Genomic DNA, 922,746 nt, shown 5'->3' with positions numbered 1-922,746 from the left:
TAAAAATAGAGTCTGATGCTAAATGATTTAACGATTTAATAGAGGCCGTTGACACATTAAATCGTTTTGCTATAAGAGATAAGCTATCACCGGATTGTACGGTGTACACATCAAATTGATTTCCTTGTGTAAGCTGGGTGGAACTATTTGCTTCTGCACCTGCACTTTTTGCTGATCCTGTTAGATATAAAGTTGTAATGATTAAAGATCCAGCCATTACCTTCGCAGCTTTAATAGGAACATGCGGAAATCTCTCTTTGATTAGAGATCGAATATACTTATTGAGATCATCTTTCTTTAGTCGAGTTTCTCCTAATTCTGTTGAAAATTCAGTCAACAGAGGATCAAGATAAATGATAAGTGTGTAATAATTATTTAAATCACGTTTTAATTCATACCTACTAATGTCCATTCATAACACCTCTACATATTAACTATTCTTTGTAGTGTCTCTATATGTAGAATTCTTCATGCATTAAGGCTTAAAGAAAATGAGATGGATGATAGAGATTGTGGAGAGAAGTCAAACTGTTACATTTAAGAGTTGGCGATAAAGACAAGCAAAGTTGACAGTGACGGTTAATTTACTTTTATATGAAAACGAAAGAGATTTTTGGGTTAAAAACTAGTAATCTACCTTTTACATTAAATAAAGTTGGTGGTATTCTTTAATAAAGTACAATAAATTGGAAATGTTTTAGACTTGATGAGAAAGTTTAGAGTTAACGGTTATGAAAACGTTATCAACACGGTTTTTAATATAATAATTGGAGGAAGTAGAAATGACGACTAAATCAACTGTAAAAATAGCTAAAAAAATAGAAGTGCCCACTGTAATGAAAGCTGCAGTTATGAATAAACCTTTTGATATCGAAATCCAAGAAATCGCTGTTCCACAGGTTCATGATGATGAGGTGTTAGTGAAAGTCATGGCTGTAGGAGTTTGTGGCTCAGATATTCATTATTACGAACACGGCAAAATTGGCCGTTATGTCGTTGAAAAACCAATTATTTTAGGGCATGAATGTGCAGGTATTGTTGCTAAGGTTGGTGAAAATGTTACGAAAGTAAAAGTTGGAGATCGTGTTGCCATTGAACCAGGTATTACGTGTGGTCGTTGTGAATACTGTAAAGAGGGAAGATATAATCTTTGTCCAGACGTTCAGTTTTTAGCAACACCACCTGTTAATGGTGCATTTGTGCAATACATAAAGCATCGTGAAGATTTTTTATTTCCTATTCCTGATGAACTATCATTTGAGGAGGCAGCACTTGTTGAACCTTTTTCTGTTGGAATTCATGCAGCAAAGCGTTCAAATCTCAAACCAGGCTCAACGGTCGCAATTATGGGAATGGGGCCGGTAGGATTAACTGCAATTGCAGCAGTCAAAGCGTTTGGTGCTACAAATATAATTGTAACAGATTTGGAAAATAATCGCTTAGAAGCAGCTAAAAAACTTGGAGCAACCCACGTGATTAATGTAATAGAACAAGATCCAAATGAAGAAATACTGAAGATAACTAATGGTAAAGGTGTCGATGTTGCATTTGAAACAGCTGGAAATCCAAAAGCGTTACAATCTGCGTTGAAGGCTGTCAAACGTGGGGGGAAAATGGCAATCGTTGGTCTACCTCCTCAAGATGAAATAGGTCTAAATGTTCCATTAATAGCAGATAATGAATTAGATATTTTCGGGATATTCCGATACTCAAATACATACCCTCAAGGAATTGAATTTTTGCAAGGTCAAAATATTGAATTAAAAAGCTTAATTACCGATCGCTTTATGTTAGAAGAAACGAAAGAAGCGATGGAACGTGCAAGACTTAATAAAAAAGCGAGTTTAAAGGTTATGGTCTATCCGAATGGAATGATTAAAGAATAAGCTTTGGTCATAAATGATTCAAAGACATAAAGTATGACTTTAAGGGGGGGCTATGAACAATTTCAGTCTTTATCAAGATGAATTGGTAGCAGGTCATTACCACCCAAAGGTAAATGCCTATTATTTTAAACAATGGCAAAGCCATCAAATGCCTTTTCATTCACACAAGGAAGTAGAAATAATGTATGTAATCGATGGGAAATGTACGGTGGAGACAGAAGATAAAAGGATTTCAATGAAAAAGGGAGATTTTATTTTATTAGATGCAAATGTACCCCATCGATTAACAGTAGAGAAAGGCAATCCATGCAGAATGCTAAATATTGAGTTTTCCTTCGTGCAAAAAGAGGGGAGATTTCCGGCGTTTAAAGAGTTAGTAGCGGAAAATGAAAGCCTGACGCAATTATTAGCATTAAGTTACTCATATATTGTGTTAAAGGACCCAAATGAAATCTACCATACTCTTAAAAATCTGGTATTAGAAATGGATAAAAAAGGCTCTGAAAACGAAATGATGGTTCAGATCCTTTTGGCTCAGTTACTAATTCAAATAGCTAGAATGGTTGTTGAAGAAAATGAGAAAGATTGTGAGTTCAATCAGGTGAATATCTATGTGAAAAAGGCAATTGAATTCCTACATCAAAACTACGACTGTGATATACAAATAAAAGATGTTGGTTTTGCCGTAAATTTACATCCTGGATATCTTCACCGTATATTTAAAAATCAAATGGACTGTACAATTATGGAATATTTGACTTCTCACCGAATGGAAAAGGCAAAAATGCTCTTAGCTGATACAGATATACCAATAATCGATATCTCTCATTATGTCGGTATTAATAGCAGACAATACTTTAGTCTTCTTTTTAAAAAGTATACAAATAAAACACCACTCGAGTTTAGAAAATTAGCTCTTAAAAACATCGTGAAATATAGTAGTTAAAAAGCAACGGTTTTATGACCGTTGCTTTTTCTGGATGCTCAAAATTCATACCAAATGATACGGGAATAAGCGTAACTAGAATTATATTTTTTTAAAAAGTTAAGATTTTTTACATCATAAAGTTACAAAATTGAAAACGTATTTAAGGGGTAGTTGATAAAATAAACATAGGTTTTTTACTACTGAACTGGGAAAAGGAGAGCTGTCCAATGTCATTTAAAATTGCATTTATTGGTGCAGGAAGCATTGGTTTTACAAGAGGGTTATTAAGAGATCTATTAGCTATTCCGGAATTTAATCAAATAGAAGTATCCTTTACAGATATTAATTCACAAAATCTTGATATGGTCACTCAGCTTTGTCAGCGTGATATTGACGATAATGGTTTAGATATAAAGATATTTTCAACAACAAATCGTAGAGAAGCATTAAGAGATGCCAGATACATCTTTTCTGTGGTGAGAATTGGCGGGCTTGAGGCATTTCAAACCGATGTAGATATCCCGTTGAAATATGGAATTGATCAATGTGTTGGTGATACGCTTTGTGCTGGAGGGATCATGTACGGTCAACGCGGTATTGCTGAAATGATGGAAATTTGTAAAGATATCCGTGAAGTAGCTGAAAAAAATTGTTTATTGCTTAACTATGCAAACCCAATGGCTATGTTAACGTGGGCTTGTAATACTTATGGTGGTGTTCGAACAATTGGTCTATGTCATGGAGTACAAGGTGGTCATAGACAAATTGCAAATGCACTTGGATTGAAAAAGGAAGAAGTAGACATCATTTGTGCAGGTATCAATCACCAAACATGGTATATAAGTGTGAAGCACAATGGTGAGGATATGACAGGGGAAATATTAGAGGCATTCGAGAATCATCCAGAGTTTAGTAAGACAGAAAAGGTCCGAATCGATATGCTGAGACGTTTTGGTTTCTATTCAACAGAATCAAACGGCCATTTAAGTGAATATGTTCCATGGTATCGTAAGCGTGCAGAAGAAATCAATGATTGGATTGATTTAGGTACATGGATTAATGGAGAAACTGGCGGTTATTTACGTGTATGTACAGAGGGAAGAAATTGGTTTGAAACAGACTTTCCAAATTGGTTAAAAGAACCAGCAATGGAATATAAACAAGAAAACCGCGGAGAAGAGCATGGTTCATATATTATTGAAGCTCTTGAAACAGGCCGTGTTTACAGAGGTCACTTCAACGTAGTAAACAATGGCGTTATTTCAAATCTACCAGACGATGCTATCATAGAAGCACCTGGATATGTTGATCGTAATGGGATAAGTATGCCACATGTTGGAGATCTCCCATTGGGCTGCGCCGCTGTTTGTAATGTGAGTATTTCAGTACAAAGATTAGCAGTTGAAGCTGCAATTAATGGCGATGATTTCCTACTTCGTCAAGCAATGATGATGGACCCTTTAGTTGGAGCAGTATGTAATCCAAAAGAGATTTGGCAAATGACTGACGAAATGCTAGTTGCACAAGAGCGATGGCTGCCACAATATTCAGATGCAATAGCTGAAGCGAAGAAACGGTTAGCTTCCGGAAATCTTTTACCAACAAAAAATTATGAAGGTGCAGCTCGTTTAAAAGTGAAAACAGTTGAAGAAATGGCTCAAAATCGGGACGAAGCAACTAAAAATGCTGGGGAATCGGATAAAGCGAAGGAACGTCCCTCTGTTGTGAAATAATATCGTAGTCTTCTAGAAGGATATTATTAGAAAAGTAAGGGAAAACTAGAATTTGAATCTATGTAAAATAAGCGTTTTATGGTAAAATTAAATTATCAGTAAATTAAAAAAACTGAAGAAAATTATCAAGTAAATTTAAGACTAATTTAAGGGGATGGATGCAAATTCATCCTATCATTACACCATCATAGCCATACTAGTATGGTAGAATTGAGGAGGTAAAGATGAAAAAGATAACAAATCCAATTTTACGTGGTTTTAACCCGGATCCTTCGTTTTTAAGAGTGGAGGATGATTATTATATTGCAACATCTACTTTTGAGTGGTTTCCTGGAGTACAAATTCACCATTCAAAGGATCTAGTAAACTGGAGATTATTAACACATGCTTTAACACGTAAATCACAGGTGAATATGGAAGGTAATATTAATTCTGGAGGAGTTTGGGCACCTTGTTTGACCTATTCAGAGGGCACCTTTTATTTGATTTATACTGATGTAAAAAGTAGAAAAGGAGCATATAAGGATACTCATAATTATTTGGTGACAGCTCAAGATATTATGGGGCCGTGGTCTGAACCCATTTATCTAAATAGCAGTGGATTCGATCCTTCACTGTTTCATGATGACGATGGCAAGAAGTGGTTAGTAAACATGCTTTGGGATGGTCGAAAAGGGAAAAACTCGTTTGCTGGTATTGTAATTCAAGAATACTCGATAGAAGAAAAAAAACTAATTGGACCAGTGAAAAATATCTTTAAGGGAACAGACCTTAAGCTAACGGAAGGGCCACATCTTTATAAACGAAATGGTTATTACTATTTGATGACAGCAGAAGGTGGTACAGAATATAAACATGCCGTTATAATGGCTAGGTCTAAATCGCTTTTTGGACCTTTTGAAGTTGATCCTATAAATCCAATTCTAACATCTGCTAACCATCCAGAACTAGCCTTACAGAAAGCGGGACATGGTAGTCTTGTGCAAACACACACTGATGAGTGGTATCTAGCACATCTTTGTGGACGACCTTTAAAGGATAACTATTGTAATTTAGGAAGAGAGACAGCGATCCAACGCTGTTATTGGACTGAAGATGGTTGGCTGAGAATCTTTGGTGGTGGAAATACACCGTCCTTACATGTTGAGGCACCTAAAATTGATCCCCATCCATTTGATCCAATTTTGATAAAAGATGATTTTCAATCAGACTCTTTACAGCTTGATTGGAGTACATTACGGATTCCAACAGATCCTTCATGGATATCTTTAACAGAACGAAAAGGTTTTTTAAGATTGAAAGGAATGGAATCGCTATCATCCACACATAAACAAAGTTTAGTAGCAAGAAGGCAACAAAGTTTTAATTGTGAAGTTGAAACAGCAATTGAATTCAATCCAGAAAATTTTCAACAAATGGCAGGGCTAGTTGTTTATTACGACACAAATGATTATGTATATTTACGGATATCCAATGATGAGGAGCTAGGTAAGTGTTTGAACATCATCCAAACAAAGAATGGGCAATATGATGAATTGTTAGAAAAAGATATCCCTCTTCAGGAAGGAAAAACTTGTAAGTTAAAAGCTGTTATCGAAAGGGAGAACTTGCAATTTTATTATACCTATTCGCAAAATGATGATAAATGGAACAAGATTGGTTCAGTAATCGATATTTGTCATTTATCAGATGAATACGGTGATTACATACGCTTTACAGGAACATTTATCGGTCTGTGTGTTCAAGATTTAAGCGGTTCAAAAAAGCAAGCTGATTTTGAATACTTTATTTATAAAGAGTTCCTTGAAGAGGAAAGTGAAATTGGAACTAATTCAGATCAGGTTTTTAGATTTTCTTAATATCATATTAAATAGCTGGGGGAACTTAAAATGAATATAATACGGTATAAAAACGAATTAAATGAAAGCGTTTTAGCTGTGTTGACTGTAGAAAATAAAATATATGTTCTACCTCAGTCAGATTTTTTATCTTTAGTTAGGGAAGCGGAAAATAAGGGGAAAACTCCATTGTTACTTATTGAAGAAGTCATTGAAAATTCTCTTCCAATGAAATTGACCTTAAATGATCTAGATTTGTTAAAACCAGTCGATGCCCCTGAAGTTTGGGCTGCAGGCGTGACTTATGAAAATAGCAAGCTTGCAAGAAATTACGAGGCTTCCCAAGGGTATGAGGAAAAAGAAGAAACGTTCTATGATAAGGTATACAACGCAGCACGTCCTGAAATCTTTTTCAAATCAACAAGTGCTCGGACGGTTGCACCTAGAGGTGAAGTTTATTTAAGAAGTGACTCAAATTGGCAAATTCCTGAGCCCGAGCTAGGGTTGGTTATAAATAAGGTAGGAAAAATCATTGGTTATACAATTGGAAACGATATGAGCTGTCGAGATATTGAAGGAGAAAATCCCTTGTATCTACCACAAGCAAAAGTCTGGAAAAATTCTTGTTCGATTGGTCCTTCAATTCGTTTAGCAGAAACGGTGGAAGATCCATATAACTTTGATATTACATGTAGAATATTCCGAAAAGAGGAAAAGGTATTTGAAGGTAGTGCAAATACAGAGCAATTAAAACGTAGCTATACAGAGCTAGTTTCCTATTTATTAAAAGATAACGAAATATTTGATGGTACTGTTTTACTAACAGGAACATGTATTGTACCTCCAAATGAATTTACATTGGATCATAATGATCGTATTGAAATTGAAATAGAGGGAATAGGTATTTTGGAGAACACGGTAAAAAAACAGATTTCTCAAACACTTCCAACCTTGTAATTAAACGAATATTTTTAGTAAATCTAAGAAGCCTGCAATTGTTAAATTCGCAGGCTTTGTAAATTAAAACCTAGTTCTTATTGACCATCAGCACCACTTATTGTTACCTTACGAATGTGGTCATCTTCATAATTGTTTTCCCGTAACTTTTCAACCTTGTCGTTGACTAGTTGTTTTTGATCAACCTCTGGTGAAGGTGTTTGTTTTTTCTTTGACACTTTGAAAACCTCCTTTATTAAGATACTTTGATCCTGCTTAGTTTTCCTATTTACATTAAAATTATTTCAACTTAAAGGGTGTCAATTGTAATGAATGTATTTCTAATGATTATTTAATAAAAAATTCGCATATAAAATTGGTTGGGTATGGATTTGTTTCCATAGGTAGTAAAGATTTTCTTTGCTTTTTAGCATGTTATATTGTGACCTGAAATTACATTCTATAAAATAAACTTTTCCCTCATTTGTTACACCAAAATCAAAACCCAAATCACCTAGTAGAAAGCAGTGTTCTTCTAATTTAAAAGCGATAAGCTTAGACAATTGTTCTAATTGAACCATAATGCTTGATGAGGATAATGAAGGATGATTTCTTAAATAGGACTCTAATAAATCAAACTCCCCTCTATGTCCAACATTCGTAACAAATTCACCTTTTGCGGCAAGTTTTCCTAACATCTCTGTGACATTCCAATCTCCTTGATCGTTCTTTTGAAGAATAACTCGAATATCAAAGGGGCGATCATCTATCGTTGTTAGTTTAATTTTTTCTTGTGTTATATATTTTTTCTCGTTGATTTTATTCATAATTAGCTTCACAATCTCCTGTTTGTCCGCGATTTCATTCTTATTCCCATTTTTGGTCTGATAAATAAGCAACCATTCATTCTGGTTAATTTCTTCAAGAGACATGATTCCTTTTCCTTTACTACCATGGCATGGCTTTAGAATAAGCATCGAATATTTTTTCATCATTTTGAACAGCGAAGTTTCTGAGGTCATAGCTGTTTTCGGAAGGTGTTTATTTATCATGTCATAACCTTGTAAAATGTTGTTTATCTTATGCTTTCCGTTTCTAAAAGGGATGGCATTAAAAACAACAATATTAGTTTGTGTGAGCGTACTCACTTTTTTTATGGACTTACTATTATTGAAGTTTGAACGATTATAAAAAATGGAAGGGAGTGGGCATGATTTTTCATGAAATGTTTTTAAATTCGCATCATAAGCTAAGCCAGTCTCTACATAATTTTCATTTATTTGCGAAGGGCAGGTATAAACGATTGATAACTTATTTAAACTAGCAACCTCTTCGTAAAATGTAATTGAACGGGGAGGAGTTCCTTTTTTTATGGACTGGTATGTTCTTTCTGTCAGTAAAACCCCAATTGTCCTCACAACTAAAACCTCCTACTACCATATATATTTATTAGATGTTGGATTTTTTCGAAACATACTAAAAAAAATGACACATTGAAATTAACATGAATAAATTATGATTAAAGCCATTTCCTGACCTTTTAGAAGTCTCACTTTACGTTTTTGGAGTTGAAGAGAATATGAACACGATTGTATTTATCGGTACGAATAAATCTGGATCAAGCAGGGATGCAATAAGAGCAGCAGAAGAACTCGGATATTTCACTGTATTATTCACTGATAGAGAAAATTTTTTCCGCCAACGTGAAGAGTTCCCAGATGTCCATTTGATGATTTATTTAAAAAAATTATCATTTAGTGAAGAACTAATAAGAGAGATTGATAGATTGTCTGAGTTGGGTAACTCGATAAAGGGTTGTATTAGTTTCATTGATCCTTTTGTGTATGTAGCAGCAAGACTATCTGAATATTTAGGTCTAGCTCATTTTTCTACAAAAGCACTTTATAGGATGGAAGATAAAACAAGAATTCGTGATCATTTAGTCACTCACCCTACAACGCCAACATATACAATTCTTCCCTTTGATGCACCTCTAAAGCTTTGTATTGAAAAGATAAAGGAACAATTCCCACTTGTACTTAAAATCCCAGTATCAAATGGCTCAAAAGATGTAATTTTAGCAAAAAATATTGAAGAATTTACAGAAGGTTTATTGTTTTTAAGAAAGAAAGATCCAAGAAGCTCAATTCTGGTTGAGGAATTTTTAAATGGAATCCAATACATTATAGAAGTTGTTGTATGTAATGGGAAAATAAAGTTTGCTGGAGTAGTTGAACAGAAAATTGATCATAAATATCGTTTTATTGTAACAGGATATGAATATCCTGCAACTTTATCTGAAGAAACCCATACAAATTTAATGGACTCGGTAACAAGCATACTAAAATATATAGAATTTACGGATGGTAGCTGTCACTTAGAAATGAGGTTGGTAAATGACGAATGGAAATTAATCGAAATAAATCCACGAATTTCTGGTGGTGCAATGAATGAAATCATTATGGAAAGTACAGGGATAAATTTAGCAAAAGAAATTATAAAGTTAACCTTAGGTTTAAAATCTTTTCAAACTATTAATGAACAAAAATATGTTTACGTACATTATATAACAGTTAATTCAACAGGAAGATTGTTAAAAATAACAGGGAAGAATCGAGCTTCGGCCATAAATGGAGTTAGAAAAGTTTATGTTAAACCGAGGAAAGGAACAATTTTAACAATTCCATTGTCAATGGGTGACAGATACGCATATGTACTTGCAGCATCTGACACACCTGAAGAAGCTAAAAGGATTGCAATGAAAGCCGCTAAAGAAATAAAGTTTTATTTAGTTCCACTATAAGGATGATCGAACATGACTTTAATTGGTATGCTCCATTATCGAAAAAATCCGGAAAAGGTAAAAAAGGCATATGCTTTTGCAGCAGTTGCAAAAATGGAAGGTGTAGATTTTATTTATTTTTCCTATAGCAGTATTGATTTTAATCGAAGAAAAATTAACAGCTGGCAATATAAAGATGGAGAATGGCTTCAATCAGAAACAGAATTTCCAGATGTTGTAATAAACAGTAGTGGTCCAAAATCAGCGGAACAAGTGGTGGTTTATAGGAGATTGAAACAAGACATTCCATTTACTAGTCATTCAGTAGGAAATAAATTACAGGTATATAAAAAAGTAAAAACAGAAAATGCATTTGCAGACTACTTAATACCGACAAAAAGAATCCTGCGTGAAAAACAGGTTATATCCTATTTAAAAAAACATTCCAAAATCGTAATGAAGCCAATGTCGGGTAATAAGGGAATAGACATCTATTTTATTGAACAACTAGAGGAAGATAAACTTTCAATTTTGCATGGTAAAGAACTGAAACGAATAACAAGGCAAGAGCTAGAAGATCATTTGAAGGGAAAACTAAAGAACAAATATATTATGCAGCCCTTTATTGAGTGTAAAACAAAATCAGGATTAGCGTATGACTTTCGGTTACATGTTCAAAAAAATGAAAATAAAAAGTGGGTGATAGCTCTTATCTACCCAAGAATTAATGGGGATGGAAAATTAACAAGTAATATTAGCAGTGGGGGATTTAGAGGGGAATTAACTTCTTTCTTAGATCAGGAATTTGGTCAAGAGAGTCCACAGGTAGTTCAATTATTACAAAACTTTGCCTTATCGTTTTCTGAACATCTTGATCAAATTTACAACTGTTCCTTTGATGAACTTGGAATTGATGTAGGAATCGATGTAAATAGGAAGCTTTGGATTTATGAAGTTAATTGGAGACCAGGCTCTAAACATAGGGAATTTGAAGTTGCTAAACAAATGATTCCTTATGCAATGAGTCTACATGCAAACTAATTTTAGGCAACCTTATTTACAGAGTATAATCACAATTTGTTTAATAAACTTATACTATATAGGGAGAAAACGGAGAATGGGGTAGGAGGATGGATGATTGATTCCCGTAAGGAAATGAGGAACTTATGCATTTTAGAGCCATTGAAAACAATTAAATTCCATCAAGACTTTAAAATAGATCCATCATTAAATAGTTTCAAAGATCGATGTGAACATGTAAAAGTAGTAGATACGATTCCTTTTATATTATGGAATGATAGCGGATTGTTCGAGTTAACAGGATATTTTTCTGATCAATTTGAAGATAAAAAAGTGGACTCATTTTGTACTAGTTTTTTTCGAGTAGAAAATATAGATGAAAAGCAAAAGTGTGCAACTCTTTCTTTGTTAAAACCATTTGACATAGATGGATGTTTGTCAAAAGAGATTTGTGAAATTGTAAGATTAGAAAGAACTCCGATTTGTTACGCCGTTGATCTATCCTGTTTTTGTGCAATTCACTGCCTTAATGTTAAGTTACTAACTAGAAAAATTATTATCGAGCCAAGATGAGTGGAGTAAAAACCTGGAGAATAATCTTTCAGGTTTTTAGTATATAACCTATCAAAATATTCTAACAGAAAGAGAGGTGAGTTATGGAACATCTCAGACTTGTAAGTATTCTTCCTGTGTTAAAAGGTGAAATCATAAAGGGGCAAGAAAACCCCTTAATAAAAAGTGTAGCAAAAGGTAAGAAATACCCAATCACAAATCATTCAATTTATTTTCATATGAAAAAGCAAAAGATTCAAATTCCTAGTGATGTAGATGAATGTGTACTTGTAGTAAGTAACATATCATATGTTAAAAGTATTAAGGATGAGGGAATTACTATTGTCTATGTTCAGAATGTAAAAAATGCTTATTATAGATTTATAAGCTATTATCGAAGTTTGTTTTCGCTTCCAATAATTGGTGTTACAGGAACTTGTGGTAAAACAACAACAAAAGAAATGATTGCATGGATTTTATCGAAAGATTTAAATGTAGTCAAAACTAGGTTAAGTGAAAATGGATTATCACGAAATCTTAAATATCTCATGCAAATTGATAATAAGACAGACGTAGCTGTCATAGAAATGGGAGTAGACAGCCCTGATAACATGCTTTACACAGCACATTACTTTAAGCCAGAGATTGGCGTTATCACAAACATTGGTGTGGATCATCTTGAAGGATTTCACGAGCATGATAAATACATCGAGGAAAAAGCGAAAATGCTAACAGCAATACAAAATAAGGGTGTACTCGTATTAAATGCAGATGATGAATATACAAAAAGAATAAATTTAAATGATTTTAAAGGGAAAATTGTTTATGTAAGCTTAAAGAAGGATACGATGTTTACAGCTAGTAATATTAGATATGGGAAAAAGGGAATGCGATTTAATTTAACATATAATGGCACGGTCTATCCATGTTATGTACCAGGTTTTGGGGAACATAATGTTTATAACGCATTGTACGCAATTGCTGTTTGTATGGAATTAAATATCGGTATAATCGAAGCAATCGAACGTTTAAAATCATTCAAGCATGTTCGACGCCATACCCAATTTAAAAAAGGGATAAACGAATGTGAAATTATCGATGATACATGGAGTACAAATCCTACATCAATAAAAGCTGCATTGGATGTACTACAACATGCTAGTAAAGCGAATAAAAAAATTGTCGTTCTAGGTGATATTGAGGAACTAGGACAATCTTTTGTAAATGAATATATGAAAGTAGCTGATCTTGTTGTAAACAGTAAAGTAGATTTCTTTGTTACAATCGGAGAAAAATCAAAGATAATGAGTGATCGAGCAATTGAACTCGGAATGGATACAAATAAAGTTTTCCATGCTTATGATCAACAAGCTGCATTTGATATAATACAAGCAACTTCTGATCGTGATACATGTATACTAGTAAAAACGTCTATGAATCTCTCATACAGTGGGCTAATAAAAAAATTAACACAATTTTAAACAAGATATATGAGATGGTGCTAAAAAAGTGTCAGACCCTTAGTTTTAAACGGGTCTGACCCATTTTTTGTTTTGGGAAATAATAAATTTTAATAGAACGGATAAATGAAATAATTTCAAGAAAACACTATAAATCGAATTTCGGATATATTCCAATAGAATGAAAAAAGGTAAGATGTAAGGAGAAGATACGAATAAAATAGTACCTTTTCTACTATTTTTTAAGAGCCATTCATAGATTAAGTACAACTGAAATCAACATTGAGGTGCACATAAATGAAACGTAATATAAAAATAAAAGGTATCGGCACATATTTACCAAAACGATTGATCAAATCGGAAGAAATCGATCAATTACTTTCAACAAAAAGTGGGTGGTCTGAAAGAAAATCAGGTGTGAAGGAACGGTATTTTGTTGGAGATGAAACAGCTTCTTATATGGGTGCAGAGGCTGCTAAAAAAGCAGTTCAAGATGCTGGTCTAACTTTAACAGATATTGATTGTTTGATTAGTGGGAGTGGTACGATTGAGCAAGCAATCCCTTGTAATGCCGCATTGCTTCAGGAACAACTAGGTCTTCAGTATTCTGGTATTCCTGCATTTGATATTAACTCAACTTGTTTAAGCTTTGTTACCGCTCTAGATATGATCTCCTATGCAATTGTTTGTGGTAGGTATAAGAATGTATTAATAATATCTTCTGAGATTTCATCAATAGGACTAAACTGGGATCAAGACGAGAGCTCAATTTTGTTTGGGGATGGTGCTGTTGCGGTTGTTTTATCCAAATCAACGGATGGTTCAGGAATAATATGCTCACATATGGAAACATATAGTGCTGGTGCTCATTTATCTGAAATTAGAGGTGGAGGCACTAAAATCCATCCTAGAGAATATAACGAACAAACAAAAGATGATTTTTTATTTGATATGGATGGGAGGGCCATCTTTAAATTATCCTTTAAACTTCTGCCACGGTTTATTGAAACACTCTTTTCAACTACAAATCTTACAATGGAAGATATCGATATGGTGATCCCTCACCAAGCAAGCGCATCTGCGATGAAGATAATCCGGAAAAAGCTAGGAGTAGAAGAGTCGAGGTTTATGAATATTATTGAAAACTATGGAAATATGATTGCGGCATCGATTCCAATGGCGTTATTTGAAGCTATTCAACAAGGAAGAGTGAAAAGAGGAGATAAAGTTTTACTATTAGGAACTTCAGCTGGATTATCCATTGGAGGCATCGTACTTGAATATTAAGAGAAAGCGAGTTTTGATAACAGGAGCTAGAGCACCCGTTACACTTCACTTATGCAGAGTGTTAGAAAATGGAGGAATGGATGTTTATACTGCCGATAGTGTCCCATATGCGCTTGCAAAAACCACTAATCGGATAAAAGAATTCTTTTTATACCCTTCTCCAAAATATGAAACGAAAGAATTTATTAACTGCTTAATACAGGTTATTAAAAAAAGACGAATAGATATACTAATGCCTACTTGTGAAGAGACCTTCTATGTTTCAATGTATAAAGAGCAATTATCAACTTATTGTGATGTAATAGTCGATGATCTTGAAAAAATGAGACTACTTCATCATAAAGAAAGGTTCATCCGATTTGTTGAGGAACTTGGGCTTAATACACCAAAAACAAAATTACTAGTATCACAAGTAAATCTACCAGTTCTTATGAAGGAATTTCATAGTGATCTAGTATTGAAAAAAGTCTATTCTAGGTTTTCTGATTCGGTAATTTTTCTAAAAGAAGGAGAAGAATTTCCGGTACAAGTATTTGAAGATTCTCTTTGGATAGTGCAGGAGCGAATATATGGAAACCAATACTGTTCTTATGGATTCGCTAGAAATGGGAAATTACTAGCACATTCTGTATATAAATCCGAATTCACAGCTGGCTTAGGTGCAACACTCTCGTATCAATATACAGAAAAACCAGAAATTGAGCAATTTGTTAAATCAATCGTTGCGAAGCTATCATTTACAGGACAAATATCATTTGATTTTATCGTCACTCATGCTGGTGTAGCTATCCCAATAGAATGCAATCCAAGGGCAACAAGTGGATTGCATTTATTTGGGAAAGAAATCGCCAAAGTAATAAGCGGTGAACAGAAAGATCTCCTTTATCCTAAAAATGAAACAAAAGAAGCTATTAAGTTAGGTGTTCTTCTTTTTGGCAGAAACAATTTTAAATCGATGAAGCAAGTAAAAAGATGGTTTCAAATACTTGCAACATATAAAGATATTACATTTCGAAAAAATGATATAAAGCCTTTTTTCTATCAATTTGTGAGTATGTACTTTTTGTGGAGGGCAAGTCGTATTAATAAACTGACTATGCTAGAGCAGTCAACGTATGATATTAGTTGGGATGGTGAACATTCTTGAACATATTAGTAACCGGTGCAACAGGATTTTTAGGTAAGAAATTAGCTTTTCGACTTGTTTCACTTGGATACAATGTTACTGGCATTGGACGAAATAAAGAGGTGGGGGAGAGGTTAAAAAAGGTAGGGATTCGATTTGAAGAAGCGAACTTAGAGGACAGCGAGAGAATCATTGAACTTTGTAAAGATAAAGATTATGTATTTCATTGTGGTGCACTATCTTCTCCCTGGGGAAAATATCAGGAATTTTATGCAGCAAATGTTCTAGGGACTAAAAACATCATTGAAGGCTGTAAGAAATGGTATGTGAAACGGCTCATACATGTATCGACACCTAGCCTTTATTTTTACTATGATGAGCGTATAAATGTAAAAGAATCTGATCCATTACCTAAAAAGTTCGTTAACCATTATGCGAAAACGAAATATATAGCAGAATTAGAGATTGATAAAGCGTTTCATGAAGGCCTGCCAACAATTACAATCCGTCCAAGAGCTATTTTTGGTCCGGGTGACAATGCAATTTTACCTAGGTTAATTAAAGTATGTGAAAAGGGCATGTTTCCAAAGATCGGAAAGGGCTATGTCGAAGTCGATATTACATATGTAGAAAATGTTGTTGATGCATTATTGCTTTGTCTAACATCAAGGGAAGAAACACTAGGTAGAAAATATAATATTACAAATGGTGTACGAGTAAATCTATATGAAATGCTTGAAGAAGTGATGGGTCAACTAGGTAAGACTGTATCTTATAAGGAACTTTCTTATAACAAGGCTTTTTTTATAGCTAGGACACTTGAATACATATCAACCATTTTCTTAGGTGGAAAAGAACCATTACTAACTCGGTATACTGTTAGTATTCTTTCGAAATCACAAACATTATCACTGGAAAAGGCTCAACAAGAATTGGGCTATATTCCTGCTGTTTCAATAGAACAGGGGACAAAGGAGTTCGTAGCATGGTGGAAAAAACATGAAAATTAGTACGTTAAAGCTTTACGAATGCGGTTATTGTACACACCCGGAAAAGATAGTTTTACCAAATGAAACACTAAAGTCAATAGAGTTCCCTGCAACGGTTGCTTTAATAAAGCATCCAATAAAGGGGTATATCCTTTTCGATACGGGCTATACAACACATTTTAGCGAAGCAACTAAAAAATTCCCCTATTCACTATATGCAAAGTTAACACCGGTTTTCTTTACAGAAGAAAAGTCGATAAAGAAACAATTGGAAAAAGACGGGATTAAGGCTGAGGATATAAATACGATCATACTTTCTCATTTTCATGGCGACCATACTGGTGGGTTGAAGGATTTCCCAGATGCGAAAATTTTAACATTTAGAAAAGGCTATGAACCTATTAAATCAATGAGTAAATTGCACGCTTTAACAAAAGGATGCTTACTAGATTTGATTCCAGAGGACATTGATACGCGTATTTCTTTCATTGATCAAGCTGAAATTAAGCTAGACAATGGCTATGGGAAATTTACTACTGGATTTGATGTGTTCGGAGATAATTCGATAATCGCAGTAGATTTAACAGGACATGCGATTGGACAATTTGGTATTTTTGTGAATCTTCAGAGTGGAAAAAGGGTTTTACTATGTGCTGATGCGGTATGGTTAAGCCAAGCCTATGAAAAACTCATTTTCCCTCATAAAGTTGCAAATTTATTAATTGAAGATATCAAAGCGTATAAGAAAAATGTAATAAAACTTCATCAATTATCAAGAACAAATTCTGAAATAGATATTTTACCAACACATTGTCAAAAAACGTGGGAGCTTGTGAAAAAGGGGTTTGTTTATGAATAAGCTTAATTTAGTGAAACAATATGTGTTAACCAAATACGGTAGAAGATTTTCATCCAAGGAGGAATTGCAACGCTTTCAGCAACAGAAAATTAAAAAGCAATTATCATTTGTGTTAAGGCATTCGGCTTTTTACCGAGAATTCTATGAAGATTTTCAAAATGAATTACAAGAAAATCATTGGGAATCGCTACCGATTATTGATAAATCAATTATGATGAACCATTTCGATGACTTTAATACCGTTGGAATCAAAATGAAAAGAGCTCTTGAAATAGCGTTTGAAGCAGAGAGAACGAGAGATTTCACAGCGAAAATAGCTGATATTTCAATAGGCCTATCGTCAGGTACAAGCGGAAACCGAGGAGTATTTTTAGTTAGTGATAAAGAAGCTGAAATGTGGGCTGGAGCTGTTTTAGCAAAATTATTACCAGGTAGCCTAATTGAGAAGCAGAAAATTGCTTTTTTCCTTAGGGCAAACAACAATTTGTATAGCACAACCGAAAATGGTCGAATAACCTTCCAGTTCTTTGACCTTTTGGATGATTTTTCAACACATATTCACCGTTTAAATGAATTAAAGCCGACCATCATAATAGCTCCTCCGTCAATGTTAAGAAAACTAGCAGAATGGCAGATTGAAGATAAAATACTGATACGACCAATAAAAATCGTCTCAGTTGCTGAAGTGTTAGAGGACCTTGATAAAAGGTTTATTGAAAAAGTCTTTCAGCAAACACTTCACCAAGTTTATCAATGTACAGAAGGATTTTTAGCAGCTACATGCTCACATGGAACGCTGCATATGAATGAAGATTTAGTAGCTGTTCAAAAGGAATATTTAGACGAAGAAAAAGGAATTTTTGTGCCAATCTTAACTGATTTTACAAGAACAACCCAGCCAATTATTCGTTATAGACTAAATGACATCCTTATCGAACGGAAAGCTCCTTGTCCCTGTGGATCACACTTTTTAGCATTAGAACGCATTGATGGACGTTGTGATGATTTATTTTATGGTTTCAAAAAAGTTGGAGGAGATGTAGGTGTTCTGTTTCCTGATTTTATTCGAAGAGCTATTATGCTAGCATCAGATCATATTCTTGAATACAAGGTAACTCAAAAGGATCTGAAAACTATTGAAGTAAAACTAAAGGTAAATGCAAGTTCAGAAACAGTGAAAGAAGCAGTCATATCAGAGATAACAAAGCTATGGAATCAAAATCGATTAGTCGTACCAGATATCCACTTTCTACCTTACGATTTAATTCCATCAGATAAAAAAAGGAAGCGAATCGAAAACGCGATGAGAGGACACTTCGATGGTAAAATTGTATGATGCAAAAAACATCGATTCCATTGAGTGGTCAACAAAAAAAGATGGTCATTTGATAAGGAATTATTTTGAGATATTAATGAAGGATGGTATAAACAAATATATAGAGAATATTGAAACTGAAATATATTTACTGGAGATTGATGATATTCTTCTACCAATTTCACTAAATCAAAAAGAATTCACTAATTCGTATGTCGTTTCTCCTTATACTCATTATATTAGCTATGCAAAGGAAGAGTTATGGGAACTAGGAAATAAACGCTTAGAGGCTTTTCTTTCGTATATTATTGAAGGCATTGGATTTTTGCTTCGTAAAAGCAATATAAATAAAGTTGTTGTTGTAAATAATTGGCTTTTGTCTACAAATCTGTATCCTAGTTTAACAAGTGATCAGATTAAAAAAATGACAGATTTTCTTACCAATCAATTTCCACAGCATACGATCCTCATGCGTTCGATAAATGAAACTCTTCATAACCAAATGATTAGTAGTTTTAATAGTGAAGGCTACAAACGAATCATGTCCCGCTCGATTTATCTATTTGATCCCAGTATACCACTGACAAAAAAACAACGAAAAGCACTTAATCAAGATAAAAAGCTTTTGGAGAAATTTAATTATCAAATAAGAGATATACAATCAGGCGATTTTCAGAAAGTTGAGGAATTATACAACCAGTTATATATTGATAAATACTCCATTAACAACCCTCAATTTACAGAACACTTTTTTAAAAATGCTGCGATACATAATACATTACAATTTAAACTTGTATTGAAAGAGGCAAAAGTAATTGGTGTGATTGGTTATTTTGTGAGAGGTGGGGTTTTAACAACACCAATATTAGGGTATGAAATTAAGAGGGAAAAAGAGGCAGGGCTTTATCGAGTATTGTCTATGCTTATTACGAAGGAAATAATCGATAAAAACTATATGGGACATCGAAGTGCAGGAGCAGGTTCATTTAAGAGGAAACGAGGATCAGTGCAAGGGATAGAATATACATACTATTACAATAAGCATTTATCATTTAAATCAATGCTTGCTTGGAATAGTCTAAAAATGATAATGGATAATGTTATTGAGCCACTTGCTAGGAAAATGAGATTCTAAGCTGATGCAAGAATAAATAATCAAAGTGCTTTGTATAATGGTATTTTATTTTATTTCATAGTGTATAATTATATATTGAGATTATATATTATGATAATGATCTAATTAAAAGCAGCATCCATTTTAATGTTGCTTTTTTCTCGTGTTTTTATATGAAATTGTTATTTTTTCGGCTGGAGGATACTAGAATTGCTAAAAGATTTATTTGTTCATTTGTGTATAATGATTGCTTTTTTGTTCGTTGGTGGCTCTATTTTTAAAAATAATCCGTATGAGATTAGTCTGATAAATAAAATGATATTTGGTGTTTTTACTGGAATTTTAGGCTCTCTATTAATGATTTTTAGCATCCAGGTAGAGTCAGAAACGATCATTGATTTACGTCATATTGTAATGATTGTTTCTGCTATCTTTGGTGGATTTGTATCAAGTATCATCACGTCAACTCTTATTGCTATAAGTAGGTTATTATTTTTAGATATCAGTACTGAGGTAATAATCGTGTCGATTGCAATTATTTTTGTCGGAGCAATAATAGGCTTCATTAGTAGCCTAAAGATCTCTAAAAGTAAACAGTGGATTTTTATGGTTGTTATTAGCACATTTATCTTTTCAATCATCTTATATTTCCGCATCAGACATTTAGACTATTTCAATATTATTCTCTTTAATTATTGGGGTTTGTCCATTTTTGGTGGAATTATTACCTACATTCTTGTTAACTATATAAGCCGATCAAATTATTTGAATTATGAATACAAAAAACAAGCTACTGTTGACTTCTTAACAGGCTTAAAAAATGCTCGTCAATTTGATTTAATCTTATCTAATTTGATGGCAGATGCAAAAATTCAACGTAAAAACATAGGACTACTTTATATAGATATTGATTATTTTAAACAAATAAATGATAGCTACGGACATCAAGCAGGTGATTCTATCTTACATGAAGTAGGATCAATTTTAATAGCTTCGATACGTGAACATGATAATGTATTTCGAAATGGAGGAGAGGAATTTTCAGTAATACTTCTCGATATGAATCTTGAAAAGTCGATAGAAATAGCAGAAAATATCCGCACCAAAATTGAAAAGCATCCATTCCTTTTACCTAATAACTTGACAATACACATTACTTTTTCTATAGGTGTCACTACTAGTCAAGCGGTTGGGGATACTCCACAAGATATAGTGAAACGTGCGGATGATGCATTATATAGTGCCAAATCAAAAGGAAGAAATCAAGTTTGTTGGAGTCTAGCTAAAGAAGAACGAGATCATCCGAACCGATATAATCTTTCTGCTAAGGATCGCTATAAAAAGCATAAAAAATTCATAACCACTCGATGATTAATCTTTTAGTAAAACTATACTAAAGGCTTTTTTTTTGAAATAATCAGTTGATTTATCCGAGGTAATCATTTGACGCCTTTTGGAATACAGATAAATCTAGCGACAATGATGTTAAAGAGTCAACAAAAATAATTAGAATTAACTTTGAGGTTATTTTTCCAAACTTGATTCATTTAATAGCGTTTTTATTTATAGTAAAATAATCCAATTAAGAATAACTAAGTTTTACAGTGTATTATTAAATTTAAATGACTAAACTTAAGGTTTATATTACCATCCCTATTCCTCATTCTTTTTTGTTACTATTTTAAAAGACTATAGGAATGTGAAAGGGATGTAGAACATGAAAAAAAGCTACTTACTACTTGCACTAGTATCCATCCTAATTTTCACAGGTGGATTCTTTTCAGGAATGTTATATTCTAGTAATAGTACAGATCAAGCGAAGAAAAATACACAAATGGCCCCTAAATCCGCAAAAAAATTAAAACAAAAACAAATACCTAAAATAGAACAAAAAAGTTCTAAGGTATTGATTGGATATGTTCAAGATTTTCGGGATCCTAATACAATTAATTATTCTAAATTAACACATACTATTTTCTCCTTTGCTCATCCTACAAAAGATGGAAGTCTTTTAATGAATGGCGATAGCGCTTTGTCAAATTTGCGCACAATGGTTCAACAAGCACATAAACGGGATACAAAGGTAATGCTTGCAGTTGGTGGCTGGTACCATATTAAGGGAGGAGAGTCATACGAGTATTTTAGAGCAGCGATCTCCAATCCCGCATCCCGTACTAAGCTAATCAATGAACTTGTTGGAATTACTGAGCGAGAAAATTTAGATGGTATTGACATTGATTTTGAACACCCTCGCTCTAAAGAGGATGCAAAAAATCTTGCTACTTTTATGAAAATGTTAAGTGATAATCTTCATCCTAAAAATAAGGAGTTATCAATCGCTGTTTATTCTAAGATTCATAGTGTCACAGGAACAGAAATTGCTTCTGTTATCTACGAACCAACAATGTTTAACTATGTTGATCATGTCAATATTATGGCATATGATGGTCAATGGGATGGTGAGTATGATGCAGCTAACTTATCTCCATATCCTTTTGTAGAAAATATCGTTAGCTACTGGACAACTCTTTTTGATAAACACGGTATTAATAAAGAAAAACTTGTATTAGGTGTTCCGTTTTATGCGCAGCCTGAAGACGTGTCAATTAAACAGGTTTCATATGAAGCAATTATTAATAGCAATCCCACAAATGCAAAGCGTGATACCGTTAATATGAACGGTACGACCTATCATTACAATGGGGTGGAAACCATTCAAAAGAAAACAAATCTTGCATTAGACAACGGCTTTGGCGGAATGATGTTGTGGGAACTAGGACATGATGCAAAAGGGTCACATAGTTTGACAAATGTTATCTCACAGGTACTTGATAAGGAAAATGCAGAACAAAAACAAGTAACCATTTATTCAAAAGATGAGGAAAGTAAATGAACGAAAAACTGTTGGGGATCTCAACAGTTTTTTTGTTCCGTATATTGTTAAGTAGAATTACTATGTCTGTAGTGTTTATACAAATTCACAACTAATTGTCATAAAATAGACATAAGTTAAAACCCTTTTTCGACATGTAGTTATAATGACCTTATCATATACTAGGCTTGTTCTTAATTATGTAATAAAAGGTGACATTGGATTGTTGGACTATAAGAGTATGTTTTTGTTCTTCTTAATTTGGGTAATTTTAAAAAGAGAGATCAATTTACAGGGAGAATCCTTACTATTCAATGTGACTTAAATAAAAGTGAAAGGAGAAGGTATCTTGTCAAATTTGACTATAAAACATTACTTTTTAGAAGTAACCGAGAGAATCAAAATCGAAGAGGTATTGTTTCAGCACTTATCAGAAAATGTAGATGAAGTATTATGTTTAGATGACCATACACTTTTGGAATTATACAACAGTAGAATAGTTGAAAAATCAATTTCCTAATGAAAAAAATTAAAATACATATACAAGCTGTTGTTGTTTTTTTAACAGCTTGTTTTTTTTTTGCAGGATATCTCACCTTTGTTAAGAACTATTATAGTAAAGTTGTATTGAACTATAAACAATTTAAATAGAGTAATGCAACTTATAAAGGAGGATAAAAATGATAAGAAAAATGCCATTACAAAAACGTGAGATTACAACAAGTCGCCTTGTATTAGGTTGTATGGGGTTTGGTGGAGGCTGGGATAATAATCCGATTACGAAAGAGGACAATCTTATCGCAGAAAAAGCTGTTGATGCCGCGTTATCAAGTGGGATTACGATGTTCGATCATGCAGATATTTATAAGATGGGAAAAGCAGAGACGATCTTTGGTGGCATTTTAAAAAATCGCCCAGAATTAAGGGAAAACATAGTTATTCAATCAAAATGTGGAATACGTTTTCCGGAAGGGAATACACCACATCGATTTGATTTTTCAAAAAGTCATATTTTATCTTCTGTAGATGGAATATTAAAGAGATTGAATACCGAATACATAGATATTTTATTATTACACCGCCCAGATCCTTTAGTTGAACCTGAGGAAGTTGCAGAGGCATTTGAGGCGTTAAAAGCATCTGGAAAAGTGAAAAATTTTGGAGTATCAAACATGAGTGCAGCTCAAATCAAATTGCTAAGTGCATTTTGTTCAGATCCACTTATCGTAAATCAACTAGAGTTAAGCCTTAAACGTATTGATTGGTTGGAGCAGGGTGTATTGGTAAATCAAAAAGCGGGAACGGATATTAATTTTGTTGATGGAATTATTGAGCATTGCCGCTTAGAGGATATCCAGATCCAAGCATGGGCTCCTTTGGCTTATGGAATGTATTCAGGGCGTGAAATGGAAAATGTAACAGAAGCTGACTTGCAAACTAAAAACCTCGTTCAAAAAATGGCAAATGAGAAGGGGACTTCAACAGAAGCAATTGTTCTAGGTTGGTTAATGCGCCATCCTGCTCTAATTCAGCCAGTGATTGGCTCAACAAATCCAGAACGAATCAAAAACTGCCAAGATTCAGTGCGCCAAGCTGAAATGATGACTCGTGAAGAGTGGTATTCATTGTACACAGCATCACGTGGGAAAAAAATGCCTTAATCTATTGAGATAGGAAAGAGACTGAATGAGAGTAACTTCAGAGACAATTGATCAGATATTAGAACTTTACTTTTCCGCTAATAAAACATGTCTTGTTTATCAGGGGAAAAGTGGATATAACAATACCACCAGATATATTGTATATGATAATAAAAAATATATCCTTCGTATTTATGAAACACATAAAGACAAAGAAAAAGTAATGCTAGAGCATGAAGTTTTAATAAGGCTTAATGAAATTGAGGGTTTACCTTTTAAAGTTCCTGTTCCGATTTATACAAATGAAGGAAAAACATACCTTCGACTACATGATGGGTCAAACAAGCTTGGTTGTATCTATACATATATAGAAGGAGAGAATCCTGTCTTTGATTATTCCAGAGTATTGTATTCTTTTGGCAAAAGCACCGGAGATGTATTACGTGCTTTACAGGGACTCCAAGTTCATCAGCCGTTTATTTATCGACCCTATTATGAAATTGAACATACACATCCAAATTGTGGGATCAATCAGGTCGTTCAATGGTGTACAAATCCTCCGAAGGAGTTTACAGAATTTAAGTCAAAGTTATCGTGGATCGCAAAACAAATGCTCCAATTTCAATCGTTCGTTCCACGACTTAAGACTCTACCACATCAAGTAATTCATGGTGATCTAAACGAATCAAATGTCTTAGTTGGTCAAAATGGAACGATAGAGGCTATATTAGATTTTGAATTTGTAACATATGATCTTCGCGTAATGGAAGTGGCTGTTTGTATATCAGAAATAATTGTAAAAGAACCAAATGAATCAATATTATGGGAAAAGCTCACAACGTTTTTCAGAGGATTTTCGTCTGTTCTGACTTTAACAAAACCTGAAATTGATGCTTTACCAATCTTGGTTCAGTTAAGACGATTAGATGTTTTTGTTCATTTTCTAGGACGATATTTAGATGGAATCGATAAACAGGATGTTCTGAAAGAGCAAATCATTAAAACGGTTACAAATAAGGATTGGTTATGTGATGGTGGGAATAAGCTTACTAGGTTATGGAGTGGTAAACAGTTATAACTAAACTAAAAAGATAATGAAAACGGTGCTCATTATCTTTTTAATTTTAGGCTCTGTTAAATCTAATTGTTGTTTTAATAGCCGGGAGAAAACTTTTTCGCTTATTTATTAACAGTATTGTTTAACAGCGCCTTGTTTTTAAAAAAGGACTATATATCATTACCTTTCAATTCTTCTTTCATCCGTTCTTCTTCTTCTTTCACACAAATTCGAGTTATTTGTTCATTTAGCATATGGTGTAAATAGTCTGATTCCTCACAAATGATTTCATTTTTATCTTTCATATTAAAAGATCACTCCTTAAAGTGTTTCATAAATTATTCTTAATTGAAATCTCGATCTATTTTTATTTTTACATTGAAGCCACTAATATATACAATAAAGTAAATAAGCCAATATCAGGATTTAAAATCATGATATTGGCTTATAAAAGGTTAGTGGTTAAAAAAAGTCTATACGGAACATAGATTTTCTGTTCTCGTTTGAGAATAAAGAACATGTTCTAATTCTTTTTCGGATGCTTCATAAAATTGACGACCATCGGGCATTTTGTATAGATTTCTATGTAGTAGGGCATCAATGATTTCACCCTTGTTATTTATCGATTGTTTCTTGTGTTCAGACATGAAAAAACACTCCTTATTTGTAAGCGTTTACATTTATTATTCTAAACAATTATGATATAAATGTCAATCGATTAATTTACTTAATATTAAATAACTAGAACAATGTGTACCTTTCCAATTAAAAAGCATTGTGAATTTAATTTTTATTGATTTTTTTAAAATAAAGGTTTTTACATGTCCGAAGAAGAAAATCAGTGATGTATAATAAAGAAATGATAGCGTTAACAAAGGAGCTGGAGATGATGAATTCGATCCACAAGAAATTAAAACCAATGTTAAAAGATTTTGTAGAAAAAGGTCCTGCAGGCTGTGCTTGTTCAGTCACTCATCAAGGAAAAACGGTATTTGAAGACTATGTTGGAATGGCAGACATCGAATCGCAAAAACCAATAACAGAAGATACAATCTATCGAATATATTCAATGACAAAAGTCGTTACTTGTACAGCAGCCCTTATGTTATATGAGAGAGGCCATTATTTACTTAATGATCCTCTTGAAGATTATTTACCGGAGTTTATAAATCCCCAAGTTTACCGGGAAAATGATAAGGGGGAGCTATACACTACTCCTGCGGCAAGGTCGATTACAGTTAAAGATCTATTCACGATGACATCGGGGTTAACTTATCCAGGTGATGCAAATGAAACGGAGCGCCAACTTACAAAGGCCATGCATGTTTTAGAACAGCAGGAGAACCTTGGCGAAATAGTCAATGCACGGACTATTTCAAAAAAATTAGCATCGATACCATTAGCATTCGATCCAGGGACCAGGTGGCATTACAGCTTTAGTCATGATGTCTTGGGAGCATTTATTGAAGTAGTATCTGGAAAAACGTTTGGGCAATTTTTAAAAGATGAAATTTTTGATCCATTAACAATGAACGATACATTCTTTAGAATTCCCGATGATAAGAAAGCCAGACTTTGTAGCCTGTATAATCGGGATGAAAATGGAAATTTATCGAAAAATATAGAGATGGATGCACATATTCAACCAGATGCAACATTTGAAAGTGGTGGAGGTGGTCTGCTTTCGACACTTAGTGATTATAGTCGTTTTGCACATATGCTCGCAAATGGAGGAGAATTAGATGGAGAACGCATTATAGGACAAAAAACTATTAATCTTATGGCTACTAATCAATTAACAACAGAAAATTCATCTAATTATAACTGGAATTATCTTAAAGGCTACGGTTACGGACTTGGAGTTAGAGTCATGGTTGATCCAGCTTTAGGTGGAAGCAACAGCTCTATAGGTGAATTTGGTTGGTCAGGATTATTAGGGACGTGGGTGTTAATTGATCCAAAAGAAAAGCTATCTGCAGTTTATATGCAGCAAATGATGCCTAATTTAGAGGCTTATCACCAACCAAGACTAAGATCTGTGATATACGGGGGAATTTGAGGAGATTTCTTTTTATAAATTATTAAATTGATGAAACTAAAAAACTCCACTAAATAATAAGTAGAGGTAGTGTCATTACCTCTACTTATTTTCTTTAAAATTTTTCTAAAAATTCCATTGACCAAATCCAAAGAGTTAACTATAATCAAAAAGAAAAGGAAAAAACCAAACAAAAAAGATATAAAAAAAACAGAACATCAAAAAAATATAAACAAAAAGAGAATTTATTAAACCTTAAAGGGAAAATAGTGAACAAAACAGAAGCTTGTAAAGGAAATATGGAGGGATTAAAAGCAAAAGAAGTAGAAAGTGAATGGATAATTGTAACCGTTTTAATCTTTCGTGAAAATTACTTTGCAAGCTTAAATGTTTAGAACTCATATGGAGGGAAATGTAATGGTTCAAAATGAAGTTTTTATCGAAAGAAGAGAAGTAATTCATCAAATTGATTTACTAATGGATAATCTTACACAAATAAAAGATAATACTGGTGAATTTTTATTAAACTTCGATGGTTTAGTTGTAGATGATAAGAGCTGGAATGTTTGGAATTGGCCGCAAGGTGTTGGATTATATGGAATCTTTAAATATTGGAAACTAACAAATAGTCAAAAGGCTTTAACGATAGTAACAGATTGGTTTAAAGCAAGATTTGAAGAAGGTGTCCCACCTAAAAATGTTAATACAATGGCTCCGTTTTTAACATTAGCCTTTTTGTATGAAGAAACGAAGGATCAAACATTTGTACCATACTTAGAAGATTGGGCAGAGTGGGTAATGTATGATATGCCGCGTACGAATGAAGATGGACTTCAGCATATGACATATGGTCCAGAAAACAAAAATCAGCTTTGGGATGATACATTGATGATGACTGTTTTGCCATTAGCTAAGATTGGTAAGCTTTTTAATAAACCTGAATATATCGAAGAAGCAAAGAAGCAATTTTTAATTCATATAAAATATTTAAGTGATCGAAAGACAGGATTATGGTTCCATGGTTGGACATTTGAAGAAAATCACAATTATGCTGAAGCGCTATGGGGAAGAGGTAATTGTTGGATTACAATTGCTATTCCGGAAATTATTGAAATTTTAGAGTTAAAAGAAGGAGATTTCTTAAGGGAATTCCTACTCGATACATTAAATAGACAGATTGAAGCATTGGCTAGCTTCCAAGATGAGAGCGGTTTATGGCATACATTAATTAATGATAAAACGTCTTACCTTGAAGCATCAGCAACAGCAGGTTTTGCTTATGGGATCTTAAAATCAGTTCATAAACGTTATATTAGTCAAGAATATAAGGAAGTTGCATACAAAGCGATCCAAGGAATTTTAAAAGAAATTAACGATGAGGGCGCCCTGCAAAAAGTGTCAGTTGGAACAGGTATGGGGGATAGCTTAGACTTTTATAAAGAAATTAAAATTACGACGATGCCATATGGGCAATCATTAGCAGTTCTTTGCTTGTCGGAATTTCTACATTATTATATCTAAAATTATTCTATTTTAGAAATAATCTCTTCAGAATAATAGACTTGGGTATAATGCAATCTTAAGTTAGTTTTGCATTATACCAAGTCATTAGAGAAAGGTGCACGAAATTATTTCGCAGGGGGAAACTGAGATGAAAAAGATCATACCTATTATACTTATAGGCTTGTTATCTGTTATTTTGTTTACTGGCTATAGCAAAAATGAGAACGATTCCATAGTTTTGCGATTTGCCTATGCAAGTAATAGTCAACCAGTAAAAGATGCGATGGCTGAGTTTGGAAAATTACTTACAGAAAAAACAAATGGTGAAGTTACTGTTGAATATTTTCCAGATAGTCAACTAGGTGGAGAAAGAGAGTTAATCGAATTAACACAAACAGGTGCTGTTGATATCACAAAAGTAAGTGGATCTGCACTTGAAAGTTTTTCAGAAAAGTATTCTATTTTCGGTCTTCCATATTTATTCGAGGATGAAACACATTTTTATAAAGTAATGGACAGTGAAATTGTAAAACCAATTTATGATTCAACAGAAGCGTTAGGCTTTGTAGGCTTAACCTATTATGATTCAGGGCAAAGAAGCTTTTATATGACAGAAAAGCCAATAGAAAAACCGAGTGATTTAAATGGAAAAAAAATAAGGGTTATGCAAAGTCAAACAGCGATAAAAATGGTGCAATTATTAGGTGGTTCACCAACACCTATGGATAGTGGTGAAGTATATACTTCGTTGCAACAAGGAATCCTTGATGGTGCTGAAAATAATGAGTTTGCTATCACAGAAGCTGGACATGGTGAGGTAGCAAAGTATTATTCATATGATGAACATACAAGAGTGCCTGATATCATGGTTATGAATAAAGAAACATTAGACAAATTAACTGAATCACAAAGACAAGCAGTATATGAAGCGGCTAAAGAATCAACAGCATTTGAAAAAGTTGTTTGGAAAGAAGCGGTTGAACAAGCAAAAGAAAGAGCTGCAAATGATTTTGGTGTTGTTTTTAATGAAGTAGATAAAAAGTCGTTCCAAGAAGCAGTACAGCCGTTGCATGATGAGTTTGCAAATAAAGAAGGTTTCAAACAATTATATGAAGATATCATCAATATGAAAGAAAATAAATGACAGAGGTTGATACGATGAGAAATTTAAAGAAAAGTGTTGATAGAATAATTGAATTTCTTACTTGTACTTTATTCGTTGTAATGGTAGCGGTTGCAAGTTGGCAAGTCTTGAGCCGCTTTATCTTAAAGAGTCCAAGTACATTTACAGAAGAGCTATTAAGGTATAGTTTGATCTGGCTTGCCATGTTAGCTGCTGCCTATGTTGTCGGGAAAAATCAGCATATTGCGATTACCTTTTTAAGAGATCGTTTGGTTGAAAATTCTAAAATCACCTTAGATATTGTGATTCAATCAATTTTCCTATTATTCGCTGCAATTATTATGATCTATGGTGGTGGTAGAGCGGTTTCTCTAACAATGGCACAAATTTCTCCAGCTTTACATTTACCAATGGGCTTTGTTTATTTGGCATTACCGTTATCTGGAGTATTTATTCTTTTTTATAGCACAACAAATATTATTGAGTTAATGAACAAGAAGAAAAAAATATCCTATATTAATGAGGAAAAAAAAGCAAGTTAATCGTTCATACAAGAAGTTAGATCAAAAAATAAGAGCAGGTGATTCAAATGGTGTTACAAGCTAGTTTAATTTTAATAATAGTATTTGCATTATTAATGGTAATAGGAATCCCTATTGCTATTAGTATCGCAACAGCGTCCCTGGCAACGGTATTAATCGTTTTACCTTTCGATGTATCTGTATTCACTTCAGCCCAAAAGATGATAACAAGTTTAGATAGTTTTTCACTATTAGCAGTACCATTTTTCATATTATCAGGAATTATTATGAACAATGGTGGAATCGCTATCAAACTAGTGAACTTAGCAAAATTAATAGGTGGTAGAATTCCAGGTTCATTGGCCCATACAAATATTATAGGAAATATGTTTTTTGGATCTATCTCTGGTTCTGCGATTGCAGCATCAACAGCTATTGGTGGTACATTGAGTCCACTCCAAGAAAAAGAAGGGTATAGTAAGACATTCTCTGCAGCTGTTAATATTGCTTCAGCTCCAACAGGGATGTTAATACCCCCAAGTTCAGCATTTATCATTTTCTCATTAATAAGCGGAGGAACTTCTATTGCCGCTTTGTTTATGGGAGGCTATGTTGTTGGAATATTATGGGGATTATCTGTAATGGTTGTTGCCTATATTATAGCTAGAAAGAAAAAATATTCAATTACAGCAAACGTTTCCTTTAATGAAGCAAAAAAAATCATCATCGAAGCAATTCCTAGTTTGTTATTGATTATTATCATCATTGGAGGAATTCTTACTGGTGTCTTTACAGCAATTGAGGCATCTGCAGTTTGTGTGGTCTATTCATTATTCTTAGCGCTTGTTTTTTATAGATCATTATCTCTTAAACAATTACCAAGTGTTTTGGTGCAAGCAGTTGAAATGACTGGTGTTATTATGTTTTTAATAGCAGCATCATCTGGCATGGCTTTTGTAATGGCGCTAACAGGTATACCAGAAGCACTAAGTAATCTTATTTTGGGTATTTCAGACAATAAATTCGTTATCCTTGCATGTATTACGATAATTTTATTAATTATTGGTACGTTTATGGATATTGCACCAGCGATCTTAATCTTTACCCCAATCTTTTTACCAATCGCAACAAGCTTAGGAATTGACCCAGTACATTTCGGAATCTTTTTTATCTTTAATTTATGTATTGGAACAATAACACCTCCAGTTGGTACAGGCTTATTTGTTGGAGCAAGCGTTGGGAAAGTGAAGATAGAGAAAGTACTTAAACCACTTATTCCGTTTTATGTAGCGATCATTGTTGTTTTGCTGTTAGTTACTTATATACCACAAATAAGTTTATTCCTGCCAAATGCATTTGGTTTATAAACTTTATGATAATGTTACCTCCTTGTGATGTATATGCGAGGGGGTTAATTTATTTTAAAGTTTTGATTAATTTTTAAAATTTGATACAAACTATTTAAAAGGGTAGAGGGGGTAGGATGTGATGAAAAAAGAAGCTATTGAAAAAATTGAAAACCAAATAGTTACCATCATTCTTGCTGTCATAATAGTATATTTTATTTGTGTAACTTTTTTTGGGTATGATTTACCAGCTGGGATATTATCTTCATTATTCAATTAATAAATACTAAAAATTTAAAATAAAATCGATGCAAACGATTGCACTATTTAAGTAAATATGATATTTTAATTTAAGACAAAAGAAAAGAATTATTTTCTTCCTTATACCCACTTGTGCAATCGGTTGTCCAAATGAATAGAAAATTAAATTATATTGGAGGTCCACAATGAAATTAACATCATTTGATTTTTGGCAAAAGTTTGGAAAGGCTTTATTAGTAGTCGTTGCAGTTATGCCTGCAGCTGGAATTATGATTTCTCTTGGTAAGTTAGTCGGAATGATTGGAGTAGATATATCTTTTGTGCAAACGATTGCATTAGTAATGGAAGAGATCGGTTGGGCTATTATTGGTAATCTTCATGTTTTGTTTGCAGTTGCTATTGGTGGCTCATGGGCTAAGGAACGTGCTGGAGGGGCATTTGCAGCTCTAATTGCTTTTGTCTTAATCAATAGAATTACCGGTGCTTTATTTGGTATAAATAACGAAATGTTGAGTGATCCTTCAGCTACTGTCAATTCATTATTTGGAAGTGAGCTAATTGTTAAAGATTATTTTACATCTATTCTAGGTGCGCCAGCTTTAAATATGGGTGTATTTGTAGGGATTATTTCTGGGTTCTTAGGAGCCAATATATTCAATAAATACTATAACTATAGTAAACTACCACAGTCGCTAGCTTTTTTTAATGGGAAACGCTTCGTACCATTCGTTGTGATTGGTGGATCAATAATCACAGCCATAATCTTAGCTATCGTTTGGCCGTTTGTTCAAGGACTTTTAAACGATTTTGGAAAATGGATTGCGACATCCCGAGATACTGCTCCAATATTGGCGCCATTTATCTTTGGTGCATTAGAGCGTCTATTACTTCCTTTTGGTTTACATCATATGCTAACGGTTCCAATGAACTATACAGAACTTGGTGGAACATATACGATCCTAACGGGTTCAAGTGCTGGACAAACAGTAGCAGGGCAAGATCCTTTATGGCTTGCATGGATTGCTGACTTAAATAACTTCCTTGCAGCAGGTGATACAGATAGCTATAAGGCACTATTAAATGATGTTACACCTGCACGTTTTAAGGTAGGTCAGATGCTTCTTTCTTGCGCAGCTTTAATAGGGATAGCATTGGCAATGTACAGAAATGTTGATAAAGAAAAACGTACGAAATATAAATCTATGTTTTTATCAGCAGGTTTAGCGGTATTTTTAACAGGTGTAACTGAACCGATTGAATTTATGTTCATGTTTGCAGCGCCAGTACTATACGTTGCCTATGCGATTATGACTGGATTGGCGTTTGCGATTGTTGACCTTATCGACATCCGTGTGCACTCTTTTGGAATAATTGAACTTTTCACTAGAACTCCGATGATTATTAAAGCCGGTTTATGGCTTGATCTAGTTAATTTCATCATTGCTTGTCTCGTATTTTTCGGCTTAAACTTTACGGTAGCCAATTTTATGATAAAAAAATTCAAATTACCTACACCAGGTCGTTTGGGTAATTATATTGATGAAGAAAACGGAGAGAATGCACAAGATAATCAAAGTAATGATAAAAATCAAAATGATGATTCCCTAGCAACTACAATTATTGGTTTATTAGGAGGAAAAGAAAATATCGAGGATGTCGATGCTTGTATGACTCGTCTTCGTGTAACAATTAAAGATGTAGATGCTGTCGCTTCCGAACAACAATGGAAGAAAAACGGTGCTTTAGGTTTAATTATTAAAGATAAAGGTGTACAAGCTATCTATGGACCAAAAGCTGATGTGTTAAAATCAGATATCCAAGATCGTTTAGGAGCATAAAAGATGAAGCTATTAACTTTAAATTGTCATTCATGGCAGGAAGAGAATCAGCTTGATAAGATTAAATATCTAGCAAAAACGATAAAAGAAAAGTCCTATGATGTAATTGCCCTGCAAGAAGTAAGTCAGCTTATTGCGGGGGATAAGATAGCTGGGACAATAAAAAAAGACAATTATTTAACTATTTTATTGAACGAACTAAAAGTGCTTGGTGTTACGAATTACAATTATATGTGGGACTTTTCACATATAGGATTTGATAAATATGAAGAGGGACTAGCTATATTAACAAAGCATCGAATAGAAGAAAAATCTTCCTTCTATATTTCTCTTTCAGATGATCCAGCCAATTGGAAAACGAGAAAAATTGTTGGAGTGAAAATTCGATATAATAATGAGTACATTTCTTTTTATTCCTGTCATTTAGGTTGGTGGGGAGATGAAGAGGAACCCTTTCGAAAACAAGTTGATAATCTTCTCGCAAATGTAACTAGGGATGAAACGTTCTATTTAATGGGCGATTTTAACAATAGTGCTTCAGTTAAAGGAGAAGGATATGACTATTTGCTTAGTAAAGGGCTTTATGATACGTATGAATTAGCAATAGATAAGGATTGTGGAACAACCGTCGAAGGCAAAATTACTGGTTGGGATACAAATAAACAAGATTTACGAATTGATTATATTTTTACAAATAAACAAATTTTAGTGAATAAATCTAATGTCATTTTTAACAATGTTAATAAGTCGATTATATCTGATCATTTTGGCATAGACGTTGAGTCGATAGAATGATTTAACTTACATTGATGTTTACCATTACGAAAGGGTGGTATGCTTTGGTTCTAGTTGTCAAAGCTCTTATCCACATTACAAGAATTTTATCGTTTAAATAACAAGAAAGAAACCGCTTAGGTAAGTTTAGTTGCCCAAGCGGTTTTTTACGGTGTTGATGTTTACACCACTTATTTTCCAGTCTTGAAATTAGAAATAATATATCCAATTATAGCACCGATAATCGCGGGAACTAACCATCCCATACCTATATTGAAAAGAGGGATATAGGAAAGCCAGTCATTTATGACCGATAGATTTAGATTAGTTGCATTTAGGCCATCGACAATACTAAATATAACTGTAGCAGATAAACTAATAATATAGACAATTGATTTTATTCCAAAAGCAATGTCAAAGAAAGACAATATAATTAGAACAATCGCTAGGGGATAAATCGTAACTAATAGTGGAACTGAAAATGAAATAAGTTGCGATAATCCAAAATTTGCAATACAAGTGCTAAAAATGGTAATAATCAAAATTATTTTTTTATATGAGATGGTAGGAAAAACCTTTGATAAGTAATTCCCGCATGCTGAAACTAAACCAACGCTTGTTGTTAAGCAAGCAAAAGTTATCGCTAATCCTAGAACAACATTTCCTAAAGACCCAAATAGAATATTAGCAGCACCTGATAATATTACACCACCATTTTCTGAGTAGCCTAGAGAAGAGACACTTGTTGCCCCAATATATGAGAGTGAAATATAGACAAAAATTAAACCAATTGCTGCAATGATACCTGCTTTTAATGAGACTATTGTTATTTCTTTTCGTTTTACGATACCACGTTCTTTTACTGCAGAAATAATGACAATCCCAAATACTAATGCACTTAACGTATCCATTGTTAAGTACCCTTCTAAAAATCCTTTGAAAAATGCTCCTTCCAAATACACACCTGTAGGAACTTCTAATCCTCCCATTGGTGTAAGAAGTGCTTTTCCTGTCAATAAGATAAGAATTAGAATTAAAGCAGGAGTAAGAATTTTTCCAATTCGATCAATAAGCTTGCTTGGGTTTAAAGCTAACCAAAATGTGATTCCAAAAAAGAGAAGCGTATAAACAAGTAAAGAAACCCAACTATTTTCAAATGAACTTGGTAAAAAGGGTGTAATTCCAATTTCATAGGCAACTGTTCCAGTTCGAGGAATTCCAAATAGCGGTCCAATTGTTAAATATAAAACAATAGAAAAGATGATACCGAATTTTGGATGGACCTTTTCACCTAATGTTTGGACATCACTGCCAGTTAAAGCAATTGCTAGTATACCTAAAAAAGGAAGACCAACACCTGTAATTAAAAATCCGCAAATAGCACTCCATACATTTTCACCTGCTTGTTGACCTAATGCAGGTGGGAAAATCATATTACCTGCTCCGAAAAATAGTGCAAAAAGCATTAAGCCGATAACGACTGTCTCCTTACCGGACATTTTTTTATTCATAATATCCTCCTATAAAGCAAAACTTCTTACCAGCAAATTCCTGCCGGTTATGTAATTAAAAAGATCACAGATAATTATCCTAACATAGAAATTAAAATATTGTCCAAAGTCGAAAAAATTTTAATATTAAATATTTTCATACTATTGAGTTCCTAATTGATATGTGAAAGATTATCTTCTAGATAAAATGGATTATTCTTTAATCATAGGATTATGATTGCCGAAAAAACGTTAAAACATATATATAAACAGTAATATGCCCACAAGGAAAAACCTTGTCAGATTCAACAAGGTTTTTCCTTAATTTTTCCAATATTCGAATTACCATAAAGTAGGCTTCACGACCATAAACCAAAGCATGGCCATTAAAAGAATAATATAAGTCCAAATCGTGCGGTTTAGTTTAGCGGCAAGCTCTTCTTTACTATGCTCTTCTTCATGAAACCTTTGTAGTGTCGGTGAAAAAGCACGAGCTAGAAAGAATAATGAACAAAAAAGGATAATTAGCGTCATGACGATCCAAGGTGTTCCCCAAGTCCAAGGACCAGACAAAACAAGCAAAGCTCCTGAACCAACTAATACATGACCTGAATGCTTTGATAGTCGGACAACAAAACGAAATGTATCTAAGTAAATAGTTAATTCAGTTTCTCTTGCCGCCCTCAATTTTTTAACAAGCGGCAAAAGAATAAAAAATGGACCGATAGAAGCGATGACACTAATAACATGAATATAAATAACAATTTTGTATAGTATGTAATTCATTCCTTCTGGGTGTTACTCACTAACTGGGCTAAACTCATGAACCCAAACTCTCATTTGCGGAAGCCAAGGCATTCCTGGATGATAAGATAAAATAGATTGCTTATATTCTTCTACAGTATCAAATCCTTCCTGTTTTGCATGCTCATCAGTTAATTCGCCTAAAGATTGAGAATACACGCGAACTACCTTGAATTTCTTATCCTTTAGTACCATAATTTCTCCAACGTCGGCATATCTACCATTACGGCGAGTCGCTGTTTTCTTACCTTCAAGTACTTTGTTAACATCTTCCTCCATAGTTACAAGTCGCTCAACCGAGCATGTCTTTGGTGGTAATGTATTATGTACATCATGATTAGTCACTTAATAAAACTCCCTTCATTCTTGTAATCCTTTTTACTATATCATATGTCCAACAAGACAAGTAACCAGATAGTGAAGAATATTAATTTGCCTATTTCGTAAGCTGATAAAAAACGTGATATGATAGTATAAATGGTAGAGTATAGGATGTATAGAAAGAGGAAAGTAAAAATGATCATAAGAATAAAAAATTATAGCTATATCTTCTTTGGATTTATTTTCTTAGGTTTAGGAATCTTAGGAATTATCTTACCATTATTGCCGACTACACCATTATTGCTTTTAGCTTCGGTATGTTTTGTCAGAGGGTCTAAGAAGTTCGAAGTTTGGTTTAAAAGCACGAAACTATATAAGAAGCATTTGGAAGAGTTTGTTAAAAATAAGGCAATGACAATAAGGCAAAAAGTGACTATTTTGTTATCTGCTGATTGTATGATTGCGATCCCTTTTATTTTATTAGATAGCTTTCTGATAAGAATGCTATTAATTTTAATCGTTGGTTATAAATATTATTATTTCATCTGTAAAATAAATACGATAAAAGCATCATAGTATTAAAGATATTCAAATGACTTTAGAAAAATAAAAAACATCCGATATACTTTGTAGATAAGTGAAAAGGAGAATCTATCGGATGAAAATGTTATACAACATGAAAATTAGCACAAAATTATTAGTATTAATTATCATTTCCACATTATCACTTGGTATTGTCGGATCAGTAGGCTACAAATATATGAAAGAAATGGCACTGGGCTCAGAAATTATCTATCATGAGAATTTATTACCAATCGAATGGTTAGGTCACATCAGAACAAACAATCGAGCGATTGATTCTTATACGTTAGAATCGATGTTAACGAAGGATGCAAATAAATACGAAGAGTTAATGAATCAAATGAAGAAAGCAAGTACTGAAAGTTACCTACATTTATTAATTCGAAAGTTTACAGTTTAAGATATTTGAAAGCGGTGTATGGAGAGAATCCCTATTTCGCTTTGTTATTTTTGGAAATGGAAAGTTATTGTCACATGTCGGTTTCATTAGTTCCGATAAGTTTGATTTAAGTAAATAGTTGGCGAAACTCCTGTAACTTTTTTAAACACTCGACTGAAATAAAATGGATTAGAAAAACCTAAGGCATTACTTACTTCAGAAATATTGATCGTTTCCTTTTTTAACATCGTAATGGCTTTTTCGATTAGGAGCTCATCCTGGAATTGGGTAATGCTTTTACCAGTTTCTTTTTTAAACAAATAAGATAAGTATGCGTAGTTCATTCCGAGCCTGTTTGCAATTTCCTTACTAGACAATTTTTTGGAGGCTGTATTACTAAAAAGCTCAATCATTTTACCGACAATTCGATGTTGTTTGGTCTTTTTGGACTCTTCTAGTCTATTTGCATATAAATCGATGAAGAATTGATAGGTTATCACACTTAAATAAAGTGGACGAATCGGATGAGGTGACATGTAATCCTCATTAAGCTTCTTCAGATGTAGTTCTGTATACTCAGGATTTAAAACCTTTCCTTGCTTTGGTAAGTTAATATGAGAATGATAGGTTTCCTCCAAGATCAATGAAGATTGCTGGTAATGTGAATATTCTGAGGTTTCATCCATGTTGTCCTGTTGGTGTGAATCATAAAAATGAATATAATACCATTCCGTACCTGGAGAGTATAAAGTTTTACCCCAATGAGGTACATTTTTTCTGAGAAAAAGATATGATCCTCCATTTAATTGATACTCAACTCCATCTTCTATAACTTGAATCGTCCCTTTTTTAACATAAACAAAAACATGTATGTTTTCCATAAGTCGATCTGGATGACCGCTTGTTCCCTCATCATCCCACATATGACCAATTTCTCTAATAAGAGGCAGGCAGTTTGAAAACAAAGAAACTTCATGCATCGTTTTATCTCCTCGCCCTTTTTCTTTATTTTATCACAGAAAATCCAAAAATAAGATATGCATTTTGTTGTATAGTGAATTCCGTTTTACCTCTACCATAATTCATAATAGAACTATCACAACCTGTTTAGTACAAGGAGGAAATGTACATGAAAAATGTAAACTTGTTAGACGGTATTTTCAAAGATTCACAGGAAAAGGAAGCAATATATCACTCGTGGTGAACAAAGTACAATCATTAAGGTTGGTGATAAGTATTATCGGGCATCTGGTGATGGTCAGATTACGATTGAAACAAATGAACGTTTGATGGGGGAATGGAAGGTCATCTCGACACTTCAATCCTTAGGGCTTGAACTGACAGGGAAAGATGTGGAAGGGCCGGAGTTTTTTAAGTTCAACGGAGAAGATAAATAAGGACTGCTTGTTGACCAATACGCGACTAGTGGTGGATATTTGCCAATCATCACCACTGATATTGGCGATACAACAGGGGCTTGCTGGTGAAAACCAACTACGGAGCAATATTCGTTTGGTCTGTTGAAAAAACGACATGGCACGATTTTACCTATTACTAAAAGTGAATACGATTCCATCTTATCTAAATGGGGAAAGTGAGTGACAAGGGTCCCTTTCTATTTTTCTCGTAAGTTCGTTTAATTTAATTTAATTGAAAGGTGAGATATAACTATGAAATCTCCTCATCAGCTAAATATGAAGAGCTCCAAATTCCTATTACTGTTCGGCTATTGGGAAGAACGAGTCAATGGTTGGCTGGTTATACTCGGGAACCAAATGAAAATACGAATATCTATGGTGAATTTATAGCTAATAGTCTACATCTAGCCTTAAGTATAGATGGAGCTAGATTTGAACCTTTAAATCATAATTAGGGTGTTTTATTCCCTAAAGCTGACTATAGCAAATCGCTACAAGTTGAGAGCGGATTACTACAAAAGCCTTAGATGTTTGGGTTAGCAGATAAGGGCTTTGGAATTCTGGCTATGCCGATTAACAATGAAGGGCATATGGATGGTCCAGGCGAATTGTTGTATTTTGAAACAAATAAATTTGTCCACTTTGAAGAAAAAGCAAGGATGAAGCTGTCAGAAGTGACAATGGTGGATTATTCCTGTGTACTTGACGCGGAGACTTTGCTCTATCGGGTAGGATGGAAGGAAGAAAATGGGACTACGTGCTTTTGTACCAAAAGGGACTTTATTGATTTTGATCGTTCCCAGTTAGGAGAGATGTTTTCAGTCAGACATAATACTTTGCCATGAAAGATGCCAAAGAAGGACAGTTGATCGCCTTGACACCTTCAGAATCTACCTATTTACGGAATAAACTAGGGAGGATCCATAATGTTTCAGTAGATAGCCCAGTTATTACTTTGAATGAAGGAGCTTCACTTAACATAGATAGAGTACGGGTGAAAGCCCATTATTCAGATGGAACCGTTGCCTACAAGAGATTTGAAGCGAACCAAAAAGACCTTTCAACGTTAAATTTGTCGCAGCCAAGCACATATCAGATAAAAGGGAAGGTGGTTCAGCATCAGTTTACTTATCCAATGATGAAAACCAGACCAGATCCTTATATCTTGCTTTAAAGGAACGTTATTACTTTATTGCTACTGATGACTATGGCCAAAGAAAAATTCACATCAGATCTGCGACGACTCTAGAAGTGCTTGCTGATGAAAATGCAAATGAGGTTTTATTGTGGGATGGTAATATTCCTGTTGGTGAGCGTCATGGTCAGCATTGGGCACCAGAGTTATATGTGATTGGAGGTAGACTTTATTGATTTCTCGAAATTAGTGTCAATAACAATTGGCATGGTGTTCAGGCAAATGTGGTACCATTTAAAGGAGACGATCCTATGAATCCAGCTGATGGAGAGTGTAGTATCTCATTAGATATGACCTATTTTGAACATAATGGAAAAGCCTATGTATGTTGGTCACAGCCCAAGTGGTTTGGTGAGGAGCGGGAAAATGCTTCTCTGTATATAGCAACCGTCAATTCGAACGTGCCATGGCGACTTACTTGTGAATCAGTGCGAATTTGTCGAAATGAATATGGATGGGAACGAAATGGTAAGCTACAGACGGAGTGGCAGAAGGTCCCTTTGTGATAAAGCAGGGTGATCAGCTATATATGGTTTATTCGAGTTCAGGTGTAGGTCCAACATATGCTGTTGGCTTGTTAGAAATGAATGCTTCTAATGACCCAATGGATCCTGATTATTGGAGAAAATTAAATTATCCTGTGATGCATTTATTAGGTCAAGTGGGTCAATATGGTCCAGGGCATAACGCTTTGTTTCAAGATCAGTTTGGAGATTGGTTAAATGTGTACCATGCATGTAGTGTGAATGGTGGATTCCGCCATGCGAGCATTAGACCCGTTCATTTTCGATTTGATGGATCACCTATTCTGGATATGACAGATGAAGAAAATCTATTACCAGAGTATCAAAACGTAACATTGACTGTTATCGTTGTATGATCATAATAAACATGAGGAAGGTAGATTTAGATGAAATCAATTCAAACAAATCTTATAACAATTACTGATTCATATGTTAAAAGAGCTCAGGATCTTCTTGTACAGTATCTACTAAGTTTGAAATCTGAGAAATTTTTATTTGAAGTATATAAGATTGCTGGGCTTCAACCGTTAACAAATGAAGGGTATCAAGGTTGGGAAAGAAGCAACGAGATTAATTTCCGCGGACATTTCTTTGGACATTATATGTCAGCGCTAGCCTTAGCCTATCATGCTGAGAAAAGGAGTCCCTTAAAAGATCAATTAATAAAAGAAATGCAGGTGGCTGTAGCTGGATTGGCACAAGCCCAAGAAAACTATGCTCTCAATCATCCAGAAAGTGCAGGTTATATTTCTGCGTTTCGAGAGTCAGCGCTTGATGAGGTCGAAGGAAAGAGCGTATTGCCTGAAGATAAAGAGAATGTACTCGTACCTTGGTATAATTTGCATAAAATTCTAGCGGGCCTATTAGATATTTATAAATCGTTAAAAGGGATTAAAGAGGATACCAGTCAATTGGCGCTAGAGGTTGCTAGTCAATTTGGAGATTACATTTATCACCGGATGATGCAATTACCTGATAAGAAAAGAATGCTGCAAATCGAATATGGTGGAATGAACGATGCATTATATCACTTATTTGAATTAACAAAAAAGAAGGAGCATATGATTGCAGCGACCTACTTTGATGAGGATGAGCTATTTGAGAAATTAGCAAATAATGAAAATATCTTACCAGGAAGACATGCGAATACGACAATTCCTAAATTAATAGGTGCATCAAAGAAGTATCAAGTCTTTCAAGACAGTGAACTTCATTCGTTCCTTTCTGATGAAGAAAAAGAAAAACGTCAAACCTATTTCGAGGCTGCAAAGAATTTCTGGGAGATTGTCGTTAATGAACATACATATTGTACAGGGGGTAATAGTCAAAGTGAGCACTTCCAAGAACCTAATTCACTATATTACGATGCAGAAGTCCGTAAGGGTGATTGTACATGTGAAACCTGTAATACCCATAATATGCTGAAATTAACACGCAACTTATATTTTCTCACCAAAGACCCGAAATATTTGGATTACTATGAAAGAACGTATATTAACGCCATTCTAGCTTCGCAAAATCCTGAAAATGGGATGATGATGTACTTTCAACCAATGGGAGCGGGGTATAACAAAGTCTATAACCGTCCATATGACGAATTTTGGTGTTGTACAGGTACGGGGGTTGAAAGCTTTGCTAAGCTAGCTGATACTTATTATTTTCAAGAGAATGATTATGTGTTTGTGAACCTTTATTTTTCAAATGAGGTAAGCCTACCTGATCATAATATTCACCTTGTTCAGGATACTGATCGTAAAAAGAGTATCGCCACATTTACGACAAGTACAATGAGTGAAGAACCAAGTAAGCCACTCTATCTAGCATTAAAGATTCCGACATGGACGGATGAATTTGAACTGCTACATAATGGTGTGCTGGCTGATTATGAATTAAAGGATGGATTTGCATATCTCAAGAGGGCTGTTGGAAAAAATGAAACCGTTGTTATTAAGTTTGCGCCTTATTTGAAGCTGGTGTCGACAAAAGATAACCCGAATTATGTGGCATTTGAATATGGTCCATATGTATTGGCCGGTGGACTAGGAACTCAACATATCGAAACAGATAATCCAAACGGCATTCTGGTTCGAGTAGGGACGAAGGAACGTCTATTACCTGATACGTTAATGACAACAACCGATGATTGGCCGGTTCATTTTAAAGATCAAATGCAGCCTATTGAACGTGAAGATAAGCTGATCGCTTTTCAAGTGAAAAATGTGAAAGATAACATTATTTTTAGCCCATATTATGAAATGCATGGGGAACGCTACGGAATCTATTTCAATCTATTGGAAGCAGATTCTAAAGAAGCTCAGGATGCAATTAGTCAGAAAGAAGAATGGTTACGAGAGAAAGAGCGGATTTTAGTTGAATTGCATAATTTTGATGATAATAATAGTGAGCATGCTAAAAAAGTAGATTACCAGGTTTCCAAGGTTGATGCATTCTGGGGAAGACGCTATCGCAAAGCTTTTAAGGATGGTTGGTTTAGCTATGAGTTTCGTTTTCAGACGAATGATGATTTTTACTTGCAGCTGGATTTTCATCAGAAGGATGTAGGAAAAAGCATGGAGTTACTCTTGAATGATCAAGAGATACGTACTATCACAGTGCAGGAAGGTCCAGATGGAGAATTCATTTCTCAAAAATTCTTGTTGGATAACACTTATTTATCGTATGAGGGAAGCATGAAATTGACTTTTAAATCAATTGAGAATGAAACACCGAGAGTATTTGGAATTACATTCTTAAAAAGTTAACGACAAAAAGGAGCTGGAAGTATGATTAAATATCAACAAGGACCTGTAATTAAAGGTGAATGGGCAGATCCATTGGTTGGTTGAAATCCATGATAGAAAAAAGAGACGTCCTTTTATCAGGATACAATCTAATCTTTGTTGCTAGGACAAATGTCCCTTCACCTTTCAATGTGTATTGGAAAGTAAAAAATAGGGGATATAAAGCAAAACAAGAAGATATGATTCACGGTGAAATTGTGCGAACAGACAACTTGAGTCATTCGGAAGTGACGACATTCAAAGGAAATCATTATGTAGAATGCTATATCGTTAAAAATGGAGTATGTGTTGCCAAACAATTAATGTCGAAATTAAAGTGTCTTAACCAAAAAGGGGCGTAATAGATACCCCTTTTTTTATTGAACTAAACCAGCTTATAGAAGCTATATTGCTCTTCAACAATATGGCCTTTATCTACAGTTATACCGACAAAAAGGTTGATAGAATGCACCCTTTGTCATTGTGTACATATATGCCAAGATAAGTAGTAAAGTCCTATGTTTGTGTACGTTGAATACGGTGGGAAAATATACTGTAGATAAGGGCGCTTTAATGGGTGCGAAATGTTCCTGACTCAAATGAGATGTGGTCACACAATTTCGGTAAAGGATTGATCAATCGGGAAGCAATATACCAAGTGGACTTGTGTCTTCAATGATATCTTGTAGTTGATAACTCCCTATAGGAAACATTGGAAATCCATCATAACCTGGTGTGATCTGATACATATCAAAATAAATAATGAGGGCTTTGTCAGCAATATAGTATTTTTGATTAGGGCGAATGCCTGTATAGGAGTTTAAAAGTGGGATGTCACGTTCTTTTATTTGTATCTCGATCAATTTGTTAATTCGATCTCTATAAGGACTGTTTTCTTTAAACAGATCTTTTAACTGATAAATTTTCCCGGTGCGAACATCCGTTGTGAGAGAATCCAAATAGGTGACAGGATGTGCAAGTGTTGGCATATTGGCAAAATTACTTAATGTGATACTGAAAATCCCGCGTTGATTATTTTTAACTCCATAATTACCAAAGCATTCAGGAAGAAAGCCAGTAAGTTTTGTGTGGCATCTGCATGATGAAATACCACTTGTTTCGATGGCGAATAAGAATATACTTTTTCATTGCATTATATATGAAACATTTATGACGTTTCATACATAATTAAAGTAATATGTAGAAAAATAGAAAAAAGTTATAAAGGAGGCACTTAGAATGGAAAAGTTTGAGGATTCGGAATTACACCTAAAAAGTAAGGAAGATGTATTAGAAATTAGCTCAACTGGATATGGGTTAGAATCTGTTTCAATAGATAATATAGAAAAACAGAAATTACAGGAATCGAATAGAACAAACTCTTCAGGGAGTGGAGAGCAATAGCATATTAAACTACTATCAATTTCTTGTGCTTAAGGAAAAGTAGTTGTTACTAAAAGTTAGACTACTTTTCCTTCATTAATTGTTCCACAGCTGGAATATCCGCAGGAGCCCACTTTAGGGAACATAGATTTTCTTTTTTCAACCAAATCAATTTTGAATGTTCATTTGGAATTGGATCTCCATTTGTAATCCTACATTTCATGCAAATCAAATGAATGCTAAATGATTCGTATTCATGAGTGTTTTCATGAAAGATATTTTGTGCTTCAATTTTACAGTCTAGCTCTTCATTGATTTCTCTCTCAATAGCTATATAAAAATCCTCACCTTTTTCCATCTTACCTCCAGGAAATTCCCACATGTTCGGTAATGACATGCTCGGTGATCTTAATGCGCAAAGGATTTCATTTTGGTCATTTTCAATAATTGCAGCGACTACTTTTATTTTTATTTTCATCCGAATTCTCCCAGGTTAAATATCAAAAATTACTTTTATCTATCATATCATTTTATTCAATTACATCTGTTAATAATTACATTACCTTTAAATGAAAGTAAATTTTTTTACATAATAATAAAAATTGAAAATTTTAATAGGATAAACTTCACCTGAAAATTTACTTGAATTCAAAATTCCCTCCTACAATTTTCATGTTTTTAAGTGTTAAATACTTGGTATATTTGAATTTATCCTACTAGAAAAAAGCTTAATGAATAATCAATATATCTTATATAAAGGGTTTACATATTATCGTTATGATTTGTTTGTATTATATAACTAGGAGGGAATTGAAATGAAAAAGTGGTTAAATCCTTATTTTTTAGTAGCAATTATCATGATGTTGTTAGGTACAGTCTTTTCAGGAACATCAAATGTGTTAGCTTCAGAAAACAATGAACAAACATCTGAAGTGAATTTGAAGGTAATGACGTATAACTTAAGGTATTTGAATAACAATGACCCTTCACCACATACTTGGGCAGAAAGGTTACCAGCAATAAAAAAATTGATCCGAATGGAACGACCAGATATTATTGGAACTCAGGAAGTATTGTATCAACAACTTAAGGATCTTAATGATAGTTTACCTGATTATGAATGGATTGGTTTAGGGCGTGAGGGAGGCAATAAAGGAGAATATTCAGCTATTTTTTATAACGAAAACCGCTACTCTCCTTTAGAGTATGATCATTTTTGGTTATCAGATACACCCAATGTCATTGGATCAAAGTCGTGGGGGAACTCAATTCCACGTATGGTCACTTGGGCGAAATTTCTTGATAAGCAGAGCGATCAACAATTTTATGTTGTGAACACTCATTTTGATCACCAATCTGCAGAGGCAAGAGAGAAAAGTGCTGAATTAATAATAGAAGAGATTAAAGCATTTGATTCTGAATTACCGGTTGTATTAACAGGGGACTTTAATACAAGCCCAAATAGTCTGCCACATCAAACATTAACAAGTGATGGAGCATTTTCCGATACATGGGATACAGCAAAGGTAAGAATGAATGAAAACCTAGGTACCTTTAATGGATTCCGAGATCCAACTGGTGGAGGACCGGAAAGACGAATTGATTGGGTTCTTGCTAAAGGTAATGTTGTAGCAAATTCTTTTGAAATTCTAGACTATTATAAAAATGGTCAATTTCCAAGTGATCATTATCCTGTAATCGTAGATTTAGCTTTTCCTTACTAATAAATAAAAAAGTCTTAACCCTTTTTTGAAAAGGGGTTAAGACTTTTCTATTGTTTTCGGTAAGATCTAAATAATTTTTTTATTCTTACTATCATCCATTAAAACTTTTACATCAACGGAAACCTCTAATTGTTGTTCACCTAAACCCTGGTAAACCCCTTTTACTGGAACAATATCTCTGTAATTACGGCCATGCCCAATTTTTACATAACGCCAATTAATTTTCCCATTATTAGTCGGATCGAAGCCGATCCAACCTACGATTGGAACATAGGCTTCGATCCATGCGTGAGAGGCGTGCTGGACTTCTTCTGTTTGATCATCATGAATATCACCAATAAACTGATATCCACTAACATATCTTGTCGGTATGTTATAAAGACGGCAAATTGCAATCATTAAATGGGCATAATCTTGACAAACACCTCTTTTAAGACGCAATGTTTCTTCAACTGTTGTATGGACATGTGTGGCACCTGTATCATATGTCAGATTAGAGTAGAGCAAATTTGAAATTTGCTCTAGCAAATGATATATACTTTTTACTTTGTATGTATGAATCTTTTCAGCACAAAATATTCGTAATTCAGGTGTAATTCGGGTAAAATCTGTTTCCATTAAGTACTCTGCATACTGATTTTGAAATGTATCACTAGCTAGAATATCGGTTTCTGTTTCATAGGGTATAGGGTGCACCATATCTTTGAAAGTCTCAACTGTATCTACGATTGAACGTGATTCAATTGTAAGTTCTTGATGTGGTGATGGTATTGTAAAATGATGGACAGTATTCCCGAAATAATCTGTGTAAGAAAATAGGGGTACTTCTGGTTTAACTAAGATCCTATGTTCGCTGCATTCTTGATGATCATCAGATCTAGGTGTGAGCCGAACCTCATTAATGCTGTCCATTACTGGTTCTTGATAAGTGTATCTTGTAAGATGGGTAATTTGCAATTTCACGCTCCGACGAACTCCTCCTGAAAAAATGTTTTTGAGATTGTATCACCTAGTTGATCACATGAAACAAGCATTTGATAAAGCAAATCTAAACCATATAGTTCTCCCTGAACTCCAGCAAGAATCTCTCTAACTTTTACAGTTAAATCAAGCGCTTGGTCTGATAAAAGGACAAAATTATAATCTTGTTGTTTAATAGATTGTAAATTAGACTCTAACGAGGTTAAAGCAAAATTTACTGAACGTGGAAAAGTAGGGTTAAGCATCATATACTCTACTACTTTTTCAAACGTAACATTATTTGCATGAAATTTTCTGAAGCCTTCATATCCACCGACAGACTTTAACAACACGATCATACGATTGTAATTATGTTTGTCTTTTAGTAAAGAGCCATCCTCCATAAAATTAAGATAGATTGAGTAGAGAATCCTGAGAATATTCTCGGCCCGCTCTAAATGCTTCCCAGCTTGAATGAAATTCCACTCTTGATTACGAACCATTATAGAATCGGCTGTGCCGTTAAAGATTGACAACCACTCTCTGATACGTTGATAGAAAAGATAAGGTGATTGTTCCATTGCAGAGTCTATATCTTGTTCTTTTAACCAAAGGTAAAAAGTATTCGTAATATCCCACATTTCATTAGGAAGCAATTGTCTCAATGCTCGCATATTTGTTCTAGTTTGGTGAACACATGAAAAAATTGAATTTGTGTTTGTTTTATCAAATGTTAAAAATTGAATAACAGTTTTCTCATTAATTGTTTCAAATTTATTGTTGAAAGCATTTACACTTCCAATTGATGAAACTAAACGTTCCCACATATAGTCTTCTTCATCTGCATTTCTTTTTAATTCATGTCGCATATGATAGTTGACATCGATTAACCTCGTATGATTCTCAATTCTTTCGAAATAACGACCTACCCAAAATAGTAATTCCGCACAACGGTTCATCATATTTTCTTCACCTCATCATAAGTTTTTTCTAGAATATAGATAATTAAAGAACCCAAGTATCTTTTGTGCCGCCACCCTGGGATGAATTGACGACTAATGATCCTTCTTTTAATGCGACTCTCGTAAGACCACCCGGAGCGAGTTGCACATTTTTCCCTAAAAATACAAATGCACGTAAATCAATATGTCGAGGAGCTGGCTCTCCGTGATCAGTTAAAGAAGGTGAACAGGACAGCTTTATTGTTGGTTGAGCTATATAACGGTCTGGATGTTTAATAATCTTTTTTGCAAACTCATTGATTTCTGTTTCAGAAGCAGTTGGTCCAATTAACATGCCATATCCACCAGATAGTGTCCTTTCTTTTACAACCATCTTTGATAGATTAGCGATAACGTATTCTTTTTCTTCCTGTTTTGAAAGAATATATGTAGGTACATTTTTTAAAATTGGTTCTTCCTTTAAGTAATACCGAATCATGTCTGGTACGTAAGCATAAACAGCTTTATCATCAGCCATTCCAGTTCCAGGTGCATTGGCAAGTGCAACATTACCAGCACGATATGCATTCATAAGACCAGGTACACCGAGTAGGGAATCTGCTCGAAATGCAAGTGGATCAAGGAAATCATCATCTATACGACGGTAAATGACATCAACCTGTCGAAGACCTTGAATGCTTTTTAAATAAACTTTTTGATCAATAACTGTTAAATCTCGTCCTTCGACAAGCTCTATTCCCATCTCTTGAGCAAGAAATGAGTGGTCATAATAAGCGGCATTATGAACCCCAGGAGTCAGCAAGACAACTAGAGGATCCTGTTTATGTTCGGGAGCTAGACTCCGTAAGCTACCAAGTAAATCATTTAACCCTTGATTAATATCCCTTACTTGATATTCAAAAAATAATTCAGGGAATAAATGCATCATTAAGGAACGATTTTTATAGACATAAGACAAACCTGATGGATTTCGTAAATTATCTTCTAAAACATAATACTCTCCTGTATCACTGCGTATTAAATCAATTCCAGAAAGAGGGATATAATTATCGTTTGGAATATCTAATCCAACCATTTCTGGAAGGAAATAGGGGTTGGAAATTATCATCTTTCTTGGAATGATTTCATCTCTAAGAATGTTTTGCTCATGATAAACATCTTTAATAAACATATTTAACGCAAGAACCCTTTGTTTCAAACCACGTTCGAGGAACTCCCACTCTTCTGACGTAATAACTCTTGGGATGATATCAAAAGGGATCGTTCGTTCAGAATGTGATTCATCTTGGTTCCCGTCGTAGAGTGTAAATGTGATTCCCTGCTTAATCATTTGCGACTGCATGGAAGAGTTTCGGTTTGTTAATTTTTTTACCCCCATTTTTGAAAACTGTTGATAGAGTTTGTCGTAAGAATTCCTAACCTTTCCATTTGAATCAAACATCTCATCATAAAATGAATGTTTAGGATATTCAGAAAATACTTGTTTGTTTTTCATTGTCAGCACCGTCACTTTTTTACTCCTCCATATTGGCATATTCCAAATTTTCATATACTGTCACCCTGATCAATGTTATTTTTGTTTACATCAGAAACGATATTGCAAGTATAAGTCAGTCAAACCACATCTGTATGTCGAAAAGAAGGGGGGATTATGTGTCTATTTTGTGTCAATGTTTTGTATTTCACTGCAAATCCATATGAAACAAGGATTGTTTCGATTTAATAGTTTGTGAAATAGAGTGAAATTATGTTAGATATTCTCACAAAAGTTGTTATAAAAATCAAATTAATAGTTTATAATCTATTTAAAGATACTGAATTTATACAATAATTAAATAACGTCAAATTTAATAAAGGATAGAGGGGAGTTAATTGGTGGGTGAGATTTACAATAAGTAAAAAGTTAATCCTAGGTTTTCTGTCTGTAACTCTATTTTTCGGTGCAACTAGTGGGATTTTTTATTATTACATCAATAAAATTAATAATTCGTATTCATCAATAATAAATGTACGTGTCAATATCTTAAGTAATGTAAAAGATATTGAAATTTTAGCAACTCAGCAAACCAATAGTTTACGTGGATATTTGTTAACCAAAAGCCCAGATTTTGAAAAGGATCTACAACGAGCAAATATTGAATTAGATTTGTTAATACACGAAACAAGTAGCCTTGTTACCCATACTGAAAGTAGAAAAGTTGTTACAGAACTGAGTGAACTTAATAACCAGTTTACTAAAAAGTATGAAGAACTATTGAGGCAATTTGAAGAAGATTCGAATCAAGAAGAGGCATTAGAATATTTTATTTCGGAAGTGCTTCCTATAGGAGTAGAGTTTGCTCCATTAACTAAATACCTTACTGACCGAAACAAAGAATTAATGAGTGATGCAAGAGCAGAGAACACGGCACTAGTTGATGATATTAAACAAACCACAATCTTAATAAGCTTTGTTGTACTTATAATTAATCTATTAATTGGGTTATTTATTTCTAAAAATATTACTAATAATCTATCAAAAATAACTAAAGTGATTACCACATTAACATCAACTTCCAGTACAAGAGAACGTTACATACCTATTGAAGTAAAAACGAATGATGAAATAGGTGATATTGCAAATGCTTTTAATAAGATGACGTTAGCTCTTCAGGAAAAAAGCTGGCTTGAAACAAGCATTACAGATATAGCCACAATGTATCAAGGGATTCATGATCTTCCAACATTAGCCGAGAAATTTATTACTAAAATCACACCGATGGTTGGTGCAAATTACGGTGTGTTTTATATCAAGCAAGGATCTGAAGAACCAAGATTTCAAAGTCTTGCAACTTATGCATTTCAAAATCAGAAAATGAGTGTTCCTAGCTTTAGTTACGGGGAAGGAATTATCGGACAAGCAGCACTTGAAAAGCGAGCAATTCATCTTGTAGAGCTCCCGGAAAACTATATTCAAATATCTTCAGGTGTAGGTACTGCTTCACCAGCTAGCCTATTCATTATACCGGTTGAATTTGAAGGGGAAATTACAGTCATTATTGAATTAGCTTCGTTTAAAAAATTTGAACCTATTCAAGAAAGATTATTAAAACAAATTGCCAACCATATTGGTATTACTGTAAATAGTGTGAGAGGTCGTATGCAGGTTGAAAATTTATTAAGAGAATCAAAGCAATTAACAGAAGAATTACAAAGTCAGTCTGAGGAGTTGCAGCTTCAGCATGAAGAACTAATAAGTATGAATGAAAAACTTGAAGAACAGTATAAAAGCTCGGAACAAAAAACAAAAGATTTAAACAATACCAAAATGGAACTTGAGGAAAAAGCTGTCCAATTAGAACTTAATTCAAAATATAAGTCAGAATTTTTAGCTAATATGTCACATGAGTTACGTTCACCGTTAAACAGCTTGCTTATTCTAGCACATCTGCTTACTGAAAATGAAGAAGGAAATCTTACGATTCAACAAGTTGAGTTTGCAGACACCATTTATAAGTCGGGAAATGACCTACTACACTTAATTAATGAAATATTAGATTTGGCTAAAATTGAGTCAGGAAATATTGAGATCATACCTAGCGAAGTTATTCTTAATGATGTATGTCGTTTTATCGAACGTCAATTTCAGCCACTTGCAGATCAAAAAGGGTTAAAGTTTTCAATTCAAATTGATGACAAATTACCAAAAGTTATATGGACAGATGAACAACGATTACAACAAGTTATCAAAAATTTACTAACAAATGCCTTTAAATTTACCGAATATGGTGAAGTTGAGATGAAACTTTATAAAGCGAATTTAGCAAATCATCCTACTTTAAAAAATGACGAAACGATTCTAGCATTTTCGATTAAAGATACTGGAATTGGAATACCGATTGATAAACAACAGTTAATATTCAAGGCCTTTCAACAAGGAGATGGAACAACCAGTCGTAAATATGGGGGGACAGGATTAGGTCTTTCAATTAGTCGAGAAATTGCACAATTGTTAGGCGGGGGTATTGATGTTGAAAGCTCTCCAAGTAAAGGGAGTACATTTACGTTTTATTTACCCGTTTATGATAAAAGTAGTTTAACAGAAGTAAATCCATTAAATGATGAAGTGGCAACTACACTTGAGATTATTAATGATAACAAACAGAATTCTCAACTAGAACAAGATGGAGACGAATTGTTAAAGGGGAAAAAAATACTTATTGTTGATGATGATATGCGGAACATATTTGCAATTACAACAGCCCTAGAAAAGAAGCAAATGGAAATTGTCTTTGCTGAAAATGGCAAGAGTGGACTTATTGTTTTACAGGAAAATCCAGATATTGATTTAATTCTTATGGATATCATGATGCCTGAAATGGATGGATATGAGACAATCCGAATAATTCGTAAGAAGTCAGAATACGAAGACATTCCAATCATTGCCTTGACCGCGAAAGCGATGAAAATTGATAAAGATAAATGCATAGAAGCTGGTGCGTCAGACTATATTAGTAAGCCTGTATTTTTAGATCAACTCTTTTCTTTAATGAAGGTATGGTTGTACAGATAGGTGGTTACTCAATGGAAAAGATTGTGATGCATGAAAAGGATCCTGAAGATCTTGAAAAAATAGAAATTGATTTATTACTAGAAGGTATTTATCGGCATTATGGATTTGATTTTCGAAACTATGTATTCTCATCGATTCGTCGTCGTATATGGCATCGAATCTATTCTGAGAAATTATCGTCAGTTTCAGGATTACAAGAATTGGTTCTACATGATCCAAAAATTATGAGAAGTCTATTAGAGGATTTCTCGATCACGGTAACTGAAATGTTCCGTGATCCCAGTTTTTATTCAGCTTTTCGTAAGAAAATCATTCCTATATTAAAAGAATATCCTACTATTCGGATATGGCATGCAGGGTGTTCTACGGGTGAAGAAGTCTACTCAATGGCAATTCTGTTATACGATGAAGGATTACATAAAAAAGCAACATTATACGCAACAGATATTAATGAATCTGCGTTAGAAACAGCGAAGTTAGGTATTTTTCCATTAAAGAAGATGCAATTGTATACAAAAAATTACCTACATTCAGGTGGTAGAAAAGCATTTACTGAATATTACACAGTTAAAGACAATCAAGCAATTTTTCATGCCTTCCTACGAGAAAATGTAGTTTTTGCTCAACATAATCTAGCGGTGGATCATTCTTTTAATGAGTTTCATGTCATTCTCTGTAGAAATGTCATGATTTATTTTAACTCGAATTTACAAAACCGTGTGCACGAATTATTTTATAATAGTCTAGTTTCATCCGGAATATTGGGGATTGGAAAAAGAGAGGATCTTGCTTTTACTAGCCATAGTACGTGTTATGAGGAGATGGATTCTGATGAAAAGCTATATCGAAAAATGGAACACTAATGCAAATAAAGTAAATATATTATTAGTAGATGATCGTCCAGAGAATCTATTAGCACTTGAAAGTGTCCTATCCTCACCTGAATACAATTTAATTAGTGTCAATTCAGGTGAAGCAGCGTTAAAGCATGTACTTATAGATAACATTGCTGTAATTTTGCTAGATGTACAAATGCCAGGGATTGATGGATTTGAAACAGCTAGAATGATAAAGTCTCGTGAGAAATCTAAGCAAATTCCAATTATTTTTATTACAGCCATTAGTCAGGCTTTAGAGCATGTGACAGAGGGGTATCACTCAGGTGCTATTGATTATATCTTTAAACCTTTTCACCCTGAAACTTTGAGGATGAAAATTGATGCTTTTATAAAAATTCATCGATACCAAGAACAAATTATGTTTCAGAATGAAGTATTAAGAGTAACCGGAGAAACATTGGCAGATACCCTTGTTACTTTTGATGAAACTGGTAAGGTGATAACGACAAATCCCGCAATAGACAATATGTTTGGATATATGGTTGAAGAAATAATAAATGAACACATCAATCTGATTGTTCCTGATTTGACAAAGTATTTTGGAGATCATATCCATATAGGTACAATTATTGAAACTACGGCACTCCGAAAGAATTCATCTGTTTTTCCAGCTGATATCCAAATTGGAGAGGCTAGTATAGGAGGTCAGCAGGTTTATGTTTGTTCAATTCGTGATGTTACAGAAAGAAAGTTGATTGAGGAAGAACGTTTTCGTAAAATATTTGAAGCAACACCATGCCTCGTATCATTGCGATCGCTAAAAGATTGGCACTTTATCAACGTAAATAAGAGTTGGTTAACTTACTCTGGATTTAATCACTATGAAGAAATACTCAATCAATCAGCCGATCCTCTAACATATATCTCTTATGAAGATATTGGTGAAACCGTTGTTGAAATGGCTGATTTAACACATCCTGTATACAATAGCAGAATAAAGTACTTAAACAAAACAGGTGAGTTACGCGAAGGTTTATTATCGACTGAATTGATGGAATTACATGGAGAGAACTGTCTTCTTTCAGTAATCACTGACATTACAGAGAGAGTTTTAGTCGAGAAAGAAATGGCACGGTTGGACCGTCTAAACATTGTAGGGGAAATGGCGTCTGGAATTGTCCACGAAGTTCGTAATCCGATGACAACAATCCGTGGGTTTTTACAAATGTCTAAAGATTTTCCTTCATCTGAATTTATTGACATTATGATTGAAGAGCTTGATCGGGCGCATAATATCATTACTGAATTTCTATCAGTCTCAAAAAATAATAATTCAAAACGAGAATGGAAGAATTTAAACGGAGTTATTGAAACATTGTTCCCGCTTATTCAAGCGAAAGCGATGTACACGGATCATCATGTTGATCTAGATCTAGCTGTCTGCCCTTCTATACAAATCCATGAACGTGAAATTCGGCAATTGATTTTAAACCTTTCACTTAATGGTCTTGAGGCAATGTCTTCAAGCGGAACCTTAACCATTAAAACATATCATCAAGATGACCAGGTTGTTTTAGCAATTCAGGATCAAGGTTGTGGGATTAAGGATGAAGTTATTGATAAAATTGGTACACCTTTCTTCAGTACAAAGAAAAATGGTACTGGTCTTGGTTTGTCCATTTGTCATAAAGTTGTTTCTGAACATAACGGCAAAATTAAGATTGATTCAAATGACAAAGGTACTACATTTTTAGTTTATTTTCCTTGTGAAGACAATCAGTTATTAGGTGAAGATTCTCATCATATGCTCAATCTTTAAGTGATAAGGCTGTGGATTTACGAGAAATAATAAAAAAGTTTAAAATGTAAATAATATGTCCCCTAAAATCATTTTAACCAGTGATTTTAGGGGTTTTTGTTAAAAAATGTAATAGTATCTTTGAAATATATTCTTTTTTAAAGAAAAGGTTGATTAAAAGTAAAATGTCATTACAATAGAAGTAGTAAAGCGCTTTCAGTTTAGTGAAAATAAAATTGGTGACAAAAAAAATTTATCGTATACTTCATACATGTTACATAGTGAACTAGACTTGTAGAAAGTAGCAAAGGTTAGTATTCCCTTTATGTTAAATGACTTTTTACTTACACATTAGGATTACTGAAGGAAAGTGGGAACTAAAAGTGAAAATTACGATCTATGATGTTGCAGAAAAAGCAGGTGTTTCAATTTCTACCGTATCTAAGGTCTTGAATAATCAGCAGGTTGGAAAAAAATCAAAGGAAAAAGTTTTAAGTGCAATGAACGAGCTAAAATACAAGCCAAGTGTCCTTGCATCTGCTTTAACTGGTAAGCGAACTTCCACAATAGGTTTTTTGTTACCCGATATCGCAAATCCTTTTATTGCTGAGATGGCACGTCAAGTTGAAGACCGTGCCCATGAACGGGGATATAACCTTGTTATCTGCAGTACTGATTTTAGATCGGAAAAAGAAGAGCACTACGTTTCATTGCTACGACAGAAAAGCGTCGATGGTTTTATTTTTGCTGGTGGTTTTAAAAATAGGAATGTTGTTATGGAGTTGCTAAAGGAAAATGTTCCAGTGATTCTACTAGCTGCTGAACCTCACCCTAACCTGACTGTGAATACTGTAACCGTGGATAATTTTGTTGGAGGTTATGAAATAGCTAATTACTTAATTTCTCAAGGGCATAAAAATATAGCAGTAATTGCTGAGGATGCCACAAGCAGTCAGGAGCGAATTCGCGGCTACAAACAGGCTATGCAAGATCATAGCTTATTTGTACAAGATGAGCATATAATGATCTGTAACTCTAGTGTCGAACATGCACAGAAGCTAACAGAAGCAATACTGGATACACCTAATCCACCAACAGCAATTATTGGCGCCAATGATTTGCTAGCGATTGGGATTTTGATTGGTGCACGTGAAAAAAACTTAGTTATTCCTCAAGATCTATCAATTACAGGATTTGATAACACACTATTATCGAAATGCTGTGATCCAACATTAACAACGGTTGATCAACCAATTCAGAGCATGTGCTCTCAAGCAGTGAATATTTTATTAGCTGAGATAGAAGGTAAACATAATACAAGACAAAAGATACTGGTACTGCCGAAGTTAATTATAAGAAACTCAACTTGTGAGGTATACTAACATCGTTAGGGTTATCGATAACCTTTAATATTGCATGTTAAAAGAGTCAAATCAAGATATGATTTGACTCTTTTTTTATATAACAGTGTGAGGTGTAACAACTAAATATTTTAGTGGATATGATATAATTAAAGGTATCGATTAATGAAAAATAGAATGTTTGAAAGAGTGTGGAAAGATGAAACCTACCATTTATGATATCGCTAGAGAAGCAGGGGTTTCTGCTACTACTGTTAGCAAAGTTATAAATAATAAGGGACGCATAAGTGAAAAGACAAAAGCTAAAATAATGAAAATTATGGAAGATCTTCATTATCAACCGAATGTATTGGCCTCGGCAATGAAAGGGAAAAATACATTCACAATCGGAATTATCATTCCAGATATGAACAATCCTGTTTATTCTGAGTACTTGAAATTAATTGAAGCATACGGGCGTGAATTGGGATTTAGTATTTTAATTTGTAATACGAATAATGACCCAGAAAAAGAAGAAGAACAAGTAACGTTATTCCGTCAGAGACAGGTTGATGGCTTCATTATTGCTTCAAAATTTAAAAATGATGAGGTTCTTAAAGAGCTTATTAATGAGAATTTTCCATTAGTGCTTTTTGCACTTGAACGTCCTGAACTTAGTATTGATTGTGTAACTATTGATGATTTTTTAGGAGGATATAAGGTTACGGAATATTTACTATCATTAGGGCATCGACAAATTGGCGTAATGACTGAGGATGCAGTAAGCAGTTTAGAGCGTGTTAAGGGTTATAAGCAAGCGTTATCAAATGCTGATATAGAATATAGCGAAAAATTAATTTACCAAAGTGAAACAACAATCGAGAGGGCGGTTGAACAAGCAGGAAAACTTCTAGATAACCAAGATAGACCTACTGCAATCTTTGGTTGTAATGATGTTTTAGCTGTTGGTACAATAATGGCGGCAAAACAACGTGGAATAAAGATTCCAAACGAATTATCTGTTATCGGTTTTGACAATACGTTTATGTGCAAAATAGTAGAACCACAATTATCTTCAGTTGCGGCTCCTTTAGGTGAAATGGGGAGAAAAGCAATGGATCTGCTTATTAGTAAAATTGATAAAACAAATAAATTAAAGCAACGAATAAAGATGCTTCCTGATCTAGTGATTCGTGAGACAACAGCTCGAGTTTATGGAAAAGACGGTCAATAGTAGGGTGTCGTAGATTTACCTATTATCAATAGTTTTATTTCACAAACCCTTTAAAAAATATACACACCCAATCTAAAATAATACTCCTATTATACATTAAGTAGATAGGGGTATTTTTGTGTTCATATTAGTGAATGGCAGATTAAACTGTAGGTTATTTAGTTACGCGAAGAATTGGAATAGTTAAGAAACCTTTTGCAGTTGTTAACAATAAAAAAATTTTAAGGTGAACAAAATTCAAAAAATTTCAAAAAAAGTGTTGAAAAGTAATTTATCATAAGATAATATACAAATAGGGGTTATCGATTACCCGATAATGAATTTTGAAATCGATTACAACGCTCATATCAGACGATAATTCCAAAATCACAAAGGGGTAAGGGGGATCACTTTCCGGATATCTATTGGTTTAAATCGGTCAATTCTTAAGTTAACATCATAGAATAACTCTTACATATTTAAAAGGTAAAGCGCTTTCGTAATAATTGTTAACCTGTTATGAATAATGTATGTTTTATTTGTTAATTAAGTAGTAGTTTGCAATTGTTTATTTTGTAAAATGTAAGCGTTTCACTAAAAGTTATTATAGGGGGTTTACTTATGAAACTAAAAAAAATAATGAGTATGTTAATGATTACTATTCTTACATTAGGATTGTTAGCTGCATGTGCATCAGGTGAAACAGGTGGAAGTGATTCAGGAAAAGATGGAATTGTAATCGGAGCTGCTATGCCTGTGTTTGATGATAAGTGGCTTTCCTACTTATACGATGGAATTAAAGAATATGATGAAGCTCATGATGATGTTGAAGTAAGCATGGTAGATGCGAAAAATGATGCAGGTAAACAATTTTCACAAGTTGAAACTTTTATTGTTCAGCAGGTAGATGCAATTTTAATTAATCCTGTTGAAACAGATGCTGTAGGTCCGATGGTTGATGCGGCAAATGAGGCTGGAATACCTGTTGTTGTCGTTAATAGAATGCCAGATGGAGAGACGATGGAAAAGATTTATGCTTATGTAGGTTCCGAATCTGTTGAAGCAGGTACAATTCAAATGGAAAAAGTCACAGAGTTACTTGGTGGTAAAGGAAATATCGGAATTATGAACGGGACGTTAGGCCAAGAATCAGTTGTTAATAGAACAAAAGGAAATAAAGATGTCTTAGAGAAAAATCCAGATATGAAACTAGTTCGTGAACAGACTGCTGATTATCAAAGATCGCAAGGCATGACCGTAATGGAAAACTGGATTCAAGCTGGAGATGAATTCGATGCAATTGTAGCGAATAATGATGAAATGGCAATTGGTGCAATCATGGCCCTTGAGGCCGCTGGTAAGCGCGGAGATATTATTATTGCAGGGATTGATGGAACAATTGACGCATTAGAATATGTAAAAGATGGAAAGTTGAATGTAACTGCCTTCCAGGATGCTTATGGCCAAGGGAAGGGTGCAATTGAAACAGCTATTAAGGCTGTTAAAGGAGAAAAGCTAGAAAGTAATTTCATAAATATTCCATTTGAATTAGTTACTCAAGAGAATGTTGATGAGTATATCGCGAAGTGGGAGAAATAATATAGAAGAATTTTAAGGTGATTCAAAACCAAAGAGTCTGATCTTCTTCCACAAAAATTCATTTAATGAGTTGAAAGATATAAATACAATTCATGCATGGATGGATCAGACTCTTTTGAGTCAACCTGTAAACTACTAATTACAAGGTGGTGTAAAGGTGAGTGAACAATATATTTTAGAAATGCAAAATATTACAAAGGAATTCCCTGGGGTAAAAGCGCTAGATAATATTCAATTGAAGGTAAAGAAAGGGACCGTTCATGCATTAATGGGTGAAAATGGAGCTGGGAAATCTACACTCATGAAAATTATTTTTGGAATTTATACGCCTAACCATGGAACGATTAAATATAAAGGGAAAGAATTGAACGTTTCGAGCACAAAGGAAGCATTAATGAATGGGATATCGATGATTCACCAAGAATTAAGTCCGGTTCCTCATATGACGGTTGCCGAAAATATCTTCTTAGGCAGAGAACCTATAAAAGGTAAATTTGGCTGGGTAAATGATAAGAAAATGGTGGAGGACGCTAGGGAGTTATTTGAAAAACTCGATATGAAGATTGATCCAAGTTCAAAAATGAAAGACTTAAGCATTGCAAATATGCAAATGGTTGAAATCGCAACAGCTGTGTCATATCATGCTGATTTAATTATTATGGATGAACCAACATCTGCCATTACAGAAAAAGAAGTAGAGCAATTATTTAATATTATTCATTCGTTAAAAGCAAAAGGTGTTTCGATCATATATATATCACATAAAATGGATGAGATTTTTAAAATTTGTGATGAAATTACTGTCTTTAGAGATGGGCAATATATCGGGACAAAGGGTGCACATGAATTAAATCAAGATACATTAATTCAAATGATGGTAGGAAGAGAAATAAAACAAGTCTTTCATAAAGAAGTTGCAGAAATTAAGGAGGTCGTTCTTGAAGTTAACAATCTCTCAAAAGAGGGGAAATTCAAAAACATAAGTTTTGAAGTAAGAAAAGGTGAGATATTAGGGATTGCAGGGTTAATGGGCTCTGGTAGAACAGAGGTAATCGAAAGTATTTTCGGCATTGATCCACCTGACTCAGGCGAGATTTTTATCCATGGAGAAAAGGTGAAAATAAAATCACCTCAAGATGCAATTAAACTCAAGCTCTCATTATTAACAGAAGATCGAAAATTAACAGGAGCATTTCTTCCGATTTCAATTAGGGAAAATATGATTATTTCGAATATCGATCATTTTTCACAGCTAGGATATGTAAATAAAAAATTAGTTGATGAAACATGTAAGGAACAGGTAGAACGGTTAAATATAAAAACACCTAGTATTGATCAACTTATTATGAACCTAAGCGGTGGAAATCAACAGAAGGTCCTGCTAGCGAGATGGTTGTTAAATGATCCCGATATTCTTATTTTAGATGAGCCAACTAGAGGTGTTGATGTTGGAGCAAAATCAGAAATACACAAATTGATGTCTAAGTTAGCGCAGGAAGGTAAAGCCATTATTATGATTTCTTCTGAATTGCCTGAAGTATTAGGAATGAGTGATCGTGTCATTGTCATGCATGAAGGTAGCAAAAAAGGAGAATTAAGTAGGGAAGAAGCAAATCAAGAGAAAATTTTAGAGGTTGCTTATAGTTGAAACAAGAGGAGGGTTTAAGATGAATAATCCAGTTGGCAGCACAGTTACGAGTGTTAGTAAGACTAAGTTTGCTTGGAAAGAGAAAGGGGCACAACTAACTAGTAAGTATGGGATATTACTAGTTTTACTCGCAATGATGGTGACAATGTCATTACTTTCAGAAGCCTTTCTAACAGCACAAAACTTATTAAATGTTGTTCGTCAAATTTCATTTATCGGAATTGTTGCAATGGGTGTTACGATGGTTATTATTACAACAGGAATTGATTTGTCATCAGGGTCAGTTATTGCGTTAGTTTCAGTTGCATCAGCAAGTTTTGCTCATCCAGGTGAATTTCCAATCATTGTCCCTTTAGCAATTGGACTTGGTATTGGTGCGCTTGCTGGATTAATTAACGGAACAATTACAGCAAAAGGAAAAATTCCTGCTTTTATCGCTACACTAGGAATGATGATTGCTGCAAGAGGTTTAGCTTTATTATATAGTGATGGAAGACCAATTCCTGATTTATCGCCATCATTTTTGTTTATTGGTAAAGGTGAAATCATAGGGATCCCATTTCCAATTGTTGTATTTATTGTTATGGGGATTATCTCACATTTGATGTTAAGTAAAACAAAGTTCGGTAAATATACGTATGCAATTGGTGGGAATGAACAAGCTGCACGAATTTGCGGGATTAATGTAGACCGATATAAAATCATGATTTATACTTACGCTGGTTTTCTTTCTGCCATTGCTGGGATGATGTTAACAGCGAGAATCAGTGTAGGTCAACCAAGTATGGGAAATATGTTTGAGTTAGATGCTATTGCAGCTGCAGTAATTGGTGGAACAAGTCTAGCTGGGGGCGTTGGAACAATTGCGGGAACAATGATTGGTGCACTAATTATCGGTGTACTGAACAATGGCCTTGATTTATTAGGGGTTTCATCTTACTGGCAACAAATTTTAAAGGGTATCATCATTGTAAGCGCTGTATTAATTGATGCTCGTAAAAATAAAAAAGCGTAATCAAAAAATATAAGGAATCGAACGGCAGTAAAAAGCTAGACTTTATTGGTCTAGCTTTTAATTATTCTAAAAAAACTAATGGATAATTGAGTGTTCCTATAAAATACATGGAAGTATAATAAAATAATACAAGGAATAAAAAATTAGCTCAAACTTGATGGCAACATAATGAGATGTTCTAGTATGATGAATTAAACATATAAAGTTATTATCATGCTATAAATGAGCAAAAATGTTAAAGATCAAATTAGTTATTTCGAGAAATGAAATTATGGAGGGAGCTCATAATGAGAGAAGAAGTAGGGAAATGTTCTATTTGTGAGAAGATTATTTATTGTTTGGATGGGTTTTTAGATGGAATGATAACGGATAATAAGATCCTGTATTGTTTTTCGTGTGTAAAACAGAAGGATAAGTAATGGAAATTGGTTATTTATTGAATGTTTGTTAAAATAAAAGATGTATTTGAAATATTCTTTTATTTTTGTGAATGGGGGAAATAGAATGGAATTTAACCATGTGGTGAGTAGCAGACGGGAAATTACTAGTTTTTTAGACCAACCGGTACCTTCTGAAAAAATCGAAGGGATTTTAGAATCAGCATGGCTTGCACCTACAGGGAATAATCTGCCTTCGAGAGAGTTTATCGTTGTAAAAGATCGAGGAATGCTTGATCATCTGTCAAAAACAACCCCATATGTACCATGGTTAAAAGAAGCAAACTATGCGATCGTTATTACAGGTCGTCCAACAATTAGTAAGTATTGGATTCAGGACTCGTCAATTGCAAGTGGGTATATTTGGTTAGCTGCAGTGGACGCTGGATTAGGGTGTGCTTTTGGAGCAGTCTTTAATGCGACAGATGAGGATGAATCCGAACAAAGGGAAATGTATGTAAGAGATGCATTAAATATACCGAATGACCGAAGAGTGCTTGCTATTTTGGGATTAGGATATGGGAAAGAAAAGCCAAAAAAGAAAGATCTACCAAATAAAAAAGAAATAATTCATCATGGATTATTTGATCAAGATCATTAACTAATATTAAGATGTACATAATTCGAGTAGAAAAACGTGAAGATGCTGTTTAAAAACAATTTCTTTACGTTTTTATATTTAGATAAAAAAATGTTTCGCTTGTAGACTCAATTGTTTGCTAATTTAGCTCAGCACTTAGATTTAACAATTGTTGCTGAAGGATTTGAGATAGAAAATCAGCATCAAGTCTTAAACTAAAATGGTTGTGATTTTGGTCAAGGCTATTACTTCAATAAACCATTAATTGGAAACAGTTTACAACGAGCTTTCTTAGAAATCGTTAAGTAAATTAGTAATATCTTTGTTCTCTAGGTGTTTATTTATTAATATTGTATTATAATTGATTGGAAAGCATCCGTTAAAGCTTATAAATGATTTCTAACGATAAAGGAGATATATTAATGTCAAATCATGAAAATAATAATGACCAAAATACACAACCAACAGAAAAAAAGAAGGTTAGCTTACAGGATTTAATGAAACAACAGCTTGCAAATAAAAAACAAGCTCAGGCAAATGGAAAACAGGCAAATAAAGGATTGGGTCAAAATCAAAAGATGAAAAGTCAGCAATCAAAAAAAACTAGTACTACACGTAGGAAAATGGGAAGCTAATAAAGATATATTGTATCAAGAACACCATGTAGATAGTTGTTTACAATCTACATGGTGTTTTTTTATTCTTTTAGAGATTAAATAAGGTGAAATTTTTTTACTATTCTTTATTTTGAAATTGAAAAAGGAATTTTATGAAATTAGTAGAAATATCATATAATCTGCTTTGATCTTTAAAACTAAAAATGTAATCGCTTTCTATATGTGAGGGGGAGAAATGAAAATGTATTTAACGATTGGTAAGTTATTTGAACAAACCGTTGCTAAATTTGGAAAAAAGGAAGCGTTGGTAGATCGACCAAGAGGAATTCGCTGGACATATCAGGAGTGGAACAACGAAGTAAACAAGCTTGCAAATACATTACTTGCTACAGGTGTTCGCAAAGGGGATCGAGTATCTACATTTCTATTCAATTCATATGAATTAGGAACAGTTTATTTTGCTGCAGCAAAGATCGGGGCAATTATAAATCCAATAAATTTTCGTTTGAAAGCAGATGAAGTATCATATATTTTGCATGATGCTGAGCCGAAAATTGTCTTGTTCGAACATGCTTTGGAACCCCAAATTACAAAGATACATGATCAGTTCCCATCTGTTTCCTTTTGGTCTATTGATGAATCACCCCCAGCCTTTGCTTCTTCTTATCACGAGAACGTTAAATCAGCTTCAACAACACAACCAATGACAGAAGTATTTGAATCAGATACTTACGCAATAATGTATACAAGTGGAACTACAGGTCGACCAAAAGGGGTAATGCACCGTCATCGTGATATGATTGAGCATAGCTTAATTTGTATTAGCTCTTTAACAATGTCTACGAGTGATATTGGACTTGTAACTGCCCCAATGTTCCATTGTGCAGAACTTCATTGTTGTTTTCTGCCTCGAGTGCATGTCGGAGCAAAAAATGTGATTATCCATCACTTTGATGCAAAGGAAGTGTTACATACAATAAAAGATGAAGGGATAACAAGTTTTTTTGCTGCCCCAACGATGTGGAATATGCTATTACAAGAAAATTTAGAACTCTATGATTTAACATCACTTCAGCTTGGTCTCTATGGTGCAGCACCAATGGCGCCTGTATTAGTCAATGCATGTAAGGAGAAACTGGGGATCGAACTTGTGCAAGCATATGGAATGACGGAAATGGGTCCAGCTATCACATTTCTAGGGAAAGATGAACAGCTTTCAAAAGCAGGTTCAGCTGGAAGAGCTTGCTTTAATCACGAAGTAAGAGTTGTTAAACCAAATGAAAACGGACCATCTGAGCCTGAAGATATATTACCACCTGGTGAGGTAGGAGAAATAATCGTGAAAGGTCCAGCTATGATGATTGGGTATTTTAATAGAAAAGAGGCCAGTGAAGAAGCACTTTATAAAGGTTGGTATCACTCTGGTGATCTCGGATATTTAGATAAGGATGGTTTCTTATTTGTTGCAGATCGAGTGGATGATATGGTCATAAGTGGTGGAGAAAATGTCTACCCAAGAGAGGTAGAAGATGCTCTTTATGAGCATGAAGGAATACTAGATGTAGCTGTTCTTGGAGAACCTGATGAATTATGGGGAGAGAAGGTAATCGCAGTTGTCGTGAAAAAAGATCAAAATGTGACTGCCGAAGATTTAGAAAACTTCTGTAAGCATTCTGAAAAGCTAGCACCTTATAAGCGTCCAAGAAGATATGTTTTCGTTGATCAATTACCTAGAAATGCAAGTGGGAAGATTCAAAAGTTTTTATTACGTGAGGATTTAAAAAATCAGGAGGTTAAATGAGGTTAGTAACTAAAAGCTGAGTATCTGTACTAGATCTCAGCTTCTTATAAAATTATGTAAAGTTATTGTTAAAATCACCTAGTTCTGATGTACTACTTTAAGATCAATACTTGATAAAGCGGTAGGTAAATCTGCAAAGGTTGTAACTCCTTTAAAATTAACCCCAATTGAAACGATGGTTTGCGCAATTTCAGGTCTTATACCTGTAATAATTGTTTCCACTCCTAAAAGTTTCAAAGCGTAAATCACTTTAAATAAATTGTCAGCAACCATTGTATCGATTACTGGCACTCCTGTGACATCTAAAATTAGATATTCGAGTTTGAGTTTAGAAGATTCTTCCATTGTCACTTCTAATATTAGTTGAGATCTATGTGTATCAATTTCACCAATAAGTGGAACAACAGCAACATTTTTGTTAATAGGAACAACAGGTACCGAAAGCTCTTCTAATGCAGTATAAGCTATTTTCATTAATTTATTGCTGTGGTCTTGAAAAACTTCCCCAAATACGGCACTTATTTCATCTAATAATGGGTCAATAATTTTACTAACATCTAACATTGTAAGTGCGGCAAATTGTTGTTGTTCTAACTCCTCTGTGAAAACATCCCATATAACGGTTCGATAAAAAGCCAAAGACCTTAGAGCTTGCGTTAACGAAATAGTATCTACGAGATAACTAGCCTCTGTTTTTGCCCAATCAACTATATCTTTAGATAATTGTTGTTTATCTATTAATGATTTTCCTAAAAGTTCAATAAGATGTGATGCGCGATTATTATCAGTATCCTCGTACCAATTGAGATTGTTTTGGCTTAAATCATATAAATTTTTCTGTAAATCAGTGACACTGTTAGCTAAAATTTTCCTGTTGTTAATAATTTTTTGTCCAATGTAATTTAATTCTTCTTTCATTGCCATCGCTCCCAAATTTTAGTCAACAATTTAATAATACCATATTTGACTTTTAAATCGTTTAAAAGTTAAGGCTGTTTTCACAAACTTTGTTGCTTTTAAAATAGTATTGGATTGGTTGATTGCAGCGAGAGGATGCCCGCTTTCCGTGGGGCGGGCGATGAGCCTCCTCAGCGCGAAGCGCCTGTGGGGTCTCATCTGTCCCGCTACTCCCACAGGAGTCTCGCATATCCGTTCCAATCACCCTAATCAGTTTTGTTCAAAAACAACAATCTTTTAGAAAAGAGCCAAAGTTAAACAAACCTAGCTAGCAATTTTGAAACGAACAAACCTATTTACTTATTTTTTTATTCGTCTATATCAATGTTTGCGACGCTTTATTAACTGATTTTAGTTATTTAATTAATCGTTTGTTTAAAATGTATTAGCGGATGTAGGTATAGTTAGGAAATAAAAAAAGTTATAATTAAATTCTCACTGTAAAATACTATTCAATATGCTATAGTAAATAAGCCTTTATTCGATCAAATGTGCAAGCGCCCGTTTAGCTACTTATGAATTGAAGATTGATGTCAACGAGTATATCCAAGATAAAATAACAATAAAAGCATTAATTTAAGAAAAGAGACGTGATTACCTTGCCTGACTTTTTACAACTAGGAATTCGAAAAGAAATTAACCATACATTAAAATCATTAGGACTTGTTACACCTACACCTATCCAAGAAAAAACAATTCCTTCTATATTAGCGGGAAAGGATGTTATTGCCCAAGCGCAAACTGGAACTGGTAAAACATTAGCTTTTGTTCTTCCAATTTTAGAAAAGATTGATAGTAGTAAGTCTGATATACAGTCTTTGATATTAACACCAACACGTGAACTAGCACAGCAAATATCAAAAGAAATAAAAAAAATGATTGAGAACCTAGAAGATATCAATGTACTTGCTGTTTACGGGGGACAGGATGTTGAGCACCAGTTGAAAAAGTTAAAAGGTGCACAGCATATTGTTGTGGCAACCCCAGGTCGATTGTTGGATCATATTCGACGTAAAACAATTGATCTATCAACTGTTGAGATGCTTGTATTAGATGAAGCTGATCAAATGTTACATATGGGCTTTCTTCCAGAGGTAGATGACATTATCTATGAGACACTTTCAACACGTCAAACGATGCTTTTTTCAGCTACAATGCCAAATGAAATTCGGTCTCTCGCTAAAAAATACATGCAGGAACCAGAAAGCATTCAAGTAAAAGCGAAAAGAATAACTGTTGATGAGATCAGACAAATTGTTATTGAAACAACGGATCGTCGAAAGCAGGGGACATTGTTACATTTATTAGAAGAGCATCGTCCTTTTTTGGGAATTATCTTTTGTCGAACAAAAATTCGAGCGAAAAAGCTTCAAGAAGCTCTTATCGCCAATGGCTATGAATCTGACGAACTCCACGGTGATTTAACTCAAGCAAAGCGTGAAAAAGCGATGAAGCGATTTCGTGAAGCGAAAATTCAATTTTTGGTTGCTACAGATGTCGCTGCAAGGGGATTAGATGTAGAAGGTGTAACACATGTATTTAACTATGATATTCCACATGATGTTGAAAGCTATGTTCATCGGATTGGCCGTACAGGACGAGCAGGTGGAGATGGTGTTGCCTTTACATTAGTTGCTCCCAAGGACATTGATTTCTTACGTATGATAGAAAAAGGGATTGGTCAAACACTAGAAAAGCAAGTGATAAAAGGGATAAGTATTCCTGATCGTGATGATTATGAGCAGGAACGAAACTCACAAATAAAAAAGGCACGCCGTCCAATCGGAAAAGACAAAGCAGGCAGAGCATCTGAAGCTCCATCTAGAAATAGAACAAATGACAGTAGGAGAAAGAGTAAAACAAGTACTTCTTCGCGGTCTAAAAGGACTCGATAATATCTTGGGAAATGAGAAGAGAGAGGACTTCAACCGTCTTTAGTTGAAATCCACTCTCTTTTTTACTTTTGTAAATCCTGCTTCGTTTTTTCACTTCTAATATTTATATCCTTCGAGAATTCTGTATCCTGCTTTTTGTTATTGGGGTATTTGTTTTTTCGTTCGCGGTTATCATTGCGGTTTGTCATTTTTGTACCTCCTCTCCTTGGTGATCATAACTATTATGTGCAATAGAAATATTTTTATTTTCTATCTAATTTTCATTTTTTACATACTCCATGATGATTAGAGAATAATAATGTCGACAAAAAAATTAGGAGTTATTTTTATGGATCAGAGGCTATTTAAATGGATAAATGACTTAGCAGGAAAAAATACTTTCTTAGATAATATCATGATCTTTGCCTCAAATCAGATGCGCTATATTTTCGGATTTGTTTTATTTTTACTGTGGCTACGAAAAGGTCAAAAAAGGAAAGTATTTTATCGTTCATTGATTTCGCTCATGATTAACTTATGTATTAATGTTCTAATAAAGCAATATAAATTTAGACCAAGACCGTTTATAACCCGTAAAGCCAATCTTTTAATTCCTTCAAAACTTGATTCAACTTTTACAAGTAAACACACTTTGCTGGCCTTTTCTGTTTCAACGATGATCTATCTTTCCAACAAAATTGTAGGCTGCATTATGTTGGGGTTATCAGTACTAATTGGTGTTTCACGAATATGGACGGGGGCTCATTATCCGTTTGATATTATTAGAAGTGCTTTTATAGGTTGTATAGTAAGTAATATTATTAATATGTCTTCGCTTATAAGAAAATAAATGTCAAAAACAAGGATGATAGGAGGATATAATTCTTTTATCATCCTTGTTTTTATTCATAAAGAACGAATTAATTAAAAACCGCCTTCACCTGGTGTAAATGGTATATCTAATTTATTTTCTACTGCACGGAGTCGTTGGTTTAAACGGTTTAATCTACGAGTATGTTGTTCAACTCTATCATTAACTTGTGTTACTTGCTGGTTTACTCGGTTGAATTCGCGATTTAATCGATTGAATTCCTGGTTTAATCTTTTGTGCTCTTCGTTTTGTCTTTTTAATTCGTTGTTAAGTCTTGCCAATTCCCGTGTTTGTCGTTCATTTTGTCGTTCTAGTGCAGCTACTCTTCTTTCAAGAGCTGGTTGTCTAGTATCCTCAAATTGTTCCTGATGTTGAACGAATGGAGGATAGTCATTTGGACTATAAAAATTAGGTTGCTGTGGGATAAACTCATGATAATATCCGTATCCGTATGGGTTCATGAAGGAAACGCTCCTTTTTTTATATGGTTGAAATCCTTATAAGTTTATGTGGGTTTTAGCGGACTGTCACGGCTCATGCCTATTTGTATGGGCCATATCTTCCTAGTTATTTCTCGGGAAAGCGCAGAAACCAACAAGATGTTACATGTTATTCGATTTTTAAATGAAATTTGTAGAGAGATTCTGGTTAGTATGAATCGTGATGGAAATCAATTTAATTACATAATAATGTTATGTAAACAAGAGTGTAATTATATACAACCTAGCATAGTAAGAAACGATATTTAGAAAAAAAACTTGCTAAATAACGAAAAATGATATAATCTAAGTCACATGTTTTAAATATATTTTAAAATTTAATAATGTTCAGTCAATGGGTGTTAAAAGATAATAAAGACTTTTAACTTAAAAGGGAAGTTCGGTGTAAATCCGACACGGTCGCGCCACTGTTATGGGGAGCTTCATATCGCAATCCACTGTTTCAAGCATGAAATGGGAAGGGATATGAAGTGAGGAACCTAAGTCAGGAGACCTGCCTATTGTGTGCACTTATTACCTACGCGAAATAGGGAGGAGTGGTGGTCATATGTTGAACCCTTTTATTCATTTCAACTCTAGTTAACTATGTCTATCAATCGTCTCTCTATTAATCCATTAGAGAGGCTTTTTTATTTGAAAAATAAACTACATAGAAGGAGTTAATAAAATGAGTATAAAAAGTTCAAATATCGGTTATCCAAGAATTGGTGAGAATCGTGAGTGGAAAAAGATTTTAGAATTATTTTGGTCAAACGAAATATCTGAGGAACAGTTTTATAGCGAAATGGAACAAATTCGCTTATCACATCTTAGAAAACAGAAAGAAAAAGGAATTGATCTTATTCCTATTGGTGATTTTAGTTATTATGATCAAGTGTTAGATACGGCTGCAATGTTTGGACTTATACCTGAGCGCTTTAAAACCGGTGAAAAAAAGATTTCCCTTAAAACCTATTTCGAGATTGCTAGAGGAAGCAGCGGGAAAATTGCGTCAGAAATGACGAAGTGGTTTAATACAAATTACCATTATATCGTGCCAGAGTTAAAGGACGCAAAGCCTACTTTATTAGAAAATCGTTTACTTAACTTGTATTTGGAAGCTAAGAATAAGTTAGGAATACATGGTAAACCGGTTATCCTTGGTCCAATCACATTACTTTCTTTATCTAAAGGATTTGATGAGCAAGAAAGAGCTGAGTTATTAAATTCACTAATAACCTTATATATAGAAGTATTTAAACAACTAAAAGAAGCTGGAGCAGAATGGATTCAGATTGATGAACCAATCTTGGTTAAGAATGTAGAGAAAGAGATAATTAATGAGCTTAAAGAAGTATATACAGCTTTCCAAGGTGGAGTTCCAGATGTAAAGTTCATCCTTCAAACCTATTTTGAAAGCATTGAATTTTATGAAGAGATAACTCAACTACCAGTACAAGGTATTGGTCTTGATTTTGTCCACGATGAAGGTGTGAATTTTGAAAATATAAAAAAATATGGTTTTCCAAATGACAAGGTGCTTTTTGCAGGTGTCGTTGACGGCCGTAATATTTGGAAATCAAGCTTAACTGAAAAAGCTTCTCTATTGAAAGAATTAACTAGCTTCGTTGATGAAAATCAACTTATTGTTCAGCCATCGTGTAGTTTGCTTCATGTTCCAGTAACGGTAAAAAGTGAGCAACAATTAGACACGCAAATAAAAGATGCATTAGCATTTGCTGATGAAAAGCTTGAAGAAATTGTCTACCTAACAAAGTTTGTTAACGATGAATTAGGTATTGCTGAACTAGAAAGCTATGATCAAGCAGTTCATTCGTTGAAAAATTCTGCACATCGTAATGTTCAAATAGTTCATGACGCGATGAAAAATAGGAAACATGACTCTTCATCACGGATTGATTCGAAAATTCGTAAGGAATTACAAGCAGAACAATTTCAATTACCAATCCTTCCTACTACAACAATTGGTAGCTTCCCTCAAACAAAGGAAGTACGTAAACAACGATTGAAATGGAGAAAAGGTGAGCTATCTGCTGCGAAATATGAGCAATATATTCAAAGTGAGATAAAGAAATGGATTGATATTCAAGAAGAGCTTGGATTAGATGTTCTTGTTCATGGTGAGTTTGAGCGTACAGATATGGTTGAGTTTTTTGGAGAAAAACTAGAAGGTGTCGCGATAACGAAATTTGGTTGGGTTCAATCGTATGGCTCCCGTTGTGTTAAGCCTCCTGTTATTTTTGGTGATGTTTATGCAATAGAAAACATGACCGTTAAGGAAACCGTATATGCCCAATCTCTAACAAAAAAACCAGTGAAAGGAATGCTAACTGGACCGGTAACGATCATAAATTGGTCATTTGTCCGTGATGATATTAGCCGTACTGACGTGTTAAATCATGTAGCCTTAGCGATTCGCGCGGAAGTTAAAGCACTTGAGGCAAGTGGAATTAAGATGATTCAAGTAGATGAAGCTGCTTTACGTGAAGGGTTACCATTAAAAGAAGAAAAAACAGAAAACTACTTAAACGCAGCAGTTTATGCATTCAAATTAGCTACATCATCTGTGGAAGATAATACACAAATTCATACACATATGTGTTACTCGAATTTTGATGATATTATTCATGCAATCGATGAACTTGATGCAGATGTAATCTCAATTGAGACATCTAGAAGTCACGGTGAATTAATCGCTTCCTTTGAACAACATCATTACAATAAAGGAATTGGTTTAGGTGTTTATGATATTCATAGTCCACGTGTTCCAACAATTGACGAATTATCACAAAATATTAAACGTGCACTTGAAGTATTGGATTACCATGCTTTTTGGGTCAACCCGGACTGTGGCTTGAAAACAAGAGGGGAAGCTGAAACGATTGCAGCATTAAAGGTAATGGTTGATGCGGCTCTCAATTATCGAGAAAAACTTCATACTGTTGAGACTGTTAAAATAAGTATTTTAGAATGATAAAAAGACTTAATTAGATAGAAGAAAGAGGGAAGGCACTACTACTGTTTTGGTATGTAGTGCTTTTTTGTCTAGAAAAACAATACTTTAGTATTATGTAACATTAGTTTTAAATATTGTGCTTATTAGTTTTGTCTTGTATTAATGCTTTATTATGATTTAAGCTTACATTAACAGTTTCACTGAGAAATCTATGTAATCCATGAAAATAATGGATTACATAGATTTCTATGAACTATGAAGTTATTTTTCTTTGATCAACAAGATAAAATTCAGAAAAAATTAATAAGTATCACTTATAAGGAAAAAAGCTAAAGGAGGTACATAATGGAACATTATCAAATGTATATTAACGGAGAGTGGAGAGGGGAAGATTTACCAACGATCGAGGTTATGAATCCGGCTACAAACGATTTTTTTGCGACTGTTCCAAATGGAGGAAGAGTGGAAGCTGCGCAGGCTGTTGAAGCGGCAAATAATGCCTATAATAGTTGGTCAGCATATTCTGCCTATGAACGTGCAGACCTAATTCACAAATGGCATGATTTAATCAAAGAACAATTAATAGATTTAGCGAAAACAATGACGATGGAGCAAGGAAAGCCATTAAAAGAAGCGATTGGTGAAGTTAACTATGCAAATGGATTTTTATCATGGTATGCAGAAGAAGCAAAGCGGATATATGGCGAAACAATCCCTGCTACTCAACGAAATAAACGTCTTTTTGTGCAAAAGCAACCAGTTGGAGTAGTCGCAGTTATCACCCCATGGAATTTTCCTGCTGCAATGATTACAAGGAAGGTAGCCCCTGCACTAGCAGCTGGATGTACAGTTGTGATTAAACCTGCAGAACAAACGCCGATTACAGCATTAAAATTAGCAAAGTTAGCAGAAGAGGCAGGAATTCCTAAGGGTGTAATTAATGTTGTCACAGGGAGTGCTAAGGAAATTGGTGAGGTCTGGCTCCAGGATGACAGAGTACGAAAATTAACGTTTACCGGATCAACAGAAGTTGGAAAGCTCTTGATGCAGCAATCAGCACAAACTGTTAAAAAGCTATCATTAGAATTAGGTGGGCATGCACCTTTCATAATATTAGAGGATGCAAATATAGATAAAGCAGTTGATGGCGTGATCGCAGCAAAATATCGAAATGCAGGGCAAACTTGTATTTGCGCAAATCGCATTTATGTACACGAATCAATTTACCAAGCTTTTATTGAAAAACTAGTTCCAAAAGTAAACGAATTAACAATAGGCAATGGACTTGATGAAGGGATCGATATTGGACCACTTATTGATCAAGCTGCGGTTGAAAAAGTAATTCTACACATCGAGGATGCAGTATCAAATGGGGCCAAAGTCGAACTTGGTGGTACAAGAAAAGCAGGTTTATTTATAGAACCTACAATTCTTTCCAATATAAATGATCATATGTTGTGTATGAAAGATGAAACATTTGGACCAGTTGCTCCTATTACCACATTCAAAACAGAAGAAGAAGTGATCAAACGAGCGAACAACTCTATCTTTGGTTTGGCAGCATATGTGTTTACAGAAAATATCTCTAGGGGAATAAAAGTAACAGAAGCCCTTGAATATGGAATAATCGGCTTAAACGATGGACTTCCTTCAACACCTCAAGCTCCATTTGGGGGCTTCAAGCAAAGTGGAATAGGTCGTGAGGGTGGCCATCATGGCATTGAAGAATACTTAGAAATAAAATATATTTCACTTGGATTATAGTATCTATGAGAGCTTAGCTAAAATTAGCTAAGCTTTTTTTAATGTCTGGAAATTATAAAATTCTAGTACTGTGGCTAAGCCATAGGCATCCAGCTCCAGCGCCTAGACCTTCTAGGGTCCTTCTATTCATGAGCGTCTTATTTGCCCGAGGCTGTTCCAGGAGCTTGCGCTATTGTTCGTTATTCATGTAAATAATTCAGGATTTGTGAGTAGTGTGATAGTGAAAAATTGGTTCAAACCAAGTTAGAAAGAGCTACGAAATAGTGGGGTGATTCAATAAACGAGGAAATTGATTCAAAAAATCAGAGTAGTGGTTAAATAAATGAGATGAGGGATTCAATAAAATGAAAAAGTGGTTCAATACAAGTGAGAAAAGAGCTCGAATAGTTTGTTGATTCAAAAAAAGTGTCGTGGTTAAAACTCGTCCACATTGATTGTTCTTACTAACAAAAAACAATTTTAATAGTAATAGATTCATAATCAATAACATAGTAATAAAAGTGTCGTGATATTAACAGTGATAAAGAGAACCCAATACTATGACACTCACACACACAAACTAACTATTTTTAGAGTTATTAAATAATAATTTTAAATATTAAATTATAATTATTATAAAAAAGTATTGATTTTTAACTGAGAGATGTTATTATAATATCATGTTCAAATAATTGATGAGGTGATTCTTAAATGACTAATAACAGACTTACTACAAGCTGGGGTGCTCCAGTAGGGGACAACCAGAATTCAATCACAGCAGGAGATCGCGGACCAACATTATTACAAGATGTACACCTTTTAGAAAAGCTTGCACATTTTAATAGAGAACGAGTTCCAGAGCGTGTAGTACATGCAAAAGGTGCAGGTGCTCACGGTTACTTTGAAGTAACAAATGATGTGTCAAAATATACGAAAGCTAACTTTTTATCTGAAGTAGGGAAACGTACACCTTTATTTATTCGTTTTTCTACGGTTGCTGGTGAACTTGGATCAGCTGATACAGTTCGTGATCCACGCGGATTTGCAGTTAAATTTTATACAGAAGAAGGTAACTACGATATCGTTGGGAATAATACACCGGTATTCTTTATCCGTGATGCAATCAAATTCCCTGATTTCATCCATACACAAAAAAGAGATCCACAAACACACTTGAAAAATCCTAATGCAATATGGGATTTCTGGTCATTGTCACCAGAAGCTCTACACCAAGTAACAATCCTTATGTCTGATCGTGGCATACCAGCAACATTACGCCACATGCATGGTTTTGGTAGCCATACATTCAAATGGACAAATGCAGAAGGTGATGGAGTTTGGATCAAATATCATTTTAAAACAGAGCAAGGTGTTAAAAACATCAGCCCTGAAGTTGCGGCTAAAATAGCAGGTGAAAATCCTGATTATCATACAGAAGATTTATTCAATGCGATTGAAAAAGGTGATTTTCCAGCTTGGAAATTATATGTACAAATCATGCCTTTAGAAGACGCAGATACTTACCGTTTTGATCCATTTGATGTAACAAAGGTATGGTCACAAAAAGACTATCCACTAATCGAGGTTGGTCGTATGGTATTAGACAGAAATCCTGAAAACTACTTTGCTGAGGTAGAACAAGCAACATTCTCACCTGGTACACTTGTTCCTGGAGTAGATGTATCACCTGATAAAATGCTACAAGGTCGTTTGTTCGCATACCATGATGCACACCGTTACCGTGTTGGCGCTAACCATCAAGCACTACCGATTAACCGTGCAAGAAATGAAGTGAAAAATTATCAGCGTGATGGGCAAATGCGCTTTGATGATAATGGTGGTAAGTCTGTATACTATGAGCCAAACAGCTTTGGTGGTCCATCTGAAACACCTGAGCATAAGCAAGCAGCATTCCCTGTTTCAGGTGTAGCAGATAGTGTTGGATATGATCATAATGATCACTATACACAAGCAGGTGACCTTTATCGCTTAATGAATGAAGAACAACGTGCACATCTAGTTTCTAACATTGTTGGAGCTATGAAACCCGTTGAAAGAGACGATATTAAGTTACGTCAAATTCAGCACTTCTATAAAGCAGATCCTGAATATGGAACTCGTATCGCTGAAGGTTTAGGGTTAGCAGTTCCAGAATCAGTGAAATAATCGCTTAGCTGATAGATTCGTAAATTTCGTTTTTAAAAAATAAACACATTCTCAATAGATTCTTAATTATTCTCATTTAGAGCACCCGTTTCTCGGGTGCTTTATTTTCGTTAAGGAAATTATAAAATTCTTGAACTGTGGATAAGCGCACGACATCCAGCTCCAGCGCCTAGCCCCTCTAGGGTCTAGCTAATTTAGAATTGAAGGCAAAAAACGCCTTCTATTCTAAATCATCTTATGCTTGTCGGGGCTGATCAAGGCGCTTGCGCTTTTGTTCCTTATAGGTTTGATTGGATAGTTTTCAAAAAGTATAATGGAAAGAGAAAGTATGTTTATTTTATTTGGAGGTTCAGATGGAAAAGCTCTTTGTTGATGAATCAATAGTAATCAATGCAACAAGCGCAAAAGTTTGGGAGGCGCTTACAAACCGTATTTATTCAGATAAGTGGGCAACTGAGTTCTCAAGTGGAGGCCCGCAATTTTCCATAGAATCAGACTGGAACCTTGGTAGTCCAGTTCTTTGGAAAGGTCAAGACGGAACAGTCATTGTTGAAGGCAATGTCACGGCTCTTAAACCACATAAAATTTTGCGCTTTACTGTATTTGATGTTCGTAGTTCAGAAAGACCTGCTGTTACTGAGGAAGACGGTATTACCTTCAAACTGTCTGAGCAAGATGGAAAGACGACACTCCATATCTTACAGGGGGATTTTTCTGTAATGAATGATGGAGAGAAATACCGTGATTTAAGCACTGAGATTTGGGAAAAAGTACTTCCTAAAGTTAAGAGCATGGCAGAACAAATAAATAATAGTATTACATGAGAAAACGAGGCATTATGATAGCCTCGTTTTTGTTAGAGTCAATTCAAAGTGTTACAACATTTGCAAATGCTTCACTATGCTCTCGACGTTCTTTTCGTACATTTATCCGTTGGCCTGCAGTATTATTAAGCATAACTTCTTCATCAGATTCAGGAATCACTTTTGGAACTTGGACAGGTTTCCCTTGATCATCTAAAGCTACAAATGTTAAAAAGGAAGTCGCAGCAAGCTTCCGTTCACCTGTTCTTAAATCCTCAGCTATCACTTTCACAAATACCTCCATAGAGGAGCGTCCTACAGATGAAACATATGATTTTAAACTAACGGAATCGCTCTGACGTATAGGGACTAAAAAATCAACAGAATCTGTTGACGCTGTTACAACCTCACATCGAGAATGCTTCGCTGCAGAGATCGATGCTACATCATCAATATAACTCATTAATTTTCCACCAAATAATGTATTGTGGTTATTTGTATCCAATGGGAAAACTCTGCTCGTTTTAATGACAAGTGATTCACTGCATTTTTTTTCGGCTCTTCCTACCATTAACATTCTCTCCTGACTTTCTGAAATGATATCCTTGTTTACATTATTCTTTTTTCAATCAACAGCGTCAATTTATTTGTATTAAATCATAACAACATTTTATGATATTGTTTACGAAAACTGGAAAATATACTCATTCTTTATTCCTTTAAGCGTATTTTACCTTTTCAATAAGAAAAAAGCATTTTTACAAAAAGTGATGTTAAATATCGCTAACCATATTATAATGAACATAATCGCACAAATTAAAACTAATTTGAACGAATGTTTTAAAGAATCAGTAAGTAATTTATCTAGGAGGAGATTTGTTTGAATAAAAAAAAGGGTGAAACACATTGGATCATTCCAGATGGATATATTCCACCACTAAGTTCTGGGGAACTTACAAGTCATGAATCTATTTGTATACTAAATTGCAATGAAAACGAGGCGAATATATTTATTTCAATATACTTTGAGGATCGTAACCCAATTGAAAGAATACCAGTAATCGTACAAGGTAAAAGAAGTAATCATCTTCGCACCTCAACTTTAGAGCTTGATGGAGAAACGATACCATTTGGTGTTCCATATTCAATTGAAGTTGAAAGTGATCTTCCAATTATTGTTCAATATAGCCGACTAGACTCTACTCAACCAGGACTAGCGCTTATGTCGACAATGGGATATCCACTAAAATAATTACCAAAAGTATTTAATAATGGAAAGAATAAATTGGTTAGTTAAAATGAAAACGTTTGCGAATCGCTACAAATTGATTCATAATACAGTACATAATATATAAGCAATGTTTAGTAGGTAGTTTGGGAGTGGTGAAGGATTTTACAATACCGTTACTACTCCTTTTCACTATATTCATATTTTTATCTTTACTATGATTTCTCGTTTTTGGGTATTAGGTAAATTAAAGGGGTTCAAAAGGGCTATGAAGCATCTAATCTCATATCTTTCAACCAGGTATAGAAACTTAAAAATTAAGTATAAGTTAATCGTTTTTATTTCGATTATCATGGTTGTTTGTTTAGCATTTATCGTAGTCGGATTTAAATATGCTTTTTCTAGTTATGATGAACAAATTTACCGCAAATCATCACAAGTCTTAATCATGTCATCTAATCGGATTGAAGACGAATTAAAAAATATTGAGGAAGTAACATATAAGATTCTAACTGACAATGTTATTCAAAATGCATTAATCAAAACGAAAGACGAAGTATCTAAATACGAGCAATATCAAATTGAAAGAGAGATTTGGGAAAAGTTAACAAGTTATGTTGGAGCAGAGAAGTATATTCAATCCATTCACCTATTCGATGTAAATGGAACAGAATATCGTGCAGGTGGCACACCATCGTCTCTATTATATAAGCATAATGAAGAAATGATCACAAAAGCTAAAGCTGGCGATGGGAGTAATGTATGGGTATCGCTTAAAGATTCGAAAGATTCAATTTTTTCAACAAGACAGTTAAAATCATCTCGGAATTTAAGTCTTGAGGAATTAGGAACCTTAGTAATTGAAATTAAATTAGATGAAATTGTTAAAGAACTCCCTAGAGAGTGGGAAGGGCAAGAAGGTATTATTATTATCTCAAAGGGTGAGGATATCTTTTTTACGGAAAAGCCTTTTACCCATCTAGATAAGCTGAATTTTTCAGGGAATACTAATCAAGGCTATCAATTCCAAAAAGTGTATGGCAGAAGTTTCTTCGTGACACATTCAAAATCCCCGTATGCAAATTGGACATATTGGAATGTGATACCATTCGGAACGATGTTTGCCAAGGTAACGGCTATAAAATTTGTGGTGATTTTTTTATTCCTTTCACTCTTTTTAAGTGCGATTTATTTAGTTATTCAGTTTTCGAAACGAATCACAAATCCGATTGAAAATTTAGTATCCGCCATGAAATATGTCCAAAATGGAGATTTTAAAGTTGCTGATACCTTTAAGCCCTCACAGGTTCATGATGAGGTTGGAATTCTCCATCGGAATTTTTTCGTCATGATCGAGCGAATTAATGAGCTTATTAAAGAAAATTATGAAAAGCAGCTTTTAGTTAAAGATACTGAATTTAAAGCTTTACAGTCTCAAATAAATCCACATTTTTTATATAATACTCTCGAATCAATCAATTGGTTAGCAAAGATTAATAAACAACAGCAAATATCTAAAATGGTAGAATCTCTTGGCTATTTATTACGGAATGCTATTAGTTTAAAAGATGATGTCATTACAGTGCAAGAAGAGATCGAAATGGTCGAACATTATGTAACTATTCAACGATTCCGTTTTGAAGAACGTTTGGATTTTCATTTATCAATTCATGAAGATGTTAAGGAATGTGTGCTGCCTAAGCTTATTGTTCAACCATTGGTTGAAAATGCGATTCATTATGCATTGGAAATGATGATTGAGCCGTGTATGATAAGTGTTTCAGCATATAAAAACGGTGATTTGCTTCACCTCCTTGTTGAAGATAATGGCATTGGTATGGACGAGCAGCAGCTTGAAAGCGTGAGAAAAGGTGAAATCAATACGAGAGGTAATGGAATAGGATTACGTAATATCGACTCTAGAATTAAGTTCGTCTTTGGCAATCAATATGGTTTACAGATTGATAGTAAGATCAATAAAGGAACAAAGGTACTCATTGTCATACCATATCAAACGAGGTGGGACTATGCATAAAGTATTATTAGTTGATGATGAGAGAATTATATTAGAAGGGATTTCAAACATCATAGACTGGGAGGAAATAGGGACTGAATTAATCGGAACAGCAAGAAATGGTCTTGAAGCCTATGACATCATTATAAAAGAGCTCCCAGACATTGTCATTTGTGATATTAAGATGCCTGGATTAAACGGACTTGAATTAGTTAAGAGAGTATCAAAAGAACACCCTTTTATTAAATTTATCATTCTATCGGGCTTTAGTGAATTCGACTATGCTAAACAAGCAATGGAATATGGTGTGAAACATTATCTGTTAAAGCCGTGTAATGAGAATATCATTATTGATGCAATGAAAAATGTAATCAATGAATTAACGAGTGAAGAAAATAGAGAACGGTTTTTATTGGATATGAAAAGCCGTCTTGAACAAATACAGCCTTATGTTAAAAAACAATTGCTAAAAGAATTTATAACAAGTAAAACTGATGGTAACAGGGGTATTCAATTTTATGAAAAGCTTTTTCATATTAATTTTCAAGAAGAGGAAATTAGGTTGATTGTGTTTCGACTAGAGGGAGACTATCATTATGAACATATGTTTGTTATTGAAAACCTAGGAGAAGATCTTTTTGCCCCATCGATTTTATCAACAAATATAGGAGAATATGTTTTGTTTCTTGTAAATGATGACAACTTTTCAAGCCTGCAGGAAAAGATCGAACAACTAAGAACTCATTTCTATGAAATCTATGAAATGGATATGACTGTTGCAATTAGTGAGGTTGATTCTATCTCACAGGCAAGAAGACTCTATTTAGAAGCACTTGAATGCTTGAATCATCGCTTTTATTTAGGTGAAGGAAGTATTATAACTAAAAGTGATATTCGCCATGAAAAACAACTTTATAATTTTGATTACGATGGACAAAGTCTTTGTCTGTTAATAAAGTCAGGGAATTGGGAAAAGGTAGAGTGTGAAATTTCTGGTTTTTTTCATGATTTAACCGAAAGAATGCTTTCTACAAGTTTAACCCGTTCCTATGTCATGCAGCTATTTTTACTAGTGATACAAAGCTCAGATTCAAAAGGAATTCAAAATTATATGGAAAAAATGTCTTCATTAATGGATATGGATACAATTCAGCAAATGAAAGAATTTTTTGTTATGATTGCACATGAGATTACTCAGGTTCATTATGAAAGGCACAAATCCAACCACTCAGCAGTCATTCATAGCATGATGGACCTTGTTCATAAGCATCTTGGGGATACTGAGCTTTCACTTAAATGGGTAGCAAACAAAGTATACATGAATGCTGATTATTTAGGTAAGTTGTTTAAACAGGAAACCGGAGAGAAATTTTCAAGCTATGTTACACAGGTTCGAATTAATAAAGCAATTGAACAGATCGAGCTGATGGATGATGTGAAGGTGTTCACACTAGCTGAAATGATTGGATTTGGTGATAATCCACAATATTTTAGTCAGGTGTTTAAGAAATATACTGGATATTCTCCATCAGAATATCGAAAAGCATATTTACAATAATTTAAACTCATTATCTAATTTCGCTTATTTAGATAATGAGTTTTTTTGTTTTGGAAACTATATAATTCTAGTAAAGTGGCTAAACACTCTAAAATCCTGCTCCAAAGTCTATGAATAGGATTAAAGAACAATGTTTCAATGGTAAGAATACTCTGTTTTTTAAACATAGATAACTGATTTTTAAATTCAAATCGTGTGAAAAAGCCTATAAAATATACCTTGTAAGCGTTAACAGGATAATGAAAAGGGGGATATAGAAATGAAGAAGTTTCTGTTTTTGTTGCTATCAGTTGTAATGGTATTTTCTTTAGCGGCATGTAGTGGAAGTAGTTCATCTGGTGGATCTAGTTCTGGTTCTGATAGTGGTAAAGGTGATGGTGAAGACGAAAAAGTTACACTCCGCATTGCTTGGTGGGGTTCTCAACCAAGACATGACTATACACTTGAGGTAATAAAAATGTATGAGGAGCAAAATCCGAATGTGAAAATCCAAGCTGAATATGCAAGCTGGGATGATTATTGGAAAAAGCTAGCTCCACAAGCATCAGCTCAACAATTACCAGATATTATTCAAATGGATCTTTCTTACTTCTCCCAATATGCTGAAAATGGACAGTTAGCAGACTTAACACCATTTTTAGATAAACAAATTGATGTAACAAATTTCAGTGATAATATCATTGATGGTGGGAAACTCGGTGATAAATTATATGGATTTAACGCTGGGGTAAATGTTGTTGGCTTCCATTATGATCCTGAGTTGTTGAAAAAAGTAGGGGTAGATTCCCTAGATGAGAATTGGACATGGGATGATTATAAGGAATTGGCTAAAAAAGCAAAAGATGCAGGCGTATTTGTTGATACAGGTATGAAAGCAGATGTATTTTTTAACTATTATTTAAGAACATTAGGAAAATCACTTTATAGTAAAGACGGTACTACTTTAGGTTATGATGATGATCAGTTATTTGTAGATTTCTTTGAAATGACTTCAAATATGGTAAAAGATGGTGTTGTACCAACTCCAGATTATTTAGCTCAATTAAAAGGGATTGAAGATGATCCAGTTGTTACGAAAGATGCACTTGGAATTTGGCAATGGTCCAACCAATTTGTAGGTTTACAACAAGTTGCAAATAGACCATTAGGCATTCATCCTATGCCAGGGCCAGGAACAAAAGAAGGCTTATACTTAAAACCTAGTATGTTCTGGTCGGTTGCAAATAATTCTAAGCACCAAGAAGAAGCTGCGAAATTCATTGATTTCTTTGTAAATGATATTGAGGCTAATAAACTGATTTTGGGTGAGCGTGGTATTCCTGGTTCATCTGCAGTCAAAGAGGCGCTTAAACCTGAACTATCTCCTGAACAAGTTCAAGTATTTGATAGTGTAGAATGGGCTGAACAAAATAGTTCAGAATTCGATGGTCCAGACCCAATTGGTGCTGGAGAAGTAATCGAACTTCTTGATAGTTTGTCAGAGCAAATGAATTATGGTCAGCTTGAGGTTAAAGATGCTGCAAAACAGTTTAGACAACAGGCAGAAAGCATTTTGTCTCAAAATAAATAATTGTAGATTCATACGATAGCTGATCATCATTCGATCAGCTATCGTACTTTAAATGACAAGTGATTTTCTTAAGAAAGGAAATGATAGTATGAGTGCCCGTGCTATAAAGCAAAATTTGGGAGGATACTTGTTTATAGGTCCCTTTGTTATTGGATTCCTAGCATTTACGTTTATCCCAATTATAACCTCACTGTATTTATCGTTTACTAGTTATAATATGTTTTCAACTCCATCATGGATAGGGCTGGAAAATTATAAAAAAATGTTTACTGCTGATCCAAGATACTGGCAATCACTTAAAGTTACACTTATTTATGTACTTGCAGGAGTCCCTTTAAGACTCGGATTTGCTCTTTTAGTTGCAATGATTTTAAATACTACGTCTAGAGCAGTAGGCCTATACAGATCATTATTTTATTTACCCTCATTAATAGGAGGTAGTGTGGCAGTTGCGATCATGTGGCGTAATATCTTCGGTGACGAAGGAATTGTTAACATTCTTTTAGGTTTATTAGGAATTCCGGACGTACGCTGGTTTGGTGACCCGACAGCTGCACTGTGGATGCTTATCTTTTTATCTGTTTGGCAATTTGGATCTTCAATGTTAATTTTCTTAGCAGGCTTAAAAAGTATTCCTATGAGCTACTATGAAGCAGCAAGTGTTGATGGAGCTAACTATTGGCAAAAATTCACAAAGATTACATTACCGATGTTAAGTCCAGTTATCTTATTTAATACAATTATGCAAACAATTGCTGCATTTATGACCTTTGTTCCTGCGTTTATCATTTCAAAAGGTACTGGTGGTCCTTTAGATGGTACACTTCTTTATTCGCTTTATCTCTTTATTCAAGGTTTTGAATTCTTTAATATGGGATATGCCTCTGCAATGGCATGGATTATGTTGATTATCGTCGGGATCTTAACCGCAATTATCTTTTTTACATCCAAGTACTGGGTTCACTATGAATCTGAAGGGGGGAAATAACAGATGAAGACAAATGCAAATCTTAAAACAATAACCAATCCTCAAAGAATTAGTGTTCCGCGAATAAAATCTGCAAAGTGGTGGGTTTATCATTTACTCGTTGGGGGCTTTGCATTATTAATGCTTTATCCTGTTATATGGCTCTTAATGAGTTCATTCAAACCTAGTGAAATGATCTTTGTTACAGCTAAGTCCCTTATTCCTGATCCATGGATTTTAGATAACTTTTCCAAAGGATGGGAAGGGATTGGGGGCAACTCATTCGGTGTCTTCATTAAAAATACAGTCGTTCTTGTTATTTTCACAATGATTGGCCAAGTCATTTCCTCCGCATTTATTGCTTTCGGCTTTGCAAGAATGAATTTCTTTGGAAAAGGCTTTTGGTTTGCTATTATGATGGTTACATTGATGCTTCCTTATGAGGTTGTAATGATTCCTCAGTATATTATTTTCTCAAAACTAGGTTGGCTCGATTCAATTAAACCAATTGTTATTCCAGCGTACTTTGGACATCCGTTCTTTATTTTCTTATTGGTACAATTTATCCGTACAATTCCTAGAGAACTAGATGAGGCGGCAACAATTGATGGATGTAACACATTTAAGATTTTTTATAAAATTATCCTACCATTAATTAGACCAGCATTAGCAACTGCTGCTATCTTTTCTTTTTACTGGACATGGGATAATTTGCTCGGACCTGTGCTTTATTTAAACAGTCCTGATAAATACACTGTATCAATGGCATTAAATATGTTTTTAAGTAATGAAACCGTTTCTAACTGGGGTGCAATGTTTGCGATGTCGATCGTTACGTTAATTCCTGTATTTGTTGTCTTCTTCTTATTCCAACGACATGTTGTTGAAGGGATTAGCACAAGCGGTTTAAAAGGTTAAGGGTAAAAAAGGGTGAGAATAAAAGGGATTGATCACACATTCTTCACCCGATTATTCATGATACAGCTTAAGTCATGCCATGTGTTGAACCATGAATAAGAAGAATGAGGAGGATTAGGATGGAAACAACAGGATTTATGGGTGGGTTAAACAGTATTCTGGAATGGATTTCAAGGTTAGCTCTTTTGAATCTTTTATGGATATTCTTTTCACTGCTTGGATTCATTATTTTTGGCTTCTTTCCTGCAACGGCAGCAATGTTTGCTGTCGTTCGTAAATGGGCATTAGGTGAAATGGAAATTCCCGTTTTTAAAACATTTTGGAGTTCATATAAAAAGGAGTTTATAAAAGGCAATATTCTCGGGTCAATCATTATGTTAATGGGTGTTGTATTACTGATTGATTTTCTATTCCTACAACAAGCTGCACAGTCAATCCAGAATCTTTTATTAGTTCCATTTTACATTATTTCAATTATATTTGTTTGTATGCTATTTTATATTTTTCCTATGTTTGTTCATTATGAGATGAAGACCTTTGATATAATAAAAAATTCATTTTTTGTTATGATTTACAATCCATTTTCTACTCTTTTGATTCTAGTAGGTAGTGTTGGATTATTATTATTACTTTCATACGCTCCCCCTCTACTTATAATCTGTAGTGGTAATGTTTTAGCATTAGCAATCACGAAGCCTGCAAACAACGCCTTCAATAAAATGAATCGAAAGCACCAAACAATATTGGAAAATAGTAAATCGAACGTAATTAGCGAAAGAGGATTTTGATCTTTCGCTTTGTGCTTTTTTGGACTTATCTTTCTAGAAAGGAGCCCATGCTTAACATCCAAGGGTGTAGACCTATAGGAAATAAATGATTAAAATAATACTAGGTTAATAGATTTTTTTGCTGATAGTATAATAAAGGATTCCTCTGTTTTTTAAACAATATTATCTAGTTATTATATTAAAAATAATTCTTTGACCTATTAAACTTTTATGTGTAAGCACTTACATATAAATGAGGGGGATGTATGTGAAAAAAGCTTTGCTTTTAGCCCTAATTTTTGTGTTTTTGTTTACTTTCACTGCATGTAGTTCAGAGAGTAAAACAAAGACAGGTGATGGTGGAGGAAGTGGAGAAGAGAGCATAACATTAAGAGTTGCATGGTGGGGAAGTCAAACTCGGCATGAGTATACAACAAAGGTTATCGAAATGTATGAAAAGGAAAATCCAAATGTTAATATCAAAGCAGAATTTGCATACTGGGATGATTATTGGAGAAAGCTTGCTCCAATGGCTGCTGCAAATGAACTTCCTGATGTTTTTCAAATGGATATGGCGTATTTATCTCAATATGGTGAAATCGGATTGTTAGAAAATTTAACACCATATATAGAGGACGAAACGATTGATGTTTCATCAATTGATGAAAGTGTTTTAACCAGTGGAAAAATCGGTGACAAAATGTACGGTTTTACACTTGGTATTAATGTTTTATCTGTAATTACAAATGATGATATATTGCAGAAGTCTGGAATCAATTTCGATGGAAATAGTTGGACTTGGAGTGATATGGAACAAGTTGCACTAGATATTAGGAAAAAAGCAAATGTATACGGATCAAATGGGATGAGTCCACCAGATATTTTTTTCCCTTACTATTTAAGAACAAAAGGTGAAAAATTCTATAAAGAAGATGGAAAAGGTCTTGCTTATACTGATGATCAATTATTTGTCGATTATTTCGAAAGACAAGTAAGGCTTATTGATGGACATGCATTTCCAACCCCTGATGAAGGGGCAGCAGTTCGAGGTGTAGAGGATGACTTTATTGTAAAAGGGACTTCTGCGATTACTTGGAATTATTCAAACCAGTATGCAGCTTTTGATCAATTAACAGATGCACCATTAACACTGCATCTACCACCTGAGCATCTTGAAAATAAAGCGTTATTTTTAAAACCAAGTATGCTTTTCTCTGTTCCTAAGAGCTCAAAGCATAAGGATGAAGCCGCTAAATTTATTAACTTCTTCGTAAATAATGTTGCCGCAAATAAATTAATTAAAGGTGAACGCGGTGTACCTGTTTCCGCAAAAGTATCTGAAGCTATTAAACCAGAGCTTACAGAGGGTGAATCAAAAATTGTTAAATATGTAGAAGATGCAAAAAAAATAACGAGTGAATATTATCCACCAGATCCAATTGGAAGTGGAGAAGTTATGAAAGCGCTAAAAGATATTTCAGACCAAATTTTATTTAAAAAAATTACGCCTGAAGAAGGTGCAAAAAAATTCAGAGCCCAGGCAGATAATATTTTACAAGGTAAGTAGAGACTTAGGATAGTAGGATTAAGTAATGGGGGGATAATAGTATGCCAAAACTTCAATTTGATGAAGCGGAAATTCGTCAACTAATCGATCTTGTAGTGGAACGTACATTTCAAATGGATTTTAACTGGGATTGGCCTGGTGGTGTTGCTTTTTATGGAGTTGCAGAAGCATATGAAGCAACAGAAAAACAAGAATATATCGATCTATTAAAATCATGGGTGGATGAATGGCTTGAAGATGGATTACCAAAGTTATCAATTAATGGTGTATCGATCGGACATGCACTTATTACACTTTTTAACGTTACAGAAGATGAGAAATATTTAATTGTAATAAAAGATATGGCAGATTACCTTCAAAATGATGCTCCAAGATTTGCTGATGGAGTATTTCAACATACTGTTAACTCAGTGAAGGATGTTTTTCCAGAACAGGCTTGGGTCGATACGATGATGATGGCAGGGCTATTTTTATTACGTGTTGGAAAACTCCTAAATCGAGAGGATTATGTTGAAGACGGACTTAAGCAATATCATGGCCATGAAGACTTCCTTCAAGAGCCAATGACAAATCTTTATTACCATGGATGGGACAATATTGCCAAAAATCATATGTCATCAATTTACTGGGCTCGTGGAAATGGTTGGGCTGCATTAACAATGGCAAAAGCATTGGAGTTAGTTGAGGTTCAGCATCCGTCTTATATGATCATCGATTGCTCATTAAGAGATCAATTAAGTACACTTGTTAGACTCCAGGCTGAATCAGGTTTATGGCACACCATTGTTGATGATCCAACATCATATCTTGAAGTATCAGGTTCATCAGCTATTGCAGCTGCCATTCTTACTAGAGGTACCCTATATAATAAATACACCCAAAAAGCAATCAGTGGAATATTAAATGAAATTGAAGAAGATGGAAAAGTGTCTAAAGTTTCAGCTGGTACGGCTGTAATGAAGGATGCGGTTGGATATAAAAATGTACCGTATAAACGTATTCAAGGATGGGGTCAAGGGTTAGCACTCGTTTTTTTAGCAGAATTATTAAAGACTAGTAAACTTGTTTACAGGTAATCTGTTAAATTATCAATGATCTGCAAGAAGGAGGAGATTCTAAATGGATATGAAGAGACAAGCGATCTATTTAGCAGGTGATTCAACTGTGGCAAACTGTCCAAAGCATGAAGCTCCAATGGCTGGATGGGGTCAAGTTTTTCAAACCTTTTTTAATGAAAAAATTATTGTGTTTAACGAAGCTCTTGGTGGAAGAAGCTCAAATAGTTTCATAGAGGAAGGAAGACTCAGGACAATACTAGAACACATTCAGCCAAACGATTACTTATTCATTCAATTCGGACATAATGATCAAAAATTTTATGGGACAGAGCCGTATAGCACATATCAATACTATTTAAGTCAATATATAACTGGTGCTCGTGAAAAAGGAGCACATCCAATCCTGCTTACATCCGTACATCGTCGTAAGTTTGATAAAAATGGAAAACTCGAAAATACATTAGGAGAATATCCTTTAGCCATGATCCAATTAGCTGAAAGGAAGGATGTACCATTAATTGATTTATGGTCAAAAACAAAAAGCCTTTATGAAGCTTTGGGAGAAGAAGAATCACGGAAATTATTTACGATGTTCCTGCCAAATAAACATCCAAACTATCCTGATGGGATTGAGGATAATACCCATTTTTGCGAAGCTGGAGCCTATGAAATAGCAAAGCTCGTCATTGAAGGAATAAAAGAATTAGAATTATCGATTGGATCATATATAACTGACTAATCAAGATTCGTATTTTTCACTAAATAGATTGAGGAGGGCAGACAATATGAGCAATAAACTATACCATGGAGCTGCGTACTATCCCGAATTATGGAATGAAGAAGCAATAGAAAACGATATAAACTTAATGATTGAAGCTGGTATAAATGTTATCAGAATGGGTGAATTTGCTTGGTCAATCATTGAAAAGGAAGAAGGGAAGATTGATGTTAGTTTCTTCGAAAACATGATTAATAAATTGAGTAATCATGGAATTGAAACAATCATGTGTACACCAACACCTACCCCGCCAATTTGGTTAACCCACAATCACCCAGAAAGAATGTATGTTGATGCAGACGGACGGGTGATGGGACACGGTTCTCGTCAGCATGTTTGTACGAATAATGCTTATTTTCGTGAAAGAGCTGCGATTATTACTGAGGAAATTGCAAAGTCAGTTGGAAATCTTCCTGGAGTAATAGGTTGGCAAATCGACAATGAATTTAAATGTCATGTAAGTGAATGTATGTGTACAAAATGTAAGACACTTTGGCATGAATGGTTAGAAAAACGCTATGGAACAATTGATGAATTAAATGAAGCATGGGGAACCCATATTTGGAGCCAACATTATCATCAATTTGACCAAGTTCCACAACCTCATCCGGCACCTTTTCTACATAATTCATCGTTAAAGACAATGTATCAGCTATTTTCATATGAAAAAATTGCTGAATTTTCAGAAGAACAAGCAGCAATTATCCGTAAACATTCTCAAGCACCGATCACACATAATAGTACAACCTTTTTTCATGTTGATAATGAGCGACTTTACGAAAACCTGGATTTCGCGTCATTTGATACGTATGCAGAACAAACTAATTTTGCTTCCTATTTATTTAACTGTGATTTGTGGCGGAATTTTAAGAAGGGCAAAGATTTTTGGATTATGGAAACCAGCCCATCTTATAGTGCTTCACTAGAAAGCTATGCTGTTCCACATCCAAATGGCTATCTTAAAGCAGAGGCTGTTGCGGCTTATGCATTAGGAGCAGAGGCCTTTTGTTATTGGCTTTGGAGACAGCAACGCACTGGATGTGAACAACCACATGGATCTGTTATTAGTGCATGGGGAAAACCTACAGTTGGCTTTGAGAATGTAATGGAAGTAGAGAAGGCAAGAAAAGAAATAGAGTCTGTTATCCTGTCTACAAAACCCATTCAAGCTGAAGTAGCAATTACCTATTCAGATATCGCGAAGGCTTTTATAAAAACAGAGCCACATAAAGGCTTAGATTATCGATCACTTATGATTGATTATTATGAGAAAATTTTATCAATTGGTTACCATCGTGACCTTATTCCTGAACGAGCGAATTTAAATGGGTATAAATTACTGTTCACTCCATTTGTTCATTATTTATCGCCAAATTATATTTCGCAAGCAGAAAAATTTGTTGAGGAAGGAGGAATATGGATTGTTGGACCGCTTTCAGGTGGTAGCACGATAAATCATACGATTCATACAGATGCTGCATTAGGGGAGTTAGATCAACTTGCCGGTGTAGAAACACTATTTACGTATCCTATGGATGGTACTGAATCAATTGGAGAGTTTATGGAAACCAGCGCAACTTTAGGAATATGGAGTTCGGTATTTCAACCAAAAGAAGGAAAGTCAGTAGGCATCATTAAGAATGGACTCTCTGCAGGAAAAGCATTCTTAACAGAAAATAGGCGTGGAAAAGGCAAAATTGTTATGTTAGGATCTTTACCAATAGGTGAGCAAGGAGACTTTTTATTGAAGAAATGTTTCAATCATTATGCTGAAGAAGCAAATGTTACTTTGAAGACAGATGTATCAAAAGGGACAATCGTAGCGCCAAGACAAGGAAATGGATATCTAGTATGGATTATTGTCAATATGGATGGTATGGGCGGAACAGTTACTCTCCCATATGTTGGAATTGATGAATTATCAAATGAATATATTTCGAATAGGGAATGTGAAATCGAACCATTTCAATATAAGATAATTCGGTTTACAAATGATTGAGTAGAAATAGGAAGTTTATATATGGAAGAATGAACCGCAATTACCTATTCGTGATAAAACCAAAATTCGTTTTCTTGAAAGGATGTTTTCGCAAACTTTGTTGCTTTTAAAATAGTATTGGGTTGGTTGATTGGCGCTTCAGGATGCTCGCTTTCCGTGGGGCGGGCGATGAGCCTCCTCAGCGCGAAGCGCCTGCGGGGTCTCATCTGTCCCGCTACTCCCACAGGAGTCTCGCACCTTCCGCACCAATCAACCTAATCATTTTTGTTCAAAAACAACAATCTTTTAGAAAAGAGCCTCTTGAAAAAAGACAAAGCATCTATGCGTAGAGTGCTTTGTCTTTTTCAATTTTATGATCCGATATTCAATTAATCGACCGTCATGTTACCAACAACTGCTCGAATTGCATTAAGAGTTTGTCCTTTGAATGAATCTGAAACTGTTTCACCGGACGGGTTTTGATAGTAATAGGCTGCCTTTTCAATATCAAAGCGAAACCCGAGATTTAGTAAGGCATTTTGAAGTTCTTGAGGTAATTCAGTTAGTCCAGTTTGTTTAATGTAATATGGAGTAGGATACACTTTTACATCTATATCACCTTTTCCTGTGTAGACGACAAATAAATTTGTATCTTTTTGTAGCAACCATTGATTTTTAGAAAATAGAGAAATCCGTGAATCCTCTAGTGATGAAATCCCTGGTAGGTTTATGCCATAGATTAAATTAACGATCCTTATTATTTCTTCGTATGTATGAAGATTATATGTCTTAAGGTATAGGTCCATCACTTCCGCTTTTTTTAATGACATGATGGTTTTATTAGATTCAGTTGAAGGGTTTTTGATATTTAGAGCTTCTCTCAACCCTTCCATAATTTCGTCAGAATAGACTAAGAGTTTTGCTCCTTCACCTTCGTCTGAAATTTTGTTTAAATTTAAACAAAAAACATCGTTGACAGCTTTACGGAATAACATACCAGTAATCGGTATTTCAACTTGCTTGATGTATTGCTTTAAAACATCAATTTTAGACATCCCACTGATAATATGATCAAATTCTCCTGAAGAAGAGGAAACACCAAGACTTTTTCTTATAACAGTCATAATCGGAATTGGATATTTTGAAGTCTCTAATTGAGAAGAGATTTTTTTCTTGTCCTTAACAACAAATGCTGCAATTGAAAGAAAAAGGAATGAAATCAAAGCCAAAAGAGGTAGTCTAAGTAGAAAGTGTTTGTTGTTTTTCATTTATTTCCAACCTTTTCTTGTTTTTTAGATCAAAAGTCATTATTTCATTACTTCTAGTTTATTAAAAAAATGATAAATTTACCATAAAAAAATATTGATACTATATTTCTAACTATCTTTCAAAACTATTACAATAGATGATAATAAAATGTTTTTTTATATTGTTCGAAAATATTGAATATTTTTCCCTAACAGCATATAATAAAGTTAAATGTTCACGTGTGCAAAAATTGAATAGTTTAAAATAAGTTAAATAAATGTTTTGATTTTTACAATTATGTTCACGTGTGCAAGAATTTAAAACCTAAAGGGGTTGAATAAGTTGCAAACATTCATGGGAGAAAATTTTTTATTAACAAATGATGTGGCTGTTACTTTATATCACCAATATGCTAAGGACTTACCAATTATTGATTATCACTGTCATTTAAGTCCTCAAGAAATTTATGAAAATAAACAGTTTAAAAATATAACTGAGGCCTGGTTATATGGGGACCATTATAAGTGGAGAGCAATGAGAGCGAATGGAATTGAAGAAAAATTTATCACGGGGAATGCGAGTGATTATGATAAATTCCTAGCATGGGCAAAAACGATACCAATGACTATTGGGAATCCTCTTTATAATTGGACACATTTAGAGCTGCAACGATTTTTCGGTATTTACGACATTTTAAATGAAAAAAGTGCACCGATGATATGGGAAAAGGTAAATCAATTATTGAACAGTGAAGAATTTACCGTAAGAGAGCTTATTAAAAAGTCTGGTGTCGAAGTCATTTGCACTACAGATGACCCTGTTGATTCACTAGAATATCATCAGAAGTTAAATGCAACAGACGATTTCCAAGTTCGTGTTTTACCAAGCTTTAGACCTGATAAAGGCTTAGAAATAAACCGAGATCAATTTGTTGCATGGGTTGAAAGCCTTTCTATGATTTCGAATACAACAATTAACAATTATGATGATTTTTTAACCGCACTAGAATCAAGAGTAGACTTTTTCCATGAACTTGGAGGAAGAGTATCAGATCATGCGATTGACACGATGATGTTTGCTGATGCAGACAAAATTGAAGTTGATAGAATCTTTAAACAAGCTTTAGCGGGTGAAAAGGTAAGTCTTGAGGATGAAAAGAAATATAAGTCTTATACATTAGTATTCTTAGGAAAGAAATATTCTAGCCTAGGCTGGGCGATGCAATTACATATTAACGCTCTGCGAAATAATAATAGTAGAATGTTAAGGGAGCTAGGGCCAGATACTGGATATGATGGTATGAATGATGATCTTGTTGCAAAGCCTTTATGCCAATTCCTTGATCGATTGGAAAGTGAGAATGCACTACCAAAAACGATTGTTTATTCACTTAACCCAAGAGATAACAATGTGCTTGCAAGCTTGATTGGTAGCTTCCAAGGTGGAGGAATTCGAGGTAAAATGCAGTTTGGAACTGCATGGTGGTACAATGATCAGAAGGACGGTATGTTAGATCAAATGAAGACGCTTGCGAATATTGGGCTATTTAGTCAATTTATTGGTATGCTTACAGATTCTAGAAGTTTTCTTTCTTATACAAGACATGAATATTTTAGAAGACTTATCTGTCAATTAATTGGTGAATGGGTGGCAAATGGTGAAGTACCGAATGATCCTGACATGCTAGGTGAAATTGTGCAAGGTATTTCATATTACAATGCGAAAGAATACTTTCAATTTAACGGTGTCTTGGAACTAGAAAAAGGATAATATGTTTGGTTAAAGGAATTGAAAGAAGGTATTTAGGTGGCAGTTACAATTAAAGATATTGCTAAGTTAGCAAATGTTTCACATACAACAGTTTCTAGAGCACTTAACAATAGTCCATTAATTAAAGATAAGACAAAACAAAAAATCGTTGAGATAGCAAACCAACTTAACTATTCACCTGATGTGCATGCTCGAAGTCTTGTCCTGCAAAAGTCGTATACAATTGGATTATTTTTAACTAGCTTAGTTAATGGTACATCTTCAAGTTTTCTAGCTGAAACCATCAAAGGTGTCCATACGGTTATTGACGAAAATTATAATTTATTTGTGAGAGGAATCCAGGATTTTCAATCTTTTTCATCTATCACTCGAAAAAGATTTGATGGAATTATCTTGATGAGCCAAAGTGATGTGGATAACGCGTTTATCTATCATGTTTTAGAGCAAAAAATCCCACTTGTGATTTTAAATCGCAAGGTTGAGGATCGATCAATTATCAATATTTTATCTAATGATTGTGAAGGAGCTTATGAAGCCGTTAGTTTGTTCATTAAGAATGGCCATCAGAATATTGCTATTATTGAAGGCACATCAGAATTTCGCTCATCACAAGAACGAAAAGAAGGTTATTTAAATGCTCTGATTGATCATAATGTACCTATTCTTCAGCAGTATATGGTGAAAGGGAATTATGATATGGAAAGCGGCTATGAGGCGATGAAAAAATTATTATCACTAAATAGTCCACCTACTGCGGTGTTTTGTTCAAATGATGATATGGCAATTGGAGCAATGAAAGCAATCAACGAAGCAGGACTTGTCGTACCAACGCAAATGTCCATTATTGGCTTCGATGATATTGGCTTTTCTGAATATACGACACCAGCTCTAACTACAGTTAAAAGACCGATTGAACAAATTAGTATGGTTGGTGCAAAAAAGCTATTAGAATTAATGGATGAAGATGTTGGAGAAGCTGCTCCAATATACTTAACAACTAACTTAGTCAATCGTCAAACTGTCGCTGGACCTCGCGTAGTACAATAATTGAAAGGGTCTGAACATAGATGTTGAAATTATGGTTCAGACACTTTCATTATTATTTACAAAAATGTTCACGTGTGCAAAATTTCTTTTCTGAGGAGGCAATAAATTGCAAAATTTAACTAAAGCGTTAGTGGACAATGATCAATTATATCCAGAAAAAGTGCTGCAATTTGGTACTGGCAATTTTCTAAGAGCTTTTACAGATTGGCAAATTCACGAAATGAATAAGCAGAATTTATTTAATGGTCGTGTTGTCGTTGTGCAGTCAACATCGAACGGAACTGTTAATACGATAAACGAACAAGATGGACTATATACCTTATATTTGCAAGGCATTAAAGATCAAAAACCGGTTAGTGAACATGAAGTAATTAGTAGTGTGAGCAGAGGGATAAATTTAGTCAATAATTATGGTGAATATTTAGCAATGGCAAAAAATCCAGAACTACGTTTTATTATCTCAAATACGACTGAGGCTGGTATTACATTTCAAGTGGAGGATCAACTTCATGATCGACCACAAAAAAGCTTTCCCGGTAAGTTAACAGCATTTTTGTATGAAAGGTTTCAAGTTTTTAAAGGTGACCCTTCCAAAGGATTTATCATTTTTCCATGTGAGTTGATTGAGGAAAATGGAAAGGAATTAAAAAGAATCGTTTTGCAATATGCTCACACTTGGAACTTAGAAACTGAATTTATTGATTGGATCGTAGATGCGAATACCTTTTGCAATACATTAGTCGATCGAATCGTACCAGGATTTCCTAAGGATACAATTAAAGAAAAAACAGAAGAACTTGGTTATATAGATAAGCTAGTTGTTGTTGGCGAGCAGTTTCACTTGTTTGTTATTGAAGGCCCAGAGTTTGTTAAAGATGAATTTCCAGCTGAAAAAGCAGGATTAAATGTCCATGTAGTCGACGACTTAAGCTCCTACAGATTGAAGAAGGTAAAAATATTGAATGGTGCACATACTTTGATGACACCTGTTGCCTATTTATATGGTTTAAACACAGTAAGTGAAGCAGTTACGACAGGCATTATGAAGGAATATGTCGAGGACGCAATCTTAAACGAAATTCTTCCGACATTATCCTTTTCCAAAGAAGAGCTTACCCAATTTACGGAGGATGTCTTAAATCGATTTAAAAATCCTTTTATTCATCATTATTTATCAAGTATTGCATTAAATTCCATCTCAAAATTTAAAGCTAGGATCTTACCGACACTACTCGATTTTGTAGATCAGTTTGGTAAGCTGCCAAAAGGTATCGTTTTTTCATTAAGTGCTCTGATCTATTTCTACAAGGGAAAACGTGGAACTGAAGAAATTGACCTAGTTGATGATGAAGTGACATTAACTTTATTTAAAGAATTATGGAGCAACTGTGATGAAAGTGAAATGAAAATTGGAGATCTTGTTTCAAATATTTTGGCTGATGAAAGACTTTGGGGATTAAATTTAAATGAGATACCCAACTTAACCGAATCGGTAACACGAAATGTAGTAACAATTGCTGAATTGGGTATGACTGAGGCTCTTAAACAATTACCACACTTAAAGGGTGAATATAATGAAAGCGTTTATTAAAATAAATGAGCTTGATAATGTTGCGGTTGCTATACGCCATCTAGAAGAAAATGAAAAACTTGAAGTAGATGGCGAAACAATTCAATTAAAAGAGGCTGTTGCTAAAGGACATAAGTTCTCATTGAAGTTCATAAAAACTGGCGAAAATATTCTAAAGTATGGTTTTCCAATCGGTCATGCTACAGATGATATAGATGTTGGTACCTGGGTGCATTCGCATAATACGAAGACAAATTTGTCTGGTGTGGAAGAATATGAATATCATCCTAACATTCAACATATAATCGGACAGCGAAAAAATATGACCTTTAAAGGGTATAAGCGAGACGATGGGCAGGTAGGAATTCGTAATGAGCTTTGGATCGTACCAACGGTAGGATGTGTGAACGGGATTGCAGATCAAATCATCCGAGAATTTAAAGAAAGGGTTGGAGACATTTCTCCCTTCGAACATATACAAGTTCTTAAACACAATTATGGCTGTTCACAGCTTGGTGATGACCATGTGAATACCCGAACGATTTTAGGGAATGCAGTGAAACACCCAAATGCAGGTGGTGTCTTAGTTTTAGGTCTTGGCTGTGAAAATAATGATATTCATGAGTTTAAGGACTCACTAGGTGAATTCAATGAGAATCGAGTTAAGTTTCTCCGTTCACAAGAGGTTTCAAATGAAATTGAAGAGGGTGTAGATCTGCTAGTTGAGATTTACGAGAATGCTAGAGCTGATAAAAGAGTGGATATTCCTTTGTCTGAATTAAAAATCGGTTTAAAATGTGGTGGTTCGGATGGCTTTTCAGGCATTACAGCTAACCCTTTACTTGGAAGACTCTCCGATTATTTAGTTGCACAAGGAGCGACAACTGTATTAACTGAAGTTCCAGAAATGTTTGGTGCAGAGAAAATATTGATGGAAAGAGCGGAAAATGAAGAAGTATTTCATGAAATTGTTGAGTTAATTAATGATTTTAAACGGTATTTTCAAAAACATGATCAGCCTGTTTATGAAAATCCATCACCAGGTAATAAAGCAGGGGGAATTACAACACTTGAAGATAAATCTCTAGGCTGTACTCAAAAAGCGGGAACAGCTCCAATAGTAGATGTTCTAAAATATGGTGAAAGATTACACTCAAAAGGATTGAATCTTCTAAGTGCACCTGGAAATGATTTGGTTGCATCTACCGCATTAGCAGCATCAGGCTGTCAGCTCGTTTTGTTTACTACAGGGAGAGGGACTCCGTTTGGGACATTTGTCCCGACGATGAAAATATCAACGAACACACAAATCTTTGAAACAAAGCGTCATTGGATTGATTTTAATGCTGGGACACTTATTGAAGGTCAATCCTCAGAAGAGCTTTTAGAGGATTTTATTACTTATATTATAAAGGTTGCAAGTGGTGAGCTTTTGAATCACGAAAAGAATAACTTTAGAGAGATTGCTATTTTTAAAACAGGTGTTACGTTATAATTTTAATGAAGGGGCAGAATTATTCTGTCCTTTCATTTTCCTGTTAACATAATAAATTTATAGTTAATAAAAAATGAGCGGATATGCTTTATATAGAAAAAAAGACCCCCGATATTATAGAATATCGGGGGGGACAAAATACATTCTTATTTCCACCACGCATCAAACATAGAAGCTGGAAGTTCACGCTTATGCTGAGAAACGACATAGCGTTTTTCAATTTTTTTAGCAATTTCTTGATCAACTTGTTTTCCTTCTAAATAGTCATCTAGTTGATCATACGTAATGCCAAGCTCAGTTTCGTCAGCTTGTAGAGGAGTGTTATCAAGTAAATCCGCAGTTGGTGTTTTGAGATATAGTCGTTCTGGTGCATCTAATTCTTGTAATAAGCTTTTACCTTGACGTTTTGTTAATCCAGTGAGGGGTAGAAGGTCTGCTCCACCGTCCCCATATTTTGTGAAAAATCCAGTTACAGCTTCAGCAGCATGGTCAGTGCCAATGACTAATAAGCCTTTTTGTCCGCCAACCGCATATTGTGTAACCATGCGTGCTCGCGCTTTTACATTTCCTTTATTAAAGTCAGTGAGAGGTTCACCTGTTGTATCTTGATAATTTTGGGCAAATGTATCAACTGTACTAGAAATATCAAAAGCGATGCTTTCATCAGGCTGAATAAATGATAATGCTAGCTGTGCATCATCTTCGTCTTTTTGAACCCCATAAGGAAGACGAACAGCGATAAATTTAGCCTCATAGCCTTCATTTCGTAGTTCTTCTACTGCAAGCTGTGCAAGGCGTCCAGATAGGGAAGAGTCTTGGCCACCACTAATTCCAAGTACAAAGCCTTTTGCCCCTGTTTTCTTAACGTAATCTTTTAAAAATGTAATACGAGCTTGAATTTCTTCCTTTGGATTGATTGTTTCTTTTACATGTAATTCACTCATAATTTGCTTTTGTATACTCATTTTTTCATTCCTCCTACCGATATAATGAATGTTCATTAATATATTTGTAACATACTTCAGGTAAAAGATAACGCGGATCTCCACCTAGGGAAAACTCTTCCCTAATATAGGTAGAGCTAATTTCCATAGCAAGACCTTTATCGATTAAATGAAATGTTTCACCATCATCATGATTTCTTAATATAGGTGAACTGCTAATCGCTTTTAACATGTTTATACCATCTCTTGCCATTACGATAAACTTGTTTTCTTGTACAAGATTACTTGAGTTTCCCCATTTTCCTTTTCCGATATCGATTAATAGATCTGCACCCATAATAAAATATATCGTATCATTTTTATATTTGGTTTTAAAATACTTTAATGTTTCGTAAGTTGAGATGTTCCAAGCATTTTGAGTCATTTCGTAATCATCAGCTATGAATGTATCATTATTTTCGATTGCCAGCTGAAGCATATTCATACGGTGACTGTCGTCTGTTTGCATCTGTTTATCCTTCCGCTTACTAGAACAAGGTAAGAAGATGACCTTATCAAGCTTGCAGCGATGTCGAATTGTATTTGCAGTCCAAAGATGTACATTAGTAATAGGATCAAAGGATGATCCGTAAATCCCGATTTTTCCCATCGTTATCCTCCAAATATTCATAATGAAAACTGGTAGACCAAACAACTAGAACGACTAAGGGTATTATCGTGTCCACCTAATTTAACTGAGTAAGAGGGGACCTATTATGAATTTGAACTACCTGTTATCATTACTGAGACCTTTTGTTTAACCTCTTCAATATTTTTCATTTTGTTTTCCCAACAAGCTTGGCTTAAGTCAACTGGATATTCTTCAGGATGTAATGCACGTTTATATTCATCCCACAATAAGTGTAGATTTTCCATTGTATACGTCTGCATTTGTATCAAAGTTGGTGTATCGTATATTAGCTTTCCATCTGTAAAAATTTTCTGGTGAAGTTCTTTTGCTTCAAAGTTCGTAACAAATTTGCTAATGAATGTGTGAATAGGATGGAACATTTTTATCTTTTCTTCCTTTTCAGGTTGTTCATTATGAAGGGTAATATAATCTCCTTCAGATTTATTGTTTAAACGATTAATGATTCTATAGACTTTCTTTAAACCAGGGGTTGAAACCTTTTCTGGGTTGCCGCTAATTTTGATTGTATCAATCATTTCTCCATCTTCATCTTCAATTGACACTAGTTTATAGACCGCACCTAATGCTGGTTGGTCAAAAGCAGTGATAAGTTTAGTTCCAATTCCCCAAATATCAATTTTTGCGCCTTGAGATTTTAGGTTCATAATTGTTTCTTCATCCAAATCATTAGATGCAACTATTTTTGTATCATGAAACCCTGCTTGATCAAGCATTTTTCTTGCTTCCTTGGATAAGTAAGCTAAATCTCCGCTATCAAGACGAATTCCTTTAAATGAAATTTTGTCGCCTAATTCCTTTGCAACTTTAATTGCATTTGGTACACCAGATTTTAAAGTATCGTAAGTATCAACAAGAAAAACGCAATCCTTATGACGACGTGCATATTTATGAAAGGCAATATATTCATCTTTATAAGCTTGTATGAAAGAATGTGCGTGGGTCCCAGATACAGGAATTCCAAACAATTTTCCTGCTCTAACATTTGAAGTGGCATCAAATCCACCTATAAATGCAGCTCTCGTTCCCCAGATCGCAGCGTCCAATTCATGGGCACGTCTCGTTCCGAATTCCATCACTGTATCATCACCAGCAACGTGTTTAATTCGAGCTGCTTTTGTCGCAATTAAAGTTTGGTAATTTACAATGTTTAGGATAGCAGTTTCAATTAATTGCGCCTCTGCTAAAGGAGCTTCGATTCGAACAATTGGTTCATTCCCAAATACCATCTCACCTTCAACAACTGAGTAAACATTACCAGTGAAGCGAAGATCCTTCAAATATGTCAAATAGTCATCCTCGTACTTTAATTCATCACGTAAATAGGCAATATCAGATTCGCTGAAGTGAAAATCTTCTAGATATTGAATAATTCTTTCAAGTCCTGCAAAAACGGCATAGCCATTACCAAAGGGAAGCTTACGAAAATATACTTCAAATACAGCCTTTCGATTGTGGATATTATCTTCCCAATAAGATTCAGTCATATTTATTTGATAAAGATCTGTGTGAAGAGCTAAACTATCATCACTAAAGTTGTTATTCATCGTCATATCCTCCAGTAAAAAGATCTATTTTCATGTAAAGATCATTGTATTCCTAGATAACTTTAGCATTAATACATGCTTTAAAGTGATCTAAAGCCCAGTTATGACCTTGTTCGTTAAAGCTTGCTACTGCTTTTTTGTGAACTATAATGTTAAATCCTTTGTTAAAAGCGTCAATTGCTGTATGCAATACACAAATATCTGTGCAAACACCCACTAGATGAAGGTCTGTAATTCCGCGTTCCCTAAGTTTAAGCTCAAGATCTGTGCCTGCAAAAGCACTGTACCTTGTTTTATCCATCCAATATACATGTTCCTTCTGTTTATGTGTTTGATAGACATTTTCTAATTCACCAAAAAGGTTTCGACCGTTCGTTCCTATTATGTTGTGCGGAGGAAATAACTTTGTCTCTGGATGGTAGGCGTCTTTTTCATTATGCATATCAATCGCAAAAACGACAAAATCACCATTTTCTATAAAATCATTTGTTATTTGAACAATATCTTTTTCAATTTCTTGACCTGGCTTTCCGCATGTTAATGCACCATGATCTGCAACAAAATCAATTGTGTAGTCAATATTAATTAATGCTTTTTTCATTTAATTTTCCTCCTGAAAAATATAGTATTTCTACAAGCATTTTCAATTAATATCTTGCTGAATAAATCGGTCTTACGATGTTCATTTCATCTGCAAATCGATAAAGTTGAGTGGGGGTTTTTGATGTTCGTTGCGTTTTTTGTCCAGAAACTTCCTCAATAAAAGGAAGAGTCTTAATTTTTCTTGAAAATGCTTGATCACTTGTAATAGCTGGATCATTTGTAACAGTTTTTAAAACAGCTTGTAATTCAGAATACGTGAAATGATCTTGTAAAAAGCTTTTTGCTACTGGTGTTTGTAATAAATCATGTTTAATCACAGCTATTGCGGCTTCTATAATTTCGCGATGATCAAACGCCAAGTCAAGCTGCAGCACTTCATCAACCGAAAATAATCTTACATCTGCGGCATCATCATTTGCTTTACGTTTCGAAAGCTCATGCTCGGGAACAATAGCATAATGTGCATTTGAGATAATCCAACCACGAGGGTCTCTGCCGGGTTTGTCGTAAACACCAAAATGTTTAATGTGAATGCTATTTACACTTGTTTCTTCTTCAAGCTCTCTTTTTGCAGCTTCATAAGCAGATTCATCTGGCTGAACAAAACCACCAGGTAATGCCCATTTACCAGCTTCAATGTTAGGTTGGCCCTCAGCATTTAATTGAGCTCTTTTAATAAGCATCAACATTAAAGTCATATGAGGCGGCTTAAATTCCCCGATCTTAGTAGAGAGAATGGTGAAAACTGCAATATCAGAAGTGTACCCATCTGGTGTGCGAAATTGTTTATGATCATAGTGTTCTAATGCTTCCTTATTAGACATGGTACTGCACTCCTATTATCATTCTTATTTTAATTAACAAGGTGTTAATTGTTAATTGTATTATATGTTAAGTTCTGAACATTGTCTACAACTTTTGTTGAAAATAGGGAAAAAGTTACAGGGGATGGATGAATTGGGAATGGGGCATGAAAAAAATAGAGAATTGAAACAGGTAAGTGTGAGGCGGTCTTATTAGTTTGTAATAAAGTGCCATTAATTATTAGTCACTAAAAAACCAGTTTCGCATTAAAGGGAAACTGGTTAGTCATTATATTAAGGATTTGTTGACCAGAGGCCAGCTGACTTAATAAAAATACGTGGATGTAATTTTAATTGAGCAACGATGAATTCTGCTAAATCTTCTGGTTGCATGACTTTTTCAGGATTGCCATCTGTTAAATTTTCCTTATAAGCTAATTCTGTTGCTACTGTACTTGGTGTTAAGGCAGTTACACGAATATTATGCTTACGAACTTCAAGTGCTAATGATTCTGTTAATCCAAGAACTCCAAACTTAGAAGCACTGTATGCACTTGTAACAGGTGCACCTTTTTGACCAGCTGTTGAGGAGATCATAATGATGTCACCACCATTTTTATCAATTAGCTGGGGAAGAACTGCACGAGTTACATAATAAACACCCATTAAGTTTGTATCAATGATTTGTTTCCATTCATCTGGTTCAAGTTCAAGAAATTTCCCGAACTTCCCAGTTCCAGCATTATTGATGAGAATATCTACTGTACCAAGTGTACTATTAATTGTCGCAACAGCCTGATCTACTTGTTCTATCGAGGAGACATCTGCAGTTGCATAGGCTACTTTCACACCATAAGCTTCAATTTCCTTAGCCACATTCATTAAATCTGTTTCAGTCCGAGCAATAAGTCCAACATTTACACCTTCTTGTGCTAATGCAAGTGCTGTAGAGCGTCCAATGCCTTTTCCAGCTCCTGTTACAAGCGCAACTTTTCCTTGTAATGATTGTGCCATTTTATTTTGGCTCCTTTCAGTATGTAAGATATGGTTTCATCTTACATAATCTGCAAAATATATGTCAAAGATCTTGATTTATCACTTAGGATTTATAGTCACAAATCCTTGCTTTTAAATGGCTAGAAGGATCACATTTTTGGATGGATCAAACGTCGAGATATGGTTTTCTTTTTGTGTAAATTCAGTACCTAATGTTTTTAGATTCTTAATTGCCAAATTTCGTGCTTCTTCATTCGGAAACTTTACAGTGAAAGTTTTTAAGCCAACCTCATTTTCTGATGGGGCACTAGCCCCCGCGCTATTCCATGTATTTAAGCCAATATGATGATGATAACCTCCTGTAGAAATAAATAACGCTTGAAGACCATATCGATTTACTGCATGAAAGCCAAGTGCCTGATAAAACTCTTCAGATTCTTTAATAGAAGAAACTTGTAAATGAATATGCCCCATAATTGTTTCAGGTGGTAAGCTGACAAATGATTCGGTGTCTCTTTGTGCTAATAAATCTTCTGCATTTAGAGGATTAGTAGCCATCTCGATTGTACCATCATATTTTTTCCAAGTTTCTTCTGGACGATCGGCATAGATCTCGATCCCATTTCCATCTGGATCAGCTAAATAGATGGCTTCACTGACAAGATGATCTGAGGCACCTTGAAGTGGATAACGAGTCTCAAGTAAATGATAAAGTGTATTAGCTAACTGTGGGCGATTTGGTAGAAGGAGAGCAATATGATATAACCCGGTGTTTCTTCCTGTATTAACAATGGCGTTGTCGATCTCTTCAAGAACAACTAAAGTATTCACACCATCAGCAGTAAGACTTGCCTTATCATCTGATCTACTTAGAATTTGTAAGCCAATAATATCAGTGTAAAATTGGACTGACTTTGTTAAGTTGCTAATTTTAAGATGTACTTCACTAACAAATGTATTAGGTTGACCATGAAAGCTCATAAAAGTTACCTCCAAATAGAATATTTTACTTACTTTTTGATAGTAAGTATATAATTGTAAAATGGTTACGTCAAGTATTTATATCATAATGAAAAAGAAAGAATGAAGACATGTGTTACTGTACAATCATATATAGATGTCATAAAACAGAATTGAAAATCAAAATGTAAGGAATGTTTAATTTGTTACACATTTTTTTCTTATTGAAACGAGGTGCGTTACTATAAGAAATAGTGGAGAAGTATTAATTTTTTATCAGCAATCGGTTTCCCTTCTTTAGAAATTAGAAATAGTACTTATGGGGTAATTTGGATAAATGCGTTAAGATTATAAAGAGGCAAAAGAGATTTATGTAAAGCTTAGATTCTTCGGAATTATTGATTCTATTCAAAAAAAAACACTTTAAAGAAATTAGTCCATATCAAAACATTGCCAGCATCATCAAATCCCTGAAAGTAAATATTAGATGAAGAAAGGGAATAGTTTTGCTTTACTAATTTTTAAAAGAGGAAGTGCTTGAAAATGAATAACTGGATAACTGCTCTTTTGAATACAGGGAGAAGACAAAATATTTTAAAGATGTTTGGCAGTAAAAGAAACAATAGAGGCATGATGTTGGCCTCTTTAATAGGTCTAGGAGTTAGTGCAGCTGCTTATGGAATAAGGAGTAATCGAAACAGAAATATGCTGCGACCTGTTCAAAATGTAATGAATAATTATCAAACACGAACAGCTGGCCAAATGCCAAACGCTGCTGGTATAACAGAGTTTTCAAAAGAATTAGTACCTGACAAAAATCCTTTAACAAACAAATAAATTTGAGTACACATAAAAATGCCTACTTCAATGTTGCCATTTTTATGTGTAGAAATTGGAATCAGTAAAATCCGAATCAAAATTTTCTTTTGGTAATAGATAGTATCAGCGATTTAATAGGAAAATCACTTTTTACCTCTACTAAGATAGAATTTTCTCATGTTAGAATGAGGGAGTTCCAACAAAATTTAGATCCACTAGCGAGTACTAGATTTATTGTTAATCTTCTTAGTCAACCGAGTGTTCAACACTCGAGCAAATATATGGAGAACAATATATAAGGTCAATAGATCTAAAAAGGTTTTGGAATGGACAATTTTTAAACAATGAAAAATAGCAACCTTTTTGGAAAAACGGGTTGCTATTTTTATTTTTCGAGGAAAAAATTTTCTCTGTATAAAACGGATATTAAATCTCATTTTAAGATATCCAATATCCATTCTTTCAAATCAACAATACGCAAATGATCTATGCTTTTATCGGTTCCTGTAACAATAATAGGTGTAAGAGAATCATTTTTATGCATAGACCCATGGGCACCCCCACCTGTATGTTCAGGAGAACTTTCTCCGATAAATTCGTAACCAGGTTTAGCATCCAATATAAGAAAATCTCCTTTTTGTGAATGTAATGCACCATACAATCTTGCTAATCCATCTGGATAATCCCCATATTTAATTTGATTGTTATTATCTATAGCCAGATCAAGTACTGAGCTATTTCCTTTTATGGACCAAGTTTGATTATAAACATCTCTAAAAACTCCACCAGGTTTGAAACGAAATTCTTGATTTTCTGATTTCACTTGAATCATGTCGTTTTCCTTCCATGCAATCCATGCTATACGCTCATCAGTTTGTAATCTACTTATAATATCTTGCAGGGGAATATCCTCATTGATCTTATAAACATATGCCATTCGTTCATTTGCCGTAATGACAAGTTCATCTTTATTCTGAACAGGCTCATCAAGCTTTAGAATATTGTAGTTGGAAAGAGCGTCTCGTAAATCAATTAATGCTTCCTTTTTGTTCTTTTTAACTGATGATTGATTGCTGTCTCCAATAATAATCCAAATCATATTATCAAGGGCATTTTTCCAATTTGGAAATACATTTAATACTTCCTGTAGTTGTTTATCAAGTTTCTCTATGCCTTCAGTCGTCATAGGTCCCTTTCTATGTACGACATGGTCATTTACCGGAAAGTACATAATCGAAAATTCAGGAAGTATATTCTTCTCTATAAGATATTTTAATTCTTGAGCTGCAAATGCATCATTGAGCCCTATCCGATTTACTAAATGTTTATTTTTTTCGTCTTGACGAATAAATGCACCCACTGACAGTATCTTTGGCCCGGAGGTATTGTAATGATCTGGCAAAGCAGTAGTTTTCGCTAAGACCTTTGGAATTTTAAGAGTGTGTTCATAATTTCCACGGTAAATGATAGAGTTAATAGAAGCAGTTGGTTTCCCTCTTTTATCTAATACTTCATGAATGGTTTCCACCTTATGGCTGAGATCTACATTATTAAATTGGTATAGGGAATCTTCAGCGAACTGAGAAACCCCAATTTTAACCATTTCGAAAAAACCATTTCCGTAATTGATAATTCGCTGTTCATCTTCGTCATACCATACGAGACCGGGAATTTTATGTTTATCGGGGTAAGTGCCCGTTATTAAAGAGCTGTCAATTGTAACAGACATTGTTGGATAGGAGCTGACTAAGTTTTTATTATAACGGCCATGATTTAAAAAAAATGCCAGGGCAGGAGCTTTATTCTCTTGAATCGCTTGCTTTAATGGTTTATCCATCAATGAATCAATGATAAGAAGGACAACTTTAGGGGGATTTTTATTATTATTTGTTTGAATGGCAATAGGTAAATCTTGCTCTTCGTTATTTTTATGAACAGAGCAGCCAATTAATAGGATGGAAAGGAATAAAATAAAAATCGAACGAAATCCCATCTTCATTCCACCTTCGTGTTTAATAATTTTCATTCGTGCTTTATTCTTAACAATTTCTTCAATTTCTATGAATTATTATTTATGGGGAATAAGGTTTATAGATAACAAATATTAGGAAATCGCGATTCAGCGGGTTTATATTGAATATAGTCAAAAAATCCCTAAATTTTTTAAAATAGGTTTTTTAGTCCTGAAAATTTAATCTTTATGGTATTCCAAGTTTACCCTTTTAGATTGTCCTAAGATCAAATATTGGAGGGGGGTGGTGTGGTTGTTATGTTGTATAAAAATACATCAGATTTAATTTTTATGTTATCGTACATTTTTTTATGAGATAATCTACCATATATAGTAGTTACTAACATAAAGACTTGTAATGAAACCGTTTTCTACGAAAATATTATAAAAATACAGATAATTTAATAGAAAACCCCTTGTCAAATTTACAAACTTTAAATATAATAAACCCATGTTATAAAAATAGACATTGAATGAGAGGTTATCTTACATGGCTGAAGCGGTTATTTCAAAAGCGAAAAATGATACGGAAATTCTTGCACAAATTAAAGAGATTGTTAAATCAAAAAGCGTAGAGCTTATTCATCTACAATTCGTAGATATAGAGGGTATTTTAAAAAGTATTACAGTTACTGTTGATCAATTTGATGATGTAGTAGCAGGGAAGCAAATGTTTGACGGTTCATCTGTTAAAGGTTTTTCCCCAATCAATAAATCTGATTTATACTTAATTCCCGATTATTCGACGTTTGCAGTATTACCTTGGACTGTTGAAGAAGGATATTCAGAGGCTCGTTTCCTTTGTTCAGCAGCTAACCCGGACGGAACTCTTTTTGAAGGTGATACACGTAACGTATTAAAAAAGACTGTTGAACGTGCAGCTGATAAAGGATATTCCATTTCAGTTGGACCAGAATTAGAATTCTTCTTGTTTAAAGCAGATGAAAACGGCAACCCAACAATGGAATTAGGTGACAATGGCGGTTACTTTGAACCTTCTCCAAAGGATCTTGGTGAAAGAGTTCGTTTAGAAATCTATCGTGCATTAAAAGCAATGGGCTTTACAATCGAAGCTTCTCACCATGAGGTAGCAGAAGGTCAGCATGAAATTAACTTCAAATATGCAGATGCTCTTGGTGCTGCAGATATGTCTACAACTTACAAATGGGTCGTTAAAACAATTGCACAAAAATTTGGTTTACACGCTACATTCATGCCGAAACCTGTTTTCGGAATTAACGGTTCAGGAATGCACGTAAATATGTCATTCTTTAAAGATGGCGAAAATGCATTCTACGATCAAGCTGATGAATTACAATTATCACAAGAAGCATATCAATTTATTGCTGGTTTAATTGAAAATGTAAAAAGCTTTACTGCGATTACAAATCCATTAGTAAACTCTTATAAACGATTAGTACCTGGATATGAAGCACCTTGCTATATTGCTTGGTCAGCATCAAACCGTTCAGCATTAATTCGTATTCCAGCTAAAAAGGGCATGGCTACTCGCGTTGAGCTTCGTTGTCCAGACCCATCAGCAAATCCATACTTAACATTTGCTGTTATTGCTTCAGCAGGTTTAAATGGAATTGAACAAGGATTACAAGCTCCAGCTTCTATTAATGAAGATATTTTCCATATGACTGAAGAGCGTCGTGAGGAATTAGGAATTGATAATCTTCCTGGTAGTCTTGAAGCAGCTGTATCCGAATTAGAAAACGGTGAAATTGGTCTTAAAACTTTAGGTGAGCACGTATTTGGTGAATATGTTGTAGCTAAAAAAGCAGAGTGGGATAGCTATCGTACAGCTGTTCATACTTGGGAATTAACAAACTATCAAGCGAAATTTTAATTTATGGAAAACAAGCAGGTGATGTCATTCACCTGCTTGTTTTTTGTGTCTAGATTTAGTTGTTTGGAGTAGGTTTAGAAACTAACATTTAACCAAAAAACTTAGTTTAAACGATACACAAAGATTATTTTAGGTGATATAATAAGTTTTGAGAATTCTGTAAGCGCTTTAAGGTTTTATATAAGGAAACGTAACATAAAGTCATAGTGTCTATTTATTAGTTGACAATCAATATTTTGACTATATGTCGGGTATCATTTCAACTTAATATGTTGAGATTTACATAGAAACATAAATTGAGAAAGGTTGGATAAGATGTTACCAAAATATGAGAGTTTGCATGGGAAAGTAGCGGTAGTTACAGGTGGAGGTGGCGTTTTATGTAGCTGTATGGCAATAGAGCTCGCTAGACAGGGAGCGAAGGTAGCTATATTAAATCGTACATATGAAAAAGCTTTTACTGTTGCTGAAGATATTAAACGTCAAGGTGGGGAAGCATTAGCAATTGAATGTAATGTATTAGATCGTGAGAGTGTGAAAAAGGCAGAAGAAATCGTGAATGAGACGTATGGAGCTTGCGATATTTTAATTAATGGTGCAGGAGGTAATCACCCTAAAGGTGTAACTACTAACGAAATCTTTGATTTATCTGATTTACAAAACAAGGAAATTACAACCTTTTTTGATCTAACAACTGAAGGATTTCAGTTTGTCTTTAACTTAAATATCGTCGGGACATTAATACCAACACAGGTTTTTTCCGAGAGAATGGTAGGTAAGAAGGGCTCGATCATAAATATATCATCCATGAGTGCACCAAGTCCAATGACTAAAGTACCGGCATATAGTGCAGCAAAAGCTGGGATTGAGAATTTCACAAAATGGCTGTCAGTCCATTTGGCTGAGACAGGTATTCGGGTAAACGCAATTGCACCTGGATTTTTCTTAACAAAACAAAACGAAAAACTACTTAAACATGAAGATGGTACTAATACCGAAAGAACGGAAAAAATACTTTCCCATACACCAATGAGAAGACTCGGGGATCCAACTGATTTACTAGGGACATTACTGTGGTTAGTAGATAATGAATCTAGTGGGTTTGTTACTGGTATCAGTGTTCCAGTAGATGGTGGGTTTATGGCTTATTCAGGGGTTTGAGGATGTGAAATTGTTTATATATTGTCAGTATGCTCGCATTATGTGAAGACTATAATATCTGGATGCCTATAAAAAACAATTTATTTAATGTAAAAAAAAAATACAAAAAACTTAGTTTATCGGATAGACAAACTAAGTATCTAATGGTAATATAACAATAAGAAATAAAAATAATAAACTACTTGGTTATCATTAGCTTTACAAGTTTTCTTTTTAATAGGAAATGTAAGCGATAACAGTAGAGTGTTTCATACTTATTTTAGATCAGGAGGAATAAAAAATGTCTTATTTCGAAAATGTTAATAAAATCCAATATGAGGGTGCAGGTTCTAAAAATCCACTATCATTTAAGTACTACAATCCTGAGGAAGTAGTTAATGGAAAAACAATGGAAGAAATTCTACGCTTTTCTGTAGCATATTGGCATACATTTACTGCAGATGGATCAGATCCATTCGGAGTAGGAACAGCTATCCGTCCTTGGAATCATTTACAAGGCTTGGACTTAGCGAAAGCTCGTGTAGAGGCTGCATTTGAATTATTTGAAAAATTAAATGTTCCATTCTTCTGTTTCCATGATGTTGACATCGCACCAGAAGGAGCAACATTAAAAGAAACATATCAAAACTTAGATACTATCGTTGCGATGATTAAAGAATATATGAGCACTAGCAAAACTAAGCTTTTATGGAATACAGCAAATATGTTCACACATCCTAGATATGTACACGGTGCAGCTACGTCAAATAATGCTGATGTATTTGCTTATTCCGCTGCAAAAGTTAAAAAAGGTTTAGAGGTTGGTAAAGAGCTTGGTGCAGAGAACTATGTATTCTGGGGCGGCCGTGAAGGATATGAAACGCTTTTAAATACAAATATGAAACTTGAGCAAGATAATTTAGCACGCTTCTTCCATATGGCAGTTGATTATGCGAAGGAAATTGGCTTTGATGCACCATTCTTAATCGAACCAAAACCAAAAGAGCCAACGAAGCATCAATATGATTTCGATGTGGCAACAGGATTAGCATTCCTACAAAAATATGATTTAACAGATTACTTTAAGTTTAATATCGAAGCAAACCATGCAACTCTTGCAGGACATACGTTTGAGCATGAATTACGCACTGCGCGTATTAACAATATGTTAGGTTCAGTTGATGCGAACCAAGGAGATACGTTACTTGGCTGGGATACGGATGAATTCCCAACAGACTTGTATTCTACAACTCTTGCAATGTATGAAATTTTGAAAAATGGTGGTTTAGGCAAAGGTGGACTTAACTTTGATGCGAAAGTAAGAAGAGGTTCATTTGATGCTGAGGATCTTTTCCACGCACACATTGCAGGTATGGACAGCTTTGCAATTGGCTTAAAGGTTGCGAATAAGTTGATCGAAGACAAAGTTTTAGACGATTTTGTAGACCAACGTTATAGCAGCTATTCAGAGGGCATTGGTCTTGATATTGTTGAAGGTAAAACAAACTTCCATCAATTAGAAGCATATGCACTGCAATTAAATGAAATTAAAAACGAATCTGGTAGACAAGAACGTCTAAAAGGACTAGTTAACCAATACTTATTAGAAACATTAGCAAATGTAACTGTTTAATGACAATTGTCTAAAACTCTTATATGCTGGAAATCATCATTTCCAGCATATTTTTATTAGTAACATTGTTTAACGAAAAACAGTCAAGAAAGGGGTAAGTGCTTGTGGCAGCTTTGACAAATGTTAAGTTAGAAGAATCAGTATGGAAAAGTGCTTATAATTGCTGGTTACAATACAGCGACATTAAAGATCATTCTCGCGTTCAAGAATATAAAAAAGTTTGTAGCAATTTAGTTATTTTAGATCAATCAGCAATCATTGATTCAGCTAAAGAGGAACTCGAAAAAGGTTTGTTTTCAATGCTGGGTGAAACACCAACGATCTCTTATGAACCACAAAAGAAAGCTTCGATTGTTTTGGCAACTTATGATCAACGGACGATTAAGGAATATGGAGTCGATTATGAAGATTGCAATATACTAAATGATGATGGCTATATGATTCAATCCTTTGATTACCAGGGAGATAAAGCGGTTTTACTACTTGGTAAAACGGATAAAGGTATATTATACGCTGCATTTCATTTACTAAGATTGATTCAAATGAGCAAAGACATTAATAACCTGACTATTTTTGAAAATCCCAAAAATCAAATTCGAATGATTAACCATTGGGACAATATGTTAGGAGATATTGAACGTGGTTATTCAGGAAATTCAATCTTTTACGATCAAAACGAGTTTACTCATGATGTAGATCGAATAAAAGACTATGCTAGATATCTTTCATCTGTTGGTATTAACAGTTTATCAATTAATAATGTCAATGTTCATCAAGTTGAATCAAAACTAATTACGAAAGAGCTATTGCCTCATGTTGCAGAAATTGCAGATATTTTTAGATCCTATGGTATTAATACCTATTTAAGTGTTAATTATGCTAGCCCTATTGAAATAGGAGATTTAAATACTGCAGATCCACTTGATTCTGAAGTTCAAGCATGGTGGAGTGAAAAAGTTGCGGAAATTTACGAATATATCCCTGACTTTGGTGGGTTTATTGTGAAGGCTGATTCTGAACATCGTCCAGGTCCTTTTACATATGGTAGAAACCATGCAGATGGTGCAAATCTTCTTGGTCGTGCATTGGAACCATTCGGTGGCATAGTTTTTTGGAGATGTTTTGTTTACGATTGTCTACAAGACTGGCGGGATCGAAAGACTGATCGTGCAAAAGCGGCGTATGATCATTTTAAACAATTAGATGGAGAATTTCTTGATAATGTCATCCTTCAAATAAAAAATGGTCCAATGGACTTTCAGGTTCGTGAGCCTGTATCCCCATTATTTGGTAGTTTGAAGCAAACAAATCAAGTATTGGAATTTCAAGTTGCGCAAGAATATACAGGTCAGCAAAAGGATTTATGCTTCTTAGTTCCACAATGGAAGGAAGTATTAGATTTTGATACGTATTCAGAGGGAAAAGGTTCTACAGTGAAATCTATCGTAAATGGTTCAAAGTATCCATTTCAATATAGTGGAATAACAGCAGTATCCAATATAGGGAATGATTTAAACTGGACAGGCAATACACTAGCTCAAGCTAACTTTTATGGGTATGGTCGTCTGATTTGGGATACTGAGCTCTCCGCTGAAGAAATTTCAGATGAATGGGTGCGTTTAACCTTCGGACATGATGAGCAAGTTGTTGAAGAAGTTAATCAAATGCTTTTAAATTCCTGGCAAATCTATGAAAATTATACATCACCGCTTGGTGTAGGCTGGATGATTAATCCAGGACATCACTATGGGCCTAATATTGAAGGCTATGAATATTCTAAATGGGGCACATATCATTTTTCTGACTGCCTTGGAACAGGTGTAAACAGAACTGTTAAAAATGGTACGGGTTATAGTGGTCAATATTACCCTGAAAATGCAGAAATTTACGAATCTCTTGAAACATGCCCTGATGAATTGTTACTGTTTTTCCACCATGTGTCATATACACATAGATTAAAGTCGGGTGAAACGGTGATTCAGCATATTTACAATACACACTTTTTAGGTGTAGAGCAGGTAGAAAATATGAAGGCACGCTGGGAACAATTAAAGGATAAAATCGATACTTACAGATATGAAAATGTGTTAGATCGTTTTACGATGCAGCTTGAAAATGCAATCGAATGGAGAGATCGAATTAATACATATTTTTATCGTCATTCCGGAATACCTGATGAAAAGAAAAGAACGATTTATTAAGTCCTAAGTATAAAAAGAATACAATTATAAACACCATCTAATGAATAGTGATTGATTTGAAAAGTATCACTTTCAAAGGGGTGTTTCTTTTTAAAGTTGTTATAATAAAAGTTAATTTGATTGGTGAGGAATCTTCAAATTAAGGTGAAATAATCATATCCACACTACCATACTAGTATGATTACTATAGGTTGAATAAATTTAGATTGAGAGGAAAGATGGCATGATTAATATTGCAATAATAGGTACTGGTTCAATTTCAATTGCGCATATAAAAGCTTATTGTCAATTCCGTGATAGATGTAAAATTGTAGCATTTGCAGATATTTATCCAGAAAAAGCAGAATCATATGTGAAGAAATATCAATTGGAAGCAAAAGTTGTGAGCGACTATAAAGAACTACTTGATGATCCTACAATCGATGCAGTTTCAATTTGTACACCACCCTTTACCCATGCACAGCTTTCAATCGACTTTCTTCGTGCGGGTAAACATGTTTTAGTTGAAAAGCCAATGGCTTCATCATTAAAAGAATGTGATGAAATGATACAGGCTGCACAAGAAAGTAATAAGTTGTTATCAGTTGTTGCTCAAAATCGATTTATTAATCCAATCATGAAATTAAAACATGTACTAGAACAAAACTTAATAGGGAAAATTTCACATGTTCAAGTCGATTCCTATTGGTGGCGTGGTTATAGCTATTATGATTTATGGTGGCGTGGGACATGGGAAAAAGAGGGGGGTGGATGTACACTTAATCATGCTGTTCACCATATTGATATGCTCCAATGGACGATGGGAATGCCAAAAGAGATTGTAGCTGTTGCATCAAATACATTGCATGACAATGCCGAGGTAGAAGATCTATCCGTTGCGATTTTAAAATATGAAAATAATGCTCTAGCACAAGTGACAAGCTCAGTTGTACATCATGGGGAAGAACAGCAATTAATATTCCAGGGTGAAAAGGCAAGAGTTTCTGTACCATGGAAGGTTAAGGCCCAAAAAGCGCGTGAAAATGGATTTCCATACCCCGAAAGTGATGCAGATGTAGAATCTAAAATAACGGAATGCTGGGAACAATATCCTGAATTGAAATATGAAGGACATACAGGACAGATCGATCATTTCTTATCAGCAATTGCTGAAGATATGACATTGTTAATTGACGGCATCCAAGGTAGAAATACAATAGAGCTAATTTCAGCAATCTACAAATCTGCTAATTTAGGAATCAAGGTACAGCTTCCACTTGATAGTGATGACCCGTTTTATACGAGAGATGGAATACTTTCTAATGTAAAGCATTTTAATGAGAAGAAAACGAGTGTAGATGGGTTTTCAGATGCAACAATTACAACAGGTGGAAAGTACGAATAGTAAATAAGCTTTTGCAATTCCAGAAGATTTTATTAATCTTTCTGAAGGATCGGATCGTTAAGTTCGGTTTGTAGGTGTTGGTACTAGATGTCAAAATACGAATCTACGATAAAAATATTGTTAAGATTTACTCATTCACATGGCAACTCATTGAGTTGCCTTTTTATATTGAATCGTTCGAATACTTAATCTATAATAATTGTTAAATTACCATACTAGTATGATACATTTAGTATCATTAGATTTAAATCGAATGGGGGGTGAATTGGTGTTTATTGCTAATGATAACCGAAATAATGGTTCAACAAGAAATTATATCTATCATACATTAAAAGAACAAATAATTACATTAACATTAGAACCAGGAACGAAAATATCTGAAAAAGAAGTGGCAGAGCAATTAAAGGTTAGTAGAACGCCTGTAAGAGAATCCTTCTTACAATTATCTCAAGAAGAGCTATTAGAAATTTACCCACAAAGAGGTACTTTTGTTTCACGAATAGATCTAGAACATGTTGAAGAATCGCGGTTTGTAAGAGAAAACATCGAAAAAGTGATTGTGAAATTAGCATGTGAAAAATTAACTGATGATGATTTATTTCAATTACAAACCAATATTGCCATGCAAGAAACGTGTGAAAAAAAGAACAATCATGAAAAGTTATTTGAATTAGATGATGACTTTCATAAAATTTTGTTTTCTGCATGTGGAAAAAATCGAACATGGAATATGCTTCAACTAATGAGTAGTCATTTTAAACGACTTCGATTGCTACGCTTATCTTCCTATTTAGATTGGAGTATTATCATTTCCCAGCATAAACAAATATTTGAATTAATTACTAAGAATGAACCAGATAAAGCTGAAGAAGTTATGTCCGAACATTTGCGTTTAGTCGTATTTGAAAAGGAACTTTTAAAAGACCGTTATCCAACTTATTTTAAGTAATATTAGAGATGTGTTAAGGAAAAAAATATCAATTTATGATTGGAATTGTCTAGTTGAAGGACTTCCTGTTTATGGGAGTCTTTTTTACGCTACCAAAAAAATAACTAAGTCTATAGTCATAATTTTTAGTGGAAATTATTAGTCTTTATGAACTATATACTGTTTGAATAGTTGCTTAAATTATCCAATTTATTAAATATTTTCCCCCTTAAAAAATGGTTATTTCAACAGAAAATTGTTATAGTAAGGTTACTGCTATTTGTTACATAATTTGTAAAACGAAGGTCGGGGGCAATATGATTATTGATTCATCAATTTATGAACAAGTGTTTATGCAATCGAGAATTCCACAAATTATTTTTGAGGATGGTTTTCATCATATCATTATTAATAAAGCGTTTTATGAGTTTCTCGGATATACAAAAGAAGAGTGGCAAGAGCTATCAATAAAAGATATTTCTCATCCTGATGATTATGAGTTAGATTTGGATCTTTTTCATGAAATGGTTACAGGACAACGACAATACTATCAAATGGAAAAAAGGTATTTTCATAAATCTGGGGAAGTTGTTTGGGGCTCGTTAAATGTTTCATGTATAAATGATCCTACACAAAAACAACAATGTTTTTTGGCTCAAGTATTAGATATAACGGAACAAAAAAATCTTGAAAAGTTTCTGTCTAAAAAAGAACAAAAATATAGACTGCTTGCTGAAAATTCATCAGATGTCATTAATCTTCATTCGATGAATGGAAACTTTGTATATATATCGCCATCGATTAAGCAAATACTTGGTTATGATCCTGAGGAGTTAATTGATAAAACCCCATATACTATTATCCATCCAGAAGATATATCTGAAGTTAAAAAGAAGCATTCCGAGGTATTAACAAATACAGATCCAGTACTTACTACTTATCGTGCACGTAAAAAAGATGGAATGTACATATGGATCGAATCAAATATGCGTTCTGTCTTAAATGAACAAACAGGTGAATCAGAAGGAATAATATCGGTTTCACGTGATATTGGTAAAAGGCTAGAAACGGATAATTTATTACGAAAATCTGATAAGCTAGCTGTTGTTGGTCAACTTGCTGCAGCAGTTGCTCATGAGATACGAAATCCGTTAACATCTGTAAAGGGATTTATGCAGCTTTTCTCTAATACAAAAGAATGTAACGAGGATTTTATAAAGATTGTGCTTGATGAATTAGATCGAGTCGAAGCGATTATCTCAGAGTTTTTAACAATGTCTCGTCCACATCAAGATAAATTTGAGCTAATAAAAGTGGATGAATTACTGAGGCAAGTGATTCAGTTAAGTCAAACTCAGGCATTATTAATCAACAAAGAAATCAACTATACAGTAATTACAGAAATTCCTGTTATAAACGGTGATGCAAACTCATTAAAGCAAGTATTTATTAATATAATTCAGAATGCTTTAGATGCGCTTGATGAAAAAGGGAGTGTAACTGTTGAATTATCAGCTAGTGAATCTACTCTTTTCATTCACATCATTGATAACGGTTGTGGTATTCCTGAAGAACGGTTAACTAATATTGGTGAACCATTTTATTCAACAAAAGAAAAAGGGACTGGACTTGGCTTGATGACAAGCTTTAAAATTATTGAAAATCATAAGGGGAAGCTTAAAATTGAGTCAACAGTAGGTGAGGGAACGAGAGTCTCTATATCTTTACCTTTATAAATGCTAGTGATTCATTCTGTTAGTATAAGCCTTTTTAAACGTGATATAGTATTGTCTAAAAGAGGTGTTAAGATTGTATTATGTTGTTTTAGATCTTGGGTGTGCAGAGTGTGGAGAAAGCTCAAATATACTGGGCATCTTTACCTCGATTGAGCAAGCTAAAAACGCTGTCAATGAATACAAGGAAAAAAATCGATTAGATGAATATTCAGACCACGAATTCTTCATATACAAAATAGATCAATTGGATAAAATTTATCATAACAGTTTTGAACATCTTGTAGAATAAATGAAACAATCAACCTTTTTGATCATATATTGATTGAAAAAGGGGTTTCGCTTAATGGAAAAATACTATTGCTCAAAATGTATGATTCTTAATGATGAAAATAATTCTTGTGTACAATGCGGAAATCAAGAATTAAAACGTATTTCAATAAGTGTGCAGCAGCAACATTCGAAATATATAGTGGAAGAATAAAATGACAGCATAAATCGCTGTCATTTTTTATTTGGAGAAGTGATTCACGAGGAATTGTGTAGTTGAGATACTAGCTTAAGAAGGGTTAATGGCTGACTGGAGAAGCAAGCGGTTACTTTTTTGTCAGCCAACTATATGAATTGTAGTTCTTTTTTGAGCACAACTACAATTTTTAGCTATTTTTATTTCTAAAATTCCATGGCTGAATGATGCAAAAATCTCTTTATCTTCTATTGAATAAGGTAGTGTAATTGTCCTTGCGATTTCCTCATTGTTTTTCTCTTCCTCATTTTGATTACATACATTAGATTGAATGGAAATCTTTATTTTTTCTATACATGTAGTAATTTGAATATCTTCTTTTTTCTTTGTTTCTCCAAGCTCAGCTTCAATTATAAACTCCTCGCTTGTTTCAAATAAGTCGACTCGAAATGTGTGCTCATCCAGTAAGCTAGTAAACGGGTCTGTAAAAAACTGTGTCATCCATTCTTCAATCCCATTAATATTCATTGGATTTGAACACTTTCTAATATTCATGAAAATTGACCTCCATAGAACTGAAACTTCCTTCACTTATGAATGTTTTTAACCCCTTTAACCAATAAGGTATTCAAGATTATTTTTTTTGTGAAAGTTTTTGTCCTATGGAAAGGTAATTAAATGGAAAATTGTATAATTAATAAACAATAAAAAAAGAAATGGGGCTAGCCCATTCCTTACATATCGTGCCCTTGGTTATGCTTTTGACGAGTATGGTTCGCATTTTTAACTTTCTTAGAACCATCTAAAGGTTCTGGTTGTCCGGGATTATTCCCTTTAGGTGCGTTTTTTCGCATATCTTTACCTGTGTTTTTATTAGTCATTGTCATCCCTCCTATCATTAGAATGAGTTAAATTCTTAAAAACATTCTTATATTATAATGAATATTTTTAGAAATAAAAGGCATACTAACAGATGGTTTTATACATGAATTGAAGGAGTGTGTTGATTTATGCCATATAATAAGGACGAGCAACAAGCTTTTCAAGCAGCACAGCAAGGGGCGACTGAAGCTTTTGATTCGTATGAGAGTATCGTAAAAGATAGTGCTGACTACGGGGCACAGCTTAAACATTTAACAGAAGAAGTAAATGAAGCTTATCAACAAATTAATAATGCACTTGAAAATGCATCTGAAACACAAAGACAACGTCTTGAACAATATCAACAGGATCTTCAAAAAATAGTTAATGATGTGAATCAAACAGACATATAAGCACAACAACAATTTAAAAACGACGGAGGATCCGTCGTTTTTTGTCGTAAAGAAATAAACATTATATCTTATTGATTTTTTTTGCGTTTTTTATTATTCTGTCTTTGCTTAGCTGTTAATGGTTCATTTTGAAGCTCTTCATTGTAGCCTGCACCAACACCTTGAGCACTTGCATCATTCATACCCATTCTCACGTGATTTGCTTTACGTTTAGCCATAAGATTACTTCACCCCCTATAACAGATATCTTGTCTCAAAAAACAATGAACCATTAAACCAAATTAAGTAAAAAATAATAAAAAATTTTAAAGTTTTTATGTTATTTCGTTCAAAATTTGATATAGTAAAAAAGTAAAACTAGTACGCTTTCATAAGAAAAACTTATACATATCAATAACATCATTGTTATTTACTTATGTTACTAGTTGTATTAAGATTGAATTGTGAGAAAGTTTAAAAATGGGGTACCATCCTTCGACAAGAGTCGATCTTGATCTTAATTAGGGGGAAATTGTTAATGACTAATCAAGTAACAACAAGCAAAGATGCTTTCCAATCGCGTAAAAGCTTTACGGTCAATGGAAAGACGTACAACTACTATTCTTTACAAGCATTAGAAGATGCAGGAATTGGTAACGTTTCACGCTTGCCATATTCAGTTAAAGTTCTTTTAGAATCTGTTTTACGTCAAGTAGACGGCAGAGTTATCACAAAAGAACATGTTGAAAACTTAGCGAAATGGGGAACTTCTGAGCAAAAAGATATCGACGTTCCATTCAAACCATCTCGTGTAATTTTACAAGACTTTACAGGTGTACCAGCTGTTGTTGATTTAGCTTCTTTACGAAAAGCAATGGCAGATTTAGGTGGAGACCCTGATAAAATTAATCCTGAAATTCCAGTTGACTTAGTAATTGACCACTCTGTACAGGTTGACAAAGCTGGAACAATGGATTCATTACAGTTCAATATGGAGCTTGAATTTGAACGTAATGCAGAACGTTATAAATTCCTAAGCTGGGCTAAAAAATCATTTGATAACTACCGTGCTGTACCACCTGCAACTGGTATTGTTCACCAAGTTAACTTAGAGTATTTAGCAAATGTAGTTCATGCAGTAGAAAATGAAAATGGAGAATTTGAAGCATTCCCAGATTCTTTAGTTGGTACTGACTCACATACAACGATGATCAATGGTATTGGTGTTCTTGGTTGGGGTGTTGGTGGTATCGAAGCTGAAGCAGGTATGCTAGGGCAACCTTCATATTTCCCAGTTCCTGAAGTTATCGGTGTGAAATTAACAGGAGAACTTCCAAATGGTACAACTGCAACTGACTTAGCATTAAAAGTTACTCAAGTTTTACGTCAACAAGGTGTTGTTGGTAAATTTGTTGAGTTCTTTGGCCCTGGTGTAGCGCAACTTCCACTTGCAGATAGAGCTACTATTGCAAACATGGCTCCTGAATACGGAGCAACTTGTGGATTCTTCCCTGTGGATGAAGAAGCTTTAAATTACATGCGTCTTACAGGTCGTACTGAAGAGCAAATTAAAATCGTTGGAGATTATTGCAAAGCTAACGGCTTATTCTTCACGCCAGAAAATGAAGATCCAGATTTCACGAAAGTAGTAGAAATTGACCTTTCTGAAATTGAAGCAAATCTTTCTGGACCAAAACGTCCACAAGATTTAATTCCTTTATCAATGATGAAAGATACATTCCATAAACATTTAGTTGCTCCAGCTGGAAACCAAGGTTTTGGTTTAGAAGCAACTGAAATTAACAAAGAAATCACTGTGAAATTTAATAACGGTGAAGAAACAAACATGAAAACTGGTGCGATTGCGATTGCTGCGATTACTAGCTGTACGAATACATCAAACCCATACGTTTTAGTAGCTGCAGGTTTAGTTGCGAAAAAAGCAACTGAATTAGGAATGGAAGTGCCTAAATATGTAAAAACATCATTAGCTCCTGGTTCTAAAGTTGTTACAGGATACTTAGAAAATTCAGGTCTTCTGCCACATTTAGAAAAACTAGGATTTAATCTTGTTGGTTATGGTTGTACAACATGTATCGGTAACTCTGGTCCACTTGCTGATGAAATCGAAGAAGCTGTTGCAGCAAACGATTTATTAGTAACATCTGTTTTATCAGGTAACCGTAACTTTGAAGGACGTATTCATCCACTAGTCAAAGGAAACTACCTTGCATCACCACCACTTGTTGTGGCATATGCTCTAGCTGGTACAGTTGATATAGACTTACAAAGTGATTCTTTAGGTAAAGACAAAAATGGAAATGACGTATTCTTTAAAGATATCTGGCCAGAAACAGATGAAATTAACGAAGTTGTTAATAAAACTGTTACACCTGAGTTATTCAGAAAAGAATATGAGCAAGTATTTGATGATAACGCTCGTTGGAACGAAATTGAAACAACTGATGAAGCGTTATATGTATGGGATGATTCATCAACATACATTCAAAACCCGCCATTCTTTGAAGGCTTAGAAGCTGAGCCTGGTAAAGTGGAAACTCTAAAGGATTTACGAATTGTTGCAAAATTCGGTGACTCTGTAACAACTGACCACATTTCACCTGCTGGTTCAATTGGTAAAGATACACCTGCTGGCCGTTACCTTCAAGATAATGGGGTAACACCTAGAGAATTTAACTCTTATGGTTCTCGTCGTGGTAACCATGAAGTTATGATGAGAGGTACGTTTGCAAATATTCGTATCAAAAACCAAATTGCCCCTGGTACAGAAGGTGGTTACACAACTTACTGGCCAACAGGTGAAGTGAAATCAATTTATGATGCATGTATGGATTACAAGCAAGATGGTACAGGACTTGTTGTATTGGCTGGTAAGGATTACGGAATGGGAAGTTCTCGTGACTGGGCAGCGAAAGGTACAAACCTTCTTGGAATTAAAACAGTTATTGCTGAAAGCTTTGAGCGTATTCACCGTAGTAACCTAGTGTTAATGGGTGTGCTTCCTCTTCAATTTAAAAATGGAGAAAATGCAGAAGTACTAGGACTTACTGGTAAAGAAGCGATTGAAGTAACAATTGATGAAACTGTAAGACCACGTGATTTCGTTAAAGTTACCGCAACTGATGAAGCTGGTAACAAAAAAGAATTTGAAGTATTAGTTCGTTTTGACAGTGAAGTTGAAATTGATTACTACCGCCATGGTGGAATCCTTCAAATGGTATTACGTGACAAGTTAAAAGGCTAAGCTTTATTTAAGGAACGGGTTTCCCGTTCCTTTTTTGTGTCTAAAAAAAGAAACGAAGGCTAAATACGTTGTTCTTTCTAAGTTTACATGATTAAATAGATGTAGAGAAAAATGGCATTATGGGAGGTCCGTATATGTATGATGCTTTTCAAATAGGACCTTTTACATTACAGTACTATCTTATAGTTGTCCTATTTTCATTTTTAGTTACATATTATCTAATTGAAAGTTTGATAAAAGCATCTTTTGTAAAACAATTTATTCTCAAGCACTTTTGGACAGCTGCTTTACTAATTGTTATGACTTACAAATTTAGTATTGTGTTGTTTCGACCTGATCTTTTATTAACGTTTAGTTGGTTATATCTTTCAGGAGGCCAAGATGGTTTTTATTTAGGTCTTGTTCTTAGTATCATTTATTTATATTGGGTTGGGAAAAAAGAGAAAATCTCAGTTAAAGTCTTTATCTACTCAATTATGATCATGATTTTTAGTTATTTAGTTGTTTATCAACTGATAAAAATCATTGTTTTGTCTTTTGTTTAGGAGGTTTATTTAATCAAATGAAGAAAATATTAGCTATTTCAATTTTAGTTTTTTTAATTGGTTATGCGGTTTATAATGCTATAAATCCGAATGATGCTAAAGTGGGTGTTTCAGAAGGGAATGCAGCACCAGACTTTGAACTAACGACCCTAGATGGGGAAAAAGTGAGTTTATCAAATCTACAAGGTAAGAAGGTTATTCTTAATTTTTGGGCAACATGGTGCCCTCCTTGTCGCTCTGAAATGCCTGATATGCAGAAAATACAAGAAGATTATAATGACGAAGTTGTTATTGCAGCTGTAAACCTGACCAGTTCAGAAAAAAACGTGGAAACTGTAAAGAATTTTGTTGAAGAACTGGAATTATCGTTCCCAGTATTATTAGATGAAAAAGGGAAAATAAATAACCAATATGAAGTAATGTCTTACCCGACATCCTATATTATTGATGAAAATGGAATCATTGGAACAAAATTTGTAGGTGCGATGACATATGAACAAATGGAGGATTTTCTTAAATCTAACTAAGATCGAGATATTTATCTCGGTCTTTTTTTACATTTACACTTTTATCACAATTATCTATATCGTGCCACTTTCGTTTATTTTCTAAAAATTGTACTAAATGATTTAATAATTGGACATCCTTTTCTTAAACATAAAGAGAGGTGATCATGATGAGAAAGAGTAGAAAGAGATCATTTGAAGAATTAGTCTTAGAAAATAAAGAGCAACTTTTAAAGGACCAAGAAGCCCTTGAGAGAATTGAGGAGCGCTGGGAGCAAAGAATGCTAAAGAAATTAGATTAACAAGCTTTTCTAGTCATTTATTGTCTTATATAGGGACAACCTATTCTTTGAGGAGGCGATAACTATGACAAATTCAGATATGAAGCAATCCCATTATGCTCCAAGTCACATCGGAACAAAATCAAAAGGATTTGGAAATAATAAAGGTAAAAAAATGCAAGATACATCCGGCAAGCATGCTCAGGTTATGCAAACTAAAGGAGAGTAATCTCTACTATATTTAACATAAAATTCGTGTTTAAAAACTCCTTTTATATAGCAGACTAAAGTTGTTATTTTGTAAGCTAACCATGAAAGGATATGATAACGATGGCAAAACAAAATCGACCAAACCCGGACGATCGTACAGACAATGTAGAAAAGTTACAAAGCATGGTTCAAAACACAATTGAAAACATTGAGGAAGCACAAGACACACTACAATTTGCTTCTGCTGAAGAACGTGAAAGAATAGAAGCGAAAAACCTTCGTCGTGAGGAAAGTATTAATGCTTTGCGTGAAGAAATTAAAGATGAAGCTCAAGCACGTGAAAACGGATATCGTCACGATCAATAAATCAGGCATTTTGCCTGGTTTTTTTTATAGTAAAAATAACAAAAAACTTTGCAAGATTTTTTAACAGACCTAATAAGTCTTTTTCATTCAATATCAAAATTGTGTATGATATGATGGTTAGAAGAATTACTAAGAGCTACAATTGTGCAACAAGGAGAGAATAACATGCTTGTATCAAAGAAAGAAATTGAAATACGTTATGCTGAAACAGATCAAATGGGTGTAGTTTATCATGCGAATTATTTAATTTGGATGGAATTAGGTAGAACAAAATTGATTCAAGACCTTGGGTTTTCCTATGCTGGAATGGAAGAGGAAGGGATCATATCACCGGTAATCGATCTTGAAATATCCTACAAAAAGCCACTTCGGTATGGTGATACTGCGATTATCCATACTTGGATAGAACAATATAATGGGATGAAAAGTGTTTATGGGTATGAAATTTTCACTCCTTCAGGAGATTTAGCAGTACAAGCTAAGTCAAGTCATGTGTGTGTTCAAAAGGATACGTTCAGACCTGTGAAATTTCGTAAGCTCTTCCCTGAATGGCATGAAGCATACGAGAAGGCGAAGAAATAAAATGGCCTTTGGAATTTCACGAAAGGAATTAGAACAGTGGAAGGAAGAAGTAACCCGTGGAGAAATTTCATTTTTAACACATTTCTGGCTAGATAACCGATTTCCAGATTCGCATTGTGTAACAAAAGCAGGTTGTAAGGACTTAGAAAAATTAGCTAACTGGGGAGAGCAATTCGATTTGAAAAAAGAATGGATACATCATAATGAGCAATACCCACATTTTGATTTATTAGGAAAGACACAAGTAAAAGTCTTAAAACATTATGGGTTAGATGCTCATATAAAACGATTTAAATTACATATTTGACAGATTACAAAGAATAGAAGCATTACTAACAAAACCTTACAAATCATTTATCACTATTGATTAGAGGAGTTACCCTTTTGAGTAACCCTCTTTTTTTTGTGTGAAATAGTATTTATTGTCATAAGTCAAAGCAAAAGCTCAGATGTATAGGTCTGAGCAAGGCGCCATAAGCATTAGTTGTATTACTGTTTTATTGTTCAATGTAGTTAAATGTCGGCTCATCTACTTCTTCATCAAGCTCTACACGAAGGTTATGATTATCAAAATACCATAAGTCGCGATTCTCAACAAAAAAAGTGATACCTTTGCTTTCTGCACTAGAACCAATATCTTCAGGCTTTTGCTTTACTACACCTAATGAAAAGCCTTTTTGTACGTTGCTACATCCTCCATAGCGTACAAAAAATTGTACCATATCACCTTTTTGAAGTTGTAATTCATCTATATACCAGCCTGCAGCCTTTTCATCAACGATTATTTCCATAATTAACACTCCTTCTATAAACGACTAATTAAACTTAAACTCAAATAAATTATCTAATCATACGTTTTTCCCTATAACAGAAAAATAAAACAAATTAGTAGTTCTTCTCTTTATTATAATATAGAACTTCAGATAGAACCATTTTTGTATTCGGTTGCATATGTTAAATATTTGTAAAAAAATAAAAACCACAGTAATAGTGGTTTTTATTTTAGGATGACTCCCAAACTTAGTTGTTATCTTTAAGTAATGCGGTGTGGTTATTGCAGTAAGAGGAGTCCAGTATCCCGCTGGGCGGGCGGTTGAGCCACCCCGACTTAAGTACCCTATGGAGTGGTCTCGCCTGACTCCACTGCTCCCATAGGAGTCTCGTAATCCGCTTCCATCAAGCTAAATAGTTTATGTTTAAAAACAACAATCTCTTAGAAAAGAGACTTATTTACTAAAGCCATTTTACTTTTGGCTCAGTTTTATTTATGATTCTTTTAATATTTGCTCGATGTCGATAGATGACAAAAATTGTTAATAGTGAAATCACTATAATTAAAGGGATTTCTTTTGTAAACAAGCTGTAAATGATTCCATAAACACCAGCAAGCATTGAGGATAAAGACACATATTTTGTAATGTAAAGAACGATGAAAAAGAACGCTAAAATGGTTATAAACATAACTGGTGCACTATAGAGCAGTAACCCTGCTGAAGTTGCAACGGCTTTTCCACCTTTAAATTTAGCGAAAATCGGATATGTATGGCCAATAACAGCAAATACGCCTACTAAAAGCGGATTTAATTCACTGTTTAAAAATAGTGTTGGTAATGCAGAAGCTAGTGTACCTTTTAGTATATCTGCACTCGTAACAATAAGTCCAGCTTTTACTCCAAGTGTACGGAATGTATTCGTACCACCTAAGTTTCCACTTCCATGCTCACGAATATCAATTCCATAGCCTAGTTTCCCAACAATTAATCCTGAAGGAATAGATCCTAATAAATACGCTAAAATAAAGATAATTGCTTCAATCATATAAGTACTCCTTTGTATAATCTTCTTATATTCTACCATGAGAAGATAGAAAAACTCTAATATAGAATTAAAAAAACATTAAACTCAGTAAAAAATTCAGCGTTGCTCTCTACGTTTTGGCGAACTGATATCAGGATAAAATCAACACACCAAGAATAAACTTTAACAGGACTTAAAAATTGTTTATATCGGTCATAGTTGCTACACTTGAGAAAAGGAGCTGGATGTTAATGGCGATTGAATATCCGACAAGACAAGAAATTGGCGAGATTTTAAAAAATAGTAAAACGATTGCAGTTGTCGGTTTATCCGATAATTCATCACGTACATCTTACATGGTGAGTAAAGCAATGCAGGATGCCGGTTATGAAATTATACCAGTCAATCCAACTGTGAATGAAGTGCTAGGTCAGAAAGCTGTAGCATCCTTAAAAGATATTAAAGGACACGTAGACATCGTCAATGTATTCCGACGCTCTGAGCATTTACTTGATGTCGCCAAGGAATTTTTAGAAATTGATGCAGATGTTTATTGGGCACAATTAGGCCTTGAGAACGAAGAAGCATATGATCTGTTAAAAAGGAATAATAAAACTGTTGTGATGAACCGATGTATTAAGGTTGAACATGCAATGACAAAGTAAATTGAGACTTCACTTATGCTGGTGTTTATTACTACCCGTGATAAGAATGGAGTTAAAATATTGTGATCAACTATTGGAAAAATCCTTGTGAAAAACAAGGATTTTTTTATCTTTTACACGAATTAGGTTTGCTAAAAGCAATTTACCATATACAATAAAGCATGGATATTACGTAATTTGCACTATACTAAATAACAAATTATTAAAGAAAAATAAGCATTTCTTTAAAAGTGTGGGTTGTCGATAAACGAAATATTGTATAAAATACTAAAACATGCGTTCTTAATTAGAGAGATGATTTGATTGTGTGTCAATTGAAAGGGGTTTAGTCTTTTGGTTAAAAAGCAACAATTTGAATATAATGATGATGCTATACAAGTACTTGAAGGACTAGAAGCCGTTAGAAAACGTCCAGGTATGTATATTGGAAGTACTGATAGTAGAGGCTTACATCATCTTGTATATGAGATCGTCGATAATTCAGTTGACGAGGCCTTAGCGGGTCATGGTGACCATATAATTGTAAAAATACATAAAGATAATAGTATTTCTGTTCAAGATAAAGGACGTGGGATGCCAACAGGGATGCATAAGCTAGGGTTACCGACACCTGAAGTTATTTTGACTATCCTTCATGCTGGAGGTAAATTTGGTCAAGGTGGCTATAAAACAAGTGGTGGTCTCCATGGTGTTGGTGCATCTGTTGTAAATGCTCTTTCTGAATGGTTAGTGGTTACGATTCAACGAGATGGTTCAATTTATGAGCAACGGTTTGAAAATGGTGGAAAACCTGTAACGACCCTTGAAAAGAAAGGGAAGACAACGAAAACTGGTACTAAAATTCATTTTAAACCAGATCCAGTTATTTTTAGTACAACAACATACAATTTCGAAACGCTAAGTGAACGCTTACGTGAATCAGCATTCCTGTTAAAAGGATTTAAAATTGAACTTATTGATGAACGTAATGATCAAAATGAGGTCTATCATTATGAGACTGGTATTGAAGCATTTGTCACCTATTTAAACGAAGAAAAAGACGCGCTTCATCCTGTCGTTTCTTTTGAAGGTGAACAAAATGGAATAGAAGTAGATTTTGCTTTTCAATTTAATGACGGCTATTCAGAAAACATCTTATCTTTCGTAAATAATGTTCGAACGAAAGATGGTGGCACACATGAAGCTGGTTCAAAAACAGCTATGACAAGAGCTTTTAATGAATATGCCAGAAAAACCGGTTTGTTGAAGGAAAAGGATAAAAACCTAGAGGGCTCTGATATTCGAGAAGGACTTTCAGCAATTATATCTGTGCGAATACCTGAAGAACTTCTACAGTTTGAAGGTCAAACGAAGGGTAAGCTGGGTACAAGTGAAGCAAGATCTGCTGTCGATGCAGTTCTTTCGGAAAACCTATCTTATTTCTTAGAGGAAAATCCTGATTCTGGAACACTACTCGTTAAAAAGTCGATAAAAGCATTCCAAGCTAGAGAAGCGGCACGTAAAGCTCGTGAAGAGGCGAGAAGTGGGAAAAAACGCAAACGTTCTGAGACAACGTTAAGCGGAAAACTAACACCTGCACAATCGCGTAACCCTTTAAAAAATGAATTATACCTAGTTGAGGGTGACTCAGCAGGTGGTTCAGCTAAACAAGGGAGAGACCGTCGATTTCAAGCTGTACTACCACTACGAGGTAAAGTTATTAACACTGAAAAGGCGAAGCTTGCTGACATTTTTAAAAACGAAGAGATCAACACGATCATTCATGCAATCGGAGCAGGTGTCGGAGCAGAGTTTTTAATTGAAGATATAAATTATGATAAGGTTATTATTATGACCGATGCTGATACTGATGGTGCTCATATCCAAGTACTACTACTAACCTTTTTTTACCGCTATATGAAACCACTCATTGAAAATGGCAAAGTATTTATTGCTTTACCTCCTTTGTATAAAGTAAGTAAAGGTTCGGGGAAAAAAGAAGTTGTGGAATACGCTTGGTCTGATGATGAATTACAAGGTGCTATTTCCAAGGTTGGAAAAGGTTATATGATTCAGCGATATAAAGGTTTAGGTGAGATGAACGCTGATCAGCTATGGGAAACAACAATGAATCCAGAAACTAGAACGCTAATTCGCGTTAAAATAGATGATGCTGCTCGTGCTGAGCGTCGTGTAACAACATTAATGGGTGATAAGGTTGAACCACGTCGTAAGTGGATTGAAAATAACGTAGCATTTGGTCTTGATGAAGAAACAAATATATTAGAAAACGAACACTTATCGGTCGCAGAGGAGGTATAGGTCTTGGCAGATTCAGTAGAAATATTTCGTGATTTACCTCTTGAGGATGTACTAGGTGACCGTTTTGGACGTTATAGTAAGTACATTATTCAAGATCGTGCACTTCCAGATGCACGTGACGGCTTAAAGCCTGTACAACGACGAATTTTATATGCCATGCACGTAGATGGCAATACAAATGATAAAAATTATCGAAAGTCCGCAAAAACAGTAGGAAATGTTATTGGTAACTACCACCCTCACGGTGATTCATCTGTATACGAAGCAATGGTTCGTATGAGTCAGGATTGGAAGGTACGCAATCTTCTTATTCAGATGCATGGAAATAACGGTAGTATTGACGGGGATCCTCCAGCTGCAATGCGTTATACGGAAGCAAGATTATCCGCTATTGCCACGGAACTCCTTCGTGATATTGAAAAAGAAACGGTGGAATTTGTACCAAACTTCGATGACACTAGTAAGGAACCATTGGTTTTACCGGCAATGTTCCCTAATCTATTAGTGAACGGTTCAACAGGAATTTCTGCAGGTTATGCAACAGATATACCTCCACATCATTTAGGTGAGGTCATCGATGCGGTTATTAAGCGTATGGACAAACCGAACTGTACTGTTGATGAATTAATGACGGTAATAAAAGGCCCAGATTTCCCTACAGGCGGAATTATTCAAGGTCTTGAGGGAATAAAAAAGGCGTATGAAACAGGTAAAGGTAAAATAATTATACGTGGGAAAGCAAGTATAGAAGAAATTCGTGGTGGAAAACAACAAATTGTCATTACGGAAATTCCTTTTGAAGTAAACAAAGCAAATCTTGTGAAACGTATGGATGAATTCCGCATTGAACGTAAGGTTGAGGGAATCGCTGAAGTACGTGATGACACTGATCGAACTGGTTTACGAATCGTTATTGAACTGAAAAAGGAAGCAAATGCTGAAGGTGTATTAAATTATTTATACAAAAATAGCGACCTGCAAATTACTTACAATTTTAATATGGTTGCAATTCATAACCGTAGACCAATGTTAATGAGCTTGCCTTCCATTCTTGATGCGTACATTGGTCATCAAAAGGAAGTTGTATCAAATCGTTCAAAATATGAACTTCGTAAAGCACGTGAGCGGGAGCATATTGTTGAAGGATTAATAAAGGCATTATCTATTTTAGATGAAGTGATCGCAACCATCCGTGCTTCAAAAGACAAGCGTGATGCAAAGGATAACTTAATTCAAAAATTTGTATTTACTGAGCCACAAGCTGAAGCAATCGTATCCTTACAGCTTTATCGTTTAACAAATACAGATATTACCGCATTAACAAATGAAGCAGAAGAACTTGCAAAGAAAATCGAAGAACTTACAAGTATTCTTAATGATGAAAATGTCTTACTGAAAGTGATAAAAAATGATCTTAAAAAGGTGAAAAAGACCTATGCAGATGATCGTCGTTCCGTCATTGAAGCTGAGATTGAAGAAATAAAAATCAATCTTGAAGTTATGATCGCATCTGAGGATGTTATTGTAACAGTCACAAAGGACGGATATGTGAAACGTACGAGTCTCAGGTCATATGCTGCATCTAACGGACAGGACTTCGGGATGAAGGATAGTGACAGATTGCTTTCTCAAATCGAAATAAATACAACAGAAGTCGTCTTGTTATTTACTAATAAAGGGAATTACTTATATTGCCCAGTACATGAATTACCTGATATACGATGGAAAGACCTTGGTCAGCATATAGCAAACATCATACCGATTGACAGAGATGAAGTGATTCTAAAGGCAATACCTGTCAAAGATTTTGCTGAAAATCATTTCTTAACTTTTATTACGAGATCAGGTATGGTGAAAAAGACTGAGTTAAGTCAATACAAAGCTCAGAGGTATTCAAAACCACTTGTTGCTTTAAATTTAAAAGGTGATGATACATTAATTGATGTCCATTTAACTTCAGGACAAAATGATTTATTCTTAGTGACACAGTTAGGGTATGGTTTGTGGTTTGAAGAAGAAGAAGTAAGTGTTGTTGGTCCTAGAGCTGCTGGTGTAAAAGGAATTAACCTAAAACCAGATGATTTTGTGGTTAGCGGAAAAGTAATCGAACGTAATAAAAAAGCATTTTTAGTTATTGCCACCCAAAGAGGTGCAGTAAAGAAGATGAATGTTTCTGATTTTGAAAAATCATCACGTGCTAAACGTGGTTTAGTTATGCTTAGAGAATTAAAAAATAATCCACATAGAGTTGTTGGAGCAGAAATAGCGCAAGACAAGGGCGAATTTTATCTCGAAACAGAAAAAGGAGTAATCGAAAGTATCAATCTTGCAACATTAAGACCGAATGACCGATATAGTAACGGTTCCTTCGTTATTGATGAACAAGATGCTGGCTCCGTCATAAAAGTGTGGTTAACACTTACTGATGAACAAAAAGATAATCAATCATAAAAATAGGGCTGATCCGTCAAAGGATCAGCCCTATTTTTTATTCCACATGATCAATTTTCAATACTAATAAATGAATCTTTACTTTTTTTGAAAATAATCTGAGAATGCGTGTATGATTTCTATCCCCTGATACGTGAATAGACTAAGTGCAGTAATTGAAAAAGCTACAACTGGAATCATTCTTAACCAAAACATCATTTATAAAACCTCCTATTTATAATTATTATTAGGCAGTAAATAAATGATTTCTAGAAAAGTAGGATGATTGATAATAAACTGAGTAAAGGAAATGTCTTATTTTCTGATTAAATCTTATTGATGAAAAGATAAATAGTGTTATGATCACTACTTGTAAGATTAAAGGATCCTTTACTTGAATGCTGTCTAGGTGATTAAAATGCTTTTGATCATCCTCTTGGAGATTAATTGTTGTGAAAGATGATTCCGTTTCAACGGCTAACACTTTTGCTTGATTAGTAGGGTGATTTAAGTGAGACATTGAAACAATATGAAACCCTACAAACACTAACAGAAGCATCAAAATCGATTTAACCAGCAACCGAAGTTTCAATGATGTCACCCCTTTGCCGTGTAATAGATCTATCATAATCCTTTTTTCCAAATTTGAATAGTATTTTAATTGTCTAAGATAACCTTTTTTTGTCGTATTAAAAGTGTAAGGGTTTCCTTTTTTCTGAGGTTCGGTTAAGAAAGAAGTCCTATCTTTTATTCAATAAATGGGTTGCTTCGGTAGCCCTTTATTCTTATTCGACTTATAATGCAAGTTAGATTGAATAGGTTATGCTACAATCTAAATAAAACATGTAAAATTTATTCTGGACTATAGAAAAAGCTATTAGCTGGTAAGGAGTAAGCTTTGGATAAAAAAGTTAAGCAACTATTGAGGGATTTACAGCAATCAACATGCTATCATATATTTTACAGTTTTAACGATTTAGAACGCTATCTAGAAAATGCAATTTCCTACATTCTTTCTGGAATTGAGCAAGGGGATTATGTTTTTGTTATCGAAAACGAAAGGATATTTCCATTACTATATAAAAAAATAGAACCTTTATTAACTAAGGTACAACTGGACAAAATAAAGCATGTAAATAACTTTGATTTTTATTGTTCAAATGGAGATTTTCATCCACCTACTATTGTAGCTTACTTTTCAAACATGTTAGAGACTTACATAGAAAAAAACGCTTCCATCAGGACGTGGGCTCATGTAGAATGGGGAGATTTACAAGAAATAACATGTAAAATAGAAGAATTTGAACAAGCAGCTAATAAAGCAGTACAATCGATGAAGATCATTTCGGTCTGTGCTTATGATGAAGACAGACTAACTGAATCACTTAAAGCTTCATTAATTAGTTCTCATGAATATACATTAACAGACAGTGAAATCGTTCGTATTAATAATTGACCAATAAAATATCATTATATTATCTAATATAAATTGAATTATAGTGTCTTAAGGGATTAATAACATAAAGGAGTAGTTTTATGAATTTTAATATGAAAGAAGCTATTGAAGTTCTTGAACGTACACCACATACACTTGAGTGTTTTTTATCTGGTTTAGCTGATAGTTGGTTGCAATGCAATGAAGGAAAAGGAACCTGGAATGTCTTTGAAGTGATTGAACACCTTATTGAAGCAGAGAAATTTAATTGGATACCAAGACTAGAAATAATTCTTCAGGAAGGTGAAAGTAAACCGTTTCCACCATTTGATCGTCATTCTCACTTAAATCAACGGTCTGAAAGTTCGATTGAACAAAAGTTGCTTGAATTTAAAACGATTAGATTACTAAATATAACTAAACTAAAGGGTCTTATTGAAGTTGAATCACAACTTGAACTAGCAGGTACACATCCTGCATTTGGTTTAGTTAAGGTAAGAGAGTTGCTTTCCACGTGGGTACTTCATGATTTAACCCACATTGCTCAAATCGTAAGGGTCATGGCAGAGAGATACAGGGAGGACGTAGGGCCTTGGAAGGAATATTTAGGTATATTGAAAAGGTAATCTTATTAAAGTTAATCGGTCCCCCTTTGGTAAAAGAGAGGGGGGGCCAATTGGAATTTAAAGAGTTTACACTTGTAATTCAAACTGCTTAGAATACAGATGTGCATACGCTCCATCGTGTGCAAGTAATGCGCTGTGTGTACCTTGTTCCACAATACCGCCCTCCGTTAAAACGATAATCCGCTCAGCATTGCGAATAGTGGAAAGGCGATGGGCAATGACGATCGTTGTCCGTCCTTTTGCTAACGATTCTAGTGATTCCTTGACGATGCTTTCACTCTCATTATCAAGTGCGCTGGTTGCCTCATCAAATATGAGAACTGATGGATTCTTCAAGAATACGCGAGCGATACTTAATCGTTGTTTTTGACCACCAGACAGTTTAACCCCTCGTTGCCCAATCTCGGAGTTGTAGCCATTTGGCAAGTTCATAATAAAGTCATGGGCATTGGCGTGCTTAGCTGCCGCGATAATTTCTTCATCATTTGCAGCTGGATTTCCGTAGCGGATATTTTCTTTCACCGTTCCTGTGAAGAGGTAAACATCTTGCTGGACAACTCCTATTGTTTTTCTTAAGGACTGTAAGTCGATATCACAGACATTTATCCCGTCTAGTAACACATCCCCCTCTGTTACATCATAAAAGCGAGGAATGAGCGAGCATAATGTCGTTTTTCCCGCACCAGACGGACCAACTAATGCTACATATTCTCCTGGCTGTATACGAAGTGACAGGTTTACTAAGACATTATCTAAATGTTCTTCGTAACGGAAGGAAGCTTGCTTGAATTCAATTTCACCATGTACATCATTAAGGGTAATGGCATTCGCTTTGTTCTCGATTGCGGGCTTTAGATTGATGATTTCCATAAAGCGCTGGAAGCCAGTTATTCCTTCTTGGAACTGCATGCTCATATGAGTCAGTCGTTGAATTGGCTCAATCATAAAGTTGATATACAGTAAAAAAGTAATCAAATCTGCTAAATCTAACGTGTTCCCTGCAATTAGAGCGCTACCAAAGATGATCACTGTAATTGTAATCAGTTGGATAAACGTTTCAACACCATTGAAAAAGTACGCTTCAGCCTTGTACGTTTTTTTTCGACTTTCAAGAAAACGATTATTTTCTCTGTTAAACTTCTCGATCTCGACAAACTCGTTGGCAAACGATTTTACTACACGGATTCCAGATAGACTATCCTCAACCTGTGCGTTTATGTCACCGATTCGCTCTTTGTTTCTTTTTAATGCTTTGTTCAAAAGCTTATTAAAATACAAGACAAAGACACTTAAAAATGGTAAAAAACAGAAAACGGCGATCGTTAATGGTGCATTAATAAAGAACAAAATAACAAATGCTCCAATAAAGCGAACGAGATATTTAACATAGTCTTCAGGACCGTGATGGTAAAGCTCGGAAAGTAGCAGCAGGTCATTTGTTATACGAGACATGAGCTGACCAGTCTTTTCCTTATCATAAAAGCTAAAGGAAAGCTTTTGCATATGTTCAAACAGCTCGCTACGCATATCACTTTCCATACGAGCACCAACTTCATGACCTTTGTAGTCCACAAAGAAGTTCCCGATATTCTGGATTGCGACTAAAACAAGCATTAGCCCACCAATCCAATACACTTTACTTAGCGCGGTGGACATGTCACCTGCCAGAACATCTTTTGTAATATACCGGACGAGCAGTGGAAAAACCAAAGTCACAGCCGAAACGATAAAGGCGCACACCAATATCGAAAGAAACAACGTTAAATAAGGTTTGTAATATGAGAAAAATTTTTTTAATGGAAAATGCATGATTTACCCCTTTTTGTGTTATTTAAATAAAACACATATAAGGGAGTACACCGTTAACAATTTAAGAAAGTGTTCCACCCTTATATGTTTGTACGGTTTGTTTTGTCATGTTTTTCATGTTAAATTCCTCCTTTTCGTTGATGTTATTATTGTAAGCGATTTCTTATGCTGGTGAACAGTGTTTTTCTTTTTTTTAATTTCATTTTTTATTCCTTTAACGGAGAAATTCGAAAAAACAAAAAAACCGAACGATCAACCACGATTATTTCGTGTGATCGTTCGGTTTTTTTGGAATGAAATCAAAGATTTCGTGTGTTTCAAAGCTATCAACTAAGCGATTTAGCCAGCCATAGTATTCCAATGATTGATGAAGTTTTTCAATATCACTTTTTATTTCATTTATAAAGTCTTCGGTGAGTTCTGGTTTTTCAAGGAGTAAATTAAGTTCTCGTAATGATTTCTCAATTGCAGAAACATTAATTTGTACACCATTTCTCCACTTTATCGTAAAAAAATCTATAAAGGTTTGATACCAATCTTCCTCAGCTACGTATAAATCCTTGCGATTACCTTTTTTCCAAACCTTGTCCACCATATGTAAATCCATTAGGTTCCTAACAGAAGTACTCATACTTGTTTTACTCATACCTAATTCATTTTTCATTTCATCTAAGGTCATAGGCTGATTTTGAAAGTAAAGTAGCCCCCACAATCTTCCTACTGAAGGTGTTACACCATATAAGTTCATATTTTGAGAGATTGCTTCAATTACACGTTCTCGAGCTTTCTCAAGTTCTTCTTTACTTTGCAAACCCTGTCACATCCTATTAGCTAGTATATATATACAGACTACATTTATATGATTTGATTGTAAAGGCAATGAAGCAAAAGGAAAATGGAGGAATTGTAAGTATATAGACCGTAAAGTACGTACAGTATTTTCTGTATGTACTTTACGGAGTTAAATGAGCTTATTTGCGCTTTGTAATCATTTTGTACTATTTCTATAATTAATAAGGCATAGTGTTCGTGACAATAAATCATTGAAGGGAAGGATTAATTAATAATAGATGGTTAGTCGCGCTTTATATGAGTCAATAGGTAGAGGTGGAAAAATGAATAGTAATGAACGTACGGTAAAAATCACTGTTCGAGAAGTATCGAAAATTTTTGGGAAAAACACCAAAAAAGCTGCTCAGCTTCTCAAACAAGGAAAAACAAAACAAGAAATCTTAAAAGAAACAGGTTCTACTGTAGGTGTTAATCGTGCAAACTTTGAAGTCTATCCAGGCGAAATATTCGTTATTATGGGACTTTCCGGTAGTGGTAAATCAACTTTAGTTCGGATGTTTAACCGATTAATAGAACCGACAAGTGGTCAAGTACTAATTGATGGGGAAGATATTGTTTCAATGAGTAAGGAAGAATTACGAAATGTGCGTCGTAAAAAGCTTAGTATGGTCTTTCAACGTTTTGCCCTTTTCCCACATCGAACAGTTTTGGCTAATGCAGAATACGGACTAGAGATTCAAGGTGTTAGCAAGGAAAATCGTAAGGAACGTGCATTAGAGGCACTTAAGCTTGTTGGTCTGGAAGGATATGAACATCAAATCCCTAGTCAATTAAGTGGCGGTATGCAGCAAAGGGTTGGACTTGCTCGCGCATTAGCAAATGATCCTGACATTTTATTAATGGATGAGGCATTTAGTGCCCTTGATCCACTAATTAGAAAAGATATGCAGGACGAATTATTAGAGCTTCAGTCAACTATGGAAAAAACAATCATCTTTATCACACATGATCTTGATGAGGCACTACGAATTGGTGACCGAATCGCTTTAATGAAGGATGGAAATATTGTTCAAATTGGTACACCAGAAGAAATCCTGATGAATCCATCAAATGACTACGTAGAGCGATTTGTTGAGGATGTGGATTTATCCAAAGTATTGACTGCTGGTCATGTTATGAAGCGACCAGAAACGATTCAACTTGAAAAAGGAGCTAGGGTTGCTCTTAAGGTGATGAAAGATAACGGAATCTCTACTGTTTATATTGTTGATAAACAAAAGAGATTAATAGGAGCTGTAACTGCTGCTGATGCAAGAGATGCGGTTGAAAAAAATCTGCCTTTAGCAGAAGTGATAAATAAAGATGTAACGACCGTTCAGCAAGATACACTTCTTATAGAACTATTTGATGATGTATCTACTGCAACGATACCTGTCGCTGTTATTGATCAGGACAAGCGACTTAAAGGTATTGTCATTAGAGGAGCTGTTATTGGAGCACTGGCAGGTAATGAGACGTACATAAATGACATTGAAGATAAAGAGCTCCCTGCGCAAGTAGAAAGGGAGGTACTCTAAGATGGATGAATTATTACCAAAATTACCTATAGCCAATTGGATTGACATAATTATCGAATGGCTTGTTGATCATTTTGAACCTTTTTTTGAAAGTATTGCTTCTGGGTTAGAGTTCTTCGTAGATGGGATCGTTCTAGGTTTAGGTATTATTCCAACGATTATTTTGGCTGTTATTGTCAGTTTACTAGCATGGAAGGTTTGTAATTGGCGGATCGCACTATTTTCATTAGTAGGATTACTATTAATTGATAATCTAGGATATTGGGAAAACATGCTAGACACAATCGCTTTAGTCATTACATCGGTAGGTATATCTATAATTCTTGGTATTCCGATTGGAATATGGGCATCACAAAGTGAGACGGTCGGGAAAATAGTGACACCAATCCTTGACTTTATGCAAACAATGCCTGCATTTGTTTATTTACTTCCAGCAATCTTTTTCTTTAATATTGGCGTTGTACCAGGAGTGGTCGCATCCGTTATTTTCGCAATGCCTCCAACTATTCGCTTAACAATTTTAGGGATTAAGCAAGTACCTGAAGATTTAATAGAAGCAACTCAAGCATTTGGATCAACAACAGGTCAAAAATTACTGAAGGTACAATTACCATTGGCATTACCAACAATTATGGCTGGTATAAACCAAAGCATCATGCTTGCTTTATCGATGGTAGTGATTGCCTCAATGGTTGGTGCACCAGGCTTAGGAGCGGACGTATATCGTGCCGTTACACAATTACAAACTGGAACTGGTTTTGAAGCTGGTTTAGCAATCGTAATTATTGCGATTATATTAGACCGGATTACTCAAAATATAGGAAAAACAAAAAAAGGGGGAACAGCTTAATGTTTACAAAATTTTCAAAAGTAACATTAGCATTCGGATTATCATTGGGTTTAGCTGCTTGTAGTGGCGGAGAGGAAAGTAGTGGGACTACTGACTCAGGTAGCAACAAAGCATCTCTTGGAGAGAGTGTAGAATACAAAATTACGGGAATTGATCCAGGCGCTGGAATTATGAAAGCAACTGCAGCAGCGCTTGAAGAGTATGAGTTAACAGATTGGGAGCTAATTGAAGGTTCAGGAGCAGCGATGACTGCATCTCTAAAAAAAGCTTATGACGATGAAGAACCGATTATCATAACAGGTTGGACTCCACATTGGATGTTTTCAAAATTTGATTTGAAATACCTAGAAGATCCTAAGGGTGTATATGGTGAAGCAGAAAATATTAATTCTATTGCACGTAACGGTTTAGCTGAAGATCTACCGGGCGTTCACAAGGTATTAGATCAATTCCACTGGACACCAGACGAAATGGGCGTAGTTATGAGCAGTATTCAAGATGGAACCTCACCCGAAGATGCAGCAGCTGCATGGGTAGAAGAAAATACTGACAAAGTAGCAGAATGGACGAAAGATGCACAAGAAGGTAATGGAGAAGAAGTGAAATTAGCTTATGTTGCATGGGATAGTGAAATCGCTAGTACAAATGTTGTTGCAAAAGTACTTCAGGATCTAGGATATGAAGTAACACTTAGTCAAGTTGAAGCAGGTCCTATGTGGGCTGGTGTAGCTGATGGAAGTATTGATGCACATATCGCAGGTTGGTTACCACTAACTCATGCTGATCAATACGAAAAATACGAAGGTGACTTTGAGGATCTTGGTGCAAACCTTGAAGGTGCAAAAACTGGATTAGTTGTTCCTGAATACATGGACATCGATTCAATTGAAGATTTAAAAGAATAATCTAAAAGTAACACCCACGTACATCATAATACGTGGGTGTTTTTCATATTGTTTAAGCATTTATATTTACAAACTTATATACATGGAGCAATATAAAAATAGACTAATATAAAGAGGTAAACAAATGTTTATAATTGAGGATTTAATTTATAAAGACATCTTATTTATAGACCGGATGGAAATCCCATCCAATAAGATTACTTGCCTTGTTGGTGAAAGTGGAGCGGGTAAATCAACATTATTAAAAATGTTAAATATCATGTTATCACCAGATGAAGGGGAAATTTATTTTAAGGATAAAAATTTAAAAGTTGTTGATCCAATACTACATAGAAGAAAAGTTGTCATGCTAGCACAGCAACCTACCATTTTTGATGGAACCATTCGCGATAACTTAAACATAGGGTTGAATTTTTCCGAGAAAAAGCTAAAAGAGGATGATGAATTGAACAAAGCTTTAGAAATTGTTCATTTAAATAAAGCATTAAATGAAGATGCTAACACTTTATCAGGTGGAGAAAAACAACGACTCGCTTTAGCAAGAGTGTATCTGATGGAACCAGAAGTATATCTGTTAGATGAACCAACAGCAGCTCTTGATGAAGACACTGAATCTGTAGTAATGGACAGCTTTATTACTCAGGTTAAGCTGAAAGGCCAATCGGTTATTATGATCACACATTCACAAAAAATCGCAACAAAATATGGAGAAAAGATAATAACACTAGAGAAAAGAGCAGGGGAAAGAGGATGAATAATGTTATAAGAGATATTGAATTTTGGCGATTAGTTGCCGGATACATCTTCATTTTATTACTAATCGTATTTGTAAAATGGCGTGGCCTAAAACGTGAAAAACGAATTATCATCTCCACAGCAAGAATGACAATTCAATTGATTTTAGTAGGATATATTCTTACATATATATTTAAACAACCAAATCCTTTTCTTATTACATTAATCGTTTTATTAATGCTTTGTTTTGCTGTCTATAATACATATAAACAAGTAGCATTACCAATTAACAAAAAACTAAAGAAAATTATTGCTATTTCCATGATATCTGGTTCATTGGTTACACTCATTTACTTTAATTTTGTTGTTATCCATTTTCAACCTTGGTATGAGCCACAGTATCTAATACCAATTGCAGGGATGATTATTGGCAATTCAATGACAGGAATTACTCTAGGTGTTAAGAACTTAGTTGAAGGGATCCAAAGAGAAAAACAGCTAATAGAAAGTGCTTTAATGCTAGGTGCAAAACCAGAGGCAGCAACAAAGACAGTTGTGAATTCTGCATTCGATTCAGCCATATTACCAACTATAAATAATTTAGTGGGTATGGGAATTGTTTTTTTACCTGGTATGATGACTGGGCAAATATTAGCAGGGATTAGTCCTTTAATTGCAATTGAATATCAGATTGCGGTTCTTTTAGGAATTACCGGGAGCGTTTCGTTAACAGTGATGATCTTTACGCATTTCGGGTATAGGACGTTTTTTAATGAAAAGGCACAGTTTATGGATTACTAATAAAATCCTCTCAGGATATTTTTATTAATTACATCCTTACTCTGTTATAGTAAAAGTAAGAATGTTTATTATAAGGTTTTGTTAAAGAGAAGACGAGCAAGTAAACTAATAATAGATCTAACAGAAAAATAGGATGAAATGCTAAATTAGATTTTACCTGACAACAAAAGGACGTGTTTAACTATGATTACTGAGAAAAAAGTCACCCTTTATTTTGTTAGACATGGGGAAACTCAATATAATGTTGAAAAGCGAATGCAAGGTTTTTGTGATTCTCCGCTTACTGAAAAAGGTATTTCACAAGCAAAATCAGTTGGAAAAGGTTTATCAGATATCAACTTTATAGCTGCTTACTCTAGTGACAGTCAGAGAGTTATTGATACAGCCAAATATGCTATTGGAAAACGGGATATTCCGTTAACTATTGATAAACGACTCAAAGAAATGAATTTTGGTGTTTTGGAAGCGTTAGTAGAAGAGGAAATTCCAGCTTTATACGGCAATGTACTTGAAACTTTATTCAGCTTAGATTTAGATGCGTGTGCTCCAGAAGGCGAGACTTATGCACAACTTTTTGCAAGAACTGAAAATGCAATTGATGAAATTGTTAAAATGCATGCTTCCGAGGGAGGAAATATACTCATCTTTTCTCATGGAGTAACAATTGGCAATTATATCGTACAAATAACAAAAAGCAGCGAATTTGCGGTACATGAAAATTGCAGTGTTTCTATTGTCAGATACATGAATGGTCAGCCTCAAATTGAAATTATTGCTGATACTTCTTTTAGAGAAAAAGGTGGTCAGTGCTTAACTAATGGTTAAGTCAGTTTCTTAGTAGTTTACATGATATAAAAGGAGAGAGGGTAACAGTTTGAGGAGTGCGATTGTTCAATAAGAGCAGTCGTTTTTTTTATTAAAATAATGTTTAGTAGAAGAACAGGGATATAAATATAAATTATTTTATTTGATTTAAATTTTGAAGGATTAAGGAGTGGTTGCCATTGGCTAATAAATTTTGTCCTATATGTGATGAAGAAAACGGGTGTATGATAGGTGCTAGTGAAGACGGTAACTGCTGGTGTAACCTAGAAAAATTTCCAAATGAAATCTTTGAATTGGTTCCTATGGAAAGTAAAAGAAAACATTGTATATGTAAAAAATGTTTAAATAAATTTAAAGAAGAGCAGAAAATGAACAAAAATTAGGAGAGAACTCTACAAGGATCATAGTAATATACCTCCTGACTGCCTGGATGTAGGACATATCCTCAACAATTAAAGCATCGAGATAGGCTAACTTAAACAAAAAGGAGCAATTTTAGAAAATATAGTAACAATGATCAATCTTTTGGTGCAGTAAACCAATTTGATACTGAGTTCCAGCTTAACAAAATCTATTGCTATAAATGGCTTTGTCGCAACCTTTTTAAGAAATTATATTTTATTTCAAAATCTAAATTAAGGGATAAAGGAGAATGATTCTAATTTGGAATCAATCATTTTACCATTTTGTTAAGGGTTATCAATTAGACGTGTAAAGAAATAAAAAATGATATTGATTGAAGGGATACCAATTAGTTTATTGTCGATGGTATCCTTTTTTACTTTGATTTTTTGTGTTTTTAATGTTGCTATAACTAAATGAACAAAAAATTATTTTATGTTGATTAGAGGGTAAATGGGAACTCCTTTATTGAGGGAGTTTAGTTGAAGAAAGAGCAACAGACAATTCTGTGAATATAAAGAATGAATATTATTTATTTAGAGTAGAAAGTGAACATTCAATAAAGGGAGAAACCTGTAATTGTCTATATATCTCTTTTGTATTTGCAGTACAAAGATAATACTTAAAATGACGTCTAAATAGAGCTGGATCCCAAACGGACGAATTTCGGGTTTTCCACTTTCTGCAGTTGCTAAAAATCCGTTTCTTGTCATAAAGGCACCTAGTCTAGGGTGTGTTCAAACTTGACCCTCCTTATAGTTGCATATCCTTATGCCTTCAATTTTCCTTTATCTACAATATCCTTTACTACATCTTCAATCGTAACATTTTCAAGAGCCTTCTCTAGTGCAGTTTGAGCAATCGAAAAATGTATACTAATTGAATCTTGAATATTTCGCCCAACCGGACAATCTGGGTTTGGGTTTTCATGTATGCTAAATAGTTCTTTTTCCTTTACAACATCAACTGCCTTATAAACGTCCAGTAATGTAATATCAGATAAATCTTTAGCTAGTTCCGCCCCTGCAATACCAGGACGTACATTTACCAATCCTGCTTTTTTAAGCATTCCCATAATCTTTCTAATTACGGCTGGATTCGTGTTTACACTCCCCGCTAAAAATTCAGATGTGCTTACTCCAGTTTTATTTATTTCAATAAGAGATAATATATGAATTCCAACAGCAAAACGACTACTTACAGACATTTATTCAACCTCCTTATTAAAAGACTATCGTGTAATTAATTTGATTACAAGTTTATTATATATTAAAAGAGGCTTTTTTAAAAGTTGTTGACAAATCGTTTACATGTAACTACAATAGATACATGTAATAATATTAGTTACATTTAAAAGATTGGAGGAATATACAATGAAATTATTAGTTACAGGAGCAACGGGGAAATTAGGTTCGAAAGTTGTAGAAGCTTTATTAAAAACTCTAGCAGCAGAACAACTGGCTGTAAGTGTTCGCAACCCTGAGAAAGCGGAAGGATTAAGGGCTCGTGGTGTGGATGTTCGTCTGGGAGATTTTGACCGTCCAGAAACATTGGATACTGCTTTTGCAGGTATCGACCGCTTATTAATAATTTCTGCCGATGGGGACAATAAAACAAGAATTCGTCAACATGCCAATGCTGTTGGAGCAGCTGAACGTGCGGGAGTTAAATTTATTGCTTATACAAGTTTAGCAAATGCAACAGAAAGCACAAATATAATGGCCCCTCCTCATGTTGCAACAGAAGCAGCAATAGTTAAAACAGGAATTCCATATTCGTTTTTGCGTAACAATTGGTACTTGGAAAACGAAATTGGTAGCATTCAAGGTGCAATAGCAGGTGCACCATGGGTAACATCTGCCGGAGTAGGTAAAGTAGGATGGGCACTACAACAAGATTACGCGGAAGCTGCAGCAGCAGTTCTTACAGGTAAAGGGCATGAAAATACGGTGTATGAACTTTCTGGTCCTCTTTTAACTCAAGAAGAATTAGTATCTGTTCTTGGTGTTGTATTGAGTAAAGAAATACCTGTACAACAAGTCGATGATGAGAAATATGCCGAAATCATGAAAGGTTTGGGTTTATCTGATTTTGTAATTCCGATTGTAGTTGGTATTCAAGAGAGCATTCGAAACCGATCATTAGAAGTTGAAAGGAATGATTTCGAGAAAATTCTCGGTCGTCCTGTTACGCCGATTAGCGAAGCATTAACCCAAATTCTTAACGGAATTTCTTAAATAAAATAAAATTAGCTCAATTAAAAACCGTCCTTTTCGGGAATTTAACAAGGAACAGAATTTCCACAATGAAGAAACTAACTCGCCAATATACTGGCGAGTTTTGTTTTTATGACAAAACATTTGTAATTCCGTCTTAAAATATTAGAGATAGTATCTCAGAAAGGACTCTTTACCAAAAAGATAATTATTCCGGGGTTTTCATTCATTAAGTTACTTACTCTTTAGAACTAGACAAAGAATAGCAATGGTTAGCGTCTACAAAAAGTACTCAGCAATTCAATTATGAGGGATCAAACTAGATTGAGTGTTGTTTCTAAAAACACTTTTAATTAAGTAATTGGTTGATGTAATGTGATAATTTAATTACGGTATAAATTTGTATCGCACTTTTTTATTGAATTAATGAGGGCGTATCTACAATAAGAAGATACGCTATTTCATAAATAAAGCACTATTAATTTTTATCCATCTTAATTTAAGATAATACTTTCTTTCTTATTATTAATTCTGAAAAAAGTAGGTTAATAATCCAACATAACCAGACTGCTACCATGTAGGAATTTTCATAGGGGAAATTCAGAAGATTATGTGTAATGGCGACAATTATATAAATCGTCATATTTGCAAGTGAAAGAAAGAAACTTCTAATCATCCATTGGCTATGTAAAATCATCTTTCGTCTCTTGATATACAGATAACTAAGGATGGTAGTTACAAGCCATAATGTATCTAAAATAAGAAAACCTATTGTACTAAACCATCCCCCTGTTGCAAAGAGAGAGACGTAAACCCCAGGAATGAAATTTAATACGATTGATAGGACATATATACGGCCATTCCAACGGTGAAAGTTAATAGATTTTACTCGAATTGCTTTAATAAAACCTAGGGAACCAGTTATAAGAGAAACAATGGCCAGTGAGATATGAATACGAATCATAAACACCCATAGGGATTCATTCGTTAGAATTTGATCCTTTCTAGAAATAAACGTTTCAAAAGCTGGATCTACCAAAAAATTCTTTGAAAATGTATGAAATACCCACATGATAGATATGAACACTATGGATATTTTAATAATCCTTTTCATGACATCTTTCCTTCGTTAATTTTTATAAAAATAAATACCGACTATTCATAATAAAGGCAGTAACTACCATTAAAATAAATATTATCCACCAATACCATTTTAACTTTGACATGTTGTCTAATAAAGTTTTTTCTGGGCTTCTGCACAATAATGGATTAATATTTTTAAAAAGGAGCGGCTTGTAGTGAACTTTTTCACATTTACAAAGACTGAATACATGGAAATAGAATGAAGCCAAAACAAAGTTGACCTTGCACATATACTAAAAATTCTATAGAAAACTCAACCCGCAAGCTCAACAGAAGCATATCTCTATAAAAGAAGACTGTTTTGCAGTTCACATTGCCCCCAAATAAAGTGCATTTCTTCAATTAGAGGCAAGGAACAATGAAGAAGCATCCGATAATAGCTTCCTTACCTTAATCAAAAGCGACTCTTCAAAAAGGAAGGATCGCTTTTTTCTACAACTATCGGAGTATTTAGAAGGAAAATTGGTAACATGATAGATATTATAAGGATATCAAAAGGAGATTAATTATGGAATTTAGGAAACTTAACGTAGGTGAAAAACCTCCAATGGAATTGTTGTTATTAGCTGACCCGTCTCAAGATATTGTCGAGGAATATGTCAATAGGGGAGAGTGTTTTGTTGCTGAAAGTGAAATGTAAATTGTTGGAGTATATGTATTACTTCCAACAAGACCTGAGACCGTGGAGTTAGTGAATGTCGCAGTAACAAAAGAGAAACAAGGTAGAGGTATAGGTAAACAATTAGTGTTAGATGCAATACAGGTATCTAGGTCAAAAGGCTATAAAACAATTGAAATTGGTACTGGAAATTCAGGTGTAGGTCAACTTGCTCTTTATCAAAAATGTGGCTTTAGAATTATTGGAGTAGATATGGACTTTTTTATTAAGCATTACACAGAACCAATTTTTGAGAACGGTATTCAGTGCAGAGATATGATACGCTTATCTCAGGATTTATAGCAAAACAAGAATAATCAATTGTTGTGGTAGTATATGTGGTCTATAAAGGAAATCAATTATCGTTAATAGGTTTGTCTTTCACTGATATCCGACTCTAACAAATGTTATATCTGTAGATAAGCCTGGGAATATTGGTTTTTTTACTTTCCACCATTTACGTCTTTTGGACAATTCACTTATTAAAGATATTAACAATGAACTAAAAGTAGCAGGCTGTAGCATTTTGTGATAAGTCTTCAAAAATACAAAAATTGGTAGATGAAACGAGTTGAGTTGACTCGTGCTAAAAGCAGTGTGATTTCTTATTCAGAAACACACTGCTTTTATATTTGCTTTTTGCTATGCAAGTACCTCAAAAGAGAGCGGAATATATACCAATAACGATGTTAAATCGTCTTATGTAGCGGAATTTGACTCAGCAGTTGTATATTCAACAGTTCTTCGACAGCGGTAGGTATTGAATTCAAAACAACTCTCTCAAATAAGATCACAAATTGATCCCATTTAAAAATAATCCAATTCTATATTTTCGTTAGGGGATGATTCCTTTGATCAAAATTGGCATTTGGCATGATGATAGAGGGTACTCCAAAAATACTAGGCCATACATAATCTGGTAGGGATCCGCCAAGACTTGGTTGAATGAGCGGCTTCTTTTATTAAGATTGATGAATAGCTCCGTGACCACTTCTACGATTTTCAAATCAGCAGACGTTCCAGAAGGTTTCACCGAACCGATAAATACTACTTCGACACTAGAATCATATTGTTTAATTTTCTCAAAGATGTCCATAGGATCCTGGTAATCGACAAGGCGAATATCAATTCTAACAGAAGCATCGGGTAAATATAATGAATTTAATAATTCAGAATTTTTTTATGAGGTGAAGAAATGACTGGGGATAAGAATATAAATAAGATTGAATTTGCTAAAAATAAAGATGCTGTGGATCCTTTAGCTCAATACAGAAATGAATTTTATATCGGTGATAAAATTTACTTAGATGGGAATTCACTTGGCCTATTATCAAAGCGAGCAGAACAATCTTTAATGAAAGTTTTTCATTCATGGAAGGAATATGGAATTGATGGATGGATGAAAGGAGATTATCCTTGGTTTGATCTATCACAACAGTTAGGAAAGCAGTTAGCACCATTGGTTGGAGCATATGAAAGCGAGGTAATCGTAACAGGTTCAACAACAGTTAATATCCATCAGCTCATTTCTACATTCTATAAACCTACTACCTCCCGCAACAAAATATTAGCGGATGATGCAACATTTCCATCCGATATTTACGCATTAAAAAGCCAAATTCAACTCAAGAGCTATCATCCAAAAGATGCACTCATTCAGGTGAAAAGCAAAGATGGAATTCTATATGAAGATGAAATTATCGAACATATGACAGATGATATTTCGTTGATCTTTTTACCAAGTGTGCTTTATCGCAGTGGTCAAATTTTAGATATAGAACGCTTGACACAGGAAGCACATAAACGTGGTATTCAAATTGGCTTTGATTTATGCCATTCAATAGGTGCAGTGCCTCATGACTTACATAAATGGGATGTAGACTTTGCAGTATGGTGCAATTATAAGCATATTAATGGAGGACCTGGCGCTGTTGCTGGTTTGTATGTAAACCAAAAATACTTTGGGAAAACACCTGGTATTGCAGGTTGGTTTAGTTCAAGGAAAGAAATACAGTTTGATATGAATCACAACCTTGAAGCAGCTGTTGATGCTGGTGCATATGAGATTGGAACGCCACATGTTTTAAGTATGGCTCCATTAATAGGGGCTTTAGAAATCTTCAATGAAGTTGGAATCAACAACATCCGTAAGAAATCACTTGAAATGACGAATTACTTTATTGAATTAATCGAACTTGAATTAAGTCAATACAAATTTAAGATTGTAAGTCCAATTGAAGAAGAAAAACGAGGTGCCCATATTTTACTAGAACACGCGCAATCAGCTAGTATTTGTAAAGCATTGAAAAGTCATGGAATTATACCAGATTTTAGAGCTCCTAATTTTATTAGACTAGGACCTGTTGCTCTATATAATTCTTTTTACGATATATGGAAAACGGTTAATGTGTTAAAGAAGATTATGGAAGAGGAGCAGTACAAAAATTTTGATAATACAAGAGAAATTATTGCGTAATGAGGTGAAAGGATGACTTCTGAAAAATGGATTGATATTTCTCAGCCACTTAGGGAAGATATAGCTCATTGGCCAGGCGACACGCCTTTTTCATACGAGGTTGTTTTTCGTAAAAGTGAAACGGGATCAGTTAATATTGGGAAAATGGTAACGAGTTTACATACTGGTACACATATTGATGCACCTTTTCACTTTTTGGAAAATGGAACACGTGTAACAGATTTAGACATTAATATTTTTATTGGTCCATGTCTAGTTATTGATGTTTCTCAACATGAACTGATCGATGTTGAGGTATTAAAAAAGTTTGAAATAAAAGGATCAAAACGAATATTGTTAAGAACGTCAGCAAGAAGGGATTTAACTGTGTTTCCCAAAAAAATTCCACTTCTTACTCTAGAAGCAATTGATTATTTGAAAAATCAGGACATTACATTAATTGGAATTGATTTACCTTCCGTCGATCAAATTGACAGTAAGGAACTACCAATCCATCATCGCATCTATAAACATGGGATATATATCCTTGAAAATGTTTTGCTTGATCATATTAAACCAGGTAAGTACGAGTTATCTGCCCTACCTCTTCCAATTGAACATGCGGACGGAAGCCTAGTTAGAGCAGCTGTTAGACCAATATCGAACAAGAATGGAGTGGGAGTATGAAAAAACCAACTGACGACGAAAAAAATATTGAAACGAATTTTAGGGATAAAATGACATATGGTGAATATCTGCAACTTGATTCCATTCTTTCCAGTCAAAAAAGATTATCAGATCATCATGATGAAATGTTATTTATCGTGATTCATCAAGTGAGCGAACTATGGATGAAGTTAATTCTTCATGAAATAACCGCAGCAAAACAAGCCATTTCTGATGGAGACTTACAAGTAAGTTTTAAAAAACTTGCACGTGTGTCACAAATTCAATCACAGATTATCAGAGCATGGGATGTTTTATCAACATTAACTCCATCAGAATATCTTGAGTTCAGAGGTGAACTGGGTAACTCCTCAGGATTTCAATCTTTTCAATATCGTTTAATCGAATTTGCTCTAGGCAACAAAACAGACTATATTTTAAAAATTTATGAGAAAGATTCAAAGCTATCAAAAGAACTTAATGAGGCTTACCAAGAACCAAGTTTGTATGATATTTCGATAAAAGCATTACAACGGGGTGGATTTGAAATCTCAGAGGTTGTACTAAATCGTGATGTTACTCAACCATATCAACATGATCAAAGTGTGCAAGATGCTTGGACAACTGTTTATAAAAATATTGACAAGTACTGGGATTTATATCAACTTGCTGAAAAGCTTGTCGATATTGAAGACAGTTTACAACAATGGCGCTTCCGCCATATGAAGACCGTTGAAAGAATTATTGGATTCAAGATTGGAACAGGTGGCTCTTCTGGTGTCAATTACTTAAAACAAGTTCTTGATCAAAGATTTTTCCCAGAGCTATGGAATTTACGAACAGAATTGTAGGCTAATACAGAAAAGCCTTTAAAAGAGAAGATGAATAAGGTGAATAACATTAGAAGAAGCTCTAGAGGATGTTCCTTCGGTTGTCTAATGACATATAAATGCGCTGCTTCAGATGTTGATTTTGATGGAGGAAAAGTTGTTATCATTGGAGATCCCGCAAAAGATAACATAGCCGTGTAGTTTTTGTTGTTGAATAAAGTGGCAAACAAGGGAGGGGGTTAGATCATCAAATCTGTTGACCGCTTATGATTCAGCAAGGTACAGTAAAAATCTCCTAAAGCTTGTTGAAATACAATTATTCATGACGTCCAAATAGTTGATTATTTGGACGTACCAAGAGATTATATCTCACATACCCAAAACGTATCGAACTGTACCAGAGAGTTAACAGGATGGTGCAGAACATTATCGTCAAGTTGACAATAGCAACTTGACAATAATGATTATTAAAGGAACTAGCCAAAATTCAGTAAATTTTAATTCTGTCTCAATTCCTTGAGTAAACTTAAGATTTGAGATGAAATTTGATTATAATTTTTAACTTCCTAGAATATATATTATGTAGGGGGCGTTGTAATAAACAGAAAAAACCATTACTCTATTCGATGTTTATAGCTGCTATTTTTAATGTTTTCAAAATTAATAAAATCAACACTATATTCAATGACATCATTAATAAATAAATTATGTATCTTAGCAAATTCCTTCACACGAACTAACAATTCATTATCATAAGTAGTTTTAAATTGAACACGGTCCTTAGGTCTTAATTCTTTTCTAAAAGTTATAACTCCTTGTGATAATACAGTTTGTAAACCACTTTCAAGTAAGTAGTTAGGGTGAGTATCATATTCAGAAGCTAAGGTATTTAATTTTTCAATGATGGTTTTACTAATATTTGTTCTGAATTTTACCCTTGTTGGATCTGTAGTTTGAATTAACTTACCATTAACTAATTTCCACATAAATATCCTCCTAATTTAATAAATTACTAATCCGTTAAACGTTGGCTCATAGAATCTTTTTTATATGAATCATATGGTTTAATGGAATCATTATATATAATCTTTGCTAATTCAGGAAGTGTAAATTTCCCTTTAACCCAAACACGGTAAATTGGATTGCCTGCTTGGGTAAATTCTGTAGTAATTTCCGAGCGTAAGTTCCAAGTTTGAAAAACTGATAAAAGTCCTTCAGCAAACTGAATACTACCAGTGGTAATGTTCATCACGTATCCTCTTTTTTGAACCCATCCATCTCCTTCGACTACACCCGCTATAAATGAAGGTAGAAATTCATGAGGGACACTTGGAAAGGGGACTGTTAATGATTTATTTGCATTTATTCCTAGTTTTTCTAGATCAGATTTGATTTCTTTGGAATTAATAATTAATGTTGGTGTTGATCTTGTTTTATAGGTTAATGCTAATACATAATCAGCTTGCATGTAATTTGCAATTAATCGAAGGATATCCTCATTTTTTTGAGAAATAGTAATACTATTAAGTTGTTTGTGAACACAGCCATCTGTAATGAACAAACCCAATACCCAAGCCATCTCATGTGTCCAAACCTTAAAAAAATCTTCGTTTACCTTATGCTTCCGTGGCTGACCCGATGATTGTTCTCTATTCATTTCAACACCATGCTTATAAAGTACATTACGAATAGCTCGATCGGAAAGTCCAATAATTGCTATCATTTCTTTGAATTTCATCCCACTTTTATACATTTGAATTATATTCTCATCCGTAACACCTGGTTTTCTTGGCACTCTATTACCCTCCATTTAGAAATATCCTTTTCTTCTATTGTAAGAACAAATGTTCTGTAAATCAAGAAGAAGAGGGTAATAGAATGAAAGTAATTTTATTTTTACATTAGTCTTTAGGAAAATCCATTCTGTCTACAGCACTCCTTAAATCATCATTCCTAATATGTGTATAGATCATCGTTGTTTGTATCGATGAATGTCCTAATTGTCTTCTTAGTTTAGGTACATCATTAATCTCTGAATGATATCTTGTTGCAAAAGAATGTCTTAATTTATGTACTGATAAGGCCGGTTTCCCGAAAGCAATCGCATATTTTTCGATAAGCTTTTCAATTGAGCGTCCGGTTAGTCGTCTTGATTTTCCTTTAGGTCCCATGGGTGCTGCAACAAATAAAGATTTGTTATTTTTCTCAACACCATACCGATTTCCTCTAATTTTAAGGTATTGTTGTAGGTCATCCATAGCAATTTTACTAAAGAATACATATTGTTCTTTATTTCCTTTTCTTATTACTCGTGCAGAATATTTGCTGAAATCAATATCATCGATATCAAGGTTTACGACCTCTGAAAGTCGAAGACCTGACCCTAAAATTAAAGATACGATCGCTGTATCACGTTCTTGATTTAATTTATAAAAGTTAAGTAATTTCTTATTATCTTTAATGATTTCTCCGTAATCATGTGCAACAAAACGGCGAAATTTTTCATATTCATCACCAAGTAAAATTTTACCTTCCATTTTGTTGGCAGTTGTCTCCATATTTTCATTAAGTTCATTAAATTCAATTTTCGCCATGACATTTCGCTGGATATAAGGCTTTAAATCTCTAGTTTCTGCGATGTTTTGTAGATAATTAAACAGTGATTTTAAGGCTGATAGCTTACGATTAACGGTGATTTCTTTGTTGTTTAATTCGTACTGAAGAGCATACAAAAATCCTTCCACTTGTTGCACAGTCAATTTTTCTAATCTTTCTAATGGAATATCCTTAACTGCACCTGAAAAAAGTTGCTCTGAAATCATCCAGTTAAAAAAGATTTTATAATCATGACAATAATTTAGTAATGAAGCTGCAGAAAGTTTTCTTCGTTTATGATCGATATACTCTTCAACATACCATGGCAATTCCTTGAGCATAGTTTGTAGTTTTTTATAATGTTGTTGCTGAGACTCATTAGCGATAAAATTTCACCTCGAATTCATTTATTCTATGTTTCTATTTTAAATTCTTTAGATTATTACGTCAAATTTATATTTTACGTAATAATCTTTAACATTAATAAACATTACCCTTTTACTAACCTGCTTCGTTAGTACAAAAAAAGTGCATTTATCCATTTTGGATCAACGCACTCATTACTTAGTTTTTAGTATACAACTATTCCTAAAGCTTATTTCTACTGATTGATCCCTTTATTATAAAACTCTTTTATTTCTGTTTCTGAAAGAACCGAGTTATTGTAGATTTTTAATTCGTCTATTAATCCCTTAAAAGGAAGATCCCAGTAATTTACACCTAAACTGAAGACTGCATCCGAATTGGTGAAAACATTCGGAAAGTTTGATCCTGAAAACTTCTTTTCTCCGTTGAGGTAAACGAGAATGTCGCCATTGTTGACAGTGAAAGCAACATGGGTCCATTGATTTGGTTGGATCAACATTCCAGTATTGGCATCATACCATCTGCTATTACCTGACCATACCAATGTATTATTTCCTCCTCCCATTGGAACTAGACTTAACCAGTTGCTCATGTCTCTTGCTCCGAAGAACGTCGTTGTAAATTGTGTTAATTGTTCCGGATTTAACCAAAGAGACACACTATAAGTATGAGTATCAATGAGCCCAATTGGTAAACGGATGCCAGAAGAACCATCGAAAAAGGCAGCCTGACCATCTATCCCCTCACTAAAAGTAATATTCCCGCCCTCGTTGTTTATTCTATTTCCTGTAAAGGTCCCAGTACCAAAATTATCTGTTTGATCACTTACGTTATTATTAAAATTGTAATGTGCCGTTAACTCCCCTAATTTGTTAAAACTTGTCAGAAAATATTCTCCTAAATCTTTTTCAAAAATTTCCACCTTGTATTCTCCGCTGCTAACATTGTTTGAAATAAAATCAAATGTGAATTTCCCATTTTTTTCAGTCGAAGTTTGGGCAATAAATTCTGTTTTATCATTTGGATCTACTATTTTTGTGGTTACCATTCGATCCTTTTGTTTCTTTAAAAACCCTTCTATCGTTACTTCACGAGTTGCCGGGTTAAAGTTAATTTTTACATCTTTTAGTTTAGTAGATTTTTTATCGTTTTGCTTTACTTCCAGCTTAATTGTAGTTGCGATATGTCCGTCTTCTGTAATAGCTGTAATTTCTGAAGTCCCTTTCGATTTAGCATTTATAATGGTCCGAACTTCACCATCTGGTGAAATGTATGGTGAATCTGAAACACTGATTACATTTGGATTAGAAGAGTAGAACTTGACACCTTTAATCAGTGCATGATTAGGAAGTACATTTGCACTTAACATGGTGGTAGATCCCACCTCAAGAATTTTTGATTCAATATCAAGTGTTACACCCGTAACATCGGCTTTTTTCAAACTGAATGTTGCCTTACCTTTCTCCTCTATTAAATCAAGTGAAGATAATCCTAATGAATGGTTTGCCTGTTGAACAATATATAATTTTTCATCATTATAAGCTTGGAAGGATAACCATTTATTATTTCCAATACCTGAAACGGCCTTAAATGTAGCCAGCCCCTTAAAATCCTCAGTACCATTGTTCTTTGCAAGAATCAAATTAGTTCCATCTCTCTTTAAATAATATCCTGGCCTATTTTCAGCCTGAAATGATAAATAACCTTCTCCATTATCAGCCAAGCCTGGAACTATAGACCATTGGAAATTAGTTTGATTATTTACAAGAGAGTTAATGTTGATATTCTGATTGGAATGATATACAAAAGCCTTATCGCTTTCTACTTGTAATAAGTGAGGAATGCCACTTATCCCTGAAGCAGTAGGCTTCATTTTCTTAATTGTACCGTCAGGATTATAATACAATTTTTCAATTGATACGGAGCGACGATAATCTCCCCCAGTAGGCAAGCCAGCTGTATGATAAATGAAATACCATTGTCCTTCATATTCAATAATTGCTGAATGATTGGTTCCCGTTCCTTCTGTTGCATCCATTAACTTTCCTGCAAATGTCCATGGACCCGAAGGACTGTCGCTAATGGCATAACCTATATCCTCTGGCCAATTCATGGCATATGATAGATAATACTTATCATTATATTTGTGTATAAAAGGAGCTTCTGTAAAGGATCCCTGCATATCATTGATCTGAACTTGATGGATTTCACCATCTAGTTCAACCATATTATCTTTTAGCTTTGCATAGTATAAATGCGTGTTTCCCCAGTACAAATATGCTTGTCCATCATCATCTATAAATACAGTTGGATCGATATTATCCCACGGTTCAGTTCCCATTCCCGGTGGGTTATCAGTCATGCTATTGCTAACTAACGGCTTCCCTATTGCATCCTTCCAACCCTTTACAGGATCATCAGAGACAGCTACTCCTATTGAATAACCTCTTTCCCCTTGAGCTGGATTAAATACAGTTGTGTACCAGTAAAACTTACCATCTTTTTCTATGGCTTGTGATGCCCATGCAGTATTTCCGCTCGCCCAATCAAATATGGTTCTGGGTACAGCTCCTTCTAGTGTCCATTTCTTCATATCGGTTGAAGAATAAATATTCCATTCTGGTAAATCATAAAAATTGCTGGTTACTTCTGCATTATCATGACCTACATATAAATACACTTTACTATCGTGTACCAATGCTGCAGGATCGGCACTAAATCTTTCTTTAATTATTGGATTCCCAGTGAATTCTGTAAGTGCTCCAATAGAATCTGAATTACTTTCTTGATTGATGTTACCCTGTCCATTTACTAGGCTGGGTATGTTGAGTAAAAAAACAAAGAAGACTGCTATTAACTTCCTCCACATTTCTTTTCCCCCTCTTCTTTCATTTATTTTATTGGCTTGTCCTCCTTTGATGTTAAAGCGTTTACATGAAAGGGTAAATGGATTAATTTTTGAATGTATTGTAATATTTTTCAAATCCTTCTTATTTATCAAAATTAAGTAACTAGAGCTTAATTACAATTTATCCAATATAAAAAACGTCACTTTAAGGTGACGCTCATACACTACATAACAGAACAGCTTAGAAAGGGGAATTTTATGAAAAGCGCTAGATTGGTATATCCGCTTACTGATTATGCTAAATCCTCTGTTACTACGAAAGAACGTTTTTGGAGGTTATCGGAACGCAGTCGATATGCGACTACTTTCTTCTTGTATGTCTTGACTACATCAACACGATCATTGTAAATGTACACGAATAACCTAACATTGTTTTTGCCTCTCGTAGTGTCAATGATCAATGGAGTTACACTGTTTTCTAAAGATGTGTAATATCGCTCTAAATATAATGCTTCGTTAAAATAATTAATAACTTGAATTTTGTCTGCACCTACCAAGTGTTTTCCATCGATGGTTACGGTGACAGTCTCGTTACTAAGTTTTTGATGCAATTCATACTTGCTGATTAGCCATTCCACAACACCGGTTGGAAGACAGGTCACTACTATTTTAAGTAAACCAGCTAGAATCAACAAAATTACAAAAGGCCAGGTCATTATTCTATCATCTCCGTTATAATTTAAATCAATTTTATAAGGTAATTCATATTAAGGATTCATTATCATAATAAAGAGTTTTATAAAGTAAGATCTTTCAGCTACCTCTCTCCACTCTAAGTGCCCCTCTATTTTTAATCATTAATTAACGGTCTTGTTTTAAATGATTAAGTGATTCAGCAAACCTTACGATCCCTTTACGAATCAAATCTAATTGTCCCCGTCCATATGTAAATCGTATAAAGCCTTTATTAGAACCTAAGATGCTTCCAGGGACAAAAGCAACTCCATTTTTGATCGATTCTTCAAGTAATTTATGCTCATTTATCGTTGGATCTACCTTACACCATAAGTGGATGCCTCCTTCTGGTGTTAGGAAATTCACCTGTTCCCCCATAATCTCCTTGAGACTTAAAACAAGCTCGTCTCTACGAAGTTTAAGTTGCTTTCGGATCATATTTATATGGGAATTGAAATATTCTGAACCCAAAAATTCATTTGCAATCCACTGCGGAAATACACTATGTCCAAAGTCTACCTGCTGTTTAGCATCCGCTAGACGTTGGATCACCTGTGGAGGGCCAATAATCCATCCAATTCTTAATCCCGAAGCAACAATTTTTGATAATGAACTTATATATAGGACATTTCCATTTTCATCAAGCGATTTAAGAGTCGGATTGACTTCGTTATTGTAGGAAGTCAAACTGTAAGGATCATCTTCAATGATAGGAATACCGTATTCAGTAGATATCTCCAAAAATTTCTTGCGTCTTGAAAGGCTGAGAATAGTTCCTGTTGGATTTTGATAATCTGGATTCAAAAAGACCATCCGAATGCGATGCTTTTTATACAATAAGAGCAAATCTTCAGGATTAGCACCGTTTTTATCAACTGGTAAAAGAAAAGTTCTTAATCCAGCAGATTGAAATAAAGGTAAAGAATACGTATATGATGGATCCTCGATTGCAACGGCATCCCCTGGTTTAAGCAAGCACTCTACAATTAAGTGAAGCGCTTGTTGTGCACCAGAAGTAATAAGAATGGAAGAAGTATCCGTTTCTATGTGTTTATTTTCTTTAACATGAGATACTAATGTTTTTCTAAGGTCATCATTTCCTTGTGGATGATCATAACCGAGGCTCCCTATGAAAGATTGAGTTGCCAAGATATTTTTAAAATGATTATCAGGCATTAACTCAGGTGCTAATTCTCCACTTGCTAAATTCACTAAATCATTTTTTTGAATTTCTGATCGAATTCTCTGTACTAGTGGAAGGTTTGGTAAAAATGAGCCATCCTCCACATAGCGACCCCAGTTTGGGATACGTTTATGGGAAATGCCCCAAATATCTGTACTTACCCTCGTTCCGCTGCCCTTCTTTCGCTCTACTATGCCAAGTGACTGTAATTCCTCATATGCAGACACAATTGTGCTGCGGTTTACATTCAACTCTTTTGCTAATGTTCGTTCAGAAGGTAAAACACTATCTGGAGAAAAATGACCAGAGGAAATCTCATGTTCGATATATTCAGCAATTTGTTTGTAGATAGGTTTTTTTTCTGTTCTGTCAGGTTTCCAATCCATTGTTTCCACCCTTGTCATTTTATCTATGTATAATTGCTAACCTTAAAAAAAGACAAATTAAAAATAAATATATAAAACCTTACACATTGTTTATTAGAAAGTGTAAGGTTTAATTTATCTCGTATTTTATCTAACAGTAATATAAACACCAACAGCGATTATTGATAAAAAGATCACAATAGCATAAATAGAAGTTAATCTTGTTACATTTCCTTTTGTTTTTTTATTATAATCTTTATCATTATCTTTTGCTGCAAGTATGGTACCTATTAATGCAGTAATAGCAAGAATAACAATTAATATAATAGCAATTGTCATTATTATATCCCCTTTATATATTAAGATAATCCATCGTAATTAAAAAAGACTATAGTTTAGTATAAATCTTAATCTAAATTGATTAACCATCCAATTGATAATTATCTATACCATCCACTTCGTATTATTTACTAGTATAATAATATGAACTCCCTCTTTAACTGATCAATTTCTTGATTGGAAGCACCGCTAAACATGTCCTTTCAAAATCAAAATGTTTATAAAAATACCAGGACAAAACAAAAAACTTCGAGGATTATCATCACATAATCCTCGAAGTTTTTTTGTTAACATATAAAAACGATAATGCATTAGAAAGCAATCATTGTTATTCGGTGGTGCCAAAATATTTCGGACATTATTGAACTAGTTCATCCACTGATTGTTTTTCATGGATACGTTTGATTGCTTCACTAATTAACGGAGCAACTGAAAGCTCAACTAACTTATCAATACGCTTCTCTTCAGGGAGTGTTATTGAGTCTGTTACAACTAGTTCTTTAATTTTAGAGTTCTGAATCCGCTCAATTGCTGGTCCTGATAAAACTGGATGTGTACAGCAAGCATATACTTCTTTTGCACCATTTTCTACAAGAGCGTTTGCTGCTAATGTAATTGTACCTGCTGTGTCAATGATATCATCAATTAGAATTGCTGTTTTTCCTTCTATATTCCCAACAATATTCATCACTTCAACAACATTCGGTCTTGGGCGTCTTTTGTCAATAATTGCAATAGGTGCTTTTAGCCTATCTGCTAATTTACGAGCACGAGTTACGCCGCCGTGATCTGGTGAAACGATGACAATATCATCTAATTGCTTATTTAGGAAATACTCTCCCAAAATAGGAACACCCATAAGATGGTCAATTGGTATATCAAAGAATCCTTGAATTTGTGGTGCATGCAGGTCAAGTGCAATAACACGAGTTGACCCAGCAGTTTCAAGTAGATTTGCGATAAGTTTTGCTGTGATTGGCTCTCTTGCTCTTGCTTTACGATCTTGTCTAGCATAGCCATAGTATGGAATAACCAGGTTGATTGTTTTTGCTGAAGCACGCTTTAAAGCATCTACCATTATTAAAAGCTCCATTAAATGTTCATTTACTGGGGAGCTAATTGATTGAATAATATAAACCTCACAACCGCGAATACTTTCTTCAATATTAATTTGAATTTCTCCATCACTGAAGCGAGTAACAGAACACTTCCCTAAATCAACTCCAAGAATTTCGCCGATTTTTTTTGATAAAGCTGGGTCTGAGTTTAAGGAGAATATTTTTAAATTCGAATCTTCATAGTGCTTAGACATAATAAGGTGAAAACCTCCATAAGGTATTTTATATTTTAGCGATTTGCCTAATACTATTTTACACTATTAGCAAAACGTTCAATAGCTAGATCTTAATAAATATTACTATAAATATTATAAAAAGGAATTTTTTTATCTATATCAGATCTCCATATCCAAAATCTGAGGGTTATATATAAATGTTTTATGACTGCGGTCTAAATCTATGTATTACCCAATATTTTATAAAGAGATGAAAAATGTCTTACCAACCTCATCCTCTTTTTTAAATATAAATATTAATGGAATGGAGTGATCTAAAGGTGTATGTAATTCATTTTATTGAAAATAATTCAGTGCAATTAGTTCAGTTAGTCAACAATATTCCTTCTGTGGATGAAAATATAAAAATTAAAGGTCGCAAAGGGAAGGTTTTAAGTGTTAAGACAATTGAAGAAAACAAAGTTCATGTTAACGTCTTGTTTGAAAAGGTGAATAAAAACCAACCAAATATAAAAGATACGAAGAAAAAGCGATAACTAATCTTATTATGTTACGATCCTTAAAAATACTCCCTTTCCATCATTAAATTATAAACCACTCCCAATCTGGGAAATTCTTTAGATAATTGATAGCGAAAATTTTCAAGCTTTTAAGGAAATAAGAGATGACCGAAGTAGCGGGTGAAAGTCATCTCTTATTTTGTCATTTGAGAAAATGAGTTGCATTGATAAAACGTTAATTGTTACACTTTTTTACCAGGATTCAAACTTGGTTAATGCTTGTTTTCCGAGTAAATAGCCGCCTATTGCGTATGCCTCTCCTCGCTCCTGAATGGCTTCAAGAGTCTTTTGGTGTTCATATATTTGTAAGTCATATGGGGTGTATGCAATCTCTTCACTAAACGCTTTATTCAAATAAATGGCTGCCTCTTGTAACGCATGATTTCCCCGATCCATGACCTCATAAAAAGACACAAATCCATGCATAACACCATTATAGCGGATAGATTTAACTGGTACACCGTATTCTGATAACCTTTTACCGTAGGCTTCTCCTTCATCACGTAATGGATCAAACTCGGCTGTAATAATAAGTGCGGGAGGAAGGTTAGAAAGATTGTCTGCTTGTAAAGGGGATGTATATGGGTTAGACCACATTTCCTTGTTTGGCGTATAATACTTTCGTGCTTTTAACATAACGTTTCTTGAGATTAAATAATAACCACTGTCGTACATTTCTCTAGAATTAAACGCAACATCTTTGAATGTCGTAAGTGGATAAAAGAGTGCTTGAGCAGTTATGGCAGGCCCTTTACGATCACGTGCCATCATGGCAACTACAGTGGCTATATTACCTCCTGCACTGTCCCCTACAATAGCAACCTTGTTTGGATTGCCATTATACGTCTTGGCATTTTCTACAGCCCAAAGTAAGGCTTCATAACTATCCTCTGTGGCTGTCGGAAATGGATGTTCTGGTGCAAGACGATAACCAACAGAAATGACAACACTACCTGTTTTATTGGCAAGAGCTCGAACAATATTATCATGGGTATTGATATCCCCATACCCTTCTAAAAATGCACCACCGTGGTAATAGATGATAATTGGATGTGGTCCAGAAATCTTTGGTTCATATATACGAATTGGTATTTCTGCTCCATCTGACATGGGGATGTACTTTGTCTCTCGGTTATAACTTGAGGTTCCTGATGCCGTTAAAAATTTTGGTGGCTTCATACCAGATGTAACAAGGTTTTTATCCACTGCATGTAACAACACAGCTGTTTTTGCTGGTACTTTTCCAGCTTCTGTATGACTCCATTGTTCAACAACAACAATTATCATCATACAACATAATATCACCACTGCAATAAACGTGAGGATGAAGCTTTTTATTTGTTTTTTCATGTCTTTAGCTGTTAAAAGCCATACCCTCCTTTATATAATTATGTTTTTAATAGTTTGGATGGATAATGAATAGAATGAATGACTAGCACTTTCATGTCTAATTTAGACTCTATTCCTTTAACCAGTTTGAAAAAGGGAGATTCGTATCGTGTTCTCTTCCTTAAAAACCTTAAACATGCGTCTGTTCATATTATACTAGAATCCTCAATTTCCGTGGCCTCTTTTAGACTATCACCATATATTACCTTGATTGGTTATCTCCTTTATCTCTTATTAGTTAAGACGATGATGAAACTATATATTCATATTTTCAAAATGATAAAAGCCTGACTTGATGTTTAATCACATGCAAGTCAGGCTTAACTCCCTTTAGGACTATTAATATAAAATTTAATCTTTCTTTATTGATTTCAAAAGTAATGAAACCTCCTCAAGTTCGTGCAAACTTAAGTCCTGTTTCCCATATCTTGCTTTACCATAGGATTTTAATAAGATTTTTAGCTCATTTTGATTTTGATTTTTATTTACTTCACTTATAATCTCGTATGGTGTATGTGACACTTTTAAGATAAATCCTTGCTTAACTTTATTTTCAACCAATAGCCGATAAACATAGCGGACTTTCTCGCGGTCGGATAAATCTTCCCACTTTGGTTTACGATTGAATAAGTGAAAAATCAATTCCTTTGTTTGATTTTTCTTATCATGACCCCATTTTTTTATATTAATAAGACTTTCCTTTTCGTCAAAATATTGGATTCCATCCTCTTGTTCGCGGTGACCTAAATGAAAGATTTGGTTTAAGAAATTTAAAACCCATTTCAAACCCTTTTTAAGAAAATAACCTAATTTCTTCCCAGCAAAAATGATGAGAGCGACACTAACAATGAGTGCTAATGAATAAAATGTAAACTGCATAATTTTATCCAAAATGACAGCAATTGTGGAAGGCTCTCCTCCCTCTAGAACCGGCGTGGCTGATTCAGCAGGTGGAGGTGCGCTTTCAATAGGCTCATTATTTTCAAAGATGGATAGGATTGAGAGAATCGTAGATATAATTGCTACAGTAGCTTTGTAAAGGAATAATTGGATAAGCTTAAAGTTGGTTATGACAGCAATTATACTAATGAAAATTAAAATATAGGCTTGGTTTTTACGTTTAATTGAGCCATTCACAAACGGTTTTTTTTGTTTTGATAAGGTTGAAGATGTTAATGAATTACTATTAGAAGTGAATAAAGTGATTACGACCAGTAGAAGGCCAGTCCATGTGATGAATTTAAGATATGGAGATAAGTGATCTATAAATCGATACACAAAGTAAGCTAAAAAGTATATAGGAAACCCAATCATCCATAGTTTAGGAAAAGAAAATAATTTATCTATTTCCCGTTCTGCATATAGGATACTACGGTAAAAAATGATGCAATTACAAATAAAAACAACTAAATAAGATAACAGATTATCATAAAAGAGAATAGCAGAACATGCACTTATGAGAATAGTAAATACAAGATAGAACATTCGTTTTTTATCTTGGACAAATACCCTAAATAAGTAACCGAAAATAAATAGAATCGGCAAATGTGCAATCCAAAGTAGAGGTCTGGGAACAAAATATATGCCAAGTAATAGAACTAGTGGGAAGATAAGAATGAATTCACTCATTCCTAATATCCATTTCTCTAAAATTGCTCGGGCTTTATTGGGCATAATATTCACCCTCCCCCTGAATGTCTTTATTATCATTAGGCTGGTCAGTTAGCATTAATATTTCAATTTTGTTACCTTGAGTTTCAAGTATTCGGATATTATCTTGGATATTTGCTGTTAATAGTGAAGTAATTATTAGAATATCTGCATTTTTACGGTTTATCATATCTTCCATTAAAAATCGATTAAAGCTCATACTTCTATCCATGCTTAGTTTGGCCATTGTATCGTATAACTGTGTTAGTTGATGTTTCCCATTCTTCGGCTCAATGCGTACAGATTCCTTTATATTATTTTCTAATGCTTGCCCAAATGGTTCAACAAAATAGGAGTTACATCCAAATCCTGTGTTTATTCCTTTCGATATTGAATGTTGTGCGATGGAAGCAGCATAAGATAAACCCTTTTCAATTAATGTTGTGTTTTGAATAGGCATCCAAATATCCTCTGTTTCATCAAAGTTTAGATAAATCATTAGGTGGTGGTCAGCCGTGTAATCCCTTTTACTAACTTGTAAGCTTCCTGTCCGAGCTGTTGCTTTCCAATTTACAGAATTCATTGAGTCACCATATGAATATTCTCGTACGCCAGCAATAACAAAAGGATCGTCAATAATCCACCTTCTCACCATAATATCGCCAAGCCAACTATGAGAAGGTAAAGGTATGTCTTCGATTGGAATGATTTCAGGATACACCGTTACGGTTGCTTTAGCGTTAAAGTTATCAAAGCTCTCACTGAAACCAAGTACATCTCCAAGTGTCAAAGATATTGTTTTAAGTTCATAATATCCCCGTTTCATACAGCATACTTTATGTCTTCTTGTTATTTTTTGATAGGGCAACAGGCTAAATAATGTTCTATGAAATTCTTCCCTTAGTTCCCCAGTTGATTGATCTTGTTTTCCTAAAAATTTTAAATTTTGATCAATTTTTGATTCTAATCGTAACCATGGAATTGGAAGAAGTTTATTATTTGAGATTTCATCGATCATTTCTATCTCTTCCCCAGCGAACACTGTATCTTTATTAAAAAAACGTTTGTATTGTAAACGAACTAAGCCCCATTTATTAAAAATAAAGCTTTGAATCAAACTAATTAGGCATGTAATAAAAATAAACCAGGCAATACTCATCTATGAATGATCCCTTTCAAAAGTTCTTCCTCTGCAGGAACTGGTACCGCTTCCAATATTTCATCTAATATCATATCAACTTGATCAATCTTTGATCTCAGCATAGAATTTAATAGAATTCTGTGACCTAAAACCGGTTTAACCATTGCCTTTACATCATCAGGACTTACATAATCACGGTCTTTAAGAATTGCATAAACTTGGACAGCTTTTAACAATGCTTGGCTCCCACGAGGACTAATTCCTAATTCAATCGCTTGATGGTTTCTAGTTTTTTCTACTATATTCATGATGTATTGGAGAATATCTTCATTTACATAAATTTTAGAATATAGGTCTTGAGCAGCAACAATATCCTCCCTATTTATGACAGGGTTCATCTCTTCAAGCGGATTATTTTCTTTAAAACGCTTTAAAATATTTATTCCTTCTTGCTTGGATGGATAGCCTAACTTTACCTTTATTAAAAAGCGATCGAGTTGTGCTTCGGGTAATGGGAAGGTTCCTTGGTTTTCAACAGGATTTTGCGTAGCAATCACCATAAATGGACGATCTAATACATGTGTTTTACCGTCAATTGTTGCCTGTCTTTCCTCCATACACTCCAGTAAACTAGATTGTGTTCTTGGGGTTGCCCGATTTATTTCGTCTGCTAGGACAATATTCGAAAAAATCGGTCCTGATCGAAATTCAAATTCCCCCTTCTTTTGATTGTAAAAATTAATACCTGTCACATCGGTAGGTAATAAATCTGGTGTGAATTGAATCCGTTTAAATGAGCAATCCAAGGATTTAGCCATCGTTTTTGCTAATAAAGTCTTTCCTGTTCCTGGGACATCCTCCAATAGAACATGTCCAGATGAGATTAAGGCAACAAGAAGCTGGTCGATCTGCTCCTCTTTCCCGATTACAACTTTTTGGATGTTCTCTTTTACTTTGGATGCTATTCCTTGTATATAATTTAGGTTCATTTCGCTTTTCCCCTTTTCTTTTAACATGGTGTCCCTCACGAATGTAATCATAATAAGCACACTTATTGAATTTGACGTAATCTTCTGATTTCCTTTCGGTAATGGGATATTCTTTCGGAAAATTGTAAATAAAGATCGTGAACGAGTGGGAATAAATACTGAAGAACAGATAATATGTAAGCTGCTCCGTTACTCTGTTGATTTATTAATGCAAACCTTTCATTCAATTTATAAAAAAACGATAAATATTTTCATGAAAATAACCAATCCTATTTATGATAAATAGGAAAAGGAGAATGATAAAATGGGTAACCAAAGTGATGGTCGTCAAATTCGTTCAAGAAGTGAAAAAAGAGCAATTGAAAACGGACAAGATGTTGAAGTGAAGGAATTTTCCAGAGGAAACGGAAGTCAAAACAACAGAATTCCGAATAAAAATAAAAATTCTTAAAGCTATTGTATCCTATGGCAAAAGACTGAACCCTGTATTTATTCAGAGTTCAGTCTTTTTAGGCATATTTCAGTCTTTCTTCTAGTTACCCAGTTAAAATGTTTGGCGCCAACTCAACCTATTTACCTATTTTACTTATATCTCCTATAAGCGAAATGTTAGAAAAAGTGGCTGTATTATAATTTGCAATTTGACTCGTATTTTTAGCACCATCTACCGCAAATCCTATATACACATCTTCACCCATTTTGATTTCTTTTCGACCAACTTCTGTCCAATTTTCTCCATCTTCTGAAGCATACCCTATTAATAGATCACCATTTCTTATAATTTTTAACCAGTAAGGCAGTGTTGTCCCATTAAGGGATGGTAAGCCAATTTCCTCAGGTCGATCGTTTTCACCTGGTGCAAGAATTGGCTCGCCGTTATTAGTTCGCGTAGAAAAATGGACTGAATAAGGTGTATCCTGTTTATCAGCTTTCACTACCGACGTACTGATGATCGCTGTAGCTGCATCTTTTTCAAGACTATCACGTATCATTAGGCCCGAAATAGCATTGTTGTCAACCTTTGTTAGTGAATCTATTCTTGCTACCAGTTCTGCGTCTCCTGTTACTTCCTTAAAGGCAAAATGAAAGGCGTCAACTCTTTGATCAATGCGACCTGAGCCTTTGACTGTAAGTCCTTCATTCGTCTTAGTTGTGATACCTTTTATTTGTACTTTTCCAATATCTTTTGCGGTCCAATCTCTTGATTGATTTACTGTATTAATATGAATTGGCATAGAGGTTGTCTGTGTAGCATTTCCGTTTTTGTCAATTGCTTTTGCTGTTATATACCATGTACCATCAGGGGCATTTTTCCAGTAAAAATCAAATGTACCATTTGAAGATTCTCCAATCTTTTCATCATTACGATAATATTCGACTTTGGAAATAGTTCGTTTATCCTTTAGCTTAACTTTCATTCTCACGGTAGAACCTGCTTTATAAATACCGTTCATTTTAGGTGATAGAAGGTCTATCTCTGGATTATCAGCTTGCTTATCTATTAAAACAAGTGAGTTTAAATATAATTCTAAATTCGAATAACCTGATGCTGTAATGTCCTTCCCATCAGCAATATCGTTAGGATTTAATCCTTTGGCTTCTTCCCATAAATTCGGTATCCCATCATGGTCTGTATCAATTGGTGCTTTGGCCGATTTCAATTCAGGATAACCGCCTACTTCCCATTCATTATTAATTAATCTACCGGTGCCGTTTTTAACATCATTAACAATACGCGCATCCACGGCATCTCTACGCGGATATGTTGCACCTGATTTTTTAAGTACCTCTTCATAGGCTTTCTCAGCAGGCTTTTTGTTTAATGTATCGTGCCCAAGCACTTCATAAGGAGAGTCGGAAAAAACGGTACCATCTTTGATTTCTTCCATTCCTAACGTATTATCTTCTGTTACAGCCTTATTTCCATACATATAGTTACCTTTCACATAAAACCAGCTAGACCTGCCGTTTTGACCAGGGCTAACCACACGCTTAATTACTTTTTCGTGAGTAGCTGGTCCTGGCTTATAATAATTATTGATCATATTATTCTCCTGATCATTCCCACCATAGGTAGAGTTAAATCCCCAATTATAAATGACATTGTTGACCATATCTGTACTAGAAATCGGATGTAGTTTATTTCCTGAATTCCCTAGTGCAGGAAGGCGACTTGTATGGCTAGCAATTAAGTTATTGGCAAAAGTGGCATTCTCACCGCCCCATATTCCACCATAACCATGTCTTCCTTTCACATGACCTGAGATATACAAACTCTCACTAATTATGCTCCATTGTAGTGTTGTATTTTCATTTCGATAAAAAGACAGTGTTTCATCAACAGACCAGCTAGTTGAAATATGATCCACCATCGCATTCTTGACATCACGTCCACCAAACGCATCAGGCTCTGACTCAATATTTGTGCTACCAGGTCTAAATCTCATATAGCGGACTATTATATTTTCAGAACCAGAGATATCGGTTCCAAAACCTGCAACAGCAATTCCATCACCTGGAGCTGTTTGACCAGCGATTGTTAAGTTTTTTTGTTTAATCTTCAAGCTTTGCTTAAGATGAATTGTACCAGATACTCGAAAGACGATAGTTCGATTTCCTTGACTAACTGCATCTCTTAATGTTCCTTTAATAGGAAGATCACCCTCACCGTAATCCTCTAAGGTCGTCACTTCATAAACGTCGTAGCCACGTCCACCACTTGTATACATTCCCCCTCCTTCAGCTCCTGGGAATGCTAGAACCTTGTTAGCTTCCGCTTGGCCTTCTTGAGGAATAAATGAAATTTCTAATAACCCAAATAATAATACTACCGTTGTTACCATGAGAGTAAACCTTTTCACTATTTATCCTCCTTAAGCAGACTGCCAGGTGGCAGCTCTGCTTTTTTTACAACAATCTATTTGTAAATTTGCATATGAAGGTCATAATGCCAACCTGAGAAAAAACTTTGTCATTCCTGTGCTGAAAAGCCATCTTCTACTTTAAATAAACTTCCTATTTTCAAAGATTCACCCGCCGCATTTTGCGAACGATCATCAACGACTTTCACATATACACGGTTTTCGTAATAACCTGTTGTATTTGTAACATCTAGTAATTTTTGTGGCCATTCTCCTGCCCAGCGGTAACCGTCTCTTCTTTCTTGTTCAATTTCTAGTATATTGTGTTTGATTAAACCATCTCTACCTGAAAAGATTGGACGATTGGTGCCGATCTCATAAAATCGATACCAAGTGTTGCTTGCTGAATCAGGATAAAAGTATTGTCCTGCAGGATCCCCTGAAACATACTTCATCTCTTCAATTTTCGCTTCTTCAAACCAGTTTATTGCACCATCGATTGCAGACTGAATTTCTATTGAAGGGTTTGGAAGTGACATCAAATACTGGACTACCCCAACTGATTCGGAACCTGAAAGAGATGGATGTTCATAGGAACGTGCTTCTTTTGGTTCGTACGTAACTGGATCATGTTGTGCACACCATGCTGTTAATTCACCATTCACCTTGATTTGGGATTTTAAAATATAATCCACTCCATGGTTTAATGAAAGGTTGGTCTGTTCTGAAAGCTCCTTATTAACAATGTCTGAATTAAATGGAAACTTCTTTTGCGAGACCATTGTTAGTACATTCATAACACGAACCATCGCATTATCGTTATACGTAACATAGTCCGAGTAGTTGCCTCTTGCAGGATATACTTGCGGCCATCCACCGCTATCATATTGAGCCTCAAGTAAATAATGGATACCTTTTAAAACAGAGTCTTTATATCGAATATCACCTGTTTCCTTATACATTAAAGCTAAGAAGAGTATCTCATTTGTTGTTGCATTATTATCAATGACACCCAATTCACCATGTTCAGGAGTATACATTTCGGATTTAGGTTCTTGACCATCCCAAGGTCGATTGTATTTATCCTCCATGTTTTTATACCATCCGCCATGATCCATTTGCCAGGATAATAGAGCATCAGCCTGTTTACGATCATTTTCTTTATTTCCGGTATAATAGGCAGCATTGAGGTACGGTATATCGTATGGATCTTCATTGAGTTGCTTCGTGATTGTACCATCCGTGTTAAATACTTCCTTGGTTTTAATAACAGCTACTGTTTGCTTGTCTTTATTAACTCTAGTGGAAATACTTTCCACTGTCATATTTGGTTTAAGATTGGGATCAAGATCAGCCCAATCGTTGGTTGCAGTCTGCAGTTCGATATCACTAGAATTGAAGTTTTTCAGTTTACTATTAAATGTTACTTCAACGGTATTCGGGCTTGTTGCTTCACTTTTAATGATGTTTATTGGTCCGTCTGGTACAGCATTCCCTTTCGGAACAATTTTGAAAACGACAGGTTCGGACTCATTTCCCGCAAGATCAACAGCAGTCAGCGTTATGGTATTTAATCCAGGTTCAAGATCTACATTTGAGTTAAAAGTATAATCCGCAGAGGCTTGTATTGCCTTCTTATTAACAAGTATAGTGCCAGCTTCACTTAACTTACCTGTTAGTGGAAACGGATTGTAAATCGTATTATAGTGATTTCCATTTTTCTCAAGCTTATGTTCATCTACTGTAATAACAGGTTTGACATGATCATAAACAACTTTTACGACAGATGGGATACTGCGATTTCCATCAGTATCACGCGCTTGAACGGTGATTATGTTCAATCCCTCATTTAATTGAACAGTTGTGTTAAATTTGAAGTCTTCTTGTAGTGAAATTTCCTTCTCATTAACTGAAACGATTGCTTCTTTGTTTACTATTCCTGTAATTGTAAATTCAGCTTTATTGACAAAAGCATCTTTCTGATCGATCGTAATAGTCGGTGGTGCTATATCTGATAATGGAATAATACCTATTCGAGTAGGGTCCCATCCATCCGTTCCTTTCAATATATTTTGAACAGTATATTGATTAGCTTCCTCTGGTGTTAATTGCTTTGTCCAAGGATCACGTTCTTTTGGGTTAGCCCCCACTCCTTTGCTATTATATTCTGAATACCTCGCTGTTTTTTCATTTCCTTCATTTCCCCAATTATCCCAACCATCAGATGCAATTGATGCATCGATCTCTGAATTGATAAAAGTAACAGATGAATATGGGCGCCAAGGTCTTCCGAAACGAACTCCTTCTACACCTTCGTCAGCAGTAATAGTAGAATTCAAAAAGACATATCCAAATTTACTGTCCTGAGGGGTGCTAGCCGCTGTTAGCATTCCACCATCACGTTTACTATGGATTTGGCAATCCTCAAATACTGCTGTTGCTGGACCGAAGATGAAATCGACATCACCTTCAATATAGCAGCCTTGATAATATTGTCTTGAGAGATGTGTATACAATGTATCTTGAAAACCTAAAAATTTTACGTTTTCAAAGTAGGCGCGATCACCCTGAACATACGCTGCAACCGCCTGACCTGTACCTTGTCCAGAATCATTCTGGATGGTTAAATTTTTAGCAATAAAATCATTTGAATAAATAAAAATACTTGAACTTTTCGAGGTGCCTAATGGATTGCCATCAGGACCTAGTGTGTTTGCATTATCACTATAAACAAGAACAGTACCTTCTTTACTTTCACCTACTAAACTAAGGTTTGTTTTACTCTTTGGTATCGTTATTTTTTCACGATATTCACCATCCTTTAGGTAAATCACATGCCGTTTAGAACTGTTATCAGGTGCAGCATCAATGGCTTCTTGAACGGTTTTAAAATCTCCACCCTCTTTTGCTACAATTGTTACCTTCGCAGGAGTAACGGCTATAGGAGAGGATTCGAAGCTTTCTCCCTTCTCATTTACAGCTGATATGACATAGTCATAGGTTTCACCATTTGTAACGTTGACATCTTGAAAACTAGTAAGATGAACATTAGTTGCAACTACTTCATATTCCCTGCTATCAAACGAACCACGTTTAATGTTATATGTGTCAGCCCCACTTATAGTAGACCATGTTAATATAACCTGGTTATCACCTGCAGTTGCTTCAATTCCACTTGGAATGGCTGGTACTCCATTCCCTGGCATACCAACTGCGCTTATAGGATTGGAATTTGTACTAGTAGTTGTTTCGTTTTTTGCAGCTACAACATAGTAATACCTCTCCCCATTTGATATTTCAGTATCAGTATAGTTCGTTTCCGTTACCCCACTTTTAATCATTTCATAGGACATTCCCTTTTCCTTACTGCGTAAGATTTGGTAGGATGTTGCCCCTTTAACTGATGCCCAATTGATTGTTACCTCTCCATGGCCATTACTTGCTGACAATCCGGTTGGAGCTTGAAGTGGAGTCACAGGTGACGCACTTACTTCTTTAGAATTCGTGCTCTCTCCTCCAATATTTTCTGCCGTTACAACATAATAATAATTCGTCCCATTTTCTAAACCAGTATCACGAAAGTTAGTTCCCTCAATATTGTCAGCAATTGTCTGATATGGTCCTTCTTTTTCTGTACTTCGTTTAATAGTATACGTTTCTTTTGGACCGGCATTATTTTCATCGATGCCAAGTGCCCATTTGACTGACTCATCAATCAACTTCCAACCGTTTTCTGTCACGAAACCTTCCTGGCCCGCAAATAAAAATGTAGCTACTTGACGTGCTGGTACTGGATCACCCTTCATATTTTTAGAACCCTTTTCATACGCAAAAATCGTTGCTTTGCTGTCATCATCTGCTGCAGTTGCAATCACGATCGCTTCATCAGAAGGTGCACCAAAATTGACTTTACCAGGTTGAGTGTAAACATCGATCATGCCACTTAGACCAGCAGCAAGTGGATGGTTACTCAATTTAATATTAAATGAGGTTTGGTTATCAAAGCTTCCAAATGCTCCAGAAGTAGATGCACTCAAACTGACATCATCTAAGACATAAGGTTCTGCATATATAACTGGTACAGGGGAATTCATGAATTTTTTCCCAATATAGCTTGAGCCTGAGGATTCTCCAATAAATACTAAATCATAAATAGGTGCATCTTCAGTTTTTACTTCGTTATCCTTTTTAAAAGAGACAGTGTATCCAAGTGATTCTAAATGATCAATCGTTTTTTCATCAGCAGTAGTCCCTGTACCCACAAATAAAATCGACTTTGTTTGACCAGATGTTTTCCAGCTCAAATCAATCTGACTATCTCTAGGGAGAACCGTTAGATCGATTGGAGGTAAAGGTGGATTTGGTATTTCAGTTGGTGTAACACTAACCTGGTTTGAAAGTTTACTTTCTCCGACTGAATTTACAGCAGAGACAACATAATAATAGGTTTTATTATTTACTAGCTTACTATCGACAAAGCGTGTCTCTGTTATGTTTGTAGCAATAACTTCATAGGGTCCGCCATTATTCGTACTTCTCTTGATATTATACGAAGAAGCACCTTTGGCAGGGATCCAATTTAGTTCAGCTACTTGATCACCGAATATTGCTGATAAGCCCTTTGGTGAATCAGTAGGTTCAACAAATACTTGTAGATTGTCCCAATACAAATCCCCAACAGATGATCCAGCCGTTTGCGCTTCAATTGCATCTAAACGATCAACTGCTTGGTAAAAGGGAATGTTACCTGTATATTTGCCATTAATATAGATGTCTGCTGAATCATTCACTACATCGACTAATAGTTTTAAGTGATACCATACATTTGATTCTAATGGAATATTATTCTCACCATCATAAGAGAGTTGTTTAAAAGCTCCATCACTCCCCTTATAACCAAGGTTTCCGCCTGAAACCTCAAGAATTATGCCTGATTTTCCATGTTCTTTATCTTCTAGTCGTAAGGGATATGAATTCCCTACTGCTTTTGGTTCCATCATAGTTAATTCAATTACAAAACTCCCAGCTTGTTGATCAAATGTTTTTGTAACAATTGTTCTAGCTCGTTTAGACGAACCACTATCATTATCAAATACTCGTAACCCTCTAGCAGAAGTGTTGCCTATAGAATCAACGGGTACATCGTCAACAAATACAGCGCTTGTTTCTTCAGTAACTCCCTCTTGTGAGGCACTATGAATATACCCAGCTGGTAAACTTCCAACTGTTTCATTCTCGAAATCATCACTAATAATAGAATTTACAGCTGGTTGATCAACTGTTGCTGCGAAGCTTACTCCACTCTGAAAAATTGGAAATAGTAGTATTAAGCATAAAAATACACACATAAATTTTTTCATTCATTTCCTCCCTTATTCATACCGTTCGACTTTTTACTTCTGATTTAATTCGTTAGCACGTCATCTATTCATATTTATAAGTGACGAGTTTGGAATTTACCCCCTTCCTTCATCATAAAGCCTTCTGTTATATTTCCTGGCTTCTTCCTACAATACCAAGTTAAGTTATTCTCTAGCATTACGTATACAATCATGCTGTAAGAAACATACTATTAAGTTATTTGGAAAACGCTTACAAAAACATATCTGATATAAAGATTACTTTTTCATATAAATGATTATTGTACATTCTTCTTGTTGTCTAGAATGCTTGTTACACTCGAACCTTTCTACGATATTTGTAATTCACAAAATAGGAGCCTAGGCAGACGGGCAGAGGATGGGCACACAAAAAGATTTTTGTCCTTAGCTATCAGTATGTTGCTGTAGGTAACCTAGGAGACTCGACAATAATCCCTGGTAGGTATTAATAAAATACTACAAGAAAGAAACCCCTTGTCTCATCATCTAAAGACAAAGGGTTTCTTGTGATCTATTTAACTATTTTTTGATTTAAATCACCAGAAAGTCTAACAAGTCTTTCATTTGTTTCAAAACAACATCTCCAGGCTTATTCCAGATTTCTTCATTACAGATTTCAACCTCAATAGGCCATGTATAGCCTGCTTGTTCAACTGCCTGTCTAATTCGTTTTTATAAATCACTCCATCCCCCATCATGCCACGGCCCATTAGTAAATCTGGTGTGGGCACTACCAATCAGAGCATGGAATCAGGATACGTCCACTTGTAGTAGCAATCTGATGATCAAAACCGGAACAAGCAGAATGACGTCACCGTTCGCAAGTGATACACCACCATGTTCACGGATGGCAAGAATTGATCGAATTAAATGCTGATTAGTTCCCATTCGACCTGTAACACCGTTCATAATAATACCTACATTAAGTTTAGATTTTGAAAAAACCCTTCAAATTTATATTATAGGGCTATCTTCATTCTATTAGATAAGAAAATGGAGGTCTTAGTGATATAAGAAATAGATGGTCGATATCTGAAATGAAAAAGCTTTTTCTTAGACTCTTTTCTAAAGATTGTGTTAGGATCCACCTTTGTATAATTTCAATAGAATACTACTAAATTAAAAAGCAAAAAGAGTACGAAATAGGCTGTATTGGGAGATAAAGCGGTTTACGAAAAACTTCCTTTTCAAATTGCTTATTAGTACGGAACTTATTTGAAGACATACCTCATATGCTTATTTTCATAGTGTAGTAATCCGGTATTTGAAAGTTTTAGATTCCGAAGTTTCAATTGATCTTCCATTAGCATATTATTTTTTATTTTAGTCCTATGAAACAATATTAATTTCATCACAATACAGACATTCATTTGAATGTCTGTATTGTGAATGGCGAATTATTTTTTTATGTAATTAGTTTGGTCATTAAAAGATAAAGTAGAAAAATCCCTTATATTGCAATATTTTTTGCGATACTCTAACGGCGTAAATCCTACTTTTTCAAGAAAATATCTGCTAAAATGGGAGCCATGCTTAAAGCCGGATTCTAATGCTACATCTAATACAGATAAATTAGGCTCTGTTTCTAGCAATCTTTTCGAGTGATTAAGACGGCAGCTCATTAAAAATTTCATGATCGTTCCACCCGTTACTTCCTTAAATATATGTGACATATAATACTTACTAACATTAAGACTTTTAGAAATATGATCTAATGATATGTCTTCTTGGTAATGCTTATCAATCCATGCCGTAATTCTTCTAACATGCAATTCTTTTTCAGTTTCCACATGTATGTGCTTATTTTGATGTGTTTGACTTAGCTCATAAATTTGAAACAAAAGCTGAATCACTAAGGTCTGCATTTTGGCTATATAAAAACGACAATTAAGTGTGGAGTCCTCACATTTATTGGCTTTAATTCCTTCACCTTGCGAAAGTTCAGATATTGCTTGAATTGATTGCTCTATTTGCTTCAATAATTTCTGGTCAATATCACGGAATAAGCAATTATTGAACATTGAAAATGGCTTTAATAACTCTGGAAAATTCAAGATCGTGATAATTGGTCCCATTACCTCTGATGATAAATGAACAACACTTCTTTCATACATTTCTGTCGGAATTGGGTTTGCTCTGTGAAGGGTTAAACCGTTTAATAAAATTAAATCATTTGGTTGTAAATGATAAACCTTGTTTTTAATTAAATAATGACAATTACCACTATGAAAAAGATAAATTTCAAACTCATTATGTGTATGGAATTCGTGCATGTCCCAATCCAATTCAGGATCACAATTCTTCCGATAAATCGAATATTTACAGATGTTCACGAGTCCACCCCTATCGATATGATATGTTTGGTGTTGAGCCTTCTTAAGTAAAGCCCTGATATGTAACATACTCAGGGCTTTTAAGAAGAACCAGCAATTCTATTTTGCTCTATTTAATCCCTGTTGTGGCAACACCTTCAACAAGATGCTTTTGAAAGAAGAGAAAAATAAGAAATGTTGGTATCAATGAAGCAATCGACATGGCAAACAAAGGCCCCCATGCTGTTACAGCTGACGGATCAGAAAACAATCTTAACCCAAGTGAAACTGTGAATAGCTTAGTATCATTTAAATAAATTAATGGTGTCATAAAATCATCCCATGTCCAGTAGAATGAGAAAATCGCAACAGTCGCTAGTGCAGGCTTTGTTAAAGGAAGAATAATATTCCAGAAAATCCCGAATGTGCTACAACCATCAATAATAGCTGCTTCATCTAATTCTCGAGGAATCCCCCTTATAAATTGAACCATTAAAAAGATAAAAAATGGCACTCCTCCTATGAATGCAGGAACAACTAACGGATAAAATGTATTTACCCAGCCTATTTTGTGAAACATGATATATTGTGGAATTAGGGTAACTTGATGTGGCAGCATGATAGTTGCAAGTAGACAAACAAATAATACACGTTTAAATTTAAAGTGGAGTCGCGCAAATCCAAAAGCGACTAATGTTGATGAAATCAGGGTCCCGATAACAACTAATACTGTGACAATACTTGAATTTAAAAAGAAGGTTCCAAATGTAATATCACCAAATCCTGCCCAGCCTAGTGCATAGTTGTCCCATTTAAATTCCGAGGGAAACAAGGATGCAGCATTTTTAAAGATATCAGATTCAGGCTTAAGCGAACTTGCTAATGTCCAAAATATCGGATAAATCATCAGTAACCCAAATCCTATTACAAAAACATGAAAAAAAATGTCACTTTTTGTTTGCTTCATTTTATTTCCCTCCCTCTGATTCGTAATAGACCCATGCAGATGAAGATTTAAAAATTAGTGCTGTAAAAACGGCTACGATAATCAATAAAATCCATGCCATTGCGGATGCATATCCCATTTGAAAATGAGTAAATCCCTTTTCGTATAAATAAACGGCATAAAATAATGTACGATCTAGTGGTCCACCTGCTGTAATGAGAAAACTTTGTGTAAACGTCATAAAGCCACTTATCATCTGCATGACTAAATTAAAAAAGATAACTGGTGTTAACATAGGAATCGTAATCTTAAAAAACTGACTAAACTTTGAAGCACCATCAACTGCTGCTGCTTCGTATAATTCAGCTGGTATTTGTTTTAAGCCTGCTAAGAATATTAACATAGGGGAACCGAACTGCCATACAACTAAAATGATGAGCGTTGATAATGCATAATCAGGACTTGCAATCCAGTTTTGTCCTTCAATCCCAAAATAGCTTAGGATTCCATTAATAGCACCTTCTCTTCCAAACAGTTGCTTCCACATGACAGCTACCGCAACGCTTCCACCAACAATAGATGGTATGTAGTACACCGAACGATATAAACCAACACCACGTCGAGCTTTTACAAAAAGCATAGCAACAAATAATGCAAAAGCTAGCTTAAAAGGGACAGATATAAATACAAATGTAAATGTTACCTTTAAAGACGTCCAAAAACGAGGATCATCTGTAAACATGGTGATATAATTTTGTAACCCAACCCATGAGGGGCTTGATAACATGTCATAATCTGTAAAAGATAAATATAAAGATACAATCATTGGGCCAATAATAAATCCAAGAAATCCTATTAACCACGGAGAAATAAAAGCATAGGCGATTAATTCCTTTTTCCAGCCCTTATGAAGTGCTTTACTTCGTTTTGTGACCTTTTTGTCCGTTAACACACTTGTTTCTGATTGCATTTGGCACCTCCACTGTAAATAAGATTGACCTAATAGGGTTACCCCTCTAACCATTTCTATATAATGTCTGTTTTTAAGACTAAGCCATATAAAAATAATTTGAGGGGTTTACCCTTTGGTTATGTTTAAATCTTTATTAGTAAATTCACTTATTTTTCGCTAAAATTTTGTTTGCTTCAGCTCGGAATGTTTTTGCCATTTCATCTGTAGTAAATTCTCCGAAATTCAATTGTTCTGCAAGCCTTGTAAATAATGCGTCTAATTCACCTGCACCTGATGGCTCTGGGGGATAAATTGGACTTGAATGTTGTTCTGCAAGTTCAACATAGTCAAACATTTCCCTTGCCGCATCATCTACATTAGGTTTCAAGTGGTCACGAACTTTTGTAGCAATTGGAACTCCTCGCTCTGCCGCTAGAATCTCATTAGCTTCAAGATCGTTTGTAATAAAATCAATGAACTTTGCAGCTGCCTCTTTATGTTTTGATTCCTTTGAGACTGAGAAGAACTGTGATGGTTTTAAATAAAGTCCTTCTTTCCCTTCAGGAAGTGATGGTAAAAGGGCTAGCTTTAATTCACGTCCTGCTGCACCTTGTAGAGCAACAATTTGGTTACTGTTAAACCATAATGTAGGTGCTTTTTCATGGACAATTAGCTCTTCTTCCAATCTACCTTGAACGGCAGCTGTTACATCTGGTGGTGCTGCTACATCATCCTTTAGTAATTCATCCCAATAGTTAAGGAACTCAACTAATAGCTTATCATCTTTATATCCAAGTGCTGTTCCATCCTCGTTATACAATTCAATATCATGTTGCCTTAAATAATATTGAAAATTCACTAAAGAGTTTTTAGCACCTTCGACTCCATACACACCGTCACCGAATTGGTCCTTTAGTTTCTTTGCTGCCTCAGCATACTCTTCCCATGTATAACCAGGTTCAAAAGGTTCAACACCTGCTTTTTTAAACATGGCAGGGTCATATGCCATCGCTAAAGCATTCGTTCCTAAATTAACAGCGTAAAGCTTGTCGTCTACATATCCCCCTTCAATATACGCTTCACCAACATCATCAAGATTTAGAGCACCAGAGTCCACAAAAGAATTTAAATCTTCAATAAGTCCACGATCTACATATTCCATTAAATATCGGTAATCCATTTGGATCACATCAGCTAAATTCTTTCCAGCTGCAGCTGTTGCTAGTTTCTCCCAGTATCCATCCCAACCTGTAAATTCAGGTGTTATTTTTATATTTGGATTTTTTTCCTCAAATAACTTGATTACTTTTTTTGTTTTATCATGACGATCCTGAGAACCCCACCAAGCAACACGTAAAGTGATTTTATCACCATCTTCACCTTCTGCTGTTTTTTCTGAACTACACCCAGCTGCTATTCCTAACAGTAAAACGAGAATTATCATAAATGAAATAAATTTAGAAAATGATTTCATCTTTAGAAAACCTCCCTTATTTAGTAAAACTTGTCCTTCTTAAAACTAGAGCACACCCTCAGTTGTAATTAGTAAATGAATTAATCATCAAATAAAGCGCTTTCAAATTTTGTTAGGATTTTTTTACAATATATGTAGAAACTAGCATAATGGCTATCCTTTCTCCTCCTATCTTTTATATTTAGCCTAATTATATTTAAATTCAAGATCCTCTTCTTTTCTGTTCTTGCGGAATTTATAGTGAAAAATTAACTTTAATTGCTGTCTTTTTTTTCATCAACTTGCTTGCAATCCTATAATCTATCATATTAGAAGGATGTGATTCTAACAATTAACCTTTAGTACCAGTACTTTTACAGTAGGCTAAATCTAGACTTTTATTGACATTTGATTATATTGTTATTTTGGGACAGCAATAAGTACTAATTATTTAACTATTCGGAAAGATTACTAGTATACAATTATTAGGAAGTGAACACTTTTCAAGTCTTCCCACTTACCGCATTGAGAATTAATTAGCGTATGTTAACAATCTGGTCTCATTAAAAAAGGACGCCTTTTATTTAGGAAAGGCGCCAGATTATGGGAACAAGTAATTTTTCAGTTGCAAATCAAATTTTTCTTTTCTAAATCGAGCTACTTCTTCAGCACATAAACGTTACTTGAAAGTATTATTTATAAATTTATTTAGGTATTCTAAGGGTTATGTGTTATGCTTTATGTAACCATTTTAACACTTGTAGCATGTTGTCTTTAGAGGCTGACTAAAAGTTAAATGTCACTCCATAAATCTAGAAATTATGTCTTTTACAGTCATATTTATTCGGATATTTAAGGATCAGGCATTAATTAGTCAGCCTCTTTTTAACGTTATTTTTAAGCAAACAAAAAAGGACTCTAGAATAGAGTCCTTTAATAATTATGCTTTGTTTACGTTAGTAGCTTGAAGTCCACGTTGACCTTGTTCTGTGTCAAAAGTCACTTTTTGGCCTTCGTCTAAAGATTTAAATCCTTCGCCTTGGATAGCTGAGAAATGTACGAATACATCTTCTCCACCTTCGATTTCGATGAAACCGAAACCTTTTTCTGCGTTAAACCATTTTACTGTACCTTGTTGCATGTTTGTTTCCTCCTGGGTGGATTTAATCCACAATTATTACTATAGTTGCTCAATTAGATATCAAAGGCGAAAGTTTTAAAAACTTATTCTTTCCTTACATACCGAACAAAAATAATTCTTCTTTATCTTAACAGATAAATTTTGGAATTGCAAATGGTATTTAACAAGTTCTACAGTAAAGTAGAACTTGTCACTGTTTTTCCTTTCTAGTTAAGACTTCTACTGACAATTATCTGTTTTAGATCATTGATAAACTCATCTAGTTTCACTTCACTCGAATCCTCTTTCCCATATTGCCTAACATTAACAGTCTGGAAATCTCGTTCCCGGTCTCCTACAACTAGAATATATGGAACCTTTTTCATTTGAGCCTCTCTCATTTTAAGCCCAAGCTTCTCATCACGTAAATCAAGTTCAACACGTATTTCTGCTTGTTTTAATTGTTGTGTAACTTTTTCTACATACTCTTTATGCACTTCAGTTGATACAGGTATTACCTTAACTTGGACTGGTGCAAGCCAAACGGGGAATGCTCCAGCAAAGTGTTCAATTAAAATACCGAGAAAACGATCGATAGAGCCAAAGACAGCCCGATGAATAACAACTGGGCGCACTTTTTTATTTTCTTCATTGATATAAGTTAAATCAAATTTTTCTGGCATTTGAAAATCGAGTTGAACTGTCGCACATTGATGACTTCGTTTGAGCGCATCTTTAATATGGATATCAATTTTAGGTCCATAAAAGGCTCCGTCACCCTCGTTTATATGAAATTCATAGCTTAATTTGTTTAAAACATTTTTTAATGCAGCTTCCGCTTTATCCCATAAAGCTTCATCACCCATATAATCATCTGGTCTTGTTGAGAGTTCGATTTCATATTTAAAACCAAATGTACTGTAAACATAATCAATTAACTTTAATACGGATGTAATTTCATCCTCAATTTGAGCAGGTGTTACAAAGATATGAGCATCGTCCTGGCAAAATGTGCGAACTCTAAGCATGCCATTTAAGGCACCACTAAATTCATGACGGTGAACCTGCCCAAACTCTGCCATCCGAATTGGAAGATCACGATAGGAATGAAGTTTATCTTTAAAAATAAGCATATGCCCAGGGCAATTCATTGGTTTTAATGCAAAACTCTGATCATCCACCTCAGAAAAGTACATATTTTCTTTATAATGATCCCAATGACCAGAGCGTTCCCATAGCCGTTGGTTCATCATAATCGGTGTACGGACTTCCTTATAATCATATGAATATTGCAGCTTCCTTAAAAACACTTCTAATTCATTTCGGATTAGCTGCCCATTTGCTAAATAAAAGGGCATACCAGGTGCTTCCTCAGAAAACATAAATAACTCTAATTCATTTCCTAATTTCCGGTGATTTCGTTTTTGAGCTTCTTCAATAAAATGAAAATAATCAGCTAAAGCTTCTTTTGAAGCAAAAGCAACACCGTATATACGCTGAAGCACTTTATTACTGCTGTCTCCACGCCAATATGCTCCAGATACATGTGTTAGTTTAAATGCTTTAATATACCGAGTTGCTGGTAAATGTGGACCACGGCATAAATCAACAAACCCACCTTGTCGATAGACTGTTATAACGGCTCCTAGTGGAATATCCTCTAACAGTTCTAGCTTTAAAGGATCATTTGCAAAAATCTCCTTAGCCTTGTCACGTGATATTTCTTCACGTTTAATTTCCAGATTTTCAGAGATGATTTTATTCATCTCTTTCTCAACCTTAGCTAGGTCATTAACAGTTAGGTTATTTTCTAAATCAAGATCATAATAAAAACCATTTTCAATAACTGGTCCAATTCCTAATTGTACAACATCTCCATAAAGACGTTTGATGGCTTGTGCTAATACATGTGCAGTTGTGTGTCTCATAATTTCAATACCAGTTAACGAATTAAGATCATATAACTCAATATTTGCATTCTCATTGATGCTACGCTTTAAGTCATACAATGATCCATTTACCAATCCAGCCACAGATTTCTTTTTTAAACTAGAACTAATTGACTGTGCGATTTCCTCTAAGGATATACCTTTAACATACTTTTTTTCATCTCCATTTGGAAACTTAATAATAACCTCATTTTGACTCATGATTAACCACTCCTAATATTAAATTTCAAATAAAAAAACACACCCATCCCTCAAAAAAGGGACGAGTGTGTCTATACCCGTGGTTCCACCCAACTTTCCATCTAATTACCTTACATCATGATGGCTTCGTTTAAGCTGTATCGTAGCTTTCACGGTATTGATTACTAGTATTTCACCAATACTGCTCAAAGGTGGTAAGCAATTCTATCGAATTAGGAAGTTCCCAGCCTAGCCTTCCCTCTCTGTAAACCGTTTAGAAATACTCATGTCCTTATCATTGCTTTTAGTATTTAATTAAACATAAAAAAACACACTCAAATCCCTATATAAAAGGGACGAGTGTGTTTGATCTCGTGGTTCCACCCAACTTCCCACCACTTTTGTAATAAGTGATGGCTCGTTTTGCTGTATCGTAGCAGCTACGGTATTAATTACTATTGGTTCATCAATACTGCTCAAAGGTGGTAAGTAATTCTCTTGTATTAGGAAGTTCCCAGCCTAGCCTTCCCTCTCTGTAAACCGTCAAGAAATACTCATGTCCTTATCATTGCATCGGCTAATTTTAAATTATTAATTAATATATAGAAATATTTACTAATAGTCAATACCTAAATAGAAAATTTTATGCAAGGTTGTGTCGTAGTAAAACAATATTAACATATTAGCCGCACCTAAATTAATTTTATTTATAATATACTTTATCTACATTGTATTTCGCTTGAAGTTTATTAATAATGTATGTTTCGTAAATGTCTCTCTCCATTGGATCTTCGACCACACATACATCAATTTTGAATACTTCATTTCTATGATTTTTGATAGGTGACACTGTGTCTTCTAGATGCTTTTTGACCCTCTGCCTTAGTTTTCTTGCCTTACCTACAAAAAGCAGTTCATCTTTTTTGTTATAAAATAAGATAATTCCGCCCTTATCTCTTGGAATCTCATGAAGATCAATGAAGCCTTCGATCGATTTTATGACCGGCTCATTATCATTCCGTGATTGTATTCGCTCTGTGATTGAGATGTCTGCTTTAGGAATTTCGATATTTATCATAAATTAGCACGTCCTTTTTCTTCTAATATGTAAATGGTGTTATATGTGAAAAATAAATCATTAACTTCTACTTATTATAATTTACAATAATTAGTGATTTATTTGAAAAATAGTAAGATTCGATACTTCATTATATTAGAAAATCTTTTTGGTTGTCATAACCCGGTATTTTTATCATTATTGTCGAATCTTACTATAATAGAATAATTAATACTATGTGATTAAGTACCCCTAGGAAAAATCATATCATTAAAATGCATTTTTTGCTGAGTTTCATATTGTACCATATAATTTAAAACATGTCTTTTTGTTTGAGTTTTACATGTTATATATTCGAGAAGAAACTTACATTTGTTTAACTTGAAAGATATTAGTTGGAAAGAATAAAAAAAGACCTACCAATTAGGTAAGTCAAAACTTTGTTAGTATTATAGAAATTACGAACCATTGTGTCAGTAGCTGTTAACAATTCATATGTGGTGAAGTTGGTTCTAATTGCATAAATTCAATTCGGTTTCCGTCTGGGTCTTTAATCCAACATTGATAATTATTGTCTTTCCCTTTCGTTGGTTCGACATCTAAGGTAAGCCCTTTCATCTTTATGTGATTGGCTACTTCGTTAATATCGTTCACCTCTAAGCAAATATGATTAAAGCCAATTTGGTTTCTTTCCTCTTGCTGTTTAGTTAATCCGCCATAAAATAATTCGATAAATTGTCCAGGAGCCACTTTAATATATTCAATCCAAGGCTGATTCTCATTGTCACGGATTTCGAATGCCCTTTCAAAACCTAAAATGTCACAGTAGAATTCAAGTGATTTATCCATGTTTTCTACAGTTAATGCTAAATGTCCAATCCCTTTAATCAAGTAGTATCACCCCTTACTTCATTTAGTTTTATCGTTTTTTAGCTTTATGATAAAATCGTTTCAATTCTATTTTGTATCTCAGAAGGAAGAATGACTTCAATTGCTTTGACATTTTGTTCTACTTGACTTGGTTTACTCGCTCCGATTAAAGCGCTTGATACGTTTGGTTGCCTTAAAATCCAAGCTAATGCTAGTTCTGGTAATGTAACATCGATCTCTTTTGCAACTGCTTCTAATTGCTCAACTTTATTAAAGACATCCTCATTTAGCATCCCTTTTATAAAATTATTAATCGATTGATTTGATGCACGACTATTATCTGGGACCTGACCATTTTTGTATTTTCCAGTTAGAACGCCTTGGGCTAATGGAGAAAATACTACCTGTCCGATTCCATATTTTTCACTTACAGGAATCACTTCATTTTCAATATAGCGGTTAAACATGTTATAGATCGGCTGATTAACCACAATTCGATCTAACAGGAATTTATCAGCAGTTGCAACTGCTTCTTCAATTTGTGCTGCACTCCACTCACTTACGCCAGCATACAAAATTTTCCCTTGACGAATTAAATCATCAATTGTTTTCAGTGTTTCTTCAACAGGTGTTTCGGGGTCATAACGATGGCAATAAAAAATGTCTACATAATCTAGGTTCATTCTTTTTAAACTCGCGTGCACTTGCTCCATCACATGTTTACGAGATAAACCACGATCATTCGGCCCGTCGCCCATAGGCCAAAAAGCTTTTGTCGTAATAACATAAGATTCTCGAGGGTATTCCTTTAATGCTCCAGCGAGTACACGCTCACCTTCACCTTGCTCGTAAACGTTTGCAGAATCAAAGAAATTAATCCCTAGCTCATATGCCTTATGTATTGTCTTTTCTGCCACATTATCTTCTACTGATTTTCCATAGGTTAACCAGCTTCCTAAACTAATCTCACTTACTTTTAATCCTGTTCTCCCTAGATTTCTATATTTCATATTAAAATAGCCTCCCAAATAGTTTTTTAGATTCTAGCTGTATTGTACTGGAAGTGATCAAGCATTTAAAGTACTGAAATTATTTAAAGATACTTACATTAAGGTTACTTACTAACCTATTTTAAGTAGATGATAATAATAAATAAGTTATAGTTCCTCTCAGATTTAATTCCCGGTTTCATATAAATATTCAGGGGTATTGAACTAAAGAATACAACAAAAAACTGAAGGAGGAATGATCGTGAATATAACTGAAGTTATGACTATTAATGCCGAAAGTTGCACTCCTGAAAGTACTTGTAAAGAAGTGGCTGTGAAAATGAAAGATCTTGATGTAGGAGTCATACCAATATGTGACAATCAAAAATTAGTAGGAATAATAACTGATCGTGATTTAGTTTTACAGGGATTGGCGAATAATCTATCAAGTGAATCTACCATTGCTGGATTGATGTCAAAAGATGTAGTGACTGGAACCAAAGATATGTCAATTAAGGAAGCAGCAAATGTTATGTCTCAGGAGAAAATTCGTCGATTACCTATTGTAGAAAAAGGTAATTTGGTTGGAATTGTCTCTCTTGGTGATTTAGCTATAAATAATCAATCTAACCAAAAAGCTGGAAATGTGCTTGAAGAAATTTCTATGCCAGCAGAACCTAAAAGATAACTATATAATCATTTAGTCTACTAATCATATGACATGAGATCTCATTAAGACTACAATTAGAGACTTAAACACTTTAATTCAATTAGTTTTTAAATTTCTCTAAACCAATCATATATGTTTTTGTAGTTACAATAACAAAGGAGTGAAAAAGAATGCCCTTATTAGAAATTAGCATTATTCCGATTGGAAAAGATTCTACTAGTTTTAGTTCAGATGTCACCAAAGTTGTTCGTAAAATAAAGGAAAAAGAATTAAAATATGAGTTGACCCCTACTTCTACAGTCGTGGAAGGAGATATTGATCAATTGTGGGAAGTTGCCAAAGAAATGCATGATGAAGCAATTTCTTCTACAGGGTCGGAAAGGATTGTTACCAATATTAGTATTGATCATCGAACAGATAAACAAATGGATATGGATCATCAAATAAACACCGTCCAAAACTCGTTAAAATAGTATTGTAGCCCAGAATTAATATTGCCTCGTGGTAATTTGATTGATCCTTTAGTTATTAAATTAAGGATGATCATTTCACCATGAGGCTTTTATGCTCAAACCACATATTTACCTTACAAACATCTCAAAACCAATATGTATTTTACCCCATTTAATACTCGCACATATTAAAATTCAAATCACCTAAAATTGCACTTATTATGCGTTTAATAGCCTATTTTCAAATAAATAATCACCTACCTATTACAAAAGTGAATATACTGTATGTGCCATTAGGAGGTGATTAACATAAACGGATTATTTAAAGATGATCCCTCATATCGGTACCAAATTCAACAATGGAAAAGAACAGCTTTAGAAAAATTCGAAGAGAAAATGAAAGATAAGGAACGACCATTTCCATGTATTCCAGCTACAATAGGATTCACTACAAACCAACTGCGCTATGGATTTGTAGGTGATCCAAGGGCTTCTTCAACAATCGATGAAGTTGTAGTGCTGTTAAGTGAATACACTCAACGATCAAAACAATTTGGCAAATTCACTTCACTTATTGTTTTCTATGAAACACCACAAGATTTGATAGAAACATATTGTGTTGAAAAATATGAACAGCTATTCTGGGAACATTTAAGTGGCATAAGTCGAAAAGACAGTCAGGAATGGCCGAAACATATTCCAGATGATCCGCATAATGCCATTTGGGAGTTTTGCTTTAATGGAGAGCAATATTTTATATATTGTGCCACCCCATCACATCGAAATAGACAAAGCAGATATTTTGACTATCTTCTGCTAGCGATTACTCCAAGATGGGTTCTACAAGAATTTAATACGTCTAAAATCTATGCGGAAAATATAAAATCGCAAGTGCGAAAAAGGTTGAAAAATTATGATTCCATTGATATTCATCGTGATCTAAACAGCTATGGAGAGAATGATAATTACGAGTGGAGGCAATACTTTTTACGAGATGATGAAACAACTTTATCAAAGTGTCCTTTTCAGCAGTTTTTAAGAAAGATCGTTGAATAGTAATCATAATTCTTATACAAAAGCGCAAGGACCAATGCTACTTGCGCTTTATAAATAGTTCAATAACTAATAAGCTACTTAAATTAATGGAAATATATTATTTACCTCTCTTAATCCAATGTTCAGGAATGGTTAACGCAGGTGATAGCTTCGTATTAATATCGCCCTTAGCCGAGTTAATCTGTGCTTGAGTGAGAAAAATACTTCCTGTTAGATTAGCCCCACTTAAATTAGCGTCTCTAAGGTCTGCTCCGATAAGGTCAGACACTCTCAAGTCAGCTTCTCTGAGGTCAGATGCTATAAGCAGAGCTCCTCTTAGGTCCTCGCCTCTAAGGTCAGCCCCTCTTAAATTTGCACCGATAAAGTCACTACCCCTTCTACTTTTGATCTGTTGCTTTTGATTTTTATTTTTCTTATGTGAAACTTTTGCACGAACTAGTTCACTAGTTTGCAGAAGTAAGTCATTAACTTTTTTTCTATGAGCTGGTACATTAAGGTCTATGATCGACTTTGGACTTAGACTAGTAAGGTTTTTCGTATCCTCTAAGGCAATCTTCAATTCGTTATAAATGGGTTGAGCAGCTTCTAAACTCAGAGCTTCATTTAAATAACAAAGCATTTCATGAAGTTGTTGCATAATAGGAAATACATCAAACATTTCCTTCGCTAACTCAGGGTTATCTCTCCAGTCATTTCCATCATAGGTGACTTGAGATACCTTTTGACCTGCTCCAAAGCATTCATATACAGCACAGCCACGAAACCCTTTTGTTCTGAGTTTTTTATGAATACCACAGCGATAATTTGACTGCAAGTTTTGACAAGGCGTACCTCCATCTTTATCAAATGCAAAATCAGCCGATTTTGCATAAGGTAAAGCGACACAGCACAATCCAAAGCAATTTTCACAATCAGCACTTAATGGATTATTTATGTATTCGTTATTCATTAATTGACTAGACAATCCTTACACTTCCTTAATTGAGAAATACCTTTTATCGTTTTTCATAGGATTAAAGAATGATAACATTTCAAAATTAATCAACTGGTTGAGTTAGAATTCCACGTTTCGTTAGTTCTTACTAAGATGCTTTGATTGATTCTCATGTTTAAGAAGTTATATGAAAGGCAATGCTCTCAATTTTTTAGAACAACTCTAATTGTTCTTGAACAGTTTTTGTCGAAAATTTTGACTTTTTCTTCGTATTTTCAATGGTTTCCACTGGTGCTGCAACAGAACTCACGTTATTCTTTACGTGTGCAAGATAAACCTGTTCATCCTTACATATGGGACAACGGTAAACCGTATTGGGCAATCGAGACATAGCAAGTTCAATACGCTCCTCTTTGGGCATACCTTGTTCCTTTGAGCATTTACCACATACTTTTTCCATAATTTTTCACCTACTTGATATCATTATACCAAAATAAATCATACTAAAACTCGCAAATAATTTAGTAACCCTTATTCACATCTACCTTATTATGAAGCGGTTTATTCTCTTCAATATTCTTTAACGTTTCAACAAAACATTCTACTCCCTCGCTTGGTGTTGTTACAGCTGATATATGAGGTGTAATCGTGACATGTTTATGATTCCAAAGTGGGTTATCTTCTGGTAGCGGCTCATGGGCAAATACATCAAGTACTGCAAATCTAACTTGGTGTTGATTTAATGCATTTAGTAATGCTTTTTCGTTAAGTGATGCACCTCTTCCAACATTAATAAAACCTGCATTAGATAATTGCATAAAGATCGTTTCATCAAATAGTCCTTCTGTTTCTTCTGTTAACGGTAAAGTATTAATGATATAATTCATTTCGTTTAATCTAGAAATAAGAGCATTGATAGACATAACCTCTTTAAAGTATGCCTTTTTCTTCCCGCTTAAAGAGACTCCATATACGTCTACACCTAATGAGGAGAAAATCATCGCCATTTTTTGCCCAATTTCCCCCGTTCCAAAAACCATAATTTTTTGTTCATTTAATAATTTTGGAGTAATAGGATGCCAGTTTCCTTGAAGCTTATACGCTTGGAATTGGTCATGAAACTGCAAATCTTTTAGGATGTAACTCAAGCAATATTCAGCAATTCTTTGTCCAAAGGAACAAATCGTTCTTGTTAATAGTACATTTTCATTCCAGACGTTTTTAAATAAAAAACGATCGACGCCAGCACCAAGAGAGTGTACCCATTTTACATGATGATAATCAAACGTAGATTTCGTATTAAAAGAAACAAAGGCATCAGCCCATACGAAATCCTCATGATTTACTTCCTCTTCAAGTAAATACCTAAAATTCTTTTGTACTTTTTTGCTTTCAATTATTCTTTTGATCTCTTTGTGCATTGGGCTGACAATTAGTATATTTTTAATAATCATTATTTGCACCTCTTATTTTTAAAAAGCTATTTTTATTTATCTCCTATTAAAATACCTTATTATGAAACAAAAGTCGCTTATCAATTTGGCGGGCCAATTACAAAGGGTAGCCCAATTAGTCAATTCGTTTGACATGTATGGACTACCCTTTAAAAAAGTTACACTTTGAATTGACCTACTAATTCTTGCAGTTCTTCTGCCATATTAGATAATGAAGCGGAAGAAGCTGCGATTTCTTCCATAGATGCAAGCTGTTCTTCTGTTGCGGCAGACATATTTTGTGTACCTGCAGCTGTCATTTCAGAAGCATCACCAATTATTTTAATGGAATATACCATATGTTTTGTGCCCACAAACATCTCTTGAACAGCTGAAGTTACTTCTTGGATTTGTGAAGAAACCTCGAGGACTGCTTGTTGGATTTGATCAAATGATTTTCCTGCGTTATGGACAAGGTTTATTCCGTCTGCAACCTTGTTGGTTGTATTATTCATTGATTGAACGGTTTGATTTGTGTCTGTCAAGATAGTCGAAATCAGTGCAGCGATTTGTTCTGCAGAGGCTGCTGATTGTTCAGCTAGTTTACGCACTTCATCAGCTACAACAGCAAAGCCACGTCCTTGATCCCCTGCTCTTGCAGCTTCAATTGCAGCATTTAGTGCTAAAAGATTTGTCTGTTTTGCAATGGTTGTTATTGTTTCAACAATTTCGTTTATTTGGGTTGAGCGTTCACCTAGTGTTGTTACTTCCTTTGATAGGGTATTAACTGATTGATTAATATCATTCATTTGATTTACAACCGTATCAATTGCTTTATTCCCATCGATCGCCTTCTCAGAGGCATGCATTGCTGTCGTTGTCACAATTTGAGAATTGGATGCAATTTTTTCAACAGATGTTGAGAAATCATTTACTGTTTTAGCTGTTTCCTTTACACTTTGGGCTTGTTTGTCTATTCCAACTGCAACCTTTTGTGCAGTTGAAGCAATTTGATCTGTAGCCCCTGTCGTTTCCTCTGTGCTTGCAGTTAATTGTTCTGCGGAAGCTGCAACCTGCTCAGCGTGGAAACCTACTTGTTTAATTAATTCTCGTAGCTTGCCTACCATTTTATTAAAGGATGTAGCAATTTCTGAAAGTTCATCTTTAGAATTTAAATTAATTTCCTGAGTGAGATCTCCTTCACCTTCAGCTATTTCTTTAAGTCGGTTATTCATTATTTGTAAAGGTTTTATAATTGAACGAATGATGAGAACAGATGTACTTATTCCAACTAGTATGGATAAACTAATAACTGAAAATAATATAATTGTTTCAACTTTTTGCCTCTGATCTAAAAGCTTTTTATCTTCTTCAACTGTATTAGTTATTTCGCTAATAAAATTGTTAATGCTGGGGTCGACTAATTCTTTTCGAATGCTTCTTTGTTCTTCCATATGAACTGTAAGTGCCTTTTCTTTATCTCCACTTTCATATGCAGCTACCATTTCTTTATTTGCGTCAGTATAGACTAATAGGTTTTCTTTAATATTGTGAATTTCCTCGCTATTAGAATGCATATTAGCCATTTTTTCTAGCGTAATAAAGTATTTTTCGATATCTTTTGTTTTCTCTTCTATACCAGGAACTAATTCTCCATCACCAGTTAGTAGAAATGCTCTTTCATCATTTGAAATTCCAGTGAACCTATATTGCAGTGACTTCATAATGAGTTGAACCTCTTCATCTTCTTGCATTTTTGAATACGCTTTCTCCGTTTTTTGGAGTTGAGAGTATGATAGAATACCTGAAATAATTAACGCTGATGTTAAAATCGTCACTATAAAAATTAGCTTTCCTTTAATAGTCATTAAACTACCTCCAACAATCATTTGCTTTATTTATATCGACAAAACCCTTTGTATTTAACAACCAAGTTTGCGAAAACAGCCTATTTAATAATGTTTCTCAACCAATAAAAAATGAGCAGATCAATTCTAAATGATCTGCTCATTAAAGTAATGCATCTGCTTGAACGATCTTGACGGTTAGATGATTTTTTGATGATAAATCAATTTCATATGGTTGTATTTTTTCGCCTTCTTCATCACTGATAACTCGTATCTCAGGACGACCGACTGAATGAAAATTATATTTCGAAACAATTCCAGTTCTGCCATCATTTAATTTTACAGTTAGACCTTGTGGATAAATGGCAATACAATTTTTAAATAATTGAATCTGGTTCGTTTCAAATTGTGTTCCGCTACCGGAATAATAGATTTACCTAATTTAATTCCCGACTGACATCTATGTAACGTAACTAAACGCATTTTCTTTCTTTTCTCCTATCCTCACACTATTCACTAAAGAGACAGCCTAAACCCAATATGATACTTATTAATGTGTATTCTTATTAAAGATGCATTTTCTTTCTATATTACATCTTCTTAAATTCTTTTTAGTGAATACATAAATTCTTCTAATTAATCCTTTTGTTGAAAAGTTCTTTTTTTATAGATAGGTAGAAAAACCTAAATAAATGTTGCTTTATGTCGATTATAGTAAAATATTACTCCGAATTCAAATAAACTTCAAAATAAAAATCATACTTCTGTTCATAATAAATACAAAACAAGTATTAATATTTTTGACATTCAGTTAAAAATGATGTATATTACCAAATGGTCGAACGTTTTAAATTGAAGAATACTTTAATATTCGTGTTTAGGGGTGTAATTTATGGAAAATGTGTTTGATTATGAAGATATTCAATTGATTCCAGCAAAATGTATTGTAAATAGCCGATCTGAGTGTGACACATCTGTTACTTTAGGTGCACATACATTTAAGTTGCCTGTTGTACCTGCAAATATGCAGACTATTATAGACGAAAAGGTTGCTATTTACTTAGCAGAAAATGATTATTTCTATGTTATGCATCGTTTTGAACCAGAGAAACGACTTGCTTTTATTAAAGATATGAAATCACGTGGATTATTCGCATCTATTAGTGTCGGAGTCAAAGGTGATGAATATCAGTTCATACAACAATTAGCAGATGAACAAATATCACCAGATTACATAACGATTGATATCGCTCATGGTCATTCCAATGCGGTGATCGAGATGATTAAGCATATTAAGAAGCATTTACCTGATAGTTTTGTTATTGCAGGAAATGTAGGAACTCCAGAAGCTGTAAGGGAATTAGAACACGCTGGTGCGGATGCGACTAAAGTAGGAATTGGACCTGGTAAGGTATGTATTACTAAAATTAAAACTGGGTTTGGAACTGGTGGCTGGCAATTGGCAGCGCTTCGATGGTGTGCAAAGGCAGCTAGCAAACCGGTTATTGCAGACGGGGGTATTCGTACTCATGGTGATATAGCTAAATCAATTAGATTTGGAGCATCAATGGTCATGATCGGTTCATTATTTGCGGGACACGAAGAATCTCCAGGAGAAACTTTTGAGAAAGACGGCAAGCTCTATAAAGAATACTTTGGATCAGCTTCTGAATTTCAAAAAGGTGAAAAGAAAAATGTGGAAGGTAAAAAAATGTTTGTCGAGCATAAAGGTTCTTTAAAAGATACATTGATAGAAATGGAGCAAGATCTTCAATCCTCTATTTCTTATGCTGGAGGAACAAAGCTAGAAGCAATTCGAAATGTAGATTATGTTGTTGTAAAGAATTCTATCTTTAATGGTGATAAGGTATATTAAAGGTATTGAGCTATTCAATAATTTTATTTTTACAGCTAGGTGAGCGAGATTCTTTTGTACTTGCTCACCTTTTTTATTTGTAGTAGTACTAGGCTAATTAATTCCTGAAAAAATTAAAAAAGCCTCAACTCCAAATAGGAATTGAGGCTAATTGAAGAAGAAGGTCTTCTTGTTCAATTAATAGATTACTTAAATAATACGAGTTGTAACGATTCCTTCGATTTGCTTGATTTTTTCCTCAAATTCAGGAATGATATCTTCGTTTATTTTATTGTCGATATCAATCAATGTGTACGCATAATCTCCACGACTTCTGTTTACCATGTCAGCGATGTTTAACTGATAAGTTGATAAAGCCTGTGTAAGCTGCCCAACCATATTTGGAACATTTTTGTGGAAAGCTGCTACACGGCGCTTGCCAGTATAAGGAAGAGAAGCGTTAGGGAAATTCACTGAGTTTTTAATATTACCTGTTTCTAAAAACTCCTTCACCTGACGAGATGCCATAATTGCACAGTTCTCCTCTGATTCTTGTGTAGATGCACCTAGATGTGGGATTGAAACAACATTTTTCATTTTTAACACATTTTCATTCGGGAAGTCTGTAATATATTTTCCAACTATTCCACTTTCAATTGCTGCTTCCATATCTGTCTCATTCACAAGCTCTCCACGTGAGAAATTCAAAATATGAACGCCAGGCTTCATGATGCTGAATATTTCTTTGTTGAACATACCTTTTGTGCTGTCCATATACGGAACGTGTACAGTAATATAATCTGAGTTTGCAAACAATTGTTCTATTGTCATAGCGCGTTGCACTTTACGAGACAAATTCCATGCAGTATCAACAGAGATGAATGGGTCAAAGCCAATGACATCCATGTCTAAATCAAGCGCATCATTTGCAACAAGCGCACCGATCGCGCCTAAGCCGATAACTCCAAGTGTTTTACCTTTAATTTCTTTTCCAACAAATTGTTTTTTACCTGCTTCTACAAGCTTAGGAATTTGATCGCCTTCCCCTTCCAACGTTTTTGTCCAAGCAACACCGGCAAAAAGGTTACGTGAAGAAGCCATTAATGTAGTAAGAACCATTTCTTTTACAGCGTTAGCGTTAGCTCCAGGAGTATTAAAAACAACAATACCTTGCTCTGTGCATTTTTCTACCGGGATATTATTGACACCAGCTCCAGCACGTGCAATTGCTTTTAAATTATTGGCAAATTCCATTGAATGCATGTTATAGCTACGTAAAACAATAGCATCAGGGTTATCACTATTATTGTCGATTGTAAAGTTGTCCTTAGTGAAAACATTTAGCCCGACTTGTGCGATATTATTTAAGGTTTTAATTGTTTTTACTTTTTCTAAAGTTGTTGTACTCATAATTTATTTCTCCTCTTTTCATTTATGTTAGTTTTCAAATATTATGAATATTTATTTTACTAGAATAATGGAATTCAAACGAAGTTTCAAGCTTAAATATCATCTCCTAGAAAGCAGAAAGAGGTAAGGGATACTTCCCTTACCTCTGCCCAGGCGAACGGCTACGACACTATGTGCTCCCTCACGGTTATCCGCGTTTCGCCAGTTACACATAGCCTTTTCATTTCCTTTACTTTATCAAAAACTTCTGCAAAGTTCAAGTAGAATTTATCTTTATTTTTGGCTCTTTTCTAAAAGATTGTTGTTTTTGAACAAAACTGATTAGGTTGATTGGATCGGATATGCGAGACTCCTGTGGGAGTAGCGGGACAGATGAGACCCCGCAGGCGCTTCGCGCTGAGGAGGCTCATCGCCCGCCCCACGGAAAGCGAGCCTCCTCTCGCTGCAATCAACCAACCCAATACTATTTTAAAAGCAACAAAGTTTGCGAAAACAGCCTTATTTTTTTATATTACTAATCAAACTAACTCCATAAGTTTAATCTAAAGGTCTCCCATCAATAAACCCTCTTAGCTCCCACATAATATTTCCCCCAATAAGAATTATCCATCGTATATGCAGCAATTCCTTTTGAACTGGTTGCGGAGATAAACTGATTATCTCCCATGTAAAATCCAACGTGAGTAATCGTGCCAGTCGTATTGACTGCAAAGAAAACCAAGTCTCCAGGCTGTAGTTGATTTTTTGCGATTGCTGTTCCTGTTTTATAGAGTCCTGCTGATGTATTACGGGAACTGTCTATTCCATGTTGATTGAACATGTAGTAAACGAATCCTGAACAATCAAAGCCAGAAGGAGTAGTTCCTCCCCATAGATATGGAACACCAAGATAATTCTTTGTATCTTTGATCAACGTTTTTTTGACAATTGCATGTTCTATGGCTGTATTTGTTGCTTGATCGACCTTGCCCGTTACAGAAAGTCCATAATCACCTTGAAAGGTTTTTATTGCTTGTGTTGTGGCAGTGTCGTAGCTTCCGGTCATTGTTGGTACGGCATAATAGCCAAGGGTTTGTAGGTTTTTTTGCACGGTCTGTAAGCTAGTATTTACCGCGGTTGGTGGTAGTGCGGTTTCACCATTGGAAGCTCCTTGTGCATTTGGAATGGATAATACTTGTCCTACTCGTATCGTATCACTTGTTAATTGATTTACTTGCTTTATTTGCTCAACTGTCGTATCGAATCTCTTTGCAATTACAGATAATGAATCTCCTGACACGATTGTGTAACTAGTACTTTTCGGATTCGTAGTTGGTGCTGGTGACACCGATGGAGCTGTATCTACTTCCCCATCCTTTGGAATGATAAGAGTTTGTCCAATTTTTAACTGATCTGTTTCCAGATTATTTGAGCTTCGAATTTCATCTAAGCTAATATGATATCTAGATGCAATTCCCCATAAACTATCACCGGCAACTACAGTATACTTGATGCCTGAAGTAGTTGTGTCTTGAGTTGGTGCAGGATTGGGGATTGAGTCTGTCACATTATTTACGCTTGAGGGAATGACTATTGTTTGACCGATTCTTAAAAGGTCGGTTGTTAAATGATTGGCACTTCGAAGTGCTTCAACAGTTGTCCCAAAACGTTTTGCGATAACAGATAAACTATCTCCAGATACCACAGAATATGTTGTTGCATGTGATTGGGTAGGTTGTTGAGTTATGGGTTGGTTTGTTTCGTTCGTGTTTGCGCCAATTAAAATAGGTATAATCAACTTTTGACCAAGACGTGTTGTATCATTTGCCAGGTTATTAGCTTCTTTAATGGCCGCGACGGTTGTACCATATTTTTTAGCTAACACGGTTAAATAATCACCTGTCGCAACGGTATGAATTGTCTTTGGGATAATTAACCGTTGATTTAATTGCAAAACATCAGAGGAAAGATGATTAGCTTGCCTAATATAATCGACTGAAGTTCCGTATCTTACAGACAAATTCCAAAGCGTATCTCCAGATGAAACCTGGTAAAAAATCGTGTTTCCTTGTTCCATTTGAGTAGTCCCATTCAATTCCTCTGCCTGAACGGACGATGTTTTTGAAGAAAGAGGGATAGATGCTACAACTAATCCACCAAGGACTACTTTAACCATGGTTACTTTTATATTCGGATACCTTTCTTTTACAATTTGTCTTGCTGTTAACGTGATACTTTTTGTTTCCTTTGGCACTCTTCCTAATTCTGCAGCAAACTCAGTTAATTGATTATCGAGGAAGAGGACTAAGGTAAATTCATCTTTTAGAGGATCAAGTTTTCTAAGTTCATATTTTTGTTCAATATCCATGTTTGTGATTCTCCTTATATTACCTTGTTGTATACTTTAGTATTCCTAACGAATAGGAAATCATTACATTCTTGGTAAAGTAACAGGGAATCATTTGAAGTTGTCATTCATTTAATCTATTTACATTGTAGAACAGAGGTCATTTAAAAGAGGGAAAAAGTCACAACAAAAAATGAAATTATCATATATGTTGTGACTTGTTCATCATTATAATAATATTAATCCAGAAGTAGATTTTTATAAAACAGTCTGGCAAAGTGAATGATTATTATAATTTTAATACCACTCCTTTGAGGTGATTATTTTGAGAAGCTACGAAGAAATGATGGACTTAGGGATGAATTTTGCTCTAAATTGCGAAAAAATTAGAATTTTTACGCTTGAAGGTTCGCTAACAAACGAAAACATTCCGAAGGATGAATTTCAAGATTACGATTTTAGTTATTTTGTTACAGACATGGATTATTTCAAAAAAAGTGACGAATGGTTAACCTACTTTGGTCAAAGGATAATCATGCAAAAACCAGAAGCAATGGAATTGTTCCCACCTGAAATAGGTAATTGGTTCTCTTATTTAATGATCTTTGAAGATGGTACGAAAATTGACTTAACACTAATACCGCTTAACGAATATGAAGACTATTTTAAGAATAGTGACGGTCTAGTTGAAGTGTTGTTGGACAAAGATAACCTAATTAAAGAATCTGTTATGGCAACAGATAGCATGTATCATATTCAAAAGCCAAGCTTTCAAGCTTTTGATGATTGTTGTAATGAGTTTTGGATGACTTCTACATATGTAGCTAAAGGTCTTGCAAGAAAAGAAATTTTATTTGCTATTGATCTAATGAACACTGTTTTTCGTCCCAATTTGCTCACCATGTTACGCTTTAAAATTGGAATTGAAACTAATTTTTCTTTAAGTACAGGTAAATCTGACAAGTTCTTAAAAAAATACGTTTCTGAAGCAACATGGAATACATTGTTATCTACTTACACTATGGGTTCTTATCAAAAAATGTGGGAAGCACTTTATACTAGTTTTGAATTATTCAGAGAAACGACTCACTTTGTCGCAGAAACTCTTGATTATCATTATCCTAATTATGATGAAAAAGTTAGTATCTATATAGATGATATTCGAAAAAGGTACCCCTTTGAAAATTGAAGGATGAAACCGTTATGATTTCATCCTCAAAATGTCCTTATTTAAATTGTTAATTAATTGAACGATCTTTCTTTAGTCGATCTTATCGCTCAAAATGACATTCATTACACACTTGAAATTTAAAGCCAGGAGAAAGGCTTTTCCCACAGCGTTTACATCGTTTTTTCTCAATTTGCACACCAGTTTTTAATTGTTCATGAATTTTATCACTGATTTCTTCGCGCACTCTTTCCCAGTAATGAGCTTCAGTCCGTTTCCCTAATTTATATAAAAATAAAAGATGAAGTCCGACCGATTTATAAGACAATTCAAGTTCTTCAAGCCCGGATTCCAAAATCTTGGGATCTGGTAATTCATGACCGTCAATGATTGCTTCTAACTTTTGCTTCCATTGAGCTCGCAAAGTAGGTTCATTTGAAGAAAATGGTAAATGTAAAAACCCATATAAGTCAGCAATTGACAGTTTTGCTTCAATGATTGAATCCTCAATCATTTCGTACAATAGCTTTTCTTCTGATAAAGCAGCTTTTTTCGTACCCTCAGGACTTTCAAATTGTTCCCACAAGTAAAAAAACAGTCCAAGCTTCCGTGAGTATTTTTGGAATCTTTCAAACACAGCTGTTGTTGGGGCTATCGCAAACCCTTGGAGCGGTTCATCCTTTTGTTCGAGGAGGCGAGCCATACTTTTAGGGTTGCTCGTAAACGCCACTTTACCGATATTATAAATTCCTTTACGACCGGCACGTCCCGCAATTTGCTTTACCTCTTGAGAAGTAAGCCATCTTCTTCTTGTTCCATCGAATTTATCATTTTCCAAGAAAACAATTCGCCTGATTGGTAAATTTAATCCCATTCCAATCGCATCTGTAGCAACAATGACCGTTGTTTCCCCTTTGATAAAACGCTGCATTTGCTTTTTTCTTGTTTCTGGTGGCATACTTCCGTAAATCATACTTACTTGGCGACCACTTCTTTGCAGCTCTGAGGCTGTTTCAAGGACACGTTTTCTAGAAAAGCATACGATGGCATCACCTTTCCTAGTGTGGTTTAAGCGAAATAACTGAAACTCTACTTCTAGTGGAATGTCTCTTACATATTCATGAACCTCGACATGTGAAGAACTGAGAAGCTGAAGAATCATTGCTTTTGCGTTAAAACTGCAGATAATGTGTACCTCTTTTGCATTGGCCTTTGTTATTGCTTTATACCATGAGAAGCCCCGATCTTTATCTGCGATCATTTGTGCCTCATCAATGACAACCACTTCATAGAATTCTTTTTCATGAAACATTTCGACAGTACAAGCTTGGTGGGCAGATCCGCTCACTAATTTTTCCTCTTCACCGGTTTTTAACGAACAAGGAACACCTTCTTCATTTAATCTTTCATATATTTCGAGAGCCAATAAGCGAAGAGGCGCTAAATATATCCCACTGCTTGCTTGCTTCATTCGTTCGATGGCCTGAAAGGTTTTACCTGTATTAGTTTCACCAACATGTAAGACATAGTGAATATTGCGTCCCGCTGGTGGATTATATTCTCTTCCAAAAATGTCCTCAATCATTCGTTCTTCTTCTTCTTTACGACGCTTGATGTCCTCAAGCTCTTGCACTATTTTGCGTTCCCTTTCAGAAAGATCCTTATCAAAGATCTCGCGATGGGTCACTAGGTCGAAAGGAATATCAATTAATTTAGTAAGATCAGTAACATATTCCTCTAACAAATCATCAAAGAATTCCTGTCCGAGGTCTACGAAAGGTTCGTACGCTGATTCTTTTAATAATGAGTCAGGTAAGGATTGATGATACGTTTTTAAATACTCCTTAAAAAGATTTGGAGGAAGGTGCTCCTTAAGCCAATTTGGCCCAAAATCAAACAAATAATTCGTAATGAGTCGTTCATACTTCTCCATTACATTTTCATCATATCGATTGCTGTTGTAGGCTAACTCTAACTCATTGTTTAAATAGTTTGTAAAGATTATTTCCTTTGATGATAGTAGAATCCCTTTTTGTTCGATTTCAATCGCAAGCTGACAACCAAGTAGATAGCGAACATAAAGGTATAGATCTTCGTAATGCTCACCTAATAACTGGTCGATATAGTATTCAAGCTTAAGAAGTAATTTTTTTCTTTCTTCACGCTCCTGCTGGAGGTTCAATCGGTTAGTATATGCTTCTCGTGCCTCGACATATTTTTGATTCCATTCTGCTGATTGATTTGCATACAGACTATCCAGCCAGCCAATCAAATCGAATGTTGCTACATCTCTTATTTCGTTGCGGAACATTTGATTAATCAGCTTTTTACTAACCTCTTCTACTACATAACCCTTTTCAAAGAGAAACTGTTTCTTTTCAGAATAAGAAGCATGACTCGTTGTAGAATTTAGCCATGCATTTAACCAAAGTTGATCGAGGTATTGTCCTCTTTCCCTTATATATTGTTCATAAGAAGGCGCGCTTTCTTTTTCTTCTAAGTATTTATATAGATCTTTGAATGCCATTTCTTTCGTTCGTTCGACAGCCTTTTGGTAGTGATTTGCTAAGATTTCGTCCATAATAAACTCCTCATAGTAGCTTAATTTCTATCGTTGCTTTATTAGTTAGTATGTATTAGTTTTTACGATTTCTGTTATTTTATTTGTGAGATTAACATGAAAAGCCTCAATCCCTATAATTTTAATACCTGCCAATACTCTTTAGAAATAGCTTGTGCAGCATTGGATTTTCTGTACCTAAACATATATATGAACATATTAATTTAACTATATTTTATTTCAAGACAAATTGCATGAAAATTTCTATTCATCTGCAAAAAATAATAATGTATGTACATACTACATTAAATAGTTTCCAACTTAACTAAGCTAGTTGAAACGCTTATTATTCCATTGACAATATGATCTGAAATTTTTTCATACTAAAAAATAAAAAAATTTATTTTTAACGCTACTTTAGCTCCTCTAAAACCCTATATAGAAAGTGAAAGAATGTTTATTTCACTTACTGATTATTTAGGAGGAGAAAACTCATGGAAAAACTAAACTATGAAATCATTCAAAGCTACCAATCTTTTAAGACGATTGAAGAAATGGACCAAGCAGTGCGCGGATTTTTATATAAACATAAAGCTTCTTTATCAGAGGGTATGATCAAAGTATTAACTTTTATCTGGAGACATTCAGTAAAGGTGATTGGTGTCTCCTTTGCCAAGTACGATACTATTGCAAAAGGTGTGGAGCTAAGCCGAAGAACCGTGATTCGCGCTGTTAATAAGCTTGAAAGCCTTGGCATGATTATGAAAATCCCAACTGCTAGAATGAACGGCAAGCAAGGAGTTAATCTACTTGTCATCCAACCTTTTCAGACGATTGATAATTTAAAAAATAATATGTCATCCCAACCTGTCACTGCAACTGTCACTCCTAATAAAACAGAGAATAAGCAAAGCACACTCTATGAGAATAAACAAAAACCTAATAACGTAAGAGGTCAGGAAAAAAGTGACTTACATCATGAAAATGTTGCTCTACAAGAAAGTTCAGAATCAATGCCAACTCAACAAATTGATACAAGCTTTTTACCTGAATCTATTCACAAGGAATTTATTCAAGCTACAAAGCCCTTTTTATGTGCGGTTGATATTTACAAGCTTTGGAACCGTGTTTTAATTGTTTATAAAAAACTCAAACTCGAACGACATTTGGATGATGTAATTGACACAGTGATTGGGGCATTTAAACAAACTGTTTTTAAGAAGAAAATGAATAGTATCCGTTCTACATTTGAGGGGTATTTCTACAGTGTTCTGTACGGTATGTTGATAGTGGAGAAACGACGGGAGAATAAGCATTTGTTGTTTGATTTTATTGGGGATCGATGACATTGTACGATATTAAAAATAATGTTTAGGTGTCTAGGTGGCAGTAGTAACTACAAATTAATCTCAAGCACACGTACAAGAAGTTTTTATTAATTCGAATTTTATTTATCAATTTCTTCAAAAGGAATTACCGATTTAGTAGCCTCTATTTGTTTCCGACCATTCGTTCTCTAAAATGCTCATTTCCCATAAGCTCCAGTATTCGTTACCAATTTTCCTTGAGTCTCTAAGTAGCCCCTCTTTAATAAATCCTACTTTTTCATAACATGCTATTGCAGAAAAGTTAAAATCAAATACACCGAGACTAACTCTATGTAATTTAAGTTCATTAAATCCCACTTTAAGGATTTCTGTCATCATTAGTTGACCTATTCCTTTTCCCCTTACCTTTTTATCCCCGACTAATACTTTTCCTACTCTTGCTGATTTATTTTTTCTGTCAATATCACCTAAAGATATATGTCCTATTATCTTCCCAGTTTCCTTATCTATAACGCTATAAACTAAAGCAGTAGAGTGATCCTTATTCGCATCTTTAAGGTAATTCTCTAGTTGTTTCTCATCTAAGGGATAGCTAAAATTAGGACCTCCCCATTGAAGCAGGAATTCAGGTGAATCTATCCAATTAATAAGCAGTTTGAAATCAGAACTCTCAAAAAACTTTAATTCAACCATACAAGTCTCCTCTTTAACCTCTTAGTTTACTATCACATATGATATGGTTCCCCGTAGTCAAACTAACTGAAAATTGTAAAAAGAGAACCCTCAATCCAAAGTGGATCAAAGGTTCTGAATTTTATTTTCTATGATCCTCGATTATTTACTCAATTCCTTAAGTGAAGTTTTTTATCCCATTCTTACGGGTAGTAAAACCTCATTTTATTTAATACCTGGTTTCACATCCAAAGAATTAACTAAAAACAGGCTCTTTTTTTTTAGATAGACCAAGCGTCTGCGCTGTTGAAGTATGAATTTCCTGTAGAAGCTCTGGGTTTTCCATTAGTGTCTCCCCATAAGAAAGAATCATTTCCTTGATTTTAGGTTCCCACTCTTTCATATGTTGTGGGAAACATTTATTGATTACCTCAAGCATTACGTGAACAGCAGTCGAAGCACCTGGAGAAGCACCTAGTAATGCTGCGATTGATCCATCAGCGGCAGTAATTACTTCCGTACCAAATTGAAGAGTTCCTTTGCCGCCAGCTTCAGTATCTTTAATAACTTGTACACGTTGGCCAGCTACTACTAAATCCCAATCTTCGATATTGGCGTTCGGGATAAACTCACGTAACTCATCCATGCGTTGTTCTTTTGATAACATAACCTGCTGGATCAGGTATTTTGTCAATGACATGTTTTTGGCACCTGCCGACAACATTGTTAAGAGATTATCCGGTTTTACGGAAGTTATCAAATCAAACATTGAACCGTATTTTAAAAACTTAGGTGTGAAGCCTGCAAATGGTCCAAATAACAACGATTTTTTATTGTCAATAAATCGTGTATCCAGATGCGGAACAGACATTGGTGGAGCACCAACCTTAGCTTTTCCGTACACTTTTGCATGATGCTGTGCTACAACTTCAGGATTATTACACACCATAAATATTCCACTTACCGGGAACCCGCCAATATGTTTTCCTTCAGGAATACCGGATTTTTGCAGTAAATGAATGCTTCCACCTCCGCCTCCGATAAAGACGAATTTTGCAGTATGGCGTTCGACAGTACCGCTTTCTGAATTCCGCACTTTCAATTCCCAAAAGCCGTCGCTAGTACGTTTAATATCATTAACACTATGGTTATAGTTTATTTCGACATTTTTACTCTCTAAGTGTTCAAACAACATGCGTGTTAATGCGCCAAAATTAACATCAGTTCCAGAGTCAATTTTTGTTGCCGCTATCGGTTCATTCGATGCGCGTTCTTGCATAATAAGCGGAATCCATTCCATCAGTTTTTTTGGATCATCGGAAAATTCCATCCCTTGGAATAGCGGATTATTTGACAGCGCTTCAAAACGTTTCTTTAAAAAAGTTACATTTTGTTCCCCTTGTACCAAACTCATATGAGGCAATGGCATGATAAAGTCCTGTGGATTATGTATCAGCTTTTTCTTTACAAGATAAGACCAAAACTGCATTGAAACCTGAAACTGTTCATTAATGTTTATAGCTTTACTAATATCTACTGTACCATCTGGTTTTTCAACCGTGTAGTTAAGCTCACACAATGCAGCATGCCCCGTACCTGCATTATTCCACTCGTTAGAGCTTTCCTCTCCTGCATTCGCAAGTTTCTCAAACATTGTAATATTCCATTCCGGTACTAATTCTTTCAAGAGTGTCCCTAATGTTGCACTCATGACTCCGGCGCCAATTAAAATGACGTCTGTTTTAGTTTCTCTGATGCTCATTTTTAACCAACCTTTTCCCCTGAAATTTACAGAAAAAGCGCCACACCAAGCTAAGGCGCGACCTAGTCACATACCTTTTCTGTCTCAAATTAAGACCATATTTTGTGTATAACAATTGTTTATAGATTATATAACTTCTATTATATGATAATTTTAAATTATTTAAAAGCTTGTAAAACGAGAGACGTCCTTCCACAATGCCTAGGAACACGCAAAAACCTAAGGCATAACCTAGCTAAACAACAATAAGCGACCTTAGTATTCTAATTAGAATAACAAGGTCGCTTATAATATTTCTTTACTCATTAAATTTTTCTCCTTCAGTTCAGTTCATACATTGTTTTCTTGGCTTATCTTCCGAATGATCCTTTAGATCAGCATTACATTTATCAAATAAATAAGTTAAGTAAGAATTTAATTCAAATCGATCTCCATTAACAAAATCGGATATAATAAGTTTTTTCTCCATCAATACTTATCTCCCTTCTGTATTCTTCTCTACATGATTTCAAACTATTAAACTCTTATACAAATAAAAATTTTTTGTGAATTTTTTCTACGGAAAACAATCCTAATCGATTTCTTGAGTAATACATACTATCTTTTAATTACTAAAACTTTGGTTGCGTATAATCTTTAACTCATTAGTTAACCGAAGGAATTCATCTTTATTTCTATTCTCCAATGACTGATCGATACCCTTAAGAATTCGATCTATCTGAAAATTATGAAGTGCTTTATCTAACACCATTTGAGCATAATCAGAATTATCTTTTACAAGTTGTTGAGATGTATCAATTGAAGACTCTTTCATCAAAAATCAACTCCTCGGTATTTTCTATCTCACTAATGTTGGATCTCAAGGCTTTAAGAAAAAATAAAACTTAGAAATCAAAAACCCTCCCATATTAAAGCAATATATATCGGCCCCACCTTCGCCATATACATTGATGACCACTCGTGCCACCCTTCCTATTTTTATTATAACTGAAAACGCTTACACAAGTAAAGGGTATTAAAAACTAAGTTTAAAATTGTACAGGAGTTAGGAATAACTGTGATTTATTTTAATCAAATAAAAAACAAATTCCTTTCATTAGTGGATAGTAAATAAAGTGTAATATATCATTCATTTTGATTCAATAATTATAGGAGATAATATTACAGCCTTTTTTGAATTTCAAATCGGTTTCATTACGTGGCAATAAAGTATCTCGACATTTGTTTGAGTTGGTTCCAATTCTAAGACCAAACCAGGCACCGAAATGACGACACAACGATTAGCAAGATGATTGTTGTAAGCTGTCTGTTTCTCGACGATGTACAAACCTGCCCCTTTAACGGAATATTGCATTGTTGCCAATTTGAAAAATTCTGAAAATTGACTTTGTCATATCTTAATTTTAAAAACACCGAATTTTTTAGAGACTACAGAAAGTAAGCCTTCTAAAATTAATATCGAATTTCTTATAATCACAAAAATACAAAAGAATCTAACAACATATATGCAGTAGTTTGTTAGATTCTTTTTCTCTTTAAATTCCTTGCATAATTTTATACAACAAAAAAACTTCACCATTTTTGCAGGGACGTATAAATAATAATGAATGTTTACTTTACTGCTGAGATAATTAAAAACATAGGTCTTCGGAGTTCGTCTTTCATTCCAGGAACACTGTTTACCATCTCTTCTGAAGGAATTGGTTCCTTAACTGCACTGATGCTAAAACCAGCTTCAATTAAGTCATTTATATAAGTTGAGAACGTTCGATGATATTTAATAACGTTCTCAGTTAGGAATGTTGTTTCACGAATTCCTTCTGATTGATAATTATCTACAGCCCAGTGCAGACGGTTCCCTTTGTTATCATAATACCAATCTTGTTCATTTCGTGAAGTGAAAATTGGATGTTCTACTGAAAAAATAAAAGAACCTCCAGGCATTAAACAATCATATACCTTTTGGGAGATTGTTTTAAAAGACTTAATATAGTGAAAAGCCAATGAACTGATAACTACATCAAATTGAGAATCAGAAAAATTAATATCCTCAATTGGCATTTTAATATAAGAAATTAAAGGGTCATCAGTTTTTTCGCGTGCCTTTTGAAGCATTTTTTCAGAGATATCTATCCCAATTACAGATCTTGCATGTTGCTCACGTGCATATCGGCAGTGCCAACCGAAGCCACATCCCAAATCAAGTACACTTTTATTTCGCAGTTCAGGAATAAGTGCTTTTAATATGTGCCATTCTCCTGCACCTTCAAGTCCGTTAACTGAACGTGGCATTTTTTCATACTCTGAAAAGAAATTCAAATCATCATATTTATTTTGTTTCATAATATATCCATCTCCTATAAATTAAGATAGCCTCCTAAAATCTTCCCACCCTCATTGAGTATGCTTTTGACATTATGAAGTTAAATTGTTACATATAAACTTAACCACTTTAATATGTATCTCTTTACTATTCAAACAAGAGACAATCGTTTCCTGCTTGAAAAATTATCAATTTCTGAACCCAATTTGATTTTTTTCGACTCATTTCCCACCCTGCTTCTTTCCGATTAAAGAGAAATAGCCCCTCATTCAAAGAAATTATTTGAAACGAAAGGCTTTTACCATTAAGCATTTACCCAGTAATATCACGTTTTCTATATCCAATAAACCCAATAATCATTAAGACGATGGCAATACAGGTTAATATGGTCACCTTTAATACGTTCATCTCTTCTACTGGAAGTTGAGGGATTTGGCCAAATGGTGATAGATTTCCCATCCAGTCAGGAAATTGTAGCAATCTGCCTAAGTAAACCACAAGGAATGAATATCCTAAATACAGCCAGATAAACCCTGTGAATTGTGGGAATAATCCAATAAGCAGAACGGCCAAACCAATCATGAACCACATAGCTGGTAAATAAATCATTGCTGCTTCAAACATGATATTAAAGGAAATCGGTTCTTCCATCACAGAGGCTGCAGCTGACCACAAGCCAACTAACGCAAGAAATAACATGACTAACCCAAAGACCATCGAAAGGAAAAGATAGCTCCCAATTACTTTTGAACGTGATACCGCACGAGAAAGTAAATGTTCGGTCCGGCTCTTTTTCTCCTCCGCTTTTAGCTTTAATATAAACATTAACGCAGGTATCGTACAGATCATCGAAATGACGGACATTAGCATCGATAAAAATTGTTCAGTTAAAGTTAACCCATTTTCAGGTGTTAATAAATTCGTCAGCATTTCATTATTAGAAAAAAATGATTCTAAATCACCAAAAACTGATCCATAGGATGCTCCTAATACATACATCCCGATGGCCCAAGAAATGATCCCAGTTCTTTGAAGTCTAAAAGCAAGACCAAACGGACTTTGCAAAAAACGTGATGCATGTTTTCGGCCTGGCTTTGCTGGCAAAAAGCCTGAATCTAAATCTCGGATCGTATTTAAATAGAGGGCAACACATACTAGAACAAACGAAGCTCCAACTGTTAAAATAATTGGCCACCACTGGTTATTCACATATACTTCGGTCCCTAAAATCCACCCAAGTGGCGAAAACCAAGACAGGATTTCGTTACTTACATCCCCTATTGCTCTTAGGAGATAAGCCGCCATTAGTACAGTAAATGACAGGCCTATTGTACCACGAGCATTTTCTGATAGTTGGGCAAACAAAAGAGTGACGGCAGTGAAGAAAATCCCTGTTGCTCCTAAAGCGGACCCATAAAGCAGTGAGCCTTCTAAATCCATGCTTTCAATTTGCAGGCTATATAAGCCAAAACCAATGAATAAAGCTAAAAGAACATTTATGCAAAACAAAACAAGTACTGTAGCACTTGCATTAGATAGTTTTCCGACTGGAAGTGATCGAATTAGTTCAATTCTCCCCTCCTCTTCATCTGCCCTTGTGTGACGAGCAACAAGCAGAATGCTCATAATCGCTACAACTATTGCTGTAAAAAGCAGCATTTGATGGGCCATCATTGGTCCAGCCGTATAGTCATCAAGGCCATAACCTGGCCCAAGCATTGCTGTCATCGCAGGATTTCTCATCGTCTCAGCAATCGCCTGTCTTTCTTGTGCAGATTTATATAAATCTGTAAATGCTGAGGCAGTAATGATCGTAAGGAATGATAAAGCAAGCAACCAAATCGGGATCCGTAATCGATCGCGTCGAAGAATGAACCAGACCATTCTTCCGGTTTGACTGTATAGTTGTTTCCACATTAAGATGCACCTCCACCTATATTGGAAATTGAACCTGTACCTTGGTAATGGCGCATAAATAAATCTTCCAAAGTAGGTGGTGAGCTCTCAAGTTTTACTAAGCCAAACTGACTAATATACTGAATAACCGCGTCAAGCTCATTTGAATCTACTTGAAAGGAAAGTCCGTGATCGACTTTTTCAATATCGTGAACCCCTTTTAGATCACCTAAAGAGGTAATCGGTCGCTTCGTATCAACAAGTAGATTTGTTCTTGTTAAGTGACGAAGCTCCTGTAATGTACCTGTTTCAATGATTTTCCCCTGGCGAATGATTCCAACCGTATCACATAATCTCTCAACCTCTGATAAAATATGGCTGGAAAGCAGTACACTTTTCCCGGCTGATTTTGCATCCATGACACAATCTTGAAATACTTTTTCCATTAAGGGATCTAGACCTGATGTTGGCTCATCTAAAATATACAGGTCGGCATCAGAAGAAAAGGCAGCAATCAAGGCAACCTTTTGACGATTACCCTTCGAATAGGTTCGACACTTTTTGGAGGGATCTAGATTGAATTTTTCAATCAATTCCTCGCGGCGGCTTTTGTTCGTCGTCCCACGCAATGTCATAAATAGGTCAATCACTTCCCCACCCGTTAAGTTCGGCCATAGATTCACATCTCCAGGTACATAAGCAATCCGCTTATGTATGTCAACCGCATCCTTCCAAGCGTCCTTGCCAAAAATCGTTGCTTCTCCTTCTGATGCTTGCAAAATTCCTAATAAAATTCGAATCGTTGTTGACTTTCCCGCCCCATTCGGACCAATAAAACCATAGACTTCCCCACGATTCACTTCCATATTTACTCCGTTTAATGCAGTGAACTTTCCAAATTTTTTCGTCACATTCGTTGTTTTCAGTATCGACATGTCAGATCCTCCCCAAAGTATCCTCATTGCTATTCCGTTACCATTTCATTTACAATTCAATAAGTTATGAAATATTTAAACTTATATAGTTCATAATATATAAAAAATATCTTGTTGACAATATTTTATGAACTATTTCATTTGTTTTATTACATAAATTTCATTAAACTAAAAATGAGGTGAACGAAATGGACGGCTTCCAAAGGCGTAGAGAACAAAAGAAACGGAATATCCTAGAGGCGGCATTAACGTTATTTATGGAGTATGGAATTCAAAAGGTTTCGATTTCAGAAATAGCGAAAAAAGCAAATGTCTCGCAAGTAACAATCTATAATTATTTTGAAAGTAAGCATCAGTTAATTCATGATGTGTTCATTTATTATATTGAAAAATCATACACTCATTTTGAAAAAATTGTTATTGCTGACATACCTTTTCCAGAAAAGATAAAACAGTTTATTTTTTCGAAAAAAGAAACAGCCAAACAAATTCATGAAGAGCTTTATCAGCATTTGATGAAGGAATATGCACAGGAAGGTAATTATATCGAAAGTTTATATGCCCAAAAGGTCATACCTCTCTTTACTCACCTATTAAATGAAGGAAAGGAACAGGGGTTTGTTGATCCAAATTTATCAAATGAAGCAATATTATTTTATGTAAAGATGATGAGTGATTATATCCAAAGAGAAGAGGTCTATCAGAGCATATTACCGATGACGGAGGATATTACGAATATTTTCTTTTATGGGATTGTTGGTAAAAAGGACTAATTAGATTGCCGAAAATACATTTCCTCAACGCTTGCTTTCGTTGAGGAAACCTTTTCAGCAATCCTTTGAATACTGCCCAATTTAAAAAAGGTTTTTAAATTTATTTTCCTTCCATCGTTTCTTCTGTTTTCTCCTTAGATAAAAACCAACCACCTATAGCGATCAGAAGCATAACCGACCAAAAGATTGACTTCCATATAACTCCTTCAACAAAATCATGTGAAACAATGTGCACTGAAGGGTGTGCTAGAGTATGCATTAATAACTTAACCCCAACCCAACCTACTAATAGCATTGCCGCTTTTTCGAGACTAGGACGCTTAGTTAATAACTTAACAAAGACTCCTGCTGCAAAGCGAATAACAATTAAACCTGCAATTGCACCTATAATAATAACAATAAACTTAGCACCATCCATACCACCAATATCACCCATAGGCGTATTAGGTAAATCAACAACTAGAGCTACTGCTGCTAAAATAGAGTCAACAGCAAATGCGATATCTGCTAAAGCAATTTGCGCCACAGTCATACCATAGCTTTTGCCTTTTTTCTCTTTTTCATCGTTATGCTTCTTGAGTAAATGTCTTAAAGAGATGAAAATTAAATAAGCTGCCCCAATTGCTTGAACTTGCCAAACGTGGAAAAGGTACGAAATGATAAAAATAGCACCAATTCTAAAGATAAAGGCTAATAACAAACCTATATTAATTGCTTTTTTCTGCTGTTCTTCAGGTAAATGCTTTGCCATTATAGCTAAAACTAAAGCATTATCAGCAGATAATAAGCCTTCTAAAAGAATCAGGATAATTAAAACCCAGCCATACTCTAATAATAAAGTTAGTTCCATGATACCCTCCTAAAAATATTGAAAAACACTTACCTTTAAAGATAAAAGTAAATCATTTGTTGTACTTTAAGTGGAATTTCTTTCTCCGATATTGTCCCATTATAGTCAATTCATTATTCAATCCAAGCACCGTATGGTTAGTTAGTCTGCATTGTTGTCTATTACGAATTGATTCTTTAATAATATGTACAGTAATGATAAATACTACTTTATATAAGTTTAACAGCGAGCTATAATTGGTAAGTTTTATATACTCCTCCTTTTCTAACTAGTAATAAAACGAAAGGCTCAACATTACAACCAACTTCTTTAGTATGTAATAATGATTTTATCCATTTACTTACTTTTGTCGATCAGGGTTACGATGCTCTATTTAAAGAATCTCACACGATTTCCAATTGCACAATTATTATTTTCCATCTTTTTATATCAATTGAATAATTTTACAAAAACAAAGCATTCTAATATGTGTTTAGGAGGTGAAATAATTGTCAAATCAAACCAATGATAATAAGCAGAGTAAAAGTAAGGCACAAAGTAATAATCAAGGGTCTGAATATCACAGAGAGCATGCTGGTAAAGTTGAGGGGTATGGAGAACCGTATCCTGATGCTAACAGTTTAAATAATATGACTGATACAAAAGATCAATAAATAGTAAATAACCCTTCCCCTCTTTATCAAGCTTGCTGTTTGATTGAAGAAGGGGTTTCTTCTTATTACCCCAATTTGAATTTTTAATAACATTCCTCAAGTATTCAAATCCTTTTGCACAATCGGTTTCTTTTGATTTCGAATGATATATTCACCCTAAACTCTAGTAAATAAAATAATAAGTTATAAAAATTTGTACAAAAAACTCAATCACTTAGCAAATCTATGAATATATTACTAGTTTAAAAGAAATTATCGTTGAAGAAGCATTTCAGTATGATGAAAATATTTCAGTTCATTATGTCGTTAACAAGCAGGGAGAAGTCAATTTTCTAAGTAAATCAGCAGCACAAATTGTTTATAATGATTGCTGCTTCCGAGGTAGCTGGATCACCGTTGATATAGATGACAAGATCGCTGAGATTGTGGAAACTGAATGAGGTAATGAAGAAAGTTGCGAAAAAAGGATACGTTGGAGTTGTTGGGTTTGATGTACTTATTCGCGGTGAAGACTATAAAATACCAGTCTCGATCCTTTTATATTTACCGAGACTGGTCCAAAATAAAGCTAATGAGGATAAAATGAATCCTATTATTCAATTTAAATTTATAAGGTGTCACGAAGGTTAAAATACGAGATAAAGATGAATAGGACTCTTCTAGAAATAATCGTTATTTAGCTAATCCTGCTCTCAAATTATTAACACCAAATTCTAGATATGCCTTTAAACAAGTCAGCATAAACACCCAACCTTCTTTATTGTCTATCATTTTATTGATTAATTCAGGGTCATTTTCTTGAAAGCCTTCTTCGATAATTTCAATAATTGTACCTGAATTCGTCTCTTTTAGCGAAATTGTAACAACGTGCTCTTCCTCTGCTTCGCCCCACTTGAATACGATTTTTTTATTTTGCTCAACTTCCATCACATTAATTTGCGCTACTGCTTGATAAATATCATATTTCAATATAATCGTCTTGCCTGATTCCCATCTTTCTGAACTTGATGAGAACCAAAAATTCCCGATTTTAGTAGGGTCTACAAAGGCTTCAAATACTACATTAGCTGGCTTAAGGATATTAAATTTCGTAAGGTTGTTCATAACATTAGATCCACTCTCTTTCTAGTAGTTAATAGATGATTGATTGTCCTCACTAGTTTAATCATAAGTAATTATGCGACGCACATGACTTTACACCAGATGTGCTTCCTGATCAACCTTTTGCAAAAACTCTTTCACTACAATATTATTGCTTTTCTCACTGCCCAGCTTTAACATAGCTCTTCCTACAAAGTTGACCCCTTTGTTTTGCCCCTCATAAATAAGTTTTGTGTGAGTCTCATCAATTTTAAGTAGTGTAAAGCTTAATGTAATCTCGAAGGCCTTTCCTAAAATAAAGCTAATTTTCTTCAGCTTTTTATCTTCAAGATCCTCGTACGCTAAGGTATCCACAATGTAAGTCTCTACCCTTTTTCCTTCACGGTATTTCTGCTGATGCTTTGCCCCTACTTCGTTTTCCCTTTTTTCAATTAATATGTGCTCCTCCACTTTAGGCATGATTTTCTTGATGTTTTTATCAAGAAATAAACTCCACACCTTTTCAATATTTTTTTCTATCACGATTTCTTCTTTCCAATGAATCACTAGTCTTCCTCCATCCCAGATGCAAGAAAATCATCAATCTCTTCAACTTTAAGAGTAAGGTCTTCAATTTGCATCTTTATTTTCTTTCTCTTTTGTAGCAACAAAGCCTCTAAATTTGCAAATGACTCATCATTCATGACAGAAATCATTTCCTGTATCGTAAAGCCAAACCTTCTCAGCTTTACTAAAAGAATCGCCAAAAAATAGCTTCCATCATCGTAATATCGATAGTTATTATCTGGATCTATGTAAGCAGGTTCGAGCAATTTCACCTCAGCATAATAACGCAATGTTTCTTTACTTAATCCAGTCATCTCAGCAAATTCACTAATCTTGTACATCCTTTCCCTCCCACCTATATGATAAACTGTGGGGTGCACTACAGGGTCAACTTTTTTCTGGCTATTAAAAAGCTCACTTTTAATAAGGAATATCAATCTACATTCGTCTTATGTATTGGGGACATAGATTAAAAAGACACCAACAATAACATCCAAATCTTTAAAAGAAATCTGCTTTTTTAGTTAACATTCTCTTCATAGCAGTATTTATGATGTTTATACTTTATTTGTATTTTGAAAAGGTTAGTTTAGAGCTAATTATAAGATGTATAATAACGTAAGCCCTATTTCAAAATAAAGTATAGTCTTTATTTAAGGATTGATAATAAAATGATAAGTAAAAAACCAATGATGTCAATCATCGCAATAGTTTTATCACCATTTTCTATGTTGATTTTAGGATTAATTATTCCATGGGAGCCTTTAATGGATATTCATACTTACTTTGGTGATATTTCAATGTTTTCTGCCTTATTTGGTACTATATTAGGGATACTAGCACTGATTAAAAAGGAACGGAAAGGTTTTGCTCTGTTGGGATTAATTTTGAATGGTTTTCCCTTAGTGCTTTTTATTCTACTAATGATAATGATGTTTCTTTCATTTGTTGTTGGAATATAAAAAAATTGAAATTTAATATCTTGACTAAGGTCTGCATTAAAGGAAAATGGCTCATTCTATACAAAAAATTCCTCCTTGATTCAGGAGGATAAATTCTTAAAGTACTGTTGCGCGGACACCTATGGTCACCTAACTATACATCTTTTTGATTGCTTTGCTTTTGAACTGCTCCTTTATTTGAAGCATTCTGTTTCGTTTTAGATGTTTCATCAAGAGCTTGACTTACTTTACCAGTAAAATTCATTTTATGATCTGGAATACCTTGGTTCTTCATTCATAAATCCCTCCCTTACTCCAGTTATTATCCTCGTCCTTTTTATGATACATACATTATTTGAGATAAAATTGGAGTAGGGTTGGTGTGTTGTTTACTGGTCATGATTAGAATTACATGTCGCGCAAATCATTAAAAATTAAAGTTATCAGGGTCTGGTCCAATGCGTCGATCTTGATTTAGCGATTTGATTTTCTCTAAATCGTCTTGAGATAATTCAAAATCAAATATGTTTGCGTTTTCAATTATCCGGTGTTCTTTCACTGATTTCGGGATGGTCACAACTTCATTTTGTAAATCCCACCGTAAAATGACTTGGGCAGTAGTTTTGTTGTACTTATTACCAATTTCTTCAAGAATTGGATGTTGTAATAGTTCACCCTGCATAAGAGGTGACCATGCTTCTAATTGGATATCATTTTTTCTACAAAATTCACGAAGCTCAAGCTGTGATAAACGTGGATGGTATTCAACTTGATTCACCATTGGCTTGATTTCTGCCTCTGCCATTAGATTCTCTAAATGATGAATTTGAAAGTTACTGACTCCAATCGCACGAATTCGTCCATCATGATATAATTTTTCAATGGCTTTCCACGTTTCTTTATATTTCCCTTTTACTGGCCAATGAACCAAATATAAATCCAAATACTCTAAATCTAGTTTTTTCATACTAGTTTCAAAGGCTTCTAGTGTTGTTTCATATCCTTGATCGCCATTCTTTACTTTTGTCGTAATAAAAAGCTCTTCACGTGGAATACCTGATTCCTTTATGGCTTTACCTACCCCTTCTTCATTCCCGTAGCCAGCTGCAGTATCAATACTTCTATAACCAGCTTTAATCGCTGCTTTAACAGCCTCTTTCACTTCATGTCCTTCTTCTACTTTCCAACACCTAATCCGAACCAAGGCATTTTTACCCCATTATGTAAGATCGTACTATCTTTTAAGCTTTTGATCATTTCTCTTCAATCCTCCTTTGGTTTTTACTTATTCATTTTCTCATGTTATTTGTAAAAATCAAATAATTAAGACTAGTTTGAAAAACGTATAATATCGTTAATTGAGTAGAAAGAAAAAGGATTTAGCTTGTTTTAAATAGAAAATAAGATATTGACGAATAAATATGTAACTACAGCTAACCGTTTTGGAGGAGCTCATGAACAGTTTATTAGAAAAATCACTTCAGCTATTAAAGCTAAATAAAAAGGATGTACAATTCATTGGGGATGGATTTGGGAGCCTGGTCTTAGAAGATCAGAATGGTATGATTATTAGAATCGCTAAGAATTTAGATACTGCAAAACAATACAAAAAAGAATACAAGATACTCCCTCAAATCCAAGCAACACTTTCTCCTATAAAAATACCTAAACCTACGTGGTGTCATTTTGATCAAAAAAATGTTCCATTTGGCATAATTATGTATGAAAAGTTGGCTGGACTGACACTTAATCCAAAGTTACTTTTGGCCGAAAATAAAATAACGATTGCCAAACAACTTGGCGCATTTATAGCACTTATCCATCAGATTCCTGTGAATCATTTTAAGGAGTCTTGTCCTCAAGAGATAAACAATCGAAATCATATTGCTAAGTTGCGTTCATACACAAATGAAGCACTAAAAAATCATTTAACTACAAAGGAAATGTCATTAATGGATGTTTGGTGGGAGGAAACATTGAAGGACAAAGCTTTTTATTCCTACAAACCAGTGCTTTGTCATGGAGATTTATGGTATGAAAATATCCTTATGAATAAAAAGCAAACGTCGATTACTGGTATTATCGACTTTAGCGACATGAAAATTGGTGATCCTGCAATTGACTTAGTTCCACACCACTATTTAGGGGAGGATTTTTATTCTCTTGTCTTAAGTGAATACTCGAGCGCATTTCCTGAGGATCATACAATAGATGATCGAGTAAAAAGACATCGGGGTCTGCGGGAGCTGACTGGACTAGAATATGCGATCAAACATAAAGATGATATTGAGTTAAAGGATTCTATTGCTAAAATTGGTGATGTTATTTTAGGAACAAGAAAAATGGATTTTAGTTAAGGAAGCAATCATTGTAAAAAGGGAATATGTTTAGAATAGTATGTGAGTGAAACATATTCCCTTTTACTAATTGATGGTAGTAAGCATCGAATACGTCCCTTAGCTTTACAACTTTCGCTTTTTCTCCATATAAATCAACAGTTCTTTGTCAATTTGGTCATATTCCACTGTTCCCGCGGTCAAATAACTGATCTTTCCTAGGAGCTCTGTGATTTTCGTTTCTATAATTGCGATTTCTTCCAGTACATTTTGATCCTCTTGTTTTTCCTTATTCATTCTTCTTTCCTCGTATTCCTTCAAACCCATCTCAATCTGCTGAATTTTGCTTTTTTCAATTATGAGTAATTTGGTACACAGCTTTTCAATCAAGTATCTGTCATGTGAGACGATTATAAGTGTGCCAGTATAGCTGCTGAGTGTTCTTTCTAGCTCTTCTCTACTTGGCAAATCCAAATGGTTAGTAGGCTCATCTAAAATTAACACGTCATATTCTTTAAGAATCATATGGATCAGCTTGATTCGTGTCCGTTCACCAAGACTTAATTGAGAGATTGGTTTTTGAAGGATTTCATTTTGAATACCCATATTGGCAAAAATGGTCCTGGCATTCGTTTCTTGCTGACGATCCTCTAGATCAAGGTATTCTAATGGTGTTTTTTCTCCAGGAAGGTCACTTACATCCTGTGATAGATAGGCAATTTTTGTTGACTCACTAATCCAAAGCGAACCTTTCGTAAGTGTTTCTTCATTAAGCAGCATTTTGATAAACGTCGTTTTGCCTGCTCCATTTGATCCAAGCAATCCAATCCTTTCTCCATGCTTTACATAAAAGTGGCTTTTTTCAAAAAGCACGCGATCACCAAATTGTTTCATGATTCCTTTTGCGTCAAGAATTCTATTTCCCCGTTTATGAATAGATTCAAAGTGAAAGGAAACAGATTTCTCTTTCTTTGGCTTTGTCACTTCATGTTTTGATAATTCAAGATTTAAGCGTTTAAGCTTGGATTTTATCTGATTATCCTTTTTCTTTGCCTTCGCTCGTTCAAATTCTCGTAATCCCATCTGACGATTTTCAGCATTTGAACCGCCCTTTCCTGCTTGACGATGGGCTTTTTCAGACCAGTTTTTAAAGGTGCTGATCTGCTTTTCGATCATTCCAACTTTACGTTGTTGTTTTTCATAGTCACGTTTTTTCTGTTCATACTGACGATGTTTTTCGTCTCGGTAGGCGGTATAATTTCCCTCATAAACCTTTAGCCTGCCTTCTTCAAGTTCAAATACCTTTGTCACCGTTTCGTCTTAAAAATAGCGGTCATGTGAAATGATGATCGAAGCACCTGCATAGTCATTTACTTCTTCAATCAGCCAGTTTACCCCTTGCATATCCAGGTGGTTTGTCGGTTCATCTAAGATTAAGAACTCAGGAGCATTTGCCCATATTTTCGCTAAATATAATTTAAGCCGTTCTCCTCCACTTAAATGGGCTAGGTCTTCTTCGTCCCATCTCTCTATTTGCAAACCAAGCAACTTGCTTGTTTCCATCAGTTTTTCTCCATATTCGCTCAGTTCAAAATCAATCGACAAAGAATAGTCTGTTGATTGAGGCAAATAGCCAAGGCTTAGATCGGGTGGCCACATTGTGACAGAACCTTTATCAGGTTCAATCTTGTTCAAAAGGATCTTAACGAGTGTCGTTTTTCCAGCGCCATTCCAGCCGACGAGGCCGATTTTTTCCCCTTGTCGTATGTCAAAGCTTACATCTTTTAGTATTTCACGTTCACCAAAACTTTTTTGTAGTCCCTTACCTTGTATAACTGTGGTCATGTCGCGCACCTCTTTTTTGTGTATTTTCACAGAGAGGTTTAAAAATAAAAAAACCTCTCCAAAAATCCTGGAGAGGATAGCTTCTAATCCCGCTTTAAATAAAATGCAAACGCTCAACATTTATATGCAAACAGACACAAAAACAGAATTTGTGCTTGCTCATATCGTAAACGGCACTTGATGAAAGCTTATATGGACAGACTAATCCTATTCTCCAGGTTCTCATTTTTAGATTCATATGAGTGTTATCCCTTTTAAATAAGATTAAAGCCACATGTTTATAGTACCGTTCCTTTCCTAGTATTGACTTACATTTTCAGTATATTTTTACTGGGTAGAATTGTCAAAGGTTTTTCATTATATATCGTTTTAATTCCTTCAATGTTTACCTGGTCGGTAAGTATTTTACATAAATGGCTTGCGAAGAATTTACTGTCTTGCAACCTTCAAGATCCTCTTCATGTAGTAATCCTAATTGGATGGCCGATTTTATTTTTCCCTCATCTGGTTTTTTTTGAATAAGTTCGAGCAGATTTAATTCTTCCAATCTTTGTACGGTTTGTTCTTGTTTAAATTTTACTGTATCTCTTATTTGTCTCTGTATTTTGTAATCCCTCAGGACCATTTCACCTTTAGCATTTTTGCCCACCGACATATCAAAATAATTATTAAAAACTTTCTTCAATTCCTCAAGTTCTGTTTCCACTTCTTTTTTCTTATGATTGAGTTCAAGGTAATGAGCAAGCATTTCTCTTGTGATTACAGTTTCATTCGTCACCCTTATCCCCTCATTTCACAGATGATAGTTCATCATATTGTTAGATGAAGTGAGATATTCGTAAAAAGAACAAATGTTCTCGTTACGTTCATTCATAAAAAAGCGCAGTATGAAAAAGACCAATAGAATTGTCAAAAAGTATTAATCGGTTTTAAATAAAATGAACGAACGCAAGTAGTTATTTTGAATATGACATATTTCAGATTCCCTTTTAATACCTTGAATTATCATAAACATAAATTGTTGCAAATATAGGGAGAGGAAATTATGGCTATAAGCCCCCCAATGTTACAAAGAGGAGATACGATTGGATTGGTAACACTCGGTAGTCCTCTTGATGCAAGTATTATCAATGCCCGAGTCCAATATTTGAGAGATTTAGGGTTCAATATCGTTTATGGCAGGCATGTTTATTCTTATGAGGGCATCACAGCTGCACCAGCTCAACAAAGAGCCGAAGATGTCATGAATATGTTCAGAAATCCGAGCGTCAAAGTGATTTTATCCACTAGAGGAGGGACGGGGGTTCAGACCATTCTTCCTTACCTCGATTTTGAAGTTATAAGAGCGAATCCTAAAATAATATCTGGTTATAGTGATATAACCGTACTGTTAAATAGCTTGTATCAATCTAGTAATATCATTACTTTCCACAGTCTTATGCTAATTGATTTTAGAGTAGAAACACCTGCTTATAATTTCAATCAATTCTTTGCAGCAACTTCTACTTTGACATCACCTAGAACGATTCAAAATCCACCGAATATGCCTCCAGTGAGTTTAGTACCAGGAAATGTAACTGGTCCAATTGTAGGTGGGAATTTGACTTCGTTAGTCAATACTCTCGGTACACCATATGAACTGAATACACAAGGAAAAATCCTTTTTTTAGAGGAGACCCATTCACCTAGTAATATGATTTTCAGGTATCTTACTCAATTAATGATGTCAGGTAAATTTAAAGATTGTCTTGGAATTATTATGGGGGAATGTACAAATTGCCTTGTATCTTATGGTAAAACATATAACGATTTGATTAATGATTTGCTAGTTCCCTTAGGAAAACCACTGATGATCAACCTTGCTACCGGGCATGGCTTTTATAAAGCTGCTATTCCTATAGGTGCTACTGTTAATCTCAATACGACAGATAATAGATTAACAGTACTTGAACCAACCGTTTCAAGGAAGTAATTGAATTTAAAGGAGAACAGCGATGAAAAAAACATGGCTATTAGGATTTGGGTTTTTTAGCATTAGTCTTGGATGGGCCTTGTACAATGGATTTGTTCCATTCTTTCTTAACGATTATCTTACAAGCACGGCATTAATTGGATTCCTGATGACGATTGATAATTATTTCGCCTTGTTTTTGCAGCCATATATCGGAAATCGAAGTGATCGAACCAATACCCGCTTTGGTCGACGTATGCCTTATTTGCTTTTTGGTATTCCAATTGCTGCTTTATTTTTTGCGCTTATTCCATTTCACTTTAACTTGATAACATTAGTCATGTTTATGATATGTATGAATTTATCTATGGCTCTTTTCCGATCTCCAACAATTGCTCTAATGCCTGATATTACCCCAGAAACTAATCGTACAAAAGCGAACGGAATTATTAATTTTATGGGTGGCTGTGGTGCGATATTAGCTTTAAGTGTCGGTTCTGTTTTATTTAGCATTGAAGAATTTTTACCATTTTTGGCGGTTTCATTTCTTTTTTTAGTGTCTTTATGGGTTATTTTTATAAACATTAAAGAAAACCGTGACACCATTCCTCATGCTAATACTTCAGCACCTAAAATAAGCTATAGAAATGAATTAACTTCACAGACTGTTTTCCTGTTAGCTGCTATCTTTTTTTGGTTTATTGCAATTCAAGGCATGGAGGCATTATTTACTTTGTATGGAGTAAATGAGCTTGGCTTATCAAAAAGCTCTTCGGCATTTTCATTGGCCTTCTTTTCGTTAAGCTTTGTAGTATTCGCAATCCCAAGTGGACTATTAGGTGCAAAATACGGTAAAAAAAATATGATTGTGACCGGGATTTTAGGCCTGGTTTTCATTTTTTTACTATTAAATTGGGTAGAATCAGTTTTTTTCCTACGATCAATTCTATTTTTTGGGGGAATATTTTGGGCATTTATAAATATCAATGCGTACCCTTTTATTGTTTCAACTGGGAGTGAGCTTAGTTATGGTACTCGAACTGGTTTATATTATTTGGTTTCTTCATTAGCAGCGATCATTTCACCACCAATTTTAGGGCTTTTAGTTGATTTTTTTGGCTTTGGACTATTATTTTTTGCTGCTGCAGGAAGTATGCTCCTTGCATTAATCTGTATGCTTAAGGTTAACAAAACAGAGTCTTATTCTCCTTCGGTTATTAAACTGAATGGATAAAAAATCTGGAAGTGTAGACTTTATCTTTTTAGCTAATATAAATAACGAGAGTAAATTATTATAGGTTAGGGTAACCATTAGATAAAGTCTGTCGATTTTATCATATAATCAGCTAATCTTTCATATGTACTAAATATAGTTTTAACTTAGGAAGGAGTATAAAAGAAATGAAGAAGCTAAAGATAATTGAAGATTTTAGAAGTGCCAGCGAAGTTCATGATGACGTAATAAAGAAGACAAGAGGTAAAAACGAATCGGTTATAAAGGAAGCTGAAAAATACTTAAAAGAAACAAAAAAGAACTAAGAGAAAACCTCTTAGTACTATTATTTATGCTTATTTGACCAGAACTTGCTATCAGCAGTATGAGCAATTTGATTGGACTGAACATAACTAATTGCCTGGTTAATAACATCATCATTTTTCTTTTTAATATTTTTTATCAAATCATCATGAAGAGAACGAGAGTTGCTTTTTATTTCATATACAACTACCTTTTTATTACCCATGTTATCTCCCTCCTCCTACTTCTGTTTTTCTCATAAATTTAGTATATAGTTCACAACAAATCCATAGAAGGTCTTGTGCTACTTTTATGTTAATTTTACCATGCTCATTTGTCGGATTCCAATCATTTTGCTGTGATTTATCCATTATTAGGCTCAATACCCATCTTTCTTGGTTTTCTAATATTACAGACCAAGACACTATGCCGCTTCCTTCATCATGTATAAAAGCAGAGGGAGGTTTATCTATAGCCATAATAAAAATATTGTCTTGTTCACTTCTTTGAATGGTTGGAGGAAGTTCTGATTGATTCACACCTGGTGGAACCACTTCTCTTTTGATATGATCATCTTTTACAGAGTACAAAGCATACTTAACTCCAAAATCAAGATGAGATAAAGTCAAATCGTTATTAACTAATAAACTTAAATTGCCCTTCAGCTTATTAAGGAAGGCTTCAAGTGTATTTTTGGATTGTTTTGCAAATTCAAGTTCGTCTTGTGTTGCTCGAAGCTGAGTTATTAAATTTGTAATGTTATCATTACCTTTGGCTATTTCGATGTTTAATCGTGAGTGCTCATTTTTAAGTTGCTGTGTTTCTTTTTCAAAACCTTTTTTATCTATTACAGCTTCTGACCGGACATCTTTAATTTCCATAGTTATTTTTTCTAATTGTTTTTTAAGTTCATCTTCTTTATTCTTTGATTCATCTTTCAGCTTTTTCACATCTTCTTTTAATTCATCTTTTAGCTTTTTGAAATCATCATGAATGAACGGTTTTAACATGATAAATTCTTTTTTCTTAAAATGCTCATAAGTACCTAAGTGAAAATACTTTCCGTCAATCGTAATCATTTCCTTAATGACGTGGTTACGCAATAATGAAGCAAACATAATAACTAGTAATCCACCAATAATGAATGTCTCGGTATTAGAGAAGTTTTTAAAAGAGAGATAGGTTCCACCAAAGGTAATGACAGCTCCTACCAGTTTCTTGTACGTCAAAGCGGACCTAAAATTAGGCAGCGTAAATACTTCCTTTATCATATTTTTTATTATTAGCCTCTGAGTATATACTTTGTCTGTGGAACGGTCAGCAACATTTAATGCCCTCAAATAACTAGAAAGCTCGGTATTTAATTCTTCTAACTTATCCTCTATCTTTCTAATAGGTTCTAATGACATGTTTTTTCTCCTATTTTTTACTCTTCATTTAACTATTATAACAACACCACATTTGGTAAATCTATCTAATTTTTATGATAATAAAAAGTAATTAATTTTTTATTTCCATGTTAATATCCTCTATGAAAATTAGAGATTATTAATAATTTAATATACTGATGGACCAATATAAGATGATTCCTTTTTTCTCCCCTTATACTCTTGTTTATATAAATATTCTGTAAATAAGAAATACATTGAACACAAAATAAAAAAGTACCTTACAGAGAAAAGGTACTTTTCAAAAATATCTTATTTTGTTACTGGAGCAAGTGAAGCTTCTGGTGATGTAACCTTGTCGTAGAAATCTACATATTTGTCACGATCTTCACTATCACGATATGCCATCGCAACACGTGGGTGTTCATTTAATGCACCAGAGATCATGTATGGAATGATATAGCCCCACTCCCACTTTTGACGCATCTCAAGCATATGCTTCTCAATAACGCCAAGAACTGGCTTCATTTCATAGCTTGCTTTTTGGATATAGGTAACGAGAAGCTCTGTGTGACAGTTTCCAGCCGCACGACCCATGCCATAAACTGATGAATCAAGGAATGTAACTCCATTTCGCATCGCTGTTAAAGTATTTGCGAATGCCAGCTGCATGTTGTTATGCGTATGAATACCAAGTTGTTTATTAGGTAGCATTGCTTTAAACTTTTTCACTTGATGCTCAATATCCGTTGGAGATAGGCTTCCAAATGAGTCAACGATATAGACAACATCTACAGGGCTTTCTTTCACCATTTCAAACGCTTCAATAAGCTGTTGTTCAGGTACACTTGATAAAGCCATAATGTTAAGTGAAGTCTCATACCCTAAATCATGGAACATTTGGACAAGCTCTAAGCCTTTGTCTACTTCACGAATGTAACAAGCGATTCGAATCATATCTAGCACACTTTGCTCACGAGGTAAAATATCATTTGGGTCTACACGCCCAATATCTACTAGAGCGGACAGTTTTGTAAACTTTTTCTCAGTGATTACTTTTTCCTTAAGGAACTGATCGTCAAGAAATCTCCAGTGATTAGGCTCTTTCGCGTTAAGCAACTTTGCCGAATTTTTGTAGCCTATCTCCATATATTCAACACCAGCCTCACTTAGGCCATTATATAAATCTTGAACAAATTCAATACTGAAATCCCAATTGTTTACTAATCCTCCATCACGAATGGTGCAGTCTATAATATTTGTGCGATTTTCCATAGTCATTATTTCCTCCCGATTTATGTAAAATTTCATTTAAATTTCTCACAAAGGAAGGTGAGTGTCAACCTATTTTGTAAAACTATTATGAATTGTTGTGAAATAGAGGTTATTGAAATTAGGATTATAATGTTAATAGGTGATTATTAGGACAAAAAGAGGTATCAAACTTATATTGATATTGATTACCTCCCTATTAAATACTCGCATCCAAATATAAGGGTGCAGCTTTATTATATGCACCCTTAAATAAATGATACAATTCAATCTTTAACTTCAACTTTTGTTAAGATTCGGGGGTAAACGCCGGTTCTTTTTGCCCATTCTTCCCATGTTCTCTTCAGTTCTTCTACAAGAACTGGATATGTATCTTTCAAGTTATGCGTTTCTGTGCGATCATTATTAATATTGTAAAGTTCCCAATCTTTTTCTCTTACTTTTGATAGTTTCCATTTTCCTTGACGAATTCCACAATGCTGTTCATGTTCAAAGCAAAATGTTCTTTGTGGAGTATTTTTCCCGAGAAAGGCGGGTTTCAAGCTTTCACCTTCCATCGGCAGAATGTTATGGCCATTATAATTTTCAGGATACGTTGCACCAGTAACATCAACAATAGTTGCCATAAAGTCGATAAAGTGTCCTGGTCGATGATCAATTTCTCCGTTACGTTTCACCTGCTCTGGCCAATGGGCGATTAAAGGCGTACTTATTCCTCCTTCATGACCATAATGTTTATAAAACATAAGTGGAGTACTACACGCATTCGCCCATCCTGAACCGTAACTATGATAGGTATCTGGGCCACCCATTTTATCTAAATCCTCTTTTCGATGTAAAAAATTAGAGGTTGTCATCCAGTTATCAAATCCCCATGGATCCCATTCGGCACAAGCACCATTATCAGAGCAAAATAAAATCAATGTATTATCAAGTTCCCCATTTTCACGAATATTATCAAGGACTCGACCAATGTTTTGGTCCATACGATCGACCATTGCAGCATAGATGGCCATTCTTTTCACTAAATCCTTTTGACGATCCGGATCAATGGAATCCCATGGTGGATTAAGCCCATGAATATCTCTATCCCTATTCCAATATTCAGATCTTGGTGTTAATGGTGTATCTTCGTCAATGATTTGTAAGTTCTTCATCCGCTCTAGACGCTCTTCGCGTATCTTATCCCAGCCTTTTTCATATACCTTTTCATATTTAGCAATTTCCTCTTTTGGTGCTTGTAACGGAAAATGTGGAGCATTATAAGCAAGGTAAAGAAAGTATGGATGATCATCCTCACGAGAATCTTCAATAAAATCCAATGCGTGGTCTGTAATAGCATCTGTTGCGTAAAATTCTCCTTCTGCGTAATTGTGTTCTGGTCGACCTTCAGGCAAACGTATATATTCTTTTTTATCCCAAAAGCTTGTAAAGCCTCCTAAAAGACCGTAAAAATCATCAAAGCCTCGCTCAATTGGTCCATGTTTTCCAACATGCCATTTACCAGATAAATACGTATGGTAACCATCTTCTTTTAAGACTTCGGCAAGAGTAACACACTGATCTTTCAAAAATCCTCGATAACCTGGGGTTTCACGATCTTCTGTCATTTCTCCTACGCCAGCTTGATGTGGATATAATCCACTTAAAAGTGAAGCACGGCTAGGGCAACAACGAGCAGAATTGTAAAATTGAGTAAAACGCAGTCCATCCATTGCAAGTTGATCTAGATTTGGTGTCAGAATCTCTCCGCCAAAACTTCCTAAATCTGAAAATCCTAAATCATCTGCTAATATTAATAAAATATTTGGTCGATTTTTTGTCATCTCTATCCCTCCATACCTTCAATTGTGTCTCTCATTCTTATGATCTTAATAACTAGTAATGTGCTCTTTCCTATGCATTCTCTAGTCCATGTACTCTAATCCAGCTTTTTAAGGCTTATAAAATCTAAATCAGCCATTCCTTCACCCTTTGAAAAGGTGATTCGATTAATTCCTGCTTTTAAATTCACTTTTACAGAAGTGAATTCCCAGTAATCCCAACCATTATTTTTATATGCAATTGAACCGATCAGCTTGTCATTCGCAGATACTGCATGAGTACTCGTTGAATTTGTACCATTTGCATATTTCACCTGTAATTCATATACCCCTGATGTAGGTACCTGTATTGGAAACGTAACTTGGCTATCTTTATCGTCAAATTTACTTACTTTCTGATTGTTGGATAAAATGGAATCATTAACAATATCCGCTTGTTCCAATCTGGCATGCTCTGCTTCATACTTATAGACAGTTTGTTCTTTCGGAATTAATTCAATCGAATCAATTTCTGTATAAAGTTTCCCTTTTGCAATTCGAATCGTGTTTTCTTCTTGATTTAACGATAAATCCATTTCTGTTTCTTTCCAAGAATCCCAACCAAAGCTGTCATAGATTAATTCTTCCTGGGCTTGTCCGTTAATCGAGACATTATGACTTGTTTGTTCTCCCATTCCATTCGAATATCTTACCTTCATTGTATAATCGCCTGCCGGCACTTGAACTTGAAACTCTATAAAACTATCTTCATAATCAATGTATCCTACTTTTGCTCCACCTGAGGCAGCTGGGTTATGTACTACCTTTGCTTTATTAATAGTAGCTTGTTCTGCCTCGTACTTATAAATAACCCCTGGTAGCTGAGGAATCAGTCTTCCTTTTGACTCTCCTGAAGGTACACGTTGTAATGTATCGGCAGCTACTGGAACTCTAAAGTTAGGTGTTCCATCTTCATTCCAAGAGAATTTTTGCATACGAACATTCCGGTTCCATCCTGCTCCTTTAAACTTAGCTGCATGGTAAACAATCCAGTCTTCTTTACCATCAGGAGATTTGACAAAGCTATTATGGCCAGGTCCATAAACACCGAGTGCTGGGTTCTTTTCAAATACTGGGGTAGGGTTCTTCTTCCAAGAATCAGGATTAATCGGATCCAATCCAGTTAATGTCAACATCCCTAGGCAGTAATCATCCGTCCAACTTCCACTGGCTGAGTACACGATAAATACTTTCCCTTGTTTATTTTTTAAAATTTGAGGGCCTTCATTGATGTAAGGGGTTCCATTCAATTCCCAATTTAGCTCTGGTCTTGAAATTTCTACTCGATCCCCGCTAATTGTCCAAGGATTTTCTAAAGGGGCGATATATAATTGTTGGCTGACATTTACGTCTCCCTCCCAGCCTGACCAGACAAAATATAATTTATTTTTATATTCCAGAATTGTTCCATCGATTGCCCATTTATCTGAAGGGTCGGTTATTTTTCCAAATTTAGTTCCCTCTGGATGGTGATATGGTCCAAATGGATCGGAGCCTTCTGATTCAAGGACATACATTCTTTGTTTGCCCATATCCCCATCAGATCCAGCATAATAGATGTACCATTTTCCATTGATAAAATGCATCTCAGGTGCCCACATATGGTGTCCATTTGGAGCATCTGGACTAGGTGTCCATACAACCTTCTTCTCGGCATTACCTAAATCTGATAGATTTTTAGATTTCCAAATCGTAATATTGCTACCAGTTGTCTGTGTGTAATAATAGTAACCATCCGTGTGTTTGACAACCCAAGGGTCAGCCCCTTCTCCAACCACTGGATTTTTAAACAATTCAAATGATTGTTTTTTATAAAATGTGGAGTTCATATTTTTTGTTGTGCTAGAATTTTCAATAGCAAATAACTCAATAGGGGAATTCCCTAAAATGAGAGGTAAAATGAATACTGCAGTAGCCAGCTTATAAAATTTCTGTTTTTTCATAAATTCTTTCCTCCCTTATTTTTATCCAAATTAATTAAAAAAATATGCTTCCTTCATATCATTGAAACAACTTTTACCGTTTTATCGGTGTTTAAAAAATTCTAAATAATGAAGGTTTTGAATAAAATTTCATTTAACATATAAACATCTTGACACTAAATTTCTATTTTTCATTTCTACTTCTAATAAATTAATAAAATATGAATTAACATTTAATGCTTTTGCTTTCTTATAAATAGTAATAAGGAAATCATTACTTATCTTTTGAATCAAATTTATACACCCTCCTCATTACAAGTTTCTCCATTTTATTGCCGTTCAAGTTAATAGGAAGGTAGATGTGTGGTTCCTACCTTCCTATTCGTTTTTTTGTGTTGCTTTTTATTTTTTCTCTATTGTTCTTAATAGTCTTAAAGCATCTGACTCAAATACTTGCTTTATGTTTTCAGATAAACCATTTTCTTTTTCTACTATTTTTCGAAAATCATTAAGGTGTTTTATCGACTGATCGAATTTCCCTTTATCTAAATGATGTTTTGACTGATTTAATTTGTTTGTTAATTTTTTATTCACACTATGTGCAACATCACCAGCTTCTGTCAACGAATCAAGATCATTTTTTATCGATGAATGAGATGTCTCTATAGGTTTTAGAACAAAATTATCAAATTTCGTGTAATTATAGTTTGATCTCAAGCCTACTTTTCCTTGGGTAAATGCTGTGCTGCTGTTGTCTGTATAATCTATTTTTGGGATATCATCATCGCCAACAAATACCTTTATATTCGTCCCTTTTGCAACAACTTTAATATGTTGCCACGTATTTAATGGCTCACTGATGTCAGCACCTTTTAGGTATGTCCAGTTATAATTAAATTTCCCTAAATGAACGCCATCCTTATTGATATACGCGACATAACCTTGCATAAAATCAGGATTGTTTTGACTTAGCTCAATCCCATTGGCTGGATTATTTACTCTAAAAATTAACCCGCCATCACCTGTTCCAGCTCCAATATTGATATCTGCTTCAACTGTATAATCCTTCCATTTACTATCTCCGATGACCGATTTCGCAAACGTACCTGGAGATGTACTGTACTCCCCTTCAACTGCAGGTGGCTCTTCATCGTTATTTAATGAAAAATCAATACTTCTAAAATCAAACTCACCTTTAACCATTTCGACCTTAATTGTATGCTGTCCAGCTGGTAAGGAAACATTTTCCTTTATGACACTCTCCCAGTTATCCCAGCCTCCTATTTTTGGGACATCAATAATTCCTGTTAAATCAACGGTATCATCAAGCCAAAGTCTAATTTGACTTCCTTCTAATTCGGTAGCAACTTTTATATCTACTTGATAATTCTCTTCCTTTTCAATATCGACATTGTATTTTAACCATTCTCCCGCTTGATTCCAGCCAACATTATATCCACCCTCTGGATTAACGCGGATATCAACAGAATCTCTCCTGTATTTTCCACCAATATTTTCAGGTGAAAGATCATGATATCCAATACCTTCTCCACCTGTTAGATAATCGGCCGCCAGTATTTTTCCTGGAAGCTTTTTATGATGATCAAACCTATGAAGTGTTAGACTAGAAAAATCAAATCCTCCCTCTACGGTGACGAGCTTTATTGTGTGTTTGCCAGCGGGTAATGATATGTTCTGTAAAGAAATGGTTTGCCAGCTATTCCAATCACCTGTTTTTGGAATGCTTATTTCTCCTGTTAAATCAATTTCGTCATTTAGTAGTAGTTTTACTTTTCCGCCATCCTCGATTGCAGAAGTAAGGAGATTAAGACCATATGTGCCTGATTCTTCAATGTTTACGTCATATGCTAGCCATTCACCTGTTTGGTTGGACGTAACAGCGTACCCTCCTTCTGGATTCACTCGAATATCAACAGAATCTTCACGGTATTTATCCCCACTGTTTCCCATCGTGTTGTCATGATAGCCTACTCCTTCACCACCAAGATTGTATTCCTCAGCTTCTATGATTCCAGGCACTGGTTTATGAATATCAAACGATGTAAACTCAAGACCAGTAAAATCAAATTCTCCCTCGACGATCTCCACTTTAATCGTGTGCTCACCCTCAGGCAATGTGATCCCTTTTTTCATAACAGGCTGCCAATTATTCCAATCACCCGTGTTAGGAACCTCTAACACATCAGTTAAATCTGTTTTATCATCTAGCCATAATCGAACCTTTGCATTGTTAAAGGTTGTTGCAGTATTTAATTGAACATTATAGAGGCCTGCTTCTTTAATGGATACATTGTATTTAAACCATTCTCCTGTTTGGTTCCAGCCAACTGCAGTACCCCCTTTTGGATTATTTCGGATATCAACAGCATCTCCTCTTAATACACCACCAATATTTTCCGCAGTTGTTTCATGGTAAGCTACCCCTTCACCACCGGTGATATAATAGGCAGCCCCAATTGAACCTGGAATTGGTTTATAGGCATCAAAAGAGCTAGGTTTATTTGTTTTAACCGTCCAAAATCCCTCTATTTCTTCCCATCCATTACTCGTTCCATCATTAAAGTTTGAAGCTAATTCTTTTACTTGCTTATGTTTTTGGAATTTCATATTGGATAAATCAAATGTTCCATTTTCGACAGCAACTTTTAACGTATGCTGACCCTTCGGTAATTCTACTCCCTCAATCGAGAGTGTTTTCCATTCATCTGTCTTTGGAATGTTTATTTCACCTGTCAGATCAGTCGCTTCATCTAATACTAATTTCACCTGTGCATCCTCGCTTGAAGCTGATACTCTTAGATCTACATTGTAAGTACCTGCTTCTGAAATATTGACATTGTAATTTAGCCATTCCCCGGTTTCATCTAAGCTTACGTTATAACCACCTTCGGAATTCACTTTAAAATCAACAGCATCACTTCTATATTTTCCACTAGTATTCTCTTTGGTTGTATCATGATAGGCTACATCTTCACCGCCCGTATTATAATGCACGGCTTCAATGGTTCCTGGTAATGGCTTGTATGCATCAAATACATTGCTTCCGTTCACTTTATTGCTGAAAGCCGTATAGCCAAATGCAGCATGAATATCAGATGTTGCATATCCGATTTTCCCTTCATCTAGCTCTGGAATTTCATGTGTTTGCTTTTGCATGCCATCTACAAAGATCTTAAAGGTTGAAGAAGTCTTTTCTACTCGTATTTGGTGAAGCTTAGAATAGTCATAGCCTTCAGGTAAAGCTGTAGCTTCCCTTTCTTTTTCAATTCCGTTTACGATAAAGGCGGTTTCTAATTGATTTTTTGTAGGACTTAATACAGCTAGGCCGTAGTTACTTTCATCTTTATAGGAGAAAACAGCACCAAAGTATGGATTGCTACTTGAGCCTTGTTCAATTGTTTTCATATTGAATTCTGCCGTGTAATCTGAATCTGTAGATTCCTTCGTCAGTTGCTTAAATTGTTTCGCGTCATTTATTGCCGTTTGTTTAAGCCAGCCAGTCATATCTGAAGCAATACTCCAGTTTCCGCCGTTGATCGTTTCCCAATTCTCATCATAGGATGAATCGGTAAAGCGCTCACTGAAATCAGGTAGGTCCGGGTTAGGCTGTTCAGTTGTTGTTGGGCCAAGAACGAGCATTTTATCTCCATTCCAAGCTATTCGATCTAGATTCATATATCTGCCTGGATTTGCATGACTATGATAAACCATATATTCGGAATCAAGATCTGGTCCGCGGACGACTGAATTATGACCTACTCCTACATTTGCCCCTTCTGTGTTTAGTAAGATTGGATTTTGTTCGAATTCATGTGAAAAATCAGCAATTGGTGAATCACTGCTTGCATAATCAACACGGTATGCCTTATTCCACACGTGGTTTCCTGTATATGTCATATAATATTTACCATTTCTTTTAAGAATTGTTGGCCCTTCTGTCCAGCCATCCATTTCTGCGCCAGTGTTTGAAGCTTGGCCAAAAGTATAGGGATCTGACATTAAACGTGCATCAATTCTTTGATTACCAGTACTATAGAAATACCATTTCCCGTCATCATCAATAAACACATGTCCATCGATTCCCATGCCAAGGTTATTTGTCTGCTTCACAAAAGGTCCTAGTGGGTTTGAGCTTTTGTATACATAATGCCCATTTCCACCAGGTGATGTGTACATATAAAAATGACCATTCCAATACACAACCTCAGGAGCATAGGCTGCCTTTGTTGTAGGCTCCTTCGTAACTAAACCACCGTACTCCCAATTCACCAAATCTTCTGACTTCCAAGCCTTTACTCCACTCTTATCATCCACTGTACTAACATACAGATAATAAGTGCCATTGTGTTTTAAAATATAAGGATCTCCTTCTCCATAAAATATTCCTGTATCCCACTTCCAAGTATCTGTTAATTTAAAGGGGTTACTGTAAGCAAATGCTGAGAATGGGAGGGATAAAACAATGCTAAATACAATGACAATTGATAGTATCTTTTTCAGAAAAATCGCCTCTTTTCTTAAAGCAATTAATTAGACGTTCTATTAAGTACTAAGCTTATAAAGTTTTACAATTTTATTTCTTTCGTAACTGAATCGTTGAAAAACTCGAAAAAAAAAATCAAGCTATAACCAAAGGCAATGATGGAATCTTAACTTTCCTTTGGTTATATACTATTGATTTTTAATGGGTCCATAGTGACAAAAAAATAGTAGGTCGACTGATGATCTTATTAATTTTGTAAATGATAGTTTACCAGCTTTGATATGGATTTATTTTTAGCTAACGCTAGAAGACCTGCTGATAGAAACATTAACGATCCTAATATATCCATAACGAAATAGGAGGCTAACCCTAATAGGATAAACCAAATAGGTTTTTTTACTTCAGCTTGATCATCCTTTAATGATTTCGCCAATACGAAGTTCAGGATTCCTAGAATAACAAATAACATTCCAAAAGTAACGGCAAACATATATAAGCTTCCAAAAATAGACTGTGCTGCCTCAAGCTTGGCAATCGTTGGATATGTGGAATGTAATCCTTCATTTTTAATAAAAGAAGCATAAACAAAAATGGTAAGCAGACCTGAGACGATTTGCCATATTGAACCGATCATTATTAATCTTCTTTCTAGCTTTCTATTCATCATATAACCTCCTATCCTCTTAACCTTTAACCCCTGATGACAAGGAGAGTGATTCCATAAAGTATTTTTGTGTGAACAAATAGAGGATAAATGTTGGAACAATAGCAATTAGTGCCCCTGTTAAGGCGTGAGCAACATCAAGTGCATACATCCCCTGAAGTAATTGTAATCCTGGTGTAATTGGCATTTTTTCAACTTCATTAAACACAATTGATGGCCATAAGAAGTCATTCCATGAACCTGTAAATGTAAACAACGCAACAACCGTTAAAACAGGTCTTATTAATGGCAAAATTAACTTTGTGAAAATTTGAAAATCAGAAGCACCATCCACTCGTGCCGATTCATCAAAATCAATAGGAATCCCTTGCATGAATTGCCTTACAAGAAAGATATTAAAGACACCAGCTGCACCTGGAACAATCGCAGCCATATAATTATTTACCCATCCAAGTGTATCGATAATTTTATATAGGGGAATAAGATTTACAACTGCTGGAAACATCATGGTTGCCATTAAAAAGATAAAAATGGCATCTCTTCCCTTGAATTTCATTCTTGAATATCCATAACCAGCTAATGATACAAGCACGATGACTAAAACCGTTTGTGATACTGAAATAATAAGTGAGTTCATAAACCATTTCGCCACTGGAGCACTTGTGTTCGCAAAAAGAACATCCTGGTAGTTACCAATGACCCAATTGATCGGTAAAATTGTAAAGGCACTTGATTGAATATCAGCTTCACTTTTGAATGAAGATAAGATTGTATACAGTAATGGTACAATCCATATAAAAGCCATAATTAACAAGAAGATTAATGAAATTCCTTTAGTAATACGTTTTTTCTCCAAGGTAAGCACCTCCTAGTCACGTTGTCTTAAAAAGAAGAATTGAATGGCAGAAACAATCATAATGCAAATCCCAAGAATAACAGCCATTGCTGCCCCAATACCTGCAATCGAAATACCTGAACCAAATGCATTTTCTTGAATGTACATTAACAGTACGGTAGTCGAGCTTGTTGGTCCACCTTTTGTTAACATGAGAGGTTGCCCATATACATTGAATTGTGCAATAGTCGTGATCACAACGGTGTATAAGATTTGCGCTCTTATACTTGGAAGCGTGATTTTAAAGAATTTTTGAACACTATTCGCTCCATCGATAGACGCTGCCTCATATAAATCCTTTGAAATACCGTTCAGTGCCGCTTGATAAATGATCATATTTCCACCGATTGTCCACCAAACTGTTACGATGACTAATGTAAACCAGGCATAAGGCTGAGTAGATAGCCAGTTTGTATCAACATTTAAATAATGATTGATAGGTCCAAATGAAACACTAAATAACATAGCAAATACGATCATGACGGCAGAAACCGAGAACAATGTTGGCATGTAAAACAATGCTTGGAAAAATTTCAGCCCTTTCGGTTTCGTATTTAGACCTGCAGCTAAGAGCAAGGGAACAATAATACAAGCAGGTACTGTAAAAAGGACAAATTTAAATGTATTTCCTAAACCTATTCGTAATTGATCGTAAAAGGTAGAATCTTTATTAACCAAAATTTCTGCATAGTTTGCCAGGCCAACAAATTCAGGCTCGCCAATTAGGTCCCAATTCGTAAAGGAAATGTAAATACCATATAAAGTTGGAAATAGAAAAAAGATACCAAATAAAATGAGATGTGGTCCAATATAAAGATATGGAGATAGATTTAGCCGTTTTTTTCGAGAATTTTTCATTATTGCAGTAGACATACTTAGTTCTTTATTCTCTCCAGTATTTATCATCGTTTTTAACTCCTATTCTTTCGTTATCGAATAGAGAGAGGTCTGACTCTATCTAGAGTCAGCCTCTGGCAGTTTCTTTTACTACCTGCGTTTAGAATTATTTTTTATTGTTTGCAATTTTATCTTCAACTGCTTTTTGAGCATTTGCCAGTCCTTTATCAATCTCTAATTTCCCAAACATTGCATCTCCAACTAATTTATCAACCTCTTCAGCTACGAAGCCATTGTATTTATAATCAAAGATTTTGAGTGACTCTTGTAATTTAGGGTCTTGCACTAAGAAGGATTGTGGGAGCTCTTTGAATTCTGGATTATCTAATGTCGCTAATGCCGCAGGGTTTTGTCCTGCTTGAGCCCATGGTAGAGAATTTTCTCTAATATAATCAAGGAAATCCATCATCCCTTTTGTTTTCTCTTCAGATCTATTTTCGTCTTTAAACATGACGAATTGGTGGGAGGAAGTCCAGTTTACAATTTTGTCAGGAGAAACTTGTGCGAAGCTTGTAATGCCCCAATTTAATTTTTCCGCTTCATTTAAACTATTTTGCATCCAAATACCTTCAGGATAAAAAATCGCTTTATTCGATTTGAATAACTGGCCAGGGTCTTCTCCATCTTTGTTAGAAATTTTATCATCGACTAATCCTTTTAATAATTCTAGTGCTTCTTTCGCTTCTGGCGTATCAAGAGTTGGTGTTTCACCATCACTAGTAATATCTCCACCTAGTTGATTGTAAATTGATAAGAAGATTGGTCGTGTCCAAGTTAATCCAATACCAGTAATACCGTCTTTTCGAGAAATTTCTCCTGCTTCTCTTATTTCATCAAATGTAATAACGTTATCATCAAGTGCATTTGGTGCATATTTTTCTAGTAAATCTTTGTTATAATACATAACAAAGCTGTGAACATCTAATGGAACACTGTATCTACTACCATCAATATCTCCAATATTCCATCCTGCTGGTACATAGTTTTCTGCTTTGATTTCAGGATAGTCAGCTAATTTTTCATCAAATGTAGTTAGCAAATCATTTTCGACAAACTGCTTAATTCTTTCGGCATGAACAATTGTCAGATCGGGAATTCCTTTTCCTGAGTTTACGACCGTTGGAATTTTTGTATACATATCATCCGCAGTGATTGATACATTCTTAATCTTGAATTCTGGATTTGTCTTATTATATTCATCAACAATTTTCTTCATATTTTCGCCATCAGGACCTGTAAAAGGATTCCAATAAAGAATTTCATTTTTAGATGAACCTGAGCTAGATGAACTACTGCACCCTGATAAGACAATTGCAAACACAATAAGGATTGAGAACATGAATACTACTTTTTTCTTCATTTGTGTTACCTCCCTTTAAATTAAAATCTTGTATACTACCAATACATCAAAGTCGAATTTTCTATAATTCCCCTCCTTTTAAAGCGTTTTCATTAGATTGCAGGCGACCTTACAGAAAGCTATTTTCTTTATGTAAATCACTTGAGGCTATCTCAAAAGGAATGATTCTATGATTTGAGATAACCTCAAAAGAGATTTCAGTTTAAATGGATTACTTTACTATATTTAAATGCCACATATCATTTATTTTTCGAATTTGTTCCAAATCACACTTTGGCTTTCGATCATATGTTAATAAGCCATTAATCTCCTGTTCCACATCTGTTAATTGTGTATAACAATAACCATGCAATGAGCTTGAAGCGTATACTGCTTTCATCACTCTTTCATAATCTGCTAAATAATCCTCCGCATTGCTGACTGACGTATAGCCCCAACCACTTTCATCTCCCACTTTATACCCTATACCACCAAACTCAGTTAAGAGAATTGGCTCACCAGAGTGAGTGAAGCCTTGAGTGTAGATATTTCTTCCCGCTGGTTTTGAGTGAAGTAAATTTTCAGTTGTTACTAATGAGCTTCGAAACTCATTGTATTTATCCACTTCATCCTTATGGCCATGATTATAGTTATGGATCGCACAAATATCTGTTTTCGTTAACTCCCACCCATCATTTGAAATTACTAATCTCGTTTTATCAAGTGAATGGATTATATGATACATCGCTAATGAATGGTGCTTTTGCTGGCTGTTGTTGGAAATATCAGGAACTCCCCAGCTCTCATTAATAGGAACCCATGTTACAATACAAGGATGATTGTAATCACGCTCTATGATTTCAAACCATTCCTTTGTTAGTCGTGCAACTGCATCCTCACTATAGGAAGGTGAAGCAGCACATTCTCCCCATACTAGAAACCCTAGCTTATCTGCCCAATAAAGAAAGCGTGGATCTTCTACCTTTTGATGCTTCCTACAACCGTTAAATCCCATTTCTTTTGCTAATTCAATATCCTGCTTTAACGCTTGATCTGTTGGTGCAGTCAATAAACCTTCCGGCCAGTACCCCTGATCAAGCACAAGCTTTTGATAATAAGGTCTATTGTTTAGATAAACCATTCCATTTTCGGTATGGATTTTTCTCATACCGAAGTATGAATTGATTTCATCAAGTACGGAATCTTCTTCTAACAAGCGGATTTTCACATCGAATAAATTAGGATTTTCAGGTGTCCAGTTCCATCCAACATGATGGAATCCGGTTCTAAATATCTTTCGATTATAGAGATTGATCGATCTTTTCAGATAATTTTCATGTATTTTTATCGTTTCATTTGCTACATGTTCATCTTTATAGGTAATATCAATTTCTACCTTTTTATTTACATATTCACCTGCTATTTCAAAATCAATTGTTATATCACCATTGTCAATATCAGGAGTAAATCTCACTTTTTTTATATGTGTTTTATTCACTGCCTCTAACCATACTGTTTGCCATATGCCAGTTGTTCGTGTATACCAGATCGCAGCAGATTTTTCAATCCAATACTGTTTTCCACGAGGAATCGTTTCATCTTTAGAAGGGTCTTCAACTCTAACGACAACTGATTGTGTTCCTTCTATTAAATAGTTTGTAATATCGAAAGAAAAAGATGTGTGTCCCCCTTCATGAGAACCGACTAAATTCCCGTTAATGAAAACCATTGAACGATAGTCAACAGCACCAAAATGTACGAGAATTTGCTTACCCACCATCGAATCGGGAATGTCGAATTCGCGTCGATACCATACCCAATCATGAAATGTAGGATCATTAATTCCACTAAGCTCTGTTTGGTAAGCAAATGGAACATTTATTTTTTGCTTATATTCTCTTTCTTTCTCAAACCATTTTTCTTCTAATCCACTATTTTGATCATCAAAATCAAAATCCCATTCTCCATTAAGATTAAGCCAGTCTTTTCTAATTAATTGTGGACGAGGGTATTCTTGTCGAAATGTCATAAACTTCTCCTTTAGCTAAGTGGAATTATTTATTATTTATTTCTCTAATTTTGGTTAGATCTATTTTTGGTGTTCGATCTTCATTTAGGAGTCCATTAACCTCTTGCTGCACATCAGTAATTTGTGTATAACAGAATCCACTAATATATGGAGTATCTTTAATTCCTTGAGTAATAGATTCATAACGAGTTAGAAACTCTTCTTCATTCTTTACCTGATTACCATAGCCCCAACCCTCTTCAGAGTTAAATGCAATTCCACCATATTCACTAATGATGATTGGTTGGCCCTTATATTCATATCCAAGTGCCATTGCATGCTTTGATTTATTGAATGCGATTTCATTTTTAACGACCTTTTCTTTATCTTCATAACGCTTTAGGAATTCATCTCCATATTCGACATAATCATGTAGGGTAATAATGTCTGAAACAGTATGTTCCCAACCGTCGTTGACAATAACAGGTCTCATGCTGTCGATTGCTTTGGTTAGATGATAGATCCCTTCAGTAAATTTTTGTTGCTTACTGTCAGTATAAATATTTTTTACGCCCCATGACTCATTAAACGGTGTCCATGTAATAATGCTTGGGTGGTTATATTGTTGTTTGACAACCTCTATCCATTCTTCTGTGAAGTTTTGAACAGCCTCATCTGAAAATTCATATGTTGCCGCCATTTCAGACCAAACAAGAAGACCTTTTTTATCTGCCCAATAGAGGTATCGTTGATCTTCCACCTTCATATGTTTTCTTACTCCGTTAAAGCCCATCTCTAATGTTTTATCAATATCCTCTATAATTGCTTCCTCAGATGGTGGTGTTAAATGTGATTCACTCCAATATCCTTGATCTAAAAGGAGCTTTTGATAGATTGGAACATTATTAAGCAATATATTTCCATTTTCTATTGAAATCTTTCTCATCCCGAAATATGACTTTACATTATCTATTTCTTCACCATTTCTATATAAAGTAAATTCAACATCATATAGATTAGGAGATTGCGGGCTCCAGTGAACAACTCTCCACTCGTGGAAGTCACTTGCAATATTTGTACTAATTGTCTGGTTCGCACGTTCGATTGATTGTTCAAAAGTTTTGATTTGCTGACCTTTAAAAGAAATGGATGTTTTTAAGCTTAAGGAGGAATTAATATCTCCTGAAATTCCATAAGAAAACTCAACTGATTCTGTATCTATATTAGGAGTGATTTTGACCGCTTGTACATGTGCATCATTTAAAAACTCAAGCCATACTGTTTGCCAAATTCCAGTTGTTTGAACATACCAGCATCCATAATTATTATCTAACCATCTTTGTTTTCCTCGAGGCTGATAGCAGCTTTGACTATCCTCGTTTTTCACGACAATATTTAATTCATTTGTTCCTTCTAGGTAGTCGGTTATATTAAAAGAAAAAGCAATCTGACCGCCCTTTCGTTCACCAACAAATATTCCGTTTACCCATAGTTTTGTTATATAATCGGCAGCTTGGAAATGAAGTACAATTTCCTTTTGTTTATATTCATTAGGGATCGTTACGCTTTTTTGATACCAAACATTAGGACAAAAAACTTCTTCCCCTATTCCACTAGCTTTTGTTTCATATGTAAAAGGAACAATAATTTTTTTATCAAAAGTTGATTCTTCGTACCATTTTTCCTTTTCACCTTTATTTTCTTTATCAAATTTAAAGTTCCATTCACCATTTAAATTCATCCACTCTGCTCTTTCAAATTGAGGACGAGGGTATTCTTTTTTTGGAATATTTATATCTACCATTCTATCTATCTCCTTTTTAATTATTACAATAAAATTGTATTATTACTGTTTTTCTGTATCTTTAATAAAAGAATACCCTTTCATTTTCTCTTTGTCAACAATGTAATTAGATTTTCTGTTTAATTACATATTTATTGTACTTATTAAGAAGGTTGTCAAAAAACAAAGGGTCAAACCCCGCTGTGACACATTCTATAGGCTTTTTACATGCGAAAAAGCGCTATAAAATGTCGTTAGGGGGACTGACCCTTTTCTTTAATAGAATGATATTTTTAATTTTATATCTTGCGGGTGGTCACCGAATTCGCTTCCAAATAAATTCATTCCACCTTTGTGAACAGCATCTTCTTTAATTCCTATTCGAAAAGATAAATATTCACGATCTAATATCCCTAAATCCTGGATTGTTATATCTGAAAGGAAAACGTCATCTATTGTCACCTTTTCCTCAGTAACTTTCCACGTTTTTAAAGACCCGTATTGTGTTGAGGTCGATTCAATCCAAGCTTTAGAGTTAAGTTTTCCTGGTCGATCTCCGTAGTCCCCTGGACTTGTCCATGTTCCTATATCAATTCCATTCAACCAAACTGTTATATCTGAAGGCCAATTATGATCATAGTTCGGGGCTTCTGAGCAAATTTCCGCAGAAAACTCAACAGCTTTAATTTTTGCGCCATGTGGGATGACTAGAGGAAACTTATAGTCAAAATATCCTTTTCTTGTCCATATTAACTGTGCCTTTGAACGAACGGGATTATAAAAGTGAACCGGTTCATCTTCAGGTATGATTGCGCTCTCACGGTCTGCAATTCCACAAGTTGGTGAAACAAGGAAATCGGTGTATTGCCCTATCGGCATTTCAAGTTCATAATGTTCATACTTGTCCTTACTTAAAGGAACATTTAATTTTATATGGATGTCGTCAAAATTACGTGTACAAACCTTCATAGCACCTCTACTCGCAGGGCGAAGCTCCGTTTGTATCAACTCAGCCTCTTCAAGAACCTTTATATGGGATGCTGCGGTAGAAACAGGTATATCCAACCTCTCTGCCAATTGGTTTATGTTCACATTTCCTTTATTTAAAAGCTCAACTATTTTCAATCGAACCTCTGATGATAAAGCATGCGCTACGATCCGTAATTTCTCTGGATTTGTAATCGATAATTCTAACAAGGTTCTTCCTCAACTCCTATTTGTCCCAATAATCTGTTGTAATGTCTAATACAAACGAAAAAAATGTATATATCTGTTTTTTATAACCGAAAAGAATGGATTAATCTAATTTTATTGTAATATTGAAACTACGTCAAGATTATGGGTGAGTTAAAATCATTTCGTCATAAAGTCACAACCGAAAAGACAGCCTTTTCTCTTTAAATAAAATCCTTATTGCAAGACCAACAAAAGCCCATCCGTTCTGATCATTTGGATGGGCTTTGATGGTTTGAAACAAAGATGAGACATCACAATAAGTTAACGAACATTCATGTCACTTGGATGTGGACCTTTTCTTCGATTGCGATTAAGTTGATTGATTTCCTCTATTTCAGATTCAGTTAGTTCGAAATCAAAGACTTGAAAATTCTCTTCAATTCGTGATGGTGTGACTGATTTTGGAATGACAATTGTGTTATTTTGCAAATGCCAACGTAAGACAATCTGTGCTGGAGTTTTGCTGTGTGTTTGTGCAATCCTTTGAATGACTTCGTCTTGTAATACTTCTCCGCCTTGATCAAGAGGACTCCATGCTTCTACAAAAATATTATGTTTTGCACAAAATTCCTTTATTTCATTTTGCGCAAGGTATGGATGACACTCAATTTGATTTAAAACTGGAACGACTTCACATTCCTTTAAAAGACGCTCTATGTGTTCAATTTCAAAGTTACACACGCCGATCGCTTTTACACGTCCATCATGATAAAGCTTTTCTAACGCTTTATATGTATCTACATACTCATCAAATTGAGGAGTTGGCCAGTGGATTAAATAAAGATCAACATAATCAAGACCTAATCTCTCTAAGCTTTCATCAAAGGCACGTAATGTGTTTTCATAGCCTTGATCACTATTCCACACCTTAGTCGTAATAAATAATTCTTCGCGTGGGACAGATGCTTCTTTTATCGCCTTTCCTACGCCTATTTCATTTTGATAGATCATCGCTGTGTCAATGGATGTGTACCCAGTCTCAATTGCTTTTGCAACAGCAGAGGTAGCTTCATCATCACCAACCTGCCATACTCCAAAACCAAGCTGAGGCATTTTTAAACCATTATTTAAGGTAACCAAGTTCATTTTACATTTCTCCTTTTATTAAAAGTAAAAGCAATCTAACCATACTAATATTTATATAACTGCATGATTTCATTCAAAAGAAGCAATTGTTTATTAAAGCAAAACAAGCAGAGATTAATACAAGTAAGGTTAAATTGTTCGGTAAATGTTTTTAGAATACGTGAACTATCTTGTAGCGTGTACAGTCATAGGAGACTTTCGAACTAATCCATAATAGGATAGAAAAGCCAAAAAGCTTGCTAAAAAGATAATGATTCCCATTGGTACTGCAGAATATTCTCCTGCTAACCCTACAAGTGGAGCCGTTAATGAGCCAAGGATAAATGGTAATACTCCTAATAATGCTGATGCGCTTCCGGCAATATGTCCTTGTGTCTCCATTGCTAATGAAAAAGATGTAGTAGAAATGATTGCAATAGATGAGACGAAAAAGAAGATTGGAATAGCAAAAATAATTAGTGGTGCTTTTAATAGAATAGCGACAAGTAGTAAAGCAGCAGATGAGTTAGCAAGAATTAAACCAAACTTCAAGAAGGTTTTCTCTGGAATGATATCTGAAAAACGACCAACCGACTGTGTTCCAATGATTAACGCAATCCCATTGACACCAAATAATAAACTAAACCCCTGAGGTGACACACCATAAATATTCTGATAGACAAAAGAAATACCAGATACGTAGGCGAAAATTCCTGCAATGATAAAAGCTTGTGTAAGAGCATAGCCTGCAAACTGGCGATCTTTTAATAATACTCCAAAATTCTTGACGATCTGTGAAAAATTACTAGGTATACGTTTTTCCTGTGGTAAGGATTCTTCTAATTTCAATGAAACAGTTAATAATAGTACTATGCCAATACCAGTCAAAACAATAAATACCCATTTCCAATCGGCAAAAGCAAGGATTCCAGCACCAGCAATCGGAGCAACAATCGGTCCAAGATTTCCTACTAGCATCAGTAATGCGAAAAACTTAGTAAGTTCTCTTCCGCTATAGACATCTCGAACAATTGCTCGAGAAATCACAAGTCCTCCAGCTGCAGCAAACCCTTGAACAAAGCGAGATGCGATGAACGCATAAATATTTGGTGCAAAAGCACAAGTTAATGAAGCTAGTAAATACAAACTTAGAAAAATAAGCAATGGTTTACGTCTTCCTTGAACATCACTCATCGGGCCAATAATCAATTGCCCCAATCCGAGTCCTAAAAGGCATGTTGTTAAACTAATTTGTACGAGTGATGCACTTGTATGATACTCTTCTACTATTGTAGGAAATGATGGCAAATATGTGTCAATTGTAAATGGACCTAAAAGTCCCAGTGATCCTAAAAGCAAAGCCAGCTGTAATCGTTTCGTTCCTGTTAAATTATTCAAATTTTCTCGCCTCTCTGTCAAAACAGACATTTCTATTAAACTTTATTTCACTTTAACTACAATTTTCACTTAGATTATTTTAAGACGCATATAAAATTGAATAGTGTCTCTTACCAAATCAGAGAACAAGTGTCGACATGACACTTGTGCTTGAACAGGTTTGTATGGAGGTCATTTATGATTACGTGCTACATCTGCTAATTTCTTGGAAATCCAGGGACATACTGTTTAGGCAGATCCGTTTCTTTATGAAGTAAAGCCGCAGCTTCCAATGCCCAATAAGGATTTCTTAACATACCTCTTCCAACAGCCACAAGGTCTGCCTCGTCATTACCGATGACAGCATTTGCAAGTACAGGTTCATCCAATCGACCAACCGCAATGACTGGAATATTTAGTTCTTGCTTTATTGCTCTTGCTAAAGGCACTTGATACGCGACATGTGTCCCAGGCTTTCCGGCAGCAGCAATTGGCCCCTCGCCCCCTGCACTTACATGAAATAGATCGACCCCAGCTTTTTGATAGACTCTAGAAAATTCGATTGCTTCGTTGATCCCGTATCCTCCTTCTACGTATTCTCTTGCAGATATACGCATGATTAACGGCATCTCAGCAGGCATCTCGTTTTTTGCAGCTTGAATGATTTCTACTCCAAATTTTGTTAATTCTTTTCCGTATTCATCTGCTCTTTTATTCGTATAAGCTGAATGGAATTGATGTATTAAGTAGCCGTGTGCACCGTGTAGCTCGATTACATCAACCCCTGCTTTAACCGCTCGACCAACAGCTAAACGGAATTTTTCTACCATTTCTTTCACTTCTTCTGTGGAAAGCTCTCTTGGTGTTTTTGACTTTTCATCAAAGGGAATTGCAGACGGTGCAACTGGCTCTTCCGCATCCTCAGCTTTGCGCCCTGCGTGAGCAATTTGAATTCCAACTTTTGCGCCATGCTTGTGACAAGCTTCTACAATTCTTTCTAGTGCAGGAATTTGATCATCTGACCACAGGCCTAAATCATAATCTGAAATACGGCCATCTGGCTCGACATCCGTCATTTCAATTATGATTAAACTAGCACCACCAATGGCACGGCTAACATAATGAATGTAGTGCCAATCTGTCGCGATTCCATCCTTATTTGTTACGGAGTATTGACACATTGGTGGCATCACCACGCGGTTCTTTAACTCAAGTCCTTTAATCTTATAAGGGCTAAATAAATGTTCCATAAAAAAACTCCTTTTTTATAATAGCATGAGTGTACATTATTGTAGATAGTAGTATAAATCGGCTTTTACATCACATTTTAGTATAATGCTGAATTCTATTAAGTATCATTCACAAATGAGTCCCTTTTTTTTGCAGGTTAATTCAAAAAGTTTACCTTTTAATGTATGTGCATGCATACAAATTAGCATATGACAAATCTTCCCGTCAAATATAAAGCATCAACTAAAAATAATGAATCTATTACTGACAATTATATATTGAATAAAATGATCAATTCGAAAATATAATACTTTATCGTTTTATTTGATTGATTAAGCCTTGTAGCTCTTTTTGGATATCTTCTCTTGAAAAAGCATTTGCAAGAGTTTCATTAATTGTACCTAGAGCTTTTTTTAGTTGTTCTTCGCCTTCGTTTGTCAAAGATGTATAAATGGCACGGCGATCATCTACACAAATATGTCTCTTTAAGGCTCCACAGCCCTTTGCTTCAAATCTGCTAACAAGTCTTGACATAGCGCTCTGACTTAAACCAACCATACTCTGTAGTTGTTGTAGCTTTAATTTTTTTTCAGGAGTTTCTGATAAAAATAAAAGCACGTAAAATTCTTTTAAAGAAAGTTGATGATTTTGTTGCAGGATGCTTTCTAATTCATCCGTAACTTTCATTTGTACATGTGTAAAAGATAACCAACTAGAAATTAGTTGGTTTTTTTGATTTGATTCCATTCCATGTGTACCACCTATTCTAGGGTTTCTTTTTTTACTTTAGTATCACATTTGAGATACGAACTTTTATATTTATCTTTTTATAGTATCAAGACTTCATTTTACTAGTCAAACATAAACATTTCTTCTTTGTTTTGAAAATCCTTTTGTGCGCTTTAGAAATCCGTTTGTAGAACACCCCATTTTCTTTATACGATCAATCAATTTCTGCTTTATTATGAAGGTATTGAAATATATTAGTTATACCTATAGAAATTAGTATAATTATGATATATCCAATAAACATATAGAAATAACTAGCACCATTTTTTAGATGCATAAGATGATATGTACTTAATAACGGTTTCAATACAAAAGATATAAAAGCAATCAATAATAAAGAATATAAGTAGAAATTTTTATTTTTATTTAATGTCCATTGATATAATAATATAAACATTACTGGAACTAACGAAGTATCAAATCCAAAGTGAACTGGAATTAAAGGTATAACTTTATAAGGGTATTCTATAAAGTTATACCTTGTAAGTATTAAATCAGTATAAGCCACCCATATATGTATATTGAATCCCAAAAAACCTAATAAAAATATCCGTTTCCTATCGATTCTAAAATATAGGATAATTAACGGAATAATAATTATCCCTACATTTACCCAAAATTGCCATGTATCATAGGATGAATATTCCCACCAATAATCAACCCATTTGTTTATTCCTTTTTCTTGGTCTAACTTCAGTTCTTCAAGTCGATTATTTTGCTCAGTTGGAAAGTTAATTTTCATGGAGTCACCTCAAAATAATAAATACTACTTTTAGCATTATTTTTCTCCATCTAAAATTTACTATCCAATTATTTTTAACAATTAATTATAAAATCTAATTTTTTTTAAAATTACTTCTCCACTGCTCACCCTCTTCCAATTGAGTGGTCGGATGTAAGGAGGCCACTCTAATTGCTTCCTCCAAGTCAATTGCATCCATTTTCTCTGGATTGAAGTAACTCAAAAACAAGTAAGTCCTTAAAATACAAGTATTTGTTCTAATTCACGCTTCTGACGCAAGTGATGATGGAAATGCATGTTTACCAGATCGTACCACTCCCTCGCATTAAGCCAGCCAAAGCCGTCATGTTTGACTTTGTAATTAGAATTTATAGCATTTACTTTCGGTTCCCATAGTCTCAACCTCTGCATTACCTGATCTAGTCTCACCATAAGGCTTTCCTTACTATCTGAATTGCTTGGTGGGGTATTTAATTCATCTGGTAACTTGATTTTAATTGGTGGAAATCCTCCAATTTTAAATAATTGCTCACCAAACTCCGTTTTCCCAAGCTTTTGCTCTTCTTCTTCTGCAGCACAAGTTTCCACATTGTCAAGGTACTCATGTGCAACTAGGATTAAATGATCGTACATTTGACCGATAGACCAAACTCCTTCAGCCGATTTATATCTTAGTTGTTCCAATGAATAGTTTTGCAGATCACTTTTGTATGTTCCAACCACTTTCAAATTACTCAATTTAATCACTCCTTTATCACTTTAATACATATTAAGTGTCTTTGATTAGTTAGCATTGCTTTCTAATCTATTAGTTCTCTAATAATAGTTAAATCCCTTTTCTATATAACCTTTTAAACTAAACTGCGTTAGATGAACAACGAAAAAAGGATGCCTTAGCAACATCTATTCATTTTGCTAACGCACCCTACATGAAGGAGACCATTCATAAGTTGAATAAGGATTAATTAACTAAACAGGAGCTTTTGATATTTCAATAATCAATCCACTAAAAAAGTAATCATTACATCACATATGTTAAAGTGAGCGTTTTCTCCCTTCGTAAATCGCGAGTTTCTGACAGAATGATTGTAGACGTAATGAGTGTAAATATCATATCTTTGAAATGTAAAAAACATCCCAGTAAGAAAATTCGAAGGAGGCATTAGTGTGAGGGATACATGATTCAGTTAAAAATTTGCTTAATGTACCAACTGTATTTTGATATAAGGCTGAATGAAACATTTTATCAGCCGAAACACCCTTTTTTATTTTTTTAGTAATACACTGTCTTAATTTGCTTTGATTCCAATCAATTTCACCAAATCTGGCATGTAACATTACCAGCCATTCCTCCAGTCATTATAAATTACGCCCAAACCTAATTATCAGATTATTTCAGTAAACTGAAATAAAACACATTTCAAATGGTAGCATGCTAGAGTGTCAAAAGTTCTTTTAAAATTAAATAATCAAGAGGAGGAATTTTATGAAATTTAACAAGGCAATAATCTGGTTATTGGTTCTATCATTTCTTACTTCATCGATATTATTGGGTGAAAATAATGTAGCAAATGCGGAAGTTATTGATTCTATACCAAACACAACAAGAAACATTATGGAGTACGACAATAATTTTCTGTCAGTAACCGGTTTTGCGTCATTAGGAGTTAATGATCGAAGCAATTACATAGGAACCTCTTCTTATCGTAAGGTTAAAACGGAAAGAGAGTTTTTACAGGCAATATTGGATGCTAAAAATGGTAGTGTGAAAGTAATAGAAGTAGCGAGAGATATGAACTTAGGGTGGGCAGAATTAAATCTAAGTTCAGAAGAAGCTAAAAAGTATAATTTTATAACAAAATATCGGGATCCTATGAACGGATTTACAAATCCAACGTTAGCTTCCTCTGGTGTTTCACAATTAAGTGTTTCTGACGTCGATGGATTAACTATTTTTTCAAAAAAAGGCAAGACAATTAGGCATGCAGAATTAAAATTACAAAGAACAAGTAATGATATTGTCATTAGGAATCTGAATTTTGATGGAATGTGGCAATGGGATGATACTGGAAAACATAAGGAAGTAGGCTGGACTTTTATTAAGGTTAATGGTGCAAATAATGTTTGGATAGACCATAGTAAATTTTCCATTGCAGCAGATGGATTAATTGATACTGAGAATGGCGGCTCCAATATTACCATTTCCTGGTCTGAATTCGGATTACCTGCAAATGAGAATCCGACAGAGGATAGTGATATTTATCAATCGATTCAGTATATGGAAGAAAAATATGCTTCAAATGAACTAACTTCCGATAGTGTGTACTATAACATGCGCAATGGCGGTGCGACCAAAGAGCAGATAATGGCATATGCAGCATATCATAGCAAGGTGCATTTAACTGGTTCCGGAGATAAAGACTATGTGAATTATGTGTCTAGTAATGGAAGCGAGATAAAAGATGGTAATCAAAGAATCCGGTTAACCCTTGCCTATAACAGTTATACCAATGTTGGGCAGAGAATTCCAATGATACGTCAAGGTAGTGGTCATTTATACAACTGTTATGTTGACAATTCAACTCATTATGATGTTTTGGAAAATGTAAGCGCTATTGCTGAATACGGAACCGATCAACTATCACGAGCACTGAATGCAAGGAATGGGGCTTCTATTGCAGCAGATTCCTGTGTATTCCATGATATTAACGAGCCAATCACAGGTGCTGAGATTCAAGGTCTGGATACGGCCAACATGGATGAACCTTGGGATGAGCTATTTCAAAGCGCTTATAACAATAATTTAATTGTAAACTCCCAAATTACAAATAAATATGGAACTTATACAGGAAGTAGTTGGGACAATAATGGTGAAAATCTATTTACAAAAGGATTTACATGGTATGACAAATCAACTATAGGAAATTGGGCATGGTCTTCACATATTGTGGGAAGTGAAAATATGAGTAAAACAAATCCACCGACTGATCCATTTTCCTTCGAATATAATTATAATGAGAAGCTACCTTATACTTATAATGTACTTCCTTTAAACAGCGTTGTATCAACGCTCAAAAAATATGCAGGGGCCGGCAAAGTTAATATAAGTCCAGTAGATTGGTTAAAAATAGATTATAGTTCTATTGTGATAACAGATAATGATGAACACTAAACCAAAAAAATGAGCATCGTAAAGGGTGCTCCTAATGGGAAACTTATTCTTCAGTTACTGTATTCTCCATGTGTAACTCTATCCTGTTAGTTTAGGCTCTGTTAAACAATAATATTGAGAGTTGAGACATAAAAAATAGACCATCATTTTTGATGGTCTTATTCAACTAAAATCCCTAATCACTTATTCTCGCGTGTCTTCGTCACTTTTGTATTCTAAAATATCTCCAGGCTGACATTCTAAAGCCTTACAAATCGCCTCTAAAGTTGATAATCGAATCGCCTTTGCTTTTCCATTTTTCAATATAGAAAGATTTGCCATCGTTATTCCTACCCTCTCCGAAAGTTCTGTTACGCTCATTTTCCTTTTAGCCAACATCACATCAATATTGATTATAATCGCCATTGTTTTCACCTCAGACCGTTAAATCATTTTCAGATTTTATATTAATAGCTTCCTGCAAAAGTCTTTGGAGAACAGCAGCAAAGACTGCGATAACAATTGGAGCAAAAATAAAGACCATGCCAATTAAAATGACACCTGGGGCATCGTCTAACTCCGCAAAGATAAAGAAGAAAGGCATACCAACCACATATAAGCCACTGATTGTAATTGCACAAAATTTTATATTTTTTAGAGCTTTTACAGATATCTCCGAGAACGCCTTGTTCTTGTCAATATAACTTAAAAGTTTAAAAGCCTGATACAATGCAACGAAAAACGGAATCGCCGAAACATACATAACTATTAAAATGCCATATAGTACATAAGCGAACTCCGAATTAGTTTCTGCTGCTTCCTTAGCTAATATGGGCAAACCAAATATACATAAAGCAAGAACTGGAGTTCCAATTAGAAAAACAGCTATTTTCAAAAAGATTGTTGAACCTCGTTTCATATAAAGCACCTCACTTATTTATTGTAAATTTGACTTTAACATATATTTTATCGTTTTGAAATAAAATATTATTGATTTTTATTATGTTGTTATTGTTATGTGAATATACTTTTCATTTTAAAAATAATAAAAAAGCATTCCTCATTACACAGAAATGCCTTAAAACTTTAAACATTCAATTTTTAACTGGTTCTTCTAACTCCGTAATTGATAGATGATCATTTTAAGGAGAAAATTTGTAAATACAACGATACAATACATTACTATTTTCTAAATTCAGCTTTGTATGTTTTAAATTTATTCTTCCACACATTCAATTCACTGATTATAGCTCCTAATCGCTGCGCTGATAAAAGCATCTGTCTTTCCGTTTCTTTCGGATTTGGTCCTCCCATGATCGAACGAACAACAATAAATTGATAAGGATCAATCGCCTTTTTATAGTGTTCCTCTGTTAGAGCTAGTTCAATATCACACATTTCTTTCGCAATGTCATTTATTAACTCTACATTTCCATCATTCAAACTTAACCCTGCATCATTTACCCTTTTTACAAATGTTTGAATAATCTGATGTGATTGACGAAACGAAAGCTTGTAATCTCTTACAAGAACGTCTGCTAGTTCGGTGACAGTTGAGAATCCCTCTTGACAACGTTTTAATAACTTATCTTTATTTATCGTCATTTTACTAATAATTTCTGTTAACAACTCGACAATTTGAAAAGAATGCGAAAAACCCTGTTCGATAATGGGTTGAATATCATCACCAATATCAACAATATCACCAAATGGTACACTATGAGTCATCATAAATGCAGATTGCAATTCCCCTATTGATCTACTAATCAGTGATCGTGTATGTTCTAAGGATGAAGGGTTTCGTTTTTGTGGCATAATACTTGAGGTTTGGACCAAGCTTTTATCCAATTCTATACCATCTACCTCATTTGTTGCCAAAAACATTAAATCAAAGACGAAACGAGACAAGGTAGTTAAGGTAATTGATAATGTGCTGACGATCTCAAGCATGTAATCTGCAGCACTAATAGCATCATAGGAATTATCTAGAGGCTTATCAAAGGCTAGTTTTTTGGAGATATAGTGGCGATCAATTGGAAAGCCTGTCGTGCCTAAAGCTGCTGCTCCCATTGGAGATTGGTTTATACGTTGAAGTAAGCCAAATCCTCGATCGAGATCTCTTTCTAAATGGTTGCAGGTCGCAAGAATATAATGAGCAAATGTCGTCGGCTGGGCTTGCTGGTTATGTGTATATGCTGGCATAACTGTTAATGCATGCTCCTTCGCAAGCTGTAGCAGTACTTTTTTCATGTCTATAAGTAAACTCATCCAATGGACGAGCCTTTCTCGCCAAAACATCCGGTACATCGTTGCATCTAGATCGTTCCTACTTAATGCAATATGCATGTTACCGACTAATTCATCTCCAATTTCCTTTTTCAATTCCGCTTCAATCATAAAAAATAAATCTTCATATGCTGGGTTATACTCCTCCTGGAACCCTTTTGCTAATAGCTGTTGATTGGCTAGAATTATTTTTTTTGCATCATGATTCTGTAAAATTTTTTTTTGGGCCAACATATCTGCATGGGCAATATTAATTTCTAACATAAAACTTAGAAAATGTTTTTTTGTAAACTTGTAACCAGGCTCAAGAATATGCTGAATATATAAACGAGATCTATCTGATGACATGCTTCTTGTTCACTCCAATCTCAATGGTACTTATCTATCTATATTCTTTTACTTCTTGGCTTGAGCCTGTAAACCGTATGTTCCTAAAAAGGCGTTCCTTCTTAAACAAAACTGCAACTTCAATAAGAAAGTGCATTACCCCTAATTGAAGTAATGCACTCGTAAGTTGAATTTTACTCTCTTTCTATTCCTGTTCCATAAGAATTAATGCCATTTTGTGTTATTACTTCCCCTAACTTTTCAGCTTGATTATTTTCATCAGGAGGGGTCATGCCAGATTTCTTTTCAAAATAAACAGCTATACCACCTAATATAACGACGGGTATCAATAAATATAACCAAATCATAATACCACCTCAATTAATAAAAGATACTTATTATTATATCAATTATTTAACCATTTTACAATTATTTCCTAATGCAAACTCCACCGTCGGTACAATAACTTCCAAAGAAAAAAGCGTTAATCCTTATGGATCAAATTGCTGTCGAACTTGTATCATTCCTCTTTAGTAAAACTTTCTTTTTCAAAAAGCTATTTAATTTTTCTGAACTTAGAAACATTGCAGCAACAAATAAAACAATACAAACTGGGAAGATTCCTATTGTTGAATGAGATGCAATGAAACCAATAAGAGGCGGTATAAATGTACTGCCTGTATAGGCAACAGCCATTTGATAACCCATTATGGTCTGGGAATGCTTCTTCCCAAAACGTGATGGTGTCTCATGTAACATACATGGAAATATTGGTGCTAATCCTAATCCAATCATAATAAAACCTACTAGTGAGAAGGTGGTCGGCAATGGTAGGAATAGAAGTATGGCACCAGCTAATGCTATTATTTGTCCGGTCCGAATGAGAATAAGATTACTAACTTTAAAGGTAATAAAGCCTGTAATAAATCTACCAATTGTAATTCCAGCGTAATAAAAGGAAACCCACCCGGCAGCAACTGCTGCGGGTAGCTCCCTGACATTTACCAAAAAGCTACTTCCCCAAAGACCCACTGTTGATTCAACCCCACAATAAAACAAAAAGGAGACAAGAGCCATTTTAACTCCTTTAATTTGTAATGGTTTTACATCTATAGCATCTTCATCACTAATTACAGCTTTTGAATCTTCGGTGTCATCATTAAAAGGAATATTGCTATTTTTTGTCACTCTGTTCCATAAGGGCAAAGTCAAAAAGAGGATGATAACTAACGCAAACTGAATTCCAGATATAGCAAAATATCCATCTCTCCAAAAATTTTGCCCTGAAATAAACTGAGCCATAATGATTGGCCCAAAAGTGGCTCCTACTCCCCAAAAACAATGTAACCAACTCATATGATGTGCCTTATAATGTGTAGCAACATAATCATTTAACCCTGCATCAACAGCCCCAGCACCTAATCCAAGTGGTATGGTACATACAAATAACCAAACAACCGATGGAGCAAAATAAAATCCTAGCAAAGCACCAGCAGTCATTAAGACGCTGACAAATGTGACCTTGCCAGTTCCGAACCTTTTAAGTATCTTTCCACTGGCTAAACTCGAGATAATGGTACCACCTGCAATCGTCATAAAAAGGAATCCAGCAGTCTCAAGTGGCGCCCCATAGTCCGATTGCATCACTGGCCACGCTACCCCCAATAATGAATCTGGTAAACCTAAGCTGATAAAAGCCAAATAAATAATGACTAAAAGGAATGTTGTCATTTTTAAACCTCACCTTTAATTAATTAGTATTAAATTGTATTGTCTTCTTTGTTTACTTAATTGTTTCGTTCATCATGAGATCGAGTCCGAGACTTTGTAATCCATATAAGTAATCTTGTTTCCAATCACTCATAGTAAGCTCTGGAATATGTTCTGACGGGATATAATTTGAGCTACCTATAGTAATTTTGTTTAATATCTCTTTTTCAACTTCATCATTACAAAAAATGATGGCATGAGGGTTTATGATAGCAACAAAAGAGGCTACTAATCTGCTAATTGCGTCAATCTCATAATCGTGACTGATCGTACTTTTAATAGGTCCACTTCCGTATTCCAAAGCTTCCCGAAAATTTCGATCATCGTACTGAGGGACGAATGAAACCTCTCCTGAGAAGAAAGTACTTCCTCTCACCACATCTCCATTTATCATGATTCCTGCGCCTGGACCATTTTGACCAGAATACAAATATATAAGGGATTTATTGTCCTTGATTCCCATATTATCGTGATATCCAAGCACTGCAGCATTCATATCGTTCTCTATTACAACAGGTATGGAGAACTGATTCTCCAAGAATTCCTGCAAGTCAATATTTTGAAGATGTTCATAACCAGGTATATAAAAGATACGCCCATTATCAACTGAACCAGGTACACCAATAGCTATAGAGCTAATTTTTGGATATTTCTTCATTATCTCCTCAATAAACTCCGTTAGAAATGTTAAATCAACATCTACTAATACACTTGATGTTTTTCCTGAATCCTTCACTTCTCCTAGACAGTTAAAAACAATATAATTTGTTTCTGTTCTCTCCAAAAAGATTGCCAACCCTAACATATACTCTGGATTGTATGTATATCTTTTTGCCCTTCTTCCACCACTCGAATCATCAAGACCGACTAGAATAAGTTCCCCGTCCTTTTCCATCTGTACTAAGAATTTACTTATTGTAGGAAAACTAATTCCTAATTTTTCGCTAAGTTCAACTTTCGTTGCGCTACCAAGTTCTAAGAGAGATTTACGAATACCGCGAAGGATTACCTTCCTCATTGATTTTGGGGTTGCATTCACTTGTGTCACCACCTATTTAATTGAACTTATTAAAGAATTTTAATAAGTATCCAAAACTTATTAAACATCTTTAATAAGTGATGTGGTAAATATATCATATAAAATTACCGTAAACAATGAAGATGATAATTTTTAAATACCTAATTCTTCTTCCTACCTACTTGATAACCAGCATAAAAAATCAAAAGTGTATAACCAATAATGATAAAAATAGGCATTGGAACGGATTTGAAAATAGTTACAATTACAGATGACATTTTAATTAGTTGTTTAAGTAATTGATCTTCAGTAGATAGATAGTATATATACACAATAAGTATACCGATCGTTATAAAAAATAAAGCACGTAGAATGAGTGGTAAGGGAGTTTCTTTTCTGTGGCCACGCTTGGATTTGCTTGGATTGTTTTTTGTAGCATCCATCTTTTTAAACTCCTTCCTGTCTAATTCTATATAAGTGTTAATCTTTTTCCTTCAAATATATAAATAAATAAATGCTGCTGATTCCATCTATACTTTTATTCTATTTTTCTCCCAAGTACTCCTTCCTATTTCCAGTGAATGAGTAACCATTTCTTTCTTATTTTATTAGACAAATAGATCCATTAAATGATTTCTTTTCAACCAACAAAGACTAAAGGGCTAGATATTTCAAGATAACAATAAGTGAATCTATCAACTTCCCACCCTATGGACTTTAATCTATACAATAGAAATCAACATCACCATTTCTAAAACCAATTTTTTCCTAAAATGGCCGTTCTTCAATCCCTCGTAATCTCTATGTAAACAAACTGTAATACTATTCAATTTTATTTTTTCATAGGTATAGACGTAGATAAGAGTTTCACAACAACTTTCCAACTAGGAGGAATCTATTTTGAAAAAATTAATTTTTGTACTTGCATTGCTAGCATCTCTTATTTTTGCTGCACCTGCTTTTGCCTATACTGTTGAAAAAGGAGATACAATGTCGAACATAGCACGGGAAAATGATCTTACTTTACAAGAATTAGCAAAGGTTAACCCGCAAATTAATAATTTAGATCTGATTTATGTCGGTCAGCACATCAATACAAATAAAGTCAACAACTCTCCCTTACCCTCTCGCGAAGCAATAAGCAAAAAAACACGTTCTAATAAATTAAGTATCTCGGATGATGAAATAGATTTATTAGCAAGACTTGTAAGAGCAGAAGCACAAACAGAATCTTTCGAAGGAAAAGCCGCGGTAGCATCTGTTGTCTTAAATAGAGTTGAAAGTCCTCAATTTCCTAATTCCATAAAAAAAGTCATTTATCAGTCAGGACAATTTCAACCGGTGTCAAATGGTGAAATAAATCAACCCGCTGACAAGGAGTCCATTAAAGCTGTACAAGCCGTACTATCTGGACTGAGAAATATCGCAAAAGATTCATTATTCTTTTACAATCCAAACATTGCTACAAACCGATGGTTAGATTCAAGAGAGACAACGGTTGTTATTGGACAACATGTATTTAAAAATTAATTTAAAAATTAATTTGATTATACAAGCTCTTCATAAACGAATATCATATTGAAAAAAAACTGCTCCATAAAGAAAAAAGACACATTTAAGTGTCTTTTTCACCTGGTAAGTGGTTAACATTTATAACCGTAGACTGTTGCGCCGATAATAATTAATAAGATAAACAGCACGACGACAAGTGCGAAAGTATTACCTCCTCCGTGATAAGGAGCACAATATCCATAAGCAGGAGCCGCATAACTGTAAGGCATCATTGGTTGGTGAGGAGCATTCGCAACATTCGCGCCAGCAACATGTGGAGAGTTTTCGTAACCGTACATATATATCTCTTCCCTTCGTTTTTGAATCTTTTAGACAATACAGTATATACGTTTATTGGAATTTTGAGCCCGTCTAGTTATAATAGGGCTTGGGCAAAAAAAAAATCGTTGAATAAATACTGATATAACGCCATTTACAGTCAACCTGAGAAGTACCATAATAGTTCTTGTATGAAAATAATGGGTAGATAAAAATTAATTGGTCATTTAAATAACTTAAAGAGGGAGAAAAAATGTTAGATAAAATTAAAGCGTTACCTGAAAAGGTGTCATTTGCAATAGGCTTTACTTTAATATTAGGTAGTGGATTATTGTTATTTTTGTTATCACTTTTGTTCCCTATTGGTACGTGGACTACGATGATTGTAGGAGGTATTGTTAGTGGTATTGCTATCATATTTATATTAAATGCGGCAGATAAAAGGCATTCACACATTGATAAGAAAAAGTAACTCTTTATTCATTTCCGCTTATTACATTAACGAGGGCTTTAGCACCAAAATGGACAGTATCAGGTTGGTGATATATTACCAAGTTCATTTCTAACCAACTTTAACTTATCTCCTGGTCGCAAGAGACCGAAATAAAATAACATTACCAAAGATGTCGGCTAAGTTAGAATTCTACAAGCAAGACCGTTTGGCCCTGCTTGTTATTTGACTATTACATTTCCAACCATTCCTTCATTGAAATGGTACCGACATATAAGTTCATATGTACCGGGATTTTTCGTTTTCACGGTAATGGTTTTTTCTTTTCCCGGCTGGACTTCAGCGTCAATTCTGAGCTTTTCCACTGTGAAGGTGTGCTCTTTCTTACCATTGTTTTTCAATATCAACGTTGTCGTTCTTCCATTGGGAATAGTGATGACTTTCGGGTGAAAGTAATCATCGTTCAACTCGACTTCAATCGCTTTCACGGTCTCAGTAGGCTGTGATACGATGTCGGATTCGGCAAATACACCGAGTGAGCTTGGAGTTGTCCCAACCACAATCATCACAAGCAAAACGACCAATCCTGTTAACCACTTTTTCACAGACATTCGCAATCCATCCTTTCATAAGAAATATTATTTTCCAATTCATAAAATATTATCACTATAAATTGGGATTCAACGTCCTTTTATACAAAACTGTTTTATCTCCAAGAACAAACTCGTAATTGCTCGAGCTCATTTTAAACAAATATTAGATAGTACTTCTCCTTCCAGTTCCTGCTTCATTTGTTCAATAACAAAAAGCCACCTTGATTTGGTATCTAGAAAACATATCCATTTGTACCTATTAATCACAAGCGAGGTAATTATATGAGGCTGATTATTTAGCAAACTTAAAAGGTACTTGGAAGTAATAAATCAAAAAAATGATAATAAATATTGAAATAATATATGCCCTTGTAGGGTTATGTTGATGCAGTGCAATAACAGAGAACATAGCAAGGTCAAAAAGAAATGAATACCAAAATCTCCAACCATTCTGATAGGAAATTCTCCCAAACACCAATAGTGTCCACTCAACAGCAATATAAATTCCAGACCAAACTATTATGTAAGTCAAACGCTTAAACCATTTTTGGGGAAAATGAGATAGAAACAGAAAAATACTAATTGGCATAGTAATAAGAGCATAAACAATTACCGTCATTTCATGCCCATAAAATAAATCAGGATGAAACTTCCACAAAGTATTTTCTTTTACAATGTATTCGTAAAGTAAACCACCTGTAGCAATAAAAAGCATGCTCGGATGATAATCTTTCCATCTTTTCCAATTTCCCCACTTCAAAGAAGCCAATATGGTTAAAACTGTAATCGCAACGTGCATACTTACCAACCCTTACTTTACTTTTTTTTTAGTTTAACCTGTACCTATGTTTTTAATTATGTAGTTATTAAAATAGTTTAAGTAGAAATTTTTCAAAAACTAAATTGCTTAATGTAGCAAATTGGGAGAAGAGACTTTTTAAACGCCAATACCTCTTCAATTTTTTTGAAAATAAAAAAGCATTCCTCGTTATGAAGAAATGCTTTATAACTTTAAACTCAATAAGTGCCTTCAATAGATAGGATCGATTCAGTTAAAATTTGTACTAAAGAATAAAGTTCTTCCTTGTTGATACTCAACGGCGGAGCGAATACTAGTGTATCTTGACCATCAAAAACAACTGATCTACAGATTAGTCCATTCTTTGCAGCTGCTGAAACAATTAATGGAGCCACTGGATTCGTATATCTCTCTTGTGAAGATTTATTTTTCACAATTTCTACTGCCCCCATTAAGCCTAGACCTCTTACTTCACCGACAATTCCACATTTATTTTGAACATTTTGCAGCCCTTTTAATAACTCATTTCCTAACTGATTAGCATTGGCTATTAGATGTTCTGATTCGATTATTTCAATATTCTTCAATGCAACAGCACAGGCTACCGGGTGTCCACTGTATGTATACCCATGAAGCAGTGTTCCTTTGGACATTTCGGTGAATGCTTGGTAGATATCACTTGATAGCATGACTCCACCTAACTGTGCGTAGCCACTTGTTACCCCTTTAGCAAAACACATCAAATCAGGTGTAACACCATAATGCTCAATTCCAAAGTATTTTCCTGTTCTCCCAAACCCGGTAATAACTTCATCGGTTATAAATAGCACGCCATACTCTTCACAAATCTCTTTTACTTCTTTAAAGTAGTTTTCAGGTGCGATATGAACACCACCAGCACCTTGGACTGGTTCTGCTATAAAAGCAGCAATTGTTTCTGGTCCCTCTTTTTCAATTAAATCACGTAATGCTTGAGAAGAAAAATTATCGACGTGAAGAAAATCAGGTGCAAGTGAATTAGTAAAATCCCTAAAAGGCTTTAATCCAGTAGCACTTGTTGATCCAATTGCAACTCCATGATAAGATTTTGTTCTTGAAATGATTTTTTTACGATTATTTTGTCCTTTTAACATCCAGTAATGTCTAGCAAGCTTATAAGCTGTATCATTCGCCTCAGATCCACCCGACGTAAAGAATGTAGCTTGTAGATTTCCAGGGGAAATGTCAGACAGCTTCTTAGCTAAACGAATAGCTGGTTCATTACTGAAAGTAGCAAAATTTGAAGTGAAAGCGAGCTTAGTCATTTGGTCACTCGCGATTAAACCTAGTTCCTCTCTTCCATGCCCTATGTTTACATTCCAGAGTGAAGACATGCCATCAATTACTTTTTTTCCTAATAGATCATGAAGGTAGACTCCTTTACCTTCTGTGAAAATAAAAGCAGGCCCTAGGTCTTGCTGCTGTTGAATTGGAGAAGTCGGGTGTAGAAAATGCTTTTTGTCCCAAGCTGATAATTCATCCACTAAACTGCTGTTTTCCTCCATGCGAAACATCCTTTCTTAGCTAAGCCATAACCAAAAGACTAAATAGCATTCGAGATAACAATTTAGGAATGTTGATAGCTGAACGAGTCCAAATATTCAGATAATAAATGATACGAAATAATACTTTATTTATGCTTTCTCGATAGAAAATCCTCCCCCAACAACATCACGAACTTCATGGACGACTACAAATGCTTTTGAATCGATTGAGCGAACAAGCTGTTTTAACTTTGATAGCTCTTGCCGATTAATGACTACATATAGAACTTCTTTCTCTGAACCAGTATATGCACCGCGAGCGTTAAATACAGTTACTCCACGTGCTAAAGAATATGTAATCTCTTTTGAAATCGATTCTGTTGAACCTGAAATGATCGTGACTGCTTTTTGTGTGTCCAGACCCTCAATAACGAGATCAATCGCCTTTGCTCCAATAAATACTGCAACAAGGGTGTACATTGCTTTTTCCTGACCGATCACATAGGTAGAGCCCGCGATGACAATAAGGTCAATAATCAAAATGGTTCTGCTAAGACTCCAGCCAAAATATAATTGCCCAAGTCTTGCGAGAATTGCCGTTCCACCCATCGATCCACCTGCACGGAAAACTAAGCCAAGTCCACCCCCGACAAAAACACCGGCAAATAAGGCAGCTAATAATGAATCTCCAATTAATGGATCTCCCCAACCTTCTGTGACAAACAGAAAAAATGATGAGAAAATTGTTGCTAACAGTGTATATAAGATCACCTTTTTATCAAGTAGCTTGTAGCCTAGCGCAAACAAAAAACCATTTAAGAGTAAGTTGACCACCCCTGGTGACCATTGAAAAAGGTAATATAAAACAATCGTAACACCTATTATTCCACCTTCAGATAATTTATTGGGAATGGCAAAATAATTTATTCCCAATGCATAAATAAAAGAGCCAGCAAGAAGCATGGCTATATTCAATATTTGTGTCCTCATTGTAAAACCTCTCTACGTGAATATGATCACACCGAAACAAATAATAGATAAAGGTAGATAATTTATATCCACCTTTTTCCATAGTTACTACCACGTACATTTTACTTCAAAATAAATTTATATCCTTCTCCAATAATGTACTGTTTCCCAATATGGACTGGTCGTTCATTTTTATCAAATATGACGGTATCCATATAGAAGAGAGGCTCTCCTGTAGCAACTTTAAGTATTTCTGTTTGATCTTCTGTCGCTCGAACAATCTCCAAAGAAAGTTCGCCTGAATGTGAAGGTATAATTTGATGTTTGTCTTCAAGAGTTTTGTATAAAGACTTCTCTAAGTCCTCACCAAGGAGAAAATTGTAGTTTTTATATGAGAAGTAATTATTCTCAAGCATAACAGGTGATTCCCCGCCATACCTCACTCTTTGGATATAGATCATGGCATCATCAACATCGAGCTGAAGCTTTTCTCTATCTCTAGGAGTTGGCTGAATTATTTCTTTTTTTATTACTTTGCTACTCACTTTTAATCCGTTTGCTTTACAAGCCTCTGAAAAGCTAAGAAAGTGAACAATTTTTCTTTCTATCTTAGGTTTACTAACGAATGTGCCCTTTCCTTGCTTTTTAATGAGATACCCTTCCTCAACAAGCTCGAGAATTGCTTTTCTGACTGTTATCCGACTTATCTTATGAATCTCACTTAATTCAATTTCAGTAGGGATTTTTTCTCCGTATTTTAACTCTCCATTCAGAATTGAGCTTCGAATTGTTTCCTTTAATTGGACATATAATGGAACCTTATCATCTTGTCTTAACATAATTTCACCTATTCTATTTGATAATAGTTATATTATAATGCTTTCATGTAAGTTGTCTCAACTTTAGAGGTACTGATAAGCTCCGAAAAAACATGTGTTAGAAAGCTTTTTTGTACTTATGACTTATTAAATAAACTCGTTTAGCCGAATAGACTGGACAACGCTTTCATTGTTCTTTCCATTGCGCCATCTGGATTTTGGACATATTGATAGGATGTGTATTCAAGAGAAAGGAAGCCTTTGTAGTTAGCTTGATTTAACTGTTCAATATACGTTTCCAACGGTAAAACTCCGTCCCCCCATACAAGATGCCCTTCTGGCTTGCCATCAATAAAATGAATATGAACAATTTCCTCATTCATGCTATTAAAATAATCTGTAAAATCCTCCCCAGCTAACGCCATAGGAATGGTATCAATCATTCCCTTAAGATTTGGATGATTTACACCCTCTAACATCAATTTTAATTGTAATGCATTATGAATAATATTCGTTTCCATTCTTGTAAGTGGTTCAAGTGCCAATGTTAAATCTAATTCTCCAGCAACTTGAGCAAGCTTTTCTAACGATTCTTCTGATCGCTTCCATGCTTCCTTTGCATCTTCATTTTCATATCCCCAACCAGGTGTTACTAAAAGCAAAGGGGAATCTAGTTCTTTTGCCGCTAGAGCTGATTTTTTAAAATAGTCGATACTTTTTTCCCGAATATCCACTTCTTTAGCAGCAATATTAATTGGATACACACATTGTTCAGGTGTAAAGCAAATGACTGATAAATTTCGTCGATCAATCTCCTTTTTAACATTTCTTATCTCTTGCACACTCATATTTTCTACATAAAAGTGAGGAGATGCACCCCATACCTCAATATTATTCAATTCGTAGCGTACCATTGCATCTAAGAAGTATTCAAAAGGATAATGCTTGTAGTGAAAATTCATTCCCGTCAATTGTCTTCTCGATAATTTTGCCATTTCATAACTCCTCTCTTAAGTTATAAAAATAGTACCTTATTGAACCATACAAACATGAAAAACACCTAAATTATTAGCACTTTATGATAATATAACATTATATTATGTTATAAGTCAATTGTTACCACTTATATTCGCTCTTCTACCTTAATTTCCTTATATAATGCGAGATTTAGCTGATTCTAGCAAAAAATGAATATGAAAAAATCGTTGACAATATAAAGAAAACAAAATATTATGATGTTATATAACGTATTACCTCGTTATAACGTGTAATAGTTAAAACTAAAGGAGGCAATAAAGTATGGTACATTCTCAAAAGGCTATGAATTCACAAGTTGGCAAGGTGTTAGACCACCTAAAGGGTCGTTCCATTACCCACATCTTTTTTGTTGCATGTGGCGGTTCCTCTGCTGTTATGTATCCAAATAAATACATAATGGATCGTGAAGCAAAGTTTGTTTCTTCAGATGTGTATAGTTCAAATGAATTTATTCACCGTAATCCGAAAAAACTAGGAGAAAACGCCCTGGTGGTTTTATGCTCAATGTCAGGTACCACTCCTGAAACAGTGAAAGCTGCTACTTTTGCAAGAAGTAAAGGTGCAGTAACTGTCGGTTTTACAAATGAAGAAGGTTCACCTTTAGCTCAAGAATCAGAATTTGTTGTGAAATATGAGTGGGGTGACCAAGCAAATGCTATCGATACAAATCTAGGTACGTTATATCAGCTTACAATGGGTGTTTTAAATGTATTAGAAGGAAATAATAAATATGAAAAAATGCTAGCTAGCTTAGCAAATCTACAACGAGTTTTTGAAATAGCTGCTAAACAATATGAAGCGAGTGCTCTACAATTTGCCGCAGATTATAAAGATGAGAAAGTGATTTATACAATGGCAAGTGGTGCTAATTATGGAATCGCTTACTCCTTTGCCATCTGTATCTTAATGGAAATGCAGTGGATTCACTCTAATGCGATACACTCAGGTGAGTATTTCCATGGCCCCTTTGAAATTATCGACAAAAACACACCTTTCATTATTTTACTCGGCTTAGATGAAACACGACCATTAGATGAAAGAGCATTGGATTTCTCTAAAAAGTATGGAGAAAAGCTCGTTGTTTTAGATGCAAAAGATCTTGATTTAGATGGAATAGATTCAGAGTTACAGGGCTATGTTGCACCTCTTGTCCTTAACTACGTGCTACGTAAATATGCCGAGAGACTGGCAGATGCTCGCAGCCATCCGCTTTCGAAGCGAAGATATATGTGGAAAGTTGAATATTAATCGTTGACCCCTTATTATCACAAGAATTTGCATAAAAGATGCTCAGTGCATAAAAGCTCTGAGCTTTTTTCTATATAAATTCTTAATAAACAGCACCTTTATTTCGATATTTCCAATATCTATGACACTTGTTTTTTCAAGGTGTAATACTTCATCATCCCAATCAATAGCTTCGTTGATTAATTACATACTTCTGTTCTGTTGGTTTCAAGCCTTCAAATTAAGGAATATTCTTGTGCTTTTCGGGAATCATTGACATTCTACCGTTCACAAACGACTAGGGAGCATCGTAAACTGATGTTCCCTTCATCTTTTATAGTAGAGTTTTTAATACTTAATATTCCTTTACGTAAAGAACTCTCCCATTCTAAAAAATAGAAATTAGCTCTTTTGTATATCCATGACGTTGATCATCAAATAATTCATCACAAGGAAATTGATCGACAATGGTCCCCTTTTTCATTACCATGATTCGTTGACTCAGTTGTTTTACCGCTGCAAGATCATGTGAAATAAACAAATATGAAAGGTTTAAATCCTGACGCAGCTTAGTCAACAAAGTTAATATTTCTGCTTGGGAAATGACATCCAAACTTGCAGTTGGTTCATCTAAAATAATTAACTCAGGTTCGATGCTGATCGAGCGAGCAATTGTAACCCTCTGCCTTTGTCCACCACTCAATTCATGCGGATAGCGTCCGGCTAAATTTGCTGGTAATCCAACAACATCTAGTAACTGAAGGACAAATTGTTCCTTCGATGTATAAGAAAAATACCTTAGTGTTAGATCATTTTGATATTGAATATATGGATCTAGTAGAGAATCCTTTATTTTCAGCTTAGGATTTAATGCGGCAGTAGGATTTTGAAAGACGATTTGCATATCTTTACGAAAAGGAATAAGCTGACGATGACGTAGATTTTCAATTGCCTGGTCTTTAAAGAAGATTGAGCCACTGTCAATATTCTCTAATCTTAGTAAACAACGAGCAAGTGTACTTTTACCACACCCGCTTTCACCTACAAGCCCTAAACACTCTCCCTTTTGCAAATCAAATGACAGATTAGTAACGACTTCTTGCCCTTTATATAGTTTTGTTAGTTGTTTAACTGAAAGTAGATTCATATAAAACCTCTCTATCTAAACCTGAAGGAAGACCTTTTTCTAATATCGGTGCCGCTTTTATCAACTGTTTAGTATATTCATGCTGAGGATGATCAATTACACGATGCTTGCCACCAGATTCAATAATTTCTCCACTCTTCATAATCGCTAAGCGAGTTGCATAACGTCTAACATGTCGCCAATCATGAGTAATAAAAAGGATGGCACATCCAGACTCTTTTTGCCGATTTGCAAGCAACTCTAATATTTTATGGGTAGAGACACTATCAAGAGCCGTCGTTATTTCATCTGCAATGACCAGGTCAGGTGAAAACATTAGTGCTAATGCAATTGAAGCACGCTGAAGCTGACCTCCACTTAATTGAAATGCATACCTGTTATAAAACATTTCATCTAACCCAACTGATTCTAATGCCTCCAGTGTTTTCAATCTACGAATTTCTTTATTATTAATTCCATGTACCTTTTGATATTCTTGAAAATGTTGACCAATCGTTCGAAATGGAGTAAAAGAGCCTTGATAATCCTGGAATATATATGATAATTTCTTACCACGAATATCTCCTAATTGTTTACGAGACAACGACATCATATTATGTTCGTTAAAATTAATTACCCCTTCCATTTGCAAATTAGATGGCAGCATTTGACCAATCGCCTGTGAGAGCACACTTTTCCCACTTCCGCTTTGACCCACCAACGCATACCATTCACCTTTACGTATGGATAAAGATACACGATCAATTATTTTTTTCTCTCCACTACTGACAGATAATTGTTCAATAGACAATATCATCTCTGCACCTCTTTTTTCACATCAAAGTGGTCACGTAAATAATCTCCGATTAGATTTGTGATTAGTACAACAACAACGATCGCTAATCCAGGATAAATCATTAATTCAGGACTAGACTGAAAGTGAGGACGTGATTCATTTAACATCGCTCCCCACTCCGGGACTGGGGGCTGTGCACCTAAACCTATATACGATAAAGAAGAAATAAGTAAAATAATCTTTCCTAAGTCAAGACTAGCCATCACAAAGACATTTCCTAAAATGTGAGGAACTAGATGTTTCCACATAATTTTTATAGAAGATAAACCATTCGTTCGCGCAACTAAAACATACTCTTTTTGAGATTCAGATAATACTGTACTTCGAACAAGTCGAGCGTAATTTACCCATTTAACCATTACAATCGCAAGTACAAGATTTCCTATACCCGGACCAAGCAAACCACTTAACACAATTGCAACAATTGTATCTGGGAAAGCTAAAAATCCATCGGCAATCCTCATAAATAAACGATCAATAACACCGCGCTTATATCCTGAAATAAGCCCAATTGGTATTCCTACAAGAAGAGCAACACCTAAGGCCATTAAACTGAAGCCGATTGTCTGTTGACCACCAAGCAAAAGCCTCGTCAAAATATCTCGACCTAGATGATCTGTTCCTAGCGGATGCTCTAATCCCATTCCCTCAAGTCTCCGGTCTAAATTTGTATAGGTCGGATCATGACTTAAATAAAGAAACGTATATAAGCATGCAATTATCACAATGAGAGCAAAGCTAATGAGTAGTACAGCTTGCCATCTATATTTTTTCGGTATCGATAAATACATAGAGGAGTCCTTCATCAATTGTTCTCCCTTTCTTTCATTTGCATCTCAGGGTTTAAATAACGGTATGAGAGATCCACACATGCATTTACAATAAATACAATGATTCCCATAATAAGGATATATCCTTGTATTAAAGGATAGTCCCTTTGTCGAATTGCATCCACAATTAGTTTTCCTACTCCTGGATAAGCAAAAAGAACTTCAATTACAACAACTCCCCCTATCAAACTCCCTAAGCTAACACCAAAAACAGTAATGACAGGAGGAATGCTGTGACGAAAAGCGTGAAACAAAAAAATTCTTCCTTCAGATAGACCACGAGCACGTGCTGCTCTTATGAATTCTTGGCTAAAGGAATCAAGTAAACTAGATCGCAGCAGACGAACGTAAACACTAGAAATCGCTAATCCAAGTGTAATAGATGGTAAGAACAATGATATAAATCCATCCCTACCCATTGTCGGAAACCAGCTTAATCTAACCCCAAATATATCTATTAAAATAAGTCCTAACCAAAAGCTTGGTATAGCTGCTCCAATTATCGCTAGTATTCTACTTATTTTATCAATCCAACTATCTCGATAAAGGGCTGATAAAGAGCCCAATGGAATAGATACCAATAGCATTACGCATATTGCACCAACAGTTAATTCCAGTGTCGCAGGAAGAGCTGTTAGAATCATGCTCATTACCTGTTGACCAGTAACAAAGGATGTTCCAAAGTCAAGTTGAATAAAGTTTAAAAGCCAGAGCCCATATTGGACGAGCACTGGCTTATTAAACCCCAATTCTGTTCTAAGCGCCTCTACTTGCTCTTGACTAACTGAAAGCTCATCTACATTTAAAATCGTAAGCACTGGATCTCCAGGTGCGAGTCTGATAAATAAAAAACTAACAAAAGTAATAAATAATAGAAAAAATAGAACTTCTATAAATTTACGAACAATAATTCGAACCATTATTTCACATCCAGTTGGTTCGTTATCATATAGTATTCACTTTTTGTTGTCACCCAATTTATTACTTTATTTTTGTTATACGCGACAATTGTTGAAGGATGTAAAACAAAGGAGTTTATCATATTTTCATATACATAATCCGCTGCCTGCTCTGCTAGTATAGCGCGGTCTTCTTGATTTACAGTCTGATTAAGCTTATCAATAATTGCCGTTAACTCCGGTTCATCTGCTTTACTAAAGTTCAAAGCTCCGGTTGGATGATATGTTGCATTTAAATAATACCCTGCATCCCCACGTGGTGCAGTTAAATTACTATAAGTGGCTAAATCCCAATCACGGTTAGAAGCCATATACTCTTCTGGTGTTTCAATTTGTCTAATTTCAACATCAATGCCAATTTGCTTCGCATCTGATTGAAATACTTGTGCAATTAAAGGTAAGTCTGCTCTTGCAGGATATGTTAAGAGTGTAAATGTAAGAGGTTCTCCATTCTTTTGCATTTTTCCATCCATCATTGTATACCCTTTTTTTCCCAAATATTCTATTGCCACATCTTCTCCTGAAGGCTGTGAATCATAGGTTGGAGCAAATGGTAATGAAGGAAGGAAAGGTCCTACTGCAACCTCTGCATGATTGAGGAGAATTTTCTCCACAATTTTCTGCCTGTCAATTAACGCATCTATAGCACGGCGAACATTAACATCCTGAATGCTTTCTCTTTGAAGGTTCATCGTAAATTGATGTACGCGAAATGTCGATGTTGACTCAACTTCAATAGCTTCGTCTTCTTGTAACATGTCTAGACTTTCAACCTCAGGTCGATAAACAATATCTACTTGTCCGGACTTTAATGCAAGAGTACGGGCATTAGCATCTTCATTGAAAGAGAATGTGACTTGATCAAGCTTTGAAGCCCCATCCCAATACTCATCAAAGCGTTCAAGTTCAAGCTTACTACCTGGAACAAATGACGTAAGCTTAAACGGACCGGTGCCAATCGGTTTATTAACAATATCAGTCTCTGTTACATCAATAATAGCTACATTTGGATTTACTAACTCAGAAATAAATTCTGGGAATTGTTCAGTTGTTTTAATTCGTAAAGTATAACCATCGGCTTCTATACGTTCAATCTTCAATGCATTCTGAATCGCTACATTCTCTTTAACTGCTCGTTCTAAAGACATTTTGACGGCTTCTGCATCCATTACTTTCCCATTCTGAAATTTAACATCTTTACGTAGCTTAATCATCCAATTTTGCCCATCTTCACCTTCCCAGCTTTCTGCTAGCCATGGCTCAATACTTAATTTTTCTTCATCTAGTCTTATCAGTGTCTCTGTTATCCCCGCTCTCAAAGGAACATAGCTAGAGTCCACATGAGGATCAAGCGAATTAGTAGAAAAATTATATAAAAAATGAATATGCTTATCCTCTTCTTCTGTAACGGATGAATTATTCATACATCCACTTAATAACATTACACAGATAAACAATAACCCTAACTTTGTTAACTTTTGCTTTATGTATGGAGAAAGGCACCTACTATCTGTTTTATTTATTATTCTATTAATCATTTATAATTGACCTCCGTTTCAATTCGTAACAGTTACGTTTTATATATTATCGTAATGATTCCTATTTATCAACTACTTTTATCATTTTACATGAGATAAATATCTGTTTTTACGATCGAAGTTTTAGTTGGCTATAATCCTCTTCGTATTCCTATTTCATTAGAGTTCCATTCTTGAACAAAAGTGCCGGTCTTGAATAAGAAAAAGCGATCCTACTTTTTGAAGCATCGCACTTTTTGTTAATCAAATTGTATTTACATTCAGGTGAATTTTAATTTCTCATACTCCCACAAACCATTATAGTTCTTCTATTGAGCTAATCTATTCAGATAAACGAATCATATCCTTACGTTATAGTCGTCTTTTTTTTAGTTTGATTAATTAGCTACACTAGCCTTCACTTCGTTAGAAGATTGATTAACTGGTTTCTTCCAGAACAATGTTATCCCTATTCCAAAAGCTAGTATCACAGTCGCAAGGTAGTAAGGGTAGTCAATATCTATATCAAACAATATCCCCCCTAGAATCGGTCCACTAATGTTCGCTAAACTAGTAAACATTGAGTTCATTCCACCAACGAAACCTTGTTCTTCCCCAGCGATATTTGAAAGGTAAGAAGTAACTGCCGGTCGGAATATATCGAATCCTACAAATACAAGAAATGTAACAAGTAAAATTGAGAAATATGAATGAACAACTGTCATTAAAAAGACAAGGAATGCTGATAATACTAAGCTGTATCGAATTAGTTTAATTTCACCCCAAATTCGTGTAAGCTTCTCAAATAATATGACTTGTGAAAAGGCACCGAAAATTGCCCCCCCTGTGATCACAATGGCAATATCGGAAGGTTTAAATTGAAATTTGTGGTCTGCAAATAGACTAAAGAACGATTCAAAAGCAGCTAAACCAAATGAAGCAATAAAAATTAAAATAAACGCAAGGAAATATTTTGGTGCAATCATACGTTTGAAGCCATTTTTATCATCTGGGATTTGTTCAATCGTTCCTTCTGTACGATTTGGCTCAGATAATAAAATAATTGAAAGAATAGCCGCAATTGTACCGAGTGCTCCTGCAAAGAGGAATGGTATTCGTGTTCCAAATTCCGCTAAAAATCCACCGATACCTGGACCAATAATAAATCCTGTACTGATTGCTGCTGACATATAACCGAGTGCTTTAGGGCGAGTATTGAGATTTGTAATATCAGCAATAAAGGCCGTAACAGCAGGCATAATGAACGCAGCACTAATTCCTCCTAAAATACGAGAAATAAATAACATTTCGATTTCTTTGCTTATCCCGAATAAAAATTCGGAGATGCCGAAAATAAATAAGCCAATAACAATCATAATTTTTCTGCCAAATTTATCTACTGCTTTCCCTGCAAATGGTGAAACAATCAATTGGGCAAATGCAAACGCAGCTGTTAAATAACCAACTGTTGTTCCAGTAATACCTAATTCATTCATCAGAGTTGGTAAGACTGGAATGACAAGACCAATTCCCAAAAAGGCTATGAATAAATTCATTAATAATAATCCTAAAGTGACTTTATGTTTCTTCATGTTTTTCATTCTCCTTAACTGACTAACACTTATATGGTTAACATTTGTTTACAATTTACATCTTAGTGTATATAGTAACTATATAGTCAAGGGTGGTGTTGTAAAAAAATGAATAATAAGAGAGGTCAATATTTAACGACAGGTGAATTTGCTAAACTGTGCAAAGTAAACAAACAGACACTTTTTTATTACGATCAAATTGGACTATTGTCTCCAATACTTAAAAGTGAAAAAGGATATCGATATTATACAATTCGCCAGTTTGATCTATTCATTGTTATTGATTTATTAAAGGATTTGGGGATGTCTCTTACCGATATAAAACAATACATGCAAAATAAATCGCCTGAGCGTTTTTTGTCTCTAATGTATCAAAAAAAAGAAGAGATTGTGAAGATGCGTCAAGAGATTGAAACGAAGGAAAAAATGATCGAAACAAAACTAAAATTAATGGAAGAAGCGTCACATCTTGATTTTCATCAAATTACGTATGAACATTTACCGGAAGCAACACTTTATTTAAGTAGAAATATTGAAAATATATCTGATGAAGAATTTGTAGAAGTCTTCTCAGATTTTATTGATGAATTGTATGTATCACATCTTGATACTGGTTTTCCAATAGGTGTTATTACGAAACGAGAGCAAATTTTAAAGGGAGAATTCACTAATTATAGCTATTTTTATATTGAGCAATCAAATCCTAAGGAAGGATATCCGTATTTTCAATCGATTGCGGGTGATTTTCTCATTGGATATCATATTGGGGATGAGAAAACCATACATAACACGTATAAGCGACTTTTTTCAGAGATGGAACGTTTAAATTTATCCTTAGGAGAGTATGTTTTTGAAGAGTATGTTTATGATACAGTTGTAAAGAAACATAAGGAACATTACGTAACCAAAATTATGATACAAGTCGTTCAAATAGTGGATGAATGTTAGCTCTAAATAATCTCCAATAAACCTTATATAAATGAGCTTGGGAAAAATTTAACCCAAGCTCATTTCCGAATTATCACAAATATTCTATCTCCTAAATGTAATAAAGTCTGTATTAATTGGTTCCATCCCATCTACCCTAAGTAACAAATTAATTTGTCCTCGATGATATTGACCATGTAGTGCAACATGAGTTAGTATGTCTCTTAAAGAATTGCTGAACTCTTTGCCTGTACTATTTTTGTATGAAACAAATTGATCTAGTTTCATATCTGATTTTGTCGTAAGAAATTCTTTAAAGTTTTTATTATTCTCTTCAACTAAATCTACACAAGCCTCTAAATCTACATCCGCCCAAATTGGTAATTTTGTACTATTTATTCTATTTATTCTAGTAAACCATACATGTTCTGCAAAAAGGATATGTGAAAATAATCTAATAGCTTGTTTTTGGTTCTCGCCATCAGTAGTTTGTAAGGTTTTAAGAATTCGACAATTAGCCCAGTTTAAATGTTCAAACATAATACGAATTGTTTCCATGTGACGACCTCCTGTTTATGATTAATCTTATATTTTCAACTTCAATAATCATTTTCCTCATTCAACGATCTTGCACTTTAGTTTAAGTCCATTACATTTTCTAAAAGTAAAAAGCTTACTCAATGAGTAAGCTTAACCGCTATAAACACTATCACATGTTCCACCTTTTGGTTCATAATAACAATGATTTTTATATTGGCCAGCAAAAGGTTGACCATACCATGTTGGAGGACATGGTGCATATGGATTAAAATACCAAAGAGCATATTTCCCTGGGTGTTGTCTCCAATAATCCAAATTCTTTTTTGCTAATCTTTTTTCAACTGATCTCGCTCTTTGATAAAATACATTCCCTTTTTGAACAGCTTCAAAAGAATAATTTCCTCCTTGTACTTGATAAATGACTTGTGGAATTGTTCTTAAATTTTTAAAGTCTAAACAATTTGCTTTAAGACGATTAACAATAACATTTCCAACATATAACATTCCTTGTTTTCCTTCGCCTTCGGCTTCTGCTCTCATCATCCTTGCCATTAAATCAACGTCTGAGCTTTTGTAATTTACTCTTGGCATTTTATCACCTCCAAAATATAGTATGAAAAAAAGCCTATCTTAATGAAATTGTTAATAAAATATAAAATAAGAATACTTAATTCTTTATTAATTGGTCACGGTCGTCTGCTTGTGGAGGTTCCTCCAGCCAACCGTGTTTAATCATAATATTAGCTCCATCTTCAGCATAAAGTGAAATTTCTGGAATTAAAGAAGCATATTTCAATCCTATGTCTCTTCTTGGACTTGCAGCCATCGCTGCACCGTAATTCCCAATTCCAGCTGCAATCATTGCTGATACGTGAAACATGATTAGTTTGTCAGAGAAAACACTGGTAGTTGAATCTGTTATAGATGAATCCCAACTCATTGGTGCTGGTAAGTCCTCTTTTTTCATGTAGTTACTAAAGATATCTATATGCTTTTGTGCAATTTGTTTTCCTCTTACTAAATATTGTTTCACTTCCTCATCTTGAACTGTTTGTGCAAACGCTGTGATAAGAGCTTTACCAATCGCATTTGTTTGTATATTTAAGAACAAATGACTGATTTCAACTGAAGTAAGTGCCCTTCTACTTCCTGTAAATCCTGCTAAAAAGTGTTGTTTCTTTACAAAATCTACTTTATCTGGAACGGATATATATGGAGGTTTAATATAAGTACCTTGTTTTAACATCAATTCACGAGTTAAATCTTGCATCATAACCGCATCAGTTAATACACGTTTATGAAAAGTAACCACATCTAAACGTGTTACCATCCCCAACGCGGCACTATTAGCTGCCATTGCAAGAATAGACATTTGACGAAAATACATTAAGACAAATGTATCTGAAAAAAGTCTTGGTGCTTGCAGATTTACGTCTTGGTCCGTAAAACCAATAGGTATAGGAAATGCCTCTTTTTTAAAGATGTTCTGCATAGTAGAAAGATTCGTGTTTGCGATTTTTAAAGTTTTTTCAATGCTAGGCCGTACTTCCTCATCTTCTACTTTTTCTAAAAAATGTTTTCCGACACAAACAGCTAACGAGTCGTTTATATACTGAGACCATAAAGTAGACATTTCCGCAGCAGTTAAACGAATATTTGTCTTTTCTTCCATTGAAAGAACCTCCTAATTAAATGCATCAAGAATAATATCTCCAAATATGAAAAATATATATGAAAACCTATCACTTAATCTAGGAAAGCCAGACATGATCTACTGAATATGAAAAAGCGTCTCTACTTATTGTAAAAACGCTGCTCTCTGTTAACCATCGTTAGCCTAAGAAGTTTTTTACATTCAGTAAATTCACATGTCCCATTTTAATTGGCGACTGCCAATAATATGATAATAAAACTGATTTTTTAAAGTATAGCCATATGCCTTATATTCCGCCATATCTTCTTTTTCGTTTCCTGTATTCTTCCAACGCATGCAGAAAATCATTCTCTGAGAAATCTGGCCACAGCACTTCGGTAAACCAGAATTCCGTGTAGGCCAGTTGCCATAGCAGAAAATTGCTTAAGCGTTTTTCCCCTCCCGTACGAATAAGTAGGTCAGGGTCTTTCATACCAGCTGTATACAGGTATCTAGAAAACTTCTGTTCATCCAGTTCATCCAATGACAATTCCCCATTGTTTATTTCCGCAAGCATCTCTTTCATGGCATGTAGAATTTCGTGTCTACTTCCATAGTTGAGTGCAATATTCAGCTGAAGACCGTCATTATTCCGGGTACGGTCAATTGCATACTGTACGGCTTCACGTGTATAGGCTGGAAGGTTTTTCATATCACCTATTGCCTCAATACGTACATTATTAGATATAAGGTCTGGTAGATAAGTATATATAAACTCCTTGGGAAGCCTCAATATAAAGTCTATCTCGGGCTTTGGACGTTTCCAGTTTTCCGTAGAAAACGTATAAAGTGTCAGAACCTTCACCTTGCATTTAACTGCTACTTTTACAATTTTTACGACGGTAGATACTCCTTCTTTATGGCCAGCAGCTCTGGGCATCCCCCGCTTTCCGGCCCAGCGTCCGTTTCCGTCCATAATTATGGCTATATGTTCCAATGTATTATCTTCAGGATAATGGAAGGATTCTTCCGATTGTTTGTTATTGAAAAAAGGTATTTTCATTTACATTTTCCTCCTCCCGAAATGTTGTTGTTCTCTCCTATTAATGCTCTATAACTTTAAAGGAGCCAATTTATAACTTGTTAATAATCCCATTACTTAAAGAAAAAAAGAACATACCCATTAATATAATTAGCCAGATGCATCACATCAATATTGATTATCTACCTCAGACTATTAAGTCATTCTCTGATTTTATATCGATGGCTTCTTGTAAAAGTCTTTGAAGAACTGCAGAAAAGAATGTAATCACCATTGAAGCAAAAGTAAGCATCAATCCCAAACTTATAAAACCTGTTATATCCTGACCTTCACCTGCAATCAATATAACTCCAGATATTATTCCTACTACAATGAGGGTACTGATGGTGATTGCACAGTATTTTATAAACTTCAAAGCTCTAACAGATGATTCCGAAAAGGCTTTGTTCTGGTCAATATAGCTTAAAAGTTTTAAAGCCTGATACAAGGCAACGAATAACGGTGTTAAAGTTATATACGCACCTATCAAAAAGGGATACTGCAGGTAGGCAGTATCGGGATGCGCTGCTGTATCTCTAGCGGCTATCCCAGGCAACAAAAATATACACAAATCAAGAACTGGGGTTCCGACAATAGTAACAGCTATCTTTAAAAAGAGTGTTGAACCTTGTTTCATAAAAAGCACCTAATTATTTATCGTCAATTTGACTTTAACACATGTTTTATCGATATACAATAAAACATTATTGTTTTTTGTTGTATTATTATTGTTACATAACTAAGTTTTTCATTATTTAAAAAGATAAAAAAGCATTCCTCATTACAGAGAAATGCTTTATAAAACTTAAAACTATTTAATTTATAAATTGTACTACTAACTTCTGATAGTTAAATAAGAAAAAATGCCTTTCCTAAAACGTCGCGCACTTTAGTTCAAGAAGTCCATCTAAATTAACTTTTTAAACAATTATTCTAATCTAAAATTCAACATAGTTCTTCCATTAATTTTATTTCCTTCTTTCCATAAAAACTCTAAAGCATACTGTGCATCAATATTCTCTTCATCAACTTCAATTTCTAAAGGAGTATTAGTAATGTCTATATTTACCTTTTTTATCACTTCATAATTATCCGTGTTTATTTGAAGTAAGTTTATTTCAGTAGGATGTGGTTTCATTTTATGCCAATCAATTAGTATATCATCGCCTATCTCAACATCCCCAGAGTGAATGTCGGGGTAATTATATGCGCTATTGTCACTACAATTATTCCAACATACTTCGGAATAACTATTATCAAATACCACACCATCTGCCCCAACTGAATTAACATTTTTAATTGAAGGAATTTCCATAAGTGTGAACTCTGGAAGCTTACCATCAGTTATTTTTGTTTGCCCGCTTGATTTTTCGATAACAATATTCCCTACATATTGAGCACTGTTAGCTGAATCAATAAATTTAACTTCTAATACATAAGTCCCTTCGTTTGTTGGGAATTGAAATTCTCTATTATCATTCAATTCGATGTCGATTTGTTCTCCATTTTTCCATAAAGTAGCTGTTACTGTTGGGTCTGTCCAAATATCTCCACCATTTTCTTCATTCTCTTTAAATTCCAAAGAAGCATCTTGGTTTTGAGAAACCTTAATTTTATCTTGTAATAATCCAAATTCTTCGATATTATCTATTGTTTTTTCTACATCTCCACTCGTTGAACTCCAACTAATATTTGCTTCTGTTAATTGCGTTTGTTGATCTTGCAAACCAATTTCTAATTGTAAAAGAGCAGTTGGAACACCAACATCGTAATCCTCGCCAAAACACCCTGTCAGTGCAAAGATAAAAAGCATTAATACAAATAATTTCAAAAGTTTGTACATAATAAGCCACTCCTTAAATTGTTACCACCAATCCTTATAAGCTTCATTTTTTATTCAACTCTTCTACCCCGTTAATCAAGGCTGTTTAGTTCAACAATTTCGGTGTACACTGAGAGGAGGTTTGTAAATGACTGGTGATGTAATTCTTGCTCTTTTTCCGATTATAACTTTTTTGTTTTACATAGCTCCCGTTGTATTTATAATATGGTTTCTATTAAAATTTCTAAAAATACAACAGGAAAAAAATCGCATACTAAAAAATATATCTGATAAGCTTGATAAGCCCAATTAACTACCAACTGAAAGAGTGTTCTGCTCTTTCTTTTTTAATACATACCTATGTCACATTTTTCTTTAACTACGACATTAAAGAGAATCTCTCTTGTTTCCACGTACCTGCTCCGTTAGTTCAAAAAAATGAGTTGCAGCTACAACCCTTTATTCCACTATAGCACCCGTTTGTTTAATAAGAAAAAAGCTACCAAGAATGGCAGCTGGTTCTTCAGCTCAAGCACCTGATAGTTTAAGAAGAAATCTTTAAAGTTGGAGGTCTAAATCATTTAAAGTCCCATTCAATTTTTATTTGATTTTCTCCGCCAACTCTAAAATAATTCCCTCTGGACCACGAACGTAGCATAACTTATAACTTTCTTCATATTGCTGTATCTCACTAAAGACTTCCGTGCCTTTCTTTTTCAATTTTGCCACAATAGCTTCAATATCTTCAACAGCAAAGCAAATATGTCGGATACCCAGCGTATTTGCAAAAGGTTGCTGAATACCTTTTTCATCTGACGGCGTATAAAATTTGACTAGCTCTATCCATGTCTGACCATCAGGCATCCCCAATCCTACACATGCCGTTTTAACATCATTAAGCCCAACTATTCTATCCAACTGTTCTCCATCCAATTCCCATTCTGCTTTCACTTCAAGTCCTAAATCAAGAAAAAACGCTTTAGCCTCTGAAAGATCATTTACGTTTATACTGACATGATCTATTCTATTGATCTTCATATCTCATACCTCCTATATTCCTGTTATTTTCAATACCTGTATTCGTGTTAGGTTTGTTTGAAATTCTAATTCGCTTAAAACAGAAAATATCCTTCTTCAACAAACCTACTCGTTAGCACTATAAGCAAAAAGCCACCAGTTTGGCAGCTTGATCTTCAACTCTTGCACCGTATAGTTGAAGAGACTATATTTATTAGAACGATTTTTTTAGAATTCTTTCTCGAATAAAATTACCTCATCCTGTACATAGTTACATTTTTCATAGGTTTTTATTGCAGCAGAGTTTGTTCTGTTAGTTAATATCTTTATTTCTCTCACACCACGATCTAAAAGATTGTTTTCAAGTAATTTAATCAAGGATGTAGCAAATCCAAGTCTCCGAGCTGTTTTTTCTATGTACATTTCAGTAATTTCGCCCTGTAATTCCCTATAACAAAACGATTCGTAGCTTTGAGCACAAGCAAAACCTACAATTTTTTCGTTTAAAATGGCTACAGCAATCAATTCATTACTTCTTTCCATACTTTGGATTATTTCTGATTGTATTCTTCTAGCACTACCATTAAATGCTTGATTGAGTCTTGAAAGTTCTTCTGCATCTTTTATAGTGGCTAATCTCACACTCTTAATCACTTTATTCACCTCCGAAAAGTTTCCCCTAAATACTCTTCCCCTTTACTTCAATAAAATGGATTGTGAATCCTTCTTCACTAAACACTAACCTGCTTCTATAGTTTAATAAGAAAATGCGATACCTCTTTATTGAAGTATCGCACCCGATAGTTTAAGTGTAATTTTTCACAAACTCGTTTATAAAAAAACAAATGCGACCTTCACCTTGATGAATCGCACTTATTTAAGGAAAATTAAATTAAAATGAAGTATTATTTAAGAACAGATAGAGTTTATCAATACAATCGTTCGAAATATCTTTATCTACATCTTATGAAAACGCTTTTGTGATACTGCTTTAGACAATATCCGATTTATTAAATAACTGTCTTAAGGATTTTTTGCATAAAAATTACTATTTCCGTTTCAGTCCCCTTATTTCCATTGCTATCAATATATTCCCAGCTAATTGGAAATTCTCCAAACCCCAAATCTTTATACCCTAATTTTTCATAAAGTCTTTTAGCTTCAGAATTCTCTATACCTACTTCTAAACCTATGTGAGTGCATCTTTTTTCTTTTGAGAGTCTTTCTGCTTCTTGAACTATAGCTGTTGCTACTCCCATTCTTCGATATTTATCTTTTGTTAGCCCTGCTTCTAAAAAAGCTCTATATGTAATATCAATTTTTTCCGTAACAAAAGTATCTTGAGGACCACTCCAACGTAGTAAGAAATGACCAATAGGAATTTTATCATTCCAAGCGATTAGATATAGTCCCTCCCCCCTCTTTTGAACATCATATCGGTTGTATTGCCACATTGGATTATCTGGAGAAAACTGGGACACAAGTAGATCTAACTGTGACTCTTCTGCTGCTTTTATCTCTAATTTAAATCCTTCCTTATTCATTTAAATTCCTCCGATCCCTCAATATACAACTTCTGGTATTCAACTCAAGCACCCGTTAGTTGAAGAAGCATCTAATTAATTAGCATTTAATCGATAAGATAATATATGACTTACCGATTAATCCTTTTATTTAGTCTTATCTATTGAAAACTTCTTAAATGCCAAGACTGCATTATGTCCTCCAAAACCAAAACCATTAGAAATAGCATAGTTTATTTTTGTCTTAACTGCATGGTTTGGAACGTAATCTAAATCACAATTTTCATCTGGTATTTCGTAATTGATAGTGGGAGGAGCTATATCTTCCATGATACTTTTGAGTGCTATAATGGACTCAATTCCCCCTGCAGCTCCGAAAAGGTGTCCAGTCATTGATTTGGTAGAACTCACCTTTAAATTATAAGCATGAATACCAAAAACACTTTTAATTGCTTTAGTTTCTGATTTATCTCCTTCAGGGGTACTAGTTCCATGGGCATTTATATAATTTACATCAGTAAGGTTGATTTCACCCATTTCTAAAGCTAATTTCATAGCATTTGCTGCACCGTTATAATCAGGGGAAGTAATATGATAGGCATCCGTTGTGGAACCATATCCTACAATTTCTCCTAAAATTGTCGCTCCTCTTTCTTTAGCGTGTTCATACTCTTCAAGGAATAATACACCTGCTCCTTCTGACATAACAAAGCCATCACGTTGACTGTCAAATGGACGGCTTGCCCTTTCTGGAATTTCATTAAAAGTGGACATTGCTCTCATTCTTGAAAATCCAGCAAAAGCTAAAGGATTAATAGGAGCTTCAGCCCCTCCAGCTAATATTCCATCAGAGTAACCATGCCGAATATTTAAAAAAGCCTCCCCAATCGCTTGATTCCCTGTTGCACAAGCAGAAACAGGAGAATAGCTAGGTCCCTTAAATCCTGTTTTTATGGAAATAATACCTGAAGCCATATTACTAATCATCATAGGAACCATAAATGGAGAAACTCTTCTTGGTCCTTTTTCAATTAAGAATTTATGATTATCTAATATGGTATTAATTCCTCCAATACCTGAGCCAATATATACCCCGAATCGCTCCTTATTTATATTATCTACATCAATATTTGCTTGGTCTAAGGCTTGTTTAGCAGCAGCATAACCATATTGCACAAACAAATCATATTTCCCTAATTCTTTTTTATCAAGATATTGCTCTGCATTAAAGTCGGTAATAAAACCACCAATTTGAGTGCCTATATCTTTGAAGTCATCAGATTGAATTTTTTTGATCCCTGATTTACCTTCTTTAATATTATTCCAAAACTCTTCTACGTTATTTCCTAACGGTGAAACTACTCCATATCCAGTCACTACAACTCTACGTGGCATAATCAACACTCCTCTTAATTCTTCACACTATACTTAAAACGATTATTTCAAAAGACTTCTAAAAGGTTCGATTACATTTGAAAATAATGTATTCCCCCAAAACACGCTATATTGTAGTCCGCCTTTTGTACTTGAAATCAGAAGGACAGCTAATGATTCTTTCCTGGAACATGCGAATCTATCACACTGTTTTGGATTTGAACATAGAATAATCACCTCGTTTTATGAATTATATACTTGGTATTAATACCTGGTACTAATTATACATAAAAAAAATTCTTCTTCAACTAACCTGCTTACTATAGTTCAATAAGAAAGTGCATTACCCCTTCTTGAAGTAATGCACCCCTTTAGTTCAATAAAACTATTCGGAAGCTACAACCATATTAATAAATTTAGGAGTTTATGTTATTCCTTTCAAACAATGTCCAAACTTGATCTGCCATATATTCGGGTGGATGCGGCATTTGGTTCATAATCCACCATTCTAAAGTTCCTACAAAAGCCGTTGCAGTAAACTGTATAATTAATTCCTTGTCCATCCCTTGATTAATACCTTGCATATCGATCTTTTCTTGAATACTAGAAGTAAGGGTTTTTTGTATACGTTCTCTGAATACTGAAGTTTTTTGACTAGAGAGCATCGAAGAAAAGAATAGAAAATTCTCCTGAATATAATTAAATAAAGATTTCAGAGCCTCTATAGCCTCATTCTCTTCAACTTTTTCCTGTATAAACTTAGTTAACGTGCAAGAAGAAATCATTTTGTCCAAGTGATCATCTATACACCTATTAAGTAGGTCATATTTATCCGTATAGTGAAGATAAATGGTTCCTCGATTTACATTTGCTCGTTCAGAAATATCATTTATAGTGATTCGATCAAATTCCTTCTCAGAAAAAACTTCAAGAAACGCCCTGTTTATGGCTTCTTTTGTTCTAAGAATTCGTCTATCAGTTTTATTTCCAATAGCCATATTTAATTTACCTCCGTTTTTCATCAACAAAATTCATACGTTTGTTGTATATCACACAAAAGAGTGATTATTAGCGATTGTAATAACTTTTCTTCTCTCTATAATAATAATGAACGGCCGCATTATAAACAACACGTATTGAATAAAATATGTTTTGAATACGGAAATAACATTGAAATTACTTAAAGGAGCGATAACAATTGGAAAACTTGAAATCTAAGGTAATCATTATAACAGGAGCATCGAGTGGAATTGGAGAAGCAACCGCTAAGTTTTTAGCCCAAAACGGTGCAAAAGTAGTATTGGCTGCCAGAAGAGAAGAACTTCTCAAAACAATCGTGAACGAAATTAATAAGGAAGGTGGAAAGGCTGTTTATATGCAAGCCAATGTGACTTCGGTGGAAGACATGCAAAAACTCGCCCAGTTTGCTGTGGAACAGTATGGTCGTATTGATGTACTTATTAATAGTGCTGGAATCATGCCGAATTCTCCTCTAAATGAACTTAAAATCTATGATTGGGATCGAATGATCGATGTGAACATTAAAGGTGTGCTGTATAGCATTGCATCGGTTTTGCCAACGATGAGGAACCAGCAATCAGGACATATTATCAATATATCTTCTCTTATGGGACACAAAGTAATTCCAAGTACAACTGTATACAGTGCGACCAAATTTGCCGTACGTGCTATTACGGAAGGTCTTCGTCAAGAAGAGTCTCCTACCTCTCATATTCGTTCAACGAACATCTCACCGGGAATGACAGCAACAGGAGTTCTTGATGAGTATCAAGATTATCCTAGCATTTCTCCTTACAGTGTGGCTAGAGCAATTGCATTTGCTATAAATGAACCAGATGATGCTGGAGTTAATGAGATTATCATCCGGCCTACGCTACAATCAATCTGATCTAACGATATTACTAGAATGACTGCCCTTGCATGTTATCATGAAGGGCTTTTTTTATTCAATTCTAACAACATTTGCTCCTTTTTAAACTAAACTGCCCGTTACTTCAATAAGAAAAAAACGCGATACCTTTGTTTATGTATCGCTCCTGTTGTTAAAATAATTTTATAAAGTTAACTTGTTTTATGTAATACCCTAACGGCTTTATGTTCATCATCTTTTTTTACATATATATTATATTGTGTATCGTCTTTAAATCGTTCATTACGACTATTGAAACCTCTAAAGGGAGTTTCAACTTTATACTTTATTCCTTCTTCTTTTAATTTTGCAATAATCTTAAAGTATTCTTCATTACCATATGTAGAGTATATTTGTTTCCAATTCCTGTTGGAGTAGGTTCGAATCAATGAAATAATAATGAATACAGAAGCAAGAATGACAATAGTTATATACATTCTAATTCGCCTCCCTAATAAACTTCTTTATTAATATTTCTGTAAATAATATGTAATTCCTTCTTTAACTATACTGCCATTTACAATAAGAAAAAGCTGCCTTTAATGGCAGCTCGATCTTCAACTAAACCAGCTAATAGGATGTCAATATTTTTCTGTAAAATTATAAAATAACTAATGATATAATCAAAATGTCCATGCCAAATAACCTTCCTTACCTCATGAATTGGAAGGTTTTTCATGTATTACTTAATTGTATCTCTTATACTAAATCAAGGAAAGTTTCTTTACGTTTCAGTAAGGCATAAATCCAATGAATAAGTTTGTTTGTACATGCAATCATTGCTACTTTAAAGGGCTTTCCTTCCTCTCGCTTTCTATCATAGAACTCTTTTAACTTCTTATTGCGAGAGCCCCTAATACCACAGAGAACAGCCATATATAAGGCATGACGCAACCTGCTTGAACCTCTTTTGGTAATCCGATTAATCGTCGCTGTAAATTTACCAGACGAATGTACACTCGGATCAATTCCAGAGAAGGCAACCAGTTTCTTAGGATGATTAAACCTCTCAATCTCACCAATTTCAGAAAGAATCGTTGCAGCGATTTTTTCACCAATCCCAGGGATTGATTGGATAATCTTATATTCTTCTATTTCTCCTGCAAGGGCATCTATTTGAGCATCTAACTTCGCTAGATGCTCTTGATACTGGAGAAGCATCTGAATATACATTTCAAGACTTATTAAATGGCTTTGATACAATGTACTTTTGAAAGGATTACGCTGTGCTGCTTCAATCAGTTTCTTCGCCCTTTCTTGTGCCCAGCGTTCTGAACGTGTTAAACATAATCCAGCAATTTTAACTGTTAAATTACATTCCCCAGCTTGTAACACAGAATCGGACGTATTAAACTCCAATAAAGTATTTAAAGAGACTTTCGAATACATATCTCCAAATACCCCTTTATATTCAGGAAACACTTGATCTAATATGGCATGAAACTGTAATTTAGCTTGCACATATAGACCCGTAATTGTTTCATGTTGTCTAGTAAGATTTCGAAGATTTAAGAGTTGGATACCTCTTTTCTTATAAGGTTCCAAGTCTTCTTTGTAGTACAGCTCACATAAGTGAAAAGCATCAATCGCATCTGTTTTCACCTTTCGTAAACTCGATTTTTTTACCTGATAAGACAGTAATGGATTGACCATAATATAAAGATAATTCTGTTCCTCTAAAAACTGAATTATAGGAGCGTGATAATGTCCCGTTGATTCCAATATTATCGTCGGCTCCATCCCTGACTCATTTTCTACCTCTTTCAAAAAATGAAGTAAGGAATCTAATGCCTCATTGGTATGCGATACTTTAAAACTTTTACTGTAAGGCCTACCCTTATCAAAAAATGCTTGAACTTGACTTTCCCCTCTTGAAACATCCAGACCAACTACTGGATTCATTATTTATCTCTTCCTCTCTCAAAATACTTACCAGTAACCCCTATTCCATCTTGAAGTATCATAGCTTCGCTTGTTATACGAGATCTATGTCCCAACCAGCCTCAAACATGTTTCTACAAGTAGGGGGCGGACAGTTTAGTTGTCGGGATCAATGCCCCACGCACCCGTACGTCCTACCCTGGCTACTGATATAATAGAGTCTATTAAAAAAAGGTCAACCAGTAAAAACTGGTTAACCTTATAATACGAATGCACCCGTTAGCTTAATAACAACTCTGTACGTTTAATTAATGTTTCATTAAAAAATTCACCATTTCACTAAATGCTTTTTGTGCTGATTTTTCATTATATTGTGGAGAGTAAGGGTCACTGAATCCGTGTTTCCCGTTAAATTTATGTATTTCGATATTTTCTAAAGTTGAAATTAACTCGTCCACATTAAATGATTTTTCTTCTTGCGGAAAGAATAGCATTGTAGGACATTGTGGTGTTAATTCCAAATAATTCCTAATACGTGAACCATAGTATCCAACTACTCCATCGACACATTCTTCGTCACTACACAACCAAGCAACAGTTGCCCCTACACTAAATCCAATGATAAATATTTTTTCGTATTCATCTTTAACATCTGATAATATATCTTTTATTTTATGCATAGCGTAAGCGAATCCAACGTTCTCCATAAAATTACGATAAGCAACTTCCTCTTGAAAATAACCGAAAGGTGTCTCTCGTTCTATTAAATTTGGGCAAATGACATCAAAACTTTGTTTTGATAATAATTCACAAAAACTCTTCATATGTTGGTTAATTCCATAAATTTCGTGTATTACAATGATTACAGTACCAGACTTTTTGTGTATTTGAATCATTTTGTACCTCCTTGAATAGCTACTCCCATTATACAAAAATACAAATTAATACCATATTATATCATTTCTTGTTCAACTAACCTGCAACTTTAGTTGAAGAACGTTAAAAAGGTTGCCGCAGCAACCCAATATCATTTTCAACAATTGCACCCGTTCGTAATATAAGGTTAGCCAGATTTTTAGAGTTCCTTAAAGAGGTTGAGAGTTCAGCTGGTGGTTATCAACCTTCGGTCGTTTTAGAATCAACTGGACACGATCATATTCCTGTCATTCAATTCCTTGAGGAGCAAAATTATGTTTATATTGTTGTCAATCCTCTTATCTCACACAGAGCAAAGAGTTCAAGTTTGCGAAAGGTAAAAACAGATGCAGTATTGATGCTTATCACCTTTGTGAGCTGTTCTAAAGAAGAGTTAGAGCCTTATAAAAAGAGAGGTATTCAACTATTAAACCTTCGTAACCTTACAAGACAACAAGAAAGTATTGCGGAAATTTCAGCAAAAACTAAGTTACAGCTGCACTCTTTGGTGGATTAGGTTTTTCCTGAATATCGAGGTGTATTTGGAAGTTTATATTCAAAGGTATCGTTACTTACCTTATTAGCATTCCCAACATCTGAGGCAGTTTTAAGTGTAAGTGAGAAAGAACTATCAGAGAAGATAGGTTCGTTATGTATGAGTCGTTCAGAACTTTGGGCAAAAGAAAGGGCAGAGAAATTAAGATATGCAGCCCTTCGTAACCCGTTTCAGAACACTGTTCAAATTGGTATTCGTGATTCTCGTAAGAAGAAAACGACTGATGAGATAATTACACGTAATAAAAGATTAAGAGAGTTTTACGATAAGAAACGTGCAGAAGGAAAACCCTTCAGAGTAGCAGTTATTGCATAAGCTCTTACATTGGATTTACGACTTACTAAAAAGCAGAACTACCTTCCAAGATATAGCTTAATAACTATATCTAACTAAATACAACAAAACCTTCCAATTTCAGTATAGAGGAAAGTTATTTGGCGTGAGCACCTTTAGTATATCATGATGTTATTAATCTTTTTATTGAAAAATGTTGACAAACTATTAGCTGGTTTAGTTATACATAAGACTTACACAATAATTGATATTATATAAATGATGTGACAATAAGTCATTATTTCTTACCTTTTCGTTCTAAAAGTATAGGTGCTATATTTAGTAAGATAGAAACAATTGTCAAAAACCATAATGCCCTTTCCATACCAGGTACTACATCCATTAAAGCTGCCCAATCTTCCACTTCTACCCACACCGATACAAGACTGTATTCTGCACAAAGTGTTAATGCTGTAAATGATAATCCCATCGCCATAGCAAGCTTATAATCCTTTCCTGCTTTATACATATAAAGATTTATAAAAGTTACTACTATTGCAATAACCCCTAATATTACCCACATAACTATACCTCCATATATTTTTATTTATGTCGTGTAATAATACTTATGTGCATCACCTCATTTTTTTGAATGACTTTTTTTTATTAGACATTAATACGTCAAATCTTATTTTATAGTAAATGCTCTTCCTTTTGTGATTTCTTATTGAACAAACCTGCTTCGTTAGTTCAAAAGAAAAATGCTCTACTCCATATTTAAGTAAAGAAGCATTTAGTCAATAAATTTATTTATTAACATACTCCATTGAATTAGCTATCTTAACAAGTTCTTTAATTGTATATTTCTCCTCACTTTCAGGTGATTTTGCAAGAAGAATAGAATAGTACAGTCCATCTTTTTTCCATCGAATTTGTTTTATCTCTTCACTATCAATTTCAATTAATGCTTTAATTCCATTTTTTAATTCAACGGTATCAAATTGTTTATTATTATCGGAAAATGAAGTGTTTTTCTTATGAAACGTTATAACCTGAAGATTAACTCCTTTATCATCACTGTAAGTGAAATCTGTATGAACTATGTCTCCTTTAGGTTCTTCAGGTGGATTTCCAGCATAGTTCAATGAAACATACTTCGGCTCAAATCGGAGTTCTGTAGGTGCTGCCAGCTTTTCCCGAACCTTTTGTGGTAAGCTTTCTGCAACTTCTTTAATTTTTGGAAAATCTTGTTTTAATTCTTCAACTGGACTATTTCCACTATAAGCTGTTAGAAGATTGTTGCAATTAATTTTTTCATTAAAATGCCCCCTGGAATATGTAACTATATTTACGACCAAAGTGGAAAAAAGTTCCTATAAATTTTTTCTCCTTCTTGAACTAACCTGCAACTTTAATTCAATATTTCAATATGAAAAGGGTACCTTCTTTAAAGAAAGCACCCGTTAGTGAAAAAACTACAAACTCACTGGTAAGTGATGTTTATACATTTCTAATGCATTAGTATTTTCTTTTAAAACAGCCACAATCTTGGGATGAGGCTTAGCAAAGATAACTGGATAATCCTTTTCATCAAGTTCTTCATTAATAGGGAAGGCTAATTTTTCTTCTTCAATTGAAAATTGGGCATCAATTCCCTCTTTATTTCCACGAGAGTCAACTCTAATCCATTTATTAAGAGATTTAAGAAATATGGCATTTAAAGCGTGAATACAATACCCTTTTTCCGGAGTATCAAATAACATTAATCTTTGATAACAAAAACCTGTTGGTATTCCCTGTGAACGCAATAAAGAAGCTAACAGATGTGATTTTGCATAGCAAATTCCCTCTTTAAGGTCTAATACTTCTGAAGCATTACAAGTAACTCGCTTCGATTGAATATCCCAAGAATGAGCAATTTCATCACGAACAAATTCAAAAGCTATTTTTGCTTTTTCAATTTCCGTTTGAGATTCATTAAAAAGCTCAACTGCTTTCTTTTTAATATTTAGATTAGAATAATTAACTTCGGTTAATTCAAGTAAATAATCATTTATTTTATCTGATTCACAAACTAGATTCACAAGGTTTTCCCCCGATATGTTTTAGCATAGAAACAACTTTTATATTTATTCCCTCTGATTTATGTACTATCTCCTCATTATAAATGCTAAATCCTATTGAACTATATAACTTAATATTTTTAGGAACAGTCATACGAACCTTACACAATAATTTAGGAACTTCTTTATGTTTGGCATACTCTTCAAGGCTTTTTACTATTTTCTTTGCAATACCCTGACCTTGTTTTTCTGGAATTACTGACAATCTAAAAAAATAAAGCCCATCTTCTTTTAATTTAAAACGAACCATCCCCACTGGCTTTTTATCAATGTATGTAATTAGTGCCATCTCATTATTCTTTAAAGATGTGGAGATTGAGTCAACCGTTTCATCTAAAGCATTTGATGGAGGTACTTCATCTTTATATTCCATAAATGCTTTTATCATTAATTCGTGTATTATTCCTGCATCGGATACATTTGCAAGTTTAACTTCCATTTTTAATCCCACTCCCCTCACAATAAATATACAACATAATGTATTTTTATGTAACGAAAAAGAATTAATTGGTATGGCTTTTTATTGTACTAACCTGCTCCGTTTGTTTAATAGACTTACTTTTATTAGATGATTTTATTGAATAAATCGCTTGTTCAGCACCAAATCTGATAATGTTACGTTCAAATTCCATACCTACTCTATCTAAGAGCCTACAATTGCAGATTGTGTTTCAGCTACTACTTTTGTAAGATTTAATTCATTTAAAGCATAATGAATAATCAATTTAACTACTTCTGTTGCATAACCTTTCCCCCACCAAATTGGTAATAGTTGATATGATATTTCAAGATAACTGCCTTCGTGATGAGGGTCAAGAGAAACCAAACCAATAAAAAGAATTACCAGATGGATTAAGCATATCGTCTAATACTACTTGAATTGATTCTTCATCCCGTATATCACCAAGGAATTTTCTTACATCTTTATTTACAAATAGTTTTTTAACATCAGCATAATCCGTTTTTTAAAGTATTTATAAAACATCTTTCTGTTTCTAACAATTGAATTCATCCCCTCAGCAGCCTGCATTTAAGTCACATATTATAACTTTAAACCCACATTTTGTTAGTTAGGCTTTATAAAACTAAACTTCACCTTTAGTTAAATAAAAAAACGCACTACCTCTTTCTTGAAGTAATGCAGCCGCTAGTGGAACACATTAACACTTTATATAATGTTTTTCTATTATCAACTTAGCTCTTTCGTCAAACTGTGAAGGTAATTCTTTGACGGAGAAATACTTTAACGCCAAACTTTCACCATCATTTATAGCTAGTTCACCCCTTGTATCTTGTGCTAAGTAAACACAGATAACGTTATAGACTTCATCACCGTTGGGATATTTATAATAAAGATTACTTCCTGACAATATATCAATGAACTTAAAACTTGTTGCTGTTAACCCAGTTTCTTCAAAGAGTTCACGTTCAGCAGTTTGCTCTAAACTTTCGCCTATTTCCATTGCTCCACCAGGTAAACTCCATTCTTTTGTATCGGAACGGAATTGAAATAAAATCTCTTTTTTATCATTCATAACAATGATCGTTGAGCCTACCAAAATTAATGGTTTGTGTCCAATTAGTTCTCTGATTTCCTTTATGTATCCAGCCATATTTACCTCGGTATTTTTTAGTCTCTAATGCGATCTCCATAGTATACGTACCAGTGCATATGCTTATTGCTTTGATAATCACAAACGTTTGTAGAAACAGTACACGCACCAAATTTCTCGTTCATTTCGGTAGCAACTTCCTTAATAACACTAAAAATTTCCTTCATAATATCAATTTCATTCTGTTGAACAGTAATGATAGATCCAATATCCTTTTTTTGTATTACTACAATATGTTCTGGATGAAAAGTACGAGTATGATAAAAAGCCAGAACATTTTCGGTTTCTAAAACTATTTACCCAGGTGTTCGCCCGCTTAATACCTCGTCACAATAAAAGTCTTGATAAATGTTGACAAACTATTAGCTGGTTTAGTTTAAGATGATTGATGTTTTTCTTTCTTATTTCTGACAATGAGACCAGCCAATAAAAAACATCCAAATCCTATTATTTTCATAATTACATTCCCTATATTTCCCACATCATCAATAGTTAATGAAAATAAGAAAGCACCAAATAAAATAAATAGAATGGCAAAGAACCATCTCAAATTATTAACCCTCCCTCTATTTTGTCTTGCACCCGTTACTTGAATAAGAAAGTTATCATTTAAGGTTTGTAAGTTTAAAGAAATCTGGGTCAGGTTTCATCAATTTAATACCTTTTTCTGATTGAAAGTAAATTTCTTTGTCGCTTTCATACATAACCATTATTTCTATTTCACCAAAGTCAATTACACTTGTTTTTTCACGAGGTAATACTTCTTCCTCCCAATCTATAGCATCATTTATAAAACTAACAATACCTTCTATTTGAGCTTTGTCATTTATTTCAGCACAACTTTCGTTAGAAGAATTTTGTTGAATACAGATACTTTTCGGAACATCGTCTATCCAAGTTGTTGAATTATAAATAGGGGTTTTATCAAAAATAACTTCCGTCTGATTATTCATTTTAAAGTAACTTCCATAGATAGATAATTCCCATTCTATGCCCTCTTTCCGCCACTGAGACATAAATCCCTTCACATCACTATTTTTATCAGAAGAATTTTGCTTATATTCAACTTCCCAACCATACCTTGGAAGTTCCATTAAGTAATAGTTATATATGTCATTCCAATGGTTTCCTTCCATAACATATTCGTGCTCGGTTGGTCTTAATCCCTCAAATAAAGGAATATCTTTTTCTTGCTCTGGAATAATAGACATCCCCTCGTAAGTATCATCAGTAACTCTTTGATATGTAAACCAACCTACAATAATTAAAATTATAATAGTTCCATAAATAAGCCAATTTGTTTTCTTCATTAAATCCCCCCCATACCTCAATTCCAATTACATCAAAAATTCAAATTTCTTGTTCCACTAAACTATTCTTTAGTTCACTAAAAAGGTATTTAATCTTCTTGAAGGTAAGCACCCAATAGTTTAACAAGCAAATCTTTCTTAAAAGGATTTTGTGTTATAATTTTTTATATCTACATAAGTTAAATATTTTCAAAATTGGAAGGTGAAAAAGTTGTCGGTTATTATTTCAACAGATGATTTAGAACATTCTTGTCCTAATTGTAACGGTCAAAAACATATTATTGTCAATAATCAGAATGAGCCTTGTCCAAAATGTGACGGTAAAGGGGTTGTATTAACTGCTTTAGGGCAAACATTACTTCACTTTATAAAAAAACATACTTAAATCATATATATGGAAGAAGGCTAATTATTTACTGATTAGCTTTTTTTATTCAACTATCCTGCCACGTTCGTATTATAAGGTTAATCAGAACGCTAAATATTTCTGGTTGACCTTTTTTTATTTGGTTTTATTATATCAGGTAGCCAGGGTAGAACGTAACTACCCGTGGGGCAATAAAATAACTTTTATAGTAAAATATTAGTATTTGCAAAAGGAGTCTCATTCTTATGAATATTTTAATTTTAGGTGCAACTGGACGAGTTGGAAGTCAAATAGTTACTTATGCCCTTCATGAAAGTCATCATGTTACTGTATTAGTTCGCACTCCAGAGAAGATTCAAATAAATAATGAAAATTTAACCATTATTGAAGGGAATGTTTTAAATAAAGATGATATAGTACGTGCAATGCATGGGATTGATGTAGTTATTAGTGCACTAAATACTGATGGCACAACCACTCTATCAGAAAGTATGCCACTTATTATCAAAGCAATGGAAAACGAAGGTATAAAACGAATAATAACTATAGGAACTGCGGGTATTCTGCAAAGTAGAACCACGCCAAATTCTCTGCGTTATCAATCAAGTGAATCAAAGCAGAAGTCAACCCGTGCAGCGAAAGAACATCATAAAGTTTACGATAATCTCAAACAATCAACCCTCGAATGGACGATTGTCTGTCCTACGTACTTGCCGGATGGAGAAAGGGTAGGCAAATATCGAATAGACCGAAATTTTTTGCCGGAGGGTGGAGCTGAAATATCTGTACCGGATACAGCAGAATTTTCATTTAAACAGATAAAAGCAAGCGATTATATAAAATCACGTGTAGGTATCGCCTACTAATAATATTCTTATACTAGTAAAGCACCTTTTCATTTGAACCACCTAAAAATAAAGCACATGAAATCATGTGCTTATCTGTCTAATATTCACATAATAAAAAACATTACTACATTAATTAATACTAGAGTTAAAACTAATATAAGAGCGATTTTTTTAAAAGTGAAAGTTATAGTACCTTTTTTCACTCCTTTAAAAATTAATAAGAAAATGATTAGTGAAACTAACAGGATAGTAATATTCATTCTGTATCTCCTCTATTGTCGTAAATATGTATATTTTACCATAAACCTATATTTACTTTTCACCTTTTATTCTATTAAACTGCCAAGTTAGTCGAATAAGAAAAGGATTGCCGCAGTGACAATCATCTTGTTCCCAAGCACCCGTTAGCCTACATTAAAAATTCAATTTGTTATTTATTCTAGGGTTGGTTAAAGTACTCCTTCTTAAAGTAAAATGCCCAGTTAGTTAAAGAAGACTGGTTTAGTTCGCATTTTATTTGAATTGTTTATTAAACGTATATTTTTTTCTCCCTAGTAAATGCTAAATTTAACAATAATAAAGGAGTAAGTATATGTTTCCAAATTATAAGGGAAAACTTCTAACAATCATTTGGATGGGTGTTGGTGCTGCATTACTTTCTAGTATGTTTAGTGTAATTCTTATAAAGCTTACATTAGATACGAACAAACGAATAAAAAACTCTCTTACAAGCTAGGACTATTCCTAGCTTTTTCTGTTTCGCCATTTGTGTCAAATTAGACATAAAAGAAGCCTACTTCTTATTGAAGTAAAGCACCCGTTAGCACAATAAGAAAGTGTACTTTCACAACTCTCCTTGGTTTAATTTTGTACTCTTTGGTCATACTGACTTTTTATGAAAAATTTCAAAAACAAACCAACAATCATTCCTGGAATCACACACAGCATCGGAAGCCAAACAGGTCCAAATAATATTCCAAATATCCTAAAGTTTGAAGAATAAATACAACCAACTGTAACGAAATAAGCAGCAAACACAAAGGGAAGAAAAGAATACCTTTCTTTTCCTCCTCCTGCATCTTTCCAGGCATTCAATTTCTCCATGAAATACAAACAAGGGTAAAAATCACTTTTGATCAATTTCTCGGCATGTAAAATCACTTTTTCAATTTCTCCATGAAAACTGAATATAATCACTTTATTGAAATTACCTTGAACATTAATTAGACATTCTAAAAACACAAACACGAACCCTTTTATTGGTTTACCATTTAGAAATTGACCGAATCCTGGGAGTGCAATACTCCATAACAACGCTTCTTTACCGTTCACCACATTATTCTATTCCTTTTCAAAATTCTTTTTCGACCAGCTTTCAATTGGAAGTTGTTCAAGCTGTTCCAATTGTATACTTAAACTCTGTCATACGCTTTTGGAGGTGATTCCAACCAACCTTTATTAATTAAAATATTCATACCATCTTCAACAAATAGGCCTATGTTAATAAGAGTTCTTACATACAACATATCTATATCTCTTCTTGCAGTTACTGCCAATGAGTTTCCGAATGACCTTACCTTCATTGCGAACATGTCCACTTTATGAAACAGCATTATTTTATCGGAAAAAGGAGGATATGTAGATGTTGTAACCAAATGGTCTAGGTACGATGGTGATTGAATGTGTTCAATGTGCATTTTTTCCTTATACTGCTTTACAGCTTTATCAGTCATATCTAAACCTCTTTTAAACAAAACCTTTATCTTTTCATCTTGAACTATCTGACAAAATCCCAATAATAATGCCTTACTTGTTGTGTTATTCTCAATGTTATCATATAGATGAATGATTTCTAACGCCTGTAATGGTCGAACATTTCCAAAAAATCCATTTAAGTAAGTTTGTTTATCAATTTTATCAATTCCTTCTGGTATTGGAATGATAGGAGGTGTTGCAATGAATTTTTTTCCCATTAAAACATTATTAATTTGCCCTAAAAGGACGGTAGCACATTGATTACAATAAATAAAAAACTCCCTTATATCCTCCCTCATTACCAATGGAACTGCTACTGCGTAAAGGCTCATACCTGCCTTAGCAGCATATTTTAAATAATGAACGTAAAATTCATCTGCGTATAAACGGGGAGCACCCAGATTTACATCATCTTTAGTAAATCCCATAGGCATAGGGAAATTCTCTTTTTTAAAAAATCCTTCTATCCTCTTTATGAAATCCTTTGATAAGGCTAAACCATTTTCCAATAGCAACCTAATATCTTCATCATCACAATGTTGAAGAAAATAACTTAAGATTTGAATTGACATACTGTTTCCCATATAGGTAGCCCAAAGTTTCCCCATTTCAAAAGTCGTTAAAGGTTGGGTCTCATCTGATATTTTTGGATTTAATTTTAGTGGTTTCATCACATTCATTGGATTTAATTCTTTATCGGCATATTCCACAAAACAACCTCCTAATTTACTACGTCAAAGAATAATATTCCCTGGAATAGGAAAATGTATGAATGAACAACCTATACAATACGTCAAATGAAAAGGGGTCTTAGCTAATTACTAGCTAAGACCCTCAGACTGTAGACAAACTCAATGAAAATTGGGTTTGCCTACAGTCTTTTTTGATTTAAACTAGAAATAAGAAAATCTTGAGGTGATGACCATGCTTTCGAAACATAATTCCATTCAACGAGATCAAATAGAAATGATAGCTTTAGATCAACTTGTACCAGCGAACCATTTGGTCCGTAAAATTGAGGCGGCTATTGATTTCTCTTTCATTTATGACTTGGTGAAAGATATGTATTCAGAAGTAGGTCGACCAAGTAATGATCCGGTTATTTTGATTAAACTGACTTTCATTCAATATACATTTGGTATTCGTTCGATGCGTAAAACAATCGAAGAAATCGATACAAATATGGCCTATCGTTGGTTTTTAGGCTACGGCTTCCATGATAAAGTACCTCACTTCTCGACGTTTGGCAAAAACTATGAGCGTCGTTTCAAGGATACGGACTTATTTGAACAGATTTTTTACCGCATTTTAAAAACGGCAGCTGAAAAGAAGTTGATTAGTTCAGAACACGTTTTTGTCGATTCAACTCATGTGAAAGCAAGTGCAAATAAACATAAATTCGAAAAGAAAGTAGTCCGCAAAGAAACACGTGCTTATCAAGAACGCCTTCAAGAAGAAATTAATCAAGACCGTGAAGATCATGGAAAAAACCGTTCCCCCCGGTTAAGTTTGAGAAGGAAGAATCGAAGGAAATCAAAGAAAGCACCACCGATCCAGAGTGTGGTTACTACGTCAAAGACGAACGTACAAAACAATTCGCCTATTCTTTCCATGCAGCCGCAGACTGTAACGGCTTTGTGCTTGACGCGACTGTAACACCTGGAAACACACATGACAGTTATATCCTAGAACCTATAGTTGATAAGGTAATTGATAAAGTTGGAAAACCTAAAGTTCTTGCGGCAGATGCAGCTTATAAAACTACTGCTATTACGAAGTACTTACTTGAAAATGAAATAACACCGGCATTACCATATACTCGACCACGAATAAAGGAAGGATTTTTCCGAAAATATGAATACGTTTATGATGAACACTTTGATTGTTAGGTTTGCCCAGCAGGTGAAGTCTTAAAATATTCAACAACGAATAAAGAAGGATATCGTGAGTACAAATCACCGAAGCACATTTGCGCTACTTGTCCATTTTTAGCGCAATGTACAGAAAGTAAAGATCATCAAAAAGTAGTGACACGTCATATTTGGCAAGAGTACGTGGAGGAAGCAGAACATCTTCGTCATCACAAAGAGGTAAAGCCAATTTACGCGAAACGTAAAGAAACGATTGAGCGTGTATTTGCAGATGCAAAAGAAAAGCATGGTATGCGTTGGACTATCCCCCTATAATAAATCCCCAACAAAATAATGATTTGTATTTTTCTCTGTTCCACAATTCTATTAGTTGAACAAGACTTTCCCTTAAATCGATTACCTAATTATACCATTTTATCTATCTCATTTAGTTGTTTCTTGTTAAACATTATTGCTTCGTTAGTCGAATAAGTAAAAGGATTGCCGCAGCAACCCTCCATCTTCAACTCTTGTACCCGTTAGCTTAAGTACCTTTCTTCACAATCTAAGTTTTAATTCTTTATCTCGGAAAAAGAAAAACGATGCTGGTTTCCATAACAGCCGATAAGTAAATTGTAGAACTCTATCTTTTAACTAATTTTAAAATGAAATAAATAATTCAGGTTCCTATGGGATCGCCATCGTAATCCCTCTTAACATCACCCCCTGTCAATTTAGGTTCACCGCTTTACAAATCAAAACGATTCCAAGCACCGTCCTTAGCTACTACTCACGATTACCGTATTTATTGCAATTATCCTTTACCAAATGCAAATTATTCTTTACATTTTGACAATAATACATTACATTATAAACAACTAAATTTTAAGAAAGGGATAATTAAATGATTGAAAATAGAGTTCGTGAATTACGTGCACGATTTAGATGGACACAGGATGATTTGGCTAAGAAGATAGGGGCAACACGACAAACCATCGGCTTAATTGAAAAAGGAGATTATGCACCGTCCGTTGCATTGGCTTTAAAAATAGCCAATGCATTTGAGGTTCAGGTTGAAGAAGTCTTTTATTTGAAATAGGAAGGGATGATATTAATGCTACCAAATATATTGCGTTCACCATTTATTCCAATGTTCTCGTATCTATTGATCTTAGGGTTTCTTTTTATATCGATGATTGGTACCGAAAATAATCAATCTATGGTACGAGTTTGTCTGTTAATTTTAACTGCTTTCACGTTGGTCTGGGTTTCTTTAATCCAATTAAATAATCAGAAATATCCCGAAAGTAAGATTAAATACCTGGGGGCAATCCCTCCAGAATTTCAGGAAATGGACGAAGGGCAGCAATGGGTTACCTATAAGGCTTGCCGTAGCGTTTATATCTATTACTCATATGCTCTGCCATTGATTGTGGGACTTTGCTTTGCCCTATCGAATATTAAGTTTATGCCTCTATTATTGCTGGGTGTTTTAGGGATAGGTCAATATATCGTCTATTGGTTTTCTATAAGGAAATTAAAACAATTTTAAGGTGGCTGGCTTATGTTTGAATGGGCAGAACAAGCAAATATAATGTGGCAGTTAAGTATATTGTTTTTACTGGGAGTAGCTCCCTGGATGGATGTATCGTTTATTATTCCTTTAGGTGTCTTATGGGGGTTGCCACCAACAGCAGTTGGTATAACTGCTTTTATAGGTAATTTCTTATTAATCCTGCTACTTGGAATCTTTTTTAAGCAGATTAATAAATGGAGAATTGCAAGAAGAAAGAGAAAAGGGATGAACGGACCAACTAAAAGGGAAACCAGATCCAGAGCCATTTGGGAAAAATACGGAATTCCTGGTTTAGCTATTATTGCTCCCATTTTTGTGGGGACTGATATTGCAGCTATTTTTGCATTAATTTTTGGTGCTTCTAGAGAACGGGTTATTGGATGGATGACTGTTAGCCTCGCGTTTTGGACTTTGGTATTTTCTATTGGTGCAGCCTACGGGTATAGTTTCCTAAACTTAAACTAAAATCTTTACGATTTATTAAAAGGACTGCCACTTTAATTGAACAAAGATCCAGCCGACAATGGCAGCTGGATCTTTAACTCTTGCACCCCTTAGCGCAGTTGATTGGGACTATTCGTATCCATGTGCACTGTTGTATTGGACTGTCCGTGAGCGACCGTAAGTTACTGTCGTTGGCGTTTATTTTCTTCGCTTTGACGGACGATCTCGTCAACGACTTGCTTGATGGGTGTGGTGGCGTCAATTATAATACCGTTTTTCGGAATGTCTTCTTTCGTTTGGTGCAATCGCGCAATGAGTTCCCGTTCCGTTTTCTTTCCGCCCCACTCATTTTCCGGTCGCTAGTCAAGCCGCCGGTTCAATGTGTCAAGGTCGACCTCGAGGACAAACACGCCGTCAAATAGATCTATGAATTTCAAAAAGTTCCTAGAACCGCCGCAGAAAAATGTTACCGCCTCATCCTGGTTTGCGACCAAAGATTTTACTTTATCTACATCCCAAATGTGGTGCTCGTGCGTGAGCCCATCCGTCCGTGTACCAGTTTCCGGATCGCCTTGATAAGCCAATTCACGGTCCCCATTAATGGCATGGTAGCCGCGCCGCTGCTATTCTTTGCAGACCGAAGTTTTGCCGGTGCCGGAAACTCCTTCAATCAGATAATTCCTAATGCCCATGGCTAGACCCTCCATTTCTGTCGCTAAATTGCCCGTTAGTCGAATAAGAAGAGGATTGCCACAGCAACCTCTGTTATTCAACTCAAGCACCCTTATGTTTAAGTGTAATACTTCACAATCAATTTCTTCTCAAACTTATTCGATAATAAACTCTCATAAAGCTTTCTATTTTTCCAAATATCATATGCACCAAAAGCTCGGTGATATTTTTAAATTTCCCTCATTCTTCCCCCTTTACCTACTAAATTATCATTTCGTTCTTTTCATTATATTTCTATATGTAACTAAATAAGGTAGAAAAAGAGTAATAATAGTACCTATAATTAGCATTACTGAAACTGTTACTGATGTAGATAATGAAAACTTTGGAGAAATCACCCAAGCAAAAGTTATCATTGGAACTGGGAGTAGCAACCCTACTAATAATCTGGAATTAAAATTAATTGCATGAAGCGTTGAACAATTACTGCATTTAATAGGTTTATAAGCTAAACAAAGAGATATTAAGATAGTTCTCCAATTAAATTGACTTTTACACATTTTACATTTCTGTAAACTCATAGATCCTCCTATATGAAAGTTCTATATACCTCTTATCATATCATCTTGCCACCAAATAACTTGATATTTTCACAATATCTTATAGAGGAAACCTTATTAGATATTTAGACATTATATTAGCAAATTCCTTCTTCAATTCCCTTTGTGAAACAAGAAAAAGCTCTACTCCTTATTGAAGTAAAGCTACCGGTTAGTTGAAGTTGAAGAACATAAATATATTATCCAATAATCGGAATATGTTTTTTTAATAATAGATCATTGACCAGTTGAAGTGCACTACTTCATAAGCGAACAGTAATTTTTGTATTTTTTATATGCTAGTGGTGTCATGTTCATCGAGTTTCGGAATTTATCAATGAAATAGCTTGTGCTATTAAATCCAACTTGATAGGCAACATCTGTGACATTGAATTCTGATTGTTGTAGTAAAATTAGGCTTTTTTGAATTCGATAATCGGTTACGTAATTTAAAGGTGTTGTCTTTAACATCCGCTTGAAATATCGACAGCATTCGGAACGGCTTAATTGACCAGCTCGTGCAATATCGTCTAAAAGGATTTTCTCAGCATAATGTAGGTGTATCCAATTTAGCATTTGCTTCATTCGGTGACTCTTTAACAATTCCGTATGTTCGTACTCTAATTCAAAACCATTTATGAGTAAGTTTTTCCAAATTAACGTTAGCTGTATGGTAATGTCAATTTCATAGTATGGCGGATTGTGTTGAATCAACTGATTGATTTTTACAATAGCAGCTAAAATGTTTTTCGCCCAATCCTCCTTTGCATCCAAATATAAGTAAGGTAAATTAGTCGCTTGAATATAGGGATTTACATAAGTTGTGTAAAGTTCTTGTGACAAAACCAAACTTGGAGAAACATTTAAACAAATATAGACACAGCCCGAATCATTTTTATCTTTCGCCATGTGCAAGCTGCCACTGTTTATAAATAGACCCTCACCTTCTCGAACCGCAAGTTTTTCTTCATTTATTTGAAAAATTGCTTCTCCTTTTACAATCAAAACAAATTGGAATTCATCATGCCAGTGATGTGGTATGTATCCATTTATATTTTGGTTAATCGTTGTTTCGTAACATGCAATCGGCAACACAACTGTACGATGTTCAGTTAATTCTTTTAAACTTTGGTCAATCATAAAGTCTTTTATTTGCATGTTATCACCACAATATATTTATATTTTCTCATCCGATTTAGGTATTATTTCAAGGCTTCTTCACTTATCATATACAATAATATAACACTATTTTTATATTTAAAGGTGGAGAACCAATCATGAATAGAAGAAAAGGATTATTTCTCGTTATAACGGGAGCAATATTTTGGGGGATTGGCGGCACAGTTGCAAAAAAGCTTTTTCAACAGTATGAAATTGATATAGATTGGCTTGTAACGACCCGATTGCTCATAGCTGGTTTTTTACTCTTATCCGTTCAATATTTCGGAAAAGACCGTTCTCAAGTACTTGGTGTTTGGAAAAATAGAAGAATAGCTATCCAATTGATTATCTTCGGGTTATTCGGCATGCTCACGGTTCAATATACATATATGGCTTCCATTCAACACGGTAATGCTGCTGTTGCAACGCTATTACAATATTTAGCACCTATTATGATTATCGTTTACTTAATTTTCCGCAAACACACTGTTCTAACGCGAAGAGATTTATTGACTGTTTCGTTGGCTTTGGTTGGGTCCTTTTTCTTATTAACAAACGGCTCTATCTCTCAATTATCTGTGCCAACACTTGCAATCGTTTGGGGTGTTTTATCTGGAATAGCTTTAGCATTTTATACATTGTATGCAGTTCCTTTACTGAAGCAATACGATTCCCTTGTTATTGTTGGCTGGGCGATGGTTATCGGTGGCTTTGCATTAAGTTTTATCCATCCACCTTGGCAAATGGGGTTTACTAACTTAACACTAGAAGCTTATTCATACTTAGTCTTTGTTATCATATTTGGTACAATGATTGCATTTTGGTTTTATATAGAAAGTTTACAAAGTCTATTACCAAAAGAATCCAGTCTTCTAGGTAGCGTAGAGCCACTAGCTGCTGTTTTAACAACGGTATTTTGGTTAAAGGAACCCTTTGGATTTTTCCAATGGGTTGGTACAGCTTGCATCATGGGAATGATTTTATTATTAGCCTTGAAGAAACGGTCTTTTTCAGATACTAGCAAACCTCCTGAGAATGAAGAGCCCCTCAAAGTTAGTTGATTAGAGGGGCATCTTTAACTAACCTCCCTCTATATAGAAAGGAAAATCTCCCTATTTCTTCAAATTACGTAGTAGTTTACTTTAATATTCATTTGAAGATTGGAATAATGATGTATTAAAGTATAATTTTGGAAATAAGGTAAAAGACGACTGATATCTACCAAACCCCTCTTATCCAAAAAATAGGTAACTAGTTAGAATCAAGCATCCGTTAATTCAAGAAGGAATGACTTTTATTTGCATTTTTTTAGATTTTTCTTCATAAGAGATGCTACTTGTAGATTATCTTGTTGAGAAGTGTTTTCTAGATGCTTAATAATTAATTCTTGCCGTTCCACAGGATGATTTTGACTTAATTTACCCTTTGCTTCAATTTTTGTGATTTTTATTCTGAACGCTACAATTCCTTTACTCATACCTTTGATAAAATCGGGTTCTACATCATTTAAATTGTATGGACTATCTGTACTTTCATATTTATTTACTAAGTCATTTAAAGAATCGAATATCACTTTTTCATCTTCGATAATCTCAATCTTCCCATATAAATGGATGGACACATAATTCCAAGTAGGCACTGCTTTAGTTGTTTCGTACCAAGAAGGTGATATATAACAGTGTGGACCTTGGAAAATCACAAGTACTTGTTGGTTTTCAGCATCCTTCCATTGTTCGTTCGGACGTGCAAAATGACCATATAAAGCATTTTCAGATTTATTTAACATCAGTGGAAGATGTGTTGCATAGGGTTCTCCTTTATGCTGAGAAAATAAAGTTGCAAAGCCATATTTTTCGATAAAATCATAAATTACTTCTTCATCCTCAATTTTAAACTGTTTAGGTATATACATAATAATCCACCTTTTAAAAAAGTTATATAAGCGTTTTTGTCATTATAAAGTCTATTTGTTCTTCGTCACCCATATAAAAAGAGTGGGTTCCAGTTTGTACAAATCCCATTTTCTTATAAAAAGCAATAGCATTTTTATTATTTTCCCATACGCCTAGCCAGATTTTCTTTTTATTACATTTCATCGCAATTTCTATCGCTTTATTTAGCAGATACTTACCAAGCCCATGTTTTTGAAATTTGTTTTTTATATAAATCCTCTCGATTTCAAGTGATTCATCACCCATTTCTTCAGACTGAGCCTCATTTGTATTGATCTTTAAATATCCAGCGACTTCATTGTTTAAATAAACAAAAAAGAATTGCGAAGAAATAATGGATAATTCCTTTTCTAATTGTTTTAAATTAAATGCCTTTTCCAAATAGGCATTCATACTTTCGGGTGAATTCTGATGCTTAAATGTCTCATTAAATGTTTCATAACTAATTTCTTGAAGTTTCCGTGAATCTTCAAGGGTACATTTTTTAATATTTATAGTCATTTAATTATAGCGCTCCTTTATATAGTTAATAATTTCTCTTGTTTCCCTTTTTTACAAATTCCCAGTCTTTTTCTATATTTTTTCTAACTCTTTGAAGAAGATTGAAAATGGCTTCTTCTTCTTTTTCGGAAAGTCCCTCTAATGCAACGCTATTGGAATAATCATTTTCTCTTTTTATAAAAGGATGAACATTTTTCCCTTTTTCTGTTGGAAACAGTTTTTTAATTTTTTTGTTATGTTTATCTTCTTTTTTTTCAATAAAGCCATTAATTTCAAGTTTTTTTATAGCACGAGCTGCTGTTGTTCGATCTACTTTTATCATCTCTGCTAACTTTTCTTGAATAATTCCTGGATTTTCACATATTCGCACAAGGTACAAATACTGCCCTTTCGTAAGGTCATATTCTTTAAATTCGATATTACTTATAGAATCTAATGCCCTTGCTATCATTCCAATTTCACGAAGAATTTCCTTCATAATAAACTCCTTAGTACATGTTTTTGTTGTAAATACAATAAAAATGGTATGTATTAAATTTAATCTAACATTGTTGCATTTGCAATAAAAAAATAATTATATTGAGGTTTTTAATGTATTAGGAATTTTTATAGTAACCCTTGGTATTTCTTTCACTATATAATCAGACCTTGGAACTTTACCTTTTGATGTACTTTGGTGAGCTGTCCATAAATGTGGGGATTTCTGTGGGGAGTTGGGAATTCTTATACTTGATCTTTCATAAGTTCTATATACCTTGTATCATATCATCTTGCCACCTAATTAACTTGATAAATTTCTCAAAAATCTTATTGAGGAAACCTGTCCTTTGAATAAGAAAAAAGCTTTACTCCTATTAAAGTAAAGCAACAGTTTGCTTAATATGTAACGCTTAAAATTCACCTCGGCAAACTCACTTCAGAATAAAAGTAAGATAAATTTTGTGAAGAAAGAGCCTTATTTATCAATTCTTTATTATATCCATAATTCTTTAATGTGGTTAAGATTGATTCAACTCTCTCTTGCCGTTTTCGTCTTAAATTTGATTCCAATTGTATCTCTAATGGAACAGTAGGTATTGTGTATTCACCGATCCTTACGTTTTTAGAATGGCTCCAAATATATTGTCCACCCTCCCACATTCCTTCGCCTGTCAAAGAGTCAGGGATTCCAGCTGGATTAGTAATATGAACAACTTCTACATTTAAACCACAAATTTCCCATCTAGCTTTAGTCCAAGTGAAACCCGAAGTGAATGTTTGATTAAATACAGGCTCTTCTTTAGATGATAACCAATCATTACTGCTTCGATTTTCACATTTGGAAGAAAGAGCAAAGTCATTAAGTAATTCAGCAAATTGTGATACTCCTTCTTTATGTTTAACATAAATATCGACATCACTTGGTTCCATCTCACAACCTTGTAGCACAGATCCTGCTGAACCGACTAATATCCATTCAATTTTTGTATCCGATTGAAAATAAATTTCACACACTTTAGCTAATGCACTTTTCCAACTTTTATCCATTACTTCACCTCATTGATACTAATTCAATAACAATCTCTTTATTAGAATCCGTTCTATGAAATGATTCTTTTACTCAATTTCTTCATAGAATGTAATTTTATTTGAGAAAGGGTCAATAACTGTTAATTCTATAGTACCCCAAGGTGTTTTCTCTACACCTGGTTTAGCGTACGAATATTCTTTTTCTGATAATAAAGAATGATAACTTTTCAACTCATTTATTTTAATTCGAATTGCACTACCTGGAGATGAATCACCATGATGTTCGGATAGATGTAACACAGCATCATTTAAAGAAACTTGAAAATATAAAGGCATATTTTCTTCATATTGATGTTTCCAATCCATCTTAAAGCCTAAGTATTTAATGTAAAACGAATGAGTTTTTTCAATATCAAAAATTCGAAAGATAGGTATAATCATTAAAAATAGCACTCCTATACAATTTTGGTTTAGAGATTCCTTCATTAAATCTCGTTAAATTCAACAAAAATAAAATCCTCCTATTCTAATTAGATATTTAGACATCTTATTAGCAAATTCCTTCTTCAACTCCCTTGAGAGGAACAACAAAAAGCTCTACTCCTTATTGAAGTAAAGCTTTCGCACAAGCCAAAATTCTTGATATGAATGGTTCTTTTTTAGAGATTGTGTGAACTAAGAAACAAAAAAACAAGGAATCACTTTATACTACTGGATATAAACATTGAGGCATCTTGATTCATAAAAATACGATTTCCATGATAGAAAGTCTTAATTTCAATTGATTTAAATCCAACTTCAGATAATCTTTTTTTCAGTTCTTCATGTGAAAAACCGTTATGAACTTTCGGATGATTTATTTTATCGTTTTTGTCAAAATCAATAATAATTAGCTTGCCACCATTATTTAAAATGTTAAACAAACTTTGTAAAATTTCTTTAGTATCCGGTATATGAAGTAGTACAAGTGACATTAAAACTATGTCTGCCTTAAGTTCAGTAGTTTCTTGAGTGAAATCTGAATAAAGTACTTTTGAGTTGGTAATCCCTTTGTGAGTAATTTTAGCATTCGCAACATCCAACATTTGCTTAGAGGAATCTACTAACAGAATAGAATCTACTAAATCTGATAATTCTAAACTAATTAGTCCAGTACCACTTCCATAGTCTATTAATGATTTTGATTTACTATTTCGCAATTCTGGTCTTACTTCCTTAACTATAACTTTAGCTAATTCAATTCTTTCTTCTGTATCATATCTTTTTGCCATCTGTTCAAAAACGTTATTTTCCAAATTCAACTCTCCTATTTCTTTGAAGGAAATTATATACTTTTTAGTATTTTAGCTGGGTTTCCAGCTACTATTGTATTAGAAGGAACATCTTTTGTAACAACAGAGCCAGCAGCAACGATTGAATTATTGCCAATAGTAACTCCTGCTAAGATTACACAACTTCCACCGATCCATACATCGTTACCAATTTTAATTGGTATCCCATAGCCACTCTTATTCCTATCTTTAGGTTCGATTGAATGACCAGCAGTATATATTCCCACATTGGGACCTATCATACAGTTGTGACCGACTCTAACTTCTGCCATATCTAAAATAGTACAATTATACCCAGCATAAAAGTGATCACCAACATGTATATTGTAACCTAAGTCACAATGGAAATTGTGTTCAATACTAGGGTTTACTCCTACACTTCCAAATAACTCCTCGATAATTTCCTCTTTCTTTGTAAAATCTTCTATATCACTATTGTTAAATTTTTGAACGAGTTTATGTGCACGAATATTTTTTAATTTTAGTTCCTCAGTACCACGGTCATAATAGATTTTCTCTTTATCACTCACACCTTGTTTCCTCCCATCACCTAATGTAAATTAATAGTACCATAATCTTCAACTAACCTCAGTTTACTGGAACTGCTTATGGGCAAAATAAGGATAATCTGTTTTGTAAACACTCTAAAACTTCTTCTGGCATTTCCTTGACCTTGATATCCCCTCCTAAAAAAAGTAGCCAATTTGTTATTTCATTCAATTCTTCGGAATTATTAACATTGACAAAGGTCTTTAGAATGGCTGTAGCTTGGTAAGGATTCGTATAGGAAATTGAAACTTTTAAAGGGTGATATTTTTTGAACTGAGCAATCGACTTTGGACCAAGTTCAAGGACAAGGTTGATTACTTCTTCCTGCTTACTTAGCTTTTCTAAAATCTTTTTTTTACTTAATCTTGTTTTCGTTGGGTAGGGTTTGACATTGGTGAGATTGTCGACATGAAAAATCTGCTTCTTTTCTTCCTTTAAGTCAAAGCCTTCAATCAGCCACAGGCTTTTTTCACGATAAAGGTTTAATAGAAAAATTGGATAAGACTTTATTACATTTTCTTCTTTAATTGTAATCATTAAATATCTATCCAAAAGAAGAATTTGGATGAGTTTTTCTAACATGGGATGTGGGAGGTCCGACAGATCAAGTAGGTCAGGATTATTCGGATTGGTCCCTTCAAATAGCAAAATTTGATTTAAAAGAACAAGATCATCTTGTTGGTTTTCTGAGATGAGGCCTAGTAACTTTTCAGCTAAAGACTGACGACTCTTTAGATAGGGAAGTTGTTGATTTCTAGTGGCCATAAAGGCAATAAAAAGAGCTTTGACCTCATTATCGGTAAAGCGAACATCGGCCAGGACAGAATTGTGCATGACAAAATAACCGCCATCCCTTCCAACTTCAGCAACAAGTGGCATCCCCATTGACTCAATTTCTCTGATATCTCTAATAGCTGTCGAACGAGAGATGTTAAATTCTTGCATGATTTCAGAAATTGTAAAGTGGGAACGGTTGTTGATATACCGCATGATGATATTAATCCGTTCAACTTTTTTCATCTGGACTCCTAAACAGTATCATTTTTTGACATGATTTAAGACTATGATATATCTATCAAGTGAAGTCTACAAGTAATTTGATAAATTTAAAAAAGAGGAAGGTTTTGAATATGACAAATTATATCTTAGAAGAAAAAGACAGCTTTACTGTTTTGGGTTTTGGAACTGAGCTTAAGAGTCATTACACAGACTTTGCTGGCATAAACAAAGAAAAGTCTGATTTTTGGAATGCCTTCAGCCAAGACGGTAGACTAGACGCATTAAAAGCCTTAGCTATAAATGACTACGTTTTTGCTGTGAACGAAGCTGTGAATAATAAGATGATGCATTATGCTGGCGTTATGACAGAAGCACCAGCACCAGAAGAAGCCAGAGTTATCCAATTTCCCAAGGGTGATTACCTAGTTGTTAAAGGCGAAGCGAAGACAGCTGATGAATTGAATATTACACTTGCTGGCATTGCCTTTGGTCAAGTCTTGCCAGATGCTAAGAATTTTGCCTATGTTGGTGGGCCAAATGCAACGGTTGAGATGGGGCAGCGAAATGGGTTAATTTTTGGTGAAATGTGGATTCCTGTTGTTAGGAAATAAAGATTTTATGGAGGGATGGAAATGTCCTATATCATAGATTTTAAAAATGTGTCTAAGGTTGGTTTAGAATCTTCCCCTGTAGTAGAAGCGCTTGCTGGTTTACGTGCAAATGAATCCCGTTACTTTATGAACAAATACAAGCATGAATTTACAGTTGTGCCAGCTAGCGAAAGCAAGGAGACACTTGATTACGTGAACCTAATTTTGAAAGAAGAACGTGATATTGAGTTTACGGCCAAACCTTTAGAAACGTCGCGTTTTCAAGTGGGAAATATCAAATTTGCCTACGTCTTTTATGAGGATGGCCTTAGTGTAAACGTCATGTATACGGTTGATGATCCTAAGAAGCGTGCCGTTGGTTTTAAGCTTTCTGAGGTTATGGAGGTTCCAAAGGAATTAGAAGGAAAGTTTAAGTTTGCTAGGCAGAAGTCTAAACTAGCTGGAACAATACGGGGCTCGTTTTTTGTAATTAAAGGAGAATATTAAAGAGCGAAATTGGAAGAAAAAGAAGATGAACACTACATTTTGTAGAAATTCATCTTCTTTTTGGTTTGAAGGGGCATTTGTCAATAGCCCCTAAATGAAGATTTTTTTAGTTGTTTGTTAAATAAAAGCGCCTGATTATACAACAAGATTAAATATATGGATTATCAGAGTTATAATTACTAAATCTCATTTTCCTGAAGGATGCAAAATTTCTTCGTAGATTAATACCAAGTAGTTTTTGCTGTGCCACCTCCAGCAGCTCCAATGGCGTAAGCCTTATACCCAACACCATTATACACTTGTGCAGTATGACAAGAGGTTTGACCACGATTTATCCTTCCGTTACCACCACTACTAGCACAAGAATAAGACGTTCTTTTAGAACCGCTACTAGTATAACTATACACCGTTGCATTCCCAAAGGCATCTATCGGAGCAGCATTAGTTAGCTTCATATAAGCCCAAGATGTTTGACACTTATAACTCCATTTTAGGTATACAGTTCCAAGATAATAACCGTTGGGGTCAATAATATGTTTTGAAGCTTTGGTGACGCCATCACTTGAACAGCCTGTAGTAATAGGATTTGTACCATCATAAGATAGGGCAGATGCTTTTTCAGCTGGTGAAACCGCAAATATCAGACCAAAGACAAAAGTAATAATCATCCCAATATTAAATAGTTTTCTCATTAAAATTCCTCCTAAGTACTTATAAAACGATGCTTTACCTTACTGCCTCATACACATAACTTTCAGCACCATAAGAATAAAGTGATTCTTCTCCTAAGTAATCCCATCCCATCCGTTTGCAAATGTAGAAGATGGGACCAACAACGCAGTTACCAATGCCACGAAACTCATTTTCAACTTTTTCATGCTCATTCCTTCTCTCCGTTTTGAATTGAACGTTCCCTTTTTACTATATATAAATAAGGAAATATTTAACAGATACTTTCGTTCTGGTTTTGTTTTGGTGCAAAAGCTACAAAATACCTGCAACTTATCTCTAAAAGAGAAGAACGGTCAAAATGCTATAACCTTATGAGGATGTAGAAATAATTACTCCATACAAACCCAGTTAACATAATCGCAACTATCAGAAGTAAGCCAAAGAGCCAAATCCTTATGTATCAAGGATTTGGCTCTGTCTGTTTTTTTTCACATCGTTGATTTATCAACGTTAATAAAAGTAACGACTATTCTAGCAGCAATGACTCTTTAGACTCTTCGATAAACCTTCAATCCAAAAATATATGAAATCAATATTATTAACACCATCCAACCGATTGACAACCAAAGATCATTCCCAATAGCCTGAGAGTCTAATAGATTTCTAATGGTTTGAATAATCGGTGTCATTGGTTGATTTTCCGCAAATATTCGAACTACCTTTGGCATTCCTTCGACAGGAACAAAAGCTGAACTGACAAACAGTAGCATCAATAAGATATAAGAAAAAGAACTAGCTCCTTCTATACTTCCTGCAGCTAAACCAAAAGGAACTGAAATCCATGTTAATGCAAGAGAAAAAAGTAGTATCAATAACGCTACAAGTAGCCATTCCAAAAATGTTGCATCACTTCTAAATCCAGCTATAAATCCTACTATCAAAACAACAAGAATTGAAACTAACATAAAGATAACTGACGCAACAACCTGACCACCCAATACGGATGACTTTGCGATAGGCATTGACTTAAACCGATTGAACATCCCTGAAGTTTTATCCAAATTAATTCGTAACGAAGTGTACGCAGAGCCAGTGGCAATGGTCATTAAAAGGATTCCAGGAAGGATATAGTTAATATACTCTTCCTCAGTAACGCCTGGAATTTGGATGGCTCCACCAAATATAAAAACCATCCCCAATAACATCATAACAGGCATCGCAACAACGGTAATAAGAGTGTCGATACTACGTATGTTATGTTTAATGATCCGATTTGCAAGCGTTAATGTGTCACTTAAATTTTGTAAAACGTTCATAATTTTCATCCTTTCGTAAGTGTCATGAATACATCATCTAGGGTTGGAGTAATCATTTTGAATGTCTTGAGTTCAATTTTTTTAGTTGTTAGTGCATTCAATACGTCCAAGGTCGTTTTTATTTCTTCATCTAAATCTATCGAAATCTCACAATCTGCTCTATTGATTGGGGAATAAGATTCCAAAAGATTTAAAGCCCTTTCAGTATCTTGATGATTATTAAATACTAGAAGTAATTTATCTGCTCCTGCCAAACGTTTCATTTCATCTGGAGTACCATTGGCAACAATTTCACCTTCACGTAAAAAACCGATCTGGTCAGCTAAATAATCTGCTTCCTCTAGATATTGAGTCGTTAAAAAGATGGTTTTCCCTTGAGACTTCATTTCTTTAATCGTATTCCAAAGCTCCTGCCTGCTTTTCGGGTCTAATCCAGTAGTGGGTTCATCCAAAAATATAATTTCTGGATCCCCAACTAAACTCATGGCTAAGTCAAGACGGCGACGCATTCCTCCTGAATAAGTGGAGGCAGCTTTATTTTTCGCTTCTGTCAGATCAAATTTATCTAACAGAGTTTCAGCTATTTTTCTTGGATAGCGTTCATGACGTAATTTAGCAATTAGATGAAGGTTTTCGTATCCAGTGAGTACTCCGTCAACCGTAGTATTCTGGGAACTAAAGCTAAATGACTTTTGTGCCACTACCGGATTGTTAGCAACATCTATGTCTTGGATTGTCACTTTCCCACCATCACTATTTAATAACCCGGTTACAATTCTTAATAAAGTACTTTTCCCCGCTCCATTCGCTCCTAATAAAGCGTATATGGAACCTGTTTTCACAGTGATATTTACATTTTTTAGAACCTCATTCTCTTTAAAACTCTTTTTCACATTTTTGATGTTAAGGACTGTTGAATTCATGGTTCTCTCCCCTTTACTCAATAGAATCCCTTAATTTTTTTCTCATTTTATCCATCCATGTTTCTTCTGGAAATTCTGCTAGTAATGAGTCGGCAAATTCGGCAATATCATCCCCGACTACATCTCGTACACTTAGACCATCACTTGCACTATTCTCAAACATATCTAAAATACTTTTTAATAGCTCCAGCATTCCTGATCCTTTAGCATAGTTCCACATGTAGTTTTCAATTGCTTTCATTGCCTTTCTGTATTCTTCTGGTAAATTATCCACCCTTTTTTTATAGTCACGATATTCCCGTTTTTCTTGAATCATCTTTTTAATCATTGCTTTGCTCCTTTATCTCATTCATTTTATTTTCTAAAAATGTCCATCTCTTCCAAAAATGTTCTAATTCTTGTTCGCCTTTTGTATTTAAAGTATAGAATTTTCTCGCAGGCCCGAGCTCTGACTTTTTCTTCTCAATCTCGACCAGCCCTTTTTTTTCAATTCGAACAAGAATGGTATAGACTGTTCCTTCTACAATATCGTCAAAGCCTAAATCGTTTAGGTACTTAGTTATTTCATAGCCGTAGGTTTCTCCAGCACGGATCTTTTGAAGCACCACCCCTTCAAGAACACCTTTAAGCATTTCAGTTAAATCCTTCATATTTCCTCCTAATATTCTACTTAGTATTACTGAGTACTACTATATAGTATTACAAAGTAGATGTTGTGTCAAACCCATTTTTATTTACTTCTTTTATAATTATGTAAAAAAGCAGAATAGCCTTTCTTCAGTGAAAGAGAATGAAGAACTATTGAAACAAAAAGACTCGATCTATAATGGATAGACCTTAATAATGCAAAACCCCGTCCTAAAAGTAGGACAGGGTTAACATAAAGTGGTTTAACTTTTTATAAAAAACACTTCACCGAACTTACTACATAGCACTAGAGTCGTTAGAACTTGGATACTTCGTCATGATGTTACTCCTGCATGATCTGAATAAGGTTGCCGCATGTATCGTCGAAGACAGCTATTGTGAGATCGCCCATTTTTGTCGGTTCCATAGTAAACTTCACGCCTATATCTATTAATCGTTTATACTCTGCGTGAATATCTGCAACCCCAAACATTGTTACTGGGATGCCTTCAGCAAATAACTTCTCTTGATACTCTTTAGCGGCTGGATGGTTATTCGGTTCAAGTAATAGCTCGGTACCTTTTTGTTCCTCGGGAGAAACTAGCGTTATCCACCTAAATTCTCCTGTGGGAACGTCATGCTTTTTTACAAATCCCAGCGTTTCTGAATAAAATTCTAGTGCCTTATCTTGGTCTTCTACGAATATACTAGTAACAATGATTTTCATACTGTTTTTCCTCCTTTGATAGTTATGACGCATGGTGCTGTGCTAACAATTTGGCTACAAGCAAAACAACCCACACATTAGTCAGAAGTCCTGTTCCGTTTTTATAAATTTACTCTATCCATCCTTTCAGCAAATTTTTAAGTGGTTCGTTGTTGAAAATAATGACTCGATATTTTCCCCTTCGTTTTGACATTACGAGTCCTGCATCCTCTAATACAGAAAGATGTTTAGCTATCGCCTGTCGCGAAATAGAAAGATCGTGCTTCATAATGAGACGTACCGTAAGTTCATACAACGTCAGCTCGTTGCGTTCGGATAGTTCGTCTAATATAAGCCTCCGAGTCGAGTCACCAAGTGCTTTGAATATAGCGTCTTTGTCCCAATTCATATATTGAGTATAAGCAACCCTACGGTTGCTTGTCAAGCACATGTAACTGTAGGGTTGCGTGATGAGGGTCGAGAGAAACCAAACCATTAAAAAATAAAAAAATGCTCTACCTCTTTTTGAAGTAAAGCAAACGTTAGGTCAATAATTAAGTAATTGATTTTTTACTACTATGTAAAGTTATATCTAATAATTTATGTTTTATTGATGTCCATTCACTTTCGATAACGCTATAAAATACTGAATTACGGAAAGTTCCATCTTTTTTAATCAAATGATTTCTCAAAAAAGCTTGTCATTTTGGTTCATTTCCACTCTTCTTCCAAAATAGCGTAATAATACTCATCCCACCATTCATTACCCTTCGGAATACATTTTTTAAAATATCCTTCTCTTCTCATTCCAATCTTCTCCATTACTCGATATGATGGAATATTTTGTGGTTGACATGTAGCGATAATCCTATGTAATTTTATTTTTTCAAAACCAAATTCTAAAATAGCTTTTGCTGCTTCAGAAGCATATCCTTTATTATAATATTTGGGATTAAACACCCATCCAATCTCATAAGTATGTTCACCAAAATATTTGTAAAAAACAATATGCCCGATAAGAATATTTCCATCCATTAATACGACAGGAAATTTTTCAGCAGTATCACCCATATTTTTATTTACAAACTCTTTTGCATCTTCTTCAGTAAAAACTCCTTCTGGTATATATCTCATCACATTATGATCTGATGTATATTCATATACACCTTGCCAATCTTTAAACTCAAATTTACGAATCAATAACCTTTTGGTTTTTATGTACATTTACTTATCCCCCATCAAAGTAGTAATCCTTTATCAATGGTTCAAATAAAGCGACGCAAAGGTATGTTTTGCGTCGCTTTATTTAACATTTGAATTAATTGTATTAGCGTAAGTTTTGTCGGAATCTTGGTGCAAACCATAGTATAATTTCTATAAGATAGGGACAGTGAGACACGCTCTGATAATATTGGAGCGTTGCTATTAATTATTGGACGTATTCGGCAATTACAATATTTCGATATACCCTTCTGTTCCATGTACGCGAATTCGTTGCCCATCTTTTATCAGTTTGGTAGCATTTTCCACTCCAACAACTGCTGGTAAGCCATATTCACGTGCGATCACTGCTCCATGGGTCATCAGTCCGCCAACTTCAGTGACTAGGCCTTTAATGGATACAAACAATGGTGTCCAGCTAGGGTCAGTGAATAAGGTGACTAATATATCTCCATCTTCTAGATCAGCATCTTCCATGTTTAAGATCACACGAGCGCGTCCCTCGATAACTCCGGAAGAAACAGGGAGACCTATAATCGCTTCGGCTGGGAGATTTTCTCGTTTGTATTCACCTACAATGATTTCACCATCAGACGTGATAACACGTGGAGGAGTTAGTTTTTCATAAAATTTGTAGTCGTCTTTTCGTTTCCTGATAATCTGGTAATCCAGTTTATTGGTGCGTACGACTCTGTGAAGTTCTTCAAAAGTAAGATAGTATATATCTTCTTTTTCATGGAAAACGCCCGTTTGTACGAGTTGTTCGGCTTCTTTCAGTAAAGCCTGCTTATAAACGTAATAGCGATTAATCATGCCATATTTTGGATATTCACGATAGCCGATAAAATTCCGGATTAGGTCGATCATTCGTTTTGTTTCTTTAGCTTTTTGATCACCATCCGGTAATTGCTTCAATCGATCTAATAACTCTTGTTCTTTATTCAAAGCAACACGCAGCCCTTGTTCAAATTTCCGCTTTCCAGCATTTGGCTCTAAGTTTTTAATGTTACCGAGAACCATGGGAACAAGAGTAATAGGCTTTTCACTCCAACGAGTTTTCGTGATATCGATTTCTCCGGCACATCGCATTCCGTATTTGTTGAGAAAAGCATTGAAAGCGTTTCTAGCTTCCTGTCCACCATTAAAATTAACTAGTTCATCCAAAAAGTTATCATCTTTTACATGTTGTAAATAATCAATTACTTCTGGATATGGACGAATCACATCTGCGACATCCAATAGTGCTAGACCCATTTCCGAAGTAATATTATTTGGTACAGATTGAGAAAGCGTGTCCGCGGCGTTTTTTTCACCTAACCACTCGTTCATTTTTTCATTGATCCATGATGAAGCATTTATAGCAGCCGTAAATACAGCTGTACTTTGTGGGTCAAATAAAATCTTCTTTAATACCTGTATATCTTCTAGAATAAAATCAAATAATTCTGATCGTCTTTTCGTTTGAATGTTTTGTTTTAACTCTTCAATGGATGTTTGGCTACGATTAATCAAATCAGAAACGATTGATGGATTGTTTTCAATTTGTTCCAACATATCTGTATTGCCTCTGCTGGTATTCGGTGCTTTAATATCATTTGGTAACGATTTTATAAAATCTTTACGCTCAATGATGTTCATAAGTGCGTCTTTCATGAGCGGATCGTGTTGTGCCATAGCATTTAATAAAATGTTTCTACTGACAGGCGAAGCCAGTTGCTGTGTGACATCAACAAACAACCTTCCACCAGCTTTACGCATCGGTGCAGGAGTTGTTAACAGGAAAAAAGACAATCCCAATGGTTTCATGGAGTCAGTCATCATTTGTTGATGACCTACAGATACATAGACGTGATTTTCTTGGGTCTCCGCTTCAGGGATGGGGTATAAAGTGGTGATTGGACGACTCTGGACGATATAATATGTATCATCTACTAAACACCATTCGATATCTTGTGGCTGGCCGAAATAAGCTTCGATATTTCTTCCGATGTGTGCTAGTTTTAAAATCTGTTGGTCAGTAAGTGTTTGTGTCTTTTGCTGATCAGGATCGATCTGCTTTGTCTCTGTTCCGCCTTCTTTTCGTCCATAGATAGCCAATTTCTTGGTTGCAATTATCTTATCTGTGATCTCCTCTTCCCTTACTTTATAACAATTGGGAGAGACTAAGCCTGAGACCAGTGCTTCTCCAAGTCCAAAACTGGCATCGATTGATAGTAGCTTTCGGTTAGAAGTAATTGGATCAGCGGTAAATAAAATCCCTGATGCCTGTGGGAAAACCATCCGTTGAATGATAACGGATATGTACACTTGGCTTTGGTCAAATCCGTTTTGCATACGGTAAATTACCGCACGATCCGTAAATAGGGAAGCCCAACATTTGCTGATATGCTGCAAGATTGCTTCTTTTCCGATGATATTTAAATAGGTGTCTTGTTGACCAGCAAAAGAGGCATGAGGTAAATCTTCAGCAGTCGCACTAGAACGCACTGCATATGCATGTTCATCGCCAAGCTGGGAGAGATAATGAGTAACTGCGCCCGCAACATCGGAAGGAATTTCTACTTCCATAATGATTTGTCTAATCTTCCTGCTGATGTCACTAATTTGATCTCGATCCTCTACTTTTAGCATTGTTAGTTGTTCCAACAAAGCTTGAAACGTTTCATTTTGTTCGATGGCTTTTTGATACCCAACAGTTGTAATACAAAATCCTTCTGGTACTTGTATTCCTTGGATTTTTGATAATTCCCCTAAATTTACCCCTTTTCCGCCAACGAGCAATAGCTGAGATTTTTCCATTTCCTGAAAACCGAGAACCAAAGAACTCATTTACATCTCTCCTAACCATTAATGTCCTATTGATTTTAGCAGTAGAAAATGAGAATAAAAAGTCTATATTAACCATTTTTTAAATGCTATAATTATATTAGGAAGAGTACAAATTTATTTTGTTGCACTCATCTGCTCAGTTCGTTTAAGTACAATCCTTCAGAATATCATCTATACTTTTACACAAATCCCAGTTTCTTTTTCATTAAATGGTCCTTCTTACTTCAAAATGACCTGCCCCCTAAATAACAATTGCTTTTAAAGAAACAAAACCATATGCTCTTCATCTAAATATGTATTCTCAAATTTCAATGCTCTTCTTTCACTACCAAAAACCTCAAAACCCAAAAAAGAATAGAGTTTTTTTGCTGACTCATTTGTTGTCACCACAGATAAATAAATCTGCTCAATTCCTTTCAAATCTTTTGCCTTCTTAATTACTTCTACCATTAAACACTTTCCGATTCCAATACCACGTTTTTTAGGTGAAACGTACATGGCGAAGATATTGGCTTTATGTTTTAGTTTGAGCTTATTTTCTTTAACCAAAGTAACTACACCAACAAGTTTTTCATTTTCAAATGCCCCAAAAGTAAAAGATTGATCCGATTGAAATCGACTCTTATATGTCTCTAAGGGAATTTCTTTTTCCTCCTCGTAACTTGAACCGAATGACTCAGGATTATTTTGTAAAGCTTCTAATCTAATATTCCGATAATTCTCGGCATCTAAAGGATTCAAAAGTCTTATATTCATTGTTTCCTCCTAATTAAGCGAAAATGGTATTACCTATTTTTTACATAAGAACGTTAATTTTTCTTAACGCTTTAGTAATTAAATATCTATTCTCCATTTTATTGCTGGTTCAGTTCGATATGATCTTCCTTTAACTTTATAATTATAATATCCTTGTTTAATTCTTGGATTTTATTTGCTAAACTTTCTACACCAAAAATTTCTGTGAAAGTATGACTGCCAACTAAAAGGTTAATCCCTACAAATTTAGCATATTGAATAGTATATAAAGTTGCTTCTCCAGTTATATAAGTATCACATCCCTCTTCACGTGCTATTTTTATATGGGTTGTAGAATGTCCTGCACCAGTTAATACTCCTACTTTCTTTACCATCTTATCGTTATTTCTCCAGAATCTAACCGGCTCCTCTAACTTATCAATCATTTTTTGGACAAGAACATTAAATTCAATAGGTTCACTAAATACTCCTACTCCAGGCACATCGCCATTATCATAGACCGAGTGTTTAATAATGTTGTCAATACCAATAACATTCATAAGAGAAGTACAAGTGCCAAATTCGATAAAGTCTAATGGACCGTGTATCCAGAAGTGACTGATATTGTATTCTTTTAATTTCTTTAGGCATTCCTCTTTTAATCCATAAATAAAATCCCAGGCATCGTGATGAGTAACCATTAAATCAATATTGTTCTCAGCAGCTTTCTCAATTGTTTCGATAGATAAATTAGTAGCATACCCAATAGTAGAAATCGAGTCATTAGACTTATTAGTAAAACCGTAATCTCCATTAAGTTCTTCCAATAACTCTTCATGAAAGAGTCTTTTGATATAATGTTCGAATTGTTTTAAATTTATCATTTTCCCCCTTGTAAGTTTTTACTTTGTTCCACTACCTGTTAGATTGGCATAACCCCTTCTGGATGTTCTGCTCCTTAGCCGTCCATGCAGTAAAAATTCGTTGCTGTACCACAGAGTATGAAAACAAGTTGAACTGTCTTTACTGATTCTTAATATGACTTTCTATAAATCATTAAACAAATCCTGTTCGTTCAACTAAACTCATTCTGTAGTTCAATAAAAAAGTGCATTACCTCTTGTTGAAGTAATGCACCCGGTGGGCATCCATGCAGCAAAAATTCGTCACTGCACTACAGAGAATGAAAATATATTAAACTCTCTATACTAATTCTTCACCCAGACAAACCAATACATAGATTATTGATTTGAGCTATCTCCATCTGTTATAACGATTGAGATGGATCTTCTTTGGTATTGTTAAGTAGAATAGGTCTATCAAAGCTTTTCTTTCATTTCCTCTTTTTATTAAGAATTAATATCCTTGCTTAGTTTTTCAAAAAGATCCAATTGACGAAGATCTATATCTATCTTTCCTAGTCAACTTTATTTCAATAATTAATCATATTAATCAATCCATTTATCCACAATGTCTTCAAAAACTTCATCATTCACAAGTATACGGTTAATCCAGTATTTATCGTTATCAGCCGTTATCGATCTAGGAGCAAGAATATAGGCACTTTCAAATCCATTTTGGTGAATCAAGTCTGCTAAATCGTCTCTACCATTTCCGTATGGATAAGCGAAATCCTTCACTTTTAAGTTTAATTTCTTTTCGATTGTTTTTTTACTTAAGAGAAGATCCTTTTCGAATTTTTTTTGCATTTCTTCCTTAAAAAAGATTGGCTCCTCATCTACTAATTTATGCATGTCATACGTATGAGAACCAACAGTTGCTAAATCACTATCAACCATTTCCTTCAGTTGCTTCCATGAAGAGAGGTTTAAGTTGCCAAATTCATTTCCAACTTGTCCTGCGATAACGAATAATGTAAAGGGAATTTCATATTCCTTCAAAATGGGGAATGCATTGCGATAAACAGAAATGTCAATATCATCAAAAGAAATCCAAACACATTTTTCAGGGAATTTCCCATCCTCTTGAGCTTCTTGGATCTCATCAGGGTTGAGAAATTTAGCCCCTTGTTCTTTCAAATGCTTCATTTGTTTGTTGAAGTCATCTTCATACACGTTATACATTGTTAATTCATCAGAGCCTGTTAAGAATTCAATGGATTTGTTCAGTAGCGTGTCTTCACGTATACGATGGTAATTTAAGCCCAAACATCCGTTTGTATCAAGTTCTTCGGGGAAACTCATAGCTGGTTTAGAAAAATTAATATTACTATATAATAAATAACTAGCTAAAATAATGATTAAAACTATACAAAAACCAGAAATATATTTTTTCATAAAATCACCTTATATATAGATCTTTTATAGGATTTTTCTCAAATATAATGACATTTGATTCGTGTAAAGAGTCAAAATCTTTTTCGCTTATTAACTTAAGGCTTAAAAGATCTTCTTTTGTAGAATGTTCAGGGTAGACTCTTCTATTTAAAGATCCAAACCTTTTTTTATTGTACAGCTTCCAACTCCAAAGCCCTAGATAAAAAACAATCCATATAATGAAGACAATAAAAAGAAAAGAACGAATATCACTGTTAGTCATTTTAAAAGACGTTTTTATAAGACTGATATAGCGATCATTGTAATCAATTAAGGCACTAATAAAAAAGATAATAACACCTAAACAATAAAACCAGACAACAATTGAAAATATTGATATCACCAATTCCCTTAACCAATTAATTTTTGTATGGATAATTAACTCACTTTTCTGTTGCCTCTGTCTGGACTTGACCATGTTGCATACCCACCTTTCAATCTAGATTTAATCGCTTTTGGAAGAGCAAACATGACGATAAAAGCGTTTAATATCCAGTAAATAGCAGGGTACCACGCAGCCCATAGGTAATACTTTGTAATATTGTCATACTTTGAGTCGACTCTTATCGATGACCAAAGTTGGATAAGACTCATAAAAACAAGGGAAAAGGACGAAAATGTTATCCAAATAAAAAACTGCTGAATCGTAGTTGCAGAAAACAAATAGAATAATGTAACAAATACCCATGAAAAGGACCAAATCAGACTAACCCATTGTTCTAGGTATACAGGCCAAATTCTTCTTTGGCGGCTGTCTAACAAAATCCGCCAATTTCTCATCATAACCTCTTGTCCACCTTGAGCCCATCTAATTCTTTGTTTCCAAATACCTCTTATCGTTTCAGGAACAAGCATCCAACACAATGCACGCGGCTCATAGCGAATGTCCCAGAAACGCTGTTGTAATTTCCAAGAAACAGATATATCTTCTGTGATCATATCTCTGTCCCATAATCCAACATCAATTAGAGCCTTTTTTCGAAATGCTACAACTACTCCTGAAACGGTCATGATTTTACCTAGTATTCTTTGTGTTCTTTTAATCGCTCCTATAATTGACGCGTATTCAACAATCTGTAATCGACTAAGCAATGTATCACGATTACGGATTCTTGGATTACCTGTTACCGCTCCTAACCTTTCTCCCTTATGTAGGAAATGATATATAAGGTAATGTGCTGCATATTGATCTAATAATGCATCAGAATCTACGCAGATAAGGTACTCTGCTTTTGATGCATGACAAGCAATTATTAAAGCATTTGCCTTGCCTCTATTCTCCTGGCAATCAATGACTTTGAGATCTTGATGCTGTTTAGCCAGTTGTCGAAGGATTTTAAAGGTATCATCTGTACTTCCATCATTTACTGCGATAATTTCTTTTTTTGGATAGGATATTCCAGACAAATGCTGGATCGTTTCTTCAATCGTTTCTTCCTCGTTATAGCAGGGTACCAAAATGCTAATCAATGGCCAGTCAATATTTTCAAAGTCTATAAATTCTTCTTTTTCACGAAACTTAAAGAAAAGACTTGAACCAGCAATCCAAAGCACTGACATAATTAACGGATACCAAAATACAAATTCTGACAAAGAATTAATAACATTTTCCACTTTTACACCTCATAAAGAGAATAATACAATTTTACTTTTTATTTATTTGAATCCGAGAATGCTTTTTAAACACTAGAAACAGATACATATTTCCTATGTAATAATACCTAATCAATCAAAAAACAACAAGATAATTGTAATGGGAAATATACTCTTTCCAAAAGCTAATCCTGTTGCATTTTTGAGTTCTTTATCAATTGAATTAAAAAACCATGCTACAAGGCATAGTAATAGCATTTAAATTTGAAGAAAAAGGACTAATAAAGAGACTATAAAATCACCAAAACCAATTGTTTCATAAAGCACCTCTTACAATTCTTTAGGTTAATTTACCCTTGTTGGGGATTAAATATAGAAAATCCTTCTTGCACTCAACAAAAAAAGCGTTAATCCTTCTTGGATCAACGCACTCATTAGCATAAGTATTTAAATAACCATTCTAGAACATTAAATTCAATAGGTTCACTAAATTGGCAACTGGTTGAATTATCCCTTCTTGAAGTCATGCACCCGGTAGCCATCCATGCAGCAAAAATTCGTCGCTGCACTGCAGAGATTGAAAATATGTTTAACTCTCTATACTGATTCTTAATCCAGACAGCTCAATCCATAGATTATTGATTTGAGCTATCTCCTTCTTTTTTAACATATAAGATAGGTATTGTCGTTTTGGGAACTAGAAAGACTGTTTATCTTTTATTAAATATCTTTCCAATTTTATTGATTCCCCTAAAAATAAGTATACTAGTGAAATAAATAAAAGTTGCAAAGCAGCCTTCCCCCGCCGTATCATCATTTTTCCAGCGAACTTCAAACAGCCAGCCAATTCCGTAATTTGCTGCAATCCAGACCGCAAATACCTTCCAGAAAATAATCCAGCTTTCTCCAAACAAAGCAGAGAAGAAGGTCACAATTGACAAACCTCCGAACCAAACAATGACAAGAGTACATAGTACAAAAAACATAAACCTAAAGATAGATCCAAAACAACCCACTATCATTTCACTCCTGATCTTAACTTTGTTAATGAATCTATTATTATCAATAATTTCATACTTTCTGTGACAAATACAGACTCTACTATTATATCCTTATTTAATAATAGATAGATGGAATCGCTGCAAATCCATCACTCACTATTATCCCATATAGAATAAATTCAACCTATGGTATAAAGGAACTATCACTACTATAAAAACAACTACTTGTCGAAGGATAGCACCCATTTCGTTAATCAAATTTGAAGCCTAATGTCTACCTATAGGGTACTTTTTTGTAAAGGCAGCTCAATAAGAATTTTTTTACATATATAGTCTAGGACAATATGAATTCGTTCCTGCACTATATAATCTCCTTCAATCCTCAAGACTGGACAAGTTAAGTTATCTCGGTAGTTTAATCTTAAAAGTGGTGCCCTCATTTATTAACGAGGATACCTCCATTTTACCTCTATGAGATTCAATAATTTGTTTGCAAATAGATAATCCAAGACCCAGCCCTTTTTCTTTCGAAGAATAAAATGGGGTAAAAAGTTTCTTCAATTGCTCTTCAGTCAACCCATTACCATCATCTTTTACTTCAATTTCAATGTAAGGATCATTTAAATGACTAACTTGAGCAAGAGAAACGTTTATGTTTCCACCATTATCAATGGCTTCGATTGCATTTTTTATGATATTAATGAGCACTTGTTTAATCTGTGATTCATCAATCAATATATGTAAATTTTCTTTTAAACCTGTTTGAAAATCGACTGTTACGTTATGTTGAGTGGCTTGATTATTCATTAGATAAATGGTTTCTTTTGTAAGCTCCACTATATGGGGTAGTACCAGCGAAGCTGACACCACCCGCAATAAGGAAATGTCAAGGTTATAATAATAAGTTGTTTAAGTTTTAATACTTCTAACACGCATACCCCCGTCCTGTTTTGGATGGGAGTAAACTAAAGTTGTTAAATTTTTTAATAAGGAAGCCTTATCAATACAGTCGTTTAAAATATTAATTTTCTTAAACAATCGCGCCCGATTATTGAATAACAATACAATTCAACTTTTAGCCAAAGACGTTAGAGATCGCTGCTATTAATATCAAGTGAGTAATCACCGGGTATATAGTTTGAAATTTTCCTAGGCTAGTTAAATAGACAATTCTTACTGAAAATTGTGAATCCAACCTCTTCCACATCGATAAATGTTTCGACTTTATTTATATCAACATTTTTAAATAATGTTGGTTTATTCCATTGTCTTGAGGGAATTAAATCCTTCTCCACAATACCTTCCTCAACATGAGAAGCGTCCACAATCCGAAGGCATATAAAAAGTGAACTTATCTTCATAAATGGTATTTCCTAAAAAATCTCCAAGTATTAACACAAAAACTAAGTGGAACGGGGTGAACTGTGAGATGGATGTTCTGCCTGTTATGATAATCATAAAAAATAAGGTGACAAAACCTACTATGACTTTGATCGTCAGTAAACCAATATTAACTTCTTCCAAAGTTTTTTCCTCCAATTTAAAATTTACTTAGTTGTAAGATCTTGAAGTTTAGATAAAGAGGCTAGTTTTAGTATTAAAGCTCGAGTTCCAATACCAACGATGATGTAATATATGAATGAATAACTGTATCTCCACTCAAAATAATAAACAAGTTCGACCCACTCGGAAAAAGGTTCACCAATAAAGGCGTATGTGAGTGCCATAGTGATTTGTGCGATTACAAAAAATTTCCATGTTCTAAAATATTGATATAACAACATGTAAGCTACAGGCATCATTGAAAAATCAAAGGGAAAGGCCCTAGGAATAATAGGTAGGAATGCAATTGGATAATCCCAAAACCTATATTGTAAGCCAACTACATCTAATAAGGTTGTTGTTATGATAATTATGGTACCAAACAACAAAATTTCTAAAATAATGTCTCGTTTAACGAGTTTAGACCATATAATCCAAGGCACAACTAAAAAACCAACTAATATCCACCATTCCCAAGTTAAAAATTCATTCTTTAGCCAATAATTTAATTCTAAAAGGTACAGTTTATCCTCTAATAAACGTATTTCCTTAAAATTTTCAAATATATTATCTATTGATATCATCCCTTATATTTAAATTAAAAAATAACAGATATTTTTGAATTCAAACACTTTGAGCTGTCTTTTTAGGATTACCGTTTTTTAGTAATGAATTACCATCGTAAATAAAAAAACCACGATAGAAGTTCTTCTAACACAGGTTTTCGACTTTTTTTAAAATAAATCAGAAATATTTTAAAGCCAATGAAATTTTTTAAATCTAGATTTAAGATAGAACAATAAAAACAGGATACATCAACTTATAATAATGGAGAAAGCAGGCGAGCACCCTGTTCAATAATGCGCTCGGTTAGGGATCGTTGCAGCAAGTCTTCAATTCTTAATGGTACAGAATCAGTAAGATCGCGTTCGAACTGCTCTGTGAGTTCCCTCGCCACATCAGCACTGTACAAGATTTGACACACCTCATAATTCAGGCGGAAACTTCTCATATCATAGTTTGCTGAGCCTACTTCTGCAATTTCCTCATCGATGATCAACACCTTCGTATGTATCATTCCTTTGTTGTACTGGTAGATTTCGACTCCAGCTTCTATAAGTTCTCCGTAATAAGTGCGGCTTGCAATGTCCACGATTTTTTGATTATTGTGGAGAGGAACCAGCAATCTTACGCGCACACCACGTGCTACTGCTGTCTTTAATGCCATGATAATATCTGTTTCTGGTACAAAATAGGGTGTTGTTATATCAATAGTCTTAGTCGCCTGTGTTATACATATAAAGTAAGTTTGACGTATAACTGGGGTGGGAATTCCAGGGTTTCCTTCCAACGTATGGATATACGCTTTTTGAAATGTCCTTGTTTTTGGCGATATGTTTATCTCATTATAATTTAGGGTGCTCAACTCTGATCCCAATTCGGCTGACCACCTGACATGATCTTCTCTGCCGATTGGATTGATTACATCAGACTTTGTTTTCCGATTTGTTTTTGATTTTATCCTTTCCGGCACAGCCATATTCCAATGAACATCAAAAACAGTCTGCAAATCGACCAATGCATCTCCTATGATTTGCAAATGGGTATCCCGCCAGAAGCCAACGTCAGGCTTCAATCCTGTATATTCATATCCTACGTTCATGCATCCAGTAAAAGCTATTTTTCCGTCGATTGTGACAATTCTACAATGATCTCGATAATTCCAATACGACAAGATCCAGGGAAACCGTAAAGGAAATATTGTCCTGCATTCTATCCCTGCTTCAACCATCTGCTGGATTTTTTTACGCGGGAATTTATAACTCCCCAAGCCATCTCTCATAAAACGAACCTGCACTCCATTTAATGCTTTTTTGATTAGCAGTTCTGTGATGCAATTTCCAATTTGGTCATTCCGATATATGAAATATTCCAGATCAATTGTTTTTTGGGCTTTTTTCAGGGATTCAAGGAGTTGTTCATATTTTGCTATTCCATTGTTAAACACTTGGACTTGGCCCATTCGAAGCCCATTCACAGTTAAATTCCGTAAAGCACCGGCAATTACCGATGCTGAATCACCGAATGTCTCAGGTAATTTGTTAGATTCATTTTTAGAAGAGGTCAATCTTTTTCGATGAATAAACTTAGGGTTTGATATGCTAAGATAAAGCAATAAACCAATGACTGGCAATAGAAAGACGATTATTATCCAATTCAATGCCTTGGCAGGCCTACGTACTTCCCAAATTGCTATGAATAACATAAATAGTGCATTAAATAGATATAGACCAAAAATCCACTCCAACTAAATCCCTCCCTTGTTTTTCTCTTAACATGTACAAACTGTGTAGGGAGTATACGTTTGGAATACGAAGGAAATGTTTAGATATACATTACAGGCTCACCTTTGGGTGAACGATTATAAGTGGGAAAATTTTAATGGACTTTCAAATTTATGCACGTGACTGGCTTGTTCCTCATGAAGAGGAGGAGTAAGCAGAGACTTTCAGTATGCAGGAAGCAATTAGGCGTGCCATCCAATATAATGCAGAAATAAAATAAGCTGAGACAGCCCATTCACCGTATTATAGATACAAAGACAGTCATGGACACACATGAATTTTGATTTGAGGACGCACGCATGATGGAACCAAAAATTACGTGACAAAAAAAGTTGTTTACTAAATCCCTTTATTAAACTATATGTCCCGATACAAAAATAAAGAGCGCAATTCATGCTACAGAATACCAGCTAATATAAGTCAATACTTTTGGCTTAATATTAATTCATAAGTAATTTTACACTAAAAGAAGGCATGACAAAGAGACTTCAAAATAATAGTATCACTTTTAAAAATCGTCCATAATCGCTATGTTCATTAACCCTTGAAAAAGACCTTTGGCTATTGGCTATCATAAAGCCTATACCAAGTGATTCTGATAAAATTTGTACTATTGGGTACCATTGATTAAACCTATTACATCAAAATTTAAACTTAAAGAAAAACCGCAACTACTAGTAAGATACTGTATATAATGAAATCTAAGTTTGTAAAACCTGCAATTCCCTTTCCGTCCAAACAAAAATATGTTTAATCAATCCAAGTATGACAAAAATTAAAATATTCTCTCAAACGAATGTAACGCTAATCAAAAAAAAGCAATTGCGAGATTTACTATTGTTACCTCTAAGAAATTAACATGCAATTATTCCCATAAATATCCTATATAGTAATGAATTTCTTGTTACACCAATTTTCGGGAGATATAATGTCATTTTTGGTAAAATTATTTCCAAAATTAAATAACAAATCATCTTTTTGTAAAATTAGGGCAAAACATGATAAAGAAATAATAATTACTAACATGGAGTGTTATTAGTGAAAAAATTTGATAGTAGTGATCAAACTATTTTCAATTATGATGAAATTGTTAAAAAACTAAACAATTCTCCGGACTTAAAATTGAGAGAGTTGAATTCGAAAGATAATACACTTCAAATTATTTTTCTAAATAATTTAGTTGAAACAGAATATTTAAATACTCATATAATTGAGTATTTAACTCAATTGCCTAGTCAACAAATTCATTTTCAATATATTAGTGAAAATATACCGATTGAGGAAGTAAAGGTAGCAAAAGAGATAAATGAAGTTACTTCTTTATTAATCAAAGGATATGCATATCTCTTTTTTTCTTCTGAGCAAAAGGGAATTCTTGTTAATACTGCAGAAACAACAGAACGGGCATTAGAAAAAGCTGAAACAGAATCGTTAGTATATGGTCCAAAATTATCCTTTACTGAATCACTGTCCACCAATATCAAAATTGTTAGACGCAATATTAACGATCATAACTTATGTACAGAAGAAGTTGTTGTGGGGAATCGCGTGAAACAGAAAGTGAGAATCGTCTATATTAAAGATGTAGCTAATTCGGAAGATGTTGAAACCATTAGACAACGTCTAAATGAAATAGAAATAGATGATATCATGGATAGTTCTGTATTAGCTCAAATTTTGGATGATAATTCTTATTCTTTTTTCCCACAATATGTAATGACAGAACTTCCAGATCGATTTGTGTATTCCATAACAAAAGGTAAAATTGGGATTTTGGTAGATAGAAGCCCAATTTCTATTATTTGTCCATCAACATTTTTTAGTTTTTTTGAATCGACAGAAGATATATATTTACGTTGGTTCTTAAGTTCAACTTTAAGACTATTACGTATATTTGCAATGATTTCTTCCATCTTTTTTTCAGCGTTTTATGTAGCTGCTGTAACATATCAATATGAACTTATTCCTTCTTCTTTACTCCTCAATATAGGTCAATCTCGAGCTAAAGTTCCTTTTCCGCCTTTACTTGAAACTTTAATATTAGAATTTATGATGGAACTACTACGAGAAGCAGGGGCTAGATTACCTTCCAAAGTTGGACAAACGATGGGGATTGTGGGAGGAATAGTACTAGGCCAAGCTGTCGTACAGGCAGGATTAACTAGCAATATTTTAATTATTATCATCTCTTTAAGTGCATTAGGTTCTTTTGCATCCCCTAGTTATGAAATGGGAACAGCTTTACGAATTCTTAGATTTCCAATGATTTTGTTAGCAGGAGCATGGGGGTTCAATGGAATAATGATTGGAGTATGTATATTACTCATTCATTTACTTAAACTAACTTCGTTAGGGAGACCGTTTCTCTCCCCTCTCTATCCTCTTCGGATTGAAGACTTAAAATATGCATTTTTTCGTTTGCCACAGCACTTTTATAGAAACAGAGCAACTTCAAATAGACCAATTGATAAGCAGCGGCTATCTTGGAAGACAAGTAATAAAGAAGATTTAGATGACATTTAGGAAGTGTGCAGATGAAAAAGGTTTCATTGATCAATGCTTATATGGTTTTTTTTATTATTCATACCGCCCAAATTGGTGTTGGTATTATAGGTGTACCAAGAATTCTCTTTTTAGAATCAAAACAAGATGCTTGGATTGTTGTTTTATTCGCAGGAATTATAATCAATTTATTGATTTGGGTTATGTTTCAAATTTTATCCCGTTTTGAAAATAAAGACTTATATCAAATTCATTGTACTGTATTTGGTGAAAAAATAGGGAAACTCTTTAACTTTGTTCTAACAATTTACTTCATTATTGCTTATTATTCTATTATGAACAGCTATATCGAAATGGCTCTTAGCTGGGGATATGAAGGTATATATGAATGGGTAGTCTCTTTTATATTGATTTTTATTTCAGTATATGCAGTAATGGGAGGATTTAGAGTTATTGTAGGTATATGTTTTTTAACATTTTTATTAACTATTTGGCTTGTGTTTGTAATATATCAACCATTAGATCATGTTCAATGGATTCGAATTTCCCCAGTTTTTAACTCTAATCTAACAGAATTAAGTAGAGGGATTTTTAGATCAACCTATACGATGTTGGGGTTCGAAACGCTTTTTTTCATCTATCCCTTTATAAAAGAGAAAAATAAAGTCCATTTTTTTGCGCAACTAGCAGTCGTATTCACTACTTGTTTGGTATGTATGGTAACATTACTTTCAGTTATTTATTTTAGTCCTTCTCAACTTGAGAAAACAATTTGGCCCTCTCTAACAATGCTTAGCATTGTTAAATTTCCTTTCGTCGAAAGATTTGAATATATTGCTATATCCTTTTGGATATTAGTTATTCTGCCAAATCTTGCTCTTTTCTTATGGATTGCTACTAGAGGACTAAAAGATGTTTTTCGCATTAAACAGAAATATGCTGTCTGGATCATTAGTGTGATTCTATGGATATTAAGTTTTGTTGTTACCGAAAGAGTTGAAAATAATACTTTTATTGATGTAGTCGCATTAACAGGATTTTACTTGTGGTTCTGTTATCCATTATTTTTATATATTGTAACTTTTTTCAAAAAAAAAGAACGGTTAGAAAAAGGATGATGTCATGCGTTTACTTATCTTGATATTAAGTTGCTTTATCCTTACGAGTTGTGTATTACCTGAAAGAATATTAGAAAAGCAAGGAGTTTCAACAGCGATAGGTTTTGACTTAATTGAAAATAATCAAATTAAAGGAACAATATCGTTACTACAATTTGATCCTAATATGGAAAGTTCTAGCCAAATTATTTCAACTGTAAACGGTTCTAGTAAAAATATACGCCAATCACTCGAGAATAAGACCAGTCATGATATTAGTTCTGGGCAACTTCGTTCTATCATTTTTAATGAAGAGTTAGCAAGAGAAAAAGGGATCAAGTCTCTTCTAGATACGTTTCAAAGAGATAGCAATATCGGTTCTCTTTTATATTTAATTATTAGTAAACCATCATCTGAGTCTATAATTACTAGCAAAAATCATGAAGATCTTACAGATATAGGTACTTACTTGTATCGCCTCATTGAAAAACATTTAAAACGAGAAAAGCTTACACAATGTACTTTACATGATTTTTTGTCCCTGTATTATGAAGTTGGAATTGATCCAACTTTACCTGTAGTGACTGTTAGATCAAAAACCTCACCTTATATTAAAGAGGTCGCTGTGTTCAAAAAGGATAAAATGGTAGGGTCAATTTCTAATGACGAAAGTATCTATCTTAAAATGATCCATAACCCTAAGCGCATAATCGGATTGCAACAAATTAATATTCCTAAGAGTCATTTAGAGAAAAATTATATTTCAACTAAAGAAATGAAGGATGATTATTTAAAAATAATGGTTCAACCTATAGGAGCAAATGGTAACGTTACATTCTCTTCGATAGAAAAAAATGATTTTAACGTAAATCTTTCAGGATCTATGATCATATATGAAATGTCTGAAGACCTTTCTTTAAACAATAAAAATGTAAAATTCTTAGAAAAAGAAATATCAAATTACATGGAAAATGAACTAGATAATTTAATGAAAAAATTAAAAACTATGCAAGCAGACCCTGTAGGTTTTGGGAGAGTTTTGAAAAGTAAAAGAATGTACTCCGAACTTACAGATGAAGAGTGGTATGACAAATATCCTCAAATAAATATTAATACAAAAGTATCTTTTCAAATAAAAAGAACTGGAACAAATGATAAATAATCATGTTTCTGAAACAAAATACGATTCAAATATTATAACTGTATGTTTGAGGGTGGTTGGGACTTGAACTCATATTACTAGTTTCAATGGAACATACATATGTTCTCTTCTAACCCCTTCCTCATCTAAACTGTCCTTTAGCCAAGTATGTAGCGATAAAAATTCGCTACATCACGGATTGTCGCTCCTACAGGAATCATGCATGGGATCATAACCTCTCTTTTTTATACACAGATACACAGCTTTTGCCACTAACTTCGTTTATTGAAAAACTAGAGCTTCGATTTACTTACTTTCTAATATTTCCTTTCTTATTCTATTAAATGGCCCGATTGCGGAATAGAGTAACTGGAGCTTTTAACTTTACTACTTTTTTATAAAGTAGAATTTGTTATGCAACCACCGTAACAAAAACGACCATTTATGTTACCTGGTGTGAAAAGTAATATTTTGTCTGCCAATCTAGTATAAATCTTACTTCCGAACGAACAAGGGAAGGCATTTTAGCTGCCAAAAAAAGAGGAAAATTTCCTGGAAGGCCAAAAGCAGACGAGGAAAAGATCAACTACGCTCTATATCTCATAGACCAGGGGATGAGCCGATCAGATGCTGCTGAAAAGGCTGGTATCTCCCGTATGACTCTGTATCGAAAGCTACAAAGGGAGGAAAAAAGTTGAAAAGAAATTGGGAAATAGATGAGTTAATTGATCACTTTATTCTCATGCCTGATGAACAAGAGTTGATTCAATTAAAAAGGGGAAACACAAAACTCGGTTTTGCTGTCATGTTTAAGTTTTTCCAATATAAAGCCAGGTTCCCTCATACCAAAGGAGAGATACCTAAAACAGTTATAGAATATATAGCTAAGCAGCTAGAAATGAATCCCGATATATTTTCTGAATATGATTGTACCGGACGTACCAATACTTATCATCGTTCGGAAATCCGTACCTATTTCGGATTTCGCGAAGCTACTCTGCAGGATGTAGATTTAATGACAGACTGGCTGTGTAAGCAAAGGGTTCTAGGGAAATATTATTCAGTAAATAAATGGAATGAATTTTTTGGTAACCTTTCTATATTTGTCAAATTGACTTCCATATTTTTCTGACAAGTACTTATCTAAAATGGGTATGTTATAAAAAGCAAAAAAGCAGAACAAAATTATCGGTATGCTCAACGCCCAAGGTGTTCTGGTAAATAAGGCCAAAGCTGTTACCCAAACTAGATCTCCAAAGTAATTTATATGCATGGAGTATTTAAATAACCCATTGGTGTATAATTTCCCTTTATTATCAGAGTTCTTTTTCCATTTATTCCGTTGCAGTTCAGAATAGGTGTTAAGAAATGAACCAAATAAAAATAGAAAAATATATATTATATCTAGTAATGTTAGAGCTTTATTAGTTGTTAGAGATAAAAGTGAAAAACCAATATAATATAACGAAAAAGCTAAAGGGATAGTAAAGGCTTCCCCCCATGGCATTTTTCTTTTTAATAGATAAAATATTGTAACATACATACGCCCATATACAATTAAAAACAAAATAAATAAGATAGTATTTCGTATATTATTACCTTCTGAAAACCTCCACCCAATCCATTTATGTAATTGTTGTCCACCCTGAAAAAATAAAAACCACCCGGCTATAATTAAAATAATTGTTTCAAGGAATAGTAAAGTTATTTTTTGGGATAAGCTATTTCCTTTGTCTTTATACAAATTCATAAGAATTCCTCCCAGTAAATCAGTTGACCTTCTAATCACATACCCACACTAATTTTATCATAATTTCCTAAAAATGGTATCTCAACAATATGGCCTCATTTCAAAAAGAGCGCTCGAAGACTGCGCTCTTTTTAAAACTTTCCTCATAATATCTATCTTTAACAGTATTGACTATAGAATTAGTGCCTTACTTTCCCACTTAATTGAGCATAAACTCTTGTTGGTTCACTCTTTTCATGTCCCTGTAGGCAAAACGAAAACGCTTGGGTTCAGGAATCCAAGCGTTTGCATAGTTAATTTGCACTGTTATTTTTGACTTTTTCAATTGTATCGAAACTACTTATACTAAGACCCCTTCTACTCTCACAACCTCATATCCATTCTAGTAGAAGAAATCTTTAATTGCTTATTTAAATAGTGGAACATCTCTGATCGTCTTCTTTTTACCATATCCAAACGCACCGTAGCGTTTACATGTTTCGGCCGCCACAGCTGCAGCAATCGCCATCGCTTGTTTTGCATCAGGCTTTACTAAATATTCCTTCAAAAAGATTGCAACAAAAGTATCGCCTGCTCCTAATGTATCAACTACCTCTGTCTCGACAATCCCTTGTTCATATAAATTATGTGTATCAGAGAATAATGCCCCTTCTTCCCCTCTCGTGACAAGAACATTACGTGTACCCAAATTGTGAGCCCTATCTATTAGTTCCTCACATTCATTTCTCGTTAAATCACCGCCAGAGAAAATACCAAATGTAAGATAAGGGCATACTTGGGCTAAATATTCATCATCATACGTAGTTGAAAAATCAAATGATAGATTAATATATTTTTTTAGCAATGGTAGTTCACTTTCCAACCGGCTAAATACGCTAGTATGGAGCAGTGAATGGCTACTTATGTAATCAAGTTCAGATTCAGAAAATGTCAGTTTAAGAAGCGATTGAACACCACCCTTATTTGAACCAACAAACTTCCGGTCCCCATTTTCGTCTAAAGTGACGACAGCAACTCCTGATGGACCAATGGCTCTCCTTACACGTGATACGTTAATATCTTCCTTTATCAAAGAATCAATAATGTGATCACCCTCTTCATCATTGCCGACAATCCCGGTATAAGAGACATCCTCAACACCGTTTTGTCTCCAAAACACAGCAACATTTAAGGCATTTCCACCTGGAAACATTTCTTCACGATCTTCATAATAATCAACGACATTGTCACCTATAGCAAGTAACTTCATTCTGCCCCCACCCTTCAATTTCTCTCTATTAATTGAATTTATCATAGTGTAGTTTGCGATAAAAAGTAAACATTTTTCTAAGAAAAACTCTACATTTGATAAGACTCTACTATACCAAATCGTTAGCAGAGTCTTTACCTCCTCATAACTACCGATTAATAAGCTACTTTACGATAATATCTTCTCGTTTCTAACGAATGATTGCGCTTATCTTCTAAATGAACGCTCACACGTTGAAGAACAGTTGAGGTCACAATCGGTGATAAGTATTTTCGAAACTCAGGAACAATCCCCTTTAACTCGTAATCTTGAGTATCAAACACTGTTAGTTTTTTCGTATACTTCTCTGCAAATCGTTCAACTCGTTCCATCAAAGGACGGGTTTCGTCTTCGCCTTTAAGTAAAATCATACTTGTGTCTTCTTCAACAATTTCTAATGTTCCATGGAAGAATTCAGCGGCATGGATTGATTTTGTTTTAATCCATTGCATTTCTTCAAGTACACACATCGCATAGGAGTAGGCACGTCCCATCGTATTTCCTGCTCCGACTAAAATATGAAATGGCTCATCTTTATACGTTTCCGCAAACTCACATGCTTTTGAATCAGCTTCCTCTTTTACACCTAGTAATAGTTCTGGAAGTGCTTCTAGTTGTTCCGCGAATGCTTCATATTTTGGAAAGTCACCTTTTTTATGCAAAAGATTAAAAATTAAGAACGAGAGAATTAATTGATTTGAATCACCCGCGAAGTCATTTTCCGCATAATTCACGATTGGATAATCAACTGTGTCAGCTAAAGGCTTATGGTATTCACCTGTGATTCCAATTGTTGTTGCGCCTTTTTCTTTGCAATACTTTGCAGCGGCAACTGTTTCCTCTGTCGTACCAGAAAGTGAGGATAGGATGACTAGTGACTTCTCACTAAATTGTTGATTGTTCATCACAACAAATTCAGCGGCAATTTCAGCATAAACAGGGATTGATGATGTTGACTTGATCATATATTCAAACGGATAAAAAGTCGCAACAGCGCCACCAGATCCTAGTAAAAAAATATTCTTGTACTCTTGTTGACTCACTTTTTCAACAATTTCTTCGATCACACTTCTAAGTGCTACTGCCCCTCTTGTAACCTGTAAGTATTTCTCCGGATTAAAATTCAACATTTCTCTCACTCCCATTTTTTATTATCATTCTCCTCACTATCTAAGAAAGGAGTTTGAAAACATTCTAGGTTATAATACATTATAATACGTTATATATAATGTAACCCTTTCCAATCATTCAGTCAACAACTTTTAAAATTTATTAGTAAGGCTGTTTTCGTAAACTTTGTTGCTATTTACTAAGTTGTGCAGCGTGGTTGATTTCCTCTCCAGTTGCTCGCTTTCCGCGGGGCGGGCGATGAGCCTCCTCAGCGCAAAGCGCCTGCGGGGTCTCATCTGTCCCGCTACTCCCGCAGGAGTCTCGCACTTCCGCTCCAATCAACCTTATACAGTTTTTAGCAAAGAACCTATTTCAAAAAAAATAGTCTCTTAAAAAATAGCCTTTAGTAAAGAGAGGACAATTCAGCTCTCTATGTGTTTAACCCTTTATACTTCCTGCGGCTAATCCTCTGATAAAATACTTTTGTGTGAATATAAACAGGATGATAAGTGGAATGGCTGACATCACAAGTCCTGCCATTAACACTCCCCAATCAGTTCTTAATGCATCTCTGAACACTAATAAACCAGCTGTGATCGGTTTAAGAGATTCACTTTGAATAAAGAGAACGGAGAACAAGATTTCATTCCATGCGAAGTAAGCAGCTAAAATAATCGTTGTAAAGATAACTGGCTTACTAATTGGCAAGAAAATTTTATAGAATATTTGAAAGCTATTACAGCCATCGATCCGCGCAGCTTCTTCAAGTTCCTTTGGAATCGATAGAAAAAATGCGCGAATAATCAAAATCGATAGCGGTAACCGATAGGCGACAAAAGGTAATACAAGTGCCCAGTACGTATCATAGATTCCTAGATTTTGCGTTAGTTCATAAAGTGGAATAAGCGCGACCTGTGGAGCAAACATTAACCCTGCAGATACAAACAATAGGAAGAACTTTTCCCCTTTTAATTGAAATCTAGCTAACGCATAAGCACAAAGCGCTCCACATAAAACGGTAAAGAGACAAGTTAACGTGGTGACAATCACACTATTTAAGAAGTACGTTGACACTCCGATGTTCCATGCTTCCACATAATTTGAAATAAGCCACTTTTCAGGCATTGCCCAACTGCTTGTAAAAATTGATTTTGTGTCTTTGAATGAGTTAATAATCATCCAAAATAACGGGTATGCAATTGCGACAAAGTAGAGGAACAAAAGGATGGAGACGAAGAAGGCTCCAATCGTTGTTCCATTAAGTTTCGATTTTTTCTTTTCAGGAAGAATGGTTGCATTCAATTGTAGGTCAGTCGATTGGTTTTGAAGGTTACTCATTTCCTCACTCCTCCCCTGTTTTAAATAGTTTCGCTTGAAATAAGTAAAAAACTAACGTAATCATTAACATGACATTTGCAATTGCTGAAGCGTATCCTAACTCACTATCGATAAACGCCTTTTGATATAAATACGTACTAAATACTTGGGTGGCATTTGCTGGACCGCCGACTGTTAGAACAAATACTTCATTAAACACTAAGAATGATCCAGTTATTGTGTACACAGACATAACGAAGATCATTTCCTTCGACTGTGGCACGGTTACATTTAGAAAGCGTTGGACTCTGTTCGCACCATCAATGGTTGCGGCTTCATATAGCTCTTGCGGAATCTTTTGCAGTGCAAGAATATAGAGCATCGCCGCCCAGCCAATATTTTGCCATTGTGAAACAGCAATTACAGCATACATCGCGGTTTCATGGTTTCCTAACCAGCCCGTTGCGAGTGACTCTAGCCCGATTAACGTTAAAAAGGCATTGAGTAAGCCAATCTCAGGATTATAAATATACTGAAAGAGAATCCCGATAACAGCCATCGAAATTAACACAGGAAGAAAGTAGACGGTTCTTAGGAAGGTCGAAAATCTCCTGAAAATGATGTCCTCAAGGATCGCAGCTAAGATTAACCCACCAATAACCTGGAAAACAACGGATGTTCCAACAAATACTAAGTTATTCTTTAATGCCGTATAAAAAATAGGATCTTGAAAAAGACGAGTATAATTTGCGATATTGATAAACTCTTTTTCTGGTGAAAATGGACTCCACTCAAAAAAACTTAACCAGAAATTTTTTACGATCGGGTAATAGACAAATAGAAGGAGTAAAAGAAACGCCGGGGCTAAATACAAATACTGAAAAAATCGTTTTTGGATCATATATGACATCCCTTTACAAATAGATTTAAGTAGTGTGTTGACTAGGGTTGAAGCTAGTCAACACGGTTTTGTAACCTTCTTAGGAAAATGTATATTTCTTGTACTTAGTATGAGCGCTTTGCATCCAGCTCCAGCACTAAAGCAGAAGTGGACTTCCCTCACCTCTGTACGATAAGTCAACATCGAATCGCTTGTGCTCTTCGTGTTTCCTTTATCTCCTACGGCTCAGTCCAGTCCATACGTCGCTAAGCGGGCGCTTGCGCTTTTGATTCTTATTTCTTTATGGATTTAGCTGCGGCTTGAACCTGTTCCATTACCTGCTCAGGAGTTGCTGTTCCCGCATGCATTTGTTGAACACCTTCTATATAAGGCTTTGCGACTCTTGAATCAACAGAGTTGTCTAACCAGTTTAAAATATCATCTGTTTCTGCAATCATATTCGTTAGCTTAATCTCCATATCAGTTGCTGTGTTTTCATTTACAGCGCCTATTACCGCACTTGGCATACCTGCTTCTGTCATCAGTTTTTCGCCGATTTCCTTTGACGTAAGGAATTTCAAGAATTTCATTGCTTCATCTGGATGTTTAGATGCTTGTGAAACCATAAATCCTTCTGGTGCACCGATGATACCTGTTTGTGTTCCTTCCCCACCTTCAACAGTCGGGAATTTAAAGGTATCCCACTCAAACTCAGCTTCCTCAATAAAAGGTGCCTCAAATGTTTCAAGGAAGATCATTGCAGATTCTCCATTTAAAAAGAAGTTTCGCGCTTCCTCATGCCCCAATGAGTTTGTATTCTCATTAAAATATGGTTGAAGTTCGTCTAACTTCTTTAATGCCTCTACATACATCGGATCAGTGAACTCACTTTCGCCAAACGTATTATCACTAGCTAATGTTTCAGGCTTCACCATTCGTTGATTCAGAGATGTAATATAATGTCCTCCAGCCCATGGGAATTTATTTCCTAATAAAATCGGTGTTTCGTCTTTCGCTTTTATCGTTTTTAATAGATCAATAAACTCAGTCCAAGTCTCAGGTGGTGTTAAATTGTATTTAGCAAACATCTCTTTGTTGTAGTAAAAGACCTTCGAATCTGTATACAGAGGCACACCGTAATTTTTATCTTCATAAGTAAATGGCTTTGTTGCCATTAACTGTTCAGACCATTCTTTATCTTCTTCATAATATTTTGTAATGTCTAAGGCAATATTCTCCCTAATGAACTTATCTCCATATTCTCCTACCCAGGTAAAGAAAATGTCTGGTGGATTGTCATTCCCTAAGATGACGTTGATTTTCTGTCTGTAATCATCATTTAATGCTGTCACTTGTTGGATTTTAATATTGGGATTTTCTTTTTCAAACTGAGCAATCACATCGTTATAAAACGTCTTGTATGGTTCATTTGGCCATCTGTGTAAAAATGTTAATGTTACCTTTCCATCCTCTGACGAACCATCATCTGAGGAAGTAGAATTAGATGAACAGCCTACGATTAATGATAATATCAATAAAACATTTAACATGATCCCCCAACAACGTTTCATTTCATTACCCCCTTGAAATCTTTATTCAGATCTTTTCGTTTTCTAAACATTCCATTAAAAAATTGTAAAAAAGTATTCTAGTAAACAATCACCCCTTTCAAATGACCTTATGTTATTGAATAGTCTAGAACATTATATAACGTATTATAGTGCTGCAAATTTCTCCTCACCAAATAACTAATGACTGGCTTACTCCCCAATAACCTGGATATAGACCTTTCGACTTTGCGGTCCATCAAATTCTGCTAAATAAATATCCTGTGCATGGCCAGAAATCATTTTTCCATCCTGGATCGGTAGCATACAACTATTTCCTGATAACATCGACTTCAAATGACCTGGTGCGTTACTTCCTGTCGCTCCATACGATGGTAGAAAATGTGCATGGGCATATGGTTCATGCTTTGGGATTAGCCTTTCAAGTGTTTCCTCAATATCAATTTCCAAGCAATCCAAACCTTCATTCACCATAATTCCCGTTGTCGTATGTGCAGTGATCACCGCTACCAATCCGTTTTGAATCCCAGATTCAGCAACAAATTCTCGAACGGTTTCCGTAATTTTAATTAACTGAAACTCCGACTGAGTAAGTAAAACGATATTTTCCAATTTCACCATTTTATCATCTATCCCTTCAGCCCTAAGAATTTTTCAGCGTTTGTTCCTAGGATTTTATCCAATGTTGACCTTCTCATCGGTAAGCTCTCAAGCGCTGGCTTTAAACGATTTGCTCGGAATCTTGGTGTATTCGAACCGAACATGACCTGATCCTTAAGATTTCGATCAATCCATAAAGGGCCCATATTTTTCGTGAAAATCTGTTCATAAAAATCCTTCGCCGTATCCATATACAGCATGGACGTATCCGTATATACATTCGGATATTTCAGCATTATCATAATCGTTTCATTGATCCAAGGCCAACCAAAATGAGCTAAGCAAATTCTTAATTCCGGATGATGCAAGGCAACTTCCTCGAAATGTAGTGGCTGTGAATACTTTGCTAACGCATTCGGCTCCCAGCTCATCCCAGCATGAAACATAATCGGCTTATTGTACTCTACACATTTCTCATAAATTGGTTTTAATCGTTCATCATTCGGATAAAACGCCTGTTTAGACGGATGCAGCTTTAACCCCATTAACCCAAGATCTTTAAAAGCATAATCTAAGACATCAAGTGCATCTGGACGATGTGGATCAACACTAGCAAACCCGATAAATCGATCAGGAACCATGTCCACAAGCTTCTTTATCTCCTCATTTGAAACAACATGACCACCAGCAATTGTTGAAATATCCTCAGGCAGCAAAACGGATTTATCAATCCCTCCATAATCCATCCCCACTAAAATTTGCTCGATGGACTGTGGAGACTGCTTAAAAATCCCAAACTGCTCCTTCCGAAATGTCAGAGTCTCCTCGTCATCACAGATTCCCTCGAAAAAAATGGGATGTGTATGTACATCTATGACCATATGAATTCCACCTTTCAATCTAGTAAGCTACCTCTGCTAAACCTTGCAACTTAATTAACTCCTAATATGGTTCAAACTTAGCGATAACTCCCGCTGCTGTTTTCGCACCATTTTTCAAACAGTCTTGAACACTAAATCCATTTATCACACCAAACATATACCCTGCGATAAATGAATCCCCAGCACCAACCGTGTTAACAACATCCACCTTGATTGCTGCTTCCTTATAAAAAGTTGTTCCATCATAGGAAAGACTTCCATTTTCACCGATGGTAACGGTTACAATTTTAGGACCGAGACTTTTGGCTTTTTTCATAAATTCCTCGATGTATTCATCATGCTGATCATAGGAGAAAAATGCATAGTCTACATGAGGTATAATCGTTTTGATTTCTGGTTTATGATGATAGGTAGAAAAATCAAAAATTACTTTGCTGCCATTGTTTCTGATTGTTGGAAGCAAATCGATGACCTTTCCGAATAGATCTGTATGAACATAATCAAACTCTTTGAGAAATTCGATATCATCACTTGTAAGGGAAAAATCTTTCATGACTCCTTCAAGAAGTTCGCCATGCACACGGTCATTTCCGTTTAGCTGCATCTTAATAACAGCTGTTTTCCCTGCTTCTTCACGTAGATGTGATAGTTCAATTCCCTCTTTTTTTAATGTATCGATCATTAATTGACCGTACTCATCTTCCCCGACAACGCTAACGACAGAGGTTTGAAGTCCAAATCTACTCATATGAATAACAAAATCGATACCATTTCCAGTAGGGTATAATCTTTGAAGGTTTTCATAAATGTCAACGCAATTAAAGCCGACTGCGGCTATTTTCATCTGACTCCTCCTTTGTTCAGATTCTTAAAAATTGAATAGGAATGATCTATTTCTAGTATTCAACTGATCTATTATATAATCACCCCATCTTTCCTTTTTAGCTTTTAGTTTAATTGTATATAATGTAATATAACCTATTATGATGTTACATCAATTGCTGGATTTGGTCAATATTCAGTACATTGTTTTTCTATTAGTTTTTGTCGTCATTTTTTTTAAGAGGCTTGGGATTTTTGTCGAAGTTTGGGTGTTGTTGCTGGATTATAAGTGAGATTGTGGTCGTTTAGTATAAGACAGGAAGAAAGTAAAGATAGTGTATATGGGAAAGAGTATGACTCAATCGGGGCGTGATTAGTAACTGATCACTTTTATTCTTGGAATGTATGCCTTTTTTGGGATAGGATTTCTTAACGTAAAAGATCCGTTGTTGTATAAGTTCAATTTTGAAACGATAAATATCAAAATGACCAACTGTCTTTGAAATAAAGTCACGATGTTTATAATAGCGATGAGATGTTTTAAATAAAGTTGCGTTGCTTTACCCCTTTGTTATTTTTAGCCAAAGGGGTGTTTTTATGTCTAAAAGAATAAGAATATCTGAGATTGAAAAATGGTTTATAGAATCCGCGGTACAGGAATAGGTACATATTATCAGTCATTGTTAAAGATTAAAGACGTATCCTCATTAGTTCGGTCAAAGAGACTAAAAGGCATTAAGACGAGCAGAGAGCATGAGTTTTAATCAAGTTGGGAACGAAGCTATTTTTATGTGACTGAATTTTCAGTTACGGTAGCGGATATTCGTGAGTCGCCAAAAGAAGGTACGATACTAGCGGGATATACATTACGTGAAAACTCGTCTGGTCAACAAAAGGGGCAAAAACATATCTCTAAAAGGACGCAAGAAACTCGGGTAATTTTTTTCAAAGTAATGGTACCACTGATTCGTTTATAACTAAGCATTTAAACAGCTTAAAAGACAATTTACTGTGTAATTAACTTCGCTCGGACTCATCTCGAAGGGCTCGACGGCGTTCGTGCAGCACCAGCAGGATAATCATCCCCATTATCACACCTAAGACGATGCCGGCCTCTGTGGTTAACAACCATGCCAATGGGTATTCTGGGGAGGGTGGCGCATCGAGTCGAACTGAAGATAAGGCAGAATATAGGTTGTTGGAGAACAGCATTCCCGAGGAAATCCATGCCGCTGCCATTGGGGGCAGAAACCACCTCGACCCACGTCGGGATGCTATCACTAGTATTCCCCACGCGCCAGTAAGGGACCACACACCTGTACTCAATGATAGGAGGTGCCACCACAGATCGCGTTCATCCATTGTTGCCGTGTCGATGCCGAAAGTGCCGCCAACCGCCCAAAACACCTTGATTACACCGAGTAGGATGCAGCCGGCAGCGACGATTCTAGCCAAGATGATCTGCAGTTGTCTAGTGTTGCCCGGCAACTCCTTGTAGTCGGTTGTTCCACTCAGCGCCTCTGGCCAACGTGCCTTTGCATACCCCGCCAATGCAATCGGCAGGAAGATGCCGATCCCGAAAAGCGAGATCATGACGAAAATTTGCTCGAATACCCAGAAGTCGGCGGCACCTGCCTCTTGATCCCGGATCATAGCTGCAGGTCCTAGAATCGGTGCTATCAAGAGCATGGGTACGAGTAAACCGGTACCAACCCAAACCGGCAGAGCAACCATCCACGCGGGTAATCGCTCTCCCCACGGTCTGCAGAACGCCATTGCAAGAAGGATACCAATCGCAGCGAGAACCGCGGTAACTGCGTTTATCATTCGCCAGCTGGCATCACCCATTTGCTCGGTTGGAAGGAAGAGTCCGAAAGTCCATACGATTTTGATCAGTAGATAAGGCGTTACTGCTATGGCTGCACCATAACCGCAGATTTTACGCAACTTCAACAATCTTGAGACCTGCCTCTCTATCGTACCTGTCACGTCCACACCTCCGCTACAAGCTCTAACTCAATTTGTTTCATTCTCGTATTGTTCATCAAAAATTCTCCTTTAAAGAGTATTTTAACGTTTATTAATATATCATTAGTGTAATAGTTTATTAAACAATTTTTGTTAATTTTAACTTAATCTTAAACAATGGATCACTTTAATAAATACATTACGGTTATTATTTTTTAGTTCAATACCTGTGCAATTTTAAAAACTGTAAAACCCTATATAACACGAATTACCAATCAATCGAATACTAAATTCTACTTCCCCTTCAGAAAAGTGGACCTAAACACACATCTGAAACTCCATCTAGTATGCCGTCATTACATGGATACATCTTCTCCCTTCCCCACCCTATGTAAAGTGATGTTTTCTTCACCTCTCTCCATATTCTTCAGTAACTTATTAGAGATTCTCTGATTTTTTTGTTAATGTGTCCTTTTTTTAATTCGAGCTTCCATTTACAATTCTCCTGACCTCTAGGGATGTCTACTTTATTTTCTAGTTGTTATGTAAAGTGATGTTTTCTTCACCTCTCTCCATATTGTTCAGTAATTTATTTCATGGATATGAAGAATTGTTCAATACATGCGTTACATAAAAAACTTAAAATGCTTTTAATAAAGAAATTACAGCAAGACAAAAAAATAAACCACGATACGTCGTAGCTTATTACTTTAATTACATTTGATTATTCTATTTCACCACATCTAGAAACGATCTTTTGGAAAAATTTTATTCATTATTTCTTCCATTTGCATTTTTTTTTCTGTTTTAATATATGATTTATTATAGAGATCTATATCTTCTTTTAATTTTTCAATTGCCTCTTCTTCTGTAAACCCTATTCCTCTACATGCACGATAGACGTGGCATCTAGCTGTATAAAAATCATCTTCCTTTTCAATAACGAATGGCATAAAAATAGGCATTTCAATCGTTCGGACATCAGTCATAGTTTCTAATGTCACTTCAAATAAATCAAAAACTTCATCTGGTAAAATCGGAGAACCTTGTTTTGATCTTTCTGAAATCTTTTTAGCTACTTCATGTAAAAAATCGAGATCTTTATTTTTTTCTTTCATCTATTTAACTCCTTAGTTAATAAGCTAATCTTTTAATTTAGTGAATCCTATAGATTTGATGGGTTTTACGATTTTACTTTTGCAATTCACTTGAAATTATACTACTTTTAATCAATTTTACTATCATATTTCCTTTAAAACATTTACTTCAATTTTTTACTCATATTGAACCAAACGACTCCACCATGTTTAGAATTTGAAACACCGCAATTGATGTATCCATGATTTTCATAAAAGGAAATTAAGTTTTCTTTACAAGTTAGTGTTATTGATTCCCGTTTGTTTGTATTGGCTTCTATTTCAAGATGTTCAAGCAACGCTGATGCCACGCCTTGTTTTTGATATTGTGGTGCAACTGCTAAACCAAGAATACTTTGATGACCGCCAGATGCTGGATTTGCCTTGATATAATTGAATAAATCATCTGTAATATAGGCAGTTTCTATGACAGGTCCATTGACTAATCCAATGATAACTCCATCCTCTTCAGCTACAAAAAAACTATCAGGAATAAGGTGAATCCGCTTTTCGAATCCTTCTATTGTCGCAGCCTCTTCTATTGTAAAGCAACTATTTTCTATTACAACAAGTTCAGGTAAATCTTCCATTTTAACGTTTCGAATTTTTAACATATTCATCATTTCCTCCAAAATATAACCATTAACCGTACAATCTTTTAAATAAAGGCAAAGTAGGCTTCATATTACACTCTCCTCCATACCCCATTTTCCAAAATAGATCTGATTCTCATTTGCGTAATCAATCCCTGCATAATAATAGATTGGTGACCAAGGATAATGAACAGAACTTCGCTTCTCGATTTCAGTAAATGTATGTTTCCCTTGATACCTAAAATAACGAAATTTGATTCCAACACTATTTTCTTCATTACAATATTCCGAAATGAGGTGATCCACACCAAACACTTGATAGTCATTGTTTTCTGTCTGAACGACTTGTGCAATACATAATCCTTTCGTTTCTACGTTCCAAAGGACTTTTCCACCATAAATTGATGCTAGAACATACTCCTTGTTTCTTATTAATTTCTCAATTAATACTTTTACTGGTGTATCTTCTTTAATCGTGACTGATTTTTTATGGGACTCACAATCATCCCCTGCATGTACGGAGTCTCTATCTATTAATAGGCTAAGTTTCATATTTTCCGTTTCTCCTCTCTATTATTTTTAATCGAACCTGAAGAAATGTTGATCTGCAAATTAGTGAGAATATACCATTAAACAAAGTAAATAAGAACAAAAAGTTAGTTTGCAGATCGGAACTTTCGTTAAGTAGTTATGTATTTATAAAGTAGTTTCAAGGCTACTATTTATTCCACTTCCTCTCAAAATGATAATGCAATCTATACTCACAAATCTCCTTCATCCATTTAAACAAGATGTCTTCCTCATTCTTTTCAATTTGTAAGTTTGGAGTGAATTTGGTTGTTTTCGAAGGTAATCAGGCCCTTATAGCTTCCACTCCACTTTGTCATAGGCATTTTAAAGATTAGGCTACTGACCTTTTCTACATTATAATCCCATAGTTTTTTCGTTTCTTTATCAGAAAAATCGATCCGTTTACGCTATTCTTTTTCTGTTAAGTAAGAGTGGAAAAATGGTGCAACCTCTTGTGGGGTGATTGATTTATACCACTCTGATGATCCTAGTTGAAGCATGGCTAATAGCACGACCATTTTATAGCTTTTGGCCATACCCGTCTTCTCGACTTCATTGACCCATTCTTTTGTTTTGAAAATATTGTTTTTTCCTTAATGAAATTGTAGCTAGTTTAGTAGGTTTGTGGGAATAAATTTTGGAATTTAGTGGCTGTTAGTTTCTCACAATTGCAACTTACCTTGCATATAAAATACCCCTTATACAACAAGGGGTTTAGAAAATATTAATAATATTTATGTCATAAATTATTCCATATACTTTATTATTTTTTTAAATACACTTGAAGGTTGCTTTAAAACATCTTCTATATCTATTAAGGAAAATAATGAACCTTTCACCATTTTAATGTTTGCACCTTCGAAGTCTATTTCAAAAGTAATATCCTTTATTTGGAAGCGATTTATCTTTGTTGCTTTATCTAAATCATTATTATCAAGTTCTAAATTAATGTTATCAGAGATACGTCTTAACATTCGCCAAAGTGTCATTTCTTCTTTTGATTTCATAAATATTTCAGGCAACTCTAGTGCCTGCTTTAGCGTATTTATGTTAGTCACTGTATATACTGATATACCGTAGCCAACAGGCTTGATGACTGCTTTTAATGGTTGCCAAACCTCAATATCAAATCGAACAAATTCCTCTGAGCTTTCTTTAGGAATTTCTGTGATTTGATTTCTTTTAACGATTTGAACATTGATTATTTTTCCAAACCAGCTAATTCCATTTTGTGGGGCTGCCCCACTTTTGGCATAAAGGGCAATATATTTCGCCTCCTGCCAGCCTTTTTTCAAACGATTAGTTGGAAGATGGTAAAATAAGTGTTGGTGATGTGCTAGATAGTTTTCTTCAGTAGGTACCATTCCAACAAGAACCTTTTCGTCAAGACTAGAAATCCAGCTTTCTTTAGTTCCTCTAGGAAGAATCCCTTCCTGCTGTATATCCTCTGGGCTTTTTTCGATGAGATGTTCAACAAATTGCTCAACGATTCTAGTAGCGTTTGGTAAGAAAGGTAATCCACCAATATTGACCTTATTGATACTTTTATAAAAATGGTGATCTTCATATTCCTCTTCATTTTTCCAAGGAAACAATACATAGGCGCCAAAAGCAGTACGTTCAAAAGGGCCATCAAGTTCAACAACAAGTGAATCGCGGTATCTGTGCATTGTGTTGATGTCCTCTTCCATAGGTCCAGGTTTTTGATAATGACGTTGATAGTAGCTTCCTTCCACTGCAAATTCGATTCTGTATTTGGCATCAAATATGTAATTATAATCAAAATCCTTACCTTTTTTCTCAATACTAAGAGTTGTATCTGGCTTTTGCGAAATAGTTGGTAGCTTTCTTTCAGTTTTCTGGTATGTTAGGGTTATTTGTTCCTTTGTTATTGGATGCCTATAAACTCTTTTTGCTGTAGAATTTGTATCTAAGTTGACAAATAAACCTTCACGATTCACTTTTATGATGTCTTGACTGATCATGTCATATTTTTTCCCGAGAATTTGGCCGAGTTTAATAAATGTCCAATACTCATACATAGTAGCAACATCTTTCACAGACATTTGATAAAGATTACCTTGAAGAGACAGTCCCTTTGAAAGAATTAAATAGGTCTGAAAAACATCTCGATATCCTGGAGCCATCTGTATGACTAAACTCATTACCGACCGATCTAATTTTCCAATTAAACGCCAGAAGGGATTTTTAAGTTGTTGATCCAAATCTTTGATCATTGTTGAAATAGATTCAATTAAATCGTCATTCTGCTCTCTTTCAAATCGATGATTCAAAGCTTGTATTTTGTCGTGTAAATCTTGAATTCTATCCTTCAATCGAAGCATTATCCATTTGATGAACTGATTCTCTAAAGTATTATAGGTAAGCTCTTTCTTTATTTTTAAACCAGAAATCGGCATTACAGAACGATTATGTAGTTCAATCCCATTTTTTACTTCTACAAAGAGATTCGGACGTTTGTTTAAATATTTTCGTCCAGTCTGATCAATACGACCTAGCTGATCTCCCCTTGTTTTTATATGTGTTGTAATAAGTTTATGATGTGGTTGCCTTTCTATTTGTTTGATTGATTTCATTAATTGCCCAAAGTGGTGATTTAATAAGCGGAAAAATTCAGATCTTGAAGGCTTCCCTTCCACATTGATTTTGGCGGTTAAATACGTCTTCTTAATAAAATGAAACGCTAAATTGTAAATCTCATCGTTTACTTCATCGAGCAGACGTTTATAATCCTCTTTGTAATCTAGCTTCGTAGGAAAAATTTCAATCGTTACTTCAAGAAATTTTTCCTTATCCTTTCGGATTTCAAAGGTAGATGATCCAACTTCATTTTGAAACTGAAGATTTCCCATTAATAGATACCGATTGTCCATAATATTAACTCTTCCAATAGCTTTTCGAAGCAATGGATGCTCATGGTAAAAGGAATAATTTTCATCTGTTTTAGGTGTGACGACTAGCTGGTAATTTCCATTTTCAAAAAAAATAGGACGATTAGATGAAGGTTCAACCATAGCTTGTGTGGTGACATCAAATACCCTTACAGAATTTATATTTGTGCCGGTCACGGTTAAGTTCATCTCATCGTGAAAATCTAGCTGTCTGTATTGGCTGAGACCTTCATAGCGTTCATGAAATGGCTTTCCTTTCAGAATAAGTGTGAACTCGTCTGTATCTATGATTAACAGCTCGACTTCATTAGGCAGTCCAGAAGGATGTAAAGCCATCGTCTGTTAACCTCCGTCTCATTTCAATAATCTTCCTAGTGCTTTTCGGATAGGCTGCAATTGATAGCTCGTCTAATCTTTCCATTTCGTCACTATAAACCTTATTTGTACAAAAAGTATACAAGCCATCTAGTACATTTTGTACACGATAGTCACTTCCTGAAATACGAGGAAGAATTTTTTGTAAAACACAACGATCAAAGGCTTGTTCAAATGAAAAAAGATTCCCTTGCTCATTATAGGCTAGATAAAAGCAAATCTCGTCTCTGACTCGATAACCAATTTGCGCTCCTATAGGCTTAAGAAGCTCATTTAACTCAACTAGTAGAATTGTTGCTTTTTCTATTATCGAAGGAGAGGCTTGATATACATCTTTCAAATGTAGATAGGTACCTGCGAGCTGTTCATTCGATAATTCGAACTGCTCACTTTCTTGTAGATCCTTCAAAAATGAAAGATAGCCTAAATTAACTTCATTAAACTCGATCGTATTGGCACGATCCAATACCTTTTTACTGAAAGGGTGTGTTGTTTCATCCATGTTTACAGTTCCAATGATAAACACGTTAGGTGAAAGGATAATTTGTTTTTTTGCAACATCTTCTGAAATTAATTCAGAAGTTACAATTTTCCCATTCTCCCAACGGCGACTCTCCATCACACTTAAAATATCACTAAAATAATACTCAACACGTGCAAGATTCATTTCATCTAATAAAACAAAATAAGGTCGGCTTGGATTCTCTTCTGCACTCATCAGCACTTTTGTTAAAGGTCCCTTTTTAAAGTCACCTTTAATATCAACATAGCCTAATAAATCAGAGCCATCATTCCAATCAGGACTAACAGGTATTAACTCAAACTGCCCATTTTGTTCTGTTGCTCCTACACTTTCTGCAAACCATTGCACAATTTTTGTTTTACCCGTACCTGAAATACCAGATATAATGACGAATGGTTTTGTTTTTAATGATAAAAAGAGGTTGATTATTTCTTCTTTTGCATAATAAAAGCCTTTACTTGAGATATATGTATCAATATGATTGATGATCTCATCAATTGAGTAATAAGGTCCCTTAGGATCCTTTACTAGCTCAGTTTGATGATCGTTTTTATGAATAAATTCCTCGTAATAACCAATCATGTCTTCTAGATCATTTAAAAGCAGGTCTTCTGAAGGGAAATCATCGATTGAATATGGGATATAGGCTGCTGTTGATCGTTCATACTCCTTTGCTTTTGAACTTTGGCCTAATTGCAGATCGTTGCCTTTTATCACTCGGTCATTCATATGGATTGATTCACGTATTTTCTTATTGATATTTTCCATTTCTTCTTTAGAGGTTTCAGTAACACCTTGAGCAATAGTTAGATAAAGTGATCGCATATCCTCACTAAACAAATAAACGATATAATAACCTCTTTGTGTTGAAGTTGTGACTTTATTATTCATCACAGCAATCCATGGAACAGATGCCCAGTTACCCTGACCAACTGAACCTTTAATCGTATACTGATTACTATCCAAAAAGTAAAAGTTCCCTATTAAAGAAGGAATAGCATTCCGTACAATATCTCCAAGCTCATTTTTTGCAAATGGACCATTTTTAGCAGCTAAATATTCATTCATAACTTTTAATAAGCTTAACCTAAACGATTGTTCCACAATCACATTCCACTCCTTATCAACAAGTCCGATCTGTTCAAGCCATTGAAGAATGTTTCTCGTACGATATTCGGCGACAGACTCTACCATTAAGTTTTCTCCACGAGAATTACGGACTATTAACATGCCCACTTCAATTAAACATGAAAGCTTTTCATTTTTAGATAGTGTGGAAACAATCTTTAATAATTCTAGTATTAAATTAAAATATTCGTGTTTTAAGGTTTGTTCCCGTAAGAAATTCTTTTTATCTGGTGAATATTTATAATCTTCCAAAATACTATTGTTTATTTGATAGGATTCATTTAAAATTCCTAAAAGCTTTAACCCCTGCCTCGCACGGGATTTTAACCTTTTTAGCTTATCCTCATTATAAATTTTAGTGATATCAATTGGGTTAATTCCGTTCTCTATGATTTCATCTAAAAAAGCGAGAGTTTGATCTAAACTCGCTTCTGGTAACTGATCAGTTGTGAACTCCTTAAGCTTAATAGCTGTTCGGTTTTCCTTTTGGGTTTGTTCTACAAATGGTAAATTACTGAAAAAAGCCATTAAGAAGGATGTTCTTCTTTGAGTCTTTATGAAATCCACTGATGAAGCAGTTCTAGCTATTGTAAATTCTACCCAGCCTTGATTAATAAAATCATTTGAAAGGAATTCTGTGGAATCTGCTTTTTCTCCTTTATTGAATTTTTCCTTTGATGATTCTGTTTCAACATATATACCCTTTTCATCTACTTTTTTAATCCAGTTAGTCTTATTCGTAGAGAGAGTATTTATTATCGGTTTCTGTATTGAAAATTCTTTAAGTAGTTTAATTAACATATTATTGTACTTTTCCTCCGAATAATTGTTTCTTTAGTAATATCTTACCATAATATAAAGATTTTGAAGATATTTGGTACTTGGAGGAAATTAGTAGTATTCTTTCAGTTATAAGTATTAATATTACTATTAATTCTAATTAGATATTGAAATATTTTTATACTTTTCGACACTTTTCATAACATCTCTAGGCGATATATTTTGCTGTTTCAACTTTTGTATTAATACCAACCACTTAGACTCAATATTAAAAGTATCTTCTTCTAACCCTAATAAATAGAGTGGAGATATATTATAAAACTCTGATAAGATTACTAAATGTTCACATTTAAAGGATTTGTATTTTCCTTGTTCCAACCCGTGGAGACTGGTAATACTTAATGCATTTTCAACTTCCTTAAGTGTTAAACCTTTACTTACTCTTATATCTTTTAATCGTTTTCCAATAGTCATTTAATAATTCCTTTCTTGATTATATTAATTTGTTTTATTGTCTTAACTGTGAAATTAAAACTAAGACTATTAGATCATATGAATGATAAACCTTTATTAATTAATTGTAAAATTTATGTAATTTTTCTAACGCAATGTGTCTAGTTATGAATAAGAATTAAACTGTAATTTTAGAGTGATAAATTTTTCACATTAATTAAATTTCTATTTTTTATGTATCCATACATGCCTGAAGAGGAAATGATTGAATCTGGCGATCCAGCAAGCATCATATGCCCGCTACTTCGAGGATTTCTTGAAATTTGTTGAATTTGGAGAGTCGATGCCTGAAATTATGAAAAGTAAGGTCATGATAATTGTTCAGGGACATGTTTATGAAACATATGCGGAAACATTCAAGAGACAGCAATTTGAATATGAGCTTGAAATTTGGGAAGTAAGTCCAAATCGTGAGATTCAAGAACGGCAACAACTGATCTGGTTATGGAAGCTACAGCAATGATTGTAGAGCTACCCCTAAAGCTGAGCTGATGATGAAAAGTTGTGAAACGCATATTAAGGAATCACTTGCAGATTTTGGAGAGAATGTTCAATTATTTTCTCTTTATGAATTAAACAGATGTAATTGGTGGCAATATGCTTGGTTTACCACCATTCTGCCACCAGATTAATCCATTATGTTATAAGGGTTTCACAAGATTTCTTCATGGCTCCGATAATTTTATTTAACAACCCCAAAACCCTCTTTAATTACAAGAATATATACACATCTTTTGATAAACTAGAGCAGGTATGATTCCTTTTAATACTCAGTTAGTGCCTTGATCTTTTTTCAAATTTCTTTAGAATATTCAATTTTTCCCCATTTAAGAACTTATCCATAAGTGCCAAGTAAATTAGAATTTCATCTGGAGCAGCAAAATGTTTTTCATTCCAATTCAATTTCAATCAAAGGAACTTTAAATAAGTATTCTCCATTTCCAAAATTCAAAGCACTACCACTGAAAGAAAACTAAGTTCCAAGTAAACCAATCATTTAAATATTATAACAATTAGCAAAGAGCATAAAGACTAATTCACGTCTCTATGCTCTTCAAACAGTATTTATATTTCTATTTCTTTAGATAATAATTCATTTAATTGATTAACTATCTTTTCTTTAATCTCCATTAGCCTCTCGTGCTTGCTAGCAATTTCAACTTGTTTTTCTAAATCAAAACTTCCATCTTCCCTTATTGGAATCAATATCTTCTCCTGTAATTTATTAATCATATCTTTACTAAGAGTAGTGTATTCATTCTTACCTTCTATACCCAAACGACCTTTAATATTTCTCCTGAAAATTGGCTCCAAAATTATCTTTATATATTTAAGATTAATTTTTTGACCTTGGTCAGTAGGAATTAGAATACCTCTATGATTTGTAATTGCAAATTTCTCATTGTGATACATAAGGTATCCAGCAAGTCCATCTTTAGCCCAAGTTAAATATTCTCCTTCATAATTATACTTATTAATTAAACTAAATTTCTGAGTTGTATTTCCTGAATATAATGGGTATTCTCCCGAATTTTGCAAGCAATACTTTTGCGTATACTTACCATCTCCTAATTTCGGCGTAAATAGTTCTGTAATTTTCATTGCCTTACAATCAGAATCTTCAAGGAAAGAAATACTTAGAGCCTCTATTTCATTCTTTTTTTCTTTTAATAACTCCTTCATAGCCATAATTTTTTCGTATTTATTAGCTATAACTTTTTGCGTCTCTAAATCGATTTCCCCTTCATCGTTAATGGGAAATGGTAATTTTATATCTAACTCTTTTATCATCGTACTATTCAGTTTACTATATTCATTTTTCCCTTTTTCACCCATTCTACCTTTTATGTTTTTTCGAAAAATGGGTTCCAAATGATACTTTATATATTCTAACGAGATATTTTGATGTGAAAATTCTTCTTTAAATGACATTATACCTACTATATTTGTAATTGAAAATTTACCATTAATAATTCTTATATATCCAGCTAAACCATCTGTATTCCAAATCAAAAATTTGCCTTCATACATATTATCTGTTATATAACCTAAAGGTTGATCTATTTGAGTAGAATAAACAGGGTACTGTCCTTTAAAATTTTTAATATATTCTTTCGAAATTACTTTACCTCTTTTTAAAATAAAGATATCATTGAGTTTTATATCTTTAAACACTACTTCAGACAATCCAATTCCTCCTTAAAATCATTTATCAAGTCAATGGTTTCAGTTAAAAGGGTTTGGAAATCTTCAATAGTAGAAGTATCTTTTTCTTTCTTTAATCCAATTTTTACTTTATCTTCCTCAGACCACCAATTTTCAATGATCCAACTTATATCTTTTTTTAATTCAACTGGCAATAATGCTTTATACTTCAAATCTGATTCAAAATAACTTTTGAAAGGTTCATCTATTTCATTTTTGTTTGATAAATTTTTAAAGTTGTTGTATTTACACACTGCTTCATGCAAGTCATTTTCTTCAATATCAAATCGATTTGCATCTAAACTCTCACCAATAGATGTACATATATAAGTGAAAATTGGGTAGTCTTGTTTCACATTGTTATTAATTTGATTTTTGGATTTCTTTTTCAAAGTCATTATATAAGTCTTTTTAGGCGTATTGAAGAAAGTATTTACAGGTAGAGAAATAATACTCTCTATATTAAAAAACTTTAATATGTATTCTTTAAGTTTCTTATTAGCTAAATTAGATAAAATTCCATCTGGGATAACAATGTTTGCTATGCCACCATAATCTAAAGATTTTGCAATCCACTCCATAAACAATGATTCTACACCTGAACCACCCAATGTGTATTCTTCCGTTTTGTTCGCCTCATCTTTCATAGTTTTTGATTGATAATAAGGCGGATTTGCAAAGATAATTTGATATCTATTTTTGTGTACTTTCTCCAAAGTTCCTAATAAGGATTTACTTAAAGTATAGGTTTCATTCAATAATTCCTTAGCCAAGTACTGCACCTCTGGCAATGAATTATTTTCCCTAAATAACTTAGAAAAATATATTAGCATATTAGCTTTAGCTAAAATTGTTGTAATGTCATCGCCAGCGGACATCATTTTATCGTATCCAAAAAGCTCAACTTTCTTAACTAACTTATTATGATCATCCATGTAAAAGTAATCATCGATATCATCAGCTATACTTTCTAATAAAAATTTCCCTACACCACATGCTGGATCACATATTTTCATTCCTTCTTTAATTTCAACCATATTAGTCATTTCTTTTACTACTTTTAATGGTGTGAAAAATTGGCCCATATCAGTCTTATCATCGCTATTTTTCATGAATGTTTCAAAGAGTTTAGATTTGAAATCTTTGCTTATATCCAAAAATTTCCCTTTTCTTTTTTCGTACTTTTTAAATTCAATAATGACCTGTTTAAAAATCATATCAGTATTGTCCTTACTAATATAATTATTATAGATATCTCTTTCAGAGTGGAAAACTTTACCGTTTATTATCGTTGTTCCGTCTTCACCTGTTGGGAACAATGTTTTCATTGTCTGACGAGGCCCTTCTAAATATTTACCTAATACCTTTGCATCCGAACATTCCTCATCAGCATACATATTATAAGTATAATTAAATGAATTGTCGCCAGTAAGAATACCAATATCAGATAAATATTTAAATAAGAATACCTCTACAAATGTATATAAAGACATTTTTGCAGATGCAAATGTTAAATTTTTCAAAATACCATTTATTTTTTGCGCTAAATCAGTTGGGTCTAAATACTCTTTGTTTAAAATCTGATTATTATCTTTATCTATAGACAAACAAATTTCATTAATTAATTTAACTAATTGCTTTGCATTTTCTTTTGGTTTAACCTGAAAATCAATAGGGTTCCCTTTATTATCTAGAATTTTTTCACTAGTTAACGGATTAATCCAAATAAATTGGTCTCCATCAGAAACTATATATATTTTTGCAGATAATGATTTCGCTACATGAATTTGTTGATCAATAGCTTTCTGAATATCAGATTCTGATTTGAATTTTTTAGGCACTTTTTGTTCTTGATAAATTATTATATTCTTTAATTTATCTAAAATTAGTACATCTGGTTTTTTATCTAATATTTTTTTCGCAACATTAACTTTCTTAATTTTTTTTGTATCCATTAAATCTTTAATAGTTGTTGAACCTAAACTAAAACATTCATATTTATCCAAAATAATAACATTGTATGAGTATAATTCATTTTGTATAGTTTGCTCTGACATGCTTATTCCCTCATTTAATTTTTCTATTTTATTTAAATACTATCACTAGTTTTGTTAACATTCTACAATAAATTATTACACTGAATAAAGAGCTCTGTAATTAAAACTAGTAGTTAGTATCAAATAAAAAAGCTTGGAAAACCTTTTAATAGGCTTTCCAAGCTTTCATTTATTACTTTTGCACCCACAGAAAGAGTGTTCGTCCCTGAATTCGATAGATTGCTCTCCTCTACCACCTTTGCTGAAGAACTTCTTTTGGCTTCCAATCAAAACGTCGTAAAAATGAAGGGAATTTCTGTGCAAGGGAAAAAAGTGATCCATATCTCCCAGCCCGGCATGAAGTGGAACGACGCACAAGACCCCTGTATGCCTATTCCGAGGATGCCATTCTTTTTAATAGTGCCCAGCTTTATTGTAAATCTTCCCAATTACCTCCCGGACTGATACACTGGGGACGGGGTGAAAGAGATGAAATTGAGCATGTTGCTGAAAGCGTATGGATTCGATCTTAATCAACGAATCAAGATCGTTCGCCATAGCGACAAGAAAAGAGGATACGACTTTCCCCTTCTCCATCAGAAGGGACAGCTTGAAATCTATCAGAGTTACCAGGAAGACCCGGATTTCCATGACTGTGATTTACCTGTTCTCATTCCTTGGGCAACGAAGACCTACGAGAAATTCATCGGTGTCTACAAGGTCGACGGAGTAAATCCTGCTAAGGAACCCCCCCTTACCGAAGATTTTCATCATTACGACATCTTTAAGCCAAACCGGAATTACTATTACGTCCTCGAAAGGGTTCAACTGTTCGACGAATGGAGGGACCGTCTGGTCATCTACTGGGGAAAGGGAGCCATCCATGGAACCAGAAGTTCCCTAGAAACGACAAGGACTTTATTGAATCCTCCCAAAAGGATACGTCCGTCATTTCCCTGGTTACCTTGACTTCATCCTCAAGCACGAGGAGCTGAAAAAGGTGGTAGACTTCCCAGATGCCCACAGCATGCTGAGTGCCGTTGCGGGCGTTTATGTTATCCTTGACACGACGAACGGCAAACAATATATCGGTTCCGCGAGCGGCACGGAAGGCATAATAGGACGCTTCAGATCATATGCGAAAAACGGTCACTTATATTCATCTTCATCTTCATATTCATCTTCTTCTAAAGAAAGTCCATAATTTGTTGCTATCTTCAGATAATCTAAACCAAACTTGCCAAAGTATTCAATATCATCATGATCTATCCCCGACCACTTACCCTGCCATGCATTCTCAAAGTACTTTTCTGGATCATGAATAATCATAATATTTCTAAATAAACCCAATAAGTTAGAAGAATCTATCACTATTTCATCAATCGATACTTTTTTCGTTTCTACTATTTTATCAATAATATTATCAAGGTCGTTTAGTGTATTTATTCCCATTTGTCCCAATTCATCTATAACATTTTTTTCACTTTTCATAAATGTTGGTTTTATCATTTTTTTAGCTATTGGAATACTAAACTTATTTTGTACATATGCCATTAAAGACGTTCCGTCAATTTCATGTTCTAAGTTCCCTTTTACTGTATCATTCGTTATCTCAATTGAGTACTCTTCAAGTTCATTTGAAAGCCTATCAAATTCCCTGTCAACCATTTCCAAACTTGCTGCTGCTAGTGCAAATCTTCTTTTTATATCATTTTTTTCTGGTAACGAATTATTAAATTTATAGGTTCTATCATGAGAAATATCTGCCCAAGCGTGTTCTAAAATGGTCCTAATTTGAATTTCAAAACACTTATCTTTAAAATGTGAGTACTCGAATAAACTTGTCCTTGCCTCGTTAAATTTAGCTATGTAATGAACTGAACGATATCCAACTTTATCGTCACCCAATTCCTCACCTTTATCTGAACTATTCTTCTCATCAATAATAAATTCTGGTTTAATCAAATTACATACCTTTGTAACATCTGATTTAACAAAAGTAATAATTCTTATACCAGCAAAGTCTTGAATTTGTTCTTTTGGGTTTTTATATTTTTTACTCTTTGCTTTAGTAATCAAGCTTTCTACATCTTTAGCACGAAAAGTTATAGAGTGGTATTCTACATTATTTTTCTCTAAAATATCTTCAATTAAAGAACCTACTTTTTTAGATAAACTATCAAATAACGGTTTTTCTGTTACATACCAATCTTCTAAATCTTTATATATATCAGTTTGGGTTTCAATTGCACTCATTACAACACCGCCACACTCTTTTTAGAAATTTTATCATGTAATTTTTCCAAATACTATAAATAGTTGTAAAATATTCAACTATATTCCATCTCCAAAACTTAATGCTTTTGACACCAACAGTAAGTCATTTGATTTTGCATATATATTTTTAGCAAATCCTCGTCTTAAAGTATGAGGGTTTATATTATTGATTCCGTACTTTAGTGTGTATTTTCTAAGTTGCTTTTGAATTGAATTTGACGTAATAGAATTTGATGTTGGCTTTCCTTTAACTGTGATAAATAAGTTATCATTAACCTCTTTAAATTCACTTCTAATTAAACTATTCTGCTTCACCATAACTTCTAATAAATAAGCTATTTGATTATCTATCGGTAAAATTAAACCTTTATGATTTTTCATAACTTCTCCGTCAAGCCGCAGTCTCTGATTAACAAAATCAACGTGCTGTTCTCTCATACGTGCGATTGTTCCAATCCGTAATCCGCACCGATACATCAATAAAATTGCCGTAGCATTTCTTAAATCAATAAATTTTGTATAATCTAAAACAGATAGCAGTAAGTTCACTTCCTCATCCGTTGCACCTACTTTGATTTCCATATCTACTTTGATATTGACCGACCGCCAGAACTTATTAGCAAACCAACCATTGTCAAAACAGCGACCAAGAAATGCCTTGAAGCACTTTAAACGCGTCAATTTAGTTGTATTAGCGACGTTCATCTGTTCCAACCATGAATAAATAATGTCTCTCGTTATATCTAACAAATATTTCACTTTAGTATCTCTAATACAATATTGCAAAATTGTACGATAATCATATAAAGTTCTTTCACGACAACGTTATAAAACTGGACGTCCCAGGAGAGATTCGAACTCCCGACCGACGGCTAAGAAGGCCGTTGCTCTATCCTGCTGAGCTACTCTATATACCGCTGTCTTGCATCCGTTCAGTGTAACGGTCACTTTTCGAACTTAGACCGTAATCTTGATTTCATTATATGGGAATTAATTTACCATTGCAATTCAAAAAGATTGATGAAGACAGCTGCGTAATAGAATCAGTTAATGTTTGACGTGATAAAAAGAGAATCCAACTCTTGATGCCTCAATGTATTTTTATTTCAATTGCTCTTCTAGAACTTCTTTCAGCAATTCAATCGCATTTTCTTCACTCGGGTCATTTGTTCCAAGTTCCCCTCGGAAGGCTTTTGAAAGGATTGATTCTCTCATAGCTTCTAAATTATCAAACGTAGTTTGAGTTAACTTTTGTTCTTCTTCTAATTTACTTAAAACATAATCTACTTTCTCCACTATTCTTTCTTGTTCATTGAGAGGAGGAAGTGGAACTAGTTGTTGTTTTACAGTCGTTAAATTTAATTCAACTTGATTTGTACTTCCACTCCATGCGTTTTTTAGTTTGTTTTGAATATAGGGTCCTGACAACCATCTAAATAACAGACGACTATTCATAATATTATCGCTTCTTACTATAGTCACATGTGAATCAGCTACTACAATTCCTTCTAATTCATTTATGATTGCAACTCTTCCAATAGTTCCTGTACCCGTGGAGTTCCAAAGTATATCATTTTTTCGGAGTAAACGTTCTTTTGTGTAATTCTTAATCGTTTCTTCATCGATAAACCTAGCTGGATTAATATCAAAACCACTCCATTGTACACATTTTTGCGACACCACCTTCACATTCGATAATTCAACATATTTAGGAGACTTTCCCCTTTGTATATATTCGCTTATATCTTCTAATTTTGTCCAAACCCAGTTTTCAGGAATTTCGAATGGTTCGTTCACATCATTGTTAATTTTGTCCGTTCCTAATACCTTAATCACACTTTCTTCCTTACTATCATTTGTCCCCAATACCCCACGAAATGCCTTATCTAAAATGGCAGCTCGACGAAGTTCAAACGTTTCCTTCGCTTCCTCAATCAACTGCTTCGCTTCTTCAATTTTACTTAAAAAACGTTTTATTTTCTCAGAAATCCGTTTTTGTTCTTTCATAGGAGGAAGGCCGATAACAAAATCTTCAATAAGTTCCTTTCTTATGCCAGTTTGTCCTGCTGTTCTATGAGATTCTTTGATAACAGGATTTTGGATAAAAGGAACTTGTAACAAATAATATAAATAGTCATTATCCATTAAACATTTAATTGGTGTTGCTTTCATTAAAGCAACATTATAAGCGCCACTTAATCCTCTTAAAATTTGAAATACTGGTGGACCATATCTCCCAATCATGACGTCATTTTCTTCAAAAGTTCTTTTTGCAAGCTCTTTAGGAATATATGTTTTAAATTTATCTGACTTAAAATCTCTTATTTGGATTAACCTAATATAACCATCCAGCTGTTCATCTTTAAAAACAGATTTAGGGGGTTGACTACCACCTTGAAATTCAACTACTTTCCCCAATCTTACATATACCCAATTCTCAGGAATATCATAAGGTTGCTCATCTTCTGGCACTAACACCTTTTCTAGTAGTTCATTCAACGTGTGAACTTTCTTCTTACTCATCCTCGCTCACCTCAACTGCTCGAAGTTCTTCTACCACTTCATTTAATAAATCCATTGCTTGTTGAAGTTTCGCAATCGCTGCTTCTGCCGATTCAATAGGGTCTGGTAAGTTTTCGTATGATGATAATGACTCATCTGCAATCAATCCAATGTCTAAACTATCACCTTTTTTTGCAATTTCTTCTCGAGTAAACTTGTTCCAACGTTCATCTTCCACCTCAGAACGGTCTTCTGCGATATACGCTTTCATGAAGTTTTCAAAATGAGCCATAGTTAATTGATTACGTTTCCCAAATGAAGACATGTTTGTTCGGAGGTCATATACCCAAACGTTTTTCGTGTTATCTTGGTCTATTGTTCCTTTTGTGAAGAATAAGACATTCGTTTTAACACCTTGTGCATAAAATATACCTGGTGGCAAGCGTAAAATAGTGTGTAGATTACATTTGTTCATCAAGTCATGACGAATTTGCTCACCAATGCCGCTTTCAAACAGAACATTATCTGGCAACACAACTGCTGCACGAGCTTGTCCATTTTCTTTTAATGCTTTATAGATTAACTGCAAAAAGTTAAGTTGTTTGTTGGATGTTTCATATGTTAAATCATCACGAGATACCCGTTCTCCGCCTTTTTTTGTACCAAACGGTGGATTTGTTAAGATAACATCAAAATTCTTCATCCACTTACCTTGACTAGATAATGAGTCACCTTGTTCTAATCGCCCTTCCATGTTGTGAAGCAATGCGTTCATTAACGCTAGACGATGTGTATCCTTAACAAGCTCCATTCCTGTAAAAGCTTCTTTTTTCTGAAACTCTGCTTGTTCTGGACTTACCCCATCGAAATAGTTGTCTGTCTTTTTCTTTAGATACTGATCTGCAGCAATCATGAAACCGAAGGTTCCAGCCGCTGGGTCAGCACAGCGCTCGCCAATTTTCGGGTCAATTAATTGAATCATTACATCAATTAATACACGTGGTGTAAAGTACTGACCTGCACCTGACTTCTTCTCACTGGCATTTTTCTCTAATAGACCCTCGTATAGATTTCCTAAACCCTCTTCTTTCGCATTGTACCAATCAAGTGCATCTATCGATTTTATAATTTTCTCGAGATTTTTCGGTTCGCCAATACTAGTAGAAGCATCACTATAAATAAGACTTAACTGGTTATTTTCACTACCTCCTAAATCAAGTAACAGTCGCTGATAGAACGTCTTTAACTCCAAGCCTTCTCGCTCTAATAAGTCATTCCAACGATAGCCTTCTGGAATAACATCTTCTGTCTCTTGTTCTTTCATCATTTTTAGAAATAATAAATACGTCAATTCCGTCACATATTGTTGATATGTAATCCCATCATCACGTAACACGTTACATAAATTCCATAGCTTTTGAACGATTTCTTGGTTGTTCATTTCCTACCTCCTGCAATCTTAATATACTTATTTTAAATAGATTCTTCTATAAATCCTCGTTAAACCTATAATCAACTAATTAAAGCAACCTACCTATTATTACTTATAAAATGCCTCAATGAAGGGCACGATTTTTAACTAATATATAGATTCTCATTTATTGTTTTCACAACAGTATCAATAAGATCACCAAACTCACGCTTTAACAACTTATACCCGCCTTGACTAAGAAAAGGCTCTTCAGTAAAAGCTTCCTGTGGTGTCGGGGCTAATACTGGGACTTGAAGTAATTGTTTTTCGATTCTCTCTAACCATTTTTTCTGCCTCGGTGTCCAGTCATGCAAGGAATAGACTTTCTGCATTGATTGTTTTATCCTCGTTTCGTGATCAACAAGCGCTTCACCTAACGCAGCTTGACGTATGAAGCTTATGATATCCGCTGCAATTTCTTCGTTTTTCGTCTGTTTCCAAGCTGTTTGTAAATGAGATTGCTTAAAGCCCTTTGTCTCTAGAACCGTAATTAATTCTCGTAAATCCTTCCGAGTTAGGTCTATTGGACGTGTGCATACAATATGTAGTGCAGGAATTTCGTTTATGTTTTCTTTGATAAACTGAACAAAGCCGTCCAAATAATCTTCTGGGCGCTTGTTTCCCTCTCCGTATCCTCGAATTACACCTTCCACTTTATCTTCTTTATTAGAGATATATCGTTTCTCTCCTGTTACTCGATACGTTTCCATATATTCAAATAACATGGTATGCTGTTTTGCTTCTTGTGGGGTATATGATTGAACTTCTTTTACCCACTCATCAACATCTTTTCCGTTCGATAACTCTTTGAACTTTTTCTTGCCTTCTTCATTCAGTCTTTGCTTACGACGCTGAATTTTTGCTACCAATTGTTCACGGCAAAAAGTTAGTTCCTCTTCTGTTGTTGCATTCGCAAGTGATTCATACAGGTCACCTATACTGTAATTTTGTCGTTTTACGACAGGTTTCATCTCAGTATAATTTTGCAATTTATCATAAATACCAACAGCATCGTACACGTTAAAGTGTGTTTTCCCAATGTCTGGACAAAGACGAGTCGCACGACCAAGCATCTGGTCATAAAGAATACGAGATTGTATTCGACGTAAAAATACCAAATTTGTGATAGTTGGAACATCAATTCCTGTGGTGAGTAGATCTACTGTAACAACTACATTGGGCAGACGCTCATTTTTCAATCGTTTAATTGCTTCTAATGGCTTATATATATACCCTGTAATTTTAACAATAGCATCATCTTCAATTTCATCACCACGCTCTTTAAACCCTTCCTTTAAGAGACGGACAACCAAATCCGCATGTTGATCAGTTGCAGCAAAGATTAGTGTCTTCTCTTTTCCTGTTGGATCAATGTAATCGGCTAATTTATTTAGGACTGCTCGATTAAATGGTTCAGTAATAACTCGCTTATTAAACTGCTCCACTTCAAACCGAACCGTATCTTCTATTTTCTCTAATTGAATCTCACCTTTATCAACATCATATACCTCTACTTCTTCATCCTTTTCAAATACGATTCCAGCTTGTGAAAGTTCTGTCTTAAACAAGTAGGGAGGCTCATGGTCTACTAAATATCCATCTAACACTGCTTCACTATATGAGTATTTAAAAATCGGCATTCCGAATATTTCCGTTGTATGAAGTGCTGGTGTAGCAGTAAGTCCTAAACTAGCGGCATCAAAGTAGTCAAGAACACGTCTGTATTGGCTCACGTAATCATTTTGGTCACGAAATTCTAATTCTTCTTCAGACATTTCTCGATCACTCGTATACCCACGATGTGCCTCATCTACTATGATAAAATCATACTGACCAACACTCGGGAGTTTTTCATTATCACTATAGAACAGTCTTCTAACCATACCTTGAACCGTTGCAATTTGTACTTTGGTTTCAACTTCTGGGGTAATGTCTTCTAATGATTTTATATCGTATATATCCGCAAATGAGTATCCCTCAATTTTTGTATCTTTTAATGCATCTTCTGTTTGTGTTCCTAGAGAGGTTCGATCGACTAGAAACAGGATGCGACGACATTTTTTCGATTTAATTAATCGGTACATAAGTGCGATCGCTGTACGAGTTTTCCCTGTACCTGTTGCCATCGCAATGAGCATTCTTCTTTTCCCTTCTATAAGTTCTTCCTCAGCTGCAAGGACTGCACTTTGTTGATAGTGACGTAAACCAAACTTCGTGATATCCTCTTCTTCTAATCGTTTGTTAGCTCCCAGATATTCTTGACTAAGAATAAGATCTAAATCTGCAGGAGAATGCCAACCTTCTAACGGACGAGCATGTTCTAGTGGTTTACGAGAATCCCAAAACCAAATGCCTGACTCTTCTTGTAGCTGTCTTAGAAAAGGACGACCATTAGTAGCGTATAAGAAGGGTACTTTGTATTCACTAGTCGTTGGTATGATCACTTCTGTGTCAACCTGTACAACATTCTTAGCATAGATTTTCGTTTGACTTTCCAACGCACTTGGAATGGTTTTTTTCTGGGCTTTTGCTTCGATAAATCCAACGAGCTTAAATCCAATGAATAAAGCATAGTCTACTCTTCCACCATCAACCCTCCACTCAGCGATTGCCATGTTTCGGTTTTTTTCTGGTAGCGTACCATTCTTTTGATGATTTAAGACAGTAGTATCAACTTCCCATCCTGTTGCACGTAGTTTTCCGTCAATAATCGTACGTGTTTCTGCTTCGGTTAATTGTTGACGACGCATAAAGGTTTTGGACTTTCTTTTACGATCTGCTTTAACGCCTGCTTTTTCAGTTTCCGCTTTCTGAAGTGCTTTTTCTAATTCTTCTTCAAATTTCTTAACTTTTTCCTCATATTCTTGTTGAAGCTTCTTTGTATCTGTTTCTACTTCTTCCTTAGGCTCTATGTATTCTGGTGCTTGGAAATCCCAATCACCATATACCTCCATAAACCAAATTGATAAGCGGTAGGTTAATTGGAGGAATGCTTTGGCATCTTCAGTTTTCCCATAGCCAGCTTCGTGCATCGCCAAATTACCTTTTTTTCTTAGGATTTCAAAGATATCGATTAACTCTGGCTCAAGTAAACCTTCTCGTCTAAGTGTATTAATACGATCCATCTGTGTTGTCCCATATGCTTCTTTAATGTTTTCTGCGGCAAGTACAAATTTCGTTAATGTCTCCGCAAATAAACGAAGCTTCATTACTGTCGTATGTGGGTCGTGATATACATTTCTCTCAGCTGTCTCTCCCAAGTTAGCAAGTACATCCCATTTCCCTTGGAAAAATGAAAAGTTGCTATTCATTATTATCACCGTTTTCCCTAAGAATTGTATGTATCCATTATACTACAAACTTACAAAAATTAGTGCATGAGTGGGAACTACTCTATAAAACGATGTTAAAGTTATAACCCTTTGATATTGAACTTAGTTATGAATAAAATCGATATTTCATTAATCGAATAAGGTTCGGAAAAATTGTGACGTGTGGATGGATCAGCCTATCCTGTTTCCTCCCCAAGAGCCTAGTGAATATGTGGAAATATGCCCCCATATCCCCAACATTAATAAAGAAAAGACCCCGTAAGGAGTCTTTTAACTTGCTTCGTATTCTTTAACCCTTCGATAGATTAGCCTTATTCATATTTGATATCTTCATTGCTTCTACTACAGTGATATCTCCTGCTCTCCATTGCTTATAAGCTTGCTCAAAATTCAGATGTAATAGAAGTCTTTGGTCTTCCTAGGTGTTCACCCTGTTCCTTTGCTGAAGCTATGCCTTCAGCTTGACGAGCCTTAATCTTAGTTCTCTCTTCTTCCGCAACCCATGATAATACTTGTAATACCATGTCAGCTACAAAAGAACCGATCGAATCATTGTATTACCGCTGTATCCAATAAGGGCATTTCGATCACGACAATAAGTGCTTTAATGTTCTTTGTGGTATCATTCCACTTACTTAGTATCATCTCTTTGTAACGACCTAGACTATCTAATGAATGAATGTATAACGTATCTCCTTTACGCAAACGCAATTTCAAAGCTTGGTATTAAGGTCTATTGAAGCTTTACCACTTTGCTTATCAATATGAATATCACGCTCATTAATGCCAAGAGCATACATGCTATCTCTTGTGATGTAAAGTCTTTGGCTGATATATTATGCTCAATTCTCCTTTCCTTTTAAAGGGTAGACAGGCGCAAAGTTCGGAGGTAAAATCTACCAATATGTAAAAATAGTAGAATTGGAGGAATTAAAATTAACAAGCAGAATTTTGAACTTTTTAAGGAGATGTACTTCCTTGAATTAGATAACAAAGAGAAAATAAACTCCCGTATTTCTGTGCCACTAAGTATTGTTACCTTGCTCGCAGGAGGTTTTGTGTTTCTTCTCTCAAACCTTAATGATATTAAGGGTGAAGTCTGGAGGCCATTATTCTTTTCCTTTTTCTCCTTATTTTCTGTATCACTTCTTATTTCAATTTTTTATATGGGAAAAGCTTATTACAACTATATATACCAGTATCTTCCCTCATTAGCAGACTTAGATGACCAAGCACAAACCTCATTCTTAATATCTTAATATCACACTAGGTAATAAATTATTTGCCTGACTAAATTGATGATGCTACGCTTTAATTTCTTCACCGTTCATTTGAATATTTTTCCGAACCATATTCATCGATAAAATAGCCGGCTGGATACCGTCTTCATTCCTTTTCTTTTGCTTTGTTCTGCCATAAAAAAGCCTCCTTCGCTTCATCGGTGATTCCCAACACAGCAAAAGAGGCTCCACAGTCTGTTTGATAGTACCCTAGACAGTCTGTCGGTAAAACACCTCTTGAATCCAATTTATCAAAACGCTTGAAAATGTTAGTGTGACAATGTTTTTGGCGGGACTGCGTGGGAATCGAACCCACCAGACCACACACGCAGGTCTCAAGAAGTTTTGAAGTTAGAGGCACGTATCCTTTTTGGTTTCATTTAGTGTTATCTAATGGTTTAAAGTCTTGATTTAATGCACTTTTTAACTGGTTATATATCATTTAATTTTATCTTATACTATTTAAAAACATCTAATCCGTGACCAAGATGTGACCAGTTTTTTTGGTTTATTGTTAGGGCAGAACAAATCATTGAGGAGGTTAGATAAACCTCCCTTTTTCCAAATAAGCATGAAAAGGACGATCTTATTAATATAGTTAAGAGGTTATTTTTTTTAGTTTGAAAAGCGGTTTTAGAACTTCTTTTCAGACAATCTCTTATAAACTTTCCGGTTGACATCCCGGCTGTTAAATGGGGAGTATATATATATGTTTAGTGATAGAAGGTGGTCAGAATTAATTATTCATTTGTAAATTCTTTAGTTATTTACCTTTCCAAACGTGCTGAAGCTGCGGACAATTTCGTTATAGTAGTTTTTGCGGCTAAAGCGCTCTAAATCCCCGATGACATAAAATTCTTCCTTTGCTCTAGTTGCTGCAACATTTAATAAATTCGGCTTAGCACAAGACCAATTTGCGGCTCCATCTGTTTCCAAGTCTGTTCCAGCTATAAAATAAACGATGTCAGCTTCCTTTCCTTGGAAGGTATGGACAGTACCAATAGATTTCTTAATCCACTCTTTTAATTTAGGAATTTTATAAGGCTTTAGTGCCGCTTCTACTTCCTTCTTCACTTCTCTTCTTATAGCTGTGAACGGCGTGATAACAAACACATTTGACAATTCTCCCTTTATCTCAAATAACTCAACTAACTGTGAAGCGACGAATTTCCCTTGTTCTTTAACATACTGATTTTGTATCGCTATTCCTGTACAATTGTACCAATAACCAGTACCTTCCTTTGTTTTTTCTTTTGCCAAGACCATTTTTTCGTCATATGCAATCTTATTTGCTATTGTAAACATTGGATTTCGACAACGACGATGAACCCATAAAGGAATACCAATTCGTTGATTTTCATCTCTACCTTTCAATGTACCAATGGGATTCGCTAAATCGGCTAAATTTTGAACAGATGCACTTAACCCTATATACTTATCATCAATTTCAAACGCTTGACGAATATCATACAATATTGTCGAATCTAATGTCACAACAGGCTCAATTTGTATAGGGTCTCCAACAACAATAGCCTTTTTTGATCTCCATAACGCTCCAACTGCTTGTTGTGGACTAGCTTGCCCTGCTTCATCTATCAACAAATACGAGATAAAGTCTTCACCAATCCCTCGATACATTGATGAAAAACTTGCAAATGTCGTGCTTATTACAGGTGTGATTAAATGGATAATATTCCACATGTTACGTAAATACTGTCGATCTTTTTTTTTATTTAAATTCAATATCCGGCGATTTGAAAACACAACTAGCGCAGATTTAATTGATTTGGAATTATTAATTAAAAACAACTTATGTAGTTTTATTGCTTTTAAAAATAATAATCCCCTTTCGAAATTTAGTTCATCTGTTTGCCAAAAAACTTCTTGTTGGCGGTTATTGTAATTTTCCTTTTTCCAATACTCTTTTGTTGGTAAGACTAAATTTTGTTCTTCATAGAATGATTTTTCTTTTTCAAATTGCTCGCAGTCACTTTGGAGTTTCTCAAGTTCTTTTGTTAAATTTTCTTTTTCAATATTTAATTGTAGTTTTTGTTTTTCTACTGCTTCTTGTTTCTTATTAAGTTGTTTAAGTTGTTTACGAAGGGCCTCTTCTTCTTTATTAGAAGAAACAAATATATATTTTAGTATACGACGGAGTATAGAAGGCTTCGGCAAGCTGTCTAATTGTTCGATTGTTAATAGCCGTTGTCTTTCAAAAGATTTTGTTTTAACGATTAGTTGTTCGTTTTTTACTTTGAGTACATTTAAGCGCTCAGTTAGTTCCACCTTTTTTGAAATAGATTCATCAAAGTTTTTTGCTAGTATCGCAAATCTTTGAAGTTTTTCTTTTTTCTGCTCAATACGTTGACGTAATTTATTAAATTCTTGAACGGCACCTAACCAAGAATTTTCATCTATATCTTGGGCATCTTCATTCAAGTAATCAATAAGAGATAAAGATTTTGGATTTAATGATTCCTTAAATTTTTGCTTATCAACTCCATTAAAAGCTTTACTTACACTTATAATATTACTTGATCGACCTAAAGCGGCCGAAAATAATCCCCAAGTGGGTTCCTCAGTCTGAATAACTTTTCTCGAAATCTCTGTGTAGTATCTTAATTCTTCTGCTTCTGCTTTATAAACTTGATCATATTTATCATCATTTTGTCGAATTACCTCTGAAAGCTTTGGTAAATCTTTCGAAATATTTTCAACCGCCCCATTATTACTTGAGGCCACTACCATTGAGAATTGTGTTAAATCACGTGCGATTTCATGTACATTGTATGTATATACCTTATCTTCTTTGCCCGGAATTGAAACTTTGCCAATAGTGTTAAATGCTTCTTTTGGATTATTATATTTCGTCATTACTATTGCACGTTGCACCAATAATTCAGCAAAGACATCTTTTAATAGTGTCGTTTTACCGGTACCAGGTGGCCCATTGACTGAAGTGATTTTCTCATTTTCATTTATGATTTGGTTAACTGCAACTTGTTGCATTAATGATAAACGGTGAGTAACAGGAGATGGCCATCTTCCTAGAGTCAAATTTTTTGGTTGTAAGATCTCTTCAATTACTTCTGAGTTTTCATCTATTTGCAGTTTCATTTCTTTTCCTTCAATAAACTGTTTTAATGTAGAATTTGGCCCCTTAAATAAAATCTGCTCTAAATCATCTAAATAGAAACTAACCCAGTTAAACTTTTCAGATTCTTCTTTTTTATTTTGGAGTATTGTTGCGAAATAGTTTGTTACTTTCGTTGACGGTGTCTTAAATTTTTCGTGGAATTTAATTTTAAATTTTTCTATAGCTTCCTTATTTATACCATCTTTTAAAATAGCCTGAGCATTTAGTTCCATGTCCTCCATAAGAAGACGATATTCTTCTAATAAATCATCGTATTTAATTTTTTTTTGTGATTCCATTACCTTTAAGATGAAGTGTAAATAAGGAATAAATAATGATCCAGAAACAAATTTCCCTTCATTATTTACTTCAAAAGTGAAGCTAAAGTAGCGTGTATGTTCTTTATTTATAATTTCTTCATCGCTTTTAAAATAGTTTCGAAAGGCTTTTACCAACTCATACTGCGGATAGCAGTCGATGTAATAACGAAAAACGGTCATATATTCATTGGAATTAGATGGGATAATTGTATCCCACGGGTACTCATCGAATGAAAGTGGATTGATTTGCAGTCTTTCTTTTCCGTCTGTAAACTTGTGGCCTTCAATCTCATTTCCACTTCCCTGAATTTGCCCAGGTGCAATAGCCTCTAATAAATACCAGGCCTTTAGTACGTTTTTCATTGTCATAACTACAACCCTTTCTATAACTACAACCCATTCTCTTTTATTTGACTCTTTAAATAGTCAAGGAAACTGGATACCATTATTATACATTAATAATTCAAAGAATTTTTCGGGATTATAAACTTCCCTATGGTCTTTATGTATGTTTATGAGTTTGCTAGTGATGTATTCACTGTCAGGAGAATTATTAAAGCACACTGGCTTCCGTGGCGTTTTTTCTAGGGGAAAGAATGAAAAATGTTCGATAATTGTTAGAAATATAGCTGAAGCTGTTTCTCCACCGAAAACAAAAAAGTTGAAATAAAAACTTGTGATAATGAACAACTCAAAACTTTTTTGGATGCCAATCTATTTAACTGCCATTTATACAGGGATACGTCATGGTGAGGTCTTAGGGGTACGGTCAGGATATCGTTTTTTGATAATAATGTGATTTATGTAAGACAATCATTACAGGAAGTAAAAAAGGTATGTTTAACATTAAAGGAACCTAAATCGGGCAAGAGTAGATCTATTACAATAACTTCGTTCCTTGCAAAAGAATTGAAAAAGATCTATAAGCAGCAATTAGTGTACAAACTTTTATTAGGTCAAGTATTTAATGAAGAAAATTTTTACGGACGTGATCCACAATTAAAGTCAGATCAGGAAGTAATAGAATCTTTTACCTACTTAAATAATTTATATAATTGGGATCTGCTTACAGTTTCACTATCTCCTGAGCATTGTGGTGGCGAAGAAGCATGTAATCACTTGTTTCAATTATTCCTTAATGTATTTGAACTAGATTTAAAGAAAGGAATATCATGGGATAAATAAAAAACGCATAAGCTCTTATGCGTTTTTTTTGTTTTAATTTTAGATTGATAATTCATTTTCCAAATAAACGACCAACTTGTAGATACAGTGGTTCAAGTTTTTTTACCAAGTCATTTATTTCAATATCATTTTGTTTTAAACCTGCAATAGCTTCATAAAGCACATGAATTAGAAATACAGCTAAGGTCCCTAGGTTCTCTTTTAATACCTCCGGTGTGAATGAAGGTTGTCTTAGTATAAACTTGCCTTCATCTGTTATTTGAACCAGATGTCTCAAGGAATGATATTCAAATTTAAAGTGGGAAGCGTTGTTATTTAAGTACACACGCACTTCTTTAAACTCCCCGTTAATCTTTCTAGCAATGTCCCCCGCTTGAGGTAAGGTTCCCTCATAAAATTGCTCAACTCTATTCGGGTCCTCTCTTAGATATACAAGTTTTTCATAGGCCTCTATTGCCGGTCGAAACAAAGCCCCGGACTCCTGTGCCAGACCGTCCATTGCTAAACTTAACATCCCATGACATAACGTGTGGATTTTAATATTAATCAATCCAGTTACCCTTAAAACTCCAGTATCTTCGGTGTAACTGCCAATTACTTCATCGAAGAGATTAAACAGCTTTACTACACAATTATAATCATCACTTAGCTCATTATTAAATATTTGCATAGCAATCTCTCTGTTTTGCCACAAATTCACTTCTTATCACACCCTATCAAAACACTTCTTTAGAATTGTCAATATTATTACTAACAGCATTACCGTATTAGAGGTTTTATTTCAATAATTGACTTCTATTAAGTTCATGGTCTATTGCATGGATTAATAAATGCAAGCACGGACCTGATAAGTTGAAACAGTAATCAGGTAACAAGCCTTTTTCTATTATTGTCTCTAAAGAAATTATTCCTGTAGAAAAATTAGCTCCACCGTTAGCATATTCCAATACTTTTGAGAAGTCATAGTAATTATCAGCATAGGTCCTTGAACGCATATTTAACAATTCAAAGACCTCATATTCACTTTCATCAACTTCTTGAATAATTTTGTAATAAGCAGGTATGATCGGTTTCAAATCCAATAAATATTTTTTCACAAGTTGTTTATCTTTTTCCTTATATTCGTTCAGATCACATGATAGGAAAGATATATAATCTTGTATAGCGTATTCATAGTATTCTTCAGTTAATTTTCTTTCTTTAGCTTGTTGATATAATTGTTGTAGTTGGTTATGGTCAGTGCCATCAAGGTCATGTTGTACTGGGGTATTTTGCAGTCTCTTTTTTTCTTTCAGATAAAGACGATCTATTTCGTCCATAAGCTTCGGTAAAGTGTTATACCGCAACGCCACAAATTTTATAAGATCATCAACTGTAACCTTTTTGGTACCACCGTATTTTTCTTCAGCTCTCCAATTGTTGGAGTAAAGTCTAATATAAAATTCTTCCTCGTTAAACAACCTTTTAGATGACCAACTACTGAAAAAACGAACTTCCATATTAAAACCTTCAAGTTCAACTTTATTACCATTTACAGCATGAACACCAAACCAAGAGCGTATCTCCTTGAAATACTTTTCGTCAGTATAATCTCTATCAAATTCTCTTCCGTTAAAAATACTTCGGTCGTCAATATATGGTTGTTTGACATTATTAACCTGTCCTATAGATAACCATAAGTGATTAACTGCTTCGACTATCATATCAATAGTAACTAAGAAATGAGTAAATTTAAGAGAGGCAATATTCATGTTTGAATACTTTTCAGGTTTTTCTATTCCTTCTACAGAAACAGTTAACCAGTCCATACAAGAGCAAATCTTGCTCCAGATATCTTTTCCTTCTACATTACTTTTGGCTTTATAATCAACAAAATAAAGTCTTATAAAATCATTATTTTCATGAACCCTTGTTCTGAAGTCATATATTATCTTAGGATCTAGTTCAGGAACCATAGTATTTTCAATTTCCTTTCTAAAAGTCCAACGACCTAACTAAAAAAAAGCGTTAATTGTTCTTGGATCATCGCCGTCCGTTAGTAAACAAACAACACCTTCATATCTTTTTTAATTGTTCAAAAATTTCTCTCTATGCCACTTCATATAATTTTGCTGTCGCTCATTTATACTAATTCGCATTTTTTCATTGATATTGAGAAGAACTTTTGTTGTATCATCTAAGCTTTCCTTAATAAGGACTTTTTCTGTCTCATCAAAACGCAAGTGATGAGCTTCATAGAATGTTGAGGTCAGGATATCTCGCACGATTGAAACCTAAAAAAGAGAGAATTTACTAACATTAATAATATAAGTCCATTCAAGGCAAAGATGTTGCTCTTTGCTTTTTTATAACTAAAAAAGACCACTTTTCGTGATCTGTATTTTTTTTATCTGTTCAACTAAAGGAGCCGTTAGTTGAAGTAGAGTCCTTCACAATCCTTTCTCACCATAATAAACACCAATTTCTTTATAAAGAAAAAAAACAACTTGGATTGTCAACACTAAACTAGACAACTTTTTTTAAGGTGTGCGAGTTTGAATTGAATTGGACTTAAGTACCCTAGTGTCCCGTGAATTCTATTATGATTAAACCAGTAAACATAGTCATGGAATTCTTTCGTTAAATCATCTAAACTATCAAAATAGCGACCTTTGACAAACTCCGTCTTAATGATTTTAAAGGTAGCTTCAGCTACCGCATTGTCATATGGGCAGCCTTTCATACTTAATGATCGTTGGATGTTAAATGTCTCTAATGCATCATCAATAAGATGGTTCTTGAACTCGCTTCCGCGATCTGTATGGAAAATACGCATTTTGCGGAGATCACACTGAATCGATGCTAATGCTCGGTAAACTAATAACGCATCCTTTTTTGGTCCGGTACTGAATCCGACGATTTCTCGATTAAAGAGATCAACAAATATACATATATAGTGCCATCTTTTACCGACTCTTATATATGTTAAATTACTGACAACGACTGATAATGCTTCGTCTTGTGTGAACTCACGATTTAATTCGTTTTTCTGTTCAGATTCATTCGTTCCGGAGGAATGTGGTTTAAATTGGGCAACTGTATAGGCAGAAACCAAACCCTGCTCCTTCATAATTCTCCCAATCCGACGTCTTGAAACTTTCTTACCAAGTTTCCTTAGCTCGTGTTTTATCTTACGAGTACCATAGTTTTGATGATTCACATGAAAAATCTCAATGATATCAGTTGTAATATCATCCTCTGCGTGACGTTCTCTTGCTTCATAATAATAAGTGCTTCTAGGTAGTTGGAGGACTTTACACATTGCTGATATCGAGTATTTGTGATGGTTATTCTTGATCACATTTACTTTCGTCCTAGTATCAGCGCGGCTTGCTTTAAAATATCATTTTCCATTTCTAGTTGCTTATTACGCTTACGAAGTTCCATTAGTTCTTTTTGTTCAGGAGTGACATTGTCTTTTTCCTTAAAAGAACCAGAACTCTGACTTTGATTCACCCATTTATCTAAAGAAGAAGGAGTAAGATCATACTCACGAATGATCTCTTTTCTCGGCTTCCCATTTTGGTATAGTTGGACGATCTGTTGCTTAAACTCTTCCGTAAAGGTTCGACGTTCTCTTTTGGTCATAGTAGATTCTCCTCAAATGTATTATCTGTAGTCTACTTGACCTTAAAAATTCTGTCCAACTTAGTGTAGCCTTTCCAACTAACTTATTGTCCTCTTTAAAAATATTAACTAAGACTAAGAATTTAGATTGTATCGAATACCTTATTAGTGACTTTATTATAGAAACCGACACACAATTCGTAACAGTCTTCAAAGAGATTTTGCATTTCCTCTTTATCGTATGTTTCTTTACCTTTTATAAATCCAGGCATTTCAATTTCGACGTTACCATCATTTAACGATACGTTCGCTTGAGGTGAGATTAATCTTTCATGCTTATTCATATTGTCAATATCATTAACATAAGAAAATGAAGGTTTACTTGTGTATTCCTCTATAGCATCAGTAACAGTTTTATATTTGATATCTCCAAGAAGATCATTCCGTACCTGATAAAAGTATAGTCTCTTAGGGATTTCTTTTTCTGGGTACAAGCAAGCATAGAGAAAATGTCCATAATTATCAAAAAAGCTATGAAAAGAATTAAAGAACGTATAGCTTATTTTACTAAGTAGGACCTCAGGAGGGACAGATGTTGAACAATAATTTAATTTACACTCTGGAGGACCCGAAACTTGCCCTTCACTGAAAAGTTTTCTATTCCATTCACTATAAGCTTCGCCAAGCCCATTTAAAGAATAATAAAATGCATTAAGGTCCAGAATTGCATATAGAATTTTCTGTTGTGCACTCTCTAGGTAAGTTATTATTTCTGAAACTTTCTGTTCTACAATTTCTTCGGTGGCAGCCACCTCAGCCATAGTGTTTTTACTTTGAAGCCCTTCTACATTAGATATCATTATGTAAAGCTTACTTTTCCATTCTGAAGGTATGGATGCTGAAAAATTTTCTTGCGTCTTCATTTAAGATACCCCTTTGCTTTAATCTCTTTATAGTAATCTTTAGATATAATTCTACAGACATGTGTAAAATCCTTTTTATCGATCTGGTACGATTTGTTAAATCCCTTTTTTTTCTCCCTCGATTGTTAAATACAGATCTTGACCTAAGTACCATATTATACAAAAACCACAAATAAGGTATATTTTCCTTAACTAGGTGTATTCATTATTAACTTTTCTTATTTCATTAAACTACCACTTTAGTATAATAAAAAACTGCCAGCCTTTAGTTAAGGTTGACTCAAGTATGATCAATTCAACACCTTCACTCCCACTACACTATCGGATGCCACTCGTTCAAATCCACCAGGCTTCACCTCAATCCGCAGCTCATAAGTTATCGGATCGACGTAATGAACACGCCCAGTCATTTCATGAGTAAATCCATCGTCCCATAACTTCAGCTTTACGGCATGGCTGTATTCCATTGCGTAAGCTATACGTAGGTTAAACTCTTCCGTCTGATGTTCGTCTAATATTGGCTTAGCAGTCCGAGCTTGATCCTTAAACATTTCGCTGGTCATTTCGAATGCTAGCGGTATAAAAGAAGCCGCCTGCCATTTCATTTTACCACGGTCACGCATTGTCATAATGAATCATCTCCTTTGATACCATTATATAAGAACTTATGTTCTGTATGTATATAAATTTAAAGACCAACTTTACAGCGGTCTTTAGGATTTCGTCTTTAATTCCAGCCCCCAATACTTCAAAGGCTTCAATAAATTTGACAAGCTGAAATTTTCCCAGAAACACGCCATATAGATAGGCCTTTTATAATAGTAATATAATCCTTGTTGAGATAACAAAACAAAAACTTACTTTCTTCTTAGAGGAATAACATAGAGGGTATAAGCCTTAAAAGGTTTAAAGACAAATAGGAGGAAATAAGATGATAGCTTTTTTAATAACTGTTATTGCTATTGGAATTTTAATGGGGAGTATTTATTTAGTAGCATGGCTTTTTTTAGCATTATTAATTGCAATTATTGTATTTATTTTTACATGGGATTGGCAGAAAGCTTGGAGAATTGGAAAAAAACAAGCCACGGAAACATTTGAAAAACAACGTCCTGCATCAATAAATACAGCACCAATAAAGAAAAAACGCAGACGCAAAAAAGTATTTCATATTATATCATGAAAGAAACGGGAAAATTTCTAAAACAATCAATGAGAGAACATGACCGTATGTATAATCCATCAAAAAAATATAGAAAAAATAGATATTATAGATGAAAAAATATTTGAATTAATTATGTTGCAAAAGTGCCACATCGTTCACCCTTCTCTAGATTTACGTTCCTTCGCTTCATTGCACATAGTTCAGAAATACGAACTAACGTATCTAATAGAACATAAATGATCACTTTATTTCTAAAACCAGTATAGATTGAATCGTCAATGACATACAATATCCTCTTAACTTCATCGGGGGTGAATGATTCTAACGTATCTTCAGGTGTTTTGATTGGCTTGAAATCCTCATGGATAGGCTCATTAATCCATTCCTTCTTATGAGAATATCTAATGAAAGCTCTCATATTACGAATGCGAATATTTACAGTCATAGGAGAAAGCTCCTTGTCATGAATCATATACCCTATATATCCTTGGAAATCTTCCGTTGTGACGTTCTCATTTGTTATTTCTTCACCAAGAAACTCCTTGAGATAGGCATAATTATTGTAATACTCATCAATTGTCCTGGATGCTAACCCCTCTGTTTTCTTAGCAGCCATAAATTTATCAAACATCTCATCCAATGTCAGGATATTTGAATCATTTTTGGGTTTCTTTTTGCTGCCCTCTCTAATCTTCCCTAGTTTCGGCTTAACCTTTTTTTGCATAAAAATAACCTCCAATAAATAATTATTTGGAGGTTGAAGGTAACGTTCTCTACAGTCTCAGCAACAGTCACTCTACAGTCTTGTTAGTAGGTAAGAGTGAGACTGTGTAGGAATATGTAAAAAACTTTAATCAAAGTAAATCTGCAAAAACCCTTGATAAATCAACTTTTGTTGGCGGGACTGCGCGGGAATCGAACCCACCAGACCAGGCACGCAGGTCCCAAGCAGTTTTGAAGACCGTGGAGGGTCTTTCACTCCCCAGAAAACCTTATAAATCAAGCTTTTGAGCTGGATATTCACCAGTCTTCCTTGAAAGACCAGTACAAACTTTATCAGAGCCTTACAGTCTCAATGTTAAGGGTTTCTCTTGAGAACGTCAATACAGAGGAAGGAAACTCCAAACCCTTTGAGATGAATTTGGAGCTGTGACCTTGTTATTCTACTTCGATTTCCAACTCACCAACAATCGGGTTCGGAAGGTTTTTAGCATAAATCGTATATGGACAAGTTAAAACTTTACCAGCCGCATTTGGACTAAAGAATATTCTTAAATTCTCATTAAAAGCTTCCTCAGGTTGATGATGTTTTAAGTCACCTATAGTATCCTTAACTACATAAAAGTTCTCTTCTTCTTCAACCTGTGGGTATTGAAAAGGAGTATGAAAATCCATGCTTGCTCTGACCATTAACAACCCAGAAGCTGGTTCTTTATGAATTTCGTCCATAACCATTATTCCGTCAGAAGGAAATTTAATCTCAATGGAGACATCTTCTAAATATTTATCTCCCTCATTTTTTAAGACTAAATTTATCTTCTCAGATAACTCCTCGCCAACATGATACCAATCATCTTCTCGGTAAGTCTCTTTAACTTTCTCTAAATTTTCGAGGAGTGTCTCTGTACTTCTTTCTTCATAAGAAGGATTTATCCCCAGCAGGCTATTTGTTAAGGCAAATTGACCTAACCCCTTAATCCCCATTTTGTCAGTCAGTTTTCTTTCATCTAGTATTTTCTCAATTTTTTGCTTTGCCTTATCTGAGGGGAAAATAAAATCTTTAACTGCTATTACTTTGAGCTTTTTATCTAGAAACTTATTAAATCCAACAGTTATTTTTCCATGGAATTGAAACTTTGAGCGAAAAACTAGTATCTCTTCCAAGTCTCTCCTCGTCATTCTTTCTTGCTGGCTTCCCTTCCTTATGAAACAATCCCCTTTTTTTAACTCGCCTTTTGTTTGGTCTTTATATTCCTTCTTCATCATATAAGGAGGATTATTACAGTTATCAATCTCAAATACCCCAACCCAGTTTCCGTCAACTTCTACTGGAAAGTAAGAAAAGTCGATACTCGGTTCAACATTTTCTCTCAGCACTTGTTGATAGGTTGCTTGGTCAACAAATTCTTCTTTTGGAATTGAAAAAAACTCTTTATCTCCGCTTGGCAAGTCTTTTACTCCAGTAATGATATATCTCTTGCCTACTCTTGTTGCATTTGCCATTGCCATAATATCTTTAATTAAATCCTTGTACTTTTCCTTACGATATTGTTCCCTTTTAAAGTCCAGCAATGTTCCTTCTCTGTCATACTTAATAATTGACTCCAGTTCACTCAAGAGCTTTCCCTCCCTGTTTTCTACCTATTAATAAGCTTCATCAGCTCTTCTTTTTTAAGCCAAGGTCTTCTTCTATGAAGTATTTTATGGCAATTGGAACAAACCAAAGCAATGTCCTCTACCTTTGTCTTTTCGCCTTCCTGTAATTCTGAGACAGGTTTTGTATGATGACCTTCGATAAAGTCCTCTCCGATTTCTCCATAATACTCATAAAAATCAAAAGTACAAATCTCGCAAAAGAGCTTTCCATGCTTTTCTTTAAAGCGTTCCTTTGCCAGTTTAATAATCTGAGGGTTTCTTTCTCGGACTATATGTTGTCGGAGCTTCTTTTTACCTTCTTCAAACCCCATATCGTCCTCGGTTAAGTCCACAGTCTTCTCCGTTGGTTCATAATTTCTCAAACCCCAGTGACCTTTTCCCTTTCCATGGACTGGATAGAAAATATCTTTCACCCCACCAGCTTCCCCTTTAAAATTGGCTTGGACGCTTGTATGGTTGTAAATTGTTCTTCTGATTGTCTCCTCCAAAGTCGAATTGGAGCTTAAATCCATTATTCCCCTATCAGTTATTCTTTCAGTAATATCATGAAGAGTACCATGCCCTCCAAGTTCCTTGAGCGCGTCTTTAATTTCAGTCAGCCATGGTCTGGGTTGAGCCATTATTCTCCCTCATTCCTTAAACTTCTTTTTCAATGAATTTTACTTTAGGAAATTTTTCTTCATAATCAAAGTCAACACCAAGTATTTTATCGGAATACTCCTTAAAAATTGAGTTATTATGGTTAGCGAACCTATGAGCATGACATTGACGGTTATCATTAATCCCCTGTAATATTTCAAGAATTTGTTTTCGGTTAAAATGAGATAAATTTGGTTTAATGAGACTGTCAAAGTTACGGTCTGCTGCGTCAAAATTCCTACTATGAACAAACTGTTTAACAAGAATGTCATAATATTTTTCTTCACATTCATTATCTACTGCCCAGCTCAACAATAACGCTCTATCTGACGTAGTTAGTCCATATCTTTTATAAAATACTTCCTCATATGTTTGGTCAGTATAATGTAATTCTTCTATTAAATAATCAAAATGTTTTTCCATACTCTCTCTCAAGAATGGAGACCGAACAACATATTTCCATTCCTCTTTGATTTTGGCTTCAAGTCTGGCTCGGCTGTGACTTTCCATGAAGCCATAAAATTCAGGATTTTCACCAAAAAACTCTATTAATTTAAGCAAAATCTTCTCATCATCCTCAGAGAACCTGTTGAATTGTACTGGGTTTTCTTGAACATATTTCTGTAAGTTTGCTCTGTAACGACTGTAAAGTATTGAAAGAGTACGGAAATTTATATCTCGGTTTACCTTACAAGGTTCACTTGTACAACTGAAAGTAATTACCCACAGGTCTTTAAAAATGGTATTTATCATTAATTCATTTGTATTTTTCAGATACCTCGACTCAATATAGTTTTCCAGAGCTGAGTCCTCTGTAAAAAAGCTTTTATGACGGTCTAAATCTTCTAGAATTGTAGTGAATACCTTTTTGGACATAACAGGATTTTTCACGAGCAACCCTTCCAGCATATTTCTTATCAACGCTCTTACTGTTTCTTTATTAGGAGTTGAAAGCAAGTCTTGCTGAGTTAGAACAGGGTGAGCGGATAAATGGCGGTGAAGCCTTAAAGCGTCAATACTTATTTTATCTGCTGGCTCTAATAAGAAGGTTCTTGTCTTAACCTCTTCAATTAGAACTCCTTCCCAGCCTCCACTATTAGGAGCTTTCGCTTGTTCCTCCTCAATTTTAGCCAGTATAGATTTTGCTGTTTCATCATCATATAATTCCTTCAAGTCCTTCAACTTGTAAATCAAGTCACAAACAACAACAGAGTAAAGCATTACGACAGCCGAGCGGTAACTTCCATTTATGTATGATTGCAGTACCTCTTGAAAATATTCTTTAGTTTTTGGGTGATAAATTCTCTCTGCATTTTGTTCAATAGAATAAGTCAGCATGAAATCCCCTCTTTTAATCTGTAATTATATTAAAATATATTCCCTTTCCTATTATAGATAAATATCCATAACGTTCCAACTCAATATACAAAAAAAGCCAACTCATAAAAGAGTCAGCTAGGTTATTGCGTTACAAATATTCTTGAGCTGTTGTCTTCTGCAATCACTAAAACTTCTGGGTAAGCTCCTTTGTAGAACCCGAGAGCCAAATCTTGAACAGCCGCCAGAGTTTGAGGACTCTGCAGCTCTGTTCCCTTAATGAAAATAATGACTTTGCTTCCTATCGAATAATGGCTCTTAATCATTTAACCAGCTCCCTTTGTTTTTTTGTCGAACCGATAAAGGAAAGCCATAGTAAGAAACTGAGTGCGGCAAACTCCAGAGCAACCTCCGAGGGCGGCTCTTTCAGCGTTAATTGCTCCCAGCCTTCTCAAGCTGGCTTCCTTGTCTTGCTTTATTCGTTTTCGTAATCAGTAAACAACCCAGCAATTCCAATGACTTCTTTGTTGTCTCTGTTCTCTTTTGACAGCTTGAATTTTCTGTTTAAGCCCAGGCTCTCAGAGAACCTAATCATTTTCACTTCAAAGTCGTTATAGCTTGGAGACTCGCTCATAAAGTCGGCTGAGTCCTTCCTCGCTTGCTTAATGAAGTTGAAAATATAACGGTCAAGCATTGCCAAGTTTACAGGGTCGAGCTTCTCAGCTTCCTCCAAGAACCATTCAATGGTTGCGTTATAGAAATTTACTTCCTCATGAGTCAACTTCTCTTTGAAATCTGCTGAATAGACTCCATGAACAAGAGCCGCTTTCGGGTCTAAATTTGCCATACTCTTTCTCCTCCCTTCCTCGGTAGTTGCTCCAGTTGAAGCTCCCCCATGAAATTTACAGCGTCCATTTTGGCTTATTGGCTGTTTTAAACATATCCGTCCAGAGCGTTGAACAGCTCCGCAAATTGAAGCTTCCTTCTTCAAGCTTACTTTAAGCTCGCTCAGAAGCTCCTCCTTGTCTTCCTTCTTGGCTTCCTATGCTTTCAGAACAAGCTCTTGAAACTCGCTCGGGAGCGTTGGGAAGCGTCCTGTTTTCTTAACATACTTTCCATTTGCCAATTGGCTCACCTCCTTAGCTGGCTCTCTAGGGAGTCATATCTCCTTTCCAGCTCAGCTTTCTTTTCGTCAAAGCTCTCCATTTGTTTTTTGAGGTTAAGCAAAGAGAGAAGCTCAAAGCGTACTCGCTCAAGCTCCCTCTCAATGTTTGCTTTATCCATTGTTGCTCACCTCGTTTTGGTTGAATTAAAGCGTTCTTCCGTTCTTCTTCACCCAGTCTTCATAAAAGCGGTCAAACTCCTCTGCTTCCTTCTGTTTCCGTTCCTTCTCAAGCTGTTTCATATAGAAAGAGGACTTCTGGAGCTTTTCTACTTGCTGTTTTAATTGAAAGTGTTTAGCCGCCAGCGGTTGCTCGTCAAAAAGCTTCTGCTTCTGAGTCTTAATTGCATATCTCAGAATTGCTTTGTCGGCTGTTTTCTCAATCGTTTCTGACAAGCTCTCCTGTTTCCCCTCAGCCTTCCTTTTAGCTTCCTCCTCCTCAATCTCGTCCAAGTAACCATGCAATTCCTCAAGCTCTTCCTTTGAGAGCGGCTGGCTCGTATTTAAAGCTTTGTCGAGCAAGAACCTCATTCGCTGAGCTGGACTCATTTTCCCTTTTGGAGTTTCCTCCTCAGAGAATAACTGAGCTGTTTTCATTTGAGGGAAAGCAACCAAGGAAACCTCCCGAATGAGTGAAGGCTTTCCCTTTGTGTCTAAGTAGAATGAAATTGAAAGCTTCTTATAAAGACCGTTCTTCACTTTCTCAATTGCTTCTGGGTCAATAATCTCCAGCTTTCCAAGAAGCTTCCCAGCTTTTACGGAAACCGCTTTGAGGAAGCCGACTGTATCTCTGGAGCTTTCCGAATGGTCGAGCTGAATTGGAACGCTGTCCTCACCCTTGAAATTCTTAACAAGAGTTTGAAGGTCTTCTTCCGAGTAGTTGACTCCTCTATGAGTGCCGACTGTAAACTGCTCAGCTTCCTTAATTAGCGAGCCGCCTTCCTCAGAAAAGCTTCCAAAGTCTCCTCCTGTAACCATATAGCCAATAGAGTTTTTGTTCGTCAGAACCATTTCCCCAGCTTCGAGCTGAGAAAGCTGTTTTTCAGTAAATTGAGTCATTGTAATTCCTCCTGTTTTTAAAATTTAAACAATCAGTAAACCTTGAGAGCCAAGCTCCTCTTGCATTTCCAGCAATTCTTCCAAAGAGTAATGCTCAATGAATGAACGCTCGAACCGCTCCAACTCCCCAAGGGCGAAAGAGAGAAGCCTTGTTCTCCCTGTTTCTTGAAATATCCGATTTGCTTCCGAATAATCGAGGAGCAAACTCTTGTAATTTCCTTTGACGTTTTCCATTGAGCAACCCTCCAGAGTTTTATTTGTTCAGTTGTCGTTTTGTATTAGCGAGCGAGCTGTCAAGAGTAAGCTCTTTTAAGGTCAAGCTCAAAAGCTGTTCCTCCAGCTTCATTTCCGCCAAAGCCATTTCTCTTTTTAAATCAGCCATTAATTTGTTCATTCCATTTCACCTCGGAAAATGTAAGTTTGTTTCTCTCCCTTGTTCCTTGCTTTATTCAATCGAGGAAGCCAGCCAGAAGACCAGCTTCCTCAGTCCTTCCTTAAATTTTCATTTCCAAGTAGTCGCTAATCTGCTTCCAGAGCTTTTCAAATTCCTTTTTGGCTTGCTCTTCACCTTCAAGAAGTGCATTATGAGCCGCACTCTTGTAATCCTCTTGGTCAGGTCGGAAGTTCTCTCCGTATCGCACCCCAGCAAGAGAAGCGAGAGAGTCAGCGGAAGGAAGTCCATACCTTCCATAAAGTTGGTTTTGAAGACCTTCAAGCTTTTGGTCAAGAAGTCTTCGTTTCATACCTCGGCAAGCTTGTTCTTTGTCCTTCTGAGCGGCTTCCTCAATGGCTTCCCTTCTTTGGCGAGCGTTCTCGTCAGCAATTGCCTTGTTCAGCTCAGCTTGTCGAGCGTCAAGCTCTTTAATCTCCTTAGAAAGCTCATTCACCTTCTTTTCGACTTTCGCATGACGCTTCTTCAAGGAGCTGTCTTCTCCAAGCTCCAATTCAATTTCAAGTCCTCGGAGCACTCCCTCAAACTTTGCCTTCTCAGCTTGAAGCTCTGCAATCCTTCCAGCGTTCAAAGAAATCTCTTCCTCTTTTGTTTTCTTGTTAAATAAACCCATTGTAATTCCTCCTGTTTTTTAAGCCTTCTGGCTTTTGAATTTTTTTTGAAATGCCAAATAACCTTCGAGCGAGTGCTCCAAGGGTTTTCTTGTTTTATTTCAGCCTTCCTCAGTTGCCCCGAGGGAGGTTATTTCTTGAAGTTTTCCTTTGTCAGTCCAGCTTCGTTAATCGTTCTTACAATCTTGTCAAAGCTTGGCTTCACTTCTTGGCGGCAAACCAAGGAAGGGTCAAGAACAAGTCCTGTCTTCGCTGACTTCACTTCAACAATTGCTTGAACCTTTCTCAGCTTTGGAATAGCTCGCTTAACAAAGTCAATCGAAAGACCAAGCTCCTCAGCAATATGCTTTCTTTGCCAAACAATAAGCTTGCTCATGTCCTTTTCGCTCGGGTTATCGACTAGCAAATGAGTCTCCCAATGGAAATGAGTAAGTAAAAGCATGAGGAAACCAATTTCATTGAGTGAAAGCTTCTTAGCAATCTCTTTAAGCCTTGTTTTGTAAACTTTAACGAATTTGAATGACTCCCCAGAGTATCCGCAATTGAAGAAGCTCTCTCCAAGGGTTACAAAGACGCTCCTTCCGACTTTCTCTCGGTAAATCAAACTGAAAGCTTCCAGCTCACCAAGAACCTTCCTTGTCTGGGCTTCTGACTTTCCAATGAGTCTGGCAATATCTGAAACTGTCATTCGCTTGCTGTCATGGAAAAGCTGTCCTTGCTCGTTAAACTTAACAAAGCCAACAAGAAACATTAGTAAGCCGCTTTGCTCCAAGCTCAAATATTTTTTCACTTCGTTGAAGTCCTCCTTCACTCTTACAAATTGCTCATTCCCGAGCCGCTTTTGACTCAGCTTCTTTTTGAAAGCTTTGTTTGAATTTACCCTTTGAGGAGTTTTGGCTTCTCCTCCCAGCTCAACCAATTCCCTTATCGTCAAATCATAAAAATTCTCCATTTCCGTTTTTCTCCTGCTGTTTACAGCTTTTCTTTTTTGTTTTCGACTTCGACAGTAACCAAATTCATTAAGTCTGGCTCGTTTAGAGCGTTCGCAATCTTGTTCAGCGTGCGGAAGGTTATAGCTTTCTCTTTGCGAATTGTTGAGAGGTTTCCTTTTGAAACTCCTGTCTTTTCTGCAAGCTGAGTCAGCGTCCAACCTCGCTGTTTTAATATCCTGTCAATGTCAAAATAAATTTTAATGCTCACCATTCTCACCCCCAGAATTGTTTATTCCTCTCAGCAAATTCCTCGCAATCGTAAAGGAATTGAATATATTCATTCATGCTCATTCCGTTCGCTTGAGCCAAATATTCAAGCGTCCTTTGGAGTTGCTCCTTATCAACAAGCCCTTTCGAGCGAGGACTCTGGAGAAACTCGAACAAGCTCATTGTCCTTTTAGCTTGGTTGACCTCCTCAGAAACTAAAATCATATTTCCTTTAGTGCTTCCGAGCCAGCCTTTTGAGAGTGCTTGGAAATGGTCAATCTCCAATTCGACTTCTTTTCCAGAAATCATGCACTTTCCAGCCGCAAAGCTTTTCAGCTCCAAATATTCTTCCTCAGTAAAGCTGTCTGGAAGGTTGAGCTTTCTCGCTCTTTCCCTTTGCTTGTAAACTGTTCTCTTGTCCTTCGTCTCTTGGACGTATTTGCTTTGAAGTTTTTTGAAGCATGGCTGGCAATCGGGTCTTAACATTCCGTTTGCGTACTTTGGAAAGTCCTCAGCGAGCTTTGGTTGCTGACAGCTCTTGCAAACCTTCTGAGCAACCTCTCCAGCTTCATTGAAAAGCTCGAATTGTTTTGTTTTCTTTGTCTGTTTTACTGTAAACATTTGAAATCACTCCATTTTGTTTTAATTTTGAAACATTACTCCAAAACAAATAAGCTTGCTCGTCAGCAAGCTCCCAAGAACAGGAATTGAAATGGAGTAATTCCGATAAGAAACTGTATCAGTCCTTCCTCAAGGTCTGTACTACTGTATTAATTGGGAGAGAAACTGCCTTCGCTCGCTACCTTGAGGGGGAGGTCTTCGCAAAGGTCTTACATTTCCCGAGTTGCCCTCTCGAAAGAGAGCTGATAAGGAGAGGTCAAGAGTGCCAGTTCTCTCAACCTCGCTCCCTCCAGATGAGGAAGCTGATAAGAGAGGTTAAGAGTTTCCGCTCTCAACCCCAAACTCACCATCCATGTTCTCCACTGTAACTATTTTCGATAATATGATGAGCATCTGGTTCATCAGTCTTCAGTTCACTTTTCTGCTTTAGTGAGTTAGAAAGATTAATATTAGTATTTAAATATCTCGGGTATTTTACTTCTCCACATAATTAATAATTCTTTAAATTCCTCAGTTTCTATTGTATTCCTATTAGGTTCGTCAATCAAAAATGGGTTTTCTACTGTTGTTTTATCTTTCTTTATAAAGACAATTATTTCATTCAATGCAATTTCAAAATCCTCATGCACTCTTTTTAAAACTGCATCAATGTATCCTATATACTCATCAACTTGTTCTTCAGTTGAAATATTTTCTATAAAATCTGAAAACACACTAATTTCTCTTGGTAAAACTAGTCCTATATCACCAAATGAATCTTCTTTAAACTCATAGGAATATTTCATACTTAATCACCTACTATCTTATTTTTTATATAATGGATAAGCAGTTGCTATTGACCCATCTTTATTTAAATACATCTCTATTTTTATTCCTGATGAAGTAACGCCCCTATATTTATTAGATCTTACTTGAATTTTCGAGTTGTAAGCTTCATCAATTGCATTTAATACTTCAATACGGTTCCATTCTTTCGGGAAAAAACTTGAATCAGCAATTTTACTAACACCATCAATTTCAACTTTTGCCATATATACGCCATTTTTATCAGGCTTTTTTTCCGAGCCGGGGACAATATTACCGCCCATCATACTCTCATGATGATAACCTACAGCTTTTCCATTTCTATTAATCTCTCCATGATAAATATGTTTCATTGTACCTTTTGTGTATTTACCATCACTATTTCCAACACCACTCAAAGCAAACTTAGAAAAATCCATTACCTTCTTAACCGCTTCAGTATCCAACACATTAAACGGGATCTTTAATCCGTCACCATTTAAACTATAAGCCAAATTGTTATGATCATTCATTTCATTCAACAATACGTGAATCCCGCCTCTTACTTCACCAAAGACATAATTCACATGTGTTTTTGTCTTAGTAGATAGTTCATGAGCTTTATCAATTGTCTTCTCAAGAACAAGATTCCTATCCTGTAAACTTGGTGTTTTTTTCGATCCACGAACAATCGGCTTAGCCCCACCTGCTAGAATACTAGCTAATCCTATACTACTCAACCAGTGCTCTTTTGAAAAGCTTTCTTCTGGATTTATCGCTCCATTTCCTAGGTCAAGAGTTCCCATGCTTATGTAATTGACAAAGTCATAGGGGGAATTCATTGCGACATGGGCTCTGTCATCCATCCCTTGATACATTGTTTTAGCTGTGTCAAATGATCCTATAGTTAGGTAATTTCCAAAGTCGTATATGGAATCAAATTTCTTTTCGTTCCGAGCTTCTAGGCCATCCCAAAAGTCGTTCCCGATTTCTTTGAAGCTATGTATCGATTTTTCAATCGGGTTTAATTTTGCAAATTCTGCTTTTTCCCTTTCTCTTGCTTCGATCTCAGCTTCTATTTCTGCTTGTTGTTTTCTGACCTCTTCTTGGTTCTTTTTGTATGCTAGATAATCGATTGTTTGTTGTTCTGCATGTGCTTTTAATTGATACACATCACTTGCTTTATAGGCTGCCGAATTGAAATGAATCGGCGAGATCGTGTTACCTTGACGAGATGCTTCAATTAATTGCTGAAAAAGAGTAATGACGTATTGCTCGTCACCTTCTGATAACTTATATTCTGATGTTAAATCTTGATCAAGTTGATTGACAGCATCAATAGTGTCTTTTCGGTCTTTATCTGCTTTCTCAATATTGTCATCGAAGCTATTTGTTGAAAAAGCACTAAGGGGTATGAGGTCATCAATCCGATTAAATATCTTTTGCAGCTCATCCTGTTGGCTAGCGACCATTTCCTTATGGTTTCTTATGTGATGCGCTAGTTCATCTTCAAGAAATGGCAGGTGGACTACTGTATTACCTGATAGGTCTTTATCTTCTGTACTTCCTTGAATTCCATTTAAAAAAGCGATGTGTCGATCTGTAAGGCGGAGCCAGGCTTCTATCACATCGATTTGGGCTTGGTAAAAGTTCTTGATGGCATCAGCTCCCTTGCCTTGGAACTGGTCATCTAGATTGACGATGTCATTGCATTTTCGTTTTACCTGTTCAAGCTGCTCTCTTAGATTTTTATATTCTTGTGATCGATCTTTCATTGTATGTATAAATGATTTTGTATCCAATACTTTCAAATCGTCCTTTGCACCTCCTTTTGCTTTCTCTATTCCAGGATTATCCTGTATGAATGTATGAGACGATTTGGTGTAATCAATGTTTTGATGTTAATTTCATTTTTTGTAACTATTTACCAATAACATAAATTATAGATTAAGTACATAAATTCAGCGCAATTACCCAAAAAACAAAACTATTTACCTAAGTACTTTATTCGTCTAAATCTCCATGTATCTAAACTCCAATTAAACGTTAAAGTTCTTACCACAAATCCAAGAAAATAAAGTCTGTTTCCTAAAACTTTGGAAACAGACTCATAATATCATTATCTACCTAGTTTATTATCAATCTCAGTTGTATCTACATTCTCGCCAAATAAATCTTTTAGTTTATTTTTGGCTTGCATTTTAATTTCATCATTCACATATAAAGCTACTTGAACTAAAGCGAATATTACAACACTTAAGTCGTCAGCATATCCTACACCAACTGCTAAGTCGGGTATAATATCTAGAGGTAAAATAAAGTAACCTAAAGCCCCAACAATGGTTGCTTTAACTTTTAATGGAACATCTGGCTTTTGAAGTGTGTAATAAAGTAATAGAACGGCGTAGACAACAGAAGTTCCAGCTTTTTTAGAAAATTTTTGAACCTTAGTCCAAAACTTTTCCTCTGAGAAATGCTCTTCGTGTTGGTTAATATCTTCAGCATTCAGTTTTTCTGCTTCATCTTTTAAATCAGCAACTAGTTCTTCTTCAATTTCAATTTCGTCGACTTCATCAATATTAGGTGAGGATAATTTGACTAGATCTGTTTTCTTCTTAAATAGATTTTTTAACATGAAATCACTCCAAGGATTAGTAAATTACCAATACATTTTACACCATAATTATCCATTTATCATCTTTTAATTTAGAACACTAGTATTTCAAATAAATTAGTTGAAATTGTTTACATTTGTCTTTTCCTCTACTAACTTTTATAGATTATATACTTCTCCGATCAAGATACACTTTTAGATACACCTATTACACGATAATAATCTATAAACTTATTCATCTACTCACTTCAACGTATTTCCTATTAAGCTTTAAATAGATTAGAATCTCTACTCTATTTGCTATAATATATAAAGACATTTTACCATAAATATACATTATGTTTTAGCAATATTATCGGTAATTCACTTTCTGTTAAACGTCTATAATCAAGTGTTGTTGCAATGTAGTTTCGGCGAGCCCTGTCCGTTAGTTTTTTATCTATTTTTTTATAAAGTCACCTGATAATAAAGTTCTATGTTGCACAGTATGTGTCAAATACAAAAAACGATCACTACAAAGTGATCGAGGTTAAAATGTATATATCGTAACCAGTATATTTGTACTACGCATTAAACGAAAATTTTCTAATTAGACCTGATCCGGTTTGTGGTAACTTGAGTAGGAATGTGATAGGATTTATATAATTCTAAATATTTAAATTTTTGAATTTTTAATCTTAATAGGAAAGGACGACTGAGATTACAAATGATTATTGATTGCCATTTCCATGTTGATGAAACGATGTTAGCGCTAGAAAAAATGATTGAAGAGATGGATAAAAATAATGTTGAGAAAACCGCATTAATTCCACCTTTTAATGAAACCATGTATGAAAAAGAAAGTACATACCAGGATAACCTACACCGCTTATTCCGCTTTTTAATCATGAATTTCCCCAAAATAGGCTTTAAGATTTATGACGGATTAGTTAAAGATGGTTACTTTAAAGTGAATGGAAGCTTTAAGATACTTACCGAGCCAAATAATGACATTGTAGCAAATGCGATAAAACGCTATCCTGATCGTTTTCTAGGCTGGGCTGCCGTTAACCCAACTGTTCCAGAATCTGTAGAGACGTTAGAGACATACCTTAACCTAACTGGTTTTATTGGAGTAAAAGCCCATCCATTTATGCATAAGTATAGTATTAAAGAACTCGATTCCGTTGGAGCCTTATGCCAAAACAGAGACATCCCAATGATTATTCATCTATCTTCAGAACCAAATTCCTACAAATACTTACCTGACAAATATCCCAATCTCAAAGTTATTTATGCTCATGCAGGACTTCCTTTTTGGAAAAGCCTGTGGCAATATGCAAAGGAAAAACCCAATGTTTACGTGGACACATCAAGTGATTACCTTACCCCCTCTATCGTAAGAAATGTTGTTCAGTCACTTGGGTATCGCAAAGTATTGTATGGCTGCGATGGACCATATGGAATGAAAAAGTTTAATGAGTACGATTACTCGGATAAAAGAAGTTGGGTTGATTCTTTAAACATTCCAGGAGAACATAAGGAATTTATTCTAGGGGAGACTTTTATGGACTTAATTAAGAGGACTGACACCCGTTAATTTTAGTGAAATTCTTCACTAAGTCCTCTAAAACCGAAGTTGTTTATTGCGCAATAATCGTCAAATGAATAACAACAAACCCTAATAAATTTTTCAGAGGTAACTAATTATTATGTCGTTTGTTAACTTCAATTGTAATGAACTCCGGCAAATAGCTGGGAGTACATCCTTTTGCTACTATTTCATCTTTGTAAAGACCCGTTTTCTCACCAAGTTTAATACAACGTGCACGATTCTTTTCATCATAAACGCCTATCCAGCCTGCGGTGAAATTCATAGCCCATTGAACTTCCGGTTCTTCCTGCGTAATATTAGCTTCTAATGAAGATAGCAAGTATGCGGTGTTATCAGGCGGTGTTTGTCCAGTCCATCTCAATCGCCCTTGATAATACCAGAAAGCTCGCCTTTGAAGAGCAGAAGGACTATTTTCCCATGACTCCATCAATGCAATTTTTTTCTTGTCTTTGGTGAGCTGATTAGCCATTAACCAATCCATTAAGTTATTTCGCTCATCAAAAGTGTGAGTCTGCATATCCTTATCAAGCTTATTTAGCACATGTTGTGAAAGAAGTTTTTTGTCCATAATTAAGATTGCTAATAGTCTGGGCAAAAACTCTTCGGTTGACCAAAGTTCCATAGCTAGTTCGTGATCTTTTTTAATGTCCTTCGCGATTTTTCGTAAGTCGCCTAGCTTAGTTTTACTATTGATCTGAGCTAGAATGTTTTCTACTTTTGAAGAGCGTTTTATTTCTATATCTTTTTTTTCATCCATTTTATACAACTCCTTTATTAAAGCACTGTTTCATAATATGTCCTTGACGAGATATATCAAGAACTTAATTTCGATATAAGTCTTATTGCAGTGGTGTGTCGTATTAAAGCTTTCTCCACCTATAATAGAAGAGCAACCATCTTTAATATAATAATAACATTTACTTCCTTTTAATTGGATACGAAAAGAGCATTCCTTTTTAAAGAAACGCACCCGTTAGTTAAACAATATCTTAAATTCATTCCTATTCCATCGATTTAGCTATATTAATCATCTGTTCTTCTGTCAGTGTTAAACTATCCATTTCTAAGTAAGGATCTTTTTGAACCCAACGCAAAATTCCATAAACAGGATTTTCGTTATTTTTTGAAGCTTTAAATGCTGAAAAATACCCCTTATAGCCATTTATATTTACTGCCTTATTATTCACCATTTTTTCCGAATGACCAAAAGCTTTCTTTTCGCCAATTCCAAACATTAAACGTTTATCATTTTTCTCCATATAATGGAGCCTGAAATCCGTTATATATTCTTTCTCATTCCAAGGGTATGTTTTGTGATGTTCAGAGTCCAATCGGTCGGTATTCCTTGAGGAGCAAGGACCTTAAAATCAATTTTCTTCTTCAACTTTGGAATGGAGATTGTATTGTGATTATATATAATAGCTTTTATCTTCTTTTTCTATATACAAATCCAAAAAAGTCCCATATGAGTATTCGTTACTCCAAATCCTTATATATCTAATTCTTTCCAATCCTTTAAATCAGTATATATACAATTATGAATAATTGTTATCCTCATGCACCGACTGAATGAGGGTTATTTTTTCCTTTGACCGATTAATGATTAGATGTACGACCATTAAAAGAAATGCGGTACTAACCAGTATACTTGGAATGATGAAAATACGAGGTTGGTAGCCGGAAATTAGAAATGGTAGCAAATAGCCAATCAAAGCAGCGGTCTGGGATAAGAAAACGTATAAACTTGATCCAAATCCAATGCGTGTATTAAACATACGCTGTACATACCCCATTGCAACCCCATACAAAACAGAGACGAAAAAGGAATATAGGGGCTGTACGAGAAAAAATACCCAAAGTGGCGGATTTATAGAGTACACTAAATAAGTCGTTAGAGCACATAAACTGCTGATAATGATGACAATTTTACTCCCGAATTTGTTTGCCCAATATCCTGCAGCCGTCATAAACATTAATTCAAAAACGGCCTGAACACTCCACAAGTAGGACATTAACTGAGGTTCTTCAAACAATTGTACAACAACGAGAGGCAAATAAAGCCCCCTTAATGCGTCGGCACATGCAAGCAAAAGTAGAGCAAATAGCATAACAAGAGAGAATGATTCACTTTTATCACTAGATAAGGGTGCTGGTGCCTCATGCTCTTTGTAAAATAAAAGAACAACAAATAATGTAGCGTATCCTAAAAAATTCCCCCAAAGAACACTTTTGAAATCACCGAATATAAATAAATTCGCTCCTATTAGCAATCCAGTAAAAAAACCTACACTTAACGTAGCACGAAGCCAGATTTGAGCCATTTCATAAATATAAGGAGCAAGGGTCATAAAATGATTACGAGCCATTGCAAAAAACTGGCCCATTATGAGTCCTGAAGGTGCAACAGCAAAAACCATACCAATAAGCGTTGCCATATAGGTTGACGCATTTATATAAATAAGTAGTCCTGTCATACAAAGAATGCAGGCGAAAATTGGTAGAGGTTTCTTCCGCTTGATTTTGTCACTGATAATACCTATCGCAATGGTTGTAATCATGTTTAGCAATAACGAAATGGAAAAAATTGAAGTGATCTCGAATTTTGATAAACCTATTCCATTACGCATGTAGACTGCGTTCATCGGGGCCAATATTCCCGTCCCAATGCCATACAAAAACATACCTACTAGGAGAATCCACGAACTTTTGATTTTTAGAAATTGTTTAAAATCAGTTATTACTACCATATTATTTAGCACCTCCTTATCAAATTTGGAATACCGTGTATATTAATTTCAATGTTAAGATGGGAAATACCTTTAAGAATATTCATCGAAAAAAATGACTAGGAAACTGATTTCCTAATCATTCTTAACCCTTCCCCATCGCTATAGATGCAGTATTTATTTTTACTGTTTTGTATTGTACTTGTATTAACCAACATTTCCTGCCTTAACCATCACTTTATTTATTGTTTATTTAAAGATCTTCTGTATTGGTACTGTTTCCAATGAAACCTTATATAGCAACCAACACAAAAACCTAAAATTGCAATAAATGCGGCTGCAGCAACTATAATGGTGAAAACATAACCTAAAGTCGTCCAATTCATTAGAAAACTTATTAATCCCCCTGCTAGACAAATGACTGCAATTATCTGATTGAATTGCTGCTGATCCCATTCCTCAGGAATATATTGTGAAGGGTGCTTTCTAAAAAACAGCTTAGCTAAACGCATTACAGGATTAAATCCAAAAAATAAGCCCACTAAACCTGCTAAGATAGGAATAGCAAGGATCCATTCTTGCTTAGTTATCCAGGTAAACAATACAGACACCACTATAAACCACTGATTTGTTCGTACTATCGGACGAGGAACTGAACGTACTTGACTTCCCATCAAATCCAACCTTCCTTATCGTTATTATATAATTTACTTTGATTTTTCGCCTTTTTTTCTATTTTATTATAAAAAAAAGATAAAATGATTGAACTCCAACTGCTTTCTTCATTTTTTAGACCTTCAACAAGGTAAAATTTAACCTTATTTTATCACTACTTCTTCCTCTAAGTCGCCACGTTAGTGCAACAGCTTTTATGTATTTTTAGTTTTATAACACAAAAACAACCCTAAACTGCATTATCAGTAAGGGTTGTTTGCCTTTAATTTTATTTTCTAACAGCTTCATAAGCATATGTCTGTTTACTATTTGTTGGTTGTTTACCATAATCAAAATCTGCGGAGACGACAATATCTGAAAAACCGATACTTTCTAATACCATTTTAAATTCCACTATGCCGTACCAACGTGCTGCAAAACGCTGTAATTCAGATTGAATCCGTTTTCCTTTCCGCCATTTTTCATATTTTAAATAGGAAACTTTATACTGATTAAACAAATCAACTTCGACAAGTTTACCCTCCATTGTAATTATATCTCCGTTTGGTAAGTTAAAAGCTGTTGTTCCTTCAAACTTTCCATCGGTCTCAAATTTGTTGTCGGGTAGGAAAAGTTCTAGCATTAGTCTTCCGCCTGGTAGAAGATGCTCATAAAGACGCTTCAATACTTCAATAGATTCATCCCTTTTTTCAATTAATAAGAAAGAACCAGCAGGAATTATAATTGCCTCATATTTATTTGTTAAAGAAAGTTCTTTTAAATTTGATTCATATAAATTTGGTTTTAATCCTCGCTCTTCACATTTTTGACGACAAGATGCCAACATTTCAGGAGAATAATCTACTCCATCCACATTAAGACCCGATTCTAAAAGTGGAATAATTACACGTCCCGAACCGACCATTGCTTCAAGAATAGGTCCGTTACAATTTTTAAGTCTTTCACGGTAATATTCTATATCACCGCCAATAGATTGTCCGACCTTTTTGGTTAAATCATAAACTTCAGTGCAAAGTTCTCCATAATAACTAAAAGACATAATAACTAACCCTCCGTGTTTTTGGTTTTATCACGAATGGGGTTCCCAATATAACTTGTTTATCCCTTCCGCACCTCAAAGTTATATGCTGTTCCAATCAAATTTTCCATTTTCACAAGAATCACTCACTTTCAAATTATATGAGATAAATTTATCATAAAGGAAAATTTTGGGCAATAGAGAAAATTATATTTTTCTAATAATTCAAATAATTATGTTTTCACTCTACAAGTAATCAGGAAACCTTATTCCACTAAACTGCGATTTTAGTTGAAGAATGATAAAGAAAAATGGCTGCCGCAGCAACCCATCATCTTCAACTCTTGCACCCGTTAGTTGAACAACTCCAGGGCTTATTTAAACTGTTCATAATTTCCTTTGGATTAGAGATACGGTTCTCAATAAAAATAGTTGCCTATCCTTAAGTAATTTCATATAAGCTTCTTCAATCATATTTGAATTTAGGTGGGCTACTAGGCATACATCCAATCCAATCTTTGACCCTGAACATAAACTTGGATATAAGTCTAATTTCAATAAGGAGTGAACCTCGAATTATGGTATATACACGACAAATGCCATCTGCCCTGAGTCCCTTGGGTCTTCAAAATTGTTTGTATCGTTTTACGTACTTGTGGCTTAGAAACGGAGACAATTTCTGGTTTTATTTGACGACTGTCGGGGAATCAAGAGTTTATGGATATAGGTTTTTCGGCGGAAGATGGAATAATTATTCGGTTGCTTTAAGAGATATTGTTAACTTCCATTGTTCTCCTCCGACTCCAACTCTATATTAAAACACTGTGACTGACCCTGGTAATCGTATTGTTCAGTCTTACTTTAAAAGCGTCTGTGCTTTCGCATAATCAGAGATCGTTTTTTTGAATCGAATACTGTGATCACCAGATATCCGCCACCTGCATGTTCTCATCCATCATGTATAGAACGTTAATCATTTCGGTTAGCGTTCTTTATACTGAGATTAGACTAAAATCCAAAATGAACATAAGTTTAATCCTGAGGCTGCGTTAAACTGCACTTTAGTGGATAAGAAAAAAACCGCCGCAGTGACAATCATCTTGTTCCCAAGCACCCGTTAGCCTACATTAAAAATTCAATTTGTTATTTATTCTAGGGTTGGTTAAAGTACTCCTTCTTAAAGTAAACTGCCCGTGGGACATGGATCCCGTCAGCTAAACAGTTTGCCCCCTACTTGTAGAAACATGATTGAGGCTGGTTGGGACATAGATCTCGTATAACAAGCGAAGCTGTGATACTGCAAGAAGGAATTAGGGGTACCGGCAAAATAATAGATTAGGAGTTGGTAAAGGATGAATCCAGTCGTAGGTCTGGATGTTTCAAAAGGTGAAAGTCAGGTTCAAGCATTTATTAATAAAGGCAAGCCATTTCGAAAAGCTTTAAAGTATCTCATACGATTGAGGGGCTTGGTTTACTTGAAGAATTTTTAGAGGTTATCAAGAAAGGAACGGGTCAAAAATCTCCGGTTATCCTTGAAGCAACTGGTCACTATCAAACACCAGTTGTTCAGTTTCTAGAGGAACGTGGGTATTTATTAATTATTATTAACCCTTTAATTTCATATTAGGCGAAGAGTTCCAGTTTAAGAAAAGTAAAGACAGATGCCGTTGATGCTTACCTTCTCTGTGAGTTGTATTATAAGGAAGAATTAGGACCATATAAAAAACGAGGGATTCAGTTATTAAACCTTCGTAACCAAACGAGACAGCACGAAAATATTACAGGTGTTATGATTCAAACTAAGCTTCAATTTCAAGCTATCCTGGATCAAGTATTTCCTGAATATCGTGGGGTTTTTGGAGATTTATATTCTGTGGTGTCACTCTTAACATTACAAGAGTTTCCGTCATCCGAAGACATATTAATATCTAGTAATGAAACAATCTCGAACACGATCAATGAGTTATGTAAAAGTCGCTCAATCAGATGGGCGAAATAAAAAGCTTTAGAATTAAAAGATGCGGCAGCTCGTAATCCTTTTGAAAAGTCAGTCTACCAGTGTCATATATTAAGCTTAGGTATGTACATTAATATTATTTTTTCAATACAAAGAGCATCTATCAAGATTAGAATCGGAGATAGACACTCTCGCGAAAAAAGCCATTTAAAGTCGCTGTCATTGCTTGCGTAAACAAGCTTTCACATTGGATTTTTGCCTTACTAAAGAATAGGACAACTTTCCAAGATATAGTTAAATGACTACATCTAACTAAATGATACAAAACCTTCCAATTTAGAAGTGAAGGAAGGTTATTTGGCATGTTTATTTTTAGTATATCAAGTACTTTTTAGATTTCTAACTGAAAAATGTTGACAAACTATTAGCTGGTTTAGTTCAATAAAAAAATGGTTGACAATGGGAACTAGATCTTCAAGTAACGCACCCTATAGCCATCCATGAAGCGCAAAAATCAGCGCTTCACCACAAAGAATGAAAATATATTCAATCTGTCGATACTGTGTCTAAGGCTGGGAGAGGAAGGTCGATAAACTATGGTGCCTTAGAGCCCATCCTATAGTCTGACTCCAACGACCACGGTGCACCACAAACTGTCGCTCCCTTACGGGAAACACTCATGGTAGATTAATCCTAATTCTGATTGTTGCACCAGCCTCCAATTTTCAAGCCTAGAAAGGAAGATTTCAATGGATGTAATCATTGAAAGAGCATGTGGTATGGATGTTCATAAAGATAATATCACTGCGTGTATTATGACACCTGATGGAAAGGAGATTCAAACGTTTCCTACTAAAACAGTTTTTCTACTCAAGTTAATCGACTGGATTAACGAACATGGCTGTACTCATGTCGCAATGGAAAGCACGAGTGTTTATTGGAAACCTATTGTTAACCTACTAGAATCTGAAGGGATTGAGTTTCTAGTTGTAAACGCCCAACACATGAAGGCACTCCCCGGTCGTAAGACCGACGTTAAGGATGCCGAATGGATTGCCCAACTTCTTCGCCATGGTTTACTCAAAGCGAGTTTCATTCCCAACCGTATTCAAAGAGAGCTACGGGAACTTGTCCGTTATCGTCGCAGTATTATCGAGGAACGTGCAAGACAACATAATCGGATTCATAAAGTTTTAGAAGGAGCCAACATCAAACTAGGTTCTGTCGTTTCTGATATTATGGGGGTTTCCTCAAAGGATATGCTTCGAGCTATCGCTGATGGCGAGGATGATCCTGAGAAACTAGCAAACTTCGCTCGTCTTACAATGAAAAAGAAGAAAGAAGAACTTGAATTAGCACTTCAGGGGTATGTTAACCCACATCAACGCTTAATGCTCAAAACGATTTTAACTCACATTGATTTCCTAACTGAGCAAATTGAAATGTTAGATCAAGAGATAGCCAAACGAGTTAGCTCTTATGAAGAAGATATTGAAAGACTAGATTCGATTCCTGGACTCGCCAGAAGAATGGCTGAACAAATCCTGGCTGAAATCGGTACTGATGTTAAAAATCAATTTCCTACTGCGGCACATCTTTGTTCATGGGCAGCTCTCGTACCCGGGCATAATGAAAGTGCTGGGAAAAGAAAATCAACTAGATCTAAAAAAGGAAATAAGTATTTAAGATCAGCATTAACTGAAGCAGCTCAATCAGTGAGAGGCTCTAAAAACTATCTTGGTGCATTGTATCGACGAACAGCAGGACGTAAAGGCAACAAAAGAGCAGCTATTGTAGTTGCTCATGCGATTTTGCGGATCGCATATTACCTGTTAACTAGAAAAGAAATGTATGTAGACTTAGGTGAAGACTACTTTGATAAACAAAGACAGGTTTCTATTGTACGCCATTCAGTTCGAAGACTAGAAAACTTAGGCTATACGGTTACAATAACAGAAGCTTCCTAATCCATTAAACAAGTATATAAACACCAAAGATCAAGACGCTCCTCCCCTTTTAAAAGTTGAATGAGCTGCGTCTATTAAGTTTTGCCATTTTTCTGATTTCACAGAAGTTAATTTTCATGGTAGTTTAAGTACAATTCTTCACAAAATCTACTTAATTTAATGATTTATGGAGAAAATTATAAAATCCTCTTTACCAGTAACCCCACTTGTTCTGCCATGACACGGGGTGGATAAGGCATTTGATTCTTGAGCCACCATTCCACTACCTCTACATAAGCAGCCGAAACAAATCGAAGAATAATATCTTCACTCAATCCTTTATTTTTGCCTTCTGCTGTAACCACTTCATTCTTTAACAGTTCAACAGAAAACTCAATGTATTGGGCTCGAAAATTTTGGGCTCCTCCACCGACCAACATCGTTGAAAAGAATAGATAATTTTTTTGAAAATATTCAAAAATTGCTTGCCCACCCGCAATAAAATCCGTTTCTGATAATGATTCGAACATTTCTTGCAGTTTATTAATGTGTTCTTCAATAAGTTTATCAAGCAGATCGAATTTATCCATGTAATGAAGGTAAATAGTCCTTCTGTTTACATTCGCTCTATCGGAAATATCTTGTAGCGTAATTTTGTCGAATTGCTTTTCATTCATAAGTTCAATAAAAGCTTTTTTTATTGCTTCTTGTGTTTTGGCTATTCTTCTATCAATTTTAGTCACCTAGATTGACCTCCAAACCTTTTGTATAATTACACTATTTTTTCGATTTCGTGTATTAATTCACGAATCAGGATTATTTGGCAATTGAGAACGCCCTTTTTTTATTCTATATTATACACAGATGTGAATTAATACCACAATATGAATTTCTATTGTAATAAATTAAACATAGTAATATGAAAGGAGTGGTATGAGCTATACCTATTAAAAATGTTCCAGATATAAGTATCGATTTCAAGTAGGCAATGTAATCACTATTCATCAACCAAGTCTGGGTGTAAATTAAAACCAGTCAACAATAAGAAAAATAAAAAATTTAAAATAAACGAAATTAAGGAGGAAGAAACATGACACAAACAAATTTAGAGATGAGAATTGAAGAATTAGAAAACGTAAGAGCCCTAAGAGAACTTGTTGATAATTTCTCAATACTTGCTGACAAGAAAGAAGTTTGGAAGCAAACTGAGCTTTTTACTAAGGATGCTACTGTAGAATCCTATGCAAACGGAGCGTTAGTATCAAGTTTGAAAGGAACTAAACAAATAGGTGAGGCTTTTGAAGCCTTCTTAGCGAATTTCGAAACTGTTTATCATATTAATGGTCAACACGTTGTGGAAATAAACGGGGATAAAGCCGAAGGTACTCTCTATTGTCGGGTAGATCTTATTAGTTCCGAAAATGGAAAGAAAATAAATAACGCTTCAGCAGTTTCTTATAAGGATGAATACGTCTATGAAGACGGTCAGTGGTTGATCGCTAAAAGAACTTCAAATTTTGTGTGGAATGATAGACAAGAATTAAATCAGTAATTGCTTATTTCGAGTAAATTCCAAAATGGGTTGTCCGAATTAATGGATTGACCCATTTATGGTTTTAGGTTGGACGATAATGAAAAGGAGGTTACAAGTACAAACATGAGTGAAGATAAACAAAAAATCCTAGCAGTGTTTAATCAAATTAATGATGCAATGATTAATAAAGATATTGAAACATTGAACACCTTCCTTAGTGACGATTATGCATCTGTACACATGACTGGTTATCGTCAAAGTAAGCAAGAATGGCTTGAACAAATAGAAAATGAAGAAATGAATTATTTCAAAACTATTCCTCAAAAAACAAAAATCACAATTCATGGTAATAAAGCTATTCTTATTTGTGATGCAAAAATTGATGCTAGAATTTATGGTTTTCGAAACACTTGGAGTATGAAAACGGAAATGCATTTTGACAAATGTGGAGACAATTGGTATCCAGTGAATGCTATAGCAACAAGTAATTAAAAAGGAGTTGTAAATAATTGAATTCGAAGACTAATAAACATCAGGTCCGATTTGCACTTTTATTAGCAGTCTTTTGTGCGTTAGGACCATTTACCGTTGATATGTACCTTTCATCATTTCCCGAAATTATGAGGTTTTTTGACACAAACGCATCCATGGTTCAAGCTAGCTTAACCTCTGCTCTTTTAGGATTAAGCTTAGGTCAAATTATAATAGGTCCTTTAAGTGATGTTCACGGCAGACGAAAACCTTTGTTATTTTCAATGATTCTGTTTTTCATTTCTTCTGTCGGTTGTGCCATTTCACCGAATGTCGAAGTTTTTATTGTTTTACGTTTTATACAAGGATTTTCAGCTTCTGCTGGACTTGTTATAGCTCGTGCAATTATCAGCGATATGTATGACGGCATTGAATTAACAAAGTTTTTTGCACTTCTTACGACGATTACAAGTGTTACCCCATTACTTTCACCACTTGCAGGAAGTGCCGTTATTTCTTTCACTTCATGGATAGGAGTATTCATCTTTACAGGAATTGTAGGGATCTACTTAACCATCATGACAGTTTGGAAAGTGAAAGAAACATTATCTGTAGGGAATCGTATCTCTAGTGATTTTAAAGGATTATTAAAAAACTATAAAACCTTGCTTCAAGATAGAAAATTCATGGGATATGGTCTTGCATCTGGCGTATTATTTGGAGGTTGTTTCGCTTACATTTCAGGAAGCCCTTTTATTTACCAAAACATTTATGGCGTATCTCCTCAAATGTTTTCAATTTTATTCGCTTTGAATGGGATTAGTTTAATGTTAGGAGCTCAATTAGTAAAAAGATTGGCGGAACGAACTACTCCACATAAGATTTTTCTGATTGGATTGTTATCTTCTTTTGTTTCTAGTCTTGCCGTACTTATTGTAGTTCTTACTCATGGACCGTTAGCCGCATTGGTCATCTCACTTTTCTTATCAAATGTAGCACTGGGTATTATTGGACCTATTTCATTTACTTTAGCAATAGAGTCGCAAGGGCATATAGCAGGTAGTGCCTCTGCACTGTTAGGTATCCTACCCTTTTTATTAGGTTCTATTACTTCTCCACTTGTGGGTATTGCGGGTGAATACTCTGCTATTCCATTAGGAGTGATTATTTTTGCAACCAGTTTATTGGCTGTTTTCTTCAATGCAGTCCTAATTAGAAACACTAAAGCTGTGCCTGCTTCTGAAGAAATGAATTTGGATTAATTATGTTTAGCAGAATGATAGAAATATAAAAAATTGGAGGAATACAATTGCAAAAAGTAATTTTAAACAATGGTGTTGAGATGCCTATACTGGGCTTTGGAGTTTATCAGATTACAGATCCAATAGAATGTGAACAAAGTGTTTATGACGCTATTATGGCTGGTTATCGCCTGATTGATACAGCAGCTGTCTATCAAAACGAGGAAGCGGTTGGCAGAGCAATTAAACGAAGTGGTGTGCCAAGAGAAGAATTGTTTGTGACGACAAAACTCTGGATTCAGGATACTGGTTATGAGAGCACTAAAAAGGCATTTGCAAGGTCACTTGAAAAACTGCAATTGGATTATATGGATTTATATTTAATTCATCAGCCATTTGGAGATGTATATGGTTCTTGGCGTGCGATGGAGGAATTGTACCGTGAAGGAAAAATCAAGGCGATTGGGGTGAGTAACTTTCACATGGACCGTCTAATCGACTTGGCTATTCATAATGAAGTAACTCCTTCTGTAAACCAGATTGAAACGCATCCTTTCAGCCAACAAATCGAAAGTGCTCAATTTATGAAAGAGAACAATGTTCAGATAGAGTCCTGGGGACCTTTTGCTGAAGGTAGAAAAAACATGTTCGGGAATGAAGTTTTAGTCGCGATAGCTAAAAAGCATAATAAATCCGTTGCCCAGGTGATTTTGCGTTGGTTGACACAAAGAGGAGTCGTGGTGATTCCAAAGTCTGTTCATAAGGAAAGAATCATCGAAAACTTCCATATATTTGACTTTGAATTAAGTAAAGAAGACATGGGTATGATTGCCACGTTAGATACGAAAGAGAGTTTGTTCTTTTCACATAGAGATCCTGAAATGGTGAAAGGGCTCAGTAGCTTTAAATTTGAACATTAATGCGTATATATAACAAAATGAAAGGCTGCCTATATATTAGTGGGCAGCTTGTTTTTTTATGAAGACGATTCCTTAACTAGGAAGGTCATATTTTTTATGATTTTGTGAAGGAATGTACTTAAACTAATCTGCTTCATATATACAGTATTGCCGAAAAAAATGAGGTTCTATCGAACCTCATTCATCGTTTACATGTTATCAAAGATACGATTTATTTTATTCGATTTCATTATAGATTGCTGCCCAATCTATCTTTAATTGTTCTTTCAATCTCTTGTTTTCTTCTAGAAGCTTATTTCTCTTACGAAGTGATTCAATTATCACATCCTTAGAATGTTCTGTCATGTTTCGTTTAACTTGCTTAGGGGTATCTAAGTATTGTCGGTTTCTTTCATCTTCGGTTCATACATATATGCGCTCTCTCCTAATCTCTGAGTAAATACTTGTTTACATTATTGTCATCATTATTACCTTCAAGAGTACAAATCCAGATCCCTGCAAAAAAGAATAAACTTTAAATACCCAATTATCCTACAAATACTTTTAAGAACTTCATAAACTTCCCCCTTATATACAACAATCCCTACCAAAGTTCTAGCTTTTTAATATTTTACTATTTATTTTCACTCAAATATGTTGCAGGAAATCTAAAAGTTCTTGTTACTGAAAACACATACAAATCGTATTCATAATCAATTGCAATTGCAACTTACTACTGTAATAAAAGTATGCCCTCTCCCTTCCATTCTTTGTTATAGATAAGGTAGAACAGATGTGTAATAATATATGTAGAACAGATTGGAGGGTAAAAATTTGTATATTATTATCGAACCCGACTCCGATATTCCAATTTACTTGCAAATTACTAATCAAATTGTGGAAGCCATCGCTAGGGGTTCTCTTCTTCCAGGCGAAGCTCTGCCTTCTGTAAGAGCTTTTGCTGCAGACCTTGGTGTCAATATGCACACAGTGAATAAAAGCTATCACCAACTAGAACAAAAAGGCATGATTAAAATCGTTCCAAAATCCGGAGCTATAATCTCTTCTCCCCTATATTTTAGTGAAACCACTCTTAAAAATCTAAGAAATATCTTTAAACCACTAATCGCTGAGTCGCTTGTTGTCGGTATGACGGAGGAGCAAATCCAAGAGCTTGTCAGTTCGATTATCAAGAGCTTTAAAGAATAGCAAAAAAAGGAGGAATCAAGATGACGTTAGCCATTTTTCTTATGATCGCCATTATTTTGGCGGGGATCCAAACTGCAGTACCCTACTTAGTGAAACGAACAGTAATCTTTGGAATCACGGTTCCTGAAAAGTATGTAAATAACGAAACGTTAAAATCCTTTAAAAAGAAATATACATTGCTAGTTTCCCTCTTTTCCTTTATTGCCTTAGCTGGTTATCTTCTTTGGGCAATATTTAATACCCCTACCGAAGAACAAACTGTGCTTGTAGGTACGCTTATTCAATTTGGAATCATTCTATTAAGCCTTTCTCTCTATTTTTACTTTCATGCGAAGACCCTTCAATTAAAGATAAAAAATAATTGGGCAGAAAATCTAAAACAAGTAAAAAGCACAGATTTATCAGTACGTTCTCAGGATGTAATGCTTCCTTGGTCTATCTATTTATTACCAATTATCATTACGTTTGGGGTGATTGGATATACCGTACTACAATACGACCTTCTACCGGAACAAATTCCAACTCACTGGGGTATCAATGGTGAAGCTGATGCTTTTACTGAAAAAACGCCAATGTCAGCAATTTTAATGCCCTTGACACTTTTAATGATGCAATTGATGTTTTTAGGTATCCATGTTGGGACGAAAAAATCTGGGATTAAATTAAGTGCAACTAGTACAAGTGCCTCTCGTATGAGGCAGTTAACATTACGTAAGTATTCAAGCTGGTTGATGTTATTAGTCAGTTTCTTACTCACCTTAATGTTTAGCTTCTTTCAATTACAAACGATCCACCCTGAATTATTTGCAGGAGCCACGATGTTGGCAACACCGATCATTTTCCTTATCGTGGTCTTAGTCGGTACAATCACTTTTGCCATAAAAGTAGGTCGTTCAGATAAACACATTGTTGTTGACACTAAAGAAAATATTGCTGATTTCGACGATGATTCCCATTGGAAAGGTGGTCTTATTTATTTTAATAGACAAGATCCATCTATCTTTGTTGAAAAACGGTTTGGTGTTGGTTGGTCCCTTAACTTTGGTAATCCAATTGGTTATTTCATTATCTTAATGCCTCTATTAGCGATCTTGGTGTTTTCGTTTATGTAGATTGTGCTACGAAACAATTTGCTTAGGGAATAGAGCTTGAATTAATCGATGGGTTAAGCTGTTTGAGTTATCGCTAGAGGACTAACAAAAAATCTGAAGTTGAAATAAAGGATATAATCCTAGTAAAATAGTGGAAATTAAAAAGTCAGGTAATACACCTGACTTTTTACTGTTTATGCCTGATTAATTTCAGTTGCCATCTATTAACCTTCTTAAAAAGCCCATCCATAATATTATCAAATTCACCTTCAAAATCAGCCACCATACAAACTAAAAATTAAGAATCAGAATTATACAATCCCTGATTACTAACACAACGGCTTAAGTTTTTTTACAAATAAATCCAATAATTCTTTGGCACTATGTACTTCATTATCTGGTTTATAGGTAGCATTGGGTGGTGAATTTTTCTTTCGATGATTCATCCAGACCGCATGCCAGCCTGCTTGTTTTGCTCCGATAATATCTTTTTCAAAATTGTCCCCAATATAAACCGTTTTGGTTTGGTCAAGATCCATTTTCTCTTCAATAAAATCAAACACTTCTCTTTTCGGTTTTGCATGACCAATCGTTCCAGAAATAAAGGTCCTTTCTGCAGGAATCCAGTGAGTAAGGCCGAGCTGCTTTATTTTCATTGCTTGATGTTTTTCCTCACCATTGGTAAGAATCCCAAGCTGTTTTCCTTCTTTGTAAAGTGCATTTAGTAGTTCTTCAACTTCCGGAAACAATGTAATGTTTTTTTGTTCGGCAACATACATTTCATGAAAAATAGCTGCTTTTTCAGTATCCATAGGAATATTAAAGTCTTTACATGCAGCTATAATTCGTCCTGTCTGCCATTCAAATTTTGATAATTCCCCCGCTTCACTTTGATCAAATATAATTTCACTATACTTTCGACTAGCTTTATATAATTGATCAATTTCTTCGTTTGAAAATGGCTCTTGAAACAGCTTCCTTACCGTTTTATGAAAAGATTGTGCTTGATCATATAGTGTATCATCGACGTCAAAAATTATCGTATCCATTCACATACCCTCCTCATATTATTATGATACCACTTATTTTTGATTGACTCAGTAGCAAATCGCATACACTGACCTATTGCTCTCCAACGCTAAAGGGTGGGATACTTTTTGTCTTTAAAAGACATTATGGACAATACTAAATTTGCAACACTATTAAAATCATTAAACCTTGAAAGGAAAAAAGCCAATCACTCCACACGGAACATGACAGTTTCCCGTCATTCAGCATTCCATCTAATAAGTAGAAGCCAGTTATGCCATTTATCACAATAAAAGTATTAGATAGAAAAACAATCGAACAGAAACGCACTCTTATCCAAAAATTACAGGGGTTGTTTCTGAAGTATTTAATGTACTAAGAAAAAGAGCTGCTTAAACAGCTCTTCTCCATCAAATCGTACACGATATAAATTCTTAACGCCATAACTGCCATACCTGTAATCACAGAATGTTAGATATGGCAATTAAACACCTAAAAGAAGAAGACAACCCTATTCTTCATTCAGATCAGGGTTGGCATTACAAAATGACATAATATCAAAGTACACTACAAGAAGAAGAAGGAATTACACAATTAAATGGCATGAGTCCAGTTGAATATCGAACTCATGCCCAGTATTAGCCTTAATATAAATGTCTAATTTTTTTGGGGAAGATCAAACCTATCCCACGTCCCTTTACTCTCTGCCTTTAGTGCGCTGATTTATTGCATCGATATCATAAGGATAGCTAACAAACAATTCACTCGCTTTATTTAAACGTTCTAGTTGATCATTTGTTAAAGACCATCCAGCAGAACCTAAGTTAGCTTCAAGCTGTTCCATTGTACGTGCACCGATAATTGGGGCCGTAACCCCTCTACTGTTTAGAAGCCAGTTGATTGCTGCCTGAGCCGGAGTCTTACCCGCTTCTTCTGCAACACTATATAACGTATCTAACAAATTCCATGTATAATCGTTATTATACTTATCCCATGTCTCACTATAACCTTTTTCTTCAGCAACAGATATTCGAGAATTTTCTGGTGGCTTAACCATGTCACGTGTAAACTTCCCGCTTAACCAACCTCCGCGAAGCGGACTCCATGGGATGACCCCCAATCCTTCATTTTCACAAACATCAATTAATTCGTATTCGGTAGCCCGACATAGCAAATTGTATTGAGGTTGTAGGCAAACAAACTGTTCCCAACCTTTTTGTTTACTTAAATCTATTGCTTTTTGAAGTTGCCAGCCTTTAAAGTTACTTGCTCCAATGTAACGTACAAGGCCTTCACGAACAAGATCATTTAATGTGCTTAACGTTTCTTCTAAAGGGGTTCGAGGATCCCATGCGTGAACCTGATAAAGATCGATATAATCGGTTCCAATGCGTCGTAGGCTTTCTTTAACACCGGAGATAATATGTTTTCTGCTCAGACCAACATCATTCGGTCCTTCACCCATAGGGAAACGAACCTTTGTTGCAACAACATAGTCATCACGATTTTGGTCCTTTAACCACTTACCGACGATTTCTTCAGAAACACCACGAGTATAGACATCGGCAGTATCAATAAAATTTCCGCCTTCTTCAACATAACGGTCTAAAATGCTGAAACTATCTTTTTCACTCGTTTCACGACCTAATGTCATCGTTCCAAGACAAAGCTCACTTACTTGTAAACCCGTTTTCCCTAGATAACGATATTCCATTGATTCATCACTCCTATTATAATAGTTAATGTAAAACCTAATTTTTTTTCAAAAAGATGGCACAAACTGGAATGAATGCCAGTTCGTTCACCCTTTTACCAAATAGGTACAAATCCATCAATTTCTTTTAAAATAGATTCAATTTCAGTCAATACATCATTAGAAAGCTCAACTTCAGAGGCTTTCACATTTTCAGTTACCTGTTCCGGGCGGCTTGCTCCGACAATTGCCGAGCTAACACCAGGCTGTCTTAAGATCCAAGCAACGGCTAATTGGGATAATTTAATTCCTAAATCATTTGCAATTCCTTCCAAGCGGGCAACTCGTTCTAAAACATCATCATTTAAGTAGCTTTTAATCCAACGATTGATGTTGTCATTGGCTGCACGAGTGTTGGAAGGGATCACTTGACTTGGTTTATATTTACCTGTAAGAATTCCTTGGGCTAAAGGTGAAAAGACAACTTGTCCAATCCCTTCTTTTTCAGAAACCGGTAAAACTTCTTTTTCGATATAGCGTACAAGCATGTTATAGATTGGTTGATTTGAAACGAGTGGTCGTAGATTTTTTTCTTTTGTTATATGTACAGCATCCGTAATCTGTGCTGCAGTCCATTCACTAACACCATAGTATAAGATTTTTCCTTGCTGAACTAAATCATCTAATGCACGTAATGTTTCTTCTGTTGGTGTTTCTTCATCAAATCGATGACATTGATAAAGATCAAGATAATCAACACCTAATCGTTTTAAGCTTGCATTGCATTGCTCCATGATGTGCTTTCGTGAAAGGCCTCGATCATTCGGACCATCTCCCATAGGAAAAAACACTTTTGTTGCAAGCACATAGCTTTCTCTAGAATAAGATTTAAGGGCTTCACCAACCACTTTTTCAGCTTCGCCTCGATTGTATGCGTTTGCGGTATCAAAAAAATTAATACCAAGCTCATAAGCCTGATGAATACAATCAATAGCGTTTTGGTTCCCTACCGTTTCTCCATATGTTAGCCAGCTACCAAGTCCAATTTCACTAACTTTTAACCCACTATTACCTAAACGACGATATTTCATTTTGAAACACTCCTGTCATGAATTTTGTTTATTTTGCAAATATTGATCCTAGAGAAAAAAATGAATTACTAAAAGATGATTATATTTCTTGAGATAAGACTGAGAACAACCGATAATTACCGGTTGTAGAGTTTTTAACGATTAGTAGAGATCATTCCTTTTACAAGGCTTTAATTCTTTTTTACTTCGATTCCTGCTAATTCTTCATACAATTTTATTACTGCACTCATATCTTCGCCCCCATATCCTTTAGCTCTTGCCATTTGAAACATTTCTTTTACTAAGGATAAAACAGGGGTAGGTAGTTCAAGTTCTTTTGCAACATCTGCTGCTAATCCTAGATCTTTATAAATAAGATCAGTCATAAAATGAGGTGAGAAATCTCTATTTAATACTTTCGGGCCTTTATTATCCATCATCCCGCTTCTAGCACCACCGCCGCTGACGACTTTTATAAATAGCTCAGGATCAACCCCAGATTTTGCTGCCATTGTTATGGCTTCTGAAAAGGATAATAGATTAATAGCACCCATCGTATTATTAGCTAGTTTCGTATATGAACCTAAACCATTTTCCCCCATATAGTAAGCTTGTTTCCCCATCACATAAAATAGAGGCTCACATTTTTCATAAATTTCTTTCTTTCCACCAACCATAAAAGTTAAAATACCTTCAATTGCTTGAGGTTCACTACCTGTAACAGGTGCATCTAACATTTCAATGCCCTCGTTTAAAAGGTTCTCTGCTACTTTTTTACTTGTATTTGGCGATATTGTACTGCTATCGACAACAATTAAGCCGGCATGTGCTCCTTTAATAATGCCTTTTTCACCTAAAATAACTTCTTCAACTGCATGATCCGCAGTTAGCATAGTGAAAACAATTTCGCTTTTTTTAGCAACTTCTTCAGGTGAAGATGCAATAATTGCTCCTTGTTTTTCAAGGGAGTCGGCTTTATTTCTCGTGCGATTATACGCAATAACTTCATAGTCGTTGTTTAATAAATGTCCTGCCATTGGAAGGCCCATTGTACCTAATCCGATAAAGCCAATTTTTTTCATTTCATTATCCTCCTTACTTTATTTTGTGTTAACTGATTCTACTTGCCAAACACCAAGACCAAGCTTTGGCATATGCACTCCATTATTTAACACTGTGAGATCTGTGATCTGTTGGATACTCATTATCAATTCCTTAGAGATTTATTTTTTTAAGCGCTTTCTTTCTTTTCTAAGCGTAATCTTAAGTCGCTGACTCTCTTAACCATCGACCTGAGATTTTCTAGGTTTCAAAGTACCACGGTTATGATTTTAAAGCTAAACCGGTTAAACTTTTCATACTGAAAAACCAAATCTTTAGATAGTAGGATTATTAGTGATCCTATCAACTAAAGATTAAGGAAAAAACTTTTTATAAAAATATATATAGAATATTTTCTTTTATTTTACATAGAACAATTAAACATTTAAAGTAGTAAAATGTTTTTAACTACATATAAGAAAAGTAACCTGCTTTACTTTAGGTAACTATATAAATCCCCTATAAAAGCTCTGACATTTACAACACCAAGCTGTTGTTTTTTTAACTTATTTGTTATTAAAGTTGAAAACTCTAGGAACAGATTTGGACGATGTCCAATAACTAAGTTGATTAATGAGCATTATTATTATTAATAATTATTCATTTGTAAATCTATCATTTTGTATAGTAAGTAAAGTTATTGTAAGTATCTTTAAAAAACTTCAGTACTTTAAATATTTTACCGATTTTACTATAATAAATTTAGAACAATTCATACTATCTATCACCACGCATGAACTTTTATTAAATTAACTTAAGCAAGAATACGGAAGAATGATCAATATAAGCTCGCAAGTTAGTATGTTGGAATTAAAGATCATGCTGTTTATTGCGCTACAAAAGGCGGAGTAAACCAGTTAACACGTGTGCTAGCGTTAGAAGGGTCTTCTCAAGGTATCAATGTAAACGCTGTAGCTCCAACGTTTACTTAAACACCAGGAACTGCTGAACGACTCAACGAATCATGCTGTAAAGAGTATGAAAGGTAAGGACTCCCCTATCTCTGTATGTATCCGACGCTAATCAAAGTACTCTATTACAAAAATAAGGAGAATATAATCATGAGAACAATAAAACTTGGAAACAGCACATTAGAAGTGCCGGTCATTTCAGTCGGCTGCATGCGTATTAATTCACTAGAAAAAAACAAGGCTGAGCACTTTGTCCAAACAGCGCTGGATTTAGGTGCAAATTTCTTCGACCATGCTGATATTTACGGTGCCGGAGAGTGTGAAGAGATTTTCACTGATGCGATCCACATGAACGATAATATTCGTGAAAAAATCTTCCTGCAATCAAAGTGTGGTATACGACAAGGAATGTTCGATTTTTCAAAAGAACATATTTTAGAATCTGTAGACGGAATTCTTAAACGATTGAATACAGATTACCTAGATGTTCTTCTTCTACACCGTCCAGATACATTAGTAGAGCCTGAAGAAGTAGCAGAGGCTTTTGATACTCTTGAGAGTTCAGGTAAAGTGCGTCATTTCGGTGTTTCCAACCAAAATCCAACACAAATTGAACTCCTTAAAAAATCAGTCAAACAAACGATTGTGGCAAACCAGCTCCAATTAAGTATTACGAATGCAAACATGATCTCAAATGGTTTTAATGTGAACATGGAGAATGATTCTGCTATTAATAGAGATGGTAGCATACTAGATTACTGCAGACTAAACGATATCACGATTCAGCCCTGGTCTCCTTTTCAATATGGATTCTTTGAAGGAGTATTCCTTGGAAATGACAAGTTTCCGGATTTGAATCAAAAGATTAATGAAGTCGCTGACAAATATGAAGTTAGCAACACTACGATTGCGATCGCGTGGCTATTGCGCCATCCCGCGAACATGCAACCAGTTATCGGTACGATGAACGAGAGCAGATTAAAAGATTGCTGTAGGGCAAGCGAAGTTCATCTTTCGCGCGAAGAATGGTATGGAATCTATCGTGCGGCAGGCAATGTTCTGCCATAAACACGATCATACTTTATATCAGATCTTTTATTAAGAAGCCCCAACACGGCAACATAATTAAGCACCCTCAAGTCTTCATTGACTAGGGGGACAAGGGGACAGGTTAACTGTACCACCATTTATTGGAAAAGTTGAATTTAACCAGCCAAAATGTATTTTTCAATAAACGAACAGAAATTATGTAAATAAAATTAAAAATGGTTTCCAGGTCTGGAAACCATTTTTGTAGTTGACCATATGATGTTACCAATTCGTTTATCCTTTTACGTAAGAAGATAAACAATTACTATTCACTGTCACAGTAGATGTAAAAAATTCTTAAAGATGGTGTGAGATTGATTGTTTTTTCTTCTAGAAATAATGACTTAGATAATATATTGTATACCTAAAACAATGAAAGCCCTACCTCTCTTTCATCCTTACGGCTCCTTGTCCGTGCCAGTGTGAATCAGGATTGCAAAAATCAAGTGACTATTTTATCGAGTTATTTGATGAAACTTCAAATGTTCGTAAAAGAAATTTAAATAATAAAAATGGATTAGATTGTAGAAATAACAAAAGAGGTTAATGCTCTCTATGGGTGAGTTGAAGAAGTTGAATGTCTTTGAAAAGATTTACATTTAATAATAATCATATTCCCAAAAAATTCAGGATATTTTCGGGATATGTCATACATTATCTACAATTAACCTTAATAGAAACTTTTTATTTGATTTTCAGTGATCCCTTTAATTAATCCCAGTTCACTAATCAAAAATTCATGTGCGTTATCCAACATTTTTTTTTCGCTTGTATTAAGTGCTTTTTCTTTCTTCATACGCATTAAATCACGTACAACTTCAGCACCTTCTTTTATTTTCCCTGTTTTTATTTTGTCCGAGTTCACTTTATACCTTTGTTTCCACGGCAGTAATCTATCTGTTTCTCCATGCTGAAAAGTGTGTATGATGTGTTTTAATACAATTATGTCAGTGACTGGGCGTATACTTGAACTCAATATTTTAACCGTAGGAATCATGACTTGCATATTACTGATTAACATTTTTATGACATAATACTGTTGTTTTTCTCCTGATATTTCCTTTTCTTCTATGGCTTTAATTATACCTGCTCCGTGCATTGGATAAACAATGTTATCGCCAATTTGAAACAAATAATCCACCTCCATATATGGTAACCTTCTTAAGTTTATCATATATGTCATTTTTTATCAAATTTTTAATAATATCATAATTTTATTTCCATCGTCAACTACTTTTTCTTTAAAAATCAAAAAAAGCAAAAACAATTGGAATCGTGTCCGATTACCAATAAAGGGAAGGTTGATTTCACCGCGTATATTCTGAAACCTCTACTAATTAATGTAGATCAGTTTTCCCTTGAAAACGACTAAATCGATCTCGTGTTTTTTCAATCTTGTGTGATACTCTTAAATTTCAATTCTTTTTTTCAGTTCGAGGTGCAATAGGTACATTCAATCCCTAGAATATACCTGGTACACTAAAAAACGTTCCTTACTATGTGTGTAAGAAACGTTGATAAAATAATTTTTTATTCTTACTCAGAAACCGGTGGTCAATGTCGTACCGACACTCCTCGAAGGAACATGTTTAGACTTGTTCATTAATCATTTGGAATTAAAAATAATGATGAAAAAGTATGCATTCCTTTGGAAACAGTGAGAGTAGTACTATGAAACTTTTTATCGCTCATAAGTATCGCTTTTCTCCCTACTATTTTTATGATTATTACTTTGTTGTGAAAAGTTTTAAAAAAAGATCTCTACATACTCGAAGAGATCTTAATAAATTAGGTTTATTGTTAATACCGGATTAGCCAATCGTATCCTAAGTATTCTGACATGTTAGTGAAAACGTGCAAATTACTAAGAACACTGACTGCACTTGAATTTTATTGAAATTCTCTTAGTTATACACTCGCCATTTCTTTAATAAAATTTTGCATTCTTGCAAGTCTCGCCTGATACGCATCAAATAATCCATCTGCCGTTTCTTTAATTGTTCTTTGCGAGTTCGTGTAGATATTTACACTAGTCGCATAGTCCGTTTGCTTAATCCATTCTTCTGGCAAAGAAGAAACTCCAGTCAGAGAGCCTGAAATCCCTGAAGCTACTGCAGTAATACAATCAATATCTCTACCCAAATTAACACCAGATATCATAGCTTCTTTTAAATTCCCTTTTACCATTCTAAAGATACTAATACCTTTTGTTACAACTTCATTTGCTGAAGCAAATGCATATGGTGTTCCTTTTCCACTATAAATATCATCAAAAGCTACGCGTAATTCTCTAAAATCTGTACAATTTGCTGTATGTTTAAGTCCTTTGTCGATTTCTTTTACAACAAGGTCTTGATCACAGTTATCATATATTGCTCCAATGACACTATCAACAGTAGCATTTGGTGTTGTTGCTGCCGCAATTGATACAGCTGTTACCGTCGCCCATTTGAGGCCTCTGCTATTTGAAGTCTGGTAGAGTTGACCAACCTCTAATACATCCTCTTTAGCTCCTTTTACATCTCCAGCATTTATTAAGCCTATTGGATGACATGAACGAGCAAAGCTGTTTAAACCTGCATAATCACAATATTTTCCTAAATCTCTTGCAGGAATTCCACTCTTCGCCATAGCTAACAATGTTGCTTCGAAAGGTTCTGAGACCATTCCGATTGAGATAGGTTTTATATCTCTAATCCACATGTTTTTAACATCTTCCGCATTTACTCGGTCTTGTTTTTCAATGATAGCTGTAATCATTAATTTTTGTCTTTCAATGCCATCCTCAGTCGTACCCGGCTCTCTCTTCCACCCATTGTTATAATGTTCGTATGATAATGGTCGGTCGACAGTTCCGTAGGTTTCCTCTATTTTTTGATATGACCAGCCTTCAACAGCAGCTCCCATTGCTGATCCAATATGTGCACCTGCAATACATCCTAGAAATTTGTCTCTTAACGTTACATTTGAAGTCATTTAATATCCACCCTTCTTATTATCCTAATCTATTATGTTATTAACCTTTGACACCGCCAAAGGTGATGCCCTGTATGAACCTTTTTTGAACGATAAAATAAAGAAATATGATTGGTAAAGCAACTAATACTGAGGCTGCCATCAATGGGCCCCATGCCGTATCTTGAGCTGTTCTAAATTGTTGTAAACCTAGTTGTAATGTATATTTTGTTTCATCGTTCAAGTAAATAAGTGGACCTAAAAAGTCATTCCATGATGCCATGAATTGAAATAAAGCAATAGTTAAAACCGCCGGTTGGCATAGCGGCAACATGATACGTAAATATATACCAAATTCTGAACAGCCATCTATTCTTGCTGCATCTTCTAAATCCCTAGGTAATTGTTTAAAAAACTGCCTCATAAGAAAAATATAGAAAGGAACACCGAAGAATGCTGGTATTATCAGAGGCATAAATGTTCCAACAAGTCCAAGCTTTGACCATACAATAAATAAGGGAACCATCGTTACAGGGAAAGGAATCATCATAACTGCTAGTGTGATAAGAAATAAAGTGTCTCTCCCCTTCCACTTTAATCTTGCAAATGTATATCCAACTAATGGACAAGATATGATGACGCCAACAGTAGAAATCGTAGCGATGATCAGAGAATTCTTAAATTGTGTAAAAAATGCAATCTCAGTCACAGCATGCACATAGTTCTCCCAATTAACTGGGTTAGGTATCCAAACTGGAGGGTGAACGAAGAGTTGGTCTGCTGCTTTTAATGATGTGGATACCATCCAGATAAATGGGAGAGCAAAACCTACTGCCGCCAATAATAAAAGAATGGGAATAGCTATTCTTTTTACCAAGTTGGTCTTCACTTCATCACCTCAATCGTCACCTTGGTAAAATACCCATTTACCAGATGATTTTAGTAGGACCACTGTAATAAGCATTACAACTACAAACAAAATCCAAGCCATTGCAGACGCATAGCCCATCTTCATATACAAAAAGGCGTTATTATAAAGGTACATCGAATAAAATAGAAGGGATTCTGCCGGGTTCCCCGTCCCATAGGTAAGCGCATAAGGTAATGTGAATTCTTGCAGAGCATGAATAACTCCCATGATCATATTAAAGAATATAACTGGTGTTAATAACGGAATCGTAATATGGAATGTTTTTTGCAACCAATTAGCTCCATCAATATCTGCTGCCTCATAATAATCTTTGGAAATATCCTGAAGTCCGGCTAAATAGATTAAGATAGAGTTTCCTAATACCCATAGCGTCATAATGACCAATGACGGTTTAGACCAAGTTGTATCTCCTAACCACCCAGGCCCTGTTATACCAATTTTTTCAAGAAATGCATTAACCAATCCGAATTGAGGATTTAATAACCATTGCCATAATATTGTAGTAGCTATTACAGGTAATAAGGACGGGAGAAAGAATACTGTCCTTAGAAAGCCCTGACCGAATACCGGCAAATTAAGTAGCATTGCAAGTGTTACCCCAAACATAATGGCTAACGGAACTTGCATCAATGCATAAGCTAGTGTATTTTTGAGACCTTTCCAAAATAGATCGTCGTTAAAAAGTGTGATGTAATTTTCGAATCCAATCCACTGAGATGGACTAATGACATTGTAATTTGTAAGACTATAATACATAGAGCTAAATAGAGGGTATGCATAGAATGCTAATAAACCAATAATCCATGGAAGAGCAAATAAAATGCCTGCTCGCCGTATTCTAGTTTCCATACTAGTCGTTTTTTTACTGGCTTTCGCTTTTACATTAGTAACCTCTGTAAGATGAGACAATAACAACCCCTCCCTTCCTATTTAATAGGAGAAGAATAGTATATCCTTCTCCTTTATTCAGTTATTCTAATTGTGCTTTCTTATTTTCTATTTCTTTATTAATTTTTTCTGTTATTCCATCTAATATCTCTTGAGGAGTACCTTGCTTATTCATTACTAAATCAGGTGCCTTTGCCAACTCATCCCACATCATATTTCCTGCTAATACTACTGGTCTATATTTACCATTCGGTAATACTTCAAGGAAGATATCTTGACTCGGATCATCAGCGTATAACTTTTCATTTACCTCTGGCATTGCTGCAAATTCACCAGTAATCTTTTTAAAACTTTGACCTTCTTCGGTAGCACACATCCATTTAACAAATTCCCAAGAAGCATCTAGATTTTTCACGCCTTTAGGAATTAGGAGCACCCTCCCTCCTACAAACGTATTGAAGTCCTCTCCAGAAGGCGTAGGAATATAAGTGACACCATAGTCTAAATCTGGAGCATATTCTTCAATTTGGCTGAGCATCCAGTTTCCAGTGACCATCATGGATAATTGACCTGTAAAGAATGGATTCGTAGCATTAGTACCCGCAGAGCTAACAAAGCTCGTTACGTCTTTAATTCCAAACTTTTCAGCAAAGTCCGTTTCCCATTTAAGAGCATCGACAATTTTAGGATCGTTTGCCGTAACGACATTATCATTATCAACAAACTCACCACCAAATGCCCAACCCCATGAATATAACCATCCTTCACCGAACCAAGGGATAAAACCAAATCTAGTATATTTTCCATTTTCTTTCTTCGTTAACTTTTCAGCTGCAATCTCTAATTCTTCAATAGTAGTTGGTGGATTCTCAGGATCTAATCCAGCCTCCCTAAAATGTTCCTTATTATAAAATAAAGCTCTTGCCGTTCCATCATATGGAAGTGCTAGTAACTCACCTTCATAAGATGCTTCCCCCCAGGCCCATTTATAAAAATTATCTTCTGTTATACCATCTTTCGCTGCTAACTCTCCAATTGGCTCAAGAGCTTCTTTATATTCAGCTATTCCATATCTACTTGCAAGCATTACATCTGGTGGGTTCCCACCTGCAACTGCAGTAACTAGTTTTGAACTAACAGAATCCCCTCCATCTGGAGCTACATAGACTGGTTTAACTACAATATCCGGATGAGTTTCGTTAAATTTTTGTACAGATTTTTCAATTGATTCTCCAGATGGTCCAGTTTCCCAGTTGTGCCAAAAAGTTATTTCAACTTTTTCTTTACTATTTGAATTGCCATTGTCTGTACTGTCTTTCTCTCCATTTGATTGTTTGTTCGAACACGCAATAACACTAAATAAGAAAAGTACTGAAATTACCATCATTAGGAATAGACGACTAGACCTCTTCTTCATTACAATCCCCCCGGATGTTTTGGTTTAGTATCAAGCTATTTAAAGAAGAAATTTCTAGCTATGACTAAGTTTATTTTGTAATTCTCTAGCAATCTCTAATTCTAATTGATGCAACTTACCAACTCTCCTTCTGAAATGCTCCTCTGTACTGAATTCTGCCTTGAAAAATGCATTTATTAAATCCTTTGCTAACCAAGGACCTACAATTTTAGCTCCAATACACATGACATTTACATCATCATGTTCTACACTTTGATGGGCAGAATGAATATCATGGCATACTGCAGCCCTTATTCCTACAAACTTGTTTGCTGCAATGCTAGCGCCTACCCCTGTGCCACAAACCATTATCCCTCTCTCTGCCTCACCACTTTTAATTGACTGGCAGACAGATCTTGTTATATCAGGAAAATCCACTTCTTCTATTGAATGACAACCATAGTCTATAACGGTTATTCCAAGTGATTTCAAATGATCAATAACTTCAGCTTTTAGCGGAAAACCTGCATGGTCGCATCCTAAAGCAACAATCATCTTCACGCCTCCTTTCAAGAGCTTACTTACTGATATATGTTTGAACAATTAAGAAAATTTGATTGAAAAGCTTTGCACTAAAAGAATTCCGCCCCCCTCTTTTTCGCTAGATATTAATACCTACCAAGAATATATGTAAGCGTAACCATAGTTTATGCAACAATATTTTTTAATTATTAATACGAATTTATTTGAAATTAAAAACATATTTCTGAAGTATATGAAAAGGCTTCCATATTTTTCTTAAAAGGAGGGTATAACGATGGCTACTATGAAAGATGTAGCAAAACTATGCGGCATTTCAATTTCTACAGTATCTAGAGTGATTAATAATAGTGGTTATGTTAATAAGGAAACGGAGGAAAAAGTAAAAGCAGCCATAGAGAAGCTTAATTTTTCTCCTAATCAGGCTGCAAGGAGTCTTGTGAATGGTGACACCAAAACCATTGGACTTATAATACCTGATATATCTAACCCTTTCTTCCCTGCTATAGCTCGAGCTGTCGAAGATACATTACAAGAGGAAAAATATTCTATAATAGTTTGTAATTCTGATAACGATATTTTAAAACTAAGTAAACATTTTAAGACCTTAAAGCAAAAATCTGTCGATGGTATTATCATTGCAGGTGAAATAAAGAGGAACCATATCCAAGAATTTACTGAACAAAATCTTCCCCTCGTGATGATTGATGTAAATACTGATTCCTTACCCGTAAACTCGGTGAGAACCGATAATCGTTTTGGAGGAAATATTGCTACTAACCATTTAATTGAGCAAGGTTTCTCAAGGATTGCACATATTCGAGGACCTTTAGATAGTTCTACTGCTGAGGACAGATATAAAGGGTATTTAGATTCTCTAAAGGAATTTGGGATACTATACGATCCCACCTTAGTACAGATAGGTGATTTTCACGAAGAAAGTGGTTATAATGCAATGTTACGTTTACTAGCTCATTCTAATCCACCAGATGCTGTCTTCGTCGCGAATGACCTAATGGCCCTAGGTGTATTAGAGGTGTTATCAAAAAACAATTCACAAATAGGTATTGTTGGCTACGATGACATTCCATTTATAAAGTATTTGAATCCAAAACTTACTACTGTGAAACAACCTATATATGATATAGGAATAAAGGCAGCACAAATTCTATTAAAAACGATAAATAATAGCTCTGAAACAGTTGATTTTGTTAAAGAATTGATGAAGCCTGAATTAATAATAAGACAAACCAGTCTGAGGGAAAAGGTGAGAAAATGAGTGACATAAACGTTGTTGTTGTTGGTAGCATCAACATGGATCTCATCATTTTCACTAAAAGGTTTCCTAAGAATGGTGAGACAATCATAGGTAATGATTTTCGTAGAATTCCTGGAGGTAAAGGTGCTAACCAGGCAGTAGCAGCAAAAAGACTTGGTGCGAATGTTGATATCATTGGCTGTGTAGGTGATGATCTATATGGTAAAGAACTTCAGAGTATTTTTGAAAATGAAGGTATTGGAACTGATTATATACATGCCGTACCAAATAAAAATACTGGAGTTGCATTCATAACTGTTAACCAACAGGGAGAGAATTCGATAATCTTATCTCAAGGTTCTAATAGTAACCTTTCTCCTAAACTAATACGTAAAGCAGAACAAGTAATTAAAAAGGCTCACGTATTACTCCTTCAATTAGAAGTTCCAGTTGAGTCTGTTATTGAATCTGTTAAAATAGCAAAGAAATATAAGATACCTATTATACTAAACCCAGCTCCAGCAATTGAACTTAATGCTACATTATTAGAACATATAGACTACCTAACACCTAATGAGACAGAAAGCAAACAAATATTAGGTAGAGATTTTGGAACAAATGAGGAAATAATTAATACGTTAAAAGGAATAGGAGTTAAACATATCATTGTAACATTAGGAGAAAATGGAGTTGTATTCAACAACCATGCTGAAGAAATTATCCAACTTGATGCGCTTAAAGTAAATGCTGTAGATACCACAGGAGCAGGAGATGCTTTTAACGCCGCTTTTGGGGTTTCTATTGCAGAAGGGAAAACCATTACTGAATCAATTCACTTCGCCCAAACAGTAGCAGCTTATTCAGTTACCAAAAGTGGGGCTCAGCCATCATTTCCATATAGTAGAGAGTTAGATGCATAATATTAACTAACTCCCTTTTTACAACTTTAAAAGCTTGGGTGAAGAATGAGGACGGTTCTTGCGCTTAAAGTTCTTCCAAGGACAAGAACCGTTATTGGTTTACTGTTTTTTTTTTGTGTTTAGGCTGCTACGGTATCATCCTGTTATTTGGATTAATTTGTTCATGTCAACGCAAGGATTATGTTTCCATTCATACAAAAATAGGTATACCAATATCGGTATACCTAAAATTATTTTCAAACTAAACCATAACTTCCTTCTTAATACTCTCTTCTCTAACCAATTTTTTTACCAATTGATCAATCTTTTCAATTTCCGCACTTGAGTTCTTCCACCAATTCCGACTCCAAATTCGAGTGATCTTCCACCCTTTGGTTTCCAAAAATCTTTGTCGATATACGTCCCTTTCTTTAGCTGAAGGTGAACTATGGTACATAGCGCCATCACATTCAATTCCAAGAATATACTTCTCGGGATGATTAGGGTGTACGATTGCTTGATCGATTCGATATCCAGACATTCCAACTTGTGTATCAACCTTATATCCTAAGTTTGTTAACGCATTGTATACCTGTTCTTCGAATGGCGAATCAAATAGTAATGGACCAGTTTGTTTTTTTGTATTTTGATTTTCGTTCAGGTTAGATAGAACAGCTTCGATTTCTTCTTTTTTAACTTGTGAAACAGCTTTTGCATATTCCATATAACTCTTTAAAAATTTAGGTCCATCATTTTTTGTTGAACCTACGCTAAGTTCATTGGGTTCGATACTTGTTACTACATGAATTTCCTCTTTTGATCTAGTAACAGCAACATTTAAACGATTTTCTCCACCTTGTTGGCCTAGCGTACCAAATCGATTATAGACTCTTCCTTCATTATTTTTTGCATATGCAATTGAAAAAATAATGATATCTCTTTCGTCCCCTTGGACATTTTCAATATTTTTAACAAATACTCTTTCATCCAAGTCCCTACTCATAATCTGTTGATACAATACACCAAACTCTTGATCAGCTTCTACTTGAGCATCAATTATGTCTTGAATTTTATCTTGTTGCTTTGCATTAAAGGTGATGATACCAACTGTTTTTGATGGATTTTTGATTATGATATTTTTGAGTAAATCAACTACCGCTTTCGCTTCAACCTCATTACTCTGATTAACCCAAAGTCCATCAACTTTAAGCCATTGAATCGCAGCTGGCTTCCGTAAGGGTTCGACATTAGGTGCGATTTGTATATTTCCATTGTAATAGGCATGATTTGAGAAATTTATTAACTCCTCTGATTTAGATCTGTAATGCCATTGCAGCATCTTTTCAGGTAATGTTCGCTTTCCTAGGTTCAAAAGACTTTCTGATTCATTGAAATCATCAACTTCAACATCATCTTCATCCTCTTGTATCGCACCTTTAAAAAGGCTTGAAGGTGGTAATTGCTTTTCATCTCCGGCAACGACAATTTTCGCTCCACGATAAATAGCTGGAAGCCCATTTTCAACTGTACATTGTGATGCTTCATCAAATATCACGATATCAAAGAGTTCTTTTTCTAAAGGATATATAGCTGAGACAGTTTCTGGAGAAGTTAACCAGATTGGCATTACGTCAAGAAGTCCATTTAGTGAAAACTCTCTAACTAGTTTTCTTACGGGCCAAATCATTCTCTTTTTACCAACCTGATGCTTTAATTCCTTCATTGCTTTACTGTTTGTCTGTTTCACTTGATTTAATTTCTTTAGTAAACGGTTGATAAGCACTTTGACTGCAAGATCTCTCTTCTGTAATAATAATTCCTTAAAATGTTCCCGTACTTTTTCGATTTCTTCCGTACCAATCTTTGTTAGCATTGGATGTTTTGATTCAATATCATCAATCCAATGGATAAAAGTGGATTGCTTAACGATATCTACCCACTCGTCTGATAATTGTTTATGAATATGATCACCAGTTTTATCTTTCAGCATATCGATCATCTTTTTTATATTTGGTAAATTGGCATCGTATTCACGATCCATATTACGTAAATCTTCAAAGTCCTGGATAATGTATTCGTGCTTTTGATCAAATTCCTTTAAAGGAATATCCCCTTTAGAGATTCTCTCATAATATTTTTTCACTAATTCATCTGAAAAATAAGGCTGTAAAGATATCATTTCATTTGACATTTTCTCTGATACTTGGGATAAATCAAATAAAAGTTTTAAGCTTTCCCTTACTCGTGGCCATTCTTTTGAAGAAACGCCTTTAAATTTCTCCCCGTTTAAAAGTTCCTCAACGATTGTCTTGCCAGTAAAAGATGTCCACCACCATAATCGGAGTTTTTGCAATGATCGTTTTTCATCGGGATTCAAATCTTCGTAGATTTTCTCTAATTTATCATTGATAAGCCATGTGTATTCTGGGGTGATGTCATCCTGATCAAATTCACTTAAATATCCAATGCTCGTCTTAGCCTTTTCAATCACGTTTTTTACTATTTCTACGATGGTAAGTCGATCTTTCAGCTCCAGTTTTGCGAATGACTTCCTGTCCTTTAATGGATATTTTTCACTACCAAATCGACTGTAATAGTTACCATAAGAAAATATTTTCATTAGTACTTCATCAAGATTATCTTTGGTAAGTGAATGGAGTACTTCCTTTAATTCCAAAATGACATCAATTTCAGAGATCGGCTTTCCTAAACCATATAAGTCGTATGCCTTATATCCATGCGATTGTACTTCATATAGTCCCTTAGCAATTGCGTTTAGCTTAGATTCATACTCTTCAATTTTATTAGAAAGTTGAATGAGATCGTTTTCATAGTCCTGAATTGATCTATCATCTTCCAGTAAGGTATGCAGCTTTTTATATAATGGTCTTCGGTCATTTTTTTCATCATGCAACAAGGCAACGTGTGAAGATAATCCTAATGATTCTAAACGTTGATAAACAACATCAAGTGCAGCTCTTTTTTGACATACTAATAGCACTTTTTTATCTTGAGCGATAGAATTCGCGATTAAATTTACTATGACCTGTGATTTACCTGTACCTGGTGGCCCGTGAACAACTAAACCACGATTTCTATCTACCTCATTAATAATTTCCTCCTGTGATGCATCTGTATCAAGAACAAAGAACTTCTCTTTCTCTGGCTTTATATCCTCATGACTCGTGTTATCTTGCTCAGATTCTGATGGATTAAAGCTTTCTCCAGCTTGTAATAGTTCAGCAATAATGCCTAAATCACCATTGCCATTTTCCGTTTCCGTAATTAAATCCTCATAATCCTTTAATAAAGCAGAGTTTCCTTGCGGATAATTTCCCAAGATGGCCATATTATCTAGTTGAAATTGACCCTTTTGGAATTCTGGTATCGTATCCTGCTTGTAATCAATAAACTTTTCAAGTTCTGGTTGGTTATTCCAGAGAATATTAAACGAATATTCCTTTAACCAAGTGATCAATTTTAAGAAGTTTATCGATTTTGCTTGCTCTTCAGCTTCATCAAATATTTTATCGTCAATATCTAATCCACTAAATTTTTTAAAGGCTAAAATAAGTGTTCGATTTAACTGAGGCTCCCCTTCTTCTACATACAATTTCCACTGAGTACCATTCACTCGTTCTCGTTCAAGTTTTACCGGATATAAAAATAAAGGAGATCGAATGTACGTTCCATCTAACATGCAACCAGAGACAAAGGGGTAACCAACATATAAATCATACAACCCTGTCTCTTCTTCAATTCCCTTAATATTACGGTATAGAGAAGTTAACTTACCAGATTGCACTAATGATTCATTATTATTTACATCTTGTTTTACCAGAACAACATTTCCTTTTTGGTCAATCACTCTTTCAACTACAGTATTCGCATTTGTTTTCTGATCTAGCTTATCAATTGAACTTAAATCAAACGCCCATTTATCGTATAACTTTAGCATTCGAATTGATCTGTTTCGTTTACTCAGGTCATTTAACCTATCTTTTAATTGAACTAATTTTTGTTTCATTTTTACCACCTTTGAATTAATCGACCTATATTTTATTTATTCGTTATATTACTATTGCGTAAATTATATTATAACCCCTAATTTTTTACATTAAAAGATGAGGTTCGACTTTATCTCACTTAAAGCTTCAAGGTAATGGATAATTTTACGGCTCTTAAATATCAAGAAACTTCCACGATTTTGACTAATAACAGAAGATTAAAACAAATCACTAAATGTTTGTTACTCTGTATTACTTTTAGAAATTGTTGTATAAAATTTGTGTGAAATGAATTCAAATCCTACCGTTTTTTAACCTTTTTCCAGCAAACAAAAACAACACTCACAAACGTTTATTTAACAACATTCATGAGTGTTTTAAAGTTTTTAAAATGAACACGTTTTGTTCTAAAGATACCGTTGGTCAGTGTTGAACCTCATTAAGTAAAAAAATATATATAATTACTCACTATTTTCCATTTTTGCATTCATATACTCTTTACGAATTTAAGATAATGACTTCCCACTATCTTTATGTATTGCAAAAACATACGTTTGAATACTGGACCAACCGTACAGTTCTTTTAACCATTTTTGCATGGATAATTCATCACCGTTAGCAAGGACATTACCATTTTTTAATAGAGTTGCCTCTTCACTACGATCTTTTGCAAGGATGGTGTCTCCAGCATTGACCACACCCCACTCAATCATCGCATCAATCTTTGGTAGGTTTCTGCGTGATAGTTTTTTTCCTGGTCTTTAATGCAGTAGTTTTCTCAAAGAAATCAACATAATAATCATTGTAGTCATTTAACGGTAATACCTTTTCGACGTTTATATAAACATCACGATTTATTTTATAGGGAATTAGTTTATAGCAACTTATAATAACTCCATTACTATTTAACCATGCAACTGCGGAAAGGGTTTGTTCATTGAATTCAGAGGCTACTAAGATAATCTTTTGGTTCTTATTAAAATTAGCTTGGGCTTCATTTACATGTAAAAACTCTGTTAGCTTTCGATTTCCTAAATCCGTACTTGTCAAAGGTTCATTTTCGAATTCAGTACGGTATTTTTCTATATAGGGTGCATAGATTTTGTTTACAAGATCTTCAGGATTTTCAATAGTTGCATAACTTGCTGCATATCGTATCGCTTGAAATTCAAATGCTTCTTTACGTGATTCGATATCTTTACGGTCCCTTTTGATTTCAATTAGAACGATATTCCCGTTGTTATCGACTGCAGTGAGATCACTTCTTCCATGGTGGGCATTTCTAACCTGTCGACCTACAATTAACATTGATTCTTCTTCATCACATACCATGTCGATATTGCATCTTAATAATTCTTCAATATCGTTTTCCAAGCATTTGTAGTTCTGAAAAAGGGACTGCATCAACTTTTATGGCTTTGTTTTCTTGAATGTTGTACATAATAAAGAAACCTCACATTTAGATAATAAGTAATCTTAAATAACCATTAATAAATAAAATGAAAAGTTGTGTAACGAAAAGTAATATCTATTGGATACGAAACAGGGATAAGAGTTTATGATGAATGTTTTTCCACGATTTTTAAACAATTGCTTGATTGCTTTTGCAACAGTGGTCTTTTTTCTCCTTTCATTCATTTTCTCTTCGACTATCTAGCTTTATACTTCTTTAAAAAGGGAATCAATAAATTCAATTTAATATTTAGCTGGAGTTTCTTATTTTCTTTATTATTCATTGCTTTTCAATCATTAAATCTTTGTTATAATAATAGTAGAATAAGCATAAACTAAAAAAGACTGTTCGGTGCTAGAACACCAAACAGCCACACAATAGCTAGATTCCCTTCAAGGGGATCAGCGATATAGTAGGTAAAAAACTCACCCTATCGCCCTGTAAAGCTCAAGGGTGGGTTATTTTTTGTCTCTAAACGATATGATTGACAACACCAAACTCGCAAATGCTATCATAAGCATTAACGTTTGAAATACTGTCATCATAAGCGTCACCCCCTTTCCTTCTGGGGTAACGCTGACCACCCTTGAGTTTTCCAACTATTGCAAATCTATTATAACACACAATAGAACACATGTTCTATTCCGGAGGAATTAGATACATTTAATAAATATTAATTCACCATAAGTATTTCATTGTTTATAAGGAAACCCTTTTTATTAGATCGTTAGGGAGTTGTAAATTTTTTAGACTAAATAGTAACCATACTTGTGTTTATTAGCATAATAATAAGAGGTATCTCAATAGCACTGCTTATTGAGATACCTCTCTTTTGCAATTGGATTGCTTTAATATGGGTTCAATTTTACTGCTTGTGGAAAACTGGATCGGTTAATACAGAAAACACATATCAGTTTAAATAAATAACCTTTTAGACTGTTTCTAAATAGGTATTGTCACAGCTTCTTCTTGAGGATCAATGACCAATACAGGTGGCTTACACCTATCCTTTACTGATATAGCAAATTGTTAGAATTCAATATTCTTCACTATCATACATCCGTAGCGCAACAGCAAGCTTTTCTTTATCCAACTTGGGTCTACCTAATGTTTTCCCACTTCTTTTATTTGCTTCAAGTCCTTCCTTTACTCTCTCAGAAATAAGGTTTCTTTCTAATTCAGCAATGACACACATCATTTGGAACATGGCTTTGCCCGTAGGTTCTTGTATCCAAATTTTCTTTTAAAGAAATGAATTACACCCCCATCTCTTCTAACTGTTGAATAATGTTGAGGATATCCAATGTTTTACGTCCTAAACGGGAGATGCTCTCCACTACAACTGTATCGCCTTTCCGGATAACATCAAAAAGTTGATGAAGTCCTTTTCGATCTTTAACCGTACCAGTAAATTTCTTCTTAACTATTTTTACAACCATATTCATTAAGCATACCAATTTGCCGATCTAAGTTTTGGTCAATAGTAAACACCCGAGCAATACCGATTTTCATTTGTAACCTCCAATAAACGTGTATATTTTTATTTTACTAGAGAAGCACTTATTGCAAAGGTATTTGGTAATAATTTTGGTAACTGCTAATCTTAATAAAATCAAAGGACAGTAGGGCGATGAGGAAACATTACAAAAACACTGGTTTATGGTTAAAGCATGTATTAACATGGCAATAGGTTATTCAGCAATCGGCCATTAAGTTGAATAAAGACAAAATCGACTTGACAATAAAGTCTAATCAAGCTATATTCTTAATCCTATTTAGTCTAATTAGACCATTGCAAACAAAGAAAGAAGGTTTTTCTATGAAATCTATATTATTGATTGGACAATCAAATATGGCAGGCAGAGGATTTATTGAGGATGTACCGCCGATTTATAATGAGCATATAAATATGTTGCGAAACGGTAGATGGCAAATGATGGCAGAACCACTTAATTTTGATCGTCATGTATCTGGTGTTGGGCCGGCAGTCTCTTTTGCTCAGGCTTGGACAGAGGATCATCCAGGTGAGTCCATTGGGATAATAACATGTGCCGAGGGAGGAAGCTCTATTGATGAGTGGGCAATTGACGGACTATTAACAAGACATGCGATTTCTGAAGCAAAATTCGCTATGGAAACAAGTGAAATAGTGGGAATTCTGTGGCATCAAGGAGAAAGCGACAGTTACGGAGAACGTTATAAGACGTATGAAGATAAATTGCTTTCATTATTTAAACACTTGAGAGAAGAATTGAATGCACCAGATATCCCGATTATTATCGGTGAGTTGGGACATTACCTTGGAGAGGTCGGATTTGGAAAAAGCGCTGTAGAATATAAACAAATAAACCAGATATTATCTAAAGTTGCTCATACCGAAAAAAATTGCTTTTTTGTAACATCAAAAGGCTTAACAGCAAATCTAGATGGCATTCATATTGATGCTATCTCCCAAAGGAAGTTTGGATTAAGATACTATGAAGCTTTTTCAAAACAAAAGCATGTTTTAGATATTTTGGACATAGAGGATGAATGGATTGAAAAGGAAGCAAAACGTGAACTAACTAAAAATGAACGTATATTTGTTCAAAGTATGAAGTTTGCCTTAGGACAATTGAGTTTTGAAGAGTTTTCTATTAATGTCTCCAATATTAATGAAAGTAAGTAAGCAAAATTAATCTCATTTTATGAGGAGAGATCAATTGATTCCACTCTTAATCTTAGGTTTGTTAAAAGAAATACCAGGTTCATATGGATATGTACGGGAAAACCAGCTAATATACTGACGGGAGATTAGCTGGTTTTATCACTGTTCAAAATGATGAAAACTATGAAACTCTCAGCTTAATAGGTATTCGCTGATCCATATCAAGTTCAAAAGTTCCGTATGGATTGACATGATGATAAAATAAAGGTGCTAATCTCCTAAAATCCTCTGGAGTCATTAAAACAATCCCCACTTCTTAACAAAGTGGAGATTGTTTTAGTAGACGTTGATCAGTCTAATTTATATAGTAACCAGATTTGTGCAGGTCCACCAGGGATATCTTCCCAAGTACCAACATTAGCCCCGCTATCAATGCTAGCTCCACCTACATCTAATGCTTTATTACTTTCCATATTGATCAATTTATAATAACCAGCGCCATTATCTACTATTTCCCATTTTTGAGAATCCAAATTGCTCCAATCCTGTATGTTCACATTGGTCCCAGGCATGGTTGGATCACCATCTAAAGATAATGCTTTGCCATTACTAGGATTGATTAACTTATAGTACCCTTGTCCTAAGTCAACAATTTTCCATCTTTGCAAAGGATTATCGTTCGAATTATCCCTTGTTAAGACATTCGCATCATTTGTGCTGTTGTTTTCAACAGAAAGGGCTTTACCGCCATTAGGATTGATTAATTTATACTCAGAACCCGATTTGATTGAGAACGTGACATCACCAGATATACTGATATAGTCTATTTCAATAGCATGTTTTCCTTTTCGGAACTCGATTTTGTTATTATATCCTTTTTTGAGATCTACTTTCACTGTAACCGTATCAAATTTCTCCCTTTTTATACTAGGGAATTTGACCTTTGATGGAGATTTGCCGTTAACAGATACATAACCTATCGCATTTTGCTTTGAAGAATTGGAATAAATAACTGTCATGTTATAAGTCCCAGCCTCTGGAACATTTATATCTTCCATTAGTAAGTTGCTATTACGATTATTAAGTGTTACGGTTTTCTTGTTTGAAGCTTCTTTATTCCCCTTTAATTTTGCTTTATACACTTTACCGTGCTCTGCTTCAAATTGATATTCACCAGATGGAACTTTTGTTTGATCAGAAATCGGAACACCGAAATTTGGAGAATCATCATTATTCCAAGAGAATTTTTGTATCCTTGTTGGTCGAGGGCCACATCCTTGTCCAGGAGAGCTATTGCCATGGTACACGATCCAATCCTCTTTTCCATCTTTCGATTTAACAAATGAATTGTGTCCCGGACCATACACACTATTTTCCTCTGATTTGCTAAATAACGGTTCCTTTGCCTTCGACCAAGATTCAGGGTCTAATAGATTACTTTTATCTGAAGCTGTTAACTTACTAATTGCATAATCATCTTCCCAGCATGCACTTGCGGAATAGACAAGGTGGATTTTGTCATCTCGCTTGAGGATGACAGCTCCTTCATTAACATGCATTCCTTTCTTTTCCCACTCATATTCTGGATAGGTCAAGATGACGTTTTTTCCATTTAATGTCCAAGGATTTGACATTGGTGCAATTGCAATAGCACTACCATGTTCTCCAGACCAATCTCCATATGCAGCATACATAAAATAAAACTTGCCTTTATGATTGAAAACAGATCCATCAAGTCCAGCATATTCTGTGTTTACCTTTCCTTTTTCTACCCATTCGCCACTTAAAGGATCGGCTGAAGCGTTCTCAAGAACGTAAACTCCACGGCAATCGTCACCACATCCTGTATTTGCAGTATAGTAAATATACCATTTTCCATTAATATGATGAATTTCCGGAGCCCAAATATCCTTTACATTTGATGGTTTGCTCCACACTGTTTTCCGTTCCCCTAGATCAATTCCGGTTAGTGTTCTTGACTTCCAAATATCAATGCGATGACCTAATGTACGAGTAAAGTAATAATAACCATCGGAATGGTACATGACGTATGGGTCTGCCCCAGCTGTATTAATTGGATTTTTAAATGTTGAAGTAGATGCAGTTCTATCACTTTTTACATTTAAATTCTCAGCGTTTAATGTAGATGAGAAAAGGAGTAATAAAATCGGAATTAATAATAGACCCCTAAAAGTATTACCTGTTTTATGCGACATTTTCTTACCAACCCTTCCATAAAAATTTATTCGTTTGACATGCCAAGCCTATTGAAAGAATATGAAACTCTTTTTTCTTCACCTCCCTGTTAAAAAGTTCAAATTAAAAGAAATAACTTCTGTACCACAATGCTAATTATAGATTGCCTACCATTTTGTTTGTGCATGAAACCGCTTTAATTTATAATGGAAACAACTCTATTTTCTGAAGATTTCGACGGTCGTTTTTGGTTAATTGCTAAGGGGGATGTTTGATGAAAGATTGCTTTGTTAAAGATATTTCTCACTTTGACCCACATGATTTCTCTGCAAATGATGGTGAGGGTTTATATAGATCTCACTCCCACAAATATGCAGAAATTGTGGTTATTACAGATGGTGAAGGGTACTATACTAGTGAAAAAAACCAAAATATTCATGTGTCCTCAGGTTCTATTCTCATCGTCCCACCACATTTATATCATGGATTTGTATGTGTTAAAGCTTGGAAAGGTATGTCGATCCATTTAAAGCCGCAAAATATTCCACATTACTGTAACTATCAAATCAATCAATTGTATAAACATGACGCTAATAAGATTATCGCTACAAAATTCGATCAAAATGACCTAAGAAAAATCCTCCATTCTGTTCATCAAATGGAAGATGAATTGTCTATGAGAAAAACGGATAAATTTTGTTACGACATTCTACGTAATGCCTTGGAGTTAATTTTGTTATTAATCATTCGACATGCAAAACAGGCAGATCAAGAGATTAGTCATCCTAATGATGAAGAGTCTATATTCAGGGAAGTTCTCCAAAAGATTCATCTGAATTTTAATACATCCCTAAAGGTAAGTGAACTATCATCTCACTATTATTTGTCTGAAAGTACTTTTCGAAAAAAGTTTAAGGAACACACAGGATATTCACCAAAACAATACTTAACAAATTTAAGATTAGACGAAGCAAAAAGATTACTACGACAAACAAAAAAAACAATCGAATTTATTTCAACGGAAGTAGGATTTAGTTCTTCTAGTAGATTTCATGATCAGTTCACAAAACGTGTAGGAGCCACACCTTTTGAATGGAGAATGCAAGATCGTGATCATATGAAAAAATAGAACAATCAATATGACTGTTCTATTTTTCACTTAGGCTCGTCTTAGGGGTACGGCAACGAATCGTTCTTTTTTGGGCCAATCACAAAAAGCTAGGGCAAATTCATTTATTTTATCAGACATCATCGGCCGTTTGTTGGATCTTGATTCTACCGATCGATTTAGCTGTGCTAGACAAATGACTGGACAATGAAAATCCTTCGCCATCGTTTTGATCGATTTGGATATTTCAGTTACTTGTAAATGGGCTTTGCATCCGTAAGATTCACTGGAATGGATGAGTGTTAAGTAATCGATAAAAATGATTGGTTTTTTGTTTGGAAATTGATTCATCAATTTTCGCGTTTTCGCTCTCATCTCAGCAATCGTTTGTCCAGCACCATCAAAAATTTGCATATGAGTTTCAATGAGTTCACCAATCACTTCCGACCATTTATTCTTTTGACGTTCATTTACCATTCTTTTAGGTCCCGCATTTTTGTACGGTTAAAGCCCCCTGTTGAAGCAATTAAGCGAGTGGTTAGCGACTTTTCAGGCATTTCCGCGGAAAAGACGAGTGGCAGAAAGCCCGTCCAACCCGACATTTTTGCAAAATGAAGCATGACATCGGTTTTCCCCATTGATGGTCTTGCCGCCACAATCGTCACTTCCCCATCCTGAAAGCCTCCTGTCACTTCGTCGAGCTTTTTAATACCAGTTGTTGCACTAGTTAACATGATTTGGTCCTCCCATGGTGCCTCATAGATATTTGTCAACGCTTGTTGTAAGGAGGTATGATCATCCATCTTCGACTGGTTAAACACGAGTCAGGTTTAAAATTTTCAGGTTGAGCACCTGGGCCTTGTGTTCCAGCTACTGAATAATGGAGATAAAACAGACCGTTATAATAAAAGGTTGGATGAAACGCTAACCCTAGCAATCCTCATTCATCATATCCTCCACTAGAAGCACCTAGTTTTATGACACGCGGGCGAATATCTAAAAAATTCCTAATTTCTCCGTTTCCTATATAAAGGATCTCTCCTACCTGGGTTACAATAAATAATCTTTCCATTGTGTCACCTGGAAGTATAGTTGTTTTCAAAACAGTGGGTAAATTTATCTTATGTACAATGGGCCGTAATCTAACTGTAACTTTTTTCAACTAGCGCAACCTCCTTCTTATACTCCTTCATATAGATTTCTTTTATCACAGGGAATAGAGCTTAAAACCGTAAGTGTCAGGTTAGGGCATTCCACTACAAGAATAACGGCTGACATCTATGCTCATAGAACAAAAGAAACGGATTGTGTATTGCCTCGTCCGATTCCGTCATTTTATACCCGAAATCATGACCTAATCGCGTATGCCATTCATCGGGAGTAAGTCGAAGTGCGGAAGTTTAGAAGATTAGGTGTTCGTTACATTAACAGAGCCTTTCTAATTAAAAATTATAGGAAAAGTAAATGTAACGAAAGCTGCCCAAAGTCCGTAGACCGGCAAATACTTAGTTACGGCATCTTGGATAGTTGAAGGTCCGGATTTGTTTTGTAGAAAACGCATATAGGAGAGCATAATCCAAATTAGATTTGCCCAGATAAGTATGTTTATTCCTAAAACAGCAAGTCTATTAGGCGTAATCCCATAAGAAGAAAGTCTGAACACGATGGCTGACAAAGCCACACTGTCAATGATAAGCGCAAGAACAATTAAGGCAAAATTTATATAATCTGAAATGTTCTTTTTCTCGTCTGAGTCGCTTTCGGAAATGGAAAATATGGTAACGGCCAATACACCAAGGAGTATTCCGTTGAAGGCTATCAGGAAATTGCGGTCCAAGAATGGATTTTTTCCTACCCATATAACCGTTATTAGATAGACCAACAATGTGACCAGGACAAGAGGACTAAAAATTTTAGCTATATATGGTGTAATATTCTTAGCAAGTTTAAGATTCATTGATACCAGGTATGCAGCTACAATAGCGAGAGCAGCAGCACCAAATAAAACGACATTACTAAAATAGAAGTCTTCTATATCCAAACCAACAAAGTTAAATAACTGCATGGTTAATGCTGCTAGCACCATTCCGCTAACTGCCATGCTGGCGTAGAGAATACAATATTCCAAATTAAATTTAATATAGGCTAATCTTGTACTGCTTTTTGAATATTCATTTCCTGTAAATGCAAGCCCCACCAATACCCATAAGAATATAGGAAGGTGTAAATAAGCAAGGATAATACTGTCTTCATCATTTAATGGCAGCATATTAAGATAAAACCCGGAAATTAGGAACAACGCTACAAGAGAATAAATAACTCTTTTTTTCGGAGTATTATTGTAAACAAAATAGGCAGCAATAAAGGGAATTATACCAAAAGTCAGGTTAATTGGAGCAATTGCTTCCTGTTCGACAAAATGGAAAATGATCCTGGTGATTATCCCGGCCAGAATGGCTAAAATGCCCATGAATAAGAAATCTTTTTGAAGCAAGGAAGATTTTTCTGTATTTGCCCTCTCCTTGAAATGCAATCTTTCATACCAAACGCCAAGTACCTGAGAATCAGGATTTTGTTCCCATGCGTGTGAGAATGACTTTTTAAAAGCTTTGGGGTCTTTTCTATACATTCTCTCCAGCTCATGAGGTTTAGCAATATTTTCAATAATCAAATTGTTAATGTCCATGGTTTTACCTCCCCTAATAATTGTTATATTAAGTTTCCTCCACAATGTTTAACTGTCTTCGTCACTTTTGTATTATAAAATATCTCCAGGCTGACCATAATAAGCACCTCACTTATTTATTCTGATTTTGATCTTAATATATATTTTATTGTTTTGCAATAAATTTATATTAATTCAGATAACTTTATTATTGTTATTTTTTAACCAAGAATTAAAAAAACCAGCATTTTTCTTCGAATTATATTGTGCGAATAAAGTCTCCAAGACTAAACTTCCTCTCTCTAGTGCGACTATAATATCTATACTAGTGAATCGAATACCATATCAAATATAACCAATCCCTGGATTAAGTGAATTTTGAACATCATTATTCTAAATAGGCTGTTGTATGCATAAAGTGAGAAAGGATTTATGGTTAAAATATGGGATTTACTCATTCTGAATCTGATAATGAAAGGAATGAAAGCATGCCAAAAAAAGAAGATAAAAAATACTTTGATTATATCGTCATTGGTGCTGGAACAGCTGGCGGGGTAATTGCCAAAGAATTAACAGATGACAAAAAAACTTCCCTGCTTGTACTTGAAGCAGGAACAAATATGAGGAACGAGCTAAGCAGTGCTTCTAACCCAAACTCAGGTCTGTTAGCAACCGATAACAGACACTCCTTTAATATAATGTCAACAATTGAACCTAATATTAATAGCCAACTAAGGATCTCGAGTGGTCGAGCAATTGGTGGAAGCTCTGAACATAATGCCATGTATGCAGTAAGGGGAAGTCGTGAACTTTATGATCAGTGGGGAGAACTCGTTGGCCCTCAATGGGAATATGATAACATTAGTTCTTTATTCAAAAAAAATGAAACTTATACAGGAAAGACACAAGAACCGGAACAACGAGGAACAAATGGTCCGATTTTTGTTAGACAACAAATCATTCCTAAAAATGGACTTACAATTACTTTAGCTAAAGCAACATCAACTGTTTTAGGTATACCGATTGTCGAAGATTATAATACAGGCATAAGAAATTGCACATTTTATAAATCACAGGCTATGAACAAAAAGGTGGGCGGAAAATTTGTCCGATCATCAACAGCAACAGGCTATCTAAATGAAAATATTGTTATACAAGGAAATGAATTCCACCCAGATGAGTTTGGAGTTGGAAGGAGAAAGCTTGTCATTTTAGCAAAAACAACAGTCAATAAAATTCTATTTAAACGAAAAAGAGGCGTTAACATTGCTGTAGGTGTTAAGTTTGTTAGGAACGGGGTATCAGAAAAAGCTTTTGCAAGAAAAGGAATCATTGTTTCTGCGGGTAATTTTTCGTCGGTGATTCTACAACGTTCGGGAATCGGAAATTCGATGGATTTAGCCAGAATTGGTGTATCTACTTTAATAGAGAATCCTAATGTTGGACACAACTTTCAAGCTCAATTTACTGCCGGAGTGGGAGTTGAAGTAGAAACTAGTCGACTTCTAGATTTGAGAGATGCTGACCCTGATCTCCCATTCCCACTAGGTGCCCATAAAGGAGAAGGTGAAACAGGAGGACGACGTCTTCAACTATATAGCAGCATAACACCTTCTTTTCTTCCACCACCAGTTATCTTTGTTAACAACTGGGCATTTGATCCAAATAAAAAGACGAATGTGATGAGTATTGGTCCTTTTGACAATAATCCAAGAAGCAGAGGAACGATTTTGGCCGCTCACAGCGATCCAGAAGTTTATCCATCCGTTAACCTCAATCCATTGCAAGATTCGAATGACTTAGAATTCATGATCGATCAGTATATTGAAATTTACAAAATTATGAAAAAGGCTCAAGAACTTGATCCTGAAGGTATTTATAAGTTAGTTTATCCTGATGAAAAAATCTTTATGATAAAAAATAATGCAGAAAAAAGAGCTGAGATTGCTAAATATGTTAAAGCTACGTATCGAAATATCCAACACTTCGGCGGACAATGTAGGATGGCAAAGAGGATTCAAGATGGCGTTGTTGATGGGTATCTAAATGTTTTTGGTACTAAAAACCTGAAAGTCGCAGATCTATCAATCTCTCCAATATTACCAGACGGCAACACTTCAATACCTTCTCAAATGATTGGTTTAGCTTGTGTACGATTTATTCAAGAGAATTTTACTCCTTATGTGTTGGTTGATGAGGAACTTGAGGAACTTGAAGAACTTGAAGAGTTTGAAGACTATGAAGACTATGAATAACAAGAATAAGGTTTGAAAAGAAATGGATAATATCCCAAACAATAACAACACTCACAAACGTTGATTTAAAAACATTCGTGAGTGTTTTAAAATTTTTAAAATGAACTCGTTTTGTTCTAAAGATACCGTTGGTCAGAGTATAAACTTATGTTTAATATTATGTAATGTCCGGTATCTTCCTTTAATGCCTTCAAATACTTTTTCATTACAAAAGGGTTGTTTCAAGTGCATCACTCAACATTGAGCCGAAGCTATCAAATAACTGAATTAAGGTTCCTGAGGGTTTATCAAGTTCTACAAATACACCGTCTTTTAAGTCATAAAATTCCAATGGTATAAAAAAACTGTTTCACTTTTATTTCCCTTTATACATTGCTAAAAGTATTGAATATTTGGTAATTCGATCAAGTCATACTCATTTCCAAATTTTTCTGTTTGCAGGTATTTTTATAATTAAGATGGCATAGACTTGTACTAACGTATAATGAAAAGAGGTAGTATAGTACATGCAAATAAACCGAATAAAACGGGGTGCCGGTCTTAAAATGGCAAAGAAAATCATGAATGAAATGCAACAAGAACCAAAAGGGATTCACTATCCTGGATATAAACGAAGAGTCTGTCGTGCTTCTGAAATAGTAGCCAACCAACCTTTAGTGCAAGATATTCTTTCTAGACATTTGGGCATAAAAAAATAGCCCTTGGAAGTTTGAACAGGGCTATTTTAAAATTTATCCACCGAAAAATTTCCGTACCAGAGGACTTTTACTTGTTACGACAACGCCTTTTCTAGACTTAGGTAGTTCTTGGGAAATTGGTTGTCTATTTAACAATGATTCCGCTCTCTTAACTGAGCTAGCTAATCTTTTTTTTCTTTGTTCGGCTGTTAATTGACTAGAATTCCTTACGATACCCATTGGTTTACTATCTTCCATTTCTATCGGCATTTCGAAATCCTCCTTTCCCTACTATCATTTTAATACATTTCTCCACGATATGTCTCATATTTTTGTACCTTTGTCTGCATATCATCCACAGAATCAAATTGTTCTTGTAATGAAATCGCCGTTTCTTGAGATAAAATTAATTCTCCTGCGATATAGTTTCGTGCATACACAATCTGTATCAAACTGCACATTCCATCTAAAAGTTGAACATCATTTTCGTCAAACTGGTGCTTATGACTATTCAATACTATCACATATTCTTCTGGAATCGATTCTCCTACACTATTAACCTCAGCTACTTTTACCTTATACACTAAGTAATTCATTTCAAATAATCTAGCGGTGTCATCTTTATTAATAGCGATTCCCCTTGGATCCCTGTCCAAAATATCCACTGATCTTCTTATATGCATTGGATATTTCCTTCTCTTTAATTGTTTTCTAGGAAATACATCATAATCGAAATTGATCCCCCATTCTTTGAAGTAATCAGATTTCATAAGTCCTAAAATGACTTCTATGTATTCTTTTTGCGTGGATTTATCGACCAAGTATGAATTAAACTCTTCCAAACTAGAACTGTTCAACCAAAAAATGAGAATGTCAAATTTTGTTGTCATTTGATTGATTGTTTGTAAGACGGCTGTCCCTGATGCTTTCGACTCAACTTCTATGTTACCTACTTTGAATCTCCTTAATTCACCCATCATGGCAAGGAGAATTTGAAAAACTATAAAAATAATAAAAAGAATTAACAAGTGTGAAAATATTATTTTAAATAGTGAATTTTTCTCAAAGGTCTTTATAACCAAATCCGTAATAGTTGTAGGTGATGGGGCCTCTATTTTAGGCTCTGTTTCGGTAACTGGCTTTGTAATCGTTTCGTTTTTAGTAATATTCTCTTCTTTTGTAGTACCATTCGTTTCAGTAATAATTGTTTTTGTATCAGTGGTGGTCGTAGTAATTTCATTTTTTTTCATTTTTTCTTCCGCTTTAGTATTTTCAAGTTCCTTTGTTGAAACACTTTGTGTTTCCTTTGATGTAGTAGAGTCTTGTGATTGCCATTCACTCCAGTTATTCCACATATATATCCCAATGGAGATAAACATCGAAAAAATAACTAAAACTGCAAGTGTAATAAACAGTAATTTCACTACAAATTTTATTCGATTCCTTGCAGTATACACTTGTGTTCCGAAGTCTTCTATTGCGGGTTTAATGATTCTACGATCGAGCCAATTATTAAAACTCAGTTTTACATTCTTCCATGTACCGTTTTTTCCACTCATAAAACTCCCCTTTTTAAGACTAGCATCTACAATAATTATAGGCTGTAGCTACCAATACAAACAACTTAAATTTTGTCCAAGAGCATATAGAATTAAAAGCGGTTTGTGGGGAGTGACGTTGGTCACCTCTTCACCATATATTAAGGTTATAATTTTTTTCCTTCTTTCAAAGCAGTAGAAAATAAATATAAATAAAAAGCAGTTAGTTAACTACTAACTGCTTTTTATTTATATTTTCAGCTTTTTCTATAGCTTCATTCAAACCTTTAAAGCCATCTTTTAGTAACTCTTCACTTTCACAGGTGTTCGGTTTTAATTTCATTATAAAAAATAGTAAAAAAGTCTTTATTCTCCATCCTCGTTCATGACCTCTTGCTCGACACTCACTTCTTCCATGTTCTCTAAGATCCGCTTTGCCATAAGTTTATATCCTGTAGCGTTTGGGTGGAAATAATCATTAGCTAATAACTCTATGTCGGAATCAATAAATAAATCAGAAGTGGGAATATAATTTACATTTTCAAATTCTTCAGTAACGAATTTACTCGATTCATTCCAATCGTCAACAATCGTTTGAAATTCTTCAACATCAGCAAAATAACGATCGAATGGATTATAAAAACCAATCAAATAAATTTTTGTGTCTGGATTTAATTCATTGATCTTAGTAAAAATTACTCTTAATCTCTCAAGATATTCTGGTTTTTCTTGATTAAAAAGCTCTATATTAAGGTTCGTAAAATTGTTTCGAACAATTTTCATAATGTCGTTGGCGCCAATTGTGATGAAAACAATATCAGCCTCTTGAATGGATGCTTCAATCTCTTTCTTTTCTAGACGTTTTAATAATTGGTCTGTCCGGTTTCCTCTTTTACCATAGTTTTCGATGGTAACATTGATGTTATTATCTTGAAACGTGTTATTTAAAATCCCGACATAACCGCCATTTTCTGTTTCGTCTCCTACACCTTGAGTGAGAGAATCACCGATTGCCACGATATTAAGATCCTTCTCGAATAATTTGATAACCCCTTCTACGACTCCCCTAACCTTTTCCTTTATACCTTCAGATATTGTGTTACGTTTATCATTCTGGCCGTTTACGACTTCTTTCTCTTCTTTTTCTGCTATATCAATAGAAACATCTTCAACCTTTACCTCTTTTTCAGGAACAGTATTTTCAGAAATCTTCTCATCTTCAGTTTTAGATTGATCTGTCATTTCATCAGAATCTGCCGCTCCATTCATAGCAGATATTTCTTCATTTAACTGTTTTGTTTGATAAGAATAAGAATGAAAGAAATATAGGCTAAAGCACACTACTAGCAAACTAGCAAGAATGATCGTTAGTTTCCTTCTCCGCATGTTTAACCACACCAATCGAATTATTGTATTGTTTCATTATTATAATCAATTTTCTTATTTTAACATGAATGTTAACTTATATAAAATAAGAAAACATCGTAAATTCCGTTCTTTAAATGTTTACTGACAAGTCTTTTGAACAGAAGAATATTTCTTCAGAATACAAATACCTTTTAGGAAGGATAATTGCTTTGATTTTAAATACATATAATCGTATCGAAATCTTACTATATCTTAGTTGAAGAGATCATATTATTCTATTCAAAATGAGAAGTTGATTGATCCTTAACCATTAGCAACATATCGAAACAAAAAACAGACAAGGATCCTTGGCCGTAGTTTAAACTCTTGTTAATTACGAACATTGTCATTCGGTGAGTCACCAGTGCCATTCTTATCTTCCGTTTGTGTAGATTCCAGGTAAAGATCTCTAAAAAAGATTTTGTACGATTATATTTTAAATAAAGGCTCTTTTCTAAAAGATTGTTGTTTTTGAACAAAACTGATTAGGGTGATTGGAACGGATATGCGAGACTCCTGTGGGAGTAGCGGGACAGATGAGACCCCGCAGGCGCTTCGCGCTGAGGAGGCTCATCGCCCGCCCCACGGAAAGCGAGCATCCTCTCGTTGCAATCAACCAACCCCATACTATTTTAAAAGCAACAAAGTTTGCGAAAGCAGCCTAAATAAAAAACGTTCCTTACAATTTTGTAAGAAACGTTGCAGATTTCGCTTTTCCTGTCATTTTTCTTCGACTGAGGTCTTGATTCTATTAAGTATAAAGTCTTCCCATCAGCCAAGGTCGTTGTCGATAATGGCCCATTGGGATTTGAATTAAGCTTGTTTTTCCTAGTGAATCCAAGTTGTAAATTTGATCACTTTGGTTCACATCGAAACCGAGGAGTGGGTGGCCACCCATATCAAGGGCTGATGCTGCTAATAATAATCTTTGGACTAGCATTCCCGCTTCCATTTGTTGAATTCGATATCCTCTGTATCCAAGTGAATCTTTATCGTAATCCTTGTCACCGACAACATGCAGAGTGATAGGTACTTGCTGTAAATTTACATTACCTGAAGACATTCCAGATTGCAGTTGGAGCCGATGGTCTCCTGGATTCAGCTGGCGCAATGCATGCTCCCTATTGTCATAATAATAAGCACCATTAGCGATTCCTTCAATATTATACAAACAAACAAATATAGAAACACGTGGCTCATATATCAGTGTTTCCTCTATGTCATTTCTGTAACGGAAAGATTCTGTTGCCTCATATAGAAGGTAAGCAAGTTGTTGTAGACTTACTTTTCCCAAAATAAAATCCATGTCAGGTGAAAATCGCTTTCGACAAGTAGACATGAAATCATACGAAACTCTTTTAACCGGGGGCAAAGGCACAACCATACCCTCAACAGTTCTCATCTCCTTCTCCTCGATCCATCGAAAAGGTGAAGAGTCGAGCATGGAAGCTTCATTCACTTTTAGTAACATTGGAAACTCTTTCATTTTTTTTGATCGAACGTAATGTTTAGGTTGAATAGGAGGTATTTCTTGTAACAAGTCAGTAGCCAAGCTATTCACACCATGACGGTTCCCTGACCACATGGTTGGTTCTACAGATAGCGGGATAACTGAATATACGCTTTCTTCTTGTTCCGTAAGCCCAAGAAGATGGTTAATCGCACGATCAAGGTATTGATAGTACACCCCTGATGCAAAGCCAAAACGTTTTGCTACTTCTAATAACTGCCCAATCAGGACACCTGTATCTAACCCTTGTAGCCGGTAAGAAAAGTTATTGTACTTGAAAAAGTTTTTCCAAAACATCGTTGATACAAAAACGGTCCCAAAGCAAGATGTAAGATCACAACGGTATCCAAGCGCATGGGTAAGATAATCATCAAAATGACCTTCACGCAATAAGACTAAGCGGTGGTGTGAGGCATCGAAATGGTAAATCCCTTCAGGTAAATCGACAATTTTTAAATATACGTATAATTCGTTTGGATACAACGCTCCTCCCGAAGGGGCAAACCTTCTAAAGGAATGCATGATTTGAAGTTGATTCTCGGAAGAATCCATCGGGATAACAGATTGACTAAATTGGGTTATTCCATACACAAACCAAAGAAAGTAACCGATTTTCCGAAGATTTGGCTTATCAGGAACTTCCTGACCTTCCAGAGTTAGTGGTATATCCAAAGAAAGTGGTATTTCGGGTAAGTCATAGTAAAGCTTGTAAGCAAGAGGGCCATCTTCCCAGTCCACTTCCCAGTTTGGAATGCTTGCCTGATCAATATCAAAATGTAAATTGTGCAGAAACTCATCAAGAATCATTCTTCCAGCCTCCCTTTTTATGGAAACGGGTGTGGAAGTGGATTAAGCTTTTCACGTATCAGTGATTTTGTCGTATAACCCAGTTCCAGAGGGACACGTAATATCCTTTCTAACCCTGATACGCGCTTTAGATGATGTCCAAAGGTCATTGGCACCATCCCAGGAATCAGCACTTTTACACAATGTAATCCGTTTCGTTTGATTTCCGGTGTCGTTTGATCAATGACAATGACATCCAAGTTTACGTTCCGTAACGCTTGTAGAATGTCTTGAAGATCATCGGTAAGGTCAACATGGTTCGATCTACACTTGAATTCCTCGTTAAACGATTTAATCGGAGAGTTATTGTTAAGTAAAAAATTTAGGCGCTCTTCTGCTTGTGGTAAGCCATACAACATGCCATGGTCATCCATCTGTTGTACGAAGGTAGAATCATGTAACATTCGCACATATTCCTCTTTGTTTGCTTCTAATTTCTCATCAAGTGTTAACATCATGCCAGCCAGCTCATGAACAGCGGTTTTCACAGCCCGCACCGGATCCAAATGAGCCCCTGCTGCACAGATTAGATTCAACCCTTTTTGCTTTCTGTTTTTTGCCAATGCTACAATGCTTGGGATTCCATGTTCCATTGTAGAGTTATATAAATAAAGGTCATATCCTCCAACTACTCTCATCCGGTCAATCATCAACAATAGTTCTTCATCTTCAGCAGAGTATGGGTCAAGACGTGGTAAAGACAATTTTGCATACCAGGTCATAAGAAACGAATCACGCTCGACCACTTCCATAATGCCGTAAAAAATGGCCTCTTCTAAACTTCCTCCTAGTGCGCATCCGTTTGAAGTTTCATAGACAAAGCCCCTTGACCCGCAACCCAAACTATAATAGGCAAGTAACTCTGGAACGAGAATTGGTCGCTCCTGTAAAAACGAATAGCCCCATACCCATTTCATGGGACGATCAGGATCAAATTTTTCAAAGGGAAAGCCCGGGCGTTGATATTGTTCTTCTTCATGTACACCAACCAATTGAGGATTTAAGGCTTGATCTTTTATATTATGGTAACAATCATATACCACTGACCGTTTGCCGCGGGGCTTTAGACCGCAGTATCGTTCTAATCCTTCTAAAATGGCCGTTAATTCACTTACCGCGTAGGAATTTGTACGGCCGGCAGTTCCTTCATCCCCCTCAAACAAAGGTAAATTTACACTTACATCAGCAAATGGAGGCACGAGGTTATACATCTTATCATTAAGCAGGCCAGATCGAGAATCAAGATAGTCTTTACTTAACACGTTTTTCAGATCATCTAATGAACGAGTTCGGTAACTTTCCATGCTGACTTTCGGACTTTTTTGAAGGGAAATTCGGGCTAAATCCGGTGAATCGTCAGGTATAGAACTACATACAGTACATTGTGGGACAGGCAGGAAGGAATGCCATGAAATCTTCAATGTTTTTAGGTTGATGAAACCGAGTCTTTTCTCTGATAGAGTTTGTTTCCCTTGTATTAGCATCTGAACCTCTGCTTTAAGGAGTTGAACCATCTGTGAAAACCCTGTACGTGATGTCCATGCTTCCTGTTGTGTTTTTCCAGAGGCCTCTAAATTTTTCTGCATCTGCCACATCTCTTTACGATGACTTCCTGTTAGGACGCGTCGTAGATCAGCACATTGAGAGCAACCTGGAATTCCAGGTTGAACCAAAGGCCCAATAATACCTTCTCCAAATGAAACAAAGCTTCGAAGCCAAGGGGTGTTGCTTGCTCGAAACACGTCTTCTGCGATTTGATGAATAGAAGGATTCCATTCATCTTGCAGGACCAATGCCAAATCAATGGTTTCTGGTACGACTGAATCAAAATGAGTCTGGCGAACAATCAAATATTCTGAGGACAGTTCTGTACAAAAAAGGTCTGCTAACAAACCCTCACCAACAACCAACAAAACAGCACTCACCTTTATTCCTCCTCTCGAACCACAACTCCAAATATCCCTGCTAAACCTTCTTTTAGGATTGGTTCTGGTTCAAGTTCAAAAATGACTAGTTGCTTTCCATTCCGATCCAATACTTCCTTAGCAGATTGCAACAGCACAGAATGTTTCTGATCATCACAATCAGGAATATTTATTAGTTGAGGTGCTTTTTCCTCAAGTAGCACTGATGATACAACTAAGCCTTGGGACGTTAAGGGATCTTCATGGTTTTGCAGGTTAAAAAGAGCCAGTTGCAATGCTTTTCTTAACGCAAATGTTATATTAATATCTACACTTCCATACCACCCATTTTTCGTACCAATCCATACGACAGGAAAGCCAGATACTTCCTCTCCTAATCCAATAATTGGGTCGCTCTGGATCGTAGATAATGCCTTTAAATAATATCTGCATCTTTCATCTTCTACCGTACTCAACTGGACTCGAGATAGAGTAACCGTTTTGTTTGGCTGTTTTATTTTCATCACCTGTACTAAATACTTCTGTAGTCCTCGGCATACGCTTTCGGTAAATGTTTCACCTGCTCCAACTTGAACTTGTGATGGCAGATCGAGTACGGTCGTTATTCGATTTCCATATGCTTCAATTCCAGATAAACCAGCTTCCCTTCTAGACTCCTCGTGCGTCAGTCCTGAACAGATCATACATTTCAACATCTCAGCAGGTCCATCAGACAATGGGTCGATCGGTTGGACTCGGCACTGAGCTAACGGAAGTTGAAGCAAATCTCCTTCATCCCAAGTATGAAAAATCCCTGTTGCCTCTGATGTTAACTTATTGAAAAAAAGAAGTAATTTGCCCGTTTCTTGACTTTCCGATTCTCGTTTTATTCGTGCATCATAATCGTCTACCAGTCTAACTAATGGATGTCCAGTCACAAATGGATGTGGAATGAAATTATTCCAGTTTCCTTCCAACGTTTCTAAATCCAGTAAAAAGTATTGATTATTCTGTTCCCGTTCCGTCACTCCGGTAATGTTTTTAAACAATTCAAATGCAATGAGATTAGCCAGCATAGCCCCGGCAGTGGTAGAAAATTTAGAAATTCGATTTTTTTTATCAAGTTCCGACCGATGCAGTCGGCGCCATGCTGATTCCCAACAATTCTCTGAGCTTGGTAAAACGAAAGGACCCGCCATTCCAATCTGTTGTAAACACAAAGCCGGGATAAACACCTTCTTTTTTTCTCTACAAATCCTATGTAGAAGTTTTAGCTCCTCTACATTTCCTTCTTGTGACACATACAAAATATAATCAAACGGCTCCACAATCTCCTTCCAAGAACTTAGTGAGATCTCCTCTACCGCCACCTCCGGATCTGTTGTTCGGGCATGTGCTACGAGTTCCTGCAGCCGCTGTATATTCGTCTGATTCCTATCTGTGATTAATATTTGAAACTTTGGTAACCCGGAATCAAGTAATGCTGAGACCAATGAAACAAACATAGCTCCTGAACCAATTGCCATTGCTTTTGCCTGACGATAAGTCTGAAATCGAAAGGCGGCTGACTCTACAAAACTATCAACAAATTCAATTTGTGAAGCATACTTTTTTAGAACCTGTTCAGTCAATTGATATGGCTGGTCTCGACTTACATCTTTCACAAATCCATTTTGATACAATGTTTCCGCAATTTCGTACACTCGATCACGATATTGGCCCGGTAATCCGTTTGTCAAACTCTCCAAGGTGTGTTCTCCATTGAACATCGGTATCAATTTTTCAACCCACTTATCTATCATACTGCCTTCCATACGAAACGAACTTACATTATTCCGAAAATATACACCGCTGTTGGCTTCAGGGAGAAAAAACGTGTCCCTTTTCACCTTCAGACGCATAGAAGGGTCCAAATTCGTCATATCGATCCTCCTTAGCCGTAGCTACCAATGTCTTTCAATATACATTACTAACATCTTATGTACTGTAAATTGTCCCTTATGTTTATTTTTAATGAGAATAGCCTCTACACCTAAATGTAGAGGCTTGCCGTAATTCTTTACGAAACTTATTCTATCTGCCTCCGCAGCGACCTCCGCCGCCACAACGATTACCGTCACTACAACGGCCTCCACCACCGCAATGGCCACCGCCACAACGACCTCCACCACCACAGCGACCGCTGCAATTATGGCAGTTGAAACAGCTAAAACAACTAGAACAACTGTAACAGCTGTAACAACTAAAGCAGCTAAAACAGCGAAGAATACTTCCAATACCAAAGTAAAGCCTTTCATTATCATTATAGTATTGGTTTGGGTCATAAGGTACGGCCTGAGTAGCTTGATAATCTCCGAGATTTAACATCTGGAGATCATGTTGAAAGTCATTCATTCATTAAAACCTCCTAAATTACTTACCTGGAAACCAGTGACAGGAAACGAACTTGTAATTTCAAACTGAGTTTATGGTAGATAAATACTTCTTCAACAAATTATGTAGATTGGGTGGGTATGGTTACTGGTAATAAAGCCTAATTATTTGAATTTTAGATATACAGATTAAGAGCTTTTTAAATAAAGGGGGATTGGGGAGTGTACTTTAATCATAAATAAAGAGAACGCAATGATTTATCCAAGCGTCCTCTTTATTTATCGTAAGGTTACCATTACAGGTGAATAGGTGTATTTTAAGTAGCAGTGTTTATAAAGCTTTTTACAAATAAATCTAATAGCTCTTCGGCACTATGTACTTCTTTATCTGGTTTATAGGTAGCATTGGCTGGTACATCTTTCTTTCGATGATTCATCCAGACCGCCTGCCAGCCTGCTTGTTTTGCTCCGATAATATCTTTTTCAAAATTGTCCCCGATATAAACTGTTTTGGTTTGGTCAAGATCCATTTTCTCTTCAATAAAATTAAACACTTCTCTTTTTGGTTTTGCATGACCAATCGTTCCAGAAATAAAAGTCTTTTCTACAGGAATCCAGTGACTAAGGCCGAGCTGCTTAATTTTCATTGCTTGATGTTTTTCCTCACCATTGGTAAGAATCCCAAGCTGTTTTCCTTCTTTGTAAAGTGCATTTAGTAATTCTTCCACTTCCGGAAACAATGTAATGTTTTTTTGTTCTACAACATACATTTCATGAAAAATAGTTGCTTTTTCAGTATCTATAGGAATATTAAAGTCCTTACAGGCAGCTATAATTCGTCCGGTCTGCCATTCAAATTTTGATATTCCCCCCGCTTCACATTGATCAAATAAAATCTCACTATACTTACGACTAACTTTATATAATTGATCAATTTCTTCGTCTGAAAATGGCTCTTGAAACAGCTTCCTCACAGTTTTATGAAAAGATTGTGCTTGATCATATAGTGTATCATCTACGTCAAAAATTATCGTATCCATTCGGATTGCCCTCCTCATATTTTTTCAATCGGCTTCGCTCCACCTGCTAGAATACTAGCTAATCCTATACTACTTAACCAATGCTCTTTTGAAAATCTTTCTTCTGGATTTATCGCTCCGTTTCCAAGGAGGTTGAGCGATTTTTTCGTCAATGCGTCCAATAAACGTTTCTATTATACACTTCACTTGTTCAGATAGTAATGGAAGAATTTCTTCTATTGAGGGTGGAGTTGTGTTCCAATCAGTTGGTTTTGTCCCTCTATTGAAAATTTCCTTATATCTTTCAGGGAGGTTTGGAGTTTGATTTGCTACTATTTATTCCTTTTCCCCAATAAACAAAACTCCCACAAATATTGATTATAATGGTATTATGGTAATTTAAAACGCCTACCCGATGGTTAAGAATTTATAATTTTCTGTTGAACAACAAAAAAACGATACGTAAGTACCGTTTTCCCTTGATATTACTAAAAATCATCACTTTCATTTGCTGTTGTTTTAGGAACTGCCATTATGTACAAAATTTTGTTAAAGCGCCCTTTATTCGTCAAACTAGCTCATTAACTGTCCGCCATTAACCTCTATTATTTCTCCAGTTATATAATTAGCATGTTTTGATGCTAAAAATAAAATAGAACCTACAGTCTCTTCAGGGGTTCCTTCTCTTCCCATTGGAATCTGTTCCACCATTTTTGCCCTTTGTTCTAATGTAGAATACTTGTCATGGAATGGGGTTGAAATTACTCCCGGAGCAATTGCATTAACCAAAATATTATATTCAATTAAATCTTTAGCTAAACCTTTTGTTAATGTGCTTACTCCACCTTTTGATGCTGCATATGCAATACTACCTACTCCCCCTCCATTTTTTGCCGCGATAGAAGTAATATTAATAATTCTACCTTTTCCTTGCTTTTTCATAAGAGGAATCACTGCTTTCCTTACGAGATATACAGATTTTAAATTAACATCCATAATTTGATCCCACAACTCTTCGTCTAAATCTTCTAATCTTGCTCTTTGGATCAATGCACCCGCATTATTTACTAGTACATTAATTTTCCCAAATTCTTGATTAATTTGTTGAACCATTGATTCCACGTGTTCTTTATTTGAAACATCACCATGTACTAAAAAAGCTCTTCTGCCTTTTGATTGAATCTCGTCAATTAAAGATTGTGCCTTATCAATGTTATGGTTTGCATGAACAATAACATCTGCTCCGTTTTCAGAAAATTCTAAAGCTGCAGCTCTTCCGATACCTATGCTGCTTCCAGTAATCCATATAACTTGACCTTTAAATGAATCCACAGTAATTCCTCTTTTATCTTTTTATTTGGCACTTTTCTAAAAGATTGTTGTTTTTGAACAAAACTGATTAGGGTGATTGGAACGGATATGCGAGACTCCTGTGGGAGTAGCGGGACAGATGAGACCCCGCAGGCGCTTCGCGCTGAGGAGGCTCATCGCCCGCCCCACGGAAAGCGAGCATCCTCTCGCTGCAATCAACCAACCCAATACTATTTTAAAAGCAACAAAGTTTGCGAAAACAGCCTTTTATTTAAAAGTAGTTGGTAGCCAAAGAGAAATACTAGGAACAAACGCAATTAACAATGCTGCGATGATTAAAATAATTAAGAAAGGTATACTGCTTTTAATAAAATCTTCAATTTTAGTTCCAGTAATCGAACAGGTAGTGAACATGATCGTACCAAGTGGTGGTGTCATTGTTCCTATACTAATACAAATGATAAAGAAAATACCAAAATGTACTGGATCAATTCCGTATTGCGCAAGCATCGGCATGAATAACGGGGTTAGGATAATAATCGATACATTTCCTTCAATAAACATCCCCACTACTAATAGAAAAACAATAACAACTAGGAAAAACAGAATTGGTGATGATACATTTGTCACCATTAACGCTGTCATTTTTTGTGGTACTTGCTCTAACGTTAAGACCCAAGCAAAAGCAGAGCCCGCAGCTATAATAATGATAATGGAAGCTGAAGTATAAACCGTATCGACAAGTGCACGTACTAGTTGTTTTAGTTTCATTTCACGATAGATGACTAAACCTAGGAATAACGCATAAAATACAGCAATCGCTCCTGCCTCTGTTGCACTAAATATCCCTAATCGAATTCCTCCGATAATAATAACTGGTAACAATAGGGCAAAAAAAGCATCTTTAAAAGATAGTAATAGGTCTTTCGCTGTAAAATGTTCTTTATTGTCCGTTTCAAGTTTATGTTTTATTGAATAAAAATGAACATAGATCATGAAAATGATACATAAAACAATTCCTGGTAAAACTCCTGCCATAAATAATGAACCAATTGAAATATTACCAACATACCCATACATAATTAAGGCAATTCCTGGTGGGATAATCGGTGTTATTAATGAGGTTGCAGCTGTTAAGACAGTTGCAAATGAACGACTATATCCCTTTTTTACCATTTCAGGAACTAAGATCTTTGATTGCATGGCAGCATCTGCTATATTTGAGCCGGATAATCCACCCATAAGCGTACTTAAAACTACATTTACCTGTGCTAATGAACCTGGTAATCGACTCGTTAAAATTTGAGCAAATCTTAACATTCTAGTTGTAATTCCCGTGTAATTCATTAAAATACCCGCAGTAATAAAGAAAATAATCGCTAAAAGAGGAACAGATTCAATTCCCCCGACCATGCGTTGTATCAAAATAGAACTTGAAAAATTATCAATAAAAAAGAAATATACCGCGGTACTCACTATTAGTGCAAAAGCTATTGGTACGTTTAGTAAGAACAAAATTAGAAGAACAGATAGTACGACAATTAAAGCCACTTTATTCTCCCCCTTCTTTTTTTAGCTCAGCTTTTAGACTTTGAATGAGTAATCGGGTGAAATGAATAGCTGTTAGAACCCCCCCAATTGGTACAGCAATATCAATATATTGGTAGCTAATTGCTAATATTGGTGTGACCTTACTGTGAGCTTGTGCTGTTAAACTGCTTCCAAGATAGATTAATACATAGATAAGGGCTGAATAAATGGCGAGAGCCCTAATAATGATGGCGGAAATTTTTAGAGGACGTGGCATTTTATTTACAAAATAATCGACTCCAATATGGTTATCACGTTTCATGGCCGAACTCATCCCAACAAAAACAAGCCAAATAAATAGTCCTATTGAAATTTCTTCAGCCCATGCAACAGGACTATTTAAGACAAACCTTAAAAAAACATTTATAACAGTAAGAGAGATAATAACAGCGAGTGCGAGTGTTGCAATAATATCATCAATGGGATCAAATATCTTTTTAATCATAATTTTCCCCTTTTACTGAACAATTTTAGCTTTCTCATAAACTATTAATTTGATTTAAGAAAGTAGGATTTCCTATTTAAGAAAATCCCACTCAATATGATTATTGTTTATTTTCAAGTAACTTTTGGATTTCCTCATATAAACCTGGAGTCCAATCTGGAAACGCTTCATACACGCTACCTACTTTTGCTTTAAAAGGTGCAATATCTATTTCATGAACTTCTACACCCTCGTTTTTAAATTCTTCTAACACATTATCTGTTTGTTCTTCTAATACAGTACGTCCATATTCTGCAGCTTCATTTCCAGTTTCTTTTAAGATTTCTACTACATCAGCTGGTAATGATTCGATAAAGCCTGTTCCTGCAATCCAAGATGTAATGAATTTTTGGTGACCAGTTAAAGATAAATGTTTAGAGATTTCTTGTGCTTTTACACCTTGTAAAACAGGAAGTGGGTTTTCAGCACCATCAATTAAACCTTGTTGTAATGAAGTATATAAATCACCAAGTGGAGTTGGTGTTGCCGTTGCGCCTAAAGCCTCAAATGTTTTAATGGACATTTGGTTATTAGGTACACGAATCTTTAATCCAGCTAACTCCTTTGGGGTTGTTACTTTTTCATTTGTCATTAAATGACGAACACCATATGCTGTGTTACCGTTTACAATTTCAATATCTTGTTCTCTTAATTTATCTGTTAAACCTGTAAACCAATCAGTAGTCGTTAAGTATACTAAGTCATCTAAATTTTCAGTTAAGTATGGAGCTGTAAGAATACCTGCATCTGGAACATAATCCATTAAAAAGTCATAACCAGCCATAACAATGACGTTATTACCCATTTTTGCTTGTTCTACAACATCCTTTTCAGCACCTAGTTGCGAACTTGGATAAAGATTTAATACGATTTGCCCATCACTTGCTTCAGCAGCTAATTCCTTCCACTTATTTGCTTGTTGATCAATTGGCTCACCTGGTTGGTTACCATATGCAACATTAATTTCAATTTTTTCTTTATCAGTATCTCCATCACTTGATGAGGAAGAACTCGATTTTCCTGAAGTTGTACCTGAAGAACATGCATTTGCAATCATCAATAAAAATACCATTAAAACTGCTAATAATGATTTTTTCATTTCCATACCCCTTTTCTTTAGACTTTTTTATTTAAGGAGACGGATTAAGCGTTTTCATTTATTTTTACACCTTCGTCCCCAGTAAATCTACTATTAAAATGTTGGGCCAATTCTCCAGATTCCAAAATCATGTTGTTTAAGTATTTCGGCTTTTGTAAGCTTGCCTGAGCAAACCATTCCGATTTCGTCAAAAATTCGCTTTCCAACATCTTCTACTGTTTCTTTGCCATCAATGATAGAACCAGCATCAAGATCCATATTTTCTGACATCCTTTCGAACATTGGTGTATTCGTAGATATTTTAATAACTGGAGCAATCGGTGAACCAGTAGGTGTTCCTCTTCCACTGGTAAACAAAACAACTTGAGCACCACCAGCAACCATACCCGTTAGTTGCTCGATATCATGACCAGGCGTATCCATCCAAACCAACCCTTTTTCCGTTGGAGCTTCAGCGTAATCTATGATCTCATTTAATTGACTTTTTCCAGCCTTGTTTGCAGCCCCTAAAGATTTCTCTTCTAATGAGCTCAATCCACCTTTTATGTTTCCAGGACTTGGATTTCCTGTTCTTATATCAACACCCATTAGAATTGATCGGTTTTCCATCGCATTAATAATTTCATATACACGTTTAGCAACTCTTTCATTCTTTGCACGTTTAGCTAGTAAATGTTCTGCTCCTATTAATTCAGTCGTTTCAGCTAAGATTGCAGTTCCTCCCTTTTCTACAATCATATCGCTCACTACACCAACTGCAGGATTTGCTGATAATCCTGAGCATGCATCAGAGCCGCCACATTCTGTTCCAATAATTAATTCACTAAAATCACACCATTCTCTCATTTGAGAGGAAGCTTCCTGTACTAGTTTAGTAGCTGCTTTTGCACCTTCAGCAATAGCCGATAAAGTACCACCATAATCTTGAATTGACACTGTTTCAACACGTTTACCTGTTTTAGCAATTTCACTTGCGACACTCCTAGCTTGGTGTGTTTCACAGCCTAATCCTAAAACAACGACACCATAAACATTTGGGTTAATTCCTAATCCAACATATGTACGGAAAGTTTGTTCATAATCTACTCCGACTTGAGCACAACCATGTTGATGGATAAAAGATACTGTTCCATGTACAAGTTCAGTAATTTGTTTTGCCGCCTGAGTAGCGCAAGTTATTGTTGGTAATATTAGCACATGATTTCTTACCCCTACTTTTCCATCGTGACGTCTATATCCTAAAAATTTACCTTCATTGTTAGTTTCCAACAATTTTGTCACCTCTTCCTCTCACACCTTCTAAGTTGTGAACATGAACATGTTCGCCTTCCTCTATATCTCTTAATGCTTTCCCAATAACTTCCCCATATTTCATAATATAAGATCCACCTGTTATGGGTATAATGGCAAATTTATGCCCAAATAGTATAGTTTCCTTTACTATGATTTCCTTCGTTTTCTTATCTGGTAACGTAACTGTTAATTTGGTTTCAGCTGGTATCTCTTCTAATGCGACAGCTACACTGTCTTCAGGCCTCATAACAATTGTCCGATAGTTTTCTTCCTTCAAAATAATCATTTCCCCTTTATTCAATCGATATTATTTGATTTTTGAACATTTTAATATCTTTATATTTCTAAGATTACTGTTTTAAAACCGTTTGATATAGCATAGGTGGTGTGGTAGTACCAAACCAGCGAAAATATTATAACAGGTTGTTCCTCTCTAATAATAAAAAGGGTAGATCCTTAAAAAAATATAACGTTTTCATTTTTTTGTCTGTCTGGTAGTACCACGCTTAAAAATAATGATATCATCATAATTGTGGCTTTTCAACGGAATTTTCAAACTTTTTAAAATTTAATAAAATATTTAAAATTATCCCTTTCTTTTGTATTAAGTTTTTATTAAAATAAATCAAATGGTATATTGGTAATACCAGTCTATTGAAAAGGTGGCTCTATAATGGTTAAGATAAATCCAATAAAAAAAATCACTGTTACTGAACAAGTCATGGAACAGATTGCTTCATGGATCACATCAAATGAGTTAAATCCTGGTGATAAACTGCCTAATGAACGTTTATTAGCTCAAGAATTTGGAGTGAATCGAGGGAGAATTCGAGAATCTTTACGCGCCCTTGCCCTAATTGGATTAATAACAATTAAACCCGGTGAAGGCAGCTATGTAAATAAGAGTGAATCTCCTATTCCTGCTGAGACCATTGGCTGGATGTATTATAATGAAATAGACAATTTAGATGAAATATATGCTGCTCGAAAATTAATTGAATCCGAGGTTTTTCTTGAAGCATCTAAACACATGACTGATGATGATATAATTGTCCTAGAAAAAACGTTAATTGAATTGAAAAGTTTGTCAGTTAAAGAAAAGAACATTGTAGATTTCCAACAATTACTTGATGAATTCGATTTACACATGGGATTTTGTAGCAAAAATAAAATATATAACAAATTAATGCAAACAATTGTACATCTTCGCCATGAATCAATGTTAAAGATACTTAATATCCCTGGTGCCTGGGAAAATAGTATTGAATGGAGAATAAAACTTGTATTAGCGATTAAAGATCATGATGATGAGAAGATAAAAGAAGCTATTAATCTTAATTTTACAAGAGCAAAACAATTCTATCGAAAAGCAGATTAAATATATTGCACTAATCCATTTTTTGAATTTGATTTAAAGATAATAACAAGAAGTATGAACTAGTCATCTATTTAGAATGAAAGAGTTCCCCCGAAAGTCAATCGACACTTTCGGGATTTTTTCTTTTTTTTAAACTTCATGTTTAATTGATGATTGAACCAGATTTGTTTTTCATCATTAGAGGTACAACCGCAATTGAAACAAGGAATACACCTGTAACATTAACATCAAGTACTTTTTTCCAAGTATTTAATTCTCCATTTGGTTACACTTCAATAATAGCTTTTATAATATTGTTTGCTGGATTTGTAACTTCCTCAAAATCAGTTACGATATCATCTAACTTAAAACGTTTTGTAATGATCGGATTTACATCGATATCTCCATTTTTGACGCATGAAATAACGTACTTGAAGTCTTCTCGTGTTGCATTTCTACTTCCAAGTAAACTCATTTCTCTTTTATGAAATTCAGGATCATTAAATGTGATATCATCCTTTACGAGACCAACATAAACTAGTTGTCCTCCATGACTAACATAATCAAAGGCATTCATCATTGATGACTTATTACCTGTAGCATCAAAAACAACTTCTGGAAAATCTCCATTTGTAATCTTTGATATTTCTTCAATTGGATCTTTAAGTGCATTAACCGTAAAATCAGCATGTGCCCATTCTTTACAAAATTGCAATCGTTACACATGAATATCCATTGCAATCACTTTTGCACCAGCAAGCTTTGCAAATTTCATTACACCTAATCCAATTGGGCCACCACCAATAACTAGAGCAAATTGATTGTCCTCAAGTTTTGCACGCCTTACAGCATGTGCTCCAATACTTAAAGGTTCAATCATAGCAGCTTGATCAAAACTAATACCCTTTACTTTTAACACATGATCAATAGGTAATTTGATATACTCCTTCATACCGCCGTCAATATGGACTCCGAATACTTTCATATTTGTACAACAATTCGTTTTTCCTTGACGACAAGCAATACATTTTCCACATTCTAAAAAAGGAATAACCGCAACTGAATCACCGGCTTTTAATTCCATATCATTCATACCAACTTCTACAATTTCACCAGATAATTCGTGTCCTAACACTCTTGGATATGTAAAGAATGGTTGATTACCATAATAGGCATGAATATCTGTTCCGCATATTCCTATCCTTTTAACCTTAATAAGCACTTCTCCTTGCTTAATCTTCGGTATCTCTTCTTCTTTTTCTGCAAATCGCTTTGGTTCTTCACAACTTATGACTTTCATGCGCCCCACCCTTTTAGAGAGAAATTCAATTAAGTTTATTCCTTATTTCATCACAAACTTTTATATGAAAACGCTTTGACAAAATTATATAGATCATCAATTGAAATTGAAATTACGAATATTGCTAATTTATACCCTATTTTAATATATTACAAGAAACAGCAGATCGTTTAAGGAGTTCAAAAACATGTACCCTTTTATCATATCCAAATTTTAAAAAAAGTAGCCTCAGACCATGAATCAACCTGAGGCTTAAGAAGGCATTTGATAGATTACAATATAAGCTTTAGGAACCCTTTACAAAAACTGTCTTAATTGAAGTGTAGAATTCTTTTGCTGCTTCACCTTGTTCACGAGATCCTGTACTTGAAGCCTTCATTCCTCCAAAAGGAGCTTGCAGCTCAACACCAGCACTTTCAGCATTTACACGAACAAGGCCTGCCTCCATATCATCAATAAAACTTAAGAAGGAACTAATATTTCTTGTGAAGATTGAAGCACTTAATCCGTATTTTGAATCATTTGCAACATCAATTGCGTTTTCTAACGAATCTACTTTAAGTAAAGCTAATACAGGTCCAAAAATTTCTTCTTGCGCAATAATCATGTCAGAGTTTACATTTTCAAAGACTGCTGGACGAACAAAGAAACCATTTTTATATTCGTCATCAGTTAACACTTCACCGCCATAAATAAGAGATGCGCCTTCTTGCTTACCTTTTTCAATATAGCTGCATACAGTGTTGAATTGTCCCTCACTTGCACAAGGTCCCATCCAAATACCATCTTTCAACCCATCACCAATTGTAATTTCATCAATTTTCTTAAGCAGTAGCTCTTTAAATTGATCATAAATATCTGCCTCAACAATAACACGACTTGTTGCCGTACATTTTTGTCCAGTAGACTTTAAACCACCGCTTAATACGGCATCAACAGCTAAATTTAAATCGGCATCTCTTGCTACGATTACTGGGTTTTTACCACCCATTTCAAGTTGGTATTTAATACCTCTTTCTGTTGCTGACCTTGCAACATTTTTACCAACACCTTCAGAACCAGTAAACGTAATGCCGTTAAGTAATGGATGATCGATAAGTCCTTGACCAATAACTGCCCCAGAACCTGTAATGAAATTAAGAACCCCCTTTGGAAAACCGGCTTTTGCAAAGCATTCAACAACTTTAGCAGCAGTTACTGCAGCCTCTGTAGCTGGTTTAAAAACAACGGTATTTCCATACACTAATGCTGGTGCAATTTTCCAAATAGGAATAGCTACTGGGAAGTTCCATGGTGTAATAACACCAACAACACCTAGAGGAGTTCTTCTCGTAAACATTAGTGCATCAGGTTCTGTTGACGGAATTGTATCCCCATCTGAGCGCATTCCTTCCCCTGCATAATAACGGAGAATAGCAACTCCTCTTGCTGTTTCACCTTTTGCTTCTGGTAATGTTTTACCCATTTCACGCGTCATGGTTTCTGCTATATCCTCAAGGCTTTCCTCTAGAAGATCTGCTACTTTATATAACAATTGCCCACGAGCAACTTGACCCAACTTACGCCACCCTTTTTTGGCATTGTGGGCTGCTTCTACAGCTTCGTCTAAATCAGCCTTTGATGATTTTTGTACATTACCTACAATCTCTTCTTTATTTGCGGGATTATAGCTGGCAATCACATCATGATCAGAAGATTGTTTCCATTCATTATTAATAAAATTTGAAAATGTTTGTGCTACTGTTTTCGTATGACTCACTAAAATCCACTCCCTATATTTTAAATTAATTTATTGAAACTCAAGGTGACGAATAAATTCACCTTAGTATGAAACAGTTTCTTTTTTTGCTTGTTGTTTAACTGGATTTTTAAGAATACCAACTTCTGAAATTTCAATTTCAATTGTATCCCCGTCATTTAATGTGAATTCATTTGGAGGAACTACACAAGTTCCAGTTAACAGTACTGTGCCATCAAAGATCTCGTTATCAAGAACTAGGTATGAAACTAATTCATCTAGCTTTCTTTTTAATTGATTTACACTCGCCATTCCATCAAACACTTTTTCATTATTACGGAAAATACGGCAAGTAATGGTTAATTTATATGGATCCTCTACAGCATCCGCTAGTAAAATTGCTGGTCCAATTGAACATGAATTTTTCCAAACTTTTGCTTGTGGAAGGTAAAGAGGATTTTCACCTTCAATATCACGGCAACTCATATCGTTCCCAGCTATATAGCCTAAAATTTTTCCGTCTTTATTAATAACTAATCCTAATTCTGGCTCGGGAATTTGCCAATTTGAATCTGAACGAAGATAAACCTCTTGTCCCGGACCAACTGTACGTGCAGCTGTTGATTTAAAGAAAATTTCCGGACGCTCAGCATCATACACTTTATCATAAAATGTAGTAGCATCCAGTTTTCCTTCTGTTGCTTCATAATTTCTAGCATCACGACTTTTTTCGTATGTAACCCCAGATGCCCATACTTCTGGTGCATCAAGTGGTGTTGTAAGAATCATATTTTCATATTTTTCAACTGGCTCATTAGCAGTAAACTCTTTAGCTAATGCTAATACTGTCTTTCCTTGTTTCTCTGCTTCGTTAACAAAAGACATAAAATCAGGGTATGGTAAGTCAAAAACAAAACTCTCTTTATTAACTAGTGCTAATTGATGTTTGTCTTCTTTCTTCTTATAACGTATTATTCTCATTAAAAACCCTCCTGTTTTATATTATAAAACTCAGTTTTGTTATATAGATAAAAATAGGCTAAAGCCCATTTAATCATATCCTTTTATATCCATAACCTAGTGAAACAGATATTTGCTCACCTGTTTCTTTTAATAAAGTTTTATACTCATCTATTATTTCATCTTTAACCTTAGCAGAAGACAGAGACATACTAATTGCAGCAATGACCTTATCTGTATGATCCATTATTGGAACTGCCAAACAAAAGATCCCAGTTTCATTTTCTTCATTGTCAACAGCAAATCCTTTATTACGTACACTCTGTAGCTCACTCAAAAACTCTTCTTTATTCATTATCGTTTTGTCTGTTCTTTTCGTAAATTGATAATTAGTCAAGATATTCTCAATTTCACTATCATCTTTAAAAGCAACTAAAGCTTTTCCAACTGCACTTGTGTGTAATGGAACACGACGCCCAATTTTCGAATAAAAAACAGTAACACCATGGCCTTCTACTTTATCAATATATACGCCTTCCTGGCCATCTAATAAAACTAAATGAACAGTGTTCTTTGTTTGAAATGATAATAATTCTAAATATTTTCTTGCATTTGTACGAAGGTCCATATTTTCAATAACATAATACCCTCGTTCAAACAATTTAAGGCCTAAGGAATATTTTCCATTCTCTTTATTTTGTTTAATGTAACAATGGGCCTGTAATGTTTTTAGTAATGAATGAATTGTACTTTTATGGAGATTCATTCGTTTACTAATCTCTGTAATGCTTAATTCGTTTTCGCGGTCATCAAAAAGTTCTAGAATTCGTAAAGCTCGGTCTACTGATTGGATAATTGGCACATTTCTCATTCCTTTTTTGGTAAATAAACGATTTAACACAATTATATATCATATTTATATTACTAGAATTACTACTAATATTGTTATTCTAGATTTTGTGATCGCACCTTTTAAGGAACACCAATTGATAAAATGTGTATTTGATTAAAAACCAAGCATTATATCGCTTACATTTTTGATTTCGTACATTTAACCAGCAATTTGTTTTATAATATAAAACACTAATTCATATTATAAAACGTTATGGTTATAATATAATAATTTGGTTGGATTTTCAATACAAAATTTTGAATTTTCTCAAATCGACATGCTTTGAGTTGTCCCTGAGACGCTTATTAGGTTCTCAACCAACTGTGACACCTCTAGTTTTTCGAAAAACTAGGTTTCAGAATAGAGCTTTCGGAGGTTCAGCTATTGCACTTGAACATAATGGTGTTGCTCAAATATCAAGTCTATCTGCATAGGAATCTTTATTTGGAGTTGCTCTCTACAATCGCAAACGTGCTTCTATACTCGGGCGGTCTTCAAGCTTTACAAAATATGATGATTATAGCTGCATTACCATTTTCGATCATTATCGCTTTAATGACCTTCAGCCTATTGAAAGCTTTACGTGAGGAAGCAAAACAACTTGGGATAGGTCGGATTAAAAAAAGAAAGGAATAAGTAATAAACGACATTGTAGCTATTTATTATGTCGTTTGTTATATCAATTTATATCTGATCCTCTTCTAGTAATATTAACTTAGACATTGAGGGACAATAGTTAGAGTATAAAATACTTGGAAAGGAGTAAAAAATGCAAAAACAAAACATTTTATTTAACCTTGACGATACATTATCATACTGTAATAGATATTTTAACCGAGTAATAAGTGAGTTCGCTGACCAAATGATCACATGGTTTGACTCTATAACCAAGGAAGAAATTAAACAGAAACAACTTCAAATTGATGTTAAGGCGATTAGTCAGCACGGTTTAAAGTCAGAACGGTTTCCCGAGTCATTTGTTGGTACTTATAAATATTTTTGTGACTTAACAGGTAAGGAAAAGAAAAAAGACGAAATCCAATATTTAAGAGAGTTGGGGTTTAAGGTATTTGAAATTCCCGTTGAACCAATTCCACATATGAATGAAACACTACAACGTTTAAAAGAAGAGGGACATGAATTATATTTACACACAGGTGGGGATCAGGCTAATCAAAGTAAGAAAATTGCCCAGTTAGAACTCGCTACATATTTTGAACATCGTATTTTTATTTCGGAACATAAAGATACAACAGCTCTTTCGGATATTTTAAAAACAATTAAAGCCGATCCTAAAGTAACATGGATGGTTGGAAATTCATTAAGAACTGATATTGTCCCAGCACTTGAAAAGAATATCCAAGCAATATATATTCCAGCTGAAACAGAATGGCAATATAACGTTGTTGAAGTTAATGTTGAGCATACTAGTGCTTTTTTGACACTAAATTCACTTCAAGAAGTACCTGATGCCATTCATAAGCATATCCAAGAGCATGCTATGTCAACTTATAGATAATACTTCTAGTTCGTAAAAAATGAAAAGTAGTTTTACCTAATGGAGATAGTGCTATTCTATTACCTAGACCAGTGCGATTACAAAAAGATAATTGCACTTTTAATACTTAAAATCTGTTTTTTACGGGGCTCACCATGTGAAGAAACCTCTCTACCTTTTGTGTAGATTGTGTTGTCCCCTCAATTTATTGTAGTAATTAATAATTAATTATGTTATACACATATTAACTTACAATCTATTAATTTAACTAATATTTCTGCAAAAAGGAATATAACTCCTTCTTCAACCTCATCTATAATCTATAATTACGATCTTCTTCCACAATTGTTTAAAAAATTCTAAGATATAGAGCATACAAGAATATATTTAGTTTAATATTAATCTTTATTTAGGAAGTACGAAAAAAGCAACCTTTTGGTAAATGGGATTTACTTTTTTGCTTTATCGTTTATAGGATCTACAAATGGAAATAATAACTAATAAAGAGCTTTTCAATGAGGAGAAAATAGTGAAGGAAAAAATAAGTGGACTCCAACTTTTTTATGTAATTGCTGGATTTGAATTTGGAACAGCAATGCTTTTTGGATTAGGTGCGGAAGCTAAGCAGGATGCATGGTTAGTTATTGTGATTGGTATGTTAAGCAGTCTAATTTTAATGGGTGTTTTTACGCAATTATCACTTTATTATCCTAATGATACATTAGTTTCCATGCTACCTAAAATTATTGGAAAATATCTTTCTTATCCAGTTATAATAATTTATATAATCCATTTTATCTATTCTGCGGCAAGAGCTTGTCGTGATTTCGGGGAATTAATTGTCTCGACAATATTAATTGAAACCCCAATTGTTTTTGTGATCGGAAGTTTTATGGTTTTAATGATCTACTGTCTTCGAGGGGGAGTTGAGACTTTTGGCAGAATGGGGGAAATGGTATTCCCAATTTACATTATGTCAATGATTGTGATTTGGATTTTATTATTTAGTGTTGAAGATTTCAATTTTAAAAACCTTACCCCTGTATTAGGAAACGGGATAAAACCAATATTGAATGAGGTATACCCTAATATTATAAACTTCCCATTTGGAGAAACCATTATCATGATGATGTTTTTTCCTTTTTTAAACAATAAACGAATAATCAGAACGGTAGGCATGTCAGTAATACTATGCGGAGGGTTATTACTTGCACTTAATTTTATTTTTATTTTATCTGTTTTAGGACCTGAACTTTATGGTACGAGTGAGTTTCCCCTTCTTAGAGCTACCCGAATGGTTTCTATCGCAGATTTTCTTGAACGCTTTGATGCATTAATTATTTTAATGATGGTAGCAGGTGTATTTTTTAAGGTTGGAGGTTGGACATTCGGAGCATCTGTTGCAATCTCTCAATTATTCAAGATAAATAATACTAAATCGATACTCCTTGCTTTGGGTACTTTAATTACCCCCTTATCATTATTAATTGGAACAGATTTTGTTGAACATTTAGAAATTGGATTTAATTACTTTGTTCCATATTTCCATGTTCCTTTACAAATAATCGTGCCGATCATACTACTTTGTATCGCATTTATCCGTAAAAAGATTAATCCTGAAAACTCTTAATTTACAACCTAAAGGACGCTTTTTATTCCTAAAGAAAAGCGCCTTTTCTTGAATAAACATAAAGGACATAAAGGACCTATTAGCTTGTATTTGGAAATATTATTTGTGTTTTCTTTTAAAAAAAGTTTCTGTTAGTAACTTAGAAAAAGGAATTGAAACAATCCCAGTGTTAAAATCTTCATATAAATTTAACTATCTTGAATCTTAGAAAAGAAAGCTTTTAACCGGATGATTAGGGTGTACGATTTAATGTAAAAGGCATTTGATGTTGGTATAATTTTTTATCTGTTCTTTCCGATACATTTTTATAAGTAATTAATACCTCTCTGCAGACGTTCGAGCACATAAAGTGTATGTTTAAAATAATTAAAATCATGATTTACCTTTTTTTCATCTATTCCACTGTAAAACAATCCCCAAGCACATTCTCTTACCATATGCATGAACTTTAGATCTTGTAAAATATGAAATTGCTCTTCTTCATAGGTTTCGAAATAAAGCTTTAACCATTCTTTCTCCTGTTCGTTCGAGAACCTGCACGAAAAAGGAATGGTAGCTAAATCAAAGAAAACATCTCCACTTCCAGCCATCTCCCAGTCAATAATATAAAGAAGTTGACCCGATGATATCATGTTCACAGTAAAATAGTCATTGTGACAAAACCTTCCATTGAATTGTTTATCATCGCTTCTTTTTTGAGCGATTACTTCAGCTTTTTTTAGAAAGGGACTCAACTCTTTTGGATAGTCTACTTTCAACTCGTGAGCACCACTTAAATAGCGTTCGATAAAATGATAGGGGGAACAATGACGCTCGTTATCTTTCATTGCATGAATCTTTTTCAAGTGACTAATAATTAATTTTTTTAAGTTTTCTTTATTCAAATCATCCGATGAAATCATTTGACCTTCAATAAATTCGGTAATCACATACCTTCCCTGGTTGTGCGCGCTTATGACTTTCGGAGCAAAACCCTCTTGAGCTGCTTTTTTCATAATTTTTACTTCTGATTCTCTAGTGACATTTAAATACTCATTTTGTTTGCCATTAATTCTTACTACAAACGATCTTTGTTTTGTAATTACTTTAAATGTTTGATTATTTAATCCACCATTTAGCGGTTCAAACGAAACAAATCCGTTCTTTAGAATAGAATTTTCCTGAATAATCTCTTGGATAAACATTATATTTCCCCACTTTCTTACCTCATATTTCTTAGAACTAGAGTGCGAGTACAGAAGATAAATACGTTTTAGAGATTCTATGTGCTATCTAACAAATAGAAGACTTGTTGATATTTTATTATTTATTTGATTATTATTTTAACAATAAACCATTAAGCATTAGTTCTAAATTTTTGGATTAGTATATTTGAATTTTTTTGTTATTTTCTTGAACAAAAAGTGGTTATAACATCTTTTACTGTATAGGAAGAGAAAGTGGCATCACTTCAGGAAAGTTAAAAAAAATACAGCCTGAGTTCTAAATTTTATGAACACAGGCTGTATATTTCTATTACCTACAATATCGTTACCGAATCATCACGTATATGCTCTAACAAAAAAACAGAAGGACTTTTTCCGAAAAACATTAATCGGTGCAATGGTCTGGTCATGGACACATAAAGTAATTTCAATTCAATTTCACTAAGCTCAAACAGTTCGTCTAGAGCAAAAAGTAGGACAACATCAAACTCCAATCCTTTGGCTAGCTGTGAATGAACAATGATTAAGTCTTCTTGGTTGATTTCTTCATTTTCACGAAGTAATTGTGTTCGTAACTCCCCGCTAGCATGTTTCCTAAACAATTTTTCTATTTTCACACATTCTCTCTCTGTTTTCCCAATAACTGCAATGGTTTTCATTCCCTCACTATAAAAACGCTGAACTTCAGCTTTAATCTTTTCAACTGCTTCTATTTCATCATTCCAATAATGAAATACGGGTTTATCACCATGTCGAACGACTGGCTCAACTTTCGGAAGATCTAATGGCAATAATGAAAGAATATCATTAGCTGCGTGCATAATTTCTACCGTTGTTCTGTAGCTTTTTTGTAAAGTGGTATACGTTGCTCTTGGAAAAATGTCTTCCTTTACTATGCTCCAGTCGTTTAACCCTCGATACGAGTGAATACCTTGAGCTAGATCTCCTACGATTGTAAACATGTCTGTTTCCAAAGCACTCTTAAGTGCATACAGTTGAAAATAGCTGTAATCTTGGGCTTCATCAATGACTACATTACGAGCACGAAGCTCTTTCTTAATACCAAATAGATGATACTGTAAGTATAATAGACTCGCCAAATCTTCTACTTCAAATTGACGTTTTTTTCTAAGGTTTACTTGATAGTCATAAAAAAAGTCTATTTGATTCTGATCTAATATATCTCCAGCATATTTTACTAGTTGGTCTTTATTTGTAAATAATTCATCAAAATAATGAATAAGATCATATTTCTCAATCTGTCTAATATATGCTTGAACCCCTACTCGGGATTGCTTGAGAATGTCGTCCATAAGTTCAGCTTTTTTGTCCATCGCCTTTGTAACATAGCTTTTTCTTTTGTCAGGATCTAGCCTCGTACTATATAGAGCCTTTTCTATCTTTTCATCGTAAAAATCTGCTACTTTTTTCAATAGTACTTTCTTTTCTGTTCGCACATAGTTTTGCAAGACATCTTTTATCTTTTCCAAACGTCGATAATAAGGTAAGTACGTGTATTCCTTTTGCATGAGATGTTTCATTTTACCGGCACTATAAAGTTTAAATTTTGATAAATAAAAGTCCTTTTTAGGTATAAGAGATTCCAATATATCTTCTAAATACCGGTCAATGATGATTTTCATATCTAATGACCCCTTAAAGCTAGAAATCCATTGTATCATTTCAGGATTTTCATAGGTTCGATCAATAAATTTTCCAAGCTTTTCTGATGGGGATGTCAGCTTTATTTTTTTCGAGATACAGCTTTTGACATAATCACTAAACGTCATCTGTAAGATTCGGTCTACCCCAAGTTCGGGTAGGACCTCTGATATATAATCAATGAATAAATTGCTTGGAGCAAGAATCATGAGCTGCTCTGGTTTGAAATAATCGGCATATGTATAAATAAAATAAGAGATTCGGTGAAGAGCAATCGTTGTTTTTCCACTTCCAGCTGCACCTTGAACAATAATAGGTTTATTTAAATCCGCTCGAATAATTCTATTTTGTTCTTCCTGTATTGTTGAAACAATATCAGTTAACCGATTACTTGAACTAGCTGAAAGAGATTCTTGTAGCAATTCATCTGTGGTTGTTAAATCAACATCTCGAATAGCTTTAAGCTCTTCTTCTTCAATTATATACTGTCTCTTTAATGATAGATTCCCTTCATATATTTCACCTTCTGCTTCGTATGTTACGTCACCAAGCCGCCCATCATAATAAAGATTTGCAATAGGAGAACGCCAGTCAACAATAATAGGATCTTGAGTTTCACGATCAAATAGAGACGCCTTGCCAATGTATAAAATCTCTTCATCACTTTTATCATTCGCCTTATAATTAATTCGAGCGAAATATGGCTTATGATAGATTTTTTTTAGACTACGTATTTCTTCTTCAGTTCGTTGAAGCATACTCGAATTTGTTAGCATGTTTAAGTAACTTAAACTACTATCCTTTAAGTCAATTCCTTCCAAAGATTCCTTGGCACTTTTCTTAAAGGATTCTTCATCAAGCTCCCTTGCTTGAATTAACATTTCCATATACTTTTTTGTAAACCTTAGCCGATCAATTTCTTCGTAAAAATCAGGATGCTGCTTTTGGCCCAAATTTTCCCACTCTCCTAGTTAACCGAGTATTTTCCTTAAGGCAAAAGTACAAAAGCGCAAGCGCCTTGAACAGCCTCGGGCAAATAAGACGCTCATGAATAGAAGGTGTTCTTTACCTTCAATTCATGAGTGGCTTATGACCTCGAGGGGCTAGGCGCTGGAGCTGGATGTCGTGCGCTTATCCACATTATAAGAATTTTATAATTTCCTTAAACGAGTACAAAATACCATGAAGAAGGCATTAGAACCCTATCCATGGTATTAATAAGTATTTCTTAGATGTTAACAGTAAACAAATTCAGTTCTGTCTTGTCGGAATTCCAATTATAAACGTTCCCTTTAATATTTGCAATTTTCTTCCATCACTATTTTTATTCTGAAGTTTTTAAAATATTTCAAGGTAATAAAGTTCCTATTGATACTTTTAAATTCCCCTTATATTCTTCCATTCCTCCCCATTAATTGCATAAAGCTCATTAATATCTTTAATTTAATTCCGCAAAAAAAGTCGACAATTGTAAAACGTTTAAAACAGGAATTTAAAACATTTTGTAGAAATCATTGGTATTAGGAGAACGGCATTACACATCTAGATACAATAAATAAGGATGGTGATTGGTATGTTCAAATTTATCCGATATAAAGAGCAAGATATTATGTGTGAAAGAAAGCTTAAAAAGATTATGAAGCGTTTAGATATTGTAGAATTCAATTATAATTGGGATCGTACTAGCTGTTATATTGAATTTCAATATAATGAAAATTCGTACAGAATGGAACACTCAATTCAAAAGGCAAAAAGAAAAGGTCTTATCGTATTAAGGAATGGGTTGGATTGTTTATTGGAGTTGGTTCAATCCCTTGAAGATTTGTGTGAAATCATTGATAGAGGAACTTATAGACTCGAGACTTGGGTATCAGGTATGAAACAGTCATCTTTAACAGAAGAGAAACCTGAATTTGTAGAAGAAGTTCATATAAGATATAAGTCTTTAGGGAAACAGAAACATTCCGAATACGAAAGGAATGAGGATTTTATTCATGTTGCGCCTGAATCATCTCTAGAGGATTTTACTCCTTACCAGAACCTCCAGCGATCTCGACGTGAATAGATTGTTATTTGAAGAAGCCCTCTCAATTAAATACTAAACTAAGTAGTAGAATAAGAAGATCTATTAATTCTTTTAACAAGATAAGAATAGGACATCCCTTTGATGTCCTATTCCAACCCTGAAAAAAAAAGTATCAATCACTCTTTTAAGATTTATGTTTAGGTAGATAGATCATTGCTTTAAATAAATCTCCGTCAATTTGTATGTTAAATTTCCCTTTTTGTATTTCAATTAGGCTTTTCGCAATGGATAGTCCTAACCCGCTACCTTGGCTAGATCTGGATTCATCGCCTCTTTTAAAACGCTCCATTAATTCGTCTGCTGAGATATTTAACTCAAAAGCTGAGACGTTTTTGAAGGTAAGAAGGATATCACTGCCTAAATCCTCGATAGAAATATATACCCTTGAGCCTTTAAAGGCATATTTAAATATATTGGATAATAAGTTCTCGATGGACCTCCACAATAATTTCCCATCTCCTGTAATATATACCTTCTCCTTTGGATAATTCATCTTAAATTCTAAATCTAATGCTTCAATTTTGTCATTCACTTCCCCTAGCCCCTGGGTTATTAAAGACAAGATATCAATTTTCTCAAAATTAACTGGCATGTTTCCGCTGGACGCCTTTGTAGCTTCAAATAAATCATCTGTTAATATTTTTAGCCTTTTTGATTTTTGATCTAGAACTTCGATGTATTCTACTGATTTTGATGGGTCCTTTTCATTTTTCAATAAGTCCACATAGGTAATAATGGAGGTTAAGGGGGTTCTTATATCATGCGATACATTGGTTATTAACTCCGTTTTTAACCGCTCACTTTTTAGTTCGCTATCCACTGATTTTTTCAAACCATCAGTAATACTGTTGATACCGGCAGCAAGACTTCCAAACTCACCTTTTCCAGCAACTTCAAGTCGATGATGAAGATTCCCATCCTTTATTCTCTCTACCCCATCCTGTATTGCTTTAAAGGACTTGATTTTTTTAAAGGCAAACCAGGCTGCTACGCCAATCGTTACCGGGAACATGAAAAACGTTAAAGCAACTAATATCGGATAACCGATAACAATTAGTACAGTCTTTACGCCAACGCTTCCGCTGCGGTATACATCTCCTATAAATTTAACTAATTTGTAGATGATTGTATAAATCAATGTATGCTTGATAAGTGTTTTATTTTTGAAATGCTTTACGAGAGACAAAACCAGCACGAATCCCAGAATAGCGAAAGGAATTGTTATTGGTATGATTAGTTTTACGATATTTTCAAACAAATCATCTACCAATGTAACCCAAAGTGGTAATAGGCATATACAAATCACTATATTAATATCATTATATAATTTATCTACTGCTAGTAAGTGCAGCTCTTGATCCTTAAATGACTTTCTTCCTATTACGAGTACAAGATAAACAAATGAAAGGATAAATCCTGCCAAAAATCCTACTAAACTATATAAGTTTTTTGTAGCAATGGCTTTGTTTTCTTGCCATTCTTTCGTTTTTCGATCTAAAAATTCTTCCGTAAAAGCAACAGAGATTACCGTGTTTTCTAGATCCAATTCATCTGTTTTTTCAGTTATCCGATACAAGTATTCATTTTCATTCGCTTCTTTTGGATAAAAATCTCGTTTGTACCCCTCAAAAATCATATAAGCAGGGTAAGTTTTAAACTGTTCTTTTTCTATCTTTGTATTATTTGTAAACACATTTGTTCCATCACTGCCATAAAACAACGGCGCTTCATACGTTTCAAGATTTTGCATTAACAAATGAAATTCTCTTAAATCTTCCTTAATCAGCTCATCCTTTGCCTGAGATATTTTGTCTTCATATTCCTCTTTAAACATTTCATAATTTTTTTCTTCACTTAACTCAGGATTATACTTTCTGGAATTAAGTTGATAATCTGAAAATAAGTTTTCCTCTGTACTTTTCCATTCCTCTTCACTAATCGTTTCGCCACTTAAAATATGTTCCTCATTCTTATATTCCCCGATTAGTCTTGTGAGATCACTTATGATCCTCTCACTTTCTTGTATATATGTTCTGCTCTTTAAATAATTGCTTTCAACTACGCTATTAAAATCGCCATCATTTACGATCTCTACTTCTACAAATGCTCTAATGACACCCGTAAAACATACGATCGCAATCATAAAAACAATAATTTTCGTTATAATGGAATGACTATATTTTTTCAACTTTATATCCAACTCCCCACACCACTTTCAAATATTTTGGCTCTCTCGGATTTATTTCTATTTTCTCTCTGATTTTTCTAATATGAACAGTTACGGTATTTTCCGGACTAAAAGATGTTTCATTCCATACCTTTTCATAGATTTCCTCGATGGAAAATACTCTACCTACGTTTGCAGTTAGAAGCTTTAATATCTTATATTGTACTGGTGTCAGATGGACGTCCTCCCCATCGATGGTGACATTTTTCCTTTCATCATCAATCATAAGTCCCCCAGTATGATATACATTGCTTCTGGTTTCAAGACTGCCTAATGTTGTATATCGTCTCAGCTGTGATTTAACCCTTGCGATCAACTCCAGGGGATTAAATGGCTTGGTGATATAGTCATCTGCCCCTAAATTTAATCCTAAAATTTTGTCCGAATCCTCTGATTTGGCAGAAAGCATGATCAATGGGATATTATTTTCTTCCCTAATTATCATAGTAGCTCTAATCCCATCCATCTTAGGCATCATAATATCCATAATAATAAGATGAATCTCATGATACCTGATTACTTCTATGGCTTCTACTCCATCAAAAGCTTTGAATATTATATAGCCTTCGTTTGCTAAATAGATTTCTATAGCATCTACAATGGCTTTATCATCATCACAAACCAATATGTTCATGAAAGTTCACTCCTATATGTGATTTTCAATAGATATCCCTTCCCTTTATTATTTCTACTAAGGGAATAATACCAATCATATCTTAACAAACACTTTATGTAATTCTTAAGATTTTCTTAGTGATTTAATATGTTTACTCATAACAAACGTGATAATGGAAATAGGACAAACGCCAAACTAAATTAGTTTGGCGTTTTCAATCAATTTTCATATATGAATTATTATTATTATTATTATTAACTTTAGATATATTTTTCACTCAATATGAACCTCTCTCAAATGAATTGATAAAAGACAAATTAAGTTATTCTTAAGAAATCAATTGTGCTTTTGTTAAGTTCTTTTAATTATATTAATAACATAAATGGTTAGATTCACTTCGAGGGAGAATAACTATAAGAGAAAAAAAAGGTATATATACTTTTAACAGATACAGGTCTTTGAAAAAGGAATGTCCAAAACTAAAGGGCATTCCTTTTTACGTTTTTCAACAAACCCGCCTTTATCTACAGTATGTTTTTCTATCGTATTTAACGTATGTAATGATACAAAAACGACCAGATTTCTATCTTTGTGGAAACATTATATACAGTTATTTTTTATAGTATTTAACGTATTCAAAGGTATGAGGAAATGGACTTGGGTAACTAGAGAAAGAAACAAACCTGAAGTTTAGTAAGCGAAAGCGCGGTAGGTGTGATAGATAGGCTCGTTGCCTGATCGGAAAAATGCTACAGCCTCAGGATCAATTGTACTCACAGAAGGCTCAAGTCATGCCCTTAAAACGTGTATCTATGACTACATGTAATCAACGATAAAAGGTGCATTCTTTTAACTTTTTTGAGCTGATACTGTTGATAAGGGCCATTTTGTTGAAACTTTGATTCCTAACAAGGTTTTACTGGCTCGTTAGCCGTACGCCTGTATAAAACTCTTATTGGACTTCAATATTCAATTATAATGCTACCAAACAGGTTATTTTCAATATAAGCATCCATTTTCCAAATTCCTTTTGCTGGTAAATTCAAATATCCTACGGATTCACCATAGTGATGTGGGGGTTTAACTATCTCTTCGTTTGGTACACCAATAGAGCTTTCAAATGCTGTAACAGTTTTTCCGTCCTCTTTACTTGTCCCAATTATTTTCACTTGCTTTTTGAATAACTGTTCCGTCTTTTCTGTAGATCCTCCCCAAAAATGAAGTAATTGTTTATTATTTGTGCCAGCATTAACTGGTGCTTCAACAATAGCAAACTTGCCTTTAACTCCACGCAAACCATAAGGTACATCTTTTCCATTTGGACCTGGTTTGGAGATTGTAAAGGTAGGGCTAACTTTACATTCATCCATTTTAGTCTCTGATGATGTAGGCGTATTTTTTTCCTTAACTGCAGATAAATTTTCACTTGAACAGCCTGTTAGTAGCAAAAATGTACAAATAGATATAAATATATTCTTCACATGTCACCTCTCACAAATTTTTCATAAATAATTCGATATAATAGATAAAAGACCTGCTATTAAATTAAATGATTTACCTTTTAACTCTTATAAATTTCTTCTTTGTTTATTCTTTTTTAATTGAAGCATAGTACCATAACCATGCTCCAAAACTGAATAGCACTCCTATAATTATAATAAAACCAGCTGTCTCCATAAAAGACCTCCTTAAATTACCTTCCTTTAAATTTAACATATAATTCCATTTATAAATATACTTTCCTTCTTAAACAAACAACAAAGCTTTGCATTATTCAAGTCTCACTCGATTAACATAAAAAAAGAGCACAATTCTTGCTACACAATTGCGCCCGTTTCTTGAATATAGTTCATACAAAATGAGTAACTTCATTTTCACCTTACATAAATATTTTGCATTTGGGCAAAATTATAGAAACAAATCTAATTGGAGAACAACATTTATGATTTTACTTTCTCTTTTCTTAATGTTAGGTGGGTTATTAATTATTAATGCTATTTACGCTTACCAGACTAAGCACATTGACTCTAATTTTTTTCATACTTTATGGTACTATATTAAACTTGTACCTTTTTTCCTGTCTGCGAGTATGATGATTGGATACGGAGTAAAATATTTAACAAAAATTGTAGATGACTTAACCTTCTCACTTATTGTATCTAAAGGAATTGAGATCCTAGTTAGTGTAGCAATTGGATACATATTTCTTAAAGAAATTCCCAATTGGCGTACAGGGATCGGTATCACAATTATATTAATCGGTTTTTGGATATTAAAAGGAAAATAAGAAAGAGCTGTAAAGTGACAATAAAGTTACTTAATTTTAAAACTTCAAACACGTATAACCCCGTTCTGATTTTTAGTACGGGGTTAAAATAAACTTGTTTAATTTTTGATGTAAGAAACTTCAAAGTCGTTTAAATCTAAGGGTTCTTTCACATAGCGCACTATTGTTGAAGATTATATATTATTTAATAGTTATTTACTTACTGATACTGTTCCCCGTAATGTATGTAAACACAAATTTCTATTTGACCATAAAGTATATATCAGATTTAAATAGAAAGCACCAAGCTTAAATGGTATATAAAGAATGAGATAAAACCCTTTAAACCGGTAGCCACCCCAAACATTATCCCCAATTGGAATGTTATTCAGCTTAACCATCAATGTTTCAGTTACTTTTATCGGATAAATCGAATAAATTTATGAACCGAGAGTAACACTACACATAAAACTAATATGGGGTATTAATGACATGAAACAGATTATTCTCTGGTCACTCTTGATATTGCCTTGGGCGTCCTTGCTTTTTTTGAAAATGAATACTGTACGCAGGTACATGCCGGTCGCTCTTTTTATGACCGTTATTCATACCTTGGCATATCAAGCGGCTTACCATTACGGATGGTGGAAAGAGACAGGTTCCAGTCTGTTCGGGTGGGATAAAGTCGTCCCGGTTCCTTGGGTGTATGGAGCATATTTAGTTATAGTTATCTGGATATTCCGCTTTACTTTCGGGAAATTTTGGATGTATTTAACTGTCAATATACTTTTGGACGGGTTATTTATGTACATCGTTTACCCGGTATGGCAACGGATGGGGCTTGTTTCGAGTGAATCGACTTTGTCTACAATAGCTATTGTTGCTATGATGGTCGGTTTTGCAATTATCATCTATCTGTATCAACTGTGGCAGGACGAAGTCTTCAAACAGCCTAAAGCGAAACTCATAAATGACCAAGAACTGACTTAGCGTCCCCTTCATTGGAGAAGGAAAGCAAAGTAACCGAAGAGGGACATAGGGACAGGTCATTTGTCCCAACAATTGATCTTTTAGGATATTAATAGAAAGATCTAGCTAGCGTTTGTTTAATAAAGAGAGACATACCTTACTTGCAACTCATTGTTTCTCTATTTCACTGACATTTGCTCAAATACAAATATTTATTGGTACCAATTAAAGTGCCTAATTATCCAATACAAGTTTATAACCTTTTTCCCATATGCATTACATTCACAGGGACAATGAACCTGTCCCTGTGTTCCCCTGATTTTTCCTTCATCTAACCACCTGACCGTTAGTTTAAGTGTAGTAACCCTTCATAGCCTTCATAATTTTCATTGTGACTGATATTAAACATACTGGTATTTCACATAAAAAAACCTACTCTTCAATTGGTAAATTCATTTCTTGCCCGTCTCCTAAAACTGTGACTGTTTTCGCCTGTAAGCCCATAAGCTTCTTAATGGCTTCATATGAACGTCCCTTTTAGCGGATTTTCTTCCCACAATATATAGGGGCAGTTTAATTCAAATAACACTTTTCAAAAAACACGTGTATATTTTGAATACAGATAATATATATCACTAACTCGACTTAGTTAATCTTGCTGCTATAATGGTTCTAAATTAATCACGACAAAAGTTCCTATTTTTTGCTAATCTCTTTAGAGAATGTAGGTTTTATCTACCTTTTATACTGAAGTATTTTACTCAATATTATCTTTAAAATATCTTTTACTGTCATGAATTAAGGTGATTTCAGGTTCGAGATTTATTTAATTTCGTATAAAACTTGGTATATATATCTGTCCAGTCTTGGTTAATGTTAGCTTATTCAGTTCAATCACCTCAGGATTAATGGTTATTTGAATAGAATAATTAAAAAGTGTGAAGAAAATATGCATTTTTTAAGCTATAAGTTTTTATTTTGAAAGATTTTATGTAATGTTAAAGAAAAAATTAAAATATTCAATCTGCATAATTTCTCAACATTTCCGCTGTAAAATATCTCTATACTCGTAAAGGTGAATGATTATGAAAATCTCAATTAAATTAGGCTTATGGTTCTTTATTTGCATTTTCATCATTGAAACTTGTTCAATGATCTATTTACATCGTAATGTCGTGCATTCTCTTGTCAATGAAGAACTATCATCATTAAAGGCAAGAGGAAATAGCCATCGTGATGTTCTTGAAATGTCATCTGATAATGCTACTCTACATCACATTGGATTAATGGAATCACAAACAGATACAGAAGTCGTGATTACAAATACAGACGGTAAAATATTAGAAACATCTAAGGCGATCGACGATGATATGGGGAAATTATTAAGTATAGCGATTTATGATATACCAAGAAATGGACTCATATTACAATCAGACTTGCAAAAGGAAAAGTACATTGCAACGGTTTCATCTTTTGATGGAGGAAAAGAAAATCAAGGATATGTTTACATGTTCAAAAGCAAAGATCAGATTCATCATTTTATTTCACAATTAAATAACCATTTCATACTTGCTGCATTACTGATCCTATTTTTTATGTTGATAACGATTTTCTTTTTATCTAGAGCTTTAACAAAACCCCTTGTTTCGATGAAAGAAGCAACTAGAAAACTAAGTAATGGAGATTTTTCTGTTTCTCTTCCTGTTACTTCAAATGATGAGCTTGGTGAGTTATCAAAATCTATTCAAACATTGGCTAATGACTTGAATTATTTAAAAAAGGAGAGAAATGAATTTTTAGCAAGTATCTCTCATGAACTTCGCACTCCTCTAACCTATATAAAAGGTTATGCCGATCTTGGAAGAAGAAACGCTTTAGATGAAACAGAAAGAATTAATTACTTAAACATCATTCATGAAGAAGCAGATCATGTAAGTGTTTTATTAAAAGAATTATTTGAACTTGCAAAGATGGACCAAAATGCCTTTTCCATTTCTAAAGAACGTACTAACATTTGTTTATTCCTTCAATCTATTTTTGGAAAAGTACTACCTGCATTTAAAAGTAAGGGAATTCATTTGGAGTTAAATTGTAAGGAAGATTTTTTCGTTGAAATTGATCCTATACGCTTTGAACAAGTCTTTTTAAATCTATTAGACAATGCTCTAAAATACTCTAAAGAAAATACAACTACTTCGCTTGAAGTCTTGCAAGTAAACAAAAATATAATAATATTTATCAAGGACCAAGGAAAAGGAATTCCTTATGAAGATTTACCTTATATCTTTAACCGCTTATACCGTGTTGACAAATCCCGATCCAGATTGACTGGTGGTTATGGATTGGGATTGGCTATTGTAAAAGAAATAGTAGAAGCTCATAATGGTGAAATTTCAGTTGATAGTCAAGATGGTAAAGGAACATGCTTTAAAATCGTATTAAAGGAGCACTAAAATGAAAACCGTTTTACTGATCGATGATGAACAAAGAATGCTTGATTTATTATCTTTATATTTATCTCCTTATGGTTACACGTGTATAAAGAAAGTCTCAGGAAAAGATGGTATACAGTTTTTGGAGAATGAAGATGTCGATATTGTCCTTCTTGATGTCATGATGCCTGAAATGGATGGTTGGACAATCTGTAAAAAAATAAGAGACTTTTCGAATGTTCCCATCATTATGTTAACGGCTAGAAGTGCTAAGGAAGATATCGTTAAGGGATTAAAAACTGGTGCAGACGATTATTTATCAAAACCTTTTAACGAACAGGAATTGCTAGCAAGAATCGAAGCTTTGATTCGTCGGATTAGTAGGCATAAAAATGAAGAAGGGCATGTTACTTTTAAAGGTTTAACTTTAAATAAATCAACCTTTGAATTACGATATCTTAATGAAGGAATTACATTGACGCCAAAGGAATTTGCCCTATTAGAATTATTTTTGAACTACCCTAATAAGGTTTTCTCACGGGAGCATCTGCTTACAACTATATGGGGACTAAGAGCCGAAACAGAAGACAGAACAATTGATTCTCATATTAGAAACATCAGAGATAAACTACGTCATGCAGGATTTCCAGTTGATAAACATTTGAAAACCGTTTGGGGTGTCGGATATAAATGGAGTTCAGATGCATACTAGTGACTCCGACAATTAACTAAACGTGAAAATATTATTTCTCGAGCTTTCAATATACTAGCACATTTCCTTGTATTGGTAGTTCCGTCTAATGGACGTAGCCTTATATTATTACCTAATTAGAAACATACTTAATGTAAAGTGCAAAATGGTAATGGTACTTTTTACGAGGAGGTTACATAATGAAAGATAATGGTGATCAAATTAGCGAAGGGTTAAATCAAATATTAGAAATCATTAATGCAAAAGGAGACGCTGGGGAAATAAATAATATAGTGGAAAGATCCAACAACGATTTCGATAGGTCCAAGAATGATACTAAATCTTAAATTAAGAACAACGTGAAATTCTACGATAAAGCATGTGTCAATGTAGTCAGAACTTTTTTTGAACACTATTTTTATGTGGAACTTTAATTTAAAAGAAAAAGAGCTTATCTATTTTTGATAAGCCCTTTTTAGATTTTCTATTAATTTAAATTGGCTGTTTTCGCAAACTTTGTTGTTTTTAAAATAGTATTGGGTTGGTTGATTGCAGCGAGAGGATGCTCGCTTTCCGTGGGGCGGGCGATGAGACTCCTCAGCGCGAAGCGCCTGCGGGGTCTCATCTGTCCCGCTATTCCCACAGGAGTCTCGCATATCCGTTCCAATCACCCTAATCAGTTTTGTTCAAAAACAACAATCTTTTAGAAAAGAGCCTTTAAATTTATTTTGGTGAAAGTTCACTTTCCGTTACCCATTTGTGATTTTTAACTTCTTCTCCTCCGTTTGTCGGAGTGTAATCGACCATATACACTGTTGTTGCTTCAGCTGAATCAATTACAGCTGTTGCTCCTTGCATCCCTTCCATATGATCTGCATTTATGATAACTTCTGTTCCTGGCTCGAAGGTTTTATCTCGAGCATCTTCAATTTCCTCGTGAATAACCCATTTATGATTTTCTACTCTTTCTCCACCAGTTGTTGGGGTATAGGAAACAACATATGCGGTGGTTTCATAGGCTCCTACAATTGTTGCTTCAGCATCCTTCATCCCTTCCATATGGTCTGTTTCAAGAATAGCTTGACTTCCGACTTTATAGGTAGGATTTTCAGCCTCTTTCAATCCATCCGGAACTTCGTCTGAGCCAGAATGGTTCATTTTAGAATGGTCCATTTCCATATTTTCTTCAGAACTTGAATTCATGTCAGTGTTTTGATCAGGTACATTTTCCTCACTATCACTTGCACACGCTGATAACGCTAATGCTAAAATCATTGAACCAATTCCCATTCCAATTTTTTTACTCATTATTCTCCTCCTATCTACTTATAAAAGTAAACATTTCTAACTAATCAGTTACTTTTTAACATGCTTCCTAAAATAACCTTTTCTATCGCTTCTAATGGGCCTAACAAAAGATTAACAAAAAAATTTGCAGAAAATATGCATATTATCTATTTTAAATTTTCAAATGTTTTACAAGTTCCTAATTTGACTTTAGATTTTTATATAATTGTGCATAAATTAGGTAGGATCAATAGCTATATAAAACTCTTTGTTATTAATACATGGTTGTATTTATTGCATAAGCATAAGGGACTTTCAAATAGAAAGTCCCTTAATGCTTATAAAAGTCTAATTTAATAAATGTTCTTTATAAAAATATCCGATTAAAAAATATAAAACCTGTAACAAACAAAGATAAAGTAAATATCGAAATACCTGCTACTAAAACCCACTGGAATTGTTCCCATAAAAAAATTACTTACTTTTGATAATTTACCGAATGAAAACCGAAATGGTCTTCGAAATAGCTGGTACCGTTTGCCTTAGACGTGGTCTAGAGAAATGCCCATTATGATCTGGAAATCTTAAGATTGATAATTCCATCTCCGGCTTAACAGGATTATGCTTTGTAGGTTAACATCCTAAGTTTTTTCGATACCATTTAATGGACTCGTAAACGTCTTTTACGGGTATGTAAATACAAGTTAAACCTGTAATATCTTCTTCCAGTTTCTTCTTTAAATTGATTTCTTCATTAATTTGCATTTTCTCATTTCTCCCTTCTCATTATTTTCAACTACATCGAATATAGACCTTAATAGATCCTCATAGAGATCAAATTTTTCAGCCCATAATGAAATATCTTCGAGTAGTGGAAAGCCTGGGTTATTGTTTGTAATTTCCTTTCTTTTTTTTTACAATGAACATATTTGCTCATCGATTTAACCGTTCATCATAATACTCGGTCAGTCGTTCAAAAGGCATTCTTTTCATTACATTCCCACCTCATTATTTAATAATCTCCGCTTTAATATTAACAGAAATTGGAACTAAGTATAATTTTTCTTAAGCTAACCTTCCCTAATGCTTAGTACCAGTTATTTTAAAATCAATAAAGAGACTTACCCTATTATAGATAAGCGTCCGATTATTGGATAAGCTGCTGCATTATTGGCTAACTATGCAATATATTCCATCAAACGTCGAACTTTTTACGATTCTTCAATTAAATCTTTATTAATAAAATATCAACCTTTTATGTCTTTCTAACACTAATAAATACACCAATAAGAATCGGTAATATTGCACATAGAATAAAATAAAAAGCTCCAAAGCTCATTCCAATAAAAAATAACAAAATTCCGTATATAGGACCAAATAAAAATATCAATAAATACTTAATGACTTTGTTTTCGATCAATTTAAATACAATAAAACTGTATGAAAAAACACAAATAACTATTAATAAAGCCACCATCTTAATCACCTCTTTTTAGTGATGTGTGTATCTTCCATTATCTTATTGAAATTCGAAGCATGTTACCCTGAACATCGTTAATAAAAAAAGTTCCTTCTAATAACTAATTCTATTATTTCACTCTAGCCCATTTAATTGAATAACTAAAATCTGAAATCACTCATAAAATCACTTCATTCTTATTTATCTAACCTGCCCCCTCTTTAGTGAAATAAAAAGTTCCCAATTGATCAGGTGTGATATGTTATCATAAAAAAGTACGTTAACTAATTACTTATTTTAGTTAACATTTAAATTTAATTAACCTGGCAACTGGGGGGGATTTTGTGTATAAACTGCGAGGTCATCATATTTTTTGCCTTCTAGGATATCGGGGAATGGGCTATTCCCAAGAATACATTGAAAATATGACACGTTTGCATCAAACCTTGAGAGAATACCCTAAAACGTGGATTTATCTTGTAGAGGGACCTGATCAGTTGTGTGAAAAGTATCCCAACTCAGGTGAATACCACTGCAAAGACAACAATATTTATGAAAGAGATTCCGCTATATTAGAAAAATTGGGACTCAAAATCGGACAAATTCTGAAATGGGAGGACATTGAGTCGAAAATCAGAAAGTATATCGCACCCTCTGATATTAAAACAGTGTGTGAAAATTGTTCCTGGCGTTCATATGGTGTTTGTGAGGAAGGAATTCAAGAGATTCTTGAAGGAAAGGGTTTAAGGGAAGTTAAATAAGCCTTTCTCCTTTTATTAAAAAGTTCCTAGTTTATTATTTATTCCTTAAATTAACCTTCACGTTACTAAAGCGCGATTGCTCATGTTGAACAATCGCGCTTTATTGTTGATGATATATTGCTTTAAATAAACTAGGTAGTTTTAGTTTTTAACCTTTCTTCTTAAACACTTCACTAGTGAATCCTATAATACAAATTAATATTAGAACTGGTATAACGATAGGGACTAAGTAGCCGAGTAAGTCTACAACTGTTCCTAAACTCATATTAATTTGTATAAAATGTTAATTTGATCTAATTCTAATGTCTCCAATTTATTACTGGTATTTCTCAGGCAGCAGCCCTTGTTTACCGAAGAACACTCCTTCACTACATAAGCGAATTGCGTATTAAGATAAATTATCCTCAATCAAAAAAGTAATAAGTTTTCATGTATAAATATTAATCATTAACCGGAAATTAAATTTATAAATAACATTAATGGAAGGACACCTTATGAATAAGTTCGAAAAAAATACACTTAGATTTTTATTATTATTCAGTATAGTTTCTTTTTTAAATTTAATGAGAAAACCTCCCGTGAAAGACTGGATGCTAATTTTTTTATTCAAAGGATATCTTTCCTCAATTCTAGATAAGTTAGTTGTGAGAAAAGGCTATATTTCATATCCAGTTAAGTTATTTAAGTCGTTTGACATTAGTTTTATATTTGATTATTTGCTCTATCCAATTGCATGTGTATATTATAACCAAGCAACAAAATCTTCGAACTTATTTGGTATTTTAATTAAGTCACTCTTTTTTAGTGTACCAATGGCATTAGTCGAGCATTTCTTTGAAACTAGAACAAGCTTAATTCGTTTTAAAAAGGGCTGGACTTCCTTTACCAGTTTTTATTCGTTAACAATTACATTTTTAATTTCAAGAACATTTATTGCTTTTATTAGAAAACTTTCTAATAAACCAGTTCAAGAAAATAGTTAGGGGCTGGTTTATGTCGCTTGTTGTGTGATTTCTGTAATGTCTGAAATGAAATAAGCGCGTATCCTTGTTCATGGATAGCGAGTTCAAAGCAACTAAATATTTTTAGTTGCTTTTTTATCTTTTCTCATCTTTTTGTTTGCTTTTCCCACAATTAATAAATAATTCTATGATAATCAAGAATAGACTAGCTCATTTTCATTTATTTTTTCTTTTTGTAATTTCTTAATGGTTCTCATTATATGATCATCTTTTTCTACTCGATTCCCCTCTATATTAAACACCATTAATTTGTCAAAGGAGAAATGAACATCCACATTTTCACTAATTTCATCCCAACAACTTTGTGTTCTAATATTTAAATTTCCAATATTTGTTTCCACACGATAAATCGTCTCTCCTCCAAGTTGCTCTATTGCAAGGATTTTTCCAGGTATATTTACATCACTGTCAATTTGATCTGTATTCACAATACCAATATCTTCTGGGCGTATACCTAAATACATATTGTCGAATTCAATGATGTTTGTCGGTGGTGAGCCGATAAATTGCGCTACAAATAAATTTGCCGGATTCGTATAAATCTCTTTCGGCGTACCTTTCTGCATGATTTCCCCATGATTCATTATTATGATATATGAACCCATTGACATGGCTTCTACTTGATCATGAGTAACGTATAAAAACGTTGTTTTCAACTGTTGATGCAATTCAATTAACTCTTGTCTCATTTGATTTCTTAGTTTAGCGTCTAAGTTTGATAGGGGTTCATCCATCAAAAAAGCATGTGGACGCTTAACAATTGCACGGGCAAGAGCAACGCGTTGCCGTTGTCCGCCTGATAATTGAGCCGGACGTTTATTCGCATGATCTGTAAGTTCTACCAATTTTAAGACATTTTGAATGATTTCTTCACGTTCTTGTTTAGGTACTTTTTTAATTTTCAGCCCATACTCGATATTCTTGTAAACTGTCATATGAGGGTATAGGGCATAGTTTTGGAAAACCATTGCAATATTTCGATCTTTTGGTTCTTCATATGTGACATCTTCCTCATTAATAAGCAATCCCCCGCTAGTTGGTTCTTCAAGTCCTGCAATAATTCTTAATAAGGTTGATTTTCCACATCCAGACGGGCCGAGTAAAATCGTAAACGAACCATCTGGAATTTCAACATCAATTCCTTTTAATATTTCATTCGAATTAAAGGATTTTTTAATATGATTAATCGTTATTTTTCCCATTTTCACAACTCCTAAAGTAGGCTTAAGCAAGATTGAATAGATTACTTAATTCCAAATCGAACAAAAGAATCGACGACTTGTCTCTGTAATACAAGATAAATAATCAGGATAGGGAGACAAGAAACTGTTGTCGCTGCCATAAGTGAACCCCACATGTTGACATCTGAATTTACGAACGATTTCAACCCAATTTGGATTGGTGCATTTTCCATCTGCTTTGTTATGAGCATTGGCCATAAATATTCATTCCACCCGTTAATAAACAATAAAATGCCGAGAGAGACTATCGTTGATTTAATATTTGGTAATATCACATGTAGTAAAATGCCAAAATCACTTTCCCCATCAAGTCTAGCTGCTTCAATAAGCGCAACAGGAAATGCTTTAAAGCTTTGATAGAGTGATAGAATAGCAAAAGTCGACACGGCAAATGGCAATACCACTCCTAACAATTGTTCATTCAATCCCATCTGATTGATAAGAACATAGTTTGGAATCATAATCGCTTGAAAAGGAATTAACCATGATAAGCTAAGCAAAGTGTAAATGAAAAAGCTCCCTTTAAATTGCCAGCGTACAAGCGCATAACCAGCCAAAAGACTAGTGATAAGCTGCAGTGCCGTCATTAGGATTGCAATGATAAATGAATTAAACATCATTCTTACTATCGGCATTTCAGAAAAAGCATAAACATAGTTTTCAATAGTAGGTTTAAAAGGAATGAATGATGCAGTAAAAATCTCTGATTCATTCTTGAATGATGAAATAATCATCCAATAGATAGGAAAAATGGCAATGATACACATGATAATTAATAAAAGATGCTGAACCACATTTAAAAGTCTTACTTTCCTTTTCATTTTCTATAATCTCCTATCTTAATTATCATAAAATGCAAATTTTCTAGAAACATAATTGAGTACTAATGCAATTATCGCGAAAACGAAAAAGAACAAGATCGCAGCTGCAGAACTTAGACCTGCATTCAGATTAGAAAATCCATATTTATACATTTCATAGTAAATATTTGTTGATGAACCAAAAGGTCCTCCCGCTGTTAAAATATCAATATAGGCAAAGGTAAACTGACTTGAAAATAACATGCTCATAGTCAGCATAAAAAAAATAGTTGGTGATAATAAAGGGAGTGTAATATCGATAAAACGTTTAAACCTGCTTGAACCATCTAAAGATGCTGCCTCATAATAGTCTTTGTTTATGCTTGTTAATGCAGCAGAAAACATAATTGTACTAAATCCAATTAAACTCCATCCGGTCATAAATAAGATAATCCACTTTGCAAAACGCGGATCTGAAAAAAATGCAATATTGGTGTCGATTAATCCTGTTTTAAGAAGAAAGATATTTACTAAACCATTGCTAGGATGAAATAGCCATCTCCAGATTGCACTAACAGTAACCGGCGCTAAAATCATAGGAATAAAAAAGATAACGCGATAGACATTTTTTATTTTTCCAGTCATACCATGTGTGGAAACCGCCAAAAGCAATGGAATGATAATAGAGAAAGGAAGTAAACCAATCGTATAAAAGATTGTGTTTTCAATTGATATTAGGAAATCTTTATTATTGAATAAACGAATAAAATTTTCTAACCCTACAGGTTCAGGTGTCGTTCCTGGTACCATACTCCACTTTTGGAAGGCTAAATAGAATGTTGATAATAACGGTTGATACATCCAAATGCCAAGCAGCAATATAGCCGGCAATAAATAGAAATATGGTTTAAACGTTTTTCTTTTCCTGCCTTTTTTTGAAACACTTTTTCTAATAACCGGGGGTTCATTTGACAATGGCGGTTGATAAATATTTTCGAGTGATTTACTCATACCGTTTCCTTTCTTTTCAAAAAATATTGGAATTGTGCTGTAATAATAGTTTCTATTTTCACAGCACATTTCTCTCAAAGAATCTTTAGTTGATCATATCGTTAATTTGATTTTCTGCTTCTGTTAACGTCTCTGCTACCTCTGCATCAGTTGATACTGCTTTTACAATTGCATCCGTAAAGATTGATGTAGATTCAGTAGCATATTCTCCCGGCCAGATAGCCACTGGGTGCATTTGTTCTAATTGTTTAAGATTAATTTTATATAACGGATTTTTATCAACGAAATCTTTTAAATAGTTTGGGTCATCTGCAAGTCCAGTGCGTAAAGGCAAGTATCCTACTTCTGAAGTGATAATCGTATATCCTTCATTTCCAGTTACATACTTGATAAACTCCCAAACCGCTGCATTTTTTTCTGCCGAATCAGGCCTTACCGCTAAAGCACTTCCTGAGTTTACTGGTACTGATGGTTTATCACCAAATTGTGGAAGTCCAGCACCGTATAATTTCCAGCCGCCAGCTTCAGCAGCTTTGGTGAAACCGCTATGCAGAGCTGTTGATGTAATAAACATACCTAGGTTTCCAGCCATAAATTGTTCCGGCATTTCCGTATCAGTACCTACTGCATGAGATCCATTTTTATAGAGATCCTTCCACATTTCAATTGCTTCAATGCTTTCTTTATTAGCAAACGTTGCTTCCTTTCTATCCTTAGAAAGCATTTGGCCACCATTACTTAATATAATCCCTTCTGTGGTCCAACCGTTATTTGGAGCTAGACCAAAACCGTCTTTTCCAGTTGCTTCTTTAATTTTTAAAGAGTACTCTTTAACTTCTTCCCATGTTTTCGGCGCATTGTTTGGGTCTAAGCCAGCTTCTTCAAATAGTTTTCCATTGATAAAAACAATTGGCGTACTAAATGTGAAGGCTAATCCATACATCTTGCCATCAATTTTTCCCAATTCTAATGCATTAGGAGCAATACCTTTGAAATGTTGCTTCAATTCATCTTTAGGGAATACATCTTCATACGCTTTTAATCCAAGAGTTTCTTTCGAATTATCTAAAGTTGAGAATGTATGTTGGATAACATCTACTTGTTTTCCTGCTGCTATATCTGCCTTAAATTGCTGAAAAGATTGATCGGCCACCCCTTCAACAATAACTCCTTTTTCCTTCCCAACCGTGTCATTAAATTCTTGAATTAAATGCTCTATGCCTGCTTTCATTGTTGGATAAGCTAAACTATAGGAATAGAAAGTAATTTTCGTTGGATTGTTTGGATCTAATTTTCCTAATTCTGCTTGATTTGAAGTTTCTGATGATGTTGCACATGCACTCAATGCCGAGATTACTAAAGTGAAGACAATAAACAGTAAAAAAAACTTTTTAGTAGATTTCATTAGAAATGTCCTTTCTTTCGATAAATTTTTTGATTAGTTATGTTGTAATGCCTGCAATGAAAAGCTTAAAATTGTGTTAATATCATCAGGGAATCTTACAGTTTGAACAGCAATTCCTTTTTTATAAACTGTACATAAGCTAAATCCTGTCCGATCATTCAAATGCATGCTTTCGTTACTAACATTCACGCCAAATGCCGTACCATCTGCAGTAGATAGCAGAATTTTGCCATAAGAGCTTACTTTATTCTGATGCGTATGTCCGCTTAAAACGGCAATGACATCTGTATTATTAATGATGTTAAGAACTTCCTTAGAATTTGTAAGAGCGTGGCCATCATTCACTTTACCTGCTTCAAGCGGATGATGAACGACTACTAAACTGCCATTTTCAGCAGGAGTTTTCAACACATTTTCAAGCCAATCTAGTTGATTTGCATCAATTATACCTACACCACTATGATCATGACTTGAGTCTAAGACAATCAATCTGTATCCATTGATATCCTTTTCATAGAAAAGTTGATCTGAACAATTTGCTTTCCCTTCGTAACCTTCCCAATATGCAGCTGTAACGTCATGGTTACCAAGAGCGGTATATACAGGGATATCTTCCACATGATCCTCGATAATTTGTTTAAAGTATGCATAATCACTCGCATTACCCTCATGTACCAAATCCCCGCTAATTAAAATGAAGTCAGGCTTTTGCGTTAGAGATTTAATATTTTCTAAAATTTTCATTAAAAAATCAGTCGGATTACCATTCGGCCCATCGATTTTTTCTAGTAAACTGCCTTTGTAGTTTTGCAAAATATGGGTATCTGTAATATGAAGAAAGTTAAGTTTATTCATTTTATTTACCTCACTCCCCGTTCTTTTTTGTTCTCATTTACAACTTAATAGTTCGTTATTCTAAACAATAATCTTTAATTCTTTCACGTATTTCTTGAGTAATGCCAAATTCTTCTGCAAGATATGCTTCGAAATTACCGTATATCCTAACAATAGAATCCATTGATGCTTGCAGATAATTTTCTTTCAGTAGCAGTGCATCTTTAAATCGAGCAAGTTCTTCTTCGGAAATATCCTTTGCCGCTTCGTTAAACATATTGTTATGGAAATCTTCTAATGTACGATTCGACATTAGGAAATCTGCCAATACCGTTTCATATGGTACTCCAAGAGTTATAAGGATAAGCATCGCACCAACTCCCGTACGGTCACGTCCGCCCGTACAATGGTGAACAAGTGGCAAATTCTCTTCTGGATTTTTAAGAAGCTCCATAAGTCTTTGATACGAAGCATTTTGAATAGGTATTTTTGCATACATATTAGTGAACATATCTTTAGTAAATAGCTTATAAAATTCACTTTTAACTATTTCATTAGAAGATGCCTGTGCTGTAAGTTTATCCTCAACTTGAACTGGAACTCGTTTGTTTTTAGCTTGTCCTATTATCGGATCCGGTTTTCTATCTGCTTCAACTTTGTCACGATAATCAAATACATATTTTAGGTTTAATGTTTCTAAATAGGTTTTATCTTCTTCCGTTAATCCTGTTAATTCAGCTGCTCGGAACAAAATTCCTTTTTTCACTCTCCTCCCATCTAACGTTATTAACCCACCCATATCACGAAAATTGACAACACCTTTTAGAGGCAATAAACACTCCAGCTCCATCGTTTCTTCTGTCATTTAGATCACCTCTTATTTAATTGAACTTTTCATCTATTTTAAATTTTTCTAATGTTGAAACTACGTTTAGATCAATTACATTAAAGTTTGTTTTCCCATTTTTAACTGTTACCAAGAGAATATGGTCAATGGATCCAACCCCTTCACCGTGCCAGCATGCACCTGTTCTTCCCATTTGGATATGATCGCGGCCGTTTCTTTTCATAACTTCTAACTGATGAAGGTGTCCAGCTAACATCGTGTATTCTCTATTCTTCAGCATATCTTCAAGATGTTGAAACTGAGTGTCTTTTGTTTTCCAGCCAGGCTTATGCATTAATACAAAAGTCTGGTTTACATCTTCGTTTTCTTTAAGTACATTTTCGAAAAAAGCAAGTTGTTCATCACTAATATTTGGAAGATTACCTTTTTCTAGATCTTCCTTTGAAGCCATACTCATCATTTGATTGAAAAATGCTTGAACATACTCTTTTGATTTTTCAGGCTCACTTGTGACATCTTGAGTCACCTTTCGAAATACTTTCAGAAAATCTCCTGACATTCCTTCTGGCGACTCTTCAGTATTAACAAATAAAAATAGTGCATCATGAAAGCGGAATGCATAATATTCAAAACCCTTTCGTTCCCGCCAAACCTTTACCATTGTTTCATTCCCATAATCGTGATTTCCAACAATGTGGAAAAAAGGAAGTTCGAGTTTTTGTAACAAATGATCAACATAATCCCATTCTTCATGTGCTTCTTCTTCATGATTCCAATAGCCTTCAATTAAATCTCCAACACATAATACGAAATCTGGTTTTAACTCTTGAACGAGATCAAGCCCTTTTTCAAAGACACCCGGAGTTGTAATCCCACAACGGTCACCTACTATAGCAAACGTAAAATCACCTGTCTTTGTCGGCTTCAAATCACCAAACCATGGGCGCTTATCAGTAGTAAACTTTTCATTTTCATAATAAATTTCGATCGCTTTTTTTTGATCAGTTAAAGTAATCATTTTCATTCTCCTTTTCAATATGTATCAATCTTCTATTAGCATACAAGTAGCATGTTAATAGAATGTTAAAGTGATGTTAATTATTGTTTTGCAAATATTAAAAATTGTATAAATGTAGTGAAGTTTGTAAAATTTTGTAGTTTTCCTTAAAAAGTTGGTTTCGAATCGATATAATGGAGTGATAAGCTTTTAATATTACTAATCATTTTTTGTGTATATAAACTTTTTTCCATCTAACAACCTTAGTTTTAAATACATTTACTATAGAAAGGATAAATTTCCAAAGGGGATACTTATAAAATTTCTATATTTTTATAGTTATAGCGGAAAGGAAATTGAAATGATATCTACATCTCTAATTGATACTGCTTACACAACCATTCGACAACAAATTCTATCCTGTGAATACATGCCAGGAAGTCTGTTATCCATATATAAGCTTGCTGAAGAGCTGCAAATGAGTCGAACTCCGATTTCCAATGCGATCGCTCGATTGGAACTAGAAGGTCTTGTAGTTGCATTAAAAAATCGGGGAGTAATGGTAAAAGAAATCTCTTCCAAAGAAATCATCGATATGTTTGAGGTAACTTTTGCTCATCAGATGTATGTCCTGGAATTAGTCGAACATTCCGATCTTTACACGTTTAATATGAATGAGTTAAAAAATATATTGGATCAACAACTAAAGGAAAAAGAACAAGGTAGCTATTTCGAATATGCGAATCTTTCTCTGTCATTTTTTAGAAGCTTCATAGCAACGGCAAAAAACAATGTGATGCTGCAAATTATGGACGCTCATCGAGATAAAATTGTGATGACTTCTGTTGCAAACTATAAGCTTTATCCTCAGCAAAGATATTTCTCAGGTGCACATTATAATGGGGCAATCTATGAGGCATTACTAGTAGAAAACTTTCAGAAGGCTAGACAACTATTAAACGAATGGCGACAAAAAACGCGTGAACGAGTCATGATGAGTGGATCATTTTAAGATCCAGGAGATGAGTAACAAGTTAAACTGCACTCCAATTGTTAGACATAACTAATAATTGGGGTGCAGTTTATTATAGCTAACTTTTCTCCAGAGAAAAATTGAACAAATGGGTTGTTATTAGAAAGTCCATCGTTATTCAATTCTTGCGGCCTTTTCTTGAAGACTGGATATCAAAAAACTATTAATATTGATCTTCTGTTTTTGCTCCCGAATAAGGAATTAGATTATCTTTATCAAAGAATCTTCAAATGGAGCTGTTAAAGATCCTTTTCATTTAATTTCTTCTCTTATTTTTATTTTGTTGGCAATGTGACTGTGATTTTTCTTCTATAATTCTAATTTATTACTAACCGAAGATACTAATGTATTCAATGAGTAGTTAATAATAGTCTTAGATGTTTTATACTCAATTTTTATGTAACGACAAAAAATAACAAAATTATCTTGAAAATTAATAAAAAATTAATGTTCTATTTACATTGTTTATGTATTGTTAAATCGTAGTACATATTAAAGAATAGGATGTGGAGAACAGTGAAGAAGAAAAGAATTTTGTCATTGTCTGTACCGATTATGTTGGCAACATCTTTGTTTGGAAGTGCTGCAAGTGCAGCCCCCAATGATAACTGGTTACAAAGCAGTAAAACAGAGTTAAGTGCTCACCGTGGTGCACAAGTGGCCGCTCCTGAAAACACATTAGAAGCGATAACTCAGGCTGGACTATTAGGATATGGCTTTGTTGAGATTGATGTCCAAAAAACAAGGGACGGCCAATACATATTAATGCATGATAAAACGGTTGACCGCACTACTACAGGCTCTGGAGAGGTAAAAGATTTAACATTAGAAGAAATTCAAAGTTTTGATATTGAAGATATAGAAGGAAAAGTAACAGATTATAAAGTACCAACACTTGAGGAAGTGTTAGAGGAAGCTCATAAATACAATATTGGTATCAATTTTGATGGTTCAAAAGGCGACTGGGATGATAAGGAATTCGTAGACGATATTATGGAAGAAGCTGAGGAAGCTAAAGTATTAAATCATTCATTCTTTGTACTAAGTAATGATGATATCCGAAATCAATTTAACGAATGGTACCCAGAAGCAACTCTGACATTCCTTGGAAATGCATTGAAGAATGTAGATGCTGATATTGAAGAATTGAAACAATATGATAATGCCATTTACTCAACATCAATTAACAATGTAGATGAAGAAACTGCCAAAGAAATTAAAAAAGCAGGCCTAAAACTGCATGTATACTCAGTTAACACTGCTGAAACATACGAAAAAGCGAAAAGTATTCATCCACGATTGATTGAAACTGATGTGATTATACCTTAATATCATTGATGGAATAAATGAATATTTTTTGTCCACTCACGGTATTTACTAAAAATAATGGACTAAGAAGAATGTTGCATTCTAATAGAAAAAGCGTGTGAATTCACAATAAAATTCACACGCTTTTATATGGATTTATCACCTTAATATGCACACAACAGTTTTTAGGTGGAAGACTCACCCCAGAATAACATTTTGATTGTGTTGATAAGAAGGAACATTAAATATCAAGTTTACGAGTACCAATCCATTTCACCATTTCAGGATCCCTATGTGAAAAGAACAGACTTTCTTTCGTGTCTAATGAAGCAATTTTCTCCATATCTTCTTGGCTTAATTCAAAGTCAAAGATATTGAAGTTTTCAATGATTCTTTCCTTACGAATAGTCTTTGGAATCGCAACGACACCTCTTTGTGTTAACCATCGTAAAATAACCTGGGCAACGGATTTATTATGCTTTTCGGCTATTGATACTAAATTTTCGTTCTGGAACATGTTATTTTTTCCTTCAGCAAATGGTCCCCAAGACTCTATTTGAACATTGTTCTCTTTCATAAACTTATGACTTTCTATTTGCTGGCAGAAAGGATGTGTTTCAACTTGGTTTACGGCAGGAACTACTTCATTATGAAGGATCAAATCCACTAGACGATCACTCTGGAAGTTACTAACTCCAATTGCTCTGATTTTTCCTTGCGCGTTCAATTCCTCCATTGCACGCCAAGAACCATATACATCGCCGAATGGTTGATGAATTAAATATAAATCCAGATAATCCAATTGCAGTCTTTCCAGTGATTTTTCGAATGCTTTCTTTGTACTCTCGTATCCAGCATCCTGAACCCAGAGTTTTGTGGTAATAAACAATTCCTCTCTTGGTACACCACTACGCTTGATTGCTCTACCGACTGCTTCTTCATTTAAATAAGAGGCAGCAGTATCGATCAGACGATAGCCCGCCATAATAGCGTCATAAACCACTTGTTCACATTCATTTTCATCTTGAATTTGAAATACACCAAAGCCTAGTATGGGCATTTCAATACCATTGTTTAACATAACTTTTTGCATATTAAGTCCTCCTGTTTTATAAACATTTATATCTGTTATTTGCCCACTCTATTTGCATATTCAGCCGGATAGCGCTCTCCTGAAATCTCAATCTTTGAAAGTGCGTCGTTTAAATCAATTAGTTCTATTGGAGTTAGCTCCACTTCCGCTGCACCAAGATTTTCTTCTAAGCTCTCTAATTTCCTTGTGCCGGGAATCGGAACTATCCATGGTTTCTGAGCAAGTACCCACGCTAGTGCGATTTGAGCTGGTTTTGCGCCTTTTCCTAGAGCAATCGTCTTTATCAAATCGACCAAAACCTGATTAGCTTCGATATTCTCCGATTTGAAGCGAGGTACAATGCTGCGAAAGTCAGAGCTAGCGAATGTTGCATCTTTATCAATTTTTCCGGTAAGGAAGCCTTTGCCTAGCGGGCTGAACGGAACAAAGCCGATTCCAAGTTCTTCAAGGGTAGGAAGCAGTTGTTCTTCAGGACTTCTCCACATCATGGAGTATTCACTTTGAATAGCAGTAAGCGGATGAACTGCGTGTGCACGGCGAATGGTTTCCACTCCGGCTTCGGAAAGTCCCCAATGCTTGACCTTCCCTTCCTTGATTAGGTCTTGTACAACTCCAGCTACTTCCTCAATTGGCACATTGGGATCAACTCGATGCTGATAGTAAAGGTCAATAGTATCAACTTTAAGACGTTCGAGTGAGCCTTCAACTGATTTCCTAATCTGTTCTGGGTTACTGTCAAGTATTTGCTTCCCATTTACCATTTGGATACCAAATTTAGTAGCAATGACGACCTTTCCCTTGAATGGGGCAAGTGCTTCGCCTACCAACTCTTCATTTACATATGGACCATATACTTCAGCAGTATCAAAGAAAGTTACACCTCTGTCAATCGCCGAATGGATAAGCGAAATCATCTCTTTTTTGTCTGGTGCAGGACCATAACCATGGCTCATACCCATGCATCCAAGTCCAATAGCAGAAACTTCTAGGTCACTTTTTCCTAATTTACGTTTTTGCATAATTTTTCTTCCTTTCCTTTTATGTTTGTCCCATTAAACTGTTAAATTTTGTTCTTAGTCTTTAGAGACATTCAATAAACATCAGGTGGAATTGTATGAATAACTCAGTAACCTTATTATGCAACAAATGAAATCACGCTTGGTATCACAATCGTATCAAATGATTGCATAATCCTCTCACAACCATTTACGCAGAAAGTGAATTAGCTTTATAATGAGACCAATGCGGATGAAGAATACAAAGGAGGATTTTATGCTTGAACAATTATATAGACAAAGAGTTGAGCTTTCAAAAATTATAGAGAGTCACACAGGGAGGGACGGAACTCAAATGACTTCCATACCATCTTTATTTTTCTCCCGTTATTCTAATGAAACTGGACCAAATTATGGAGTTCACAAGCCTTCCTTATGTATTGTCGTTCAAGGGATGAAGGAGGTAATGCTTTCTCAGGAACGCTTTAGGTACGGTCCAGCCGATTACCTTGTTGCATCCGTTAACCTGCCAATTACCGGACAAGTCACTGAAGCCTCTTTCGAAGTTCCTTATCTTGCTCTCAAACTTGAATTCACACCGAGTGAAATATTGGAGGTGTTACGTGAATTCCAAATGGGAGTTGACAAAAAAGAGCATGCTAAACGAGGAATGTATGTCAGTAAAATTGATCAATCTTTACTTGACGCGGTAACAAGATTAGCTCGTTTGCTAGATACTCCGAAAGACATCAAGGTCCTTGCTCCTCTAATCATGAAAGAAATCATCTATAGGGTTCTGCAAGGAGAACATGGTGGTATGCTAAAACAAATAGCAATAGAAGGAAGTTCTACCCATCAAATCAGTGACGTGATTAAACATATCATGAATAACTATGAAAAGCCTTTTAAGATTGAGGAGCTTGCGGAAATAGCAAATATGAGTGTTTCTTCTCTTCATAGGCACTTTAAAGAGGTTACTGCAATGAGTCCAATCCAATTCCAAAAACAACTAAGACTTCAAGAAGCTAGAAGCCTGTTGCTAGCCGAGTCATCGGATGCAGCAGATGTAGCATTCCGTGTAGGCTATGAGAGTCCATCACAATTCAGCCGTGAATATTCGCGCAAGTTTGGTTTACCACCAAAAGAAGACATAAAGCTTCTGAGGGAGCAATATGAACAAAAGGTAAAAGCTTAATTCCCCTTCACATGGGTTCATTCTATGTATCAATTATAGTCGCACCTACACTTTAAATAATATGAAAAAGTGCATTAATTGCGGATTAATGCACTTTTTCATTCTGCAATTTACCTTTCTATATTCACCATAGCTTTTTCCTTCTTCCGAACAAATTTCAGAGCATAATGAGTCCCACTAATATATATTCCCATGATGGATAGATGATCAATTAAAAAACCCATGGAGGACTTATCAATGTTCCAACCAAATGGATTATAGACCGTTAACTTGTAAAACATATCTCTCTCAAAAGAAGCCTGTACACCATAAGCAACAATCAACACCGCTAAGACACGAAGCACAATTGTGCGGATGCGGTTGGTGCTAGTAATTCCTGTCATCTTTCGTACTGAATTTATAATTGTTCCCCAGGACATCCCAATATGCACAGCCATGAAGATAAATCCCCAATATGAAGTCATGACATGTATTTGTAATAGAGTCATGTCATTGTTTATAGGAATAAAGGCAAATATGTCACGGGAAATTGGCACTGAACTTAGCATCACAACAGCCATAGATACTAGAAAAAGTAAATTGACCGCAATGCTCAGAATGCGTCGTACATTGTGCTTGCCTTTAAAAATCGTCTTATACCATCTTCGATTTAAAAAATTATGAGTAATAAACAACAAAAACAATATTACTCCTACCAGTTCATGAATTGTATTTCCGGTAATCTGGTAAGTCATTACAACTAACATCAGAACTGTCATAGAAAGATCAATAACCAGCCTAATTAACATATTTCGTTTCAAGAAGTTCTCCTCTTTCTAAATTAATTTACATTTGGGTAAGTTTTCTACCTTGATGCACTTTTTAAATCGATTTCCGATCAAATGCTCAATCCTATGTCACTTAACTATAATGAATCATTAAAAGAACCTTTTGGATGATCCCAGCCTTTTCTTCATTTTCTATTAAGCTATCCCTTAGCAAATTATCCTGTGAGTCCTCTTTTACTACCCAGTGATCAGTAGGGATACGTGTGATTTGGGATTCTGTACTGCTTTCCTTTGATCCTGTAAAATTTTCAAGATCATAACTCTTCATTTCATCCAACGTGTTAATATATTCATCCCGTTCTTGATTCGCATGGCAGGTAAAGCAGCGACCGATATCTTCTTCATAATCCAGCGACCTGTCAGCATTGAATTCTTGGTATTGCCAATCTCCGTTACGTGGTGTCCCTTCTGGTGTTTGGTCTCCCCAACCAGTGCGCTTTTCCATCACGAAGATTTCATCAAGCTCTTCATCCCTATATATTTCGAGAGTGATTACGGTGCCATCAGGAAATGGTTGCCCGTTCTGCACTGCTTCAATTGCTTCTTGGCTCGTATAGAGTTCCTCTCTAACATTTCCTCGATGGACTGTCGTGTAATTCACACCCTTATTGTAGTTCTCAGGAAATTCAACAAGTTCACGGTCATAACTAGATTGTTCCTGTTGGGAAGTGTCTCCAGATGGCATCTGTTGGGAAACCCCATTTGTATCATTATTGTTGTTGCATGCCGTAAGAAGTAGAGACATCACCAATGAAAGAGACGGAATTAGTAGTTTTTTCATATTGTTTTCCTCCTACAATTTTACGTATTTTTATCGATTCTTAGAGTCCAATTTGTATAAGATTCTAAAGGATGTGGTGCTGTTTACCATAGGTAATGACGATACTTTAGGACTAGCAATTTATGTTTCTATGCATCAAGTGCACCGTGTTTAGAACCTTGGGTATTATTTTTCAATAGAATTATAGTTATTGAAGAAGTAGATGCCTTTTTATTATGCAACAAATAAAAAAACGACCGATACCCTATTCCTCTCAAAATGTTGCCTAATCCTACCACAATAAAATTTTTAAGTTTTACGCCTGTATATTTTCAAGAAATCACAAATAGTTTCGTATAGAAATTTTTTATTAGAATGGAATGATTTAACGGCAATTTGTCATAGCAGTACCTGGGGGATATTGTGGTGAAGACTCTATTGTTATCCTTATGAAAAACAGCATCAATTTATAGAGGAAGAAGAGAATGACTAAGGGGAAAAACGATTTACTAGGTGTATAACCATACTAATTAAATGAAGAACAAAAACCCGGATAAGACAACAATATTTAAAGAAGTCCTTTATCCGGGTTTTATTTAGAATAAAGTGTGTATTAAGCTATCATCTATTATTACGGAAGATCTTTTAAGAAAACGCTACAGGAAAATCAAAATTACAACCTGATTTAATTTCTACATTGATACAGAAGAAATGCAATTAAGTACACCTTAGGTTAAGCTACTTCAACTTGCTTTTGTTTCTTTTTCAATAAGCGTTTCTCATAGAAAGTGAACAGCAACAAGGCAAACGTTACCGATACGGCGCTGACCGTAAACAATACCTGATAGCTCGTATACTGGGAAACCCATCCTAACATGATTGCACCTAGTCCGATTCCGAGGTCAGTAGCAGTCAATAAAGAAGCATTGGCAACCCCTTTTCGTTCCGGGTTGGCAAGACGGATTGTCGCTGCCTGAAGAGCCGGTTGTGCTGAACCGAAACCAATACCGTACAGAACAGCCGAAACGAGTACGCCGAACAATCCGGTTGAGAAGCTTAAGACAATTAATGCAGAAATTGTAATCATAAGAGCAGGAATAATGACAAATTTCTCGCCATACCGGTCCGAAAGTTTTCCTGCAATTGGACGGCTAAGGACAAGAGTTGCCGCATAGGTCAGGAAAAAAACACCGGAATTGACCATGAGCGAGTTAGCGAATAGCGGGACAAAAGCCGTAATACCACCATAAGCAATATTTACAAAAAAGACAGATCCCGCAACTGGTAAAATTGACTTTTCAAAAAGTTCAATTTTCCTCGTGCCTGATTTTGGTTGAAAAGGCATTTTTGCTCCAAGCATCAAGAGCAGCGATACAACAGAAAGGCATACAGCAAAAAGGAACAGAGCAGTGTATGATAGCTCATCAATCACCCAAATACCGAACATAGGGCCAATCGCCATAGCCAGGGTCATGGCCGTACTAAACCACCCCATTCCTTCTCCGCGCCGAGTGGATGGGATTATATCCGTAATCGCCGTGAAAATGGCTGTTGTAGAAAAAGCCCAGCTCATCCCATGCAATATTCTGAGCCCCATTAAAACAACGATCCCACCGACCCAACCATACATATACATCACCAAGGTGAAGAGAAGCAGCCCCCAGACGACAAACGGACGTCTACCGAATCGGTCCAGAAGTACACCAACGATCGGGCGAAAAATAACTGCAGACAGCATAAATATACCTACCGCTAGACCAACCTGTGCTTCGTTCCCACCCAGCTGTTTAATAAACAGTGGCAGTGTAGGGAGTAGCATATAAAATCCTGTAAATAGGAAAAACATCCCTACTGTCATGAGAATAAACGACTTCGTCCATAGACGTTCCACTTTCATTCCTCCTCTGGTGAAGTTTTAGGCGACATCGGTATCATAATGCTATTGTCGTACAGAAATTATTGAAAACCAACCACTGGATGCGGTACATACGGTTCTTCCATCAAAGCAACCTCTTCAGGAGTTAACGTAATTGAAAGAGCAGCTACCGCATCTTCGAGATGAGTCATTTTCGTAGCCCCAATGATAGGAGAAGTAACAGGTTCCTTTTGTAGCACCCAAGCAAGCGCGATTTGAGCCATTGGAACACCTCGTTCTTTGGCTATTTCTGCTACTCGTCCAGCCACTTTGCGATCAGACTCGGAAGTAGAAGGAAAAAAACTTTTACCGGTTTCATCTATTTCCGAACGAGCAGTTGATTCATCCCAATTACGTGCTAATCTTCCTTTTGCAAGGGGACTCCAAGGAATGACACCGATTTTTTCTTCCTTGCAAAGCGGCAGCATCTCTCTCTCCTCCTCACGGTATAGGAGATTTACAAGATTCTGCATCGATACAAACTTAGTCCATCCATTTTTCTCAGCAATATGGTTTGCCTTCAGTAACTGCCATGCATACATGGAAGAAGCACCTATGTACCTTGCTTTCCCTGCTTTTACAACATCGTGAAGCGCTTCCATTGTTTCTTCGATTGGTGTATGATAATCCCAGCGATGGATCTGATATAGATCTATGTAGTCTGTTCCTAATCTCATTAGACTTTTATCAATTTCACTCATAATAGCCTTTCGAGAAAGTCCAGCACCATTTGCACCTTCATGCATACGGAAATAAACTTTCGACGCTATAACAACTTCATCCCGATTTGCATATTCCTTTAATGCCCGTCCAACAATTTGCTCACTTGTTCCATCAGAATAAATATTTGCTGTATCAAAAAAGTTAATGCCTAATTCAAGTGCTTTCTTTATTATTGGGCGACTTTGCTCCTCACCAAGTGACCAAGGCGCAATTCCTCTCTCTGGTACACCAAAGCTCATACATCCAAGACATAGACGCGAGACATCTAAACCTGTATTTCCAAGTTTAACATATTCCATTAATGTAACCCCCTTTTTAAATACATATAAAAACCAACTAATATCTACAATTATAAATACATCGAAAGCACTTTCAATTGTTAAATGGCTACGATTTGTTCAATAGTAAACAAAATGATTATAATTGTTCATTATCTATATAGGTATTGCAGTATAATCCAAATACTTAACTATTAATAAACTAGTAAAACAGCTTTAAGGTAACTTTCATTAAAGCAGCTATACTTCTAAAATTAGAGTAGCAACTAGACCTCTTAGAAACAAACATTGAAACATTAATGAACATACGCCTATAATTATATTCAGAATAAGACCCTATCAAAAAACTTACTATTTAACATGACAATATTAGTTGTTAACGATATTAAGAAAGTTTGGTGACCATACAAATGGCTAAAGTAGACAGAAGAATACTTAAGTCTCAAGAAGCAATAAAAAATGCTGTGATCGAACTTATGTCTGAAAAAAAGTATGATGACATTACCATACAAAATATTTCAGATCGAGCAAATGTTAGTCGCGGAACTATTTATCTTCATTATTTAGATAAGTACGATTTACTAGAAAAATTAATTGAAGAACATATTCATAAAATGGAGGAAATCTGTGAATCGACATCTGCCCTAGAATTTATAGATGCCAACCTGCCTTGGTTCGAATACCTCGAACAAAATTACTTATTTTTTTCAACAATGTTAGCTAGTAAAAAAGGAGCACCTTATTTTCGGAATAAGTTCCATGAGTTTTTAATTGAAGAGTTCAAGGATGAAGTAGATGTAACTAGTTCTGGTGGAAAGAATTATGAATTACAAGAGGATATTATTCTACAATTTATTGTTACTTCATACGTCGGTTTAGTAGAATGGTGGCTTACAAATGAAATGCCTTACCCAGCAGAAGAAATGGCAAAACAAGTGGGGATTTTGTTAGATAGAAATATATAATGATTGATAAAATACAAATATTAAAAGCCCCGTTCAGCATTGTATTGAACGAGGCCTTTGCAGTAACTTCGGTTTGAGTATACCTTTCACACCAATCTTTCATTATCTGATTCAAAGATAAATACTCACCCATCCTTATTCAGGTTTGTTCATACCTAAGATCCCTCGAACTTCCATTCCAGGTTAAATTCCTGCGTTGTGTTAAATTGTTGTATTAATTCACATCTGTGAACAATATAAAATAAAAAATATCCATCCTCAATTGTCAAATCATCTTGATTTGTGAATTAATACACAAATTTATAGAAATTGTTCATTCCTTGTAAAGTCTGAGAAACATTTTAACCCAATTCTTTCTAAAACGTATGCCATTTTCACTCAAATTTTATAATTCAATGCACCTGCTGCTCTCTTTAAAATAAAAAACCTAAACCACATAATGGATACGGAAAAACTCCACCAATTTAGCGATTTAGGTTCTTTACCTTATGACCAACATTAATGATTTGGTTTTGCCTGTATACCAGTAACAATCCTAAAATCAAGTTTATTGTTGGTTGCCTATAATTATAAACGGAAGCTAGATGATTACAATGATCAAATCAACGCCTTTGGTGCATTATTATACAAATTTACAATAGTTGTTAATTATTTTCAAAATGTTTAGAAATTCCTTTCTGCTAATGCTATAGATACGATTTAATTTGATTATAATGGAGTTTGTATGATAAAACATAAAAAAATCCCGAATAATGGACTTTTTTATAAGTGTCCATTATTCGGGATAAAGTTCAATGCATGGCTAACCCTGCTTTTTTAAAAGAAAAGTTCATTTATCTATAAAATGAAATATCAAAAAAGCAACAGTTATCCGCGTCTTCCGCCTCTACCGCCCCGTTTTGATTCTGTACTACGTTTAAGAGTGGATAAATTCTCTTCACTACTCTTTAAAAAACGAGACATTTTATCTTCAAAATTTTCCTTTGGTTTGAAATTGCTTTTTGAACGGAAGTCTTTTGATCTGCTGTCAGTTCTTCCCTGGCGTGCTGGGCGTTGGGAATAAGAAGAGGTTTGTCCTTCTGGTTTATCTATAGCTTTTTTGATGGACAAGGCCGTTTTTCCGTCTTTCTCACTAATTATTTTTACTTCAACTTGGTCGCCTACTTTTAGATGGTCATTTACATCTTTTACATAGCTATCTGCTACTTCACTGATATGCACAAGACCTGTCGAACCTCCTGGTAATTCTACGAATGCTCCAAAATTAGTGATGCCTGTTACTTTACCTTGTACCTTGCTTCCTACTTCAATTGACATAAATATAATGTTCCCCCTTAATATTGTAAAAACACTTTATTATAACAGATTGAAGCAAATAATACTAATTAGAGTAATTTTCCTCTTATTTGTTAATTCGTCCTTCTAACTAAAGCGGGTTTAATTCAGTTTTTTCTTTGAGTAGAATTAAATAATAGTAAAAATAAGAAGGTTTAGAATGTTTATTAGAGGGTAAAAGTTTGTTAAATCATAATATAAATGGAGGTTCTACTATGGTTGTGAAAAAAATTAAAAAAATTTTAGAAAATCCTAAAGTAAAAGAAGCAGTAACTGAAAAAGTAATACCGGCTATTAAGAAGGAAATAAAAAAGAAAAAAAATAGATGATGTGTAAAACGACTATATACTTACTACTCCTATAGAAATGGAGCATTTGCAAAGTCATATCTTTAATCTTGAAATTGATTTTAACATCGTTCTTCAATACCAAGAGCACCTATCAAATATTTCGGTTGAAATAGATGCCCTCGCTAGTGAGATTGAAGTATATAAGCAACTTCAATCTATCCCCTGGAATCAGAGAGAAAATCGCTGCAACGATTGTTTCTGAAGTTGAAGTGATAAATCGATAGTTTAAATAAAACTACATAACTTCTAAAACAAATGCATAAAAAGCATCTCCATGAGATAGGTTCGCTTCCTTTTCATCCATCCACCATCCACCATAAGAATAGTAGTAAACACCTTTTTGTGTAGGTGCTAAAAAACTATTTTCTTTAACCAAGACTTCATTTTCATTATTTTCACTAATTTGTGTAAGATGGAATTCGTTAGGTTTTGGTTCATAGTCCATTATAAAAGATATTTTCTCACCAGGATTTACTTTTATAGGTTCTTTTCCCTCTAAAAGTTCAACAGGTCCAGCCATATCAACACATGTACCTTTCCAACAATAAGTGCCAAGCTTTGTTTCATACTTTTCATTACCAATTTGTATATAGACTTCTGGAGGTTTTTCTCCTGACATTTCTTCTTTTGAACAACCAATAATGATAAAGCCAAAAAGAACTAATAATACATAAAGACATTTATTCATAAACTTCCCCCTTTATGTTTAAAGACGTATTAAAATAAGCAAAGGTTACTCATATATTATAGATGGAATTTTTGGATCATTATTTAATTGATAGATGTAAAGCAAGATATTTCTGTTTATATTCTCCTCCCTTGTATTTCAGACACTGCCTCAAATACCATGTTATACATTTTTTTAACTCCTTTATTTGAAGCATCAAAGTTATATGCATTCTCATCCTCAATTCCAATATTACCAGCCTCTGCTGCTGCATCCATATTTGCACCTAAAAAGATAAACTCCCAGTTGTATTTTTCCTTCTGTTGTGCGATCAGTTGTTTCAATTTTTCATAAGTAAATTCACGGCTGGCATTTTCTAGACCGTCTGTTGTAATAACGAAGATCACCTTGCTCGGTCTTTCCTCTTCGCTTATATGATAAAGCCTATTCCCTACATCAACGATCGTCTTCCCTACTGCATCCAGTAAGGCGGTAGTTCCACTTACAAAATAATCCTTATCCGTTAGAACAGCATGCTGTACGTCAATACCATTCCATAGTATTTCATAGGTATCGTCAAAAAGAACAGCCGTAACATTTGTTTCAGCGTTTATTTGACTTTGTTTCTTAATAAAAGCATTAAATCCGCCAATTGTATCACTCTCTAAACCTGCCATTGAACCGCTGCGGTCAAGAAGAAAAATAATTTCTGTCATATTCGTATTTATATAGATCAACATCCTTTCAATTGTGTTTATGCTATAAGTTTAGTGGAGTTCAAACTTGTTTTGGTCGCTTGTTAAGCGACATTTTTGGAGGGGCTATTTTATGTTTGAGAAAAAGATTTTAAGTGAATTACAGGAATATATTGAGCTAAATACAGTGGTATTGGCTTTTCTTAGTTCTAAACCAATTATTATTGAGGATGTAAAACAAAACGCATTAGAAGAATTTATTACTATTCATCGTGAACCATCATTTGCTCAAGTTTTGTTTAGTTTCGTTGATAAAAAAGGCTGCAGTGACTCCGACATTTACAAAAAGGCCGGTATTGACCGCAGGCATTTTTCGAAAATCCGCTCTAAATCCGATTATCGTCCAGGTAAACCTACAGTGATTGCGTTGGCCCTTGCACTTGAACTTAACGAAGAAGAAACCGATCAACTATTAGGTTCTGCCGGTTTCTCCTTATCAAATAGTGATACGTTTGATTTAGTTATTCTATTTTGTTTAGAAAAGAGAATATATGACCTAGATGAAGTTAATCAAGCTCTGGAGTACTTACATTTAAAGCCTTTAATTAAGTAATAGGTTAGTATTTGTCTTAAATTATGATTTTCTACAAAGGATTTACATTAATAATGGTATTATTATTCCAATATTCTAATAGTAGAAAAATATAAGTAAAAGGGCTGTTCGGTGCTAGTACACCAAACAGTCACACAATAGCTACGTTCCCTTCAGGGGCGATCAGCGATTTTGGTATATAACTCACTCACGCTATCTCGCTGGTATGCTCAAGAATGGGTTATTTTTTAGTTTCCCTCGTACAATTGTTTTTTACATTAGCGCCCGTTGAACAATCAAGGTGCACTACAACAAGTAACACCTTCTACATAAACAACCGATTACCTTTTTATTTTGGTTCAAAGTTCTTTAAGAATAAGCTATTACATAATTTTTGCGAAAGTGAAATAACAGTTAACGGATAATCTTTTCTTATTTATTAAATACTATTCTTAATATTCTCTGAAACATTTGTTATAAAAATTAAATGAATCAAATTTGCTATAATTATTTTTGCTAGTCTAAATCTTATTTATTTTGTTCGGATAGTCCCTAATTGGGAATGCATGGGTTAAAGGGTTAATTGCTTTTTCTACAACTTCACTCATTGTTTTACAGTTAGCCTTAACTTTATATACTTATTTTTTCATAATAGGCTTTTATAAAAAGTTTGATTAAACTAAATCTCCAATAAAACATTGATTATAAAATACACCAAATGACTTAGCAAAGCCTTTTTAGAAACAGACACCAAAAATGCAAGCGCATATTTTCACTCACACAGGTAACATTACTATTTGTACGATCAAAACACATCCCTGAGGAGGTTTTTAGCATGGGCTTTTTTGATTTTTTAAATGAAGAAAAAACTAAAAAGGAAACTCGAAAAGAGGTACGTGAAGTAGCTCAAACTGCCGATACAGAATTTGCAGCAGAAGATGCACATCTTGATCTCCGCCAGGAAGAATTGGACATCGATAAACATCGGGTCGAGACGGGTGATGTGACGATTCATAAGGACATTGTTGAGGAAGAACAATCAGTGAATGTACCTGTTTCCCATGATCAAGTTGTCATTGAACAAAGAGCCGTTGATCACGAACCAACAGATGAACCAATCACTGAAGAAGAAACGGTTCACATTCCAGTAACTGCTGAAAAAATTGATGTAGAAAAGCATACGGTCGTCACTGGTGAAATCTCTGCTCATAAACGTTCGGTTCAGGAAACAGAACAAGTACGCGACGTACTTCGTAAAGAAGTTGCAGATGTTGAATCACATGGTAATACAGATATTATTAAAGAGGACTAATTGTTCCCACCTACTTATCTTCCAGTTAAGTAGGTTTCTTTCCACCCTCTTACATAAAAAATAACTTCAGGAGGTCCTATGGGGAAATATATTATTATTGGGGCGATAATTGGTAGTATAATCGGTTGGATAACAGGTTTTACGGTCGTAACAGGATTCGTTTTAGGAGCAATCGTTGGAGGCATTAGTCATACAATTAATGCGAGAAGAAACATCGACGAATTCTCTGAAAAAACATATAAAAATAAAGAACAAACGCTTCAATTACGAGAAGAACAGTTGGACATAAAAAAAGAACGAGTACAAACGGGTGAGGTAAAGGTTCATAAAGAAGTCGTCGAAGAACTGAAAACGTTCACGGTTCCGATTAAGCGTGAAGAAATGGTAATAGAAGCAGGAGATGAGGAGGAACTAAGAATACCTCTGAAAGTAGAAGAAGTTGAAATAAACAAACAACCTGTGCAAGTGAATGAAGTATCGATTACAAAACGTCAAATAGAAGAAATGAAACAAATAAAGGAAAAGCTAAAAAAAGAAACAGTACACGTCGGCGTTACTGGTGATGCGGATGTCATAAAAAAGCCGCCATTTGAAACAAGGGAATAAACTAATTCCGCCATTCGGGTGGTAACAGGTGAAGGTGCTACCCGACTCCTACTCCTTCTTCGTAACCTTCGAAAGTCACCATCGTCTTACCAAAACTAACCCTTACTGCTTTGAGGATACTTCAAATCGTATACAAATACTTGGTCTACTTTTATTTGGTGTAATTTTAACGCTTTACATTCCCTCGAAATACATAGACGAAACAAACAATAGTTATCAAAATTATTCACTGTTAAGTAATTTTGCTTTTATGTTTTTAGGTGCGTTATTTGAAGAACTTTTGTTTAGAGGAATTATTCAAAATTTGCTTTTCATATTTATAGAAAACCAATGGATTGCAAATATAACAACTACTTGATTGTTCTTAGGTTTTCATACTCAATATTTCAAAAAGCCTATTATGTTAATAAATATAACTGTTCCAAGTTTGACTTTTGGTTGGATATATTTTGAAACAAATAATATTTTAGTGCCATTTGTGGTACATTTTTTAATGAACTTAGGTATGACGCTATTATTCAAATACAATTTAATAAAGGTTAAAAAATAACTTAGTTTCATGAGCACTTTTTTTGCTTTTCTTTTCATTGCTTTTCAATCATTGAATCTTTGGTTATACTAATAGTAGAAAAAACATAAACTAAAAAAGACTGCTCGGTGCTAGAACACCAAACAGTCATACAATAGCAGGTTCCCTTCAAAGGGGATCAGCGTGTTAAGGTAAAAAACTCACCCTATTGCACTCCAACGCTCAAGGGTGGGTTATTTTTTGTCTCTAAAAGATATGATGGACAATACCAAACTTGCAAATGCTATCATAAGCATTAACGTCTGATCTACTGTCATCATATGCATCACCCACTTTCCTTCTGGGGTAACGATGACCACCCTTGAGTTTCCTGACTATTGCATAACTATTATAACAGAAATAGAACTCATGTTCTGTACTAAAGATGCATTTATTTGCTATTTTTTAACGAGGTCTTACTCCTTTTTCAAATATTTCTATTTTTTAAAGATACCTTTAACAAATCTCTGACTTTTTTAGCTATGTAATAAAACCAGAAGCAATAGATAACTTTTCTATATTAATTTTTGAAAAGTAATCTCAAATTGATATTTGTTTCATCTCGATTTGAGATATATAATAAAAACAAGAAAACAAAGCAAACGCTTTCAAGATTGTAACTTCAACGTTACTTCTTATACATAAGGAGGACTTACCTATGAGCCAATTAGCAAGAGAATCTAAAGTGAAAAATTTATTAGATAAACAAAAATTCAATCAAAAAGAAATTTCCCAAATGACAGATTCACAGATTGAATATTATCACTGGCTCTATTTTGAAGATTCTGTTTACGATTATATGTAATTTGAAAATAAATTAATTCTAAAGCCTTTGTACTTAGTACAAAGGCTTTATTGTGCGTTTGAATGATACTGGGGACGATCGAAATATGAGGATATTTTGAGTGTGTTTTTCTTGTTTGAATTTGGGTTCCTTGAGAATTAGTTGGATTTGATTGTTGAATATATTTGCTTTGTTACTAAAAATGCCTTTATTGTAGAAACTTCCCCGTTCAAGTTACAACCCCTTTTTACTATTGTGGCTGAATGAGCCTTTGGTTCACTCTTTTTTTGGTTATTTCCAAAAATAAAAAAAAGAAGTTGAATATTATTTTTCAACTTCTTTAGCTTTAAAATATAGTTTAATCAACCTTCATTTTAGCCTTTACGAATTAATCCCAAAAGCTTAAATGTATCGTACTACTAGTCCTTGACTTTGCAAAAAATTCCGCTTGACTTCCTCCATCAACAAAGCCACCAATATTATAAAAATACCCACATTTGCCTCGTCCTATATATCTTGCTCCTACATAATCATTATAACTTTCAGGATCGTACTCCCACAATTCAACTTTTACCTCACCAGCTGGACCCACGTAAGCATCCCTACAAATCTTATAATCTCCGCCACCAGAGGCATACACATGACTTTCAGCACCATTAGAATAAAGACTTTCTTCTCCTAAGTAATCCCAGCCACTAGCAAATGTAGAAGAAGGGACCAACAACGCAGCTACTAATGCCACGGCACTCATTTTAAACTTTTTCATACTCATTCCTCCTCTCCCGTTTTGATTGGAAAAATATTATTACTCATATAACTTTACCAAAATCTTACTTTTTTTACATCCTTCAAAGGTAAGAGTATATAATCCTTACCTTTTTTGATTTTTTTGAAAGATACAGGACTACGGAACGAGATATAATGTAGACTCTTTTGATTTCGGTTACTATATAACTAATATAGAAAGGGGAATAAGCAATGTGGAGTATCCATATCATTATACAAATTTAGAAACCTTAGAGCTTATCTTACATAATCGAACGTTTCGTTTATCCTGTTTGAATAGAATGAATGACCTAGAAGAAGGTGATACAGAAGATTTTCAAAAGGTGGGGAGATTTATATATATATAGTTGGAACAAATAATCATATCCCATATCCACGCAATAGCAAAGACACCTATTCCGAAACCTTAGATGGAAATCCTACTTGCATAAAACCACACTTTTTCATGCAAAAATATAGGCAATCTTTTAATAGTTTTTCCTACTGTTGCTCTGCTACCTGTTGTAAAGAAGCAGCTTTATGTAAATTAATAATGAATACATACAAAAATAAGGATTTTTTTTATCAATATAGACAAAGATACTTTCCTTTTTATTTGCTTTTCATATATTGATAGCAGATTTAATAGAAAGGAGTGATATTCATATGGCTTATTACAGTTATAAATATTACTGTTATAAATATTGTTGTTATAAGAAGAAAAAATCTTACGACGATCACGATGATTATTGTTGTAAGAAGGAAAAATGCTACGATGATCACGATGATTATTGTTGTAAGAAGGAAAAATGCTACGACGATCACGTAGATTTTTGCTGTAAGAAGAAAAAATGCTGCGACGATCACGTAGATTTTTGCTGTAAGAAGAAAAAATGCTGCGACGATCACGTAGATTTTTGCTGTAAGAAGAAAAAATGCTACGACGATCACGATAAATGGTAGTTTGTTAAATAAAAGTAGGGTACCTCCTACCATGGCTTCTATTACTATTCCATTATCATTAAAAGTTTAGTGTGGTAGGTATAATAATTTTTTAAGTCATTCCTTTTATAAATTGGGATGGCTTTTTATTTACATAAAATAGAATTTTCCTTATCCCTGGTGACAACTTCGCTGATATTACCACCTTATATTGCTGAATTTGGGGTCTTGCCAGAAAAACGTGGAATACGAACGTTAAGACTGGAAAACCCCTAATATTAGGCTTTTTCTGTACAATAACTTTATTTGTTTGAATAAGTTGAACGAAGATTAGAAATTATTCGGCTTTAAGAATGGTCAATTTAGTTATGTCCCAGCTTCTTTTTATTGATCTTCAGCTTCTTCACTATCATTGGTAAATAAACTTCCGATAAATGCAGCAATCTGTGCAAGTTTCTCTATATCTAGTTTTTCCAATATACTAAAAGATGGTTGAGGTGGTAGTAGACCAGTTCCACGTAAAACCCTGTTTAATAGTTCTTGTTGCTGTTCCATTTGACTGTATAACTGTTTCAATGTTGATTCTTGTTCTTGATCTTGATCTTGATCTTGATCTTCATTACTATTATTGCTATATAAACTTCCTATAAACGCAGCAATCTGTACAAGTTTCTCCGTATCTAGTTTTTCCAATTTACTAAAAGATGGAGGTGGTTGTAGACCTTTTCTAGTTTCCAATAACACATCATTCACTAGTTTTTGCTGCTGTTCCATTTGCTGGTATAACTGTCTTAACATTGATTCTTGTTCTTTCACCTGTTTAATTAATTTATTTAACTGTACCTCTTTATTACAATTACTACATTTACACATTCTCTTACCTCTTTCTTTTTTTATAAATTGGCTCTGTTAAACTTGGTTGTTGATTTCCGCTGCAGGCGTTCGCTTTCCGCTCCAATCAACAAGGTGCCAAAATCAACAGTGAGCTTTAACAGAGCTTTATATTAAAAACAACCTGAAATATGTGTAGAGGTAACTGGAGCAGCAATTCCTCCACTATAACTAATATTTTGTAAAACTTGTGCGTCTAGAAATTGACCTATATTTTTCACCTCTTTTCTAATGATGTCCTCTATTATATGAATGTGAGTATATTTACGTATAGACAAGTAATTTAGTTTAATAGAATTGTTTTAACCGTAAATGATTGTGCAGTAGATAAGATTGATTCATCATTGCTGATGTGTTTCATTTAGTATTAGTTGACTAGAAAAATATGAAAAGTGACCAAAGAGACAAAAAGGCATTGGCAACTGCAGCCATTCAGAAGGCATAAAGCCTGTTCAGAAACCCTAATATATCGGATTTCTGAACAGGCTTTTTTATAACGTCTCATTATGTAAACTTAAAAATCCTCAATATACTCTTTTATATCAACCCTTTATAAAAATCCTGTATAAAGTTAGTTAACAATTATTCGAAGATTATAAGTTTATCAGCATTATTTAAAACCTTATTATACTCATCATCAACATGACTAACTTCGAATGTTTCGGTTAAATCGCTTCGTTCATCTAATTCCTGTTTGATGTATTGTCATATTTTTTTTCATCCAATGACTGTCCGCATTAACATAAAACGAAAAATATGCACATATCCATTTTAAGTATTGTTCGATATTGAGAATGGAGTGATTAAAAGATGGCTAACCAACTTCAGCCAGGGCAGCAACTTCTGGCAAACCAACAGCTCACTGCAAACAATGGGCGAGCATTCTTAATTATGCAGGAAGATGGAAATTTTGTTCTCTACGAAGTACATAAGGGCAAAAATATCCCTGTTTGGGCGTCTAACACCAATGGTAGTGGTGCCGTGAAAGCAGTCATGCAGGGTGATGGCAATCTTGTCGTCTACAAGCCTAATGGCCAGGCGGTCTGGGCCTCTGGCACAGATGGGAACAGCGGAGCATACCTATCCCTTCAGGACGATGGGAACGCGGTAATCTATAGTAACCAAGGAAATGCACTCTGGGACACAGGAACATGGCGCCATAGTCGAAAGCTTGGTTTCGATCCAGCAGTGCATGGATTTTTGTTTAGAAACAAATTCGTCAATAATATAGCTAACATCCCGGGATATGGACAAGTGAAAACCCAGGGACGGTGCGGAGGAATGGCTTTTGCCGCTCTCGACTACTTTCTCAAGGGTATTCCGGTTCCAAAATACACCGGGAGCCTGTTCAACGGGGAGGTTCCGCCGGATGGTCACTGGCTTGCGGATTATCTATACAGTCGACTTATGGACAGCTTCCTTGTACCTTCCTCCATAAAGTATATTAATTGGACGGTCGCATCAGATCATTCTACCGTTTTTGGAGGAAAGGGAGTCAGTCGCTGGACAAAGGAGGAGGAATTTCCAAAGCTTCGGTCGCGCATCGACTCCGGTAAACCTGTTGTCCTCGGTATGATAGATGCAACCAACCTTGGGCAGATCGGATCAGAGAATCACCAAGTTCTAGCCTATGGATATGAGTGGCATTCGAAGGCTAACATTATGAAAGTATTCGTGTACGATAACAACACGGTAGGAAGAGAAGTCGTTTTATCCTCTGAACCAGGTAACCAACACTTTGACGCCACGAATACTGACCCATGGAGAGGCTTTTTCGTTGTCGACTACACCCAGAAGAATCCGCCTGTATTCACGACCAATCCACCGGCAGCCAATACTGTGGTTCGATACGGTCAGACCATTAAGGTAAGTCATCTCATGACAGGCCTGACTCTTCATTCGCATGCACTTAACTATGGCCATGGAGGCAGCTCAGGTCAACAGCAGATAACTTGCTTCAGAGGGGCCGATGACAATGACCTTTGGAGAATCAAGGGGCCAGATGGTACGGATGCAAACTATAAGATCAATGAAGTAGTCAAGCATGGCGATGTGATCCGGCTCGAGCACGTGCTCACAAAACGCAACCTGCACAGCCACTCGGGACACCCTTCCCCTGTCACTGGTCAGCAGGAGGTTACCTGCTTTGGCTCTGATGGCCAGGGAGACAACAACGATAACTGGCGGGTCGAGTTCGTAGGTGGCGGCCTGTGGTCAGCGCAGCGGCGAGTCCGCCTTGTCCACCAGAATACGAACCATGCCCTCCACTCCCACCTCGAGCACAGCCATGACAAATGGACTGCAGGCCAACAAGAGGTAACCGGCTTCGGTGGTCGTGACGATAATGACTGGTGGTGGCTCCTCGAAATCCGCTGAGAAGGGTAGACACGGTTATTTTATCAGGCTGTTAGTTGGGTATGAGTCCAAAATTGTACTGGACTCATACCTTTTCATTTTACCTTAGCGGAAAATGATATGGGTAACTCTTCTTCCCTTACTGATCTTTTTATCGGAACAGCTTCATATTCATTTATCTTAACATTTCCAAGGAGGATTTCTGACTTCACCTTTTTAACTTCCCACTTTTTTCAAAATCCTTATAATGGATAATTTCAGAGAGAACCTTACGTTCATCTGCTTTTTCAAACTCTACTCTGGCTTCATCCTTATTGTCATACTCAAACATTTTTATGCTGTCTTGTAAAAAAAGGGTTAAAATCCACATATCAATTCCTCCCTAGATAGTAAGATTAACTGAAGAATTTTTAAGAACGAACCACCTCAAAATCAATTAACCGTTTCTTGAATAATCTGGCTTTATTTATTAAGTATATAAAAACAGATTCGTAACGTATCTCTTTATCGATTCTCTGTTTGTTATCTCTGGGATCATTTAAAACTTCCTTCGATGAAAACATTTCTTTTTCTTATCCAATATATTTTCATCAATTATTTACCTTTATTAGCGACTATTAACCTATTCACTAAACAAATTGAATGCGATTGTAATCAACCAGCCCAGAGCAAGAGCACCCGATAAATATGTACCAATATAAAGGAAAATCTCGATCATGATTCCTCCTCATAGCGTTTTAACTTGGATTTTTTAAAAATTAATCCTAACTACCTTCAAAAAGTAGTGAGGGTACTTGCTGCTTAATGCTGATCCATAACCTACGGGGCAATCAGCGGAGGGTATTAAAGCGTTTTCAATTATTTCTATTTAGTGGATGTCAGCTCCTTTCAAATGTCATTATAACAAGTGATTTTTAAAAATATGTCGAACCATTGTACATTCACTTAATTGTAAATAGACTGTTAACTTCCCTTAATAAACCGTTATAAAAACTAATATTTGTCTTTTAGATGAAATCCTACAATTCCATTGGACTTAACCAACTGCTGGAATCACTTTCTAACTACACAATAACCCCCCCCCTACTCAACCGTAAGGAATTTCATCTCTTTGACCATCTAACACAGTAATTCCTATTTTTTTAAACTCGGCCATGTCGTAAACTAGCAAAGAGAAGTATGACTACTGTTCAAGCTCAATTCGATTTGGATTTTGAATAATAACTCAACAATAAGACCCCTTTTCATGTATAGTTAAAGTAGATTTTGCTAATAAATACAAACAGTTTTGCTTTTTTATACGAGGGGGCTATTCTATGAGAAGAAGAATTATTTTATCTACAGAGAGTGGAGCAGATTTACCAGCAGACTTAGCTGACAAGCATTCTGTGCAAGTGGTACCGATGCATGTCATTATGGATGGTCAGGATTATTTAGATGGTTCGTTACCCGTAGTGGATATTTATGACTATTATGAACGGACAAAGCAAATACCCTCTACAGCAGCAACAAATTCATACGAATATCAAGCCTTCTTTACGAAGATCAAAACGGATTTTCCTGATTGCATCATGATTCATATTGGTTATACGTCAAAGGCATCTTCTTCTTTCCAAAATGCGTTAATCGCAGCGGAAGAATTTGATAACCTTTATCTTATAGACGCTCTGAACGTTACTGGTGGTTTAGCAGCTATTGTCATGTATGCTGTATCTCTATTAGAGAAGGAACCTACGATTGATCCACTTCGATTAATAGGAAAAATTGAATCGATTGTTCCTAAATCAAGACTTGCCTTCGTTCCAGGCAGCTTAGATTTTTTAAAAGCAGGCGGACGGGTAAGTAATCTAGCTTATCTCGGTGGTGCATTGTTAAAAATAAAGCCCCGTATCGAATTAATAAATGGAAAGCTTGTTTCAACCAAAAAATATCGTGGCCAAATGAGTGACGTTTCCGAAAAACTTATACACGATTTTTTAAATCAATACGACATTAATAAAGATCAACTATATTTTCAGTACTCAATCGGACTTAATGATTCGATCAAACAGCGGATGGATGAAATTGCAAAAGAATATGGCTTCAAACATGTAATATGGATTCAAGCCGGCGCTATGATTTCTACCCATGCCGGACCTGGGGGCTTTGGAATTGCAGGTTTAGAAGTATAAAGGGACGGGGGTGGGAGCAATGATTAATCGTTTCCCCCCTGTTTATTCGTAAGCTGTCTACACGTGAAATTTTTTAGAGAACCAATTTTTTATGAAATATTATTCGACACTCTTTTTAGGGAAATAAAAAGTCAGGTAATCCACCTGACTTTTAGTGTAGGTGCCTGATCACCACCCAAAAAAATCGCTTTGATTAATATTTCTGTAACAGCGTTAAGGAAGCGGTGAATAAGTATAATGTTCTTTTCTCTCTTTTTCACCACGTATTATCAAAATACCCCGCTATAGCTGGAAAGTTTTCAATTTCCTTTCTCATGTCCCGAAACGAAATCACATCATTTCCTCTTGCAATCTCATAATCTAGCGGATATTCTTGACAGTTCAATGGGGTTTGATGAAATGTTTCGATATAGAATTGGATTGCCTTTTGCTCGCTGTGAGCAAAGATATAGACATCTTCATTATGGTCCATCTTCAGTGAGTAGATGCAAACCTTTTTAAAGCCTAATACATTGTTTTGAATTAATAACGCTACTTTCTGATCATCTGCTTGATCAAAGTCTATTTTGGATTTGTGGTCATCCAATGAGATTTTCTGCTCTACTAGTAAATGGTGGATGTAATGGGCCAATGTGGATTCTTCTAAACGTATAGCATAAAAGTAAAGATCTTTCACAATCACGTAATATCACCTCGAGATTTAGAATTTTTATTCCATTCTTAACGGGCAGTTGACCCCTACCTCAAGATACGAGAGAAGCAAAGAAGTAGCTAATGTTAACTGCCTGTTAAGATCTGATTAGACTCACTTTATCGCCTTTAGACTTTGTTCATATAGTTATTCATGGGTAAGCCTATGTTCCTTTTGTTCTTCAATCTTTCCTGTATGTTCGTTGTAATTCACTGCGATGGTTCCAACTGGACCATTTCGGTTTTTCGAGACGATGATTTCTAGCGTTCGATCCTGAGATTCCTTGTCGTAATACGCTTCTCGGTACAAGAACAAAATGAGATCGGCGTCCTGTTCCACACTGCCTGATTCCCGAATATCTGACATCATCGGCCGTTTATTAGCTCTTGATTCCACCGATCGATTTAACTGTGCCAAACAAATGACTGGACAATTAAAATCCTTTGCCATCGCTTTGATCGATTTAGATATTTCAGTTACTTGTAAATGGGAATTGCCTCCGTAAGATTCACTAGATTGGATGAGTGTTAAGTAATCGATAAAAATGATTGGTTTTTTGTGTGGAAATTGATTCATCAATTTTCGCGTTTTCGCTCTCATCTCAGCAATCGTTTGTCCAGCGCCATCGAAAATTTGCATATGAGTTTCATTGAGATATCCAATCACATCCGACCATCTATTCTTTTGACGTTCATTTAGCATTCTTTTTGGATCCCGCATTTTTGTACGGTTAAACCCCCCTGTCGAAGCAATTAATCGAGTGGTTATCGACTTTTCAGGCATTTCCAAGGAAAAGACGAGAGGCAGATACCCCGTCCAACCCGTCACTTTTGCAAAATGAAGCACGACGTCGGTTTTACCCATTGATGGTCTTGCAGCTAAAATCGTCACTTCCCCATCCTGAAATCCTCCTGTCACTTCGTCGAGGTTTTTGATACCCGTTGTTGCACTTTGCAAGATTTTTTGATCTTCCCATGGTGCCTCATAGATATCTGACAAGGCTTGTTGTAAGGACGTGTGATCATCTATCTTCATTTGGGTAATGTTATCCAATTCGGCAATGACCTTAGCAATCTCCCAATCATTGTTGGCTGCTATTGTTAAAATGTTTCGCTTTTCCCGTTCTTTCCAAAGATCAAGAATGAGCTTTTCTATGCCTTCAAATTTCTCAAGATCAGCAAACGATAACATCTCCGAAAGGTAAGACATTCCCCCTAATGAATTGAGGTCTGGCAAGGTTGTCAATGTGATTAAATCAACATTCTTACCTGCTCGGTTTAATTCCATCATTCTGCGCATTAATTCTCTATGCTGTGTACGTTCAAGTTGTTCAGGTTGAATGACGGTATCATTGAGTAGATAGTCCGCCTTCATCAAGCTACCTAAGAACGCTTTTTCAGCAATACTCATCACTCTTCACCTGCCGTTAGATCAAGTTCAAATCCACTTGGAATAGCTCTTCCAGCAGGAAATGTCTCGGTTGATTGCTTATGCTTTGGTATAGGCTTTTGGTCCTCCTGATAAGCATCAATCTCTTCAACGGTCAGTAACGATTCATTTTCCCAGTTTTTCAGAATGCCAATAACATAGTTCAGTCTTCGCTTATTATTGGCACAGGCAATCGTCATGGCTTTTACCAAAATATCTTTCGGCTGTAAAAAGCTAGAATCATCTAACCAAGATAACAACTGCTGTTTCGCATTCACATTTGAAAAACCAAATCCATTGTTGTCCCAAAACTCAATCATTTCTTTGACGTCTTTCGATTTTTGATTTTGTGATTGGTCCTCTATTTCTGGATTATTCTCTATATTTGGGTTAAAAGCTTTTTGTTGTTGTTGTTTTTCTTTTTCTTTTTCTTTTTCTTTTTCTTTTTCATTTTCTTTTTGTCCACGTATCGTATTTTGATGCATAAACGTATCGTCAACTTCATCATATTCGGTATCTGGATATGTATCATGTTCATCTTGGTCGCTAACTTCCCTCTCAAGATCTTGTTTACAAAAAGATTCATAAAGGCTCCGAATTTCATCTTTAAGAATGGTCTCCGAAACATATGAAATAAGCGAGAGATCCTCGACCTCTTTTAATTCAGAATTAATACAATCCATAACCGGTTTCCCACCTTTATGAAGGTTATCCTTCCCCCAGTTTTTAATGGCGAGTTCTCTCGTTACAGGATTATAGCGAATCAATTTGTGATGTTCGATGAATCGTTCCATTAACGAATGAACACTCTCAATCGTATAACCCAAATCAAAAGCCATTTGTTTTTTCGTAATGCGATAGATTCCAATTTGAGTCGTATGTGGATTCGTAAGTAGATAGAGGTAAAAGTATTTATCCTCCGGAGTCATCGTTTCTGAAACAATCGGATTCTTCCAAAATTCAGTACGCACCATTCGATATTTTGCCATCTTCAGCCACTTCCCTTTCTTCTTAGAAATATTCTTTTCATATTCTATATAGGGAGAAGTGCTGTTGAGAGTAGCGTATGTTACACATAAAAATTGTGAATATTTTGTGACGAAATGATTGTTTGATATCTATCACTCTCCATATTAAATTCCTCATTGATTAATGACAGGAAATCTATGGACACGATATTTTTATATGAAATATAGTTAAAGTCGTTTACTTAAATGGTTGTGAGAGGATTATGCAATCATTTGAGAAGAATGTGATAGCGGTTACTTTCTCGTTTGTTGGATAATAAGGATATCGAAATTAATACGTAGAGAGAATAAGTTAATAATCTTCGTCCAACTTTTATCTCACCTGGAGCAGTTATGATTGAAATAATGGAATCAATTACAGATATGTTGAAAGATAGATATCATTAATTTTCCAAGGAGGTCTAAAATTTGTATATTCGATTAAAAAGACTGTTTGAGATCAAGGGATATAGCTTATTGGTTATTTGTTTACTACTGGTTGGTATAGGAATTTCAATTACAATGCCGTTTCTGCCCCTCTATTTAACGGAGGATTTTGGAATAAGTGTGGGAGCCTTTGGTGTTTTAATGGCGGTAAGCTCAATAGGCGGTGTGGTGGTGAACTCACTCGTTGCTAAACATTCAGATAGCGATTTTGATCGAAAGTGGATTATTATAATCGCTACAATTTCAGCTGCTTTTGGGTATGCATCGTATTTAGTGTTTGATAACTTCTTTATTCTGCTAATTGTCGTCAGCCTTTTTAATGGTTTAGCTGCCCCAGCCATACCGCAGATCTACGCTTACGCACAGGAGTCAGCAAATGTTAGCAAATCCGATGACAAGACTTTCGCTATGTCTACATTACGTTCTCTTATCTCTCTCGGATTCCTAGTAGGACCATTGGTAGGAACACTTATTTTAGGAATTTCTGGATACGAAGGAATCTTACTTGGGGCAGTGTTTATTTATCTTACTGTTGCTTCTCTTGTATTCTTTTTTCTACAGAAACGAAAAGTAGTTAAAAACAGTAACGAGAATAGCAAAAGTTTAGGTACCTTTTCACTCAAAAGTAAGCAGATCTTACACCCGTTCATCGCCTTTATCTTTCTGTTTATGGTCAATGCTATTAACTTGATAATTACGCCGTTATTTATTGTTAATGAGCTACAGGGCTCGCATAGGGATATCGGATTGATGGTTAGTATTTGTGCTGGTTTGGAAATTCCGATTATGCTTGTCCTAGGTGCCCTTGGTAAAAAGATCTCAAACCATACACTGATTATTTATGGCTGTTCTATCGCTATAATTTATTACACCATTTTAAGTATCTCAACCCATTCCTGGCAGATTATTGTAGCACAGCTTTTGCAGGCATCGTTTGTGGCTATTGTTATGGGCAATGGTCTAAGTTATTTTAATGAACTGCTACCTAAAACACCAGGACTTGCAACAACCATATATTACAATGCAACCATTATTGGAAGGTTAGTAGGAACTCTTGGCGGTGGCGCCATCGCCCAATTTGTAGGGTTTCGTCATGTTTATTGGGTGTGCCTGATAGTTGTGATTTTCTCTTTTCTAATCTTTTGGAGAACAAGTACTAAAAGGAAAATAGAAGTAATTACAAAACAATCTCGGTCCGTATAGATTATAATTATTTAACGGTTGCTAAGGACTATTAAATAAAAAAAGAGCTCTTGGTATCCAACAAAAAAGAGACACGAACAAAGAAGATCATTAAATCTCTTAACAGTGATCTATTAATAAACGATAATAAGCCCCGGTAGCCGCCGGGGCTATAAATTTTGCAGGGTGAATACTCCACCATTCTCTATTTTATACAAATCATCTCAACTCCTTTTCTGTCTCATTTTGTATCTAATTTGCTACAATAACGAACTAATCATCTTTTTAAAACGAAACACAAAAAGGCTATCAAAAGATTTTCTTTATTTTACTCATTTATGAAAAACGCCCTTTCTTACTTCGCAATTTAAGTGGAATGCGAGATTATAATAATTCTGTATTTTCAAGTATGTTTCAATTACAACACGTATTTACAAGGTATAAAAATTCATAAATAGGGAACTTTATCACTAGGTACAGGGTCGGTCAAGATTCCAAATTCACCTTGGTTGTCACTTCCATGACCTTGTGCCGTTTTTGAGCGAAAAATGAAAAAGTAGATATTCAAGGTATCGTTATGGGTATATTTTCCATTCGGTATTTTTCTCCAAAAATCCACACCCTCATGTTATTAATTTTGAGAATTTCGGTAAAAATTAATTTAAGGCGGTGGGTATAATTATCTTTTTATTAATTTCTGTATTGATTTTTGGGTTAATTATTTACTTTATGCCCAAGAAAATGACATATTTTGAAATGTATACAACTTCGTTATTCTCAACAGTTTTACAATTAATAACTGATATTTATTTAGAATTTAAGTTCCATTTATATTGGTATTTCAGTCCTGAAGTTGATAATGAAACACTTTGGTTTGTTTTCTGGATTTATCCAGCGGTAAACATTATATTTTTAAACTTTTATCCAATAGGAACAAGTCTGTTAAGAAAGCAATTAATCTATATTCTTGGATGGAGTACATTTGCAATTGCTTATGAATGGACAGCTGTTCAAACAGGTATATTCCAATATAATGGCTGGAAATTATGGTATTCCATGCTAATATATCCACTACTCTATATACTTCTTTTCATTAATTGGTCAATTATTAAAAAGTTACACCGTTTAGCAATATAAAATTTATGTTTGCTAGGACTCCCTGCCTAGCTTTTAATATTTTCTTCCACTTCTTCATTAGGGTAATTCGCCATATATTGATTGAACACGCCCATCTTTTTTAGTCCTTTAATCACTTTAGAATTGTCGTGGATCCATCCTCCTTGTAAGCCCAAACCCAATAATGGCAAGGATTTAAGGCATCATCTAGTTTTTGGACTGAGGGGCACACTAAAAAAGGAACATCCCTTATACGAGATGTCCTTCTCATTTATTATTATCGAGCTAAAGCATTTATACTAGAACTTTCCTTCTTGCCGTGCAGTAAAAAGTAAAAAATAGAAGATGACAAGACTACAACACCTAAGATAGCATACAGGGTACTGTAGCCCGTGAATGGAATGATAAATCCAAGCAGATAAGGGCCAAACCCAAGTCCTGCGTCTAGAAATATAAAAAATGTCGACGTTGCCAGTCCCATACGATGCGAAGGAGTTAACTTAATAGCGATAGCCTGAGTGCAAGATTGCATATTACCAAATCCAAGTCCAATAAGAATACCAGATACTAATAAAGTAATGCTGTTGTGGGCTGAACTTAAAAGCAGCATTCCTGCTGTAAAGAAAATAAAGGCCGGATACATAATATAGTTTGCACCTTTCAGATCCATTAAGCGACCTGTGAATGGGCGTGAGATCAATACTGCTATTGAATATATGAGAAAAAAGAAGCTTGATGTACTTACCAGGTCAATTTCAATTGCATAGAAATTAATAAAAGAAAGGACACTAGAGTAACAGAAGGCTACAACCAAAGTAATTACTGCAATTGGAACTGCCTTTGGCTCGATAAAGTTGGAAAGTTTAGATCCTTTTATTTCAGTTGTTTTTATTGATACTTCCAATACCGGCACATACACAAAGAATGCTGTAATCAAACTAATGATCCCTAAAGCGAGGCAAACACTAAAAATCATTTGAGAACTTGTATTTTGGCTCATATATAATCCAATGAATGGACCGATTGCAGTAGCCAATGTCGCACTCATGCTGTAATAACCTATACCTTCTCCTTTTCGATTTGTCGGGATAATCTGAGCTACAATGGTTCCTGTTGCTGTGCTAGCCATACCTAGTGTAATACCATGTAAGAATCGGTTAATAAGTAGGAAGATGATCCCGTAATTTACAAAATATAAAAGTGTCATCAAAGTAAAAAGAATTAAACCAATGAATAACGTTCTCTTACGGCCAATTATTTCGATACTGCGGCCGATAAATAGCCGTCCGATTAAAGCTCCTATAATAAAAATCCCCGTTACAAGACCGGCTTGACTTGTAGAAGCATTAAATTCATTTACTGCATAAACACCCATGATTACGATTAATAGATAAAAAACTAACGTTAAGAAAAAGTTGATAGTGGAAACAATGATAAAATCCTTCGTCCACAATTTAGATTTACTCACTTTTTATTTCACTCTCTATTCATAATATTATTTTGTATTTTAGGAAGAATTTGAAAAGCAACATTTTGCTCTTCTTTAGCTATACCTTCCATAACACTATTTTCTAAATCTGTTATTTTATTTCTACATGCTTGGAAAATCTCTTCTCCTAATTCAGTTAACTGAATAATTTTTTCTCGCCTATCCTTACCAGGAATTTGCTTCACAATTTTTAATTCTTCCAAACGGTGAACCCTCCTAGTAATGGTCGGTTTTTCTACATTATATTGATTTGAGATATCTACAAGTGTCGAAGGTCCATTGTTTTTTATATAAAAAATAACTTGCCATAAAGAATAAGAAAGCTCATACGTACTCATTAGTTCATTCAAAGTAGTTATAAGTGGTCTATACAGACTTAAATAACGTTGAAAAAAACCTTCCAATTAACTTCACTCCCTTGTTTAGTGAATAATTACCTTAGATAACCATTACCTAGGGTAATTATAAACTTTATTAAAAAAAGATGTCAAGTAGATTTTCTTTAACTAAGCACTAATTGAATCACATTTAGTTTCAACTTACTTTCTTGCAAGAACAATCTAACAGCAAGGGAAATTGAATATCTTCGTGAAGCCTGTTATACACCTTTGGAAATATCTCTATTCGAGTATTATGTTTTTGACAGGATGTCGGATTGGAGATATTGACACTTGATAGGAATAACATCAATTGAGACACAGCTATGCTACAAATTTATTAAATAGTGGTGCCCCCACTGAATGAATATTATCAATTCCTACTAAGCTAAACTGCACCTTTAGGTAAAAAAAAGTGCATTACCTCTTTCTTGAAGTAATGCACCCATTAGTTGAATATGATTTTTCATCAATTAAAGTTATTTTGAAGCAAAATACGGTATGTGTTTAATCCAAAGTCCTGTCAACAACTTGTTTCGCAAACTTAGCAAAGGGTTCAATTAGGTCAGGGCTTTGGTCTATTGCCCATCTAAGTTTATCGAAAGCTCTTAACAGCAACAAAGGTCTCATACTAGCAACGTCTTTTTCCTTTAAACCATAGCTGTCTAAAAATGCTTTAAATTCCTCACTATTAGGTCCTCCACCAAGGATCTGACACTTCATTATTTCAATAATGTCTCCATGGGGAACCACACTTACTTCTGCACTTCCCCAATCTAGCAAAACTACCTGCCCTTCATTATTGACGATTGTATTCTTCAATGAGACATCCCCATGATTTAAACCAAAGCGGAAATTCTCTCTCTTCAATCCCTCGAACAGTTTTCTAATTTTTTTAGATTCAGTCTGATTGATTACTCCAAGCTCTATAAACTGATCATTCTCAGTTAGACTGTTAATATTATAATCTACATAACCTAGCCAACTACCATCTGACCCTGCATGAGGAGGGGACTGAAACACACCATGTATCGGATCAATCAAGTTTTCCCCGTATCCCTTAACTTGAATTGTTTGAATAAGTTTGGCATAAACGCCAAGTTGTCTCCAAATATCGGGCTTAGGTTTTGTACTATCTAATCCGTTCTCTCCATCTACGAAGGTTTGGATCATAAATGCTGTATCATTAGCTATACCAATAGACAAAACCTCAGGACTTGGAATACCAACTGATCGTGCTTGCTCGATACACCAATTTTCTTTAACAAAATTCGAATATGTACCTTTATCGTTCATACGGACGACGACTTTACTGTTTTCTGTCTCAGCTACGCAAACTTTATTTACGTTTCCTTTACCTAGTATTTGAAATGATTTTTTTACCCTTTCTTGCAAAAAATCCCCTGTGATTCGTTCTGCTTCCATAACAACTGATTCTTTCATTAAGTTCTCCTTAAATAAGCTATATGATTATTTACTCCAAGACATTTTTAATGTAACTATTCAATTACTTATTTAATATTTTTCTTCAATTAACCTACAAGTTAGCTAAATATGTATTACGATCTTTCGTTATTGAAGAATAACACCCTTTCGTTAAAGCATAAAACTTCACAATTCTGCCTAATGTGTATCCTTTTTATTTCCATATTCGTTGAAAAGTTACCTTATTACTTTCGTTTATTAAGAGAAATACGTCAGGATTACTAAGACTTTTCCAATCATCGAACCCAAAATCTTTGTTAAAATACATTAAAAGTAAGGACATTAAATTTCCATGTGTAACAATGACTATATTATTATTGTTTCTGCTATGGGCTTCTTCTACAACCTCAACAATTCGTTTCATCGCCTCTCGACTTGACTCTCCGCCTTCAAATTTTAGTTCTAAATCAACAAATGTACTTCTTAGTTTTTCAAACCAATCAGAAAGATTTTTGATGCTCAGATTACGTTCTGTCAATTTTCTATCAATCTCAACGTCTATATTTAATCTCTTTGCAAGTGGATATATAGAATCAATTGCACGTTTATATGGACTTGAAATAATACGGTCAATTTTAATATTTGAAAAGAACTCAGATAAATCTAAAGCTTGTTCAAGTCCTCTATCTGTAAGTTGCGCTTCAGGTGACTGTCCCTCTGCTTCACAATGCCTTATAACATAAATTTTCTTCAACATAAACCACTCCAATAATATATATAAAGATATTATGACGAATGAATTTGAATCAATGCCTCAGCGTGTTCAATGCTTTCCTTTAAATATTCTAATTTTAATGAATCTCCCTTAGAAAACTAATTTCATATGAATAGATACTATTTTTTTCGCTTTTCGTTATTATTACCTCATTATCACCTCTAAACCTTGAGCTTTTTAACACTTCAATCTTTTCATAAACAGTCTAACTATTGCACCTGCTGCAACTAAAATGACATAATTATTTCCGACCATATTTCTTATATATTTAATGTATTCTACTTAATTCCTCCTTCCCTGGTCTATTTACTTGTACTAAATGATGAATCTAATTCCCAAAAGTAATCTCCTATAGTATCAATTAGAGCTTTTGCCCTTTTTTCAAGATTTTTTGGCACATTATCTCTACTAAAATATTCAAGACTTATACTTTCTCCATCATTCATTTCAATTTTCCCACTAACATCTATAGCACGGTATAGGTTAATTACACTATATGTTTCATCCCCATTTGGATAACGAAAATAATATTGAGGACCTGAAAATACTTTTATTAATTCAAAGGTCTTAGCTTCAAGACCTGTTTCTTCTTTTAATTCACGAGAAGCAGCTTCTTCTAAGGTTTCCCTTAGTTCCATTGAACCGCCAGGAAGTCCCCAATCATAAGTATCTGAACGAAGTTGGAAGAGAACTTCCTTTTTCTCATTTACTACAAGGACAGTTGCACCAACACTAATAATAGGGTGGTTACCGATTAATTTCCTTAATTCGGATATATAGTTCATAAATTAACCTCCTAAATATCTATTAGATAAATATATATTTCTAGTTTGGATAATTAATTACCTTCCTGTACTAGCCTAAGTTTAGTCTTAAACACACTTCTAATACTTTTTAATACAATCTAATTTTCTTAAAATCTTAAAAAGCACATTTCAAATTATGAAATGCGCCTGATCGTAGAATATCATCATTTAACAAACTGGTATGTCAACACTAAATCAAACAAGTTTTTTAAGGGCAAAGTTTCGATAAGCCACCGGACTTAAGTAGTCAAGTGTGCTGTGCGATCGGATATTATTGTACCAATTAACATAATCGAAAAGTTCAAGAGCGAGTTGTTCAAGGGTGCTAAACTGCGTTCCGTTAATTAATTCTGTTTTTAGTATCTTAAATGTCGCTTCTGCCACTGCATTATCATAAGGATTTCCTTTATTGCTCAGAGAGCGTTTAATCTGATATTCACTCAATAATTCATCAATATCAACGTTCTTAAATTCAGATCCACAATCTGATGAAATATCTTCACATTTCCTAAAGGACGTTTGACCGATGCGAAGGTACACTGAACCAGAGCTGCGTCTTTGTGCTTTCCAGCACCGTAACCAACTATTTCTCTATTATATAAATCTATTAAAAAACAGACGTAGTTACAATGCTTACCTACTTTGACATAAATCAAGTCACTGACCAATACAGACATCTCTTCGTCTACTTGAAATTCTCGATGTAACACATTTTCGAATGGATTCTTCATTTGGTGGTGAGGTCATTGGCTTGTAGGACGCTTGTGCATTTCCATCAAAGATAGATCCTCCATCTTCACTAAAAAAATAAACTTTTCAAAAATTGTTTACAAGAACTGAAATATTATTTTCATGTCCAATTTCACTATAGCTTTTAATCGATGTGCCGCTAAGTAAATTTATGGATCAGCTTGTTTGCAAAACTTGCTGCAAATATTAATCTTTAAATTACATTCATTTTTCGAATTAAACTCTTTAAATATCTTGAACAGACCATCCTTCTTCTTCTACTAATAATGAGTAGAAAGGTTCATCAAGTTCAAGTCCAAAACCTGGTTTCTTAGGAACTTCAACATAGCCATTATTGATTACGTAATCAGATCCATCTAACCCTTCAATTTTCACTTCATCCCACTCTATAAACAAAAACCCTTTAATGAGAGGTGCCAGGTGCCCTAAAGCAAAGTTTCCATACACACATCCATAGTTGTGAGGAGCTGTCTTTACATTTGCTTCGTCAAGATCTTTACCGAGATATTTCCATTTATGGAATCCAAAATGTAGAATATCATATTGAATAGCATCAATTTTACCCTCTTTGGCCCAATCAACGATTTGAGGAGCAGCATTTCCCTCACCGTCGGTAACCATTACATTTAAACCTTCTTTTTTAATCCAGTACTTCAAGTTGTTAAGAAATTCAGGATCTTCATGGAATGGTTCTTCTATCCAATAAATGTTAGAATCTGCCGTTTTTGAAAGAACTTCTTTTGTTATATTTAAGTTGTATCCATTGTTAGCATCAATCATTATCTTTGCATCTGGTCCGATTACTTCTCGGACCCCTTTTATTATTGATATGTCACGATTTGTACCCTTGATTAGAGGCATGTGCATAGCTCCACGCCCAACTTTAATTTTGAAAGCTCTGTGACCTAACGCCCAACCAGCCAAAGCTTCTGATTTAATAAGTTCAACTGCATCACTATCATTTTCTAAATGGAGATCATCGAAATATAACGAAGTATCATAGCATGGAATACTAATTTTTTCATCTGTATTGCCTAACAGAAGTTCATAAACAGGCTTTCCTTGCTCATTTCCAAGCCAATCTAACAATGGGAACTCTATATCATAGTAATGCTCGCTCACTTCACCATTACTTCTAAATAATTCTTTGACTGTCGTTCCTAATAGTTCTTTACCTCTATTTTCTTTTATTCGAGACCAACCAAAACCTTGTTTGCCATCAATTGTGACACGCACTAAATCTAGTGGAACGTTATCACCGTGTACTCCAAGCCTAGCGTTACTACCCGCAGCTCGATTTCTTTTTCCTGGTAATTTACACCACTCAATCTTTTCAATTTTTTTGTTGAAATATTTGATAAGTCCATTAATTTATCCCCTTTCTACACTAAGAGACTGTTGAAAAGTCTACAATACAATCTCTTGCCCACATGCACTGACTCTCACTCCGGATGCATCACAGTAAAGAACATTAACTTCGACTTCATATTTACCTGTTTCTCGATTTTTTTCTGCTCATATGTCCCCCATGCTATCCCTGTACTCCAAAAACATTAAAATTCATCTTTATTGATGACAGTGCTAAATTTCATTTGCTTTTTTTTACTATGTAATCGCACTTTTTACATGATCTTTTGGCAAAAGGTACCCTAGACTATAAAAATGTGCTAATTGTTGACCAAACAATTGATATCGGAAAGACACCCTTGTCCATGTTGATATTTATACTTATTTACATCATCTAACTTTTGTTCGTAATAGCTTTGATTCCCAAGAATTTTGTCTACTTGATTAAAGCTTTTTTCAAAAATCTTCTGGTAAAGAGATGCCGAATGTTCCTCTCCCAGATACAAGGCCATTTCAGCTGCCGCCTTTACAGCACCTAAAATAAGTATAGTAGTTAAAGGATTTGGACCATATAATTCGATGTCATACGTAACATGTTGTTCACTATCAACAAAATCATCATCGGTATCCCATTTAAGAAACACATAGTTCAAAGTTTTCTTTACTGATGGCCATAGTTCGTGTAAAAATTCGCTGCTTCCAGTTAATTTCATTATCTATAAACTCGCGTAATCGTTCCCATTTGTCCATCTGCTGCTACATGAACACTCCATGATCCTTTAAACTGTTTAAATGATCGAAAATTCATTTTCCCATCTTCTTCTACCTCGTTTAAATATTCTTTTTTCCTCATCGATTGTTCCAGTGTTGGGAAAATGAAAGCTAAAGTTTGATCACCAACCCCATTTGCCAAAGGAATAAAACCATCTAACCAGTAAGGAACACGTTCCCACCCCTCTTTATCACCGCCAACCCATTTACTTTCTTTAATATCCGGCCAAAATTTATCAAGGTTTCCACTTAGTCCTTCTGCCTGTATTTGTAGTTGGCGTAAAAGCCATCCTATAGGCTTTATTTCATTTGTGGTAAAAGGTTTCAATGATAATTCGGAAAGATTCTCTCCTATCATTATTAATCACTCCTGATTTTTATGTGGATGAATCATCTGTCATTGGCTTTATCTTTCATTCCTTGGAACGATTAACAGCAAATGCAAAATCCTTTTCAATTGCAGCTTTTTGGCTATTAATCTTTCGAATGAGGCTTGGATCAAATTTTGCTTTTCTTTGATATGTATACAATCCATTGACCTCTTGTTCAACATCATAAAGCTGGGTATAACAGAATGCACAAATAGAAGGGTTATTCAACAAGGTTACTGTTAACCCTTGATATCTTTCAATGAATTCATGTTCTGATTGAGGCTTTTCGCCGTACCCCCAACCATCCTTTTCGTCAGGGTTCCACCATATTCCTCCATATTCACTTACAAAATAAGGTTGATTTTCATATTGCTGACGATCCTCAAATGTCACATAAACATTCCCACCTTTACTCATCTCTTCAAACTTTGCTGAAAACTTTTCTACATTCTGTTCATAATCATGAATATCGAATACATCGGTTATGACATGGAAATTACCACTCGTATCAATGACTGGGCGTGTTGGATCTAACCGTTTTGTCACTTCATACGTTATACGGAGCACCTGATCATTTTGGCGGGTTCCATTTCGATCCCATGTTTCATTAAATGGACACCAGCCTATTAGTGCAGGGCTATTAAAGTCTCGTTCGATTGATTCCATCCACTCAGGTAAAAACTGTTCTAGTCCTTTAGATCCCGTTATATCCAGTCCCCAGTTTCCGTGCTCTCCCCATACGAGATAGCCTAGCTGATCAGCCCAATAAAGATATCGCGGCTCAAAGATTTTTTCATGCATGCGAGCGCCATTAAACCCCATATCCATTGATATTTTGATGTCTTTTTTTAAGTGCTCATCCGTCGGTGCTGTGTACACTCCATCAGGAAAGAAGCCTTGATCCAAAACCAATCGTTGAAAAATCGGCTTATCATTTATAAGGATCACTTTGTTTTTGATTGAAACAGACCTTACCCCGAAATAACTTTCCACGCGATCGATCACATTTTCTTCCTTTTTAAGAGTAATTGTTACATCGTATAAATTGGGCTGTCCAGGTTCCCAAAGATGGACTTCAGATAGATGAAGGAAGGATTGAACACTTTGTCCTGCAACTATAGCTGTTTCTTCGGCAACGATTTTCCCATTAAATGTTGCTTCAAGATCAATTGTTACATCCCTGTCATATTGATTTAGGTACAACTCAACAGCTACACTCCCATCCTTCGGATTCGTCTTAAATTTCGCGTGTGTAACATATGTAGATGAAACAGATTCCATCCAGACGGTCTGCCAAATTCCTGTTGTTCTCGTATAATCACAACCAGCTGAATAATACCCTTCACTTTGCTTCCCTCGGGGCTGTAGTCCGGAGCGATTGTCATCCTCTACATAAACCACGATCGTTGCTTCCTCACCATCTAGTAAATCTGTGATATCAAAAGAGAAAGGAGTATAGCCGCCCTTATGCTCACCGGCCTTTTTCCCATTTACCCAAACATGTGCATGGTAGTCAACGGCTCCAAAATGCAAGATTGTTCGCTGTTCTAGCCAACCCTTTGGCACTCGGACGCTTCTCTTATACCAGACGGCAGCCATAAAATCGGTATAACCAATCCCTGAAAGCTTGCTCTCTGGACAAAAAGGCACTTGAATCTTTTCATTAAAAGAACCATGTTTATATAGTTCACGTTCAATTCCACTCTTTCCATGATCAAATGCAAATTGCCATTCTCCATTTAGATTTAACCATGTATTCCTTACAAACTGCGGTCGCGGATATTCATTTCGATAACTCATACATACCTCCATACATTGCTATTTTAATTGAACATTTATACAATTATGAGCCTTCTATAAAGTACGCTTTTTTGATTTTTTCAATCCCAAGGGACGCCACTTCTATTGGCGTTTGATTTCCGAAGTCTTCAATAAACAACTCCAATGATAAATAGCCACGATAACCAATTTGATTTAAGAGATTTGCAAGCTTTTTATTTGGTGCAATCCCATCACCTGGGAACACACGATCATGGTCAGCAATATGTTCCCTAGGTGGAGAAAATGGATAATCATTGACATGGACGATCCCTATGTTTTTTGGATTCAAATAGGACACATTTTCAATACTGCTTCCCCCTGTATACATATGGAAAGGATCTAATAATATTTTGACATCTTTAATTCCACTTTCCATGGCTACAAAAACGGCTTCATTCAATTTGGAGAGTCTCTGCGATTTCCCCCAAAATTCAAGGTATGGTTCAACTCCAATACCTCGTGCCAGATTCGTTAATTGAGAAAAATGGCTCGCCATCGTCTCTAATGTAACACCCTCTACATTTCCACTCGGTGGAGCTGCGACAGCATGGCATCCGAGTTCCTTTAGTAATGAAATCTCTCTTTCAGCTTGACCCAGCCCCTCTTTACGAATTCGCTCATCAGCATCAGACCACTTAAAAAATGTAATGGCATTTACAACTGAAATACCGCGATCTTCTATAAAAGTTCTTAGTTCTCTGATTGAACCTCCAGTTTTAAGATATTGATCAATATCTTTAACCCATAGTTCTATGCCATCGTAACCTGCTTCAGCAGCCACAGTTACCTGTTCTTTAACATCCAATCTAAATGGAAACAAAGTTGACGTATTCAATGCTAGTTTAAAATGAACCATCGATTATACTCTCCTTCCAAATAACACTATTATTGCTATCAAATTACTTCCAAAGTTCTCTTTTCCAAATGACTCTGTATTGCCATTTCGATCAAGTAGATAGCTAAACGAGCTTCTTCTGGCTTGACCGCAAGTTCATTATGATCCACAATATGTTCATAAATATTTTGATAGAATGATTGGTAAGATCCTGGAATCGTTTCAATACGACCTTCAATATGTAGCTTATTAACATTCGTATTTAGTTTCCCCCACCATTCCTTTGGTTCATTTCCCCACCCCGGAGAATCAGGAGTTAGTCCCTTTTTTAATAATTCCTCTTGTGGATCTATTCCGTACTTAACAAAAGATCCTTTTGTTCCATGAAGCGAATACCGCGGACCAGGTTCACGAGCAAGCAAAGAAGATTTCAACCTTAGACTTAATCCGTTTTTATAACCTAACGTAACATCGAAATAATCATCTGCTTGGGTATTTGGCCGCAACGTGCGAATTTCGGCCCGAATCGTATTTGGCTTGCCAAACAGACAAAGGGCTTGATCAAGAAAATGGACACCTAAATCATAAAGCTGACCTGACCCAATGGAACTGCTTTCTCTCCAGTTTGTGTTCGCCATTGGACTAAACCTATCCCAACGGAATTCAACATCGTAAATCTGGCCTAGTATGTTTTCTTTTATCAGATGTTGAATGGTCAGGAAATCGCCATCCCATCTACGATTATGAAATACACTAAGCACCTTGTTCATTTTTCTCGCTAAGGCAATTAATTGATCTGCTTCAGCAGTCGTTGTAGTAAATGGCTTCTCAACAACGACATGCTTACCTGCTAACAATGCATCTTTAACAAATGTAAAGTGGTCAGTACTTGGGGTCGTGACAACAATCAGATCTATCTCTTTATCTTGATATAGATCCCGAATATTATTAACGAATTCCACCGAAGGATAGCGTTCCTTATCACTTTTCCCGTTTCTCTGGACGATTTTCCTTAATTCCAAATTAGGAATCGCAGATATAACTGGAGCATGAAACGTCCTAGCTGCGAAACCATAGCCGATCATACCGATACGGACCTTTTTGTTCATATCATTCTCCTTTTTCATGAATATACAGAAGTAAATGTTCATTCTTAAAAGACAAGCCGATACAAAAATCTAAAAGTGTTAACAAATCGATGTATCGGCTTCATAAAAGCTTTATCAATCTATGAAACTATTTAAAGTACCTTCTTAAATGTTCATTCGCTTTTACGATCCCTTTTCTTTCCGCTTCTAAAGATCCCCAATACCTATGATCTTCTAACTCGATACTGATCGCCCCGTGATAGCCGAGACGTTCTAATCGAACAGCCACCTTTCCCCAGTCTACCTCACCATGTCCGGGAATCGTATAGCGCCAAGAGCCTTCAGAAAATCCATACTTTTCGCCAAAGGTAGTCTGAATAACGCCGCATTCATATAGCTCATCATGAAGAATTTCGGTGTCCTTTCCATGACAGTGATTAATTCTTTCACCGAATTCATTTAGAACTCTCACATAATCAATCCCTAAACGTACGAGATGTGAGGGATCGTAGGTCATACCGAAATGTTTTGATGGTATCGCATCAAACATAGCTCTCAACATTTCAGGTGTACAACCGATTGTTGGATAATGCGGTGCTGGACCAGGCCAGCCTTCAATAGCAATATAGATTCCAGTTTGCTCAGCATGCTTTACAATATCAGGAAATGTTTCTTTCCAAATAGCAAACCCTTCCTTACGTGGCATTGTATGATCCTCAGGTACTAGACACATGAATAACACGCGTCCTCCTAATTGGGATATTTCTGTTATCTGCATTTTTAACGCTTCTACAGCATTTGCTTGCCTTTTCTCATCTCGACTTAATAGACGAGCCCCGCTTCCTGCATCGACAGAACCGATTTCAATACCAGCTTTTTGACATGCATTCTTTACTTCAGGTGTTAAACGCGGGACATCTAGTGTATTTAATCCAACCTGAGCAGCCCATGACGCTACCTTTTCAATTCCTTCTGCACCAATTTTAGGTGGTATGCGCATTCCGATATTAAAAATCATTGCGGTAGTTCCTCCTCTTTTTAAATTCATTGCTTAGTAGGGTTTATAGCCTGCAGCTTCATAAACCATTTCTGAAAGATTGACCACTTTTAATGCAAATTCCCCCGGTACTTTTACTTCGTGTTTTCCTAGTATTGCATCGATAAAGCTTTTATCTTGATTGGTTGTTTGTATTGGTAATTCTGGAACGATCGGCTCCTGACTTGAAAGATGCAACGTGATCTTGCCATTGTCATAGAAAATCCCACCATTCTCACCGCAAAATGCATAGGTTTCATGCCATATTGGAGCACTTCCTACGAGGTTCAATCCAGCCACTGCCCCTTCCTCAAAGCGAATAGAGGTAAACGTATCTATTTCTACTGGAGCTCCCTGGTTAGAAACTTGAGATTTCACTTCTACTGGTGTTAATCCTGATGTCCATAGCAGAACATCAATAATATGGCTACCTGAGTCCATCAAAAAACCACCACCTGATAAATTCGGGACTTGTCGCCATGAAATGTTCTGTCTCTGGCCTCTCCACCATTGCTGATATAACGACGCAGTGATTGAAGTTAGTTTCCCTATTTCTCCATTTGCAATCGCATCACGGATATAAATAAATTCAGGCTGAAAGTGACGCTGATAGGATACTTGCATGACCTTACCCGATTGTTTAGCGCTTTCAATTAATTCCTTGGCCTCTGTTGATGAACACGTCATCGGCTTCTCAATTAAGACGTGAAGTCCTTTATTCAGGACATCTGTTGCTTGTTGAAAATGCAAGGTATGCGGAGAACATATGACAACTGCATCAAGATTCGCTTGCTCCAGCATGTCGTGATACTCAGAAAATTGTCTCGTATTCAGAAGCCCATATTTTGTAATAAATCGTTCCCTAGCATCAGGACTTACATCTGTGATTGCACTTATTTCCACGTTTTCTAGTTCCAATAACTGCCCAGCATGAAGGTGGGCTATACCACCCGTTCCGATAAATCCAATACGAATTTTACTCATCGATTACTCTCTCCCTTGTCATTAATTTAAATCAACTTCTTGTCATCCACCTATTAAAGAGTCGTGTTTTTTTAAAAGAGGATTGATACAAGAGTTGTCCTTTTTGATAGTATGCAAAGCTTTGTATTTATAGGAAACTTTTATTCTCGAACAACACATTTTATAAAATAAGATAAAGATAAAAATAAACCAATGGGCTTTATCCTATACTTAAACCCATGTTCAATTCTGTTGATAACGTTCATATGCCTTCTCGTAAATTTCAACAAGCTTATTTAGATCCATCTCTTCAATAGTTTTGACATATTCATCCCACTCAGATAATGGAGCTTCACCCGTAATAAATTTTGCTTTCATTTGATCGACGTATGTTTTTAAATCTCGTTCGATACGGGTAATCGTTTTCAATTCATCATCTTCAAAATAAACACCTGGGTAGATTGGAGTTTCAAATGGGATCAATTTTTTCTTATCTTCTTCACGTAACCATTCACCGAATTTGTCATTTCCCCATTTCCAACCTAATTGATCTTGTGCAAATCTTCGAATTGGAACGCCAATCCCCCAATCTGGAGAGATGGAAGAGCGAAAATCCTCTGGGCTATCAAAGCCTTCAGGAGCATCCTTTATTAACCTTACCTCCTTTTTATTTTCGTCTTTCCATTCCCAATAGGTGCCTTCCACACCATTATGAAGAAGATCAGCACCTTCTTTTGAATAAGAATAATCAACCCATCTTATTGTTGCTTCCGGATTTTCATTTTCCTTTGTAATAGCAAAAGTTCCACCACCAATTCCGGTTGATTCAGGAACAATCGGTTGATCCGTTAAGTCGCTTGTCAAAGGGTGAAACACTGGGTTATCTGTACTTTCAGTGGAACCTCCAAGCACAAAAGCTGGATGTGCGTCTGCAAAAACACCAATTAAATTTTCATGTCCTTTTGCCTTTTTTTGAGGATTCGTTTGTGAAAACGATTCATGATCAAATAGATCTTCTTCCCAAAGTTTATTCATAAATTCCAAATAGGCCTTATAGCCGGGCTGAACTGGACTGTATTCAACTTTGCCATTATTGAGTGATATGCCGCTGCCTGTTAACCCAAAGGCAGCAAGTAAATAGGAGTCAAGTTCTCCAACACCACCATGATTACTTAAAGGGAGTTCATCTGCTTTTCCATTTTGATTTGGATCTTCAGTTTTAAATCGTTTAAGAAGGGTATAAAAATCATCAATCGTTTTCGGTAATTCTGTTACACCAAGATTTTTTAACCATTCTCCGTTGTACCACATATGCCAATAGGATGGTTGATCATCAACTGATGGTAATGCATAAATATGTCCATCAGGTGCCGTAATTGCTTTCTTAACTTCAGGTCTTTCTTCCAGCAATTTTTTGATATTTGGCGCGTACTTATCTATCAAATCTTCTAGTGGAATAAGAATTCCATTGCCACCGTATTTTATCTGTTCCTGATGATTGATATCAGATGCATAGAAAATATCAGGTAAATCCCCACTGGCTAATAATAATTGCTTCTTTGTTGGAAAGTCATCGCGTGGAGGTGTTTGAAACTTAAATCCTATGTTTGTTAATTTCTCTATTTCTATGAAATATTCTCTTTCTTTCCATTCCCCTTTTCCCACATGAGGGCCGACCATGGTTAATGTAATCTTGTCATCAACGATAGGAAAACCACTTTCATTTACCGATACTTTAGGATTGTTTTTTGACGATTCTTTGCTAGTCTCATTAGAGTTACACCCAAATAAAACGCTTGACATTAACATGGTTGTCATCAGGAACATTGGTACCTTCTTTTTCATTAAATAAAACTCCCCTCTATGTGATTAGAAAATAGATTTCTTATTTAGCAATGTTAAAGGTTATTGTTGATTTTGCCACACAGTTGATTGGAGCGGAAAGAGAGCACCTGCAGCGGATATCAACAGCTAAGTTTAACAAAGCCTTTTATTTTAATAACTACTCACCGAAAAACCTTTTGTCCCCCCTCCTTTCAAGTAGCAGAAAATGCAAAATCACCCCTTGATTGAACCAATCATGACCCCTTTGACAAAGTATCTTTGCAAGAAAGGGTAAGCGATTAACATTGGTAGAGTTGAAACAAGGATGACCGCGTATTTTAAAACTGCTGAAAGGTCTGCTTTTTGGTTAATCACCTCTGCATTGGCAATGGCCATCGCTGGATCCATTGTTTCAGTGGAGATTTCTTGCAGGACAAGAATTTTTCTCAAGACCATTTGCAACGGATACTTAGCTTCATCATTTAAGTAGATCAAAGAACTAAAGTACTCATTCCAATGTCCGACACCGTAAAATAATGCCATCACTGCAATAATAGGCATTGATAATGGTAGCACGATTTTAAAGAACAGCTTTGTATTCGTACAACCGTCAATACTTGCTGCATCTTCTAATTCTTTAGGAATCGTCACTTGGAAAAACGTTCGACATAAAATAATATTCCAAATCGAAGCTGCATTGGGAATAACCAATGCCCATACAGTGTTAATCATCCCAAGATTTTTAACTAGCAAATATGAGGGGATCAGACCGCCACTGAAAAACATTGTAAATACAAACATCATCATAAAAAAATTGCGACCAACCAACTTTTTTCGGGATAAAGCATATGCAGCTGGCAATGTGACAAATAGGTTAATTGCCACACCTAACAAGGTATAAAAAATTGTATTTCGATAACCAATCCAAATCTCATCGTATTGAAAAAGTAGCTTATATCCTACAAAGGTAATCCCCTTGGGCAAAAGCCACATCTTACCTTGATTGACTAGGGTTGGATCACTTATTGAAGCGCTTACAATATAGATTAATGGGTAAAGAATTAATATCAATATCACAAATAGAAAGCAATAAACAAAATACTTAAAAATAAGATCTGTTCGACTTTCTCTAATCGCAGTCATTTTTAATCCCCTCTCTGGTTACCATAGACTTGTCTCACTTCGTTTTCTAGCAATCTGATTAACGATGACGAGAATTGTTGCATTAATGACTGCATCGAACAATCCAACAGCAGTAGAGTAACTATACTGTGCGTCAAGAATACCAGTACGATAGACAAAGGTTGCAATGACATCAGAGGATTCCATATTTAAATCATTTTGCATAAGTAAAATCTTTTGAAACCCTACCGACAATAAACTCCCCATATCTAGGATAAACAAAATGATAATCGTCGGAAGTAATGCAGGAATGTTAATATGCCAAATTCGTTGCAACCTTGATGCCCCGTCCACTTTTGCAGATTCATGAAGTTGTGGATCTACACCAGACAATGCCGCTATATAGATGATTGCTCCCCATCCCATACCTTGCCATACACCAGAAAACACGAAAACTGTCTTAAACCAACCTGGATCCTGCATAAAATCAATCGGTTCAACTCCAAACAAACCTAGGATATGATTAATTAAGCCAGTTTGAGGTGAAAGAAATGAAATGATCATACCCACCATAACAACGAGGGAAATAAAATGAGGTGCATATGTAATTGTTTGTAATCCCCGTTTAAATAAGCCGTCCTTCACTTCATTAAATGCTAATGCTAAAATAATCGGCATTGGAAAGCCAACAATAAGCGAATAAAGACTGATTCCAATGGTATTTTTTATCAAATCCCAAAAATAGTAAGAACTAAAGAAATCTTCAAACCACATAAATCCAACCCACGGACTATCCCAAACCCCTAACGCAGGGTTAAAGTCTTTAAATGCAATTAGAAGTCCATATAAAGGAACATAATGGAAAATTAAAAAATATAGAAAAGCAGGTAAAAGAAAAACATATAATTCCCAGCTTGTGGCAATATTTTTCAATGTAGTTCTTCGTTTCTCTCTTCTGATTTCTTTCTTGCTTTTTGATGAAAAAAGTGGTGCATTATTAGATGATGATGTATTCAACCCTGACTTCATAAGATCCCTCCCTCTTTAGAGCATTCAATACCAAGGTAAGCTAAAACTCAGCGACGCCAAGTAGATTCATAGATTTCTCAAAAATACTAGTAACATGTCTTAATTCTATGTAAAATCTTAAAATACAATCATTGGGGATACTCGTTTCCGTATACCCCAATGTCTGTACTGAAGTAGATTCTATTCTACACACTAAAATATAGGTTACTTGTCAATATTCAATATTGATCCCTTAGTAGCGAGGTTTGCATAAATCTCAACCATTGCAGACTGTTCTAAGAGTGAGACAGAACGATTAGGGTCTAATTCAAACAAGCCAGTATCTGGATTACGAACCGTTTCCCACATTTCATCTGCATATGCCTGCATAAATTTACGATATTTATTATTGTGATTTACTGTTTCTAACAGTAAAAGATTCTTTAAAAAGATAGAGTTGAAGTATGGTGGATCGGAATAAATACGAGAATTCCCATAATGTTCGAGTGCCTTATCAGCGATATCTTCTGCTCTTTCCAAATAAGAGCTGTCGCCAGTCGCCTTGTAAAACAGTACACTAGCCCCTAACATGACTCCTTGATTATAGGTCCACTGTCTTTTATTAATATTCCCTTCAAGATCAATATGATCCCAGTACAATCCATTCGGCGCCAACATACAACCATTTACCCAGTCATACATTTTCTTAGACCAATCTAAATAATACGTGTCCCCTGTAATGTCGTATAACAACAATCCAATCTCAGCAGCTGGAGCATTTGAAATAGTATTTCTATCATTACTCCATGGAGCTTGTGTCCAAAATACTCCACCTGAACAAGGATGTGCAGGATTGTCATCCCATCCATGGACAGCAAGGTCGAATATTTGTTTCGCTCGATTTAATGCTGCTTCATCACCTGTCGCATCGTATATTTTAATAAAATTGAGTCCAAGCCAATGGTTGTCATCATAAAATTTATCTCCACCATTGCCAAAAGGCGGGCGGACGTAGGAATCATAACCAACTGGGTCTGTTTCATTATTCCAATACAGCTCAAGACCCTGCAAACGATCCTGAACATCATCCTCGTAACTCTCTCCAACTTTTTTTAGTTGAGACATATCAATTGTTGCTGCCATCGCACGTGAGAATGGCCATACATAAGAGTATGGGTTACCGCCATTATGCGGGTATTCCTCAAGGTAAAGCTTAGAGTCTGACTGATAAAAGTATTTTTGCAGCGCCTCATATGAATCAATGGCACGCTCCATATTTTTCTTTTGATGGGATGCAGCATTAGCTTCCGAATTGGGAAATGCTACGGAAACGATCAAAAATGATAAGATGGTTAAAATGAACAACGGTTTCTTCATTTTTATTCCCCCTAAAGTATGGTTCGATTGTAAGTATCCGTTTTAAAACATGCAATAAAATTTTTCACAGAATTCTATTCTCTTACACCTCTAAATCCCTTTCCCTAATAGATAAAATTGAATATTCAGTTATATCAATTCAGTAAGGGTTAACAGTGCATAAAATTCAATCATAGGAGCTTGATCTAATAACCATTTATGTTCTTGTGAAACACCTTTTTCCCCCGTCCAATCCTTGCTGAAAAGTCCATTCTCATCCCTTGCGTGTTTCCATGCATAATTGACATTTGCCTGTATTGCATTAATATACATACGATTACGGCTAGGATCTGCATGATATAAGGCTAAGTATCCCTTGAATAAAATTACATTAAACCATGGAGAATCTGGGAAAACAGCAAATGAAAGATCATTTTTCTTTTTTAAAAAGTACTCTAAGCTTGACTCAGCTAAACGAGATGCTTCTATTAAATAGATATCTTCATTTGTCAGTTTATAAAGCAAAGCATTGGAATGAATAATAGTTCCTACGTTATAAGTGTACGTCGTTTGATCAATGCTCCCATCCTCTCGAATGTTGTCCCAGTATATCCCTTCATTTGGTGATTCTAACTGCTTTGTCCATTTCAAAATTTTTATGGCCCAATCAAGATACTTCATATCACCCGTTACTTCATAAAGCTGAATAGCTAAAACTGCTGCAGGACCATTCGAACAAGTATTTCTTGTTTTTTTATCAGTATTCCAGTAAATACCACCCCCTTTATCTTCCGACCATCCGCTGATCGCAAAATCAAACATCATTTTCGCCTTTTGTAAATATTTCTTATCACCTAATGTGTGATATGCTTCAATAAAATCTAGCCCTAACCATTCATTATCATCATAAAACTGCTGACCACCACCATATTTAATCACGTATGAATCATACGCTTCAGGCTTACTTTGTTCATTCCAGTACTTTTCAAGTCCATCGAGGACATTGATTAAATCATGGTAATACTGTTTACCAATACTAGGCATCTTTGCAAGAGCATTAATTGCAGAAATAACACCGGAATAAGGCCATAAAAATGAAACTTCTTGATCCTCTTCCTTCTTTTGATAATGTTCAAGATAAAGGCCCTCATGTTTAAGGAAAAACCTATTTAGTAAAGCATGGTACGTTTGTTCAGCCATTTCCTGATAATTCATTTTTTCTCCATTTACTAATTCCATTCGTTTAAAACCCTCCTATATTATCGGAATTAAAATCTCACATTAGTGACTAGATGGTTTTGCGACAGTACTATAGTCAATAAGTAAAAACCCATAAGTAAACGCTTGCATTTTTGTTTTCAACTTGTTTAATCCATTTTGAAAAATCAGCTTATTGGATACTAAAACCCCATGTTTAGATTTAAAATATGTAAGCAAAATAGATCAGGATTTACAAAGTTTTCATTTTTCTTCTAAGCAAGATAACAAGTATCAAGGTAGTCATGAAATAATTTTTTTCTGGATCGTCACCGCAAAATGACGATCCACTACAGGTTATAGAATGATGTCTAGTAAACTACAATTCTACTTTTTCGCCTTTTTTAAGAGAGTTTTCACAAAAATCAATGACAAACTCACAATACATAGCATTAGCCCATGAGAACCAAGAGCGAGTAAATTCCGTCGGATCATCAGCATGAAATCCCTCATGCATAAGCCCTGTATCTCCGTCGGTTTTTTCCAACAAATTTAATATCCTATCCTTTTCTTCAAGTGAAACAGCCGTCAAACCTTGGATTGCCAAGGCAATATGCCATATATAGTGTTGTGGGGTGTGCGGACTTCCAATACCTGATGCAGCTTTCCCAACATAATAATACGGATTCTGTTCACTGAGGAGAAAAGCTCGAGTATTTTGATAGATTTCATCATCCGCTTTACAATAACCTAGAAATGGCATAGATAGTAAACTTGGAACATTTGCATCATCCATCAAGTTGTAATTCCCCAACCCATCTGTTTCATACGCATACATTTTTCCGTATACAGGGTGTTCATATATTCCATACTTTTTAATGCCTTGCTCGATTTCAGCTTTTAGTACGTTGGCCTTCGTTTTTAAGGCGGTATTGTTATAAATATCTTCTGCAATTTCTGCAATATAACCTAATACAACACTCGCAAACATATTAGACGGAATTAAATACCCATATTTGCACGCATCATCACTTGGACGGAATCCTGACCACGTCATCCCAATCGGCCTTGTTTCTGTCCCCTTTCCATTTCTCGAAAGTGTGTCAGAGTCAGGACAATGAAATCTTTCAAATCTGTAGGCTGATCGATTTTCATGATCCTGTTCCGTGATCCAGACCTCAATGATCGAATAAAGTGCTTTTAGAAATGCATGATCAAATATATTTTTGTTATCAGTTTGCTTCCAATATAGATAAGCTAGCTGGATAGGGTAGCACAATGAATCAATTTCATATTTTCTTTCCCAAACCATCGGGGACATATCTGTTTGATCATCTTGATGACCATTTCCATTTTCAGTCTCATTAAATGCATTCGCGTAAGGATCATGTAAAATATATTTAATCTGTTGCTTAATCACACCTTCAATCAATAAGCTTACCTGCACATCTTGCTTAGCTAATCTTATATATGGTCTCAGCTGAGCAGATGAATCTCGTAGCCACATTGCCGGAATATCCCCTGTAACCACAAACACCCCGCCATTATCTAAGCGATTCAATGTACGATCAAGTGTATCTTTGAAACAATTTCTGAATAATTCAGCCGCCTTCGGACGAGCAGATAGCTGCTCGTCAATTTTACGTGTAAATAACTCAACCGCTGTTTTATCAAATAGTTGTTTTTCCATGTGTTTCCTCCACTGTTAGAATTAACTATAATAATATACATATTAATAATAAAGGTCAATATATTTTATATATAAAATATATATATATTCATATATATTCATATAGATTCATATAGATTAATATATTTTATACATAAAAATAGCATAGGCTTTTTCGCCTATGCTTTCGTTTTTTTTTGGTTAATTTTCTATATTTTCCTAGTTGATTGACCATTGATTAATTTGGTGTGTAATAAAGTCGTTTGTAAGCTCCTGACACTATTCTTTAAACCTAGTAATTGTTCTACAGCTAGCTGCCCCATTTTTTCTTGATCCTGAAGCAAATGTGTAAAAGTAAAAGCACCTGGTTTAAATGGAGGACTATCAAAACAAAGAATCGAAATATCCCTAGGAACGGATAACCCCAGTTCTTCTACCGCTTGTTTTGCTAGAAGAGCAATATTGTACTCTATCGCGAAAAACGCTGTAATATTCTTTTGCTTCTGCAAATGATCCTTAATCATTTTTAGGTCTTTAGCAATATTGGCCTCCTTGAAGGAATCTGGCAACGTTGAAATAACTTCAGTTAGCATGAGAGGGGTTTTGGTTAAACCTTTTTCCACATGTGCTCGAATAAAACCCTCAATGCGATCTTCGACAGCTGTAGCGCTTACAGGTGGAGGACTTAATAAAGTTATTGTCTGATGTCCAAGGTCAAATAAATATTCTGTTCCTTTTTTAGCTGCTCCAATATTATCCGTACCCACTGCTGCAGCTGCCACGCCTTTTAAATAACGATCGACAAGAACAAATGGAAACTGATCAACGATTAACTTCAAAATTTCCGAGTTAAAAAAGGTTGCCCGTGATGGCAGAATAATTAATCCATCCACTCCAAGCTCCATAAATTCACGAATGGCGGCTTGTTCTTTATCTACGCTTCCAAATGAGCGTCGTAATAGAATAAATGCCCGTTCTTCCGCAGCATGCTCAATGCCATTTAACAGTCCGATCCCATAACTTTCATCAAAGTCAGTCATTATCACTCCAATAACTGGCTTATTTCGGGAGGAAGGTACAACCTTCATTTCATTATTAGCAGGTTCCTTCACAAATGAACCTCTTCCAACCTGTCGAAATATTAATCCTTCAGATGCTAACATTTCTAATGACTTTCTAGGAGTAATTACACTCACATTCCATGAATCAGCCAATTCCTTTTCAGAAGGAATACGTTCACCTTCTTTATACTTCCCTTCAGCAATGGCTGTCTTAATTGTTTCATATATTTGTTCATAGATCGGTTTTGCCGATTTCAACACCTTCTTCCACTTTCAATAATCATCATAGTAGTTAACTTTTTAATCAGCAACCGGTTAAAATATATAATATTATATTATCTAAGTAAAATCTACTATTACACTTTCACCATTGTTGTCAAAAACAAATATCATATTACGTATATATACTTATATAACATGAAAAAGAGGGAAAGTGGGATATATTAAAACATAATTGGGAGGTTGTTTTACTACCCCTCAGTCGATTATTTTTCTAAAACGCTTATTCATTTATGGGTTCTCCTCATACCAATTCGTTCAATCCTAAGTAGTGACTTTTTATAGGATTTTCTTGAAGTCATCAATCAATCTCAATGCCAAAGTAATCCTTTGAAATTTCTTTAAAATCATTTTGATCAATTTCAACTTTCTCCACTTTTCCTTCCACCCATTTGGTAAAGGAGGTTTCAGTTAAGGTCACGCTCCCATTGTCTGTCAGCATGGTAAGTAAAGGCTGTTTATTAAATGGGGAATCCTGATGCACTTTGATTATCCTTTGAACTTCATCTAATTCTGAAATGTTTTTAATCGTTTCTGTTGACTGGAAAGCATATCCTATCTTCCAATTCTTATCTTTGTCATGTAATTTCAAGAACAACATATGGTCGCCATGCTCGCTTTCGATTTTCTCAACTCGGAATTCTCCGGTTTTAGAGTTGACAATCTCTCCAGTAAAAGGAACTGGTTTTAATGGGAGATTTCCCCCAAAGCCTGTATCTATTAAGTAAAGTTGATCATGATAAGTCATAATGATTACAACATGTGTGTTCCCAATTGTATTCCATCGTTGGCCGCCATGATCATAGATAATTCCACGAATTAAGGATACATCGAAACCATTTTCAACTAAGAATAAATAGAGCAATGAATTTAGATCATAGCAAAGCCCACCTTCGTTTCTTATCATGATTTTATCTACCAAATTTTCTTTTGTTAATGTTTTAGACTTTTTTGAGAGAATACTTAAGTTTTCAAATGGTATGGCTTTAGCCGTTTTTTCTAGTATTTCATCTAACTTCTCAAACGTTATTGTTTCATCTTTAGAAAATCCAATTTTGTTCCGAAATAATGCATTGACGTTTTTCATAGATGGTGTCTCCTTTTTTCCTTGAATCTACAAATAATTGTGATTATTTGCTAGGCAATTATAGGCTTACACTGGTAATTTTTCAAATGAAGCAGCACTTTCTCAAGCATTCAGTTAGAAAAAGAACAAAAACCCATTCTAAAATGAATGGGCCCTTGGAAGAGAGATCTTCAATCAATGAAAAGGGATTTCTCTATCTTCATCATTATTTTTGCTAAACACATACGGTTCCAATCTTAGATTAATGTTTTTCATTAACTATCAAGTCAATGATATAAGTCAATATGGTTTATTACTTTTATCAATAGCCAAATCGATTAGATCCTGGACCAACTTCAACTTCTACACCATCTTCATTTTCAGTTATTTCAAGGATACCTTCTGCTTGATATAATTCTATACCATTTTCTTTTACACCATTAATTTTAGCATTTGGTAGAGTAATATATGCAGTTGTGTTAACTGGTACCTCCACTTCAACTGTAACTCCATTATGGGTAATATTCCATGCAGAGACAATTCTTCCATACATCGATTGAAGTGTAGCACGTGCATATGTCATTTATTTAGCACTCATTCTTGGATTAATACGAATTCGCTTATACGCTGACTCTTTTTCATCTATGTCTAACCCTGCAACATATCGGTACATCCAATCTCCTATAGCACCGTAGGCATAATGATTAAACGAGTTCATATCATCACTCCAGAATGAACCATCCTCTTTAATACCATCCCAATGCTCCCAGATGGTCGTTGCACCTTTTTAATCGAGTACAACCAAGAAGGATAGGTTTCCTGAAGAAGCAGCTTTTCCGCGGTACAGTGATAACCATTTTCCGATAACGCTATGCATAGATATGGTGTACCAACGAAACCAGTTGTTAGTAGCCTAATGAGGTGGTTTATTGCGCGAGAACCACCTTCATATTGACACCCCCTCTAATCACTTACTACCGAAACTATCCACTATACCCTTCAACTAAGTTCAACAAAAAGAACACTTATCGAGTGTTCATAAATGCCTCTATGTTCTAATTCATTCCTTAACATTTCAATAAAGTGTCTATCTAGCTTTATTTCAATTGCCTTTAAGTATGCATCATGATGCTAGTATAGTTTCATGGACACAACTTAGTTAAGTTTTGAAAAACTTGACAAGAATTTTAACTGGGGAATTAAATTATCCAGAGCATGATGGGTCAGTTGAGGTAGGACTAGTTGCCAAAATATCGCCGTTAGTTCCGAATGAACCTATTGAATTAGGAACCCATGTAGAGACTATTCCTTCCGATTTCGCTGTTCCGAGAAAAGGACCGTTCCCTTATTACAGGTGATGCTTTTGTTACGGTGAAACAAGAGTCGCTGTTCAATGTATTAACTCAAGAATTAGAAATCAGTGGCCGTCCGAGATATTTAACTACAGATTGGGATGCTGCGAAGGAATCCGTTATAAAATTAGAAGCATTGAAGCCTGCATTGGCAATTACAGGGCACGGACAACCATTGTCCTGTAACAAACTTTCAAAAGGTCTCAAGAAATTAGTGAAGGAATTTGATCAGAACGCAATCCCAGATTATGGACGATATATTAATTAAAAACACTGAACTACTAATAACTGGACCATAAACGTTATTTTCATGCGAGAACTAATTCGCAAGTATTTTCATACACATTTTGTACTGTTGCTATGACCAGTTTATTCTACTAGAGTATAATGTAAAAATGAGGGAGATAAGAAATATTAACTGTTAAGTAATATAGTAACAGTTAATTAAAACGCTTTCAAAAGTTTTTCGAATCTATTGGAATTATCAGGTAAAAGAATTTTTATACATTCCTCTCCAGAACTTCTCTCTTTTCAACGATTATTTCGAAATCATTGCGATACTTTGCAGGTGAGACATTCATCATCGTCGTAAATACACGTGTAAAGTAATGCACTGATCCAAAGCCGGTAACATCAGCTATTTCTTTAATTGACATGCTTGTCGTTTCAAGCAGACGGGTCGCCTCCCTTACCCTTTCCTTACGAATATAGTTGGAGAAACTTTCAGTCAGTTCTTTGGAAAAGAGCCTTGATAAGTGACGACTGGAAATGTGAAGATAGTTGGCAACATGTTCTAGCTTCAATGGTTCTGATAAGTTATCTTGAATAAACAACTTTGCTTGATATAAAAGTGTTGAAGAACTATTTGCAAACAATTTTTCCTGACTTTTCTGACTAGCTTCGGAAAACATAGAGGTAAAAGACAGGATGAGTGTGTGTGCCATATTGGAAATGAAGTTATTATCGTCTGCACCACCGTTTGACGTATGGGCTACCAACGCTCTCCAAATTAACGCTGTCGGAGAATCATCCGCACCACAGACATAAAATTTATTTGTTCCCGCTAATTGACTAATCATACTATTGGCATCATCCTTTGAGTTTTCATGTAAGATATCAAAAGCAATATACACGAGAAAAAGACCAGTTTCACTTAAAATTTGATGTTGATTGTTTGGACGTGATAAAAAAACAGTACCTTTCTTTAATGGATATTGTTCATCCATGTCTTTATATAATCCTTCTCCACTAAGTACATAACAAACTTCAAAAAATGAATGCTTATGCAACGGATTGTCATAATGTTTTGGATTAACCCCCCAATAAAGCACCTTAAAGGTAACTTCTTCTCCAAATGGCCCCATTGCATATTGATTCAATATTCCTTCACTGCGTTTACAAGATTGGATTATCATAAATATCCCTCCGTGTCTTCATAAGACAAAAAAGTAGCCTCTTATGATAAAGACTAGAAACTAATAATTCATTATTATGATAACAAGTAAACTATTAAACTTAAAGGTGGTAAATATTATGATTACATTAAAGGATGCTGAATTTTACAAAGAAAATGGATACTTACTTGTTAAAGGGGTTTTTAACAAAGGTGAAGTAGAAGAAATGAAAAATGCCGTTGAACAAATTATTCAGCGTGCAGCCAATGCAAAACTTGATCGAAATGCCGCTTGGCAAGGGGAGTACATTCCACCAAACGAGTTAAAAAAACTTGTTTTGAAAGGGTTTCATGACGTTCATTATCATGATTCATCTTTCACTAAAGCCGTTATCCATCCAAATATGGTCTCTATTTTACAAAAGTTAATCGGACCGAATGTTCAATTACATCACTCCAAAATGCTTGTTAAACCACCTGAAAAGGGAGCTGCTTTTCCTATGCATCAGGATCATCCGTATTTTCCTCATGAAAGTCATACCATGATGGCAGCCAGTGTTCATCTTGATGATGCAGACTTGGAAAATGGATGTCTAAGAGTCATACCAAAATCTCATAAAGAAGGATCTATTCCTCATGTAGGGCGTCACTATTTAAATCATAAGGAATATCCGATTTCCATAGGAACTCCATGCCCTGCAGAAGCAGGAGACGTTCTGTTTTTTAATTATTTAACAATACACGGCTCTGACAGTAATCGGAGTGATCGTCCACGTAGAAACGTACTTTTCCAATATCGCGACCCTGATGATAAACCGTCTGCCGATGTACACGTGAACTGGGGACAAGGCTTAATGGTCTGTGGAGAAAATCCAACGTTCCGTGAATATCAGGCAAAATAGTAAAATTATAGCTGATTCTAATCACTAGGTATAATAACACCATATATTTGGAGTTCAAACTCGATTACTCATCTTTCTCTTTGCTTTTCATTTGTGTGATTTGCAAAACAGGAGGCTGACTCAAAAGGTCGTTAGTAACGGCTATTGAGTCAGCCTTATCTCTTTTCTTTATTAAATTTCCTGTTTTTAGGTGTTTTTTTGTAATAAGTAAGTACATTTTCCTATGTTCACTTATAGATTTTGACTCTTTTGGATGTGTTTTTGCCACTAACTATGGCAGTGGGCATCCTCATCTCTTTGATTACATTGAACCTGCTACTACTTTCCCTCTAAATAAAACAGCTTCTCTTTTAGGCAATCTTGCCACTGCCTCAGCGGAACATTCTGCTTCTAATAGAACAAGACTCGCTTCATCACCTTCTAAAGGCCATGCTACTTCACCTTGTTCATTTAGTGGAGTAGTACCACCTGTTGCCCATTTTAATGAATGTGCTAACGTTTTTTCATCTTTACGATTGAAACGTTCACAGTATCTCATTGATTTTTCTAGTACATCACCGTTTCCGAATGGACTCCATGAATCATAAAATCCATCACATCCTAAATATACCTTCACTCCTTTTTGATCTAAAAGTTCAAGAGGAGGAATATTTCTTGTGATCGGAATAGTAGACATAATAGACATTCCTACCTCACTTAAAGTTTCAGCTAATTCTGTTGTTTGCTCAATCGGAACGTCACCTAAGCTAAATGCGTGTGATATAGCGGTTTTATTATACCATTTTGCATCTCGAACCATTTCAGCAAATTTGTCGATCGTATAAAATCCAACATGTCCGTGATCGTGTAGGTGAATATCAATACCTGCATCGAATTCTGTTGCTAGATTCAGGACTTCATATAATGATTTTTCAATATTTTTATCAATACCTGCTGGATCCAAACCTCCCACAATATGTGCTCCTGATCGCATTGCTTCCTTCATTAATGAGCCCATATCATCACGCAAAAGACCATGCTGAGGGAATGCAACAATTTCATAAGTAAGCTTGTCAGAATAATCTTCTAACGATTCACGAACACCCTCAAGATTTTTCAATCCAATATAAGGATCAATATTCACATGTGTACGGATATGTGTAGATCCATTAGAAAGAATTTGTTTAATCATCTTGCTCGCACGTTGTTTTGTAGTAGGTACAAGTTCATTTAATTCCAATGCTTCATAATACAGTCGTTGCTCAAGATTTTTAACAGGTTTACACGATTTCCAATCAAGTGATAAATACGTTTTATCTAAATGATTATGCATTTCTTTAAAGGTTGGTACAGCAAGAAGCCCTTTAGCATCCAACACTTTCTCATTAGAAGGAATAGCATATGGATGGGAATGCTTTTCTACAATGCTTCCTTCTTGGATTTTTAAATCAAAGCTTCCTGTTTGAGTTTCAATGAAGCCATCTTCAAATTTCTCAATACCCATTTCTAAACGAACGTTTCTCAACCATATTATTTCACTCATTGTATAATCCCTCTCTTTTAAGAAAAAAGAACATATTCATGTAGCTTACTTTCTACTCTCTTTCCTTTAAAATATACACAGTCAACTGTTGCTCTTCTCGCAACGGCTTCTGCAGAGCATGAAGCATCTACTAGAATCATAGACGCCTCATCACCCACTTTAGGCCAATTACGTTTTCCATCTTCGTTCAGTAAAGAGATTCCGCCAGTACCGTACTTTACAATAGAAGCTAATGATTTTTCATCCATTTGACGGAATCTCTCTGCTAATACCGACATTTTATTAATCGTGTTTCCCGTACCAAATGGAGACCAATGATCGGTAATACTATCATGACCAAGTGAAACGTTCATACCAAGTCGGTCTAATGTTGGAATAGGAATGGTTGCTCGTGTAATAGGAACAGTTGTCGTCACATCGATTTGCTGCTCTGTTAATAGAGAAACCATTTCAATTAATGCTTCCCCTTCTAAATCAGCCAATGCACTTCCGTGACTAATAGTGGCTCTTCCCTTTAATCCTGCTTCCTTCGTATAGTGAGCCATTCTTTCAAATGTGAAAGCACCAAGAGTATTCAAATCATGAAGATGTATATCTACCCCAGTACCTGCTTCTACTGCAATATCAAAAATGGTATGTAATGATTTCTCAATGTTACGATCAATTGTGGCAGGATCGACTCCTCCAACAAGTGTTGCACCATTTTTCATAGCATCTCTTACAAGCTGTACAGAGTCACTTCTTAACAACCCGTGTTGTGGGAAAGCGACAATTTCATACGATAAGGAATCTTTGTATTTTTCTAGAGCATTGACTGTTGCTTCTAAATTTTTCAGTCCAATAACAGGATCCACATTACAATGTGTACGAATGTGAGTATGACCATTACGAAGAAGCAATTCGATCATTTTCTCTGCGCGCGCTTGTGCAAATGGTAATTGCTGTGGAAGGATCGTTTGCTCTTCTTCAATACGAGATTGAACTCCTTTTGGAGCCGGTTTAACTGCTTTCCAAGGTCCACCATAATACGTTTTATCAATATGAATATGCATATCTCGTAACGATGGTATTAATAATTTCCCTTCACCATTAACAGTTGGAAACTCATCATTTGGCTCGGTTTGTGCAATTTCAACCATCTTTCCGTCTACAATTTTAATATATGCGATTTCTGTTTGCGTTTTCGTTACTTGCCCTACTTCCTCTACGAATCCTGTTTCTAATACAACATTTGTTAACCAGAATGTGTTCATAACTTTTTTCTCCTCTATTATAAAATTAAGAAGCTCCTTTTTAGTTCTCACAAGCATATGACGAATCCTAGCAATATTCTATCTCTTGGCATTTGACTCTAACCCTAACGCTTAAAACTTAAAGAAGGACACGTTGTGTAGAAAGGACTCTTTTCAATATATACCTAAGACTATTCATATCATCTTAAAATAATTTATTATAAAAATAATATAGACATTTTGTGGGAGAACTAGCGTTTATTAACTACTCCATTTGTAATGGATACATAATCCCTGTATTGTGAAGGGGTCATATTGTTTAAATTCCATTGATATCTATAATTATTGTAATAAGTCATATATTGCTTAATTTCATTTTTCAGTTCGTCTATATTTGTACAAATTTTAATAGAGGCTTCATCTTTAAAGTGTCCAAAGAAGACTCTTGAGGTTCATTATCGTCAACCAATAAATTTCCCCTTACCAATAAACAGTAGTTTTTCCAAGCATTCTTGCTACTCCTTCTGCAAAATAATAATCACCATAAATCAAAGAGCAGTCAACGTCAGTTTCCTCAGGCTTATGTCCGCATGTATGATAATATGAGTGTAGATTTACAATGAAAAGTTACCCACTTTAAGCGCATTCAGCAGTTAGGTCTTAATGTTGATTTTCAAACTCACCTAATGTCACCTAGTCTTGTATGAGGTTCGTGCCCCTCTATGCGGAAGTTTTCCGCTGACTTCCTTCAGATAAAAGAGTCACCTTCTTATCCTTATCTTAAGCTACAGGTTACTATTGCCTCCATATTTCAGGAAATACCTTATAGCCTTCACCTTCTTCCAGGCAGACAAATCAAAGGCTGCCGAGGATTCTCGACAGCCTTTGAACTAGTAATAAAATTACTGGGTTCTACTACTATCCATACCATTTATATTTGCAACTGACTGTTTTGTCTATTTAAGAGCCATTCTTTTGCAATGGCCTTACGACAATATAATCCAGTTCATAAGATCCTTGATCCTTCATGAACATGATCGTATTGGTGCCTTTATTCAAAGGAACCTCTATTTTCGTGGCCATAAAGCGCCCCCAGCCATGTGTACCTTGATATTTCAACGAGTGTACTTCGCCATTGACAATCATTTTGCCTGTCGAGGCATTGTATCCATTTCCATTGGCAAACCAAATATCGACATTATAATTTCCCGCTTTAGGAACAACAACTTGATTGAACTTCACATAGCTTTCAGCAAAATCAATTCCGCCTACATAGCTTCTCCCAGATGCATAGGCTGCGTTGGTTCTTACTTCTGCACGGAATATGTCGGCTTGTTCCGCTTCATATTTGGCTGCACCCGTATCTGCCAAGCTCTCCGTCACTTCAGGGAAATAGGTGATACGCAGGTTTTGCGCTCCATATGGAATCAATTCAATATTTTCAGTCGGCTCTGTTGAAAGAATTGGTCCAACAGGCGGTTCGGCAGCTTCTACGTTATTAGCTGATTTACCCCATGTTGAGATTTTTTTCGCTTTAGCTACCAGCTTAACTGGTGTCGTTGCTTGCTCAAACGGATTCTCAGGCATTGGTCCTGTAATCACATCGATAGATTTCTCTGGATGCTGCCGGTCAATAAGCAAACCGTAGTTCCATGGATTTTCCGCCTTTACACTATACTCATTGAAGCCTAAAGCAGACGCATTGAATCCAGGCACTTCAGCAATCGGCTTGTTTTCAACCTGCCAGCTCTCATTCATTTGCAGGGAATACACAAGTGGACCGCGTTCAATACCAATGGAATTATTGACCCATGTTGTCGTTTTCAGCTTCATCGGCATTTGAAGAACCATTTCGTCACCACTCTTCCATTTTCTGTCTATGCTTACATACTCTCCTGCTTTCACAGCTTTCACAGGCTCTCCATTCACAGTTACGGTAGGACTAACCGACCATGCTGGAATACGGAGTTTGAGTGGGAACTGCACCTTTTTTGAAGCTGTTATGTCAAATTTTATTTGATCTTCAAACGGATAATTTGTGGTCTCATTAATCGTAACGTTTGCATCTTTCAGCCTCACTGATACCTTGCTCGGCCCGTATGCAATAACCCCAATGCCTCCGTCAGCAGATGCTGCCCACATATTCTTTACTAAATATGGCCAACCCATATGCATATTGAAGCGGCAGCACGCAAAACCAGAAGTTGGCGAAGGCATCATACCGTTAGAATGGTTTTGTTTAAAGCCATGATCTGCATAGTTGCTCTCTACTTGATTAGTTAAGGAATAATATTGATGGTTCTTGATTTGCTTATCCATAGCTCCAGGAAGAGAGTTGAAGGCAATTTTCTCCAATGCATCTCCAATGTGCGGATCGCCAAGAATCATTGCAGCTTCTTCATTACTTTGCATCCGCTCTGTAATGGCGCAAAGTTCGACTCCCTGTGTGGAAGAAATTCCAGCAAGCATTTCAGTACCCGAAGGCATACCGGTTATCTGAGTATGATTAGATAAATTTTTCACTCCGGCCTGAAAAGCATCGCGATCATTTTTGGAATGCGAACGCTGGTAATAAATGGCAGGCATTTTAATTGCTTCATTCACATTAACCGTATGAGTAGGATGGAAATCATCCCCAAAATCCTGAAACTTATTATTGTTAAACAGGTCTGCAATTGGATAACCCTGTCCTGCCAGCAAATCTGACAGGTCAAGTAAGAACTCGTCACCCGTATGGTTGTACAACCATACGACAGTATCTATATTATCTCCAACCCGCATTTTCCCCCATTCCTTTAAAGGCTGAGTAGGCAAATGAGTGGCTTGATACTTAAAATAGTTTGTCATAAACGGAAGAACACGTTCATCACCCGACGCTTCGTAATAATCTTTCAGCGCATAAAGCGCTACCATGCGAGGCCACCAATCGTCATTAGCCGGACCGAAAAATCCATCCTCACGTTGACTCTCCAAAATGGCGTTAATCCATTTTTGAGAAGTGGCGATGAGATCCTTATCTTTCAACGTATAAGCAAGAGGAATCAAGCCTTTTAAATAATAAACAGGTCTTTCCCAATCAGATTCCGGCGCTGTGCCTCCAAGCCATGCTGCATCTGTTCCCAATTCGCTATACAGATCCTCCGCATAACCTGTAGCTCCGTCTCGCTGAAGCTCAAGTTGCTTGAGAAGCCAGCCTTTAGCTTCAATTGAACCAAGAGGCAACGGAGTAAACGGTGTCTCAACTAGCGGGTTTTTGTTTGCAACAGGTTCTTTGAAGGTTTTGTCAGGAATCACAAACGCACTTGCAATAAAATTATCAAAAGAAGCTTGAGATTGGTTGATTTGCAATCTAACTCCTCCTTTATCATAATGAACTCGACTTTTATCATTATATTAGATAACTGGAGTACGAGTATCGTTTACGTAGACCTTAATGGTATTTTGGCTGGTTACGACTTTCAGATGGTAAAACTTATTAGGATCGATACGATCAAACACTTTCAATGTTTTCAGGACCTTCCACTTGTTGTTTTTCATTTGATCAAGAGTTACTTTGCCATCACCGTTAATTCCAGCATAATAGCCTCGTATCATTGTGTTAGCCTCTATTCCCTTTTGTAAACACAACTGTCCTTGGCTCTACTAGCTCCACATGAAAGAAAAATCAATTTCCGGAAACCCAACCAACAAGCCGATATTTTCTACTAGAATAGAAATGTCAGCATCTTCAACAAGTTTTAAAAGAAGTTAGCTCTAACCAGAAACCTCTAAGATAGTACTTAAAAAACCTCTCCATCATACTTTCATTTTCCTATACCAGAATTATGACCATTTATAACTTTTGTGACAGCTTCAATCAGCGTATGGATATCAGCATTTAATTGCTCTTTTGCTTTCTCAGAAATGCTGCCATTCTTTTTTATATCCTTTGAAAAGTCTCCTAATTTCTTGACTGATTGCTTGTGATATCCTTTTTGATACTGCTCTAGCGATTGAGAAAGGTTGACATCCAATTGTTTTTTCAAAACCTCACCAATCTCTCCCGATTCAACATAACTTTTAAAAACCGATTCTACTTGATCAAACTTTTCCTGTAAATCATTAAAACCAAGTAATTCTATTTGAGACATAGTAATAGAGGTGGCTCCACCGTTTTCTTTTACCTCAAGTCTATAGTAGGAATAGGCACCAGGGTTCTCAATTTTGAATGGTTTGGTGAAATTACGCCATTGGAAACTTTCATGTTCTCTTTTATCTAGAATATGCCAATTTTCACCATCTTTGGAGCCAATTAATATCCAGCTTTTTGGATCCTGTTTTTTATCCTCTCCAGAAGTAATCGTGTACATCAACACTTCCTCGGGTCCATTCTCGAAACGATATTGTACCCACGGATTATTATTTACTATTGACAATTTAGTTTGAGAGGTATTGTCAAATAGCCTTTCTGCATCACCTTCATCGGAATGAAGAGATGTCCCTTCATTATGATCTGTTAAATCAAACATTGTAGTAGGTGGCAAGGAAGTACCGTTTGTTGCTGTATCAGTGATCGACTTAGGTAAGGCGTCTACACCTATTCCCCATTTTGACGGCTCGCTTCCCATTTCAAACTCCAATGTGGCTCCTTTACTCAGCGTTTCATGGGCTATCGTTAACTTATCATGATTTTTATCGTTTACTTTTAGGTTTTGTACGTATTTATTTTCATTGCTGACATTTGGAGCTTCGATGATTATTTTCCCCCCATTTTCAAGGGTGATCGTCATTTTCTTAAAATAAGGTGCTCCAATTGCATATTCAGGTGTGCCCATTTGCAACGGATAAAATCCTGCAGCACTGAACAAATACCATGCAGACATCTCTCCGTTATCTTCATCACCTGAATACCCCTGGCCAATTTCACTTCCAAGATAAAGTCGTGATAATACTTCACGAACTTTTTCCTGCGTTTTCGCTGGTTGTCCAGCATAGTTATACATGTAAGGAATATGATGGGAAGGCTGATTACTATGCCCGTACATTCCCATCCTTACATCCCTAGCTTCAAGCATTTATCCAGTTTTTCCGCTATAATGCCCTGGGTGAGAGGCTGTCTCGGGAGTGGAGAAAAATGCATCCAGTTTTTCCGCCAATCCATCTCTACCTCCATATAGATTTGCCAACCCTTGACCATCATGTGGTACGTGGAATGCCATATTCCAAGCATTTGTTTCTGTATAATCACCGCCCCAAACTTCAGGATTGAAGTTATCAGCAGGGGTTCTCCATTCACCTGACGGCTCTTTTCCCATAAAGAAATTTACATTAGAATTAAACATTTCCACATAGTTCTGCGCTCGCTCTAAATAATAATTGGCAGCCGTACAATACTGTTTATGATCTGGATTCGACTTATCTGTCTGCTTTGCCAGCTCTTTTGCTATATTCGCAATAGCAAAGTCATTGATGTAACCATCCATTGCCCACGACAACCCTTCATCAGTCGAAGTGCTTGTATAACGATTAAAAATAGACGTGGACAACCCTTTTCTGCCCACACTCTCATTATCACTAGCTACGGAGGCATTCTTTAAAGCAGATTCATAAAATGCTTTCACATCAAAATTTGTTACTCCTTTTAAATAAGCATCAGCAAAAGCAACATCAGAACTTGTGCCAACCATCAAATTAGCATAGCCAGGCGAAGACCATCTCGATATCCACCCGCCATCCTTGTAATGTTGTACAAAACCATCGATCATCTCACCGGCAATGGTTGGTGTAAACAAGGAGTATGCTGGCCAGGTCGTTCTGTACGTGTCCCAGAAACCATTATTGATAAAACACTTACCATCAACAATTTTGGCACCTGTCTCAGTGGGTGTGTTTTCTTCCGTTTGCTCCAAAAATGGACTAGCATACTGATAGTTAGGTTTTTCTTCAGTGCCCGAATTTTCATACCCAATATTCGGATATAAGAACAACCGATACATGTTGGAATATAAAGTGGTAAGTTCGTCTTCGCTTGCTCCTTCCACTTCAAGTATTTTTAGTTTTTCTTTCCATGCTTTTTTTGCATCTTCTTTCAAACATTCAAAAGAAGAATCAAATTTAATATCCTGTTCAAGATTCTTTTTTGCTTGCTTAACGCTAATCAGTGACGTAGCTATTTTCATTGTGACTGTTTTGTCCTCACCCGAGGTATTGAAACTAAAATAGCCTGCAACATGATCCCTGTTCTCTCCAGATAACTTCCCGCTGTCAGTTACTTTCTTATCAAATGATGCATAAACGAACATCCTAGTAGCACCGTCAGAAAGGTTGCTTTTTACATCTGTAAAGCCAGTGATTGTCTTTTGGTCTGGATATAAAGACAAGCCACCATTATTGTTTACATTGTCAAAAATCAAATTTGATTTTCCATCAGTAAAAGTAAACCTAAACATTGCGGCACGGTTTGTGGGCGTCATTTCCGTTTGAATACCATTCTCAAATGTAACACTATAATAATGCGGCTTTGCTATTTCATTTTCATGTTTAAATGGAAGCGCTCGTTCATTTCTGTTAGCACTAGGTTTTTCTGACGCCGAGGGCATTACTTGGAATGTCTGACGATCTCCCATCCATGGGCTTGTTTCATGACTGAGAGAAAATGCCTGGATTTCTGGTAAATTTTCCGAGTTATTCGCTTGTTGATAAGTGTAAAGCCAGCTAATAGAACCAGCGTCTGTCACTGGCGTCCAGAAGTTAAACCCATGAGGAACCGCCACTGCCGGGAAATTGTTTCCTCTAGAAAATGTGGAATTTGAGTTTGTCCCTCTCAAAATATTTACATAATCAACAGGACTTTCATATGTTTCCTCTTTCGAATCCCCTTCAATTTTAATATCATCTATACTACCCTCAAAAACCCCAGGACCTTTTGGATTGTCATAAGCCACTAAAATTCGATCAATGGTTTTTCCTTCGGCCACTTTTCCTATAACAGATGATTTATAGTTCCATTGATTCGGATATAAAGTATTTGATTCCCCTTGTGCCTTGGGATTTAATTCAATACCATGCTGGTCCTTTGCCCCAATTTCACTAAGATATGTTCCATCAGTAAATGCAAGATCGATAGATACGTAGGTACTAGAATAATCCCTTTGTTCCTCATCCATAAACTGTGGATGAAGATAATAGGAAAGTTTTGACTTGGAAGTAACTGCAATCTTTACGTCAAATACTTTATTATAAGAGTAAGCTCGGTATTCTGGAACATGCCTACCAGAATACCGTAAAGCTTTTCCTCCTGTCCATCCTGCATTGGCTTTTCCTGTATAACTACTGTTCGGGCCATCCCCTATTTCTGAATTCATATTAGAAATTTCACATGCCAGCCATTTTGTTTGCTTATTGTGGTCCACCAAATTATTAGCTTCTTCATTTGGCGGCTTGTCTGCACTTGCAGAAACTTCTTCTATTAAATGAGTGATATTCCCTTGTATTGAATCATATGGAATACCTTTGATACCTGAGGCCATTTTTTTTCCTTCACTATCAGTTTCAACAGTGTTTTCCCAGGTAGGTTGTTTGTCCCCTTCCTCAAACGAAGTAAAGAAGTCTATTATTTCAACTTCTCTCGCAGAGACTGGACAAACAACTGGTTGAGTAACATTATTTTCACCCATGTACACTTGTCTCCTCAATGGATTTTTTCCTCATCATGTTATTGATTAAGTTTTGGTGTAGTTCCTTATAAATATGAAGGATTAGATATCTAGTCCTCAACTTGATCTTACGGTTGAATTTACGTCTTCGTTACTTACTACGCCATCGGATTGATTCAATAATTTAATAAAGAGGCCACCTACAACCGACCGATTCTGAAAGTTTATCTGCTTGCCAGTGACCGTGTCATACCAATCGGTAAATGGTACTCGACTTTGCGTTTCATTCAAGAAATCCCAAAGTGGTGTGATCATTTGTTCAAAATCTTCCTTCGATTTTGCCATTGATGCACACCATACAAGCCAATCAGACTTCGTATATGTATTCCTGTTATCGAGAGGTGTTCCGAATTTGTTCTGTTTTGAAATGTAAAAAGGGATTTCTTTTTCTACGATTTCTTCTGGAAACAGGTTTAGTCCGAAAATTCGATCCCATACCAAGTTATATTTAAGACTCCATGTCTCTTGTGTACTATCAAAAGTAAGTTTGTAATGATCTTCTACTGCGGCCATTCTTACCCATTGAGATGCCATCTCTTTTGCCATTTGAAAATAAACTTCTCCATCCTTTTCATCAAGCATATTGCACATAAGCGAATAGGCACCGATGCCGAGTATTGCTTTGATGGAAAGGTTAGCATTATGAGCCAAATGCCCTGCAAAGTCATCCGTACATAATTGGTTATCTGGATCAAGTCCGTTTTCTTTTAAATAATTCGCCCAGTCGGTCAAAAGGGCCCAGTTCTCTTTTGCAAAGCCTGCATTTTTTTCATATTTACAAATTGAAGCGGCCATAATCAACATGTTCCCACATTCTTCGATTGGCATCTGGTATTCTAATTTATTTTCACCGTAAACTTGGCCGTTTGCTTTCGGATAACAACCCACATCATGCGGGGCAAAATTAAAATTCCACTCTTTGCTACTAGCATATCGATATATAGGCCTCATCATGCCTTTGACAAGCTCCGGATTGTAGCGTAAAAAAAGTGGGATAGATGGATAACTGACATCAACAGTGGCAACGCAGCCATTGCTGAAGTTTTCTTTTGATAAAAATAAAACTTCTCCTTTTTCATCAACAACCAACTTATGTGCTGCAATCGCCTGCCTGTAAGCAAGTGACAGCATATCCTTATATTTTTCACCACCCGCACTTTTACTGTCATTGATCAGCTTATGGTTAAATTCTTCACACCTATTTTGGATATCCTCATATTGCTCCACTGCCAAGACAAGCATTTCTTCGAACGTTAAACCGTTCCTACGCCAATAGGCACCCAAATGTTTCCCAAAATATTCGATTGAATGAATATCATCGTACGCTAAAAGCAAATAGTGTGAAGATTGAGACTCTTGAACCTCACCAATATCTAATACAGCTGCCATTACTGGAGTATCGACTATTACCGGCCTTGGCTGCTGTTCATCGTCTTCCATTAGCAATTGTCCGGATTCCACAAATTGTTTCCTACCATTGTATGATTGTATAACCGTTTTTAGAGAGGTTGTTTGAGGTGCCGCTAGATAACAGTACCCCCAATCAATCCTCGTATCATCTCCTATACGTTTTAGAATTGGCTGTTCTTCAGTACCCATGCGCATAGCTACGATATTGTCATTAATCATTTTTCTAGACCAAACTATTTTTTGATTCGGTGTGTTCACACACAATTCGCCAGATACATCAAAATAAATTTTGACATCATGGGACTTGCCGTCTATAGAACGAACACTGAAAGTTACGTATGAAGCAGGTCTTGTCAATAAATCTAAATCATCAAGAAGCAGCGGTGTAGTAAAACTAACTTCAAGCTCGATACCGTCACCCTCAAATAAATATGAGCTAGTTAAAGGATCAACTTTTAAACTTTTTTGAATCAAGATATCGGGTTCTATGTATTCTGCATCAGAAGCCATCTCTACTTTACCCATGAATCTTCTAGGCTTACCATCTACCATAATCAAACCAACCATGCTGTTACGTTTGTTTGTCCAATGCACCGTATGATCATCATAAAGATGATCTTCTGCTGACCAGACACTGAAATATGGATCAACCGTAACTAGTGGAACGGAAGGGGGTCTAAATGTTTTTTTCATAGTAACACATCTCCTATTATCTAATTTATTGTTCTATTCACATAAGTGAGAAGGAGAGCGTACTGCTCTCCTTTATGCCTGTATAGTACGGTATTGATATCAATTAGTTTGATGTCCGGTATCTCATGAAATCTGTTCCTTCTTTTGCTTGTTTTGATAACTCATCATCGACGTCTTTAATTCCTACATTTTTTAACGCTTCTTGTGATTCCTTAATTAATTTTAGAGCTTCTTCTTCTGATTTTGAATGAATGGCTTGTAGGACTACATCCCCTAACGTATCAAAAACAGGCTGGATTTGCTCATAATTTTCATGTCCCTTAAACACATTATAAGGATCTTTTCCTTCAATTGGCTTAATCCCTTCTGGGGACATAATTTTCTTGAATTCTTCTTCTACTTTATATCTTTCATCATATTGATATCCAAACGCACCACCTGCTAATGAAACTGCACGATATAATCCTGCTAATGTACCGTAAGAAGAACCGATTCCTTCATTATGCAATGCTTTAGGGTCCTCTTTTAATTTATCAACCCATTCTTTTTTCGCTTGAACTTTGCCATCAACCATATCGTAATGAACGCCCTCGATACCATAGTTTGTTAAAAGGAACCCTTCATCAGATGCCAAATAATCTAACATCTCCATGATTTCATCTAATTTATCCTTGGAAACCGTATTTGGAACAGCAATGAGTTGAGAACCAGTTACATTCACTTCTGTTCGATAAGGATCCCCGTTGAAATCATTTAATGGCCCTAATGGAACAAACTTATCTTGAAGTCCTGCTTTTACTAATCCAGACCATAATCCAGGGAACTGATTTGGAACTACTGCATAACGCCCTTGAGTAAACTTTTCCTCCGCAATAGCGCCGGTTTGTGTATATGCCTCTGGATCAAGTAATCCATCATTACGTAGTTTTTGCATGTATAAAATATAATCTTCATATTCTTTTGTTAAAAAGTTCAATTCAGCATTGCCATCTTCATCAATCATCCAACTAGAAGATCCTGCAACTGGTACAAACATCTCAGACATAATGTCTAATGGCCAACCAGTTCCCCCAGCTCCCAAAGGAAAAACTGGTTTACCATTAACCTCTAGATTCTCATCTTTTACAGCTTGCAGAAATTTGTAAAGATCCTCCGGTGTACGTACAGATTGTGGATCAATCCCTACTTTTTCTGCGATGTCTTTATTAACATATAATCCATATAACCAGTTAATGACATCTTCAGATGTAGCTGGAAAACTAGCATGCAGCATAAATTGACCGCCCTGTTGTTGACTAATAATACTATCGTATAAAGAAGTTGACATATTTTCCTTCTTTACTAGTTCAGCAAGATTTGGATATTTTTCAATATACTCAGTTAAATCATGAAGCTGCCCTTCGTTCGCTGCCTTTAACAATGTTTCACTTTCTTTTCCCCAAGCAGGACCTGTATACAAGTCTGGAAATTCTCCGGTAGCAAAAACTTGAGTGATTTTTTCTACTTCACTTAATCCTTTTGGATAGTCAAATTCCATTTTCACTCCTGTTTCTTCCAAAATCTTTTTGGCAACAGGATTATTTTCAGCATCTTTAGGTTCATTTCCATCTGAACCAGCCCAGTTATGCAAAACCTTTACTGTAATAGGTCCCTCCTTACCATCAGTACTCGTTTCCTCACTCTTTTCCTGACAAGCAGCTAAAATTGCGAGCAACAAAACTAACAACAAAGTCATTACTAGCCTAAATTTCTTTTTCATCTTACTCCCCCTAGAATGATATATTTTCTTTCATATAATAAACTCCTCTATTGAGAAGACCTATCCCTTTACTGAACCAATCATGACGCCCTTGACAAAGTATTTTTGCATAAATGGATAGACACATAAAATTGGTAAAGTCGCCACCATTAAAGTTGCCATACGCAATGATTCTGGCGTAGTTTGCGCTACTGATTGTAGTCCGATCGAAGTTCCTGTTTGTGAAGCATTCTTTGCTGCATCAGCTTGTGCTATTGATTGACTCAAAAGATCATTAAGTAAGGTCTGAACAGGCAATAAATCTTTATTTGTAACAAAGTAGGTTCCTGTAAACCAATCATTCCAGTGAAATACACCTATAAATAGTCCAATTGTGGCAAGTACAGGTGTAGATAATGGCAAAATAATCTTCATAAAAACTTTAAAATCCCCACAACCATCTATCTTCGCTGACTCTTCTAATGAATTAGGCAGTTGCTGAAAAAAGGTTCGAAGCACAATAATATTGAAAAAATTATATAAAAATGGAATAACATAAACCCAAAATGAGTTGATTAATCCCAATTCTCTAAACAAAACAAATGTAGGTATCATTCCTCCGCCAAACAGGGTTGGTATAAAGATAAAAAAGGTAAAGAAAGTTCTTCCTGGTAGTGTTTTTTTCGTTAAAGCATAAGCAAATAATGCACTTAAAAACACATGTAAGGCCGTTCCAATCACTGTACGAAAAATAGTAATTTTATAGGCTTCCAGAAACTTAGTATCTTGAAATATCTGAATATAGTTTTCAAATGTAAACCCTTTAGGAAGAAAATAAATAGGGTACTTCATTGCCGCCACCCCATCACTAAGTGAATAAGCTAAAATATAGATAAAGGGGTAAAGAGTACTAAAAGCAAAAAGTGCTAATAATGTATAATTAATGATAGAAAATATCGACCACTTTCTCCCACTCATTTAAGTCTCCACTCCTTTACCATAGGGATGTCCCATTGACTTTTTTGCTAATACGATTAGCTGAAATAATAAGAATTAATCCAATGATTCCTTGGAATAACCCTACTGCTGTTGCATAACTAAAACGACCCTGTTCCAAACCAGCCTTGATCACATAAACATCTAACACAGTCCCTATCGAGGCAGTTGAAGGAGTATTCAAAAGTAGTAATTGCTCATATCCTGCAGACATAATACCGCCACATGCAAGAATAAACAATATGACCATCACACCACTTATTGATGGTAATGTTACATGCCACATTTGTCTGAACCTGTTTGCGCCATCCATTTTTGCTGCTTCATATAATTGAGGATCGACTCCTGAAATTGCTGCTAAATAAATAATGGCTCCCCAACCGACACCTTTCCATATATCAGACCCAATTATAAGCTGATAAAAATAATTAAGATTGCCTAAAAACTGAATTTTGTCTAGTCCTAGTACAGCAATCAATTCATTTATCGGTCCTCCATATGGGCTTAATATCCGTTGCATAAGTGTGACAACGACAACCCAAGAGATAAAATGAGGCAGATACGAAATGGTTTGTACAGTTCTTTTAAACTTTGCAACTCTTACTTCATTTAACATAAGCGCTAATATAATAGGCATCGGAAATCCGATTATGAGTTTCATTAAACTTATGATTATTGTGTTACGAATAATTTCTCCTGCTTGATAATAGTTGAAAAACTGTTCAAAATATTTAAGACCTGCCCATGGACTTCCCAAGATTCCCTTTACAAAGTTAAAATCTTTAAAGGCGATTGTTATTCCATACATCGGAATATATGAAAAGATAAAGAACCAAACAATACCTGGAAGTAAAAAAAGATAGAAAACTCTATGCTGCCATATTTTTAACCAGATGTTTTTCTTGTTTTTCGTTACATATACTTGCTGGGAAGCTAGTTTTGATTCAATATGGTTCTTCATTTTTCCTCCACTCCTAAAGAATGTGACATAAGAAGACGTAGATGCTTTGTTACATGGCATCTGTTTTATTGACTACCACTTTACAACTAATTTCGTTATCTCTGTCGAACTATGAGTATAGTTGAGTAAAATCGTTTGAGATTGTTCATGCCATTCCCAACTAATATCCTCACTTTTATTTCCTATAACTAGCTTTGCTTCATTCGGCTTTCTAAGACAGTATAGACGGGCCACTGCCTTCATCTTTTCTGGCCCTCTGACAATCATTTCAAAGCCATTTTCATTTTGATTCAGTTCCTCTATTCTTGAGGATGCCGCGATTACCTTCACTTCCTGTACTGTCTGTTTATAATCTAAATCATACAAAAGCGTATTTTCATCAGGCTTTAGCTGAATATGATGGAGAACTTTTAAAGATGGATCAAACAAATCGACAAAGTTCCCTTTTATTTCTAGCGGTTCTTGGCTAATTGATTCATCTAAAACAGCTGCAATTCGATAAGGACCCCGTTGCATCATAAAATAGTTTTTCTCATCTAAAGTAATTTCTTGATCATAGTTTTCTAAGCTACTATTAATCATAACCCTTAACAAATCTGCACTTATTTTAGATTTAGCACATTCGTCAGGAGAAAACTTTAAATAACCAAGGACTCCTTTTTCGATTTGATAGATACCCTGTTCAATTCCACTAGCTATTCCTAAGCTTTCAAAAAGATGTTCTCTTGGAAAATCGTATTGGTGTTTTCCTGTATTCCACCATTCTCTGACTTTATGGTATGGATCACTGTCATCACCAACATAGATTAGTACTCCACCTTCTTTCACCCATTGAGCAAGTGCATTATGCAAATCAGGATATTCCGGCTTTAGAAATTCATAGCTTAAAATCAATAAGCGGTAATCCTTTAAATAATTTGGAAAGCGTCGTATATTATCTAGCTGAACTGGTCTAACCCACAATCCTCTCTTTAAAAGTGGAAGTGTCAATCCATAAAAGGAAGAAAAATTTAATAGTTCTATATCTTGTTCTTTTTGGACTGAATCCGCATCGGTTCCATCATAACGAGAATCGGAATCATTTTCTTCATTAGAAATAATCTTTCTTTGGTACATCATCGAATCAGATAAAAGAACTCCGATTTTTTCAGACATTCCGTGAACATGAATGTCCTGTTGATTCATGTTCCCTAATGTATGCATAACCGTCAGCAAGGTCGTTGCATAGTCTTCAGGGATTTTTTCAAAACCCGTTCCTTCTTGATTAGGGTATTTTCCTTCAAAAATCCGGCAAGGCCATGGAGAAATTTCATAATGCGAAATATCTGGATGTAAAAGAGAGGCTACCACTGTTTTAAAGTAGTTTTTTCGATAATCAGACCACGTATATCTTGGATTATCTTCGATAGGATCATGTAAAAACCACATTCTTCTATCTGTCCCACTTACAAGCTCCTGCATCATCCCATATTCTAAGAAGGCGGTTTCAAAAGTTCGTTCCTTTCGAACACCTTCATACACATTTTTAGTCCGTGAGGTACCAGTCCAAATTTGTGCAATGTAACCATCAATGGCCGGCAAATCAATTAGCATGGATTCAGGACTTACAATTCTCCATTGTGTATAATTTATAAGACTATGAGTAGGAACATAAAATCGTATAAAACGGTTATATTTAACTAAGGCATACTCTTTCAACTCACTGCATAACCGATCTAAACTACGCTTATATAAATACGCTTTAAGATGTGAAGCACGATATTGGGCATCTACAGATTCATGTGGCGGATTCCATGGTTCCTTATAATAAATTTGCCATTCTCTTTTAAATGCTTCAGAATATCCTCCATCGACCCAAAACTCAGGTTCTTCTAGATGAATTGCTTCGACACCTGAATCTACTGCAGCTCTAATTCTTTCTGTCAAAAAATTCGTATAAGCAATGGTCGGTACCATATATGGAACATCTTCCCCATGTTGAATATATGATCCTTGTTTATTTTTTTGAGCTTCATCCCAATGCTTTAGACCGTCGAATTTACCATACAAATAATCTTTGTATTCTCCCCATGCAACACCAGTCATTAAATGAACAACATAGCCTTTTTCTTTCCACTCTTTTATTCGTTTTGTCATCGTCTTATCTATTCCATAAACCATTACAAAATCAGTTTGTAAATCAAAAGAAGGCTTAAAAGATGCAGATTCCTGAAAACCGATTCTCTCTTCTTTTCGATCCCTGATAACCATAGGTGTTAATCCCTCCTATTTTTTAGATACGATTTAGTGTTATGTATGACAGGTGAACCTCTAATAGTGGTCTACCTCCATCTGTTTACCACTTCTTAGAGGAATTTCACCTGTATTATCATTTTCATTTTAATTAAAGAGAGTGGAAATCTTAGTTGCTAGACAGCCCATTGGCTTCTTTAACGAGTTCAAAGTACTGATCTCCACGTACAACCTCATATTCCGTACCTAATGAATTGGCAATTTCCTCAATATCTGAAGGGGTAACTGACCAAGACAACATTCCCATTGAGATGAATAATGGTGACTTTCCATCCCATTCTGCAGATAATTCTGCAATGGCTTCTTTTGCTTCTCCTACACTACTAGCACCTCGCAAAATCGACTGTGGGAGTTTGCCATTTAATATGGATGTTTCACTGGTATTTTCCCAACTGAGGAAAATTCCTTTTGGATTGATATAATCGATATAATCCTGAGCTTCTGATTCAGACAACGGTACGTTCTGTTCATCAACACGGTTAAGTGCATATATAATGTCCATGCCCGTGCGTTTCATGTACTTGTTTGTTTGCTTCGCATATTTTTCGAAAGTGTCATCAGGCCAAGGTGTTGGGTAAATATAACCTGCACCCGATGGACCTGCAATTAAGAGATCGTTTTCGGTTGCTGTATGTTGATAATGGCTTAGCATCGAAGGAGCTGCATCATATAAAAGTGGACTTGCTGACCAGTTTATTGGCACACTTCCTCTTGCTTCATCATCCCAAAGTTGCCTTAATTTATGTTGGTTATACTGCAAGTTGTCGCCTTCTCCAAGAGTAAAGGTAACGTAAATTTTATTAGTAAGTTCCGGTGCAGGTAAAGGCTTCTGTTTTTTCAAATTTCTCTTTGTGCCTGAGAAGACGGTCATATTGTTGAACCAATCGGCAGGTACTACATAGACACTATGCTTTGAAGTAAGTTCAGTTGAACTAAACTCTCCAGCAACATCGTTTCCAAACCAACCTAAGTAAGGTGTATTTGGTTCTACATCTGACAGGATTCTCTCAAACAATTCTTTTTCTTCCGGAACATTTGTTTCAAGCCAGAAGACCATTGCACGGTTAGCAACAGCATAATCTCTCAAATAACCATAAGGTTCTGTCTTTTCTGATGATTGAGGCTGAACATTTGATGCTGATAATTTGAATTGATTCCACATATCCACCGAAACATCTAGATCTTGAGTTCCTGCAGGTGGGGTAAATTTATACACAAAGTAATTTCCAGCATCTGCCCATCTATGCCCATCAAAGCGTTCATCTGAGTTTGACTGGTTACGATCATATAAAAACGGCTCTTCTTCTGATGATCCAGGTATAAACTGTGCAATGATTTTTCCATCTGCTTTAACTGTTACCTCATGCACTGCTGGGCCCCAGCCATCATTCGAAAAGGCGTCCTGAAAACGAAGGTAGACAGCTTCTTTTCCAAGGAAGTTCGATAAATCCAGATCATATACATCTCGATTTTCGCTATCCCTAATCTGTTCTTCTTCCTGAATGATTGTTTGAAAATCATCCCAATTGTCTTCAGGCAAAGCCACACCTCTGCTTGGATTCAATCCAACCAACATACGGTGAGTCGTCTTTGACCAGAGATTCTCAAATTGCCATTTATATGCATCCAATCCGTCTTTGAATTGCCCGCGCAAGTCTTCAATCACTTTCAAATTGTAAGGTGCATTTGTAAGTTTCTCAGCGAGTTCAGGACTGGCAACTACTGCATTTTCTATGCCGGCCATTGTTGTTGCGACATTGATTGAATCTTCCACTTCAGGATCATAGATGATGATACCTGCTATCTCTTTCTTATATTTCATTAGGAGATTCCATGGTTCTTCAATCATTGTATAAGGCACGTCCAAATCATTTAACCAAGTATAATTCCCTTCCTCATAGTCTACTTCGATGGAATAGATTCTCGGTATTTCGCGATTCACGTTTCCTTGAAGTGTAGTGAACAACAACTTCTCATCCCCGCTATTTGCCCTTAAATCAATAACATCAAGATGCTTCGCTTTAGCAAATGTAGGTAGAGCCTGACTGTCAGACCATTGAATTTTTCCATTTTTCTCAGGTTCTAAATTCGGTTTTTTTGCGTAGACAGCAGTACAAGTTAATACTAAGACCATTGTCAATCCTAACAATAAAAGTTTTCGGAACATATTTTCCTCCCCCTATAAAAATAACTGAATCTTAAAAAGGCGAATCGAGCATCAATCCTGTTTAGCAATAAAACAATCTAGAAATATATGTATCTTTAAATGAATCACCTCCTTAAATCGAGCTATTATATGTGATTTCACGAATCTTATCCTCCTTTATCTAATCCCTTAAAAATCAAATGGTAGCGCTTTCTAAAGTTTGTTTGCATTATGTATTTCCATGATTAAAACTTCCTGTTAGTTATTTTTTCAACCTTTTGCTTAACAGAAACAAATCAGTGCAGATTGAGACTTTTTATCATATGACTCATTTGTTATATAGAAAGTAGAAATCTAAAAACTTTAGGGTTTGTAGGATTCAATAACAATGAAGGACATTATTCTAGAAAGGTATACTTAGTAGGAAAAAGGAAATTTAAAATCTTAGAAATATATATATTCTGAATTATTTAATAATTCATTTAATATATTTATTATATATAATAATTCATTTATGTCAATAGAACATTTTAAAATATTTCCTTTTACTGGAACGATAATTGAAATATCACTTACAGACTGAAATTTTAAAGTATTGAAAGAAATTCTAATGTGAATGTTAGTCGTCTACTATAAAGTCAAAAATATTTCCACAGTTAGAGAGATCCTCAATAAAAAAAACAAAAAAATACCCAATATTATCGGGTATTTTTACATATATTTCATTATTTTTTTAATTCATTAAAAACCCCTGTTGTCTCCTTAACAATTAATTTTGGAGTAAGGTTTATCTTTTTATAATCTAAGAATGTTTTATTTTTTCGATCATCAAGTAATTCGACTAACACCTTCGCAGCCTCCTGACCCATTTCCTGTTCCGACTGGGATATGTGAGTGTAAACACCAAATTCGTCATATCCAGACGATGGATCATCAAAAGTAAGGATGGAAATATCTTTAGGAACATCCAACCCAATACGCTTTGCCACTCTCGAAATATGCAAACCCAACTTTGCATTCAAAGTGACATAAGCGGAGGCATAGCGAGTCGCAATAAATCGATACAATGGGTGATCATCGTCCAGGTTTCCGTAATCCACTCTAAAATCAGTGAGAATTAGGGAGGGATTAATCATAGCTCCCTTCTCTTTAAGTACATCCATATATCCTTTAATTCTGTCACCTACTGTAATGGTTGGAAGTGCAGAATCTGAACAAATTGCAATATCTCGATGTCCCAGTTCCCATAAGTGAGAAACTGCAAGTTTAGCGCCATATACATTATCAGAATTAACATAATTCGTTTCCACTCCCGGTAAATAGCGATCTATCAGCACGAATGGAAAGTGACGAACCTTCAACTCTAAAATATCATCATTGTATGTTTCTGCGTCAATAGGGAAAATAAACAAACCAACCACTTGCATACGAAGTAGTTCCCTTATAGCCTCTCGCTCGGTTTCTTTTGAGTTATGACTCAACATGATCACAAGATAATAATCCGTTTGATTCAAAACCTTATTTATGCCACTTATTAAGCGTATAGCAAAAAAGTCCTCAACACTAGGCATGATTAGCCCAATCATTTTGCGACCGATTGGAATCTGGGGTGAAACATTTAGCAAAGTATTACCCTCCAAATCACTAGTAGTGCTTTCATTAGTTAAACTAAGTATCCCTTCCTGGACAAAGCTCCCTTTTCCTGGAATACGATAAATCCAACCTTCCTTTGCCAATTCGGCTAATGCATTTGCAACAGTAATCCGACTGACATTAAATTTCTCCATTATCTCACGTTCTGGTGGAATTTTTTCGTGTTCCGACAACTTTTTTGAAGAAATTTGGTTTTTATAATACTCTTGAATTTGCAAATATAGTGGTATTCTTGAATTATTTTGCATTTAGTATAACTCCTATCCTACTCGAGTCTTTATATCATTATATCAATTAAGTTTTTTATTTCAAGAATGCCCTAATTCTACATTTGAATTATTAGTTTTTGTTCGAAAAGGACGGCTATATACGAAACATCTTGTGTATCTCCACCCAGTTGGTCTGAACTTATCCCCAACACCACCCTATATATTTAATATTTTTTAACTATAGAACATCCTTTGTTGCAAAAGCTTACCCATTATAAATTGTAAATAAAGGATATACCAATGATCAGGTAGCACAAAGAATGAGAAATAGCGCGATTTCGACACCCCTTTCAATCTAAATCAATGACAGAAAAATATTTTTTGATAACGTTTGTCAAAACTATCAATATATATATATATATATTTAATATAGTATTATGTAATTGCTTTATAGAATAACTGCTTATGGGAGATGTAGGAGGTGAATAAGGAAGGTGTCAGCTTTTCTACCACAACATATCATAAGGAGATGTGAAAAATCGTGATTCGAAAGCTTATTATCTTAAGTCTAGTTCTGATATGCACACTTTTATTATCGTTTGGAGTATCCGCTTCTGCAGACTCTAAACCTAACAATGGCTCAATTATATGGCCAATGCATCAGGAACTCCCCACCTTTGCAAATGTGAAGTATTTAGATGTTGCCAATGTTCATGACAAACCCGGAGACATCAAGCTGCTTCTAACCACTCTTGAAGGAATTGTCAATCGTGAGAAGCCGCGGATTTATGTACAACAGAATAAAGTTGATCCTTGGCTTAACAATCTGAAGGTTCCTTATAAGCTTCATGACGATGCTATGGATGTCTTCAAGGCTTATGCGAACGAAATTGAAGGTATAATTGTCTACGATCCAGAAATTCCTGACTCGATCAACGTTGCTACTACTCTAGCTGGACTAGAAAATGCCGTTGTCGCAGGTCCTGAACTGGCGAAGCAATTGACCGCTGAACCATATAACCTCGAGGTGATCGAAGACTTCCAAAGCAAATTTAAGAATCGATCGGAAGCGTATACATGGCAGTATGAGAACCTTTGGAACAAAACAACTAAGAGAATGTTAGTCGGGTTGAGTCCAAACACATCAATCCCGATCCCACCACACAAGTACGAATCGTTTCAAACTTTAGCGATCGAGAAGGAACAAGTGCGGGATGACAGTAATCGGAAAACGCATGAATTCGATTTGTCTTCTTATTTGGGAAATGAGGCCGTGTATCTTCGCTTCAACGATGCATTTACTCAAGATGGCTGGGGACCAGCTGTTCACGAAGTGGTCGTGAAGGTGGGGACTTCCTATACCACAAGCTTCCTTCCCTTCATAATAATACGATTTTCCCTGCTCAAAATTAATTTTCTTCTATTAAGATATGTTTCGTGCGTATAGTTGCAATAACCCAGATAAGGGATAGACAGCAAGCTAGGTACATTCGCATCATCCATAATTACATAGTTACCTTTACCGTCTGTTTCATAAACATAAACCCTTCCATATAAAGGATGATTGATCGTTCCATATTTTTCAATACCATGTCTAATCTCGATAGCAAATTTATCACATTCTTTACACAATTCTTGTTCTCCAATTATCTCACTTATCTCTTTTGCATATTCTAATACAACAACAGCAAACATATTCGAGGGAATGTGATAACCAAACAGACAAGCATCATCACTTGGCGAAATCTAGACCAAGTCATCCCCGTCCAAGCAGTTTCAGAACCTTTTCCATCATTGGGTAGAGTATCTATTAAACTTACATTTTTACGATGAAATCTGTATGACGATTGTTCATCATGGTTTTGTTCTACCTTCCAAATTTTCAGGATTGTCCTCACCACATTAAAGAAAGTGTTATCAAATATTGAAAGATCATTTGTTTCTTTCCAATAGAAGTATGCTAGTTGGATTGGAAAACATAAGGAATCTATTTCATACTTCCTTTCCCATACTATTGGAGACATATCTGTCTCATCATCTTGATATCCACTTCCATTTGCTGTTTCATTAAATGTATTTGCATACGGATCTTTTAAAATATAATCAAATTGTCTCCGTAGCACGCCTTTAATCATACTCGCAATTTGTTGATCTTCAGAAGCTACCATTAAATAGGGGCGGACTTGAGAAGCAGAATCCCTTAGTCACATCGCTGGAATATCACCTGTTACCACAAACGTTGTATCATCCTGTTTTTCCGTTAATGTGGTCTGATAGGTATTCATAAAGCAGTTCTTAAACAATTGGTGTACTTTATCATTTCCAGAAAAAAAAGTTTCTACATCCTCTATTATTTTCATTAAAGATTTAGGTACGTAGTTTGTCATTAGTTGCATTCATATTTCTCCTCTGTAAATTAATTTTAAAAAATAATGATTCTTTAATAAACTATATTAAATCAACGATTAATTAGCTAACTGATAGTGAATGTATATTCGATGTTATATCTCTATAAATGGAATTTCAGTCATTCTTAAGTTTGTACATCCATACGGTAATAGTTTTACTGTTTTCACTTCGCTGATCGGTTGATCTACTGGCACTCTTGCAACAATTCCGTTATTTTTTGGCCAATTAATTTCGACTACGCTTGCACTAGCTTCAATTGGCGATTCTTTTGGATTAAAAGGAATATCACCAATGCCATTAAACATGTATTCTATATTTTTATCAACATATCCATAATTCCATTGTGAATGGGGTAATACTTCATAATCACAATGAGGGTATACTCGTAACTCTTCATCTTTACCATAATCAATCATATTCCATTCTTCTTCAATAGCGATGGAATATAAAAGTGGACCTCTTCTCACCGCTACCTTATCTTCTGGTCTATTTATAAATACAGTCTCATAATTCAGTACGACTTCTATTATTTCTTCACCAATCCAAGTTTTTGATAGGTTATAATACTCCCCACAGATAGCTTCTTCACCATTTACTCTAGCACTCGAACAAAAGCCCGGAATCCTAATATCAAAATTAAAGTCAAGAGGTTTATCTACACTAACAGTAAATTTCAATATATTATTAAAAGGATAATCTGTAGATAAACTTATCTTTACAGTTCCGTCATTTAGAACTGTTTCCACTTCTGATGGAGCAATTGCTGTGCAAGCAATTCCTTTGTCCGTTGTCATAAATGTAGATAATGCAAACTTTGGCCATGCTTGATTGAAATTGGAAGTACAACACCCAAAATGTGGCTCAAGTCCAAATAAGTAAGATGAAATATTATATTTTTGATCTACCACCATACTTATATTATGGAGATTCAAATGAAGATGTATTTAGTAATGGTTATACTCATATTTCTAGAAGTAACTTTGAATGGTTTGATTTAATAATTGTGGAAAAAGGTTCTTTATATATCGGAGAAGAAGGGGTGAATTATACGATAAATAGTAATCAAGGCCTTATTTTAGCTCCCTATTCTCACCATTATAGTTTTAAACCATGTACAGAAGACACACATTTTTATTGGGTCCACTTTCAAACAACTGGACAATGGGCAATCCATGAAACTCATGCAAAAGAATATTCAAATGACTCCCTACATTTGCCTAACTTTTTTACTCTTAAACATGATGTTGCAGTTTTTCATACTTTAAGAGAATTAAATAGCTTCTTACAAATTAATCATTTAAAGAATAAATTTAATCAACAAATTCTATTTCTACATTTAATTAATCATTTAGTACAAAATGAAACGCAGGCAATCTCAGCAAAGGTCATTCAAATAGCGGAATCTTCTGCTATTTGGTTAAATAAACACTTCCATGAAAATGTATCAATAGTTGAATTAGGCAACGTAATGAATTTTCATCCATCTTATATCTCACGTTGTATGAAAGAAGTATATGGTGTTTCTTCGAAAAAATATTTACTTAAACTACGGATTAATTACTCAAAAACTTTATTAATTTCAAAAAACGATTCCATAGAAGAGATTGCATTTAGGAGTGGTTTTAATAGTTTATCTTTCTTTTCTAAAACTTTTACAAAAGAGATTGGATTATCTCCTTCACACTTTAGAAATAATTATCGTTAACTGATAGCTTTAAATTTTAGCAGACATGATTGTCATGAAATGATCAATATCAGACCAAATTAAGTCAACATAAAAGACGATTTCCAGTCCAAAACTTGAACTGGAAATCGTCTTTTTTAGAAAATCAGTTATAAACGTCATTTTTTAAGTGCCTTCAGTCAAAATTAGGTGAATAAGGTATAAAATATATTTCTCTCGCTTCACCCGACAAATCGATAGCCCATCTCCTACCGGAAATTGATCGATTCCAACTTTTGAATCACTCGCCATTCGCTGATTAAAGTGTCTTATGGAATAAGTTCACGCATCATTGTGATAAGCGTCGGCAACCTGTCCACGATGTAAAACATTATCCCCAACATTCAATGTACCAGGATTCGCTATACGTAATACACGATCTATGTAGTTCTGATAATTTTCCTTATCGTGAGTAATGTGATTATAAAAAAGCGCCTCAAACCATCATGTAACGTCCTCGTTAAGTTTAATTACCTATTCTTTTATTCTCCGTACTCTTGAACATATATCGAATCCCCTTACCAGCCATCGGTTCATCGTTATATCTTGGTACCACATGAAAGTGAGAATGGAAAATATGTTGACCACCAATTTCGCCACAATTCCAACCAAGGTTATATCCTTGGGGTTTATATTTTTCATCTAAATATCTTTTTACTTCTTTAAGAAGAGTGTATGTTGCACTCCACTCTTCATCTGTTAAATCGAATGCTGTTTCCCTGTGTGCCTTTGGTACAATTAAACCCGAACCTTCAAGTTGCTTCCCTTTTATTTGAGCTTCTTCTAGCTGTAAAAACATACAATAATCATTGCTAATAATTATGTTTTGATTTGAATCTAAATTTGGATGACAAAATACACAATCTTTCATTTTTCTATCCCCTCTGCCCATATATTGAAGAATTGCGCCCGAATGTTAAAAAAAGAGACAACTTCTAATTATGGTACCTGAACCACGGTGAGATATAAATTTCACGTAGTCTGCCACTTAGATAACTTCAGCTTTCTTGTTTCGTTTAAAACTCCAAAAGCCACAAACAAACAACACGATTCCAAAAACAGTTATAAAGACAACAGGAGAAATTATTTTAACAAAAGAAAACCCAATCATAGTAACACCGACAATTAAATAGTGATGAACATTATGTAATCGATAGGTCTTCTGCTCTATATGCCATGCACGAAAGTAACCCTGTAAAAATCCTAAGATAATTTGTAATAGAAGTGCAGCATAGGGAAGAAATTCAAGCGAATTCTTTATACAGCCTACGAGTATATATACAAAACCCATCCCTGCGTAAATAAAAGAGATATAAGTATTGTTCTTATTCTTTTTCGACTGAAAGACACGGTAGCCCCAAGCAGCCGCAAAAGAAAATGCGGCAAATAACCATGCAAATAAGGTGAAGGTCAAAGAAACTTCTTTTAACCAAACGATATAATATGGGAAAATAGCGACTTGTCCAACTGTTACAACAAGAGGGATATACCGTTCACTTTTATTCTTCATGTTGTGCTCCTTCACTTGATGTAATAGTCATAAAATAGATTTCGAAAGACTTCATTTGGATCTCTTCGTAATTTTTCTTTCTGGAACCTTTTCCATTCAGGATAAGACCTCATGAATTGTTCTTTTGTTTGATAACGATAATAAGGGAGGTAATACGTTCCTCCATGATTGAGGGTTAAATTGGTCCAATCTTGGATAATAGCTTCGGCATTAGCAATCTCGTTTTCTTTTAATCCATGTTGGATCAAAATAACTAGACCCAACATATCTTCCTTGGCATAGTTCAAACTTGTGTGGTTGTCTTTTGCTGCATATCGCACCGTAATATTATGTACTTTAAAATCTTCATTTTTGTCGTTTGGTCGGAGCAATTGCTTTACATCATTTATGTATTCTTCGTAAGAATGAACTGGAATAAAAAACTCTTGCAAGACTTCGACACGACCAGGTTTCGTAAATTCCATGAAGGTGGATTCCGAGCGCATAGCGTTATTTCTATTAATCATATTACCGTCGATTGAATCAATATATAGTTTTTGAGTTTCCCAAAAAACATTCTCTAAGAATCCACCTTGTCTTCCAAGATCAAGTGCTAGCTTACTTAGACGCACACCTTGTTCTTCTTTGAGTGGAGAATTTTGATCCTGTTTTCCTGTATAGTTGTAGTCAATCACATACATTTCATCCAAAAAGGTACTTGGAGCAACACTTACCCTTGCATAGTGCATGGCTGTATTTTTATGATCTAATAAATTATTAAAATAGGATTCATACTCTTCTGTTTTTAGTTCTTCTGTCTGGATGGTGTACACCTCATTTTCCGTTAATTCCAATGTCACATCTAAAATCACACCGAATAATCCATATCCGCCAAAAACGTACTTCATCCATTCGTCTGAGCTATCTCGGGTTACTTTCTTGATTTCTCCTGTAGGTGTTAATAATGTCATTTCCTTTACCGTTCCTGACATTGGACCAAAACGAATATCTCGTCCGTGAGCGTTTACTGAAAGGGACCCCCCTATCGAAAAAATCGACTGTGATTGGGTCACTTTTAAGGCTAAACCATAAGGTGTTATCGCTTCTTGGACATGATCCCATGTTGCTCCACCTTCTACACGGATAGTTTTATTCTGCTCATCAATTTCTAACACATCATTGAATGTCCGCATATCAAGAACAACACCATCTTTAAAGTAAGTATGGCCCCCTTGCGAATGCTGTAATCCAGCAACTGAAATTTGCTGACCTTTTTCGTTTGCTTCCATTACAATCTTTTGTAAATCAGTACGATTTTTAGCTTTAACTACTCGTTCTACACGTTCAGGAAGAAGACCAGTATAGTCCGTTGCTAAATTACTTTTAGTGAGACCATATTTTCTTTTCTCAATCGGTATGCTCCATAAGACTACGACAACAAAAACAAAAACTAGACTCCCTAGAAACCATGGTTTTTTAGATAATTCCGTTATCGTTTGCATATTAACTCCTGTTTATAAGTTGTATTGTTTTGTGAAAATTCCCTTTTAATGAACATCATGTTCTATCTTTATAATTTTACCATTAATTAGGAGCATTTCCCCATTCTGCTTCATTACCTAGAGTAAAAGTGTCAATAACACTTGAGGTTGATTTGATATAATTCTTCCACATAGAATTATAGATCCCTCTAAAAATCAAGAAATAAATCCGTGTCATTCTTAATTAGTACAATGCTCTTTTTAAGATTAATTCGGTTGCACACACATATTCCAGCATATCAGCCCAACATAGAGAAAGAGCACAATTCCTTCTGCAGAATTGCGCCCGATTGCTGAAAGTCGTAATACGGAATCACATTTCAATCGGAACTATTTGACAAGGAATATGGACTCTTTCGTACATGACACTATTTTGATAATCTTTTAATCTACCTTCAAAAATCAATTGAAAATTTTCTGAATGGGGCAAGTCACTTGGTTCAACCAGAGAAAGATCTTTATCATAGTCAATGACCTTACTTTCCTTTAGGACAGATGCCACAAATTGAGAACAGAAGAAAGCATTCTTTCTTTTTATCGGCTTTTTAAACAGCACACCAAATAATCCTATAAAATTATAGCGATAATGTTCCTTCTTGGCTGCTATTTCTTGGATATATTGATACATCTTTTGATATTCATGATTTGTTATGGTTAACGAATAGATGGCACAATATGCTTGGTTAAATAAGACGGAATGAATATCTTCTCTAACGAATCCTCCAATAAAAGGGTTTTTCGCTGTTTTTCTCCCGAAACTATATACCTCAATTAATTCAGTATCAAAGGCGATTGAGGCATGATTATAGGGTTTTTTAGTATAGGATTTAATCAGTCTATTTAAAATTGTTCCAGTATCAGTTAAAAGGATATAAATCTTTTTTTCTCTGATCATAATCCTCACCTTAAATCTTTTTAAACGATTAATATAAAGAAAAAAACATAAGAAAGACCTAATCAAATTCTTTAGAAAACTTAAATTCCTTACTACGCTAAGGATCGGAATTTTTTTAAAGATAGTTCATAACAGTTATAAAACTTGACTAGTATCTATCTTGGTTGAACTTTTTCCCTTAACCTGTTTTAACGTCGCTACTATGAGAAAACTAACAATCACTAATAAAAGCCATGAACTCACCTTTCCTAGATGAACGAGACTCCACGCATCGGTTTGGTTTGGATATTCCCAAGCTCCAAAAAACGTTGCGATATTTTCGGCTATCCATATAAAAAATCCGATGAGCACAAAAGAAAGTGCGAGTGGCATACGGTAACGTCTTCCATTAACCTCGTATGTGACCCATGATTGCCAAAAGACGATCATGACAAGTCCAGATAACCAAAAGCGGACGTCAATCCAATAATGGTGGGTGAAAAAATTCAAATAAATCGCAGCTGCAAGAGGTACAACGAGCAAAAACGGCGGCCACTTAATGAGTTCAACCTTTAATCTCCTCCACGCCTGACAAAGATAACTCGCTACACTTGCGTACATAAATCCACTATACAAAGGCACTCCAAAAATTTTAAAAATACCTTCCTCCGGATATGACCAGGAGCCCATGTGTACCTTGAAAAGTTCAAGAGCAAGTCCAATAAGGTGAAACAAGGTAATAACCTTTAGTTCATCTCGTGTCTCAAGCCCAGAACGCACCATCCACCACTGCATCAGAAGGCAGATGATGAGCAGCCAGTCATACCGTGGTAGTACGGGAAGTGACATGATTTGTGTAATAGCCAAAGAGGCAAAAATAACGACAGGAAACAAACATGATAGGGCCTGCTCCCAACCAAAACGAATGAGTTGTTTTAGTGCTCTCATGACTTTCCCCTCCAAAATAGGTCCTGTTTAGTTGGTGTCTTCATCACTTCGGTATTCTAAAATATCTCCTGGTTGACATTCTAAAGCCTTACAAATCGCCTCTAAAGTTGATAATCGAATCGCCTTTGCTTTGCCATTTTTCAATATAGAAAGGTTAGCCATTGTTATTCCAACCTTTTCAGAGAGTTCTGTTACGCTCATTTTCCTTTTAGCCAGCATCACATCAATATTGATTATAATTGCCATTGTTATCACCTCAGACTATTAAGTCATTTTCCGATTTTATATCAATCGCTTCTTGTAAAAGTCTTTGAAGAACTGCAGCGAACACTGCGATTACCATTGAAGCAAAGATAGGGACCATTCCGATTATTATAAGACCTGGGGCATCGTCTAACTCTGCTACGAGATAAACAAATGGGATAATTACCACATACAAACCACTAATTGTCATTGCACAGAATTTGATATTCTTTAGTGCTTTAACAGACAACTCAGAGAAAGCTTGGTTTTTGTCAATATAGCTTAAAAGTTTAAAAGCCTGATACAATGCAATGTAAAACGGGATCGCTGATACATACATACCTATTAAAATGGGATATAGTATATAGGCATAATTTGGATTTGCTGGATTATTAGCTAACCACGGCAGCCCATATATACATAAAGCAAGCACTGGAGTTCCAATAAGAAAAACAGCTATCTTTAAAAAGAGTGTTGAACCATGTTTCATAAAAAGCACCTCACTTATTTATTATAAATTTGATTTTAACATATTTTTATCGTTTTGCAATAAACTTTTATTTTTTATTGTTGTTTTTTTATTGTTATTTTAAACAAAAAAAGCATTCTCCATTACAAAGAAATGCTTATAACTTTAAACTATTTAATTTATAACTTGTATCACAATCTGGCCATAAGCATGAAAAAAGAGCACAATTCTTGCTGCAGAATTGTGCCCGGTTGTTGAATAAGATAAAAGTATTCAAATTTAAAAACATAATTGTTAAATTATTAACTCAGAATATGGCTCAAAAGTTTCATTTAAAAAGTCGCTTTCGTTCTTCCATTCATCCGTTAGTTGATAAGGACAACAATAAAAATTCATTTCTAAATTGTGGTATCTATTTTCTATCTACTACTCGACTAACTATTTCAGTTACGGTAGCTCTACTCATTTTTTCCTTCCCATCTGTTAAAGCATCAAGTGTGCCATGAGCAAGAGCTACTGGGATTTTACAAAAATTATAAATCGGACCTGGTTTAATATCCTTCAAATAGACGTCAGCCAATGCTAGGTTACGTCGTGCGAACATATACATATCTTCTAACTCCCATCCATCGGGAAAGAAATCTACACCTCGTTCTAAATCTTCAGCACGATTGCGAAGAATATTGATAGACTGCAATCCTCGACCAAAAGCAATGGCTAGATCCTTGTCCGTTTCAACATCATCGTACCACTTCCAAATATCTGAGAGCATAACTCCTACCAAACCTGCAACATAGTATGTATATTCATTCAAATCTTCTTCATTCTCAATCCGCCACTCTTTTAAAACCCAGTCCGCCATTCCCTTCGCCATCGTAGATGTGGCACTCGAAATATTCTCTACAATTGTCGGTGGACAAAGTTTTATCCATTCGCCAAATCGTAAGGTAACCTCTGGCAGGAGTGACTTGTATGGGTGAAATAAAGTCATTAACTCCTCATTATTGTAGGGTTCTTTTAAGAGTAGGCTGATTGAACGTAATAGATTATGTTTGGCTTCCACTTGGAGTTGGGGGTGGTCTTCAATCTCGTCAATAGCTCTCATACATAAGTAGGCGGATGAAACTGCTTCTTGTAATCCTGAAGGTAGTTGACTAATCGGAATAAAGAAGGTCCGACTTGTCGCCATTAACATGTCTATCGCACTTCTATGTAAATTGATTGCTTCACTCATCTGGTATTATCCCCTTTTTTGTTAATATGCTAATCTCTTTAATTTTAATTGTATTATCCCCACTATATCAAATATTTAATAATAAAGTTCTAACACAAAGTTTACGCCATTGCCATTTACTGATGATGACTAAGAAAAAATGGACAGCTGGAACTTTCTATCGTAGTTCAATTTTTATGCCCGAATGTAGGACGATTAATAATGCAACTTATCCGGCCTATGCTTATTGAACTATAGAGCCCGTTAGCTCAAGAACAAAATGTTATTTATTTGATTTGACTTCCCAGCAAAATATCCTTTAATTGGTTAAGACTTTTGACAATATAAGTAGGGTTAGAATGACTTAGTTCATCAAATGAACCATGTTAACTCAAAAAGAGTCAATAACAGTATTATTTGCACCAATAATATCGTGCTCCCAGTCACCGATTATAATAAAGTCATCTAGTTTATAGTCATTTACTTATCTAGTATGTATTGAATAATTTCAGTTTTTGATGTTTTTGTTTCATTAAGATTACTTCCGACAACAAGGTCAAAATACTTATTAGTAGGCGTTGAAGTTGCAACCTCTAAAGTAAATTGTTGTTCTATTAACGATTTTAATAATAATGGAATATTTGTATATAACTCATTCTCAAACATCCCCTTTTCCTTAAACCTTTCCCTATAAAAATCAATCGAGTTTTTTGTATTTGTCCATATTAAACTCCCATCTTTATCTAATACCACCCTAATTTTATCATAAAAGTTTCAAAACATACCAAACTCTTCTTCATCAAAACTACACCTTTTGCCGAATAAGAAAAGCGGTTTCCATTTCAGCAATCGAACTAGATTGTGGAAAATTTACTTATAAAACAGATGTACTTTCTTTAAATTTACACAGTCTCCAATGAACTCAACTTTTTTCTCCTATTATCTTAAATGAAAACAAGTAAGTATGACAAATTTTATCATACTGGTACTTTTTACTCGTATACCGTTAGTCTGTTTTCCCCAATTACATATTGTAAGCGTTATCTGGATAATAATGTCTTGTCATTAAATTATTTTTGGTATTTATTTTATATGAATACTAAAAAATTAGAAAAGGAGTTTTTAAAAAAATGAAGAAGAAATTGGTATATCCGTTTTTAGCTGTTTCTTTATGCTTTTCATTAGGCTCTTGCTCGGTAAAAACTAAAGAAACACCTGTTTCAAATGAAAGTGAAGGAGAAGAAACTCACAGTATACAGACTGTTCATTGGTCCTATGAAGGGAAAACAGGATCTGAACACTGGGGAGAGTTGGACCAAGCAAACTCAACATGTGTCAACGGAAGTGAACAATCTCCAATTAATATTGAATTCTCACAGGTAATAACCGATGAAAAAATAAAAAACATTCAGATTCAATATGAGCCAACACCTTTTACACTTGTAAACAACGGTCATACCGTGCAGGCTAATGTCACAACAGAAAGCAACAGTATATTAGTTGAAGGAAATAAGTACAAGCTCGCTCAATTTCATTTCCATACTCCGAGTGAACATCAATTTAATGGTCAGAATTTTGATATGGAGCTACACCTTGTACATAAAGACGAGAATGGAAGAATTGCCGTCCTTGGAGTGATGATAAAAGAAGGGGAAAAAAATGAAAAACTTGCATCTATTTGGGATGTATTACCCAAGGAACAAACAGGAGAAGATATTTCCGTAAAAGAACCGATCGATTTACAGGGTATACTTCCTCAAGAACAAACGTCTTTTCATTATAATGGATCGCTAACAACTCCTCCTTGTACAGAAGAGGTGAAATGGGTCATATTTGAGCATCCGATTAAAATGTCGAAAAAACAAATTCAGGCATTCCAGCAAATCTTCCCCGACAACCATCGTCCTGTTCAATCTATAAATGACCGTGAATTATATGAAACCAAATAAATGATTTCATATAATGATGATCACCTAAAAAAAATATAAGTGGTCATTTTCTTGTTTTTCGAAGGAGGAGTTATGGATCCATATATTCAATTTTATGGCCCTTTAGCTGAATAAAAAGTTAATCTACATTTTTCTTACTAGAGAACGCTAAATCAAAAAAAGCTATCCCTAATGATAAACCTAAAGCAATATGAAAAATCCTATAATAATCTATTTCTGTTTGTCTAAAAAAATAGCAATAAATAATACTCGTCCCACTAAGCAAAACAAAAGTAGAAATAAATCTATACATTCTTTTTATAATATCAACCCATTTTACTTTTCTCATATTGTTTACAGTTGCCACAATGAAATAAAAAATAAATAACATAAGAAAAACAACATAGCCAATAACAAATTTAATAGCAAATGAATTATCAATATCCTTATATACAATAAATAACGTAATTATCGTGCTTACTACAAATATTGTATAAAACATATTAGATATAAGATTTGTGGGGAATTTCTTCATTTTATCTCATCCTCCATTTTTGGCGGTGGAAGTGTTAAACATTAATTAGTGAGAAGTAATGTTTTCTGAGTTCCAGAAACACGCCTGATTCGCTCCCGATTAATGATATTCCACCGCATGAAATGAATTTTTAGTACTCTAAAATTTGCTGAAGAGCTTTTTCAATTTTATAATGAACGTTCCCACTCCTCAGCCACGTTAACTGATTTACAACGTTTACTATTCGGTTCTTAGCTTCTTTACTAGACTCTCCTCCTTTAAATTCCAACTCCAAATCATCGAATGTTGCTTTAAGTTTTTCAAGCCAGTCGGATAAATCCGTTGTACTAAGTGTGGAGGAGCGCTACTACGTGAAAAATTAGTTGCTTTAGCCTCAAAACGACTTATAATCGTTGCAGATGATACTAAATTAGTAGATACATTAGGTAAGTTTCGTTTATCGATTGAAGTAGTCTCTTTTGCATGGCAACATACTCACTCCAATATTAGGCTTAAAACTATACAGACCAATATAACCATACATAAACTGTAGTAATTACACAGAAGGAAGATGATAACATGCTAAAATTCTTTAGCGCTAGATTGAAAGGAGATAACGAAGTCCCTCCGGTTGAAACTGATGCTTTTGGTATTGCAAAATTTGTGGCAAATAAAACAAGAACTAAATTAAAGTTTTCCCTTGAAGTTAGAAATATTAAAAATTTTATTCAGGCGCACATCCACTTTGGTAAACGTGGAGTAAATGGACCCGTAATAGTTTTTCTATTTGGGGCCAACCTCGAAACCCTTGAGGAACAAAATGGTATCACGACTCAGAGAGGAATAGTTACTGGCACTATCACTGATGATGACATTGTACCAAATGAGGTCGGAATAGATTCTGTAGAAGATTTAATAAATTTTATGGAACAAGAGCTAACGTATGTAAATGCTCATACTGAACAAAATCCCGCAGGGGAGATTAGAGGTCAAATTGTACCACTTTAATTCCCACACTATTAATCAGTAAAAAAGAGCGTCAAACTTGGCGCTCTTTACTTTTCAAACGCTATTCTATTCTTTAGTCCTCACTAATTTGTTCCAAACCTTTTAGTTGCTCTGGTACGAGCACGCTCAGCTTCGACCTCGCGATTACGAGGCTCGGCAATGGTTTCCAGCGTGTTCAATAGATTCCGAGAAACCATTGCTATCTCATTGACTGCACGATTAAAAGCCTCCTCGTTCGCCTTTGAGGGCTTGTTATAGCCCGTTATCTTTCTGACGTACTGAAGAGATGCTGAATGAATCTCTTCATCGGTAGCTGGTGGGTCGAAATTAAATAATGTTCTAATGTTTCGGCACATAAGTTACTCCTTTTGTTTTCATTATGGAATACAGCCAACATTCGTACTTCCTGCTAATGTCTCAAGGTATCATAAATCGAATAATCTACTTCTCCTGAAATATTTGCCATACCATTTTCACACAACTCTATAGCCATCAAATTCTCCTCAGAAGGTGGAAGATTTTTCTTGGAGGCATATATTCCAAATTCAGTTGATGTTCTAAATCCAAAGCGTTGATAGTAACGATAATCTCCTTCAACAATTATTCCCTTATATCCCATTTTAGCAGCTAATTTAATTCCTTCCTGCAACATATACTTACCAACACCCTGACGTTGATGATTAATTGCTACTGAAACTGGTGATAGCATCAATATCTCATTTTCATACTTATTACTTATTGGAAGTTTTGAAAGGATAAAGTGTCCTATAATCGCACCTTCTTCCTCAACAACTAAATCAAGCTGGGGAATGTAATAGTGTTTTTCTCGGATCTCTCTTACTAAAGCTTTTTCAGCTACTCCGTCCGAATAATCGGTATTTTTAAATATCTCATATACAAAGTCTTCAATAACACGATATTCTTCTTTATTAACTAATCTTATTTTCATTATTACACCCCCAATGTGCAATTACAATTTAACTAAGAAAAAACCACTCTTACAGAATTACGCCCTTTAATGTTCTTTCACCAATGGCTTCCCCGACCCGGTAGGCAAGCGCTGCATTATTTGCTTCTCTTATCTCTTTACTGTCCGGCAGGTTCATGATTTCAGGTGGCATTCTTGATACCAAGCCTCCTTCTTCGTCTACAGAAATAAGGATCGGAGTATCGTGTAGGCCGGAATTTATTTCTTTTATTTTATTATTCAGATCCAATAATTGTTGAGCACCTAAAATGTTTTTCTTAAATAATATGACTCCTCCTACATGATAATCTTCTATTAATTTTCTAGTTTCATCATTGACTTGAGTATCTTCAAATCCAAACATAAGCTTTTGGCCAATTTTTTCCTCTATCGACATAGAATCCATTATTTCTTTTATCGGATCCGTTACTGCATCAGGCGGAGATTCTTCAGAATTATTTTCTTCCATGTTATGTTTGGAAGCTTGGTTACATCCGATTAGAACTAGTATTATAATAAAAGTAAAAATAAAAAGTAACCGGTACCATTTTTTCATATTATTCATAATTACCTCTCTTATTCCAGGAAAGCATCCTTTAACGAAACAAAGAAAAAATTATATTAAATGGTATTATGGAATATTAAAGTTTTAATAGGGTATGGAAACGATTCAAGTAATGTGGGGCCACTATGGAAAATATTCATAGTGAACCCCAGTCATGTAGTGTTCCTGTTGTAGTTTCTAACAATTTCCATTTCTTTTTTTTAGGGTATGGATAGTGTATCACTCAACAAGCTGATCCTCAATAAAACGCATCCTCTTAATTACGTTTCCTTCCTTATTTTTATCATAAACATTGAATTCTTTTTGTGGTTCAGCATCTGACCAAATTATATATGCAATTAGATCATTCTTATGATGTTCTAGCCGATCTGTATTCATGTAACTTTCATCAGGCTGCCAGTCTCTTGGCAAATCCTCACTTTCCCTATATAAGGACATATCAAAAATCCTGTTTTTTCCTTCTATTACTTTCATTTCTTCTTCAATTGGATGATCCTTACTGTATTTTTCAATTAATTCTTTCAATTGTATTAAATCTTTCGGTGGATTTAGAATCATATAGTGCTTTTTAACAGTCACCACTTCATCATCCTTTTTACCAAAGATCTCTTCTGTATTGTCAATTTCGAAAATCTTTGTTTCCCCACTTGACTCCTCATTCTTTTTACATCCAATTAAGTTTAATGAAATTAAGAATATACCAATCATTAAAACTATAATTTTTAAATTACCTTTATTCACTCAATTCCCCCTCGAATGGTATATCCATTTCCATTACAGTAACAAAGGGCTTATATTCCCCATCATATTCATTATAATGCTGTAAGACAAACCAGGAACGGAATCCTGCTAAATTGACATACATCTTCTCAACATCTGGCTGATCTAACCCAAAATGATCATATAAACGAACATGCATGACACCTTTGAAGTGATTGTTCTCTACTGAAAAATCTTTTACGGATACTGTATTCCCCCAAGTATCATTTACTGTAATTGTAAGTCCTCCTATTCTATCACTCCAAGTGCTAAACGTCGGGTAACTAGCATTTCTCTGTATAAAATTATAAAATTCATTAGTTTCCTTTGTACTTTTATCAAACTGAAGTGCTCCCAAATTACCTCCATTTTTCTTTAACTCATCAACTAAGGCATTTTTGACAAACTCAACATAGTCTTTTGTTGTCTCATGCTCACTCGCTTTTTTAGTTAAAGTCTGATTGCTATACTCTGTAGCAGTTCCATCCTCAAAATGATCAATCATATCTAAAACAACATCTTCCATATCTCCCGTAGAAAATATGCTTGTTGACATTGTCTCGAACTCATCAAAGAGAATACCTGGGAAATAAGACTCAAGTAACTGGAAATTGAACATCCAGCTAATGTCAGTCATTTCATCTCCAGTATAATCATTTGTTTTCATATCATTCGCTACATTTCCATTTTCATCATGGCCTTCTGGTCTATCTGATTGATGAATTATTAAATTGGATAAATCAGAGTACAACGGTCTCGAATCCTCATTATCAAAAATTCCATCTCCATCACTATCTTTTTGGTCAGGATAACTAGTTGGAAAGAAACCTTCAAAATGAATAGTAATTCCAAAAATTTCTATCGTGAATGTTTTGAATGGACCCATTTCTTGCCCATCAGTTAATCCATCTCCATCACTATCTTTCTTGGTAGGATCTGAGTAAATTATACCGTATGGTGTTTTCATTCCTTCAATTTCATAGATGTCGTATAAGCCATCACCATCTGAATCTTTTGTATCTATCCCTTCATCACCTGAATCATCGCTAGTGACAATGTCATTAAACTTATCGCTGCTTGCAGCTTGATCGTTCTCTTCACCTGTTCTCGTTGCAATATTTTGAAGCAGCATTTCATTTACACCATTCGTACTTGAGTAGTCTATTTCCCTACTCCAAAGCTCCAACCATTTTGTCTTATCAACAACCAGATATTCACCAAAGTGAGTAGTTTCCACACTTATTGTATTTTTACTTGTATCTAACACAGCGTTAATGCTTTCAAACATTTCCTCGTCTTCATTGTACCAAACGATGGCTAGATCATCTTCCAACGTGTCTCCTAGCTTCGCTTCATCATAAGTAAACTTAATGCTTGCTTTCTCAAATTCTGATTGCGTATTGATGCTTACAGGAGAACCAATAATACCGTGTAAATTAGTTGTTTTAATATTTACGTTGTTTGTGCTGCTAATTCTAGTCGTTTTATTAATATTATCTTTTGCACTAAACCCAACTTCTACGCTTTTAATCTCTGATTTATCAGGCTGAATCAATGATTTACTAATCGATTGTTTATAGAGTTCTTGTGAATCCTCGATTTCGTCATTGTTGCTGTCTGCAGCATTCGGATTTGTCTTTAAAGCATATTCATCTCCATCACTTAACCCATCGTTATCTGTATCATACTTATTAGGTAATGAATCGAACTGATGTACTTCAAATCCGTCAGTTAAACCATCTTGGTCTGAATCTTCCTTAATCAAATTTGTTTGATAAGCTTGCTCGTCTTTATTACTCAGGCCGTCTTCATCGATATCTTCATCTGCATCACTTATGCCATTACGATCTGAATCATATTTTGTCGGGGAAATAAATGATATAACCTCATATTCAATATTGTCCTGCAATCCATCACCATCAGTATCCTTTTTAAATGGATTTATTCCCTCTAGGAATTCTATTCCATCTGTTATAGTGTCACCATCCGTGTCAGAGGTAGATTCAAAGAATTCTGTGTTAAATGAATAGCCTGCTTTTTCAAGTCCGAATAACACTTGTTTATATGCATTTTGATAGGATTTTGATGCAGGGATAGCTAGATCTTTTTCTAGAAACTCATTAGCTTTTTCAGACATTTTCACAGAGTTATTCAAATGAGCTTTTAGTTTATTTCCTTTGTGATCTGCTTGATCGGAGATATCCTTTAAGATGCCGATAGCATTTTTATTGACAATTTTATCCGATAAATAAAAATTAAAGAGTATATCTGCAAGTAATACTTCAGTTGGTTCATTAAAATCGTTTTCTGTTACATACCCCCATAGACATATAGTTAACTTATGTTTGATTTTCAAGAGCTGATCACTTTTAAGAACCACCTCTTGTATGTACTCCTCTTGAACAGCTTGTTCATATTGGTTAATCAATTGTTGAAGTACATCAAGTCCATTCATATCTTTTTGTTTAAAGTCTCCGGTTTCATCAATTTCCGCTATCAGTTTAGAATCAAACTTAGCATTAGTTTCTTTTATGACTGTCACGAAACGCTTTAATTCATTTATTGCAATCTGATCATAGATAATTGCAATTCTGGTGTCCTCAAAGAATTCATATTCACTTAACCATTGTTTTACATTTTGCTCACTAGAATTCTTAAGTTTTCCTTGATTAGCTTGGTTATCTCCCTTGGCAACCACCGCTTGCCCAGATCCGCCGAAAATCATTGCAAAAATTAATAAAAAACTCAACATACTTTTTACTTTATTTTTCATTGTGATAATCTCCTCTATAAAAATATTAATTTAACCTATATACGATATCGTAGTTCCCATCCAAAGAAATATTGTCAAAATCCTTGAGATAATGTCATTAAATCAACCCCTTTGACAAGTGTTATTTTTCTAATAGCAACTAGTGGGTACCTACCAAAAGTACAAAATAGGAATATATTACAAACAATACGAATACTGAATTTTCTAAAAATTTTTAAATCAGAAAGACACCTAATTTTTTAGTGTCTTGTCTTTTTAAATTTACCGAACATAAATAAATCTTTGACCAATATATTTTCGGTCTGTAAACCAATGAATGGATTCCGTTTAAGCTCCCCAACCGTTTATATGAAACGTGTCAGGGTCTGATGCTTTTTGGTCCTTAGACTGTGGCGAAAATGCAAAAACATTGAAAAGCATAAAATAAACGGTAACAGTTATTTCTTATAGTTCCTTGGGGGATAAATTCATTTTTTCTCCTTTCCTCCCTAAACTAAAATTTCTTGAACCAAATTTTAGTTTATTATGTAAATCTCTGGGATGTAAGGTAAAAACCTCCTGATAATTTAATTATTTTTATCATACTTATGAATCAATTGATCTTTATTTAGAGATTGAACCTATATATACAGTCATTTTGGGAAAATTGTACGTTAAGCATTATATTTAAAGCTAAAAAGCCGGATTCCTGTATCCTAAGGAAGGCCGGCTTTCATATATCATATCTATAACACTCTTTGACTATCATGTCCCGTTGTTGAATACATCGTTTTTTTGAATCTCTCTTAACATTTACAAATCATCAACATGTTCCCCATCTGGATCTTTAAAATTGGCTGTTTTCGCAAACTTTGTTGCTTTTAAAATAGTATTGGGTTGGTTGATTGCAGCGAGAGGATGCTCGCTTTCCGCGGGGCGGGCGATGAGCCTCCTCAGCGCGAAGCGCCTGCGGGGTCTCATCTGTCCCGCTACTCCCACAGGAGTCTCGCATATCCGTTCCAATCACCCTAATCAGTTTTGTTCAAAAACAACAATCTTTTAGAAAAGAGCCTTAAAATTAAACCAATGGCCATTCTCTATATCTGTAATAAGTTCAACTACACTTATATGAAATGGTAAGCCTCATCTATATCGTCAGTGTTAAAATGGATTTAACTTGAACTTGGAAGAAGTTTCAATTACAAAAAGTATATCTAAGTAATTTTGAACAAATATTATAACTATTGAAAATCAAAAGGAGGTGTCTACATTGAACGCACAACGAGCACAAGAAATTGCTTCTTCGCCAATTATGGCTAATGTAACTTATAATGGAGATAGTATTTACATTGAGCATGTGGATAAACAAAATGGAATAGCTACAATCCATTCCCTTGATGAACCAAATAATAAACAAAGTGTTTCTGTAACAAGCTTAAATGAGCAGTAATTTCACAAGTGTTTCTCAATAAGAAACCTCCACCTTTGGGTGGTGGTTTCATGTTTGATTAAATTTAGTTGAAATCTGCTTTAACTATTCATCCCCTTTTTCTTAACAAAAAAAAATCTCCTTCTCACAAATTCTTTTCGATAAACTGGTTCAATTCAATAAGAACGCCTTAACGGTGATAACTAGGTAGCAGCCTTTCGATTTCCTTCTTTCTAGAGTAAGACGATTAATCATTTTGTAAACACTACCTCCGCTAAATTACAATTAGGGAAAGCATTATAAATAGAGAAAAAAAGATGTCCCAAAAGCTGGCTCTTTTAGGACATCCTTGATAGTATCTTCAATTTATCGCTGTCACAACTTACATTGTACTGATATCAATCACGAATCGATACTTTACATCTGAAGCTAAGACACGTTCATAGGCTTCGTCAATTTGATCAGCTGAAATTATTTCAATATTAGGAGCAATATTATGTTTTGCACAGAACTCCAACATCTCTTGAGTCTCACGAATGCCTCCAATCATTGAACCTGCAAATGAACGACGATGACCGATGAGAGAGAACACATTTACTGCCAATGGCTCTGCAGGGGCACCAACATTTACTAGAGTACCATCTAGCGTTAACAGTGAGAGATAAGCACTAATATCGATTTTTGCACTTACCGTGTTTATGATCAGGTCAAAAGTACCAGCAAGTTTATTAAATGTCTCAGAATCACTTGTAGCATAGTAGTTGTCTGCGCCGAATTGCAAACCATCTTCCTTTTTATTCAGTGTTTGTGACAGGACGGTAACTTCTGCTCCCATGGCGTGTGCAATCTTGACAGCCATATGACCAAGACCTCCCAAACCAACAACCGCTACTTTCTTACCTGGACCAGCTCCCCAATGGTTTAATGGTGAATATGTCGTAATACCTGCGCAAAGTAATGGTGCTGCGACGTCAAGTTCAATATTGTCAGGAATTCTGACAACAAAATCCTCAGTTACGACAATATGGGTAGAATAGCCACCTTGTGTAGGCTCACCATATTTGTCGACACCAGCATATGTAGGAACATTTCCTTTGAGACAGTATTGTTCTTCCCCTTTAATGCAGTTGTCACATTTTCCACATGAGTCAACCATACATCCGACCCCTACTCGGTCACCGACTTTATACTTTGTCACCTCTGCTCCAACATCTGTGACAACTCCAGCAATCTCGTGTCCAGGTACAAGAGGATAATTCACGGCACCCCATTCACCGTGAGCAGTATGGATGTCAGAGTGACATATGCCTGCATATTTAATTTCAATTAGAATATCATGTAAATCAAGATCACGTCTTTTAATTTCAGCAACTCGAAACGGCTTGTCTGGACCGTCGACTGCTCGCGCTTTAGCTGTTGTCATTTGTTTAACCTCCAATAAAATTCGGTTTTTCAAGAGAATTGACTCGGGATAATGTTTAAATACTTAACTTCCCTTTGATTTATGTCATTCTTTTTCTCTTGCAAAACTAGAATAATCCCTATAGTTAACTCTAGGTCAAGCAATAAGTTTTTGTAGATACGAAACAAACCTAAAAATGAATTTGTTAGACTTTTACATTAAGGAAACAACATGATAAAATTTTACCAATACATAGAGTTAACTCGAAGTCTAAATAAGAGAAAAGGAGATAAATAAATATGACATATTCTATAAGCGAAGTTGCAAAAGAATTAAATCTCACAGTATATGCCTTACGTTACTACGATAAGGAGGGTCTAATGCCTTTTGTGGAGCGTAGCCCTAGTGGGACCAGATTATTTAAAGATTCCGATATTGAAGCATTAAAAATTATTCAATGTCTAAAATCTACCGGGATGCCTATTAAGGAAATTAAAGGTTTCATTGAATGGTGTTCTGAGGGCGATTCCACTTTGCAGCAAAGATATGACTTGTTTTTGGAGCGAAAAGCTACAGTAGAAGCACAGTTAGAAGAACTGAATAAAACAATGGAACTCATAAATCATAAATGCAACTATTACATGACCGCCTTGGACGCAGGAACGGAAGATATTCATAAGAATAACAAAATAGGGAATTTTTAACTAACTGAAAAACCACCTGCCCTTCATAATTGTTGATCTGAAGGACAGGTGGTTTGTTTTATGATAAGAATCCCTGAAGAAGGAAAGCCATTTAAGGTCGCTGTCATTGAGTCTTATCTGTTTAATTGTTTCACTTTTATAGGCTTATTTTCCCTGCTAAGTTTGATGATTTCCCCGATAATACTGATTGCAATTTCTTCTGTTGTTTCCGAGCCAATTTCCAATCCGATTGGAGAATGGATCTGCTTCAACTGTTCTTGTGTGACTCCTTCACTTTTTAATTTTTCAAATATGTTTATGACCTTTCGCTTGCTGGCGACCATCCCAATATATGCAATCGGAAATTGTAGTGCCATTTTTAATGCGATATCGTCACGATCTTTTGTAACAATTACCACGTAAGACTTTTCATTGAGGTTGGCTGCAAGCATTGCCTCTCCAATATCCTCATTCACAAAAAGGTTGGACGCATTAGGAAAACGCTCCTTCGTACAGTAACCAATCCGATCATCGACAATACAATAAGGATATTCAAGAAAATCAGCAAGCTTTGCTAACGCATAGCCTAAATGACCGGCACCAGCCAGAACGAGTTCAGGCCTGCTAGTATAGACTTCAATAAACACCCGCAACGTTCCGCCACAATTCATTTGAATCCCGTCTTTTGCATGTTTATTCAGTTTGTATTCAACGATTTTTGATTGACCCTTTTCGAGCGCCTTTACACTCTCTTCGATAATATAGTGTTCAGCCAAGCCCCCTCCGACAGTTCCTTCAATCGTACCATCACGGTATACAATCATTTTTCCAACATGGCTGGGAGTCGAGCCTTTCGATTCAATAATCATGGCTAAAGCAAAGGTTTCGTTTTGACGTGTCAGCTTGGCCACTTTTTCCATCAACAGCATGAATAGCTCCCCTTTTTTTAAAATTAATTCGATTGATATTGCTTCATGCAAAGAAAATAACGTAAAAGATTTAAGGCGACTGTTTTTCTGTATAAAGCGGTAGAGCGCTGATCGTCGATTGGTTTTATGATCTTATCGAAAGCTGCCACAATCTGAGCGATGTCTGCATCTGCTAATGGTATGGTCAATCCAAGCAACTTCTTTTCAATATCAATGGAACGAACCATAGTAGGCCCGACAGCCCCGAATGCAAAGCGAACATCTTTTATTCGAACACCATTTAACCGGATATATCCTGCAAAAGATACTTTGGCAATTGCATCTGCGTTGCGGTTGCCGACTTTCTCAAAAACGACATGAGAACCTTCTTCTAATACGGATGGCAATATAATTTCAATCAACATTTCATTGTGATGACGTTGAACCCTTCGTGGACCTTGAATAAAATCACTAATAGCTACTACACGATCACCATTAACGGAGCGCAGCAAAAGTTTTGTGTTGTATACATATAATAATGGCAGTGTGTCCCCAGCTGGAGAAGCGTTGCAAATATTTCCGCCCAATGTCCCTCTGTTTCTAATGGCCGGTGCCGCAATCGTTTTAATTGCGTTCTTTAATGGGATTGGAATAAGCGGGTCTTCAAGTAACTCGCTATAGGTACAGCAGGTACCGATGTGGAGATCCTTATGATTTTGATACACCCGCTTTAGCTCAGAAAAGTGATCAATAAAAACAACCGGCTTAGGAATTTTTGGTGGGACTCCCCTTCGACTTTTGTGAAGGACCATGACATCGGTGCCACCGGCAATGATCGTACAGTCTTCTTGATTCAATTGGCTCAAAGTTTGGTCTAAACAATCGAAGCGATACGTAGTTATTTTCTCTGCCATATGCCGTCCCCTTTTTTAGCTGCCAGGTTAATTGCATCAACAATCATATTGTAGCCCGTACATCGGCACAGATTTCCGGAAATACCTTCACGAATCTCAACCTCTGAAGGATGAGGATTTTTGGATAATAAATCTGCACTTGCCATGACCATTCCAGGAATGCAAAAACCGCATTGTACTCCTCCGGCAGTGGAATAGCTCTCATCTAAAATCTTAAATTGTTCCGTTTCCATGATCCCTTCAATCGTTTGAATATCAGCTCCATCAATCGAGCCAATTGGAATAAGGCAGCTGTTTTGCAGGAGGTTATTCACAAAAACACTGCAGGCTCCACATTCTCCTTCACCGCAGCCTTCCTTTGTTCCGATTAACTCAAACTCATCTCTTACTAAATCTAGTAATCTTTCTGTGGCAGGGGCGTCAGTTTCAACGGTTCTTCCATTAAGCGTAAATTTAATCAACCTCTTCACCTTCTCTCATCCAAAGACTTTCAATAATGACTTCTGGTGTAATTGGGATTTGCTGAAAAGAAGTTTGCAGTGCATCCTCAATCGCAGCTTGGACTGCTGGAGCGCCGCCGATCAAAGTCAATTCACCTGCCCCTTTTGCCCCGTATGGACCATCAGCATAGGGATTATCAAATACCTTACTGTCGATTGAAACAACGTCCAATGAAGTCGGGGGCCCATAATCTGATATGCTTTTTTGTTGGATTTTCCCTTGCTTTGAAGTCATCTTTTCTAGATAACCGTACGCTAATCCTTGGGCTAAACCCCCGTCAATTTGGCCTTTCATAATCCGTTCATCGATTACCTTTCCAACTTCATAATTGCCGTATACTTTTTCCAACTTTACATTTCCTGTTAATCGATCAACTTCTACTTCAACGAAATTAACGCCCCATGAATAAGCCGGGTAGGCATCACCCGTGAATGTCGTTTCGTCCCAAGGAATCATTTCACGGTGAACATAGTTCTCAACTATTTCTTGTTCCACTCCTATTTGCCACTGATTTTTAAGTTTTTTCGCGGCACGTTCAAGCAATTTTCCCACGATCATTGTCGTCCTGGAGGCTACTGTCGGACCGGAGTCGGGAACCTCTTTTGTATCGGGATAAGGATACAAAATTTCTTCGTACGGGAGGTCTAGTTCTTTGGCGACAATTTTACAAAGCGTCGTCAAAATGCCTTGTCCTATATCTGAATTTGAAATTTTTAGCGATACCTTATCGTCCTTTGATTTAATCAGCTTCACCGTTGCTTTAATATGATCTCTTTCACCACTCCCTGTAAATCCACATCCGTGGAGGAAAAGCGAAGTTCCTATGCCTTTTTTATAGCGCTGATTTTGCTGATTGAAACGCTGAAACTGCTCTTTTTTCTTCTTGTAATCTGACACGTTGAGTATGTCCTCAACCATTTCTTCCATTAATATTGGGTCGCGGAATTTTCCTTTTGTAATAGTGGGGTCTCCTTGTTTAACGAGATATTTAAGTTTATATTCAAGTGATTCGATGTTTGCCAGTTTACTAAGATGTCCAATATGACTTTCGATTCCGGCAAAGCTTTGTGGAGCACCAAAGCCTCTAAAGGCACCGTTCGGAACTGTATTGGTTTTTAAGACATAACCTTTTGCATGAAAATGCGGAATTTTATAAACACCCGCACTGTTTATTAATGCACGTTGCAGCACGACAGAGCTCAATCCAACATTCGCTCCTCCATCAAGAAAAATGTCAACACACATGCTCAAAATATTTCCTTCCTTATCAATGGCTGTTCGATATTTTAGTTTGGCAGGATGCCTTTTCGTCGTAACCACCATATCCTCAGATCGATCGAACACGAGCATCACCGATTTTTTGACTGCTTTAGCAGCAACGGCTACGTGACACGCCATCATTGAAGGATAATCTTCTTTGCCGCCAAAACCTCCGCCGGTAGGACTTTGAACAACTCTGACTTCATCATCACCACATGCTAAAGCGCTTAGCAATGCATTTTTTATATAATAAAGACATTGCATCGATCCCTGGACAATAATTTCATCATCCTTATAAATGGCGAGCATTCCTTGTGGCTCAAGGTACACATGCTCCTGATAGCCCGTATCATATTCTTCTTCGATGATTTGATGAGCTCCCTGCTCAATTGCTGAAATATTCGCTAAGCTCTCTCCAAATTCATAGCTTGCCATACACGCGGATGTTGATTTTTGTTTGATTGCTTCTTCCAATGTATAAATAGCCTGATGTTCTTCAAATTCAATCTTCACTTCATCTAACAAACTGTACAAGATATTCAGATCTTTTCCAACGAGCATGAGAATCGGCTCACCAATATAATTGACCCACTCATTGGCAAAAATGGGCTGATCTTCTTTGATAATTTTGACATAATTCGGTCCGGAGATATGCTCTGCACCAACAGCTTCATAATTATCCGGAAGGATTGGTAATTGAATAGATATAATTTTCCCATAAGCAATTGGCGACCGATATAAAACACCATAAACCATATTCTCTACTTTCACGTCACTAATATAGGGCAACTGGCCAGATACTTTACCTTTATGGTCTTTTTTGGGCACAGAGGTGCTTATGTCTTTTAGATTCATTGCAACAACACCCTTCGACTCATTTTTTAATAGACATATGATTAATAGAAACCTCTTCCTACGATTTTATATATAAGAATGATATTTTATGATTAATTTCATTCAACAATATCGTTGTTTTTATTTATTTCGAATTTAATTACAGTGAAAAATATGCGAAAGGTATAAAAAAACAGCCATATCCAGAAGGAATGCCTGTAATCAATATTTGACTATCGTACCCTTAGTAGAATAAGAATCTTTGATCAATATTACTTATTTACGATAATTCTTTTATTTACTAAGCGTCCATTGTATTATGCTCTGAACCATCTAGTGCTCTTTCAAGTTGATGGAAACCTAATTTGATGTAAAGGAGATTAGCTGCTTGGAGCTTTTTGATTGTTTCTAAGTAACCGTATGTTTAGTGTTCCTTCGCAAAGCAAAAATATATAATTATGTATCATACATTACCGTCTTCATCAATTAAATTTACCTAGCGAAAATGATAATAATCAATGGCTTTTTGGTAATCATCCAGCGTATCAACATCCATAATTACTCCTGGGTCATCTACATCTACGTATTCCTTTTCGAAACCGCCCAAGACCTCACGCAAATTACTTTCTGGGTTGGTATCGAGAATTTTCTGTTTCACTTCGCTTGATAATTTGATGGGATGACCACCTTTATAATTACAGCTGGGAATAACTACATTCCCTTTGTATTTTGAAATTAGCTGAACGGTCTCTTTTTTAACAAGTGGACAATCTCCAGGTGTTATAAAGAAGGCTGGGGCATTTATTTCTTTACAGCCTCTTTGAATGGAAGTAAACATCCCCTGGTTAAAGTTTTCATTATAAACAACCTTTACCTGAAATGAGTAGGCATTTTTATTGCATACTTTTGCCATTTCCTCTTGAATGAGTTCCATTTTAAAGCCAGCTACAACGATTACTCTGCTGCATAATCCTTCAAATTTAGAAATCGTTTGCTCCAACACGGTCATTTGCCCCAGTTGCAAAGTCATTTTAAATGCATTCGCTCGGCTTGAATATCCAGCAGCTAAGACGATGGCTTCCATTTTTATCACCCTAATCTATCGTTAAATCTTAATCATCTATTCGTCTTGTCACTTTTATTCCCAAATCGTTTACATTCCCATCCAGAGAAATCTCAAACTTTGTTTCACTAATGGTGATATGTTCATTTTGAACGACATTATAACAATGTCCACACCAGACATTTCTTATCTTATTTGATAATCTTTATGATCTATCATTCATTAATAGACCTTTACGCCTCACTTGCTTTTTAACATTTCGAAGGTATCACAAAAATAGCCACTAGAAAGTTTCTAGTGGCCAACACCAATTGTAGAAGTCACATAACTAGATAATAAGAGGGTACTTGTCGTCTCCATACCTATTAACTATAGCAAGAGTATCTATTCTTATATACTCACCTATTTGATTCAACAAATAGGTCAAGAAAGAAGAAAAGTGAGTTTTTTAGCATCATAAACGTTAACAAGAAATCATCCTGCTACTTAATCATACACATCTCCCCTTTTTCATCAAAAGCGAGCTTTAAGTCAAACGCAAAAAGAGTGGGGCCATTTTGAATATAATAGTTGTATCTCTTGAAAGCCTCCTCCCATGAAACATCCTCCACATTCTCTGTCCACCACACTACATATGAAAGATGTTTCTCTTGATCTGGCTCCATCCATCTGTTCCTATTTCGCAATGCTTGGCTATGCTTACCTGAATAGGTAAAACGATATAACGATTGTAGGCTTTTCCATATCGTTAATGTCTGAACAGGGTAACCTTTCCCTTTAGCTTCTTCAGGGAAAGACACTCCATCTGATGAAAACTCCTCTACAAGATGTCCTGATACATATGCCTGACGCATTACTTTATATCCCATTTCATAAAACTCACGAGATTTAGGGTGGTCATAGGGGTGATTTAGCTTACCAACAGTATAAATTGAAACTAAAGCCATAAACAGCCCTCCATTTACAGTATATACCTAGGTATATTCAAATTAGATGGGATCTTATAACTTCTATTTATCAAGTACAAAAGCGTAATCAGCCTTAAGAGTAAGAAAAAAACGATCGTCAACAAGTACAATCACTCCTGTATCTGTCTCAGACCTTCCTTACAATGTGTTAGAAACTGTACAGACTGTATACAAATTCGATCTGGCGCTAAATACAAGATCGCGTCAAGTTGAGGGTAAGACCGAATGATAAAAATATGGGATGTTGATTTTCCCCCAAAAATAAAATAGAGCCGAATGAAAGACCACTCGGCTCTATTTTATTTAATCTTGTCCTATTTTCAATGCTTCTTCCGCATTTTTGAGGTCTTGAGAAACTTGTTCTTTGATATCGTATGCATGGTACATCTCTTTTTCTATCATGTATTGGGCAATTTTATCATGCAGGTCTATCGCAGTTTCGAGTTCACTTTTTAATACTTTTTTAATTTCTGGTGTTGCTGTCTCTGTAATAGCCACCGCCAATGATCTTACTCCGGATTTGGCAGACAGCAGCAGGTCGGTTGCAATTGTCTGATCATCAATAATATCTTTAAGAGTATTTAATTTTTCTGTTTTAGTAGTCATATATATCCTCCCTTTATGCTTTTTCTAAAATTTTTGATAGTTTTTTGACCGCATTAGTGGAAGCTTCGACATCTTCTTCTAATATCTGCTTTAAATCTTTATCTTCTACAAGCTCTAACATAGCTGTGCCTTTCTTTACACAGGACGTTTTAAATAACAATACTTCATGTACTTCTAATTTTTCATGCATAGCAATGTCCTTTGTAGCCATAGATAAATCCCTCCAATTTTTATTAATCCTTCTGTTTGGATAAGTACCCGATTCCCTTATAAGTAAACATATATTGAAAAAATGAAAAACGTTCCCTACAATGTGTAAGAAACGGGATTATTTACGCTTTTAAATCTTAATCAGACACGAGTTGTTGGGGAGAAAAGACAGCTTTAAAATTTAGTAAAAAGGCTCTTTAGATCCTAGTAAAGTCCCTCCATTCTCCTGGTAAAAGTCCTTGATACTTCTGAGTAAGAAAACGATCGTCTACGAGTACAATCACTCCTGTATCTGTCTCAGACCTGATTAATCTGCCGCCTGCCTGTAGCACCTTGTTCATTCCAGGAAAGGTATAGGCGTAATCATATCCGTTTTTTCCTGTTGTTTGAAAATAATCTTTCATAATATTTCGTTCTAGACAAAGCTGTGGTAAGCCTACTCCAACAACAACGACACCATTCAACCTATTCCCTTTTAAGTCAATTCCTTCAGAGAAAATACCACCTAATACCGCAAAGGCTATAAGTGGTTCCGTACTATCTTCTTTAAACTCTAATAAAAATTGTTCCCGTTCATTCTCATCAAGCTTATTATTCTGAATGATCGTACGGATTTTAGAATAGCTTGCTGAAAAGTCTTCATACACACTTTTCATATACTGATAGGAAGGAAAGAAAATTAAATAGTTTCCACTTCGTTCTCTCAAAAGATTTGCGAGCATGTCAATGATCTGTTTTTTTGTATGGTCTCTGTCATGGTACCTGGTCGATAAAGGTTGCAGAAAGACCTCTGATTGTTCTTTTGCAAATGGTGAAGGAATAGAAATGGTATAATCCTCTGACGTACCCCCTAGCATATCCAAAAAATACTGAAGTGGTAATAGTGTGGCAGAAAAATAGACAGTAGTTCGGAACTTTTTACTAATCTGTTGCAAGTTATAAGAAGGATCCAAACAAAACATTTTAATATGAACCTCATTTTTCTCCGTTTCCACATATGTTACATACCGTTCATCATAGAGCTTTGAGATTTTAACAAATCCAGTTGCGGCAAAATAGGTATCCAACAGCAATGTTTGGTCTACTGATTTTGTTGGTTGTAATAATTCGATCTCAGCGTTATGAACAAATTCTTCAAGCATGTTGATGAGGTCCGTATCTATTTCCTTCAACACAAGATGCCCTATCTCGGAACACTTTTTCTTCATTTCAATAAAATATTTATTTAGTTTATGAACAGAATCATGCAAATTCAACCCTTTATATTCACGTTTTAATGTAAGAAAATCTGACTTTTGTAAATCAGCTGAAAACATCTCTCGAGCTCGATCGACTAGATTATGAGCTTCATCGATTAATAAGGCAGACTGTCTTTTATGTTCATCAAAAAATCGTTTCAGTGACACTTTCGGGTCAAAAATATAGTTGTAATCACAAATAATGGCATCTGCCACAAATGCTAAGTCTAAGGAAAATTCAAATGGACAAAGCGTATGCTTTCTCGCATATTCCTCAATTGTCGATCGATTAATAAAGGTTTCATGAGAAAAAATATCTAAAACAGCTCCATTTATTCGATCGTAATATCCATTGGCAAACTCGCAATACTCCTTTTGACAAAGGGTTTCTTCTTTAAAACAAACTTTATCCTTTGCCGTAATTGTCACAGCGCTCATACACAAACCTTTATTTTTCATATGTGAAAAAGCCTCTTCGGCAGTTTGTCTTGTGATTGTTTTTGCGGTTAAATAAAACATTCGCTCAAGCTTACCTTCGCCAATCGCTTTCACTGTTGGGAAAATTGTAGAAATGGTTTTTCCAATACCAGTAGGTGCATTTGCAAAAATATTACTTTCCTCTGCTATGGTTTTATAAATGGCACCTGCGAACTTACGTTGACCATCTCGATATGTCGCAAACGGAAATGGTAATTTTTTAATGCTATGATCTCTTCTTATTTGATGCTCTTGCATGAGAGATGCATAGGGAAAATACTGCTTCACTAGCTCATTTACAAACTGTTCGAGGTCCTCAAAAGTAAAATGGCTTTGAAATTTCTTTTGCTCTTCTGTAACAGCATGTATGTATGTTAATTGAACAATCATTTCTTTCTGTTCATGATCTTTTGCATATATATAGGCATACACCTTCGCCTGTGCCCAGTGAACAGGGTATGTTTCCTCTTCTATTCCACTCAAGTCTTTTGAGGTTGACTTAATTTCATCAATAAGGATTTCATCATCACGAAAAAGCAACCCATCACATCGACCTTCAATCATGAACATCATCTTTTCATATTCAATTTCCGTTTTAAGAAAAACTTCCTTTTGATCTGTTTCTTGATACGTACTTTGTATGGCCTTATGGGCTTTTGTCCCTTCTGTAAGGGTTGTAGCAGTTCTAAAACTATTATCAATACTTCCACTACGAAACACATATTCAACTAATGTACGTACAGAGAGCTTTATTTCGGGTAGCATTTGATCACCTATATTAAAATTCGATTAGTTATATAGTACAAGGTATAACAGAAATTCACAAAGATTAAATTGGCTAGTTATGAAATAAAAAAAGGGGGCAAAGTTTTATAGATTATCAAAAATTAAAAGATACGGAAATATGAGAACACTCTCCTTCATAGTCATTATCCATATTAAACTAAAAATAACACCGTTTCCCTCGCAAACGGTGTTAAAAAATTAAAGTCATAAAAAATGCATTAATAACATTATTTAAATGATTCTATTCGACCTTTTTACCAATTTTATGATCAGATGATGTTCTGTTTCCTGTTGAAGTTTCATACCCAACCTTGTATGTTGGTTGTGTCGATTGTTTTAACGAATCTGGCATTTTATATTGTTCCAAATCATCCTGAAACTGCCTTGCGCTTGGATTCTCTTCCATTTTTACACTCCTTCTTCACTTTAGAATTCTTCTTGAAAGAAAATGGACTAATTATCTTTTTTCCTAGGATGTCTCATTACCTATACCTGATATTGGTGATCCAGTAGATGTGTGTTCAACCACCCATTCACGTGTCATATCAGCAATATTTGACCAGTTTGGAATCATGTTCGCATGTTCTTGAATCCAGCTCATACAAAATTGCGGATCAATGCTATTCTGCTCACACTCCGATAAAAAAGACTGAACTGTCGATGCATTACAGTTCTCCCAAGTTCCACAGGTTGACCGCCATATTCCTTCCATTTTTTCTTGGATAGAATTAGTTGTGGAATGATTGAGATTATTTTGATTGGTCATATAGGCACCTCCAAAAACTATTTATGAAATACATATCTCATTATGTCCAAAGTGTAAAAAACCATGTAAGAATAATCAATGCAGAACATGAATACTGAATTTTAAAAAGCATTCTGTATTCTATAACTGAAAAGAAGCAGTAAAAGTGTTCATTTTTAGATACTCTGAAAATAAGGATGCGCTGATAAACAAACGTCAAAATCAGTTCTTATCATCTAAAAATAAACTTATCAATAAATAATCCCTTTACTCTCTTTTTCTATAATGCAATGGAGCATAGCCGGTAACCGCCTTAAACACCCTGCCAAAATGGGTCACACTGCCGAATCCGACCTTCTTATAAATCAAGTTGACCTTAATGGATGAGGATTCCAAGAGCTTCTTCGCTTCCTTGATCCTAACATTGTTCAGGTACTCTACAAATGTAAAACCTGTCACTTCTTTAAAAAAACGACTTAAATAGTATGGGCTTACGTAGAATTTATCTGCCACTGATTGTAGCGACAGTTCGTACATATAATTGTTGTTGATATAGCGTACAACCTCTGAGATTCTTTCATGCATAGGGCTTGGAGATTCTATTTGCTCGATGCTAGTTTGTTGGACATGCCGGCAGCAAATAATGAGCAGCTGCAACACCAATGTTTGAGCATACATCTCGAAGCCCGGTTTTTTCAATTGAATCTCTTGAATAATCGATTGCGAAAGCGTTTCAATTAAAAGCTGCTCTTGGAGAGGACATCTAACAATTATGTACTCCTGTTCGAACAAAGGCTGAAGAATATTCCTATAGGAAGGATTTCCTAGAGCCATGCAGATCTCATGAATATTTACGATAAGCCGCTCATGCTTATGTATTTCTGTATTGGTTGTCCGATGCAGGATATTAGGTGAAATAATAACAATATCCCCTTCGTTTATCACTAATGTCCGATCCTTTAAAAAAAACTCCCGTTTGCCTGAAATTAGATAAAAAATTTCAAACGTACTGTGAAAGTGATTGGCTGGCATATGGTGGCTTAGCGCTTTCCTGTGTGACACCGTAAATGTCTCATCAGCGTTTTGAAATAAAATGCTTTTCAGACTGTTCGCCTCCTCACATTTCGATTTTCTTTTATTTTAGGCCTCTGTTTCCTTTTCTGCAAGATATAAGAGGTTTTCAATTAATTCTGCAAAAAATGTACATATTTTTATGCTAACCTAATCTTAAATACATATAGGAGGGATTTTCACTATGAATGTTTCTGAATCTAGTACCAATAAGATACCAACAGAGGCACTAACCCCTATTCAATGGGCTGAGAAGGCTTGCGAAACATTAATGGCAAAATTTGAACCGGAACTCCTTCCGCCAGAGCGATTTCACTATCATCAGGGAGTCTTTCTATCTGGTATGGAGAAAGTCTGGAGGCTGACTCAAAAAGAACAATATTTCGACTATATCAAGCGTTGGGTGGACAGCCATATTCTCGTAGATGGCAGCGTTCTCAAATGTAAAACAGATGAACTTGATGACATTCAGCCGGGTGTGCTTCTCTTTACTCTTTATGAGCAAACCGGTGATGAACGGTATAAGAAAGCGTTGTATAACCTTGTTCCTCTGTTAAAATCATGGGAAACCAATCAATCGGGCGGATTCTGGCACAAGGGTCATTACCCGAATCAAATGTGGCTGGACGGATTATATATGGCAGGACCAATCGCAGTTCAGTTCGGTAAGACTTTCGGTGAAAGTGACTATTTTGACATGATGGCATATCAAGCCATCCTCATGGAGAAGCATACAAAGGATCCAGACACAGGCTTGCTGTATCATGGGTGGGATGAAACGAAAGCAACCAATTGGTCAGATCCTGTTACTGGCTTGGCTCCGGAGTTCTGGGGACGCGCAATCGGCTGGTACCCTGTGGCACTGTTGGAAATGTTCGATCACCTTCCTGAGGATCATAAAGATAAGAAAACGTTGACAACTATCCTTCAGGACCTTCTCATTGCCCTAACGAAATACCAAGATCCAGACACCGGTTTATGGTTTCAAGTAGTTGACAAAGGACATCTGTCCGATAATTGGTTAGAAAACTCTTGTTCTTCACTATTTGTTCAAGCCATTGCCAAAGCAGTCCGATTAGGCTACCTGGACGACAAGTATCTGGAATATGCTTGGAAAGGCTATCAGGGTGTAATTGATACGTTGAAGTTCGATGAAAATGGAAACGTACTCATCGGCAATATTTGTATCGGCACAGGTATCGGCGACTACGCTCACTATATTGCCCGCCCTACCAGCGAGAATGATCTTCACGGAGCTGGAGCGTTTATTCTCATGTGTGCTGAAATGAGTCAAGCGGCAAAATAAGATGTGAATTCAGAACAAAACAGGAGCCTTTTTTCAGGCCCCTGTTTTTTATAGGTATTTTCAATACCCTTTCACAACAGTAAAAGCTATTTTGTCATCAAAATTTCCTGGGCAAGCGCATAAACTGACTTTTTCCACCAAAAAAAGAAGACATTCGAGTGATATGGGATAAGTTAAACCTGAGCACTTGTCTTATATTTTCTTGGCAACTTCAACCTCTTGCTTAAAGTGGTATTAAAATAGCATCAGTTTAGTTGGGAGAATTAATCACAGCCCTTTAATGACAGGTTCAGTTTTAGTTAACGTCCCTGCTTAAAAACATTAATCTTTTTATTTCTGAAAACCCATTTTTCTTATAAAACTCCTCGGCAGGAATACCTCTGTCGGTTAATAATGATATGGTACTTACTCCATCTGATTTTAGTTCTTTTAGTAAGTAATTCATAAGCTTAGATCCCACGCCAGTATTTTGTTCCTCTATCCTTACACACATTTCATTGATAAAGAACTCGTCACCACTCCACCAATACTTGCGAGTACCAAAAATAAATCCGATGATTTCTTCTCCGTCAACAGCAACAATGCCCATAAATCCAGGGGTATTCGTGAAGTCTAGTAAATATTGCTTTGCCGTTTCGTTCTTCCATTCATCATTCCAAGGTTCTTGATTAAACACATCGATAAATGTTTTCGTACATTCGTAAGAGGTTCTTTTCTTCAAATAATTTAAGTTCCATTTCAATTACTCCTCGATTTTAGCCAATATAACATTAATAACTTCTACAGCGCTGCCCGCAAATTAATCTCAATCATTCTTCTTTATAATAGTTTAAAAGTTATTTTCCACATTAACAACTGGTCTGTTATCAATAAAGTCTATTTTACGAACAGCAACAACTATTTGTGCTTCTGCAGAAAAATACATATAATACGTTCCATTGTATTTATTCACACCCGGTGCCCATGCTACATCATTCAAATCCAAGGCTAAACCCTAATTACCTACTCACCCACTTAATCGTCTTCGAAAGGAGTTCAGTAAAATGATTATCTAAAAGCCCTTCTTTATTATGCACAGGAGTAAGACAGCATACCCGCCCTTTTCCATAGTCATGAAACCATCCTGCGATGGATTGACCCACTTCTGACTCTGATTATAAAAAAATATTCGTTTCCTCTATATTTACGTTAACAAAATAATGCTCATCTTTTATTTCAAAAGATACTGGTCCAAATTCATCGTTTCCTATTACACTTGTATATTTCACTTGATAATGAAGTTCAGGATGATATTCAAAATAGCCTTTTAACATTTTAGTATAGCTACTCTCGGCGGCATAAGAGGCAAGTCCTGAATGCCAGCCTAACCAACCGCCACCTTGGTCGACATACTGTGCAATCGCTTCACCGATCTCATCAGTCATCCAGGTATCTACCTTTTGGTCGGTTGGATTGACCCGATCCTCTTTAAATAAGATAACGGCATCTGGTTTTTTCGCCAATTCTTCAATTAACTGGCCCGTTTGAATTTAGATATACTTAACCTTTTCGTTTTCGTTTAGTATGGTTAACGCCTGATTAAAGGAAGCTTGGATCGCTTCTTTCGAATGATAGTAATCACCTAAAAGGGCCACGATTTTTTCACATCAATCACTCCACGTTTCTAAATTTTACTACTATGTAACCTTCTGGTTGAATCGAATTGGACTCGATTAATATATGACCCCCAAACAATGGTTTGAGGGTCAGTAGATTTAAAATGGCATTGATTCTCCCTGTGTATTAATAAACGAGGAGGTACCAGTAATTTTCTGTTTTTTCTCGATAATATCCATAATACCTCTTGCTGATTCCTCTGGTGTACCAGGAGCTTTCTCTCCACCCATATCTGTTTTGATCCATCCAGGATGAACAGCAAATACAGATACCTGATCATCAGCTAGATATTTTCTTAATTGTTGAGAAAACATGTTTAACGCTGCTTTAGAAAGTGCGTAAGGATAATCCCCGCCGTATGCATTTTGGAAACTTCCGGCTTCAGATGAGATATTTATGATCGTAGAATTAGTTCCTTTATTCAGTAGTGGCAAGAAATGTTTAATGACACGCATCGGTCCAAAAAGGTTAATATTAAACGTCTGCTCCACCTTTGCAATATCTATTTCTTCAATTGTTTTTGATCGTTCATCTAAAATTCCTGCATTGTTAATGATCACATCGAGAGTGATGTTTTCCGCTTCTAGCTTTTCAATGGCCGCTAGACAAGTTGCTTCCTCGGCAACATCTAGTGATAGAAGAGAAACCTGATTTGGAAAAAGAGAACGTAGTTGTGCTAATTGATCCATTTGTTTTTCAGGGTTTCTGATCCCAGCATAAACAGTGTGTCCCCTTTTGACTGCCTCGATCGTCAGTGCAAGACCAAGACCACGGTTAGCACCTGTGATTAATAGTTTCATATAAACCTCCTTGTTTCATTCGTTACGATTTCTGTCCTAATTCTTGTAAACCAAGCATAACACCCAGCTGAGGAACGGAGTCAAAGAAGCAATACCTACCAACTCCGTATTCTCCTTTATGTACTAAAGGAATCCCTCTTCGACAAAGTTAATATGTTCTTCAAAACCGCTTCCCCCTATTTATCGTTTTCAAGAAGCTCTAACATTATCTTTAGATCTTTGAAAGTGTCCATATAAGCATAACGTCCACCTGTATATTCCCCTTTTTGTACCAAAGGCATATTTTTTGCTTCCATCAAAGTAACTTTATCTTTCATCCCATTGATAATAAAGGCAATATGGTGCGGTCCTTCGCCATGTTCATTTAGGTGATTCCTCCAAGTGCTAAGATGCTGATCAGGTTCAATTAATTCCAATTGAAGTGAACCCATATCGAAAAAGGCTAATTTTGAACGGGCTTCAGAAGAGGCTCCTTCGAATTCTGTTTGGGCAACATCCACTGTATCTGTCCAATTCCACTGTGGTTTTTCAACACCAAAGAAATCTGCATAAGCTTGTGAAACTGTGTCGATATCATGAACCAAAATACCGATTTGCGCAATAACATTTGTACCTAACACACCATTTTCTAATTGAGTTTTATTAGTCAAATTACTTCCTCTCCTTTTTGAAGGTAATTTGTATATTTACAATGGTTATTCCATTGTCGTTCAAACGTAAACAGTTTACTCTTCAAATCCCTATCTTTTTGACAGCTTGAAAAAGGCCGTTGTCATGATTTAGGGATATCACCTAAAGCAGCTAAATAAATCAAAATCATATTTCCAGACATCCAAATTGACATTAGTGTCAATGAATATTAAAAATTTTCTAACAATATTATGAACGCGCTTTCAACAATCTAGAAAAATGAATATATGATAATAACAATGTAGTTATATATACTGCAAAAAACAGCCCTTCTTTTCACCTTCAATTGCATCAATTCTTAAAATATATCTTAAGCTGCAATCCTCATGACGTTCTGAATAGCTTGTTTTTATTTCAACCCCATCATCTTTTTCTATTTTCAAGAAGGATTCAAGTGCTTCTTTCTTTTTTTCATCCTTTATTTCTTATAATATATCGTTTCTACTTATCTCCTACTCTTTCATTCCCTACTGCAATTGGATTATCTGGATACGAAATCCAATCGCTCCAGCTCCCTGCGTACAGTTTTACATTTGAGTAGCCTGCTTCTTTTAGAGCTAATATGTTCGGACATGCTGAAACACCTGATCCGCAATATACGATTATTTCTTTATCTAAAGGAATGTCGGAAAAATGAGTGATCAGAGCTTCACTTTCTTTCCATGAACCCTCTTTGTTCAAGACGTCTTTCCAAAAGTAATTTTTAGCACCTGGTATGTGCCCGGCTACAGCATCAATTGGTTCGAATTCGCCAAGATAGCGTGGATTTTCTCTTGAGTCGATTAAGATTGTGTCTGTTTGATTAAGCTTTTTCTGAACATCAAAGTGATTTACCGATTTCCATTCATTATTTAATTGCGGAAGTAACGTTTTTGGTGAAGGATTAGGAACAACAGTTGTTATTGAGTTGTTTTCGATTGTCCATTTTTTAAAGCCTCCATCTAAAACAGCTGCATTAGAAACTCCTATGTAGTTTAGCAGCCACCATAGCCTTGAAGCATTCATTCCTCCTTGATCGTCATAGATAACTACATGCGAATCATTGCTTATTCCTAGATCACCTAGCTTTTTCGCCAACTTGTCAACCTGGGGTAATGGGTGACGCCCTCCATGTTTATCAATGGGCGCTGAAAGATGCTTTTCCAGGTCTACATAAACAGCACCAGGTAAATGTCCCTCTAAATACTGTTTATATCCTTCGTTAGGATTGCTCAAATTAAATCGCGTATCTACAATGACCAGATTTTTATTATTTCTTTTAATTTCTCCAGCAAGCCAATCGCTACTTACAATATGTTGCATAAACATTCTCCTTTACAATTGTTTGTCTATGAACCTATTCAATCTCCAATAAATGAAAAGGCTTTAATTGTCATAAAATTAATAATTATTATACTATTAAATTGGAAATATTGTATAATAATCGACTTTTCATCGTTTAATAAAATGGCGATATTTTGTGTTTTGTACTAGTATTAAAATTAACTGAACATTCAAAACTCAATTAAAGGCATATAAAAATAAGGAGCTATCCCCTTTAAAGAATAACTCCTTACCCATCTTATTTAACTTCCACAACAAATGGATAGACAGTAACCTTACCGTTTTCTTGAAATTCCGCCCAAATTTTATATATCCCAGGCTTAGAAAATTGCGTTTCAAAAACTGGATTTTCCTCTTCTAAAGGATGAACATGCAGGTATTCTTCACCTTGTTCATCTAAAATAACTACATGGCCCAGAGCACCTAAATATTGTTCTAGTTTAGCTCCGTGAACATCAAATGTTAATGTGACAGGCTCATCTACGACCAATGGGGTTGTCGACAACGTTACTTTTTTCCCATCTATTGTTTTTTCTAGTTGTTGGTCCACTTCCAATGATCCATGACTATGATCATCAGTATCAGGATTTCCAACTGTAAATGAAATTGGTTGAACTTCATAATCTAGGTTCTTTGGTTTAATATCAACAAAGACCTTGTATGTTCCTTCTTCTAACTGACTTGCGATTTCAAACTGTCCTGGTGCTGTTTCTTCCGGGTGTAAGTGATAATACTGATCTAAGTGTTCATCCACTACAATTAAATGAAGACGTTTTTCATGACTTATTTCTAAATCTTTGACTGGATTACCTGAATAGTCTTCTAGATTCAAAACTATTGTTTTATTTTCTTCTTTTACTGTCACATTCACAGCACTTTCTGAATTTGCTTGTTCATCATGTTCATGTGCATTTTCTGCTGATGAATGTGAAGTGTGATTTTCCGCCTTCTCTTCCGTTTCATCTACTGAAGTACCATGGGTATCAACACTCTTATCTTCCATAAAAATTGCCTCATAGGTAAAGTATCCTACAATGACAATCCCAAGATATATAATGGCTGAAAGCAACCATTTTTTCATAGGTTTGTATCTCCTTTTACGTTAAGTTTTACCCTCTGTAACCGAAGTGCATTAAGGACAACAGATACTGAACTAAAGGCCATTGCTGCCCCAGCCAACCAAGGTGCTAGGAAGCCTAGTGCTGCAATTGGAATCCCAAGCGCATTATACGCAAACGCCCAGAAGAGATTTTGTTTAATGTTTCTGATCGTCTTTTTACTCATAAAAATCGCATCCGCAATACTAGTAAGATCCCCACGAATCAATGTAATGTCAGCAGCTTCCATGGCAACATCTGTACCAGTTCCGATCGCCATTCCGATATCGGCGGTCGCTAATGCTGGTGCATCATTAATGCCATCACCAACCATAGCGACAATTTTCCCTTGCTTTTGAAGCTTTTTCACTTCTTCTGCTTTTCCTTCTGGTAGAACTTCTGCTACTACTGAATCAATTCCTGCTTCTTTTGCAATTGTCGAAGCTGTACGTTTGTTGTCCCCCGTAATCATAACAACCTCTAGACCCATTTTTTGGAGGCGTTTTACAGCTTCTCTTGATGTATGTTTTATGGTATCTGCCACTGCTACTATGCCGGCATATTGATTGTTAATGGCAATAAGCATCGCAGTTTTCCCTTTTTCTTCAAGCTCCTCCATTGTCCGAAGAGCATGATCAATCTGGATGTTATTTTGTTGCATCAATTTTCTTGTACCAGCTAATACAATTTGGTTATTCACCTTTGCTTGGATGCCATAGCCTGGTATCGCTTCAAACTCTTCTACATTGAAAAGCTCGATGTTTTTCTCTTTTATTCCAGCTACAATCGCCTGGGCAAGTGGGTGTTCTGATTGCTTTTCTGCCGAACCTACTAGTTGTAAAAAATGCTTTTCATCAAAATCTTCTTCTACTATAACATCTGTTAAAATTGGTGCTCCATTTGTAACCGTTCCTGTTTTATCTAACAGGATTGTTGTTAATCGATGGGTCCTTTCAAGATGTTCTCCGCCCTTAAATAACACGCCAAATTCTGCAGCTCTTCCTGAACCGGCCATAATCGAGGTTGGTGTCGCTAACCCTAAGGCACAAGGACAAGCAATCACTAGAACAGCAATTAATTTTTCCAGTGCTTCAGCAAAATCACCTGGTGCTACCCAGATAAACCAAACGAAAAAGGTAATGATCGCAATTCCCACAACGATTGGAACAAAAATTCCTGATATGTGATCTGCTAAGCGTTGAATCGGGGCTTTCGAGCCTTGAGCTTCTTCTACGACTTTAATAATCTGAGCAAGTGCTGTATCACGACCTACTTTCATCGCTTTTACTTTTAAAAATCCATTTTTATTGATCGTCGCTCCAATTACTGAGTCGCCAATTGTTTTATCGATCGGTACACTTTCACCAGTTAACATTGATTCATCTAGAGCAGAACGCCCTTCAATGATTTCGCCGTCCACAGGTATTTTTTCTCCAGGCTTTACAATCAGGATATCCCCAACTAATACATCCTCTAATGGGACCTCTTGTTCAATTTCATTACGAATGACTGTAGCTGTTTTCGCTTGAAGCCCGATTAACTTCTTAATAGCGTCAGAAGAACGCCCCTTGGCTCTCACCTCAAACAATTTACCTAAAATAATTAATGTAATAAGCACCGCACTTGTTTCATAATAAAGTTCTATCATATGGCTGCCACTACCAATTGAGACAATCGATAAATATAAACTATAAAAATAGGCTGCAGATGTACCTAATGCAACGAGAACATCCATATTTGCACTTTTGTTTCGCAGCGCCTTAAAAGCTCCTACATAAAACTGCTTTCCTACGATAAATTGAACAGGTGTAGCCAAGGCTAATTGCACCCAAGGGTTCATAAACATCTCAGGTAGATAAATAAATGATGTAAAGCTAAAGTGACTGACCATCGCCCATAAAAGTGGAACAGATAAAATGAGTGAAAAGAAAAACTTGCCCTGCTGGGTTTCTAATTCCTTAGCCTTCATTTCGGCAACACTCTCTTGCTGTTCATCCTTTAAATTGGCTTGATAGCCGAGCTTTTCAACCTGTTTCATCATGTCGTTAGGACCAGTTTGCGATGGGTTATACTCAATTGTTGCATTTTCTAAGGCTAAATTGACCGATGCTTTTGTTACACCTTCTATTTTATTTAGCCCTTTTTCAATTCGAGTTGCGCAGGCTGCACATGTCATACCGATGATATTCAGCTCTACCTTTTCACCTGTCACCTCATACCCTAAATCATGAATCTTCTTTTTAAAATCATCTATATCAGCAACACTTGGGTTGTATTTAATGGATGTTCTTTCTAGAGCAAAGTTAACGGTTGCTTCTTCTACTCCTTCTAGCTTTTTAAGTCCCTTCTCGATTCTAATCGCACATGCGGCACATGTCATTCCTGTAATAGGGAGAACGGCTTCTTTTGCTCCTTGTGTCATAATCATGACCTCCTATATACCTGGTGGTGGTATATTTGTTTTCAAAATGAAACGTGCTTAAAAAACAGCACGTTTCACATTAGTATACTTGTTTCATTCACTATTTTCAGTGAGCTTAAACTATTTCATATCCTTGGTCATCAATTGTTTCTTTAATCGCAGCTAATGAAATAACAGCTGAATCGAATGCCACATCTACTTTTCCTTCAGATAGGTGAACCTTAACATCTGATACTCCGTTTAATTTGCCGACATTACCCTCGATTGCATTTACACAATGACCACAAGACATACCACTAACTGTTAATGTTACTTTTTCCATAATTGATTCTCTCCTTTAAATTTACTTTTTCATTAATCTTTGAATCGTAACAAGTAGTTCATCTACTACTTCTAACTCACCATCTTGAATTCTTTCTGTTACACAGCTTTTAAGATGCGCTTCTAATAACACTTTCGAAAAGCTATTTAATGCCGATTGAACAGCCGAGATTTGTGTAATGACATCATCACAATAAGTATCTTTCTCAATAAGACCTTTAATCCCGCGAATTTGACCTTCAATTCTGTTTAATCGACTTGTAAGGGCCTGCTTAACTTTTTCTGAGTGATGACTTTGCCTTTCAGAGTGACTTGTGCCACAATGTTCAAATTCTACCACGTCTTCTTGATTTTCAGCCATCTATTTGACCTCCTTCATATTTATAATTTACCATACCCCCCCACCCTATGTAAAGTGTTTTAGGAAAATTATTCTCCTTAGACACCATCTTTAACAGCTTCATGTATTTATACTTAATTGTATAATTAGGATCAATCTTTGATTGTATATCTATCAGTATTAATTAAACGTTTGTTTATAAACCCTACAAATTTAAATGGTACCTCTAATTAATCATATTAATCTTCACGATTCTAAACTTTTTCAATGTTTTCCAATTAAACATCCAGTCTGAATAAATGTTAATGTTAAAAGAATAAACATTTCCTGGGCAAGCGCAAAAACTGACTTTATACAACAATAAATGAATGTACCAGTGACTTAATGTATGATGGTTTAGAGAGGGCGGTGCTGTAATTGACACACGATGTTGAGAGAAGGATTGTCATCTATAATCAAATAAATAAGGCTAGGCAGAGTATGTTCTGCCTAACCTTTTTCATTTTACCCTCTTATTTAGAGTCTTTACCATAGTACGGCTCGTGGCCTTCCCCTTTGTCTAATGCTTCCTTCATGAAAGGACCAAATACCTCGACTCCCTTTCGCGTTTCCTTATACATACATATCGTAGTGAAACTTTTTATTTTTCCATTCGTAAATATATAATGAGTTAAGGAGATGATTTTCAATGTTTAAAAAGACAAACTGGACTGTTTTATTAGTAATGCTTGCTATATCCAGTATATCTGGCGGGATGGCATTAAAATCTACATTTGAATACTCCCCTACTTTTGGGTGGCTTCTAGGCTTTGTCTGCTTTCTTTCTGCTGGGTTTGTGGCAACTAAAAAATTAAAAAGTAATACAAATTAATAAATAGTAATATCATACGCAAGGCTGTAGGACTTGATTGACGATTTATACAACAAGTAATTTGTTCATAACTCTTTTTAATAGCAATGCACCCTATCTTGTAATTCTCTCTCACTAAGTTCTCTCTGCATACCAAAAAATTTTATTTTTAAATTTTACTGTGTGCGTTTATTTAACTATTTTGTGCTTGGATTTCTTTACTTGAGCGTTTATTTCCTTTGTATATAAAGTAAAGGGAAATCATCATAAATAATAATGCGAAGGCACGTTTAATATCTAGTTCTATGACTAAACTATTGAACCATCCAAAATGATCAATCATCACACCGATCACAAGTTGACCCGTTATACCGGCAATATTGGTTGCGATAACTCCTATTTTTGGAACTGCCATGACAGTTAGAAGCAAATACATCGTACCCAAGAATGCTGCGCTTAATTGCCATTTTGGTGCTTCTAATAGTGCAAGTAAATTTCCACTGCCAAAAAATATGATGAAAATAGTAAGAAACATTGTTCCAGTGAGAAAGGTTAAAAATGTTGTTTCAATTGTTCCAGCTTTTCGACTAAAAGTACCATTGATAGATGATTGTGCGCTCAATGTAATACCGCCAATCAATGTGAATAAAATCATAAATAGACCCATTAGTATAGATCCCCCTAGTTAATTAAAATAAGTGCGATAATCATTGAAATAACTGCATATATTTTTTCTTTATTAATTCTGGTTTTCGTACTACCAAGCCAGCCAAAATGTTCAATAACCATACTCATTACTAATTGTCCAATAATTACTGCAACCATTGTGATTCCAACACCAACAAATGGAACACTTATCACGATTGATGTTAGATAAACAACCCCCAAAACACCTCCAAGTAATGTCCACTTAGGTGCTTCAAATGTATAGGAAAGCTTTCCCTTTCCAACAAAGAGCAACAATAGCCCCATGATTATAGACCCCATAAAGAAGTTATAAAAACTTGTTTCAATTTGTCCAATTGTTTTTCCTAGTTCAGCATAAATAGCTCCTTCAAAGCTAAGTGCTGCTCCAGCTAGAAGGGCTAGTAAATAAAATATAAAGCGCATAGATAATATCTCCTTTTTCGTATAATTATATATCTAGAAATGTAGATATAATGTGGTGAAAAAAACAGAAATCAACACAAACTAGATCTCTGTTTTAAAATATTCAGCAAACTGTAGAAGAAATTCTTCATTGCGCCTATAGTAAGTCCATTGGCCATGTCGTATCGATTCAAGCAGACCAGCTTTTTGCATCATATTTAAGTAGCTAGAAACGGTAGATTGAGAAATTTTGGCTTTTTCTTGAATATCCCCAACACATACTCCTCCTTTGTAACTTACCTCCTTTGGCAGGTGAGCGCCTTGTTTTGGGAAATGCTTCTCAGGTTCCTTTAACCACTCTAGGATATTGAGTCGTGTTTCATTGGATAATGCCTTGAATACATTAATAGGTTCCATGGGTTTAATCATATATCTAAATTTCTAGATATGTCAAATTGGAAGCAAAAATAAGATATAGCTTATGACAGAAAACAAAATAAAAACCCCCATTTTTTGGATGGGAGTTTTCTCGTACTTATTTAAACTTTGCTTCAAAAATTGATTCTTTTAATGGTCTACGGTTTGATGGTTGCTCACGAGTTTGAAAGTTTTCCGGCAGTTCTTCTTTTTCTCCTTGGTATCCGATCGCTATAACTACTTGAACATCATAGTTGTCAGGGATATTTAATACTTCTCGTGCTTTTTCTCTTTGAAATCCTCCCATTGCATGAGTAATTAACCCTTCTCTTGTAGCTTGTAAAGATAGGTATCCCCATGCCGTACCAGCATCAAATGTATGTACAGGGTCTTCTTTATTTGAGATTAGAACAGCTAATACTGGAGCTTTTTCACACCATAAACGATTCCCCTCATTAATAAAGGTATGAAATTGTTCTCTATCTTCTTTGTTTCGGGCGATGATGAACCGCGATGGTTGGAAATTATTCGCGGAAGGAGCCCAACGTGCAGCTTCAAATATACGCATTAGTACCTCTTCTGGCACTTCTTTTTCTAGGAAAGAACGAGGAGACCACCGATCCAAATAAACTTGATCAATATCATGATCAGCTTGACGAAATTGTTTTATTTGTATTTCACTCATGAGAATCCACCTTTATACAAATTTTTACTTTCATTAGCAGTTTAAGGATTTTTATCGTCTAAATCAACTAAAACGAACTCTGTCACATTATCTAGTTTTTTCTCAGAAAGTTATGTATGTTTCCTTCCTGTAGTTCCTGCACAACTTTTTTTATACTAGCAATAATGCGAATTCAAACCTTAATCTTAAACAAAAGAAATCCCACTTCTATTTGAAAGTGAGATTTTTTTGTTTAATTCTTCTTTTTAGTGAATACCCTTATTGAACGACTTCCTCGCCTTGGTAAATCCGAAATGCGGGTACAATCGTGTCCGAAACAATTTCTTTTCCTTTTTCACGAATGAAGTCCAATTTATAATAAGAATCAAATCTTTGGCTGATTTCCGTTTTCACTAGTTCTGGCGGAGTGACGACAATGAATTGAAACTTGAGTTTTTCGGCAACTGCGAATATTGGGTCAAGGACATGTGCCGATGCAGCTTGTCCGAACGGATTATCACAGACTAATGGAACCCAGCTTTGATCTGTTTCACTTTTAACCGATAATAACATCATCATCATTACCATTCGAGCTGATAGCTTTTGTCCTCCACTCCCATCAGATTTAGTCTTAGAGCCTTGATTAATTGTCTGCCAGGTTGAATAATGCTCTCGTTGCGGTTTCCCGTACATAAAGGCATTATCTGTTCGCATATTATAAACGAGTAACTCAGGATATCGGTTTCGAAGTGAGACAAATAAAATTTGCTCATCACTTATGAGTTGGTTTATTTCTTGGTCAAGGGCTCGATTATGATCATCAATTAAATCAAATTGTTTGGTTATTTTGTTAATGGCCGTAACAAAATGCTGCTTCAGTAGTGGCTCTATATCTTCAGCCTTTTTAGGTAAAATATCCTCTTTTAGCTGGACGAGTGGAAAGGATCCTCGCTCATTTTTCACCTTCATTTTCGCAATCATTGAACGAATCGCTTCTGAAATGCTCATCACCTTCATACTTGCACGGCTAGCCCAGAAGTTTTGCGCCTTTTCTGCCCTTTCTTTGTCGCGTTCTAATTGTTCTAAACCACTTTGCGAAAAACGCTTCATATTTTTAACAACACTTTGAATATGAGTATAATGCCGTGTATCCATATGATCTAGTGTTGTTAAAACTTCATTTTTAAAACGAATCTCCCAATCTTTTCCTTCAATTGTGAGCTTTACATTACGCAGAGATTGCTCAATTTTCGCGTGTTTTTCTTGTCCTTCTACCTGAATAGTTTGATGTTCTTCACACCAGGATAGGATACAAGCTTTACCTTGACTCTTAATTTTTTCTATATCCTGCTCAGTAAATGCCGATGCTTCCTCCTTTAGGATTACAGACAAGGTTAGCAAATCTCCCTCATATCCAGTAATATTCGTTTCTGTTTCTTTTAGGCGTTTCTCAGAGTTCTTTATCTCTTCTTTCGTTATTTTCGTTACGTCTTTAATTTCTACAGCCTTTACTTCTAAGTCAAGGGACTCCCAATCTTCGGGCTGTTTTTCATGCTTGGCAACTTTCTTTGCTAACTTTTCTCGCTGTTCGGTTGCATGCTGGAAGGACGTTTCAGCTACCGTAACAGCCGTTCCTTGTTCTCGTTCTTCTTTTTCAGCAGTTTTTACTTCCTTCTGGGCGGTTTGCAGCATATTTTCTAATATACTTATAGGTTCATCTGGTTCGTGTGCTTGATTCCAGTCCTTATTAAGAGAATTGAGTTTTTTCTCTAATTTCTTTTGCTGTTTTTGTTCGGCTTCTTTTTTTGCCTGGATAACGAGTGATTCTCTAGACTGTTCTTCTTTTGATTTTTGGAGCTGTTTTAGCTCTTCAATGCTTCCATTTATCTCTTCTACTACTTGTAGGGATAAACGCGGAACCTCTTCATATTGATCTGCTTTTTCATCAGTAGGAAAAGTCGCTTCTTCAATAAAGAAGGCAATCTCTTTTATATTTTGTTCGATTGTAAGCTTCCATTCTACATACGTTTGACTCCACTTTGTTTGCATGTCAACGATATTTTGGTGCTCTAAGGTTATTTCCTGCTGTTCTATGCTTAAGGCATCCTTTTGTTTCTCTTTTTCCAGTTTCACCCGTTTATTTTCTTGATGAAGCGTCTTTTCCCGCTCAAAATCCTCTAAAGTTTCTACATCCTTTGAAAGCTTTTCGATCTTTCGCTTCGTCATCTCTAACTGATTTTTTAGCTGCAGCTGTAATTCTTTTTCTTTTTCCTCTTGTGTGATCATTTCCTGTAATTTTGTTTTCTTAGAAAAAAGGGCATTTTGTTCCAGATTTAAAGCTTTTTCGATATCACTAGACAGCTCATTTGATAAAAATCGATCGAGTTCTTTTAAAATACGACGTAATGAGGTTTCTGTTTTTTCAATTTCAATCAAAGTATCTTTCTTTTCTTCTATTTGTTTAGCAATCTGTATTTTCCAGTTGGTAAATTGATTTTTAGCAGTTAATAGGTCTTTCTCTGTTCCATGAATAACCACAAAGGATGGTTGGTGATTTTCCTTGTTCATATCCTCACGCAAGAAAATTGGAACAGGACTTTTATACATTCTGCCTGAAAGAATCTGTTGATTAATTTTTTGCCATTGATGCTGGCTTACGACTAACCCATATGGAAGGAGCGGATAAGTTATAAGGTAATTCGCGATTTCCTCTGTACTTAATGATTGGAGAAATTGGCTTCCGTAAAACACATCAATACCAGTCTTTTCATCGATCAATTCCTTTAATTCTTTCACATCTTTATTTGGAACCCAGAAATGTTCATCATTTAAAGAGTGGTCGAGTTGTGTTTCCCAAAGGTCTTTTTTTACTTGTTCACCTTGTTGTAGGTTTTGCCCCAATATTTCTTCTATCTGTAGTGAATACTTCGATAAAAGTGAGAGAGTAAACGGCACAGTGACATCATCTAATAAGCCATGAAGCTTATCTACTAGTTTTGCTTCTCTTCGCTTTTGCTCTTCATTTGCTGCCTTTAGTTCCTCACATTTTTCCTCTGAAAACTGAATCGATTGGCCGAGTGTACCACGTGAATTCGCCAGTTGATTTTGTTGTTCGTTTGATTGTTTATCTTTTGCTTGCAGTTCTTCTAACTGAACCTTTTTATCTTCAATTTTTTTAGAAAGACTCTCAATAAATCCTTTTAAGTCATAGGTTAAGCGGTCACCAAACTCTTTGATGAGCGCAGCTTCTTCAGATTCAAAGCCATGCATTTGTGTATATAAAAAGTCAATTTCTGTACTAAGCTGAGCAATTTCTTTTGTCTTTTGTTTATCTAGGCGGGACAGCTCAGTTCCTTTTTTCTTTATAAACTTTTGATACCCGGAGTACTGCTTAACAGCTTCCTGTATAGATTGAAAGGCATGCTCCCACTGAGTTACTGCTTCCAATTTAATTTCATCCATTCTTTGATTCACTTGCTCTAAACCACTATTTTGTTCTAGCTTCACAATCTGCTGTGATAGAGAACGGATGGTTTGTTCGTTTTCACTCCACTCTTTCAATAATAACTGAAAAGCAAGTTCATCTTTTCGTTCCAGTTTTTCTTGAACGACTTCTTCTAAAGAAGTATGTTTCTTCTTTTCTTCTATTAATTTCTTTTCCCAATTCAATACCTCTCTGTGGGCCTTTGCATACTCTAAATTATCTTTTTGAAATCGTAATTCCGCTTGTTTTAAGGTTAATTTGTCAATATCTTTTTCTAAACTGAGGAACGTTTCTGCTTCCGATTGCTTCAAATGCTCTAAAGCACCAAGAAATTGTCTTCCTACCTTAATGCTTTCTTCAACAATTTCTTTATGTTCCACTCCTTTTGCTAAGTGCTCTTCAAATGGAACGATGTCTTCTAAAAACTCTTTATGTGCTTGCTCTCTTTTTAATAGCACTGGCAGGTCCTTTGCAATACTGGCCTGGCTTTTAAAAATCTCCACCAAATCATTCTTTTGATGTTCAGTTCGATGTAAGACTTGACTTACAGTAGGAATGATTCGTTTTTGGAACAGGGAATGGTCATCCTCTGCTCCTTCAAAGTATTTTCCAACTCCGCCTTCATCTTTATTTATGTCTTTCATAATATCCCAGTCTTTGCGATTAATTCCGTATGTATCAAGAATTCGATAATGTTTCTTCGTATCTCGGTAAACATCATATCCATTCCATTTTAAATAGTCCTTTAAGCTTTCCGTTTCGGCGACTTCGTCATTTTCATAAAGTGGAATATGTTCAAGTGCTGCCTCTTCATTCCGTTCATATTCTCTAGTATAAAAGGAAATATTCGGGAGGATCTTAGCTTCCTGTTCTAATGTTTTGCTTTCATTTCCATTCTCTTCACTCATTGAAATCCGCTGTTCAGCTGAGAACATCCCTCCAGTAATCAGGTGCCTACGGTCAGCGCCATCCAATTCCCATTGAATAACAACATGGAAGGTATATGGAATAAATTGCTCTTTATTATTAAAAAAGAACTGCTGGTAATATCGATTATTTTGTTTTCCCCACGAAGTTCCAGGTTTGAGGATTTGGAAGATCGTTTGAAGGAACACACCTTTTCCCCCACCATTCATCATCGCAATTAGACCATTGGTTGAAGTTTCATCATTATGGAAATTAAATGTTGTATCTTTATATTGCTTTTGCATGCCATCATATTTCAGGCCAACAATTCTAATTCGATGGATTTTCGGCACGCTCATCCTCCTCTGTTGTCATCATTTTTTTAAACATTTCATATCGGTCATAGTCGTGATATAGGTATTCAATTCGCTCAAATAGCTCATTTTTAGGAATCACCTTGGGAATATCGTCACGATCAAGAATAACGATCAGTCCCTCTGTCTCTAATAATCGCATCGCCCCCGCAATTAAACCGATTCTGGTTCGACGATTGCCTTTTTTAACCCCATAATCCTCTGTGTCAACCTCCATGTATTTCCATGTTGTCACAACATCCTTCATATCAATTCGTTCTTCTTCGCCAAAGGTAGGTTTCGCTTTAAGAATGCTTTCCCAATTCAAAATGAGATCGTTGATTTGTCTTTCTAATGCATAATAACTAATCCCCTCCCGCTTTGTACGAACTTTAGCAGCCTGATTACGGTCAATTGTTGCTAAAAAAGACATAATGACAACGCTAATAAGATGGAAGTGTTTTTTCGTTTCAATTTGCCGATGCTTTTCTTTCATGTGGGTAAAATTCGTAGCAAAGACAGAGCCGGTTGGCTGAACAACTAATTGAATGCGTTTAGGTGATTCAATGATATATGTACCTGATTCGTCTGCTAATAAAAGAACAGTCTGTCTCACTTCCGGATCAAAATACGTCTGGAAATGTTCACTATTTTCGTCGATTACTTTATCCTTTAATAAGGAAAAATAGACAGCTGATGCATTTTTGATCGTTTCTGCATTCATCTTTTCTCCTCCTGTACACATATTTTAAAAGGGGTCATTTTCATTCGTTGCCAGAGAAAAGGCTCCGCTCGATGATCAAACTCTGTAAAGATCTTCATCCCTTCAAAGACTTGAAATTGGGGATATTCCTTCATTAATTTATGAAGAAGAATTTCCCTCTCGTCGCTTAATGTTTCTTCCTTCCGGTGTAGCACTTGAACCTTGAGTGGTTTTTTATCAAACATCATCCATAAATCAATCGTTTCATATTCCTCAAGCCATAAATCCTGCACTTCCAACGGCAGGTCCGCTAAATCAGCTAACGAAAACTCATTGTATGTTTGTAAATATTGAAAAACGTAACTCCATGCCTTAATAACTGATTCCCAATTTGTTACTCGCTGGGGCGTTATTCCTTCTTCTGCCTCTTCTTCCACCTCAAGATTCATTTGTTGTTTTTCATCGAATTCTTGCTCTCCCCAAATCCAATCAAGCGGTAAAATAAATTCATTCTTCGGTGAAAATAATGGAGAAAGAACTCTTTCTATTTCTGATAAACGACGAACTCCTTCCTTCATAAACCAATTTTCATAAAAATGCTCTCGAAATGAAACTAGGCTGTTTTCCCAAAACAATGAAGGGTTTTCCGCTTTTAATTTCATCTCATATGAAATATTTTGAATGACTAGCTTCGCAAACCGATCATGCAATTGCCTTGTATGGCCAATTTTTTCTTGGAGAAGCATCAATTCTTTCTGAATATAATCATCCTCTTCATTTCTTCGTTTCGTTTTTTCAATCATACTAGTGATTGTACGGAAATGGTTTTTTTCTTCATCAAATTGCTTTTCAATTTCAACACGATTGTCGGCCCTTTGCCATTCCTCTTCAATCAATAAGATTTTGGGATTATTGATCATTTCCTTTTGAAAGGTGAATTCATTTGCCATTAAGCGGTTTACTCGTGAAATGAGGTGATCGAGGTTTCGAATAGCTTTTCTAAAATTACCATTTTTAATCAACTGCATACTATAGAGTTGTTCAATCGTTATCGAGAATTCCTCAGCCATTTCCCTGCTCATAAAAATCATTTCCTGAGCAACATCTGTGAGTTTATAAACAATTGACCCACCCATTTCTAAATTCGTATATAATTCATCCATTGTGACATATCGGAAGACCTGAGTCTCCCAGGATTGGCTGATTTCATCGTAATATAAGGCTTCAAACGGTTTACTAAACTCTTCTTTTCCTGAATATAAAAGCCCACTAGTAATACGTTCAACTTGTTTATCGTCAGCTAAAAGCTTCATCTGCTTAATTGAATCCTCTACCATATACTTAATATCGGATTTGTGTCTATGATCATCATCATTTAATTCTCTATAAAAGATTGTTAGGAGCACTTGCATGAGAATGGTTTGGATATGTGGTTTCAGTTCACCGACTTCCATTCCCCGCCCAAGCTCAAACAGTGGATTTAATCGTTGCATTCGCTGGGCAAATCCTTCCCATGATTCGTTCACATCCATCTCCTCCATGATTCGATTGTTAAGACCTCTTGTGGAATTCGCTTATTTTCCTGCCACAATTGCAGTAATAGTGCTTGCTCTTCTTCAGTAAACCATTGAATGAATAAATCACGGTATTTGATGTTCTGTGTTTGACCGATTTTCTGATCATTCATTTGCTCCATACATTCAAGCATTTTGCGGTAAATTTTTAAGGCAGGCTGAATACAGCAATCCGGGTATTTTTCGATAAGTCGAATGAGGATACCATATCCTGCGGCATCAAGAGCTCCTACGTAATAGAAAAGATAGGATTTTGGCGGAAACATACTGAAGAAAAAGGAAAAGCTCTGTTCAATTTTTGTTCCTTCACCATAAATAATCAGTTCAGGTTCATAATCAAGTTGATTTGCTTGCAATAATTTAATAGAAGTATGGAAGAAAGAAAGATTTTCAACGATCAGGACCCGTTGTATATCACTTACTTCTTTCCCTTGTTTCATCCAAAATACAAAAGGCTCCCCATAGTTCACCATTTTAAGTTTATCTTCTGATATTTTAATTCTAGCTAAAAACCCTTTTCCGTCAGGAAAGTGATCACTGTCTAGTAAGAACTTTTCATGACCAAAGAGTTCTAGGCATCTTTCTTCGACTGACACGATTTCCCGTTCCTGATGAGACTGGAGAAACGTATATACATTTTGAATTCGAGTCCATTCCTCTTTCGTTTGCCACTGTGGATGACGTTCATAATAGGAAAAATCAAACTGATCACTTAATTTCATCATCTCGAGACGATCCCATTTAGCTTCCTGAACTTTAATATTGACCCAATAATATAAGGCAAGCGCTGGTGTTCTTCCATTGTATTGATTATTTAGAATCGGGATCAGTTGTCCTTCAGCTTGCAATGTTTCAATTGCATGATAAAACAACGAATACCCGTCCATTTCATAATAATCATCCAAAAGTTTGCGCAACTGATGCTCTAAATCGTTTATATTTATTCTCTTTTTTTGTTTAGGGTGTTGAATATCTCCAATAAAACCTCTTACCCTTGTTTCAATTATATCGATTGTACCCACCTACTTACATTCTCTTAATTCATTGGTATATAACTTACTACCCAATATGCACATCATTATATTAATATTATAAACTAGTTGAGTTATCGTTGGTAAGTTGAATTTTCTAGTCTACTAGTAATGAACTTGTAAGACTGGAAAAGCAGGAGTAGAAGATATGAATGTATTTTTATTATTTCATAAACTCTATCATTTAACTAACAAAGCGATCTTTGAACGTATAACAGTCTAGTTCCAGCAATGATTATCCATTTAATAGAGAAAGGCTTTTTGTGCAATAGATATACAATTCCTTTTTCATAACTAAATATGTGCCATAAGTAACCATCGTCATAAAGATAAATAGATTTCTTTTCTTTATCACTAAGATTGTTGGCAAAATTGTTCTCCAATTTCTTACGCAAGTACCTTCCCCATTTTGGAATTTCAGTAACCTTTACCTTTTTATTTCTAAGCGATGATACCAAGTCCATGCTATATTCCAAAAAACCACCTACTTTTTATGAAGTCTTCTAAACCTTTTGGACTAAGAAACCTACAAATCATCTAATGAAATCACTTTACCACTACCCGCATTCACTCCGAATTGACAGTCTAATTTTCCACATAAAACATATTTCCTTTGTTCAAAGTCATATACATAGTACGGTTTTAGCTCAAACAAATCTTTGATTTTTTCAAACGCTTCTTCTTTCGTTATCTTTACTTTATAAGGTTCTTGAAATTGATCATAAATCTCCAACATTGGTTTGTTATCCATGTAATTTACTGCTTGCAGGCTCTGCGTATCAATCATAATCATCAGTTTTCTTTGAAAGACATGATTGTCCTGGTGGTTGGCCCTTGCTATTGCATGAATATACCCTTTGTCACGATGGAGGGTTTTAAGCATCCATTTTCCAGTGTCATTCGGATATTCCTGACGTAATAATTCCTCGACTGCCATCACACATTTCTCTTCCTCTTCCTTTGTGATTTGAAACGATACCGGAGATGGCTCAGCTGAAAATGCTTGTTCTACAGTTATATCTTCATCCCAACTAATCACTTTCCTATCAAACGGTTTATTAATTGGCTCGTCCCAAAGAAGTGTTTTATTTATTTTCAAATATGACCTTACATCCGCTAAAATTTCAAATGGAATCGTTGATGTTCCACCATTCGTGACATAGATCTCTTCTACCGCATAAACATTAACTAGCTTTTTCTGTTCATAAGAAGGAAATTCAATCAATTTCAATTGTTCCTTTGCTAAATGTTCCACATCTTCATAGATAAGATTATAAGTCCCTACCTTAACCATTTCTTTTTGGGGAAATTGTCCATGGACAGAAAACGAGGTGAGTTTCCCTTCCTGATTAAATTTAACGTCAATAAATCCAGAAGGAGACACCGCTACACCTTCAAAGCATTCTTTAAATTGAAGTTCTCCTTCACTTTCTTTATGTAATTGAAATTGTTTCCCATATGTCAGTCCTGTTTCAAGTTCAACCCATTTTATTATTGTCTTTGTATCCAGATTTGCAAACGTAATCCCATCTATTGCATATGTCTCACCCATTACAAAAATAGCACTCTCAAACTTATGAGTATTTACATTAATTTCAATAACTGCTGTACCCTCAGGGTTTGAATCATCATCCTCTTGTTCATTTACATGATTAGGAAACCACTCCATACAAAGTGTATAAACCGTATCATTGAAGATGGTGACATTTCGATAAAGACTATGTCGCTCTAAGTAGTAATTAGCTAATCCAAATTTTGTCTTTGTAAACTCAATTAATTCCTTTATCTTTGAATTCATAGATATGACCTCACTTATAAATTATTAGTTCTCAGGATTTTCGTTTAATACCCAAGGAATTCGAGCTTCAAAATCTAATTGCAGAACGGGGAGAGGAAAATCATCGTGTAAAAAGATTATACTGACACGCTTCCATATAATTTACGCAGTTTAAACAATCGCAAAGCTCAATATCTTTACTATAGAATTCCTTTGTCTTATTTATATCAACTTCTAACAACCACTTCATTAGACTGATTTGTTTCATTCTGCTCCCTCACGCGATTTTATATCCTTTTTTCGATAAGGAGATAATACTTCATCAACCCATCTTTGAAACATGTCATATGCTTCTTCATCTGTTTTCACATTGCCTATATATCCGCCTTTAAACGTTTCGTAATAATATCCATTATCAACAAAGAGCTCTTGCCTTTCGCGATCAGTTTCAAAATTATCAAAAAACAAATCCATCGAATCATCCTGTCTTACCCAAGCTATCCCTTCGACAAATCGAGTGTATTCATTCTTATAATTATCTACATGCAAATGATTCCCAGTATAATTTTCCGTATCAAAATACATTTGATCATTCATGTACTTCACTCCTATTTGAAAGTATAGTAGTTAGCTAAAACCATTTTGTTTTTTTTCATAAAATCTCGCACTAGTAGATGGTATGAACTTAATTTTATAGTTTCCTTCAATCTCTTGTTTTAGCTTTTCCACTAATGTGACTCCCTTTTGATTAAACTCATCTTCCATTTCAATCCCATTAGGAAGTAATGTATCTTTATCCCAATTAATCCATTTCCCATAATTCCTTGCCCAAGACGATAATTCCTCTGCTAATACATCTGAAATCGGAACGTCTTCTATATCAAGATTGCAACCGCATCTTTTACACCAAATCGGATCTGCTCCAACATCTGCTTCTATTTTTAAATCATTTGTATCTCCTTTTTTACAACAACAGTTCAAGTGTTCTCACATCACCCCTGATAATCTTGGCTTATTAATCCGATAGTATTAATTCCCTTAAATCATTTGTCGTTTTAGTAGATGTTAGGTAAGTTTCTCCTTCTCCAACCATATACATAAGGATACTTTCTTCGTTTTCCTCTCCTAACCATAGATGGATTGCATGAGTAGGAAATCCTTCTTCATATTCGACCATTACATCATAATCAGGTGTCGCTTTTTTCAAATCTGATTTCTGTATAATTGCAGTTTTTATTGCTTTCTCAAACACTTTAACTGATTGGCTATCATCGATGGTAAGGAAAATATCTTGGTTCATGTCACCAACTCCATTTGATTTGGCTATGTTTATTTCTTTCACCTTTTCATCTAAAAGGACCATATTTTCTTGATTAGTTTGACAACCTACTAGAAAAACTAAACCTAAAAGCGAAAGTAAAGAATATACTACTTTCAATTTCATCTCCCCTTTAAAGATGTTGGGAATTGTTACTTTGTCTTTTTTAATCTTCGAATAAGAAAAGGCAATAAAATAATTTTGATGATGCATATAACAACTCCTAAAATACTAAACTCATTTTTTCGAATGCTTATAACTTTTAAGATATCAATATTAAATAAGTGACCTAATAAGGAATACATGATGATAATTGACGTTGCTATTAAATATTCGCTTTTTCTTGATTTTGTTTTCAACAGTCATTCACCTCTCAATCTTTTCTATATTTGATACAAACGGTTTCCAAAAACAACAAAATTTTTCGAAACAGACTTTATCAAAAAAACGTCTCCACTCATAGTAGAAACGCCATCATTACATAACTCTGAAAAAATTAACTTATGTAATTTTCGAAAAAATGCCCTTTGTGATTTTTTGTAATATACGATTTAAAGTTACTATAGCAAGCCCTAGTGTAATAATTACTACTGCAAATGGAATGATAAATATTAAAAATTCATTTTGAAAACGTTCAATTAGTAATGCACCGCCATAATATATACAAATTCCAGCAATAATTGTAGTAGTTATATAGGACATTAATACACCTATTTTTTGCATTTTGTTAAGTTTTGCGAAGGTTTCACTGTGTTTTAATATAAAACAAATTACTACACCTATATAACCAATTATTGATAATATGTCATTCATTGGACTCCCCCTACTGTTTTAAGTTTATCAGGCGATGGTAATATCTTCAATTCCTATCTATTTCTTCCTATCAGGTAGCTATTCTTATTTCTAAAACTCATTATGTATCTCTTATTTATTCCTGATTTCTCCCCTGTCGTTTTACATGGTGACTCCGGAGTTCCGGCCCAACATATTGAAAAAGCTATAAAAAGAGGAATCGGCAAGATTAATGTAAACACAGAAAAACTGTGCAGCCTATACAAAAGTCGTTCGAAATTTCCTTGAAGCTGTCAACTTAATCTAAAATCTAAACGTTATTATTGTCTTTTTTATATTTTTAACTTTATTATGACACAGTGTCACTTATCGTATTGACTTATGACACGGTGTCATATATAATTTGTTTGTGCTTAAATTATGACACAGTGTCACTTGTGAAATATAAGGAGAGTTATTATGCCAAAACAAACGTTTTTTCACTTAGCTAAAGATAAACAAGACACGTTAATTCAATCTGCCAAAGAAGAATTCTCAAGGGTTCCCTTACATGAAGCATCAATTGCAAATATTATCAAAAATGCGGGAATACCTAGAGGGAGTTTTTATCAATATTTTGAGGATAAGGAGGATTTATTCTTTTACCTATTAAATCAGCTTGCGCAAAAAAATCATGAGCGATTTATATCCATCTTGAAGGAGAAGAACGGAGATTTATTTGAGACGTTTATTGACAACTATCAATTTATGGTAAAGAGCCACCGAAAGGCAGAACACAAAAACTTTTTTAAAAATGTTTTTTTAAATATGAACTATAAACAAGAAAATACATTAGCAAATAATATTTACATGGAGAATCAGAAAAATCAGTATTTAAGTACGATTAACTTAATTAATCGAGAAAAATTGAACATTCAAGATGAACGAGAACTCCATCATGTCATGAAAATTATTAGTGCTGTCACCTTTCAAAACCTTATTCAGGTGTTTGTAAAAGATTCAACTGATGAAGAAGCTTTGCGAAATTATTTGGAACAAATTGATCTGCTAAAAAGAGGGCTTCAAAAGGATTACATGAATGAACTCACCTAATGGAACGAAAAAAGATTCGATTGATTTGAAAAAAATAGTTGAGAGACTTAGAAAACAAGGAATACATGCACAATTATGTAAACGACCTACCTTTATAAACATGTCGAATAAAGAATGCATAAGTAATCCTTAAGAAAAAATTGATAAAATTTTAGGGAATAAGGGGAATAGATATATGGAATCAGATTTACAACAAAAGAAACCACCCTATTTAATGATTGCGATCTTATTTGTCGGTGCGTTTGTTTCTTTTTTAAATAACTCGCTTTTAAATGTGGCACTGCCTTCGATGATGGTAGATTTAAATATTAAAGATTATTCAACAATCCAGTGGCTTGCAACTGGATATATGCTGGTCAGCGGTGTCTTAATTCCAGCATCAGCCTTTTTATTAACGCGGTTTTCGAACCGTAGATTATATTTGACATCAATGTCCATTTTTACTTTAGGTACTGCGTTAGCAGCTTTTGCACCAAACTTCAGTGTCTTACTTACTGGGCGTATGATCCAAGCAGCAGGGTCTTCGGTCATGGGGCCTTTATTGATGAATATTATGCTTGTCAGCTTCCCTCGTGAAAAACGTGGAACAGCTATGGGTGTTTTCGGATTAGTTATGATTACTGCCCCAGCCATTGGACCGACATTATCGGGTTATATTGTCGAGCATTATGACTGGCGTTTACTTTTCGAAATGATTTTACCCTTAGCTGTTATTACCTTATTATTAGCCGTTTGGAAATTTGATAATGTGATGGAACAAAACAAAAATGCCAAGCTTGATTACTTTTCAGTTGTCTTATCTTCGATCGGTTTTGGTGGATTATTATATGGGTTCAGTTCCGCAAGCTCAGATGGTTGGACCGATGCTATTGTCTTAACCACTTTAATTGTTGGGGCAATTGCTTTAATCGCCTTTATCTATCGCCAATTTAAAATGGATGAACCATTATTGGATTTAAGTGTATACAAGTACCCGATGTTTGCGCTTGGGTCTGTTATTGCCATTGTCAATGCAGTCGCTATGTTCTCTGGGATGATTTTAACACCAGCGTATGTTCAAAATGTAAGAGGAATTTCTCCGCTTGATTCAGGGTTAATGATGCTGCCTGGTGCTATTATTATGGGAATAATGTCGCCAATAACAGGTAAATTATTCGATAAATTTGGTCCACGTCTTCTTGCCGTATCAGGACTTGCGATTACAGGAGTTTCAACTTACATGTTAGCAAACTTACAAATTGACTCTAGTCACACCTTTATTATTCTTGTTTACACTCTGCGAATGCTAGGTATGTCAATGGTAATGATGCCAATTATGACAAATGGGTTAAATCAATTACCAACACGATTAAATCCACATGGAACAGCCGTTAACAATACTGCACAGCAAGTCTCTGGTTCAATTGGTACAGCTGTCCTTGTTACCATTATGAATTCAGTGACAAAAACAGAAGCTGAAAGCCTAATGACTGGTGTTGACCCAACAACAATGACAACAGCTGCTCAAGCTGTGTTAACACAGAAAGCTTTATTAGCTGGTATCCAATATTCATTCTATGTAGCGCTAGGCATTAATATCGTCGCTCTATTATTAGCCCTCTTTGTTAAACGTGTTGATACTAGTAAAGAAGCTGTGAAGGAGTTAAACCAGCAAGGGAACACACAATTGAAGGCTGAGACAATTTAAAAAATTGAACTTGGCGTAGTAAAATTTGTTCATAACTAACGCTAAGGAAGTTTTCACTTATAAAGAAGTCGTTTCCAACGATGAATCGACTTCTTTATTTAGATTATTGAATAAACCTTAGGGTCGGACCAATGTTAAAAACAGTTGAGAGTTCTTCCCCATTACAGCGATTCCAGTTGTTAAAATTCGATAAACCGCAAGGATACATATTAATACTTAATTTCTATAAACAATAAAGAGAACAAATATTAGTTTGTCCTCTTTATTGTATATAGAATATTTACATGAATAGTCCATGAATCGTACTAAGCAGAGTGAATAGTATTGAAACCTTTATCGCTTTCAGCTGATATCACGAATGATTTCCATTGATTTTAAAAGTATTGTGCCCGAAAACGTCTATATGTTCAACGGCTTCTGGCTGTGCAAGACAGATACTACGTACATTTGTAAGCATACCTGCCTTGTCTTGTGTTTTCATTTTTTTATTCACCTATCATTGATACTATTTTGCGTTCTCGTCTGGTTGATGAATACCAAAGATATTCCCTTCTGTGTCAACATAGTATCCCTGCCAAGCCATTCCAGGCAGAGCATATTTTGGCATTGCGACCTTTCCACCATTATTCGTAATTTTAGCCTCAATTGAATCGTAATCTTCCACTCCCATTGTACAAGCATAACCATTTAAAGGTTGGTTTGGTTCTGGTGGTGGGCCTTGACGTTGCATCAAAGCTCCATTAATTCCAGGCTCATTTGCATCTCCAGTCACAGCACCAAAATATGGCATTCCTGCATAATCAGTCCAATCTTCAAACTTCCAGCCAAATACCTCTCCATAAAACGTTTTTGCACGTTCCATGTCATCCACATGAATCTCGAAATGAACTAATCTTCCCATATTTCATCCTCCTAATATATCCATCAAAATTTTGATTTCATTTAATCTCTTCATATGTAATTTCTTCCTAAATTTTCATATTCCTTCTACAGTATGACAGAAATATAGAAATTTAATCAATTCTATAAACGTTGCTTGTAACGTGGTTTTAACAATAAGAACCTCAGAAGACTTTCATAAGAACATTTAATTTATGAATGTTCTCCAGTTCTTTAAACAAAAGGATCCAGGGATGTTTACTCTTCTTCCCTGGATCCTTTTAACCTTGAATTAAGATATGTTAATTATTTTTCTCTAGGCATTGATAAACATCTATCATTTCTTGTTTATCTAACTCACGAATACGACTGAATATTTTAATATCTGCTACTGCCTCAGTATATAATCCTTCAACAACAACATCACTTACCTTGCCCGTTACCCATGTTTGCACGTCTATGCCATCAATGATTTCCTTACGACCTTCATCATTGATGCCACTTTCATAGCAACTAACACATGGTACCGATAATTTTTGCACGCCATCATGAAGTCCATCTTCTGAAATAACTTTCTTCCCGTTACAAAATGGACATGGATAACTTTTTTTAATCTTATTAATTTGCGTAACGATTTTTTTGTATCCAAAGGCTTCATAAACATAGGTTAGTTTTTTGTATTTTCCATTAGTGAAATACTTATCAATAATGGTTTCTCTCGTTTCGTTAATATTGGCAAAATCACAGATTGTAAGTAGGTTTTTGCTACTTATTGTTTCAATATTACCTTTAATCTTGTCCCAGAATGGTAAAGCATTTTGTAAAACCACTTCATAGTTTACAAAGCTAGCTAATTCTAGTTCAAGCATCTTCAGCGCTACTTGTATTTCCCGAGGGAGTAACGAGACATCTTCTGTAAGTACCATTTTTCCGCCAACAACTGCTTTTAGTTTTTCCAGCTCTGGTAGCTGCCCTACTGTTTTTATGACTTGATCAATCGGTTTCTGAATGATCTCTCGAATATCAGTGTCACCAAATTTTAGCTTTTTATGATGGTTTAGCACTGTTCCTTCACAGACTGGACAGATCATCATTTCTTTGGATGCTTTCATTTGCTCTTTAATCATCGATTTCGAAATAAACATATAACGGCTAATGAGTAAATTAAAGCCCTCCCAAATTCTTGATGTCTTTCCTGCTTTATCATAAAATGACTTTTCCCAATAACCATATAAGAAAGTATGACGTTCTGCTTCTGTCATCTCATTATAGCTTTTACTAATATCCTGACCAAGCTCATTCTTTATCTCATCAAAGAGGAATTGTAATTTTGGGTATTGATAATATTTTAATACCGCCATAACATCTGGATATAATAACCCATCCCAGAATGGCACTGTTTTATCTTGAATGACAACATCAATATCAAATTTTTCAATGACCCGACGACCTGAACAACATGGACAATGATTTTCTTGATAATAGAAATCGAAGTTTCTTGTATCTTTATTGGTTGGATGTGCAGCCACAATATAGTTGATCAGTCCACCTATTTCATAGAGAAAGCTATATTGACTGTACAAGTGTCTTTCAAGGTCGATGGCAATAACGGGTGCAATTTTGTCAGACTCGTATTCACCATAAATCAAACGGGCCATTGGTGATAAGCTTTTTAAGATGCCACCCTTATAAACATTTTCTGCATGTTTAAAATAGCTCATATGATTTTCTTTTACGTAATGAATGCCATTTTTTGACCTTAGTGATGAAGGAATTTGTAATGTAGCCGCTTTATCTTCACTGTTCATTAGACGATAATAATCATAATGACTAACAACATCAAGATGTTGCACCGGAGCAGTTTGTCTTTTACCAAAATCAACAATAAAATCTGAGCTTTCTAGCATATAGGCATTATGTTCAATCATCATGATTGAGACAGATTCATCCTGAAGTATGACCCTAATACTATCTATGAACTGGTTTAAAATATTTTGTGATAACCCTTTTGAAGGCTCGTCAAAAATAAACAGCGTATTTGGGTTTCTTGAATTTGAAAACAGTTCAGAAACTAAATGAACACATTGAAATTCTCCAGTAGATAAGGATTGTGTTTTTCTTTCTAACGTTAAATATCCAAGTCCAAGCTTTATTAATAAACTTAAGCGTTTATGTGCGATGTCTTCATTTGGTAGTTCTTCAATAATATCTTCAATTGAGCGTTGAAAAATATCATCAATCTCTTCACTGTATTTTGAGAGCTTTCTTTTTATATCAAGAAAAGTTGCTACTGTTGACCGGCTGGTAATCGATTTGTTTCGATCCTGTCCAACCATAACCAGTTTATCCTTTGGATATCGCATCACAAAATCCTTGGCCATACATTCATTAACAAGTGTAGATTTACCACAGCCAGACTCGCCGGTAAAGGTTACAAGTCGATTTTTTGGAATTTGAATTTCTGCCATTTGAATATTACGACAGTAAAGATCATGAAATTTATAGTATTCTGTTGGCATTGCCTGATTTCGTTCCCAGTGAATCGGTTTTGGGCGTGGGGATTCTTCAACGATTTTCCCACCATATTTGCCACTACCAGGTCCAAAGAACAATTGCTCATCAGTTGTATCAAGCACTGTGTCAGAATGATCAATAAGCCAAATTTGATTTTTATAGCCTAATTGTTTTATCTGCTCTAAAATTTTCAATAGGGTATCGTGATCAAGACCAACGGAGATTTCATCAATAATAATAACGGTATTTTCACTCGTTGCCATGAATTCTGCTAAGTAAAGTCGTGTTAATTCTCCGCCAGACAACGTACCCATAATGCGATTTAATGATAAGTAACCTATATTCATATTGATAATGTTTTGGAGAATATGTTGTTTCTCTTCACTTATATGTAATACTTCAGCTTGCGAAAGAATTGATTCAATGCTCAGGTTGTTGATATCAGCGATATTATGAGGTTTTTCAAACAATTCCATTTCATATTGCTCAACTTCTTGATTATAGCGGTTGCCCTTACACTTTGGACATTCTACATTTTTGGTATAACCTCGTCCTTTACAAGCTGAGCACCACCCTAATGCATTATTAAATGAAAAAAATTCTGGTGAAAGATTAAATTTTTCAGCAAGGCGAACACGAATCTCTTTAAATACACCTGTATGTGTACCAATCGTAGAGCGTGGATTGGAAGAAATTGAAGATTTTCCGAGAAAAAGCACTAAAGGCATTTCTTCCATCTTAATGGCACTGAAATTGGTTTCCATAATAGTAGAAAATAAATACTGATATTCAGCCTTTGGCAATAAGGAAACGAGACGCTTCTTTGATTCTTCACCGATCGTTTGACAAAAGGTTGTTTTCCCTGAACCAGACAAGCCCGCAATTCCTAACGACTTATCAACTGGGAGTTCTACATCTAGCTTATAAAGATTGTTTGAAATCAATTGATTTATTTTCATATTGTTACCTCTTGATTCTCGAAATTTAGACTTTCAATGATAGTACAATTATTTATGAATTTTTTGTGTTATTTCATAAAAAATCAATGATCTAGTGAAAATTAAAAGCTCAATGACAAAGATTATTTCTATACATTTAATAAAAAGAGGAAATAACAGTACAAGGATCTTCATACAACATTTTATCAAACATGGTAATTATTATTAAGTCCAATACAGGAATATAGTAAATTTCCCTTCTTCTCTAATATTTTTATATCGTGTGGACAGTATTAAAGCCTAGTAAAATCATTCCCCTAGAACGTTTTCCCTTTTTTCTTAGCATCCGCATCCAAACTAGCTTCAATTGCTATCCCCATACACATTCCAATCGGTAAACCTAAAGCAATATTTTCAAATAACTATCATAAATAACTATTATGTATTAATTTCCACAAAACCATCTCGATTTGATATTGGTTTAATCTCAAATTGAGATATATAATAAATGTAAGAAAACAAAGACTATTTAAGTTGCTTCCCATTTTTAAGGAGGATTTAACATGAGCCAATTAGCGAGAGAATCCAAAGTGAAGGATTTATTAGCTAAACAAAAATTCAATGAAAAAGAGATTTCAGAGATGACAGATCCACAGATTGAATATTATCACTGGCTCTACTTTGAAGATTCTATTTACGATTATATGTAAGTTTAAATTCATTATAAAAGTTAAAAGACCTAAAAAATGAACAACTGCTCAGAATTAGCTCTGAGCAGTTGTTTAATGTTTCCCTTTTTTATGTCTTTACAATATTTTGCTTTAAATTAACCCTACTATTAATTAAATATTCTCATTTCATATAGCGATATTCCATTAGACTATTCAAAATAGAAATTTCTTGTAATAATTCCTCTCCAACATTCGTTTCAAGAACCTTTTTTCTTTCAAGTTCTTTATCCACCAATCTTTTTACTGATAATACATCCGTTCCATTTTGTAGAACATCTTCTTTTGAATTAAAATGTTTATGTGCAACAAGCTGCATACCGTAGGAATTATATAATAAAGTGTATCCGGCAATCCCTGTCGTTGAATGATAAGCCTTAGAAAAGCCTCCATCAATGACAATTATCTTTCCATTTGCTTTGATTGGATTTTCTCCTTCAATTTCTTTAACTGGTGTATGGCCGTTTATTATATGACCTTGATCAGGATTAAGATCAAACTCTGTTAGAATATTGCGACAGACTTCATCATTTTCACGTAAATAATAGTATGGATTTTTTTTCTCTTTATGGGTTGCCTTATCCTTAATGAAATACCTTTCAAAGGTCGTCATTTCTCTTTTTCCAAAGAGTGATGAATATTCTCCTGTCCATAAATACCAAACCATATCTGTTGCAAGATCATCTGTCTCTTCAGGATGTGCAAACGAATATCGTAAATAATGTTCAAAAACATCAAGTAATTCACGACCTGCATAGGTTTTATTTTCAATGACCATTTTCTCCATATTTCCTTCTTCATCTAAAGGAATACAGCCATGTATTAATAAGTTTCCATTATATTTCAAATAAAGACTACCTTTTTTCATCAGAAAATTCATATGTCTAGCAAGCTTTTCCGAATGCTGAACTGAAAATAACAGCTTGTCCATTACTTGCTCTTCTTCTTCTAATAATTGATCAGGTTGCTCTGGATTAACTGTTGCAAAGCAAGTATTTTCTAATGGATATGTTTTTCCATGTATCTTGATTTCATTTTTATCAAAATCAATTTTCTCAAGCAATAGTCTTTCTGACATATTAAAGTTCGGACGTCTTTTTATAATTGGACTTTCAAGCTTGAACTGAATCATCGCAATCGCTTGATGAATTTTTGTAATTTGTAGTTGTTCTTCTTCAGAAATTTTAAGGTCTGATTGGATTTTCGGTCTAAAGGCTGGGATGTCTCCATAGTATTTTTCCGCTAAATTAAGAAGTGGTCGAAGATTGATGCCATACACATCTTCAATAATATCTAAATTGTTGTAGCGAGCACAGATCCGAATAATATTAGCGAGACAAACCTTTGAACCAGCAAAAGCACCTATCCATAGGACATCATGATTTCCCCACTGAATATCGACAGAATGATAATTAATAAGAGCTTCCATAATTTTATCAGGCTCAGGACCTCGATCATAAATGTCCCCAACGACATGAAGATGGTCAACAACCAATCTCTGAGTTGTATAAGCAAGGCCTATAATGAGCTTGTCAGCTTGTCCCAGGGAAATAATTTGTTGAACAATTTTTGAATAATAAGGTTCCTTAAAATTCGTGAATTCATCTGTTTTGTATAAAAGCTCCTCAATGATATACACAAACTGATTAGGCAATGCTTTCCGTAATTTAGATCGTGTATATTTGGAAGATGCATAAGAAATTAGCTTAATCATACGCTCAATGATTACTGTGTACCATTGGTGTAATTCTCTATCATTGTCAAAATTATTTTTAAGTAACTGAATTTTTTCTTCAGGATAATAAACTAATGTTGCAAATTCTTTAATTTCTTTTTCAGTTAATACCTTTTTATAAATGTCTTCAATTTTCTCTTTTACCTTCCCCGATCCATTTCTCAGCACATGCTGAAAGGCTTGATACTCTCCGTGTAAATCACTAACAAAATGTTCTGTCCCTTTTGGTAGATTAAGAATGGCTTCAAGATTGATAATTTCAGTTACAACTTTTTCTTCACTATCATAGATTTGAGCCAGTAAATCTAGGTGTTTTGTATTCAACATTATGTATCCCCTTTCAGTGTTTATTTATATTATACATCTAATAGAGTTGATTTATATACTTATATTATAAGAGAAAACTAAAAATTTCATTAATTCGGTAATTATATATTTTCAATTGGAAAGGAATTATACAAAACCTCTCGCAAAATCTAAATATACTTATCTATTACGATAATAACTAGACATCTAGTACTAGTTCAAAGGCTGCTTTTAATGTAAGAAATTTCAAAAACACAGCACAAATATTTTTACTTAATTACAAAAAAACCTTAACAGATTTGCTAAGGTCTTGTATGCTCAGAGTCTTTAGCTCTGAGCTTTTAATAAAATTTTGATTATTTCATCATTAAGCCTGATTGCTGAATACCCAACGAACCTTTTTATTGATGTACTGATCTCTCATTTCAGTTAGTGTAGTTACACTACAAACTATACTAACACCTTACATATTTGCGTTTGAAACCAAGCTTTCCTCTATCTAATTCCTTTTGAATATTTTCGGACGCATGTAGGATGCTGCTTTTTTTCTTGTCCCGCTTGATTTGGACTGGGCCAACTGCCTTTGCTGTTTCAACCGCCTTATCATGAAGCGGTAAATATGAAATTCCGACTGTGTAAATAAAATTATTCATAGCGGATTTTGTTCGATCTGGAGAATCATGAATCGTATTTTTCACCTGATCAAGCTTACCGGCAATCGAGCTTTCGCTAAATTCAGCGTCCGGGCGATTACCCAAAAGCCAGCAGTAACAGCTCCACCCTGCCGACATTTTAAGTTCTTCACCGCTTGCGATCCATTTATCGGCAACAACTTGCGCAAATTCGGTTTCTGCTAAAGTTACTGCAACTACATAATCTGACAGCATATAAAAATATGCTGCATCTATCCAACGATCAAAATCTTCCTCAGTCATTATCATTGGGTCAGCAATGATGCCAGCAAAATACATGGCGTCATAGTTCCTGGTGGCGTAAAGCTGCTCGGCTAAAGGTTGATTTTTCTTGATTTTCTTTGCGAGCGGCTTCATTGCTCCGGTAGCCACCCCAAAAAGCGGCTCATGTGCTCCATTGCTTATGTAAGTCTTTTTCGTTCGTTCCTTGCCAAGCGCTTCCAGTTCCTGCATAACTATTTCTAAATCCATCGTTTTGCACTTCCTTCCTTTATAATCTTGCTCATTTTATTGTAACAATCTAGCTTATATTCTTTTATTAAGCAACTTGAGAGATCAAGAATTAGGTTGTTATTCTTGAACTTACATCAGTTAGCCTTTCTGTATATAAAAAAAGAGCTGCATAAACAGCTCAGCAACCTTCAACGAAAGCTTTCTATAACTAAAGAAATGTGCTTTCAAATAATTAAATACAGTCTTCTACGATTGTTGAAATCTGCCAGGTTATACCGAATTTATCTTTTACTTGTCCATAAGATGGACTCCAGGGAGTTTCTTGAATTGGCATAATTACCTCGCCACCATTTAGAAGTTTTCCGAATACTTCTTTTGATTTTTCTACATCATTTAAAGTGATAGCTACATCAACTTGTGATCCAGTTTGAAATGGTTGACCTGGGAATGTATCAGATAGCATAAGAAACGTATTACCAACTCTCAATTGTGCATGTATTACACGATCTTTTGCTTCATCAGGAAGAGTGAATTCTGGATTTTCTGGCAACTCTCCATATGTTTGAACTCCTAGAACTTCTGCCTCCAATGAATTTTCATAAAATTTAACAGCTTCTTTCCCATTACCATTCATTCTTAAATAAGCATGAACCCCTAAAATCATATAACACACCCCTTTTTTCAATTTTTAACATATGTAACAACCATACAGAACGTACATTCGTAATATAACACATATTGTATGATTATGGAAGTATCACATAAAAAAACTTGCTCTTTTATTTAGGCTCTTTTCTAAAAGATTGTTGTTTTTGAACAAAACTGATTAGGGTGATTGGAACGGATATGCGAGACTCCTGTGGGAGTAGCGGGACAGATGAGACCCCGCAGGCGCTTTGCGCTGAGGAGCATTCCTGTTTAATATCCTTAAGGCTTCTTGCAAAACAAAAAGTCCTCTTGTATGATGCTTGAGTATCAACGACTAAATTGACTCATCACCATACAGGAGGACCATATGATGAATAGTAATATGAATACCAAAATTAATCAAGTATCTGAAAAAACACTTGTTATTGGAATAGACATTGCGAAGAAAAAACATTACGCATGCGCTATCGATGATCGTGGACGAATTTTGCAAAAACCGTTTCCGTTCATACAATCCCTTGATGGGTTTGAGCAACTACACAATATGATTCATTCTCTACTAGAATCACATGAAAAGACAGATGTCTTAGTCGGCTTTGAGCCCACAGGGCATTATTGGATGAACTTAGCTGCTTATTTAGTCGAAAATAATATTCAATTTGTCATGGTTAACCCTATGCATGTGAATAGAACGAAGGAATTAGATGATAACCTTCAAACTAAGAATGATCAAAAGGACGCTCGCGTTATCGCTTCTTTAATCCGCGATGGCCGGTTCAACTATACACGAATTTTAGAAGGGACAGAAGCCGAACTTCGTAATGGGGCGAGTTTTCGGACTAAAATGCAGGAAGACCTCGCATCACTTAAGAATCGAATGATTCGGTGGACAGATCTTTATTTCCCTGAGTTCCATCATGTATTCAAAAGCTTCGGTAAAAACGCATGCGCTGTTCTCGAGGTGACACCTTTGCCAATCGATTTTGATGGGAAAAATGATGAAGAACTTATCGCACTTTACAAAAGGGTTGAAGGAATAAAGTGTCTTTCCGTTTCTAAAATACAAAAGCTAAAATCAATAGCCAGTCAGTCCATTGGTTTAACTGAGGGGCTAGAAATGGCCCGATTTGAAATGGATACATTACTTTCTCAGTACAAAGCTCTTTCAAACCAACTGGAGGTCTTATCATCAAGGTTAAATGACCTCGCTCAACAATTGACAGACTATGAGTATATTTTATCTATTCCTGGTTTAGGCGAAAATACTGTTGTTGAACTACTCTCTGAGATAGGTTCTCTTAGGCAATATCAGCACCCACGCCAATTAATTAAATTAGCGGGGCTCACGCTTAGAGAAAACTCTTCTGGCCAACACAAAGGTCAAAAGAAAATTTCCAAAAGAGGTAGGAGGAAGTTACGGGCTATATTATTTAGAGTCATCCTCCCTATAATTCAACACAACATAGCGTTTAAATCTTTGTACCATTACTACACGACTCGTACTGTCAATCCATTAAAGAAGAAAGAAGCCATGGTTGTTTTATGCGGGAAATTACTAAAAATTCTACACGCTTTGTGTACAAAACGAGTGCACTTTAATGTAAATCATATGTTAACAGATCTCCATTGCCTCAAAGAGGCAGCCTAAGCAACTTCCTAGTTTGTAATCTAGACAATAGGATGACACGGAGAAGTTGGCACGAAATGAGCCATTAGACTAAGAGTCCCTTGAGGAGCATAGCCAGCCTCTGCCTTATGAATAGACCGAACGAAGGAATGTACGCGTTAGACGCCAAGAGACATGGGAGGGTACGTCATCATAAGATTCGCAGAGATCCGAAGTGCATCATATAAGCACTTAGAGTTAATCATTTCCAATTAACTCTAGCGAAGCGTAACCTCAGAATAACAATATTTTGAACTTTTGGAAATTGATGATAATCTGTAGTGAAAATCAGTAAGTGAAAATTTTTTTTCTATCTATTAAAACAGTTTTAAGCGTTGATATACCAACATTTCTAGAGGGAGGCTCATCGCCCGCCCCACGGAAAGCGAGCATCCTGAAGCGCCAATCAACCAACCCAATACTATTTTAAAAGCAACAAAGTTTGCGAAAACAGCCTTTATTTAATAAATCACCACAACCTTAACACCACAAAAACTTTAGACCGCTGAAAACTTTTTTAATTTAAATGAACCTTTTTGCTTTCTCAGTTGTATAGTTAGAAAAGAAGGTAGATGGGGGATGTTATTAATGGATACTGGTTGGATTGTTTCACTAATTGTTGCAGGTTTTTTAATGATTTTTATTTTAGCGATTGCTATTCCAATGGATCGCAAATATGTTGTCCGTGAAAATGGTAAAATCAATTATAAGAAAACGAAAATATATTTAAGATGGAACGTTTTTGATACGCTTACGATTGGTCTAGCCACATATTCCATTATTTGTGTTCAGGCACTTAATTTTTTAGTCTCTAGTGGTGAAACAGTTGAGAATGTTTTTGTGCAATTTTTTACAAACCAAGCACAAGTATGGACGCTAGTATCAATTTTTTACTTAATTTGCAGGGTCTCTATGACGCTAAAATCTATTAAGGAACGCTGGGGCGATGAGATTGAGTGAGCGTGAAGATGAATTAATGATCGCTTATCAAAATGGTGATAATGAAGCATTAGAAAAGATCTACACCCTATTAAAGCAGTCTTTATACTCGTTTATTTTCCGTTATTCAAGAGATGAGCAATTAAGCATTGATATCGTTCAAGACACATTTGTTAAACTGCAGCGTTATAAGTACGATTACAATCCAAGCAAGGGAAAACTAAAATCATACCTTTTTCAAATTGCATATCGATTGATGTTAACAAAATTAAACCGTCGTAAGAAATGGAGGAATCTTTTGCCCTTTCTGACGCCGACACGGACCGAAGAATTCCATCTTTCAGACAAAATGACCATTCGGGAAGCCGTTGCAAAGCTTCCTGAAATACAGCGTGCCGTTATATTACTCTTCTACTATCACGATATGCCACAAGAGGAAATAGCCAAAATCCTTAGAATTCCAAAAGGGACGGTTAAATCAAGATTACACATCGCAATCAAAAGATTAAAGGAAGAATTGGAGGGAGACGAATATGGGACATGATCCCTTTGATAAGGATAAACATCTGCATACGAAACTTGAACAATATCACGTAGATATACCCGATTTCCCAATGAAACCTAGTAAGTGGGAACGTTTTATCAATCTTTTAGCTTCACCAGCAAAAGACCCACTTGATTCAATCATTTCAACTTCGAATGGAATTTTGTTGCTAAAGCTTGCTCCAATAATGGGAACCGCTGCATTAGCATTAATACAAGTTTTACTTTTTCTATAAAAACTAGGAGCTTTTTCATCTGAAAAAGTCGATTCTCTGAACGATAAGGAATCGATTTTTTTAATTTGTTTGTTTTCTTAAACACTTTTTTCTTTACGAACTAAAGATACAATATTGATATTGCTATGTAGGCTAATGACATTAAACTTAGCAGGAAAACAAAAGATGCGAATAGTAAAACCTTTGTCTTTTTATTCATTTCTACACCATTGTTAAAGGAGATAGAAAATCCTAATAATAACCCCCCTAAAATCGTTATTAATCAAACAACGGATCAATTGTGCTTCCCATCCATATACCTACCATAAAAAGCATTAAAGCAAATACCTGATTGATCATAAAATTTACAGTCACTTTGCTCCCCCTCTATTTAAACCTTCTAAATAGTTGTGTATTCTCGATAAGCTAAGTAGGTATCTTTCTTTAGAAATAGTACTGTGACCAATAATTCATAATTCGACCAATACGTCTCTATGAATCGTGATGGCTACGTTACATTACCTGACCTTGATTTTACGAGTTCAATAGCTTTGAATTTTATAAATTTTTTAATTCTTCATTTGAAATAACATGCCAACCATGTGCTTTAAGTTTCTCAATATAGGTTTCTACCTTAATTTCCTCAATTTCTAATACAAGAGGTTTTAGTGAAACAAAGCATTCATTCATATCATAATTAATAGTGATTTTCACCACTTCATATCCATTATGAAATCCTGGATCGAATCCTGGATCATGTATGATATCCCCTTTAACTGGACGAATATTTGATTCAAATGTTTTCACCATTAATTCTTGTCTAACCTTTTCTTGCTGTTCTTTTACGGAAGATATAAAAATCAGTAAATTTATTTTCATGGTTGACTCCTTATAGTTCCAATTATTTTATGAATTTTTTGCAAATGAAAGCTGTTTTTCCTTAAGTGCTTCATTCAGTATTCTCACCGCTTTCGGCCCAACACCATGTAACTTTAAAATTTCTAATTCAGTTACTTGTGTCAATTGAGCAAGATTAATATACCCAGCATTGGTAAGCGCTCGAGTAGCTGGTTTACCAATATTGGGCAAATCAATTTCTTGTGTTGCTTTATTGATATTGTCCATTATTGTCCTCCTTTCATTAGTTAATTTAATACTTGTTACATAAAAAATTACAGACTCTAAATGTTTTCATTAGGTTTTACCTCAAATCCGATCTTTTAATAGTACCTAACATATACAAGTTTTCCGTTTCATACCTACTCTATTTTTCATTTCTATTTTCTTAATATATTCTGATGCTATAGGTACCTTACAAGCCGTATTCCCTACGTCTACGTGTACCTTGCCAATAAATTCTGCTACTTGTTTTGCTTCCTCACATAGTTCAGTTACATATGCACCCACAGACAAAACAAAACCATTCATCACATATCGTACACGGTTTCGTTCTTCATGAACCGTATTTTTCACTTGGTTCAACAAAGTCTTAATTTCAGCTATATCTAACTTTTCGTCAGGGGTTATGGATAAATAGTTTGAATAGGTGCTCCAGCCACAAACAGCAACCATTTCGTCCTCTGATTTCATCCACTCCCTCGCCAATTCAAGAGCATAATCACTCTCTGCAGTTACCTGTGCAACTGTATATTCTGCTGCCATATACCAATACGCTTTTTTGGCCCAATCTTGTAAGGTTTCCTTTGAAATATGCTTGGGATTAATTGAAAGGCCTGCTAAATACATTGCATCATGATTACCAGAATCATATAATTTTAATGCTAATTCATGATTCTTCTTTACATACTTGACAAGCTTCTTCAAATCCCCAATTTTCACCCCAAAATAAGGCTCCTTTACCCCATGATTCAGATAAATTTGCTTCGTTTGCTCGGAACCTAATTCTTCAAGCTTTTGCATAATTTCTTCATACGTCACACTATTCATCCTTTCAAAAAAATCTATTGTTTATGTAATGTATTCATTTTTTACTTTAAACTATTTTCAAAAAAATCTGATCCGTTCTTTAAATAATTTTACCATAAAGTAGGTTGAGCCTACTTAGGTAGTTTCTTGCATAAAAACTTATCCTCCAAAATCATATGGTAAATATTGTGCATTTCAATATGCTCATTTATACTTATACATATAAAAAGCTTAACTCGATACGAACATCTGTCTGAACTTTTAATCATGAATAAAAGGTGGTAGAAATATGAAACTAGGCGCATTTTCTGTAAGTTTAAATGTAAAAGACATTAATCTCTCAAAATCATTTTACGAAAACCTTGGATTTCAAACATTAGGTGGTGATATTACCCAAAATTGGCTTATTTTGAAGAATGAAAATTGCATAATTGGGCTATTTCAAGGAATGTTTGATAAGAACATCCTGACTTTTAATCCAGGATGGAATGAAAATGCTGAAAATCTCGAATCATTTACGGACGTTCGCGAACTTCAAAAACAGCTCAAAGGAAATGGAATAAACATGCTGTCTGAAGCCGATGAATCAAGTGAAGGACCAGCACATTTTACAATTGAAGATCCAGATGGTAATCTCATTCTTGTTGATCAACACAGATGAAATAGCCAAAATTAACGGTACAAATAACTACATATTACTTTTGCTATTATAGTAGATGAAAAAGCAAAGGACCTGTTCTTCAACTTCTAAATTAGAAGAAAGAGAACCGGTCCTACGCTAGAGCAATCCTTATTTTATTCCTAGTTGATACTTAAGTTTATTATCATACCAGTATTGCACTCCGTATAATATATATGCTTTATAATGTAAGTATAGAAAAAATTGAAAATTATTCAACTTATTTAAACGTAATATTTTTATTTTTTTAATAAAGTTAATAATAGGAAAAGCAAACAATCCGTCAGCAATAACATTAAGCAACACAAACTTTTTAAAGTTTCCATATGATAATTTAAGTAACCACAAGGAAAGAGGCATATATGGACCAATACTAAAAGGGAGTTCATTTGTTAGAAATGATTTTCGCTTATCATAAAAAGTCCACCAATTACGTTTTTGTCCAATCTTATGATTGATAATCTCCAGAATTACAATGACTATCCCCGCTAGAGAAAAACGTTTTAAATTATGTTTTCCTATAAATATCAACGATAACCAAGGGACTACTATTAAAATTACATTAAATAAAGTGTGCCTTTTGGATAACATATGGATTTCACCTTAACCTTTTATAATTTCATCTCTTTTTAGAGTATCCGAATACACAAAAAGTATTCTATTATCTTAAAGCTAGTTGAAAAACAGCTTCATTACCCAATTGTAGCCAATATTTTCTTGCTTCATTTGTTTCTAGACAATTCGTTTTTTATTGAAGGTAGAGATAGACTACATCAAATATTCATTTTATTTGCAATGTATTCCGCATCCTCGCCTACTCCTAATAGTAGTGCTGAACCGCGTTTATGCTGCCATGGTAAACCAAGGAAATACAATCCTTCAATTTGAGTGATCCCCCTGCTATGTACTGGATTCCCTGTTTTGTCCAGGACTTGTGAGATATTAATCCATTCGTAATTTGATGTAAACCCTGTAGCCCAGATGACATTTTTGACTTCAATCTTTTCCTGATCTTCGAACTGAAAAATCTCCTGGTTACAGTGAATTGTTCTGGGATGAAGGATAATTCGTTGATCTCGAAGTAAATGCTTTAATTCATTTCCAAAGATAGGATCCCCATTACCTCGAATCCTTTTTCCGATAAATGATTCAGCCGTAGCATTCAATATCCTGAGTTTCTTGAACCACCAAAAAATACTCTTTCTGAAGAAAGTTAAGGGTAGAAAGCTGATTTCTTTGCTAATGGATAAATGCACCTCTCTCGAAGAAGAAAGCTCTACCGCAATTTGTGCACCAGAATTTCCTCCTCCAACTATTAGTGCATTTCCCGGTAATAATTGGCTAGCATTTTTATATTCAGATGAATGAACTTGATACACATTATTAGAAAGATTCTTTGAGATTGATGGAATGGAAGGTAATTGAAAAGGCCCAGTTGCAATGATCACTTGTTTTGAATGCATGGTTTCTATATTCGTTTTAATAATGAAAGTATTTTCTTGTTTTTCTAAAGATTGAACGTTCGTTTCCATTTGAATTGGTAATTCAAATGTCCTTGCGTAGAGCCCCAAATATTCAACTACTTCATTTTTAGTTGGTAACCCCTGAGGATCTCCCTTCATTTGTAAACCAGGTAAAGAACTAAATTCTCTAGTAGTAAATAATACTAAGGATTCATAACGATTCTTCCAAGAATCACCGATTTTCTTATTTTGATCTATTATTAAAAAGTTTTTCGTTTGCTTCAAAAGATGATATCCCATAGAAAGGCCAGCTTGACCGGCACCGATAATAATTACATCAAACATTATTTTAACTCCTTATTCAATAAAAATATGAATCTATTCTCAAGATCAATATGCAAACATTAAAAACAATTAATATAGTAACATTGAGATAACCCTATAAATTCTTATATGTACCTATAATAACATGTTAATATTTTCCTCTACTAACCCTAATTAAGAGTATTCAAAAATAATTACGATTCCACTTTTTTCTTTTGCCTGCATAATAGTGTTTCCATTTTTTATCTAGTTAAATTAATTACTGCTCTTCAATGAATTCTTCATCATATATCGATCGACGTATGATTTAAGCATTTCAAATGATGAGTGCTTTACCTCGATTCTATGAGTTAAGAGTAAATAAATAAGTAATTGTTATTATCTGCTTAAATTATTGAAATTATTTAACAGCAAATTCTTAAATATTTTATTTAACACATGTAAAACCTATATTCAAGTTACAAAATTCATATAGGAGTGTGACTTATTAAATGGCAAAAGAAAGAATAAAGAAGCCTTTTTATAAACGTTGGTGGTTTTGGGCTATTGCGGTGATATTGGTGATAGCTATCGCGACTGGTGGCGGTGAAGATGATACCGACTTAGCAAACGATGCTGGGGATGCTGCACCTCCAGAAACTGTAGAAGGAACAGATGTAGCTGAGGGTGAAAAGAAGGAAGAAACAAAAACGTATAAAATCGGTGATGCCGTAAAAGTTGGCGATGTTGTGTTTACTGTTCATGGGAAGTCAACTGCAAATAATGTTGGTGGCGAATATGGACAAAATGCAAGCGGAACCTACTTAATTCTCGATGTCACAGTGAAAAATGAAGGAAAAGAAGCAATCATGACAGATTCATCCTTCTTTAAGTTACTTCAAGGGGATACAGAATATAATGCAGATGATTCTGCAACACTTTACGCGAATGAAGCAGGAAAAGGATTTTTCTTAGAAGAAATTAATCCAAATCTTGAAAATCGTGGAAAGGTTGTTTTTGACGTTGCGGATCCTAAAGCAGCATACAAGCTCCAAGTACAATCTGGTTTCTGGGGAACAGAAACACAAACAATTGATCTTCAATAATAAGTCAAAGGATCAGGAAAAATAATCATTTTCCTGGTCTTTTTTATAAAATAAACCCCAACTTGTATTCGAAATCCTTTTCTTTTCATAAGATCATCCACTGTTTCACTGAATCTACTTAATCTATTATTGCAGTCGTTCTTAGCGAATTATACTTTTCCATTTTGTATCGACGATCATTTGCGCTATGCTTTAGGTGTAACTTTGAAACAAATTCTTACAATATGTTTTTGTCGGAATAATGACAAATTCAGTATTATAATAAAAATAAATTGATCTTTACTGTTTCTTTTTTTATTCTTAAGAAAACCACTATTATATTAGGAGCAAATAACATGAGTAATAATCATTCTGTGAAACAACGAAATTACAATTCATTGATTTGGATCTTGTCAATTGTCATTGTAGGTGTGATAGTCGGAACGTATTTTTTGCCTAAAAACAATGATGGTAGCATTTTGGGAATAGAGTTAACTGTATTACCGTTAATGAATGCTATTTTCAACACCTTTACATTTCTTTTTCTTGTTCTTGCTTTGATTACAATCAGGCAAAAAAATATTAAACTGCACCGCCGTTTTATTATTGCGGCATTCACGACAACATTTTTGTTTTGCATTAGTTATTTGACCTATCATTCAATGGCTGAATCAACTAGCTATGGCGGAGATGGATTATTAAAGAGTATCTACTATTTTGTTTTGATCACTCACATTTTCCTTGCGGCAGCAATTGTGCCACTTGCACTTATTACGCTAGGCAGGGGCTTGAATATGCAGGTAGACAAGCATCGGAAAATTGCTCGATGGACGATGCCGATCTGGCTTTATGTAAGCTTCACTGGTGTATTGGTCTACTTCATGATATCACCGTATTATTAATTCGAGTGTAAAGGTCTTCTTTTCATAATAAAAGCAACAATCTTTTTATATTCAAAGATTGTTGCTTTTATTTATTACACTTAGATCTCAGTAACCATACCTGAATTTATCGTAACTTACCTCTAATAGTAGCACCATCCCTCAACATTTCTGTCTACTTTTTCAGCAGTCTCGTCTAATAATGTAGTCACCTCTTATGTCTACCCTTTTTATAATTGTCTATTTGATGGGGTACAGTTCATTCTGATTTTACACTCGTTTTTCTTTGTTTCTATATATAAAATTTACTATCTATTCCTCTAACCCTTGCACACATTCTGCCCATTGTTCTTCGGCAATTCGTTTTAGTAATAGAGATTGCTCCCATCGATCGGAAATTTCCTCCATATTCCCTTTACTATAGCTGTTTTTCGTGATTGCATATCCTGGTGGACCCAATTCACATACGAATGGGAAAATATCTCCAACTCTCGCATCCATCAGCCAATTTTCCATCCCTTGTTTCCACCAGCCTTTAAATCGATTCAGCATCGGATGCTCTCCATTTGGTCCAATATCCACTTGCACCTGTTCGCCATTTGATACTCTCCCATGAATACACCCACAACGTTGTAACAATTCATTTAAAAACGGCTCTGCTCTAAAAATATCCCCGACCATCTCTCCAGCGACAACATAGTGAGAAAAATCAATTGTGAGACTTAAATTCGGAATTGCTTTCACATAATCTACCGTGCGTAACAAATCTTGTGTAATTCTTCCTCTATGTGTTTCTACAAAATGAGTGATACCAAACCGTTCAGCTTCCTCTGTTAACTCTTTTAGCAGCTGTACCGCTTCTTCACCGATGACAAAACTATCCATCACTTGTGAATTGACATGCTGAACGCCAAAGTCTTGTGCCTGCTTTAAAAGAATTGATAACTCTTCACGATTCCATGGATAAGCACTAATGCTAAAGCTAAGCTGATACTTTTCAAGTAAGTTGTGCCACTCCTCCTGTTTTTCTTGAGGTGGAAGAAAACCATTAATCCCTGTAAATCCTGCTTCGGCAATTTTTTCTACCTTTTCTTCTGTTAACCATTCTCGTACGCCATTTCCTATCCCATTCATCGCCCACCATGATTGTTGAATATCTAATCGTGGTGGAGCACTGCTTCCATTATTTATTTTTTTCATCTTTCCACCTTTTCCTAATGTAGGTTAATGTATTTCCGCTTGGGTAAATTCTGTACCACATGGATTCGATTCAGTCGTTTCAATATCCGTAACAGGCGTACCATCCTGTTTATATAGTGGTTTGTAAAAATTTCCAGCTTTTGTGGTGGAAATCCCTGCATAATGACAAATAAACGATCTGCGAAATTTGTCTTTTGAAGTATTTGGATAAGATCCATGAATTACATTACCATTAAAAAACAACACATCGCCTGGCTCCAGGATCGCAGGTATTGGCTTTAGCCCATCAGGTATATCGACCTCTTCACGAGTAAACGATTTCTCTGGGTCAGCTCTATGAGGGCATTGGATTTCAGCATGCTGCGAATTAGGAACAACATAAAGTCCACCGTTTTCTTCATTAGATGGATCAATTGCGGTCCAGGCTGCTATACATGTTCCTGGTTCCATCTTTAAATAAAAATTATCCTGATGCAGTGCCTGCCCCTTTGCACCTGGTGGCTTATAATAGAACATACTTTGTGCTGCAAGTGGCTCCTCTTCAAGTAGTTTTGTCAGAATTGAGAATAGCCTTAAATCCAACAAGTACTTCATAGATAGCGAGTCAATTTTATGAGGATGCATGATCCTTGGATACATTTTCAATATATCGCCTTTTGCATCTTCCTCTGAAAGGGGTGAAAAATAACCTGGTATCGGTCCTTCGGAATGTATTTGCATAAACCGATTTTTTAACTGCTCAATTTCCTCGCTTGAAAATAGTCCTTTTACAATCAAATATCCATCTGAATCAAACTGTTCTTTTTGTGCCTCAGTAATATTCTCCACCATCATCCACCTCTTTTTTTATTAATAATTGCTATAATTAAATTATAAGAGATCTCAAAATGAAAGGAATAGAGAGAATGACTATAAACCTTAACAATCCTGCTATTTTTAAAAATGCTTCATCACCTGGGGTTCTTTTTTCAGATCATTATCATCAGTCAAATGAATACAAGGTCACTCGATCAAATGGAGCGAAAGAATGGATAATAACATTTACTCTTTCTGGGGAAGGTTTGTTTAGTGTGGATGGTCATGAACAGCATGTAAAAGCAGGTGAGCTAGCTATTTTAAAACCAAAAACCGCTCATCAATATGGATCTAATAACAATCACTGGGAATTCTATTGGGCTCATTTTCTTCCAAGACCAACTTGGATAGAATTACTCAATCTTCCTGAAACAACAAAAGGCTTTATCTATTTTCCAATTAATGATATACAGCTACAAGATCGTGTTAATAATAGCTTTCAGCGAATGATTCGTGATAATCGGTTGCTTCAAGAGTTTTCTTTGGAGTTATCGATGAATGCACTTGAAGAAATTTTATTGGCTATCAATCAATGGCTACAAACAACAAAAGCAAACAAAATAGATTACAGAGTGCAACAGGTTATTCATTTATTGAATGAAGAGTTAAGAGAGGCGCATACAATTCAATCCTTAGCTGATCAAGTCTGTCTCTCCCCTTCACGACTATCTCACTTATTCCGAGAACAAGTCGGCACATCGATTATGGCAACACTTTTATCAATTAGATTGGCCCATGCAGCAAAACTACTAGAATTCACCCAGTTACCCATTTCAGAGATCGCAAATGAAGTAGGCTTTGCAAGCCCCTTCTATTTTACAAAACAATTTACTACTAGTTATGGGATGAATCCGTCGGCATATCGTAAAAGGCTTTTAGAGCAATAAGGGAATGTTTTTTTTCAATTTTCGTAGATTGTTAAACTGCACGTTGTAAACTGTTTTTGTTTGAAGTCTGTTATGTTAAACTGCCTCTTTATAAATTATTTAAAATCTAGACGTTCACTCAATCTTTTTTCTATAAAAAAAACGCTTATCTTCATTACTGATAAACGCCCTTAACGGAATATTTAAGTATTTTCTATAATATTTTGTTCGGTTAGTTACAGCCGCCGTAGAAACTGTGAAAGAAATAAAAAGATACCAAAAATGTATTTTCATCCTTCTCTTCAATGATTAATGAACATTTAGCTCTGGCAACCATTGCTTCATATGATTTATTATTTCTTTATATACTGCCTCTTTACCTGCCACTTTTTTAAGAGGGGACACAGTATAATCTTCACCTACAAAAGTTGGGATAAATGAAGGGTTATTTAACTTAACTATACTTTCACCGTTTACTTCTACCTTTTCAACTTTAATCTGCAAAATACCACCGATATCTTTATAGTCCCCTTTTTGTCCGGAAAAGAAATTGCCTAGTGAGTAAGCTACAAATGAACGTTTTCCGTCTGCTCTTTCAATCCATTCCATCGGCTGCAAAACGTGAGGATGGTGTCCAATAATAATATCTGCACCAGCATTTGCAGTTTGACGTGCTAATTTCTTCTGTTCATCATTCGGTAACCTTTGATATTCTTGCCCAAAATGAAGACTAACAACTACAACGTCAGATAACTCTTTTGCTTCTAGTATCTCTTGTTTCATCTTCTCCATATCTATTAAGTTCACTAGGTACGGCTTATCCTTTGGTACTGAAATACCGTTCGTACCATATGTATAAGCTAAAAATGAGAATATAATGTCGTTCATTTCTATCGTTCTAATTTTCATTTTATCTTTTGATGAAACGTATGAACCTACATAAGGCATACCGATCTTATTCCAGTGTTGAATCGCATTTCGAATCGCTTCTTCCCCACGATCTAACGTATGATTGTTTGCCAGTGTCACAAGGTCAACACCACTTTCTTTTAATGCATCTCCCACCTCATGTGGACTGTTGAACGAGGGGTATGTCGAAAGACCTATCTCCACACCTCCAATCATCGTCTCTTGGTTGGCAACAGTAATATCTGCTTCACCTAAATAAGATTGAACCGGTGTAAGAAAAGGCATAAAGTCATACTGTCCGTTAGCAACATGTGCTGGATTATATACCCGATCATGAATGAGAATATCACCAATAGCAGACAATGTAGCAGTCGAAGTTTTATCTGTTGCTTGTTTTCGAGACTTCTCAGATGTTTCCGTATTAATTTCCTTTCCTGAATCAGTATTCTTATTCTGAATATAAGAATCTGGTGTTTTAATATCTTTCTTATGCAAGAGATAAAAAGAAGAGCCTACTAAAATAAGAGTTACTAATAAAAAATAAAATAATGGTCTTTTCATCAAATTCTTCCTTTTTTAATTAATTCTTTTTTTAAAAGTCAAATATTAAGGGGTATCAAGGTAACTCCTTAATATTTGATTTCCTAATGAATTTCTACTTACTTAATAATGTTAGATCAATTTGATTCTAATAATATTGATAATCAAACAAAGGTTTATACTATTAATACTGTATAAGATATTGTTACCAATTAAAAGCCTTGGATTCAATAGTGTTTCTCTTAACTAACTCAAAAAAAGTTCAATTGTGGAAATATCTTTTTATTTTTGACAAAAATAAAAAGCATCCCTCAATACAAAGAGATGCTATATAAAACTTAAAACTATTCAATTTATAAAATGTTCAAACCCCTGCTCCGTTTGTACAAGAGGGAAATATACAGTAGATAAATATTGCTACCCTCGGCAATTAACCAACTGGTAGAAAAGATTTAAGATGCTACTCAAACCAAGTAGAAATGTACCATTATAAGAAAAAAACTTATGCCCACTCTAGTAACCATATTATCTAACACACCCTATACTCAATAGAATATTGTTGTCTTCTTCGTTACAATTTAAAGTTAACATAGTTTTATTTAGCTAATGTTAATTGATTATAAATACTTTATTAATTCAGCAAACGCCCGGATAGTTTATTTCCTTTTTTCATTCAGTCTACTTATTCTTAATTTTTTATAAGTTAGTTATTAAACCTCAGAAACTTGTCGCATTTAAAAGTAGGTCTTGTCAGCTTCACTCGTGGCATCTTGCTATATAGAGTTGCATTAAAAGAAGCCGTTGACAATTGGCTGTGTTGATCTTATACTTTTATATAGCTTGAATAATAAAACCTTTTTGGACGTGGATTTTTCTAGAGTTAGCTCTATTTTCGCCACACAATTGTCAACTGACAATTGTGTGGCTTTTTTGTGTGAAGAAAGGGGAAGAATGAATGAAAACTTGGCAATATGCTTTAATTGTTTTTTTAGGTGGATGCTGTTATGGAGTTTTATCTACATTTGTCAAACTTGCGTATTCGGCAGGTTATTCGGTGACAGAAGTAACAGGTGGCCAATATTTATTTGGAGCATTACTTACATGGACGCTAGTTATCTTTACAAAAAAGAAAAAATCATCTTTAAATCAAGCTATCAAACTATTATTATCCGGAATTCCATTTGGCTTAACAGGTGTGTTTTATTATCAAGCGCTACAAACTCTTAATGCTTCTCTAGCAATCATTTTTTTATTTCAATTTGTTTGGATTGGCACACTTTTCGAGTGGATCTTTTATAAAAAAATACCAACGAAAGGGAAAATCATTGCAATCGGATTTCTTATTATCGGCTCAATTCTAGCTGCGGGCTTAGTTGCAAAGAGTGAAGTTGCTCTGTCTTTACAAGGAACAGCTTGGGGGTTACTTTCGGCTTTGACGTTTACAACTTTTATATTTCTCAGTAGTTCTGTTGGAAATGATACTTCACCAATCCTTAAAAGTGCTTTCTTATCCACTGGTGGTTTAATTGTCGTACTTTTAGTATACCCACCAATGTTTCTATTTGATTTACCTGTCTTAATCGGGGTAGCACCGTATGGTTTATTTCTTGGTATATTTGGTGTTGCTTTACCACCGCTTTTATTTTCTATAGGTATGCCCCATATCGGACCAGGACTTGGCACGATCTTAACTGCATCTGAGCTTCCAGTAGCTGTAACAATGTCTGCGATTATCTTAACTGAACTTGTAAGTTTTTCACAATGGCTAGGAGTTGTGATCATTTTAAGTGGGATTGTAGTCGGCAATGTTCGTTTTACCAGTCTGTCACTCCTTGAAAAAACTTGATTCACATATATTGTTCCACAGAGAAAAACACCACAATTCAAAGCCCACTTTCCAAAAGGAATAGGCTTAGAATTGTGGTAAAACCATTTAGAACAAATTCCTAATTAATGGTCCCGGTTCACAATATAGTTCAATAAATGCTTTAGAAAAGTGGTATTACGGGGCACCTCTTGCAACATTTCTATTGCTACACAGTAATGTTCCCACATCGCTTTTCTTGCACCATCTACACCTAAAATTGACACAAAAGTCGAATTGTTGTTCTCAGCATCTTTTCCAATTGGTTTGCCAAGTAAAGTTAAATCCCCTTCAACATCAAGCAGGTCATCTTTTATTTGAAATGAAATGCCGGCATGGTAGGCGAATTTTCTTAAGTGTTCAATTTCCAATTCTGGTGCATCAGCGAGAATAGCAGGCATGATGAGCGAAGCTTCGAATGCGATGCTAGTTTTATAAAAGCTCATCATATTCAATTGATCTAGTGTTAATTGTTTCCCTTTGGAATCCAAGTCCATCGCTTGTCCCTTACACATATCCTCTGTTATTTGGGCTGAATATTGAATCAATTTAAGCACCGTTTTTGCATCAAACTGGTCAAGAGAAGCTTGTTCCACAATCGCCTTCTGGGTCAAAAAGAGACCCGTTAATTCCGCTATTGAAATGTTATATACCTGATGTAGGGTTGGACGTCCTCTACGGATGGACGCATTATCCTGGGAAGGCAGATCATCGAAGATTAGTGATGCAGTATGCATATATTCCAATGACCTTAAAAGTGGTACAATTGCTGAACGTTTTAATCCATATTCGTTAATGCCCATGATCCAAGTTATGATGGGCCTCAATCGCTTTCCATCACCCTCAAGGCTGTAATTTGCAGCATCAATGATCGGTTCTTTCATAAAAGAATCATGATCGGTTTTAGTGATTTTTAAAATGTTATTTATCTGTATGCGTACGTTTTCGATCGTATCTACAAAGTCTTCCCGCTCTTTCCGTTCATTTTTCAGAATGGTCATTATATGATCTCGGAGCAGTTTATCAAAAAAATCCACATCATTCGCTTTTCGCACCATATTTTGAATAACCCGATTGAATTGCGGGTTTCCAGAAGCGAATAGCTCCATCACTTCATTGTATTTTTTGGTTCCCATTCTTTCTTTAAAGCGTTTCAAACCGTTTATCGCACGATCCAAAATTACTTCACAAGTTTTGGGATCTGAATGATATACGTTATGGATCAAATTGAATATAACCGTCCAGTATAATTCAAAGGGGTTTATTAGATCCAAACGTTTATCATGGTATTTAATATAATAAGTATAAGGTGTTACTGCTCCTTCCTGCATGTCATCGAACATATCTGCAAAATCATCTGCAAGCTGGTTGTATATACCATAAAAGAAAGTACGATTGTCAAATCCCTCATCCTCTGTAGCATTGATTACTGAACGGACAATCAATCGCGACGAAGAGGATTTTAAAATTATAGGAAGATAAAGCTCCTCATTAGTATAATTTGGATTTATCAGATCCTTTACGCGGTCCACTTCCTGAGAATTAAAAAACACATAGGATTGCTCCAGAAAATTATTTCTAGTCTCTAGGGGCTGATGTCCCTTAATATACTCAAAAGCGTCGCGGAGTTCTGAATGAATATATCTGATCAAATCCATGTTTTTTCCGGTCCACTCGCCCAATTCAGGCACAGATCCAGTAATTAGAGTGGTACGTATTAAATCGGAATATTGTTTTTCCTCTTTATCAGATAAGATTTTGGCATCGAGAAGATCGTCAATGAACGGATAGGTCAGACCATAGGAATAACCTAGCCTTATTGCTTTATGTAGTCTCTGAGTCCGTTCTTCCTGCGATATCTCAGCGCTCATCTCTTCGAGCTCGTGCATAATTACCCCAGCAATGATTTTAATTAATTTTCTTTGGGCTTGCTCAGCATCCATTCCCTTAGGAATATTGGCGGAAACTGTCTTTAATTTGTTTAGCACCCAAATCAAAGTGGACTCAATGCCCTCCTTCTGAGCCTCCCGGTACAACCATGCCATGTTAACCGTCTCAGTTTTGTCCCCTTGTTCTTTTACAGTTGAACGAGTCAGGTGATTCTTTAAACTATCAACTACACGCTGAATACTCTTTTGTGTATCAGGTGAGTACAAGGCTTTGCCCAAATCACGCATGAAAATATATGAAATGCTTCGATCTAGATAATTATCTAGTTTACCTGTGTAATTCAGCCATTGGATATAATTGTGATACCCTTTTGAATCAGGTTTTCCTGTTCTACGCGAAAATAGGGATAAAAATGTATGGTGAATATGGTTCTGTTTCCAGGATTGGAAATCATTTGTTAGGGTAGGAACATAGCTCTTTTGCATGAGCTGCTCAGAAAGTGATTTAAAATATTGTGCCGCCTTCTGCTCAGCTAGCCGATAGCATGCATCAGCATTTTTTATTAACTCTTCATTCATTTTATCCATTCCCTCTGTTTTATGTTCTTATATATATGTATGCAATCTCATCCAAACCTATAATGATCCACTCATTTTTCTTTAAACTAACAAAGTATTTTTATCTTTAATAAAAAAGAAGTCGACCTTTTATACTTTAATTTACATAATAATACTCTAGTAAACTGCGCTAAAGGATTTAATGTGACAAAAATGGTCACGAGACAAAAGGATAGTTTTTTTGTCACAATAAATTCACCTTATTATAGAAGGCAAATATATGGCATTCATCTTTGATCATGTTTACAACAAATTTGTGCATCTTGATCAATATCTCTTACAATTGCATACTCATTCCCCCATGTACACATCGTGTTTAAAACAGGTACAAACGAGTTACCTAACTCGGTTAAACTGTATTCAACTTTTGGTGGTACCTCTTTATAAACTTCTCTATAGACAAGCCCATCTCTTTCCAACTGCTTCAGCTGTTCTGTTAAGACTTTTTGTGTAATTCCCGGCATTAACTCATAAAATTCTTTTGTTCGAGTTGCTTTTTGACTTAAGTAAAAGAGAATTAAGCATTTCCATCTTCCGCCTACTATATTCATAAAAATATTTATTCCAGTATTATATTTAACCATGTTCTATTGTTCCTCCTATATAGGTACTTAAAAGTGGCTAACCCACATTAATGTGCGTTATTTTCTCATTAATTATTGCCCACTATAATAAAAGGTGCAACAAATAAAATCTTCGGAGTTGATATGAATGAGTGTAAAAGACATTTTAAGAAAAAGACGTTCCGTTAGACATTTTGATCCAAATTATACAATTAGTTCTGAAATTATCACTACTTTAATTGAGAGTGCAACTAAGTCTCCTAATGGAAATAATATTCAAGCCACTCGATACTTAATCATTGAAGATCCAAAATTACGAGATTCATTGTTACCTTTAGCATTTAATCAACAACAAGTAGTTGAAGCCTCTGTATTAATCGTTATGTTGGGTGATTATCAAGCTTTTGATAAGGATAATATCATTAAGATACATGAAGAAGGGTATCAAGCAGGTTATTTTAATGAGGCATTAAGAGATTTTCTTGCGAATGCTGCCATTAATTACTATGCAGATAAATCACATGAAGATTTGAAGCTGGAATTGACTAGAGACGTAAGTCTTGCTTCAATGTCATTAATTTTATTAGCAAATGAAGCAGGTTTTGAAACGATCACTATGTCAGGTTATAATTCTAAAAATCTAAAGGAGGCTTTAACTATTTCTGATAGATATTTAGACGTTATGCTTATAGCTATTGGAAAAGGCACAAGAGCTGGTCATAAAACGGTAAGACATGATGTTAATAATGTGATACATAAAAATAAAATAGTGTAATTATTTACTCGGTTCAGTGTTCCTGACCTATTAATAGAAAGCGCCAAAACATTTGGCGCTTCTTGTTATATTATACTAGCTAAACCAATACTACTTAACCAATGTTCGTTTGAAAAATTTCCCTCTGGGTTTATTGCTCCACTTCCTAGATTAAGTGTACCAAACTTACAAAATTGACAAATTCATAGGGGCTTCTAGGTTAAAATGCATATCTTGGAAATTGTCACGCCCACCTTCATAACCTCATAGGATAAATTGGGGGTGATGTAGTGACGAGATGGTTAAAGACAGTCATACTGATTTATCTCTCATTCTTGTTTTTTGGGAGCTTTTTAGCTGTTGGTGGATTATGGGTGGGGGCTTTTGAACAATCGCTGCCATTCATTTCTGATATAGAAATCTTTTTGTATTATTTCTTCGCTGGTGCAATTGGGGGCTCATTGCGACACCTTTATATGTTTTGCTCTCATTATATGAAAGGTGAATTAAAAGATTATCGAGAGTGGATTATGTACATTTTTTATCCAATTTTTGCAACAGGAACAGCTGTCGTTGCTGTCACAATTATCCAAAGTGGTATCTTTTCAATTGAATTCACAGAATATGAGGACACCCCTTATGCCCATATAAGCATTGCGTTCTTTGTTGGCTTTGGTTTCAATAGGTTTTTAAATAAGCTGAATACTGTTTCAAAGAATATATTCAAAACAAACGACAATCAAAAGAACAGTAAGTAATTAACTGGTTAATGGCGGTTTACCAATAACAGGAAAAAGCCCAAAAACAAACACGCCATTGCATTTGTTTTTGGGTTTTCTATAAATAAAACATCTTCATGCTCTACAAAGTTAACATCCAATTTATTTTTTCTGCTAACAAACTTGAGACGTTTTCATTAACCATCCCTTCTCTTGTATGGGCTGGTGTAAAGCAGCATATTTTCCCTTTGCCAAAGGAATGCTTCCAGGCTGCGATCGAATCCCCATCGATACCTGTACTCCACAGGTCAACTTCTGTATTTGCTTTATCACAGTGGACAAAATACTGTTCATCTGAAAGGAAAAATGTATTCTCTCCACTTTTTTCATTATCCTTCAACATGTATGTAACCTCTTGAAGTCCTGGTGGATGATAATTAAAATATCCACGCAACATATGAATGTAGTTGCTTTCGCTTGAATATCCAGCCATTCCAGCATGCCAAGCTAGGACACTTCCTCCCTCTATTACGTAGTTTACGAGCTTCGTATCCAATTCTTCGGTTAACCAAGTAATTACCTGTTCATCCCTTGGGTTTAGTTGGTCCATTTTAGCATTGATAAATAAGTCTGGTCTATCACTAAGCACTTGTGAAACTTCCTTATATGTTATGTATTGTAGGTCAATTTCATCTTTGATTGGTAATCTTATCAATGCAGCTTCTAAACCAGCCTTTGCATCATCTGCAGCATGCCAGTAATCTCCTAGTAATGCGACAATTTTCTTCAACTTCCTCTCACCTACCAATTCAATTTATTCCCTTGATAATCAATGTACATATGTTCGTCAATTGCTGGTGCTTTCAATATTTCCTTCATAATTCCAGTTGCCGATTCTGATGAATCAATGGTTGCATCATGATTGAAATCACCCATAATATATGTTTTCACATAACCTGGATGAAAAGCTAAAACCTTTATCCCATATTCCGCCACTTGATTTTGTATAATCGTTAATTGCATGTTTAATGCAGATTTTGACATACAATAGCCATATTCTTTTTTTCTCCAAGAATCTGCAAGACTACCAGCTTCTAATGAAATATTCGCTAAGATTTTACTAGTGCCTTTTACTAATAATGGGACAACAGATTTTGATACACGCAACGGACCTAATGCATTGGTATCATAAAGCTTCATCATATCCTCATAAACAAACTCACCGAAAATATCCTCAGAACGGTCTTTGTAAATCGCTGCATTATTAATAAGTATATCTAATTGACCAGCATTTCTGTTTATATAATTCGCGGCCTCATTAACAGATTCTTGATCCGTTACATCTAACGTAAAAATGTCTAAGTCCTGATCATACTCCTTTTTTAATTCATCAAGCTCAGTCCAATCCGGCATATAACGTCCAGCAAACACTTTAAAATTTGATTCAAGGAAAACCTTTGACAGAGCAAGCCCCAATCCTCTGTCTGCCCCAGTAATATAGACGGTCTTTTTCATTTATCCCAATCCCCCTAATTGTTTAGACTATCGAAATTGAAAGCACTTACAACTATGTATATTTGTATTCTCCATTGGATTTATAATTCCTTGTTCTTTCTACTATTAAATTCATCACTTAGGACAATATGTGAAAATGGGCGAAAAAAAATACCTAAAGTGGTTGGTTCCACCTTATAATGGAACCACTTCAGGTAACGGTAATATTCTTCCAATCGTTTAATAAAAATTTAAACATTAATACCCATTTCCACTAGATTTTTGGGGACTGTCCCCCAATAGATTGATAGTTATAGGTTAAATTTCGATTTTAAATAATGATATACCCCATCTTCATCACATGTAAAATCTGTTACTTCTTCAACTATTTCTTTGATATGATCTGGTGCATTTTTCATTGCAACGGCATGAGGAACAAATTGTAGCATCGGGATATCATTGTCACTATCACCAATCGCCATAACTCCATCCTCAGACAAATCCAAATGTTTTAACAACTGTTTAATTCCTGTTGCCTTGTTTACGTTTGCAACCATCAATTCTACATTGTGTTCTGAAGATATAGATGTAGAAAAATCGATTTCTCGTTTTAATTGTTCAAGCTCATTTTTCCAACTATTTATATGTTCTTTTGTTCTCGCAAAGAAATAAAACTTAGAAAATCGATTTCCCTCTATGGTATCTGTCCAAGCAATCTCTTCTTTAATCGCTTCTTTACGTGAAAGCCACTCATTAATACCCACACTCTCTGGCTTTGGTTCTCTTATTTCATCCTCAACATATTGTTGATCTTGTTTTAACGTCATTCGGGATGCTCCATATGGGAAAAGCTCATAGTATACCTTGGTTTTTCTCGCTTTTTCAATAACGTTTTCTACTAATTCAAGTGATAGGGAATGTTCAAAAACGACTTCCTTCCCCAAGTATCCCGCCATACCATTCGAAGTAACGAATCCATCCACTTGAAAGCCTTCAGGAACTACTCCTGCTATTTCATCAAATGATCTTCCTGTCGCAATAAAAACATTTATTCCTTTATTCCGTATGGCATCAATGATTTCTTTTGTATGTATACTTACCTTATTATGATGATTTAATATTGTTCCATCCATATCTAAGAATATTGTCTTTGTTTTTTGTTCCACTACGATTCCTCCTGCTTTTTGAAAAAGTTTACTAGATAAGTATACACTGTTACTATCTACCTAAAATTACGATTGTAAAAAAGGAACTTTCTATTATACTAAAAGTCCCTTTATTACACTGTATTTCCCCTTTTATTTTATATAAAAGAAGAGCGTTAAAGCTTTAACAGATCCTTGGTGAAAGAACATCTAAACGCTTAATTCCTTTGTTTGTGTTATTTCCTGAGGCTGTTCCTTAATAAGAAATCCACCAAATAAACCAATCATTGAAAAGATAACTGGGATCATAAAGCCATAAAGATAACCAACATTACTTTCTGCAAGTTGAAAATGATCCAATACTTTTCCAAAAAAGCTCGGTAATAGGACGGCACTTAAAAATCCTCCCATATTCGCAAATCCCGAGGCAACACCGACCTCTTTTACATCAAACGACTGGCGAACAATAGCAAATGTTAAGGCGCTTGCGCCATTTCCATATCCGATCAATAAAAAGAGCACCATAAGGATAATGAGAGGCGGCTTTCCGCTAAATAAAAGAAAAGCAGACCAGCTTAGAAAAACAAGCAAATGCACAGTAATATAAGGTATTTTAATTGATTGCATGCGACTAGAAATCCAACTAGTTAAAGGAGCACCAATTAATGCACCAATTAGGCCAATCATAATAAATTGACTTGCACCGGAACGTGTCATATCAAATATATCCATGCCATATGGCACTGCCCACGAACCGATGAATCCTACATATGTTCCTACAGCACCAAAGTGACAGAGAAAAGCTGCCCACGCTTGACGATTCGAAAAAATGCGATTCAATATAACAAGCGTTTTCTCACGTTTATGCTCAGATTTAACTGAAGATGAACTCGTTATAGCATTGTATTTGACCATTCGTTTTGGATATTTAACGAGGACGAAATAGAGTAGAATTCCACAAAGACATAAAATGACTCCCATTGTAAAAAATGACGCTCTCCACCCTGATAAGGCAATCCAAATTGAAAAAGGTACAGTTGCCATCAAGAACCCAAGGCTCCCAGTCATTCCTGCCATACCAAGCAATTTAATAAATTCATTTCCTTTAAACCACTGGCTTAAAATTAAAACGACATTCACCCAAATTGTCGCATCTCCTGTTCCTACTATTAATCTAGCAAGAAATAAAATAGATTCATTAGGTGCTAGACTATAAAGTAACGTCCCTACACCAGTTAGAAGTGTCCCTACAATTAGAAAGAGATTAGGCCCAAAACGATCAGATAATATTCCGATCGGAACTTGCAAACCAGCATATGCAAAAAATTGTATACTTGCAAGCAAACCAATGGTTGACGCAGTTACATTGAAATCTTTCATCAATTGATCTGAAATTAATCCTGGTGCAGTTCTTTGACTTACAATAATAAAATAAGTAAACAATACAGTGGCAAAAACGATCCACCTGAATTTGCTATTTTGTTTGTCCATTTGTCTGTACTCCTGTTAGCTAATATTCCCCTTTCCTAATTATACTCTAGATTTATCTAGTTAGCATCGAGGTCCTTTATTTCCCAACCTAAATTCCGACAAAAAGAGGGTGACTCAAAACCAAAGGGTCAGACCCCTCCAACACAATATATAGCACCTTAAAAGTTAAAGGCTACTATATATTAGTAATGCCGGGAGGTGTCATACCCTTTTGAGTCACCCTCTTTTTAATTCATTCTTTATTTACCATCAACGACTTCTTTTAATATTTCATAAGAGCGTTTTTGTTTGTCTGGATCATAGATATACGAAACAGCCATGATTTCGTCGACATTATATTTTTCTTGAAAACGTGAAAGTTGTTCACGGATCGAATCTTTTCCACCCATTAATGTCACGCTTGACATTGATGTTGCCATTTCTTTTTCGGGCTGACTCCAAATGTGATCCATACTTTCAACTGGGGGACGTAATGGAGTTTGAGAACCACGTACAACATTTAAGAAAAATTGTTGCATCGTTGTTGATTCAAACTTAGCCTCTTCATCCGTTTCTGCGGCAATTACATTTAAACATACCATCATATATGGAGAATCCAGATATTCGGAGGGCTGGAATCGATTACGGTAAATTGAGATTGCTTCTTCCATATATCTTGGTGCAAAGTGAGAAGCAAATACATATGGCAAGCCTAATTTCGCCGCTAAATATGCTGAATCTGTTGAAGAACCAAGGATATAAATTGGTATATTCGAATCAACACCAGGATAAGCTTTTACAAAACCTTGATGTTCCTCAGGACCAAAAAACGTTAGCAAGGCATTCACATCATCAGGAAAGGTATAGACAGAATCATTTTGTGATCTTCTAAGTGCACCTGCAGTCTTCATATCTGTTCCAGGTGCTCGACCAAGACCCAAGTCCAATCGATCTGGATAGATTGCTGCCATCGTTCCAAATTGTTCGGCTACAACTAAAGGTGAATGGTTCGGCAGCATGATCCCACCTGATCCAACACGTATGTGATCTGTATGTTCTAATGTATGTTTTATTAAAATCGAAGTAGCCGAACTCACGAGTGTAGGTGTATTATGATGCTCAGCAATCCAATATCGTGTATAGCCCATTTTCTCAGTTGCCTGAGCTAAATCGACCACCGCTTCAATTGCAGCTTTAGCTCCCTGCCCTTCGCGAATAGGTGCAAGATTTAAGACTGATACGGGTATTTGTATATTTGTCATGTTACTTTATCCTCTCTTAATGAAAATTCCTTACTATCGTAACAATTTAAACGGTGGAAACAAACTTTTTTGCTTGGAGATAAAAACGGTCATAAGGTCTTTCGTTTAACATTCCATCTTCAGACCTTAATTATTAACCTTTTCTCAAGGTAACTAAGAAAGATCATTATTCTATCCGTCCTGAAGGATATACATCCTCCGTAAATAGATAAAAGGTTGCCGTTTAAAAACAACAGCAACCTTTTACTATTATCAACACTCAATAAAAAACATTAGAATAAAATGCCTTTATTTGCAAAATACTATCTATTATATCAACCTATTCCAAACTAAACTAATATCAGGAGTGAAAAAAATGACCAACAAGGAAGAATTTCAACAAGATTCAATTAAATTTAGCATCTGGGATACAAATACTGAAGAAGTACATTTAGAGCAAGAACTAACTAACAGATCAGAGGCATTTAATAAATCTTTGAAAAATTTAGGACAGGCATCCAATTTAAATGATCTTAAATAATTGCCATGATTACACTATTTATGAATAAATGATTTTGATACTTTCGTTTTCACCGATAATCACTTGATTAGTCATTCCAATAAATAATCCTGTTTCAACTACTCCAACTAGTAGCTTTAACGATTCATGAAGACTTTTAGGGTTTGCTATATGATCAAATTGACAATCCAGTATATAGTTTCCATTATCTGATATGAATACTTCCTTTTTCTTTTTTCTTAATGTGGTTACACAGCCAAGTTGAGAAATATGCTTAGCAGTTATCTCCCATCCAAAAGGGAGTACTTCAACAGGTAAAGCTGATTCTCCTAAATGAGAAACCATTTTTGATTTGTCAGCAATGATGATTAATCGATTGGCCGCAGCATTGACTATTTTTTCTCTAACTAGTGATCCTCCACCACCTTTGATGAGATTCAAATCCCCATCTATCTCATCAGCACCATCAATAGCTAAATCAAGCTGCATTGGTTCATGAAAACCTGTTAAAGGTATTCCAAATTCATCTGCCCATCCTGCTGTTCTTTTAGAGGAGGGTATTCCTTTTACTATCAACCCTTCTTTCACCCGTTCACCTAATCTTTTAAGCATCCAGTAAACAGTTGAACCTGAACCTAACCCAATAATCATTCCATCTTCAATTAATTCAACTGATTTTTCAGCTGCCATTTTTTTCTGATAATCGCTTTGTTCAATTAATTTCGTATAATCAAGCTGTTCTGACATACATAATCTCCTTTCCTAAATCGATTAGAATGTTGATTGATTATTTTTACATACACCTTTATTTACAAGGTATTTTGGGGTTTTTCCGATTAGAGCATCTGCTATATTTTGAGCTGTTTTTTGTTTCAATTCCAATTCTGATTCTATTGAATAATAAGCTGAATGTGGACTTAGGATTACATTGTCCATTTTTATTAGTGGGTTATTACTAGAGAGCGGTTCTGTTTCTAATACATCAAGCCCTGCTCCAGCAATTTTCCCAGCTTGTAAGGCTTTTATTAACGCTGATTCATCAATGACAGGTCCACGAGAGGTGTTAATAATAAATGCTTCCGTTTTCATTAAATTGAACTCTGCATCACTTACCATTCCTATTGTGTTATTGTTTAACGGTGCATGAACTGAAAGATAATCGGACTCTTGGCAAAGCGATTCAAGATCTACAAGGTCAACATTTATGGCTTCTGCAGTTTCAGCATGAACATATGGATCATAGGCGATTACCTTTAGACCAAATGCCTGTGCTTTTTTAGCTAGTGCTTTTGGGATATTCCCTAAACCAATCAACCCTAAAGTACGACCATTTAATCGAAAAACAGGTCCGCCTAGTTTATAATCCCAATTCCCACTTTTAACCTCTTTATTATGCTTAACAATCTTTCTCGCTCCAGCAATGAGTAAGGCGAAGGCATTATTTGATACCTCGTCAATACAATAATCTGTCACATTACATACCATTATTCCTCTTTCAGTCGCAGCATTTAGATCAATTGTATCAAAACCAACACCATATCTTGAAATCACTCTGCAGTTCGGCAAGGTATCTATCACTTTACGTGAAATTGGTGCATATTGATTCATGATTCCATCTACTCCTTGAGCAGCTTCTATCACTTCATCTTCGGTGGAACATTGAGCTGTTATCAGTGTCGCACCTACCTTTTCTAAAATTTCTCTCTCTGGCTCCAGAGTTTTGTATGTATAGTCAGTAACCAATACTTTGTATTTACTCATTGTCCTATCCTCCTTTTCCCACTGTTAAAATAAATTAATCTGTCAAATCAATGATTTACTGTTATTTAGTTCAACAAACACTTTCATAAATCCTTGTGTAGACATACTCTTTCAGATCCAATAAATAAAATGCAAAAATCAACAAACAGTGAACATTTACAGAGCCTTATACAAAATAAGCCCCCATTTACCTATAAAGTTAAAGGAGGGCCCATTTATTTATTATTAGAAATTTTACCAGAGTTGGTTAATAAAAGAATACGAGATACTTACTCGTTCCATTTTCAAACTTCTTTCTTGTCATCTATGAATAAAGGTATTCACGTTATTTTGTTTCAAGGCATCAATAATCTGACTAAAGAGATTTAAATCTTCTTTAAAATCTTCAGGAGTTGTTTTAGGAACGATTCCTTTCGTTACAACCTCATAAAAGTTTTCTAATTCAATAGTATATGGATCTTTAAAGGTTGGACGATTAATCTTTTCTTGATAATTTCCATTCAGTGTCTCACCTACTTGTAAAGTAGTCGGTAAGTGACGAATATATGGGGTATTGTACTGAACTTTTAATTGAAACATTAGCTTCACGGGCTACATCCTTTATCGTTATTCTCATTTTCATAACCTCACAATTATTATAAACGTTTACATAATAATCCCTATTGATGTTAAATTTGTCAATCCCTATTCCCTTGTTTTTATCTTAAAGTTACTTACCAATAGTTTATTTTCCATAATGACAATAAACTCTCTTTTTTAGAGAGTTTATTGTTTAGATTTATAAAGAGAACCTTGTTACTTAAAAAGTAGAAAGTACACGAGTCAATTTTTTAATAAAGGAATATATCACTTTCCATTTACTATTTAACGATCTGGTCCAAAACATTTAATATTCTCGTTTTAAAAATAATAAATAGACAACTACCTACTTCTTTAACTAGTTCAATACTCGGCAGAAAAGACTTATGAAGCAGAAAGTCCATTTTGTTTCTGCATTTCTATCAATTCATCATTTAACATAGTCATTTTCTCTTCGATATATTGTTTTAATAGCAAATCTAATTTAATTGAAATTGATATATATTCACCATTAGCCGGACCTTTTTTAGAGTACAAATCACTTAAAGTCGTTTTTAGATTATATATTTCCAATAATAGATCCATATTTTCATTTTGGACGTGATTAACCGCTTTCATTACGCACCTCATCGTTTTATTTTATACTTATTTTGGAGATGTTCAATTTAGTCAGATAGACTCGTATCTCTCATGAACATATCAATTATTCCAAAACCTTTACGATCTTATCATAGTCATATATAGGTGAGAATACGAAAGTGAAATGTTGTAAAATTTAGAAAAGTCGTTCGGAGTATTGATATAATTCTTTATTTCAATAGATGATTATTTAAAGAAAGATCTAGTGTTGGTAGTTAAAGGTTCTGTCTTTAAAGAGGAGTAAATAGGAAGAATTCATTATTTTATTCCGATAATATTCAATCGAAAAATAATAATTTTCAAAAAATAGATTTCTCGGACATTTTTTAACAATTATTCATTAATAATCTGTTCATTCCTTTACCTAGTAAACGAAAATAGTGACTATTATGTGTCTGGAGGCTATTTTGTAATTGAAAAATAGAGCCGACATATAAAGTTGTCGGCATTGATCATCCATTGTACTTATACTTATTCACTCTCCATTTCCCATTTAGCAATTTCCTTTCGAACCATTGGTGCTACCTCTTTACCTAATAGTTCAATTGCTTGCATTACATCATTATGTGGCATTGTGCCAACTGGTACGTGAAGCATAAAGCGTGTAATGCCAACGTTCTTTCGAAGGTGAATAATTTTTTCGGCTACAGTCTCCGGATCTCCTACGTACAAGGCGCCTTCAAAGCTACGCGCGGCATCAAAGCTTGATCGATGATATGGCCCCCACCCTCGCTCACGTCCTAGCTTGTTCATAACTTGCTGGGTTGAAGGGAAAAATTTATCGGCCGCTACTTGGGTATCCTCCGCAATGAAACCGTGTGAATGTGATGCCACTGTTAAATTGGATAGATCATGGCCAGCGTGGGTTGCAGCCTTTTTATAAAGCTGCACGAGCGGCTCAAATTGTAGAGGACGACCGCCAATAATTGCTAACACCAGAGGAAGACCTAGGAGGCCTGCGCGGATGACGGATTCTTGATTACCACCACTGCCAATCCAAATAGGTAGAGGATTTTGCACTGGACGTGGGTACACACCAAGATTATTAATAGCCGGTCGGTGCCCACCTCTCCAGGTTACCTTCTCAGATTCTCTTATTTTTAATAATAACTCAAGATTCTCTTCAAACAACTCATCATAATCCTTCAACTCATACCCGAAAAGAGGAAACGATTCAATAAAGGAACCTCGGCCCGCCATTATCTCTGCACGACCATTCGATATGGCATCAAGTGTAGCAAAATCTTGAAACACTCGCACTGGATCGGCAGAAGAAAGCACCGTAACGGCGCTTGTCAGACGGATTCGTTTCGTCTGTGACGCGGCCGCAGAAAGGATGACCGCAGGAGAAGATGCTGCAAAATCCTCGCGATGGTGTTCCCCTACACCAAAAACATCTAGTCCTACTCGATCTGCTAAAACAATTTCCTCGACAACTTCACGTATTCGTTGTGCATGACTTATCACTTCACCAGTTTGTACATCTGGTGTTGTCTCTACAAAAGTACTCACACCTATCTCCACTAAAACCACTCCTACTTCATGTTTTAAGTCTAGTTTATATTACAACAAGAAATAGTCGTTGACTAACGATTGCTCTCTTCTTCCCTTAGGAGCTTCAAAATCCTTAAACTATTCACTAGCTATGCTTTTGACTAGAAAATTAAGAATTATATTCAAATTTAAATTGAATGATAGATTAACATTGATATAATAGAATAAAGCGCTTACTATTACAGTTTTTACTAGATAAGGAGAACAGAACATGGAAAAACACACAAAACCTAATCATCCTTTAGTCGAACACATTTATACTGCTGATCCTTCTGCACATGTATTTGAAGGTAAACTCTACATTTATCCTTCACATGATCTTGACCATGATGGTCCATCTAATGATAATGGTGACCAATATGCTATGGAAGATTATCATGTCCTATCCATGGATAATGTTGAATCAGCGTGTGTTGATCACGGAGAAGTACTTCACCTTAAAGATATTCCTTGGGCAAAAAAACAATTGTGGGCACCAGACGCAGCTTATAAAAACAACACGTATTATTTATTTTTCCCAGCAAAGGATCAAAATGATATTTTCAGAATAGGTGTAGCGACAAGTTCAAGCCCTGCTGGACCTTTCACACCTCAAGAAAATTACATACCTGGTAGTTTTAGTATTGATCCCGCTGTTTTAGTAGATGATAACAATAAGGCATATGTTTATTTTGGTGGTCTTTGGGGCGGACAATTAGAAAAATGGCAAACAGGTACCTTTGATCCAAATGCAGTTGGTCCTGCTGAATCAGAACCTGCTTTAGGACCGATAATAGCTGAATTAAGTGATGATATGCTAAGTTTTAAAGGAAAACCCCAAGAGATCAAAATTGTTGACGAAGATGGTAAGCCAATCCTTGCTGGTGATGAAGACAGAAGATTTTTCGAAGGTCCATGGGTTCATAAATATAATGGCTATTATTATTTATCCTATTCAACAGGAACTACACATTGTATTGTTTATGCCATAAGCGAAAATCCACAAGGTCCTTATGTGTACAAAGGAAAAATCCTAACTCCTGTAGAAGGTTGGACTACTCATCACTCCATTGTTAAATTTGAGGATAAATGGTATTTATTTTATCATGATTGCTCTTTATCAGGTGGCGTTAACCACAAGCGTAGTGTGAAATATACCGAATTAACATATAACGAAGATGGTACAATTCAGACGATCGATCCTTATCAAACAATAAAAGGATAAAAGATTCATAGATTAATATCAGCTCGGCAATGTAATCGAGTAGGAGGGGGTGACTAACCCCCGACCTCTCACACCACCGTACGTACCGTTCGGTATACGGCGGTTCAAATTAAGTGTGACGTAAAGTTTCGTATCGTTCAGATAGACTTTTGAGACCCTCTTTTCTCCAGAAAGAGTTATTGAGGGCACGGTGAAGGATTGGACTACTGGTTATTCGCCAGTAGCCCTTTCTGCTATTTCCCCATTCATATGCTTTGTGTTTATCAATTCCTAGTCCTATAAGTTTCCTTATCCTTGTTTTAGGAAGTTTCCACTGTTTCCAGTAACACAATCTCAGTCTTCTTCGAATCCAACTTTCCAAACCTTTAAAGATACTTGGAGTATCTGCCAATGCGTAATACCCACACCAACCCACTAAATACTGATTTAATTTCTTTATTCTTACATCCATTGGTATCGGTGATTTTCTTGACGTTATTTCCCTAACCTTCTGTTTAAATCTCTTGATGCTTTGTTTGGATATACGTATTTTCGGCTCTTTTCTGTTAGTAAAACTAAAGCCTAAGAATTTTCGGTTCCATGGTCGTTCTACGGCTGATTTCTCACGATTTACCTTTAAACTAAGCTTCTTTTCAATGAAAGACGTTACACCCGCCATTGTTCGTAAGCCAGCTTTCTTAGATTTCACGTAAATATTACAATCATCCGCATACCTCACGAATTTATGCCCTCTATTCTCTAATACTTTATCTAACAAATCTAGGATGATATTTGAAAGTAGTGGACTTAGCGGACCTCCTTGTGGAGTTCCCTCTGTATTTTGTGAGACCACGCCACCCATCATAATCCCGACATTGAGATATTTTCGAACAAGATTTAGTAGAACTTTATCGTCAATACGCTTTGACAGTAGCCCCATGAGTTTGTCATGGTTCACTTTATCGAAGAATTTCTCTAAGTCTATGTCGACTACCCACCTATAACCATCTTCGATGTATCCTTTCGCTTTCCGTACAGCGTCATGCCCTCGTCTTTGTGGACGAAACCCATAACTGTTTTCAGAAAATGTTGGGTCATAAATTGGGGTTAATGTTTGAGTAATCGCTTGTTGAATGAAACGGTCTATCACGGTTGGGATTCCTAGTAATCTAACTCCGCCGTTTGGTTTCGGGATTTCGACACGACGAACGGGTTGAGGTTCATAGGTTCCCTGTTGGAGAGACTTTCTCAATTCGTCCCAGTGCTCGACAATATACGAACGCAGGTTTTGGGTCGACATCTTGTCTACACCGTGACTACCTCCGTTACGTTCCACTCGTTTAAGAGCGTTCAGTAAGTTTTCTCGTGATAGAATTCGTTCCATTAACATTAAGATATATCCTCTCTACGTGAATGAGATGTTCTATTTGTGCCATTAGTAGCTCCACCCTCTTGAAGTCCCCTGTGTATTCACCACTTCTTCCTTCAAGTAAGTCTCGTAAGAGATTGTCTGTTTCTACACTACTTATGAACGCCTAGTTCTCATCCTTCCTAACTTGTTCAGTCCTTCCCTTTCATTCTCGAGTTTGAAAGGTACTATGACCTCTGCTGACTTCTGACTGTTCAGCTATCTATCAATAGATAGGTTGCCAAGAGTGCTTGGCTTATCAGTCAGACCTCCCCAGGTAAGAGTACAGTCTTTCACTCCATCTATCTGCTTCATTTACTCTATACCACCTTCGGCAGAAAGGACTTTGTTTTGTTAAGCAAACTCATCCAATGGTATCTAGCCTTATATGAAGTTCGTATTCCTCAGACCGGAGGTTTGCCGCTCGCTTCCTTCAGATTCTGCGTCACCACAGACACCCTTGCGTTAAGCTACTGCTACTTCTGCCTTCACAGTTCGGGACTTTCACCCTATAGACTGCACCCATGCTGGGCGCACTTAAATAAGATCACCGCACTTTAGAGATGTGGTGATCTTATTCCTTTAAAATGGTTTATTTCTGCCCTCTAAAAAGTTCATTTCTATGACTTCATTATTACTTTCTCCTGTTGACTCATTTCATTCTCAGAGACTATTTTTTTAATACTGTGTCTTGCTGACAACAATTTATTTTTTCAAGCTTTTTTTATCCAATTCTAACCATTCATAATTAAGTTCATTGAATGAATAAACCAAATAACGGGAAAAATTGTAACAGAGTTAGGAGGAACAGACTTTGGAACATACTTGGCTTTCTCTGTTACCATTTCTTATAGTCATATCAATGTCTATATGGCTAAAAAATATTTTACCAGGTCTTGTAGTTGGACTTCTTGTTGGTTCGATGATTGTTACATCTGATTTTTTGGCGGGGTCGCAACAATCGGTATTATATATCGTTACTACATTGTCTGAAGAAACAAATATTAAAATTATCGGGTTTCTATATTTATTTGGCGGACTAGTAGGAATGATGAATATATCAGGTGGCATTAAGGGGATTTCGGAATGGGTTGGCACTAGAATAAAGACGGAGCGCGGATTGTTGAAACTAATTTGGCTTACACTCCCTTTTACGTTTATGATGCCAATGTTTCGAATCATGATGATTGGTCCTGTCGTCAAATCTTTGATCAAAAAAATGAACCTATCAAAGCAAAAGGTAGGTCTGATAATGGATATTTCAACCGAGTCTGTTATCGTCCTTTTGCCAGTTGCTACGGCATTTGTCGGATTTATGGTATCTTTAGTCGGAGCTGGCATTCAAGAGCTTCAACTAGAAATGTCGCCATACCGAGTCTTCTTACTTAGCATTTTGTTTAACTTTTTTGCAATTGTAATGTTGGTTATTGGTATCCTTCAAACATTCTGGAATCCTACTAAAAAAACAAATGATTCCACCAAAAGCAACCTTAAAGTAGATGAAGATGAGCACGAATTTCACCGAGTTGGAATTAAGAGAGAATTATCGCTGGTTAAAGCTCAACCGTGGAATTTGATTATCCCTGTCTTTTTACTCCTAGGATTATCATTATTTCTTTTATGGCAGGATGGAATGGCTAAAGGAGCGAAAACCCTTTTTGAAGCTCTTTCAATGGCAGACGCAACATTTGTCATGTTGTTAGCCGTTTTTATCACACTAATCATTACGTTTATTTTTTACATTGTACGCAGACAGCAATTACACGAAATTTTATATCATTTTTATGATGGTGGTAATCAAATGATGGAGGCCATTAGTCTGCTCGTTTTGATTTGGGCACTAACACTTTCTGCTGAGGATCTAGGGTTTTCAGATTTCATTAGTTCAACCTTAGGATCATTTTTACCAGCTTTTATGACACCTGCAACGATTTTTCTGATTGGTTCAATTGTCGGTTACTTTATTGGATCATCATGGGGAACATGGGGATTATTTATGCCATTAGGATTGACATTAGCTGTTTCAACTGGTGCTTCAGTCCCATTAACTGTTGGTGCAGTTTTTGCAAGTGGCGCATTTGGTGCATTAACTTCACCATTGGGTGATACGACCATTACAACTGCATCGATTCTTGATTTGTCTATTGTTGATTATGCCCGCTATAAACTGAAAATTTCCGCCATAGGTGGGGTTATTGCAATCGTTCTTTATCTTGTTAGTGGTTTATTTGTTGTTTGAATATTGAATTTTGGTATATTGCATGAACTACTTGGAAGTGTATTTGCTCCAAAAAGGAAATATGCTATAGATGTTACCCTTAGAAAATAGATTTCCAACTAAAAAAGCCTTGTCCCTGGAACAAGAACTAAGGCTTCAACTTTATTCAACTAACTTTTTACTTTGCAAACTGCTCTGATTCCAAACGACCTGCGCCATACAAACGGTAGGCACCATGCATTGTAGGGCCAACATATTCATTTAGCTTCCAGCCATGACGAATCGCGTCTGTAATAAACGCTTTTGCTACATCAATTGCTTCTAATACCGATTTTCCTTTTGCTAGCTCTGCTGTAATCGCTGCAGAATATGTACAGCCTGCCCCATGAATATAAGTCGTGTCGATTCGTTCATTTTCATATAGCTTAAATTCCTTGCCATCAAATAACAAATCAACTGCTTTTTCGTGCTGTAATTTGCTGCCGCCTTTGATCAACACATATTTGGCACCAAGTTCATTTATTTTAACTGCAGCATTTTTCATATCATCAATCGTTCTGATTGGACCTGTTTTTGCTAGCTGACTCGCTTCGAACAGATTAGGTGTTACAACTGTTGCGAGTGGCACCATTACTTCTCGTAATGCATCAGCTGTTTCTGGATTTAGAACCTCGTCTTCTCCTTTACAGACCATAACAGGATCGATGACTACGTTATTTAGCCCAGCTTCTTTGATTCTCTTTGCTGCTGTTTCAATCGTTTCAACTGTACCAAGCATACCTGTTTTCACTGCATCAATTCCCACTGAAAGGGCTGTATCTAGTTGAGCCTCTAGTGCATCTATTGCAATTGGAAATACACTATGATGCCAGTGATTTTTCGGATCCATAGTCGCAATGACAGTTAATGAAGTCATCCCGTATACGCCAAGCACTTGAAATGTTTTTAAATCTGCTTGTATTCCTGCACCACCACTCGTATCAGATCCAGCAATTGTTAATGCTTTTTTCATTGTCATGTTATGTGCCTCCTTGTTGTAACGAAAAAATGGTTTAGATAGGAAGTATTTTTTCGTAACCTATCATTGAAATATGATAACTCTAATTTTATGTGAAGTCATCCGATTTTAATTATTACGTTCCTGTAACTCAGGATTTCTTCAAGCCTTTTTCCAAACAGTTGCATACTTTTTCTTGTATTTTGAATCCTCTTCTTTTTCAATTAAATACAAAGCCATTTGTTAAACTTTTTCATTATCTAAAATTAATAGGTAAAGATACTTCAACAGATGTCCCTTTATTTGGTTCACTTGAAATATTAATCGCGCCCCCATGATTTTCAATGATTTTATAGCATACCATTAATCCAAGTCCTGTACCTTCCTCTTTTGTTGTGAAAAAGGGTTCCCCTAATTTAGGAATTAGATCTGCTGGAATACCGATACCTTGATCTTGAATAACGATACTCAAAGCATTAGGATCTGTTTGCTTAAGGTACACCGTTATTTCTCCTCCCTTTGGCATTGCTTCAATTGAATTTTTTAAGAGATTAATAATCACTTGTTTTAGTTGATTCGGTTCACCTGTAATGAGCGAATGATCTACATCTAAATCTGATAAAATCTGGACATTATTGATTTTTGCTTGGGTGTCCAGCAGCGACACAATCGTTTGTACGATGCGCTTTAAATCGATTAATTGATAGTTTATACCTTGAGGCTTAGAAAGAATAAGAAATTCACTAACAATCATGTTTATACGATCTAATTCAGTTAACATGATCTCAATATAGTTTTTATCAATATCTTGTTTTAAAAATTGGATAAAACCTCTAAGCGTTGTTAAAGGGTTTCGGATTTCATGGGCAACACCTGCAGCAAGCTGACCAACTGCTGATAGCTTATCAGATCTTCTGATCATTTCCTCAGCTAACTTTGATTCAGTAACATCTTTAACAATTTCAAATATCCCGTTAAATTCATTATCTGTAATGATAGGAATCATTTTCATCTGAACGATTCGTTTACTCCCATCTTTGTTGATCAATGATAAGGTCATTTCCCTCGTTTCATATCGATTTACACTATTAAAATGCCCCGTATACTTATCGAAGTCTTCTGGTACAATGATTGACTCCCAATTCATGTGTTTGAGTTCTTCCAAACTATAACCTAGTAAATTTTCAGCGGCTTTATTTGCATCGATTAAATGTCGTCCTAGACAAAATGTAAAAATCGCTTCCGAATTATGTTCAAATAAAGATTTATATCGTTGTTCGGTTTCTTCTAAACGTTTTACTAGTAGTTTACGATTTTGTTCTTGGGTATGATGAAGTAATTCCCCTATTTTTTTGCGTTCATTAATATCGATATCGATTCCATTTAGTTTTATGAGCTTCCTTTTTGAATCAAAAATAGGTGTAATCCGTTTTTGAATCCATTTCACTTCACCATTCGGAAGTAAAATTCGATATTCGCTCATCCCACCATTTCCTGCTAATAACGCTTGTTCAAACTCAAGGACTTGTTCAAGATCCTCATGATAAACAACCTCTTTCCATAATTGGAAATTGTGTTCAAATTCATTTGATGAAAAACCATATAATTCCTTCACTTTTGAAGAAACTATCAACTGATTTGAACGAAGGTCATATGAGAAAATAACTGCATCCACACTATTAAAAAGCTGGTTCAATTCTTGCTCTTTTTCCTTTAGTTCCTTAGCGTAATAGCGCGATTTGTCAACCTGTAATCCTACCCACCATACAGGGACGATAAAAATAGCATTTATCAACCATTCAGATAAAGGAATAAAACCAAATTTTACATATGAAATGATTTTAAAAACCATTCCAGAAATAAACAAAATACTTAGAGACCAAATTCTTCCTGAATACTTCACTTTACTAACTCCTACACTATGATAAATAAACTGATTGTTGTATTACATTAATTTGTTATTAAAACTGTATTCATAGTACCATATTCCCGTCTTCGATGTCTTCTACTCCTTTTAGTAGTTCTATTTCAAGTCGTGTTATTCTTTCTCATATAAAACTGATTATTCGCTTGTGGTGAATGATAAAAAGTTTATGCTCTACTCACATATTTCTGATAGACTCACCTTAATCAAATTGTCATTTGAAGAAATTATTTTATAATAGGATGGACCATGTCTCTTTTGAAATGGCTGTTTTCGCAAACTTTGTTGCTTTTAAAATAGTATTGGGTTGGTTGATTGCAGCGAGAGGATGCTCGCTTTCCGTGGGGCGGGCGATGAGCCTCCCTCTAGAAATGTTGGTATATCAACGCTTAAAACTGTTTTAATAGATAGAAAAAAAATTTTCACTTACTGATTTTCACTACAGATTATCATCAATTTCCAAAAGTTCAAAATATTGTTATTCTGAGGTTACGCTTCGCTAGAGTTAATTGGAAATGATTAACTCTAAGTGCTTATATGATGCACTTCGGATCTCTGCGAATCTTATGATGACGTACCCTCCCATGTCTCTTGGCGTCTAACGCGTACATTCCTTCGTTCGGTCTATTCATAAGGCAGAGGCTGGCTATGCTCCTCAAGGGACTCTTAGTCTAATGGCTCATTTCGTGCCAACTTCTCCGTGTCATCCTATTGTCTAGATTACAAACTAGGAAGTTGCTTAGGCTGCCTCTTTGAGGCAATGGAGATCTGTTAACATATGATTTACATTAAAGTGCACTCGTTTTGTACACAAAGCGTGTAGAATTTTTAGTAATTTCCCGCATAAAACAACCATGGCTTCTTTCTTCTTTAATGGATTGACAGTACGAGTCGTGTAGTAATGGTACAAAGATTTAAACGCTATGTTGTGTTGAATTATAGGGAGGATGACTCTAAATAATATAGCCCGTAACTTCCTCCTACCTCTTTTGGAAATTTTCTTTTGACCTTTGTGTTGGCCAGAAGAGTTTTCTCTAAGCGTGAGCCCCGCTAATTTAATTAATTGGCGTGGGTGCTGATATTGCCTAAGGGAACCTATCTCAGAGAGTAGTTCAACAACAGTATTTTCGCCTAAACCAGGAATAGATAAAATATACTCATAGTCTGTCAATTGTTGAGCGAGGTCATTTAACCTTGATGATAAGACCTCCAGTTGGTTTGAAAGAGCTTTGTACTGAGAAAGTAATGTATCCATTTCAAATCGGGCCATTTCTAGCCCCTCAGTTAAACCAATGGACTGACTGGCTATTGATTTTAGCTTTTGTATTTTAGAAACGGAAAGACACTTTATTCCTTCAACCCTTTTGTAAAGTGCGATAAGTTCTTCATCATTTTTCCCATCAAAATCGATTGGCAAAGGTGTCACCTCGAGAACAGCGCATGCGTTTTTACCGAAGCTTTTGAATACATGATGGAACTCAGGGAAATAAAGATCTGTCCACCGAATCATTCGATTCTTAAGTGATGCGAGGTCTTCCTGCATTTTAGTCCGAAAACTCGCCCCATTACGAAGTTCGGCTTCTGTCCCTTCTAAAATTCGTGTATAGTTGAACCGGCCATCGCGGATTAAAGAAGCGATAACGCGAGCGTCCTTTTGATCATTCTTAGTTTGAAGGTTATCATCTAATTCCTTCGTTCTATTCACATGCATAGGGTTAACCATGACAAATTGAATATTATTTTCGACTAAATAAGCAGCTAAGTTCATCCAATAATGCCCTGTGGGCTCAAAGCCGACTAAGACATCTGTCTTTTCATGTGATTCTAGTAGAGAATGAATCATATTGTGTAGTTGCTCAAACCCATCAAGGGATTGTATGAACGGAAACGGTTTTTGCAAAATTCGTCCACGATCATCGATAGCGCATGCGTAATGTTTTTTCTTCGCAATGTCTATTCCAATAACAAGTGTTTTTTCAGATACTTGATTAATTTTGGTATTCATATTACTATTCATCATATGGTCCTCCTGTATGGTGATGAGTCAATTTAGTCGTTGATACTCAAGCATCATACAAGAGGACTTTTTGTTTTGCAAGAAGCCTTAAGGATATTAAACAGGAATGCTCCTCAGCGCGAAGCGCCTGCGGGGTCTCATCTGTCCCGCTACTCCCACAGGAGTCTCGCATATCCGTTCCAATCAACCTAATCAGTTTTGTTCAAAAACAACAATCTCTTAGAAAAGAGCCTTTGAAATAATAAAATATGGAGGTGCATTCCTTGGAGCTACGGCAATTAACCTATTTTCTTGAGGTTGCTAAACATAAAAGCATCACTAAAGCGTCTGAAGCACTACATATCTCACAACCAGCATTAAGTAAAATGATCAAAAGTCTTGAAGAAGAATTAGATATGACACTCATTATCCGTACTAATAAAACGAGTGAGTTAACAGATGGTGGTTTCATTGTGATGGAATATGCTCAAAAAGTGTTATCACAAATCGATGAAATGTCGATTACGTTAAATGATTTGACTAGTTTAAAAAGAGGTTCGATTAGCATTGGATTACCTCCAATTATTGGGAGTCTTTACTTTCCAAGTGTCATGGCGGAATTTCATAAAAAATATCCAAATATCTCAATTAATATTACAGAATATGGAGCGGCTAAGGTTGTTAAAGGTGTAGAGGAGAGTGAATTCGAGCTTGGGGTGGCTGTACTTCCAGTTGATGAAAATGAATTTAACATCTATCCAATTGTCGAGGATGAAATGAAATTAATAATCCACCTTAACCATAGTCTAGCAAATCGTGATGTCATCTACTTACATGAATTAAAGAATGAAGAATTTATTTTCTATCATGAGGACTTTGCACTACATGATATTATGTGGAAAAAATTCATTGCTGAAGGATTTGAGCCTAAAATATTATTTAAAAGTTCGCAATGGGATTTTATGTCTGAAATGGTTGGTGCAAATCTAGGGGTAACGATCTTACCTGAATCCATTTGTAATAGAGTTGAGAACAAGCAAGTTAAAATTATGAATTTGGAACCTGTTACACCATGGAATTTAGCTGTTATTACAAAGAAAAATAAGTATATTTCTTATGCGGCAAGAACATTTATTGAATTTTTCCTTTGAGCTTCATTATAACTAAAAGTTATGCAAGCAATAATAATTATGTATTATACGAATAACAAATAGCATAGTACTATGTTCTTAATCAACCAAAAACTAACTGGTTATTAGGGAGCTATACTATGCTCCTTCCTCAGTAAAGGGAGGAATTTTCATATGAAAATCATCACAATTATTTTACAAATTTTATTTATCCATTTATTTCTTTTTATCGGTGCGAGTGTGAAGGAACTCATTTCAATTCCTCTCCCTGCCTCAATGATTGGATTGGTTTTCCTTTTAGGAGCATTGTTTTTTAAAATTGTGAAACTAGAATGGATTGAAAAAGGCGGCAACTGGTTATTAGCAGAATTGCTTCTTTTCTTTATTCCATCTGCAGTAGGAATTGTTAATTATGATGAGATATTAAGTTGGCAAGGAATTGAAACCGTGTTGTTAATTGGCTTAAGTACCTTCATTGTTATGGCAGCAACTGCTTATACATCTGATTTTATTCATAAGAGAAAAGATCGTGTATCAGGATGAGTATTCTTTTATTTACGACTATCACGTTTATAATTTACAAGCTTACAAAATTCAGTTATAAAAAATGGGCATTTCCACTTTTCCACCCGTTATTAATTTGTCCTATTTTCATTATCGTTTTTATCTACTTATTTCATATTCCTGCTGATCATTATACACAAGGGTCTAAATGGATTACACATATGTTAGGACCTGCAACAGTAGCTTTCGCAATCCCAATATACAAACATTTCCACTTAGTGAAAAAATATCTCGGAAATATTGTTTTAAGTGTAACTGTGGGAACATTAGTTGCGATCTTCTCATCCTTCGCTTTGTCAATGTTGCTTAACTTAAATCCTGAATTTATTATTAGTATCTTACCAAGATCTATTACTACCCCAATTGCGATTGAAGTGTCAAAAGAAATCGGTGGTCTACCAACGTTAACAACAATTTTTGTTATCCTAACTGGAATTATAGGTGGGATAATTGGCCCGTTTGAAATTAAATGGTTATCGATAAAATCACCAATTGCAAAAGGCTTAGCTCTAGGTATGAGTGCACATGGAGTTGGTACATCAAAAGCAATGGAATACGGTGAGCAAGAAGCGACATTTTCCACGCTTGCGATGATCTTTGCTGCATGGATTACGATGGCTTGGGGCAGCTTGCTGATTCCGTTTTTAATCAATCTTGCCCATATTAATTGATCAGAAGGTATGTTTATATGAACAAAAGCTCAGGACGCCTTGATCAGCCTCAGGCAATTAAGCTAATTTAGAATAGTAGGCGTTCTTTGCCTTCAAATCTAAATTAGCTAGACCCTAGAGGGGCTAGGCGCTGGATGTCGTGCGCTTATCCACAGTTCAAGAATTTTAATTTCCTGAACGAAGAAAAAAGCAGTCTAAATTTAGATTTAGACTGCTTTTCATGTTTAGAGTATGTGTTTTATGAGTGTAAGCAAGATGATATCTAAGTTTAAATTGCTGTGTAGTTCTTTGATACACAATGCATTCTTTAAGATCTTGTTTTTACTTTTATAAGGGCTATTCCATAACTATCCATTGATTTGCCATATTGTTTCATTCCGTTTGAGATGAATTCAATCATTTTTTTCATGTTTGTTCGTCCCTCTTCAGCTTTTCCTTTCATTATGTATGTGTTGTCTAAAAAATACAAAGTCACTGAAAACGGAAACAACATTCATGTTAGCGAAAACATATTTATTGTAAGCGTATAAAATATGTGTTTATCTTATTATATTACCTGTTTACTTTGTTTTTCATCCTAATCCGTGTAATCGAAGAAGACACATCTCCTTCGATTAATTCTAGTACTTATAGATAATATTTTAAAAAAAGTTTTAACCTAAATTTATATCTCCCGTTGATCACAGTAGGTATCAATTAGCTGTTCAATTTGCTCAAGCTGAGGAAATTCTCCCGAAAAGGTGAATTTTATTTCTTCTAGAAATTCTCCTTTGTTATATACATGAATAGCTCCTTTTTGGTTAATGACACTATACTCGGGCTCAAACCTATAGCCATTCCGTTCCACTGCACCCATTTCTTAAACAACTCCTTAACTCTAAATATTGTTCACCATTACTATTTCACGAATGTACTTATAAAACTTTATAATGCAAATAATTATTATGTTTCAGAAATAATCGGGATAATAACTTTTATACAAGAATTAAGTTGATTTTAGAGGTTATGGCCTATTCCCTTAAATGCTTTAATTTATCTGGATTTCTAATAATGAAAATCTTCTGGATATGATCTCCATCAATAACATCAATAAATAAAGCCAACAATTGTTGGCTCCGTTAGTCATTCTTAAAAAGTATGAGCAATATCTTTAGCTCGTGCAATTGCGTTTGCTTTAATTTCTTCTGCTTTGTCAGGCATTGCAGCATGACCTTCAACAAATAAGCCTTCAAATGAAGGTACTCCGTAGAATTGCATGATAATATTTAAATAGCGGTGACCCATTTCCATTTGAGCTGCAGGTCCTTCTGAATAAATTCCTCCACGAGCCTGTATATGTAAAGCCTTTTTATCAGTTAAAAGACCAACTGGTCCTTGGTCTGTATATTTAAATGTTTTGCCAGCCACCGATACTGAATCTATATACGCTTTCATTACTGGTGGAAAAGAAAAATTCCACAAAGGTGTTACAAAAACATATTTATCAGCTGAAATAAATTGTTCACATAGTTCTGAGAGTCTACTTACTTTTGCTTTCTCATCTGATGAAAGCTCTTCAAATCCCTTTCCAGATTGAAGTTTACCCCAACCACTAAAAACATCGACATCAATTTGAGGGATATTTTCTTTATAGAGATCAACATTCACAATCTCATCGTTTGGGTTTGCTTCTTTGTAAGCATCGATAAAAGCTTTTCCTACAGCCATACTGTAAGACTGTGTGTCATCATGGGGATGAGCTGTTATGTACAATATTTTTGTCATTTTGTACTCCCTTTCTTTCTAAAATTGTTCACCCTATTTTGTGTAGTTAAATTAGAATATATACTTTATCTTCACTTAACATATATTTAATTCGAGCTAAATTTATATAAGAATTCAAACAAACCTAACTGCATATAAAAAAAAGGATGTACTAGTTAAAGTATCATCCCTTTTTATGTAGTATTTATTCATTTAGTTACTAATATAAGGATTCCCACTTATATTTTTTCTCATTTCATCAGTTAATTCAAATGCTTCTCTTACTTCACTTTCAATTACATCAACGTTTTGAATACTTCCATCATAATGTAGTGGTTTACTTTCCATGTAAATTCACCTCCGTCAATAGTAGTATATACATTATATTACTAGTTATTTATTCCCATTAACAAGATTTATTTTGAGAATTCTAAAAAATATTTCTTATTCATACAGGATAGTAAATAGCTTCTATTTTTCTACCCATTCTCCTATTTGCTATTAGGTTCGAATTTCATCATAAATTCTCCAGACCATCTATGGAATACTTCAAAAAGCCTTGAAGGAATCCAAAAAATAAATTAATTATTCTAAAATAAAGAATTAATTTTTAAAATGATCTAATCTAGCAAAAAATTCTTGTACAAAATTGTAAAATAATTCTTCTGTAGGAAGTAATACACGTTGTTTAGGGGTGATGACTCCCACACTTCTCGTTACATTTGGTTCGATTAATGGAATTTTTACGGTTGAGCGTGGGATGTTATCAACTAAAGTGACTTCTGGCATTAGTGCTACCCCAAGTCCCGCAGAGACTAATCCTTTCAACGCATCAATATCGTCCCCTTCAAAAGCAACATGTGGTGAGAAGCCTAGTTCGGCACATGCATTAATAACAATTTCACGAAAAACAGTGCCGTTTTGGAGTAAACAAAAAGGGTCATCCTTAAGTTCGCGCAACTTTATAGTCGACCTGTTTGCAAGTGGATGATGAATTGGCAAGAGAGCAACAATATTTTCCGTGAATAATATTTTCCGCTTAATCTTCTTCTCATCCATTGGCAATGGACCAATTAATGCAAGGTTAAAATCCCCTTTCACCACTCCATCTATTAAGTCTTGATACAGAGCTTGCTTCAGTTTAAATTTCGCTTCTGGATAGTGCATACGAAAAGCATAAATCACAGTAGGTAACGTATGTGCTGCCAAACTAATCGGAAAAGCTATTCGAATCGTCCCTTTTTCTGGATCTAAATACTCTTCTACTTCACGTGTCGCATCATCAATCACATTCATTGCATGTTTCATCCGCTCTAAAAATACTTTTCCAATTGGAGTTAATTTTACTCTTCTTCCTTCTCTAATAAACAGGTCAACGCCTAATTCGCTTTCTAAATTAAATATCTGTCTACTCACAGAGGATTGTGCCACATGCAGAGAGTCTGCTGCTTCTGTTACATGTTCTCGCATTGCAACTTCCATAAAATACCTTATCTGTCTAATTTCCATTGTTGTTCCCCCTGATTTTCATTCATGCATAAAACGCATTAACTTTATCGTTTCTTTATATTGATTGGATTATTATTTGATTATAAAATACAGCTTAACAGTAAATCTAATAAAAATTAAAATATTTCAGTCAATATGATCATTTTTATTTAATATTGACTCATAGGAGAATGAAAAGGATGAAAACAATCGAGAAAATAGAGCAATCATTTACAGATAATGTGAAAGAGTATGTCGAACAAGTTTACGCAACTGTAAAAAAGCGTAATCCACATGAAAGTGAGTTTCATCAAGCGGTTAAAGAAGTTTTTGATTCTTTAGTTCCTGTTCTCGCTAAAAATCCTCACTACATCAAGCAAGCTATTCTTGAAAGAATTGTTGAGCCTGAAAGAGTCATCTCATTTAGAGTTCCATGGGTTGATGATCAAGGAAATGTGCAAGTTAACCGAGGATTCCGTGTCCAATTTAACAGTGCTATCGGTCCATATAAGGGAGGTTTAAGATTTCACCCTTCTGTAAATGCAAGTATTATTAAATTTTTAGGCTTTGAGCAAATTTATAAAAACTCTTTAACTGGTCAACCAATTGGCGGCGGAAAAGGCGGAGCTGATTTTGATCCTAAGGGAAAATCAGATGCGGAAATCATGCGCTTTACACAAAGCTTCATGTCTGAACTTAGCAAGTATATCGGTCCTGATATCGATGTTCCAGCTGGTGATATCGGTGTAGGAGCTAGAGAAATTGGCTATATGTTTGGACAATATAAAAAAATGCGTGGCGGCTTCGAAGCTGGCGTATTAACAGGTAAAGGCCTTGGTTACGGCGGAAGCTTAGCACGAACAGAAGCAACTGGATATGGAACAGTCTACTTTGTAGAAGAAATGTTAAAGGATCAAAACTTAAGCTTCAAAGGAAGTACGGTAGTTGTATCAGGTTCAGGTAATGTTTCCATTTATGCTATTGAAAAAGCGATGCAATTAGGTGCTAAGGTATTAGCATGTAGTGACTCAACTGGTTATGTATATGACAAGAATGGCATAGACCTTTCAACAGTAAAACGCTTAAAAGAAGTAGAAAACAAAAGAATAAGTGAATATGTAAACGAACATCCAGAAGCGCATTATGTTGAAGGATGTTCGGGGATCTGGACGATTCCATGTGATATCGCCCTACCTTGTGCAACACAAAATGAAATAGATGCACATTCAGCTGAGCTATTAGTTTCTAATGGTGTGAAAGCGATCGGTGAAGGTGCAAACATGCCTTCTACACTAGAAGCAGTCGAGATTTTCTTGAAAAATAAGGTTTTATTTGCACCAGCAAAAGCAGCAAATGCAGGTGGCGTTTCAGTTTCGGCATTAGAAATGGCTCAAAACAGTGCAAGATTAGCTTGGACGTTTGAGGAAGTCGACGCCAAATTACATGATATCATGAAAAACATTTACAACGAAAGCATGAAAGCAGCTCAAGAGTATGGTGCACCTGGAAATCTAGTCGTTGGTGCTAATATTGCTGGTTTTGTTAAAGTTGCAGATGCTATGATTGCTCAAGGAATTATTTAATTTCTCTAAGAATTTGTTTATTTTTTCAACGGATATAATTAGAAATCTTAAGTAAGCTAGGAGGACATGTCCTCCTAGCTTTTAATTTTTCATGTAATATGAATAGCCTTTTTCTGCAATTTAAACTATCCTCTAGTTTAATACTACTTTACGATTATCCCCTCTCCACTTGCTCATACACTTATTGAATCAATTTAAGCATAACTACTTTTTTCTAGCAACCTGTTATATAAATGAGAAAAATTGACATAATGTATACTACAAGATTTAAAAACTACACTAGTATACTAATTTATTTCATTATTAAGAGGTGATGATTATGCCGATACAGCGTACGTTTATTATGGTGAAGCCTGATGGTGTAAAGCGAGGTTTAATTGGTGAAATTATTAAACGTTTTGAGCAAAAGGGGTTCACATTGTTAAATGCAGAGCTTATGACTATAAGTCGTGAAAAAGCTGAATATCATTATATGGAGCTTCAAGATAAACCATTTTTTGGTGAGTTGGTAGAATTTATTACATCAGACTCTGTTTTTGCAATGGTTTGGGAAGGCGAAAATATTATTGAAGTTTCTCGAAGCATGATTGGAAAAACAAGTCCTTTAGAAGCATTACCTGGTACAATTCGTGGTGATTTTGCATATTCCAAAGCGGAAAATGTGATTCATGGCTCTGATTCTCTTTTAAGTGCAGAACGAGAAATCGCAAACTTCTTTGACCCGTTATCAATCCGTTCTCTAAATAAAGATTTTCCTTTTGACGAACGTAAATCAGTTTGAATTAAGACTTGGAAAAGTTATTGTTATAATGTCTTTAGTTGACCACTTGTTAGAGTTAGCCAACTAAAGACATTCTTTATGAAAAAAACGGTAATATATAGAAAAAACAGGTTTTAAACCATTTCCTTCTGATTAATTACTTCTACATTTACCCGGCCTGAAAAAAATGTAGCACCCCCGCCCATATCGGAAACTCGATCTGGAGTTAAGGAATTGACCAAATGTTTTTTACCCGTGATGTCTGACCAAAGGCCTTGACTTACGACTACTCCTGGTAAAACTTGATTGCCTACAGAAACTGAGAGCTCACATTCTCCACGATCATTCCAAATTCGGACAACTGTTCCATCTTCAATACCTCGTTTATCCGCATCATGTTGATTCATAAATAATTTTGGTGCTTTTTCAAGTTTGATATGTTTCTCATTATTTGAAAAGGTTGAATTTAAAAAATTATGATTTGGTCCAGGTACATATTGAAAAGGAAAATCTGTCTCTTCTAATAAAGGAATATAGGTTGGGAGTCCGGGGTAACCATCTAATTCCATTTTTTTAGAAAACAACTCAATCTTACCACTTGGTGTGTTTAAATTTTTCAATAAATCACTTGTACTTGCTTTCAGATAGCGATCTATTTTTAATTTTTCATGGCATTTGTCTGGTAAATAAGGGTTCGATAAATTGTTTAGAGCTTGTTGAATTAATTCTTCATCTGAATCCTTAAATGCTTGTTCATCGTATCCCATTGCTTGAGCAAGAAGTCTGAATACCTCTGTATTAGATTTACTTTCTCCAAATGATGAAATGACAGGTTCCTGCAGATGGATATAGTTATGCCAGTAAGACGTATAAAAATCAGTATTTTCAAAAGCTGATGTAGCAGGTAAAACAATGTCTGCAAACATAGCTGTTTCCGTTAAAAACAAGTCATGAACGACAGTGAATAAATCTTCACGAGCAAGACCCTCACGTACCTTATTAGCATCTGGAGTCACAACAGCTGGGTTGCTTCCATATATGAACAATGAGCGAATGGGCTCTTCTGTTTCAAGTAACGCTTTACCTAATTGGTTCATATTTATTGTTCGAGTTTGCTTTTTCATAAGATCTGGTCGTTGCAGCGCTTTTGTATTATGGGCTAAATAGGCAGAGTTTGATTTCAGAGCTCCCCCACCCTTTACAACCCACTGTCCTGTTAATGCAGGTAAACACGCAATTGTCCTAACAATCATTCCACCATTATCGTGATGCTGTAATCCATTGCCAATTCTTATCATAGAAGGAGAGGTCTCTCCGTACATCCGAGCTAATGTATAAATGTCTTCTACAGCAACACCTGTAACATCTGAGACCATTTGTGGATCATAGTTCTTAACATGTTCTTCTAGCTCTTCATAACCAACAGTATATTCTTTTAAGAATGATAGATTAACAAGCTTTTCTTTGTAAAGAATATGCATAATCCCTAATGCTAGGGCTCCATCCGTACCTGGTAGAATTGGGATAAACCAATCTGCCATTCGCCCTGTTTGATTTTTGTGTACATCAATGGCGATAATTTTAGCGCCATTTTTTCTAGCCTTTTGCGCAATCATCATTTGATGCATATTCGTGCTTACAGCGTTAATTCCCCACATGATAAATAGCTTTGTTTCCGTCATTTCTTCTGGGTCTGTTCCATAACTTCCACCCATTGTATACTTATATCCTTTTGAACCTGCAACTGAACAAATCGTCCTGTCAATTTGACTTGACCCTAAGCGGTGAAAGAACCGGCGATCCATTCCTTCTGCATTGATATTTCCCATATTCCCATAAAAACTATAAGGAAGAATGGTTTCTGATCCTTCTTCTGAGATAAGTTTTTTCCATTGATTTGTAATCGTTTCGATTGCCTCTTGCCAGCTAATTGGCTGAAATTTCCCCTCACCCTTTTCACCAATACGTTTCAAGGGTGTCTTAATTCTCTTTTGATCATAGATTCGTTCACCCATGTTTCGGACCTTATTGCAAATATTCCCTTTTGTTACAGGATGTTCAGGATCACCTTCGATTTTAACGATTTTTCCTTCTTTTTTGTGTATCAGTAATCCACATTGATCTGGACAGTCAAGTGAACAAACTGAAGGCACAACACCATCTTCTATATTTATATATTCCTGCATAACTAGTATCCTTTCATGAAAAAATTGCTTTATAAATTATAACATATCGAACCAATCTTTAGAAAGTTTAGAAAATAGATTGACTTACCTATAATTTTTATTTAATATTTAATACATTGTCTAAATATATAAACAATTTAATCAATTAAATATTTTGTTATTTCTATTAAGAGAGGTGGAGGGACTGGCCCGTCGAAACCTCGGCAACATAATGTGCCAATTCCAGCAAGCATTGCTTGAAAGATAGAAAGAGCTGCCCTTATAGTTTATTGTGAGAACGATAATAAATAACCATCTCTTTCCAACATTTTGGGAAGAGATTTTTTTATTTTTTTGAATTAAAGGGTTGTTTTCAAAGCAAAAAGAGGAGATGAAGAAAATGAATGTCTTAGTAACAGCACCGTATAACGACGAAGGTCTAGTCAAATTAAAGGAACTTTTTGGCGATTGTACCTATCGTTGTTGGAAAGAGAATGGTAGAGCCTATAACGAAGCTGAGTTAATCGCTCTATTAAAAGAATCAAAGGCTGAGGGATTAATAGCTGAGTTAGATAAAGTGACTGAAAATGTATTTGCAGAAGTACCTGAATTGAAATTTGTTGGTGTGTGTCGTGGCATGCCTTCCAATGTTGATGTTGAAGCTGCAACCAAAAGAGGAATTCCGGTATTTTATACCCCCGCTCGAAATGCACAAGCAGTTGCTGAATTATTCATTGGCAATCTCATTACCTTCTATAGACATACAATCGCCTCCTCTGAATGGTTGCAGCAGGAAAAATGGGATGGAGACTACTTACAAGCATATTTAAAGTTCAAAGGAAATGAGATTACAGGAAAAACTATTGGAATGGTAGGATTCGGTGCCGTTGGTCAGAGAATTGCAGCTGTTCTTGAAAGTTTTCAATGCAGCATTCAATACTATGATCCATATGTTGAAAGCCAAAATCCCAACCATACTCGTGTATCCTTGGATGAGGTTTTTTCAACTAGTGATGTCGTATCTATTCACCTCCCTCGTACCGAAGAAACAATCGGAATGATAGATGAACATTATTTAGGACTTATGAAGGAAGACGCAATCTTAGTAAATACGTCAAGAGCAGTTGTCGTTAAGCGAGATGCACTTGTTCATGTCTTAAAAGAAGGTAAAATTCGTGGGGCTATTTTAGATGTATTTTATCATGAACCACCAGATAAAAGTGATTATGAAATCATCAAATTGCCAAATGTTTTAGCTACCCCCCACCTTGCTGGTGCAAGTTATGAGGTTGAGGATCATCACGTATCGATTATGAATCAAGCGTTTACGAAGTGGTATATAAAACGTACTCTTGACGTTCCGACAATCTATAATCAAAAAAGTCTAAATGTAAAGTCATAGAAAGAAGTGAATAAAGTGACATTAAAACAAGGTTATTTAGTATTTGATATTGGCACAGGAAATGCTAGAGTAGCAATTGTTGCGACTACAGGTGAGGTTATAGCTGTCGAAAGAGAGGATATTCAGTATGAAACCGAATCTCTTTATCCAGATAGTCGTTATTTTTCACCTGATTTACTTTGGAGAAAACTTATTTTTTTAGCGAAAAAAGTAATCACAAGCGCACCTGATATTTCAATTAAGGCGATTACCTCGACAAGTCAACGCCAAGGGATTGTCTTACAGGATCGGGACGGGAACTCATTTATCGGCTTACCAAACATTGATAATCGTGGTCGTGAATGGGAACGTACATTGCCTGATCCAGAATTTATCTTTGAAACAACAGGTAGGTTACCTTCTGCCTTGTTTTCGGCTTTAAAGCTTGTTGCCCTTAAGAACCGACAGCCTATGTTATGGGATAAAATCGATACATTTACTAGTATTAGTGACTGGATTACTTATAAATTAAGTGGTGTCTTAGTCTATGAGCCATCCCAGGCAACAGAATCACTGCTATATGATGTTCAAAAAACAGATTGGTCTGATGTGATGTGTGAACAATTTGGGATTTCTAGAAAGTTTTTACCAGAAATTAAAGCATCTGGCACAATACTTGGTGAAATAACACCAACAATCGCAAATGAGTTAGGGTTAAAGAAGGATGTTTTGATTATTGTCGGTGGCGGAGATACTCAACTCGCAATTGAAAGTACATTTGCCGAAAATCGAGATGTCGTCATTGTATCAGGTACAACCACCCCTATTTGCAAAATGACAAATGAATATCGAGTGGATCATGAAAAAAGAGCTTGGACGAATGCTTATACACAAAAAAATACATGGCTACTTGAAACGAATCCAGGGATTACCGGACTAAATTATCAAAAATTAAAAGCTATTTTCTATCCTAATGAAAGTTATCAACAAATGGAAGATGAAATGAGTAAGCTCGAGAACATTGATTGTGTATCAGCGTTAGGTATGTATCTTACTGATGAGAAGAATGCTTCAAAGAAAGGCGGATTTATTTTCAATACTCCATTAGCACATGACTTAACTCGCGCTCATTTTGTCGCTTCTGCTTTATGGGAAATTGCTTGCACAATCAGGTGGCATTATGATCAATTATGTGAAGTAAGTTCTTTCGATTTACCATATGTGTGGGCATGTGGCGGCGGTTTTCAAAGTAGAACTTTAGCAAAATTTGTAGCCAATCTCTTACAAAAAGACGTATATATTCGTCAAGGATACAGTCAAGCATCTGCTGTTGGTGCCACTGTTATTTGCAACAAGACATTAGGATTAACTGACAAACTGTCAGATGAAATCAATATAATTAAGCCTGATATTCAACACAATGACGTTATGTATGAAGAGTGGAAAAAAGCACAACATTTTTTTTCTAAAATGAATGTAACCTATAACAAATAAAGTTACATTACTAAAAACAAGGTTTGGAGAGAAACGAATGTTAGATAAAATTGGAATACCTAAAAAATTAAGCTTTGGCTTTCTCGGCGTCATGCTCTTTATGATGGGAGATGGCCTCGAAGCTGGTTGGCTTAGTCCTTTCTTAATTGAAAACGGCTTGACTGTTCAGCAATCGGCATCAATATTTACTGTATACGGTATATCTTTAGCACTTTCTTCTTGGTTTTCGGGTGTTTGTTTAGAAGCATTTGGTGCTAAGCGTACAATGTCGATGGGATTATTATTCTATATCATCGGTACAGCTGGGTTTATCGTATTTGGTTTTGAATCAATGAATTATTCAGTTATGCTATTTTCATATTTTATAAAAGGTTTTGGCTACCCTCTTTTTGCTTATTCTTTTTTAACATGGGTTATTTACCGTACACCTAAAAATAGATTAAGTACAGCTGTGGGTTGGTTCTGGATTGCGTATTGTGCAGGAATGATGGTACTTGGCGCTTGGTATTCAAGTTATGCGATTAAATCATTTGGTTACATCAATACATTATGGACATCTATTTTCTGGGTATGTCTAGGTGCGTTTTTTGCTTTAGTTCTTACGAAAGACAAATTTGATAAGAAACAAACTTCGAGCAAAAAAGAAACACTCAATGAGCTTTTAAAGGGAATTACCATTGTGAAGTCGAACCCTCGAGTTGCTGCTGGAGGGGTTGTCAGAATTATCAATAGTTTAGGAACATATGGATTCCCAGTGTTTCTACCGATGCATATGGCAGAACACGGAATTGAAACAACTGTCTGGTTACAATTATGGGGAACAATTTTCTTAGGGAACATTCTTTTTAATTTAGTTTTTGGTTTTGTTGGAGACAAATTTGGTTGGAAAAATACAATCATCTGGTTTGGTGGAGTTGGTTGTGCAATATTCACAGTCCTTCTATATTACACACCAATTATCGCAAATGGAAACATTGTTGTAACTAGCATTGTTGGATTTATTTGGGGCGGTTTGTTAGCTGGTTACGTTCCAATTGGTGCATTAGTCCCAACTGTTGCAGGTAAGGACAAAGGAGCGGCTATGTCGATTTTAAATCTTTCTGCAGGTTTATCTTCATTTGTTGCGCCAGCTATTGCTTGGGCATTTATCGGTATCGTCGGAGCTGAAGGTGTTGTCTGGATCTTTGGAGCTCTTTATTTAGCTAGTGCCGTAATTGTTAAATTCATTCGTGTACCAGAAGAGGATGAAATGCGTAAAGAAACAAAAACACTTGCTTCATAAATTCTTATACAAAAAGGCGACTCATATGGGTCGCCTTTTTATTACATAACATCAGGCAATGATCTTGTATGGTTAAAATGTTATTCAAGATAATAAAAAGGATCACCTTGATCTTAAATTTAGCTTACGGTGCTCTTCTAGTTATTAGTTGGTTCCTCTTTATTCTACAGAGAAAATTCCAATGAGAACATTATACAAAATTCTCTAGATCACGATCGATTATACAATCTTCACATATACCATAGACATCAAATTTCTCTTCTGTATGCTCTTCCATCTTGCCACACACTTCACATATTTTTAGTACCATTTTTCCACCTCTTGAAAATTCTATTGTTTAAAGACTTAAATGGATGCTACACCTTCGTCAAAGAATTTTTAGCTTTACCTAAAGTATATTCAACTAAAGACCATTTCGATAAAGTATTTAATTAAGTATATTTAGGACCTACAAACCTATCATTCCTTTTTACACCTACTCCTAATCATTATCATTTTGAAATGAAACATACTATTTAGGCACATACTATAATCGGTGATGATAATGCCTTGTCGATCAAGCGATGAATTAAACACATTAGTAGCAAAAGCAAAAAAGTGCGCAAAAAGCGGAAAAGTTGCAGACTATATTCCTGCACTCGGAAAAGCTAACCAAGATGATTTGTCGATTGCCATACATTATCCTGACGGACGATGTATCTCAGCTGGATGTATTGAAAAACGTTTTACCCTACAAAGTATCTCAAAAGTAATCTGCTTGGCCCTCGTTTTGATTGACAGAGGCTCTAATTATGTATTTGAACATGTTGGTATGGAGCCCACAGGAGACCCCTTCAATTCGATTGCAAAATTAGAAACGATGTCTCCTTCAAAACCTTTAAATCCTATGATCAATGCAGGAGCACTAGTTGTTACTCATTTGATTAAGGGGAATTCTGTTGAAGAGAGATTTCAACGTCTTTTATCCTTTATTCACGAATTGACAAGCGATTCAACAATTAACTATTGTGAGGAGGTAGCACGCTCTGAATTTGAGACAGCACATTTGAACCGGGCTTTATGCTATTTTTTAAAGCAACATAATATTATTGAAGAAGATGTTGAACAATTAATGGAGTTATACACAAAACAGTGTGCTATTCAAATGAACGTATTAGATTTGGCGAGAATCGGACTAGTTTTTGCGTTGGATGGAGTTGATCCTCTTAGCGGCAAACAAATAATGCCTCCAGATGTCGCTCGAATTTGTAAAACGTTTATGGTTACATGTGGGATGTATAATGCCTCAGGAGAATTTGCCATCAAAATTGGCATACCTTCAAAAAGTGGAGTTTCAGGTGGAATAATGGGGGCAGTTCCCGGAAAATTTGGTATTGGGATTTTTGGTCCGTCCTTAGATGAGAAAGGAAACAGTATTGCAGGTATAAAATTGTTAGAATTATTATCAAAAAATTATAAGCTAAGTATGTTTTAAACTACTCTTTACTAGGAAATTCCCCAGAAACTATCTTGGGGAATTTCTTTTAACACTACCTCTTTTTATTTTATTACTCCTATAAACAAGTTTCTATTGTTGATTTAAAAACTTTCCATTACTCTTAATAATTAACCCCTCACCAAAAAGATTAATAGTTAAATTCAAATACAATTTTAATATAATTAAATTCTCTATTATCGTTTAATTTTTGTTGGAAAACACTGTTTTTTTATATAGCTTCGAGAGTTTTAGCTATATTAATTTTTGTTAGAAAAGATATCGTCTTTCATCTTTGATAATATTTGAAATAATGTTACAATAAGAAATATTAAAATTTTCTGAAGAATTTTAATGTAACTGTTAACTGGAGGGATTTATTTTGGCTGAACAACGTAGTAATATGATTAAACAAGGAATTGACCGTGCTCCACATAGAAGCTTACTTCGTGCTGCAGGTGTAAAAGAAGACGATTTTGACAAACCGTTTATTGCGGTTGTAAATTCATATATTGATATTGTTCCAGGACATGTACATTTACAAGAGTTCGGTAAAATTGTTAAAGACGCAATCCGTGAAGCTGGCGGTGTTCCTTTTGAAATGAACACAATTGGTGTTGATGATGGTATCGCAATGGGACATATCGGAATGAGATATTCGTTACCAAGTCGTGAAATCATTGCTGATTCTGTAGAAACAGTTGTTTCAGCACACTGGTTTGATGGAATGGTTTGTATTGGAAACTGTGACAAAATTACACCAGGAATGTTGATGGCGACACTTCGCGTGAATATTCCATCAATTTTTGTAAGTGGCGGACCGATGAAAGCTGGTACAGACAGTGCTGGTAATGCACTTAACTTAAACTCTGTTTTCGAAGGTGTAGGAGCATACCAATCGGGTCAAATTGATGAAGCAAGATTAAAAGAGATTGAGTCAGTTGCATGCCCTACATGTGGATCATGTTCAGGAATGTTTACAGCAAACTCTATGAACTGCTTAGCAGAAGGTTTAGGACTTGCTCTTCCTGGAAATGGTACAATTTTAGCGGTAGCTCCAGAACGTAAGGAATTTGTTAAACGCTCTGCTAAACAATTAATGGAGCTTATTAAAAAGGATATTAAGCCTCGTGATATCGTAACAATCGATGCGATTGATAACGCATTTGCTTTAGACATGGCTATGGGTGGTTCAACGAACACTGTTCTCCACACATTAGCATTGGCACATGAAGCAGAAATTGAATATTCATTGGAACGTATAAATGAAATTGCAAGTCGTGTTCCACATCTTGCAAAAATTGCTCCAGCATCAGATTATCATATTGAGGATGTTCATAATGCGGGAGGCGTAAGTGCCATCATTAATGAGGTTCTTAAAAAGCCAGGTGCTATTAATGGAGATTGTCTAACTGTAACAGGAAAAACATTACGAGAAAATGTGGCAGGAGCAGATATTCTTGACAAGAATGTCATTCGTCCTTTAGACAACCCACATTCTGAGCGAGGTGGACTTGCTGTATTATTTGGTAACTTAGCGCCAGATGGTGCGGTTATAAAAGTTGGTGCAGTTGACCCAGCAGTTGGTGGCTATCATAGAGGTCCTGCGATTTGTTTCGACTCTCAAGAGGAAGCACTTTCTGGAATTATAACTGGTGAAGTTAAAGAAGGCGATGTTGTGGTTATCCGCTATGAAGGTCCTAAAGGTGGACCAGGTATGCCAGAAATGCTTGCCCCTACTTCCCAAATTGTTGGAAGAGGCTTAGGAGCTAAGGTAGGTTTAATTACCGACGGACGTTTCTCAGGTGCATCTAGAGGTATTTCAATCGGTCATATTTCTCCAGAAGCAGCAGAAGGCGGCCCGATCGCATTTGTTGAAAATGGTGATATTATTGAACTGGACTTAAATAATCGTTCAATTCAACTAGAAATTTCAGATGAAGAATTTGAAAAACGCAGAGCTAACTGGAAAGGCTTTGAACCAAAAGTTAAAAAAGGTTATTTAGCACGCTACTCTAAGTTAGTTACATCCGCAAACACTGGTGGAGTAATGAAAATTTAATTTAAAATGCATCCTGCCAAAAGCCAAGTAATTTAAGGCTTTTGGTGGGTTTTTTTGTTGTTTTTTAAAGTTTATACCTCTCTCCTACTATTTTATACCTTAAGAAAAGGTACTAAAAATAAACCGACAAAAAATCTCTAATCGTTAAATCAGAGGTTTTTTGTCCAATTTTATTAATAAGTAAACCTTTACAACTCGTCAAATTTCTAACTCTTTATTTTGTAATTTTTATGATTTACAATGGTTTTAAGTGGTTCATCTTTTGCTGAAGTACCGTACTGAACCATAACGGAATTTTCCCTAATACCAGAAACAACACCTTCTATCGACTTACCTTCCCTTTTAAAGGAAATTACATCGCCAATTTTTGCAATGGCCATTCAATCACCTCGACTTATATAATGTCCAATATAACTAAAAAATACTTTTCTTCTTAAATTAATTTATAAGTAATTTTACTCATAAAACGGAATGATTTCCCTTAAAAATAATACCGAATGTTTGTGCTTCAACTTAACTTTAACAGTATGCGAAAAGGTTTATTTGGAAAACTAACTATAGGGATTAACCAAGATGAAAAGAAATAAATAGCCGTCAAGGTATGTATTTACCAAAGCCGGCTAATTCATAATTATTCATTTTGTTGAATTATAGTCCATTCAATCTTTCAACTGAACTTTCCGAAAAAAGTTACAGTCTGATTCATGCTTGCTCATTGAAATTATTATATACTAGGCGCTTCCATTCCCATTTGGCTCCATTCTTCTCTTGATGGTCCATACACTCCCGGAACCTTCAAGCCAGCTTGTCGCATAAGAACTGTTATTTGACCACGATGATGAATGATATGTTTGATTAGTAGAGAAAGCGTTACAGCCTTAGGCATTTCTCTCCCAAACACATTTTTCATTTCACTTAATGATTGGTCTGTCCACTGTTGCTTTATAGCGTCACTAGTATCCGCACTTACTCTGCGAAATGTCTCAGCGATTTCTTTAGCTTTGGATGGGATGTTGTTTGAGTCTTTTATTCCTTCAACCGTAATTCCAAACTCAATAAGCATTCCAGGTGTACTAGTTACAATATGCCAGGCAATTGATCCTAAAGTACGATCATCAGGTGAAACTTCTTGTTGAAGAGAAGGATCTGTCAGTGCATCTAATACCTTTTGAGTTAAAGCAGCCTCTTGATTCCATTCTTCGATAAATTCAGTTATAGAAGTATACATATTTTTGCCTCCATGTTCTGTTTTTTTAAATTTTCTATTAACGTGCATAGTATAGCATTTTTTACCAAGATTACAACGATTCTTTTATAAAGGCTCTTTTCTAAAAGATTGTTGTTTTTGAACAAAACTGATTAGGTTGATTGGAACGGATATGCGAGACTCCTGTGGGAGTAGCGGGACAGATGAGACCCCGCAGGCGCTTCGCGCTGAGGAGGCTCATCGCCCGCCCCACGGAAAGCGAGCATCCTGGAGCGCCAATCAACCAATCCAATACTATTTTAAAAGAAACAAAGTTTGCGAAAACAGCCTTTATAAAACATATATTAAGTCTGATGATAGACTTCTAAAAAGCAGTCCACAAAAAATCTATGAACTGCTTCTATAATAAATTTATTTTTTTAAAACAAAATGAATTGGCTTAGTACTTATTAAAACTCTGGTAACGAATTCAAGTTATTTTCCTTGATTCCATCCGGTTCACTGCGCAATATATCACGACCATATTTATGAAAAACATCTACATGCGCTAGTTTACCAGCCTTTGCTTCAGATAGTGCTTCTAAATAATCTAACTCTCTCCCGGATTCTGTTTGAAAGCCAATCAAATCACCATCATCATTCTTTCGGACTGCTATTATCTTTTCTTGATTTGGATTACGATTTGTTGCATTTTCTTCGTTAATCTCGTTTACATTTGTTTGATTTTGATACTGATCATAAGCTTGCTTGAAACGATCCATATTATCACCTCATTATTTGTATTTCCTCAAATGTTTTGTTTTATGCTATAAATACACAATCAGTATCTTCTATTTAAGCAAACAAAAAGCTCAGTGAATTATTTTCTCCACTGAGCTTTCATATAATGAGTGTCATACCTGGAGCATCAAGTTCTCTTTCCTCAAAGCCTAATTTTTTATAGAAGTGCTGTTTTCCTTTCGCTGAAAAAAGTTGAATAGATTGAATGCCACTTTCTTTGCATTTCGTTAATAGTTCTTCAATAATTTGTTTACCTAGTCCTTGCTTTTGATAAGTTGGATCAACCATCACATCACAAATTAACGCTTGATAAACACCATCAGAGATCATTCGACCAAAAGCAATAAGTTTGTCTTGATCATAGATTGAAATATGATACCAACTATTATTTGCTGCTTGATATAATTGTTCTCTTGTATAGCATCCCTTTTTACTTTTTATTAACCCACTTGCTTCATGAAGGTTGACAAATTGTTCAAATGTTGGAAGTTTATCTGTTATATATGAATTCATTATTATCACCTTTTAAGATTTTGATTTTTTATCTATAACTATATTTATACAACATAGTGAATAAAAATTCAATATTAAATAAAAATAGTATGTTAAATTAAAAAGTATTTTTTTGGTTTTTTCCACATAAAAAATAGACGGGTTGCCCCGCCTACCGATTTATTAGGAAACTGCTGATTTATCTTCATTCTTTGCTATCGTTTTTAACTCTGGTTTTTTCTCTTCCTCTTTATCTTCTGAAACTAATCCCTTTGTCGCGCTTTTGAATTCTGTTAGTGTACGTCCAAATGCTCGGCCAATTTCTGGAAGCTTTGAAGGTCCAAAGATAATCAGCGCTATGACAAGGACTAAAATTAAGCCAGGGATTCCAATGTTCGAAATCAATACGATCAACTCCTAAAATATAATTTATGTAATGCATGAAAACTGGAAATAAGTCAAATTAATGGGTTACCTTTTCTCGTTTTTTCTCCATTTGTTTTTCATGTGCACGGCCATGCGCTTTGTTGCGGTCTTCTTCCACTTCCTTAGAAACTTTTACACCTTGTGGAATTGCATTTGCTTCTACTTCTTTTAATCCCTTGCCGTCTCTTTCATAAACAAATGAAGCTCTTGTTGAAATGTCTGCTCCCGGTTCTGTTACGAATGGAACAACACGGTAATCAGCCTGCCATTTTTCCGGTGTGACAGTACAACGAACATAACCACGATAATCGTTAAAGAATTTGATATGAGGATTTCTTGTTAAAATGCGGTCAGTATCGGCTCTTTTATCAGCTCCGTTACCACCAGATGTAATAGAAGTTCCCACAAACTCTGCTCCAATTATTTTAGAGCTTTGATTATTATAATCAGTCATTAAATTAGCTGCCCAACTTGCATGCACATCCCCTGTCAGGACAATTAAATTATTCATGTTCTTATTGTTAACATAGTCTGTAATACGCTTTCGTGTTGCTGGATAACCGTCCCATGAATCCATACTAAACGTTGGCGTTGTATCTGTGCCAAACTTTCTTTGAGCAAAGAAAATTTGTTGCGCTAAAACATTCCAATGAGAGTTTGAATTTCCTAGGTTTCCTAGCAGCCATTTTTCTTGGTCTTTTCCTAAACTGCTGCGGTTTGGATCCAATGATTCTTCCGTATGAGCTTTCGTCCCGTCTCCATTTGCTTGATCATCACGGTATTGACGCGTATCAAGCACATAGAAATCTGCTAAATTACCATATGTAAAATTTCGGTATAATTGCATATCAGCTCCGTTTGGTAAAGATGTTCTACGGAGTGGCATATGTTCATAATAAGATTGGTATGCTGCTGCACGACGTTTGATAAATGCTTCAACCGATTGACCTTTTTCTGGGATTACATTTGCATAATTGTTTTCTACCTCATGGTCGTCCCAAGTTACAACCCATGGAAATGCAGCATGGGCTGCCTTTAAATTCGCATCAGAACGGTATTGAGCATGACGGTTTCGGTAATCTTCAAGGGTGATAATTTCTGGACCGCTATGTGTACGTACATTTCCCGTTCCTGCAACATATTCATTTGGGCCGTACTCATAAATATAGTCTCCAAGATGAAAAACAAGGTCGAGTTCTTCTTTTGCCATATGCTCATAAGCTGTATAGTAGCCATGTTCATATTGTTGACAGGAAGCAAATGCAAATGTCATTTTAGCAATGTTCTCACCTGCCGTTGGAAGGGTTTTTGTTTTTCCTACTGGACTTAATTCATGACCAGTTTTAAAACGATAATAATAGATCATGTTAGGTTCAAGTCCATCGACCTCTGCATGAACTGAATGGGCTAGTTCAGCTCTCGCTATTTCCGTTCCTCGTTTGATAATATGACGAAAGTGCTCATCTTTTGAAATTTCCCATTTAACAGGTACTGATTGATGTTGCATTCCTCCACCATTAAGTGGATCTGGAGCAAGCCTTGTCCATAATACTATACTATCTGATAGTGGGTCCCCGGAGGCAACCCCAAGTGTAAATGGATAGCTTTGGAATTTCGGTGCAGCATTTACCCTTGATTCACCTAAACCCATTGACTGAGCGATTGTAAGTCCTAGCGAAAGTCCCGCAATTTTCCCGGCTCCCTGAAGAAAGTTACGTCGATTAAATTCCTTCTTTTCAAAACTATCATTTGTCAATTTCTCAATCAATTCGTCAATCGGTCTATTAGTCATTATCAATTTCCCCTCTCAAATAAAATCATGAATCGACATTTATTATAGGGATCATTTGTTAATGAATTATTAATAAATGTAAAGAAGAAAAGAAATTCAAAAAAATATTTGAGTAATATGTACCAATACTTTTTAATCATCATGAGAAGGTTGAATGAAAACAACTAGGAAAAAATAAAAATAATTTTATATTTATGATAAATTGTGACAAATCCCCTACAAATTCGAGGACCATCATTCCTGGATTTTTTAACATTTTCTTTAAAAAAATATAACAATAGAAATTTAAAGAATATTTCAACTTAAATTGTTAATCTATAAAGTACGTAAACCAATCCTTTCTAGTAAATAGTTGTTTTTACAAGTACATATACTCAAAGGATTTATTCCTATAAATATGCTAAAATATATTAATTGACACGTCCTTAAGTGTAAAAAATAAAATAAGACATAAAGGAGTTGAAGTAAATGGATAAAGTAATATTTAATGGCAGGTTAACCGAAAGATCGCAAATAAATATCGATTTAGAGGACCGTGGCTACCAATTTGGAGACGGTGTTTATGAAGTAATACGTGTTTATAATGGATCTTTGTTTACTGGAGAAGAGCACTTGCAAAGACTTATTGAAAGTGCTGAAAGTATTCAGATTAAAGTTCCTTACTCAATTTCTGAAATGAAAAATCTGCTTTTGAAACTGATAGAAGAAAATAAGCTTTTCTCAGGAATTATTTACATACAAATTACTAGAGGTGTGTCACAAAGAAACCATTTGTTCCCGAGTGCTGATGTAGTACCGTCTTTTGTTGCTTATACCCGTGAACTACAAAGCCCTACTGAAGCAATGGAAAAAGGGGTACCAGCAATTACTTTGGAAGATATCCGCTGGCTTCGTTGTGATATCAAGAGCTTAAACTTACTACCTAATCTGCTTGCAAAGCAAAAGGCATCTGAAGCAGGTTGCTTTGAGGCACTTCAACATAGAAGTGGCACAGTTACTGAAGGTAGTTCTTCAAATGTTTCAATTGTTGTAGATGGCAAAATTAAGACACATCCAGCGACAAATCTAATTTTAAATGGCATTACACGCCAGGTATTATTAGATATTAGCCGTAAAAACGGATTGGAAATAATAGAGGAAGCATTTTCGGTTGAAGAAATGTTACAGGCAGATGAAGTCTTCTTATCAGGAACGACAACAGAGATCATGCCGATCATCGAGATTGATAAACAAAAAATAGCGAATGGCCAACCAGGTCCTGTAACAAAACAGCTTCAAGTTTTATTTGAAGATAAGATTAAAGAACAATGTGGTTTGGATTTTAAAACTGTATAATGAATTTTCCCGGTTCAGCAATGCTGACCGGGAATAAATGATGCGAAGTATTCTTTTAAAAATTATCGTCGTTCGCTGACTGTTATAACCCTATTTTATTTGGTCCAGCGAACTAATGAGTGTTTCAATTACATAGTTTAAGTCTTTCTCTTCAATAGTTAATGGTGGTGAAAGCGTCAATACATTGTTAAACCCAGCAACGGTCATGCCATTCTTACCTATTATCACATTCTTTGCTTTACAGCTATTAATCACTTCGTTTACTTTACATACATCAAGTGGTTCTTTTGTTTGCTTATCCTTCACTAGTTCTATGCCAATTAACAAGCCTTTCCCACGGACATGACCAACGTATGGGTGGTTGTTCAATCGACCTTTTAATGTAGTTAATAGCTTGTCACCAAGTTTTTGTGATCGTTCAAAGAGATTTTCTTTTTCCATAATCTCAATATTTTTTAAAGCCAATGCACATGCTGCAGGATTTCCTCCAAATGTATTAATATGACGAAAAAATTCATATTGCTCGGCTCCATTAAATGCTTCATATATTTCTCTACGAACTGCTGTTGCGGATAATGGCAGGTACGCACTTGTTAAGCCTTTTGCCATCGTTATAATGTCTGGCTTTACCCCATAATTCATAAAGCCAAAAGGTTTCCCAGTACGACCAAATCCGCAGATAACTTCATCAGCAATGAGAAGTGCCCCGTGCTTTTCACACACGTTTTTAACACCCTTCATATAATGATCATTCGGTACTAAGATTCCTCCTCCTGTAATAATTGGTTCCATAATCATGGCGGCTATTGTTTCACTTTGCTCCCAAGTCATGATTCGATCCACTTCTTTTACTGAGCTTAACTCTTGTGGATTTGTTATATGTTCATCTTCATCACGATAAACATCAGGTGGTGTCACATGAAGAAATCCTGGTGATAAAGGCTCATATTTATATTTACGTTCAGCTTGACCAGTTGCAGCTAGGGCGCCCATTGAACTTCCGTGATAGCCACGGTATCTAGCGACAATTTTATAGCGATGATGGTCACCTCGCTGTTGATGGTATTGTCGAGCTATTTTAAAGGCTGCTTCATTTGCTTCTGATCCACTATTGGAGAAAAAGATAACATAATCTTCACCGAGCATTTCGTTTAGCTTTTCCGCTAATTGAATAGCTTTTACATGGCTTTGTGTTAATGGGAAATATGCCATCTCTTTTAATTGTTCATATGCTGCATCTGCTAATTCTTTTCTTCCATATCCCACATTTACACACCACAAACCCGCCATAGCATCAATATATCTTTTTCCATCATAATCTGTTACCCATGAGCCCTCAGCCTTTGTTACTACCATTGTGTTTGTTGGGCTATATGGCTTCATTGAATGCCATACATGTTTTTCATCTTTAGATAATAGCATTTCCTGCTGATCTGTACGTGCCATTTTTATCCCTCCTTTGTTCTCTTAAAAATCAAAACGCGATGTGATCATTTTCTTACGTGTAAAAAAGTTAATCCCATCTTTCCCATTTACATGTAAATCACCATAGAAGGAGTTTTTCCATCCTGAAAATGGGAAGAAGGCCATTGTGGCTGGAACACCAACGTTTATACCAAGCATTCCAGCATCTGCATCCTCACGGAATTGTCTAATTGCTTTTGCATCCTTCGTATAAATCGTTGCCCCATTCCCAAAACGAGATTTCCGAAGATGCTCTAATCCTTCCGCTAAATCTTTCGCACGAAGAAGACTTAAGACAGGTGCAAAAATTTCATCTTTGGCAATCGTCATCTCTGGGGTAACATGATCAAAAATCGTCGGGCCAATAAAATTCCCTTTAGGCATTTCATCCATTTCTTTCCGACCATCTCGAATAAGCGTAGCACCTTCATGGATTCCTTTTTCAATGTAACCAACGACTTTCTCCATATGCTCTTGACGTATAACCGGTGTTAAAAGAACATCTTCATCCATTCCACTTCCAATAATCAATTCATTTGCCTTTTGACGTAATACTGTAATAAATTCATCATTTTCACCTATGATCACTACAGCACTACATGCCATGCAGCGCTGTCCAGCACTTCCAAACGCTGACGCAATGATATGTTGAGCTGCTTTTTCAATATCCGCATCTGGCATAACAAAGTGATGATTTTTCGCGCCTGACAATGCTTGAACTCGTTTCCCTTCAGCAGCAGCTCTTTCGTATACATATTTGGCGACAGGCTGAGACCCAACAAACGATATGGCTGCAATATCTTCATGTTCAAGCAACCCATTCACTACATCATGTGCCCCATGCACCACATTTAGGACACCAGCTGGCGCACCTGCTTCTGAAAACAGTTCCGCCAGTCTATTTGCTAAGATAGGGGTTCGTTCAGATGGTTTCAGTACAAAAGTGTTACCACAAGCAACGGCAAGAGGAAACATCCATAGAGGCACCATCATCGGGAAGTTAAACGGGGTAATACCTCCAACAACACCTAATGGATATCGAAACATTTCTGAATCAATCTCCTCAGCTATTCCTGAAAGTGTTTCCCCCATCATTAGGGATGGTGCACCAGCTGCGAATTCAACACATTCAATTCCACGTTGTACCTCACCATATGCTTCTTTATACGCCTTTCCATTCTCTTGAACTATTAATTTTGCTAGTTTCTCATGGTTGTTAGTTAATAAATGATGAAAGGTAAACATAATTCTAGCTCTCTTAGGTACTGGGGTATTCTTCCACGAGTGAAATGCCTCTTTTGCAGCTCTTACAGCACTGGCTACATCATCTTTTGTTGAAATTGGGACATTTACAAGAGTTTCATTTGTTGCGGGATTTAAAACTTGTTTTGACTTTTCACCAATGGAATCAACCATCTGGCCACCGATATAATTTTTCAAAAGAGATGTGTTTTTTTTTGTAAGAGACACCTTAATTCCCCCTTAAAGTTGTTCTATTCTTCTATTAATCTTCTTGAATGGAGGTACTTCTTAAACATTTTTTCTTATTTTAAGACTTAGGAAAAAGGATCGGCCTTAAAAAGACCCATCCTATGCTAGAGCTTTACATTCAGAGCTTTTGCGTCAACATGATAGCTGAAAAATACTTTCTTGCTTCAGCGGTCAATATGTGTAGGGTTTCTGTCTCCTTTTCTTCATGTTCACCTTTTTCAAATTGTAAATAAGCACCACTCAAATTTTCTAAAACCCCTTTTATGCAGTAGCCCTTTTGGATTAAATAATCTATTTTCTCTCTCTCTGCTAAATATTGTTGATAGTCAGACACCGTTTTCTCCCCCTACTCCTTACATACTAGTTCCTTTGCTATTTATTAGGTTGTAACAGAAGGATCATCAGTAACTGGAGTATCTAATGATGATTCAACCGCAACATCATCAATCACCCAATCACGTCCAACTGAAAGTCCTAAATACTTTTCATCACTTGGATCTTCAATTTCAGCTTGCTTATATTTCACAAACCACCAATATTTTGCTAGTAAATAATAACAAACTGCCCCTACGACGAATCCAACTAAGAACGAATAGCTTGGAACAAAATAGGATGAGACTGCTCCAGCGATCCATGCAATAAACCCTGCTACATTAACGCCATACATATATTTATATTGACCGTTTGATTCGTAAAGATCGGGTACATTTACTCTGCGTTTACGAATAAAGTAGTAATCTGCTACAAGAATCCCAACAATGGCAGATAGAATTCCTCCAATAAATAACAAAACGGGAATGATAACCCCGAACAAGTTCCAGGGTTGAACAATTGTTCCCACAATCCCAGCGGTCACAACTCCCGCCCAGAATGGAAATCTTGGTCCACCAACGTTTGAGAAAATAGTAGCTGCTGGAACAATATTGGCTGAAATGTTTGTTGACCATTGCGCTAACACGATCATAAGCAGAAGAATACCTAATACAAATCCACTTGCTGCTTCTTGTAAAGCAATAACAGGATCATAGTTCATCACAGCAATATATGCGACTCCACCTATAACTACCATAAATGCTTGGGTTAACGGTAAAGCTATTAAATTACCAATTAATGCGTGTTTATTACGCTTAAACCAGTTTTTCTCGTTTTTAGGTGCTTTTATAAAGCGAGATATAGAAGGAATATCTGCTGAAAGAGTAGCCCAAAATCCCATGTTACTAAAAATTACAACTAAAAAGGCTGTAAACGCTGCTCCACCTGTCACTGGATTCTCAACCCAGCTCCATACTTCTCTTCCACCTGCAGCTGCCGTATCTGATAATGATACATACATCCAGCAAGAAATTAAGATAATGATTGGTGCTGCTAAATCTGCAAATCTCTCAACTGCTTTAATTCCAAGTGCTGTGTTAAATAACTGTAAAATTGCAAATAGCAAGAAACAAACAAACCAATTATCAAAGCCAGCTATAATCGATAAGATTCCATTCATAGCTGTAGCTCCAAAATACGTATTTATCCCAAACCACATAGATGCTGCCAAGCCACGGACAACAGATGGTATATGGGTCCCGACAGTTCCGAACGGTGCCCTCATATAAACAGGAAAAGATAGCCCATGTTCAATCCCAATATCACCTGTTAAAGAGATGAAAAAACCTATTGCCAACGAACCAATGATTGTTGCTAATAATACAAGGGGCAAGGGTAATGAAATAACACCTGCACCACCGATTGCAAACGTTGCTAATACAACAACCATCCCTATCCACATAAAAGAATAACCTATTGGAGTAATCTTTCTATCTTTCTCTGAAATTGGCAATAGATCTGGTGATTTTAAATAAGATTGTCTCTTACTCATGTGAACACTCCCTTTTTCGTTTTAAAAATGGGTGATTTAGATAAAACAATTGCTTGCCTTAAAAGAGCAAGCAATTTTAGGAGTTGTTCAGATCGATGAGTACAACATTCTGTGGGATAACTTTTATTAAAATTAGTCGAGATTACTTGTTGTTAAATGGTTTGTCTTTCATCTTGATCTGAAGAACGTAACATACCGTACTTTGCACGTTTTAAATATTGACCAGAGCCAGGGGTTCCCACGAATTTCTTATTATGGACAACAAACTCGCCTCGTACTAATACAGATATTGGTTCTCCTGTCACTGCCATTCCTTCAAATGCAGAATAATCAACAGCCATATGATGGGCTTCAACTGACAAGGTACGCTGAACGTTTGGATCAAAAATGACCAGATCTGCATCTGCTCCAACTGTGATTGTTCCTTTTTTAGGGAATAATCCAAACAATTTCGCTATTCTTGTTGAAGTAATATCAACAAATTGATTTAACGTAATTCTCCCTTTTTTCACACCTTCAGAGAATAAAATGGAGAGACGATCTTCAATCATAGGTCCTCCATTAGGGATTTTTGTGAAATCACCACGACCAAGTTCTTTTTGCCCTTTAAAATCAAAAGAACATTGATCAGATCCTATTGTTTGTAATTGTCCTGTTTTTAGGGCATTCCATAGCACATCCTGATTCCACTTTTCACGTAAAGGTGGTGACCAAACATATTTTGCCCCTTCGAAGTTTGGTTTTTCTAGATAGGTTTGATCAAGCACTAAATATTGTGGACATGTTTCTCCCCATACATTAAATCCTTTATTTCTCGCCTCTGTAATTTTCTTAACGGCTTCTGCACATGAAACGTGGACGACATATAATTGAGAACCAGCAAGCCCTGTTAGAGTAGCTGCTCTTCCAGTCGCTTCACCCTCCACTTCTGGAGGCCTAGTCAAGGCATGATATATTGGGTCTGTATTCCCATCCTCTAATGCTTTTTTCGTTAAATAATCAATGACATCGCCATTTTCTCCATGAACCATTACCAAAGCACCTAGCTCTTTTGCAGCAATTAAGGTTCTAAAAAGCGTCTCGTCATCTGCTTGTAAAACATTTTTATAGGCCATAAATACTTTAAAGGAAGTGATTCCTTCTCCATTAATAACACCATCTAGTTGTTTTAGTACATCATTGTTCATTTCACCGATCATTAAGTGAAAGCCATAATCAATCACTGCTTTGTCTTTTGCTTTATCATGCCATGTTTGAATTGATTGACTTAATGGAATCCCTTTATTTGTTAAACAAAAATCAATAACAGTTGTTGTTCCACCAAAAGCAGCAGCAATTGTTCCAGATTCAAAGTCATCCTTTGTAATTGTTCCGCCAAATGGCATATCAAGATGTGTATGTGGATCAATTCCTCCTGGAAATACGTAGCACCCCTTAGCATCAACTATTTCTGCACCATGGGCAGGTAAGTTCGTTCCGATCGCACTAATTTTTTCATCTTCAATTAAAATTTCTGCCTTATAGATATCAGTTGCAGTCACGATTGTTCCATTTTTTATCAGTTTTAACATACTTTACCCCCTGTTACTTTTTCACGATAGTAACTTCGCATCCAGTTGATTGAAGGACAGCTTGCCGCTCATTCCATGTCATTGGTGGAAGTTCATTTGCAATCTCAATCATGTCAATTGCTCCATCTACAGGACAAACAATCGAGCATAAATTACAGCCTACACAATCCTCTTCTCGAACCTTTAAATAATCCTTGCCATTTGGATTTTTCACCATATCTATACATTGATGTGATGTATCTTCACAAGCAATATGGCATTTGTTACAGTTAATACAAACGTCGGTATTAATGCTGGCTACGACCTTATAATTAAGGTCTAAATTTCCCCAGTCTGAGAATTTTGGAACAGCCTTTCCAACAAGATCAGAAACAGATGCAATTCCTTTTGCATCTAAATAATTATTCAATCCATCAATCATATCCTCGACAATTCTAAAACCATGATGCATAGCTGCTGTGCAAACTTGTACCCCTCTAGCCCCCATCAGCATAAATTCTACTGCATCCTGCCAATTTGAGACTCCGCCCATACCCGAAATCGGCACATTTATATGTGGATTTCTTGCACATTCTGCCACCATATTTAAAGCTATCGGCTTTACAGCAGGTCCACAATAACCTCCATGGGCACCTTTTCCAGCAACGTGTGGAATTGTATTCCAAGAATCTAAATCTACTCCAGCTAAACTATTTATCGTATTGATCATACTCACAGCATCAGCCCCACCACGAACCGCAGCTTCAGCTGTCACAGTAATATCAGTAATATTTGGTGTCAACTTTACGATAACAGGAGTATTAGCTACTTCCTTTGCCCAATACGTTTGTTTTTCAACAAGCTCTGGCACTTGCCCTGAAGCTGATCCCATTCCACGTTCAGCCATACCATGTGGGCAGCCAAAGTTTAACTCAAGTCCATCTACTCCAACATCTTCTACACGTTTAACAATTTCATGCCATTTTTCTTGCTTTGGTTCAACCATTAATGAAACCACAATTGCATGATGAGGAAATCGCTTCTTTGTTTCATAGATTTCCTTTAAATTCACTTCCAACGGACGATCTGTAATCAGTTCAATATTATTAAATCCTGCCACACGTTGTCCGTTAAAGCTAACTGCTGCAAAACGTGAGGAAACATTTAAAATAGGATCACCCAAGGTTTTCCAAACAGCACCTCCCCAGCCTGCCTCAAATGCACGTTGCACTTGATAGCCTGAGTTCGTTGGTGGTGCTGATGCTAGCCAAAATGGATTAGGAGACTTAATTCCTGCAAGATTAATCGATAAGTCAGCCATTTTCACTCTCTCCTTTCAATTACCATATGTTTAGACTGTTTTTACTTGACCTGTCTGTTTATGAATGGAAAGGGCTGTTAGCTTACCTTGCTGGGCCGCTGTTACAACCATTGCATCTCCGTGGCCTTTTCCGAAAACAACATCACCACATGCAAATACTTTTGGATTTGATGTTTGATAGGAAGCTTTATCAACCTTTACAACACCACCCGCGTGCTCTAATCCAAATTGCTCAATTAAGGATAAATGTCTTGATTGACCGATTGCCTTAATAACAGCATCTACTTCTATAAGAAACTCTGAATCTTTTACTGGAATTGGTCGGCGGCGACCATCATTACCTAATTCACCTAGCTCCATCTTTATGCATTCAATTCCTGACACCTTGCCATTTTCTAAGACAATTCTTTTAGGAGCCGTTAACCAGCGAAATTCCACACCATCTTGTTTAGCAAAATCATACTCAAAATTGTAAGCTGTCATTTCTTCTTGGGATCGTCTATATAAAATTTTGACATTTTCTGCCCCTAGCCGAATTGAACAAGTTGCAGCATCAATCGCCGTATTTCCGGCACCAATGACAGCTACTCTTTTACCTACTAATTCCTTGGTTATTTCTTTTGTTTTGGTCTCTTTTACAAACTGAATGGCATCATAGACGGATTCATTGTTTTCCCCTGGAATGCCTATATTCGGTACATTTGCCATTCCAACTGCTAAAACAACGAAGTCAAAACTATCTAAGATCTCATTTGCTGTAATATCTTTTCCTACACATGTGTTAGTACGGATTTCTACATCTAAAGCTTCTACTTGCTTGACTTCCCAAAACGAAATAGCTTGTGGTAATCGAAATGAAACAATTCCGTAAGTATTTAACCCTCCAGCCGCTTCTTCCGCTTCAAAAATGGTCACATTAAAACCATATAGAGCAAGCTCTCGTGCCGTTGATAACCCTGCTGGACCTCCGCCAATAACTGCTACTGTTTTGCCATTCCTTTCACCTGCTTGAAATAGCATTTGTTCATTTTGAATCGCCCAATCTGTCGCATAACGTTGAAGGTTTCCAATCATAATGGGCTTGGTAGAATCATTAAGAACGCAAGCACCTTCACAAAGCTCTTCTGTAGGACAAACTCGCGAACAGCTAGCTCCAATTGGATTTGCACTCATGATTGTCTTTGCCGATCCTTTTAAATTATCCGATGCAATTTTTTTTATAAACGATGGAATATCTATTCCAGTTGGACAAGCTTTAATACAGGGAGCATCATAGCAATATAAACAACGATTTGCTTCTTCGATTGCCTCTCTGCTTGTAAGTCCTTGATGAAATTCTTGAAAGTTTTTTGATAAATCGGTTAAAGAAATATGAGAGCCTTTGATTTTGGTCAACACAATGCCTCCTTTTCTTTAAGCAAACAATGGTAGAACTGTACAGGAATGCTGAACATAAGGAAATGAGCTTCATCAACAGTAGCCTGACCTATTATTTTATATCAGACTCGCTAATTATTCGAATGTGAAATGATTCACTTAAGGTAATAATGAAGTCATTTCATTATATGTTTCTGGGCGACGATCACGATAGAATTGCCAAACATCACGGACTTCTCGAATTAACTTTTTATTCATTTCACCAATAATCACTTCATCCTTATCACGACTTCCCATTACCACAAAGTCTCCTCGAGGATCTACTAAATACGATTGACCGTAAAACTCACCCATATTCCATGGTCCTTCATACCCAACGCGATTAATTGCTCCTAAATAATACCCATTGGCAACTGCATGTGCAGGTTGTTCTAGTTTCCAAAGGTATTCAGATAAACCTGCAACAGTGGCTGATGGATTAAATACAACCTCTGCCCCATGTAAACCTAGTAATCTCGCACCTTCTGGAAAATGACGATCATAGCATATATAAACGCCAACCTTCGCAAAGGCTGTATCAAAAACAGGGTAACCAAGATTACCTGGTTTAAAGTAATACTTTTCCCAGAATCCATATCCTTCTTTCCCCACTCCTACATGTGGGATATGTTGTTTTCTATATTTCCCAAGATATGTTCCATCTGCATCAATGACAGCAGCCGTGTTATAGTATGTAGCAATACCTTCTCTTTCATAGATTGGTAGAACTATGACTACACTTAATTCTTTTGCAAGTTCTTGAAATAATCTTGTTGTTGTACCATTCGGAATTTCCTCAGCAGAGTCATACCACTTTGTATTTTGCTCAGCACAGAAATATGGTCCATAAAATATTTCCTGTAAACAGATGATTTGTGCACCACTTTCAGCAGCTTCTCTCACAAGCTTTACATGCTTTTCTATCGCTTTTTCTTTATGAACCTGAATCGGTTCATGACCATCCACATCATTTGATGCTTGAATAAGACCAATTTTCACTAAATCAGACATATTTTATCCCCCTTTAGTAGCTTTTATATACAGTGTGTTCGCATGATAAAAAAATGTATATACAGACGAACAACACATGTTTATTAATAGAAGAATATAAGGTGTTTACTAACGAAAAGACGGTTTATAAAAGTGAATAAAATGAATAATACTAAAATGTTGGAATGTAAAGTCTATTATCATTTTAATAGGTGAAAATAAGGTTTTCCTTATACAAGATGGAAATTCCTGTAAGGATTTTACATACCTTAATGTAAAATAGAGTAAAGCTTGCTTGGATGCCTTGTAGATAAATTACGCAGATTGGATTAAACGTTAATTGGAAAGTGAGAGGGCAAAATAGGAATGATGATTGCTTGACCATTAGTAGTTGTAGTAACAACTCAAAGTCACCCTTAGAGACTGGTAACATAAGTAGTTTATAGTTCCTCCTAAATGGAGCTATAGCTAATATTTTATATAGTATATTGGGAAAATCGTGTAAAAATTGGTCGTCCTAATAAAGAAAGTATATTATTTCAAAATATCAAATAACGAGACAGTTACTTTATCTTACCTAAGTAATACCAAATTAAATACAAATTAAATACTTTCTAAAAATAATGAACTACAAATAAATCGTTCGACATGTAGAAGTGAACCTTTCATTTTACTCGTAAAAATTATCCATATAGATCTTTAACATCGTTAAAAATTAAAAATCATCACGCTTGAAAATTTTCATTCTCAAGCGTGATGATTTTTTCTTCAGTCGTATCTTTAGCAATTTGTTTTGTATTTTCAACTAACTGATAAATGTGATCACAACATTGCTGTGCACCTTTTACTAGTAATGGCACACCAATAAAATCGATTCCTAATCCTCTTGAGAAAAAACCTCCTAATGTCATAGCAAGCGGTACTGTTGGAGAAGTATTTGAAAAAATAATCCTTTCTTCAAGTTGATCTCTATTCTGTAATAATAAACATATGTTTTTTAAAGCTGGTACAACCAACTTGGAAGATCTTCTACCGAGTGTATAGACAGAATGGCCTTCATCATCTACTCCATGAAAAATTATTTTTCCTGCATCCTTTTTTGTTAATTTATTAAAGAAAGGAACTGCTAATATTTCTTCCTTTGTTAGCATTCTTGAAGGTGGTTTTAGAAGTTTTAAATGGTAGGCAGCAGCTAGTGATGTTGTATGTGTTCCACCAAAGTCATTGTAAATATAAATCATAGGATCATCCTTTTTTCAAAGTTCTTTTTAAAACTATTATATCCATATGAACAACAGTCATTTAATTTATCCTTAAATTAGAATAATAAATTAATTTCTTAAAAAAGATTAAAAAGGTTTGTAGATGATTGTTAAAAATCTCGACAAACTCGCTTTTAACAATATAAAACTTTCTCCTATAAATCATAATTCTCCCATATTGTAAATTAAAGATGCTTTATTGTAATAATTTCCCGTTTATAGATAAAACTATTTAATGACAACATTCCCTAATTTGTATTATCTACTTATGAATAAAAATTCCTATGGGACAAACAATATATATAGTTAAGTTACAAAATCAGGAGGGAATCACATGGTAAATGTATGGGAAACAGTTATGGATGCCATGAAATCAATGACTGTTCAAGATGAAGATCAACCTCTTCATGTCGGAGAAGTGATGGCATGTTGGATTTACTTGGCAGGTCTTGAATTAGCCAAAGTATCAGTTCAATCAGCTATAAATACCACGGATGATGATGAACTAAAGGAAATTCTTGAAGAAGATATGAAACTCGGGACCAGTCAAAGGAAACGACTCCATGATTTCATGATAAAGGAAGGAATTTCATTACCTTCTTCCCCTGAAGATATGCCAATATCTGATTCTAAAAGTATTCCTCTTGGTGTTAAATTAACGGATGATGTGATTGCAAACGAATTATCTTTAAAAATCATTAGTTTGATTATGAAAGCAGCTAGTGCCACTACTGAGTCGATTCGTACAGATGTTGGTTTATTGTTTATTCAGTTTCAAGCTGAAAAATTAGCTTTCGCAACTAGAGTAAAACATTTAATGCGTAAACGTGGATGGATTAAGGTACCACCGTTTTACATCCCACCTGGTTCTCAACAACCATAAACTTTTAAGTTGCTACCTACGTTTTAAAGGTACAAACTAAGCAGAGCAAAAACAATCTATATCCTATGCAAAATTAAGTTTACATAAACATAACTAAAAAAGGTTTGGTGTTTGTTTATTCTCAACTTTTCGGCTGTTAGCTAAAAAGGCCATTTTGAAGAATAAATTTATTACTAAGATGAGCCATTTTGCATACTTGTCCTTAATTTTTTGCTCAGTTAGGTATAACAGGGTCAGAGACTACCAAAATAAAAATAAAAAAGGATACCATCTGAAATAAACAATTTGGTATCCCTTCATTCAATTTCATTTTTATTTCTTTACTCGGCCAATTGATAATCCCTGCCCAACTTGCAAATAATCGATTCCCCTTAGTATTTGATCATCACTCTCCGTACCACTGGAACAATAAATCCTCTTCCTTTAATTTACTTATTATAACAGTCTCAGAAACTAAAAATAACAAAGGGTCAGACCCTCCAACATACTTTAAAAAGTAACTATAAACAAGTGATGTTAGGAGGTTAGACTCATCTGAGGCACCTTCATACCAATTTTGATTTAACTTTATAATCTAGAAAACTCATCTACCAATTCTCCAAACCGCTTAAGTGAATTTTCAATTGGGTAAGGAGTCGTTAAGTCAACTCCAGTCTTTTTTAACAACTCAAGTGGGTAATCAGAGCTTCCACTCTTTAAAAATTCCAGATATGAGTTCAATGTGTCTTGATCGCCTTCAAGAATCTTTGTTGCAAGATGAATCGCTGATGCAAATCCAGTAGCATATTTATAGACGTAAAAAGGACGATAGAAGTGAGGAATTCGTGCCCACCCAAATTTCACTTCATCATCAAATACAATTTCTTCACCATTATATTCTCTGAATAAAGTCTCATAGATTTGATTGAAAACATCTACATTTAATGGCAACCCCTTCTCCACCATTTCGTGTGTTTTCTTCTCAAACTCCGCAAACATCACTTGAGTAAAAAACGTGCCCTTAAATTGATCAATAAAATGATTGAGTAAGGATTTTCGAATTTCAGGATTTGTTTCATTGTTCAATAAATAATTAATTAATAGTACCTCATTAACTGTTGAAGCTACTTCCGCAACAAAAATACTATAACGTGCGGTAATTTGTGGTTGATGCTGTGAGCTTAACTTACTGTGAACACCATGCCCACATTCATGGACCAACGTAAATAAACTGTTTAAATCATCCTGATGATTTAAGAGAATAAACGGATGAACACCATAAATACCTAAGTTGTAAGCACCTGATCGCTTACCAGGTGTTTCCCTGACATCTATATATCTTGAGTCTTTAAATTCTTTTAGGATGCTTATATACTCTTCTCCTAATGGAGATAAAGCCTTACACATTGTTTCATATGCTTCCTCAAAAGTAATCTCCTGCTTTACTCCACTTACTAGAGGCACACTTAGATCATACTGACGAAGTTCATCCACTTTTAACTTTTCCTTACGAATTCTAGTGTAATGGTGATATGGAGCAAGATTATTTTTGGTTGTAGTAATGAGATTTTCATATACATCTTTCGGTACATTATCACCAAATAACGCTTTTTCCAGCACTGAAGGATAATGGCGAATTTTAGCTATAGTAACATTATTTTTAATTGCTGCTGAAAGTGTTGCTGCAATTGAATTCTTTAATTGTAAGTAAGGCTTATAATAAGCCTTATACGCTTCTTTGCGCTTTTCTCGGTCTTCGTCTTCAATTAATTTCGCATACATTCCCCTTGTTAACTCTACCCGTTCACCACTGTCATTCGTAACTTCTCCAAATTTAATATCTGCGTTATTCATCATGCCATATGTATGGCCTGGAACGGACATTGCTTCCCCTAATTGTGATAGAACTTCTTCTTGCTCCTTACTTAAAACGTGTTTTTTGTAACGAAATGACTCTAATAAATCATCTTCAAAATAAGTTAAGCGTTCTTCTTCAGATATGTATCCTTTTAAAACCTCTTCATCTAAGCTAAGCAAATAAGGCATGAAGAAGGAAGTCGCTGCACTAGCTTTCACATTAAGTTGTTTTGCACGTTCTAACAAGGATTGTGCTTGCGTTTCCCTCGTATCCTCATCCACATTTAACATGGCAAATGCATATATTTTGTTCATCAAAAATGATAGCTCTTCACTTTGTTTAAGGTATTGATACAGGGAGTGTCCGTTATGAATGTCACCATCAAATTTTTTTAACTTTTCTGCGATTTCTTCAATAAGTTTGTAATCTTCTTCCCATTTGCTATGATCAGAATAAATATCTGCTAAGTTCCATTTTTCATGGGTTGGTACTTCTTTTCTTGAAGTGAATGTCGTCATTAGAAAACCCCTTTATCCAATAATTTATTACTATATATTCTAATTAAACCCTCTTTAATCCTTTATTATTTGGAGAAGAAAAATAGACTTTATTTTAAGATAATCATATAGGGAATTTATTATTTACAATTATCTTTGGAACAACTTTTATCATCGAGGTCGATTTAATTTGATGAATACTTGTTAGCAGTTTTAATTAGAGGGGTAGTATTGAGGCAGTTTTGTAAAATCGCCTAAAAAGGAAAATGAGTTCATTTTCCCTTCTAACGATTTTTATACATATCCTAAAACCAACTTATAGGATTCCTTTTGAGTGTGATGAAAAAATTGGTCATCAGCAAAAGAATCATCCTATACTTTTCCTAACAAAATTTGTTACTTGTTAAAACCATAATGCAAATAGACCCTCAGTAACTCCTAGATTGTATATATAAAAAATACCAAATACAGTACTAATACCACCAGTTAGTTGGACTAGGTTTTTATGGATCAATAATCGATCTTTTGCTGCATTAAATGGGATTCCCAATAAACTAGTAAATAGCATCATACCAATACATGTGCCAATACCGAAGATGATAATATATACTGCACCTTGCCATAATGTATCAATGGTATTCATAGTTAGCAGCACCATTGCTGAGCTTCCTGCTAATCCATGGATAAATCCAATAACCGCTGATTTGAAATATGTTTGCTTTTCAGAACGGTGTTCATGAATTGGTGTCGTTCTAGATAAAATTGCTTTTATTCCTAAGTAAACTAACATGAAACCAACAAGCATCTCTAATGTTAATGCCCACTTTTCTGATAGGGCAACTTTAAACCCAATTAGTAGTAGTCCCACAATAAATAATGTGGCAGTATGACCGATCCCCCAAAAAATGCCTGTTAGGGACGTACTCCACAGTTTTTTTGTTTTACTTGCCATCGTTGAAACAGCAATCACATGGTCGGGTTCAATTGAATGCTTGATGCCTAAAACAAAGCCTATGCCTAATATCGTTACTAGATTTAGATCCATGAATTTCTCTCCGTTCAATGATTTTCTTTTTATCTACGAATCACAATAAATTAATGATAATTATTACTTTTATCCTTTTCTCCACTCAATGATTTCCACGTTAGTTAAGAATCCTCTTATTAAGCTTTCACATTTAGTAAAAAAGGATTCAATGATCGGTGTACTAGTGGCTAATATTCGGACAGAAATACCTTTTACGCTAAGTATACTAATACCAAAACGAAACTTTTCATCACATATTAATTCTTCTCTTAATTCCTCAATAATGCGCTCATTTAATTCTGGATGGAGAAAAAACATTGTACCAATATGTGTATAGCCTTCTAAATACATCATTTGTTCAAGCTGTTCACACGGCTGTAATAGTTGATGATCAAAAACGGCTAATTGATCATCAACATAAATTTTCATTTTAGAAGCAACCTTTTTATATTGAAAATGTTTTCCATCCTCAGACCAGCCTGGTGTGATGATATCTGTATAATAAAATACCGCAGATGAACTCATGTACACATTTGTATTCTGAGTGAAATTTGCGTCTTTATAAGGAATTAAAGAATCTTGCTTTATATACAGTTCACTATTGGGTTTCAAAACATACTCCATCGCTTGGTTTACACCAAAACGAGGTGATTTATATACCTTTGTTGATGCCTGTGTAGTAAGTGCTAGGCGTGAGGATTCATGCATAATAACCTCTGTTTTATATGTGTCCCCATCAACATAGCCACCCCCAACATGAATAAGGGTAAGCAATGGAAGACCTCCAGTTAGATAGGTAGGTCGAGTTATTTTTAAGACTCCATCGAAAAAACTGTTTGTAATGACAGATCGATCCTGTTTTTTTCCTACCTCTAGTTCAAGGTAGCCTGTGTAAGTCATGCTTCAAGTCCAACCAAAAACGCTTCACGTTTAATCCAATCAACAACATCAGAAACTCCTGTCCCATCCTTAAGGTTTGTAAAGATATAAGGTCTGTCTCCACGTGAAACAAGAGTATCCCTTCTCATTACTTCAAGGTTTGCACCTACATATGGAGCTAAATCGATTTTATTAATGATAAATAAATCAGATTTAATCATACCCTGTCCGCCCTTTCTCGGTATTTTTTCACCTTGGGCAACATCGATAATATAAATTGAAAAATCGACTAGCTCTGGACTAAACGTTGCTGCTAGATTATCCCCACCACTTTCAACAAAGATTAAATCAAGGTTAGCATGTCGGTCATTTAATTCTTCAATTGCAGCGAAATTCATTGATGCATCCTCACGTATTGCAGTATGTGGACACCCTCCTGTTTCAACACCAATAATTCGATCCTCTGGAAGTGCTCCGCTTTTTATTAAAAATTGGGCATCCTCTTTCGTATAAATATCATTTGTAATGACCGCAAGCTCGAATTCCTTCATTAATTCACGGGTTAGTTTATCAACTAAGAGTGTTTTCCCTGCTCCAACAGGACCTCCAACTCCAATACGTATAGGCTCTCCCATTTAAATCATCCTTTCTTATTTAATAGATTACTAAGTACGTTTACGACATAAATAATCGTACTGATAGCTGTTCATGTATCATTTGGGCAATTTCTAATCCTGGTGCTCCTGCGCCAAATTCATCCTCTGAAAGGTTTAATATCTCTTTAACTAGATTTGCTAATAACGGTTGAATTTCGATTAAAAGTTTTTGACCATCAGTTTGACCTAAAGGTATCCCTCTCACCCCATTTTGAATGAGTGAAGAGGTAGTAGAGAATAGGTAACTTGAAAGAGTTGTTGGCAGATCAATGGTTAATTCATGACAAATAATCGCAAAAACGATTGAGCTATGGCCATGGCTTTTTTTTGCTTTAATTCTAGATTCATACTCTTTAAGCAGACGATTGGGATATAATTCATTCATTACTTTAACTAACTGACGTCCGATTCTCTTTGTACCTTCACGAGTTTCTTTTGCATTTGTCAGAGCATATAATTCTTGATCAAGCTGCCAGCATGCATCAAGTTTATTTTCCTCTATTGCTTTAAACGCTATCCGACAAGCTAAGCCATCCGTATATTTACACTGCGTATGCAAGTATTGCTTAATAGCAACTAAAAAGGTTTCTTTATTGATCACTCTTTCTTCCTGGATGTACGTCTCAAGTCCAAAGGAATGAGAAAACGCACCTGAAGGAAAATTTGAATCACATATTTGGAGCAAATGGAACAATTGATTAGTCATGAGAATGGCCGATATGTTTGAACGCCTCATTCATTTTTCTTTTTTCTCTTGTAAATGGAACAGCTAGTTCATGAAGTAATTTTTCAACTAAGTAATCATACTGAACAATCATTTCGTTGTTTTCAAATTGTGCAGGTAAATGACGATTTCCTAATTGATGGGCAATTTCTCCCATTTGCAATAAACTTGTAGGCTGAATCACAATGACATCATCTTCAATAACACTAATCACAATTGAATTTTTTTCATCTTGAAAGAGAATATCACCATCCTTTAGTTCTTTATTATCTGTAAGGCGGATACCTAGCTCTTTTCCATGATCTGTTTTAACTCGTTGAATCTTCTTCACTAAATCATCACTTCTTAAAAAAACGCGCTCAATATGAGCAGGAGTTTTTTCTGAATGTTTTACATTTCCAATAATTTTTTCAATAATCATTTCCTTCACCTCAAAATAAAAAGTATCGTTGTGCTAATGAAACCTTTTCATCTGGTTCACATGTGATTAATTCACCGTTCACCTTTACTTCATATGTCTGTGGATCAACCTCGATTTCTGGTGTTTCACCATTAAAGACCATATCCTTTTTCGTTAATTTGCGAATGTTTTTTACAACACAAATCTTTTTCTGTAGACCTAGCTTTTCTTGGATACCTTGTTCAAATGCAACTTTTGATACAAATGTTAGAGAAGTGGAGTATTTTGCTTTTCCAAAGCTTGCAAACATTGGACGATAAATCGCTGGCTGTGGTGTCGGAATGGAAGCATTTGGATCTCCCATTACACTCCAGGCAATCATGCCGCCTTTGACGATTAATTCAGGTTTAGCACCAAAAAATCCTGGATCCCAGAGAACAAAATCAGCAACTTTACCAACCTCAATGGAACCTACATAATCAGAAATGCCATGGGTAATCGCTGGGTTTATTGTGTACTTGGCGATATATCTTTTTACTCTTTCATTATCATTTTCTTCACCCGCAATCAGCTCTCCACGCTGACGCTTCATTTTATCCGCTGTTTGCCATGTCCGTGAAATGACCTCGCCTACTCTTCCCATTGCTTGTGAATCGGAGCTGATAATACTAAACACGCCAAGGTCATGAAGGATGTCTTCAGCAGCAATTGTTTCTTTACGGATTCTTGAATCAGCAAATGCTAAATCCTCTGGAACAGATGGATCTAAATGGTGACATACCATTAACATATCTAAATGCTCTGCAATCGTATTAATTGTAAATGGTCTCGTCGGGTTCGTTGACGATGGAAGGATATTTGGATAAGAAGCAGCCTTTATTATATCTGGTGCATGACCACCACCAGCTCCTTCAGTATGATAGGTATGTATCACACGCCCATCAATCGCCCGAAGTGTATCCTCAACAAAGCCACCTTCATTTAGAGTATCTGTATGTATAGCAACCTGAACATCATACTTGTCGGCCACCGTTAATGCCTTATCTATATTGGATGCTGTCGTACCCCAATCCTCATGTAGCTTCAGCCCAATTGCTCCTGCCTCAATTTGCTCAATGAGTACCTCTTCACTAGAGGCATTCCCTTTCCCTAAAAATCCAATATTCATAGGAAATTCCTCAGCTGCTTTTAACATGTTATGGATATTCCACTCGCCAGGTGTACAGGTAGTTGCATTCGTCCCTGTAGCTGGACCTGTTCCGCCACCTATCATTGTTGTGATACCAGATTCAATCGCTGTTTGAATTTGCTGAGGACAAATAAAATGGATATGTGCATCAATACCACCCGCTGTAACAATCATACCTTCTCCAGCAATAACTTCAGTTGATGCCCCAATTACTATATCAACTTGATCCATTAATAATGGATTTCCAGCCTTACCAATCGCAGCAATGACACCGTCCTTTACACCGATATCCGCTTTATATATACCTGTATAATCAACAATTAACGCATTTGTCACAACAAGATCGACAGTCTCACTTCTCGTCGCTAATGGATGCTGCCCCATGCCGTCACGAATAACCTTACCTCCACCGAATTTTACTTCATCACCATATGTTGTATAATCCTTTTCGACTTCAATAAATAGCCCAGTGTCCCCAAGTCTTACCTGATCGCCAACAGTTGGACCAAACATATCTGCATATTGATGTCGAGACATTTGAAAACTCATTGTTACACTCCTTTATCTAGTGCAGCATTTGTTAGGTTGTTTAGACCAAATACCTTCCTTTCACCAGAAAACGGTATAAGCTCAACCACCTTACTATCACCTGGTTCAAAACGTACGGCTGTACCAGCTGGAATATTCAATCTTTTCCCATAGGCTTTAGTTCTTTCAAATGCTAGCAAGCTATTAATCTCATAAAAGTGGAAATGTGAACCAATTTGAACTGGTCGATCACCATTATTTATGACCTCTATCTTGGTTGGGTGCTTCCCTACATTACATAAAATAGGTTCTTTATTAAGCTTGTATTCTCCTGGTATCATACTTTACCCTCTTCTCATTCATTCTTTCCATTATTGAATGGGTTCGTGGACCGTCACAAGCTTCGTGCCATCTGGGAAGGTCGCCTCAACTTGGATATCATGTATCATTTCAGGTATTCCTTCCATGACATCCTCTCGTGATAAAATCCTTCTCCCAAATTGCATCAGCTCAGAAACAGATTTACCATCTCTCGCTCCTTCCATTACCTCATAGGTAATAATTGCAATTGCTTCTGGATAATTTAACTTAAGTCCTCGTTGCTTCCTTCTTCTTGCTAAGTCTGCCGCTACGACAATCATGAGTTTATCTTGCTCACGTGCTGTCAGCTTCATCCAATCTCCTCCTTATACTGCTAAATGCCTTTGAAGATCATCCTCATTAATGTCATTACAGTTACCATTCATCACCATTTGACCTTTATCAAGAATATAAAACTGATCTGCACAAGCTATCACTGCATCCAGATTATGTTCAACCAATAAAATCGACATATCTTTCTCACTGGATATTTTCACTAAAACATCCTGGATAAGCTGTACGATTGAAGGTTGAATGCCCTCCATCGGTTCATCAAGTAATAAAACCTTCGGATTAGAGATTATCGCTCGTGCAATCGCAAGTTGCTGCTGTTGACCACCACTCAAATCCCCACCTTTGCGGTCAATCATTTCCTCTAAAACAGGAAACCATTGAAAAATCTCCTGAGGAATGGACGTTGAACGCAGTGATTTAGGAAGAGCTTCCATTCCTAGTAAAAGGTTTTCTCTTATCGAAAGATCTGAAAAAATCTCCCTTCCCTGAGGAACATAGGCCATTCCTGCCCTTGCCCTAGCCTCTGGCCTTTCCTTCTTCCATTCGTTTTCTTCAAATCGAATGGTACCATTAGAAACAGGTAAAAGCCCCATTAGCGCTTTAACAAGTGTTGTTTTCCCAACACCATTTCGTCCTAAAAGACCAACGATTTTTCCTTTAGGTAGTTCAAGATGTACATTTTGCAAAATCATGGTTTCATCGTATCCAGCTTGGAGATTTGATACTAGAAGCATATTATCCACTCCTTCCTAAATAAACGTTCTTCACTTCTTCGTTTTCTTGAATATCCTGCATAGCTCCTTCACAGAGCACCTTCCCCTCATGCATCACCACAACCTTTGTCGAAAACTTCCTGACAAAATCCATATCATGTTCCACAATCAGTATCGAGCATGTTTTTGCAATTTCTTCGATCAATTCACCTGTTTTATTACGTTCTTCACCTGACATTCCCGCTATAGGTTCATCTAAAAGCAAGAGTTTTGGTTCTTGAATCAGCTGCATCCCAATTTCAAGCCATTGTTTTTGACCGTGTGACAACGATTGTGCGAGTTCATCACGAACTTCATATAAACCAATTTTATTTAATAACTCATCAATTTTCGCTTTTTGAGAAACTGACATTTTCGCAAATATGATTGAAAACAATTTCTTTTTTTGCTTCATGGCAATTTCTAGATTTTCAAAAGGTGTTAATTGTAAAAAAATACTCGGAGCTTGAAATTTACGCACAATTCCTTCGTGAACAATTTTCTGTTCAGGAAGTTTTGTTAGTGAAATGTTTCCATCAAAAATCACTTCACCATCGGTGGATCTTGTTTTTCCACATATGACGTCAAGGAGTGTTGTTTTCCCTGCACCATTAGGTCCAATTAAAAATAAAATCTCTCCACTTTCAACTTGTAAATCAACGCCTTGGAGTGCCTTAAAACCAGAAAAATCAACCATCACATTACGACACGAGAGAATCGGTTGCACCCTTTTCCTCCTCCTTTTTCTCTTTTTTGAAGAAGCGAACCTTAAACTTCTCAACAAAACCAACTAAACCATTTGGTAAATATAAAACGACTAAGAGAAATAATCCGCCCAAGAAGATCGTCCAGAATTCAGGATAGGTTTCGCTTAAAAAGCTTTTAGCGCTATTTGTTAAGATCGCCCCAATTGCTGCACCTAAGATTGAATGCCTTCCTCCAATCGCTACCCATAAAACCATTTCAATAGAAGGAATAATTCCCATCATTTCTGGTGTAATGATCCCAACTTGCAATACAAACAGTGCACCAGCTATACCAGCAAAGGCTGCTGATAATGCATATATAAACACTTTAAATACGGCTGGGTTATAGCCTAAAAATCGAAGACGATTTTCCCCATCTCTAATCGCGATGAGCAATCTTCCAAAGCGTGTTTTTGTTAAAATGAGAGCTATTCCCATAACAATTGCTAATAAACTTACCGTTAAGAAATAAAGAAAGCTTTTTGTCCCCGGATCGGCTAACGGTACATGAAATACCGTAAAAAAGTTTGTTAAACCACTAGTTCCCCCTGTAATTTGCTGGCTACCAATAAATAATGTGACTGTAACGACAACAACAGCTTGTGAAATTAAGGAGAAGAAGACTCCTTTAATTCGATTTTTAAACGTAAAGTAACCAATAATCCACGCAATCAAAAATGGGAGTAAAATAGCAGAACCAATTGCGAAAATTGGATTTTTAAACATAGTCCATATAATAGGAAGTTCTGTAATTCCATTCCACTCCATGAAATCTGGCACTCCACTAGTAGAAGCCTCAAGTTTTAAGTACATCGCCATACAATAGGCACCCAATCCAAAAAAGACCCCATGCCCCAAACTCATAATTCCAGTAAAACCCCATATTAGACTGATCCCAACAGCGATAATTGCAAAGCATAAAAACTTAGCTAGCAAACCAATTCGAAAATCCGAAAGCATCAAAGGGGCAATTAACAGGAAGAGAAAAAACACTCCATAATAGGCTCCTTGGCTATATTTTTTAAACAATGACAGCACCTCCGTTAATCTAAAGCTCTCACCTTTGCACCTACTAGGCCAGTTGGTTTCCATTGTAAGAAAATGATAATAAATGCAAAAACGATTACCTTTGCAAATGTTGCACTTGTAGATAACTCAACAAATGTACTTAAAACTCCTAGCATTAGTGCAGCAATAATAGTTCCTTTTAATTTTCCGATACCACCTAATATAACGATCATAAATGCATCAACGATATACGATGTCCCTAATGTAGGACCGATAGAGCCGATCAATGTTAAGGAACAACCTGCAATTCCTGCAAAGCCACTACCAATAGCGAATGCAGTGCTATCAACCCTTCTTGTCGAGACACCTAAGCAAGAAGCCATATCACGATTTAATGTAACAGCCTTCATCCGTCTTCCCGAAGGAGTTTTATAAAGATATAGAAATAATAAGAAAATACACAGTAACACTAATGCAACAATAAAAAGACGTTTGTAAGGGAATGTCATACCTGCCAATGCAAGTCCGCCGTTTAACCATTCTGGAGCAACAACTGCAACATTCGGTGCACCGAAGATCGAACGTGCAACCTGTTGTAAGATTAAACTCACGCCCCATGTTGCTAGTAAGCTATCAAGTGGGCGTTCATATAAAAATCGAACAACTGTCTTCTCCATTAATAACCCAAATAATGCTGCTACAAGAAAAGATAGTGGAATTGCTAGGATAAAATAATAGCCAAAGGCTGCTTTAGGAAGATATTGAATAAATACTTGTTGAAGAACATATGTAGTATAAGCTCCCATCATAATAAATTCTCCGTGAGCCATGTTGATAATATTCATAAGCCCAAATGTAATTGCAAGACCTAAAGCAATTAACAAGAGGATGGAACCGAGGCTAACTCCATTAAATAGTTGCGTAACGATTATCGACAAGGATGTTTCCTCCTTTTCAATGCGAATCCTTCTAGGAACTATTGTTTCCCTTTTCGTTCTAGCATTCTAGTAATCTCTTGCTGAACGAAAAGGGGTTATATCACAAATATTTATAAATCCATTAATTAGCTTGTTGACTTAACCCTTCTGCCCAATCATATGTTTTTAAATATGGATCTGGTTTGACCTGCTCACTCGAGTTCCATACCTCTTTAAATTGTCCATCAGCTTGCACCTCACCGATGCGAACTGTTTTATAAATATGTTGTGTTTCACCATCAATTTTAACGACTCCCTCTGGAGCCTTAAACTCAACACCATCAGCTGCTTCCTTCACTTTTTCAACATCGAAAGAGCCTGCTTTTTCAACAGCTTCCGCCCATAAATAAACGGCAATATAAGCTGCTTCTATTGGGTCGCCTGTTACACGGTCTTCACCATATTTTGCTTTATAGTTTTCTACAAAAGTCTTATTCTCTGGTGTGTCAGTTGTTTGGTAGTAGTTCCATGCAGCATAATGACCTTCTAATACCTGAGCCCCTATTCCCCTAATCTCTTCTTCTGCAACACTTACAGATACAACTGGAATATCCTTAGCAGTTATTCCTGCATCTTGTAGTTGTTTAAAAAACGCAACATTACTATCACCATTTAAGGTATTAAAGATTACATCTGGTTTAGCCGATTTGATTTTATTAATAATCGTATTGTAGTCAGTGTGTCCTAGAGGTGTGTATTCCTCTGCAACGACCTTCCCGCCATTTGCTTCTAACTGTGCGTTTACAATTTTATTTGCTGTACGAGGAAACACATAATCAGAGCCAATCAAAAATATATTTTCACCTACGGTTTCTAACATCCAATCAACTGCAGGTACTATTTGTTGATTTGTGGTAGCTCCGGTATAAAAGATGTTTGGAGATTGTTCCATCCCTTCATACTGCACAGGATACCAGAGCAAACCATTGTTTTGTTCAACGACGGGAAGCATTGCTTTACGGCTAGCTGATGTCCACCCTCCAAAAATAGTTGCTACTTTATCCTGTTGAAGAAGTTTTCTAGCCTTTTCAGCAAAAGTAGGCCAATCTGATGCACCATCTTCAATAATAGGTTCAATTTGCTTACCAAGCACTCCACCAGCAGCATTGATCTCATCAATAGCCATCAATTCTGCGTCACGTAAGGAAACCTCACTTATTGCCATTGTGCCACTTAATGAATGGAGAATACCAACAGAAACTGTATCTCCTTCTACGGTGCCGGAACTTGAATCTGAGGTTGTTTCTTGAGCTGGTTTATTTGTCTGTGACGAACACGCTCCAAGGAAAAACACCATCATCAGTGATACTAAAAACCCTTTTCTCATTCTCAATCTCCAACACCCCTTTATGTATTTTCAGCATTAGAATCTCATACATCCAGATTGTTACAATTAGTAACTTTTGATGTAAGAAATACTAACACCACTTACTCTTCATATTATACATAATCTTCCTCTATAATCAAATTAATTTTTCAAATATTTTGAATTTAACCATTTTATTGGGGTAATTACCACAAATTAAAGAAAACGTTCGTTAGATTTCCTTACATGCATTCTAAAAAACACAAAAAAATAACTAGGATTAAATTAGGCCCTAGTTATTTCAAAAATTCTATATTGTATTAAGTATGTCTTTTTAACATGACTGAGCTTTATGTATAGTAAACTTGATGAAATCCTGTGATTCTTTAATGCGATCAAGATTGACACCATATTGCCAAGCTTTAGCTTCCTCTATCAAGCCACTCCATACTTGAAACATTTCCTGTGTCCAACATGCCGCATCTTTTTTTGTTGCAACAATACCATACTGCATCGTATATAAAGCCCTACACATCGTAAGAATTGCATAGGCTTGATAAACACTTGTATTTAATCGATGTGAATCTTCAAGCTGTGGTGCCCACCAATGTTTTAATGTATTCTTTTGCGCAATTCGTAAGTCATTGGAAGAAATGGTGTCAATCAGCATCTTCGGTTTAGGTCCAGCCAACGCTATGCCTTTTTCTCTAATAATATATCTTTGTATTACCCATTCATCCCCATGTCTGTCTAAACCAAATGAGCCATCTGAACGAATGACTGGATGTATTGAATTTGTTGGGTCATACCGACGTAGTGCGGTTTTATCTATATATGAGCCTTCAAAATTTGTTTTCCACAGCAATTCACTCAATAATATACGGGTATGTAAGGACTCTAGTTCAGATATTTTTTCTTTTGAAAGGGATTCTGATGTCACAACTAGATAATCAATATCACTCCTGTTTGGATCAAAGTCGCCAAGAGCAAGTGAACCATGTAAATACATTCCCACAAAGGTATTTTTTAAAATGCCTTTTACATCAAATAAGATCTTTTCTAATAATTCATTAACATCTGCATACTGAGTGAACTGTGAATCATTAACGATCAAAAGTAAAACCTCCAGCTCTACCATTTTAATACTATAGTCAGAAACCTCTTCAAACTCATTAGCTATTAATCGTTGAATACCCCATTGCTGCTTTATATTTACCTGGAGAACAGCCTACAACTCTTCGAAATAACCTACTAAAAAAAGCGGGATCGTCATAACCGACCTTCATAGCAACATTAATTACTTTTTCGTCAGACTCGATAAGAATTTGTTTGGCCTTTTCAATTCTTATATTGTGAACCATTTCCACAACTGTCTGTCCTGTTTCTTGCTTGAACAGTCTATTTAAATGGCGTGGGCTTATATTAAAAAGATTACAAAGGGTCTGAATGGAAATTTTTTGATCATAGTTTCTTGATAAGTAACCACAAATACGTTGAATCAGTATATTAGTGTCATTTACGATATTATGAGAAGTATTGCTTTTCGAATTTCTTTCGTTATAAATCCGCGATAATAGAATCAACAATTCTACTAATTGTAGTCGTATTAAGGTTGAGTAGCACGAATTCTCCTTGTTGTATTCGTACATCATTCCTTCTAATAAATGTAAAAATCTAATCGAATAGTTCCCATCCAAGTTTAAAAGGTGATGAAACCGTTCATTTTTATCTAAAAAAGGATGTATATAAAAATAATCCATTGACTGTGATACTCCAAGCTCTTTTAACCATGAATCTTGAATTAAATTGGGCAGGAATAAACAATTTATGATTTCTAACGACTGCTCTTTCTCAATCAGAAAGGTGTGGGCTTCACCAGGATTTATAATAAACACGTCATTCGTTTTAATCGTATATGATTGTCCTTCAAATAAATGTTTTGCATGACCTTTTACTACATATACTAATTCAATGAATTCATGTGAGTGAACTGGCGGAATGTTTAAAGAATCGTGATGGAAGCGTTGGATCCAAAATGGAAATTCTTTTGTTTTCATATAGTCACAAGATTGATATTTTGTAGCCGTCATTTATGTTCCTCCCCTAGATAAAAGATATGAGTAAAACTTCTCTAGGTAGTCGAAAATAAATCTCTTTTAAAACTCTACATCCAAATGCTTCATAATACCCCAACATCATTACTTTGGCGGAATTTAATTCCCCCACCGCTTTTCATTACTTCGCTTGAATTTTAAGTGGGGGTATTACACACTATTAAAATTAGATAAAACTCAAATGTTAATTGTAAGTGCTTACATTACTTTTCTGCCCAATAACTTTGGTATTTCTATGACAGCACCGTTTTCGTTCTGAGAACGAATCGCTGCCTCTATGACTTCCTGAGCTGATAATGCATCCAAACCTGATCCAGCAACATATTCTGGTTCGACTGATCTTTTAATATCACTAATAAATGAATTAATTCTATTTTTAAATGTTTCGTTAAAGCCACTCATTCCATTTAATACTGAATTCCGTACAACCTTCATTTCGGAACTTTTATGTGGATAAAAGGTGAGATTTTCATAGACGTTATCAATAATCAATCTTCCATTATTTCCTGCCACTTCACAATTTTCAATCGGATGATTGTTATCCATATCATAACTACCAGTTAAGTGACCTACAGCACCTGATTCAAATTCTAGATTAATAGAAGCAGTTGACCAAACAGTTCTTCCAGGAGCTTTCGTCATAAACGCTTGAACACGGCGAATATCACCAGCAAAATAACGCATAACGTCAATCGAATGCGGATGAAGTGCCCTTAAATGGATCCAAGGGCTTGATTCATTTGGGTTACCAATTGTTAATTTCATATTTACGAAAAGCAGTGTACCAAGATCTCCTTTATCAATCCACTCCTTCGCCAAATGAGCAGCAGGTACAAAACGGTGATTAAGATTGCATGCTAGCCTTACATTTTGTAAACGAGCATACTCGACCATTTCCCTCGCTTCCTTTATGCAGTTTGATAATGGTTTCTCAACTAATACATCGATGCCAGCTTCTATTGCTAACATAGCAGGTTCATAATGATGTGATCCATTTTCTTTTCCACCAGTAGCTACACTTATTACATCAATCTCTTCATCTTTAAGCATCGTTTTCAAATCCGTATAAGCGTTGACTTTACATTCGTTAGCTACAGTTTTTACTAATGACTCATTAAGATCACAAACTGCTACTAATTGTACATCCCTATGTTCTTGATAATAGCGACAATGGATTTTCCCGATATGATTTACACCTACGACAGCTGCTTTTAGCAAAACACTCACCCTTTCAATATATAAATGCTTCGGAGAAAACAGATCCCCGAAGCATTTATTTAGCTGAAGATGCTCTCTCTTCATTTATTCTCTACGTGTTCTTCTTTTTCCTTCTCCTGTAGTTGCTGTGCAGTATTTATTGATCCAATATACATTGAATCATATGCTTCCTGTGATGTTTCGAATGGCCCTCGTTCCATTCCATGCCAATTTAAATTCGTGTACATTGGATTTGTCCGACCAGTTTCACGCTCACGTTTCGCTATATAAGCGTCCATTCTACCTAATAATAAATTAACGATTTGCGGTTCTTGATCTGCAATATTATTTAGTTCTTCAGGATCTTTAATAATATTGTACAATTCAATTTCAGGTTTAAAATGAAAATCAGGCTCAAGTGCACGTATTAGCTTCCATTCAGGAGTACGCCAACCATGCTTACGCATCCAAGTGCATTCTGTAATATAAAAATCTGACTCTTGTAAAAAACCTTCTACTTCCCCTGTAATTAGGGATGTTAGATTTCGTCCATCAAACGAAATATCTGTTTCAATGTCAATAAGATCTAATAATGTCGGCATAATATCTTTTATTAAAGTGATATCTGAAAACCTTTTTCCTTCTGGTAGTTTACCAGGAAATTTTAAAATTAATGGAACAACTAAATTATGTTCATAAAGACTATGGTGATCATACCAACATTGATGCTCATTCAAGGTTTCACCATGATCAGAAGTTATAATAATCATCGTCTCTTCCTCAATACCAAGAGATTCAACGGTTGTTAAGATGTTTTGAATACATGCATCCATATATGCAATCGCACCATCATACTGTGCATCCACATAATTAGAGTCAGTCAAGCCCTCTGGAAGCCATGAGGTAAGGAAATCAGCAAACGGTTTAAATTTCTTCATCTCATTTAACGATTCATTTGTAGGATCAAATTCATTTCCATCATAAAACATTCTTTCGTAAGGTTTTGGCGGTAAGTACGGTGAATGTGGATCCATATGTCTTAAGAATAAGAAAAATGGTTGATCTTCTTCTGCAAGTCTTTTTAATTCTGGAATTGTTACATCATTTAAATTTTGAGCCTTTGGACAACGCCCGGAATCATCTGGCTGCCATGCTTCATAATCTAGGTATTTTTGAAATCCACGTGCAGATGGGTTTCCGGTAAACCCTACACATGTTGTGTTATAGCCATTTTCTAAAAGGATTTCTGGTAGTGTCTTTACATGTTCACCTAACGGACCATTATGTCTAAGTGCTACTACATCTGTTCCAAAGCAATCCATACCTGTAAGCATCGAAGCATAACCAGGAGTAGTCGGGATACTTGGACTGAAATGATTTTCAAATAATACACCCGCTTCAGCAAATTTATCAATATGTGGGGTAGTTAAACGATTATACCCATACGCACTCATCCGGTCTCGTCTAAGACTATCAATACCAAAAAGAATTACATTTGTTTTCTTTGCCATTATCCCCTATCCTTTCTGAGCTAAATTTGCTTCTCTTGCACCTAATGACTTTAAGCAAGCATTTAAATATCCATAGCTTTCAGCTGCAACAATGGAAACGTCCGCTAACGTGTGTTGGTTTGCTCCGATTACCTCCAAACAAACTGGACCTGAATAATTAGCATCAACCATTGCTTTGCAATAAGCGAAAAGATCAATATCACCACGTCCACATGCTTGATTTTGAATGTCACCTGGACCCTTCGTCCGTCCTTTGCAATCTCGGATATGAATATGTTGTACTCGTTCGATCACTCTAGCTAGCTCTTCTTCTGGATTTTCATTCCCTCGATAAATATGGCTCGGATCCATATCAATCCCAAAAGCCTTCGAGGAAATCTCATTCATTGCTCGCAATGTTGTTGGTGTATTATAGATCGCATTTCCTACATGAGCTTTTACACAAAGTGTGACTCCATATGTCTCTGCTTTTTTCGATAAACGATAAAGGGTTTCAATAGATTGTTGAAGGTCACCATCATCTCCTGATTTTCCACCAGGACCTACGTTTATGATTGGAATTCCAATTTCTGCTCCTGCTTCAAAAGCCTTTGTCAACCTCTCTTCATCAAGTGATGCTACTTCCATTGAAAGAAATTCAAGACCATTCTCCTCAACTATTGCCCTTAATTCAGGTGCTTGTTCCTTCCAACGGTCTAACTCTAGATGCTCACACATACCCTTAATAGCTGATATTTCGACACCATCATATCCACATAATGCAATTTGTCTTGCCGCAGTTGCAAAATCAAAATCCTTAAATAAAACAGAGTTTACACCAAGTTTAATCATTTTACCCCTCCTGAAATAAGTTCTATATCCTTTACATCGACAATCGTTCCTGTTTCAAATGACTTGATGGCTGCTTCGATAATTTGTTGGGCCTTAAGGGCATCATCACCAGATCCATCCACTTGATCATATGAGACTCCAGAAATCAGTTGATCTACAAAAGCATGTATTCGGCTTTTGAAGGTTTCAGGGAATGATCTCATTCCGCCAAGATAACTGTAGCTTTCTGTCTCAATGCTTGTTCGTGGGTAATAGGTTAATTGTTCACATGCATCTTCAAGAACAAAGCGACCTTTAGAACCGACCACTTCACAAAGCTCAAGACCATAACTTGCCCCGGCATCATAGCTGCCCACTAAATTTCCAATTGCACCATTTTCAAACTCAAGAATAATTTGTGTATTAGACCAAATTTCCCGTCCTTCACCCTTCATCATAAACGCTCCAACTCTTTTTACATCTCCACAGAAATATCTAATGACATCAAAGGAATGTGGATGCAAAGCTCTTAAGTGGAACCATGGTGAACTTTCAACTGGATTGTTAATCCACATTCTCATATTAATCATGTGAAGCTTGCCAAGACGACCATTTTCTACCCAACCCTTTGCTTTCTCTGCAGCAGGTGTAAAGCGATGATTGAGATTGACCGCATAGGGAATTTCATTTTGTCTGGCAAGTTCAACCATTTGCCTTCCTTCTTCAACATTATTTGAAATCGGCTTTTCGCCTAGAACAGGGATCCCCGCTTTTAATAATTCCATAGTTGGTGCAAAGTGCTCACCACCGTTTTCTTCTCCTTTTGTACAAACACTTACAAGGTCGAGTTCAATACCACTTGCAAGCATTTCACTAACACTGTAAAATGCTTTTCCACCATACTTAGTTGCTGCTTGTTCAGCTTTGATCTTTATGATGTCACATACAGCTACAATTTCAATGTTTGGATGGTCTTTATATACAGAGGCGTGAATACTACCAATATTACCGACCCCTACTATAGCTACTTTTAAAGTCATTTTTTCATCCCTCGCATTTTTCATTATTTTTCTTAGCGTTTTTTATTGAATAGTTCTTATATAAGTATCTAGCTTTCTAGTGGATAGCCCATTGTCGTAAATAGCGCCAGTGCCTCTTGAGATGTATCTAATCGGCTATGCTGTACAATAATCGGCACAGTACTATCAACTTTTATTGCATAAGGCACATTTCTTGGAACTTTATTTCCATCACGATCTTCCAACTTATCTAAACGAATATGATGAGTTCTTTTTGAACCACATTCTGAGATGAATGTTTCCATTGGTTCTCGATCTTCAAAATAGAAGGTCAGTTGTATTTCTGCGTTACTTTCCGTTAGATTCAAGACACAAACAGCCTCATGACTAACTTGTTCACCCCTGCTTTTCGGTTGAAGAAAGCCATCTGGGATAATCCAAGTTTTTTTTCCAATCAATTCACATACCCCATCTCATTTAAATGTAATCGCTTTCGTAATTAGATTTTTTAACAGACAATTCCTAGTTGGTATAATTAAATAATAGCTAAAACCTTTAAAATCATCATTGCCCATTCTGCCACCTTAATGGTGGATTCGGCCAATTTTCTAAATACCCTCTATTGCTAACCTTTAAAACTTTGTCTTTGATTCTACAATGCAATTTTAATAGAGATGTATTTTACGTTTTAGACCTAAACCAATTTCGGTACTTAGATGGAGACATTTTTGAATATTCTTTAAATGTTCGATTAAAATGACTTATATCTTCAAAACCAACTTCTGATGCAATGAAGATAATTTTTTCGTTAGTATGTGCCAACATTTTTTTTGCTTGATTTATTCGGATTTCGTTCCGATATTCGATAAAAGTATGACCAACAATTTCCTTGAATTTAGCCGTGAAATTTGATTTACTCATTCCTGATAATTTACTCACCTGTTCAAGTGTTAAAGGGCGATTATAATGAAGTGTGATAAATTTGCAGATTTGATCTATTATTTCTTTATATTCACAATCCATGATGATCTTTTGAGTTGAAGTATTTTCATAGTAACGACTTAATAAAATAAAAAGCTCCAACATTCTTGTTTTTATCAGAATTTGATAGCCATTTTCCTTATGTTTATATTCTTGCGCGATTTTTTGTAGAAGTATCATCATTTCTGATTGTTGCTTGTATGTTAAAATCAAATGATCTTTGAAATGAACAGTCTCTCTTAAAAAAGGTTCAACATAGAAAAAAGATAAAAAAGACTCCAAATGTGATAGTGATTCTATTTCTTGTTTTAAGAATTTGGGTTGAAATAATAAATTATATACCTTTAGCTGTTCATGGTTTCCAACCTCAAATCCATGAATCTTTTCTGGTTCAATAATAAATATGTCACCCTCTTTGATGGTAAAGACTTTCTCTTGATAAATGTGGGATCCGCTTCCTTCTATGACGTACACTAATTCGAAAAATTCATGAGAATGCTGTTCAATTATTTCGTTACTGCTGATTGTAAATGGAGCGATATAAAATAAGAACTCTTCACTTTCAAAAAACTCCGCTGATTGTAAATAAATCAAAAATATCCCCACTCCCTGGAAGATTAACCAAGAATCTAAGTATATTTACCAAGATTAATAGGACTTTCCACAATAAAATTAATTTTATAGAATCTATTTATTGAAATGGGAGGTAAGTATGAAACATTTACTGAGTAAAAATCTACTCACAGAAGAAAAAGTTATGTTTTACAGAGAAAATGGATTTGTTCAAATTGATAACGTTTTAAATCTAGAAGAAATTTCAGAATTAAGAACGTATCTTGATGAAGTGATGGATGAAAATAATGGGTTATCGATTCAAACAGATACAAAAGGTGGTGCCTACTATAAGGTGCTTAACCAAAGAGTCAATACGTGGCGTGATCATGCAGGTATGGCAAGGTATGTGTCACATCCTCGTCTTGCGAGTATCGCCCTTCAATTAAGTGGAGTCAGTGGGGTCAGACTTTTTCATGACCATGCACTATTAAAAATGCCTGGTGATTCGAAACCAACTCCTTGGCACCAAGATTTTCCTTATTGGCCACTTAATAAAGAAACAAGCAAAAAGACACTTTCTATTTGGATTGCATTGGATGATGTAGATGAAAATAATGGCTGTATGATGTTTTTGCCTAAATCTCATGAGGTTGGGCAATTAAAACCAATTAACCTTGTTGATCCTGAAGATATTTTTGAGTACACGAAAAGCTCTAGTATACCTGACAAAACACCAGTAATTGTAAGAATGAAAGCCGGTAGCTGTACGGTCCATTCTGGTTTAACGTTTCATCATGCTCATGCGAATAAAACTAATAAGCCCCGAAGAGCACTTGTTATAATTTACATGCCTGATGGAACAACTTATAATAATAAGCCTCATGTCATTACAGATCCTCTAAATTTAGCTAAAGATGAAAAACTTCAACATGGAATATTTCCCCTATTAGCTTTTAGATAATGGTTATTGGCATATAATTAGAGGCATCATTTATACACATAAAGATGCCTCTGATTTTAGATTAGTAAATAATGTGATTCATATTGGAATGAGCTAAATTTTCACTGCACCCGAGGTTAACCCTTTCATAAATAATCTCATAGTGAATAAAAACAGAATAAGTAATGGCAATGAAGCAATGGTGTATCCAGCAAACATCGGCCCGTATAATGTTTGTGATACAAATTGACTTTCGAATTGAATTAATCCAACTGTTATTGGAAATTTATCAGGGTTGCTCATTAATACAAGTGGCATCATATATTCATTCCAGATCGCAAGTAGATTCCAAATGGCCATGGTACCAATAATTGGCTTAGATAAAGGAAGGACAATTTGCCAAAATACACGAAGTTCACCGCACCCATCTATACGTGCTGCCTCAAACAATTCCTCAGGTAATGATGCGAACGATTGTCGGAATACAAAAATTGTAAAAGCTTGACCACCGGCAGCAAATGCGATAATCAATCCCAAATAAGAGTCTAGCAATCCAAAACTTTTTATTAAAAGGAAAAGAGGAATTAATGTTAGCAAGCCTGGAATCATTAATAAGGCAACAACTGACATGTACAGAAAGTTTTTCCCTTTATACCGTAACCGAGCAAATGAATATCCAGCCAAAGCTGAAGTTGCAATGATGATTATTACACTAGCAACCCCAATAAATACGGAGTTAAAAATGTATCCACCGATTGCTTCCCATGCAGTAGCATAATTTTCAAAATGTAACGGAAAGGTTATCCCAAAAAAGTTACTATAAAATTGTCCATTTGTTTTAAAGGAGGTAATAATCATATAAAAAAACGGGTACAGTGCGACAAAGGCTAACAAAATAAGCAATAGATGACTCCATAAATCCTGCTTTATTGTTTTCAGCATTGTAATCTCCTTTCTGGTATTTATGCTTTGTATTCAGTACTAGGATTGATATATTTCATTTGAATCCAAGTTAATATAAGAACAATTACAAATATAATCATCGAAACCGCCATTCCTAAACCAAATTCACCGTTTTGGAAAGCAAGGAAATACATATAAAGTCCTGGAACATAAGATGAATAACCTGGTCCTCCATTTGTCATTACGAGTGGTAATGTTACGTTTTGAAGCAATTGGATGACTGTTAAGATTAAGATTAATTTTACTTGTCCCATAACTAATGGAATCTCAATTTGAAAAAATCTTCTTACTTTAGTAATTCCATCAAGTTTCGCTGATTCATAAACACTTTCTGAAATAGACTGTAGTCCTGCAAAAAAGATTAATAGATTAAATGGAACGACAAATGGGAAGCCGACAAACATCAATGCATATAGAGCAATATTTGGATCTCCAAGCCAGTTTTGGATAATTCCTTCAAGGCCCAATGTTTTCAATAACGTATTAAGTACACCTACGTTTGGATCATAGATAAAACTCCAAATCATAAACATAACGATTCCCGGTACAACAACTGGTATAACAAATAATACTCGATAGATATATTGCATCCTCTTACTTTTTAAATGAAAAATCATAACAGCAACAATTAATGGAACTAATAATTCGACAAGTACTTTTACAACTGTCCATATCCCGACATTTTTCATCGAAATCAAAAATATCTTGTCTTTGAATAAGCTTATATAATTTTGAATCCCAGTAAATTGTGGTTGATTGAACCCATCCCAGTTCGTAAATGAAAAACCGATAGCAATTAATGCAGGGTAATACATAAATGTTATTAAAAGTATGAAGGAAGGAATCAGCATTCCATAGCCAGATTTCCAATTGTAACGTAATTTTCCTGATTTTTTATTTATCTTTACTATTTCCTTGTTTTCGATCTGTTGGACTGTTTCAGGCAATTTCAACTCTCCTTTCATTTAGGAAAGCGGGTTATTTTAGAAATATGTCCCTTTAATAACCCGCTCTCGTTTATTTATTCATCCAAGTATTCTGATAAATCCCAGTTATTTTGTTGAATTAGGGAATCTGCTGTTTTTTCCATCTCTGTATCTGCTACTTTAGCAAATTCCTCTAAAGTTGTTTCTCCTAGAATATAGCTTTGGAAGGCACGATAAATAGCATCCAATTCTTTCTTCTCAAGGTTTATTCCGCCAAACACACTTTGTAACGGCTGATTTGCAAGATCAGATAAACCACTAAGTTCGTCTATTGGCTTTGCACCGACGACAGTAGGAACATTTTCTCCTAATTCATTTACAATTTCTTCATTACGCTCAGGTGTTGTAATATACATTAACCAATCAACAATTGCTTTTTCCTTCGCTGTAGTTAATGAGTTATTTGCTTGTTTAGACGGAACCGCATATTGGAAAGAGGCACTTGGGCCACCAATTGCTGCGGATGAATCAAAATCAGTAGCGAATTCTGAAACACCCTTATCCGGATATGGATTTTTAAAGGACGACCATTCAAAATCAGGATTCGCTGATTTTATTTGCTGAGATGCCCAAGAGCCATCGAAATACATACCAACTTCTCCTGTTAAAAAGGCAAGCATTGTTCCTTGTCCATTTGAATCTCCACCTGTAAAGTCAGGCTGCCAATATTGTGAAAAGTCCTTTAAGATTGGCCAAATTTCCATCCACTTTTCATTTTCTGATCCATACACACCCTTTTTAATGGCAATAACCTGATCTTCATTAGTAATTCCTTCATTTCCTGTATATCTTAAGTCGTCATATTCATCTGCAAAGAAGTTTGTAAAGAATAATCGAGTTAACCATGTAATTCGATCAGTACCAGTAGGTGTTGAAGCGAGGTTCCAAGCAAATGGAATATAACCTGCATCCTTTAATTTTTGTGATGCATCAATAAATTCAGACCATGTTTTTGGAAGCTCCTTAATACCAGCTTTTTCAAATGCTTCTACATTGTAGTAGGTAGCTGTTCCAACATAATCACCATTAATGACATACGTACTTCCATCTGCAGATTTCGTATCAGAAATAATTTGTTTATTTAATAGTTCATTCCATGGTTTATTGTCAACATATGGATTTGGTTGATCTAAATACTTTGATAAATCTGTAAGTGTACCTTTTGCTAATGCTGTATTTGCATCATACCATTGTGACCAAATGATGTCTGGAAGTTGTCCACCAGAAGCTTTTGTTCTTACCCATGTCATATAATCCTGATCAGCTGGCAGACCTTTAATGAATTCAATTTTAACGCCAGTTTCCTTCTCATACTCTTCAGCTAATTTTTTTAATACAGTTGCTGGCTTTTGGTTTGCATTTAATACCCGGTTCGGACTATATGTACCGGCATACATTTTAATTGTTCCTTTAAATTCTTCGTCCGTTTCCTCTGTTTCTTCTGGTGAAGAGCTTGGAACGATACATCCTGACAACAATGAAATCATTAGCACTGCGATAAATGAAATAATCCATAATTTCTTCAAGCTTTTCATCTTCTTAATCCCCCCACTTTTTAAATTTTTTACCTATTAAAATAAGTACAAAAAATGATTAGTAAAACTCGTTAAAGCTCAAGGGTGATATTACTATTTTTAACAAATAGTACAGAATATTCAGATATATAAATTCGTACTTCCTTGAATTCTAGGAAGCATTTGTAATAAAGATTAATTTCTTACATGTAAATCAATTTTTTCTCGCCGTGGATTTGCTTTCCATTCATCCCAAGTCAAACCGTAATCAGAGAGAACTTTTTCAATCCTTTTTCGAAAAGGTAAGCCTTCTTCCCTAAGCACTACTTTCATTGGATCCTCTCGATCTCCAAGCTTCGATTCTACCCATTTATTTAACATATTTTTGTATTTTTCCACATGGTCAGGTAGAAGATCAGCAAGATTTGTTTCTTCATTTGGATCGATTAGTAAATCATACAGTTCAGAAGGAGATCTAGTAAAAGGACCAGAGTCATACGTTTCAATGTATTTATAACGTTCGGTGCGAATACCTCTAGATGCTTGCCATGCACATTCACTTAAATAAATTTCTGAATGAATAGGATCATTTTTTCCTTGAATGTATGGCCATAGACTTTTCCCATCAAGTTTGTCTGGGATTTCTAGACCTATTGATTCTAAAATAGTTGGCATCAGATCTGCATGTTGTACTAACTTATTGATTCTTACCCCTTCTGGAATCATTCCTGGCCACCGAATAATCAGAGGTATATGGACAGTTGCCTCATATAGGCCACAATGATCCCAGTAAATATCATGCTCTGTTAAACTTTCACCATGATCTCCAAATAAGACTAGCATGGTGTCATCTTTAATACCTTGTTGCATAAGAAATTCATCTAAATCTTTTAGCATATCGTCTAAATATCTAATCTCAGCATCGTATAAAGCGTTTACATAATTCGAATCAGTAATATTACCTAGCAAATCATAGTGATGATGCTTAAAAAACGGATAAGCCGGATGATTAAATGCAGATTCCATACTTTTATTAGTCGGATCGTAGGGGTCCTGACCAGACTGATAAAACTGAGGGATATATTCTTTAGGTGGTAAATAAGGTGTATGTGGGTCCCAATAGTGAAGAAAAAGAAAGAAATCCTCATCTTTATGCTCTTTTATCCATGGCTTTGCAAGATCATTAATTGATTGACCATCAATCCATCTTGTTTTTCCAATTGTGTTCATGTAGTATTGATATCCTCTAGCAAACCATTCCTTTAAATGATATAAATTATCGACTGCAGCAGTAGTATAACCTGCTTTTCTAAGTGTTGTAGGAAGCCATTCGTTTTCTTTTGGTAAGTATGTTGATGGCGATCCATGGGAAACAACTCCTGTTGTTAAGCCGACTTTCCCTGTAAAAATACTCGTATGGGCAACTTCTGTTGGAACATCAGATGCATAAGCGTTTTCAAAAATAACCCCCTGTTTTGCGATTTTATCAATATACGGACTAGTTGGAAGCTGATATCCATAGCATCCTAGTCGCTTAGCCCTAAGTGTGTCTAGTGAGATAAAAATTATTTTCACTATTATCCCCCTTTTTTATGTTTTCTAAAAGAATGTGAAACTTCTATTCCCCTATATGTATCATACTTTTTAGCATTAACAAATTCATGGTCGTTAAGGACATGTTATTGGTGGATTCAGCCATATGTGTTCAATAGTTGGTAGGAAAGGTGTAAAGGTGTAAACGATGGGTAAATGAAGGAAATAAGTAGATATAGATAGTAGAAAGGTCAAATCAGCATTTAAAAGTTTTAGAAGGAGATTCAAAGTCTCAGCGGAACAGGTATGACTCATGCAGGCGTTTACGCCAAGGAGTCTCACCTTTCCGCCACGTGGAAAGCAAGTATCTCTCGCAGCAATCAACTACACCGAGCTACTTTGTAAATTGCAAAAAGCTTGCGAAAACAGCGATTATATAAAATTCAAACCAGCTGTATATGGAAACGGAATTGGGAGTATATCCCTAAAATCCTTTTGAAGTTCCAAAATTTCAGGGTTATTTGGTTGTGAATCAAAAACGAACGAAACAAAATCCTTACTATGTAGAGTTGTGGTCATGTTTGTAGAGGATACTTGAATATGTTCACGATCCGTATATTTACACTCAATTGACTCGAAGTGTTTGGATTTTAGATAAGGATTTAGTTGTTTTAAAAATCGTTCAGGATTAATGATATAAATGGTCCCTTCATTTTTTTCAAGAGTAAAAGTTGAACCCGAACCTTTCAATTCATTTTCTAATAACTGTTCATGCCATGGGACTGCAACTTCTATTTCTTCCAAATCATATGCCTTTATTGCATAGGATAGTAAGTGTTTAATCTCGTTTGGTTTACCTGCCCACTCAATCATCTTCCCCTTTTGTTCTCGTCTTTGTCGATCTGGTACCCCTAGGACTAAGAAGCTACTGACCTTATTATCCTTATCTAGGATTAACGTTTTATGTGTTAAATTCAAACAACTAGCAAAAGCTTCAGCATGGATCATAGTTTGTAGATCTGTCACACTTTGATCATATGCAATAAGTCTTTGATGAGCAATTTGATTCATTTGGAATAAATCTTCTTTTCGCATTTCTCTAATTTGACTTTCACTTTTTTCATGAATATTTTCAAATTGAACATTAAATTTTGATACACTACCGAAATGGCAACAGTTTACACGTGTGTATAACGATCGATCCCCTGATACAAGAAGCAAGGAAGCATCTGAAGAATCTATATATTCGAATACTCTTTCTAAAATTTGACTAGCAATCCCTTTTTTGCGGAAATCCTCTGCTGTACAAACAGAACCTAATGAAAATACATTTAACCTCGCTTCACCTATTTTTATTACAGATGGTACTAACCCCATAAAAGAAACTAACTCTCCATTATGAAATGCACCAAACGATTGTCCAATCGTACTTTGTGAAAATATAAATGGAAACGCCTCTCCCATCGACTTTTGTTGATGATTTCGAAATGTTTTATCTGATAGCTCAATCGCAACTTGTCTTTCATGTTCTTCCAATTGACGAATTTCCATCCTAACATCCCCTTATCTAGTTTTCTAGAGTTACTAAAAAAACTCGCTTCTTCTTTATATTACTATAATTCAACCTTTTTTTGATAACGTTTACAAATTTTGATAGACAAGAAACAATTTTGTTATTAAAATAATTATTACTATGAAAATATAAATAACCTTTATTTCAATCAATAGCTATCTGAAGGTGGTTTTAAATGTTTCATAAATTTCTATAACATTGATTAGGGGATATACACATGTTAAAAGACTGGAAAAAGATATTATTGCTTGCAATTCCTTCAATCGCATCATTTGCATCTATGACTCTCACAGGAACAATAAATCTGATTTTGGTCGGACAACTCGGTGCACTTGCAATAGCGATTGTCGGAGTTTCAAATATTATAATGTATAATGCTTGGGCGATCTTTTCGGGTATAGGTCATACAGTCAACTATTTAGTTGCTCAAAACTTTGGGTCAAATTCGATGAAAAAAGGTGTTGAGCGCACATATATTGCCTTTTATTTATGTACAATTGCATGTATAATCGTTTTTCTTGTCGGTTTATTTTTTCCGGCTGATATATTTAAAGTAATGGGAAGCTCAAGCGATATGATTGATCAAGGAAAAGATTATTTACAAATCCGATTTTTTGCGATGATTTTTTCAATCTTCACCTTTGTTTTTCATGGCTTTTTCCGAGGAATTGGAGACACAAAAACACCAATGATTAGCTCCATCATTGGAAATTTGATTATGATTTTTTTAACTTATGGTTTAACGTACGGAAATTTCGGGCTTCCAGAGATAGGTCTATATGGCGCTGGGATCGCTTTGTTTATTGGCGAGGTTGTTACCTTTCTGATTTGTGCTTATGTTTATTTCATCCGTCTTCATTCTAAGTTTGAAACGCGCACAATTGTAGCCTTTAATCGTGCTGAATCAAAACTCATTTTTGGAGAAAGTTCTAAACTAGGGATTCAAGAGTTTTCAATGAGTATGGCGATGTTTGTTTTTACTGCGTTTGTGACGAGATTAGGTACACATGCTTTGGCTGCAAATGAAGTAGCCTTAAGCGTCATGAGTCTTGGTTTTATGCCGGCGTTTGCCTTTGGATCAACTGCAACCATACTAGTTGGTCAGGAAATTGGTAAAGGTAGTGCATTAGAAGGAAGAAAGGCAGGTACAAATACAGCTATATTAGGATCAATATTCCTATTTATTCTCGGGATTATCCAATTTTTTCTCGCTGAGCCTATTGCTAAAATTTATACGGATGATATCATGGTTTACCAGCTTGCCTCAAGATTAATCATGATTTCAGCGTTTTTACAGCTTTTCGATGGACTATTAAACTTCTATGCTGGTGGACTTAGAGGAATTGGAGATACTTCGTTCCTTTTAAAAACATCGCTCATTTTAGGTTGGTTATTGTTTATTCCTTTAAGCTACGTTTTGACGTTTGTTCTTGAGCTATCAAGTGTTGGTGCTTGGATTTCTTTATACACGTATTTAGCTGTTTTTGGTGTTAGTGTTATGGTTCGGTTTTATCGCACTGATTGGAGTCTAATAAAGTTAAAAACAGTCCCAACAGAAATCAAAGAAAACATTGGTTAAAATCATTTGTGTCAGCAAATGTTTCGATTTAACAAACAAGCCAAGTCACTTAGAAACTTGGCTTGTTTTAGTTAATGGCTGTATATCGTTTATTTATTAAAGCAACAAACTTTTTAGTGGAGCCAGGTAATTGAATGAAGAGCTAATTTATTCATTTTTATCTTTTTTTTCCTTTTCCTTCTTATCTTTTTCTCTTTCCTTTTCTCTCTTTTTATTCTCCTTTTCCCTTTCCTTTTCAATCTTCTTATTTTCTTTTTCTCTCTCTTTCTGTGCTTTCATTTTCTCTTTTTTAGTATCTTCTTTTTCATGTTGATTGTTATTATCATCTTTTTCGTCTTGTTTCTTCCTTTTTTTGTTTTGCTTGTATTTGTTTCCAAGTAAAGCTAAATCAAATTCTTTTATTGACATTTCATTCTCAGCTTTAGCTAGAATCTCTTTAAAAATTACTGTCGCCGTTCCACTACTGGACGATGAGAGATAATGATTTTGATCAGTTTTGTCATACCCTAACCAAATTGCTCCTACAACTTGAGGGGTGTATCCTACAAACCAATGATCTTTTGCACCATTTTCTGACGGAAAAGGAAGTTGGGTAGTGCCCGTTTTTCCAGCAATTTCTCTACCAGTAATCTGTGCTTTTGATCCGGTTCCTTCGTTTACCACACCTTTGAGCATAAATGTCATTTTTTGTGCGATTAAAGGTTCTGTTACTTTTTGTTCCTTTCTTTCCCACTCTCCAAGTATTTCGCCATCCGCGTTTTCAATTCGTTGGATCGAATGAGCCTCTACCATTACTCCATTATTTGGGAAAGTAGTAAATGCTTGTGCCATTTTTAAGGGAGAGGTTCCTTCATTCATCCCACCTAAAGCCAAACCAGGTATATGATCCTTTTGTTCTAAAGGTATGCCAAAACGTTCTACTCCATTGACTCCAACTTCTATACCAATTTTTTGCAGCAACCAAACTGCAGGAAGATTATAGGAGTGAATAACAGCGTCATACATAGACACTTCGCCACGGAATTGTTTATCATAATTTTGAGGCTGATACCCCTCAATATTAATTGGTTTATCTTCTAACCTATCATACATATCATAACCTTGTTCCAAAGCAGGAGTATAAACTGACAAAGGCTTCATGATCGATCCCGGCTGTCTTTTTAATTGTGTCGCACGGTTGAATTGACGGAAGGTATGCTCACCTCGTCCACCTACAAGTGCATTGATTTCCCCAGTAGAAGGGTTGATAAATATCGCTCCACTCTGAATCAACTGACCTTCTTTGCTCTCTGGAAATACTTGATCATCTTTATAAACTTCATCAACTGCATTCTGTATGGAAGGATTGAGTCCGGTATAGATATGAAGCCCACCAGAAAGTACTTCATTTGGTGTTAGATGATATTTATTTATTGCCTCATCAATAATATGATCTACATAATGAGGATACTTTCCTTTGTATTCTTTTACTTCATTCGTTGCTAACTTGACCTCTTGATTTATTGCTTCTTCAAAATCACTTTGGCTAATATACCCTTCACTTTTCATCAGTGACAACACAAGATTTCTTCGTTCAATTGCTTTTTCATAATTATTAATAGGGTTCAGATTAGATGGTGCTTTGACCAAACCTGCAAGTAATGCTGATTCACTTAAAGTTAGTTGATTTACATCTTTCGCAAAATATGTTTGGGATGCCCGCTGAATTCCCCATGCACCTTCTCCAAAATAGATTTGATTTAAGTACCGTTCTATAATCTCATCCTTTGTATACGTGCGTTCAATTTTTTTAGTTAAAATTAGCTCTTTAAACTTTCTTGTATACGTACGCTCTTGTGTTAGAAAAGCATTTTTAGCTAATTGTTGTGTAATCGTACTTCCTCCAGCAACAATTCCTCCACTCGTGACATTCATAACCATCGCCCGAGCAATCCCCACATAATTTATCCCATGATGATGATAGAATCGCTGGTCCTCAGTTGCTACAAAAGCATTTATTGCATTGCTCGGAATACTCTTTATCTTTACACCGTCGATAGTAGAATTCGATATCTTACTTGCTACCTCACCCTTTTGGTCATAGATAAACGTTGGTTGTGGAAGAGGCTCATCTAATTTACTTACATCACTAGTCCAAATGAAGATATTCAAAATAAATAAACCAATTAAACAAAATACAAATGCAAATAAAATAATCTTTAATAGAAAGTTTTTGGGATATTCGCAGTTCCATATCCTCTTTAAGAGTGTTCGTTGCTGTCTATTCTCGAATCTTCCCATTTTTTGTTACGTACCACCTTAGATAAAATCTATTTAATCTATATTTTTATGTTTATTCTAGTTAATAAGCTATTTCATACGTATGATTTTCAAAAATACGTACATATCGGATGGAAGAAGTATGAATAGTTTCATATTCTTCATTACTTTTCACTGTATAAGTAGTACTATTAGCAACTCTTTGCAATACTTGTTGTAGAATATCATTAGCGTTCGTATCTGATTGTCCTGTTATTTTCTCCCACTTCACATCTGCTTCGAGAGTATAACAAATACTGAATTCTTTTAACACATTGAATGCCCCCTACTTTGTTTATCTGAATCAATCGCTTCTCTGTTTACGATTGAACTACACACATTTTATATACTTAATTAAATTTCGATAAAAATCGCTCAATTAAGGGGGTTAATCAGAAAGTTTTTAAATAAAATTGATACAAAAAAAATCAACTCTATTGTGAATTGATTTTTTTCATATCCTTTTTATTTTTGCTAATGCTAAAACAAACCATCATCTTCGTCTGCTCGATTTAATAAGGTTTCCAATTCAGTAATAAATAACATCTGGTCATCATTTAACTTTGTGTTAGGGGTATTAGGTATAGCAAGTTCTTTTTCTTTATCCAACTCCTCTATATTCAATTGGACATATAAAGGTTCTGCTACACCTTCTAAAAAACCTCTCCAAATATGTAAGGAATTCTCTTTCGAACCTTTAATAATTGGTTCCTTTTCTAAAAAAACAATTTCCTTCCCATATCTCTTCTCTAAGCCTTCTACAATATATAGCCCATCTGAAAGTGCATCAAAAATCGAATCAAAATAAGTTTTGGGATTTCCCATTACTACTTGATTAATCGGATCACCAACCTCAACCGAATAAACGATTGCCATACTTTCACCTCAATTATTTTAGCTTCTTTCCATTTTTCTCGATAAAGCATCTTTTTAAACTTAATGAGCATATTTTTTTGTACAATTTAAAAGTAAAAGCACAGCTGCTTAGATTGCAGTTGTGCTTTTATATCATCAATCTATTATTCTCCCAATGTTGATTGGAGAGCTTCTATTGCTAATTTAGAATCATGCCCTTTTGCATACAATCTAATATTTCCTAAAAAGTCATGAAGCTCACTTGTGCTTAAATAGCTTTTAGCATTTAATGACTTTTTACCAAACTCAATTAAGATATAGCTTTCAAATTGGTTTGCTTTTGATACTAAACTGATGATTTTTTTATGGTCTATTTTCTTTCTAAGTAAACAGTTCACAGAAAAATTCATTTGATTCTCCCTCCCTCATAAACAAATTTGCAAGTCATATCCATATGGATATTTAGGTTTCCTAATGTCAGCAAGTGAGTAATAATTTATAATCAACTTTTCAGAAACAAATTTGATTTAAAAGGAAGATGGTTTATAAGAAAGGGCAAGTAATAGAATCAACTAATTAGTTTTGGCTCCATATGAGCAATGAGAATTCTTCGTATTATTAGCATACACCCTGTTATTTTAAGTTACTACTGATATGTAAAGTTATATAACACACAATTTTTAAGTTAGCTATTTTTTCGTAAGAAATAGTTACATATACAAGGTTAATGTAGAAAATTCAATAAAAAATACAACGCCTATTTAACGACGTTGCTTTCTTTTAACAACTATTTATCTTTACAGTTTCACTAATCTTATTGATTAAAAAGATAACCTGTCTCTACAATTTTGTTCTAATTTCTTTATTACAGTATTGTTCAACAACCGTTTTAATTCGATTGATTCCATCCCACAGATTCCCTGGTCCATCATACACTAACGTAATCGGACCATTATAATCACTATTAGCTACGAGGTCTAATGATCTTTTATATTCCACCGAATCGATATAACCCTCTTTGTCATAATTCGCTTTTGCATGCACTGATTCTGCATAAGACATAAGGGTTTCAATTGAATGATACTTATGTTCAGGAAGGAAGTTTCCAAAGTCAACAGTTAAGCCAATTTCACCTTTAGAGAAATTCAGTAATTCCAAGCAGTTTTCTTTTGTGGAAGCAAGTTGTTTAAAGTTTTCCGTTACTACTCTTACCCCTTTTGGCTGTGCATATTCTCCTAATTGTCTAAAACCCTGTTTTGCTAATTCTAAAGCTGTTTTGTTCCCTGGATTAGCTTCACCTGCAATCACACGAACGCTTTTCGCACCCACAATTGCTGCAACATCGATCCATTTCTTGATAAATTCGATGTCAGAGTTTCTTCTGTAAGAGTCTTCATTGCTAATATCACCATAATCAACTAAAAGACAATGAAATGTGATACCTGACAATTCAAAAGCTTCCTTAAGTTGATGTAAATATTCAGGCTCAGTGCTCGGAAAATGAAAGTGACAGACTTCTAATGAACGAAAGTTTTGTCTAGCTAATTCAAATGGTAATTCTAATAAAGTGATATTTTCTGGTTGTTCTTCTATCCTTGTTTGTTGACTTTTTTGGGCTTCATCCCAGTACGTCCAATTTAATGGCCCAAGCTCTCGGTGAAGACTCCAAGTAGTTAATGATAAATATGGCATTTATTAAACCTCCTTTATACGTTATATGTAAGTTCAACGAGAAAGCTTTTTGTTCCTTCTTTCTAATAAAAAAACGTGAGAACTATTTGAAGTTCCACGTTTTTTCATATCTTTAGATTTGTACTAGCTTAGGAAACTAAAAATTCTAGGACTGTGGATAAGTGCTATGACATCCAGCTCCAGCGCCTAAAATAGCTTTCAGAAATTGTCACTTCTTGATCAAAGACATCAGCAAGCATTTGTCTCCGAACTGAGCGGGCAAAACCTCCTGTTGCTTGCACTCGCGTCGGTGTACCAATTATCCAATAAAAAACCCAAGTATAAATACTACACCAAAACCTACTAGACCAATAATTGTTTCCATGACCGTCCATGATTTAAGTGTGTCTTTCACACTTAATCCGAAGTATCGTCCTACTAACCAGAAGCCAGAATCATTTACATGTGATAACACCGTGGCACCTGAAGCAATGGCGATAACTAATAATCCAAGTACAGGACCTTCTAAACCTAAAATTGAAATTAGGGGAGCCATCAATCCTGCAGCTGTAACCATCGATACTGTTGCTGATCCTTGTGCTACACGTACAACTGCTGCAATTAAAAATGCAAGCGCAATTGGTGGTAAAGCTGAACCTGCCATCATATCTCCTAGTACTTCACCAACACCTGAATCAATCAACACTTGTTTAAAAACTCCACCTGCACCTGTTACTAGAATTATAATTCCAGCTGGTTCTAATGCTTTTGTTGCAATGTCTTGAACTTCTTGGCGTGAATACCCTCGTTTTGTACCAAGTAATGTGAAAGTAAGTAATGTTGCAATCGTTAATGCGACAAATGGGTGACCAAGGAATGTGAATATTTGACGTACGATATTCCCTTCTTCCAAAAGTACACCTGAAACCGTATTCAGGAGAATTAACACTAACGGAATCATGATTAAGGATGCAATTAATTTATAGCTCGGTAATTCTTTGTCATACTCAATATCCTCTAAATTCATATAATCTGGTACAATTACATGTAGTTTTTTTGAAATATATTTAGCAAAAATTGGACCTGCAATAATCATTGCCGGAATACCAGCAATTGTACCGAAAAGAATTACCCAACCTAGATCTGCACCAATTAAGTCAGCAACAGCTATCGGACCTGGTGTTGGTGGAATGAAACTATGTGTTACAGCTAAACCTGCTAATAATGGTATACCATAATAGAGAAGAGACTTGCCAGTTTTTTTTGCTAATCCATATACAATTGGAACTAATATGATAAAGCCAACATCAAAGAATACTGGAATTGCTACTAAGAAACCTGTAATTCCAAGTGCCCATTGTGATTTATCTTCACCGAATTTTTTTACAAGAGTTTGTGCTAAACGCTCAGCACCACCAGAAACTTCAAGCATTTGACCGAACATAGCCCCAAGACCAACTACAACTGCAACAAATCCGAGGGTCCCCCCCATCCCATTTTGCATCGAAGTGACAACTTCATTTAAAGGCATACCTGCCAAAATACCAACAATTAAACTCACTAATAATAAAGCAACAAATGCGTGTAATTTTGTACGAATTACTAAAAATAAAAGAAGAAAAATTCCTGCTAAAGCTACGAGAATTAACATTTGATCTGACATATTGTTTCACTACCTTTCTTGTTGTTATTAAAAATGGCTGTTTTCGCAAACTTAGTTGCTTTTAAAATAGTATTGGGTTGGTTGATTGGCGCTCCAGGATGCTCGCTTTCCGTGGGGCGGGCGATGAGCCTCCTCAGCGCGAAGCGCCTGCGGGGTCTCATCTGTCCCGCTACTCCCACAGGAGTCTCGCACCTTCCGCACCAATCACCCTAATCAGTTTAGTTCAAAAACAACAATTTTTTAGAAAAGAGCCTTAAAAATAATTAAAACTTGTTACAAATGAATTAGTCCTATAGCAGATGATGTAGTATTAATATTTCAAATTGAAAGTAAAATTATCTAATTATTTTTTCACAAGCTCTTGACCAACAAATGCATTTCTAAGCGCTTCCAAACCTTTTACTGTAAATGTTAAGAAAAGATACACATCATCAATTCTAGTGTGATAACTGGAGCAGCAGTTTTTATATTAAGTGCTGTTTCAACTGTCCACTTTCTTCTCCTGATGAATGCATACCCCCTTTAATTTCTTCAACTTTAAGATCCTTCGAGATATCTTTTCCGTTAGTACCATTAACCATGAACGAATAACAGAACCATTTTCAGGAAATGACCACTTCAATTTCACCTGAATACAGGTAACAAATTTTGCAACAGTAATATTTCGAAAAATTTTTTTCAATCTCAGAAAAGAACTCTTTATCTCCACCAATCATCGTACAAGCACCATTTCGAGAGCCATCAACACCCCTTTTTTCATAAAATCTTAGTTTACATCATAAGAATGACATCATATTCCTTATGTAATAGATTAAGAGATAGCTGATATACCATTTTCCCTAACCCTATCATCCTTATTAGCATTTCGATTCATCCTAACCTATTGCGAAATAAATTTTCTTGATATCTTAATTATAAGAAAAAAATTTCTTTTTGCAAGCGATTTCAGAAAAATATTTTTTCTTCCGCTTGAATTTTAGTATAATAAAAAGAAAGCCTTATCAGGAGAGATACACATGAGAAAACAAGAACAACCGTGTTTAGTCACTGTTCGCAAAATGTATCCTAAATTCAGTATTACGGAAAGAAAGATTGCCGACTATATCCTAAAAAACCCAAATAAAATCATTCATTCATCAATTAACCAGTTAGCAGAAGATTTAGATGTCGCGGACTCAACTGTTTTTCGTTTTTGTAAAAGGATCGGTTATAAGGGGTACCAAGCTATGAAAATTGCCCTTGCATCTGAAGTTGTATCACCATTACAGGATATTCACGAAAAAGTTGATGCAGGAGATTCAGTAGAGACGATTGCTACAAAAGTATTTCGTACTAATATTAAAACGATCGAAGATTCTTTATCGATTTTTAATGAAGAACAATTGCAATTAGCCGTTGATGGAATCGTTGCTTCTGATTCGATTCATTTTTTTGGTAGTGGTGGCTCAAGTATTATCGCTCTTGATGCCTTTCATAAATTAGTGCGCACTGGCTTAAAAGTAAATGCGGTCATTGATACTCACTTTCAACTAATGGCAGCTTCACAGATGTCTAAAAATGATTGTGCGGTATTAATATCGCATTCAGGATCATCCAAGGACATTCTTCATATCTTAAATGTGGTGAAGTCAACAGGTGCAAAGACAATTGCGATCACAAACTATGCAAAATCACCATTAAGCGCAGCTGTAGATATTCCTCTTTATACAGTTTCCGAGGAAACAGAATACCGCTCTGAGGCGTTATCATCACGGATTGCACAGTTAACCCTTATTGACGTACTTTACGTGAATATCTTGATGAAACGAGGAAGTGAAGGTCAAGATGCCCTCAAAAAAATGCGTGAAGCGATCACTGTCAAACGGATCTGAATAGTGAAACTAAAGAATCTTAATAATGTTTAAAATTTTTACATTATGGTTAACCGCAAGACATTTTATCTCCTATCTCACCCTTGGGTCTGGCCGCTTTTAGAATAACACCACTTATTATTAAGCGGCTATTTTTTCACAAAATAAGAATGTGAAGTAATATTCCTATGATTTTTATCAAAGTATAGTAAGGTCTGTTAAAAATGTTGGGAGGTAAAGGTATTGAAAAATTTTAGATATTTAATAAGTAGGGAATATGAAGCAGATAGTGTTGCAGAAGATCTACGTTTACAATTGGAAATAAATCGTGTTAATCAAGTACATGTTAAAGCAGTAACGGTGCGAAACGAAGTTCTTGTCCAAGTTCCAGATGCAAATGATTCGATTGAAGAGGTTGTTGAAAATTTCATGCACAGCTACCAAACGGGAATAATACTAGAATAATCATATGAATTAAATAAGGACCAAAAATAAACACCGTTCAATAAATGAATGGTGTTTATTATTATTATTATTATTATGCTTTAGAAGAAGTTTTTGACCATTTCAGAGGTATTTTCACAATTCAAACATTGGTAATAAATAGATAATATATCTTCTGTCACTTGATGTTTTGTTTCTTGAGCACAGTTTTCACAGTATTTCTCTTCATAAACTTCCATTCAAATACCTCCGCTACTTTGTAAATGTAGTTATTAATGTTCCAGGATAATAAAACTGGATAATCTCTTTATATGTTTTACCCGATTCTCCCATGAAATTTGCTCCCCATTGGCTCATCCCAACACCATGACCGTAACCTTTTCCTTTTATTGTATAAGTATCTTCGTTACATTCGAGGGTGTTTATCAAGTAACTTTTAAACTGATTTCCTCCTATCATCGGACGAATCTGATTTAGTTTAACATCATCAAGTGTGAACTGTTCGAATAATACAGTACCATCTATTAATCGGTGTAAAAACTCTACAGTAATTGAACCTTTATCCGTCCGTTTTGAATTAAGCTGTTTGTCTGATAACTCAAATCTAGGAATTGATACTATTTTTATTTCACCTGGATAACCGTTATTTTGAAGCCACTTCTTCATAGATAAAGTGATTTCTTCATCCTTTTCCTTTACATCATCCCACCAATTTGAATTGTCCCAATTGATGTCATTCATCGAAATTTGTGTTCGATGAATTGTAAATTCCCATGGGTGTGTTGGATCAAATGGATCCTTTTTTATCGGAAAATAGGACATCGCCTTCCCACCCCATACATGTGCATTATTCTCGGTTACACCACCATTACTAGCTGAATAAAATGCGTCTATTAAGTGATTATCGAATGTTATTACCTCACTACTTGTTTCCTCTACTGCTTTCGTAGTGTTCTCATTCCAATTATATCCACCGTATACTTGAAAATGAATCGTATCATCCATTTCTTCCTTAGTATGTGAATAAGCATACGTACGTGCAGCTAATGATTGTGCTTTCAATGCTTCCTCATGCCAAGATGGAAAAACTTCAAAAGGCACAACACCCTTTAAATAATCTTCAATAAGTAGTTGATTAATTGGTCGAATAACGTTTTCTTCTATTTTAAACTCCATTGCACCTAAATAAGGTCGATTGTTAATATAAATAGCATGATCACGGTCATAGGTTTCAGGAAAAAGAACTAGAGGACCGTTTAACTTTTGTTTCTTACCTTCTCCATGCAAGTACAATGAATCATTCTTCACTGTTACATGATAATCTACCCCTTCTTTCAAAGAAAGAGTAGGGTCAAGTGTTTGATAGCCTCCTTCTAGAAGGATATTTAATTTTTCGGTATCCCCTATATAATTAATTAACTTCACTTTTATCATTTCTTCTGCTTCAAATTGTTTTGGAAATAAAGTTGTAAATAGAATGACGAATATTAGAATAAAGTATCTCATAAGCCTATAATTCCGAGTTGGTAAAGGAATTATTCATCGTCCCAATTCAGAGGAGTTTGACAATTTTTCTCTCATTACATACATATCAACTTTTCGAATGGAAAGAATAAGCAATTAGTAAAGAATATAGGCGTTTGCGAAAATAGGAAGTGAATTTTAATGGATTTTTTTAGTAGTCAAGAATCACTTACAGATATGGAGTGGGTTTTACGAGCAGTTGTAGCGTTTTTCTTTTTAGTAGTAATAGCAAAAATAATGGGACAGCGTTCGATTTCACAGTTGCGATTCCTTGACTTTGTTATTGCGTTAGTAATAGGGAATATTATTGCCCATCCTTTATCAGATGAAAAATTAGAGTTAAAAAGTTCAATGATAACGATGACAGTTTTAGTATTTTTATATGTTTCTGGAATATATTTAAGCTTAAAATGGAATGGGTTACGAAATATCTTTGATCCACAACCTATCCCTCTAATTGAAAACGGACAAATTAATTTCAAAAATTTAAATAAGGCAAGGATTACAGTTGATATTCTTCTATCTGAATTACGAAAAGAAAAAACAGATGATATTCAAAAAGTAGTACTTGCATTTTGGGAACCTGGAGGAACGATATCGATATTTTTATATCCTCAGTATCAGCCAATTACACCTACTGATTTAACACTTGAAATAAAGCCTTTTGATTTTCCTAGGACAATCATTAAAGAGCGAAAGATTGATTACAATGAGTTACAACATCTTGGTAAAGATGAAAAATGGATATTGAATAAACTTAAAACAACCCACAATATACATGTAAAGGATGTATTACTGGCGACTTTTGATTCTAGTGAAAATCTAAAGGTCTTCTTGTATAAGTAATCGATTGATAATATTATTAATTTCCATTTCCTTGATAACTGGTTTATCAGAACCTATACGTGCTTTACGTGTTTTGTATGCCTCTAAAAATAAATCCATCGCTTACTTTCATTACGTATGGTTGAAGTGTAATAGTGCCATTACTTCAACCGAATTCAAATTTATAAGAAGACTTGATCAATACAGTTTCGGCTGATACTAGAATTATTTAAGTGATAATATGCATCAAGGGAGGTTTATTCTCGATAAATTATAAAAAAAGCGATTCAAAATAGAATCGCTTTTACTAACTTACTATTCAAACTATGTTGCTACTTAATTACTCTCACCTTTACAGCTTTTCTTCCCCATTTTAGTGCGGTATTTTCCGTTGCAAAAAACACATCAATTTCATTTCCATTAATACCCCCGCCAATGTCTGCTGCAATAGCTGTACCGTATCCATCAACTTCAACAGTTGAACCTAATGGTATTACATTTGGATCTACAGCAATTACATTTCCATCAGGATATTTTTTTAAATCTATTCCTAATTTTGTGGTACCTGAACACCCATTGCAACTTGCAGTATAAGCTGTGCTTTCTACAGTTAATTCCTTGATTTGATTATCTACTTCTGTTGCTTTTTGGTTTAATTTCTTAAACGTTTGTGGACCAGCTAAGCCATCTGTAGTTAGTCCGTTTTTTTGCTGGAATTGAATAACAGCATTTTTTGTACCACTTCCGTATATTCCATCAGTCGTGCCACTATATAGATTCCAAGCCTTTAAAAGTCGTTGGAGTTTAACAACCGGCCTCCCCATATCTCCCGATCGTAGTACTTTTATTTTGTTAATCGTTTGAGGACCAGCGATACCATCAACTTTTAAATTTTGTTCATCTTGATATTCTCTAACTGCTTCCTTTGTAATTACTCCGTAATAACCTGTTGCGGTATGATAGGGAAATTCTCCTTTAGCTATTAAGTATTCTTGTAATTCGATAACATCATTATGTACCATACCTTCCGATAAAGTTCGATCACCCAATGCTGCTTCACCTTTTGAGGGAAAGAACAATCCAATACTCGTAAGTACAAGTATTGTAAAACCCCATTTCATTTTCATCAAAAGCTCCTCCTTCTTTATCATTCAAACAATACGAAGAAGCGCTTAAATTTCTTAGGTGTTAAGCTATTTTTCCTAATATAGACCTATAAAATCTACCTTTTTGAAAATAATGGAAACTATTAATGACCTTTACCTTAAGAACCCTTTCACCGAATTGTAAACTTCTTTTTAGAATCTTGATTTATTTAATTGTTTTTACTAAACCATGCCAGCAATATTGTACTGTTTTAGATTTAGAAGCAGCATGCTGTAGCACCCACCCAGCTACGTCCCGGATATTTCTCTCCTCTGCAGTCATAGGTACAATACCTCTTCCCATTTCTAACATAATAAAGATGATAGGATTACCATTAAGCTTCTCACATTCAAATATTTCATCAATCAGTTCAAAAAAGTAATCCCTTGCTTCATCAAGACTCAGTTGGGATGATAATGCTTCCTTAATCCATATTTCCCAACCTTCTAAAACAAGGACTGCTTTTGAATGATAGGAATTTTTCCAATTTCTCAACAAATGATCATTATACGCACTGTGCCAGGTTATATCCTGATATTGCTCACGAATTAGTTTTCTTTTTCCTGAATAGGCACCACCGACAACGAGTTGCAAACCCATTCCCCCTTTTGCTGTTGAAATGACAAGTGATATGCTTTTCCATGCTGTATCATTAATTCCCAGAAAGACTTCGTTTGCTCAAATTTTTTCAAGATAGCTCGGATGACGCCCCCATGGGTAAGGATAAGCACGTTACTATTATGATCTTTATTTTGAATAAGTAGATCTGCCAGAAAGGCATTTATTCTAGCGTTTAACTGGGCTAGAGTTTCTCCGCCCGGTGGAGCAATATGCTCCCAATTGTTTAACCAATCTTGATAGCTTACATCACCTTTTAGCATCTCATAAGTCATACCTTCCCATTTTCCAAAATCAAGCTCTCTTATCCTAGAATCTAAACAAACGAGTTTATCTCCTATTAAATATCGAAATGTTTCTGTACATCGTTTAAGATCACTAGAATAATAACGATCAAAAGGAATTTCTTTAAGGGAGCTTCGCAATGGATTTAATTTATAAAGCTCATGATCTACTAATGGTTCATCTGTATGGCCTAAATATCTTTTTTCAATATTCCAACTTGTCACCCCATGACGAACCAAATATACATCGATAGTATGAAAAGACCCCATAATTCCCCTCCTTCGATTGATGCACCAAGAAGATCCCCATTGATACCTTTAAAGTTTTTTAAGATCCAAATACGAAGGAAAAAGTAGAATACGAAGTATGAAAAGAAGAGCAATAGCGTGTATGGGAAAACTAGTGTAAAAAGGAAAATGATAGTAGTGCCAATAATAACCTCGCGGAAAGTTAGATGCTTCTTCCATTGATAGGCAAGTCCTTCCTGCTTCATTACTGGAAGGTAATATAATAAGTAAAGCGGGATTAATCGACTGAATGCTGGAATCAGAATAAGAAAGAATAGTAAGGGTTTCAGTTGATTTGTCTGAATAACTCCATAAACGAATGCAATTTTCCAAGTGAGGTGAAAGATGGCGGTAAGGACAGCAAAGCTTCCGACTTGAGGATCTTTCATGATTTCAAGCTTTTTCGAAAAAGGAGCATTTGAACCCACCGCATCGGCCACATCCATTAAGCCATCTAAATGTAATCCTCCAGTTAAAAACACCCATATCGTCACAATCAATAGAGCGATCATCCATCCAGGCAATACCGAGTCTGTGATTGTAATGGCTATAGCTAAAATACCTCCAATGATTAACCCAACGATTCCAAAGGAAGCAAGTGCTCCTCTTATTGATTTTTTTTCCCAAGGACACTCGATAGGAATCGGGATACGAGTTAAAAATTGCATGGCTAAAATAAATCCTAAAATGTAATGCTTCATCATGATCAGCCTTTCCATTTAATCGGTATTCCTGCAACGATTTGATAAACTGATTCTGCTTTAGAAGTAACTAAACTGTGAACTTTTTGAAGCTTATAGATGTATTCGTGAATAAACAAATTGTCACTTTGGATTCCTTCATTAACATCATTTGAGACAATGATTAATTGCAGTTGCTTCTCCTCAGCTAGTTTAATCCATTTTGAAACTTCTTCCAAAATCATCCCTATATCTGTCTTTCCTTTATACAGCATGTTATTTATCCAAACCGTTAAGCAATCCAATAAAATGACTTCCTGTTCCTTTACTGTTTGTAATACTCGTGTTACCTCCAAAGGTGCTTCAATTGTATCCCAAATTGATTCTCTTTCAACAATATGTCGAGCTATTCGATTTTCCATTTCACGATCGGTTCTTTCTGCAGTAGCTATATATAATAATGTCTCATTTCGACCAGCTTTTTTGAATAATTCAAGGGCATAATTTTCTGCAAAAGAACTTTTCCCTGAACGAGCACCACCAGAAATAAACGTTAACATTGCCTGTCTCTCCATCTGCGTAACGTTTGTAGTAAAAAGTTGTTTTCAGCCTCAGTACGAACCGCTAAACGTAAATAGTTTCCATCAAGACCCTTAAAAGTATGAGTATGTCGTGGAATAATGTTATTCTCTAGTAAATAAAGAAATAATTGTTCAGTATCTGCTTGTCGATCAAGATCTCTTAACAAATAAAAATTTACAAGAGTAGGTGAATAATAGAAGCCTAATCTTGAAAGCTCGGCGGTTAAAAGTTTTAGCTGTCCTTGTAACCAAGCTTTTGTTTCATCAATAAATACATGCTGAGTAACTAGACAAGGGAGTATGGAGGTTACAATACCATTTACACTCCAAGGAATCTGACTTCTCTTCAATTGGAAAATCATCTCTTCCCTTGCAACAACATAACCAAGTCGCAAACTAGGAATTGAAAAAATTTTAGTTAATGATCTCAGTAATACTAAGTTTGCATAATGATCAATAAGGAACGCTAAGTCAGTGATATGGGAGGGTAAAAAGTGAATAAATGCTTCATCGATTACAATCGTTGTTTGACACTCGATGCCTTTTTCAAGAACTGCCTTAATATCTTCAATGTCGACTACAGTTCCTGTTGGATTATTCGGACGACATAAAAAAACGACATCTACTTCTTCCATTTTCGATATAACCTTTTCAAGTGGAAAAGAAAAATGATCCTCTTGTTGAAGAGAAAGATGGGTTACAGATAATTGAAATACGTGACAAGCTCTTTCATATTCAGAGAATGTAGGTTCGATTATTAACGCTTTTTCCCCAGTAAATTGTTGGGCAACTAGGAAGATCGCTTCAGAGCCTCCATTCGTTAAGAGAGTCTGTTCTTGCCTTACCCCTTCATGAGTAGCAACTAACTTTGTAGCTTCTTCGTAGTTGGGATCAGGATACTTTTCGAATTGGTTAAACGCTTCTATAAAGCTCTCTTTTAATGCCATCGGAGGTCCTAACGGATTAATATTTGCACTAAAGTCAACATATAGATCATCTTTATTAATTCCTTTTAATTCTAGAATTTTCTTCGGTTGCCCACCATGGTCAGGCCATTCCATCTTCACCACACCTTTCTTTACTATAGCTTCATATAAATGAAGAATAGTATAAGCACAAACATAAACCATGCACCATGCATGTAAATAATCGTTTTTTGAATATCTTTAGGCTGAAGCCTGCGAGTATAGTTGCCCATTTCCGCTCTGTTGGAAACAATTCCTTGGTAAAAATTCTTTCCTCCTAACACAACCCCTAAAAGCCCTGCAGTCATAGCCTCAGGCCAACCACTATTCGGACTTGGGTGCTTTTTAGCATCACGAACAGTTACAACAAAAGCATTCCACTTTTTAGAATTGGGAACAAACCACGAAAAAAGCCAAATTAAGATTGCCGTTAACCGAGCTGGAATCCAATTCATTACATCATCTAACCTGGCAGATCCCCAACCAAATTGTTTATATTTTTCATTTTTATAACCAACCATTGAATCTAATGTATTTGTTGCACGATAAGCCATTGCTAATGGTGCACCACCAATCAGTGCCCAACATAATGGAGCAATGATTGCATCAACAGTGTTTTCAGCAACGGTTTCGACAGTACCGCGAACCACTTCATCTGTGGGCAGGTCTTCCGTGTCACGACCAACGATAAAGCTTAACTTTTTACGAGCTAAAGATATATCCCCTTGTAACAGTGGGATCGCGACTTCTTTGGCTGCTTTATGTAATCCCTTCATTGCAATTGTCGTAGAAATAAGATACATTTCCACTAAAAACGTAGCGTACGGATGGATATAATTCACAATTTTAAGTAAGAAATAAACAAAGATATACGTCCCGCCAACAATTGTCAAAGTTAAAAGCATTCCTTTTGCCTTGCGATACTTGTTCCGATTCCACATCTTTTCAAGAAAGCTTATCGCTTTTCCCATGATGATTACAGGATGTGGAAGCCACCTTGGATCACCGATAAGTAAATCGGTAATAATCGCCGTAATGATCATATAAAAATGCATAGCAAAGACATTCATAGTTGCTGCACTCTGCGTTTTTCATAGTTTTGCACAGCTTTGATCATCGCTTTATAAACAGACATACCAATTCCTTTCCCAATAACAGTTCCAGATCCTGCATATGGTGTAGGATCACCCTTTTGAGTAGCTGCAATTAGTGTACTATCTGTTGATGTACCTGTTGCAATTGTACAAGTAGCAGCATCTTTAATTTGTAAGTCATTGAAGGCTTTCGTCTTTGCTTCTGTAACAGATTGAACGGCATTTACTAAAGCACCATCAGTTAAATGAGCATCAATAAAAACCATAATATTTACAGTTCCGATTTGATAGCCATGCTTAACTGTGGAAGGGTCAGTGATATCAATTGCATTACCAACACCCGCGGTTATGACTGCTATTATTTGAACATCTTCATACGTTTCTTTTAAGATACTCATATCTTTTAGGTTCACTGCTGTCATCATGCCAATTGTGTCATACTCAGAGATCTCCGCTTGTCTTAACCAGCTAATAATATCCTCTTTAGGATTTGAGCAGTTATATTCTTTTTTGACATGAAAATTACAAAAGTTTTTGGCCCACTGCAAGCCTTCTCCTAAAACACCGTTAGAGATTGTTCTTAAAGGATGGTTAAATGTAAGATGGATAGATTGATCAGTTTGTTTTAACTCATATTCTAGCCCTAGGTTTTCTTTTTTTACTTGGTTAGGAATAACCGTGATTTGTGGTTTTGGGATAACAGGGTGAAAATTAGTTTTAATCCCTACTTCATATACATCACTTAGCTGATTTTCATTTTGTAAGAGAGACAATTCACCTGTCTCAATTAATTTTCCACCATTGAGTAAGCCTATCTTATCTGCAAAAAGAGCGGCTGTATTTAAGTCATGTAAAATAGCAACAATCGTTAAATGATGCTTCCTTTGATATTCTTTTAAATGATCCAGCATCCTAACTGTATGTTTTATATCAAGATGGTTTGTAGGCTCATCTAAAAAAAGGATCTGTGGCTCTTGTGCAAGTGCTTTAGCTAATAAGACTCTCTGCTTCTCTCCACCACTTAGACTCTTAAATGGTTGTTTTCGAAACTGAAATACATCGGTTTGTTTCATAACCTCATCAACTATTTGACGATCTTTTTTAGAAATATGTTTTAATAATCCTTTTTGGTGTGGGTAACGTCCTAGCATAACAATTTCTTCCACATGAAAATCGAATTCAACCTGTGGTTCCTGTGATAAAACGGCTATGATCCTAGCTCTTTCTAGGGCTGAATAGCTTTGAAGTGACTTCTCAAAAATAGTAATCGTTCCTTTATTTATTGGCAACACACCTGTTATTAATTTTACAAGAGTTGTTTTTCCACTTCCATTCGGACCAATAAGCGCAAAGAAATGACCGGTCTCGATGGTAAGTGTAACATCCTTTATTACCGACGTTTTTTCATACCCTCCAGATAATTGCTTAATGTCAATCATATCTATCCCCTTCCTAGTCGTTCTCTAATTAATAGTAGAGCAAAGACTGGTGCACCAATTAAAGCTGTTATCACTCCAATAGGTAGTTCACTTGGTGAAATAATTGTCCGGGCGATTAGATCGGCAAGGATCAAATATCCCCCACCAACCAACATTGATAAAGGTAGGACATGTCTATGGTTTGGTCCGATTAATAACCGAACAAAATGCGGAATAACTAATCCAACGAAACTTATTGATCCAGATACAGAAACAGCTGCTCCTGTTAGTAAGGATGCTCCTATGATAATATAAATCTTTCCCTTCTGAACGTTTACTCCTAAATGTTCAGCTGATTCTTCACCTAACGCAAAGGCATTTAACTCTCTTGAACGGATTATTAAAAACAACGCACCAATAAGAAAGAAGGGAATCATTAGCTTAACATGACTCCAGCCTCTCATCCCAACATTCCCCATTAACCAATATAAAATTTGCCGAATATCTTCACGTGAACTTAAGGCAATGATAAGTGAAATGACAGCTCCAATGAAAGAACTGACGATAATTCCAGCAAGGATAATCGTCTCAATTGAAAGTCTTCGATTGGATAGATGGGTCACAGCAAAAACAATAAACATAGTGCATAATCCACCTAATATAGCGATAACTGGTAATGTATAGCTACCTAGAAAGGTGATGGTAATTTGAAAATATAGAACGATAACTGCACCTAAAGAAGCACCTGAAGATACACCGATTGTGTACGGATCTGCGAGTGGATTTCGTAATAACCCTTGAAAGGCTGCCCCAGCTAATGATAGTGCAGCACCTACAAAAAACGCCAATAAAACACGAGGAAATCGAATTTCCCATATGATCGACTCTGCTGTTTTGGGAATTTCCTCACTAAATATCTTTATTCCGGCAATTTTTGTAGCTAATACATCCATAATTACTGTAATTGGATAATGAACACTACTAATAAATAAACCAAGGAGTGCTGCAATTAGCACAAACACTCCACATATTAGATACATCCAAACGAATTTATTTGTCAAAAATTTCTGGATAAATAAGCTTTGCAAGCGTCTCAACCCCATCAATTAATCGTGGTCCTGGTCTAGTAACCGTATCATTATTTACATCAAAAACTTGTTTATCTTTAATAGCAGGCACTTCTTCCCAGCCAGTACGGTTTAATACACCTTCTGCAGGATTTTCAACATAATATCCGTATGTAGTAATGATAACATCAGGGTTTAATGTAACAATTTCTTCCTCGGTCATTTTGACCCAACCTTTTTGTTCACCGGCAGTATTTGTTGCATTGATAACTTCTAACATCTCATGCATAAATGTATCTTGACCTGTTGTAAAAATGTCTGGGGCAGGTGAAACTTCTACCCAGACAGCTTTCTTTTCAGTTACAGCTTTTGCCTGCTCTTTTATTTCAGCTAATCTACCCTTCATTTCTTTTACTATCGTGTCAGCCTCTTTTGTTGCACCCGTAACTTGGCCAATTAAAGTAATCGTATTGTATACATTTTCAAATGATTCCGCACTTCCTATAACAATGACATCAATACCAGCCTCTTTAAATTGCTTTAAAATATCGGGATTGTTTTCATGTTGGAAATCAGTTACTAATGCAAGATCAGGTTGTAGAGCCAATATTTTTTCGACATCTAATTGTTGATCACCTATTTTTTCAATCTTTTCAACATCTGGAGGATAATTACTGTAATTATCTACTCCAATTAGCTTATCACCTTGCCCTAAAGCAAATGTTATTTCTGTATTACTTGGGATGACAGATACAATTGTTTTAGGTTCTGATTCAATTGTTACTTCTTCACCCGTTCCGTCGGTAACTGTTACTGGAAAGGCAGCTTTGGTTTCCCCTTCTTTTGTTTCATCAGATTTCAAAGTTGTTTCATTCTCATCTGTTGCTTTATCTTCTGCATTTCCACAAGCAATTGTGAAAACGCTGATTAGCATAACCATGATGCTTAGTAAAAGCCATTTCTTCAATACTGTTGTCATTCTTACCACTCCTATTCATTTTTCCACAAAAAAACGCCTATTCACGTGGAAAAGGCGATAAATGCATTAAGGAAATGGTGATTTACAATGTAAACATCAAAAGACACCAGCATTATAAAGCCATCCTTTTCCTCGAAGGATACTTTTACATAACAATAGGCAGGTCTCCTGGCTAACGCATCATCATTATAGCTAACCCTTCCCATATCATTTATACAGTGGGTATTTTTTTAGCTACATTCAACGTTTACAGTGGCGGGACCGCGTTGGAATTTCACCAAACTTCCCTATTATCCTCAAAATCTTGTCATTTAAGGACCTATTGTTGAATATTCGTTTTTTTGTGACATGCATTATTATAAAAGAAGATATAGTAAGTGTAAATGAATATTTACTAAATCTTGGACGATTGACTTTCAGTTGTAATGCCTGCTGATTGAAATGTCGCCATTTCTTTCATCATTCTTGTTGCTGTTTCAAGTAATGGAAATGCAAGTGCAGCCCCTGTTCCCTCGCCTAATCTTAAATCAAGTTCAAGGAGTGGAGATTTATGTAGGTATGCAAGGGCATGGATATGCCCTTGCTCTTTAGACATATGGCCCGCTGTCAAATAATCGTTTACCTTCTCCTCTAGAACGACAGCTAATAGGGCAGCAGCTGTACTAATAAAACCATCTAGGATCACTGGAACTCTTTGTTCAGCAGCTTTAATAATAGCTCCTGTCATCCCCGCAATCTCTAGACCTCCAACTTTTGTTAAAATATCAATTGCATCTTTTCGGTTAGGTTTTCTTTCTGATAATGCTTTAGAAATGATAGATACTTTTTTATTTCGAGCTTCATCAGAGATTCCTGTCCCTAAGCCAACTACTTCCTCGACTGAACATCCAGTTATTACCGAAACAATTGCACTTGCGGTTGCCGTATTCCCAATTCCCATTTCACCAACGATGATGCACTTAGCACCTTCTTCGATCATTTGTTGGGCCATATCCATTCCCGCAATTAAGGCTTGTTTCGCATCTTCCTCTGTCATGGCATTTTCATGCGCATAGTTATTCGTACCATATTTCACCTTTTTATTAATTAACTCGTTATGGTTAATATCTTCAGCTACCCCAATATCAACAATTTTAAGAAAAGCATTTATTTGTTTTGCAAATACATTAATTGCAGCACCGCCATTTAGGAAGTTGTATACCATTTGGGTCGTTACTTCTTTTGGATAGGCAGAAACCCCCATTTCACTAATCCCATGATCAGCAGCAAAAACGATAATACCTGGAGGTGTAACCTCAGGAAATACTTGATTTGTTATTCCGGCAAGCTGAATTGCGAGTTCTTCTAATTTCCCTAAGCTTCCAATTGGTTTCGTTAAAGAATTCACATACTCTCTTGCTTCTTGCATTTTTTCATCATTAAGATTTTGAATAGATTGTAGAGTCTCTTGTATTTTAATATTTGAAGTCATTTGGATTCTCTCTTTCTTTGTTGAAATTGTTCCATTATTTCATAAAGGTGTTCTATATCAAGCGCGCTTCGAACATGATCAGCTAGGCGGTTGAAATCTTTATTTTGGCTATCTTCAAAGGATTCTCTTGTGAGAAAAGGCTGCAGGCCTTTCTTTTTACGAATATGGTTTAAAAATACCCCTCTAAATTCGTCATTATGAAAAATACCGTGGAAATAAGTTCCGATACACGTTTCCATGGAATTCTTACTTCCATCCTTTCGATCATTCAATTGAATGAGAGGTTCTATTTGAGGGGCATGGGTTGTGGTACCCATATGAATTTCATATCCTGCTACTTTAACATTAACTCCAAATAGCTGTATTGTTCCTGTTGAACGTACTGTTGTCTTCTCGTTTGTTAATAACGTTTCTAATTGGAGCATTTTCAATCCTGCTATGCTTTTGATTTTTGATTCTACTTGAAAAGGATCTTCTATTCTGTCACCCAGCATTTGATATCCACCACATATTCCAAAGATGACCGCCCCATTTTGATGTGCTCTGATGATTTCTTGTTCTAAGCCTTTTGCTCTTAAAAACAAGAGATCCTCGATTGTGTTTTTACTTCCAGGTAGGATAATGATATCAGGCTGCTCAAGTTGACGTGCATTTTCTACTAGACGAACATGAGTATCCTTTTCAGATAGGAATGGATCGATATCCGTGAAATTAGATATTCGTGGAAAGTTAATAACTGCAATATCTATTTCTTTGTCAGTATCTTTTTGTTTACTATACGTACTTAAACTTAAGGAATCCTCTGCATCAATTAACAAATCATTAATATACGGAATCACACCTAATATTGGTTTTCCTGTGTATTTTTCAAACCATGTTAAACCTGGTTCAAGTAGTGAAAGGTCACCACGGAATTTATTAATAATCACCCCGACAACTCGATTGCGATCTTCCGGTGAAAGTAACTGCAATGTCCCTACTAGACTTGCAAAAACACCGCCTTTGTCAATATCACCTACTAAAAGGACAGGGGCATCTGCCATTTTAGCAATACTCATATTAACTAGCTCGCGATCATTTAGATTTACTTCCGCAGGACTTCCTGCCCCCTCTATTACAATTCGTTCAAACGACGAAGCGAGATTTTGATAGGATTCTTCAATAATTATTTTCGCTGTATCATAATAGTCGCTGCGATAGTTTTGCGCTTTCATGCTTTTAAGAGGTTTCCCATGCACAACAATTTGCGCTTCGTTATCTCGTGTTGGCTTAATTAGAATTGGATTCATCTCTGTTGTTGCAACGGTCTCAGCTGCTTCTGCTTGAATTCCTTGTGATCTGCCAATCTCTTTTCCATCAAGAGTAATATAGGAATTCAACGCCATATTTTGCGATTTAAATGGGGCAGTTCGAAAGCCATCCTGAGCAAAAATTCTACACAATGCTGTAACTAGTATACTTTTACCAGCATCTGAGTGTGTGCCCTGAATCATGATAGGAATTGCTTTACCGTGAGCCATGTTTCTTCATCTCCACACATTTTTCAATAAAGTTTTCCACTAGCTCTGGACAGGATGCAAAATGAATATGGGTATAGCCAGCGATTAGATTCTTTGTTAAATAGCCCTCTTCACCTTCACCAAATACCCCTTTTGTATGGTATGCATTTCGTCTTGCATTACTAGAATAGTAGGAAGAATAATGGTACTCATGTCCCCGAGCGGTGTGCTTCTGTGTAAGCAGAAAATTTCCCGGTAGACCTGTAATCTCCCGATAACCAATTGCAGCTAACTTGTCACCCATTTTTATTTTTCCAGGAATAACCCCGACCATAGGATATTGTTTGTCTTCAATCGTTTCGATTGATTCTGCTAAATACATAAAGCCACCACATTCAGCTAACGTAGGTAGTCCTTGCTCGATCCTTTTTTTAATCGATTGATTGGCTGCACTTTGCTCTGAAAGCTCTTTCGCAAATTGCTCTGGAAAGCCGCCTCCTATATAAAGTCCGTCTGCCTCTTCAGGGATCGTCTCACCTTTTAATGGTGAAAAATAAAGACATTCAGCACCATAGGCTTCAAGTAATTCAAGGTTTTCTTGATAATAAAAACTAAAGGCTCTATCCTTCGCAATTGCTAGCTTGACCCCTTTTGATGAGCGTTGTTTGAAAATTGAATCCGTTACATTACTCTCTAAAGGCTTTCTCATACTAAGTTGTAACAATTTATTTACATCGATTGTTTGTTCAACTAATTCACCTAACTTTAAAAATAGCTCATTCAAATCACCACGCTCTACTGAAGGCACAAGACCAAGATGTCTTTGGGGCATCTTTACGCTAGAATCATTTAATAAGTAGCCACAAACTGGAACACCACATTCCTGTTCAACAGCTTCTTTTATTATTTTGTAATGGCCAATACTTCCGACCTTGTTTGCAATAACGCCAACAATATTTACATGTGGTTCAAATAATTGATACCCTTTAACAATAGCTGCAGCACTTCTAGCCATCTTACTGCAGTCAACAACTAATAATGTAGGACAATCTAGCAACATACTAATCTCAGCTGTCGAGCCTTGATTTGAGTCAGCTGATTTACCATCATAAAATCCCATTACACCTTCGATAATTGAAATGTCAGCACCATTACTACCCTGTATAAATACTTCTTTCAACACATCTTTAGAAAACATCCAACTGTCTACATTACGAGATGGCCGTTCCGTAACCGCGGTATGAAAGCTTGTGTCTATGTAATCTGGACCACATTTAAAGCCTTGAACATTGAGACCTCTTTTTTTTAGTGCAGCCATTAAACCGATTGTAAACGTAGTTTTGCCAACTCCACTTGATACTCCTGCAATAACTAAACGTTGTGACATAGCTCTCCCTCCTATTCGAAAATTAGAATTCGATTCCTTTTACTGCTGGTATACCTTCGTCATAATAATGCTTTTCTACATCTACGACTGAAACTAGGTCTGCCAATTCTTTTATTTCTTCCTTTGCATTCCTACCTGTAATGACAAGATGAACATGTGGTGGCTTCGTTTGAATAAGCTCTTTTACCTCATTGATTGGGAGAACGTCATCAATTGGAAATGAATCGATCGCAAGTGCGTTATTTAGTTCATCTAAAATTACTACATCATATTTTCCAGACATAACGGTCTCTTTTGCAATCCTCCATGCTGACTCTAATGCATTTCTATGAACCTCTGGAGTTTTTGTCCATGTAAAACCCTCACCCAGCTGAATCATTTCAACTCCTAACTTTTCTAGCGATACTTTTTCTCCATACGATCTTCCTTTTGATTTTATAAATTGTAAAATCTTTACTGACATTCCCTGACCAACTGCTCGTACTGTAAGACCGATTGCGGCTGTTGTTTTACCTTTACCATTGCCTGTGAAAATGAGTGTTAATCCTTTTTGTTTTTCTTCCACCTGATATTCCCCCTACCAATTTATTGAACAAAAAAACGCCTATCCAATACGGAAAGGCGAGAGTTTAAAAGAATAGTAGTTAATTCGAGTGTCCTCTAATTAATTTCTCCTCTTATTCTTTCAATTCCCTTTTCCTCGAAGGTTACTTGATTTGGACAAATAGGCAGGTCTCCTGGCTTACACATCATTGCTTTTACAACCCCCTTCCCATAACATGTGTTACAGTGGGTTTAGGTTGTTTCACTCCGTGATTACAGTGGCGGGACCGCGTTGGATTTACACCAACTTCCCTATTATTCTTACCATAGTTAGATGTTATTTTTAACAATGGTAAGAACCTATTTGCTACTATTCGTTTTATTGAGTCTACGTAATTATAAGAGAATTGATAATGATTGTAAACGGACACCGGTCAAACTCTTGTGTAGGTATCCTCTTAAGTACTTTATCTCATCTCTTTTTATTAGGTGCAAAGTTAAGTAAATAATTAGTGATGACAAAAATCCTTTTATCTAGATTTGAGTGAATATATGCGAGAAGGAAGTTTTTTGTTTTCCTTACTGATCTGTACGTATTTTTCCTTTTTCCGTAACAGCAAACTTTCGTGTCATCGACTTAATATTTTCTACCTTGCGAAAACGCAGAGCTGACCAATCCTCGTCGATAGCTATTTGTCGAACAGGCTCGTAGCCTTCATTGGTAAGCGTTTTAGTTACACTTTCACGACTGCAATCTGACCCTTTGTAAAGTTTTGATGATTTCTTAGGATAGCAAAGCCAAAAGAGAGCATCTTCTTTTACATAGGCTTCAGCGCTACGAGCAAAAGTTTGCAACTCCACAATAGATGTACCGAAAACTTGTACAAAATCATATCCTTCATCCTCAGCATTAATATGTATTTCACCTTCAAACCCAGTCATAACCTCTTCATATGCTTTTGGTGCATTTATAATTAATATATGTTGTCCTTGGTCTTTAAATTGTAGCTTCTTAATAACCGGATGAATATCTGACATTTTTATTTCATTCCTTTCTTTTGCTCTTACAAATCTGAATCAATATAATCTCCCTATTTATATCATTACATAATTCTTTAATCAACATTAAGAAAACAAAAATATAAGAGAGTCAAAAGACTCTCTTATGATTTCTATATTTCACTTTTTCTCAACAGCATGTCCACCAAATTCATTTCGTAATGCTGCTACAACTTTTCCAGTAAATGTATCATTCTCCAAGGATCGATAACGCATTAAGAGTGACAGGGCGATTACAGGAGTAGCTGCTTGTAAATCTAATGCAGTTTCAACTGTCCATTTCCCTTCACCTGATGAGTGCATGACTCCTTTAATATCTTCCAATTTTCCATCTTTTGAAAATGCACTTTCAGTTAACTCCATAAGCCATGAACGGATAACTGAACCGTTACTCCAAACTCTAGCTACTTTTTCATAGTCATATTCAAATTCACTCTTTTCTAAAACTTCAAATCCTTCACCGATCGCTGCCATCATGCCATATTCAATTCCATTATGAACCATTTTCAAAAAGTGACCACTACCAGATTTCCCAGTATATAAATAGCCTTTTTCAACTGCGGTATCTCGGAAAATTGGTTCTACAATCCTCCAAGCCTCTGGATCTCCACCTACCATATAATTTGCACCATTACGAGCACCTTCCATGCCACCTGATGTACCTGCATCAAGAAAGCTTACCCCAATTTTTTTGAATTCTTCAGAACGGCGAATTGATTCTTTATAATGTGAATTACCAGCCTCAATGACAATATCTCCGGCTGTTAAGAATGGGGTCACATCGTTAATTAATGAATCTACAACTGAATGTGGGACCATAATCCACAATACTCTTGGCTTTTCCAACGATTGAACAAGTTCTTTTAAACTTAAAGTACCTTTGGCACCATACTCTTTAATTTCCTCGATCGCACTTGAATTTATATCGAACGCAACAACTTCGTGATTGTGGTCAAGAAGATTCTTGCTAATGTTTAATCCCATTTTCCCTAGACCAATGACTCCTACCTTCACATTCTCTACCTCCTAGCAAAGTTATTCGAATTTAATCACACTAAAAATGTTACAAAAAAGTTGTTCCTTTTAATCATTAGCTTTCTTGAGGAGCAACCTTTGATGATTCAAGAGATTTTTTGTCTAACCACCAGCCAAATCCATCCTCTTCAAGTAATCGATGAGAAGCATCCGGTCCATAGGATCCTGATGGGTAAATATGAAGAGGAACAAGATTTTCTTCAAATGCTTCTAGAATAGGTTGAACCCATTTCCAAGATAGTTCAACCTCCTTCCAATGAGCAAAGAAAGTAGCGTCTCCTTCAAAAGCATCTAATAGTAAGAGCTCATAAGCTTTTGGAACATCGTCTTGGTCAGCTGAAAATTCGATGTTTATTGGCTCGATTTTTCCATCCTTTAATGGATTTTTACTATTTAATTGTAAAGATACTCCTTCGTTTGGGTTAATCCCGATGATTAATAAGTTTGGTGTTGGGTCCTCGTTTTGATTAACATATAACTCTTTTAAAGGATTTTTGAATTCAATGACTATACGTGTGGACTTCTTCTTCATTCGTTTGCCGGTTCGAATATAAAATGGTACTCCCTGCCAAAAAGGGTCATCTATCCACAATCGAACGGCAACAAATGTATCATTTTTAGAAGATGGTGTAATTCCAGGTTCTTCTATATACCCGATAACTGATTTTCCATCAATTTCACCTGAACCATATTGACCTCGAATAACATCTGAACGAACATTTTCTTTTTTCAATGGACGAACAGATTCAATGATTTTCTTTTTTTCATTTCGAATATCTTCTGCAGTAATTCGTTTTGGTAAATGCATGCTTGTCATCATTAACAATTGCATCATATGGTTTTGAAACATATCGCGAATTGCGCCAGCTTTATCATAATAGCTTGCTCTTTTTTCGACTCCAACTGTTTCACTTGCAGTAATTTGAATATTGGCAATGTGTTGATTGTTCCACAGAGTTTGAAATATCGGATTTGCAAATTCTAATGCCTCCAAGTTTTGCACCATCGGTTTACCTAGATAATGATCTATCCGATAAATTTCCTCTTCTTGAAAGGTAGTGCTCAATTTCTCGTTTAATTCTTGAGCTGATTTTAAGTCATGTCCAAATGGTTTTTCAATAATAAGACGTTTCCATCCTCTAGTCGATCCCAACCCACTTTTTTTAATGTTCAAGGCAATGACATCAAAAAATGTTGGAGCAACAGACATATAAAACATCCGATTCTCAGGAATATTCAATTCCTCTTCACGTAGTTGAATAAGATTAAGTAATTTTTTATACTCACCTTCATTTGTCACATCTAATTTACAATAACGAATGGATGGAAGAAAATCTTTTAATTTCGAATAATCATTTGATCCACCTTCAGAAAATGTATGTACAGATTGTTCAACATTCTCGTGAAACTCCTCATCTGATAATTCAGTTAAACTTACTCCAATGAAAGAAAATGAAGGAGGCAATTTCTGATCAACATATAGACTGTATAGTGCGGGGATAATTTTTCGTTTAGCTAAATCCCCTGTTGCTCCAAATAAGACAAAGGTCATAGCATCCATTTAGATTCCTCCAGTTGTCGAGATCAGATTCTTTCCTTTTTATTTTAATGTGTCCAATCGAGCGTTTATTATTTTCAACATCTACCACAACATTGGGAAATCAACTTGGAATGAATATAATAGGAATGCAGAACATAATGATGTTGAATAAACCTAAAAATTCAATTAACTATAATATAGTTATGTAAACTAATTAATGATAACTCTCGATATAACTCGAAAAACTCATAAAAAAAGAGCCCAATCACAAATGATTTATTTACAATCATCTAAGCGTTAGGCTCTTCTTGATTTATTTCCACCACATTTTAAATGTAATATTAGTAGAGCTTTTAGTTAACTTGATTTCATTTAAATATTATTAACTAGACTTTAACCATTTAAAAAATCCAATCGATCCTTTTCCTTCACATGTTGAACATGCAATGACACCCTCACCAGAACATGAATCACACTTGTGATTACCGAAATCAAAACCTTCTCCAGAACAGTTCTGACAGTTTATTAATCTACTACCATCACAGCTTTTACACGTCATGTGGTTCCCTCCTGCTTCTTCTAATTAAGGAGCAGTATTTAACTAAAAAGTGTAGTTTCAGATCTGAATTCTTTTGGATTTATGCTCCCATATAAGTATATTTATCCCTAAGGCATCTTATGATTTTACCAAGTTACAAACAAATTATATATTTATTACAATTGATACTCCCACACCTAAAGGAATGGACTTTCTCTTTCGGAGTTCTGTAATATGACATAAAAAACACAAAAAATCGATAACGGTGTCTAAACCTGCGCTTCCCTGGGAAATTAAATCTAATTGTTATTGTTTAATCGTTAAATAATCCAGAGCATTTTTAGCCTGTTTTTTTGCAATTTCAACAGTTTCTGCTGTAGATAAGGTAACTGCAATTCTACGACCAACTTTTGTTACAGGTTTTCCAAATACTCGCACCTGCGTATTTGTTACAGCTAGAGCTTGTTCTAATCCTTCGACTCGATATTCATTCATTTCTTCGATTGCTTTTAATGGGCGACTTGCGCCAGGTGTTACAAGCGTTATCTCAGGAATTGGAAAGCCCAATATAGCTCGAATATGGAGAGCAAACTCAGATAAATTTTGTGTCACTAGAGTAACTAATCCTGTATCATGCGGACGTGGGGAGACTTCGCTAAAATAAACCTTATCTTGAGCAAGGAATAGCTCTACACCAAATAATCCATAACCACCTAGCTCATCTGTAATCACCTGAGCAATTTTTTTTGCCTCTTGAATTTGTCCCTCAGTCATTTGATGTGGCTGCCAAGATTCAATATAATCTCCATCTTTTTGGATATGACCAATTGGTGCACAAAACTTTGTTCCATTAACCGCACGAACGGTTAACAGTGTGATTTCCGAATCAAATCGAATGAATTCTTCGATAATGACTCTTCCGTTTTGCACTCTTCCACCCTCCATTGCTATTTCCCAACATTTCTCAATCTCTTCTTTCGAGTGGCAAACACTTTGTCCTTTGCCTGATGAACTCATAAGTGGCTTAATTACGCACGGAAAACCAATGTTTCTTGTAGCTTGTTCAAATTCTTCATATGTATCAGCAAATTCATATTTTGCTGTTGGTAACTGTAATGTTTCTGCAGCAAGTCTTCTAATCCCCTCACGATCCATCGTTAGTTTTGCCGCTCGTGCAGTGGGGATCACTTGAAAGCCTTCTTCTTCTAATTTGATAAGTTCAGAAGTTGCAATTGCTTCAATTTCTGGAACAATTAAGTCAGGTTTTTCCTTTTCAACAATATCCCTTACTTCCTTCGGATCAAGCATATCGATAACATAGCTTCGATGTGCCACTTGCATTGCAGGTGCACCTTCATATCTATCAACAGCAATCGTCTCAACACCAAGACGTTGAGCTTCTATCATGACCTCTTTTCCTAATTCACCTGACCCTAGCAATAAAATCTTCTTTGAATTATACATGCTTCATATCCTCCTCTATCCATTTACCGATATTATAAACGAACAATCAATAAATCAAAAGCAATTTCATTCGTATTTTAAACCTTCATATCACAATTATATATGAATTTTCATTTGAAATATATCGATTAACCGTCCTTCGGTTGGTTATTTATCCAAAGTTCAAGAATTGTATTAAAAAACAAAAAAGACAGACAGGTACTTTCGAACACCGTGTCTGTCTAGATTAGTTTTCAGATAAAATTGAGTGTAGATCCTATCTTATTTATATGATCCATATCAGCCCATAAAATAAAGAATTGATAAATTGTACCCTGGATTTGAATAGGTTCTGGGTATTTAACAATTAATGCAGCCTGCCCCTTCATTTCCTGTGGCTGATCCTGAGAAGGGTAGATAAAACATGCATCTTGTGATTGAATATTGCTTTTATTTATTGTTGGTTGAGACCCATATGGCATCAATTGATGGAATGCTTCATTATGACATACCTCATCAATATTTGAACTACTGGAAATAGCAGAAATTTGGAAAAAGCCGTCTAGTCCTTCAAATCTTTCATCTCCAACTTGTTTCCAGCTTGCTGGATAGGTTAAGCGAACCTTATATACTTCGCTTATAAAGGTCTTCCACTGTTCGCTATTTTGTTTAGGAGACCATTGTAAGGAAGTGATCTGAACACCTTCAACTAAGCGAATTGGAGCTGGATGCTTAATATCTACCACCCACATTTCACTGGCAATTCCTTGTTCATTACAAGCGGAAAGGTAACCAATTTTTCTTCCATCAGGCGACCATGTGATCGGTGTTGCATAGCAATCTGATATAGCCCATGTCCGATCATTTTCTCCTTTTCTTTCGGAGGACCTAATTAAGGAAAAATATCCCCTATCTTCAAATGCTGTTGCACTATATGCAATATTTTTCGAATCTGGTGACCATTCAGGAAAGTAATTTTTCGCGAGTGGCCCTCCTTTTACTTCACTTGTTATTCCAGTTGAAATGTCAACAGTATGAACGATTGAAATACTCGCTCCTGGTGTTGTATAAAGAGCATATGCTCCATTAGGGGATAGACGAACATTATTTAGCCGTCCTTCTGTGTTCCTCGTAACTACCCGCATATCGTTTCCGTTTTTACGAATTCGGAAAAGTTGACTAGTGCCAGAGGAATCAGGTGCTTGAAATAATAATTCCTCACCGCTAGGAAACCACTCAACATCAGTTGCAGCAGGTGCGTTTATTCTCTCTACTTGATGTGTACTGATATCATACAAAACAATGTTCGCATTTTTAATATAAGCAAGCTGGTGATTATTTGGTGACCAGTCTAGATGGATACTTTCTCCTTTCTCAAACTGATCAATTTTAGCAATATCCCCACTATCTAGATTAATCAGATAAAGAATAGCGTTCTTTCCAACAAAAGCGATGTTTTTAGTATCCAATGACCAAACAGGAACAGAAAAACGATCACCTATACCATTTGTAAGCTGATCACTCTTTCCACTACTAGGGTTATATAACCAAATATCATCATGACCCCCTCGATTTGATGTATAAGCAATCAAACCACTTACAAGAGGTGGAGAGTACGGGATTTTCAGCTTCATTCCAGGGTAAATGACATCGCTTTTGAGCTGGTTAACTAACCGTATTGGTTCAGGATTGATGGTTCCCCCAACTACAACATTAAAACGTTTTGCAATTTGATAAAGCGTATCTCCTGGATAAACAATATAGTATGGAACGCCAGGTGGTATCTTAAGTAACTGACCTGGATGAATCATATAAGGAGGCTGAAGTGCGTTTTCTTCCACAATAACAGTTTGTGGAACACCATAAAATTGAGATAATTGAAAAATTGTATCACCTTTTTTAATCTGAGTAACATTGACACCAGGTGGAATCGAGAGCTGTTGACCGATATAAATTGTATAAGGTGGGAGTAAATGATTTGCAGCAATAAGGGAATCGACCGGTAGCTCCCATCTTGTCGCAATTTGATACAGCGTGTCACCAGAGCGCACGGTGTAAAATACTTGCATGTTAATCCCTCCTAAACAATCAATCTAATACTTTTTGTAGTTAGGTTGATTATAGATTTTGGGGATATCTTAAAAACGATTTTTTCTGTGACAAGTAAGTAAGAATATTCTCTATATCTTTAAAGTATATACATTTTCCAATCATGATTATTCCATTTTTATTATTCTCCAACAAAATTAGGCGACCGTTTTTCCTTAAATGCTTGGAGACCTTCTAAGCGATCTTTCGTTGGAATTGTTAATTCATACGAACTTTTCTCAATAGAAAGACCAGTATTAATATCTACTTCGTACCCTTTATCAATCGATAATTTTGCTTGTTCTACTGCAATTGGAGCATTCCTAACAATTAGATTGGCTAATTCTATTGCCTTATTTAACAAAGCTTCAGCCGGAACCACATATTCTACTAATCTAACTTCCTTTGCCTCTTTCGCATCAATTCTTTTAGCTGTATAGATTAATTCTTTTGCTTTCCCTTTTCCAATTAATCTTGGTAACCTTTGTGTTCCACCGGCACCTGGAATAATACCGAGCGAAGTCTCTGTCAAACCAAACTTCGCCTTTTCTGATGCAATTCGGATATCACAGGCCAATGCTAATTCTAGCCCACCACCAAATGCGCCACCATTCACGGCTGCAATGACCGGTTGTGGTAATGCTTCTAGTTCATTTATTGTTCTTCGTATCTTCTCAACTGTCCTTCGCACTTGAGTCATGTCCATTTCTGCTCTTTCTTTTAAGTCTGCCCCTGCGCAAAATGCTTTTTCACCAGTCCCGGTGATTATGATACAACGAACAGACTTATCGAATTTATATAAAAATATTGCTTCTTGTAATTCTTCTAACAAGTGAAGTGATAATGAATTTGCTACTTCTGGACGATTTAAAGTCATAATAGCAATTCCATTCATCACTGTAGAGATTAATACTGGTTTACTCATCCCTTCCCCTCCAAGTTCAATGTTTATTTATGAACTTATCAACAAAACTTGTAGTTGCTTGACCAGAAAGGAAAGCAGGATGAGCTACAACTTCTTTAAGCATTGGGATATTTGTTTTAATTCCTTGAATATGGTAGTTTACTAGTGCTTTTTGAAGAATATCAATCACATCATCGCGTTGCTTTCCACTTACAACTAGCTTTGCAATCATCGGATCATAAAAAGGTGTAACAACTGATTGGTCATGGATACCCAGTTCATGGCGAATACCTGGTCCCTTTGGTAAGTCTATTTTATTTATTTTTCCAGGTGATGGATAAAAGGTTTTGGGATCCTCAGCATAAATTCTCACTTCGATCGCATGACCTTCTCGTTTTATATCTTTCTGTGAAAAATCCAATGAACAGCCTGCAGCAATTTTTAGCTGCTCAGCAACTAAATCTAATCCAGTAATTTCTTCTGTAACAGGATGTTCTACTTGGAGACGTGTATTCATTTCTAGAAAAAAGAAGTTTTTATTCTCATCAACTAAAAACTCAAATGTTCCAGCGTTTTTATAGTCAATTGATTTGGCAGCTCTGACCGATGTCTCACCCATTTTTACACGAGTAACCTCGTCAAGAAACGGTGATGGCGCTTCCTCGACGACTTTCTGATGGCGTCGCTGTATTGAGCATTCACGTTCCCATAAATAAACAGTATTTCCAAATTGATCTGCAAGGATTTGAATTTCAATATGTCTTGGATTTTCTATATATTTTTCCACGTACATTGCTCCGTCACCAAAAAAATCGTTTGCCCGTTTTTGATTTCCTTCATACATTTTGAGGATTTCCGATGCATTCCTAACAATTTGCATCCCAATTCCACCACCACCTGCTGAAGCCTTGAGCATGACAGGGTAACCAATACTTTCCGCTACCTTCACCGCTTCTTCCGCATTTGCTAATGGATAGGAGATTCCTTCAACAACTGGTACACCAGCTTCCTTCATTGCTTTGCGTGCTTCAATTTTACTGCCCATCTGAGCAATAACATCAGGAGATGGACCAATAAACACAATTCCCAATGCCTCACAACGTCGAGCAAAATCAGCATTTTCAGAAAGGAGGCCATAGCCTGGGTGAATAGCCTCTGCCTCACTTAGTAGAGCCACTTCGAGAATTTTATCGATGTTTAAATAGCTCTCAGCTACTCTCGGACCACCTAGTAAACAAGCCTCATCTGCGATTTTGACATGAGGTGCATCTTTATCAGCTTGTGAGTAAATCCCAATCGTAAAAATCCCCAAAGACTTGCACGTCCGCATAATGCGCACTGCAATTTCTCCACGATTAGCGATAAGAACTCTTTTGAACATAGCTTTACTCCCTCCAAGTTAACAGCCTATTTGGCGTGCAATAACCATTCGTTGTACCTCTGATGTCCCTTCACCGATCTCCAATAGTTTTGCATCCCGGAAGAATCTCTCCACCTGATATTCCTTCATATAGCCATAACCGCCATGAATCTGTATCGCTTGATCACATACCTTCATACACATTTCTGATGCAAATAATTTTGCAATAGCTGCTTCCTTTTTAAATCCTTTTCCTTGATCCTTTAACCACGCTGCTTTATAAACCATATTTCGAGCTAATTCAATATTCATAGCCATATCAGCTAATTTAAATTGTATCGCCTGAAATGCTGACAAGCTTTTTCCAAATTGTTTTCTCTCTTTTGCATATTGGAGCGATTTTTCATAGGCTCCTTGAGCAATCCCAACAGCCATTGCTCCGATTCCAATTCTTCCGCCATCTAACGTAGCTAAAAACTGTTTATATCCATTTCCTTCTACACCAAGAAGATTTTCTTTGGGTATGCTAACATTTTCCAAAACTAGTTCAGCCGTATTTGAAGAATGAAGACCCATTTTTTCATAGCGATCATTAACAGTAAATCCATGTGCATTTGTAGGTACAAGGAAGGCGCTAATGCCATTAGTTCCCTTTGAACGATCGGTTACAGCTGTAATTGCAAGATATTTTGCATAACTTGCATTTGTAATAAAGCATTTTGAACCTGTTATTACCCACTGGTCACCATGTAGTGATGCAGTAGTTTGAGTCCCTCCAGCATCTGACCCTGCATTTGGCTCTGTTAGACCAAAGGCACCTAAATACTCCCCCGTACAAAGTGGTGTTAAATATTTCTGTTTTTGTTTTTCTGTACCAAATAAATGTATCGGTGCTGCTCCTAATGAAATATGAGCAGAATAGGTGATACCAGTAGAAGCACACACACGACTTAGCTCTTCTACTACGATTGCAAAACTGATTGTATCTGCTGCACTGCCACCATATTGTTCTGGAAAAGGCAAACCCATAATCCCAAGCTCTGCTAATTTTTCAAAGATCTCCTCTGGAAATTTAGCTGTTCGATCTCTAGCGTCTGCCTCGGGAGCAACTTCTTCTTCAGCAAAATCATGGATCAACTTACGAATCATTTCTTGTTCATTTGTCAAATCGAAATTCATCCTTTATCAATCCTTTCCTTAATCGCAATGAAAAGATTAAATCAGTTGACAATGTTTGTCTTTAAAAAGCATTTAATTTTACATGTTCATCTATGATCAAATCGGGCTCAGTCATTGCTTGAATATCTTCAACAGTAAACCCTTTTGCCACTTCGATCAGCTTCAGGCCTGAATTTGTAACATCTATAACAGCTCGATCTGTAATAATTCGATCTACTACACCTTTTCCAGTTAAAGGTAGCGAACATTGTTTTACTATTTTTGCTTGACCCTTTTTGTTTGTATGTTCCATGATCACAATGATTCGTTTTGCACCATGAACAAGGTCCATTGCACCGCCCATTCCCTTTATCATTTTCCCTGGAATCATCCAATTGGCAAGATCACCGGTCTCTGAAACTTCCATTCCACCCAAAATCGCAACATCAATATGCCCACCACGGATCATGGCAAAGGATTCTGTACTATTAAAATAACTAGCACCTCTTGCAGCAGTGACCGTTTCTTTTCCAGCATTTATCAAATCAGGATCCACTTCAGTTTTTGTAGGGTAAGGTCCAATGCCTAACAATCCATTCTCTGATTGAAGGACAACCTGTTTTTCTTCAGAAATATAGTTTGCTACAAGTGTCGGCATCCCAATTCCTAAATTCACATAATCTCCATCACGAATCTCACATTCCGCTTTTATAGCAATCTTTTCTCTACTATTCGAAGACATACTAGACCTCCTATTCACATAGTTTCATGCTTTTAATTACGAACAGTTATCCGTTCAATTCGTTTTTCTTGTTTTCCAACGACTAGTTTCTGAACATAGATACCTGGTGTATGAATTTGATTGGGAGGTAACTCACCAACATCTTCCAGTAATTCGACCTCAGCAATCGTTATCTTTCCAGCAGTGGCCATCATTGGGTTAAAGTTTTGTGCAGTTTTGTTGTAAATAAGATTTCCGAATTTATCAGCCTTCCAGGCGCGGATTATACTAAAATCAGCAGTAAGGGATTCTTCTAGTAAATATTCCTTGTTATTAAAGACACGGGTTTCTCGGTCCTGGCAAATCGGTGTTCCAACACCAGCTGGAGTAAAAAAGGCAGGAATCCCAGCACCACCTGCACGAATTTTTTCAGCCAATGTTCCTTGTGGAATTAGTTCAACCTCGAGTTCACCGTTTAATACTTGACGCTCAAACTCCTTATTCTCACCTACATAAGAAGAAATCATTTTTTTAATTTGTTTATTTTTCAATAATAAACCTAATCCCCAATCATCAACACCACAGTTGTTTGAGATCACTGTGAGATTTTTTACACCGGAATTACAAAGAGCTTTAATTAAATTTTCAGGAATTCCAACAAGTCCGAAACCGCCAACCATTATTGTTGCACCATCTTTTATTTCTCTTACTGCTTCTTCAAATGACGCTAAAATTGACTTCATACCATGGATACTCCTTCCTAATCATAAACTTTGGATTAAACTGGATAAACAGGGTGCTTTCGATGTGTAAATAATACATACTTAGACATATAAGTATCGAAACGTGTGAGTAGTTCGTTTCGAAGCGAATTTGCTGGGATGACACCGTCAATGATCATTTCTGATGCTAATCGATAAATATCGATATCTTTGCGGTACTCTTCTCGTTTTTGTTCGATGAATGCAGATCGTTCTCCCTCAGGTAATTCAGCAATTTTATTTGCATAAACCGCATTAACGGCAGCTTCAGGACCCATAACTGCAATTGAGGCACTAGGTAAAGCAAGGCAACAATCTGGTTCAAATGCTGGACCTGCCATCGCATAAAGTCCAGCACCATATGCCTTTCGAACTATAATTGATATCTTGGGCACAGTTGCTTCTGACATAGCAGAAATCATTTTTGCCCCATGACGTATAATCCCAGCTCTCTCCACCTTTGTTCCGATCATAAATCCTGGAATATCTGCTAGAAATAACAATGGGATATTAAATGCATCACATAATGTAATAAATTTTGCCGCCTTATCTGCAGAATCATGGAAAAGAACGCCACCTTTCATTCGCGGCTGATTGGCTACTATACCAATTGACTGCCCATTCATTCTACAAAACCCCGTAATTAATTCAGGAGCAAATAATTTTTTGATTTCAAAAAATGAATCTTTATCAATAATACGTTCGATTAAATCCATCATATTAAATGGGGCATTTTGATTTTTCGGGATGATTTCTTCTAGTGTTTTTTCAAAATTGTTAGGGGCTACAGCTTCTTTCATTGGTGGCTTTTCTGAAAAGTTGGCAGGAAAATATGATAGGTATTTACGGGCAAGCTTTATTGCATCTTCCTCAGAATCAGCTAATACATCACCACAACCTGATACGGAGCAATGCATCTTTGCTCCACCCATTTCTTCGAGGGAAACTTTTTCACCTATCACCATTTCAGCCATTCGTGGAGATCCTAAGTACATTGACGCATTTCCATTAACCATAATGACAACATCACAGAAAGCAGGGATATACGCTCCGCCTGCTGCAGAAGGTCCAAATAAAATGCAAACTTGTGGGATTTTTCCGGAAAGTTTGACTTGATTATAGAAAATCCTTCCAGCTCCTCGCCGACCTGGAAACATCTCAATTTGATCAGTTATCCGTGCACCCGCAGAATCAACGAGATAGATGAGTGGTATGCTAAGTTTTTCTGCCGTCTCTTGTATTCGGATAATTTTTTCTACTGTTCTTGCGCCCCATGAGCCTGCTTTAATTGTCGAGTCGTTAGCCATTATACAAACGGTTTGACCATTTACTTTCCCCATGCCTGTGACTACACCGTCTGCAGGCAAATGCTCCTCCATGCAATTTGCAAATAGAGCATCCTCCACTTGTAAACCATCATCAAAAAGGGATTCTAACCGCTCACGGACAAAAAGCTTTCCTTTCGTTGTATTTTTTTCATGGTATTTTGAAGCACCGCCTTTTTTAATTTTCTCTACTCGCTCTTGTAATGTTTTATCGAAAGACAACGTAGTTTCCCCCCTATATGTTCCTTTTTCATATAGATTGCTAGATTTTAATTTTCCCTTGGTTAGCTTGAATGTTATGACTTAACAATGGCCGACCAATTTTTTCTTGGATATATAATGCCGCTTTATCAAGCTTTTGTTTGTTAACACCAGTTAATACCCCCATCCCATCGAGCATGTAAAGAAGATCGTCTGTTGCAAGATTACCAGATGCTCCTGGTGCATAAGGACAGCCTCCGAGTCCACCGATGGAGCTATCTATTGTCGTTACGCCCATCTCAAAGGAAGCGATTACATTCGCAAGCGCTGTTCCTCGTGTATTATGAAAGTGCATAGCTAAGGACTTTGCAGGAAATTTTTTTAGTAATACAGTTAATACTTCTTGGACTTGTCTAGGATTCGCTACCCCAATTGTATCTCCAAGTGATAATTCACAAATTCCCATATCAAACAATTTCTCTGAGATATCTCCAATCGAATGAATCGATACATCGCCCTCATACGGACAACCGAACACGGTAGATATATAGCCCCGAACTGACTTTCCTGATGCATGTGCTTTCTTTACGACTTTTTCCAATACAGGGAATGTTTCTTCTATGGATTTATTAATATTTTTTTTATTATGAGTTTCACTGGCAGACATAAACACAGAAACTTCATCAATATCTGCTTCAATCGCCTTTTCAAGACCTTTTAAATTTGGAACAAGTGCAGCATATGTTACACCATCTACACGTTTTATTTTTTTCGCCACCTCCATAGCATCCGCTAATGTTGGAATCCATTTTGGGTGAACAAAAGAGGTAATTTCAATATACGTTAATCCTGTATGTGATAATTGATTGATCCAGCTGATTTTATCGCTTGTCGTAATAAATATTTTCTCATTTTGCAACCCATCACGTGGTCCAACCTCCTTAATCGTTACCGTTTCTGGCCAATTCATGCCATACCCCTCCGGTTTTTTTGACTATTTTACTCTAACTCAATTAACACATCACCATCGCTTACAAAGTCACCTTCATTTATTTTTATTTTTTTCACTTTACCACTTACTTCTGCTGCAATTGGAATTTCCATTTTCATTGATTCTAAGATTACAACATCTTGACCTTTTTCTACTTCATCTCCAGCCTGAACCAATAATCTCCAGACACTACCAGTCATATTCGTCACTATCGTGTTCATTCTCTTGCCTCCTTAAATATATCAATAAGAAAAAATATATACCTATTTATATACTATTCCATCTAAAAGCTACTTATAATCAACATTGAATTTTTGCATTATTTAGACTTTATATCAAAATTAAGAAACTTATCCTTTGTATGATTTTTAAAGGGAACAAAAAAAAGCCAACACGAAATCGCGTTGACTAATATTCTCAATCTATGATGTTTTCAAACCAGCTTATTCTTTATGGCGGCAGTTTTTGCAAACATTTATAAGTTGATTTGTTTCCGTTCTATGTGGATATAATAACTTAATTCCAGTCTTTCCACATAATGGACATTTACCTCGTCCATTTGAAGGTAATTTATATAAGCTTTTCCCCCGATACCTTTTGGCCATATCCATCCATCCCTATCTGTATTATCCTTTCTCTTTATTTAATGATGGGATGACATTTAAATTGTAGGCATTTATTTCGTTTGTACAAAAATATTAAAATAATTTTTTGAAAAAATGAATTAAGTGATGATCATCTTCTGGTTCTTCCTCAAACACATCTTTTTGTTTCTCTATGTAAATATCCTCTTTGTTTATTGCATAATCATATGCCAAAACTAGACCTAGTTCAGAATCATATTCTTTGTTTGTAGAAATTAAAAATTTCGTTCCGATTTGATTAGCTAGCTTAATATAATCTGACAAGTAGGTGTAATTCATTGTTCCGTTCAAAAACAACGTTGCTTCTTTATTTTTCTTCATTAATTCTTCAACTTCAATATATGTACCTTTTTCCCTTACTTGTAGTTTTGTCAAAACAACCAAAACACGTTCTCTTAAAGTGCCTAAAAATTTCCGTCTTTCATCTGGTTTTATTTCTCGTACACCGTGTATCCCTTGTTGGATATAGTCATCAATGTTTTCACTCAAGATCATTGCCCCCCATTTAGATTCTTTTCTAGAATTGTATTTATTTATAATAAATATTCATTTCAAATCGATTCATATCCATTTACCACTTCTAATTCCCTCGATTTAAGTGGTAACTTGTAGATAATATCTATGATCCTCGTTCCAATAAATTGACAAACTACTGCATACAAGATTATTGTCCAGTCAACAACTACTCCTGTTAAAACTAATAAACTTCCGTTAATCCAAAATAACGTCTTCCCCGGTGGAAGTCCTTTCGTTTTTGACAGAATTAAAGCCAAAATGTCCATCCCACCTGAAGATGCACCCATTCGAAATAATATTCCTATTCCTACACCAAAGATCAATGAACCTATAATTAGATCCAGTATAACATTTGAAATGGGCTGTTCAATTAAAGGGGAAATGAAATTGATTGTAGCAGAGGTTACTGTCACACAATACATGGTCCAAATTGCACTACTTTTTCCTAGCCACTTTACTGCAGCAACTAATAAACTCGCATTTAAGATCCAAAGTGTAAACGCAAACGGTAAATGCAATAAGTAATTTAACACTACACCTAAACTTGCAGCACCACCTGAAGGGATAAAGTGTGGGAATAAAAAGGTCGCCATTGAAACACCTTGTATTGTGGCAGCAATTCCGAGGATTATGCTTTTCTTAAGGATGTTCATCAAAAGATCTCCTTTATTTTGATAATTGTTAAGTAAGAGAACAAAATGGGTCAAATTTGTTCATGTTATATTTTTAAACAAAGATTCATCTATACAAATTATTTTAACATAACAGGATGAGAATATGATGATGTTGTAATTGCTAAAGAAATACCGTATTTATCGTTATATAAATCAAATACTGTTAAAAAATAGTAACAGGAAGTTTAATTTTCTATCCCATTTTTAGTCATTATTAGTACTTTATTTCCACCTACATAAAAGCTCTAACTTTATGATATGCAGATAGAAAAGTAGCTTTTGTTCGGGATTTCTTAGTTATTAAGTAGTTAACCGTATTGTCAATATATGAGTGCGGAGTGCAGTTACCCTCCCTTAATTTAACCGCAGGATATGAGTCTAAATCACCTTCATATATTAATTTAAGCTGCTTCGCTTCACTTAAATCCTGTGGAGTAACAAGGGATAGCGGCTTATCAACAAGGGAAATTCCATTATTACTTAATAGTGTCGCAACAAATTGAGAGCAAAAAAATGCATTTTTCCTTTCTATTTCAATATTTAAAACAACCCCTAATAATCCAATTAGGTTATATTTATAGTCCCGCTCACTAAGTTCAATTTTTTTTATATTTCTTTTTAGTTGGTAATATTCAAATTCCGTAACAGTACAACTATATATTGCACATTTTGCCTCCTTAAATAACTCTGTATGAATATCTTCTTTCACAAATCCCCCAATAAATGGATTCCTTACATTCTTTCGACCAAAACTATACATCTCATTAAGTTCCTCGTCAAAAGCAATCGATGCGTGATTTAAAGTACTCTTTGTGTAAAGCTTGATCATCCTTGTAAATAACGTACCTGTATCTGTTAGAAATATATACACTTGTTTGTTTTGCATAAAAGACCCTCCAAAAATGATTGAAGGGATACGTTTAATAACACTCATCATATACCGCGTTGAACAAAGAGCTATATGTTTGCTTTTTGCTCTAAATTCCCTTCTTTCTATATGATAACGAGTTATTAAATAGTGAATAACAAGCTAGAGGTTTAATTGCTACTAAGACTTAAGCAGTATATTACTTATCAGACCTTGTCTGCTTTTTACAACAAAAAAAGCCACCTAGCAAGGTAGCTTTTTTCTTATCCATTTACATATTTATTTTCCCGATGTTTCAATCCATTACTATGATTCAACTTTTTCTCCATTTTATAAATAATTAAAAACAACACGCATAATTCTGTTAGCATCCCAATTGATTGTGCCAAAGCACCTATCTTTCCGTTCCAATAAGGAAAAAGACTAGAGGTTATAACTAAAACTAAAAATGTAAAGATTAAATTGGTTGATTGTGATAGAACCATAACCTTTGTGCGCTTTCTTACCATTAATAAACCATTACAAAAGTCGATAAAAGGAAAGACTAGTGTCATTAAGATAAAAACTTTTAAACTATCCAAACTTGCGTTAACTAAGCGTTCATTTGCACCTAAAAGATGCTCAATAAAAAATGCCCCTAAAGGAGAGTAGCAAAACAATGCTAATATCCCAGTAGGAATGAACCCCATCATTAAAGTGAATTTTTGAACCTTTTGAGGATGTTCTTTATAAAAAGTTAGAACAATTTGATGTGTATAGGTGAAAAAACTTAAGAATAATTGTGTAATACTTAGAGCAATTGCATATGACGCTATTGCTAATTCAATTTCATGTGTTTTACCTAAAAAAGCATTTATTATTGGGCCAACCATGACGATAATTAAAGATGAGAGAATCAAAGGATTGTAAAAATTAAATATTTGGGACTTTTTTGTAATATTATGATTTACATCATCCTTAACCATCTTTTTGACTAATATTCGCCCCTCTATAAAACTAACTAAACTTTCTATCACCATTCCCGCTAAAAAAATATATGCTCCTGTTTTTGCATTTATATTGCCAGTGTTAATAAATACGATGGATAATATATACATAACAACTAACCTAACGACCATACCAATGGTTAGCCATTTCGTTTGCCTATTTAAAATAATAACCCCTTGGAATAGACACCGAATAGCTGAAAAAAAGGTTACAATGATTAGAATTTGATAGACATCCACAATATGTGCAGTCATTTCCGTATCAGCACCAAAAAAGGTAGAAAAAATCCACTTACCTACCGGAGTATAGGCTAGGATACCTGCCACCATCATTAAACCTGTTAAAACATAGGCAGCTACCGTCGACATCACTTTAAATGATACTTTGTCACGAACTAGCGCTGAGCAGGCGTTCCGTAATAAAACACCTAGACGTTCTGTTATTCCAAATAAGCTCATAGCAATTACATAACTAGCAATAATAACCTCAGCGTTCTCACCTCTTGTTAAAGTCCCATTAATAATCATGTGAGAAAACGTAACTAAGCTAGCTGATAATCCTAAAGGGATAAAGAACCATAGGATCTTTTTGGTCGATAGCCCTTGTTCATCATGATCAATAATATTTCCCATCTCCCTTGTTTAATTAAAAATGTCAATCTTTTTTTACTTTTATAACTTAATGCTTCTATTATCTGATTTTACCAAAGTGTGAAAGCGCATTCTATAATAATATGATTATTTTTTATTTTTATTATTAATAAATTAAAATAAGAGGGTTTACGCTAATATATTAAGTTAAATATATTTTTTATACATATGTATTCAAGAAGGATTTGAAAGACATTATCACGAAAATCAATGTTAATAAACATGATTAAAAAAGGAGTAAATTCTATGAAGTTAACAGGCGAGATGAAACAATTACTAATGATGTGTGCAAGTGCTATGATTATATTTGTCTATATTGGAATCTTTGTCAATTTGTATATTTGGGAACGTAATCATGATTTATTTGATGTTGCTTGGTATAATATTTGGATGGTCTTTTCGTCAGCATTCTGTTATTCATATGCAACAAAGCAATTAATCAATCATTCCATCAAAACATTAGTCCGATTAAGTGCTTTTTTTGGTGCTATTTCGTTTTTATTATTATCAGGCTTTCATCCTGAAAATGAGTTAGTTGGAATTGTAATGTATGCGTTACCAATCGGAGCGATGATGGGTTCTTATTGGGGTGGTATGAATATCATGCTGTCGGTTTATGGAAAAGGAAAAGAATTTGTTATTTTTTTCTCCGTATTTGCAATCGTTGGCCAGATGATCTCAATTAGCATTCCTCTTCTCTCTGCCGCAATCATCGAGCTAGTGGGTTTTATTGGTAGCTTTTTACTCATGCTAATTTTTGTATCACTCATGTTTATTATGTCATTTCGTATTCCAAACTTCACTTTAAAAAATGTAGATGAACGAATTTCCTTTAGAAAAGTATTTTCGTTTAGAAATGTTGCTACAAAACGAATGAAACTAATGTTAAAAACAACTTTTTTTCATGGTGTTGTTATGATGTTTCAAAATCTTTTTGTGCTTATCTTTACATTTCAAATTACAGAAAATGAATGGCTTATTGCATTATTAAATATTGTGTATACATTCTCATCGATCATCGCATTAAAATTATTTAATAAAATACAAACAATTTCCTATAAAAACTGGTTGAGGATTGGTATGACACTAATATCAATTGGATTTATTTGTGCAATAATTGGAGGATCGATTTTACTTATTATATCCAACATTTGTACTACTTTCGGTTTATTTTATGTTAATACGATTATATTTTCCGGTCAATTATCAGTACTCCAAAACGAAAATATATCCAAAAAGGTTAGTTTCCTGTTTTGGAGAGAGTGGATGTTTTTCATTTCCCGATTCCTTGTCATAGGTACTCTTTTATTTGTAGATCTTTCTGGACCACTCTTTTACATTCTCATGACGTTTGTAGTAATTTGTGGCTTTAGTATTCCATCTGTATTCCCAAATAAAAACAAGTCAATGAAAACTAAAAAGGCAATTGCTTAAGTTTTCAAGCATCTTAAATCGATACAATCATATTGAATTTTTTATATAATTCATCTTTAAGCTTCTCAAAATATTGATCACTAACAAAACCCTTTGCTCCACGTAAAATCTCCCTTGCATAGTGCTCTGGTGGAGCTGTTTCTTCATTTTTATCAATAACAAGGAAAGTTAAAACGTTGGTGTAAGTCTTCCCATTCATTTCAATATCTATAAAAGCAGGGCGGTATATTTTTGCTTGAACACCTTCACGACGATACAAATAGCTCAAGCATTCTTTTGTTATTTTATAAACCTTCCCTTCAACAGTGTTTTTAGCTTCAATAATATCTGCTCTTCCACCATCGCTTGACTTACGGGTATAAGCTAAAGAAAAGCCGTGTGCCTTTCCACATCCTTTTACAAGTTTAAATAAATGATCCACTTTTGATTTTCTAAATCGTTCGTCATCCATACATGACCCGTATGCAAAATATAAGAGATTATCATTATTCAAATATCTATGACACTTCCAATCTCCGTAAGGAATATGAGTCATTTTCTCCTGTGTGTTCTTATATATATAAACAAAAACATTGTCATAACGAATAAGATCAGTGAAGACTGATTGAATAATTCTGTCATAGAGATTGCTTTTGTTTTCACCTCTATATCCTTCCAACACATCTAGTGTTTGAAGTTGTTCGTATGATATTTCATATAATTCACCATAAACACGTTGCAAAGGATCACAACACATTGCAGGATAACCTTTTCCTGTGTCGTATAGTATCCCAGATGTCCAGCAATGTCTAGCTAAGCATTTTGCTCCCCTCAATAAATGTTCATTTTGTTCATACTGGCGGAGAGTTCCATACACAAAGACAAGAATTTTCCGATGCATACTTTTGCCTCCTAAACAATGCTCACAGTTCAGCTTGCTTCTTCCTTCATTCATGAAATACATATTTTAATCAGACTCCGATTATGACAAAGATGACTAGATAATCGTAAACCCTTGTAATCAAAATTAAGCAAGAGGCTTTCTACGATATCTAGTCATACCATGTTCATAACCTTGTAAACGCAATCCAAATAAAGGAATATAACGTTGTCATTCCACCCTTGTAAACACCACATTTTCTTAGGCGAAGACCATTTGTACCCAATAATAAAGGAGAAACAATGTTACAACAGTTGTTAGTGGAATAACTAAAATTGACACCTGTAAATAATCCTTCCATTTTACTTTAATTTTATTTTCCCTTAATATATGCATCCAAATTAGTGATGCGAGTGTTCCAATTGGTAATAGTAAGGAACCAATATCACTACCGATGATATTTGCCAGATAAATAGTCTTTAAAGTAATAGGGTCTAATCCCATTTCAGTTAACGTTATTGTGCCAATCATTAAAGCAGGATGATTGTTAAAGATATTAGATAATATCGAAACCAATCCACCCATAATAAAGCTTGCTTGGAATAGTCCCTGATTTATAATTGGTTCACATATTTCAACAAGCAAGGCCGTTAATCCAACATTATGAAGCCCATATATTATGACATACATCGAAAAAGCAAAAAGGAAAATATGCCAAGGTGTCTTCTTTAAAATATCTACTGGATTTGTACGTAGGTAATACCATCTCCATATAAGTAAAACCACAGAACCTAATACTGCAATAAATTCAATAGGTATACCCAGATAAGAAGCAACAAAAAGGAGGCAACGAATCAAAAGGACAAATGATAAAATATTCATCATTAATTTTGTCCGTTTATATTTTGTTTTAACAGAAATTGACCCTTTGAGCGGGTGAAAATGTTTTGTAAAAAATACATTCTCTAAATCATATGACTCCTCAGGTAATCGCTTCGGTATCTTTTTCCTTACTACGAAAAACATTAACCACGACATAAATAGCAAACCTAATATTGCTGGCACAAACATCATCGCTGTTTGCGTATAAAGTGTCATATGAACAAGCTCTAAACCTATTAGATTGACAATATTACTTACTCCGATTGGCGTGCTAGATGCAGTCGCAATCAATGCACCACTTAAAAGGTAGGGGATTTGCTGATGTGGTTTTAAGCGAAGATTTTTTAAGAGTAAAATCAAAATTGGAGTTGTAATTAATATGCTTCCATCATTATTAAATAAAAGCGTCATCAAAAAGCATAATAGTTGAATATACCAGTAAAGACGATAACCTGACCATTTTGCTAATCGTACAAGCCGTGCGGCTGCCCAATGAAAAAAACCGAAACTTTCTAAAATAACAGCCATCACGATTGTTGCAATAATTGTAATCGATGCTCCACCAATTTTATTCAAAATATCTAAAATGTCTACATGGGATACAATGCCTGTCAGTATAATAATCGCAGCACCGATTGTTGCAGGCCATGCTTCATTTAGCCCATTCGGCCTCCAAAATATGACTAGCATTGTCATCACAAAAACAAATACAGTCACTCCAATTTCAAAAGTCATTTACGATGCTCCTTTCTTTTTATATAGAGAATATCATCGTTGCTTTCTTCATGTCTTAATCCCTATATTTATATTCAAACCTATGTCAAATGGATTAGATATTAAAGTAGATTTCTATAAATGTACGAATGGCTTTATGGTAGAAACACCCTGTAGAGATACTAGCTGATTGTGTACATTCAACTAGTAAACAAAGTTCCAGATGAAGAAAAGAAGAAAATTAAATTAAGACCTTATAGAACAATTGAGGATATGAAAGGTTTCTTTTTATTAAGCGAAATATCACCATCTAAGGAATTAGTTTCAATAGATCACTTTTTATGAAGTGATTTTTGTTAAAGCACTTTTAAATCAATTGCAATCGCTTACGTGAAAGTTAATAATATAAGAGAAATGGAAAATAGTTAGTTAGTAAAGGAGAGATGGAAATGGTATCTGGTAGAATTAGACATATTGCTATCTTCACATTAAAATATCCAGTTGATTCAACTGAAGCAGAGAATTTCTTGGCTGATGGAGCGCATATTTTAAGTGCAATACCAGTAGTAGAGAATTTTGAGGTTTTACGTCAAGTGAGTTCAAAAACTGACTTTGATTTTGGCTTTTCAATGGAGTTTACGAACCAAGAAGCTTATGATACATACAATCTCCATCCGAATCACAAAGCATTTGTTGAAGAAAGATGGAAAAAAGAAGTAGAGAGATTCCAAGAAATAGACTTTATGAAGCAAGATTTTTAGATTTGTTCCATATAAGATAAACAAAATTTCAGGGCGTTCGTTTATTGACGTAACGTAGAAAAAAAGATCTCTACGTATCAGATAGAGTAAGACTTCTATCATAGGGGATTGTCTTCATCCACCCCTATGATAGATAAAAGAGATACTTCTCATACTTTTACGGGCGGTTGTCATTTACTGCAAGTTAAGGAGCTACAAAAGAAACACGAAGTGCAACAAGCATTCGATTGTGACTAGCGAATAAGGAGTGTAAAGTTCAATAGGAGCTGGACTCTTAAACTGGATGTCAAAGCGCTTATCCTTTGTATCATAATCTAATGCTACTTTTGTTCAATAAAAAAGTGCATTACCCCCAAGCATCGCATCTGTATGTGGAACATCAATAATATTATTTAGTGCTTGAAATTTTATTATCGCTTGTTACTAACTCAACTGTTACTTAATGAATAATTCTTCACACGCTCTGTAACTTAGAAAAAGCTCTTTTTAAAAACTAATTAAAAATACCTAAATTATATATTCAACTTCAAAGTCAGGTGAAATTAAATCCATTTTTTCTAAATCCCAATAAAAAGTTAAAATAGCAGATTGTTTTGATTTATGCGAAAGGAGACGTTTACCATTCTTAATAATCAGACTTTCAGCTTCCCAAAAGGTAACTGACTCGTCTTCTCCAGTACGATTACAAACAAATAAAAAAAGTCCAGTATCTATCGATCTTTGTTCCCACTCACCGTTTGGTCCGTGTAGCCCTGGACCCAGGCTGACGGGGCAATTAGGATCTCTGCTCCTTTGGCTAAGAATTTGTCTGCAATATTTTTATTGTAGGCATCTGCACATATTAAAACACCAATTTTAACATTCCCCATATCTATTGGTTCAATGAAAGCACCAGAAGTAGACCAATCATCTATAATACTTGTGATTTTCCTTTGTTTTCCTATTATATTACCACCTCGGTCTATTACAAATACTGAATTATAAAGTTCTCCACTCTCTGACTTTTCAGGACAACCAAGAAATACATTAGTATTCAATGACTGAACCAACGATACAAAGTTTAACATCCATTCATCGGGTTGCTGCATTATCCACTTAGTTCCTATCTTTTGAGAGAATTGCAAGCCACTAACTGCTAATTCGGGAGTTATAATCCAATCTACATTTTGATCAGCCGCTCGTTTAACTGCTTTTTCAATAAGACTTTGATTCTTTTTTATATCACCTGCTATTGGTAGCAAGTGCAATAAAGCTACTTTTAATTTACTCAAATTAAATCACCCTCTTAGATTTTAAAATTAGGCTGTTTTCGCAAACTTTGTTGCTTTTAAAATAGTATTGGATTGGTTGATTGGCGCTCCAGGATGCTCGCTTTCCGTGGGGCGGGCGATGAGCCTCCTCAGCGCAAAGCGCCTGCGGGGTCTCATCTGTCCCGCTACTCCCACAGGAGTCTCGCACCTTCCGCACCAATCAACCTAATCAGTTTTGTTTAAATACAACAATCTTTTAGAAAAGAGCCTAAAATTAAAATTAGTTAATTTTGTTTCTTTTTCTAAGTAATAATAACTCTAACAAAATTAATTGAACTATTCTTCTACAAGCTCATTAGATGAGCTAAAAAGATTAAAAATAGTAAAACAGTATCTCTACTAATTGATAAATCAAGAAATTGTTTTACTGATAATATTTTTAAAAAAGGATAACTTATTTATAGGAGGTGCTTATATGAAGGACAGGACAATATTGAACTTATTGACTACATTTGGAATAGGTGCAAGTATAATTTTTTTATTACGAAGAAAAGGCGACTTAAAGGACTGGTTTCTTATTTATTTTATTAAAACTTTAGTTTCGACTGTATTTGATGGACCAGTAATAAAGACAAAATATTTGCAATATCCACATCGCTATCTCCCTAAATTGTTCGACTCAAACATTGTGTTTTTATATATATTATTTCCTTTATCATGTGTCATGTATAATCAATTTACTTATAATATGAAACCGTTAAAAACTATCGTAAGTGTTTTCCTTTTTAGCGGACCAATGACACTTTTTGAGAATTGGCTTGAAAAGAATACCAATTTAGTGAAATATAATAAGGGTTGGAATAGCTATATTACATTAATTGTTCTTTCGTTTACTTTTTTGCTTGTTAAAGGATGCATTGAGGGAATTCGTTTCTTAGATAAAAATATTCACAATCCCTCAATTGCTACAGAAAAAAGGAATCTGCAAAATAAGTTTGAATAGATCTTTGTTGAGCTGTAGAATCAATAAAAAACACCTATCAAATTCTACAATTTGATAAGTGTTTTTTATTGATTGCGATTTTAAGATACCAGTTAACACGTCTTCTATTTTACAACTATTAAGAACTTATACTAAACTCAGGGATGCTAATATTCACTTCACTGCCTTGTTCTGAAGAGCGTAAAATCCCATCAATAATCGCTTGATTAATCACGATTTGATCTCCAGGAATTGGTGCAGGTTTTCCTTCCTTGATTGAAACAACAAAATCACGTACCTTCTCATAGAAAATATTGAGTTTATGTTCTTGGACCGGAATACTTGTTTCCACATGGTGACCTTTTATGTCATGGAATAAGTTAATGGACCCAATTCCACCATCCCAAACTCCACTCCATGGACCACTTCCAGCAGGCGTTAGCTTCAAGCCGGCGTCAGAACCGAGGAACAATGTTGGTCCTAGAGAATCCATATGCATTGCCCAAGATATTTTAAAGTTTAAAACGATTCCACCTTCCAAACGAATCATCGCGACGCCAAAATCCTCGACTTCAAATTTATCCGCTTCACGATGATAGATTGGATTTGTTCCAAAATGATTGGAAGTATAGGCCGAAACTGTTAAAGGCCTTGGATAGCCAAGTGCATTTAGAGCCAAGTCTAACGAATAACAGCCGATATCCGCCATTGCTCCAGCACCTGCTAAACTTTTATTAATAAAAGTGCCTCCTGGCATCCCACGTCGTCTTCCTCCACCTGTTTGAACATAATAAACATTCCCTAATTGTCCAGACTGAACAATTTCTTTTACTGCTTGCATATTAGGATCATATCTTGGTTGGAAACCTACTGAAAGTATTTTACTAGTCTTGTGAGAGGCTTCTACCATTTCAATTGCCTGATCAAGAGTAACTGCCATCGGCTTTTCAACTAGAACATGTTTTCCGGCATATAGAGAATCAATACTAGTGTTATGGTGTGCAACATTTGGTGTACATACACTAACACCATCTATATCCATTTTAAGTAGCTCGAGATGATCATCAAACCCTTTGGCATCTTTTAAATCCAATTGTTCAATAAATTGATCTGCTTTACCTGGGATCACATCAGCAACAGCTACAATTTTGACATCAGGCATTTCCTTATAGGCTCTAACATGTGCAGCTGCAATACCCCCACTGCCAATAATTCCTATGTTAATCGTATTGGACATATTCGTACCTCCTAATCTCGTTTATACCGTTTTAATATTGACAATGTAAGTTTAACGAAACATTGCCGTTTATTTAATAGAAGTAATTGGTTTATATCCGGCAACTTGATAAATTTTTTCAGTTAGCCTTACCACTTCTTTTGCGAAATCTCCTGGTACCATTACATCATGAACCCCTAGAATTGAATCGATAAAACTCTTATCTGAATTTGTCGTTTGTTGAGGTAGTTTAGGGATTATTGGTTCTTTTCCTAACTGACGAAGAACCATCTTTCCATTATCATAAAAAATCGCTCCCTTTTCCCCACAAAAAACATATGTTTCATGCCAACATGGAGCATTCCCCACAATATTTAGCCCTGCAACAACATTATTTTCAAAACGAATCGATGTAAAGGAATCTTGCTCTACTGGGGTATGATGCTGCTCCAGTTTTGATTCAACCTCGATTGGTTTTAATCCAGTGGTCCATAAAAGCACATCAATAATATGACTCCCAGAATCCATGAGCATACCGCCCCCAGATAACGAAGGATTTTGCCTCCACGTTCCAACGGTTAAATGTTTCCAATCCTGATATAAAGAAGCAGTTACAGATGTAAGATTTCCAATTTCACCGTTTGAAATCGCTTCACGAATGTAAAGAAATGCTGGTTCAAAATGTCTTTGATAAGATACTTGCAGTACTTTGTTCGCATTTTTTGCCATGTCGATTAGTTGTTCTGCCTCTTCTAGCGAACAAGCCATCGGTTTTTCAATCAAAACATGACAATTATGGTTAATTGCATCCACCACTTGTTGAAAATGTAGGGTATGTGGTGAACAAATTAATACCGCATCCAGTGGGATGTTTTCTAGCATGTCAAGATGATCATCAAAGCTAGTGATATTTTCAAGGTTATACCTATTAATTAATGTTTCTCTGTTAATAGAATTTGGATCAGCAACTGCTACAATCGTAGCATTCTCTAATTCTGCCAATTGACTTACATGCAAATGTGAAATACCACCTGTGCCTATTAAACCAACTCTAACCTTTTCCATTTATATCCCTGCTTTCATAAATGGTTGCTTGATTTTTAATAATAGTTTTTCAGTAAAGAGCGTTACTTATTTGAAACAAGACTAGATTGTTCTTCAAAATAAACAGCTTTCCCTGTTTTTGCAGATTCATAGATTGCTTCTAAGATTTGTGTAACGACAAATGCCTGCTCTGGTTTTACAACAGGTTCTGTGTCGTTGATGATATTATCAATCCATAGACGGGCTTCTAAATCGGCATCAGATTCTGATTTCCCATCGTAAAATGCTACCCCGCCTGCTCCAAGTTCAACCTTGTTCGTATAAAGTTTTCCAAAGTCTTCACCGTTTATTCTTAATCCATCCTTCATATCTGCTCCGCCTTCTGTTCCACTCAGTGAACATTTTGCTTCATCAACATCCAATGAGTTCAATGCCCAGCTTGATTCTAATACGATTGTTGCGCCATTTTCCATCGTAATAAAACCAAATGCAGAATCTTCTACTGTGAATTTTTCAGGATCCCATGGTCCCCATGCATTTGCAGCATCCTTCTTCTGACTTAATTTATGGTAAGTTGTCCCCAAAACAGATTTTGGCTTATAGTTATTCATCATCCACAATGTTAAGTCAAGCGCATGTGTTCCAATATCGATTAATGGACCTCCTCCTTGCTTTTCTTCATCAAGGAAAACTCCCCATGTTGGGACAGCACGACGACGAATCGCGTGTGCTTTCGCATAATAAACCTCTCCAAGGTCACCACGTTCACATAGCTTATGTAAATGCTGGCTATCTGGACGGAAACGATTATTATAGCCAATCGTTAATTTCTTACCAGATCTTTTCGCAGCCTCTAACATTTGACGAGCTTCTGCTGACGTCTTTGCCATAGGTTTTTCACACATAACATGCTTACTTGCATCCAGTGCTGCAATTGAAATTTCCGCGTGTGAATCGTTTGGTGTAAGCACATGCACAACTTCAATTTCTTCGTTCTGAAGTAACTCTCGAAAATCTTCATAAACCTTAGCATTTTCAACTCCGTACTCGGCTGCTGCTTTTTCTGCTCTTTCGATTAGCACGTCACAAAATGCAACCAATTCTACGTTTTTTAGTTTTGATAAACTTGGTAAATGTTTCCCATTTGCAATACCACCACAACCAATAATTGCTACTTTTACTTTACTAGACATAATTCTTCCTCCTATACCTTTTATATTATTTAAAATAAATTTCAAGATGTTCTTTTGCTTTTTGAATACCTTGTTGTTCTGCCTCTAAAGAGCCCCAATAACGATGATCTTCCAATTCAATACTGATTGGACCGGTGTATCCTATCTTTTCTAAACGTACGGCAACTTTCCCCCAGTTTACATCCCCTTGTCCTGGAATCGTATAACGCCATGGACCTTCAGAAAAATCATATTTAGAACCAAAAGTAGCTTGAATGACACCGCATTCATATTGCTCATCGTGTAAAATTTCAGTATCTTTCCCATGGCAGTAATTAACTCTATCGCCAAATTCAGACAACATTCTTAAATGATCAATTCCTAGTCGAACTAAGTGGGATGGATCATAGTTAATCCCGAAATGTTTTGAAGGAATAACATTGAACATAGCTCTAAGCATTTCAGGAGTACAGCCTAATGTTGGATAATATGGTGCTGGTCCTGGCCATCCTTCTAATGCTATATAAATACCATTTTCCTCGGCATGATTTACTATGCTAGGAAACGTATCCTCCCAAATTTCAAAAGCTTCTTTGCGTGACATAGTGATATCTTCTGGGACAAGGCACATAAACATGACTTTGCCACCTAGACGAGAAATTTCTGTCATTTGATTTTTAAGCGCTTCTACAGCTTCTGCCCGAGTTTCCTCATCTTTACTTAATAGTTTCGTTTGACCAACTGCTCCAACACCATCAATTGATCCAACTTCAAGTCCATTTGCTTCAAAAATAGCTTTAACTTCTTCGTTATAATATGGTACATCTATCACATCGATCCCAATACTAGATGCCCAACTTGCAACGGACTCCATGCCTCCTGCACCAATTTTTGGCGGGATTCTCATACCTATTTTCTTGTTCATATTAACAACCTCCAGATATAATATATTTCTATAAAACTATTTAATTCCACTAAATGTAATACCTTGAATAAATGTTTTTTGTAAAAAGAAGAATAATAAGATGATTGGTAATGTCATCATCGTTGAAACCGCCATCATTAATCCCCACTCAGTACCCATTTGCGTTTGGAATTGCTGAAGTCCTAACGACAGTGTATATTGAGTTTCGTCAGTTAAATAGAGTAATGGACCAATAAAATCTGTCCAGCTGCCCATGAACTGGAATAATCCAACAGCAAGTACTGCCGGTTTTGCTAACGGAAGCATGATTTGCCAATAAATCCGAAACTCGCTCGCTCCGTCTATTTTGGCAGCATCTCTTAGCATATCTGGCAATCCTAAAAAGAACTGACGCAATAAGAAGATGTAAAATGGTACACCAAAAAATGCTGGTACAATTAAAGGTAAGCTTGTTCCAACCCAACCTATTTTGTTAAAGATTAAAAATAAGGGAATCATTGTTACCTGCCCTGGTATCATCATGACCGCAATGGTAATGAAAAAGATAACATTACGACCCTTCCATTCCAATTTTGCAAAACTGTATGCTACAAGAGGACAAGTAAGCACAACTCCAAGTGTACTTAACAGCGTAATAACTACTGTATTATTTAGATAGGTAAAGAACGGTATATACTCCATTGCATCTAGATAATTTGACCACTGAAATGGCTTAGGCATCCATTCAGGCGGATAAGAAAATACTTGTGTTATAGGTTTTAATGATGTTGATACCATCCATATAAATGGAATGATGAAGAAGAACGATGCAATAATTAAGCATATGTGAGATAAGGTTTTCTTTAATTTGAGTTTAGTTTTTGCATCCATGTCGTACGACTCCTCTCTACTTCCCTTGGTAGTGAACCCAACGATTTGAAGTAACAAAGATTACAGCAGTTAGGGCCATGACAATGACAAATAGAATCCAAGCCATCGCTGAAGCGTACCCCATTTGGAAAAACTTAAACGCATTATCGTATAAGTGCATTACATAAAACGTTAAGGAGTTTGCTGGAGTTCCCTGACCTTGGGTCATAGTGTACGGTAATGTAAATTGTTGAAATGCTCCAATAGCTCCCATTACTAGGTTAAAGAAAATAACAGGAGTAAGTAACGGCAATGTGACATTGCGGGTTTTTTGCCACCAATTGGCGCCATCAACTTCTGCTGCTTCATAAAGTTCCTCTGGAATATCACCAAGTCCAGCAAGATAAATGATGACAGATTGACCAATTCCCCAAAGAGACATTAAAATAAGTGACGGCTTAGACCATATTTCACTCCCAAGCCAGTTTGGCCCCTGTATTCCAATCATATCTAGCATTCCATTTACGAGACCAAATCCTGGATTTAATAGCCACATCCATAGGACCGCTAAAGCAACATGTGGTACAAGCGTTGGTAAAAAGAAAATAGTCCGATAAATCGCCATTCCTTTTATTTTCATATTCAGCATCATTGCTAATGCAACACCGAATATAATACTCAATGGAACAAATAAGACTGTAAAATAAATAGTATTGTAGATTGATTTCCAGAATAAGTCATCTTTAAAAAGTTCTTGGTAATTTTTAAGTCCAACGAATTCCCCCGGTTGTAAAATGCTATAGGTTGTGAAACTAAAATAAATCGAAGCGACAAGCGGAAAAGCAAAAAACACTACCAAACCTATGATCCAAGGTGAAGCAAATAGCCATCCGTGAAGATTTGAATTTGTAGAGTACTTCTTTTTCTTCTTTGCAACTATTGATTTTTGTACACCAGTACCTTTAGTTACTTCCGCCATGTATAAATCCCCCTTTCAATATTTAAAGTATAGAGGGTGACTCAAATGTGTCTTTAACCTTTAGTTTTGAGTCACCCTCTTAAAGATTTATTTATACTTCTCGAGGGCCTTGTTAATTGCTTCTGTAGCTTGATCTAAGTTTTCTTGCGCTGTACCATTTCCTCTGACTGTTTTTTCCCTTGCATCTACGATTTCATTCCACATCAATTGACCTTCAGGGATAACTGGTCTGCTATGAGAGTTTGGTAGGATATCGATAAATTGCTTTAACTTTTCGTTATCTCCACGCCCTAACTTCTCGTTAACAGCAGGGATTACAGAAAGATCGCCAGGAAGTTCTGCAAAGTATACCTCTTGTCCTTCTTCAGTACCGAAGAACTTTACGAATTCCCAAGCTGCTTCCACATTCTTTGATCCTTTTGGTATAACAATAGCGTGACCACCAGACCAAGTAGTGAAGTCAGTACCTGTAGGAGTAGGCATAGGTGTTACTCCATAATTCAAGTCTGGCTTATATTTCTCAATAGCAGAGATTGTCCAGTTTCCATCCACTTTCATACTGATTTGTCCTGAAATGAACGGGTCCATTGCGCCAGATCCAGCAGAACTTTCAAATCCGGCAATGTCCTCTACACCGAATTTTTGAGCAAGGCTAGCCATCCAAGTTAGCGCTTCAACAACTTTAGGGTCATTTGCAGTTACTTCACCAGTTTCTTCATTGTAGAATTCTCCACCAAAGCTCCATCCCCAGCCATATAGCCAACCTTGGCCATACCATGGAATAAAACCAATTTGTTTAAAGCGATTTCCTTCTTTTTTCGTTAACTTTTCAGCAGCTGCTTCCAACTCTTGAGTTGTTTTAGGAGGATTTTCTGGATCTAATCCAGCTTCCTTAAAGTGATCTTTATTATAGTAAAGCAAGCGTGAGTCCGTTGTATATGGAAGTCCATATAATTTATCTTTGTAGTTCGCTTCCTTCCAAGCATATGGATAATAAAGATCCTCAGATACTCCGTCAGCTTCAGCCATATCAGTAATATCTGTTAATGCTTCCTGAGCCGCCCATGAACCGACCTTAAATCGGTCAAATAGCGCAACGTCAGGTGGATTGCCACCAGCTACAGCAGTTAAAAGTTTTTGGTCTGCTCCTTCACTAGCTTCGGTATAGACCATTTTCACTTTAATTTCTGGATGCTTTTCTTCAAAGGCTGCAACCATTTTTTTCAATGCCTGTAAACCAATATCAGTAGAGCCATGCCAGAAAGTTATTTCAGTTTGGCCTTTTGTCTCTCCACCACCATCATTACTACCTGATTCTTTAGACGAACACCCCGCTAAAACTAAACTGAAAATAAGAAAAATCGTCATGAAGAAAATCCCAATTTTTTTACCCCGAATTTTCACAAAACTTCCCTCCCCTTTAGTCTCTTCATTTTCATTTTTGGTTTTCCTTAAATGGTAAAAGTTCACAATCCCCCTTATACAACAACTTATATATGATAAATCAAACTATAAAAAGTTTGACCTTATCCAGAAGCAGTGGTTTTGACCGTTTTATGAATACGCTTACAAATAGGTTTAAAAAAATTTAGAAAATTACGATTGAAACCTCAAGCTTTGAAATAATCGCACTCAAATTATCGTGCTTCAATTAATAGAATCAAAGTTTAATTAAGAAGAGATAAATCAATAAATGTAGTATGTATATACCCAAATTAAACTATTAACATATCAATTGTTATAACAACTATATTTTATAAAGTTATTATAACAATCTAAAAACACACATGTCAACATTATTTTTTACTATTTAGACAATTAACTTACGGAAGAAAATCTAACCCTCTGCGAAGCTGAATTATGATACTGATTATTGTAAAAAATGCAAATAAATCAATACATAACTTATCATTGCATCTTTATTCTAATGATGGGATAACAGCAAAAATAAGAAGCTATATTCAATAAATGAACATAACTTCTAGATTATTTTTGCATTTTTTATTTTGGATTGAGTGGATCTACCTTTTATTATCTTAAATCCAACTTCAGAATGAATTGGTGTCATATCATTTTCTTGTATGTGGTTAATTAATATATCAACTGCATTACAGCCCATTTTTTCTTCATCTTGAAAAACATGTGTGAAAAATGGTTCATCGATTAAATCTGTTGGAGAATCAAAGCAAGCAATAGAATAATCTTCTGGAACCTTTTTACCTAATGATTCTAAAACTTCATAAAGTAAAACAGCTACCAAATATTCACTTGTTATGAAGGCTGTGATCTCTGGGTTATCCTCTATTAACTTACATATATCATTTCTATCCTTATCATTAATTTTTAGCTTTTTCAAATTACTATTTGAGCTATTTTTTAGTGTGCTCTTTATATCCAGTAGGATCGTATCTGGTTTAATTCTTACACCTTTTTCTGCCATAGCAACGTGAAACCCCATTAGTCTATCTTCAAGAGAAGAAGTACCTCCTGTTGCAGGTGAAAGATAAGCAATATGCTCATGCCCAAGCTCTAACATATAGTTTGTTAGCTCAACAGCTGCCTCTTTGTTATTGATACAAACTGAGCTTGAAGGTATTCCTGTTAGGTAGCGATCGACTAAAACAAGTGGGTAATTTTCTATAACTAGCCTTAGTAATGCATTATTATAATGCTTTCCTGGTGAAGGACATATGATTAATCCATTTACGCCAAGGTTTACTAATGAGCTAATTGCTTTTTCTTCTAATTCAGGTATACCTAAAGTTTGTTTCATCACCATAGAAAAATTAAGTTTTGAACACCTTTTTTCAATTGAATCAAGCAGCTTTGGGCCGTAATCATTACCAAACCCAGGAAGAATAAATCCCACTAAGTCCTGTTTAGAATTTGAATCTACTAAAAAAGGATTATTTATATTGTCTACAGTTGAATTAATTGTAGCATTGTTTATATCAGAGACATAAGATCCTTTTCCCCGATAACGTTCGATGATATTTCTTTGTGCTAACATATCTAACGCTTTTTTTGTCGTGATACGACTTACATTGAACTTTTCAGCAAGCTCATTTTCAGATGGGATTTTATCTCCCGTTTTCAAAATTCCGTTTTTTATATCTTCTAATAGATCAAGGTATATTTTCTTATATAATTGGCTCATCGGAACTCCTTGTTTTACTTTAAGTTGATATGTTAAATATAACAACTAAATCGTTTTTTGACAACTATTCTAACTTCCTGTATAGATTATTTTTCCTTAACAAGCACCTGCTCCTAGCACTTCAAAAAAAATAGTTACCTAACTTATAATTTTCAAAATACGAAAAAAACTCGTGATTCGCACTTACGAATCACGAGCTTTTTTAAGTGCTTATTTATAAAAAACCTTATCTACATTATACCTAGCACGTAGGTTGTTAATAATATAGGTTTCATAAATTTCTCGATCTACAGGTTCCTCAACAAAACAAACAGCAATACTATATACTTCATCTCTATGGTTTTTAATGGCTGATACTTGATCCTCAAAGTTTTTTCTAATTCTTTGTCTTAGCTTTCTTGCCTTACCAACGAATAATAGCTCATCTTTATTATTAAAGAACATATAGATACCACTTTTATCTCTTGGTATCTTCATGTAGTCAGTAAACCCATAAACACTACTTAATACAGGCTCACCTTTTTCTCCTAATTGCCGATTTTTCGTTATTACGATATCTGTTGATGGCATATCAATTTTTAGCAAACTGTTCACTTCCTAAGTTATCAAGACTCACGTAGATTATTAGATGTTAACCTCTACCTTGGCTACCGTATAATAACTGTTATAGGAAAAACAGTCAACCTTGTAACGTGATTTTTGTTGAAATACACCTTGTCTATATTAGATCACTAAAAAAAGTTTTTTTTAAAACAACAATGCCTACTCAATTTATTAGTTTGTTATTAGTTTGCTAATGTCACTTATTTCGACCCTTTGACCTATTTCGTTTGAAAGTGAAGCGGCTTGATTGATCAACGTTAAGTTTCGAATGTCATTTTCATTAATTGTAGGCTCACTATTATCAATAATTGCTGCAACCCATTGTTCGAGTGGCATAGGGTGAGACTTTGGTAATTGATTAGGAATACTCCATTCACCATCTAATAGATTACTTTTTAAGCGCGCCTTCCCATCTTCTATCATCAATGTGCCCTCAGTACCGTATAACTCTAGTTGGAAAGGTGACCCATTAGATAGAAAACTAGTTTCAATTGTCCCAAGAGCACCTGATTCATATTCAACAAGTACAACTGCATTATCGTCCACATCATACCCCAATGTTTGTTGTAGTCTTGCAGTAACAGCCTTAACAGGTCCTGCCAAACGGTTTGTTAAATAAATTGGATGTGCGCCTAAGTCAATTAACGCACCTCCACCACACTCCTCTTTGCTAAAGAAATGACTTGGCAACCAGCCATTCGGATTTCCTTCAAAAGAGACTGCACCATTATGAGCACAGCGACATCGAATAGATGAAAGCTTGCCTATCAACCCATTTTCGAGCACATCTTGAGCATAAAGATAATAACTTTCTGTTAATCGAGGTAATGAGACCATTAGCTTTACTTGATTTTCTTTAATAATTGAAAAAATCTCCTCACAGTCTTGATTTGTAAAGGCTAATACCTTTTCGGTAAATACATGTTTTTTATGTTTAGCAGCAAGAGAAATGATTTCTTTATGTAGATTAGTGGGTGAGTCGACGATAACTGCATCGATTTCAGCATCCATTAAGACATTTAAAAGATCAAATACAAATCGGACACCTAGTTCTTGTGCCCACTTTTTCCCCCGTTCTGGATTTTCGTCCCAGACAGCTTTAATTGTAATGTTTTTATTTTGTTCTGCTTGTAAAGCATAGTCTACTGCATGGACATGCCATTTACTTAATAAAGCTACATTTATCATAATGATCCATCCCTTCGTTTTAAAACGCTTTCATTGTATTCAACCTATCAATATGTAATGAACAAGTTTTTGAGAACACTACCTTGAATACAAGTTATCGTTTATTCATAATCCTAACATAATCAGTTGCATTTGTGACCTATTATATTTTTCACTTCTTCCCTTTATCAAACATAAATAATAAAAAGGCAAGTCATTTTTAATAAACAACTTACCTTTGTATTTTAAGTTCACTTTTTAGATAACCGTTCAATTATTGTTGCTAATAAAAGTGTTCGTTCAACCAGACTTGGAATAACTAAATATTCTTGATCACTATGAGCATTTCCACCTATAGGACCTAAACCATCAATTGTAGCTATACCTAAAGATGACGTAAATGAAGCATCAGATCCTCCACCAGTAGAGGTATCTTCAATTTCTACACCTATTTCATCACCTACGTCTTGAATAATTCGTAGTAGTGCACGTGTTTTTTTGTTTTTCTCCATTGGCGGGCGATTCATTTCACCTTCTAATGATATCTTAGTGCCAACTACATCCGAAGAAGAGCAGATTTCATCAAGTCGTTCTTCTAGAAGTTCGACCTGACCTATTTCTTTTATCCGAACATCGATTTGGGCTTCTGCATGATCTGAAACAGTATTAGCACTTGATCCACCTTCGATTAAACCTACATTTACGCTAATTCCATTTTCATGGTCGGATAGTTCATGTAATTGAATGATTTTATGGGCTAATTCTTCGATTGCACTTCGGCCTTTTTCAGGTTCAATACCAGAATGAGCTGCTTTTCCCTCAATAATGAGTGTATAATTTCCTTTTCCTCTCCTTGAAGAAACGAGTGAACCATCTTTTCTCGCAGGCTCCATCACAAGTGCATACTTTTTACCATTTGCTTCTCTTTCAATAATCTCACGAGAGGATGGTGATCCTATTTCTTCGTCACTATTAAGGACAATTCGAATCCTTTTATAGCCTTCATATCCTTCATTAACTAACGCTTTTATAGCATACAATACCGATACTTGGCTCGCTTTCATATCAATAACACCTGGTCCATATGCACGATTTCCTTCAATCCGAAACGGCCTTTCAGCTGCAGTCCCTCGAGGAAATACTGTGTCCATATGAGCAAGAATGATGATGTTTGGATCGATTGCATCTTTATGCTCAATAATTAAATGGTCTCCATACACCCCTTGTTTTTCAACAAAAACGTTGAATCCAAGCTCTTTGTAACTTTCTTTTAGTAGTAGCCCTATCGTATCGACACCTTGTTTATCATATGATCCACTATCAATATTTACGAGCTCTTCAATATAATGAAGCATTTCTTCCTGATGCTGATGTAAAAATAAGTCCATGAAGCCTTTGCGCCTACTTTCTTTTCCTACTGATGATATGTTATATCGATTTTACCAGAATGAAGGGATTTAAGTAAGTGGTTCTATCTTGAATATTTCTTAATGTAGACTAGTTCCTCATATTTCTATCCTAAAAATGAGCAAAATTCGAACACATTTACTTTCATTACATTAAAATATTCGCTATTCCCCACAATAGGACGAAACTAAGAATAATTGTTACATTCGATAAAGTCCCTACAAATTTTTGATCATATTCAAACTCAACGGAGTAAGGTAAAACAGATACAGACGTTGGTAAAATAAGACCAATTAGTATCGTATATTTGAACATATCATTAAAAGGTAATAAAAAAAATAACAATACTCCAATCGCTAATCCAACACCATAACGAAGTCCCAAAAATTTCATCATCAGTTTTAGATAGCTTTTACTAAAGGAAAAATTCAAGTAAATTCCTAGTAAAAGTAATGATATTGGCATATTTGCCGCTGAAATAATTCCAGAAACATTTAATACTACATCTGGAAGTTTTAAACCAAATAAATTGATCAAGACGACGACTAAATATGTCATAAAAGGGATTGATTTTGACATTTTACTAACAATCGTTTTGAAATCAATGGTTTGCTCTTTTTTTGAATAAAAACTACCAATTAGGTAGCTTAATCCAAATACAATAAAGGCATTTCCTACATCAAACATCCCAAAGTATGTAATACCTTCTTTACCAAAAATGACCTCAACAAGCGGATAGGCAAATAACCCAATATTAAAACCGGGCACCATCATCCCTATCATACCTTTGACAGATCGGTTTTCTTTCCTTAACACAAATAGAGTTAGAAAGCCTGAAAAAATCCCATAAATAAAGGAAATAAAAATAAGGAGAAATAGCGAGGATTCTACTTTTATCTCACTAAAGGTTACAATAATTAGTGCTGGAAGAGTAAGATTGAAGATAATTCTTGATAAACCCTCTCCATCTCTCTCTTTCAAGATATTGGATCTTCTTAAAATATATCCCAAACCAATGATTAGCACACAATACAGGAATTGCTGGTTAAAGCTGGCCAAAATAAATGTCTCCTTGCTGTCTTAAGTTGTAAAAAGTCTAGAATCATATTATTAATGAATACGATTATGATAGAAGTGGATTATTTTAAAAAGGATGACTCTAATTCATGGAACAGACCTCTACATCACAAAATATAGTCTCAAATAAATGAATAGATACTATATACAAGTCACGTTTGGAATGGTCTGACCCTTTTTTAGTCATCCTTCTCACCTTAACTATTAAATTTCTATATCAACACCGATACTATCCACTCTACCAACTTCTCTTATGTACGCTGCTACAGCTTGGTGTTCAGGATTTGCCACATATGCCTCAAGAGCTGTCTTATCTTCAAAGCGAACTGAAAGTACGACTTGGAAATCCTTACTCTTTTCAGCGAAATTTAGACCTGCTTGCAAATCTATTATTCCAGAAAGATGATTTTTTAACGACTTAAACCGCTCACACACTTCTTTTAATTGTTCAATTGTTGTTGTTTCTGAAAATTTTATTAGTACTGTACGATCTATCATATAATACCCTCTTTTCTTACTGGTTTTCAATCTCGTTAATTTTAACGAACATTGATGAGACCTGCAATATTTAGTTTTGATATCATTCATAATTTGCTAGTTAATATTTTATTATTCTTAATTTTATGATAAATTAAATTATACTACTTTGAGAGGGTGTTGAAAAATGTCGAAATTTTCTAATATTACGATCGAGAAGAAAGCAAATATTTATTTTGAAGGTAAAGTTACAAGCAGAACCATTTTATTTGAGGATGGAACTAGAAAGACATTAGGTGTTATGCAGCCAGGTGAATATGAATTTGCAACAGATGTAAAGGAAGAGATGGAAATCGTTGCAGGGCATTTGGAATATAAACTTAATGGCGAAGAATGGAAAATGATTGAAGGGAATGGAGTTTTCTATGTACCTGCAAATGAAAAATTTCAAGTAAAGGCAGTTACAGTTGTTGATTATTGCTGTTCTTACATAAGTGAATAATTATTAAATAGCTCGTCTAATAAATAATAGCGAATATATATGACTCTACTTAGTAAAAGCCATATATATTCGTATTGTGATAAAATTTTCCATGTTCATTCTGATTACAATTACTTATCGTTCATCTCTTCTATCGTTTCGACTAACTTAAAGAGAACCCGATAAATAAGACTATACGCTTCACTCAAGGTGATGTCTTGATTAAACTCACGTATATAGTCCAGTGTAAAGTTCAAATCCCACATTCCATCATTTTGATTAAACATGAGATCAAAAGCTTCAGCTTTACCGTTTAATTCTTCATTAAGATACTCTCTTATAACTTTTTCATGTTTCTTTTGTAGCTTCAAGCCTAGCATGACATCATATGTTTTAAATACATCATCAACTTCTAAGGAAATTGCATCAACCCCAATTAACTCCAGCCAATTCGACTCCAAGTAAATGAATTCTTCCATATGCTCTTTAAGATAGTTAACAGAGTGATCTAAAAAAGAAAAAGTTTCAATTGCAATGACTTCTTCTGTTTCCTTATGACCTCGTTCAATGTACGCATCTTCAAAGCGTGTGGTCGGATTATTTTCTACGAACTTTATAGTCCCTTTTAATTCATCAGAGAGTAATTCATGCTTCTTTATGTAGTCTATTTCTTCTTTGAATATCGCGATATCTGCTTCCGTTTGCTTCAATGCTTGCTGTTTTTCAATAATTGTTATGATAAATTGTTTCATTTGTTTTTTTAACAACCTGATATTTCCTCCATCCAGCTATTTTTGTTTTGGTTTCTGATACTCTCTTTTCATTATGTCCAAACTACATTCAGTGTACAATCTACATATAATACTTACAAATTTAACGTTGTTTTAAAACTCATCTCAATACATACAGGACAATGATCACTTCCCAATATGTCTGAATGGACCTGAGAGTCTATTAATTGTTCAGCAATCCTTTTTGAAACAATAAAATAATCAATTCTCCACCCAATATTGCGTTCGCGTACTTTGCTCATATAAGACCACCAGGTATACACATCCTGCTTTTCTGGATAGAAATATCGAAAGCTGTCGACAAAACCTTCAGCAAGTAAATTCTTCATTTTACCACGTTCTTCCAAAGTAAATCCAGAGTTCCCTTTATTTGACTTTGGATTTTTCAAATCAATTTCCTCATGGGCTACATTTAGGTCACCACAAAGTATAACTGGTTTTATTTGCTCCAATTCGATAAGATAATGACGTATCTCATCCTCCCATTGTAAGCGATAATCAAGTCTTTCCAAATCCCTTTTTGAATTTGGTGTATATACATTGATTAAGTAAAATTCTTCGAATTCTAAGGTAATAATCCTACCTTCAGGTTCATCATCTGCTTGACCGACACCATAAGAAACAGAAATTGGTTTATGTTTTGTAAAAATCGCTGTACCTGAATACCCTTTTTTTAGAGCATAATTCCAATATTGGTGATACCCTTCTAGTTCCAATGAGATTTGGCCTTCTTGTAATTTTGATTCCTGGATACAAAAGATATCAGCATTGATTTCATTAAAATAATCTAAAAAACCTTTTCGCACACACGCTCTTATTCCATTTACATTCCATGATACAATTTTCATATAAATTAAATCTGCTCCCTATTTAATTATTGTTCTACTATTCTAATTCACTTAAGAAAATTCTATTATAATATACTTTGCATATGTTTTAATACTTACATAGACTTTTTTGTTGTAGAATCAAAATAAATATCTACTACAAAAAAACTATTGTCAAATGCGTATAATATAAATATTAGTTTCATCTTATGGAAAAATAAAACTAAGTTTTTACTGCCCTGCGTTAATACTGGGATAAAAATACATTAGGAGATATGTTATGATCATTCAACCAAATACATTTATTTTCAACCTAGGTGTTGCAACCATTTTATCGATTATTATTGGATTAGAACGTCAATTGAAAAAGAAGCCTTTGGGTTTAAAAACTTGTTTAGTAATCGGAATTGTTAGCTGTTTATTGACAACTGTTTCAATTGAAGCATCTGAAAAATTTGCTGAACAGTATGTTAGACCAATGGACCCATTGAGATTGGCTGCACAGATTGTATCAGGAATAGGATTTTTAGGCGCGGGTGTCATATTAAGGCGGAACAACGATATGATTTCTGGCCTAACCACAGCAGCAATGGTATGGGGTGCTGGAGGCATAGGAATTGCCTGTGGAGCTGGATTTTGGTTTGAAGCAATCATTGCTACACTTCTATTAATTGTTAGTGTAGAGCTCATTCCCTTTATCTTTAAATTCATTGGTCCGAAATCTTTAAGAGAAAGAGAATTAAAAGTAAAGATTATTGTCGATGAAGAGGAAAAACTGACAGATATACTTAAAGAGCTTAAGCTAAAAAAAATGAAAGCAAGAAAAGTGAGAGTTAAGGATATACAAAATGGTGAACTCCAACAGTTGGAGTTAATCTTGTTAGTAAATGAAAATTTGTATGTTACAGATGTTTATTATTCTTTGAAACAAATTGATCACGTGATAAATGTTGAAATGGAATCTCTATAATGGAGATTCTTCTTTTTTTCATAATTTTTTTAGTACATATCTTTCATACTTTTTTAAACAGGAATATAATGCATAACTTCCTTATACTATAAAAGGTACAAAAAACTAAAGGAGTGTGTAAATTGGAACAATCATATACAAAGCATACAAAAATTGACCCGCTTTTTCATTATGTTTTAGCACCTCTATCTCTAGTTATCGTTATTCTAGGAGTTATTCAATTTATTCAGGCACTTATTAATAATAGCTTTACATTAAGTGCATATATCCTTTTATTTTCAGGATTTGCTTTATTTTTTATCGTCGTAAAAGTTCGTCTATATGCCCTAAAACTTCAAGATCGTCTTATTCGCACCGAGGAAAGTCTCCGCTATTACATCCTAACAGGGAGACGTTTAGATCCACGACTTACACTAAAACAATTAATCGCTTTACGATTTGCTAGTGATGAAGAATATTCTTTATTAGTAGAAAAAACGGTAATTGAAAATTTATCAGCTAAACAAATTAAGCTGGAAGTTCAAAATTGGAAAGCAGACTTTCATCGAGTTTAATACTATAATAATAGTTGGCAGTAATTGTATCATCCTCTGCACATGTAGAGGTTTCTTTATTTGCAATAAATGATGGAAAGGAGTGAACGAAAATTACGATTGAAGTAGATGGGTTAGTTAAAAAATATGGTGACTTCACTGCAGTAAATGATGTTAAATTCACAGTAAACACAGGTGAGGTTTTTGGATTATTAGGACCAAATGGAGCTGGAAAAACAACAACAATTGAAATGCTCGTAGGTCTTAGAAAGCCTGATCAAGGGACCGCTTACTTAGCAGGTTATGATATTCGAAAAGAAATAGGAAAGGTGAAAGAAGTAATAGGTGTTCAACTGCAATCTACTTCTTTGTTTGAATTATTAACTGTTGAAGAGATTATGAAAATGTATGCAAGCTTTTATCCAAGCCATGTCAGTATACCTGACCTTATTAACGACATGTTACTTTCAGAGAAGAAAAAAGATCGAATAAAAAGCTTATCTGGAGGACAAAAGCAAAGATTAGCAATCGCCTTAGCGATAATTCATGATCCTAAAATTGTTTTTCTTGATGAACCAACTACAGGTTTAGACCCACAAGCACGGAGAACCTTATGGAATATCATTGATAATTTAAAGGAAGCAGGAAAAACAATTGTCCTCTCCACTCATTATATGGATGAAGCACATGTGCTATGTGATCGTATCGGTATAATGGATAAAGGATCATTAATAGCTTTAAATACACCTACATCGTTAGTAAAACAGCTACAATCTGATAGTGCAGTCGAGTTTTCACTACAGTCCAAACAAGATTCCTTGTTTCTCAAAGAACTTCAAGGCGTGAAGCAAGTAACGAAAAGACATGATAAATATGTACTTTATACAGATTCCCTACAATCCACCTTAACAGATTTAATCCAACACACCTCAAGTAAAAACATAAACCTTCAAGATCTGCAAACAAGAACAGCTACTTTAGAAGATGTATTTATTCATATGACCGGAAGGAGTCTACGAGAATGAAAGCTTACCTACAGCTAACATTAGCTCAGCTCCGAATCTTTTCTAGAAATCGTCAAGTTTTGTTCTTTACACTTCTTTTCCCAATTATTCTAATGCTCGCTCTTGGTACATTTGTTGGGAACGGTAATGGAATTTCTCTATCAATCGCAATTGTAGACAATGACCAATCACAGGCCTCTAAGCAGCTTATTTCTCCTTTTAAAGAAAATGACGCATTTAAACTTGAACTAGTTGACGATGTTGATGAAGCTTTAAAGCTTTTGAAAGATGGAGAGAATCAGCTTGTAATGGAGATACCTGAAGGATATCATACATATTATAAGGACCTTGGCACAAATGAAGATCGCTTTACTTTACCTGTATATTATAATGAAACAAATTTATCTGAGTCTCAACTCGCCCTTTCCATTGTGAATGCAACTGTTGATGAAATTAGCAAGGATATCGTTAACTATTCTCCAGTTGTTGAAATTGAATCTAAGGGTGTCCGTGCACTAGATATTCAGTACATTGATTTCCTTGTTCCTGGGATCGTTGCAATGATGATTATGAGTAACAATATGAATGGTGTCGCAGGGCAAATTTCAGCGTGGAGAGAACGTGGAATCTTGCGGAGAATGCAAGGTACTCGCCTTAAAGCTTCAACCTTCATTTCAGCCCAAATTACTGCACGACTATTTTTAAATGGGTTACAAGCATTGCTTGTCCTGCTTGTTGGAGAGGTAGTATTTGACCTTAATGTAAATGGATCCTGGCTAGTATTAATCGGATTTGTAATTTTAGGAACTTTAGCCTTTATGGCACTTGGATTTATCATTGCCGGTGTTGCAAAAAATCCAGAGAGTGCTGGGCCAATTGCAGCCTTTGTAACGTTTCCAATGTTATTTTTAGGTGGTGTCTTTTTCCCAATTAGTAATATGCCTGAATTTCTACAGCCATTTGTAAATATTTTACCTATAGCTCATTTAACAACTGCTTTACGTGAGACAATGAATGTAGGTACTCCTATTACAGAACTTTGGGTTGAGACTTTGACTTTAGGCGGATGGCTTATTGTTTCATTCTTTGTTGCAAGTAAGGCGTTTAAATGGGAATAAGTTTGCCCAGTGATTTGTCCGAAGTAGTATCCGCTGTTTAGAAATAATGTGTGCTACTTACCTACCTTAGTAGCACACTGTTTTATTCAAATGTACACCTCCAACCCACCAATCAATCCCAATTAAATCAATACGATTCGCTTTTCCCTTTAAAACATTCTCACCATTAGGGCTAATAGTTAGGCTGGGATCTAAATGATAATATTCAAAAGCTGGCAATGGTCCATCAATTTCAAGTAGAGCATTTTCACCTTTGATTAACTCATTTAATAATGAAGCAATATGTAAATCACTTAAACCATCGTTTATTAATGACGGAGATATACTTTTGTAAAGATCTCTAAAAGAACAAGTCTTTTTTGCAATTGTGTTAAGTGCCAACAATTCAATTTCATTTAATCCTGTTAGAGCTGATGGGAAATACCTATCCTGTCGTTTAAACATTTCTAGTAGAAAAGGTAATTCATGTTGCTCATCAGTTATCCATTTTTTTACTTCCTCCAGGGTAGATGAGGTATAAGCATTCCAGCCTGTTACCGCCTCTTTTACTTGGTTGCTAGTGATTTTCACTCGTTGATTAAAGAGCTTAGTCAGTTGCTCAAAATTCAATTGACCTAACCCATAAAAAGGAGAAATGGTAGGATATGAGTTCACACTGACCATCGATAGATTTACGATTTTCTGAATCGATAATTGTGTTAGTATGTACATTAGCATCGTTTGATCATAGCGGTCATGTTCGAACCAAAGTACCACCTCTTCTTCTCGCGAAATTTTATTAAGTTGGTTTAATTGATTATGACAATTCTGCAGAAATAAAGTTGAAGGTATATTAAGTTTTTCCTCAAAAAAGATGGCCCTATTATTTATTAATTCGTCATTTGACCAATTGGAATTTAGTGGACCAAAATCATACATTTCTCTCCAAACAATTATATTCCCATTAAGTCCCTTAATTTTGTTACCGAGAACATCGCCGTTTACAATATGAATCATATTAGACACCTCAATTATTACTGGGATTGATAACTATCTATTATTTAAGATATATTGTTATAATCACCTTCCATCCATTCTATTATCATAGATTGCAAGAATTTGTGCAAAATAAAACCTCTTTGTACTAACAAAGAGGTTTTTAAGTAACCAATACTTACTTGTTTCTTAAGCCCACCACAATTCCTTCGCTCCTTGCTTAATTAATTTATCCTGCAAAAATTCAACAGCTTTTGTGAACCCTTCCTCTATACTCATTAAACCGTCTTCATGTTCTATACTTATAGCACCTTCGTAACCAATTGTTTGAAGACTGCTTATAATCTCTCTCCAGGTATCTTCACCATGACCATACCCAACTGTACGGAAAACCCATGAACGGTTTGCAATATCCTTATAGCTCTTTGTATCTAACACACCATTTAATGGATTGTTTTGTTGATCGATTCTTGTATCTTTTGCATGGAAATGAAATAATGCATTTTCTTTTCCTAATGCTTTTATACATGCTACTGGATCCATTCCTTGCCAAAAATAATGACTTGGATCAAAGTTAGCTCCGATTTGATCACCACACTTTTCTCTTAAACGCAGTAATGTTTCGGTATTATAAACAACAAATCCTGGGTGTGGTTCAACAGCAACACGTACATTATGCTCTTTTAAAAATTGATTTTGTTCCTGCCAATAAGGAATCACCTTTTCACGCCACTGCCAATCAACAACCTCTGAAAAGTCATTTGGCCATGGGCAAGTAATCCAAACTGGATGTAAAGAATAATCAGATTCACCAGGACAACCTGAGAATGTTACAACATTTTCAATCCCTAGCTTAGAAGCAAGTCTAACAGTATTTTGAAATACTTGATGATGCTCTGAAGCAATATCTTTATTTGGATGTAAAGGGTTACCATGACAGCTTAATGCGCTAATTTGGATACCTCTAGTTTGAAATGCCTCATAAAATGCATTAAATTTTGCTTGATCTGCCAACAGTTCAGCAGGATTACAATGTGCATTCCCTATATATCCACCAGTACCAATTTCTACAGTATCAAGACCAGAATCCTTAATGTAATCCAATGCTTCATCTAAAGATTTCTCCGAAAATAGTACAGCAAAAACTCCTAGCTTCATCTAAATCTCCCCCATAAAATTAGTTGAATATGTGTTTTATTAAAAATGACTTCTAGTAAATAAAATTAGTATTCTTCCTTTATTTCTCAGATCCTGCAGTGATTCCGCTTACAATATACTTTTGTAATAAGATAAACATGATAATAATTGGGGCAGCAGCTATCGTAGACACTGCCATTAGTCCATCCCACTGTGTTCCATATTGACCAATAAATTTTGTTAGCCCCATTGTTAATGGTCGAATTTTTTCATCTGTAGCTAACGTTAAGGCAAAAATTAAATCTCCCCAAGCGAATAAAAAACTGAACGTACCAACTGTTAACAATGTAGGTTTTGTCAAGGGAAGAACGACTTTAACAAATGCAGTGAAACGATTACAGCCATCAATAACTGCTGCATCCTCTAAACCTCTTGGAATTGAAAGAAAAAACGGACGCATTATTAATATAGCAAATGGTAAAGCGAGTGTTGTATTTCCGATTATTAAAGCTACATAACTATTTAGTAGGTTAAAATGACTAAATAAGATAAATAGTGGCATAGCTGTCATAATACCAGGTACCATTTGCGTGACAAGTAAGATTAGTAGGAAGATTCCACTACCCTTTAAGCGAAAACGAGCCATTGCATATGCTGCAGGCAAAGCTAATAAAAGTGTTAATAATGATGTTCCAATCGCAATGATTAACGAATTTTTTAGGTACAATAAAATACTTTGATCTTCTACTATATTTTTGATGTACGCACTAAACTGAATCGTTTCAGGAAAAATCATCGGAGGAGTTGCAAACACATCTTGAATTGGCTTAACAGACGTCGTGATCATCCAATAGATGGGAAATAGAAACACTGCTGTTATTAAGAGTGCAATGACAAACATTCCATATTGTCTTGTAGTATATTTCATCACATTGACTCCTCCTTCCTGATCAAATATAGGTAAATTAGAGAGATGACTGTTAAGATTACTAGAATAATTGTGGCTACAGCACCACTAAGACTAAATTTAAAGTTTACAAAAGCAAGCTCGTAACCGAAAAACGGAAGAACTTGTGTTGCATTAACTGGCCCTCCTCCAGTCATGATCAGAATAATATCAAATACTTTAAACGTGTAGATAATCCCGAGAACTAAGACGACTAAAGTTGCTGGCTTCATTAGTGGTAGTGTAATTTTAAAAAATGACTGTATTCTTGATGCGCCATCTATTTTTGCAGCTTCATAGACATCACTCGGCAGTGCTTGTAAAGCTGATAATAAGAGAATCATATTGAACGGAATTCCAATCCAAATATTTGTCACGATTATGGCCATTAATGCAGTGCTTTGTTGGCCTAACCAGTTTATGGGTTCACTTATTAATCCAATTTGGATAAGGAGATAATTGAGTACACCATAATCCACATCATATAACCATTTAAATAGTGTTCCCGTTATAACAAGCGGTGTCATCCACGCTAAAAGCAAAATTGAGCGAAAGAAGTTGCGCATCGGAAATTGTTGATTAAAAAATAATGCTAACAAAAAACCAATTGATAACTGAAAAACAATACAGGAAACAGTGTAAATCACAGTGTTCTTTAAGGATAGAAGAAATCTTTCATCTTGAAAAATTTGACGATAATTTTCAAGCCCGATAAATGACTTATCACCTTTTAAATTCATGATAGTAACATCTTGAAAACTAATAAAAATATTATAAAAAATTGGATATAGCATAAAAATTACAACAAAAAGAAAGGCAGGTATGATAAATAAATATTTTGGCAGAGATTTCTTCAAAAATGGACCAAATTGCAAACCAACACTTACCTTCCTATTAGATTCAACTCTTGTATCCGCTTCCAAAGTTTAGCCCCCTTCTGAATCAGTTTGAGCGTATTTCAAACTCAGTCGCTTTTATTATGGTAATAAAGGTTCTATTTTTTCTGCAGATTCTTTCATTACTTTTTCAACATCTTCACCAGTAATTGATCGTTGAAGGGCTTCTTGGACGATTGTTGATATTTCCGGATATTTTGTTCCGTAAGCACGAGGTTTAGATGTTTTTATCTGTTGGACAAACACTTGTAATTGTGGGTCTTTGTTCCATTCATAATTCTCATCGCTAGCAACATCTTCACGGTTAGGTAATCGACCTCCAAGTTCATGCATTGGTCCCAATACATCAGGCTGTTGAGTCCAGGTTATAAAATCAAATGCTTCCTGTTTATGTTCTGTTGTTGCTGTAATAGCCCAGTTTTCTCCGCCAAGTATTGAAGCAGCTTGTTCATCTTCTGGCATAAGTACAACATCCCAATTCATATCCTTAGATTCTTCTCTAAGTGTAGGAAGCTGCCACGGTCCATTTACCATCATAGCTGCTTTTCCTGTTTGGAATTGAACAAGAACATCTTGCTGATCCCAATTAATAATATTTTCCGACATCGAGCCTTCTTTCACTAAATCTTGGATAAATGTCATTGCAGAAATAGCTTCTGGACTACCAAAGGAGTCTAAATCAGCACCAGATTGCCATAAGTAAGGTAAAAACTGGAATGTACCCTCTTCACTTTTAGTTGCAGCAATTGCTAAACCTTTGCGATCATTTGTTGTTAATTTTTTTGCTGCTTCTTTTAGGTCTTCCCAAGTTTTTGGTGGTTCAGTAATACCGGCTTCTTCAAACATGTCTTTATTGTAATAAAGTGCAAGCGCATTACTATTATTTGGAATACCGTAGTACTTACCATCTAACATCGTTGAATCTTTTGGACCTTCAAAATATTTATCTGCTTCTCCCCATGCTTCTACTTCCTTTGTAATATCAGCAAATACCCCTGCAGCTGCGAATGATTGATGATCAGGATTATCGATTATGACGATATCCGGCAATTCGTTCCCCGCAATGCCTTGTAGTAGTTTCGTTTTTAAATCCGCAAAAGGAAAATACGTTCGCTCGAACTTAATATTCGGGTGACTTTCTTCATACTTACGAAGCAATTCTAATTGTTCTTTCTCTGGAGGTGAATCTGGATTTAAATAATCCCAAACCTTTAATGTTACGACTTCATCAGTTTTATTTTTGCCATCTCCTTGTTGATCATTACTAGCCCCATCACTACTACATCCAACAAGTCCGATTAGCATTAAAAATAAAAGACCACATATTAATTTCAAGTGTGATTTCATCATAAATTCCCCCTTTAATTAATTGCTTCTATACTTTTACTCCCTACAATGGTTACTTCTTCACCATGTTTAATAGATTGTAGGGCACCACCCACTATTGCAAAGCTTTTTAAATTATCCTCGAGATGAGTGATTGGCTTTCGATTTTCTTTTATGGCTTGAACCATTTCAAAAATCGAAAATTCACGATCAGTATAAGGCATTTTGGGAAGCTCTAACTCATGTGTTTTTCCATCTTCATAAGTCAAAAGTGGAACATCATCAATTAATTCAATAATTCCTTTGCTCCCTACTAAACGAACCTCTCCATTCCAAGATGTTTCTTTCCCACGTGTTACCCAACTCCCAAAATAGTTGATTAAGGTTTCATCAAATTTAATGATTGCGCTTGCAACTCCATTCCCACCAAACCAACTCCAAGATGGTTTCATACTTTTTGAATAAATGGATGTCGCATCTTTCCCTAAAATATGTCTTAATAAATCAAAGTGGTGTATGCTCATATCTTCTATTAAAATCTCACTATATTGATCTCGCCAACCACCAAATTTTGTTGCTCTTCTAAAATTCCATTCTCCATATTCAACATTTCCAATGATACCTTGTTGAATACAATTCTTTATCGCTGAAATCTCTGGTCTCCATCGATAATTTTGACTAATCATAATAAATTTCTCGTATTTCTTCGCTTCATTATATAATTCAGTAGCTTCTTCGAATGTATGAGTAATTGGTTTTTCCATGAAGACATATAATCCTGCTCGTAGTGCGTCTAGTGCAAGGCGTTTATGTGTTTGCGGTGGTGTAATGATGATCGCTATATCTGCTTCAACTTGTTCAAATGCTTCTAAATGATTTTGGAAAAACTGAATTGAGTCATCCTTCAATAATTTCTTTGCATCCACTATGTTATTCTCATCCACATCAACAACAGCAACTAATTCAATTTCATTAAAATCTCGTAAAATTGTTAACCAAGATTGACCAAATCCTCCAACACCTATTTGGATTACTTTTAACCGACTCATTAATCGTCACTCTCCTACTTATTGGTTTTAAAAGAACAACTTTCTCAATAAATGATCTTTGTACCACATCCTTTCAAGAAATGAAGAATAATATAAATTGATTATCGTACATCATTTTTAATAATAAGAATTGAAACAGGTAAACTACTAAAGTACTAAACAATTCTGAACTATTTACCCGTATCAATCTAGGTGTTTTAAACTGATGTACGATAGTCAATTATTCGTGTACATAATATTTCACATTGCCCTTTGTTACAATTTCCAGTTTTACAATGTCCTTTACAACCTGTATAGGCTCCCCTAGCATAAGATGATCAAATACTTTTCTTACTGCAAGTGACCCTTGGTAAACTGGATCCTGACAGATCGTTGCAGTTATGACATTATTCTTAAGAAAGTGATGAATTTCTTTATTCATATCGTGACCAATTAGAATTGGATTCTTATTTAATTTCATTTCTTCTATTCCTCTTGCCACATCGGCAAGTGCTCCAGTGGCAACATAAATTCCATCGACCAGTTTTAACTCGTCTTCTAATTCCATAATAGAGTTTGAGAGATCTGTGTTACTAATTTTCAATGGGCGTATAAGCTCCATTTTATTTGACTGTGCCGTATATTCTATAAAACCGAGAACTTTTTGCTGCATTTGAAACGTATTCATTTTATCTGTAATTAATGCGAATTTTTTAGAAGTATGTGTAAAATGATACAAAAGCTCTCCAGCTAATCGCCCAGAATCTTGATAATCTGCACCAACGTAGGATAGTCTTTTGCTTGTAGGAGAGTCGCTGTTAAACGTATAAATCGGAAAGCCGTTTTCAATTCCTGTATTGATTACATGTATGAATGGGGTTGCATCATTAGCTGAAAGGACAAGTCCGTCATATTTTGTTGATTGAATAATATCCTGAACAACTCGCACTTGCTCTTCGACTTCAAATTTCGACGTTCGAATGATGTCTATTTCAAATCCATAATCACATAAATCTTTATATGCCTTCATAATTCCCATTTCAATTTCTTTCCAGAAATATTCTGGATAAATAGGAAAAACAAATGCTACGAGAATTTGCTTTTTTCGAGAAAGTAAACTCGCGGACATATTTGGTTTGTAATTTAATTCCTTTGCCTTTTCTAAAACCTTTTTTAATGTTTTAGGACTTACACCACTTCTGTTATTCAATGCTCGATCGACAGTAGCAATAGATAAACCTAGCTGTTCAGCAATCGTTTTAGCTGTAATTTTCATGTCATATCACCACTTATCTAAAAATCTTATGTAACGATTAACTTGCTAATTTGAGTTATATCATATAGGAAAAGTCGATGTCAACTAATTATTTGAATTTTTTGATTATTGATGTACGTAAATCTTTTTGGGTTTTTATAAAGTCTGACTAGCCAAACTTTGTTGCTATATACCAAGTAGAACGGTGTGGTTGATTTCCTCTCCAGTTGCTCGCTTTCCGCGGGGCGGGCGGTGAGCCTCCTCGGCGTAAACGCCTGTGGGGTCTCACCCACTGGTTTTGCAAAGTTGTAAATAAATTTGAATATAAGTGAAAATTTTACATCTGTATTTTACTGTGGGAGCAAAAAAGAAAATCTTCAAATAAGATCACTATTTGTCCCCATTTTTTGTAAGTTTATTTATTTAATTGTTCTTTTGACTTGCTTTTTTCTTTTCTCAACGACAAGAGCTACATGACCATAATTTACTTTTCCCTTTGGCTTATCGGGTATTTTCTGCCTGCCCTTTGACGTTTTCTTTGGTTTGTATTCCAAGGCATCGATAAATTGACCCCATGGTCTATTAAGGTAAGTCTGGATATGCTTTAAAATGGACAACATGCTTTTTTCGGATTTAGATTTTAGCTTCACGATCAGGGTAAGAACATACGCGATCATTGCGATATACATTTGGTTCCAAATCCCCTGTGGTTTTGTGCTCCACACTTTGACAAAGCGTAGAGACTGTTTGATCCACTTAAAGAATAGTTCAATAACCCATCGATTTTTGTAAATCTCGGCAATTTCAGGTGATGATAAATCCCATCTGGTCGTCGCTACTTTATAGATCTTCCCCTCAGAATCTTGATATTCTACCAACCTTACAGGTTCCATTTTCTTTTCAGCACCAAGTATCACCTTTGCATCTCTAACGATATTTTCCCCTTCGGGTACTTCGAATTCTTCTAAAACTTGAATCGTGATATCACTTTTTATTCTAATGACAAATTTAATGCCTTCTTTAATCCATCGATTCATCCTGATTTTATCCATATAACCACGATCCATCACATAGGTGGCATCAGAGATTTCTATTAATAATTCTCCTCCTTCGTGGTCTGAAGCCTTCCCGTTGGAAGGCACAATTTTATCTGGGTAATGAACATCAGGTGATGCCACGACTAATCGGGTATGCATTTTGACCACGTTCCATCCTTTTGTGACGTAAGCCCATTCAGATAAAACAGCTGGAAGTTTAATATGAGTTGCATCTACTATTCGGAGTCTCCCGATATTAGGAAGACCTGAGAAGTGATGGGTATGAAAATTCAATTGATGTAAGACCTTAAAGAATAATTTTTGCAGGACCGTAGTATCTAAGTCATTAATTCTTCTGCTTAACTGTGAACTACTAATGCTTTCTATCCCAATCTCTTTCATGAGTCCTGAGTACGCCCGCATTTTAATTTCGAATTCAGGATAAGACTCCCAATGATCTAGTTGTGCGGTGATGAACAGTTTAATCAATTGTTCAACAGAAAGCTTTTTCATATCGTAGTTTAAGAGAGGACAGGATAAATCTTCTGTAGGTAATAAAGACAAACATTGACTAATAACAGTTTTATGAGCTAACATAATATTGGTTTGGTGCTCCTTTGTAGATAGTTTGTTTATGGGAACAAACATTCAACATATCTACAATAGGAGCTTTTTTTGCGTTTGTCTATAACTTACACAGATTGTTATTTACTTATTTTGGTAGGTGTGCAAAGCCAGTGGGTCTCACCTGTCCCGCTACTCCCGCAGGAGTCTCGCACTTCCGCTCCAATCAACCTTAAGCAGTTTTCGTTTTATAATCAACAATGTCTTAGAATAGAGCCTTTATAAAAGAGATAAATAGGTACAGGAGTATTTGTACTGTTACCATCTGAACAAATTGTCAAGCACTTTAGTAAGAACACTTTTAAAAATTTTTGTAAAATAATTTACTAAATAAAGTGATTCTCAATGTCCAATTTCAATGCCAAGTAGTTCACTTCCATTATGATTCCTTACAAGTTAATCATTCATTTCAAATCGATTTCATATTGGAATGTTTTCTGATATAATGAATGAGTATTCATTCATTTGTTATTGTGAAGGTTGATCAATATTTAACGAGGTGATCTAGATGAAAAAACTTGGCCCTATTCTAATTGTTGAAGGACCAAATAATAGTAAGGTTCCTTATTCACGTAGTTTATACATAAATTGTTCTGAGAAGGTGTTAATTGATACTGGTGCTGAACCTCAAGAATTAATGAAAATAAACGAGCAATATGGAGTAAATTTAATTATTAACACACACTATCATCCAGATCATACTCAACATAATTATTTGTTCAAGCATGCTAAAAAATGGATAAATCCAATTGAATATCACACTTCACTTACAATTGATGGAGTAGCAAAAAATAATGGGATTTATCAGGAGTGGGGTTCAGAAGGTGCAAAGTTATGGCAAGAAAATATTCCAAAAGAGTGGATTCAAAGTCTTTCAGAAATCGATGGAACATATGCTTATGAAAAAGAGTATTCATTTGGTGGAGTAAACGTCATTTTTTTGCATACACCAGGACATACTAAAGGATTTTCGTGCCCTTACTTCCCTAACTTAGGTATTGTCTATACTGGAGATTATGATATGACATCTTTTGGACCATGGTATAACGGCACAGATGGAAGCATAGATGAATTTATCCAATCAGGCCAGCGCCTGCTAAACATTGATGCAGACATATTTATTACTGGTCATCAAAAGGGTGTCTTTTCAAAAACAGAATTTAAGGATGCGATGATGAATTTTTTATCGATTATTGATATGCGAGATGAAATCATTCAACAATATGTTCAACAAGGTATGAATTTTGAAGAGCTTACGAGTATTGGGATTTTTTATCCTCGAAAAGCTTTAGAACATAAGCTTTTAAAGACATGGGAACGAGGTGGTATACGAAAACATCTCCATCGACTTGGCTACACAGTTGAGAATGCCACAATTAAGCTGCTATGTGCAAAGTAACCGTAACCTTTTTAAAGATTTTATAATAAAAGAGAGGGTCCCCCCTCTCCTATTCTTCCTCATCCATTAATTCTTCAAATGCAGATGATACTTTATCGAACTCCTCATCATTCTCGATTGCAGAGAAATCACCTTCATCATCTAGCTTTAAAAAGAACACATCGATATCCTCTTCTGAATCATCTTGAATATCTTCAACAAACCCAACAGCTACATAATCTGTTCCTTCTAATGTAATTGCAGCCAACACTTCAACTTCATTTTCCTGATCATTTTCATCAGTAATTGTAAATACTTCGCCTACTTCAATTTTATCCATTTTAAAAACTCCTTTTTATCAACATACAAAAATTATTGGAAAATAACGCTACCCTTGAAAAAACTAGTACTCCAATAAGAGCCAATCTATAAGGGTATGTCCACTTTCCCTTCCAACAAATAGTAACACTAATACTATTATATTTCCAAACAAATGAAAATTAAAACTTAACTATGTTAGGGATGTTCATAGATAATGCTTAAATATGTATTTAACACGAAGTTAATTCTTGAATTATTCCTCTCACATCAATCCGTAATACTGTTCTTTTCGAGCATGGTTATAAATTATCTCCCCCTAAAAGTCTTTATTACTTACGATTTATCTATCAAAAAGTTACAATTTTTCTATATAATAATCATAATATAAGTGACAGAAAAATAGTGGTTTTTTCCTTTTTAAACTAACCTTCCCCGTTTGCGACATAAATAAAAAGCTACCCTATTGGTAGCTAGATCTATAAAAGGAAGCACCTAATAGTTTAACAAGAGTTCTTCCATTTACTTAAATTTCAGATTAGAAGGTTACAATAACTTTGCCCTGTGAGTGTCCAGTAGAAACCTTTATTAAGGCTTTGTTAATGTCATTAAAATTATAAATTGAATCAATAGATGGCGTGATATTTTCTTTTTCAACAAGATTAGTGATTCTTTGTAATTGACTGCCATTGGCGTGTACGAATAAAAAGTGATATTCATTTTTATGTTTACGTGCTAAAAAATCTACACGAGCACCCACTAAACCAAACAATAATTGTTTCCACATTGGAAAATTATTGTCAACCGCAAAGCGATAATTAGGTACGGCTTTTAATGATACTAACTTTCCTTGAGGTTTTAAGATACCAAGTTCTGCTTTTATCTCTTTTGCTCCCAAGGTGTCAATAACATAATCTATATCAGATAAAATGTTGGCATAGTTTTCCTCATGATAATTTATGAATCTATCAGCACCAATCGACAGTGTACGTGATCTACCCCTCTCACTGCCGCTTGTTATAACATATAACCCCATTGATTTGGCGATGGGGATTGCCATAGCACCAAAGCCACCGGTTCCTCCAGGGATAAATATCTTTTTGTTAGGCTGAGCATTGAGTACGTCATTTAATGCTTGATAAGCAGTCAAAGCAGTGAGAGGAACAGCGGCTGCTTCAATAAAGGATAGATTTTTAGGCATTATGGATATCGCATCTTCATTGATGACCGCATATTCAGCAAAAGCTCCAATTTGATTAACTGGCAACCTCGTATAAATGTGGTCACCAACGTGGAAATTCTCAACATCTTTTCCAACAGCCTCAATAACGCCAGATAGTTCATTTCCTAAAGTTAATGGTAAATCATAATCAGAAATCATTCGAATACTTCCATTTATAATAAGGATATCTAATGGATTAACACCTGCTGCTTTTACTTTAACGAGTACCTCACGGCTATTAATTTCTGGTATTTTAACATCATTCAATTCCACTTGAACTTCTTTTGAATATTTCTGCATTTGAGCAGCTCTCATTTTTTCATCCTCTTCCTTTACAATACTTTGGTATGGCGTACAATTTTTCAGTTGTACGCCATTCTTCACCCTAAAAGCTATACTTACTCTTCTTGAGATTTTAATTCTTTCATCGTAGGATAATCCGTATAACCCAAGCTTCCGTTACCACCAAAGAATGTTGTACGGTCTGCTTCATTCAAAGGAAACCCTTTTTTGAGACGTTCTACTAAATCCGGATTAGCTAATGACCATACACCGACTGGTACCATATCAGCAACGCCATTATCAATATCTACACTAATATCTTCTAGAGCTCGACCAGCTCGATTGACTAATAATGGATTTGACCAAATTGAACGAATTTCATGGAGCAGTGTTTCGTTTCCTAAATGCATAACATGAAGGTAAGCTAAATTGAATTGAGTTAATTCTTTTACAAGATGGAGATAAACTTCTGGACCTTGTTCACCTTCTTCAATCCCACCAAGAGGTGTCCCTGGTGAAATCCGAAAGCCTGTTCTTTCTGCTCCAATTTCTTCAACGATTGCTTTCGTTATTTCGATAGCAAAGCGAGCACGATTCTCTATTGATCCACCGTATTTATCCGTTCGTTTATTAGAATTCACTCCGATAAATTGATGAATTAGATAACCATTTGCTCCATGAATTTCAACGCCATCAGCTCCTGCTTCAATAGCTGCAGATGCTGCTTTTCGGAAGTCTGCAATTGTCCTTTGAATATCTTCTTCACTTAACTCCCGTGGAACGGGTATTTCCTGCATCCCTTTAGCAGTAAACATTTCTACACTGGGTGCAATAGCAGATGGTGCAACTGCTTGACGATGATGTAGTGTATTGTCAGGGTGCGACATACGACCAACATGCATTAATTGGATATACATAAATCCACCTGCTTCATGCACCGCATCCGTAACCTTTTTCCACCCTTCAATATGCTTTTCAGTATAGATGCCAGGTGACCATAAGTAACCTTGTCCATCATCAGAAGGTTGTGTACCTTCACTAATAATTAATCCCATAGATGCTCTTTGAGAATAATAAAGGGAACTTAGTTCTCCCGGTGTACCATCTTCTTGCGCTCTACTACGTGTCATTGGTGCCATCGCTAAACGATGAGGTAATTCCAAATTTCCAATTGTCGTTTTTCTCCACAATTTATCCATTTTTGTACACTCCTCTTCAAATTATGTTACCCGTTGTATACTTGTGTCCTTTTACCTTTTGTTTGAAATTGGACAAATCACTGTATTAGTAATTTGTATTAGGAGAGATGTGGGTATATCGCAGATACACCACCTGCAAAATCTCTTTGGACCTTTCGGCTCACGTCATCAGCAACAATTTCAAAGCTGTCGGATTCTAATCCATCAATAGCAATTTTTGCGATATCCTCAGGGTTGGATTTGGGAACTTCTAAGCTCGTCGTCATGTCTGTCTCCATGAAGCCTACATGTAATCCAGCTATTCTCACATTTTGAGGATAGAGATTTAAACGTAGGTCGTTCGTCAATGCCCACTCTGCCGCCTTTGCAGCCGTATAAGCGCCAACAGTTCCCGAACTAACCCAAGATAATGCAGAAAGAATATTCAGAATCGATCCTCCCCCATTATTTACTAGAATCGGTGCAAAAGTACGAACCATGGAAAGTGTTCCAAAGAAATGCGTATTAAACTCCAATTGTATTTTATCGAGATCACCGTCAATCAAAGAAGCACCTGTAGACGATCCTGCATTGTTGATCAAAAGCGTAACATCCTTAGCGACCATAGCGGCTGCAGCTACCTCTTTAGGGTTGGTAATATCAAGCTTTACAGGAATTACGCCGGGAATGTTAATGGACTCAGGATTTCTTGCACCAGCATAAACCTTAGCCCCTCTGGTTAGAAGTTCAAGTGCTAAATGGCGTCCAAAACCTCGGTTCGCGCCGGTGACAAATGCGACTTGTTCAGAAATTTTCATTTTTATGTGCTCCTTTTATTAATTAATTTTGGTACAACAAAATGGCTTCCTCCTCAAAACTACGCAAGTAATGATTTTCTTAAGGAGAAGTTGTGGACATAGGCAAGTCTCACTATATGGGAATGATCATTCTAAAAAGCACAAAAGAATGTTCCCTTCATGGAGAGATATTTAAGTAAAGCAAGACCCATATACGAGAACGACCATTCTAAAAAACACAAAAGAATGTTCCCTTCAAGGAGAGAGATTAAGCAAGGAAAGACTCATATACGAGAACGATCATTCTAAAAAGCACAAAAGAATGTTCCCTTCATGAAGAAAGATTAAGCAAAGCAAGACTCATATACGAGAACGATCATTCTAAAAAATGGATAAGCAATGATATCTTCTTAGGAGTAAGCTTTACTACAGCTCAGACTTACTCACAAAGGAACTATAGTTCTAATAATAAAATAATTATTTATCTAAAAGTTTTATGGATAAATTGGCTATACCGTATAGTTTTTCTTTGGGAATGGAGGTTCTTGTCATTACCCTTAACCCAACACATACAGTATGCAGATGTTCCGCAAGTTCTCCGGCATCATATTCTGAGGTAAATTCTCCCTCCTCCTGCCCCCACAGAATAATATCCTTGAGTAACTGCTCTGATAGTGTAAACGATTCAGTGGACTTTGAATCCACATCGGCATCGCGCATTGCCAATTCCACCGCCGAATTCACCATTAAACAGCCTGAAGGCGAGTTTTCTTCACCGTATATCATGAAACTAAAAATAAACTGAAGAGCCTCCGCTGCAGTCTTGGAACGTTTAACTTCTGCTGTAAGCTCTGAACTGACTTTATCGTGAAATCGATCCATAGCTTTCAAAAACAGCGTATGTTTGTCACCAAATGTGTCATACAAACTTCTGCGATGGATTCCCATATGCTCGACCAGATCGGTCAAGGATGTCTTCTCATAACCTTGTGCCCAAAAGAGCTTCATCGCCTTGTCTAATACTACGTTCTCTTCGAATTCTTTGCTTCTTGCCATTCTATTTTCCTCCTCCCATAGTCAATATAACATTTTGAGAACGATCGGTAAAGAAAATAAGCTCAAAACTTATTCAAAATAATATCAAATGTAGTGAAATACCTATAGTACAAGTAAGGAAACTCCATAATCTCTTCTACATTTTCGCTATCAGCTTAACCTAAATCCCTTGATTATGTTCTCCTAAAAATCGTACCAGAGGCTGATTTTTAGGAGAACATACTTTTGTGGAATAAAAAAACTGGAGGCTTACAAAAACATAATCAATAACCCAATAATATCAAAGATTTAAGACGTTTCATTTTTTAAGGTTTAGTTTGTATATTATGTATTTATTGCAAACTTTACATCATACCTTAAATGGAGAACATCACCATTTACTTATCCAAATGTTTATATTGAAAAGAAGAAAGGAGAAACATAATGTGTTATTTTCAAACACCTTTTCCTTACAATAACAATAGTTACTCCAGGACAGTTAGGCAGGTTCAAGGTAAAATGATAATTGAAGGTAATGGTCGTATAACGGTTATGCCTGACCAAGCAATAATGAACATCGGTGTTATGACTGAAAATAGCAATGTAGAAATCGCTCAAAATGAAAATTCCAAACTATCAAACCAGGTTATTGAATCACTTCAACAAGTAGGAATCTCATCTCATGATATCCAAACATTATCTTATACGATTCAACCCATTTATGATTTTGTTGAAGGTAAGTCTATTTTAAAGGGTTATCAAGTGCAACATGTTTTCGAAGTCACAGTACGTGACCTTCAGAAAGCAGGAGAGGCTTATGAAGCAGCAGTATCTGCTGGCGCTAATATGGCAGGAAGTCTGCGTTTTGAAGTGTCCAATAAGGAAGGATATTATCAAGAGGCTTTACAATTGGCAATGAAAAATGCCACTGAAAAGGCAATGAAACTAGGGCAACAAATAGGGGTAACAATTCAACTTCCACCTACAAAAATTACAGAAGAACCTGTTGCTTTCGCACCGAAAGAATTATCAATGTCCTTTGCTACAGAAACAAGCTTACAAGCTCCTCCTCCAATCCAAAAGCGAGAAATAGAAATCGAAGCAAAACTTTCTGCTGTTTTTCAATATTAATATTTGGCAAAGGACGGTACCTAATTCATTGGTCCGCCCTTCTTTTGATCATCTTAATGGAGTAAAACCTTCCACTTTCTTTAATGTTTTCTCGATCTTTTCTAGTACATCAGCTTGAAGGTTGACTTGAACAGCCTTTACATTTTCTTCAATCTGTTCCGGTCTACTTGCTCCAATTAATGCAGAACTGATTCCTTGTTTTCGAAGTACCCATGCTAATGAAAGCTGAGCTAATGAAATATCAAGCTCCTGAGCTATTCCCTCTAGATCCTGAACACATTCCAACACATTTTCTTTCAGATAACTATTGATAACACCATTAACGTTATCGTTTGCTGCTCTGCTTTCTTGTGGAATTTGTGTTCTCGGCTTGTATTTTCCTGTTAAAATGCCTTGTGCAAGTGGAGAAAATACAATTTGCCCAATTCCTTCTTCTTCACTAACTTTTAGTACCTCGTCTTCTATGTAACGCTCAAACATATTATAAATTGGTTGATTTGAAACAAGTGGATAAAGATTCAATCTTTTACTAATTCCAGCAGCCTCCTTAATTTGTGCTGCACTCCATTCACTAACACCACCATAAATTATTTTCCCTTGGGTAATTAAGTCATCAATGGCCCTTAGTGTTTCATCTGTAGGTGTTTGCTCATCATATCGATGGCAATAGTAGATATCGATATAATCCATACCGAGACGTTTTAAGCTCGCTTCACATTGTTCCATTATATGTTTTCTAGATAATCCGCGATCATTTGGTCCTTCTCCCATTGGAAAGAATACCTTTGTTGATAACACGTAATTTGACCGACTGTAAGGCTTTAGTGCGGCACCCATTGCTTCTTCTCCAGCACCTCGGTTATAAGCATTTGCTGTATCAAAAAAATTAATGCCGCACTCAAATGCTTTTCTGATACATGCATTAGCAGCTTCTTGTTCTGCTGCCGTTCCATATGTAAGCCAACTACCCAGACCAATCTCACTCACCTTTAATCCACTATTCCCTACACGTCTATATTTCATTATTCAGTCACCTAACCCTTTATAAATTTTATTCTATTAAACTAGCAAGTATTATTTTGTCTATAGCACTTAATTAAATTCGCGATTTGACGATTGATCCCTTTATATTGGCATGTTAAATTCCAATTATTTAATTATGCTTGGAAAGAGGATTAAAAGAGAACTTACAGACTGCAATCTTTGGGTTCCTTTTCATTTGCTCATAAATTTTCCGCTCAAGACTATATAAATCAGCAGACAAATGGATACACCTGTATGTTAAAATGATACAATTTGATCAATTTCCGATTCAATAAAAGTATTTAACCTGGCAGCAGCCATGAAAAATAAATATTTTTTTATGTTTTAAAGTTATAATTAAACACTTAGGATTTATTTTGCACAAACAACTTTAAAACCCAGCTACCTTCACATGTATGATTAACTGGGTTTCTTAATTATTTACATCCTGCAAGAGTAACATCATTCACAAGTTTTCCATTTTTAATAACACCAATTCTGTCAGCAACCTGTTCAATTTCTCCTAAAATATGACTAGAAAGAAGAAAGGTAATCCCATCCCTGCCAAATAGCTAGGGGCCAACCTATTATTCTAATTACCACTTAACCGTGTAGTTGCTATGTGTAGATGGTGTATTCCACACATTATTGCTTCCAGGCTCCCAGTTCTTAATGTTTCCATTGGCATCAACAATGACTGCTTTGAACTCATAATATCTATTTGCAGCGATGTTACCTGTTCCTCTCCAATCGTTATTCACACTATCCCAAGTTAATTTAATCATTTTTCCGTCTGCACTGTTCCACATTCCCATTTCCCATCGGCTTCCTGTTAAGTAAACGGTATCTCCAATGTTAGTAGGAGCATTTTTAACGACAAAATTTATTTTAACAGGATCTAAGATTAATATATCCCTAAATCGATCCATTTCAGCTGTTTTAATTCCATTTTCATTGACTATATTAGCAAGTCGTAATAAGGTAAATCCACTAAAGCCTTCGTTAAATAAATGTTGAGCTGTATTTTTATATCTAGATTCACTATAGCTTGCATCTGAGCTAGAAATCGCAAGAGCATTCTCCCCATTGATGACAATGCCCTTTTGTGATGATAAGGTAGAGATCTGTGTAACCAAGCTTTTGGGAGCAGAATAATATGGACTTTGGTAAACTTGAGAATTGTCCATCTCAAGACAAGTAAATGTTAAGGCCATGTTACTTGATTTAAATTGATCTAGTATTGTTGAATAGTTATAATAGCCAGCTGAATACTCAGATGAATGTGGCATACTAGGATCATTCATCTTCCAGTGTATTCCTGCAATTTTAGCACCAACTGGTACTCCAAATGTACTATCAAAGTTTTGATGTGCCTTGCTACTAATCAATGCCAAATGCTTCACCAATACATTTTGGTACCATATCATGAAGTCTTTACCATATTGACTATTATAGGCAGCACCACTTGTGAAGAAATTGTCTCTATCTGTTGGAGGTGAGATTTGAGACCAAGATGATAGCGATGTTTTCCATGCATTATTTAGACTACTTATCGTTCCATACTTAGACTGCATGGCATTTCTGAAATCAGCTTTGGCTGTTTCTGTATAAGCTTGAAGTTTTCCTCTGCTAGGATAGCTCCAACCATCAACTCCAACATAAGAAGGATAGCGTAATTCTCCTGCAGGTCCTCCACTTACGTATATCTTTACAATAATATCTTTGTAACCAGTAAAAGTTTGAGTAAAAGAGGCGTATAGTTCATTGTATTGTGTACCAACGACATCACTTGCCCAAGGTGAAAGTGTCTCTTTATTGACATACCCAGTCTCTGATTTATGTGTTAACCGATCTTCCGTTGAAAGGCTCCAAACCCAATTTGGTATTGGAATATTACAGTCATCCCCAACATTTCCTCCACATTGATGTGTTGAAAGGATCGGGACCCATTTCAAACCTGATTCTCTTACTACTTGTGCATACTGTTTGTAGTAAGTCCAATCAAATTGATTATTCCCTTTTGATTCGACATCTCCCCACCATACATCAGTCGTTAAAGCATAAACACCATTACTTTTTAGAGTTGCAAGTTGCTTTGCAAAATCGTTCCAATTCGTAATTTTTGTTAATGGTGCCATCACATACGTCTTATAATCAGACTTTACATCAGCAGATGCATTCTGAACAAAGAGAATTGAAAAGGACAGTAAAAACACAATCGAACAGATACTAAACTGCTTAATAAGTCTCTTCATTACATTTACCCCCCCTGTTTCTTATTGAGATTTCGTTTACCATACAATGCGACCATTTGCACAAAAATTGGTAAAAATATAAATCTCTACCATTACTATTACTATACAACTTTATATATACAATGAAAACGCTTTCGTTTTTCTGGTTTGCAATTAAATATTTTTGTGTGACTAATTGAGAGACAATAGATGCGTTTATTTAACAGGAAATCGTAGATAATTGTTGAATTGAATTGATGAAAAGACAACATGAAAGCAATAAACACTTTTAACTACTAAAATTATTTTATATGGAGGTTATGTTCATGAGTAAAAAAGTGCTGATTGTTACTGGGGATGCTGTAGAGGCGCTTGAAATTTTTTATCCATATTATCGGTGTCTTGAAGAAGGATTTGACGTAACGATTGCTTCACCTTCTGTAAAAAAACTACAAACAGTAAGTCACGACTTTATAGAAGGAATGGAAACATATGTGGAAAAACCTGCTTATGGCATTGATTCTCAAGTAGCTTTTGCTGATGTTATTCCTTCGCAATATGACGGGTTGATTATTCCTGGAGGACGAGCACCCGAATATATTCGCTTGGAGGAATCGTTACCGAAAATTGTCCGTCACTTCTTTGAGGAAAATAAGCCAGTTGGTGCTATTTGTCATGCTGCACAAGTGCTTACTATTGTACCGGATTTGATGAAAGGCCGGGAGTATACAGCATATATTGCTTGTAAGCCTGATGTGACTGCATGCGGCGCTACATATATTGATGAAACATTACACACACATCAAAACCTTGTTTCTGGTCATGCGTGGCCAGATCTACCTGGGTTCATGCGTGAGTTTATTAATTTACTGAAATAAGACGAGTTACTATACGATATCCTGGTACAAAAAGCAGCAAATCAAAATGTTGGTGGTACCCCCCATTAGAAAATATAAAAAATAAGTATTGTTTATTATTTCATGAGGATTTAGTGTCGTAGAATAATCCTTTCCAAGTTCAATGGAAAGGTAAAATATATACTCGACACAGATCCTCGATGGCAAAATTATTGTTTCAGACCCTGATGGAAAGCCGGATTTTGTAGCCATTATCTATACTCAGGATTATAAAAACCTGATTTGATAATGTTTTTACATTGAAGACATGGATATAAAGTATTTAAAAACCCAATTTCTCAGTGTTTCACATGGGAAATTGGGTTTATTTACTCAACAATTGCGCCTTTTAACGGAACAAAGAAAAAATTATATTAGATGTTATTTAAGTTTAATGGAATTAAGAATATACCAATCATTAAAACTATAATTTTTAAATTAACTTTAATCACTCAATTCCCCCTCGAATGGTATATCCATTTCCATTACAGTAACAAAGGGCTTATATTCCCCATCATATTCATTATAATGCTGTAAGACAAACCAGGAACGGAATTTTCCTATAATTCTATCCTATTATCAACATTAAAATTTAACAGAACCAATTATTAAAGTAGGCTGTTATCCTAAGCGTTAATTATTTAACTAACGAAAATAACCTTAATATAATCGAAAAATCATTTAGGGTATTGCCACTCCTATCAATTATCAGTCTAAACTTGATTTTCACTTTATATATTTTTTGATTTTATTGAAATTCAGTTTTCTACTTACAAATTTCCTAATCTATTACAGTTTAGCAACAATCCTTCAAAGGAAAAAGGACGAATTGTAAACATTCGTCCCATTCCTTTTATCGATACTTTGCGATAAATAACTCAATTTCACTTAATAGACTTTGTTGAATCTCTTCTACCTTAGTAAAATCCATTGCATCAATATAATAACGCTCTAACTCATCTCTTAACTCTTTTGCCTCGGCTAGGTAAGAAATTGCTTCCTTCATTTTATCTTTGTATGCTTTTGTTGTTCTTGCAATGTCACTTGCAAATTCTTCATCCGTTCCAGGAGTTATACATCTTTCATACATATCAATAACTTCATCTGAATCTCTATCAGGGAAATACTCGTGTGGTGCCGTACTATCGAATATAGCAATCCCCTTTTCTCGTAGTATAACCATATCAAGACTATTTGGATCAAAGCCACAATGGTAGACTTCTACATCAAAGCCCTTTTCCTCACCGGCAGCAACGATCTTCTTCAGCATGGTCGATTTGCCAGACCCAGCTCTTCCTTTTATAAAGTACCGTTTTTCAATATCTTCAGTTAAATTTTGAATAAAATCAACAGCTCCAAGAGGAGTTGCTGCACCTAAAAACCGATGCTTTATCTTTGGAGATTTCGCTAAAGCATTCTCACCATAAAAGAGATTGATCAATTCCTCTGTTAGTTTATTTGCTTCTGAAAAATCCATATTTGAAATATAAATATCTTCTATGTCATCATGAGCACATAAAGCTTCAGCAAATGTTTCATACGCTGTCTCAAACTTAATTGATATCATCTCATTAAGTCCAAGGATTGCCGCTTTATTTGCAGCTAGTTTTTCAGAATCCCAGGCCACTCCTAAATTTACATACTCTTCGATAACACCGGGTGCTTTAGGTTCAATTATATGTGGTGCTGTTCCATCAACGATCCCTATCTTACAGGTAGGGAGAATAACTCCATCTATTGAATTGTTATCAGAAGCACAATGCAAGTAGTCAATATCAAATCCTTTGCCCTCATATAACTCGCCAATCTTTTTCATCAATGTGGATTTCCCAGTACCAGGACCACCTTTTAAAATAAACAATCGATCTAAATCCTCTAATACTGAGTCATAAAGGCTAAAAAACCCTTTAGCCGTGTTACCTCCAGCATAATAATGACGAATCTTTGCACTCATTGTATCACCCTTCCACACCTTTTCTCCTAACATATGTAGATTATCTTACAAGGGTGAATGCCTATTTCTTATAAAATGTAAGATTTTGCAGCACTACCTGTGTTTATTGCCGATTAAGCTACATTTTCGATATAATGAATTATATATCAATTTAAAGGGGTAATCCGATTGAATTCAAAAGAAATGGAAAAACAAATCATCGCAAACTATCAACGAGATGAGCATATGATGATCCTAGTGTTTGCACAATGGTGTGTTAACAAAGATCTAGATCCAAAAGAAATTTATTTACGAGCATATCCAGAACAAGTGAATAATGCTGCGCTTCAACAAGCGATTGAGTTAACAGTACCTAAGGAAGAATCAAGCGAAATTCCTAATACGACCTTACTTAACGTTTTATCCCTTTTTGGAAATGAGGATCTAGCGTTTATCGTAACAGAGGAAATGGATAAAATAAAAAAGAAGTAACAATAGGAGTAATTATGAAGAAAAAAATTGATCATATTGGCATTGCTGTTAGGGACTTAGACAATAGTATATCTATCTATGAAAATGTTCTAGGTGGAATATTAATCGATCGCTATCAAAGTGATGCAGTTGGTGTTGAGAGTGAGATTGCTATAATGGAAGTGAATGGTGATCGAATTGAATTATTATCACCAACAAATAATTCAACATCCCCGATTGCGCGTTTTATTAAGCAAAAGGGCAAAGGTGTCCACCACATCGCCTATCAAGTCGGTAATTTGGATGAAGCAATCAAAGAACTTGAAGTTAAAGGCATACGTATATTAGCGGGTTCTTTACGAATAAATAAACACGGTAGAAGATTAATTTACTTAAATCCCGCTGACACTGAAGGAACGATCATTGAATATTGTGATTATCCAGACGAACACTTTGAATAAAAAAATAGCTTTAAAAAATGATACCCCAATACAATCCAATTTCTAAACACAAAAAATGATCTGTTGCTACAGATCATTTTTTTGTGTTTACATACTTTAGTATCTTTTAAATACTAATGTTGCATTATGGCCACCAAACCCTAAAGAGTTAGATAAGACTACATTCACTTCTGCCTTTTGGGCAACATTCGGTACATAATCTAGATCAAGTTCTTCATCTGGTGTAGTGTAATTTATGGTTGGAGGTTTAATTCCATCTTTAATAGATAATAACGAGATAATCGCCTCAACTGCTCCGGCAGCTCCAAGCATATGCCCTGTCATAGATTTAGTTGAACTGATAGAGAGTTTATAGGCATGTTCACCAAAAACTTCTTTAATAGCCTTTGTTTCATATAGGTCATTATAATGTGTGCTAGTACCATGTGCATTGATATAATCAATATCTTCTGGGCTTAGATTAGCATCACTTAAAGCTAACTTCATGGCACGTTGCCCACCTTCTCCTTCAGGTGCGGGTGTTGTAATATGATATGCGTCACCTGTTGCTCCATATCCAACGATTTCTCCATATATCTTAGCATTTCGGGCTAACGCATGCTCAAGTTCTTCTAAAATTACAATGCCTGAACCTTCCGCGATGACGAAGCCATCACGATTTTTATCGAACGGGCGACTTGCTGTTTTTGGATCTGGATTCGTTGATAGAGCAGTCATATTAGCAAATCCTGCAATTGTCATGTCTGTAATTGCAGCCTCAGCACCACCTGTAATCATCATATCAACATCCCCATTTTGGATGACGCGAAACGCATCTCCAATTGAGTTTGCACCAGAAGCACATGCTGTAACTGAACAATTGTTAATTCCTTTGGCACCAAGCTCAATCGAAACACGCCCTGATGCCATATCTGGAATAAACATTGGAATAATAAATGGACTAACACGTTTTGGTCCTTTCGCTAGAAATCGTTTATGTTGATCTTCGAACTCGTCAAGTCCACCAATTCCAGAACCAATCCATACTCCTACTCGTTCTGGATCAACATGTTCGCCGATTTGAATACCCGCGTCCTTTACAGCCATCTTACTAGCTGCTATGGCTAGATGTGTAAATCTCGCCATTCTTCTTACTTCTTTAAAATCGATAAAGTCTTCAGGTGAGAAGTTTTTTACTTCTCCAGCAACTTTAACATTAAATTGGTCTGAATCTACTCTCGTTAACGGCGCAATTCCTGAGACACCATTTTTAATATTTTCCCATGTAGTAAACGCATCGTTTCCTAATGGAGTAACTGCTCCAATACCTGTAATGACAACTCGCTTTTTCATATTGCTTCTCCCCTTATGCATCTATCATAATCTTTGATTGTTTGTGAATACTAGCATTGTTTTTATTAAAATAAAAGATGTTGATACCCATACTAACACAATTTACGTATACTTGATAAATTATGACTAGGTCATAATAACACATATATATTCTATAATAACTTTTAATAAAAAAAAAGCCTCACATACTGTGAGAACTTTATAGTTCTAACTTTTCAATAGAGTCTAACAGTGATGTTACATCATTCACTGTATTTATGATTTCAGAATTCTCTAGTTTTTCAAGAGCTAGTTCTCCATTTTCCATAGCTGTATTTATCTCATCAATTAGTGCTTCATTCTTGGTTACTAAATCTTGATGAATATCTTCTGCAATAGCAGGAGCTTCTATAGTATTAAACTCATTAATATCTTCAACCAGTGTATTCAATTGATTTTCAAGATCTTGCTTAACTTCTGGATCAACTGCAGCATCTTGAATTAGCTGTGGAGCTTCCTCTGCAAAATCACTTAATGAATTTATATAACTCTTAGCTTCATTTACATAATCCAAAGAATTATTAACTTCATCTAATAAAGAACAGGCGCTCAGCATCATTGTTGCTAGAATAAGAATTACAGAAACTATCTTTTTCAATATTTTCTCCTCTCAACTTTCGTATGAATTTTGTTGCTCATTATTCATACGATTAACTTTGTAAAAAGTTTCACCTTTTTTATTAGCTTGTTGTAATTAGCCAATTCCTTACTATATTTATAATGTTAATGAAGGAGCACTAAAAAAGATTAACATTCCACCAATAATACCAAGTAACACCCCAATTGATGTGTAAGAAGCGAGGTAAATACCTATCGGGAAAATAAGTGCTCCCAGAATAAACAACCCTTTAGCCGACTTCAATTTCTTCACCTCAGTGTTAAATTATTATTTTGAAATAGATTCTTTCAGTCGATCAGTAGCCCATCGCTTTAGAATACCTTTCCCCCAACCATTCTGATTTGTTGCCAACGAGCTAACTCGCCAATACATAGGTGGATGAGGCATGAATTGAAATTCTATCATTCTCCAAATCCAAGTTGCTCTTTCTAAGGAGGATTTATCTTTTTTTGTTTTATCTTCAGACATACTATATGTTAACGATTTATGGATTTCTTCATCCTGTGCTTTTGTGAGAATTCGGAAACTGTCAGCCATTTGCTTACGTCCACCCTTTAGTAATGAAGCACCTAAATGATCCGCCCTCACTTCCATCCACTGTGAAACAAATGATTGATAAATTGGGAAAATGAACATAATGGACCAAATGAGAAGAAACAAAGGGATCCTATAAGCATCTATATCATGGATATTTTCTTTAATGAAAAGAATGACAAAGAGAATGAAAATGATATAAACTGCGCGCCAGATCTGGCCCCACATAATATCTCTTTTCTTAATATGGATCGCCTCATGAGCAAGAATCCCCTCAATAACCTCAATCGGCAGCTTTAAAGTAGCTGTTGTCAATGTAACCATACCTTTTCCAATATTCATTCCAGTTGCAAGTCCGTTATATTCTGAAGACTCTGTTTCATAAATCCGGGTTTGTGGAATACCTGCTTTTTCAAAAATTTGTTGGGCTATGTTTATTAGTTCTTGATTCGTTGTTTCTTTCGCATCCATTGCAACCTTTAACACCAGATCAGAAATATATAGATTGAATCCCCAATAAATTATTGCGATCGTTACCATTAACCAATTAGGAATATTTAAAAAATATAATAAAAGGAGCAGTCCTGTATAAGCAGATACACCCTTTACAGTTGCTGCAAAATAAAACTTTCCAAGTAATCGTTTCATATTCCTTTTATGATAAAAGGGTAACACCATAATCTGCTCATCTACGCTGTCTTTTAACCCTCCTGCTCCAAACACACGCTTCCATTTATCCACATCTTTCAACGTCATATAGACTGTCTCACCTGGTAAAGATAGTTTTAATACACTTTGCGAGCTTGTCGTAAAGTCAGTGTTTGACATGAAAAGTGTTAGTAATGGATGAAGTTTTAACATATCGACTGCTGACTCAATCTGAACCATTTTACAATCATGGATTGAAAACTTTCGTAAGTCATACTTTGAAACAATATAAACCATTTCTGTATCTTTGCAATAATAAATTCTTACATTTTTATAGACAAGAATTCTTTTTAATAATTCGGTTATGGCTGTTAGTAATCCAAAAGAAATGATATATTTTAATGGGCTCGCTTCAGGACCAAATATGAGAAAAAGAATGGCAAAGAAAAAAATGATTAATGTCATACTTATATCTAAGAAGATCCGTTTTATCTCTCTATGCAACTCGATTTCTTCCACACTATGAACTTGTAACTCTTCCTGAATTTTTTCATATCTGACATGTCCTGATGTAAGAGTTACCATTGAAAAATAACTACTTGATATAAAGGCAATATAAATAAAACCGTTAATAAAAGAATGTTCATAGAATACATATCCGATTGCAAGGATACCTGATGTTATTTCAACAATATACCCGAATTTCTTGTTGCGCTTTCCTGAAATAATACCAGCTAATTGAATCATACATCCCATAAAAATTGATAATAAAATCCAGCTTAAGCTAGGAAACACTTTCTCACCCACTTCTTCACTTTATGACTTATACTGCATGCTTTCTGCCATCTCAATAACCTTTTCAATCTTAAGGGATGGATCCTCGATCATAATCGAATATCGTAAGCCATCTTCATCCCAGCTAAGTATTCGGAGCTCTTCAATTTCCATATAATCAGCAATGTGACCGCGTACCTTCCATTTACTTTCTTCGATCTCCATGTCTTTACCCACTGGAGTTGGAAAAATTGATAAGCTCAATGATGATACTTTATCTTTTGTATAGAGAACAACTATCTCTGTTCGATTAAGTTCACCTTCTAACACATTCCACTCAATATGGTGAATTTCTTGATTGTCATCATTTAAAAGTAAAAAAGGTTGTCCCAAAGCTTGTTCAGCTTCTTCAATTGTACCTGTGTTTGTTGGAAACTCTGATTCAATTGGAGATACTTCAACATCTTTTGGTAAGTTCACTTCAAACGTATTTTTTGTAAAATCAGGAGTAAAATCAACCTCTTTATATTCGATTTCAGTCCGAATATCACCTGAGTTGGATATAACCTTCACTATAAACCATGTTTTTTTATCAACCCAAACCTCCATCTCGCCAAATAAAGAATCCTTTGAATTAGGGGTAATCTTAAGATGGTATGTATCCAAACCAAGCACTTTTTCCTCACCCACAACCTCATGCTTATGGGTATCTTTTATATGCTCTAGGAAACTAGTTAATTGCTCCTTCTGTGTCATTGATGTTGGTAGATCATCTGCTGTGATATCTGCTGATAATGCTTTTTTACTCTCTTCATCATATGTAATAAACGTCTTCCCATCATTATAAGCAAATGCCTTCTGATCATTCCTCTTATGATCAGTTGTTACCGTTTTCCGTTCGCCATTCTTTCCTACATATTCTTCCATGGTGGAATATTCTGTTTCTTTTTCATCTGTAAAAATCTTTAAAGTCGCTTTACCATAATAGTCATCAATTTTTTTGCCTGCTTCAAGTACATTTGAAACAATTTCTTCTGAAGATGCTGCTGCTTCATTTGTGCAACCTGATAATAACCCAATCGTAAGTGTCGTACCAATTAAGAAGTTAATGATTCTCATAATTTTAAGCTTTCCTTTCTTTTATCCAGCAGGCTACTAGTGTCCCGTAACCTTCTTTTGAAAATAAGTTTATTTTACCTTCGTGTTTTTCGATAAGCATTTTCGATATACTTAATCCTAACCCAGAGCTACCACCTAGACCTCGGGCACCCTCTACTTGCAAAAATGGCTGAAATACTTGTTTTTGTAAGTTTCCAGGTATTGCATTGCCTTGATTTTGTATTAGAATGATCGTACCGCCTTGGCGCCACTCATTTAGCTCATTGATAAATGGGGAAAAGACCCAATTTGGAAGTGGTGCACGATAAGATATTGCAGCTAACCAAATCAAATGATCTGATTCTGTATGCCTAATCGCATTTCCCATTAAATTATCAACAATGCGCATCATTTGCTTCACATTTACACCATATTGACCGTTGGTATTTTGTTCGATGTGTAAGTGAATATGTTTCTTAGCGCATGGTTCTTCATATCCAGATAGGAGCATGTCAAAAAATTCTTGACCATCCACCTCAACTAAATCGATTTTTTCTGGTGCTGACTGGAGAGCTGTATAAATTGTTAAATCGTCCAGCATTTGTTTCATATAATGTAATTTTTCAAATAGAATCGTTTTATATTCATACTGTTCTTTTTCCGTTAATCGTGTTTCATCTTGCAATGCTTCAGTATAAGCTTGAACAACTGTTAAAGGCGTTTTTAAATCATGGGATAAAGCTGCAACGATAAATTCTTTTTCTTTTTGTTGAATCGCAAGTTCTTCTCGATTTTGTTCAATTTGTCTGCGCATCCTATGAAAATGAGAAAATAGCTCTCCTATTTCATCATTTGTTTTTTTGTTAGGATTGGTAACTGTTTGCCCATTAGCAAAAGCCGTCATTTCCTTTTGCAGGATTGTTAATGGTTTATTTAATTTTCGATTTAATAGAAAAACTACTAGTGTATATAAAATAATGAAAAAGCTGCTCATTAAAACTAAGAGAGTTATAGAACGATCATTTACTCCATTAACCCATTCTTTCCTGGCAATTGTTACTTCGTATAAACCAATGATTTTCCCATCTTGAAAAACTGCTTTTTTCAATGAATACGATCGATGCTTCTTTTGGATTTCATTTAAATTTTTATAAAGAGTTTCAACATTACTTCTCTGATAAAGACGATTTATTGAAGGATCTTCTATTGATGAGTAAAGAATAATTCCGTCTGGTCGATATAGTGTAATTTTGACGTTTTCATTTGCAAATTTACCTATTTTATCATAGTTTTCATTTGGCTGAATTTTATATAAAAGCCCATCTTCTAATATTGGTTGCATTTCAATAAGTCGATTTGAAACATTCATATATTCGAGTAAATCATGTTTTTCATCATAGCTAGAAATACTAACGTATAGAAAATAAAGAGCAATTACAGGAAGAAGCATAACAAGTAAAAAGCTAATTATTAGCCAATATTTAATTTTCATATTAGTACTTCACCTATAAATCGATAGCCAACTCCCCATACTGTTTGAATAAACTTTGCAGAGCGAGATCCATCATTTAATTTTGTTCTTACACTTTTTATGTGCACTGTCACAGTATTGTTTCCATCAACATCTTCTTGTTGCCAAATATGCTCGTAAAGCTCTGATTTTGAAAAGGTTTGAAAAGGATTTTTCGCTAGCAATAATAGCAAATCCAATTCCTTTGATGTGAGCAAAAGAGGTTCATCATTTAAGTAACAAATTTGTTTTGAAAAATCAATTCTAAGACCATGTTCATATTTCGTACTTTTTTCTTCCTCCGGTCTATTTAAATACCGGTGATATCTTCTCAAATGAGAGCTAATTCTTGCACTAAGCTCCTCCAGACTAAACGGTTTTGTTAAATAATCATCCGCACCTAACTCTAGTCCGCGAATTTTGCTTTCATCTTCATGTCTTGCACTTACAATTAATAAAGGTATATCACTTTCAAGGCGAATTGTTTTGCAAAGCGTAAAGCCATCCATTTCTGGCAACATTAGATCTACCAAAATAAGATCATAACTATCCTGTTTAAAATCCTCCCATCCTTCCTTACCAGTAGAAGCCCAAGTAATGTGATACCCTACTTTTCTTAAATGATCACAAACAATTCTGGCAATTTCTTTATCATCCTCGACTAATAATATCGAACCACGATTTTTCATAAATGTATCCCTCTTTCAAATCCCATTATATACAAAATAAAATGCCTACTTTGGATTCTTTATAATTACTTAATAATTATCATGAAAGGAATGATAAGAGTAAAGGATAAATATAACAATCGAGTGGTTCTGGTTCATTGGGTGGTGACTTTTGAGGTAAAAAAACAATTGTTAATCTTTATTGAAGAATAGGTTTTTATATTTTTCATTCAATCAAAAAACAACCAATGCCCTTCATATATATGAACAAGCAATGGCGTACCGCTAGCATAATATAAAGTATGATGCTTGCAATGAATATACAAAGAAGGTGAGTTTCGTGTTATTAAAAGGCTCTTTTCTAAAAGATTGTTGTTTTTGAACAAAACTGATTAGGTTGATTGGAACGGATATGCGAGACTCCTGTGGGAGTAGCGGGACAGATGAGACCCGCAGGCGCTTCGCGCTGAGGAGGCTCAACGCCCGCCCCACGGAAAGCGAGCATCCTGGAGCGACAATCAACCAACCCAAAACTATTTTAAAAGCAACAAAGTTTGCGAAAACAGCCTATTAAAATAACAATTTCTTGGAAGATTAAAATGCAAGAACTTTCATGATGTAAAGGGGTGGTATTCATGGTACCTTGTCAAGGTACAAATGAACATACGAAAGACTTTGAGTTTTCAATTAAGATTCCGGATGGATACGCACTGAGTGAATATGAGTTAAATGCTGATGTGACATTAAATACAGATCAGTTAATATGTGTAGCCAAACCTTGTGAATTACAGGAACAGGATGAATCATATCCAGTCTATGGTGTTCGATTGCAAGGAAAACTTTCGATGTTAGCTAGTTTTTCTCCTGTTCACAATCAGTATGGGCAAGGAACTGCTGCTATTTCAAAATTTCATACCATACCAATTAATCAAATTATTTATTACACATCAACCCAAACAATCTACTATGATTTCAACCAGATTACTGTTGAAAGTATGACAGTAACCGAATCACTAAGTGAGAATACACTCATCATTAACGGAGTCCTCTCACTTATGCAAGAACATTCGGATCTTGATGTTTATGCATTTATAGCAAATCAAAATGACAACACATTATCAGTCATCGATACATCTAGAATGATACTCCTACAGCCAATATCCCTTTCTTATCCCCCAGATAAAATAGCAATTACTCCAGATAAAGCATACACTTTTGTATTACATTCAAATGACAATGCTGTCACAATGATTAGTAATGATACACTCTCCGTTATCACTGTTTTCTCTATAGACAGAGCAAATGATATTGGCTTCTCCCCTAACAGCCAAACTGTTTATATCCTTAGCGGTGTGTCGGGTACAATTACTGTTATTGACATGGAGACTCAAGTGATTTTAAATACAATATCACTCACTGGATCAGGTTTTTCGAGTATTGCCATTGATCCAAACGGACAATTCGCTTATATCGTAAATTCTTTAGCATGGAGTATACTAATTGTTGATTTAAATTTAGCGGAAATTGTAGTGGTTCAACCATCCACTTCCGATTATCCTTATTTAATTGAAATAGATCCGTTTGGTAGTTTTGCTTATATTTTAGGAGAAGTTCCTTTAGGTGGCTCCACGATCAAGATTTTTGATTTGTCATCATTCACCTTTATTGATGCGGCATTATTTAGTAATCATCTCGATTCGTTCCTTTCTTTTTCACCTAATCAATCTATTGCTATTTTAGGAGCTCAAAAAAGCGATGAAATCTATATTATTGATACAAGCCAGCATGAGGTAATAGGAAGCTTTTCTATTGATAATCCAGGAAGTGCAGCATTTACACCTGACGGAGATTTTATCTACATTTCACAGCAAGAACAAAATACAGTCACTGTCCTAAGTGCTGTAGATTTTACATTAATTGCAGTGATACCAGTTGGTGCATCACCTATAAGCATTACCATATGAATTTCCTCCTACTGTGCAATTAAGTGAGGAGATTTCTGGCTTAATCGTCTTAAAAGAAATTTTTATATTAATTGGTAACGTAGTTCGATAAAAATCTAGAAACCTAATTTAAAAAACGACAAATGTTTGAAAAAAATAAAAAAGCACATCACGAAAAGTGAAGTACTCTGTTTAGGATTGCAATATGTATGATTGTGTTACTCTTTTATTACTAACCATTTCAAAAAGTCCTGTTCAGATTTGGTTAAGAATCTCCCCAAGTCTTCTGAAAAATGAATATATAATTCAATATACCGTTTAGCCTTATCGTCCATTATGTACCCCCAATGATTTTGTAAGCATTTTAATTTTACCATGTTTTTAGAAATGTGGAATCATAAAATTTAAAATATTTGAACAGGGATACTTATATTAGTTTTTATTTTTCTCCAGCATAAATGAACAACTAAATTTAACATGGCCTTTTCCTTATATACAAGCTTGAAAAATATTGTCACTTTAACCACATATATAAGTCAAAATATAGGTAACCTAAATACAGTATAGACTTTCTAAAAGGTGGTGACTTTATTATGAAGAAGCTTCTTGCTATATTATTGGCTGCACTTCTTGCTACATCTGTCGTTGCATGTGACGATGCACCAGGTGAAGATGAAATAGGTGATGGAGAAATAAATGATGAAGAATAAGTAGATAAAGGGGCTGACACTTACCGCTCATTAAGTCAGCCCTATATCTCTTATTGAGGTATATCAACTTCTAAATCTTCAATACGTTTCTCTATATATTGAACGTCCTTTCTGGCATTATAGCGATCCGCCTTTTCGACGGTTACGGTTATATTATAATCTGGGATACCAGCATACTTTTCATACCTACCTCTTGGTAATAAGAAATTCCCTTCAGGAAAGTGAACTTCCAAGTTACCTCTTGCGATATTCACAAATTTCGCTTTGCCTTGGAAAACGCCAAAGCCATTATAAACAACAATACCTTCACCTTCAGCAATACTCAAATGACTAGCATCTTTTGCATTCATAAGAACATCATATCTACTTGCACCATTAAATGGGTCTGTTTCTTTATAAACCATTGAATTAAATTGCTTTCCACGACGTGAAGTGACAATAAATTGACCTTCTTTTTTCCCTAAATCAGGTATATCAATTGAGATTAACTTTCCTCTTCCATCTGGTGTTGGACAGATTCCGCCTTCACATAGCCACGCTCCACCCCATTGGAAAACATCACCTTGTTTCTTTAGATGCTGAATTCCTTCATAATCCTTATTCGCTTTTGCAATTTCATCGCGAATTTCTTGACCTGATTTGAACTCAACAAGGTGGGCAGTATCGGGTTTTACTCGTTTTGCTAAATCAATATAAATCTTCCACTCAGCACGTGCCTCTGCAATCAGGTTTTTGTTCCCTTCAATCTCTGGTGAGAAGTAAACCATACGTTCTGTCGATGTTGATGTACCTCCACCTTCTTGTTCATAGCGAGTTTTGGCGGGAAGGACAATGACTGCTTCCTTTGCATCAACTAAGGTAGAAGTATTTAGTATAATGTCCTGGTGAACGCGTATATCTAGCTCAGATAACGCCTTTTCTACAAAATCAGGGTCAGGCATTGTTTCTAAGAAATTCCCTCCAGATAAATAATATAACTTTATTTTTCGCTCGTGAATGTCTGGAAGGACGATATTTTCAAGTGTTACCCCAACAATATCACCTTGCCATTTAGGTATTTCAAATCCCCAAATTTGCTCCATTCTGTTAATGTTTTGAGCATCAAAACCACTACCAGGTAAAACAAATGGATCTGCCCCCATTTCCCCTGAGCCCTGGACAGAAGAATGACCACGAAATGGCATTAAACCGTTATTTTTGCGTCCTAAGAACCCACGCAAAAGCGCAAGATTAGCAACTTGTGAAATATTATCAGTTGCAAAGGAATGCATTGTTAATCCTAATGACCAAGCAAAAACGGCGTTTTTACTTTTTGCCAATAGCTCAGATAATTCAATAATTCTTTCTTGTGTCACACCCGATGATTTTATAATATCTTCCCATGATTGCTCTTCAACTTTAATCTTTAGCTCTTCATAACCATTAACATGTTCTTGAACAAATGTATGGTTTATCGCAGAACCATGATTCTGCTTTTCCATCTCAAACCAATGCTTCATAATTCCGTGAATTAAAGCAATATCTCCCCCAATATTGACTTGATAGAAGTCATCTGCAATTTTCGTTCCAAACAATGCAGACTCAAGATTTGAAGGGATCCAATATTTGTCCATTGCAGGTTCACTATATGGATTAACGACAATTATTTTTGTCCCTCGCTTCTTTGCTTCTAACATATATTTCGTTGAAACAGGTGAGCTGTTTGAAGCAACACTTCCCCAGAACAAGAGGACATCTGTTCCAAACCAATCTTGATAATTTGCAGTTGATGCACCTACACCAATGGAACGCTTTAAGGCGGTTTTACTTGGCGAATGACAAATACGTGAGGCGTTATCAATATTATTTGTTCCTAAAAATCGAGCTACCTTTCCAGCTACATAATAAGACTCGTTGGTAATCCCTCTTGATGTTAGATAAAACGCATATTGTTTTGGGTCTAATTGCTTCATCTTAGTTGCAATGACATCCATCGCTTCATCCCAAGAAATACGTGAGAATTTCCTTTCTCCTCTGCGACGTATAAGTGGATATGGAATACGTCCCAACTTTCTTAAATCGGTACTGCTATATTGGCGCAATTGATCAATGTCAGCATGAATGATCTCTTCTTTTAGTGCTGGCATTGTATTTAAACGGAGCACGTTCATTCTTGTTGTACATAGATGTGGTCCTTTTAATGTCTGGTCAAAAAGTCCAGAAACTCCTAAAGCACAACCATCACAAACACCTTTTGTTAATATTCGTGTTGCATAACCAATGTTATCTTTATTATCCCAAGCAATTTTCATTGTATCGCGAAAATGCTGTGGTTTAACTTTTCCTAGACCAAACGGTATTGGACTAACCCAGTGTTTAGGTTGTGGTGTTTTTGTCGCGTTTATTGGTCCTTGATGCTTCGTCTCTCCCAATTGAATCACTCCTTATCTATTAAAAAGATGGAAAGAGAATCTTTTTTACAAGTCGTAACTAGAGATCATTTATACTAATCTTTAATAAATATGAGAATAACTTGCTTAATAGGCTTCTTTTTCATTTAGGAATACTCCTTGTTGCTAATACTCTTAATAAATGATCCCTAAACAATGAAAAAACCACCGTATCCCAACATTTTTATGTTGGGATTCACGGTGGTTAGTCTTTTGCAGGGTCGCTACCAAGTGCCATACCTGTTTATTTAGAATATTTTTGATGAAGATCTTCATCAAAAACGAATATTGACATTCCGAAATCTCTGTCAATATCTATATCTACAAAAAGGTCTACAAACTTACAACCTAAGAATTCTTCCATCTCAACTGGAGGATTCTTTCTGTACATTTGTTTTACCATTTCGGTTCTTGCTGATCGCAGCGCTTGTTTTCCTTCATCTGCACTAGCAATAAATTTTTCAACAGGAGATAAATTCCCTTCCATTTCACAGATGGCCCAGTTTTTACAAAAAGTCGTTGTAATCTTACTAGGGCCCTTGCCCATATGCTTCTTTCTGAATGAACGAACAATATTACTAAATTCTGCTTCGTACTTATTCATGATACCATGATACCCTCCTACCTACTAGGGGTAATAGCATGAGGTATTTTACCACATTTCTACTTAAGATGGAACATAAATTATCCAGCGATTGTATTTCTTGAGCTTTTTGATGCATTTTTTTGTCTAAGCTTTTGAATATCAAGACGAATTAGTATTGAAACAAGTAGTGCTATAATAAACAATCCTGAAAAAAACGTTAAGCTTGTAGCATAGCTTCCTGTTGTATCCTTCATCCATGCTGCAAACATAGGACCTGCTAAACCTGCCGCTGCCCAAGCAGTTAAAATATAACCATGAATTGCACCAAGCTGCTTTGTTCCAAATAAGTCACCAATATAAGCTGGAATTGCAGAGAATCCACCGCCATAACAAGTATAAACAACGGCCAACATTACTTGAAAAAGAATTGCTTCACTTGTATGAGGTAATAAAGCAAATAAAACAATTTGCAGAACAAAGAAGGTTGTATATGTATTCGGCCTTCCAATGTAATCAGAAATTGATGCCCAGCCGATTCGCCCTAGACCATTAAAGATCCCCATTACCCCAACAAGGGCAGCAGCTTCTACTGTTGAAAGTCCAATACTTTCTTGAGCAAGTGGTTTTGCAGCTGAAAGAATTGCAATTCCACATGTAACATTTATAAACAACATTATCCATAAATAATAGAACCTTGTTGTTTTAATCGCTTCATTTGCTGTTAATTGAGAAAGATCTTCTTTAATTCTTGATTTTCCTGATTGAACCTTTTCTTTGAAGCCTTCGGGAACCCAATCAACTGGTGGTTTTTCTAAATATAAGGATGATAAAGTCATAATGACAAAATAGGCCGCTCCTAAAATATAAAATGTATTAGCAGTTCCAACAGTTTTGATTAATGAGTCCATAATTGGACTACTAATGGCTGCTGCAAAACCAAAGCCCATGATTGCAAGTCCTGTCGCAAGCCCACGTCGATCAGGAAACCATTTGATTAATGTAGAAACAGGTGCGATGTATCCTACTCCAAGTCCAATTCCTCCAAGCACACCATAAGTAACATAAAGTAATGGTAGTGAACCTAAATTTACAGCTAAGCCAGATCCAATTACTCCAATTCCAAAGAAGCCAGCAGCAAGTAAACCAGCAGCCTTAGGGCCATATTTTTCTACAAAGTGACCTAGAAACGCTGCAGACAACCCAAGAAATAATATTGCTAAACTAAATGTTAATTGCACTTGTTGTGCGGTCCATCCAAATTCATTCATTAATGGATTTGTAAAATTACTCCAAGCATACACTGATCCAATTGAAATATGGATTCCAACGGCAGAAGCAGCGATAAGCCAACGATTTTTTGTCTTTTTCACATATTCATCCCCTTAATTAAACATGGTGTTGCTAATTTCTAAGCTTACAATATCAACATTTAGACCCGTTTTCCCCACATTATTGATTAGGTTTCTCTCTCTCACTGTGTCACCATCAAAAACTCACTTCTACTAGCTCCTTAGTGTTTACCAAACATAAGCAAAAGATTCAGAATTTAATAGTATCATAACACTAAAGAAAACCGTCAATCTCCGATAAAATATGCAAATTAAATATGCATATCATACAGGTGATTGACGGTTAGTTTCAAGCAGGATTCGCTACTATAGGGCCAACAGTTAATCGCTTACATATTTGTAACAGTTTGAGCCGCAGACAGGATCGCTATCCCGAAACAAAATGTTACAAATTCTTGAACATTGTAAAAAAATACTACCATGTTAACATTTGTTAAGCAAGCTAATTTTAGTGTTTTTACAATTCTTTTGGGCTCTGTTAATGCTACCTAAAGAGTTTTTTACTTTGTTGATTGTATCCGAACGCCTGCAGCGGATATCAACAATCAGTTTTACAGATCCTTCTTTTTAAAAAAGCAAATTAGGTAACCTTTTATACTTGTTTAATAAATTATTATATGTTTATACTTTAGTAATCTTACAAAACGGGTGAAGTTTATGATAAAAAATATTAGTGTAAATCAAAAAATCATAAAGTATACAAATGGCCAATTAGTAGAAACTGTGGATGATATTGTAACTGAATTCCCCTTAACAATCTTTGTGAATGATCAAGAATTTGCTACGATAGTCTGTACCCCTACTCATTTTGAAGAAATGGTGGTCGGTTTTTTAGCTTCTGAAGGTGTAATCCGGTTTCATAAAGATATAGACTCATTAAATATTGATGACGATGCTGGATATGCACATGTTAAATTACATGTTGATGTAACAACAAGTCAACAGTATTATTCGAAACGGTTTATTGGTTCTTGCTGTGGTAAAAGCAGACAATTTTATTTTCATAATGATGTACGAACTGCTAAAACCTCAACTTCTAAACTAACTATTTCTCCTTCCCAATGCATAAACTTGATGAATGAAATGCAAACAAGTAGTATTGTTTTTCAAGAAACTGGTGGCGTCCATAACGCTGCCCTTTGTACACCCGATAAATTGATTGTTAGTCGAACTGACATTGGTCGTCATAACGCCTTAGATAAATTATTTGGATATAGTATATTAAATCAAATGCCAACACGAGAAAAGATCATTGTTTTTAGTGGGAGAATCTCGTCAGAAGTTTTGGTTAAGGCAGCTAAAATTGGAGTAGGAATTGTGTTGTCTAAATCTGCGCCAACAGACCTGGCGATCAAACTAGCGGAAGACTTAAATATTACAGCTGTCGGATTTATTCGTGATCAGTCATTTAATGTCTATTCTCATAAAGATAGAATTGTAAATATTTAAGCCGTTTAACTATAAATTTCTTTAGCGGTAACACTAGATTTGGCAAACACTTGCACAAAGTGTTTGCCAAATCTACATATAACGAACTCTTTATTGCTCTTGGGAGAATCGGTTTATAAAGCTTTAGAGCAAATCAAATGCAAAAATGTGAGAAACTTCACACACTTAAGTAATACTAGATGATAAACTATAGAGGGAGGGATTTTGTATTGAAAACAACTAACACAATCAATGATTACTTTAACCGCCCCCTTCGTGACCTACGAATTTCCGTTACAGATAAATGTAATTTCCGCTGTACTTATTGTATGCCAGCAGAGATATTTGGACCTGATTATCCTTTTTTAAAAAGAAACGAACTATTATCCTATGAAGAAATAGAGCGCCTCACAAAAATTTTCGTTCATTCTCTAGGAGTTCAGAAAATCAGAATTACAGGTGGCGAACCACTAATGAGGAAGGACTTACCTAACCTCATTAATAAGATAAAACTAATAAATGGTGTTTGTGATATTGCCATGACAACAAATGGCTCTCTACTACCAAAACATGCTCAAGCTTTAAAAGAAGCTGGTCTAAGTCGAGTATCAATTAGCCTTGATTCGTTGAATGACGAAGTATTTGGCAAAATAAATGGCCGTGGTGTTACTGTAAAAGCTGTCATGGATGGAATTGAAGCAGCAGCTGAAGTCGGTTTAAAAGTGAAAATTAATATGGTAGTAAAGCGCGGAATGAATGATCATGAAATTATTCCAATGGCGAAATATTTTCGTGAAAAAGGCCATATTCTACGATTTATTGAATATATGGATGTTGGCAACACAAATAAATGGAATCTAAAAGATGTATACCCCAAAAGACAAATTATTGAAGATATCCATCAAGTAATGCCTGTTGAAGCAATCGATCCTAACTATACAGGCGAAGTAGCTTCTCGCTATCGCTATATCGGATCTGATGCTGAAATTGGTGTTATATCATCTGTTTCAGATGCCTTTTGTTCCACTTGCAACCGTGCTCGCCTTTCTGCAAATGGAATATTGTATACATGTCTATTTGCTTCAAAGGGACATGATTTACGTGACCCTTTAAGGTCCAAGTTATCAGATGAACAATTAGCAGAGTATCTTCAAACCATTTGGCATGGTAGAAAAGATCGCTATTCTGTTGAACGAAGTGAGTCTACTACTAAACGGACCAAAATTGAAATGTCTCATATTGGGGGCTAAGGAGGAATAATGGCGAATTCATGTAATTTAGATCATACACTAGATGATGTAAAGAAAAAACTTGCGGATCAAAGACCTTTTTTATTACCCACTACTGCGGAAAAATGTTCACAGTACCTTACAGCTACTCAAAGCCAAAAGAACCTAAATGAATTGTTCCATTTATTAAAAAAGTATGATTTAGCTTCTGATGAAGAAAGAGAAATTCGCAATCAAAAACTAAATGTTTTTTTTCAAAAATAAATATTCGGAAATAATAAAAAGGATAGAGGACTATCCTTTTTATTATTTGAATAACGATCATTTTTAAAAGTAACGATTAAAAATATCCCCTTTCAAGATGATTGTTAGGAACATTTTGTATGTTCACTTGATCTTCCTGTAAGGGGATATTTAATTTATTTTATTAACGATTTGTAATTAATGAGCAGGAATGTGTTCTGGCTTTCTAGTATTTTTATGCTTGTGACGACGATTAATCATTCTTTGTTTCAAATATGGAACTAAAATTCTATCTGCCCCGTAGTAGTATGCTGCAGTATTTGCTACCATTAATAAGATGGCTACTGTATAAAGCACAGGGTTCGTGCTTGTTGTACCTGCTAGTAAGAAGTTTAAATTCATAAATGCTCCTGCAACTAAAGCTGGAATTGTTGCAGCTCCTATGATTAATCCTACACCAACTAGGACTTCTCCGAAAGGAATTAATATGTTAAACAGGCCGATATTAGGAAGAGCAAATGCTTCAAGGAAGTTTGCATACCATCCTTGTACGACAGGATGATCTCCTCCCGCTTTACCAATAGCCCCGTGTACAAAACCAGTTGCATCAAATCCTCCGGTTACTTTATGGACCCCTGCTTCTAACCACTGAATACCTAACCAAATACGTAATACAGTCCAAATCATTGCCATTCTCGGTCCTCTTAACCATTTCATCGAAAACCATCTCCTTATTTTTTGTGAATGTTTTCACAATGTATTCTAAAAAAATTGGAAGCTAGCTAGCTTATTTAGTAGAAAGTTTGTGATTGTTTTCACTAACTTTCTATAGCCTTACTGTACTCTCTTTTTACAGCGAATTCAATACACTTCACACAGTGTTTGAAATTTAAAATAAATTGTAAAAAATGTGATTTTTATCACAGATATTTTGGAGATATTCCTTGTTAGTTGGTTGGAATTTCTTCATAATACGCTTTTGAATTTTTTAATTGACAATATCTTCATGAGGTAATATAATTCATCTCAGAGTAATAAATCTTTAAACTGAGATATTTTAAACAAAGTTAATTATTGGAGGAGAAAAAAATGGCTAAAACAAAATGGAATCTTGATGTAACACATAGTGGGGTTGATTTTTCTGTAAAACATATGATGTTTGCTACAGTAAAAGGCGGTTTCCAAAGCTTTAATGCAGAAATCGAAGCTGATCCAACAGACTTAACTACTGCTGATATTGCATTTTCTGTAGATTTAGCAAGTGTTGATACTCGTAACGAGGATCGTGATAATCATTTACGCTCTGCAGACTTTTTTGATGTTGAAAATAACCCAACCATGACATTCAAGTCGAATACCATTGAAAAAACAGACGAAAATGAATATAACGTTACTGGTGATTTAACTCTTCACGGAGTGACGAAACAAGAAACATTTGCAGTTACTTTTGAAGGTACAGGAATTGATCCATGGGGAAATGAAAAAGCCGGTTTTGGGGCAGAAGGAAAAATCAAACGTAGTGATTACGGCTTAACATGGAACGCTCCATTAGAAGCTGGTGGCGTTTTAGTAGGCGATCAAATTAAGATTTCTCTTCAAATTCAAGCAGCTAAAGAAGCTTAATAATATACAGGGGATGAGATTAAGTATCTCACCCCTTTTTTATAGTCATAAATAATTAATTAATATTTTTCCCATAAAAAATTTCATCCATCTCTTTTGTTAAACGGTCAGTTATTTCTATTTGTTCATTTTCACTTAACTTATCCTTTGAATAACCAAATAAATAATTATTTAAATCGAACTTTTTTAGCTTACACTTTGTGTGAAAAATATTTTCTTGATATATATTTACATCAATCATATCAAACTGATTTTTCACTTCATCTGGGATATAATTTTGTATGGAACTAATTTCATGGTCGATAAATAATTTTTCTCCATTAATATCTCTAGTAAAGCCACGCACTCTGTAATCCATTGTCATAATATCAGTATCGAATGAATGAATCAAATAATTCAATGCTTTTAATGGTGAGATTTCTCCACATGTTGATACATCGATATCGGCTCTAAAGGTACTTATTCCTTCGTTTGGATGATATTCTGGGTATGTATGAACGGTAATATGGCTTTTGTCTAGTCCCATCACAATTGCTTCTGGTAGTGGACCTGGGGATTCATCATATGATTCAGTTGGTACTTCTACTACTGGTCCTTCTGAAACTAGAATTGTTACACTTGCTCCTTGCGGGACATAATCTTGTTTTGCAATATTTAATACATGTGCACCAATAATTTCAGTTACAGATTTTAAAATATTTGTTAACCGATCAGCATTGTATTGTTCATCGATGTATTCGATATAAGCTTCGCGTTCCTCTCTTGTTTTCGTATAACAAATATCATACATGTTGAAACTTAATGATTTAGTTAAATTATTAAAACCATGTAACTGAATACGTTGTTCTGGAGTTAGTTTCATCTATCTTCCCCCTTTTATATTTTATCACCGATACTTTCCTAGACATTTATATATTACCCATTTCTATGAAAAGAAAATCAGCCTTATTCAGAATTACGCTACTATGATCAAAAGCTTTTGCAGAAAAAATATATTTTTAATAAACAACAGCCGCTTAAAATACATGGCGGCTGTTCGTCCTATTATTATTTTGTTTCCAACATCTTAATTATTTGTTCAGCATGATTTGTTAAGTTTACTTTTGCTTTATCAGAAATTGTCGTTTTCTTGTTATTCTGGTTTATCTGATTCATGAACTTTTCCATAAATGATATGGATTTTTTATTAGAGCCTTTTTCAGCATGATGCTCAGCTTGTTTTAAAGATTTTTCTAACTTTTTATTAAGCGGACTATTTAGTTCACCATTTTTCGAATATGTGGCCAATAAGTCTTGTACTACATTGAATACACCTGGTGTCCAATACGTTGGAACAGGTACATTTCCCCAATCCGTATCAGATCCAAAATAATAACTTGTATAAGACGGTTGGTTATATCCAACGTTTTGCCAAGCAATACCAGTTCTATACTGTGGATCATGCATTAGTGAATATAATTTCCGATCTGTCACATCTGAACTTAGGTATATTCGAATCGAATTACTATCAGCTGTTCGTACAAGAAGTTCTTCTCTCCAATCACCAAAAATATCTGCAACTAAAGATGGATTTCCTTTTGTGTAATTATTCGTTCTAGTGTCAGTAGCCGTTAATATCGTTCCTTTTGTCCAATCTTGTATCGTTGGAGTTTGTTCTATTGAACCATTTACAATTTGCGTGGTCATATCAGCTGACCACTTAATATTCATATTTGTTCCTGGTACAGAATTGTTAATTTTCTCACCATCTGCTGACCAAAGTCCCACAGCCCATGTTTCCAATCCTTTGTGCTCAGGATCTACGTCCCCTATCATTCCTCTTCCTGTATCTTTACCAGTGTATCCACCATAAATTACTTTTCCTGTATTGGCATCGCGAAGTGCATAACCATATGGTGCGTATGCTCCACCTTCGTGTACCATGAAAATTTCTAAACCAGATCGATCAGGATTGATATCTGCAACATGCAATGCATCACCATGGCCTAAACCTGCAGTTGCTCCAGGGGTCGCACTCTCAGGTGGCATCACATCACTTGAGCTATACAATAAGGTTCCATCATGATCGATTGTTGAAGACCCATAAATGATTTCTTGCTTCCCATCATTATCAACATCTGCTGTACTTAATGAATGTGCACCTTGGGTTGTAAGTGAACCAAATTCCTTATCTGTTCCTAATCTACCATGTGGACCATCATTAAACGGATTGCTCATTGGAGTCCAGCCACTGTCAACCGCCCAATTCTCTTTTATGTGCTCGCCATCCCAGCTATACGTAACCATGGTAGCTCTAGTATAATAGCCACGTGAGAAAACTGCATAAGGTTTTTCCCCATCAAGATAGGCTACCCCAGCTAGAAATCGATCAACTCGGTTACCGGGCTCGATTCTAGACATTGCATAATCTCCCCACATAAGTCCATCATCTTCTCGCCCATATTTATATCGAATGGTTTCTAGTTCATCACCTGTTTCACCATTAAATACGGTTAAATATTCAGGACCTTTAACAATAAAACCTTCAAAATCTCTTAAATTATTTCTGCTACTTCGACTTGGAGCATATTCATCAATAAAGTAATCAGCTAAACTTTCAGCATCATCCTGAGATAGAGGATATTTATACTTCTTTTCTATTCCAAAACTTTCTTCAAGTGTTTCTGGCCAATTTCCGTTTACAACTTCTTCATGCTTATGCCAATCCATAAACATGTCGACAACATGATCATAATAATCTTCACTGCTCATACGGTAGTCATCTTGGTGACTATATCCATCTAGCTTATCTTCTTTAGGCATTGTTATAAACTTCTCTGAAGAGATATCGCCATTCTTGTCAAACTTTATCATTTTTGTTCCTGGAGCTGTTTTAAACATTAATTCTGATTTTCCATCTCCATCAAAATCATAAACTAAAAATTGTGTATAATGAGCTCCAGATCGAATGTTTACTCCAAGATCAATTCGATATAACAGTGTGCCATCAAATGTATAACAATCAATATAAGTTTTTCCTGTATAGCCTTTCTGTGATACATCTTTTGAGTTTGTTGGATCCCATTTAACAAAAAATTCGTATTTACCATCACCGTCAACATCCCCAACACTCATGTCATTTGCTGTGTAAGAATATACTTCACCACTTGGTGTTACACCATCTGACGGCTTCTTTAATTTTAAATCATAATATGTATGGTCCCAGGGTGTGGTTGTCGAGCTCTGATCGATTTCCTTTCCATTATCAACTGCAGCAACATAGTACGTTGAAGAATCATTACCATCTACATCTAAAAAGTTTGTACTATCTTCTACCGTAGCAATTTTTTCACCATCACGGTACACGTTGAAGTTTACTCCTGTCAATCCTGAATCAGAATAACCAGTCACTTCATTAGCTAAAAGTCTCCAGCTAATAAATATCCCTTCAGAAGTGCTAGCTGCAACTAACCCTCTGTCAAGATATTCTAGTTGGATCCCGTTGCCTTGGACTAAATTATGTCCTCCTTGGGAATTAGTAGCGAAAGCATTACCTTGATAGCCTGTCATAAGAAGTGGAACAGCAAGAGATACGGCTAATACTTTTTTTGTTAGAGATTTTTTCCTCACGTTCATTTCATCACCTTTCAAATGTTTTAAAGAAAAAGAGCAGTAAATGAATAGATTTAATACTAGATTTAAGTTTTCGAGATTTAGTGGAGCTTTTGTTATATATGACAATCTACTTTTTCTTTGAGACGTTTCTTGTAAGTAAACTTTACAAGCTTATATTTATCACCTTCCAATTTATATTTACAAACCCAATCTGTAAGCCTTTACATTTTATAGAATAAAAACAGAAGATTGGGAATTTCATCCTATTATAGAATATTAACCACCTACTGTTAAAGAGAAAATTCAGAGATCATTATATAAATAACAGTGTTTTTTGAGTGGATACAGGAAAAAACCCCTTTAGTGAATTTTTTGATTCATTCAAAGGAGTTTCTATGAAAAGGAGAAAAACATTTGAAGTTGAATATTGCTTATTGGTGATCTTTGCACAGGGAAAGTTAATGGCATTACATCCCTTTAAGTTATGATTAGTCATTATGATCAAAAGTTATTATTACATTTCCCTTTTTGTGCCCCTTTTCTACATATCTATGAGCCTCCGGAATTTGTTCCAGCGGATAGTGTTTATCAATTACCGATTTTATCTTTCCCGTTTCAATAAGCTCTTTGAGGAAAATTAAATCTTCAGTACGTACCTTGGCTATCCCCTGCCCTTCAACTGACACGTATCTACCGTTCGGAGCTAGAGCTTTCTTACAATTTGATTTCGAACTTTTCCCAACTGCATCAAAGATGATATCATAACGCTCTTCTCTTTTCGTAAAATCCTCTTTCGTATAATCAATTACCTTATTGGCACCCAGCGATTTCACCAATTCAAAATTTGCACCACTACATACCCCGGTAACTTCTGACTCAAAGTAATTGGCAAGCTGTACAGCTGAAGTCCCTACTGCACCTGAAGCTCCATAGATCAGGACTTTATGTCCCTTCTGAATATTTCCCTTTTTTAGAAAATGCAGCGCTGAAGTTCCACCAAAAGAAACGGCAGCAGCTTCATTATACGACATATTTGTAGGTTTTATTGCTACTACCCCGTCTTCATGCAAACATGCGTAATCGGCGTAAGCACCAAAATTCATCCCAGTCATGGCAAAAACTTTGTCGCCTTTTTTAAATTTTCTTACATTCCTTCCTATATCAGCTATCTCCCCGGCTAACTCCACGCCGAGTATTGATTTTCTCGGTTTTCTCAAACCCAAGAAAATCCGCATAGGTACCCATAATAAAATAGGACTATTGAAACTCCTAACTCTTATGTCTCCTGATGCTACTGTTGTGGCATGAACTTTTACCAGGATTTCATTGTCCTTAGGAATAGGTTTTTCTACCTCTTTGAGTTCTAGAACATCGGGTGAACCGTATTTTGTGCATACAATGGCTTTCATAACTATTCTCCTTACGTTTCTAAAGTTTAATCCTTTTAAACATATGATAATAGCTATAAAATAAAACTACTTTAATAACCAAACTGAAGGAAACAAAATTTATCCAACTAAAAGGACATTGGTTGCATAAGGAAAAATTTATATCATATTGTAAAAAAATACACCTTCAATCGTTCTGCTTACATCAATTAGATTTCATTATTTGCTAATATCTTAATAATTTGTTCTTCAATTTGTTTTCCACTGGCCTCATCTTTTAAATGGTTAAGTAAGATTGAAAAAATAAAGGTTTCACCATTATTTGCATTTATAAACCCCGATAGTGAGCTAACATTTGTAAGTGTTCCTGTTTTTGCTTTTACATTATCCTTTAATGAAACGTTTTTCATCCTTTTTCGCAATGTTCCACCAATCATTTTGTCTGTATTACCTGCTATAGGTAATGATGCTTCAAATATAGGGAACCAGTCCATTTGCTTAGCATGATATAACAAGGCAGTGATTTCATTCGCTGGAACAAGATTCATATGTGAAATACCTGAACCATCTCTTATTTCAATCTCTTGCATTCGTATACCCAGTGTTGTTAAGGCAACTTGTTCAACCTCTAATCCATCTTCCCAGCTACCATTCCCTTTAAACACTTTTCCCATTTCTTTAATTAATAGTTCACCATGACCATTGTTGCTCAATTTCATAAAGGGTATTAACAGTTCTGACAATGACATCGATTGATGAGAAAGTAGTAATTCTGCATGTTCAGGCGTAGTTCCTACTTTAATACTACCTAGTATCTTAATATCTTGTTTTTTCAAGGATTGTATTAGTAAGTCCAAAGCATATTTTGTCGGCTCCCAAACTGCAATCCTTTCTTTCAGATTAGACGCTTTTAATGGAATATTACCTTCAATTGTAATGACATTATTACCATGCCCTCTTGAGATTTTAATGTTACTTGGTACATCCGAGGAAACTGTTTGAGTTTTATTAATTATGTTTATAATACTCGTTTGGGGTCGGACAACAACTTTAGCAGTTTTATTCATTTTCTCATTCGGACTAACCTCAATAATAATTGTCCCTGCATCATATTCCTTATCTGGTGATGCAGTTAGCGCACTTGTTGCTGCACCATAATAAGCTGCTTCATCACTCCAAGGTACATCAATTGAATAGCGAACTTGATCATACCAAGAATCATCTCCAATTAAATCGCCACTGATCATTTTAATCCCCTTCAATTTTAACTCTTTAGCGAATTGATCAAAATTCTCAGGCAAAAGTGTTGGATCTCCTTTTCCTTTTATATATAAATTCCCCCCAAGTACATTCCATTTAATAGATCCATCTGTTAATAAGTCTGTATGAAAGGTATAATCCTTTCCTAATGTTGTTAACGCTGCTGCTGCCGTAAACAGCTTCATATTTGATGCAGGGGTTAAACGTGTGTCACCGTTATATGTATACAATAATTTCCCAGATGAAGCTGATCGAACACTGACCCCAGCAATCGCCCCTTGTAGGGATGGATGATTACTAAGTAGTTCATTTAATTGGTGCTCTGATAAAAAAGTTTGTCTATTTGTATTTGCAATTACTCCGCTTTCCTTTATTGGGAAAATATAGACGAATACGCATAAAAATAAACAAAATAACGGTTTTGCCATTTTGATTGCATTGCCTCCTTTGAAAGCTATTTACCGTTTAATGTTTTCAACTGCCTTATCTTATATCCCAGAAAGCACAAAAAAACGACTGAAAATAAATAAATTCAGCCGATTCTAATTTTATTTTTATTTCACAGTTTATTCATAACATCTGGATCAGATCCGACGCGTTGATCTTGATTAAGCGAATTAATTTTCTCCATATCTTCTGAGCTTAATTCAAAATCAAAGATATTCGCATTTTCCTGAATACGATGAGGTTTCACTGATTTCGGAATTGTTACAACTTCGTTTTGTAAATCCCACCGTAGGATGACTTGAGCCGTCGATTTTCCATATTTTCGAGCAATTTCTTGAAGTGTTGGTTCTTCAAATAAGCCGCCTTGCATTAGTGGGGACCATGCTTCAAGCTGAATACGATTTTGTTTACAGAACTCATGAAGACTTGTTTGAGTTAAACGTGGATGGTATTCCACTTGGTTAACCATTGGTACCACTTCACAATCCTCCAATAATTCCTTTAGATGATGCTCTTTGAAGTTGCTGACACCTATTGCACGAACTCGGCCATCTTTATATAACGTTTCAAGTGCTTTCCATGTTTCTTTGTATTTATTTTGTTTCGGAACTGGCCAGTGAATAAGATATAAATCTAAGTATTCAAGTCCTAGCTTTTTCATGCTCTCATCAAAAGCAGCTAAAGTGGAATCATATCCTTGTTCCGAGTTCCACACCTTTGTTGTAATAAATAATTCTTCGCGAGGTACATTTGATTCTGCAATTGCTTTACCAACACCCTCTTCATTACCATAAATAGCCGCTGTATCAATACTTTTGTAACCTGCTTCTATCGCTGCTTTAACTGAATTAATGACTTCTGATCCATCTTTCACCTTGAATACTCCTAAACCAAACCAAGGCATTTCAATCCCATTATGTAATGTAGTCGTGCTTTGCAAGTTTTTCATTCTGTACACTCCTCTCTTTCATACACAATTATTTTGCTATTTTTCTAAAAATGAAAAGTAATATGCTCTATATATGTAAGTTATGAGTTGATTTTTTGGATAAATGAGAATCCCTTAAACAAAAGGGTCAGACCCTCCAATGTAAAACAAAACGTTGGATAGGTTTGACCCAATTTTGTTAGCATTCTTTTATTATGCTCTTTGATTAATAACCCATATAAGATGCACCAATAATAATTAAAAGAATAAATAAAACGACGATTAGAGCAAATCCTGCTCCGTATCCGTAACCACCTTCGCCACCCATAATATCACCTCCACACATGTTTGGTTTACTATATGTAAGTAGTTATCACTCTGTTATGGGTAAAAAACCTAGTCTTCATATTTCACAAGTAATTTATTTTCCTGTATCATCTTAGTATAATGGACTGAAATAACCATAATGGTGGTGTTTTTTATGTGTGGACGCTTTTCATTAGCAACCGAACAACCAATTTTACAAGACCAATTTGACTTCATTTTTAATGAAGAACTTGATTACCGATATAATATTGCACCCTCGCAAAATATTTTAGTAATTGGTTCAAATGGACAGGAACGAGTTGGAACGAAAATGCAATGGGGTCTTGTACCGCCTTGGTCAAAGGATACGAAAATTGGGTACAAGATGATAAATGCGAGAGCAGAAACATTAGATGAAAAGGTAAGTTTTAAACAGCCTTTTAAGAAAAAAAGATGTTTAATTTTAAGTGATGGTTTTTACGAATGGAAAAAACAAGGGAAAGAAAAGCAACCTTATCGGTTTATAATGAAGGATCGTCGACCATTTGCTTTTGCAGGTCTTTGGGAGTGTTGGGATAAAGGAGACAAACCACTCTACACATGCACAATTATAACAACAACACCTAATGAATTAACGAAGGATGTCCATGACAGAATGCCAGTTATTCTTCCCCCCTCAGAATATGACCTTTGGTTGGATAGAGATGCCCAAGACACAGATAAACTCAAAACACTACTAGTACCATTTAACGACCAATTAATGGATGTATACTCTGTTTCAAGCATTGTGAATTCACCGAAAAATGAATCAGCAAAATGTTTAGAACCTACTAATAGTCTATAATAATGGTTTTTTCTAAAAGCAACGTGGTTTCAATATTTGAAATCGAAAATAAAAAGTAAAATACGCTTGAATAATACCAAGCGTATTTTACTTTTTATTTCGTATAGTTTTTTTCAAACCATTCTTTTGCTTTAATTATTTCCTCTCTCGTTAACTGGTGACCAACATCTCCCCAATGCTCGGTGACATCAGCTTTCGCTAGTTTTAATGTATCAGCAAGCTCCTTTGTTTCGGCTTGTGGAATGATTGGATCGTTTGTGCCTGCTCCAATAAAAATAGAGGTTTCAGACAAATCAGGTATTTGGATTCCCCTTCTAGGAACCATTGCGTGTAATAAAATTGCTCCTTTTAGAGCCCTTTTGTAATGATACATAAGACTAGCAGCAATGTTGGCCCCATTTGAATACCCAATCGCAACTACATTGTTTCGATTGAATTGATACTGATCTGCCATGTCTGAAATGAATTCGTTTAGTTCATTTGTACGAAAAATCAAATCTTCCTCATCAAACACACCTTCAGCTAGACGGCGAAAAAACCGTGGCATTCCATTTTCAAGGACATTGCCTCTTACCCCAAGTACAGATGCATTTGGAGCAATCATATCAGCTATTGGTAATAAATCTCGTTCATTTCCACCTGTACCATGAAGTAATAATAAAGTAGGGAGTTTGTGATCTGTTCCTTCTTTGAAAATATGTTGCATAAAAACACTCCTTTATTTTTCCTGTTGACTATGAAATTATAAAATTCTAGTACTGAGGATAAGCGCTATTGTTCCGTATCTAATGGTTCTAGTCTTGCTTCTATTTCTTTTCTTTGCGCTTCAAAGTATGGTGGCAATGCTAGTTTTTCTCCTAAATGTTCGAAATCTTCGTCCCCTTCAAAACCCGGACCATCTGTCGCTAGCTCAAATAATATACCATTAGGCTCTCTAAAATATAATGAACGGAAATAATAACGTTCTACAAACCCAGAATTAGACAAATGATTTGCATTTAATATGTCTACCCATTTGTTTAATTCTTCTACATCTTCCACACGAAAAGCGACATGGTGAACACTTCCACGACCTGGTCTCTCACGTCCCACCTGATCTAATTCACTTACGTGTATTTCTGCTCCAGTTCCACCTTCTCCTGTTTCAAAGACTCGGACTTGTTTTTGATCCTCATCTTTTGTGTAACCATCCTTTTCTCGAAAGCCCATTAAATCTGTTAATACCTTTATTGTTCGCTCAGGACGTGACACTGTTAAATGAACCGGCCCTAGTCCAACTACACCATTTTCTTGTGGAACAGGGCTGTTAGCCCAAGGTTTCCCACCTGCTACACCTACATTATTTTCATCAGATACTAGTATTAAACGCTGACCCTCTTGATCGCGAAATGAAAGTGTTGCTCTTCCACTTTCATTGCTTATTTCATCATGATCAACATTAAATTGCTCAAAGCGATTCTTCCAATAGTGGAGTGCCTTATTATCTTTCACACGTAAAGATGTAGCAGTAATACTATTCGTCCCAGGGTATGTTCTACCAGCATGAGGAATTTCAAAGAATGTTAAATCTGTACCTGGATTTCCTCGCTCATCGGCATAAAATAAATGATAAACAGATGTATCATCCTGGTTGACAGTTTTTTTAACTAGTCTTAAACCTAATACTTTCGTATAGAAATGATAGTTTTCTTTTGCATTTGCAGTAAGTGCTGAAACATGATGGATGCCTAATAACGGCTTAATATTCATAAAAACCTTCCTTTCTAAGAACAAAAGCGCAAGCGCCTTGGTCAGCGACGAGAAACAAGAGCACTTCGTATGAGATAAAGGAAACACGAAGAGCGGAAGCGATTCGATGTTGACTTAACGCAAAGAGGAGTGTGAAGTTCACTAGTCGCTAGGCGCTGGAGCTGGATGTCAACACACTTATTTAAAGTACAAGAATTTTATAATTTCATAGATAATAAAATATCTTGAATTCAAGATAAATTATAAAGGACTTCAATTATGTATGTCAACTAGTTGAAATGAAAAATAATATAAAACAGGGTTAACGATGAAACTTATACGTTAACCCTGTTTTATAAGATTTATTGTTGGATAAATTGTCTATTTTGCTGGAAACTTTGGTAGCTTGGAAGCTGTTGTTGCTGATTAGGTACCCTCTGGAAAGATGGTTCAACATTATATGATCCAACTTGTGAAATTTCTTGTTGCATTTGATTACATGTGTTTAAAACATGCTGACATTGCTGTATTGCTTTGTTGTGACCTTGCAGGCTTTGTTGAATGACTTGAACTGCTTGTTGTTCACGTTGTAATAGTTGTTGAAGCATTTGTACATTTTGTTGTTCTTGTTGAAGCATTTGTTTATATAGTTGACTACCTTGCTCTGTTTGTTGAATTAATTGTTGGACTGTTTGACGACATTCATTAATTTGTTGTAGGGCATGTTGTTGAGTATGCATATGTGAAACCTCCATTTTTTTATATTGATTGTTGTTGGTTATTATATAAACTGCTTGGCTGGTAGCTGTTTATCATAGATTGTGTAGTAGTCTGATCAAAGGTTGGTACATGATAATAACCTTTGTTGTTCATATAACTCCAAATTTCATATGCTTGATCTGCACAATTTTTCGCACTCTGAATCATCATTTCTCTTATTTGTGAATCCGTACATTCTAAAGCTGCATGCATTTTTTGTACAGCTCCAGTCTTATGACACCCTAACATTCCAGATGAAATATCACGATCATTCATTTGATTGATTGAAGCGTTTGGAGCCTCTGGAACAGGATTACTGCCTATACCATAGCTTGGCGAAAAGTTCATATTCACTTTCACATTAGGTAAACGATTGATATTTACTTTGTGTTTTAGAGCATTAACTAAAGAATTATACTCATTTGTCATGAAAGATAGTTGATTTTGTAAAATATTTTTAAGCTCTTGATCTTGACAATATGGTTGGTAAAGTTGAAACAGATTGATACCATTAATTGTATTGCAAAGTACTTCATGACAATCCATGATTTCATGAGCACCGATGTTTACTTGATTCATTTGGCTCTGCACTGCTATTCCTCCTAGAAACTATTTTTTTATAGCCAAATTTAAAATCCCTCTAATGAAATAAAATTATACAAAAAAAAATCCCAGATCATTTCTGAGATTTTTAAGAAAACTTATATAGAATAGTTCCATTCGATTGTGCAATAATAGAAAAAACGCCATGATTTTTAATCTGTCTCGATAATGCAAACTGAGTTCCATCCCAGTCCAAGCTCCAATTTAAAGGTGCACTCGCTCGTAAATGCATAAATTGATGTTTAAAAACTTCATATTCGAGTGATAAAGAGAAAATGTCTTCTTCTATTGCATACCAAAGACTTTTTAAAAACAATTTAGCTTTCACTGAATCTACAGAATCAATCATTTGGTTAACTGTTATATATTTCACTTTATCTCCTCCCCTACCTATACATTAGATGAGAAGCTATAAAAAAACTACCCTAAAATGTTTCCAATCTAGAGTAGTGATCATTATATATTATGAATGTAAACTTTTACCTACCAATTGAGCTTCTTGATCTCGTTCCATTTCTTTTATTGGAGATTTTTTATAACGTCCAATAATACTACTAGCTATAAAAATGCATGAAATTGATAATATTGCCTTAAACCAACCTACCAATGCTAAAGCAAATAAAATGATTAGAGAGTCGCATACGAATAGAACAATTCCTCGATTAATGCTAAATTTCTTATCAATATACAACCCTAATATGTGTATTCCACCAAGTGAAGAACCATTATTTAGAACAAATGTAACACCAAAGCCGATCAGTAGGCCAGAAATAATAGATGCGATAACAATATTAATTTCAAACGCTGGGATAACTAGATCGAACCACTCTCGTATAAATGAAATCCCAGTTATTGATAAAAGACTAGAGATTGTAAACCATTTGCCTAATTCTTGAATGGAAATAATGAAAAACGGTAAATTTACGATAAAGAATAGAACACCCCATGGTACATTCGTTACATATGTTAGAATTGTAGCAATACCCGCTGTTCCCCCAAATGTTAGCAAGCTATCTGATAATAGTTTAATTCCAAGTGATGTAATGATAAGTCCAATTAGCACGAAAATAAGCTTTTTTAAAAGATTCATAGAGAACACCCCGTTCCTGTTGTCAATTCTTAACTTATCTCATCGAATGACATTGGTCAATAAGCTGGGAAGTATTCGGAATCTTAGGTTTATTTTGAAATAATCATCTATTTTAATTCCTGAGTGGCTTATGACCCCGAGGATCTAGGGAGAAGGATGACAAAGTGTTAACCAGAGTACGTGCATTTAATAATTTTCAAAACAACAAAAAGACTAATTCCACTTTTATCATAATCGATCACATCGTGATACTCCTAATGATTAGCGAGAAATTAATCTTTTAAAAGAATACTCCTATTAAAACATCGGTACCGGTGGGTCAATTCCTAGAACTGGTTGCCCATTAATTGTTAACCAAATATAATAGTGATCGATTTCAGTATCTAAACGATTTTCAATTGTTTTGATCGCATTTTCTTGAATATCAAAACTCATCGTAGCTGTTTGATCACCAAGCGGAATTCCTTTTAATCCTAGTAAATCAGCAATATATCTAGCATCCTCGTAAGATACCTCAATATATTTATCATGCTCAGATAGATATGCTGCATTTGCCGGTGTTACTGTTATAAGAACAACAAATAATAAAGCAGCAAGTAAAAGTATGAACTTTTTCATTTTTATTTTCTTCCTCCTAAAGTTTGTGCTTCACATCATTAAACACATCGACAATGATTGGATTATACATCGTTCCACGACAACGGTTAATTTCTAAAATGGCTTCTTCCTTTGATCTTCCCTTTTGATAAGAACGATCAGTTGTCATGGCATCATATGAATCTACAACAGATATAATAGAAGCCTCTACCTCAATCTCATCTTTAGCTAACCCAAATGGGTAGCCTTTCCCGTCGTAACGTTCATGGTGTTGTTCGACAACAAGACCAGCGCTCATTAATAATGGTAGCTTTGTCTCCTCTAGAACTTGTCTCCCATAGGAGGTATGCATTTTCATTATTTCCCATTCTTCTTGAGTGAGTTTTTCAGGCTTTAGTAAAATGTCTAAAGGAATTTTAACTTTACCAATATCATGAAAGAAGGAGGCCATATTTAGGCGTAAAAGCTGTTTTGAATTTAATCCCATTGCTTCGCCAACTAGCATCGATAGTTTACTAATTCTAGCACAATGGTCCCCAGTATAGCCATCCTTTTTTTCGATCGATATTGCCAAGTTCATTAAATCTCTAGAAATTTGACTGTAACGATGAAATACAGGTTGCGAGGAAACGTACAAAAATTCGGTTGTCCCTATTGATTGAAAAACATAATGTTCCTTTACAGGACTTCTATAAAATGAATCTCCAGTTTTATAGATCTCATATCCACCATTTGTGCTCAGTTTTAGTTCTCCTGAAACCACAATTAAATACTCGAGTGCTTCCCAACCTTCTTCAGGTTCTAAAGCCCATCTAGTATTTGGTTCGAGCTTATGATGGATAATCTCAGTCTGATCAGCTGAAGCGATAAGTGAAATGGTTAAACCTTTCATTTGAACTGTTTCTATAAAATGATTCTTATTTCCTATCCCCTTCATATGAACCTCTCTTCTCTAATAGAATTCAGATGTCTTCACTAATTATAGTAGATGCTTGTACAATCGCATAGATTGTTTTGGGAAAATGAATATAATACCATATAGTTCTTGTTAAAAAATGGTTCTAATAAGAATTTATTGGATATTTAATAATTCCTTTTACCTAATTTTATAATAGGTATATAGTTATTGTTAGAGTTGATATTTTTGTCGAGTTACGAATTTAAACAAATAACAAGAAATCCTTCATATTATTGTGATTTGAATCACATTCTTCTGATTCTCAATCATGTATTCTTCAAATAGGAGGTGCAATTTATGAATAATCAAAAATTTGATCGCACTACAAGTATAGGTGAAATAGTTGCAGCGTTCCCTCAATCCAGTGACTTTTTCAAAAAATATAAAATAGATTTTTGTTGCGGAGGAGCACGTTCTCTTGAACAGGCAATTTCTGAAAGGAAATTAAAAGAGGAAGAATTTTTAGAAGAACTAGAGCAATTTTATCTAAAGAACATCCGCTCAGTTGCTGAAACCGATTGGAGAACAGTTCAATCAGAAGAACTTGTTAATCATATCATTTCTATACATCATCAATATGCCGCATCAGAAGTAAAACAAATGACGCCATATGTAAATAAAGTTGCTCTTGTTCACGGTGATAAGCATCCACATCTTAAAACGGTATTAACACTTTTTAATGAGTTAAAAAGTGAAATTGATGAGCACTTTAAAAAAGAAGAAACAGTTGCATTCCCAGAAATAATAAAATACGAAAAAAATAAAACAGAGCAGTCTCTAAAAGAACTAACTCCTATCATCCAGTCTTTAGTTGCTGAACACGATCAAGCTGGGGAGATTTTAAAAAAAATTCGTGAAATCACTCATGATTATTTATTGCCTTCTGATGCATGTGGCACATATCGGTTGGTTTATAATCGTCTTGAAATGTTAGAGGATGATATGTTTCAACACATCCACCTTGAAAATAATATCCTTTTTCCAAGGTATATGTGTTAATTAATTTACAATTTTAACAGAAATGACTAACTACCCTGATCAGCAAGATTAGGGTAGTTTTGCTATTTGCAATGACTTATATCCCCGCGGAAAGCTAGCATCTCTCACTATAATCAACCACGCCGTAATACTTGTTATAAGCAATCAAAGTTTGCGAAAGAAGTCTAAAATAAATTCATCGCTGTGATATTTTTCACAAACAGAAAAGAATCCATTTGCTATTATACTTCTATATCACATAAATAGCTAAAAAATGAATGACATGTTCGAAAGGAGAACTAATAATGAAGAGTCAAAAACATCAATTACCTCTTCAGACGTTAAGTTTAACAGCGGGTTTTATGGTTTGGGTATTAATTTCTTCCTTAATGCCAAATATTAAACAAGATATCGACTTAACAGATCAAGAAATTGCACTGGTAACAGCGATTCCAGTTATACTAGGTTCCTTATTGCGTATTCCAATAGGATATTACACAAATCGTTTTGGTGCACGAATCACTTTTACAATCAGTTTTCTCATTTTGCTTTTTCCAGTCTTTTATCTTAGCTATGCGAACTCATTAATAGATTTAATTATCGGTGGGTTGTTAGTAGGAGTTGGTGGAGCAACATTCTCAATTGGGGTAACATCTCTTCCTAAATACTACAAGAAAGAAAAACATGGTTTAATTAATGGTATTTATGGTGCAGGTAATATTGGAACTGCAATAACTGCTTTCTTAGCACCAGTCATGGCAAATACTTTTGGATGGGGAAATACAGTACGGTTTTATTTAGTGCTTTTATTCGTATTTGCCTTATTCAATTTCATCCTCGGTGACAGAAAAGAACACAAAGTTAATCTCCCTATCATGAAACAAATTAAAGAGGTTTATCGGAATCAAACGTTATGGTTTTTATGTCTATTTTATTTCATTACATTTGGTGCATTTGTTGCTTTTACGATTTATTTACCAAATTTCCTTGTGAATCATTTCGGTCTTGATCCTGTTGGAGCTGGCATGCGTACAGCCGGATTTATTGCTTTAGCAACAGTGTTACGACCTGTTGGTGGATGGTTAGCTGACAAATTTAACACGTACTTCATCTTAATGCTTGTTTTTGCAGGTCTTACCTTTTCTGGTGTCCTATTATCCTTCTCCCCTACTATCGAACTTTACACAGTTGGAGTTTTAACAGTAGCATTTTGTGCAGGTATAGGTAATGGAACTATTTTTAAGCTAGTACCGCAATATTTCACTAAGCAAGCTGGAATTGTAAATGGAATTGTTGCTGCAATGGGTGGTCTTGGGGGCTTTTTTCCACCACTTGTCTTAACTGCAGTCTTTAATTTTACTGGTCACTATGCCATAGGCTTTATGGCTTTATCTGAATTTGCTCTACTTAGTTTTGTAATTGTCGTCTGGATGTACTTTCAAGAAAAACTTAGCATTGAAAACAAAATCATTGAAAATACAGCCTTAGGATTGATGATTACAAATCCTAATGGTGTGATTCAAAAAGTAAATCCAGCATTTACAAAGGTAACTGGCTTTACTTTAGCAGAGGCCGTTGGAAAAAAACCAAATCTATTACAATCAGGACAACATAGCAAATCATTTTATAAGGATCTATGGGATAAGGTGAAAAAGAATGGTTACTGGCAAGGTGAGATTTGGAACAAACGTAAAAATGGTGAAATTTATCCTGAGTGGTTAACAATAAGTCAAGTAAGCAATGATGCTGGCGAAGTAAAATATTATATTGGACAATTTAGTGATATTTCTGAAGAAAAACGAATGAATATATAGATTCCTAAAAGATGAGAAAAGCTGAGTAAAATCATCAGCTTTTTCACTTGTATTCATATCAAAATCTGTAAATCAACTTTTTAGTGTTTAAGGAGTATAAGCATATGTTATCTGCAACTTTATTTTTCTCACCTTCAAAAAATGTAGGATCTACGCTTAAGGAATTAGGATTTCTATTCGTGAAAAATGAATATAATTATTATCTTAAAGATAAAAAGCTCATTGAAGCAACAATTGATTCTTCCAATTGTTCATTGAAATTACTGTTTTCTTCTGGATTAAATCTTGAAGAATACACCATGATCCATACAATTATCCTTTGTATAATGAAAAAGATGAATGCAAACATTGATGACAATGATAGTTTACTTGGCTACACAAGTAATGGTGAAGGTGCTCATATTGTTTCTAACTGGCAGAATTGGTATGGTTTTTTACAAGACGCGAAACTCTCCTCATTAGAAGGAAAAAAAGTTCGTGTGATGGATGAAAATGATAAAGAACTTGCCTCAGGTATGTTCGTAGGATATAAAGCCGATGAGCTTACATCCTCAATTATTGAATGTACGTTAATCACTCTTTTTGGTGAGAGAACATATAAAGGAAATAAACTATCAATCCAACCAACAAATGAGTGGTAAAGCAAATAAACTTCATTAAAAATAGCTTCTATGTATAAATCAAAATCTTGTACATAGAAGCTATTTTTCATTGAAATATTCGGACAAGAAATCCGTTCTGTTCTACATCTGGAGCAAAAAAAGTCACACCTGAACTAGCAGCAATAGTTGATACAACTGTCCATATTACTAAACTAGTAATCATCCAGCCTGTTACTAAACTTCTTTTCGATCCAAAGCTCATAGCCATAAAAGCAGAAATATGAGAACCTACAAGAAGTGGACCGAATATTGTTAACCCTGGTAAACCATATTTGTCAAAAAGAGACCTTGCTCGTTTTTGCTTTTTGGAATCCTTTTCAGATAGTGCCTCATCAATACCCTGGGCCTCTCCTCCTTCGACCTCTCTCAAACCTACTCGCTTCTGTTTTCTTGCTTTCATCCACCCTTTGACTTTATCAACAAAGACGACCAAAAGCAGGATTGTTACTAGATTCCCTAAAAATCCTAGTATTGCTACAGGTACTGGTGATAATCCACCAATAATCGCCAACGGAACTACAGTAACTAGCTCAAACAATGGTATTGCCGCTAACAGAAATACCAAAAAATAAGATATAAACATTTTTAAATCCCTCTTTACATTTTAATTTTCACTTTTAATTCATGCTGTATTTCTATTAATCTGTGACAAAGGCTAATATAATACCTCTCTACTATTACATACGAACAAAATAGTAAAAAGTTTCAAATAAAATCATGTATCTATATCTAAATATGCTTACTATTCGTTAAAAATTTATTAATTAAAAGTTCAATCACTACACTGATTAGAATACCTAAGCTATAACGAAGTAAATCAATCCAAAGGAAACCTCTTCCAAGAATTAATCCACCAATAAGCGTATTTCTAATAGAATTTATCCAATCAGATTGATAAAGTTGGCTAATTTCAATACCAAATGAAAATATCACACTAAAGAGGATTGTTATAAGAATACTTCTCTGTTGTAGCAAAAGCCTAAACAAGAAGAAAACCATACTTGCCCAAAACACATCACCTAAGTGAACGGTGATTTCATTTGGAAAAGCATTTGTCATTCTAAATGTTAATCCCAAACAAATAAAAACTAAAACTAAAAAGGTATACATAATGTTTTTGAACATAATAATCCTTTCGGCTAAATGAATTAGCATATTATCATAAAATTATTTTTACAACATTTCTTTAAAAAGAAAGGCTATTTTCTAAAAGATTGTTGTTTTTGAAAAAAACTGATTAGGTTGATTGGTACGGAAGGTGGGAGACTCCTGTGGGAGTAGCGGGACAGATGAGACCCCGCAGGCGCTTCGCGCTGAGGAGGCTCATCGCCCGCCCCACGGAAAGCGAGCATCCTGGAGTGCCTATCAATCAACCCAATACTATTTTCAATGCAACAAAGTTTGCGAAAACAGCCAAAAGAAATGACGGTCTTACTTATTATATAAAATAAAAGTCTTACAAAAAAAGCTGTTAAGAGATTTAATCTCCTAACAGCTAATTGTTCGTTCATCTATTGTGCCTTGTGTAGTTGAAATAATTATTTAACTTCTGATTCAGTTTCTGATTCATTATGATTTGTATAATCATATTTTGATGGGTCAACTGGTTCAAAACCTTCAGGTGTATAAAAGCGTAATAAATCTTGGTTTACAATTTTATCTGACATCTGAAGTTTTAATTGAGTAATTTGTTCGTACTGTTTTATTGCATCGGTTTCCTCAACCGGTTCTCCAGTATTTGTATCATAATATTTCCCATTCAAAGCAGTCACCTTATCAGTAATAAAGTCTCCATTACGGAATGGCACTACTGTCTGATGGTCTTTAGAGAAAAGATCTGTCCCTACTTGTACATATCCTTTTGTTTCAATACCAAGTAAATGCATGAGTGTTGGCATTAAATCAATCTGTCCACCATACTGATGCATTGCCCCCCCATCTTCACCTGGAATATGGATAAATAGTGGGACCCTTTGTAATTGAGCATTTTCAAAATCGCCTACTTCTTTGCCTAATACTTTAGACATAGCAGTATTATGATTTTCAGATATCCCGTAATGATCTCCATACATAACAATCATTGAGTTCTCATACAATCCAGATTCTTTAAGATAAGTAAAGAATTCTTTTATAGCTTCGTCTAAATATCGAGCTGTTTGAAAATAATTATCTACTGAACTATCGCCTGTTGTATGCTTCTCAATCGTTGCTTCATCTTGATCCAATGGGTATGGGAAATGATTACTTACTGTAATAAATTTTGTATAAAAAGGTTGACTTAAGGATTCTAGCATTGGCATAGATTGTTTAAAAAACGGCTTATCTTTCATCCCATAATTTAAAATATCTTCGTCTTTTGCATTATAATAACTTAAATCAAAAAACTTATCATAACCTAATGATTTATAGATCTCATTTCTGTTCCAAAAGGATTTCGTATTACCATGGAATACTGCAGATGTATAACCATTTTGACCTAAAATAGCTGGAGCTGCTTGGTAAGTATTCTGACCTTTTGTTGAAAAGGCTGCTCCTTGCGGTAATCCAAATAATGAGTTTTCAAGCATAAATTCTGCATCAGCTGTTTTCCCTTGTCCAGTCTGATGGAAAAAGTTATCAAAGTAGAAAGTACTTGAATCCTTTGTTAACGAATTAAGGAATGGTGTAACTTCCTGACCATTCAATTTATAGTTAATGATAAAATTTTGTACTGATTCTAAATGAACATAAATTACATTTTTTCCTTTTGCAATACCAAAGTAATCAGGATTTGGTTCAGCATAAATCGCATTTGTATAATTCGTAACCTCTGTAATATCATCTGTATCTGCCATTGCTCGTTGTGTTGAAGCTCTTGTACTTTGAATCGCATCATAGATTGTAAAGTTATACATACCTAAATATTTAACAATATAGTTACGGTCAAACGTTCTTGTTAATAACTGTGGACGATCTGTTTCTGCTAAACTTAGGTTTACTGCGAAAAAAGCAATAGCAGTTGCAAAAACCATAACTAACGAACGAGTTTTAACTTTAATAGATGTTGGTTTTACTAACTTAGTCAAAACTAATACTAATAAAATAATTGTATCTAAGAAATACAAAACATCATAAGGTTTTAATAATGCTTCAATACTTTGACCTAAGTCACCTGCATTACCTGTTTGTGTAAGTGTTGGAAGTGTAATGAAATCTGAGAAAAATCGATAATATACAATATTTGCATATAACAAGAATGATAGAAGAAAATCTATTACTATCATCCAAATAAAAGATTTTTTCCCTTTAAAAAATAGAGCAAGTCCCAAAAATAAAATAACTGAGCTAGCAGGGTTTAGGAATAAAAGAAATTCTTGCATCGCATTATCAATACCTAAACTAAACTCTACTCGGTAAGCAGCATAGGTTTTGACCCATAAAAAAACTACTGCAAGAACAAAAAAATTAATATGCTTATTCAGTAAAGAACGTAATTTTGTTTTCATTGTTGCCACCTCTTAATTTAAAATAGCATTAGTTTATATCAAAATTCAAAAAAATATTTTGATTAACAGTACTAAATACTAACGTATTTTTTTATATATTGTCAATCTCCCAAATTTGGACAATCTTTATTAACGTATTGTGTACTCTAGGTTACAACATAATTATTAACAAATTATGAACAGTTTTCTCAATTCAGTTGTTTAATAAAATAAATACATTTAGATTGTCATATTTACATAGATATTTCTCACTATTGTATTATATTCAATACAAAATGACCTATTCACCAAGTGAATGGCCATTTAAATGAATGATCGTTTTCAAAAAGGAAAACTTTAGGTTCATTTCTGATTTTTCATTTGATTCAATTCATCTACAAGTTGACTTGTGCGTTTAGCGTTACCTTGTGCAAAATTTTGTAAGCGGTCCTTTAACTCTTCATTGTTATGAATTCTTTCTGCAGTCATGATATACTGCCTCATTAACTCATTTTCTATTTTGTAAGATGCCTCAAGAACATCAATTAATAGATCGTCTGTTAACATGTCTTCACGATCATGGTCACGATCGTAATCTTTGTTATGGTTCATTTATGCATCCTCCTAATCCATACTAATTTCATTATGTTCATAAGATCATCTTGGAATACATAATTACTGACTTATCTTAGTTTTAAAAAAGGCTTTCCCGAAATTATTGTGGTTTCTAATGACATAGATCTATTATACAGATTTTAATTTTATCATCTTTTTAAGAAGATGCCCATCGATGAAAAAAGACAAAAAGAAAGGCATGTAAACACTTTACACACCTTCCGTTTTAAAACTATTTGTACTCTTGTTTATTCCATTGTATAAAAGTAATAAGACAGATGCTAGTGGAAATAATTGCTATACTACTAAATGTCCAAACATGTTTATATTCCTCACCAAAATAAGATTCAATTGTCATTTGCAGCATGATGACATTTACAAGTAACGTGGAAAAAATGATAATCCAGTAGAATTTATTCCCCATGACGTATCTGTCTCCCTACCGCATAAATTGTACCTGCCTCAACTTCTAATTCAATTAGTGGTAATTCTCTTTGAGGTGGACCAGCTAAAGGATGACCATTGTCTACACTAAAAAATCCTCTATGACAGGGGCAGAGTAACACTGACTCTTCCTTTTCGTAAAAAACTGGACATTGCAGGTGAGTACATTTATTATTATATGCTTTTAACTTTCCTTCTTTTGTATGAACTAATATAGCAGGTTCATCATCTGTAGGATAATTGAAATTAATGGCACTGTCTTTTGGTATATCAGCTAGTTTTGCGATTTCAACACGATTTGAGTGATCTTTATTATTTGAGAAAGCTAAACCAGAAAAAGGCAAAGTAGCAATACCAAGTGTAATGGAAGCTCCAACAGCAGATTTCAAAAATGCGCGGCGATTAAATTTTAAATCATCAGCACGATTTAGATTGTCTATTAAATGAATCATATCACTCTTAGTTTCTTTTTCATTTCGTTTTCGCTTATTATCATTTGCCATTTTCGCTACTCCCTCTCGATTCTAATTTTAATCTGTATATACACCGAAAAATTCAGGTACATAGTCCCACTTATTTCCCTCTTGGGGCTTTTTCCCTTCAACTAAGTTCATTTGAGAACGTTTCCGGCGTAATTGCTGCATTTCATCAAAATCAATAAATCGAATAGCATCACTCGGACAAACGGAAGCACACATTGGCGCAATATCATGCTTTGAACGGTCATAGCACATGTCGCATTTATACATTTTATTCTCTTCAAAATCAAACTTAGGTATACCGAATGGACAGCCAAATGTACAGTTACGACAGCCAATACACTTTTCCTCCATAGCAGATAAAACAACGCCTTCATCCGTAATTTGAATGGCATTTGCTGGGCAGACACGAGCACACGCTGGGTCTTTACATTGCATGCAAAGCATTGGATATGTTTGGCGGCTTTCTGTAAAGTCAACATATTCCACATAGTTTCGTTCTTTTGCATCATGATCTCCACATTCACGACATGCTGCTTGACATGCTCGACAGCCGATACATCTTTCGAATTCTAAATACATGATTTTATTCATGACGATATTGCACCTCTTTCTTTTAATCAGTTGGCTGTTTTCGCAAACTTTGTTGCTTTTAAAATAGTATTGGGTTGGTTGATTGGCGCTTCAGGATGCTCGCTTTCCGCACCAATCAACCTAATCATTTTTGTTCAAAAACAACAATCTTTTAGAAAGAGCCAATCAGTTTTATAATTTTTCTATTTTTAATGAACAAACTTTAAATTCTGGCATCCTGGAGTATGGATCTAGATGATCACTTGTTAATTGGTTAACAGCTAATTCTTTCCCCCAATGATAAGGAACAAAAACAGTATCCTTACGAATCGCTTTTGTGATTCGAGTTTTAACCACCATGTGTGATCGTGGTGATACTAGCTTCACTTGTTCACCATCGTGTATATTATATTGACTTGCTAAAGCAGGGTGGATTTCTGCATATGGCTCTGGGCATTGTTCATAAAGAAAATTAACTCTACGAGTTTGATTACCTGATAAATAATGGAAGACAACACGGCCGGTAGTGAGGAATAACGGAAATTGATTTGTTGGTGTTTCTCCTGCTTCCTGCCATTCAATACATGCAAGATTTGCTTTTCCATCAGGAGTACCAAAAGATTCCGTAAACATTGTTGGTGTACCTGGATGATCTTTAGAAGGACATGGCCAAAAAACACCATCTTCCCTTTCAATACGATCCCAAGTAATTCCGTAATAATCTGCTTTACCACCTTTAGACGCTAAGCGGAATTCTTCAAATATTTCACTAGCATTGTTATATGGGAAGAATTGACCACGACCCATACGTTCTGCAATCATACTCAAGATTTTCCAATCTGGTTGTGATTCCCCAAGTGGCTCTCGGATTTTTCGAATCCTAATAACACGTCCTTCTAAATTCGTTGTTGTTCCATCATCTTCAGCCCAAGTTGTCGCAGGTAATACGACATCAGCAAATTGTGCTGTTTCTGAAAGAAAAAAATCACTGACAACTAAAAAATCAAGTTTTTCGAAGCCTTTCCAAATATGCTCTAAATTTGGGGCTGAAACTGCAGGGTTACTACAGATCACATGCATTCCGCGTATGTTTCCTTGTTCAATTTCATCAAACATTTCATATGCTGACACCCCAGGTTTTGGCATTTCACTTGGATCAATTCCCCATACACTTGATACATATTCAACTGCTGCAGGGTCTGTTAGTTTACGATAACCAGGTAGTAAATCTGCTTTTTGACCATGTTCACGTCCCCCTTGACCATTTCCTTGACCTGTAAATGTCGCAACACCTGAAGCGAATTTTCCAATTTGTCCACGAAGTAATGCCATTGTTGTATATAAAGATACATTGTCAACACCTTTAGTTTGTTGCTCAACACCACGTGCAAACATAACAACTGAGCGTGGTGACATTCCGAAAATATGTGCTGCTTTAATAATTTTTTCGACAGCTACACCAGTAAGTTGTGATGTGTACTCAGGTGTGAATTTTTCAATTGTTTTTTTCAATTCCTCATAGTTGTTACAGCGTTCACTTACATATTCCTCATCTACATAGCCTTCTTTGACAATAATATGGAGCATACCGTTAGCTAGAGCTGAATCAGTGCCTGGTTTTAAATCTAAATGAACATCAGCTACACGAGCTGTCGGTGTTTCCCTAGGATCAGCAACAATTAATTTAGCTCCTTTGTCTTTTGCCTTCCACAGCCATTGAATACTTGTTGGATGACATTCTGCTGTATTAGATCCTGCAATGAAGAAGCAATCAGTGTGCTCTAATTCCGGCCAAGGCAATGTAGATCCACGATCCGTACCTAATGTTCTTATAAATCCACCTGCTGCGGAACTCATACAAAATCGACCATTATAATCGATAAAACGAGTGCCTAATCCAACACGTGCATATTTACCAACGAGGTAGCATTTTTCGTTTGTCATCGATACACCGCCAAAGACAGCAACAGCATCCTTTCCACTCTCTTTTTGAAGCTTTTTAAAGTTTTTCTCAATTAAATCTAGTGCTTCTTTCCATGAAGCTTCAACTAATTTTCCATTTCTCTTAATTAACGGTTTTAAAATACGATCCTCGTGTTCAATAGTTTGATAGGCTGTTACACCTTTTGGACACATTTTTCCGTTTGTTACTGGCCAGTCATATCGCGGTTCAACCCCAACCACTTTTCCTGATTTTTCATTGACACGGATATGCATACCACACTGCATACCACAGTAACAACAATGAGTTGTAATTAATTTTTCACCTGGTTTATGAAGATTTTTCACGCCTTCTTTTGCTAAAAATTGACTCATTATTCGGCTCCCCTTTTATCTTTATATTTTTTTAATTCATCTTGCACATGATCAGGAAGATCATAATAATCATCTGTGCGTGTTTTACCAAAGCCAGATAGGTGAATTCCATTCATTGTTAAAACAGGCTTGGTTTCAGATTGGATTGGATTTTCCATATTTAGCTGCTTCATGACACGAATCCTTCTTCGACAAGCAGGACAGTAATCAGATAAAAATGTGCCATCCTCTAGCTGTAGGTCAAAGCTTTGGACAGCCAGTATACTTTGAACGTCCGAAATCTGATCATCTGAGCTATATGTCTCTCCACAGCTGTTACAAGGTCTTGTATCAACTTTCACATGCTCTTGATAGTTCATTGGTACTGCAGTTGCAAGAGGTCGAATTGGCAAGTGGAATAATTTTCCGAATGGAAAGTAAATCAATAAAACAACCACTGTTACTTGATGGATTAGTGTTAAATAATGATGCATCCAGCCTTCTAATAAAGCGTAGGAAACGGTTAAAACTAAACCAGATACTGTAACGGATAATAGTAAAACTAATGGAAATAGATCAAACTCTGCTCTTTGTGTTACTTTTACATCTTGATTAACAATTCTTCTCGCTAGTGCCATTGATACTCCAATCAATACCATTGTTGCTGTGATATTCAATCCGTTATAAACCATTTCTGCGAATATACCGTGGGCAGCCATTTGGATCGTATTCAATCCCATGACGACAATTACATAAGTTTCAGGGTCAACTAATTCAAAATGCATCCAGCCAAACGTTAAGCCAAATGTGATCGCAAACGACCCAATACAGCCCCATGCAATCATGAAATGGGTAATCCCACGATAGATTCCACGTTTAAAGATAAATTTTTGAAGAAAAATATTATCAAATGCTGTTTTTAAAATAGACGTAATATTTCGTTTTGTTCGCTTTTTCGTTTTTAAATTTTTAATACTTCTTTTTACAACCTGTTTTGTAGCGGGACGAATTAGCCAAGCACACATACGAATTGTTAATCCGATTGCGAAAATAAGCGATGAAATCAAATATCCCATTAATGCCATGTCAAAATGTAAAAACTTTTCAGTCCCAATCCAAACCGTGAATAATAGAATTAAAATGACAAAAAATGAATATTTACTAGTTTTTGAATAAAAAGTTCGTTCAAATGTGTTCATATACTCTCCCCCTGTGACTTTTATTACATATATTGAAGGGTTTATCTGGTAGTCTTCATTTATGATGGTTGTTAATCAACTCTCATCATTGTAATGGAAGTTTTTTTAGATGAATGTGAAAAATGTCACAGTAAATCTTTTATTCAAAAAATGTTCGAAAAAAGATAATGAGGTGTTGGATATGATGAATGGTTCTGTAATTGCGATAACAAGTGGAAAAGGTGGAGTTGGGAAATCAACTGTTTCTGTTAATTTAGCAATTGCACTAGCAAGGATGGGAAAAACAGTGGCACTCATCGATCTCGATATTTATGGATTTAGTATCCCTAAGATCATGAATTTGCAAAGTAGCCCAAAAACAGTAAATGGAAAAATCATTCCGGTTGAATCCCATGGGGTTAAAGTAATGTCAATGGGTTTCCTTATAAAAAATAATGAACCAGTTGTATGGAGAGGTCCCATGCTTGGCAAAATGGTGGAACACTTTTCAAAGGATGTCTTGTGGGGTGAGTTGGATTACGTCCTGTTAGATATGCCACCAGGCACTGGAGATGTTGCACTTGATATGCATCACTTTATTCCACAAAGCAAAGAGATCATAGTTACAACACCACACAAGACTGCAGCACATGTGGCGGAACGTGCTGGTACAATGGCGTTAAAGGCCAAACATGACATTCTAGGTGTGGTGGAAAATATGGCTTATTTTAAACCAAATGATCGCGCGGAATTGTACTATTTATTTGGAAAGGGAGGCGGAACAGAGTTAGCAAATAAGCTCAATACAAACCTTCTAAGTCAGCTTCCAATCGAGGAACCTGTTGAAAGTACAGATACACCTGGGATTTATGAGGAAGAGACTAAACTTTATTCTGAATATAATTTGCTAGCGGAAAGAGTTCACTCGCTATTAAGCTAAAAAACACATTTCAAATAAGTTATATTCATATAAAAACTTTTTTGTAATGCATAAGGCAGTCTTTTTCTTCTATTAAATAATGAAATAGGCTGACAAAATGCTTGTCAGCCTCATTGGTAAAAACGATTCAATGCCATTTGATCTTACTTTTCTACTTCTTCAATCCAAACCTTTTCCATTACTTTTAAAAAAACCTCAGATGGTTGAGCCCCAGAAATCGCATATTTGCGATTTATTACATAAAAAGGTACACCTGTAACACCGATTTGTTGTGCGTCTTGTTCTTGTGCACGAACATCTGCTTCATATTCATTACTATTTAACATTGATTGCACCTTTTGTTGATCTAATCCAATTTCAGTTGCTAGTTCTATTAACGTTTTCATTTCTCCAACATGTCTTACTTCTGTAAAATAAGCTTTAAATAACCGTTCAACCATTTCATTTTCTTTCCCGAATTGCTTTGCTAAATGAATTAAACGATGAGCATTCAAAGTATTTGTTGCTTTTATTTTATCTAAATGATAGGTCAATCCAACCTCTTTTGCTTGTTCTGTTAATTGCAGATTCATCGCCTTGATTTGTTCTTTAGAAGTACCATATTTTTTAGACAAAAGCTCTATATTGTCTTCTTCATAATGAACCTTTGCATCTGGGTTAAGTTCAAAGCTACGATACTCAATTTTCACTTCTTCTTTATGTTGAAATTTCGCAAGCGCCTCTTCCAAGCGACGTTTTCCAATATAACAATACGGACAAATAATGTCTGACCAGATTTCGATAAGCATTAATTTTTTCCTCCTTCCAAGAAAAATCACCTATGAACAAATCTTTTCAATTGTGTTGATGGTGAGGTGATACGTTTAGTATGTAAGCGGTATACAGAGGTAACTCCTTGAACAAAGTGTTACACCATTTGGGAAGAATTAACCTATTCTACTTTTTTTGGCTCAGGATATTCAATTCCAAACGTTTCAACGGTTACTTGTTTAATCTTTTGCTCCTCTAGTGGCTTGTCTTGTTGATCTGTTTTAACATCAACAATGCGATCCACTGCTTCCATTCCCTCGGTTACTTTTCCAAAAGCAGCATAGTCACCATCTAAACTACTAGCATCTGCAACCATAATGAAAAATTGAGATCCTGCTGAGTCAGGTTCCTGAGTACGTGCCATGGAAATTACACCTCTTTCATGCTTCACATTATTTTCAAAGCCATTAGAAGTAAATTCTCCTTTTATACTGTAATCAGGACCACCAGTACCGGTGCCATCTGGATCCCCACCTTGAATCATAAAACCAGGTATGACTCGATGGAAAATGACTCCATCATAAAAACCTGATTCTGCAAGAGTGATAAAATTATTTACAGTATTTGGTGCGATATTAGGATAAAGTTCAACTTTTATCTCGTCATTATTTTCCATAGTTATTGTCACAATCGGGTTTTCTTCAATGACTTGAACGGATTTTTTAGTTTCTGAATCTCCAGTTTGAACTTCCCCTGAAGTATTACAGCCACCTACAATCATTAATATAATGCAAACAAACACCACTTGAACAAATCTAAATTTATTAACCATGTCTAACTCCTTTCTTGTTGAAAAAGCTCAATCATTCTTTCTACACAAAAAGAAAAAATCCTTCATTTAACGAACTGTGCAAACAAATTACTATGTAGCTAGAAAATCATATGTAACCTTTAAGTCTTTAACTTTCGTCCTGTTCTATGTTACCGTAAAAGTATACATGATACATGAAGGTGGTGTCTAACTTGGCAATAAATGATTTACAACATCTTTTGAAAGATTACTACCCATTTACACTATTAACTGACTATCAGCTCCAAGAAATGGCGGATAAAGCAACGCTATCAACCTTTTCAAAAAATGAATTTATTTTTCATGAGGACCAATCAGCTGAAGAAATAGATCTTTATTTCCTTGTTTCAGGGCTAGCCAAAAATATCCTGCATCAAAGGAATGGGAAGCAATTATCGCTTCGCTATTATTATCCTGGTGATATCATCGGATTAATGGTGATGTTTACAAGTGGTGAATTAAATTTTTCTGTTCAAGCTTTAGAGGATAGTACTGTATTTAAACTCAATAAGCGTCATTTTTTTGAAATGATGACCCGCAATAATGATTTTTCGAAAGTGATTTGGGGAAGCATCGGGGAACGGACAAAATCCTTGTATGACGAGATGAAAAATAAGACGTCTTACGAGGATGAGGAAAATGTCCAATTATTGAAAACCCGTGTCAAAGTATTAATGGACTCGCCAACCTTTATTCATCCAGAGACAACGATGGAAAATGCTGCTATCGTTTTAAAAGAAGAAGGTATAACGGGATTAGTTGTTAGCAATAACTCCTCTAAAATGCTGGGAGTCCTAACATTCAGAGAGATACTACATTATATAACTGAGAATTCAGATAGAAATAAAGTTAAAGACTGGATGGATCATACTCCTTATTTCGTTGAAGCTGATGCATTCGCATTTGAAGCTCTTTCCTTTATTAAAAATAAGGCAATAGAGTTTATACCAGTTACTTATAATGAAAAAATCATCGGTACATTATCTAGTCGATCCTTTCTAAATCTTCAAGATTCTAGCTATTTGGATCTAACATACAATGTAAAAAACTCATATTCTTTAGACTTACTTATAAAGGAAGGGCCACTAGTAAACAAAACACTCCAATCATTTGTTCAGAGCTTAGTTGATAAAGAGAGCTACGCTTATGAAGTTGCAGAAGTAATTACAAATCATAACGACAATCTCCATAGACAAATTATTAAACTTACTGAAAATGAAATGAAATCTGAAGGCTATGGAACTCCACCGATTAATTACTGTTTTATTATAATGGGGAGTCAAGCAAGACATGAACAAGGATTTCGTACTGATCAGGATAATGGAATGATTTTAAATGATTATGAACATTTGCCAAATAGGACAGCAATTGATGAGTATTTTGAGATATTTACGAAAAAGGTAAATCATCATTTAAGTGAATCTGGCTTTCCTGAATGTACTGGTGGAATTATGGCCAAAGAAAATAAATGGAGAAGATCATTAACAGGTTGGAAAAATGAAATTGATGTGTGGAAAAAGGAGCTTGATGCCGAAGAAATCCAGAACTTTACTATGTTCTATGATTTTAGACCAATTTATGGTGATTTTTCTTTAGCAGAGATAATTCGAGAGTTCGTAACAGATAGAGCAACACGCTCAAAAACGCTGCAGCAGTTATTAATGAAGGATGCAATCCGTTATAAAATACCTGCCCACCCTTTTGGAATTATGAATTTAAAGCAAAAAAATAAAATAATAAATGTAAAAAAAACGGGTCTTACCCAAATTATTTATTCAACAAGAATTAACGCGATAAAATATGGTATCCATGAAGTTAGTACGGTGAAAAGGCTTGATGCATTGAAAAAAATTCATGCCATGCATCCTAGAGACGTAGAAAACGCAAAAACGGCTCTTCACTATTTACATTTTTATCGATTACAGCAAAATTTAACGGAGTTATCCAAAAATGAACCAGTTACAAATGAAGTGAACGTTTTTGAGCTTTCAAAAGAAGATCGCTTAAAAATAAAAGAAGCTTTGCAAGTTGCTCATCGTATGCAACAAATAACGAAGATCAGCTTTAATCGAAACCGGGTGGTGTAGTACAGTTTGCCGAATGATTTAAAAATCTTAAAATATTTACTTTGGGACCAGCTTTTTTTAAAATTTCAAATCAGCAAGATGATAGGGATACCTGAATATAAAGAAGCTGCACAATCCATCGAAGAATTTATACACAGTCAAGAAGGTTTAATAAAAACAGATCTAGCCTCATGTACATTTACAATTTTCGATTTAGAAACAACCGGTTTTTTCCCTGAAATAGGTGATGAAATTCTTTCAATTGGAGCAATAAAGGTGAAAGATTTTTGTATTCAATATGATGATGCTTTTTATACTGTCATGAAACCGATTAATAAGATCCCAAAAAACATTCAGGAGCTTACAGGATTATCGTCTGATACACTTGATAAGGCACAATCATTTCCAGTAGGATTAAAAAGGTTTCTAGAATTTAGTAAAGGCAGCATACTTGTCGCACACCCCGCTACCTTCGATATTGAGTTCATTAAAAAGGTAATCAAACAATGGAAGCTTCCTTGTTTTTTACCAGAATATATTGATTCTCATGTGTTAGCCAATGATTTATTTTTTGGTAAACGAAATTATTTAGATAATTTAATTGATCGATTAAATATCACAGAAAGAGAAAGACACCATGCTTTAAATGATGCGATTATGACTGCAGATATTTTTGTTCAACTGCTAAAGTCCTATGCAGAAACATCTATTACAATTGTTGAGGAATTACTTGAAATTGAATCACACTCATGAAGCATAAAAAAACAGGCGTGAGTAAACTCACGCCTGTTCTATTCATGCTATATCTTTTTAAAGACTGCAACTTTCGTTTCAATCTCACCAACTTCAAGGTCAGTTATATGTGAAAAACTATATACACATCCATATCCATCTATATCAAATAATGTCATTTCCATAAAGTCCTGTGGCAATTCGTGTAAATGCTTTAAAATGAGTTCATTTTCTGATTTGTGATAAAGATCCCCCTCTTGTAAGTAGTGAACAAAAGGATTTGTATCAAGACGATTTTCAATAGGAATGTTAACAAATTTCATTTAAAAGCACCTCACAATTTAGTTTTCTGTATTTTCTGATTATTTATATAATACACTATAAGTCACTGTTTGAAAACTATTTTTTAAAAATTATTTGTTGACAATTTTTTCAAATAAAATCACAACAAATAATCCCTTCTACTAATTACCATCGTTTCTTTAACTCTATTAATCCCTTCTATTATAAACAAATGATACCAATTACCTTAAAACTAATACATGTTAAAATAATAACAAGGATGTGACATGTATGCTGAAAATACGACAATATTTTATTATATTAGTATTAACTTTCCCCTTTCTTGTCAGTTTTAATTCAAATGATGTAAATGGGAAATACATTGCTTCCTATCAATCTCCTGAAGGAATTCAGTTTGTTAGTAATTCAAATGAGTGGGATAAGACAAAACTAATAGATTTGTATAAGACACTTATAAAAAATAAGCATGGAGAAGAAATTAAACTTTTAAAAGAAGTAAAAATAAATGGTGATCCTCTATCATCTTCGTTAACAAAAGGGAGTTATCATGCTCTAACAAGTACGATTACATTATATCAAGGTGATAAGTACACAGAACCTTCAGCATATCAGGAGACACTTTCACATGAATATGGTCATCATTTTGCGTATCATTATTTTCCATCCCACCACCTCCCCTTTTCTGAATGGTTATCGGTACGTGGGATCGATGTGTCTGAAGTACGCTGGGATGCTTTTTGGAATTACGAAGAAAATAATCATGCATATTACCCACAGGAAATTTTTGCAGATGATTATGTGTTATTGTATGGGGCAATAAATGAGGTTGAAGCAGTTGATGTTTTTAATAATGAAGCCTTCTACCTAAGAACTGATCATGAAAATCAACAGTTTCCAAATGTGCTAGAAAATCGTGAGCTGCGTTCATTTCTTGAAGAGGAAAGTGGAATAGAAATTGACGAAGATCGTCTACTCGAATCTCCAAGGTTAACAGAATGGAATGACACTAAGGCTTCATACGCCATTACTGAAAAACCAAATGTAGCATATCGGTTAAATCTTACATTTCATAATTTTGAAACTAACGATGATACTAGTGAGCACTTTGAACTTTACGAGATTACAACAGATAAAAACAAAGAACGTATAGATTTTTCATTAGATCAAATTGATCAAGACATTTTTTCTAATTACGATTACGTTACAGCCAACCTAGATGTAGTTGATTTATCAACATCTATTGGATTTGAAACTGAGGAGATTACCTTAGAATTAAATATGTAATTTTTAGAAATCCGCGGTAATGCTTACTATATTAATAGGGAAAAATCAATTCCGAAAAAATCTTTCGGAATTATCCTTGCAAAAGATCGAATCTTCTGTTATATTACAGTCAACTAAAAATATTTTCTTACTTCAATAAATTTGGAGTGAGGATAGAGGCGCAAAGACATAAGTACACAATATGAGGAGAATGAGGTCCTATGATCATTGTGGAAAGGGGAATTTGCCGAAGTGGATAGAATCTCATGTTCTTGAAGCTGGTTCTGCTATTGAATAAATGCAGAACTGTCATATAGGGAACTATATGGAGGGCTATCTTTCGCACGGGAACGATTTTTGATACATATTGTTTCTAAGCATCAGCGAATCCCTCGTTGTTGCTTTTTTGCGTTTACTATGAATGGCCCTGACCACCTCTAAATTTACAAAAACTATATAAAGGGTGTGAAGTTATGAATTACGGCCAAGTTTTAACAGCAATGATTACCCCGTTTGATCATAATGGTGAGGTTGATTTTAACGCAACAGAAAATTTAGTGAATTATTTAATAGCTAATGGTTCGGATGGATTAGTTATAAATGGGACAACTGGTGAGTCTCCTACTTTAACGACAGAAGAGAAAGTAGATTTATTTAAATTTGTTGTACAGATTGTTAATGGTAGAGTTCCTGTCATCGCTGGAACAGGATCAAATAACACGAAAGCTTCTATTAGCTTAACTAGTCTTGCTGAAGAAGCAGGTGTCGATGGAATTATGCTTGTTACTCCATACTATAACAAGCCATCACAAGAAGGAATGTATCAACACTTTAAAGCGATTGCCGAAACAACATCATTGCCAGTAATGCTTTATAATATTCCAGGTCGAAGTAGTGTTAACATGTCTGTAGAGACCATTGTTCGTCTCTCACAACTAGATAATATTGTTTCAATTAAGGAAGCAAGTGGTGACTTAGATGCAATGGCAGAGATCATTAGCAAAACACCTAATGATTTTTCAGTGTACAGTGGAGATGATGCCCTAACATTACCGCTTTTAGCTATTGGTGGAACGGGAATAATCTCAGTATCATCACACATCATTGGTAATGAAATGCAAGATATGATTAATCAATTTAAAAATGGTGATGTCACTGAAGCTGCTACCTTACATCGCAACCTTCTTCCTATAATTAAAGCAATGTTTGCTGCACCAAACCCAACACCAGTAAAAGCAGCGTTAAATATGAGAGGAATATCTGTTGGTGGTGTTCGTTTACCACTGATCCCATTAAATAATGAAGAAGAAAGAGCACTTCAAGCTACCCTACAAACTAGTAACCTAGTAGAAGTTTCACGATGAATGGCTCTTTTGATTTTCGCTCATTCATCTAAGTTTCAAAATATACCATGCATTTACAGATTCTAATGCATAGAAAAAAGCCAACATGATGAGTAAGATTTCTCCTCATGTTGGCTTTTTATAAGTTTTTTACATCGTAGCTTTATCTTTTTTCTCATAAAGCACTGTTAAGCTAATTAACGTGACTAAAATCGTTGCTCCCATATCTGATAAGATCGCAATCCAAAGTGTTAATAGCCCTGGAATCGTTAACAGTAATGCAATCAGTTTTAACCCAAGCGCTAATGTAATATTTAATTTAATGATTGAATTAACTTTTTTAGCAGATCGAATCGCTGATGGTAACTTACCAAGATGATCTTGCATCAATACGATATCAGCTGTTTCAATTGCACTATCTGTCCCTTTCCCCATTGCAATTCCAAGATCAGCGGTAGCTAGTGCTGGTGCATCATTTATTCCATCACCAACCATCGCAACCTTTTCATTTTTTGAGAGTTCTTTTATTTTTGCAACTTTTTCATCTGGTAATAGACTAGCGAAATATGATGTTAGTCCTACCTTTTTCGCTACTTTATCTGCTGTCTTTTCATGATCACCAGTTAACATAATCGTATTATTAATCCCTGCACTATGAAGATTCGCAATAACAGCTGCACTTTCTTCACGAATTTGATCAGAGATTCCCATGATGCCGAGAACGTCCAATTCATTTGCTAAGATGACTAAAGTCATACCTGACTCTTTAAAGGCTATAAGATCTTGTTTGACTTTTTCTGTTATATTAAGATGGTTTACATGTGCTTCATTGCCTAAATAATAAGTAATACCCTTCATTTTTGCAATGATCCCACTACCAGATACTGTTGATATTTCATCAGGTTCATCTAATGCTAATCCTTCTGCTTTCCGCATAACCGCTTTGGCAATTGGATGTGATGATGACTTCTCAATCGATGCAGCAATTTGTAAAAAGGTTGGATCGTACGCGACAAGATCCTCTACATATGGCTCCCCTTTTGTGAGCGTACCAGTTTTATCAAAAGCAATCGTTGTAATCTTTCCTAATTGCTCTAAAAATACCCCACCTTTTATAAGGATTCCATTCCGAGCATTTTTTGTTATACCTGAAACAATCGCAATCGGAGACGATAACACTAATGCACAAGGACAGCCTACGATTAAGACCGCTAAGCCTTGGTAAAACCAATCTCCCCAGTTACCATTGAATAATAGTGGTGGAAGTACCATGACAATAACCGAGATCACCATAATTAATGGCGTATAGTATTTCGCAAATTTATTAATAAATAATTCAGTTGGTGTTTTCGTTTCTTGTGCTTCCTCAACAAGATGAAGTATTTTTGCTAATGACGAGTCCTCATAAGCTTTCGTAATTTTGACTTTAAGAACACCTTCGTTATTTATACTTCCCCCATAAACTGGTTCATCAATTGCCTTCTCGACTGGCATGGATTCTCCAGTAATTACAGCTTCATTAACAGAGCTTTTCCCTTCAATAACAATACCATCAGAAGGTATTTTTTCACCAGCACGAACTAAGACAATTTGATTTACCTCCAAGGAAGCAATCTTTACAATTCTTTCCTGGCCATTTTCGAGGATTGTTGCCTCTTTTGGAGCAATCTCTAGAAGTTTTTCCATCGATTTTCTAGCTTTTTGCATTCCAAGACCTTCTAAATATTCATTAAGTCCAAAGAGAATCGCAACAAGTGCTCCTTCCTTCCACTCACCAATACTAAGCGCACCGATAAGAGCAATAGTCATGAGCGTTTCGATATTGAATTTTAACTTCGCTAAGTTTTTCAAGCCTTTAAAAAATGTTTGGTATCCACTTAAGGCTGTCGCAGCAAGAAATAATCCAATTGCTACATATTCATTGATCCATTGTTCAGTAATAAATGCCGCAATGTAGAAAAACACTGAAATAGATAAGAGTGCGATCCAGTTTACACCAGTATGATGCTCATGATTGTGGCCATCTTCTTCATCATTTTCAATATATGCTCCATCTGACGATAAAATCTTATTCACTATATTCATGTCAACGGTACTGTCTAATTTAAGTTTCCCAGTATTATAGCTTAAAGACGCTGTTTCCCCAGAAGGCAACTTGTTGATTTCCTCTTGTAATTCTCTTGTACAATTGGCACATGTTAAACCCTTTACTTTATATTCGTCCATTTTGCTTCACTCCATATAAAAGCTTAATGATGCTGTGCATGATGAATTGTTTGCTGTAATACATTCATCACATGATCGTCATCCGGTGAATAATATAATGTTGTCCCTTCTCTTCGATACTTAACCAAACGTAAATTTTTCAAAAATCTAAGCTGGTGTGAGACAGTGGATTGCATCAGTGAAAGATTTTCAGCTATTTCATTCACGGAACACTCTTGATGTGATAATAAGTGTAAAATTCGAATCCTAGTTGGATCACCTAATGCTTTAAATGTTTGTGATACGATAAATAATGTTTCTTCATCAAGCTGTTCAGATTGATCTTTATCCTTATTTAATGCTTCATCCATTAAAAAACACCCTCTTTGTGTTATTATATATCAAAATATGAGTATATGTTCATATTATCTTATTTTATCATAAAAAAAATATTGGCTATTGTCAATCTTAGCCAATAATTAATAGCAATCCTGCGATAAATATCCCTGTCAATAGGCTAAGCCAGTGGAGAGAGTGATATCCTTTTTTCAATGATGGTAAAAACAACTCAAAAATTGCCACATATCCAATTGTACTACTAGCCACACCAAGTAACACACCTAAAAAATGACCATTACGAATTGGAAAAACACTGCCGATAAGTGTAAAGCCGTATAAGCTTAAACTTAAAAACACGAGTGAAACAAATAAGTGACGTAATTTTAGAGAAGTGGCAAAATAGATCATCATTAATGTCATACCCTCTGGAATATGATGAAAAACAACTAAATGAAATAAATGTCCATCATGATCAACATGATTTCCCAAAGCTAATCCTGAGGGAAGATTATGTAAGGTAATCGCTAAAATAAGAAAGTAAAACGATGCTGTTTTATCTAAACCTCCATGGTGAGAATTATTATGCATAAATTTATCAATTATCATCATCAGAAGCAAACCTACAATTATACCGAGAAACACAGAACCAGGCTTATATTCTGAAAAACTATGTGGTATCAATTCTAAAAACAGTACACCACATAAAACGCCAGAACATAGGGACAAAATATAGTCGATTTTCACCTTCAACCATTTAGAGATAAAAATCGATATGCCTACCCCTGTTAACAGAGAGAAAAATACAGAAAAACATAATGAAACTCCCACCAGTTTCCCCCTCCAAAAATCTGTATATACTCTTTGATAGCTATAACTAGTTCTATGTATACTGTACTTTGTTTAGTACAAGTTAATCGCGGGATTACTACCAAAAGTTCTTCAAACGAACTAACTCGTGAAGACACCTTAGTCGAATAAAATTATATAAGCTGTGAAAGAAAATAGTCCACAACAGGTTTTGAGGTAAGGCGAGCAGCTACGTATGGAGGTCTAACGTTAACTGTTGCTTCGACAGGTAGACCTAACCATAACTTCTGATGATCAATGATAATGAACGGAAATGAGACAGAATAATTAATATGTTTATCAACTTTTACGTTTTCTATTTTTTCAGTAGTCATGAAAGTTAGTAAGACTTTGTCATTCCTATTGTTTAAAATGGTCTTCCACTCTTTTGGTAATTCTTTGCCCGATGGTAAGCCTACAAAGATCGATAGCCTCGCTTGATGAATATCTTCAATAATTAAGTCTAGTTTCTTTGCGTGTATCCAAGTTAAATTAGGGTGTTGATTTTTTATCCAAGCACCTACTTGATGTGGTAGGATTTGCTGATCATGTTTAAACTGATGGTCAACGAGCTTGCGGATCGTTTTCGTTTGATAAACATTGGATTGAATAAAATGATGATCACAAATATGAATGAATTTTCCTCTTGTTCTTGTAATCGCAACATTGATAAGCCGTTCACTATCTTTACCAACTAACAGCATTCCTGGTCTACCTTGAGGATAACTATCAACAGTATCAAACAACATTACATCACGTTCACTCCCTTGAAAACGATGAACAGTCGCTGAGGTGATGTCTGCGTCTTGAAGCTCAGTTAAATAGAGGTCTGATAATAAGGTCTCCATCAAAATTGCTTGCGCTCGATAAGGTGTTACATACCCTATTGATCTAGAACCAGCTAAGTAGGATTCATGAATAAGCTGAAAGGACAAGAGTAACTGCCATAAATTAAATCTCGAGTTCGATGATTTTTCACGGAGACAATGACTTCCTGTAAAACTACTATCTAAAAGAACAGAAGCACGATTTGGAAACGGAGCTCTTTCTAAAATTGCATGTCTCGAGGTTTTTACACTTTCATGATCACCTACGAGAGAATCATATATATATTGATTCGTAAACGAAGAAATATCAGGGTGCATTCGTCTTTGTTCCTTTAAAAGAAACAAGTGCGGATGTAATTTTTTTCCGGCATTAAGCCAATCTACAACCCCGGCCTTATGAAATATATCCTCCCTTAACCACTCATCCACTAGCGGACTTCTTGCTGCTGCAATTGGTGGCAGCTGCTTAAAATCACCGCAAATAATAACACGAGTACCTAATGATGCAGCAAAGCCCACCTGTGGAACGTATGCCATACTTGCTTCATCTACAATGACAAGATCATAATCCTTTTCATAAATTGTTGGATCATTTGCTGCCTTTGAAAGTGTTGTTCCAATAATATCGGCATCTTTAACAAATTGAATTTCCTTTTGCCGTATTTTCTCTAACACATTGGTAAGTTTTCCTTCAATCTCCAATAAACGTTCAGAGTCTCGTCTACTAAAAGAGCGTCCTAGATCATGTTTTATTAATCTGCGTTCTTCTTGCAAGCTTAGTTTTTGCTTTGCTAAGTCTGGATTTCGTTTTGTGATGAGTTCGGTAGTTGTTAGAAAAGATTCTGAAGCGATCGCAGACTGTGATCCATACCGTAACAAATCTCCTTCTCGAAACCGACCTTTTTTATCGATGAAACGTGCAATTTCAGTCATTAACACATCTACTGCTTGATTACTTTGTGAAAGAATGAGAACACGATTCGCTTTAAAATATTTATTTGCCGCTACTCTTCCAAGTGTATAGGTCTTACCTGTTCCAGGTGGTCCCCAAACAAAAGTTACCGGGTTATATTTACTTCTTAACACTAGCTCATGAACATTGGATTTTATATTATCGGTTGGATGTATAGCTTCATTAGAAGGGTTCATCATTCTTTTTATCCGAGCTCGTTTCCGTTTACTTTCTTTTATCTCATCCAGGCGATCATGTAACTGGTCTAAAAGCTCCCAAGGGTCATGGAGTAGAAATAACTCACTAAGATCGCTACCTAACGATTGTTCTAGAGAAACGATCACACTTTTCCCCTCTGAAGAGAGGATACGACCACTTATTGTTAATTTCCCAGATTCCATTCTTATCGTTGATCCAATTGGAATTCGGATAGGAGAAGACGTATCGAAATAATACGTAAATGCCCCATCACTCGTCATTAACTCCCCATTTTTCACGTAATATTTAGTGCTTCCATATGTTTTTAAGTGCATGATTTCAGCTCTTAACGCTTTCTGCCAAGTCTTTATATAATAATTCGTTGAATGCATGTTGTCAGCTACCTCTTTAAATTACAAAACATTGTTTTGTTCTCTTTATTAGTATCGACACATACTATACCATCTTACTAACTGAAAATCTATTTCACTTTGCCCTAGCATTTATTTATTAAATCTTTTTTAAACACACAAAAAAGGCTGACTCAAGACAAAGCGTCAGACCCTTATCATAATATATAGCCTCAAAGTTGAGTTAAAAGTCACTATATACTAGTTACGTTGGGTGAGACTCTTTTCTAGCCAACCTCTTTTTTACTTATTTGTTTGTCAAAGAAAAATCCATTCCAATTGGAAGTTTTACACTCTCAGTCATTTTATTAACAGCACTAAACAGAGCTTTTACAGAAGAGGTCATAATATCCATATCAACCCCACAGCCCCAATAAACAGTACCGTCTAGAGCTGTTATCCCTACGTAAGAAACGGCGTTTGATCCCGAGCCTATTTCTTGAGCATGCTCCTTATAGACTAAATCAGTATATTTAATACCAAGTTTGGTTTGTAGTGCGTTACTGATTGCATCTAGTCTTCCGTTCCCTTCGCCAGCAACTTCCTGAAGCTCATCATTTATTTTGATCGCTACGATGGTTTGGTAATCATCATGCTTAGTAAACTGGTAATTGACAAACTCGACAGGTGCTTTGATATTGACATATTCCTTTTGGAAAATGTCATAAATTTCATTAGGCAAAAGCTCTTTTTGCTGATGATCTGATACATTTTTAACAATGTACCCAAAGTTTTCACGCATTTTAGCTGGTAAATCAAGGCCATATTGCTGTTCAAGAAGATAACCGATTCCACCTTTACCAGATTGGCTATTAATCCGGATAACATCTCCTTCATACTCTCTTCCAATATCATTTGGATCAATTAACAAATAAGGAACCGTCCAATGCTCGCATTCGTTTTCCTCACGCCACTTCATTCCTTTAGCTATTGCATCTTGATGTGAGCCTGAAAATGCAGCAAATACAAGTTTACCACCGTATGGCTGTCTTTCATAAACCTTCATCTTAGTCATACGTTCATACACAGCAATGATTTCTTGAATATTTTCGAAATTTAATTCCGGATTCACTCCATGGGAGAACATATTTAGAGCAAGAGTAACAATGTCTACATTCCCTGTTCTTTCGCCATTACCAAATAATGTTCCCTCGATTCTTTGTCCACCGGCTAGCATTCCTAATTCCGCATCCGCAATACCGCTTCCTCTATCATTATGTGGGTGAAGTGATAAGATAACATTTTCTCTATAATTCATATGATCACTCATGTATTCAATCTGGCTTGCATAAACGTGAGGCATCGACATTGAAACAGTAGCAGGCAAATTGATAATTACTTTATTCTCAGCGGTCGGCTGCCATACATCAAGAACCCGATTGCATATCTCAAGCGCAAAATCCACCTCTGTACCTGTAAAGCTTTCAGGTGAATATTGGAACTTAAAGTTCCCTTCGGTTTCAGCAGCATATTTCTGAAGAAGTTTTGCACCAGTAACAGCAATGTCGATAATTTCTTCTTTAGATTTTTTGAATACTTGTTGACGCTGAGACACAGACGTTGAATTGTATAAGTGTACAACTGCTTGCTTTGCACCTTGAAGTGATTCAAACGTTTTCTTGATAATATGTTCTCTTGATTGAGTCAAAACTTGAATCGTCACATCATCCGGGATCAAATCCTCTTCAATCAACGTTCGTAAAAAAGCATATTCCGTTTCAGATGCAGCTGGGAAGCCAACTTCAATTTCCTTGAAACCTATTTTTACAAGCAATTGAAAAAATTCTAACTTCTCCTTTAGAGTCATTGGAACAACCAAAGCCTGATTTCCATCCCTAAGATCTACACTACACCACATTGGAGCCTCAGTTATATACTCTTTTTGAGCCCATTTCATGCTTGGCTCTGGGGGCATAAAGTAACCTCTTGCATACTTTTTATGATTTTCCATTTTTCAAGTCCACCCTTCCATTTATCATACATATTTTTATTTAGATACATTAGAACGCAAAAAAGTCTTTCATCTCTAAATTAAAAGAGACGAAAGACTGTTAAAATCTCACGCGGTACCACTCTAATTCATACCAAATTGGTATGCACTCAGACAGACACGGGTTTTTATAATACCTATATCCTCCTACTGTAACGGTTAGGCTCCGTCTCTACCTACTCTTAAAAATTTCAGCGAGCTACTTCAAGGCGAGTTCGGATTTTGTCTACGACTGTTTTGCACCAACCAACAGCTCTCTGTACGCTTATAAAACCCTACTATTCCTCTTCAATGTATTTAATATTTAGAATATTATATCAAAGGAAATTCAGGTTATCAAGGTTATTTCATTAAAAAATAGGCGAACAACTTAAGTTTTTAATATCACGGTATAACCCTCTAATGAATCACGACCCAGTCGACAGATAATGTCTAACTCCAAATTGCCATATGAGTAAACAAGGAAAGATAAAAATGATCCCAGCAAGAGGAGACATCATATATAGAAGTGTGTCCCCGTGATTTTTATCGAGAATATACAGCAACGGCAAGTAATTTACACACCCAAATGGAATTATAAATGTAAAGAATTTAGATACCCATTTATGATAGATATTTAATGGATATTGAGCCATCTCTCTTCCACCATCAGTAAATATATTTACCACTTCTAGACCTTGGATTGTCCAAAAGCACATTGTAGCAGCAAGTATGAAAATTCCAGTAAAAATAAATACACCGCTGACAATCATAAGTAAGAGGGTAATAACTTTGAAATAGTCCCATTCGATGGAAAGATTACTAATTGCCCACCCCAAAACGAATAAGCTTTGTAGTAGCCTTCCAAATCTCGTAAACTCAAATTTTGATCCTAACACTTGAATGAAGGTGCTTCTTGGACGGACAAGAAGTCGATCAAACTCACCCTCCTTTACAAGACTAGAGAATGAGTCAAACCCTCGAGCAAAACATTCACTTATAGCAAATGCCATATGAATAACCCCAAAACATAGTGCAACTTCAAAAAAACTCCAGCCTTTAATTTGCCCGAAGCGTTCAAATAGAAAATATAAACCTGCAAAGACAGTGAATGGAATAAAGAATTGTCCGATCGATAAGAGCCAAAAAGATGTACGATATTCCATTTGTGATTTAAATAAAATTCTAAGATATTTGAAATAAATACTCAAAGTGAATCATCCCCCTTGTACAACCACTCTTTGTAAAGCTTTGTCAAAAGCATATCTTCCCAATAAAATAAGAACACTAAGCCAGCCAAGCTGAATGAATATCCCTATAAGTGCCTCATCCTGTGGAATGTGTCCTGAATAGACTCTGAAAGGAAAATCTGCCGTCAAGCGAAATGGAAGCAAGTAGGCAATGTTTTGCAGCCATGATGGCATAAGTGGGATAGGAATAGTTAAACCAGCAAAAAATTCCCCTATGATCCCAAAAACTAACAATGAGCCAACTGGAGACATCGTCACAAAGACAGAAATATAAATAAACATAGATATTGAGACTAATAGGAGTAAACCTAGAATCATTGCTGAAAGAAATAACATGAAGGTTGTTATGCTAGGTGGTAGTGTCATTTTGTATGGTTGCGGTAAAAAGAAAGCTACAATTAGAATGGGAAAGCTTCGAAGTAATGCACTCGACAAGCGCTGTGCTAAAAGTTTTGCATACCAAAACCCGTAGATACCGCATGGTCTACAAAGTTCATACGCGATATTTCCACTCGTGATTAAATCAAATAATTCATTATCACGAAACCAAAGCATGATAAAAGCTAGAAAGGCCTGTTGTAGCCAAATGTAAGTAATTAATTCTGTAAAAGAAATAGGTGGTGTATGTAAGTAATTCTGGTAGAATGCTTCAAAAATCATAATATACATGAATCCCCAAAAAAATTGTGTCACCACCCCTGCCAAAGCAGCTGCCCTATACTGCATGCCAGTTAGTAGCCGTAGCTTCAATACGGAAAAATATGCATTCATATTTCATACTCCTTATATAATTGTACAATAATGTCTTCAATTGGTTGTGCTTCTATAGAGACATCAAGTAATTCAACCTTGCTTGATAATTGGGAAACTACTTCTGATATCATGACCTTCTCCGTATCTACACTTATAATAGCCCGTTCAGGTGACCAAGAAAGCAAAGAAGTTCCATGAATTTCAAATGAATTAACCGTTTCACGATAATCTGCAGTAATTGTCTTAAGTGTCCCAAATCGACTTCTGAGTTCATTCAATTTACCGTCATACAATAAGCTCCCCTTTCCGATTAAGATGACTCTGTCAGCTAAAGCCTCGATATCATTCATATCATGCGTGGTAAGAATGACAGTAACTCCTTTTTCTTTATTAATTGTTTTAATAAACTGGCGAACAGCAATTTTTGAAACGGCATCAAGTCCGATAGTTGGTTCATCCAAAAATAATATTTTCGGACTATGTAGAAGTGAGGCAGCGATTTCACAACGCATTCGTTGCCCTAAGCTTAATTGTCTTACTGGGGAATTAATGAGACTTTGCAGATCGAGTGTTTCAACAAGTAGATTAATATTATCTTTATATTCTTTTTGAGGAATTTTGTAAATATCGCGTAGAAGCTCAAATGAGTCCATTACCGGTACATCCCACCACAGTTGAGAGCGTTGTCCAAAAACCACTCCGATATTTTGAACATATGACACTCTGTCCTTCCAAGGAGTGTACCCCATAATGCTGCAGGTTCCTCGGTCAGGAACCAAAATACCGCTCATTAACTTTATCGTTGTAGATTTACCTGCACCATTTGGACCGATATAGCCTACAATTTCCCCCGGTTCAATAGAAAAAGAGATATCTTTTAGCGCTTCAACAATAAAATGCTCCCGATAAAACAGCGCTTTCACAGACTGCCTCAAACCAGTAGTTCGCTTGGCAACTTTGAAGGATTTACTTAAGCCTTCTATAGTAATCAATCGTTTTTCCTCCTAACATTTTGAATGGAAGAAAAAATATATCATCATAAATCATGTATGTCAATAAAATTTTCTGATTTTTCAAGCATCAATAACTTGGATGTGCTTTACAAATAAAAAAAGCAGTGACATTTCAAATGAAAAATCCACTACTTTAATAGTTCCTATACATTTACATTACCATATCTCTAGTATTATTATGACAAGCACACTCAGCTAAACTGTAACCTGTTACTTGGAAGCCATGCTTTTGTAAAAATCGAATTCCAATATTTTTCTCGAGTTTATTAGAAGCGATGACATATACATGTTTCCTTGGAATTTCATGATAAAATCTTTTTAAATAAGGTATGGGAATGACAATTGCTTGAGCTTGAAAGGCTTGATTCTCTGATAAATTGTTATAATCTCTAAAATCAACTACAACATGATGATCATCAAGTTGAGATCGATTTACATCAATACAAGGAACGCTTTTTATTGCCATATAACTTTTATAATAAAAATAACCTAAAATCAAAACAAAAATAAGTCCTATCACTAGATAAATAATGATTATTCCCTCCTTTGTTTATATTTCTCTAGCTCTATCTGCAATTATTAAAAAAATAAGATAGCCATATAGGCATATTGTTAATGCGCTATAAAATCTCACTTACTAATATATAGTGAGTCAAGGTCTTTATTCAAGTAAAAAGATTCGCGCTTTACATTTTTTTGATTAGTTTTTTAACTGAAGCATAGATCCCTATTCATAATAGACTATTTGCTTTTTTGAAACAGCCTAATACCAGTAGTGGTATTAGGCTGTTTTATTTTTGTTTAGGAAATACTAAGGATAAGCGCTTTGACATCAGGCTCCAGCGTCTAGTGTACTTCACAGTCCTCCAGTTCATACGTCGCTTATCAAGGCCATCCGCTTTGTTATTACTTGTTTAACTTATCTAAAATAGGATAAAGTTCTTCAAGATGCGTAATTTCAAAAGTAGGGATAACTTCATTACGTTCTTTATCATGACGATTGATCCAAACAGATTTGATTCCAGCTCGAGAAGCGCCAAGGATATCTGTCATTAAATTATCACCAACCATGATTGCTTCATCTTTCGTTAAATTCATTTTTTCTAAGGCATGTTCAAATATAGAAGCATCTGGTTTTCCTCTTCCAAATGCACCAGAGATAATGATTTGTTCAAAATATGGAACAAGCTCAGGTGTAATATCTAATTTTGTATTTTGAAGATCTGGTGATCCATTTGTTAATAATAAAAGACGGTATGTATCCTTTAGCTCGTCCAATACCTTAAACGACTCGTCATATACAAATGGCTTTTGACGTCTTTGCGCTGGAAACTCTTCAGCTAGTTTGGCACCAAACTCTTGATCATCGATTCCGCAAGCCTTTAGCCCTCTTGTCCATGCTTCTTTACGATATGTGGGAACGATTTCTGACATCTTTTTAAAATTCTCTTCATCATCTAAAAAGTTGCCCCACAGTCCTTCAAATGGATTAATCCCGATCATTTGTGTAAATTCATACGTTTCATATGAAGAATATAGCTCTCTCGCTTCATTTCGTACAGCTTCTTCCAATTGATCTGGATCGACTCCGAATTTTTCATGAGCGATCTGACACGTTGCGATAAATGCTTCTTTTACACTTTTTTGATCCCATAATAATGTATCATCTAAATCAAAGAAGATTGCTTTAATCATATTTATTCCCCCAGTTCTGTAAACTACTATATGCAAAACTCATACTATTCAAACAATAGATTACAGAGATTTTTTCAATATGTAAATAGGATAGAGAAAATCAATTTACGAAAACAGAAAATAATTGACTAGGTACTTTATTTAAATAAAAAAACCGTTTAGCGTGTAAACGGTTTTAATAAACTAGGAGGATTATTCATATGTGATTGTGGTTATTTTTTTATAATATACATCTCCTTACCGTAATACATTGTTAGATCTTTCATGATTATAGCTCCCTTCGTTTGTAACAATATCTCTTAATCTAAACCATGATATTTTATAAATTTCCTCCATAGCTGTTTCAAATTCTTGCTCTTCTTTATTTTTAACTCTCCTTTTCATTGAGTCATAAATAGAATCTTTATTATGACCACGTACTGCTAAAACAAAAGGGAAACCAAATTTCTTAATGTATTTGTTGTTAAGCGCCAGAAAACGCTTATATTCATTTGGGGAAAGCTGATCTAAACCTGCTTGTTGTTGTTCAAATTTTGAAGAAGTGGACAATTTTATTTTTGTACCTAAATCAGGATGTGCTAGAATTAAAGCGAACTTTTCTTCCTTTGAAGATTTCTCAACAAGCTTTACCATTGAACGATGAAGAAATTGTATCGAAGGAAAAGGTCGTAACTCCCATACTTTGTCAGCAATCCAAGGAGTATCCTCGAATATCCAGCCAAGAAGTGCTACAAACTCACTCTGTGAAAATTCGTTCACATCCTTAATTGTAATCAAATAATCACTCCATCCCAAATTTAATGTTATTAATTGTTACATATTATGTTATATTATTTACATAATAATCATTTCCTCTTCATTTTTCATTAGTTATCATCACTAGTTTTAGAAATTTTTCTTAGTCAAATTAACTAAAAAGCATAAAAAATGGTTTTATTGATTATTTTTATGTTACTTTTTCTAACATTACAATAAGGTGGGATCTTGATGAAAATGAGTGAATTATTAAAAATCCCTATTCTTTCCAATGCAAAAATTGCTGCAGGCAAAAATGGTGTAGGTCGAAGTGTACAATCAGTCAACATGATGGATGCCCCTGATATTATTCAGTTTTTAAAGCCCAATGAATTATTAGTGACCTCAGCTTATTTTATTCGTGACAATCCACAAGAAATGGTCAATCTCGTCAGATTTATGGCAAAGAATAATTGCTCCGGGCTCGGAATAAAAACTAGAAGCTTTTTACATTCCATCCCCTCTGAAGTTATTAAAATAGCAAATGAAGAGAACCTTCCCTTAATTGAACTTCCTCTCGAACATTCATTAGGAGAAATTGTTAATGAGTCATTAAGTTACATTCTAGCAAGACGAACAAAGGAGCTACAATTCGCAATAAATACGCAAAGAGAATTTACCAAGCTTGTACATAAGGGAGAAAAATTATCAAAAATAATTGATCGACTTTCCACGATTCTCGATAAACCGATTTTGCTTATTGATCATTTAAATCGTGTAATAGTTGAAACACACCACTTTCGTAGCACCGAAATGAAAAAACTCAGAAAAAATATTGTAAAAGACATCGATGCTAATCATTCGTCAATTAAACAGCAACCACTTTACCTTTCTGTTTACAAACCATCTTCCCTAAAGGGCAAATTCGTTCATTTTTTTCCGATCGATACCTATTTTAAGAAAAGTTATTTACTAATTATTGGCTTTGATTTTCCCGTTGACGGATACACTCTCTTATCAGTGGAGCAAGTAACGAATGTTATTTCCTTCGAGCTCCTGAAACAACATGCATTATCAGAGAAAAATCTACATATTAAAAATAATTTTTTTACAGCATTATTAGATGGTGACATACCTGAAAGTGAGGTTTTGAAACGAGGGGGAAAATACGGACTAAAAAAGGATCAATCTTACAATGTAATTGCCTGTAAAATTGATGAAAATAACGAAAAGATAACTCAATCTCTTTCTTTTTATAACTCATTTCAAGTGGAAGGTTTTAAATACACGATTTATGAGCATTTAAAATCAATGTTTTCAAAAACAGGAATGGAGTTTTGCATTTTTATAAAGAATGATATTTTTGTTCTATTACTAGATCGAGAGAATATGAAATCTGAACAGCAATTAACTGAGTTTATTCAATCCGTTCAAAAGAAACTGCATGAGCAATTAAACGTGTCTATTTCTTTTGGTGTAAGTACTCACTGTAAGGATATACGGAATATTCATAAAGGGTACCGACATGCTGTGGAAGCATTGGGGGCAGGGTATCAACTTAGAAAGAGTCATTTCATTCAAACATATCGCACCAAGGATATCACTGAATTACTCCAAATGATCCCACTTGCTAATGTAACAGAGTTTTATGAGAGCACCCTTAAAGAACTTGCCTATACAACCAATAAAGATTTACTAAGTTTAGTACAAACCATTTCTGTTTTTATTGAAAATCATTGCCAAATCGCCGAAACAGCTAAACGGTTATACGTTCATCGAAATACAGTTGTTTATCGGCTAGAAAAATGCGAAGAATTATTAAACATCTCCTTAAAAGATTCTGATGAAACACTAAGACTTCGGATTGCTTTGTTAATCCGTTCGTTTCTTCTGGAAAAGGTAAAACCTTAGGTGGACCTTTTTCACTCTAAGGTTTTATTGTCAAAAATAGCCGAAGATTCATTTTTATAACGCTGAACCGCTCGAAGAATTCCATTGTACCCCGTACATCTACAAAGATTACCACATAAATAGTCGAGCACTTCTTCTTCTGTTGGCTGATTATTTTTGTCTAACAATGATTTTAAGGCAATAATCATACCCGGTGTACAATACCCACATTGAAGGGCACCTTCCTCCAAAAACGCTTGTTGGATCGGGTGGAGATTCTCTTGTGAAACCTGTTCGATTGTTTCGATTACCATACCATTGGCTTGATAAGCCATAACTAAACAAGAATTAACCACATTTCCGTTCATTAAAACGGAACACGAACCACACCTACCTATTTCACAGGATGTTTTTGTTCCGGTTAATTCTAAATCTTTACGTAAAAGGTCAACTAATCGATAGGTAGGGGGTACAATAAGACTGTACAATCGACCATTAATTGTTATGTTTAATGCAATCTTATTTTCTAGTATTCTATCATTTGTACTATTTTCAAACCTATCAATTTTCATTCAGATACCCCCTGTTTATAAAACGAAAATGAAGTCGTCTGAAGAGCATTCAATATTTCTTCAGAAGAAACAGGTAGCTTCTTGACCCATAATCCGCACGCATCATGAATTGCTGCGGTAATTGCTGGAGCAACAGCAACAGTGCCAATTTCACCAACACCTCTAGGCCCGAACACATCGTTTTCCATTAAGGATTCATCAACATCAACATTAGTCGAAAGAGGGATGTCCCTTATCGTTGGAATAATGTACGAATCAAAATTCTCAGTATGATAACAAGCGTTTTCCATTAGCGAATCTTCAAATAGAGTAAAACCTAGTCCCATAATGGCCCCACCCTCAATTTGTCCTAAATAGCCTAGTGGATTGACGACAGGACCTGCTGCAACAGCATGATCAAGCTTTGTCACCTTAATTTGACCTGTTAATTGATTCACTTCAACCTCAACTGCAACGGCTGCATACGTGTGTATATAATGCCCGCCAATAACCGCATCAGGAGTTGTCGGAAAATGAAATTGTGTTGAACAAACAGGAAGCTCCGTTTTCAAGCTGTTCGCAAGTTCTTTATAGGTGATCAAAATCTCACTCTTTTCACCTTTTTTCCAAACACCATTTGCACCGAGCATCAGAAGCTCCTCTGCAATCCCAGTAAGGCGTGACGCTGCATTTAGCAGTTTGTTTTTCCACGGTCCTTTCAATTTATTCATACCCTGCCAGATCATATTTGTTGAACGAGAGGCAGTCGAGGAGCCTGAGGCAGGAACTAACCCAGTATCTCCAATAACGATTTTTACATCTTCTTTCGCACAACCAAGCATATCTGTCAGCAATATTTCAACTGTTGCAAGTAACCCTTGTCCAAACTCTTCAAAACCAAACGCTATTTCAATCTTCCCCTCTTCCGTTAGAGAAAGGCGGGCACCAGATGGATCTGGCCTTCCAAAGCCAAGCCCACCACCATGCATGGTGATAGCAGCACCTTTTCCCCTTAAACTCCAATTATCTTGTAAATTTAGAGGAGTTGAAAAAATAGGGGAGGACTTAATCATCTTCAGAACATTTTTCGCTCCATCATTCGCAACAATCCGTTGACCAAGTGGCCCTAAGTCATCTGCCTTTCTAATATTCATCTCTCGTAATTTTAAAGGATCAATATTTAGTATTTCTGCAAGTCTATCAATTTGTGATTCTAAAGCAAAGGTTACTTGATTACCGCCAAAACCCCTAAACTCACCTGAAACCCCGTTATTCGTAAATACTGAAATCCCTTCGATATCAACATTTTGAATTCGATATGGACCAGTCGAATGCTCTACTGCAAAATCCAATACAGCTGGTCCTAACGTGGCATATGCACCTGTATCAGCAGTGATTCTAACAAAATGACCAACTAACAAACCATTTGCTTTTGCACCTGTAATCATTTTAATTTTCATTGGGTGACGTTTTATTCCCGCTTTGACAGATTCATTTCGCTTGTTATGAAGTTTCACTGGTCTATTTGACTTTATTGCAAGCAATGCCGCATATGGTTGGATATTCAACTCATCCTTCCCACCGAATGAGCCTCCGATTGGACTTGAAATGACACGAATATCACTTTCTGGCATTGCCAAAATTCTAGCCAACTGCATACGATCCTTGAATCCGTGCTGTGTCGCAGCATATACTGTGATTTTACCATCCGCTTCTGGAACAACGACACCACCCTCAGTTTCCATATACGCATGCATTTGTCTCGGTGTTTCATATGTTTCCTCAACAATATACGGGCACTCTTTAATTGCATTCATGACATCATCGCTACTTTTATAGCCTGCACGATGAAGGATATTCCCTCCCGGATGTAGTTTAACCGCAGAATCGATCAAAGCCTTTTCAGGTTTATCAATAACTTCAAGTATTTCATACTCAACCTCAATCAACTTGATCGCCTTATCAGCAATTTCTTCAGTTTCAGCCGCTACAGCTGCCACTGCATCCCCCACATACCGAACAACATCTTCACAAAAAACCGGTTGATCTGGAAATATTAACCCAAATCGATTCATACCAACTACATCCTTATGAGTAACGACAGCAAAAACTCCCTCTAATTGTTCTGCTTCAGTTGTTGAAATCGATAAAATTTTAGCATGAGGATAAGAACTCCGTAACACTTTTCCATAGAGCATCCCTGAAAAAGAATAATCAGTTAAATATTTAAGAGATCCTGTTACCTTATCATATCCATCAGGACGGATTTTCCATTTTTC

The 922,746-nt window shown here is 35.1% G+C and carries 851 protein-coding genes, 2 tRNA genes, 23 pseudogenes, 6 riboswitches and 3 other annotated features (2 of these 885 only partly in view); of the genes and pseudogenes, 266 read left to right on the top strand and 610 right to left on the bottom strand.

Annotation, left to right across the window (positions count from 1 at the left end; translation table 11 throughout):
- On the bottom strand, positions 1-412 hold the beginning of the coding sequence (locus WCV66_RS19140) for a LysM peptidoglycan-binding domain-containing protein (protein WP_338786548.1). The gene continues 4,802 nt to the left of window position 1, outside the view; 412 of the gene's 5,214 nt are visible here — the first part of the coding sequence; its start codon is at positions 410-412; its stop codon lies off the left edge, out of view.
- A 370-nt stretch (positions 413-782) separates the two neighbouring features.
- On the opposite strand from WCV66_RS19140, the gene WCV66_RS19135 reads away from it, so the two are divergent.
- The 5 genes from WCV66_RS19135 to WCV66_RS19115 all read left to right on the top strand — a co-directional run bounded on the left by WCV66_RS19135 (position 783) and on the right by WCV66_RS19115 (position 7,342).
- The gene (locus WCV66_RS19135; protein WP_338786547.1) at positions 783-1,886 is read left to right on the top strand and encodes an NAD(P)-dependent alcohol dehydrogenase; all 1,104 of its coding nucleotides are present in this window, start codon (positions 783-785) and stop codon (positions 1,884-1,886) included.
- A gap of 52 nt (positions 1,887-1,938) precedes the next feature.
- The gene (locus WCV66_RS19130) at positions 1,939-2,832 is read left to right on the top strand and encodes a helix-turn-helix domain-containing protein (RefSeq protein ID WP_066337456.1); all 894 of its coding nucleotides are present in this window, start codon (positions 1,939-1,941) and stop codon (positions 2,830-2,832) included.
- A 209-nt stretch (positions 2,833-3,041) separates the two neighbouring features.
- Positions 3,042-4,547 (top strand): alpha-glucosidase/alpha-galactosidase, encoded by a 1,506-nt coding sequence (locus tag WCV66_RS19125; RefSeq protein ID WP_066337455.1) that lies wholly within the window; start codon positions 3,042-3,044, stop codon positions 4,545-4,547.
- Between the two features lie 224 nt (positions 4,548-4,771).
- On the top strand, positions 4,772-6,406 hold the full coding sequence (locus tag WCV66_RS19120; protein ID WP_338786546.1) for a glycoside hydrolase family 43 protein: 1,635 nt from the start codon (positions 4,772-4,774) through the stop codon (positions 6,404-6,406).
- Positions 6,407-6,436: 30 nt separating this feature from the next.
- A complete protein-coding gene (locus WCV66_RS19115) occupies positions 6,437-7,342 on the top strand; it encodes a fumarylacetoacetate hydrolase family protein (RefSeq protein ID WP_338786545.1) in 906 nt (301 codons plus the stop codon).
- Between the two features lie 77 nt (positions 7,343-7,419).
- Here WCV66_RS19115 and WCV66_RS19110 read toward each other — a convergent pair whose 3' ends face one another.
- Both WCV66_RS19110 and WCV66_RS19105 read right to left on the bottom strand, forming a co-directional pair.
- Positions 7,420-7,560: a hypothetical protein gene (locus WCV66_RS19110; RefSeq protein ID WP_185653181.1), complete on the bottom strand. Its 141-nt coding sequence runs from the start codon at positions 7,558-7,560 to the stop codon at positions 7,420-7,422.
- 102 nt (positions 7,561-7,662) lie between these two features.
- On the bottom strand, positions 7,663-8,739 hold the full coding sequence (locus WCV66_RS19105) for a YheC/YheD family protein (protein WP_338786544.1): 1,077 nt from the start codon (positions 8,737-8,739) through the stop codon (positions 7,663-7,665).
- A gap of 161 nt (positions 8,740-8,900) precedes the next feature.
- Here WCV66_RS19105 and WCV66_RS19100 point away from each other — a divergent pair, with 161 nt between their 5' ends.
- From WCV66_RS19100 to WCV66_RS19030, 15 genes are all read left to right on the top strand, one after another.
- Positions 8,901-10,124, top strand: coding sequence for an ATP-grasp domain-containing protein (locus WCV66_RS19100; RefSeq protein ID WP_338786543.1), 1,224 nt, complete (start codon positions 8,901-8,903; stop codon positions 10,122-10,124).
- 12 nt (positions 10,125-10,136) lie between these two features.
- Positions 10,137-11,144 (top strand): YheC/YheD family protein, encoded by a 1,008-nt coding sequence (locus WCV66_RS19095; protein WP_338786542.1) that lies wholly within the window; start codon positions 10,137-10,139, stop codon positions 11,142-11,144.
- A gap of 93 nt (positions 11,145-11,237) precedes the next feature.
- Positions 11,238-11,696: a CotY/CotZ family spore coat protein gene (locus WCV66_RS19090; RefSeq protein ID WP_338786541.1), complete on the top strand. Its 459-nt coding sequence runs from the start codon at positions 11,238-11,240 to the stop codon at positions 11,694-11,696.
- Between the two features lie 83 nt (positions 11,697-11,779).
- Positions 11,780-13,156: a Mur ligase family protein gene (locus WCV66_RS19085; protein ID WP_066337443.1), complete on the top strand. Its 1,377-nt coding sequence runs from the start codon at positions 11,780-11,782 to the stop codon at positions 13,154-13,156.
- Positions 13,157-13,432: 276 nt separating this feature from the next.
- On the top strand, positions 13,433-14,422 hold the full coding sequence (locus tag WCV66_RS19080; RefSeq protein ID WP_338786540.1) for a beta-ketoacyl-ACP synthase III: 990 nt from the start codon (positions 13,433-13,435) through the stop codon (positions 14,420-14,422).
- A complete protein-coding gene (locus WCV66_RS19075) occupies positions 14,412-15,569 on the top strand; it encodes an ATP-grasp domain-containing protein (RefSeq protein WP_338786539.1) in 1,158 nt (385 codons plus the stop codon). Before WCV66_RS19080 ends, WCV66_RS19075 begins: the two co-directional genes overlap by 11 nt.
- Positions 15,566-16,558 carry an NAD(P)-dependent oxidoreductase gene (locus WCV66_RS19070; RefSeq protein WP_338786538.1) on the top strand — a complete coding sequence of 331 codons (993 nt, stop codon included), beginning with the start codon at positions 15,566-15,568 and terminating at the stop codon, positions 16,556-16,558. The genes WCV66_RS19075 and WCV66_RS19070 overlap by 4 nt, the downstream gene beginning before the upstream one ends.
- Positions 16,548-17,396 (top strand): MBL fold metallo-hydrolase, encoded by an 849-nt coding sequence (locus tag WCV66_RS19065; RefSeq protein ID WP_338786537.1) that lies wholly within the window; start codon positions 16,548-16,550, stop codon positions 17,394-17,396. The genes WCV66_RS19070 and WCV66_RS19065 overlap by 11 nt, the downstream gene beginning before the upstream one ends.
- On the top strand, positions 17,389-18,732 hold the full coding sequence (locus WCV66_RS19060) for a F390 synthetase-related protein (RefSeq protein ID WP_066337437.1): 1,344 nt from the start codon (positions 17,389-17,391) through the stop codon (positions 18,730-18,732). Before WCV66_RS19065 ends, WCV66_RS19060 begins: the two co-directional genes overlap by 8 nt.
- Positions 18,716-19,846, top strand: coding sequence for a hypothetical protein (locus WCV66_RS19055; RefSeq protein ID WP_338786536.1), 1,131 nt, complete (start codon positions 18,716-18,718; stop codon positions 19,844-19,846). Before WCV66_RS19060 ends, WCV66_RS19055 begins: the two co-directional genes overlap by 17 nt.
- A 189-nt stretch (positions 19,847-20,035) precedes the next feature.
- A complete protein-coding gene (locus WCV66_RS19050; protein ID WP_338786535.1) occupies positions 20,036-21,196 on the top strand; it encodes a diguanylate cyclase in 1,161 nt (386 codons plus the stop codon).
- A gap of 346 nt (positions 21,197-21,542) precedes the next feature.
- Positions 21,543-22,718 (top strand): glycoside hydrolase family 18 protein, encoded by a 1,176-nt coding sequence (locus WCV66_RS19045; RefSeq protein ID WP_338786534.1) that lies wholly within the window; start codon positions 21,543-21,545, stop codon positions 22,716-22,718.
- Positions 22,719-23,046: 328 nt separating this feature from the next.
- Positions 23,047-23,217 (top strand): hypothetical protein, encoded by a 171-nt coding sequence (locus WCV66_RS19040; protein ID WP_157094482.1) that lies wholly within the window; start codon positions 23,047-23,049, stop codon positions 23,215-23,217.
- Between the two features lie 163 nt (positions 23,218-23,380).
- A complete protein-coding gene (locus WCV66_RS19035; RefSeq protein WP_338789498.1) occupies positions 23,381-24,358 on the top strand; it encodes an aldo/keto reductase in 978 nt (325 codons plus the stop codon).
- Positions 24,359-24,383: 25 nt separating this feature from the next.
- Positions 24,384-25,415 carry a phosphotransferase gene (locus WCV66_RS19030; RefSeq protein ID WP_338786533.1) on the top strand — a complete coding sequence of 344 codons (1,032 nt, stop codon included), beginning with the start codon at positions 24,384-24,386 and terminating at the stop codon, positions 25,413-25,415.
- A gap of 149 nt (positions 25,416-25,564) precedes the next feature.
- On the opposite strand, the gene WCV66_RS19025 is transcribed toward WCV66_RS19030, so the two are convergent.
- Both WCV66_RS19025 and WCV66_RS19020 read right to left on the bottom strand, forming a co-directional pair.
- On the bottom strand, positions 25,565-25,699 hold the full coding sequence (locus tag WCV66_RS19025) for a hypothetical protein (protein WP_269749021.1): 135 nt from the start codon (positions 25,697-25,699) through the stop codon (positions 25,565-25,567).
- A 168-nt stretch (positions 25,700-25,867) separates the two neighbouring features.
- Positions 25,868-26,041 (bottom strand): hypothetical protein, encoded by a 174-nt coding sequence (locus tag WCV66_RS19020; protein ID WP_157094481.1) that lies wholly within the window; start codon positions 26,039-26,041, stop codon positions 25,868-25,870.
- Positions 26,042-26,283: 242 nt separating this feature from the next.
- Between WCV66_RS19020 and WCV66_RS19015 the strand changes: the two genes are divergently transcribed.
- From WCV66_RS19015 to WCV66_RS18975, 9 genes are all read left to right on the top strand, one after another.
- The gene (locus WCV66_RS19015) at positions 26,284-27,453 is read left to right on the top strand and encodes a serine hydrolase domain-containing protein (RefSeq protein WP_338789497.1); all 1,170 of its coding nucleotides are present in this window, start codon (positions 26,284-26,286) and stop codon (positions 27,451-27,453) included.
- A 248-nt stretch (positions 27,454-27,701) separates the two neighbouring features.
- Positions 27,702-27,827 (top strand): hypothetical protein, encoded by a 126-nt coding sequence (locus WCV66_RS19010; protein ID WP_338786532.1) that lies wholly within the window; start codon positions 27,702-27,704, stop codon positions 27,825-27,827.
- Between the two features lie 22 nt (positions 27,828-27,849).
- Positions 27,850-28,953, top strand: a complete 1,104-nt coding sequence (locus WCV66_RS19005) for a glycoside hydrolase family 105 protein (RefSeq protein WP_338786531.1) — start codon at positions 27,850-27,852, stop codon at positions 28,951-28,953.
- 130 nt (positions 28,954-29,083) lie between these two features.
- Positions 29,084-30,079 carry a TRAP transporter substrate-binding protein gene (locus tag WCV66_RS19000; protein WP_338786530.1) on the top strand — a complete coding sequence of 332 codons (996 nt, stop codon included), beginning with the start codon at positions 29,084-29,086 and terminating at the stop codon, positions 30,077-30,079.
- A 14-nt stretch (positions 30,080-30,093) separates the two neighbouring features.
- Positions 30,094-30,600: a TRAP transporter small permease gene (locus tag WCV66_RS18995; RefSeq protein ID WP_338786529.1), complete on the top strand. Its 507-nt coding sequence runs from the start codon at positions 30,094-30,096 to the stop codon at positions 30,598-30,600.
- Positions 30,601-30,647: 47 nt separating this feature from the next.
- Positions 30,648-31,946 carry a TRAP transporter large permease gene (locus WCV66_RS18990; protein ID WP_338786528.1) on the top strand — a complete coding sequence of 433 codons (1,299 nt, stop codon included), beginning with the start codon at positions 30,648-30,650 and terminating at the stop codon, positions 31,944-31,946.
- 121 nt (positions 31,947-32,067) lie between these two features.
- A complete protein-coding gene (locus WCV66_RS18985) occupies positions 32,068-32,205 on the top strand; it encodes a hypothetical protein (protein WP_338786527.1) in 138 nt (45 codons plus the stop codon).
- Positions 32,206-32,371: 166 nt separating this feature from the next.
- Positions 32,372-34,024 (top strand): PTS transporter subunit IIBC, encoded by a 1,653-nt coding sequence (locus WCV66_RS18980; RefSeq protein WP_338786526.1) that lies wholly within the window; start codon positions 32,372-32,374, stop codon positions 34,022-34,024.
- A 3-nt stretch (positions 34,025-34,027) separates the two neighbouring features.
- Positions 34,028-34,819: an endonuclease/exonuclease/phosphatase family protein gene (locus WCV66_RS18975; protein ID WP_338786525.1), complete on the top strand. Its 792-nt coding sequence runs from the start codon at positions 34,028-34,030 to the stop codon at positions 34,817-34,819.
- Between the two features lie 170 nt (positions 34,820-34,989).
- Here the strand turns inward: WCV66_RS18975 and brnQ are convergent, their stop codons facing one another.
- The 3 genes from brnQ to WCV66_RS18960 all read right to left on the bottom strand — a co-directional run bounded on the left by brnQ (position 34,990) and on the right by WCV66_RS18960 (position 37,437).
- The gene (gene brnQ / locus WCV66_RS18970; RefSeq protein ID WP_338786524.1) at positions 34,990-36,309 is read right to left on the bottom strand and encodes a branched-chain amino acid transport system II carrier protein; all 1,320 of its coding nucleotides are present in this window, start codon (positions 36,307-36,309) and stop codon (positions 34,990-34,992) included.
- Positions 36,310-36,630: 321 nt separating this feature from the next.
- The gene (locus WCV66_RS18965) at positions 36,631-37,065 is read right to left on the bottom strand and encodes a hypothetical protein (protein WP_066337988.1); all 435 of its coding nucleotides are present in this window, start codon (positions 37,063-37,065) and stop codon (positions 36,631-36,633) included.
- Between the two features lie 21 nt (positions 37,066-37,086).
- Positions 37,087-37,437, bottom strand: a complete 351-nt coding sequence (locus WCV66_RS18960; protein WP_338786523.1) for an ASCH domain-containing protein — start codon at positions 37,435-37,437, stop codon at positions 37,087-37,089.
- A gap of 171 nt (positions 37,438-37,608) precedes the next feature.
- Between WCV66_RS18960 and WCV66_RS18955 the strand changes: the two genes are divergently transcribed.
- Together WCV66_RS18955 and WCV66_RS18950 are read left to right on the top strand one after the other, a co-directional pair.
- Positions 37,609-37,989, top strand: coding sequence for a DUF454 family protein (locus WCV66_RS18955; protein WP_338786522.1), 381 nt, complete (start codon positions 37,609-37,611; stop codon positions 37,987-37,989).
- Between the two features lie 82 nt (positions 37,990-38,071).
- Positions 38,072-38,395 carry an MCP four helix bundle domain-containing protein gene (locus WCV66_RS18950; RefSeq protein WP_338786521.1) on the top strand — a complete coding sequence of 108 codons (324 nt, stop codon included), beginning with the start codon at positions 38,072-38,074 and terminating at the stop codon, positions 38,393-38,395.
- An 86-nt stretch (positions 38,396-38,481) separates the two neighbouring features.
- On the opposite strand, the gene WCV66_RS18945 is transcribed toward WCV66_RS18950, so the two are convergent.
- Positions 38,482-39,354 carry an AraC family transcriptional regulator gene (locus WCV66_RS18945; protein ID WP_338786520.1) on the bottom strand — a complete coding sequence of 291 codons (873 nt, stop codon included), beginning with the start codon at positions 39,352-39,354 and terminating at the stop codon, positions 38,482-38,484.
- 965 nt (positions 39,355-40,319) lie between these two features.
- Here WCV66_RS18945 and WCV66_RS18940 point away from each other — a divergent pair.
- From WCV66_RS18940 to WCV66_RS18915, 6 genes are all read left to right on the top strand, one after another.
- Entirely contained in the window at positions 40,320-40,637 is a 318-nt protein-coding gene (locus WCV66_RS18940) for a hypothetical protein (protein ID WP_338786519.1), read from the top strand.
- 20 nt (positions 40,638-40,657) lie between these two features.
- Positions 40,658-40,966, top strand: coding sequence for a hypothetical protein (locus tag WCV66_RS18935; RefSeq protein ID WP_338786518.1), 309 nt, complete (start codon positions 40,658-40,660; stop codon positions 40,964-40,966).
- Between the two features lie 272 nt (positions 40,967-41,238).
- Positions 41,239-41,493 carry a hypothetical protein gene (locus WCV66_RS18930; RefSeq protein WP_338786517.1) on the top strand — a complete coding sequence of 85 codons (255 nt, stop codon included), beginning with the start codon at positions 41,239-41,241 and terminating at the stop codon, positions 41,491-41,493.
- Positions 41,490-41,867 (top strand): family 43 glycosylhydrolase, encoded by a 378-nt coding sequence (locus WCV66_RS18925; RefSeq protein ID WP_338786516.1) that lies wholly within the window; start codon positions 41,490-41,492, stop codon positions 41,865-41,867. Before WCV66_RS18930 ends, WCV66_RS18925 begins: the two co-directional genes overlap by 4 nt.
- 30 nt (positions 41,868-41,897) lie before the next feature.
- On the top strand, positions 41,898-44,273 hold the full coding sequence (locus WCV66_RS18920) for a beta-L-arabinofuranosidase domain-containing protein (RefSeq protein ID WP_338786515.1): 2,376 nt from the start codon (positions 41,898-41,900) through the stop codon (positions 44,271-44,273).
- 89 nt (positions 44,274-44,362) lie between these two features.
- The gene (locus tag WCV66_RS18915) at positions 44,363-44,653 is read left to right on the top strand and encodes a nucleotide-binding domain-containing protein (protein WP_338786514.1); all 291 of its coding nucleotides are present in this window, start codon (positions 44,363-44,365) and stop codon (positions 44,651-44,653) included.
- A gap of 273 nt (positions 44,654-44,926) precedes the next feature.
- Here WCV66_RS18915 and WCV66_RS18910 read toward each other — a convergent pair whose 3' ends face one another.
- A complete protein-coding gene (locus WCV66_RS18910; RefSeq protein WP_338786513.1) occupies positions 44,927-45,280 on the bottom strand; it encodes an RsiV family protein in 354 nt (117 codons plus the stop codon).
- 250 nt (positions 45,281-45,530) lie between these two features.
- On the opposite strand from WCV66_RS18910, the gene WCV66_RS18905 reads away from it, so the two are divergent.
- Positions 45,531-45,695, top strand: coding sequence for a hypothetical protein (locus WCV66_RS18905; RefSeq protein WP_338786512.1), 165 nt, complete (start codon positions 45,531-45,533; stop codon positions 45,693-45,695).
- Positions 45,696-45,756: 61 nt separating this feature from the next.
- Here WCV66_RS18905 and WCV66_RS18900 read toward each other — a convergent pair whose 3' ends face one another.
- The gene (locus WCV66_RS18900; protein WP_066337397.1) at positions 45,757-46,152 is read right to left on the bottom strand and encodes a (deoxy)nucleoside triphosphate pyrophosphohydrolase; all 396 of its coding nucleotides are present in this window, start codon (positions 46,150-46,152) and stop codon (positions 45,757-45,759) included.
- Positions 46,153-46,489: 337 nt separating this feature from the next.
- On the opposite strand from WCV66_RS18900, the gene WCV66_RS18895 reads away from it, so the two are divergent.
- The gene (locus WCV66_RS18895) at positions 46,490-47,398 is read left to right on the top strand and encodes an endonuclease/exonuclease/phosphatase family protein (RefSeq protein WP_066337396.1); all 909 of its coding nucleotides are present in this window, start codon (positions 46,490-46,492) and stop codon (positions 47,396-47,398) included.
- Between the two features lie 66 nt (positions 47,399-47,464).
- Here WCV66_RS18895 and WCV66_RS18890 read toward each other — a convergent pair whose 3' ends face one another.
- From WCV66_RS18890 to WCV66_RS18880, 3 genes are read right to left on the bottom strand one after another with little or no spacing between them, the layout of a single operon-like run.
- A complete protein-coding gene (locus tag WCV66_RS18890) occupies positions 47,465-48,361 on the bottom strand; it encodes a transglutaminase family protein (protein ID WP_338786511.1) in 897 nt (298 codons plus the stop codon).
- Entirely contained in the window at positions 48,358-49,320 is a 963-nt protein-coding gene (locus WCV66_RS18885; protein WP_338786510.1) for an alpha-E domain-containing protein, read from the bottom strand. Before WCV66_RS18885 ends, WCV66_RS18890 begins: the two co-directional genes overlap by 4 nt.
- Before the next feature lie 43 nt (positions 49,321-49,363).
- The gene (locus WCV66_RS18880; RefSeq protein WP_338789496.1) at positions 49,364-50,815 is read right to left on the bottom strand and encodes a circularly permuted type 2 ATP-grasp protein; all 1,452 of its coding nucleotides are present in this window, start codon (positions 50,813-50,815) and stop codon (positions 49,364-49,366) included.
- A gap of 384 nt (positions 50,816-51,199) precedes the next feature.
- Between WCV66_RS18880 and WCV66_RS18875 the strand changes: the two genes are divergently transcribed.
- From WCV66_RS18875 to WCV66_RS18825, 11 genes are all read left to right on the top strand, one after another.
- Positions 51,200-53,872, top strand: coding sequence for an ATP-binding protein (locus WCV66_RS18875; protein WP_338786509.1), 2,673 nt, complete (start codon positions 51,200-51,202; stop codon positions 53,870-53,872).
- Positions 53,873-53,883: 11 nt separating this feature from the next.
- Complete coding sequence (locus tag WCV66_RS18870; protein WP_338786508.1) at positions 53,884-54,735, top strand: protein-glutamate O-methyltransferase CheR; 852 nt, start codon at positions 53,884-53,886, stop codon at positions 54,733-54,735.
- Positions 54,704-56,530, top strand: coding sequence for a response regulator (locus tag WCV66_RS18865; RefSeq protein ID WP_338786507.1), 1,827 nt, complete (start codon positions 54,704-54,706; stop codon positions 56,528-56,530). The genes WCV66_RS18870 and WCV66_RS18865 overlap by 32 nt, the downstream gene beginning before the upstream one ends.
- Positions 56,531-56,892: 362 nt before the next feature.
- Positions 56,893-57,891 carry a LacI family DNA-binding transcriptional regulator gene (locus WCV66_RS18860; protein WP_338786506.1) on the top strand — a complete coding sequence of 333 codons (999 nt, stop codon included), beginning with the start codon at positions 56,893-56,895 and terminating at the stop codon, positions 57,889-57,891.
- Between the two features lie 178 nt (positions 57,892-58,069).
- A complete protein-coding gene (locus WCV66_RS18855; protein WP_338786505.1) occupies positions 58,070-59,083 on the top strand; it encodes a LacI family DNA-binding transcriptional regulator in 1,014 nt (337 codons plus the stop codon).
- 600 nt (positions 59,084-59,683) lie between these two features.
- Positions 59,684-60,661, top strand: coding sequence for a sugar ABC transporter substrate-binding protein (locus tag WCV66_RS18850; protein WP_338786504.1), 978 nt, complete (start codon positions 59,684-59,686; stop codon positions 60,659-60,661).
- 157 nt (positions 60,662-60,818) lie between these two features.
- Positions 60,819-62,309, top strand: a complete 1,491-nt coding sequence (locus tag WCV66_RS18845) for a sugar ABC transporter ATP-binding protein (protein ID WP_338786503.1) — start codon at positions 60,819-60,821, stop codon at positions 62,307-62,309.
- 19 nt (positions 62,310-62,328) lie between these two features.
- Complete coding sequence (locus WCV66_RS18840; RefSeq protein ID WP_338786502.1) at positions 62,329-63,324, top strand: ABC transporter permease; 996 nt, start codon at positions 62,329-62,331, stop codon at positions 63,322-63,324.
- Between the two features lie 504 nt (positions 63,325-63,828).
- Entirely contained in the window at positions 63,829-64,362 is a 534-nt protein-coding gene (locus tag WCV66_RS18835) for a nitroreductase family protein (protein WP_338786501.1), read from the top strand.
- A 401-nt stretch (positions 64,363-64,763) separates the two neighbouring features.
- Positions 64,764-64,976, top strand: coding sequence for a hypothetical protein (locus tag WCV66_RS18830; protein ID WP_066337375.1), 213 nt, complete (start codon positions 64,764-64,766; stop codon positions 64,974-64,976).
- 223 nt (positions 64,977-65,199) lie between these two features.
- Positions 65,200-66,759: a fatty acid--CoA ligase gene (locus tag WCV66_RS18825; protein WP_338789495.1), complete on the top strand. Its 1,560-nt coding sequence runs from the start codon at positions 65,200-65,202 to the stop codon at positions 66,757-66,759.
- A gap of 78 nt (positions 66,760-66,837) precedes the next feature.
- On the opposite strand, the gene WCV66_RS18820 is transcribed toward WCV66_RS18825, so the two are convergent.
- Positions 66,838-67,677, bottom strand: a complete 840-nt coding sequence (locus WCV66_RS18820; protein WP_338786500.1) for an STAS domain-containing protein — start codon at positions 67,675-67,677, stop codon at positions 66,838-66,840.
- A gap of 638 nt (positions 67,678-68,315) precedes the next feature.
- On the opposite strand from WCV66_RS18820, the gene WCV66_RS18815 reads away from it, so the two are divergent.
- Positions 68,316-69,611: a DEAD/DEAH box helicase gene (locus WCV66_RS18815; protein WP_338786499.1), complete on the top strand. Its 1,296-nt coding sequence runs from the start codon at positions 68,316-68,318 to the stop codon at positions 69,609-69,611.
- 62 nt (positions 69,612-69,673) lie between these two features.
- On the opposite strand, the gene WCV66_RS18810 is transcribed toward WCV66_RS18815, so the two are convergent.
- Positions 69,674-69,799 carry a hypothetical protein gene (locus tag WCV66_RS18810; RefSeq protein WP_260445562.1) on the bottom strand — a complete coding sequence of 42 codons (126 nt, stop codon included), beginning with the start codon at positions 69,797-69,799 and terminating at the stop codon, positions 69,674-69,676.
- A gap of 140 nt (positions 69,800-69,939) precedes the next feature.
- Here WCV66_RS18810 and WCV66_RS18805 point away from each other — a divergent pair, with 140 nt between their 5' ends.
- Positions 69,940-70,440, top strand: coding sequence for a phosphatase PAP2 family protein (locus tag WCV66_RS18805; protein WP_338786498.1), 501 nt, complete (start codon positions 69,940-69,942; stop codon positions 70,438-70,440).
- Between the two features lie 74 nt (positions 70,441-70,514).
- Here the strand turns inward: WCV66_RS18805 and WCV66_RS18800 are convergent, their stop codons facing one another.
- Positions 70,515-70,922 (bottom strand): hypothetical protein, encoded by a 408-nt coding sequence (locus WCV66_RS18800; protein WP_338786497.1) that lies wholly within the window; start codon positions 70,920-70,922, stop codon positions 70,515-70,517.
- A 358-nt stretch (positions 70,923-71,280) separates the two neighbouring features.
- Positions 71,281-71,477, top strand: a riboswitch (cobalamin riboswitch).
- 151 nt (positions 71,478-71,628) lie between these two features.
- Here WCV66_RS18800 and metE point away from each other — a divergent pair.
- From metE to WCV66_RS18780, 4 genes are all read left to right on the top strand, one after another.
- Complete coding sequence (gene metE, locus WCV66_RS18795) at positions 71,629-73,935, top strand: 5-methyltetrahydropteroyltriglutamate--homocysteine S-methyltransferase (RefSeq protein WP_338786496.1); 2,307 nt, start codon at positions 71,629-71,631, stop codon at positions 73,933-73,935.
- A gap of 327 nt (positions 73,936-74,262) precedes the next feature.
- Positions 74,263-75,681, top strand: a complete 1,419-nt coding sequence (locus WCV66_RS18790; RefSeq protein WP_338786495.1) for an NAD-dependent succinate-semialdehyde dehydrogenase — start codon at positions 74,263-74,265, stop codon at positions 75,679-75,681.
- Positions 75,682-76,371: 690 nt separating this feature from the next.
- Complete coding sequence (gene katA / locus WCV66_RS18785; protein ID WP_066340434.1) at positions 76,372-77,826, top strand: catalase KatA; 1,455 nt, start codon at positions 76,372-76,374, stop codon at positions 77,824-77,826.
- A gap of 353 nt (positions 77,827-78,179) precedes the next feature.
- Positions 78,180-78,650 (top strand): SRPBCC domain-containing protein, encoded by a 471-nt coding sequence (locus WCV66_RS18780; protein WP_338786494.1) that lies wholly within the window; start codon positions 78,180-78,182, stop codon positions 78,648-78,650.
- 43 nt (positions 78,651-78,693) lie between these two features.
- Here the strand turns inward: WCV66_RS18780 and WCV66_RS18775 are convergent, their stop codons facing one another.
- Positions 78,694-79,200, bottom strand: coding sequence for an acyl-CoA thioesterase (locus WCV66_RS18775; RefSeq protein ID WP_066340440.1), 507 nt, complete (start codon positions 79,198-79,200; stop codon positions 78,694-78,696).
- Between the two features lie 309 nt (positions 79,201-79,509).
- Here WCV66_RS18775 and WCV66_RS18770 point away from each other — a divergent pair, with 309 nt between their 5' ends.
- From WCV66_RS18770 to WCV66_RS18720, 11 genes are all read left to right on the top strand, one after another.
- Positions 79,510-79,881, top strand: coding sequence for a sensory rhodopsin transducer (locus WCV66_RS18770; RefSeq protein WP_066340443.1), 372 nt, complete (start codon positions 79,510-79,512; stop codon positions 79,879-79,881).
- 244 nt (positions 79,882-80,125) lie between these two features.
- Positions 80,126-81,892, top strand: a complete 1,767-nt coding sequence (locus tag WCV66_RS18765) for a sensor histidine kinase (RefSeq protein ID WP_338786493.1) — start codon at positions 80,126-80,128, stop codon at positions 81,890-81,892.
- Complete coding sequence (locus tag WCV66_RS18760) at positions 81,885-83,429, top strand: response regulator transcription factor (RefSeq protein ID WP_338786492.1); 1,545 nt, start codon at positions 81,885-81,887, stop codon at positions 83,427-83,429. The genes WCV66_RS18765 and WCV66_RS18760 overlap by 8 nt, the downstream gene beginning before the upstream one ends.
- Positions 83,430-83,688: 259 nt before the next feature.
- Positions 83,689-84,999 carry a sugar ABC transporter substrate-binding protein gene (locus WCV66_RS18755; RefSeq protein WP_338786491.1) on the top strand — a complete coding sequence of 437 codons (1,311 nt, stop codon included), beginning with the start codon at positions 83,689-83,691 and terminating at the stop codon, positions 84,997-84,999.
- Positions 85,000-85,051: 52 nt separating this feature from the next.
- Positions 85,052-85,987 (top strand): carbohydrate ABC transporter permease, encoded by a 936-nt coding sequence (locus WCV66_RS18750; protein ID WP_066340464.1) that lies wholly within the window; start codon positions 85,052-85,054, stop codon positions 85,985-85,987.
- Between the two features lie 3 nt (positions 85,988-85,990).
- Complete coding sequence (locus WCV66_RS18745) at positions 85,991-86,884, top strand: carbohydrate ABC transporter permease (protein ID WP_083964827.1); 894 nt, start codon at positions 85,991-85,993, stop codon at positions 86,882-86,884.
- Between the two features lie 119 nt (positions 86,885-87,003).
- The gene (locus tag WCV66_RS18740; protein ID WP_338786490.1) at positions 87,004-87,672 is read left to right on the top strand and encodes a YesL family protein; all 669 of its coding nucleotides are present in this window, start codon (positions 87,004-87,006) and stop codon (positions 87,670-87,672) included.
- Positions 87,673-87,919: 247 nt separating this feature from the next.
- A complete protein-coding gene (locus WCV66_RS18735; RefSeq protein WP_413789599.1) occupies positions 87,920-89,218 on the top strand; it encodes an ABC transporter substrate-binding protein in 1,299 nt (432 codons plus the stop codon).
- Between the two features lie 41 nt (positions 89,219-89,259).
- Positions 89,260-90,294: a glycoside hydrolase family 88 protein gene (locus WCV66_RS18730; protein WP_338786488.1), complete on the top strand. Its 1,035-nt coding sequence runs from the start codon at positions 89,260-89,262 to the stop codon at positions 90,292-90,294.
- 43 nt (positions 90,295-90,337) lie between these two features.
- On the top strand, positions 90,338-91,015 hold the full coding sequence (locus WCV66_RS18725; protein WP_413789598.1) for a rhamnogalacturonan acetylesterase: 678 nt from the start codon (positions 90,338-90,340) through the stop codon (positions 91,013-91,015).
- Between the two features lie 46 nt (positions 91,016-91,061).
- Positions 91,062-93,053: a beta-galactosidase gene (locus WCV66_RS18720; RefSeq protein ID WP_338786487.1), complete on the top strand. Its 1,992-nt coding sequence runs from the start codon at positions 91,062-91,064 to the stop codon at positions 93,051-93,053.
- Positions 93,054-93,421: 368 nt separating this feature from the next.
- On the opposite strand, the gene WCV66_RS18715 is transcribed toward WCV66_RS18720, so the two are convergent.
- Positions 93,422-94,300, bottom strand: a complete 879-nt coding sequence (locus WCV66_RS18715; RefSeq protein WP_338786486.1) for a hypothetical protein — start codon at positions 94,298-94,300, stop codon at positions 93,422-93,424.
- 322 nt (positions 94,301-94,622) lie between these two features.
- Here WCV66_RS18715 and uxaC point away from each other — a divergent pair, with 322 nt between their 5' ends.
- The 4 genes from uxaC to WCV66_RS18695 all read left to right on the top strand — a co-directional run bounded on the left by uxaC (position 94,623) and on the right by WCV66_RS18695 (position 100,162).
- The gene (uxaC, locus tag WCV66_RS18710) at positions 94,623-96,050 is read left to right on the top strand and encodes a glucuronate isomerase (protein WP_338786485.1); all 1,428 of its coding nucleotides are present in this window, start codon (positions 94,623-94,625) and stop codon (positions 96,048-96,050) included.
- Between the two features lie 36 nt (positions 96,051-96,086).
- Positions 96,087-97,097, top strand: a complete 1,011-nt coding sequence (locus tag WCV66_RS18705) for a LacI family DNA-binding transcriptional regulator (protein ID WP_338786483.1) — start codon at positions 96,087-96,089, stop codon at positions 97,095-97,097.
- Positions 97,098-97,203: 106 nt separating this feature from the next.
- Positions 97,204-98,688 carry a tagaturonate reductase gene (locus tag WCV66_RS18700; protein WP_338786482.1) on the top strand — a complete coding sequence of 495 codons (1,485 nt, stop codon included), beginning with the start codon at positions 97,204-97,206 and terminating at the stop codon, positions 98,686-98,688.
- The gene (locus WCV66_RS18695) at positions 98,672-100,162 is read left to right on the top strand and encodes a UxaA family hydrolase (RefSeq protein WP_066340489.1); all 1,491 of its coding nucleotides are present in this window, start codon (positions 98,672-98,674) and stop codon (positions 100,160-100,162) included. Before WCV66_RS18700 ends, WCV66_RS18695 begins: the two co-directional genes overlap by 17 nt.
- Before the next feature lie 146 nt (positions 100,163-100,308).
- Here the strand turns inward: WCV66_RS18695 and nadE are convergent, their stop codons facing one another.
- The 7 genes from nadE to WCV66_RS18660 all read right to left on the bottom strand — a co-directional run bounded on the left by nadE (position 100,309) and on the right by WCV66_RS18660 (position 106,724).
- Positions 100,309-101,127, bottom strand: a complete 819-nt coding sequence (gene nadE / locus WCV66_RS18690; RefSeq protein ID WP_338786481.1) for an ammonia-dependent NAD(+) synthetase — start codon at positions 101,125-101,127, stop codon at positions 100,309-100,311.
- Between the two features lie 13 nt (positions 101,128-101,140).
- Entirely contained in the window at positions 101,141-101,755 is a 615-nt protein-coding gene (gene nadD / locus WCV66_RS18685) for a nicotinate (nicotinamide) nucleotide adenylyltransferase (protein ID WP_338786480.1), read from the bottom strand.
- A gap of 104 nt (positions 101,756-101,859) precedes the next feature.
- Complete coding sequence (locus tag WCV66_RS18680) at positions 101,860-103,341, bottom strand: nicotinate phosphoribosyltransferase (RefSeq protein WP_338786479.1); 1,482 nt, start codon at positions 103,339-103,341, stop codon at positions 101,860-101,862.
- Between the two features lie 52 nt (positions 103,342-103,393).
- Positions 103,394-103,942 carry an isochorismatase family cysteine hydrolase gene (locus WCV66_RS18675; RefSeq protein WP_338786478.1) on the bottom strand — a complete coding sequence of 183 codons (549 nt, stop codon included), beginning with the start codon at positions 103,940-103,942 and terminating at the stop codon, positions 103,394-103,396.
- A gap of 46 nt (positions 103,943-103,988) precedes the next feature.
- Positions 103,989-104,768, bottom strand: coding sequence for an NUDIX domain-containing protein (locus WCV66_RS18670; RefSeq protein ID WP_338786477.1), 780 nt, complete (start codon positions 104,766-104,768; stop codon positions 103,989-103,991).
- A 273-nt stretch (positions 104,769-105,041) separates the two neighbouring features.
- The gene (locus WCV66_RS18665) at positions 105,042-105,761 is read right to left on the bottom strand and encodes a 3-ketoacyl-ACP reductase (RefSeq protein WP_338786476.1); all 720 of its coding nucleotides are present in this window, start codon (positions 105,759-105,761) and stop codon (positions 105,042-105,044) included.
- 114 nt (positions 105,762-105,875) lie between these two features.
- Positions 105,876-106,724, bottom strand: coding sequence for a VOC family protein (locus WCV66_RS18660; protein ID WP_338786475.1), 849 nt, complete (start codon positions 106,722-106,724; stop codon positions 105,876-105,878).
- 522 nt (positions 106,725-107,246) lie between these two features.
- Here WCV66_RS18660 and WCV66_RS18655 point away from each other — a divergent pair.
- Positions 107,247-107,540 carry a hypothetical protein gene (locus WCV66_RS18655; RefSeq protein ID WP_338786474.1) on the top strand — a complete coding sequence of 98 codons (294 nt, stop codon included), beginning with the start codon at positions 107,247-107,249 and terminating at the stop codon, positions 107,538-107,540.
- A gap of 415 nt (positions 107,541-107,955) precedes the next feature.
- Here WCV66_RS18655 and WCV66_RS18650 read toward each other — a convergent pair whose 3' ends face one another.
- Positions 107,956-109,515, bottom strand: coding sequence for an alkaline phosphatase family protein (locus WCV66_RS18650; protein ID WP_338786473.1), 1,560 nt, complete (start codon positions 109,513-109,515; stop codon positions 107,956-107,958).
- Positions 109,516-110,023: 508 nt separating this feature from the next.
- Here WCV66_RS18650 and glnA point away from each other — a divergent pair.
- The 8 genes from glnA (at position 110,024) to WCV66_RS18610 (ending at position 120,699) form a co-directional block, all read left to right on the top strand.
- Entirely contained in the window at positions 110,024-111,388 is a 1,365-nt protein-coding gene (glnA, locus tag WCV66_RS18645) for a type I glutamate--ammonia ligase (protein ID WP_338786472.1), read from the top strand.
- 315 nt (positions 111,389-111,703) lie between these two features.
- Positions 111,704-112,549 carry an SDR family oxidoreductase gene (locus tag WCV66_RS18640; RefSeq protein WP_338786471.1) on the top strand — a complete coding sequence of 282 codons (846 nt, stop codon included), beginning with the start codon at positions 111,704-111,706 and terminating at the stop codon, positions 112,547-112,549.
- Positions 112,550-112,829: 280 nt separating this feature from the next.
- Positions 112,830-114,161 (top strand): xylose isomerase, encoded by a 1,332-nt coding sequence (gene xylA / locus WCV66_RS18635; protein ID WP_338786470.1) that lies wholly within the window; start codon positions 112,830-112,832, stop codon positions 114,159-114,161.
- A gap of 104 nt (positions 114,162-114,265) precedes the next feature.
- Positions 114,266-116,362, top strand: a complete 2,097-nt coding sequence (locus tag WCV66_RS18630) for an alpha-glucuronidase family glycosyl hydrolase (RefSeq protein WP_338786469.1) — start codon at positions 114,266-114,268, stop codon at positions 116,360-116,362.
- A 223-nt stretch (positions 116,363-116,585) separates the two neighbouring features.
- On the top strand, positions 116,586-117,746 hold the full coding sequence (locus WCV66_RS18625) for a Gfo/Idh/MocA family oxidoreductase (RefSeq protein WP_338786468.1): 1,161 nt from the start codon (positions 116,586-116,588) through the stop codon (positions 117,744-117,746).
- Between the two features lie 253 nt (positions 117,747-117,999).
- Positions 118,000-118,695 carry a GntR family transcriptional regulator gene (locus tag WCV66_RS18620; RefSeq protein ID WP_413789597.1) on the top strand — a complete coding sequence of 232 codons (696 nt, stop codon included), beginning with the start codon at positions 118,000-118,002 and terminating at the stop codon, positions 118,693-118,695.
- Between the two features lie 296 nt (positions 118,696-118,991).
- Positions 118,992-120,410: a PAS domain S-box protein gene (locus WCV66_RS18615; protein ID WP_338786467.1), complete on the top strand. Its 1,419-nt coding sequence runs from the start codon at positions 118,992-118,994 to the stop codon at positions 120,408-120,410.
- A 73-nt stretch (positions 120,411-120,483) separates the two neighbouring features.
- Positions 120,484-120,699: a hypothetical protein gene (locus tag WCV66_RS18610; RefSeq protein ID WP_338786466.1), complete on the top strand. Its 216-nt coding sequence runs from the start codon at positions 120,484-120,486 to the stop codon at positions 120,697-120,699.
- Positions 120,700-121,014: 315 nt separating this feature from the next.
- On the opposite strand, the gene WCV66_RS18605 is transcribed toward WCV66_RS18610, so the two are convergent.
- Both WCV66_RS18605 and WCV66_RS18600 read right to left on the bottom strand, forming a co-directional pair.
- Entirely contained in the window at positions 121,015-121,428 is a 414-nt protein-coding gene (locus WCV66_RS18605; RefSeq protein ID WP_066340534.1) for an Hsp20/alpha crystallin family protein, read from the bottom strand.
- 179 nt (positions 121,429-121,607) lie between these two features.
- Positions 121,608-121,754, bottom strand: a complete 147-nt coding sequence (locus WCV66_RS18600; RefSeq protein ID WP_066340536.1) for a small acid-soluble spore protein P — start codon at positions 121,752-121,754, stop codon at positions 121,608-121,610.
- 129 nt (positions 121,755-121,883) lie between these two features.
- Between WCV66_RS18600 and WCV66_RS18595 the strand changes: the two genes are divergently transcribed.
- The gene (locus WCV66_RS18595) at positions 121,884-122,147 is read left to right on the top strand and encodes a hypothetical protein (RefSeq protein WP_066340538.1); all 264 of its coding nucleotides are present in this window, start codon (positions 121,884-121,886) and stop codon (positions 122,145-122,147) included.
- 68 nt (positions 122,148-122,215) lie between these two features.
- Here WCV66_RS18595 and sspO read toward each other — a convergent pair whose 3' ends face one another.
- The gene (gene sspO / locus WCV66_RS18590) at positions 122,216-122,365 is read right to left on the bottom strand and encodes a small acid-soluble spore protein O (RefSeq protein ID WP_066340543.1); all 150 of its coding nucleotides are present in this window, start codon (positions 122,363-122,365) and stop codon (positions 122,216-122,218) included.
- Between the two features lie 299 nt (positions 122,366-122,664).
- On the opposite strand from sspO, the gene acnA reads away from it, so the two are divergent.
- The 8 genes from acnA to WCV66_RS18550 all read left to right on the top strand — a co-directional run bounded on the left by acnA (position 122,665) and on the right by WCV66_RS18550 (position 128,188).
- Entirely contained in the window at positions 122,665-125,391 is a 2,727-nt protein-coding gene (gene acnA, locus WCV66_RS18585) for an aconitate hydratase AcnA (protein WP_338786465.1), read from the top strand.
- A gap of 134 nt (positions 125,392-125,525) precedes the next feature.
- On the top strand, positions 125,526-125,936 hold the full coding sequence (locus WCV66_RS18580; RefSeq protein WP_066340548.1) for a hypothetical protein: 411 nt from the start codon (positions 125,526-125,528) through the stop codon (positions 125,934-125,936).
- A gap of 17 nt (positions 125,937-125,953) precedes the next feature.
- On the top strand, positions 125,954-126,463 hold the full coding sequence (locus tag WCV66_RS18575) for a TlpA family protein disulfide reductase (RefSeq protein WP_338786464.1): 510 nt from the start codon (positions 125,954-125,956) through the stop codon (positions 126,461-126,463).
- 149 nt (positions 126,464-126,612) lie between these two features.
- Positions 126,613-126,744, top strand: coding sequence for an FbpB family small basic protein (locus tag WCV66_RS18570; protein WP_066340554.1), 132 nt, complete (start codon positions 126,613-126,615; stop codon positions 126,742-126,744).
- Between the two features lie 64 nt (positions 126,745-126,808).
- Positions 126,809-126,952 carry an acid-soluble spore protein N gene (locus WCV66_RS18565; protein WP_066340559.1) on the top strand — a complete coding sequence of 48 codons (144 nt, stop codon included), beginning with the start codon at positions 126,809-126,811 and terminating at the stop codon, positions 126,950-126,952.
- Between the two features lie 101 nt (positions 126,953-127,053).
- A complete protein-coding gene (tlp, locus tag WCV66_RS18560; protein WP_207974821.1) occupies positions 127,054-127,299 on the top strand; it encodes a small acid-soluble spore protein Tlp in 246 nt (81 codons plus the stop codon).
- A 165-nt stretch (positions 127,300-127,464) separates the two neighbouring features.
- Complete coding sequence (locus WCV66_RS18555) at positions 127,465-127,881, top strand: acyl-CoA thioesterase (RefSeq protein WP_066340567.1); 417 nt, start codon at positions 127,465-127,467, stop codon at positions 127,879-127,881.
- Between the two features lies 1 nt (position 127,882).
- Positions 127,883-128,188 carry a hypothetical protein gene (locus WCV66_RS18550; RefSeq protein WP_338786463.1) on the top strand — a complete coding sequence of 102 codons (306 nt, stop codon included), beginning with the start codon at positions 127,883-127,885 and terminating at the stop codon, positions 128,186-128,188.
- 190 nt (positions 128,189-128,378) lie between these two features.
- On the opposite strand, the gene WCV66_RS18545 is transcribed toward WCV66_RS18550, so the two are convergent.
- A complete protein-coding gene (locus WCV66_RS18545; RefSeq protein ID WP_338786462.1) occupies positions 128,379-128,672 on the bottom strand; it encodes a HesB/YadR/YfhF family protein in 294 nt (97 codons plus the stop codon).
- A 442-nt stretch (positions 128,673-129,114) separates the two neighbouring features.
- On the bottom strand, positions 129,115-129,699 hold the full coding sequence (gene plsY, locus WCV66_RS18540; protein WP_066340583.1) for a glycerol-3-phosphate 1-O-acyltransferase PlsY: 585 nt from the start codon (positions 129,697-129,699) through the stop codon (positions 129,115-129,117).
- Positions 129,700-129,929: 230 nt separating this feature from the next.
- Between plsY and WCV66_RS18535 the strand changes: the two genes are divergently transcribed.
- The 3 genes from WCV66_RS18535 to parC all read left to right on the top strand — a co-directional run bounded on the left by WCV66_RS18535 (position 129,930) and on the right by parC (position 135,095).
- On the top strand, positions 129,930-130,343 hold the full coding sequence (locus tag WCV66_RS18535) for a CoA-binding protein (RefSeq protein ID WP_066340585.1): 414 nt from the start codon (positions 129,930-129,932) through the stop codon (positions 130,341-130,343).
- A gap of 333 nt (positions 130,344-130,676) precedes the next feature.
- Positions 130,677-132,644 carry a DNA topoisomerase IV subunit B gene (gene parE / locus WCV66_RS18530; RefSeq protein WP_338786461.1) on the top strand — a complete coding sequence of 656 codons (1,968 nt, stop codon included), beginning with the start codon at positions 130,677-130,679 and terminating at the stop codon, positions 132,642-132,644.
- A 3-nt stretch (positions 132,645-132,647) separates the two neighbouring features.
- Entirely contained in the window at positions 132,648-135,095 is a 2,448-nt protein-coding gene (gene parC, locus WCV66_RS18525) for a DNA topoisomerase IV subunit A (RefSeq protein ID WP_066340595.1), read from the top strand.
- Between the two features lie 226 nt (positions 135,096-135,321).
- Here the strand turns inward: parC and WCV66_RS18520 are convergent, their stop codons facing one another.
- Positions 135,322-135,666 carry a hypothetical protein gene (locus WCV66_RS18520; RefSeq protein ID WP_338786460.1) on the bottom strand — a complete coding sequence of 115 codons (345 nt, stop codon included), beginning with the start codon at positions 135,664-135,666 and terminating at the stop codon, positions 135,322-135,324.
- A 306-nt stretch (positions 135,667-135,972) separates the two neighbouring features.
- On the opposite strand from WCV66_RS18520, the gene WCV66_RS18515 reads away from it, so the two are divergent.
- Together WCV66_RS18515 and WCV66_RS18510 are read left to right on the top strand one after the other, a co-directional pair.
- Complete coding sequence (locus tag WCV66_RS18515) at positions 135,973-136,530, top strand: MEDS domain-containing protein (protein ID WP_338786459.1); 558 nt, start codon at positions 135,973-135,975, stop codon at positions 136,528-136,530.
- An 80-nt stretch (positions 136,531-136,610) separates the two neighbouring features.
- Complete coding sequence (locus tag WCV66_RS18510) at positions 136,611-137,135, top strand: DinB family protein (protein ID WP_338786458.1); 525 nt, start codon at positions 136,611-136,613, stop codon at positions 137,133-137,135.
- 66 nt (positions 137,136-137,201) lie between these two features.
- Here WCV66_RS18510 and WCV66_RS18505 read toward each other — a convergent pair whose 3' ends face one another.
- Positions 137,202-138,944 carry an ABC transporter ATP-binding protein gene (locus WCV66_RS18505; RefSeq protein ID WP_338786457.1) on the bottom strand — a complete coding sequence of 581 codons (1,743 nt, stop codon included), beginning with the start codon at positions 138,942-138,944 and terminating at the stop codon, positions 137,202-137,204.
- A gap of 262 nt (positions 138,945-139,206) precedes the next feature.
- The gene (gene cudC, locus WCV66_RS18500) at positions 139,207-139,755 is read right to left on the bottom strand and encodes a choline uptake/conversion transcriptional regulator CudC (protein WP_066340608.1); all 549 of its coding nucleotides are present in this window, start codon (positions 139,753-139,755) and stop codon (positions 139,207-139,209) included.
- A gap of 304 nt (positions 139,756-140,059) precedes the next feature.
- On the opposite strand from cudC, the gene WCV66_RS18495 reads away from it, so the two are divergent.
- The 7 genes from WCV66_RS18495 to WCV66_RS18465 all read left to right on the top strand — a co-directional run bounded on the left by WCV66_RS18495 (position 140,060) and on the right by WCV66_RS18465 (position 145,812).
- On the top strand, positions 140,060-141,313 hold the full coding sequence (locus WCV66_RS18495; RefSeq protein WP_066340611.1) for a quaternary amine ABC transporter ATP-binding protein: 1,254 nt from the start codon (positions 140,060-140,062) through the stop codon (positions 141,311-141,313).
- A 1-nt stretch (position 141,314) separates the two neighbouring features.
- Positions 141,315-142,163, top strand: a complete 849-nt coding sequence (locus tag WCV66_RS18490) for an ABC transporter permease (RefSeq protein ID WP_066340614.1) — start codon at positions 141,315-141,317, stop codon at positions 142,161-142,163.
- Positions 142,163-143,068, top strand: coding sequence for a glycine betaine ABC transporter substrate-binding protein (locus WCV66_RS18485; RefSeq protein WP_066340617.1), 906 nt, complete (start codon positions 142,163-142,165; stop codon positions 143,066-143,068). The genes WCV66_RS18490 and WCV66_RS18485 overlap by 1 nt, the downstream gene beginning before the upstream one ends.
- Before the next feature lie 124 nt (positions 143,069-143,192).
- On the top strand, positions 143,193-143,822 hold the full coding sequence (locus tag WCV66_RS18480; RefSeq protein WP_338786456.1) for an ATP-binding cassette domain-containing protein: 630 nt from the start codon (positions 143,193-143,195) through the stop codon (positions 143,820-143,822).
- Positions 143,819-144,604, top strand: coding sequence for an ABC transporter permease (locus tag WCV66_RS18475; protein ID WP_338786455.1), 786 nt, complete (start codon positions 143,819-143,821; stop codon positions 144,602-144,604). The genes WCV66_RS18480 and WCV66_RS18475 overlap by 4 nt, the downstream gene beginning before the upstream one ends.
- A 183-nt stretch (positions 144,605-144,787) precedes the next feature.
- A complete protein-coding gene (locus WCV66_RS18470) occupies positions 144,788-145,429 on the top strand; it encodes a histidine phosphatase family protein (protein WP_338786454.1) in 642 nt (213 codons plus the stop codon).
- 179 nt (positions 145,430-145,608) lie between these two features.
- Positions 145,609-145,812, top strand: a complete 204-nt coding sequence (locus tag WCV66_RS18465; RefSeq protein WP_338786453.1) for a cysteine-rich CWC family protein — start codon at positions 145,609-145,611, stop codon at positions 145,810-145,812.
- A gap of 788 nt (positions 145,813-146,600) precedes the next feature.
- Here the strand turns inward: WCV66_RS18465 and WCV66_RS18460 are convergent.
- A complete protein-coding gene (locus WCV66_RS18460) occupies positions 146,601-147,038 on the bottom strand; it encodes an Rrf2 family transcriptional regulator (RefSeq protein WP_338786452.1) in 438 nt (145 codons plus the stop codon).
- Between the two features lie 166 nt (positions 147,039-147,204).
- Here WCV66_RS18460 and WCV66_RS18455 point away from each other — a divergent pair, with 166 nt between their 5' ends.
- On the top strand, positions 147,205-148,068 hold the full coding sequence (locus tag WCV66_RS18455) for an SDR family oxidoreductase (RefSeq protein ID WP_338786451.1): 864 nt from the start codon (positions 147,205-147,207) through the stop codon (positions 148,066-148,068).
- Between the two features lie 478 nt (positions 148,069-148,546).
- Here the strand turns inward: WCV66_RS18455 and WCV66_RS18450 are convergent, their stop codons facing one another.
- The gene (locus WCV66_RS18450) at positions 148,547-149,161 is read right to left on the bottom strand and encodes a DUF2306 domain-containing protein (protein ID WP_338786450.1); all 615 of its coding nucleotides are present in this window, start codon (positions 149,159-149,161) and stop codon (positions 148,547-148,549) included.
- A gap of 537 nt (positions 149,162-149,698) precedes the next feature.
- Here WCV66_RS18450 and WCV66_RS18445 point away from each other — a divergent pair.
- From WCV66_RS18445 to kynA, 4 genes and pseudogenes are all read left to right on the top strand, one after another.
- Positions 149,699-150,151, top strand: a pseudogene (locus tag WCV66_RS18445) (GNAT family N-acetyltransferase).
- An 892-nt stretch (positions 150,152-151,043) separates the two neighbouring features.
- Positions 151,044-152,324, top strand: a complete 1,281-nt coding sequence (gene kynU / locus WCV66_RS18440; protein ID WP_338786449.1) for a kynureninase — start codon at positions 151,044-151,046, stop codon at positions 152,322-152,324.
- Between the two features lie 12 nt (positions 152,325-152,336).
- Entirely contained in the window at positions 152,337-152,990 is a 654-nt protein-coding gene (gene kynB, locus WCV66_RS18435; protein ID WP_338786448.1) for an arylformamidase, read from the top strand.
- Positions 152,987-153,820 carry a tryptophan 2,3-dioxygenase gene (kynA, locus tag WCV66_RS18430; protein WP_338786447.1) on the top strand — a complete coding sequence of 278 codons (834 nt, stop codon included), beginning with the start codon at positions 152,987-152,989 and terminating at the stop codon, positions 153,818-153,820. The genes kynB and kynA overlap by 4 nt, the downstream gene beginning before the upstream one ends.
- A 593-nt stretch (positions 153,821-154,413) precedes the next feature.
- On the opposite strand, the gene WCV66_RS18425 is transcribed toward kynA, so the two are convergent.
- From WCV66_RS18425 to WCV66_RS18390, 8 genes are all read right to left on the bottom strand, one after another.
- The gene (locus tag WCV66_RS18425; RefSeq protein ID WP_338786446.1) at positions 154,414-154,785 is read right to left on the bottom strand and encodes an rRNA methyltransferase; all 372 of its coding nucleotides are present in this window, start codon (positions 154,783-154,785) and stop codon (positions 154,414-154,416) included.
- Positions 154,786-154,811: 26 nt separating this feature from the next.
- Positions 154,812-155,594, bottom strand: a complete 783-nt coding sequence (locus WCV66_RS18420; RefSeq protein ID WP_338786445.1) for an LAGLIDADG family homing endonuclease — start codon at positions 155,592-155,594, stop codon at positions 154,812-154,814.
- Between the two features lie 106 nt (positions 155,595-155,700).
- On the bottom strand, positions 155,701-156,735 hold the full coding sequence (xerS, locus tag WCV66_RS18415; RefSeq protein WP_413789596.1) for a tyrosine recombinase XerS: 1,035 nt from the start codon (positions 156,733-156,735) through the stop codon (positions 155,701-155,703).
- A 260-nt stretch (positions 156,736-156,995) separates the two neighbouring features.
- Entirely contained in the window at positions 156,996-159,629 is a 2,634-nt protein-coding gene (locus WCV66_RS18410) for a family 43 glycosylhydrolase (RefSeq protein ID WP_338786444.1), read from the bottom strand.
- Positions 159,630-159,901: 272 nt separating this feature from the next.
- The gene (locus WCV66_RS18405; protein ID WP_338786442.1) at positions 159,902-160,324 is read right to left on the bottom strand and encodes a YfmQ family protein; all 423 of its coding nucleotides are present in this window, start codon (positions 160,322-160,324) and stop codon (positions 159,902-159,904) included.
- 145 nt (positions 160,325-160,469) lie between these two features.
- A complete protein-coding gene (locus tag WCV66_RS18400) occupies positions 160,470-161,912 on the bottom strand; it encodes a PLP-dependent aminotransferase family protein (RefSeq protein WP_338786441.1) in 1,443 nt (480 codons plus the stop codon).
- Positions 161,913-162,038: 126 nt separating this feature from the next.
- Positions 162,039-162,230, bottom strand: coding sequence for a hypothetical protein (locus WCV66_RS18395; protein ID WP_338786439.1), 192 nt, complete (start codon positions 162,228-162,230; stop codon positions 162,039-162,041).
- A gap of 358 nt (positions 162,231-162,588) precedes the next feature.
- Positions 162,589-163,542: a ribose-phosphate diphosphokinase gene (locus tag WCV66_RS18390; protein ID WP_066340678.1), complete on the bottom strand. Its 954-nt coding sequence runs from the start codon at positions 163,540-163,542 to the stop codon at positions 162,589-162,591.
- A gap of 302 nt (positions 163,543-163,844) precedes the next feature.
- Here WCV66_RS18390 and WCV66_RS18385 point away from each other — a divergent pair, with 302 nt between their 5' ends.
- Entirely contained in the window at positions 163,845-164,060 is a 216-nt protein-coding gene (locus tag WCV66_RS18385; RefSeq protein WP_338786438.1) for a hypothetical protein, read from the top strand.
- Positions 164,061-164,276: 216 nt separating this feature from the next.
- Here the strand turns inward: WCV66_RS18385 and WCV66_RS18380 are convergent, their stop codons facing one another.
- The 4 genes from WCV66_RS18380 to WCV66_RS18365 all read right to left on the bottom strand — a co-directional run bounded on the left by WCV66_RS18380 (position 164,277) and on the right by WCV66_RS18365 (position 169,253).
- A complete protein-coding gene (locus WCV66_RS18380; protein WP_338786437.1) occupies positions 164,277-165,374 on the bottom strand; it encodes an alpha/beta hydrolase in 1,098 nt (365 codons plus the stop codon).
- Positions 165,375-165,824: 450 nt separating this feature from the next.
- Complete coding sequence (locus WCV66_RS18375) at positions 165,825-167,147, bottom strand: hypothetical protein (RefSeq protein ID WP_338786436.1); 1,323 nt, start codon at positions 167,145-167,147, stop codon at positions 165,825-165,827.
- On the bottom strand, positions 167,137-168,282 hold the full coding sequence (locus WCV66_RS18370) for a DUF58 domain-containing protein (protein ID WP_338786434.1): 1,146 nt from the start codon (positions 168,280-168,282) through the stop codon (positions 167,137-167,139). Before WCV66_RS18370 ends, WCV66_RS18375 begins: the two co-directional genes overlap by 11 nt.
- Positions 168,279-169,253 carry a MoxR family ATPase gene (locus tag WCV66_RS18365; protein WP_338786433.1) on the bottom strand — a complete coding sequence of 325 codons (975 nt, stop codon included), beginning with the start codon at positions 169,251-169,253 and terminating at the stop codon, positions 168,279-168,281. The genes WCV66_RS18370 and WCV66_RS18365 overlap by 4 nt, the downstream gene beginning before the upstream one ends.
- A 304-nt stretch (positions 169,254-169,557) precedes the next feature.
- On the opposite strand from WCV66_RS18365, the gene WCV66_RS18360 reads away from it, so the two are divergent.
- Entirely contained in the window at positions 169,558-169,704 is a 147-nt protein-coding gene (locus WCV66_RS18360; RefSeq protein ID WP_338786432.1) for a hypothetical protein, read from the top strand.
- A gap of 118 nt (positions 169,705-169,822) precedes the next feature.
- Here the strand turns inward: WCV66_RS18360 and WCV66_RS18355 are convergent, their stop codons facing one another.
- From WCV66_RS18355 to WCV66_RS18300, 12 genes and pseudogenes are all read right to left on the bottom strand, one after another.
- The gene (locus WCV66_RS18355; protein ID WP_338786431.1) at positions 169,823-172,114 is read right to left on the bottom strand and encodes an Ig-like domain-containing protein; all 2,292 of its coding nucleotides are present in this window, start codon (positions 172,112-172,114) and stop codon (positions 169,823-169,825) included.
- 110 nt (positions 172,115-172,224) lie between these two features.
- Positions 172,225-177,474, bottom strand: a complete 5,250-nt coding sequence (gene pelA / locus WCV66_RS18350; protein ID WP_338786430.1) for a pectate lyase — start codon at positions 177,472-177,474, stop codon at positions 172,225-172,227.
- Between the two features lie 798 nt (positions 177,475-178,272).
- A pseudogene (locus WCV66_RS18345) lies at positions 178,273-178,404 on the bottom strand (gfo/Idh/MocA family oxidoreductase); the annotation flags it as partial.
- 488 nt (positions 178,405-178,892) lie between these two features.
- A complete protein-coding gene (locus tag WCV66_RS18340; RefSeq protein WP_338786429.1) occupies positions 178,893-179,828 on the bottom strand; it encodes an AraC family transcriptional regulator in 936 nt (311 codons plus the stop codon).
- Positions 179,829-179,937: 109 nt separating this feature from the next.
- Positions 179,938-180,774 (bottom strand): carbohydrate ABC transporter permease, encoded by an 837-nt coding sequence (locus WCV66_RS18335; RefSeq protein WP_066340731.1) that lies wholly within the window; start codon positions 180,772-180,774, stop codon positions 179,938-179,940.
- Between the two features lies 1 nt (position 180,775).
- Positions 180,776-181,723, bottom strand: a complete 948-nt coding sequence (locus tag WCV66_RS18330) for a sugar ABC transporter permease (RefSeq protein ID WP_338786428.1) — start codon at positions 181,721-181,723, stop codon at positions 180,776-180,778.
- Between the two features lie 145 nt (positions 181,724-181,868).
- Entirely contained in the window at positions 181,869-183,179 is a 1,311-nt protein-coding gene (locus tag WCV66_RS18325; RefSeq protein ID WP_338786427.1) for a sugar ABC transporter substrate-binding protein, read from the bottom strand.
- 919 nt (positions 183,180-184,098) lie between these two features.
- A complete protein-coding gene (locus tag WCV66_RS18320; RefSeq protein WP_064094055.1) occupies positions 184,099-184,299 on the bottom strand; it encodes a cold-shock protein in 201 nt (66 codons plus the stop codon).
- A 206-nt stretch (positions 184,300-184,505) separates the two neighbouring features.
- Positions 184,506-186,428: a threonine--tRNA ligase gene (gene thrS, locus WCV66_RS18315; protein ID WP_338786426.1), complete on the bottom strand. Its 1,923-nt coding sequence runs from the start codon at positions 186,426-186,428 to the stop codon at positions 184,506-184,508.
- A 54-nt stretch (positions 186,429-186,482) separates the two neighbouring features.
- Positions 186,483-186,715, bottom strand: a binding site (T-box leader).
- A gap of 41 nt (positions 186,716-186,756) precedes the next feature.
- Positions 186,757-186,985, bottom strand: a binding site (T-box leader).
- Positions 186,986-187,110: 125 nt separating this feature from the next.
- Positions 187,111-187,485, bottom strand: coding sequence for a nucleotide excision repair endonuclease (locus WCV66_RS18310; protein ID WP_066340743.1), 375 nt, complete (start codon positions 187,483-187,485; stop codon positions 187,111-187,113).
- Positions 187,486-187,947: 462 nt separating this feature from the next.
- On the bottom strand, positions 187,948-188,355 hold the full coding sequence (locus tag WCV66_RS18305) for a VOC family protein (protein WP_338786425.1): 408 nt from the start codon (positions 188,353-188,355) through the stop codon (positions 187,948-187,950).
- Between the two features lie 44 nt (positions 188,356-188,399).
- The gene (locus tag WCV66_RS18300; protein ID WP_066340747.1) at positions 188,400-189,344 is read right to left on the bottom strand and encodes an aldo/keto reductase family protein; all 945 of its coding nucleotides are present in this window, start codon (positions 189,342-189,344) and stop codon (positions 188,400-188,402) included.
- A gap of 235 nt (positions 189,345-189,579) precedes the next feature.
- Between WCV66_RS18300 and WCV66_RS18295 the strand changes: the two genes are divergently transcribed.
- The 3 genes from WCV66_RS18295 (at position 189,580) to WCV66_RS18285 (ending at position 191,501) form a co-directional block, all read left to right on the top strand.
- Positions 189,580-190,011 carry a CBS domain-containing protein gene (locus WCV66_RS18295; RefSeq protein ID WP_338786424.1) on the top strand — a complete coding sequence of 144 codons (432 nt, stop codon included), beginning with the start codon at positions 189,580-189,582 and terminating at the stop codon, positions 190,009-190,011.
- 152 nt (positions 190,012-190,163) lie between these two features.
- A complete protein-coding gene (locus WCV66_RS18290; protein WP_338786423.1) occupies positions 190,164-190,466 on the top strand; it encodes an MTH1187 family thiamine-binding protein in 303 nt (100 codons plus the stop codon).
- A 279-nt stretch (positions 190,467-190,745) separates the two neighbouring features.
- Complete coding sequence (locus tag WCV66_RS18285; RefSeq protein WP_232329111.1) at positions 190,746-191,501, top strand: YqcI/YcgG family protein; 756 nt, start codon at positions 190,746-190,748, stop codon at positions 191,499-191,501.
- Positions 191,502-191,598: 97 nt separating this feature from the next.
- Here the strand turns inward: WCV66_RS18285 and WCV66_RS18280 are convergent, their stop codons facing one another.
- The 4 genes from WCV66_RS18280 to WCV66_RS18265 form a co-directional block, all read right to left on the bottom strand.
- Positions 191,599-192,465 carry a pentapeptide repeat-containing protein gene (locus WCV66_RS18280; protein ID WP_338786422.1) on the bottom strand — a complete coding sequence of 289 codons (867 nt, stop codon included), beginning with the start codon at positions 192,463-192,465 and terminating at the stop codon, positions 191,599-191,601.
- A gap of 181 nt (positions 192,466-192,646) precedes the next feature.
- Entirely contained in the window at positions 192,647-192,895 is a 249-nt protein-coding gene (locus WCV66_RS18275) for a hypothetical protein (RefSeq protein WP_338786421.1), read from the bottom strand.
- A 61-nt stretch (positions 192,896-192,956) separates the two neighbouring features.
- Entirely contained in the window at positions 192,957-193,889 is a 933-nt protein-coding gene (locus WCV66_RS18270) for a D-2-hydroxyacid dehydrogenase (RefSeq protein ID WP_338786420.1), read from the bottom strand.
- A gap of 158 nt (positions 193,890-194,047) precedes the next feature.
- Positions 194,048-195,736: a methyl-accepting chemotaxis protein gene (locus tag WCV66_RS18265; protein WP_338786419.1), complete on the bottom strand. Its 1,689-nt coding sequence runs from the start codon at positions 195,734-195,736 to the stop codon at positions 194,048-194,050.
- Positions 195,737-196,607: 871 nt separating this feature from the next.
- Between WCV66_RS18265 and guaC the strand changes: the two genes are divergently transcribed.
- The gene (gene guaC / locus WCV66_RS18260) at positions 196,608-197,591 is read left to right on the top strand and encodes a GMP reductase (RefSeq protein WP_066340786.1); all 984 of its coding nucleotides are present in this window, start codon (positions 196,608-196,610) and stop codon (positions 197,589-197,591) included.
- Positions 197,592-197,780: 189 nt separating this feature from the next.
- Here guaC and WCV66_RS18255 read toward each other — a convergent pair whose 3' ends face one another.
- Positions 197,781-198,980, bottom strand: coding sequence for a phosphoglycerate dehydrogenase (locus WCV66_RS18255; protein WP_185653214.1), 1,200 nt, complete (start codon positions 198,978-198,980; stop codon positions 197,781-197,783).
- Positions 198,981-199,120: 140 nt separating this feature from the next.
- Positions 199,121-199,199: riboswitch (ZMP/ZTP riboswitch) on the bottom strand.
- Positions 199,200-199,536: 337 nt separating this feature from the next.
- Positions 199,537-201,327 (bottom strand): LysM peptidoglycan-binding domain-containing protein, encoded by a 1,791-nt coding sequence (locus WCV66_RS18250; protein ID WP_338786418.1) that lies wholly within the window; start codon positions 201,325-201,327, stop codon positions 199,537-199,539.
- Between the two features lie 304 nt (positions 201,328-201,631).
- On the opposite strand from WCV66_RS18250, the gene ant(6) reads away from it, so the two are divergent.
- On the top strand, positions 201,632-202,495 hold the full coding sequence (gene ant(6) / locus WCV66_RS18245) for an aminoglycoside 6-adenylyltransferase (RefSeq protein ID WP_338786417.1): 864 nt from the start codon (positions 201,632-201,634) through the stop codon (positions 202,493-202,495).
- 82 nt (positions 202,496-202,577) lie between these two features.
- On the opposite strand, the gene WCV66_RS18240 is transcribed toward ant(6), so the two are convergent.
- A complete protein-coding gene (locus WCV66_RS18240) occupies positions 202,578-205,055 on the bottom strand; it encodes a helicase-related protein (RefSeq protein ID WP_338786416.1) in 2,478 nt (825 codons plus the stop codon).
- A 473-nt stretch (positions 205,056-205,528) separates the two neighbouring features.
- Here WCV66_RS18240 and WCV66_RS18235 point away from each other — a divergent pair, with 473 nt between their 5' ends.
- Positions 205,529-206,380, top strand: a complete 852-nt coding sequence (locus WCV66_RS18235; protein WP_338786415.1) for a helix-turn-helix domain-containing protein — start codon at positions 205,529-205,531, stop codon at positions 206,378-206,380.
- A gap of 135 nt (positions 206,381-206,515) precedes the next feature.
- Here the strand turns inward: WCV66_RS18235 and WCV66_RS18230 are convergent, their stop codons facing one another.
- The 8 genes from WCV66_RS18230 to WCV66_RS18195 form a co-directional block, all read right to left on the bottom strand.
- The gene (locus WCV66_RS18230) at positions 206,516-207,055 is read right to left on the bottom strand and encodes a GNAT family protein (protein WP_338786414.1); all 540 of its coding nucleotides are present in this window, start codon (positions 207,053-207,055) and stop codon (positions 206,516-206,518) included.
- Positions 207,056-207,290: 235 nt separating this feature from the next.
- Positions 207,291-208,796 carry a malate:quinone oxidoreductase gene (locus WCV66_RS18225; protein ID WP_338786413.1) on the bottom strand — a complete coding sequence of 502 codons (1,506 nt, stop codon included), beginning with the start codon at positions 208,794-208,796 and terminating at the stop codon, positions 207,291-207,293.
- Positions 208,797-209,121: 325 nt separating this feature from the next.
- Complete coding sequence (locus WCV66_RS18220; protein WP_338786412.1) at positions 209,122-209,265, bottom strand: hypothetical protein; 144 nt, start codon at positions 209,263-209,265, stop codon at positions 209,122-209,124.
- A 135-nt stretch (positions 209,266-209,400) separates the two neighbouring features.
- Complete coding sequence (locus tag WCV66_RS18215; protein WP_338786411.1) at positions 209,401-209,610, bottom strand: IDEAL domain-containing protein; 210 nt, start codon at positions 209,608-209,610, stop codon at positions 209,401-209,403.
- Between the two features lie 366 nt (positions 209,611-209,976).
- The gene (locus WCV66_RS26885) at positions 209,977-210,159 is read right to left on the bottom strand and encodes a hypothetical protein (RefSeq protein ID WP_413789595.1); all 183 of its coding nucleotides are present in this window, start codon (positions 210,157-210,159) and stop codon (positions 209,977-209,979) included.
- 248 nt (positions 210,160-210,407) lie between these two features.
- Positions 210,408-211,139 (bottom strand): class I SAM-dependent methyltransferase, encoded by a 732-nt coding sequence (locus WCV66_RS18205; RefSeq protein WP_185653217.1) that lies wholly within the window; start codon positions 211,137-211,139, stop codon positions 210,408-210,410.
- Positions 211,140-211,431: 292 nt separating this feature from the next.
- The gene (locus WCV66_RS18200; RefSeq protein ID WP_338786410.1) at positions 211,432-213,036 is read right to left on the bottom strand and encodes an ABC transporter permease; all 1,605 of its coding nucleotides are present in this window, start codon (positions 213,034-213,036) and stop codon (positions 211,432-211,434) included.
- Positions 213,036-213,950, bottom strand: coding sequence for an ABC transporter ATP-binding protein (locus WCV66_RS18195; protein ID WP_338786409.1), 915 nt, complete (start codon positions 213,948-213,950; stop codon positions 213,036-213,038). The genes WCV66_RS18200 and WCV66_RS18195 overlap by 1 nt, the downstream gene beginning before the upstream one ends.
- Before the next feature lie 188 nt (positions 213,951-214,138).
- On the opposite strand from WCV66_RS18195, the gene WCV66_RS18190 reads away from it, so the two are divergent.
- A complete protein-coding gene (locus tag WCV66_RS18190) occupies positions 214,139-214,723 on the top strand; it encodes a TetR/AcrR family transcriptional regulator (protein ID WP_338786408.1) in 585 nt (194 codons plus the stop codon).
- A 100-nt stretch (positions 214,724-214,823) separates the two neighbouring features.
- On the opposite strand, the gene WCV66_RS18185 is transcribed toward WCV66_RS18190, so the two are convergent.
- Positions 214,824-215,573 carry a TerC family protein gene (locus WCV66_RS18185; RefSeq protein WP_338786407.1) on the bottom strand — a complete coding sequence of 250 codons (750 nt, stop codon included), beginning with the start codon at positions 215,571-215,573 and terminating at the stop codon, positions 214,824-214,826.
- Positions 215,574-216,061: 488 nt separating this feature from the next.
- Between WCV66_RS18185 and WCV66_RS18180 the strand changes: the two genes are divergently transcribed.
- Both WCV66_RS18180 and WCV66_RS18175 read left to right on the top strand, forming a co-directional pair.
- Complete coding sequence (locus WCV66_RS18180) at positions 216,062-216,226, top strand: hypothetical protein (RefSeq protein WP_157094542.1); 165 nt, start codon at positions 216,062-216,064, stop codon at positions 216,224-216,226.
- 444 nt (positions 216,227-216,670) lie between these two features.
- Entirely contained in the window at positions 216,671-216,856 is a 186-nt protein-coding gene (locus WCV66_RS18175; RefSeq protein WP_338786406.1) for a hypothetical protein, read from the top strand.
- Positions 216,857-216,898: 42 nt separating this feature from the next.
- Here the strand turns inward: WCV66_RS18175 and WCV66_RS18170 are convergent, their stop codons facing one another.
- The 3 genes from WCV66_RS18170 to WCV66_RS18160 all read right to left on the bottom strand — a co-directional run bounded on the left by WCV66_RS18170 (position 216,899) and on the right by WCV66_RS18160 (position 218,214).
- Complete coding sequence (locus tag WCV66_RS18170) at positions 216,899-217,330, bottom strand: SRPBCC family protein (protein WP_338786405.1); 432 nt, start codon at positions 217,328-217,330, stop codon at positions 216,899-216,901.
- Between the two features lie 90 nt (positions 217,331-217,420).
- Positions 217,421-217,873, bottom strand: coding sequence for an SRPBCC family protein (locus WCV66_RS18165; protein WP_338786404.1), 453 nt, complete (start codon positions 217,871-217,873; stop codon positions 217,421-217,423).
- Positions 217,873-218,214, bottom strand: coding sequence for a MerR family transcriptional regulator (locus WCV66_RS18160; RefSeq protein ID WP_338786403.1), 342 nt, complete (start codon positions 218,212-218,214; stop codon positions 217,873-217,875). The genes WCV66_RS18165 and WCV66_RS18160 overlap by 1 nt, the downstream gene beginning before the upstream one ends.
- Before the next feature lie 330 nt (positions 218,215-218,544).
- On the opposite strand from WCV66_RS18160, the gene WCV66_RS18155 reads away from it, so the two are divergent.
- Complete coding sequence (locus WCV66_RS18155; protein ID WP_185653224.1) at positions 218,545-218,835, top strand: hypothetical protein; 291 nt, start codon at positions 218,545-218,547, stop codon at positions 218,833-218,835.
- A gap of 133 nt (positions 218,836-218,968) precedes the next feature.
- Here the strand turns inward: WCV66_RS18155 and WCV66_RS18150 are convergent, their stop codons facing one another.
- A complete protein-coding gene (locus tag WCV66_RS18150; RefSeq protein WP_157094545.1) occupies positions 218,969-219,109 on the bottom strand; it encodes a hypothetical protein in 141 nt (46 codons plus the stop codon).
- A gap of 132 nt (positions 219,110-219,241) precedes the next feature.
- Positions 219,242-220,071 (bottom strand): annotated as a pseudogene (locus tag WCV66_RS18145) (aldo/keto reductase).
- 197 nt (positions 220,072-220,268) lie between these two features.
- Between WCV66_RS18145 and WCV66_RS18140 the strand changes: the two are divergent.
- The gene (locus WCV66_RS18140) at positions 220,269-221,171 is read left to right on the top strand and encodes a phosphotransferase family protein (RefSeq protein ID WP_338786402.1); all 903 of its coding nucleotides are present in this window, start codon (positions 220,269-220,271) and stop codon (positions 221,169-221,171) included.
- A 105-nt stretch (positions 221,172-221,276) separates the two neighbouring features.
- On the opposite strand, the gene WCV66_RS18135 is transcribed toward WCV66_RS18140, so the two are convergent.
- The 3 genes from WCV66_RS18135 to WCV66_RS18125 form a co-directional block, all read right to left on the bottom strand.
- A complete protein-coding gene (locus WCV66_RS18135) occupies positions 221,277-222,461 on the bottom strand; it encodes an ATP-binding cassette domain-containing protein (protein ID WP_338786401.1) in 1,185 nt (394 codons plus the stop codon).
- 9 nt (positions 222,462-222,470) lie between these two features.
- Positions 222,471-222,995 (bottom strand): ATP-binding cassette domain-containing protein, encoded by a 525-nt coding sequence (locus WCV66_RS18130; protein WP_338786400.1) that lies wholly within the window; start codon positions 222,993-222,995, stop codon positions 222,471-222,473.
- Between the two features lie 385 nt (positions 222,996-223,380).
- Entirely contained in the window at positions 223,381-223,773 is a 393-nt protein-coding gene (locus WCV66_RS18125) for a hypothetical protein (RefSeq protein WP_338786399.1), read from the bottom strand.
- 267 nt (positions 223,774-224,040) lie between these two features.
- Here WCV66_RS18125 and WCV66_RS18120 point away from each other — a divergent pair, with 267 nt between their 5' ends.
- From WCV66_RS18120 to WCV66_RS18110, 3 genes are all read left to right on the top strand, one after another.
- Positions 224,041-224,967 carry a S66 peptidase family protein gene (locus WCV66_RS18120; protein WP_066340887.1) on the top strand — a complete coding sequence of 309 codons (927 nt, stop codon included), beginning with the start codon at positions 224,041-224,043 and terminating at the stop codon, positions 224,965-224,967.
- A 22-nt stretch (positions 224,968-224,989) separates the two neighbouring features.
- Complete coding sequence (locus tag WCV66_RS18115) at positions 224,990-226,180, top strand: SLC45 family MFS transporter (RefSeq protein WP_338786398.1); 1,191 nt, start codon at positions 224,990-224,992, stop codon at positions 226,178-226,180.
- A gap of 167 nt (positions 226,181-226,347) precedes the next feature.
- The gene (locus WCV66_RS18110; protein ID WP_338786397.1) at positions 226,348-226,485 is read left to right on the top strand and encodes a hypothetical protein; all 138 of its coding nucleotides are present in this window, start codon (positions 226,348-226,350) and stop codon (positions 226,483-226,485) included.
- A gap of 20 nt (positions 226,486-226,505) precedes the next feature.
- Here WCV66_RS18110 and WCV66_RS18105 read toward each other — a convergent pair whose 3' ends face one another.
- The 21 genes from WCV66_RS18105 to WCV66_RS18010 form a co-directional block, all read right to left on the bottom strand.
- On the bottom strand, positions 226,506-226,688 hold the full coding sequence (locus tag WCV66_RS18105) for a hypothetical protein (RefSeq protein ID WP_338786396.1): 183 nt from the start codon (positions 226,686-226,688) through the stop codon (positions 226,506-226,508).
- Between the two features lies 1 nt (position 226,689).
- Positions 226,690-227,871 (bottom strand): hypothetical protein, encoded by a 1,182-nt coding sequence (locus WCV66_RS18100; protein ID WP_338786395.1) that lies wholly within the window; start codon positions 227,869-227,871, stop codon positions 226,690-226,692.
- Between the two features lie 291 nt (positions 227,872-228,162).
- Positions 228,163-229,125, bottom strand: coding sequence for an aldolase catalytic domain-containing protein (locus tag WCV66_RS18095; protein WP_338789489.1), 963 nt, complete (start codon positions 229,123-229,125; stop codon positions 228,163-228,165).
- 263 nt (positions 229,126-229,388) lie between these two features.
- Entirely contained in the window at positions 229,389-230,948 is a 1,560-nt protein-coding gene (locus tag WCV66_RS18090; protein ID WP_338786394.1) for an arylsulfatase, read from the bottom strand.
- Positions 230,949-231,043: 95 nt separating this feature from the next.
- A complete protein-coding gene (locus WCV66_RS18085; RefSeq protein WP_338786393.1) occupies positions 231,044-232,927 on the bottom strand; it encodes a family 43 glycosylhydrolase in 1,884 nt (627 codons plus the stop codon).
- A gap of 129 nt (positions 232,928-233,056) precedes the next feature.
- Complete coding sequence (gene sda, locus WCV66_RS26880; protein WP_413789594.1) at positions 233,057-233,200, bottom strand: sporulation histidine kinase inhibitor Sda; 144 nt, start codon at positions 233,198-233,200, stop codon at positions 233,057-233,059.
- A 108-nt stretch (positions 233,201-233,308) separates the two neighbouring features.
- Positions 233,309-237,241 carry a carbohydrate-binding protein gene (locus WCV66_RS18080; protein WP_413789593.1) on the bottom strand — a complete coding sequence of 1,311 codons (3,933 nt, stop codon included), beginning with the start codon at positions 237,239-237,241 and terminating at the stop codon, positions 233,309-233,311.
- A gap of 416 nt (positions 237,242-237,657) precedes the next feature.
- Entirely contained in the window at positions 237,658-238,074 is a 417-nt protein-coding gene (locus WCV66_RS18075) for a hypothetical protein (protein WP_066340906.1), read from the bottom strand.
- Between the two features lie 19 nt (positions 238,075-238,093).
- On the bottom strand, positions 238,094-238,939 hold the full coding sequence (locus WCV66_RS18070; RefSeq protein ID WP_338786392.1) for a carbohydrate ABC transporter permease: 846 nt from the start codon (positions 238,937-238,939) through the stop codon (positions 238,094-238,096).
- A 3-nt stretch (positions 238,940-238,942) separates the two neighbouring features.
- On the bottom strand, positions 238,943-239,875 hold the full coding sequence (locus WCV66_RS18065; RefSeq protein WP_198165171.1) for a carbohydrate ABC transporter permease: 933 nt from the start codon (positions 239,873-239,875) through the stop codon (positions 238,943-238,945).
- A gap of 97 nt (positions 239,876-239,972) precedes the next feature.
- The gene (locus WCV66_RS18060) at positions 239,973-241,226 is read right to left on the bottom strand and encodes an extracellular solute-binding protein (protein WP_066340923.1); all 1,254 of its coding nucleotides are present in this window, start codon (positions 241,224-241,226) and stop codon (positions 239,973-239,975) included.
- A 211-nt stretch (positions 241,227-241,437) separates the two neighbouring features.
- Complete coding sequence (locus WCV66_RS18055) at positions 241,438-243,234, bottom strand: glycoside hydrolase family 2 protein (RefSeq protein WP_338786391.1); 1,797 nt, start codon at positions 243,232-243,234, stop codon at positions 241,438-241,440.
- A gap of 25 nt (positions 243,235-243,259) precedes the next feature.
- Positions 243,260-245,017, bottom strand: coding sequence for a glycoside hydrolase family 2 protein (locus WCV66_RS18050; protein WP_338786390.1), 1,758 nt, complete (start codon positions 245,015-245,017; stop codon positions 243,260-243,262).
- A gap of 255 nt (positions 245,018-245,272) precedes the next feature.
- On the bottom strand, positions 245,273-246,193 hold the full coding sequence (locus WCV66_RS18045; protein WP_338786389.1) for an ArsR/SmtB family transcription factor: 921 nt from the start codon (positions 246,191-246,193) through the stop codon (positions 245,273-245,275).
- 300 nt (positions 246,194-246,493) lie between these two features.
- On the bottom strand, positions 246,494-247,318 hold the full coding sequence (locus WCV66_RS18040) for an aldo/keto reductase (protein ID WP_338786388.1): 825 nt from the start codon (positions 247,316-247,318) through the stop codon (positions 246,494-246,496).
- Positions 247,319-247,483: 165 nt separating this feature from the next.
- Positions 247,484-248,695, bottom strand: a complete 1,212-nt coding sequence (locus WCV66_RS18035) for a multidrug effflux MFS transporter (RefSeq protein ID WP_338786387.1) — start codon at positions 248,693-248,695, stop codon at positions 247,484-247,486.
- A 197-nt stretch (positions 248,696-248,892) separates the two neighbouring features.
- A complete protein-coding gene (locus tag WCV66_RS18030) occupies positions 248,893-249,924 on the bottom strand; it encodes an NADH:flavin oxidoreductase/NADH oxidase (protein WP_338786386.1) in 1,032 nt (343 codons plus the stop codon).
- Between the two features lie 292 nt (positions 249,925-250,216).
- Complete coding sequence (locus tag WCV66_RS18025; RefSeq protein ID WP_338786385.1) at positions 250,217-250,651, bottom strand: MarR family winged helix-turn-helix transcriptional regulator; 435 nt, start codon at positions 250,649-250,651, stop codon at positions 250,217-250,219.
- Positions 250,652-250,847: 196 nt separating this feature from the next.
- Positions 250,848-251,435, bottom strand: a complete 588-nt coding sequence (locus tag WCV66_RS18020) for a CBO0543 family protein (protein WP_066340965.1) — start codon at positions 251,433-251,435, stop codon at positions 250,848-250,850.
- 237 nt (positions 251,436-251,672) lie between these two features.
- Positions 251,673-252,173, bottom strand: a complete 501-nt coding sequence (locus tag WCV66_RS18015) for a DinB family protein (protein ID WP_338786384.1) — start codon at positions 252,171-252,173, stop codon at positions 251,673-251,675.
- A gap of 372 nt (positions 252,174-252,545) precedes the next feature.
- Positions 252,546-252,773, bottom strand: coding sequence for a hypothetical protein (locus WCV66_RS18010; RefSeq protein WP_338786383.1), 228 nt, complete (start codon positions 252,771-252,773; stop codon positions 252,546-252,548).
- Positions 252,774-252,921: 148 nt separating this feature from the next.
- On the opposite strand from WCV66_RS18010, the gene WCV66_RS18005 reads away from it, so the two are divergent.
- Positions 252,922-254,607, top strand: a complete 1,686-nt coding sequence (locus WCV66_RS18005) for a hypothetical protein (RefSeq protein WP_338786382.1) — start codon at positions 252,922-252,924, stop codon at positions 254,605-254,607.
- Between the two features lie 183 nt (positions 254,608-254,790).
- Here WCV66_RS18005 and WCV66_RS18000 read toward each other — a convergent pair whose 3' ends face one another.
- The 7 genes from WCV66_RS18000 to WCV66_RS17970 form a co-directional block, all read right to left on the bottom strand.
- Complete coding sequence (locus tag WCV66_RS18000) at positions 254,791-255,012, bottom strand: helix-turn-helix domain-containing protein (protein ID WP_066340982.1); 222 nt, start codon at positions 255,010-255,012, stop codon at positions 254,791-254,793.
- Positions 255,013-255,022: 10 nt separating this feature from the next.
- Positions 255,023-255,505 carry a DUF2975 domain-containing protein gene (locus tag WCV66_RS17995; RefSeq protein WP_338786381.1) on the bottom strand — a complete coding sequence of 161 codons (483 nt, stop codon included), beginning with the start codon at positions 255,503-255,505 and terminating at the stop codon, positions 255,023-255,025.
- Between the two features lie 263 nt (positions 255,506-255,768).
- Positions 255,769-257,220 (bottom strand): argininosuccinate lyase, encoded by a 1,452-nt coding sequence (argH, locus tag WCV66_RS17990; protein ID WP_338786380.1) that lies wholly within the window; start codon positions 257,218-257,220, stop codon positions 255,769-255,771.
- Positions 257,221-257,393: 173 nt separating this feature from the next.
- Positions 257,394-257,567, bottom strand: a complete 174-nt coding sequence (locus WCV66_RS17985) for a hypothetical protein (RefSeq protein ID WP_157094546.1) — start codon at positions 257,565-257,567, stop codon at positions 257,394-257,396.
- Between the two features lie 130 nt (positions 257,568-257,697).
- The gene (locus tag WCV66_RS17980; protein WP_338786379.1) at positions 257,698-258,930 is read right to left on the bottom strand and encodes an MFS transporter; all 1,233 of its coding nucleotides are present in this window, start codon (positions 258,928-258,930) and stop codon (positions 257,698-257,700) included.
- A gap of 52 nt (positions 258,931-258,982) precedes the next feature.
- Complete coding sequence (locus tag WCV66_RS17975) at positions 258,983-260,017, bottom strand: ROK family protein (RefSeq protein ID WP_338789487.1); 1,035 nt, start codon at positions 260,015-260,017, stop codon at positions 258,983-258,985.
- A 131-nt stretch (positions 260,018-260,148) separates the two neighbouring features.
- Positions 260,149-260,430, bottom strand: a complete 282-nt coding sequence (locus WCV66_RS17970; RefSeq protein ID WP_338786378.1) for a hypothetical protein — start codon at positions 260,428-260,430, stop codon at positions 260,149-260,151.
- 457 nt (positions 260,431-260,887) lie between these two features.
- On the opposite strand from WCV66_RS17970, the gene WCV66_RS17965 reads away from it, so the two are divergent.
- Entirely contained in the window at positions 260,888-261,517 is a 630-nt protein-coding gene (locus tag WCV66_RS17965) for a cell wall hydrolase (RefSeq protein ID WP_338786377.1), read from the top strand.
- A gap of 113 nt (positions 261,518-261,630) precedes the next feature.
- Here WCV66_RS17965 and WCV66_RS17960 read toward each other — a convergent pair whose 3' ends face one another.
- Positions 261,631-261,768 carry a YjcZ family sporulation protein gene (locus tag WCV66_RS17960; RefSeq protein WP_338789486.1) on the bottom strand — a complete coding sequence of 46 codons (138 nt, stop codon included), beginning with the start codon at positions 261,766-261,768 and terminating at the stop codon, positions 261,631-261,633.
- A gap of 302 nt (positions 261,769-262,070) precedes the next feature.
- On the opposite strand from WCV66_RS17960, the gene WCV66_RS17955 reads away from it, so the two are divergent.
- Positions 262,071-262,289: a hypothetical protein gene (locus tag WCV66_RS17955; protein WP_338786376.1), complete on the top strand. Its 219-nt coding sequence runs from the start codon at positions 262,071-262,073 to the stop codon at positions 262,287-262,289.
- Positions 262,290-262,489: 200 nt separating this feature from the next.
- On the opposite strand, the gene WCV66_RS17950 is transcribed toward WCV66_RS17955, so the two are convergent.
- From WCV66_RS17950 to WCV66_RS17925, 6 genes are all read right to left on the bottom strand, one after another.
- Entirely contained in the window at positions 262,490-262,879 is a 390-nt protein-coding gene (locus WCV66_RS17950; RefSeq protein ID WP_338786375.1) for a cupredoxin domain-containing protein, read from the bottom strand.
- A gap of 274 nt (positions 262,880-263,153) precedes the next feature.
- Entirely contained in the window at positions 263,154-263,660 is a 507-nt protein-coding gene (locus WCV66_RS17945) for a CBO0543 family protein (RefSeq protein ID WP_338786374.1), read from the bottom strand.
- A gap of 218 nt (positions 263,661-263,878) precedes the next feature.
- Positions 263,879-265,204: an aspartate aminotransferase family protein gene (locus tag WCV66_RS17940; protein WP_338786373.1), complete on the bottom strand. Its 1,326-nt coding sequence runs from the start codon at positions 265,202-265,204 to the stop codon at positions 263,879-263,881.
- 129 nt (positions 265,205-265,333) lie between these two features.
- On the bottom strand, positions 265,334-266,173 hold the full coding sequence (locus tag WCV66_RS17935; protein WP_338786372.1) for a YitT family protein: 840 nt from the start codon (positions 266,171-266,173) through the stop codon (positions 265,334-265,336).
- A gap of 101 nt (positions 266,174-266,274) precedes the next feature.
- Positions 266,275-266,991 carry a GntR family transcriptional regulator gene (locus WCV66_RS17930; protein WP_338786371.1) on the bottom strand — a complete coding sequence of 239 codons (717 nt, stop codon included), beginning with the start codon at positions 266,989-266,991 and terminating at the stop codon, positions 266,275-266,277.
- A gap of 140 nt (positions 266,992-267,131) precedes the next feature.
- A complete protein-coding gene (locus tag WCV66_RS17925) occupies positions 267,132-267,965 on the bottom strand; it encodes a sugar phosphate isomerase/epimerase family protein (RefSeq protein ID WP_338786370.1) in 834 nt (277 codons plus the stop codon).
- 304 nt (positions 267,966-268,269) lie between these two features.
- Between WCV66_RS17925 and WCV66_RS17920 the strand changes: the two genes are divergently transcribed.
- On the top strand, positions 268,270-269,256 hold the full coding sequence (locus WCV66_RS17920; RefSeq protein WP_338786369.1) for an SIS domain-containing protein: 987 nt from the start codon (positions 268,270-268,272) through the stop codon (positions 269,254-269,256).
- Positions 269,257-269,623: 367 nt separating this feature from the next.
- Here WCV66_RS17920 and WCV66_RS17915 read toward each other — a convergent pair whose 3' ends face one another.
- From WCV66_RS17915 to norA, 6 genes are all read right to left on the bottom strand, one after another.
- Positions 269,624-270,382, bottom strand: coding sequence for a dipeptide/oligopeptide/nickel ABC transporter ATP-binding protein (locus WCV66_RS17915; protein WP_338786368.1), 759 nt, complete (start codon positions 270,380-270,382; stop codon positions 269,624-269,626).
- Complete coding sequence (locus WCV66_RS17910; protein ID WP_338786367.1) at positions 270,363-271,178, bottom strand: ABC transporter ATP-binding protein; 816 nt, start codon at positions 271,176-271,178, stop codon at positions 270,363-270,365. Before WCV66_RS17910 ends, WCV66_RS17915 begins: the two co-directional genes overlap by 20 nt.
- Entirely contained in the window at positions 271,175-272,023 is an 849-nt protein-coding gene (gene nikC, locus WCV66_RS17905) for a nickel transporter permease (RefSeq protein WP_338786366.1), read from the bottom strand. The genes WCV66_RS17910 and nikC overlap by 4 nt, the downstream gene beginning before the upstream one ends.
- Positions 272,023-272,967 carry a nickel ABC transporter permease gene (nikB, locus tag WCV66_RS17900; protein WP_338786365.1) on the bottom strand — a complete coding sequence of 315 codons (945 nt, stop codon included), beginning with the start codon at positions 272,965-272,967 and terminating at the stop codon, positions 272,023-272,025. The genes nikC and nikB overlap by 1 nt, the downstream gene beginning before the upstream one ends.
- Positions 272,967-274,448 carry a nickel ABC transporter substrate-binding protein gene (nikA, locus tag WCV66_RS17895; RefSeq protein WP_338789484.1) on the bottom strand — a complete coding sequence of 494 codons (1,482 nt, stop codon included), beginning with the start codon at positions 274,446-274,448 and terminating at the stop codon, positions 272,967-272,969. The genes nikB and nikA overlap by 1 nt, the downstream gene beginning before the upstream one ends.
- 473 nt (positions 274,449-274,921) lie before the next feature.
- On the bottom strand, positions 274,922-276,115 hold the full coding sequence (norA, locus tag WCV66_RS17890) for a multidrug efflux MFS transporter NorA (RefSeq protein ID WP_338786364.1): 1,194 nt from the start codon (positions 276,113-276,115) through the stop codon (positions 274,922-274,924).
- A 108-nt stretch (positions 276,116-276,223) separates the two neighbouring features.
- On the opposite strand from norA, the gene WCV66_RS17885 reads away from it, so the two are divergent.
- On the top strand, positions 276,224-277,063 hold the full coding sequence (locus tag WCV66_RS17885; RefSeq protein WP_338786363.1) for a MerR family transcriptional regulator: 840 nt from the start codon (positions 276,224-276,226) through the stop codon (positions 277,061-277,063).
- Positions 277,064-277,147: 84 nt separating this feature from the next.
- Here the strand turns inward: WCV66_RS17885 and WCV66_RS17880 are convergent, their stop codons facing one another.
- The 6 genes from WCV66_RS17880 to WCV66_RS17855 form a co-directional block, all read right to left on the bottom strand.
- Complete coding sequence (locus tag WCV66_RS17880; protein ID WP_338786362.1) at positions 277,148-277,600, bottom strand: DinB family protein; 453 nt, start codon at positions 277,598-277,600, stop codon at positions 277,148-277,150.
- Positions 277,601-277,732: 132 nt separating this feature from the next.
- Positions 277,733-278,173, bottom strand: a complete 441-nt coding sequence (locus WCV66_RS17875; RefSeq protein ID WP_338786361.1) for a cell wall hydrolase — start codon at positions 278,171-278,173, stop codon at positions 277,733-277,735.
- Between the two features lie 76 nt (positions 278,174-278,249).
- Positions 278,250-279,254, bottom strand: a complete 1,005-nt coding sequence (locus tag WCV66_RS17870) for a DUF3231 family protein (RefSeq protein ID WP_338786360.1) — start codon at positions 279,252-279,254, stop codon at positions 278,250-278,252.
- Between the two features lie 268 nt (positions 279,255-279,522).
- Positions 279,523-280,278 (bottom strand): isoprenyl transferase, encoded by a 756-nt coding sequence (locus WCV66_RS17865; RefSeq protein WP_338786359.1) that lies wholly within the window; start codon positions 280,276-280,278, stop codon positions 279,523-279,525.
- A gap of 166 nt (positions 280,279-280,444) precedes the next feature.
- On the bottom strand, positions 280,445-280,933 hold the full coding sequence (locus WCV66_RS17860; RefSeq protein ID WP_338786358.1) for a DUF2975 domain-containing protein: 489 nt from the start codon (positions 280,931-280,933) through the stop codon (positions 280,445-280,447).
- Positions 280,934-281,224: 291 nt separating this feature from the next.
- Entirely contained in the window at positions 281,225-282,139 is a 915-nt protein-coding gene (locus WCV66_RS17855) for a hypothetical protein (RefSeq protein WP_338786357.1), read from the bottom strand.
- 127 nt (positions 282,140-282,266) lie between these two features.
- Here WCV66_RS17855 and WCV66_RS17850 point away from each other — a divergent pair, with 127 nt between their 5' ends.
- Complete coding sequence (locus WCV66_RS17850) at positions 282,267-282,431, top strand: hypothetical protein (protein WP_338786356.1); 165 nt, start codon at positions 282,267-282,269, stop codon at positions 282,429-282,431.
- 287 nt (positions 282,432-282,718) lie between these two features.
- Here the strand turns inward: WCV66_RS17850 and WCV66_RS17845 are convergent, their stop codons facing one another.
- The 5 genes from WCV66_RS17845 to WCV66_RS17825 form a co-directional block, all read right to left on the bottom strand.
- Entirely contained in the window at positions 282,719-283,156 is a 438-nt protein-coding gene (locus WCV66_RS17845; protein WP_338786355.1) for a VOC family protein, read from the bottom strand.
- A gap of 207 nt (positions 283,157-283,363) precedes the next feature.
- Positions 283,364-283,789, bottom strand: coding sequence for a GNAT family N-acetyltransferase (locus tag WCV66_RS17840; protein WP_338786354.1), 426 nt, complete (start codon positions 283,787-283,789; stop codon positions 283,364-283,366).
- A gap of 356 nt (positions 283,790-284,145) precedes the next feature.
- Positions 284,146-284,679 carry a GNAT family N-acetyltransferase gene (locus WCV66_RS17835; RefSeq protein ID WP_066336193.1) on the bottom strand — a complete coding sequence of 178 codons (534 nt, stop codon included), beginning with the start codon at positions 284,677-284,679 and terminating at the stop codon, positions 284,146-284,148.
- Positions 284,680-284,805: 126 nt separating this feature from the next.
- Entirely contained in the window at positions 284,806-286,053 is a 1,248-nt protein-coding gene (gene fabF, locus WCV66_RS17830; RefSeq protein WP_338789483.1) for a beta-ketoacyl-ACP synthase II, read from the bottom strand.
- Between the two features lie 395 nt (positions 286,054-286,448).
- The gene (locus WCV66_RS17825) at positions 286,449-287,030 is read right to left on the bottom strand and encodes a TetR/AcrR family transcriptional regulator (RefSeq protein ID WP_245823605.1); all 582 of its coding nucleotides are present in this window, start codon (positions 287,028-287,030) and stop codon (positions 286,449-286,451) included.
- Between the two features lie 200 nt (positions 287,031-287,230).
- Between WCV66_RS17825 and WCV66_RS17820 the strand changes: the two genes are divergently transcribed.
- Positions 287,231-287,941 carry an SDR family oxidoreductase gene (locus WCV66_RS17820; RefSeq protein ID WP_078435411.1) on the top strand — a complete coding sequence of 237 codons (711 nt, stop codon included), beginning with the start codon at positions 287,231-287,233 and terminating at the stop codon, positions 287,939-287,941.
- Positions 287,942-288,114: 173 nt separating this feature from the next.
- On the opposite strand, the gene WCV66_RS17815 is transcribed toward WCV66_RS17820, so the two are convergent.
- The 3 genes from WCV66_RS17815 to WCV66_RS17805 all read right to left on the bottom strand — a co-directional run bounded on the left by WCV66_RS17815 (position 288,115) and on the right by WCV66_RS17805 (position 290,739).
- On the bottom strand, positions 288,115-288,399 hold the full coding sequence (locus WCV66_RS17815) for a hypothetical protein (protein WP_338786353.1): 285 nt from the start codon (positions 288,397-288,399) through the stop codon (positions 288,115-288,117).
- A 262-nt stretch (positions 288,400-288,661) separates the two neighbouring features.
- A complete protein-coding gene (locus WCV66_RS17810) occupies positions 288,662-289,864 on the bottom strand; it encodes an IS110 family transposase (protein WP_338786352.1) in 1,203 nt (400 codons plus the stop codon).
- A gap of 287 nt (positions 289,865-290,151) precedes the next feature.
- Complete coding sequence (locus WCV66_RS17805; protein ID WP_338786351.1) at positions 290,152-290,739, bottom strand: dienelactone hydrolase family protein; 588 nt, start codon at positions 290,737-290,739, stop codon at positions 290,152-290,154.
- Positions 290,740-290,867: 128 nt separating this feature from the next.
- Here WCV66_RS17805 and WCV66_RS17800 point away from each other — a divergent pair, with 128 nt between their 5' ends.
- On the top strand, positions 290,868-291,275 hold the full coding sequence (locus tag WCV66_RS17800) for an IS110 family transposase (RefSeq protein ID WP_338789482.1): 408 nt from the start codon (positions 290,868-290,870) through the stop codon (positions 291,273-291,275).
- A 138-nt stretch (positions 291,276-291,413) separates the two neighbouring features.
- Positions 291,414-291,629, top strand: a complete 216-nt coding sequence (locus WCV66_RS17795) for a hypothetical protein (protein ID WP_338786350.1) — start codon at positions 291,414-291,416, stop codon at positions 291,627-291,629.
- Between the two features lie 256 nt (positions 291,630-291,885).
- Here WCV66_RS17795 and WCV66_RS17790 read toward each other — a convergent pair whose 3' ends face one another.
- From WCV66_RS17790 to WCV66_RS17750, 9 genes are all read right to left on the bottom strand, one after another.
- On the bottom strand, positions 291,886-292,170 hold the full coding sequence (locus tag WCV66_RS17790) for a hypothetical protein (RefSeq protein ID WP_066333977.1): 285 nt from the start codon (positions 292,168-292,170) through the stop codon (positions 291,886-291,888).
- Between the two features lie 223 nt (positions 292,171-292,393).
- Complete coding sequence (locus tag WCV66_RS17785; protein ID WP_338786349.1) at positions 292,394-292,945, bottom strand: hypothetical protein; 552 nt, start codon at positions 292,943-292,945, stop codon at positions 292,394-292,396.
- Between the two features lie 117 nt (positions 292,946-293,062).
- Complete coding sequence (locus tag WCV66_RS17780) at positions 293,063-293,671, bottom strand: transglutaminase family protein (protein ID WP_338786348.1); 609 nt, start codon at positions 293,669-293,671, stop codon at positions 293,063-293,065.
- Entirely contained in the window at positions 293,655-294,149 is a 495-nt protein-coding gene (locus tag WCV66_RS17775) for a GNAT family N-acetyltransferase (RefSeq protein ID WP_338786347.1), read from the bottom strand. The genes WCV66_RS17780 and WCV66_RS17775 overlap by 17 nt, the downstream gene beginning before the upstream one ends.
- 204 nt (positions 294,150-294,353) lie before the next feature.
- Positions 294,354-294,536: a GNAT family N-acetyltransferase gene (locus WCV66_RS17770; RefSeq protein WP_338786346.1), complete on the bottom strand. Its 183-nt coding sequence runs from the start codon at positions 294,534-294,536 to the stop codon at positions 294,354-294,356.
- A gap of 334 nt (positions 294,537-294,870) precedes the next feature.
- Positions 294,871-295,323 carry an NUDIX hydrolase gene (locus WCV66_RS17765; protein WP_338786345.1) on the bottom strand — a complete coding sequence of 151 codons (453 nt, stop codon included), beginning with the start codon at positions 295,321-295,323 and terminating at the stop codon, positions 294,871-294,873.
- 17 nt (positions 295,324-295,340) lie between these two features.
- Positions 295,341-295,595: an HIT domain-containing protein gene (locus WCV66_RS17760; RefSeq protein WP_413789679.1), complete on the bottom strand. Its 255-nt coding sequence runs from the start codon at positions 295,593-295,595 to the stop codon at positions 295,341-295,343.
- Positions 295,596-295,699: 104 nt separating this feature from the next.
- On the bottom strand, positions 295,700-295,873 hold the full coding sequence (locus WCV66_RS17755) for a hypothetical protein (protein WP_338786344.1): 174 nt from the start codon (positions 295,871-295,873) through the stop codon (positions 295,700-295,702).
- 55 nt (positions 295,874-295,928) lie between these two features.
- Complete coding sequence (locus WCV66_RS17750) at positions 295,929-296,633, bottom strand: hypothetical protein (protein WP_338786343.1); 705 nt, start codon at positions 296,631-296,633, stop codon at positions 295,929-295,931.
- A gap of 211 nt (positions 296,634-296,844) precedes the next feature.
- Between WCV66_RS17750 and WCV66_RS17745 the strand changes: the two genes are divergently transcribed.
- The 3 genes from WCV66_RS17745 to WCV66_RS17735 all read left to right on the top strand — a co-directional run bounded on the left by WCV66_RS17745 (position 296,845) and on the right by WCV66_RS17735 (position 298,584).
- Positions 296,845-297,018 (top strand): tryptophan RNA-binding attenuation protein, encoded by a 174-nt coding sequence (locus WCV66_RS17745; protein ID WP_338786342.1) that lies wholly within the window; start codon positions 296,845-296,847, stop codon positions 297,016-297,018.
- Positions 297,019-297,245: 227 nt separating this feature from the next.
- Positions 297,246-297,866, top strand: a complete 621-nt coding sequence (locus tag WCV66_RS17740) for an SDR family oxidoreductase (protein WP_338786341.1) — start codon at positions 297,246-297,248, stop codon at positions 297,864-297,866.
- Positions 297,867-298,440: 574 nt separating this feature from the next.
- A complete protein-coding gene (locus tag WCV66_RS17735) occupies positions 298,441-298,584 on the top strand; it encodes a hypothetical protein (RefSeq protein WP_338786340.1) in 144 nt (47 codons plus the stop codon).
- A gap of 125 nt (positions 298,585-298,709) precedes the next feature.
- Here the strand turns inward: WCV66_RS17735 and WCV66_RS17730 are convergent, their stop codons facing one another.
- Together WCV66_RS17730 and WCV66_RS17725 are read right to left on the bottom strand one after the other, a co-directional pair.
- Complete coding sequence (locus WCV66_RS17730) at positions 298,710-299,180, bottom strand: hypothetical protein (RefSeq protein WP_338789480.1); 471 nt, start codon at positions 299,178-299,180, stop codon at positions 298,710-298,712.
- Between the two features lie 80 nt (positions 299,181-299,260).
- A complete protein-coding gene (locus tag WCV66_RS17725; RefSeq protein WP_185654104.1) occupies positions 299,261-300,283 on the bottom strand; it encodes a DUF3231 family protein in 1,023 nt (340 codons plus the stop codon).
- Between the two features lie 244 nt (positions 300,284-300,527).
- Here WCV66_RS17725 and WCV66_RS17720 point away from each other — a divergent pair.
- From WCV66_RS17720 to WCV66_RS17705, 4 genes and pseudogenes are all read left to right on the top strand, one after another.
- A pseudogene (locus WCV66_RS17720) lies at positions 300,528-301,777 on the top strand (IS1182 family transposase); the annotation flags it as partial.
- 580 nt (positions 301,778-302,357) lie between these two features.
- Positions 302,358-302,552: a helix-turn-helix transcriptional regulator gene (locus tag WCV66_RS17715; protein WP_338786339.1), complete on the top strand. Its 195-nt coding sequence runs from the start codon at positions 302,358-302,360 to the stop codon at positions 302,550-302,552.
- Between the two features lie 15 nt (positions 302,553-302,567).
- A complete protein-coding gene (locus tag WCV66_RS17710) occupies positions 302,568-303,005 on the top strand; it encodes a hypothetical protein (protein ID WP_338786338.1) in 438 nt (145 codons plus the stop codon).
- 12 nt (positions 303,006-303,017) lie between these two features.
- Positions 303,018-303,494, top strand: a complete 477-nt coding sequence (locus tag WCV66_RS17705; protein WP_338786337.1) for a small multi-drug export protein — start codon at positions 303,018-303,020, stop codon at positions 303,492-303,494.
- 920 nt (positions 303,495-304,414) lie between these two features.
- On the opposite strand, the gene WCV66_RS26875 is transcribed toward WCV66_RS17705, so the two are convergent.
- Entirely contained in the window at positions 304,415-304,705 is a 291-nt protein-coding gene (locus WCV66_RS26875) for a TIGR04104 family putative zinc finger protein (RefSeq protein WP_413789678.1), read from the bottom strand.
- 297 nt (positions 304,706-305,002) lie between these two features.
- On the bottom strand, positions 305,003-305,902 hold the full coding sequence (locus WCV66_RS17700; protein ID WP_338786336.1) for an AraC family transcriptional regulator: 900 nt from the start codon (positions 305,900-305,902) through the stop codon (positions 305,003-305,005).
- A 119-nt stretch (positions 305,903-306,021) separates the two neighbouring features.
- On the opposite strand from WCV66_RS17700, the gene WCV66_RS17695 reads away from it, so the two are divergent.
- Complete coding sequence (locus WCV66_RS17695) at positions 306,022-306,966, top strand: DMT family transporter (protein WP_338786335.1); 945 nt, start codon at positions 306,022-306,024, stop codon at positions 306,964-306,966.
- A gap of 233 nt (positions 306,967-307,199) precedes the next feature.
- On the opposite strand, the gene WCV66_RS17690 is transcribed toward WCV66_RS17695, so the two are convergent.
- The 8 genes from WCV66_RS17690 to WCV66_RS17655 all read right to left on the bottom strand — a co-directional run bounded on the left by WCV66_RS17690 (position 307,200) and on the right by WCV66_RS17655 (position 312,767).
- Positions 307,200-307,817 carry an FMN-binding negative transcriptional regulator gene (locus WCV66_RS17690; RefSeq protein WP_338786334.1) on the bottom strand — a complete coding sequence of 206 codons (618 nt, stop codon included), beginning with the start codon at positions 307,815-307,817 and terminating at the stop codon, positions 307,200-307,202.
- 22 nt (positions 307,818-307,839) lie between these two features.
- Complete coding sequence (locus tag WCV66_RS17685) at positions 307,840-308,358, bottom strand: GNAT family N-acetyltransferase (protein ID WP_338786333.1); 519 nt, start codon at positions 308,356-308,358, stop codon at positions 307,840-307,842.
- Positions 308,359-308,383: 25 nt separating this feature from the next.
- Positions 308,384-308,836: a MarR family winged helix-turn-helix transcriptional regulator gene (locus WCV66_RS17680; RefSeq protein WP_066333955.1), complete on the bottom strand. Its 453-nt coding sequence runs from the start codon at positions 308,834-308,836 to the stop codon at positions 308,384-308,386.
- Between the two features lie 419 nt (positions 308,837-309,255).
- Positions 309,256-309,885 carry a hypothetical protein gene (locus WCV66_RS17675; protein ID WP_338786332.1) on the bottom strand — a complete coding sequence of 210 codons (630 nt, stop codon included), beginning with the start codon at positions 309,883-309,885 and terminating at the stop codon, positions 309,256-309,258.
- 69 nt (positions 309,886-309,954) lie between these two features.
- Positions 309,955-310,308, bottom strand: a complete 354-nt coding sequence (locus tag WCV66_RS17670; protein ID WP_413789592.1) for a glyoxalase superfamily protein — start codon at positions 310,306-310,308, stop codon at positions 309,955-309,957.
- A 257-nt stretch (positions 310,309-310,565) separates the two neighbouring features.
- Positions 310,566-311,162, bottom strand: coding sequence for a class I SAM-dependent DNA methyltransferase (locus WCV66_RS17665; RefSeq protein ID WP_338786329.1), 597 nt, complete (start codon positions 311,160-311,162; stop codon positions 310,566-310,568).
- 29 nt (positions 311,163-311,191) lie between these two features.
- Complete coding sequence (locus WCV66_RS17660; protein ID WP_338786328.1) at positions 311,192-311,728, bottom strand: sugar O-acetyltransferase; 537 nt, start codon at positions 311,726-311,728, stop codon at positions 311,192-311,194.
- A gap of 76 nt (positions 311,729-311,804) precedes the next feature.
- Positions 311,805-312,767 carry a helix-turn-helix transcriptional regulator gene (locus WCV66_RS17655; protein ID WP_338786327.1) on the bottom strand — a complete coding sequence of 321 codons (963 nt, stop codon included), beginning with the start codon at positions 312,765-312,767 and terminating at the stop codon, positions 311,805-311,807.
- Positions 312,768-312,877: 110 nt separating this feature from the next.
- Here WCV66_RS17655 and WCV66_RS17650 point away from each other — a divergent pair, with 110 nt between their 5' ends.
- Together WCV66_RS17650 and WCV66_RS17645 are read left to right on the top strand one after the other, a co-directional pair.
- Positions 312,878-313,357 (top strand): GyrI-like domain-containing protein, encoded by a 480-nt coding sequence (locus tag WCV66_RS17650; protein ID WP_185653265.1) that lies wholly within the window; start codon positions 312,878-312,880, stop codon positions 313,355-313,357.
- A 21-nt stretch (positions 313,358-313,378) separates the two neighbouring features.
- A complete protein-coding gene (locus tag WCV66_RS17645) occupies positions 313,379-313,843 on the top strand; it encodes a phage tail protein (protein ID WP_338786326.1) in 465 nt (154 codons plus the stop codon).
- Between the two features lie 221 nt (positions 313,844-314,064).
- Here WCV66_RS17645 and WCV66_RS17640 read toward each other — a convergent pair whose 3' ends face one another.
- The 20 genes from WCV66_RS17640 to WCV66_RS17545 form a co-directional block, all read right to left on the bottom strand.
- Positions 314,065-314,535 carry a DUF2690 domain-containing protein gene (locus WCV66_RS17640; RefSeq protein ID WP_185653267.1) on the bottom strand — a complete coding sequence of 157 codons (471 nt, stop codon included), beginning with the start codon at positions 314,533-314,535 and terminating at the stop codon, positions 314,065-314,067.
- Between the two features lie 528 nt (positions 314,536-315,063).
- On the bottom strand, positions 315,064-315,831 hold the full coding sequence (locus WCV66_RS17635) for an ABC transporter permease (protein WP_185653268.1): 768 nt from the start codon (positions 315,829-315,831) through the stop codon (positions 315,064-315,066).
- Positions 315,832-315,836: 5 nt separating this feature from the next.
- The gene (locus tag WCV66_RS17630) at positions 315,837-316,754 is read right to left on the bottom strand and encodes an ATP-binding cassette domain-containing protein (RefSeq protein ID WP_338786324.1); all 918 of its coding nucleotides are present in this window, start codon (positions 316,752-316,754) and stop codon (positions 315,837-315,839) included.
- A gap of 13 nt (positions 316,755-316,767) precedes the next feature.
- Positions 316,768-317,082 carry a DUF1048 domain-containing protein gene (locus WCV66_RS17625; protein ID WP_338786323.1) on the bottom strand — a complete coding sequence of 105 codons (315 nt, stop codon included), beginning with the start codon at positions 317,080-317,082 and terminating at the stop codon, positions 316,768-316,770.
- The gene (locus WCV66_RS17620; RefSeq protein WP_338786322.1) at positions 317,075-317,404 is read right to left on the bottom strand and encodes a PadR family transcriptional regulator; all 330 of its coding nucleotides are present in this window, start codon (positions 317,402-317,404) and stop codon (positions 317,075-317,077) included. Before WCV66_RS17620 ends, WCV66_RS17625 begins: the two co-directional genes overlap by 8 nt.
- A 320-nt stretch (positions 317,405-317,724) precedes the next feature.
- Entirely contained in the window at positions 317,725-318,108 is a 384-nt protein-coding gene (locus WCV66_RS17615; protein WP_338786321.1) for a VOC family protein, read from the bottom strand.
- 109 nt (positions 318,109-318,217) lie between these two features.
- On the bottom strand, positions 318,218-318,496 hold the full coding sequence (locus tag WCV66_RS17610) for a metalloregulator ArsR/SmtB family transcription factor (protein WP_338786320.1): 279 nt from the start codon (positions 318,494-318,496) through the stop codon (positions 318,218-318,220).
- A 302-nt stretch (positions 318,497-318,798) separates the two neighbouring features.
- Positions 318,799-319,311 carry a GNAT family protein gene (locus WCV66_RS17605; RefSeq protein ID WP_338786319.1) on the bottom strand — a complete coding sequence of 171 codons (513 nt, stop codon included), beginning with the start codon at positions 319,309-319,311 and terminating at the stop codon, positions 318,799-318,801.
- Between the two features lie 225 nt (positions 319,312-319,536).
- Positions 319,537-322,137, bottom strand: coding sequence for a phosphoenolpyruvate synthase (gene ppsA, locus WCV66_RS17600; protein ID WP_338786318.1), 2,601 nt, complete (start codon positions 322,135-322,137; stop codon positions 319,537-319,539).
- A 258-nt stretch (positions 322,138-322,395) separates the two neighbouring features.
- The gene (locus WCV66_RS17595) at positions 322,396-322,893 is read right to left on the bottom strand and encodes a GNAT family N-acetyltransferase (protein ID WP_338786317.1); all 498 of its coding nucleotides are present in this window, start codon (positions 322,891-322,893) and stop codon (positions 322,396-322,398) included.
- A gap of 98 nt (positions 322,894-322,991) precedes the next feature.
- Positions 322,992-323,753, bottom strand: a complete 762-nt coding sequence (locus tag WCV66_RS17590; RefSeq protein ID WP_338789478.1) for a Nif3-like dinuclear metal center hexameric protein — start codon at positions 323,751-323,753, stop codon at positions 322,992-322,994.
- A gap of 567 nt (positions 323,754-324,320) precedes the next feature.
- Entirely contained in the window at positions 324,321-325,169 is an 849-nt protein-coding gene (locus WCV66_RS17585) for a polysaccharide deacetylase family protein (protein WP_338786316.1), read from the bottom strand.
- Between the two features lie 4 nt (positions 325,170-325,173).
- On the bottom strand, positions 325,174-325,626 hold the full coding sequence (locus tag WCV66_RS17580) for a poly-beta-1,6-N-acetyl-D-glucosamine biosynthesis protein PgaD (protein ID WP_185653275.1): 453 nt from the start codon (positions 325,624-325,626) through the stop codon (positions 325,174-325,176).
- A complete protein-coding gene (pgaC, locus tag WCV66_RS17575; protein ID WP_338786315.1) occupies positions 325,587-326,822 on the bottom strand; it encodes a poly-beta-1,6-N-acetyl-D-glucosamine synthase in 1,236 nt (411 codons plus the stop codon). Before pgaC ends, WCV66_RS17580 begins: the two co-directional genes overlap by 40 nt.
- Positions 326,823-327,511: 689 nt before the next feature.
- Entirely contained in the window at positions 327,512-327,817 is a 306-nt protein-coding gene (locus WCV66_RS17570; RefSeq protein WP_338786314.1) for a hypothetical protein, read from the bottom strand.
- 387 nt (positions 327,818-328,204) lie between these two features.
- Positions 328,205-328,609 (bottom strand): sensor histidine kinase, encoded by a 405-nt coding sequence (locus WCV66_RS17565; protein WP_338786313.1) that lies wholly within the window; start codon positions 328,607-328,609, stop codon positions 328,205-328,207.
- Positions 328,610-328,956: 347 nt separating this feature from the next.
- The gene (locus tag WCV66_RS17560; protein ID WP_338789573.1) at positions 328,957-329,163 is read right to left on the bottom strand and encodes a hypothetical protein; all 207 of its coding nucleotides are present in this window, start codon (positions 329,161-329,163) and stop codon (positions 328,957-328,959) included.
- The gene (locus WCV66_RS17555) at positions 329,108-329,260 is read right to left on the bottom strand and encodes a hypothetical protein (protein WP_338789477.1); all 153 of its coding nucleotides are present in this window, start codon (positions 329,258-329,260) and stop codon (positions 329,108-329,110) included. Before WCV66_RS17555 ends, WCV66_RS17560 begins: the two co-directional genes overlap by 56 nt.
- Before the next feature lie 89 nt (positions 329,261-329,349).
- Positions 329,350-329,928, bottom strand: a complete 579-nt coding sequence (locus tag WCV66_RS17550; RefSeq protein WP_338786312.1) for a CBO0543 family protein — start codon at positions 329,926-329,928, stop codon at positions 329,350-329,352.
- A 236-nt stretch (positions 329,929-330,164) separates the two neighbouring features.
- Positions 330,165-331,652 carry a phospholipase D-like domain-containing protein gene (locus WCV66_RS17545; protein ID WP_338786311.1) on the bottom strand — a complete coding sequence of 496 codons (1,488 nt, stop codon included), beginning with the start codon at positions 331,650-331,652 and terminating at the stop codon, positions 330,165-330,167.
- 1,075 nt (positions 331,653-332,727) lie between these two features.
- On the opposite strand from WCV66_RS17545, the gene WCV66_RS17540 reads away from it, so the two are divergent.
- From WCV66_RS17540 to WCV66_RS17520, 5 genes and pseudogenes are all read left to right on the top strand, one after another.
- Positions 332,728-334,212 (top strand): spore germination protein, encoded by a 1,485-nt coding sequence (locus tag WCV66_RS17540; RefSeq protein ID WP_338786310.1) that lies wholly within the window; start codon positions 332,728-332,730, stop codon positions 334,210-334,212.
- Positions 334,213-334,223: 11 nt separating this feature from the next.
- Entirely contained in the window at positions 334,224-335,309 is a 1,086-nt protein-coding gene (locus WCV66_RS17535) for a GerAB/ArcD/ProY family transporter (protein WP_338786309.1), read from the top strand.
- A 4-nt stretch (positions 335,310-335,313) separates the two neighbouring features.
- Positions 335,314-336,450 (top strand): Ger(x)C family spore germination protein, encoded by a 1,137-nt coding sequence (locus tag WCV66_RS17530; RefSeq protein ID WP_338786308.1) that lies wholly within the window; start codon positions 335,314-335,316, stop codon positions 336,448-336,450.
- A 467-nt stretch (positions 336,451-336,917) separates the two neighbouring features.
- Positions 336,918-337,127 (top strand): annotated as a pseudogene (locus WCV66_RS17525) (helix-turn-helix domain-containing protein); the annotation flags it as partial.
- Positions 337,124-337,561 (top strand): DUF4158 domain-containing protein, encoded by a 438-nt coding sequence (locus WCV66_RS17520; protein WP_338786307.1) that lies wholly within the window; start codon positions 337,124-337,126, stop codon positions 337,559-337,561. The pseudogene WCV66_RS17525 and the gene WCV66_RS17520, both read left to right, overlap by 4 nt.
- Here the strand turns inward: WCV66_RS17520 and WCV66_RS17515 are convergent.
- The 17 genes and pseudogenes from WCV66_RS17515 to WCV66_RS17430 form a co-directional block, all read right to left on the bottom strand.
- Positions 337,490-338,179, bottom strand: a complete 690-nt coding sequence (locus WCV66_RS17515) for a methyltransferase family protein (RefSeq protein ID WP_338786306.1) — start codon at positions 338,177-338,179, stop codon at positions 337,490-337,492. The two genes, WCV66_RS17520 and WCV66_RS17515, sit on opposite strands and share 72 nt — an antisense overlap.
- A gap of 406 nt (positions 338,180-338,585) precedes the next feature.
- A complete protein-coding gene (locus WCV66_RS17510; protein ID WP_338786305.1) occupies positions 338,586-339,428 on the bottom strand; it encodes a PfkB family carbohydrate kinase in 843 nt (280 codons plus the stop codon).
- 155 nt (positions 339,429-339,583) lie between these two features.
- On the bottom strand, positions 339,584-340,597 hold the full coding sequence (locus WCV66_RS17505) for an SIS domain-containing protein (protein WP_338786304.1): 1,014 nt from the start codon (positions 340,595-340,597) through the stop codon (positions 339,584-339,586).
- Positions 340,598-341,015: 418 nt separating this feature from the next.
- Positions 341,016-341,915: a carbohydrate ABC transporter permease gene (locus WCV66_RS17500; RefSeq protein WP_338786303.1), complete on the bottom strand. Its 900-nt coding sequence runs from the start codon at positions 341,913-341,915 to the stop codon at positions 341,016-341,018.
- Between the two features lie 4 nt (positions 341,916-341,919).
- The gene (locus WCV66_RS17495) at positions 341,920-342,795 is read right to left on the bottom strand and encodes a sugar ABC transporter permease (RefSeq protein ID WP_338786302.1); all 876 of its coding nucleotides are present in this window, start codon (positions 342,793-342,795) and stop codon (positions 341,920-341,922) included.
- A gap of 272 nt (positions 342,796-343,067) precedes the next feature.
- Positions 343,068-344,345 carry an ABC transporter substrate-binding protein gene (locus tag WCV66_RS17490; protein WP_338786301.1) on the bottom strand — a complete coding sequence of 426 codons (1,278 nt, stop codon included), beginning with the start codon at positions 344,343-344,345 and terminating at the stop codon, positions 343,068-343,070.
- 189 nt (positions 344,346-344,534) lie between these two features.
- Positions 344,535-344,963: a secondary thiamine-phosphate synthase enzyme YjbQ gene (locus WCV66_RS17485; RefSeq protein WP_338786300.1), complete on the bottom strand. Its 429-nt coding sequence runs from the start codon at positions 344,961-344,963 to the stop codon at positions 344,535-344,537.
- A gap of 8 nt (positions 344,964-344,971) precedes the next feature.
- Positions 344,972-345,823: an amidohydrolase family protein gene (locus WCV66_RS17480; protein WP_338786299.1), complete on the bottom strand. Its 852-nt coding sequence runs from the start codon at positions 345,821-345,823 to the stop codon at positions 344,972-344,974.
- Positions 345,824-345,884: 61 nt separating this feature from the next.
- On the bottom strand, positions 345,885-346,667 hold the full coding sequence (frlD, locus tag WCV66_RS17475; RefSeq protein WP_338786298.1) for a fructoselysine 6-kinase: 783 nt from the start codon (positions 346,665-346,667) through the stop codon (positions 345,885-345,887).
- Between the two features lie 995 nt (positions 346,668-347,662).
- The gene (locus WCV66_RS17465; protein ID WP_338786297.1) at positions 347,663-348,634 is read right to left on the bottom strand and encodes a hypothetical protein; all 972 of its coding nucleotides are present in this window, start codon (positions 348,632-348,634) and stop codon (positions 347,663-347,665) included.
- 722 nt (positions 348,635-349,356) lie between these two features.
- Positions 349,357-349,731 carry a hypothetical protein gene (locus WCV66_RS17460; protein ID WP_338786296.1) on the bottom strand — a complete coding sequence of 125 codons (375 nt, stop codon included), beginning with the start codon at positions 349,729-349,731 and terminating at the stop codon, positions 349,357-349,359.
- A gap of 143 nt (positions 349,732-349,874) precedes the next feature.
- Positions 349,875-350,363: an N-acetyltransferase gene (locus WCV66_RS17455; RefSeq protein WP_338789476.1), complete on the bottom strand. Its 489-nt coding sequence runs from the start codon at positions 350,361-350,363 to the stop codon at positions 349,875-349,877.
- Between the two features lie 66 nt (positions 350,364-350,429).
- Entirely contained in the window at positions 350,430-350,894 is a 465-nt protein-coding gene (locus WCV66_RS17450) for a hypothetical protein (RefSeq protein WP_338786295.1), read from the bottom strand.
- 166 nt (positions 350,895-351,060) lie between these two features.
- A pseudogene (locus WCV66_RS17445) lies at positions 351,061-351,475 on the bottom strand (DNA helicase); the annotation flags it as partial.
- A gap of 183 nt (positions 351,476-351,658) precedes the next feature.
- Positions 351,659-354,160 carry a restriction endonuclease-like protein gene (locus WCV66_RS17440; protein ID WP_338786294.1) on the bottom strand — a complete coding sequence of 834 codons (2,502 nt, stop codon included), beginning with the start codon at positions 354,158-354,160 and terminating at the stop codon, positions 351,659-351,661.
- The gene (locus WCV66_RS17435) at positions 354,132-356,651 is read right to left on the bottom strand and encodes an MrcB family domain-containing protein (protein ID WP_338786293.1); all 2,520 of its coding nucleotides are present in this window, start codon (positions 356,649-356,651) and stop codon (positions 354,132-354,134) included. Before WCV66_RS17435 ends, WCV66_RS17440 begins: the two co-directional genes overlap by 29 nt.
- Before the next feature lie 135 nt (positions 356,652-356,786).
- Entirely contained in the window at positions 356,787-357,104 is a 318-nt protein-coding gene (locus WCV66_RS17430) for a hypothetical protein (protein ID WP_338786292.1), read from the bottom strand.
- Between the two features lie 216 nt (positions 357,105-357,320).
- On the opposite strand from WCV66_RS17430, the pseudogene WCV66_RS17425 reads away from it, so the two are divergent.
- Positions 357,321-357,700, top strand: a pseudogene (locus WCV66_RS17425) (DUF3900 domain-containing protein); the annotation flags it as partial.
- Positions 357,701-358,208: 508 nt separating this feature from the next.
- Here WCV66_RS17425 and WCV66_RS17420 read toward each other — a convergent pair.
- Positions 358,209-359,330: a restriction endonuclease subunit S gene (locus WCV66_RS17420; protein WP_338786291.1), complete on the bottom strand. Its 1,122-nt coding sequence runs from the start codon at positions 359,328-359,330 to the stop codon at positions 358,209-358,211.
- Positions 359,318-361,405, bottom strand: a complete 2,088-nt coding sequence (locus WCV66_RS17415; protein ID WP_338786290.1) for a class I SAM-dependent DNA methyltransferase — start codon at positions 361,403-361,405, stop codon at positions 359,318-359,320. Before WCV66_RS17415 ends, WCV66_RS17420 begins: the two co-directional genes overlap by 13 nt.
- Before the next feature lie 459 nt (positions 361,406-361,864).
- Between WCV66_RS17415 and WCV66_RS17410 the strand changes: the two genes are divergently transcribed.
- Positions 361,865-362,353 (top strand): hypothetical protein, encoded by a 489-nt coding sequence (locus tag WCV66_RS17410; RefSeq protein ID WP_338786289.1) that lies wholly within the window; start codon positions 361,865-361,867, stop codon positions 362,351-362,353.
- Between the two features lie 180 nt (positions 362,354-362,533).
- Here the strand turns inward: WCV66_RS17410 and WCV66_RS17405 are convergent, their stop codons facing one another.
- The 9 genes and pseudogenes from WCV66_RS17405 to WCV66_RS17365 all read right to left on the bottom strand — a co-directional run bounded on the left by WCV66_RS17405 (position 362,534) and on the right by WCV66_RS17365 (position 376,071).
- Positions 362,534-363,640, bottom strand: coding sequence for a hypothetical protein (locus WCV66_RS17405; RefSeq protein WP_338786288.1), 1,107 nt, complete (start codon positions 363,638-363,640; stop codon positions 362,534-362,536).
- A 78-nt stretch (positions 363,641-363,718) separates the two neighbouring features.
- Positions 363,719-364,420 carry a site-specific integrase gene (locus WCV66_RS17400; protein WP_338786287.1) on the bottom strand — a complete coding sequence of 234 codons (702 nt, stop codon included), beginning with the start codon at positions 364,418-364,420 and terminating at the stop codon, positions 363,719-363,721.
- A 75-nt stretch (positions 364,421-364,495) separates the two neighbouring features.
- Positions 364,496-364,568: transfer RNA gene (locus tag WCV66_RS17395), tRNA-Arg, on the bottom strand.
- Between the two features lie 194 nt (positions 364,569-364,762).
- Positions 364,763-366,184 carry a restriction endonuclease subunit S gene (locus WCV66_RS17390; protein ID WP_338786286.1) on the bottom strand — a complete coding sequence of 474 codons (1,422 nt, stop codon included), beginning with the start codon at positions 366,182-366,184 and terminating at the stop codon, positions 364,763-364,765.
- Positions 366,177-367,604 (bottom strand): N-6 DNA methylase, encoded by a 1,428-nt coding sequence (locus WCV66_RS17385; protein ID WP_338786285.1) that lies wholly within the window; start codon positions 367,602-367,604, stop codon positions 366,177-366,179. The genes WCV66_RS17390 and WCV66_RS17385 overlap by 8 nt, the downstream gene beginning before the upstream one ends.
- 134 nt (positions 367,605-367,738) lie before the next feature.
- Positions 367,739-370,945, bottom strand: coding sequence for a type I restriction-modification system endonuclease (hsdR, locus tag WCV66_RS17380; protein ID WP_338786283.1), 3,207 nt, complete (start codon positions 370,943-370,945; stop codon positions 367,739-367,741).
- A gap of 291 nt (positions 370,946-371,236) precedes the next feature.
- Positions 371,237-371,766: pseudogene (locus WCV66_RS17375) on the bottom strand (recombinase family protein).
- A 504-nt stretch (positions 371,767-372,270) separates the two neighbouring features.
- Complete coding sequence (locus WCV66_RS17370; protein WP_338786282.1) at positions 372,271-372,426, bottom strand: hypothetical protein; 156 nt, start codon at positions 372,424-372,426, stop codon at positions 372,271-372,273.
- 579 nt (positions 372,427-373,005) lie between these two features.
- Positions 373,006-376,071, bottom strand: a complete 3,066-nt coding sequence (locus WCV66_RS17365; RefSeq protein WP_338786281.1) for an ATP-binding protein — start codon at positions 376,069-376,071, stop codon at positions 373,006-373,008.
- Between the two features lie 426 nt (positions 376,072-376,497).
- Here WCV66_RS17365 and WCV66_RS17360 point away from each other — a divergent pair, with 426 nt between their 5' ends.
- Positions 376,498-376,887: a hypothetical protein gene (locus WCV66_RS17360; protein WP_338786280.1), complete on the top strand. Its 390-nt coding sequence runs from the start codon at positions 376,498-376,500 to the stop codon at positions 376,885-376,887.
- Between the two features lie 52 nt (positions 376,888-376,939).
- Here the strand turns inward: WCV66_RS17360 and WCV66_RS17355 are convergent, their stop codons facing one another.
- The 5 genes from WCV66_RS17355 to WCV66_RS17335 all read right to left on the bottom strand — a co-directional run bounded on the left by WCV66_RS17355 (position 376,940) and on the right by WCV66_RS17335 (position 382,045).
- Entirely contained in the window at positions 376,940-377,587 is a 648-nt protein-coding gene (locus WCV66_RS17355) for a hypothetical protein (protein WP_338786279.1), read from the bottom strand.
- A gap of 76 nt (positions 377,588-377,663) precedes the next feature.
- Positions 377,664-378,842 (bottom strand): hypothetical protein, encoded by a 1,179-nt coding sequence (locus WCV66_RS17350; RefSeq protein ID WP_338786278.1) that lies wholly within the window; start codon positions 378,840-378,842, stop codon positions 377,664-377,666.
- A gap of 545 nt (positions 378,843-379,387) precedes the next feature.
- A protein-coding gene (locus WCV66_RS17345; protein ID WP_338786277.1) for an IS3 family transposase occupies positions 379,388-380,514 on the bottom strand; the annotation gives its coding sequence in 2 pieces (ribosomal slippage) (positions 379,388-380,265 and positions 380,265-380,514; 1,128 coding nt in all).
- A 122-nt stretch (positions 380,515-380,636) separates the two neighbouring features.
- Positions 380,637-381,416 (bottom strand): hypothetical protein, encoded by a 780-nt coding sequence (locus tag WCV66_RS17340; protein ID WP_338786276.1) that lies wholly within the window; start codon positions 381,414-381,416, stop codon positions 380,637-380,639.
- A 290-nt stretch (positions 381,417-381,706) separates the two neighbouring features.
- A complete protein-coding gene (locus tag WCV66_RS17335; protein WP_338786275.1) occupies positions 381,707-382,045 on the bottom strand; it encodes a YolD-like family protein in 339 nt (112 codons plus the stop codon).
- 302 nt (positions 382,046-382,347) lie between these two features.
- Here WCV66_RS17335 and WCV66_RS17330 point away from each other — a divergent pair, with 302 nt between their 5' ends.
- On the top strand, positions 382,348-382,599 hold the full coding sequence (locus WCV66_RS17330; RefSeq protein ID WP_338786274.1) for a hypothetical protein: 252 nt from the start codon (positions 382,348-382,350) through the stop codon (positions 382,597-382,599).
- A 112-nt stretch (positions 382,600-382,711) separates the two neighbouring features.
- On the opposite strand, the gene WCV66_RS17325 is transcribed toward WCV66_RS17330, so the two are convergent.
- The 19 genes and pseudogenes from WCV66_RS17325 to WCV66_RS17240 form a co-directional block, all read right to left on the bottom strand.
- A complete protein-coding gene (locus WCV66_RS17325; RefSeq protein ID WP_338786273.1) occupies positions 382,712-383,305 on the bottom strand; it encodes a tyrosine-type recombinase/integrase in 594 nt (197 codons plus the stop codon).
- 172 nt (positions 383,306-383,477) lie between these two features.
- A tRNA-Sec gene (locus tag WCV66_RS17320) sits at positions 383,478-383,564 on the bottom strand.
- 175 nt (positions 383,565-383,739) lie between these two features.
- The gene (locus WCV66_RS17315) at positions 383,740-384,918 is read right to left on the bottom strand and encodes an ATP-binding protein (protein ID WP_338786272.1); all 1,179 of its coding nucleotides are present in this window, start codon (positions 384,916-384,918) and stop codon (positions 383,740-383,742) included.
- 20 nt (positions 384,919-384,938) lie between these two features.
- Positions 384,939-385,577 carry an HNH endonuclease gene (locus WCV66_RS17310; protein WP_338786271.1) on the bottom strand — a complete coding sequence of 213 codons (639 nt, stop codon included), beginning with the start codon at positions 385,575-385,577 and terminating at the stop codon, positions 384,939-384,941.
- 16 nt (positions 385,578-385,593) lie between these two features.
- Entirely contained in the window at positions 385,594-386,934 is a 1,341-nt protein-coding gene (locus tag WCV66_RS17305; protein ID WP_338786270.1) for a hypothetical protein, read from the bottom strand.
- A 122-nt stretch (positions 386,935-387,056) separates the two neighbouring features.
- Positions 387,057-387,239 (bottom strand): hypothetical protein, encoded by a 183-nt coding sequence (locus WCV66_RS17300; RefSeq protein ID WP_338786269.1) that lies wholly within the window; start codon positions 387,237-387,239, stop codon positions 387,057-387,059.
- Between the two features lie 149 nt (positions 387,240-387,388).
- A complete protein-coding gene (locus tag WCV66_RS17295; protein WP_338786268.1) occupies positions 387,389-387,760 on the bottom strand; it encodes a hypothetical protein in 372 nt (123 codons plus the stop codon).
- Between the two features lie 63 nt (positions 387,761-387,823).
- Positions 387,824-387,904: pseudogene (locus WCV66_RS26870) on the bottom strand (hypothetical protein); the annotation flags it as partial.
- A 140-nt stretch (positions 387,905-388,044) separates the two neighbouring features.
- Positions 388,045-388,197 carry a hypothetical protein gene (locus WCV66_RS17290; RefSeq protein ID WP_338786267.1) on the bottom strand — a complete coding sequence of 51 codons (153 nt, stop codon included), beginning with the start codon at positions 388,195-388,197 and terminating at the stop codon, positions 388,045-388,047.
- 25 nt (positions 388,198-388,222) lie between these two features.
- Positions 388,223-389,134: a hypothetical protein gene (locus tag WCV66_RS17285; RefSeq protein ID WP_338786266.1), complete on the bottom strand. Its 912-nt coding sequence runs from the start codon at positions 389,132-389,134 to the stop codon at positions 388,223-388,225.
- A 24-nt stretch (positions 389,135-389,158) separates the two neighbouring features.
- The gene (locus WCV66_RS17280; RefSeq protein WP_338786265.1) at positions 389,159-389,368 is read right to left on the bottom strand and encodes a hypothetical protein; all 210 of its coding nucleotides are present in this window, start codon (positions 389,366-389,368) and stop codon (positions 389,159-389,161) included.
- Positions 389,369-389,387: 19 nt separating this feature from the next.
- Positions 389,388-389,528, bottom strand: a complete 141-nt coding sequence (locus tag WCV66_RS17275; RefSeq protein WP_338786264.1) for a hypothetical protein — start codon at positions 389,526-389,528, stop codon at positions 389,388-389,390.
- Positions 389,529-389,628: 100 nt separating this feature from the next.
- Complete coding sequence (locus WCV66_RS17270; RefSeq protein WP_338786263.1) at positions 389,629-390,198, bottom strand: hypothetical protein; 570 nt, start codon at positions 390,196-390,198, stop codon at positions 389,629-389,631.
- Between the two features lie 128 nt (positions 390,199-390,326).
- A complete protein-coding gene (locus WCV66_RS17265; protein ID WP_338786262.1) occupies positions 390,327-391,148 on the bottom strand; it encodes a hypothetical protein in 822 nt (273 codons plus the stop codon).
- A gap of 20 nt (positions 391,149-391,168) precedes the next feature.
- Positions 391,169-391,399 (bottom strand): helix-turn-helix transcriptional regulator, encoded by a 231-nt coding sequence (locus WCV66_RS17260; RefSeq protein WP_338786261.1) that lies wholly within the window; start codon positions 391,397-391,399, stop codon positions 391,169-391,171.
- Positions 391,400-391,401: 2 nt separating this feature from the next.
- Complete coding sequence (locus WCV66_RS17255; RefSeq protein WP_338786260.1) at positions 391,402-392,016, bottom strand: hypothetical protein; 615 nt, start codon at positions 392,014-392,016, stop codon at positions 391,402-391,404.
- Between the two features lie 449 nt (positions 392,017-392,465).
- Complete coding sequence (locus tag WCV66_RS17250; protein ID WP_338786259.1) at positions 392,466-392,801, bottom strand: tRNA-Val4; 336 nt, start codon at positions 392,799-392,801, stop codon at positions 392,466-392,468.
- Positions 392,802-392,819: 18 nt separating this feature from the next.
- Complete coding sequence (locus WCV66_RS17245; RefSeq protein WP_338786258.1) at positions 392,820-394,610, bottom strand: T7SS effector LXG polymorphic toxin; 1,791 nt, start codon at positions 394,608-394,610, stop codon at positions 392,820-392,822.
- A gap of 308 nt (positions 394,611-394,918) precedes the next feature.
- Entirely contained in the window at positions 394,919-395,434 is a 516-nt protein-coding gene (locus WCV66_RS17240) for a YkvA family protein (protein ID WP_338786257.1), read from the bottom strand.
- 685 nt (positions 395,435-396,119) lie between these two features.
- Between WCV66_RS17240 and WCV66_RS17235 the strand changes: the two genes are divergently transcribed.
- Positions 396,120-396,992: an amidohydrolase family protein gene (locus WCV66_RS17235; protein ID WP_338786256.1), complete on the top strand. Its 873-nt coding sequence runs from the start codon at positions 396,120-396,122 to the stop codon at positions 396,990-396,992.
- Positions 396,993-397,095: 103 nt separating this feature from the next.
- Here WCV66_RS17235 and WCV66_RS17230 read toward each other — a convergent pair whose 3' ends face one another.
- From WCV66_RS17230 to WCV66_RS17210, 5 genes are all read right to left on the bottom strand, one after another.
- Positions 397,096-397,764, bottom strand: a complete 669-nt coding sequence (locus WCV66_RS17230; protein ID WP_338786255.1) for a DNA alkylation repair protein — start codon at positions 397,762-397,764, stop codon at positions 397,096-397,098.
- 244 nt (positions 397,765-398,008) lie between these two features.
- On the bottom strand, positions 398,009-398,338 hold the full coding sequence (locus tag WCV66_RS17225) for a DUF4367 domain-containing protein (protein WP_338786254.1): 330 nt from the start codon (positions 398,336-398,338) through the stop codon (positions 398,009-398,011).
- A gap of 204 nt (positions 398,339-398,542) precedes the next feature.
- Complete coding sequence (locus tag WCV66_RS17220; RefSeq protein ID WP_338786253.1) at positions 398,543-399,754, bottom strand: MFS transporter; 1,212 nt, start codon at positions 399,752-399,754, stop codon at positions 398,543-398,545.
- Between the two features lie 221 nt (positions 399,755-399,975).
- Positions 399,976-400,407 (bottom strand): DUF4395 domain-containing protein, encoded by a 432-nt coding sequence (locus WCV66_RS17215; RefSeq protein WP_338786252.1) that lies wholly within the window; start codon positions 400,405-400,407, stop codon positions 399,976-399,978.
- A gap of 269 nt (positions 400,408-400,676) precedes the next feature.
- Positions 400,677-401,447, bottom strand: a complete 771-nt coding sequence (locus tag WCV66_RS17210; RefSeq protein ID WP_338786251.1) for a class I SAM-dependent methyltransferase — start codon at positions 401,445-401,447, stop codon at positions 400,677-400,679.
- Positions 401,448-402,778: 1,331 nt separating this feature from the next.
- On the opposite strand from WCV66_RS17210, the pseudogene WCV66_RS17205 reads away from it, so the two are divergent.
- Both WCV66_RS17205 and WCV66_RS17200 read left to right on the top strand, forming a co-directional pair.
- Positions 402,779-403,585: pseudogene (locus WCV66_RS17205) on the top strand (IS110 family transposase); the annotation flags it as partial.
- Positions 403,586-404,132: 547 nt separating this feature from the next.
- On the top strand, positions 404,133-405,350 hold the full coding sequence (locus tag WCV66_RS17200) for an IS110 family transposase (RefSeq protein WP_338786250.1): 1,218 nt from the start codon (positions 404,133-404,135) through the stop codon (positions 405,348-405,350).
- A gap of 176 nt (positions 405,351-405,526) precedes the next feature.
- Here WCV66_RS17200 and WCV66_RS17195 read toward each other — a convergent pair whose 3' ends face one another.
- Positions 405,527-406,072 (bottom strand): TetR/AcrR family transcriptional regulator, encoded by a 546-nt coding sequence (locus tag WCV66_RS17195; RefSeq protein ID WP_338786249.1) that lies wholly within the window; start codon positions 406,070-406,072, stop codon positions 405,527-405,529.
- Positions 406,073-406,419: 347 nt separating this feature from the next.
- Between WCV66_RS17195 and WCV66_RS17190 the strand changes: the two genes are divergently transcribed.
- From WCV66_RS17190 to WCV66_RS17175, 4 genes are all read left to right on the top strand, one after another.
- Positions 406,420-406,881 (top strand): nuclear transport factor 2 family protein, encoded by a 462-nt coding sequence (locus WCV66_RS17190; protein WP_338786248.1) that lies wholly within the window; start codon positions 406,420-406,422, stop codon positions 406,879-406,881.
- 105 nt (positions 406,882-406,986) lie between these two features.
- Entirely contained in the window at positions 406,987-407,355 is a 369-nt protein-coding gene (locus WCV66_RS17185) for a nuclear transport factor 2 family protein (protein WP_338786247.1), read from the top strand.
- Between the two features lie 17 nt (positions 407,356-407,372).
- Positions 407,373-408,596, top strand: a complete 1,224-nt coding sequence (locus tag WCV66_RS17180; protein ID WP_338786246.1) for a multidrug effflux MFS transporter — start codon at positions 407,373-407,375, stop codon at positions 408,594-408,596.
- 47 nt (positions 408,597-408,643) lie between these two features.
- Complete coding sequence (locus WCV66_RS17175; RefSeq protein WP_338786245.1) at positions 408,644-409,495, top strand: aldo/keto reductase; 852 nt, start codon at positions 408,644-408,646, stop codon at positions 409,493-409,495.
- 216 nt (positions 409,496-409,711) lie between these two features.
- On the opposite strand, the gene WCV66_RS17170 is transcribed toward WCV66_RS17175, so the two are convergent.
- The gene (locus WCV66_RS17170) at positions 409,712-409,840 is read right to left on the bottom strand and encodes a hypothetical protein (RefSeq protein WP_338786244.1); all 129 of its coding nucleotides are present in this window, start codon (positions 409,838-409,840) and stop codon (positions 409,712-409,714) included.
- 468 nt (positions 409,841-410,308) lie between these two features.
- Here WCV66_RS17170 and WCV66_RS17165 point away from each other — a divergent pair, with 468 nt between their 5' ends.
- Both WCV66_RS17165 and WCV66_RS17160 read left to right on the top strand, forming a co-directional pair.
- Positions 410,309-410,683 (top strand): GntR family transcriptional regulator, encoded by a 375-nt coding sequence (locus tag WCV66_RS17165; protein WP_338786243.1) that lies wholly within the window; start codon positions 410,309-410,311, stop codon positions 410,681-410,683.
- 20 nt (positions 410,684-410,703) lie between these two features.
- Entirely contained in the window at positions 410,704-411,795 is a 1,092-nt protein-coding gene (locus WCV66_RS17160; protein ID WP_338786242.1) for a DUF1648 domain-containing protein, read from the top strand.
- Positions 411,796-412,103: 308 nt separating this feature from the next.
- Here the strand turns inward: WCV66_RS17160 and WCV66_RS17155 are convergent, their stop codons facing one another.
- The 4 genes from WCV66_RS17155 to WCV66_RS17140 all read right to left on the bottom strand — a co-directional run bounded on the left by WCV66_RS17155 (position 412,104) and on the right by WCV66_RS17140 (position 416,648).
- The gene (locus WCV66_RS17155) at positions 412,104-412,823 is read right to left on the bottom strand and encodes an HAD family hydrolase (protein ID WP_338786241.1); all 720 of its coding nucleotides are present in this window, start codon (positions 412,821-412,823) and stop codon (positions 412,104-412,106) included.
- 677 nt (positions 412,824-413,500) lie between these two features.
- Positions 413,501-414,517 carry an aldo/keto reductase gene (locus tag WCV66_RS17150; protein ID WP_338786240.1) on the bottom strand — a complete coding sequence of 339 codons (1,017 nt, stop codon included), beginning with the start codon at positions 414,515-414,517 and terminating at the stop codon, positions 413,501-413,503.
- A gap of 95 nt (positions 414,518-414,612) precedes the next feature.
- The gene (locus WCV66_RS17145) at positions 414,613-415,587 is read right to left on the bottom strand and encodes an aldo/keto reductase family protein (protein ID WP_338786239.1); all 975 of its coding nucleotides are present in this window, start codon (positions 415,585-415,587) and stop codon (positions 414,613-414,615) included.
- A 170-nt stretch (positions 415,588-415,757) separates the two neighbouring features.
- Positions 415,758-416,648 carry an NAD(P)-dependent oxidoreductase gene (locus tag WCV66_RS17140; protein WP_338786238.1) on the bottom strand — a complete coding sequence of 297 codons (891 nt, stop codon included), beginning with the start codon at positions 416,646-416,648 and terminating at the stop codon, positions 415,758-415,760.
- Between the two features lie 828 nt (positions 416,649-417,476).
- Here WCV66_RS17140 and WCV66_RS17135 point away from each other — a divergent pair.
- A complete protein-coding gene (locus WCV66_RS17135; RefSeq protein WP_338789475.1) occupies positions 417,477-417,599 on the top strand; it encodes an SDR family NAD(P)-dependent oxidoreductase in 123 nt (40 codons plus the stop codon).
- 129 nt (positions 417,600-417,728) lie between these two features.
- The gene (locus WCV66_RS17130; RefSeq protein ID WP_338786237.1) at positions 417,729-418,646 is read left to right on the top strand and encodes an aldo/keto reductase; all 918 of its coding nucleotides are present in this window, start codon (positions 417,729-417,731) and stop codon (positions 418,644-418,646) included.
- Positions 418,647-419,337: 691 nt separating this feature from the next.
- Here the strand turns inward: WCV66_RS17130 and WCV66_RS17125 are convergent.
- The 6 genes from WCV66_RS17125 to rpiB form a co-directional block, all read right to left on the bottom strand.
- A complete protein-coding gene (locus WCV66_RS17125; protein WP_338786236.1) occupies positions 419,338-419,814 on the bottom strand; it encodes a CarD family transcriptional regulator in 477 nt (158 codons plus the stop codon).
- Between the two features lie 761 nt (positions 419,815-420,575).
- Entirely contained in the window at positions 420,576-421,643 is a 1,068-nt protein-coding gene (locus WCV66_RS17120; protein ID WP_066332875.1) for an ADP-ribosylglycohydrolase family protein, read from the bottom strand.
- Between the two features lie 40 nt (positions 421,644-421,683).
- A complete protein-coding gene (locus tag WCV66_RS17115) occupies positions 421,684-422,511 on the bottom strand; it encodes a carbohydrate ABC transporter permease (protein ID WP_066332879.1) in 828 nt (275 codons plus the stop codon).
- 9 nt (positions 422,512-422,520) lie between these two features.
- A complete protein-coding gene (locus WCV66_RS17110; protein ID WP_338786235.1) occupies positions 422,521-423,462 on the bottom strand; it encodes a sugar ABC transporter permease in 942 nt (313 codons plus the stop codon).
- Between the two features lie 61 nt (positions 423,463-423,523).
- Complete coding sequence (locus WCV66_RS17105) at positions 423,524-424,858, bottom strand: ABC transporter substrate-binding protein (protein ID WP_338786233.1); 1,335 nt, start codon at positions 424,856-424,858, stop codon at positions 423,524-423,526.
- A gap of 54 nt (positions 424,859-424,912) precedes the next feature.
- Positions 424,913-425,392 carry a ribose 5-phosphate isomerase B gene (rpiB, locus tag WCV66_RS17100; protein ID WP_338786232.1) on the bottom strand — a complete coding sequence of 160 codons (480 nt, stop codon included), beginning with the start codon at positions 425,390-425,392 and terminating at the stop codon, positions 424,913-424,915.
- 262 nt (positions 425,393-425,654) lie between these two features.
- Here rpiB and WCV66_RS17095 point away from each other — a divergent pair, with 262 nt between their 5' ends.
- Together WCV66_RS17095 and rbsK are read left to right on the top strand one after the other, a co-directional pair.
- Entirely contained in the window at positions 425,655-426,656 is a 1,002-nt protein-coding gene (locus tag WCV66_RS17095; protein WP_066332882.1) for a LacI family DNA-binding transcriptional regulator, read from the top strand.
- Complete coding sequence (gene rbsK / locus WCV66_RS17090; protein WP_338786231.1) at positions 426,653-427,555, top strand: ribokinase; 903 nt, start codon at positions 426,653-426,655, stop codon at positions 427,553-427,555. The genes WCV66_RS17095 and rbsK overlap by 4 nt, the downstream gene beginning before the upstream one ends.
- Before the next feature lie 241 nt (positions 427,556-427,796).
- On the opposite strand, the gene WCV66_RS17085 is transcribed toward rbsK, so the two are convergent.
- From WCV66_RS17085 to WCV66_RS17065, 5 genes and pseudogenes are all read right to left on the bottom strand, one after another.
- Positions 427,797-431,561, bottom strand: coding sequence for an AAA domain-containing protein (locus tag WCV66_RS17085; RefSeq protein ID WP_338786230.1), 3,765 nt, complete (start codon positions 431,559-431,561; stop codon positions 427,797-427,799).
- A 486-nt stretch (positions 431,562-432,047) separates the two neighbouring features.
- Positions 432,048-432,254 carry a hypothetical protein gene (locus WCV66_RS17080; RefSeq protein ID WP_338786229.1) on the bottom strand — a complete coding sequence of 69 codons (207 nt, stop codon included), beginning with the start codon at positions 432,252-432,254 and terminating at the stop codon, positions 432,048-432,050.
- Between the two features lie 4 nt (positions 432,255-432,258).
- Positions 432,259-432,915: a hypothetical protein gene (locus WCV66_RS17075; protein ID WP_338786228.1), complete on the bottom strand. Its 657-nt coding sequence runs from the start codon at positions 432,913-432,915 to the stop codon at positions 432,259-432,261.
- Positions 432,916-433,452: 537 nt separating this feature from the next.
- Positions 433,453-433,509 carry a hypothetical protein gene (locus tag WCV66_RS17070; RefSeq protein WP_227551731.1) on the bottom strand — a complete coding sequence of 19 codons (57 nt, stop codon included), beginning with the start codon at positions 433,507-433,509 and terminating at the stop codon, positions 433,453-433,455.
- Positions 433,510-434,033: 524 nt separating this feature from the next.
- A pseudogene (locus tag WCV66_RS17065) lies at positions 434,034-434,506 on the bottom strand (recombinase family protein); the annotation flags it as partial.
- A gap of 307 nt (positions 434,507-434,813) precedes the next feature.
- Between WCV66_RS17065 and WCV66_RS17060 the strand changes: the two are divergent.
- Positions 434,814-435,662 carry a sialate O-acetylesterase gene (locus tag WCV66_RS17060; protein WP_338786227.1) on the top strand — a complete coding sequence of 283 codons (849 nt, stop codon included), beginning with the start codon at positions 434,814-434,816 and terminating at the stop codon, positions 435,660-435,662.
- 329 nt (positions 435,663-435,991) lie between these two features.
- On the opposite strand, the gene WCV66_RS17055 is transcribed toward WCV66_RS17060, so the two are convergent.
- The gene (locus WCV66_RS17055; protein ID WP_338786226.1) at positions 435,992-437,857 is read right to left on the bottom strand and encodes a family 43 glycosylhydrolase; all 1,866 of its coding nucleotides are present in this window, start codon (positions 437,855-437,857) and stop codon (positions 435,992-435,994) included.
- 254 nt (positions 437,858-438,111) lie between these two features.
- Between WCV66_RS17055 and WCV66_RS17050 the strand changes: the two genes are divergently transcribed.
- Entirely contained in the window at positions 438,112-438,966 is an 855-nt protein-coding gene (locus WCV66_RS17050; protein WP_338786225.1) for an AraC family transcriptional regulator, read from the top strand.
- 30 nt (positions 438,967-438,996) lie between these two features.
- On the opposite strand, the gene WCV66_RS17045 is transcribed toward WCV66_RS17050, so the two are convergent.
- From WCV66_RS17045 to WCV66_RS17030, 4 genes and pseudogenes are all read right to left on the bottom strand, one after another.
- Positions 438,997-439,422, bottom strand: coding sequence for a DnaB-like helicase C-terminal domain-containing protein (locus WCV66_RS17045; RefSeq protein ID WP_338786224.1), 426 nt, complete (start codon positions 439,420-439,422; stop codon positions 438,997-438,999).
- Positions 439,416-439,679, bottom strand: coding sequence for a DnaB-like helicase C-terminal domain-containing protein (locus WCV66_RS17040; protein WP_338786223.1), 264 nt, complete (start codon positions 439,677-439,679; stop codon positions 439,416-439,418). The genes WCV66_RS17045 and WCV66_RS17040 overlap by 7 nt, the downstream gene beginning before the upstream one ends.
- Before the next feature lie 83 nt (positions 439,680-439,762).
- Positions 439,763-440,107 (bottom strand): annotated as a pseudogene (locus WCV66_RS17035) (glucose dehydrogenase); the annotation flags it as partial.
- Between the two features lie 276 nt (positions 440,108-440,383).
- Complete coding sequence (locus tag WCV66_RS17030) at positions 440,384-441,631, bottom strand: DUF4153 domain-containing protein (RefSeq protein WP_338786222.1); 1,248 nt, start codon at positions 441,629-441,631, stop codon at positions 440,384-440,386.
- Between the two features lie 467 nt (positions 441,632-442,098).
- On the opposite strand from WCV66_RS17030, the gene WCV66_RS17025 reads away from it, so the two are divergent.
- Together WCV66_RS17025 and WCV66_RS17020 are read left to right on the top strand one after the other, a co-directional pair.
- The gene (locus WCV66_RS17025; RefSeq protein ID WP_338786221.1) at positions 442,099-443,865 is read left to right on the top strand and encodes a GMC family oxidoreductase; all 1,767 of its coding nucleotides are present in this window, start codon (positions 442,099-442,101) and stop codon (positions 443,863-443,865) included.
- Between the two features lie 506 nt (positions 443,866-444,371).
- Entirely contained in the window at positions 444,372-444,563 is a 192-nt protein-coding gene (locus tag WCV66_RS17020) for a hypothetical protein (protein WP_066332896.1), read from the top strand.
- Positions 444,564-444,596: 33 nt separating this feature from the next.
- Here WCV66_RS17020 and WCV66_RS17015 read toward each other — a convergent pair whose 3' ends face one another.
- From WCV66_RS17015 to WCV66_RS16945, 15 genes are all read right to left on the bottom strand, one after another.
- Positions 444,597-444,812, bottom strand: a complete 216-nt coding sequence (locus WCV66_RS17015; protein WP_066332901.1) for a hypothetical protein — start codon at positions 444,810-444,812, stop codon at positions 444,597-444,599.
- A 29-nt stretch (positions 444,813-444,841) separates the two neighbouring features.
- Entirely contained in the window at positions 444,842-446,101 is a 1,260-nt protein-coding gene (locus WCV66_RS17010) for a hypothetical protein (RefSeq protein ID WP_338786220.1), read from the bottom strand.
- Positions 446,102-446,446: 345 nt separating this feature from the next.
- On the bottom strand, positions 446,447-447,466 hold the full coding sequence (locus tag WCV66_RS17005) for an SGNH/GDSL hydrolase family protein (RefSeq protein WP_338786219.1): 1,020 nt from the start codon (positions 447,464-447,466) through the stop codon (positions 446,447-446,449).
- A gap of 772 nt (positions 447,467-448,238) precedes the next feature.
- Positions 448,239-449,804, bottom strand: coding sequence for a SagB family peptide dehydrogenase (locus WCV66_RS17000; RefSeq protein WP_338786218.1), 1,566 nt, complete (start codon positions 449,802-449,804; stop codon positions 448,239-448,241).
- Between the two features lie 17 nt (positions 449,805-449,821).
- Positions 449,822-451,768: a TOMM precursor leader peptide-binding protein gene (locus tag WCV66_RS16995; RefSeq protein ID WP_338786217.1), complete on the bottom strand. Its 1,947-nt coding sequence runs from the start codon at positions 451,766-451,768 to the stop codon at positions 449,822-449,824.
- A 2-nt stretch (positions 451,769-451,770) separates the two neighbouring features.
- The gene (locus WCV66_RS16990; protein ID WP_338786216.1) at positions 451,771-453,669 is read right to left on the bottom strand and encodes a putative thiazole-containing bacteriocin maturation protein; all 1,899 of its coding nucleotides are present in this window, start codon (positions 453,667-453,669) and stop codon (positions 451,771-451,773) included.
- 151 nt (positions 453,670-453,820) lie between these two features.
- Positions 453,821-454,114, bottom strand: coding sequence for a hypothetical protein (locus WCV66_RS16985; RefSeq protein ID WP_338789473.1), 294 nt, complete (start codon positions 454,112-454,114; stop codon positions 453,821-453,823).
- Between the two features lie 322 nt (positions 454,115-454,436).
- On the bottom strand, positions 454,437-455,159 hold the full coding sequence (locus tag WCV66_RS16980) for an HAD family hydrolase (protein WP_338786215.1): 723 nt from the start codon (positions 455,157-455,159) through the stop codon (positions 454,437-454,439).
- Between the two features lie 14 nt (positions 455,160-455,173).
- A complete protein-coding gene (locus WCV66_RS16975; RefSeq protein ID WP_338786214.1) occupies positions 455,174-455,311 on the bottom strand; it encodes a hypothetical protein in 138 nt (45 codons plus the stop codon).
- 400 nt (positions 455,312-455,711) lie between these two features.
- The gene (locus tag WCV66_RS16970; protein WP_338786213.1) at positions 455,712-456,470 is read right to left on the bottom strand and encodes an SDR family NAD(P)-dependent oxidoreductase; all 759 of its coding nucleotides are present in this window, start codon (positions 456,468-456,470) and stop codon (positions 455,712-455,714) included.
- 246 nt (positions 456,471-456,716) lie between these two features.
- On the bottom strand, positions 456,717-458,000 hold the full coding sequence (locus WCV66_RS16965) for a TRAP transporter large permease (protein WP_338786212.1): 1,284 nt from the start codon (positions 457,998-458,000) through the stop codon (positions 456,717-456,719).
- 1 nt (position 458,001) lies between these two features.
- Positions 458,002-458,484 carry a TRAP transporter small permease gene (locus WCV66_RS16960; protein ID WP_338786211.1) on the bottom strand — a complete coding sequence of 161 codons (483 nt, stop codon included), beginning with the start codon at positions 458,482-458,484 and terminating at the stop codon, positions 458,002-458,004.
- A gap of 100 nt (positions 458,485-458,584) precedes the next feature.
- Positions 458,585-459,622 (bottom strand): C4-dicarboxylate TRAP transporter substrate-binding protein, encoded by a 1,038-nt coding sequence (locus WCV66_RS16955; protein WP_338786210.1) that lies wholly within the window; start codon positions 459,620-459,622, stop codon positions 458,585-458,587.
- Positions 459,623-459,715: 93 nt separating this feature from the next.
- The gene (locus tag WCV66_RS16950) at positions 459,716-460,891 is read right to left on the bottom strand and encodes a UxaA family hydrolase (protein WP_338786209.1); all 1,176 of its coding nucleotides are present in this window, start codon (positions 460,889-460,891) and stop codon (positions 459,716-459,718) included.
- The gene (locus tag WCV66_RS16945) at positions 460,881-461,201 is read right to left on the bottom strand and encodes a UxaA family hydrolase (RefSeq protein ID WP_066332945.1); all 321 of its coding nucleotides are present in this window, start codon (positions 461,199-461,201) and stop codon (positions 460,881-460,883) included. Before WCV66_RS16945 ends, WCV66_RS16950 begins: the two co-directional genes overlap by 11 nt.
- Positions 461,202-461,588: 387 nt before the next feature.
- Here WCV66_RS16945 and WCV66_RS16940 point away from each other — a divergent pair, with 387 nt between their 5' ends.
- Positions 461,589-462,293, top strand: a complete 705-nt coding sequence (locus WCV66_RS16940) for a FadR/GntR family transcriptional regulator (RefSeq protein WP_066332947.1) — start codon at positions 461,589-461,591, stop codon at positions 462,291-462,293.
- Between the two features lie 142 nt (positions 462,294-462,435).
- Here the strand turns inward: WCV66_RS16940 and WCV66_RS26865 are convergent.
- The 5 genes and pseudogenes from WCV66_RS26865 to WCV66_RS16910 all read right to left on the bottom strand — a co-directional run.
- Positions 462,436-462,495 (bottom strand): annotated as a pseudogene (locus WCV66_RS26865) (hypothetical protein); the annotation flags it as partial.
- A 63-nt stretch (positions 462,496-462,558) separates the two neighbouring features.
- Positions 462,559-463,572 (bottom strand): annotated as a pseudogene (locus WCV66_RS26860) (zinc-binding alcohol dehydrogenase family protein).
- Between the two features lie 286 nt (positions 463,573-463,858).
- On the bottom strand, positions 463,859-465,331 hold the full coding sequence (gucD, locus tag WCV66_RS16920; RefSeq protein WP_338786206.1) for an alpha-ketoglutaric semialdehyde dehydrogenase GucD: 1,473 nt from the start codon (positions 465,329-465,331) through the stop codon (positions 463,859-463,861).
- A gap of 63 nt (positions 465,332-465,394) precedes the next feature.
- Positions 465,395-466,291: a fumarylacetoacetate hydrolase family protein gene (locus WCV66_RS16915; protein WP_338786205.1), complete on the bottom strand. Its 897-nt coding sequence runs from the start codon at positions 466,289-466,291 to the stop codon at positions 465,395-465,397.
- A gap of 73 nt (positions 466,292-466,364) precedes the next feature.
- Positions 466,365-467,132, bottom strand: coding sequence for an IclR family transcriptional regulator (locus tag WCV66_RS16910; protein ID WP_338786204.1), 768 nt, complete (start codon positions 467,130-467,132; stop codon positions 466,365-466,367).
- A gap of 480 nt (positions 467,133-467,612) precedes the next feature.
- Between WCV66_RS16910 and WCV66_RS16905 the strand changes: the two are divergent.
- From WCV66_RS16905 to WCV66_RS16895, 3 genes and pseudogenes are all read left to right on the top strand, one after another.
- Positions 467,613-467,798 (top strand): annotated as a pseudogene (locus WCV66_RS16905) (BCCT family transporter); the annotation flags it as partial.
- 133 nt (positions 467,799-467,931) lie between these two features.
- On the top strand, positions 467,932-468,681 hold the full coding sequence (locus tag WCV66_RS16900; RefSeq protein ID WP_338786203.1) for an HAD family hydrolase: 750 nt from the start codon (positions 467,932-467,934) through the stop codon (positions 468,679-468,681).
- 508 nt (positions 468,682-469,189) lie between these two features.
- Positions 469,190-470,290 carry a GerAB/ArcD/ProY family transporter gene (locus tag WCV66_RS16895; protein ID WP_185653362.1) on the top strand — a complete coding sequence of 367 codons (1,101 nt, stop codon included), beginning with the start codon at positions 469,190-469,192 and terminating at the stop codon, positions 470,288-470,290.
- 305 nt (positions 470,291-470,595) lie between these two features.
- On the opposite strand, the gene WCV66_RS16890 is transcribed toward WCV66_RS16895, so the two are convergent.
- Together WCV66_RS16890 and helD are read right to left on the bottom strand one after the other, a co-directional pair.
- Entirely contained in the window at positions 470,596-471,474 is an 879-nt protein-coding gene (locus WCV66_RS16890; RefSeq protein ID WP_338786202.1) for a choline/ethanolamine kinase family protein, read from the bottom strand.
- A gap of 335 nt (positions 471,475-471,809) precedes the next feature.
- Positions 471,810-474,110, bottom strand: a complete 2,301-nt coding sequence (helD, locus tag WCV66_RS16885) for an RNA polymerase recycling motor HelD (RefSeq protein WP_338786201.1) — start codon at positions 474,108-474,110, stop codon at positions 471,810-471,812.
- A 620-nt stretch (positions 474,111-474,730) separates the two neighbouring features.
- On the opposite strand from helD, the gene WCV66_RS16880 reads away from it, so the two are divergent.
- The gene (locus WCV66_RS16880) at positions 474,731-475,222 is read left to right on the top strand and encodes a hypothetical protein (RefSeq protein WP_083964638.1); all 492 of its coding nucleotides are present in this window, start codon (positions 474,731-474,733) and stop codon (positions 475,220-475,222) included.
- A 145-nt stretch (positions 475,223-475,367) separates the two neighbouring features.
- Here the strand turns inward: WCV66_RS16880 and WCV66_RS16875 are convergent, their stop codons facing one another.
- From WCV66_RS16875 to WCV66_RS16865, 3 genes are all read right to left on the bottom strand, one after another.
- Positions 475,368-477,431, bottom strand: a complete 2,064-nt coding sequence (locus WCV66_RS16875; RefSeq protein WP_338786200.1) for a HAMP domain-containing sensor histidine kinase — start codon at positions 477,429-477,431, stop codon at positions 475,368-475,370.
- On the bottom strand, positions 477,418-478,104 hold the full coding sequence (locus tag WCV66_RS16870) for a response regulator transcription factor (RefSeq protein ID WP_338786199.1): 687 nt from the start codon (positions 478,102-478,104) through the stop codon (positions 477,418-477,420). Before WCV66_RS16870 ends, WCV66_RS16875 begins: the two co-directional genes overlap by 14 nt.
- 944 nt (positions 478,105-479,048) lie before the next feature.
- Entirely contained in the window at positions 479,049-479,567 is a 519-nt protein-coding gene (locus WCV66_RS16865) for a hypothetical protein (protein ID WP_338786198.1), read from the bottom strand.
- Positions 479,568-480,028: 461 nt separating this feature from the next.
- Here WCV66_RS16865 and WCV66_RS16860 point away from each other — a divergent pair, with 461 nt between their 5' ends.
- The 5 genes from WCV66_RS16860 to WCV66_RS16840 all read left to right on the top strand — a co-directional run bounded on the left by WCV66_RS16860 (position 480,029) and on the right by WCV66_RS16840 (position 484,791).
- Complete coding sequence (locus tag WCV66_RS16860; protein ID WP_338786197.1) at positions 480,029-480,373, top strand: hypothetical protein; 345 nt, start codon at positions 480,029-480,031, stop codon at positions 480,371-480,373.
- A gap of 471 nt (positions 480,374-480,844) precedes the next feature.
- The gene (locus WCV66_RS16855; protein WP_066333092.1) at positions 480,845-481,342 is read left to right on the top strand and encodes a hypothetical protein; all 498 of its coding nucleotides are present in this window, start codon (positions 480,845-480,847) and stop codon (positions 481,340-481,342) included.
- Between the two features lie 1,061 nt (positions 481,343-482,403).
- Positions 482,404-483,774, top strand: a complete 1,371-nt coding sequence (locus WCV66_RS16850) for an ATP-binding protein (protein WP_413789677.1) — start codon at positions 482,404-482,406, stop codon at positions 483,772-483,774.
- Position 483,775: 1 nt separating this feature from the next.
- Positions 483,776-484,465: a response regulator transcription factor gene (locus WCV66_RS16845; protein ID WP_338786195.1), complete on the top strand. Its 690-nt coding sequence runs from the start codon at positions 483,776-483,778 to the stop codon at positions 484,463-484,465.
- A gap of 179 nt (positions 484,466-484,644) precedes the next feature.
- Positions 484,645-484,791: a hypothetical protein gene (locus WCV66_RS16840; RefSeq protein ID WP_338786194.1), complete on the top strand. Its 147-nt coding sequence runs from the start codon at positions 484,645-484,647 to the stop codon at positions 484,789-484,791.
- A 376-nt stretch (positions 484,792-485,167) separates the two neighbouring features.
- Here the strand turns inward: WCV66_RS16840 and WCV66_RS16835 are convergent, their stop codons facing one another.
- The gene (locus WCV66_RS16835) at positions 485,168-485,752 is read right to left on the bottom strand and encodes a YdhK family protein (RefSeq protein WP_338786193.1); all 585 of its coding nucleotides are present in this window, start codon (positions 485,750-485,752) and stop codon (positions 485,168-485,170) included.
- Positions 485,753-487,534: 1,782 nt separating this feature from the next.
- On the opposite strand from WCV66_RS16835, the gene WCV66_RS16830 reads away from it, so the two are divergent.
- Together WCV66_RS16830 and WCV66_RS16825 are read left to right on the top strand one after the other, a co-directional pair.
- On the top strand, positions 487,535-487,951 hold the full coding sequence (locus WCV66_RS16830; protein ID WP_338786192.1) for a DUF1284 domain-containing protein: 417 nt from the start codon (positions 487,535-487,537) through the stop codon (positions 487,949-487,951).
- Between the two features lie 494 nt (positions 487,952-488,445).
- On the top strand, positions 488,446-488,934 hold the full coding sequence (locus WCV66_RS16825) for a CBO0543 family protein (RefSeq protein ID WP_338786191.1): 489 nt from the start codon (positions 488,446-488,448) through the stop codon (positions 488,932-488,934).
- Positions 488,935-489,107: 173 nt separating this feature from the next.
- On the opposite strand, the gene WCV66_RS16820 is transcribed toward WCV66_RS16825, so the two are convergent.
- From WCV66_RS16820 to WCV66_RS16790, 7 genes are all read right to left on the bottom strand, one after another.
- Complete coding sequence (locus WCV66_RS16820; protein ID WP_338786190.1) at positions 489,108-490,175, bottom strand: ABC transporter ATP-binding protein; 1,068 nt, start codon at positions 490,173-490,175, stop codon at positions 489,108-489,110.
- Between the two features lie 41 nt (positions 490,176-490,216).
- Complete coding sequence (locus tag WCV66_RS16815) at positions 490,217-491,035, bottom strand: carbohydrate ABC transporter permease (RefSeq protein ID WP_338786189.1); 819 nt, start codon at positions 491,033-491,035, stop codon at positions 490,217-490,219.
- Between the two features lie 18 nt (positions 491,036-491,053).
- Positions 491,054-492,025, bottom strand: coding sequence for a sugar ABC transporter permease (locus WCV66_RS16810; RefSeq protein WP_338786188.1), 972 nt, complete (start codon positions 492,023-492,025; stop codon positions 491,054-491,056).
- 85 nt (positions 492,026-492,110) lie between these two features.
- On the bottom strand, positions 492,111-493,430 hold the full coding sequence (locus tag WCV66_RS16805; protein ID WP_338786187.1) for an ABC transporter substrate-binding protein: 1,320 nt from the start codon (positions 493,428-493,430) through the stop codon (positions 492,111-492,113).
- Between the two features lie 33 nt (positions 493,431-493,463).
- A complete protein-coding gene (locus tag WCV66_RS16800) occupies positions 493,464-494,285 on the bottom strand; it encodes a metallophosphoesterase family protein (RefSeq protein WP_338786186.1) in 822 nt (273 codons plus the stop codon).
- Between the two features lie 55 nt (positions 494,286-494,340).
- A complete protein-coding gene (locus WCV66_RS16795; RefSeq protein WP_338786185.1) occupies positions 494,341-495,129 on the bottom strand; it encodes a tyrosine-protein phosphatase in 789 nt (262 codons plus the stop codon).
- A gap of 16 nt (positions 495,130-495,145) precedes the next feature.
- Positions 495,146-496,129 carry a metallophosphoesterase family protein gene (locus WCV66_RS16790; protein ID WP_338786184.1) on the bottom strand — a complete coding sequence of 328 codons (984 nt, stop codon included), beginning with the start codon at positions 496,127-496,129 and terminating at the stop codon, positions 495,146-495,148.
- A 340-nt stretch (positions 496,130-496,469) separates the two neighbouring features.
- Here WCV66_RS16790 and WCV66_RS16785 point away from each other — a divergent pair, with 340 nt between their 5' ends.
- Both WCV66_RS16785 and WCV66_RS16780 read left to right on the top strand, forming a co-directional pair.
- The gene (locus WCV66_RS16785) at positions 496,470-497,120 is read left to right on the top strand and encodes a GntR family transcriptional regulator (RefSeq protein ID WP_338786183.1); all 651 of its coding nucleotides are present in this window, start codon (positions 496,470-496,472) and stop codon (positions 497,118-497,120) included.
- Between the two features lie 537 nt (positions 497,121-497,657).
- A complete protein-coding gene (locus tag WCV66_RS16780; protein WP_338786182.1) occupies positions 497,658-498,470 on the top strand; it encodes a glycerophosphodiester phosphodiesterase family protein in 813 nt (270 codons plus the stop codon).
- A 220-nt stretch (positions 498,471-498,690) separates the two neighbouring features.
- Here the strand turns inward: WCV66_RS16780 and WCV66_RS16775 are convergent, their stop codons facing one another.
- Together WCV66_RS16775 and WCV66_RS16770 are read right to left on the bottom strand one after the other, a co-directional pair.
- Entirely contained in the window at positions 498,691-499,542 is an 852-nt protein-coding gene (locus WCV66_RS16775) for an aldo/keto reductase (protein WP_338786181.1), read from the bottom strand.
- Between the two features lie 35 nt (positions 499,543-499,577).
- Positions 499,578-500,561 (bottom strand): aldo/keto reductase, encoded by a 984-nt coding sequence (locus WCV66_RS16770; protein WP_338786180.1) that lies wholly within the window; start codon positions 500,559-500,561, stop codon positions 499,578-499,580.
- 253 nt (positions 500,562-500,814) lie between these two features.
- On the opposite strand from WCV66_RS16770, the gene WCV66_RS16765 reads away from it, so the two are divergent.
- The gene (locus WCV66_RS16765) at positions 500,815-501,732 is read left to right on the top strand and encodes an AraC family transcriptional regulator (protein ID WP_338786179.1); all 918 of its coding nucleotides are present in this window, start codon (positions 500,815-500,817) and stop codon (positions 501,730-501,732) included.
- Positions 501,733-501,842: 110 nt separating this feature from the next.
- On the opposite strand, the gene WCV66_RS16760 is transcribed toward WCV66_RS16765, so the two are convergent.
- From WCV66_RS16760 to WCV66_RS16745, 4 genes are all read right to left on the bottom strand, one after another.
- Positions 501,843-502,532, bottom strand: a complete 690-nt coding sequence (locus WCV66_RS16760) for a DUF4405 domain-containing protein (RefSeq protein ID WP_338786178.1) — start codon at positions 502,530-502,532, stop codon at positions 501,843-501,845.
- A gap of 100 nt (positions 502,533-502,632) precedes the next feature.
- On the bottom strand, positions 502,633-503,340 hold the full coding sequence (locus WCV66_RS16755) for a cytochrome P460 family protein (protein ID WP_338786177.1): 708 nt from the start codon (positions 503,338-503,340) through the stop codon (positions 502,633-502,635).
- Positions 503,341-504,052: 712 nt separating this feature from the next.
- Positions 504,053-505,210 carry an MFS transporter gene (locus tag WCV66_RS16750; protein WP_338786176.1) on the bottom strand — a complete coding sequence of 386 codons (1,158 nt, stop codon included), beginning with the start codon at positions 505,208-505,210 and terminating at the stop codon, positions 504,053-504,055.
- A gap of 65 nt (positions 505,211-505,275) precedes the next feature.
- Positions 505,276-506,256, bottom strand: a complete 981-nt coding sequence (locus tag WCV66_RS16745; RefSeq protein ID WP_338786175.1) for an aldo/keto reductase — start codon at positions 506,254-506,256, stop codon at positions 505,276-505,278.
- A 389-nt stretch (positions 506,257-506,645) separates the two neighbouring features.
- Between WCV66_RS16745 and WCV66_RS16740 the strand changes: the two genes are divergently transcribed.
- Positions 506,646-507,200, top strand: coding sequence for a TetR/AcrR family transcriptional regulator (locus tag WCV66_RS16740; RefSeq protein WP_338786174.1), 555 nt, complete (start codon positions 506,646-506,648; stop codon positions 507,198-507,200).
- 867 nt (positions 507,201-508,067) lie between these two features.
- On the opposite strand, the gene WCV66_RS16735 is transcribed toward WCV66_RS16740, so the two are convergent.
- The 3 genes from WCV66_RS16735 to WCV66_RS16720 all read right to left on the bottom strand — a co-directional run bounded on the left by WCV66_RS16735 (position 508,068) and on the right by WCV66_RS16720 (position 510,289).
- A complete protein-coding gene (locus WCV66_RS16735) occupies positions 508,068-508,517 on the bottom strand; it encodes a S1 domain-containing RNA-binding protein (protein WP_338786173.1) in 450 nt (149 codons plus the stop codon).
- Between the two features lie 603 nt (positions 508,518-509,120).
- On the bottom strand, positions 509,121-509,573 hold the full coding sequence (locus WCV66_RS16725) for a hypothetical protein (protein WP_338786172.1): 453 nt from the start codon (positions 509,571-509,573) through the stop codon (positions 509,121-509,123).
- A gap of 116 nt (positions 509,574-509,689) precedes the next feature.
- Positions 509,690-510,289 (bottom strand): vWA domain-containing protein, encoded by a 600-nt coding sequence (locus WCV66_RS16720; RefSeq protein ID WP_338786171.1) that lies wholly within the window; start codon positions 510,287-510,289, stop codon positions 509,690-509,692.
- Between the two features lie 91 nt (positions 510,290-510,380).
- Here WCV66_RS16720 and WCV66_RS16715 point away from each other — a divergent pair, with 91 nt between their 5' ends.
- The 4 genes and pseudogenes from WCV66_RS16715 to WCV66_RS16700 all read left to right on the top strand — a co-directional run.
- On the top strand, positions 510,381-510,860 hold the full coding sequence (locus WCV66_RS16715; RefSeq protein ID WP_338786170.1) for a hypothetical protein: 480 nt from the start codon (positions 510,381-510,383) through the stop codon (positions 510,858-510,860).
- Positions 510,861-511,674: 814 nt separating this feature from the next.
- Positions 511,675-512,151, top strand: a complete 477-nt coding sequence (locus tag WCV66_RS16710) for a YsnF/AvaK domain-containing protein (RefSeq protein ID WP_338786169.1) — start codon at positions 511,675-511,677, stop codon at positions 512,149-512,151.
- 78 nt (positions 512,152-512,229) lie between these two features.
- Positions 512,230-512,757, top strand: a complete 528-nt coding sequence (locus WCV66_RS16705) for a YsnF/AvaK domain-containing protein (RefSeq protein ID WP_338786168.1) — start codon at positions 512,230-512,232, stop codon at positions 512,755-512,757.
- A 130-nt stretch (positions 512,758-512,887) separates the two neighbouring features.
- Positions 512,888-513,307: pseudogene (locus WCV66_RS16700) on the top strand (CPBP family intramembrane glutamic endopeptidase); the annotation flags it as partial.
- A 212-nt stretch (positions 513,308-513,519) separates the two neighbouring features.
- Here the strand turns inward: WCV66_RS16700 and WCV66_RS26855 are convergent.
- Entirely contained in the window at positions 513,520-513,576 is a 57-nt protein-coding gene (locus WCV66_RS26855; RefSeq protein ID WP_227551731.1) for a hypothetical protein, read from the bottom strand.
- Between the two features lie 407 nt (positions 513,577-513,983).
- On the opposite strand from WCV66_RS26855, the gene WCV66_RS16695 reads away from it, so the two are divergent.
- Complete coding sequence (locus WCV66_RS16695) at positions 513,984-514,130, top strand: BH0509 family protein (protein WP_338786167.1); 147 nt, start codon at positions 513,984-513,986, stop codon at positions 514,128-514,130.
- Positions 514,131-514,497: 367 nt separating this feature from the next.
- Here WCV66_RS16695 and WCV66_RS16690 read toward each other — a convergent pair whose 3' ends face one another.
- The 3 genes from WCV66_RS16690 to WCV66_RS16680 form a co-directional block, all read right to left on the bottom strand.
- Positions 514,498-514,875 (bottom strand): hypothetical protein, encoded by a 378-nt coding sequence (locus tag WCV66_RS16690; RefSeq protein ID WP_338786166.1) that lies wholly within the window; start codon positions 514,873-514,875, stop codon positions 514,498-514,500.
- A gap of 641 nt (positions 514,876-515,516) precedes the next feature.
- The gene (locus WCV66_RS16685) at positions 515,517-515,870 is read right to left on the bottom strand and encodes a hypothetical protein (protein ID WP_338786165.1); all 354 of its coding nucleotides are present in this window, start codon (positions 515,868-515,870) and stop codon (positions 515,517-515,519) included.
- A 330-nt stretch (positions 515,871-516,200) separates the two neighbouring features.
- Positions 516,201-516,689 (bottom strand): hypothetical protein, encoded by a 489-nt coding sequence (locus tag WCV66_RS16680; RefSeq protein ID WP_338786164.1) that lies wholly within the window; start codon positions 516,687-516,689, stop codon positions 516,201-516,203.
- A gap of 828 nt (positions 516,690-517,517) precedes the next feature.
- Between WCV66_RS16680 and WCV66_RS16675 the strand changes: the two genes are divergently transcribed.
- The gene (locus tag WCV66_RS16675; RefSeq protein WP_338786163.1) at positions 517,518-519,083 is read left to right on the top strand and encodes an MIR domain-containing protein; all 1,566 of its coding nucleotides are present in this window, start codon (positions 517,518-517,520) and stop codon (positions 519,081-519,083) included.
- 187 nt (positions 519,084-519,270) lie between these two features.
- Here WCV66_RS16675 and WCV66_RS16670 read toward each other — a convergent pair whose 3' ends face one another.
- Entirely contained in the window at positions 519,271-519,432 is a 162-nt protein-coding gene (locus WCV66_RS16670; RefSeq protein WP_338786162.1) for a hypothetical protein, read from the bottom strand.
- A 946-nt stretch (positions 519,433-520,378) separates the two neighbouring features.
- Between WCV66_RS16670 and WCV66_RS16665 the strand changes: the two genes are divergently transcribed.
- Positions 520,379-521,233: a DegV family protein gene (locus WCV66_RS16665; protein ID WP_338786161.1), complete on the top strand. Its 855-nt coding sequence runs from the start codon at positions 520,379-520,381 to the stop codon at positions 521,231-521,233.
- Between the two features lie 256 nt (positions 521,234-521,489).
- Here the strand turns inward: WCV66_RS16665 and WCV66_RS16660 are convergent, their stop codons facing one another.
- The 3 genes from WCV66_RS16660 to WCV66_RS16650 all read right to left on the bottom strand — a co-directional run bounded on the left by WCV66_RS16660 (position 521,490) and on the right by WCV66_RS16650 (position 524,341).
- Entirely contained in the window at positions 521,490-521,915 is a 426-nt protein-coding gene (locus tag WCV66_RS16660) for a hypothetical protein (protein ID WP_338786160.1), read from the bottom strand.
- A gap of 156 nt (positions 521,916-522,071) precedes the next feature.
- Positions 522,072-523,334, bottom strand: coding sequence for a replicative DNA helicase (locus WCV66_RS16655; protein WP_338786159.1), 1,263 nt, complete (start codon positions 523,332-523,334; stop codon positions 522,072-522,074).
- Positions 523,334-524,341, bottom strand: a complete 1,008-nt coding sequence (locus WCV66_RS16650) for a DnaD domain protein (RefSeq protein WP_338786158.1) — start codon at positions 524,339-524,341, stop codon at positions 523,334-523,336. Before WCV66_RS16650 ends, WCV66_RS16655 begins: the two co-directional genes overlap by 1 nt.
- A 447-nt stretch (positions 524,342-524,788) precedes the next feature.
- Here WCV66_RS16650 and WCV66_RS16645 point away from each other — a divergent pair, with 447 nt between their 5' ends.
- Complete coding sequence (locus WCV66_RS16645) at positions 524,789-526,009, top strand: sugar efflux transporter (protein WP_338786157.1); 1,221 nt, start codon at positions 524,789-524,791, stop codon at positions 526,007-526,009.
- A gap of 708 nt (positions 526,010-526,717) precedes the next feature.
- The gene (locus tag WCV66_RS16640; protein ID WP_185653376.1) at positions 526,718-527,125 is read left to right on the top strand and encodes a CBO0543 family protein; all 408 of its coding nucleotides are present in this window, start codon (positions 526,718-526,720) and stop codon (positions 527,123-527,125) included.
- 256 nt (positions 527,126-527,381) lie between these two features.
- Here WCV66_RS16640 and WCV66_RS16635 read toward each other — a convergent pair whose 3' ends face one another.
- From WCV66_RS16635 to WCV66_RS16515, 26 genes and pseudogenes are all read right to left on the bottom strand, one after another.
- Positions 527,382-528,572, bottom strand: a complete 1,191-nt coding sequence (locus WCV66_RS16635; RefSeq protein ID WP_338786156.1) for an MFS transporter — start codon at positions 528,570-528,572, stop codon at positions 527,382-527,384.
- Between the two features lie 8 nt (positions 528,573-528,580).
- A complete protein-coding gene (locus WCV66_RS16630; RefSeq protein ID WP_338786155.1) occupies positions 528,581-528,997 on the bottom strand; it encodes a MarR family winged helix-turn-helix transcriptional regulator in 417 nt (138 codons plus the stop codon).
- Between the two features lie 480 nt (positions 528,998-529,477).
- Positions 529,478-530,413 (bottom strand): phosphotransferase, encoded by a 936-nt coding sequence (locus WCV66_RS16625; RefSeq protein ID WP_338786154.1) that lies wholly within the window; start codon positions 530,411-530,413, stop codon positions 529,478-529,480.
- A gap of 196 nt (positions 530,414-530,609) precedes the next feature.
- A complete protein-coding gene (locus WCV66_RS16620) occupies positions 530,610-531,152 on the bottom strand; it encodes a histidine phosphatase family protein (protein ID WP_338786153.1) in 543 nt (180 codons plus the stop codon).
- Positions 531,153-531,472: 320 nt separating this feature from the next.
- Positions 531,473-531,955, bottom strand: a complete 483-nt coding sequence (locus tag WCV66_RS16615) for an NUDIX hydrolase (protein ID WP_338786152.1) — start codon at positions 531,953-531,955, stop codon at positions 531,473-531,475.
- 216 nt (positions 531,956-532,171) lie between these two features.
- Positions 532,172-532,360 carry an IS3 family transposase gene (locus WCV66_RS26850; protein WP_413789676.1) on the bottom strand — a complete coding sequence of 63 codons (189 nt, stop codon included), beginning with the start codon at positions 532,358-532,360 and terminating at the stop codon, positions 532,172-532,174.
- Between the two features lie 591 nt (positions 532,361-532,951).
- Complete coding sequence (locus WCV66_RS16610; protein WP_338786151.1) at positions 532,952-533,962, bottom strand: enolase C-terminal domain-like protein; 1,011 nt, start codon at positions 533,960-533,962, stop codon at positions 532,952-532,954.
- 431 nt (positions 533,963-534,393) lie between these two features.
- A complete protein-coding gene (locus WCV66_RS16605) occupies positions 534,394-534,786 on the bottom strand; it encodes a GH116 family glycosyl hydrolase (protein WP_338786150.1) in 393 nt (130 codons plus the stop codon).
- Entirely contained in the window at positions 534,786-535,202 is a 417-nt protein-coding gene (locus WCV66_RS16600) for a hypothetical protein (RefSeq protein ID WP_338786149.1), read from the bottom strand. Before WCV66_RS16600 ends, WCV66_RS16605 begins: the two co-directional genes overlap by 1 nt.
- A 55-nt stretch (positions 535,203-535,257) precedes the next feature.
- Positions 535,258-537,015 carry a glycoside hydrolase family 2 protein gene (locus WCV66_RS16595; protein ID WP_338786148.1) on the bottom strand — a complete coding sequence of 586 codons (1,758 nt, stop codon included), beginning with the start codon at positions 537,013-537,015 and terminating at the stop codon, positions 535,258-535,260.
- Positions 537,016-537,058: 43 nt separating this feature from the next.
- On the bottom strand, positions 537,059-537,892 hold the full coding sequence (locus WCV66_RS16590; RefSeq protein WP_185653381.1) for a sugar phosphate isomerase/epimerase family protein: 834 nt from the start codon (positions 537,890-537,892) through the stop codon (positions 537,059-537,061).
- Positions 537,893-537,930: 38 nt separating this feature from the next.
- Positions 537,931-538,980: an oxidoreductase gene (locus tag WCV66_RS16585; protein WP_066333009.1), complete on the bottom strand. Its 1,050-nt coding sequence runs from the start codon at positions 538,978-538,980 to the stop codon at positions 537,931-537,933.
- A 127-nt stretch (positions 538,981-539,107) separates the two neighbouring features.
- Complete coding sequence (locus WCV66_RS16580; RefSeq protein WP_338786147.1) at positions 539,108-539,977, bottom strand: sugar phosphate isomerase/epimerase; 870 nt, start codon at positions 539,975-539,977, stop codon at positions 539,108-539,110.
- 33 nt (positions 539,978-540,010) lie between these two features.
- Positions 540,011-540,979: a Gfo/Idh/MocA family oxidoreductase gene (locus WCV66_RS16575; protein WP_338786146.1), complete on the bottom strand. Its 969-nt coding sequence runs from the start codon at positions 540,977-540,979 to the stop codon at positions 540,011-540,013.
- 222 nt (positions 540,980-541,201) lie between these two features.
- Positions 541,202-542,803 (bottom strand): extracellular solute-binding protein, encoded by a 1,602-nt coding sequence (locus WCV66_RS16570; protein ID WP_066332999.1) that lies wholly within the window; start codon positions 542,801-542,803, stop codon positions 541,202-541,204.
- 213 nt (positions 542,804-543,016) lie between these two features.
- Positions 543,017-543,925, bottom strand: coding sequence for a carbohydrate ABC transporter permease (locus tag WCV66_RS16565; protein ID WP_338786144.1), 909 nt, complete (start codon positions 543,923-543,925; stop codon positions 543,017-543,019).
- Positions 543,926-543,943: 18 nt separating this feature from the next.
- The gene (locus WCV66_RS16560) at positions 543,944-544,933 is read right to left on the bottom strand and encodes an ABC transporter permease (RefSeq protein ID WP_338786143.1); all 990 of its coding nucleotides are present in this window, start codon (positions 544,931-544,933) and stop codon (positions 543,944-543,946) included.
- Positions 544,934-545,137: 204 nt separating this feature from the next.
- A complete protein-coding gene (locus WCV66_RS16555; RefSeq protein ID WP_066332994.1) occupies positions 545,138-546,289 on the bottom strand; it encodes a glycoside hydrolase family 76 protein in 1,152 nt (383 codons plus the stop codon).
- Between the two features lie 129 nt (positions 546,290-546,418).
- On the bottom strand, positions 546,419-547,507 hold the full coding sequence (locus WCV66_RS16550) for a glycoside hydrolase family 76 protein (protein WP_338786142.1): 1,089 nt from the start codon (positions 547,505-547,507) through the stop codon (positions 546,419-546,421).
- A gap of 337 nt (positions 547,508-547,844) precedes the next feature.
- Positions 547,845-549,155, bottom strand: a complete 1,311-nt coding sequence (locus tag WCV66_RS16545; protein WP_338786141.1) for a glycoside hydrolase family 125 protein — start codon at positions 549,153-549,155, stop codon at positions 547,845-547,847.
- 188 nt (positions 549,156-549,343) lie between these two features.
- Positions 549,344-550,456, bottom strand: coding sequence for a GntR family transcriptional regulator (locus WCV66_RS16540; RefSeq protein WP_083964773.1), 1,113 nt, complete (start codon positions 550,454-550,456; stop codon positions 549,344-549,346).
- A 319-nt stretch (positions 550,457-550,775) separates the two neighbouring features.
- Entirely contained in the window at positions 550,776-551,561 is a 786-nt protein-coding gene (locus WCV66_RS16535) for an arylamine N-acetyltransferase family protein (protein ID WP_338786140.1), read from the bottom strand.
- 301 nt (positions 551,562-551,862) lie between these two features.
- Complete coding sequence (locus tag WCV66_RS16530) at positions 551,863-552,123, bottom strand: alpha-L-rhamnosidase C-terminal domain-containing protein (RefSeq protein ID WP_338786139.1); 261 nt, start codon at positions 552,121-552,123, stop codon at positions 551,863-551,865.
- A complete protein-coding gene (locus tag WCV66_RS16525) occupies positions 552,124-552,258 on the bottom strand; it encodes a hypothetical protein (protein WP_338789572.1) in 135 nt (44 codons plus the stop codon).
- Positions 552,259-552,270: 12 nt separating this feature from the next.
- Positions 552,271-552,413, bottom strand: a pseudogene (locus tag WCV66_RS16520) (hypothetical protein); the annotation flags it as partial.
- 126 nt (positions 552,414-552,539) lie between these two features.
- Complete coding sequence (locus WCV66_RS16515) at positions 552,540-552,641, bottom strand: hypothetical protein (RefSeq protein WP_413789675.1); 102 nt, start codon at positions 552,639-552,641, stop codon at positions 552,540-552,542.
- An 86-nt stretch (positions 552,642-552,727) separates the two neighbouring features.
- On the opposite strand from WCV66_RS16515, the pseudogene WCV66_RS16510 reads away from it, so the two are divergent.
- Positions 552,728-553,160: pseudogene (locus WCV66_RS16510) on the top strand (MBL fold metallo-hydrolase); the annotation flags it as partial.
- Positions 553,161-553,392: 232 nt separating this feature from the next.
- Here WCV66_RS16510 and WCV66_RS16505 read toward each other — a convergent pair.
- Complete coding sequence (locus tag WCV66_RS16505) at positions 553,393-554,307, bottom strand: AraC family transcriptional regulator (protein WP_338786138.1); 915 nt, start codon at positions 554,305-554,307, stop codon at positions 553,393-553,395.
- 118 nt (positions 554,308-554,425) lie between these two features.
- Here WCV66_RS16505 and WCV66_RS16500 point away from each other — a divergent pair, with 118 nt between their 5' ends.
- Positions 554,426-555,187: a phytanoyl-CoA dioxygenase family protein gene (locus WCV66_RS16500; protein ID WP_066338901.1), complete on the top strand. Its 762-nt coding sequence runs from the start codon at positions 554,426-554,428 to the stop codon at positions 555,185-555,187.
- 301 nt (positions 555,188-555,488) lie between these two features.
- Here WCV66_RS16500 and WCV66_RS16495 read toward each other — a convergent pair whose 3' ends face one another.
- The 14 genes and pseudogenes from WCV66_RS16495 to WCV66_RS16435 all read right to left on the bottom strand — a co-directional run bounded on the left by WCV66_RS16495 (position 555,489) and on the right by WCV66_RS16435 (position 577,772).
- The gene (locus WCV66_RS16495) at positions 555,489-556,709 is read right to left on the bottom strand and encodes an amidohydrolase (RefSeq protein WP_338786137.1); all 1,221 of its coding nucleotides are present in this window, start codon (positions 556,707-556,709) and stop codon (positions 555,489-555,491) included.
- A gap of 17 nt (positions 556,710-556,726) precedes the next feature.
- Positions 556,727-557,962, bottom strand: coding sequence for an amidohydrolase (locus WCV66_RS16490; RefSeq protein WP_338786136.1), 1,236 nt, complete (start codon positions 557,960-557,962; stop codon positions 556,727-556,729).
- Positions 557,963-558,192: 230 nt separating this feature from the next.
- Positions 558,193-558,422 (bottom strand): annotated as a pseudogene (locus WCV66_RS16485) (IS3 family transposase); the annotation flags it as partial.
- Positions 558,423-558,901: 479 nt separating this feature from the next.
- Complete coding sequence (locus WCV66_RS16480) at positions 558,902-561,289, bottom strand: beta-L-arabinofuranosidase domain-containing protein (protein WP_338786135.1); 2,388 nt, start codon at positions 561,287-561,289, stop codon at positions 558,902-558,904.
- Positions 561,290-561,334: 45 nt separating this feature from the next.
- Complete coding sequence (locus WCV66_RS16475; protein WP_066338928.1) at positions 561,335-561,535, bottom strand: hypothetical protein; 201 nt, start codon at positions 561,533-561,535, stop codon at positions 561,335-561,337.
- Between the two features lie 209 nt (positions 561,536-561,744).
- A complete protein-coding gene (locus WCV66_RS26845) occupies positions 561,745-562,071 on the bottom strand; it encodes an FIMAH domain-containing protein (RefSeq protein ID WP_413789674.1) in 327 nt (108 codons plus the stop codon).
- Between the two features lie 528 nt (positions 562,072-562,599).
- Positions 562,600-565,086: pseudogene (locus WCV66_RS16470) on the bottom strand (GH92 family glycosyl hydrolase); the annotation flags it as partial.
- A 606-nt stretch (positions 565,087-565,692) separates the two neighbouring features.
- Positions 565,693-567,738 (bottom strand): glutaminase family protein, encoded by a 2,046-nt coding sequence (locus WCV66_RS16465; protein ID WP_338786134.1) that lies wholly within the window; start codon positions 567,736-567,738, stop codon positions 565,693-565,695.
- A 103-nt stretch (positions 567,739-567,841) separates the two neighbouring features.
- Positions 567,842-569,497, bottom strand: coding sequence for an extracellular solute-binding protein (locus WCV66_RS16460; protein WP_338786133.1), 1,656 nt, complete (start codon positions 569,495-569,497; stop codon positions 567,842-567,844).
- A gap of 60 nt (positions 569,498-569,557) precedes the next feature.
- Positions 569,558-570,454, bottom strand: a complete 897-nt coding sequence (locus WCV66_RS16455; RefSeq protein ID WP_338786132.1) for a carbohydrate ABC transporter permease — start codon at positions 570,452-570,454, stop codon at positions 569,558-569,560.
- A gap of 16 nt (positions 570,455-570,470) precedes the next feature.
- Entirely contained in the window at positions 570,471-571,433 is a 963-nt protein-coding gene (locus WCV66_RS16450; protein ID WP_066338950.1) for an ABC transporter permease, read from the bottom strand.
- A gap of 72 nt (positions 571,434-571,505) precedes the next feature.
- On the bottom strand, positions 571,506-573,683 hold the full coding sequence (locus WCV66_RS16445; RefSeq protein WP_338786131.1) for a hypothetical protein: 2,178 nt from the start codon (positions 573,681-573,683) through the stop codon (positions 571,506-571,508).
- A gap of 151 nt (positions 573,684-573,834) precedes the next feature.
- Entirely contained in the window at positions 573,835-575,892 is a 2,058-nt protein-coding gene (locus tag WCV66_RS16440) for a GxGYxYP domain-containing protein (RefSeq protein ID WP_338786130.1), read from the bottom strand.
- Between the two features lie 704 nt (positions 575,893-576,596).
- Positions 576,597-577,772 carry a GntR family transcriptional regulator gene (locus WCV66_RS16435; RefSeq protein WP_338786129.1) on the bottom strand — a complete coding sequence of 392 codons (1,176 nt, stop codon included), beginning with the start codon at positions 577,770-577,772 and terminating at the stop codon, positions 576,597-576,599.
- A gap of 502 nt (positions 577,773-578,274) precedes the next feature.
- Here WCV66_RS16435 and WCV66_RS16430 point away from each other — a divergent pair.
- Entirely contained in the window at positions 578,275-579,180 is a 906-nt protein-coding gene (locus WCV66_RS16430; protein ID WP_338786128.1) for a GxGYxYP domain-containing protein, read from the top strand.
- Here WCV66_RS16430 and WCV66_RS16425 read toward each other — a convergent pair.
- Positions 579,090-580,018 (bottom strand): annotated as a pseudogene (locus tag WCV66_RS16425) (glycoside hydrolase family 125 protein). The gene WCV66_RS16430 and the pseudogene WCV66_RS16425 overlap by 91 nt on opposite strands.
- 216 nt (positions 580,019-580,234) lie before the next feature.
- Positions 580,235-581,053 carry a hypothetical protein gene (locus tag WCV66_RS16420; RefSeq protein WP_338786127.1) on the bottom strand — a complete coding sequence of 273 codons (819 nt, stop codon included), beginning with the start codon at positions 581,051-581,053 and terminating at the stop codon, positions 580,235-580,237.
- Here WCV66_RS16420 and WCV66_RS16415 point away from each other — a divergent pair.
- A complete protein-coding gene (locus WCV66_RS16415) occupies positions 581,023-581,847 on the top strand; it encodes an AraC family transcriptional regulator (protein WP_338786126.1) in 825 nt (274 codons plus the stop codon). The genes WCV66_RS16420 and WCV66_RS16415 overlap by 31 nt on opposite strands.
- A gap of 9 nt (positions 581,848-581,856) precedes the next feature.
- Here WCV66_RS16415 and WCV66_RS16410 read toward each other — a convergent pair whose 3' ends face one another.
- From WCV66_RS16410 to WCV66_RS16365, 11 genes are all read right to left on the bottom strand, one after another.
- Entirely contained in the window at positions 581,857-581,988 is a 132-nt protein-coding gene (locus WCV66_RS16410) for a hypothetical protein (RefSeq protein WP_338786125.1), read from the bottom strand.
- Positions 581,989-582,147: 159 nt separating this feature from the next.
- Positions 582,148-582,231 (bottom strand): hypothetical protein, encoded by an 84-nt coding sequence (locus WCV66_RS26840; protein WP_413789673.1) that lies wholly within the window; start codon positions 582,229-582,231, stop codon positions 582,148-582,150.
- 100 nt (positions 582,232-582,331) lie between these two features.
- Positions 582,332-582,736: an HIT family protein gene (locus WCV66_RS16405; protein WP_338786124.1), complete on the bottom strand. Its 405-nt coding sequence runs from the start codon at positions 582,734-582,736 to the stop codon at positions 582,332-582,334.
- A 117-nt stretch (positions 582,737-582,853) separates the two neighbouring features.
- On the bottom strand, positions 582,854-583,375 hold the full coding sequence (locus tag WCV66_RS16400; RefSeq protein WP_338786123.1) for a hypothetical protein: 522 nt from the start codon (positions 583,373-583,375) through the stop codon (positions 582,854-582,856).
- 11 nt (positions 583,376-583,386) lie between these two features.
- Positions 583,387-584,856, bottom strand: a complete 1,470-nt coding sequence (locus WCV66_RS16395; RefSeq protein ID WP_338786122.1) for an FAD-binding oxidoreductase — start codon at positions 584,854-584,856, stop codon at positions 583,387-583,389.
- 352 nt (positions 584,857-585,208) lie between these two features.
- Positions 585,209-585,790: a hypothetical protein gene (locus WCV66_RS16390; RefSeq protein WP_338786121.1), complete on the bottom strand. Its 582-nt coding sequence runs from the start codon at positions 585,788-585,790 to the stop codon at positions 585,209-585,211.
- Between the two features lie 135 nt (positions 585,791-585,925).
- On the bottom strand, positions 585,926-586,717 hold the full coding sequence (locus WCV66_RS16385; protein ID WP_185653393.1) for a DUF817 domain-containing protein: 792 nt from the start codon (positions 586,715-586,717) through the stop codon (positions 585,926-585,928).
- A gap of 27 nt (positions 586,718-586,744) precedes the next feature.
- Complete coding sequence (locus WCV66_RS16380) at positions 586,745-586,963, bottom strand: helix-turn-helix transcriptional regulator (RefSeq protein ID WP_338786120.1); 219 nt, start codon at positions 586,961-586,963, stop codon at positions 586,745-586,747.
- 10 nt (positions 586,964-586,973) lie between these two features.
- Positions 586,974-587,450, bottom strand: coding sequence for a DUF2975 domain-containing protein (locus WCV66_RS16375; protein WP_338786119.1), 477 nt, complete (start codon positions 587,448-587,450; stop codon positions 586,974-586,976).
- Positions 587,451-587,841: 391 nt separating this feature from the next.
- Complete coding sequence (locus WCV66_RS16370) at positions 587,842-588,663, bottom strand: phytoene/squalene synthase family protein (RefSeq protein ID WP_338786118.1); 822 nt, start codon at positions 588,661-588,663, stop codon at positions 587,842-587,844.
- A gap of 459 nt (positions 588,664-589,122) precedes the next feature.
- The gene (locus WCV66_RS16365; RefSeq protein WP_338786117.1) at positions 589,123-589,308 is read right to left on the bottom strand and encodes a hypothetical protein; all 186 of its coding nucleotides are present in this window, start codon (positions 589,306-589,308) and stop codon (positions 589,123-589,125) included.
- 464 nt (positions 589,309-589,772) lie between these two features.
- On the opposite strand from WCV66_RS16365, the gene WCV66_RS16360 reads away from it, so the two are divergent.
- Positions 589,773-590,591 (top strand): carbonic anhydrase, encoded by an 819-nt coding sequence (locus WCV66_RS16360; protein ID WP_338786116.1) that lies wholly within the window; start codon positions 589,773-589,775, stop codon positions 590,589-590,591.
- 118 nt (positions 590,592-590,709) lie between these two features.
- Here the strand turns inward: WCV66_RS16360 and WCV66_RS16355 are convergent, their stop codons facing one another.
- Positions 590,710-591,105 (bottom strand): hypothetical protein, encoded by a 396-nt coding sequence (locus WCV66_RS16355; protein ID WP_338786115.1) that lies wholly within the window; start codon positions 591,103-591,105, stop codon positions 590,710-590,712.
- A gap of 316 nt (positions 591,106-591,421) precedes the next feature.
- On the opposite strand from WCV66_RS16355, the gene WCV66_RS16350 reads away from it, so the two are divergent.
- Both WCV66_RS16350 and WCV66_RS16345 read left to right on the top strand, forming a co-directional pair.
- Positions 591,422-591,637, top strand: a complete 216-nt coding sequence (locus WCV66_RS16350) for a ribose-5-phosphate isomerase A (protein WP_185654109.1) — start codon at positions 591,422-591,424, stop codon at positions 591,635-591,637.
- A gap of 26 nt (positions 591,638-591,663) precedes the next feature.
- Positions 591,664-592,092, top strand: a complete 429-nt coding sequence (locus WCV66_RS16345) for a CHRD domain-containing protein (RefSeq protein ID WP_338786114.1) — start codon at positions 591,664-591,666, stop codon at positions 592,090-592,092.
- A gap of 83 nt (positions 592,093-592,175) precedes the next feature.
- On the opposite strand, the gene WCV66_RS16340 is transcribed toward WCV66_RS16345, so the two are convergent.
- From WCV66_RS16340 to WCV66_RS16320, 5 genes are all read right to left on the bottom strand, one after another.
- Positions 592,176-592,448, bottom strand: coding sequence for a DUF2277 domain-containing protein (locus tag WCV66_RS16340; protein WP_338786113.1), 273 nt, complete (start codon positions 592,446-592,448; stop codon positions 592,176-592,178).
- A 53-nt stretch (positions 592,449-592,501) separates the two neighbouring features.
- Complete coding sequence (locus WCV66_RS16335) at positions 592,502-593,041, bottom strand: N-acetyltransferase (protein ID WP_338786112.1); 540 nt, start codon at positions 593,039-593,041, stop codon at positions 592,502-592,504.
- 49 nt (positions 593,042-593,090) lie between these two features.
- Positions 593,091-593,624, bottom strand: a complete 534-nt coding sequence (locus WCV66_RS16330; RefSeq protein WP_338786111.1) for a glycoside hydrolase family 3 N-terminal domain-containing protein — start codon at positions 593,622-593,624, stop codon at positions 593,091-593,093.
- A gap of 219 nt (positions 593,625-593,843) precedes the next feature.
- Complete coding sequence (locus WCV66_RS16325; protein WP_338786110.1) at positions 593,844-594,365, bottom strand: hypothetical protein; 522 nt, start codon at positions 594,363-594,365, stop codon at positions 593,844-593,846.
- Entirely contained in the window at positions 594,358-597,156 is a 2,799-nt protein-coding gene (locus WCV66_RS16320; RefSeq protein WP_338786109.1) for a DUF3289 family protein, read from the bottom strand. Before WCV66_RS16320 ends, WCV66_RS16325 begins: the two co-directional genes overlap by 8 nt.
- Before the next feature lie 1,249 nt (positions 597,157-598,405).
- Here WCV66_RS16320 and WCV66_RS16315 point away from each other — a divergent pair.
- Positions 598,406-598,585, top strand: coding sequence for a small acid-soluble spore protein H (locus WCV66_RS16315; RefSeq protein ID WP_066339030.1), 180 nt, complete (start codon positions 598,406-598,408; stop codon positions 598,583-598,585).
- Positions 598,586-598,946: 361 nt separating this feature from the next.
- On the opposite strand, the gene WCV66_RS16310 is transcribed toward WCV66_RS16315, so the two are convergent.
- Positions 598,947-599,987, bottom strand: coding sequence for an NAD(P)-dependent alcohol dehydrogenase (locus tag WCV66_RS16310; protein WP_338786107.1), 1,041 nt, complete (start codon positions 599,985-599,987; stop codon positions 598,947-598,949).
- Between the two features lie 278 nt (positions 599,988-600,265).
- Between WCV66_RS16310 and WCV66_RS16305 the strand changes: the two genes are divergently transcribed.
- Entirely contained in the window at positions 600,266-600,670 is a 405-nt protein-coding gene (locus WCV66_RS16305) for a MerR family transcriptional regulator (protein WP_338786106.1), read from the top strand.
- A 113-nt stretch (positions 600,671-600,783) separates the two neighbouring features.
- Here WCV66_RS16305 and WCV66_RS16300 read toward each other — a convergent pair whose 3' ends face one another.
- From WCV66_RS16300 to WCV66_RS16245, 12 genes are all read right to left on the bottom strand, one after another.
- Positions 600,784-601,578 carry an XdhC/CoxI family protein gene (locus WCV66_RS16300; protein WP_338786105.1) on the bottom strand — a complete coding sequence of 265 codons (795 nt, stop codon included), beginning with the start codon at positions 601,576-601,578 and terminating at the stop codon, positions 600,784-600,786.
- Between the two features lie 23 nt (positions 601,579-601,601).
- Entirely contained in the window at positions 601,602-602,471 is an 870-nt protein-coding gene (locus tag WCV66_RS16295) for an FAD binding domain-containing protein (protein ID WP_338786104.1), read from the bottom strand.
- Complete coding sequence (locus tag WCV66_RS16290; protein ID WP_338786103.1) at positions 602,456-602,932, bottom strand: (2Fe-2S)-binding protein; 477 nt, start codon at positions 602,930-602,932, stop codon at positions 602,456-602,458. Before WCV66_RS16290 ends, WCV66_RS16295 begins: the two co-directional genes overlap by 16 nt.
- A complete protein-coding gene (locus WCV66_RS16285) occupies positions 602,925-605,087 on the bottom strand; it encodes a xanthine dehydrogenase family protein molybdopterin-binding subunit (RefSeq protein WP_338786102.1) in 2,163 nt (720 codons plus the stop codon). Before WCV66_RS16285 ends, WCV66_RS16290 begins: the two co-directional genes overlap by 8 nt.
- A gap of 475 nt (positions 605,088-605,562) precedes the next feature.
- A complete protein-coding gene (locus WCV66_RS16280) occupies positions 605,563-606,150 on the bottom strand; it encodes a nucleotidyltransferase family protein (RefSeq protein WP_338786101.1) in 588 nt (195 codons plus the stop codon).
- Positions 606,151-606,611: 461 nt separating this feature from the next.
- Positions 606,612-607,076 (bottom strand): DUF3291 domain-containing protein, encoded by a 465-nt coding sequence (locus WCV66_RS16275; RefSeq protein ID WP_066339048.1) that lies wholly within the window; start codon positions 607,074-607,076, stop codon positions 606,612-606,614.
- Between the two features lie 324 nt (positions 607,077-607,400).
- A complete protein-coding gene (locus tag WCV66_RS16270) occupies positions 607,401-607,703 on the bottom strand; it encodes a spore coat protein (RefSeq protein WP_066339057.1) in 303 nt (100 codons plus the stop codon).
- A 13-nt stretch (positions 607,704-607,716) separates the two neighbouring features.
- A complete protein-coding gene (locus tag WCV66_RS16265) occupies positions 607,717-607,914 on the bottom strand; it encodes a spore coat protein (RefSeq protein WP_338786100.1) in 198 nt (65 codons plus the stop codon).
- Between the two features lie 196 nt (positions 607,915-608,110).
- On the bottom strand, positions 608,111-610,393 hold the full coding sequence (locus WCV66_RS16260; RefSeq protein ID WP_338786099.1) for an ATP-dependent DNA helicase: 2,283 nt from the start codon (positions 610,391-610,393) through the stop codon (positions 608,111-608,113).
- 262 nt (positions 610,394-610,655) lie between these two features.
- Positions 610,656-610,820 carry a hypothetical protein gene (locus WCV66_RS16255; protein WP_338786098.1) on the bottom strand — a complete coding sequence of 55 codons (165 nt, stop codon included), beginning with the start codon at positions 610,818-610,820 and terminating at the stop codon, positions 610,656-610,658.
- A gap of 63 nt (positions 610,821-610,883) precedes the next feature.
- Positions 610,884-611,180 (bottom strand): hypothetical protein, encoded by a 297-nt coding sequence (locus WCV66_RS16250; RefSeq protein WP_338786097.1) that lies wholly within the window; start codon positions 611,178-611,180, stop codon positions 610,884-610,886.
- Between the two features lie 246 nt (positions 611,181-611,426).
- Positions 611,427-612,263 carry an AraC family transcriptional regulator gene (locus WCV66_RS16245; RefSeq protein ID WP_338789472.1) on the bottom strand — a complete coding sequence of 279 codons (837 nt, stop codon included), beginning with the start codon at positions 612,261-612,263 and terminating at the stop codon, positions 611,427-611,429.
- A 151-nt stretch (positions 612,264-612,414) separates the two neighbouring features.
- Here WCV66_RS16245 and WCV66_RS16240 point away from each other — a divergent pair, with 151 nt between their 5' ends.
- Positions 612,415-613,536 carry a glycoside hydrolase family 88 protein gene (locus WCV66_RS16240; protein ID WP_338786096.1) on the top strand — a complete coding sequence of 374 codons (1,122 nt, stop codon included), beginning with the start codon at positions 612,415-612,417 and terminating at the stop codon, positions 613,534-613,536.
- A 295-nt stretch (positions 613,537-613,831) separates the two neighbouring features.
- On the opposite strand, the gene WCV66_RS16235 is transcribed toward WCV66_RS16240, so the two are convergent.
- The 10 genes from WCV66_RS16235 to WCV66_RS16190 form a co-directional block, all read right to left on the bottom strand.
- The gene (locus WCV66_RS16235; protein WP_338786095.1) at positions 613,832-614,278 is read right to left on the bottom strand and encodes a GNAT family N-acetyltransferase; all 447 of its coding nucleotides are present in this window, start codon (positions 614,276-614,278) and stop codon (positions 613,832-613,834) included.
- A gap of 87 nt (positions 614,279-614,365) precedes the next feature.
- Positions 614,366-614,521 (bottom strand): hypothetical protein, encoded by a 156-nt coding sequence (locus tag WCV66_RS16230; RefSeq protein ID WP_338786094.1) that lies wholly within the window; start codon positions 614,519-614,521, stop codon positions 614,366-614,368.
- Positions 614,522-614,690: 169 nt separating this feature from the next.
- Entirely contained in the window at positions 614,691-615,038 is a 348-nt protein-coding gene (locus WCV66_RS16225; RefSeq protein ID WP_338786093.1) for a ThuA domain-containing protein, read from the bottom strand.
- A gap of 252 nt (positions 615,039-615,290) precedes the next feature.
- Positions 615,291-615,992 (bottom strand): SDR family oxidoreductase, encoded by a 702-nt coding sequence (locus tag WCV66_RS16220; RefSeq protein ID WP_338786092.1) that lies wholly within the window; start codon positions 615,990-615,992, stop codon positions 615,291-615,293.
- A 176-nt stretch (positions 615,993-616,168) separates the two neighbouring features.
- Positions 616,169-616,642: a VOC family protein gene (locus WCV66_RS16215; protein WP_338786091.1), complete on the bottom strand. Its 474-nt coding sequence runs from the start codon at positions 616,640-616,642 to the stop codon at positions 616,169-616,171.
- A 481-nt stretch (positions 616,643-617,123) separates the two neighbouring features.
- Positions 617,124-617,984 carry a sulfurtransferase gene (locus tag WCV66_RS16210; RefSeq protein ID WP_338786090.1) on the bottom strand — a complete coding sequence of 287 codons (861 nt, stop codon included), beginning with the start codon at positions 617,982-617,984 and terminating at the stop codon, positions 617,124-617,126.
- A 259-nt stretch (positions 617,985-618,243) separates the two neighbouring features.
- Complete coding sequence (locus WCV66_RS16205) at positions 618,244-619,086, bottom strand: hypothetical protein (RefSeq protein WP_338786089.1); 843 nt, start codon at positions 619,084-619,086, stop codon at positions 618,244-618,246.
- On the bottom strand, positions 619,083-621,524 hold the full coding sequence (locus tag WCV66_RS16200) for a heavy metal translocating P-type ATPase (RefSeq protein ID WP_338786088.1): 2,442 nt from the start codon (positions 621,522-621,524) through the stop codon (positions 619,083-619,085). The genes WCV66_RS16205 and WCV66_RS16200 overlap by 4 nt, the downstream gene beginning before the upstream one ends.
- Before the next feature lie 115 nt (positions 621,525-621,639).
- Complete coding sequence (copZ, locus tag WCV66_RS16195) at positions 621,640-621,846, bottom strand: copper chaperone CopZ (protein ID WP_338786087.1); 207 nt, start codon at positions 621,844-621,846, stop codon at positions 621,640-621,642.
- A gap of 21 nt (positions 621,847-621,867) precedes the next feature.
- Entirely contained in the window at positions 621,868-622,206 is a 339-nt protein-coding gene (locus tag WCV66_RS16190; RefSeq protein ID WP_338786086.1) for a metal-sensitive transcriptional regulator, read from the bottom strand.
- A gap of 667 nt (positions 622,207-622,873) precedes the next feature.
- On the opposite strand from WCV66_RS16190, the gene WCV66_RS16185 reads away from it, so the two are divergent.
- Positions 622,874-623,056: a hypothetical protein gene (locus WCV66_RS16185; protein ID WP_066339115.1), complete on the top strand. Its 183-nt coding sequence runs from the start codon at positions 622,874-622,876 to the stop codon at positions 623,054-623,056.
- A 172-nt stretch (positions 623,057-623,228) separates the two neighbouring features.
- On the opposite strand, the gene WCV66_RS16180 is transcribed toward WCV66_RS16185, so the two are convergent.
- The 15 genes from WCV66_RS16180 to WCV66_RS16110 form a co-directional block, all read right to left on the bottom strand.
- Positions 623,229-623,702 (bottom strand): DMT family transporter, encoded by a 474-nt coding sequence (locus tag WCV66_RS16180; protein ID WP_066339117.1) that lies wholly within the window; start codon positions 623,700-623,702, stop codon positions 623,229-623,231.
- 14 nt (positions 623,703-623,716) lie between these two features.
- A complete protein-coding gene (locus WCV66_RS16175; protein ID WP_066339121.1) occupies positions 623,717-624,145 on the bottom strand; it encodes a DMT family transporter in 429 nt (142 codons plus the stop codon).
- Positions 624,146-624,226: 81 nt separating this feature from the next.
- A complete protein-coding gene (locus WCV66_RS16170) occupies positions 624,227-624,541 on the bottom strand; it encodes a metalloregulator ArsR/SmtB family transcription factor (protein WP_338789471.1) in 315 nt (104 codons plus the stop codon).
- 118 nt (positions 624,542-624,659) lie between these two features.
- Complete coding sequence (locus tag WCV66_RS16165) at positions 624,660-625,226, bottom strand: nitroreductase family protein (RefSeq protein WP_338786085.1); 567 nt, start codon at positions 625,224-625,226, stop codon at positions 624,660-624,662.
- 258 nt (positions 625,227-625,484) lie between these two features.
- Positions 625,485-629,948 carry a hypothetical protein gene (locus tag WCV66_RS16160; RefSeq protein WP_338786084.1) on the bottom strand — a complete coding sequence of 1,488 codons (4,464 nt, stop codon included), beginning with the start codon at positions 629,946-629,948 and terminating at the stop codon, positions 625,485-625,487.
- Complete coding sequence (locus tag WCV66_RS16155; protein WP_185653408.1) at positions 629,926-630,672, bottom strand: DUF6063 family protein; 747 nt, start codon at positions 630,670-630,672, stop codon at positions 629,926-629,928. The genes WCV66_RS16160 and WCV66_RS16155 overlap by 23 nt, the downstream gene beginning before the upstream one ends.
- The gene (locus WCV66_RS16150) at positions 630,669-632,183 is read right to left on the bottom strand and encodes a hypothetical protein (RefSeq protein WP_338786083.1); all 1,515 of its coding nucleotides are present in this window, start codon (positions 632,181-632,183) and stop codon (positions 630,669-630,671) included. The genes WCV66_RS16155 and WCV66_RS16150 overlap by 4 nt, the downstream gene beginning before the upstream one ends.
- Complete coding sequence (locus WCV66_RS16145) at positions 632,174-633,247, bottom strand: Wadjet anti-phage system protein JetD domain-containing protein (RefSeq protein ID WP_338786082.1); 1,074 nt, start codon at positions 633,245-633,247, stop codon at positions 632,174-632,176. Before WCV66_RS16145 ends, WCV66_RS16150 begins: the two co-directional genes overlap by 10 nt.
- Before the next feature lie 197 nt (positions 633,248-633,444).
- Entirely contained in the window at positions 633,445-633,720 is a 276-nt protein-coding gene (locus WCV66_RS16140) for a DUF4275 family protein (protein ID WP_338789470.1), read from the bottom strand.
- A 62-nt stretch (positions 633,721-633,782) separates the two neighbouring features.
- Positions 633,783-635,054, bottom strand: coding sequence for a hypothetical protein (locus WCV66_RS16135; RefSeq protein WP_338786081.1), 1,272 nt, complete (start codon positions 635,052-635,054; stop codon positions 633,783-633,785).
- Between the two features lie 243 nt (positions 635,055-635,297).
- Entirely contained in the window at positions 635,298-635,630 is a 333-nt protein-coding gene (locus WCV66_RS16130; RefSeq protein ID WP_338786080.1) for a hypothetical protein, read from the bottom strand.
- Between the two features lie 30 nt (positions 635,631-635,660).
- Positions 635,661-636,014: a hypothetical protein gene (locus tag WCV66_RS16125; protein ID WP_338786079.1), complete on the bottom strand. Its 354-nt coding sequence runs from the start codon at positions 636,012-636,014 to the stop codon at positions 635,661-635,663.
- Between the two features lie 34 nt (positions 636,015-636,048).
- Positions 636,049-636,477, bottom strand: coding sequence for a hypothetical protein (locus tag WCV66_RS16120; RefSeq protein ID WP_338789469.1), 429 nt, complete (start codon positions 636,475-636,477; stop codon positions 636,049-636,051).
- Positions 636,478-636,503: 26 nt separating this feature from the next.
- Complete coding sequence (locus WCV66_RS16115) at positions 636,504-636,710, bottom strand: hypothetical protein (protein ID WP_338786078.1); 207 nt, start codon at positions 636,708-636,710, stop codon at positions 636,504-636,506.
- Positions 636,711-636,852: 142 nt separating this feature from the next.
- A complete protein-coding gene (locus WCV66_RS16110) occupies positions 636,853-637,164 on the bottom strand; it encodes a hypothetical protein (protein WP_338786077.1) in 312 nt (103 codons plus the stop codon).
- Positions 637,165-637,296: 132 nt separating this feature from the next.
- Between WCV66_RS16110 and WCV66_RS16105 the strand changes: the two are divergent.
- The 3 genes and pseudogenes from WCV66_RS16105 to WCV66_RS16095 form a co-directional block, all read left to right on the top strand.
- Positions 637,297-637,389: pseudogene (locus WCV66_RS16105) on the top strand (class II fructose-bisphosphate aldolase); the annotation flags it as partial.
- A 213-nt stretch (positions 637,390-637,602) separates the two neighbouring features.
- Positions 637,603-638,235 carry a TetR/AcrR family transcriptional regulator gene (locus WCV66_RS16100; protein WP_338786076.1) on the top strand — a complete coding sequence of 211 codons (633 nt, stop codon included), beginning with the start codon at positions 637,603-637,605 and terminating at the stop codon, positions 638,233-638,235.
- Positions 638,236-638,410: 175 nt separating this feature from the next.
- Positions 638,411-639,922 (top strand): MDR family MFS transporter, encoded by a 1,512-nt coding sequence (locus WCV66_RS16095; RefSeq protein ID WP_338786075.1) that lies wholly within the window; start codon positions 638,411-638,413, stop codon positions 639,920-639,922.
- 505 nt (positions 639,923-640,427) lie between these two features.
- Here the strand turns inward: WCV66_RS16095 and WCV66_RS16090 are convergent.
- Together WCV66_RS16090 and WCV66_RS16085 are read right to left on the bottom strand one after the other, a co-directional pair.
- Positions 640,428-640,823, bottom strand: coding sequence for a VOC family protein (locus WCV66_RS16090; RefSeq protein WP_338786074.1), 396 nt, complete (start codon positions 640,821-640,823; stop codon positions 640,428-640,430).
- A 280-nt stretch (positions 640,824-641,103) separates the two neighbouring features.
- Complete coding sequence (locus WCV66_RS16085) at positions 641,104-644,274, bottom strand: ATP-binding cassette domain-containing protein (RefSeq protein ID WP_338786073.1); 3,171 nt, start codon at positions 644,272-644,274, stop codon at positions 641,104-641,106.
- Between the two features lie 542 nt (positions 644,275-644,816).
- Between WCV66_RS16085 and WCV66_RS16080 the strand changes: the two genes are divergently transcribed.
- Positions 644,817-644,963, top strand: a complete 147-nt coding sequence (locus WCV66_RS16080; protein ID WP_338786072.1) for a BH0509 family protein — start codon at positions 644,817-644,819, stop codon at positions 644,961-644,963.
- Positions 644,964-645,105: 142 nt separating this feature from the next.
- On the opposite strand, the gene fbp is transcribed toward WCV66_RS16080, so the two are convergent.
- The 3 genes from fbp to WCV66_RS16065 all read right to left on the bottom strand — a co-directional run bounded on the left by fbp (position 645,106) and on the right by WCV66_RS16065 (position 648,831).
- The gene (gene fbp, locus WCV66_RS16075) at positions 645,106-647,040 is read right to left on the bottom strand and encodes a fructose-1,6-bisphosphatase (protein WP_066339640.1); all 1,935 of its coding nucleotides are present in this window, start codon (positions 647,038-647,040) and stop codon (positions 645,106-645,108) included.
- A gap of 437 nt (positions 647,041-647,477) precedes the next feature.
- Positions 647,478-648,185: a DNA alkylation repair protein gene (locus WCV66_RS16070; protein ID WP_338786071.1), complete on the bottom strand. Its 708-nt coding sequence runs from the start codon at positions 648,183-648,185 to the stop codon at positions 647,478-647,480.
- A gap of 214 nt (positions 648,186-648,399) precedes the next feature.
- Entirely contained in the window at positions 648,400-648,831 is a 432-nt protein-coding gene (locus WCV66_RS16065; RefSeq protein WP_338786070.1) for a VOC family protein, read from the bottom strand.
- A 354-nt stretch (positions 648,832-649,185) separates the two neighbouring features.
- Here WCV66_RS16065 and WCV66_RS16060 point away from each other — a divergent pair, with 354 nt between their 5' ends.
- The 4 genes from WCV66_RS16060 to WCV66_RS16045 all read left to right on the top strand — a co-directional run bounded on the left by WCV66_RS16060 (position 649,186) and on the right by WCV66_RS16045 (position 652,199).
- On the top strand, positions 649,186-650,463 hold the full coding sequence (locus WCV66_RS16060) for an IS110 family transposase (protein ID WP_338786039.1): 1,278 nt from the start codon (positions 649,186-649,188) through the stop codon (positions 650,461-650,463).
- Between the two features lie 606 nt (positions 650,464-651,069).
- Positions 651,070-651,441, top strand: coding sequence for a group-specific protein (locus tag WCV66_RS16055; protein ID WP_338786069.1), 372 nt, complete (start codon positions 651,070-651,072; stop codon positions 651,439-651,441).
- A 16-nt stretch (positions 651,442-651,457) separates the two neighbouring features.
- Positions 651,458-651,964, top strand: coding sequence for an RNA polymerase sigma factor (locus WCV66_RS16050; protein WP_338789468.1), 507 nt, complete (start codon positions 651,458-651,460; stop codon positions 651,962-651,964).
- The gene (locus WCV66_RS16045) at positions 651,954-652,199 is read left to right on the top strand and encodes a hypothetical protein (RefSeq protein ID WP_338786068.1); all 246 of its coding nucleotides are present in this window, start codon (positions 651,954-651,956) and stop codon (positions 652,197-652,199) included. The genes WCV66_RS16050 and WCV66_RS16045 overlap by 11 nt, the downstream gene beginning before the upstream one ends.
- 537 nt (positions 652,200-652,736) lie before the next feature.
- Here the strand turns inward: WCV66_RS16045 and WCV66_RS16040 are convergent.
- From WCV66_RS16040 to WCV66_RS16030, 3 genes are all read right to left on the bottom strand, one after another.
- Entirely contained in the window at positions 652,737-653,057 is a 321-nt protein-coding gene (locus WCV66_RS16040; protein ID WP_338786067.1) for a hypothetical protein, read from the bottom strand.
- A gap of 27 nt (positions 653,058-653,084) precedes the next feature.
- Positions 653,085-653,303 (bottom strand): DNA-binding protein, encoded by a 219-nt coding sequence (locus WCV66_RS16035; protein ID WP_066339200.1) that lies wholly within the window; start codon positions 653,301-653,303, stop codon positions 653,085-653,087.
- A gap of 105 nt (positions 653,304-653,408) precedes the next feature.
- Positions 653,409-654,116 carry a DNA alkylation repair protein gene (locus tag WCV66_RS16030; protein ID WP_338786066.1) on the bottom strand — a complete coding sequence of 236 codons (708 nt, stop codon included), beginning with the start codon at positions 654,114-654,116 and terminating at the stop codon, positions 653,409-653,411.
- A 277-nt stretch (positions 654,117-654,393) separates the two neighbouring features.
- On the opposite strand from WCV66_RS16030, the gene WCV66_RS16025 reads away from it, so the two are divergent.
- Positions 654,394-654,765, top strand: a complete 372-nt coding sequence (locus WCV66_RS16025) for a VOC family protein (RefSeq protein WP_066339206.1) — start codon at positions 654,394-654,396, stop codon at positions 654,763-654,765.
- 129 nt (positions 654,766-654,894) lie between these two features.
- Here the strand turns inward: WCV66_RS16025 and WCV66_RS16020 are convergent, their stop codons facing one another.
- Both WCV66_RS16020 and WCV66_RS16015 read right to left on the bottom strand, forming a co-directional pair.
- Complete coding sequence (locus WCV66_RS16020) at positions 654,895-655,374, bottom strand: hypothetical protein (RefSeq protein WP_338786065.1); 480 nt, start codon at positions 655,372-655,374, stop codon at positions 654,895-654,897.
- A 182-nt stretch (positions 655,375-655,556) separates the two neighbouring features.
- On the bottom strand, positions 655,557-656,591 hold the full coding sequence (locus tag WCV66_RS16015; RefSeq protein ID WP_338786064.1) for an NAD(P)/FAD-dependent oxidoreductase: 1,035 nt from the start codon (positions 656,589-656,591) through the stop codon (positions 655,557-655,559).
- A gap of 470 nt (positions 656,592-657,061) precedes the next feature.
- Here WCV66_RS16015 and WCV66_RS16010 point away from each other — a divergent pair, with 470 nt between their 5' ends.
- Positions 657,062-657,655 (top strand): DUF4352 domain-containing protein, encoded by a 594-nt coding sequence (locus tag WCV66_RS16010; protein ID WP_338786063.1) that lies wholly within the window; start codon positions 657,062-657,064, stop codon positions 657,653-657,655.
- Positions 657,656-657,990: 335 nt separating this feature from the next.
- Positions 657,991-658,536 carry a DUF420 domain-containing protein gene (locus tag WCV66_RS16005; protein ID WP_066339221.1) on the top strand — a complete coding sequence of 182 codons (546 nt, stop codon included), beginning with the start codon at positions 657,991-657,993 and terminating at the stop codon, positions 658,534-658,536.
- Between the two features lie 291 nt (positions 658,537-658,827).
- Here WCV66_RS16005 and WCV66_RS16000 read toward each other — a convergent pair whose 3' ends face one another.
- The gene (locus WCV66_RS16000) at positions 658,828-659,715 is read right to left on the bottom strand and encodes a sugar phosphate isomerase/epimerase family protein (protein ID WP_338786062.1); all 888 of its coding nucleotides are present in this window, start codon (positions 659,713-659,715) and stop codon (positions 658,828-658,830) included.
- Between the two features lie 24 nt (positions 659,716-659,739).
- Positions 659,740-660,546: a phytanoyl-CoA dioxygenase family protein gene (locus WCV66_RS15995; protein ID WP_232329090.1), complete on the bottom strand. Its 807-nt coding sequence runs from the start codon at positions 660,544-660,546 to the stop codon at positions 659,740-659,742.
- A 56-nt stretch (positions 660,547-660,602) separates the two neighbouring features.
- Here WCV66_RS15995 and WCV66_RS15990 point away from each other — a divergent pair, with 56 nt between their 5' ends.
- Entirely contained in the window at positions 660,603-661,457 is an 855-nt protein-coding gene (locus WCV66_RS15990) for a helix-turn-helix domain-containing protein (protein ID WP_338786061.1), read from the top strand.
- Positions 661,458-661,745: 288 nt separating this feature from the next.
- On the opposite strand, the gene WCV66_RS15985 is transcribed toward WCV66_RS15990, so the two are convergent.
- The gene (locus WCV66_RS15985) at positions 661,746-662,906 is read right to left on the bottom strand and encodes a CapA family protein (protein ID WP_338786060.1); all 1,161 of its coding nucleotides are present in this window, start codon (positions 662,904-662,906) and stop codon (positions 661,746-661,748) included.
- 934 nt (positions 662,907-663,840) lie between these two features.
- On the opposite strand from WCV66_RS15985, the gene WCV66_RS15980 reads away from it, so the two are divergent.
- Positions 663,841-664,731, top strand: a complete 891-nt coding sequence (locus tag WCV66_RS15980; protein WP_338786059.1) for a DMT family transporter — start codon at positions 663,841-663,843, stop codon at positions 664,729-664,731.
- Between the two features lie 104 nt (positions 664,732-664,835).
- Here WCV66_RS15980 and WCV66_RS15975 read toward each other — a convergent pair whose 3' ends face one another.
- Both WCV66_RS15975 and WCV66_RS15970 read right to left on the bottom strand, forming a co-directional pair.
- On the bottom strand, positions 664,836-667,226 hold the full coding sequence (locus WCV66_RS15975; RefSeq protein WP_338786058.1) for a polyprenyl synthetase family protein: 2,391 nt from the start codon (positions 667,224-667,226) through the stop codon (positions 664,836-664,838).
- A 257-nt stretch (positions 667,227-667,483) separates the two neighbouring features.
- A complete protein-coding gene (locus WCV66_RS15970) occupies positions 667,484-667,840 on the bottom strand; it encodes a winged helix-turn-helix transcriptional regulator (protein WP_338786057.1) in 357 nt (118 codons plus the stop codon).
- Positions 667,841-667,967: 127 nt separating this feature from the next.
- Here WCV66_RS15970 and WCV66_RS15965 point away from each other — a divergent pair, with 127 nt between their 5' ends.
- Positions 667,968-668,594: a nitroreductase family protein gene (locus WCV66_RS15965; protein WP_066339255.1), complete on the top strand. Its 627-nt coding sequence runs from the start codon at positions 667,968-667,970 to the stop codon at positions 668,592-668,594.
- A 269-nt stretch (positions 668,595-668,863) separates the two neighbouring features.
- Entirely contained in the window at positions 668,864-669,331 is a 468-nt protein-coding gene (locus WCV66_RS15960; RefSeq protein ID WP_338786056.1) for a hypothetical protein, read from the top strand.
- A gap of 103 nt (positions 669,332-669,434) precedes the next feature.
- Here WCV66_RS15960 and WCV66_RS15955 read toward each other — a convergent pair whose 3' ends face one another.
- From WCV66_RS15955 to WCV66_RS15935, 5 genes are all read right to left on the bottom strand, one after another.
- Positions 669,435-670,082: a ThuA domain-containing protein gene (locus WCV66_RS15955; RefSeq protein WP_338786055.1), complete on the bottom strand. Its 648-nt coding sequence runs from the start codon at positions 670,080-670,082 to the stop codon at positions 669,435-669,437.
- 11 nt (positions 670,083-670,093) lie between these two features.
- Positions 670,094-670,807 carry an SDR family NAD(P)-dependent oxidoreductase gene (locus tag WCV66_RS15950; protein WP_338786054.1) on the bottom strand — a complete coding sequence of 238 codons (714 nt, stop codon included), beginning with the start codon at positions 670,805-670,807 and terminating at the stop codon, positions 670,094-670,096.
- A gap of 290 nt (positions 670,808-671,097) precedes the next feature.
- The gene (locus WCV66_RS15945) at positions 671,098-671,919 is read right to left on the bottom strand and encodes an HAD family hydrolase (protein ID WP_413789672.1); all 822 of its coding nucleotides are present in this window, start codon (positions 671,917-671,919) and stop codon (positions 671,098-671,100) included.
- A gap of 222 nt (positions 671,920-672,141) precedes the next feature.
- On the bottom strand, positions 672,142-673,422 hold the full coding sequence (locus WCV66_RS15940) for an MFS transporter (RefSeq protein ID WP_338786052.1): 1,281 nt from the start codon (positions 673,420-673,422) through the stop codon (positions 672,142-672,144).
- Between the two features lie 239 nt (positions 673,423-673,661).
- Entirely contained in the window at positions 673,662-674,663 is a 1,002-nt protein-coding gene (locus WCV66_RS15935; protein ID WP_338786051.1) for an LLM class flavin-dependent oxidoreductase, read from the bottom strand.
- A gap of 355 nt (positions 674,664-675,018) precedes the next feature.
- On the opposite strand from WCV66_RS15935, the gene WCV66_RS15930 reads away from it, so the two are divergent.
- Positions 675,019-675,183: a hypothetical protein gene (locus WCV66_RS15930; RefSeq protein ID WP_338786050.1), complete on the top strand. Its 165-nt coding sequence runs from the start codon at positions 675,019-675,021 to the stop codon at positions 675,181-675,183.
- A gap of 18 nt (positions 675,184-675,201) precedes the next feature.
- On the opposite strand, the gene rpiA is transcribed toward WCV66_RS15930, so the two are convergent.
- The 5 genes from rpiA to WCV66_RS15905 form a co-directional block, all read right to left on the bottom strand.
- Complete coding sequence (gene rpiA / locus WCV66_RS15925) at positions 675,202-675,909, bottom strand: ribose-5-phosphate isomerase RpiA (protein ID WP_338786049.1); 708 nt, start codon at positions 675,907-675,909, stop codon at positions 675,202-675,204.
- A gap of 24 nt (positions 675,910-675,933) precedes the next feature.
- Positions 675,934-676,923 carry a C-terminal binding protein gene (locus WCV66_RS15920; protein ID WP_338786048.1) on the bottom strand — a complete coding sequence of 330 codons (990 nt, stop codon included), beginning with the start codon at positions 676,921-676,923 and terminating at the stop codon, positions 675,934-675,936.
- A gap of 300 nt (positions 676,924-677,223) precedes the next feature.
- A complete protein-coding gene (locus WCV66_RS15915) occupies positions 677,224-677,511 on the bottom strand; it encodes a hypothetical protein (protein ID WP_338786047.1) in 288 nt (95 codons plus the stop codon).
- Between the two features lie 375 nt (positions 677,512-677,886).
- Entirely contained in the window at positions 677,887-678,120 is a 234-nt protein-coding gene (locus tag WCV66_RS15910) for a hypothetical protein (protein WP_338786046.1), read from the bottom strand.
- A gap of 492 nt (positions 678,121-678,612) precedes the next feature.
- Positions 678,613-679,665 carry an LLM class flavin-dependent oxidoreductase gene (locus WCV66_RS15905; RefSeq protein ID WP_338786045.1) on the bottom strand — a complete coding sequence of 351 codons (1,053 nt, stop codon included), beginning with the start codon at positions 679,663-679,665 and terminating at the stop codon, positions 678,613-678,615.
- A gap of 241 nt (positions 679,666-679,906) precedes the next feature.
- Here WCV66_RS15905 and WCV66_RS15900 point away from each other — a divergent pair, with 241 nt between their 5' ends.
- Entirely contained in the window at positions 679,907-680,899 is a 993-nt protein-coding gene (locus WCV66_RS15900) for a glycoside hydrolase family 43 protein (protein ID WP_338786044.1), read from the top strand.
- Positions 680,900-681,008: 109 nt separating this feature from the next.
- Here WCV66_RS15900 and ltrA read toward each other — a convergent pair whose 3' ends face one another.
- Positions 681,009-682,268, bottom strand: a complete 1,260-nt coding sequence (gene ltrA / locus WCV66_RS15895) for a group II intron reverse transcriptase/maturase (RefSeq protein WP_338786043.1) — start codon at positions 682,266-682,268, stop codon at positions 681,009-681,011.
- 832 nt (positions 682,269-683,100) lie between these two features.
- Between ltrA and WCV66_RS15890 the strand changes: the two genes are divergently transcribed.
- Entirely contained in the window at positions 683,101-684,525 is a 1,425-nt protein-coding gene (locus WCV66_RS15890) for a Na+/H+ antiporter NhaC family protein (RefSeq protein WP_338786042.1), read from the top strand.
- 157 nt (positions 684,526-684,682) lie between these two features.
- Here WCV66_RS15890 and pdxK read toward each other — a convergent pair whose 3' ends face one another.
- The 3 genes from pdxK to WCV66_RS15875 all read right to left on the bottom strand — a co-directional run bounded on the left by pdxK (position 684,683) and on the right by WCV66_RS15875 (position 689,442).
- Positions 684,683-685,522, bottom strand: coding sequence for a pyridoxine/pyridoxal/pyridoxamine kinase (pdxK, locus tag WCV66_RS15885; RefSeq protein ID WP_338786041.1), 840 nt, complete (start codon positions 685,520-685,522; stop codon positions 684,683-684,685).
- Between the two features lie 235 nt (positions 685,523-685,757).
- A complete protein-coding gene (locus tag WCV66_RS15880; protein ID WP_338786040.1) occupies positions 685,758-687,404 on the bottom strand; it encodes a PAS domain S-box protein in 1,647 nt (548 codons plus the stop codon).
- A gap of 760 nt (positions 687,405-688,164) precedes the next feature.
- The gene (locus WCV66_RS15875) at positions 688,165-689,442 is read right to left on the bottom strand and encodes an IS110 family transposase (RefSeq protein WP_338786039.1); all 1,278 of its coding nucleotides are present in this window, start codon (positions 689,440-689,442) and stop codon (positions 688,165-688,167) included.
- Positions 689,443-689,705: 263 nt separating this feature from the next.
- Here WCV66_RS15875 and WCV66_RS15870 point away from each other — a divergent pair, with 263 nt between their 5' ends.
- The 3 genes from WCV66_RS15870 to WCV66_RS15860 all read left to right on the top strand — a co-directional run bounded on the left by WCV66_RS15870 (position 689,706) and on the right by WCV66_RS15860 (position 691,786).
- Positions 689,706-690,572, top strand: coding sequence for a LysR family transcriptional regulator (locus WCV66_RS15870; RefSeq protein ID WP_413789591.1), 867 nt, complete (start codon positions 689,706-689,708; stop codon positions 690,570-690,572).
- A gap of 153 nt (positions 690,573-690,725) precedes the next feature.
- Positions 690,726-691,094 (top strand): CidA/LrgA family holin-like protein, encoded by a 369-nt coding sequence (locus WCV66_RS15865; protein WP_338786038.1) that lies wholly within the window; start codon positions 690,726-690,728, stop codon positions 691,092-691,094.
- The gene (locus WCV66_RS15860; protein WP_338786037.1) at positions 691,091-691,786 is read left to right on the top strand and encodes an LrgB family protein; all 696 of its coding nucleotides are present in this window, start codon (positions 691,091-691,093) and stop codon (positions 691,784-691,786) included. The genes WCV66_RS15865 and WCV66_RS15860 overlap by 4 nt, the downstream gene beginning before the upstream one ends.
- A 664-nt stretch (positions 691,787-692,450) precedes the next feature.
- Here WCV66_RS15860 and WCV66_RS15855 read toward each other — a convergent pair.
- The 4 genes from WCV66_RS15855 to WCV66_RS15840 form a co-directional block, all read right to left on the bottom strand.
- The gene (locus WCV66_RS15855; protein ID WP_066339309.1) at positions 692,451-692,642 is read right to left on the bottom strand and encodes a YbxH family protein; all 192 of its coding nucleotides are present in this window, start codon (positions 692,640-692,642) and stop codon (positions 692,451-692,453) included.
- A gap of 272 nt (positions 692,643-692,914) precedes the next feature.
- Positions 692,915-693,550, bottom strand: a complete 636-nt coding sequence (locus WCV66_RS15850; RefSeq protein WP_338786036.1) for an FMN-dependent NADH-azoreductase — start codon at positions 693,548-693,550, stop codon at positions 692,915-692,917.
- A 192-nt stretch (positions 693,551-693,742) separates the two neighbouring features.
- Positions 693,743-693,877: a hypothetical protein gene (locus WCV66_RS15845; protein WP_338786035.1), complete on the bottom strand. Its 135-nt coding sequence runs from the start codon at positions 693,875-693,877 to the stop codon at positions 693,743-693,745.
- A gap of 255 nt (positions 693,878-694,132) precedes the next feature.
- Positions 694,133-695,038 carry a LysR substrate-binding domain-containing protein gene (locus WCV66_RS15840; RefSeq protein WP_338786034.1) on the bottom strand — a complete coding sequence of 302 codons (906 nt, stop codon included), beginning with the start codon at positions 695,036-695,038 and terminating at the stop codon, positions 694,133-694,135.
- Positions 695,039-695,217: 179 nt separating this feature from the next.
- On the opposite strand from WCV66_RS15840, the gene gdhA reads away from it, so the two are divergent.
- Positions 695,218-696,600: an NADP-specific glutamate dehydrogenase gene (gene gdhA, locus WCV66_RS15835; RefSeq protein ID WP_338786033.1), complete on the top strand. Its 1,383-nt coding sequence runs from the start codon at positions 695,218-695,220 to the stop codon at positions 696,598-696,600.
- Between the two features lie 319 nt (positions 696,601-696,919).
- Positions 696,920-697,381, top strand: coding sequence for a nucleoside-diphosphate kinase (gene ndk / locus WCV66_RS15830; protein WP_338786032.1), 462 nt, complete (start codon positions 696,920-696,922; stop codon positions 697,379-697,381).
- 113 nt (positions 697,382-697,494) lie between these two features.
- Here the strand turns inward: ndk and WCV66_RS15825 are convergent, their stop codons facing one another.
- Positions 697,495-699,546, bottom strand: coding sequence for a molybdopterin oxidoreductase family protein (locus tag WCV66_RS15825; protein ID WP_338786031.1), 2,052 nt, complete (start codon positions 699,544-699,546; stop codon positions 697,495-697,497).
- A gap of 160 nt (positions 699,547-699,706) precedes the next feature.
- Positions 699,707-699,796: riboswitch (SAM riboswitch) on the top strand.
- Positions 699,797-699,925: 129 nt separating this feature from the next.
- Between WCV66_RS15825 and WCV66_RS15820 the strand changes: the two genes are divergently transcribed.
- The 5 genes from WCV66_RS15820 to ilvD all read left to right on the top strand — a co-directional run bounded on the left by WCV66_RS15820 (position 699,926) and on the right by ilvD (position 707,218).
- Positions 699,926-700,927, top strand: a complete 1,002-nt coding sequence (locus WCV66_RS15820; protein ID WP_338786030.1) for a 2-hydroxyacid dehydrogenase — start codon at positions 699,926-699,928, stop codon at positions 700,925-700,927.
- A gap of 15 nt (positions 700,928-700,942) precedes the next feature.
- Positions 700,943-702,400: an FGGY-family carbohydrate kinase gene (locus WCV66_RS15815; protein WP_338786029.1), complete on the top strand. Its 1,458-nt coding sequence runs from the start codon at positions 700,943-700,945 to the stop codon at positions 702,398-702,400.
- A gap of 37 nt (positions 702,401-702,437) precedes the next feature.
- Positions 702,438-703,682, top strand: a complete 1,245-nt coding sequence (locus tag WCV66_RS15810; RefSeq protein WP_066339340.1) for an RbtT/DalT/CsbX family MFS transporter — start codon at positions 702,438-702,440, stop codon at positions 703,680-703,682.
- Positions 703,683-704,226: 544 nt separating this feature from the next.
- Positions 704,227-705,156, top strand: coding sequence for a glutaminase A (gene glsA / locus WCV66_RS15805; protein WP_338786028.1), 930 nt, complete (start codon positions 704,227-704,229; stop codon positions 705,154-705,156).
- Positions 705,157-705,559: 403 nt separating this feature from the next.
- On the top strand, positions 705,560-707,218 hold the full coding sequence (gene ilvD / locus WCV66_RS15800; protein WP_185654112.1) for a dihydroxy-acid dehydratase: 1,659 nt from the start codon (positions 705,560-705,562) through the stop codon (positions 707,216-707,218).
- 206 nt (positions 707,219-707,424) lie between these two features.
- On the opposite strand, the gene WCV66_RS15795 is transcribed toward ilvD, so the two are convergent.
- The 6 genes from WCV66_RS15795 to WCV66_RS15770 all read right to left on the bottom strand — a co-directional run bounded on the left by WCV66_RS15795 (position 707,425) and on the right by WCV66_RS15770 (position 711,915).
- The gene (locus WCV66_RS15795; RefSeq protein WP_066339346.1) at positions 707,425-707,598 is read right to left on the bottom strand and encodes a DUF2187 family protein; all 174 of its coding nucleotides are present in this window, start codon (positions 707,596-707,598) and stop codon (positions 707,425-707,427) included.
- A gap of 344 nt (positions 707,599-707,942) precedes the next feature.
- Complete coding sequence (locus WCV66_RS15790) at positions 707,943-708,446, bottom strand: DinB family protein (protein WP_338786027.1); 504 nt, start codon at positions 708,444-708,446, stop codon at positions 707,943-707,945.
- A 428-nt stretch (positions 708,447-708,874) separates the two neighbouring features.
- Positions 708,875-709,186, bottom strand: a complete 312-nt coding sequence (locus WCV66_RS15785) for a DUF3892 domain-containing protein (protein ID WP_338786026.1) — start codon at positions 709,184-709,186, stop codon at positions 708,875-708,877.
- A 118-nt stretch (positions 709,187-709,304) separates the two neighbouring features.
- On the bottom strand, positions 709,305-709,718 hold the full coding sequence (locus tag WCV66_RS15780; protein WP_338786025.1) for a GNAT family N-acetyltransferase: 414 nt from the start codon (positions 709,716-709,718) through the stop codon (positions 709,305-709,307).
- A 162-nt stretch (positions 709,719-709,880) separates the two neighbouring features.
- Positions 709,881-710,102 (bottom strand): twin-arginine translocase TatA/TatE family subunit, encoded by a 222-nt coding sequence (locus tag WCV66_RS15775; RefSeq protein WP_338786024.1) that lies wholly within the window; start codon positions 710,100-710,102, stop codon positions 709,881-709,883.
- A gap of 58 nt (positions 710,103-710,160) precedes the next feature.
- The gene (locus WCV66_RS15770) at positions 710,161-711,915 is read right to left on the bottom strand and encodes an alkaline phosphatase (RefSeq protein WP_338786023.1); all 1,755 of its coding nucleotides are present in this window, start codon (positions 711,913-711,915) and stop codon (positions 710,161-710,163) included.
- A 468-nt stretch (positions 711,916-712,383) separates the two neighbouring features.
- Here WCV66_RS15770 and dat point away from each other — a divergent pair, with 468 nt between their 5' ends.
- A complete protein-coding gene (dat, locus tag WCV66_RS15765) occupies positions 712,384-713,250 on the top strand; it encodes a D-amino-acid transaminase (protein ID WP_338786022.1) in 867 nt (288 codons plus the stop codon).
- 90 nt (positions 713,251-713,340) lie between these two features.
- On the opposite strand, the gene WCV66_RS15760 is transcribed toward dat, so the two are convergent.
- The 9 genes from WCV66_RS15760 to WCV66_RS15720 all read right to left on the bottom strand — a co-directional run bounded on the left by WCV66_RS15760 (position 713,341) and on the right by WCV66_RS15720 (position 724,587).
- Entirely contained in the window at positions 713,341-714,696 is a 1,356-nt protein-coding gene (locus WCV66_RS15760; RefSeq protein ID WP_338786021.1) for an aspartate aminotransferase family protein, read from the bottom strand.
- A 21-nt stretch (positions 714,697-714,717) separates the two neighbouring features.
- Entirely contained in the window at positions 714,718-716,184 is a 1,467-nt protein-coding gene (locus WCV66_RS15755) for a CoA-acylating methylmalonate-semialdehyde dehydrogenase (RefSeq protein WP_338786020.1), read from the bottom strand.
- A gap of 139 nt (positions 716,185-716,323) precedes the next feature.
- Positions 716,324-716,539, bottom strand: coding sequence for a hypothetical protein (locus WCV66_RS15750; protein WP_338786019.1), 216 nt, complete (start codon positions 716,537-716,539; stop codon positions 716,324-716,326).
- A 45-nt stretch (positions 716,540-716,584) separates the two neighbouring features.
- Positions 716,585-718,069, bottom strand: a complete 1,485-nt coding sequence (locus WCV66_RS15745) for an NCS1 family transporter (RefSeq protein WP_338786018.1) — start codon at positions 718,067-718,069, stop codon at positions 716,585-716,587.
- A 152-nt stretch (positions 718,070-718,221) separates the two neighbouring features.
- Complete coding sequence (gene hydA / locus WCV66_RS15740) at positions 718,222-719,640, bottom strand: dihydropyrimidinase (protein ID WP_338786017.1); 1,419 nt, start codon at positions 719,638-719,640, stop codon at positions 718,222-718,224.
- A gap of 13 nt (positions 719,641-719,653) precedes the next feature.
- The gene (preA, locus tag WCV66_RS15735; protein ID WP_338786016.1) at positions 719,654-720,940 is read right to left on the bottom strand and encodes an NAD-dependent dihydropyrimidine dehydrogenase subunit PreA; all 1,287 of its coding nucleotides are present in this window, start codon (positions 720,938-720,940) and stop codon (positions 719,654-719,656) included.
- A 30-nt stretch (positions 720,941-720,970) separates the two neighbouring features.
- A complete protein-coding gene (locus tag WCV66_RS15730) occupies positions 720,971-722,335 on the bottom strand; it encodes an NAD(P)-dependent oxidoreductase (protein ID WP_413789590.1) in 1,365 nt (454 codons plus the stop codon).
- Between the two features lie 141 nt (positions 722,336-722,476).
- A complete protein-coding gene (locus WCV66_RS15725; protein ID WP_338786015.1) occupies positions 722,477-723,367 on the bottom strand; it encodes a nitrilase-related carbon-nitrogen hydrolase in 891 nt (296 codons plus the stop codon).
- A 704-nt stretch (positions 723,368-724,071) separates the two neighbouring features.
- Positions 724,072-724,587 (bottom strand): DUF3189 family protein, encoded by a 516-nt coding sequence (locus tag WCV66_RS15720; RefSeq protein WP_066339387.1) that lies wholly within the window; start codon positions 724,585-724,587, stop codon positions 724,072-724,074.
- Between the two features lie 355 nt (positions 724,588-724,942).
- On the opposite strand from WCV66_RS15720, the gene WCV66_RS15715 reads away from it, so the two are divergent.
- Positions 724,943-725,491: a DUF3231 family protein gene (locus WCV66_RS15715; protein ID WP_066339391.1), complete on the top strand. Its 549-nt coding sequence runs from the start codon at positions 724,943-724,945 to the stop codon at positions 725,489-725,491.
- A gap of 567 nt (positions 725,492-726,058) precedes the next feature.
- Here WCV66_RS15715 and pepF read toward each other — a convergent pair.
- From pepF to WCV66_RS15605, 22 genes are all read right to left on the bottom strand, one after another.
- Entirely contained in the window at positions 726,059-727,846 is a 1,788-nt protein-coding gene (gene pepF, locus WCV66_RS15710; RefSeq protein WP_338786014.1) for an oligoendopeptidase F, read from the bottom strand.
- 382 nt (positions 727,847-728,228) lie between these two features.
- Complete coding sequence (locus WCV66_RS15705; RefSeq protein ID WP_338786013.1) at positions 728,229-728,870, bottom strand: urease accessory protein UreH; 642 nt, start codon at positions 728,868-728,870, stop codon at positions 728,229-728,231.
- A gap of 69 nt (positions 728,871-728,939) precedes the next feature.
- On the bottom strand, positions 728,940-729,752 hold the full coding sequence (locus tag WCV66_RS15700; RefSeq protein WP_338786012.1) for an urease accessory protein UreD: 813 nt from the start codon (positions 729,750-729,752) through the stop codon (positions 728,940-728,942).
- Entirely contained in the window at positions 729,749-730,366 is a 618-nt protein-coding gene (gene ureG / locus WCV66_RS15695; RefSeq protein WP_338786010.1) for an urease accessory protein UreG, read from the bottom strand. Before ureG ends, WCV66_RS15700 begins: the two co-directional genes overlap by 4 nt.
- A 40-nt stretch (positions 730,367-730,406) precedes the next feature.
- The gene (locus WCV66_RS15690) at positions 730,407-731,093 is read right to left on the bottom strand and encodes an urease accessory protein UreF (RefSeq protein WP_338789464.1); all 687 of its coding nucleotides are present in this window, start codon (positions 731,091-731,093) and stop codon (positions 730,407-730,409) included.
- Positions 731,086-731,532, bottom strand: coding sequence for an urease accessory protein UreE (gene ureE, locus WCV66_RS15685; RefSeq protein ID WP_338786009.1), 447 nt, complete (start codon positions 731,530-731,532; stop codon positions 731,086-731,088). The genes WCV66_RS15690 and ureE overlap by 8 nt, the downstream gene beginning before the upstream one ends.
- 10 nt (positions 731,533-731,542) lie before the next feature.
- On the bottom strand, positions 731,543-733,249 hold the full coding sequence (gene ureC, locus WCV66_RS15680; RefSeq protein WP_338786008.1) for an urease subunit alpha: 1,707 nt from the start codon (positions 733,247-733,249) through the stop codon (positions 731,543-731,545).
- A 2-nt stretch (positions 733,250-733,251) separates the two neighbouring features.
- Positions 733,252-733,569: an urease subunit beta gene (locus tag WCV66_RS15675; RefSeq protein ID WP_338786006.1), complete on the bottom strand. Its 318-nt coding sequence runs from the start codon at positions 733,567-733,569 to the stop codon at positions 733,252-733,254.
- 30 nt (positions 733,570-733,599) lie between these two features.
- Positions 733,600-733,902 (bottom strand): urease subunit gamma, encoded by a 303-nt coding sequence (locus tag WCV66_RS15670; protein WP_338786005.1) that lies wholly within the window; start codon positions 733,900-733,902, stop codon positions 733,600-733,602.
- A 12-nt stretch (positions 733,903-733,914) separates the two neighbouring features.
- Positions 733,915-734,616: an urea ABC transporter ATP-binding subunit UrtE gene (gene urtE, locus WCV66_RS15665; RefSeq protein WP_338786004.1), complete on the bottom strand. Its 702-nt coding sequence runs from the start codon at positions 734,614-734,616 to the stop codon at positions 733,915-733,917.
- A gap of 1 nt (position 734,617) precedes the next feature.
- Positions 734,618-735,361, bottom strand: a complete 744-nt coding sequence (urtD, locus tag WCV66_RS15660; protein WP_338786003.1) for an urea ABC transporter ATP-binding protein UrtD — start codon at positions 735,359-735,361, stop codon at positions 734,618-734,620.
- Positions 735,336-736,340: an urea ABC transporter permease subunit UrtC gene (gene urtC / locus WCV66_RS15655; protein WP_338789463.1), complete on the bottom strand. Its 1,005-nt coding sequence runs from the start codon at positions 736,338-736,340 to the stop codon at positions 735,336-735,338. Before urtC ends, urtD begins: the two co-directional genes overlap by 26 nt.
- 83 nt (positions 736,341-736,423) lie before the next feature.
- Positions 736,424-737,326 carry an urea ABC transporter permease subunit UrtB gene (gene urtB / locus WCV66_RS15650; RefSeq protein ID WP_338786002.1) on the bottom strand — a complete coding sequence of 301 codons (903 nt, stop codon included), beginning with the start codon at positions 737,324-737,326 and terminating at the stop codon, positions 736,424-736,426.
- A 121-nt stretch (positions 737,327-737,447) separates the two neighbouring features.
- The gene (urtA, locus tag WCV66_RS15645; RefSeq protein ID WP_413789589.1) at positions 737,448-738,692 is read right to left on the bottom strand and encodes an urea ABC transporter substrate-binding protein; all 1,245 of its coding nucleotides are present in this window, start codon (positions 738,690-738,692) and stop codon (positions 737,448-737,450) included.
- 313 nt (positions 738,693-739,005) lie between these two features.
- Positions 739,006-739,785, bottom strand: coding sequence for an aminoglycoside adenylyltransferase domain-containing protein (locus tag WCV66_RS15640; RefSeq protein ID WP_338786001.1), 780 nt, complete (start codon positions 739,783-739,785; stop codon positions 739,006-739,008).
- A 58-nt stretch (positions 739,786-739,843) separates the two neighbouring features.
- On the bottom strand, positions 739,844-740,761 hold the full coding sequence (locus WCV66_RS15635; protein ID WP_338786000.1) for an AraC family transcriptional regulator: 918 nt from the start codon (positions 740,759-740,761) through the stop codon (positions 739,844-739,846).
- A gap of 222 nt (positions 740,762-740,983) precedes the next feature.
- Positions 740,984-742,003: a Gfo/Idh/MocA family oxidoreductase gene (locus WCV66_RS15630; protein WP_338785999.1), complete on the bottom strand. Its 1,020-nt coding sequence runs from the start codon at positions 742,001-742,003 to the stop codon at positions 740,984-740,986.
- Positions 742,004-742,083: 80 nt separating this feature from the next.
- On the bottom strand, positions 742,084-743,493 hold the full coding sequence (locus tag WCV66_RS15625) for a sulfatase (RefSeq protein WP_066339444.1): 1,410 nt from the start codon (positions 743,491-743,493) through the stop codon (positions 742,084-742,086).
- A gap of 6 nt (positions 743,494-743,499) precedes the next feature.
- Positions 743,500-744,324, bottom strand: coding sequence for a sugar phosphate isomerase/epimerase family protein (locus tag WCV66_RS15620; protein WP_066339447.1), 825 nt, complete (start codon positions 744,322-744,324; stop codon positions 743,500-743,502).
- On the bottom strand, positions 744,321-745,343 hold the full coding sequence (locus WCV66_RS15615) for a Gfo/Idh/MocA family oxidoreductase (protein WP_338785998.1): 1,023 nt from the start codon (positions 745,341-745,343) through the stop codon (positions 744,321-744,323). The genes WCV66_RS15620 and WCV66_RS15615 overlap by 4 nt, the downstream gene beginning before the upstream one ends.
- A 68-nt stretch (positions 745,344-745,411) precedes the next feature.
- Positions 745,412-745,780, bottom strand: coding sequence for a sensory rhodopsin transducer (locus WCV66_RS15610; protein ID WP_338785997.1), 369 nt, complete (start codon positions 745,778-745,780; stop codon positions 745,412-745,414).
- A 223-nt stretch (positions 745,781-746,003) separates the two neighbouring features.
- A complete protein-coding gene (locus tag WCV66_RS15605) occupies positions 746,004-746,897 on the bottom strand; it encodes an AraC family transcriptional regulator (protein WP_338785996.1) in 894 nt (297 codons plus the stop codon).
- 118 nt (positions 746,898-747,015) lie between these two features.
- Between WCV66_RS15605 and WCV66_RS15600 the strand changes: the two genes are divergently transcribed.
- Positions 747,016-747,819, top strand: a complete 804-nt coding sequence (locus WCV66_RS15600) for a phytanoyl-CoA dioxygenase family protein (RefSeq protein ID WP_083964793.1) — start codon at positions 747,016-747,018, stop codon at positions 747,817-747,819.
- A 93-nt stretch (positions 747,820-747,912) separates the two neighbouring features.
- On the opposite strand, the gene WCV66_RS15595 is transcribed toward WCV66_RS15600, so the two are convergent.
- From WCV66_RS15595 to WCV66_RS15575, 5 genes are all read right to left on the bottom strand, one after another.
- On the bottom strand, positions 747,913-748,740 hold the full coding sequence (locus WCV66_RS15595; RefSeq protein ID WP_066339459.1) for a carbohydrate ABC transporter permease: 828 nt from the start codon (positions 748,738-748,740) through the stop codon (positions 747,913-747,915).
- Positions 748,741-748,760: 20 nt separating this feature from the next.
- Positions 748,761-749,708, bottom strand: a complete 948-nt coding sequence (locus WCV66_RS15590) for a sugar ABC transporter permease (RefSeq protein ID WP_338785994.1) — start codon at positions 749,706-749,708, stop codon at positions 748,761-748,763.
- Positions 749,709-749,782: 74 nt separating this feature from the next.
- Positions 749,783-751,282: an ABC transporter substrate-binding protein gene (locus WCV66_RS15585; RefSeq protein ID WP_338785993.1), complete on the bottom strand. Its 1,500-nt coding sequence runs from the start codon at positions 751,280-751,282 to the stop codon at positions 749,783-749,785.
- 174 nt (positions 751,283-751,456) lie between these two features.
- A complete protein-coding gene (locus WCV66_RS15580) occupies positions 751,457-752,836 on the bottom strand; it encodes a sulfatase (protein ID WP_338785992.1) in 1,380 nt (459 codons plus the stop codon).
- 390 nt (positions 752,837-753,226) lie between these two features.
- Positions 753,227-754,345: a GNAT family N-acetyltransferase gene (locus WCV66_RS15575; RefSeq protein WP_338785991.1), complete on the bottom strand. Its 1,119-nt coding sequence runs from the start codon at positions 754,343-754,345 to the stop codon at positions 753,227-753,229.
- Between the two features lie 239 nt (positions 754,346-754,584).
- Here WCV66_RS15575 and WCV66_RS15570 point away from each other — a divergent pair, with 239 nt between their 5' ends.
- The gene (locus tag WCV66_RS15570; RefSeq protein WP_338785990.1) at positions 754,585-755,946 is read left to right on the top strand and encodes an MATE family efflux transporter; all 1,362 of its coding nucleotides are present in this window, start codon (positions 754,585-754,587) and stop codon (positions 755,944-755,946) included.
- 147 nt (positions 755,947-756,093) lie between these two features.
- Here WCV66_RS15570 and WCV66_RS15565 read toward each other — a convergent pair whose 3' ends face one another.
- From WCV66_RS15565 to WCV66_RS15540, 6 genes are all read right to left on the bottom strand, one after another.
- A complete protein-coding gene (locus WCV66_RS15565) occupies positions 756,094-758,226 on the bottom strand; it encodes a PBP1A family penicillin-binding protein (RefSeq protein WP_338785989.1) in 2,133 nt (710 codons plus the stop codon).
- A gap of 61 nt (positions 758,227-758,287) precedes the next feature.
- The gene (locus tag WCV66_RS15560; protein ID WP_066339488.1) at positions 758,288-758,518 is read right to left on the bottom strand and encodes a hypothetical protein; all 231 of its coding nucleotides are present in this window, start codon (positions 758,516-758,518) and stop codon (positions 758,288-758,290) included.
- A 206-nt stretch (positions 758,519-758,724) separates the two neighbouring features.
- Positions 758,725-759,120: a hypothetical protein gene (locus WCV66_RS15555; protein WP_338785988.1), complete on the bottom strand. Its 396-nt coding sequence runs from the start codon at positions 759,118-759,120 to the stop codon at positions 758,725-758,727.
- A gap of 143 nt (positions 759,121-759,263) precedes the next feature.
- Positions 759,264-759,509, bottom strand: a complete 246-nt coding sequence (locus tag WCV66_RS15550; protein WP_066339493.1) for an HPr family phosphocarrier protein — start codon at positions 759,507-759,509, stop codon at positions 759,264-759,266.
- Positions 759,510-759,939: 430 nt separating this feature from the next.
- The gene (locus tag WCV66_RS15545; protein WP_338785987.1) at positions 759,940-760,791 is read right to left on the bottom strand and encodes a sugar phosphate isomerase/epimerase family protein; all 852 of its coding nucleotides are present in this window, start codon (positions 760,789-760,791) and stop codon (positions 759,940-759,942) included.
- A gap of 298 nt (positions 760,792-761,089) precedes the next feature.
- Entirely contained in the window at positions 761,090-762,433 is a 1,344-nt protein-coding gene (locus WCV66_RS15540; RefSeq protein WP_066339505.1) for a GntP family permease, read from the bottom strand.
- A gap of 1,016 nt (positions 762,434-763,449) precedes the next feature.
- Here WCV66_RS15540 and WCV66_RS15530 point away from each other — a divergent pair.
- Entirely contained in the window at positions 763,450-764,304 is an 855-nt protein-coding gene (locus WCV66_RS15530) for a MurR/RpiR family transcriptional regulator (RefSeq protein WP_066339513.1), read from the top strand.
- Between the two features lie 222 nt (positions 764,305-764,526).
- A complete protein-coding gene (locus WCV66_RS15525) occupies positions 764,527-764,748 on the top strand; it encodes a hypothetical protein (protein ID WP_066339515.1) in 222 nt (73 codons plus the stop codon).
- An 80-nt stretch (positions 764,749-764,828) separates the two neighbouring features.
- On the opposite strand, the gene WCV66_RS15520 is transcribed toward WCV66_RS15525, so the two are convergent.
- Together WCV66_RS15520 and WCV66_RS15515 are read right to left on the bottom strand one after the other, a co-directional pair.
- The gene (locus WCV66_RS15520) at positions 764,829-764,966 is read right to left on the bottom strand and encodes a hypothetical protein (RefSeq protein ID WP_157094516.1); all 138 of its coding nucleotides are present in this window, start codon (positions 764,964-764,966) and stop codon (positions 764,829-764,831) included.
- Between the two features lie 13 nt (positions 764,967-764,979).
- On the bottom strand, positions 764,980-766,233 hold the full coding sequence (locus WCV66_RS15515) for a SpoIID/LytB domain-containing protein (protein ID WP_338785986.1): 1,254 nt from the start codon (positions 766,231-766,233) through the stop codon (positions 764,980-764,982).
- A 159-nt stretch (positions 766,234-766,392) separates the two neighbouring features.
- Here WCV66_RS15515 and WCV66_RS15510 point away from each other — a divergent pair, with 159 nt between their 5' ends.
- Positions 766,393-767,097, top strand: coding sequence for a DUF421 domain-containing protein (locus tag WCV66_RS15510; protein ID WP_338785985.1), 705 nt, complete (start codon positions 766,393-766,395; stop codon positions 767,095-767,097).
- A 311-nt stretch (positions 767,098-767,408) separates the two neighbouring features.
- Here the strand turns inward: WCV66_RS15510 and WCV66_RS15505 are convergent, their stop codons facing one another.
- The 32 genes from WCV66_RS15505 to WCV66_RS15350 form a co-directional block, all read right to left on the bottom strand.
- On the bottom strand, positions 767,409-768,203 hold the full coding sequence (locus WCV66_RS15505; RefSeq protein WP_338785984.1) for a peptidoglycan-binding protein: 795 nt from the start codon (positions 768,201-768,203) through the stop codon (positions 767,409-767,411).
- Between the two features lie 184 nt (positions 768,204-768,387).
- Positions 768,388-768,816, bottom strand: a complete 429-nt coding sequence (locus WCV66_RS15500; RefSeq protein ID WP_338785983.1) for a bifunctional adenosylcobinamide kinase/adenosylcobinamide-phosphate guanylyltransferase — start codon at positions 768,814-768,816, stop codon at positions 768,388-768,390.
- Positions 768,771-769,394: a histidine phosphatase family protein gene (locus tag WCV66_RS15495; RefSeq protein ID WP_338785982.1), complete on the bottom strand. Its 624-nt coding sequence runs from the start codon at positions 769,392-769,394 to the stop codon at positions 768,771-768,773. The genes WCV66_RS15500 and WCV66_RS15495 overlap by 46 nt, the downstream gene beginning before the upstream one ends.
- Positions 769,346-770,131 carry an adenosylcobinamide-GDP ribazoletransferase gene (gene cobS / locus WCV66_RS15490; RefSeq protein ID WP_338785981.1) on the bottom strand — a complete coding sequence of 262 codons (786 nt, stop codon included), beginning with the start codon at positions 770,129-770,131 and terminating at the stop codon, positions 769,346-769,348. Before cobS ends, WCV66_RS15495 begins: the two co-directional genes overlap by 49 nt.
- On the bottom strand, positions 770,119-770,652 hold the full coding sequence (locus WCV66_RS15485) for a bifunctional adenosylcobinamide kinase/adenosylcobinamide-phosphate guanylyltransferase (RefSeq protein ID WP_338785980.1): 534 nt from the start codon (positions 770,650-770,652) through the stop codon (positions 770,119-770,121). Before WCV66_RS15485 ends, cobS begins: the two co-directional genes overlap by 13 nt.
- On the bottom strand, positions 770,646-771,734 hold the full coding sequence (locus WCV66_RS15480) for a threonine-phosphate decarboxylase (protein WP_338785979.1): 1,089 nt from the start codon (positions 771,732-771,734) through the stop codon (positions 770,646-770,648). Before WCV66_RS15480 ends, WCV66_RS15485 begins: the two co-directional genes overlap by 7 nt.
- A 20-nt stretch (positions 771,735-771,754) precedes the next feature.
- Complete coding sequence (gene cbiB / locus WCV66_RS15475; protein WP_185653433.1) at positions 771,755-772,708, bottom strand: adenosylcobinamide-phosphate synthase CbiB; 954 nt, start codon at positions 772,706-772,708, stop codon at positions 771,755-771,757.
- Positions 772,705-774,171: an adenosylcobinamide amidohydrolase gene (locus tag WCV66_RS15470; protein ID WP_338785978.1), complete on the bottom strand. Its 1,467-nt coding sequence runs from the start codon at positions 774,169-774,171 to the stop codon at positions 772,705-772,707. The genes cbiB and WCV66_RS15470 overlap by 4 nt, the downstream gene beginning before the upstream one ends.
- A gap of 2 nt (positions 774,172-774,173) precedes the next feature.
- Positions 774,174-775,238: a FecCD family ABC transporter permease gene (locus WCV66_RS15465; protein WP_066339538.1), complete on the bottom strand. Its 1,065-nt coding sequence runs from the start codon at positions 775,236-775,238 to the stop codon at positions 774,174-774,176.
- Positions 775,201-776,184 carry an ABC transporter substrate-binding protein gene (locus WCV66_RS15460; protein WP_413789671.1) on the bottom strand — a complete coding sequence of 328 codons (984 nt, stop codon included), beginning with the start codon at positions 776,182-776,184 and terminating at the stop codon, positions 775,201-775,203. Before WCV66_RS15460 ends, WCV66_RS15465 begins: the two co-directional genes overlap by 38 nt.
- A 152-nt stretch (positions 776,185-776,336) precedes the next feature.
- A riboswitch (cobalamin riboswitch) is annotated at positions 776,337-776,534 on the bottom strand.
- Between the two features lie 56 nt (positions 776,535-776,590).
- A complete protein-coding gene (gene cobT, locus WCV66_RS15455; protein ID WP_338785976.1) occupies positions 776,591-777,667 on the bottom strand; it encodes a nicotinate-nucleotide--dimethylbenzimidazole phosphoribosyltransferase in 1,077 nt (358 codons plus the stop codon).
- Positions 777,664-779,187 carry a cobyric acid synthase gene (locus WCV66_RS15450; protein ID WP_338785975.1) on the bottom strand — a complete coding sequence of 508 codons (1,524 nt, stop codon included), beginning with the start codon at positions 779,185-779,187 and terminating at the stop codon, positions 777,664-777,666. The genes cobT and WCV66_RS15450 overlap by 4 nt, the downstream gene beginning before the upstream one ends.
- Positions 779,174-780,553, bottom strand: coding sequence for a cobyrinate a,c-diamide synthase (locus tag WCV66_RS15445; RefSeq protein WP_338785974.1), 1,380 nt, complete (start codon positions 780,551-780,553; stop codon positions 779,174-779,176). The genes WCV66_RS15450 and WCV66_RS15445 overlap by 14 nt, the downstream gene beginning before the upstream one ends.
- A 22-nt stretch (positions 780,554-780,575) precedes the next feature.
- The gene (locus WCV66_RS15440) at positions 780,576-781,118 is read right to left on the bottom strand and encodes a cob(I)yrinic acid a,c-diamide adenosyltransferase (RefSeq protein WP_066339547.1); all 543 of its coding nucleotides are present in this window, start codon (positions 781,116-781,118) and stop codon (positions 780,576-780,578) included.
- Between the two features lie 144 nt (positions 781,119-781,262).
- Positions 781,263-781,475: riboswitch (cobalamin riboswitch) on the bottom strand.
- A gap of 200 nt (positions 781,476-781,675) precedes the next feature.
- Positions 781,676-782,134, bottom strand: a complete 459-nt coding sequence (locus WCV66_RS15435; RefSeq protein WP_338785973.1) for a DUF3052 domain-containing protein — start codon at positions 782,132-782,134, stop codon at positions 781,676-781,678.
- A 141-nt stretch (positions 782,135-782,275) separates the two neighbouring features.
- Positions 782,276-783,169 (bottom strand): phosphogluconate dehydrogenase (NAD(+)-dependent, decarboxylating), encoded by an 894-nt coding sequence (gnd, locus tag WCV66_RS15430; protein WP_066339551.1) that lies wholly within the window; start codon positions 783,167-783,169, stop codon positions 782,276-782,278.
- Positions 783,170-783,245: 76 nt separating this feature from the next.
- A complete protein-coding gene (gene zwf / locus WCV66_RS15425; protein WP_338785972.1) occupies positions 783,246-784,751 on the bottom strand; it encodes a glucose-6-phosphate dehydrogenase in 1,506 nt (501 codons plus the stop codon).
- A gap of 361 nt (positions 784,752-785,112) precedes the next feature.
- Complete coding sequence (locus WCV66_RS15420; RefSeq protein ID WP_157094517.1) at positions 785,113-785,289, bottom strand: hypothetical protein; 177 nt, start codon at positions 785,287-785,289, stop codon at positions 785,113-785,115.
- 285 nt (positions 785,290-785,574) lie between these two features.
- Entirely contained in the window at positions 785,575-786,732 is a 1,158-nt protein-coding gene (gene purT / locus WCV66_RS15415) for a phosphoribosylglycinamide formyltransferase 2 (protein ID WP_338785971.1), read from the bottom strand.
- Between the two features lie 233 nt (positions 786,733-786,965).
- Positions 786,966-788,780, bottom strand: a complete 1,815-nt coding sequence (locus WCV66_RS15410) for a LysM peptidoglycan-binding domain-containing protein (RefSeq protein WP_338785970.1) — start codon at positions 788,778-788,780, stop codon at positions 786,966-786,968.
- Between the two features lie 161 nt (positions 788,781-788,941).
- On the bottom strand, positions 788,942-789,724 hold the full coding sequence (locus tag WCV66_RS15405) for an enoyl-CoA hydratase (RefSeq protein WP_338785969.1): 783 nt from the start codon (positions 789,722-789,724) through the stop codon (positions 788,942-788,944).
- 16 nt (positions 789,725-789,740) lie between these two features.
- Positions 789,741-791,084: an acetyl-CoA carboxylase biotin carboxylase subunit gene (locus tag WCV66_RS15400; protein ID WP_066339566.1), complete on the bottom strand. Its 1,344-nt coding sequence runs from the start codon at positions 791,082-791,084 to the stop codon at positions 789,741-789,743.
- 18 nt (positions 791,085-791,102) lie between these two features.
- The gene (locus WCV66_RS15395; protein WP_066339568.1) at positions 791,103-792,242 is read right to left on the bottom strand and encodes an acyl-CoA dehydrogenase; all 1,140 of its coding nucleotides are present in this window, start codon (positions 792,240-792,242) and stop codon (positions 791,103-791,105) included.
- 61 nt (positions 792,243-792,303) lie between these two features.
- Positions 792,304-792,963, bottom strand: a complete 660-nt coding sequence (locus WCV66_RS15390; RefSeq protein WP_066339571.1) for a CoA transferase subunit B — start codon at positions 792,961-792,963, stop codon at positions 792,304-792,306.
- A gap of 32 nt (positions 792,964-792,995) precedes the next feature.
- A complete protein-coding gene (locus WCV66_RS15385; protein WP_066339573.1) occupies positions 792,996-793,685 on the bottom strand; it encodes a CoA transferase subunit A in 690 nt (229 codons plus the stop codon).
- 35 nt (positions 793,686-793,720) lie between these two features.
- On the bottom strand, positions 793,721-795,250 hold the full coding sequence (locus tag WCV66_RS15380) for an acyl-CoA carboxylase subunit beta (RefSeq protein ID WP_338785968.1): 1,530 nt from the start codon (positions 795,248-795,250) through the stop codon (positions 793,721-793,723).
- Between the two features lie 40 nt (positions 795,251-795,290).
- Positions 795,291-796,199 carry a hydroxymethylglutaryl-CoA lyase gene (locus WCV66_RS15375; protein ID WP_066339577.1) on the bottom strand — a complete coding sequence of 303 codons (909 nt, stop codon included), beginning with the start codon at positions 796,197-796,199 and terminating at the stop codon, positions 795,291-795,293.
- A 29-nt stretch (positions 796,200-796,228) separates the two neighbouring features.
- Positions 796,229-796,441 carry an acetyl-CoA carboxylase biotin carboxyl carrier protein subunit gene (locus WCV66_RS15370; protein WP_066339583.1) on the bottom strand — a complete coding sequence of 71 codons (213 nt, stop codon included), beginning with the start codon at positions 796,439-796,441 and terminating at the stop codon, positions 796,229-796,231.
- A 477-nt stretch (positions 796,442-796,918) separates the two neighbouring features.
- Positions 796,919-797,359 carry a YueI family protein gene (locus WCV66_RS15365; RefSeq protein WP_338785967.1) on the bottom strand — a complete coding sequence of 147 codons (441 nt, stop codon included), beginning with the start codon at positions 797,357-797,359 and terminating at the stop codon, positions 796,919-796,921.
- A 56-nt stretch (positions 797,360-797,415) separates the two neighbouring features.
- Entirely contained in the window at positions 797,416-798,033 is a 618-nt protein-coding gene (locus WCV66_RS15360) for a YitT family protein (protein ID WP_338785966.1), read from the bottom strand.
- A gap of 253 nt (positions 798,034-798,286) precedes the next feature.
- On the bottom strand, positions 798,287-798,940 hold the full coding sequence (locus tag WCV66_RS15355) for a hypothetical protein (protein ID WP_338785965.1): 654 nt from the start codon (positions 798,938-798,940) through the stop codon (positions 798,287-798,289).
- A gap of 245 nt (positions 798,941-799,185) precedes the next feature.
- Positions 799,186-800,541 (bottom strand): multi antimicrobial extrusion protein MatE, encoded by a 1,356-nt coding sequence (locus WCV66_RS15350; RefSeq protein ID WP_066339595.1) that lies wholly within the window; start codon positions 800,539-800,541, stop codon positions 799,186-799,188.
- Positions 800,542-800,805: 264 nt separating this feature from the next.
- On the opposite strand from WCV66_RS15350, the gene WCV66_RS15345 reads away from it, so the two are divergent.
- Positions 800,806-801,993 carry a hypothetical protein gene (locus WCV66_RS15345; RefSeq protein ID WP_338785964.1) on the top strand — a complete coding sequence of 396 codons (1,188 nt, stop codon included), beginning with the start codon at positions 800,806-800,808 and terminating at the stop codon, positions 801,991-801,993.
- Between the two features lie 13 nt (positions 801,994-802,006).
- Here the strand turns inward: WCV66_RS15345 and WCV66_RS15340 are convergent, their stop codons facing one another.
- Entirely contained in the window at positions 802,007-802,873 is an 867-nt protein-coding gene (locus tag WCV66_RS15340; RefSeq protein ID WP_338785963.1) for a gamma-glutamylcyclotransferase, read from the bottom strand.
- Between the two features lie 240 nt (positions 802,874-803,113).
- Positions 803,114-804,469: an arsenic transporter gene (locus WCV66_RS15335; protein ID WP_338785962.1), complete on the bottom strand. Its 1,356-nt coding sequence runs from the start codon at positions 804,467-804,469 to the stop codon at positions 803,114-803,116.
- 428 nt (positions 804,470-804,897) lie between these two features.
- On the opposite strand from WCV66_RS15335, the gene WCV66_RS15330 reads away from it, so the two are divergent.
- The gene (locus WCV66_RS15330; protein ID WP_338785961.1) at positions 804,898-805,209 is read left to right on the top strand and encodes a Dabb family protein; all 312 of its coding nucleotides are present in this window, start codon (positions 804,898-804,900) and stop codon (positions 805,207-805,209) included.
- Between the two features lie 710 nt (positions 805,210-805,919).
- Here WCV66_RS15330 and WCV66_RS15325 read toward each other — a convergent pair.
- On the bottom strand, positions 805,920-806,480 hold the full coding sequence (locus WCV66_RS15325; protein ID WP_338785960.1) for a carbon-nitrogen hydrolase family protein: 561 nt from the start codon (positions 806,478-806,480) through the stop codon (positions 805,920-805,922).
- A 454-nt stretch (positions 806,481-806,934) separates the two neighbouring features.
- Here WCV66_RS15325 and WCV66_RS15320 point away from each other — a divergent pair, with 454 nt between their 5' ends.
- Positions 806,935-807,462, top strand: coding sequence for a CBO0543 family protein (locus WCV66_RS15320; RefSeq protein ID WP_338785959.1), 528 nt, complete (start codon positions 806,935-806,937; stop codon positions 807,460-807,462).
- Positions 807,463-807,580: 118 nt separating this feature from the next.
- Here the strand turns inward: WCV66_RS15320 and WCV66_RS15315 are convergent, their stop codons facing one another.
- From WCV66_RS15315 to WCV66_RS15255, 13 genes are all read right to left on the bottom strand, one after another.
- A complete protein-coding gene (locus tag WCV66_RS15315) occupies positions 807,581-808,678 on the bottom strand; it encodes a Gfo/Idh/MocA family oxidoreductase (RefSeq protein ID WP_338785958.1) in 1,098 nt (365 codons plus the stop codon).
- Between the two features lie 69 nt (positions 808,679-808,747).
- Entirely contained in the window at positions 808,748-809,722 is a 975-nt protein-coding gene (locus tag WCV66_RS15310) for a Gfo/Idh/MocA family oxidoreductase (RefSeq protein WP_338785957.1), read from the bottom strand.
- Between the two features lie 62 nt (positions 809,723-809,784).
- Positions 809,785-810,894: a Gfo/Idh/MocA family protein gene (locus WCV66_RS15305; protein WP_066326957.1), complete on the bottom strand. Its 1,110-nt coding sequence runs from the start codon at positions 810,892-810,894 to the stop codon at positions 809,785-809,787.
- Between the two features lie 25 nt (positions 810,895-810,919).
- The gene (locus tag WCV66_RS15300) at positions 810,920-811,798 is read right to left on the bottom strand and encodes a sugar phosphate isomerase/epimerase (RefSeq protein ID WP_338785956.1); all 879 of its coding nucleotides are present in this window, start codon (positions 811,796-811,798) and stop codon (positions 810,920-810,922) included.
- A 36-nt stretch (positions 811,799-811,834) separates the two neighbouring features.
- Positions 811,835-812,668, bottom strand: coding sequence for a carbohydrate ABC transporter permease (locus tag WCV66_RS15295; RefSeq protein ID WP_066326969.1), 834 nt, complete (start codon positions 812,666-812,668; stop codon positions 811,835-811,837).
- Positions 812,669-812,684: 16 nt separating this feature from the next.
- The gene (locus WCV66_RS15290; RefSeq protein ID WP_066326977.1) at positions 812,685-813,626 is read right to left on the bottom strand and encodes a carbohydrate ABC transporter permease; all 942 of its coding nucleotides are present in this window, start codon (positions 813,624-813,626) and stop codon (positions 812,685-812,687) included.
- Positions 813,627-813,713: 87 nt separating this feature from the next.
- Positions 813,714-815,030, bottom strand: a complete 1,317-nt coding sequence (locus WCV66_RS15285; protein ID WP_338785955.1) for an ABC transporter substrate-binding protein — start codon at positions 815,028-815,030, stop codon at positions 813,714-813,716.
- 577 nt (positions 815,031-815,607) lie between these two features.
- Positions 815,608-816,783 carry a GntR family transcriptional regulator gene (locus WCV66_RS15280; RefSeq protein ID WP_338785954.1) on the bottom strand — a complete coding sequence of 392 codons (1,176 nt, stop codon included), beginning with the start codon at positions 816,781-816,783 and terminating at the stop codon, positions 815,608-815,610.
- 210 nt (positions 816,784-816,993) lie between these two features.
- Positions 816,994-817,368: a nucleotide excision repair endonuclease gene (locus WCV66_RS15275; protein ID WP_338785953.1), complete on the bottom strand. Its 375-nt coding sequence runs from the start codon at positions 817,366-817,368 to the stop codon at positions 816,994-816,996.
- A 189-nt stretch (positions 817,369-817,557) separates the two neighbouring features.
- On the bottom strand, positions 817,558-818,574 hold the full coding sequence (locus WCV66_RS15270) for a Gfo/Idh/MocA family oxidoreductase (RefSeq protein ID WP_338785952.1): 1,017 nt from the start codon (positions 818,572-818,574) through the stop codon (positions 817,558-817,560).
- Positions 818,575-818,804: 230 nt separating this feature from the next.
- Entirely contained in the window at positions 818,805-819,941 is a 1,137-nt protein-coding gene (locus tag WCV66_RS15265; RefSeq protein WP_338785951.1) for a M20 family metallopeptidase, read from the bottom strand.
- Positions 819,942-820,107: 166 nt separating this feature from the next.
- Positions 820,108-821,019: an AEC family transporter gene (locus WCV66_RS15260; RefSeq protein WP_338785950.1), complete on the bottom strand. Its 912-nt coding sequence runs from the start codon at positions 821,017-821,019 to the stop codon at positions 820,108-820,110.
- Between the two features lie 222 nt (positions 821,020-821,241).
- Complete coding sequence (locus WCV66_RS15255; RefSeq protein WP_338785949.1) at positions 821,242-821,535, bottom strand: Dabb family protein; 294 nt, start codon at positions 821,533-821,535, stop codon at positions 821,242-821,244.
- A 166-nt stretch (positions 821,536-821,701) separates the two neighbouring features.
- Between WCV66_RS15255 and WCV66_RS15250 the strand changes: the two genes are divergently transcribed.
- Positions 821,702-822,016 carry a pyrimidine/purine nucleoside phosphorylase gene (locus WCV66_RS15250; protein ID WP_338785948.1) on the top strand — a complete coding sequence of 105 codons (315 nt, stop codon included), beginning with the start codon at positions 821,702-821,704 and terminating at the stop codon, positions 822,014-822,016.
- Between the two features lie 110 nt (positions 822,017-822,126).
- On the opposite strand, the gene WCV66_RS15245 is transcribed toward WCV66_RS15250, so the two are convergent.
- A complete protein-coding gene (locus tag WCV66_RS15245) occupies positions 822,127-822,762 on the bottom strand; it encodes a branched-chain amino acid aminotransferase (protein ID WP_338785947.1) in 636 nt (211 codons plus the stop codon).
- A 98-nt stretch (positions 822,763-822,860) separates the two neighbouring features.
- Positions 822,861-823,634 carry an exodeoxyribonuclease III gene (locus tag WCV66_RS15240; RefSeq protein ID WP_338785946.1) on the bottom strand — a complete coding sequence of 258 codons (774 nt, stop codon included), beginning with the start codon at positions 823,632-823,634 and terminating at the stop codon, positions 822,861-822,863.
- Positions 823,635-823,893: 259 nt separating this feature from the next.
- Here WCV66_RS15240 and WCV66_RS15235 point away from each other — a divergent pair, with 259 nt between their 5' ends.
- The 4 genes from WCV66_RS15235 to WCV66_RS15220 all read left to right on the top strand — a co-directional run bounded on the left by WCV66_RS15235 (position 823,894) and on the right by WCV66_RS15220 (position 827,238).
- Positions 823,894-824,583, top strand: a complete 690-nt coding sequence (locus tag WCV66_RS15235; protein ID WP_066327048.1) for an MgtC/SapB family protein — start codon at positions 823,894-823,896, stop codon at positions 824,581-824,583.
- Positions 824,584-824,705: 122 nt separating this feature from the next.
- Positions 824,706-825,137 carry a DUF6526 family protein gene (locus WCV66_RS15230; RefSeq protein ID WP_338785945.1) on the top strand — a complete coding sequence of 144 codons (432 nt, stop codon included), beginning with the start codon at positions 824,706-824,708 and terminating at the stop codon, positions 825,135-825,137.
- Positions 825,138-825,229: 92 nt separating this feature from the next.
- Positions 825,230-826,141: an ABC transporter ATP-binding protein gene (locus WCV66_RS15225; RefSeq protein WP_338789460.1), complete on the top strand. Its 912-nt coding sequence runs from the start codon at positions 825,230-825,232 to the stop codon at positions 826,139-826,141.
- Complete coding sequence (locus WCV66_RS15220; RefSeq protein ID WP_185653445.1) at positions 826,138-827,238, top strand: ABC transporter permease; 1,101 nt, start codon at positions 826,138-826,140, stop codon at positions 827,236-827,238. The genes WCV66_RS15225 and WCV66_RS15220 overlap by 4 nt, the downstream gene beginning before the upstream one ends.
- A gap of 66 nt (positions 827,239-827,304) precedes the next feature.
- On the opposite strand, the gene WCV66_RS15215 is transcribed toward WCV66_RS15220, so the two are convergent.
- The 8 genes from WCV66_RS15215 to WCV66_RS15180 all read right to left on the bottom strand — a co-directional run bounded on the left by WCV66_RS15215 (position 827,305) and on the right by WCV66_RS15180 (position 836,435).
- Entirely contained in the window at positions 827,305-828,234 is a 930-nt protein-coding gene (locus WCV66_RS15215; protein WP_338785944.1) for a DUF1835 domain-containing protein, read from the bottom strand.
- Between the two features lie 168 nt (positions 828,235-828,402).
- Positions 828,403-829,371 (bottom strand): sugar phosphate isomerase/epimerase, encoded by a 969-nt coding sequence (locus WCV66_RS15210; protein ID WP_338785943.1) that lies wholly within the window; start codon positions 829,369-829,371, stop codon positions 828,403-828,405.
- 79 nt (positions 829,372-829,450) lie between these two features.
- Entirely contained in the window at positions 829,451-830,278 is an 828-nt protein-coding gene (locus tag WCV66_RS15205) for a carbohydrate ABC transporter permease (RefSeq protein ID WP_338789458.1), read from the bottom strand.
- Entirely contained in the window at positions 830,278-831,219 is a 942-nt protein-coding gene (locus tag WCV66_RS15200; RefSeq protein WP_338785942.1) for a sugar ABC transporter permease, read from the bottom strand. The genes WCV66_RS15205 and WCV66_RS15200 overlap by 1 nt, the downstream gene beginning before the upstream one ends.
- A 54-nt stretch (positions 831,220-831,273) precedes the next feature.
- The gene (locus WCV66_RS15195) at positions 831,274-832,542 is read right to left on the bottom strand and encodes a sugar ABC transporter substrate-binding protein (protein ID WP_338785941.1); all 1,269 of its coding nucleotides are present in this window, start codon (positions 832,540-832,542) and stop codon (positions 831,274-831,276) included.
- 11 nt (positions 832,543-832,553) lie between these two features.
- Positions 832,554-833,567 carry a Gfo/Idh/MocA family oxidoreductase gene (locus WCV66_RS15190; protein WP_338785940.1) on the bottom strand — a complete coding sequence of 338 codons (1,014 nt, stop codon included), beginning with the start codon at positions 833,565-833,567 and terminating at the stop codon, positions 832,554-832,556.
- 220 nt (positions 833,568-833,787) lie between these two features.
- Positions 833,788-834,822, bottom strand: coding sequence for a LacI family DNA-binding transcriptional regulator (locus WCV66_RS15185; protein ID WP_338785939.1), 1,035 nt, complete (start codon positions 834,820-834,822; stop codon positions 833,788-833,790).
- Between the two features lie 398 nt (positions 834,823-835,220).
- Positions 835,221-836,435 (bottom strand): IS4 family transposase, encoded by a 1,215-nt coding sequence (locus tag WCV66_RS15180; RefSeq protein WP_338785938.1) that lies wholly within the window; start codon positions 836,433-836,435, stop codon positions 835,221-835,223.
- Positions 836,436-836,970: 535 nt separating this feature from the next.
- On the opposite strand from WCV66_RS15180, the gene WCV66_RS15175 reads away from it, so the two are divergent.
- Complete coding sequence (locus WCV66_RS15175; RefSeq protein WP_338785937.1) at positions 836,971-837,861, top strand: MBL fold metallo-hydrolase; 891 nt, start codon at positions 836,971-836,973, stop codon at positions 837,859-837,861.
- A 49-nt stretch (positions 837,862-837,910) separates the two neighbouring features.
- Here the strand turns inward: WCV66_RS15175 and WCV66_RS15170 are convergent, their stop codons facing one another.
- The 5 genes from WCV66_RS15170 to WCV66_RS15150 form a co-directional block, all read right to left on the bottom strand.
- Entirely contained in the window at positions 837,911-838,180 is a 270-nt protein-coding gene (locus tag WCV66_RS15170; RefSeq protein ID WP_066327095.1) for a DUF1292 domain-containing protein, read from the bottom strand.
- A 516-nt stretch (positions 838,181-838,696) separates the two neighbouring features.
- A complete protein-coding gene (locus WCV66_RS15165) occupies positions 838,697-839,695 on the bottom strand; it encodes an NADP-dependent oxidoreductase (RefSeq protein ID WP_338785936.1) in 999 nt (332 codons plus the stop codon).
- An 83-nt stretch (positions 839,696-839,778) separates the two neighbouring features.
- The gene (locus tag WCV66_RS15160; protein ID WP_338785934.1) at positions 839,779-840,861 is read right to left on the bottom strand and encodes an alkene reductase; all 1,083 of its coding nucleotides are present in this window, start codon (positions 840,859-840,861) and stop codon (positions 839,779-839,781) included.
- Positions 840,862-840,959: 98 nt separating this feature from the next.
- Positions 840,960-841,658 (bottom strand): SDR family oxidoreductase, encoded by a 699-nt coding sequence (locus tag WCV66_RS15155; protein WP_338785932.1) that lies wholly within the window; start codon positions 841,656-841,658, stop codon positions 840,960-840,962.
- A gap of 456 nt (positions 841,659-842,114) precedes the next feature.
- Positions 842,115-842,693: a TetR/AcrR family transcriptional regulator gene (locus tag WCV66_RS15150; protein ID WP_338785931.1), complete on the bottom strand. Its 579-nt coding sequence runs from the start codon at positions 842,691-842,693 to the stop codon at positions 842,115-842,117.
- 423 nt (positions 842,694-843,116) lie between these two features.
- Between WCV66_RS15150 and WCV66_RS15145 the strand changes: the two genes are divergently transcribed.
- Positions 843,117-843,803, top strand: a complete 687-nt coding sequence (locus WCV66_RS15145) for an SIMPL domain-containing protein (protein WP_338785930.1) — start codon at positions 843,117-843,119, stop codon at positions 843,801-843,803.
- A gap of 48 nt (positions 843,804-843,851) precedes the next feature.
- Here WCV66_RS15145 and WCV66_RS15140 read toward each other — a convergent pair whose 3' ends face one another.
- The 3 genes and pseudogenes from WCV66_RS15140 to WCV66_RS15130 form a co-directional block, all read right to left on the bottom strand.
- On the bottom strand, positions 843,852-844,826 hold the full coding sequence (locus WCV66_RS15140; protein WP_338785929.1) for an aldo/keto reductase family protein: 975 nt from the start codon (positions 844,824-844,826) through the stop codon (positions 843,852-843,854).
- Positions 844,827-845,275: 449 nt separating this feature from the next.
- Positions 845,276-845,383, bottom strand: a pseudogene (locus tag WCV66_RS15135) (ABC transporter ATP-binding protein); the annotation flags it as partial.
- Positions 845,384-845,422: 39 nt separating this feature from the next.
- Positions 845,423-847,081 (bottom strand): family 14 glycosylhydrolase, encoded by a 1,659-nt coding sequence (locus tag WCV66_RS15130; protein WP_338785928.1) that lies wholly within the window; start codon positions 847,079-847,081, stop codon positions 845,423-845,425.
- A 305-nt stretch (positions 847,082-847,386) separates the two neighbouring features.
- Between WCV66_RS15130 and WCV66_RS15125 the strand changes: the two genes are divergently transcribed.
- Positions 847,387-847,938, top strand: coding sequence for a DJ-1/PfpI family protein (locus tag WCV66_RS15125; RefSeq protein WP_338785927.1), 552 nt, complete (start codon positions 847,387-847,389; stop codon positions 847,936-847,938).
- Positions 847,939-848,400: 462 nt separating this feature from the next.
- Here WCV66_RS15125 and WCV66_RS26835 read toward each other — a convergent pair whose 3' ends face one another.
- Both WCV66_RS26835 and WCV66_RS15120 read right to left on the bottom strand, forming a co-directional pair.
- The gene (locus WCV66_RS26835; RefSeq protein ID WP_413789670.1) at positions 848,401-848,520 is read right to left on the bottom strand and encodes a DUF3289 family protein; all 120 of its coding nucleotides are present in this window, start codon (positions 848,518-848,520) and stop codon (positions 848,401-848,403) included.
- 289 nt (positions 848,521-848,809) lie between these two features.
- Positions 848,810-849,910: a PRK06851 family protein gene (locus WCV66_RS15120; RefSeq protein WP_338785926.1), complete on the bottom strand. Its 1,101-nt coding sequence runs from the start codon at positions 849,908-849,910 to the stop codon at positions 848,810-848,812.
- A 168-nt stretch (positions 849,911-850,078) separates the two neighbouring features.
- Here WCV66_RS15120 and WCV66_RS15115 point away from each other — a divergent pair, with 168 nt between their 5' ends.
- Both WCV66_RS15115 and WCV66_RS15110 read left to right on the top strand, forming a co-directional pair.
- Positions 850,079-850,381: a hypothetical protein gene (locus tag WCV66_RS15115; RefSeq protein WP_338785925.1), complete on the top strand. Its 303-nt coding sequence runs from the start codon at positions 850,079-850,081 to the stop codon at positions 850,379-850,381.
- Between the two features lie 14 nt (positions 850,382-850,395).
- Positions 850,396-850,821, top strand: a complete 426-nt coding sequence (locus WCV66_RS15110; protein WP_338785924.1) for a VOC family protein — start codon at positions 850,396-850,398, stop codon at positions 850,819-850,821.
- Positions 850,822-850,917: 96 nt separating this feature from the next.
- Here the strand turns inward: WCV66_RS15110 and fabF (WCV66_RS15105) are convergent, their stop codons facing one another.
- The 7 genes from fabF (WCV66_RS15105) to WCV66_RS15075 form a co-directional block, all read right to left on the bottom strand.
- Entirely contained in the window at positions 850,918-852,153 is a 1,236-nt protein-coding gene (gene fabF, locus WCV66_RS15105; protein ID WP_338785923.1) for a beta-ketoacyl-ACP synthase II, read from the bottom strand.
- 199 nt (positions 852,154-852,352) lie between these two features.
- Positions 852,353-852,790: a DUF6376 family protein gene (locus tag WCV66_RS15100; protein ID WP_338785922.1), complete on the bottom strand. Its 438-nt coding sequence runs from the start codon at positions 852,788-852,790 to the stop codon at positions 852,353-852,355.
- 117 nt (positions 852,791-852,907) lie between these two features.
- Positions 852,908-853,054, bottom strand: a complete 147-nt coding sequence (locus tag WCV66_RS15095) for a hypothetical protein (protein WP_157094297.1) — start codon at positions 853,052-853,054, stop codon at positions 852,908-852,910.
- A gap of 24 nt (positions 853,055-853,078) precedes the next feature.
- Positions 853,079-854,788, bottom strand: coding sequence for a M56 family metallopeptidase (locus WCV66_RS15090; protein ID WP_338785921.1), 1,710 nt, complete (start codon positions 854,786-854,788; stop codon positions 853,079-853,081).
- Between the two features lie 21 nt (positions 854,789-854,809).
- The gene (locus tag WCV66_RS15085) at positions 854,810-855,886 is read right to left on the bottom strand and encodes a LolA family protein (RefSeq protein ID WP_338785920.1); all 1,077 of its coding nucleotides are present in this window, start codon (positions 855,884-855,886) and stop codon (positions 854,810-854,812) included.
- 4 nt (positions 855,887-855,890) lie between these two features.
- Complete coding sequence (locus WCV66_RS15080; RefSeq protein ID WP_338785919.1) at positions 855,891-857,357, bottom strand: HAMP domain-containing sensor histidine kinase; 1,467 nt, start codon at positions 857,355-857,357, stop codon at positions 855,891-855,893.
- Positions 857,354-858,064, bottom strand: a complete 711-nt coding sequence (locus WCV66_RS15075) for a response regulator transcription factor (protein ID WP_338785918.1) — start codon at positions 858,062-858,064, stop codon at positions 857,354-857,356. The genes WCV66_RS15080 and WCV66_RS15075 overlap by 4 nt, the downstream gene beginning before the upstream one ends.
- Positions 858,065-858,678: 614 nt before the next feature.
- Here WCV66_RS15075 and WCV66_RS15070 point away from each other — a divergent pair.
- Positions 858,679-860,007 carry a YncE family protein gene (locus WCV66_RS15070; RefSeq protein ID WP_338785917.1) on the top strand — a complete coding sequence of 443 codons (1,329 nt, stop codon included), beginning with the start codon at positions 858,679-858,681 and terminating at the stop codon, positions 860,005-860,007.
- 739 nt (positions 860,008-860,746) lie between these two features.
- Here WCV66_RS15070 and WCV66_RS15065 read toward each other — a convergent pair.
- From WCV66_RS15065 to WCV66_RS15055, 3 genes are all read right to left on the bottom strand, one after another.
- On the bottom strand, positions 860,747-863,107 hold the full coding sequence (locus WCV66_RS15065; RefSeq protein ID WP_338785916.1) for an FdhF/YdeP family oxidoreductase: 2,361 nt from the start codon (positions 863,105-863,107) through the stop codon (positions 860,747-860,749).
- A gap of 262 nt (positions 863,108-863,369) precedes the next feature.
- On the bottom strand, positions 863,370-863,729 hold the full coding sequence (locus WCV66_RS15060; protein ID WP_066327155.1) for a DUF2294 domain-containing protein: 360 nt from the start codon (positions 863,727-863,729) through the stop codon (positions 863,370-863,372).
- Between the two features lie 80 nt (positions 863,730-863,809).
- Positions 863,810-865,081, bottom strand: a complete 1,272-nt coding sequence (locus WCV66_RS15055) for an OFA family MFS transporter (protein ID WP_066327157.1) — start codon at positions 865,079-865,081, stop codon at positions 863,810-863,812.
- Positions 865,082-865,717: 636 nt separating this feature from the next.
- Here WCV66_RS15055 and fdhD point away from each other — a divergent pair.
- The 3 genes from fdhD (at position 865,718) to WCV66_RS15040 (ending at position 867,981) form a co-directional block, all read left to right on the top strand.
- Positions 865,718-866,509: a formate dehydrogenase accessory sulfurtransferase FdhD gene (fdhD, locus tag WCV66_RS15050; protein WP_338785915.1), complete on the top strand. Its 792-nt coding sequence runs from the start codon at positions 865,718-865,720 to the stop codon at positions 866,507-866,509.
- A gap of 179 nt (positions 866,510-866,688) precedes the next feature.
- Complete coding sequence (moaA, locus tag WCV66_RS15045; RefSeq protein WP_413789588.1) at positions 866,689-867,738, top strand: GTP 3',8-cyclase MoaA; 1,050 nt, start codon at positions 866,689-866,691, stop codon at positions 867,736-867,738.
- 9 nt (positions 867,739-867,747) lie between these two features.
- On the top strand, positions 867,748-867,981 hold the full coding sequence (locus tag WCV66_RS15040) for a hypothetical protein (protein ID WP_338785912.1): 234 nt from the start codon (positions 867,748-867,750) through the stop codon (positions 867,979-867,981).
- 177 nt (positions 867,982-868,158) lie between these two features.
- Here the strand turns inward: WCV66_RS15040 and WCV66_RS15035 are convergent, their stop codons facing one another.
- On the bottom strand, positions 868,159-868,677 hold the full coding sequence (locus WCV66_RS15035; RefSeq protein WP_066327186.1) for a DoxX family protein: 519 nt from the start codon (positions 868,675-868,677) through the stop codon (positions 868,159-868,161).
- A 372-nt stretch (positions 868,678-869,049) separates the two neighbouring features.
- Between WCV66_RS15035 and WCV66_RS15030 the strand changes: the two genes are divergently transcribed.
- Positions 869,050-869,583, top strand: coding sequence for a YceI family protein (locus WCV66_RS15030; protein ID WP_066327187.1), 534 nt, complete (start codon positions 869,050-869,052; stop codon positions 869,581-869,583).
- A gap of 55 nt (positions 869,584-869,638) precedes the next feature.
- Here WCV66_RS15030 and speD read toward each other — a convergent pair whose 3' ends face one another.
- The 6 genes from speD to WCV66_RS15000 form a co-directional block, all read right to left on the bottom strand.
- On the bottom strand, positions 869,639-870,445 hold the full coding sequence (gene speD / locus WCV66_RS15025; RefSeq protein ID WP_066327189.1) for an adenosylmethionine decarboxylase: 807 nt from the start codon (positions 870,443-870,445) through the stop codon (positions 869,639-869,641).
- Between the two features lie 185 nt (positions 870,446-870,630).
- The gene (locus tag WCV66_RS15020; protein ID WP_338785910.1) at positions 870,631-873,198 is read right to left on the bottom strand and encodes a rhamnogalacturonan lyase; all 2,568 of its coding nucleotides are present in this window, start codon (positions 873,196-873,198) and stop codon (positions 870,631-870,633) included.
- A gap of 467 nt (positions 873,199-873,665) precedes the next feature.
- Positions 873,666-874,586, bottom strand: coding sequence for an NAD(P)-dependent alcohol dehydrogenase (locus WCV66_RS15015; protein WP_338785909.1), 921 nt, complete (start codon positions 874,584-874,586; stop codon positions 873,666-873,668).
- A 188-nt stretch (positions 874,587-874,774) separates the two neighbouring features.
- Positions 874,775-876,253: a D-alanyl-D-alanine carboxypeptidase/D-alanyl-D-alanine-endopeptidase gene (gene dacB / locus WCV66_RS15010; RefSeq protein ID WP_338785908.1), complete on the bottom strand. Its 1,479-nt coding sequence runs from the start codon at positions 876,251-876,253 to the stop codon at positions 874,775-874,777.
- A 131-nt stretch (positions 876,254-876,384) separates the two neighbouring features.
- Positions 876,385-877,221, bottom strand: a complete 837-nt coding sequence (locus WCV66_RS15005; protein ID WP_338785907.1) for an aldo/keto reductase — start codon at positions 877,219-877,221, stop codon at positions 876,385-876,387.
- A 205-nt stretch (positions 877,222-877,426) separates the two neighbouring features.
- Positions 877,427-877,528 carry a YjcZ family sporulation protein gene (locus tag WCV66_RS15000; RefSeq protein ID WP_083964462.1) on the bottom strand — a complete coding sequence of 34 codons (102 nt, stop codon included), beginning with the start codon at positions 877,526-877,528 and terminating at the stop codon, positions 877,427-877,429.
- Positions 877,529-877,681: 153 nt separating this feature from the next.
- Between WCV66_RS15000 and WCV66_RS14995 the strand changes: the two genes are divergently transcribed.
- Positions 877,682-878,350, top strand: a complete 669-nt coding sequence (locus tag WCV66_RS14995; RefSeq protein ID WP_338785906.1) for an SOS response-associated peptidase — start codon at positions 877,682-877,684, stop codon at positions 878,348-878,350.
- Positions 878,351-878,444: 94 nt separating this feature from the next.
- On the opposite strand, the gene WCV66_RS14990 is transcribed toward WCV66_RS14995, so the two are convergent.
- The 8 genes from WCV66_RS14990 to WCV66_RS14955 all read right to left on the bottom strand — a co-directional run bounded on the left by WCV66_RS14990 (position 878,445) and on the right by WCV66_RS14955 (position 884,064).
- On the bottom strand, positions 878,445-879,056 hold the full coding sequence (locus WCV66_RS14990; RefSeq protein ID WP_338785905.1) for an alpha/beta hydrolase: 612 nt from the start codon (positions 879,054-879,056) through the stop codon (positions 878,445-878,447).
- Positions 879,057-879,121: 65 nt separating this feature from the next.
- Entirely contained in the window at positions 879,122-880,099 is a 978-nt protein-coding gene (locus WCV66_RS14985) for a ring-cleaving dioxygenase (RefSeq protein WP_338785904.1), read from the bottom strand.
- Between the two features lie 341 nt (positions 880,100-880,440).
- The gene (locus WCV66_RS14980) at positions 880,441-880,818 is read right to left on the bottom strand and encodes a hypothetical protein (protein WP_338785903.1); all 378 of its coding nucleotides are present in this window, start codon (positions 880,816-880,818) and stop codon (positions 880,441-880,443) included.
- A 19-nt stretch (positions 880,819-880,837) separates the two neighbouring features.
- A complete protein-coding gene (locus tag WCV66_RS14975) occupies positions 880,838-881,428 on the bottom strand; it encodes a spore coat protein (protein ID WP_198165127.1) in 591 nt (196 codons plus the stop codon).
- A 100-nt stretch (positions 881,429-881,528) separates the two neighbouring features.
- Positions 881,529-881,813: a hypothetical protein gene (locus WCV66_RS14970; protein WP_066327212.1), complete on the bottom strand. Its 285-nt coding sequence runs from the start codon at positions 881,811-881,813 to the stop codon at positions 881,529-881,531.
- 90 nt (positions 881,814-881,903) lie between these two features.
- Positions 881,904-882,530 carry a YitT family protein gene (locus WCV66_RS14965; RefSeq protein ID WP_066327218.1) on the bottom strand — a complete coding sequence of 209 codons (627 nt, stop codon included), beginning with the start codon at positions 882,528-882,530 and terminating at the stop codon, positions 881,904-881,906.
- 297 nt (positions 882,531-882,827) lie between these two features.
- The gene (locus WCV66_RS14960) at positions 882,828-883,148 is read right to left on the bottom strand and encodes an 8-amino-7-oxononanoate synthase (RefSeq protein ID WP_066327220.1); all 321 of its coding nucleotides are present in this window, start codon (positions 883,146-883,148) and stop codon (positions 882,828-882,830) included.
- 16 nt (positions 883,149-883,164) lie between these two features.
- Complete coding sequence (locus WCV66_RS14955; RefSeq protein ID WP_066327222.1) at positions 883,165-884,064, bottom strand: HD-GYP domain-containing protein; 900 nt, start codon at positions 884,062-884,064, stop codon at positions 883,165-883,167.
- Between the two features lie 318 nt (positions 884,065-884,382).
- Here WCV66_RS14955 and ric point away from each other — a divergent pair, with 318 nt between their 5' ends.
- The 3 genes from ric to WCV66_RS14940 all read left to right on the top strand — a co-directional run bounded on the left by ric (position 884,383) and on the right by WCV66_RS14940 (position 887,518).
- Complete coding sequence (gene ric, locus WCV66_RS14950) at positions 884,383-885,084, top strand: iron-sulfur cluster repair di-iron protein (RefSeq protein ID WP_338785902.1); 702 nt, start codon at positions 884,383-884,385, stop codon at positions 885,082-885,084.
- Positions 885,085-885,368: 284 nt separating this feature from the next.
- Positions 885,369-886,877 (top strand): MFS transporter, encoded by a 1,509-nt coding sequence (locus WCV66_RS14945; RefSeq protein ID WP_066327231.1) that lies wholly within the window; start codon positions 885,369-885,371, stop codon positions 886,875-886,877.
- A 104-nt stretch (positions 886,878-886,981) separates the two neighbouring features.
- Positions 886,982-887,518, top strand: coding sequence for a hypothetical protein (locus tag WCV66_RS14940; protein ID WP_338785901.1), 537 nt, complete (start codon positions 886,982-886,984; stop codon positions 887,516-887,518).
- Positions 887,519-887,585: 67 nt separating this feature from the next.
- Here the strand turns inward: WCV66_RS14940 and WCV66_RS14935 are convergent, their stop codons facing one another.
- The 9 genes from WCV66_RS14935 to WCV66_RS14895 all read right to left on the bottom strand — a co-directional run bounded on the left by WCV66_RS14935 (position 887,586) and on the right by WCV66_RS14895 (position 896,608).
- A complete protein-coding gene (locus tag WCV66_RS14935) occupies positions 887,586-888,122 on the bottom strand; it encodes a small multi-drug export protein (RefSeq protein ID WP_066327237.1) in 537 nt (178 codons plus the stop codon).
- Between the two features lie 146 nt (positions 888,123-888,268).
- Complete coding sequence (locus tag WCV66_RS14930) at positions 888,269-888,598, bottom strand: DUF2809 domain-containing protein (RefSeq protein WP_338785900.1); 330 nt, start codon at positions 888,596-888,598, stop codon at positions 888,269-888,271.
- 479 nt (positions 888,599-889,077) lie between these two features.
- On the bottom strand, positions 889,078-891,024 hold the full coding sequence (locus WCV66_RS14925; RefSeq protein WP_338785899.1) for an LTA synthase family protein: 1,947 nt from the start codon (positions 891,022-891,024) through the stop codon (positions 889,078-889,080).
- Positions 891,025-891,366: 342 nt separating this feature from the next.
- Positions 891,367-891,615 (bottom strand): hypothetical protein, encoded by a 249-nt coding sequence (locus tag WCV66_RS14920; RefSeq protein WP_066327247.1) that lies wholly within the window; start codon positions 891,613-891,615, stop codon positions 891,367-891,369.
- A 235-nt stretch (positions 891,616-891,850) separates the two neighbouring features.
- Positions 891,851-892,042, bottom strand: coding sequence for a hypothetical protein (locus WCV66_RS14915; RefSeq protein WP_338785898.1), 192 nt, complete (start codon positions 892,040-892,042; stop codon positions 891,851-891,853).
- Positions 892,032-892,565 carry a ubiquinol-cytochrome c reductase iron-sulfur subunit gene (locus WCV66_RS14910; protein ID WP_338785896.1) on the bottom strand — a complete coding sequence of 178 codons (534 nt, stop codon included), beginning with the start codon at positions 892,563-892,565 and terminating at the stop codon, positions 892,032-892,034. The genes WCV66_RS14915 and WCV66_RS14910 overlap by 11 nt, the downstream gene beginning before the upstream one ends.
- 27 nt (positions 892,566-892,592) lie before the next feature.
- Complete coding sequence (locus tag WCV66_RS14905) at positions 892,593-893,135, bottom strand: 4Fe-4S dicluster domain-containing protein (protein ID WP_066327259.1); 543 nt, start codon at positions 893,133-893,135, stop codon at positions 892,593-892,595.
- Positions 893,136-893,306: 171 nt separating this feature from the next.
- A complete protein-coding gene (gene fdhF / locus WCV66_RS14900) occupies positions 893,307-895,430 on the bottom strand; it encodes a formate dehydrogenase subunit alpha (RefSeq protein ID WP_338785895.1) in 2,124 nt (707 codons plus the stop codon).
- Positions 895,430-896,608, bottom strand: coding sequence for an MFS transporter (locus WCV66_RS14895; protein WP_338785894.1), 1,179 nt, complete (start codon positions 896,606-896,608; stop codon positions 895,430-895,432). Before WCV66_RS14895 ends, fdhF begins: the two co-directional genes overlap by 1 nt.
- A gap of 109 nt (positions 896,609-896,717) precedes the next feature.
- Between WCV66_RS14895 and WCV66_RS14890 the strand changes: the two genes are divergently transcribed.
- Positions 896,718-897,527, top strand: coding sequence for an Mrp/NBP35 family ATP-binding protein (locus tag WCV66_RS14890; protein WP_338785893.1), 810 nt, complete (start codon positions 896,718-896,720; stop codon positions 897,525-897,527).
- Between the two features lie 143 nt (positions 897,528-897,670).
- Here the strand turns inward: WCV66_RS14890 and WCV66_RS14885 are convergent, their stop codons facing one another.
- Positions 897,671-898,315, bottom strand: a complete 645-nt coding sequence (locus tag WCV66_RS14885; protein ID WP_338785892.1) for a DsbA family oxidoreductase — start codon at positions 898,313-898,315, stop codon at positions 897,671-897,673.
- 143 nt (positions 898,316-898,458) lie between these two features.
- Complete coding sequence (locus WCV66_RS14880) at positions 898,459-899,109, bottom strand: peptidylprolyl isomerase (protein ID WP_338785891.1); 651 nt, start codon at positions 899,107-899,109, stop codon at positions 898,459-898,461.
- A gap of 191 nt (positions 899,110-899,300) precedes the next feature.
- Here WCV66_RS14880 and WCV66_RS14875 point away from each other — a divergent pair, with 191 nt between their 5' ends.
- Positions 899,301-901,214 (top strand): DUF294 nucleotidyltransferase-like domain-containing protein, encoded by a 1,914-nt coding sequence (locus WCV66_RS14875; RefSeq protein WP_338785890.1) that lies wholly within the window; start codon positions 899,301-899,303, stop codon positions 901,212-901,214.
- Between the two features lie 6 nt (positions 901,215-901,220).
- Entirely contained in the window at positions 901,221-901,946 is a 726-nt protein-coding gene (locus WCV66_RS14870; RefSeq protein WP_066327276.1) for a PolC-type DNA polymerase III, read from the top strand.
- Between the two features lie 47 nt (positions 901,947-901,993).
- Here WCV66_RS14870 and WCV66_RS14865 read toward each other — a convergent pair whose 3' ends face one another.
- Entirely contained in the window at positions 901,994-902,248 is a 255-nt protein-coding gene (locus WCV66_RS14865; RefSeq protein WP_066327278.1) for a hypothetical protein, read from the bottom strand.
- Between the two features lie 250 nt (positions 902,249-902,498).
- Here WCV66_RS14865 and WCV66_RS14860 point away from each other — a divergent pair, with 250 nt between their 5' ends.
- Positions 902,499-903,512: a hypothetical protein gene (locus WCV66_RS14860; protein ID WP_338785888.1), complete on the top strand. Its 1,014-nt coding sequence runs from the start codon at positions 902,499-902,501 to the stop codon at positions 903,510-903,512.
- A 145-nt stretch (positions 903,513-903,657) separates the two neighbouring features.
- Positions 903,658-903,835: riboswitch (Lysine riboswitch) on the top strand.
- Positions 903,836-903,964: 129 nt separating this feature from the next.
- Positions 903,965-904,855, top strand: a complete 891-nt coding sequence (gene dapA, locus WCV66_RS14855) for a 4-hydroxy-tetrahydrodipicolinate synthase (protein ID WP_338785887.1) — start codon at positions 903,965-903,967, stop codon at positions 904,853-904,855.
- 129 nt (positions 904,856-904,984) lie between these two features.
- Here the strand turns inward: dapA and WCV66_RS14850 are convergent, their stop codons facing one another.
- The 11 genes from WCV66_RS14850 to uraD all read right to left on the bottom strand — a co-directional run bounded on the left by WCV66_RS14850 (position 904,985) and on the right by uraD (position 918,068).
- Entirely contained in the window at positions 904,985-907,060 is a 2,076-nt protein-coding gene (locus WCV66_RS14850; protein ID WP_338785886.1) for a heavy metal translocating P-type ATPase, read from the bottom strand.
- Positions 907,061-907,083: 23 nt separating this feature from the next.
- Complete coding sequence (locus tag WCV66_RS14845; RefSeq protein ID WP_066327305.1) at positions 907,084-907,410, bottom strand: ArsR/SmtB family transcription factor; 327 nt, start codon at positions 907,408-907,410, stop codon at positions 907,084-907,086.
- A gap of 97 nt (positions 907,411-907,507) precedes the next feature.
- Positions 907,508-908,206, bottom strand: a complete 699-nt coding sequence (locus WCV66_RS14840) for a hypothetical protein (RefSeq protein WP_338785885.1) — start codon at positions 908,204-908,206, stop codon at positions 907,508-907,510.
- A gap of 152 nt (positions 908,207-908,358) precedes the next feature.
- Positions 908,359-910,593 (bottom strand): DEAD/DEAH box helicase, encoded by a 2,235-nt coding sequence (locus tag WCV66_RS14835; RefSeq protein WP_338785884.1) that lies wholly within the window; start codon positions 910,591-910,593, stop codon positions 908,359-908,361.
- Between the two features lie 265 nt (positions 910,594-910,858).
- Positions 910,859-912,562 carry a 2-isopropylmalate synthase gene (locus WCV66_RS14830; protein WP_338785883.1) on the bottom strand — a complete coding sequence of 568 codons (1,704 nt, stop codon included), beginning with the start codon at positions 912,560-912,562 and terminating at the stop codon, positions 910,859-910,861.
- Positions 912,563-912,644: 82 nt separating this feature from the next.
- Positions 912,645-912,902, bottom strand: a binding site (T-box leader).
- A 106-nt stretch (positions 912,903-913,008) separates the two neighbouring features.
- Positions 913,009-913,791 carry an ABC transporter permease gene (locus WCV66_RS14825; RefSeq protein WP_338785882.1) on the bottom strand — a complete coding sequence of 261 codons (783 nt, stop codon included), beginning with the start codon at positions 913,789-913,791 and terminating at the stop codon, positions 913,009-913,011.
- Positions 913,792-913,797: 6 nt separating this feature from the next.
- A complete protein-coding gene (locus WCV66_RS14820) occupies positions 913,798-914,601 on the bottom strand; it encodes an ABC transporter permease (protein ID WP_066327328.1) in 804 nt (267 codons plus the stop codon).
- Complete coding sequence (locus WCV66_RS14815; protein ID WP_066327333.1) at positions 914,598-915,575, bottom strand: ATP-binding cassette domain-containing protein; 978 nt, start codon at positions 915,573-915,575, stop codon at positions 914,598-914,600. The genes WCV66_RS14820 and WCV66_RS14815 overlap by 4 nt, the downstream gene beginning before the upstream one ends.
- 172 nt (positions 915,576-915,747) lie before the next feature.
- Entirely contained in the window at positions 915,748-916,095 is a 348-nt protein-coding gene (locus WCV66_RS14810) for a hypothetical protein (RefSeq protein WP_338785881.1), read from the bottom strand.
- A 407-nt stretch (positions 916,096-916,502) separates the two neighbouring features.
- Entirely contained in the window at positions 916,503-917,291 is a 789-nt protein-coding gene (locus WCV66_RS14805) for an HAD family hydrolase (RefSeq protein WP_338785880.1), read from the bottom strand.
- Between the two features lie 237 nt (positions 917,292-917,528).
- Positions 917,529-918,068, bottom strand: coding sequence for a 2-oxo-4-hydroxy-4-carboxy-5-ureidoimidazoline decarboxylase (gene uraD / locus WCV66_RS14800; RefSeq protein WP_338785879.1), 540 nt, complete (start codon positions 918,066-918,068; stop codon positions 917,529-917,531).
- A gap of 210 nt (positions 918,069-918,278) precedes the next feature.
- Here uraD and WCV66_RS14795 point away from each other — a divergent pair, with 210 nt between their 5' ends.
- Positions 918,279-919,937, top strand: a complete 1,659-nt coding sequence (locus WCV66_RS14795; protein ID WP_338785878.1) for a PucR family transcriptional regulator — start codon at positions 918,279-918,281, stop codon at positions 919,935-919,937.
- Between the two features lie 11 nt (positions 919,938-919,948).
- Here WCV66_RS14795 and WCV66_RS14790 read toward each other — a convergent pair whose 3' ends face one another.
- Together WCV66_RS14790 and pucD are read right to left on the bottom strand one after the other, a co-directional pair.
- Entirely contained in the window at positions 919,949-920,488 is a 540-nt protein-coding gene (locus WCV66_RS14790; protein WP_338785877.1) for a (2Fe-2S)-binding protein, read from the bottom strand.
- Positions 920,485-922,746 carry the 3' portion of a xanthine dehydrogenase subunit D gene (pucD, locus tag WCV66_RS14785; RefSeq protein ID WP_338785876.1) on the bottom strand. It continues 27 nt past the right edge of the window, so 2,262 of the gene's 2,289 nt are visible here — the last part of the coding sequence; the start codon falls outside the window, past its right edge — the gene reads right to left on this strand; it ends in the stop codon at positions 920,485-920,487. Before pucD ends, WCV66_RS14790 begins: the two co-directional genes overlap by 4 nt.

Source organism: Metabacillus rhizosphaerae, assembly GCF_037201795.1.
In the GTDB taxonomy this organism is placed as follows: Bacteria; Bacillota; Bacilli; order Bacillales; family Bacillaceae; genus Metabacillus; species Metabacillus rhizosphaerae.
The sequence above is the reverse complement of the archived record's forward strand: the minus strand, read 5'-3'. Positions and strand labels throughout refer to the sequence as shown.

Excerpts from the sequence above, each read along its gene's own strand:
- WCV66_RS19135 (WP_338786547.1), top strand. The coding sequence starts at position 783 with ATGACGACTAAATCAACTGTAAAAATAGCTAAAAAAATAGAAGTGCCC.
- WCV66_RS19130 (WP_066337456.1), top strand. The coding sequence starts at position 1,939 with ATGAACAATTTCAGTCTTTATCAAGATGAATTGGTAGCAGGTCATTAC.
- WCV66_RS19125 (WP_066337455.1), top strand. The coding sequence starts at position 3,042 with ATGTCATTTAAAATTGCATTTATTGGTGCAGGAAGCATTGGTTTTACA.
- WCV66_RS19120 (WP_338786546.1), top strand. The coding sequence starts at position 4,772 with ATGAAAAAGATAACAAATCCAATTTTACGTGGTTTTAACCCGGATCCT.
- WCV66_RS19115 (WP_338786545.1), top strand. The coding sequence starts at position 6,437 with ATGAATATAATACGGTATAAAAACGAATTAAATGAAAGCGTTTTAGCT.
- WCV66_RS19100 (WP_338786543.1), top strand. The coding sequence starts at position 8,901 with ATGAACACGATTGTATTTATCGGTACGAATAAATCTGGATCAAGCAGG.
- WCV66_RS19095 (WP_338786542.1), top strand. The coding sequence starts at position 10,137 with ATGACTTTAATTGGTATGCTCCATTATCGAAAAAATCCGGAAAAGGTA.
- WCV66_RS19090 (WP_338786541.1), top strand. The coding sequence starts at position 11,238 with ATGATTGATTCCCGTAAGGAAATGAGGAACTTATGCATTTTAGAGCCA.
- WCV66_RS19085 (WP_066337443.1), top strand. The coding sequence starts at position 11,780 with ATGGAACATCTCAGACTTGTAAGTATTCTTCCTGTGTTAAAAGGTGAA.
- WCV66_RS19080 (WP_338786540.1), top strand. The coding sequence starts at position 13,433 with ATGAAACGTAATATAAAAATAAAAGGTATCGGCACATATTTACCAAAA.
- WCV66_RS19065 (WP_338786537.1), top strand. The coding sequence starts at position 16,548 with ATGAAAATTAGTACGTTAAAGCTTTACGAATGCGGTTATTGTACACAC.
- WCV66_RS19060 (WP_066337437.1), top strand. The coding sequence starts at position 17,389 with ATGAATAAGCTTAATTTAGTGAAACAATATGTGTTAACCAAATACGGT.
- WCV66_RS19055 (WP_338786536.1), top strand. The coding sequence starts at position 18,716 with ATGGTAAAATTGTATGATGCAAAAAACATCGATTCCATTGAGTGGTCA.
- WCV66_RS19045 (WP_338786534.1), top strand. The coding sequence starts at position 21,543 with ATGAAAAAAAGCTACTTACTACTTGCACTAGTATCCATCCTAATTTTC.
- WCV66_RS19030 (WP_338786533.1), top strand. The coding sequence starts at position 24,384 with ATGAGAGTAACTTCAGAGACAATTGATCAGATATTAGAACTTTACTTT.
- WCV66_RS19025 (WP_269749021.1), bottom strand. The coding sequence starts at position 25,699 with ATGAAAGATAAAAATGAAATCATTTGTGAGGAATCAGACTATTTACAC.
- WCV66_RS19020 (WP_157094481.1), bottom strand. The coding sequence starts at position 26,041 with ATGTCTGAACACAAGAAACAATCGATAAATAACAAGGGTGAAATCATT.
- WCV66_RS19015 (WP_338789497.1), top strand. The coding sequence starts at position 26,284 with ATGAATTCGATCCACAAGAAATTAAAACCAATGTTAAAAGATTTTGTA.
- WCV66_RS19005 (WP_338786531.1), top strand. The coding sequence starts at position 27,850 with ATGGTTCAAAATGAAGTTTTTATCGAAAGAAGAGAAGTAATTCATCAA.
- WCV66_RS19000 (WP_338786530.1), top strand. The coding sequence starts at position 29,084 with ATGAAAAAGATCATACCTATTATACTTATAGGCTTGTTATCTGTTATT.
- WCV66_RS18995 (WP_338786529.1), top strand. The coding sequence starts at position 30,094 with ATGAGAAATTTAAAGAAAAGTGTTGATAGAATAATTGAATTTCTTACT.
- WCV66_RS18990 (WP_338786528.1), top strand. The coding sequence starts at position 30,648 with ATGGTGTTACAAGCTAGTTTAATTTTAATAATAGTATTTGCATTATTA.
- WCV66_RS18985 (WP_338786527.1), top strand. The coding sequence starts at position 32,068 with ATGAAAAAAGAAGCTATTGAAAAAATTGAAAACCAAATAGTTACCATC.
- WCV66_RS18980 (WP_338786526.1), top strand. The coding sequence starts at position 32,372 with ATGAAATTAACATCATTTGATTTTTGGCAAAAGTTTGGAAAGGCTTTA.
- WCV66_RS18975 (WP_338786525.1), top strand. The coding sequence starts at position 34,028 with ATGAAGCTATTAACTTTAAATTGTCATTCATGGCAGGAAGAGAATCAG.
- brnQ (WP_338786524.1), bottom strand. The coding sequence starts at position 36,309 with ATGAATAAAAAAATGTCCGGTAAGGAGACAGTCGTTATCGGCTTAATG.
- WCV66_RS18955 (WP_338786522.1), top strand. The coding sequence starts at position 37,609 with ATGATCATAAGAATAAAAAATTATAGCTATATCTTCTTTGGATTTATT.
- WCV66_RS18950 (WP_338786521.1), top strand. The coding sequence starts at position 38,072 with ATGAAAATGTTATACAACATGAAAATTAGCACAAAATTATTAGTATTA.
- WCV66_RS18945 (WP_338786520.1), bottom strand. The coding sequence starts at position 39,354 with ATGCATGAAGTTTCTTTGTTTTCAAACTGCCTGCCTCTTATTAGAGAA.
- WCV66_RS18940 (WP_338786519.1), top strand. The coding sequence starts at position 40,320 with ATGTTTGGGTTAGCAGATAAGGGCTTTGGAATTCTGGCTATGCCGATT.
- WCV66_RS18930 (WP_338786517.1), top strand. The coding sequence starts at position 41,239 with ATGAATCCAGCTGATGGAGAGTGTAGTATCTCATTAGATATGACCTAT.
- WCV66_RS18920 (WP_338786515.1), top strand. The coding sequence starts at position 41,898 with ATGAAATCAATTCAAACAAATCTTATAACAATTACTGATTCATATGTT.
- WCV66_RS18915 (WP_338786514.1), top strand. The coding sequence starts at position 44,363 with ATGATAGAAAAAAGAGACGTCCTTTTATCAGGATACAATCTAATCTTT.
- WCV66_RS18910 (WP_338786513.1), bottom strand. The coding sequence starts at position 45,280 with ATGCCAACACTTGCACATCCTGTCACCTATTTGGATTCTCTCACAACG.
- WCV66_RS18905 (WP_338786512.1), top strand. The coding sequence starts at position 45,531 with ATGGAAAAGTTTGAGGATTCGGAATTACACCTAAAAAGTAAGGAAGAT.
- WCV66_RS18900 (WP_066337397.1), bottom strand. The coding sequence starts at position 46,152 with ATGAAAATAAAAATAAAAGTAGTCGCTGCAATTATTGAAAATGACCAA.
- WCV66_RS18895 (WP_066337396.1), top strand. The coding sequence starts at position 46,490 with ATGAAAAAGTGGTTAAATCCTTATTTTTTAGTAGCAATTATCATGATG.
- WCV66_RS18885 (WP_338786510.1), bottom strand. The coding sequence starts at position 49,320 with ATGATGAACCGTTGTGCGGAATTACTATTTTGGGTAGGTCGTTATTTC.
- WCV66_RS18880 (WP_338789496.1), bottom strand. The coding sequence starts at position 50,815 with ATGAAAAACAAACAAGTATTTTCTGAATATCCTAAACATTCATTTTAT.
- WCV66_RS18870 (WP_338786508.1), top strand. The coding sequence starts at position 53,884 with ATGGAAAAGATTGTGATGCATGAAAAGGATCCTGAAGATCTTGAAAAA.
- WCV66_RS18865 (WP_338786507.1), top strand. The coding sequence starts at position 54,704 with ATGAAAAGCTATATCGAAAAATGGAACACTAATGCAAATAAAGTAAAT.
- WCV66_RS18855 (WP_338786505.1), top strand. The coding sequence starts at position 58,070 with ATGAAACCTACCATTTATGATATCGCTAGAGAAGCAGGGGTTTCTGCT.
- WCV66_RS18850 (WP_338786504.1), top strand. The coding sequence starts at position 59,684 with ATGAAACTAAAAAAAATAATGAGTATGTTAATGATTACTATTCTTACA.
- WCV66_RS18840 (WP_338786502.1), top strand. The coding sequence starts at position 62,329 with ATGAATAATCCAGTTGGCAGCACAGTTACGAGTGTTAGTAAGACTAAG.
- WCV66_RS18835 (WP_338786501.1), top strand. The coding sequence starts at position 63,829 with ATGGAATTTAACCATGTGGTGAGTAGCAGACGGGAAATTACTAGTTTT.
- WCV66_RS18830 (WP_066337375.1), top strand. The coding sequence starts at position 64,764 with ATGTCAAATCATGAAAATAATAATGACCAAAATACACAACCAACAGAA.
- WCV66_RS18825 (WP_338789495.1), top strand. The coding sequence starts at position 65,200 with ATGTATTTAACGATTGGTAAGTTATTTGAACAAACCGTTGCTAAATTT.
- WCV66_RS18820 (WP_338786500.1), bottom strand. The coding sequence starts at position 67,677 with ATGAAAGAAGAATTAAATTACATTGGACAAAAAATTATTAACAACAGG.
- WCV66_RS18810 (WP_260445562.1), bottom strand. The coding sequence starts at position 69,799 with ATGACAAACCGCAATGATAACCGCGAACGAAAAAACAAATACCCCAAT.
- WCV66_RS18805 (WP_338786498.1), top strand. The coding sequence starts at position 69,940 with ATGGATCAGAGGCTATTTAAATGGATAAATGACTTAGCAGGAAAAAAT.
- WCV66_RS18800 (WP_338786497.1), bottom strand. The coding sequence starts at position 70,922 with ATGAACCCATACGGATACGGATATTATCATGAGTTTATCCCACAGCAA.
- metE (WP_338786496.1), top strand. The coding sequence starts at position 71,629 with ATGAGTATAAAAAGTTCAAATATCGGTTATCCAAGAATTGGTGAGAAT.
- WCV66_RS18790 (WP_338786495.1), top strand. The coding sequence starts at position 74,263 with ATGGAACATTATCAAATGTATATTAACGGAGAGTGGAGAGGGGAAGAT.
- katA (WP_066340434.1), top strand. The coding sequence starts at position 76,372 with ATGACTAATAACAGACTTACTACAAGCTGGGGTGCTCCAGTAGGGGAC.
- WCV66_RS18780 (WP_338786494.1), top strand. The coding sequence starts at position 78,180 with ATGGAAAAGCTCTTTGTTGATGAATCAATAGTAATCAATGCAACAAGC.
- WCV66_RS18775 (WP_066340440.1), bottom strand. The coding sequence starts at position 79,200 with ATGGTAGGAAGAGCCGAAAAAAAATGCAGTGAATCACTTGTCATTAAA.
- WCV66_RS18765 (WP_338786493.1), top strand. The coding sequence starts at position 80,126 with ATGAAGCATCTAATCTCATATCTTTCAACCAGGTATAGAAACTTAAAA.
- WCV66_RS18760 (WP_338786492.1), top strand. The coding sequence starts at position 81,885 with ATGCATAAAGTATTATTAGTTGATGATGAGAGAATTATATTAGAAGGG.
- WCV66_RS18755 (WP_338786491.1), top strand. The coding sequence starts at position 83,689 with ATGAAGAAGTTTCTGTTTTTGTTGCTATCAGTTGTAATGGTATTTTCT.
- WCV66_RS18750 (WP_066340464.1), top strand. The coding sequence starts at position 85,052 with ATGACAAGTGATTTTCTTAAGAAAGGAAATGATAGTATGAGTGCCCGT.
- WCV66_RS18745 (WP_083964827.1), top strand. The coding sequence starts at position 85,991 with ATGAAGACAAATGCAAATCTTAAAACAATAACCAATCCTCAAAGAATT.
- WCV66_RS18740 (WP_338786490.1), top strand. The coding sequence starts at position 87,004 with ATGGAAACAACAGGATTTATGGGTGGGTTAAACAGTATTCTGGAATGG.
- WCV66_RS18730 (WP_338786488.1), top strand. The coding sequence starts at position 89,260 with ATGCCAAAACTTCAATTTGATGAAGCGGAAATTCGTCAACTAATCGAT.
- WCV66_RS18725 (WP_413789598.1), top strand. The coding sequence starts at position 90,338 with ATGGATATGAAGAGACAAGCGATCTATTTAGCAGGTGATTCAACTGTG.
- WCV66_RS18720 (WP_338786487.1), top strand. The coding sequence starts at position 91,062 with ATGAGCAATAAACTATACCATGGAGCTGCGTACTATCCCGAATTATGG.
- WCV66_RS18715 (WP_338786486.1), bottom strand. The coding sequence starts at position 94,300 with ATGAAAAACAACAAACACTTTCTACTTAGACTACCTCTTTTGGCTTTG.
- WCV66_RS18695 (WP_066340489.1), top strand. The coding sequence starts at position 98,672 with ATGAAAGCGTTTATTAAAATAAATGAGCTTGATAATGTTGCGGTTGCT.
- nadE (WP_338786481.1), bottom strand. The coding sequence starts at position 101,127 with ATGAGTATACAAAAGCAAATTATGAGTGAATTACATGTAAAAGAAACA.
- nadD (WP_338786480.1), bottom strand. The coding sequence starts at position 101,755 with ATGGGAAAAATCGGGATTTACGGATCATCCTTTGATCCTATTACTAAT.
- WCV66_RS18680 (WP_338786479.1), bottom strand. The coding sequence starts at position 103,341 with ATGAATAACAACTTTAGTGATGATAGTTTAGCTCTTCACACAGATCTT.
- WCV66_RS18675 (WP_338786478.1), bottom strand. The coding sequence starts at position 103,942 with ATGAAAAAAGCATTAATTAATATTGACTACACAATTGATTTTGTTGCA.
- WCV66_RS18670 (WP_338786477.1), bottom strand. The coding sequence starts at position 104,768 with ATGTCTAATAAGGAAGCATTAGAACACTATGATCATAAACAATTTCGC.
- WCV66_RS18665 (WP_338786476.1), bottom strand. The coding sequence starts at position 105,761 with ATGGCACAATCATTACAAGGAAAAGTTGCGCTTGTAACAGGAGCTGGA.
- WCV66_RS18660 (WP_338786475.1), bottom strand. The coding sequence starts at position 106,724 with ATGAGCTTTCATGGTCAACCTAATACATTTGTTAGTGAAGTACATCTT.
- WCV66_RS18655 (WP_338786474.1), top strand. The coding sequence starts at position 107,247 with ATGAATAACTGGATAACTGCTCTTTTGAATACAGGGAGAAGACAAAAT.
- WCV66_RS18650 (WP_338786473.1), bottom strand. The coding sequence starts at position 109,515 with ATGGGATTTCGTTCGATTTTTATTTTATTCCTTTCCATCCTATTAATT.
- glnA (WP_338786472.1), top strand. The coding sequence starts at position 110,024 with ATGGCTGAAGCGGTTATTTCAAAAGCGAAAAATGATACGGAAATTCTT.
- WCV66_RS18640 (WP_338786471.1), top strand. The coding sequence starts at position 111,704 with ATGTTACCAAAATATGAGAGTTTGCATGGGAAAGTAGCGGTAGTTACA.
- xylA (WP_338786470.1), top strand. The coding sequence starts at position 112,830 with ATGTCTTATTTCGAAAATGTTAATAAAATCCAATATGAGGGTGCAGGT.
- WCV66_RS18625 (WP_338786468.1), top strand. The coding sequence starts at position 116,586 with ATGATTAATATTGCAATAATAGGTACTGGTTCAATTTCAATTGCGCAT.
- WCV66_RS18620 (WP_413789597.1), top strand. The coding sequence starts at position 118,000 with ATGGGGGGTGAATTGGTGTTTATTGCTAATGATAACCGAAATAATGGT.
- WCV66_RS18615 (WP_338786467.1), top strand. The coding sequence starts at position 118,992 with ATGATTATTGATTCATCAATTTATGAACAAGTGTTTATGCAATCGAGA.
- WCV66_RS18605 (WP_066340534.1), bottom strand. The coding sequence starts at position 121,428 with ATGAATATTAGAAAGTGTTCAAATCCAATGAATATTAATGGGATTGAA.
- WCV66_RS18600 (WP_066340536.1), bottom strand. The coding sequence starts at position 121,754 with ATGACTAATAAAAACACAGGTAAAGATATGCGAAAAAACGCACCTAAA.
- WCV66_RS18595 (WP_066340538.1), top strand. The coding sequence starts at position 121,884 with ATGCCATATAATAAGGACGAGCAACAAGCTTTTCAAGCAGCACAGCAA.
- sspO (WP_066340543.1), bottom strand. The coding sequence starts at position 122,365 with ATGGCTAAACGTAAAGCAAATCACGTGAGAATGGGTATGAATGATGCA.
- acnA (WP_338786465.1), top strand. The coding sequence starts at position 122,665 with ATGACTAATCAAGTAACAACAAGCAAAGATGCTTTCCAATCGCGTAAA.
- WCV66_RS18580 (WP_066340548.1), top strand. The coding sequence starts at position 125,526 with ATGTATGATGCTTTTCAAATAGGACCTTTTACATTACAGTACTATCTT.
- WCV66_RS18575 (WP_338786464.1), top strand. The coding sequence starts at position 125,954 with ATGAAGAAAATATTAGCTATTTCAATTTTAGTTTTTTTAATTGGTTAT.
- WCV66_RS18570 (WP_066340554.1), top strand. The coding sequence starts at position 126,613 with ATGAGAAAGAGTAGAAAGAGATCATTTGAAGAATTAGTCTTAGAAAAT.
- WCV66_RS18565 (WP_066340559.1), top strand. The coding sequence starts at position 126,809 with ATGACAAATTCAGATATGAAGCAATCCCATTATGCTCCAAGTCACATC.
- tlp (WP_207974821.1), top strand. The coding sequence starts at position 127,054 with ATGGCAAAACAAAATCGACCAAACCCGGACGATCGTACAGACAATGTA.
- WCV66_RS18555 (WP_066340567.1), top strand. The coding sequence starts at position 127,465 with ATGCTTGTATCAAAGAAAGAAATTGAAATACGTTATGCTGAAACAGAT.
- WCV66_RS18550 (WP_338786463.1), top strand. The coding sequence starts at position 127,883 with ATGGCCTTTGGAATTTCACGAAAGGAATTAGAACAGTGGAAGGAAGAA.
- WCV66_RS18545 (WP_338786462.1), bottom strand. The coding sequence starts at position 128,672 with ATGGAAATAATCGTTGATGAAAAGGCTGCAGGCTGGTATATAGATGAA.
- plsY (WP_066340583.1), bottom strand. The coding sequence starts at position 129,699 with ATGATTGAAGCAATTATCTTTATTTTAGCGTATTTATTAGGATCTATT.
- WCV66_RS18535 (WP_066340585.1), top strand. The coding sequence starts at position 129,930 with ATGGCGATTGAATATCCGACAAGACAAGAAATTGGCGAGATTTTAAAA.
- WCV66_RS18510 (WP_338786458.1), top strand. The coding sequence starts at position 136,611 with ATGAATTTTAATATGAAAGAAGCTATTGAAGTTCTTGAACGTACACCA.
- WCV66_RS18505 (WP_338786457.1), bottom strand. The coding sequence starts at position 138,944 with ATGCATTTTCCATTAAAAAAATTTTTCTCATATTACAAACCTTATTTA.
- WCV66_RS18495 (WP_066340611.1), top strand. The coding sequence starts at position 140,060 with ATGAATAGTAATGAACGTACGGTAAAAATCACTGTTCGAGAAGTATCG.
- WCV66_RS18490 (WP_066340614.1), top strand. The coding sequence starts at position 141,315 with ATGGATGAATTATTACCAAAATTACCTATAGCCAATTGGATTGACATA.
- WCV66_RS18485 (WP_066340617.1), top strand. The coding sequence starts at position 142,163 with ATGTTTACAAAATTTTCAAAAGTAACATTAGCATTCGGATTATCATTG.
- WCV66_RS18480 (WP_338786456.1), top strand. The coding sequence starts at position 143,193 with ATGTTTATAATTGAGGATTTAATTTATAAAGACATCTTATTTATAGAC.
- WCV66_RS18475 (WP_338786455.1), top strand. The coding sequence starts at position 143,819 with ATGAATAATGTTATAAGAGATATTGAATTTTGGCGATTAGTTGCCGGA.
- WCV66_RS18470 (WP_338786454.1), top strand. The coding sequence starts at position 144,788 with ATGATTACTGAGAAAAAAGTCACCCTTTATTTTGTTAGACATGGGGAA.
- WCV66_RS18460 (WP_338786452.1), bottom strand. The coding sequence starts at position 147,038 with ATGTCTGTAAGTAGTCGTTTTGCTGTTGGAATTCATATATTATCTCTT.
- WCV66_RS18455 (WP_338786451.1), top strand. The coding sequence starts at position 147,205 with ATGAAATTATTAGTTACAGGAGCAACGGGGAAATTAGGTTCGAAAGTT.
- WCV66_RS18450 (WP_338786450.1), bottom strand. The coding sequence starts at position 149,161 with ATGAAAAGGATTATTAAAATATCCATAGTGTTCATATCTATCATGTGG.
- kynU (WP_338786449.1), top strand. The coding sequence starts at position 151,044 with ATGACTGGGGATAAGAATATAAATAAGATTGAATTTGCTAAAAATAAA.
- kynB (WP_338786448.1), top strand. The coding sequence starts at position 152,337 with ATGACTTCTGAAAAATGGATTGATATTTCTCAGCCACTTAGGGAAGAT.
- kynA (WP_338786447.1), top strand. The coding sequence starts at position 152,987 with ATGAAAAAACCAACTGACGACGAAAAAAATATTGAAACGAATTTTAGG.
- WCV66_RS18425 (WP_338786446.1), bottom strand. The coding sequence starts at position 154,785 with ATGTGGAAATTAGTTAATGGTAAGTTAATTCAAACTACAGATCCAACA.
- xerS (WP_413789596.1), bottom strand. The coding sequence starts at position 156,735 with ATGCTCAAGGAATTGCCATGGTATGTTGAAGAGTATATCGATCATAAA.
- WCV66_RS18410 (WP_338786444.1), bottom strand. The coding sequence starts at position 159,629 with ATGTGGAGGAAGTTAATAGCAGTCTTCTTTGTTTTTTTACTCAACATA.
- WCV66_RS18405 (WP_338786442.1), bottom strand. The coding sequence starts at position 160,324 with ATGACCTGGCCTTTTGTAATTTTGTTGATTCTAGCTGGTTTACTTAAA.
- WCV66_RS18400 (WP_338786441.1), bottom strand. The coding sequence starts at position 161,912 with ATGGATTGGAAACCTGACAGAACAGAAAAAAAACCTATCTACAAACAA.
- WCV66_RS18395 (WP_338786439.1), bottom strand. The coding sequence starts at position 162,230 with ATGACAATTGCTATTATATTAATTGTTATTCTTGCTATTACTGCATTA.
- WCV66_RS18390 (WP_066340678.1), bottom strand. The coding sequence starts at position 163,542 with ATGTCTAAGCACTATGAAGATTCGAATTTAAAAATATTCTCCTTAAAC.
- WCV66_RS18380 (WP_338786437.1), bottom strand. The coding sequence starts at position 165,374 with ATGATGATAATTGTTGTTGTTGAACAATGGAGTCATACAGAAGCTGGA.
- WCV66_RS18375 (WP_338786436.1), bottom strand. The coding sequence starts at position 167,147 with ATGCCCAATAAAGCCCGAGCAATTTTAGAGAAATGGATATTAGGAATG.
- WCV66_RS18370 (WP_338786434.1), bottom strand. The coding sequence starts at position 168,282 with ATGAGTATTGCCTGGTTTATTTTTATTACATGCCTAATTAGTTTGATT.
- WCV66_RS18365 (WP_338786433.1), bottom strand. The coding sequence starts at position 169,253 with ATGAACCTAAATTATATACAAGGAATAGCATCCAAAGTAAAAGAGAAC.
- WCV66_RS18360 (WP_338786432.1), top strand. The coding sequence starts at position 169,558 with ATGGGTAACCAAAGTGATGGTCGTCAAATTCGTTCAAGAAGTGAAAAA.
- pelA (WP_338786430.1), bottom strand. The coding sequence starts at position 177,474 with ATGAAAAAATTTATGTGTGTATTTTTATGCTTAATACTACTATTTCCA.
- WCV66_RS18335 (WP_066340731.1), bottom strand. The coding sequence starts at position 180,774 with ATGAAGCAAACAAAAAGTGACATTTTTTTTCATGTTTTTGTAATAGGA.
- WCV66_RS18330 (WP_338786428.1), bottom strand. The coding sequence starts at position 181,723 with ATGCAATCAGAAACAAGTGTGTTAACGGACAAAAAGGTCACAAAACGA.
- WCV66_RS18325 (WP_338786427.1), bottom strand. The coding sequence starts at position 183,179 with ATGAAATCATTTTCTAAATTTATTTCATTTATGATAATTCTCGTTTTA.
- WCV66_RS18320 (WP_064094055.1), bottom strand. The coding sequence starts at position 184,299 with ATGCAACAAGGTACAGTAAAATGGTTTAACGCAGAAAAAGGTTTCGGT.
- thrS (WP_338786426.1), bottom strand. The coding sequence starts at position 186,428 with ATGAGTCAAAATGAGGTTATTATTAAGTTTCCAAATGGAGATGAAAAA.
- WCV66_RS18310 (WP_066340743.1), bottom strand. The coding sequence starts at position 187,485 with ATGATAAATATCGAAATTCCTAAAGCAGACATCTCAATCACAGAGCGA.
- WCV66_RS18300 (WP_066340747.1), bottom strand. The coding sequence starts at position 189,344 with ATGAAATATAGAAATCTAGGGAGAACAGGATTAAAAGTAAGTGAGATT.
- WCV66_RS18295 (WP_338786424.1), top strand. The coding sequence starts at position 189,580 with ATGATCGTGAATATAACTGAAGTTATGACTATTAATGCCGAAAGTTGC.
- WCV66_RS18290 (WP_338786423.1), top strand. The coding sequence starts at position 190,164 with ATGCCCTTATTAGAAATTAGCATTATTCCGATTGGAAAAGATTCTACT.
- WCV66_RS18275 (WP_338786421.1), bottom strand. The coding sequence starts at position 192,895 with ATGGAAAAAGTATGTGGTAAATGCTCAAAGGAACAAGGTATGCCCAAA.
- WCV66_RS18270 (WP_338786420.1), bottom strand. The coding sequence starts at position 193,889 with ATGATTATTAAAAATATACTAATTGTCAGCCCAATGCACAAAGAGATC.
- WCV66_RS18265 (WP_338786419.1), bottom strand. The coding sequence starts at position 195,736 with ATGACTATTAAAGGAAAGCTAATTTTTATAGTGACGATTTTAACATCA.
- guaC (WP_066340786.1), top strand. The coding sequence starts at position 196,608 with ATGGAAAATGTGTTTGATTATGAAGATATTCAATTGATTCCAGCAAAA.
- WCV66_RS18255 (WP_185653214.1), bottom strand. The coding sequence starts at position 198,980 with ATGAGTACAACAACTTTAGAAAAAGTAAAAACAATTAAAACCTTAAAT.
- WCV66_RS18250 (WP_338786418.1), bottom strand. The coding sequence starts at position 201,327 with ATGGATATTGAACAAAAATATGAACTTAGAAAACTTGATCCTCTAAAA.
- WCV66_RS18240 (WP_338786416.1), bottom strand. The coding sequence starts at position 205,055 with ATGGACGAAATCTTAGCAAATCACTACCAAAAGGCTGTCGAACGAACG.
- WCV66_RS18235 (WP_338786415.1), top strand. The coding sequence starts at position 205,529 with ATGGAAAAACTAAACTATGAAATCATTCAAAGCTACCAATCTTTTAAG.
- WCV66_RS18230 (WP_338786414.1), bottom strand. The coding sequence starts at position 207,055 with ATGGTTGAATTAAAGTTTTTTGAGAGTTCTGATTTCAAACTGCTTATT.
- WCV66_RS18225 (WP_338786413.1), bottom strand. The coding sequence starts at position 208,796 with ATGAGCATCAGAGAAACTAAAACAGACGTCATTTTAATTGGCGCCGGA.
- WCV66_RS18220 (WP_338786412.1), bottom strand. The coding sequence starts at position 209,265 with ATGGAGAAAAAACTTATTATATCCGATTTTGTTAATGGAGATCGATTT.
- WCV66_RS18215 (WP_338786411.1), bottom strand. The coding sequence starts at position 209,610 with ATGAAAGAGTCTTCAATTGATACATCTCAACAACTTGTAAAAGATAAT.
- WCV66_RS18205 (WP_185653217.1), bottom strand. The coding sequence starts at position 211,139 with ATGAAACAAAATAAATATGATGATTTGAATTTCTTTTCAGAGTATGAA.
- WCV66_RS18200 (WP_338786410.1), bottom strand. The coding sequence starts at position 213,036 with ATGTGGAAACAACTATACAGTCAAACCGGAAGAATGGTCTGGTTCATT.
- WCV66_RS18195 (WP_338786409.1), bottom strand. The coding sequence starts at position 213,950 with ATGTCGATACTGAAAACAACGAATGTGACGAAAAAATTTGGAAAGTTC.
- WCV66_RS18190 (WP_338786408.1), top strand. The coding sequence starts at position 214,139 with ATGGACGGCTTCCAAAGGCGTAGAGAACAAAAGAAACGGAATATCCTA.
- WCV66_RS18185 (WP_338786407.1), bottom strand. The coding sequence starts at position 215,573 with ATGGAACTAACTTTATTATTAGAGTATGGCTGGGTTTTAATTATCCTG.
- WCV66_RS18175 (WP_338786406.1), top strand. The coding sequence starts at position 216,671 with ATGAAGAAAGTTGCGAAAAAAGGATACGTTGGAGTTGTTGGGTTTGAT.
- WCV66_RS18170 (WP_338786405.1), bottom strand. The coding sequence starts at position 217,330 with ATGAACAACCTTACGAAATTTAATATCCTTAAGCCAGCTAATGTAGTA.
- WCV66_RS18160 (WP_338786403.1), bottom strand. The coding sequence starts at position 218,214 with ATGTACAAGATTAGTGAATTTGCTGAGATGACTGGATTAAGTAAAGAA.
- WCV66_RS18155 (WP_185653224.1), top strand. The coding sequence starts at position 218,545 with ATGATAAGTAAAAAACCAATGATGTCAATCATCGCAATAGTTTTATCA.
- WCV66_RS18150 (WP_157094545.1), bottom strand. The coding sequence starts at position 219,109 with ATGAAGAACCAAGGTATTCCAGATCATAAAATGAATTTTACTGGTAAA.
- WCV66_RS18140 (WP_338786402.1), top strand. The coding sequence starts at position 220,269 with ATGAACAGTTTATTAGAAAAATCACTTCAGCTATTAAAGCTAAATAAA.
- WCV66_RS18130 (WP_338786400.1), bottom strand. The coding sequence starts at position 222,995 with ATGACCACAGTTATACAAGGTAAGGGACTACAAAAAAGTTTTGGTGAA.
- WCV66_RS18120 (WP_066340887.1), top strand. The coding sequence starts at position 224,041 with ATGGCTATAAGCCCCCCAATGTTACAAAGAGGAGATACGATTGGATTG.
- WCV66_RS18115 (WP_338786398.1), top strand. The coding sequence starts at position 224,990 with ATGAAAAAAACATGGCTATTAGGATTTGGGTTTTTTAGCATTAGTCTT.
- WCV66_RS18110 (WP_338786397.1), top strand. The coding sequence starts at position 226,348 with ATGAAGAAGCTAAAGATAATTGAAGATTTTAGAAGTGCCAGCGAAGTT.
- WCV66_RS18105 (WP_338786396.1), bottom strand. The coding sequence starts at position 226,688 with ATGGGTAATAAAAAGGTAGTTGTATATGAAATAAAAAGCAACTCTCGT.
- WCV66_RS18100 (WP_338786395.1), bottom strand. The coding sequence starts at position 227,871 with ATGTCATTAGAACCTATTAGAAAGATAGAGGATAAGTTAGAAGAATTA.
- WCV66_RS18095 (WP_338789489.1), bottom strand. The coding sequence starts at position 229,125 with ATGGAAAATCGCACAAATATTATAGACTGCACCATTCGTGATGGAGGA.
- WCV66_RS18090 (WP_338786394.1), bottom strand. The coding sequence starts at position 230,948 with ATGACAAAAAATCGACCAAATATTTTATTAATATTAGCAGATGATTTA.
- WCV66_RS18085 (WP_338786393.1), bottom strand. The coding sequence starts at position 232,927 with ATGAAAAAACAGAAATTTTATAAGCTGGCTACTGCAGTATTCATTTTA.
- WCV66_RS18075 (WP_066340906.1), bottom strand. The coding sequence starts at position 238,074 with ATGAATAGAAAGCTAGAAAGAAGATTAATAATGATCGGTTCAATATGG.
- WCV66_RS18065 (WP_198165171.1), bottom strand. The coding sequence starts at position 239,875 with ATGATAAATACTGGAGAGAATAAAGAACTAAGTATGTCTACTGCAATA.
- WCV66_RS18060 (WP_066340923.1), bottom strand. The coding sequence starts at position 241,226 with ATGAAGAAAAAAGTAGTATTCATGTTCTCAATCCTTATTGTGTTTGCA.
- WCV66_RS18055 (WP_338786391.1), bottom strand. The coding sequence starts at position 243,234 with ATGACATTTCGACAAGAATACCCTCGTCCACAATTAATTAGAAAAGAC.
- WCV66_RS18050 (WP_338786390.1), bottom strand. The coding sequence starts at position 245,017 with ATGGTAGATATAAATATTCCAAAAAAAGAATACCCTCGTCCTCAATTT.
- WCV66_RS18040 (WP_338786388.1), bottom strand. The coding sequence starts at position 247,318 with ATGAACTTGGTTACCTTAAATAATGGTTTAAAAATGCCTCAGCTTGGT.
- WCV66_RS18030 (WP_338786386.1), bottom strand. The coding sequence starts at position 249,924 with ATGGAACATTTATTTAGCCCTTATAAGATTAAAGGACTTGAGTTAAAG.
- WCV66_RS18025 (WP_338786385.1), bottom strand. The coding sequence starts at position 250,651 with ATGGAATCAAATCAAAAAAACCAACTAATTTCTAGTTGGTTATCTTTT.
- WCV66_RS18020 (WP_066340965.1), bottom strand. The coding sequence starts at position 251,435 with ATGAAAATTAACTTTCCAACTGAGCAAAATAATCGACTTGAAGAACTG.
- WCV66_RS18010 (WP_338786383.1), bottom strand. The coding sequence starts at position 252,773 with ATGTTACATGCCAGATTTGGTGAAATTGATTGGAATCAAAGCAAATTA.
- WCV66_RS18005 (WP_338786382.1), top strand. The coding sequence starts at position 252,922 with ATGAAATTTAACAAGGCAATAATCTGGTTATTGGTTCTATCATTTCTT.
- WCV66_RS18000 (WP_066340982.1), bottom strand. The coding sequence starts at position 255,012 with ATGGCGATTATAATCAATATTGATGTGATGTTGGCTAAAAGGAAAATG.
- WCV66_RS17995 (WP_338786381.1), bottom strand. The coding sequence starts at position 255,505 with ATGAAACGAGGTTCAACAATCTTTTTGAAAATAGCTGTTTTTCTAATT.
- argH (WP_338786380.1), bottom strand. The coding sequence starts at position 257,220 with ATGTCATCAGATAGATCTCGTTTATATATTCAGCATATTCTTGAGCCT.
- WCV66_RS17985 (WP_157094546.1), bottom strand. The coding sequence starts at position 257,567 with ATGATTTGGTTATATTTATTGATACCCGTCGTTATATTAGGTGGTATA.
- WCV66_RS17980 (WP_338786379.1), bottom strand. The coding sequence starts at position 258,930 with ATGACAACATTCCTTTTAGTCATTATTTATTTGGCTTTTATCAGCTTA.
- WCV66_RS17970 (WP_338786378.1), bottom strand. The coding sequence starts at position 260,430 with ATGGATGCTACAAAAAACAATCCAAGCAAATCCAAGCGTGGCCACAGA.
- WCV66_RS17960 (WP_338789486.1), bottom strand. The coding sequence starts at position 261,768 with ATGCCTTACAGTTATGCGGCTCCTGCTTATGGATATTGTGCTCCTTAT.
- WCV66_RS17955 (WP_338786376.1), top strand. The coding sequence starts at position 262,071 with ATGTTAGATAAAATTAAAGCGTTACCTGAAAAGGTGTCATTTGCAATA.
- WCV66_RS17950 (WP_338786375.1), bottom strand. The coding sequence starts at position 262,879 with ATGTCTGTGAAAAAGTGGTTAACAGGATTGGTCGTTTTGCTTGTGATG.
- WCV66_RS17945 (WP_338786374.1), bottom strand. The coding sequence starts at position 263,660 with ATGCACGTTGCGATTACAGTTTTAACCATATTGGCTTCTTTGAAGTGG.
- WCV66_RS17940 (WP_338786373.1), bottom strand. The coding sequence starts at position 265,204 with ATGGAGGAAAACAGCAGTTTAGTGGATGAATTATCAGCTTGGGACAAA.
- WCV66_RS17935 (WP_338786372.1), bottom strand. The coding sequence starts at position 266,173 with ATGAGGACACAAATATTGAATATAGCCATGCTTCTTGCTGGCTCTTTT.
- WCV66_RS17930 (WP_338786371.1), bottom strand. The coding sequence starts at position 266,991 with ATGTTAAGACAAGATGATAAGGTTCCATTATATGTCCAATTAAAGGAA.
- WCV66_RS17925 (WP_338786370.1), bottom strand. The coding sequence starts at position 267,965 with ATGGCAAAATTATCGAGAAGACAATTGACGGGAATGAATTTTCACTAC.
- WCV66_RS17920 (WP_338786369.1), top strand. The coding sequence starts at position 268,270 with ATGGTACATTCTCAAAAGGCTATGAATTCACAAGTTGGCAAGGTGTTA.
- WCV66_RS17915 (WP_338786368.1), bottom strand. The coding sequence starts at position 270,382 with ATGAATCTACTTTCAGTTAAACAACTAACAAAACTATATAAAGGGCAA.
- WCV66_RS17910 (WP_338786367.1), bottom strand. The coding sequence starts at position 271,178 with ATGATATTGTCTATTGAACAATTATCTGTCAGTAGTGGAGAGAAAAAA.
- nikC (WP_338786366.1), bottom strand. The coding sequence starts at position 272,023 with ATGAAGGACTCCTCTATGTATTTATCGATACCGAAAAAATATAGATGG.
- nikB (WP_338786365.1), bottom strand. The coding sequence starts at position 272,967 with ATGGTTCGAATTATTGTTCGTAAATTTATAGAAGTTCTATTTTTTCTA.
- nikA (WP_338789484.1), bottom strand. The coding sequence starts at position 274,448 with ATGTTATTAAGTGGATGTATGAATAATTCATCCGTTACAGAAGAAGAG.
- norA (WP_338786364.1), bottom strand. The coding sequence starts at position 276,115 with ATGAAGAAACATAAAGTCACTTTAGGATTATTATTAATGAATTTATTC.
- WCV66_RS17885 (WP_338786363.1), top strand. The coding sequence starts at position 276,224 with ATGAATAATAAGAGAGGTCAATATTTAACGACAGGTGAATTTGCTAAA.
- WCV66_RS17880 (WP_338786362.1), bottom strand. The coding sequence starts at position 277,600 with ATGGAAACAATTCGTATTATGTTTGAACATTTAAACTGGGCTAATTGT.
- WCV66_RS17875 (WP_338786361.1), bottom strand. The coding sequence starts at position 278,173 with ATGCCAAGAGTAAATTACAAAAGCTCAGACGTTGATTTAATGGCAAGG.
- WCV66_RS17870 (WP_338786360.1), bottom strand. The coding sequence starts at position 279,254 with ATGGAAGAAAAGACAAATATTCGTTTAACTGCTGCGGAAATGTCTACT.
- WCV66_RS17865 (WP_338786359.1), bottom strand. The coding sequence starts at position 280,278 with ATGAAAATACCTTTTTTCAATAACAAACAATCGGAAGAATCCTTCCAT.
- WCV66_RS17860 (WP_338786358.1), bottom strand. The coding sequence starts at position 280,933 with ATGAAACAAGGTTCAACACTCTTTTTAAAGATAGCTGTTACTATTGTC.
- WCV66_RS17855 (WP_338786357.1), bottom strand. The coding sequence starts at position 282,139 with ATGTACAAACTTTTGAAATTATTTGTATTAATGCTTTTTATCTTTGCA.
- WCV66_RS17850 (WP_338786356.1), top strand. The coding sequence starts at position 282,267 with ATGACTGGTGATGTAATTCTTGCTCTTTTTCCGATTATAACTTTTTTG.
- WCV66_RS17845 (WP_338786355.1), bottom strand. The coding sequence starts at position 283,156 with ATGAAGATCAATAGAATAGATCATGTCAGTATAAACGTAAATGATCTT.
- WCV66_RS17835 (WP_066336193.1), bottom strand. The coding sequence starts at position 284,679 with ATGAATAAGGAAGGATTTAAATTAGAGATAAAAGCAGCAGAAGAGTCA.
- fabF (WP_338789483.1), bottom strand. The coding sequence starts at position 286,053 with ATGCCACGTAGAGTTGTAGTGACTGGATATGGAGTAGTTTCACCGTTA.
- WCV66_RS17825 (WP_245823605.1), bottom strand. The coding sequence starts at position 287,030 with ATGGCTATTGGAAATAAAACTGATAGACGAATTCTTAGAACAAAAGAA.
- WCV66_RS17815 (WP_338786353.1), bottom strand. The coding sequence starts at position 288,399 with ATGTATATAACTATTGTCATTCTTGCTTCTGTATTCATTATTATTTCA.
- WCV66_RS17810 (WP_338786352.1), bottom strand. The coding sequence starts at position 289,864 with ATGAATCCAGTAGTTGGTCTGGATGTTTCAAGAGGGGAAAGTCAAGTT.
- WCV66_RS17805 (WP_338786351.1), bottom strand. The coding sequence starts at position 290,739 with ATGATTCAAATACACAAAAAGTCTGGTACTGTAATCATTGTAATACAC.
- WCV66_RS17795 (WP_338786350.1), top strand. The coding sequence starts at position 291,414 with ATGAGTCGTTCAGAACTTTGGGCAAAAGAAAGGGCAGAGAAATTAAGA.
- WCV66_RS17790 (WP_066333977.1), bottom strand. The coding sequence starts at position 292,170 with ATGTGGGTAATATTAGGGGTTATTGCAATAGTAGTAACTTTTATAAAT.
- WCV66_RS17775 (WP_338786347.1), bottom strand. The coding sequence starts at position 294,149 with ATGGAAGTTAAACTTGCAAATGTATCCGATGCAGGAATAATACACGAA.
- WCV66_RS17765 (WP_338786345.1), bottom strand. The coding sequence starts at position 295,323 with ATGGCTGGATACATAAAGGAAATCAGAGAACTAATTGGACACAAACCA.
- WCV66_RS17750 (WP_338786343.1), bottom strand. The coding sequence starts at position 296,633 with ATGAAGAAAACAAATTGGCTTATTTATGGAACTATTATAATTTTAATT.
- WCV66_RS17740 (WP_338786341.1), top strand. The coding sequence starts at position 297,246 with ATGAATATTTTAATTTTAGGTGCAACTGGACGAGTTGGAAGTCAAATA.
- WCV66_RS17735 (WP_338786340.1), top strand. The coding sequence starts at position 298,441 with ATGTTTCCAAATTATAAGGGAAAACTTCTAACAATCATTTGGATGGGT.
- WCV66_RS17725 (WP_185654104.1), bottom strand. The coding sequence starts at position 300,283 with ATGAATGTGATGAAACCACTAAAATTAAATCCAAAAATATCAGATGAG.
- WCV66_RS17715 (WP_338786339.1), top strand. The coding sequence starts at position 302,358 with ATGATTGAAAATAGAGTTCGTGAATTACGTGCACGATTTAGATGGACA.
- WCV66_RS17710 (WP_338786338.1), top strand. The coding sequence starts at position 302,568 with ATGCTACCAAATATATTGCGTTCACCATTTATTCCAATGTTCTCGTAT.
- WCV66_RS17705 (WP_338786337.1), top strand. The coding sequence starts at position 303,018 with ATGTTTGAATGGGCAGAACAAGCAAATATAATGTGGCAGTTAAGTATA.
- WCV66_RS26875 (WP_413789678.1), bottom strand. The coding sequence starts at position 304,705 with ATGTGTAAAAGTCAATTTAATTGGAGAACTATCTTAATATCTCTTTGT.
- WCV66_RS17700 (WP_338786336.1), bottom strand. The coding sequence starts at position 305,902 with ATGCAAATAAAAGACTTTATGATTGACCAAAGTTTAAAAGAATTAACT.
- WCV66_RS17695 (WP_338786335.1), top strand. The coding sequence starts at position 306,022 with ATGAATAGAAGAAAAGGATTATTTCTCGTTATAACGGGAGCAATATTT.
- WCV66_RS17690 (WP_338786334.1), bottom strand. The coding sequence starts at position 307,817 with ATGTATATACCTAAACAGTTTAAAATTGAGGATGAAGAAGTAATTTAT.
- WCV66_RS17685 (WP_338786333.1), bottom strand. The coding sequence starts at position 308,358 with ATGACTATAAATATTAAAAAATGTACCCTTGAAGATTCACGGAAACTT.
- WCV66_RS17680 (WP_066333955.1), bottom strand. The coding sequence starts at position 308,836 with ATGAAGGAAATTCTTCGTGAAATTGGAATGATAGCAAGGGCATTAGAT.
- WCV66_RS17675 (WP_338786332.1), bottom strand. The coding sequence starts at position 309,885 with ATGGATAAAAGTTGGAAAAGTGCATTAGCTAAAGTGTGTGAAATTTAT.
- WCV66_RS17670 (WP_413789592.1), bottom strand. The coding sequence starts at position 310,308 with ATGATTATACCTATCTTTCGAATTTTTGATATTGAAAAAACTCATTCG.
- WCV66_RS17655 (WP_338786327.1), bottom strand. The coding sequence starts at position 312,767 with ATGAAAAAAGTTGAACGGATTAATATCATCATGCGGTATATCAACAAC.
- WCV66_RS17650 (WP_185653265.1), top strand. The coding sequence starts at position 312,878 with ATGACAAATTATATCTTAGAAGAAAAAGACAGCTTTACTGTTTTGGGT.
- WCV66_RS17645 (WP_338786326.1), top strand. The coding sequence starts at position 313,379 with ATGTCCTATATCATAGATTTTAAAAATGTGTCTAAGGTTGGTTTAGAA.
- WCV66_RS17640 (WP_185653267.1), bottom strand. The coding sequence starts at position 314,535 with ATGAGAAAACTATTTAATATTGGGATGATTATTACTTTTGTCTTTGGT.
- WCV66_RS17635 (WP_185653268.1), bottom strand. The coding sequence starts at position 315,831 with ATGAACGTTTTACAAAATTTAAGTGACACATTAACGCTTGCAAATCGG.
- WCV66_RS17630 (WP_338786324.1), bottom strand. The coding sequence starts at position 316,754 with ATGAATTCAACAGTCCTTAACATCAAAAATGTGAAAAAGAGTTTTAAA.
- WCV66_RS17625 (WP_338786323.1), bottom strand. The coding sequence starts at position 317,082 with ATGATTAAAAAGATGATTCAAGAAAAACGGGAATATCGTGACTATAAA.
- WCV66_RS17620 (WP_338786322.1), bottom strand. The coding sequence starts at position 317,404 with ATGAAGGATTTAACTGAAATGCTTAAAGGTGTTCTTGAAGGGGTGGTG.
- WCV66_RS17615 (WP_338786321.1), bottom strand. The coding sequence starts at position 318,108 with ATGAAAATCATTGTTACTAGTATATTCGTAGAAGACCAAGATAAGGCA.
- WCV66_RS17610 (WP_338786320.1), bottom strand. The coding sequence starts at position 318,496 with ATGAATTGGGACAAAGACGCTATATTCAAAGCACTTGGTGACTCGACT.
- WCV66_RS17605 (WP_338786319.1), bottom strand. The coding sequence starts at position 319,311 with ATGTACATAAAAACCAAAAGGTTATTGATTCGTAAATTTGAGTTTAAA.
- ppsA (WP_338786318.1), bottom strand. The coding sequence starts at position 322,137 with ATGAGTTCTTTGGTTCTCGGTTTTCAGGAAATGGAAAAATCTCAGCTA.
- WCV66_RS17595 (WP_338786317.1), bottom strand. The coding sequence starts at position 322,893 with ATGAATATAAGACTTTTGAATCCTTTAGATGCCGAGAATTATCGGAAT.
- WCV66_RS17585 (WP_338786316.1), bottom strand. The coding sequence starts at position 325,169 with ATGAAAAAATATATTTCTGGTTTTTGTATAGTTTTAATCATTATTTTA.
- WCV66_RS17580 (WP_185653275.1), bottom strand. The coding sequence starts at position 325,626 with ATGGTCAAGTCCAGACAGAGGCAACAGAAAAGTGAGTTAATTATCCAT.
- WCV66_RS17565 (WP_338786313.1), bottom strand. The coding sequence starts at position 328,609 with ATGAATAATCAAGCCACTCAACATAACGTAACAGTCGATTTTCAAACA.
- WCV66_RS17560 (WP_338789573.1), bottom strand. The coding sequence starts at position 329,163 with ATGAAGATAAGTTCACTTTTTATATGCCTTCGGATTGTGGACGCTTCT.
- WCV66_RS17555 (WP_338789477.1), bottom strand. The coding sequence starts at position 329,260 with ATGATTATCATAACAGGCAGAACATCCATCTCACAGTTCACCCCGTTC.
- WCV66_RS17550 (WP_338786312.1), bottom strand. The coding sequence starts at position 329,928 with ATGATATCAATAGATAATATATTTGAAAATTTTAAGGAAATACGTTTA.
- WCV66_RS17535 (WP_338786309.1), top strand. The coding sequence starts at position 334,224 with ATGAAAAAGGTTTCATTGATCAATGCTTATATGGTTTTTTTTATTATT.
- WCV66_RS17530 (WP_338786308.1), top strand. The coding sequence starts at position 335,314 with ATGCGTTTACTTATCTTGATATTAAGTTGCTTTATCCTTACGAGTTGT.
- WCV66_RS17515 (WP_338786306.1), bottom strand. The coding sequence starts at position 338,179 with ATGAATTTGTATAAAGACAAAGGAAATAGCTTATCCCAAAAAATAACT.
- WCV66_RS17510 (WP_338786305.1), bottom strand. The coding sequence starts at position 339,428 with ATGAAGTTACTTGCTATAGGTGACAATGTCGTTGATTATTATGAAGAT.
- WCV66_RS17505 (WP_338786304.1), bottom strand. The coding sequence starts at position 340,597 with ATGTTGAATTTTAATCCGGAGAAATACTTACAGGTTACAAGAGGGGCA.
- WCV66_RS17500 (WP_338786303.1), bottom strand. The coding sequence starts at position 341,915 with ATGAGTAACCTTCAAAACCAATCGACTGACCTACAATTGAATGCAACC.
- WCV66_RS17495 (WP_338786302.1), bottom strand. The coding sequence starts at position 342,795 with ATGATCCAAAAACGATTTTTTCAGTATTTGTATTTAGCCCCGGCGTTT.
- WCV66_RS17490 (WP_338786301.1), bottom strand. The coding sequence starts at position 344,345 with ATGAAACGTTGTTGGGGGATCATGTTAAATGTTTTATTGATATTATCA.
- WCV66_RS17485 (WP_338786300.1), bottom strand. The coding sequence starts at position 344,963 with ATGGTGAAATTGGAAAATATCGTTTTACTTACTCAGTCGGAGTTTCAG.
- WCV66_RS17480 (WP_338786299.1), bottom strand. The coding sequence starts at position 345,823 with ATGGTCATAGATGTACATACACATCCCATTTTTTTCGAGGGAATCTGT.
- frlD (WP_338786298.1), bottom strand. The coding sequence starts at position 346,667 with ATGAAAATAGCCGCAGTCGGCTTTAATTGCGTTGACATTTATGAAAAC.
- WCV66_RS17460 (WP_338786296.1), bottom strand. The coding sequence starts at position 349,731 with ATGAAAGAAAAAAATAAAGATCTCGATTTTTTACATGAAGTAGCTAAA.
- WCV66_RS17455 (WP_338789476.1), bottom strand. The coding sequence starts at position 350,363 with ATGTTAAAAATTCGAAACGTTAAAATGGAAGATTTACCTGAACTTGTT.
- WCV66_RS17450 (WP_338786295.1), bottom strand. The coding sequence starts at position 350,894 with ATGAAACTTAGCCTATTAATAGATAGAGACTCCGTACATGCAGGGGAT.
- WCV66_RS17440 (WP_338786294.1), bottom strand. The coding sequence starts at position 354,160 with ATGGCTTTACATCCTTCTGGACTGCCTAATGAAGTCGAGCTGTTAATC.
- WCV66_RS17435 (WP_338786293.1), bottom strand. The coding sequence starts at position 356,651 with ATGTTAATTAAACTACTTAAAGAATTTTCAATACAGAAACCGATAATA.
- WCV66_RS17430 (WP_338786292.1), bottom strand. The coding sequence starts at position 357,104 with ATGACTATTGGAAAACGATTAAAAGATATAAGAGTAAGTAAAGGTTTA.
- WCV66_RS17415 (WP_338786290.1), bottom strand. The coding sequence starts at position 361,405 with ATGTCAGAGCAAACTATACAAAATGAATTATACTCATACAATGTTATT.
- WCV66_RS17405 (WP_338786288.1), bottom strand. The coding sequence starts at position 363,640 with ATGAGTGCAATTGAAACCCAAACTGATATATATAAAGATTTAGAAGAT.
- WCV66_RS17390 (WP_338786286.1), bottom strand. The coding sequence starts at position 366,184 with ATGAGTAAGAAGAAAGTTCACACGTTGAATGAACTACTAGAAAAGGTG.
- WCV66_RS17385 (WP_338786285.1), bottom strand. The coding sequence starts at position 367,604 with ATGAACAACCAAGAAATCGTTCAAAAGCTATGGAATTTATGTAACGTG.
- hsdR (WP_338786283.1), bottom strand. The coding sequence starts at position 370,945 with ATGAATAGCAACTTTTCATTTTTCCAAGGGAAATGGGATGTACTTGCT.
- WCV66_RS17365 (WP_338786281.1), bottom strand. The coding sequence starts at position 376,071 with ATGACAATGAAAAACGTACTAAAGGCCTGGTATTTATTAGAGGCTATT.
- WCV66_RS17350 (WP_338786278.1), bottom strand. The coding sequence starts at position 378,842 with ATGGTTCCTGAACTAGATCCTAAGATAATATATGACTTCAGAACAAGG.
- WCV66_RS17340 (WP_338786276.1), bottom strand. The coding sequence starts at position 381,416 with ATGAAGACGCAAGAAAATTTTTCAGCATCCATACCTTCAGAATGGAAA.
- WCV66_RS17335 (WP_338786275.1), bottom strand. The coding sequence starts at position 382,045 with ATGACAATGCGTGACCGTGGTAAAATGAAATGGCAGGCGGCTTCTTTT.
- WCV66_RS17330 (WP_338786274.1), top strand. The coding sequence starts at position 382,348 with ATGATAGCTTTTTTAATAACTGTTATTGCTATTGGAATTTTAATGGGG.
- WCV66_RS17325 (WP_338786273.1), bottom strand. The coding sequence starts at position 383,305 with ATGCAAAAAAAGGTTAAGCCGAAACTAGGGAAGATTAGAGAGGGCAGC.
- WCV66_RS17310 (WP_338786271.1), bottom strand. The coding sequence starts at position 385,577 with ATGGCTCAACCCAGACCATGGCTGACTGAAATTAAAGACGCGCTCAAG.
- WCV66_RS17305 (WP_338786270.1), bottom strand. The coding sequence starts at position 386,934 with ATGCTGACTTATTCTATTGAACAAAATGCAGAGAGAATTTATCACCCA.
- WCV66_RS17300 (WP_338786269.1), bottom strand. The coding sequence starts at position 387,239 with ATGATTAAGAGCCATTATTCGATAGGAAGCAAAGTCATTATTTTCATT.
- WCV66_RS17295 (WP_338786268.1), bottom strand. The coding sequence starts at position 387,760 with ATGGCAAATTTAGACCCGAAAGCGGCTCTTGTTCATGGAGTCTATTCA.
- WCV66_RS17290 (WP_338786267.1), bottom strand. The coding sequence starts at position 388,197 with ATGGATAAAGCAAACATTGAGAGGGAGCTTGAGCGAGTACGCTTTGAG.
- WCV66_RS17285 (WP_338786266.1), bottom strand. The coding sequence starts at position 389,134 with ATGACTCAATTTACTGAAAAACAGCTTTCTCAGCTCGAAGCTGGGGAA.
- WCV66_RS17280 (WP_338786265.1), bottom strand. The coding sequence starts at position 389,368 with ATGGAAAACGTCAAAGGAAATTACAAGAGTTTGCTCCTCGATTATTCG.
- WCV66_RS17275 (WP_338786264.1), bottom strand. The coding sequence starts at position 389,528 with ATGAACAAATTAATGGCTGATTTAAAAAGAGAAATGGCTTTGGCGGAA.
- WCV66_RS17270 (WP_338786263.1), bottom strand. The coding sequence starts at position 390,198 with ATGGGTTTATTTAACAAGAAAACAAAAGAGGAAGAGATTTCTTTGAAC.
- WCV66_RS17265 (WP_338786262.1), bottom strand. The coding sequence starts at position 391,148 with ATGGAGAATTTTTATGATTTGACGATAAGGGAATTGGTTGAGCTGGGA.
- WCV66_RS17260 (WP_338786261.1), bottom strand. The coding sequence starts at position 391,399 with ATGGTGAGCATTAAAATTTATTTTGACATTGACAGGATATTAAAACAG.
- WCV66_RS17255 (WP_338786260.1), bottom strand. The coding sequence starts at position 392,016 with ATGTTTACAGTAAAACAGACAAAGAAAACAAAACAATTCGAGCTTTTC.
- WCV66_RS17250 (WP_338786259.1), bottom strand. The coding sequence starts at position 392,801 with ATGAAATATTCCTATGAGTTTAAAGAAGATTCATTTGGTGATATAGGA.
- WCV66_RS17240 (WP_338786257.1), bottom strand. The coding sequence starts at position 395,434 with ATGTTAAAAAATCTATTTAAGAAGAAAACAGATCTAGTCAAATTATCC.
- WCV66_RS17235 (WP_338786256.1), top strand. The coding sequence starts at position 396,120 with ATGATTATTGATTGCCATTTCCATGTTGATGAAACGATGTTAGCGCTA.
- WCV66_RS17230 (WP_338786255.1), bottom strand. The coding sequence starts at position 397,764 with ATGGATGAAAAAAAAGATATAGAAATAAAACGCTCTTCAAAAGTAGAA.
- WCV66_RS17220 (WP_338786253.1), bottom strand. The coding sequence starts at position 399,754 with ATGGTAGTAATAACTGATTTTAAACAATTTCTAAAAATCAAAAGTTCG.
- WCV66_RS17215 (WP_338786252.1), bottom strand. The coding sequence starts at position 400,407 with ATGGGAAGTCAAGTACGTTCAGTTCCTCGTCCGATAGTACGAACAAAT.
- WCV66_RS17210 (WP_338786251.1), bottom strand. The coding sequence starts at position 401,447 with ATGTCTTTTAGTTATTATGGAGAACTTTGCACTGAAGTTTATGATTTA.
- WCV66_RS17200 (WP_338786250.1), top strand. The coding sequence starts at position 404,133 with ATGGATGTAATCATTGAAAGAGCATGTGGTATGGATGTTCATAAAGAT.
- WCV66_RS17190 (WP_338786248.1), top strand. The coding sequence starts at position 406,420 with ATGACACAAACAAATTTAGAGATGAGAATTGAAGAATTAGAAAACGTA.
- WCV66_RS17185 (WP_338786247.1), top strand. The coding sequence starts at position 406,987 with ATGAGTGAAGATAAACAAAAAATCCTAGCAGTGTTTAATCAAATTAAT.
- WCV66_RS17170 (WP_338786244.1), bottom strand. The coding sequence starts at position 409,840 with ATGACAGAACATTCTAAGGATGTGATAATTGAATCACTTCGTAAGAGA.
- WCV66_RS17160 (WP_338786242.1), top strand. The coding sequence starts at position 410,704 with ATGACGTTAGCCATTTTTCTTATGATCGCCATTATTTTGGCGGGGATC.
- WCV66_RS17155 (WP_338786241.1), bottom strand. The coding sequence starts at position 412,823 with ATGGATACGATAATTTTTGACGTCGATGATACACTATATGATCAAGCA.
- WCV66_RS17150 (WP_338786240.1), bottom strand. The coding sequence starts at position 414,517 with ATGGAATATCGTTATCTAGGGAAAACGGGTTTACAAGTAAGTGAGCTT.
- WCV66_RS17145 (WP_338786239.1), bottom strand. The coding sequence starts at position 415,587 with ATGAAATATCGTCGTTTAGGTAATAGTGGGTTAAAAGTTAGTGAAATT.
- WCV66_RS17140 (WP_338786238.1), bottom strand. The coding sequence starts at position 416,648 with ATGAAAAAAATTGGCTTTATCGGATTAGGTACAATGGGCCTTCCAATG.
- WCV66_RS17130 (WP_338786237.1), top strand. The coding sequence starts at position 417,729 with ATGAGAACAATAAAACTTGGAAACAGCACATTAGAAGTGCCGGTCATT.
- WCV66_RS17125 (WP_338786236.1), bottom strand. The coding sequence starts at position 419,814 with ATGGAGGTGGATTATTTGTTTCAAATTGGCGATAACATTGTTTATCCA.
- WCV66_RS17120 (WP_066332875.1), bottom strand. The coding sequence starts at position 421,643 with ATGACTTCAAATGTAACGTTAAGAGACAAATTTCTAGGATGTATTGCA.
- WCV66_RS17105 (WP_338786233.1), bottom strand. The coding sequence starts at position 424,858 with ATGAAGAAGAGGTCTAGTCGTCTATTCCTAATGATGGTAATTTCAGTA.
- rpiB (WP_338786232.1), bottom strand. The coding sequence starts at position 425,392 with ATGATTGTTGCTTTAGGATGCGACCATGCAGGTTTTCCGCTAAAAGCT.
- WCV66_RS17095 (WP_066332882.1), top strand. The coding sequence starts at position 425,655 with ATGGCTACTATGAAAGATGTAGCAAAACTATGCGGCATTTCAATTTCT.
- rbsK (WP_338786231.1), top strand. The coding sequence starts at position 426,653 with ATGAGTGACATAAACGTTGTTGTTGTTGGTAGCATCAACATGGATCTC.
- WCV66_RS17085 (WP_338786230.1), bottom strand. The coding sequence starts at position 431,561 with ATGAAACAAAAATTAGTTCAATTAAAAGATAGGTTAAATGACCTGAGT.
- WCV66_RS17080 (WP_338786229.1), bottom strand. The coding sequence starts at position 432,254 with ATGATTGAGTGGGGTGTGGTCAATGCTGGAGACACCATCCTTGCAAAA.
- WCV66_RS17060 (WP_338786227.1), top strand. The coding sequence starts at position 434,814 with ATGAAATCTATATTATTGATTGGACAATCAAATATGGCAGGCAGAGGA.
- WCV66_RS17055 (WP_338786226.1), bottom strand. The coding sequence starts at position 437,857 with ATGTCGCATAAAACAGGTAATACTTTTAGGGGTCTATTATTAATTCCG.
- WCV66_RS17050 (WP_338786225.1), top strand. The coding sequence starts at position 438,112 with ATGAAAGATTGCTTTGTTAAAGATATTTCTCACTTTGACCCACATGAT.
- WCV66_RS17045 (WP_338786224.1), bottom strand. The coding sequence starts at position 439,422 with ATGGTAAATGAACGTCAAAAGAATAAATGGTCGGAAGTGATTGGTGAA.
- WCV66_RS17040 (WP_338786223.1), bottom strand. The coding sequence starts at position 439,679 with ATGTTAACTAGTGCAACAACTGGTATTAAAAAGCTCGACGAAGTGACA.
- WCV66_RS17030 (WP_338786222.1), bottom strand. The coding sequence starts at position 441,631 with ATGGACATTAACAATTTGATTATTGAAAATATTGCTAAACCTCATGAG.
- WCV66_RS17025 (WP_338786221.1), top strand. The coding sequence starts at position 442,099 with ATGCCAAAAAAAGAAGATAAAAAATACTTTGATTATATCGTCATTGGT.
- WCV66_RS17020 (WP_066332896.1), top strand. The coding sequence starts at position 444,372 with ATGCAAATAAACCGAATAAAACGGGGTGCCGGTCTTAAAATGGCAAAG.
- WCV66_RS17015 (WP_066332901.1), bottom strand. The coding sequence starts at position 444,812 with ATGCCGATAGAAATGGAAGATAGTAAACCAATGGGTATCGTAAGGAAT.
- WCV66_RS17010 (WP_338786220.1), bottom strand. The coding sequence starts at position 446,101 with ATGAGTGGAAAAAACGGTACATGGAAGAATGTAAAACTGAGTTTTAAT.
- WCV66_RS17005 (WP_338786219.1), bottom strand. The coding sequence starts at position 447,466 with ATGCGGAGAAGGAAACTAACGATCATTCTTGCTAGTTTGCTAGTAGTG.
- WCV66_RS17000 (WP_338786218.1), bottom strand. The coding sequence starts at position 449,804 with ATGATTCTTGATGAGTTTCTGCACAATTTACATTTTGATATTGATCAG.
- WCV66_RS16990 (WP_338786216.1), bottom strand. The coding sequence starts at position 453,669 with ATGACGAATTTGGACCCTTCTATGCGTCTGAAGGTGAAAAGGGACACG.
- WCV66_RS16985 (WP_338789473.1), bottom strand. The coding sequence starts at position 454,114 with ATGTTAAATCTCGGAGATTATCAAGCTACTCAGGCCGTACCTTATGAC.
- WCV66_RS16980 (WP_338786215.1), bottom strand. The coding sequence starts at position 455,159 with ATGGATACGATAATTTTTGACGTAGATGATACACTATATGATCAAGCA.
- WCV66_RS16960 (WP_338786211.1), bottom strand. The coding sequence starts at position 458,484 with ATGATTAAAAAGATATTTGATCCCATTGATGATATTATTGCAACACTC.
- WCV66_RS16955 (WP_338786210.1), bottom strand. The coding sequence starts at position 459,622 with ATGAAAAAATCATTATTAGCAGTTTTAATGGTATTTTTATTGATGATT.
- WCV66_RS16945 (WP_066332945.1), bottom strand. The coding sequence starts at position 461,201 with ATGATTATTTTGAAGGAAGAAAACTATCGGACAATTGTTATGAGGCCT.
- WCV66_RS16940 (WP_066332947.1), top strand. The coding sequence starts at position 461,589 with ATGGTTAAGATAAATCCAATAAAAAAAATCACTGTTACTGAACAAGTC.
- WCV66_RS16915 (WP_338786205.1), bottom strand. The coding sequence starts at position 466,291 with ATGAGAATAATACGTTATAAGAAGAAAGAAGACAAACATCAATTAGCA.
- WCV66_RS16900 (WP_338786203.1), top strand. The coding sequence starts at position 467,932 with ATGCAAAAACAAAACATTTTATTTAACCTTGACGATACATTATCATAC.
- WCV66_RS16890 (WP_338786202.1), bottom strand. The coding sequence starts at position 471,474 with ATGTTTATCCAAGAGATTATTCAGGAAAATTCTATTCTAAAGAACGGA.
- WCV66_RS16880 (WP_083964638.1), top strand. The coding sequence starts at position 474,731 with ATGTTCAAATTTATCCGATATAAAGAGCAAGATATTATGTGTGAAAGA.
- WCV66_RS16870 (WP_338786199.1), bottom strand. The coding sequence starts at position 478,104 with ATGAACATATTGGTTTGTGATGATGATAAAGCCATTGTAGATGCTATA.
- WCV66_RS16860 (WP_338786197.1), top strand. The coding sequence starts at position 480,029 with ATGATTTTACTTTCTCTTTTCTTAATGTTAGGTGGGTTATTAATTATT.
- WCV66_RS16855 (WP_066333092.1), top strand. The coding sequence starts at position 480,845 with ATGAAACAGATTATTCTCTGGTCACTCTTGATATTGCCTTGGGCGTCC.
- WCV66_RS16845 (WP_338786195.1), top strand. The coding sequence starts at position 483,776 with ATGAAAACCGTTTTACTGATCGATGATGAACAAAGAATGCTTGATTTA.
- WCV66_RS16840 (WP_338786194.1), top strand. The coding sequence starts at position 484,645 with ATGAAAGATAATGGTGATCAAATTAGCGAAGGGTTAAATCAAATATTA.
- WCV66_RS16835 (WP_338786193.1), bottom strand. The coding sequence starts at position 485,752 with ATGAGTAAAAAAATTGGAATGGGAATTGGTTCAATGATTTTAGCATTA.
- WCV66_RS16825 (WP_338786191.1), top strand. The coding sequence starts at position 488,446 with ATGAATAAGTTCGAAAAAAATACACTTAGATTTTTATTATTATTCAGT.
- WCV66_RS16820 (WP_338786190.1), bottom strand. The coding sequence starts at position 490,175 with ATGGGAAAAATAACGATTAATCATATTAAAAAATCCTTTAATTCGAAT.
- WCV66_RS16815 (WP_338786189.1), bottom strand. The coding sequence starts at position 491,035 with ATGAAAAGGAAAGTAAGACTTTTAAATGTGGTTCAGCATCTTTTATTA.
- WCV66_RS16810 (WP_338786188.1), bottom strand. The coding sequence starts at position 492,025 with ATGAGTAAATCACTCGAAAATATTTATCAACCGCCATTGTCAAATGAA.
- WCV66_RS16805 (WP_338786187.1), bottom strand. The coding sequence starts at position 493,430 with ATGAAATCTACTAAAAAGTTTTTTTTACTGTTTATTGTCTTCACTTTA.
- WCV66_RS16800 (WP_338786186.1), bottom strand. The coding sequence starts at position 494,285 with ATGAATAAACTTAACTTTCTTCATATTACAGATACCCATATTTTGCAA.
- WCV66_RS16795 (WP_338786185.1), bottom strand. The coding sequence starts at position 495,129 with ATGACAGAAGAAACGATGGAGCTGGAGTGTTTATTGCCTCTAAAAGGT.
- WCV66_RS16790 (WP_338786184.1), bottom strand. The coding sequence starts at position 496,129 with ATGATTACTTTAACTGATCAAAAAAAAGCGATCGAAATTTATTATGAA.
- WCV66_RS16785 (WP_338786183.1), top strand. The coding sequence starts at position 496,470 with ATGATATCTACATCTCTAATTGATACTGCTTACACAACCATTCGACAA.
- WCV66_RS16775 (WP_338786181.1), bottom strand. The coding sequence starts at position 499,542 with ATGCAAAAAGTTATGTTAAACAATGGTATTGAAATGCCCATACTAGGC.
- WCV66_RS16770 (WP_338786180.1), bottom strand. The coding sequence starts at position 500,561 with ATGCAAAAACGTAAATTAGGAAAAAGTGACCTAGAAGTTTCTGCTATT.
- WCV66_RS16765 (WP_338786179.1), top strand. The coding sequence starts at position 500,815 with ATGCTTGAACAATTATATAGACAAAGAGTTGAGCTTTCAAAAATTATA.
- WCV66_RS16755 (WP_338786177.1), bottom strand. The coding sequence starts at position 503,340 with ATGAAAAAACTACTAATTCCGTCTCTTTCATTGGTGATGTCTCTACTT.
- WCV66_RS16745 (WP_338786175.1), bottom strand. The coding sequence starts at position 506,256 with ATGGAATATGTTAAACTTGGAAATACAGGTTTAGATGTCTCGCGTCTA.
- WCV66_RS16740 (WP_338786174.1), top strand. The coding sequence starts at position 506,646 with ATGGCTAAAGTAGACAGAAGAATACTTAAGTCTCAAGAAGCAATAAAA.
- WCV66_RS16735 (WP_338786173.1), bottom strand. The coding sequence starts at position 508,517 with ATGTCAATTGAAGTAGGAAGCAAGGTACAAGGTAAAGTAACAGGCATC.
- WCV66_RS16725 (WP_338786172.1), bottom strand. The coding sequence starts at position 509,573 with ATGAATAAATGTCTTTATGTATTATTAGTTCTTTTTGGCTTTATCATT.
- WCV66_RS16715 (WP_338786170.1), top strand. The coding sequence starts at position 510,381 with ATGTTTGAGAAAAAGATTTTAAGTGAATTACAGGAATATATTGAGCTA.
- WCV66_RS16710 (WP_338786169.1), top strand. The coding sequence starts at position 511,675 with ATGGGCTTTTTTGATTTTTTAAATGAAGAAAAAACTAAAAAGGAAACT.
- WCV66_RS16705 (WP_338786168.1), top strand. The coding sequence starts at position 512,230 with ATGGGGAAATATATTATTATTGGGGCGATAATTGGTAGTATAATCGGT.
- WCV66_RS16695 (WP_338786167.1), top strand. The coding sequence starts at position 513,984 with ATGAGCCAATTAGCAAGAGAATCTAAAGTGAAAAATTTATTAGATAAA.
- WCV66_RS16690 (WP_338786166.1), bottom strand. The coding sequence starts at position 514,875 with ATGAAAAAGTTTAAAATGAGTGCCGTGGCATTAGTAGCTGCGTTGTTG.
- WCV66_RS16685 (WP_338786165.1), bottom strand. The coding sequence starts at position 515,870 with ATGGTAGGAGGTACCCTACTTTTATTTAACAAACTACCATTTATCGTG.
- WCV66_RS16680 (WP_338786164.1), bottom strand. The coding sequence starts at position 516,689 with ATGTGTAAATGTAGTAATTGTAATAAAGAGGTACAGTTAAATAAATTA.
- WCV66_RS16675 (WP_338786163.1), top strand. The coding sequence starts at position 517,518 with ATGGCTAACCAACTTCAGCCAGGGCAGCAACTTCTGGCAAACCAACAG.
- WCV66_RS16670 (WP_338786162.1), bottom strand. The coding sequence starts at position 519,432 with ATGTGGATTTTAACCCTTTTTTTACAAGACAGCATAAAAATGTTTGAG.
- WCV66_RS16665 (WP_338786161.1), top strand. The coding sequence starts at position 520,379 with ATGAGAAGAAGAATTATTTTATCTACAGAGAGTGGAGCAGATTTACCA.
- WCV66_RS16655 (WP_338786159.1), bottom strand. The coding sequence starts at position 523,334 with ATGAGTATTGCTGAAAAAGCGTTCTTAGGTAGCTTGATGAAGGCGGAC.
- WCV66_RS16650 (WP_338786158.1), bottom strand. The coding sequence starts at position 524,341 with ATGGCAAAATATCGAATGGTGCGTACTGAATTTTGGAAGAATCCGATT.
- WCV66_RS16640 (WP_185653376.1), top strand. The coding sequence starts at position 526,718 with ATGCCCAAGAAAATGACATATTTTGAAATGTATACAACTTCGTTATTC.
- WCV66_RS16625 (WP_338786154.1), bottom strand. The coding sequence starts at position 530,413 with ATGAAAGAATCAGTTGTTATGGAAGCAGAACGAATCACAGGGGATTTT.
- WCV66_RS16620 (WP_338786153.1), bottom strand. The coding sequence starts at position 531,152 with ATGTTGAAGAAAATTTATGTTATAAGGCATTGTGAAGCAGAGGGACAG.
- WCV66_RS16615 (WP_338786152.1), bottom strand. The coding sequence starts at position 531,955 with ATGAACTATATATCCGAATTAAGGAAATTAATCGGTAACCACCCTATT.
- WCV66_RS16605 (WP_338786150.1), bottom strand. The coding sequence starts at position 534,786 with ATGAAATTAACTGGAAGCAGCGAATTTTTACACGAACTATGGCCATCA.
- WCV66_RS16600 (WP_338786149.1), bottom strand. The coding sequence starts at position 535,202 with ATGATAGGAGAGAATCTTTCCGAATTATCATTGAAACCTTTTACCACA.
- WCV66_RS16595 (WP_338786148.1), bottom strand. The coding sequence starts at position 537,015 with ATGAGTTATCGAAATGAATATCCGCGACCGCAGTTTGTAAGGAATACA.
- WCV66_RS16590 (WP_185653381.1), bottom strand. The coding sequence starts at position 537,892 with ATGGTTCATTTTAAACTAGCATTGAATACGTCAACTTTGTTTCCATTT.
- WCV66_RS16585 (WP_066333009.1), bottom strand. The coding sequence starts at position 538,980 with ATGAACAAAAAGGTCCGTATCGGTATGATCGGCTATGGTTTCGCAGCT.
- WCV66_RS16580 (WP_338786147.1), bottom strand. The coding sequence starts at position 539,977 with ATGATTTTTAATATCGGAATGCGCATACCACCTAAAATTGGTGCAGAA.
- WCV66_RS16575 (WP_338786146.1), bottom strand. The coding sequence starts at position 540,979 with ATGAGTAAAATTCGTATTGGATTTATCGGAACGGGTGGTATAGCCCAC.
- WCV66_RS16570 (WP_066332999.1), bottom strand. The coding sequence starts at position 542,803 with ATGAAAAAGAAGGTACCAATGTTCCTGATGACAACCATGTTAATGTCA.
- WCV66_RS16565 (WP_338786144.1), bottom strand. The coding sequence starts at position 543,925 with ATGACTGCGATTAGAGAAAGTCGAACAGATCTTATTTTTAAGTATTTT.
- WCV66_RS16560 (WP_338786143.1), bottom strand. The coding sequence starts at position 544,933 with ATGAAGTCAGGGTTGAATACATCATCATCTAATAATGCACCACTTTTT.
- WCV66_RS16555 (WP_066332994.1), bottom strand. The coding sequence starts at position 546,289 with ATGAAGAAACCGTTGTTCATTTTAACCATCTTATCATTTTTGATCGTT.
- WCV66_RS16550 (WP_338786142.1), bottom strand. The coding sequence starts at position 547,507 with ATGGAATTAGTAAATGGAGAAAAAATGAATTATCAGGAAATGGCTGAA.
- WCV66_RS16545 (WP_338786141.1), bottom strand. The coding sequence starts at position 549,155 with ATGGAAAAACAACTATTTGATAAAACAGCGGTTGAGTTATTTACACGT.
- WCV66_RS16535 (WP_338786140.1), bottom strand. The coding sequence starts at position 551,561 with ATGAAAAACGTCAATGCATTATTTCGGAACAAAATTGGATTTTCTAAA.
- WCV66_RS16530 (WP_338786139.1), bottom strand. The coding sequence starts at position 552,123 with ATGACATATGCACGTGCTACACTTCAATCGATGTATGGAAGAATTGTC.
- WCV66_RS16525 (WP_338789572.1), bottom strand. The coding sequence starts at position 552,258 with ATGAACTCGTTTAATCATTATGCCTACGGTGCTATAGGAGATTGGATG.
- WCV66_RS16505 (WP_338786138.1), bottom strand. The coding sequence starts at position 554,307 with ATGATAATCCAATCTTGTAAACGCAGTGAAGGAATATTGAATCAATAT.
- WCV66_RS16500 (WP_066338901.1), top strand. The coding sequence starts at position 554,426 with ATGATTACATTAAAGGATGCTGAATTTTACAAAGAAAATGGATACTTA.
- WCV66_RS16495 (WP_338786137.1), bottom strand. The coding sequence starts at position 556,709 with ATGAGTGAAATAATATGGTTGAGAAACGTTCGTTTAGAAATGGGTATT.
- WCV66_RS16490 (WP_338786136.1), bottom strand. The coding sequence starts at position 557,962 with ATGAACACATTCTGGTTAACAAATGTTGTATTAGAAACAGGATTCGTA.
- WCV66_RS16475 (WP_066338928.1), bottom strand. The coding sequence starts at position 561,535 with ATGATACGAGGCTATTATGCTGGAATTAACGGTGATGGCAAAGTAACT.
- WCV66_RS26845 (WP_413789674.1), bottom strand. The coding sequence starts at position 562,071 with ATGTCTCAAATAGAATTACTTGGTTTTAATGATTTACAGGAAAAGTTT.
- WCV66_RS16465 (WP_338786134.1), bottom strand. The coding sequence starts at position 567,738 with ATGAAAAAAACATTTAGACCCCCTTCCGTTCCACTAGTTACGGTTGAT.
- WCV66_RS16460 (WP_338786133.1), bottom strand. The coding sequence starts at position 569,497 with ATGAAAAAGAAATTTAGGCTAGTAATGACTTTGTTGTTAGTTTTGTTG.
- WCV66_RS16455 (WP_338786132.1), bottom strand. The coding sequence starts at position 570,454 with ATGAGTGGGAGAAAGTGGTCGATATTTTCTATCATTAATTATACATTA.
- WCV66_RS16450 (WP_066338950.1), bottom strand. The coding sequence starts at position 571,433 with ATGAAGAACCATATTGAATCAAAACTAGCTTCCCAGCAAGTATATGTA.
- WCV66_RS16445 (WP_338786131.1), bottom strand. The coding sequence starts at position 573,683 with ATGGTTATCAGGGATCGAAAAGAAGAGAGAATCGGTTTTCAGGAATCT.
- WCV66_RS16440 (WP_338786130.1), bottom strand. The coding sequence starts at position 575,892 with ATGTTCCGAAAACTTTTATTGTTAGGATTGACAATGGTCTTAGTATTA.
- WCV66_RS16435 (WP_338786129.1), bottom strand. The coding sequence starts at position 577,772 with ATGCAAAATAATTCAAGAATACCACTATATTTGCAAATTCAAGAGTAT.
- WCV66_RS16415 (WP_338786126.1), top strand. The coding sequence starts at position 581,023 with ATGAAATATTATATTTTTGATCTACCACCATACTTATATTATGGAGAT.
- WCV66_RS16420 (WP_338786127.1), bottom strand. The coding sequence starts at position 581,053 with ATGGTGGTAGATCAAAAATATAATATTTCATCTTACTTATTTGGACTT.
- WCV66_RS16410 (WP_338786125.1), bottom strand. The coding sequence starts at position 581,988 with ATGACGTTTATAACTGATTTTCTAAAAAAGACGATTTCCAGTTCAAGT.
- WCV66_RS16405 (WP_338786124.1), bottom strand. The coding sequence starts at position 582,736 with ATGAAAGATTGTGTATTTTGTCATCCAAATTTAGATTCAAATCAAAAC.
- WCV66_RS16400 (WP_338786123.1), bottom strand. The coding sequence starts at position 583,375 with ATGAAGAATAAAAGTGAACGGTATATCCCTCTTGTTGTAACAGTTGGA.
- WCV66_RS16395 (WP_338786122.1), bottom strand. The coding sequence starts at position 584,856 with ATGCAAACGATAACGGAATTATCTAAAAAACCATGGTTTCTAGGGAGT.
- WCV66_RS16390 (WP_338786121.1), bottom strand. The coding sequence starts at position 585,790 with ATGATCAGAGAAAAAAAGATTTATATCCTTTTAACTGATACTGGAACA.
- WCV66_RS16385 (WP_185653393.1), bottom strand. The coding sequence starts at position 586,717 with ATGAGAGCACTAAAACAACTCATTCGTTTTGGTTGGGAGCAGGCCCTA.
- WCV66_RS16380 (WP_338786120.1), bottom strand. The coding sequence starts at position 586,963 with ATGGCAATTATAATCAATATTGATGTGATGCTGGCTAAAAGGAAAATG.
- WCV66_RS16375 (WP_338786119.1), bottom strand. The coding sequence starts at position 587,450 with ATGAAACATGGTTCAACACTCTTTTTAAAGATAGCTGTTTTTCTTATT.
- WCV66_RS16370 (WP_338786118.1), bottom strand. The coding sequence starts at position 588,663 with ATGAGTGAAGCAATCAATTTACATAGAAGTGCGATAGACATGTTAATG.
- WCV66_RS16365 (WP_338786117.1), bottom strand. The coding sequence starts at position 589,308 with ATGTTTGAGAATGAGTTATATACAAATATTCCATTATTATTAAAATCG.
- WCV66_RS16360 (WP_338786116.1), top strand. The coding sequence starts at position 589,773 with ATGAAGAAGAAATTGGTATATCCGTTTTTAGCTGTTTCTTTATGCTTT.
- WCV66_RS16355 (WP_338786115.1), bottom strand. The coding sequence starts at position 591,105 with ATGAAGAAATTCCCCACAAATCTTATATCTAATATGTTTTATACAATA.
- WCV66_RS16345 (WP_338786114.1), top strand. The coding sequence starts at position 591,664 with ATGCTAAAATTCTTTAGCGCTAGATTGAAAGGAGATAACGAAGTCCCT.
- WCV66_RS16340 (WP_338786113.1), bottom strand. The coding sequence starts at position 592,448 with ATGTGCCGAAACATTAGAACATTATTTAATTTCGACCCACCAGCTACC.
- WCV66_RS16335 (WP_338786112.1), bottom strand. The coding sequence starts at position 593,041 with ATGAAAATAAGATTAGTTAATAAAGAAGAATATCGTGTTATTGAAGAC.
- WCV66_RS16330 (WP_338786111.1), bottom strand. The coding sequence starts at position 593,624 with ATGAATAATATGAAAAAATGGTACCGGTTACTTTTTATTTTTACTTTT.
- WCV66_RS16320 (WP_338786109.1), bottom strand. The coding sequence starts at position 597,156 with ATGAAAAATAAAGTAAAAAGTATGTTGAGTTTTTTATTAATTTTTGCA.
- WCV66_RS16310 (WP_338786107.1), bottom strand. The coding sequence starts at position 599,987 with ATGACAACAGCTAAAGCGCGAGCAGTCGACGGTCCAGACAAGCCGTTT.
- WCV66_RS16305 (WP_338786106.1), top strand. The coding sequence starts at position 600,266 with ATGACATATTCTATAAGCGAAGTTGCAAAAGAATTAAATCTCACAGTA.
- WCV66_RS16300 (WP_338786105.1), bottom strand. The coding sequence starts at position 601,578 with ATGCTGTTGATGGAAAAAGTGGCCAAGCTGACACGTCAAAACGAAACC.
- WCV66_RS16295 (WP_338786104.1), bottom strand. The coding sequence starts at position 602,471 with ATGGCAGAGAAAATAACTACGTATCGCTTCGATTGTTTAGACCAAACT.
- WCV66_RS16285 (WP_338786102.1), bottom strand. The coding sequence starts at position 605,087 with ATGAATCTAAAAGACATAAGCACCTCTGTGCCCAAAAAAGACCATAAA.
- WCV66_RS16280 (WP_338786101.1), bottom strand. The coding sequence starts at position 606,150 with ATGGAAGCCATCGTCTTAGCTGCTGGATATTCAAGCCGAGCGAATGCA.
- WCV66_RS16275 (WP_066339048.1), bottom strand. The coding sequence starts at position 607,076 with ATGGCTTTAGTTTCAATTTATACTGTTGGTAAGCTAAATCACCCCTAT.
- WCV66_RS16270 (WP_066339057.1), bottom strand. The coding sequence starts at position 607,703 with ATGACTACTAAAACAGAAAAATTAAATACTCTTAAAGATATTATTGAT.
- WCV66_RS16265 (WP_338786100.1), bottom strand. The coding sequence starts at position 607,914 with ATGGCTACAAAGGACATTGCTATGCATGAAAAATTAGAAGTACATGAA.
- WCV66_RS16260 (WP_338786099.1), bottom strand. The coding sequence starts at position 610,393 with ATGCTACCCGAAATAAAGCTCTCTGTACGTACATTAGTTGAATATGTG.
- WCV66_RS16255 (WP_338786098.1), bottom strand. The coding sequence starts at position 610,820 with ATGGAAGAGAATCCAAGCGCAAGGCAGTTTCAGGATGATTTGGAACAA.
- WCV66_RS16250 (WP_338786097.1), bottom strand. The coding sequence starts at position 611,180 with ATGACCAATCAAAATAATCTCAATCATTCCACAACTAATTCTATCCAA.
- WCV66_RS16240 (WP_338786096.1), top strand. The coding sequence starts at position 612,415 with ATGAATGTTTCTGAATCTAGTACCAATAAGATACCAACAGAGGCACTA.
- WCV66_RS16220 (WP_338786092.1), bottom strand. The coding sequence starts at position 615,992 with ATGAAACTATTAATCACAGGTGCTAACCGTGGTCTTGGTCTTGCACTG.
- WCV66_RS16210 (WP_338786090.1), bottom strand. The coding sequence starts at position 617,984 with ATGCAACATATTGTAAGTAGCGATTGGCTTGCTGGAGAAATTAAAAGA.
- WCV66_RS16205 (WP_338786089.1), bottom strand. The coding sequence starts at position 619,086 with ATGAAAAAATGGTTGCTTTCAGCCATTATATATCTTGGGATTGTCATT.
- WCV66_RS16200 (WP_338786088.1), bottom strand. The coding sequence starts at position 621,524 with ATGACACAAGGAGCAAAAGAAGCCGTTCTCCCTATTACAGGAATGACA.
- copZ (WP_338786087.1), bottom strand. The coding sequence starts at position 621,846 with ATGGAAAAAGTAACATTAACAGTTAGTGGTATGTCTTGTGGTCATTGT.
- WCV66_RS16190 (WP_338786086.1), bottom strand. The coding sequence starts at position 622,206 with ATGGCTGAAAATCAAGAAGACGTGGTAGAATTTGAACATTGTGGCACA.
- WCV66_RS16185 (WP_066339115.1), top strand. The coding sequence starts at position 622,874 with ATGTTTAAAAAGACAAACTGGACTGTTTTATTAGTAATGCTTGCTATA.
- WCV66_RS16180 (WP_066339117.1), bottom strand. The coding sequence starts at position 623,702 with ATGGGTCTATTTATGATTTTATTCACATTGATTGGCGGTATTACATTG.
- WCV66_RS16175 (WP_066339121.1), bottom strand. The coding sequence starts at position 624,145 with ATGCGCTTTATATTTTATTTACTAGCCCTTCTAGCTGGAGCAGCACTT.
- WCV66_RS16170 (WP_338789471.1), bottom strand. The coding sequence starts at position 624,541 with ATGGAACCTATTAATGTATTCAAGGCATTATCCAATGAAACACGACTC.
- WCV66_RS16165 (WP_338786085.1), bottom strand. The coding sequence starts at position 625,226 with ATGAGTGAAATACAAATAAAACAATTTCGTCAAGCTGATCATGATATT.
- WCV66_RS16155 (WP_185653408.1), bottom strand. The coding sequence starts at position 630,672 with ATGAATGCAGAAACGATCAAAAATGCATCAGCTGTCTATTTTTCCTTA.
- WCV66_RS16150 (WP_338786083.1), bottom strand. The coding sequence starts at position 632,183 with ATGGATGTGAACGAATCATGGGAAGGATTTGCCCAGCGAATGCAACGA.
- WCV66_RS16140 (WP_338789470.1), bottom strand. The coding sequence starts at position 633,720 with ATGGACTTGGTATCATCGCTTAGAAATAAAAAGGTAAAGGTTACTGAA.
- WCV66_RS16135 (WP_338786081.1), bottom strand. The coding sequence starts at position 635,054 with ATGAATTCAAAGATAAAGGAATTAATTGAGTTTACAAAGACAAAATTT.
- WCV66_RS16130 (WP_338786080.1), bottom strand. The coding sequence starts at position 635,630 with ATGAATGATCAAATGTATTTTGATACGGAAAATTATACTGGGAATCAT.
- WCV66_RS16120 (WP_338789469.1), bottom strand. The coding sequence starts at position 636,477 with ATGAAATTGAAAGTAGTATATTCTTTACTTTCGCTTTTAGGTTTAGTT.
- WCV66_RS16110 (WP_338786077.1), bottom strand. The coding sequence starts at position 637,164 with ATGAATGACATATTATCAATAATTGGTTATATAGGTGTAGTAATTTGT.
- WCV66_RS16100 (WP_338786076.1), top strand. The coding sequence starts at position 637,603 with ATGCCAAAACAAACGTTTTTTCACTTAGCTAAAGATAAACAAGACACG.
- WCV66_RS16095 (WP_338786075.1), top strand. The coding sequence starts at position 638,411 with ATGGAATCAGATTTACAACAAAAGAAACCACCCTATTTAATGATTGCG.
- WCV66_RS16090 (WP_338786074.1), bottom strand. The coding sequence starts at position 640,823 with ATGGGAAGATTAGTTCATTTCGAGATTCATGTGGATGACATGGAACGT.
- WCV66_RS16085 (WP_338786073.1), bottom strand. The coding sequence starts at position 644,274 with ATGAAAATAAATCAATTGATTTCAAACAATCTTTATAAGCTAGATGTA.
- WCV66_RS16080 (WP_338786072.1), top strand. The coding sequence starts at position 644,817 with ATGAGCCAATTAGCGAGAGAATCCAAAGTGAAGGATTTATTAGCTAAA.
- WCV66_RS16070 (WP_338786071.1), bottom strand. The coding sequence starts at position 648,185 with ATGGATTTAGAAATAGTTATGCAGGAACTGGAAGCGCTTGGCAAGGAA.
- WCV66_RS16065 (WP_338786070.1), bottom strand. The coding sequence starts at position 648,831 with ATGATTTTAGGGGTTCATGCTTATTTAAGAATGAATGGTAATGGGAAA.
- WCV66_RS16060 (WP_338786039.1), top strand. The coding sequence starts at position 649,186 with ATGAATAGTAATATGAATACCAAAATTAATCAAGTATCTGAAAAAACA.
- WCV66_RS16055 (WP_338786069.1), top strand. The coding sequence starts at position 651,070 with ATGGATACTGGTTGGATTGTTTCACTAATTGTTGCAGGTTTTTTAATG.
- WCV66_RS16050 (WP_338789468.1), top strand. The coding sequence starts at position 651,458 with ATGATCGCTTATCAAAATGGTGATAATGAAGCATTAGAAAAGATCTAC.
- WCV66_RS16045 (WP_338786068.1), top strand. The coding sequence starts at position 651,954 with ATGGGACATGATCCCTTTGATAAGGATAAACATCTGCATACGAAACTT.
- WCV66_RS16040 (WP_338786067.1), bottom strand. The coding sequence starts at position 653,057 with ATGAAAATAAATTTACTGATTTTTATATCTTCCGTAAAAGAACAGCAA.
- WCV66_RS16035 (WP_066339200.1), bottom strand. The coding sequence starts at position 653,303 with ATGGACAATATCAATAAAGCAACACAAGAAATTGATTTGCCCAATATT.
- WCV66_RS16025 (WP_066339206.1), top strand. The coding sequence starts at position 654,394 with ATGAAACTAGGCGCATTTTCTGTAAGTTTAAATGTAAAAGACATTAAT.
- WCV66_RS16020 (WP_338786065.1), bottom strand. The coding sequence starts at position 655,374 with ATGTTATCCAAAAGGCACACTTTATTTAATGTAATTTTAATAGTAGTC.
- WCV66_RS16015 (WP_338786064.1), bottom strand. The coding sequence starts at position 656,591 with ATGTTTGATGTAATTATTATCGGTGCCGGTCAAGCTGGCCTTTCTATG.
- WCV66_RS16010 (WP_338786063.1), top strand. The coding sequence starts at position 657,062 with ATGGCAAAAGAAAGAATAAAGAAGCCTTTTTATAAACGTTGGTGGTTT.
- WCV66_RS16005 (WP_066339221.1), top strand. The coding sequence starts at position 657,991 with ATGAGTAATAATCATTCTGTGAAACAACGAAATTACAATTCATTGATT.
- WCV66_RS16000 (WP_338786062.1), bottom strand. The coding sequence starts at position 659,715 with ATGAAAAAAATAAATAATGGAAGCAGTGCTCCACCACGATTAGATATT.
- WCV66_RS15995 (WP_232329090.1), bottom strand. The coding sequence starts at position 660,546 with ATGGTGGAGAATATTACTGAGGCACAAAAAGAACAGTTTGATTCAGAT.
- WCV66_RS15990 (WP_338786061.1), top strand. The coding sequence starts at position 660,603 with ATGAAAGGAATAGAGAGAATGACTATAAACCTTAACAATCCTGCTATT.
- WCV66_RS15985 (WP_338786060.1), bottom strand. The coding sequence starts at position 662,906 with ATGAAAAGACCATTATTTTATTTTTTATTAGTAACTCTTATTTTAGTA.
- WCV66_RS15980 (WP_338786059.1), top strand. The coding sequence starts at position 663,841 with ATGAAAACTTGGCAATATGCTTTAATTGTTTTTTTAGGTGGATGCTGT.
- WCV66_RS15975 (WP_338786058.1), bottom strand. The coding sequence starts at position 667,226 with ATGGATAAAATGAATGAAGAGTTAATAAAAAATGCTGATGCATGCTAT.
- WCV66_RS15970 (WP_338786057.1), bottom strand. The coding sequence starts at position 667,840 with ATGGTTAAATATAATACTGGAATAAATATTTTTATGAATATAGTAGGC.
- WCV66_RS15965 (WP_066339255.1), top strand. The coding sequence starts at position 667,968 with ATGAGTGTAAAAGACATTTTAAGAAAAAGACGTTCCGTTAGACATTTT.
- WCV66_RS15950 (WP_338786054.1), bottom strand. The coding sequence starts at position 670,807 with ATGAAAAAGACCGTCTATATTACTGGGGCAGACAGAGGATTGGGGCTT.
- WCV66_RS15945 (WP_413789672.1), bottom strand. The coding sequence starts at position 671,919 with ATGGATGGAACAATATTAAATCATCATAATAAGGTAAGTATACATACA.
- WCV66_RS15940 (WP_338786052.1), bottom strand. The coding sequence starts at position 673,422 with ATGGACAAACAAAATAGCAAATTCAGGTGGATCGTTTTTGCCACTGTA.
- WCV66_RS15935 (WP_338786051.1), bottom strand. The coding sequence starts at position 674,663 with ATGACAAATATACAAATACCCGTATCAGTCTTAAATCTTGCACCTATT.
- WCV66_RS15930 (WP_338786050.1), top strand. The coding sequence starts at position 675,019 with ATGACCAACAAGGAAGAATTTCAACAAGATTCAATTAAATTTAGCATC.
- rpiA (WP_338786049.1), bottom strand. The coding sequence starts at position 675,909 with ATGTCAGAACAGCTTGATTATACGAAATTAATTGAACAAAGCGATTAT.
- WCV66_RS15920 (WP_338786048.1), bottom strand. The coding sequence starts at position 676,923 with ATGAGTAAATACAAAGTATTGGTTACTGACTATACATACAAAACTCTG.
- WCV66_RS15910 (WP_338786046.1), bottom strand. The coding sequence starts at position 678,120 with ATGAAAGCGGTTAATCACGTCCAAAATGAAAATATGGATCTATTATTG.
- WCV66_RS15900 (WP_338786044.1), top strand. The coding sequence starts at position 679,907 with ATGGAAAAACACACAAAACCTAATCATCCTTTAGTCGAACACATTTAT.
- ltrA (WP_338786043.1), bottom strand. The coding sequence starts at position 682,268 with ATGTTAATGGAACGAATTCTATCACGAGAAAACTTACTGAACGCTCTT.
- pdxK (WP_338786041.1), bottom strand. The coding sequence starts at position 685,522 with ATGACAATGAAAAAAGCATTAACAATTGCTGGATCTGATACGAGTGGT.
- WCV66_RS15875 (WP_338786039.1), bottom strand. The coding sequence starts at position 689,442 with ATGAATAGTAATATGAATACCAAAATTAATCAAGTATCTGAAAAAACA.
- WCV66_RS15865 (WP_338786038.1), top strand. The coding sequence starts at position 690,726 with ATGAAAATCATCACAATTATTTTACAAATTTTATTTATCCATTTATTT.
- WCV66_RS15860 (WP_338786037.1), top strand. The coding sequence starts at position 691,091 with ATGAGTATTCTTTTATTTACGACTATCACGTTTATAATTTACAAGCTT.
- WCV66_RS15855 (WP_066339309.1), bottom strand. The coding sequence starts at position 692,642 with ATGGGTGCAGTGGAACGGAATGGCTATAGGTTTGAGCCCGAGTATAGT.
- WCV66_RS15850 (WP_338786036.1), bottom strand. The coding sequence starts at position 693,550 with ATGACAAAAATATTGTACATAACAGCTCATCCCCATGATGACACACAG.
- WCV66_RS15845 (WP_338786035.1), bottom strand. The coding sequence starts at position 693,877 with ATGGAAAGTAAACCACTACATTATGATGGAAGTATTCAAAACGTTGAT.
- WCV66_RS15840 (WP_338786034.1), bottom strand. The coding sequence starts at position 695,038 with ATGGAAATTAGACAGATAAGGTATTTTATGGAAGTTGCAATGCGAGAA.
- gdhA (WP_338786033.1), top strand. The coding sequence starts at position 695,218 with ATGAAAACAATCGAGAAAATAGAGCAATCATTTACAGATAATGTGAAA.
- ndk (WP_338786032.1), top strand. The coding sequence starts at position 696,920 with ATGCCGATACAGCGTACGTTTATTATGGTGAAGCCTGATGGTGTAAAG.
- WCV66_RS15825 (WP_338786031.1), bottom strand. The coding sequence starts at position 699,546 with ATGCAGGAATATATAAATATAGAAGATGGTGTTGTGCCTTCAGTTTGT.
- WCV66_RS15820 (WP_338786030.1), top strand. The coding sequence starts at position 699,926 with ATGAATGTCTTAGTAACAGCACCGTATAACGACGAAGGTCTAGTCAAA.
- WCV66_RS15810 (WP_066339340.1), top strand. The coding sequence starts at position 702,438 with ATGTTAGATAAAATTGGAATACCTAAAAAATTAAGCTTTGGCTTTCTC.
- glsA (WP_338786028.1), top strand. The coding sequence starts at position 704,227 with ATGCCTTGTCGATCAAGCGATGAATTAAACACATTAGTAGCAAAAGCA.
- ilvD (WP_185654112.1), top strand. The coding sequence starts at position 705,560 with ATGATTAAACAAGGAATTGACCGTGCTCCACATAGAAGCTTACTTCGT.
- WCV66_RS15795 (WP_066339346.1), bottom strand. The coding sequence starts at position 707,598 with ATGGCCATTGCAAAAATTGGCGATGTAATTTCCTTTAAAAGGGAAGGT.
- WCV66_RS15790 (WP_338786027.1), bottom strand. The coding sequence starts at position 708,446 with ATGTATACTTCTATAACTGAATTTATCGAAGAATGGAATCAAGAGGCT.
- WCV66_RS15785 (WP_338786026.1), bottom strand. The coding sequence starts at position 709,186 with ATGGATCGTTTCAAGCAAGCTTATGATCAGTATCAAAATCAAACAAAT.
- WCV66_RS15780 (WP_338786025.1), bottom strand. The coding sequence starts at position 709,718 with ATGAATTCATATATAACAGATAAACTTCCAACATTTGAACAATTTGTC.
- WCV66_RS15770 (WP_338786023.1), bottom strand. The coding sequence starts at position 711,915 with ATGACTAATAGACCGATTGACGAATTGATTGAGAAATTGACAAATGAT.
- dat (WP_338786022.1), top strand. The coding sequence starts at position 712,384 with ATGGATAAAGTAATATTTAATGGCAGGTTAACCGAAAGATCGCAAATA.
- WCV66_RS15760 (WP_338786021.1), bottom strand. The coding sequence starts at position 714,696 with ATGGCACGTACAGATCAGCAGGAAATGCTATTATCTAAAGATGAAAAA.
- WCV66_RS15745 (WP_338786018.1), bottom strand. The coding sequence starts at position 718,069 with ATGAGTAAGAGACAATCTTATTTAAAATCACCAGATCTATTGCCAATT.
- hydA (WP_338786017.1), bottom strand. The coding sequence starts at position 719,640 with ATGTTAAAACTGATAAAAAATGGAACAATCGTGACTGCAACTGATATC.
- preA (WP_338786016.1), bottom strand. The coding sequence starts at position 720,940 with ATGGCTGACTTATCGATTAATCTTGCAGGAATTAAGTCTCCTAATCCA.
- WCV66_RS15725 (WP_338786015.1), bottom strand. The coding sequence starts at position 723,367 with ATGTCTGATTTAGTGAAAATTGGTCTTATTCAAGCATCAAATGATGTG.
- WCV66_RS15720 (WP_066339387.1), bottom strand. The coding sequence starts at position 724,587 with ATGATTTATATTTACAATGACTTTGGTGGAACACATACAACATCACTA.
- WCV66_RS15715 (WP_066339391.1), top strand. The coding sequence starts at position 724,943 with ATGGTAAATGTATGGGAAACAGTTATGGATGCCATGAAATCAATGACT.
- pepF (WP_338786014.1), bottom strand. The coding sequence starts at position 727,846 with ATGACGACATTCACTTCAAGAAAAGAAGTACCAACCCATGAAAAATGG.
- WCV66_RS15705 (WP_338786013.1), bottom strand. The coding sequence starts at position 728,870 with ATGGATCTAAATCTAGTAACGATATTAGGCATAGGCTTTGTTTTAGGC.
- WCV66_RS15700 (WP_338786012.1), bottom strand. The coding sequence starts at position 729,752 with ATGACTTACACAGGCTACCTTGAACTAGAGGTAGGAAAAAAACAGGAT.
- ureG (WP_338786010.1), bottom strand. The coding sequence starts at position 730,366 with ATGGGAGAGCCTATACGTATTGGAGTTGGAGGTCCTGTTGGAGCAGGG.
- WCV66_RS15690 (WP_338789464.1), bottom strand. The coding sequence starts at position 731,093 with ATGACTAATCAATTGTTCCATTTGCTCCAAATATGTGATTCAAATTTT.
- ureE (WP_338786009.1), bottom strand. The coding sequence starts at position 731,532 with ATGATTATTGAAAAAATTATTGGAAATGTAAAACATTCAGAAAAAACT.
- ureC (WP_338786008.1), bottom strand. The coding sequence starts at position 733,249 with ATGAGTTTTCAAATGTCTCGACATCAATATGCAGATATGTTTGGTCCA.
- WCV66_RS15675 (WP_338786006.1), bottom strand. The coding sequence starts at position 733,569 with ATGATACCAGGAGAATACAAGCTTAATAAAGAACCTATTTTATGTAAT.
- WCV66_RS15670 (WP_338786005.1), bottom strand. The coding sequence starts at position 733,902 with ATGAAGCTGACAGCACGTGAGCAAGATAAACTCATGATTGTCGTAGCG.
- urtE (WP_338786004.1), bottom strand. The coding sequence starts at position 734,616 with ATGCTTCTAGTATCAAATCTCCAAGCTGGATACGATGAAACCATGATT.
- urtC (WP_338789463.1), bottom strand. The coding sequence starts at position 736,340 with ATGCTTTCGGATTTTCGAATTGGTTTGCTAGCTAAGTTTTTATGCTTT.
- urtA (WP_413789589.1), bottom strand. The coding sequence starts at position 738,692 with ATGAGAAAAGGGTTTTTAGTATCACTGATGATGGTGTTTTTCCTTGGA.
- WCV66_RS15635 (WP_338786000.1), bottom strand. The coding sequence starts at position 740,761 with ATGACGGCTACAAAATATCAATCTTGTGACTATATGAAAACAAAAGAA.
- WCV66_RS15625 (WP_066339444.1), bottom strand. The coding sequence starts at position 743,493 with ATGGCAAAGAAAACAAATGTAATTCTTTTTGGTATTGATAGTCTTAGA.
- WCV66_RS15620 (WP_066339447.1), bottom strand. The coding sequence starts at position 744,324 with ATGATTAAACTTGGTGTAAACTCTGTTTTATTTAAGGATTTTGATTTT.
- WCV66_RS15615 (WP_338785998.1), bottom strand. The coding sequence starts at position 745,343 with ATGACTTTAAAAGTAGCTATAGTAGGGGTCGGTAATATTGGTAGTATT.
- WCV66_RS15600 (WP_083964793.1), top strand. The coding sequence starts at position 747,016 with ATGAAACATTTACTGAGTAAAAATCTACTCACAGAAGAAAAAGTTATG.
- WCV66_RS15595 (WP_066339459.1), bottom strand. The coding sequence starts at position 748,740 with ATGCTGAAAACAATAAAGCAGGATTTATGGAGTCATCTATTGCTTATT.
- WCV66_RS15585 (WP_338785993.1), bottom strand. The coding sequence starts at position 751,282 with ATGAAAAGCTTGAAGAAATTATGGATTATTTCATTTATCGCAGTGCTA.
- WCV66_RS15575 (WP_338785991.1), bottom strand. The coding sequence starts at position 754,345 with ATGGAAATTCGTCAATTGGAAGAACATGAAAGACAAGTTGCGATTGAG.
- WCV66_RS15570 (WP_338785990.1), top strand. The coding sequence starts at position 754,585 with ATGTTAAAAGACTGGAAAAAGATATTATTGCTTGCAATTCCTTCAATC.
- WCV66_RS15565 (WP_338785989.1), bottom strand. The coding sequence starts at position 758,226 with ATGGGAAGATTCGAGAATAGACAGCAACGAACACTCTTAAAGAGGATA.
- WCV66_RS15555 (WP_338785988.1), bottom strand. The coding sequence starts at position 759,120 with ATGGCAATCGTTTATTCGGTTGAGGTTGGTGATCCGATTAATCAAGTA.
- WCV66_RS15550 (WP_066339493.1), bottom strand. The coding sequence starts at position 759,509 with ATGAATTTTTCTGTGAACTGTTTACTTAGAAAGAAAATAGACCATAAA.
- WCV66_RS15545 (WP_338785987.1), bottom strand. The coding sequence starts at position 760,791 with ATGCCATATTTATCATTAACTACTTGGAGTCTTCACCGAGAGCTTGGG.
- WCV66_RS15540 (WP_066339505.1), bottom strand. The coding sequence starts at position 762,433 with ATGTCAGATCAAATGTTAATTCTCGTAGCTTTAGCAGGAATTTTTCTT.
- WCV66_RS15530 (WP_066339513.1), top strand. The coding sequence starts at position 763,450 with ATGAGAAAACAAGAACAACCGTGTTTAGTCACTGTTCGCAAAATGTAT.
- WCV66_RS15520 (WP_157094516.1), bottom strand. The coding sequence starts at position 764,966 with ATGGAAGTTTATGAAGAGAAATACTGTGAAAACTGTGCTCAAGAAACA.
- WCV66_RS15515 (WP_338785986.1), bottom strand. The coding sequence starts at position 766,233 with ATGAGATACTTTATTCTAATATTCGTCATTCTATTTACAACTTTATTT.
- WCV66_RS15510 (WP_338785985.1), top strand. The coding sequence starts at position 766,393 with ATGGATTTTTTTAGTAGTCAAGAATCACTTACAGATATGGAGTGGGTT.
- WCV66_RS15505 (WP_338785984.1), bottom strand. The coding sequence starts at position 768,203 with ATGAAAATGAAATGGGGTTTTACAATACTTGTACTTACGAGTATTGGA.
- WCV66_RS15495 (WP_338785982.1), bottom strand. The coding sequence starts at position 769,394 with ATGGGGTCTTTTCATACTATCGATGTATATTTGGTTCGTCATGGGGTG.
- cobS (WP_338785981.1), bottom strand. The coding sequence starts at position 770,131 with ATGGAAAGGCTGATCATGATGAAGCATTACATTTTAGGATTTATTTTA.
- WCV66_RS15485 (WP_338785980.1), bottom strand. The coding sequence starts at position 770,652 with ATGTTAACGTTTATTTCTGGTGGTGCTCGTTCAGGGAAAAGTTCTTTT.
- WCV66_RS15480 (WP_338785979.1), bottom strand. The coding sequence starts at position 771,734 with ATGGAATGGCCTGACCATGGTGGGCAACCGAAGAAAATTCTAGAATTA.
- cbiB (WP_185653433.1), bottom strand. The coding sequence starts at position 772,708 with ATGAATGTCTTTGCTATGCATTTTTATATGATCATTACGGCGATTATT.
- WCV66_RS15470 (WP_338785978.1), bottom strand. The coding sequence starts at position 774,171 with ATGATTGACATTAAGCAATTATCTGGAGGGTATGAAAAAACGTCGGTA.
- cobT (WP_338785976.1), bottom strand. The coding sequence starts at position 777,667 with ATGACTTCAAATATTAAAATACAAGAGACTCTACAATCTATTCAAAAT.
- WCV66_RS15450 (WP_338785975.1), bottom strand. The coding sequence starts at position 779,187 with ATGGCTCACGGTAAAGCAATTCCTATCATGATTCAGGGCACACACTCA.
- WCV66_RS15445 (WP_338785974.1), bottom strand. The coding sequence starts at position 780,553 with ATGTCACAACGTTTAGTTATTGCAGGAGTATCAAGTGGAGTTGGCAAA.
- WCV66_RS15435 (WP_338785973.1), bottom strand. The coding sequence starts at position 782,134 with ATGTCAGATATTCATCCGGTTATTAAGAAGCTACAATTTAAAGACCAA.
- zwf (WP_338785972.1), bottom strand. The coding sequence starts at position 784,751 with ATGGATGCTATGACCTTTGTCTTATTTGGAGCAACAGGGGATTTAGCT.
- WCV66_RS15420 (WP_157094517.1), bottom strand. The coding sequence starts at position 785,289 with ATGACGTGTAAAAGCTGTGATGGTAGTAGATTAATAAACTGTCAGAAC.
- purT (WP_338785971.1), bottom strand. The coding sequence starts at position 786,732 with ATGTATAATTCAAAGAAGATTTTATTGCTAGGGTCAGGTGAATTAGGA.
- WCV66_RS15410 (WP_338785970.1), bottom strand. The coding sequence starts at position 788,780 with ATGCAAGTATTTTACACCGTGCGCTCTGGTGACACGCTGTATCAAATT.
- WCV66_RS15405 (WP_338785969.1), bottom strand. The coding sequence starts at position 789,724 with ATGAGTAAACCAGTATTAATCTCTACAGTGATGAATGGAATTGCTATT.
- WCV66_RS15400 (WP_066339566.1), bottom strand. The coding sequence starts at position 791,084 with ATGTTCAAAAGAGTTCTTATCGCTAATCGTGGAGAAATTGCAGTGCGC.
- WCV66_RS15395 (WP_066339568.1), bottom strand. The coding sequence starts at position 792,242 with ATGAATTTCGATTTGACAAATGAACAAGAAATGATTCGTAAGTTGATC.
- WCV66_RS15390 (WP_066339571.1), bottom strand. The coding sequence starts at position 792,963 with ATGTCTTCGAATAGTAGAGAAAAGATTGCTATAAAAGCGGAATGTGAG.
- WCV66_RS15385 (WP_066339573.1), bottom strand. The coding sequence starts at position 793,685 with ATGAAGTCAATTTTAGCGTCATTTGAAGAAGCAGTAAGAGAAATAAAA.
- WCV66_RS15375 (WP_066339577.1), bottom strand. The coding sequence starts at position 796,199 with ATGAATTGGCCAGAAACGGTAACGATTAAGGAGGTTGGACCACGTGAT.
- WCV66_RS15370 (WP_066339583.1), bottom strand. The coding sequence starts at position 796,441 with ATGAACACGATAGTGACGAATATGACTGGTAGTGTCTGGAGATTATTG.
- WCV66_RS15365 (WP_338785967.1), bottom strand. The coding sequence starts at position 797,359 with ATGATCTTGAGTGAAAACATTGATGACTATATCCAACAAGGGATACAC.
- WCV66_RS15360 (WP_338785966.1), bottom strand. The coding sequence starts at position 798,033 with ATGAACATCCTTAAGAAAAGCATAATCCTCGGAATTGCTGCCACAATA.
- WCV66_RS15355 (WP_338785965.1), bottom strand. The coding sequence starts at position 798,940 with ATGCAAAACAAACAAGTGTATATATTTCTAACAGATACAGGTACGTTA.
- WCV66_RS15350 (WP_066339595.1), bottom strand. The coding sequence starts at position 800,541 with ATGGGAAATATTATTGATCATGATGAACAAGGGCTATCGACCAAAAAG.
- WCV66_RS15345 (WP_338785964.1), top strand. The coding sequence starts at position 800,806 with ATGAAGTTAACAGGCGAGATGAAACAATTACTAATGATGTGTGCAAGT.
- WCV66_RS15340 (WP_338785963.1), bottom strand. The coding sequence starts at position 802,873 with ATGCATCGGAAAATTCTTGTCTTTGTGTATGGAACTCTCCGCCAGTAT.
- WCV66_RS15335 (WP_338785962.1), bottom strand. The coding sequence starts at position 804,469 with ATGACTTTTGAAATTGGAGTGACTGTATTTGTTTTTGTGATGACAATG.
- WCV66_RS15330 (WP_338785961.1), top strand. The coding sequence starts at position 804,898 with ATGGTATCTGGTAGAATTAGACATATTGCTATCTTCACATTAAAATAT.
- WCV66_RS15320 (WP_338785959.1), top strand. The coding sequence starts at position 806,935 with ATGAAGGACAGGACAATATTGAACTTATTGACTACATTTGGAATAGGT.
- WCV66_RS15315 (WP_338785958.1), bottom strand. The coding sequence starts at position 808,678 with ATGTCCAATACGATTAACATAGGAATTATTGGCAGTGGGGGTATTGCA.
- WCV66_RS15310 (WP_338785957.1), bottom strand. The coding sequence starts at position 809,722 with ATGGAAAAGGTTAGAGTTGGTTTAATAGGCACAGGTGGTATTTCACAT.
- WCV66_RS15305 (WP_066326957.1), bottom strand. The coding sequence starts at position 810,894 with ATGTCTAGTAAAGTAAAAGTAGCAATTATTGGTTGTGGTGGTATTGCA.
- WCV66_RS15300 (WP_338785956.1), bottom strand. The coding sequence starts at position 811,798 with ATGAACAAGAAAATAGGTATGAGAATCCCGCCAAAAATTGGTGCAGGA.
- WCV66_RS15295 (WP_066326969.1), bottom strand. The coding sequence starts at position 812,668 with ATGGATGCAAAAACTAAACTCAAATTAAAGAAAACCTTATCTCACATA.
- WCV66_RS15290 (WP_066326977.1), bottom strand. The coding sequence starts at position 813,626 with ATGGCGGAAGTAACTAAAGGTACTGGTGTACAAAAATCAATAGTTGCA.
- WCV66_RS15280 (WP_338785954.1), bottom strand. The coding sequence starts at position 816,783 with ATGAGCCAATTATATAAGAAAATATACCTTGATCTATTAGAAGATATA.
- WCV66_RS15270 (WP_338785952.1), bottom strand. The coding sequence starts at position 818,574 with ATGATAAATGTAGCTTTATTAAGTAAATGGCATGTCCATGCAGTAGAC.
- WCV66_RS15265 (WP_338785951.1), bottom strand. The coding sequence starts at position 819,941 with ATGGACTTATTTTTACATCAGCATCAGGAAGAAATGCTTCATTATATT.
- WCV66_RS15255 (WP_338785949.1), bottom strand. The coding sequence starts at position 821,535 with ATGATAGATCGTACAGTACTAATAAAATTTTCAGAAACAACAACAATT.
- WCV66_RS15250 (WP_338785948.1), top strand. The coding sequence starts at position 821,702 with ATGTCGAAATTTTCTAATATTACGATCGAGAAGAAAGCAAATATTTAT.
- WCV66_RS15240 (WP_338785946.1), bottom strand. The coding sequence starts at position 823,634 with ATGAAAATTGTATCATGGAATGTAAATGGAATAAGAGCGTGTGTGCGA.
- WCV66_RS15235 (WP_066327048.1), top strand. The coding sequence starts at position 823,894 with ATGATCATTCAACCAAATACATTTATTTTCAACCTAGGTGTTGCAACC.
- WCV66_RS15220 (WP_185653445.1), top strand. The coding sequence starts at position 826,138 with ATGAAAGCTTACCTACAGCTAACATTAGCTCAGCTCCGAATCTTTTCT.
- WCV66_RS15215 (WP_338785944.1), bottom strand. The coding sequence starts at position 828,234 with ATGATTCATATTGTAAACGGCGATGTTCTCGGTAACAAAATTAAGGGA.
- WCV66_RS15210 (WP_338785943.1), bottom strand. The coding sequence starts at position 829,371 with ATGAAGCTAGGAGTTTTTGCTGTACTATTTTCGGAGAAATCTTTAGAT.
- WCV66_RS15205 (WP_338789458.1), bottom strand. The coding sequence starts at position 830,278 with ATGAAATATACTACAAGACAATATGGAATGTTTGTCATTGCACTCTTA.
- WCV66_RS15195 (WP_338785941.1), bottom strand. The coding sequence starts at position 832,542 with ATGATGAAATCACACTTGAAATTAATATGTGGTCTTTTATTTTTAATG.
- WCV66_RS15190 (WP_338785940.1), bottom strand. The coding sequence starts at position 833,567 with ATGAGTCGGTTAAAAGTAATCCAAATAGGTGTTGGAGGATTTGGTCAA.
- WCV66_RS15185 (WP_338785939.1), bottom strand. The coding sequence starts at position 834,822 with ATGAAAATTACAGCTAAAACGATTGCTGAACAGCTAGGTTTATCTATT.
- WCV66_RS15180 (WP_338785938.1), bottom strand. The coding sequence starts at position 836,435 with ATGTTAGCTCATAAAACTGTTATTAGTCAATGTTTGTCTTTATTACCT.
- WCV66_RS15175 (WP_338785937.1), top strand. The coding sequence starts at position 836,971 with ATGAAAAAACTTGGCCCTATTCTAATTGTTGAAGGACCAAATAATAGT.
- WCV66_RS15170 (WP_066327095.1), bottom strand. The coding sequence starts at position 838,180 with ATGGATAAAATTGAAGTAGGCGAAGTATTTACAATTACTGATGAAAAT.
- WCV66_RS15165 (WP_338785936.1), bottom strand. The coding sequence starts at position 839,695 with ATGAGAGCTGCTCAAATGCAGAAATATTCAAAAGAAGTTCAAGTGGAA.
- WCV66_RS15160 (WP_338785934.1), bottom strand. The coding sequence starts at position 840,861 with ATGGATAAATTGTGGAGAAAAACGACAATTGGAAATTTGGAATTACCT.
- WCV66_RS15155 (WP_338785932.1), bottom strand. The coding sequence starts at position 841,658 with ATGAAAATTTCTGAACAAGTCGCATTTGTCACCGGCGCGAACCGAGGT.
- WCV66_RS15150 (WP_338785931.1), bottom strand. The coding sequence starts at position 842,693 with ATGGCAAGAAGCAAAGAATTCGAAGAGAACGTAGTATTAGACAAGGCG.
- WCV66_RS15145 (WP_338785930.1), top strand. The coding sequence starts at position 843,117 with ATGTGTTATTTTCAAACACCTTTTCCTTACAATAACAATAGTTACTCC.
- WCV66_RS15140 (WP_338785929.1), bottom strand. The coding sequence starts at position 844,826 with ATGAAATATAGACGTGTAGGGAATAGTGGATTAAAGGTGAGTGAGATT.
- WCV66_RS15130 (WP_338785928.1), bottom strand. The coding sequence starts at position 847,081 with ATGAAGAGACTTATTAAGCAGTTTAGTATCTGTTCGATTGTGTTTTTA.
- WCV66_RS15125 (WP_338785927.1), top strand. The coding sequence starts at position 847,387 with ATGAGTAAAAAAGTGCTGATTGTTACTGGGGATGCTGTAGAGGCGCTT.
- WCV66_RS15120 (WP_338785926.1), bottom strand. The coding sequence starts at position 849,910 with ATGAGTGCAAAGATTCGTCATTATTATGCTGGAGGTAACACGGCTAAA.
- WCV66_RS15110 (WP_338785924.1), top strand. The coding sequence starts at position 850,396 with ATGAAGAAAAAAATTGATCATATTGGCATTGCTGTTAGGGACTTAGAC.
- fabF (WP_338785923.1), bottom strand. The coding sequence starts at position 852,153 with ATGAAAAAGCGAGTTGTCATTACAGGTATTGGAGCAGTTACTCCATTA.
- WCV66_RS15085 (WP_338785920.1), bottom strand. The coding sequence starts at position 855,886 with ATGAGAATCATTAACTTCTTAATTGGTACGACACTTACGATTGGGTTA.
- WCV66_RS15080 (WP_338785919.1), bottom strand. The coding sequence starts at position 857,357 with ATGAAAATTAAATATTGGCTAATAATTAGCTTTTTACTTGTTATGCTT.
- WCV66_RS15075 (WP_338785918.1), bottom strand. The coding sequence starts at position 858,064 with ATGAAAAATCGTGGTTCGATATTATTAGTCGAGGATGATAAAGAAATT.
- WCV66_RS15070 (WP_338785917.1), top strand. The coding sequence starts at position 858,679 with ATGGTACCTTGTCAAGGTACAAATGAACATACGAAAGACTTTGAGTTT.
- WCV66_RS15060 (WP_066327155.1), bottom strand. The coding sequence starts at position 863,729 with ATGAATAAGTACGAAGCAGAATTTAGTAATATTGTTCGTTCATTCAGA.
- fdhD (WP_338785915.1), top strand. The coding sequence starts at position 865,718 with ATGATAAAAAATATTAGTGTAAATCAAAAAATCATAAAGTATACAAAT.
- moaA (WP_413789588.1), top strand. The coding sequence starts at position 866,689 with ATGATAAACTATAGAGGGAGGGATTTTGTATTGAAAACAACTAACACA.
- WCV66_RS15040 (WP_338785912.1), top strand. The coding sequence starts at position 867,748 with ATGGCGAATTCATGTAATTTAGATCATACACTAGATGATGTAAAGAAA.
- WCV66_RS15035 (WP_066327186.1), bottom strand. The coding sequence starts at position 868,677 with ATGAAATGGTTAAGAGGACCGAGAATGGCAATGATTTGGACTGTATTA.
- WCV66_RS15030 (WP_066327187.1), top strand. The coding sequence starts at position 869,050 with ATGGCTAAAACAAAATGGAATCTTGATGTAACACATAGTGGGGTTGAT.
- speD (WP_066327189.1), bottom strand. The coding sequence starts at position 870,445 with ATGAAACTAACTCCAGAACAACGTATTCAGTTACATGGTTTTAATAAT.
- WCV66_RS15020 (WP_338785910.1), bottom strand. The coding sequence starts at position 873,198 with ATGAACGTGAGGAAAAAATCTCTAACAAAAAAAGTATTAGCCGTATCT.
- WCV66_RS15015 (WP_338785909.1), bottom strand. The coding sequence starts at position 874,586 with ATGAAAGCCATTGTATGCACAAAATACGGTTCACCCGATGTTCTAGAA.
- dacB (WP_338785908.1), bottom strand. The coding sequence starts at position 876,253 with ATGGCAAAACCGTTATTTTGTTTATTTTTATGCGTATTCGTCTATATT.
- WCV66_RS15005 (WP_338785907.1), bottom strand. The coding sequence starts at position 877,221 with ATGAAAAACTTGCAAAGCACGACTACATTACATAATGGGATTGAAATG.
- WCV66_RS15000 (WP_083964462.1), bottom strand. The coding sequence starts at position 877,528 with ATGGGTGGCGAAGGTGGTTACGGATACGGAGCAGGATTTGCTCTAATC.
- WCV66_RS14995 (WP_338785906.1), top strand. The coding sequence starts at position 877,682 with ATGTGTGGACGCTTTTCATTAGCAACCGAACAACCAATTTTACAAGAC.
- WCV66_RS14990 (WP_338785905.1), bottom strand. The coding sequence starts at position 879,056 with ATGCAACATATTTTCAAAGAAGGAACAGATCACAAACTCCCTACTTTA.
- WCV66_RS14985 (WP_338785904.1), bottom strand. The coding sequence starts at position 880,099 with ATGAATATTAAGCCGTTATTAGGCATCCATCATGTTTCAGCACTTACT.
- WCV66_RS14980 (WP_338785903.1), bottom strand. The coding sequence starts at position 880,818 with ATGCATACTCAACAACATGCCCTACAACAAATTAATGAATGTCGTCAA.
- WCV66_RS14965 (WP_066327218.1), bottom strand. The coding sequence starts at position 882,530 with ATGAATCTTTTAAAAAAGCTTATTTTCGTGCTAATTGGACTTATCATT.
- WCV66_RS14960 (WP_066327220.1), bottom strand. The coding sequence starts at position 883,148 with ATGAAAAAGTTCATACTTTTACTTGCTGCTTTATTATTTGTTGTTCTT.
- WCV66_RS14955 (WP_066327222.1), bottom strand. The coding sequence starts at position 884,064 with ATGAAGGGGATAGGAAATAAGAATCATTTTATAGAAACAGTTCAAATG.
- ric (WP_338785902.1), top strand. The coding sequence starts at position 884,383 with ATGAATAATCAAAAATTTGATCGCACTACAAGTATAGGTGAAATAGTT.
- WCV66_RS14945 (WP_066327231.1), top strand. The coding sequence starts at position 885,369 with ATGAAGAGTCAAAAACATCAATTACCTCTTCAGACGTTAAGTTTAACA.
- WCV66_RS14940 (WP_338785901.1), top strand. The coding sequence starts at position 886,982 with ATGTTATCTGCAACTTTATTTTTCTCACCTTCAAAAAATGTAGGATCT.
- WCV66_RS14935 (WP_066327237.1), bottom strand. The coding sequence starts at position 888,122 with ATGTTTATATCTTATTTTTTGGTATTTCTGTTAGCGGCAATACCATTG.
- WCV66_RS14930 (WP_338785900.1), bottom strand. The coding sequence starts at position 888,598 with ATGACAAATGCTTTTCCAAATGAAATCACCGTTCACTTAGGTGATGTG.
- WCV66_RS14925 (WP_338785899.1), bottom strand. The coding sequence starts at position 891,024 with ATGAAAACAAAATTACGTTCTTTACTGAATAAGCATATTAATTTTTTT.
- WCV66_RS14920 (WP_066327247.1), bottom strand. The coding sequence starts at position 891,615 with ATGAACCATAACAAAGATTACGATCGTGACCATGATCGTGAAGACATG.
- WCV66_RS14915 (WP_338785898.1), bottom strand. The coding sequence starts at position 892,042 with ATGGGGAATAAATTCTACTGGATTATCATTTTTTCCACGTTACTTGTA.
- WCV66_RS14910 (WP_338785896.1), bottom strand. The coding sequence starts at position 892,565 with ATGGCAAATGATAATAAGCGAAAACGAAATGAAAAAGAAACTAAGAGT.
- WCV66_RS14905 (WP_066327259.1), bottom strand. The coding sequence starts at position 893,135 with ATGAATAAAATCATGTATTTAGAATTCGAAAGATGTATCGGCTGTCGA.
- fdhF (WP_338785895.1), bottom strand. The coding sequence starts at position 895,430 with ATGAGTCAATTTTTAGCAAAAGAAGGCGTGAAAAATCTTCATAAACCA.
- WCV66_RS14895 (WP_338785894.1), bottom strand. The coding sequence starts at position 896,608 with ATGAACACATTTGAACGAACTTTTTATTCAAAAACTAGTAAATATTCA.
- WCV66_RS14890 (WP_338785893.1), top strand. The coding sequence starts at position 896,718 with ATGAATGTGAAAAATGTCACAGTAAATCTTTTATTCAAAAAATGTTCG.
- WCV66_RS14885 (WP_338785892.1), bottom strand. The coding sequence starts at position 898,315 with ATGCTTATCGAAATCTGGTCAGACATTATTTGTCCGTATTGTTATATT.
- WCV66_RS14880 (WP_338785891.1), bottom strand. The coding sequence starts at position 899,109 with ATGGTTAATAAATTTAGATTTGTTCAAGTGGTGTTTGTTTGCATTATA.
- WCV66_RS14865 (WP_066327278.1), bottom strand. The coding sequence starts at position 902,248 with ATGAAATTTGTTAACATTCCTATTGAAAATCGTCTTGATACAAATCCT.
- WCV66_RS14860 (WP_338785888.1), top strand. The coding sequence starts at position 902,499 with ATGCTGAAAATACGACAATATTTTATTATATTAGTATTAACTTTCCCC.
- dapA (WP_338785887.1), top strand. The coding sequence starts at position 903,965 with ATGAATTACGGCCAAGTTTTAACAGCAATGATTACCCCGTTTGATCAT.
- WCV66_RS14850 (WP_338785886.1), bottom strand. The coding sequence starts at position 907,060 with ATGGACGAATATAAAGTAAAGGGTTTAACATGTGCCAATTGTACAAGA.
- WCV66_RS14845 (WP_066327305.1), bottom strand. The coding sequence starts at position 907,410 with ATGGATGAAGCATTAAATAAGGATAAAGATCAATCTGAACAGCTTGAT.
- WCV66_RS14835 (WP_338785884.1), bottom strand. The coding sequence starts at position 910,593 with ATGCATTCAACGAATTATTATATAAAGACTTGGCAGAAAGCGTTAAGA.
- WCV66_RS14830 (WP_338785883.1), bottom strand. The coding sequence starts at position 912,562 with ATGGAAAATCATAAAAAGTATGCAAGAGGTTACTTTATGCCCCCAGAG.
- WCV66_RS14820 (WP_066327328.1), bottom strand. The coding sequence starts at position 914,601 with ATGAATGCATATTTTTCCGTATTGAAGCTACGGCTACTAACTGGCATG.
- WCV66_RS14805 (WP_338785880.1), bottom strand. The coding sequence starts at position 917,291 with ATGATTAAAGCAATCTTCTTTGATTTAGATGATACATTATTATGGGAT.
- WCV66_RS14795 (WP_338785878.1), top strand. The coding sequence starts at position 918,279 with ATGAAAATGAGTGAATTATTAAAAATCCCTATTCTTTCCAATGCAAAA.
- WCV66_RS14790 (WP_338785877.1), bottom strand. The coding sequence starts at position 920,488 with ATGAAAATTGATAGGTTTGAAAATAGTACAAATGATAGAATACTAGAA.